General features: G+C 56.7%; 872 protein-coding genes, 9 tRNA genes, 1 other RNA gene, 5 pseudogenes and 4 riboswitches (1 of these 891 cut by a window edge). Of the genes and pseudogenes, 507 read left to right on the top strand and 380 right to left on the bottom strand.

What is annotated here, in order from left to right; translation table 11 throughout:
• The 6 genes from FHW16_RS07390 to trxA form a co-directional block, all read left to right on the top strand.
• A protein-coding gene (locus FHW16_RS07390) for a sensor histidine kinase (protein ID WP_246711631.1) crosses the window boundary here: on the top strand, window positions 1-1,501 show its 3' portion. It extends 1,043 nt beyond the left edge of the window; 1,501 of the gene's 2,544 nt are visible here — the last part of the coding sequence; the start codon falls outside the window, past its left edge; it ends in the stop codon at window positions 1,499-1,501.
• Window positions 1,502-1,508: 7 nt separating this feature from the next.
• A complete protein-coding gene (gene tsaE, locus FHW16_RS07385; protein WP_182548432.1) occupies window positions 1,509-3,020 on the top strand; it encodes a tRNA (adenosine(37)-N6)-threonylcarbamoyltransferase complex ATPase subunit type 1 TsaE in 1,512 nt (503 codons plus the stop codon).
• Window positions 3,021-3,752: a nucleotidyltransferase family protein gene (locus FHW16_RS07380; RefSeq protein ID WP_182548431.1), complete on the top strand. Its 732-nt coding sequence runs from the start codon at window positions 3,021-3,023 to the stop codon at window positions 3,750-3,752.
• Window positions 3,745-6,888 carry a double-strand break repair protein AddB gene (addB, locus tag FHW16_RS07375; RefSeq protein ID WP_182548430.1) on the top strand — a complete coding sequence of 1,048 codons (3,144 nt, stop codon included), beginning with the start codon at window positions 3,745-3,747 and terminating at the stop codon, window positions 6,886-6,888. Before FHW16_RS07380 ends, addB begins: the two co-directional genes overlap by 8 nt.
• Window positions 6,885-10,388 (top strand): double-strand break repair helicase AddA, encoded by a 3,504-nt coding sequence (addA, locus tag FHW16_RS07370; RefSeq protein ID WP_182548429.1) that lies wholly within the window; start codon window positions 6,885-6,887, stop codon window positions 10,386-10,388. The genes addB and addA overlap by 4 nt, the downstream gene beginning before the upstream one ends.
• A 75-nt stretch (window positions 10,389-10,463) precedes the next feature.
• Window positions 10,464-10,787: a thioredoxin gene (gene trxA, locus FHW16_RS07365; protein WP_091879310.1), complete on the top strand. Its 324-nt coding sequence runs from the start codon at window positions 10,464-10,466 to the stop codon at window positions 10,785-10,787.
• 49 nt (window positions 10,788-10,836) lie between these two features.
• On the opposite strand, the gene FHW16_RS07360 is transcribed toward trxA, so the two are convergent.
• The 10 genes from FHW16_RS07360 to FHW16_RS07315 all read right to left on the bottom strand — a co-directional run bounded on the left by FHW16_RS07360 (window position 10,837) and on the right by FHW16_RS07315 (window position 20,196).
• Window positions 10,837-12,165, bottom strand: coding sequence for a Mur ligase family protein (locus tag FHW16_RS07360; protein ID WP_182548968.1), 1,329 nt, complete (start codon window positions 12,163-12,165; stop codon window positions 10,837-10,839).
• A 42-nt stretch (window positions 12,166-12,207) separates the two neighbouring features.
• On the bottom strand, window positions 12,208-13,125 hold the full coding sequence (gene accD / locus FHW16_RS07355; protein WP_182548428.1) for an acetyl-CoA carboxylase, carboxyltransferase subunit beta: 918 nt from the start codon (window positions 13,123-13,125) through the stop codon (window positions 12,208-12,210).
• A gap of 41 nt (window positions 13,126-13,166) precedes the next feature.
• Window positions 13,167-14,006: a tryptophan synthase subunit alpha gene (gene trpA, locus FHW16_RS07350; RefSeq protein ID WP_182548427.1), complete on the bottom strand. Its 840-nt coding sequence runs from the start codon at window positions 14,004-14,006 to the stop codon at window positions 13,167-13,169.
• A 2-nt stretch (window positions 14,007-14,008) separates the two neighbouring features.
• The gene (gene trpB, locus FHW16_RS07345) at window positions 14,009-15,259 is read right to left on the bottom strand and encodes a tryptophan synthase subunit beta (RefSeq protein WP_182548967.1); all 1,251 of its coding nucleotides are present in this window, start codon (window positions 15,257-15,259) and stop codon (window positions 14,009-14,011) included.
• 16 nt (window positions 15,260-15,275) lie between these two features.
• Window positions 15,276-15,935, bottom strand: coding sequence for a phosphoribosylanthranilate isomerase (locus tag FHW16_RS07340; protein ID WP_182548426.1), 660 nt, complete (start codon window positions 15,933-15,935; stop codon window positions 15,276-15,278).
• 204 nt (window positions 15,936-16,139) lie between these two features.
• Complete coding sequence (locus FHW16_RS07335; RefSeq protein WP_182548425.1) at window positions 16,140-16,781, bottom strand: YdcF family protein; 642 nt, start codon at window positions 16,779-16,781, stop codon at window positions 16,140-16,142.
• Window positions 16,781-17,539 carry a M48 family metallopeptidase gene (locus tag FHW16_RS07330; protein WP_182548424.1) on the bottom strand — a complete coding sequence of 253 codons (759 nt, stop codon included), beginning with the start codon at window positions 17,537-17,539 and terminating at the stop codon, window positions 16,781-16,783. The genes FHW16_RS07335 and FHW16_RS07330 overlap by 1 nt, the downstream gene beginning before the upstream one ends.
• Before the next feature lie 127 nt (window positions 17,540-17,666).
• Window positions 17,667-18,122 carry a DUF2852 domain-containing protein gene (locus FHW16_RS07325; RefSeq protein WP_182548423.1) on the bottom strand — a complete coding sequence of 152 codons (456 nt, stop codon included), beginning with the start codon at window positions 18,120-18,122 and terminating at the stop codon, window positions 17,667-17,669.
• A 115-nt stretch (window positions 18,123-18,237) separates the two neighbouring features.
• The gene (locus tag FHW16_RS07320; RefSeq protein ID WP_182548422.1) at window positions 18,238-19,383 is read right to left on the bottom strand and encodes a benzoate/H(+) symporter BenE family transporter; all 1,146 of its coding nucleotides are present in this window, start codon (window positions 19,381-19,383) and stop codon (window positions 18,238-18,240) included.
• A 21-nt stretch (window positions 19,384-19,404) separates the two neighbouring features.
• The gene (locus FHW16_RS07315) at window positions 19,405-20,196 is read right to left on the bottom strand and encodes an alpha/beta hydrolase (RefSeq protein ID WP_182548421.1); all 792 of its coding nucleotides are present in this window, start codon (window positions 20,194-20,196) and stop codon (window positions 19,405-19,407) included.
• A gap of 224 nt (window positions 20,197-20,420) precedes the next feature.
• On the opposite strand from FHW16_RS07315, the gene infC reads away from it, so the two are divergent.
• The 7 genes from infC to pheT all read left to right on the top strand — a co-directional run bounded on the left by infC (window position 20,421) and on the right by pheT (window position 26,558).
• The gene (gene infC, locus FHW16_RS07310; RefSeq protein WP_100000798.1) at window positions 20,421-20,957 is read left to right on the top strand and encodes a translation initiation factor IF-3; all 537 of its coding nucleotides are present in this window, start codon (window positions 20,421-20,423) and stop codon (window positions 20,955-20,957) included.
• Between the two features lie 79 nt (window positions 20,958-21,036).
• Window positions 21,037-21,654, top strand: a complete 618-nt coding sequence (locus tag FHW16_RS07305) for a methyltransferase family protein (protein WP_182548966.1) — start codon at window positions 21,037-21,039, stop codon at window positions 21,652-21,654.
• Between the two features lie 192 nt (window positions 21,655-21,846).
• A complete protein-coding gene (gene rpmI / locus FHW16_RS07300; RefSeq protein ID WP_008127399.1) occupies window positions 21,847-22,047 on the top strand; it encodes a 50S ribosomal protein L35 in 201 nt (66 codons plus the stop codon).
• A gap of 31 nt (window positions 22,048-22,078) precedes the next feature.
• Window positions 22,079-22,480 (top strand): 50S ribosomal protein L20, encoded by a 402-nt coding sequence (gene rplT / locus FHW16_RS07295; RefSeq protein ID WP_091879294.1) that lies wholly within the window; start codon window positions 22,079-22,081, stop codon window positions 22,478-22,480.
• A gap of 152 nt (window positions 22,481-22,632) precedes the next feature.
• Complete coding sequence (pheS, locus tag FHW16_RS07290) at window positions 22,633-23,715, top strand: phenylalanine--tRNA ligase subunit alpha (protein WP_182548420.1); 1,083 nt, start codon at window positions 22,633-22,635, stop codon at window positions 23,713-23,715.
• A complete protein-coding gene (locus FHW16_RS07285; RefSeq protein ID WP_182548419.1) occupies window positions 23,712-24,122 on the top strand; it encodes an ASCH domain-containing protein in 411 nt (136 codons plus the stop codon). The genes pheS and FHW16_RS07285 overlap by 4 nt, the downstream gene beginning before the upstream one ends.
• A 21-nt stretch (window positions 24,123-24,143) precedes the next feature.
• Window positions 24,144-26,558, top strand: coding sequence for a phenylalanine--tRNA ligase subunit beta (pheT, locus tag FHW16_RS07280; protein WP_182548418.1), 2,415 nt, complete (start codon window positions 24,144-24,146; stop codon window positions 26,556-26,558).
• A gap of 225 nt (window positions 26,559-26,783) precedes the next feature.
• Here the strand turns inward: pheT and FHW16_RS07275 are convergent, their stop codons facing one another.
• Both FHW16_RS07275 and FHW16_RS07270 read right to left on the bottom strand, forming a co-directional pair.
• Window positions 26,784-27,596, bottom strand: a complete 813-nt coding sequence (locus tag FHW16_RS07275) for an aspartyl/asparaginyl beta-hydroxylase domain-containing protein (protein WP_182548417.1) — start codon at window positions 27,594-27,596, stop codon at window positions 26,784-26,786.
• Window positions 27,597-27,814: 218 nt separating this feature from the next.
• Complete coding sequence (locus FHW16_RS07270) at window positions 27,815-28,201, bottom strand: hypothetical protein (RefSeq protein WP_182548416.1); 387 nt, start codon at window positions 28,199-28,201, stop codon at window positions 27,815-27,817.
• A 120-nt stretch (window positions 28,202-28,321) separates the two neighbouring features.
• Here FHW16_RS07270 and FHW16_RS07265 point away from each other — a divergent pair, with 120 nt between their 5' ends.
• Window positions 28,322-29,110 carry a helix-turn-helix domain-containing protein gene (locus FHW16_RS07265; RefSeq protein ID WP_210278029.1) on the top strand — a complete coding sequence of 263 codons (789 nt, stop codon included), beginning with the start codon at window positions 28,322-28,324 and terminating at the stop codon, window positions 29,108-29,110.
• Between the two features lie 23 nt (window positions 29,111-29,133).
• Here FHW16_RS07265 and FHW16_RS07260 read toward each other — a convergent pair whose 3' ends face one another.
• Entirely contained in the window at window positions 29,134-30,129 is a 996-nt protein-coding gene (locus FHW16_RS07260) for an aldo/keto reductase (RefSeq protein WP_182548414.1), read from the bottom strand.
• Between the two features lie 99 nt (window positions 30,130-30,228).
• Here FHW16_RS07260 and FHW16_RS07255 point away from each other — a divergent pair, with 99 nt between their 5' ends.
• Together FHW16_RS07255 and FHW16_RS07250 are read left to right on the top strand one after the other, a co-directional pair.
• Window positions 30,229-31,113 carry a LysR family transcriptional regulator gene (locus FHW16_RS07255; protein ID WP_182548413.1) on the top strand — a complete coding sequence of 295 codons (885 nt, stop codon included), beginning with the start codon at window positions 30,229-30,231 and terminating at the stop codon, window positions 31,111-31,113.
• Between the two features lie 67 nt (window positions 31,114-31,180).
• On the top strand, window positions 31,181-32,170 hold the full coding sequence (locus tag FHW16_RS07250; RefSeq protein WP_182548412.1) for a Gfo/Idh/MocA family protein: 990 nt from the start codon (window positions 31,181-31,183) through the stop codon (window positions 32,168-32,170).
• 22 nt (window positions 32,171-32,192) lie between these two features.
• On the opposite strand, the gene FHW16_RS07245 is transcribed toward FHW16_RS07250, so the two are convergent.
• The gene (locus tag FHW16_RS07245) at window positions 32,193-33,356 is read right to left on the bottom strand and encodes a zinc metalloprotease HtpX (RefSeq protein WP_182548411.1); all 1,164 of its coding nucleotides are present in this window, start codon (window positions 33,354-33,356) and stop codon (window positions 32,193-32,195) included.
• A gap of 226 nt (window positions 33,357-33,582) precedes the next feature.
• On the opposite strand from FHW16_RS07245, the gene dnaK reads away from it, so the two are divergent.
• The 9 genes from dnaK to FHW16_RS07200 all read left to right on the top strand — a co-directional run bounded on the left by dnaK (window position 33,583) and on the right by FHW16_RS07200 (window position 43,556).
• Window positions 33,583-35,499 carry a molecular chaperone DnaK gene (gene dnaK / locus FHW16_RS07240; RefSeq protein ID WP_182548410.1) on the top strand — a complete coding sequence of 639 codons (1,917 nt, stop codon included), beginning with the start codon at window positions 33,583-33,585 and terminating at the stop codon, window positions 35,497-35,499.
• 251 nt (window positions 35,500-35,750) lie between these two features.
• Window positions 35,751-36,269, top strand: coding sequence for a hypothetical protein (locus tag FHW16_RS07235; protein WP_182548409.1), 519 nt, complete (start codon window positions 35,751-35,753; stop codon window positions 36,267-36,269).
• Window positions 36,270-37,563: 1,294 nt separating this feature from the next.
• A complete protein-coding gene (gene dnaJ / locus FHW16_RS07230) occupies window positions 37,564-38,694 on the top strand; it encodes a molecular chaperone DnaJ (protein ID WP_091879271.1) in 1,131 nt (376 codons plus the stop codon).
• A gap of 84 nt (window positions 38,695-38,778) precedes the next feature.
• Window positions 38,779-39,372, top strand: a complete 594-nt coding sequence (gene pmtA / locus FHW16_RS07225) for a phospholipid N-methyltransferase PmtA (RefSeq protein ID WP_182548408.1) — start codon at window positions 38,779-38,781, stop codon at window positions 39,370-39,372.
• Between the two features lie 38 nt (window positions 39,373-39,410).
• Window positions 39,411-39,992 (top strand): NADPH-dependent FMN reductase, encoded by a 582-nt coding sequence (locus tag FHW16_RS07220; protein WP_182548407.1) that lies wholly within the window; start codon window positions 39,411-39,413, stop codon window positions 39,990-39,992.
• 96 nt (window positions 39,993-40,088) lie between these two features.
• Window positions 40,089-40,784 (top strand): orotidine-5'-phosphate decarboxylase, encoded by a 696-nt coding sequence (gene pyrF, locus FHW16_RS07215; protein ID WP_182548965.1) that lies wholly within the window; start codon window positions 40,089-40,091, stop codon window positions 40,782-40,784.
• Window positions 40,785-40,839: 55 nt separating this feature from the next.
• Window positions 40,840-41,127 (top strand): DUF1330 domain-containing protein, encoded by a 288-nt coding sequence (locus FHW16_RS07210; protein ID WP_182548406.1) that lies wholly within the window; start codon window positions 40,840-40,842, stop codon window positions 41,125-41,127.
• A gap of 194 nt (window positions 41,128-41,321) precedes the next feature.
• Window positions 41,322-42,599 carry a polyhydroxyalkanoate depolymerase gene (locus FHW16_RS07205; RefSeq protein ID WP_182548405.1) on the top strand — a complete coding sequence of 426 codons (1,278 nt, stop codon included), beginning with the start codon at window positions 41,322-41,324 and terminating at the stop codon, window positions 42,597-42,599.
• Between the two features lie 333 nt (window positions 42,600-42,932).
• Window positions 42,933-43,556: a transglutaminase-like cysteine peptidase gene (locus tag FHW16_RS07200; RefSeq protein WP_182548404.1), complete on the top strand. Its 624-nt coding sequence runs from the start codon at window positions 42,933-42,935 to the stop codon at window positions 43,554-43,556.
• A gap of 253 nt (window positions 43,557-43,809) precedes the next feature.
• Here the strand turns inward: FHW16_RS07200 and FHW16_RS07195 are convergent, their stop codons facing one another.
• From FHW16_RS07195 to FHW16_RS07175, 5 genes are all read right to left on the bottom strand, one after another.
• On the bottom strand, window positions 43,810-45,342 hold the full coding sequence (locus tag FHW16_RS07195) for a YifB family Mg chelatase-like AAA ATPase (RefSeq protein WP_182548403.1): 1,533 nt from the start codon (window positions 45,340-45,342) through the stop codon (window positions 43,810-43,812).
• Between the two features lie 170 nt (window positions 45,343-45,512).
• Window positions 45,513-46,454, bottom strand: coding sequence for a glutathione synthase (gene gshB / locus FHW16_RS07190; RefSeq protein WP_182548402.1), 942 nt, complete (start codon window positions 46,452-46,454; stop codon window positions 45,513-45,515).
• Between the two features lie 153 nt (window positions 46,455-46,607).
• Window positions 46,608-46,925 carry a septal ring lytic transglycosylase RlpA family protein gene (locus tag FHW16_RS07185; RefSeq protein ID WP_175540577.1) on the bottom strand — a complete coding sequence of 106 codons (318 nt, stop codon included), beginning with the start codon at window positions 46,923-46,925 and terminating at the stop codon, window positions 46,608-46,610.
• A gap of 473 nt (window positions 46,926-47,398) precedes the next feature.
• Window positions 47,399-48,589 (bottom strand): mannonate dehydratase, encoded by a 1,191-nt coding sequence (gene uxuA / locus FHW16_RS07180; protein ID WP_182548401.1) that lies wholly within the window; start codon window positions 48,587-48,589, stop codon window positions 47,399-47,401.
• Between the two features lie 34 nt (window positions 48,590-48,623).
• Window positions 48,624-49,400 (bottom strand): GntR family transcriptional regulator, encoded by a 777-nt coding sequence (locus tag FHW16_RS07175; RefSeq protein ID WP_182548400.1) that lies wholly within the window; start codon window positions 49,398-49,400, stop codon window positions 48,624-48,626.
• A gap of 300 nt (window positions 49,401-49,700) precedes the next feature.
• On the opposite strand from FHW16_RS07175, the gene uxaC reads away from it, so the two are divergent.
• The 6 genes from uxaC (at window position 49,701) to FHW16_RS07145 (ending at window position 56,793) form a co-directional block, all read left to right on the top strand.
• On the top strand, window positions 49,701-51,101 hold the full coding sequence (gene uxaC / locus FHW16_RS07170) for a glucuronate isomerase (RefSeq protein ID WP_182548399.1): 1,401 nt from the start codon (window positions 49,701-49,703) through the stop codon (window positions 51,099-51,101).
• 23 nt (window positions 51,102-51,124) lie between these two features.
• On the top strand, window positions 51,125-52,606 hold the full coding sequence (locus FHW16_RS07165) for a mannitol dehydrogenase family protein (protein WP_182548398.1): 1,482 nt from the start codon (window positions 51,125-51,127) through the stop codon (window positions 52,604-52,606).
• Between the two features lie 120 nt (window positions 52,607-52,726).
• Window positions 52,727-53,905: an extracellular solute-binding protein gene (locus FHW16_RS07160; RefSeq protein ID WP_182548964.1), complete on the top strand. Its 1,179-nt coding sequence runs from the start codon at window positions 52,727-52,729 to the stop codon at window positions 53,903-53,905.
• A gap of 61 nt (window positions 53,906-53,966) precedes the next feature.
• A complete protein-coding gene (locus FHW16_RS07155) occupies window positions 53,967-55,034 on the top strand; it encodes an ABC transporter ATP-binding protein (protein WP_182548397.1) in 1,068 nt (355 codons plus the stop codon).
• 8 nt (window positions 55,035-55,042) lie between these two features.
• The gene (locus tag FHW16_RS07150; RefSeq protein ID WP_182548396.1) at window positions 55,043-55,945 is read left to right on the top strand and encodes an ABC transporter permease; all 903 of its coding nucleotides are present in this window, start codon (window positions 55,043-55,045) and stop codon (window positions 55,943-55,945) included.
• Between the two features lie 2 nt (window positions 55,946-55,947).
• Window positions 55,948-56,793, top strand: coding sequence for an ABC transporter permease (locus tag FHW16_RS07145; protein ID WP_182548395.1), 846 nt, complete (start codon window positions 55,948-55,950; stop codon window positions 56,791-56,793).
• A gap of 68 nt (window positions 56,794-56,861) precedes the next feature.
• On the opposite strand, the gene FHW16_RS07140 is transcribed toward FHW16_RS07145, so the two are convergent.
• Together FHW16_RS07140 and FHW16_RS07135 are read right to left on the bottom strand one after the other, a co-directional pair.
• The gene (locus FHW16_RS07140; RefSeq protein ID WP_182548394.1) at window positions 56,862-58,388 is read right to left on the bottom strand and encodes a UxaA family hydrolase; all 1,527 of its coding nucleotides are present in this window, start codon (window positions 58,386-58,388) and stop codon (window positions 56,862-56,864) included.
• A gap of 82 nt (window positions 58,389-58,470) precedes the next feature.
• Window positions 58,471-58,650 carry a hypothetical protein gene (locus FHW16_RS07135; protein WP_182548393.1) on the bottom strand — a complete coding sequence of 60 codons (180 nt, stop codon included), beginning with the start codon at window positions 58,648-58,650 and terminating at the stop codon, window positions 58,471-58,473.
• Between FHW16_RS07135 and FHW16_RS29065 the strand changes: the two genes are divergently transcribed.
• A complete protein-coding gene (locus tag FHW16_RS29065) occupies window positions 58,649-58,783 on the top strand; it encodes a hypothetical protein (protein WP_281410092.1) in 135 nt (44 codons plus the stop codon). The two genes, FHW16_RS07135 and FHW16_RS29065, sit on opposite strands and share 2 nt — an antisense overlap.
• Before the next feature lie 6 nt (window positions 58,784-58,789).
• Here the strand turns inward: FHW16_RS29065 and FHW16_RS07130 are convergent.
• The 7 genes from FHW16_RS07130 to mepA form a co-directional block, all read right to left on the bottom strand.
• A tRNA-Leu gene (locus tag FHW16_RS07130) sits at window positions 58,790-58,874 on the bottom strand.
• 193 nt (window positions 58,875-59,067) lie between these two features.
• Window positions 59,068-59,688, bottom strand: a complete 621-nt coding sequence (locus tag FHW16_RS07125) for a 2,3-bisphosphoglycerate-dependent phosphoglycerate mutase (protein WP_182548392.1) — start codon at window positions 59,686-59,688, stop codon at window positions 59,068-59,070.
• A gap of 40 nt (window positions 59,689-59,728) precedes the next feature.
• Window positions 59,729-60,553, bottom strand: coding sequence for a 4-hydroxy-tetrahydrodipicolinate reductase (gene dapB / locus FHW16_RS07120; protein ID WP_246711630.1), 825 nt, complete (start codon window positions 60,551-60,553; stop codon window positions 59,729-59,731).
• Entirely contained in the window at window positions 60,550-62,382 is a 1,833-nt protein-coding gene (locus FHW16_RS07115; protein ID WP_182548391.1) for an ABC transporter ATP-binding protein, read from the bottom strand. Before FHW16_RS07115 ends, dapB begins: the two co-directional genes overlap by 4 nt.
• A 164-nt stretch (window positions 62,383-62,546) precedes the next feature.
• Window positions 62,547-63,575: a glucokinase gene (locus FHW16_RS07110; protein WP_182548390.1), complete on the bottom strand. Its 1,029-nt coding sequence runs from the start codon at window positions 63,573-63,575 to the stop codon at window positions 62,547-62,549.
• A gap of 44 nt (window positions 63,576-63,619) precedes the next feature.
• Window positions 63,620-64,012, bottom strand: a complete 393-nt coding sequence (locus tag FHW16_RS07105; protein ID WP_182548389.1) for a methylglyoxal synthase — start codon at window positions 64,010-64,012, stop codon at window positions 63,620-63,622.
• Window positions 64,013-64,161: 149 nt separating this feature from the next.
• Window positions 64,162-65,157 (bottom strand): penicillin-insensitive murein endopeptidase, encoded by a 996-nt coding sequence (mepA, locus tag FHW16_RS07100; protein WP_182548388.1) that lies wholly within the window; start codon window positions 65,155-65,157, stop codon window positions 64,162-64,164.
• 139 nt (window positions 65,158-65,296) lie between these two features.
• On the opposite strand from mepA, the gene FHW16_RS07095 reads away from it, so the two are divergent.
• On the top strand, window positions 65,297-66,337 hold the full coding sequence (locus FHW16_RS07095; RefSeq protein ID WP_182548387.1) for a zinc-dependent alcohol dehydrogenase family protein: 1,041 nt from the start codon (window positions 65,297-65,299) through the stop codon (window positions 66,335-66,337).
• 12 nt (window positions 66,338-66,349) lie between these two features.
• Here FHW16_RS07095 and FHW16_RS07090 read toward each other — a convergent pair whose 3' ends face one another.
• Genes FHW16_RS07090 through FHW16_RS07080 form a run of 3 tightly spaced genes read right to left on the bottom strand, consistent with a single transcriptional unit; the run spans window position 66,350 to window position 69,089 of the window.
• The gene (locus FHW16_RS07090; RefSeq protein ID WP_182548962.1) at window positions 66,350-67,219 is read right to left on the bottom strand and encodes an SDR family oxidoreductase; all 870 of its coding nucleotides are present in this window, start codon (window positions 67,217-67,219) and stop codon (window positions 66,350-66,352) included.
• Window positions 67,219-68,397 carry a tRNA epoxyqueuosine(34) reductase QueG gene (gene queG, locus FHW16_RS07085; protein WP_182548386.1) on the bottom strand — a complete coding sequence of 393 codons (1,179 nt, stop codon included), beginning with the start codon at window positions 68,395-68,397 and terminating at the stop codon, window positions 67,219-67,221. Before queG ends, FHW16_RS07090 begins: the two co-directional genes overlap by 1 nt.
• Window positions 68,397-69,089 carry a glutathione S-transferase family protein gene (locus FHW16_RS07080; RefSeq protein WP_112523090.1) on the bottom strand — a complete coding sequence of 231 codons (693 nt, stop codon included), beginning with the start codon at window positions 69,087-69,089 and terminating at the stop codon, window positions 68,397-68,399. Before FHW16_RS07080 ends, queG begins: the two co-directional genes overlap by 1 nt.
• Before the next feature lie 161 nt (window positions 69,090-69,250).
• Here FHW16_RS07080 and FHW16_RS07075 point away from each other — a divergent pair, with 161 nt between their 5' ends.
• Window positions 69,251-70,057: an undecaprenyl-diphosphate phosphatase gene (locus FHW16_RS07075; protein ID WP_182548385.1), complete on the top strand. Its 807-nt coding sequence runs from the start codon at window positions 69,251-69,253 to the stop codon at window positions 70,055-70,057.
• 57 nt (window positions 70,058-70,114) lie between these two features.
• Here FHW16_RS07075 and FHW16_RS07070 read toward each other — a convergent pair whose 3' ends face one another.
• The 4 genes from FHW16_RS07070 to FHW16_RS07055 all read right to left on the bottom strand — a co-directional run bounded on the left by FHW16_RS07070 (window position 70,115) and on the right by FHW16_RS07055 (window position 74,667).
• A complete protein-coding gene (locus FHW16_RS07070) occupies window positions 70,115-71,083 on the bottom strand; it encodes a complex I NDUFA9 subunit family protein (RefSeq protein WP_182548384.1) in 969 nt (322 codons plus the stop codon).
• Window positions 71,084-71,206: 123 nt separating this feature from the next.
• Entirely contained in the window at window positions 71,207-72,475 is a 1,269-nt protein-coding gene (locus FHW16_RS07065) for a D-tagatose-bisphosphate aldolase, class II, non-catalytic subunit (protein ID WP_182548383.1), read from the bottom strand.
• A 2-nt stretch (window positions 72,476-72,477) separates the two neighbouring features.
• Entirely contained in the window at window positions 72,478-73,449 is a 972-nt protein-coding gene (locus FHW16_RS07060; RefSeq protein WP_182548382.1) for a tagatose kinase, read from the bottom strand.
• Window positions 73,450-73,590: 141 nt separating this feature from the next.
• Window positions 73,591-74,667 carry a LacI family DNA-binding transcriptional regulator gene (locus tag FHW16_RS07055; protein ID WP_348643859.1) on the bottom strand — a complete coding sequence of 359 codons (1,077 nt, stop codon included), beginning with the start codon at window positions 74,665-74,667 and terminating at the stop codon, window positions 73,591-73,593.
• A 426-nt stretch (window positions 74,668-75,093) separates the two neighbouring features.
• Between FHW16_RS07055 and FHW16_RS07050 the strand changes: the two genes are divergently transcribed.
• The 3 genes from FHW16_RS07050 (at window position 75,094) to FHW16_RS07040 (ending at window position 78,118) form a co-directional block, all read left to right on the top strand.
• Window positions 75,094-76,377 carry an ABC transporter substrate-binding protein gene (locus FHW16_RS07050; protein ID WP_246711687.1) on the top strand — a complete coding sequence of 428 codons (1,284 nt, stop codon included), beginning with the start codon at window positions 75,094-75,096 and terminating at the stop codon, window positions 76,375-76,377.
• Window positions 76,378-76,450: 73 nt separating this feature from the next.
• Entirely contained in the window at window positions 76,451-77,449 is a 999-nt protein-coding gene (locus FHW16_RS07045) for a zinc-dependent alcohol dehydrogenase family protein (protein WP_182548380.1), read from the top strand.
• 84 nt (window positions 77,450-77,533) lie between these two features.
• Window positions 77,534-78,118: a hypothetical protein gene (locus tag FHW16_RS07040; protein ID WP_182548379.1), complete on the top strand. Its 585-nt coding sequence runs from the start codon at window positions 77,534-77,536 to the stop codon at window positions 78,116-78,118.
• A 75-nt stretch (window positions 78,119-78,193) separates the two neighbouring features.
• Here FHW16_RS07040 and rpsA read toward each other — a convergent pair whose 3' ends face one another.
• From rpsA to aroA, 4 genes are all read right to left on the bottom strand, one after another.
• Entirely contained in the window at window positions 78,194-79,894 is a 1,701-nt protein-coding gene (gene rpsA, locus FHW16_RS07035; RefSeq protein ID WP_091879198.1) for a 30S ribosomal protein S1, read from the bottom strand.
• Between the two features lie 126 nt (window positions 79,895-80,020).
• Window positions 80,021-80,668: a (d)CMP kinase gene (gene cmk, locus FHW16_RS07030; RefSeq protein WP_348643869.1), complete on the bottom strand. Its 648-nt coding sequence runs from the start codon at window positions 80,666-80,668 to the stop codon at window positions 80,021-80,023.
• 394 nt (window positions 80,669-81,062) lie between these two features.
• On the bottom strand, window positions 81,063-81,416 hold the full coding sequence (locus tag FHW16_RS07025; RefSeq protein WP_182548378.1) for a hypothetical protein: 354 nt from the start codon (window positions 81,414-81,416) through the stop codon (window positions 81,063-81,065).
• 7 nt (window positions 81,417-81,423) lie between these two features.
• Window positions 81,424-82,779 carry a 3-phosphoshikimate 1-carboxyvinyltransferase gene (gene aroA, locus FHW16_RS07020; protein ID WP_182548377.1) on the bottom strand — a complete coding sequence of 452 codons (1,356 nt, stop codon included), beginning with the start codon at window positions 82,777-82,779 and terminating at the stop codon, window positions 81,424-81,426.
• A 252-nt stretch (window positions 82,780-83,031) separates the two neighbouring features.
• On the opposite strand from aroA, the gene FHW16_RS07015 reads away from it, so the two are divergent.
• Together FHW16_RS07015 and FHW16_RS07010 are read left to right on the top strand one after the other, a co-directional pair.
• Window positions 83,032-83,421 (top strand): TIGR02300 family protein, encoded by a 390-nt coding sequence (locus tag FHW16_RS07015; protein WP_182548376.1) that lies wholly within the window; start codon window positions 83,032-83,034, stop codon window positions 83,419-83,421.
• 164 nt (window positions 83,422-83,585) lie between these two features.
• Window positions 83,586-83,661: transfer RNA gene (locus FHW16_RS07010), tRNA-Ala, on the top strand.
• A 70-nt stretch (window positions 83,662-83,731) separates the two neighbouring features.
• Here FHW16_RS07010 and FHW16_RS07005 read toward each other — a convergent pair.
• Complete coding sequence (locus FHW16_RS07005) at window positions 83,732-84,103, bottom strand: hypothetical protein (protein ID WP_182548375.1); 372 nt, start codon at window positions 84,101-84,103, stop codon at window positions 83,732-83,734.
• 218 nt (window positions 84,104-84,321) lie between these two features.
• On the opposite strand from FHW16_RS07005, the gene FHW16_RS07000 reads away from it, so the two are divergent.
• Entirely contained in the window at window positions 84,322-85,275 is a 954-nt protein-coding gene (locus tag FHW16_RS07000; RefSeq protein ID WP_182548374.1) for a DMT family transporter, read from the top strand.
• A 56-nt stretch (window positions 85,276-85,331) separates the two neighbouring features.
• Here FHW16_RS07000 and FHW16_RS06995 read toward each other — a convergent pair whose 3' ends face one another.
• The 8 genes from FHW16_RS06995 to FHW16_RS29260 all read right to left on the bottom strand — a co-directional run bounded on the left by FHW16_RS06995 (window position 85,332) and on the right by FHW16_RS29260 (window position 93,957).
• Window positions 85,332-85,526, bottom strand: a complete 195-nt coding sequence (locus FHW16_RS06995; RefSeq protein WP_182548373.1) for a glutathione S-transferase — start codon at window positions 85,524-85,526, stop codon at window positions 85,332-85,334.
• A gap of 12 nt (window positions 85,527-85,538) precedes the next feature.
• Window positions 85,539-86,000, bottom strand: coding sequence for an OsmC family protein (locus FHW16_RS06990; RefSeq protein WP_182548372.1), 462 nt, complete (start codon window positions 85,998-86,000; stop codon window positions 85,539-85,541).
• An 87-nt stretch (window positions 86,001-86,087) separates the two neighbouring features.
• Complete coding sequence (locus FHW16_RS06985; RefSeq protein WP_182548371.1) at window positions 86,088-86,774, bottom strand: response regulator; 687 nt, start codon at window positions 86,772-86,774, stop codon at window positions 86,088-86,090.
• On the bottom strand, window positions 86,771-89,467 hold the full coding sequence (locus tag FHW16_RS06980) for a sensor histidine kinase (RefSeq protein ID WP_182548370.1): 2,697 nt from the start codon (window positions 89,465-89,467) through the stop codon (window positions 86,771-86,773). Before FHW16_RS06980 ends, FHW16_RS06985 begins: the two co-directional genes overlap by 4 nt.
• A 12-nt stretch (window positions 89,468-89,479) precedes the next feature.
• A complete protein-coding gene (gene kdpC / locus FHW16_RS06975) occupies window positions 89,480-90,049 on the bottom strand; it encodes a potassium-transporting ATPase subunit KdpC (RefSeq protein WP_182548369.1) in 570 nt (189 codons plus the stop codon).
• Between the two features lie 17 nt (window positions 90,050-90,066).
• Window positions 90,067-92,115, bottom strand: coding sequence for a potassium-transporting ATPase subunit KdpB (gene kdpB, locus FHW16_RS06970; protein WP_182548368.1), 2,049 nt, complete (start codon window positions 92,113-92,115; stop codon window positions 90,067-90,069).
• Window positions 92,116-92,127: 12 nt separating this feature from the next.
• Window positions 92,128-93,837: a potassium-transporting ATPase subunit KdpA gene (gene kdpA, locus FHW16_RS06965; protein WP_182548367.1), complete on the bottom strand. Its 1,710-nt coding sequence runs from the start codon at window positions 93,835-93,837 to the stop codon at window positions 92,128-92,130.
• A gap of 33 nt (window positions 93,838-93,870) precedes the next feature.
• Entirely contained in the window at window positions 93,871-93,957 is an 87-nt protein-coding gene (locus FHW16_RS29260; RefSeq protein WP_182548959.1) for a potassium-transporting ATPase subunit F, read from the bottom strand.
• Window positions 93,958-94,326: 369 nt separating this feature from the next.
• On the opposite strand from FHW16_RS29260, the gene FHW16_RS06955 reads away from it, so the two are divergent.
• Window positions 94,327-94,620: a Dabb family protein gene (locus FHW16_RS06955; protein ID WP_182548366.1), complete on the top strand. Its 294-nt coding sequence runs from the start codon at window positions 94,327-94,329 to the stop codon at window positions 94,618-94,620.
• On the opposite strand, the gene cueR is transcribed toward FHW16_RS06955, so the two are convergent.
• Entirely contained in the window at window positions 94,617-95,012 is a 396-nt protein-coding gene (gene cueR, locus FHW16_RS06950) for a Cu(I)-responsive transcriptional regulator (RefSeq protein ID WP_182548365.1), read from the bottom strand. The two genes, FHW16_RS06955 and cueR, sit on opposite strands and share 4 nt — an antisense overlap.
• A 7-nt stretch (window positions 95,013-95,019) precedes the next feature.
• Window positions 95,020-97,524 (bottom strand): heavy metal translocating P-type ATPase, encoded by a 2,505-nt coding sequence (locus FHW16_RS06945; protein ID WP_182548364.1) that lies wholly within the window; start codon window positions 97,522-97,524, stop codon window positions 95,020-95,022.
• A 215-nt stretch (window positions 97,525-97,739) separates the two neighbouring features.
• On the opposite strand from FHW16_RS06945, the gene hisC reads away from it, so the two are divergent.
• Window positions 97,740-98,810, top strand: a complete 1,071-nt coding sequence (gene hisC / locus FHW16_RS06940; protein ID WP_182548958.1) for a histidinol-phosphate transaminase — start codon at window positions 97,740-97,742, stop codon at window positions 98,808-98,810.
• Window positions 98,811-98,861: 51 nt separating this feature from the next.
• On the opposite strand, the gene FHW16_RS06935 is transcribed toward hisC, so the two are convergent.
• Both FHW16_RS06935 and FHW16_RS06930 read right to left on the bottom strand, forming a co-directional pair.
• On the bottom strand, window positions 98,862-99,770 hold the full coding sequence (locus FHW16_RS06935; RefSeq protein WP_182548363.1) for a methylated-DNA--[protein]-cysteine S-methyltransferase: 909 nt from the start codon (window positions 99,768-99,770) through the stop codon (window positions 98,862-98,864).
• A gap of 144 nt (window positions 99,771-99,914) precedes the next feature.
• Entirely contained in the window at window positions 99,915-100,409 is a 495-nt protein-coding gene (locus tag FHW16_RS06930; RefSeq protein ID WP_182548362.1) for a DUF2244 domain-containing protein, read from the bottom strand.
• 34 nt (window positions 100,410-100,443) lie between these two features.
• Between FHW16_RS06930 and nth the strand changes: the two genes are divergently transcribed.
• Window positions 100,444-101,211: an endonuclease III gene (nth, locus tag FHW16_RS06925; RefSeq protein ID WP_246711629.1), complete on the top strand. Its 768-nt coding sequence runs from the start codon at window positions 100,444-100,446 to the stop codon at window positions 101,209-101,211.
• Here nth and FHW16_RS06920 read toward each other — a convergent pair.
• Window positions 101,208-101,924: a sulfate transporter family protein gene (locus FHW16_RS06920; protein WP_182548957.1), complete on the bottom strand. Its 717-nt coding sequence runs from the start codon at window positions 101,922-101,924 to the stop codon at window positions 101,208-101,210. The genes nth and FHW16_RS06920 overlap by 4 nt on opposite strands.
• Window positions 101,925-102,090: 166 nt before the next feature.
• Between FHW16_RS06920 and FHW16_RS06915 the strand changes: the two genes are divergently transcribed.
• The gene (locus FHW16_RS06915; RefSeq protein WP_182548360.1) at window positions 102,091-103,083 is read left to right on the top strand and encodes an adenosine kinase; all 993 of its coding nucleotides are present in this window, start codon (window positions 102,091-102,093) and stop codon (window positions 103,081-103,083) included.
• Here the strand turns inward: FHW16_RS06915 and FHW16_RS06910 are convergent.
• From FHW16_RS06910 to hrcA, 3 genes are all read right to left on the bottom strand, one after another.
• Window positions 103,075-103,728, bottom strand: a complete 654-nt coding sequence (locus FHW16_RS06910; RefSeq protein WP_182548359.1) for a trimeric intracellular cation channel family protein — start codon at window positions 103,726-103,728, stop codon at window positions 103,075-103,077. The two genes, FHW16_RS06915 and FHW16_RS06910, sit on opposite strands and share 9 nt — an antisense overlap.
• A 107-nt stretch (window positions 103,729-103,835) precedes the next feature.
• Window positions 103,836-104,549: a nucleotide exchange factor GrpE gene (grpE, locus tag FHW16_RS06905; protein WP_182548358.1), complete on the bottom strand. Its 714-nt coding sequence runs from the start codon at window positions 104,547-104,549 to the stop codon at window positions 103,836-103,838.
• A 127-nt stretch (window positions 104,550-104,676) separates the two neighbouring features.
• Complete coding sequence (hrcA, locus tag FHW16_RS06900) at window positions 104,677-105,747, bottom strand: heat-inducible transcriptional repressor HrcA (protein WP_182548357.1); 1,071 nt, start codon at window positions 105,745-105,747, stop codon at window positions 104,677-104,679.
• Window positions 105,748-105,883: 136 nt separating this feature from the next.
• Here hrcA and rph point away from each other — a divergent pair, with 136 nt between their 5' ends.
• From rph to FHW16_RS06830, 14 genes are all read left to right on the top strand, one after another.
• Window positions 105,884-106,600, top strand: coding sequence for a ribonuclease PH (gene rph / locus FHW16_RS06895; RefSeq protein WP_091879166.1), 717 nt, complete (start codon window positions 105,884-105,886; stop codon window positions 106,598-106,600).
• A 12-nt stretch (window positions 106,601-106,612) separates the two neighbouring features.
• On the top strand, window positions 106,613-107,020 hold the full coding sequence (locus FHW16_RS06890; RefSeq protein WP_182548356.1) for a VOC family protein: 408 nt from the start codon (window positions 106,613-106,615) through the stop codon (window positions 107,018-107,020).
• Window positions 107,017-107,661 (top strand): RdgB/HAM1 family non-canonical purine NTP pyrophosphatase, encoded by a 645-nt coding sequence (gene rdgB, locus FHW16_RS06885; RefSeq protein ID WP_182548355.1) that lies wholly within the window; start codon window positions 107,017-107,019, stop codon window positions 107,659-107,661. Before FHW16_RS06890 ends, rdgB begins: the two co-directional genes overlap by 4 nt.
• A complete protein-coding gene (gene hemW, locus FHW16_RS06880) occupies window positions 107,661-108,833 on the top strand; it encodes a radical SAM family heme chaperone HemW (RefSeq protein WP_182548354.1) in 1,173 nt (390 codons plus the stop codon). Before rdgB ends, hemW begins: the two co-directional genes overlap by 1 nt.
• A gap of 9 nt (window positions 108,834-108,842) precedes the next feature.
• Window positions 108,843-109,742: a 16S rRNA (cytidine(1402)-2'-O)-methyltransferase gene (gene rsmI / locus FHW16_RS06875; protein WP_182548353.1), complete on the top strand. Its 900-nt coding sequence runs from the start codon at window positions 108,843-108,845 to the stop codon at window positions 109,740-109,742.
• A complete protein-coding gene (locus FHW16_RS06870; RefSeq protein ID WP_182548352.1) occupies window positions 109,739-110,104 on the top strand; it encodes a YraN family protein in 366 nt (121 codons plus the stop codon). Before rsmI ends, FHW16_RS06870 begins: the two co-directional genes overlap by 4 nt.
• A gap of 42 nt (window positions 110,105-110,146) precedes the next feature.
• Window positions 110,147-110,848 carry a methyltransferase family protein gene (locus FHW16_RS06865; RefSeq protein WP_182548351.1) on the top strand — a complete coding sequence of 234 codons (702 nt, stop codon included), beginning with the start codon at window positions 110,147-110,149 and terminating at the stop codon, window positions 110,846-110,848.
• A 263-nt stretch (window positions 110,849-111,111) separates the two neighbouring features.
• Window positions 111,112-112,599 carry a siroheme synthase CysG gene (cysG, locus tag FHW16_RS06860; RefSeq protein WP_432652013.1) on the top strand — a complete coding sequence of 496 codons (1,488 nt, stop codon included), beginning with the start codon at window positions 111,112-111,114 and terminating at the stop codon, window positions 112,597-112,599.
• Between the two features lie 18 nt (window positions 112,600-112,617).
• Window positions 112,618-112,932, top strand: a complete 315-nt coding sequence (locus FHW16_RS06855; protein WP_182548349.1) for a DUF2849 domain-containing protein — start codon at window positions 112,618-112,620, stop codon at window positions 112,930-112,932.
• A gap of 23 nt (window positions 112,933-112,955) precedes the next feature.
• On the top strand, window positions 112,956-114,626 hold the full coding sequence (locus FHW16_RS06850; RefSeq protein WP_182548348.1) for a nitrite/sulfite reductase: 1,671 nt from the start codon (window positions 112,956-112,958) through the stop codon (window positions 114,624-114,626).
• Window positions 114,616-115,371, top strand: a complete 756-nt coding sequence (locus FHW16_RS06845) for a phosphoadenylyl-sulfate reductase (RefSeq protein WP_182548347.1) — start codon at window positions 114,616-114,618, stop codon at window positions 115,369-115,371. The genes FHW16_RS06850 and FHW16_RS06845 overlap by 11 nt, the downstream gene beginning before the upstream one ends.
• A gap of 5 nt (window positions 115,372-115,376) precedes the next feature.
• Window positions 115,377-115,907 (top strand): DUF934 domain-containing protein, encoded by a 531-nt coding sequence (locus tag FHW16_RS06840; protein ID WP_182548956.1) that lies wholly within the window; start codon window positions 115,377-115,379, stop codon window positions 115,905-115,907.
• A 40-nt stretch (window positions 115,908-115,947) separates the two neighbouring features.
• Entirely contained in the window at window positions 115,948-116,973 is a 1,026-nt protein-coding gene (locus FHW16_RS06835; protein ID WP_182548346.1) for an NAD(P)/FAD-dependent oxidoreductase, read from the top strand.
• 8 nt (window positions 116,974-116,981) lie between these two features.
• Window positions 116,982-117,329 (top strand): 2Fe-2S iron-sulfur cluster-binding protein, encoded by a 348-nt coding sequence (locus FHW16_RS06830; protein WP_182548345.1) that lies wholly within the window; start codon window positions 116,982-116,984, stop codon window positions 117,327-117,329.
• 4 nt (window positions 117,330-117,333) lie between these two features.
• Here the strand turns inward: FHW16_RS06830 and FHW16_RS06825 are convergent, their stop codons facing one another.
• The gene (locus tag FHW16_RS06825; protein ID WP_246711628.1) at window positions 117,334-117,864 is read right to left on the bottom strand and encodes a L,D-transpeptidase; all 531 of its coding nucleotides are present in this window, start codon (window positions 117,862-117,864) and stop codon (window positions 117,334-117,336) included.
• A gap of 234 nt (window positions 117,865-118,098) precedes the next feature.
• Window positions 118,099-119,036 (bottom strand): annotated as a pseudogene (locus FHW16_RS06820) (nucleoside hydrolase).
• Window positions 119,037-119,148: 112 nt separating this feature from the next.
• Here FHW16_RS06820 and FHW16_RS06815 point away from each other — a divergent pair.
• Together FHW16_RS06815 and FHW16_RS06810 are read left to right on the top strand one after the other, a co-directional pair.
• Window positions 119,149-119,571, top strand: coding sequence for an Hsp20 family protein (locus tag FHW16_RS06815; protein ID WP_182548343.1), 423 nt, complete (start codon window positions 119,149-119,151; stop codon window positions 119,569-119,571).
• Between the two features lie 143 nt (window positions 119,572-119,714).
• Window positions 119,715-119,984, top strand: a complete 270-nt coding sequence (locus FHW16_RS06810) for a DUF1150 family protein (RefSeq protein WP_182548342.1) — start codon at window positions 119,715-119,717, stop codon at window positions 119,982-119,984.
• Between the two features lie 240 nt (window positions 119,985-120,224).
• Here the strand turns inward: FHW16_RS06810 and pncB are convergent, their stop codons facing one another.
• Window positions 120,225-121,532 (bottom strand): nicotinate phosphoribosyltransferase, encoded by a 1,308-nt coding sequence (gene pncB, locus FHW16_RS06805; protein WP_182548341.1) that lies wholly within the window; start codon window positions 121,530-121,532, stop codon window positions 120,225-120,227.
• 278 nt (window positions 121,533-121,810) lie between these two features.
• Between pncB and FHW16_RS06800 the strand changes: the two genes are divergently transcribed.
• Together FHW16_RS06800 and FHW16_RS06795 are read left to right on the top strand one after the other, a co-directional pair.
• Window positions 121,811-122,983, top strand: coding sequence for an efflux RND transporter periplasmic adaptor subunit (locus FHW16_RS06800; protein WP_182548340.1), 1,173 nt, complete (start codon window positions 121,811-121,813; stop codon window positions 122,981-122,983).
• Window positions 122,984-122,991: 8 nt separating this feature from the next.
• Window positions 122,992-126,123, top strand: coding sequence for an efflux RND transporter permease subunit (locus FHW16_RS06795; RefSeq protein WP_182548339.1), 3,132 nt, complete (start codon window positions 122,992-122,994; stop codon window positions 126,121-126,123).
• Window positions 126,124-126,186: 63 nt separating this feature from the next.
• Here FHW16_RS06795 and FHW16_RS06790 read toward each other — a convergent pair whose 3' ends face one another.
• The 8 genes from FHW16_RS06790 to FHW16_RS06755 all read right to left on the bottom strand — a co-directional run bounded on the left by FHW16_RS06790 (window position 126,187) and on the right by FHW16_RS06755 (window position 134,801).
• The gene (locus FHW16_RS06790; protein WP_182548338.1) at window positions 126,187-127,173 is read right to left on the bottom strand and encodes an ABC transporter substrate-binding protein; all 987 of its coding nucleotides are present in this window, start codon (window positions 127,171-127,173) and stop codon (window positions 126,187-126,189) included.
• A 41-nt stretch (window positions 127,174-127,214) separates the two neighbouring features.
• Entirely contained in the window at window positions 127,215-128,321 is a 1,107-nt protein-coding gene (locus tag FHW16_RS06785) for an ABC transporter permease (protein WP_182548337.1), read from the bottom strand.
• Complete coding sequence (locus FHW16_RS06780) at window positions 128,318-129,193, bottom strand: ABC transporter permease (RefSeq protein WP_182548336.1); 876 nt, start codon at window positions 129,191-129,193, stop codon at window positions 128,318-128,320. Before FHW16_RS06780 ends, FHW16_RS06785 begins: the two co-directional genes overlap by 4 nt.
• A complete protein-coding gene (locus FHW16_RS06775; RefSeq protein ID WP_182548335.1) occupies window positions 129,190-129,645 on the bottom strand; it encodes a GNAT family N-acetyltransferase in 456 nt (151 codons plus the stop codon). Before FHW16_RS06775 ends, FHW16_RS06780 begins: the two co-directional genes overlap by 4 nt.
• 213 nt (window positions 129,646-129,858) lie before the next feature.
• Window positions 129,859-130,656, bottom strand: coding sequence for an ABC transporter ATP-binding protein (locus tag FHW16_RS06770; protein WP_432652012.1), 798 nt, complete (start codon window positions 130,654-130,656; stop codon window positions 129,859-129,861).
• Window positions 130,657-130,691: 35 nt separating this feature from the next.
• Window positions 130,692-132,146 carry a dihydropyrimidinase gene (hydA, locus tag FHW16_RS06765; RefSeq protein WP_182548333.1) on the bottom strand — a complete coding sequence of 485 codons (1,455 nt, stop codon included), beginning with the start codon at window positions 132,144-132,146 and terminating at the stop codon, window positions 130,692-130,694.
• Window positions 132,147-132,209: 63 nt separating this feature from the next.
• The gene (locus FHW16_RS06760) at window positions 132,210-133,457 is read right to left on the bottom strand and encodes a Zn-dependent hydrolase (RefSeq protein ID WP_182548332.1); all 1,248 of its coding nucleotides are present in this window, start codon (window positions 133,455-133,457) and stop codon (window positions 132,210-132,212) included.
• Between the two features lie 12 nt (window positions 133,458-133,469).
• A complete protein-coding gene (locus tag FHW16_RS06755; protein ID WP_182548331.1) occupies window positions 133,470-134,801 on the bottom strand; it encodes an aspartate aminotransferase family protein in 1,332 nt (443 codons plus the stop codon).
• A 198-nt stretch (window positions 134,802-134,999) separates the two neighbouring features.
• Here FHW16_RS06755 and rutR point away from each other — a divergent pair, with 198 nt between their 5' ends.
• On the top strand, window positions 135,000-135,653 hold the full coding sequence (gene rutR, locus FHW16_RS06750; RefSeq protein ID WP_182548330.1) for an HTH-type transcriptional regulator RutR: 654 nt from the start codon (window positions 135,000-135,002) through the stop codon (window positions 135,651-135,653).
• A 166-nt stretch (window positions 135,654-135,819) separates the two neighbouring features.
• Window positions 135,820-136,557, top strand: a complete 738-nt coding sequence (locus FHW16_RS06745; RefSeq protein WP_182548329.1) for an acetoacetate decarboxylase — start codon at window positions 135,820-135,822, stop codon at window positions 136,555-136,557.
• Window positions 136,558-136,765: 208 nt separating this feature from the next.
• On the opposite strand, the gene preA is transcribed toward FHW16_RS06745, so the two are convergent.
• The 4 genes from preA to FHW16_RS06725 form a co-directional block, all read right to left on the bottom strand.
• On the bottom strand, window positions 136,766-138,076 hold the full coding sequence (gene preA / locus FHW16_RS06740; RefSeq protein ID WP_182548328.1) for an NAD-dependent dihydropyrimidine dehydrogenase subunit PreA: 1,311 nt from the start codon (window positions 138,074-138,076) through the stop codon (window positions 136,766-136,768).
• A gap of 11 nt (window positions 138,077-138,087) precedes the next feature.
• Window positions 138,088-139,545 carry an NAD(P)-dependent oxidoreductase gene (locus FHW16_RS06735; RefSeq protein WP_182548327.1) on the bottom strand — a complete coding sequence of 486 codons (1,458 nt, stop codon included), beginning with the start codon at window positions 139,543-139,545 and terminating at the stop codon, window positions 138,088-138,090.
• A 210-nt stretch (window positions 139,546-139,755) separates the two neighbouring features.
• Window positions 139,756-141,369, bottom strand: coding sequence for a GMC family oxidoreductase (locus FHW16_RS06730; protein ID WP_182548326.1), 1,614 nt, complete (start codon window positions 141,367-141,369; stop codon window positions 139,756-139,758).
• 113 nt (window positions 141,370-141,482) lie between these two features.
• Window positions 141,483-141,926, bottom strand: coding sequence for a CoxG family protein (locus tag FHW16_RS06725; RefSeq protein ID WP_182548325.1), 444 nt, complete (start codon window positions 141,924-141,926; stop codon window positions 141,483-141,485).
• Window positions 141,927-142,179: 253 nt separating this feature from the next.
• On the opposite strand from FHW16_RS06725, the gene FHW16_RS06720 reads away from it, so the two are divergent.
• From FHW16_RS06720 to FHW16_RS06695, 6 genes are all read left to right on the top strand, one after another.
• Window positions 142,180-142,446 (top strand): hypothetical protein, encoded by a 267-nt coding sequence (locus tag FHW16_RS06720; protein ID WP_182548324.1) that lies wholly within the window; start codon window positions 142,180-142,182, stop codon window positions 142,444-142,446.
• 550 nt (window positions 142,447-142,996) lie between these two features.
• Complete coding sequence (pgi, locus tag FHW16_RS06715) at window positions 142,997-144,625, top strand: glucose-6-phosphate isomerase (RefSeq protein ID WP_432652011.1); 1,629 nt, start codon at window positions 142,997-142,999, stop codon at window positions 144,623-144,625.
• Between the two features lie 78 nt (window positions 144,626-144,703).
• The gene (locus FHW16_RS06710) at window positions 144,704-145,762 is read left to right on the top strand and encodes a succinylglutamate desuccinylase/aspartoacylase domain-containing protein (RefSeq protein WP_182548322.1); all 1,059 of its coding nucleotides are present in this window, start codon (window positions 144,704-144,706) and stop codon (window positions 145,760-145,762) included.
• Window positions 145,762-146,502, top strand: coding sequence for an HAD family hydrolase (locus FHW16_RS06705; protein WP_182548321.1), 741 nt, complete (start codon window positions 145,762-145,764; stop codon window positions 146,500-146,502). The genes FHW16_RS06710 and FHW16_RS06705 overlap by 1 nt, the downstream gene beginning before the upstream one ends.
• Before the next feature lie 294 nt (window positions 146,503-146,796).
• On the top strand, window positions 146,797-147,174 hold the full coding sequence (locus FHW16_RS06700; RefSeq protein WP_182548320.1) for a glyoxalase superfamily protein: 378 nt from the start codon (window positions 146,797-146,799) through the stop codon (window positions 147,172-147,174).
• Window positions 147,175-147,294: 120 nt separating this feature from the next.
• On the top strand, window positions 147,295-147,930 hold the full coding sequence (locus FHW16_RS06695; RefSeq protein WP_182548319.1) for a LysE family translocator: 636 nt from the start codon (window positions 147,295-147,297) through the stop codon (window positions 147,928-147,930).
• Window positions 147,931-147,969: 39 nt separating this feature from the next.
• Here the strand turns inward: FHW16_RS06695 and FHW16_RS06690 are convergent, their stop codons facing one another.
• The gene (locus tag FHW16_RS06690) at window positions 147,970-149,886 is read right to left on the bottom strand and encodes a long-chain-fatty-acid--CoA ligase (protein WP_182548955.1); all 1,917 of its coding nucleotides are present in this window, start codon (window positions 149,884-149,886) and stop codon (window positions 147,970-147,972) included.
• 967 nt (window positions 149,887-150,853) lie between these two features.
• Between FHW16_RS06690 and FHW16_RS06685 the strand changes: the two genes are divergently transcribed.
• The gene (locus FHW16_RS06685; RefSeq protein ID WP_182548318.1) at window positions 150,854-152,485 is read left to right on the top strand and encodes a Na+/H+ antiporter; all 1,632 of its coding nucleotides are present in this window, start codon (window positions 150,854-150,856) and stop codon (window positions 152,483-152,485) included.
• 19 nt (window positions 152,486-152,504) lie between these two features.
• Here FHW16_RS06685 and ilvD (FHW16_RS06680) read toward each other — a convergent pair whose 3' ends face one another.
• Complete coding sequence (gene ilvD / locus FHW16_RS06680; RefSeq protein WP_182548317.1) at window positions 152,505-154,358, bottom strand: dihydroxy-acid dehydratase; 1,854 nt, start codon at window positions 154,356-154,358, stop codon at window positions 152,505-152,507.
• 173 nt (window positions 154,359-154,531) lie between these two features.
• On the bottom strand, window positions 154,532-154,768 hold the full coding sequence (locus tag FHW16_RS06675) for an Lrp/AsnC ligand binding domain-containing protein (protein ID WP_182548316.1): 237 nt from the start codon (window positions 154,766-154,768) through the stop codon (window positions 154,532-154,534).
• A 104-nt stretch (window positions 154,769-154,872) separates the two neighbouring features.
• Window positions 154,873-154,959: riboswitch (glycine riboswitch) on the top strand.
• 216 nt (window positions 154,960-155,175) lie between these two features.
• Between FHW16_RS06675 and FHW16_RS06670 the strand changes: the two genes are divergently transcribed.
• The 3 genes from FHW16_RS06670 (at window position 155,176) to FHW16_RS06660 (ending at window position 163,283) form a co-directional block, all read left to right on the top strand.
• Entirely contained in the window at window positions 155,176-156,450 is a 1,275-nt protein-coding gene (locus FHW16_RS06670) for a D-amino acid dehydrogenase (RefSeq protein ID WP_182548315.1), read from the top strand.
• Window positions 156,451-156,756: 306 nt separating this feature from the next.
• Window positions 156,757-158,685, top strand: coding sequence for an autotransporter assembly complex protein TamA (locus tag FHW16_RS06665; protein WP_182548314.1), 1,929 nt, complete (start codon window positions 156,757-156,759; stop codon window positions 158,683-158,685).
• A complete protein-coding gene (locus FHW16_RS06660) occupies window positions 158,682-163,283 on the top strand; it encodes a translocation/assembly module TamB domain-containing protein (RefSeq protein WP_182548313.1) in 4,602 nt (1,533 codons plus the stop codon). Before FHW16_RS06665 ends, FHW16_RS06660 begins: the two co-directional genes overlap by 4 nt.
• Window positions 163,284-163,448: 165 nt before the next feature.
• On the opposite strand, the gene FHW16_RS06655 is transcribed toward FHW16_RS06660, so the two are convergent.
• The 10 genes from FHW16_RS06655 to denD all read right to left on the bottom strand — a co-directional run bounded on the left by FHW16_RS06655 (window position 163,449) and on the right by denD (window position 174,953).
• Entirely contained in the window at window positions 163,449-164,786 is a 1,338-nt protein-coding gene (locus tag FHW16_RS06655) for an MFS transporter (protein ID WP_182548312.1), read from the bottom strand.
• Between the two features lie 301 nt (window positions 164,787-165,087).
• Entirely contained in the window at window positions 165,088-165,927 is an 840-nt protein-coding gene (locus tag FHW16_RS06650) for a fumarylacetoacetate hydrolase family protein (RefSeq protein WP_182548311.1), read from the bottom strand.
• Between the two features lie 27 nt (window positions 165,928-165,954).
• Window positions 165,955-166,707: an SDR family NAD(P)-dependent oxidoreductase gene (locus FHW16_RS06645; RefSeq protein WP_182548310.1), complete on the bottom strand. Its 753-nt coding sequence runs from the start codon at window positions 166,705-166,707 to the stop codon at window positions 165,955-165,957.
• A gap of 24 nt (window positions 166,708-166,731) precedes the next feature.
• Complete coding sequence (locus FHW16_RS06640) at window positions 166,732-168,534, bottom strand: IlvD/Edd family dehydratase (protein ID WP_182548309.1); 1,803 nt, start codon at window positions 168,532-168,534, stop codon at window positions 166,732-166,734.
• Between the two features lie 34 nt (window positions 168,535-168,568).
• Entirely contained in the window at window positions 168,569-169,468 is a 900-nt protein-coding gene (locus tag FHW16_RS06635) for a carbohydrate ABC transporter permease (protein ID WP_182548308.1), read from the bottom strand.
• 14 nt (window positions 169,469-169,482) lie between these two features.
• Window positions 169,483-170,412 (bottom strand): carbohydrate ABC transporter permease, encoded by a 930-nt coding sequence (locus FHW16_RS06630; protein ID WP_182548307.1) that lies wholly within the window; start codon window positions 170,410-170,412, stop codon window positions 169,483-169,485.
• Between the two features lie 231 nt (window positions 170,413-170,643).
• Window positions 170,644-171,957 carry an ABC transporter substrate-binding protein gene (locus tag FHW16_RS06625; RefSeq protein WP_182548306.1) on the bottom strand — a complete coding sequence of 438 codons (1,314 nt, stop codon included), beginning with the start codon at window positions 171,955-171,957 and terminating at the stop codon, window positions 170,644-170,646.
• 116 nt (window positions 171,958-172,073) lie between these two features.
• Window positions 172,074-173,138, bottom strand: a complete 1,065-nt coding sequence (locus tag FHW16_RS06620; RefSeq protein WP_182548305.1) for an ABC transporter ATP-binding protein — start codon at window positions 173,136-173,138, stop codon at window positions 172,074-172,076.
• Between the two features lie 58 nt (window positions 173,139-173,196).
• Complete coding sequence (locus FHW16_RS06615; RefSeq protein ID WP_182548304.1) at window positions 173,197-173,973, bottom strand: SDR family oxidoreductase; 777 nt, start codon at window positions 173,971-173,973, stop codon at window positions 173,197-173,199.
• Window positions 173,970-174,953 (bottom strand): D-erythronate dehydrogenase, encoded by a 984-nt coding sequence (gene denD / locus FHW16_RS06610; RefSeq protein ID WP_182548303.1) that lies wholly within the window; start codon window positions 174,951-174,953, stop codon window positions 173,970-173,972. Before denD ends, FHW16_RS06615 begins: the two co-directional genes overlap by 4 nt.
• A 319-nt stretch (window positions 174,954-175,272) precedes the next feature.
• Between denD and FHW16_RS06605 the strand changes: the two genes are divergently transcribed.
• The gene (locus FHW16_RS06605; RefSeq protein WP_182548302.1) at window positions 175,273-176,298 is read left to right on the top strand and encodes a LacI family DNA-binding transcriptional regulator; all 1,026 of its coding nucleotides are present in this window, start codon (window positions 175,273-175,275) and stop codon (window positions 176,296-176,298) included.
• The gene (otnC, locus tag FHW16_RS06600) at window positions 176,295-176,936 is read left to right on the top strand and encodes a 3-oxo-tetronate 4-phosphate decarboxylase (protein ID WP_182548301.1); all 642 of its coding nucleotides are present in this window, start codon (window positions 176,295-176,297) and stop codon (window positions 176,934-176,936) included. Before FHW16_RS06605 ends, otnC begins: the two co-directional genes overlap by 4 nt.
• On the opposite strand, the gene FHW16_RS06595 is transcribed toward otnC, so the two are convergent.
• Both FHW16_RS06595 and FHW16_RS06590 read right to left on the bottom strand, forming a co-directional pair.
• Window positions 176,923-177,813 carry a DMT family transporter gene (locus tag FHW16_RS06595; RefSeq protein WP_182548300.1) on the bottom strand — a complete coding sequence of 297 codons (891 nt, stop codon included), beginning with the start codon at window positions 177,811-177,813 and terminating at the stop codon, window positions 176,923-176,925. The genes otnC and FHW16_RS06595 overlap by 14 nt on opposite strands.
• 86 nt (window positions 177,814-177,899) lie before the next feature.
• The gene (locus FHW16_RS06590) at window positions 177,900-178,712 is read right to left on the bottom strand and encodes an AraC family transcriptional regulator (RefSeq protein WP_182548299.1); all 813 of its coding nucleotides are present in this window, start codon (window positions 178,710-178,712) and stop codon (window positions 177,900-177,902) included.
• Window positions 178,713-178,899: 187 nt separating this feature from the next.
• Between FHW16_RS06590 and FHW16_RS06585 the strand changes: the two genes are divergently transcribed.
• On the top strand, window positions 178,900-179,973 hold the full coding sequence (locus tag FHW16_RS06585) for an FAD-dependent oxidoreductase (protein ID WP_182548298.1): 1,074 nt from the start codon (window positions 178,900-178,902) through the stop codon (window positions 179,971-179,973).
• A gap of 62 nt (window positions 179,974-180,035) precedes the next feature.
• On the opposite strand, the gene FHW16_RS06580 is transcribed toward FHW16_RS06585, so the two are convergent.
• On the bottom strand, window positions 180,036-180,530 hold the full coding sequence (locus FHW16_RS06580; RefSeq protein ID WP_182548297.1) for a DUF523 domain-containing protein: 495 nt from the start codon (window positions 180,528-180,530) through the stop codon (window positions 180,036-180,038).
• Window positions 180,531-180,616: 86 nt separating this feature from the next.
• Complete coding sequence (locus tag FHW16_RS06575; RefSeq protein ID WP_182548296.1) at window positions 180,617-181,354, bottom strand: SDR family oxidoreductase; 738 nt, start codon at window positions 181,352-181,354, stop codon at window positions 180,617-180,619.
• Between the two features lie 109 nt (window positions 181,355-181,463).
• Between FHW16_RS06575 and FHW16_RS06570 the strand changes: the two genes are divergently transcribed.
• Entirely contained in the window at window positions 181,464-182,387 is a 924-nt protein-coding gene (locus FHW16_RS06570) for a LysR family transcriptional regulator (RefSeq protein WP_182548295.1), read from the top strand.
• On the opposite strand, the gene FHW16_RS06565 is transcribed toward FHW16_RS06570, so the two are convergent.
• Entirely contained in the window at window positions 182,371-182,718 is a 348-nt protein-coding gene (locus tag FHW16_RS06565) for a GNAT family N-acetyltransferase (RefSeq protein ID WP_182548954.1), read from the bottom strand. The two genes, FHW16_RS06570 and FHW16_RS06565, sit on opposite strands and share 17 nt — an antisense overlap.
• A gap of 246 nt (window positions 182,719-182,964) precedes the next feature.
• Here FHW16_RS06565 and FHW16_RS06560 point away from each other — a divergent pair, with 246 nt between their 5' ends.
• Entirely contained in the window at window positions 182,965-183,480 is a 516-nt protein-coding gene (locus FHW16_RS06560; protein ID WP_182548294.1) for a DUF992 domain-containing protein, read from the top strand.
• Between the two features lie 47 nt (window positions 183,481-183,527).
• Here FHW16_RS06560 and FHW16_RS06555 read toward each other — a convergent pair whose 3' ends face one another.
• The gene (locus tag FHW16_RS06555) at window positions 183,528-183,941 is read right to left on the bottom strand and encodes a DoxX family protein (RefSeq protein ID WP_432651995.1); all 414 of its coding nucleotides are present in this window, start codon (window positions 183,939-183,941) and stop codon (window positions 183,528-183,530) included.
• A 220-nt stretch (window positions 183,942-184,161) separates the two neighbouring features.
• On the opposite strand from FHW16_RS06555, the gene FHW16_RS06550 reads away from it, so the two are divergent.
• The 8 genes from FHW16_RS06550 to FHW16_RS06515 all read left to right on the top strand — a co-directional run bounded on the left by FHW16_RS06550 (window position 184,162) and on the right by FHW16_RS06515 (window position 192,726).
• The gene (locus FHW16_RS06550; protein WP_182548952.1) at window positions 184,162-184,926 is read left to right on the top strand and encodes a DeoR/GlpR family DNA-binding transcription regulator; all 765 of its coding nucleotides are present in this window, start codon (window positions 184,162-184,164) and stop codon (window positions 184,924-184,926) included.
• A gap of 128 nt (window positions 184,927-185,054) precedes the next feature.
• On the top strand, window positions 185,055-186,584 hold the full coding sequence (glpD, locus tag FHW16_RS06545) for a glycerol-3-phosphate dehydrogenase (protein WP_182548293.1): 1,530 nt from the start codon (window positions 185,055-185,057) through the stop codon (window positions 186,582-186,584).
• An 87-nt stretch (window positions 186,585-186,671) separates the two neighbouring features.
• Window positions 186,672-187,754, top strand: a complete 1,083-nt coding sequence (locus FHW16_RS06540) for an ABC transporter ATP-binding protein (protein WP_182548292.1) — start codon at window positions 186,672-186,674, stop codon at window positions 187,752-187,754.
• 9 nt (window positions 187,755-187,763) lie between these two features.
• The gene (locus tag FHW16_RS06535) at window positions 187,764-188,831 is read left to right on the top strand and encodes an ABC transporter ATP-binding protein (protein ID WP_182548291.1); all 1,068 of its coding nucleotides are present in this window, start codon (window positions 187,764-187,766) and stop codon (window positions 188,829-188,831) included.
• Window positions 188,832-188,834: 3 nt separating this feature from the next.
• Window positions 188,835-189,701, top strand: coding sequence for a carbohydrate ABC transporter permease (locus FHW16_RS06530; protein WP_182548290.1), 867 nt, complete (start codon window positions 188,835-188,837; stop codon window positions 189,699-189,701).
• A gap of 88 nt (window positions 189,702-189,789) precedes the next feature.
• Entirely contained in the window at window positions 189,790-190,608 is an 819-nt protein-coding gene (locus FHW16_RS06525) for a carbohydrate ABC transporter permease (protein WP_182548951.1), read from the top strand.
• Window positions 190,608-190,889 carry a DUF2160 domain-containing protein gene (locus FHW16_RS06520; protein ID WP_182548289.1) on the top strand — a complete coding sequence of 94 codons (282 nt, stop codon included), beginning with the start codon at window positions 190,608-190,610 and terminating at the stop codon, window positions 190,887-190,889. The genes FHW16_RS06525 and FHW16_RS06520 overlap by 1 nt, the downstream gene beginning before the upstream one ends.
• A 112-nt stretch (window positions 190,890-191,001) precedes the next feature.
• Window positions 191,002-192,726, top strand: a complete 1,725-nt coding sequence (locus tag FHW16_RS06515) for an ABC transporter substrate-binding protein (protein ID WP_182548288.1) — start codon at window positions 191,002-191,004, stop codon at window positions 192,724-192,726.
• Window positions 192,727-192,824: 98 nt separating this feature from the next.
• Here FHW16_RS06515 and FHW16_RS06510 read toward each other — a convergent pair whose 3' ends face one another.
• Window positions 192,825-193,442: a glutathione S-transferase family protein gene (locus FHW16_RS06510; RefSeq protein WP_182548287.1), complete on the bottom strand. Its 618-nt coding sequence runs from the start codon at window positions 193,440-193,442 to the stop codon at window positions 192,825-192,827.
• Between the two features lie 67 nt (window positions 193,443-193,509).
• On the bottom strand, window positions 193,510-194,673 hold the full coding sequence (locus FHW16_RS06505) for a dihydrodipicolinate synthase family protein (protein WP_182548286.1): 1,164 nt from the start codon (window positions 194,671-194,673) through the stop codon (window positions 193,510-193,512).
• A gap of 266 nt (window positions 194,674-194,939) precedes the next feature.
• On the opposite strand from FHW16_RS06505, the gene FHW16_RS06500 reads away from it, so the two are divergent.
• The 12 genes from FHW16_RS06500 to FHW16_RS06445 all read left to right on the top strand — a co-directional run bounded on the left by FHW16_RS06500 (window position 194,940) and on the right by FHW16_RS06445 (window position 209,399).
• On the top strand, window positions 194,940-195,983 hold the full coding sequence (locus FHW16_RS06500; RefSeq protein WP_182548285.1) for a substrate-binding domain-containing protein: 1,044 nt from the start codon (window positions 194,940-194,942) through the stop codon (window positions 195,981-195,983).
• A complete protein-coding gene (locus FHW16_RS06495; protein ID WP_182548284.1) occupies window positions 195,980-196,981 on the top strand; it encodes a Gfo/Idh/MocA family protein in 1,002 nt (333 codons plus the stop codon). The genes FHW16_RS06500 and FHW16_RS06495 overlap by 4 nt, the downstream gene beginning before the upstream one ends.
• 18 nt (window positions 196,982-196,999) lie before the next feature.
• Complete coding sequence (locus FHW16_RS06490; RefSeq protein WP_182548283.1) at window positions 197,000-198,601, top strand: acyl CoA:acetate/3-ketoacid CoA transferase; 1,602 nt, start codon at window positions 197,000-197,002, stop codon at window positions 198,599-198,601.
• On the top strand, window positions 198,594-199,373 hold the full coding sequence (locus FHW16_RS06485; protein ID WP_182548282.1) for an enoyl-CoA hydratase/isomerase family protein: 780 nt from the start codon (window positions 198,594-198,596) through the stop codon (window positions 199,371-199,373). Before FHW16_RS06490 ends, FHW16_RS06485 begins: the two co-directional genes overlap by 8 nt.
• Window positions 199,373-200,881: an aldehyde dehydrogenase family protein gene (locus FHW16_RS06480; protein WP_182548281.1), complete on the top strand. Its 1,509-nt coding sequence runs from the start codon at window positions 199,373-199,375 to the stop codon at window positions 200,879-200,881. Before FHW16_RS06485 ends, FHW16_RS06480 begins: the two co-directional genes overlap by 1 nt.
• Window positions 200,882-200,988: 107 nt before the next feature.
• On the top strand, window positions 200,989-202,236 hold the full coding sequence (locus FHW16_RS06475) for an ABC transporter substrate-binding protein (RefSeq protein ID WP_182548280.1): 1,248 nt from the start codon (window positions 200,989-200,991) through the stop codon (window positions 202,234-202,236).
• Window positions 202,237-202,334: 98 nt separating this feature from the next.
• Entirely contained in the window at window positions 202,335-203,213 is an 879-nt protein-coding gene (locus tag FHW16_RS06470; RefSeq protein ID WP_182548279.1) for a carbohydrate ABC transporter permease, read from the top strand.
• On the top strand, window positions 203,210-204,091 hold the full coding sequence (locus FHW16_RS06465) for a carbohydrate ABC transporter permease (RefSeq protein WP_182548278.1): 882 nt from the start codon (window positions 203,210-203,212) through the stop codon (window positions 204,089-204,091). The genes FHW16_RS06470 and FHW16_RS06465 overlap by 4 nt, the downstream gene beginning before the upstream one ends.
• Before the next feature lie 4 nt (window positions 204,092-204,095).
• The gene (locus tag FHW16_RS06460; protein WP_182548277.1) at window positions 204,096-205,214 is read left to right on the top strand and encodes an ABC transporter ATP-binding protein; all 1,119 of its coding nucleotides are present in this window, start codon (window positions 204,096-204,098) and stop codon (window positions 205,212-205,214) included.
• A gap of 14 nt (window positions 205,215-205,228) precedes the next feature.
• On the top strand, window positions 205,229-206,752 hold the full coding sequence (locus FHW16_RS06455) for a GMC oxidoreductase (protein ID WP_182548276.1): 1,524 nt from the start codon (window positions 205,229-205,231) through the stop codon (window positions 206,750-206,752).
• Entirely contained in the window at window positions 206,752-207,528 is a 777-nt protein-coding gene (locus tag FHW16_RS06450; RefSeq protein ID WP_182548275.1) for a 3-ketoacyl-ACP reductase, read from the top strand. The genes FHW16_RS06455 and FHW16_RS06450 overlap by 1 nt, the downstream gene beginning before the upstream one ends.
• A 191-nt stretch (window positions 207,529-207,719) precedes the next feature.
• Window positions 207,720-209,399, top strand: coding sequence for a GMC family oxidoreductase (locus FHW16_RS06445; RefSeq protein ID WP_182548274.1), 1,680 nt, complete (start codon window positions 207,720-207,722; stop codon window positions 209,397-209,399).
• A 54-nt stretch (window positions 209,400-209,453) separates the two neighbouring features.
• Here FHW16_RS06445 and FHW16_RS06440 read toward each other — a convergent pair whose 3' ends face one another.
• Window positions 209,454-209,711, bottom strand: coding sequence for a DUF982 domain-containing protein (locus FHW16_RS06440; protein WP_182548273.1), 258 nt, complete (start codon window positions 209,709-209,711; stop codon window positions 209,454-209,456).
• Window positions 209,712-209,876: 165 nt separating this feature from the next.
• Window positions 209,877-210,785 (bottom strand): LysR substrate-binding domain-containing protein, encoded by a 909-nt coding sequence (locus FHW16_RS06435; RefSeq protein ID WP_182548272.1) that lies wholly within the window; start codon window positions 210,783-210,785, stop codon window positions 209,877-209,879.
• Window positions 210,786-210,915: 130 nt separating this feature from the next.
• Between FHW16_RS06435 and argH the strand changes: the two genes are divergently transcribed.
• The 5 genes from argH to FHW16_RS06410 all read left to right on the top strand — a co-directional run bounded on the left by argH (window position 210,916) and on the right by FHW16_RS06410 (window position 215,464).
• The gene (gene argH, locus FHW16_RS06430) at window positions 210,916-212,355 is read left to right on the top strand and encodes an argininosuccinate lyase (RefSeq protein WP_182548950.1); all 1,440 of its coding nucleotides are present in this window, start codon (window positions 210,916-210,918) and stop codon (window positions 212,353-212,355) included.
• A gap of 5 nt (window positions 212,356-212,360) precedes the next feature.
• Entirely contained in the window at window positions 212,361-213,260 is a 900-nt protein-coding gene (locus FHW16_RS06425; protein WP_182548271.1) for an amino acid ABC transporter permease, read from the top strand.
• 2 nt (window positions 213,261-213,262) lie between these two features.
• Window positions 213,263-214,027, top strand: a complete 765-nt coding sequence (locus tag FHW16_RS06420; RefSeq protein ID WP_182548270.1) for an amino acid ABC transporter ATP-binding protein — start codon at window positions 213,263-213,265, stop codon at window positions 214,025-214,027.
• Between the two features lie 48 nt (window positions 214,028-214,075).
• Window positions 214,076-214,906 (top strand): ABC transporter substrate-binding protein, encoded by an 831-nt coding sequence (locus FHW16_RS06415; protein WP_182548269.1) that lies wholly within the window; start codon window positions 214,076-214,078, stop codon window positions 214,904-214,906.
• A gap of 75 nt (window positions 214,907-214,981) precedes the next feature.
• Window positions 214,982-215,464: a GNAT family N-acetyltransferase gene (locus FHW16_RS06410; protein ID WP_348643858.1), complete on the top strand. Its 483-nt coding sequence runs from the start codon at window positions 214,982-214,984 to the stop codon at window positions 215,462-215,464.
• A 7-nt stretch (window positions 215,465-215,471) separates the two neighbouring features.
• On the opposite strand, the gene FHW16_RS06405 is transcribed toward FHW16_RS06410, so the two are convergent.
• On the bottom strand, window positions 215,472-216,701 hold the full coding sequence (locus FHW16_RS06405) for a multidrug efflux MFS transporter (protein ID WP_246711681.1): 1,230 nt from the start codon (window positions 216,699-216,701) through the stop codon (window positions 215,472-215,474).
• A gap of 307 nt (window positions 216,702-217,008) precedes the next feature.
• Between FHW16_RS06405 and FHW16_RS06400 the strand changes: the two genes are divergently transcribed.
• On the top strand, window positions 217,009-217,437 hold the full coding sequence (locus tag FHW16_RS06400) for a DUF4864 domain-containing protein (protein ID WP_432651994.1): 429 nt from the start codon (window positions 217,009-217,011) through the stop codon (window positions 217,435-217,437).
• 12 nt (window positions 217,438-217,449) lie between these two features.
• Here FHW16_RS06400 and FHW16_RS06395 read toward each other — a convergent pair whose 3' ends face one another.
• The 5 genes from FHW16_RS06395 to FHW16_RS06375 form a co-directional block, all read right to left on the bottom strand.
• Window positions 217,450-217,857, bottom strand: a complete 408-nt coding sequence (locus FHW16_RS06395) for an AprI/Inh family metalloprotease inhibitor (protein ID WP_182548267.1) — start codon at window positions 217,855-217,857, stop codon at window positions 217,450-217,452.
• A 103-nt stretch (window positions 217,858-217,960) separates the two neighbouring features.
• Window positions 217,961-218,635, bottom strand: a complete 675-nt coding sequence (locus FHW16_RS06390) for a lysoplasmalogenase (protein ID WP_182548266.1) — start codon at window positions 218,633-218,635, stop codon at window positions 217,961-217,963.
• Between the two features lie 21 nt (window positions 218,636-218,656).
• Window positions 218,657-219,589, bottom strand: coding sequence for a sterol desaturase family protein (locus FHW16_RS06385; RefSeq protein WP_182548265.1), 933 nt, complete (start codon window positions 219,587-219,589; stop codon window positions 218,657-218,659).
• Window positions 219,567-220,022 carry a hypothetical protein gene (locus FHW16_RS06380; protein WP_182548264.1) on the bottom strand — a complete coding sequence of 152 codons (456 nt, stop codon included), beginning with the start codon at window positions 220,020-220,022 and terminating at the stop codon, window positions 219,567-219,569. The genes FHW16_RS06385 and FHW16_RS06380 overlap by 23 nt, the downstream gene beginning before the upstream one ends.
• Window positions 220,023-220,146: 124 nt before the next feature.
• Window positions 220,147-220,926: an SDR family NAD(P)-dependent oxidoreductase gene (locus FHW16_RS06375; protein ID WP_182548263.1), complete on the bottom strand. Its 780-nt coding sequence runs from the start codon at window positions 220,924-220,926 to the stop codon at window positions 220,147-220,149.
• On the opposite strand from FHW16_RS06375, the gene FHW16_RS06370 reads away from it, so the two are divergent.
• Window positions 220,925-221,101, top strand: a complete 177-nt coding sequence (locus FHW16_RS06370; protein WP_182548262.1) for a hypothetical protein — start codon at window positions 220,925-220,927, stop codon at window positions 221,099-221,101. The two genes, FHW16_RS06375 and FHW16_RS06370, sit on opposite strands and share 2 nt — an antisense overlap.
• Before the next feature lie 11 nt (window positions 221,102-221,112).
• On the top strand, window positions 221,113-221,994 hold the full coding sequence (locus tag FHW16_RS06365) for a sulfotransferase family protein (protein ID WP_348643857.1): 882 nt from the start codon (window positions 221,113-221,115) through the stop codon (window positions 221,992-221,994).
• 168 nt (window positions 221,995-222,162) lie between these two features.
• On the opposite strand, the gene FHW16_RS06360 is transcribed toward FHW16_RS06365, so the two are convergent.
• Entirely contained in the window at window positions 222,163-222,630 is a 468-nt protein-coding gene (locus FHW16_RS06360) for a MarR family winged helix-turn-helix transcriptional regulator (protein ID WP_182548260.1), read from the bottom strand.
• Window positions 222,631-222,945: 315 nt separating this feature from the next.
• Entirely contained in the window at window positions 222,946-223,842 is an 897-nt protein-coding gene (locus tag FHW16_RS06355) for a hypothetical protein (RefSeq protein WP_182548259.1), read from the bottom strand.
• 205 nt (window positions 223,843-224,047) lie between these two features.
• Between FHW16_RS06355 and FHW16_RS06350 the strand changes: the two genes are divergently transcribed.
• Complete coding sequence (locus tag FHW16_RS06350) at window positions 224,048-224,407, top strand: bleomycin resistance protein (RefSeq protein WP_182548258.1); 360 nt, start codon at window positions 224,048-224,050, stop codon at window positions 224,405-224,407.
• Window positions 224,408-224,511: 104 nt separating this feature from the next.
• On the opposite strand, the gene FHW16_RS06345 is transcribed toward FHW16_RS06350, so the two are convergent.
• Both FHW16_RS06345 and FHW16_RS06340 read right to left on the bottom strand, forming a co-directional pair.
• The gene (locus FHW16_RS06345) at window positions 224,512-225,687 is read right to left on the bottom strand and encodes a MalY/PatB family protein (RefSeq protein ID WP_182548257.1); all 1,176 of its coding nucleotides are present in this window, start codon (window positions 225,685-225,687) and stop codon (window positions 224,512-224,514) included.
• A gap of 239 nt (window positions 225,688-225,926) precedes the next feature.
• Window positions 225,927-226,370 (bottom strand): MarR family winged helix-turn-helix transcriptional regulator, encoded by a 444-nt coding sequence (locus tag FHW16_RS06340; RefSeq protein ID WP_182548256.1) that lies wholly within the window; start codon window positions 226,368-226,370, stop codon window positions 225,927-225,929.
• A 151-nt stretch (window positions 226,371-226,521) separates the two neighbouring features.
• On the opposite strand from FHW16_RS06340, the gene FHW16_RS06335 reads away from it, so the two are divergent.
• On the top strand, window positions 226,522-227,280 hold the full coding sequence (locus tag FHW16_RS06335; RefSeq protein ID WP_182548255.1) for an alpha/beta hydrolase: 759 nt from the start codon (window positions 226,522-226,524) through the stop codon (window positions 227,278-227,280).
• Between the two features lie 155 nt (window positions 227,281-227,435).
• Here the strand turns inward: FHW16_RS06335 and FHW16_RS06330 are convergent.
• Window positions 227,436-227,526 (bottom strand) — tRNA-Ser (locus FHW16_RS06330).
• 372 nt (window positions 227,527-227,898) lie between these two features.
• On the opposite strand from FHW16_RS06330, the gene FHW16_RS06325 reads away from it, so the two are divergent.
• From FHW16_RS06325 to FHW16_RS06315, 3 genes are all read left to right on the top strand, one after another.
• Complete coding sequence (locus FHW16_RS06325) at window positions 227,899-228,222, top strand: hypothetical protein (RefSeq protein WP_182548254.1); 324 nt, start codon at window positions 227,899-227,901, stop codon at window positions 228,220-228,222.
• 281 nt (window positions 228,223-228,503) lie between these two features.
• A complete protein-coding gene (locus tag FHW16_RS06320; protein WP_182548253.1) occupies window positions 228,504-229,502 on the top strand; it encodes a BMP family lipoprotein in 999 nt (332 codons plus the stop codon).
• 134 nt (window positions 229,503-229,636) lie between these two features.
• Window positions 229,637-230,272 (top strand): LysE family translocator, encoded by a 636-nt coding sequence (locus FHW16_RS06315; protein WP_182548252.1) that lies wholly within the window; start codon window positions 229,637-229,639, stop codon window positions 230,270-230,272.
• On the opposite strand, the gene FHW16_RS06310 is transcribed toward FHW16_RS06315, so the two are convergent.
• From FHW16_RS06310 to FHW16_RS06300, 3 genes are read right to left on the bottom strand one after another with little or no spacing between them, the layout of a single operon-like run.
• The gene (locus FHW16_RS06310) at window positions 230,273-230,728 is read right to left on the bottom strand and encodes a GNAT family N-acetyltransferase (RefSeq protein WP_182548251.1); all 456 of its coding nucleotides are present in this window, start codon (window positions 230,726-230,728) and stop codon (window positions 230,273-230,275) included.
• Between the two features lie 4 nt (window positions 230,729-230,732).
• Complete coding sequence (locus tag FHW16_RS06305; protein ID WP_182548250.1) at window positions 230,733-230,942, bottom strand: SlyX family protein; 210 nt, start codon at window positions 230,940-230,942, stop codon at window positions 230,733-230,735.
• Window positions 230,943-230,953: 11 nt separating this feature from the next.
• A complete protein-coding gene (locus FHW16_RS06300; RefSeq protein ID WP_182548947.1) occupies window positions 230,954-232,126 on the bottom strand; it encodes an iron-containing alcohol dehydrogenase in 1,173 nt (390 codons plus the stop codon).
• A gap of 211 nt (window positions 232,127-232,337) precedes the next feature.
• Between FHW16_RS06300 and FHW16_RS06295 the strand changes: the two genes are divergently transcribed.
• Genes FHW16_RS06295 through deoA form a run of 7 tightly spaced genes read left to right on the top strand, consistent with a single transcriptional unit; the run spans window position 232,338 to window position 239,064 of the window.
• Window positions 232,338-233,870, top strand: coding sequence for an ABC transporter ATP-binding protein (locus FHW16_RS06295; RefSeq protein WP_182548249.1), 1,533 nt, complete (start codon window positions 232,338-232,340; stop codon window positions 233,868-233,870).
• The gene (locus FHW16_RS06290; RefSeq protein ID WP_182548248.1) at window positions 233,867-234,421 is read left to right on the top strand and encodes a cysteine hydrolase family protein; all 555 of its coding nucleotides are present in this window, start codon (window positions 233,867-233,869) and stop codon (window positions 234,419-234,421) included. The genes FHW16_RS06295 and FHW16_RS06290 overlap by 4 nt, the downstream gene beginning before the upstream one ends.
• On the top strand, window positions 234,418-235,563 hold the full coding sequence (locus FHW16_RS06285; protein WP_182548247.1) for an ABC transporter permease: 1,146 nt from the start codon (window positions 234,418-234,420) through the stop codon (window positions 235,561-235,563). Before FHW16_RS06290 ends, FHW16_RS06285 begins: the two co-directional genes overlap by 4 nt.
• Window positions 235,563-236,534: an ABC transporter permease gene (locus FHW16_RS06280; protein ID WP_182548246.1), complete on the top strand. Its 972-nt coding sequence runs from the start codon at window positions 235,563-235,565 to the stop codon at window positions 236,532-236,534. The genes FHW16_RS06285 and FHW16_RS06280 overlap by 1 nt, the downstream gene beginning before the upstream one ends.
• A gap of 5 nt (window positions 236,535-236,539) precedes the next feature.
• The gene (locus tag FHW16_RS06275; protein WP_182548245.1) at window positions 236,540-236,947 is read left to right on the top strand and encodes a cytidine deaminase; all 408 of its coding nucleotides are present in this window, start codon (window positions 236,540-236,542) and stop codon (window positions 236,945-236,947) included.
• Entirely contained in the window at window positions 236,944-237,744 is an 801-nt protein-coding gene (locus tag FHW16_RS06270) for a purine-nucleoside phosphorylase (protein WP_182548244.1), read from the top strand. Before FHW16_RS06275 ends, FHW16_RS06270 begins: the two co-directional genes overlap by 4 nt.
• A 6-nt stretch (window positions 237,745-237,750) precedes the next feature.
• Window positions 237,751-239,064 (top strand): thymidine phosphorylase, encoded by a 1,314-nt coding sequence (deoA, locus tag FHW16_RS06265; protein ID WP_182548946.1) that lies wholly within the window; start codon window positions 237,751-237,753, stop codon window positions 239,062-239,064.
• 297 nt (window positions 239,065-239,361) lie between these two features.
• Here the strand turns inward: deoA and upp are convergent, their stop codons facing one another.
• Window positions 239,362-239,988, bottom strand: a complete 627-nt coding sequence (upp, locus tag FHW16_RS06260; protein WP_182548243.1) for a uracil phosphoribosyltransferase — start codon at window positions 239,986-239,988, stop codon at window positions 239,362-239,364.
• Between the two features lie 30 nt (window positions 239,989-240,018).
• Window positions 240,019-241,038 (bottom strand): adenosine deaminase, encoded by a 1,020-nt coding sequence (locus FHW16_RS06255; protein ID WP_182548242.1) that lies wholly within the window; start codon window positions 241,036-241,038, stop codon window positions 240,019-240,021.
• Window positions 241,039-241,154: 116 nt separating this feature from the next.
• Between FHW16_RS06255 and ubiE the strand changes: the two genes are divergently transcribed.
• From ubiE to FHW16_RS06235, 4 genes are all read left to right on the top strand, one after another.
• Window positions 241,155-241,931, top strand: coding sequence for a bifunctional demethylmenaquinone methyltransferase/2-methoxy-6-polyprenyl-1,4-benzoquinol methylase UbiE (gene ubiE, locus FHW16_RS06250; RefSeq protein ID WP_182548241.1), 777 nt, complete (start codon window positions 241,155-241,157; stop codon window positions 241,929-241,931).
• An 8-nt stretch (window positions 241,932-241,939) separates the two neighbouring features.
• Window positions 241,940-243,517: a 2-polyprenylphenol 6-hydroxylase gene (gene ubiB, locus FHW16_RS06245; protein ID WP_182548240.1), complete on the top strand. Its 1,578-nt coding sequence runs from the start codon at window positions 241,940-241,942 to the stop codon at window positions 243,515-243,517.
• 68 nt (window positions 243,518-243,585) lie between these two features.
• Window positions 243,586-244,980, top strand: a complete 1,395-nt coding sequence (gene coaBC / locus FHW16_RS06240) for a bifunctional phosphopantothenoylcysteine decarboxylase/phosphopantothenate--cysteine ligase CoaBC (RefSeq protein ID WP_246711626.1) — start codon at window positions 243,586-243,588, stop codon at window positions 244,978-244,980.
• A gap of 132 nt (window positions 244,981-245,112) precedes the next feature.
• On the top strand, window positions 245,113-245,646 hold the full coding sequence (locus FHW16_RS06235) for a GNAT family N-acetyltransferase (protein WP_182548239.1): 534 nt from the start codon (window positions 245,113-245,115) through the stop codon (window positions 245,644-245,646).
• Between the two features lie 66 nt (window positions 245,647-245,712).
• Here the strand turns inward: FHW16_RS06235 and FHW16_RS06230 are convergent, their stop codons facing one another.
• From FHW16_RS06230 to FHW16_RS06210, 5 genes are all read right to left on the bottom strand, one after another.
• A complete protein-coding gene (locus tag FHW16_RS06230) occupies window positions 245,713-246,078 on the bottom strand; it encodes a VOC family protein (RefSeq protein ID WP_182548238.1) in 366 nt (121 codons plus the stop codon).
• Window positions 246,079-246,130: 52 nt separating this feature from the next.
• Window positions 246,131-246,676, bottom strand: a complete 546-nt coding sequence (locus FHW16_RS06225; protein WP_182548237.1) for an SRPBCC family protein — start codon at window positions 246,674-246,676, stop codon at window positions 246,131-246,133.
• A 4-nt stretch (window positions 246,677-246,680) separates the two neighbouring features.
• Window positions 246,681-247,079: an ArsR/SmtB family transcription factor gene (locus FHW16_RS06220; protein ID WP_182548236.1), complete on the bottom strand. Its 399-nt coding sequence runs from the start codon at window positions 247,077-247,079 to the stop codon at window positions 246,681-246,683.
• 145 nt (window positions 247,080-247,224) lie between these two features.
• On the bottom strand, window positions 247,225-248,814 hold the full coding sequence (locus FHW16_RS06215; protein ID WP_182548235.1) for a peptide chain release factor 3: 1,590 nt from the start codon (window positions 248,812-248,814) through the stop codon (window positions 247,225-247,227).
• An 88-nt stretch (window positions 248,815-248,902) separates the two neighbouring features.
• Window positions 248,903-249,712 carry a class II glutamine amidotransferase gene (locus tag FHW16_RS06210; protein WP_182548234.1) on the bottom strand — a complete coding sequence of 270 codons (810 nt, stop codon included), beginning with the start codon at window positions 249,710-249,712 and terminating at the stop codon, window positions 248,903-248,905.
• A gap of 163 nt (window positions 249,713-249,875) precedes the next feature.
• Here FHW16_RS06210 and dut point away from each other — a divergent pair, with 163 nt between their 5' ends.
• The 9 genes from dut (at window position 249,876) to FHW16_RS06165 (ending at window position 255,908) form a co-directional block, all read left to right on the top strand.
• Window positions 249,876-250,361 carry a dUTP diphosphatase gene (gene dut, locus FHW16_RS06205; RefSeq protein ID WP_182548233.1) on the top strand — a complete coding sequence of 162 codons (486 nt, stop codon included), beginning with the start codon at window positions 249,876-249,878 and terminating at the stop codon, window positions 250,359-250,361.
• Window positions 250,362-250,376: 15 nt separating this feature from the next.
• Window positions 250,377-251,195: an isocitrate lyase/PEP mutase family protein gene (locus FHW16_RS06200; RefSeq protein ID WP_182548232.1), complete on the top strand. Its 819-nt coding sequence runs from the start codon at window positions 250,377-250,379 to the stop codon at window positions 251,193-251,195.
• Between the two features lie 2 nt (window positions 251,196-251,197).
• The gene (locus FHW16_RS06195; protein ID WP_182548231.1) at window positions 251,198-251,854 is read left to right on the top strand and encodes an HAD family hydrolase; all 657 of its coding nucleotides are present in this window, start codon (window positions 251,198-251,200) and stop codon (window positions 251,852-251,854) included.
• Window positions 251,854-252,858 carry a proline racemase family protein gene (locus FHW16_RS06190; protein ID WP_182548230.1) on the top strand — a complete coding sequence of 335 codons (1,005 nt, stop codon included), beginning with the start codon at window positions 251,854-251,856 and terminating at the stop codon, window positions 252,856-252,858. The genes FHW16_RS06195 and FHW16_RS06190 overlap by 1 nt, the downstream gene beginning before the upstream one ends.
• Before the next feature lie 60 nt (window positions 252,859-252,918).
• Window positions 252,919-253,266 (top strand): cell envelope integrity protein TolA, encoded by a 348-nt coding sequence (locus tag FHW16_RS06185; RefSeq protein ID WP_210278024.1) that lies wholly within the window; start codon window positions 252,919-252,921, stop codon window positions 253,264-253,266.
• A 91-nt stretch (window positions 253,267-253,357) separates the two neighbouring features.
• Window positions 253,358-253,978, top strand: coding sequence for a LysE family translocator (locus FHW16_RS06180; protein WP_182548228.1), 621 nt, complete (start codon window positions 253,358-253,360; stop codon window positions 253,976-253,978).
• 137 nt (window positions 253,979-254,115) lie between these two features.
• Complete coding sequence (gene cysK / locus FHW16_RS06175; protein WP_182548227.1) at window positions 254,116-255,090, top strand: cysteine synthase A; 975 nt, start codon at window positions 254,116-254,118, stop codon at window positions 255,088-255,090.
• A 153-nt stretch (window positions 255,091-255,243) separates the two neighbouring features.
• Window positions 255,244-255,564, top strand: a complete 321-nt coding sequence (locus FHW16_RS06170; RefSeq protein WP_182548226.1) for an NIPSNAP family protein — start codon at window positions 255,244-255,246, stop codon at window positions 255,562-255,564.
• Window positions 255,561-255,908, top strand: coding sequence for an antibiotic biosynthesis monooxygenase family protein (locus FHW16_RS06165; RefSeq protein WP_182548225.1), 348 nt, complete (start codon window positions 255,561-255,563; stop codon window positions 255,906-255,908). Before FHW16_RS06170 ends, FHW16_RS06165 begins: the two co-directional genes overlap by 4 nt.
• On the opposite strand, the gene FHW16_RS29060 is transcribed toward FHW16_RS06165, so the two are convergent.
• Both FHW16_RS29060 and mbfA read right to left on the bottom strand, forming a co-directional pair.
• A complete protein-coding gene (locus FHW16_RS29060; RefSeq protein WP_281410090.1) occupies window positions 255,899-256,033 on the bottom strand; it encodes a hypothetical protein in 135 nt (44 codons plus the stop codon). The genes FHW16_RS06165 and FHW16_RS29060 overlap by 10 nt on opposite strands.
• Before the next feature lie 248 nt (window positions 256,034-256,281).
• The gene (gene mbfA, locus FHW16_RS06160) at window positions 256,282-257,265 is read right to left on the bottom strand and encodes an iron exporter MbfA (protein ID WP_182548224.1); all 984 of its coding nucleotides are present in this window, start codon (window positions 257,263-257,265) and stop codon (window positions 256,282-256,284) included.
• A gap of 151 nt (window positions 257,266-257,416) precedes the next feature.
• On the opposite strand from mbfA, the gene FHW16_RS06155 reads away from it, so the two are divergent.
• The gene (locus tag FHW16_RS06155) at window positions 257,417-258,403 is read left to right on the top strand and encodes a threonine ammonia-lyase (protein WP_182548223.1); all 987 of its coding nucleotides are present in this window, start codon (window positions 257,417-257,419) and stop codon (window positions 258,401-258,403) included.
• A 302-nt stretch (window positions 258,404-258,705) separates the two neighbouring features.
• On the top strand, window positions 258,706-260,697 hold the full coding sequence (locus tag FHW16_RS06150) for a PhoX family protein (protein WP_182548222.1): 1,992 nt from the start codon (window positions 258,706-258,708) through the stop codon (window positions 260,695-260,697).
• A gap of 53 nt (window positions 260,698-260,750) precedes the next feature.
• On the opposite strand, the gene FHW16_RS06145 is transcribed toward FHW16_RS06150, so the two are convergent.
• On the bottom strand, window positions 260,751-261,524 hold the full coding sequence (locus FHW16_RS06145; protein ID WP_182548221.1) for a helix-turn-helix domain-containing protein: 774 nt from the start codon (window positions 261,522-261,524) through the stop codon (window positions 260,751-260,753).
• Window positions 261,525-261,640: 116 nt separating this feature from the next.
• Between FHW16_RS06145 and FHW16_RS06140 the strand changes: the two genes are divergently transcribed.
• The 3 genes from FHW16_RS06140 to FHW16_RS06130 all read left to right on the top strand — a co-directional run bounded on the left by FHW16_RS06140 (window position 261,641) and on the right by FHW16_RS06130 (window position 265,223).
• Window positions 261,641-262,519 carry an ATP/GTP-binding protein gene (locus FHW16_RS06140; protein WP_182548220.1) on the top strand — a complete coding sequence of 293 codons (879 nt, stop codon included), beginning with the start codon at window positions 261,641-261,643 and terminating at the stop codon, window positions 262,517-262,519.
• 124 nt (window positions 262,520-262,643) lie between these two features.
• Window positions 262,644-264,005 carry a cytochrome ubiquinol oxidase subunit I gene (locus FHW16_RS06135; protein WP_182548219.1) on the top strand — a complete coding sequence of 454 codons (1,362 nt, stop codon included), beginning with the start codon at window positions 262,644-262,646 and terminating at the stop codon, window positions 264,003-264,005.
• 213 nt (window positions 264,006-264,218) lie between these two features.
• The gene (locus FHW16_RS06130; RefSeq protein ID WP_182548944.1) at window positions 264,219-265,223 is read left to right on the top strand and encodes a cytochrome d ubiquinol oxidase subunit II; all 1,005 of its coding nucleotides are present in this window, start codon (window positions 264,219-264,221) and stop codon (window positions 265,221-265,223) included.
• Here FHW16_RS06130 and FHW16_RS06125 read toward each other — a convergent pair.
• Window positions 265,214-266,980 (bottom strand): phospholipase D-like domain-containing protein, encoded by a 1,767-nt coding sequence (locus FHW16_RS06125; protein ID WP_210278023.1) that lies wholly within the window; start codon window positions 266,978-266,980, stop codon window positions 265,214-265,216. The genes FHW16_RS06130 and FHW16_RS06125 overlap by 10 nt on opposite strands.
• Before the next feature lie 123 nt (window positions 266,981-267,103).
• Here FHW16_RS06125 and lepA point away from each other — a divergent pair, with 123 nt between their 5' ends.
• The gene (gene lepA / locus FHW16_RS06120; RefSeq protein WP_182548217.1) at window positions 267,104-268,912 is read left to right on the top strand and encodes a translation elongation factor 4; all 1,809 of its coding nucleotides are present in this window, start codon (window positions 267,104-267,106) and stop codon (window positions 268,910-268,912) included.
• 114 nt (window positions 268,913-269,026) lie between these two features.
• Window positions 269,027-269,233, top strand: a complete 207-nt coding sequence (locus FHW16_RS06115) for a hypothetical protein (RefSeq protein ID WP_182548216.1) — start codon at window positions 269,027-269,029, stop codon at window positions 269,231-269,233.
• A 9-nt stretch (window positions 269,234-269,242) separates the two neighbouring features.
• Here FHW16_RS06115 and FHW16_RS06110 read toward each other — a convergent pair whose 3' ends face one another.
• Complete coding sequence (locus FHW16_RS06110) at window positions 269,243-269,638, bottom strand: DUF1801 domain-containing protein (protein WP_182548215.1); 396 nt, start codon at window positions 269,636-269,638, stop codon at window positions 269,243-269,245.
• A 115-nt stretch (window positions 269,639-269,753) separates the two neighbouring features.
• On the opposite strand from FHW16_RS06110, the gene FHW16_RS06105 reads away from it, so the two are divergent.
• Complete coding sequence (locus tag FHW16_RS06105) at window positions 269,754-269,918, top strand: hypothetical protein (protein ID WP_210278022.1); 165 nt, start codon at window positions 269,754-269,756, stop codon at window positions 269,916-269,918.
• Between the two features lie 121 nt (window positions 269,919-270,039).
• Here the strand turns inward: FHW16_RS06105 and FHW16_RS06100 are convergent, their stop codons facing one another.
• Window positions 270,040-270,372 carry a helix-turn-helix domain-containing protein gene (locus tag FHW16_RS06100; RefSeq protein WP_182548214.1) on the bottom strand — a complete coding sequence of 111 codons (333 nt, stop codon included), beginning with the start codon at window positions 270,370-270,372 and terminating at the stop codon, window positions 270,040-270,042.
• A 79-nt stretch (window positions 270,373-270,451) separates the two neighbouring features.
• Between FHW16_RS06100 and FHW16_RS06095 the strand changes: the two genes are divergently transcribed.
• The 11 genes from FHW16_RS06095 to FHW16_RS06045 all read left to right on the top strand — a co-directional run bounded on the left by FHW16_RS06095 (window position 270,452) and on the right by FHW16_RS06045 (window position 281,265).
• Window positions 270,452-270,727, top strand: coding sequence for a hypothetical protein (locus FHW16_RS06095; RefSeq protein ID WP_182548213.1), 276 nt, complete (start codon window positions 270,452-270,454; stop codon window positions 270,725-270,727).
• A 233-nt stretch (window positions 270,728-270,960) separates the two neighbouring features.
• The gene (locus tag FHW16_RS06090) at window positions 270,961-271,305 is read left to right on the top strand and encodes a SelT/SelW/SelH family protein (RefSeq protein WP_182548212.1); all 345 of its coding nucleotides are present in this window, start codon (window positions 270,961-270,963) and stop codon (window positions 271,303-271,305) included.
• Window positions 271,302-272,258, top strand: coding sequence for a sugar-binding transcriptional regulator (locus tag FHW16_RS06085; RefSeq protein WP_182548211.1), 957 nt, complete (start codon window positions 271,302-271,304; stop codon window positions 272,256-272,258). Before FHW16_RS06090 ends, FHW16_RS06085 begins: the two co-directional genes overlap by 4 nt.
• Before the next feature lie 134 nt (window positions 272,259-272,392).
• Window positions 272,393-273,703, top strand: a complete 1,311-nt coding sequence (locus tag FHW16_RS06080) for an ABC transporter substrate-binding protein (protein ID WP_182548210.1) — start codon at window positions 272,393-272,395, stop codon at window positions 273,701-273,703.
• A 109-nt stretch (window positions 273,704-273,812) separates the two neighbouring features.
• Window positions 273,813-274,685, top strand: coding sequence for a carbohydrate ABC transporter permease (locus FHW16_RS06075; RefSeq protein ID WP_182548209.1), 873 nt, complete (start codon window positions 273,813-273,815; stop codon window positions 274,683-274,685).
• Window positions 274,686-274,689: 4 nt separating this feature from the next.
• Window positions 274,690-275,520 carry a carbohydrate ABC transporter permease gene (locus FHW16_RS06070; protein ID WP_182548208.1) on the top strand — a complete coding sequence of 277 codons (831 nt, stop codon included), beginning with the start codon at window positions 274,690-274,692 and terminating at the stop codon, window positions 275,518-275,520.
• A 42-nt stretch (window positions 275,521-275,562) separates the two neighbouring features.
• A complete protein-coding gene (locus tag FHW16_RS06065; protein ID WP_182548207.1) occupies window positions 275,563-276,561 on the top strand; it encodes an ABC transporter ATP-binding protein in 999 nt (332 codons plus the stop codon).
• A 1-nt stretch (window position 276,562) separates the two neighbouring features.
• The gene (locus FHW16_RS06060) at window positions 276,563-277,339 is read left to right on the top strand and encodes an L-iditol 2-dehydrogenase (protein ID WP_182548206.1); all 777 of its coding nucleotides are present in this window, start codon (window positions 276,563-276,565) and stop codon (window positions 277,337-277,339) included.
• Window positions 277,340-277,415: 76 nt separating this feature from the next.
• On the top strand, window positions 277,416-278,894 hold the full coding sequence (locus FHW16_RS06055; protein WP_182548205.1) for a mannitol dehydrogenase family protein: 1,479 nt from the start codon (window positions 277,416-277,418) through the stop codon (window positions 278,892-278,894).
• Between the two features lie 66 nt (window positions 278,895-278,960).
• Entirely contained in the window at window positions 278,961-279,647 is a 687-nt protein-coding gene (locus tag FHW16_RS06050; RefSeq protein WP_182548204.1) for an HAD family hydrolase, read from the top strand.
• A 34-nt stretch (window positions 279,648-279,681) separates the two neighbouring features.
• A complete protein-coding gene (locus FHW16_RS06045; RefSeq protein ID WP_182548203.1) occupies window positions 279,682-281,265 on the top strand; it encodes an FGGY-family carbohydrate kinase in 1,584 nt (527 codons plus the stop codon).
• Window positions 281,266-281,322: 57 nt separating this feature from the next.
• Here the strand turns inward: FHW16_RS06045 and polA are convergent, their stop codons facing one another.
• Window positions 281,323-284,253, bottom strand: coding sequence for a DNA polymerase I (gene polA / locus FHW16_RS06040; protein WP_182548202.1), 2,931 nt, complete (start codon window positions 284,251-284,253; stop codon window positions 281,323-281,325).
• 470 nt (window positions 284,254-284,723) lie between these two features.
• Here polA and FHW16_RS06035 point away from each other — a divergent pair, with 470 nt between their 5' ends.
• Window positions 284,724-286,115 carry a M20/M25/M40 family metallo-hydrolase gene (locus FHW16_RS06035; protein ID WP_210278021.1) on the top strand — a complete coding sequence of 464 codons (1,392 nt, stop codon included), beginning with the start codon at window positions 284,724-284,726 and terminating at the stop codon, window positions 286,113-286,115.
• Window positions 286,116-286,137: 22 nt separating this feature from the next.
• Window positions 286,138-286,755 carry a ribonuclease D gene (locus tag FHW16_RS06030; RefSeq protein ID WP_182548201.1) on the top strand — a complete coding sequence of 206 codons (618 nt, stop codon included), beginning with the start codon at window positions 286,138-286,140 and terminating at the stop codon, window positions 286,753-286,755.
• Between the two features lie 9 nt (window positions 286,756-286,764).
• On the opposite strand, the gene FHW16_RS06025 is transcribed toward FHW16_RS06030, so the two are convergent.
• From FHW16_RS06025 to FHW16_RS06010, 4 genes are all read right to left on the bottom strand, one after another.
• Window positions 286,765-287,892: an acyltransferase family protein gene (locus FHW16_RS06025; protein WP_182548200.1), complete on the bottom strand. Its 1,128-nt coding sequence runs from the start codon at window positions 287,890-287,892 to the stop codon at window positions 286,765-286,767.
• 366 nt (window positions 287,893-288,258) lie between these two features.
• Window positions 288,259-288,459 (bottom strand): hypothetical protein, encoded by a 201-nt coding sequence (locus FHW16_RS06020; RefSeq protein ID WP_210278020.1) that lies wholly within the window; start codon window positions 288,457-288,459, stop codon window positions 288,259-288,261.
• A gap of 95 nt (window positions 288,460-288,554) precedes the next feature.
• Entirely contained in the window at window positions 288,555-289,652 is a 1,098-nt protein-coding gene (locus FHW16_RS06015; protein ID WP_182548198.1) for an OmpA family protein, read from the bottom strand.
• Window positions 289,653-289,963: 311 nt separating this feature from the next.
• Window positions 289,964-290,152: a hypothetical protein gene (locus FHW16_RS06010; RefSeq protein WP_182548197.1), complete on the bottom strand. Its 189-nt coding sequence runs from the start codon at window positions 290,150-290,152 to the stop codon at window positions 289,964-289,966.
• 211 nt (window positions 290,153-290,363) lie between these two features.
• Between FHW16_RS06010 and FHW16_RS06005 the strand changes: the two genes are divergently transcribed.
• The 5 genes from FHW16_RS06005 (at window position 290,364) to FHW16_RS05985 (ending at window position 295,861) form a co-directional block, all read left to right on the top strand.
• A complete protein-coding gene (locus FHW16_RS06005; protein ID WP_182548196.1) occupies window positions 290,364-292,556 on the top strand; it encodes a transglycosylase domain-containing protein in 2,193 nt (730 codons plus the stop codon).
• A 283-nt stretch (window positions 292,557-292,839) separates the two neighbouring features.
• A complete protein-coding gene (locus FHW16_RS06000; protein WP_182548195.1) occupies window positions 292,840-293,685 on the top strand; it encodes a transporter substrate-binding domain-containing protein in 846 nt (281 codons plus the stop codon).
• 63 nt (window positions 293,686-293,748) lie between these two features.
• Window positions 293,749-294,411 (top strand): amino acid ABC transporter permease, encoded by a 663-nt coding sequence (locus tag FHW16_RS05995; protein WP_182548194.1) that lies wholly within the window; start codon window positions 293,749-293,751, stop codon window positions 294,409-294,411.
• A 4-nt stretch (window positions 294,412-294,415) separates the two neighbouring features.
• On the top strand, window positions 294,416-295,078 hold the full coding sequence (locus FHW16_RS05990; protein WP_182548193.1) for an amino acid ABC transporter permease: 663 nt from the start codon (window positions 294,416-294,418) through the stop codon (window positions 295,076-295,078).
• A gap of 12 nt (window positions 295,079-295,090) precedes the next feature.
• Entirely contained in the window at window positions 295,091-295,861 is a 771-nt protein-coding gene (locus FHW16_RS05985) for an amino acid ABC transporter ATP-binding protein (protein ID WP_182548192.1), read from the top strand.
• A 10-nt stretch (window positions 295,862-295,871) separates the two neighbouring features.
• Here the strand turns inward: FHW16_RS05985 and glpK are convergent, their stop codons facing one another.
• The gene (glpK, locus tag FHW16_RS05980; protein ID WP_182548191.1) at window positions 295,872-297,362 is read right to left on the bottom strand and encodes a glycerol kinase GlpK; all 1,491 of its coding nucleotides are present in this window, start codon (window positions 297,360-297,362) and stop codon (window positions 295,872-295,874) included.
• A 173-nt stretch (window positions 297,363-297,535) separates the two neighbouring features.
• Here glpK and FHW16_RS05975 point away from each other — a divergent pair, with 173 nt between their 5' ends.
• The gene (locus FHW16_RS05975) at window positions 297,536-298,285 is read left to right on the top strand and encodes an SDR family NAD(P)-dependent oxidoreductase (protein WP_182548190.1); all 750 of its coding nucleotides are present in this window, start codon (window positions 297,536-297,538) and stop codon (window positions 298,283-298,285) included.
• Window positions 298,286-298,480: 195 nt separating this feature from the next.
• On the opposite strand, the gene xylA is transcribed toward FHW16_RS05975, so the two are convergent.
• From xylA to FHW16_RS05960, 3 genes are read right to left on the bottom strand one after another with little or no spacing between them, the layout of a single operon-like run.
• Window positions 298,481-299,791, bottom strand: coding sequence for a xylose isomerase (gene xylA, locus FHW16_RS05970; RefSeq protein ID WP_182548189.1), 1,311 nt, complete (start codon window positions 299,789-299,791; stop codon window positions 298,481-298,483).
• Window positions 299,788-301,242, bottom strand: coding sequence for a xylulokinase (xylB, locus tag FHW16_RS05965; protein WP_182548188.1), 1,455 nt, complete (start codon window positions 301,240-301,242; stop codon window positions 299,788-299,790). The genes xylA and xylB overlap by 4 nt, the downstream gene beginning before the upstream one ends.
• 24 nt (window positions 301,243-301,266) lie before the next feature.
• The gene (locus tag FHW16_RS05960; RefSeq protein ID WP_182548187.1) at window positions 301,267-302,511 is read right to left on the bottom strand and encodes an ROK family transcriptional regulator; all 1,245 of its coding nucleotides are present in this window, start codon (window positions 302,509-302,511) and stop codon (window positions 301,267-301,269) included.
• Window positions 302,512-302,725: 214 nt separating this feature from the next.
• On the opposite strand from FHW16_RS05960, the gene xylF reads away from it, so the two are divergent.
• From xylF to FHW16_RS05935, 5 genes are all read left to right on the top strand, one after another.
• A complete protein-coding gene (xylF, locus tag FHW16_RS05955) occupies window positions 302,726-303,766 on the top strand; it encodes a D-xylose ABC transporter substrate-binding protein (RefSeq protein ID WP_182548186.1) in 1,041 nt (346 codons plus the stop codon).
• 86 nt (window positions 303,767-303,852) lie between these two features.
• Window positions 303,853-305,160 carry a sugar ABC transporter permease gene (locus tag FHW16_RS05950; protein WP_182548185.1) on the top strand — a complete coding sequence of 436 codons (1,308 nt, stop codon included), beginning with the start codon at window positions 303,853-303,855 and terminating at the stop codon, window positions 305,158-305,160.
• A gap of 13 nt (window positions 305,161-305,173) precedes the next feature.
• Window positions 305,174-305,953: an ATP-binding cassette domain-containing protein gene (locus FHW16_RS05945; RefSeq protein ID WP_182548184.1), complete on the top strand. Its 780-nt coding sequence runs from the start codon at window positions 305,174-305,176 to the stop codon at window positions 305,951-305,953.
• 137 nt (window positions 305,954-306,090) lie between these two features.
• Window positions 306,091-306,339, top strand: a complete 249-nt coding sequence (locus FHW16_RS05940) for a FitA-like ribbon-helix-helix domain-containing protein (RefSeq protein WP_182548183.1) — start codon at window positions 306,091-306,093, stop codon at window positions 306,337-306,339.
• Window positions 306,336-306,752, top strand: coding sequence for a type II toxin-antitoxin system VapC family toxin (locus FHW16_RS05935; RefSeq protein WP_182548182.1), 417 nt, complete (start codon window positions 306,336-306,338; stop codon window positions 306,750-306,752). The genes FHW16_RS05940 and FHW16_RS05935 overlap by 4 nt, the downstream gene beginning before the upstream one ends.
• Window positions 306,753-306,817: 65 nt before the next feature.
• Here the strand turns inward: FHW16_RS05935 and FHW16_RS05930 are convergent, their stop codons facing one another.
• The 15 genes from FHW16_RS05930 to sppA all read right to left on the bottom strand — a co-directional run bounded on the left by FHW16_RS05930 (window position 306,818) and on the right by sppA (window position 323,491).
• Window positions 306,818-307,396, bottom strand: a complete 579-nt coding sequence (locus FHW16_RS05930; RefSeq protein WP_182548181.1) for a NifU family protein — start codon at window positions 307,394-307,396, stop codon at window positions 306,818-306,820.
• A gap of 100 nt (window positions 307,397-307,496) precedes the next feature.
• Window positions 307,497-307,985 carry a universal stress protein gene (locus tag FHW16_RS05925; RefSeq protein WP_091878892.1) on the bottom strand — a complete coding sequence of 163 codons (489 nt, stop codon included), beginning with the start codon at window positions 307,983-307,985 and terminating at the stop codon, window positions 307,497-307,499.
• 27 nt (window positions 307,986-308,012) lie between these two features.
• Window positions 308,013-309,092, bottom strand: coding sequence for a tryptophan--tRNA ligase (gene trpS, locus FHW16_RS05920; RefSeq protein ID WP_182548180.1), 1,080 nt, complete (start codon window positions 309,090-309,092; stop codon window positions 308,013-308,015).
• 109 nt (window positions 309,093-309,201) lie between these two features.
• Window positions 309,202-309,588: a VOC family protein gene (locus FHW16_RS05915; protein ID WP_182548179.1), complete on the bottom strand. Its 387-nt coding sequence runs from the start codon at window positions 309,586-309,588 to the stop codon at window positions 309,202-309,204.
• Entirely contained in the window at window positions 309,585-311,183 is a 1,599-nt protein-coding gene (murJ, locus tag FHW16_RS05910; RefSeq protein WP_182548178.1) for a murein biosynthesis integral membrane protein MurJ, read from the bottom strand. Before murJ ends, FHW16_RS05915 begins: the two co-directional genes overlap by 4 nt.
• Window positions 311,184-311,220: 37 nt before the next feature.
• Window positions 311,221-314,031, bottom strand: coding sequence for a [protein-PII] uridylyltransferase (locus FHW16_RS05905; RefSeq protein ID WP_182548177.1), 2,811 nt, complete (start codon window positions 314,029-314,031; stop codon window positions 311,221-311,223).
• Between the two features lie 275 nt (window positions 314,032-314,306).
• Entirely contained in the window at window positions 314,307-317,027 is a 2,721-nt protein-coding gene (gene mutS / locus FHW16_RS05900; RefSeq protein ID WP_182548942.1) for a DNA mismatch repair protein MutS, read from the bottom strand.
• Window positions 317,028-317,174: 147 nt separating this feature from the next.
• On the bottom strand, window positions 317,175-318,014 hold the full coding sequence (locus FHW16_RS05895) for a GNAT family N-acetyltransferase (protein WP_182548176.1): 840 nt from the start codon (window positions 318,012-318,014) through the stop codon (window positions 317,175-317,177).
• 157 nt (window positions 318,015-318,171) lie between these two features.
• Window positions 318,172-318,675, bottom strand: a complete 504-nt coding sequence (gene lspA, locus FHW16_RS05890; RefSeq protein WP_182548175.1) for a signal peptidase II — start codon at window positions 318,673-318,675, stop codon at window positions 318,172-318,174.
• Window positions 318,676-318,680: 5 nt separating this feature from the next.
• Window positions 318,681-319,559: a TrmH family RNA methyltransferase gene (locus tag FHW16_RS05885; RefSeq protein ID WP_182548174.1), complete on the bottom strand. Its 879-nt coding sequence runs from the start codon at window positions 319,557-319,559 to the stop codon at window positions 318,681-318,683.
• Entirely contained in the window at window positions 319,556-320,662 is a 1,107-nt protein-coding gene (locus FHW16_RS05880) for a class I SAM-dependent methyltransferase (protein ID WP_182548173.1), read from the bottom strand. The genes FHW16_RS05885 and FHW16_RS05880 overlap by 4 nt, the downstream gene beginning before the upstream one ends.
• 83 nt (window positions 320,663-320,745) lie before the next feature.
• Complete coding sequence (locus tag FHW16_RS05875) at window positions 320,746-321,720, bottom strand: ornithine cyclodeaminase family protein (RefSeq protein WP_182548172.1); 975 nt, start codon at window positions 321,718-321,720, stop codon at window positions 320,746-320,748.
• Window positions 321,721-321,744: 24 nt separating this feature from the next.
• Window positions 321,745-322,077, bottom strand: a complete 333-nt coding sequence (locus FHW16_RS05870; RefSeq protein ID WP_182548171.1) for a LapA family protein — start codon at window positions 322,075-322,077, stop codon at window positions 321,745-321,747.
• A gap of 69 nt (window positions 322,078-322,146) precedes the next feature.
• The gene (locus tag FHW16_RS05865) at window positions 322,147-322,428 is read right to left on the bottom strand and encodes an integration host factor subunit beta (RefSeq protein WP_091878879.1); all 282 of its coding nucleotides are present in this window, start codon (window positions 322,426-322,428) and stop codon (window positions 322,147-322,149) included.
• Between the two features lie 76 nt (window positions 322,429-322,504).
• Window positions 322,505-323,491 carry a signal peptide peptidase SppA gene (gene sppA, locus FHW16_RS05860; RefSeq protein ID WP_182548170.1) on the bottom strand — a complete coding sequence of 329 codons (987 nt, stop codon included), beginning with the start codon at window positions 323,489-323,491 and terminating at the stop codon, window positions 322,505-322,507.
• A 261-nt stretch (window positions 323,492-323,752) separates the two neighbouring features.
• On the opposite strand from sppA, the gene lptC reads away from it, so the two are divergent.
• From lptC to ptsN, 6 genes and pseudogenes are all read left to right on the top strand, one after another.
• A complete protein-coding gene (gene lptC, locus FHW16_RS05855) occupies window positions 323,753-324,490 on the top strand; it encodes an LPS export ABC transporter periplasmic protein LptC (protein ID WP_182548169.1) in 738 nt (245 codons plus the stop codon).
• 44 nt (window positions 324,491-324,534) lie between these two features.
• A complete protein-coding gene (locus FHW16_RS05850) occupies window positions 324,535-325,170 on the top strand; it encodes an LptA/OstA family protein (RefSeq protein WP_182548168.1) in 636 nt (211 codons plus the stop codon).
• Between the two features lie 109 nt (window positions 325,171-325,279).
• Window positions 325,280-326,008: pseudogene (gene lptB / locus FHW16_RS05845) on the top strand (LPS export ABC transporter ATP-binding protein); the annotation flags it as partial.
• A gap of 167 nt (window positions 326,009-326,175) precedes the next feature.
• Window positions 326,176-327,840 carry an RNA polymerase factor sigma-54 gene (gene rpoN / locus FHW16_RS05840; protein WP_182548166.1) on the top strand — a complete coding sequence of 555 codons (1,665 nt, stop codon included), beginning with the start codon at window positions 326,176-326,178 and terminating at the stop codon, window positions 327,838-327,840.
• 206 nt (window positions 327,841-328,046) lie between these two features.
• Window positions 328,047-328,640 carry a ribosome hibernation-promoting factor, HPF/YfiA family gene (gene hpf / locus FHW16_RS05835; RefSeq protein WP_091878871.1) on the top strand — a complete coding sequence of 198 codons (594 nt, stop codon included), beginning with the start codon at window positions 328,047-328,049 and terminating at the stop codon, window positions 328,638-328,640.
• 63 nt (window positions 328,641-328,703) lie between these two features.
• The gene (ptsN, locus tag FHW16_RS05830) at window positions 328,704-329,168 is read left to right on the top strand and encodes a PTS IIA-like nitrogen regulatory protein PtsN (RefSeq protein WP_091878869.1); all 465 of its coding nucleotides are present in this window, start codon (window positions 328,704-328,706) and stop codon (window positions 329,166-329,168) included.
• A 265-nt stretch (window positions 329,169-329,433) separates the two neighbouring features.
• Here the strand turns inward: ptsN and FHW16_RS05825 are convergent, their stop codons facing one another.
• The gene (locus tag FHW16_RS05825; protein ID WP_182548165.1) at window positions 329,434-330,330 is read right to left on the bottom strand and encodes a DMT family transporter; all 897 of its coding nucleotides are present in this window, start codon (window positions 330,328-330,330) and stop codon (window positions 329,434-329,436) included.
• A 101-nt stretch (window positions 330,331-330,431) separates the two neighbouring features.
• Between FHW16_RS05825 and FHW16_RS05820 the strand changes: the two genes are divergently transcribed.
• Window positions 330,432-331,289 carry a LysR substrate-binding domain-containing protein gene (locus FHW16_RS05820; protein WP_182548164.1) on the top strand — a complete coding sequence of 286 codons (858 nt, stop codon included), beginning with the start codon at window positions 330,432-330,434 and terminating at the stop codon, window positions 331,287-331,289.
• Window positions 331,290-331,306: 17 nt separating this feature from the next.
• On the opposite strand, the gene FHW16_RS05815 is transcribed toward FHW16_RS05820, so the two are convergent.
• Entirely contained in the window at window positions 331,307-331,690 is a 384-nt protein-coding gene (locus FHW16_RS05815; RefSeq protein ID WP_182548163.1) for a cupin domain-containing protein, read from the bottom strand.
• Window positions 331,691-331,773: 83 nt separating this feature from the next.
• A complete protein-coding gene (locus tag FHW16_RS05810) occupies window positions 331,774-332,208 on the bottom strand; it encodes a Fur family transcriptional regulator (protein WP_182548162.1) in 435 nt (144 codons plus the stop codon).
• Between the two features lie 235 nt (window positions 332,209-332,443).
• Here FHW16_RS05810 and FHW16_RS05805 point away from each other — a divergent pair, with 235 nt between their 5' ends.
• Genes FHW16_RS05805 through FHW16_RS05790 form a run of 4 tightly spaced genes read left to right on the top strand, consistent with a single transcriptional unit; the run spans window position 332,444 to window position 335,935 of the window.
• Window positions 332,444-333,337, top strand: coding sequence for a metal ABC transporter substrate-binding protein (locus FHW16_RS05805; protein ID WP_182548161.1), 894 nt, complete (start codon window positions 332,444-332,446; stop codon window positions 333,335-333,337).
• Window positions 333,334-334,230: a manganese/iron ABC transporter ATP-binding protein gene (locus tag FHW16_RS05800; RefSeq protein WP_432651993.1), complete on the top strand. Its 897-nt coding sequence runs from the start codon at window positions 333,334-333,336 to the stop codon at window positions 334,228-334,230. The genes FHW16_RS05805 and FHW16_RS05800 overlap by 4 nt, the downstream gene beginning before the upstream one ends.
• A complete protein-coding gene (locus tag FHW16_RS05795) occupies window positions 334,227-335,087 on the top strand; it encodes a metal ABC transporter permease (RefSeq protein WP_281410089.1) in 861 nt (286 codons plus the stop codon). Before FHW16_RS05800 ends, FHW16_RS05795 begins: the two co-directional genes overlap by 4 nt.
• Entirely contained in the window at window positions 335,084-335,935 is an 852-nt protein-coding gene (locus tag FHW16_RS05790; RefSeq protein WP_182548160.1) for a metal ABC transporter permease, read from the top strand. The genes FHW16_RS05795 and FHW16_RS05790 overlap by 4 nt, the downstream gene beginning before the upstream one ends.
• Before the next feature lie 36 nt (window positions 335,936-335,971).
• Here FHW16_RS05790 and FHW16_RS05785 read toward each other — a convergent pair whose 3' ends face one another.
• From FHW16_RS05785 to FHW16_RS05740, 10 genes are all read right to left on the bottom strand, one after another.
• Window positions 335,972-344,575 carry a GH36-type glycosyl hydrolase domain-containing protein gene (locus FHW16_RS05785; RefSeq protein WP_182548159.1) on the bottom strand — a complete coding sequence of 2,868 codons (8,604 nt, stop codon included), beginning with the start codon at window positions 344,573-344,575 and terminating at the stop codon, window positions 335,972-335,974.
• Between the two features lie 348 nt (window positions 344,576-344,923).
• Window positions 344,924-345,961, bottom strand: coding sequence for a sulfate/molybdate ABC transporter ATP-binding protein (locus FHW16_RS05780; protein ID WP_182548158.1), 1,038 nt, complete (start codon window positions 345,959-345,961; stop codon window positions 344,924-344,926).
• An 11-nt stretch (window positions 345,962-345,972) separates the two neighbouring features.
• Complete coding sequence (gene cysW, locus FHW16_RS05775) at window positions 345,973-346,863, bottom strand: sulfate ABC transporter permease subunit CysW (RefSeq protein ID WP_182548157.1); 891 nt, start codon at window positions 346,861-346,863, stop codon at window positions 345,973-345,975.
• Entirely contained in the window at window positions 346,847-347,704 is an 858-nt protein-coding gene (gene cysT, locus FHW16_RS05770) for a sulfate ABC transporter permease subunit CysT (RefSeq protein ID WP_182548156.1), read from the bottom strand. The genes cysW and cysT overlap by 17 nt, the downstream gene beginning before the upstream one ends.
• A 4-nt stretch (window positions 347,705-347,708) precedes the next feature.
• The gene (locus tag FHW16_RS05765; RefSeq protein WP_182548155.1) at window positions 347,709-348,740 is read right to left on the bottom strand and encodes a sulfate ABC transporter substrate-binding protein; all 1,032 of its coding nucleotides are present in this window, start codon (window positions 348,738-348,740) and stop codon (window positions 347,709-347,711) included.
• A 330-nt stretch (window positions 348,741-349,070) separates the two neighbouring features.
• The gene (locus FHW16_RS05760) at window positions 349,071-349,247 is read right to left on the bottom strand and encodes a hypothetical protein (RefSeq protein ID WP_182548154.1); all 177 of its coding nucleotides are present in this window, start codon (window positions 349,245-349,247) and stop codon (window positions 349,071-349,073) included.
• A 17-nt stretch (window positions 349,248-349,264) separates the two neighbouring features.
• Window positions 349,265-349,771, bottom strand: a complete 507-nt coding sequence (locus FHW16_RS05755; RefSeq protein WP_182548153.1) for a hypothetical protein — start codon at window positions 349,769-349,771, stop codon at window positions 349,265-349,267.
• On the bottom strand, window positions 349,752-349,934 hold the full coding sequence (locus FHW16_RS05750; protein ID WP_182548152.1) for a hypothetical protein: 183 nt from the start codon (window positions 349,932-349,934) through the stop codon (window positions 349,752-349,754). The genes FHW16_RS05755 and FHW16_RS05750 overlap by 20 nt, the downstream gene beginning before the upstream one ends.
• Before the next feature lie 263 nt (window positions 349,935-350,197).
• Window positions 350,198-350,899 (bottom strand): GntR family transcriptional regulator, encoded by a 702-nt coding sequence (locus tag FHW16_RS05745; RefSeq protein WP_348643856.1) that lies wholly within the window; start codon window positions 350,897-350,899, stop codon window positions 350,198-350,200.
• On the bottom strand, window positions 350,896-352,278 hold the full coding sequence (locus tag FHW16_RS05740; RefSeq protein WP_182548151.1) for a formimidoylglutamate deiminase: 1,383 nt from the start codon (window positions 352,276-352,278) through the stop codon (window positions 350,896-350,898). The genes FHW16_RS05745 and FHW16_RS05740 overlap by 4 nt, the downstream gene beginning before the upstream one ends.
• 85 nt (window positions 352,279-352,363) lie before the next feature.
• Between FHW16_RS05740 and hutI the strand changes: the two genes are divergently transcribed.
• The 9 genes from hutI to FHW16_RS05695 all read left to right on the top strand — a co-directional run bounded on the left by hutI (window position 352,364) and on the right by FHW16_RS05695 (window position 361,218).
• Window positions 352,364-353,557, top strand: a complete 1,194-nt coding sequence (gene hutI, locus FHW16_RS05735; protein ID WP_246711625.1) for an imidazolonepropionase — start codon at window positions 352,364-352,366, stop codon at window positions 353,555-353,557.
• Window positions 353,558-353,559: 2 nt separating this feature from the next.
• Window positions 353,560-355,101: a histidine ammonia-lyase gene (hutH, locus tag FHW16_RS05730; protein WP_182548149.1), complete on the top strand. Its 1,542-nt coding sequence runs from the start codon at window positions 353,560-353,562 to the stop codon at window positions 355,099-355,101.
• Window positions 355,098-355,898 carry an N-formylglutamate deformylase gene (hutG, locus tag FHW16_RS05725; protein ID WP_182548148.1) on the top strand — a complete coding sequence of 267 codons (801 nt, stop codon included), beginning with the start codon at window positions 355,098-355,100 and terminating at the stop codon, window positions 355,896-355,898. The genes hutH and hutG overlap by 4 nt, the downstream gene beginning before the upstream one ends.
• Window positions 355,899-355,900: 2 nt before the next feature.
• Window positions 355,901-357,571, top strand: a complete 1,671-nt coding sequence (gene hutU / locus FHW16_RS05720) for a urocanate hydratase (RefSeq protein WP_182548147.1) — start codon at window positions 355,901-355,903, stop codon at window positions 357,569-357,571.
• Entirely contained in the window at window positions 357,571-358,122 is a 552-nt protein-coding gene (locus FHW16_RS05715; protein WP_182548146.1) for a HutD/Ves family protein, read from the top strand. The genes hutU and FHW16_RS05715 overlap by 1 nt, the downstream gene beginning before the upstream one ends.
• An 86-nt stretch (window positions 358,123-358,208) precedes the next feature.
• Entirely contained in the window at window positions 358,209-358,592 is a 384-nt protein-coding gene (locus FHW16_RS05710; RefSeq protein ID WP_182548145.1) for a hypothetical protein, read from the top strand.
• 115 nt (window positions 358,593-358,707) lie between these two features.
• Window positions 358,708-360,072 carry a PepSY-associated TM helix domain-containing protein gene (locus tag FHW16_RS05705; protein WP_182548144.1) on the top strand — a complete coding sequence of 455 codons (1,365 nt, stop codon included), beginning with the start codon at window positions 358,708-358,710 and terminating at the stop codon, window positions 360,070-360,072.
• Window positions 360,073-360,094: 22 nt separating this feature from the next.
• Window positions 360,095-360,628, top strand: a complete 534-nt coding sequence (locus tag FHW16_RS05700; RefSeq protein ID WP_182548143.1) for a copper chaperone PCu(A)C — start codon at window positions 360,095-360,097, stop codon at window positions 360,626-360,628.
• Window positions 360,628-361,218, top strand: a complete 591-nt coding sequence (locus FHW16_RS05695; RefSeq protein ID WP_182548938.1) for an SCO family protein — start codon at window positions 360,628-360,630, stop codon at window positions 361,216-361,218. The genes FHW16_RS05700 and FHW16_RS05695 overlap by 1 nt, the downstream gene beginning before the upstream one ends.
• 36 nt (window positions 361,219-361,254) lie before the next feature.
• Here the strand turns inward: FHW16_RS05695 and FHW16_RS05690 are convergent, their stop codons facing one another.
• Window positions 361,255-362,136 (bottom strand): sigma-70 family RNA polymerase sigma factor, encoded by an 882-nt coding sequence (locus tag FHW16_RS05690; RefSeq protein WP_182548142.1) that lies wholly within the window; start codon window positions 362,134-362,136, stop codon window positions 361,255-361,257.
• 143 nt (window positions 362,137-362,279) lie between these two features.
• Here FHW16_RS05690 and FHW16_RS05685 point away from each other — a divergent pair, with 143 nt between their 5' ends.
• Both FHW16_RS05685 and FHW16_RS05680 read left to right on the top strand, forming a co-directional pair.
• Window positions 362,280-362,738: a carboxymuconolactone decarboxylase family protein gene (locus FHW16_RS05685; RefSeq protein WP_182548141.1), complete on the top strand. Its 459-nt coding sequence runs from the start codon at window positions 362,280-362,282 to the stop codon at window positions 362,736-362,738.
• A 134-nt stretch (window positions 362,739-362,872) separates the two neighbouring features.
• Entirely contained in the window at window positions 362,873-364,093 is a 1,221-nt protein-coding gene (locus FHW16_RS05680) for an Mrp/NBP35 family ATP-binding protein (protein WP_182548140.1), read from the top strand.
• 71 nt (window positions 364,094-364,164) lie between these two features.
• Here the strand turns inward: FHW16_RS05680 and FHW16_RS05675 are convergent, their stop codons facing one another.
• Window positions 364,165-365,793 (bottom strand): alpha-D-glucose phosphate-specific phosphoglucomutase, encoded by a 1,629-nt coding sequence (locus FHW16_RS05675; RefSeq protein WP_182548139.1) that lies wholly within the window; start codon window positions 365,791-365,793, stop codon window positions 364,165-364,167.
• 167 nt (window positions 365,794-365,960) lie between these two features.
• On the opposite strand from FHW16_RS05675, the gene FHW16_RS05670 reads away from it, so the two are divergent.
• Both FHW16_RS05670 and FHW16_RS05665 read left to right on the top strand, forming a co-directional pair.
• Complete coding sequence (locus FHW16_RS05670) at window positions 365,961-366,215, top strand: type II toxin-antitoxin system Phd/YefM family antitoxin (protein ID WP_182548138.1); 255 nt, start codon at window positions 365,961-365,963, stop codon at window positions 366,213-366,215.
• Complete coding sequence (locus tag FHW16_RS05665; protein WP_182548137.1) at window positions 366,215-366,628, top strand: type II toxin-antitoxin system VapC family toxin; 414 nt, start codon at window positions 366,215-366,217, stop codon at window positions 366,626-366,628. The genes FHW16_RS05670 and FHW16_RS05665 overlap by 1 nt, the downstream gene beginning before the upstream one ends.
• A gap of 49 nt (window positions 366,629-366,677) precedes the next feature.
• Here FHW16_RS05665 and FHW16_RS05660 read toward each other — a convergent pair whose 3' ends face one another.
• Window positions 366,678-367,295, bottom strand: coding sequence for a L,D-transpeptidase (locus FHW16_RS05660; RefSeq protein WP_182548136.1), 618 nt, complete (start codon window positions 367,293-367,295; stop codon window positions 366,678-366,680).
• Between the two features lie 179 nt (window positions 367,296-367,474).
• On the opposite strand from FHW16_RS05660, the gene FHW16_RS05655 reads away from it, so the two are divergent.
• Complete coding sequence (locus tag FHW16_RS05655; protein ID WP_182548135.1) at window positions 367,475-367,969, top strand: MmcB family DNA repair protein; 495 nt, start codon at window positions 367,475-367,477, stop codon at window positions 367,967-367,969.
• Between the two features lies 1 nt (window position 367,970).
• Here the strand turns inward: FHW16_RS05655 and FHW16_RS05650 are convergent, their stop codons facing one another.
• The 3 genes from FHW16_RS05650 to hrpB all read right to left on the bottom strand — a co-directional run bounded on the left by FHW16_RS05650 (window position 367,971) and on the right by hrpB (window position 372,499).
• Window positions 367,971-368,534 carry an ActR/PrrA/RegA family redox response regulator transcription factor gene (locus tag FHW16_RS05650; RefSeq protein WP_182548134.1) on the bottom strand — a complete coding sequence of 188 codons (564 nt, stop codon included), beginning with the start codon at window positions 368,532-368,534 and terminating at the stop codon, window positions 367,971-367,973.
• Between the two features lie 68 nt (window positions 368,535-368,602).
• Entirely contained in the window at window positions 368,603-369,907 is a 1,305-nt protein-coding gene (locus FHW16_RS05645; RefSeq protein ID WP_182548133.1) for an ActS/PrrB/RegB family redox-sensitive histidine kinase, read from the bottom strand.
• 144 nt (window positions 369,908-370,051) lie between these two features.
• Window positions 370,052-372,499, bottom strand: coding sequence for an ATP-dependent helicase HrpB (gene hrpB, locus FHW16_RS05640; protein WP_182548132.1), 2,448 nt, complete (start codon window positions 372,497-372,499; stop codon window positions 370,052-370,054).
• A gap of 320 nt (window positions 372,500-372,819) precedes the next feature.
• Here hrpB and FHW16_RS28730 point away from each other — a divergent pair, with 320 nt between their 5' ends.
• The 8 genes from FHW16_RS28730 (at window position 372,820) to fghA (ending at window position 381,374) form a co-directional block, all read left to right on the top strand.
• On the top strand, window positions 372,820-374,886 hold the full coding sequence (locus FHW16_RS28730) for a S10 family serine carboxypeptidase-like protein (RefSeq protein ID WP_210278018.1): 2,067 nt from the start codon (window positions 372,820-372,822) through the stop codon (window positions 374,884-374,886).
• Window positions 374,887-374,897: 11 nt separating this feature from the next.
• A complete protein-coding gene (locus FHW16_RS05630; protein ID WP_182548131.1) occupies window positions 374,898-375,308 on the top strand; it encodes a hypothetical protein in 411 nt (136 codons plus the stop codon).
• 124 nt (window positions 375,309-375,432) lie between these two features.
• Window positions 375,433-377,613, top strand: coding sequence for a S10 family serine carboxypeptidase-like protein (locus tag FHW16_RS05625; protein ID WP_182548130.1), 2,181 nt, complete (start codon window positions 375,433-375,435; stop codon window positions 377,611-377,613).
• 44 nt (window positions 377,614-377,657) lie between these two features.
• Window positions 377,658-378,101, top strand: a complete 444-nt coding sequence (locus FHW16_RS05620) for a hypothetical protein (RefSeq protein ID WP_182548129.1) — start codon at window positions 377,658-377,660, stop codon at window positions 378,099-378,101.
• A gap of 150 nt (window positions 378,102-378,251) precedes the next feature.
• Window positions 378,252-379,364 (top strand): S-(hydroxymethyl)glutathione dehydrogenase/class III alcohol dehydrogenase, encoded by a 1,113-nt coding sequence (locus FHW16_RS05615; RefSeq protein ID WP_182548128.1) that lies wholly within the window; start codon window positions 378,252-378,254, stop codon window positions 379,362-379,364.
• Window positions 379,364-379,840: a GNAT family N-acetyltransferase gene (locus FHW16_RS05610; RefSeq protein ID WP_182548127.1), complete on the top strand. Its 477-nt coding sequence runs from the start codon at window positions 379,364-379,366 to the stop codon at window positions 379,838-379,840. Before FHW16_RS05615 ends, FHW16_RS05610 begins: the two co-directional genes overlap by 1 nt.
• Window positions 379,841-380,497, top strand: coding sequence for a DUF1345 domain-containing protein (locus tag FHW16_RS05605; protein ID WP_182548126.1), 657 nt, complete (start codon window positions 379,841-379,843; stop codon window positions 380,495-380,497). It abuts the gene before it with no gap.
• A gap of 28 nt (window positions 380,498-380,525) precedes the next feature.
• The gene (gene fghA / locus FHW16_RS05600; RefSeq protein WP_182548125.1) at window positions 380,526-381,374 is read left to right on the top strand and encodes an S-formylglutathione hydrolase; all 849 of its coding nucleotides are present in this window, start codon (window positions 380,526-380,528) and stop codon (window positions 381,372-381,374) included.
• Here the strand turns inward: fghA and FHW16_RS05595 are convergent.
• From FHW16_RS05595 to FHW16_RS05585, 3 genes are all read right to left on the bottom strand, one after another.
• Window positions 381,369-382,130: an RES family NAD+ phosphorylase gene (locus FHW16_RS05595; protein WP_182548124.1), complete on the bottom strand. Its 762-nt coding sequence runs from the start codon at window positions 382,128-382,130 to the stop codon at window positions 381,369-381,371. The genes fghA and FHW16_RS05595 overlap by 6 nt on opposite strands.
• Window positions 382,090-382,473, bottom strand: a complete 384-nt coding sequence (locus tag FHW16_RS05590) for an MbcA/ParS/Xre antitoxin family protein (protein WP_182548123.1) — start codon at window positions 382,471-382,473, stop codon at window positions 382,090-382,092. Before FHW16_RS05590 ends, FHW16_RS05595 begins: the two co-directional genes overlap by 41 nt.
• 105 nt (window positions 382,474-382,578) lie before the next feature.
• Window positions 382,579-383,958 carry a cytochrome P450 gene (locus FHW16_RS05585; protein WP_182548122.1) on the bottom strand — a complete coding sequence of 460 codons (1,380 nt, stop codon included), beginning with the start codon at window positions 383,956-383,958 and terminating at the stop codon, window positions 382,579-382,581.
• A gap of 193 nt (window positions 383,959-384,151) precedes the next feature.
• On the opposite strand from FHW16_RS05585, the gene gyrB reads away from it, so the two are divergent.
• Entirely contained in the window at window positions 384,152-386,593 is a 2,442-nt protein-coding gene (gene gyrB / locus FHW16_RS05580; RefSeq protein WP_182548121.1) for a DNA topoisomerase (ATP-hydrolyzing) subunit B, read from the top strand.
• Between the two features lie 35 nt (window positions 386,594-386,628).
• Here gyrB and FHW16_RS05575 read toward each other — a convergent pair whose 3' ends face one another.
• Window positions 386,629-386,982 (bottom strand): transcriptional regulator, encoded by a 354-nt coding sequence (locus FHW16_RS05575; protein ID WP_348643855.1) that lies wholly within the window; start codon window positions 386,980-386,982, stop codon window positions 386,629-386,631.
• Window positions 386,983-386,990: 8 nt separating this feature from the next.
• Window positions 386,991-387,287: a toxin-antitoxin system TumE family protein gene (locus FHW16_RS05570; protein ID WP_182548119.1), complete on the bottom strand. Its 297-nt coding sequence runs from the start codon at window positions 387,285-387,287 to the stop codon at window positions 386,991-386,993.
• A gap of 281 nt (window positions 387,288-387,568) precedes the next feature.
• On the opposite strand from FHW16_RS05570, the gene FHW16_RS05565 reads away from it, so the two are divergent.
• The 11 genes from FHW16_RS05565 (at window position 387,569) to thiD (ending at window position 398,526) form a co-directional block, all read left to right on the top strand.
• A complete protein-coding gene (locus tag FHW16_RS05565; RefSeq protein WP_182548118.1) occupies window positions 387,569-388,624 on the top strand; it encodes a dipeptidase in 1,056 nt (351 codons plus the stop codon).
• A 27-nt stretch (window positions 388,625-388,651) separates the two neighbouring features.
• Entirely contained in the window at window positions 388,652-390,262 is a 1,611-nt protein-coding gene (locus tag FHW16_RS05560; protein ID WP_432651992.1) for an ABC transporter substrate-binding protein, read from the top strand.
• A gap of 27 nt (window positions 390,263-390,289) precedes the next feature.
• The gene (locus tag FHW16_RS05555; RefSeq protein ID WP_182548117.1) at window positions 390,290-391,357 is read left to right on the top strand and encodes an ABC transporter permease; all 1,068 of its coding nucleotides are present in this window, start codon (window positions 390,290-390,292) and stop codon (window positions 391,355-391,357) included.
• Window positions 391,354-392,289, top strand: a complete 936-nt coding sequence (nikC, locus tag FHW16_RS05550; protein ID WP_182548116.1) for a nickel transporter permease — start codon at window positions 391,354-391,356, stop codon at window positions 392,287-392,289. The genes FHW16_RS05555 and nikC overlap by 4 nt, the downstream gene beginning before the upstream one ends.
• The gene (locus tag FHW16_RS05545) at window positions 392,286-393,119 is read left to right on the top strand and encodes an ABC transporter ATP-binding protein (protein ID WP_182548115.1); all 834 of its coding nucleotides are present in this window, start codon (window positions 392,286-392,288) and stop codon (window positions 393,117-393,119) included. The genes nikC and FHW16_RS05545 overlap by 4 nt, the downstream gene beginning before the upstream one ends.
• Window positions 393,116-393,889, top strand: coding sequence for an ABC transporter ATP-binding protein (locus FHW16_RS05540; protein WP_182548114.1), 774 nt, complete (start codon window positions 393,116-393,118; stop codon window positions 393,887-393,889). Before FHW16_RS05545 ends, FHW16_RS05540 begins: the two co-directional genes overlap by 4 nt.
• A 125-nt stretch (window positions 393,890-394,014) precedes the next feature.
• On the top strand, window positions 394,015-395,028 hold the full coding sequence (locus FHW16_RS05535; RefSeq protein WP_182548113.1) for a Tad domain-containing protein: 1,014 nt from the start codon (window positions 394,015-394,017) through the stop codon (window positions 395,026-395,028).
• 55 nt (window positions 395,029-395,083) lie between these two features.
• A riboswitch (TPP riboswitch) is annotated at window positions 395,084-395,186 on the top strand.
• A 118-nt stretch (window positions 395,187-395,304) separates the two neighbouring features.
• A complete protein-coding gene (locus FHW16_RS05530) occupies window positions 395,305-396,048 on the top strand; it encodes an ABC transporter permease (protein WP_182548112.1) in 744 nt (247 codons plus the stop codon).
• Window positions 396,049-396,086: 38 nt separating this feature from the next.
• On the top strand, window positions 396,087-397,040 hold the full coding sequence (locus FHW16_RS05525) for an ABC transporter substrate-binding protein (RefSeq protein ID WP_182548111.1): 954 nt from the start codon (window positions 396,087-396,089) through the stop codon (window positions 397,038-397,040).
• Window positions 397,041-397,066: 26 nt separating this feature from the next.
• Window positions 397,067-397,729 carry a thiamine phosphate synthase gene (gene thiE, locus FHW16_RS05520; protein WP_182548110.1) on the top strand — a complete coding sequence of 221 codons (663 nt, stop codon included), beginning with the start codon at window positions 397,067-397,069 and terminating at the stop codon, window positions 397,727-397,729.
• Window positions 397,726-398,526: a bifunctional hydroxymethylpyrimidine kinase/phosphomethylpyrimidine kinase gene (gene thiD, locus FHW16_RS05515; protein ID WP_182548109.1), complete on the top strand. Its 801-nt coding sequence runs from the start codon at window positions 397,726-397,728 to the stop codon at window positions 398,524-398,526. Before thiE ends, thiD begins: the two co-directional genes overlap by 4 nt.
• On the opposite strand, the gene FHW16_RS05510 is transcribed toward thiD, so the two are convergent.
• Window positions 398,468-401,308: a DUF2339 domain-containing protein gene (locus FHW16_RS05510; RefSeq protein ID WP_182548108.1), complete on the bottom strand. Its 2,841-nt coding sequence runs from the start codon at window positions 401,306-401,308 to the stop codon at window positions 398,468-398,470. The two genes, thiD and FHW16_RS05510, sit on opposite strands and share 59 nt — an antisense overlap.
• Window positions 401,309-401,381: 73 nt before the next feature.
• Entirely contained in the window at window positions 401,382-402,194 is an 813-nt protein-coding gene (locus FHW16_RS05505; RefSeq protein WP_182548107.1) for a lytic transglycosylase domain-containing protein, read from the bottom strand.
• Between the two features lie 246 nt (window positions 402,195-402,440).
• Here FHW16_RS05505 and FHW16_RS05500 point away from each other — a divergent pair, with 246 nt between their 5' ends.
• The 9 genes from FHW16_RS05500 (at window position 402,441) to FHW16_RS05460 (ending at window position 410,190) form a co-directional block, all read left to right on the top strand.
• A complete protein-coding gene (locus tag FHW16_RS05500) occupies window positions 402,441-403,190 on the top strand; it encodes a FadR/GntR family transcriptional regulator (RefSeq protein WP_182548106.1) in 750 nt (249 codons plus the stop codon).
• 23 nt (window positions 403,191-403,213) lie between these two features.
• Window positions 403,214-404,188 carry a sialic acid TRAP transporter substrate-binding protein SiaP gene (locus FHW16_RS05495; protein ID WP_182548105.1) on the top strand — a complete coding sequence of 325 codons (975 nt, stop codon included), beginning with the start codon at window positions 403,214-403,216 and terminating at the stop codon, window positions 404,186-404,188.
• A gap of 69 nt (window positions 404,189-404,257) precedes the next feature.
• A complete protein-coding gene (locus FHW16_RS05490) occupies window positions 404,258-404,830 on the top strand; it encodes a TRAP transporter small permease (protein ID WP_182548104.1) in 573 nt (190 codons plus the stop codon).
• Window positions 404,831-404,833: 3 nt separating this feature from the next.
• Complete coding sequence (locus FHW16_RS05485) at window positions 404,834-406,240, top strand: TRAP transporter large permease (protein WP_182548103.1); 1,407 nt, start codon at window positions 404,834-404,836, stop codon at window positions 406,238-406,240.
• Complete coding sequence (locus FHW16_RS05480; RefSeq protein WP_182548102.1) at window positions 406,237-407,277, top strand: L-idonate 5-dehydrogenase; 1,041 nt, start codon at window positions 406,237-406,239, stop codon at window positions 407,275-407,277. Before FHW16_RS05485 ends, FHW16_RS05480 begins: the two co-directional genes overlap by 4 nt.
• A gap of 176 nt (window positions 407,278-407,453) precedes the next feature.
• Complete coding sequence (locus tag FHW16_RS05475) at window positions 407,454-408,296, top strand: D-alanyl-D-alanine carboxypeptidase family protein (RefSeq protein WP_432652010.1); 843 nt, start codon at window positions 407,454-407,456, stop codon at window positions 408,294-408,296.
• A 142-nt stretch (window positions 408,297-408,438) separates the two neighbouring features.
• Complete coding sequence (locus tag FHW16_RS05470; RefSeq protein WP_182548100.1) at window positions 408,439-409,023, top strand: hypothetical protein; 585 nt, start codon at window positions 408,439-408,441, stop codon at window positions 409,021-409,023.
• Window positions 409,023-409,610, top strand: a complete 588-nt coding sequence (locus FHW16_RS05465; RefSeq protein WP_182548099.1) for a hypothetical protein — start codon at window positions 409,023-409,025, stop codon at window positions 409,608-409,610. The genes FHW16_RS05470 and FHW16_RS05465 overlap by 1 nt, the downstream gene beginning before the upstream one ends.
• Window positions 409,611-409,614: 4 nt before the next feature.
• Window positions 409,615-410,190: a hypothetical protein gene (locus tag FHW16_RS05460; RefSeq protein ID WP_182548098.1), complete on the top strand. Its 576-nt coding sequence runs from the start codon at window positions 409,615-409,617 to the stop codon at window positions 410,188-410,190.
• Window positions 410,191-410,393: 203 nt separating this feature from the next.
• Here FHW16_RS05460 and FHW16_RS05455 read toward each other — a convergent pair whose 3' ends face one another.
• Both FHW16_RS05455 and FHW16_RS05450 read right to left on the bottom strand, forming a co-directional pair.
• Entirely contained in the window at window positions 410,394-411,698 is a 1,305-nt protein-coding gene (locus FHW16_RS05455; RefSeq protein WP_182548097.1) for a hypothetical protein, read from the bottom strand.
• Between the two features lie 167 nt (window positions 411,699-411,865).
• Window positions 411,866-413,050 carry an MFS transporter gene (locus tag FHW16_RS05450; protein WP_182548096.1) on the bottom strand — a complete coding sequence of 395 codons (1,185 nt, stop codon included), beginning with the start codon at window positions 413,048-413,050 and terminating at the stop codon, window positions 411,866-411,868.
• A gap of 220 nt (window positions 413,051-413,270) precedes the next feature.
• Between FHW16_RS05450 and FHW16_RS05445 the strand changes: the two genes are divergently transcribed.
• Together FHW16_RS05445 and FHW16_RS05440 are read left to right on the top strand one after the other, a co-directional pair.
• Window positions 413,271-413,906: a glutathione S-transferase gene (locus tag FHW16_RS05445; RefSeq protein ID WP_182548095.1), complete on the top strand. Its 636-nt coding sequence runs from the start codon at window positions 413,271-413,273 to the stop codon at window positions 413,904-413,906.
• Between the two features lie 10 nt (window positions 413,907-413,916).
• Window positions 413,917-414,291 (top strand): VOC family protein, encoded by a 375-nt coding sequence (locus FHW16_RS05440; RefSeq protein ID WP_246711624.1) that lies wholly within the window; start codon window positions 413,917-413,919, stop codon window positions 414,289-414,291.
• A gap of 3 nt (window positions 414,292-414,294) precedes the next feature.
• On the opposite strand, the gene FHW16_RS05435 is transcribed toward FHW16_RS05440, so the two are convergent.
• The 3 genes from FHW16_RS05435 to FHW16_RS05425 are packed head-to-tail and all read right to left on the bottom strand — an operon-like array spanning window position 414,295 to window position 416,129.
• A complete protein-coding gene (locus tag FHW16_RS05435) occupies window positions 414,295-414,828 on the bottom strand; it encodes an AAA family ATPase (protein WP_182548093.1) in 534 nt (177 codons plus the stop codon).
• Window positions 414,829-414,830: 2 nt separating this feature from the next.
• Window positions 414,831-415,709 (bottom strand): DMT family transporter, encoded by an 879-nt coding sequence (locus tag FHW16_RS05430; protein WP_182548092.1) that lies wholly within the window; start codon window positions 415,707-415,709, stop codon window positions 414,831-414,833.
• A gap of 6 nt (window positions 415,710-415,715) precedes the next feature.
• The gene (locus FHW16_RS05425; RefSeq protein ID WP_182548091.1) at window positions 415,716-416,129 is read right to left on the bottom strand and encodes a VOC family protein; all 414 of its coding nucleotides are present in this window, start codon (window positions 416,127-416,129) and stop codon (window positions 415,716-415,718) included.
• Between the two features lie 217 nt (window positions 416,130-416,346).
• Here FHW16_RS05425 and FHW16_RS05420 point away from each other — a divergent pair, with 217 nt between their 5' ends.
• On the top strand, window positions 416,347-416,508 hold the full coding sequence (locus tag FHW16_RS05420) for a Thivi_2564 family membrane protein (RefSeq protein WP_182548090.1): 162 nt from the start codon (window positions 416,347-416,349) through the stop codon (window positions 416,506-416,508).
• Window positions 416,509-416,543: 35 nt separating this feature from the next.
• Here FHW16_RS05420 and FHW16_RS05415 read toward each other — a convergent pair whose 3' ends face one another.
• The 4 genes from FHW16_RS05415 to FHW16_RS05400 form a co-directional block, all read right to left on the bottom strand.
• On the bottom strand, window positions 416,544-417,431 hold the full coding sequence (locus tag FHW16_RS05415; RefSeq protein ID WP_182548089.1) for a LysR substrate-binding domain-containing protein: 888 nt from the start codon (window positions 417,429-417,431) through the stop codon (window positions 416,544-416,546).
• 369 nt (window positions 417,432-417,800) lie between these two features.
• Window positions 417,801-417,989: a hypothetical protein gene (locus FHW16_RS05410; protein WP_091878761.1), complete on the bottom strand. Its 189-nt coding sequence runs from the start codon at window positions 417,987-417,989 to the stop codon at window positions 417,801-417,803.
• 94 nt (window positions 417,990-418,083) lie between these two features.
• Entirely contained in the window at window positions 418,084-418,500 is a 417-nt protein-coding gene (locus FHW16_RS05405) for a (R)-mandelonitrile lyase (RefSeq protein WP_182548088.1), read from the bottom strand.
• A complete protein-coding gene (locus FHW16_RS05400; protein ID WP_182548087.1) occupies window positions 418,491-418,871 on the bottom strand; it encodes an ArsR/SmtB family transcription factor in 381 nt (126 codons plus the stop codon). The genes FHW16_RS05405 and FHW16_RS05400 overlap by 10 nt, the downstream gene beginning before the upstream one ends.
• Window positions 418,872-418,993: 122 nt before the next feature.
• On the opposite strand from FHW16_RS05400, the gene FHW16_RS05395 reads away from it, so the two are divergent.
• The gene (locus FHW16_RS05395; RefSeq protein WP_182548086.1) at window positions 418,994-420,169 is read left to right on the top strand and encodes an MFS transporter; all 1,176 of its coding nucleotides are present in this window, start codon (window positions 418,994-418,996) and stop codon (window positions 420,167-420,169) included.
• Between the two features lie 54 nt (window positions 420,170-420,223).
• Here the strand turns inward: FHW16_RS05395 and FHW16_RS05390 are convergent, their stop codons facing one another.
• On the bottom strand, window positions 420,224-420,682 hold the full coding sequence (locus tag FHW16_RS05390; protein WP_182548085.1) for a YidB family protein: 459 nt from the start codon (window positions 420,680-420,682) through the stop codon (window positions 420,224-420,226).
• 163 nt (window positions 420,683-420,845) lie between these two features.
• On the opposite strand from FHW16_RS05390, the gene FHW16_RS05385 reads away from it, so the two are divergent.
• Both FHW16_RS05385 and FHW16_RS05380 read left to right on the top strand, forming a co-directional pair.
• Window positions 420,846-421,103, top strand: coding sequence for a GlsB/YeaQ/YmgE family stress response membrane protein (locus FHW16_RS05385; RefSeq protein ID WP_182548084.1), 258 nt, complete (start codon window positions 420,846-420,848; stop codon window positions 421,101-421,103).
• A gap of 319 nt (window positions 421,104-421,422) precedes the next feature.
• Complete coding sequence (locus tag FHW16_RS05380) at window positions 421,423-421,887, top strand: VOC family protein (protein ID WP_182548083.1); 465 nt, start codon at window positions 421,423-421,425, stop codon at window positions 421,885-421,887.
• 58 nt (window positions 421,888-421,945) lie between these two features.
• On the opposite strand, the gene FHW16_RS05375 is transcribed toward FHW16_RS05380, so the two are convergent.
• The 4 genes from FHW16_RS05375 to FHW16_RS05360 form a co-directional block, all read right to left on the bottom strand.
• Entirely contained in the window at window positions 421,946-422,950 is a 1,005-nt protein-coding gene (locus FHW16_RS05375; RefSeq protein WP_182548082.1) for a DUF930 domain-containing protein, read from the bottom strand.
• A gap of 83 nt (window positions 422,951-423,033) precedes the next feature.
• A complete protein-coding gene (locus tag FHW16_RS05370) occupies window positions 423,034-423,534 on the bottom strand; it encodes an ankyrin repeat domain-containing protein (RefSeq protein ID WP_348643853.1) in 501 nt (166 codons plus the stop codon).
• A 177-nt stretch (window positions 423,535-423,711) separates the two neighbouring features.
• The gene (locus FHW16_RS05365; RefSeq protein WP_182548080.1) at window positions 423,712-424,626 is read right to left on the bottom strand and encodes a hypothetical protein; all 915 of its coding nucleotides are present in this window, start codon (window positions 424,624-424,626) and stop codon (window positions 423,712-423,714) included.
• Between the two features lie 230 nt (window positions 424,627-424,856).
• The gene (locus FHW16_RS05360; protein ID WP_182548079.1) at window positions 424,857-425,882 is read right to left on the bottom strand and encodes a fatty acid desaturase; all 1,026 of its coding nucleotides are present in this window, start codon (window positions 425,880-425,882) and stop codon (window positions 424,857-424,859) included.
• Between FHW16_RS05360 and FHW16_RS05355 the strand changes: the two genes are divergently transcribed.
• Window positions 425,828-426,307, top strand: coding sequence for a hypothetical protein (locus tag FHW16_RS05355; protein WP_182548994.1), 480 nt, complete (start codon window positions 425,828-425,830; stop codon window positions 426,305-426,307). The genes FHW16_RS05360 and FHW16_RS05355 overlap by 55 nt on opposite strands.
• A gap of 552 nt (window positions 426,308-426,859) precedes the next feature.
• Here the strand turns inward: FHW16_RS05355 and FHW16_RS05350 are convergent.
• Window positions 426,860-427,315, bottom strand: coding sequence for a GNAT family N-acetyltransferase (locus FHW16_RS05350; protein WP_182548078.1), 456 nt, complete (start codon window positions 427,313-427,315; stop codon window positions 426,860-426,862).
• Window positions 427,316-427,860: 545 nt separating this feature from the next.
• Here FHW16_RS05350 and FHW16_RS05345 point away from each other — a divergent pair.
• A complete protein-coding gene (locus FHW16_RS05345) occupies window positions 427,861-428,079 on the top strand; it encodes a hypothetical protein (RefSeq protein WP_182548077.1) in 219 nt (72 codons plus the stop codon).
• A gap of 628 nt (window positions 428,080-428,707) precedes the next feature.
• Here the strand turns inward: FHW16_RS05345 and FHW16_RS05340 are convergent.
• Window positions 428,708-429,286 (bottom strand): TetR/AcrR family transcriptional regulator, encoded by a 579-nt coding sequence (locus tag FHW16_RS05340; protein WP_182548076.1) that lies wholly within the window; start codon window positions 429,284-429,286, stop codon window positions 428,708-428,710.
• A gap of 139 nt (window positions 429,287-429,425) precedes the next feature.
• Here FHW16_RS05340 and FHW16_RS05335 point away from each other — a divergent pair, with 139 nt between their 5' ends.
• Window positions 429,426-429,983 carry a DUF308 domain-containing protein gene (locus FHW16_RS05335; RefSeq protein ID WP_182548075.1) on the top strand — a complete coding sequence of 186 codons (558 nt, stop codon included), beginning with the start codon at window positions 429,426-429,428 and terminating at the stop codon, window positions 429,981-429,983.
• Between the two features lie 13 nt (window positions 429,984-429,996).
• Here FHW16_RS05335 and FHW16_RS05330 read toward each other — a convergent pair whose 3' ends face one another.
• The 3 genes from FHW16_RS05330 to FHW16_RS05320 all read right to left on the bottom strand — a co-directional run bounded on the left by FHW16_RS05330 (window position 429,997) and on the right by FHW16_RS05320 (window position 431,933).
• Complete coding sequence (locus FHW16_RS05330) at window positions 429,997-430,650, bottom strand: glutathione S-transferase family protein (protein WP_182548074.1); 654 nt, start codon at window positions 430,648-430,650, stop codon at window positions 429,997-429,999.
• A 117-nt stretch (window positions 430,651-430,767) separates the two neighbouring features.
• Window positions 430,768-431,517, bottom strand: coding sequence for a type I methionyl aminopeptidase (gene map / locus FHW16_RS05325; RefSeq protein WP_182548073.1), 750 nt, complete (start codon window positions 431,515-431,517; stop codon window positions 430,768-430,770).
• 339 nt (window positions 431,518-431,856) lie between these two features.
• Window positions 431,857-431,933, bottom strand: a tRNA-Arg gene (locus FHW16_RS05320).
• Between the two features lie 392 nt (window positions 431,934-432,325).
• Between FHW16_RS05320 and FHW16_RS05315 the strand changes: the two genes are divergently transcribed.
• The 17 genes from FHW16_RS05315 (at window position 432,326) to FHW16_RS05235 (ending at window position 448,924) form a co-directional block, all read left to right on the top strand.
• Window positions 432,326-432,565: a DUF768 domain-containing protein gene (locus FHW16_RS05315; RefSeq protein ID WP_182548072.1), complete on the top strand. Its 240-nt coding sequence runs from the start codon at window positions 432,326-432,328 to the stop codon at window positions 432,563-432,565.
• 377 nt (window positions 432,566-432,942) lie between these two features.
• A complete protein-coding gene (locus FHW16_RS05310; protein ID WP_182548071.1) occupies window positions 432,943-433,833 on the top strand; it encodes a LysR family transcriptional regulator in 891 nt (296 codons plus the stop codon).
• Window positions 433,834-433,943: 110 nt separating this feature from the next.
• A complete protein-coding gene (locus tag FHW16_RS05305) occupies window positions 433,944-434,747 on the top strand; it encodes a carbon-nitrogen hydrolase family protein (RefSeq protein WP_348643852.1) in 804 nt (267 codons plus the stop codon).
• Window positions 434,748-434,757: 10 nt separating this feature from the next.
• Window positions 434,758-435,429 (top strand): RraA family protein, encoded by a 672-nt coding sequence (locus FHW16_RS05300; protein ID WP_182548069.1) that lies wholly within the window; start codon window positions 434,758-434,760, stop codon window positions 435,427-435,429.
• A gap of 35 nt (window positions 435,430-435,464) precedes the next feature.
• Entirely contained in the window at window positions 435,465-436,505 is a 1,041-nt protein-coding gene (locus tag FHW16_RS05295; RefSeq protein WP_182548068.1) for an ABC transporter substrate-binding protein, read from the top strand.
• A gap of 32 nt (window positions 436,506-436,537) precedes the next feature.
• Window positions 436,538-437,653 (top strand): ABC transporter ATP-binding protein, encoded by a 1,116-nt coding sequence (locus tag FHW16_RS05290; protein ID WP_182548067.1) that lies wholly within the window; start codon window positions 436,538-436,540, stop codon window positions 437,651-437,653.
• Entirely contained in the window at window positions 437,650-438,534 is an 885-nt protein-coding gene (locus tag FHW16_RS05285; protein ID WP_182548066.1) for an ABC transporter permease, read from the top strand. Before FHW16_RS05290 ends, FHW16_RS05285 begins: the two co-directional genes overlap by 4 nt.
• 5 nt (window positions 438,535-438,539) lie before the next feature.
• Complete coding sequence (locus tag FHW16_RS05280) at window positions 438,540-439,334, top strand: ABC transporter permease (protein WP_182548065.1); 795 nt, start codon at window positions 438,540-438,542, stop codon at window positions 439,332-439,334.
• A gap of 427 nt (window positions 439,335-439,761) precedes the next feature.
• Window positions 439,762-440,451, top strand: coding sequence for a virB8 family protein (locus FHW16_RS05275; protein WP_182548064.1), 690 nt, complete (start codon window positions 439,762-439,764; stop codon window positions 440,449-440,451).
• A complete protein-coding gene (gene virB9 / locus FHW16_RS05270; RefSeq protein WP_182548063.1) occupies window positions 440,448-441,272 on the top strand; it encodes a P-type conjugative transfer protein VirB9 in 825 nt (274 codons plus the stop codon). The genes FHW16_RS05275 and virB9 overlap by 4 nt, the downstream gene beginning before the upstream one ends.
• A gap of 4 nt (window positions 441,273-441,276) precedes the next feature.
• Entirely contained in the window at window positions 441,277-442,581 is a 1,305-nt protein-coding gene (gene virB10, locus FHW16_RS05265) for a type IV secretion system protein VirB10 (RefSeq protein ID WP_182548062.1), read from the top strand.
• A 51-nt stretch (window positions 442,582-442,632) separates the two neighbouring features.
• A complete protein-coding gene (virB11, locus tag FHW16_RS05260; protein WP_182548061.1) occupies window positions 442,633-443,736 on the top strand; it encodes a P-type DNA transfer ATPase VirB11 in 1,104 nt (367 codons plus the stop codon).
• Complete coding sequence (locus FHW16_RS05255) at window positions 443,733-444,488, top strand: lytic transglycosylase domain-containing protein (protein ID WP_182548060.1); 756 nt, start codon at window positions 443,733-443,735, stop codon at window positions 444,486-444,488. The genes virB11 and FHW16_RS05255 overlap by 4 nt, the downstream gene beginning before the upstream one ends.
• A gap of 59 nt (window positions 444,489-444,547) precedes the next feature.
• Complete coding sequence (locus FHW16_RS05250; protein ID WP_182548936.1) at window positions 444,548-444,838, top strand: TrbC/VirB2 family protein; 291 nt, start codon at window positions 444,548-444,550, stop codon at window positions 444,836-444,838.
• 1 nt (window position 444,839) lies between these two features.
• Window positions 444,840-445,142, top strand: coding sequence for a type IV secretion system protein VirB3 (locus FHW16_RS05245; RefSeq protein WP_182548059.1), 303 nt, complete (start codon window positions 444,840-444,842; stop codon window positions 445,140-445,142).
• The gene (locus FHW16_RS05240; RefSeq protein ID WP_182548058.1) at window positions 445,139-447,559 is read left to right on the top strand and encodes a VirB4 family type IV secretion system protein; all 2,421 of its coding nucleotides are present in this window, start codon (window positions 445,139-445,141) and stop codon (window positions 447,557-447,559) included. Before FHW16_RS05245 ends, FHW16_RS05240 begins: the two co-directional genes overlap by 4 nt.
• Window positions 447,560-447,877: 318 nt before the next feature.
• Window positions 447,878-448,924: a type IV secretion system protein gene (locus tag FHW16_RS05235; protein ID WP_182548057.1), complete on the top strand. Its 1,047-nt coding sequence runs from the start codon at window positions 447,878-447,880 to the stop codon at window positions 448,922-448,924.
• A 124-nt stretch (window positions 448,925-449,048) separates the two neighbouring features.
• On the opposite strand, the gene FHW16_RS05230 is transcribed toward FHW16_RS05235, so the two are convergent.
• From FHW16_RS05230 to hglS, 5 genes are all read right to left on the bottom strand, one after another.
• On the bottom strand, window positions 449,049-449,228 hold the full coding sequence (locus tag FHW16_RS05230; RefSeq protein ID WP_182548056.1) for a hypothetical protein: 180 nt from the start codon (window positions 449,226-449,228) through the stop codon (window positions 449,049-449,051).
• Window positions 449,229-449,269: 41 nt separating this feature from the next.
• Complete coding sequence (locus FHW16_RS05225) at window positions 449,270-449,563, bottom strand: hypothetical protein (RefSeq protein ID WP_182548055.1); 294 nt, start codon at window positions 449,561-449,563, stop codon at window positions 449,270-449,272.
• A 254-nt stretch (window positions 449,564-449,817) separates the two neighbouring features.
• Window positions 449,818-452,205, bottom strand: a complete 2,388-nt coding sequence (locus tag FHW16_RS05220; protein ID WP_182548054.1) for a bifunctional diguanylate cyclase/phosphodiesterase — start codon at window positions 452,203-452,205, stop codon at window positions 449,818-449,820.
• A gap of 301 nt (window positions 452,206-452,506) precedes the next feature.
• Window positions 452,507-454,018 carry an L-piperidine-6-carboxylate dehydrogenase gene (gene amaB / locus FHW16_RS05215; RefSeq protein WP_182548053.1) on the bottom strand — a complete coding sequence of 504 codons (1,512 nt, stop codon included), beginning with the start codon at window positions 454,016-454,018 and terminating at the stop codon, window positions 452,507-452,509.
• A gap of 88 nt (window positions 454,019-454,106) precedes the next feature.
• Window positions 454,107-455,510, bottom strand: a complete 1,404-nt coding sequence (gene hglS / locus FHW16_RS05210; RefSeq protein ID WP_182548935.1) for a 2-oxoadipate dioxygenase/decarboxylase HglS — start codon at window positions 455,508-455,510, stop codon at window positions 454,107-454,109.
• A 124-nt stretch (window positions 455,511-455,634) separates the two neighbouring features.
• On the opposite strand from hglS, the gene FHW16_RS05205 reads away from it, so the two are divergent.
• The 3 genes from FHW16_RS05205 to FHW16_RS05195 all read left to right on the top strand — a co-directional run bounded on the left by FHW16_RS05205 (window position 455,635) and on the right by FHW16_RS05195 (window position 458,890).
• Entirely contained in the window at window positions 455,635-456,543 is a 909-nt protein-coding gene (locus FHW16_RS05205; protein WP_182548052.1) for a LysR family transcriptional regulator, read from the top strand.
• Window positions 456,544-456,675: 132 nt separating this feature from the next.
• Window positions 456,676-457,959 carry an NAD(P)/FAD-dependent oxidoreductase gene (locus FHW16_RS05200; protein ID WP_182548051.1) on the top strand — a complete coding sequence of 428 codons (1,284 nt, stop codon included), beginning with the start codon at window positions 456,676-456,678 and terminating at the stop codon, window positions 457,957-457,959.
• A gap of 85 nt (window positions 457,960-458,044) precedes the next feature.
• Window positions 458,045-458,890 carry an endonuclease/exonuclease/phosphatase family protein gene (locus tag FHW16_RS05195; RefSeq protein ID WP_182548050.1) on the top strand — a complete coding sequence of 282 codons (846 nt, stop codon included), beginning with the start codon at window positions 458,045-458,047 and terminating at the stop codon, window positions 458,888-458,890.
• On the opposite strand, the gene FHW16_RS05190 is transcribed toward FHW16_RS05195, so the two are convergent.
• Complete coding sequence (locus FHW16_RS05190; protein ID WP_182548049.1) at window positions 458,862-460,322, bottom strand: phospholipase D-like domain-containing protein; 1,461 nt, start codon at window positions 460,320-460,322, stop codon at window positions 458,862-458,864. The genes FHW16_RS05195 and FHW16_RS05190 overlap by 29 nt on opposite strands.
• 14 nt (window positions 460,323-460,336) lie before the next feature.
• Window positions 460,337-461,794, bottom strand: coding sequence for a sensor histidine kinase (locus FHW16_RS05185; RefSeq protein ID WP_246711671.1), 1,458 nt, complete (start codon window positions 461,792-461,794; stop codon window positions 460,337-460,339).
• A 284-nt stretch (window positions 461,795-462,078) separates the two neighbouring features.
• On the opposite strand from FHW16_RS05185, the gene rpmH reads away from it, so the two are divergent.
• The 4 genes from rpmH (at window position 462,079) to yihA (ending at window position 465,309) form a co-directional block, all read left to right on the top strand.
• The gene (rpmH, locus tag FHW16_RS05180; RefSeq protein WP_040853797.1) at window positions 462,079-462,213 is read left to right on the top strand and encodes a 50S ribosomal protein L34; all 135 of its coding nucleotides are present in this window, start codon (window positions 462,079-462,081) and stop codon (window positions 462,211-462,213) included.
• 48 nt (window positions 462,214-462,261) lie between these two features.
• The gene (gene rnpA, locus FHW16_RS05175; protein WP_182548047.1) at window positions 462,262-462,645 is read left to right on the top strand and encodes a ribonuclease P protein component; all 384 of its coding nucleotides are present in this window, start codon (window positions 462,262-462,264) and stop codon (window positions 462,643-462,645) included.
• Window positions 462,645-464,486: a membrane protein insertase YidC gene (yidC, locus tag FHW16_RS05170; protein WP_182548046.1), complete on the top strand. Its 1,842-nt coding sequence runs from the start codon at window positions 462,645-462,647 to the stop codon at window positions 464,484-464,486. Before rnpA ends, yidC begins: the two co-directional genes overlap by 1 nt.
• Window positions 464,487-464,685: 199 nt before the next feature.
• A complete protein-coding gene (yihA, locus tag FHW16_RS05165) occupies window positions 464,686-465,309 on the top strand; it encodes a ribosome biogenesis GTP-binding protein YihA/YsxC (protein ID WP_210278066.1) in 624 nt (207 codons plus the stop codon).
• Between the two features lie 56 nt (window positions 465,310-465,365).
• Here the strand turns inward: yihA and FHW16_RS05160 are convergent, their stop codons facing one another.
• Window positions 465,366-466,085 carry an anti-sigma factor gene (locus FHW16_RS05160; protein ID WP_182548044.1) on the bottom strand — a complete coding sequence of 240 codons (720 nt, stop codon included), beginning with the start codon at window positions 466,083-466,085 and terminating at the stop codon, window positions 465,366-465,368.
• A complete protein-coding gene (locus tag FHW16_RS05155) occupies window positions 466,082-466,621 on the bottom strand; it encodes a sigma-70 family RNA polymerase sigma factor (RefSeq protein ID WP_182548043.1) in 540 nt (179 codons plus the stop codon). Before FHW16_RS05155 ends, FHW16_RS05160 begins: the two co-directional genes overlap by 4 nt.
• A 169-nt stretch (window positions 466,622-466,790) precedes the next feature.
• On the opposite strand from FHW16_RS05155, the gene argB reads away from it, so the two are divergent.
• Window positions 466,791-467,684 carry an acetylglutamate kinase gene (gene argB, locus FHW16_RS05150; protein WP_182548042.1) on the top strand — a complete coding sequence of 298 codons (894 nt, stop codon included), beginning with the start codon at window positions 466,791-466,793 and terminating at the stop codon, window positions 467,682-467,684.
• Here argB and FHW16_RS05145 read toward each other — a convergent pair whose 3' ends face one another.
• Window positions 467,685-468,167 (bottom strand): Lrp/AsnC ligand binding domain-containing protein, encoded by a 483-nt coding sequence (locus tag FHW16_RS05145; protein ID WP_182548041.1) that lies wholly within the window; start codon window positions 468,165-468,167, stop codon window positions 467,685-467,687. It lies immediately after the preceding gene.
• A 122-nt stretch (window positions 468,168-468,289) separates the two neighbouring features.
• On the opposite strand from FHW16_RS05145, the gene phhA reads away from it, so the two are divergent.
• Complete coding sequence (gene phhA / locus FHW16_RS05140; protein ID WP_182548040.1) at window positions 468,290-469,123, top strand: phenylalanine 4-monooxygenase; 834 nt, start codon at window positions 468,290-468,292, stop codon at window positions 469,121-469,123.
• Here phhA and FHW16_RS05135 read toward each other — a convergent pair.
• The gene (locus FHW16_RS05135) at window positions 469,120-469,797 is read right to left on the bottom strand and encodes a GGDEF domain-containing protein (protein WP_210278016.1); all 678 of its coding nucleotides are present in this window, start codon (window positions 469,795-469,797) and stop codon (window positions 469,120-469,122) included. The genes phhA and FHW16_RS05135 overlap by 4 nt on opposite strands.
• Before the next feature lie 242 nt (window positions 469,798-470,039).
• Here FHW16_RS05135 and FHW16_RS05130 point away from each other — a divergent pair, with 242 nt between their 5' ends.
• Window positions 470,040-470,765: a pyrimidine 5'-nucleotidase gene (locus FHW16_RS05130; RefSeq protein WP_182548038.1), complete on the top strand. Its 726-nt coding sequence runs from the start codon at window positions 470,040-470,042 to the stop codon at window positions 470,763-470,765.
• A complete protein-coding gene (locus FHW16_RS05125) occupies window positions 470,762-471,634 on the top strand; it encodes a DUF817 domain-containing protein (protein ID WP_182548037.1) in 873 nt (290 codons plus the stop codon). The genes FHW16_RS05130 and FHW16_RS05125 overlap by 4 nt, the downstream gene beginning before the upstream one ends.
• Here the strand turns inward: FHW16_RS05125 and FHW16_RS05120 are convergent.
• On the bottom strand, window positions 471,619-472,461 hold the full coding sequence (locus FHW16_RS05120; RefSeq protein WP_182548036.1) for an LOG family protein: 843 nt from the start codon (window positions 472,459-472,461) through the stop codon (window positions 471,619-471,621). The genes FHW16_RS05125 and FHW16_RS05120 overlap by 16 nt on opposite strands.
• A gap of 154 nt (window positions 472,462-472,615) precedes the next feature.
• Here FHW16_RS05120 and dapD point away from each other — a divergent pair, with 154 nt between their 5' ends.
• Window positions 472,616-473,470: a 2,3,4,5-tetrahydropyridine-2,6-dicarboxylate N-succinyltransferase gene (dapD, locus tag FHW16_RS05115; RefSeq protein ID WP_182548035.1), complete on the top strand. Its 855-nt coding sequence runs from the start codon at window positions 472,616-472,618 to the stop codon at window positions 473,468-473,470.
• Window positions 473,471-473,554: 84 nt separating this feature from the next.
• Window positions 473,555-474,850: an MFS transporter gene (locus FHW16_RS05110; protein WP_182548034.1), complete on the top strand. Its 1,296-nt coding sequence runs from the start codon at window positions 473,555-473,557 to the stop codon at window positions 474,848-474,850.
• 5 nt (window positions 474,851-474,855) lie between these two features.
• On the opposite strand, the gene FHW16_RS05105 is transcribed toward FHW16_RS05110, so the two are convergent.
• The gene (locus FHW16_RS05105; protein ID WP_182548033.1) at window positions 474,856-475,884 is read right to left on the bottom strand and encodes a 2-dehydropantoate 2-reductase; all 1,029 of its coding nucleotides are present in this window, start codon (window positions 475,882-475,884) and stop codon (window positions 474,856-474,858) included.
• 102 nt (window positions 475,885-475,986) lie between these two features.
• Between FHW16_RS05105 and dapE the strand changes: the two genes are divergently transcribed.
• Together dapE and FHW16_RS05095 are read left to right on the top strand one after the other, a co-directional pair.
• A complete protein-coding gene (gene dapE / locus FHW16_RS05100; protein WP_182548032.1) occupies window positions 475,987-477,174 on the top strand; it encodes a succinyl-diaminopimelate desuccinylase in 1,188 nt (395 codons plus the stop codon).
• Window positions 477,175-477,179: 5 nt separating this feature from the next.
• The gene (locus tag FHW16_RS05095; protein ID WP_182548031.1) at window positions 477,180-477,791 is read left to right on the top strand and encodes a hypothetical protein; all 612 of its coding nucleotides are present in this window, start codon (window positions 477,180-477,182) and stop codon (window positions 477,789-477,791) included.
• On the opposite strand, the gene truA is transcribed toward FHW16_RS05095, so the two are convergent.
• Genes truA through def form a run of 4 tightly spaced genes read right to left on the bottom strand, consistent with a single transcriptional unit; the run spans window position 477,743 to window position 480,491 of the window.
• Window positions 477,743-478,528: a tRNA pseudouridine(38-40) synthase TruA gene (gene truA / locus FHW16_RS05090; RefSeq protein WP_182548030.1), complete on the bottom strand. Its 786-nt coding sequence runs from the start codon at window positions 478,526-478,528 to the stop codon at window positions 477,743-477,745. The genes FHW16_RS05095 and truA overlap by 49 nt on opposite strands.
• Complete coding sequence (locus FHW16_RS05085; RefSeq protein ID WP_182548029.1) at window positions 478,528-479,025, bottom strand: GNAT family N-acetyltransferase; 498 nt, start codon at window positions 479,023-479,025, stop codon at window positions 478,528-478,530. The genes truA and FHW16_RS05085 overlap by 1 nt, the downstream gene beginning before the upstream one ends.
• On the bottom strand, window positions 479,022-479,951 hold the full coding sequence (gene fmt / locus FHW16_RS05080; protein WP_182548934.1) for a methionyl-tRNA formyltransferase: 930 nt from the start codon (window positions 479,949-479,951) through the stop codon (window positions 479,022-479,024). The genes FHW16_RS05085 and fmt overlap by 4 nt, the downstream gene beginning before the upstream one ends.
• A gap of 9 nt (window positions 479,952-479,960) precedes the next feature.
• Entirely contained in the window at window positions 479,961-480,491 is a 531-nt protein-coding gene (gene def, locus FHW16_RS05075; protein ID WP_182548028.1) for a peptide deformylase, read from the bottom strand.
• 114 nt (window positions 480,492-480,605) lie between these two features.
• Here def and FHW16_RS05070 point away from each other — a divergent pair, with 114 nt between their 5' ends.
• Window positions 480,606-481,841 (top strand): DNA recombination protein RmuC, encoded by a 1,236-nt coding sequence (locus FHW16_RS05070; RefSeq protein WP_182548027.1) that lies wholly within the window; start codon window positions 480,606-480,608, stop codon window positions 481,839-481,841.
• Between the two features lie 5 nt (window positions 481,842-481,846).
• On the opposite strand, the gene FHW16_RS05065 is transcribed toward FHW16_RS05070, so the two are convergent.
• Window positions 481,847-482,806 (bottom strand): cation diffusion facilitator family transporter, encoded by a 960-nt coding sequence (locus tag FHW16_RS05065; RefSeq protein ID WP_182548026.1) that lies wholly within the window; start codon window positions 482,804-482,806, stop codon window positions 481,847-481,849.
• 144 nt (window positions 482,807-482,950) lie between these two features.
• On the opposite strand from FHW16_RS05065, the gene FHW16_RS05060 reads away from it, so the two are divergent.
• The 18 genes from FHW16_RS05060 (at window position 482,951) to FHW16_RS04975 (ending at window position 504,042) form a co-directional block, all read left to right on the top strand.
• On the top strand, window positions 482,951-484,966 hold the full coding sequence (locus FHW16_RS05060; RefSeq protein WP_182548025.1) for a hydantoinase/oxoprolinase N-terminal domain-containing protein: 2,016 nt from the start codon (window positions 482,951-482,953) through the stop codon (window positions 484,964-484,966).
• A 107-nt stretch (window positions 484,967-485,073) separates the two neighbouring features.
• Entirely contained in the window at window positions 485,074-487,254 is a 2,181-nt protein-coding gene (locus FHW16_RS05055) for a malate synthase G (RefSeq protein ID WP_182548024.1), read from the top strand.
• A gap of 7 nt (window positions 487,255-487,261) precedes the next feature.
• Entirely contained in the window at window positions 487,262-487,777 is a 516-nt protein-coding gene (locus tag FHW16_RS05050) for a DUF3859 domain-containing protein (RefSeq protein WP_182548023.1), read from the top strand.
• A gap of 244 nt (window positions 487,778-488,021) precedes the next feature.
• Entirely contained in the window at window positions 488,022-490,064 is a 2,043-nt protein-coding gene (locus tag FHW16_RS05045) for a GAF domain-containing protein (RefSeq protein ID WP_182548022.1), read from the top strand.
• 149 nt (window positions 490,065-490,213) lie between these two features.
• Complete coding sequence (gene tsaB, locus FHW16_RS05040) at window positions 490,214-490,903, top strand: tRNA (adenosine(37)-N6)-threonylcarbamoyltransferase complex dimerization subunit type 1 TsaB (RefSeq protein WP_182548021.1); 690 nt, start codon at window positions 490,214-490,216, stop codon at window positions 490,901-490,903.
• Window positions 490,900-491,403: a ribosomal protein S18-alanine N-acetyltransferase gene (rimI, locus tag FHW16_RS05035; RefSeq protein ID WP_182548020.1), complete on the top strand. Its 504-nt coding sequence runs from the start codon at window positions 490,900-490,902 to the stop codon at window positions 491,401-491,403. The genes tsaB and rimI overlap by 4 nt, the downstream gene beginning before the upstream one ends.
• Window position 491,404: 1 nt before the next feature.
• Window positions 491,405-492,274: a lysophospholipid acyltransferase family protein gene (locus FHW16_RS05030; RefSeq protein ID WP_182548019.1), complete on the top strand. Its 870-nt coding sequence runs from the start codon at window positions 491,405-491,407 to the stop codon at window positions 492,272-492,274.
• Between the two features lie 9 nt (window positions 492,275-492,283).
• Window positions 492,284-493,711, top strand: a complete 1,428-nt coding sequence (miaB, locus tag FHW16_RS05025) for a tRNA (N6-isopentenyl adenosine(37)-C2)-methylthiotransferase MiaB (protein WP_182548018.1) — start codon at window positions 492,284-492,286, stop codon at window positions 493,709-493,711.
• 31 nt (window positions 493,712-493,742) lie between these two features.
• Window positions 493,743-494,762, top strand: a complete 1,020-nt coding sequence (locus FHW16_RS05020) for a PhoH family protein (protein WP_246711623.1) — start codon at window positions 493,743-493,745, stop codon at window positions 494,760-494,762.
• A gap of 125 nt (window positions 494,763-494,887) precedes the next feature.
• A complete protein-coding gene (gene ybeY / locus FHW16_RS05015) occupies window positions 494,888-495,421 on the top strand; it encodes an rRNA maturation RNase YbeY (RefSeq protein ID WP_432651991.1) in 534 nt (177 codons plus the stop codon).
• Between the two features lie 5 nt (window positions 495,422-495,426).
• The gene (locus FHW16_RS05010; protein ID WP_182548017.1) at window positions 495,427-496,515 is read left to right on the top strand and encodes a hemolysin family protein; all 1,089 of its coding nucleotides are present in this window, start codon (window positions 495,427-495,429) and stop codon (window positions 496,513-496,515) included.
• Window positions 496,516-496,572: 57 nt separating this feature from the next.
• Entirely contained in the window at window positions 496,573-498,162 is a 1,590-nt protein-coding gene (lnt, locus tag FHW16_RS05005) for an apolipoprotein N-acyltransferase (protein ID WP_182548016.1), read from the top strand.
• Window positions 498,163-498,262: 100 nt separating this feature from the next.
• Window positions 498,263-498,682 carry a helix-turn-helix domain-containing protein gene (locus tag FHW16_RS05000; protein WP_182548015.1) on the top strand — a complete coding sequence of 140 codons (420 nt, stop codon included), beginning with the start codon at window positions 498,263-498,265 and terminating at the stop codon, window positions 498,680-498,682.
• A 164-nt stretch (window positions 498,683-498,846) separates the two neighbouring features.
• Window positions 498,847-500,112 (top strand): methionine adenosyltransferase, encoded by a 1,266-nt coding sequence (gene metK / locus FHW16_RS04995; protein WP_182548014.1) that lies wholly within the window; start codon window positions 498,847-498,849, stop codon window positions 500,110-500,112.
• A gap of 22 nt (window positions 500,113-500,134) precedes the next feature.
• Window positions 500,135-500,845: a tRNA (guanine(46)-N(7))-methyltransferase TrmB gene (trmB, locus tag FHW16_RS04990; RefSeq protein ID WP_182548013.1), complete on the top strand. Its 711-nt coding sequence runs from the start codon at window positions 500,135-500,137 to the stop codon at window positions 500,843-500,845.
• A gap of 235 nt (window positions 500,846-501,080) precedes the next feature.
• Window positions 501,081-502,031 carry a Bug family tripartite tricarboxylate transporter substrate binding protein gene (locus FHW16_RS04985; RefSeq protein ID WP_182548012.1) on the top strand — a complete coding sequence of 317 codons (951 nt, stop codon included), beginning with the start codon at window positions 501,081-501,083 and terminating at the stop codon, window positions 502,029-502,031.
• On the top strand, window positions 502,028-502,510 hold the full coding sequence (locus tag FHW16_RS04980) for a tripartite tricarboxylate transporter TctB family protein (RefSeq protein WP_182548011.1): 483 nt from the start codon (window positions 502,028-502,030) through the stop codon (window positions 502,508-502,510). Before FHW16_RS04985 ends, FHW16_RS04980 begins: the two co-directional genes overlap by 4 nt.
• A 14-nt stretch (window positions 502,511-502,524) precedes the next feature.
• Entirely contained in the window at window positions 502,525-504,042 is a 1,518-nt protein-coding gene (locus tag FHW16_RS04975) for a tripartite tricarboxylate transporter permease (protein ID WP_182548010.1), read from the top strand.
• Window positions 504,043-504,126: 84 nt separating this feature from the next.
• Here FHW16_RS04975 and FHW16_RS04970 read toward each other — a convergent pair whose 3' ends face one another.
• Window positions 504,127-504,291 (bottom strand): hypothetical protein, encoded by a 165-nt coding sequence (locus FHW16_RS04970; RefSeq protein WP_182548009.1) that lies wholly within the window; start codon window positions 504,289-504,291, stop codon window positions 504,127-504,129.
• 412 nt (window positions 504,292-504,703) lie between these two features.
• Between FHW16_RS04970 and rimP the strand changes: the two genes are divergently transcribed.
• The 7 genes and pseudogenes from rimP (at window position 504,704) to truB (ending at window position 512,028) form a co-directional block, all read left to right on the top strand.
• Window positions 504,704-505,375: a ribosome maturation factor RimP gene (gene rimP / locus FHW16_RS04965; RefSeq protein ID WP_182548008.1), complete on the top strand. Its 672-nt coding sequence runs from the start codon at window positions 504,704-504,706 to the stop codon at window positions 505,373-505,375.
• A 62-nt stretch (window positions 505,376-505,437) separates the two neighbouring features.
• Window positions 505,438-507,039 carry a transcription termination factor NusA gene (nusA, locus tag FHW16_RS04960; RefSeq protein ID WP_182548007.1) on the top strand — a complete coding sequence of 534 codons (1,602 nt, stop codon included), beginning with the start codon at window positions 505,438-505,440 and terminating at the stop codon, window positions 507,037-507,039.
• A 30-nt stretch (window positions 507,040-507,069) separates the two neighbouring features.
• Complete coding sequence (locus FHW16_RS04955) at window positions 507,070-507,711, top strand: RNA-binding protein (RefSeq protein ID WP_182548006.1); 642 nt, start codon at window positions 507,070-507,072, stop codon at window positions 507,709-507,711.
• A pseudogene (locus FHW16_RS29255) lies at window positions 507,708-508,428 on the top strand (translation initiation factor IF-2 associated domain-containing protein); the annotation flags it as partial. The gene FHW16_RS04955 and the pseudogene FHW16_RS29255, both read left to right, overlap by 4 nt.
• A gap of 80 nt (window positions 508,429-508,508) precedes the next feature.
• A pseudogene (infB, locus tag FHW16_RS04950) lies at window positions 508,509-510,491 on the top strand (translation initiation factor IF-2); the annotation flags it as partial.
• 91 nt (window positions 510,492-510,582) lie between these two features.
• The gene (gene rbfA / locus FHW16_RS04945; RefSeq protein ID WP_182548004.1) at window positions 510,583-511,053 is read left to right on the top strand and encodes a 30S ribosome-binding factor RbfA; all 471 of its coding nucleotides are present in this window, start codon (window positions 510,583-510,585) and stop codon (window positions 511,051-511,053) included.
• Window positions 511,054-512,028, top strand: coding sequence for a tRNA pseudouridine(55) synthase TruB (gene truB, locus FHW16_RS04940; RefSeq protein WP_182548003.1), 975 nt, complete (start codon window positions 511,054-511,056; stop codon window positions 512,026-512,028).
• Between the two features lie 221 nt (window positions 512,029-512,249).
• Here the strand turns inward: truB and FHW16_RS04935 are convergent, their stop codons facing one another.
• Both FHW16_RS04935 and FHW16_RS04930 read right to left on the bottom strand, forming a co-directional pair.
• On the bottom strand, window positions 512,250-512,597 hold the full coding sequence (locus FHW16_RS04935) for a gamma-glutamylcyclotransferase family protein (protein WP_182548002.1): 348 nt from the start codon (window positions 512,595-512,597) through the stop codon (window positions 512,250-512,252).
• A gap of 42 nt (window positions 512,598-512,639) precedes the next feature.
• The gene (locus FHW16_RS04930; RefSeq protein WP_182548001.1) at window positions 512,640-513,407 is read right to left on the bottom strand and encodes a class I SAM-dependent methyltransferase; all 768 of its coding nucleotides are present in this window, start codon (window positions 513,405-513,407) and stop codon (window positions 512,640-512,642) included.
• Between the two features lie 199 nt (window positions 513,408-513,606).
• Between FHW16_RS04930 and rpsO the strand changes: the two are divergent.
• The 3 genes and pseudogenes from rpsO to FHW16_RS04915 all read left to right on the top strand — a co-directional run bounded on the left by rpsO (window position 513,607) and on the right by FHW16_RS04915 (window position 517,496).
• Window positions 513,607-513,980, top strand: a pseudogene (gene rpsO / locus FHW16_RS04925) (30S ribosomal protein S15).
• 219 nt (window positions 513,981-514,199) lie between these two features.
• Window positions 514,200-516,344 carry a polyribonucleotide nucleotidyltransferase gene (pnp, locus tag FHW16_RS04920; protein WP_182547999.1) on the top strand — a complete coding sequence of 715 codons (2,145 nt, stop codon included), beginning with the start codon at window positions 514,200-514,202 and terminating at the stop codon, window positions 516,342-516,344.
• Window positions 516,345-516,476: 132 nt separating this feature from the next.
• Window positions 516,477-517,496 (top strand): class I SAM-dependent methyltransferase, encoded by a 1,020-nt coding sequence (locus tag FHW16_RS04915; protein WP_182547998.1) that lies wholly within the window; start codon window positions 516,477-516,479, stop codon window positions 517,494-517,496.
• Between the two features lie 110 nt (window positions 517,497-517,606).
• Here FHW16_RS04915 and fabI read toward each other — a convergent pair whose 3' ends face one another.
• The 3 genes from fabI to fabA are packed head-to-tail and all read right to left on the bottom strand — an operon-like array spanning window position 517,607 to window position 520,211.
• On the bottom strand, window positions 517,607-518,422 hold the full coding sequence (fabI, locus tag FHW16_RS04910; protein WP_182547997.1) for an enoyl-ACP reductase FabI: 816 nt from the start codon (window positions 518,420-518,422) through the stop codon (window positions 517,607-517,609).
• A gap of 11 nt (window positions 518,423-518,433) precedes the next feature.
• Entirely contained in the window at window positions 518,434-519,663 is a 1,230-nt protein-coding gene (gene fabB / locus FHW16_RS04905) for a beta-ketoacyl-ACP synthase I (RefSeq protein ID WP_182547996.1), read from the bottom strand.
• Window positions 519,664-519,695: 32 nt separating this feature from the next.
• Entirely contained in the window at window positions 519,696-520,211 is a 516-nt protein-coding gene (gene fabA, locus FHW16_RS04900; RefSeq protein ID WP_091878644.1) for a 3-hydroxyacyl-[acyl-carrier-protein] dehydratase FabA, read from the bottom strand.
• Window positions 520,212-520,434: 223 nt separating this feature from the next.
• Here fabA and irrA point away from each other — a divergent pair, with 223 nt between their 5' ends.
• A complete protein-coding gene (gene irrA, locus FHW16_RS04895) occupies window positions 520,435-520,866 on the top strand; it encodes an iron response transcriptional regulator IrrA (RefSeq protein WP_182547995.1) in 432 nt (143 codons plus the stop codon).
• A gap of 83 nt (window positions 520,867-520,949) precedes the next feature.
• On the opposite strand, the gene FHW16_RS04890 is transcribed toward irrA, so the two are convergent.
• Entirely contained in the window at window positions 520,950-521,414 is a 465-nt protein-coding gene (locus tag FHW16_RS04890) for an SH3 domain-containing protein (RefSeq protein ID WP_182548931.1), read from the bottom strand.
• Window positions 521,415-521,692: 278 nt separating this feature from the next.
• Between FHW16_RS04890 and FHW16_RS04885 the strand changes: the two genes are divergently transcribed.
• The gene (locus FHW16_RS04885) at window positions 521,693-522,694 is read left to right on the top strand and encodes an NAD(P)-dependent oxidoreductase (protein ID WP_182548930.1); all 1,002 of its coding nucleotides are present in this window, start codon (window positions 521,693-521,695) and stop codon (window positions 522,692-522,694) included.
• A gap of 171 nt (window positions 522,695-522,865) precedes the next feature.
• Here FHW16_RS04885 and FHW16_RS04880 read toward each other — a convergent pair whose 3' ends face one another.
• The 18 genes from FHW16_RS04880 to FHW16_RS04795 form a co-directional block, all read right to left on the bottom strand.
• Window positions 522,866-523,279: an aconitase X swivel domain-containing protein gene (locus FHW16_RS04880; RefSeq protein ID WP_182547994.1), complete on the bottom strand. Its 414-nt coding sequence runs from the start codon at window positions 523,277-523,279 to the stop codon at window positions 522,866-522,868.
• A complete protein-coding gene (locus FHW16_RS04875; RefSeq protein WP_182547993.1) occupies window positions 523,276-524,532 on the bottom strand; it encodes an aconitase X in 1,257 nt (418 codons plus the stop codon). Before FHW16_RS04875 ends, FHW16_RS04880 begins: the two co-directional genes overlap by 4 nt.
• Window positions 524,522-525,016, bottom strand: coding sequence for a GNAT family N-acetyltransferase (locus FHW16_RS04870; RefSeq protein WP_348643849.1), 495 nt, complete (start codon window positions 525,014-525,016; stop codon window positions 524,522-524,524). The genes FHW16_RS04875 and FHW16_RS04870 overlap by 11 nt, the downstream gene beginning before the upstream one ends.
• Window positions 525,013-525,795 (bottom strand): molybdopterin-synthase adenylyltransferase MoeB, encoded by a 783-nt coding sequence (locus FHW16_RS04865; protein WP_182547992.1) that lies wholly within the window; start codon window positions 525,793-525,795, stop codon window positions 525,013-525,015. The genes FHW16_RS04870 and FHW16_RS04865 overlap by 4 nt, the downstream gene beginning before the upstream one ends.
• Before the next feature lie 49 nt (window positions 525,796-525,844).
• Window positions 525,845-526,159: a quaternary ammonium compound efflux SMR transporter SugE gene (gene sugE, locus FHW16_RS04860; protein WP_105736796.1), complete on the bottom strand. Its 315-nt coding sequence runs from the start codon at window positions 526,157-526,159 to the stop codon at window positions 525,845-525,847.
• A gap of 181 nt (window positions 526,160-526,340) precedes the next feature.
• Window positions 526,341-526,637: a DUF6958 family protein gene (locus tag FHW16_RS04855; protein WP_182547991.1), complete on the bottom strand. Its 297-nt coding sequence runs from the start codon at window positions 526,635-526,637 to the stop codon at window positions 526,341-526,343.
• A gap of 148 nt (window positions 526,638-526,785) precedes the next feature.
• Window positions 526,786-528,447, bottom strand: a complete 1,662-nt coding sequence (locus FHW16_RS04850; RefSeq protein ID WP_182548928.1) for an L-lactate permease — start codon at window positions 528,445-528,447, stop codon at window positions 526,786-526,788.
• 193 nt (window positions 528,448-528,640) lie between these two features.
• On the bottom strand, window positions 528,641-529,345 hold the full coding sequence (locus tag FHW16_RS04845; protein ID WP_182547990.1) for a glutathione S-transferase N-terminal domain-containing protein: 705 nt from the start codon (window positions 529,343-529,345) through the stop codon (window positions 528,641-528,643).
• A 138-nt stretch (window positions 529,346-529,483) separates the two neighbouring features.
• Window positions 529,484-530,647, bottom strand: coding sequence for a DNA replication/repair protein RecF (gene recF / locus FHW16_RS04840; RefSeq protein ID WP_182547989.1), 1,164 nt, complete (start codon window positions 530,645-530,647; stop codon window positions 529,484-529,486).
• 20 nt (window positions 530,648-530,667) lie between these two features.
• Window positions 530,668-531,786, bottom strand: a complete 1,119-nt coding sequence (gene dnaN / locus FHW16_RS04835) for a DNA polymerase III subunit beta (protein ID WP_182547988.1) — start codon at window positions 531,784-531,786, stop codon at window positions 530,668-530,670.
• A 186-nt stretch (window positions 531,787-531,972) separates the two neighbouring features.
• Entirely contained in the window at window positions 531,973-533,451 is a 1,479-nt protein-coding gene (gene dnaA / locus FHW16_RS04830; protein ID WP_432652009.1) for a chromosomal replication initiator protein DnaA, read from the bottom strand.
• Window positions 533,452-534,388: 937 nt separating this feature from the next.
• On the bottom strand, window positions 534,389-534,655 hold the full coding sequence (gene rpsT, locus FHW16_RS04825) for a 30S ribosomal protein S20 (protein WP_182547987.1): 267 nt from the start codon (window positions 534,653-534,655) through the stop codon (window positions 534,389-534,391).
• 156 nt (window positions 534,656-534,811) lie between these two features.
• On the bottom strand, window positions 534,812-535,585 hold the full coding sequence (locus FHW16_RS04820; protein ID WP_182547986.1) for an enoyl-CoA hydratase: 774 nt from the start codon (window positions 535,583-535,585) through the stop codon (window positions 534,812-534,814).
• Between the two features lie 13 nt (window positions 535,586-535,598).
• On the bottom strand, window positions 535,599-536,492 hold the full coding sequence (gene mutM / locus FHW16_RS04815) for a bifunctional DNA-formamidopyrimidine glycosylase/DNA-(apurinic or apyrimidinic site) lyase (RefSeq protein WP_182547985.1): 894 nt from the start codon (window positions 536,490-536,492) through the stop codon (window positions 535,599-535,601).
• Window positions 536,485-537,720 carry a phosphopentomutase gene (locus FHW16_RS04810; RefSeq protein ID WP_182547984.1) on the bottom strand — a complete coding sequence of 412 codons (1,236 nt, stop codon included), beginning with the start codon at window positions 537,718-537,720 and terminating at the stop codon, window positions 536,485-536,487. The genes mutM and FHW16_RS04810 overlap by 8 nt, the downstream gene beginning before the upstream one ends.
• 110 nt (window positions 537,721-537,830) lie before the next feature.
• Window positions 537,831-538,358 carry a TadE/TadG family type IV pilus assembly protein gene (locus FHW16_RS04805; protein ID WP_182547983.1) on the bottom strand — a complete coding sequence of 176 codons (528 nt, stop codon included), beginning with the start codon at window positions 538,356-538,358 and terminating at the stop codon, window positions 537,831-537,833.
• 140 nt (window positions 538,359-538,498) lie between these two features.
• Window positions 538,499-539,095 carry a TadE/TadG family type IV pilus assembly protein gene (locus FHW16_RS04800; protein WP_182547982.1) on the bottom strand — a complete coding sequence of 199 codons (597 nt, stop codon included), beginning with the start codon at window positions 539,093-539,095 and terminating at the stop codon, window positions 538,499-538,501.
• A gap of 138 nt (window positions 539,096-539,233) precedes the next feature.
• The gene (locus FHW16_RS04795; protein ID WP_182547981.1) at window positions 539,234-539,674 is read right to left on the bottom strand and encodes a pilus assembly protein N-terminal domain-containing protein; all 441 of its coding nucleotides are present in this window, start codon (window positions 539,672-539,674) and stop codon (window positions 539,234-539,236) included.
• Window positions 539,675-539,952: 278 nt separating this feature from the next.
• On the opposite strand from FHW16_RS04795, the gene FHW16_RS04790 reads away from it, so the two are divergent.
• From FHW16_RS04790 to FHW16_RS04750, 9 genes are all read left to right on the top strand, one after another.
• Complete coding sequence (locus FHW16_RS04790) at window positions 539,953-540,159, top strand: Flp family type IVb pilin (RefSeq protein WP_182547980.1); 207 nt, start codon at window positions 539,953-539,955, stop codon at window positions 540,157-540,159.
• Window positions 540,160-540,208: 49 nt separating this feature from the next.
• Window positions 540,209-540,733 (top strand): A24 family peptidase, encoded by a 525-nt coding sequence (locus FHW16_RS04785; protein WP_182547979.1) that lies wholly within the window; start codon window positions 540,209-540,211, stop codon window positions 540,731-540,733.
• Between the two features lie 185 nt (window positions 540,734-540,918).
• Window positions 540,919-541,722, top strand: coding sequence for a Flp pilus assembly protein CpaB (cpaB, locus tag FHW16_RS04780; RefSeq protein ID WP_182547978.1), 804 nt, complete (start codon window positions 540,919-540,921; stop codon window positions 541,720-541,722).
• Between the two features lies 1 nt (window position 541,723).
• Window positions 541,724-543,316 carry a type II and III secretion system protein family protein gene (locus tag FHW16_RS04775; protein WP_182547977.1) on the top strand — a complete coding sequence of 531 codons (1,593 nt, stop codon included), beginning with the start codon at window positions 541,724-541,726 and terminating at the stop codon, window positions 543,314-543,316.
• Window positions 543,317-543,330: 14 nt separating this feature from the next.
• Complete coding sequence (locus tag FHW16_RS04770; protein WP_182547976.1) at window positions 543,331-544,008, top strand: CpaD family pilus assembly protein; 678 nt, start codon at window positions 543,331-543,333, stop codon at window positions 544,006-544,008.
• A 37-nt stretch (window positions 544,009-544,045) separates the two neighbouring features.
• A complete protein-coding gene (locus tag FHW16_RS04765) occupies window positions 544,046-545,329 on the top strand; it encodes an AAA family ATPase (protein WP_182547975.1) in 1,284 nt (427 codons plus the stop codon).
• 19 nt (window positions 545,330-545,348) lie between these two features.
• Window positions 545,349-546,824 carry a CpaF family protein gene (locus FHW16_RS04760; protein WP_182547974.1) on the top strand — a complete coding sequence of 492 codons (1,476 nt, stop codon included), beginning with the start codon at window positions 545,349-545,351 and terminating at the stop codon, window positions 546,822-546,824.
• Window positions 546,825-546,851: 27 nt separating this feature from the next.
• Window positions 546,852-547,865 (top strand): type II secretion system F family protein, encoded by a 1,014-nt coding sequence (locus FHW16_RS04755; RefSeq protein ID WP_182547973.1) that lies wholly within the window; start codon window positions 546,852-546,854, stop codon window positions 547,863-547,865.
• A 12-nt stretch (window positions 547,866-547,877) separates the two neighbouring features.
• Window positions 547,878-548,903, top strand: a complete 1,026-nt coding sequence (locus FHW16_RS04750) for a type II secretion system F family protein (RefSeq protein ID WP_182547972.1) — start codon at window positions 547,878-547,880, stop codon at window positions 548,901-548,903.
• A 62-nt stretch (window positions 548,904-548,965) separates the two neighbouring features.
• On the opposite strand, the gene FHW16_RS04745 is transcribed toward FHW16_RS04750, so the two are convergent.
• Complete coding sequence (locus FHW16_RS04745; RefSeq protein ID WP_182547971.1) at window positions 548,966-549,793, bottom strand: tetratricopeptide repeat protein; 828 nt, start codon at window positions 549,791-549,793, stop codon at window positions 548,966-548,968.
• 147 nt (window positions 549,794-549,940) lie between these two features.
• On the opposite strand from FHW16_RS04745, the gene FHW16_RS04740 reads away from it, so the two are divergent.
• Complete coding sequence (locus FHW16_RS04740; RefSeq protein ID WP_182547970.1) at window positions 549,941-551,314, top strand: leucyl aminopeptidase family protein; 1,374 nt, start codon at window positions 549,941-549,943, stop codon at window positions 551,312-551,314.
• Between the two features lie 15 nt (window positions 551,315-551,329).
• Here FHW16_RS04740 and FHW16_RS04735 read toward each other — a convergent pair whose 3' ends face one another.
• Window positions 551,330-551,974, bottom strand: coding sequence for a chloramphenicol phosphotransferase CPT family protein (locus FHW16_RS04735; RefSeq protein WP_432652008.1), 645 nt, complete (start codon window positions 551,972-551,974; stop codon window positions 551,330-551,332).
• A 109-nt stretch (window positions 551,975-552,083) separates the two neighbouring features.
• Here FHW16_RS04735 and FHW16_RS04730 point away from each other — a divergent pair, with 109 nt between their 5' ends.
• Window positions 552,084-552,434: a MarR family transcriptional regulator gene (locus FHW16_RS04730; RefSeq protein ID WP_182547968.1), complete on the top strand. Its 351-nt coding sequence runs from the start codon at window positions 552,084-552,086 to the stop codon at window positions 552,432-552,434.
• Window positions 552,422-553,288 carry an NlpC/P60 family protein gene (locus FHW16_RS04725; protein WP_182548926.1) on the top strand — a complete coding sequence of 289 codons (867 nt, stop codon included), beginning with the start codon at window positions 552,422-552,424 and terminating at the stop codon, window positions 553,286-553,288. Before FHW16_RS04730 ends, FHW16_RS04725 begins: the two co-directional genes overlap by 13 nt.
• 59 nt (window positions 553,289-553,347) lie before the next feature.
• Here the strand turns inward: FHW16_RS04725 and FHW16_RS04720 are convergent, their stop codons facing one another.
• From FHW16_RS04720 to FHW16_RS04685, 8 genes are all read right to left on the bottom strand, one after another.
• Window positions 553,348-553,839 (bottom strand): 6,7-dimethyl-8-ribityllumazine synthase, encoded by a 492-nt coding sequence (locus tag FHW16_RS04720; RefSeq protein WP_182547967.1) that lies wholly within the window; start codon window positions 553,837-553,839, stop codon window positions 553,348-553,350.
• Window positions 553,840-553,920: 81 nt separating this feature from the next.
• A riboswitch (FMN riboswitch) is annotated at window positions 553,921-554,082 on the bottom strand.
• 49 nt (window positions 554,083-554,131) lie between these two features.
• Window positions 554,132-555,088, bottom strand: coding sequence for a 2-hydroxyacid dehydrogenase (locus FHW16_RS04715; protein ID WP_182547966.1), 957 nt, complete (start codon window positions 555,086-555,088; stop codon window positions 554,132-554,134).
• On the bottom strand, window positions 555,085-556,716 hold the full coding sequence (locus FHW16_RS04710; protein WP_182547965.1) for an ABC transporter ATP-binding protein: 1,632 nt from the start codon (window positions 556,714-556,716) through the stop codon (window positions 555,085-555,087). The genes FHW16_RS04715 and FHW16_RS04710 overlap by 4 nt, the downstream gene beginning before the upstream one ends.
• Window positions 556,713-557,858: an ABC transporter permease gene (locus FHW16_RS04705; protein ID WP_182547964.1), complete on the bottom strand. Its 1,146-nt coding sequence runs from the start codon at window positions 557,856-557,858 to the stop codon at window positions 556,713-556,715. The genes FHW16_RS04710 and FHW16_RS04705 overlap by 4 nt, the downstream gene beginning before the upstream one ends.
• A complete protein-coding gene (locus FHW16_RS04700) occupies window positions 557,858-558,961 on the bottom strand; it encodes a microcin C ABC transporter permease YejB (RefSeq protein ID WP_182547963.1) in 1,104 nt (367 codons plus the stop codon). The genes FHW16_RS04705 and FHW16_RS04700 overlap by 1 nt, the downstream gene beginning before the upstream one ends.
• Window positions 558,962-558,988: 27 nt before the next feature.
• A complete protein-coding gene (locus FHW16_RS04695) occupies window positions 558,989-560,866 on the bottom strand; it encodes an extracellular solute-binding protein (protein WP_432651990.1) in 1,878 nt (625 codons plus the stop codon).
• Window positions 560,863-562,749, bottom strand: a complete 1,887-nt coding sequence (locus FHW16_RS04690) for an extracellular solute-binding protein (RefSeq protein WP_182547962.1) — start codon at window positions 562,747-562,749, stop codon at window positions 560,863-560,865. Before FHW16_RS04690 ends, FHW16_RS04695 begins: the two co-directional genes overlap by 4 nt.
• A 146-nt stretch (window positions 562,750-562,895) precedes the next feature.
• Complete coding sequence (locus tag FHW16_RS04685; RefSeq protein WP_182547961.1) at window positions 562,896-563,546, bottom strand: c-type cytochrome; 651 nt, start codon at window positions 563,544-563,546, stop codon at window positions 562,896-562,898.
• 165 nt (window positions 563,547-563,711) lie between these two features.
• Here FHW16_RS04685 and FHW16_RS04680 point away from each other — a divergent pair, with 165 nt between their 5' ends.
• Both FHW16_RS04680 and FHW16_RS04675 read left to right on the top strand, forming a co-directional pair.
• The gene (locus FHW16_RS04680) at window positions 563,712-564,464 is read left to right on the top strand and encodes a 3-deoxy-manno-octulosonate cytidylyltransferase (RefSeq protein WP_182548924.1); all 753 of its coding nucleotides are present in this window, start codon (window positions 563,712-563,714) and stop codon (window positions 564,462-564,464) included.
• A gap of 2 nt (window positions 564,465-564,466) precedes the next feature.
• On the top strand, window positions 564,467-565,330 hold the full coding sequence (locus FHW16_RS04675; protein WP_432651989.1) for a prephenate dehydratase: 864 nt from the start codon (window positions 564,467-564,469) through the stop codon (window positions 565,328-565,330).
• A gap of 2 nt (window positions 565,331-565,332) precedes the next feature.
• Here the strand turns inward: FHW16_RS04675 and nudC are convergent, their stop codons facing one another.
• Complete coding sequence (gene nudC / locus FHW16_RS04670; protein WP_182547959.1) at window positions 565,333-566,277, bottom strand: NAD(+) diphosphatase; 945 nt, start codon at window positions 566,275-566,277, stop codon at window positions 565,333-565,335.
• A gap of 52 nt (window positions 566,278-566,329) precedes the next feature.
• Entirely contained in the window at window positions 566,330-566,734 is a 405-nt protein-coding gene (locus FHW16_RS04665) for an HIT domain-containing protein (protein WP_182548923.1), read from the bottom strand.
• Window positions 566,735-566,803: 69 nt separating this feature from the next.
• Between FHW16_RS04665 and ffs the strand changes: the two genes are divergently transcribed.
• From ffs to FHW16_RS04640, 5 genes are all read left to right on the top strand, one after another.
• Window positions 566,804-566,900, top strand: an RNA gene (gene ffs, locus FHW16_RS04660) — signal recognition particle sRNA small type.
• 71 nt (window positions 566,901-566,971) lie between these two features.
• Window positions 566,972-568,834, top strand: coding sequence for a DNA polymerase III subunit gamma/tau (locus tag FHW16_RS04655; protein WP_182548922.1), 1,863 nt, complete (start codon window positions 566,972-566,974; stop codon window positions 568,832-568,834).
• Window positions 568,835-568,852: 18 nt separating this feature from the next.
• Complete coding sequence (locus FHW16_RS04650; protein ID WP_182547958.1) at window positions 568,853-569,176, top strand: YbaB/EbfC family nucleoid-associated protein; 324 nt, start codon at window positions 568,853-568,855, stop codon at window positions 569,174-569,176.
• Between the two features lie 440 nt (window positions 569,177-569,616).
• Window positions 569,617-570,222: a recombination mediator RecR gene (gene recR, locus FHW16_RS04645; RefSeq protein ID WP_182547957.1), complete on the top strand. Its 606-nt coding sequence runs from the start codon at window positions 569,617-569,619 to the stop codon at window positions 570,220-570,222.
• A 26-nt stretch (window positions 570,223-570,248) separates the two neighbouring features.
• Window positions 570,249-571,484, top strand: a complete 1,236-nt coding sequence (locus FHW16_RS04640; protein ID WP_182548921.1) for a lytic murein transglycosylase — start codon at window positions 570,249-570,251, stop codon at window positions 571,482-571,484.
• On the opposite strand, the gene FHW16_RS04635 is transcribed toward FHW16_RS04640, so the two are convergent.
• On the bottom strand, window positions 571,468-572,379 hold the full coding sequence (locus FHW16_RS04635) for a LysR family transcriptional regulator (RefSeq protein WP_182547956.1): 912 nt from the start codon (window positions 572,377-572,379) through the stop codon (window positions 571,468-571,470). The genes FHW16_RS04640 and FHW16_RS04635 overlap by 17 nt on opposite strands.
• 126 nt (window positions 572,380-572,505) lie before the next feature.
• Here FHW16_RS04635 and ilvD (FHW16_RS04630) point away from each other — a divergent pair, with 126 nt between their 5' ends.
• The 5 genes from ilvD (FHW16_RS04630) to FHW16_RS04610 all read left to right on the top strand — a co-directional run bounded on the left by ilvD (FHW16_RS04630) (window position 572,506) and on the right by FHW16_RS04610 (window position 578,372).
• Complete coding sequence (gene ilvD / locus FHW16_RS04630; protein ID WP_182547955.1) at window positions 572,506-574,179, top strand: dihydroxy-acid dehydratase; 1,674 nt, start codon at window positions 572,506-572,508, stop codon at window positions 574,177-574,179.
• A gap of 117 nt (window positions 574,180-574,296) precedes the next feature.
• Window positions 574,297-575,295: a glutathione S-transferase family protein gene (locus FHW16_RS04625; RefSeq protein ID WP_182547954.1), complete on the top strand. Its 999-nt coding sequence runs from the start codon at window positions 574,297-574,299 to the stop codon at window positions 575,293-575,295.
• A gap of 229 nt (window positions 575,296-575,524) precedes the next feature.
• Window positions 575,525-576,076, top strand: coding sequence for a MaoC family dehydratase (locus tag FHW16_RS04620; protein WP_182547953.1), 552 nt, complete (start codon window positions 575,525-575,527; stop codon window positions 576,074-576,076).
• Entirely contained in the window at window positions 576,076-577,239 is a 1,164-nt protein-coding gene (locus FHW16_RS04615; protein WP_182547952.1) for a CaiB/BaiF CoA transferase family protein, read from the top strand. The genes FHW16_RS04620 and FHW16_RS04615 overlap by 1 nt, the downstream gene beginning before the upstream one ends.
• 20 nt (window positions 577,240-577,259) lie before the next feature.
• Window positions 577,260-578,372 (top strand): extracellular solute-binding protein, encoded by a 1,113-nt coding sequence (locus FHW16_RS04610; RefSeq protein WP_182548920.1) that lies wholly within the window; start codon window positions 577,260-577,262, stop codon window positions 578,370-578,372.
• Between the two features lie 13 nt (window positions 578,373-578,385).
• Here FHW16_RS04610 and FHW16_RS04605 read toward each other — a convergent pair whose 3' ends face one another.
• The 3 genes from FHW16_RS04605 to FHW16_RS04595 form a co-directional block, all read right to left on the bottom strand.
• Window positions 578,386-578,571, bottom strand: coding sequence for a hypothetical protein (locus FHW16_RS04605; RefSeq protein ID WP_182547951.1), 186 nt, complete (start codon window positions 578,569-578,571; stop codon window positions 578,386-578,388).
• 95 nt (window positions 578,572-578,666) lie between these two features.
• Complete coding sequence (locus FHW16_RS04600; protein ID WP_182547950.1) at window positions 578,667-578,933, bottom strand: hypothetical protein; 267 nt, start codon at window positions 578,931-578,933, stop codon at window positions 578,667-578,669.
• A gap of 212 nt (window positions 578,934-579,145) precedes the next feature.
• Entirely contained in the window at window positions 579,146-580,072 is a 927-nt protein-coding gene (locus FHW16_RS04595; RefSeq protein WP_182547949.1) for a transglutaminase-like domain-containing protein, read from the bottom strand.
• A gap of 301 nt (window positions 580,073-580,373) precedes the next feature.
• On the opposite strand from FHW16_RS04595, the gene FHW16_RS04590 reads away from it, so the two are divergent.
• Entirely contained in the window at window positions 580,374-580,556 is a 183-nt protein-coding gene (locus FHW16_RS04590; RefSeq protein ID WP_182547948.1) for a hypothetical protein, read from the top strand.
• A gap of 21 nt (window positions 580,557-580,577) precedes the next feature.
• Here FHW16_RS04590 and FHW16_RS04585 read toward each other — a convergent pair whose 3' ends face one another.
• Window positions 580,578-580,727, bottom strand: coding sequence for a hypothetical protein (locus FHW16_RS04585; RefSeq protein WP_182547947.1), 150 nt, complete (start codon window positions 580,725-580,727; stop codon window positions 580,578-580,580).
• A gap of 260 nt (window positions 580,728-580,987) precedes the next feature.
• Here FHW16_RS04585 and FHW16_RS04580 point away from each other — a divergent pair, with 260 nt between their 5' ends.
• Window positions 580,988-581,974 (top strand): aldo/keto reductase, encoded by a 987-nt coding sequence (locus FHW16_RS04580; protein ID WP_182547946.1) that lies wholly within the window; start codon window positions 580,988-580,990, stop codon window positions 581,972-581,974.
• Window positions 581,975-581,998: 24 nt separating this feature from the next.
• Here FHW16_RS04580 and FHW16_RS04575 read toward each other — a convergent pair whose 3' ends face one another.
• Genes FHW16_RS04575 through FHW16_RS04565 form a run of 3 tightly spaced genes read right to left on the bottom strand, consistent with a single transcriptional unit; the run spans window position 581,999 to window position 589,568 of the window.
• Window positions 581,999-585,112, bottom strand: coding sequence for an efflux RND transporter permease subunit (locus FHW16_RS04575; protein WP_182547945.1), 3,114 nt, complete (start codon window positions 585,110-585,112; stop codon window positions 581,999-582,001).
• On the bottom strand, window positions 585,109-588,219 hold the full coding sequence (locus FHW16_RS04570) for an efflux RND transporter permease subunit (protein ID WP_182547944.1): 3,111 nt from the start codon (window positions 588,217-588,219) through the stop codon (window positions 585,109-585,111). The genes FHW16_RS04575 and FHW16_RS04570 overlap by 4 nt, the downstream gene beginning before the upstream one ends.
• The gene (locus FHW16_RS04565; RefSeq protein WP_182547943.1) at window positions 588,216-589,568 is read right to left on the bottom strand and encodes an efflux RND transporter periplasmic adaptor subunit; all 1,353 of its coding nucleotides are present in this window, start codon (window positions 589,566-589,568) and stop codon (window positions 588,216-588,218) included. Before FHW16_RS04565 ends, FHW16_RS04570 begins: the two co-directional genes overlap by 4 nt.
• Window positions 589,569-589,755: 187 nt before the next feature.
• Here FHW16_RS04565 and FHW16_RS04560 point away from each other — a divergent pair, with 187 nt between their 5' ends.
• Complete coding sequence (locus FHW16_RS04560; RefSeq protein WP_182547942.1) at window positions 589,756-590,763, top strand: AI-2E family transporter; 1,008 nt, start codon at window positions 589,756-589,758, stop codon at window positions 590,761-590,763.
• Here FHW16_RS04560 and FHW16_RS04555 read toward each other — a convergent pair.
• Complete coding sequence (locus tag FHW16_RS04555; protein ID WP_182547941.1) at window positions 590,760-591,296, bottom strand: MarR family winged helix-turn-helix transcriptional regulator; 537 nt, start codon at window positions 591,294-591,296, stop codon at window positions 590,760-590,762. The genes FHW16_RS04560 and FHW16_RS04555 overlap by 4 nt on opposite strands.
• Before the next feature lie 118 nt (window positions 591,297-591,414).
• Here FHW16_RS04555 and FHW16_RS04550 point away from each other — a divergent pair, with 118 nt between their 5' ends.
• The 3 genes from FHW16_RS04550 (at window position 591,415) to FHW16_RS04540 (ending at window position 594,948) form a co-directional block, all read left to right on the top strand.
• Entirely contained in the window at window positions 591,415-592,953 is a 1,539-nt protein-coding gene (locus tag FHW16_RS04550) for an MDR family MFS transporter (protein WP_182547940.1), read from the top strand.
• A gap of 172 nt (window positions 592,954-593,125) precedes the next feature.
• Window positions 593,126-593,950, top strand: coding sequence for a DUF2189 domain-containing protein (locus FHW16_RS04545; RefSeq protein ID WP_182547939.1), 825 nt, complete (start codon window positions 593,126-593,128; stop codon window positions 593,948-593,950).
• Between the two features lie 149 nt (window positions 593,951-594,099).
• Window positions 594,100-594,948, top strand: coding sequence for an alpha/beta fold hydrolase (locus FHW16_RS04540; RefSeq protein ID WP_182547938.1), 849 nt, complete (start codon window positions 594,100-594,102; stop codon window positions 594,946-594,948).
• Window positions 594,949-595,017: 69 nt separating this feature from the next.
• Here FHW16_RS04540 and FHW16_RS04535 read toward each other — a convergent pair whose 3' ends face one another.
• Window positions 595,018-596,250: an NADH:flavin oxidoreductase/NADH oxidase family protein gene (locus FHW16_RS04535; protein ID WP_182547937.1), complete on the bottom strand. Its 1,233-nt coding sequence runs from the start codon at window positions 596,248-596,250 to the stop codon at window positions 595,018-595,020.
• 80 nt (window positions 596,251-596,330) lie between these two features.
• Here FHW16_RS04535 and FHW16_RS04530 point away from each other — a divergent pair, with 80 nt between their 5' ends.
• On the top strand, window positions 596,331-596,741 hold the full coding sequence (locus tag FHW16_RS04530; protein WP_182547936.1) for a MerR family transcriptional regulator: 411 nt from the start codon (window positions 596,331-596,333) through the stop codon (window positions 596,739-596,741).
• A gap of 274 nt (window positions 596,742-597,015) precedes the next feature.
• Here FHW16_RS04530 and FHW16_RS04525 read toward each other — a convergent pair whose 3' ends face one another.
• Window positions 597,016-597,231, bottom strand: a complete 216-nt coding sequence (locus FHW16_RS04525) for a helix-turn-helix domain-containing protein (protein ID WP_182547935.1) — start codon at window positions 597,229-597,231, stop codon at window positions 597,016-597,018.
• Between the two features lie 134 nt (window positions 597,232-597,365).
• Between FHW16_RS04525 and FHW16_RS04520 the strand changes: the two genes are divergently transcribed.
• Window positions 597,366-597,677: a hypothetical protein gene (locus FHW16_RS04520; protein WP_182547934.1), complete on the top strand. Its 312-nt coding sequence runs from the start codon at window positions 597,366-597,368 to the stop codon at window positions 597,675-597,677.
• A gap of 132 nt (window positions 597,678-597,809) precedes the next feature.
• Here the strand turns inward: FHW16_RS04520 and tmpB are convergent, their stop codons facing one another.
• The gene (tmpB, locus tag FHW16_RS04515; protein ID WP_182547933.1) at window positions 597,810-598,403 is read right to left on the bottom strand and encodes a (R)-1-hydroxy-2-trimethylaminoethylphosphonate oxygenase; all 594 of its coding nucleotides are present in this window, start codon (window positions 598,401-598,403) and stop codon (window positions 597,810-597,812) included.
• Entirely contained in the window at window positions 598,403-599,554 is a 1,152-nt protein-coding gene (gene tmpA / locus FHW16_RS04510; protein WP_182547932.1) for a 2-trimethylaminoethylphosphonate dioxygenase, read from the bottom strand. Before tmpA ends, tmpB begins: the two co-directional genes overlap by 1 nt.
• Before the next feature lie 399 nt (window positions 599,555-599,953).
• Between tmpA and FHW16_RS04505 the strand changes: the two genes are divergently transcribed.
• The 3 genes from FHW16_RS04505 to FHW16_RS04495 all read left to right on the top strand — a co-directional run bounded on the left by FHW16_RS04505 (window position 599,954) and on the right by FHW16_RS04495 (window position 602,449).
• The gene (locus FHW16_RS04505; RefSeq protein ID WP_182547931.1) at window positions 599,954-600,826 is read left to right on the top strand and encodes a LysR family transcriptional regulator; all 873 of its coding nucleotides are present in this window, start codon (window positions 599,954-599,956) and stop codon (window positions 600,824-600,826) included.
• Between the two features lie 224 nt (window positions 600,827-601,050).
• Window positions 601,051-601,239: a hypothetical protein gene (locus FHW16_RS04500; RefSeq protein ID WP_182547930.1), complete on the top strand. Its 189-nt coding sequence runs from the start codon at window positions 601,051-601,053 to the stop codon at window positions 601,237-601,239.
• A gap of 454 nt (window positions 601,240-601,693) precedes the next feature.
• On the top strand, window positions 601,694-602,449 hold the full coding sequence (locus FHW16_RS04495; RefSeq protein ID WP_182547929.1) for an SDR family oxidoreductase: 756 nt from the start codon (window positions 601,694-601,696) through the stop codon (window positions 602,447-602,449).
• Window positions 602,450-602,523: 74 nt separating this feature from the next.
• Here FHW16_RS04495 and FHW16_RS04490 read toward each other — a convergent pair whose 3' ends face one another.
• Window positions 602,524-603,429: a LysR family transcriptional regulator gene (locus FHW16_RS04490; RefSeq protein ID WP_182547928.1), complete on the bottom strand. Its 906-nt coding sequence runs from the start codon at window positions 603,427-603,429 to the stop codon at window positions 602,524-602,526.
• 115 nt (window positions 603,430-603,544) lie between these two features.
• On the opposite strand from FHW16_RS04490, the gene FHW16_RS04485 reads away from it, so the two are divergent.
• Entirely contained in the window at window positions 603,545-604,546 is a 1,002-nt protein-coding gene (locus FHW16_RS04485; RefSeq protein WP_182547927.1) for an aldo/keto reductase, read from the top strand.
• A gap of 54 nt (window positions 604,547-604,600) precedes the next feature.
• Here the strand turns inward: FHW16_RS04485 and FHW16_RS04480 are convergent, their stop codons facing one another.
• Both FHW16_RS04480 and FHW16_RS04475 read right to left on the bottom strand, forming a co-directional pair.
• On the bottom strand, window positions 604,601-606,388 hold the full coding sequence (locus tag FHW16_RS04480) for a M23 family metallopeptidase (RefSeq protein ID WP_182547926.1): 1,788 nt from the start codon (window positions 606,386-606,388) through the stop codon (window positions 604,601-604,603).
• Window positions 606,389-606,624: 236 nt separating this feature from the next.
• Complete coding sequence (locus tag FHW16_RS04475) at window positions 606,625-606,951, bottom strand: hypothetical protein (protein ID WP_182547925.1); 327 nt, start codon at window positions 606,949-606,951, stop codon at window positions 606,625-606,627.
• Between the two features lie 479 nt (window positions 606,952-607,430).
• Between FHW16_RS04475 and FHW16_RS04470 the strand changes: the two genes are divergently transcribed.
• Together FHW16_RS04470 and FHW16_RS04465 are read left to right on the top strand one after the other, a co-directional pair.
• Window positions 607,431-609,284 (top strand): AAA family ATPase, encoded by a 1,854-nt coding sequence (locus FHW16_RS04470; protein ID WP_182547924.1) that lies wholly within the window; start codon window positions 607,431-607,433, stop codon window positions 609,282-609,284.
• A 23-nt stretch (window positions 609,285-609,307) separates the two neighbouring features.
• On the top strand, window positions 609,308-610,348 hold the full coding sequence (locus FHW16_RS04465) for a hypothetical protein (RefSeq protein ID WP_182547923.1): 1,041 nt from the start codon (window positions 609,308-609,310) through the stop codon (window positions 610,346-610,348).
• 122 nt (window positions 610,349-610,470) lie between these two features.
• Here FHW16_RS04465 and FHW16_RS04460 read toward each other — a convergent pair.
• Together FHW16_RS04460 and FHW16_RS04455 are read right to left on the bottom strand one after the other, a co-directional pair.
• Window positions 610,471-610,546 (bottom strand) — tRNA-Thr (locus tag FHW16_RS04460).
• Between the two features lie 358 nt (window positions 610,547-610,904).
• Window positions 610,905-611,495 carry a helix-turn-helix domain-containing protein gene (locus FHW16_RS04455; RefSeq protein WP_246711621.1) on the bottom strand — a complete coding sequence of 197 codons (591 nt, stop codon included), beginning with the start codon at window positions 611,493-611,495 and terminating at the stop codon, window positions 610,905-610,907.
• 17 nt (window positions 611,496-611,512) lie between these two features.
• Here FHW16_RS04455 and FHW16_RS04450 point away from each other — a divergent pair, with 17 nt between their 5' ends.
• On the top strand, window positions 611,513-612,022 hold the full coding sequence (locus FHW16_RS04450) for a GNAT family N-acetyltransferase (RefSeq protein WP_348643847.1): 510 nt from the start codon (window positions 611,513-611,515) through the stop codon (window positions 612,020-612,022).
• Here FHW16_RS04450 and FHW16_RS04445 read toward each other — a convergent pair.
• On the bottom strand, window positions 612,019-612,981 hold the full coding sequence (locus FHW16_RS04445) for an NAD(P)H-dependent flavin oxidoreductase (RefSeq protein WP_182547921.1): 963 nt from the start codon (window positions 612,979-612,981) through the stop codon (window positions 612,019-612,021). The genes FHW16_RS04450 and FHW16_RS04445 overlap by 4 nt on opposite strands.
• 144 nt (window positions 612,982-613,125) lie before the next feature.
• Window positions 613,126-614,466 (bottom strand): PLP-dependent aminotransferase family protein, encoded by a 1,341-nt coding sequence (locus FHW16_RS04440; RefSeq protein ID WP_182547920.1) that lies wholly within the window; start codon window positions 614,464-614,466, stop codon window positions 613,126-613,128.
• A gap of 104 nt (window positions 614,467-614,570) precedes the next feature.
• Here FHW16_RS04440 and FHW16_RS04435 point away from each other — a divergent pair, with 104 nt between their 5' ends.
• The 7 genes from FHW16_RS04435 (at window position 614,571) to FHW16_RS04405 (ending at window position 621,201) form a co-directional block, all read left to right on the top strand.
• The gene (locus tag FHW16_RS04435; protein ID WP_182547919.1) at window positions 614,571-615,566 is read left to right on the top strand and encodes a nitrate ABC transporter substrate-binding protein; all 996 of its coding nucleotides are present in this window, start codon (window positions 614,571-614,573) and stop codon (window positions 615,564-615,566) included.
• Window positions 615,563-616,363, top strand: coding sequence for a deaminated glutathione amidase (locus FHW16_RS04430; RefSeq protein ID WP_182547918.1), 801 nt, complete (start codon window positions 615,563-615,565; stop codon window positions 616,361-616,363). The genes FHW16_RS04435 and FHW16_RS04430 overlap by 4 nt, the downstream gene beginning before the upstream one ends.
• Before the next feature lie 40 nt (window positions 616,364-616,403).
• A complete protein-coding gene (locus FHW16_RS04425; protein ID WP_182547917.1) occupies window positions 616,404-617,300 on the top strand; it encodes an ABC transporter substrate-binding protein in 897 nt (298 codons plus the stop codon).
• A complete protein-coding gene (locus tag FHW16_RS04420) occupies window positions 617,297-618,268 on the top strand; it encodes an amino acid ABC transporter permease (RefSeq protein WP_182547916.1) in 972 nt (323 codons plus the stop codon). The genes FHW16_RS04425 and FHW16_RS04420 overlap by 4 nt, the downstream gene beginning before the upstream one ends.
• Before the next feature lie 14 nt (window positions 618,269-618,282).
• Window positions 618,283-619,062: an amino acid ABC transporter ATP-binding protein gene (locus tag FHW16_RS04415; protein ID WP_182548918.1), complete on the top strand. Its 780-nt coding sequence runs from the start codon at window positions 618,283-618,285 to the stop codon at window positions 619,060-619,062.
• 174 nt (window positions 619,063-619,236) lie between these two features.
• On the top strand, window positions 619,237-620,283 hold the full coding sequence (locus tag FHW16_RS04410) for a hypothetical protein (RefSeq protein WP_182547915.1): 1,047 nt from the start codon (window positions 619,237-619,239) through the stop codon (window positions 620,281-620,283).
• Between the two features lie 6 nt (window positions 620,284-620,289).
• Window positions 620,290-621,201 carry a methyltransferase domain-containing protein gene (locus tag FHW16_RS04405; protein ID WP_182547914.1) on the top strand — a complete coding sequence of 304 codons (912 nt, stop codon included), beginning with the start codon at window positions 620,290-620,292 and terminating at the stop codon, window positions 621,199-621,201.
• Here FHW16_RS04405 and FHW16_RS04400 read toward each other — a convergent pair whose 3' ends face one another.
• The 3 genes from FHW16_RS04400 to FHW16_RS04390 form a co-directional block, all read right to left on the bottom strand.
• Complete coding sequence (locus FHW16_RS04400) at window positions 621,202-622,005, bottom strand: TIGR02186 family protein (RefSeq protein WP_182547913.1); 804 nt, start codon at window positions 622,003-622,005, stop codon at window positions 621,202-621,204.
• Entirely contained in the window at window positions 622,002-622,955 is a 954-nt protein-coding gene (locus FHW16_RS04395; RefSeq protein WP_182547912.1) for a sulfite exporter TauE/SafE family protein, read from the bottom strand. The genes FHW16_RS04400 and FHW16_RS04395 overlap by 4 nt, the downstream gene beginning before the upstream one ends.
• Window positions 622,956-623,146: 191 nt before the next feature.
• Entirely contained in the window at window positions 623,147-626,608 is a 3,462-nt protein-coding gene (locus tag FHW16_RS04390; protein WP_182547911.1) for a peptidoglycan-binding protein, read from the bottom strand.
• Between the two features lie 780 nt (window positions 626,609-627,388).
• On the opposite strand from FHW16_RS04390, the gene FHW16_RS04385 reads away from it, so the two are divergent.
• The 6 genes from FHW16_RS04385 to FHW16_RS04360 all read left to right on the top strand — a co-directional run bounded on the left by FHW16_RS04385 (window position 627,389) and on the right by FHW16_RS04360 (window position 635,584).
• Entirely contained in the window at window positions 627,389-629,182 is a 1,794-nt protein-coding gene (locus tag FHW16_RS04385) for an acyl-CoA dehydrogenase C-terminal domain-containing protein (protein ID WP_182547910.1), read from the top strand.
• Between the two features lie 62 nt (window positions 629,183-629,244).
• Complete coding sequence (locus FHW16_RS04380; RefSeq protein ID WP_182547909.1) at window positions 629,245-630,417, top strand: acyl-CoA dehydrogenase family protein; 1,173 nt, start codon at window positions 629,245-629,247, stop codon at window positions 630,415-630,417.
• Between the two features lie 26 nt (window positions 630,418-630,443).
• Window positions 630,444-631,652 (top strand): acetyl-CoA C-acetyltransferase, encoded by a 1,209-nt coding sequence (locus tag FHW16_RS04375; protein WP_182547908.1) that lies wholly within the window; start codon window positions 630,444-630,446, stop codon window positions 631,650-631,652.
• A gap of 13 nt (window positions 631,653-631,665) precedes the next feature.
• A complete protein-coding gene (locus FHW16_RS04370; RefSeq protein ID WP_182547907.1) occupies window positions 631,666-633,888 on the top strand; it encodes an FAD-dependent oxidoreductase in 2,223 nt (740 codons plus the stop codon).
• A 149-nt stretch (window positions 633,889-634,037) separates the two neighbouring features.
• Window positions 634,038-634,682, top strand: coding sequence for a S24 family peptidase (locus tag FHW16_RS04365; protein ID WP_182547906.1), 645 nt, complete (start codon window positions 634,038-634,040; stop codon window positions 634,680-634,682).
• A gap of 17 nt (window positions 634,683-634,699) precedes the next feature.
• A complete protein-coding gene (locus FHW16_RS04360; RefSeq protein ID WP_182547905.1) occupies window positions 634,700-635,584 on the top strand; it encodes a thermonuclease family protein in 885 nt (294 codons plus the stop codon).
• Between the two features lie 11 nt (window positions 635,585-635,595).
• Here FHW16_RS04360 and FHW16_RS04355 read toward each other — a convergent pair whose 3' ends face one another.
• The 3 genes from FHW16_RS04355 to FHW16_RS04345 form a co-directional block, all read right to left on the bottom strand.
• Window positions 635,596-635,979, bottom strand: coding sequence for a VOC family protein (locus tag FHW16_RS04355; RefSeq protein ID WP_182547904.1), 384 nt, complete (start codon window positions 635,977-635,979; stop codon window positions 635,596-635,598).
• Window positions 635,980-636,016: 37 nt separating this feature from the next.
• Window positions 636,017-637,675 (bottom strand): lysine--tRNA ligase, encoded by a 1,659-nt coding sequence (locus FHW16_RS04350; protein WP_182547903.1) that lies wholly within the window; start codon window positions 637,673-637,675, stop codon window positions 636,017-636,019.
• 107 nt (window positions 637,676-637,782) lie between these two features.
• Complete coding sequence (locus tag FHW16_RS04345) at window positions 637,783-638,622, bottom strand: transporter substrate-binding domain-containing protein (protein WP_182547902.1); 840 nt, start codon at window positions 638,620-638,622, stop codon at window positions 637,783-637,785.
• Window positions 638,623-638,938: 316 nt separating this feature from the next.
• On the opposite strand from FHW16_RS04345, the gene FHW16_RS04340 reads away from it, so the two are divergent.
• Complete coding sequence (locus tag FHW16_RS04340; RefSeq protein ID WP_182547901.1) at window positions 638,939-640,783, top strand: glycosyltransferase family 2 protein; 1,845 nt, start codon at window positions 638,939-638,941, stop codon at window positions 640,781-640,783.
• On the opposite strand, the gene ppk2 is transcribed toward FHW16_RS04340, so the two are convergent.
• Window positions 640,752-641,594, bottom strand: a complete 843-nt coding sequence (ppk2, locus tag FHW16_RS04335) for a polyphosphate kinase 2 (protein ID WP_432652007.1) — start codon at window positions 641,592-641,594, stop codon at window positions 640,752-640,754. The two genes, FHW16_RS04340 and ppk2, sit on opposite strands and share 32 nt — an antisense overlap.
• A gap of 162 nt (window positions 641,595-641,756) precedes the next feature.
• Here ppk2 and phoR point away from each other — a divergent pair, with 162 nt between their 5' ends.
• The gene (gene phoR, locus FHW16_RS04330; RefSeq protein ID WP_182547899.1) at window positions 641,757-643,034 is read left to right on the top strand and encodes a phosphate regulon sensor histidine kinase PhoR; all 1,278 of its coding nucleotides are present in this window, start codon (window positions 641,757-641,759) and stop codon (window positions 643,032-643,034) included.
• Between the two features lie 52 nt (window positions 643,035-643,086).
• Here the strand turns inward: phoR and FHW16_RS04325 are convergent, their stop codons facing one another.
• Complete coding sequence (locus FHW16_RS04325) at window positions 643,087-643,614, bottom strand: GcrA family cell cycle regulator (RefSeq protein WP_182547898.1); 528 nt, start codon at window positions 643,612-643,614, stop codon at window positions 643,087-643,089.
• 484 nt (window positions 643,615-644,098) lie between these two features.
• On the opposite strand from FHW16_RS04325, the gene FHW16_RS04320 reads away from it, so the two are divergent.
• The 4 genes from FHW16_RS04320 to FHW16_RS04305 are packed head-to-tail and all read left to right on the top strand — an operon-like array spanning window position 644,099 to window position 647,492.
• The gene (locus FHW16_RS04320; protein ID WP_182547897.1) at window positions 644,099-645,304 is read left to right on the top strand and encodes an aspartate aminotransferase family protein; all 1,206 of its coding nucleotides are present in this window, start codon (window positions 644,099-644,101) and stop codon (window positions 645,302-645,304) included.
• A gap of 9 nt (window positions 645,305-645,313) precedes the next feature.
• Window positions 645,314-646,252: an ornithine carbamoyltransferase gene (gene argF / locus FHW16_RS04315; RefSeq protein ID WP_182547896.1), complete on the top strand. Its 939-nt coding sequence runs from the start codon at window positions 645,314-645,316 to the stop codon at window positions 646,250-646,252.
• A 1-nt stretch (window position 646,253) separates the two neighbouring features.
• A complete protein-coding gene (locus FHW16_RS04310) occupies window positions 646,254-647,255 on the top strand; it encodes an Hsp33 family molecular chaperone (protein WP_182548917.1) in 1,002 nt (333 codons plus the stop codon).
• Window positions 647,256-647,279: 24 nt separating this feature from the next.
• The gene (locus FHW16_RS04305; protein WP_182547895.1) at window positions 647,280-647,492 is read left to right on the top strand and encodes an alkylphosphonate utilization protein; all 213 of its coding nucleotides are present in this window, start codon (window positions 647,280-647,282) and stop codon (window positions 647,490-647,492) included.
• Window positions 647,493-647,534: 42 nt separating this feature from the next.
• On the opposite strand, the gene FHW16_RS04300 is transcribed toward FHW16_RS04305, so the two are convergent.
• The 3 genes from FHW16_RS04300 to FHW16_RS04290 all read right to left on the bottom strand — a co-directional run bounded on the left by FHW16_RS04300 (window position 647,535) and on the right by FHW16_RS04290 (window position 649,671).
• Entirely contained in the window at window positions 647,535-647,843 is a 309-nt protein-coding gene (locus FHW16_RS04300) for a hypothetical protein (RefSeq protein WP_182547894.1), read from the bottom strand.
• A 78-nt stretch (window positions 647,844-647,921) separates the two neighbouring features.
• Window positions 647,922-648,314 carry a Co2+/Mg2+ efflux protein ApaG gene (apaG, locus tag FHW16_RS04295; protein WP_182547893.1) on the bottom strand — a complete coding sequence of 131 codons (393 nt, stop codon included), beginning with the start codon at window positions 648,312-648,314 and terminating at the stop codon, window positions 647,922-647,924.
• A 169-nt stretch (window positions 648,315-648,483) separates the two neighbouring features.
• Window positions 648,484-649,671: an O-succinylhomoserine sulfhydrylase gene (locus tag FHW16_RS04290; protein WP_182547892.1), complete on the bottom strand. Its 1,188-nt coding sequence runs from the start codon at window positions 649,669-649,671 to the stop codon at window positions 648,484-648,486.
• 62 nt (window positions 649,672-649,733) lie between these two features.
• A riboswitch (SAM riboswitch) is annotated at window positions 649,734-649,813 on the bottom strand.
• Window positions 649,814-649,896: 83 nt separating this feature from the next.
• Between FHW16_RS04290 and FHW16_RS04285 the strand changes: the two genes are divergently transcribed.
• From FHW16_RS04285 to FHW16_RS04270, 4 genes are all read left to right on the top strand, one after another.
• A complete protein-coding gene (locus FHW16_RS04285) occupies window positions 649,897-650,991 on the top strand; it encodes a 2'-deoxycytidine 5'-triphosphate deaminase (RefSeq protein WP_182547891.1) in 1,095 nt (364 codons plus the stop codon).
• A gap of 81 nt (window positions 650,992-651,072) precedes the next feature.
• On the top strand, window positions 651,073-651,384 hold the full coding sequence (locus tag FHW16_RS04280) for a hypothetical protein (protein ID WP_182547890.1): 312 nt from the start codon (window positions 651,073-651,075) through the stop codon (window positions 651,382-651,384).
• Between the two features lie 93 nt (window positions 651,385-651,477).
• A tRNA-Gly gene (locus FHW16_RS04275) sits at window positions 651,478-651,551 on the top strand.
• A gap of 218 nt (window positions 651,552-651,769) precedes the next feature.
• Window positions 651,770-652,198, top strand: coding sequence for a GFA family protein (locus tag FHW16_RS04270; RefSeq protein ID WP_182547889.1), 429 nt, complete (start codon window positions 651,770-651,772; stop codon window positions 652,196-652,198).
• Here FHW16_RS04270 and FHW16_RS04265 read toward each other — a convergent pair.
• The 4 genes from FHW16_RS04265 to FHW16_RS04250 all read right to left on the bottom strand — a co-directional run bounded on the left by FHW16_RS04265 (window position 652,163) and on the right by FHW16_RS04250 (window position 654,297).
• Window positions 652,163-652,678: an AAA family ATPase gene (locus FHW16_RS04265; RefSeq protein ID WP_182547888.1), complete on the bottom strand. Its 516-nt coding sequence runs from the start codon at window positions 652,676-652,678 to the stop codon at window positions 652,163-652,165. The two genes, FHW16_RS04270 and FHW16_RS04265, sit on opposite strands and share 36 nt — an antisense overlap.
• 253 nt (window positions 652,679-652,931) lie before the next feature.
• Window positions 652,932-653,237, bottom strand: a complete 306-nt coding sequence (locus FHW16_RS04260) for a hypothetical protein (protein ID WP_182547887.1) — start codon at window positions 653,235-653,237, stop codon at window positions 652,932-652,934.
• Between the two features lie 395 nt (window positions 653,238-653,632).
• Window positions 653,633-654,007 carry a VOC family protein gene (locus tag FHW16_RS04255; RefSeq protein ID WP_182547886.1) on the bottom strand — a complete coding sequence of 125 codons (375 nt, stop codon included), beginning with the start codon at window positions 654,005-654,007 and terminating at the stop codon, window positions 653,633-653,635.
• A gap of 74 nt (window positions 654,008-654,081) precedes the next feature.
• Complete coding sequence (locus FHW16_RS04250; protein WP_182547885.1) at window positions 654,082-654,297, bottom strand: DUF4287 domain-containing protein; 216 nt, start codon at window positions 654,295-654,297, stop codon at window positions 654,082-654,084.
• Between the two features lie 471 nt (window positions 654,298-654,768).
• Here FHW16_RS04250 and FHW16_RS04245 point away from each other — a divergent pair, with 471 nt between their 5' ends.
• The 5 genes from FHW16_RS04245 (at window position 654,769) to FHW16_RS04225 (ending at window position 660,630) form a co-directional block, all read left to right on the top strand.
• Complete coding sequence (locus tag FHW16_RS04245) at window positions 654,769-657,159, top strand: hypothetical protein (protein WP_182547884.1); 2,391 nt, start codon at window positions 654,769-654,771, stop codon at window positions 657,157-657,159.
• Between the two features lie 228 nt (window positions 657,160-657,387).
• Window positions 657,388-657,861, top strand: coding sequence for a VOC family protein (locus FHW16_RS04240; RefSeq protein WP_182548916.1), 474 nt, complete (start codon window positions 657,388-657,390; stop codon window positions 657,859-657,861).
• A 477-nt stretch (window positions 657,862-658,338) separates the two neighbouring features.
• Window positions 658,339-658,605, top strand: a complete 267-nt coding sequence (locus tag FHW16_RS04235) for a DUF6460 domain-containing protein (protein ID WP_182547883.1) — start codon at window positions 658,339-658,341, stop codon at window positions 658,603-658,605.
• Between the two features lie 76 nt (window positions 658,606-658,681).
• Window positions 658,682-659,179, top strand: a complete 498-nt coding sequence (locus tag FHW16_RS04230; protein ID WP_182547882.1) for a CAP domain-containing protein — start codon at window positions 658,682-658,684, stop codon at window positions 659,177-659,179.
• 101 nt (window positions 659,180-659,280) lie between these two features.
• On the top strand, window positions 659,281-660,630 hold the full coding sequence (locus tag FHW16_RS04225; RefSeq protein WP_432652006.1) for an MATE family efflux transporter: 1,350 nt from the start codon (window positions 659,281-659,283) through the stop codon (window positions 660,628-660,630).
• On the opposite strand, the gene FHW16_RS04220 is transcribed toward FHW16_RS04225, so the two are convergent.
• From FHW16_RS04220 to FHW16_RS04210, 3 genes are all read right to left on the bottom strand, one after another.
• Window positions 660,627-661,703, bottom strand: coding sequence for a D-alanine--D-alanine ligase family protein (locus FHW16_RS04220; RefSeq protein WP_182547880.1), 1,077 nt, complete (start codon window positions 661,701-661,703; stop codon window positions 660,627-660,629). The genes FHW16_RS04225 and FHW16_RS04220 overlap by 4 nt on opposite strands.
• A gap of 76 nt (window positions 661,704-661,779) precedes the next feature.
• On the bottom strand, window positions 661,780-662,877 hold the full coding sequence (locus FHW16_RS04215; RefSeq protein ID WP_182547879.1) for a quinone-dependent dihydroorotate dehydrogenase: 1,098 nt from the start codon (window positions 662,875-662,877) through the stop codon (window positions 661,780-661,782).
• Complete coding sequence (locus tag FHW16_RS04210) at window positions 662,874-663,221, bottom strand: DUF952 domain-containing protein (protein WP_182547878.1); 348 nt, start codon at window positions 663,219-663,221, stop codon at window positions 662,874-662,876. Before FHW16_RS04210 ends, FHW16_RS04215 begins: the two co-directional genes overlap by 4 nt.
• A gap of 132 nt (window positions 663,222-663,353) precedes the next feature.
• Between FHW16_RS04210 and FHW16_RS04205 the strand changes: the two genes are divergently transcribed.
• Together FHW16_RS04205 and FHW16_RS04200 are read left to right on the top strand one after the other, a co-directional pair.
• Window positions 663,354-663,797: a hypothetical protein gene (locus FHW16_RS04205; protein WP_182547877.1), complete on the top strand. Its 444-nt coding sequence runs from the start codon at window positions 663,354-663,356 to the stop codon at window positions 663,795-663,797.
• A gap of 141 nt (window positions 663,798-663,938) precedes the next feature.
• Window positions 663,939-664,382 carry a VOC family protein gene (locus FHW16_RS04200; RefSeq protein WP_182547876.1) on the top strand — a complete coding sequence of 148 codons (444 nt, stop codon included), beginning with the start codon at window positions 663,939-663,941 and terminating at the stop codon, window positions 664,380-664,382.
• Window positions 664,383-664,426: 44 nt separating this feature from the next.
• Here FHW16_RS04200 and pip read toward each other — a convergent pair whose 3' ends face one another.
• On the bottom strand, window positions 664,427-665,377 hold the full coding sequence (gene pip, locus FHW16_RS04195; protein WP_182547875.1) for a prolyl aminopeptidase: 951 nt from the start codon (window positions 665,375-665,377) through the stop codon (window positions 664,427-664,429).
• Between the two features lie 230 nt (window positions 665,378-665,607).
• Here pip and FHW16_RS04190 point away from each other — a divergent pair, with 230 nt between their 5' ends.
• On the top strand, window positions 665,608-666,276 hold the full coding sequence (locus FHW16_RS04190) for a response regulator (RefSeq protein WP_182547874.1): 669 nt from the start codon (window positions 665,608-665,610) through the stop codon (window positions 666,274-666,276).
• A 12-nt stretch (window positions 666,277-666,288) separates the two neighbouring features.
• Here the strand turns inward: FHW16_RS04190 and FHW16_RS04185 are convergent, their stop codons facing one another.
• A complete protein-coding gene (locus tag FHW16_RS04185; RefSeq protein WP_182547873.1) occupies window positions 666,289-669,759 on the bottom strand; it encodes a PAS domain-containing hybrid sensor histidine kinase/response regulator in 3,471 nt (1,156 codons plus the stop codon).
• Between the two features lie 224 nt (window positions 669,760-669,983).
• Here FHW16_RS04185 and mscL point away from each other — a divergent pair, with 224 nt between their 5' ends.
• The 3 genes from mscL to FHW16_RS04170 all read left to right on the top strand — a co-directional run bounded on the left by mscL (window position 669,984) and on the right by FHW16_RS04170 (window position 672,831).
• Window positions 669,984-670,391 carry a large conductance mechanosensitive channel protein MscL gene (gene mscL, locus FHW16_RS04180; protein ID WP_182547872.1) on the top strand — a complete coding sequence of 136 codons (408 nt, stop codon included), beginning with the start codon at window positions 669,984-669,986 and terminating at the stop codon, window positions 670,389-670,391.
• 224 nt (window positions 670,392-670,615) lie between these two features.
• Entirely contained in the window at window positions 670,616-671,782 is a 1,167-nt protein-coding gene (locus FHW16_RS04175; RefSeq protein ID WP_182547871.1) for a pyridoxal phosphate-dependent aminotransferase, read from the top strand.
• A complete protein-coding gene (locus tag FHW16_RS04170; protein ID WP_182547870.1) occupies window positions 671,779-672,831 on the top strand; it encodes an AbrB family transcriptional regulator in 1,053 nt (350 codons plus the stop codon). The genes FHW16_RS04175 and FHW16_RS04170 overlap by 4 nt, the downstream gene beginning before the upstream one ends.
• A gap of 54 nt (window positions 672,832-672,885) precedes the next feature.
• On the opposite strand, the gene hemA is transcribed toward FHW16_RS04170, so the two are convergent.
• Window positions 672,886-674,163, bottom strand: coding sequence for a 5-aminolevulinate synthase (hemA, locus tag FHW16_RS04165; protein ID WP_182547869.1), 1,278 nt, complete (start codon window positions 674,161-674,163; stop codon window positions 672,886-672,888).
• A gap of 313 nt (window positions 674,164-674,476) precedes the next feature.
• Here hemA and galE point away from each other — a divergent pair, with 313 nt between their 5' ends.
• Window positions 674,477-675,469, top strand: coding sequence for a UDP-glucose 4-epimerase GalE (galE, locus tag FHW16_RS04160; RefSeq protein WP_182547868.1), 993 nt, complete (start codon window positions 674,477-674,479; stop codon window positions 675,467-675,469).
• Between the two features lies 1 nt (window position 675,470).
• On the opposite strand, the gene FHW16_RS04155 is transcribed toward galE, so the two are convergent.
• The gene (locus FHW16_RS04155; protein ID WP_246711666.1) at window positions 675,471-675,887 is read right to left on the bottom strand and encodes an MgtC/SapB family protein; all 417 of its coding nucleotides are present in this window, start codon (window positions 675,885-675,887) and stop codon (window positions 675,471-675,473) included.
• A 521-nt stretch (window positions 675,888-676,408) separates the two neighbouring features.
• The gene (locus FHW16_RS04150) at window positions 676,409-677,026 is read right to left on the bottom strand and encodes an FMN-dependent NADH-azoreductase (protein ID WP_182547866.1); all 618 of its coding nucleotides are present in this window, start codon (window positions 677,024-677,026) and stop codon (window positions 676,409-676,411) included.
• A 114-nt stretch (window positions 677,027-677,140) separates the two neighbouring features.
• On the opposite strand from FHW16_RS04150, the gene FHW16_RS04145 reads away from it, so the two are divergent.
• A complete protein-coding gene (locus FHW16_RS04145; RefSeq protein WP_182547865.1) occupies window positions 677,141-678,046 on the top strand; it encodes a LysR family transcriptional regulator in 906 nt (301 codons plus the stop codon).
• A gap of 21 nt (window positions 678,047-678,067) precedes the next feature.
• Here the strand turns inward: FHW16_RS04145 and FHW16_RS04140 are convergent, their stop codons facing one another.
• The gene (locus FHW16_RS04140) at window positions 678,068-678,424 is read right to left on the bottom strand and encodes a DUF4260 domain-containing protein (RefSeq protein ID WP_246711619.1); all 357 of its coding nucleotides are present in this window, start codon (window positions 678,422-678,424) and stop codon (window positions 678,068-678,070) included.
• Between the two features lie 229 nt (window positions 678,425-678,653).
• On the opposite strand from FHW16_RS04140, the gene FHW16_RS04135 reads away from it, so the two are divergent.
• Window positions 678,654-679,355, top strand: a complete 702-nt coding sequence (locus FHW16_RS04135; protein ID WP_182547863.1) for a polysaccharide deacetylase family protein — start codon at window positions 678,654-678,656, stop codon at window positions 679,353-679,355.
• A gap of 5 nt (window positions 679,356-679,360) precedes the next feature.
• Complete coding sequence (locus FHW16_RS04130; protein ID WP_348643844.1) at window positions 679,361-680,356, top strand: glycosyltransferase; 996 nt, start codon at window positions 679,361-679,363, stop codon at window positions 680,354-680,356.
• 85 nt (window positions 680,357-680,441) lie between these two features.
• On the opposite strand, the gene FHW16_RS04125 is transcribed toward FHW16_RS04130, so the two are convergent.
• A tRNA-Thr gene (locus FHW16_RS04125) sits at window positions 680,442-680,516 on the bottom strand.
• A gap of 164 nt (window positions 680,517-680,680) precedes the next feature.
• Here FHW16_RS04125 and FHW16_RS28795 point away from each other — a divergent pair.
• The 9 genes from FHW16_RS28795 to yacG all read left to right on the top strand — a co-directional run bounded on the left by FHW16_RS28795 (window position 680,681) and on the right by yacG (window position 686,400).
• Window positions 680,681-680,878, top strand: a complete 198-nt coding sequence (locus tag FHW16_RS28795; RefSeq protein WP_246711665.1) for a hypothetical protein — start codon at window positions 680,681-680,683, stop codon at window positions 680,876-680,878.
• A 117-nt stretch (window positions 680,879-680,995) separates the two neighbouring features.
• Window positions 680,996-682,285, top strand: coding sequence for a UDP-N-acetylglucosamine 1-carboxyvinyltransferase (gene murA / locus FHW16_RS04120; RefSeq protein ID WP_182547862.1), 1,290 nt, complete (start codon window positions 680,996-680,998; stop codon window positions 682,283-682,285).
• Window positions 682,286-682,421: 136 nt separating this feature from the next.
• Complete coding sequence (locus tag FHW16_RS04115) at window positions 682,422-682,859, top strand: DUF2948 family protein (RefSeq protein WP_182547861.1); 438 nt, start codon at window positions 682,422-682,424, stop codon at window positions 682,857-682,859.
• A gap of 21 nt (window positions 682,860-682,880) precedes the next feature.
• Window positions 682,881-684,173 (top strand): histidinol dehydrogenase, encoded by a 1,293-nt coding sequence (gene hisD, locus FHW16_RS04110; RefSeq protein WP_182547860.1) that lies wholly within the window; start codon window positions 682,881-682,883, stop codon window positions 684,171-684,173.
• Window positions 684,174-684,180: 7 nt separating this feature from the next.
• Window positions 684,181-684,666 carry a UPF0262 family protein gene (locus tag FHW16_RS04105; protein WP_182547859.1) on the top strand — a complete coding sequence of 162 codons (486 nt, stop codon included), beginning with the start codon at window positions 684,181-684,183 and terminating at the stop codon, window positions 684,664-684,666.
• A gap of 62 nt (window positions 684,667-684,728) precedes the next feature.
• Window positions 684,729-685,142, top strand: coding sequence for a low molecular weight phosphatase family protein (locus FHW16_RS04100; protein WP_246711664.1), 414 nt, complete (start codon window positions 684,729-684,731; stop codon window positions 685,140-685,142).
• Between the two features lie 137 nt (window positions 685,143-685,279).
• Entirely contained in the window at window positions 685,280-685,498 is a 219-nt protein-coding gene (infA, locus tag FHW16_RS04095; RefSeq protein ID WP_008122731.1) for a translation initiation factor IF-1, read from the top strand.
• A gap of 57 nt (window positions 685,499-685,555) precedes the next feature.
• Window positions 685,556-686,182 carry a Maf-like protein gene (locus FHW16_RS04090; protein ID WP_182547857.1) on the top strand — a complete coding sequence of 209 codons (627 nt, stop codon included), beginning with the start codon at window positions 685,556-685,558 and terminating at the stop codon, window positions 686,180-686,182.
• An 11-nt stretch (window positions 686,183-686,193) separates the two neighbouring features.
• The gene (gene yacG / locus FHW16_RS04085) at window positions 686,194-686,400 is read left to right on the top strand and encodes a DNA gyrase inhibitor YacG (RefSeq protein WP_432651988.1); all 207 of its coding nucleotides are present in this window, start codon (window positions 686,194-686,196) and stop codon (window positions 686,398-686,400) included.
• Between the two features lie 17 nt (window positions 686,401-686,417).
• Here yacG and FHW16_RS04080 read toward each other — a convergent pair whose 3' ends face one another.
• A complete protein-coding gene (locus FHW16_RS04080; protein ID WP_182547856.1) occupies window positions 686,418-687,503 on the bottom strand; it encodes a Gfo/Idh/MocA family protein in 1,086 nt (361 codons plus the stop codon).
• 192 nt (window positions 687,504-687,695) lie between these two features.
• Here FHW16_RS04080 and FHW16_RS04075 point away from each other — a divergent pair.
• Window positions 687,696-687,771: transfer RNA gene (locus FHW16_RS04075), tRNA-Phe, on the top strand.
• Between the two features lie 173 nt (window positions 687,772-687,944).
• Window positions 687,945-688,790 (top strand): MipA/OmpV family protein, encoded by an 846-nt coding sequence (locus tag FHW16_RS04070; protein ID WP_246711617.1) that lies wholly within the window; start codon window positions 687,945-687,947, stop codon window positions 688,788-688,790.
• Window positions 688,791-688,847: 57 nt separating this feature from the next.
• On the opposite strand, the gene FHW16_RS04065 is transcribed toward FHW16_RS04070, so the two are convergent.
• Complete coding sequence (locus FHW16_RS04065) at window positions 688,848-688,991, bottom strand: DUF1127 domain-containing protein (protein ID WP_182547855.1); 144 nt, start codon at window positions 688,989-688,991, stop codon at window positions 688,848-688,850.
• Between the two features lie 166 nt (window positions 688,992-689,157).
• On the opposite strand from FHW16_RS04065, the gene FHW16_RS04060 reads away from it, so the two are divergent.
• The 6 genes from FHW16_RS04060 (at window position 689,158) to FHW16_RS04035 (ending at window position 695,051) form a co-directional block, all read left to right on the top strand.
• A complete protein-coding gene (locus FHW16_RS04060) occupies window positions 689,158-690,483 on the top strand; it encodes an amidase (protein ID WP_182547854.1) in 1,326 nt (441 codons plus the stop codon).
• A 117-nt stretch (window positions 690,484-690,600) separates the two neighbouring features.
• A complete protein-coding gene (locus FHW16_RS04055) occupies window positions 690,601-690,927 on the top strand; it encodes a Dabb family protein (RefSeq protein WP_210278009.1) in 327 nt (108 codons plus the stop codon).
• A complete protein-coding gene (locus FHW16_RS04050; RefSeq protein WP_432652005.1) occupies window positions 690,920-692,188 on the top strand; it encodes a glycerate kinase type-2 family protein in 1,269 nt (422 codons plus the stop codon). Before FHW16_RS04055 ends, FHW16_RS04050 begins: the two co-directional genes overlap by 8 nt.
• 789 nt (window positions 692,189-692,977) lie before the next feature.
• Window positions 692,978-693,370: a hypothetical protein gene (locus FHW16_RS04045; protein WP_182547852.1), complete on the top strand. Its 393-nt coding sequence runs from the start codon at window positions 692,978-692,980 to the stop codon at window positions 693,368-693,370.
• 337 nt (window positions 693,371-693,707) lie between these two features.
• The gene (locus tag FHW16_RS04040) at window positions 693,708-693,917 is read left to right on the top strand and encodes a hypothetical protein (RefSeq protein ID WP_182547851.1); all 210 of its coding nucleotides are present in this window, start codon (window positions 693,708-693,710) and stop codon (window positions 693,915-693,917) included.
• A 114-nt stretch (window positions 693,918-694,031) separates the two neighbouring features.
• A complete protein-coding gene (locus tag FHW16_RS04035) occupies window positions 694,032-695,051 on the top strand; it encodes an LLM class flavin-dependent oxidoreductase (RefSeq protein ID WP_182547850.1) in 1,020 nt (339 codons plus the stop codon).
• A 71-nt stretch (window positions 695,052-695,122) separates the two neighbouring features.
• On the opposite strand, the gene ureG is transcribed toward FHW16_RS04035, so the two are convergent.
• From ureG to ureC, 4 genes are read right to left on the bottom strand one after another with little or no spacing between them, the layout of a single operon-like run.
• A complete protein-coding gene (ureG, locus tag FHW16_RS04030; protein ID WP_182547849.1) occupies window positions 695,123-695,740 on the bottom strand; it encodes an urease accessory protein UreG in 618 nt (205 codons plus the stop codon).
• On the bottom strand, window positions 695,737-696,468 hold the full coding sequence (locus FHW16_RS04025) for an urease accessory protein UreF (protein WP_182548911.1): 732 nt from the start codon (window positions 696,466-696,468) through the stop codon (window positions 695,737-695,739). The genes ureG and FHW16_RS04025 overlap by 4 nt, the downstream gene beginning before the upstream one ends.
• On the bottom strand, window positions 696,398-696,907 hold the full coding sequence (locus FHW16_RS04020) for an urease accessory protein UreE (RefSeq protein ID WP_182547848.1): 510 nt from the start codon (window positions 696,905-696,907) through the stop codon (window positions 696,398-696,400). Before FHW16_RS04020 ends, FHW16_RS04025 begins: the two co-directional genes overlap by 71 nt.
• 12 nt (window positions 696,908-696,919) lie before the next feature.
• Window positions 696,920-698,632: an urease subunit alpha gene (gene ureC, locus FHW16_RS04015; RefSeq protein ID WP_182547847.1), complete on the bottom strand. Its 1,713-nt coding sequence runs from the start codon at window positions 698,630-698,632 to the stop codon at window positions 696,920-696,922.
• A 187-nt stretch (window positions 698,633-698,819) separates the two neighbouring features.
• On the opposite strand from ureC, the gene FHW16_RS04010 reads away from it, so the two are divergent.
• A complete protein-coding gene (locus FHW16_RS04010) occupies window positions 698,820-699,203 on the top strand; it encodes a hypothetical protein (RefSeq protein WP_182547846.1) in 384 nt (127 codons plus the stop codon).
• A gap of 104 nt (window positions 699,204-699,307) precedes the next feature.
• On the opposite strand, the gene FHW16_RS04005 is transcribed toward FHW16_RS04010, so the two are convergent.
• The 6 genes from FHW16_RS04005 to FHW16_RS03980 all read right to left on the bottom strand — a co-directional run bounded on the left by FHW16_RS04005 (window position 699,308) and on the right by FHW16_RS03980 (window position 704,033).
• A complete protein-coding gene (locus FHW16_RS04005; RefSeq protein ID WP_182547845.1) occupies window positions 699,308-699,613 on the bottom strand; it encodes an urease subunit beta in 306 nt (101 codons plus the stop codon).
• Between the two features lie 8 nt (window positions 699,614-699,621).
• On the bottom strand, window positions 699,622-699,924 hold the full coding sequence (locus FHW16_RS04000) for an urease subunit gamma (RefSeq protein ID WP_182547844.1): 303 nt from the start codon (window positions 699,922-699,924) through the stop codon (window positions 699,622-699,624).
• A gap of 77 nt (window positions 699,925-700,001) precedes the next feature.
• Window positions 700,002-700,838, bottom strand: a complete 837-nt coding sequence (locus FHW16_RS03995; protein WP_246711616.1) for an urease accessory protein UreD — start codon at window positions 700,836-700,838, stop codon at window positions 700,002-700,004.
• A gap of 34 nt (window positions 700,839-700,872) precedes the next feature.
• On the bottom strand, window positions 700,873-701,688 hold the full coding sequence (gene proC, locus FHW16_RS03990) for a pyrroline-5-carboxylate reductase (RefSeq protein ID WP_182547843.1): 816 nt from the start codon (window positions 701,686-701,688) through the stop codon (window positions 700,873-700,875).
• A gap of 73 nt (window positions 701,689-701,761) precedes the next feature.
• On the bottom strand, window positions 701,762-703,069 hold the full coding sequence (locus FHW16_RS03985; protein ID WP_182547842.1) for an O-antigen ligase family protein: 1,308 nt from the start codon (window positions 703,067-703,069) through the stop codon (window positions 701,762-701,764).
• Window positions 703,038-704,033, bottom strand: coding sequence for a glycosyltransferase family 2 protein (locus tag FHW16_RS03980; RefSeq protein ID WP_182547841.1), 996 nt, complete (start codon window positions 704,031-704,033; stop codon window positions 703,038-703,040). The genes FHW16_RS03985 and FHW16_RS03980 overlap by 32 nt, the downstream gene beginning before the upstream one ends.
• Window positions 704,034-704,152: 119 nt before the next feature.
• Here FHW16_RS03980 and FHW16_RS03975 point away from each other — a divergent pair, with 119 nt between their 5' ends.
• Genes FHW16_RS03975 through FHW16_RS03965 form a run of 3 tightly spaced genes read left to right on the top strand, consistent with a single transcriptional unit; the run spans window position 704,153 to window position 706,973 of the window.
• Window positions 704,153-705,337 carry a glycosyltransferase gene (locus FHW16_RS03975; protein WP_182547840.1) on the top strand — a complete coding sequence of 395 codons (1,185 nt, stop codon included), beginning with the start codon at window positions 704,153-704,155 and terminating at the stop codon, window positions 705,335-705,337.
• Window positions 705,334-706,113, top strand: coding sequence for a WecB/TagA/CpsF family glycosyltransferase (locus FHW16_RS03970; RefSeq protein WP_182547839.1), 780 nt, complete (start codon window positions 705,334-705,336; stop codon window positions 706,111-706,113). The genes FHW16_RS03975 and FHW16_RS03970 overlap by 4 nt, the downstream gene beginning before the upstream one ends.
• A complete protein-coding gene (locus FHW16_RS03965; RefSeq protein ID WP_182547838.1) occupies window positions 706,110-706,973 on the top strand; it encodes a DUF6492 family protein in 864 nt (287 codons plus the stop codon). The genes FHW16_RS03970 and FHW16_RS03965 overlap by 4 nt, the downstream gene beginning before the upstream one ends.
• Before the next feature lies 1 nt (window position 706,974).
• On the opposite strand, the gene FHW16_RS03960 is transcribed toward FHW16_RS03965, so the two are convergent.
• Window positions 706,975-708,228 carry a lipopolysaccharide biosynthesis protein gene (locus FHW16_RS03960; protein WP_182547837.1) on the bottom strand — a complete coding sequence of 418 codons (1,254 nt, stop codon included), beginning with the start codon at window positions 708,226-708,228 and terminating at the stop codon, window positions 706,975-706,977.
• A 240-nt stretch (window positions 708,229-708,468) separates the two neighbouring features.
• Between FHW16_RS03960 and FHW16_RS03955 the strand changes: the two genes are divergently transcribed.
• Window positions 708,469-710,652 carry a GumC family protein gene (locus FHW16_RS03955; protein WP_182547836.1) on the top strand — a complete coding sequence of 728 codons (2,184 nt, stop codon included), beginning with the start codon at window positions 708,469-708,471 and terminating at the stop codon, window positions 710,650-710,652.
• Window positions 710,653-710,661: 9 nt separating this feature from the next.
• On the opposite strand, the gene FHW16_RS03950 is transcribed toward FHW16_RS03955, so the two are convergent.
• Window positions 710,662-711,915, bottom strand: a complete 1,254-nt coding sequence (locus FHW16_RS03950; RefSeq protein WP_182547835.1) for a sarcosine oxidase subunit beta family protein — start codon at window positions 711,913-711,915, stop codon at window positions 710,662-710,664.
• A 211-nt stretch (window positions 711,916-712,126) separates the two neighbouring features.
• On the opposite strand from FHW16_RS03950, the gene folD reads away from it, so the two are divergent.
• A complete protein-coding gene (folD, locus tag FHW16_RS03945) occupies window positions 712,127-713,026 on the top strand; it encodes a bifunctional methylenetetrahydrofolate dehydrogenase/methenyltetrahydrofolate cyclohydrolase FolD (RefSeq protein ID WP_182547834.1) in 900 nt (299 codons plus the stop codon).
• A gap of 75 nt (window positions 713,027-713,101) precedes the next feature.
• Window positions 713,102-714,064: a GlxA family transcriptional regulator gene (locus tag FHW16_RS03940; protein WP_182547833.1), complete on the top strand. Its 963-nt coding sequence runs from the start codon at window positions 713,102-713,104 to the stop codon at window positions 714,062-714,064.
• On the opposite strand, the gene edd is transcribed toward FHW16_RS03940, so the two are convergent.
• The 3 genes from edd to zwf are packed head-to-tail and all read right to left on the bottom strand — an operon-like array spanning window position 714,065 to window position 718,064.
• Window positions 714,065-715,882 carry a phosphogluconate dehydratase gene (gene edd, locus FHW16_RS03935; RefSeq protein ID WP_182547832.1) on the bottom strand — a complete coding sequence of 606 codons (1,818 nt, stop codon included), beginning with the start codon at window positions 715,880-715,882 and terminating at the stop codon, window positions 714,065-714,067.
• A gap of 11 nt (window positions 715,883-715,893) precedes the next feature.
• A complete protein-coding gene (pgl, locus tag FHW16_RS03930) occupies window positions 715,894-716,592 on the bottom strand; it encodes a 6-phosphogluconolactonase (RefSeq protein WP_182547831.1) in 699 nt (232 codons plus the stop codon).
• A gap of 2 nt (window positions 716,593-716,594) precedes the next feature.
• Window positions 716,595-718,064, bottom strand: a complete 1,470-nt coding sequence (zwf, locus tag FHW16_RS03925) for a glucose-6-phosphate dehydrogenase (protein ID WP_182547830.1) — start codon at window positions 718,062-718,064, stop codon at window positions 716,595-716,597.
• Window positions 718,065-718,222: 158 nt separating this feature from the next.
• Here zwf and FHW16_RS03920 point away from each other — a divergent pair, with 158 nt between their 5' ends.
• From FHW16_RS03920 to FHW16_RS03910, 3 genes are all read left to right on the top strand, one after another.
• Window positions 718,223-719,698 (top strand): aldehyde dehydrogenase family protein, encoded by a 1,476-nt coding sequence (locus FHW16_RS03920; protein WP_182547829.1) that lies wholly within the window; start codon window positions 718,223-718,225, stop codon window positions 719,696-719,698.
• A gap of 53 nt (window positions 719,699-719,751) precedes the next feature.
• Complete coding sequence (locus tag FHW16_RS03915; RefSeq protein ID WP_182547828.1) at window positions 719,752-720,501, top strand: SDR family oxidoreductase; 750 nt, start codon at window positions 719,752-719,754, stop codon at window positions 720,499-720,501.
• A 202-nt stretch (window positions 720,502-720,703) separates the two neighbouring features.
• Complete coding sequence (locus tag FHW16_RS03910; protein WP_182547827.1) at window positions 720,704-721,549, top strand: oxidoreductase; 846 nt, start codon at window positions 720,704-720,706, stop codon at window positions 721,547-721,549.
• 50 nt (window positions 721,550-721,599) lie between these two features.
• On the opposite strand, the gene FHW16_RS03905 is transcribed toward FHW16_RS03910, so the two are convergent.
• Complete coding sequence (locus tag FHW16_RS03905) at window positions 721,600-723,204, bottom strand: inorganic phosphate transporter (RefSeq protein WP_182547826.1); 1,605 nt, start codon at window positions 723,202-723,204, stop codon at window positions 721,600-721,602.
• A 129-nt stretch (window positions 723,205-723,333) separates the two neighbouring features.
• On the opposite strand from FHW16_RS03905, the gene FHW16_RS03900 reads away from it, so the two are divergent.
• Together FHW16_RS03900 and FHW16_RS03895 are read left to right on the top strand one after the other, a co-directional pair.
• Entirely contained in the window at window positions 723,334-724,458 is a 1,125-nt protein-coding gene (locus FHW16_RS03900; protein ID WP_182547825.1) for a beta-ketoacyl-ACP synthase III, read from the top strand.
• Window position 724,459: 1 nt separating this feature from the next.
• Window positions 724,460-725,212 carry a YiiX/YebB-like N1pC/P60 family cysteine hydrolase gene (locus FHW16_RS03895; RefSeq protein WP_182547824.1) on the top strand — a complete coding sequence of 251 codons (753 nt, stop codon included), beginning with the start codon at window positions 724,460-724,462 and terminating at the stop codon, window positions 725,210-725,212.
• A 13-nt stretch (window positions 725,213-725,225) separates the two neighbouring features.
• Here the strand turns inward: FHW16_RS03895 and FHW16_RS03890 are convergent, their stop codons facing one another.
• The gene (locus FHW16_RS03890; protein WP_182547823.1) at window positions 725,226-725,813 is read right to left on the bottom strand and encodes a TetR/AcrR family transcriptional regulator; all 588 of its coding nucleotides are present in this window, start codon (window positions 725,811-725,813) and stop codon (window positions 725,226-725,228) included.
• A gap of 91 nt (window positions 725,814-725,904) precedes the next feature.
• Here FHW16_RS03890 and FHW16_RS03885 point away from each other — a divergent pair, with 91 nt between their 5' ends.
• Window positions 725,905-726,696: a crotonase/enoyl-CoA hydratase family protein gene (locus FHW16_RS03885; RefSeq protein WP_182547822.1), complete on the top strand. Its 792-nt coding sequence runs from the start codon at window positions 725,905-725,907 to the stop codon at window positions 726,694-726,696.
• Between the two features lies 1 nt (window position 726,697).
• On the opposite strand, the gene FHW16_RS03880 is transcribed toward FHW16_RS03885, so the two are convergent.
• From FHW16_RS03880 to aceA, 4 genes are all read right to left on the bottom strand, one after another.
• On the bottom strand, window positions 726,698-727,984 hold the full coding sequence (locus FHW16_RS03880) for an NAD(P)/FAD-dependent oxidoreductase (protein ID WP_182547821.1): 1,287 nt from the start codon (window positions 727,982-727,984) through the stop codon (window positions 726,698-726,700).
• A gap of 176 nt (window positions 727,985-728,160) precedes the next feature.
• Window positions 728,161-729,597 carry a glutamine synthetase family protein gene (locus FHW16_RS03875; protein ID WP_182547820.1) on the bottom strand — a complete coding sequence of 479 codons (1,437 nt, stop codon included), beginning with the start codon at window positions 729,595-729,597 and terminating at the stop codon, window positions 728,161-728,163.
• Window positions 729,598-729,782: 185 nt separating this feature from the next.
• Window positions 729,783-730,016 (bottom strand): SMc00767 family acetate metabolism repressor, encoded by a 234-nt coding sequence (locus FHW16_RS03870; RefSeq protein ID WP_027230260.1) that lies wholly within the window; start codon window positions 730,014-730,016, stop codon window positions 729,783-729,785.
• Window positions 730,017-730,144: 128 nt separating this feature from the next.
• Window positions 730,145-731,434 carry an isocitrate lyase gene (gene aceA, locus FHW16_RS03865; RefSeq protein WP_182547819.1) on the bottom strand — a complete coding sequence of 430 codons (1,290 nt, stop codon included), beginning with the start codon at window positions 731,432-731,434 and terminating at the stop codon, window positions 730,145-730,147.
• A 250-nt stretch (window positions 731,435-731,684) separates the two neighbouring features.
• On the opposite strand from aceA, the gene FHW16_RS03860 reads away from it, so the two are divergent.
• From FHW16_RS03860 to FHW16_RS03835, 6 genes are all read left to right on the top strand, one after another.
• The gene (locus tag FHW16_RS03860) at window positions 731,685-733,106 is read left to right on the top strand and encodes a helix-turn-helix domain-containing protein (protein WP_182547818.1); all 1,422 of its coding nucleotides are present in this window, start codon (window positions 731,685-731,687) and stop codon (window positions 733,104-733,106) included.
• A 97-nt stretch (window positions 733,107-733,203) separates the two neighbouring features.
• Complete coding sequence (locus FHW16_RS03855) at window positions 733,204-734,151, top strand: DMT family transporter (protein ID WP_182547817.1); 948 nt, start codon at window positions 733,204-733,206, stop codon at window positions 734,149-734,151.
• Between the two features lie 169 nt (window positions 734,152-734,320).
• On the top strand, window positions 734,321-735,412 hold the full coding sequence (locus FHW16_RS03850) for a polyamine ABC transporter substrate-binding protein (RefSeq protein WP_182547816.1): 1,092 nt from the start codon (window positions 734,321-734,323) through the stop codon (window positions 735,410-735,412).
• A gap of 89 nt (window positions 735,413-735,501) precedes the next feature.
• Entirely contained in the window at window positions 735,502-736,647 is a 1,146-nt protein-coding gene (locus tag FHW16_RS03845) for an ABC transporter ATP-binding protein (RefSeq protein WP_182547815.1), read from the top strand.
• Between the two features lie 14 nt (window positions 736,648-736,661).
• On the top strand, window positions 736,662-737,573 hold the full coding sequence (locus tag FHW16_RS03840; protein ID WP_182547814.1) for an ABC transporter permease subunit: 912 nt from the start codon (window positions 736,662-736,664) through the stop codon (window positions 737,571-737,573).
• Between the two features lies 1 nt (window position 737,574).
• On the top strand, window positions 737,575-738,393 hold the full coding sequence (locus FHW16_RS03835) for an ABC transporter permease (protein ID WP_182547813.1): 819 nt from the start codon (window positions 737,575-737,577) through the stop codon (window positions 738,391-738,393).
• Between the two features lie 19 nt (window positions 738,394-738,412).
• On the opposite strand, the gene FHW16_RS03830 is transcribed toward FHW16_RS03835, so the two are convergent.
• The 3 genes from FHW16_RS03830 to FHW16_RS03820 all read right to left on the bottom strand — a co-directional run bounded on the left by FHW16_RS03830 (window position 738,413) and on the right by FHW16_RS03820 (window position 744,547).
• The gene (locus FHW16_RS03830) at window positions 738,413-740,356 is read right to left on the bottom strand and encodes an AsmA family protein (protein ID WP_182547812.1); all 1,944 of its coding nucleotides are present in this window, start codon (window positions 740,354-740,356) and stop codon (window positions 738,413-738,415) included.
• 272 nt (window positions 740,357-740,628) lie between these two features.
• Window positions 740,629-741,192 (bottom strand): NAD(P)H-dependent oxidoreductase, encoded by a 564-nt coding sequence (locus FHW16_RS03825; RefSeq protein ID WP_210278008.1) that lies wholly within the window; start codon window positions 741,190-741,192, stop codon window positions 740,629-740,631.
• A gap of 91 nt (window positions 741,193-741,283) precedes the next feature.
• Window positions 741,284-744,547 carry a PAS domain S-box protein gene (locus FHW16_RS03820; RefSeq protein WP_432651987.1) on the bottom strand — a complete coding sequence of 1,088 codons (3,264 nt, stop codon included), beginning with the start codon at window positions 744,545-744,547 and terminating at the stop codon, window positions 741,284-741,286.
• Between the two features lie 253 nt (window positions 744,548-744,800).
• Here FHW16_RS03820 and FHW16_RS03815 point away from each other — a divergent pair, with 253 nt between their 5' ends.
• From FHW16_RS03815 to FHW16_RS03795, 5 genes are all read left to right on the top strand, one after another.
• Window positions 744,801-745,256: a phasin gene (locus FHW16_RS03815; protein WP_182547811.1), complete on the top strand. Its 456-nt coding sequence runs from the start codon at window positions 744,801-744,803 to the stop codon at window positions 745,254-745,256.
• Window positions 745,257-745,478: 222 nt separating this feature from the next.
• A tRNA-His gene (locus FHW16_RS03810) sits at window positions 745,479-745,555 on the top strand.
• Between the two features lie 206 nt (window positions 745,556-745,761).
• The gene (locus FHW16_RS03805; protein ID WP_182547810.1) at window positions 745,762-746,439 is read left to right on the top strand and encodes a response regulator transcription factor; all 678 of its coding nucleotides are present in this window, start codon (window positions 745,762-745,764) and stop codon (window positions 746,437-746,439) included.
• On the top strand, window positions 746,429-747,814 hold the full coding sequence (locus tag FHW16_RS03800; protein ID WP_182547809.1) for a sensor histidine kinase: 1,386 nt from the start codon (window positions 746,429-746,431) through the stop codon (window positions 747,812-747,814). Before FHW16_RS03805 ends, FHW16_RS03800 begins: the two co-directional genes overlap by 11 nt.
• Window positions 747,814-748,914 (top strand): ABC transporter substrate-binding protein, encoded by a 1,101-nt coding sequence (locus FHW16_RS03795; protein WP_182547808.1) that lies wholly within the window; start codon window positions 747,814-747,816, stop codon window positions 748,912-748,914. The genes FHW16_RS03800 and FHW16_RS03795 overlap by 1 nt, the downstream gene beginning before the upstream one ends.
• Before the next feature lies 1 nt (window position 748,915).
• Here the strand turns inward: FHW16_RS03795 and xseA are convergent, their stop codons facing one another.
• Window positions 748,916-750,499 (bottom strand): exodeoxyribonuclease VII large subunit, encoded by a 1,584-nt coding sequence (gene xseA / locus FHW16_RS03790; RefSeq protein WP_182547807.1) that lies wholly within the window; start codon window positions 750,497-750,499, stop codon window positions 748,916-748,918.
• An 83-nt stretch (window positions 750,500-750,582) separates the two neighbouring features.
• On the opposite strand from xseA, the gene FHW16_RS03785 reads away from it, so the two are divergent.
• A complete protein-coding gene (locus FHW16_RS03785; RefSeq protein ID WP_182547806.1) occupies window positions 750,583-751,152 on the top strand; it encodes a DUF2585 domain-containing protein in 570 nt (189 codons plus the stop codon).
• Between the two features lie 12 nt (window positions 751,153-751,164).
• Here the strand turns inward: FHW16_RS03785 and FHW16_RS03780 are convergent, their stop codons facing one another.
• Window positions 751,165-752,121 carry a LysR substrate-binding domain-containing protein gene (locus tag FHW16_RS03780; protein WP_182547805.1) on the bottom strand — a complete coding sequence of 319 codons (957 nt, stop codon included), beginning with the start codon at window positions 752,119-752,121 and terminating at the stop codon, window positions 751,165-751,167.
• Between the two features lie 207 nt (window positions 752,122-752,328).
• Here FHW16_RS03780 and FHW16_RS03775 point away from each other — a divergent pair, with 207 nt between their 5' ends.
• The gene (locus FHW16_RS03775) at window positions 752,329-752,616 is read left to right on the top strand and encodes a DUF1127 domain-containing protein (RefSeq protein ID WP_091883454.1); all 288 of its coding nucleotides are present in this window, start codon (window positions 752,329-752,331) and stop codon (window positions 752,614-752,616) included.
• A gap of 109 nt (window positions 752,617-752,725) precedes the next feature.
• On the opposite strand, the gene FHW16_RS03770 is transcribed toward FHW16_RS03775, so the two are convergent.
• The 6 genes from FHW16_RS03770 to FHW16_RS03745 form a co-directional block, all read right to left on the bottom strand.
• Window positions 752,726-753,703: a DUF937 domain-containing protein gene (locus tag FHW16_RS03770; protein ID WP_182547804.1), complete on the bottom strand. Its 978-nt coding sequence runs from the start codon at window positions 753,701-753,703 to the stop codon at window positions 752,726-752,728.
• Between the two features lie 190 nt (window positions 753,704-753,893).
• Window positions 753,894-754,832, bottom strand: a complete 939-nt coding sequence (locus FHW16_RS03765) for a phosphoribosylaminoimidazolesuccinocarboxamide synthase (RefSeq protein ID WP_182547803.1) — start codon at window positions 754,830-754,832, stop codon at window positions 753,894-753,896.
• A 75-nt stretch (window positions 754,833-754,907) separates the two neighbouring features.
• A complete protein-coding gene (locus tag FHW16_RS03760) occupies window positions 754,908-755,651 on the bottom strand; it encodes an SDR family oxidoreductase (RefSeq protein ID WP_182547802.1) in 744 nt (247 codons plus the stop codon).
• Between the two features lie 24 nt (window positions 755,652-755,675).
• On the bottom strand, window positions 755,676-757,049 hold the full coding sequence (locus FHW16_RS03755) for a glutamate--cysteine ligase (protein WP_182547801.1): 1,374 nt from the start codon (window positions 757,047-757,049) through the stop codon (window positions 755,676-755,678).
• Between the two features lie 107 nt (window positions 757,050-757,156).
• A complete protein-coding gene (locus tag FHW16_RS03750; RefSeq protein ID WP_348643843.1) occupies window positions 757,157-757,891 on the bottom strand; it encodes a 16S rRNA (uracil(1498)-N(3))-methyltransferase in 735 nt (244 codons plus the stop codon).
• Window positions 757,892-757,937: 46 nt separating this feature from the next.
• Window positions 757,938-758,375 (bottom strand): Lrp/AsnC family transcriptional regulator, encoded by a 438-nt coding sequence (locus FHW16_RS03745; protein WP_182548907.1) that lies wholly within the window; start codon window positions 758,373-758,375, stop codon window positions 757,938-757,940.
• Window positions 758,376-758,509: 134 nt separating this feature from the next.
• On the opposite strand from FHW16_RS03745, the gene FHW16_RS03740 reads away from it, so the two are divergent.
• A complete protein-coding gene (locus tag FHW16_RS03740) occupies window positions 758,510-759,409 on the top strand; it encodes a DMT family transporter (protein WP_182547799.1) in 900 nt (299 codons plus the stop codon).
• A gap of 80 nt (window positions 759,410-759,489) precedes the next feature.
• Window positions 759,490-760,017 (top strand): GNAT family N-acetyltransferase, encoded by a 528-nt coding sequence (locus FHW16_RS03735; protein WP_182547798.1) that lies wholly within the window; start codon window positions 759,490-759,492, stop codon window positions 760,015-760,017.
• A gap of 15 nt (window positions 760,018-760,032) precedes the next feature.
• Here the strand turns inward: FHW16_RS03735 and FHW16_RS03730 are convergent, their stop codons facing one another.
• Window positions 760,033-760,644 (bottom strand): hypothetical protein, encoded by a 612-nt coding sequence (locus FHW16_RS03730; protein WP_182547797.1) that lies wholly within the window; start codon window positions 760,642-760,644, stop codon window positions 760,033-760,035.
• Between the two features lie 72 nt (window positions 760,645-760,716).
• Here FHW16_RS03730 and FHW16_RS03725 point away from each other — a divergent pair, with 72 nt between their 5' ends.
• Window positions 760,717-761,415, top strand: a complete 699-nt coding sequence (locus FHW16_RS03725) for a type 1 glutamine amidotransferase (protein ID WP_182547796.1) — start codon at window positions 760,717-760,719, stop codon at window positions 761,413-761,415.
• Window positions 761,416-761,623: 208 nt separating this feature from the next.
• Window positions 761,624-761,764: a hypothetical protein gene (locus FHW16_RS03720; protein ID WP_165401767.1), complete on the top strand. Its 141-nt coding sequence runs from the start codon at window positions 761,624-761,626 to the stop codon at window positions 761,762-761,764.
• Window positions 761,765-761,772: 8 nt separating this feature from the next.
• Here the strand turns inward: FHW16_RS03720 and FHW16_RS03715 are convergent, their stop codons facing one another.
• Entirely contained in the window at window positions 761,773-762,510 is a 738-nt protein-coding gene (locus tag FHW16_RS03715; protein ID WP_182547795.1) for a metallophosphoesterase family protein, read from the bottom strand.
• Entirely contained in the window at window positions 762,507-763,289 is a 783-nt protein-coding gene (locus tag FHW16_RS03710) for an FCD domain-containing protein (protein ID WP_182547794.1), read from the bottom strand. Before FHW16_RS03710 ends, FHW16_RS03715 begins: the two co-directional genes overlap by 4 nt.
• Window positions 763,290-763,478: 189 nt before the next feature.
• Here FHW16_RS03710 and FHW16_RS03705 point away from each other — a divergent pair, with 189 nt between their 5' ends.
• On the top strand, window positions 763,479-764,786 hold the full coding sequence (locus tag FHW16_RS03705; protein ID WP_246711615.1) for a DUF3422 family protein: 1,308 nt from the start codon (window positions 763,479-763,481) through the stop codon (window positions 764,784-764,786).
• On the opposite strand, the gene FHW16_RS03700 is transcribed toward FHW16_RS03705, so the two are convergent.
• Window positions 764,787-765,686 (bottom strand): LysR family transcriptional regulator, encoded by a 900-nt coding sequence (locus tag FHW16_RS03700; RefSeq protein ID WP_182547793.1) that lies wholly within the window; start codon window positions 765,684-765,686, stop codon window positions 764,787-764,789.
• Between the two features lie 32 nt (window positions 765,687-765,718).
• On the bottom strand, window positions 765,719-766,918 hold the full coding sequence (gene tet / locus FHW16_RS03695; RefSeq protein WP_182547792.1) for a Tet(A)/Tet(B)/Tet(C) family tetracycline efflux MFS transporter: 1,200 nt from the start codon (window positions 766,916-766,918) through the stop codon (window positions 765,719-765,721).
• A 68-nt stretch (window positions 766,919-766,986) separates the two neighbouring features.
• Between tet and FHW16_RS03690 the strand changes: the two genes are divergently transcribed.
• From FHW16_RS03690 to glcF, 5 genes are all read left to right on the top strand, one after another.
• The gene (locus tag FHW16_RS03690) at window positions 766,987-767,637 is read left to right on the top strand and encodes a TetR/AcrR family transcriptional regulator C-terminal domain-containing protein (RefSeq protein WP_182547791.1); all 651 of its coding nucleotides are present in this window, start codon (window positions 766,987-766,989) and stop codon (window positions 767,635-767,637) included.
• A gap of 127 nt (window positions 767,638-767,764) precedes the next feature.
• On the top strand, window positions 767,765-769,261 hold the full coding sequence (locus tag FHW16_RS03685) for an FAD-linked oxidase C-terminal domain-containing protein (RefSeq protein WP_182547790.1): 1,497 nt from the start codon (window positions 767,765-767,767) through the stop codon (window positions 769,259-769,261).
• 3 nt (window positions 769,262-769,264) lie between these two features.
• The gene (locus tag FHW16_RS03680) at window positions 769,265-769,834 is read left to right on the top strand and encodes an ASCH domain-containing protein (RefSeq protein ID WP_182547789.1); all 570 of its coding nucleotides are present in this window, start codon (window positions 769,265-769,267) and stop codon (window positions 769,832-769,834) included.
• Window position 769,835: 1 nt separating this feature from the next.
• Entirely contained in the window at window positions 769,836-771,047 is a 1,212-nt protein-coding gene (locus FHW16_RS03675) for an FAD-binding protein (protein WP_182547788.1), read from the top strand.
• Between the two features lies 1 nt (window position 771,048).
• A complete protein-coding gene (gene glcF / locus FHW16_RS03670; RefSeq protein ID WP_182547787.1) occupies window positions 771,049-772,374 on the top strand; it encodes a glycolate oxidase subunit GlcF in 1,326 nt (441 codons plus the stop codon).
• An 82-nt stretch (window positions 772,375-772,456) separates the two neighbouring features.
• Here the strand turns inward: glcF and FHW16_RS03665 are convergent, their stop codons facing one another.
• The gene (locus tag FHW16_RS03665; protein ID WP_182547786.1) at window positions 772,457-773,251 is read right to left on the bottom strand and encodes a L,D-transpeptidase; all 795 of its coding nucleotides are present in this window, start codon (window positions 773,249-773,251) and stop codon (window positions 772,457-772,459) included.
• A 195-nt stretch (window positions 773,252-773,446) separates the two neighbouring features.
• Between FHW16_RS03665 and FHW16_RS03660 the strand changes: the two genes are divergently transcribed.
• The 6 genes from FHW16_RS03660 (at window position 773,447) to msrA (ending at window position 778,901) form a co-directional block, all read left to right on the top strand.
• Window positions 773,447-774,094: a DNA-3-methyladenine glycosylase I gene (locus FHW16_RS03660; protein ID WP_182547785.1), complete on the top strand. Its 648-nt coding sequence runs from the start codon at window positions 773,447-773,449 to the stop codon at window positions 774,092-774,094.
• A 143-nt stretch (window positions 774,095-774,237) separates the two neighbouring features.
• Window positions 774,238-775,752: a histidine--tRNA ligase gene (hisS, locus tag FHW16_RS03655; RefSeq protein ID WP_182547784.1), complete on the top strand. Its 1,515-nt coding sequence runs from the start codon at window positions 774,238-774,240 to the stop codon at window positions 775,750-775,752.
• A 6-nt stretch (window positions 775,753-775,758) separates the two neighbouring features.
• Window positions 775,759-776,889: an ATP phosphoribosyltransferase regulatory subunit gene (locus tag FHW16_RS03650; RefSeq protein ID WP_182547783.1), complete on the top strand. Its 1,131-nt coding sequence runs from the start codon at window positions 775,759-775,761 to the stop codon at window positions 776,887-776,889.
• Entirely contained in the window at window positions 776,886-777,584 is a 699-nt protein-coding gene (gene hisG / locus FHW16_RS03645; protein WP_182547782.1) for an ATP phosphoribosyltransferase, read from the top strand. Before FHW16_RS03650 ends, hisG begins: the two co-directional genes overlap by 4 nt.
• Before the next feature lie 113 nt (window positions 777,585-777,697).
• Window positions 777,698-778,192, top strand: a complete 495-nt coding sequence (gene msrB / locus FHW16_RS03640) for a peptide-methionine (R)-S-oxide reductase MsrB (RefSeq protein ID WP_182547781.1) — start codon at window positions 777,698-777,700, stop codon at window positions 778,190-778,192.
• Between the two features lie 22 nt (window positions 778,193-778,214).
• A complete protein-coding gene (msrA, locus tag FHW16_RS03635; protein WP_182547780.1) occupies window positions 778,215-778,901 on the top strand; it encodes a peptide-methionine (S)-S-oxide reductase MsrA in 687 nt (228 codons plus the stop codon).
• Between the two features lie 65 nt (window positions 778,902-778,966).
• Here the strand turns inward: msrA and FHW16_RS03630 are convergent, their stop codons facing one another.
• Together FHW16_RS03630 and fumC are read right to left on the bottom strand one after the other, a co-directional pair.
• Window positions 778,967-779,374, bottom strand: coding sequence for a DoxX family protein (locus FHW16_RS03630; RefSeq protein ID WP_182547779.1), 408 nt, complete (start codon window positions 779,372-779,374; stop codon window positions 778,967-778,969).
• A 105-nt stretch (window positions 779,375-779,479) separates the two neighbouring features.
• The gene (fumC, locus tag FHW16_RS03625) at window positions 779,480-780,871 is read right to left on the bottom strand and encodes a class II fumarate hydratase (RefSeq protein WP_182547778.1); all 1,392 of its coding nucleotides are present in this window, start codon (window positions 780,869-780,871) and stop codon (window positions 779,480-779,482) included.
• A gap of 296 nt (window positions 780,872-781,167) precedes the next feature.
• On the opposite strand from fumC, the gene FHW16_RS03620 reads away from it, so the two are divergent.
• Window positions 781,168-781,575: an SRPBCC family protein gene (locus tag FHW16_RS03620; protein ID WP_182547777.1), complete on the top strand. Its 408-nt coding sequence runs from the start codon at window positions 781,168-781,170 to the stop codon at window positions 781,573-781,575.
• Between the two features lie 6 nt (window positions 781,576-781,581).
• Complete coding sequence (locus tag FHW16_RS03615; RefSeq protein WP_182547776.1) at window positions 781,582-781,935, top strand: VOC family protein; 354 nt, start codon at window positions 781,582-781,584, stop codon at window positions 781,933-781,935.
• A 12-nt stretch (window positions 781,936-781,947) separates the two neighbouring features.
• Here the strand turns inward: FHW16_RS03615 and FHW16_RS03610 are convergent, their stop codons facing one another.
• Both FHW16_RS03610 and FHW16_RS03605 read right to left on the bottom strand, forming a co-directional pair.
• Window positions 781,948-782,628, bottom strand: a complete 681-nt coding sequence (locus FHW16_RS03610; protein ID WP_182547775.1) for a glutathione S-transferase family protein — start codon at window positions 782,626-782,628, stop codon at window positions 781,948-781,950.
• Between the two features lie 71 nt (window positions 782,629-782,699).
• Window positions 782,700-783,260 carry an NADPH-dependent FMN reductase gene (locus FHW16_RS03605; RefSeq protein ID WP_182547774.1) on the bottom strand — a complete coding sequence of 187 codons (561 nt, stop codon included), beginning with the start codon at window positions 783,258-783,260 and terminating at the stop codon, window positions 782,700-782,702.
• A gap of 91 nt (window positions 783,261-783,351) precedes the next feature.
• Here FHW16_RS03605 and FHW16_RS03600 point away from each other — a divergent pair, with 91 nt between their 5' ends.
• Complete coding sequence (locus FHW16_RS03600) at window positions 783,352-783,759, top strand: winged helix-turn-helix transcriptional regulator (protein WP_182547773.1); 408 nt, start codon at window positions 783,352-783,354, stop codon at window positions 783,757-783,759.
• Window positions 783,760-783,879: 120 nt separating this feature from the next.
• On the opposite strand, the gene groL is transcribed toward FHW16_RS03600, so the two are convergent.
• From groL to FHW16_RS03585, 3 genes are all read right to left on the bottom strand, one after another.
• Window positions 783,880-785,526: a chaperonin GroEL gene (gene groL, locus FHW16_RS03595; protein WP_182547772.1), complete on the bottom strand. Its 1,647-nt coding sequence runs from the start codon at window positions 785,524-785,526 to the stop codon at window positions 783,880-783,882.
• Window positions 785,527-785,591: 65 nt separating this feature from the next.
• A complete protein-coding gene (gene groES / locus FHW16_RS03590) occupies window positions 785,592-785,888 on the bottom strand; it encodes a co-chaperone GroES (protein ID WP_182547771.1) in 297 nt (98 codons plus the stop codon).
• 240 nt (window positions 785,889-786,128) lie between these two features.
• On the bottom strand, window positions 786,129-786,503 hold the full coding sequence (locus tag FHW16_RS03585) for a winged helix-turn-helix transcriptional regulator (protein WP_182547770.1): 375 nt from the start codon (window positions 786,501-786,503) through the stop codon (window positions 786,129-786,131).
• 100 nt (window positions 786,504-786,603) lie between these two features.
• Between FHW16_RS03585 and FHW16_RS03580 the strand changes: the two genes are divergently transcribed.
• Window positions 786,604-787,617, top strand: a complete 1,014-nt coding sequence (locus FHW16_RS03580; protein ID WP_182547769.1) for a zinc-binding alcohol dehydrogenase family protein — start codon at window positions 786,604-786,606, stop codon at window positions 787,615-787,617.
• A gap of 43 nt (window positions 787,618-787,660) precedes the next feature.
• On the opposite strand, the gene FHW16_RS03575 is transcribed toward FHW16_RS03580, so the two are convergent.
• The 4 genes from FHW16_RS03575 to FHW16_RS03560 all read right to left on the bottom strand — a co-directional run bounded on the left by FHW16_RS03575 (window position 787,661) and on the right by FHW16_RS03560 (window position 791,138).
• On the bottom strand, window positions 787,661-788,905 hold the full coding sequence (locus tag FHW16_RS03575; protein ID WP_182547768.1) for an MFS transporter: 1,245 nt from the start codon (window positions 788,903-788,905) through the stop codon (window positions 787,661-787,663).
• Between the two features lie 95 nt (window positions 788,906-789,000).
• Window positions 789,001-789,291 carry an ArsR/SmtB family transcription factor gene (locus tag FHW16_RS03570; RefSeq protein WP_432651986.1) on the bottom strand — a complete coding sequence of 97 codons (291 nt, stop codon included), beginning with the start codon at window positions 789,289-789,291 and terminating at the stop codon, window positions 789,001-789,003.
• An 11-nt stretch (window positions 789,292-789,302) separates the two neighbouring features.
• A complete protein-coding gene (locus FHW16_RS03565) occupies window positions 789,303-790,310 on the bottom strand; it encodes a cation diffusion facilitator family transporter (RefSeq protein WP_182547766.1) in 1,008 nt (335 codons plus the stop codon).
• Between the two features lie 123 nt (window positions 790,311-790,433).
• A complete protein-coding gene (locus FHW16_RS03560) occupies window positions 790,434-791,138 on the bottom strand; it encodes a glutathione S-transferase family protein (protein WP_182547765.1) in 705 nt (234 codons plus the stop codon).
• Between the two features lie 135 nt (window positions 791,139-791,273).
• On the opposite strand from FHW16_RS03560, the gene FHW16_RS03555 reads away from it, so the two are divergent.
• From FHW16_RS03555 to FHW16_RS03525, 7 genes are all read left to right on the top strand, one after another.
• Complete coding sequence (locus FHW16_RS03555; protein WP_182547764.1) at window positions 791,274-791,609, top strand: winged helix-turn-helix transcriptional regulator; 336 nt, start codon at window positions 791,274-791,276, stop codon at window positions 791,607-791,609.
• Window positions 791,610-791,741: 132 nt separating this feature from the next.
• A complete protein-coding gene (locus FHW16_RS03550; RefSeq protein ID WP_182548905.1) occupies window positions 791,742-792,590 on the top strand; it encodes a TIGR01459 family HAD-type hydrolase in 849 nt (282 codons plus the stop codon).
• A gap of 8 nt (window positions 792,591-792,598) precedes the next feature.
• A complete protein-coding gene (locus tag FHW16_RS03545; protein ID WP_182547763.1) occupies window positions 792,599-793,579 on the top strand; it encodes a bifunctional riboflavin kinase/FAD synthetase in 981 nt (326 codons plus the stop codon).
• A 104-nt stretch (window positions 793,580-793,683) separates the two neighbouring features.
• Entirely contained in the window at window positions 793,684-794,532 is an 849-nt protein-coding gene (locus tag FHW16_RS03540; protein ID WP_182547762.1) for a MipA/OmpV family protein, read from the top strand.
• 282 nt (window positions 794,533-794,814) lie between these two features.
• On the top strand, window positions 794,815-797,733 hold the full coding sequence (ileS, locus tag FHW16_RS03535; protein ID WP_182547761.1) for an isoleucine--tRNA ligase: 2,919 nt from the start codon (window positions 794,815-794,817) through the stop codon (window positions 797,731-797,733).
• 190 nt (window positions 797,734-797,923) lie between these two features.
• Window positions 797,924-798,595, top strand: a complete 672-nt coding sequence (locus tag FHW16_RS03530) for a hypothetical protein (protein WP_182547760.1) — start codon at window positions 797,924-797,926, stop codon at window positions 798,593-798,595.
• Between the two features lie 152 nt (window positions 798,596-798,747).
• Window positions 798,748-799,734 carry an Lnb N-terminal periplasmic domain-containing protein gene (locus tag FHW16_RS03525; RefSeq protein WP_182547759.1) on the top strand — a complete coding sequence of 329 codons (987 nt, stop codon included), beginning with the start codon at window positions 798,748-798,750 and terminating at the stop codon, window positions 799,732-799,734.
• A gap of 12 nt (window positions 799,735-799,746) precedes the next feature.
• On the opposite strand, the gene FHW16_RS03520 is transcribed toward FHW16_RS03525, so the two are convergent.
• Window positions 799,747-800,178: a nucleoside deaminase gene (locus FHW16_RS03520; RefSeq protein WP_182547758.1), complete on the bottom strand. Its 432-nt coding sequence runs from the start codon at window positions 800,176-800,178 to the stop codon at window positions 799,747-799,749.
• Between the two features lie 108 nt (window positions 800,179-800,286).
• On the opposite strand from FHW16_RS03520, the gene FHW16_RS03515 reads away from it, so the two are divergent.
• Genes FHW16_RS03515 through FHW16_RS03495 form a run of 5 tightly spaced genes read left to right on the top strand, consistent with a single transcriptional unit; the run spans window position 800,287 to window position 806,484 of the window.
• Entirely contained in the window at window positions 800,287-802,143 is a 1,857-nt protein-coding gene (locus tag FHW16_RS03515; RefSeq protein ID WP_182547757.1) for a pseudouridine synthase, read from the top strand.
• An 11-nt stretch (window positions 802,144-802,154) separates the two neighbouring features.
• The gene (gene rsmD, locus FHW16_RS03510) at window positions 802,155-802,712 is read left to right on the top strand and encodes a 16S rRNA (guanine(966)-N(2))-methyltransferase RsmD (protein ID WP_182547756.1); all 558 of its coding nucleotides are present in this window, start codon (window positions 802,155-802,157) and stop codon (window positions 802,710-802,712) included.
• Window positions 802,713-802,769: 57 nt separating this feature from the next.
• Window positions 802,770-804,236: a M16 family metallopeptidase gene (locus tag FHW16_RS03505; RefSeq protein WP_182547755.1), complete on the top strand. Its 1,467-nt coding sequence runs from the start codon at window positions 802,770-802,772 to the stop codon at window positions 804,234-804,236.
• Window positions 804,233-805,552: a M16 family metallopeptidase gene (locus FHW16_RS03500; RefSeq protein WP_182547754.1), complete on the top strand. Its 1,320-nt coding sequence runs from the start codon at window positions 804,233-804,235 to the stop codon at window positions 805,550-805,552. The genes FHW16_RS03505 and FHW16_RS03500 overlap by 4 nt, the downstream gene beginning before the upstream one ends.
• Before the next feature lie 29 nt (window positions 805,553-805,581).
• Complete coding sequence (locus FHW16_RS03495; protein ID WP_182547753.1) at window positions 805,582-806,484, top strand: patatin-like phospholipase family protein; 903 nt, start codon at window positions 805,582-805,584, stop codon at window positions 806,482-806,484.
• Between the two features lie 92 nt (window positions 806,485-806,576).
• Here FHW16_RS03495 and FHW16_RS03490 read toward each other — a convergent pair whose 3' ends face one another.
• Window positions 806,577-806,750, bottom strand: a complete 174-nt coding sequence (locus tag FHW16_RS03490; protein ID WP_182547752.1) for a hypothetical protein — start codon at window positions 806,748-806,750, stop codon at window positions 806,577-806,579.
• A gap of 112 nt (window positions 806,751-806,862) precedes the next feature.
• On the bottom strand, window positions 806,863-808,683 hold the full coding sequence (locus tag FHW16_RS03485) for a monovalent cation:proton antiporter-2 (CPA2) family protein (RefSeq protein ID WP_182547751.1): 1,821 nt from the start codon (window positions 808,681-808,683) through the stop codon (window positions 806,863-806,865).
• Between the two features lie 143 nt (window positions 808,684-808,826).
• On the opposite strand from FHW16_RS03485, the gene FHW16_RS03480 reads away from it, so the two are divergent.
• From FHW16_RS03480 to lpxK, 6 genes are read left to right on the top strand one after another with little or no spacing between them, the layout of a single operon-like run.
• On the top strand, window positions 808,827-810,170 hold the full coding sequence (locus FHW16_RS03480; RefSeq protein ID WP_182548904.1) for a TldD/PmbA family protein: 1,344 nt from the start codon (window positions 808,827-808,829) through the stop codon (window positions 810,168-810,170).
• Window positions 810,157-810,966 carry a 3'(2'),5'-bisphosphate nucleotidase CysQ gene (locus FHW16_RS03475; protein ID WP_182547750.1) on the top strand — a complete coding sequence of 270 codons (810 nt, stop codon included), beginning with the start codon at window positions 810,157-810,159 and terminating at the stop codon, window positions 810,964-810,966. The genes FHW16_RS03480 and FHW16_RS03475 overlap by 14 nt, the downstream gene beginning before the upstream one ends.
• Window positions 810,967-811,012: 46 nt before the next feature.
• Entirely contained in the window at window positions 811,013-811,261 is a 249-nt protein-coding gene (locus tag FHW16_RS03470) for a DUF4170 domain-containing protein (protein WP_182547749.1), read from the top strand.
• A 32-nt stretch (window positions 811,262-811,293) separates the two neighbouring features.
• Window positions 811,294-812,067 carry a lysophospholipid acyltransferase family protein gene (locus FHW16_RS03465; protein ID WP_182547748.1) on the top strand — a complete coding sequence of 258 codons (774 nt, stop codon included), beginning with the start codon at window positions 811,294-811,296 and terminating at the stop codon, window positions 812,065-812,067.
• Window positions 812,064-813,386, top strand: a complete 1,323-nt coding sequence (gene waaA, locus FHW16_RS03460) for a lipid IV(A) 3-deoxy-D-manno-octulosonic acid transferase (RefSeq protein WP_182547747.1) — start codon at window positions 812,064-812,066, stop codon at window positions 813,384-813,386. The genes FHW16_RS03465 and waaA overlap by 4 nt, the downstream gene beginning before the upstream one ends.
• Entirely contained in the window at window positions 813,383-814,414 is a 1,032-nt protein-coding gene (lpxK, locus tag FHW16_RS03455) for a tetraacyldisaccharide 4'-kinase (RefSeq protein ID WP_182547746.1), read from the top strand. Before waaA ends, lpxK begins: the two co-directional genes overlap by 4 nt.
• Here the strand turns inward: lpxK and FHW16_RS03450 are convergent.
• From FHW16_RS03450 to mutL, 3 genes are all read right to left on the bottom strand, one after another.
• Window positions 814,409-814,864 carry a hypothetical protein gene (locus FHW16_RS03450; RefSeq protein WP_182547745.1) on the bottom strand — a complete coding sequence of 152 codons (456 nt, stop codon included), beginning with the start codon at window positions 814,862-814,864 and terminating at the stop codon, window positions 814,409-814,411. The genes lpxK and FHW16_RS03450 overlap by 6 nt on opposite strands.
• A 3-nt stretch (window positions 814,865-814,867) precedes the next feature.
• On the bottom strand, window positions 814,868-815,104 hold the full coding sequence (locus FHW16_RS03445; RefSeq protein WP_182547744.1) for a DUF2093 domain-containing protein: 237 nt from the start codon (window positions 815,102-815,104) through the stop codon (window positions 814,868-814,870).
• A gap of 66 nt (window positions 815,105-815,170) precedes the next feature.
• Entirely contained in the window at window positions 815,171-817,030 is a 1,860-nt protein-coding gene (gene mutL, locus FHW16_RS03440) for a DNA mismatch repair endonuclease MutL (RefSeq protein ID WP_182547743.1), read from the bottom strand.
• Window positions 817,031-817,170: 140 nt separating this feature from the next.
• Between mutL and FHW16_RS03435 the strand changes: the two genes are divergently transcribed.
• Complete coding sequence (locus tag FHW16_RS03435) at window positions 817,171-818,361, top strand: acyl-CoA dehydrogenase (protein ID WP_182547742.1); 1,191 nt, start codon at window positions 817,171-817,173, stop codon at window positions 818,359-818,361.
• 2 nt (window positions 818,362-818,363) lie between these two features.
• Window positions 818,364-819,215 carry an MBL fold metallo-hydrolase gene (locus tag FHW16_RS03430; protein WP_182547741.1) on the top strand — a complete coding sequence of 284 codons (852 nt, stop codon included), beginning with the start codon at window positions 818,364-818,366 and terminating at the stop codon, window positions 819,213-819,215.
• A 3-nt stretch (window positions 819,216-819,218) separates the two neighbouring features.
• Here the strand turns inward: FHW16_RS03430 and FHW16_RS03425 are convergent, their stop codons facing one another.
• Window positions 819,219-820,505 (bottom strand): aminotransferase class I/II-fold pyridoxal phosphate-dependent enzyme, encoded by a 1,287-nt coding sequence (locus FHW16_RS03425; protein ID WP_182547740.1) that lies wholly within the window; start codon window positions 820,503-820,505, stop codon window positions 819,219-819,221.
• A gap of 79 nt (window positions 820,506-820,584) precedes the next feature.
• Window positions 820,585-820,923, bottom strand: a complete 339-nt coding sequence (locus FHW16_RS03420) for a TIGR01244 family sulfur transferase (RefSeq protein WP_182547739.1) — start codon at window positions 820,921-820,923, stop codon at window positions 820,585-820,587.
• A gap of 315 nt (window positions 820,924-821,238) precedes the next feature.
• On the opposite strand from FHW16_RS03420, the gene urtA reads away from it, so the two are divergent.
• The 12 genes from urtA (at window position 821,239) to FHW16_RS03360 (ending at window position 836,103) form a co-directional block, all read left to right on the top strand.
• The gene (gene urtA, locus FHW16_RS03415) at window positions 821,239-822,537 is read left to right on the top strand and encodes an urea ABC transporter substrate-binding protein (RefSeq protein WP_182547738.1); all 1,299 of its coding nucleotides are present in this window, start codon (window positions 821,239-821,241) and stop codon (window positions 822,535-822,537) included.
• Between the two features lie 111 nt (window positions 822,538-822,648).
• Entirely contained in the window at window positions 822,649-824,271 is a 1,623-nt protein-coding gene (gene urtB, locus FHW16_RS03410; RefSeq protein WP_182547737.1) for an urea ABC transporter permease subunit UrtB, read from the top strand.
• The gene (urtC, locus tag FHW16_RS03405; protein WP_182547736.1) at window positions 824,268-825,455 is read left to right on the top strand and encodes an urea ABC transporter permease subunit UrtC; all 1,188 of its coding nucleotides are present in this window, start codon (window positions 824,268-824,270) and stop codon (window positions 825,453-825,455) included. Before urtB ends, urtC begins: the two co-directional genes overlap by 4 nt.
• A 5-nt stretch (window positions 825,456-825,460) precedes the next feature.
• The gene (gene urtD / locus FHW16_RS03400) at window positions 825,461-826,207 is read left to right on the top strand and encodes an urea ABC transporter ATP-binding protein UrtD (protein WP_182547735.1); all 747 of its coding nucleotides are present in this window, start codon (window positions 825,461-825,463) and stop codon (window positions 826,205-826,207) included.
• Between the two features lie 207 nt (window positions 826,208-826,414).
• Complete coding sequence (gene urtE / locus FHW16_RS03395; RefSeq protein ID WP_182547734.1) at window positions 826,415-827,110, top strand: urea ABC transporter ATP-binding subunit UrtE; 696 nt, start codon at window positions 826,415-826,417, stop codon at window positions 827,108-827,110.
• Between the two features lie 65 nt (window positions 827,111-827,175).
• A complete protein-coding gene (locus tag FHW16_RS03390) occupies window positions 827,176-828,072 on the top strand; it encodes a LysR family transcriptional regulator (RefSeq protein ID WP_182547733.1) in 897 nt (298 codons plus the stop codon).
• 101 nt (window positions 828,073-828,173) lie between these two features.
• Window positions 828,174-828,647, top strand: a complete 474-nt coding sequence (locus tag FHW16_RS03385) for a formate dehydrogenase subunit gamma (protein ID WP_182547732.1) — start codon at window positions 828,174-828,176, stop codon at window positions 828,645-828,647.
• Entirely contained in the window at window positions 828,644-830,200 is a 1,557-nt protein-coding gene (locus tag FHW16_RS03380; protein ID WP_182547731.1) for a formate dehydrogenase beta subunit, read from the top strand. Before FHW16_RS03385 ends, FHW16_RS03380 begins: the two co-directional genes overlap by 4 nt.
• Before the next feature lie 9 nt (window positions 830,201-830,209).
• On the top strand, window positions 830,210-833,095 hold the full coding sequence (gene fdhF / locus FHW16_RS03375; protein ID WP_182547730.1) for a formate dehydrogenase subunit alpha: 2,886 nt from the start codon (window positions 830,210-830,212) through the stop codon (window positions 833,093-833,095).
• Window positions 833,096-833,097: 2 nt separating this feature from the next.
• Complete coding sequence (gene fdhD / locus FHW16_RS03370; protein WP_182547729.1) at window positions 833,098-834,033, top strand: formate dehydrogenase accessory sulfurtransferase FdhD; 936 nt, start codon at window positions 833,098-833,100, stop codon at window positions 834,031-834,033.
• A complete protein-coding gene (locus FHW16_RS03365) occupies window positions 834,026-834,271 on the top strand; it encodes a formate dehydrogenase subunit delta (RefSeq protein ID WP_182547728.1) in 246 nt (81 codons plus the stop codon). The genes fdhD and FHW16_RS03365 overlap by 8 nt, the downstream gene beginning before the upstream one ends.
• A gap of 176 nt (window positions 834,272-834,447) precedes the next feature.
• Entirely contained in the window at window positions 834,448-836,103 is a 1,656-nt protein-coding gene (locus FHW16_RS03360) for an OFA family MFS transporter (protein ID WP_182547727.1), read from the top strand.
• A gap of 54 nt (window positions 836,104-836,157) precedes the next feature.
• On the opposite strand, the gene FHW16_RS03355 is transcribed toward FHW16_RS03360, so the two are convergent.
• A complete protein-coding gene (locus tag FHW16_RS03355) occupies window positions 836,158-836,349 on the bottom strand; it encodes a hypothetical protein (protein ID WP_182548993.1) in 192 nt (63 codons plus the stop codon).
• 108 nt (window positions 836,350-836,457) lie between these two features.
• Between FHW16_RS03355 and FHW16_RS03350 the strand changes: the two genes are divergently transcribed.
• From FHW16_RS03350 to pbpC, 3 genes are all read left to right on the top strand, one after another.
• On the top strand, window positions 836,458-837,357 hold the full coding sequence (locus tag FHW16_RS03350) for a LysR substrate-binding domain-containing protein (RefSeq protein WP_348643842.1): 900 nt from the start codon (window positions 836,458-836,460) through the stop codon (window positions 837,355-837,357).
• A 77-nt stretch (window positions 837,358-837,434) separates the two neighbouring features.
• Complete coding sequence (locus FHW16_RS03345; protein ID WP_182548902.1) at window positions 837,435-842,882, top strand: alpha-2-macroglobulin family protein; 5,448 nt, start codon at window positions 837,435-837,437, stop codon at window positions 842,880-842,882.
• A 30-nt stretch (window positions 842,883-842,912) separates the two neighbouring features.
• Window positions 842,913-844,997, top strand: coding sequence for a penicillin-binding protein 1C (gene pbpC, locus FHW16_RS03340; RefSeq protein WP_182547726.1), 2,085 nt, complete (start codon window positions 842,913-842,915; stop codon window positions 844,995-844,997).
• 50 nt (window positions 844,998-845,047) lie between these two features.
• Here pbpC and FHW16_RS03335 read toward each other — a convergent pair whose 3' ends face one another.
• The 7 genes from FHW16_RS03335 to FHW16_RS03305 form a co-directional block, all read right to left on the bottom strand.
• Window positions 845,048-845,374 (bottom strand): RcnB family protein, encoded by a 327-nt coding sequence (locus tag FHW16_RS03335; protein WP_182547725.1) that lies wholly within the window; start codon window positions 845,372-845,374, stop codon window positions 845,048-845,050.
• A gap of 199 nt (window positions 845,375-845,573) precedes the next feature.
• Window positions 845,574-846,830 (bottom strand): D-amino acid dehydrogenase, encoded by a 1,257-nt coding sequence (locus tag FHW16_RS03330; RefSeq protein WP_182547724.1) that lies wholly within the window; start codon window positions 846,828-846,830, stop codon window positions 845,574-845,576.
• Between the two features lie 393 nt (window positions 846,831-847,223).
• Window positions 847,224-847,433: a cold-shock protein gene (locus FHW16_RS03325; protein WP_182547723.1), complete on the bottom strand. Its 210-nt coding sequence runs from the start codon at window positions 847,431-847,433 to the stop codon at window positions 847,224-847,226.
• A gap of 358 nt (window positions 847,434-847,791) precedes the next feature.
• Complete coding sequence (locus FHW16_RS03320) at window positions 847,792-848,064, bottom strand: hypothetical protein (RefSeq protein WP_182547722.1); 273 nt, start codon at window positions 848,062-848,064, stop codon at window positions 847,792-847,794.
• Between the two features lie 51 nt (window positions 848,065-848,115).
• Window positions 848,116-848,313 (bottom strand): hypothetical protein, encoded by a 198-nt coding sequence (locus FHW16_RS03315; protein ID WP_112530306.1) that lies wholly within the window; start codon window positions 848,311-848,313, stop codon window positions 848,116-848,118.
• Between the two features lie 269 nt (window positions 848,314-848,582).
• Window positions 848,583-848,723, bottom strand: coding sequence for a hypothetical protein (locus FHW16_RS03310; RefSeq protein WP_182547721.1), 141 nt, complete (start codon window positions 848,721-848,723; stop codon window positions 848,583-848,585).
• Between the two features lie 46 nt (window positions 848,724-848,769).
• Window positions 848,770-849,036 carry a hypothetical protein gene (locus FHW16_RS03305; protein WP_182547720.1) on the bottom strand — a complete coding sequence of 89 codons (267 nt, stop codon included), beginning with the start codon at window positions 849,034-849,036 and terminating at the stop codon, window positions 848,770-848,772.
• 347 nt (window positions 849,037-849,383) lie between these two features.
• On the opposite strand from FHW16_RS03305, the gene FHW16_RS03300 reads away from it, so the two are divergent.
• Window positions 849,384-849,572 carry a hypothetical protein gene (locus FHW16_RS03300; protein WP_182547719.1) on the top strand — a complete coding sequence of 63 codons (189 nt, stop codon included), beginning with the start codon at window positions 849,384-849,386 and terminating at the stop codon, window positions 849,570-849,572.
• A 47-nt stretch (window positions 849,573-849,619) separates the two neighbouring features.
• On the opposite strand, the gene FHW16_RS03295 is transcribed toward FHW16_RS03300, so the two are convergent.
• Entirely contained in the window at window positions 849,620-850,549 is a 930-nt protein-coding gene (locus FHW16_RS03295) for a LysR family transcriptional regulator (RefSeq protein WP_182547718.1), read from the bottom strand.
• 118 nt (window positions 850,550-850,667) lie between these two features.
• On the opposite strand from FHW16_RS03295, the gene FHW16_RS03290 reads away from it, so the two are divergent.
• A complete protein-coding gene (locus FHW16_RS03290) occupies window positions 850,668-851,267 on the top strand; it encodes an NAD(P)-binding domain-containing protein (RefSeq protein WP_182547717.1) in 600 nt (199 codons plus the stop codon).
• Between the two features lie 41 nt (window positions 851,268-851,308).
• Here FHW16_RS03290 and FHW16_RS03285 read toward each other — a convergent pair whose 3' ends face one another.
• A complete protein-coding gene (locus FHW16_RS03285; protein WP_182547716.1) occupies window positions 851,309-852,040 on the bottom strand; it encodes a class I SAM-dependent methyltransferase in 732 nt (243 codons plus the stop codon).
• 244 nt (window positions 852,041-852,284) lie between these two features.
• Between FHW16_RS03285 and FHW16_RS03280 the strand changes: the two genes are divergently transcribed.
• Both FHW16_RS03280 and FHW16_RS03275 read left to right on the top strand, forming a co-directional pair.
• Window positions 852,285-853,751 carry a Ppx/GppA phosphatase family protein gene (locus tag FHW16_RS03280; RefSeq protein WP_182547715.1) on the top strand — a complete coding sequence of 489 codons (1,467 nt, stop codon included), beginning with the start codon at window positions 852,285-852,287 and terminating at the stop codon, window positions 853,749-853,751.
• 20 nt (window positions 853,752-853,771) lie between these two features.
• A complete protein-coding gene (locus FHW16_RS03275) occupies window positions 853,772-854,479 on the top strand; it encodes an RlmE family RNA methyltransferase (protein ID WP_182547714.1) in 708 nt (235 codons plus the stop codon).
• 16 nt (window positions 854,480-854,495) lie between these two features.
• Here the strand turns inward: FHW16_RS03275 and FHW16_RS03270 are convergent, their stop codons facing one another.
• Window positions 854,496-855,896 carry an MFS transporter gene (locus FHW16_RS03270; protein ID WP_182547713.1) on the bottom strand — a complete coding sequence of 467 codons (1,401 nt, stop codon included), beginning with the start codon at window positions 855,894-855,896 and terminating at the stop codon, window positions 854,496-854,498.
• A gap of 247 nt (window positions 855,897-856,143) precedes the next feature.
• On the opposite strand from FHW16_RS03270, the gene FHW16_RS03265 reads away from it, so the two are divergent.
• Window positions 856,144-857,127 carry an MBL fold metallo-hydrolase gene (locus FHW16_RS03265; RefSeq protein WP_182547712.1) on the top strand — a complete coding sequence of 328 codons (984 nt, stop codon included), beginning with the start codon at window positions 856,144-856,146 and terminating at the stop codon, window positions 857,125-857,127.
• On the opposite strand, the gene FHW16_RS03260 is transcribed toward FHW16_RS03265, so the two are convergent.
• The gene (locus tag FHW16_RS03260; protein WP_182547711.1) at window positions 857,112-858,479 is read right to left on the bottom strand and encodes a chloride channel protein; all 1,368 of its coding nucleotides are present in this window, start codon (window positions 858,477-858,479) and stop codon (window positions 857,112-857,114) included. The genes FHW16_RS03265 and FHW16_RS03260 overlap by 16 nt on opposite strands.
• 132 nt (window positions 858,480-858,611) lie before the next feature.
• Between FHW16_RS03260 and FHW16_RS03255 the strand changes: the two genes are divergently transcribed.
• The 3 genes from FHW16_RS03255 to FHW16_RS03245 all read left to right on the top strand — a co-directional run bounded on the left by FHW16_RS03255 (window position 858,612) and on the right by FHW16_RS03245 (window position 861,274).
• Window positions 858,612-859,031, top strand: a complete 420-nt coding sequence (locus FHW16_RS03255) for a lysozyme inhibitor LprI family protein (protein WP_182547710.1) — start codon at window positions 858,612-858,614, stop codon at window positions 859,029-859,031.
• Window positions 859,032-859,206: 175 nt separating this feature from the next.
• Window positions 859,207-860,712, top strand: coding sequence for an IMP dehydrogenase (gene guaB / locus FHW16_RS03250; protein WP_182547709.1), 1,506 nt, complete (start codon window positions 859,207-859,209; stop codon window positions 860,710-860,712).
• Window positions 860,713-860,728: 16 nt separating this feature from the next.
• A complete protein-coding gene (locus FHW16_RS03245; RefSeq protein WP_182547708.1) occupies window positions 860,729-861,274 on the top strand; it encodes a DinB family protein in 546 nt (181 codons plus the stop codon).
• 86 nt (window positions 861,275-861,360) lie between these two features.
• Here the strand turns inward: FHW16_RS03245 and FHW16_RS03240 are convergent, their stop codons facing one another.
• Complete coding sequence (locus tag FHW16_RS03240; protein ID WP_182547707.1) at window positions 861,361-862,419, bottom strand: SDR family oxidoreductase; 1,059 nt, start codon at window positions 862,417-862,419, stop codon at window positions 861,361-861,363.
• A 123-nt stretch (window positions 862,420-862,542) separates the two neighbouring features.
• On the opposite strand from FHW16_RS03240, the gene FHW16_RS03235 reads away from it, so the two are divergent.
• Window positions 862,543-863,424 (top strand): LysR family transcriptional regulator, encoded by an 882-nt coding sequence (locus tag FHW16_RS03235; protein WP_210278006.1) that lies wholly within the window; start codon window positions 862,543-862,545, stop codon window positions 863,422-863,424.
• A 55-nt stretch (window positions 863,425-863,479) separates the two neighbouring features.
• Window positions 863,480-863,905 (top strand): MAPEG family protein, encoded by a 426-nt coding sequence (locus FHW16_RS03230; protein ID WP_182547705.1) that lies wholly within the window; start codon window positions 863,480-863,482, stop codon window positions 863,903-863,905.
• A gap of 183 nt (window positions 863,906-864,088) precedes the next feature.
• Here the strand turns inward: FHW16_RS03230 and FHW16_RS03225 are convergent, their stop codons facing one another.
• Complete coding sequence (locus FHW16_RS03225) at window positions 864,089-865,018, bottom strand: hydrogen peroxide-inducible genes activator (protein ID WP_182547704.1); 930 nt, start codon at window positions 865,016-865,018, stop codon at window positions 864,089-864,091.
• Window positions 865,019-865,164: 146 nt separating this feature from the next.
• Here FHW16_RS03225 and katA point away from each other — a divergent pair, with 146 nt between their 5' ends.
• From katA to guaA, 5 genes are all read left to right on the top strand, one after another.
• Entirely contained in the window at window positions 865,165-866,661 is a 1,497-nt protein-coding gene (gene katA, locus FHW16_RS03220) for a catalase KatA (protein ID WP_182547703.1), read from the top strand.
• Between the two features lie 115 nt (window positions 866,662-866,776).
• Window positions 866,777-868,066, top strand: a complete 1,290-nt coding sequence (locus tag FHW16_RS03215; protein WP_182547702.1) for an RsmB/NOP family class I SAM-dependent RNA methyltransferase — start codon at window positions 866,777-866,779, stop codon at window positions 868,064-868,066.
• 44 nt (window positions 868,067-868,110) lie between these two features.
• Window positions 868,111-868,569 carry a TspO/MBR family protein gene (locus FHW16_RS03210; protein ID WP_182547701.1) on the top strand — a complete coding sequence of 153 codons (459 nt, stop codon included), beginning with the start codon at window positions 868,111-868,113 and terminating at the stop codon, window positions 868,567-868,569.
• Between the two features lies 1 nt (window position 868,570).
• On the top strand, window positions 868,571-869,227 hold the full coding sequence (locus tag FHW16_RS03205; protein WP_182547700.1) for a 5'-methylthioadenosine/S-adenosylhomocysteine nucleosidase: 657 nt from the start codon (window positions 868,571-868,573) through the stop codon (window positions 869,225-869,227).
• A gap of 279 nt (window positions 869,228-869,506) precedes the next feature.
• Window positions 869,507-871,069, top strand: coding sequence for a glutamine-hydrolyzing GMP synthase (gene guaA / locus FHW16_RS03200; protein WP_182547699.1), 1,563 nt, complete (start codon window positions 869,507-869,509; stop codon window positions 871,067-871,069).
• A 20-nt stretch (window positions 871,070-871,089) separates the two neighbouring features.
• Here the strand turns inward: guaA and FHW16_RS03195 are convergent, their stop codons facing one another.
• A complete protein-coding gene (locus FHW16_RS03195; protein WP_182548901.1) occupies window positions 871,090-872,058 on the bottom strand; it encodes a cupin domain-containing protein in 969 nt (322 codons plus the stop codon).
• 124 nt (window positions 872,059-872,182) lie between these two features.
• Between FHW16_RS03195 and FHW16_RS03190 the strand changes: the two genes are divergently transcribed.
• The gene (locus FHW16_RS03190; RefSeq protein WP_182547698.1) at window positions 872,183-873,076 is read left to right on the top strand and encodes an SDR family oxidoreductase; all 894 of its coding nucleotides are present in this window, start codon (window positions 872,183-872,185) and stop codon (window positions 873,074-873,076) included.
• Window positions 873,077-873,142: 66 nt separating this feature from the next.
• Here FHW16_RS03190 and FHW16_RS03185 read toward each other — a convergent pair whose 3' ends face one another.
• Window positions 873,143-873,556, bottom strand: a complete 414-nt coding sequence (locus tag FHW16_RS03185) for a VOC family protein (RefSeq protein WP_182547697.1) — start codon at window positions 873,554-873,556, stop codon at window positions 873,143-873,145.
• 89 nt (window positions 873,557-873,645) lie between these two features.
• Between FHW16_RS03185 and FHW16_RS03180 the strand changes: the two genes are divergently transcribed.
• Window positions 873,646-874,143, top strand: a complete 498-nt coding sequence (locus FHW16_RS03180; protein ID WP_246711614.1) for a MarR family winged helix-turn-helix transcriptional regulator — start codon at window positions 873,646-873,648, stop codon at window positions 874,141-874,143.
• 17 nt (window positions 874,144-874,160) lie between these two features.
• Here the strand turns inward: FHW16_RS03180 and FHW16_RS03175 are convergent, their stop codons facing one another.
• Window positions 874,161-874,772: an NAD(P)H-dependent oxidoreductase gene (locus FHW16_RS03175; RefSeq protein WP_182547696.1), complete on the bottom strand. Its 612-nt coding sequence runs from the start codon at window positions 874,770-874,772 to the stop codon at window positions 874,161-874,163.
• Window positions 874,773-874,864: 92 nt separating this feature from the next.
• Between FHW16_RS03175 and FHW16_RS03170 the strand changes: the two genes are divergently transcribed.
• Together FHW16_RS03170 and FHW16_RS03165 are read left to right on the top strand one after the other, a co-directional pair.
• Window positions 874,865-875,482, top strand: coding sequence for a TetR/AcrR family transcriptional regulator (locus FHW16_RS03170; RefSeq protein ID WP_182547695.1), 618 nt, complete (start codon window positions 874,865-874,867; stop codon window positions 875,480-875,482).
• 80 nt (window positions 875,483-875,562) lie between these two features.
• On the top strand, window positions 875,563-876,153 hold the full coding sequence (locus FHW16_RS03165) for a 2'-5' RNA ligase family protein (protein WP_182547694.1): 591 nt from the start codon (window positions 875,563-875,565) through the stop codon (window positions 876,151-876,153).
• Between the two features lie 6 nt (window positions 876,154-876,159).
• Here the strand turns inward: FHW16_RS03165 and FHW16_RS03160 are convergent, their stop codons facing one another.
• Window positions 876,160-877,152, bottom strand: coding sequence for a PLP-dependent cysteine synthase family protein (locus FHW16_RS03160; protein WP_246711613.1), 993 nt, complete (start codon window positions 877,150-877,152; stop codon window positions 876,160-876,162).
• 31 nt (window positions 877,153-877,183) lie between these two features.
• Between FHW16_RS03160 and FHW16_RS03155 the strand changes: the two genes are divergently transcribed.
• The 4 genes from FHW16_RS03155 (at window position 877,184) to sbmA (ending at window position 881,191) form a co-directional block, all read left to right on the top strand.
• The gene (locus FHW16_RS03155; RefSeq protein ID WP_182547693.1) at window positions 877,184-877,651 is read left to right on the top strand and encodes a MarR family winged helix-turn-helix transcriptional regulator; all 468 of its coding nucleotides are present in this window, start codon (window positions 877,184-877,186) and stop codon (window positions 877,649-877,651) included.
• 328 nt (window positions 877,652-877,979) lie between these two features.
• A complete protein-coding gene (locus tag FHW16_RS03150) occupies window positions 877,980-878,570 on the top strand; it encodes a class I SAM-dependent methyltransferase (protein ID WP_182547692.1) in 591 nt (196 codons plus the stop codon).
• Window positions 878,571-878,681: 111 nt separating this feature from the next.
• Window positions 878,682-879,833, top strand: a complete 1,152-nt coding sequence (locus tag FHW16_RS03145) for a YbfB/YjiJ family MFS transporter (RefSeq protein ID WP_182547691.1) — start codon at window positions 878,682-878,684, stop codon at window positions 879,831-879,833.
• A gap of 107 nt (window positions 879,834-879,940) precedes the next feature.
• Entirely contained in the window at window positions 879,941-881,191 is a 1,251-nt protein-coding gene (gene sbmA / locus FHW16_RS03140; protein ID WP_182547690.1) for a peptide antibiotic transporter SbmA, read from the top strand.
• Window positions 881,192-881,211: 20 nt separating this feature from the next.
• Here the strand turns inward: sbmA and FHW16_RS03135 are convergent, their stop codons facing one another.
• Window positions 881,212-882,252: a polysaccharide deacetylase family protein gene (locus tag FHW16_RS03135; RefSeq protein WP_246711612.1), complete on the bottom strand. Its 1,041-nt coding sequence runs from the start codon at window positions 882,250-882,252 to the stop codon at window positions 881,212-881,214.
• 147 nt (window positions 882,253-882,399) lie between these two features.
• Here FHW16_RS03135 and FHW16_RS03130 point away from each other — a divergent pair, with 147 nt between their 5' ends.
• The 9 genes from FHW16_RS03130 to FHW16_RS03090 all read left to right on the top strand — a co-directional run bounded on the left by FHW16_RS03130 (window position 882,400) and on the right by FHW16_RS03090 (window position 890,020).
• The gene (locus tag FHW16_RS03130; RefSeq protein ID WP_182547689.1) at window positions 882,400-882,981 is read left to right on the top strand and encodes an NnrU family protein; all 582 of its coding nucleotides are present in this window, start codon (window positions 882,400-882,402) and stop codon (window positions 882,979-882,981) included.
• A 155-nt stretch (window positions 882,982-883,136) separates the two neighbouring features.
• Window positions 883,137-883,817 (top strand): tetratricopeptide repeat protein, encoded by a 681-nt coding sequence (locus tag FHW16_RS03125; protein ID WP_182547688.1) that lies wholly within the window; start codon window positions 883,137-883,139, stop codon window positions 883,815-883,817.
• A gap of 17 nt (window positions 883,818-883,834) precedes the next feature.
• Window positions 883,835-885,307 (top strand): ribosome biogenesis GTPase Der, encoded by a 1,473-nt coding sequence (gene der, locus FHW16_RS03120; RefSeq protein ID WP_182547687.1) that lies wholly within the window; start codon window positions 883,835-883,837, stop codon window positions 885,305-885,307.
• A gap of 336 nt (window positions 885,308-885,643) precedes the next feature.
• A complete protein-coding gene (locus FHW16_RS03115; RefSeq protein WP_182548898.1) occupies window positions 885,644-886,702 on the top strand; it encodes a cell wall hydrolase in 1,059 nt (352 codons plus the stop codon).
• Window positions 886,703-887,310: 608 nt separating this feature from the next.
• A complete protein-coding gene (locus FHW16_RS03110; RefSeq protein WP_246711611.1) occupies window positions 887,311-887,721 on the top strand; it encodes an AtpZ/AtpI family protein in 411 nt (136 codons plus the stop codon).
• A gap of 35 nt (window positions 887,722-887,756) precedes the next feature.
• Window positions 887,757-888,509 (top strand): F0F1 ATP synthase subunit A, encoded by a 753-nt coding sequence (locus tag FHW16_RS03105; protein ID WP_182547685.1) that lies wholly within the window; start codon window positions 887,757-887,759, stop codon window positions 888,507-888,509.
• A gap of 72 nt (window positions 888,510-888,581) precedes the next feature.
• Window positions 888,582-888,809: a F0F1 ATP synthase subunit C gene (locus tag FHW16_RS03100; protein ID WP_008125314.1), complete on the top strand. Its 228-nt coding sequence runs from the start codon at window positions 888,582-888,584 to the stop codon at window positions 888,807-888,809.
• A gap of 93 nt (window positions 888,810-888,902) precedes the next feature.
• The gene (locus FHW16_RS03095; RefSeq protein WP_182547684.1) at window positions 888,903-889,529 is read left to right on the top strand and encodes a F0F1 ATP synthase subunit B; all 627 of its coding nucleotides are present in this window, start codon (window positions 888,903-888,905) and stop codon (window positions 889,527-889,529) included.
• Between the two features lie 11 nt (window positions 889,530-889,540).
• Window positions 889,541-890,020: a F0F1 ATP synthase subunit B gene (locus FHW16_RS03090; protein ID WP_182547683.1), complete on the top strand. Its 480-nt coding sequence runs from the start codon at window positions 889,541-889,543 to the stop codon at window positions 890,018-890,020.
• A gap of 344 nt (window positions 890,021-890,364) precedes the next feature.
• Here FHW16_RS03090 and FHW16_RS03085 read toward each other — a convergent pair whose 3' ends face one another.
• Window positions 890,365-891,024 carry a ribonuclease HII gene (locus FHW16_RS03085; protein ID WP_182547682.1) on the bottom strand — a complete coding sequence of 220 codons (660 nt, stop codon included), beginning with the start codon at window positions 891,022-891,024 and terminating at the stop codon, window positions 890,365-890,367.
• A 137-nt stretch (window positions 891,025-891,161) separates the two neighbouring features.
• A complete protein-coding gene (locus FHW16_RS03080) occupies window positions 891,162-892,313 on the bottom strand; it encodes a PA0069 family radical SAM protein (RefSeq protein WP_182547681.1) in 1,152 nt (383 codons plus the stop codon).
• Window positions 892,314-892,462: 149 nt separating this feature from the next.
• Here FHW16_RS03080 and FHW16_RS03075 point away from each other — a divergent pair, with 149 nt between their 5' ends.
• The gene (locus tag FHW16_RS03075) at window positions 892,463-892,969 is read left to right on the top strand and encodes a glycosyltransferase (protein WP_182547680.1); all 507 of its coding nucleotides are present in this window, start codon (window positions 892,463-892,465) and stop codon (window positions 892,967-892,969) included.
• Window positions 892,970-892,971: 2 nt separating this feature from the next.
• On the opposite strand, the gene moaB is transcribed toward FHW16_RS03075, so the two are convergent.
• The 7 genes from moaB to FHW16_RS03040 all read right to left on the bottom strand — a co-directional run bounded on the left by moaB (window position 892,972) and on the right by FHW16_RS03040 (window position 897,248).
• Window positions 892,972-893,514, bottom strand: coding sequence for a molybdenum cofactor biosynthesis protein B (gene moaB, locus FHW16_RS03070; protein ID WP_182547679.1), 543 nt, complete (start codon window positions 893,512-893,514; stop codon window positions 892,972-892,974).
• A 2-nt stretch (window positions 893,515-893,516) separates the two neighbouring features.
• Entirely contained in the window at window positions 893,517-894,401 is an 885-nt protein-coding gene (locus FHW16_RS03065; protein WP_182548897.1) for a 4-(cytidine 5'-diphospho)-2-C-methyl-D-erythritol kinase, read from the bottom strand.
• A gap of 4 nt (window positions 894,402-894,405) precedes the next feature.
• Window positions 894,406-894,591: a hypothetical protein gene (locus FHW16_RS03060; RefSeq protein WP_182547678.1), complete on the bottom strand. Its 186-nt coding sequence runs from the start codon at window positions 894,589-894,591 to the stop codon at window positions 894,406-894,408.
• 86 nt (window positions 894,592-894,677) lie between these two features.
• Window positions 894,678-895,535 carry a S49 family peptidase gene (locus tag FHW16_RS03055; protein ID WP_182547677.1) on the bottom strand — a complete coding sequence of 286 codons (858 nt, stop codon included), beginning with the start codon at window positions 895,533-895,535 and terminating at the stop codon, window positions 894,678-894,680.
• Window positions 895,536-895,626: 91 nt separating this feature from the next.
• Window positions 895,627-896,400 carry a methyltransferase gene (locus FHW16_RS03050; RefSeq protein ID WP_182547676.1) on the bottom strand — a complete coding sequence of 258 codons (774 nt, stop codon included), beginning with the start codon at window positions 896,398-896,400 and terminating at the stop codon, window positions 895,627-895,629.
• Window positions 896,401-896,403: 3 nt separating this feature from the next.
• Window positions 896,404-896,625, bottom strand: a complete 222-nt coding sequence (locus FHW16_RS03045) for a DUF2007 domain-containing protein (RefSeq protein WP_182547675.1) — start codon at window positions 896,623-896,625, stop codon at window positions 896,404-896,406.
• A 47-nt stretch (window positions 896,626-896,672) separates the two neighbouring features.
• Window positions 896,673-897,248, bottom strand: coding sequence for a chorismate mutase (locus tag FHW16_RS03040; RefSeq protein WP_182547674.1), 576 nt, complete (start codon window positions 897,246-897,248; stop codon window positions 896,673-896,675).
• Between the two features lie 201 nt (window positions 897,249-897,449).
• Here FHW16_RS03040 and FHW16_RS03035 point away from each other — a divergent pair, with 201 nt between their 5' ends.
• The 4 genes from FHW16_RS03035 (at window position 897,450) to glyS (ending at window position 903,924) form a co-directional block, all read left to right on the top strand.
• Window positions 897,450-898,466 carry a polyprenyl synthetase family protein gene (locus FHW16_RS03035; RefSeq protein ID WP_182547673.1) on the top strand — a complete coding sequence of 339 codons (1,017 nt, stop codon included), beginning with the start codon at window positions 897,450-897,452 and terminating at the stop codon, window positions 898,464-898,466.
• Between the two features lie 230 nt (window positions 898,467-898,696).
• The gene (locus FHW16_RS03030) at window positions 898,697-900,517 is read left to right on the top strand and encodes a tetratricopeptide repeat protein (protein WP_182547672.1); all 1,821 of its coding nucleotides are present in this window, start codon (window positions 898,697-898,699) and stop codon (window positions 900,515-900,517) included.
• 177 nt (window positions 900,518-900,694) lie between these two features.
• Window positions 900,695-901,630, top strand: coding sequence for a glycine--tRNA ligase subunit alpha (locus tag FHW16_RS03025; protein ID WP_182548896.1), 936 nt, complete (start codon window positions 900,695-900,697; stop codon window positions 901,628-901,630).
• Window positions 901,630-903,924, top strand: a complete 2,295-nt coding sequence (gene glyS, locus FHW16_RS03020; protein ID WP_182547671.1) for a glycine--tRNA ligase subunit beta — start codon at window positions 901,630-901,632, stop codon at window positions 903,922-903,924. Before FHW16_RS03025 ends, glyS begins: the two co-directional genes overlap by 1 nt.
• 58 nt (window positions 903,925-903,982) lie before the next feature.
• Here glyS and FHW16_RS03015 read toward each other — a convergent pair whose 3' ends face one another.
• Entirely contained in the window at window positions 903,983-904,408 is a 426-nt protein-coding gene (locus tag FHW16_RS03015; RefSeq protein WP_182547670.1) for a hypothetical protein, read from the bottom strand.
• A gap of 167 nt (window positions 904,409-904,575) precedes the next feature.
• Between FHW16_RS03015 and FHW16_RS03010 the strand changes: the two genes are divergently transcribed.
• Window positions 904,576-905,568, top strand: coding sequence for an L-threonylcarbamoyladenylate synthase (locus FHW16_RS03010; protein WP_182547669.1), 993 nt, complete (start codon window positions 904,576-904,578; stop codon window positions 905,566-905,568).
• 5 nt (window positions 905,569-905,573) lie between these two features.
• Window positions 905,574-906,980, top strand: coding sequence for an FAD-binding oxidoreductase (locus FHW16_RS03005; RefSeq protein WP_182548895.1), 1,407 nt, complete (start codon window positions 905,574-905,576; stop codon window positions 906,978-906,980).
• A gap of 10 nt (window positions 906,981-906,990) precedes the next feature.
• Here FHW16_RS03005 and FHW16_RS03000 read toward each other — a convergent pair whose 3' ends face one another.
• Window positions 906,991-908,019, bottom strand: a complete 1,029-nt coding sequence (locus FHW16_RS03000; protein ID WP_182547668.1) for a MerR family transcriptional regulator — start codon at window positions 908,017-908,019, stop codon at window positions 906,991-906,993.
• 328 nt (window positions 908,020-908,347) lie between these two features.
• On the opposite strand from FHW16_RS03000, the gene FHW16_RS02995 reads away from it, so the two are divergent.
• Window positions 908,348-908,920 carry a DUF6101 family protein gene (locus FHW16_RS02995; protein WP_182547667.1) on the top strand — a complete coding sequence of 191 codons (573 nt, stop codon included), beginning with the start codon at window positions 908,348-908,350 and terminating at the stop codon, window positions 908,918-908,920.
• A 91-nt stretch (window positions 908,921-909,011) separates the two neighbouring features.
• The gene (locus FHW16_RS02990) at window positions 909,012-910,304 is read left to right on the top strand and encodes an aminotransferase class V-fold PLP-dependent enzyme (protein ID WP_182547666.1); all 1,293 of its coding nucleotides are present in this window, start codon (window positions 909,012-909,014) and stop codon (window positions 910,302-910,304) included.
• On the opposite strand, the gene ubiA is transcribed toward FHW16_RS02990, so the two are convergent.
• Window positions 910,301-911,311, bottom strand: coding sequence for a 4-hydroxybenzoate octaprenyltransferase (gene ubiA / locus FHW16_RS02985; protein ID WP_182547665.1), 1,011 nt, complete (start codon window positions 911,309-911,311; stop codon window positions 910,301-910,303). The two genes, FHW16_RS02990 and ubiA, sit on opposite strands and share 4 nt — an antisense overlap.
• Window positions 911,312-911,468: 157 nt before the next feature.
• On the opposite strand from ubiA, the gene purD reads away from it, so the two are divergent.
• Window positions 911,469-912,752, top strand: coding sequence for a phosphoribosylamine--glycine ligase (gene purD / locus FHW16_RS02980; protein WP_182547664.1), 1,284 nt, complete (start codon window positions 911,469-911,471; stop codon window positions 912,750-912,752).
• Window positions 912,753-912,842: the final 90 nt, after the last annotated feature.

Here is a 912,842-nt window from a genome sequence, read left to right as displayed (position 1 = left end):
ATTCAAACGCACGGTTCTCAATCATTCGGATACGCTGGATCAGCTTAATTCAGCCGTTGCAATGTTTGATGCGAACAGGAAACTGCAATTCTTCAATCAGGCATTTGCCAAGCTGTGGGGACTGGAAACCTCTCTGCTTGAGAGCCGGCCCGACAATGCCATGCTGCTTGACCGGTTCCGCAGTGATGGCACGCTGCCGGAACAGCCGGATTGGCGCCGATGGAAAGAATCCATGCTGTCAGCCTATCATTCGGTCGAATCACAGGAGCATCTGTGGCACCTGACCGACGGTCGCACCTTGCGCGTCATCGTCAATCCGCAGCCAAAGGGCGGGGTAACCTGGGTTTTCGAGAATCTGACGGAAAAGCTTCAGCTGGAAAGCCGATACAATACGCTGATCAAGGTACAGGGACAAACACTGGATCATTTGGCCGAAGGTGTGGCGGTGTTCGGTTCTGACGGCAAGATCCGTCTGTCCAATCCGGCGTTTGCCTCGCTCTGGTCACTGAAAAACGAAGAGATTGCCGAAGGCATGCATATTTCGGCGATCCGCCGGCTGTGCGAGCCGGTTTCAAATGCGACGCAATGGGAGAGTTTCGTCACAACCGTCACGGGCTTTGATGACAAACGGGAATCCCTGCAGGGCCATATCGAGCTGACAACGGGCAAGATCCTTTATTTTGCTTCCGCGCCGCTTCCGAGCGGCCAGACCATGCTGACCTTCGTCGACGTGACGGATTCCGTGCGGGTTGAACGGGCGCTAAAGGAAAAGAACGAGGCGCTGGAGCGGACGGACGAACTGAAGAACGATTTTGTCCAGCACGTTTCCTATGAGTTGCGCTCACCGCTCACCAATATCATGGGCTTTACCGAACTCTTGCAGACACCGTTGACTGGCCCGCTCAATGAGCGTCAGCGCGACTATCTCGATCATATCGGTACATCTTCTTCGGTCCTGCTGACCATTGTAAACGATATTCTTGACCTCGCTACGGTTGATGCCGGGATCATGGAACTTGATATCAGCGACGTTTCCGTCGCCGATGCGGTCGCAACAGCATCGGAAAAGGTCGCTGAGCGATTGAAGGAGCACAATATCCTGCTCGACACCCATATTGCGTCCGGCGCCGGTTCTTTCCGTGCGGATGCCAGTCGCGTCAAGCAGGTTCTTTCCAATCTTCTGAGCAATGCCGCAAATTATGCGCCGGAAGGCAGCACGATTACGATGACTTGCCGGCGGGAACTGGGCGAAATGGTTTTCAGCGTTCAGGACAATGGTCCAGGTATGCCTGACTATGTACTCGACAGTATTTTCAAGCGGTTCCAGCCCTATCCGAATGGTGGCCGCAAACGTGGCGCCGGTCTTGGCCTTTCCATCGTCAAGGGCTTTGTGGAGTTGCATGGCGGCAAGGTCGATATCAGCAGTGCCGCTGGCAGGGGTACGCTCGTGACCTGCCGGTTCCCGCTGGAGGCGCGCACCTTCAGCATCGCTGCTGAATAAGGCGCCCATGACGTCTTTGACAATCCAGCTTGCAACGGCAGAAGATACGGAACGGCTTGGTCAGGATATTGGACTGGCGCTGGTGAAGGGTGATCTTGTCACGTTATCCGGCGATCTGGGTGCGGGGAAATCGACCCTCGCCCGCGGAATGATCCGAACCATTGCCAATGACAGTGCCTACGAGGTTCCAAGCCCCACCTTCACGATTGTTCAGTCCTATTCTGAATTGCGCCTGCCGATCAGTCACGTTGATTTGTACCGGCTTTCGTCGGGCGAAGAGGTTGATGAACTTGGGCTTGACGAAGCGCTCGAAGACGGCGCCGTGCTGGTAGAATGGCCAGAACGGGCGAACGGCGCCCTGGGCGAACCAACCATTCATATTGTCCTGTTCAACGATGGAGATGGCCGGAAAGTCGAGATAGAAGGTGAAAGCGCTGCTCTTGCGCGGGTCCAACGCTCCCTGGCCATACGGACATTTCTCGGACGGGCTGGCTATGCTACAGCAGACCGTCGGTATCTGCTTGGCGATGCGTCCGCGCGCGGCTACGAGACGATTGATACCGGTTGTGTACGTCCGCTGATCCTCATGAACTCCCCCTATAATCCTGGTGGTCCCATCCTTCGGGATGGCAAGACCTATATGCAGATCGCGCATCTTTCCCAGTCCGTCACGGCCTTTGTTGCCGTCAATCAACTCCTGCGGTCCAACGGATTCTATGTGCCGCAGATCATGTCCGATGACCTCGACAATGGCTTCCTGCTTCTGGAGAATCTCGGCAACGAAGGCATCCTCGACACGGACGGAGCACCCATTGTCGAACGATACGAGGCGTCCGTACGGCTGCTTGCAAGGATGCATGAACGGTCGTGGGCGAGAGACATTGAAATCGCCAAAAATCACACGCATCATCTGCATGACTTTGATCGTGACGCTCTGATGATTGAAGTCGAGCTTCTGTCGGACTGGTATGTTCCGCGCATGTCCGGCAAGCCGTTGGCCGCTCAGCAGAAAGCTGAATATGTCGACGCTTGGGATGTTGTATTTAGTCAGCTAAAGAAATCCGAAAAGAGTCTCGTCCAACGGGATTTTCACTCGCCCAACATACTATGGCGGGGTGAGGCAACGGGTATTGATCGCATCGGACTGATTGATTTTCAGGATGCGATGATTGGTCCATCTGCCTATGACGTCGCGTCTCTGGTGCTTGATGCGCGCGTGACCATCGAACCATCTCTTCAGAAGCAGCTGCTTCAGGCGTATATCGATGAACGTCGGTCTCGTGACAAATCCTTCAATGAAATAGCCTTTTTGGAAGCGTTCGCGATTATGGCCGCACAACGCAATGCCAAGATTCTCGGAATTTTCGTGCGGCTGGATGAGCGGGACGGCAAGCCTTATTATCTCCAACATCTTCCGCGTATCCAGAGCTATCTTGCCGGTGTTCTCGATCATCCATCACTGGCACCCGTGCGTGAATGGTGCGAGAAGATGGGTATCCTTTCGTTGGAGTTGCAGTGAATGACGATACCCGATACAGCAATGCTTCTGGCTGCGGGCCTCGGCAAACGTATGCGCCCCATTACCGATACAATACCGAAGCCATTGGTAAAGGTAGCCGGCAAATCATTGATCGATTGGGCATTTGATGCGCTCGATGCGGCGGGCGTTGAGCGGGTAGTGGTCAATGTCCATTATCTGGCGGACCAGATGGATTCGCATCTTGGGTTGCGGCAAACGCCTGCAATCACTGTGTCAGATGAGCGCGCTGAACTGCTCGATTCTGCTGGCGGCATTATTAAAGCTCTGCCGCTGATTGGCAAAGATGCCTTCTACATTCTCAACGCCGATACGTTCTGGATCGACGGACCTCGTCCCAACCTTGTCCGCCTCGCTGAAGCATGGGATGCTTCGAAGATGGATATTCTTCTGATGGTCGCGCGAATGGATCAGGCAACCGGCTATGAAGGGTGCGGTGATTTCACCGTGGCCGGCGATGGAAGGCTTCAGCGCTTCGGCGAGGGTGATGCATCACCCTACATCTACGCAGGCGCGGCGATCGTCCATCCGCAACTCTTTGAGGGAAAACCGGTGGTGCGTGCCTCACTCAATCGCTATTTTGATGAAGCCATCAGTGCCGGGCGTCTCTACGGGATGCCCATGCAGGGGCATTGGCTGACCGTCGGAACACCTGAGGCAATCGGAGAGGCGGAAGCCGCGATTGCGCGTCTCGGGCAGGAGACCCATGGTTGACCGCCACAGCCCCCGCATTTTTTCGATTGCTCCCGGAGAACCGTTTCTTCCCGCTCTGGTTGATGCAATCCTTTCCGGCAACCTAATTCCGGGTTTCCCCGTTAACCCCGCCGATCCCTTGGCCCTGGCGCGAGCCACCATCTACGTACCAACCCGCCGCGCAGCCCGTACGCTGCGATCCTTGCTTGTTGAAAAAAGCCCGGTGAAATCCGCCATCCTGCCCGCCATCCGTCCGCTCGGCGACGTGGATGAGGATGCCGCGATGTTTGACATGGGGTCAGATGCTTTTTTCGATCTGCTGCCTCCGGTCGGCTCCATGGAGCGGCTTTTGCTGCTTGCACGACTCGTGCGCCCATGGCGCGAGCGCCTGCCCGATCACGTCCGGGCCCTGTTCGGCAATGAGGATATTGCCATACCCGCCACCACTGCAGACGCGCTCTGGCTGGCGCGTGATCTTGCCGGGCTTATGGATCAGGTGGAGACGGAGGCGAGCGGCTGGAGCACGCTGTCGAATATCGTTTCGGAGGAACTGCCTGAATGGTGGCAGGTCACTCTAGACTTTTTGAACATCGTCACCAGTCTCTGGCCGGACATTCTCAACGACCGCCACCGGTCCAATCCTGCAGCCCATCGCAATCATCTCATCGAGCTGGAAGCAGAACGACTTCTGCGCAATCCTCCCGATGGACCGGTTATTGCGGCTGGTTCCACCGGCTCGATCCCCGCGACCGCACATCTTCTGGCGGCAATTGCCGCTTTGCCGCAGGGCGCCGTGGTGCTGCCCGGGCTTGACCGCGACATGGATGAACCAAGCTGGCAGGTGCTTGCCAGCACGCAGGACAATCCCTCCATATTCGGGCATCCGCAATTCGGCCTGAGGAAGCTTCTGGGCGAGCTCGGTGTCCTGCGTCAGGACGTGATCCGCCTTGGTACGGTCACACCGCAGAAGCGGGCGCGTGAACACTTGCTGGCGGAAGCCATGCGTCCTGCCGAGACAAGCGAAGCTTGGAGCACGATTGATCGGGAAAGCAGCCAGTTTTCTGCTGCTGTTGTACCGGTCGCCCTGATCGAGGCGGCCAATGAACGCGAGGAGGCGCTTGCCGTCGCAATCGCCTTGCGTGATGCCATTGAGGCGCCAGGAAAGACCGCAGCGCTCATTACAGCCGATCGCGACCTTGCCCGGCGTGTGGCCAGTGAACTCGCGCGTTTCAATATCGCTGCTGATGATTCCGGTGGCCACGCCTTGCGCGAGACGCAGCCGGCAACGCTGTTGCGCCTCACCCTGGAAACGGTCTTCAATCCCGGTGACCCGGTGGTATTGTTGGCTTTGCTCAAGCATCCCCTGACCCGGCTTGGCATGGACCGCAATGCCGTCCGGCAGGCAGCCGAAACAATTGAACTGATTGCGCTGCGCGGCGGCACGGGACGCGCGACTCTGACTGGACTGGCGGAATTCTTTGAACGGCGCCTTGCCGAAGGCACCACATCCCCGTTTGAGCCCGCTTGGCTGCGCCAGATTTCCGTACAGCGGATTGAAGCCGCCCGGATTGTCTGTGCAGCCCTCGGACAGTGCATGAATGAACTTAGCGCCTTCACAGGGGCCAATGAACCGGTGGAGATATCGGATATCGTCCGGGCAACCATTGCCAGCCTCGAAAATCTCGTTCGCGATGACAGAGGCGACATATCAGGGCTTTACACCGGGGCTGCGGGTGAACAATTCGCTGCTTTTCTCCGCAACCTGGTGTCCGCCGATTCCGGCCTCGACTTCATGCCCGTTGAGTGGCCAGCGATGATCGAAGCCCTCATGGCAGGTGAAGTGGTGAAACCCAAGGCTGGAGCCCATCCGCGCCTGTTCATCTGGGGTGCGCTGGAAGCACGCTTGCAGACCGTCGATACCGTCATCATCGGGGGTCTCAATGAGGGTTCCTGGCCGGGCAAGACCCGCAACGATCCTTTCATGTCGCGGCCGATGAAAGCCGTCATCAATCTGGAGCCCCCGGAACGGCGCACCGGCCTTGCCGCGCATGATTTCCAGATGGCACTCGGCATGGAACGGGTCATTCTCAGCCGGGCGCAGCGGTCGGCCAATGCGCCGACGGTCGCATCTCGCTGGTTGCAGCGGCTGGAAACAGTGCTCGGCAAGAGAGCCAGCGACGAATTGCGTGCGCGCGGCGCGCAGTATCTGCATTGGGCCCGGGAAATTGACGACGCTCCTGATGAGGATTTTGTCAAGCGGCCAGAGCCAAAACCGCCGCTTACAGCGCGGCCAAGACATTTTTCCGTGACAGAAATCGAAACCCTGCGGCGCGATCCCTATGCGATCTTCGCCCGGCGTATTCTGCGCCTGCGTCCCATCGAGCCACTGATCCGCGATCCTGATGCAGCGGAACGCGGCTCGCTCTTTCACAATATTCTGGCGCATTTCACCGAACAGGCTATCGATCCGGTCCATACTGATGCCGCTATACGTCTCTCAGAGATTGGTCGGCGCTATTTCGATGATATTGCCTTGCCTGAAGAAATCGATGCGGTGTGGTGGCCGCGATTTTTGAGCCTTGTGCCTGAGTTTCTGCAATGGGAGCGCGAACGCGCCCCGCTGCTTGCCGAACGTCATCCCGAAATTGCCTCGAAGAAAATCCCTGTCGAAGCAACGGGTGTCACGCTTTCCGGCCGCGCCGATCGTGTTGATCTGATGCGGGATGGAACTGTGGAAATCATCGACTACAAGACCGGCTCCACACCCTCGCGCAAACAAGCCCATGTGCTGCTCTCGCCGCAGCTGGCGCTGGAGGCGGCACTTCTTGCGCGCGGAGCCTTTCACGAAGTCGGCAAGCGTCAGGCCTCAGACTTGCTTTATGTTCGCTTGCGGCCGAACGGCAGGGTCGAGCCGGAGTCGATCCTGAAAGCCGGCTCCGCCGCCAATAAGAGCGAAAAGACCGCGCCCGAGCTGGGCGAGCTTTCATGGCTGCGGTTGAATGAGTTGCTTGTCGCCTATCATGATCCGCAAAAAGGCTATCTGTCCCGTGCACTGCCATTCAAGGAAAGCGATCTGACCGGGGATTATGATCATCTCGCACGCGTACTGGAATGGTCGGCGGGCGGCGCGGACGATGGCGGGGAGGGCGGCGAGTGAAAAAAAACCCCAATATTCCCAAGGAAACCATTATCGATCAGAATCGTGCTGCCAATCCGGCTGACTCTGTCTGGGTTTCTGCCAATGCGGGTTCGGGCAAGACACACGTTCTGACTGAGCGTGTCATCCGCCTTCTGCTCGACGGTACCGATCCGTCAAAAATATTGTGCCTGACCTATACCAAGGCAGCCGCCGCAGTCATGCAGAACCGTGTCTTTGCCCGACTCTCCGATTGGGCGACCATGGACGAAGAGGCCCTCGCGCAAACGATCGAGAAAATCGATGGCAAGCGTCCCGGACCCGCGCGACTGGCTCAGGCGCGCCGCCTGTTTGCCCGGGCGCTGGAAACACCGGGTGGTTTGAAAATCCAGACGATTCACGCCTTTTGCGAGGCGATTCTGCATCAGTTTCCGCTGGAAGCGAACATTGCCGGTCATTTCGAACTGATGGATGACATGATGCAGGTGGCGTTGGTGGGTGAGGCGCGCCGCCAATTGCTGCAAACGGCGCGGCTTGACGGAAACATCGATCTTGCTGCCGCTTTCAACGACGTTCTGGAAGTGGCCGGCGAATTCGGGTTACAGGAACTTCTTGATGAAGCCGTCAACAAGCGCCATGATCTGACCCAGTTCATTCGGGAAGTGGGTCATGACGCGCTGCGGCGTCCCCTGTTCTTTACCCAGTTTGGTTTTACCGGCGAGGAGACGGAAGACGACATTCTTTCCGCGCTCTGGCCGGTGCCCGAGTTTCCGCAAGGCGTGCTTGAGAATATCATGGCGGTGCCAAAAGGGGCCTCGCGTGCCCAGGAGTTTGCTCTCCTGCTGCGTTTCGCCAAGGTCAGTAGCGAGATTGATCAGCGCGAAGAGGTATTGCGGGCGGCTTTCCTGAAAGCGACAGGTGACCCCAAGAGCGGCAGCTACGTCGCCTCGAAAAGCGTTACCGACCGCATTCCCGATTTCATCGAACGCTATGACCGTGCAGCAGACCGGATTTTCAAAGGTCTGGACCGCCTCAAACAGCTTCGGCAAATCCGACTCACCCTGTCGGCGCTGGTGCTGATCGATGATCTGATCGGGCGCTACCAGCAGATGAAGAAGGCGCGCGGCCTTCTCGATTTTGATGATCTGATTGTGCGTACGGTGACACTGCTGGCACGGCAGGATGCCGGGCCATGGGTGCAATACAAACTCGACAAGGGCATCGATCACATCCTGGTAGACGAGGCGCAAGATACAAGCCCCAACCAGTGGCGGGTCATCCGCTTGCTCAGCGAAGAGTTTTTTTCCGGCAGCACAGCCCGCAATGTCAGGCGTACGCTGTTTGCCGTGGGCGACGAAAAGCAGTCTATCTATTCCTTTCAGGGTGCCATCCCGGAAGATTTCGCCCGCCATGGCAAGACAACCAAGAAAAAAGCGGAAAATGCTGAACTGAGCTTCTCCAGGGTCAATCTGAATTTCTCTTTCCGTTCCGTGCCCGATGTGCTGTCCGCTGTGGACGCGGTGTTCAAGCGGCCTGAAGCCAATCGCGGCTTCGGTGCCGATCATGGCGCGACTGCCCACACCGCGATCCGGTCCGTTGACGCGGGCGAAGTGCAGATCTGGGATATGCTCACGCCCGAAACCACGGAACAGGAGGAAGACTGGCGAACCCCGGTGGACAGTCTTCCCGCCCCGCCCGTTCGCCTTGCGGAGCAAATCGCCAAGACAATTGATCTCTGGCTGAAAAACGGCGAAGTCATCGAAGGCAAGAATCGGCGCCTGCAGGCACGCGACATCATGGTTCTGGTGCGAAAGCGCGACCAGTTCATGCCTGCACTGTCGCGCGAATTGAAGAAGCGTCATGTGCCGGTGGCTGGTGCCGACCGGCTGAAACTGACAGACCATATCGCCGTCAAGGATTTGATGGCGCTTGGCCGTTTCATGCTGCTGTCGTCCGATGACCTGTCACTGGCCGCACTTCTCAAAAGCCCGATCTTCAAATGGGATGATGACCAGCTCTTCGATCTGGCGCATGGACGCGCAGAGAATGAAACCCTGCATCAGCGTCTGACAGTCCGGGCGAAGAGCGATCCGGCGCTGGCAGCCGTTGCCAAGCGTTTGCAGGAGTGGCGCAACCGTGCGGATACAGTGCCCGTGTTCGAATTCTACGCTGACATTCTTGGCAATGGCGGCGCCCGGCGAGATCTTCTCGCACGACTCGGTCACGAGGCGGGTGATGTCATCGACGAATTCCAGAATTACGCCATCGCCACGGAGAAAACCGGCCTTCCCGGACTGCAGGCATTTCTGGAAACGCTGGATGCAGCCACGCCCGAGATCAAGCGTGAGCTTGATCAGAGCCGAGACGAGGTGCGGATCATGACCGTTCACGCGGCCAAGGGCCTTGAAGCTGCGGTGGTATTTCTGGTTGATTCCGGCAGTTCTGCCTCATCTGGGGGGCGAACGCCCAACCTGCTGTCATTTCCGATGAAGGAAGAAGAGGGATGGCAGGGCAAGGGGTTCCTCTTCGTGCCGTCCAAAGCCTACGCGACGGCCTTTACAGGGGCTATTGTCGAAAATCTGAAAATACGATCAGAAGAGGAATATCGCCGTCTTCTCTACGTCGGGATGACCCGCGCCGAAGATCGCCTGATCGTTTGCGGTTATCGCGGCACCAGACAGTCTCCCGACACTTGGCACGGTCTTGTGGACGCAGCACTGGCGGAGACGAGCGAACCGTTCGATCATCCGGTGGAGGGCGTCGTTGCAAAACGTTACCGCGAGACTGCGCCGACAAGCGGTCCGGTGGAGGAGCCGGAATTGTTGCCAGCGGCATCGGTGCTGCCCTTTCCTGTCCGGTATCGCGAGCCCATGGCAAGGGAAGCAGGGCTGCCGCGCCCGTTGGCGCCTTCCGGTGTGTCCCTTCTGATCGAGCCGGAAGAAGAAGAGCCTCTTGTCAGCGGTTCGCCGGTCCTCGGTGCAGATGGTCGCGATCCTTCCTTTGCAATCCAGCGCGGCACAGTCATTCATGCGCTGTTACAGACTCTGCCCAATCTGCCTGCCGATCAACGCATGGTTGCCGCCGGACGTTATCTTTCCCGCGCCGCATTTGATTGGAAGCTGGAAGAGATGGAAAACGCCCTGCAATCGGTATTCGGCGTCATAGGCGATCCGCGTTTCGCGCCGGTCTTCGCGCCCGGTTCACTGGCGGAAATCGCTGTCATGGGAACATTGCATCTGCGGGGTAAGGACCATGCGGTGTCCGGTATCATCGATCGGCTCGCGGTAAGTGACGACAGTGTGCTGATTGTCGATTATAAGACCAATCGCCCGGCTCCGCGTATCCTAGCGGAAGTGCCGGATGCCTACGTGGCGCAGCTGGCGCTCTACCGGCAGTTGCTGGAGCCGCTTTATCCCGGAAAAAGCGTGAAAGCCGCCCTCTTGTTCACCGAAGGCCCCCATCTCATCGATATTCCGGTGAATGAGATGCAGGGCGCCCTTGCCCGTCTCACCGCATCGTGAGATGACCGAGCTTGACGCGGGTGGGTAGACTCACCACATGATGGGCAACATTCAATAACCGATAAGGAAAAGCCGATGGCTACCGTCAAGATTGACACCAGCAATTTCCAGTCCGATGTGCTTCAGGCCGGTCAGCCTGTTGTTGTCGATTTCTGGGCCGAGTGGTGCGGCCCATGCAAGATGATTGCACCAGCTCTCGAAGAGATAGCTTCCGAGATGGAAGGCAAAGTTACGATTGCCAAGGTCAATATCGACGAGAATCCGGAACTTGCAGCTCAGTTCGGCGTGCGTTCCATTCCAACACTTCTGATGTTCAAGGACGGCGAACTGGCTGCTAATCTGGTTGGCGCTGCTCCCAAGAGCAAGCTCAGCGACTGGATCCGCAATTCGGCCGCTTGAGCGGAGAAAAGCCCTTCCCCTATCGAGCCCGGCCATCGCGCCGGGCTTTTTATTGCGGCGGGGTTCCGTTGTCGGCGAGCACGTCGCCAGCGAGATAGAGTGATCCGCCGATAAGGATGCGGGGCGCAGCCTCCGATTTGTCCCAGCTGTCCCGTAATATCTTCAACGCGTTCTCGACCGAATGCACCGGCTCGGCGGAAAGACCTGCATCAGCCGCGGCTAGTGCGAGCTGCTCGTGGGGAATGCCGGAATCGCTGGATCGGATCGGCACCGTATAAACATGGCGGGCCATGCCTGTGAAAGCAGCGAAATAGCCAACAGGGTCTTTGGTGTTGATCATCCCGGTGATCAGAAACAGCGGGCGCGGGCTGCGATCCTCCAGCGAGGCGATCGCCTCGGCAATCACCATGCCCGCACCGGGGTTATGACCGCCATCAATCCAAATCTCCGAACCGGGTACAGCCACCTCAACCAGCTTGCCTTTGACGAGGCGCTGCATGCGTGCTGGCCATTCGACCGTCGTCATGGCCGTTTCGATGGCGTAATCCGGCAGGGTAAAGCCCGCGGTCTTCACCGCCTGAATAGCAGCTGCCGCGTTGGAGAGCTGATGGCGACCGAGGAGGCCCGGCAATGGAAGATCGAGCAGCCCGGTATTGTCCTGGTAAATCATCCGGCCACGCTCTTCGAAAGCGAGAAAATCTTGACCATAAACGGCAAAGGGGCAATCCCGGCGCTCGGCTGTTTCAATCAGCACGATACGCGCCGCTTCCTCTTCCTGTGCACCGATGACAACCGGGCATCCCGGCTTGATGATCCCGGCTTTCTCCGCTGCAATCAGTTCAACCCGGTCGCCAAGATAAGGCTGGTGATCCAGTGAGATCGGCATGATGACACTGACGGCAGGCTCAGGAATAACGTTCGTCGCGTCGAAACGGCCACCAAGCCCGACCTCGAGGATCACGGCATCGGCCGGATGTTCGGAAAACAACACGAATGTGACGGCGGTCAGGATCTCGAAGACCGTGATGGCCTGACCGGCGTTGGCTTCCTCGACGCGGCTCAGCGCATCGGCAAAGACATCGTCATCGACCAGCTTGCCGCCACCCGGTGCCCCAAGTCTGTAGCGTTCGTGCCAGCGAACGAGATGGGGTGACGTGTGGACGTGAACCGTATAACCGGCAGCTTCCAGAAGCGCCCGTGAGAAGGCGACGCACGATCCCTTGCCGTTGGTGCCCGCCACATGGATGACGGGAGGCATTTTCAGATGCGGATTGCCCAGTGTATCAAGAAGACGCGTGACACGCCCCAGCGACAGGTCAAAACCCTTTGGATGAAGCCCGAGCAATCGCTCGATAATCGCCTCAGCCTTCGATGACACAGACAAAGCCAAGGGCAAAAGCCTCCAGAACCATCAATTGAATCAAGCTTCGGCTTCAATCGTTGCCGGTACCGCTGCTCCATTCGGCTTGGCAACAGGAACCTCGGTTGCTTTCTCGCCCATCAGCATTTTCAGAAGACGTGCAATAGTGGCTTTGAGTTCAGTGCGCGGCACAACCATATCGACCATGCCGTGGGCCTTCAGATATTCCGCGGTCTGGAAGCCTTCCGGCAGCTTTTCACGAATGGTCTGCTCGATGACGCGTTGTCCGGCAAAACCGATGAGCGCGCCCGGCTCGGCAATATGGATGTCGCCCAGCATGGCGTAGGACGCGGTGACGCCACCCGTGGTCGGATTTGTGAGGACCACAATATAGGGCAGGCCCGCTTCCTTCAGCATTTCTACCGCAACGGTGGTGCGCGGCAGCTGCATCAGCGAAAGAATGCCTTCCTGCATGCGGGCGCCACCTGAGGCTGCGAACAGAACCAGCGGCCGCTTCTGGGCAATTGCTGTCTCAAAAGCCTTTATGATGGCTTCGCCCGCGGCCATGCCCAGAGATCCGCCGATAAAGCTGAAATCCTGAACCGTTGCAACGATCGGCAAGCCTTCAATGGTTCCCAGCGCATTGATGATCGTGTCTTCGACGCCAGACTTGGCGCGATGTTCCTTGAGGCGGTCGATATAGCGCTTCTCATCGCGGAATTTGAGCGGATCGGTCGCCACTTTCGGCTGTTCAAGCAACTCGTAGGCGCCGTCATCGAAAAAGTAGCGCAGCCGGTCCTTGGCGCGAATACGCATATGGTGGCCGGACGACGGCACAACCCATTGGTTCTTTTCCAGATCCGTATGGAAGACCATTTCGCCCGAAATTGGATCCTTGATCCAGAGGTTTTCGGGCATTTCACGGCGACCAAGCATCGAATTGATCTTCGGCCGGACGTAATTTGTGATCCAGTTCATGATCGGTCCTGTTCTTTCGTCGGTATTGTGATTTAGGGCTTCTATTCCGCCGCTGCAAGGCGCACGGCGCGCACGCCGGTGGAAAGTCCTTGCACCATTGTGGCGACGGCTTCTGCAGGATCAGCCACAAGCGAGCCATCCGGACGGATTGTATTGGCGACCGCATTGACGATTGCCGTGCCGACGACCACCCCGTCGGCATGCATGCCGATGACCTTGGCCTGCTCGGCGGTCTTGACGCCGAAACCGACGACCACAGGCAGATCGGTGTGTTCCTTGATGCGCTTGACGGCCTCACCAACCTTGCTTGTATCCGGTAGGGCCGAACCGGTGATACCGTTCATCGAGACGTAGTAAACGAAACCGGAGGTGTTCTGCAGCACTTTTGGCAGGCGCTTTGCATCCGTTGTCGGCGTTGCCAGACGAATGAAATTGATTCCGGCTTTGATGGCGGGAATGCAGAGTTCCACGTCCATTTCAGGCGGCAGGTCGACGATGATCAGACCATCAATGCCCGAGGCAACGGCGTCCTTCAGGAAGCGGTCGACACCGTAGATATAAATTGGATTGTAGTAACCCATCAGAACGATGGGCGTCGTGTTGTCGCTCTCGCGGAAGCTGGCGGCGAGCGCCAGCGTCTTTGTCAGCGACATGCCTTTTTTAAGTGCCCGCAGGCCTGCAGCCTGAATCGCCGGACCATCGGCCATCGGATCGGAAAAGGGAACACCGAGCTCGATGATGTCAGAACCGGAACCAGGCAGGGCCTTCATGATCTTCAGCGAGGTTTCATAATCCGGATCGCCGCCCATGAAATAAGTCACGAGTGCCGGACGTCCCTCGGCTTTCAGCGCAGCAAATTTTCTGTCGATACGGGTAGCCATGCTTAAATCTCCATACCCAATAGTTTGCCAACCGTATGCACATCCTTGTCGCCCCGACCTGACAGGTTGACGATCATGATCTTGTCCTGCGCCATAGTGGGCGCAATTTTCACCGCCTGGGCAATGGCATGGGCGGATTCAAGCGCGGGAATGATGCCTTCAACGCGTGTCGTCAGCTGGAATGCATTCAGAGCCTCGTCGTCGAGGATCGGCACATAGGAAACCCGGCCAGTATCGCGCAGCCATGAATGTTCCGGGCCGACACCGGGATAATCGAGACCGGCGGAAACCGAATGGCCATCGAGAATCTGGCCATCCTTGTTCTGCAGCAGATAGGTGCGGTTGCCATGCAGCACGCCTGGGCTGCCGGCACTCATCGAGGCGCAATGTTCTTCACCATCAAGCCCACGGCCGCCGGCTTCAACGCCGATGATCTCGACACTCTTGTCGTCAAGGAATGCATGGAACAGTCCAATGGCGTTAGAACCGCCACCCACAGCAGCAATGATCGTATCGGGGAGGCGGCCCTCCCGCTCGAGAATCTGTTCGCGGGCCTCTTCGCCGATCACCGACTGGAAGTCGCGCACCAGTTCCGGATAGGGATGCGGACCTGCGGCTGTGCCGATAAGGTAATAGGTGTCATCGACATTTGAGACCCAGTCGCGCAGCGCCTCGTTCATCGCGTCCTTCAATGTACCGTGACCGGAGGCGACCGGCTTGACTTCGGCTCCCAGCAATTTCATGCGGAAAACATTGGGTGCCTGCCGCTCGACATCCGTAGCGCCCATATAGACGACACAGGGAAGGCCGAACCGGGCCGAGACCGTCGCCGACGCAACGCCGTGCTGACCAGCGCCGGTTTCCGCAATGATACGGGTCTTGCCCATGCGTCTTGCAAGCAGGATCTGGCCAAGGCAATTGTTGATCTTGTGGCTGCCGGTATGATTGAGGTCTTCGCGTTTGAAATAAATCTTCGCGCCGCCGTCGAGACCCTTGTCTTTCGCCAGCTGGCGGACGTGCTTGGTCAGGCCTTCGGCATAGTAGAGCTTTGAAGGCCGGCCGGCGTAGTTGGTAGACAATTCACGCAGTTCGGCTTTGAAGGCCGGATCATTCTTGGCGTCATCATAGGCCTGCTGCAGTTCAAGAATCAGCGGCATCAGGGTTTCGGCAACGAAACGTCCACCGAAAATACCGAACATGCCCTCTTCATCGGGACCTGTCTTGAATGAATTGGGTTCAACCGCCTTGTCCACCGTTCGCTCCGTTTGTTCAGGCCGCATCAGCGCTTTTGGCAGCGCGCACAACCCGGAAAAATTCTCTGATCAGGCTAACATCTTTTACGCCAGGCGCGGACTCGACACCGGACGAAATATCAATGCCGCGCGCATTCGTCGCTTTCAGCGCCTCGGCAATATTGCCGACGTTGAGGCCTCCGGAAAGCATGTAATCAATGGAGGCGTCAAGACCGCTGAGGATCGTCCAGTCAAAAGCGATACCATTTCCGCCGGGAAGATCTGATCCCTTGGGTGGTTTGGCATCGAAGAGAAACTGGTCAGCAATGCCGATATAGGCGGCAATCGCGTCAAGATCGCGGCGTTCCCGCACCGAAAGCGCCTTCAAGACAGGCAAACCATAACGCTGCTTGATGCCCGCAACCCTTTCAGGGCTTTCATCGCCGTGCAATTGCAGCATGTCGGGCTGCATTGCCGCTACAATCGCGTCCAATGCCGCATCATCCGCATTGACGGTCACCGCAACTGCCTTGGCACGGCCTTTGGCGGCCTGACGCAACCGGCCTGCCATTGCCGGATCGATATTGCGCGGGCTTTTGGGGAAAAAGATAAAACCGATATGCGACGCATCTTCGTCCAGCGCTGCCGCAACGGCCTCGTCGGTCTTCAATCCGCATATTTTGACATCAAGGTTCATAATCGGTGCCAGTGCCACGAAAACGCGCGGGAGTCGAGTATTTTGCGTGGTTCGACAAGCTCACCATGAGGGAGAACGGTGTTTGGGACAATTATTACAAACGCCAAAACTCTTGGGCTCGTGCAATCAACCCAATTCCCTCATGGTGAGCTTGTCGAACCACGCATAGATGTTCTGCAGAATTTACAACAGATGTCAGTGGTTTTACAGGTGGTGATGATAACCTGCTTGTACGAGAAACTGGTAGGCATCGTGCACGGAAACCGGAATATCCTGCACAATCTGGAAACCTTGTGCCGGATAGTCGATCATCCGCTTGATGTCGCCGACCATCTCATGGATCAGTTTGTCGAGTGGATAGGTCGTGAGCGGTTGATCCTCAAAGCCGTGCAATGGTGCCGTCACCAAGGCATTTACGTCAGGCCACTGTGCTCGCACCGTCGCAAATGCCCGGCGCTGTGTCTGCGGTTTGGTGACAATGATGATGTGCTTGATGGCTTCCCCCGCCATTGCCCGTGCAAACCGGATATTTTCGCCAATATTGGTCGCGTTTGGCTCAATCAGAATCGCATCGGCAGCAACGCCGGCACCTTTGGCGTGCGCGGCAAAGGCTTCCGCCTCCGTGGTGTCATAGAGATGATTGGTCCAGTTGCCTGCCTTCCCCGTGAACAGGATTTTTGGCGCCAGCCCCTGATCAAACAATTTGGCACAGCGATCCGCCACGCGCAGATCGTAGCTGCCGAGGCCGATAATCAGATCGGCCGGGCTCAAGGGATCATAGACCAGATGAAAATCCCACAGGACACGGGCCGCCGCTTCTATGGCAGGCGCGACAGATTCGGCCATCAGCTGAAATCGATTGCTTGCAAGGCACTGCCGTTGCGTTTCAGCCAGGCCCTGCATCGCTCCGTATCCGGACAAAGCTCGCCGCAGAGCTTCCAGAATTTCGGCCCGTGATTCATCTCTTTCAAATGCGCCACTTCATGGGCCACGAGATAATCGATGATCGGTGGCGGTGCCATCATGATGCGCCAGGAAAAGGCAAGCGTTCCGTCCGATGTGCAGGAGCCCCAGCGGCTCTTCGTATCCTTCAGGCGAATGATCTTCGCCCGCCGCCCAACCGTCGCGGTGTGCCGTGCCACAAGCATGTCCAGATCGTGCCGTGCTTCCCGTTTGAGGAAATCACCAACCCGCCGGGCAAGATGCGGGCGGTCGCCATAGACGATGAGTCTCGGACCTTCCGCACCATTTTCCTGGCGCACGGTCCCGCGCTTGCCCGGTTCGTGCACGATGAGGTGAGGGAGACCGCGTATTGGAATCTTGATACCGGGCCGCACTTTCGGCTGATCCGGCATTTTGGCAATGCGCGTTTCGATCCAGCCCTCATGACGCGCCAGAAATTTTTCGACCTCACGCGTCGGCATCCCCGGCGGCACGGTAATCCGCAATCCCTTGCCACCCGCATCGATGCGCAGGGTGAGACGCGTCGCACGGGGATTTTCCATCACGCGCAAGGGCAGAACGCGGCCCGCAACCTCGTAGCTCCGCTCGACTTTCAGCGTCGCGGATTTTTTCGGCGGGCTCCGGAACAGGGACAGGATCATGGACAGGACTTTAATTGATTCGGGTAAAAGCCGTGAGTTAAAACAGAGACGGCGCCGGAAAGCTCCGGCGCCGTATCGATGGGATGGCAACGGTCAGGACTGGAGGGAACTGACCGCAAGAATGCCGTTACTCTTCTTCAGTGTCGGTGGTGCCCGGAACGGATTTACGCGTTGCCGGCTTTTTCGACGTAGCGTTGCGTTCCGCCATGAAGCGGTCAAACTCTTCACGGTCCTTGGCGCGGCGCAGTTCGCTTGCGTAGTCTTCAAATTCAGCGCGCATCTCTTCGAGCTTGCGGCGCTCTTCATTGAGACGCTCGAGTTCTTTTTCGCGCCATTCATCAAAGGCAACATTGCCCGTGCCGAATGAGCCACGTCCAAATGACTGAGTCTTGCCACGGCGGAATACACCGCAGAAGCCATCGGTAGCGCGGTTCACGTCGCGCTTGAAACCATCCAGCCGGTCACCCCAGAGGATGTAGGCAAGCATGGCGAAACCAAGCGGCCAGAACAGCATGAAACCAATAACCATCAGCGCGATGGTTGCAGGGGTCCAGCCTGGCCGGATCAAAGCAGCAGTGTTCATAAAAGCCCTTCCTTCTCACGAAAGCCCGACCCTGATTGGCCGATTAGTTACGACATGGGAGACGGATTATGGCTTTTCAAGAAATCGGAAGATTGAATGCGATAAGAGATTGAAATCAGATGTGTTTCTTTGCGTGATCAAAAGCCACAACAAGCAGGCCGGCAACCAGCGCCCAGAAGGCGGCACCTATTCCGCCAATCGAAATACCCGACGCGGTGACAGCAAACGTCACCACTGCGGCGAGCCGTTCGGTCTCATTTTTGAGCGCGATCGTCAGTGCATTGGCAAAGGCGCCGATCAGGGCAAGGCCCGCGACAAGGGCAATCAAAGGCGCCGGCAGGACTGCAAAGAGCGCCACCAGCGAGGCTCCGAAGATGGCCAGTATCAGATAGGAAAGCGCATAGAACGGACCGGTCAGCCAGCGCTTTGCCGGGTCCGGATGGGCATCGGGCCCAGTACAGATTGCCGCCGAAATGGCGGCCATGTTGCTCGTATGCGCGCCGAACGGCGACGTCAGCAGTGAGAGCAATCCGGTAACCAGGAGTGCTGCCGATGCGGGCGGCTCATAACCCGCGGCGCGGAGAACTGCGAAGCCGGGCAAATTCTGCGACGCCATGGTTACGAGATAAAGGGGCAGGGCAATACCGATGACCGCGCGTGTGTCGAAGACCGGCATGATGAGGGTGAGCGTTGAGAGACCGATATCGGGCACACTGGCGGCGCGGCCGCTGGCGAAAGCAAAGACAATTCCGCCAAAGAGGACTGCCAGCACAGCCATTGCTGGATTGAACAGACGGATCACGAAGAAAAGCAGCACCAGCGGCAAGACGAAGAGCGGATCGACGGGGATGGTGCGGGCCGCACCGATAAGGAAGGCGAAGAGGACGCCTGCAAGCATGCCGGATGCAATCGACGCCGGGATTTTGGAAACCAGACCGGAGATCGGCTTGATCAGTCCTGTCAGGATGATGGCGATGGCCGTGACGATGAAAGCACCGACGCCCTGCTGCATGGTAAAGCCGGTACTTGCTCCAATCAGTGCCAGTCCCGGTGTCGACCATGCGGTGATAATCGGCATCCTGTAGCGCCAGCTGAGGAAACCCGTTGCGATGAACATGGAGAGACAAAGCGCCGTGACCCAGCTCGCCGTCTCAGCTTGCGTCGCACCAAGGGCTTGTGCTGCCGCAATGATGAGGGCGAGCGTGCCGCCAAATCCAACGATGGCGGCAACGACAGCAGAAGCAATCACGGAGGAGCGCATGATGAAACCTGTTGGAAAGATTTACAGAATGGACGTGCGGAGTTCGGCGTGTTCGACCATGGAAGCCACGGTGCGGGTGAGAAGCTCAAGATCCTGCGGACGTGACAGACGATGATCGCCATCACGCACCAGCGTAATGGTCACATCGTCAACCGGCAAGTGATCGACCAGCCGCATTGCATGGGTGTAAGGAACATCCTTGTCTTCCATACCTTGCAGAATATGGACGGGACAATCGGTCTGGATGACTCCTTTGAGCACCTGATTGTCCCTGCCGTCGTCCAGCAGGGCTTTGGTATAGATGTACGGTTCCGGCGAATATTCAGATGGCTCTTCCATATAGCCGCGCTGGGTGAGCTGGAGGCGCTGTTCCGGCGTCAACTGCGGTTCTACCAGTTCGGATGTGAAGTCCGGTGCCGGGGCGATCAGGACCAGTCCGGCTATACGGTCACGCTCACCGGCTTTCTGCAGCTCCTCGATCATGCGCAATGCGATCCATCCGCCCATGGACGAACCGACGAGGATCTGCGGGCCAGATGAAAACGCTCTGAACACCGCAAGACTCTGTTCGAGCCAGCGCGAGATCGTGCCATCCCGAAATTCCCCGCCCGACTCGCCATGGGCGGAGTAATCATGGCGCAGGAATGCGTGGCCACGGGCTTCGGCCCATTGATCAAGCCATTCTGCCTTGCTGCCGAGCATATCCGAGCGGTACCCGCCCAGCCAGACGATGCCCGGCTGGCGGCCCTCAAGATGGCGCAGCGCGATCTCGATTTCGTTGACGGTGAGGAATTGCGGCGGGCGAGCCGTCATGGGCAGTCTCCTAGCTGTGTGCACGCCTTTTGCCACGCAAAGTGTAATCAATAAAGCCATTCAACTGTGGTGCGGATTGTATAGAATGCAAATAAACCTATCTTTGCAGCGGGTGATTTATCCATGAAAAGATGTTATTGAGCGAAGCCCCGCAGACAAAGCATTGCAGGCGAGGCCTGACGGTGCTATTTGCGGGACCGAAATAATTCAAGGAGACTACTGCCATTCGCCGACCCTTTAGAGCACAGGTGGTCCAGAAAGATGGACCGCGTTCAAACCGTGATATCCGGGTACCCCAGGTACAGCTCATTGATGCCGAAGGTGAAAACCACGGTATCGTCACCATTCAAGCCGCACTGGCCATGGCCGATGAGGCTGGACTCGATCTCGTTGAGATCGTGCCCAATGCCGAGCCGCCGGTGTGCAAGATCGTTGACCTTGGGAAACTGAAGTACCAGGGACAGAAGAAGGCTGCCGAGGCGCGCAAGAAGCAGAAGACGGTCGAGATCAAAGAAATCAAAATGCGGCCGAACATCGACACACATGACTATGATGTGAAGATGAAGGCGATCAAGCGCTTCTTCGACGAAGGTGACAAGGTCAAGGTAACGCTGCGTTTTCGCGGCCGTGAAATGGCCCACCAGGAACTCGGCATGCGATTGCTCGACCGGGTTAAAGAAGACACAGTCGAGATTTCCAAAGTTGAGGCTGAGCCAAGACTTGAAGGCCGCCAGATGATGATGGTTCTGGCGCCCCGCTAAAACTGAACAGTATTTGAGACAATAGGCCGCCTTCGGGCGGCTTTTGTCTTGATCGAACCGGACTGACGAAGCCATGGCGCTGAATTCCGCAAAAGACATGACCCGATTCCAGCATCGGCGTCGCATTGCCCTGGCAGTGATCATTCTTCTGATTCTCGGTGCCTTGCTGACGGTCCGTTCTGCCTGGTCGAATGATTGGGCGCATGAATATATCGAGGATTTTGGCATCGGCGTGATCGTTCTGGCGATTCTCGGCCGCATGTGGTGCACGCTCTATATTGGCGGGCGCAAGAGTTCGGAGATTGTCCGGCTCGGACCCTATTCCATGAGCCGCAACCCGCTTTACGTCTTCAGCACCCTGGGCGCTTTTGGCATCGGCATGATGACCGGCAGTCTGACCGTTGCCTTCGCGCTGGCGGTGCTTTGCTATATCGCGTTCTATTTCGTTATTGTTGCCGAAGAAGGTTATCTCGAGACCAACTTTGGTGAAACCTACCTTGCCTACAAGCGCGACGTGCCGCGTTTCTTCCCGAAACTGAGGCTGTACCGGGAAGCGGAGGTTCTCAGCGTCAAGTCGTCCATGCTCTACAAGACCTTGGCCGATGGGCTCGTGTTTTTTGTTTCCTACCCGTTGCTCGAATTCGTGGAATATCTGCAATCGGCCAACATTCTGCCCGTTCTGTTTCGTTTTTACTGATTTTTTCAGATACAGGCAGCGATTCAACAGTTGCGCTTTTTCCGGCTTCTCGGTATAAGGCCGCGTTCAAACCGCCCGGCAGGGCATGCCGTGGCGGTTTTGCATGCTTTCAGACTTTGGTCGGTCTGAAGTGAAATCAGAAGGGTCCGACTCCACTGGAGTGACAGGAACCCTAGAAATAGGAGTAGCAAAATGCCCAAAATGAAGACCAAATCGGCCGCCAAGAAACGGTTCAAAATCACCGGAACTGGCAAGATTAAAGCCGCCGCCGCTGGCAAGCGCCATGGCATGATCAAACGTTCGAACAAATTCATTCGTGACGCACGTGGCACAATGGTTCTCGCCGATGCCGATGCGAAAATCGTGAAGAAGTTCTTGCCCAACGGCCTTTAAGCCGACAGCGACGTTTTAAGGAGATCATATCATGGCACGTGTAAAACGGGGCGTTACGTCCCACGCCAAGCATAAAAAAGTTCTGAAGCAGGCTGAGGGTTTCCGCGGCCGCCGCAAGAATACCATCAAGACCGCAAAGGCTGCTGTCGATCGTTCGAAGCAGTACGCTTACCGCGACCGCAAGAACAAGAAGCGTACGTTCCGCGCGCTCTGGACACAGCGTATCAACGCTGCCGTTCGCGAACATGGCCTGACATACAGCCGTTTCATCGACGGTCTGAGCAAGTCCGGTATCGAGGTTGACCGCAAGGTTCTGTCGGATCTCGCGATCCACGAACCAGCAGCGTTCGGCGCACTCGTGGCTTCCGCCAAGAAGGCACTCGAATATCTGAAGAACACCACACCGAATGCTTTTGAAGGCGCTGTTCACTAAGTCAGCCGCCGTTCCCAAAGCATATTCGGAAATAAGACTTGGGAAACCCGCGCTGGCTCGGCTGGCGCGGGTTTTTCAATTTTCTACATGGGTTCAATTTTCTGCATTGAAACGATCACATAGTCGCTCAAGACGCGAAACAGGTGAGAAGCATGGACGATCTGGTACAGTTGGAAAGCGTATTGATTGCGCAGATTGAGGCAGCGGATGACGAAGCGGCCATCGAGGCCGTCCGTGTTGCCGCGCTTGGCAAGAAGGGTTCGATTTCGGAAAAACTGAAATCGCTGGGCTCCATGTCGCCAGAAGAACGGCAGACGCAGGGCCCCGCCATCAATGGTTTGAAGAACCGTGTCACGGATGCTCTTACCAGCCGCAAGAGCACGTTGAAGGACGCAGCGATCACCGAGCGCCTTGAGAAAGAAAAGCTCGATGTCACCCTGCCGGTGCGCACGGCGCCCACAGAACGCGGCCGCATTCATCCGATCAGTCAGGTGGTGGATGAAATCACGGCCATCTTCGCCGATATGGGTTTTTCAATCGCTGAAGGCCCCGACGTCGAGACTGACTACTACAATTTCACGGCGTTGAATTTTCCCGAAGGCCACCCGGCGCGGGAGATGCACGACACGTTTTTCTTCAACCCGGATGAGAATGGCGAGCGCAAACTTCTGCGCACCCATACCAGTCCGGTGCAGATCCGCACCATGGAAAAGCAGAAGCCGCCGATTCGTATTGTCATTCCGGGCAAGACGTATCGCATGGATTCCGATGCGACCCACTCACCGATGTTCCATCAGGTGGAAGGGCTCGTCATCGACAAGACTGCGAATGTCGCCAACATGAAGTGGGTTCTGGAAGAATTCTGCAAGGCCTTCTTCGAGGTGCCATCCCTGCAGATGCGTTTTCGTCCGTCCTTCTTCCCGTTCACCGAACCTTCCCTGGAAGTCGATATCCAATGCGACCGTTCCGGAAACGAGGTCAAGTTCGGCCAAGGTACGGACTGGATGGAAATCCTCGGCTGCGGCATGGTTCATCCGAATGTTCTGCGGCACGGCGGGCTTGATCCGGATGAGTATCAGGGCTTTGCCTGGGGCATGGGCATTGATCGCATCGCCATGCTCAAATATGGCATGCCGGATCTGCGCGACTTCTTCGATGCCGACGTGCGCTGGCTGCAGCATTACGGCTTCCGACCGCTCGACATGCCAACCCTGTTTGGCGGCCTGACCGCATGACCGGGATTCCCGAACAGTACCGGGCTGCCGAAACCTTTGCGTTCGGCGATTCACCCGAACTTGCGGATGAATTGCTGGCGCTGGTGCTCTCCGGCAAGAAGACCGCGACCTGTTGTTCGGTGCGTGATTATGACGAGAATGTCGAAGGAAAACCCAGAGTCGGCCGACGCGATGTGGTGCTGGACGGAGCAGGAAACCCGGCAGCAATCATCGAAACGGTGGAGATCACCTATCGCCGGTTTGAGGACGTCGATGAGGCTTTCGCCCGTGACGAGGGTGAAGGCTCCGCGACGCTGGCCGAGTGGCGCAGCGATCACGAGAGCTATTTTCGTCGCAACGGCGGCTTTTCGCCTGACATGGAACTTTTATGTGAGCGGTTTCGCCTTGTCGAAATCCTCAAACGCTGAAATCGAGAAACGGGTGAAATCATGAAATTCACACTCTCCTGGCTGAAAGATCATCTCGAGACCGAAGCATCGCTCGGCGAGATCGTCGATACATTGACCATGATCGGTCTTGAAGTGGAATCGTTGGATGACAAGGCGGCACTGAAGCCTTTTGTCATCGCCAAAGTGCTGACCGCTTCACGGCATCCGGATGCGGACAAGTTGCAGGTGCTCACCGTTGATACGGGCGACGGCAAGCCGTTGCAGGTCGTCTGCGGCGCCCCCAATGCTCGCGCGGGCCTGATCGGCGCATTCGCTGCACCGGGCGCCTACGTTCCCGGGATCGACATCACCCTTTCGGTTGGCAAGATTCGCGGTGTCGAGAGCCATGGCATGATGTGCTCCGAACGCGAATTGCAGATGTCGGACGAGCACAACGGCATTATCGATCTGCCTGCCGATGCGCCTGTTGGCTCCAGTTTCGCCGCTTATGCTGGACTTGATGATCCGGTCATCGAAATCAACCTGACGCCAAACCGGCCCGATTGCACAAGCATTTACGGTATTGCCCGTGATCTGGCTGCGGCAGGCATCGGCACGCTTAAAAGCGGTGCAGTCGAACCTGTGAAAGGCGCCGGTAGCCCCTCCGTCATTGTATCGCTCGATTTCGGCGATCGCGCTCCGATGTGCGAAGGCTTCGCCTTGCGGACCGTGAAGGGCGTGAAAAATGGCGCAAGCCCGAAATGGCTGCAGCAGCGCCTGATCGCCATCGGCCTGCGCCCGATCAATGCCCTGGTGGATATCACCAACTACATGACATTCGATCGTGGGCGTCCGCTGCATGTGTTCGACGCCGACAAGGTCAAGGGCAATCTCACCGTGCGCTGGGCGCGGGAGGGGGAAACGATCCTCGGTCTCAACGGCAAGGAATATACGCTGAACCCCGATATCGGTGTTATTGCCGATGCGGAAGGCGTTGAGTCGCTTGCTGGCGTTCTCGGCGGCGAACACTCCGGCTGTGACGAAAACACCACCAATGTCGTGGTTGAATCGGCGCTTTGGGATGCGATGAACATTGCCCGCACCGGCCGCAATCTCGGTGTTATCACCGATGCGCGTTACCGGTTCGAGCGCGGCGTCGATCCGGAATTCATGGTGCCGGGCCTTGAGCTCGCAACTCATATGATCCTTGATCTGTGTGGCGGTACGCCCTCAGAAGCTCAGGTCGTCGGCTACAAGGGTTACACGCCGAAGTCGGTGAAATTCCCGGCGGCGGAAGTCAAGCGTCTCACCGGTATCGAAGTGCCTGTACAGACAAGCCTCGATATTCTCAGCCGACTCGGTTTCCAGCCGCAAGGTACAGGCGAGGTGGTGGATGTTCTGGTTCCCTCCTGGCGCCCGGATGTTGATGGCAAGGCCGATCTGGTGGAAGAAGTCATGCGTATTCATGGCGTAAACCGCATTGATCCGCAGCCGCTGCAAAGCCATACGGTCGTCAATGGCAAGATTCTGACCACCCTGCAGATCCGCACCCGCAATGCCAAGCGTGCGCTTGCTTCACGCGGCATGATGGAAGCGGTCACATGGTCGTTCATATCAGAGGAACAGGCCAAGCTGTTCGGTGGCGGGCAGCCTTCGTTGAAGCTCGCCAATCCGATTGCCGCTGATATGTCGGATATGCGTCCGTCGCTGTTGCCAAGCCTCTTGGCTGCAGCTCAGCGCAATGCTGATCGCGGGTTCAATGATCTTGCCCTGTTCGAAGTCTCGGGCACCTACGAGGGTAATACACCGGAAACCCAGCGGCGGGTCGCGGCAGGCATACGTCGCGGCACGGCCAAGCTGGATGGTTCCGGCCGTCACTGGGCTGGAAACGCGACGGTGGTTGGCGTGTTCGACGCCAAGGCGGATGCCCTTGCGGTTCTTGAAGCCTGTGGTGCGCCGGTCGACAAGCTGCAGATCGAAAGCGGCGGACCAGCCTGGTATCATCCCGGCCGTTCCGGGACGATCAAGCTTGGACCAAAGGTCATCCTGGGCACATTCGGTGAATTCCATCCGAAGACGCTGGAAGCACTTGATGTGTCGGGCGCGCTCTGCGGATTCGAAATCTACATCGACGCGATCCCTGAGCCGAAGCAGAAGGCAACGCGTACCAAGCCGCCGTTGAGCCTGTCGGATTTCCAGACGGTCCGCCGCGATTTTGCATTCGTTGTCGACAAGTCGGTGGATGCGGCTTCGATCGTTCGCGCGGCTCTCGCCGGCGACAAGAAGCTGATCACCGGCGTGCAGGTGTTCGACCTGTTCGAGGGCGCGTCATTGGGTGCGGACAAGAAATCTGTCGCCATTGAAGTTGCGATCCAGCCGCAGGAGCGCACACTCAATGATGAGGATCTCGATGCGCTGACCAAGCGGATTGTCGAAAGCGTTGGCAAACAGACTGGCGCCGTGCTGCGCGGTTAAGACCAAAGGTTGCGGAGTCATGGTGCGTGGTTCGACAGGCTCACCATGAGGGAATTGGATTGGTTGCAGGGAGCCGTCCCCTGCAACGCCGACGATTGGCTTGCAATCCTCACTCTCCCTCATGGTGAGCTTGTCGAACCACGCACTGTGGTTTTGCCGTCGAGAATCCAGATACAAAAAAGGGGCGCTTCAAGCGCCCCTTTTCATTTGGTCTGAAACCGGAATCTATTTCTGGATGACTTTCCAGTTCTTGTAGAAGATCGAGTTGCTGCCCTTAAGGATCAGTCCCATGAACGAGACGATGGCAGCATAGAGGCCGGGCAGGTACGATGGGCGCAGAATGTCGACAAACAGGCAGTAGCGCGTCTGGTCGGTCTGGTTGACCGACTGGTGCATCAGCGTGTCATCGAAGATGAACAGCTTGTCGTCCTTCCAGTAGCTCGTCGTGTCACCGCACCAGATATAGGCGGTGCGATCATTCATATCGTTGATGTTGTAAAGCACGCGGATGGTGGCGCGGATCGGGCCAAAATGCTTCGACGTCGAGTTTTTCTTGTTGAACACCGACACGCCGATCGTCTTCACGAAATTATACTTCTCGTAGAAGGACGGCACGCTGACGAAGCTCGGCTGGTCTTTTCCGTACCATTTGAAGAAGAACATGCTGCGCGCCTGCTGTTCAGCGCGGGATTGCAATTTGCCGACAAGGTTTTCCTTTTGCGTGGCTGTGATCAGCCGCTGTACCTCCGCCTGATAGTCGGCCGGCAGGTCTTCCAGCTTGTAGACGCCCTTGTTGATATAGGGCAACGACAAGACATCGAGTACGATGTTCAACGGCGACAGGATCCAGGTGAACAGGCCGTTGCCCATGAAGTACTGCTCGACCATCTGCAGATCGATATTCTTGTTGCGCGACAGATCGTATATTCCGCAGATCAGGTAGAAGATCACCAGATAGGGGACGAAATAGGCGAGAATCGCCAACAGAACCAATCCGATAGCCCAGCGTCTGATCGACTTTTTTGTTGCTTTTTCCATTGTATTCCAGCTTCAGAAGGCCTGACCATCGATGAGCGAACAGGGTGGTTTGGCGTGTTAGAACAAATAAATTGCATGCACATTGCACAGCCGCTGCAGGGTTTTCTGATCCCCGCAGCGGCGTGAAATAGGCCTTACACCGTATCGTCTGTCAAGCTGGCATCATCCATGGCGGATTTATAATGTGAATTCTGTTGTCAACAAATGACAGTCGAGGCCTAGGAAGCCAGTGTTTTCAGTCCTTGCCATTCGACAAGGGCGAAACAGGCAACCACCGCCGTCACGACAAGGGTGACGGCAATGCCGATGGCCGTAAAGGCGGAGGGCATCATCATGAGAATTGCCGGAACACCGATGACCCAGAGCAGGTCGGCGATGAAGACAAAGCCGACGAGCGCGCGCGAATGCGCCTTCCAGCGGGCAATCAGGCCGACGTCGATGGCAAAGAGCACAAGCGCGATACCAATGGCTGCTAACAGCCAGACTGGCGCCCCCGGTATCAGATAAAGTGCAGAAAGTTCGGCAAAGAGCGCTAGTCCTAGCCCGGTGATCCCGGTCAATACTGCGTTGATCATCAGTCCATCAGTCAGTTTGATTTTGGTCATTTCATTCTCCTTTTTGCGTCTATGGCCGAAGAATGCAAGCATGAGGTAATCAAAACAATTACCTCAGAAGTAATGGGTGTGCTACAGCGTCTAAGGCTACTTTGTAACCGAAAGGAAGCGATGATGGAGTTTGGCGATCAACTCAAACAGTGGCGTTCACACCGGCGTCTCAGCCAGATGGATCTGGCACTGGAAGCAGGTATTTCATCCCGTCACCTGTCCTTTCTGGAAACCGGACGGGCAGGGCCATCGGAAGGCATGATCATCCGCATCTGTCAGGCCCTGGAATTGCCGTTCAGGATTCAGAACGAATTGTTTGGCGCCGCCGGTTTCGCGCCGCGTTACCTCTCGGCGGAGCGTGAAGGCCTTACCGGGTTGCCACCACTGATTCGCGATACCCTGTACATGATATTGGAACGGCATGCGCCATGGCCTGCGGTGGCCTTCAATGCCGATCACGATATTCTCGTCGCAAATGCCGGTTTTGTTGGTCTGGCGGATGCGCTGGGTATTACCATTACGCCGGGCGTGAACATTCTCGCGCTGGTGCTTGAGCCGGGGCCAGTACGCCGGTCCATTGCCAATTGGCCGGATGTGGCGCTGCTGTTTCTGAAGCGTGCCCGCAACGAAGCGCGATTGTATGGTCCGAAAAGCCAGCTGGCCAAGCGTATTGCGCGTTACGAAAACGATGCGGAGATTTCCGCCCTGCTTCGCAATGACGAAGGCGACCGTAACCCGCCGCCGATTATCACGGTAAAGCTGCATATCGGTGATGCCATGACCAACTGGATCACCACGGCGACAGCCTTTGGCACGGCGCAGGAGGTTTTGACGGAGGGGATTTTTATCGAGCAATATTTCCCGGCGGATGACGCGACGCGGGCCATTGCTGACAGTGCAGGGCGCTGATTGTTCAGCGCCCCTCTGACGGATCAGCCGTTCACAAGTGCAAGGGCTGCATCCGTATAGCGGTTGCCTGCAACCCGTGTTGGTGAAAGCGCCTCGCCGATCTTTTTCAGATCCGCTGGGGAGAGCAAGACATCGGCCGCCGCCGCATTCTCTTCCAGATGCCTGATCTTGCGGGCACCGGGAATCGGTACGATGAAATCACCCTGATGCAGGACCCAGGCGAGCGCCAGCTGTGCCGCTGTAATGCCCTTGTCCTCGGCCAGACCCTTCAACGTGGTAATCAGGGCCGCATTGGCGTCCATGTTGTCAGCCTGGAATCTTGGCAGCGTCTTGCGCCAGTCATCAGCACCCAGTTCATCCGGTTTGCTGATCGTACCGGTCAGGAGACCACGGCCAAGCGGGCTGTAAGGCACGAAGCCGATGCCAAGCTCGCGGCATACGGCGAAAACCTCCTCCTCCGGCTCGCGGCTCCACAGCGAGTACTCACTCTGAACAGCGGCAATCGGATGCACCTTGTGAGCGCGACGGATCGTGGCGGCGCTGGCTTCGGACAGTCCGAGCGCCTTCACCTTGCCCTGTTGGACCAGTTCGGCCATGGCCCCAACCGTGTCTTCAATCGGCACATTCGGATCAACCCGGTGCTGATAGAAGAGATCGATCTGTTCGATGCCAAGCCGTCCAAGCGACGCTTCTGCAACGGCCTTCAGGTGTTCGGGATGGCTGTTGACACCAACCATGCGCGACGGACCTACCCCCTCATCGGAAATCTTGAAGCCGAATTTCGTGGCGATCACTACCTTGTCGCGGCGATCCTTCAGGGCCTTGCCAACAAGAATTTCATTGTCGAAGGGACCATAGACTTCTGCTGTGTCGAAAAAGGTGACGCCAATGTCCACCGCGCGATGCAGGGTGCGGATCGCATCCGCCTCATCCTGTCCGCCGTAGGCAAAGGTCATGCCCATGCAACCGAGGCCAACGGCTGACACACTGAGTTCCGTTCCAAGTTTGCGCTTTTTCATTACCAATCTCCTTTTTGATGGGATGGAGTGAATTTAGAGTGTGGATCAGTGTTCGATAATTCCCATATTCTTTCACAGCTTGTTCTATATAATAGATCAATGGACCGATCTTATCTCTCCCAACTCGCCGTCTTCGCCAGCGTTGCAGCCTGCGGCGGTTTTCGTGGCGCGGCCAAGCAGCTTGGCATTGCGCCATCGGCGGTCAGCCATGCCATTTCGTCACTGGAGCAGAGTCTTGGTGTTCGTCTTCTCGCGAGGACAACGCGCAGTGTCACGGTGACGGAGGAAGGCGCATTACTACTGAAACGGCTCCGGCCGGCACTGGCGGAAATAGACCTTGCGCTGGATGCGGCCAAGGAAGCGAACAACCGTGTTGCCGGCACTTTACGGCTGAGCGTTCCACCCTTTGCGGCGCACTGGCTATTGGCGCCACGGATCGCCGCATTCGCGGCAGCCTATCCCGGGGTGGCGCTTGAGCTGCGCGTGGAGGAACCATTCAACGATATCGTTGCGGCAGGCGTTGATGCGGGCATGCGGCTCGGCGAAAGTCTGGAGCCGGATATGATCGCCGTGCGCATGAGCCATCCGATCAAGGCCAGCATCGTCGCAGCACCAGATTATTTCAGAAAGCACCCGGTACCGCAGCATCCGCATGAGCTTGCCAACCATCTGTGTATCCGACGCCGGTTTGCCAGCGGTCAGATCTATCGCTGGGAGTTTGAGAAAGACGGCGAAGAGATTGTCATGGGGATGAACGGGCCGCTTATTCTTGGCGACGACCGGCTGGTCATTCAGGCAGCTCTGGATGGTGCCGGCGTGGCCTTTCTACTGGAATGTATGGCACCGGAGGCTATTACCGATGGCCGTTTGCTCCGTGTCCTGGAGGATTGGTGCGCGCCATTTCCAGGTGTTTATCTCTACTATCCGAGCCGCCGGCAGATGCGGCCGGCCTTGCGCGCATTCATCGATTTTTTCAAAGTCTGAGCTTGGCGCTTCTTTCCATTCCGTCTCGGCTTGTTTAGGTTGCACGCGACAAAGAGGAGAAGGCATCATGTTCCGTTGGGGTATTCTGTCGACAGCGAAAATCGGGGTTACGGCGGTTATCCCCGCCATATGCGATGCGGAGAATTCCGTGCTGTCGGGTATCGCCAGCCGTGATCTCCTGAAGGCGCGAGCGGTGGCTGAGCGATTCGGCGCACCGCATGCTTTCGGCACCTATGAAGCCATGCTGGCATCCGGGGATATTGATGGCGTCTACATCCCGCTTCCCACCTCGCAGCATGTGGAGTGGTCGGTCAGGGCAGCCGAGGCAGGCAAGCATGTGCTATGCGAAAAGCCGATCTCATTGCATGCCGGCGACATAGCCGCCCTGCAGCGTGCCCGCGATACCCACGGCGTTCTCATCGCCGAGGCATTCATGGTGACCTATCATCCGCAATGGCTGAAAGTGCGCGATCTGATCGCCGAAGGTGCCATTGGCCGCCTGCGTCAGGTTCAGGGAGCTTTCACCTATTTCAACAAGGATGCGGGCAATATGCGCAACCAGCTGTCGCTTGGCGGCGGCGCACTGCCCGATATTGGCGTCTATCCAACGGTTGTCACCCGTTTCGTCACGGGCAAGGAACCTGTCAGGGTTTCGGCCAATGTCGAGCGCGATGCGGATTTCGGCACCGACTGCTACGCCAGCGTGCGCGCCGATTTCAATGGTTTCGAACTTTCCTTCTACGTGGCAACCCAGCTCGCCGCGCGTCAGTTGATGGTTTTCCACGGTGACGAAGGTTTTATCGAGGTGCATGGGCCTTTCAACACCGGCAAGTATGATCACGCACGCATTACCCTGCACAACCAGACCCACACCGGTGCCACCGAATGGAGCTTTGGCGACGTGAACCATTATCGCTTGCAGATCGAAGCCTTTGCCCGTGCGGCGAAAGGCGAAGATGCGGCTGTGTTCTCGCTGGAAAGCTCAGTTCTCAATCAGAAGCTGATTGATGCGATCTACCGCGCTGGTGAAACCGGCAATTGGGAAGCGGTCGCCTAGGTCGTACACTCATAAATCTGGTTCACCAGTAGACGCCACCGCGCGCCACATGGACGCGCGGGTCAGAATCCGGAGTATTGAGACTTCTCGGGCAGGCTTCGCATTCGGCTGCCGGACCTGATACCACCGGCTTGCCGGACTGGGTGTTCAGGAGCGACAGGATTTCCAGATTGCTGGAATTCCAGCGGCCGTGCTGACGGCTGGTAATCTGCGGCACCGGCGAGGGGCGGGTACGGATACGGTCCTGCGGTTTAACCATAAGCGTCGCGAGAATATCATCCGGCAGCGCTTCGCCGCGCGCAACCACGCCGGAGGCATCCTTCAGCGCCTTTAACCGTGCCACACGGATATCCGTCAGCGGGTGCGTGCGCAGGATGGACGGGTCGGGAATGCGACCGCCCGGCAGGATAAGATTTTCCCAAAGCTTGCCTTGGGCTTTTTCCAGTTTCACCAGTGCTTGCGCCAGCCCGTCCGGGTCCCCTGTGAGCAGTGCCGCGCCAAGATCGGCATCAAATTCGCGGGTACGCGACAGGGCCATTTGCAGAAGGCCGCCGACCGTCGGGGCGACGAGCAGAATAAGGACGCCGAGCCACGGGATCTGTGCATGTCCACCGCTCGCCAGAAAGGTAATATTGAAAAGCAGGGAGACGATGCCGATTGTCGACATCAGCGAGGTAAAGCGCGATACGGTATCGGCGAGCGCCATGACCTTCAGGTCTTCATTGCGGATATGGCTGATTTCATGAGCCAGTACACCAGTGAGTTCTCGGGCCGTCAGCACCCGAATCAGCTGGTCCGTGACAGCGACCACGGAATCATCTTTCCTGCCGACTGCAAAGGCATTCATCATCCGCGATGGAATGACATGAAGGGCCGGGACACGCTGCAGGCCGGCGCGGCGTGACAGTTCCTCCACAATGGCAAGGCCTTGCGGAAACTCGGCACGTGTTACGGCCCTTGCTTTATACATTTTCAGCACCATCTGAGGACTAATGCGCCGTATCGCGACAAGGCTTATTGCGCCGAAGACAAAGGCGTAGATAATGCCGACGGGTCCCGCCAGCGTGAAAGCGCAGACGACGAGCAATGCCAGGCTTCCGGCGAGAAGCAGCCATGTGTGCAGCTTGTTGATCAGCTGGCTGCGCCGGTGCTCAGGAAGGTTGAAGTGAAGGGTACTATCGGTCATAGGCGATATATGGCGGTAAAAAGCCGCTTTGCCGAGTCTTTTAAGGCGATTAGGCGTGCAAATGCCGCAGCTTCTGACTTGCATGGTAATTTCAGCCTTCTTATATAGCCCACAACACGCAAGTTCGGCTCGCTGTGGTCGTCTTGTATTGTTTAACCCCCCTAGGGGCTGCTGAATGGAATGCTCGGCAGAGGTCCCGGCAGCCTGCTGAATGGAGAGAAGTGTAATGGCTAAAGTTATCGGTATCGACTTGGGTACGACCAATTCCTGCGTCTCCGTCATGGACGGAAAGAACGCGAAGGTCATCGAAAATGCAGAAGGTGCGCGCACGACACCTTCGATCATTGCTTTTACGGATAGCGATGAGCGCCTTGCTGGCCAGCCGGCCAAGCGTCAGGCTGTCACCAATCCGGAAGGAACTGTCTTTGCGGTCAAGCGTCTGATCGGCCGCCGCTTCGACGACCCGACCGTCGCAAAGGACAAGAAGCTTGTTCCTTACGACATCGTCAAAGGTGACAATGGCGATGCTTGGGTAGAAGTTCACAAGCAGAAATATTCGCCTTCGCAAATTTCGGCGATGATTCTGCAGAAGATGAAGGAAACGGCTGAAGCCTATCTGGGCGAAAAGGTAGAGAAGGCTGTTATCACCGTTCCTGCTTACTTCAACGATGCCCAGCGTCAGGCCACCAAGGATGCCGGCAAGATTGCTGGCCTTGAAGTCCTGCGCATCATCAACGAGCCAACTGCTGCTGCCTTGGCCTATGGCCTCGACAAGAAGGAAGGCAAGACCATTGCCGTCTACGATCTTGGCGGCGGCACATTCGACGTCTCGGTTCTGGAAATCGGTGATGGCGTTTTCGAAGTGAAGTCGACCAATGGCGATACGTTCCTTGGCGGTGAAGACTTCGATATGCGTCTGGTCGAGTATTTTGCAGCCGAGTTCAAGAAAGAACAGGGCATCGACCTGAAGAACGACAAGCTTGCCCTGCAGCGCCTCAAGGAAGCTGCTGAGAAGGCCAAGATCGAGCTTTCGTCAGCCCAGCAGACAGAAATCAACCTGCCATTCATCACCGCTGATGCTTCCGGTCCAAAACACCTGACCATGAAACTATCCCGCGCCAAGTTTGAAAGCCTGGTCGATGATCTGGTGCAGCGCACTGTCGAGCCCTGCAAGGCAGCGCTCAAGGATGCGGGCCTCAAGGCTGGTGAAATCGATGAAGTGGTTCTCGTCGGCGGCATGACCCGTATGCCGAAGATCCAGGAAGTCGTGAAGGCCTTCTTTGGCAAGGAACCCCACAAGGGCGTGAATCCTGATGAAGTCGTCGCCATGGGCGCAGCCATTCAGGCCGGTGTTCTGCAGGGTGACGTCAAGGATGTTCTGCTGCTCGACGTTACGCCGTTGTCCCTCGGCATCGAAACGCTTGGTGGCGTATTCACACGTTTGATCGACCGCAACACGACGATCCCGACGAAAAAGTCGCAGACGTTCTCCACAGCCGATGACAACCAGTCTGCTGTGACGATCCGCGTCTTCCAGGGCGAGCGCGAAATGGCTGCCGACAACAAGGCACTCGGCCAGTTCGATCTCGTGGGCATTCCGCCCGCACCGCGCGGTGTTCCGCAGATCGAAGTCGGTTTCGACATCGATGCGAATGGTATCGTGAATGTCTCGGCCAAGGACAAGGGTACGGGCAAGGAACACCAGATCCGTATCCAGGCATCTGGCGGTCTTTCCGACGCTGACATCGAAAAGATGGTCAAGGATGCCGAAGCCAATGCCGAGGTAGACAAGAAGCGTCGCGATGCTGTCGAGTCCAAGAACCAGGCCGAAGCCCTGATCCACTCGACTGAAAAGTCGCTGAAGGATTATGGCGATAAGGTTTCGGCTGAAGACAAACAGGCAATTGAAACGGCTTTGGCTGAATTGAAGACTGCGACCGAAGGCGACGACGCCGAAGCCATCAAGGCGAAGACACAGACGCTTGCGGAAGTTTCGATGAAGCTTGGTCAGGCCATGTATGAAGCTGCACAGGCTGCCGAAGGCGAAGGTGAAAAGACCGAAGCCGCGGCCAAGGAGCATGATGATGTTGTTGATGCTGATTTCGAAGAAATCGACGAAAACGGCAAGAAGAAATCTGCATAATCTGCGGCGTATAAAGTGATGAAAAGCCCGGCCCTGTGCCGGGCTTTTTGTTTGTACGTTTGATGCAAAGACATTTCGTAAAGCAAAATCGCATATCGGGCTTTCGTCTAATTGACGTTGATCGGCTGTGAACATAAGAAGAACATATAATCGAAGAAAGCGTGTTTCAAACCTTATTGCCATCGCGCGTCTCCGTTTGGCACAGAAGGGGCAGTAGGCAGTTTTATCTATATTTTTCAAAGGATTGCGTGATGAGTATTGATATCAACGTATATGCGAACGAAATTTCCGATGATCTGATTCCAACCATCTTGGCGGAACTGAACAAGTTTGAGATGGTCTGTGAACTTCATCCGGAATTCTCATTCGCCACGCATGGAGGCTTTTTGCCGATCCGGTTCCGGATAACCAGCAACACATTCGAAAGTCTCGCAAACAAGGATCTTGTCAGCGGTTTTGAACTTCATGTTTATGACAATGATTGGGATATCGATGACTGTTATAGCGACGAAGACCGGGAGAAATTGCAGGCGTATCGCAAGGTGGTCAATTTCAATTTCACGGGTGCGTCTGACAGTTTTGAACTTCGCTTTGCGAGTTTAATGAGCGCGATCATTGCCAATTTGACCCATGGGGCCATTACGGATGAGGAGTGTAATGTTCTGTATGACGGCGCAGTCATTATGGAAACTGCACGAAACTTGGTTGTAGATGATAGCGATCTTACAGAAGGAGAACTTGAATACCACGAGTTCGAGGGATGGCATTAGTCGTTGCGATCCACACGACGTCTCACGGCGAACCAGTCGAAGCGCGCATTCGATAATGTAGACGTTTGGATGAGATTTCATTCCCTGGGCTACCGGACGGGATATCTGCGAGAACATTGTGCATGGTTCAACAAGCTCACCATGAGGGAGAGCGGAGCTGCAATGCCAATCGGAAATTCGGAGCTGGCCAACCTCGCAGAACTTGGTTCCCTGTGATCCTCACTCGCCTTCATGGGCGAGTTGCAGAGGCAATGTGCATGGTTTGCCCTTCGGCAAGCTCAGGAAGCTCATCATGAGGGCGAGTGAGGATCACAGGGAGTTATATTCTGCAACGCTTACGGCTGGCCAGCTCTGCAACGCTGATGATTATTTGCAGCTCACCTATCCCCCTCATGATGAGCTTCCTGAGCCTGCCGAAGGGCAAACCACGCATGATCTGCCTGCGGTCTCTCCGCTCACGCACATAGTCCCCACTCTCCGTCATCCTCGGGCTTGGCCCGAGGACCACACCGGCGAGAACGCGCACTCGATCTCGTTGTGTTCATGGATACGTTTCCTCCGTTTTGCCACGGGTCCACGGGTCATCCTCGGGTTAAACCCGAGGACTGAGGATGACGGAGAGAGAAGCGCCAAGCCCGTTTGGCAAGCTTGGCTGATGATCATTCGCCAATCCCGTTCCTCTAAGAAAAATCACGCCAACTTATCCAACACTTTCCATCTTCGCTTATTCTCATCGTGTCCTTTCCGGCGGGAATGCTTCCGGAAACTTTCGAAAGTCGGGAAAGGATCGGCGCTTCGGCCTCGCGGGAAGAACCTGTGAGACTGGGGAGGTTTCGCTGAAGCTGTTCTATTCATTCGGCCCAGCAGCCGGATGACAAGGCAGAACAGGCGGAAACGCAAATCGCCGGGGCGGGTGGTCCTTGGATCGCAAACATCGCATACCAGAATACCCAAGACCCGCGTTCCAAGGACCGCCCGTCATTCTCTTCTTTCAATGGCCAGACGCAAAAGCGGGCGTGGCAACGGGGACGCCGTTTTGAAAAATGTGTGATCAGCCAGGGAAAGGCAGCTTGGCATTATAATCTCAGAAAGTGACAGATGGGGCCAATCTGCATTTCACACGTGTATAAAACCGTGGAAGGATTGCCACACAAACGCAATAATGCGCAAATATGCGCCACTTGGAACGAATCAATCCAAGTAGGCTATGGCATTCGGGGCGTTGAACACCTAAATACCGGTCTAAAACAAGCTTCTGCGTGAGGCTCTCTGATTTCATGGAACGAGTGTTTGGATGAAGGCTGACTATTACGAAACCCTCGGCGTAGCGAGAGGCGCTGATGAGAAAGAGCTGAAAAGCGCTTTCCGTAAACTGGCAATGCAATATCACCCCGACAAGAATCCGGGCGATGAGAAAGCCGAGCACAAATTCAAGGAAATCGGCGAGGCCTATGAAACGCTGAAAGATCCCAACAAGCGCGCGGCCTATGACCGGTTCGGTCACGCGGCGTTTGAAAATGGTGGCATGGGCGGTGGAGGCGGCGGCTTTGGCGGTGCCGGTGGTTTTGCCGATATTTTCGAGGACATTTTTGGCGAGATGATGGGTGGCGGCCGCCAGCGCCGCTCCGGCGGCCGTGAGCGTGGTGCCGACCTTCGTTACAACATGGAAATCACGCTGGAAGAGGCCTATGCGGGTAAGACGGCGCAGATTCGCGTGCCGACATCCATTACCTGCGATGAATGTTCCGGCAGTGGCGCCAAGCCTGGCACATCGCCCGTTACCTGCAATACCTGCGGCGGTTCCGGCCGTGTCCGGGCGGCGCAAGGGTTTTTCTCCATTGAGCGTACCTGCCCGACCTGCCACGGCCGCGGCCAGACCATCAAGGATCCCTGCACGAAATGCTCCGGACAGGGCCGAATCACCGAGGAACGTTCGCTCTCGGTCAATATTCCAGCAGGTATCGAGGACGGCACGCGGATCCGTTTGACCGGCGAAGGTGAAGCGGGTGTTCGTGGAGGCCCTTCAGGTGATCTCTATATTTTCCTGTCGCTGAAGCCGCATGAATTCTTCCAGCGCGACGGATCTGATCTTTACTGCAAAGTCCCCATTTCCATGACCACTGCTGCGCTGGGCGGCCAGTTTGAAGTGGCAACACTTGATGGCACGCAGACACGGGTCAAAATCCCGGAGGGCACCCAGAACGCCAAGCAATTCCGCCTCAAGGGCAAGGGTATGCCGGTTTTGCGCCAGCCGGCCATGGGCGATCTTTACATCCAGATAGCGATCGAAACGCCGCAGAACCTCAACAAGCGCCAGCGCGAATTGCTGGAAGAGTTCGAGCGTGTGTCGTCGCAGGACAACAGCCCGCAATCATCAGGCTTTTTTGCCCGTATGAAGGAATTCTTCGAAGGACTGAGCGAGTAAATTTGTTACGGAATTAAGACAACTGGCCTTGCTTCCGCCACGAGTTGCGTCGTAAATTTGTCTACTTGCGACGGGAGGATGGGAATGACACGACCACTGGGAAAAAAACTCGCTGAGAAATTCGGCGAGGAAATCCGCTTCTTCAAAGGCTGGATGCACGGGCCGAAGGCGGTGGGGTCGATTCTCCCGACCAGTTCCATCACGGCGCGCCGCATGGCCAGCGTGGTCAACCCGCATTCCGGCCTGCCTGTTCTGGAGCTTGGACCTGGCACAGGTGTCATCACGCGAGCTATTCTCAATCGCGGCGTTGAACCTGAAAATCTCTGCTGTGTTGAGTATTCTGCGGATTTTGCCGCGCATTTGCGGGAAGATTTCCCTGGGGTGAATATCATCGAGGGCGATGCATTCAACCTCGACAAGACGCTTGGCGCTCACAAGGACCAGATGTTTGATTCGGTCGTTTCTGCGGTTCCATTGCTGAATTTTCCCGTCGGCGACCGGGTGAAGATCATCGAAGACCTGTTGCGACGGGTGCCGCATGGCCGCCCGATCGTCCAGATCACCTATGGTCCGATGTCCCCGGTTCCCGCCGGTCGCGGCAATTACAAGATCGAACATCTCGATTTCATCATCCGCAATGTCCCGCCCGCCCGGCTCTGGATCTATCGTCGCGCCTGATCGCCAGAACGTTTCGTTTGACCCATGAAAGGGTGCATATGCAGCCGAAGATTCTCGTTTTCGCAGGTTCGAATCGTACCGGCGCATTCAGCGGGCAGGTTGCCGATGTCGCCACCAGGGCGTTGGCGACACTTGGCGCTGATGTTACACGCATAGCCCTGATCGATTATCCGCTTCCCATCATGGACCAAGATCTGGAGGCGGAAAAAGGCATACCTGATAACGCGATGAAGCTCGGCCGGCTGTTTGCTGCCCATGATGGTATTCTGATCGCGTCTCCCGAATATAATTCATCGATCCCGCCGCTTCTGAAGAATACCATCGATTGGGTAAGCCGCATTTCGAAGGATGGAGAGAAACCTCTCAAACCCTATGCTGGCAAGATCGTTGCGCTGTGTTCATCGTCGGATGGCAATTTTGCCGGCATTCGCGGTCTCTATCACCTGCGTTCCGTCCTGATGAATGTGGGAACGCAGATCATCAGTGAACAATGCTCCGTGGCCCATGCCCATGAGGCTTTTGCCGAAGACGGCTCATTTCACGACGCACGGACCACCAGAGCCATGGAACGCGTCTGCCAATCGTTGATCGATCATGCGAGACTGGCAAAATCGCGTTGACAGGCGTTTTTGCCCGCCCTTTTGCCGTTCTGACCTTTCCTATCGGGCGCTGATATGCCATGGGATGGCGATCAACAGAAAAGGTGGTTTGTCATGATGGAAGCGGCTTTGCGCGATCGCCTCATCGTAGGCCTTGATGTGCCTGACCTGAAGGCGGCGGGAAATATCGTCAGCACGCTGGGCGATACGGTATCCTTCTACAAAATCGGTTATCAGCTGGCCTTTGCCGGCGGCCTTGGATTTGCGACGGAGCTTGTCCAGTCGGGCAAAAAAGTATTCCTGGACATGAAGCTCCTCGATATCGACAATACGGTCGCCAAGGGCGTCGAGAATATCGTCAAGATGGGAGTTTCCATGCTGACGCTGCATGCCTATCCCAAGGCGATGAAAGCGGCGGTGGAAGCGGCGCGCGGTTCGGACCTGTGCCTGCTCGGCGTGACAGTTCTCACTTCCATGGACCAGCAGGACATGATTGATGCCGGTTACGAGCATGATCCGCACACATTGGTGCTGATCCGTGCCGAACAGGCGCTGCATGCGGGAATGGGCGGAATCGTCTGTTCGGCGGCCGAAGCCTCCGCTGTGCGCAAGATCGTCGGGCCGGATCTTGCCATCGTCACCCCCGGTATCCGGCCAACGGGTGCCGACATCGGTGATCAGAAGCGCGTCATGACACCGTCCGATGCCCTGCATGCCGGAGCAAGTCACCTTGTTGTGGCCCGCCCCATCGTTGCCGCGGCCGATCCTAAGGCTGCAGCCGAAGCGATCCTTGCCGAAATGGCGGGCGTCTGATCAAATTCGCCAACATTCCGGTGAATCGCCGGACAGTTCAGGTTTTGGAGGACCTATGCCCAAGGGATATTGGATAGCGCACATCGATGTAGAGGATGCGGAAGGATACAAGGGCTACGTATCAACCGCAAAACCGGCGTTCGAACGGTTCGGCGCAATTTTTCTGGCGCGTGGCGGGCCGTTTCATGAATTGGAAGGGAAGGCGCGCGGCCGCAATGTCGTGATCGAGTTCCCCTCGGTGCAGCATGCGCTCGACTGTTACAATTCGCCGGAATATCAGGCGGCCAAAGCCATCCGCAGGCAATATGCTGAAGGCGAAATGCTCATCGTCGAGGGCGCCTGACCCTTCATCTGTGCAGTGCGCAATTTATGTTGCACCTGCACGGGAAATTGTGAACATTTTTCTTTTCGCTAATCCCTTTGTTGCATTGCAATATCGATCAAAGCGGATAGGGTTATTCTCCCATCAAGAACATTTTCATCTTTGATGATCATGTTTGTGAGATCGCCGTTGTGTTGATATGATCGGACAGTGGAATGTTTTACCAGCTTTATGAACTCAATCATGCCGCCCTGCAGCCGTACCGGGCGCTGGCCGACGCGACCAAGCTGTTCTACGACAACCCGCTCAATCCCCTCTCGCAGACGGTTATCGGTCGCTCCATTACCGCTGGCTGTGAACTGTTCGAGCGTACAACCCGTGCCTACGGCAAGCCCGTCTTCAATCTCCCGACAACGGTCGTGGATGGTGAAGAAGTGGAAATTCGTGAAAAGACCGTCTGGTCGAAACCATTCTGCAACGTCATCCACTTCAAGCGCGCCCTGCCATCAAAACGTGCTGCGGATCCGAAAATTCTCGTTGTCGCGCCCATGTCTGGCCACTACGCCACATTGTTGCGGGGCACCGTCGAAGCCTTGTTGCCCCATGCGGAAGTTTATATCACGGACTGGGTTGACGCACGCACCGTGCCGCTGACTGCGGGCCGTTTCGATCTGGATGACTACATCGATTATGTCATCCAAATGTTCCATGCGCTGGGGGAAGACACCCATGTGGTCGCTGTTTGCCAGCCATCCGTTCCGGTTCTGGCTGCCGTCGCCATCATGGAAGCCAATGGCGACCGGTTTGCACCATCCACTATGACGCTGATGGGTGGACCCATCGATACGCGCAAAAACCCAACCGCAGTCAATATCCTGGCCGAGGAAAAGGGTATCAACTGGTTCCGCGACAATGTCATCATGTCGGTGCCATGGCCGCATGCGGGTTTCATGCGCGACGTCTATCCCGGTTTCCTGCAGCTTTCCGGTTTCATGAGCATGAACCTTGACCGCCATATCACGGCGCACAAGGAGTTTTTCATGCACCTCGTCAAGGAAGACGGCGATTCCGCCGACAAGCACCGCGAATTCTACGATGAGTATCTGGCTGTGATGGATCTGACTGCGGAGTTCTACCTGCAGACGGTCGATACAGTTTTCGTTCGCCAGTCGTTGCCCAAGGGCGAGATGACCCATCGCGGCAAGCTGGTCGATCCGTCTTCAATCCGCACTGTCGCCCTGCTGACGGTCGAGGGCGAGAACGATGACATTTCTGGTGTTGGCCAGACCAAGGCTGCCCAAACGCTGTGTGTGAACATCCCTGACGCCATGCGTATGCACCACTTGCAGGCCAAGGTGGGTCACTACGGCGTGTTCAATGGATCGCGATTCCGTGCTGAAATTGCACCACGTATTGTCCAATTCGTTAACGATCACGCTCAGGCCAATCGCAAGAGCAACGTCACTCCGATCGGTAAACGCGCGCGCGGCTGAACGTACTTTCTGAATATAAAACGGTATTGCCGGAAGACTGCTTCTTCCGGCAATCGCTTTTGTGCATGCATCTGTTTTCCTGTAAAGCTTAATGAATTCAATGCGTTGCTGTGACGTTGATGAATGTCCCGGGGGCAACCTGTAGTGGCTGCATCGCGCATGGGTTGCGACCGCTCGCGATGTACAACTTTCAAATTTTCGTCAAAATCTAGGAAGTTCAAATTTTAACCATATATTAACAATGGCGGGATCGTGGCGCCATTGTGATTGACTCATATCCCCTCCCGACATTAACGTTTTGTTAACGAAGGCTGGTTGGGTTCGGAGTAAAGCATGTTCGGAGCGGTAAAGATTTTAAAGTCGATGGGGTTCGCGGCAGTGCTTTTCGCTGGCGCACTTGTCGCAAATTCCGCCTCCGCAGCCGAAGCTTTCATGCAGACCGGCGGTCTGACATCCCAGCCTATCGGTCATTACGAGTTCTGCAAGCGTCTGCCGGACGAATGCTCGGTCCGCAGCCGCAACGTTGCTCCCGCCAAGATGACGCGCGATTTCTGGGAACTGATCGTTAATGTGAACAGCCGCGTCAACCAGACAGTCAAGCCATTGACGGATATGGAGATTTACGGCGTTGAAGAATATTGGGGCTACCCGGACAAGGTCGGCAACGTTGGCGATTGCGAAGACTATGTGTTGGAAAAGCGCCGTGAACTGATGCAGGCGGGTATTTCGCCAGCCGATCTGCTGATAACCGTCGTGCGTAAACCCGATGGCGAAGGCCACGCTGTACTGACCGTTCGTACAGACACGGGTGATTTCGTCCTCGACAACCTTGCGGACGGCGTCAAGAACTGGTCGGAAACCGAATACACGTATCTCAAGCGCCAGGCCACGAACAATACCGGCCGCTGGGTCAGCATTGAGGCACCAAGCAATATTCTGGTCGGTTCAGTCCGCTAACACGGGGCAGGATCCGTTAATCCAGCTTGGAAATCTGCAGGCTCCAGTGGGTTGGTGCGCGGTTCGTCCTTCGACAGATTCAGGAGCTCACCGTAATCCCGTGGTTCGACAAGCTCACCATGAGGGAGATCGTGGATGCAATGCCAATCGCAAATATTGCAGAATATGGCTCCCTGCAAGCCTCATTCTCCCTCATGGTCAGCTTGTCGAACCACGCACCATAGGGATGCAATTGCAATCAGTTGGGCTTTGTTCAGGCCGCCTGATTGGCCGTATCCTGTGCCATTCTGTATGAAATGGCTTCTGCCACGTGAATGCGCCCGACCGCCTCAATCCCTTCAAGATCAGCCAATGTTCGCGCGACCTTGAGAACCCGGTGATAACCACGCGCCGAAAAACGCATCTGCTCAGCGGCCTGCCGCAACAGCAACAAGGCTGTGTTGTCTGATCGGGCTACGTCTTCGATCAGCGCCACCGGACAATGGGCATTCATTGTCACCGCTGGAAATCCCAGTACTTCATAGCGTTGTTTCTGGATATCTCTGGCCCTGGCGACGCGGGCGGCAACGCATGCGCTGCTCTCCGATCGCGGACGATGGATGAGGTCTGCAGCACTGACGGCAGGAACATCAATACGAAGATCGATACGGTCGAGCAATGGTCCGGAAACGCGGGCCTGATAGTCCTGCTGGCAGCGCGGTCCTCTGGCACAGCGATGCCCCGGTTCACCAGCCATGCCACAGCGGCAGGGGTTCATGGCGGCCACGAGTTGGATTTGTGCGGGATAGGAAATACGGTGATTGGCGCGCGCAATCATGCATTCCCCGGTTTCAAGCGGCTGCCGAAGGGAGTCGAGTACCTGCGGTGTGAATTCGGGGAACTCATCGAGAAAGAGGACACCCCGGTGCGCAAGGGAAACCTCGCCGGGCCGGGCACGTATACCACCTCCGACCATAGCCGCCATGGATGCTGAATGATGCGGCGCGCGAAAGGGACGGCGGTCCGTCAGTTTCCCGCCGAGCAATTCGCCGGCGACCGAGGCAATCATGGAAACGTCCAGCAGTTCGCGGGGAAGGAGGGGCGGCAGAATGGAGGGAAGCCGCTGGGCGAGCATGGACTTGCCCGATCCCGGCGGACCCACCATGAGCAGATTGTGACCACCTGCGGCGGCAACCTCGAGCGCACGCCGGGCGCTCTCCTGCCCCCTGATATCAGCCAGATCGGGCAAATCCGTTGCATTGGCCTGCAGGGAGGGCTCGGGGCGCGACAGCACCTGATGGCCGCGAAAATGATTGGCAAGGCTGATGAGACTGCGCGGCGCCAGAATATCGATCTCTTCACCTGCCCAGGCCGCTTCGGGTCCGCAGGGTGCTGGGCAAATCAAACCGCGATCCTGCCGGTTGGCGGAAATTGCTGCAGGAAGAACCCCTGCCACATGGGTAATGGTGCCGTCGAGCGACAGTTCTCCAAGCACGACATAGGATTGCAGGGCATCGGCCGGTATGGCGCCGAGTCCCGCCATCAGGCCGACGGCGATCGGCAGATCATAATGACTGCCCTCTTTGGGAAGGTCTGCCGGTGCCAGGTTGATTGTCACCTTCTTCGGCGGCAGGGATAGACCGGACGCATGCAGCGCCGCCTGCACGCGCTCACGGCTTTCGGCCACTGCCTTATCGGGCAGACCGACAATATGGATGCCCATTTTGCCGGGGGAGATCATCACCTGCACATCGACAGGCTGGGCTTCAATGCCTTGAAATGCGACGGTACGCACACGGGTGACCATCAATTGTTCCTTGAAAATATCGCGTCAAAAAATGAATAGTGCCAATGACGGCACCTCATCACAATTTGCGTGACATGACAAGAACGTTAGGAGAACGTTGCGGTGGGGCCGATGATCGCCCTGCGCGCCTTTGTTCGATATTATTGAAGCATGGAACGGGAGCGGTGCCGTTAGCGCCGCTTGGCCTCTACGGCATCCCAGAAGAGCGCAGCGATATCGGCGCCGCCAAAGCGTTTCACTTCCCGCACACCCGTCGGCGAGGTCACGTTGATTTCCGTCATGTAGTCGCCGATCACATCAATGCCGACAAGGATGAAACCGCGTTCACGCAGGGAGGGGCCGATTCGTGCGCAAATCTCGCGTTCGCGTTTCGTCAGTTCGGTCTTCTCGGCGCGACCGCCCACATGCATGTTGGAGCGTGCATCGCTTTCCGAGGGTACGCGATTAATCGCGCCAACGGGCTCTCCATCGATCAGGATGATGCGCTTGTCGCCGGCCCGCACATCCTTGAGGTAGCGCTGGGCAATGATCGGCTCGCGGAACATCTGGCCAAACATCTCCAGCAGCGATGTCAAATTGCGGTCGCGATCAGCGAGATGGAACACGCCTGCACCGCCATTGCCATAGAGCGGCTTGAGGATGATATCGCCGAACTCCTTGCGGAATGCCATGATCTCCTGCGGATCCTTGGTGATCAGCGTATCCGGCATGAGATCGGGGAATTCGGTGACAAAGATTTTTTCCGGGCTGTTGCGCACCCAGGCCGGATCGTTGACGACGAGCGTTTTTGGATGAATACGCTCAAGCAGATGCGTCGTCGTGATATAGTTCATGTCAAACGGCGGATCCTGCCTGAGCAGCACCACATCCATCTCCGAGAGGTCGCGTGAAACCTGCTCACCCAGCGTGAAGTGGTCACCCTCGATATCGCGAACCTTCAGCTCCTCGACCCGCGCGCGAACTACGCCGTCGCGCATGCTGAGGCGATCCGGTGTATAATGATAAAGTGCGTGGCCGCGGGCTTGCGCCTCAAGGCACAGGGCAAAGCTGGTATCGCCTGCGATGCGGATCGAATTGATATGGTCCATCTGGACCGCGACTTTCAATGCCATGGAACGTCCCCCGATAGGATTAGGAGTGTTGACATGGCGATGTCACGTTCAACGGTCAAGGTCAATCCTGCAGCACGATCAAGATATTGTGGAGGGCAACATATCGTGGAGAGGTTGTATCCCGGCCTTTCGGCAGGGATACAGGAATTTGTATCAGAGCTTGGCCATGCAGATATTGGTATGACCGGCACCGACAAAACCCAGACGGTTTGCAGCGCCTTTGGAAAGATCGATCACACGGCCCTTGATGAATGGGCCACGATCGTTGATGCGCACGACGATCGACTTGCCATTGCGCTGGTTGGTGACCTTCACCTTGGAGCCGAAAGGCAGAGTGCGGTGAGCGGCGGTAAGGGCGGATGGGTTCATGCGTTCGCCAGAGGCTGTCTTGGAATGAAGGGCGTACCAGGAGGCGCCCCCGCAGGCGGAACCGGCATTTGCCGAAACGATACCAAACATCAAGAGAAGCATGGTTGCAGTAAGTACCTTACGGATACTTGCAATGGAGACCATATTGAAATTCGCACTTTAAAACGGCCCGCGGCAGGAATAGCCAGACTGAAGACGCACGCATAAAAATGATCCTGGGCAAGTAGATCATCACGTGAGTGAGTGAGCCCTTCTATTTTGGGTAAATGTGGCCTCGAGGTGGCTCGAAAGGGAAATATCGTTGAGCAAATCCTGAAAGATGAGCCAAGTCATTCAAAAAATTTGTCTTATTATGACTCAAAACGTGATCGAAGATGCTTTCATGATTGGAACTATTGCGGCCGTTCCCTGTGAAATATGGCGGTAATGTGATGAATACTGAACGAAAACCTAAACGAAGACTCTGAAATCAAGCTTTTGAGGGCAGAAGAGTTAACGAGAATTAAGAACTGGAAACGAAAAAAGCCCCGACACGTGAGTGTCTGGGGCTCTTTGAATCCAGCAGTCGGTGAGGGTCAGAGCGACGGATCGGCGTCCAGAGCATGAATGATACCGCGCAATTCTGCCAGACCACGCAGGCGGCCGATAGCGGGATAGCCCGGCGTGACCTCCTTGTTCAGGTCATCCAGCATGCGGTGACCGTGATCGGAGCGGAAGATGATGCTGTCGGATTTGTCGCGCTTGCGATCTTCAGCGATCAATTCCTTCAGCACGGCGACCATATTCACGTCGCCCTCCAGATGCGCTGCCTCATGGAAGCTGCGGCCATCGCCTTCCCGTGTCGTTGCGCGCAAATGCGAGAAGTGGATGCGCGAGGCGAAGCGGCGGGCGATTTCAGGCAGATCATTATCGGCGCGAACGCCGAGGCTTCCCGTGCAGAAGCACATGCCGTTGGCCGCCGATGGAACCGCGTCGAACAGCGCGGCATAATCGGCTTCCGTCGAGGCGATGCGTGGCAGGCCGAAAAGCGGACGGGGCGGATCATCCGGGTGGAGCGTCAGCTTGACGCCGAGATCATCGGCAACCGGTGTCACGGCTTCGAGAAATTCGATCAGGTGCTGACGCAGTTTGTTGGCATCAATGCCTGAATAGGCTTCCAGCTTGTCGCGGAAGGCGGGAATGGTCAACGGTTCGGTGGTTGAGCCGGGCAGCGCGCTGGCAATATTGCGCGTAAGATCGGCGATTTCCTGCCCGCTCATCTCGGCATAGAGCCCGGCGGCGATATCGCGATCCACCTGCGAATAAGCGGCTTCCGCATTCGTGCGCTGCAGGATGTGCAGGTCGAAAACGGCGAATGTGTTGTGGTCAAAGCGCATCGCGGTCGAGCCGGTCGGCGTGACATAATCAAGGTCGGTACGGCACCAGTCGACAACAGGCATGAAATTGTAGCAGATGACACGGATATCATTGGCAGCCAGTGCCTCCATGCTGGCGATCCAGGCAGCAATTTCATGCTTCGCTGCACCGCCAAGGCGTTTGACAGCATCGGGAATCGGAACGCTCTCGACCACCGACCAGGTCAGCGGGATGCGCCCTGCGGGAGTTGTCTCGATGAGCGACTTGCGTTCATGCACTTCTTTTTCGGTCCAGGCTCGGCCGATCGGTACTTCGTGCAGCGCCGATACGATATCGGTTGCTCCGGCCTGGCGCACATTGTCCAGCGTTACACCGGCTTTTGGCCCAAACCATCTCCATGCCTGACGCATTCAGTCCTCCGTCATTGTCTTGTAATCGCCGGGCTCAGACGAATGAGCCCGGGTGGCTTTTTCTCAGTTCATCAATATCGGGAATGACGGCATTCAAATGCTGCTTCATCGCCGCGCAGGCGGCCGGTACGTCATGATTTTCGATGGCGTTGCGGATAATCTTGTGTTCGGTAAGCACGTGCTCCATGCGGCCGAGAGCCGGCAATGTCATGCGGCGCGCCCGGTCGATCTGCACTTTCACCGGTTTCAGATAATGCCAGATGCCGGGATGGCCGGAAATGCCGGCAATCGCCTCGTGAAAGGCTTCATCGGCTTCGTGGAATGCACTCATGTTCTGACGGTCGGCAAAGAACTGCTGGCGGGCGAGAATTTCGTCCAGCCATTCTACGTCCTTGTCGGTGGCAATGGCTGCTGCGCGTTCTACAGTCGCGCCCTCCAGCGCCTGACGGATCACAACAGCCTCCGGGATCAGCGCAACCGGGATGCGGGCAACAAAGGTGCCTGACTGCGGAAAGACATCGACCAGCCCGTCCTCCACCAACCGAATCAGCGCCTCGCGCACGGGCGTACGGCTGACGCCGAAACGCTCCGTGAGAACTTTTTCGTTGAGGGCGGTTCCGGGCGTCATCTGCATGGAGACGATGGACGCATGCAGCTCGCGGTAAATTGCCGTTGCCGTAGTCATGCGCCCGGCAGGGGCGCCACGTGCGCCGGATTTGGCGAAACGTGCCGCATTGTCGCGTGCGGAAGTGGCGGGTTCAGCCAGCGTTGCCACGGCCAAACTCTTTTCTCCCTGGTTCTGTGCTGCCATTCCAGCGCTCCATTTGCTGCATCACGGATGAATCTGCCCTCATGAATGGTAGAATTCCGCGCGAAATCATAGTGCCAAAGCCGTGAAGGAAACAATTTCAGGGCACGTTGATCCAGTTGACATACTAATATATTATTATTTACTCTTCGCCAAGATCGCAAAAGCCGAATGTTCACAAGGCAGACAGAGAAGCATGGGCGACACGAAAAGCACCCCCCGGGACGGTTAATTTCAGGGCTCAGTGCCGATACAACCGTATGATGTAAGCGCCAATGCCGAAAATGACAGCAAGGACCGACAATGCCTCTCCATCCAGATCGACTTTTCCCCATCGAGGCAGATGCCCGTTCCATTGCAAGGCGCCTTTTCGCCGATGTCGAACATCTGCCTATCATTTCGCCGCACGGCCATACGGATCCGCTCTGGTACGCCCATGATGAGGCTTTTCCCGATCCGGCCAGCCTGTTTGTAAAGCCTGATCATTATATTTTCCGCATGCTGTATTCTCAAGGCGTCAAGCTTGAGGATCTGGGTGTGCCACGTCGCGATGGCGAACCGGTTGAAGCCGACGGGCGCAAGATCTGGGCCCTCTTTGCCAAGCATTGGTATCTGTTTCGCGGCACGCCCTCGCGCCTTTGGTTCGAGCATGCCATGGAAGCGGTTTTCGACATCACCGAGCGGTTGAGCGAGGGCAATGCGGATCAGTTGTATGATCGCATTGCCGACAAGCTCGGCGATCCGGCGATGCGCCCTCGCGCGCTCTACAAGCAGTTTGGTATCGAGGTGATCTCGACGACCGATGCGGCGACGGATGATCTCGCGGCGCATGATATCATCCTGAAGTCGGGTTGGCAGGGCCGCGTGGTTCCCGCTTACCGGCCCGATGCCGTGATTGATGCATCCCGTCCGGATTTTCGCGCCAATGTGGAAAAGCTCATTGGCCTTGCCGGGACATCGCTCACCTATAAGGGCTATCTCGAGGCGCATCGCAACCGGCGAGCCTACTTCAAGGCGCGCGGCGCCACCTCAACCGATCACGGCCATCCCAGCGCGCGTACGGCCAATCTCTCCGTCACCGATGCCGCCGCTTTGTTTGAGCGGGTTTTGCGTCCCGACGTATCCGATGGGGATGCCGATCTTTTTCGTGCCCAGATGCTGACCGAGATGGCGCGGATGAGCATTGATGACGGGCTGGTCATGCAGCTCCATCCGGGTTCTTTCCGCAATCACAATTCGAGAGTCTTCGCCGGCTTCGGCCCTGATAAGGGGGCGGATATTCCGCGCTCCACCGGCTATGTCGAAGAGCTTAAGCCGTTGCTCGATGCTTTCGGCAACAATCCGCAACTGACGCTCATCCTCTTCACGCTGGATGAAACCAGCTATAGCCGCGAGCTGGCACCGCTTGCCGGGCACTATCCTGCCCTGCGGCTTGGTCCGGCATGGTGGTTTTATGACAGTCCGGAAGGCATGCGCCGTTTTCGCGAACTGACGACCGAGACGGCCGGTTTCTACAACACCGTCGGTTTCAACGACGACACACGGGCCTATCTTTCCATTCCAGCCCGTCATGACATGGCCCGCCGGGTGGATTGCGCTTATCTCGCCCGGCTGGTCGCCGATCATCGGCTGGACGAGGATGAGGCGCACGAGATTGCCCATGACCTGAGCTACCGGCTGGCCAAACAAGCCTACCGTCTTTGAAACAGAACAGGCGAGATTGCCCGATGGCTCAAACTGACCAGACATATCTTTCCTCAGCAGCCCTGCCGCAACTCGCAGACGGTGTTGCAACGCCGGACTACGACCGCAGCGAGGTCAAGACCGGCATTGTTCATCTTGGCATCGGCGCGTTTCACCGCGCCCATCAGGCTGTCTATACGGACAGCGTGCTTGCGTCAGGGGATACCAGATGGGGCATTCTGGGAGCATCACTGCGCAGTGCCGATACACGCGATGCACTGAAACCCCAGGATGGGCTCTATACAGTGGCTGTCCGGGATGGAGGCGGCAGCAGCTACCGCGTTATCGGTAGCATCGGGAATGTGCTGGTCGCGCCGGAAAATCCGCAGGTCCTGCTGGCGGCCATGAGCGATCCGGCAGTGAAGATCGTCTCGCTGACGATCACGGAAAAGGGTTATTGTTATTCGCCTGCCTCCGCATCGCTGGACGAGAATCATCCCGATATCGTGCACGATCTTGCCAATCCGGCGATGCCGCGCTCAGCAATTGGCTTCATCGTCGAGGCATTGGCCCGGCGGCGCGCCGATGACACCGAGCCCTTCACGCTTCTGTCCTGTGACAACCTTCCGGCCAATGGACAGACCCTGAAGCGGGTCGTTACACGCTTTGCCGAACTGCGCAATGCGGAACTGGGTGCATTCATCCGGGATGCCGTGGCCTTTCCTTCGACGATGGTGGACCGGATCGTGCCTGCAACGACCGATGCGGACCGCGACGCTGTCACTCGGGATACCGGGCTTGCCGACCGCTGGCCGATCATGACGGAACCGTTCAGCCAATGGGTGGTGGAAGACCATTTTCCATCGGGCCGGCCGGCCTGGGAAAAGGTCGGTGTCACCTTTGTTGCGGATGTCGACGCGTTTGAGCTGATGAAGCTGCGCCTGCTCAATGGCAGCCATTCAACACTGGCCTATCTCGGTTATCTTGCCGGACATGAAACCGTATCCGACGCCATGGCTGGAGAGGGCTTTGCCGCGCTGATTGAACGGATGATGGATGAAGAAATCACTCCGACCCTGCCGGTGCTCCCAGGCTTCGACCTCGGCGCTTACAAGGAAGAGCTGCGGGAGCGGTTCCGTAATCCGGCGTTGCGGCACAGGACATGGCAGATCGCCATGGACGGTTCGCAAAAGCTGCCGCAGCGCCTGCTCAATACCATTCGTGTGCGGCTGGAGAAGAACGCGCCCTTCGACCGTCTGGCCTTGGGTGTCGCCGGCTGGATGCGCTACGCCACCGGGACGGATGAACGCGGCAATCCAATCGATGTCCACGACCCGCTGACCGATGAGTTCAAAGCCCGCACCGCTGGCAAGACGTCGGCACCGGCTCTTTTGGAAGCCTATCTCGAAATGGGCCAGATTTTTGGCAGTGATCTGCCGAAAAGCCCAGAGTTTCGCGAAATTGTCGGCAAGGCTTTGGCAAAATTGATTGAACAGGGTGCGGCCCGGACAGTGGCCGGGCTTTGACAAGGGGCGAAAGCGCTTGCTATCTGAAACTGATAGATTAATATATTAAGCTATCAAAAATGAGTGGCTGGAGGATGGCCACCGATCGCTAAACCGGGAACAATTGGGAGGAAGACAATGATCCGCATCACGCGTAGGCAAGCCATTGGTGGTTTGGCCGCTCTGGCAACACTGCCGGCGACACGTCTCTTTGCGCAGGGGAAACTGGCATTGCCGACATCTCCGGTTGCGCTCAATATTGCCGATGTCGCGGGTAATCTGGCCCTGACGCAGAAGGCCATTGAGAACTATGCCGCTGCCAAGCCTAACCTCGTTTCCAAGATCACCTTTACCAAGGCTCCGGCCCCCGAGCTTCCGGGAAAGCTGAAGGCGCAGCAGGCGGCCAACCGGCTTGATATTGATCTGGTTCTGACCGGTACCGATGCCCTGTCCGCTGGTCTGGATCAGGGTCTGTGGGTCAAGCTGCTCCCGGATCATTCTGCTTCCCTGCCGGATCTGAAGGCGATCTATCAGGAACCGGCACACCGCATGCTGGCGCTGGGCAAGGATCACGGTGTCGTCGTGACCTATTATCCCTCCGGTCCGCTGCTTGAATATATGCCGGAGCGGGTCAAGAAGGTTCCGACAACGGCCGAAGAGCTTTTGGCCTGGGCCAAGGAAAATCCGAACAAGTTCCTCTATGCCCGCCCGGCCAACTCTGGCCCGGGACGAACCTTCCTGATGGGGCTGCCTTACCTGCTCGGTGACAGCGATCCGCATGATCCGGTCAAGGGCTGGGACAAGACCTGGGCCTATCTGAAGGAACTGCACAAATATATCGAGTATTACCCGACCGGCACCGGCGCGCTGATGAAGGAACTCGGCGAAGGCACGCGCGACATGACAGTCTCCACCACCGGCTGGGACATCAATCCGCGTGTGCTCGGCGTCGTGCCGAAGGAAGCGGCCGTTGCGCCACTGAAGGGGTTCCATTGGGTCGCCGATGCGCACTACATGTGCGTGCCGAAGGGCATTTCCGATGAAAAGCTCGCCGTGCTGCTCGATCTCATGAGCTTCCTGCTTACTCCGGAACAGCAGGCCTATACTTACGATCAGGGCTATTTCTACCCCGGTCCGGCAGTCAAGGACGTGCCGCTTTCCATGGCACCGAAGGAAAGCCAGGATGCTTTGGCCGAATTCGGCCGCAAGGAATATGCCGACTGGATTGCCAACAACCCGATCGAGGTTCCACTCGATCCCTCCGCCATGGTTGTCGCGTTCCGCCGCTGGGACGAAGAAGTCGCCGGCAAGAAGCCCTGATTCATAAATACAATAGCGCCGTTCGGGGAAGCCCGGACGGTGCGCAATTATGAGGTATCCGATGCTGCTGGCGTCATCGCCATTCCAGGAAATTCGTCTTGACCGCATGAGCCGTGCCTTTGGTTCGCATAATGCGCTCAAGGACGTCTCGCTTTCCATCCGCAAGGGCGAGTTCATCGCTTTGCTGGGGCCATCCGGTTGCGGTAAATCCACCGCACTCAATTGTATTGCCGGTTTGCTTGCCACAACGGGCGGCGGTATTTTCATCGATGACAAGCGTATCGATACGCTGAAACCCGAAGATCGCGGTTTTGGCATGGTGTTCCAGAATTATGCCCTGTTTCCGCATATGACCGTGCGCCAGAACATCGGTTTCGGCCTGAAGATGCGCAGTGTCGCCAAAGCCGAAATCGACAAGCGCGTCGAGGAAGCCCTTAATCTGGTGCGTCTTCAGGGGCAGGGACATAAATTGCCGGGCCAGCTTTCAGGCGGCCAGCAGCAGCGCGTGGCGATTGCCCGCGCCATTGTCATCGAGCCGCCGCTGGTGTTGATGGATGAACCCCTGTCCAATCTGGATGCCAAACTGCGACTGGAGATGCGTGCCGAGATCCGCCGCATCCATAACCAGCTCGGCGCAACCACAATCTACGTCACCCACGATCAGGATGAGGCCCTGTCGCTGGCCGACCGTATCGTTGTCTTGCGCGATGGCGAGATCCGGCAGGTCGGTGTGCCGAGTGATCTCTATGAGCGGCCGGACCATCTCGATGTTGCGGAGTTCATGGGATATCGCAACCGTCTTACCGGAAAGGTTGTATCTGTCGACGGAGCGCGCGTCAGCGTTTCCGTTGGCAAGGCGACATTGAGTGGCACTGCCCGCGACAGTCTGAAAGTCGGCGATGCCGCCGTTGTTGCTGCCCGTGCCGATGATGTGGAGGCGGGCCAACACTCGGAACATACAGTGGAAGCCGTGGTCGAGACCATTGAATATCGCGGCCGCGAATTCGTCGGCACTGCCCGCACCGTCGAAGGGTTGGAACTGGTGTTCCATGCACCGCAGACGGCAGCGCTCGGCAGTTCCATCTGGCTCGCAATCGATCCGGCGCGCGCGCTGGTCTTCGGGGCGTGAGGACTGCCATGGCCGTCTCCTCTCCTCCCGTCTATAACAGGTTGTCCCTGCGCCAGCGCCTCGCCTTGCGGGGCATTGACGGCGTGACGATCCTTGTTCTTCCGGCTGTGCTGTTCCTGCTGGCGGTGTTTGTCTATCCCTTCATTTATGGGCTGGTTCTGTCCTTCACGCCCAAGGAAGGTGGGATGTTTGCCAACTATCAGAAATTCTTCTCCGATCCCTTCCTCTACGATACCATCCTGACCACGCTCTGGCTTGCAGTTCCCGTGACAGTGATCAGTATCGCCCTGGCGCTGCCCATCGCCTTCCGGGTGCGCCTGATGACCCGCCAGCGGCTGCTGACGACCATTCTGGTTCTGCCCGTGACGCTCGGCACTGTGCTCGTTGCCGAAGGGCTTTTGAATTATCTCGGGCCGCAAGGCTGGTTCAGCCGTACCCTGATGCTGCTCGGGATGATCGACCGGCCATTGAAGCTTACCAACAACTACTGGGGTGTCTTTTCCTCGCTGATCATCACCGGTTTCCCCTTCACGTTCCTTCTGACACTTTCCTATGTCACCGGCATTGATCCGGCGCTGGAACAGGCGGCCGCGACGCACGGCGCAAAGAGCTGGCAGCGCTTCCGTTTTGTCCTTCTGCCGCTGCTGATACCGGGGTTGGCTATCGCCTTCTGCCTGTCCTTCGTGCAGGCTTTTGCCGTGTTCCCTTCAGCGGTCCTGCTGGGTGCTCCGGCGGGTCCGACGCGGGTCATCTCCATCGCAGCCTATCAGGCCGCCTTCGAGCAGTATGATTATTCCATGGCATCGGCCATCGCCATGATCATGGCAACCGTACAGCTCACTATCGTCGTGGCGATCCTTGCCATTCGTAATCTCTTCTATCGCGGCTCGACCGCCGGCGGAAAGGGCTGACCATGATCCGCGATACAACCATTGGCGCAAAGCTCTGGATCACCGCTGTCTGGGTGATCGTGGCTTTCTTTATCATCAACCTGCTGGCGATGATCGCAACCGTGGTCATCTCCTCCTTCGGAACCCGCTGGCTCGGCACGTGGCTACCTGCGGGCTGGACGACGAAATGGTATTTTACCGCCTGGGCGGAATTCCAGCTCAGTGACGTCCTGATCGTCACGTTCCAGATCGTGTTCACGGTGGTTGCCTTGTCAGGCCTGCTGGGTGTTACGGCCGCCTATGCCCTGGCACGGCGCGAATTTCCCGGCAAGAAGCTCATCATGCTGCTGTTCCTGCTGCCCCTGCTGGTGCCGCCGATTACCTTCGGTATCCCGCTGGCGACGGTTCTCTATCAGGCAGGGGTCGGCGGTACGTTCTGGGGCGTGGTTCTGGCCAATCTCGTGCCGACGGTTCCCTTCGTCATTCTCGTGATGATTCCGTTCATTGAGCAGATCGATCCCAAGGTGGAGGCCGCCGCACGCGTCTTCGGTGCAGGTACGTTCCGTCTGTTCCTGCACGTGCTCATGCCGATGCTGCTGCCTGGTATTCTCGCCGCACTGCTGCTCGTTCTCGTGCGCACCGTGGCGATGTTCGAGCTGACCTTCCTCACGGCCGGCCCGACAAGCCAGACGCTGGTCGTCGCGCTGTACTATTCCGTTTTTGCGTCAGGCGTGCGTGCCGTGCAGTCCATCGATGCCATGGCCGTGGTTTACATGGTGACGACGCTGGTCTGGCTGCTGATCGCACTGCGCTTCGTTAATCCAACGCAGATCGTCGCCCGGGCCAAGCAGCAGCAATCCGCTGCCTGATCTTTTAGCCCTGCATATGAAAACGGGAGCCAATGGCTCCCGCTTTTTTGCCGGTATGAACGCTTGAACTACATCGTCGCGCCGATCTGCCAGGGCACGAATTCCGCATCGCCGTAGCCGAGCAATTCGGACTTGCTGCGTTCACCCGAAGCCACCCGCAGAACCTGCTCGAAGATTTCACGGCCCTTGTCTTCGATCGACACGCCGTCGAGCACGTCGCCGCAGTTGATATCCATGTCCTCGATCATTTGGGTGTACATGGGGGTGTTGGTGGCGAGCTTGATCGATGGCGTCGGCTTGCAGCCATAGGCTGAACCTCGACCGGTGGTGAAGCAAAGGATATTGGCGCCGCCAGCCACCTGTCCCGTGGCTGAGACGGGATCGTAGCCGGGCGTGTCCATGAACACGAGCCCATGGGCCGTCACCGGCTCCGCATAGCCATAGACCGCTTCCAGCGGCGTGGTACCTGACTTGGCCACTGCGCCGAGCGATTTCTCCAGAATGGTGGTCAATCCGCCTGCCTTGTTGCCGGGAGAGGGATTGTTGTTCATCTCCATCTTGTTGCGGGCGGTGTAATCCTCCCACCAGGCAATGATGGATTGCAGCCGTGTCACCGCTTCCGGATTGGAGGCGCGTTCGATCAGCAGGTGTTCGGCTCCGTAAATCTCCGGCGTTTCGGAAAGGATGGCCGTGCCGCCTTGCTTGACGAGAAGGTCGACCGCCGCACCCAGAGCCGGATTGGCTGTGATGCCAGAATATCCGTCGGATCCGCCGCACTGCAGCGCCAGCATCAATTCCGATGCGGGAATGGTCTCGCGCTTCACATTGGCCGCTGTCGGCAGCATGTCGCGCACGGCGGCAATGCCGGCTTCCATGGTCTTGCGCGTGCCGCCCACTTCCTGAATGGTCAGGCTGCGGAATGTATCGCTTTCAACGAGATTATAGGCTTCCTTCCAGCGGCCGATCTGGAACCCTTCACAGCCAAGGCCGACCATCAGTACGGCGGCAATGTTCGGATTGGTGGCATAGCCCCACTGGGTACGTTTGAGCACCTCATACCCTTCACCCTTGACGTCGAGCGCGCAGCCGCCGCCATGTACCAGCGGAATGATGCCGTCGATCATCGGATAGTCGTCAAGCAGTCCCGAGCGTTGCACTGCTTCGGCAATGAAGCGGGCGACCGAGGCCGAACAGTTGACCGAGGTCAGAACCCCGATGTAGTTGCGTGTCCCTGCGCGTCCATTGGCCCGGCGAAATCCCTGGAAGGTGGCCTGCTGCTCGATCGGAAGGATGCCGTTGGAATGGGTTTCGTGACGGCTATCCGGCTGGCGGACAAAGCTGCTGAAATCGAGATTGTGTTCATGCACCCATTCGCCCGGTGCGATGGACTTCGACGCCGAACCGATGATCTGGCCGAATTTGCGCACGGGTTCCCCCAGCGCAATAGGCTTTGATGCGAGTTTGTGGCCGCGGGGCACACGGTCTTTGACGGTCACATCCTCCACATGCTGGCCAGCCTGAAAGGCATCCACCGCCACGATCACATTATCGGTGGAATGCAGCCGCAGATGGCGTGGGGAAATGAGCGTGTCCATGAAAGTCTCCTGGGTAGACTAATATATTAATTCGCCAGACAAAAGGTTGCAATGTGTCAAGGTGACCATAAAGGCTTGATTATCAGAAACCGACGCCACCAACCCCGGTGAGATTGCGCAGATAGAGTGCAAGCGCGATCAGGGCGACAGTCACGCCTATGCCGGTCCAGTCGATCTGCTTCGCGCGAACACTGTTTATGATGCTGTAGATCAGAAACAGGACAAGAACGAGCAGTGCAAGAATAATGATGACCCGGATCATGCGCCGATACTCCACTGAAACCTTTGGGGCCAGTGTACCGCATGTCGGCGAACTTGCGAAAACAGATTTGGAAGCGGGTGCACGCACACCGGCGGACGGCACAATGGCCGTGCCGGAAAATACGGGTCTTTAAAGGGAATGGTGCCCAGAAGAGGACTCGAACCTCCACGCCTTGCGGCACACGGACCTGAACCGTGCGCGTCTACCAATTCCGCCATCTGGGCAGCGGGGTCTCATGTAAGGGGCGGGCGGAACTCTGTCAATCCATTTGTCGGGTATTTATCGACCTAATATCATTCCTTTGCCTCTGTTCCGCTAAAGACAAGCAAACAACGCCAAAAAGACCAGTGCAAACAACAAACCCGCACCGGAGGCCTGGCACGGGTTCGTTCGAATCATATTGAAATTTCAGCGGTATCAGGCGGCCAGAACTTCCTTGGACGCAACTGTCGAATCGGCATTCAGCCTGTAGATGACCGGAACGCCTGTTGCCAGTTCCTGTGCGATGATCTCTTCACTGGTCAGTCCTTCCAGTGCCATGATGAGGGCACGCAGAGAATTGCCGTGGGCCGCCACCAGAACCGTCTCGCCGCGCAGCACATGCGGCTGCACGTCGTGCAGGTAGTAAGGCCAGACACGGGCACCGGTGTCGCGCAGGCTCTCGCCGCCGGGCGGCGGGACATCATAGGAGCGGCGCCAGATATGCACCTGATCCTCACCCCATTTGGCGCGGGCATCATCCTTGTTGAGGCCCGAGAGATCGCCATAGTCGCGTTCATTCAAAGCTTGGTCGCGGATCGTCTGCAGCGCCGGCTGGCCGACTTCATCGAGAATGTGCTGCAAGGTCACCTGGGCACGCGACAGCACCGATGTGTAGGCGATGTCGAAATGCAGGCCCTTGGCCTTGAGCCGCTGGCCCGCTGCCTTGGCTTCGCTGTGGCCAAGCTCGGTCAGGCCCGGATCGCGCCAGCCGGTAAAGAGATTCTTCAAATTCCATTCGCTCTGGCCATGACGGACAAGGACGAGGGTTCCGGACATTGCAATACTCCTGTTGGACGGGGAAACCGGTTCGGGTAAATCAGGTGTTGAGGCCAAGTACGTCGAGCATCGAATAGAGGCCAGGCTTGCGGCCTTTGCCCCAAAGCGCTGCCTTGACCGCGCCTCGGGCAAAAATCGTGCGGTCTTCGGCATGGTGGGAAAGGGTGATGCGCTCGCCCGGTCCTGCCAAAATGACCGAATGGTCCCCGACGACGGAACCGCCGCGCAGGGATGCAAAGCCAATGGTGCCGTTCTCGCGCGGGCCCGTATGCCCGTCGCGTACCCGCACGCTGTGATCGGCCAGCGAAATGTTGCGCCCTGCGACCGCTGCCTCGCCCAGCAGCAATGCCGTGCCTGAAGGCGCATCGACCTTGTGCTTGTGATGCATTTCGAGAATCTCGATATCGAAATCGTCTGCACCCAGGGCCTTGGCAGCCTGTTTTACCAGTACGCCGAGAAGATTGACGCCGAGGCTCATATTGCCCGACTTGACGATTGCCGCGTGCCGCGCCGCAGCGCGTATTTTGGCATCATCCTCAGGGGAACAGCCCGTTGTTCCGATGACGTGGACAATACGCGCCTGCGCTGCAAGTTCCGCAAACGCGACAGTCGCGGCCGGAGCGGTAAAATCAAGCACACCTTCAACGCCGACGAACACCGAAAGGGCGTCGTCAGTGACAGGAATGCCGAGATGGCCGACACCGGCGATTTCACCTGCATCCTGGCCGATATGCGGTGAACCCGGGCGTTCGATGGCACCGGCCAGGACAGCGCCGTCAATTGCCTGGATCGCACGGATCAATGTCTGGCCCATACGGCCACCGGCACCGACCACGGCAAGCTTCATTGCGGATGTATCGGTCATTCGGCCGTTCCTGTTACTGGCGTGGGCTGCTCTTGGCTGTCATCGATGATGGGCGACTCTTCCTTGCCCTGCAACTGATAGAAGCGCGCATAGATGCCGTTGGGCACGTCGAGCAGGGTTTCGTGCACGCCTTCCTCGACCACGCGTCCGGCTTCCATCACGACGATGTGGTCGGCATTGACGATGGTCGAGAGACGATGCGCGATGACGATGGTCGTGCGTCCCTGCATCACATGTTCCAGTGCCTGCTGGACGCGTTTCTCCGATTCATTGTCGAGGGCTGAGGTGGCCTCGTCGAGCAGGAGAATGGCGGCGTTGCGGACGATGGCGCGGGCAATGGACAGACGCTGGCGCTGGCCGCCGGAGAGCGTAACGCCATTCTCGCCGACCTCGGTGCCGTAACTCTGGGGTTGCTGGCGGATGAACTCATCGGCATTGGCAAGCTTTGCGGCCTCGATCACCTCTTCATCGGTGGCATCAGGACGGCCATAGCGGATATTGTCGGCGATGGTGCCTTCGAACAGATAGGGCTGCTGAGAGACATAGGCGATTGACTGGCGCAGGGACTTCTTGCTGACATAGGCGATATCCTGCCCGTCGATGAGAATGCGCCCGCTGTCGATGTCATAGAAACGCTGGACAAGGCCGATCAGTGTTGATTTGCCCGCACCGGATGCGCCTATGATCGCCGTGGTCTTGCCGGCTTCAGCCTTGAAGCTGATGCCGTGCAGCACAGGTATTTCATTGCCATAGCTGAAGCGTACGTTGTCGAACTGTACTTCGCCGGTTGGCACTGTAATCGGCACCGCCCCGATGCTGTCGGCCTGACGGGGCTCAATGTCGAGTATTTCGAAGAACATGCGCGCATTGACCAGTGACCGCTCCAGCCCCACCTGAACCCGTGCCAGACGGCGGACGGGATCATAGGCCAGCAAGACGGCGGTCATGAAGCCGAACATGGCGCCGGGTGGCTCCATATTGTTGACCGCGCGGTAGCCCGTGTAGATAATCATTGATCCGATGGCGATACCGGCAATCAGTTCCGTAATCGGGGTGGTCCGTTCCGAAACCCGTGCGATCTTGTTGGCACGCTCCTCGGCACGCCTGATCAACTGGCTGATCTTGTTGCGCAACTGGTCTTCCATCGTGAATGCCTTGACGATGGCAATACCCTGTGTTGCCTCTTGCATGGCGCCGAGAAGGTGCGAGTTTACCTGGACGGATTCGCGGTGGATACTGCGCAGGCGCTTGGCCAGATAGCGCACCGTCAGGATGACGGGCGGTCCGATCAGCAGGGCAAAAAGCGACAGGAGCGGATCAAGAATGACCATCGTACTCACCAGCGCAACGAGTGTCGGAATATCCTTGCCGATCGTTGTCACGGTGATGTCCATGAGTTCGCGCACACCCGCAACGTTCTGGTTGATCCGCGCGGCAAGCTGGGCAGAGCGCGTATCATGATAGAAATCGAGGCCGAGCTTCATCAGGTGATCGAAGATCCGGTGCTGATAACGTGCAATGATGTTGTTGCCGATCTTCGCCATGACAACGGATTGGGTATAGGTGGCAACGCCGCGAATGACGAAGGCGAAGAGAATGCCAACGCTGATCGGGATAATCAGTTCTTCGCGTCTCTCATAATAGATCTTGTTGATCACGTCCTTGAAGATATAGGCCACGAATGCCGTTGTGCACGCGACGCCCAGCATCGCCACAATCGCGATGGCATAGGATGATCTGTGATCTCGAAGGTTCTCATTCAAAACGCGTCCGATGACGCGGCGCGCTTCGTTCGGATCGATTTTCTTCTTCTTGGTCTGATCATTCATGACGGACGGCAACTCGTTCGTATCAAGCTTTCAGGCAACGGTTTTGAGTGATCGCGCCTTCTTCAAGCTGACCCTATAACCTTATTGCTCTGCCTTGCCTATCGGTTTTGGCCATCGTTATGAACGGACATGGCAGGTGTTGCGCTTGCGTCCCCACGAAAACCCTAATCCTTGCGCCAGCGGCGGCCTTCAGTCGCCACACCAAACCGGGAGGGCGTGCGCGAGAATGCCGACAGCCCGCTGAGGGCCGCAAGCGGGTGCGTGATGATGTAGACGGGCGTCTCGCTCAGGATTTCGCGGTGCGGCGCCTTGTCCTCGAAGGCCTCGCGGAAAGCCGGGTCCTTGAGCGGTGCAACGATCTTTTGCACGATGCCGCCAGCGAGATAGACACCGCCGCGTGCCATGAATGTCAGTGCGAAATCGCCGGCAAGTCGACCGAGATAGGTGACGAACAGCGACAGGGTTTCCTTCGCTTCGGCAGATTCGCCGGACAGGCCTGCTGCGGTGATATCTGCAGGAGTCTGCAATTTGGCTTCCGTGCCGGCAACTTTGCAGATGGCGCGGTAGATGTTCTGCAAACCGCGGCCGCACAAAAGCTGCTCGCCGGAAATGCGCCCCTCGATATGTTCGATATGCGGGAAAAGCTCGAGATCGCGCGCCGTGCGCGGGCCCATGTCGACGTGGCCGCCTTCGCCGGGAACGGGGACCCAGCTGTTGCGCGAGCGAACCATGCCGGCAACGCCGAGGCCGGTGCCGGGTCCGAGAACCGCACGGCTGCCGTGGGGATCGCCATCACCGCCACCCAGCTTTTCCAGATGCTTCGGTTCAAGCGAGACCACGGCAAGCGCCTGTGCTTCGAAATCATTGAGAACGGTAATGTCGGAAAGACCGAGCGTTTCCATCATCTGGCGCGGCTTGACGACCCAGGCACAATTGGTGAGGTCGATCTCGTCGCCTTCCACCGGTCCGGCGATCGCCAGGACAGCCGAGCGCGGCTGGATGGATGTGTGGTCGAGGATGCCTGTCTGGATGGCCTCGTCGATGGTCTCGAAATCCGCAGTCTGGATGATGGGGAACTCTTTCGGTTCTGCATAGGCATCGACTAGAATGGCAAAGCGCGCATTGGTGCCACCGATATCTCCAACCAGGATCGGAAATTTCATGATGCAATCGGTGTCTGCTGAAGTAACCATAAATTCCGTCCCCAATCTCAATCGTGCTGCGTCATGCTTAACCGTCAATCGGCGCGCAGCAAACCCTTCTTTTGCACAAGAACCTCGGCTGTAGCCCGGTTCAAGGCCATAGGAATGTCGTAGACAATGCCAAGCCGCATCAGTGCCTTCACGTCCACATCGTGCGGCATAGGCGACAGCGGATCGACAAAGAAAATCAGCCCGTCAATCAGGCCTTCGGCGATCAGCGCTCCGATCTGCTGGTCGCCGCCCAGCGGACCGCTCTTGACCCGCGTGATCTGCAGCGACGGGCACGCGCCCTGAATCAGACCGCCGGTCGTCCCCGTAGCCACGATGGAACAGGATGCGAGCAAAGCCTCGTAGGCGCGCGCGAAAGCCACCATGTCATCCTTTTTCTGGTCATGGGCGATCAGCGCGAGGCGGAAAGGCTGTTTCATGGAAGGGCTGCTCTGGATCTTGGCCTTAAATCGATTGAAACCCTATACTCAATTCATGCCCGCCTGAAAAGACCGAAGGCAAAAAAGACCTGAACCGGTGCCGCCTTGCCACTTTTCGGGCGAAGGCGGCGCGTTCTCTGGATACCGGGTCAGTTTGCCTTCGCCCGCTGCTTCGGAAGGGGTATCGCCACCGGCTCATCAGGCAGGTCACTGACTGATGCACCGTTTGCGTCCAGACCATAGGTGACCTGATCGATTGATTGCGGCCCCGGCGCATCCAGGATTTGCGCGCAGGCCTTTGGCAGGTCTGACAGCATCGTGATCCTGGGCTTAACAGGCTTGGTCGGCTCGGGCGCTTTCCGCCATGGTTCATCGGTGAACCACCAGGCCAGTGACTTGTCGCAACCGTCAGATGTGCCGATTGGCTCCTGCGGTTTGCAGTTGGGCGAGCCCGGCTGGCACTTGATACGGACATGGAAGTGATAGAAATGTCCCCAATAGGGGCGGATTTTTGCCATCCAGCTGCGATCACCCTGCACCGTCTCGCAGAGCTTTTTCTTGATGCCCGGATGAACAAAGATGCGCTCAACTTCGGGATAGCCCGCTGCCCGTTTCAAAAGCGCCGCATGAGCGGGCGTCCATTTGTTCGGGTCGACATACAGCGTGTCACCCTTGAGCATGGATTTGGCTTCAACCTTTTCGCGCTGGTCGGTGTTGAAACGGGCTTTCGGCATGGGTGTGAGCCAGATGTCGGCATCGAGACCGACCTGATGCGAGGCGTGACCCGTCAGCATCGGACCGCCGCGCGGCTGCGAGATATCCCCGACAAGCAGTCCCGGCCATCCGTCCTTGGCTGAGGCATCGCGTGACAGCCGCTCCAGCAGGGCAATCATGCGCGGGTGACCCCAATTGCGGTTGCGCGACAGACGCATGACCTGCCAGGTCGGACCATCAACGGGCAGAGCGACGCCACCGGCAAGACAGCCCTTGGCGTAGAAGCCCGCCGATTGCGGAACGCCAAGCGACGGCAGTCTGGCCGCGCCGAACAATTGTTTGGCTGGTCCGTCTTCTGCAAAAACATTTGCCACTCCGGAAAATGACAGGAGCGCCGCAAGCGCAAGCCGCATCAGGCTTCTTGATTTCATGACCGCTGTCCACCAAACGAGAGGCAATTCCTGCAAATTGCTTCAGGAATCCGGGCTTTATGATGGCCAGATTCGCGCGAAAGTCGCAATATGCTGCCGAGGCACCCGCCTTTCCCTGATTCGAATGAAAGCGTTTATCATGAAAGCAGTCGTCTTCGAGCAATTCGGCCAAGCACCGTCCATTCAGACGGTCGCCGATCCGGCACCGGCGCTGGCGGGTGTGGTCATCAAGGTCGAAGCGACGGGCCTGTGCCGCAGTGATTGGCATGGCTGGATGGGGCATGACCCTGATATTCAGCTACCGCATGTGCCCGGTCACGAGCTTGCGGGAACCATTCAGGCCATCGGCAGGCACGTGACCCAATGGAAGATCGGTGACCGGGTCACCGTGCCGTTTGTCGGCGGGTGCGGGCATTGTTTCGAGTGCAATTCCGGCAACCATCAGGTCTGCGAACATCAGTTCCAGCCGGGATTTACCGCATGGGGTTCCTTTGCCGAATATGTCGCCGTGGATTTCGCCGATACCAATCTGGTCGGTTTGCCCGATACGCTGGATTTCGCCACGGCAGCAAGTCTCGGTTGCCGGTTTGTTACATCATTTCGGGCGGTGGTGGATCAGGCCAGGGTGAAACCCGGCGAATGGGTGGCTGTACACGGTTGCGGCGGTGTCGGTCTGTCCGCGATCATGATTGCGACGGCCATGGGTGCCAATGTCATTGCGATCGATCTCACCGAGGAAAAGCTCGCCTTTGCGCGCGCGCTCGGTGCCGTTGCGACCGTGAATGGTTCCGGCCAGAAGGATATCGTCGGCGCCGTAAAGGAACTCACCAAGGGTGGAGCCCATGTGTCGATCGATGCGCTGGGCCATCCGTCGACCTGCTTCAATTCAATCGCCAATCTGCGTCGCCGCGGCCGTCACGTGCAGGTGGGCCTGATGCTGGGCGAGCACGCCAGGGCGCCAATACCAATGGACAAGGTTATCGCCTATGAACTGGAAATCCTTGGCAGCCACGGCATGCAGGCTTTTCGCTACAAGGCTTTGATGGACATGCTGGCGAACGGCAGGCTTGCGCCGCAAAAGCTCATCGGAAAGCACCTCGCTCTCAATGAAGCGCCCGCAGCACTCATGGCCATGGACCGGTTCGAGGGAACCGGCATCAGTGTGGTAACGCAATTCTAGAAAGACTTTTGACTAGCGCCAACTTCCGTCGCGCCACATCGTTGAAAAAGCTGTTCCATAATCAGGATAGCGGAAGGCAAAGCCAAGCTTCTTGAGACGTGCGTTGGAGACACGCTTGTTCTCGCCATAGAACGAGCGCGCCATCGGTGTAAGCTCGGCGGTCTCGAAATGCGATTCCGCGGGCGGCTCGATGCCCATCAACTCTGCCGCATAGGCAACCACATCCTGCGGTGGTGCCGGTTCGTCATCGGTCACGTTGAACACACCGGCCTCATTGCGTTCTGCCAGGAAACGCAGGGCCCCGGCGATATCATCCACATGAATACGGTTGAACACCTGCCCTGCCTTGTTGAGCCGCCGCGCGGTACCATTGGCAAGGTTGACGAATGCATTGCGGCCCGGCCCGTAAATACCGCCGAGCCGTAGAACCGCCAGCGGCACCCGGTGCTCATCAGCAAGTTTCTGCCAATCCTGCTCCGCATCGACCCTTTCGACGGAGCGGGCCGAAACCGGATGGCAGGGCGTGGTTTCATCGACCCAGGCGCCGCCGTAGTCACCATAAACGCCGACCGTGGAAAGATAGCCGATCCATTTGAGTTTCGGCATGCCGGAGCGGATCGTATCACCGAACTGCGCATAGACGGGATCGCCGGTCTGGCCCGGTGAAGTGGAAATGACAATATGAGTCACGTCTTCCAGTGCGCTGACGATTTCCTGCGAGGCATGGGTGCCCTGAAACAGGAACGGGGTAATGCCATCCTGTTTGAGCGCCGCAAGCTTGTCGCTGTCGCGCGTGGTTCCGCCGATGAAATCCGTGGTGTCAGCCATGATCCGGGCAAAAGCGCGGGCTGAATAACCGGCCCCGAAGAGAAAAATCCGCATCATTGTTTCTTTCCTGCATTGCGCCATTCAGTCAGTACACTGGCATCACTTTCCTGCGCAGCATAGCGTATTTGCAGAGTAGCAAAATGCTCCGTATCGACAAGCTCTCCAAGCGCCCAGATGGCGGCGCCGCGCACGACGGGTGCCGGATCGTCGAGATGTCCTTCGATCAATGCAACCAGATTGGCTTGTCCCGAGTTGCCGCAGGCGATCAGCACATTGCGCATGAAGCGATCTCGCCCGATACGTTTGATCGGTGAGCCGGAGAAGAGGGCGCGAAAGCCGGGGTCGTCAAGCGTCAGAAATGTTGCAAGGTCGGGTGCCTTCAGATCGTCCCGTGCCTGCAGCTTTGCTTCCCGCGCTGTCTCGGCGAATTTGTTCCAAGGGCAGATCGCAAGGCAATCGTCGCAGCCGTAGATGCGGTTGCCCATGGCCTTGCGGAATTCGAACGCAATCGGTTCTTTGTGCTCGATGGTCAGGTACGAGATGCAACGCCGTGCGTCCAGTTGATAGGGTGCCGGAAAGGCATTGGTCGGACAGATATCCAGACAGGCCTGGCAGGACCCGCAATGATCGACATCCCGCCCATCCGCTTCGAGTTCTGCTGTGGTGAAGATCGTGCCCAGAAACAGCCAGGAACCATGGCTGCGGCTGACAAGATTGGTGTGTTTGCCCTGCCAGCCAAGCCCGGCTGCCTCGGCGAGCGGCTTTTCCATCACGGGTGCCGTGTCAACGAAGACCTTGACGCTCTCCCCCGCCATTCGGGAGGTGAGACGGCTGGCGACACCCTTCAGCTTGCCCTTGATGATGTCGTGATAATCGCGGTTCTGCGCATAGACAGAGATGGCCGCCTTGTCCTTCCGGGACAGGATGGCCAGAGGATTGCTGTCTGGTCCGTAGTTCATGGCAAGGACGATGATGGAACGGACGTCGGGCCATAATGTTTCGGGATTAGCGCGCCGCTCCGCCGTTTCCTCCATCCACGCCATGCTGGCGTGGCGGCCTTTCTCCAGATACTGGCGCAAGCGCTCTTCTGCAAGCGGAATGGCATCCGGCCGCGTGATGGCGACAAGATCAAAGCCCGCTGCGCGGGCCTCTTCAAGTATGAATTCCTTCAGCCGATGGGACGGCGCTTTTGGCCCTGGACGAGTCGCGGCTTTCGAATCCGCGGGCAGCATCAGAAGTCCAGATCGCCGTAATGGGATGATGGCGGCAGGCCGCGTACGCGGTCCGAGAGCAGCGGCCGGAAAGACGGGCGCGATTTCATCCGGGTGTACCAGTCCCGTGCGGCCTTGTATTCCGCCCACTTTATCTCACCGAGATAATCAAGGATGGAAATCGAGGCAGCCGCAGCCATATCGGCATAGCTTGGTGTTGGGCCAGCCAGCCAGTTGCGGGTAGCGGTGAGCCAGTCGATATATTTCATGTGCTGGGTAATGTTTGCTCGGGCTGCACGGATAGCGGTGGAATCCGGTGCGCCGCCGCCCTGTTCGGCGGTCATGTGCAGTTTGAAAATGCGCTCGCGCGCCATATGCCGCGTCACTTCATTTTCAAACTTGATCAGGAACCAGTCGACCAGACGGCGCACTTCGGCGCGGTTAAGCGAATCCTCCGGAAACAGGCGGCGGCTGCGCTTCAAAGCGCCGCGAGTCTCGTCGATATATTCGGATATCACCGTGGCACCGGCAACGGGAACATCCCCTTCCGCCAGAAGAACGGGCAGCGTGCCAGCCGGGTTGAGCGCCAGAAACTCCTTGCGCCTCGACCAGCTGTTTTCCTCGATCAGCTCAACTTCAATATCGTATTCGTTGAGGATAAGCCGGGCATAGCGCGAACCGGTGGACATCGGATGATGAAAAAGCGTCAACATGGCAGGTGTTTCATAAATCTTTCGAACTGGCATTTTATCAGGGGGCAGCGTATTGCTCGGCTGCCTTGAGTCTATGCCAAACCTATAGGCGTAACCGCGGCGTGAGACAAGCAAACAGCGCGTGATCATCCGGACCGGGATCACCATGGAAAGTTATAATCATGGAATCACAGACAATTGTCGAAGCCCTTTTTCTCGGATTGCTGGAAGGGTTAACAGAGTTTATACCGGTCTCCTCCACGGGCCATTTGCTGCTCGCCGGTCATTTCCTCGGCTTTGAATCCAACGGCAAGACATTCGAGGTTCTGATCCAGCTCGGCGCTATCCTCGCCATCTTGACCGTGTATTTCGGCCGCCTTCTGAAAATTGCCCGGGATTTGCCCAGTGATGCGCGCACGCGGCGTTTTGTTGTGGGCGTGCTGGTCGCATTTCTTCCCGCCGTCGTCATTGGTATCTTTGCCCACGGCTTCATCAAGACCGTGCTGTTTGAATCACCCATGCTGATCTGCGTCATGCTGATCATCGGCGGTATCATCCTGCTCTGGGTCGACCGGCTCGACCTGAAGCCGCGTTATACCAATGTGATGGATTTTCCGCTGTCGCTGTGCCTGAAGATCGGTTTTATCCAGTGCCTCGCCATGATCCCGGGAACATCCCGTTCCGGCTCGACCATCGTCGGCGCGCTTCTGCTCGGCACGGACAAGCGCTCCGCCGCTGAATTCTCGTTCTTTCTGGCCATGCCGACCATGGCGGGAGCCTTCGCCTATGATCTCTTCAAGAACCGCGATGTTCTGACCTTCAACGATGCATCCCTGATCGCAATTGGCTTTGTTGCGGCCTTTATCTCAGGTGTGTTTGTCGTGCGCTATCTTCTGGACTACGTCTCGCGCCACGGGTTTGCTTTGTTTGCCTACTGGCGGGTGATTGTCGGCACAATCGGCCTCATTGCCCTCATCCTGGCGAAGTAGGACAAAAAATACCCCGGCCTTGACCGGGGTTTCCTTTTTGAGCCAGTACTGCCGAAATCAGGCGGGTTTCTGGCTCGAATACTGTCCCTGCACACGGAAGCGCCAGAGATAGGAGGGCAGGATCGTCTCGATCGTTTGCGGCTGAATGCCCAGGCCTTCCAATGTGCGATGTTCTTTCTTTGCCGCTTCGGACACTACCGAGTCCTTCTGTAAAAGGATCACCTGATCCTTTGTCAGAAGCGGCTTTGGCAGAAGGCCAAGAATGGAGCCCTGAAGTTTGGCAACCCACCACGGAATGGAGATCAGCAGGCGTTTGCGCCCGATGACACGCAGGGTTTCCTGCATGCACTGGCGGAACGTCAATACTTCTGCACCACCCAGTTCATAAACCTCGCCGGATTTCAGCGAGCCGTCGACCGAGCGGGCAAAAACCTCTGCCAGGTCGCCGACGTAAACAGGCTGGAACCGGGTCTTGCCGCCGCCGATCAGCGGCAGGAAGGGCGAGATGCGCGCCATGCCGGCAAATCGGTTGAAGAAATCGTCTTCAGGTCCGAATACGACGGACGGGCGGATGATCACCGTATCAGGCAGTGTCTCGTGTACGGCTGCTTCAGCCCGGCCTTTGGTGCTGGCATACAGCGAAGCAGAATGGGCGTCGGCACCGAGTGCGGACATGTGCGTCAGCGGAACACCGGCAGCGCGGGCGGCTTCTGCTACGGCGCGGGAGCCGAACTCATGCACTGTGCTGAAGCGCTGGGCGCCGCTTTCATAGGCAATGCCGACGAGATTGATGACGTGGTCCGAACCCGCAACAGCCCGGTCGATTGACCAGCGGTAGCGCAGATTGGCCTGAACCGCCTGAATCTGGCCTACGCCGCCCAAAGGCTGCAAATGAAAGGCAAGATCGGGCCGGCGGACGGCAACGCGAACGCGGTAACCGCGTTTGGTCAGGGCCCGCACAACGTGACGACCGACAAAACCCGAGCCTCCGAAAATCGTGACAAGTTTTGGCTTCGTGATTGTCATCAGGCACTCCTATGGAAATCGTCCTATATTCCCTTGCTGTTTAAAGCCTTTTGCTGCGAAGGCAAAGAGTTGATCGACAGCAGGTCTCGCGGCGCGTTGCCGCGCTTCACCGGGGGATGGCGATCACCAGCCGCATGCAGCAGCATAATCCGCAAGCACGCGATCGATAGCGGCGATCAGGATAGCCTCCGGATTGCTCCGGTCCGCCGGACGAACAGGAAGACCAGGCAGGAACTGCCGCAGCAGGGTTTCCGGGATGTCGCGGCCGTTGAGCGCGGTCATCAGAGTATTGACCGCAGCAACGGCCTCAGGTTCGGTCCAGTAGTAGCGGATGCGGTCGCTGTAGCTGTAATGACGCTGAACATGGAGGGTGTCATCTGCTCCATGATAGTGTGATGCCCAATGCCCCGGCTTTTCCAGCATGAGACGCTCCAAGGCGTGGGCGAGCGAGCGTTCACCATAAGTCTCGTCCAGTTCCGACGCGATCAGGTCGAGGCCGTAAAGAGCTTCGCGCAACGCAAAGGTCAGGCCGGGTCCGACTTTGAGGATCGGGAATCCGTCGCGCACAAGTGCGGAAAGCGATTCGACGGTCTGGTAGTCGGTGGAATGGGCTTCGAATACGAATTGCGGCTCGCTATCGAGCAGTTTTGTCAGGGCGACTGCCTGCTCAGGCCTGTACTCGACAACATTTTCGTTGCCGAACTCGACGCCGGGCTGGACGACAATTCCAATGACACGGTCAAAGGCATCCTGAAGCCCTTCGCTGGCAAACCGTGCCCGGTGCACCGCAATCGTGTGCCGTGCCGCATCGGGACCGGTTGGCGTAACCTCGGTGAGTTCATGATCGGCGCCGCCGGGAACAGGCACTTCCGTACCGATGATATAGTTCGGCAGGGCAAAACCGCTTGCCTTCGCGGCCCGCTCGGCTGCCTTGGCGAGCAGTGCGGCGCGCTTGGCTGTTACGTCATCATCAAGGGCAGGCGGTTCGCCGGCGCAGCCCATGCTGGCATCCAGATGAATCTTGGTGAAACCGGCCTGGATATAATCGATGACCATGGCTTCCGCTTTGGCCATGGCCTCTTCGGCGGGCAGCTGGCGCCATGGATTGGGACCAAGATGATCTCCGCCGAAAATCAACCTGTCACGGTCAAAGTCTTCTTCCCGGGCAATCGCTTCGACAAAGACGACAAAATCGACCGGCGTCATGCCCGTGTAGCCGCCGTATTGATTGACCTGATTGCATGTCGCCTCGATGAGCACGATCTGCCCATGCAGCTTGCCGCGCCGCAACGCTGCCCTGATCACAAGCGGATGGGCAGAACATACCGACGTAACGCCGGCATTCTCGCTACGCCGGTGCGCGCTGGCCAATTGGGAGAGGGATTTGAACATGCTTATTTCCTTGGTGTCGCGGCAATGAACTGGTCGAGCTCCCGAAAGGTTGAGGTGCCTTCCATGGGGCCGCGATAAGTAACATTGCGGGCGCCGGCGGCATTGGCATAGTCGAGTGCTTGTTCCGCTGAATGGCCAAGACGGCGGCAGGTAAGATATGTGGCGCCAAAGCAGTCGCCCGCGCCGGTCGGATCGACTTCATCGACAATGAACGCCGGGCGACTGATGCTGCCCGTCTTTGTAACGAGCGCGGAGCCCTTCTGGCCCCGTTTCATCACGATTTCAGATATGCCGGAAGCCAGGAGCTTTCCGATCGCTTCACTTTCCGAGGATGCGGGGCAGGCAACAAAGAGTTCATCGCCCGATGGCAGGAGCAGGTCTGTTGCTTTGAGAAGAGTCGCGAATTGGCGTCCTGTCTCTTCACCGGCGGCCAGTTCCTTGCGCATATTGGGGTCGACAGAGAGCGTGCCGCCACGCTTCTTGATGTCCTGCAAAGCGAAATTGATTATGGGCCATACGGCGGGAATTGACAGTGCAGAACCCATCACATGCAGATGGCCGGCGCGCGTGATCAGAGACTTGGCTGCATCCGTCAGTTTGATTTCGCCAGCGGCGCTGCGGGCGATATTGTAGACAAAATCCCGCGTGCCATCGTTCGCATAGCGCACGAAGGCACTCCCCGTCGGAAAATCGGGGCTGACGGCAATCGCCGATACATCCGCACCGTCATCGCGCAGGCGTTCGACATTCAGGCGTCCAAAATCATCATTGCCAACAGCGGCAATGATACCGGCCTGTGCACCGAGTTTGGCCACCTGATCGATAAAGATAGCCGGCGCACCACTGGGAAAAGGCCCGATCAACGGCTGCGCATCGAGAAAACCCTTGCCGATCGTGGTTGCCATGATCTCGACGAGGATCTCGCCAACGGTGATGGTCGGGCCGAGGTTTTCGGGGGCCAGAGAAGAGGTCATGTCGATATCTGCCTGTTGTCTCGCGCTTGAAACGTCAATACGCTCGGCACAAACTGATAAGCTCTATTATTTCCGTGTCAACAAATAAATCTTTACGCGCGACAAGTTTTGACTGAGTGGTTGTATCGGCTAACCCGAGGGTCAGGCGGACATGCGCAGCATGATTTCTGCATTCAGTAAGATTCGCTCATTGGCGGGCAGCTCGAATTTTGAATCCTGGTGTTCACCGAGCTTGTGAAACAACAGGGCAGCGGCGAGCCTGCCGATTTCATTGTAGTTCTGGGCGACGGTCGTCAGGGGCGGACACATATAGCGTGAGAGGGGTTGGTCGTCATGGCCGGCGACACGCAAAGCGCAATCATCACCGCGCCCGACTTTCACGCCGAGCTGAAAGGCCGCGGCGATCACGCCGAATGCCACACGGTCGTTGGCGCAAAGCACTGTTTTGGTTGGAAAGCCGCCATTGCGCAGAATCTGGATCGTTGCGTCGAAAGCGGATTTCTCAAAATCCCAGTCGGCGGCCTGCTCCACTTCGATGATCCGCGGTTCGAGGCTGAGGCTCTCCATCGCCTCGCTATAGGCTTCACGCCGTTCAAACGCATTGCTGTTGACAGGCGGCATACCGAAATAGCAGGGCGCATCGCCGGAGCGTGTGAGGTAATCGACAATGAGCTGGAAGCTTTGCCGATTATTGGTCCCGACAAAGGGCGAGACCGTATCCAACGGAGAGTCCACATAGATCATCGGGATCGACTCGCCGAGCTTCAACAGCTTTTCCTGATGCGACTGCACGCCAAGCGGTGCGATGATCGAGCCGGCAACATTCATCGACTTGAATGTTTCGATTGCGCGTTCTTCGAGCTCCGGTTTGCCGTCGGAACTGAGAACAAAGGCGAGATAACCCGCCTGTTCGGCAATGCCCTCGATACGGCGGGTGAGGGCTGTGTAGAACGGATCCGTCGAATTCGGGATGATGATCCCGAGGATATTGGTGCGGCGGCGATTGAGATTGACCGCGAAAATATTGGGGCGGAAGCCGGATTGCTTGACGGCGGCCTCGATGATCTCACGGGTCTTCTTGCGTACGGAATTGGGGTCGTTGAAGTATTTCGATACGGTTGGCCGTGACAGTCCCACGAACGCGGAAAAGTCTTCCATTGTTCTGATTGTCTTTTTCACCGCGTATATTCCTTTCACGATCGTTCCGTCTCTTCGCATAACGTCGTCGTGCCCTTGAAGAAATTGTCGCAGGACAATTCACAGCCATTGCTACTTGATACTTGGGCTATCGTCACCCATGATTGATTCACGACAGCGCGGTCAACCAAAATTTACAGTTCTCTCGCATGCGTTAAAATCCGGATTAATCCGCAGCAATTCTTCGTTTCTGTTCGCTTCTGAATGATTTTCAACGAATGAAACAAGATCCTGTTCCTTCCTATGTCACATTTGCGGGCCCGTAACCATGATACCAATTGTTGGCTTGTTGCCACATTTCTTAAACCTTAACGTGGGTTTCGTATGCAGGAATTTTTATTTTTATCTGTTGATTAATTTAAGTTTACGTGCGTAAATTTTAGTGTTGACCTTGGAGGAGGAAAAGAAATGAGCGTTACCTTGAGAAGGGCAACGCATCTGTTGCTCATGACCGCCGCTATCGGCGTTTTTGCCAGCACTGCGTCTGCGGAAGAATTAACCATCGCGACCGTCAACAATGCCGATATGATCGTGATGCAGAAACTGTCGCCTGAATGGGAGAAGGCGACGGGCAACAAACTCAATTGGGTGGTTCTGGAAGAAAACGTGCTGCGTCAGCGCGTTACAACCGACATCGCTACAAAGAGCGGTCAGTTCGATATCCTGACCATTGGCGGATATGAGGAGCCGATCTGGGGCAAGTCGGGATGGCTGGCTTCGGTGGATGATCTCGGCGACGATTATGACTATGCCGATCTGCTCGACCCGATCAAGAAGGGCCTGACCGTGGATGGCAAGCTCTATGCGGTTCCGTTCTACACGGAGAGTTCCTTCACGCTCTATCGCAAGGATCTTTTCGATGCGGCCGGCCTGACCATGCCCGACCAGCCCACCTATGACCAGATCAAGGAATTTGCCGCCAAACTGACGGACAAGTCGAAAGAACAGTATGGCATCTGCCTGCGCGGCAAGGCCGGGTGGGGTGAGAACATGGCGTTCCTGGGAACCATGATCAACACCTATGGCGGACGCTGGTTCGACATGGACTGGAAGCCGCAGATCAATTCGGCGCCGTGGAAGCAGGCGGTGACAACCTATGTCGATCTGATGAAGAATTATGGGCCGCCCGGCGCGACCTCCAATGGCTTCAATGAAAATCAGGCGCTTTTCGCAACCGGTCACTGTGCCATGTGGATCGACGCTACATCTGCGGCCGGTCGTGTTTTCGATCCCAAGCAGAGCAAGGTCGCGGATAAGGTGGCATTTACACGTGCACCGGTTCAGGTGACTCCCAATGGTGCCGGCTGGTCATGGGCCTGGACTCTCGCCATTCCCGCCACGTCCAAGAAAGTGGACGCGGCCAAATCCTTTGTGAAATGGGCGACGTCAAAGGAGTATGTCAAACGGGTAGCCGCCAGCGAAGGCTGGGTTGCGGTGCCGCCGGGAACGCGCAAGTCTACCTATGACAACCCGGAATACCAGAAAGCTGCGCCGTTCGCCGCAACTGTTCTGAAATCCATCATGGCCGCCGACCCGACAAAGCCTACGAAGGATCCCGTGCCCTATACCGGGGTGCAGTTCGTCGCCATTCCCGAGTTCCAGGCTTTCGGCACAACGATCGGCCAGCTCATATCATCGGCGCTTGCGGGAACGCAAACTGTGGATCAGGCGCTGGACTCCGGTCAGCGGCAGGTTGAGCAAATTATGACCCGCGCCGGCTATATCAAGTAGTCCGGTAATCGTGGTTCGCACGGCCGACGTGCGAACCACCCCCTTTAAACGCCGCGCACAGGATGGGCTTACGATGAAAGCCATTCATTTCACTGGGTTGGGCATTGCCGGTTTGGCCGATCTCAAGGAACCGGAACTTGCGCCGGGACATGCGCTGGTACGGGTCATGGCATCTGGTCTTTGCCATACGGATATCGACGTTCTCCATGGACGATACGGCAACAGTGCTTTTCCGCTGGTGCCGGGACATGAATATGCGGGCATCGTCGAAGCGGTTGCCGAAGATGTTACGAACTGGCGACCCGGCGACCGTGTTGCCGTCGACCCCAATATTCCTTGCGGCAAATGCCGTTCCTGTCGCAAAGGTCTCACCAATCTCTGCGAGACCCTGGAAGCCTATGGCGTGTCACGCAACGGCGGGTTTGCACAATACAGTGCGGTAAAGGTCGACCATCTGCATACTATTGGCCAACTGCCTTTCCACGTCGCTGCGCTGGCTGAACCGTTGGCTTGTGTGCTGAATGGGCTTGGTAATGTCCATGCCACCCACGCTGAGAACGCCCTTGTGTTCGGTGCCGGACCAATCGGGTTGCTCATGGCTTTGTCGCTCAAGGCGCAGGGTGTTGATGATGTCAGTGTCGCAGATATAAACGAAAGCCGGTTGAGCTTCGCGCAATCGCTTGGGTTGAAACCCGTCAGATCGGGTTCGGTCGCTCTGGAAAACCAGAAAAAGGCATTTGATTTCGTTGCCGATGCAACGGGTATTGCGCGAGTCGTAGAAGAGATGATCGCTTACACGGCCGATGGTGGCACCGCGCTGGTCTTCGGGGTCAGCGCACCGGATGCACGCATCCAAATCGCACCATTCGAGATTTTCCGCCGCCAGATCAGTCTTGTCGGTTCCCATTCGCTCAACCGCAATATTCCCGATGCGCTAGCCATACTCCACAATGATAATGGAATGATGGCGAAGCTCATATCCCACCGCCTGCCGCTTGATGAGATACTCCCCTATTTCTCGAAAGGTGCAGCAACACCGCAAACGATGAAAGTACAGTTCTCGACCAAATGATTCACGACGAGATTTGCATCGGGATAAGACTTGGGTAGCATAAACTCTCGATCAGCATGAATCGGTACGAGAGGAGAGTGTGCAATGGAAGGTGTTCCAAGCCCGGAGGTCTTTACTCATGTACGCGTCATCATCGGCATCATTCTCGGCCTCAGTATTTCACGGTTGTTGACAGGCCTTGCCCGCATTATTCAACATCCGTTGCGCAAGAACATCTATCCGGTTCATCTAGGCTGGGTATTTTTCACGTTTCTGACAGTCGTCCACTTCTGGTGGTTTGAATTTTATCTGCACCAGACACTGGTGTGGAAATTCGAGGCGTATCTCTTCGTTATTTTCTACGCCAGCCTGCACTTCCTCGCCTGTGGCCTGCTGTTTCCGGACAGCATGGAGGGGTATTCGGGCTACGAGAACTATTTCATGTCACGCCGCGCTTGGTTCTTTGGCATTCTCATGGCGATATTCGTCGTCGATTTTGCCGACACAGCAATGAAAGGCCGGGAGCATTTTCACTCGCTCGGGCCGGAATATCCCTTCCGCAATCTGTTCCTGATCGTGGTCTGCGGTGCTGCGATCTATCTGCGCGAACAGAAAACGCAGCTGGTGCTGCTCGGCCTCGCGCTCATCTGCCAGATTGTCTTCATCCTGATCCAGTTCGATACGATCTGAGCGTCATTCAAAGAAGAACCCGCCGGTCGTGAGACCGGCGGGTTCTTTGTTTCAATCTGAAACGTCAGAAAAAGCTTAGTTCTTTTCCTGCTTCTTCAGTGCGGCACCGAGGATGTCGCCCAGCGAAGCGCCCGAGTCGGACGAACCGTACTGTGCAACGGCTTCCTTCTCTTCAGCGATTTCCAGCGCCTTGATGGAGACCTGCAGCTTGCGGGTCTTCTTGTCGAAGGCGATGACGCGAGCGTCAACCTTCTGGCCAACCGTGAAGCGCTCCGGACGCTGTTCGTCGCGATCGCGGGAAAGATCCGCACGACGGATGAACGAGTCGAGATCGTGGTCAACCAGACGAACTTCGAGGCCGCCATCGGTGATGCCGGTAACTTCAACGGTTACGACGGCGTTCTTGCGCAGTTCACCTGAGGTTGCTGCTTCACCGACCTTGTCGCCTGTGAGCTGCTTGATGCCGAGCGAGATGCGTTCCTTCTCGACGTCAACATCGAGAACCTGCGCCTTGACGACGTCACCCTTGTTGTACTCTTCGATGACCTGTTCGCCTGGACGGTTCCAGTCGAGGTCGGAGAGGTGAACCATGCCGTCCACATCGCCGTCGAGGCCAATGAACAGGCCGAATTCGGTCTTGTTCTTGACTTCGCCTTCGACGATCGTGCCGACAGGGAACTTGTCTGCGAAGGTCGTCCATGGGTTGTCGAGGGTCTGCTTGAGGCCGAGAGAGATGCGGCGCTTGACCGGATCCACTTCGAGAACAACGACTTCGACTTCCTGAGTGGTCGAGAGCAGCTTGCCCGGATGCACGTTCTTCTTTGTCCAGGACATTTCTGAAACGTGGATAAGGCCCTCGATGCCTGGCTCGATTTCGACGAATGCACCATAGTCGGTGATGTTCGTAACTGTACCGGTGATCTTTTTGCCGATCGGGTACTTCGCACCGATACCATCCCAAGGATCGCTTTCGAGCTGCTTCATGCCGAGCGAAATACGATGTGTTTCCTGGTTGATACGGATGATCTGAACCTTGACCGTCTGGCCGATGTTCAGGATCTCCGACGGATGATTGACGCGGCGCCATGCCATGTCAGTCACGTGCAGCAGACCATCGATGCCGCCGAGATCAACGAACGCACCGTAGTCGGTGATGTTCTTGACAACGCCTTCAACGACCTGACCTTCTTCAAGGTTCTGGACGATTTCAGAGCGCTGTTCAGCACGGCTCTCTTCAAGAACGGTACGACGCGAAACAACGATGTTGCCGCGACGCTTGTCCATCTTGAGGATTTCGAAGGGCTGCGGGTTGTGCATCAGCGGAGTAACGTCGCGGATCGGACGGATGTCGACCTGCGAGCGTGGCAGGAAGGCTACGGCGCCGTCGAGATCGACGGTGAAACCACCCTTGACCTGATTGAAGATAACACCATCGACGCGTTCGCCGCGGTTGAATTTCTCTTCAAGACGGACCCAGCTCTCTTCGCGGCGTGCTTTTTCACGCGACAGAACAGCTTCGCCGAGGGCGTTTTCGATACGCTCGACGTAAACTTCAACGATATCGCCTGGCTTCAGTGAGCCGTCCTTGGCTTTCGCGCCGAATTCCTTGAGCGGTACGCGGCCTTCAACCTTGAGGCCGGCGTCAATGATCGCCATGTCTTTTTCGATGGCGACGATACGGCCCTTGACGACATAACCTTCAGCAAGGTCATTGGTGGCAAAGGACTCGGCGAGAAGAGCTTCGAAATCTTCGCGCGTTGGATTGGCTTGAGACATAAATACTCCTGATATGTCCGGACATAGTCATCGGACACAGCACCGGTGGTTCGTGTTACGGTTCATCTGCGTGCCAACCCGCCCTATGAGGGCAATCCGGTGCGTGGATTGGCTGCAGATGCTAGTTTAATGCGTGCTTCCCACCAAAGCCTGATCAATCAGCTTTTTGGCAGCAAGAAACGCGGTCTCTATATCCATTTCCGTCGTATCTAGCAAGTGTGCGTCGGCAGCGGGCTTGAGCGGCGAGTCCGTGCGGCCCATATCGCGCGCATCACGGCGGGTGAGATCAGCCAGAATCTCCTCATACTGGACACTGCCGTCCGTTGATTTGATTTCTTCAAAACGGCGCTTTGCCCGCGCTTCCGGAGAGGCCGTGATATAAAGCTTCACCGGCGCGTCGGGGCAGACCACCGTGCCGATATCGCGTCCGTCGAGCACGGTACCGGGCGAGCGCTGGGCAAAAGCCTGCTGTGACGCAACGAGGGCGCGCCTGACAGCCGGCATGACCGCCACCTTGGATGCTGCCTCACCCACCTCGTGGGTCGACAGCGCTGTCCGGTCGAGTTTGGAAAGATCAATGCTGCGCGCAGCCTTCTCCGCCAGAAATTCGTCATCAAGCGCCATGTTCTCGTCAAGCAGTGCCTTGGCAACGGCACGATAAGTCAGCCCCGTATCGAGATGATGATAGCCGTAATAATCGGCGATCCGCCGCGCCAGCGTGCCCTTGCCTGAAGCGGCAGGTCCGTCGATGGCAATGGTGAAACGGGACGGCACATCGATATCGTCCTTGTCGTCGCGGTCAAACAACCAGTTGCCGAGAGCAAACAGCAAATAGGCCGCTGCGAGTACCAGGGTAATCAACGGAGTGATGCCGATGGTCACGAAAGCAAAGCCGCCCAGCGTCGTTGCCAGCGCGGTAAGCCAGTCCGGCAGATAGGCGGACATGTTCTGCAGCAGTGCATCGATGGCGAATATCAGTCCGAACTGGAAAACGAACAGCCAGAACAGGAGGGCGAACAGTCCGAAGCGGACCTTCAGCACAAACCGTTCAATGGCATAGGAAACGCTGACAATAACCAGAGACGTCAGAATAAAATACATCAGACACCCCCTGTCCGCGGCACGGCCGTTTTCAGTACACTCTGCAAATGAACAGCAGGTTCGATCATCACGCTCTGTTTCTTGCCTTTGCGCCCATGAGGAAGCCTATACCATAACCGACAATTGAACCGAATGCGGGCGGCAGAAGCAAAAACTGATAGGGCATCCAGTCACTTGCTCCTGTCGTTTCGATCCCGGAAATGCCTGACCGGGAACGGTCGGAGACATTCCACGCATAGAGGAAGATCAACAGCAAAGGAAGAACGACCCGCATGATCGTGCTCAAAATGCCGGGCCATGGGCGCAGTGATCCACTGGAAACTGTTCCTCCATAGGCACTTCGTCCCGCCCAGACGATGAACGGTATGCTCGACATCAGATAAAGGAAATAAACCGTCAAGGCGGAAAAAAGCGCGTTCATACGTGTATCAGGTTGGCGTTTCCTGCTCTGAAATCTCGGCACCCATGCCGGTCATCATCCCCATGAACTCCGGAAAGCTTGTGGCAATCATGGTCGAATCATCGACGGTCACGGGTTTTTCCGCGACAAGGCCCATAACGAGGAAACTCATGGCAATGCGATGGTCGAGATGAGTCTCGACCATTCCGCCGCCAAGGCCCGTGCCATCCGGACGGCCGCGAACACTCAGGGTTTCGAGGCCTTCAGTGCAATCGACGCCATTGGCCTTGAGGCCGTTGGCGACGGCCGACAAGCGGTCCGATTCCTTGACCCGCAATTCCTCGATCCCATTCATGACCGTTTCACCGGTGGCGAATGATGCCGCCACGGCGAGCACAGGATATTCATCGATCATCGATGGCGCACGGTGGGCAGGGACGCTGACCCCTTTGAGTTCGGAAGCACGGACCCTGAGGTCGGCGACATCCTCGCCGCCCGCAAGGCGGGCATTGAGGATTTCAATGCTGGCGCCCATCTCCTGCAAGGTCAGGATGAGCCCGGTGCGGGTCGGGTTCATCAGCACATTTCGAATGGTTATATCCGAACCGGGGACGAGCAAGGCCGCGACCAGCGGAAACGCTGTCGATGACGGGTCGCCGGGCACATCGATGATCTGGCCGATCAGCTTGCCCTGGCCCTCGATGCGGATGTGGCGGACATTGTCCTTGTCGGTTTCCACAGAAAGATTGGCGCCGAAACCCTGTAGCATCTTTTCCGTGTGGTCGCGCGTCATGACCGGTTCGATGACCGTTGTTATGCCAGGTGCATTCAGGCCTGCCAGCAGCACAGCGGATTTGACCTGCGCCGAAGCCATGGGAACCCGGTAGGTGATGGGCGCGGCAACTTTGGGCCCACGCAGGGTCAGTGGCATGCGATCGCCGTCCGATGCGGTCACCTGAACGCCCATTTCGCGCAAGGGATTGAGCACGCGGCCCATCGGCCGCTTCGACAGCGACGCATCACCAATGAATGTGGTTTCCATGGCATAGGTGCCGACAAGACCCATGGTGAGGCGTGCGCCCGTTCCGGCATTGCCGAAATCAAGTGGCGCTTCCGGTTGCAGAAGGCAGCCATTGCCGGTGCCGTGGATGATCCAGACATCGCCTTCCTTGGCGATCTTCGCCCCCATTGCGCGCATGGCACGGCCGGTGTTGATCACATCCTCGCCCTCCAGCAGTCCGGTGATGCGGGTTTCGCCCGAGGCGAGGCCGCCAAACATGAAGGACCGGTGCGATATCGATTTATCACCCGGAATCCGGATATCACCGCTAAGGGCATTGGAGCGGCGGGCGGTGGCGGGCTTGGGCAGTGCAGAATGGGACATGGGTAAGGTCGATCGCTGGGAAAGTTGGTGTTTCAGGTCGAGCCAATAGGCGCTGGCGTTCCTAACACAGCTTGCCGGTTCGGTCATCTCGCAAATGCATAGTTTGACTGAACAGCAATCTCTCGTCGTTTTGGCTTTGACAAATGCGCTGAATTGCGTTTATGGGACCAGAAATCCATTTGATGAGCGCTGGCATAAACGGTTGGACGATGGCATACCGAATGCAGGCGCAGCCAGAAGACGAGGCATAACGTGGTAAATCCAAAACTTGGTACCAAGCGAGTTGACCCTGAAACAGGTCAGAAATTCTACGATCTGAACCGCAATCCGATTGTCTCCCCTTATACGGGTAAGAGCTATCCGCTGAGCTATTTTGATTCGACCGTTCCTTCCGCTCGCGAAGAAGAGGAAGAAGTCGAGACGGAAGAAGTCGACGTTGCGCTGGAGAAGCCGGTATTCGTCTCGCTTGAAGAAGCTGATGGCGACACCGATGCCGATGTGCCGGATCTGGGCGATGATGTCGATGTTGAAGTCGACGATGCCGATGATGACGATACGTTCCTTGCTGAAGACGAGGAAGACGAAGATGATGACGTTACCGATATCCTCGGCGGCGGCATTGGCGAAGACGACGAAAATTGATTTTTATCAAGGTCTTTCGCTCTTCCGAAAAATAACGGAAATATCCGGCGAATAGACCTTGATCTTCTCTGCGGCGGGCGATATGTACCCGCCTCGGAACGGTTCCCGACCGTTCGACTGTCCAGCCGGATTTATCCGGCTTAGCCGAAACCGGCTAATGGAATGGGGCCATAGCTCAGCTGGGAGAGCGCTTGCATGGCATGCAAGAGGTCAGCGGTTCGATCCCGCTTGGCTCCACCAAATCCTCTGGAATATTCGGTTTCCCGTAAACGAACCTGGTGCATCACGCGCATGGCCGGCATTTTGCGAATCATGCCTCGGTGGAAAAAACCACTGCGGTGAACAGAAGGACGCCGGCAAGCACGATAAACGAGCCGATGCCGACCAGTGGTTCCATATTCGTATTGCCCAGAGACAGAAAATAAAGCGCTGGAATCATGATGACAACGCCAGCCGTAAAGACAGCGAACTGGATCATCGGCAGTCTTCCCCGGGCCCTTACCGGATTGAGCGCGTAATAAATGCCGAATATGGCGCTGCTGACCCATCCAAGCAGGTTGAGATGCGCGTGTGCCGGGAAAGCCGCATGGTTTCCCGATATGCCCATTTGAAGCCCCAAGATGATGCCGACAAGAAAAAAGACAGTCGCGGTCTTGAAGAATAGCTGCGAAACGCGTGGCATGTGCATATTCTTTCTGTGAGCCGATATATCAGGCTCGCGGATTTATATTCCCAAATCCGGGGTTATTCCAGTCAGGTCCTGTCAAGGCAAAATGCGACGGGAATGCCATGGTGCCGAACTTTTTTGCTGCCATGTGTCGCGATTGCCGTTTTCGACTGGATTAGCCGGGCAAAATCAATCTAAGCAGTATGAAAAAGACCACTATCGAGGAAACTGCTATGTCCGCCCGACCGGTTGCCCTTTCCGCAACGCCCGAATCATCTCTGGCGCGCACAGGCGTGCTCCTGATGCTGCTCGGCATGCTGATGTTCGCCCTGAACGACGTGATGGGCAAATGGCTGGTTTCGACCTATTCCGTCGGGCAGGTGGTGTTTGTCCGCAGTATCGCCGCATTGATTGTTCTGGCGCCGTTTCTCTGGTTTTCGGGGCCGAAAAAAGTCATGCAGGTCGACCGGCCCTTCATGCAATTGGCCCGCGTTGCCGCTTCGACCGCCGAGATTTTCGCCTTCTATTTCGCCGTGGTCTATTTACCGCTTGCCGATGTGATGACCTATTGGCTGGCCGCTCCGATCTATGTTGCCGCGATTTCGCCACTTGTCCTGAAGGAACCGGTTGGCTGGCGGCGCTGGAGTGCCATCATTGTCGGTTTCATTGGTGTTGTCATCGCGTTGGAGCCGTCTTCACAGGCCCTCACCCCGCAAGCGATCATTTCGATTCTGGGCAGTATGACCTTTGCGCTGATGTTGCTTCTGGGCCGTTCCCTGCGCGGGACTCCCGATACGACGCTGGTGTTCTGGCAGATTGTCGGCGCCGGGCTTGCAGGTGCCGGATCGCTCTATTTTGACTGGAAGCCGGTCAGCCCGCGTGATCTGGTCCTCCTGGGCGTGCTCGGTGTTGTCGCCATGCTTGCGCATATGCTGGTCAACCGCGCGCTCAAGATGGCCGATGCTGCAACCGTCGCGCCGTTGCAGTATACGCTTTTGTTCTGGGCCATCGTCTTCGGCTGGCTGGTGTTCGGCGACGTGCCGCGCCTCCCCATGCTTATCGGTTCAGGGTTTATCGTAGCCTCCGGCCTGTTTATCTTCTTCCGGGAGCAGCAGTTGAAGCGTCAGGGCCGGATAAAGGAAGAGCCGGTAGAGGCAATTGTCACCGGCTCCGGTGATCCGGTCTGAGGAATATCTCTTCTCGCTGCACCGAACCAGCCGAACCATGGGCGGACTCTGTGAAGTCAGATACTTTCGTGCCTTTGATGAGCCAATGCCTCTTCGAAATGATTGACCGCCTTTTCGAATTTGTCGCGACAGCCCGGATTGCAGAAACCCACCACGGCACCTTTGTACAGTGTGAGACTGTCGTCCTTGATAGGATCACCCGACCAAGGACACGTTGCATTGACCGCATCGCTGATTTTCAGTTCAGACATCACGTTCCCTTCCTAGGTCAAATCGACGCTGATATCGGTTCGTACGGAATTGGCGATAAAACATTGCTCGTGCGCTTCATGATGCAGGTGCTCTTCCGTGGCACGATCCGGTGCGGTGCCAGCATAGCGTACCCGCGGTTTCAGGACGACCTTGCTGACAAAGAGCTTGCCGCTGTCATTCTTGCCGAGTTCGCCGCTTGCCGCATCGCGATATTCATCAACCACGAATCCGGTCTTGGCCGCGCCTGACAGGAAGAACAGCATGTGGCAGCTGGAAAGAGAGGCGACAAAGGCCTCCTCGGGATCAACGTTCTCAGCAGCCGAATAGGGCAGGCGGACAATATGCGGGGAAGATGAGGCGGGCACTTGCGCTCCGCCATCGAACTGCCAGACGTGAGCCCGGCTATATTTGTTGTCTGTAAAAACGGCATCGGTAGCACGGTTCCATAAAACCGTTGCGCTGAATGAGGTCATTGGGCGTTTCCCGAATCTGTTGGTGGATTGACTGGAGCTTGTCAAAGTTGCGGCAATTGTCGATAACAAGTTCAGGTGCCGCACCACCTACTCGGCGATGAATCTGTAACCGACGCCGGGCTCGGTGCGGATAAAGTACGGGTGGTTCGGATCGTCTTCGATCTTGGCCCGTAACTGGCCGATGAAGACCCGGAGATAGTGCAGGTCTTCCACATGGGCCGCACCCCACACGGATGCCAGAAGCTGGCGATGTGTCATCACGAGGCCGGGGTGCAGAACGAGATGCACCAACAGCTGGTACTCCTTGCGTGTCAGATGGACTTCCGCATCCTTGAGCATAACCACCCGCTTGACCATATCGACCACAAGCCCGTTGCTTTCAAAGCGGGAGGGAACGCTGGTACCGGCCACCTTCTGGCGAAGGGCTGTTCTTACCCGCGCCAGCAATTCGCCGATACCGAACGGCTTTTCGACATAGTCATTGGCACCAAGGTCAAGCGCGGCGATTTTTTCCACTTCGCGGTCACGCGCCGAAAGGACAATGATAGGCACCTCGGAAAAGGCCCTGACGGTCTTGATGACGTCCTTGCCATCCTTGTCAGGGAGGCCGAGGTCAAGAATAACAAGGTCCGGAGCGCTGGTTGCAATCATCCGCTCCGCCTCTGCGCCGGTGGCGGCGGAGATGACATCGTATCCTGATGCGGTCAGCGCCGGATGCAGGAACCGCTGGATTTGCGGTTCGTCATCGACAACAAGAATACGGTTCTCGTTCATGCCGCAGTGCCCCCATTTCCGGCGGCATCAAAAATAGGAAGCCGGATAATAAATCGCGTTCCACGCTTGCGGATAGCCGGACTCTCTGCCTTGATGGTGCCGCCCATAGCTTCGACGAAGCCGCGGCAGATCGACAAGCCCAGCCCCGTGCCGGCTGCTCTCCCGTCACCTTTGACGCGCCGGTAAAATTTCTCGAAAATGCGATCGATGTCCTTTGCCGGAATACCTTTGCCCTGATCGGTGACGCTGATAACGACATCCGCTGCATCCTGCTTGGCATAGACCGCAATCGAACCATCACCGCCGTATTTGGCGGCGTTATCCAGGAGGTTGAACAGTACCTGTCCCAGCAAGGCGGAATCCCCGCTCACTGTCGGAAGGTCAGGCGCGATGCTGATCTCGATAGCAACACCGGGTTTGAGCCTCTTCATACGCTCCACCGATGAAACGATGACGTCCGTAGCATCGACGGGGCTGTTCTTCACCTTGAGTGTGCCCGCCTCGATCCGCGTCATATCGAAAAGGTTTGAGACAAAGCGCGTTAGCCGCCCGGATTCTTCCTCTATGGAGAGCAAAAGGTCGTCGCGGCTCTCGGGTTTGATCCGGCCGCCAAGCTCGCGCAGCGTGGTGACGGCACCTGTTATCGAGGCCAGCGGCGTCTTCAGATCGTGCGAAAGGGAGGAGAACAGGGCCGCATGGAGTTTTTCACTTTCCTGCAGCGCCGCGGTCTTGGCATTTTCCCGGACGAGCTGGGCGCGATCAATGGCTATTGCGGTCTGATCAAGGATCGCAGTCAGCATGCGGTCCTCGCTTTCGCTCAGCGAACTGGAATGGTTGGCGAGCGAGAACCCCAGCACACCGGCGACGCCATGCGATGTTTGGATCGGCAGAAATTGCCAGCTGATCTGCGGGAGGGTGCCCGTATCATGTCCAGACCGTTCATTCTTCTCGAATGCCCAGCGTACGGCTGTCATGTCCGTATTGTCCAGAGTCATATCAGGTGGCCAGGCAGCCTGCAGGGACAGATCGCCTTCATCTGGCAGAAGAATAACGACACCGGTGCCGAGCGTTGAGTGCAGATGCACGGCGGCGGCAACGACCACATCGTCGAGCCGTGCGGTGCCCGAAAGCTTGCGGGAGAACTCGTAGAGCGCCTGTGTATTCTTCGCCTGGTTGCGTGAGCGGGCCACCTGATCACGCAAACGTCCGGCGAGGTCCCCGATCATCAGTGCTACCGCGAGGAAGATGATCAGCGAAAACAGCTGATGCGGCTTGGCTATGCTCAGATTGTGGATCGGCTCGATAAAGAAATAGTTGTAGAGGACGAACGACAGTCCAGCCGCGATGATGGCGGCAAATCGCCCGCTCGACATGGCCGACAGGATGACGGCGACGAGGTAGAGCATGGAAAGATTTTGCGGGTGGACAATTTCACTCGCGCCAAGCCCCAGGAAAGTGGTTGCTGCCGTTGCCAGAACGGGAATGGCGATGGATGTTGCGAGGTCGCGCGTCGAACGCTTTTGCGGCGCGGGCGGAATATAGGGTTTGTCCTGCTCGTCCCCGGTGACGATATGCACGCCCACGTCGGTGAAGCGCTTCATGATCTCGTCGGGAAGCGAGCGGCGGAAGGGGTTGGCGAACCGCTTGCCCTTGGGGCGGCCCAAAACGATCTGCGTAACGTTTTCACGCCGCGCGATACGGAATATTTCGTCGACGAAATCCCGTGCAATCACCCGGCGCGTTTCCGCACCCAGTCTTTCCGCCAGATCAAGAAGCTCATCGAGACGCTGGTTTGCAGCGATATCCAGGCCGGCATCGCTGGTCTTGGTCAGTGAAACCACCAGCCAGCGGGCGTTGAGGCCCGAGGCGAGCCGGCTTGCGGTGCGCACAACCTTCTCGGAGAGGCTGTCAGGTCCGACACAGACCAGCAGCCGTTCGCCGGTGGCCCAAGGTCCTTCAATGGCGTTCTGCCGCAACAGGTCGATCATCTGATCATCGACACGATCAGCGGTCCGGCGCAACGCCAGTTCGCGCAAGGCGGTCAGGTTGGCGGGCTTGAAGAAACCCTCGGCCGCACGCTCGGCATTTCCGGGCAGGTAGACCTTGCCTTCCTTCAGGCGGGCAATCAGTTCCGCCGGGGGCAGGTCCACGAGCAGCACCTCGTCGGCGCGCTTCAACACCACGTCCGGCACCGTTTCGCGCACAGTGACGCCGGTGATTTTCGTTACCAGATCGGACAGGCTTTCCAGATGCTGGACATTCATCGCAGTCCAGACGTCGATCCCCTGCCAGATCAGTTCCTCGATATCCTGATGACGTTTCGGATGGCGGCTTCCCGGGGCGTTGGTATGGGCGAGCTCATCAAGCACCAGCACTTTCGGCTTGCGGGCGAGTGCTGCATCCAGATCAAATTCTTCCAGCGAGCGGTCGCGGTAGCCAATCTGCTTGCGCGGCAGCACCTCCAGCCCGTCAAGAAGCTCGGCGGTTTCGGCGCGGCCATGGGTTTCGGCAAGGCCGATGACGACATCGACGCCGTCCTCCTTCAGGCGCCGTGCCCGCAGAAGCATGGCATAGGTCTTGCCTACGCCGGGAGCAGCCCCCAGAAAAACCGTCAGCTTGCCGCGCGATTCACGCGTGGCAAGCTCAAGCAGTTTGTCAGGATCGGGTCGTGTGTGTTGACCGTAGTCGGCCATATACGCCTCAGGTTATTTTTTCAGGTCGTCGAGCGCCATGTTGAGCGCCAGAACGTTTACCCCAGCCTCACCGAAAATGCCAAGGACAGGATGCCGCGTGTTCGCAGTTACCAGTGCAGAAATTGCGTCGGCTGGCAAGGCGCGGGCCTTGGCAACGCGGTCAATCTGCAATTTGGCATAGTCAGGCGAAATATCAGGATCAAGTCCCGAGGCGGAGGTTGTTACCGCATCGGCAGGCACCGGACCGGCAGCACCGCCAGCCTTCAGGGCATCGACGGATGCCTTGACCCGGTCAACCAGAACCTGGGATGTCGGGCCGAGGTTCGAACCGCTTGACGATCCGGCATTATAGGCATCGGGACTGGTGGCCGACGGACGCGGCCAGAAGTAGATGTCCTTGGTGAAGTTCTGGCCGATGAGCGAAGAGCCAACGACCACATCACCGCGTTTGACCTGACTGGAATTGGCCTGCGCTGCGAACAGCGTCTGGCCAAGACCCGTGATGGCGAGTGGATAGAGCAGCCCTGTCACGACGGTCAGGATGAGCGTGAGCACGATGGCTGGGCGAATTTGAGCAAACATTTGATTTCCTTTAAGCTCTAAACGAGGTGCAAGGCGGCGACGATAAGGTCGATAGCCTTGATGCCGATGAAAGGCACAGCAAGACCACCAAGTCCGTAGACCAGAAGATTCCGCCGCAGGAGCGCCGAGGCGCCGACAGGCCGGTAGGGAACACCCTTGAGAGCCAGCGGAATGAGCGCAATGATGATCAAGGCGTTGAAGATGACCGCCGACAGGATGGCTGACTGCGGTGAGTGCAGACCCATGATGTTCAGCGCAGTCAGTTGCGGATAAGTTGCAACGAACAATGCCGGGATTATCGCGAAGTATTTGGCCACGTCATTGGCAATGGAGAACGTTGTCAGCGAACCGCGGGTCATCAGGATCTGCTTGCCGATTTCAACAATCTCGATGAGCTTGGTCGGACTGGAGTCGAGGTCCACCATATTGCCTGCTTCACGCGCCGCCTGGGTGCCGGACTGCATGGCCACGCCAACGTCAGCCTGGGCCAGAGCCGGGGCATCATTCGTGCCGTCACCGCACATCGCAATCAGACGTCCGCCTTCCTGCTCCTTGCGGATATAGGCGAGCTTTTGTTCCGGCGTGGCCTCTGCCATGAAATCATCGACACCAGCTTCCGAGGCGATGGCTGCAGCGGTTACCGGGTTGTCACCGGTTACCATCACGGTCTTGATGCCCATGGCACGCAATGCAGCAAAACGTTCCTTGATGTCGGGCTTGACCACGTCCTTGAGGTGAATCACACCCAGCAGGCGACCGTTTTCAGCCACACCGAGAGGCGTGCCGCCGGTACGGGCGATGGAATCCACGGCCTTCTGGAAACTCTGCGGTGCTGTTTCCTTGGAAAGGCCGGCAAACTTCAGGATCGCATCCACGGCACCCTTGCGGATCTGCCGCGAACCGATATCAACGCCGGAGATACGCGTTTGGGCGGCAAAGGGAATGAAGCTTGCTTCCTTGCCTTTGAGTACGTTGTCGGACAGGCCGTAGTCCGCCTGAGCCAGAGCAACGATGGACCGGCCTTCAGCGGTTTCGTCGGAAAGCGACGCCTGAAGCGCTGCATTGGCTAGTTCATCTTCCGCAATGCCGTCGACAGGGATAAATTCGGTCGCCATACGGTTACCAAAGGTAATCGTGCCTGTCTTGTCGAGAAGCAGCGTATCCACGTCACCGGCAGCCTCGACCGCGCGGCCCGAAGTGGCAATCACGTTGAAACGGATCAGGCGATCCATGCCGGCGATACCGATAGCGGAGAGAAGTCCGCCAATGGTCGTCGGGATCAGGGTAACGAGCAAGGCCGCCAGTACGGTCACGGTCATGATCGTGCCGGAGTAGGCGGCAAGACCCGACAGCGTGACCACCGCAATCAGAAAGACCAGCGTCAGACCCGAAAGCAGGATCGACAGGGCAATCTCGTTCGGCGTCTTCTGGCGCTCGGCGCCTTCGATCAGTGCAATCATGCGGTCGACGAAGGTTTCACCCGGTTTTGTGGTGATGCGTATCTTCAGCCAGTCGGACAGCAACTGGGTGCCGCCTGTGACAGCAGAGCGGTCGCCACCGGATTCGCGGATGACGGGTGCGGATTCGCCGGTGATGGCACTTTCATTGACCGAAGCGACACCCTCGATGATTTCACCGTCGCCGGGGATGAGATCGCCCGCCTCGACAAGAATGATATCGCCAAGCTTGAGGCTTGTTGCCGGGATTGCCTCGTAGTCCGTGCCATTGGCGGCTTTGAGGCGTTTGGCAACAAGATCGGACTTCGTCCGCTTGAGACTGTCGGCCTGCGCCTTGCCGCGGCCCTCGGCAATGGCTTCCGAGAATGTTGCGAAGATGACCGTGAACCAGAGCCAGGCGGCGATCTGACCGGAGAACAGCGGCGTGCCGCTGCCCGACAGAAGATCCCGCACCCACAGGAGGGTAACCACTGCGGCTACAACCTCGGTCACGAAGATAACGGGGTTGCGCACCAGCTGACGCGGATCGAGTTTGAAGATGGATCCCTTCAGCGCCTGGGCAAGGATGGCGCCATCGAACAGGGAGATGGATTTTGCCTTAGAAGACATTTTTGTGATTCCTTAGAACGTCTGACCGGCAAGCATCAGGAAATGCTCGACGATCGGACCGAGAGCGAGCGCAGGGAAATACTGCAGGCCGCCAAGGATGATGATGATACCGACGAGAAGGCCGACAAAGAGTGGCGTATCGGTCGGGAACGTACCGGAAGAGGCCGGAACCTTCTGCTTGGCCACCAGCGAACCGGCAATTGCCAGCACAGGCACGATGTAGGCGAAGCGGCCGAGCAGCATGGCAATGCCGAGTGTCGTATTGTACCACGGCGAATTGGCGGTCAGGCCGGCAAAGGCAGAGCCATTGTTACCCGCGGCGGACGAGTAGGCATAGAGGATTTCCGAAAGGCCGTGCGGGCCTTTGTTCAAAAGTCCTGCAAGACCGACCGGCAGGATCGCTGCAAGAGCCGAGAAGCCGAGAATGGCCAGTGGCAGGACCAGGACGGCCAGCATGGCATACTTCATTTCGCGCGATTCAATCTTCTTGCCGAGAAGTTCCGGTGTACGGCCAACCATCAGGCCGGCAACGAAGACCGCAAGAATGGCGAACACAACCATGCCATAGAGACCCGAACCCACGCCGCCCGGCAAGACTTCACCAAGCTGGATGAGGAACATCGGGACAAGACCGCCGAGAGGAGTCAGCGAGGCATGCATCGTATTGACGCCGCCGTTGGAAAGACCCGTGGTAACGGCTGTATAAAGTGCACTGCCTGACTGACCGAACCGAATTTCCTTACCTTCCATGTTGCCCTGGATCGGATCAATACCAAGATGGGTGAGGATAGGGTTGCCGCTGGTTTCGGCCCAGTAGACCGCACCGATGCCGATGATCAGCAGGATGCCCATGGCGGAAAGCAGTGCCCAGCCCTGACGGCGGTTGCCTGTCATCTGGCCGAATGTATAGACCATGGCCGACGAGACAACGAGCATGGCAAAGACGCCGAGATAGTTGGAAAACGCATTCGGATTTTCAAAAGGGTGCGCGGCATTGACGTTGAAGAAACCGCCGCCATTGGTACCGAGCTGCTTGATGGCTTCCTGGCTGGCAACCGGGCCGGTCGAGATGACCTGTTTCACGCCTTCCAGTGTTGTTGCTGTAACGGAAGCGTCGAGCGTCTGCGGCATGCCCATCGCGACAAACACAAGGGCTACGATCACGGCGAGCGGCAGAAGGACGTAGAGTGTTGCTCTCGTCATATCGACCCAGAAATTGCCCAGTGTCGTCATATGCGAACGCACAAATGCACGTGACAGCGCCACGGCAATGGCGATACCGGTCGCACCTGAAAGGAAATTGTGCACGGTCAGTCCAGCCATCTGGCTGAAATGGCTCATTGTGGTTTCGCCGCCATAGGACTGCCAGTTCGTGTTTGTGACGAAGCTGACGGCCGTGTTGAACGCGAGATCGGGGGCGACCGCCGGGAAACCTTGCGGATTGAGCGGCAATACGGCCTGGAATCTCAGGACCGCGTAAAGCGAAACAAATCCGGCAACGCTGAAAAGCAGCACGCCGAACGTATAGCCGAGCCAGTTCTGTTCGCGTTTTTCGTCAATGCCTGCGGCCTTGTAAAAGGCCCATTCAACAGGCCTGAAAACAGGTGAAAGAAAGGTTCTTTCGCCTGCGAAAACACGGTTCATATAGAGTCCGAGTGGCTTGACCGCCAGAAGAACGGCGAGAAGCGTCAGGCTGATCTGCAGCCATCCGACGAGTGTCATGGATATTCTCCGAAATAGGAATAGAAACGCGTCTTAGAAGCGTTCGGGCGCGACAAGTGTCACGACCAGATAGACGCAAAGGCCAAAAGCGACGCCAAGGCCAAGAACGAGCTCAAACACGGTTCAGTGCCTGCGCGTACAGGCCCAGAAGCAGCAGGATACCGCTTCCAAGCGCAATAAAGATGAAGTCCAGCATGAAAATGCTCCACATGGTTTTTCGTGGAGCGAAAATGCGCTTTTCCGGGTCAAGGGTCGATTGCGAAGGCAGGGGAGTCGCGTAAGGAAAGTATAAGGATTTGCCCTGATTTCGTCAGGATCGCTTTCGATCTGCCGGTTTTCCGGCCATTCTGTACATTTCGCCGACAGGATTGAGCCCAAAACGCGTGCGCAGAAGCGGCTTGGCCTGCCAGACTGCGACAGCGCATCTATTGACGCCAAGGGCCGGTGCATTAAAAGTCCGCACCAGTTCGATCAAGCAGGAACAAGACCGTGATCCGCCATATAGTATTCTTCAGTGCCCGCAATCCGGATGATGTCGACACGATTCATACCCGTCTCAAGCGGCTTGGAGAAATTCCGCATTCCCTCGTCTTTGAGGTCATGAAGAACACCAAGACGGATCCGATTTCAGGCGAGATCGATATCGTCGTCTATGGCGAGTTCGAGAGCGCCGAAGCGTTGGCCGCCTACAAGGCCCACCCGACGTATAGCGAAACCACGGCGGTGGTTCGCCCCTTGCGCGAATTGCGTATCTCGGCTGACGTGGTCTCCACTCTACCTTAAGCGTCAGCCGTGCCTGAAATACTCTCGAGAATCGGGCAGTCCGGCCGCTGATCGCCATGGCAATGAGCGACCAGATGCTGCAATGTATGCTGCAGTTCACGCAGTTCAGTGATTTTGCGGTCGATTTCCTTCAGCTTCGCCTTGGCGATGCTTTTGACATCGGAGCTCGCCCGCTCCTTGTCTTCGTAGAGTGCCAGAAGCTGGCGGCATTCCTCTACGGAAAACCCAAGCCCGCGCGAACGTTGCAGGAAGCGCAGTTTGTGGACATCCGACATCGAATAGTCCCGATAGCCATTGTCGGACCGGTCGGGCTTCAACAGCCCGATATCCTCGTAGTAGCGAATGGTCTTGGGCGGTAAGCCCGATTTTTCCGATGCATGGCCGATATTCATGGGAACCTCACAGTTTCAGCGTCCGCAGCCGCAACGCATTGGCAATGACCGATACCGAAGAAAGACTCATAGCCGCTGCTGCCAGCATGGGCGAAAGCATTGCCCCGAAGATGGGGTAGAGAACGCCGGCCGCCACCGGAACGCCGAGCACATTATAGACAAAGGCGAAGAACAGGTTCTGCTTGATATTGCGGATGGTTGCGTCAGCCAGATGGCGGGCCCGGACAATGCCGTTGAGATCACCCTTTACCAGGGTAATGCCCGCACTTTCCATCGCGACGTCAGCACCTGTGCCCATGGCAATGCCGACATCGGCCGCGGCAAGTGCAGGCGCATCGTTTACGCCGTCACCGGCCATGGCGATCTTTGCGCCCTTCGCCCGGAGTTCATCAACCAACAGTTTTTTGCCTTCAGGCAGCATGTCGGCGCGAACCTCATCGATGCCGAGCCGGGCGGCGACCGCCTGTGCCGTGATCCGGTTGTCGCCCGTTGCCATGATGATCTTGAGACCAGCTTTGTGCAGCAAGCGGATCGCCTCCGCTGTTGTAGCCTTGATCGGGTCGGCCACGGCAATGATGCCGGCAGCCTTGCCGTCAACCGCAATAAACAGGACGCTTTTGCCTCCGGTCCGCAATGCGTCGGCTTTCGTACTTAGTGAGGAGATATCAGCACCGACATCTTGCATCATCGCCTTGTTGCCGAGGGCAACGGACTGCTGATCCACGGTGCCGGTAACACCCTTGCCGGTCACAGCCTCGAACGTCTCCGCCTTGAGCAAGGTGAGATTGCGCGTCTTCGCGCCGTCGACGATGGCTTCGGCAAGCGGATGTTCGGAACCTTTCTCGAGTGTGGCCGCCAGAACGAGCAATTGTTCTTCGGTAAGCGTACCGCCTGTGATGATATCGGTGAGTTTGGGCTTGCCTTCAGTGAGGGTTCCCGTTTTATCCACGATCAGAGTATCGACGCCAGCAAAACGCTCCAGCGCTTCTGCATCCTTGATCAGGACACCGGCTTGCGCGCCGCGTCCGGTAGCGGTCATGATCGACATGGGCGTTGCGAGGCCAAGCGCGCAGGGGCAGGCGATAATCAGCACCGAGACGGCGGCGACAAGGCCATAGATCATGCCGGGTTCCGGGCCGAACCATGCCCAGGCGATAAAGGAAATGATAGCGACGAAAACCACCGCCGGCACGAAATAGCTGGCGACACGATCCGCCAGACCCTGAATGGGCGCGCGCGAGCGCTGGGCGGTCGCAACCATGCCGACGATCTGCGACAGGACCGTATCCGCCCCCACCTTTTCCGCTTTGATCAGAAGGGTGCCGTTGCGGTTCAGTGTGCCGCTGGTTACTGGATCGTTCTCAGTCTTTTCGACAGGAAGCGGCTCGCCCGTCAGCATGGATTCGTCGATCGACGAGCGGCCTTCCAGCACGATGCCATCCACCGGTACGCTTTCGCCCGGACGAACGCGCAATTTGTCACCGGCAACAACGTCATCCAGCGCGACATCGCTTTCACTGCCATCGGCAGCCACGCGTCGTGCGGTTTTGGGTGCAAGGTTAAGCAATGCTCGAATGGCCGAACCAGTACGCTCGCGTGCTTTCAGCTCCAGAATTTGACCAAGGAAGACCAGGGTCACGATAACGGCCGCTGCCTCGAAATAGACAGGCACGCTGCCGCCGTGCATGCGGAAGGCGTGCGGGAAAATATCGGGAACGAGTGTCGCCACGACGCTGAAAGCATAGGCCGCACCGACACCTATGGCGATGAGTGTCCACATATTCGGGCTGCGGTTGACGAAAGACGACCAGGCCCGCTCGAAGAACGGTATGGCCGCCCAGAGAACAACGGGGGTTGCCAGGGCAAATTCCAGCCACATGGCGCGGGTTTCCCCGATCCATTCGCGGAAAGGCAGGCCAAGCATCGGGCCCATGGTAATGAAGAGCAGAGGTATGGAACAAAGCGCGCTGATCCAGAAACGGCGGGTAAAATCCACAAGTTCGGGATTTGGACCCTCGTCGCCGGTGGGAATGCCCATGGGTTCGAGTGCCATGCCGCAGAGCGGGCAGGAACCCGGGCCGTCTTTGATGATTTCCGGATGCATCGGACAGGTATATTGCGTCCCCGCCGGCATTGGCTTTGGCGCCGGTCTGTCGCCAAGGTAGTCTTGCGGAGCCTTTTCGAATTTCGTCATGCAGCTTGCGGAGCAGAAATAATACTTCTCATTGTCGTGCCGCAGGAAATACTTTGCCGTTGCCCGGTCCACCTCCATACCGCAGACCGGGTCAACCGCCGTCAGATGGGATTCGGGGTTTGCTACGAATTTCTTGTGGCAGCCCGCCGAGCAGAAGTGAAACACCCGGCTGGCATGTTCCGCCGTTGGCTTGCCGGCTGTCGGATCAACCAGCATGCCGCATACGGGATCGCGCACAACCTCCGCGTCGGCCTTGTCCGTGCTGCAGCAACTGTGGCCATGGGCAGCGTGATCGTGGTCGTGATGGTCATGTTTCATGATGGAACTTTCGACGTGTACGGGAAGATAGTGATGCAAAGGTAATTCTTCCAGTAACTGGAAGGTCAAGGCCTCTTCGAAAGTTTCTTCAGCACAGCAGAATGGCCGGCGAATTTCGATTGTTGCAAGGGCCTGTTTTTGCAATGGTGTCAGAATCGACGCGCGCTGATTGCGTGAATCGCGATTACCCAGCCAACGCAAGAGTGGACATTTTGATGAGCCGTTTCTGGAGTTCTCTCGTGCACACGCTGACTCCGTATGTCGCGGGAGAGCAACCGGCACTGCGCGATCTGGTCAAGTTGAACACCAACGAAAACCCATATGGCCCTTCTCCCCGTGCCTTGGCGGCCATAGCCGCCGAGACGACGGAGGTGCTGCGGTTATATCCTGATCCGGCAGTGCGTAGTTTGAGAGAGGCAATCGCCAAAAGCCATGGTCTTGATGCCAACAACGTCTTTGTGGGCAATGGCTCGGATGAGGTTCTGGCACATGTGTTTCAGGCATTGCTGAAACACGATAAGCCTTTGCTCTTTCCTGACATCACCTACAGTTTCTTCCCCACGTTTTGCCGCCTGTACGGAATCGACTTCCGTGAGATCCCACTCGATGATGTCATGGCTATTCGTATTTCCGACTATCGGCAGGAGTGCGGTGCAATCATCCTGCCCAACCCGAATGCGCCCACTGGCACAGCCTTACCCCTGTCGGAAATCGAGAAGCTGATCGCCGATCACCCGGATCAAGTCGTAGTCATTGATGAAGCCTATGTTGATTTTGGCGCGCAGAGCGCCATTCCTCTGGTTGCACACTATCCCAATCTGCTGGTGACCCAGACTTTTTCGAAATCGCGCGGCCTTGCGGGTCTTCGCGTTGGCTTCGCTGTCGGACAACCCCAGCTCATTGAAGCTCTGAACCGTGTGAAGGATAGTTTTAACTCCTACCCACTGGATCGCCTCGCGATTGCTGGTGCAGTTGCCGCTTGGGAAGATAAGGAGTGGTTTGAGGACAAACGCGACCGGGTCATTGCCACAAGGGAAAGGCTGTCCTTGGCACTGCGCGACCTACAATTTCAGGTCGTTCCGTCATCGGCCAATTTTCTGTTTGCACGCCATGCCACACTAGTTGGCGCGGAGATCGCTGGTGAGCTGAGAAGCAGGGCTATATTGATACGGCATTTTCCGAAACCGCGAATACACGATTATCTTCGCATCAGCATCGGTACGGACGAAGAGTGTGAGAAACTTCTGTCCGGCTTGGCCGACGTGATCACATCGTTGAAAAGATAAAAGCCTGGCATTTCTGCCGGGCTGCGTGGGTGTTTCGGGAGGAGGCGGCTACTAGCCGGAACGCGCCAGATCGAGCGCTTCGCTACCATCTCCCATCTGTCCGGCTTCCCAGCCCAGAATGGCACGTTTGCGCGTCAGACCCCAGTGATAACCGGTGAGGGCGCCGGATTTACCAAGCGCACGATGGCACGGAACCACGAAGGAGATCGGGTTGGCACCGACGGCCGCACCGACGGCGCGTGACGCCTTGGGGGAACCTATTTCCTGTGCGATGTCGGAGTAGGCGCACGCCTTGCCCATGGGAACCTTAAGCAGGGCTTCCCACACACGCAGCTGGAAATCCGTGCCGATCATGACAACTTTCAGCGGTCGGTCGGAACGCCATTCAGCCGGGTTGAACACCCGTGCCGCATAGGGCGAGGTCGCATTCAGGTCCTCGACATAGGTGGCATTCGGCCAGCGTGAGGTCATGTCTCCGAGTGCTTCCCGTTCATTGCCCGCATCGGCAAAGGCGAGTCCCGCCAGTCCGCGATCCGTCACCATCACCAGAGCCCGTCCGAAGGGCGAGATGTGGAAACCATAGCGGATGACCAGACCTGCGCCGCGGGTCTTGTAGTCGCCGGGTGACATGCCCTCATGGGTGACGAAAAGATCATGCAGGCGGCTTGGCCCGGACAGGCCGGTTTCAAGGGCCGTTTCCAGCAGCGGCATACCATCATCGAGCAGGCGGCGGGCGTGATCGATGGTCACGGCCTGCAGAAAGCCTTTGGGTGACAGGCCGGCCCAGCGGGTAAAAAGCTTCTGCAGCGCTGTCGGCGAAAGCCCTGCTTCCTTCGCCAGTGTTTCAAGCGAAGGCTGGTCGCGATAATCCTCGCTGATTCGCTCGATGATATGACTGACGACAGCGTAGTCATTGCCCGTAGGCGTGATATCGTTCTGAAGTATGGCATGCGGTTTCATGGTCGTTACCTCATCCAGGCATGATCCGGGTGCGTTGCGTCGCAAAGGCAGATCAGGCTTTCAATTCATGTTGAGTGCCATATGACCATGCAGGGGCCTGATCTGCCACCCGATTCTTGCACGCAATGAAGACTGTTGGGAAAACTACCGGCCCTTGGCAGTCGCCAGCGCCCGGGTGAATGCCGATGCGAAACTCTCGCGGTCATCGGGATTGAGAAATGCGCCGATGGTTACCGCTTTGCCCTGTCCTTCGACGCGCATGGAGGTAATGCCGATTTCCTCATGCCGCGCGACATTGAACCGGGTCCAGAACGGGTTGAACTCATGCAGCTTTGTCCGCCCTGAAGGTGCCACCTGTTTGATGTGCAGCGCGATCCTTGAAACACTCACCTCTTCATGCGCCTTGGCAGCCGTATAGTTCATCCGGAAGGCAAGATAGACCAGGAAGACGTCAAGGCCAAAGAAGCCGAACACCGGCCAGGCTCCAAGCGAAAGGAAGAAAAGCCCCGTCAGAAAACTGCATCCGCCAATGGCGGCCATGACAATGACAAAGCCTTTTCGCCCAAGCGAACGGTGCGGCACAAGAAGGGCGCGGAAAATTTCCTCTTCGTTGCCCAAGGGAGCGTCAATTGGGTTCATTGTTTGGCTCATGGCGCTTGAGTATAGAAGGGTCATGGAAAATCCCAAGAGCAAAGTTGATCAGATTGACGTGAGCGCCATTGCTGAAAAACCGACAAGGAAGCCACGTCTTGTCACCGGTACGCGCTATACCGCCGATGAAATCCATGAGATTTTTCGCCGGTTCTCGATCCAGCGCCCGGAACCCAAGGGCGAGCTTGAGCACGTCAATGCTTTTACCCTTTTGGTTGCGGTTGCGCTTTCCGCCCAGGCGACGGATGTCGGCGTCAACAAGGCCACCCGTGCCCTGTTCAAGGTGGCCGATACACCTGAGAAGATGCGCGATCTCGGCGTGGAAAAAGTCGGAGAATATATTCGCACCATAGGCCTCTGGCGCAACAAGGCGAAGAACGTCATTGCGCTTTCAGAAGTGTTGATCCGGGATTATGGCAGTGAAGTGCCTGCTGATCGCGACGAACTGGTCAAGCTTCCCGGTGTTGGCCGCAAGACGGCCAATGTGGTTCTCAGCATGGCTTTCGGACAAGCGACAATGGCTGTCGACACGCACATATTCCGCATCGGCAACCGGCTGGGCCTCGCGCCGGGCAAGACGCCGGATCAGGTTGAAGCCAAACTCATGAAGGTCATTCCGGCAGAATATCTCTATCACGCCCATCATTGGCTGATTCTGCACGGCCGCTATGTCTGCAAGGCCCGTAAGCCCGAATGCACAGCCTGCGTTATTGCCGATATCTGCAAGGCAGCAGAAAAGACATCAGAAATACCGGCGCCGCTGGTGTCGCTGCCTCCACAGGTATTTTAACGCAGGGCCGCAGGCGGTTCCGATTGCGCAACGGCTTTGTGCAGATGCACCATCATGGCGGCGGCAAACAGCGGTGTCAAAAGGTTGAGGATCGGGATGGCCATGAAGGTCGCAATCACGAGACCAGCTAGAAACACCGTGGTCGAATGTTTGGACCGCAGCGCCTTGGCTTCCATCTCCGGACGAAATCGCATGGCGGCAAACTCGAAGAATTCCCGGCCAAGCAGGTAACCGTTCACCACAAAGAACGCGATGATGTTGACACCGGGAATCAGCAGCATCAGCAATGCGATGATATTGCCGAGGATGACGACGCCGAGGAATTTCAGCGAAAGCACGAAGGAGCGCAGGACCGGCAGCGGACGGCCCCTCGGATCGAGCGGGTAATCCGACTTTTCCACAACTTCAGCCACATCATCAAGAAACAGCCCGGCCACGATAGCGGAAACCGGGGCAATCAGCAGCGCCAGCCCCAGTGCAAGCGCGATACTGGCGAAAATCCCGGCGAAAAAGCCAAGCCAGCCGGCCCAGGATGGCAGATCCGGCACCCATTGATCGAAAAAGGGCAGCGCCAATAATTCAAACAGTTCCCGCATGCCAAACCACGCGCCGATCAGCAGCAGGATGGTCATACCGAGCGATTTCCACAGAACGGACCGGAATTCAGGCCGGAACAGGTGGCTGGCGGCGGCGCGGGCGCTGTCAAAGATCATGGTGCCATTCTTTCCTGTCTGTTGGTCTGGAACTGCGGACATAGGAAACCTGCCCGGCAGAGACAAGGCATTCAGACGCATTGGGGGTAGTCAAGGCGCTTCGTTCCGGCTAGGACTTTCCAGACCAGAGGCCAAGAACAGCAATTGAATCAATCCTGGAGTTTTCATGTCGAGTTATGACGTGCTTTGCATCGGCAATGCCATTGTCGATATCATTGCCCGCACGGATGATGATTTTATCGTCAAGAACGGTATCATCAAAAATGCGATGAATCTGATCGATGCCGAGCGTGCGGAATTTCTGTATGAGCGCATGGGTCCCGCCATCGAAGCCTCCGGCGGAAGTGCCGGCAATACGGCGGCAGGTGTTGCCAGCCTTGGCGGCCGCGCTGCCTATTTCGGCAAGGTTGCCGATGATCCGCTCGGCCACATCTTTACCCATGATATCCGCGCGCAGGGTGTTGCTTTCGATACACGCGTGCTGAAAGCGCCGCCACCCACGGCGCGCTCCATGATTTTTGTCACGCCCGATGGTGAGCGCTCCATGAACACCTATCTCGGTGCCTGCGTCGAACTTGGACCGGAAGACGTGGAAAGCTCAAAAGTATCGGAAGCCAAGGTTACCTATTTCGAAGGCTATCTCTGGGATCCGCCCCGTGCCAAGGAAGCCATCCGCCTGTCGGCAAAGATCGCTCATGAGCACAAGCGCGAAGTGTCGATGACCTTGTCGGACCCCTTCTGCGTGGATCGTTATCGTGAAGAATTTCTCGATCTGATGCGCTCCGGTACCGTGGATATCGTTTTCGCCAACGAAGCCGAGCTTAAGTCGCTGTACCAGACCGACGATTTCGAAAAAGGCATCGATGCCATCCGCAAGGATTGTAAGCTCGCCGCTATTACCCGTTCTGAAAAGGGTTCGGTTGTTGTCTCTAAAGACGAAACCGTTGCCGTCGCGGCAATTGAAATCGCCGAACTGGTGGATACGACAGGCGCAGGCGATCTTTATGCGTCAGGCTTTCTGTTCGGCTACACCAATGGCCGGTCGTTGACCGATTGCGCGCGATTGGGGTCGTTGACCGCCGGTCTCGTCATTCAGCAGATCGGTCCTCGCCCTGCACAAAATCTGAAAGTCGCAGCCCAGCGGGCCGGACTACTCTGACCGGACAATGCCGTCACGCTTGAGTTCTTCAGGCGTGCGGCCCGCCTTGTGGTAATTGGGCAGGGTCCAGCCAAAATAAAGCGCCCCGCCCCGAACCGCAAAGGCGGTCAGCGCGGCGAGCAATGCGGAAATTTCCGGCCCTGCCGAAAGCTCCAACAGAAGCGTGTAGGCCGCTGAGCCGGCCAGCGCCGCGGTGACATAGATTTCACGCCGCATCAGTACAGATGGCTCTCCCGAAACGATATCACGCAGCACACCGCCGAACGTAGCCGTCAAAATGCCCGTCACAACGGCAATTGTCGGGTCAAAGCCGAGTGCCAGCGCTTTGGCCGCTCCCATGACACTAAAAGCTGAAAGTCCCAGCGCATCGAGCCACAACAAAAGCCGGTAGCGTGATTCCAGCAGATTGGCGGAGAAGTAGACAATGACTGCCGCCGCGGCACAGACAAGGATATAGCCGGGGTCTCTGACCCAAAAGACGGGAACGCCGAGAATAAGGTCACGCAAGGTGCCGCCACCGATACCGGTTACCGAAGCCAGGAACACGAAAGCGATGATATCAAGCTGGCGGCGCGAGGCGGCGAGACCGCCTGTCGCGGCAAAGACAAAAACGCCCGCATAATTGAATATCTGGATCATGGTCATTGGCTGTTCCCCCGAGCGTCAATTGCAATAGAGCACGATCAGGGCGAATGAAAAAGGCCACATCCCGTTGCCGGAATGTGGCCCTTGTTTTTGTGTTGTTGATGAGATCAGGCGTCTTTTTCCGCCTGCGGGTTGATCGGGCCCGGCTCTGCCTGACCTTCGCCTGCTGCCTGCTTCGGTCCACCCTTGGAGACGCCAACGAGAGCCGGACGCAGCATGCGGTCCCCGATGACGAAACCGGCCTGTGCAACCTGCAGCACCGTATTGTGCGGAACATCAGAATTGGGGATTTCATACATGGCCTGATGGAAATTCGGGTCGAATCGCTGGCCTTGTGGCTCGATCTTCTTGACGCCATGCCGTTCCAGCGCAGACATCATCGACCGTTCGGTCATTTCCACGCCTTCGGCCAGTGCTTTGAACCCGGCATCGCCATTGGCCAGTGCATCGGCAGGAATGGCTTCGAGCGCACGCTTCAGATTGTCGGAAACCGAGAGCATGTCGCGGGCGAAATTGGCAACCGAATAGGCGCGCGCATCGTGAACATCGCGGGCGGTGCGCTTGCGCAGGTTTTCCATATCGGCGGCGAGACGCAGCAACTGATCGCGCAGATCACCATTTTCCGCGCGCAATGCATCAAGTTCGGCGCTGCTGGCAGCTTCCGCCTGCTCGTCTTCTTCCTGCGCCATGGCATATTCTTCCGCCTTGCGCGATTTCAGAAAATCATCGGCGGCACGCTTCAGCGCATCACGGTCGCGCGGATTCTTCAGATCGCGCTGATCGAGATCGGGTGCGTCATGATGTTTCTTTTCTTCAGTCATCTATCCTGTCCGTTCATAAATCGAATGTGCGCTGGATATCGAGGTTTAGACCATGAAAATCAAGTGCAAATGCCTGCGGCACAGGAAGTTCACACTTCGCAATGCTGCAGGTTCCGGATCCTTTGCCCTAGCGCAACAGTCTTGAGACCAGTTGTGCCGTGTAATCCACCATTGGGACGATGCGCGCGTAATTCAGCCGGGTTGGGCCGATAACGCCGAGGGCACCAATGACCCGTTGTTCCGAGTCGCGGTAAGGCGCAATCACCAGAGACGAGCCCGAAAGCGAGAACAGCTTGTTTTCCGAACCGATGAAAATGCGCACCCCTGATCCGGCCTCCGCTAGATCAAGCAGCTGAATCGTGCCCTCCTTGGTTTCGAGGTCATCAAACAAGTGGCGCAGGCGGTCGAGATCCGCTTCTGCATTGATGGAATCAAGCAGGTTGCCGCGTCCGCGCACGATGAGCCGGGGAGGCTGTCCGCCACCCGCACCGCCCCAGACCGCCAATCCCTCTTCGACAAGATGTTGCGACAGGGCATCGAGTGCCTGCTGGGTTTCATCCTTCAGCCGGGCAATCTCGGCACGCGCTTCGGTGATTGTGCGGCCCTGAATGTGCGCATTGAGAAAATTCGATGCTTCGATGAGCTGCGACGGCGTAACGCCCGGTGGCAGGTCGATGACCCGGTTTTCGATGTCGCCGCTTTGGGTGACCAGAACTGCCAGCGCCTTTGTTGGCTCCAGACGGACGAACTCGATGTGTTTGAGGGCGCCTTCCGCTTTTGTCGCCAGCACCAGTCCGGCGCCACGCGACATGCCTGACAGTATCTGGCTGGCCTGCGTAAGGACATTCTCCGTCGACTGGGCGTCACCTCCGGCGCGCACCTGTGCCTCGATGGAATTGCGCTCGTCCGAGGAGAGATCGCCCACTTCCATGAAAGCATCGACAAAAAACCGCAGACCCAGTTGGGTCGGCAGCCGGCCCGCCGAGATATGTGGCGCGTAGACAAGGCCGAGATGCTCAAGATCGCTCATGACATTGCGGATTGTCGCAGGTGACAAGGTCACAGGCAGAATCCGCGAAAGGTTGCGCGATCCCACCGGCTCGCCGTCACCGAGATAGCTCTCCACGATACGCCTGAAAATATCCCGTGACCGCTGGTCCAACGATTGCAATGGTTCGGGGGCAACTGCCTTGTTCATTGTGTCTGACGCCCTTGTTCTTCACGGAGGAATATAGGCATTGTTGGCTCAATCATCAAAGCTTTTGCTTCATGGTTCCATTTAAGCGTCTGTTGCTCTAAAAGGCCGGACAATCATATTTTCGAGAGGTCATTCCATGCGTCCTTCCAAGCGAGCCCCAGATGAAATGCGCGCCATTTCCTTCGAGCGCGGCGTTTCCAAACATGCTGAAGGCTCATGCCTGGTCAAGTTTGGCGATACGCACGTTCTGTGCACCGCCAGCCTTGAGGAAAAAGTTCCGGGCTGGATGCGCAACACCGGCAAAGGCTGGGTGACAGCGGAATACGGCATGCTGCCACGTTCGACCGGTGATCGCATGCGCCGCGAAGCTTCATCGGGCAAGCAGGGCGGCCGTACCCTGGAAATCCAGCGGCTCATTGCGCGTTCGTTGCGGGCGGTCGTGGATCTGCAGGCACTGGGTGAAGTACAGATCACCGTGGATTGCGATGTCATTCAGGCGGATGGCGGTACACGCACTGCAGCCATCACCGGCGGCTGGGTTGCCCTGCATGAATGCCTGCGTTGGATGGAAACGCGCCAGATGCTCAAGGTCGAGAAGGTGCTGAAAGATCATGTGGCCGCCATTTCCTGCGGCATATCCAACGGCACGCCAGTGATCGATCTGGATTACGCCGAGGATTCCACGGCACAAACCGATGCCAATTTCGTCATGACCGGCAAGGGTGGTATCGTGGAAGTGCAGGGAACGGCGGAAGGTGAACCCTTCTCACAGGAAGAACTGCTGGCGTTGATGGATCTTGCCCGCAACGGCATCACCCGGCTGGTCTCCCTGCAGAAAATGGCGGTCGCGTAAGCGGAAAATACCATGCAGCCATCGGGTATTCTGGAAACAGCACTGTATGTGACCGATGTCGACGTGGCTGCACGGTTCTATGCCGATATACTCGGATTGGATGTTATCCTCCGGGCGGGCAATGAATCAGTATTTTTTCGCTGTGGCGCCGGCGTCCTGATCCTGTTCGATGCGGAAAAGCTGCAGGAAAGGTCAAAAGGCGGACTTCCCATTCCGGCTCATGGTGCAAAGGGGCAGGGCCATGTCTGCTTCCGCGCAACGCGGGATGAAATTTCCGGCTGGAAGTCCCATCTTCAAGCCAATGGTGTTGCCATCGAAAGTGAATTTGATTGGCCGAACGGCGCCCGCTCCCTGTATTTCCGCGATCCGTCCGGAAACTCGATTGAATTTGCCGAACCGGCTTTATGGAACCTGAAATGAGAACACTCGAAAAAGGCAAGCTGCTCGTTGCCAGTCACAACAAGGGCAAGATACAGGAAATGATCGATCTGCTCGGACCCTTCGGTTTCGAAGTGGTGTCAGCCGGTGAACTCGGTCTGCCGGAGCCGGATGAAACCGGAACCACCTTCGAAGAGAACGCCTATATCAAGGCTTTCGCGGCGGCCAAGGCGACCGGTCTCGTCGCGCTATCAGACGATTCCGGCCTCTGTGTCGATGCTCTGGACGGCGACCCCGGCGTTTACACGGCCAACTGGGCCGAACTGCCGGATGGCAAGCGGGATTTCGCTCACGGAATGCAGAAGGTTGAAACCGCCCTGCAGGAAAAGGGTGTGACCGACGCCAAGGATCGTGGCGGGCGCTTCGTTTCGGTGATCTGCCTCGCTTGGCCCGATGGTGAAGCCAACTATTATCGCGGCGAAGTGGAAGGCGAGATTGTCTGGCCGCCACGCGGCACTGCCGGTTTTGGCTTCGACCCGGTTTTCAAGCCGCAGGGCTATGATGCGACGTTCGGAGAAATGACTGCCGAACAAAAGCATGGCTGGAAGCCTGGCGAAGCCGACGCACTGTCGCATCGTGCCCGTGCTTTCCAGCATTTTGCCCGCGATTGTCTGGGCGCCTGATGACCCATCCGAGGCGGGGCCAGGAAGGAGAAGGGGGCTTTGGCGTTTATGTCCACTGGCCCTTCTGCATGGCCAAGTGCCCCTATTGTGATTTCAATTCGCATGTCCGTCACCAGCCGGTGGACCAAATGCGGTTCACGGCAGCCTTTGCCCGCGAAATGGCAACCATGCGCGAACGTACCGGGCCGCGCACGATTTCCAGTATTTTCCTTGGCGGCGGCACACCGTCCCTGATGGAGCCGGAAACCGTCGGGTCGGTGCTCAATGAGATCGCCAGGAACTGGACAGTGCCTGACAATATCGAGATCACGCTGGAAGCCAATCCAACCAGTGTTGAAGCCAACCGCTTTCGCGGGTACCGTGCTGCGGGCGTCAATCGTGTTTCGCTCGGCGTACAGGCGTTGAATGACGCTGATCTGCGTCGACTCGGACGCATGCACAATGTCGAGGAAGCTTTGGTGGCAATCGGGCTGGCGCGCGATATTTTTCCACGCCTGTCCTTTGATCTGATCTATGCCCGGCCGGATCAAACCATCGAGGCATGGCGCGACGAACTGAACCGCGCGATTTCCTACGCTGCCGATCATCTGTCGCTCTATCAATTGACGATTGAGGAAGGCACGCCCTTCTACCAGTTGTGGAAGGCCGGCAAACTTGTCACGCCCGACGGCGATCACGCGGCCGCGCTCTATGCGGAAACGCAGGAAGTCACGGCCCAGCGTGGCCTGCCTGCCTACGAGATTTCCAATCACGCGGCCCCCGGCGCAGAGTCCCAGCACAATCTCGTCTATTGGCGATATGGCGAATATGTCGGCGTTGGCCCTGGCGCACACGGCCGCTTTATCGAGAACGGCAAGCGCGCCGTGACGATCACCGAACGTCACCCGGAAACCTGGGTTGCCAAGGTTGAGGCTGATGGCCATGGCGTTGTCGAAGAAGAGCTGCTGACTGGCGAGCAGGAAGGCGATGAATTCCTGCTCATGGGCCTGCGGCTTGTCGAGGGTATCGATCTTGCCCGTTATGAGCGGTTGACCGGCCACAGCGTCAAGGAGAAGCGCGTAATTTCCTTGGCCGAACAGGGTCTGATCGAATATATCGGCAACAGCCGCATCCGCACGACGCCCGAAGGTGCGATCGTTCTGAATGCGGTCATTGCCGATCTGGCAGCGTGAGGGTGCAGCGTGTCTGACGGGGAAGCCAGGGAACGGGACTATCAGATCGGCAATACGGCGTTTCGTGCCCGGCCGCTTGAGCCCGCGTTGTATATCGTCGCCACGCCCATCGGTAATCTCGGCGATATGACGCTGCGCGGCATAGAAACCCTTGCAGCGGCGGATGTGATCGCCTGCGAGGATACCCGCGTCAGCCGTGTTCTTCTGGACAGATACGGGATTACCCGCCGTCCCTATGCCTATCATGAACACAATGCCGGGGAAGTCGGGCCCAAACTGATCGAAGCCTTGCTCGCAGGGAAAAGCGTAGCGCTGGTATCAGATGCTGGGACGCCGCTGGTCTCCGATCCGGGTGGGCGTCTTGTGCCGGAAGCCAAGGCAGCCGGCATCCGCGTGGTGCCGATTCCCGGTGCATCCTCGGTTCTCGCCGCGTTGACGGCCTCGGGCCTGTTCACCGACAGTTTTTACTTTGCCGGATTTCTGTCGTCGAAACAGGGGCAACGCCGATCCAAACTTGAATCGCTGAAAACGCTGGATGCCGCGCTGGTGTTCTTTGAATCGCCCAATCGCGCTGCTGCGACATTGGCGGATATGGTCGCGGTCTTCGGTCCGAAACGGCAGGCATCGCTGTGCCGCGAACTGACCAAAACCTATGAGACCATCGTTACCCTGCCACTGGCAGAACTTGCAGCGGAATTTGATGGCGAGGACCGTATCCGCGGCGAGGTCGTGCTTGTTGTCGGGCCGCCCCAGGGCGATCAGAACATTGCCCGTACGGACGATGATATTGATGCGCTGTTGCGCGCGCTTGCTCTCGAAATGTCACCGGCCAAAGCAGCAGGTGAAGCGGCACGCATGACGGGACGCCCCAAAGGCGAGCTCTATCAGCGACTGCTCGCAATGAAATGACAGGTCGGGGCAAGAGGCACACGGCCTACAGGCGCGGCCACTCGGCCGAGTATTTCGCTGCTCTTGCCCTGATGCTGAAAGGCTTCCGTATTGTAGAGCGGCGCTACCGCACCAGACTTGGCGAGATCGACCTTATTGCCCGGCGCGGCGACCTTGTTCTCATCGTCGAAGTGAAAGCACGCCGGACGATCGAGCAGGCAATGGATGCGATAACCGGGACAACCGCGAGGCGGATTGAATCGGCTGCAGACCTTTGGCTTGCCCGTCAACCCGACTACGCCAAATTGTCGCTGCGCTTTGATATGGTGGCTGTCCTGCCATGGCGCTGGCCGGTGCATGTTCCTGCGGTTTTTTTAACTTAAAGACAGCCCGCTTTTGGATTAGCCTGCCGCACGAAAGGAGGAATGACTGTGCCAACACATCTTTCACCGGACGAACTGCGAAGGAAGGTATGGCAGGGCCAGTTAAAGGGCATCGTTGGTCTTTGGCTGCTGCTTATGCTGCCCGCATGGTCACTGTCTTTCTGGCAAGGCTGGCTCTTCTGGCTGGTCTTCAGCGTCAGCACGGGTTTCATCTCTTTTTACTTTCTCAAACATGATCCGGCGCTGATCGAGACACGATTGAAAGCGGGACCGACGGCCGAGCGCGAGCCAAGCCAGAAACGGATCCAGACCGCCGCCAGCGTGGCTGCCTGTGCCATGGTCGTTGTGCCCGGCATTGAACGCCACTTGACCGGCCTGCCTTTGCCGTTCTCGGTGGTCGTGCTTGGAAATATCGCTTTTCTCATCGGCATCTGGATTGTCTTCCTTGCCTTTCGCGAAAACACCCATGCTTCAAGCATTATCGAAGTCAAATCCGGGCAGAATGTCATCGCGACCGGTCCCTATGGCATCGTTCGGCATCCCATGTATTCCGGCTGTGTTCTGGCTTTCATCGCCTCGTTCTTGGCGCTTGGATCGGTTTGGTCCCTTCCCTTTGCTGTCGCGCTCAGTTTGGTGATCGTTGTCCGTCTGCTCGACGAGGAAAAATATCTCAAGGCGAATTTGCCGGGTTACACCGCCTATTGCCGGCAGGTGCGTTGCCGCCTCATTCCGTCAGTATGGTGAAGGTCATTTGCAGGGCAAAAAGAAAAAGGCTTGCATTTCTGTGTTAACACGATAGAAGTAGTCGTGTATCGGATCGGTCGCACTTGAACCGATGCCGTTAGTTGCCGCATGTTCCGCTTTGCCAGTTTGGGCTAAGGCTGGGCATGTGTTTTCTCGTGCGGTGTAGAAAGAGAATCCGCTTGTTCCGGGATTTTCAGAAATTCCATGCTCTGCCGTTCGATTTGGCGCACTTCTGTTCCTTATAAAGATCTGTCCAATCAACGATAATCCCAGTATTCACCGGGATTGTCTTGCTTATGTCCACTCATGCCAACCAGCTTTCTGTCTTTCCTGCCTTCTTCCGCGTGCGGAATGAAGTGGTTGTGGTTGTTGGGCATGGCGAGGAGGCGCTGAACAAGGCGCGGCTTCTGGCGCAAACGAATGCGAAAATCCGCGTTGTTGCTGCTGAGCCGGAACACGAGCTCGCCAAGTTCATCCGTGCTGGCCGTCATGAGCTTGTTGCGGAAAACTTTTCTCCTGAACACCTCTCCGGTGCAAAACTGGTTTTCGTCGCCACGGGCGACGAAGTGCAGGACGGCGCCATTGCCGCCGAGGCGCGCCGTCAGCGCGTCCCGGTCAATGTGGTTGACCGTCCGGAACTCTGCGATTTCTTTACACCCGCCATTGTCAACCGTGCGCCGATAGCCATTGCCATTGGTTCGGAAGGCACAGGCCCTGTCATGACGCAACTTATCCGCGCTCGCATCGATGCGGCGTTCTCGCCGCGTCTGGGCGATCTTGCTCGTCTGGCCAACGCCTACCGCCCCGCTGTTGAAAAACTGGTGAAGAAGGGCCTGTCGCGCCGTGTCTTCTGGCGTTCGTTCTTCTCCGGTGATGTGGCCGGCAAGGTTTATAACAATGATCTCGACGGAGCCCGTCAGGCTGCCGGATTGCTTCTCGACAATCAGGACGAGCCGAAGGGGTATGTCTGGTTGGTGGGCGCTGGCCCTGGTGCCGAGGATCTGCTCACTCTGCGCGCGCATCGCGTGCTGATGGAAGCTGATGTCATCGTCTACGATGCGCTGGTGCCGGAAGCCGTGGTATCCATGGGGCGCCGCGATGCGGCCCGGCTTTCCGTCGGCAAACGCAAAGGTTGCCATTCCAAGAGCCAGGGCGAAATCAACGAGCTTCTCGTCTCGCTCGGTCGCGAAGGCAAACGTGTCGTGCGCCTTAAATCAGGTGATCCGCTGGTCTATGGCCGTGCGGGTGAAGAAATGGCCGCGCTGCGTTCCGCCGGTATTCCTTTCGAGATTGTTCCCGGCATCACTTCGGCCTTTGCCGCCGCTGCCGATATGCAATTGCCTCTGACCCTGCGTGGTGTCGCATCCTCCCTTGTGTTCACCACGGGTCATGACATGGCAGGCGAAGTGCTGCCCGATTGGGCTCGCCTCGCCATTTCGGGGGCGACAATCGCGGTGTATATGGGCCGCAGCGTCGCCGCCTCCGTTGCCGAACGCCTGATGACCGCCGGTCTGCACGCTGATACCGGTGTGGCCGTTATCGAAAATGCCGGCCGTGCAGACAGGCGCATGTTCCATGGCACATTGCAGGATTTGCCCGCACTGGAACAGCGCCTCGACCTTGATGGCCCCGTCATGGTGGTTATTGGCGATGCCGTTGCTGGTGCTGCAATCGACAAGGCGGAACCGCTGGCTGCCCGCCTGCCAACCCATTCTGTGGCCGAACGCCACCTCCAGACCAATGCCGCTTGACCGCGAAGGATGATGATCATGAGTGTTAAAGTTCTCACCGCAAACCGTCTGACCGATGGTGAAGCCGTATGGCTTGGAGCCAATGGCGATTGGCTCGATCATATCGATGGTGCCCTCGTGGCGCGCCATGCGGAAGCCGCGGCTGCGCTTGAAGAGGCAGGCAAGGCGGCAATCAGGTCCAACCTCGTCATCGACGTCAACGTCATCGATGTGGAAGAACGTGGTGAGCACCTTTATCCGGTCCGGTTGCGCGAGCGCATCCGCCAGCTCGGCCCTACTGTCCGTCTTGATCTTGGCAAGCAGGCTGAAAAGCCCGCTGCGAACGCCGCTTAACTGATAATCGAAGGCCCTGCAGAATGTATCGTTACGATGAGTTTGATCACGCGTTTGTTTCAGCCCGCGTTGAGCAGTTCAAGGATCAGGTCGAGCGCCGGCTTGCTGGTGAACTGACCGAGGAACAGTTCCGCCCGCTGCGGCTGATGAATGGCGTCTATCTGCAGCTGCATGCCTACATGCTGCGTGTCGCCATCCCCTATGGCACATTGTCAGCGCGCCAGATGCGCAAGCTTGCCCACATTGCCCGCACCTATGACCGCGGTTATGGCCACTTCACCACCCGCCAGAACCTGCAGTATAATTGGCCTGCGCTCAAAGACATGCCGAAGGTGCTCGATGAACTTGCCGAAGTCGAGATGCACGCCCTGCAGACATCGGGCAACTGCATCCGCAACGTCACCGCCGATCATTTCGCCGGTGCTGCCGCCGATGAGATTGCCGATCCGCGACCCTATGCGGAAATTCTGCGCCAGTGGTCGTCGATGCATCCGGAATTCTCCTATCTGCCGCGCAAGTTCAAGATCGCCGTCACCGGCGCCGAGCGCGACCGTGCGGCTATTCAGGTGCACGATATCGGCCTGCATCTGAAAAAGAACGAAGCAGGCGAGATTGGTTTTGCTGTCTATGTCGGTGGCGGACAGGGCCGCACGCCTATGGTTGCCAAGAAGATTCGCGACTTCCTGCCTGTTGAGGATTTGCTGACCTACACGACCGCGATCATGCGCGTGTACAATCTGAACGGCCGCCGTGACAACAAGTACAAGGCACGCATCAAAATCCTCGTGCATGAAACCGGCACGGAAGAATTGACCCGTCAGGTGGAAATCGAATGGCTGGCGCTGAAAAACAGTGATCTGAAGCTGCCGCAGACCGATGTTGACGCTATCGACAGTTATTTCCGTCCACCGCACCTGCCGCAGCGGCCGGAAGGCTGGTCGGCACTCGCCAGCGCCCGCAAGGCTGACCATGCCTTTGCTGCCTGGGTCGACCAGAATGTAACGCCGCACAAGAATCCGGATTACGGTGTCGTCACCATTTCCCTGAAGCCGATTGGCGGCATTCCGGGCGATGCAACCGATGCCCAGATGGATCTGGTTGCCGATATTGCCGAACAGTTCTCCCAGGACGAAATCCGGGTCAGCCATGAGCAAAACCTCATTCTGCCGCATGTGGCGATTGCCGATCTGCGTATCGTGTACGACCTGCTTTTGACCGATGGTCTGGCCACGGCCAATGCTGGGCTGATCACGGATATTATTTCCTGCCCCGGTCTCGACTATTGTGCGCTGGCGACTGCCCGCTCCATTCCTGTTGCCCAACGCATATCGGAGCGTTTCGCCGATCCGGCACGTCAGGCTGACATCGGCGAGCTCAAGCTGAAAATTTCAGGCTGCATCAATGCCTGCGGACATCACCATGTCGGTCATATCGGCATTCTCGGTGTCGAGAAGAAGGGCGAGGAACTCTATCAGATTTCTCTCGGCGGGTCCGGTGACGAGATCTGCACCATCGGTGACATCACCGGGCGCGGCTTCTCTTCCGAAGAAATCGTCGATGCGATCGAAACCATCGTCGACCGCTATCTCGAAGTGCGGACGGACAAGGAAGAGACCTTCCTTGCTGCCTATCGGCGACTGGGCGCGGCTCCCTTCAAGGACGCGCTTTATAGCGAGGCTGCAAATGCTGCATGAAGCCAACGAGATCACCGTAGCGGATGAAGCGCGTGCGCTTGAAGCCCGCTACGGCAATCTCGAACCCTCCGCCATCATAGAGCTTGCCATTGATCATCTCTTCAACGAGGAGATCGCGGTGGTGTCCTCTTTCGGTGCGGAATCGTCGGTGCTTCTGCACCTGATTGCACAGGTGGATCGCGCCTTACCGGTGCTCTTTCTCGAGACCGGCAAGCATTTTCCGGCAACGCTACGTTATCGTGACCAGCTCGTGCATGATCTCGGCTTGACCGATGTGCAGGATATTCATCCTCTGAAGCAAAGCCTGAAGGACGAAGATCCTTTCGGGGCGCTCTCCATGACCAACAAGGATCGCTGCTGCTACATCCGCAAGGTCGAGCCGATGGCGCGCGCCGTCGCGCCCTATCGCGCCTGGATGACGGGCCGCAAGCAGTTTCAGGCTTCAACACGCACGGCGCTGCCGGTGTTCGAAGCTGTCAGTGCGCGCGTGCGCATCAATCCGCTGGCGCGCTGGACCTCGGCAGACCTGAAAGCCTACATGGCCACCAATCAGTTGCCGCCGCATCCGCTCATTGCCGAAGGTTACCGGTCAATCGGCTGTATGCCGTGTACATCGCCGGTCAAGGACGGCGAGGATGACCGTGCCGGCCGTTGGGCGGGGAGTGATAAAACCGAATGCGGTATCCACCTGACTGGCCTGACCGACCAATTGAGCAATATTTCCCTGACGGATTCGAATCTATGACCGACATTTCTGAAAAGCCCGAGAGCCAGCTATGGGCCCGCGAGGGGTTCCGCGAAGATCCCTACATCACCGCTGAAACGCTTGAGGAAGCGGGTGATGCCCCGGCGGTCATCCTGCCGCTGGCTGTCTGGCTTGGGTTGGATGAAACGGTCCGCAATGCGACCAACCGGCGTATCGGCGTCTCCGTTGCGCCCGGTGAGAGCATTGATCCGCTTCTGCCATTGCTTGGTTCCATACCGGTGATTGCGTTGCAGTTTCCGGCTTTCAACGACGGGCGTTCCTATTCAAAGGCCGAAGTGCTGAAAGACCGCCATCAGTTTCAGGGCGAGTTGCGAGCCGTCGGTGACGTACTGATCGACCAGGTCGCCTATATGCTGCGCACCGGCTTTGACACGCTGAAAGTTACCCACGCAGTCACGCTGACGCGCCTTGCCGACCATAATCTGCATGACACGCCGGTCTATTATCAGCCGGGCCGCGGTTCACACACCAAAGCGGGTAACTATAGCTGGCGCCGCGTGCCTGATACCCAATAATTCAAACACGCTCAACGCCGTTTCTGGAAAGTGGTTTTGCATGTCCGATATCATTGAAACAGATGTAGTCATCGTCGGCGCCGGCCCGGTTGGCCTCTTTGCCGTATTCGAGCTCGGGCTGCTTGATCTGCGCGCCCACGTCATTGATATTCTGGACCGGCCTGGCGGCCAATGCGCCGAGCTTTATCCGGAAAAACCGATCTACGATATTCCTGGCCTTCCCGAAGTTACCGGGCAGGACCTGACCACAAACCTGCTCAAGCAGATCGCACCGTTCGAACCACAGTTCCACTTCTCCACCATGGTTACGGCGCTGGAGCGTTTGGAAGACGGGCGTTTCCGGGTGGAAACCGATGCGGATGAAACGTTCATCACCAAGGTGATTGTGATTGCCGCCGGCGGCGGTTCTTTCCAGCCCAAGCGCCCGCCCGTGCCGGAAATTGAACTCTATGAAGGTACGAGCGTTCATTATGCAGTGCGCAAGATCGAGGCTTTCCGCGGCCACGACGTGGTTATCGTCGGCGGTGGTGATTCTGCACTGGACTGGACCCTCAACCTCGAGCCGGTCGCCAAATCAGTGACACTCGTGCATCGCCGCCCGGAGTTCCGCGCTGCGCCGGACAGCGTCAACAAGATGTGGGCACTGGAAAAAGAAGGCCGGGTCACATTCCGTATGGGCCAACTCGGCGGTCTTGAAGGCACCGACGGCCAGTTGACCAAGGTTATTCTCAAAGGTGCCGAAGGCGAGGAAGTTCTGGAAGCCGGGCGTCTTCTGCCGTTCTTTGGTCTGACGATGAAACTCGGTCCGATTGCCAATTGGGGTCTCAATCTCGACCAGAACCTGATTGCCGTGGATACGGAGAAATTCGAGACCTCGGAACCCGGCATTTTCGCCATCGGCGATATCAACACCTATCCGGGCAAGTTGAAGCTGATCCTGTCGGGCTTCCATGAAGCGGCGCTGATGTCCCAGGCCGCCAAGCGCATTGTCGCGCCGGGTGAGCGGATCATCTTCCAGTACACGACTTCCTCTACCTCCCTGCAGAAGAAACTGAAGGCGGCATAGGACGGCCAATGAACGCTGACTCCCTCCATATCCACGTCACTGATCAGCATGGCAACCGCCATACGCTGGAGGCGCTGGAGGGATTCCGTGTGATGGAGGTGATCCGCGACTGGGGTCTTGATATCAAGGCAGAGTGCGGCGGTGCCTGCGCCTGCGGTACATGCCATGTCTATGTGAACGAAGACTGGTCACAGAAGCTCTACGATCCGCAGGACGAGGAAATCGATCAGCTGGATGTGACATTTCATGTCGAGGACAATTCGCGCCTGTCCTGCCAGTTGATCATGACCGAGGCGTTGAATGGCCTTGAAGTCACGCTGGCGCCTGATACCCAGAAAGACAGCGTCGCGGCTTAAGAACTCAGAGAACGATCACCGGGGTTCCCAAGGGAACGCGCTCGTACAAATCCATGACATGTTCGTTGATCATACGGATACAGCCATTGGAAACGGCCTTGCCGATTGACCAGGGCTCCGTAGTGCCATGGATGCGGTAGTAGGTGTCACGCCCGTTGCGATAGAGATAGAGCGCACGAGCCCCCAGCGGATTGCTCCCGCCGCCCGCAACTCCATCCGCATAGCGCGCATATTTTTCCGGCTGCCGTTTGATCATGTTGTCGGTAGGCTGCCAGCGCGGCCATTTGGCCTTCCTGCCGACTTCCGCGGTTCCGGAAAAGGCCCGGCCTGCCCGTCCAACGCCAATGCCATACCGTATCGCCGAATACTCATCGTCGATCAGATAAAGAAAGCGGTTGCGTGGATCGATCACAACTGTCCCGATTTCTTCATAGGTCGGGTAGTCGACGATCTGAGGCCTATATTCGGGGTTAAGAACGAAAGACGGCTTTGGCGGTTTTGCCAAGGCGGCCTGCGGCGCTGCAATGGTCGCCATACATCCATAGAAGAACGTTCGCCGTGTCAGCATATCGGTCCCGTACGATTACGCCCATCCATTCCGGGCTTTCTGTCATGGATTATACGCCTCAATTGCTGACTGAAGGTTTACGAGGACTCACCTTTTCGTGATGAAACAAGGAGATAGGTCCGGCAACAGGGCTGCCGGACTCCGTGATCTGGTGCAACGAGTTTAATCTCATGCGGCCAACCCAATGTCAGAATCGGATCACTAGGGAAGGCGCGCGACGCGTTCAATCAAAAGGTCAAAGAAGCCCTCATCGTTCACGTCTCTGATATAGAAGGCGTTCTTTGGCCGATCTGTCACGCCCCACCAGTCCACCACGGTCATGCCGAGCGTGAGGTCCGAAACCGTATCGACGGTCACGTTGCAATGTCTTCCCTTGTAAAGGTCTGGTTGCAGGAGATAGGCAATCACGTTCGGATCATGCAGGGGCCCGCCGTCGCTGCCGTATTTTTCTTCATCGAACCGTTCAAAGAAATCGAGCAGTTCAGCCGACGCGACACCCGATTTCGTACCCATGGCGCGGAATCGCTCGACACGCCTGGTGCTCGTCAATGCCTTGTGCGTGACATCCAGTGGCAGCATGACCACAGGCACGCCCGAGGCAAGCACGATCTGCGCCGCCTGCGGGTCGACATAAATGTTGAATTCTGCGGTTGGCGTTACATTGCCGCCTTCGAAAAAGCCGCCGCCCATCAGCACGATCTCGCGAATGCGCGACGCAATCTGCGGCGCACGGATCAGCGCCTGCGCAATATTGGTGAGAGGGCCGAGCGGACACAGGGTGACGCTGCCGCTTTCTTCGGCCAGCAAGGTTTCTATGATGAAATCGACTGCGTGCTGTTTCTGCAGGGGCATGGTCGGTTCGGGAGGTCGGGGCCATCGAGGCCGGTCTTGCCATGCACGTACTCGGCTGTGACCAGCGCGCGCATCAAGGGGCGGTCAGCTCCGGCAAAAACTTTTACATCAGGCCGTCCCGCCAGTTCGCAGATCTTCCGGGCATTGGTTTCGGTCAATTGCAGCGGCACGTTCCCGGCTACCGCAGTGATTCCGAGAACATCCAGTTCGGGGCTTGCGAGCGCCAGTAGGATTGCCAGCGCATCGTCCTGGCCTGGATCTGTGTCAATTATGATTTTCCGCGTCATCTCTTGCTTTCATTCTCTTGAAGTCTGCGTTCGGATCGACCATATCAAAGGACAGAAGGGAAATGCCATCTCCGGGTTTCTCTTTTAGGTCGCTTTTCTGAGGACTGCACAGATGACACGAATGACACCGTTTTCAAGCCCTTTGCTGCTTGGTTTCGACACGATGGAAAAGACGCTGGAACGCATCGCCAAATCCGGCGACGGCTATCCGCCTTACAATATCGAACGTATCCATGGCGCCAATGGCCGGGAACAGCTTCGTATCACCCTCGCAGTCGCTGGTTTTTCCAATGACGATCTCGAAGTGACCACGGAAGACAATCAGTTGGTCATTCGTGGCAGACAGGCTGATGAAAGCGAACGGGAATATTTGCATCGTGGCATCGCAGCGCGCCAGTTTCAGCGCATCTTCGTTCTTGCGGATGGAATGCGCGTCGGCGCCGCCACTTTGAAGAATGGGCTTCTGTCGATCGATCTCGACCGTCCGGAACCCGAACGTTTGGTCAAACGCATTAATATTGCCGTTCAGGACTAGCGCATAACCCCCAAAAATCATCTTCGATTTTTGGAAAGGATTACGCGCCACTAAAGGGCTACTGCGTCCTTTATGCGTCCAAGGGGACGCATGGCGCAGTAGTAGCTCTAACGGGACAGGGCCTTTGGAAGGACTGTCCGAATATGGAGGCTGACATGCAAAACACTGTTTCGAAGAATTTCCTGAGTGAACTGGAATTTTCGCGTCTTGGCGCCGGACAGGTAGCCTACATGCGCAAGGTGAAGACCGACGATCTCGCCACCAGTTTCCCAGCTTTGCCGCCGATGACACCGGGCGTCGAACTCTGGGCGCTCTTTGCGGCCAACGGCGATCCGATCGTGCTTTCCGATGAGCGCGATAGTATTCTTGTCGGCGCACAGGAGCACGAGCTGCAGACAGTCATGTTGCAGTAAAATCCGATTATAAATTAGTTTCGTAAACCCCGTCGGCTTGCTGGCGGGGTTTTTGTTTGCGTTGATGCGCTGCATGATTGGCGCGTGGTTCGGCAAGCTCGCCATGAGGGAGAGTGAGGACTGCGGGAAGCCAAATTCTGCAAGTTTACTGTAAACTGCGCGATTGGCTTTGCAGCCCACCCATCTCCCTCATGGTGAGCTCGTCGAACCACGCGCAATAGCAATGTGATCTCTTTCGACTTAGACTTTAACAGGCTGCTCTATCCGGTCCTGTGCTCCAAATAACTCGAGATATCGCTTGATCACCGCCTTGTCGCCGGTCGCCTTTTTCGGATTGTCCGACAGTTTGACCGCCGGTCGACCGTTGGCTTCGCTGACCTTGCAGACCAATGAGATTGCATTGAGCTGATCATTGAAACGAGGCGCACAATCCTCGAAATCATTGGTCAGGTTGGTTCCCCAACCAAAACTCATGCGCACCTTACCCTTGAAGTGATGGTAGGTTTCCTCGATGGTCTCCACATCAAGGCCATCGGAAAATACCAGAAGTTTGCTGCGCGGGTCCTTGCCCTTGGAGCGCCACCAGGCGAGGATTTTTTCGCCGCCTTCGATGGGAGGAGCGCTGTCCGGACGAAAACCGGTCCAGTCGGAAACCCAATCCGGCGCATCCCGCAGGAAGGCCGCCGTTCCGAATGCATCCGGCAGGACGATCAACAGGTTACCGCCATAATACCGGTTCCAATCCTGGAGCACCTTGTATGGTGATTTCAGCAACTCCTCGTCCGTACGGCTTAGTGCTGCCAAAACCATTGGCAACTCATGCGCATTGGTGCCGAGCGCTTCCAGATCATTGTCCATGGCGAGCAGTACGTTGCTGGTGCCCGTAAATGCCTCACCGATGCCTTCCTTCAGGGCCTCGACGCACCAGCGCTGCCACAGGAATGAATGGCGTCGGCGCGTGCCGAAATCGGAAATGCGGATATCGGGCAGGGAACGCAGGCGCTCAACCTTGGTCCACATCTTGGCCTTGGCACGGGCGTAGAGCACGTCGAGTTCGAAGCGGCCCATCTTCTTCATTGCAGCACGCGAGCGCAATTCATTGATGATGGTGAGTGCCGGGATTTCCCACATGGTTGTGTACATCCAAGGTCCATGGAAATTCAGCTCATACTGACCGTCGCGCTTGGTCAGCTCATATTCCGGCAGCTGGAAATTGGTCAGCCATTCAAGGAAGTCCGGTTCGAAAATCTGCTTCTTGCCGTAGAATGTGTTACCGCCGAGCCAGATCATTTCCTTTTTGGAGAAACGGATCGTCCGCGCATGGTCCAGTTGTTCGCGCAGTTCACCTTCGTCGATCTCTTCTCCCAGCCGGACACGTGTGGTCCGGTTGATCAGGGTGAAGGTCGCATCGACTTTCGGATAGATTCCCCAGATCATTTGCAGCATCAGCAATTTGTAGAAGTCCGTGTCGAGCAGGCTGCGGACAATGGGATCGAGTTTCCATGTGTGGTTGAACACACGCCGTGCAATGTCGGTCTTGGTCGCCATTGAATGCTCTCCTTCCGGAATTTCCGCCCGCCATGTTGCACGGCAGAAACCGGCCATCAAGCAGAACCGGCCATATCCGGCTAAATTCCGCAATCAACCGGAAGTGATGACTTGTATTAAATCTTTGTAACCTCACAGTTTTGTCATTAACGGCGACATCAAAGCGCTTTATTCTTGCGTCTAAACAACCCGAGCGCCGGGATGCGCATTGGGATATAATCAGAAATACGGTGGTGCTGGCTCTGCCTATGGCGGAACCGGCCTTTTTGGAGTGGTGCATGAAAGTCTGGAAACAGCTCGTACTGGTTGTTGTGATCCTTGCCATTGCTGGCGCTGGATGGCTGTACTTTTTCCCAGGCTCGACCAACCTCCTGAAAAAGGCCGGTCTCGACACATCTCCGACCGCCGCAACCGACCCTGCCGCGGCAACCGGTCAGCGTCGTGGCAATGCCCAGCCTACACCGATCGTCGTTGTGCGTGCGGCCGAGCAAGCTAAAATCAATGACAAGTTTTCCGCCATCGGCACTGGCAAGGCAAAAAGCTCGGTTTCCGTCACGCCTTTTGCCGCTGGCCGGATGAACGAGATTCTCGTCACCTCGGGTACAAAGGTCGAAGCTGGCGATGTGATCGCCCGACTGGATGCAGAGGCCGAAACCATCGCCGCCGACAAGGCGCGCACTATGCTGAAAGACGCACAGAGCAAGCTGAAGCGTGCCGAAAACTTGAGCAACACCAACACAGTATCAGCAGTGCAGGTGTCTGATGCGGGACTGGCTGTCGATAATGCCGGTCTTGATGTGCGTGAAGCGGAGCTGGCGCTGGACCGCCGTGCCATCAAGGCACCCATCGGTGGCATTGTCGGTATTCTGCCTGTCAGTGCCGGTAATTACATTACCACGACCACCCAGATCGCCACCATTGCCGACCGTACGGATGTACTGGTGGATTTCTGGATACCGGAACGCTTTGCCCCGTCCGTCAAAGTTGGCGCCGCTGTCACCGCTACGTCAGTTGCCCGCCCGGGTGAGACGTTCAAGGGAGCCATCAGTTCCATCGACAACCGCGTTGACCCGAGCAGCCGCACCCTGCAGGTACAGGCCAAGATCACCAATCCGAACGATGCCCTGCGTGAAGGCATGGCCTTTCAGGTCACCATGGGTTTTGCCGGCGAGACATATCCGACGGTCGACCCGCTCGCTATCCAATGGGGTACCGACGGCGCCTATGTCTGGAAGATCACTGACAACAAGGCGCAGCGCATTCCCGTGCGCATCATGCAGCGCAATACAGCCTATGTTCTGGTCAATGCCGAGATCCAGCCGGGTGACCTTATCGTTGCCGAAGGCGTACAGGCCGTTCGTCAGGGCGGCACCGTCCAGATCAAGGGCCAGCCTGCCAGCCAGACTGATTCCGGTACGAAGCCGTTGGCTTCTGTCGGCGAACAGGGCTGAGGTGCGGCGTGAGCAATTCACAGTCTGACTCCAATTTCACCGCCCTTTTCATTCGCCGTCCGGTTCTGGCACTGGTTCTTAATGCGCTGATCGTCGTGGCCGGCCTTGCCGCCTTCTATGGTGTCGATGTGCGTGAACTGCCTGATGTTGACCGGCCAGTGGTGACAGTCACAACGACATTTGAGGCCGCGGCAGCCGAGACGGTCGACCGCGAGCTGACCGCCGCCATTGAAGGTGCTGTTTCCCGCGTATCGGGCGTCAAATCCATTTCCTCCAGTTCGTCCTTCGGCACCAGCCGTGTCACGGTTGAATTCAACGACGGCGTTGATCTGAATGTCGCTGCCGCCGATATGCGTGATGCCATCAGCCGCATCACCAACACCCTGCCGGAGCAGGCCGACCCGCCGCAGATCGTCAAAGCAGACGCCAATGCGGATGCGGTGATGCGTCTTGCCGTGACGTCAGACACCATGGCGGTCGAGGACATGACCGTACTGGTCGAGGACCAGATCGAGGATGTGCTTGCGTCTGTTCCTGGCGTGGCCGACGTGCAGGTCAACGGCAATCGCAGCAAGATTTTCCGCATCGACATCGATCAGGGCAAGCTCGCAAGCCTTGGGCTGACCGTCGCCAATGTCCGCACCGCGCTCGACACCATGGCGTTCGATACGCCGGCCGGCCAGATCAACAGCAATGCCCAGAGCATTGTGGTGCGCGCTACGGCGCCGATCGTCACGCCCGAGGACTTCGAGAACATCATCATCAGCGGCCGCACCAAGATTCGCGATATCGCGACGGTAACGCTCGGCCCGGATATCGGCACATCGACGCTGCGGGCGAACGGCAAGACTGGTATTGGTCTTGGTATCATCCGTCAGGCACAGTCCAATACGCTCGACATTTCCAAGGGCATCCGCGAAGCTGTGGCCCAGTTGCAGAAGACCCTGCCGCAAGGTGTAGATATTCGTGTGACCAGTGATGATGCCGATTTCATCAACGGTGCCGTGCACGAGGTTGAGATCGCGCTCGGCGCTTCCGTTTTCATCATCATCCTGATCATTTACCTGTTCCTCTGGGATATCCGCGCCACGCTGATCCCTGCAGTTACCATGCCGGTGGCACTGATCGGCACCATTTCGGCGGTCTATCTCGCCGGATTTTCGATCAACATCCTGACTTTGCTGGCATTGGTGCTGGCGACCGGTCTCGTGGTGGACGACGCCATCGTGGTGCTTGAAAATATTGTCCGGCGGCGCAATCAGGGCATGGGCCCGCGTGCGGCGGCTGTGCTGGGCACGCAGGAAGTGTTCTTTGCGGTTATCGCAACGACGGTGACGCTTGCCGCCGTTTTCGTGCCGCTCTCGTTCCTGCCGGGACAGACCGGCGGGCTTTTTCGTGAGTTCGGTTTCGTACTGGCAATCTGCGTTCTGCTCTCGGCTGTTGTTGCACTCACGCTTTGCCCGATGCTGGCATCTCGATTGCTTTCGGCAAGTGAAGCCAAGCACGAAGACATCAACCATTCGCCGGGTCTGATCAGGCGCGTGGGTGGCTGGTTCCTCGAAGCCTACCGCCGCATGCTGCACGGATGTCTGGCAGCGCCATGGCTTGTGGTTCTGGCGTCGCTGCTGTTTGCCGGTGCGGCATTCGGTGCTTTTTCGCTGCTCAAGCAGGAACTGACGCCGGCAGAAGACCGCGCTTCTGCCTTCCTGCGTATTACGGCGCCGCAGGGTGTCAGTCTGGAATATCTGAACGACCAGATGCGCCAGATCGAAACGTTGATCCAGCCGATGCGTGATTCCGGTGAAATTCAGAACACGTTCTCCATCGCCGGACAGAATGGCAATACCAATCGCGGTTTCATGGTACTTAGCCTTGCCACATGGAAGGAACGTCACCGGACCCAGCAGGAAATCCTCGCCGACGTGTCCAAGCGCGTGCGCAACATTCCTGGTATTCAGGTCTTCGCTGCCCAGCCCAACTCGCTCGGCATTCGCGGCGCCGGCAACGGCCTGCAGTTCGCTATCGTCGGTACGAGCTATGCGGAACTTGGAACGACCGCCGCCAAGATCGTATCTGCTCTCGAAAAGGACAAGCGATTTGACCGGCCCCGCCTGACCAATGAACCGACGCAGCCGCAGCTCTCCGTTTCCATCGATCGCGAACGGGCATCCGACCTCGGCATCGACATCACCGGTCTCGCCGAGGCTCTGCAATCAGTATTGGATGGCTACAAGATCGGTTCGGTCTATATCGAGGATCGCAGTTTCGATGTGAAGCTCGTCTCGACAACCAATCCGATCAATGATCCGACGGATCTCGAGAACGTCTTCATGCGCACCAGTGACGGGCGCTTCGTGCCGATGTCGACCATTGCCAAGCTGACGGAAGTTGCCGTGCCGCCCGCATTGACTCGCGAACAGCAGATGCGGTCCGTCGCCATCACGGCGGCCCTCAGTCCAGACTTTGCACTGGGTGACGCCTACAAGGTGGCTCAGGAAGTGGCGGCACCATTGCTTCCTCCGGGTTATCGTCTCATTCCGCTGGCCGAGGCCGCAACCCTTGGCGAGAATTCAGCCAGTATGTTCGTCACCTTCGGTTTTGCCATCCTGATCATTCTGCTCGTACTGGCGGCGCAGTTCGAAAGTTTTATCAGCGCTGTTATCGTCATGGCGACGGTTCCGCTTGGTTTGGCTTGCGCGGTCTTTGCGATGGTGCTCACCGGTACGAGCATGAACGTCTACAGCCAGATCGGGCTGGTCCTGCTTGTCGGCATCATGGCCAAGAACGGTATTCTGATCGTTGAATTCGCCAATCATCTGCGCGATCAGGGTCGCAGTGTACGGCAGGCTATCGAAGAGGCTTCCAACATCCGTCTTCGCCCTGTCGTCATGACCATGCTCTGCGCCATTCTTGGCGGTGTGCCGCTGGTTCTTGCCAGCGGCGCCGGCGCTGAGGCCCGTATTGCCCTTGGCTGGGTCATCGTCGGTGGTCTCGGACTTGCCACGGCCTCGACGCTGTTCCTGACGCCGGTTGCCTATCTGCTGCTCGCCGGTTTCTCCAAGCCGAAGGCGGAAGAAGAAGCGCGCCTGGAACGGGAGTTGCTGGAAGTGGTGTCCCAGCCGCCCTTGCCGGCGGAATAAAACAACGCTGAACAAACAAAAGGCGGGGATTGCTCCCCGCCTTTTTCATTCGAGTCCGCATTGCTATTTCGCGGCGTCCGTTACCTTTGTTGTCCACGCGCCTTCCGGCTTCTTGGTGATGACAGGATCGGAACCGCCACCCAGCAGCGTCTCGACCGTACGTTCGGCCGCAGCCACGTCGAGAACGCCGGTTGAGCCCTCCGTCAGCTTGTTGATTTCAGCCACCATGCGCTTCTGGTGTTTTTCGGTCTGCGCGCCGCTGGCGTCGTTCTCAAGCACGATGTTGGCCGCTTCATCCGGATGCTGGCGGGCATAATCCCAGCCCTTCATCGACGCCTTGACGAAACGGGCAAGCTTTTCCACCATCTTTGGATCATCGAGGCTCTTCTGCAGCACGTAGAGACCATCTTCCAGCGTGGCGACCTTCTCGTCTTCGTACTTGAACGTGACAAGCTGGTCGGCCGGAATGCCCGCATCGATCACCTGCCAATATTCATTGTAGGTCATGGTGGAGATGCAGTCCGCCTGCTTCTGGATCAGCGGATCGACATTGAAACCTTGCTTCAGGACCGTCACACCATTCGGGCCACCATCGGTCTTGAGGCCGAGGTGGTTCATCCACGACAGGAACGGATATTCGTTGCCGCCGAACCAGACGCCGAGGGTCTTGCCCTTGAAATCCTCCGGCTTGGTGATGCCGGTCTCCTTGCGGCAGGTCAGCATCATGCCGGAGCGCTTGAACGGCTGGGCGATGTTGACGAGCGGCAGGCCCTTTTCGCGCGTGGCCAGCGCCGACGGCATCCAGTCGACCACCACATCGGCACCGCCACCGGCGATCACCTGCGGCGGCGCAACGTCAGGTCCGCCCGGCTTGATCTCCACATCAAGGTCGGCTTCCTTGTAGAAGCCCTTGTCCTTGGCCACGTAATAGCCCGCAAACTGGCCCTGCGTGACCCATTTGAGCTGCAGGGTCAGCTTGTCAGCAGCCAGCGCAGAGCCCGCCGTCAGCGTCATCGCCAGACCCATCGTCAATGCGATCGTTTTCTTCATGTTTCAGTTCTCCTCTGTTTTTGTTTTTAAGGTCTGCTTTTTCATGTTCTGTAGGAAGGGTGCCAGAATGTAACCGCCCGCTCGATAAGGGTAATAAGCCCGTAAGACAGGGAGCCCGCAAGCGCCGCGACGAAAATTTCCGCCCACACCATGTCGACGTTCATCCGGCCTACCTCCGCAGAGATTCGGAAGCCCATGCCGACAATAGGTGAGCCGAAGAATTCGGCGACGATGGCGCCGATCAGGGCCAGTGTCGAATTGATCTTCAGAGCATTGAAAATAAACGGCATGGCGGCGGGCAGGCGCAGCTTCAGCAACGTCTGGCCATAGCTTGAACCATAGGTTTGCATCAGGTCGCGTTCCATCGCACCGGACGCGGCAAGACCTGCCACGGTGTTCACGAGCATGGGGAAGAACGTCATGATCACGACTACGGCCGCCTTCGATTCCCAGTAGGAGCCGAACCACATGACCATGATTGGTGCGATGCCGACAACGGGAAGGGCGGCTACAAGATTGCCGATGGGCAGTAATCCCCTGCGCAGGAAAGGCACCCTGTCGACGATGATGGCGGCAAGAAAACCCGAGCCGCAACCGATGGCATAACCGGCGATGGCGGCTTTCAGATAGGTCTGCTGAAAGTCCACCCAGAGCGTTGGCACGGAATTGGCAATCCGGCCGGCGATCATCGACGGCGGCGGCAGCAGAATGCTGGGCACGCCGAAACCCCGGACGAGAATCTCCCAGAGGATCAGCAGCCAGGCACCAAAAAGAACCGGCAGGGCGAAATTCACCAGCCGCTGGGCCTGCGCCGATGCCAATTTCAGCCCGGCCAGATTCTGCACGCTGAACCACGCCAGCAGCCAGGATGAGGCGACCATACACCAGTAGCCGATGTCAGGTCTGGCCGTCAGCATCGAGCCAAGCAGATCAATCAGGCAAAATGCCACCACATGCACGAGGATGAGAACAACAATCAGCGATGGTATCGAGACACTTGTAAACAGCGCGACGGCAGCGGCAACAAACAGGATGACCGGGGTTGAATAGGCAAGCGTCGCCTGCACATCACCGCCTGAGGAGATCAGCAAGCCGGGAACGGCAAGCAGGAAGGCTGCAATGGCCAATGGTGAACGGGAGATGGTCATGGCCTCACTCCCATGCGCCGGTTGACGAGCGTGGCCACCAGCCCGATCAGGCTGACAAGAATGGCGGCCATCAACGCCGCTGCAATCAATGCAGCCCAGATCTGCACCGTCTGGCCATAATAGGAACCCGCCAGCAGCCGTGCGCCGATACCCGCCACGGCACCGGTCGGCAGTTCACCGACGATGGCACCGACCAGACTGATGGCCACGGCAATCTTCATCGAGGTAAAGAGATACGGCATGGATGCCGGCCAGCGCAGCTTCCAGAAGACCTGCGATTTGGAGGCATTATAGGTACGCATCAGGTCGAGATGCATGATCTCCGGCGAGCGCAGGCCTTTGACCATGCCCACCGCGACAGGAAAGAACGAGAGGTAGGTGGAAATCATCGCCTTCGGCAAAAGCCCGGTAATGTTCACCGCGTTGAGAACCACAATAATCATTGGCGCAATGGCAAGGATTGGCACGGTCTGGGACGTGATGATCCACGGCATCAGGCTTTTGTCTAGGGTGCGCGAATGGACAATGGCAATCGCAAGCAGGATGCCGAGCAACGTACCAAGACCGAAACCCAACAGGGTCGAGGACAGGGTTACGCCGGCATGATAGACGAGGCTGCGCTTCGATGTCGGACTGATGTCGAATACCGTCTTGCGGATTTCCTCGGCCACCTGATGCGGTGCGGGCAGGACCGGACGCTCCTGCGCCATCGTGTTCACGATCAGCTGGCCGGTCGAGATCGTCGTGTTGGCGCGGGCTGCCTGATCGCGCTCGAAGGGCGCATTGAGAACAACAGCAAACACGTACCAAAGCGCGAGAATGGCCAAGAGGACCGCCCCGACGGGAATAACGCTGTTGCGAATGAAATTCATGAATGCATTCCCGCTTCAGGCTGCCATCGGTAAAGAATATCCGGCAAACGCTCCTCATTGTCGCCATTGGTACGGTGCATCTCGTGGAAACCTTCGCGCAAATAAAAGGCTTGAGCCCCGGTGTTGGCCACAAAAGTCCAAAGCTCTATCGGTCCGGTGGCATGTTGCTTGGCATGATCCAGTAACGCCTTCCCAATGCCCTTTCCGCGCTGGTCCTGACGCACGTATAGCGCATTGACCATATTGTCCGGTGCAAGCGCCACCATACCGGCAATTGTATCCTCGACATCGGCAACAAACACTTCGTATTTGCTGAAAACCGTGTCGCTGTAATAGTCGGTGACCTCGTCTGCCGGATGGACACGGGGCATCCATTCAGTCGCGTCGATCCAGGTATTCACGATTGCTGCACAGTCGGACATGTCACGCAATCTGGCGGGTCGGATCGTCATCGTTTACCTCGCCACAGGTTCTGCGATGCCAGAGATAAATATCGGTCAGTTCCTTGCATAACGAGAGTGCGTGGTTCGACAAGCTCACCATGAGGGAGTTGGATTGATTGCGGAAAATGCGCGTTCATGACTTGGGCGACTGTTAGGCAGCCACCAAAAGTCCTCATGGTGAGCTTGTCGAACCACGCACTCTGGTAATGCCAGTGAGAAATATCATTCTCCATCATAGGAATGGCCATGGCGCAGGCCCTCGCGCACGCGGTGTGCGATTTCGAGAAACTCCGGTGTTTCGCGAATATCAAGCGTGCGTTCGGCACCGAGATTGCAATCGATGATTTCGTGGATGCGGCCCGGACGCGGGCTCATCACCACAATCTTCGTCGAGAGAAACACCGCTTCCGGAATGGAGTGGGTAACGAAGATGACAGTCTTTTGTGTCTTGGCCCACAGTTTCAGCAATTGCTCGTTGAGATGATCACGGACGATCTCATCCAGAGCGCCGAACGGTTCGTCCATCAGCAGCATCTCAGGATCGAAGGACAACGCCCGCGCGATGGAGGCGCGCTGCTGCATGCCGCCCGACAGTTGCCACGGAAATTTCTTTTCGAAGCCCGAAAGGTTGACCAGTTCCAGGTTCTTGGTAATGCGGCTTGCCCGTTCGGCTTTCGGCATGCCCATCACTTCCAGCGGCAGGGAAATATTGCCGCCGATGGTGCGCCAAGGATAAAGCGCCGCGGCTTGGAAGACATAACCATAGGCTCGTTTCTGCCGGGCTTCGGACGGTGTCAGGCCATTGACGGAAATAGTTCCTGATGTCGGCTGCTCCAGATCGGCAATCACACGCAAGAGTGTGGTCTTGCCGCAACCGGATGGGCCGATGAAGGAAACGAACTCGCCGCTATTGACCGCAAGATTGATGTTCGACAGGGCATTGACCGGACCATCATTGGTCTGGAAGACCAGAGACAGGTCCTTGACGTCGATGACATTTGTTGGCGTCGCGTTTGGCATTGACTGGGCCTTGGGTCTAAGCGCGACGACTGTCATCAGACACCCGCCGGTATGTTTTTCGGATCGCGCTCCACCTTACGCGGTGCCGTGAGTTCCTTCCACGTGGAAAGTGCGCGATTGGCCGGGGCATTGGCTTCCCGTTCGACAAAGCGGCCGCTGCCGGTCGGTGCCAATACCTCGCCGTCCTTGAAGGCGATCTGACCACGTGACAGGGTGATACGGGGCAGGCCCGTAACTTCGATGCCTTCAAACACGTTGTAGTCGATGGCGGATTTCTGCGTCTTGGCGGAAATGGTCTTCGTAGCCTCCGGGTCCCAGATGACGATATCCGCATCGGAGCCCTGCAGGATTGCGCCCTTGCGCGGATAAATATTGAGGATGCGGGCGATATTGGTGGAGGTCACGGCGACAAATTCATTGGGTGTCAGCCGTCCCGTACGAACCCCCTTGGTCCAGAGAACCGGCATGCGATCTTCAAGGCCGCCCGTGCCATTGGGAATTTTGGTGAAATCGCCGACACCGAAGCGCTTCTGCTCAGTGGTAAAGGCGCAGTGGTCTGTCGCCACCACCTGCAGGCTTCCGGAGGCAAGGCCCGCCCACAGGCCGTCCTGATGGCTCTTGTCGCGGAAGGGCGGTGACATTACGCGGCGGGCGGCATAGTCCCAATCCTTGTTCTTGTACTCGCCCTCATCAAGCGTCAGATGCTGCACCAGCGGTTCGCCGTAGACGCGCATACCCTTCTGGCGGGCGCGGCGGATGGCTTCATGTGCCTGTTCGCAAGAGACGTGTACGATGTAGAGCGGCACACCGGCCTGATCGGCGATCATGATGGCGCGGTTGGCAGCTTCCCCTTCCAGTTCCGGGGGACGGGAATAACCATGCGCTTCCGGTCCGTTATTACCTTCCGCCAGGAGTTTCTGCTGAAGGTGGGCAACCACGTCGCCGTTTTCCGCATGGACCAGCGGCATGGCGCCGATCTCGGCGCATCGCATGAACGAGGCGAACATCTCGTCATCGTCCACCATCAGCGCGCCCTTATAGGCCATGAAGTGCTTGAACGTGTTGATGCCACGCGCGACCACTTCAGGCATTTCATCAAAAATCTGCTTGTTCCAGCCTGTGATGGCCATGTGGAACGAATAGTCCGTGCGTGCCTTGCCCGCCTTCTGGAACCAGTCCTGCAGGGCTGCCAGCAGGCCATCGGAGCCGGGCAGGACGAAATCGACAACCATGGTTGTGCCGCCAGCCAATGCGGCAGCTGTCCCGGTGTCGAAATCATCGGACGAGTGCGTGCCCATGAAAGGCATTTCGAGATGTGTGTGCGGATCAATGCCGCCCGGCATCAGATAGCAGCCCGTCGCATCGATAATTTCATCGCCGGAAAGATCAGTGCCGATCTGGGCGATGATGCCGCCCTCGATCAGCACATCCGCCTTGTAGGTGCGGTCGGCGGCAATAATGGTCCCGCCTTTGATCGCTTTCGTAGCCATGTGTCCGTTCCCCTTTTTGGTCTTTTGCCGAACATGCTGCTCTGTATGGAAATGATTATCCCGTCAGGTCTGGATTTCAGCGGTCTCCAGAACAGCATGCAGAAGAACGTCCGCACCAGCGGCCGCCCATTCCTTGGAAATGTCTTCGTCTTCGTTGTGGCTGAGCCCATCCACGCAGGGGCACATGACCATGGCGGTGGGCGCAACCCGGTTGACCCAGCAGGCATCGTGTCCGGCACCGGAAATGATGTTCCGATGGCTGTAGCCCAGCCGCTCGGCTGCGTTGCGCACGGCGGTCACGCAGCCAGCGTCGAAGGTCACCGGATCGAAATGCCCCGCTTCCTCGATCTCAATTCCCAGTCCAAGCTCCTTGGCGATGAGCGGGGCCTTTTCCTCAAGCTCGTCCTTCATTGCATTCAACGTATCGAGATTGGGTGAACGGAAATCGACGGTGAAAACCACCTTGCCCGGAATGACATTGCGCGAGTTCGGATAGACATCGCAGTGGCCGATGGCGCCGACCGCGCTTGGCTGATGGGCCATGGCGATGGAGTGTACGAGTTCGGTGATGCGGGCCATGCCAAGCCCGGCATTCCGGCGCATGGGCATCGGTGTCGAGCCCGTATGGCTGTCCTTGCCGGTCAGCGTGACCTGCAGCCACCACAGGCCCTGCCCGTGGGTAACAACGCCGATATCCTTGCCTTCGATTTCGAGGATCGGACCCTGCTCGATATGCAGTTCGAACAGGGCGTGCATCTTGCGCGTACCAACCTCTTCATCGCCTTTCCAGCCGATGCGCTCCAGCTCGTCGCCGAAGGTCTTGCCCTTGGCGTCTTCACGCCCATAGGCCCAGTCCTGAGTGTGGATTCCGGCAAACACACCCGATGCCAGCATGGCGGGGGCAAAGCGCGTGCCTTCCTCATTGGTCCAGTTGACTACGACAATCGGATGCTTCGTCTTGATATTGAGGTCGTTGAGCGTACGGATGAGCTCCAGGCCGCCGAGCACGCCGAGCACGCCGTCATATTTGCCGCCGGTCGGTTGGGTATCGAGATGGCTGCCGACATAAACCGGCAGCGCATCCGGGTCCGTGCCTTCGCGGCGGAAGAACATGTTGCCCATGGTATCAACGCCCATGGTCAGCCCCGCCTTCTCGCACCAGCTCTGGAAAAGACGCCGTCCTTCTGCGTCTTCATCGGTCAGGGTCTGGCGGTTGTTGCCGCCGCGCAGGCCCGGACCGATCTTTGCCATATCCATGAGGCTGTCCCAGAGACGGTCGCCGTTGATCCTGAGATTTCCAGTGAGCGCCATGTGACGTAATCCTTATGCGAGATTCTTGAGCACGTCGGCCAGTGTATCGAACAGATGTTCGATCTGGCCCTTGGTGATGATCAGGGGTGGCGACAACGCAATGATATCGCCGGTGGTGCGGATAAGGACGCCCTTTTCATAGGCATCAAGGAACGCCTGGAAGGCGCGTTTGGTCGGCGCGCCTGGTATGGGTTCCAGCTCGATGGCACCGATGAGGCCGAGGTTGCGGATGTCGATGACATGCGGCAGGCCCTTCAGGGCATGCAATGCATCGGCCCAGTAATCGGAGAGTTCCGCCGCGCGGGTAAGCAGGCCTTCGTCCTCATAGGTATCGAGCGTTGCCAGCGCCGCGGCGCAGGCAATAGGATGGCCCGAATAAGTGTAGCCATGAAAGAGCTCGATTGTATTTTCCGGACCGTTCATGAAGGCTTCGTAGATTTGCTTGGTTGCAAACACCGCGCCCATCGGGATCACACCGCTTGTGATGCCTTTGGCCGTGGTGATGAGATCGGGAACCACACCGAAATAGTCGACGGCAAAGGGTGTGCCGAGACGCCCGAAACCGGTGATGACTTCATCGAAGATCAGCAGGATGTCGTTCTTGGTGCAGATTTCGCGCAGCCGCTTCAGATAGCCTTTCGGCGGAATAAGGACTCCGGTTGATCCGGCAACGGGCTCGACGATGACAGCGGCAATGTTTGAGGCATCGTGCAGCGCGATAACCTTTTCCAGATCATCGGCAAATTCAGCACCATATTCCGGCTCGCCCCGGGTAAAGGCATTGCGCGCCGGATCATGTGTATGGCGGATGTGATCGACACCGCCCAGCGCGTTACCGAAAGCCTTGCGGTTGCCGGAAATACCGCCGACGGAAATGCCGCCGAAACCGACGCCATGATAGCCGCGTTCGCGGCCGATCAGCTTGGTCTTGGTGCCATTGCCCTTGGCGCGATGATAGGCGAGGGCGATCTTGAGTGCTGTATCCACCGATTCCGAACCGGAATTGGTGAAGAAAACATGGTCGATAGGGGAGGGCAGCATGGCCACGAGCCGTGCCGCCAGTTCGAAGACTTTGGGGTGGCCCATCTGGAAGGCGGGCGCGTAATCGAGTTCGGCAACCTGTTTCTGTACGGCTTCGACAATTTTCGGGCGCGAGTGGCCCGCATTGCAGCACCAGAGGCCAGCGGTTCCGTCCAGGATTTCGCGGCCGTCGGCGGAATTGAAGTGCATGTCCTTGGCGCTGACCAGAAGACGGGGATTTTGCTTGAACTGCCGGTTTGCCGAAAAAGGCATCCAGAACGCTTCGAGATTATTGGTCCCCAATCCCAATGCCGATTTCGACATGTGATGTACGCCTCCTGTTTGCGGACATTGCCGCTTGTTTTGTGTTCCCGAATGATTGAACCTGTGGTGCAATCAAAAACTTGACTAGTTGGTCAAAATGCAGGCTAGAAGAGCATAGGAAGCCGGTCAAGCGCTTTATGGGGAATAGGGGCGGTTCCGGGATGCGACGAAACGTTGCGTGACAAAGGGATGAATGGCATGGCGAGGGCAACAAAGAAGAAGACGAGTGAAACGCCTGAGAAGACAACGCGGATTCAGGAAATCAACCGGCGTCTCATTCTCGATGCCGCGCTCGATGTTTTCTCCACCTATGGTTTTCGTGGCACAACCATCGACCAGATCGCCGACAAGGCGGGCATGTCCAAGCCGAACCTGCTCTACTATTTTCCGCGCAAGCAGAATATCTATGTGACACTGCTGGAGGAGACATTGGAGGAGTGGCTGGCGCCGCTCGCCGAGATCGATCCCGAAGGCGATCCGATCGAGCAGCTGCGCAAATACATTACCCTGAAAATCCGCATGTCGGAGAGCCATCCAGAGGCCTCACGTCTGTTTGCAAACGAGGTTCTGCACGGCGCCCCTGCCATCAGCGAGTTCCTGAGCAAACATCTGAAACCGCTGGTGGATGACAAGGCGGCAGTCATCCGCCGCTGGGTGGGCGAGGGCAAGCTTGCGCCGGTCGATCCCTATCATTTGATTTTCATGATCTGGGCGACCACGCAGCACTATGCGGATTTCGATGTGCAGGTTCGCGCGATCATGGGCAATCAGGTTGGCCGCCCAGGTTTTCGCGAGCAGACAGCGCAGGCGGTGCTGAGTATTATTCTCAATGGCATCCGCCCGCGCGGGTGAGAAAGTTGGTATTTTTGCACGCACGGTGCTGATGCAAAACATCACCTCACGTGAAATTGACAGACAGGGATTGTGCGTTGCACTATTGTCCCGCTGCGCTGCAATATTGGTTGCAGTGTCTGAGTGAAGTACAGCTCAGTTCCCCCTGACATCCGGAGATAATCCCGTGAAAATATCCGATGTTCGTTCCGCCTATGCCATGCCGCTCGCCAGCCCGTCCTATCCGCCAGGCCCCTACCGTTTCATCAACCGCGAATTTATCGTCATCACCTATCGCACTGATCCGGAAGCGCTGCGGGCGGTGGTGCCCGAGCCGCTGGAGATCATCGAGCCTGTCGTCAAGTTCGAGTTCATCCGCATGCCTGACTCCACGGGCTTTGGCGACTACACGGAATCCGGTCAGGTCATCCCTGTCCGCTTCAATGGCAAGGACGGCGTCTACGTCCATTCCATGTATCTCGACGACGATGCACCGATTGCCGGCGGGCGCGAGATCTGGGGTTTTCCCAAGAAACTCGCCCGGCCAAAAATCACCCATGAGGGTGAAACCATTCTTGGAACATTGCATTACGGCAGTGTGCTCTGCGCCACCGGCACAATGGGTTACAAGCACAAGCCGGCCGATCATGCCGCCGTTCTGAAATCGATGCTGCTGCCGAATTATCTCATCAAGATCATTCCGCATGTGGACGGCACGGCGCGTATCTGCGAACTGGTCGAATATCACCTGCAGGACATCGATTTGAAGGGCGCCTGGACCGCGCCTGCTGCTTTGGAATTGCATGCCCATGTGATGGCCAATGTTGCTGGTCTGCCGGTGCTGGAGGTTTTGTCAGGCACGCACTTCATTGCCGATCTGACGCTTGGACTTGGGGAAGTGGTTCACGATTACATGAAGGGATAATGGTCCGTTGCAGGATTATTGTGCGTGGTTCGACAAGCTCACCATGAGGGAGAACGAGGATTGCAGGGCGTGAGGTTCTGCGATGCGGATCATTAGGTTTGCAGCCCACCCGTCTCCCTCATGGTGAGCTTGTCGAACCACGCACAATGCCCATGCAGCAATCTCCTACGTGCAAAGAAAAACCCGCCTCGAAGGGCGGGTTTGAATGTTACTCGGCGGCCACCTTGGCCATCGGATTGTTCGGGTGGGTTGTCCAGTTGGCATAATCCGGCTTGATCGGCATCTTGGTGCGCGGGTCAACGCCTGAGGTCATCGGGACCATCGTGATGCAATTGTCGACGGGGCAGACGTTGACGCAGAGATTGCAGCCCACGCATTCCTCGTCGATCACCTCGAAATGTCTAGCGCCATCGACCATTGCCGTGATGGCCTGATGCGACGTGTCCTCGCAGGCGATGTAGCAGCGGCCGCATTTGATGCAGAGGTCCTGATCGATCTGCGCCTTGGTGATGTAGTTGAGATTGAGATATTGCCAGTCGGAGACATTCGGCACGGCCATGCCGCGGAAGTCTTCGATGGAGCTGAACCCGCGTGAGTCCATCCAGTCGGAGAGACCGTCAATCATCTCCTGCACGACCTTGAAGCCATAGGTCATGGCCGCGGTGCAAACCTGCACGTTGCCGCAACCAAGGGCGATGAACTCCGCCGCATCGCGCCATGTGGTGATGCCGCCAATGCCTGATATCGGCAGGCCATGAGTCTCGGGGTCGCGGGCGATTTCCGCCACCATATTCAGTGCGATTGGTTTGACAGCCGGGCCGCAATAGCCGCCATGCGAACCACGCCCGTCTATCGAGGGATTGGGCGCAAAGGTGTCGAGATCGACCGAGACGATGGAGTTGATTGTGTTGATCAGCGACACGGCATCGGTGCCACCGGATTTCGCCGCACGGGCAGGCTTGCGCACATCCGTGATATTCGGTGTCAGCTTGGTGATGACGGGCATGCGTGTGTACTGCTTGCACCAGCGCACCACCATCTCGATATATTCCGGCACCTGGCCGACGGCAGCGCCCATGCCACGCTCGGACATGCCATGCGGACAGCCGAAATTAAGCTCGATTCCGTCAGAGCCCGTCGCTTCCACCAGCGGAAGAATGGCTTTCCAGGCTTCCTCCTCGCAAGGCACCATGATCGAGGCGATCAGTGCCCGGTCTGGCCACTTCTTCTTTACCTCGGTCATTTCGCGCAGGTTCACTTCCAGCGGCCGGTCGGTGATGAGTTCGATATTGTTCAGGCCGAGCAGGCGCCGGTCGGGGCCATGGATCGCACCGTAGCGCGGACCATTGACGTTGACGACAGGGGGGCCTTGCTCACCCAACGTCTTCCAGACCACGCCGCCCCAGCCCGCCTTGAAGGCGCGCTCCACATTGTAAGCTTTGTCGGTCGGCGGTGCGGAGGCCAGCCAGAAGGGGTTGGGGGACTTGATGCCGAGGAAATTCGATGAAAGATCAGCCATGTCGATATCCTTCAGCCAGCTATGTGGCTTGAACGGGTGGGGTGCTGCGCCGTTGCTGAGGCGTTATCCGGCTTGTCGGCCATCACGGCCTCAACGAAGCCGCTGACCTTCTCCGGTTGCTGCGTCAGGGTATGATGAATCGATTCAGCGGCAAGCTTGCCATCCTGAACCGCTGCCACAGTCAGGTCCTGGCCGCCGGCAATGCAATCGCCGCCAGCCCATATGCCGGGGATCGAGGTGCGACGGCTATCATCAACACTGATGCGTCCTTTCGACAGCGCAAGTCCGGTTCCGGCAAGAATGCTCTCGGCCGGTGTCTGGCCAATCGCCTTGAAGATCTGGTCACTGGCGAGGGTAATGCTCTCGCCCGTTGGCGCCAGCCGGCCATCCACCATGGCGGTATAATCCAGCGTGATGCCGCAGACTTCGCCGGATGCGTTGCGGGTAAGGCCGCGCGGCTGCAACCAGTGGCGGATGATCACCCCGGTTTTCAGCGCCAGTTCCTGTTCATAGGGACTGGCATTCATGCTTTCCGGACCGCGCCGATAGGCAATGATGACGTTTTCGGCACCAAGCAGCTTGGTCTGGACAGCCACGTCAATGGCGGTCATGCCGCCGCCGATGACAACGACATCGCGCCCGACAGCGATTTGTGACAGGTCCTCGCTCTGGCGCAGAACCGAGATGTAATCGACGGCGTCGAGGCAACCGGCGGCATCTTCGCCTTCAAGGCCAAGTTCGTTCACCCCTGGCAGACCCATGCCGAGGAACACCGCGTCAAAACCGGCTTTCAGTGCGTCGATGCTGATGTCCCGGCCGAGCGCCTTGTCGTTCTCGATGGTGATGCCGCCGATCTCCAGAATGAAATCGAGTTCCTTCTGGGCGAAGTTGTCGACGCTCTTATAGGCGGCAATGCCATATTCATTGAGGCCGCCGGCTTTTGGCCTCGCCTCGAAAATCGTCACGCTGTGACCGTATTTGGCAAGGCGATGAGCCGCCGACAATCCGGCAGGGCCGGCACCAACCACAGCAATGCTCTTGCCCGTGGGCTCAGCGCGCTTAAACGGATGCTGACCCTTTTCCATCAGATGGTCGGTGGCATAGCGCTGCAGAAGACCGATCTTCACCGGCTTGCCTTCAGCGGTTTCACGTACGCAGGCCTGCTCGCACAGCGTTTCCGTCGGGCAGACGCGGGCGCACATGCCGCCGAGAATGTTCTCCGCCAGAATGGTCTTGGCGGAGCCAGTGGGATTATCCGCTGCGATCTGGCGGATGAACAGGGGAATGTCGATGCCGGTCGGGCAGGCATTCATGCACGGGGCATCGTAGCAGAAATAACAGCGGTCGGATTCGACAAAGGCTTCATGCCGTGTCAATGCCGGATGCAGATCGGAAAAAACATCGATGTAGACTTCGGACTCAAGCCGTCCGGTCCTCACATCACGGATTCCAGAATCAATCGATCCCATGAAATCGCCTCTCCATTTCTGAAACTGCAACGTCCCGTTCCCTTTGGAAGCGTCGCAATTTGGTGGTGGGCCGGTTTGTCCGGCGCCTGTTGATGGAAAGAATGCCAGATTTTTACAAAAGGTCAAATTTTTTATCAAACGGTCAAGAAAATGCGATGCGGAGTGGCGGGCACTCGTGACAAGGCAGCTTGGGCGTAACAAACGTGGGGGTTAACCTATATCTTCCAGAACAAGACTTGCGCCCTTTGCACCCACCATCATCGCGGCAGCGTTGGTATTGCCCGATATGATGTTGGGGAAGATCGAGCAGTCGATGACGCGCAAGCCCTCGACACCATGAACCCGCAGGCGGGGGTTGACGACCGCCTTGGCTGGATCCGGTCCCATGCGACAGGTGGAAACCGGGTGGTAGACCGTACCGCTGCGCTTGCGAAAATCATCAATCAAAGCATCATCGCTGCTGCAATCAGGACCAGGCAACAGTTCCTCGACAATTAGTTTTGACAGGGTGGGCGTATCGGCGATTTTTCGCAGGAATTTGACCGCGTCGAGCATTTCCGCAACGTCATGCTCGGTGGAATACGCATTGGGAACGATCATGGGCGCGTCAAGCGGATTGCCGGAGCGGATATGGATCGAACCGACGCTGGTCGGGCGGCAATTGGACAGGCCGATGGAAAAGCCCGGCCAGGGATCGGGAGTGAGGATCGGCCGCTCACCTGTCTTGGGTCGCACTGTTGAAAAGGCCTGGAAATAGAGCTGCATGTTCGGCCGCGGCCGCGACGGATCGGTGCGGAAGAAACCGCCGCCTTGATTCATGCTGATCGACAAGGGCCCCGTCCGCAGCAGCAGATACTCGATGCCAACGCGCAGTTTCCCCCACCATGGACGCAGCACCTGATTGAGCGAGGCGACACTGGCCTTGTAGGTGTAATTGATACCGAGATGGTCCTGCAGGTTCTCGCCCACCTGCGCATTGTTGTGAACGATGGGTATGCCGAGTTCCTGCAAACGTGCTGCATCGCCAATACCGGACAGTTCAAGCAGTTGCGGCGAGTTGACCGAACCGCCGCACAGGATCACTTCGCGTCCCGCCTTGACCGTTTCGGCCCGGCCGTTGCGGATGAACGTGACACCACTGGCACGGTTGCCGTCAAAGGTAACACGCTCGACCATTGCGCCGGTCAGAACAGTCACATTGGCGCGCTTCATAGCGGGGCGCAGGAAAGCGCGCGCAGCGGACATGCGCCGCCCTCCTTTGGTGGTAAGCTGAAAGGGACCTGCTCCTTCCTGTGTTTCGCCGTTGAAATCAGGGTTATAGGGCAGCCCGGCTTCCTGTGCCGCCTTCAGGATCTGGTTCGCCAGCGGATGAAACAGATGCGAGCAGTCGGAGACATGGAGCGGACCGCCGCGACCAAGGCTTTTAACCGGTCCGTCATGGTCTTCCAGTTCCCGAAATATTGGCAGCACGTCATCATGGCCCCAGCCGGGATTGCCGCGGTCACGCCATTCGTCGAAATCTTCCCTGGCACCGCGCACGTAGACCATGGCATTGATCGAGCTTGATCCGCCCAATACCCTGCCGCGGGGCCAGTAATCGGCATTGCCGCCGAGGCCGGGGTCGGGTTCTGCGCGGTACATCCAGTTGACGGATTTGTCATAGAAGGTCTTGCCGTAGCCAAGGGGCATCTGTACGAAAAACCGCCGGTCCGAACCGCCGGCTTCAAGCACGAGCACCGAATGCCGCCCGCTGGCAGACAGCCGTTCGGCCACAACAGATCCGGCAGACCCTGATCCAACGATGATAAAGTCAAATGTGCGCATGAAGTCCTGGCCCGTTCATTGGGGGCAGGATATCCGGGTTGACCGCCTCAGACCCAAACGTCATTCCGCCATGGCTTATGGAAAATGCGACAGACCTGTCGAATTGTCGGTCTCTAGGCCGCAGCGGCGGCCTGGCCGAGGTTTTCGAAAAAGCGGTTTGCGAGCTTCTTTGCCCAAGATGATACCAACCAGCCGCCAAGCTGCGCGATCTTGCCGCCGACATCGGCATTGATCACATAGGCGAGCACGGTCTCGTTGCCATCCTCGATCAGGGTGACATCGCAGCCGCCTTTGGCAAAACCTGCAATGCCACCCTTTCCCTCGCCTGATATCGTGTAGGACAGCGGGGGATTAAGATTGCTTAACGTCACTTTACCGCTGAAGCGCGCCTTGACCGGACCGAGTTTGATAGCGACCGTTGCCTCGAGTTCCGTATCCGAAATCCAGTCGAGATTTTCACAGCCCGGAATGCAGGCTTTAAGAATATCCGGATCGTTCAACACTTTCCACACTGCGTCGCGTGATGCAGAAATACGTTCTTCGCCGGTCATATCCATGTTTCATGCCTTCTCTTGAGCAGGGAGGCTAAGTTGGGTGGCCCGACCTGTCCATAATTTATAAAAGATCGTTATTTGTACCAATCCATTAAATCCTGTCACAAAACATCATGATACTGGCGAGGAAGACTCTAGACCGAACAAGAACGGTGTAATAACAGGATTAAGACTTTGTGATTCCGCAGGGATGACGGGCACAAAGCACTGACCAAGTATTCCTCTACATCACTCATCTCATCAAGGGAGACTGCACATGAAATTGAAAATGGTCGCCGGCATCTCGTTGCTGGCCGTTGCGCTCGTTGGTTGCTCGAAAGCCCCTACCTGCACCCAGGAAGAGCTGACCAAAAAGGCCGGTGAAATCACCACCGCTGTTCAGCAGGTCGTTACCAAGGATCCGTCCAAGGCACAGGAAATTGTTACCAAGATGCAGGAACTGGCCACCAAATATCAGGGCCAGACCGATCTGAAAGACGCCTGCAAGGCGTATGATGAAGTTCTCGCAGCCATCAAAAGCTGATGGAGTTTTGCGCCGCAGTTCCGCCCGGATTTGCGGCGCAGACTGACCTGATGTTAAATCGGAAGAGATTCTGCTTTAGGTCGTACACTCATAAATCTGGTTGAAATGGTATGAGGCCATTTGTTCGGATACGAGGAGCAAAGACGAGGGAAATGTGGTTCATTTTTGAGGCTTTGCGACGACGGAGCCGGGCAAATGGACCATATCCTGCGGACGCCGAAACGGCTGCAAGCTGCAGTGTCGAACCGCTCGGCCGGGGGAAAGGCCCCGCCCTTCGCGCTTCTCAGAGCATGGTCCCGAAAAATTGTTCGACTTTTCGGACAAGACCATGCTCCAAATATCGATCTGCGTATGTATCTTTCGGCCCGGCCAGAGGCCGGACCGGACCATGCGCGGCATCTTCTTGCCGTTTCAGGCGCCATTTTGACAAGATTTAAGAGTGTACGACCTAAATCGATTGAAACAAAATGATTCCGGTGGCAGGTTTCTGCCTGTCAGGATCAAGGTGCGACTTCAGGAGAGAGATATGGCGACGGTGAAAGCGAACGACCTGCGTGGTTCCGTTCAGGCATTGAAAGCACACTTCAAAAGCGGCGCACCGAAAAACATGCGCGCGACCTTTGCAGAAGATCCGAAACGCTTCTCACGCTATTCCCTCAGTCTTGATGATCTTCTCCTCGACTGGTCGAAATGCCTCGTCAATGATGAGACGCTTGCCCTTCTTGCCGATCTGGCAAAGGTTGCCCATGTCGAAGCCCGGCGGGACGCCATGTTCGCCGGCGAGCCGATCAACAATACCGAAGGCCGGGCCGTTCTCCATACGGCGCTGCGCAACCGCTCCAACAAGCCGATCAAAGTCGATGGTGTGGACGTCATGCCCGGCATCAACGATGTCCTGAAACGCATGGGTGCCTATGCGGACGGACTGCGCTCGGGAACAATCAAGGGCTCGAAAAACAAGCCGATTACCGACGTGGTCAATATCGGCATCGGCGGTTCCGATCTTGGACCGGCCATGGCAACCCTCGCGCTGTCGCCCTACCATGACGGGCCGAAGACCCACTTCGTGTCCAATGTCGACGGGGCGCACATCGCCGATACGCTGAAAGACCTCAATCCGGCGACAACGCTGATCATTGTCGCCTCCAAGACCTTCACCACCATCGAAACCATGACCAACGCCCGTGCGGCGCGTAAATGGATTGCCGATGCGCTGGGTGAAAAGGCTGTCGGCCAGCACTTTGCTGCGGTTTCCACGGCGCTCGACAAAGTTGATGCGTTCGGCATTCCGGAAGACCGCATCTTCGGCTTCTGGGATTGGGTCGGTGGCCGCTATTCCATCTGGTCCGCGATCGGCCTGCCCTTGATGATTGCAATCGGACCTGAAAACTTTGGCCGTTTCCTCGATGGCGCCCATGCGATGGACGAACATTTCCGCAAGGCTGCGTTGTCCAAGAACCTGCCAATGATGCTTGGTCTGGTCGGGTACTGGCATCGGGCCATTTCAGGTTACACCAGCCGTGCGGTCATTCCATACGATCAGCGTCTGTCGCGTCTCCCGGCCTATCTGCAGCAGCTCGACATGGAATCAAACGGCAAGGGTGTTACCGTCGATGGTAAGCCGGTTTCCGGTCCCACCGGCCCGGTGGTATGGGGCGAACCCGGCACCAATGGTCAGCACGCATTCTTCCAGCTCCTGCATCAGGGAACGGACACGATCCCGCTTGAATTCATCGTCGCGGCAAAAGGCCACGAGCCGCATCTCGACAACCAGCATGAGATGCTGCTCGCCAATTGTCTGGCCCAGTCCGAGGCTCTGATGAAGGGCCGCACATTGGATGAGGCCAAAGCGCAGCTTGCTGCAAAGAATTTGCCGAAATCCGAAGTCAACCGCATTGCGCCGCACCGCGTTTTCACGGGCAACCGGCCGTCGATCACTATCGTTTATGACAAGCTGGATCCCTATGCTTTGGGTCGTCTGATCGCTCTCTACGAGCATCGCGTTTTTGTCGAAGCCCAGCTCTTCGGCATCAATGCCTTCGACCAGTGGGGTGTCGAACTTGGCAAGGAATTGGCGACGGAGCTTCTGCCGATTGTTTCCGGCGAGGTAAAGCCCAAGGACAAGGACGCATCCACGCAAGGCCTTGTCGCGCACTTGCTCAAGCGCCGCGGCAAATAGGCTATAATGGCTAAATAACCAACAGAATGGGTTTCCGGCCTTTGCTCAAGGGCCGGAACTGAAGCATTGGGAGCATTGATGAAAACCGAAACGATCCAGCTGGCCGGTGACGTGCCGGGCAACCATATCGAACTGCGCGTGCTGCGTTTTGCAGGCAAGGATGAAAAGGCTGTTACCGCCTATCTGCAATCCTCGCTTCATGGCTCAGAATTGCCCGGGCAGGCGGCTCTGCACTTCCTCATTCCCATGCTGGAGAAAGCGGAAAGGGAAGGTCGGATTGCCGGTGATATAACCGTGGTTCCCCAAGCCAACCCGATTGGCTCTGCACAATGGTTCTCGCACCAGCATCTCGGCCGGTTTGAATTCTTCTCCAACGTCAACTTCAATCGCTCGTTTCCGTTGCTTGATACATTCGATACGTCGGGGCTGGTTTCGCTTGATGGTCCGAAGCCTCTGGCTGAACGGTTGAAGGCCCAGTTGCTGCGCCTCGCTCTGCCGCATGAAATCGTGCTCGACCTGCATTGCGATGACGAGAGTGAAAACTACCTCTACATCCATCAGGCGTTTCTGCCTGAGATGTACGATCTCGCTTCGTCTCTGGGGTCAACGGCCATCCTGTCCTGGAACAGCACTGCCGATGCGGCTTTCGAGGAAGCCTGTGCTCATCCCGTGCTGCAATTGCCTGATAGCAAGCGGGATGTGAAACGGCGGGCCGTGACGACAGTCGAGTTTCGCGGACTGAGTGACGTTGATGTCGCGACAGGCAAGGCGGACGCGGAAGGACTGTACCGGTTCCTCGTCCATCGTGGCGTCGTCATCGACGCAGCCGTCAAGCTAACCGTGGATTTCAAGGGGCCGGTTACGCCTCTCGAGAATGTGGAAATGGTTCGTGCGCCGCAGGGCGGGATGGTTCTGTTTCATGTGAACATTGGTGACGAGGTTGAGGCGGGTGCAAAGCTTGTGACTGTCGTCACCATTCCCGGCGATCCTTCCGGCGACGTCACGCTGACTGCTCCACAGGCAGGTCGTATCCTTACCCGCCGCAGTCATCGCTACACGCGCCGGGGCGATGACCTTCTCAAGCTTCTGGGTTCCAAGCGCTCCGAACAGGCGCGGCCGGGCTCGCTGGAGGCCTGATGGCCCGCGCCCACCCCTCGGAAATCCGTGCCATCCTGTTTGACAAGGATGGCACGCTCGTCGATTTCAACCGGACCTGGTTCGGCATCACCATGGAACTGGCGCACAAGGCTGCCGATGGTGATGCAGCGCGTGCGCGTGCGCTCGTGGAAGCAGGCGGCTACGACTGGGAAATGGAACGGTTTCGTGGCGGCTCGGTCGTCGCGGCTGGAACGATCAACGATATTGTCGATCTCTGGCATCCGGAACTGACACTCGAAGAAAAGCGCGAACGCATCCGGGCTTATGACGAATATGCGGTGCGAGAAGGATCGCGCCGGGCCGTCGGCATAGATGGATTGCGCGAGACGCTGGAGCGGCTGGCCGCGCAAGGCTTTATCCTCGGCATCGCCACGAATGATTCCGAGGCCGGCGCGCGGGCGACCGCCGAAGCGTTGGGTCTGACCGCGTTGTTTTCGGTCATCATCGGCTATGATTCCGTTGCCCGGGCGAAACCGCACGCTGACCAGCTGGAATTGTTTGCGGCAAAGACAGGCATTCCGGCAAGTGCCGTCGCCATGGTCGGCGACAACGGCCATGATCTTGAAATGGCCCATGCGGCCGGCGCGGGATTGGCTGTCGGTGTTCTCTCCGGCAACAGCACGCTGGATGATCTGGCGTCGCTCAGTGATGCCATTCTGGGATCGATTGCCGATCTGCCTGATTTTCTGGCGGGCCGGGTTAAACTCTCGCAGGATTGATCGGTTGCAGAGCCATTGTGCGTGGTTCGACAAGCTCACCATGAGGGAGAGAGGTGCTGCAAGGCCAATCGCAGTCATTGCAGAACTTGACTTCCTGCAATCTCCATCTCCCTCATGATGAGCTTGTAGAACCACGCACTACCGATTTGCGGTGAAATCATATTGAGGAGAGCAGCGAGGCGCTGTATAGAAACCCCGTGGGCACCGTCTCATGATCTGATTGACGAAAGCAGCGGCTTTATCCCGGCACCGTCCGGAAAAGCCAGCAGGCCTTTCAAACCATAGGGTTATGACATGAACGACACTCCCGCCAGTTCCATCCATTTCGGACGTATTGCAGCCATGCTGCCGGTTGCGGATATGCAGCGCGCCCATGATTTCTACACGGGTGTCCTCGGCTTTTCCAAAACCTTCCAGAATGGTGATCCCGTTGGATTCATGATTCTGAAACGCGATAATGCCGAGCTGCACCTGACTTTGCAGAAAGACCACAAGGCCGCGCTTTTCAATGTCGTTCACATGATGGTCGACAATGTCGATGCACTGCATTCGATCTGTCAGGCGCAGGCCCTGCGCATCATCAAGGGTTTGAAGGACAAGGACTATGGCCTCAGGGCTTTTGTCTTCGAGGATTTCGACGGCAACCGCATTGATGTCGGTCAGCCGCTTTAATCTCAAAGTGCCCTGTCCTTCCCCTGAAGGACAGGGATACCCGCCTGCTTGACCGACTGCGCGCCGCAGGTAATGTCAGCTTCAGGGATATCCGCGTTCTGGCGCGAAGAGGAGATGATCATGACCGCAACAACACTTTTGGCCTTTGCTCTCGTTGCCTTCATTGGCATAGCCACGCCGGGGCCGACGGTTCTTCTGGCCTTGACCAACGGCTCGCGGTTCGGTGTGCGCCGCGCTCTGGCCGGCATGGCGGGTGCGGTCATTTCCGATTTCGTGCTGATCGGTGCCGTTGCCTTGGGGCTTGGTGCCTTGCTTGCCGCATCCGAATTCTGGTTTTCGGTGGTCAAGTGGCTCGGCGCGGGTTATCTCGCTTTTCTCGGTATAATGCTGTTGCGTTCCAAGGGAACACTCGATTTATCGCTGCGTACCGATGCCCACGAGACATCGGCAACGAGCCGCTCTATTTTCCTCAAGAGCTTTCTCGTCGCTGTTACTAATCCCAAGGGTTATCTGTTCTTCTCGGCTTTCCTGCCGCAATTCATTGCGCCCGATATGCCGCAGGTTCCGCAATACGCAGTCCTTGCCGTGATTTTCGCCACACTCGATTTTGCGATCATGTTCGGTTATGCGCTGCTTGGCGCGCAGGCGGTGCACGTCCTGAAAAAATCGGGAGCGCTTTGGCTGGATCGTCTTTGCGGCGGAGCGTTGCTGGCGCTTGCTGGCTCACTCGCCTTTTATAGGCGTGCAAACGCCTGAAAAGAAGAAAGCCGCACGGGGCGGCTTTCTATTGGTTGATCAGCCGCGCAACTCGCGCCGCAGGATCTTGCCGACATTGCTTTTCGGCAGCTCGTCGCGGAACTCGACGGTGCGGGGGCGTTTGTAATTGGTCAGCCGCTCGGCACAGAATGCCTTAACGGCTTCTTCCGTAAGCAAAGGGTCCTTGCGGACGATGAAGAGCTTGACCACTTCGCCGGAATGTTCGTTCGGAACGCCGATTGCCGCTGCCTCACGCACGCCGGGATGTTCCATTGCCACTTCTTCGATCTCGTTCGGATAGACGTTGAAGCCGGAGACAAGGATCATGTCCTTCTTGCGGTCGACGATCTTGGTGTAGCCACGTTCGTCCATATAGCCCATGTCGCCGGAACGGAAGAAGCCATCCGACGTCATGACCTTGGCTGTCTCATCCGGGCGGTTCCAGTAACCGGCCATCACCTGCGGGCCGCGGATGCAGATTTCACCGACTTCCATCAGCGGAAGTTCCTTGCCATCATCATCGCGGATGGAAAAGTCTGTCGACGGCAGCGGCGTGCCGATCGTACCGGAAAACTCCGTGGCATCGAGCCGGTTGGCCGATGCAACAGGCGATGTCTCGGAGAGGCCGAAACCTTCTGTGATCAGGCCGCCCGTTACATCGAACCAGCGATCTGCAACCGGTCTTTGCACGGCCATGCCACCACCCAGCGAGAGGATCAGATTTCTGAAGTCGAGCTTGCGGAAATCCTCATTGTTGAGAAGCCCGTTAAAGAGCGTGTTGAGGCCCGGGAAGACGTGGATAGGTACTTTTTGCAATTCCTTCACGAAGGCAGGAATGTCGCGCGGATTGGGGATCAGTACGTTGTTGCCGCCCAGCTCCATGCTGATCATCGCGTTCACGGTAAGACCGAAAATATGATAGAGCGGCAGCGCGCAGATGAATGTCAGATTGTCTGGACGACCCTTCTTGCGGAAGCCGACCTCGACCCAGAGGCGCATCTGCGTGACATTGGCCACGATATTGCTGTGAGTCAGAATCGCGCCCTTGGAAACGCCTGTTGTGCCGCCCGTGTATTGCAGGAAGGCGACATCATCACGCTTGACCTCAACTGGCTTCAGCGTGAGTGCCGCCCCTTGAGAAAGGGCGGTCTTGAAGGGCGTATGACCGGGCAGGGACCAAGCTGGTACCATTTTCTTCACACGGCGCACGACCAGATTGACGATATGGCCCTTGAGACCCAACATGTCGCCCATGGTCGCAACGACCACATGCTTGATCGGCGTGGCCGTCAGCACTTTTTGCAGTGTCGTGGCAAAGTTTTCCAGAATAATGATGGCCTTGGCACCGCTATCCTTCAGCTGGTGCTCAAGTTCGCGCGGTGTGTAGAGCGGGTTGATGTTGACGACAGTCAAACCCGCACGCAGGATTGCGGCGATAGCCACAGGGTACTGCAAAATGTTTGGCATCATCACTGCAACGCGGTCACCCTTAACCAGTCCGCGTGACTGCAGCCATGCCCCGAGATCCCGTGAATGGCGATCCATTTCTGCGTAGGTCATCGCTTTACCCATGCAGGTGAAGGATGGCCGGTTGGCATACTTCTTGTACGCGGCAGCAAAAAGTTCGTTGATGTTCTCGTGAGGCAACGGGCCAATCTCGGCAGGGACACCTTCCGGATAGGATTTCACCCACAATTTTGCTTCGGGCATCTTTGCCAGTGATACGGCTTTTGCAGGTTCTGTCCTGGCGGCTGGCGCAGCAGCTTTTGTCTTGGCTGCCGGTTTAACCGGTGCCGCCGTTTTCGCTTTTGCCGCTGGTTCTGGTATTTCGCTGGTCACAGATGCAGCGGCCTTCTTGGCGCCAACCGGCTTGGCCGTTTTTGGCGCTGCAGATGCGGCCGTTTTTGGCGCTGCGGCAGGCTTGGCCGGTGCAGCTTTTACCGTTGGCTTCGGCATTTCGCTGACAACGGGTGCATCAACTTTCTTTACAGCAACAGGCCTGCCCGCTTTAGGCGCAGATGCCTTCTTTACTGCAGCAGGTTTGGCAGGCGCCGCTTTCGGGATTGGCTTTGCGGCTGCTTTTGTTTCGGTTTTGGGAGCAGCTGCCGGTTTGGCTGGTGCTTTTACCGCTGCCTTTGGCGTCGTTGCTGTTTTGGCCTTGGCAGCAGTTTTTGGCGCGGGCTTGGCGACTGACCTCGGCGCTTCGCCGACGATAAGCGCATCAGCCTTTTTTGTTGCTGCAGGTTTGGATGCCTTGGGAGCAGGCGTCTTTTTCACGGTCGCTGGCTTGACGGGAGCCGCCTTCGCATCAGGTTTGGCCTTGCGTGCAGGCTTTGGTGTTTCACCTGTAATGGCTGCAGCCGCTTTTACTGCCGCTGGCTTGGCTGTTTTGGGTGGAGCTGCCTTGGCGATGGTTGCTGGCTTGGCGGCTGCTTTTACCCGAGCCTTGGCTGCGACCGGAGCCGTATTTGGCTTGGCAGCAGAACTGGCCTCTGTCTTGACGGCAGGTTTCGCAGCTTTGACCTCACCGGCTGGTTTGTTCGCGGCGGCTTTTGCAGTCGTGGCGGCGGGTTTCGCCGTTTTGGCTGGCGCGGCGCTGGTGCTGGCACGCTTGGCTGTCACGGATGTTTTTACCGGTGTTGTCTCTTTAGCCACATTAACCTCCCCTGATGGTTTCAGTGTAGTCTGGATCTCGGTCCTCCAACCTTAAACCCATGCTACTCAACAATTCTATCTATGGCGATAGGCGGTGCGCATGCAAGTCTTACATTGACGTAAACGTAAAATTGATTTCGGGTGAATTATCACTCCCCGTAGTGAATTCACTCTATAGGCATGATGTGGGCGCAAAGTTGCCAAGGTTCGCCTCGACAAAGCACCGGCTTTTCCTTCATTCTTTCCAGACAATCAAAATGGATTCGCCGTGGAAACAATCACCATCATTCTGCTGATGCTTCTGGCCGTTGTGGTCAGCGACTCCATCGTGCGCGTGCTGCCTTTGGCCGTACCGCTGCCTCTGGTGCAGATCGGTCTTGGCGCGGCGATTGCCTCGGTCACCACCATTCGCGTGCAGCTTGATCCTGATATTTTCTTCCTGCTGTTTCTGCCGCCACTGCTCTTTCTCGATGGCTGGCGGATTCCCAAGGAGGGTCTCTTTCGCGACAAGGGCATCATTCTGGAAATGGCGCTGGGCCTTGTCATCTTCACGGTGATTGGTGTCGGCTTTTTTGTGCACTGGATGATCCCGTCCGTGCCGTTGCCCGTAGCCTTCGCATTGGCTGCGATTGTCTCGCCGACCGATCCGATTGCCGTTTCGGCCATTGCGGCACGCGTGCCTATTCCATCCCGCATGATGCATATTCTCGAAGGGGAATCCCTGCTGAATGACGCATCGGGCCTTGTCTGCATGCGCTTTGCGGTGGCTGCGATGCTGACCGGCAGCTTCTCGATCACCGAGGCATTTTTCACCTTTCTGTGGCTCGCCTTCGCCGGCATCGCCATCGGCATTGGCGTGACTATTGGTGTCACGCGCGGCAAGGCATTCCTCGCCCGCAAGCTTGGTGAGGAAAGCGGGTCGCAAATCCTTATCAGCCTGCTCATCCCCTTCGGCGCCTATCTTTTGGCGGAACATGTCCATGCCTCCGGTATCCTTGCGGCGGTAGCGGCCGGTATCACCATGAGTTATGCCGAGAACGCCACCCAGTCCATGGCGCTCACCCGTGTGCGGCGTACGGCCGTCTGGGACACGGCACAGTTTGCTGCCAATGGTGCAATCTTCGTATTGCTCGGCGAGCAGCTGCCGGGTATTTTCTCCGGTGCGGTCAAGAACGTGCAGCACGGCGAGAGCAGCCCCTGGTGGCTATTGGTCTACGTCGTGGTGATCTATGCCGCTCTGGCCGCGTTGCGTTTTCTCTGGGTCTGGGTGTCATGGCGCGTGACGATGGCTCAACGCAGGAGACAGGGCGAGACCGTCGTCAAGCCAAGCTGGCAATTGGTTGCTGCCATGTCGTTTGCCGGTGTTCGTGGTGCCATCACCCTTGCGGGTATCCTGACTCTCCCCTTGTTCCTTTATGACGGCTCGTTGTTCCCAGCCCGTGATCTCGTCATTTTCCTCGCGACTGGCGTCATCATCCTGTCGCTGGTTATGGCCAGCATAAGCCTGCCGCGTCTGTTGCGAAACATTGATCTGCCGATCGAAGACTCAAACCAGCGCGAGGAGGACTATGCCCGTATTGCTGCGGCAGAAGCTGCGATTATGGCAATCGAGCGTGCTCAGCACAGCCTGGCATCGGGCCGGGCCGATGCCGATATGTATACGGATGTCGCCAACCACATCATGGAGCTTTACCGCAAGCGTATTGACGGGCGTATGCAGCTTGGCGAAGAGCGCGAAGAGGTTGCGCGCGGCGAAGAGATTGAAAAACTGTTGCGCGTTACCGCGCTCAGGGCGGAACGGCAGGAGATTCACCGCCTTGTAAGGGCACGGCGGCTGGAGAGCACGATTGCCACGAAAATGGTGCGGGATATCGACCTACTGGAAGCCCGCTTCCAGTAGGTGTTATTTCAAGCCGTCGTTAGTTCCAGTCGTCAGGAATCTGACGCACGGCACCCCTGGCGGCACTGGTTGCCATGGCGCCATAAGCGCGCAGAGCCGTGGTGATTTTGCGCTTGCGCTTTTCTTCCGGTTTCCAGGCTGCGGTGCCCTTGGCTTCCATCCGTGCCCGGCGTTCGGCTAGGACAGCATCGTCAACGGCCAGATGAATCCCGCGATTTGGAATGTCGATATCGATAATATCACCATCCTCAACCAGACCGATGAGGCCGCCTTCCGCGGCCTCCGGTGAAACGTGGCCGATGGAAAGACCGGATGAACCGCCAGAGAAGCGACCATCGGTGATGAGCGCGCAGGCTTTGCCAAGACCCTTCGACTTGAGATAGCTGGTCGGATAGAGCATTTCCTGCATCCCCGGTCCGCCGCGCGGTCCCTCGTAGCGGATCAGCACGATGTCGCCTGGCTTGATGCCGCCATTCAAGATGCCGAGAACTGCCGTGTCCTGGCTCTCGAAGATGCGGGCAGGGCCGGAGAATTTCAGGATTGAATCGTCGACACCCGCCGTTTTGACGATGCATCCATCTTCCGCCAGATTTCCGTAAAGAACAGCGAGACCGCCATCCTTGGAATAGGCATGTTCGAGATTGCGGATGACGCCCTTTTCGCGGTCGAGATCGACATCGGCAAAACGACGTTCCTGACTGAACGCAACCTGGGTCGGGACGCCACCTGGGGCTGCCTTGAAGAAATCATGCACGGACTGGTTCTTGCTGCGCACAACATCCCAACGGTCGAGCGCCGCACCAAGATTGGCCGCGTGTACCGAATAGACGGATGTATCGAGCAGTCCGGCGCGGTCGAGTTCGCCAAGGATGCCCATGACGCCGCCCGCATGGTGCACGTCTTCCATATGTACATTGGCGACAGCGGGCGCCACCTTGCAAAGGACGGGAACACGGCGGGACAGGCGATCAATGTCGCTCATGGTGAAATCAACTTCGCCCTCATGGGCGGCGGCCAGCAAATGCAGAACCGTGTTGGTTGAGCCGCCCATGGCGATATCGAGCGTCATGGCATTTTCGAACGCCGCGAAAGAGGCAATCGAACGTGGCAGCGCGGTCTCGTCGTCCTGCTCGTAGTAGCGGCGGGCGAGATCGACCACGAGATGGCCGGCCTCGACGAACAGGCGGCGGCGGTCCGCATGGGTGGCCAGCGTGGAGCCATTGCCCGGCAGTGACAAGCCGAGCGCTTCGGTAAGGCAGTTCATCGAATTGGCAGTGAACATACCGGAGCATGAGCCGCAGGTCGGGCAGGCGGAACGCTCGATCGCCTTCACTTCCTCATCGGAAATACGGTCATCGGCGGCAGCAACCATGGCGTCGACCAGATCGAGCTTCTTTTCCTTGTCTTCCCAGACAACCTTGCCGGCTTCCATCGGTCCACCCGAAACAAAGACAACCGGAATATTGAGGCGCAATGCAGCCATGAGCATGCCGGGAGTGATCTTGTCGCAATTGGAAATGCAGACCATGGCATCGGCGCAGTGGGCGTTGACCATGTATTCGACACTGTCGGCGATGATTTCGCGTGAAGGCAGCGAATACAGCATGCCGTCATGGCCCATGGCGATGCCGTCATCGACGGCAATGGTGTTGAATTCCTTGGCGACGCCGCCGGCGCTTTCGATTTCACGCGCTACGAGCTGGCCGAGGTCCTTCAGGTGCACGTGGCCGGGCACGAACTGGGTGAACGAGTTGACCACTGCAATAATCGGCTTGCCGAAATCCTCATCTTTCATGCCGGTCGCGCGCCAGAGCCCGCGGGCTCCTGCCATGTTGCGGCCATGTGTGGTTGTGCGTGAACGATAAGGAGGCATTGTCGAAAATCCTGCTGGTAACGGGCGAGGGAGCTCTCTTACAGAAAAAGTGCTTCCATGGCAAAAGATTGGAATTTTGTTGCCTAAAGCGGGCGTGTTTTATTGCATTGATTACATAATGCAGATGCCGCACGCGTGAAACGAGACGTAATGTCTCGCCCCGTTAGGCCGCCTCAGAATGCGGTGAAAGTCAGCGTCGTCAGGGAGCGGGCAATTCCGGCAATATCGAGCACATTGATGTTGATGAACTTGCCGATATCCTGATCTTCGGGAATGTAGATCTTAGCCAGAAGGTCAAACTCGCCACTGGTCGAATAGAGCTCGGACACAATTTCGCGCTCGAACAGGGTTTTTGCAACTTCGTACGTCTTACCCGGTGCGCATTGCAGTTGCAGAAAGACAGGCTTCATGAATTCCTCCGGAAGGTTACGCCATTTTCATCCAGCATAATTGCTGCGGCGCTTCTTAGCCAGTTGTTCTCTCCTCGCAACTGCGATATATGTCGCGCGTTCGCACAGACTATCTGGGAGAGACCGGTAAAACCGGCGCCGATGGAGCAACCGCCCCGGAAACTCTCAGGCAAAAGGACCAGAATAGTCTAGAACATCTGGAGAGAGGCATGGTCCGCAAGGGGTATGCCCACCGAAGGAGAAAGCCCTGCCCGGTCGCATGATCGGAAAACGGTGCCGACGACACGGGTGACAAACACCCGGCGGGCGCTCAAAGGGCCAAGCTCTCAGGTTCCGTGACAGATGGGGTTTCGTGCCGTTGTGAACGGCGAAACTGAAACCATGTGTTGCTTGAGGACTGTTATACCATGACCCACATCGCCATTATCGGCGCCGGTATCACCGGCGTAACGACCGCCTATGCGCTTGCCCGTCAGGGCTATTCCGTCACCGTGTTCGACCGCAACCGCTATGCGGCAATGGAAACATCCTTCGCCAATGGCGGTCAGCTCTCAGCATCCAATGCGGAAGTGTGGAACAGCTGGTCGACTGTGCTCAAGGGCATGAAGTGGATGCTGCGCAAGGATGCACCGCTGCTGATGAACCCGAAGCCTTCCTGGCATAAATACTCCTGGATGGCGGAATTCGTGATGAACATCCCGCATTATGAAGAAAACACTATTGCCACGACGAAGCTCGCCATTGAAGCGCGCAAGCGCATGTTCGAAATCGCTGCGGATGAGAAGATCGATTTCGATCTGGAGAAACGCGGCATCCTGCACATTTACCGTTCGAAATACGGCTACGACCATGCCGCCAAGGTCAACAGGCTTCTGGAAGCTGGTGGTCTTGATCGTCGTGCTGTCACCAATGAAGAAATCCGCAGTATTGAGCCCGCCCTGAACGGCTCGTTCTATGGCGGCTTCTTCACCCCGTCCGATTCAACAGGCGATATCCACAAGTTCACACGCGGCCTTGCAGCCGCATCCGTCCGTCATGGCGTGCGCTTTGTTGGTGATGCCGACGTAACGGCGCTGAAGCATGGCACTGACGGCGTTGTGGTCGAATGGAGCGCAGCATCGGTTGCCAATGCGCCAACCGAGACCGAACGTTTTGATGCCATTGTCATCTGCGCTGGTATTGCCAGCCGCAAATTTGCCGCCCAGTTGGGTGACCGCGTCAACATCTATCCGGTGAAGGGCTATTCGATCACGGTCAATCTGGACGATGCCGAGAGCCAGTCATCGGCCCCTTGGGTCAGTCTGCTCGACGATGATGCGAAGATCGTCACCAGCCGTCTCGGTGCTGGCCGCCTGCGCGTGGCCGGCACCGCCGAATACAATGGTGAGAACCGTGACATCCGCCATGACCGCGTCAAGCCGCTGGTTGACTGGAGCCGTGATCTCTTTCCGGGCATGGACACATCCAATGTCGTGCCATGGGCAGGCCTGCGTCCGATGATGCCGAACATGCTGCCGCGCGTTGGTGCGGGCAAGCGTCCGGGCGTGTTCTACAATACCGGTCATGGCCATCTCGGCTGGACGCTGTCGGCAGCCACAGCAGAAATCGTCACCGGCCACATCAGTGCGGCCATACCTGTCGATACGAAGTCGCAGGCCGGCTGGCTCGCCGCCGCGGAATAAATGGCTCAAGAGCGCCTGTCGGTTCAGGCGCTCTTGTCGTGTTGGGGTGGCGTCGGGCAAACTATTGCATCCGCCACATAAAAAGTGATTGCAGCTGTGGGCGTGATTGTATCGCGGTTTTGTGGCCATATGGCCACTAACACTGGGTTGCAGCACCATTCCGGTGCCATTGCGGGTTGGCCAGCTTTTACCGGCATGTTATCGTTTTCTTAAGCTCGAAGGGCGAATTTTATCAATTGTAGGCGGCGTGCACGCGTTCCCTGCAGTGTATGTTTGTGTTCTGATGTGTAGGGAATTTGCTGGTTGATGGACTTCAAGCGCCCACAGGCCAGTTGTTTCGGTGCCGCATTGCTGGCCCTTACGGCTTTTGTCTCGCCTGCTCAGGCCTTTGATCTTTTCGGCGTTCATCTCTGGGGCGCCAAGAAGGAAGACGATGCCGATTCGGTTATCGCTGATCCGCAGAAATACACAGTCGAAACCGCGGCTTCCACGAGTGACGAGACAACGAAACTTGTTGAAGGTGCCTCAAGCCTTTTTGCCGACAAGGAAAAACCTGCCTCCGGTGCGGCGGGTCTGCTTGCCAAGGCGCGCGGTGATTATCGCCGCATTCTCGGTGCGCTTTACGCCGATGGCCGTTATGGCGGCACCATCAGCATTCAGGTCGATGGCAAGGAGGCGAGTGACATCCCGCCCGATGCCGTTCTTTCGGAGCCGGCGAAAGTCGTTATTTCAGTCGAACCCGGATCCCAGTTCCTGTTCGCGACTGCGCGCGTCAAGAACATGGCGCCGCCGACAGTGGATCCGAAGGACTTTGTCGAAAGCCCCGAGAAGGAAGGTTACGTCGCCGGCGAGATCGCCCGGTCTACGACCATTGTCAAAGCCGAGCGGCTCGTGGTTGACGCTTGGCGTCAGCAGGGGCACCCGAAGGCGAAGATTCTCAGCCGGGAGGTCATCGCCGATCATGAGAACAATCGGGTCGATGCGACCATCGATGTCGATCCCGGCGGGCGGGCGGGGTTTGGTCCGGTACAGGTCAAAGGCACCGAACGTATGGACCCCGAGTTCGTCGCCTTCATCACCGGTCTGCAACCGGGCCAGGAATATGATCCTGATGAAATCGAACGCGCCAAGAAACGCCTGTCCCGCCTCGAAGTCTTCCGTTCGGCGCGGATTGAGGAAGGCGATGCCATCGGCAGCGACGGCTTGTTACCCATCACCGTGGCTGTACAAGAGCAGAAACTGCGCCGCTTCGGTGCGGGCGGCAGTTATTCGACACTGGACGGTCTTGGGCTAGAGACATACTGGCTGCATCGCAATCTGTTTGGCCGGGCGGAGCGCTTGCGCATTGATGCCAAGATTGGCGGCATTGGCGACCAGTCCTATGATCCTTCGGAATACAGCTATCTCCTAGGCGCCAGTTTCACCAAGCCCGGTGTCTATACACCAGACACGGACTTCATCGCGTCACTGATTGGCGAGCGCAAGGTTCTCGACGCCTATACGCAGACCTCCATCACCGCAAATGCCGGGTTCACCCAGATTTTCTCCGATGAATTGTCTGGCAAGATCACCGCCAATGTTGCCAAATCGCAATTCGAGGACGACTTCTTCGGTACCCGGGATTTCCTGACTGTCGGATTGATTGGCGGTCTCACCTACGACAGCCGCAACAGCAAGGTTGATCCGGCGCGTGGTTTTTATCTGGAAGGTCTTCTGTCTCCCTTCTACGAGGTCGAGTATGGTAACTTCGCCACCAAGTTCACGGCAGAAGGCCGTACCTATTTCGGCTTTGGTACGGATGACCGGTTCGTGCTGGCCAGCCGCCTGAAACTGGGCAGCATCGTGGGCGCGGAGATTGCCGAATTGCCCTCGGACGAGCTTTTCTTTGCCGGTGGCGGCGGTTCGGTGCGGGGGTACGCTTATCGCAACATCGGTGTGAACGTTGAACGCAACGGCGATCATTATGTCATCGGCGGACGGTCGCTTGTCGAAGGATCGGTTGAGGCCCGCGCCAGGATAACGAATACAATCGGTGCTGTCGCCTTCGTGGACGCCGGTTATGTGGGCGAAGAATCTTTCCCTGACTTTGCCGAGCAACTGCGCGTCGGCGTCGGTGCTGGTATTCGCTATAATACGGGCTTGGGCCCGATCCGCTTCGATGTGGCCATGCCACTCGACCGGCGGGAAAATGACCCCAGTATTGCTTTCTACGTTGGTATAGGACAGGCGTTTTGACCCGGATACTCGCAGTCATATTCCTTCTGCTTTTTGCAGCACCGGCTTTGGCGCAAGATAGCGCCGAAGCGGAGAAATCTTATTTCCTCAGCTTTGTCGAAGAGCAGCTGTCGACCCCCAACCGGCAGATAGCGATTTCCGACATTCAGGGTGTGCTTTCCTCGGAAGCTAATATTGGCTCGATCACTATTGCCGATCGTGAAGGCATCTGGTTGCGCATCACCAACGCCAAGATTGTCTGGAGTCGTCTGGCGTTGTTGCGTGGTCGTCTCGATATCAACAGTCTCGGCGCGGAGCGCATCGATATTATCCGCAAACCGCTGCCGGACGAGAGCCTGCCTTCACCTGAAGCGAAGGGGTTCAGCCTGCCGGAACTGCCGCTGGCAGTTATCCTCCAGGATTTGCAGGTCGGCCGGATTGCTTTTGGCGACAATGTTTTCGGGCTCAAGTCGGAAATTTCTCTCGCCGGTAATATCACCCTTGATAGCGGATCACTGGATTCGAACCTCAAGGTGCAACGTCTCGATGGACCGGGCGGTGATTTCGCTATCAAGGCTGCCTATGCCAATGCAAGCCAGAAGCTTGATCTCGATCTGTCGCTGAATGAACCGCAGAACGGAATTGCCGCCAATCTTCTCAACATCGAGGGCCGCCCGCCCGTGGCGCTGTCCCTGAAGGGTTCCGGTCCGTTGAGCGATATCGCTCTGCAACTGACACTGGACGCGGCAGGCAAGCGTGTACTGACGGGCGATACACAGATCAACCGGCAGGGTGAAGGACTTGGTTTCAAAACCACCCTTGATGGTCAGATCGCCATGCTGGTTCCACCGCTCTTCCGCGACTTTTTCGGCAATGATACGGCTCTGGTGGTCAATGGCGTGGTTCGCGATGCGGGTGGCGTCTCGCTTGACCGCTTTAACATCAAGAGTGCCGCCCTGTCGGTGGATGCGACAGGCGATACCACCAATGACGGATTTCTCCGTCGTCTGAAAGTAGATGCTTCCATTGCCGATCCCACCGGCAAGAAAGTCATCCTGCCAGTTGCAGGCGGCCAAACGACTGTCGACAAGGCGGTGCTGGCGGTTTCCTTTGGCACAAGCGCCAACAATGGCTGGTCGAGCACAATCGATGTGACCAATCTCACCACCAGCAGTTTTGCATCCAAGTCGGTCAATCTTGTTGCCAAAGGCTTGGCGGAAAACCTCGACAATCCAGCGGCCCGTTCGCTTACCTATGATGTAACCGGTGATGTATCGGGGATCACGGCAAAGCGTGCCGATATCGCCAAGGCACTGGGCGAGTTGATACAGCTGAAGATCAATGGGGATTGGAAGGCTGGAACGCCGGTCAATCTCAAACAGGCACTTGTTGCTGCCAATGGATTCAGCACATCGCTCGCTGGTACCATCGACAAGTTTATTTACAACGGCGACATATTGGTCAAGGCATCAAGCATTTCCCCGTTTTCAGAACTTGCCGGACGCGATCTTGCCGGTTCGCTCGATCTGAAAGCAAATGGCGCTGTCGAAGCGCTGACAGGTGGTTTCGATCTGATGCTGGATGGGCACGCGACCGGCATGAAGCTCGGTATCGATTCAGCCGATCGTGTGCTCGAGGGTGAAACCCGCATTACGGGTGGTCTTGCCCGTGGCGAGGCCGGCCTCAGTGCAAAAAACTTCCGCGTCGAAAATCCGCAGACCTTGGTCACCGCCAATGGCACCTTTGCGACGGGCACCGCCAATTTTGATTTCGGTCTCGACCTTACCGATCTGGCGCTCCTGTCGGAGAAGGCAAATGGTGGGCTCAAGGTCAAAGGTAGCGCGCGGGGCAGTGACAATATCATCGCCCTTGCTTTCAATGCGGGCGTACCGGACGGCGAGCTCTCCGGCCGTAAGCTCACGGAAGGCGCATTCTCGTTCAACGGGTTGCTGCTCAAGGGCGCGCTCGATGGCAAGGTATCGGGTCTGGCTTTCCTTGATGGCGTTCGGGCGGACCTTGCGACAGAATTTGCGCTTCACAAGGATGAAAAACGCCTGAGCAATGTGCAGTTCATCGCCGGTGGAACACGCCTGCGCGGTGACGTGACCCAAGACAAGAAGGGCCTTCTTCAGGGTAACCTGACCCTTGCTTCCAGTGACGTGTCGACGGCCGCAGCGCTGTTCCTCGTCGAAGCGACAGGCAAGGCTAATGCTGCCATTACGCTTGCCCATGATGACGAGAAACAGAATATTGACGTCAAGGGCGACATCGACGGGCTGAAGGCCAGTAATGTTGTTGTTGGCAAGGCAGCGATTGCGCTGGCGGCGCAGGATATTTTCAAGGTTCCTTCCGCCAACGGGACGGTGACGGCCACGACGGTATCGGCCGGAGGCGTCGATATTTCCACCTTGGACGCTCAGGCGACTCAGGAAGGCAAGACCACCGATTTCAAGCTGAACGCGGAACTGAAAAATGGTGCGAAAACGTCGGTTGGCGGGTCGCTTGAACCGACGGACAAAGGCTTTCTCCTGTCGCTGGCCAATGCAGACCTGACCCGTGGTGCGCTTGCTGCCCGGCTGGTCCAACCAGCTGCGATCAATGTCGCGGGCAGCAACGTTTCCTTCGGTGATATTATTCTCGATATCGGCAAGGGCAAAGTGACCGTGCGCGGTGATGTGGCCGAAACGCTTGATCTTGCGGTTGCGATCGACAAGCTGCCGCTCGACATCGCCAATACGGTCAAACCGGATCTGGGCTTGGGCGGCGAAATCAACGGCACGGCGAAGATCGGCGGCACGCGCAACAAACCCGATGTGAACTTTAACATGCAGGCTCGCGCCATCACGGCGGCGATGCTGAAGAAGGCCGGGCTTGATGGCCTCAATCTGGATGCTAAGGGAACATCGACCACCGACCAGCTCAATGTCGATGCACGCCTGACCGGCGCTAACGGGCTCGATGCGTCTGCCAAAGGGGCGGTTCCTTTGACACAGGGGCAGCTTGCCATTGACCTCACGCTCGGCAACCTGCCGCTTCGCGCATTGAACGGCGTGGTCAAGGACCAGAATCTGGCTGGTAATGTTACCGGCAGCGGGCGTGTAACCGGGACTTTGCAAAAGCCCAATGCGGAATTTGACCTCAAGGGTTCCGGCTTGTCCGCCAAGCCTTTGCAGGAGGCTGGCCTTGCACCGTTGCAACTTGCCGCAGCGGGACATTTTGCTAACGATACCTTGACCCTGTCTTCAGCCAAAGCGGACGGCCCGCAAGGTTTCACCGTTTCCGCAAGCGGCAATGTACCGGTGTCCGGGTCGGGGCTTGGTATCAACGTAACTGGCAATATTCCTCTGTCACTTGCCAATCGTTTTCTTGCCGATCGCGGTACGCAGGCAAAGGGTAATATTGACGTGACGGCTTCCGTTTCGGGGAGCTTCCAGCAGCCGCTCATTCGTGGCATGTTTTCGGCCAATGGCGCTGAGGTGGTCGATCCCGAAACCAACCTGCGTCTGCAGCGCATTACCCTGCTTGGCAGTATGGAGGGGCAGACCGTCACCATTCGCACGCTTAGTGCAGGGCTATCCACCGGAGGCACCGTCAGCGCTACTGGTACGATCTCCACTGATGCTGCGGCTAACTTCCCGGCTAATATTCAGATCAAGCTCGACAAGGCGCGTTATGCCGATGGCAATATGGTTGTTGCCACGCTGACAGGTGCCCTCGGCATCAATGGTCCGTTGACGCGTGATCCGTTGATCGCCGGCAATATCAATATCGATCGCGCGGAGATCAGTGTTCCCGAAAGCTTTGGCGGTTCGTCGGCTGTCATCGACGTCAAACATAAAAAGACACCCAAGGCTGTCGCACAGACGCTCAAGCGAGCAAAGGCTGATCAACCGGTCGTTGCAACACCAACGGCGCGGCCAAGCGTTGTGCGGCTTGACATCAATGTCACGGCACCGAACAGGATTTTTGTACGCGGCCGTGGTCTGGATACGGAAATTGGCGGCTCGGTGCGTCTTACCGGTCCTGCCACGAATATCCAGCCGGTCGGTGCGTTTGATCTGATACGCGGTCGCCTCGAAATACTGGGGCAGCGGATTACTTTTACCGAGGGGCAGGTGACTCTCGTCGGCGATCTCGATCCCGAACTGAATTTTGTCGCCAGCACGACGAACAGCGACACCACGGTCAATGTAGCGGTCAAGGGCCGCGTTTCCGATCTCAACATCACTTTCTCGTCGCAGCCGGAACTGCCGCAGGACGAGGTGTTGGCACGTCTGATCTTCAACCGTTCCATCAGCGAGTTGTCGCCATTGCAGATCGCGCGTCTTGCTGCCGCCGCAGCGGAGCTGGCTGGCGGGTCGAATTCATCGTTGCTCGACAGTCTGCGCAAAGGGACGGGGCTCGATGATCTTGATGTGACTACCGACAGCGAAGGCAATGCGGGGGTTCGTGCCGGTCGCTACATTCGCGACAATGTCTATCTCGGCGTGGAGGCCGGTGCCGCTGGCAAGACCAAGGGCACAATCAACCTTGATGTGACGCCGCAGCTCAAGGCCAAGGGCTCCGTGGGCAGCGACGGTGACTCGGGAGCCGGTTTGTTCTTCGAGAAGGATTATTGATAGGCGGTTGCACGTCTACAATAGTCGATATGCAGATAATCTTATAAAGCACCTCACTCTCTGTCATTTTCGGGGCAAGCCCGAGGGTGACGGAGAAAGGTGCGGTATGGTTGAATGGAGGAGGCTCAGCGAAGCTGCAGAGCCTCCTCCATTCAATCCCTCAAATCACTTCCGGGGCGGGAGCACTGGCAGGGGCTCTGCACGGCCTACCACAAAGGCATAGGTGAATGCGCCAACAAGTGCCATGCACGCTGCCATGGCGAACGAAGGTGTATAGTTGCCCTTGAAGTGATCCAGCAGTGCGCCGAACAGGAACGGGCTGATGATACCGGCAATGTTCGATGCAAAATTCTGGATACCGCCGATAGAAGCCACATGATGCGAGCTTGGTGCAACGTCGGCGGGCAATGACCAGATGGCAGTCGCCGCAACCGCAAGACTGCTGTAGGAAATCGCCAGAAAGATCAGCGCCATATAGAGCGACGAGACCAGCGCCGCCGGAAGAATGGCCGCGCCGCCGAACAGGCCGCCAACCATGACGATCTTTCGCACCGTCGTCACATCCGCGCCGCCGCGAATGGCGCGGTCGGCCCAAGCTCCGGCACCCCATGCTGCAATGACGGCGGTCAGACCCGGGATCATGCCGAATGTGCCGAGTTCGGCAAGGTTCAGGCCGCGGGCATTCTTCAGATAATCCGGAAACCAGGTGAGGAAGAAGTAGATGACGAAGTTCAGGCAGAAGAAGCCGATCATCATGCCCCAGATGGTGCGGTAACGGAAAAGATCACGCCAGCGGATTTTGACCGCATCGGCATTGTCGGTCTCGTCGGTACGCCCGCCATTGTCGGTGATGTACTGGCGCTCGAGATCGTTTGCGCCAGTGTGCTCGGCCGGATCACGGTACATTCTGTACCAGAAGAACGCCCAGACAAGGCCGAGTGCGCCAAGGATTGCAAAGGAATAATGCCATGTGGTCAGAGCGATGATGCCGGTAACGATCGGCAGGGCCAGGACGGTTCCGACGCGTGAACCGGAATCGATCACCGCGGTGGCAAATGCGCGCTCGCTTTTCGGGAACCAGCGCGAGGCGGCTTTGGTGGCGCTCGGATAGGCCGGCGCTTCACCGGCACCCAGCGCAAAACGCACGCCGAAGAACCCCCAAAAACTGGTGGCAAGCGGTGTGAGTGCCGTGAAGATCGACCACCAGACGGCGGCAATGGTGAAGGAACGGCGCGAGCCGACCTTGTCGGTGAACCAGCCGGCAATCAGCATCATGCCATCATAGGCCCAGAAGAAGGCGCCGAAGATCAGGCCTTTTTCCGCATTGGTCAGCTGCAGGTTCAGTTCGGCATCGATATAGGGCAGCGCCACGCTCATATTGGCGCGGTCGAGATAATTCATGGTTATACCGAGAAAGCACATCGCCAGAATGACGTAGCGGACCTTGCTGGCCCCGGCCGGAGCTTTCTGGGGCGGGTGGGCAGCTTTGGTTGCTGAGGACATTGTTTGAAACTCCCTTTGCTGCTTTGGTTCGCGGCACCATAAGATATTTGCAGCGGTCTGTCCTATTGGCCAAATCCGCCGTGCACCGGCAAGTAGTAATTGCAAGACCATTGTGCGTGGTTCGACAAGCTCACCATGAGGGAGAGCGGCGCTGTAAAGCCAACCGGAAATGTTGCAGAGTATAGCTTCCCTGCAATCCTCCCTCTTCCTCACGGTGAGCTTGTCGAACCACGCACAATGGTCTTGCAGGCGCTTTCAACACGAAGAGTGCCCCATGTGAAATAGGGCACCTCCAACAGATTTACCCCTGCACAACGTCCTGACGTTGCTCGCCGAGCCCCTCGATGCCGAGTGTCATCACATCCCCGGCTTTCAGGAATATATTTGGCTTCTGGCCAAGGCCGACACCGGGCGGTGTGCCGGTGGAAATGATGTCACCCGGATGCAGGCTCATGAACTGCGACAGATATGAGACCAGATATTTGACGCCGTAGACCATCGTTTCGGTGGAACCGTTCTGGTAGCGGTGGCCATTGACCTCAAGCCACATTTTCAGCTTCTGCGGATCGGCGATCTCATCCTTGGTCACCAGCCACGGACCGGTCGGGCCAAACGTGTCGCTGCTCTTGCCCTTAGTCCACTGCCCCTGCCGCTCGGCTTGAAAAGCGCGTTCCGACACGTCATTGATCAGGCAATAACCGGCAACGTGATCAAGTGCTTCGTCCTCGCTGACATATTTGGCGTGCTTGCCGATAACCACACCCAGTTCAACTTCCCAGTCGGTCTTGAGCGAGGTGCGCGGAATTTCCACATTGTCGTTGGGGCCAACAATTGCCGAGGTTGCCTTCATGAAAATGATCGGCTCCGGCGGCACAGTCGCACCGGTTTCCGCCGCATGGTCGGAATAATTGAGACCGATACAGATGAACTTGCCTGTTCCCGCGACGCAAGCGCCGTAACGGTCCACAGTGACTTCCGGCAGTGTCGCCGGATCAATGGCAGCGAGCTTCTTCAATCCTGCCGGCGAAATCGCCTCACCGGCGATATCCTTGACGTGAGCAGAGAGATCGCGAACCTTGCCATCCTTGTCGACAAGGCCCGGCTTTTCCTGACCGGCAGGACCGTAACGCACGAGTTTCATGGGGTAACCTTTCTGATTGGGAGGTGGTCAATAGGTGGCGCGGCCACCGGAAATGTCGAAAACGGCGCCTGTTGTGAATGAACATTCCTCGCTGGCAATCCAGCTGATCAGAGATGCCAGTTCATCGACAGTACCAAAGCGCTGCATGGGTATTTTCGACAGCATATAGTCGATAAATTCGGGTTTGAGCTGCTGAAGGATCGGTGTATCGACCGTGGCCGGAGTAATCGCATTGACGGTGATCCCGTCATGCACCAGTTCCTTGCCCAGCGATTTCGTCAGTCCGATCACCGCCGCCTTCGATGCGCTGTAGGCCGAGGCATTCGGATTGCCCTCTTTGCCGGCGATGGAGGCGACATTGACGATGCGGCCATAGCCGTTCTTCTGCATGAACGGCACAACGAAACGGTTGCAATAGAACAGGCCGTTGACGTTGATGTCGAACACCCGCTTCCACTGATCGATCGGATAATCGGCCACCTTGGCGTTCGGACCGGTAATCCCGGCCGAGCAGATCAGAATATCGATTTTGCCGGAACTGGCCGCCGTATCCCGCGCTGCCTTTTCCACCTGCGCCGGATCGGAAACATCGAGCGCCAGTCCGTGCGTGTCATTGCCGAGCTTGCTTCTCGCCTCTTCGATCCGTGCCGCATCGACGTCCCACAGGCTGACCGTGCCGCCTTCCGACACGATCCGCTCTGCAGTCCTGTAACCTATGCCGGATGCGCCACCTGTAATAACCGCGTGCCGTCCTTCATAGCGTCTGATGGTGTTCGCCATGGTTCCTCCCGAGCGTATTCGGTTCTAGTGGTTGTCGCGGGGCAATCCCTTGGTCTGAGCGATGCGCTGGTACTTGACCGCCGGCTTCAGCACCATGCCCTGCGCCAGCTGGTCGACCATGCCACGCTGTATTTCCTGCCATGGCGTCTGGCTGGCCGGATATTTGTAGCCGCCTGCCGCCAGCAGGTCTTCGCGGCGCTTCTGCAGTTCCTCGTCATCGATGAGGATATTGGCCGTGCCCTTGTTGAGATCGATACGCAGATGATCACCGGAGCGCACCAGCGCCAGACCGCCATTGACCGCGGCTTCAGGCGAGGCATTGAGGATCGAGGGTGAGCCCGATGTGCCAGACTGGCGGCCATCGCCAAGACAAGGCAGTGCGTGGATGCCCTGCTTCAGCAAATAGCCCGGAGGTTGCATGTTCACGACTTCCGCCGCACCGGGGTAACCGATCGGGCCAGTACCGCGCATGATCAGGATGCTGTTGGCATCAAGGCCGAGCGCCGGATCGTCGATGCGTGCATGGTAATCCTCCGGTCCCTCGAACACTTCAGCAATGCCTTCGAATGCTTCCGGATCATTCGGGTCCGACAGATAGCGGTTACGGAACTCTTCGGAAATCACGCTTGTTTTCATGATGGCGCTGTCGAAAAGATTACCCCGGAGATTGATGAACCCGGCTTTCTTCTTCAGCGGGGTGTCATAGGGGCGGATGACATCGGTGTTGAGGTTTTCAACGTTCTCGCAATTGACGCCGATGCTCTTCCCGTTGACCGTGAGCGCTGCCGGATGCGGCAGTCGTTTGGCTTTCAGAAGTTCAGCCACAACAGCAGGTACGCCGCCCGCGCGATGATAGTCCTCGCCGAGATATTCACCCGCAGGCTGCAGATTGACAAGCAAAGGGACGTCATGGCCGATAGCCTGCCAGTCATCATTGTCGAGCGCGATGTCGAGATGGCGGGCAATCGCGTTCAGGTGGATTGGCGCATTGGTCGAGCCGCCGATGGCCGAGTTGATGACGATGGCATTCTCGAAGGCTTCGCGCGTCATGATATCGGAGGGTTTCAGGTCCTCGCGCACCATCTCTACAATGCGCTTGCCGGTATCATAGGAGATCTGCCCGCGTTCACGGTAAGGCGCGGGGATGGCTGCGCCGCCCGGCAGTTCCATGCCAAGAGCTTCCGCCAGCGAGTTCATCGTCGTAGCCGTACCCATGGTGTTGCAATAGCCGACCGAAGGTGCCGATGAGGCAACGATATCCATAAACTCGTCATAGTTGATCTCGCCCGAGGTCAGCTTTTCGCGCGACTTCCACACGATGGTACCGGAACCGGTGCGCTCGCCGCGATGCCAGCCGTTCAGCATCGGTCCGACAGACAGTGCGATAGCGGGAATATTGACGGTCGCTGCGCCCATCAGCATCGCCGGTGTGGTCTTGTCGCAGCCGATGGTCAGCACCACACCGTCGAGCGGATAGCCGAACAGAACTTCAACCAGACCGAGATAGGCAAGGTTACGGTCAAGTGCCGCACCGGGGCGCTTGCCGGTTTCCTGGATCGGGTGCACCGGAAACTCGAACGGAATACCGCCGGCTGCGATGATACCGTCGCGGACGCGTTTCGCCAATTCGATGTGGTGGCGGTTGCAGGGGGAAAGGTCCGAACCAGTCTGGGCGATGCCGATGATCGGCTTGCCAGACTGCAATTCCTCGCGGGTCAGGCCGTAATTGAGATAGCGCTCGAGATAAAGCGCTGTCATCCCCGGATTGTCAGGATTGTCGAACCATTCCTGTGAGCGAAGCTTCTTCGGGGTCTTGTGGGTCGTCATGAAAATAAACTCCTGAGTGGGGCTCTCCCCCAAGCTACTCTTTGACCGCTCCGGTCATCGAGGATACGTAATAATCGACAAAGAATGAGTAGAGGATCACGACAGGCAGCGAGCCAAACAAGGCTCCGGCCATCAGCGATCCCCACTCGAAAACGTCTCCTCGCACCAGCTCCGTCAGGACACCGACCGGGACAGTCTTGTTCTCCGAGGACTGGATGAAGGTCAGCGCATAGATGAACTCATTCCACGACAAAGTGAAGGCAAAAATACCCGCAGAGATCAGCCCCGGCACTGCCAGCGGCAATATGACCCTGATGAGGATTTGCCAGCGGGAGGCGCCGTCCACCAGTGCACTTTCTTCCAGTTCGAACGGGATCGAACGGAAGTAACCCATGAGCAGCCACGTGCAGAACGGAATGAGGAAAGTCGGGTAGGTGAAGATCAGTGCGAGTTTGCTGTCATAGATGCCGAACTTGAAGACGATGACTGCCAGCGGAATGAACAGGATGGAGGGCGGCACGAGGTAGGCGAGGAAGATCAGAAGTCCGACAGACCGCGAACCCTTGAAGCGGATGCGTTCAATGGCGTAGGCGGCAAAGACCGAGGCCGCGAGGGACAACACCGTTGCGCAGACCGATACAACCAGCGTGTTCCACAACCAGCCGGGATAGGAGGTCTCGAACAGCAGATATTTGATATGGTCCAGTGTCGGGCCCACCACCCAGAATGGGCTGTAATTGTTATAGTCCGTCAGCTGCGAGTTCGGTTTGACCGCCGTGATCGCCATCCAGTAGAACGGGAACAGCAAGACAATGATGAAGACGGCCAGCGGCAGGTAGAGCACGACGATGCGCCGCGGTAGCCGGTTGAGATAGCTCATACCCTGTGCGTCGTCGGTAAGTGTGGCGGTGTTGGTCTGTTCGGAAATGCTCATGGTCGTTCTCTCCCTCAATCCTGTCCGCCCTGTTGCCATTTCCGGCGCTGAAGACCGAAAAATGAGAACAGGATGGAGGCAAGAAGGAACGGGATCATGGCGACAGCAATCGCTGCCCCTTCGCCGAGTTGTCCGCCGGGAATACCCCGCTGGAATGAAAGCGTTGCCATCAGGTGGGTCGCATTAACAGGTCCACCCTTGGTCAGCACGTAGATCAGCTGGAAATCGGTGAATGTGAAAAGCACTGAGAAAGTCATCACCACGGCGATAATGGGGGTGAGCATCGGCAGGGTGATGAAGCGGAAGCGCTGCCATCCGGTTGCACCATCCAGCGAGGCTGCTTCGTGCAGCGATTGCGGAATGGTCTGCAGGCCAGCAAGCAGCGAGATCGCCACAAAGGGGATACCGCGCCAGACATTGGCGGCGATCACCGAAAAGCGTGCATTGTTGGGGTCGCCAAGGAAATTGATGGGTGTGTCGATGATGCCGAGCTTGATCAGCGACCAGGACAGAATGGAAAACTGCGCATCGTAAATCCACCAGAAGGCCAGCGCCGACAGCACGGTCGGGACAACCCAAGGCAGGAGGATGATGGCGCGGAAGAAAGATTTGAACGGCAGGTTTTCATTGAGGATCAGTGCGAGCCAAAGGCCGAGACCAAATTTCAGAACCGAGGCAATGAAGGTGTAAAGCACCGTGTTGTACACCGTCATCCAGAACACGGAATCGTTGGCAAGCGCTATGTAATTGTCGAGACCGATGAAGATGCCGTCACGGCCGATCTTGGCATCGGTGAACCCGAGCCAGACACCAAGGCCCAGCGGGTAGGTCAGAAAGCACAACAGAAAGACCGCAGCCGGCAGCAGAAACATGAAACCCAGAAACGTATTGTTCCGGGTCAGCGCGCCGAGGGCTGAAGGTGGTTTGGTTGTTATTGCTGTCATTGGGAATACCCCCCTCTGCCCTGTCGGGCATCTCCCCTACAAGGGGGGAGATCAGCCTTCATGACTGCCTTCGCACAATTTGCAATGTTGAAAATAGCGCGAAATCTCTGATGCCGATGTGATCTCCCCCCTTGTGGGGGAGATGTCCGACAGGACAGAGGGGGGTGAAGAGTGTCTCCACCTTCACGCCATCCCATGTTCAAACTGCTTCCCATCCTGCCGGTCTCCGCTCTAGACGTTGTAGTAACGGTTGGCGCGTTTCTCGGCCTGGGCGATAGCGTCTTCCGGCGTCATCTGTCCCGTCACGGCGGTGGCGTACATGTCCACCAGCACATAGTCGGCCATCACACCAGCCGATGCGGTTCCAAGCGGTCCGGCATAGCCGTTCGGCCGCAGGCTTCCCGAGGCTTTGGCATAGGCCTCATGGATGGGATTGGATTTCCATACGGGATTGGCTGCGTATTCCTTCAGAGGCTGGCAGCAATAGGCACTGGCGCCTTCGATCCAAGCGTTCATGTTGTCTGCCTGATACATGAACTGCAGATAGGCCTTGGCTGCTTCCGGGAATTTCGTGTGCTTGAAAATCGACAGGGTCGATGCCTGATGCAGTTCAACGGATTGACCGATGGGCCCGATAGGCAGGTTGACCGAGCGCATATCTTCGGCGATCGCTGCCATTGATGCGTCCTTCTTGGCGGCGTAATAAACCGACACACCATTGGCGGTCAGCGAGACCTGGCCGGCGAGGAATGCGCGGTTGTTGTTGACGTCCTGCCAGCTTTCGGTGCCGGGGATGAAGGTCTTGTAGAGTTCCTGCGCATACTTCACCGAAGCGAGCGTTTCGGGGCTGTTGATGACGACCTTGCCGCTCTCGTCGACCATCTTGCCGCCATGGCTCCAGAGCAGCCAATGGGCATAATTGTTGCCGTCACCCACGGCCTTGCCGTGTGGAAAACCAGCCGGTGTGCCCTTGGCGTGCAATGCTTTGCACAGTTCCAGAAAGCCCGCGGTATCCTTTGGGAATTCCTGGAAGCCAGCCGCTTTCATGTGGCTGTCGCGATAGACAATAGCATTGCCGATGGCGCAGAGCGGCAGTGCGATGAACTTGCCGTCACGCTTGGCATAACCTTCAAGACCGGGATACCAGCCGCCATGGGCACCGCCAAGATAGGTGCCGAGCTCGGTCACGTCGAGAAGCTTGTCCGGATATTGCTGGGGATCATCGAACCAGCTCATGACCATATCCGGTCCCGAGCCGACATTGGCGGCAACCGCGGCCTTCGGGCGTACGTCCTCCCAGCTTTCCTTGTCGATGCGCACTTCAACGCCGGTGGCGTCGGTGAATTTCTTGGTGTTGGCAAGCCACGCCGCTTCTTCCGCAGGCACGAATGGCACCCAGCGCAACAGGCGCAGCTTTGCACCAGCCTCTGGTTTGTACGTTGGTGCGGCCTGGGCAAAGGCAGGGGTAAGGCCGAACCGGTTCAATCCAGCTGCGGCCACGAGCCCGGCAGAAGCGCCGAGAAGATGTCGTCTGTTGATGGTCATGAATGCTCCTCCTTGGGGTTTCGCATGTCCGGAACGTCTCCCGCTTCCGGCTCATGCTTTCGGGGGCTTTCTATCAGGCACATGTTCCCCGACTGGCAGGTGCCGTTTGGTCATACCTAGACGAGCCGCTTGCCGCTCTCCGCGTCAAAGAGATACGTCGCTTCGGCGTGTATCGACAGGCCGACAGTTTCGCCCGGACGGGCATTGATGCGCTGGTGGAACACACCTGTTATATCGTCACCGCCAATACGCATGATCATCTGCGTTTCCGATCCGGTGGGCTCGATCACCACGACGCTGGCCGGAATGCCGCCATCGGCAATCGTCATGTGCTCCGGCCGCAGGCCATAGATCAGCGCGCGGCCCCTAGCGCTTTCCGGGGCTTTTGCCACCGGCAGCACAACACCCTTTTCAGTTACGAATTTGAGTGCATCGTTTGGATCAAGTCTGCCCTTGAGCATGTTCATGGCGGGCGAGCCGATAAAGCTGGCCACGAACAGGTTGGCGGGTTGATCATAAAGTTCGAGCGGCGCCCCGATCTGTTCGACGATGCCGTCATGCATGACGACGATCTTGTCGGCCATGGTCATGGCTTCGATCTGGTCGTGCGTCACGTAGACGGTGGTCGTTTTCAACCGCTGGTGCAGTTCCTTGATTTCCGCCCGCATGGCCACGCGCAATTTTGCGTCGAGATTGGAAAGTGGTTCATCAAACAGGAACACCTGTGGATCGCGAACAATGGCACGACCCATCGCAACGCGCTGACGCTGGCCTCCAGACAATTGCCGGGGGAAACGGTCAAGCAGATGCGTAAGGCCAAGAATTTCTGCTGCGGGTTTTACCCGCTTGTCGATCTCGGCTCGGGATGCGCCTTTCAGTGTCAGGGAAAATGCCATGTTGTCGGCAACAGTCATGTGCGGATAGAGCGCATAATTCTGGAACACCATGGCGATGTCGCGCTCTTTTGGAGCGAGACCATTGACCACCTGTCCTCCGATGCGGATTTCTCCGGCAGAGATATTCTCAAGTCCGGCCAGCATGCGCAGCAGCGTAGACTTTCCGCAGCCCGATGGGCCAACCAGAATGACGAACTCGCCATCGGCGATCTCGATATCAACCCCCTTGATAACCGGATGCGTCCCGAATGATTTTCTTACGTTGGCGAATTCGACTGATGCCATGCCTGTTCCTCCCGAATTATGTCAAACGGTGCTTCTCCCAAAACACCGTGCGAAAATACTATCCCCGCCCGACCAATGGCATTTTCGTTGCCATGACCGTCAGCGACAGCACATTGGCCTCCAGCGGCAGACCGGCCATATAGACAACGGCATCGCCGATATAGTGTGCCGGTATCGTCGGCTCGCTCGCGGTTTCACCATTGGCCTGCAGCACACCGCCTGCCATCTTTGATGTCATCTCCGTGGTGGCGTTGCCGATATCAATCTGGCCGCAGGCAATATCGAAAGGCCGCCCGTCCAGTGCAGTCGACTTGGTCAAACCTGTGATGGCATGCTTCGTTGCCGTATAAGGTGCTGAATTCGGACGCGGCGTAGTCGCGGAAATCGAGCCATTGTTGATGATACGGCCGCCGCGCGGCGTCTGCGCTTTCATCAGCTTCAGCGCCTGCTGCGTGCAGAGAAATGCGCCCGTCAGGTTGGCGCCGAGAATGGCGTTCCATTGTTCGAACGTCACCTCTTCCATGGCGACATTGGGCACATTGATACCCGCATTGTTGATCAGCAGATCCAGCCGCCCATACTGTGCCTTGATACCTTCAAAGAGTGCTGCAACGGATCTGGGGTCGCTGACATCGGCTGCAATGGATGTGACGGTTCCCTTGGTTTCGGCAGTCAGAGTTTTCGCTGCTTCGTCAAGCACATCCTTGCGCCGCCCGGTGATGACAACGGACCAGCCGACACCAAGCAACGCCGTGGAAATCGCCTTGCCGACGCCCGTGCCGCCGCCGGTCACCAGTGCAATCTTGCCTTTGCCCGAATCCTGATAATTGGTCATAGTTTTCCGCCCAGTTCGTCTTCGATATGCGCCTTGATGATGTCGTCAAAAACGGTCTCCGCCTTGAATCCGAGCGAGGCCGCCCGCCGCGTGTCAAAATCCGTCGCCCAACCCGCAACGATTTTCTGGATGGTCGGATCGGGCTCACGCCGGATCAGCTTGACTGCCTTGTCACCGGCAACACGTTTCAGAGCGGCAATTTCTTCGCCAACGAGGGCTGAAAGGCCTGGCATCGACAGGTTGCGGCGGGGCCCGACCTTTTCCAGATCCAGCGTTGCCGCATGCACGAAGAAACCCACTGCCGAGCGCGGGCTGGCGAACCAATGCCGCACATTCTCGTCCACCGGCAGGATGGCTTCCTGTCCCACCAGGGGCTCACGCAGGATATTGGAGAAGAAACCCGACGCAGCCTTGTTCGGTTTGCCGGGTCGAATGCAGATGGTTGGCAAACGAATGCCGATTCCGTCGAAAAAACCGCGTCGGCTATAGTCGGACAGAAGCAGTTCGGAGATTGCTTTCTGTGTGCCATAGCTGGTGAGCGGCGTGGTGAAGAACTCATCGCCGATCTTGTCGGGAAAAGGCGTGCCGAAGACGGCAATCGACGAGGCAAAAACCACGCGTGGACGGTAAGGCGACTTTGCGCTCTCCAGACGGATGGCTTCAAACAGGAACCGCGTCCCGTCGAGATTGACCTTGTAACCTTTTTCGAAATCCGCTTCGGCTTCACCCGAGACAATGGCTGCGAGATGGAAGATCAGGTCCGGGCGGCTGGCAATCAGTTTTTCCGCCATGCCGGGATCGGAAAGGTCGGCCGCTTTGGAGGTTGAAACACGCGCCAGCGCCGCCGGTGCTGCTGGTTCAATCACGTCGACGAGCGTCAGCTTGTCAATATTGCCACCAAGAATGCCGTCCTGCGCAGCGATCCTGTCCAGCAATTTCCGGCCCACCATTCCGGCTGCGCCAATGACCAGTACATGCATATGCAATCAACCTCTTTTGTCATGCGGGCAATACGCCCGTTTTTCATTCAAACGACGTGCGCGGCGGCGAGGGGAAAGATGTGAGGTTCACGGTGATACAGTGCAGAAAAGGCCATGCTTAAACCCGTCGAGCCGAGGCCGATCACTGCAATACCTGCCTTTGAACTCAAGAACCGATCCTCCCAGAACGTCTCATTCTGCCGGCCCTTGGCGGGCCTTATGACAGCGCTAACACAAAGTTATGCACACTCACTAGCATTCATCAAGTGATTTATGGTAGCGCTATCATTATTCTGCTCAATCCCATCGGGATCATGCTATGCCACGCAAACGCAACGCACATCGAAACGCCGATACGCCAACACTGGCCGACGTGGCGCGTCTCGCTGGTGTGAGCGATATCACCGCTTCGCGGGTTGTCCGGAGCAAGGGGCCGATTGCCGATGCGACGCGTGCCAGGGTTCTGGCTGCCATCGCCGAGCTTGGCTATATTCCCAATCGAGCGGCTGGAAGTCTTGCCTCGTCAGGCTCCACGCTGATGAGCGTTCTGCTGCCTTCACTGTCGAACATCGTCTTTCCCGATGTATTGCGTGGGATTCACACCGCTCTGACCGAGACGGCATTTCAGCCTGTTATCGGGGTCACGGATTATGACCCTTTGATCGAAGAACGTATTCTCCTGTCCTTTCTGGCATGGCAACCTGCGGCGGTGATTCTGGCGGGATTGCACCATACCCCTACTGCCCGGCGTCATCTGGAGCATGGGCGCTTTCGCGTTGCAGAACTCATGGATATCGATGGAGATCCTGTCGACATCGCTGTGGGCATGTCGCACTGGCAGGCCGGATACGATACTGGCAGACATCTGGTGCAGCGCGGTTACCGCCGTTTCGGCTATGCCGGCCACAGCATTGCCAGCGATGACCGCGCGCGCGCCCGTTATGATGGCCTGCGCGCAGCGCTGAAGGAGGCCGGTCTGCTATTGATCGCCGAAGAGCGTGTGCAGGGGCCAAGCTCGACCATAGCCGGCCGCCATCTGCTTGAGGCGATCCTCCGGAAGGCACCCGGTCTCGATGTCGTCGTGTTTCCCAATGATGACATGGCAATGGGCGGTATCTTCCATTGCATACATGCAGGTATCACACCGAAGGAACAACTGGGCATTTTCGGTTTCAACGGCCTTGATATCGGTCAGGCCATGCCGCTGCCCCTGTCGACGATTCTTTCCAAACGTTTTCTGATCGGTAAGACTGCCGCTGAAAAACTTCTGGAAAGCCGGGAACGTCCAGCTGAAAAGACCATCATCAATACCGGCTATGACATCATAGTAGGAGCAACAGCATGACCACGATCCTGTCCGAGCAGACCAAATTGCGTGACGAGATCGTTTCTGTCGGTGCCTCCTTGTTCAATCGCGGCCTTACGTTTGGATCAACCGGCAATATCAGCGCCCGGCTTTCAAACGGCGAGCTGTTGATGACGCCGACAAATGTGTCACTGGGAACGCTTGATCCGGGGCGGCTCTCCCGTTTCACGGCGGAAGGTGTTCACGTGGATGGTGATAAACCGACAAAGGAAGCCTTTCTGCACCGTTGCATGTATTGCGAGCAGGCGCAGGCCAATGCTGTGGTGCACCTCCATTCGACCCATTCCGTCGCGGTGAGCATCCTTGCGGATGTTAATCCGCAGGACGTATTGCCGCCGCTGACCGCCTATTACGTTATGCGCGTCGGTGCTTTACCTCTCGTTCCCTATTATCCGCCTGGTGACGAGGCCCTGGCGCTTGCTGTCAGCGAGAAAGCCAGGACGCATCATGCCGTGCTCCTTGCCAATCATGGGCCCGTGGTGGCGGGCAAAACATTGCACGAAGCGCAGTATGCGGTCGAAGAGCTGGAAGAGACGGCCAAGCTCTTTCTGCTGCTGCATGGTCGTACGATACGGCCGCTCACAGCGGAGCAGGCTGCCGCGCTCAAAAGGATTTGATCGGTTTCAAGGATTGCAATCCGAGGCCGCCAACGGCCAGAATCACGCAGGCTATGCCTATGATCTGGTTCTGGTTGACGGATTCTTTGAGAAAGATAACGGCGAATACCACGGCAGAGACTGGCGCCATGGCGGTAAAGAGCGAGGCTTCGGCACCGCTGACCCGTGCGGAACCGGCATACCAGAGCAGAAAGCCGCCAACCGTGGGAACAATCGCGTAATAGATCACTGCCCAGAACGAGCCAATGGTCATGCCGCCGGTCCATGGCATTTCGACGAGTGCCGGTATGAAGGAGACCGCCAGTCCAAGACCTGTCATCAGGGTTGACAGTGCAAGTGGTGGAATAGGTGTTTTGAGCCTCTTGTTGAGCAGGATGAACAGACCTTCACAGGCAACGGCCGCAAAGATCAGGGCATTTCCTGTCAAGGAATGCGTACCGGTTTCTCCCGGCCGGAACGCGATAGCGATGACGCCGGATGTAGCCAGTACAATGGCGACAAGGGTGAAGCGATGTGGCCGTTCACCCAGAAGGAGAATCGCAATGGCGGCCGATACGACGGGCAGGGTCCCGATAATGACACCGGCATCCGTTGCCGATGTCAGTTTCAGCCCGGATATAAGAAGCGTGGTGTAGCCAACACTGCCCGCGCCGGCCTGCAACACAAGAAGCATCCATGCGGACCGGTCAAGCTTCGGCCATTTGGTTCGCGTCAGCCGCATGAGCACCAGAAATATCGGGAAGGCGACAGCAAAACGCAGGGCAGTTGCGGTAAAGGGCGGCAAACCCGCCGCGATGATCTTGCTGGCAATCACGGTACTCCCGACAAGCACCATGGCAAGCGCGAGAAAACCATAACCTTGAATCTGTTTTGACATGCGCAATCCTTTCATCCCGGGAAGGCGCACAACATCCGATCACGCGGGCGCCGTCTTGAACAAAATTGCAGGATGCGAAGAGGCGTTCAGTTCACAACACCGGCGTAGGCGCCGGGCGATATCCCATATTTGCGCACGAAGGTTCGCGTCATGTGGCTCTGGTCGGCAAAACCGCTGGCGGCGGCAGCCTCGGCAAGGGGCAATCCCGATGCAATCATGCGGCGGGCGAGATCAATCCGTCGTTGTACCAGATAGGCATGCGGCGTCATGCCTGTGGCGCGGCTGAAGGCACGCACAACCTGAAAGCGGCTTAAACCGCTCTCTCTTGCCAAATCGTCCAACGTCACGGCATGCGCTGGCTGGTCGTCGATCAGATCGCGGGCACGGCGAATGGCTCGCGGTATTGCCGGAAAAGGGAGTGAACTGCCCGGTTCGCCAAATACGCCAGCCAATACTGTCAACAGCAGTTCTTCTCCACGGAGATCAGATGCGATGCCATTTTCGCGGGTCATTGCAGTGAAAAGCCGATCAAACTGATAGGCCAGCCGTGCATCGCGAATCACCGGTTGCGGAAATTCATCTGGTGTTTCACCGCTGTCCCGCAGGTCCGTAGTCATCGCGCCAACAACGATCGGATCGAAATAAAGCATTCTCCACGAGCGTTCAGCTCCACCGATCGGCGCGCCGTCGTGGACTTCACCGGGGCTGACGGTGATGACGTCGCCGGAGCCAGCCTCCACCATTCCCCGTCCGCTGAGGGATTTTTGCGCGCCCTGATCGATGACGCCAATGCCGTATTGTGTGTGGGTGTGCCGTGGAAAGCTGTGTTTTGTTTTTGCTTCGACGGCTTCGACGCCTGCAACGCCACACCGGAACATCATGAATTGGCGGTTTTCCATCGCGGTATATCTACCATCGGATTTGCTTGGTCACAAACGGAGATGATCGGCGATAGCCAAACGAAGCGCATTGGATTTGGTTGGGTACTCTAGCAAAACCATCTTTGCGATGGAAATCGTCCGGAAATGGTGGTGTCATCGGGTACGACTGAGACAGATTCTTGACCTCATTGAAAGAAGTAAGCCCGTGGTGAAGCAGAAGAGTGTGATTGTGGTCGGCGCTGGAATTATTGGCGCATCCGTTGCCTGGCATCTGGCAAGGCAAGGCGCCGCCGTAACGGTTGTTGCTGAAAAAAACGATGGGGTCGCGACGCCTGCTTCCTTTGCCTGGATCAATGCCAGCTGGGGTAATCCGGAATTCTATTTCCGCTTCCGCCGCTACGCCATGGAGGGTTGGAAGCGTCTGGCAAATGAGCTGCCGGGTATTGGCGTCAACTGGTGCGGCAGCATTGGCTGGGATCTGTCAGAGAGTGAGTTCGATGCCTATGCCACGCAATACGGAGGCTGGGGCTACGGTATCAGGCGTATCAAGCGGGATGAGATTGAGTTGCGGGAACCCCACCTTGCCCATTACCCTGAATTTGCCCTGCATGTGGCGGAAGAAGGGGTGGTGGAACCTGTTGCGGCTGCCCAACGGATGCTGGCGGGCGCCCAGTGGCGCGGCGCGCGATTGCTGTACGGGGCGACGGCCTCGATGCTTCTTCAGGAAGGTGGCCGCGTAACCGGTGTAGCCACGACGTTTGGCACATTCAAGGCCGATCACGTGGTGCTCGCGGCGGGAGCCGGGGCGGTCGCTCTGGCCGAAACGGCCGGTGTAAAGCTCTCCATCGAAACGCCGCCCGGGCTGATTGTTCATTCAAAACCCACTGAAAAGCGGCTGAATGGCCTCGTTCTCGCATCTGAGCTGCATATGCGCCAGACCGCAGAAGGTCGGATCATCGCCGGTGCCGACTTTGGCGGAAGTGATCCCGGCGCTAATCAACAGGCGGTGGCGGACACGCTCTTTGCCAAGCTGAAGACGACGTTGAAAGACGTGGACGATCTGGCTCTCGATTTTTTCACGGTTGGCTACCGGCCAACACCCAAAGATGGATTTCCAATCATTGGCAAAGCTGAAAACCATGAGGGCCTTTCCATCGCGGTCATGCACTCCGGTGTGACGCTTGCCCCTGCCGTTGGCCTGCTCCTGTCGAAGGAAATCCTGTCAGACAGGCCCGAGGAAAAGCTTGCGCCGTTCCGGCTTTCCCGGTTTGGCGGGTGAACGGGAAGAATTTCGGGGAAAGCTGATCGCGCGATATGGCGTACGCAACTTTGCAAGACTGCTCAGGACGCCTGCACCATCCGCCGTTCCAGCGCGTCGATCTCGCTATCAGAAAACACCTCGATATTGTGTGCCCGCAGGAGAGCGGCGGTCACGCCCGTTCCCGGATGTTTCTTGCCGGTAAAACTGCCGTCATAGATGAAGCCGCTGCCGCAGGAAGGACTTCCGTCGATGAGCAGGGCGAAACGGCAGCCGTGGGCTCTGGCCAGTGCAAGCGCGTTCTCTGCTCCAGCAAGGAAAAGATCCGTCACATCACTGCCATTGATGTCGATGACACGGGCCGTTCCGGACAAAACGCTCTCTCCGGCTTTTCCTTCACCAATCTCTGAGGGCGGACGCGGAATACTGAAGCCTGCCGATACTTCCGGACATGTCGCGACAACGCGACCTTCGGCTTGCCATTGCGCCAGCAGCGGATGTGCAAGGGTTTTGGCGGAACCGTTGTAGCGCACGGGTCGGCCAAGCAGACAGGCACTGACAAGGATTTTGGCTGTCATTGCCGCACCTTTCCTCGAAAAGAAACCATGAGCGCCGTTGATACGCCAGCCTCATTTGAGCGGCAAGCCCGGCAGTGTGGCAGGGCTCAATGCATGATCATCCCGCCATCCACCGCATATTGGCTGCCGGTTACGAAGGACGCATCGTCGGACAGCAGGAACAGTCCGACTGCCGCCGCCTCTTCGGGCGTGCCGATGCGCGCCAATGGCAGCTGGCCGACGATCGCAGCTTCGAACTGTCTGCGGATATCCTCGGCCAGAAAATTGCGCAGATTGGTCTCGATGGGGCCGGGAACCAGCACATTGACGCGGATCTGCCGCTCTCCCAACGCCGCCGCCCACGAGCGCGCCAGCGAGAGCATGGCACCCTTGGTGGCAGAGTAGACGCTGGCGAAAGCCAGCCGTTCATAGGCGGCGGTTGAACCTGTCAGCAGCACCGAAGCACCGGGATTGAGGTGGCTGGACAAGGCCGCCATCTGCAGGATCGGGCCACGCACATTGGCATTCATCATGCGGTCAAAGAAGCTGGCATCCATCTCGTCGATTGTGCCGATAGCCGCATAACCAGCGTTGAGCCAAATTCCGTCGAGTTTGCCCGCCTGCGCAACCTTTTCTGCGAGTTCCTTGGCCGTGGCGGGATCGCCCGCATCGTTGCGAAAAACCAGAGATACCGGTAAAGCCTGACGCGTCTCATCGAGATGCTGCTGGCTGAAACCAGTAATGATCACCTCGCCGCCTTCTGCCGCGATACGCTTTGCACCAGCCAGCCCGATACCGCTGGTGCCACCGGTGATCAGAATGCGTTTTCCTGTAAATCGGCCCATGCTCTGCCCTTCCATGCTCTGCACAAATCATCAGATTGTACATTTGCACTTCGCAATGATGGGTAGAATGCTTTAGTATCTGCAGAGCTTATTTAGGGAATTGGGTATAATGCGCGGAAGTGAGCATGCTGAATTGCGCGCCTTCGCGGCGATTGTCGAGCACGGCAGCTTCGCACGTGCCGCCGCGCATCTCGGCGTTTCTGCATCAGCTCTCAGCCAGACGATCCGGAACATGGAGGAGCGTCTGGGTATCCGTCTGTTGCATCGGACGACACGCAGCGTTCGACCAAGCGAGGCAGGTGAAAAGTTCTTGACCCGCCTGCTGCCCGCATTGACGGCGCTCGACGTGGCTGTTGCGGAACTAGTCGCGGCCAGGGATGTGCCGTCAGGGACTTTGCGGATCAATTCCCTGCGGCTGGCAGCCATCCATTATCTTGGGCCACTCATCGGGCCATTCCTTGCCGCATACCCCGATATTACCATGGACATCGTTGTCGATGAGCGGCTGGTCGATATCGTGGCGGAGGGTTTTGATGCGGGCGTCCGCCTTGGCGAAAAACTGGAGATGGACATGGTCGCGGTCAAGCTTAGCGGTGATCTCGAGATGATGGTCGTTGCAACGCCAGATTATCTCCAGCGGTTCGGTACCCCTTTGACTCCACGCGATCTTCTGCAGCACCGCTGCCTCAACTATCGCTGGCCAACCGATGGCAGTCTGTATCGCTGGGAGTTCGAGCGGGACGGCGGGCAACTGCAGATCGCCGTTAATGGCCCGCTTATGGTGAATGAGCCGGGCATGATGCCCCGTATTGTCGCCGACGGTGCAGGCATCGCCTATCTCTTTGCCCATGATATCAAGGACATGGTTGCCAGCGGTCAACTGGTCCAGCTGTTACCGGAGTGGACACCAACCTTTCCCGGATTTTATCTCTATTATCCAAGCCGCCGGCAGATGGCGCCAGCATTGCGGGCATTTCTGGATTTCATTGCTGCAAATGGCTCTATGGCCCGACCTGTCACATCTGCAGTTTGATGAGTCCGGCGCCTGTGGGCTCGAAGCCGCAGGCTCGATAGAACCCGGTCAGGCTAGGTTCGAAATCGACATGGAGCCAGTGGGCGCCGCGATCACGCGCAAGATCTGCCGCTTCCTTGACCAATTGTGTGGCAATGCCTCGCCTGCGGAATTTGGGATGAACGCTGGTATCCAGCAGGAACGCGTGTATGCCTCCATCCCAGGCCACGTTGACAAAGCCGATCAGTCTTTGGCCGTCATAGGCACCCGCATGCGCCAGGCTGCGCGCCAGAATGCCCGAGAAATCCTTACAGACGAAATCATCCCATGCCCATTCCCATAGGGCGTTCATCTCATCATTCGATGGGAAGGGATCGATGCGGAATGTAACACTCAAGTTCAGATCCTTCCGATGGATCAGGCAACCTCGCAGGCAATAGGGAATATTTCAAGATCAGCGTCCTTGCCGGACACGAGGCGTCTATCAATCACCTGATACCATCTTCGTTTTCCGGAACCAATACAGCCTGCACACGTTTGTCTGCAGGCTTCGACGGCAATTTTGAAGAGCCGGGCCGCAATGAAACAAGGATACATTATGAAAAAACTGATCTTGATGGCTGCTGCCGTTTCTATGGCTTTTGGTGCAACTGCAATTGCCGCGCCTCCTCATCACAAGACCAAACAGCAGGCCCATGCCGCGACCGGCCCCAAGACGCGTCTCGGGACTCTGTCATGCGCGGTTGATGGCGGCGTTGGAATGCTCATTGGCTCAAGCAAGGCCGTCCAGTGCAAGTTCATGCGCACCAACGGATCTGTTGAAAAATATGCCGGACGGATAGGCAAGCTGGGTATTGATATCGGCATTACCAAAAAATCCTACCTGCAGTGGATTGTTTATACAGCTGCCGGGAACAGGACGGGCGACGGTGCGCTTGCAGGCAGTTATGCCGGTGTAACGGCCGGTGCTTCAGTCGGTATTGGCCTTGGTGCCAATGCCCTTATTGGCGGAACATCGAAGAATTTCGGCCTGCAGCCCTTCAGCGCCGAAGCGACGCAGGGCCTCAATGTGGCTGCCGGTGCTACACAGCTGACGCTGCGTGCCGCCCGCTAAATAATTTGTATCCAGCCGCCGGTTTCCGGCGGCTGGATACTTGCTGTCTATCGGATAAACGGGATCAGTGCGCGAACACGCGGGTCGCGCAGATAAAGCCCGCCCCAGATGAGCAATCCGAGATAAACACCGAACAGAAGATGGCTGAAAACTGGGCTGCCGATGCGCAAATGTGTGGCAACCGCGCCGCCAAGATAACCCGTGAGCAGAATAGCGCCGAGGATCGACGTCTGCGGGATAACATACAGCACGGTGCAGATCAGCAGCAGCACGCCCAGGCCGCGCGCCATACCCAGTGTGGCGGGATAGCCCAATTCGGCAAGTGATTGGGTTACCACGTCCAGTGGTACCAGCTTGATGCCGAAGTCAAAAATCAGAAACAGCACAACAAGGCCGCTAAAAACACGCCCTGTCCAGAGTGCCTTGTTTGAGATTGTTGTCATCTGCCCGGTCATTGCCATTATCATATCCTCCGAAGACTCCGCACCCTTTGTGCCCGAAGATTGTCCCTAGGACGATTGGAAAATCAGAATGCCGACAGCGGGCATGGAATATTTTTGGGAGCCTCGTCTCGCGCGCACAAGGTCATTAAATAAGCCAGCTTCGTTTTTTCCCTGATTGACATAATCCCATTTTCGTTTTCGTATAGCCCGCAGAAAAACGAAAATGAAAGTCAGTCTCATGTTCCTGCCGCCCAGACACGCCGAAATTCTGGAAATGGCCAAGGAGCACGGTCGCGTTCTCGTGGATGATCTGGCCATACATTTCAACGTCACGCCGCAGACCATACGCAAGGATCTGAATGATCTGTGCGACCAGAGGCTGTTGAGCCGTATCCATGGCGGCGCATTGTTTCCTTCTGGCATCCAGAATCTGGAATATGAAGCGCGCCGCCTGATTGCTGCGAATGAAAAGGAAGCCATCGGCCGCGCCGCCGCCGCGCTTATCCCTGATAATGCCTCGCTTTTCGTCAATATCGGCACAACAACGGAGGCTGTCGGACATGCCTTGCTGGATCGCAAGGGATTGATGGTTATTACAAATAACATCAATGTTGCCAATAGGTTGCGCATCTATCCCGATATCGAGGTGGTTATTGCAGGCGGTGTGGTGCGTGGCTCCGATGGCGGTATTGTCGGCGAAGCGGCGGTCGATTTCATTCGGCAATTCAAGGTGGATTTTGCTGTCATAGGCACGTCGGCTATCGATCATGACGGTGCTTTGCTCGACTTCGATTTCCGCGAGGTAAAAGTGGCGCAGGCCATCATGGCCAATGCCCGCCATGTAATCCTGGTTTCCGACTCCACCAAATTCGAACGGACTGCGCCGGTGCGTATCGGTCACCTGTCACAGGTTAACACCTTCATTACCGATCGATGCGAAAGCGAAGCCATCCGCGCTATTTGTGCGGAAGCCGATGTCAGGCTCATCGAAACCTCGGTCTGATCCCCCTCTTGTGTCATACGATGATGCGCGTTATAGTTCCTTTTAGTTTCGTATTGCTTTCGTAATTGATCCATATATCTTTCGCAAATGCGAAGGAATGGTGCGTTGCGAAATGGGGAGCATGGGCATTGGCAGCGGACAAGATCTACGACGTCTTCGTGATCGGCGGCGGCATCAATGGATGCGGCATCGCACGGGATGCGGTTGGCCGCGGCTATTCTGTATTTCTCGCTGAAATGAACGATCTTGCCAGCGGCACATCGTCCGGTTCCACCAAGCTGATTCATGGCGGTCTGCGCTATCTCGAATATTATGAGTTCCGGCTGGTGCGTGAATCGCTGATGGAGCGCGAAGTGCTTTGGGCTGCGGCTCCGCATATCATCTGGCCGATGCGTTTTGTCCTGCCGCACCACGCGGGGCTTCGGCCGGCCTGGCTGCTCCGCCTTGGTCTGTTCCTTTACGATCACATCGGCGGCCGCAAGAAGTTGCCAGCGACCCGCACGCTCGACATGACGCGTGATCCGGCTGCCAAGCCGTTGAAGTCGCTCTATACAAAAGCCTTTGAATATTCTGATTGCTGGGTCAACGATGCGCGTTTCGTGGCATTGAATGCCCGCGATGCAGCTGATCGCGGTGCCGTCATTCGCACGCGTTCGAAAGTGACAAGCGCGCACCGTGATGTGGATGGCTGGACGCTCACTGTTCAGGACATGATGACAGGCGCGGTCGAAGAGGTGCGTGCACGTCTCGTGGTCAATGCAGCGGGGCCTTGGGTCGACGAAGTTTTGACCGGGGTTGTCGGTGTCAATGACGCCCACAATGTGCGCCTTGTTCAGGGCAGCCACATCGTTGTCCGGAAAAAGTTCGATGATCCGCGTGCCTATTTCTTCCAGAATACCGATGGTCGTATCATTTTCGCCATTCCATACGAGCAGGATTTCACGCTGATCGGCACGACCGATCAGGATTATCACGGCAATCCGGCCGAGGTGAAAATCACCGACGCCGAAATCGATTATCTCTGTGCTGCCGCCAGCGAATATTTCGTCGAACCCGTGAAGCGTGAGGATGTCGTCTGGACCTATTCCGGCGTTCGCCCGCTTTACGATGACGGCGCATCGAAGGCGCAGGAAGCCACGCGCGACTACGTCTTGAAGACCGATGCGCCGAATGGTCAGGCACCGCTCCTCAATATTTTTGGCGGCAAGATCACGACATATCGCCGTCTGTCCGAGCACATGCTGGAGAAGATCGAGGAGCAGCTGGGCAAGAAGGGCAAACCCTGGACCGCCACAGGCACACTGCCGGGCGGTGATTTTGCGGCAACGGCTTTCGATGCTGAATTGCAGAAGCTGAAGACGGATTATCCGTTCCTGGATGCGCGCCATGCCCATAGGCTTTTCCGGCTTTATGGCACCAGGACGCGCATTCTTCTGGGTAAAGCCACCTCATTGGCCGATCTAGGGCAGCATTTCGGCTCGGACCTTTACGAGGCCGAAGTCCGCTACCAGATCGAGAACGAATGGGCGGTCAGTGCACAGGACGTGCTGTGGCGCCGGACGAAAAAAGGATTGCATCTTTCTACCGATGAAGCAGCTGCACTTGACCGTTTCATGGACGGTGCAGTTGACCGGCGGCGGAAGGTAGCGGCTGAATAGACATTGTACCGCTGAGGCGGTGTGATGTCGTGATTGGGAAGGGCGGGACAAAGAGGCTGGAGGCCTGCTGTCCCAGGGAGGATTGAGATGCTGGAACTGCGGAATGTGTCCAAGGTGGTGGGTGGCAAGACCCATCTCGACAATATTTCGCTTGAGCTTCAACACGCTACGCTGAATGTCCTGTTGGGGCCGACACTATCAGGCAAGACCAGTCTGATGCGTATAATGGCGGGTCTCGATGTGCCGACGTCCGGCTCCATTTGGTTTGATGGCAAGAATGTCACTGGCGTTCCGGTGCAGAAGCGCTCTGTCGCCATGGTCTACCAGCAGTTCATCAACTACCCCGCTTTTACCGTCTATGAGAACATTGCCTCGCCGATGCGTGTGGCAGGCGCTGACAAGGCAACCATTGACCGGGAAGTGCGCAAGGCGGCTGAACTTCTCAAGCTGACACCCTATCTTGATCGTACGCCGCTCAGTCTTTCCGGCGGCCAGCAGCAGCGCACGGCACTGGCCCGTGCCATCGTCAAGAATGCAAAACTGGTGCTGCTTGACGAGCCGCTCGCCAATCTCGACTACAAGCTGCGCGAAGAATTGCGGCAGGAGCTACCGAAGATTTTCGCTGAAGCCGGGACGATCTTTGTCTACGCAACGACAGAGCCGCACGAGGCGCTTCTTCTCGGCGGGAACACCGCGACACTTTCGGAAGGCCGTATTACCCAGTTCGGCCCGACGATTGATGTTTTCCGCAAGCCTGATGATTTGATCACCGCCCAAACCTTCGCTGATCCGCCGCTTAACACGATTGCTCTCGCCAAGATCGGCAAGGCATTCCAGCTGGAAGGCGGGGTGGCCATGCCGGTACCGTCCAATCTCGGCGATATCACTGACGGCACCTATACCGTCGGTTTCCAGCCGCATCACGTTGGAACGAGCCGCCGCAATGCCGATGAAATCGCGCTTCGCGCCATCGTCACCGCGACTGAAATCACCGGTTCCGAGAGCTTTGTGCATTTGTCATTCGCGGATGCGCGCTGGACGATGCTGACTCACGGCATTCATATCTACACACCCGATGAAGTCATCGACATCTTCATTGATCCGCACAACCTGATGATCTTCGATGCGAACGGGAACTCCGTTACCCGCCGCCAGAAGCTTGCGGCATAGGGGAAAATCATGGCGCGCATTGATCTCAACCACATCCGCCACGCCTACGGTCCCAATCCGAAGTCGGATAAGGATTATGCCCTGCGGGAAGTGCATCATTCCTGGGAGGATGGTGGTGCTTACGCGCTGCTCGGTCCGTCCGGTTGCGGCAAGACCACATTGCTCAATATCATTTCCGGTCTGATTCATCCGTCGCATGGACAATTGCTGTTCAACGGGCAGGATGTCACCAATCTGTCGACGCAGGAGCGCAACATCGCCCAGGTGTTCCAGTTCCCCGTGATCTACGACACCATGACGGTTTATGACAATCTGGCCTTCCCACTGCGCAATCGCGGCGTGCCGGAAGCAGAAATCGACCGCAAGGTGCGCGAGACGCTTGATATGATCGATCTCGCAAGCTGGACCAACAAGAAGGCGCGTGGTCTGACCGCCGATCAGAAACAGAAGATCTCGCTCGGCCGCGGACTTGTCCGTTCTGACGTGAACGCCATCCTGTTTGACGAGCCGCTGACGGTTATCGATCCGCATATGAAATGGGTACTACGCTCGCAGTTGAAGCAGCTGCATCAGCGGTTCGGCTATACGATGGTTTACGTTACCCATGACCAGACGGAAGCACTCACCTTCGCCCAGAAAGTCGTCGTCATGTATGACGGCGAGATCGTTCAGATCGGCACACCCGAAGAGCTGTTCGAACGGCCAAAACATACATTCGTTGGCTATTTCATCGGTTCGCCCGGCATGAATGTCATGCCTGTTCAGCTGGCAGGGGATACCGCGCAGGTGGGCAGCCACACAATCAACCTGCCGGCTCCGGCAACGCCAGCCGGTGCCAAGAAACTCGAACTCGGCATTCGCCCGGAATATGTCCGGCTTGGCCGCCAAGGCATGCCGGTGACGATCGCCAAGGTCGAGGATATTGGCCGTCACAAGATCGTGCGCACCAAGCTGGAAAATCAGGACATCGCGGTCATCGTTGCCGAGGGCGAGGATATTCCTGCCGAGCCGCACATTGCCTTTGATCCGAAGGGCATCAACATCTACGCCGATTCCTGGCGCGTCGGGGGGAACTGAGCCATGGAAAAGACGTGGAACAACAAAGCCTGGTTCATGGTGCTGCCAGTGCTTCTGCTGGTGGCCTTCTCCGCAGTCATCCCGCTGATGACCGTGGTCAACTATTCGGTGCAGGACACATTCGGCAACAACCAGTTCTTCTGGGCCGGTACGGAATGGTTCACGGAAATCCTGCAGTCAGAACGCTTCCATTCCGCACTGATCCGCAATCTGATCTTCTCGTTCATCATTCTGGCGATCGAAATACCGCTCGGCATCATCATCGCGCTCAACATGCCGCGCAAGGGTCTGGGCGTTCCGGTCTGTCTTGTCCTGATGGCACTGCCGCTGCTCATTCCGTGGAACGTGGTGGGGACCATCTGGCAGGTGTTCGGCCGCGTCGATATCGGCCTTCTCGGTCACACGCTTGAAAGCCTCGGCATCAACTACAACTACGTGCAGAACCCGCTGCATGCTTGGTTCACGGTCATCCTCATGGACGTCTGGCACTGGACGAGCCTTGTCGTTCTGTTGTGCTACGCCGGTCTCGTGTCCATACCAGATGCCTTCTATCAGGCCGCCAAGATCGATGGTGCGTCACGCTGGGCCGTGTTCCGCTACATTCAACTGCCGAAGATGAACCGCGTTCTTCTGATTGCCGTGCTCCTGCGCTTCATGGACTCGTTCATGATCTACACGGAACCATTCGTGGTAACCGGCGGCGGCCCCGGCAATTCGACCACGTTCCTGTCCATCGATCTCGTTAAGATCGCCATTGGCCAGTTCGACCTCGGACCGGCCGCGGCCATGTCCATCGTCTACTTCCTGATCATCCTTCTTCTGTCATGGGTCTTCTATACGGTCATGACCAACTATGATGCGGAGCGCTGAGATGACCGCTGACAATACGACGCTCACGCGCACTACAACTGCTGGCAATCCTGAGCAGGCGAAGATCGACAAGGCATTGGCGCGGCGTATGCGCAAGCGCGGTGATGAATCGAAGTTCTGGTGGCTGGTGCCAACGCTCTACATCATCTTTCTGCTGCTGCCGATCTATTGGCTGGTCAATATGAGCTTCAAGACCAATCAGGAAATTCTCAACAGCTTTACCCTGTGGCCGCAGAATCCTACCCTCAACAACTATGCCATCATCTTCACGGATCCGGCATGGTATAACGGATATATCAATTCCATCATCTATGTCGTCATGAACATGGTGATCTCCGTGACGGTGGCGCTGCCCGCGGCCTATGCGTTCTCGCGCTACCGCTTTCTTGGTGACAAGCACCTGTTCTTCTGGCTGCTAACCAACCGCATGGCACCGCCAGCGGTGTTTGCGCTGCCGTTCTTCCAGCTCTATTCCGCCTTCGGATTGATCGATACGCACATCGCCGTGGCGCTGGCCCATTGCCTCTTCAACGTACCGCTCGCCGTGTGGATTCTCGAAGGCTTCATGTCGGGCGTGCCGAAAGAGATCGACGAAACAGCCTATATCGATGGCTATTCCTTCCCGCGCTTCTTCGTGAAGATCTTCATCCCGATGATCGCCAGCGGTATCGGTGTGGCAGCGTTCTTCTGCTTCATGTTCTCGTGGGTGGAATTGCTGATTGCCCGCACACTGACGACAACCGATGCCAAGCCGATCGCGGCGACGATGACCCGTACGGTTTCGGCATCGGGCATGGATTGGGGCCTGCTGGCGGCAGCCGGTGTGCTGACGCTGATCCCCGGCGCCATCGTCATCTATTTCGTGCGCAATTACATCGCCAAGGGCTTCGCCCTGGGGAGGGTATGATGAACTTCTCATGGATGGCATGGACGTTGCCGACAGCACTGTTCTTCCTGACAATTCTGGCGCTGCTGATCGGCATGGCCGTGTGGGAATACGTCTCCCCCGGCGGCAATCCGCGGGTCGGCATTTTGCGCTTTGAAACCACGCGCGGTGACCGGTTGTTCGTGTCGCTGCTTGGCAGCGCATTCATTCATCTTGCCTGGCTGGGGCTCGCTGGTCCCAACCTCTGGTGGGCTTTGGCTCTCTCCGTGGTTTACGCCGTTGGCGTGTTCCGCTTCGTTTAGGAAATGATATGGCGCCGGAATCGAAGGATTATTCCGGACAAAACGCCATGTTGAAACAGGGCAGCCGGTATCGTCCGGTTGTTCAGGCAATCGCAACTCTGGGAGGACTTCAATGCGAACGCGAATACTAACGACAACAACAGCACTGGCGCTGTTGCTCGGCGCAGGCTCCGCCTATGCCGGGATCGACGACGCCAAGAAATTCCTCGACAAGGAAATCGGCGATGTTTCCACGCTTGACCGTGCTGGTCAGGAAAAGGAAATGCAATGGTTCATCGATGCGGCGAAGCCTTTCGCCGGCATGGAGATCAAGGTTGTTTCGGAATCGCTGACCACGCACAGCTACGAATCGCAGGTGCTTGCGCCAGCATTCACCGCCATCACCGGCATCAAGGTCACCCATGACGTGATCCAGGAAGGTGACGTCGTCGAAAAAATCCAGACGCAGATGCAGACCGGCCAGAACCTTTATGACGGCTGGGTCAACGACAGCGATCTCATCGGCACGCACTGGCGCTACCAGCAGGTGCGCAATCTGACCGACTGGATGGCAGGCGAAGGCAAGGATGTGACCAATCCCGGTCTCGACCTTGATGACTTCATCGGCACCAAGTTCACGACAGCGCCGGACAAGAAGCTCTATCAGCTTCCTGACCAGCAGTTCGCCAACCTCTACTGGTTCCGCTACGACTGGTTCAACGACGAGAAGAACAAAGCTGACTTCAAGGCGAAGTATGGCTACGAGCTCGGCGTTCCAGTTAACTGGTCGGCCTACGAAGATATTGCTGAATTCTTCACTGGCCGCGATGTCGGCGGCAAGAAGGTCTACGGCCATATGGACTATGGCAAGAAAGATCCGTCGCTCGGCTGGCGCTTCACCGATGCCTGGCTCTCCATGGCCGGCAATGGTGACAAGGGCCTGCCGAACGGTCTGCCTGTCGACGAATGGGGCATCAAGGTCAACGAGAAGTCACAGCCGGTCGGTTCCTGCGTCGCACGCGGTGGTGATACAAACGGCCCGGCTGCTGTCTATTCGATCCAGAAGTACCTCGACTGGTTGAAGGCTTACGCACCGCCGGAAGCCCAGGGCATGACCTTCTCCGAATCCGGTCCAGTACCGGCACAGGGCAATGTCGCGCAGCAGATCTTCTGGTACACCGCCTTCACCGCCGACATGGTCAAGCCGGGCCTTCCCGTCATGAACGAAGATGGCACGCCGAAATGGCGCATGGCACCTTCGCCGCATGGCGTTTACTGGAAAGATGGCATGAAGCTTGGCTACCAGGATGTGGGTTCCTGGACGCTGATGAAGTCGACACCGACCGACCGTGCCAAGGCAGCTTGGCTTTATGCACAGTTCGTCACTTCGAAGACCGTTGACGTGAAGAAGAGCCAGCTTGGCCTGACCTTCATCCGTGAATCGACCATCCAGGACAAGAGCTTCACCAAGCGTGCACCGCAGCTCGGTGGTCTGATCGAGTTCTACCGCTCGCCGGCTCGCGTCCAGTGGTCGCCAACCGGTACCAACGTTCCTGATTATCCGAAGCTGGCACAGCTTTGGTGGCAGGCTGTTGGCGATGCTTCCTCCGGTGCGAAGACCGCACAGGCAGCCATGGACTCTCTCTGCGCCGAGCAGGAAAAGGTCATGGGTCGCATCGAGAAGTCTGGCGTACAGGGCGATATCGGTCCGAAACTGGCCGAAGAGCATGATCTGGCCTACTGGAATGCTGATGCCGTCAAGAACGGTCATCTGGCACCTCAGCTGAAGATCGATCAGGAAAAAGAAAAGCCCCAGACCATCAACTATGATGAGCTGGTCAAGAGCTGGAGCAAGTAAGCTCCGACGCGTCAATGAAAAGGGCGGTGTGCACACACCGCCCTTTTTTTCTTTTCTGCATCATTCCCGTCGCTGGATAACGCCCGCTGAAAGCTTGGTTAGTCGTGCGTTTCACCCGAGAAAGCAGTGGCCTGCATCGACGGACGCTGGCAATATTGCGCGTACCAGGCGGCAAGCCGTGGGCGTCCCTCGGCGAACGGATAAATGTTGCGAAATTCGATCCAGTTGAGCGTTGTCGCCAGAGCGATCTCACCAATCAGCGGTAAACCTTCAAGCGCGGCTTCCTTCTCGGCGAAATCACAGGCGGCGATTATCTTCTGCAACTGTGCGTCGCGCATGATAGCCCAGCGCACCGGTTCCGGCCTCCGCTCGGTTTCCCACCGCACAACGATACCGGAATCGGAAATACCCTGCGCCGCCGTCTGCAGGCGCAGTGTTTCCCAGCGTGCTTTGCCGGTTGCCGGTATGAGCATGCCTCCACCGGGAAGGGTGCTGAGATAGTCAGCGATGACAACAGAATCAAAAAGCGCAAGACCGTCGCCGTCAATCAGAACCGGAACCTTTCCCAGCGGGTTGAGCGCATAGACGTCTTCATTGCGCCGGGTCGGACTTGTTTCGTGGTGGATGACCTCAACCCTGTCGGCAAGACCGATTTCATGGATCGCGACCAGTATCTTGCGGGCATAGGGCGAGTGCGTCTGGTAAAGTAGCTTCATGGGTGTTTCCTGATTACGCGAGTCGGCACAGACAATCACCCGGCAAGGCCCGCGGATCAAGGGACCACTATAAGCCGTACACCTGAAGCAGGCTCTTCATGCGGCTTGTGGCAAGTTCTGGCTTGTCCAGAACATTGGCTTGATCGGCCAACCGGAAAATATCGGCATAATGAACGATACCACGCGCCGACTGCATGCCCGCAGGCATGGTGAAATGGCTTTGGTGACCATTGAGCCAGGCAAGAAAGACCACACCGGCCTTGTAATACTGCGTCGGTGCTTCGAAGATTTTGCGTGACAGCGGTACGGTGGGTTCAATCACATCGCGGAAGGCCTGCGTTTCGCCATCTGCCAGCAGCGCGAGCGCCTTCGACGCCTGCGGCGCGACCGCATCGAAAATGCCGAGCAAGGCATGGCTGTACCTTTCGCCGTCACCTTCGATCAGCTCGGCATAATTGAAATCATCGCCGGTGAAACATAAAATTTCTTCCGGCAGCCGCTTGCGCAGGGCAATCTCCTTGGAGTTGTCGAGCAGCGAAATCTTGATGCCCTCGACCTTGTCCCTGTTGTCATTGATAATGGCCAGTACGGTTTCCAGCGCCTGCTCAAAGACATGCGAGCCCCAGTAACCAGCAAGCTGCGGATCGAACATATCGCCGAGCCAGTGCAGGACAACCTTGTTCTGTGTCTGGCGCAGGATCTCGCCATACGCGGTCCGGTAGTCATCGGGCGATTTTGCTATTTTGGCCAGCGCCCTGCTGGCCATCATGACAGCCCGGCCGCCTTCCGCCTCGACAAAACCGATCTGTGTTTCATAGGCGGAGATTACATCCTGAAGAGTCTGAGTATTTTCCGGCGCCAGCTGGTCGGTCCCCGCACCGCAGGCGAGGTCGGCTCCCGGCACACTGCGCGCTTCGTTGAGCGAACGACGGATCAGTTCCTGTGCGCCGGTCCAGTCAAGTCCCATGCCGCGCTGCGCCGTGTCCATGGCCTCGGCAATTTTGAAACCGTGGGCCCACAGATGATGACGGAATGCCATTGTGGCATCCCAGTCGATGACAGGTGCACCCCAGGGAGAGCTGTCCTTGCGCGGGTCGGACACAACGTGAGCTGCGGCATAAGCGATACGATTGAAGGATGGCGGTGAGGTCGGCCGCGGTGTCGGTTCGCCCGAAAGGCGATAGGCAGAGAGTGTGCCATCTGCAGCGGGCAGGTCCAAAACTAGGCTCATCATATCGCTCCCGGTCATAACACGCGTTTTGTAATTTGGAACGTTCCAAAAAACAAGAGGAAAAATAACGAGCAAGAAATGGCTCGCTGTGTGCCGTATACAATCCAAGAGATGTCTTGAAAGCACAGTTATACGGCATTATTTGGTTGAAATAGCACCTTATTCTGCCTATCGGATCAATGCTGCTTCTAAAATAAGTCCCGTTTTCCACTTGACATATTTGGAACGTTCCAATTATATCTGCCTCCTGACTGTGGAGGAAGACCGTGAGCCGAAGCCGGACAACCGTTGTGGATATTGCGCATGCTGCTGGCGTGTCGAAATCCACCGTGTCGCTGGTTTTGCAGGGCAGCCCACTCGTCAATGAAAAGACCCGCGAAAAGGTCAACAGCGTCATCGCGGATCTCGGCTATATCTACAATCGGGGTGCAGCCAACCTGCGGCAGGCGCGGTCGAAAATCGTCGGCATCGTGGTCAATGATCTCACCAATAGTTTCTTCGCTGAGCTTGCTGTCGGCATGGACATGGTAGTCCAGTCGGCAGGTTACGTGCAGTTCCTCGCCCATAGCGGCGAGAGTGTCGACCGCCAGCGCGAAGTCATTGCATCCATGCGCGAGAACGGCATTGCCGGACTGATCCTGTCACCAGCACGCGGCACGGAGGCGGCTGACCTCAAGCCATTGATCGACAGCGGTATCCCTGTCGTGGTCGTGGTACGCAATCTGCCCGGCGCAAAGGTCTCCACCCTGCTTTCCGATAATTATACCGGCGCGAAGGCTGCTGTGCGCCATCTGGTTTCTCTTGGGCACAGGCGCATCGGGTTCATGGGCGGCTTTATCGATACGGCGGTCTTTGCCGAGCGGCTTCGCGGTTATCGTGATGCCTTGCAGGAAGCAGGCATTGCCGCCGATGACGCGCTGATTATTCATTCCGCTCCATCCCGTGCGGGCGGCGTCGCCGCCGTCGAGCGCATGATGTTGCATCCGGATCGGGCGACGGCGGCCCTGTGCCTTAATGATGCGGTGGCCTTCGGTGTCTGTGATGGTTTGCGCTCCGTCGGCATCGATCCCGGCAAGGGGTTTGGTGTGATCGGCTTTGATGATGTGATCGAGGCAAAGACCGCTGTGCCCGCTCTCACAACCGTTTCGGTCGACCCGCAAGGGATGGGCCAGCGTGCAGCCCAGCTTCTGCTCAAGCAGATCAATGCCGGCGGCAACGAGCAGGAGTCGCTGGTGACATCCGTACGCCTTGTGGTGCGGCAGAGTTGCGGTGCGCCGGTCAGGAACAATTATCTGGAGGAAATGGCATGACGCGTTGGGGATTGATCGGAGCGAGCACGATTGCGCATGAATGGGTGATCGACGCGATACGCGCCGAAGGCGGCGAGATCGTTTCCGTCATGAGCACCAGTGCCGAGCGTGGCCAGAAATATGCTGCCGATCATGGCATTGCCAAATCCGTCACCTCGGTCGATGCGCTGGTGCATGATCAGGATGTGGATGCGGTTTATATTTCGACGACCAATGAACTGCACAAAGATCAGGTGCTCGCCGCAGCGGCTGCCAGAAAACATGTCCTGTGTGAAAAACCGCTGGCCATGAGTCTGGCGGATGCGAAGGCCATGGTCGAAGCCTGTCACGCGGCCGGTGTGGTGCTCGGCACCAACCATCATCTGCGCAATGCCGCGAGCCATACAGCCATGCGCGATGCCATTGCCGCAGGCAAGATTGGCAAACCGCTCGCGGCCCGGGTCTTTCATGCGGTTTATCTTCCGCCGCACCTGCAGGGCTGGCGGCTCGACAAGCCGGAAGCCGGTGGCGGGGTTATTCTGGATATCACCGTGCATGACACAGATACCCTGCGTTATGTACTGGGCGACGATCCCGTCGAAGCGGTTGCCGCCAGTCAGATTGGCGGCCTTGGCAAGGTAGGCCTTGCGGATGGCGTCATGGGCGTGCTGCGATTCAAATCGGGCCTCATTGCACAGTTTCATGATGGTTTCACCACCAAATACGCCGAAACAGGTTTCGAGATACACGGATCCGAAGGCTCGCTCGTCGGCCGCAATGTCATGACGCAGCGGCCGATCGGCACCGTCACCCTGCGCAATGCCGAAGGCGAAACCGAGCTGAAGCTTGATCACAAGAACCTTTATGAAACCGGCATTGCCAAATTCCACGCTGCGATTCTTGGCAAGGGACAGCCGCCGGCAACCGGCGAAGATGGCGTCTGGTCGCTCGCTGCCGGTCTCGCGGTTACGGAAGCTGCCAAAACAGGCAACGTTCAGAAAATCAATCCAGGTCTTTGAAGAGAACGACACGCAAGCATGAGCAAGCACATTACCCCCGAAGAGGCGGCAAACCTTATCCCCGACGCAGCGATTGTTTCGGTCTCGTCGTCGAGCGGTCTTGGCTGTCCTGATCTGATGCTGAAAGCCATTGGCGCGCGCTTCGATGCCACGGGCCATCCGCGCGATCTGACCACGCTGCATCCTATTGCGGCCGGGGACATGAGTGGCATCAAGGGTATCGATCACATCGCCAAGAAGGGCTTGTTGAAACGCATTCTTGGCGGTTCCTATCCCTCCGGGCCATCGACTGCAGAGCCACCCTTGATCTGGCAGATGATCGGCAACGACGAAGTGGCGGCTTACAACATCCCCTCCGGAATCCTGTTTGACATGCACCGCGAGGCGGCAGCCAAGCGGCCGGGCGTTGTGACCAAAGTCGGACTTGATACGTTCGTTGATCCCGATCGTCAGGGCTGCGCCATGAATGCTTCGGCTGCCAGGGAGCCGGTGGTTCGCAAGATCGAGTTCGAGGGGGAAGAATGGCTGTTCTTCAAACCCGTTATCCCGCAGGTCGCCATCATCCGCGCCACCACGGCCGATGAGCGTGGCAACCTCACCTATGAGCACGAAGGCGCCACTCTCGGCGGTTTCGATCAGGCTCTGGCCGCGCGCAACAATGGCGGCATCGTCATTGCGCAGGTCAAGCGCATCACTAAGAGTGGTTCGCTCAAGCCGCATGATGTGCGCGTTCCTGGTATTCTCGTTGATTACGTCGTTGTTGATCCAGACCAGAAACAGACAACTCAGACCGTGTATGACCCGGCCATCTCAGGTGAAATCTTCCATCCGCTCGACGATTTCGCCTTGCCGGATTTCAACATCCAGAAGGTTATTGCCCGCCGTGTCGCGACGGAGCTTGAGTCAGGCAGCGCCGTCAACCTCGGTTTTGGCATCTCCGCCAATGTACCGCGCATTCTGCTCGAAGAGGGGCTGCACGGCGCCGTGACATGGGTGATCGAGCAAGGGCCGGTCGGCGGCATTCCGCTTCTCGATTTTGCTTTTGGCTGTGCCTCGAATGCCGAAGCTTTTGTGCCGTCACCGCACCAGTTCACCTATTTTCAGGGTGCCGGATTTGATGCCTCGCTCCTGTCGTTCCTCGAGATCGACAAATCAGGTTCGGTCAATGTGTCCAAACTCGGCTTCCGCCCGCACGTGACAGCGGGTGCCGGCGGTTTTGTCGACATCACGGCGCGCGCCCGCAAGATCGTCTTCTCCGGCATGTTCAATGCCGGTGCCAAGGTGCATGTCGCTGGCGGAAAGCTTGTCATCGAGAAGGAAGGCAAGCTGAAGAAGCTCGTCAATGAAGTCGAGCACGTCACCTTCTCCGGCCGCCGTGCCGTCGCGCAAGGACAGGACATCACCTATGTCACTGAGCGCTGCGTCATGGTTCTGCGCCCGGAAGGCGTCGTGCTCACTGAGATTGCGCCGGGTGTCGATCTGCAGACGCATATTCTTGATCAGTCGGAATTTCCGCTGGTTGTCGCCCGCGATCTGAAGCTGATGGCGGCGGAACTGTTCGCTGAGGGGCCGTTTGGTCTGAAGCTGCCGCAAAAGCCGGAAAGGACGCTCCATGGCTGATTCCCGCATTGATGTGAGTTTTGCCGGACCCGTCGCCACGATCACTGTGTCACGCCCGGAAAAACTCAACGCATTTGATATCGGCATGCTGAAGGAACTTTCAGCCGCCTGTGATGAGCTTGAGGCCAATTCCGATATTCGGGTGGCTATTCTGACTGGCGCCGGCAAGGCCTTCTCGGCGGGCGGCGATATCAAAGCCTGGGCGGCCATGACACCGAACGAATTCGGCCACGCCTGGGTCCGTTTCGGGCATCGTGTGTTCGAACGCTTGGCAACCCTGCGTGTACCATTGATTGCTGCTCTTAATGGTCATGCGCTGGGCGGCGGGCTTGAACTTGCCGCCGCTGCCGATATTCGTATTGCCGAGACGCATATCCGCATCGGCCTGCCGGAAACGGGTCTTGGCATGGTGCCGGGCTGGTCCGGCACGCAGCGTCTGGTTCGACGGTTCGGTGCGCAGGTTGTGCGGCGCATGGCGCTGGGCGGCGAGATTTTCAGCGCAACCGAAGCTGCTTCTCTGGGGATCATTGATCACGTGGTGGAGACTGGCGCCGCCGTAACCGCCGCACAGGCCTATGCCGAGCGGATCGCCAAGCGCGGACCGGCGGCAGTGGAAGTGGCCAAACTGATGATTGCGTCGGCAAACGGCGAAGACAATGGCACGGCGGTCGAAGCACTCGGCTCGATCCTCGTCGCAAAAACAGCGGACCTGAAAGAAGGTGTTTCGGCCTTTGCCGAAAAGCGTGAGCCCGTGTTCAAGGGAGAATGGTAATGACGGTACTGATGCGGCCGCAGGCGCTCGACAATTTCAAGGTCCGCGAATTTCAGATGCTGATCAACGGCAAATGGACCGACGGCGCAGAAGGCGGCGTGATCGAGCGTAAGAGCCCCGGACACGGCGTGGTGGTCTCGCGCTATCAGGCGGGAACGAAGGCCGATGCGGAACGCGCTATCCGTGCTGCCCGCAACGCTTTCGACAATGGTCCATGGTCACGCATGACGGGTGCCGATCGGTCGAATATTCTCTTGAAGGCGGCTGATCTGATCGCCGCTCGTTCCGAGGAACTCGCTTATCTTGATTGCATTGAATCCGGCAAACCAATTTCGCAGGCCAAGGGTGAGTTGGGCGGAGCGGTTGATATCTGGCGTTATGCCGCCGCGCTAGGCCGCGATCTGCATGGCGAAAGCTATAACACGCTGGGCGACGGTACGCTGGGTGTGGTTCTGCGCGAGGCGATCGGTGTCATATCCATCATCACGCCTTGGAACTTCCCGTTTCTTATCGTTAGCCAGAAACTGCCTTTTGCCCTGGCCGCAGGTTGCACGGCCGTTGTGAAGCCCTCCGAATTGACATCAGGGTCCACGCTTGTTCTCGGTGAAATCCTGATGGAAGCCGGTGTTCCCGCCGGTGTCGTCAATATCCTTGCCGGAACAGGCGCAGAAGTTGGCGCGCCGATGACCACGCATCCGGACGTTGATATGGTCTCATTCACGGGATCGACCCTCGTCGGCAAACTGACGATGGCCAATGCCGCCCAGACTTTGAAAAAGGTCTCGCTGGAGCTTGGCGGCAAGAACCCGCAGATTGTTTTCCCCGACGCGAATCTGGATGATTTCATCGATGCTGCGGTTTTCGGTGCCTATTTCAATGCGGGTGAATGCTGCAATGCCGGTTCGCGCCTGATTGTTCACCGCGATATTGCCGATGAAGTCACGCAGCGTGTCGCGGCGCTTTCGGCCAAGGTCAAGGTTGGTGATCCGCTCGATCCGCAAACCAAGGTCGGCGCGATCATCACCCCGGAACATCTGGCCAAGATCGACACCTATGTGCGCAATGCCACATCTGCTGGCGCTGCCATTTCCCACGGCGGTACGCCGCTGGATCTGGGGCTCGGACAGTATATGAGCCCGACCATTCTTTCGGCGGTGCAGCCGGATATGGCTGTCGCACGCGAAGAAGTCTTTGGCCCCGTGCTTTCTGTGTTAACGTTCGAGACCATGGAAGACGCCATACAGATCGCCAATTCCATCGATTATGGCCTTTCCGCGGGTGTTTGGAGCCGCGATTTCGATACGTGCCTGACCATAGGCCGCCGGGTCCGTGCCGGGACCATCTGGATGAACACGTTCATGGATGGCGCGTCCGAACTGCCTTTCGGTGGTTATCGCCAGTCCGGATTGGGTCGCGAGCTGGGGCGGCATGCGGTCGAGGACTATACCGAGACCAAGACCCTGAACATGCATATGGGGCCAAGAGCATTACTTTGGGCGTCGAATTAAATCGATTGTATTCGCCGTTCGGCTTATTGTATGAATGCATCAGGCTGAGGAATACGTGCAGTCTAGGGTAGTGGGAATTTTATCTTTTTTTCCTTGGGAGGAATGAAATGAACAAGCTGATGAATACAGTTGCCGCGGCAGCCATGCTGCTCGGTACGGCCACGATGGCCCGCGCTGCCGAAAACGTCGAAGTCCTGCATTGGTGGACATCCGGCGGTGAGGCAACAGCACTGGAAGTCCTGAAGAAGGATCTTGAAACGAAGGGCATCACGTGGTCCGACATGCCCGTTGCAGGCGGTGGTGGTACTGAAGCTATGACTGTGCTGCGCGCCCGTGTAACCGGCGGCAACCCTCCAACAGCCGTACAGGCTTTGGGCTTTGACATCACCGACTGGGCCAAACAGGGCGTTCTCGCCAACCTCGATGACGTTGCATCGAAGGAAAAGTGGGCCGACGTCATTCCTGGCGCACTGCAGAACTTCTCCAAATATGACGGTCACTGGATTGCTGCACCGGTAAACGTTCACTCCACCAACTGGATGTGGATCAACAAGGCCGCTCTCGACAAGGCTGGCGGCAAGGAACCAAAGAACTGGGACGAGCTGATTGCTCTTCTCGATAACTTCAAGAAGCAGGGCATCACGCCTATCGCCCACGGTGGTCAGCCATGGCAGGACGCAACGATTTTCGATGCGGTTGTCCTGTCGCTCGGCAATGACTTCTACAAGTCAGCTTTCATCGATCTCGATCCCAAGGCTTTGGGCGGCGAGAAGATGAAGGAAGCTTTTGATCGTATGACCAAGCTGCGCTCCTATGTGGATGACAATTTCTCCGGTCGCGACTGGAACCTTGCGTCCACCATGGTTATCGAAGGCAAGGCTGGCGTACAGTTCATGGGTGACTGGGCCAAGGGCGAATTTGTGAAGGCCAAGAAGGAGCCAGGCAAGGATTTCGTTTGCATGCGCTTCCCGGGCACACAGGGTTCCGTCACGTTCAACTCTGACCAATTCTTGTTCTTCAAGAAGAGTGAAGTTGAGCACAAGTCCCAGCTCGTCATGGCATCGGCCATTGAAAGCCCGACCTTCCAGTCAGCCTTCAATGTTGTGAAGGGTTCAGCTCCGGCTCGCACCGATGTCTCCGACGCAGCCTTCGATGCGTGCGGCAAGAAAGCTATCGCTGATCTTGCTGAAGCCAATAAGGCAGGCACGCTCTATGGCTCCATGGCTCATGGTTACGCCGTTCCCGCATCCATCAAGAACGCGATCTATGACGTGGTTACCCGTGAGTTCAACGGCGAGTTGACATCCGATGCGGCTGTCAAGGAACTTGTTTCCGCGGTTGATGCAGCCAAATAAGTGCACTCATTCTGTCCGGGGCAATACAGGCCCCGGACAGGTTTCCCGTGAATGTCCACGGCAATGACAAGAAATTAATAAGTTGAAGGGGTGAGGCTATGGATACCCGCAGCCGCATACAGGACTTGATACCCAAGCTGGTGTTGGGACCGAGCTTTCTGATCGTCCTGATCTTCGTTTACGGCTTTATCATTTATACGGGCATCCTGTCGTTCACCGACAGCAAGATGCTGCCGTCTTTTGGTTTTGTCGGACTGGAGAATTACCGTAAATTGTGGGCCCTCCCGCATTGGTGGCGAGCCATTTCCAATCTCGGTATTTTTGCCTCGCTCTATATCATTATCTGCACGGTCATCGGGCTTGGCCTTGCCATTCTGCTGGATCAGAAGATCCGCATCGAAGGCTTTCTGCGCCCGATCTATCTCTATCCCATGGCGCTGTCCTTCATCGTCACCGGCGTTGCGTGGAAGTGGTTTCTCGATCCCGGTATCGGCCTTGAAAACACCATGCACCAGTGGGGCTGGACCAGCTTCGCCTTCAACTGGATCAAGGATTCCAAGATGGCGATCTATACGGTGGTGATTGCCGCCGTGTGGCAGTCCTCCGGCTTCGTCATGGCCATGTTCCTTGCCGGTTTGCGCGGCGTCGACAATGAAATCATCAAGGCGGCGCAGATCGATGGTGCATCGACGACCATGATTTACCGCCGTATCATCATCCCGCTGATGCGCCCGGTCTTTCTGTCCGCTTTCGTCGTGCTGGCTCACCTTGCCATCAAGGCCTATGACCTTGTCATTGCGCTCACCGGCGGCGGACCCGGACAGGCAACCGAACTGCCTGCGACATTCATGTATTCCTACACGTTTACGCGCAATTCCATGGGCATCGGTGCTTCTTCGGCGATCATCATGCTGATCACGATTTTCGCAATCATCATTCCCTATCTCTATTCCGAAATTAGGGGAGGCAACAAATGAGCGCCCAGAGCCCCGACAACGCCATTTCCAGCGGCAAGCTAACCCGCGTCCTGATCTACATCGCGCTGCTGGTATTTGCCTTCTATTACCTGTTGCCGCTCTACGTCATGGTGGTGAATTCACTGAAAACTCTTGACGAAATCCGTCAGGGCGGCATGCTCTCGCCGCCGCATGAATGGACGATCGAGCCGTGGCTGGCAGCCTGGTCCACAGCCCAGATCGGTGTGCAGCCAACGGGTCTGAAGCCTTACTTCATCAACTCGATCATCATGGTTATTCCGGCTGTTGCCATTTCAACCGTGATGGGCGCGTTGAACGGCTATGTCCTGACCAAATGGAAGTTTCGTGGATCGAACGTCATGTTCGGCATGCTGCTGCTCGGCTGTTTCATTCCGTTCCAGATCGTCCTCATACCCATGGCGCGTGTTCTTGGAATGCTCGGCATGGCCGGAACAATCCAGGGCCTGGTGTTTGTTCATGTGATCTATGGCCTCGGTTTTACCACGCTGTATTTCCGCAACTACTACGAGGCGTTCCCGACTGAACTCGTCCGCGCCGCGCAGATCGATGGCGCGAGCTTCTTTCAGATTTTCTGGCGCATCCTGCTGCCGTCGTCGGGGCCGATCATCGTCGTGTCTGTCATCTGGCAGTTCACCAATATCTGGAACGACTTCCTTTTTGGCGCCTCGTTCTCGGGTTTCAGCAGCACACCGATGACCGTCGCGCTCAACAACCTCGTCAATTCGTCGACAGGCGTGAAGGAATACAACGTGCATTTCGCTGGCGCGATCCTCGCCGCACTGCCAACTCTTATCGTCTACATCGTTTCCGGGCGCTATTTCGTCCGTGGACTTATGTCCGGCGCCGTGAAGGGATAATCAAATGTCATTTCTCCAGATCAAAAACCTGCACAAGTCATACGGCAATGTCCCGATTTTGAAGGATATCAATATCGAGATCGACGAAGGCGGTTTCCTCGTCCTCGTCGGGCCTTCCGGTTGCGGCAAGTCCACCTTGCTCAATACCATTGCCGGACTAGAACCGATCAGCTCCGGTGATATCTCCATCAAGGGCAAATCGATCAACGGATTGCATCCGTCCAAGCGCGATATAGCCATGGTTTTCCAGTCCTATGCGCTTTATCCGAACATGACCGTCGGCGGAAATATCGCCTTTGGCATGGAAATTCGCGGTGTACCGAAAGAGGAGCGTGAGAAGGCCATCAAGCAGGTCGCCGACATGCTGCAGATCGGTCATCTGCTCGACCGCAAGCCGAGCCAGCTTTCGGGCGGTCAGCGCCAGCGCGTTGCCATGGGCCGTGCGCTCGTCCGCAACCCGCAGGTGTTCCTGTTCGATGAGCCGTTGTCCAATCTGGACGCCAAGCTGCGTGTCGACATGCGCACCGAAATCAAGCGCCTGCATCAGCGGATGAAGACAACGATTGTCTATGTGACCCACGATCAGATCGAGGCGATGACACTGGCAACCAAGATCGCTGTGCTCAAGGATGGTATCCTGCAGCAGTTCGGCACCCCCGCCGACATCTATAACAATCCGACCAATCTCTTTGTTGCCGACTTCATGGGTTCGCCCGCCATGAACCTGCTCAAGGCCAAGATAGAAGGTGGTGCATCGGACCTCTCCGTCGTACTCGACCGGCCGGATTCTTCGCCACTGCGGTTGCCGCTCAAGAAGAGCAACAGTTCGTTGGTCAGCCATTCCGGTAAAGATGTGATTTTCGGCATCCGCCCGGAGGCGCTGACCGATCCGGATGGCGCGGACCGCAACGCTACATCGCTGGTGGAAGGCGAGTGTCTGATCGACGTGGTCGAGCCGGCCGGTTCCGATACTTTTGCGGTGACCAAGCTTGGCAGCAAGGAAGTGGTCGCTCGCTTGCGTGCCGACGCCCATATCCTGCCCGGACAAAAAACGCAGCTGTCGTTCAATCTCGACAAGGCCGTGTTCTTTGATCCGACATCGCAGCTGCGTATCGGCGCATGAACGAATAATTTGCCATGAACGCCGCATCGCAACAGGGCCGGTCTCCCGATATTGTCATCATCGGTTCGGGGATTGGCGGGGCAACCATTGCCGCCGGTCTAGCCGGATCAGGGGCTGAAATCCTCATCCTTGAGGCAGGTGACCACCTGCCTGACCGGCTCGAAAACCGCGATCCGCGTGCCATTTTCCAGAAGGGCTTTTTCCGCCCCAAGGAGAACTGGTATGATGCGGAAGGCAAAGCGTTCAATCCCGGCAATTATTACAATGTTGGCGGCAATTCGAAATTCTATGGGGCGGTGCTGACGCGCTATCGCGCCGAGGATTTTGCCGAAATGCAGCATCTGGAAGGTGTCTCGCCTGCATGGCCTTTTGCCTATGAGGAAATCGAGCCCTGGTATGGCAAGGCTGAAGTGCTCTATCAGGTGCGCGGCATAGCCGGCGAAGACCCGACCGAACCGCAGCATTCAACACCCTATGGCTTTCCGCCTGTGCCAGACGAGGAGCCGATGGGTATCCTGCGCCGCCGCTTGCAGGTGGCCGGCGTGCATCCATTCTCGCTGCCGATTGGCGTCGATATCGACACATGGATGTCCCATGGCAAGACGCCTTGGGATGCGCACCCCAACAGTTTCAACGGCAAGATGGATGCGGAAACCACCGCTCTTTCCGCAGCATTGAAGCACAGCAATGTCCGCCTGCAGATCAATTCGCGCGTCACACGGCTGGAGACGGCAGCAGATGGAAAATCGATTGCCGCCGTGCATTATGTCAAAGACGGAACGGCTTCAGTCGTCAGGCCAGGGCTGGTGGTCCTGTCGGCTGGTGCTGTGCAATCCGCCGTGCTTCTGCTGCGCTCCGCCAACAGTAACAACCCTGCTGGCATTGCCAATCGCTCAGATCAGGTTGGCCGCAATTTCATGAACCACAATCTGTCGGCTGTAATCGGATTCGATCCGCGCTTCAAAAATGATTCTGTCTATCAGAAGACGTTCGGCTTCAATGATTACTACCTGTCAGACGGACAGGGCGGAGCGCCGCTTGGCAATGTGCAATTGCTCGGGCGGATCAGTGGGCCGGTGCTGAAATCCGACCTCAAGCTCGTACCCGAATGGATTCTTGACCGGTTCTGCAATCACACAGTGGATTTTCTCGCCATGAGCGAGGATGTGCCAAAACCGGAAAGCCGTGTTCGTATTGATGGCGACAGGATCATTCTGGAATGGGTGCGCAGCAACTGGCCAGCGCACCAGAAACTGGTTGCCCGGATCAAGTCGGTCTTGCGGGCCGCGGGGTTCCCCATCGTTCTGTCCAAAGCCTTTGACCGCAAGACACCATCGCATCAATGCGGCACAGTGCGGATGGGCACGGACCCCGCACAGGCTCCTCTTGATACCTACTGCCGCGCCTTTGACCACCCGAACCTGTTCGTTGTCGATGCGGCATTCCTGCCCACATCCGCCGCTGTCAATCCGGCATTGACCATCGCCGCACAGGCTCTGCGTGTCGCCGATCACATCATTGCCAAGGACCTGGCGTGATGACGGCCCGAGCGAAACCTGTCGCTGTCATCACGGGCGCACGGCGCGGCATCGGTCTGGGTATTGCCAAGGCGCTCGCAGCCAAGGGCTTTGACCTTGCCATCACTGACCTCGTGCGTGATGAAGCTGCAGAAACTGCTGTTGCAGTGCTGGAAGCACTCGGTTCAAAGGTTCACTTCATCGAAGCGGATCTGGCTGATCTTTCCAGCCACGCGCAAACCGTCAGCGCCGTCATATCGGCATTTGGCCGGATTGACTGTATGGTCAACAATGCAGGTATCGGCTCGAAAGTGCGCGGCGATTTCCTCGATCTTGATCCGGTAAACTACGATGCGATTTTCGCCATCAATGTGCGCGGCACTGTGTTTTTCACGCAAGCTATTCTGCGGGCCATGCTCGGTCAGACAGCCAATGTCTCGCCGCGGGTCATCATCAACATCACCTCGGTTTCCGCTGAAATGACCTCGCCGGAGCGACTTGACTACTGCATGACCAAGGCGGCGCTGGCATCGTTCACGCAAGGGTTGGCGGTGCGGCTTGCAGACGAAGGTATCAGCGTTTTCGACGTGCGCCCCGGCATCATCCGCTCCGACATGACGGCTGTCGCCGCAGCCAAGTACGACAAACGCATTGCCGAGGGGCTTGTGCCGATGCGGCGCTGGGGCGAGCCTGATGATCTTGGCCGTATCGTTGCGGCGCTTGCCAGCGGCGACTTCAATTTTGCCACCGGCTCAATCATCAACGCGGATGGCGCCCTTTCCATCAATCGACTTTAGCGGGTTTGCAGAACATGAATTACACCCCCCTCTGTCCTGTCGGACATCTCCCCCGCAAGGGGGGAGATCAGCCTTCATTACGATTTCGACTGGTTCTGGGACATCGAAAAATAGGCAAAAATGCCGATGACAATGTGATCTCCCCCCTTGTGGTGGAGATGCCCGACAGGGCAGAGGGGGGTGTCTGAGTTATGCAAAGTCTTTCCGGGAAATCACCTCCCTACGACTATATCATCACCGGTGCCGGTCCTGCGGGGTGCGTGCTTGCCAATCGTCTCAGCGAGGACCCTGAAGTAAAGGTCCTGCTGCTTGAGGCTGGTGGCGGCGACTGGAATCCGCTGTTCCATATGCCGGCCGGTTTTGCCAAGATGACCAAGGGCGTCGCCAGCTGGGGTTGGTCGACTGTCCCGCAGAAGCACATGAAAAACCGCGTGCTGCGCTATACGCAAGCCAAGGTCATCGGTGGCGGCTCCAGCATCAACGCGCAGCTTTACACGCGCGGCAATGCAACCGACTACGATCTGTGGGCATCGGACGACGGTTGTGCCGGTTGGAGCTATCGCGATGTACTGCCTTACTTCAAACGCGCTGAAGATAATCAGCGTTTTGCCGATGATTATCACTCCTATGGTGGTCCGCTCGGCGTTTCCATGCCTGTTGCGACACTACCGATCTGCGACGCCTATATCCGTGCCGGTCAGGAACTCGGCATTCCGTACAACCATGATTTCAATGGCAAGCAGCAGGCTGGCGTCGGGTTCTACCAATTGACCCAGCGTGATCGCCGCCGGTCGTCGGCGTCGATGGCCTATCTCGCTCCGATCAGGAGCCGCAAGAACCTGACCGTCCGCATGGGTGCGCAGGTCACGAAAATTGTAGTTGAGAACAGTCGCGCCGTCGGTGTCGAAATCGCGAAGGGGAATACCCGCGAAATTATCCGGGCCGAGCGGGAAGTACTTGTCAGTTCTGGTGCAATCGGTTCACCGAAACTGCTGCTGCAATCGGGCATCGGCGCCGCAGAACATCTGCGAAAAGTTGGCGTGCCGGTCGTGCATAATCTGCCCGGCGTTGGAGAAAACCTGCAGGATCATCTGGATCTGTTCGTGATTTCCGAGTGCACCGGCGATCACACCTATGATGGAGTGGCGAAACTGCACCGTACAGTCTGGGCCGGGTTGCAATATGTTTTGTTCCGGTCCGGTCCTGTTGCATCCAGTCTGTTTGAAACTGGCGGCTTCTGGTATGCTGATCCTGACGCCCGTTCGCCGGATATTCAGTTTCATCTCGGGCTGGGGTCCGGTATCGAGGCGGGTGTCGAGCGGCTCAAAAATGCAGGTGTCACCCTGAATTCCGCCTATCTGCATCCACGATCACGCGGCACAGTGCGTCTGCAGTCGTCTGATCCGCTGGCTGCGCCGTTGATCGATCCCAATTACTGGAGCGACCCGCATGATCGCAAGATGTCGATCGAAGGGTTGAAACTTGCCCGTGAGATCATGAGTCAGGCGGCATTGAAGCCCTTTGTGATGGCGGAACGGCTGCCGGGGCCAAAATACAATTCGGACGAGGAGTTGTTCGATTATGGTTGCGCCAACGCCAAGACCGATCACCATCCGGTTGGCACCTGCAAGATGGGAACAGACCCGATGGCCGTTGTCGATCTGGATTTGAAAGTGCACGGGCTGGATGGTCTTCGTGTCTGCGACAGTTCGGTCATGCCGCGTGTTCCCTCCTGCAATACCAATGCACCGACAATCATGATGGGGGAAAAAGGAGCGGATATCATCCGTAAACTCGCACCGCTGCCGCCTACGGTCTTCAGCTACGAGATGAATCAAAAACGCCCGCGAGCGCGGGCGGATATTCGCTGATATCAGAGAAAGAGCGGCGCGAGATCAGAGTGGTCTCAACGCCGCTCGATATGATTACTGATGCAGTCTTGTGTCGAGAAAGACACCTGCATCGCGCGCAGCGCTGATAAAGGCATGGCGCGCCTTGTGCGCAGATTTCCATCCGTCGAGAGCATCAAGGCAGGCCTGCAAGGCCCGGCGGTAGTTTGGTCCGGTTTTCGATGGCCAATAGTTTTGCAGGCATTCGATTGCTTCCCAGACGCTGGATATGGCTCTTTGGCCCGCAGCTCCCAGCTTGACCATAACCGGGATGGGAAACCGCTTGTCGTGCATCACTTCCTCCGTGAGTATTTGATGAACTGAACACGCCGTTTGGCATTGCCAGTATAACCCCTCAAATGAGTCAGTGATGAGTCTGGTTCCATGACAATTTCAATAAATTTTTTTGAACGCGAGAGCCCCCGTAAACACGGGTTGTTGATCAGTAGTTGGATGTAATCAGCGCATGTCCGCCGACATAGATCTGACTTCTTTCAGCAGCCAGTCAAGAAATATGCGCATGGCAGGGCGCTGCGGACGATCTTGCGGGCAAGTCAGCCAATAGGCGTGGCGGCTGACGAAGCCAAAGCCGTGCGGATTGACCAGCTTGCCGCTGGCAAGCTCATCAGCGATCAAACCGCGGGGCACCAGTGCGAGCCCTTGTCCGGCAATTGCCGCGCGGATAACAAGCGCATAGAAGCCGAAATGCGTGATGCGGTCCGGGGCGAAATCCATGATGCGCTGTGCTTCGGCAAATTCTTCCCAGCGTAATGGCGTGTGCTTGTGATCGAGCAATGGAAACTTGCCGATATCATCCGGTTTATTGATGCCGCCAAGCCGGGCAACGAAGTGCGGGGCGCCGACAAGCGCAACCTCGCGGCCGAAGAGATAGTGGTTGTCCTGTTCAGGCCAATCCCCTTCGCCAAACCGAAACGCCGCATCCGCCTGATTGATCAGGTCATTATTGGCAAAGGTCGACAGTTCAACATCGATATCCGGATGGGCGTCGGCGAAGCTGGCAAAGCGCGGAATCAGCCAGCGGTCGCCCATGATGGGTAAAATGTGCAGCTTGATGGCATTGGGTGATGACCCCAATGCAGCGACGCGCAAGGCCGCATTCTCCATGGCACCCAGCGCGATGCGGGCTTCAACCACATAAATCCTGCCGGCTTCCGTGGCGGAGAGCCCGTAGGGAGTGCGGATGAAAAGTGGCACACCAGCCAAGGCTTCCAATGCCAGCAATTGCTTGCTCACGGCACTCTGCGTCATGTTCAGTGCCTTGGCGCACGCCGTCGTGCTGCCATGTTCAGCAATTGCCGCAATGACCTGCAATCCACGTGTGGACGGGTATATTCGACCGGATACCATCGCCTTCGCCTTATCGCATCTTACAACAGAGGGTATTCCATTTTGGAATGGATATGCGAATTCATTTCGTTTGTCGTCCCCAAAACACAACCATAAGCTTCGGATAATAAGAAAAAGGGGAATGAACGACATGACCGAGCAGTCCGTCCGTCTATGGGGGGCTCGTTTCAGGACGAGTCCATCACCAGAGCTGACAGCGCTTTCCCGTTCGGAAAGCAGCTATTTCCGTCTCGTTCCGTATGATCTGACGTCTTCGATATCCCATGCACGGGAACTGGTACGCGCCGGGATTTTGACGCAAGCAGAAGCGGAAACGGTTTTCGCGGCTATCAAGCAGATTGCCGCCGATTACAAAGCAGGCAGTATAGAGCCTTCGCCTGCCGATGAGGACATCCATACATTTCTGGAACGTATCCTTGGCGAGCGTGTCGGCGGACTGGGCGGCAAGCTGCGGGCAGGCCGCTCACGCAATGATCAGGCCGCCAATGATCTGAAGCTGTACCTGCGTGATGTGGCACGCGGCCTTGGAACGGATATTCTCCTCTTGCAGCAGGCGCTGGTCGGGCAGGCTGAAGCGCATGTGGCGACACTGACATCCGGCTTCACCCATTTGCAACCGGCTCAGCCCATCAGTTTTGCGCATCAGCTTCTCGCCCACGCGCAGACATTTGCGCGTGATCTCGACCGATTGCGGGATTGGGACAGGCGTGCGGCACGTTCGCCGCTCGGTGCCGCCGCCATGGCGGGTTCAAGCATTGCCGTGCAGCCGGAGCTGTCGGCGCGCGAACTCGGCTATGATGCGCCGTGCGAAAACTCCATCGATGCGGTGGGCAGCCGTGATCACGTGGCGGAGTTCCTTTTTGTGACAGCGATGTTCGGCGTGCATATGTCGCGCCTTGCCGAGGAGTTGTTCCTGTGGTCATCGCGACAGTTTCGCTGGATCGAGATGGACGATGGTTATGCCACGGGGTCCTCGATCATGCCGCAGAAGAAGAATTGCGATATTGCCGAATTGACGCGCGGCCGCGCTTCCCGGCTGATCGGCAGCCTGACAACCATGCTCATCGCGCTGAAAGGGCTGCCTTTCGCCTATAACCGTGACCTTGCCGAGGATAAGCATGCCGCCTTCGACACGATCGATGCCTTGACGCTGGTTGTGCCTGCCATGGCTGGTCTGATCAGGACCATGCGTGTCAACGTCGATATCATGCGCAAGCAGTCGGTCGATGGCTTTACGCTGGCGACGGAGGTCGCCGACTGGTTGGCAAAAACAGGTGTTCCCTTCTCCGAGGCGCATGAAATCACCGGTGCGCTGGTGCGTTACTGTGAGGACAGGAACATTGGCCTTGAAGACTTGAGCGATGACGACCTTGCTTCCGTAGATGCGCGGTTGCTGCCCACGATCAAGGCCAGTCTGACTCCGCAGGCTGCTGTCGATGCGCGCAGGGGGTATGGTGGCACAGCGCCTGACCGCGTCAACGAACAGATCACGCAGCTCAAGGCTGTTTTGGAATCGCAGGCGAAATGGCTATCCTTGTACACCAGCCCCACAACGGCACTGGAGAGGTGAGCACCATGACCAACATCGATAGCGCCGTTACCATCCCGCCCGCCAAATATTCTATTGCGCACCTGAAGCATCAGCCCCGGCGCCATTATGGTCGTTGGCTTGCAGCCGCGCTGATCATTCTGGCGCTGGCCCTGATCGTCAAAGCTTTTGCGCAGGGGCAGATTGCCTGGCCGGTCGTCGCTCAGTTCTTTACTGCGCCGGCGATCCTTGCGGGTCTGTGGAACACCATTCTGATGACCATCTGCGCCATGGCTCTTGGCCTTGTGCTCGGCGTCATCTTCGCCATCATGATCATGTCCCCCAATCCGGTACTGAAATATGTGGCCGTGTTTTACATCTGGTTTTTTCGCGGCACGCCGCTGCTGTTGCAATTGCTGCTCTGGTTCAATCTTGCCCTGATCTTTCCCACACTCGGTATTCCAGGCTTGTTCGAAATGCGCACTGTTGACTTCATGACACCGTTCATGGCGACACTGCTGGGCCTTGGCATCAATCAGGGTGCCTATACCGCTGAAGTGGTTCGTGGTGGCATCCTTTCGGTCGACAACGGCCAGATTGAAGCGGCAAAGGTTATCGGCATGACACGGCTCACAATGTTGCGCCGTATCATCCTGCCGCAAGCCATGCGCGTCATCATCCCGCCGGTTGGCAACGAAGTCATCAGCATGGTCAAGCTGACCTCGGTTGCCAGCGTCATCCAGTATGCCGAAATCATCCGCAACGCGCAGACTGTCTACTATGCCAACAACCGGGTGATGGAACTGCTCATCGTCTCGGCCATCTGGTATCTCGCCGTTGTGACCGTTCTGTCCATTGGTCAGCACCTGCTCGAAAAGCATTATTCGAAGAGTCAGGGCCGGCGAACCGGTAAGCGCACAGCGCCCGCCGCAGCGGAAGGAGCATGAGCATGTCAGCCATGGTCGTAGCGGTAGACGTCAACAAATACTTCGGACCGTTCCAGGCGTTGCAGAACGTATCACTCGAAATCAATCACGGTGAAGTTCTTTGTATTATCGGGCCGTCCGGCTCAGGGAAGAGCACGCTCCTGCGTTGTGTCAACCAGCTTGAACGTATCGACTCCGGTGCTATCTGGATCGATGACGAACTCGTCGGTTTCCGCCAGGACGGCAACAAGCTCTATGAGCTCACCGATGCGGAGATTTCGCGGCAGCGCCTGGCAAGCGGCATGGTGTTCCAGAAATTCAACCTCTTCGCCCATATGACGGTGTTGGAAAACATCATCGAAGGGCCGGTTATTGTCCAGAAACGCGCAAAGAGCAGCGTCATCCCGGAAGCGATGGCGTTGCTCGAGCGGGTTGGCCTTGCCGACAAGAAGGATGCCTATCCAAGCGAACTTTCGGGGGGGCAGCAGCAACGCATTGCCATTGCCCGGGCACTTGCCATGAAACCCAAACTGATGCTGTTCGACGAGCCCACGTCGGCGCTCGATCCGGAACTGGTCAGCGAAGTACTGAATGTCATGCGCGACCTTGCCACCAGCGGCATGACCATGATCGTGGTCACGCACGAGCTCGGTTTCGCCCGGGAGGTGGCACACCGTGTCGTGTTCATGGATCGCGGCAAGATCGTCGAGACCGGAACACCGCATGACATCCTCACCAGTCCGAAAGAAAAGCGTACGCAAGACTTCATTGCTGCCGTCTTGTCCTGAACCCTTAAAATCAACAGGCCGGGAAAACCGGTCAGAGAGGAACCAAAAATGAAAAATATCACCCGGCTTGCCATTTTCGGCGGCGCACTGGTTTTCAGCTTTTCCGCCATTGCGCAGGAACTTCCGGCCCGCATCAAGGATGCCGGTAAACTTGTTATCGCAACCATGCCGAACTATCCGCCCATCACCTATAAGGACCCTGCCACGAACGAATTGCAGGGTTTTGATATCGAGCTTGGCGAAGCTATCGGCAAGGAACTTGGTCTGAAAGTCGAGTGGCAGGAAATCGCTTTTGCCCAGATGCTGCCGTCCCTGCAAACAGGCCGCGTCGATCTGGCAATGGCGGGTATGAGCGACAAGAAGGCCCGTCAGGAGACGGCGGACTTTGTTGATTATATGAAGTCGGGCGCGCAGTTCTACACGTCCAAGGCTCTGGCAGGCGAAATCAAGTCAGTGGACGACCTTTGCGGCAAGTCGGTGGGAGCCAGTCGTTCGACAGACTGGCCCGCCCAGATCACGGCCTGGAGTGAAGAAAACTGCGTTGCAAAGGGTAAGCCTGCGATCACAGTCATGGGAACGGAAGGGTCTGCCGACGCGCGCACGCAGATCAAGAGCGGGCGCCTGCAGGCCGCCGCGCAAGGCAATGAAACGCTTCCCTATAACCAGAAGCTGGAACCTGACACTTACGTTACCCTCGGCGACGCTTTCAGCCAGTCCCTGGGCGGTATTCCGGTCTTGAAAAGCGAAACGCAATTGCGCGATGCCGTCAAAGTCGCGCTTGAAAAACTGCAGGCCAATGGTACCTATGATGCACTTTTGGAAAAATATGGTCTGAAGGCCAACAAGCTGGCGCCTGTGACGATCAATGCGGGCGAGTAAAGCGTAAGGCTGACATAACGAATGAAGGCGGTTCTGGTGTTCCAGGGCCGTCTTTGTATGAAAAGGAATGCAGGATTGATCAAAGTCAGTTTGTCCAATCCGTCGGATCATCTGCAGCTTGCAGCTCTGTTCGAGGAGATGCAGGCGCATTACGGCGCGCCTTGTCCGCCACGCGAAGAAATATTGCGTGGATTGCGCGACATGCCGGATGGCACGGAGATTCTTGTTGCCGGTACCGACGAGATCATGGGTTTTGCAGCATTCTCGTCCGTCTATCCCGGCCCGTCATTGCAGTCTGGCCTATTTCTGAAGGAACTCTTCGTTTCCAAGAAATATCGCAGCAGCGGCGCAGGGACATATCTGATTCAGGCTCTGGCGCGACTGGCGCTGGAACGTGGTTACAAGCGTGTTGACTGGACTGCCGACCGCAACAACCCGCAACTGCTTGCCTACTACAATGGCTTCGGCGCGACGCCCAAACCTGAAAAGCTGTTTTATCGGCTGGATGGCGATGCCTTGGCTGCCACCGCTGATGGTGACGGCAGGGAAAAAGCCTGAGCCCTGCTCACTGATTTTTCGGACGCACCAGCCAGGTGTAGGCGGCGCCAAATGCCATCAGCACACAGGTTGCCAGAAACACGGCGCGCATGCCGAAATGCCCGCCGATGAATCCGCCCGCCAGCGGGCCGACCACCTGGCCCGCATATTGCGAAGAGGTGGCATAGCCGAGAATACCACCGGCCACGCGATCAGGTACATTGTGCCGGATCACGCTGGTGATGCAGGGCAAAAGCCCGCCAAGCGCCAGCCCCATCAGGAAACGCAGTACGATCAGCTGCCAGCCCTCCGTGACAAAAGCCTGAGGTATCAACAGAAGAGCCGATACTGCCAGAGCCGCAATGATCACATTCCAATGACCGATGCGGTCGGCCAGCTTGCCCAGCCGCGACGCGGACAGAATGCTGCCGAGTGCTGCCGCCGACATGACGACTCCGGAGACAATCGTCACCTTGCTGGCGTCACTGACAAGCTGCGCCACATAGACGGTGATAATAGGTTCGATCGACATATTGGCCAGCATCAGCAGCAGGCCCGTGGCCAGCATGGCGATGATGGGGCGCTTGTCGGGAATTGCCGACCAGCCACCCTCGATCTTGGTGCCTTTGATCTTTGGCGGCCGGCGTTCTTCCTTGATGAAAAGACTTGTCGCGATGAACGTGAGGAAAATCACGCCTCCCGCCAGCCAGAATGTCTGGCGAATACCGATCAGGGGCGGCAATCCGCCACCAATCAGCGGGCCAACAAGATTGCCTGCCATAATACCTGATGACAATGTGCCGAGTGCCCAGCCTGTGCGCGCTTTTGGTGTCTGGGTCGCGACCAGCACGGTGGAGCCGGATGCATAGCCGCCGAGCAGTCCAGCGACGAGACGCAAGGCAACAAGTTGCCATACATCCGTCGCCATGCCGATCAATGACATAGCCACAGCCATACCAAGACTGGCGCGAATGAGCATCAGCTTGCGGCCATAGAGATCGGCAAGGCGGCCCCAAAGCGGTGCCACCAGTGCGGCGGTGAAAAAGGTCGCGCCATAGGCAACGCCTGACCACTGTACGATTGCTGCGTGTTCTTTCACGCCCAGTTGTTCGACATAAAGTGGCAGAAAAGGCAGAAGCAGCGTCATGGCTACGATCGTTGTGAACGATCCGATGAGGCACACGACAAGATTCTGGCGCCAATAACGTGATTCAATCTCGGGCCCGGCAGCCATGACCGGTGAGGGCGCGTCGGGCATAGTTGTGCTGCCCGTACCATCGTGTTGATCAGTTGTATTCATGGGAATATATTTTCGCGGCAGGGAAGCTGCCGTGCCTCTCACTCTTTCGAGCACCGAACTGGATCTCACTGTTTCACCAGACCCGGCCAATAGCAATCACTCAACCGGTTTGAAGTGGCAACAAGTCGCAATCCGCGGGAGTTCAACGAAGTGATCCATGACAACAATCCTATCGTATCTAACGACGGTAAAACCGGACAATAGACTCTGCCTGCAGGAGGTCTATCCTGACGGTCGGTTGTCCCAGCAGATGCAAGGAGACGGCATGATGAAAGCATTTCCAACGGGTGTGATTTTCAGTCTGTTCCTGTTGATGGTCGTACCGGGCGCCGGAATGGCCGATGAGCCGCTCGATACGGGGCAGTCGATCATCAAGCAGCAGATTGCTGCGTTTCTGAGCGACGATGCAGCGGCGGCCTATTCTTTCGCCTCTCCGGCAATCCAGGGCAAGTTCGTTAATCAGGATGTGTTTTTCGACATGGTCAAGCGCGCTTATCAGCCCGTCTACCGGCCGGGCAATTTCGCCTTCGGCCGCAGCAAGGTATCGGATGGCGAGATCATGCAGGAAGTGGTGATCCGGGGTCCTGACGGCAAGGACTGGACGGCCCTGTATCAATTGACGAAACAGCCCGACGGCAGCTGGAAGATCAATGCAGTCCGGATGATGCAGGCAGCACCGGGTCCTGAAATCTGAACGGTTGGCAGATCATTCGCCAGCAAGTTGTTCAATGGTGAATATGCCGTTGGTCTGCGGTTCGGCAACGTAGTTATCATCCGGTGTTTCAAAGGTGATGCGTGTTTTGCGTGTCGCATCAACAAGCTCGATAGTCCAGTTTTCCTTCAGGCGCCAGGCAGTAATATCTCCCATGACAGGAAAAGCCTTGACACAAGCGGGATCTATATCGAGCTGCGACCCGCCAATCGTTTCTTCCCGTTTCAATATTACCTTGCAGAGCTTGTCGCCAGCCTCGTCGCGGATCTGCCACGGGCCAAAAAAGCTCTCGAGCAGATCGGGATCGACGGAATCCATGTCCATCGGTTTCAGATCATCAGCCAGGGCAACCGTTACCGGCAGGATGGCCATAAGAAAGAGAGAGGCAACCGTGTTTCGCATGGTGATCTGACCTGTCACAGCTTGCAGTAGGACGGGGAATCTACCCGCAATTCCTCCCCCGGCAAACGGCTAATGCACGATCAGTCGAAATGGTCGCGGCTCGCTATTCCGTTCGGGCTACAGACCGGGCAATAAACCATTGTGCTGCATAGTAGGTTGTAAGTACCCAGAGTGGTCCAAGCGGGATGGCGAAACGAAATTTCCCGTAAGCCAGTAACGTATCGCTGGCGAGGAACAGAATGCCGCCGATTGCTGCCAGTCTGGCAGGGCCGGTTGCGAGCTGCTGTGCCCGGCTTATGGCCTGCGCTCCCATCAAGGCCAGAACGGCGGCATAGACCGTCACGGGAATCCTGAGTTCGGGTGGCAGGCTCGACCACAATCCCCAGACAATGCCAAGGGCCAACACGGCGCAAGCCACGAAGGTCACGGGCACCGCAACGATGCGCACATTGCTGGTAAGTGCGATGAGATAAGCGCAGTGAGTGATCAGAAAACAGATTAGCCCCGCGACGAACAGATCCTGCGGTACCATCAGGAAAATATCGCCGAACAGGGAAAAGACGAGGCCAGCGGCAATCGCCCATTGATAGCGCTTTGAAATGGGATTGGCTGTTTGTACGGCCATTAACAGGAGAAGTGCCGTCGCCAGCGGTTTGCTGATGTAGTGCATCCAGCGCCAGTCAGCACCCGACAGGGCACTGACGATCGCTGCAACCGCTGCGATGAGAAAAACGGCACGGAGCGTGGGCGAGACGTTTGGTCCAGCTCTGGTTGTCATGCAGTTCCGTTTCCTCTCTGTTCAAATTCCGGGAAGACCGGCCTTTCCCGCTTCGTCAGGGTTAAGCCTGACATAATCAGCCTTCAGATCCGCCGAGGTTTTCCGGCTGCCGTCATGACTCCAGCCCGGTGGTGCCACCAGATAAAGCAGCCGCTGCCGCAACGTCAGATTGGGCGCAAATGCATCCCTGAGCATGCTGATCCATTCGTGGAATGCCACGCGCAGCGGATTGAACGTGCCTATGTTCTTGACGATGCCGTAGCGCGGCATGTCCGCATCGAGCTCTTCGACGAATGTTCCGAACATGCGGTCCCAGATAATCAACGTTCCGGCATAATTCGCGTCGAGGTAACGCGGATTGGTCGCGTGGTGAACCCGGTGGTGCGACGGCGTGTTGAAGATGAATTCGAACGGCCGCCACATCTTGCCGATCGCTTCCGTGTGGATCCAGAACTGGTAGACAAGGTTGAAGCCGTAGACGAAGGCGATGACCGCCGGATGAAATCCCAGCAACACCATCGGCACCTGCAGCACGAACATACCGGTGATCTGCCCGGTCCATGATTGGCGCAGGGCCGTTGACAGATTGTAGTGCTGGCTGGAGTGGTGGTTGACGTGCTCGGCCCAGACCCAGCGCACGCGATGGGCGATGCGATGATAGCAATAGTAGCGTAAGTCATCGAAAATGAAGGCGATGATGAACACCCACCAGTGCAGCCCAAGATCAAAGAAGCGGAACTGCCAGACCCACATCAGGGCGGTGATCGACACAAAACCCAGAAGCAAACCGGCCGCGACGTTGCCCGTGCCCATCAGAAGGCTGGTGAGAGTGTCTCGGGTCTCGAAGTCGCCCTTGCGTTGCCAGTAACGGATCGCCACGAGTTCGATCAGGATGGCGATGATGTAGAACGGCACTGCCAGTTTCGTGACGTCAAAGAACATGGGTTCGTTCATTGCTGTTCTCTCCTGCAGCAACCGGGGCAGACGCGAGCCAGTCCAGTACTGTTATCCTGTCTGTTTCGTTGGCAAAGGAAAAGGCCGGGTGTGGCCATGTGATGTCATGCAATCGCAACATCAGATCTGCCGGCCCGGTTGCCATTGCCGACAGGATATCATGTTGTGACAGATGCCGTGTCAGGAACTTGCTGCCCACGCCGTGAACGACGCCAGTGCGGTTGTCAGGGAGTGGAAAGAATGCGGTGCGCCGGTCCAGCGTATAAACAATCGGGCCGATCCGGGTTTCCGGGTAATCCTGCAGGAAGAGCAATGTGGTCTGTGTATCGTCGTTGAGCAGGGGACGTTTGCTGCCGCCGGCCAGATGCACGGCGAAAACACCAACGGAAATACCGACAACGATCATGCCGATCAGTGCTGGCAAACCAAGCAATACGCACCTCCCCCGGCACCCCTGACCCGTGCGGCTTGTCAGCCGAATCGATCGCTTCTGCAGTTCTCCCGGCCGCAGCTTTTCACAGAGCGGAGTAATTCTCAATCCGGCAGTCCGGGCCTGCCTACGGCATGAGCTGGCCGCCATTCACCTCAATGGTTTGTCCGATCAGATAACCGGAGAGGGCGGCTGACGCCAGAAAGAGGTACGTACCGACGCAATCTTCCGCGGTGCCGAGCCTCCCCTGAGGAACAGTTGCCAGCATGGCATCAAGTTGGGCCTGCGTCGAATATCGTTCATGGAATGGCGTGGCGATCACCCCCGGTGCAACTGCGTTGACACGGATGCCGAAAGGGATCAGCTCCTTTGCCATGCCCCTTGTCACATTGGAGACAAAAGCCTTCGAGGAACCATAGAGCCCCGCCCCGTTGCCGGCGCCGTTACGCGCAGCAATCGATGTGGTGTTGATGATGAAACCACCGCGCACTTTCAGGTGGGGAATGGCTGCCGTTGAGGCGGACAGCACCGAACGCGCATTGAGGTCCATCACGGCGTCATAATGATGATCGGTCATTTCCTGATAGGAAACACGGGCAACCATGCCGCCGGCATTGTTGATGAGCCCATCCAGTCGGCCGAACGCCGCAGCGGTCTCCTCCACCACGCGTGCCATCTCCCCGGAGTGCGATGCGTCCCCCTTCACCAGTTCGACCTTGCCGCCCGCCTTGCGGATCTCTTTGGCCAACTGTTCTGCCGCATCCACGCTGGAGTTGTAATGAAGGCCAACGGCAGCACCCTGTGAGGCAAAAGCCCGGGCAAGTGCTGCGCCGATGCCGGTTGATGCGCCGGTGATCAGTACGGCTTTCCCGGCGATATCGGAAATTGTAACGGATGGGGTGGACATGGGTTTCTCCCTGGTGGCGAAATATCAAATACGTGAAGATATCGGGATATCGCCGATGGACCTGAGCGGCGGCGTGAATGGAGGTGCACGAGATGAGCCTATATTGCGCGCGCCGGTTCTTCCATACGCGAGCGATCAAAAATCCGTTGGCATGACCGGTTTTCTCTGGGTGTAATTTTCTCAAAGATGCAACACGAGCAGAATTCTGTATTTTCTACTTTGCTCGACGTAAACTGTCTTGACAATAAAGAGCAAAGGAAAAGAATATATTTCCATGTAGGGGTGAGGAAGTGGGGTCGCATGGGAGACGATTCGAAATTTAGTCCAATTATAGTCTGTGGGTGTAAGAGAAGCGGTACGACTGCGCTCGTTCGAATACTCAACGAAAATGGAATCACTATTTCAAACGAGTGGGCTTTATTTGCATGGAGTGCTTGGAAGAACGAATATTCACTGTCTGATTGGCTTCATGATAAGCACATGCAAGTTGAAGCCAACGAGTGGCTCCAGCACTGGAATCACAGAATGAACCTGAAAGGCAATGAAGCCGAGCGGGGTTTTCCAGCTGCGCTCCATTCCATTTATGGCAGCAAGCCGCGCTGGAGATGGGGCGATAAATGGTCGGATTACGTGTTCCATGTAAAGGAAATCAAAGAGCATTTTCCCAATGCCAAAATCATTTACATCTATCGGGACGGACGTGACGTTGTAGCGAGCATGCTGCGCAAGGGGATGGCGGACGATCTGAACCATGGCTTCGAGCAATGGGTCAATGCCATAGAGGCGTGGAAATCCTGGGAGACAGAGGTTGATCATCTCGCTATCAAGCAGGAAGATCTGTTGCAATATCCTGCCGAGGTTTCTGCTTACATCGCCCACTATTGCGGGATTCGCCTGACGGGCACCGATCATGCCCGCCACGTGTTGCTCGGGTCGGATGATGTGTCGAAGCATGATTACGTATCTGAAAATCGATTTGCGCATACCCGTTCATACGGCGCGCTTTTTTCTGACGACGATGTTCCCACCCATGCAAGAAGCCTGCTGACCTCTCTCGGCTATGCCTGATTGCGGAGCGCAATCCCGCACGCGATAAAATTCGTCCGATGATGACTGTTGGTCGAATCCCTATATTGTTTTTTGCGAGCAACGAAAGCCGGCAATCTGAAAGGTTTGTCCTCTCTGCCATCGTGCAGAGCCAGCTCTGATCGCGGATTAGCTGGAGTGACCGCGCGTTCAGAGTTCTCCCTTGCTCGCCTTGACAAGATTGTCCCTCAGCCTTGCGATCGCCTTTTGCAGAATAGGAAACTCCTCGGGTGTGAGGCCTGAAGCCTTGACCGTGATCTCGCCGAAGCCAAAGCCTTTCTCACGCAGGCTGCGTCCGGCATCCGTCAGGGAAATGCGCACATTGCGTTCATCTTCACTGTCTCTTGTCCGTGTGAGATATCCCATGGCCTCAAGCCGTTTCAGCATGGGAGTCATGGTACTCGATTCTAGAAACAGCTTTTCGCTGAGCCCTTTGACGGTTTGCTGGTCCTCTTCCCACAAGCTGATGATTGTTATGTATTGCGGGTACGTAAGACCGAGCGCATCAAGGACAGGCTTGTAGACCCGGGAATAGGCAAGGTTGGCGGAATAAATTGAAAAGCACATAAAGTCCGCCAGTTTTGCCGTCTTGCTGCGCACGGGGGTCTTTTCAGTCATCGGTATCTCCGGGAATAAAAATTATGATGCGAATAATTATCATCGTGTATAAGGCAGCCGAAGCATCAGCACAATTATTATAGTATTGATTGTTGCAATAATTAAATGAAGGCGCGTTTGTACTTTGGGAGAGATATTCGGTGGGGAGCTCGTCAGTAGCGGCAGCCGGGCCGGAGCTGACAAAGGCATTGGAGTATAACAGGGGGAGGTGACTCTCTGCTGTTCATCAGCCCACCATCATGTTCGATGGGTGGGCACCGGCATTCAATGCGCTCGCCTCTGGTTGGTGTCAGTGAGGTTTGACAAAGTGGATTGCTACCATAAATCAATCTTCAGCTCGATCCGAAACTTGCTGTCGTCCTGAAATGCAGCGGGTTTCAATGGGAAACTTAGTTTTGGAGGCGCCGCTGGTTTGGTATCAGGGAGCCATGAAGCCGTGATCTTGACACGCTTGGAGGCCTGATATCCGATGTCCAGTTGGCGGGTCGTCTCATCGCCACTCCGCTTCCAATTACCCGTTGCCGAGAATTTATCCTTGGCCGCGGATATTTTTAATGCGTGGCTCGTAGCATGGAACTTGTTGTCAAAAGCCGAACTTGCCGTCGCCGTCACGATACCTTGGGTAGTGGTGACATCCAACGTGCTGCTGCTGGGTTTAAAGTTCTTATCGAGCACCAAACTCCCGTTGGCTGTTATGGCTGGGTCTGCAAGGCTCGCTTTGAAGTCGAAAATGATGTTCTTTTTTGAAAGATCGGCATAAACACCAACGCTCGGATTAGTGTCGTTCGTCTTAAAACCGATGGCGGATTTGCTTTTTGCATCCAATATTATCGGATTGTCCGAATTGGGCATATATTTTCCCAGCAGGTTTTGCTGGGGCAAGGTTGGTGCCATAGGCTTGCCTGAGGGATCAAAGACTCCCATTGCCGTGCAACACCGCCCTCCGATTCGACAGTTAACCGCGAAGAGCAGGCATCCGTCACGGGTAATCCCTGCAATACTATAGTGCTGTGTATTCTTGAGGCTGTATTTCCCGCAGCACGAGAGGGAGTCGTCGATGACCGCATCCAGCGAGCGACCGTTGAAAACGACGCCTAATGGCTGCCCACCCTCAAAAAGCGGTGCACTTGAAAGTGGTATGGGATGGAAATCATCGTCATCAGCTCTTGTTGATTTGGGGCCCAGGGGCTGAGTGCGTGGTGCTAATCCCATGTCTTACCTGCCAATTACGAGTCGTTTGATGGACGGCGAAATTCTGCATGGTGAGTACCAGCAGCAAATGAAGTCTCATCACGAGTTTACAATGATGGTGTGGTATTTCAATGCATCAATGGTGGCCGAAGTCTGCTTTTACCGCCAATGAATATTCATCGGCCAGTGCTTTTATTGGTTGGTGCCAACAAAACCCGAGGATGCAATGGTCAACAGTGCGACACCGAATTTGCCATCAAGCGATTTTGAAAAGACGGCGCGATTTTATGCGGATCTGGGCTTTTCAGAAGATTATCGCGGTGACGACTGGATGATTTTGGAGCGCGACGGAGTTGTGCTGGAATTCTTCAGCTACCCGGGTGTTGACCCCCTGAGCAGCAGCTTCAGTTGCTGCCTTCGGCTCGATGATGTTGACGGCTTCTATGGCGTTTGCAAAGCGGCTGGTATCCCTGAAGCTGTGATGGGACAGCCCCGCCTGCATCCGCTCGAGAACGAGGATTGGGGTCGAATGGGGGCACTGATCGATCCGGATGGAACATTGCTTCGGCTGATAGGAAACCAGTAGTCGGCATGCCAATGTGTCACTGGCCGGAAATATGGTCTGCTTCGCTAAACTGATCGAGTGGTGCGATATTCAGGCTAACATGTGTTCGGCCGATGGGCCTGATATTAGCCCCGACTGCGGACCGCCGAAATTATTCGCTCCAGAATTTCAGTCAGGATTGGTTCCGACGTTGCAAAGTTGATGCGCACGAAGCCTTCAGCCTTTGAATCGAACCATTCACCTGGCATTGCCGCGACCTTACCTTCACGCAGCAAAAATTGGCTGGCTGGTTCCTTCAAGTCGAGGGCCGTCAGATCGAGCCAGGCCAAGTAGGTACCTTGTGGCTGGAAAACACCGAGATCAGGCAGGTGCATACGAACGTGCTCGATAAGCTGGCCGCGCCGCGCCGCTAACATCGCCAATGCAGCTTTTGCCCAATCTGCACCTTGCGTCCATGCGGCAATGGTTGCGTCAAGGCCAAAGGTATTGGGCTGGCCCATCAGCCTGCGCGGCATCTTTGCGTGACAGCGTGCTGCCAGTCGCGTGTCGCCGAAACACATCACGCCACAGTAAAGTCCCGGTAGATTAAAGCCTTTGGAGGCGGAATTGAGCGTGATCGTGCGCGCAGCGATCTCGGGCCCCAGCGCGGCGAGCGGTGTGTGACGGTCCGGTGCATAGACAAGATCGGAATGGATCTCGTCACAGATGACCAACAAGTCATGGCGGATGGCAATCTCAGCGATTGCCTGCAGTTCGCTGCGGTCAAAAACACGGCCGGTCGGATTTTGGGGATTGCACAGGAGGAGCACTTTTGCTCCCTTGCCGGATATCTTGCGCAGATGCTCGAAGTCGATCTCGTACCGGTCGCCGCCGCGGATCATCGGGTTCTTGATGAAATGGCGGCCAGCTGCCTTCATGACGTCATAGAAGGGCGGGTAACAGGGTGTCTGAACGATAATGCCATCGCCAGGCTCCGTGAACGCTAAAAGTGCTGTCAGGATAGCCTGATCAATGGCAGAGATGAACTGAATGGCCTCAGGGGCAGGTTGCCAGCCATAGAGTTGCTTCATGCGTGTTGCAAATGTGTGTGACAAAAGCTCATCTGGTTTGCCGCCCCCGCGCTCGGGGTATCCATAGTCCTGTTCGAGCGCAATACGGTTGATGATTGCTTGTATCGGTTCGGCCACACGATAGTCCATCTCAGCAATCCAGGCTGGCAGGACGTCATCGCTGTAGTGGCTCCATTTTGCGTTTCGCCGCTGACGCAACTCTTGCTCGGGAATGACAAGTCTACTGTTCAAGGGATGCTCCATGGGATGAAGGCCGGATAGAAACCACTCGCACGCCTTTTGCTGTTGTCACAAGCCATCCGGCAATAAATTTTCATATTGGAGCAGCAGGGAGAGTTCGCGGAATTCTTGGTGCCGATCAAACCGTCTCAGCGGCATTTTGAAAGGAAAAAATACCCGGCCCGGGACGATGCCTCCTTAACGGTGATTGCCGCCTCTTATAGTCGCGGGCGCGCGAAGGGATGGTCCAGTTAAACCGTAGCTTTGGTCATTCCGTCGCGGAGCAGCTGGACCTTGTGGTTGAGGTCGATCATCTCCGGTACGGTGAAGCCCGAGCGGCGCAGCAGCGTTTCTGTGAGACATCCTGTCTTGGCATGAAGTTCGGCACCTTTTGGACTCAGATGCACCTCGACGAGGCGCTCATCGGTAACACTGCGCCGGCGCACCAGAAAGCCCGCGCTTTCCAGCCGCTTGACGGCAGGGGTAATGGTGCTCGGCTCCAGAGCCAGCCTGTCGCCAATGACGGTAATGGTCAGGCCGTCCTGTTCCCAAAGGGCGCTCAAGACGAGATACTGCGTATAGGTAACACCCAGTTCATCCAGCATCGGCTTATAGACACGGTGAATGGCAATCGACGCTGAATAGATTGAAAAACACAGTTGGCTGTCGAGCGGCAGGGTGGGGGCATCGGTCATTGTGGTCTCCTTGATTGATAGTGTTTATAACCTTTATCACAAATAATGATATCGCGATAAAGAAATCGCTTTACAAGGTTTATAACGTCGTTTATGAAGTCTTTATCGCAATAAAGATTATCGCGAACAAAACAACGAAGGAGATACGCATATGAGCAAGATCCTGACCGCAGCCGCCACCCTCGCCATGGCTGCTACCGCTGTAAGTCCCGTCCATGCTGCATCGGCTGATGCCAAGAACATCGTCCTCGTCCACGGCGGCTTTGTCGATGGTTCGGGCTGGCAGGGTGTCTACAACATCTTGAAAAAGGATGGTTACACCGTCAGCATTGTGCAGAACCCGACCACCTCGCTGGCCGATGATGTGGCCGTTACCAAGCGGATCATCGCGCAGCAGGACGGTCCGGTCATCCTGGTTGGTCATTCCTATGGCGGCGTTGTCGTCAGCGAAGCCGGCACGGACGAGAAGGTGAAGGCCGTCGTTTATATCGCAGCCTTTGCCCCTGACAAAGGCGAGTCCGTATCGTCATTGATCGCCAATCCGCCCGCAGGCGCACCGGTACCGCCGATCCTGCCGCCGGTTGATGGCTACCTCTTCCTTGACAGGGCCAAGTTTGCCGCTTCCTTCGCCGCCGACGTTGATGCAGGAACGGCAGCGTTCATGGCGGACTCGCAGGTTCCCTGGGGTGTCGAAGCGCTGGCAGGTGCTGTCACCGAACCCGCCTGGAAGAGCAAGCCGAGCTTCTATATGGTTGCCACGGACGACCACATGATCCCGCCGCCCGCCCAGCGCATGATGGCCAAGCGCGCCAAATCCACCGTTGTGGAAACGGCCGGCAGCCACGCCGTCTATGTTTCCAAGCCGCAAGCCGTTGCCGCCCTCATCGAGCAGGCAGCATCCGCCAAGTAAACACACGCTTTCACCTGATACCGGGGCGTTTCAAACGCTCCGGTATCAGTTTGCGGGAGTGCCATGTGGATGATGGCGGCCGTTAACGCACAGGCAAACAGTGTTTGCCATATTCACGGAGCCTTGCATAATTCTAATGGGAAATTTGGTGTGACTGGCGGAGAGAGCGGGATTCGAACCCGCGTTACGCTTTTGACGTAAACACACTTTCCAGGCGTGCGCCTTCAACCACTCGGCCACCTCTCCGCAGATCGTCCGGCATGGGGCCGGTCGGGTTGGTCATTCTCAGCCGGAAAACCCGGCTCAGGAGCACCGTCAACCATCGGTCACTCTGTCTTTGGAATTCGCGCGAGTCACTTGAAGATGGTTAGCCAACAACGACCCCGTGCGGCGCGCACTATAGTCAGAACAGGCTCTTGTTCAACACCTATTTCAACATAATTGTGCTTTGATGCAATTTCATGCATTTGCCCCTGAAATTGCTGGGAATTTTCAGTGAAATTTCATAGTCCGGCATCAAAATACAGACAAATCCGCATTCAACCGGACAGTGTTCCGCGCTAGAATGTGATTTTTGCGTTGCCGGAGCAGCGCGGAATGATGACTTTGGAGAGTGATGTGATCCGACCCGTTTTGAGGCTTCTCGCCTATATTGCCCTTGCTATGGCAATTATCGCCGCTGTTCTTGATGCGGCCCGATCAGTGGGAGCGTCGCATTTGGTCACCACGTCCCTGCAGGAGAGCTGGCAATCCTTGTCCGCGTCCTCGCTCAGCCTTGTCGAGGCCTACTTCAAGGCTCATTTTTATCCTGTCCTATGGGACCCCATGATGCTTTGGGTGCTTGAAGCACCCACTTTCGTTATTTTCGCCATTCTGGCCTTCCTGTTGTACGCACTGGGATACCGGCGCGAGAGTCGGGTAGGGCGGTTCGCGGCCCGTTGAGATTTGCCGGTCACAGGTGCACATGACGGGGAATCCCGAAGGATATCACGGTCTGCGCGATACGGGTTTCCCCTGCTCCGTTCCACAGGCAAAATTCTTCTAAAGCACTGTTTGAATTGAGCTATTCCGCAATATTTGACCGGGAGGCAAAATTCCGCGTGAATTTTGCCCGGAGCCGTGCAAGATTGTTCCCGGGGCGGCCGTGACGGGATGGGCCGCAACGAATTCCGGAACCAGCAGAATGCTGGTCCTGCTAACAAAATCCAGAGGGTTGGTATCAAATGAAGCGTATTGTTCTTGGTCTGCTGGCTGCTACAGCCATGTCCGTTTCGGCCTATGCTGCGGACAACAAACCTGCCTTGATCTTTGATCTTGGCGGTAAATTCGACAAATCCTTTAATGAGGCGGCATTCAACGGCGCGGAAAAATACACCAAGGAAACCGGTGTGAAGTTTCGCGAGTTCGAAATCCAGAATGAAGCCCAGCGCGAACAGGCCCTGCGCAAGTTCGCTTCCGATGGCAACTCGCCGATCGTGATTGCCGGCTTCTCGGCCGCTGCAGCCATTGAAAAAGTATCGACGGAATTTCCGGATACGAAGTTCGTTATCATTGACGCCGTTGTAGACAAGCCAAATGTACGGTCCGTTGTTTTCAACGACAATGAAGGCTCCTATCTCGTTGGCGTCATTGCTGCCAAATCATCGAAGACAGGCACTGTGAGTTTCGTTGGCGGGATGGATGTTCCTTTGATCCGTAATTTTGCCTGTGGCTATGTCGGCGGTGTCAAGGCAACCAATCCGGATGCCAAGGTTATCCAGAACATGACCGGTGACACCCCTGCCGCCTGGAATGATCCTGCGAAGGGTGGCGAGATTGCCAAGTCGCAGATGGATCAGGGCTCGGATGTGATCTTCGCGGCAGCCGGCGGCACCGGTATTGGTGTATTGCAGGCTGCAGCCGATGCAAACAAACTCAGCATTGGTGTTGACTCCAACCAGAACGGCCTGCATCCGGGCAAGGTGCTGACCTCCATGATGAAACGTGTGGACGTTGCCACTTACAATGCTTTCAAGGACGGTGCGGACGGCAAGTTCACCGCTGGTATGAATGTTCTCGGCGTCAAGGAAGGCGGCGTCGATTATGCCGCCGACGAGAACAACGCCAAATTGCTGACCGACGATGTCAAAAAGGCAGTGGAAGCCGCAAAAGCTGACATTATCTCCGGCAAGGTCAAGGTTCACAATTACAACACGGACAATGCCTGCCCCTACAAGGGTTGATTTTCGTTGATCCAACGAGCCGCCGGTTACAAGCCGGCGGCTTCGTTTTTGAGCCGTCGCGGCTGTTTGTTTTATCCGGAAAACATGAGAATATGCCGCTCCGCGTCACAGGCTCACGCGGTGGAGAGCATCCCATGTCTGCAATCGCCGTTTTCTTCAGTATTCTTGGAGTTCTCCTGCTGGGAGCCATGAGCCCCGGCCCGAGCTTCGTTCTGGTTTCCCGTATCGCCATCACTGCGCCGCGGTTGCACGGTGTAGCGGCCGCGTTGGGTATGGGCATAGGCGGTACGATCTTTTGCTGCCTCGCGGTTCTGGGGCTGACTGCCCTTTTGATGCAGGTCGAATGGCTCTACCTGATCTTGAAGGTGGCTGGCGGCGCCTATCTCGTTTATGTTGCCATCCGCATCTGGAACAGCGCATCCGAGCCGTTGGTTCTGCAGGGAACTGGCGGGCATATGTCGCTGGCCCGCTCGTTTTCCTTTGCGCTGATCACCCAGCTGAGCAACCCCAAGACCGCGATTGTCTATGCCAGCCTCTTCGCCGCGCTCCTGCCAGCCAATCCGCCACTCTGGTTGTTGCTTGCACTGCCGCCTATGGTCTTCATCATTGAAGCGGGCTGGTACACGTTTGTCGCAACCATGTTCTCAACGGCCCGTGCCCGCGCAACCTATGCCGGTTTCAAGGCATGGATCGATCGGGGTGCCGGGGCGGTTATGGGCGCGTTGGGCGTAAAGCTGATCTTGGAAGCGTTCAAGACGCACAGGATCTGATCAAAGGCTGCGGTTGAGAATAGTCATCCCAGCGTTCTCACCGGACAGTTCTTCGCGATCCTGCCAGCCTACAGCGTGGTAGTAGTCCGGCTTGTCCGTGTAGAGATAAAGCTCTGGATGGCCTAGCTCGCGGGCGGCATTTTCCGCTGCCGAAATCAGCTGCTTGCCAATGCCTTTGCTACGGAAAGGCGGGGCGACATACAAACTGGCGAGCCAGGGTACCAGATGGGTATGGCTCTCAAGATCATTGTCGATCAACAGCACAAGGCCTGACGGAATACCGGCATGCAGGGCAACGAACGCTTTTTGCCTGCTGTCCGGTTCGAGGAACGCCATGAAGGCGTCCACGGTCTCCTGCATTGTCCGCCCGGCTTGCTGTCCCCATTCGTGAAAATTCCAGCGGGCACAGACCGGGACCAGTTCAGGACGATTTTCCAGAGGTTCGACAGTAATCATCAGCCTACCAGTGTGGTGGTTTGGTCACCGGAATGTCCGGGGTGGTTTGTTCTTCCAGGACAAGAAAGCGGTCGGTCAATGCATCCAGCTTGCGGCGCATACCCTCGATCACCTTCCATTGCTCTGCGATTTGAGAGGACAGCTCCTCTATGGTCTTTTCCTGCTCCGTCACAAGAATTTCCAGCTTGGTGACGCGATCCATATCAGCGCTCATTTTCGTCTCCGTTACCAGGCCATTCCGTAGATCGCCAAGGCATCGGCCTCAGTCACCTCACGTGGATTGTTGACCAGAAGCCGCCCCTGCTTCATGGCATCGGTTGCCATCATGGCCAGGTCACTCTCGCCAATGCCGACATCCCGCAATCGCGTCTGTAGCCCTAGTTGTGCCGAGAGGCCAGCCAAGCGATCGATAAAGCTATTGCAGATCAGTTGCGTTCCCCCCGTTACATCCATATCGGCAAAGGTGTGTGCAGCCAATGTCGCGTATAAAGCTGCCGCGCCGTTTGCGGAATCAGCGGCGTTGTAGCGGAGCACATGGGGCAAAACCAAGGCATTGGACAGACCGTGGGGTATGTGGAACGTACCACCTATGGGATAGGCGAGGGCATGTACGGCCGCGACGGGGGAGTTGGCAAAGGCTTGTCCGGCCAGCATTGAGCCGAGCAGCATCGCTGAACGCGCTGCCTTGTCGTGGCCATTGAAAACCGCAGTCTCGATGTTCGAGCCAAGTAGACGCAGTGCCTCCACGGCAAGCGCCCTGGAGAGGGGATTATTGTTGGGGTTCTTCGACGCATAGGCCTCGATGGCATGCACCATCGCATCGATGCCGGTTGCGGCCGTTACGTGCGGCGGAAGCCCCAGAGTGAGGTCCGGATCAAGCAGCGCCACGTCGGGCAGGATCAGCGGGGAAGAAACACCGCGTTTTTCATGCCCCCCGACTGTAATGATGGAGACCGGCGTCACCTCGGAACCGGTTCCCGCAGTGGTCGGGATCAGTGTCAGTTTCAGGCGCGGCCCTTTTGCGTTTCCCACCCCCCAGGCTTCGTCGAGATTTTCGTTCGAGCCCGCGAGCAATGCAACAAGCTTGGCCACGTCAAGCGACGAACCGCCGCCAAATCCAAGGACATGGTTCACATCGTTCTCCCGCGCCATTTCAACAGCGCTTAACAATGTCCTCAGCGATGGATCTGCTTCCACTTCACCGAACACGGTTATGTCCGCCCCGGCGGCCTGCAGGCTGGCTATGGCAGGTTGCGCCAGTCCAAGAGCGAGAATGGTGGCATCGGTAACGATAAGCAGGCGGTCCTTGGGTTGTATGCGCAGGTGGGAGGCAACGTCAGCACTGGCGCCCGCAGCAAAAACGATGCGTGGCGTGGTGTGAAAGGCAAAGGAAGTGATCTCGCTGGTCATCCCGGAAGATTGCCAGAGCACATGCGGGTTTGTCGAGAGCAGCAATTGTCTGGCAAACGTGCAATTCTTGACTAAAAAGTAAAAAAATCCGGTGATAGAGCGCTGGAGATCCTCACAGAACCGGTTCCATTTGATTTTTCTTTGCTCTAGGGTCAAAAGTTCGGAACAACAAAAAAGCTGATCAACAGCGGATGGGGACATGGCAGAACCGGCGATTGAACTTGTGGGAATTGATAAGCGTTTTGGTGTCGTTCATGCCAATCGCGATATTCATCTGCGCGTTGAAAAAGGTACCATTCACGGCATTATCGGCGAGAATGGTGCCGGTAAATCGACGCTCATGTCGATCCTCTACGGCTTCTATCAGGCCGATAATGGCGAAATCCGTATCAACGCCGCACCGGTCAGGATCAGCGATCCCAATGCTGCCATCGCGCTCGGCATCGGCATGGTGCATCAGCACTTCATGCTGGTCGAAAATTTCACCGTGCTTGAAAATGTCATGCTCGGCGTCGAGGGCGCACCGCTCCTGAAGCGCGGCATTGCCAAGGCTCGCGCCGAACTGAAACGGCTGGAACAGGAATACCAGTTGGATGTGGATCCGGATGCGCTGATTGAAGAACTGCCGGTTGGTTTGCAGCAGCGTGTTGAAATCCTCAAGGCCCTGTATCGCGGTGCGGAAATCCTCGTGCTCGATGAGCCCACCGGTGTATTGACACCGGCCGAAGCCGATCATCTCTTCCGGATTCTGGAGCAGTTGAAGGCACAGGGCAAAACCATTGTCCTCATTACGCATAAACTGCGCGAGATCATGGCGGTGACGGACAATGTTTCGGTCATGCGCCAGGGCTCTGTCGTGGCGACGCGCAAGACGGCGGAGACAACGGTTGAGGAACTGGCCGAGCTGATGGTTGGACGCAGGGTTCTCCTGCGTGTGCAGAAAGGCGAGGCCAAGCCGGGTGAAATCAAGCTGTCGGTGGAAAATCTTACCGTGCGCGACAGCCGTGGTGTGGTCATGGTCGACAATGCATCGTTCACCGTTCGCGCTGGTGAGATCGTCGGTATCGCTGGGGTGGCCGGCAACGGCCAGTCGCAGCTTATCGAGACGGTCGCAGGCATTCGCACGGCGGTGTCAGGCCGGGTACTTCTGGATGGTCAGGTCATCGATATAACAGGCGCGGCTGACCCGGGCGAACTGCGGGATCGCGGCCTCGCCCATGTGCCTGAGGATCGGCATCATATGGGACTGGTTCTGGCCTTCGAGGAATACGAGAATTCGATCCTCGGCTATCATGACGATCCGCTTTATCTGAACGGGCCGTTCCTCGATATTGAGGCCATCAAGGCTGATGCCCGCAAGAAAATCGAGAAATACGATATCCGTCCCAGTGATCCACGGCTGAAGACAGCGAATTTTTCCGGCGGCAATCAGCAGAAGATTGTTCTGGCGCGGGAGATCGAGCGTGATCCGGGCGTGCTGATCATCGGCCAGCCGACGCGCGGTGTCGACGTGGGTGCTATTGAGTTTATTCACAAGCGGATCATCGAAATGCGTGATGCGGGCAAGGCGGTCCTTCTCGTTTCGGTTGAGCTGGATGAAATCCGCTCCTTGTCTGACCGCATTCTGGTGATGTTCGCCGGCCGCATCGTTGGCGAGCGCGATTCCGATGCCAGCGAGGGTGAACTGGGTCTCCTGATGGCCGGCGTGGAACAGCTGGAGGCTGCCGAATGACTGCTACCCAGGCACTTCTTGTTATCGATGTGCAGAATGCCATTGATGACGCCAAATGGGGCCGCCGCGGTCAGCCGGATGCGGAGCAGCATATTGCCCGCCTGCTCGGCGCCTGGCGCGAGCGTCGCCTGCCTGTCATCCACATCAAACATGATTCCACCGATCCGGAATCGCCCTATCGCCCGGGCACGCCCGGCAATGACTTCAAACCCGAAGTAGCTCCGCAGGTCGGAGAGCCGGTTGTCGACAAGCGTACCAATAATGCTTTCATCGGCACGGATCTCATGGATGTGCTGGACGAGCTGCAGGTGCACAGTCTTGTTGTCACGGGCGTTCTCCTTGAAAACTCCGTGGACGCCACCGTTCGCATGGCGGCCAATCTCGGATTTGAAGTCATTGTCCCCGAAGATGCCGTGGCCAGTATCGACCGCAGGGATCACCGCGGCAAGAGCTGGGCTGCCGAAGATGTTCACGCCCTGACTCTTTCCGTTCTTGATGGCGAATATGCCAAAATCTCCACTTCTGATGCCATCATTGAGGCCCTGCCATGAGCCAGCCTTTTGCCAAACTGCCTGCCTGGGCTGATTACGGCCTGTTGCCGCTGATCAATCTGATTGTTGCATTTTTCGTTGCAGGTCTCGTTGTTCTTCTGGTCGGTGAAAGCCCGATCGATGCCGCCGTGCTGATGGTCAAGGGTGCTTTTGGCTCCGGCGACGGCGTTGGCTATACGCTTTACTATGCCACCAACTTCATTTTTACCGGTCTTTGCGTTGCCGTGGCCTTCCATTGCGGTTTGTTCAACATTGGCGGTGAGGGGCAAGCCTATATTGGCGGCCTGGGTGTCGCGGTGGTTGGCCTTGGCTTGGGCAACGTTCTGCCCTGGTGGATAACATTCCCGCTGGCCATTATAGCATCGGGTCTGGTTGGTGCACTCTGGGCCCTCATTCCGGCATGGTTGCAAGCCAAGCGCGGCTCGCATGTGGTCATCACCACGATCATGTTCAATTTCATTGCCGCCAGCATCATGGTTTACCTGCTGGTGGGCTATCTCAAGGCATCCGGGACACAGGCGCCCGAAACCCGTGTCTTCGGCGATGGCGGGCAATTGCCGGGTCTCGGCTGGCTGCTTGGCCTGATAGGGCTGAACATGCGCTCTGCCCCGCTCAACATCAGTTTCCTGTTGGCGCTTGTCGCGGCTTTCCTCGTGTGGGTGCTCATCTGGCGCACCAAGCTTGGTTATGAAATCCGCACCATGGGATACAGCCCCAAGGCAGCGCGTTATGCCGGGATCAGCGAGGTCAGGATTATCGTCATCACCATGATGATTTCAGGTGCGCTGGCGGGCATGATGGCGCTCAATCCGATCATGGGTGCGCAGCACCGTGTGCAGCTTGATTTCGTTGCCGGTGCAGGGTTTGTCGGTATCGCGGTGGCGCTGATGGGGCGCTCGCATCCGGCTGGCATTGTTCTCGCGGCGATCCTTTTCGGCATGCTCTATCAGGGCGGCGCTGAAATCGCTTTCGATATGCCTAATATTTCCCGCGACATGATTGTCATCATTCAGGGATTGGTGATTCTTTTCGCCGGGGCTTTGGAGCATATGTTCCGCCCAACCCTGTTGCGTATTTTGCAGCGCGTGGCCCGGGTGAAGAGCCAGCCCACGCCGGCCGTCGCTGCCGAGGGAGGTCAATAATGGATACCTTCACAGTCGTCCTGCAGGTTCTGGATTCCACGATCCGCCTTTCCGTACCGCTGCTGCTGGCGTGCCTTGCCGGCCTCTATTCCGAGCGTGCCGGTATTTTCGATATCGGTCTGGAAGGCAAGATGCTGGCAGGAGCCTTTGCGGCGGGCGCTGCGGCGACCTATTCGGGCTCGGCCTACGTCGGGCTGCTGGCTGCTGTTCTGATTTCCATTGCACTTGGATTGGTGCATGGTTTTGCCTCGATAACCCATCGCGGCAACCAGATCGTTTCCGGCGTTGCCATCAACTTCATTGCCGCCGGGACAACGGTTATTCTTGGTCAGGCATGGTTTCAGCAGGGCGGACGCACACCATCGCTTCCCAATGCTGCAAGGTTCAACCCGATTGACCTGCCCGGTGTGGAAACCTTGAGCGGAATCCCTGTGATCGGCGCGATTTATTCCGAACTGATTTCGGGCCATTCCGTCCTGGTGTATCTCGCCTTCCTGCTGGTGCCATTCACATGGTGGGTTCTTTACCGCACGCGCTTTGGCCTTCGCCTGCGCGCGGTCGGTGAAAATCCCGCGGCTGTCGATACGGCCGGCATTTCCGTGCCGTGGCTGCGTTACCGGGCCGTTATCTGCTGCGGACTGCTTTGCGGTGTCGCCGGTGCCTATCTGGCGACCGCGCAAGGGGCGGGTTTCGTCAAGGATATGACGGCAGGCAAAGGCTATATCGCTCTGGCTGCGCTGATCTTCGCCAAATGGCGGCCGGTCCACGCCATGTTTGCCTGCCTGCTTTTCGGCTTTCTCGACGCCATTGCGATCCGTATGCAGGGGCACCCCCTTCCACTCATCGGCGAGGTTCCCGTACAGTTGATGCAAGCCTTGCCCTATATTCTCACCATTGTGTTGCTCGCCGGTTTTATCGGCAAGGCAATACCGCCAAAAGCGGGTGGTGTGGCCTATGTGAAAGAGCGATAGAAAGAATGAGCAAGGATTTATTCGACGCGGCCTTCGCGGCCATGCAGAAAGCCCACGCGCCCTATTCGCGGTTCCCGGTTGGTGCAGCGGTGCGCACCAGCGACGGCCGTGTCTATTCCGGCTGCAATATCGAAGTCATTTCCTATCCGGAAGGATGGTGCGCCGAAACGACCACCCTGTCGCATTTCGTAATGGGCGGCGGCGGTACAATCACGGACATTGTGGTGGTTGCAGAAAAGAAGGCGAAGTGCACACCGTGCGGTGGCTGCCGGCAGCGTCTGGCGGAATTCGCCGGTCCCGATACGCGCCTGCACCTGTGTGACAATGACGGTATTGTCGAAACGCTGACCATGCGGGACATCTTCCCCTACGGTTTCGAGGCGGAAGTTCTCGGCAAGGGGAATCCCGCATGATTGCGCCTGCAACCGGAGCTCTTATTCACAAGCTCCAGGGACTTGCCCCGCGTGTCGCGCTGGTGCTCGGATCGGGACTTGGCTCACTCATTGATGCCGTGGACGACGCCATCCATATTCCCTATGCCGATCTGCCGGGGTTTCCCCATAGCGGTGTTTCGGGCCATGCCGGGAAGGTTGTTGCAGGCTATCTCTCGGGCAAGCCGGTGCTAATGCTTGCTGGCCGCGCGCATTACTACGAAAAGGGCGATGCTGCGGTCATGCGCCCTGTCATGGCTGCTCTGGCTGATCTTGGGATTGAAACAGTGATCCTGACCAATGCGGCAGGCTCCGTGCGTCATGATCTCGCGCCGGGCAGTGTCATGCTGATCGATGATCATATCAATTATTCCGGGCTTAACCCTTTGATCGGCGAGGCTTCGGATCAGCGCTTTGTCGGCATGACGGCCGCCTACGACAAGAAGCTCAAGGATGCCTTCGTGATAGCCGCCGCCGAGGTGGGCGAAAAGCTGCCGCTGGGTGTCTATATGTGGTTTTCCGGCCCTTCCTTCGAAACACCGGCAGAAATCCGTATGGCGCGCACGCTTGGTGCCGATGCGGTCGGAATGTCGACCGTGCCCGAAGTCATTCTGGCGCGCTTCTTCGGTCTGCGCGTTGCCGCCTGTTCGGTCATTACCAATTATGGGGCTGGCATGACAGGAGCGGAGCTCTCGCACGAGGAAACCAAGGATGTTGCGCCGAAGGGCGGTGCACGCCTGCAGAAAATCATCCGGGCGCTGGTTCGGGAGATCGGCTAAATCATGTTGCTTCCTCAGGAAATTATTCGCCGCAAACGCGACGGTCACGTACTTGATGCTGCGGATATCACCGCTTTCGTCAATGCCATGAGCTCGGGTGCCATCACGGAAGGGCAGGTTGCCGCCTTCGCCATGGCGGTGTTCTTCAATGGCATGAAGCGCGATGAAGCTGTCGCCTTGACGCTGGCCATGCGCGATTCCGGCGACATTCTCGATTGGTCGGATTTGCCGGGCCCAGCTGTCGACAAGCATTCGACCGGCGGTGTGGGCGACAATGTTTCATTGATGCTGGCGCCTATTGCGGCCGCCTGCGGAGCCTATGTGCCGATGATTTCAGGACGCGGGCTTGGCCATACCGGCGGTACGCTCGACAAGATGGATTCGATCCCCGGCTATCGTAGCCAGCCGGACAATGCGCTGTTCCGCAAGGTCGTGCATGAGGTTGGCTGCGCGATCATCGGTCAGACTGCCAATCTCGCACCGGCTGACAAGCGCTTCTATTCGATCCGCGATGTCACGGCGACCGTGGAATCCATCCCGCTGATCACCGCTTCGATCCTGTCGAAAAAGCTGTCTGCAGGACTCAATGCGCTGGTGCTTGATGTGAAATCCGGCAATGGCGCATTCATGGCGCGCAGCCGTGATGCTGTGGCACTGGCTGAAAGCATTGTCGCCGTTGCGAGCGGTGCGGGGCTGACCACCACAGCCCTGTTGACCGATATGAACGAACCGCTGGCGCTTTGCGCAGGCAATGCCGTGGAAGTGCAGAATGCCGTGGATTTCCTGACCGGCGACCTCAGGGATTCCCGTCTTGAAACGGTGACGTTGGCTCTGGTCGCAGAAATGCTGGTTTCGGCGAAACTTGCCGCCAATCCGAAATCCGCCATGGACATGGCGAAAGAAGCGCTGAATTCGGGCAGAGCCGCTGATGTTTTTGGCCATATGGTTACAGCACTCGGAGGCCCCGTGGATTTCGTTTCGCGTGCCCGTCATTATCTACCGATCGCCCCAGTGACACTGGAAGTGAAAGCACCGCAGGCAGGATATGTTGCCTCAGTAGAAACTCGCGCCATTGGCGTTGCTGTTGTTGCGCTGGGCGGAGGGCGTATTCGACCGCAGGATCCGATTGACCATGCGGTGGGTATCACAGCCCTGCAGCCTGTTGGTGCGAAAATGGAGGCGGGCGATGCCATCGCTCTTGTCCATGCCCGCGATGAAAGCGCGGCGCAAACAGCCGCCCGCGCCATCCTTGGCGCCTATGGTTTTTCTGATCGCAAGCCAAGGACGATCAATCCGGTTCTGCGGCGGATTGGAGCCTGAGACAAAGTGGTACCAATCTCTCCGTCATCCTCGGGCTTGACCCGAGGATCCAAGGCGGAGAAGCGTTATCGTCTCAACTTGCTCGAGGCATTCCAGATAACTCAGTTCTCAATAACGATGAGTTTGTACACCCACTCCCGTTGAATAAACGAATAAGCACGTACTCTGTTGCTGTAGGTCCTCGGGTCAAGCCCGAGGATGACGGAGAGGGAGGTGCGTTATGCTATGGCGAAGACAGCGCGGTGAGTGAGCTTGTCGAACCAAGCACAATAGTCGTGCAGTTCTTGAGCTTCTACCCTACTTCGTCCCGTACATGCGGTCGCCAGCGTCGCCAAGACCCGGCATGATATAACCCTTTTCATTCAGGTGGCTGTCGATGGCCGCGGTGAAAACCGCCACATCAGGATGAGCTTTGGTGAAGCGCTCGATGCCCTCAGGCGCTGCAAGCAGGCAGAGGAAGCGGATATTGGTTGCGCCGCGATCCTTCAGCTTCTGGATTGCCGCAATGGCCGAATTGGCGGTTGCCAGCATCGGGTCAACGACGATGATCAACCGGTTGACGATATCTTCCGGAGCCTTGAAGTAATATTCGACCGGCTGCAGCGTGTCGTGATCGCGGTACAGGCCGATATGAGCCACGCGCGCGGCGGGCACCAGATCAAGCATGCCTTCCAGCAGGCCATTGCCTGCGCGCAGGATGGAGGCGAACACCAGCTTCTTGCCTTCCAGCACCGGTGCATCCATCTCCATCATCGGAGTCTGGATCTTGATGGTGGTCAGTTCGAGATCGCGCGTCACCTCGTAGCAGAGCAGCAGCGAGATTTCCTTGAGCAGCCGCCGGAAGCCCGCCGTGGACGTGTCCTTGTCGCGCATGATGGTAAGCTTGTGCTGGACAAGCGGGTGGGAAACGATCGTAACGCCCATGGGAAACTCCTACTCAAATTTTCCCCGACCTTAGCTGCTCGTAACCGATCCCGCAAAGTCCGCATCCCCGGCACGCACAGTTTTGTCGGCGTTAAGACGCTGAATCAGGCTGTTTCGTGTGGTTTCATCCACATAGGCCGCTTTCAGCGCTGTTCGTGTGATCTCCGTCAGCATGGCATCATCACAACCGAAGAACTCGGCGGCGAGATCATATTCCCGGGTGAGGTCCGTGTGGAAATAGGGCGGGTCATCGGAATTCAAAGTTACCGGCACACCTGCCTTGGCCAGCGCGGGGAAAGGATGGGACGCAAAATCGGCGTAAACCTGCAGCGAAATGTTTGAGCCGGGGCAGCATTCCAGAAGGATCTGTTCATCCGCCAGCCGCCGCACCAGATCCGGATTCTCGATGGCGCGCACGCCATGGCCAATGCGCGACGGCTTGATCGCATCAAGCGCATTGGCAACGCTTTCCCATCCGGAAAGCTCGCCCGCATGCACGGTGATGCCCAGCCCGGCGTCGCGCGCGACATCAAAGGCACGGGCGAAGTCTCTGGGGTGATGCATGCGTTCATCCCCGGCCATGCCGAATCCGGTCACCAGCGGATGCGGATTTTCGGCGATGTATTTCGCTGCTTCCATCACGGCATCAGGGCCCTTATGGCGCAGCCCCGTGGCGATCATGCGTGATTCGATGCCGGTTGCGGCTTTGGCGCGCCGCATGCCTTCCGCCAGCCCTTCGATATAGGCGCGGGGCGAAAGGCCGGCGCTGATCGCATGGTCCGTGGAGATGAACACTTCCGAATAGATCGCATCCTGTTTGCTGAGCGACAACAGGTAATCCTCGGTGAGATCCGCATAATCCTCCTCCGTGCGAAACAGCGCTGAAGCCTGATCATAGGCGCGCAGGAAGGAGGTGAAATCGTGCCAGACGAATTTGCCGCCGACGATAAAGGCTGAAACGTCAGCGCCATATTTGGTGGCTTTTCGCTCAACCAGAGCCGGAGAGGCTGCGCCTTCGACGTGGCAATGCAGTTCGGCCTTCAACACCATGGGCGGTCTCCATTCGACAAAATGTGCAGCGCGTCGCTTCATCGCGCAACAGACAATAGCCTTCTGCGTTTCAATCTTCTATGCTCCGCCCGCAAAAGAGATCAGCAGGTAGCACAATGAGCCAGCAACGCACCGGTGCCCATGGCGGCATGGAAACATCCTTCGGTTTTCAGGATGTCGGCGACGGAGAAAAGCAGACGCGCGTCAACGACGTGTTTCATCGCGTCGCCAAACGCTACGACGTGATGAATGATCTGATGTCCGGCGGGCTGCACCGCGTCTGGAAAGATTCAATGATCGCCTGGCTTGCGCCTTCCAAGACATCAAACTGGAAGACACTCGATGTCGCCGGTGGCACGGGTGATATCGCGTTCCGCATTGTCGAGGCTTCGAATCGCAATGCCCATGCAACCGTGCTCGACATCAACGGCTCCATGCTGGGCGTCGGCCGTGACCGTGCGGAGAAGAAAGGCCTCGCTGACAATACCGAATTTGTCGAAGCCAATGCGGAGGAACTGCCATTCGAAGATGCCAGCTTCGATGCCTATACGATCGCCTTCGGTATCCGCAATGTGCCGCATATCGACCGTGCGCTATCGGAAGCTTACCGTGTGCTGAAGCCGGGCGGCCGCTTCCTCTGCCTTGAATTTTCCGAAGTGGAACTGCCGGTTCTCGACAAGATTTACGACGCCTGGTCGTTCAACGCGATTCCGAAAATCGGCAAGGCTGTGACCGGTGATGCGGATTCCTATCAGTATCTGGTTGAATCCATCCGCAAATTTCCCCGGCAGGCGGATTTCGCCGAGATGATCCGCACGGCAGGTTTCGAGCGTGTGAGCTGGCGCAATTTTACCGGCGGTATCGCTGCCCTGCATTCCGGCTGGAAATTGTGACGTTCTGAATGAGTAAGCTTGCAGCAACATTTCGCCTGATCCGGGCTGGATGGATCATGACGCGTGAAGGCGTTATCTCCGCTTTGCCTGCCGAAGGGCTGAGTGGTCTCCCGGCGTTCGGTCATCGCGTGGCAGGGCTTCTCGCGCGCCGGCGTGCCCGCACGGCCCGCCGTTCCGAGCGCATGTCACGCGCCATCAACAAGCTGGGGCCTTCCTACGTCAAGCTCGGCCAGTTTCTGGCAACGCGGCCGGATGTGGTCGGTACCGAGGTGGCTGACGATCTGGCGCTTCTGCAGGACCAACTCGATTTCTTTCCGATGGAAGCGTCGGTGAAGGCCATTGAAGGGTCGCTCGGCCGTACGGTCGGCGATCTCTATGTAAGTCTTGGTGAACCAATTGCTGCTGCGTCGATCGCACAGGTCCATCCCGCCTATATCAGGACGGACGGGGAAGACCGCAAGGTTGCCGTCAAGGTTGTGCGGCCGGGCGTACGCCAGCGCTTCAACAACGATCTGGAAAGCTTTTTCATGGTGGCGCAATGGCAGGAGCGCTACGTGCCTGCCACACGCCGCCTGCGCCCGATCGAAGTGACGCGCACACTTGCGCAGACAACGCGTATCGAGATGGATCTGCGGCTGGAAGCGGCGGCACTTTCTGAGATTGGCGAGAACACCAAGGACGATCCGGGTTTCCGCGTGCCGACCGTCGACTGGGAGCGCACCGGCCGCGATGTTCTGACACTGGAGTGGATTGACGGCATCAAGATGTCGGATATCGATGGTCTGCGCGCTGCCGGGCATAATCTCGTCGGTCTCGCCGAAACGCTGATCCAGTCTTTCCTACGCCACACGCTGCGCGACGGGTTTTTTCATGCGGATATGCATCCCGGAAATATGTTTGTCGACGACCGCGGACACATCGTTGCCGTGGATTTCGGCATCACCGGACGGCTCGGCAAAAAGGAGCGGCGGTTTCTTGCCGAAATCCTCTACGGCTTTATCACGCGTGACTATGTCCGCGTCGCTGAAGTGCACTTCGAGGCCGGTTATGTGCCGCATCACCATGATGTGGCGAGCTTTGCCCAGGCTATCCGTGCCATTGGCGAGCCTATTCACGGCCAGCCGGCCGAAACCATTTCAATGGCCAAGCTGTTGACCCTGCTGTTCGAGGTTACCGAGCTTTTCGACATGGAAACGCGCCCGGAACTCGTCATGCTGCAAAAGACCATGGTGGTGGTTGAGGGCGTCTCGCGCTCGCTCGATCCGCATTTCAACATGTGGAAAGCGTCCGAACCTGTTGTGGGCGACTGGATTCGCCGCAATCTCGGTCCGCAGGGAATCCTTGCCGATGCGCGCGAGGGCGTGGGAGCTATGCTGCATCTTGCCCGCCAGGCGCCCGAGCTGGTGGCGCGGGCTGACCGTTTGTTCAAAGAAATGGATCGCATGGCGGAGCAGGGCTTCCGCTTCGATGACGAGACGGCAAAAGCCATTGGCAAGGCGGAGGCGCGGCATACCCGCTCCGGCCGCGTTGCGCTCTGGGTGATTGCAATTTGCCTCATCATCATCACTTATGCGCTTCTATTCTGAGCTTATTTGCTCTAATGTGATTGCAATGATTGCATTTTGTGCAGTCTTTGCCTTGGGAGTGCAATCATATGGCGAGTATTACCATCCGTAATCTCGATGATGCGACAAAGGAAAAACTGCGGTTGCGTGCCGCCGCCCACGGCCGTTCGATGGAAGAGGAGGTACGCCTCCTTCTTGCGTCACTGGATTCGCATGCCAGCCCTTCCATCACCCAAGTCTCGGCGCTCTTGTCGAAACTGCCTACCGGATCGCTCGCTGGGCGGCATATCCTTCTCATTATCGGTGGCGGCATTGCCGCCTATAAATGTCTCGATCTCATTCGCCGCCTGCGTGAGCGTGGCGCGCATGTGCGTCCGGTTCTGACCAAGGCAGCGGAAGAATTTGTGACGCCGCTATCCGTGGGTGCACTGGCCGCAGACAAGGTGTTCACAGAGCTGTTCTCCCGTGAGGACGAGCACGATGTCGGGCATATTCGCCTGTCGCGCGAAGCTGATCTCATTGTTGTTGCCCCGGCAACGGCGGATTTCATGGCAAAAATGGCGGGCGGTTTGGCCAATGATCTGGCCTCGGCGGTGCTGATGGCGACAGACAAGCCGGTCCTGATCGCCCCCGCCATGAATCCGAAAATGTGGAATCATCCCGCAACCAAGCGCAACCGGGTCACCCTTGCCAATGATGGCATCTGGTTTGTCGGTCCGAACAGCGGCGAGATGGCCGAGAGCGGCGAAAATGGTGCAGGACGTATGGCTGAACCGCTGGAGATTGTCACGGCGATTGAAAAGCTGCTGGACACAAAGCCAAAACCGCTCTTCGGAAAGACCATTGTCATGACGTCAGGTCCGACGCATGAGCCCATCGATCCCGTGCGCTATATCGCCAACCGCTCCTCGGGTAAGCAAGGGCACGCCATCGCAGCAGCTTTGGCGCGATTGGGCGCAACGGTGCATCTGGTATCCGGCCCTGTTACCATTGCTGATCCCGAGGGCGTGTCTGTTGTTCATGTGGAATCCGCACGCGAAATGCGCGATGCTGTGGAGCAATTCCTGCCAGCCGATGCTGCTGTCATGGTTGCGGCCGTCGCTGACTGGCGCACCGCAAACGAAGCGGGCGAGAAGATCAAGAAGCAGCCGGGCGAGGTTGTTCCGGTCCTGCAGATGATTGAAAACCCCGATATTCTCGCCGGGGTCGGACATAATAAAAAGCGACCACGCCTCGTCGTCGGGTTTGCCGCGGAAACCCAGGATCTGCTCGCCAATGCGCGAAAGAAGCTGGACAGGAAGGGGGCAGACTGGATCGTTGCCAATGATGTCAGTCACTCCAGCGGCGTCATGGGCGGCGACCGCAATGCCGTGCGCATTGTGACACGTTCAGGCGTCGAGGAATGGCCCGACATGAGCAAGGAAGATGTCGCGGAACGACTGGCGGCCAAAATTGCCGCAGCATTGCAAACGATAGAGGTGTGATGTTTGAGAATGAACGCCATGTCGACGGGAAGCCGATCAAAGTGCGTAAGTTTATACTTACTTAATGAGGCATTTGACACGATAAATAATAATCGCCAAGAAAGTCACATCATTGTCGAAGACGGATTTTCCATGAACTCCACCACGCCTATTGTTGAAACCGAACGCCTCGTTCTGCGCGCGCACAGACTGGAGGATTTTGAAGCACTGCACACCGTGTGGACACATCCGACTGTCTATGAATTCATTTCGGGCAAGCCTTCGACCCGCGAGGCTTCCTGGGGTCGCCTGCTCAAATATGCTGGTCTTTGGGCGTTGAACGGCTACGGATTCTGGGCAGTAGAGGACAAGGCCACGGGTCAGTACGTCGGCGATCTCGGATTTGCGAACTTCCTGCGCGATATCGAACCACCCTTCGGCGATACTCCTGAAATGGGCTGGGTTCTGGCACCGGAAATCCATGGCAAGGGTTATGCCAGCGAGGCACTGGCTGCGGCCGCGGCGTGGGGCGATGGTTTCTTCAAACAGCATCGGGCGCTGTGTATCATCTCGCCCGAGAATATCGCTTCCGTCCGGGTGGCCGAAAAGACAGGGTTCGCCCGGATTGGCGAGGTTGAATACACGGGTGAAAAGGTTTTGCTGCTTGAGCGCAAGTTCAGGCGCTGACCAGGCAAAGGTGGAAGGCTGCTTGTATATGCACGGCCTTCCACAGTGCATATAGTAAGTTGTTACTTACCATCCGTCGCCCTTCTGCGATACGTGATGGATGATCTGACAGGGGCTGGTGATCCAGAAATCCTGATGACCCTCGGGCAGTTTCTCTATTTCATCGCAACGCACAATGCCCGCACCTGTTAAGTGAGATGCTGCCAGGGAAACATCATCCGCCGCGATCTCCAGCCACAGTTCGGCTTGGCTCATACCGGGAACTTTGTCGATCCAGAGCTGGTTCGAGCCAAAGTAAAAACCGACATGCGGAAGATGATTTTCCAGTGGCTTCAAGCCAATCACATCGCGATAGAATGCAACAGTTGCTTCATACTGATGCGGTGGGACTTTCATGGCAATGTTGTGATTGCCTTCATAATGCGGTTTCATGCATGTCGTCCTTCGGTAAATAGGGTGCGTCAACGCTGACACACCCGAATTGTCACGCTGGCAGCACCTTGTCGTATTCTGCCTCGAGCTGTTCCAGTTTTGACCAGAAATCGGCGGTTTCAGCCCCGTTCAACACATTGATCAGGACACTCAGATGCGTGTGCCAGCCGCTGGCGACGCTGACCATCGCGCCGTGGTCGGCAAGGCGGCTGTGGGTGAGTATCAACAGGGTATCGTCGCCCGCCGCCTGCAGTTCGAAGCTGACTTCCGACGGTTCGCCATTGCCTTCCTCCCAGGTGAAGGACAAGTAGGTCGGCGGTTCACACCGGATGATCCGTCCCGGATTCTGGTGGCCTTCATACTTTTTGTACTTCTCCGGGGTTGCGGCAGTGGACAGTTCGGAATGACGGAACGTCAGCTCGACGGGCCCGCCTGCATGGTCGGCCATCGGCCCTTTCGCCAGCCATTTGCCGCGTTTCTCCGAATTGGTGAGGTATTCCCATACGCGCTCCACCGGTCCGGGAAGCCGCCGCTCGATGCGGACAGTGCGTTGGGCTGTTGCAATGCCAAGTTGATCATTTCCCTGATACAGGCTCATTGTTCTACTCCTTGCTGTCCATTTTTGTTTTGGGGTCCTTGCGGTCCCCGTGTCTGGCTTTTTCGGCAAGCGCACGATCCTCCGCACGCAGGATATTTTCCAGATCGTCGAGCCGTTCTTCCCAGAACTGCTCGTAATAGCGCAGCCATTCCTGTGCCTCGGCCAGTCGTGCTGCCTGCAGGGCGCATATGTGGGTCCGGCCCTGCACGTGTCGCCGGACCAGCCCGGCAGCCTCAAGCACCTTGATGTGCTTGGATGCACCTGCAAGCGACATGTTGAACGGCGTTGCCAGCTCGCTGACGGTACGTTCGCTTGTAGACAGCCGGTGCAACATCGCTCTCCGCGTCGGGTCGGAAAGTGCGTGAAAAACGGCGTCGAGGGTTTGTGTGATATATTCAACCATAAGGTTTAATATAGTCGCATATTTTTAATTGTCAACCATTTGGTTGAGTAAATTCGCTTGACCGGCATTGAAGGGCTATACCGCCTCCGCGCAATCTAAATGCGAGGAAGCGGCATGGCGGCTATTCGATCGGGAAATATTGAACTCAGGCGGCTTTTTCGCGGACCTGATAGTCCTTGATGGCAGCGAAACGGATATCCTTCCAGCGCTCTGCCTCATAGGAGAGCGAGAAAGAATTCTGCGCCAGAAACACCGGATCATTGTCGAGATCGTGGGCAATATCGGCCCGGTGCGCATTGATGAAGCGCTGCAATTCCAGCGGGTCCCCGGCGGATATCCAGCGCGCAACGGTAAAGCGCGCCGGTTCGAAGCCCACCGGCAGCGTGTATTCCACTTTCAGACGCTCGGTAAGAACGTCGATCTGCAGTGCGCCGACCACGCCGACGATCGCCGGCGAACCGTCATCGGGCAGGAAGAGCTGGACAACGCCTTCTTCCGCCATCTGCTGCAGGGCCTCGCGCAGTTTCTTCGCCTTCATCGCATCGTCAAGCCGGACGCGGCGCAGAATCTCAGGGGCAAAGTTCGGCACACCGCGGAACAGGATGTCTTCCCCTTCGGTCAGCGTATCGCCGATGCGCAGCGTGCCATGGTTGGGAATGCCCACCACGTCACCCGCCCAGGCTTCGTCAGCGATCTGACGGCTGCGAGCGAAGAAGAATTGCGGTGCCGACAGGCTCATGGCCTTGCCGGTGCGCACCAGCTTGGCTTTCATGCCGCGTGAGAGCTTGCCGGAGCAGACACGCAGGAAGGCAATGCGGTCGCGGTGGTTCGGGTCCATATTGGCCTGAATCTTGAAAACGAATCCGGTCATCTTGTCTTCGGTCGCTTCCACGCGGCGTGTATCGGCATCCTGTGCGCGCGGGCTTGGCCCGAAATCGCAGAAGGCCTCGATCAGGTCACGCACACCGTAATTGCGCAAGGCGGAGCCGAAATAAACCGGCGTCATATGTCCTTCGCGGAACGATTGCAGATCGAAAGGATTGCAGGCATCCCGCGCCAAAGTCACCTCTTCGATCCAGGCTTGACGCTCGTTCTCGGGAAGCAAGCCGGAAGCGCCGGATGCTTCCGGGCCATTGACCGGTGTCGGCTTTTCTTCTTCATCGCGGCGCCGGACAGTGTTGTCCTGCAGATTATAGGTGCCGGCAAAGCTTTTGCCGCGGCCGATCGGCCACGTGATGGGGGCAGTATCGAGTGCCAGTTTCTGTTCAATCTCATCGAGGATTTCGTAGGGGTCGCGGCTTTCCCGATCCATCTTGTTGACGAACGTGACGATCGGAATATCGCGCATCCGGCAGACTTCGAAGAGCTTCAGTGTCCGCGCTTCGATACCCTTGGCGGCATCGATGACCATGACGGCGCTGTCGACGGCGGTGAGCGTACGATAGGTATCATCGGCAAAGTCTTCGTGGCCCGGCGTATCCAGAAGATTGAAGATGCAATCCTTGTATTCGAAGGTCATCACCGAGGTGACGACGGAAATGCCGCGATCCCGTTCGATGTTCATCCAGTCGGAGCGGGTCTGGATACGGTCCTTCTTGGCCTTGACCTCACCGGCGAGCTGGATCGCTCCGCCGAAGAGCAGGAGCTTTTCGGTCAGCGTGGTTTTACCGGCGTCCGGGTGCGCAATGATCGCAAAGGTACGGCGTTTCGAAACGGGATGATCGGCAGAAGACATGAAGAAGCTCAAACATTCAATAATCGTAGGGTTGCACGCCTTCTATCAGCCGAAGCCCCTGCCGTCGACTATCAATTCGAAACGGGTATTACGCGCTTTCCAGCACCGGCCCCGATGTCTCCTGCGCCATGAACGGCTCGATGGCGATGCGCTTGCTGTTCTTGACCGTCACGAAGCTGTTCGGCGGGACAGGCATCCAGTTTTCCGCTTCGCCATCCAGTGGTTCGGAAACCACGCAAAGGCCGGAACTGGGGGAAAGCGTGGCAGTATAGAGCGATGGTGCGAAGCGGTCAGTCGCGTAGCGCACTGCATAAAGCTGGATGCCGTCAGAGAAGGCTGCTGTCAGGCGGATGAAGGCCGGTACACCGGCGCGTTCCGCCTCCGCAGTGATCACGTTGACCGTCTCGACCAGAGATTGAGCCGGGTCCCGGTCGAGGCCATACTGCAGCATCAGCAGGAAAATCAGCTCCGAATCTGTTGACCCCAGCTTCTGCACATAAAGTTCGTCGTCGAGCTTGGCTTCCAGCCCGCGCCGCAGCCGGTCGAAATGGCCGATCTGCCCGTTGTGCATGAAACTCCATTTGCCTGACACGAACGGATGGCAATTGGTGCGGCTGGTCGCGCCGCCGGTGGAGGCACGCACATGGGCGAGAAACAGATGCGATCGGATTTGTCGGGACAGGCTTTTCAGGTTCTGATCCGACCAAGCGGGCAGAATATCGCGGTAGAGGCCAGGTTCCGGACGCTCGCCGTACCAGGCGACGCCAAATCCGTCGCCATTGGTGCGGGTCTTGGCCTCATGGGCGTCGTGGCTCTGGGCGATCAGGGAATGGCATGGAGAGGCGATGACGTCTTCGAGATAAAGCTGAGGTCCGAGATAGGCTGCCCAACGACACATGATTCACCCGATTCACTCTTGGTCTGGCTGACAATAGCGCGTCATGCGGCACTTGGGAATCGTCAGACACAAGGCGCAGCTAGAAAGAGATTGTGTGTAAAGAATGATCCGGACAAATCTTGTGAGTTGACCAAACCGGCGGACTGGTGAAAAAGGTGATCTCATGTCTCAATCATCCGATTCCGCACGTCACGTGCATCCCGCTCTCGGTCTTGTCCGGTTGCCGCATGGGCAGGACCTTGATTTGCCCGCCTATGAAACCGCCGGTTCGGCCGGAATGGATCTCCGTGCAGCCGTGCCGGAAGACCGTCCGCTGCTGCTTTTACCCGGCCGCCGGGCTCTGGTTCCCACCGGCCTGATCTTCGAAATCCCGCAAGGGTATGAAGCGCAGGTCAGACCCCGTTCGGGTCTCGCACTCAAGAGCGGAATTACCTGTCTCAACACGCCAGGGACCATTGATTCCGACTACCGGGGTGAGGTAAAAGTAATCCTGATCAATCTTGGAGATGACGACTTCTACGTCGAGCGTGGCATGCGTATTGCGCAGGTCGTGTTGGCGCCGGTCGTCCAGCTCGAGGTTGAGGAACGGCAGCATGCCAGCGAAACGGCACGCGGTGCCGGAGGGTTCGGGTCAACGGGCACGTCGTAATCGCAGGAGGATAATATGGATAAGGGCAAGGTTTTCCGTCAGCTGCATCAGGGGCCGGAAATTTTGCTGATGCCCAATCCATGGGATCCCGGTACGACCAAGTTTCTCGCCTCGCTCGGTTTCAAGGCCATGGCCACCAGCAGTGCCGGATTTGCCTTTTCCCGTGCACTGCCCGATGGCGGCGTCACCTTTGATGTGATGATGCAGCATTGCCGTGACCTCGTCGGGGCAACGGACCTGCCCATCTCGGGCGATCTGGAAAAGGGCAAGGGCGACAGTGCCGACAGCGCTGGCGAGACGATCTTCGCTGCCGAGGCCGCCGGTCTTGCCGGTTGCTCCATCGAGGATTTTTCCGGCGATCCGGACAAGCCCATCTATGATTTCGCCCACGCGGTAGAGCGCGTTGCTGCCGCTGCGGAAGCTGCGCGTGCGCTGAAAAACGATTTTGTGTTCACGGCGCGGGCCGAAAATTTCCTGCATGGCCGTGCCGATCTCGATGATACGATCAAGCGGCTGCAGGCCTTTGAAAAGGCGGGCGCTGACGTATTGTTTGCCCCCGGTATTTCGGATCTGGAAAGCATTCGCACCATCTGCGCCTCCGTGTCGAAGCCGGTCAGTGTTTTGGCCCCGGCGTCATTGAGTGTCAGCGAACTCAAATCGATCGGCGTAAGCCGTGTTTCGCTCGGGCCGCGTCTGACGACCGCTGCCTTCAGCGCGATACGCGATGCAGCCCGTGAAGTGCTCGATAAGGGCACGTTCGAATTCTCAAAAACAGGCGTGACATTCGGAGAGCTGCAGAAGCTCTATGCGCAGGACGCAGACAAGGAATCTTGATAATGACACGCCTCGATCTGGTGATTTTCGACTGTGACGGTGTCCTGGTCGATACCGAAACCCTTGCCAATCAGCACCTGATCAAGATGCTCAATGCATCGGGGTATCCCATCACCTTCGATGAGGCGCGCAAGAACCTCTGCGGCATGCCGATGCGTGCGGTGAAAGAGAAGGTCGAGGCTGAAGGGTATTCACTGGGCGAAGATTTCGTCGAGCGCTGGTATCAGGCTATCCCGATCATTTTCGAGAATGGTGTTGAAGCCATCCCGCATATCGAGGACGTCATTGGAGCGGTGAAGCAAGCACAGCTTTCATACTGTGTGGCGTCCTCGGCCAATGTGGAAAAGATGCATCTGACGCTGGGGAAAACCGGGCTGATCGGCCATTTCAAGGATGTGCTCTACAGTGCGTCCATGGTGGCGCGCGGCAAACCTTTCCCTGATCTCTTCCTGCATGCGGCCAAAGAGATGGGGTTCGAACCATCACGTTCCGTGGTGATTGAGGACAGCGTGGCGGGAACCACAGCGGGAACAGCGGCGGGTATGCGTGTGTTTTCCTATTGCGGCGACGAGCACGCCGATCATGAAGGTCTGGTGGCGGCAGGCGGCATTCTCTTTGATGATATGCGCAAGCTGCCCGCGCTTATGGGCATCGTCTGATGGCGTCGCCACTCACGGTTATCGATATGCACACGGGCGGCGAGCCCCTGCGCATTATCACCGGCGGTTATCCCGTGTTGCCGAAAGGCACGATCCTTGAAAAGCGCGCTTATGTCAGGGACCACCTCGACCACTTGCGCAAAATCCTGATGTTCGAGCCCCGCGGCCACTTTGATATGTATGGCGCACTGCTGGTTCAGCCGAATTTGCCCGGCGCCGATCTTGCCGTGCTGTTCATGCACAATGAGGGCTATTCGACCATGTGCGGCCACGCCATTATCGCGCTTGGCCGCTATGCCATCGATTATGGGCTTGTGCAGAAGGTCGAGCCGGTCACGACAGTTCATATTGAATGCCCGTGCGGCATGGTGGTCGCCTCGGTCGAAGTGAAAGACGGCAAATCCGCCAGCGTAACCTTCGAAAGCGTCCCGGCCTTCCTGTTTGTCAAGGACCGGACCATTGATCTGCCGCCCTATGGTGAAGTGACATTCGATGTGGCCTATGGCGGCGCCTATTATGCACTCGCCCATTGCAGCCAATTCGGTCTGGAGTTCGGCCGTGACTCTGCACGCAAATTCATCGAAGCGGCAACACTGCTCACCGCAGCGGTGAAAGAAGCCGTGCCGCTGGACCATCCGGATCACAAGGATCTCGCCTTCCTTTACGGCTCTATTCTCACGGATGGCCTCGACAGCTGGTCGGAAGCCCCGACAAAAAATGTCTGCATTTTCGCCGATGCGCAGCTCGACCGCTCGCCGACCGGTTCGGGCGTGACCGCGCGGCTTGCGGCCATGCATGCCAAGGGGCAGATCCATGAGACCGAGGCTCGGATTTTCGAAAGCATTGTCAGCTCGCGCTTTGCCGGGGCTGTCGCTTCGGTAACCAGGGTAGCAGCCTTTGATGCCATCACGGCTCGCGTTTCCGGTCATGCCTATTACAGCGGCAAGGCGGAGTTCATCATCGAGGAAGATGATCCGCTGGGACAGGGGTTTCTGGTTCTCTAGGGAGAGGGGAGGTTGACCATGCTGGGACGGACTACGGGTGCCCTGTGCTTTTCGCTTTTGATGGCAGCCGCGCCGGTTCATGCGGAGGATAACGAGTCCGCCAATCGAAGTCTTGCGGCGATTGCTGAAAAAATCAAATTTAACATTCAGACCTGCTGGAACAGGCCCGATACCGGCAAGGATAACGTGTCGACCGTCACGGTGAGGTTCACGCTGGACAAGGATGGTACGATTATTGGCGCGCCCGAAATCGTCAACCCGTCAAAGAGCAAGAATTTTGAGCTGATAGCCAACAGCGCCATTCGCGCAGTTACCCGATGCGCCCCTTACAGCGTTGTTGCGGAAAACCCTGCTCTCTATGATGATTTGAAAGAGATCATTCTAAACTTCTCGAGTCCCGAAAATTGACCCGTTCTTGGCCCGCGTGCGTGTCGGCGTGACTTGTGTGTGTCAAAATTTGGAGTATTCTCCCGGCGCAGTTCCCAGATAGAGATCGATCATGACATTTGCCGGTTTTGTTGCCTATTCAGGCGCCCTTGCCATCGCTGCCGCCATTCCGGGCCCCGGCATCACCGCCCTCATCGCACGTGCCCTTGGGTCCGGGTTTCGGTCAGCCGTATTTATGGCGCTTGGCCTCGTCATCGGCGATTTGTCCTATCTCACCGCCGTGGTGCTCGGCCTTGCCATGGTCGCGCAGACATTCGGCACGATATTCCTTCTGATCAAATGGGCGGGCGTCGCTTATCTCGCCTATCTCGCCTGGAGTTTCTGGAACTCCGGCATCACAGCTGAAAAGATCGAAGCACGGAGCGGTGGTGGTGGCGCTTTCGCCGGTGTGCTTTCTGGACTGGCAGTGACCCTTGGCAATCCGAAGACCATGATTTTCTACATCGCGCTGACCCCGACGCTGATCGATCTGCACGCGATCACACTTGCTGACTATGGTGTGCTGGCAGTTGTAACGGTGCTGACTTTGCTTGTCGTGCTGATCCCCTATCTGGCGCTTGCGTCCAAGGCGCGCTGGTTCCTGCAATCTCCCAAGGCACTGAAAAGGTTGAACCGTACAGCGGCCGCATTCATGGCCGGTGCTGCCTTGGCCATCGCAGGCCGTACCTCCTGATCATAGAATTTTATTCTACAGACATATGGATATTAGCATAGTCTTCCCAAGAATGTGCCAATTGCGCATATGCTCGACTATGAATTTTCAAGCCTGCGCCATAAGATGTTTGTCACACCAATTGAGGGAGCACTTCCATGAGCACGAGTGATGCGCGCAAACCCGGCCGCGGCCGTATCTACAATTCCATTGTCGATACAATCGGCGACACCCCTATTGTCCGCCTTGATAAGCTGGCAAAGGACCAGGGTGTAGGCGCCAATCTTCTGGCCAAGCTCGAATTCTTCAACCCGATTGCCAGCGTGAAGGATCGTATCGGCGTTGCGCTGATCGAAGCTCTCGAAGCGCAGGGCAAGGCCACCCCCGGCAAGACGACACTGGTCGAACCGACTTCAGGCAATACCGGCATCGCGCTCGCCTTTGCTGCCGCGTCCAAGGGTTATCGCCTCATCCTGACCATGCCGGAAACCATGTCGGTCGAGCGTCGCAAGATGCTGAAACTGCTCGGTGCCGAACTGGTCCTGACCGAAGGCGCCAAGGGCATGAAGGGCGCGATTGCCAAGGCCAATGAACTGGTGGAAACCACGCCGGATGCTGTCATTCCGGGCCAGTTCGATAATCCGGCCAATCCCGAGATTCACCGCAAGACCACTGCCGAGGAAATCTGGAACGATACGGACGGCAAGGTCGATATCTTTGTGTCGGGCATCGGGACGGGCGGCACCATTACCGGCGTTGGTCAGGTGCTGAAGCAGCGCAAGCCTGAGGTGAGGATTGTTGCGGTCGAGCCGAAGGATTCGCCTGTGCTATCAGGTGGCAATCCCGGTCCGCACAAGATTCAGGGCATCGGCGCCGGTTTTGCGCCGCAGGTGCTCGACACCCATATCTATGACGAGGTTATTCAGGTCTCCAATGAGGATGCGTTCGCCAATGCCCGTCTGGTAGCCAAACTTGAAGGTGTGCCGGTCGGCATTTCCTCCGGCGCTGCGCTGACGGCAGCCATAGAACTGGGCAAGCGTCCCGAGAACAAGGGCAAGAATATCGTTGTGATCATTCCGTCCTTTGCCGAACGCTACCTGTCCACTGCACTGTTTGACGGCCTCGACGCCTGATCAAACCGAGAATGTTCCAAAATCAGCCCCGCCTCGCATCAAATGCCCGGTGGGGCTGATTGTTTTCAAGCCGCGATACTTCGACCGAGATCGAAGCATCAGAGCATCCGGGAGCTCTAAAAACAGGCCAATCCATACGAAGGAGCGGCCATTATGAGCATCACATGTATTATCAAATATGAAATCGATCCGTATCAGAAGGATGCGTTCGAGGACTATGCGCGTAACTGGAACGAGGCAATCCCGCGCTGTGGCGCCGACCTGATCGGCTACTACGCGCCGCATGAAGGTTCCGCCACGCTTGCTTACGGTATTTACAATATTGAGGATCTGGCGGCCTATGAGGTCTATCGCGCACGGCTGACGGCCGATCCGCTTGGCCGGGCCAATTATGAATTTTCAAGAGAGAGAAAATTCATCCGCCGCGAGGATCGTACGTTCCTGCGCCGTGTGAATGGAGGGCCGATCAAATGATTGCGGTGATTTTCGAAGTCGAGCCGAATGAGGGCTTTGATCACGAATATTTCGAGCGGGCTGCCAATCTGCGCCCGCTGCTGGAAAAAATGGACGGGTTCATTTCCGTCGAACGGTTTCGCAGCCTTGCCAACGAGAACCGCTATCTTTCCCTGTCGTTTTGGCGCGACGAAGCCTCAGTTGCGGCTTGGCGCCAGACCGAGGAACATCGCGCTGCCCAAAGTGCTGGTCGCACCGAAGTCTTTGCCGATTACCGGCTGCGGATTGCGGCTGTTGTACGTGACTATGGCTTGCGAGCCCGTGATGAGGCTCCGTTTGATGCGCGCGTTTACCATCATGCTTGACCAGGGTTGCGCTGGGCGCAGGCAGGACCGGGGCCGCGCATGTAATGGCGCTCCGGACGGTAGGTCGGTGCAATGAATTCACGGACGACGCGAAGCGTATCGCGCAGTTGAACGAACATGGTCATATCTTCATTTCCTGAATCTCGATCGTCCGAAAAATCGGTTGGCGATCATTTAGCTAAAATTTAACCTATAAATATGAACGCTTGCTGAATGCGGATGGTTAAGGCCGGATAAATTCATGGAAAATTAGCTTTAACACCTGAGGCAGGGCATAATTTCCCGGTTGAAAAGATAGAAATAAACCCGGTGTTAACCACCGGGTTTCGTCACTTTTGATTCGTTTGTAAGACAAGTTTACATATGCGGGCTGTCACGCATTGCCGATGAGAATGCCTGTTGCCAGCACGAGGCTGCCACCCAGCACGACCTGTATCGCCGCGCGGAAGAAGGGTGTTTCCATGTATTTGTGCTGGATATACGCAATCGCCCAGAGCTCGACGAAAACCACCATCGCAGCGACGGTTGTGGCCGTCCAGAAATCCGGGATGAGGTAGGGCAGGGCATGGCCCAGTCCGCCGATGGCCGTCATGAGGCCATTGGCAAGGCCGCGCTTCAACGGCGCTCCGCGCCCGGAGAGTTTTCCGTCATCATGGGCAGCTTCGGTGAAACCCATCGAGATGCCGGCGCCGAGCGAGGCGGAGAGGCCGACAAGAAATGTCTGCCATGTGTCCTGCGTCGCAAAAGCGGCGGCGAAAATGGGAGCGAGCGTCGAGACCGAGCCATCCATGAGCCCGGCCAGACCCGGCTGGATATAGGTCAGCAGGAACTGCCGGCGCTCCGTCATTTTTTCGTCTTGCTGGACCGCATCCGGGGTGTGCTGCTCGCCGAGCCGGTGCGCCAGTGATTCATGGGTTTTCTCGGCGATGGCGAGATCCCCCAGCAGTTTGCGTGTCGAGGCGTCGCTGACGAGCTTCATCGCTTCCGTATAGAAACGATAGGCCTGCTCCTCCATTTTTTCCGCCATCTCGCGCACCTTGTCTATGCCGAGCGGGCGCACCAGCCAATCCGGCTTGCGTTCGAGATAGCCGCGCACATGCTCGCGCCGGATCAGCGGAATCCGATCGCCGAAACGTTCCCGGTGCAGATCGATCAGCACTTGCCGGTGGTGGTTTTCCTCTTCCGCCATGTCCTCGAACACCTTGGCACTTTGCGGGAAGTCGTCACGAAGCCCGTCCGCATAGGCAAGATAGATCCGCGCATCGTCTTCTTCCGATGAAATCGCGAGCGCCAGAATTTGCTGTTCCGACAATGTATTGAGGTCGTGGCGGCGTGGACCGAAGAAACGGCTGAGCATGATACTGTCCTAATTTAGAATAATTCTAAACTATAGAAATGCGGACGTCTTTTCAAGGGGTGCGTGGGACAATGATGACAATGATTTGGGTGCTGTGCTCCCTGTACGGTGCTATGAATGGCAAAACCTGCACGCACGCGTACCCGAGGACATGATGACCCCTTTCGCCATTGCCAATATCGACATTGTGGATGCCGCCAGCCGCCTCAAGGGCCAGCTCGTGCCGACCCGGCTTATCGAATCGGAAGCGCTCAACGCCAGGTATGGTGCGCGTCTGCTGTTCAAGCCGGAATGCCTGCAGCGGACGGGTTCATTCAAATTCCGCGGTGCCTATAACCGCATCAGCCAGATGACGGCGGACGAGCGTAAACGCGGTATCATCGCCTTCTCCTCCGGCAACCATGCGCAGGGTGTGGCAAGTTCCGCCCAGCTCTTCGGCATCAAGGCGGTCATCATCATGCCATCAGATGCGCCGCAATTGAAAATTGCCAACACCAAATCCTATGGTGCCGAGGTGGTGCTCTATGATCGTTACAGGGAGAGCCGTGAGGAGATTGCGGCCGAATATATCAACGAGCGCCGCATGATTCTGGTGCCGCCCTATGATGATCCGGCCATCATGGCCGGGCAGGGCACCATCGGGCTTGAACTGATGGATGAGGCCGAAGAACGCGGCATCGTGTTCGACGACGTTTTTGTGCCAAGCGGCGGGGGTGGGCTGATCAGCGGTATCTCCGTTGCCATCAAGGCCCGTTCGCCGCAAACCCGCATCTGGGGTGTCGAGCCCGATCATTTTGATGATCTGCGCCGGTCGCTGATTGCCGGAAAGCAGGTTGCCAATGAACCGGGCCACCGCTCGATCTGCGATGCTATTCTCACCCAGCAGCCGGGCGATCTGACCTTCCCGATCAACCGGCAAAATCTGGCGGGTGGAATTGCAGTTTCCGATCATGCCGTTGCCGCTGCCATGCGCGACGCTGCAACCTATCTCAAGGTGGTTGTCGAGCCCGGTGGCTGCGTCGGGCTTGCCGGTGCGGCAGCCCGTGCAGATGACCTCAAAGGCAAGACGGTCGCCGTGGTCCTGTCCGGCGGCAATGTCGATCTGGATATCTATGGCGGGCTGATCGGATCAGCATGACTATCGTGCGTGGTTCGTGGTTCGACAAGCTTACCATGAGGGAGAGTGAGGGACTCAGGGAGCCAGGTTCTGTAAGATTGCTTGTACTGCAATGTTTCCGATTGGCTTTGCAGCACCACTCTCCCTCATGGTGAGCTTGTCGAACCACGAACCACACACGATGGTACTGCCCCGATCTCTTAAACCTTTGTCTCATCGCGACAGATAAGCGTCCTCGTGTCATCAAATTGTAACGCTGACCTTCTAGCGGTCGGGAACGGTTCGAAGCCGCTCCCCCAGCCAGATAGCCAGAGGTCAGCATCATGAACGAACTTGCTCCCCAGCAGCCATTCCGCACCAGTCAGCTTGAAGAGAATGATGGTCCGGGCCACAATCTCTCCGACAATGCCACCATGGGCGAGATCATCGCCGCGCGTTTTTCGCGCCGTGGCTTTCTGAAAGGTTCGCTTGCCGTTTCCGCCATTGCTGCCACTGTTAGCCCGATGGCGCTGATGCTGGCCGATGATGCCCGCGCCGCCGATACCAAGTCTGCCTTCTCCTTCGAGGAAGTGGAAGCCGGCATTGACGAAAAGCACCACGTTGCCGCCGGCTACGATGCCGATGTGCTTTTGCGCTGGGGCGATGCCCTGTTCCCGGATTCGCCCGCTTTTGATCCGAAGAACCAGACACCGGAATCCCAGGCCCGGCAGTTCGGTTACAACAATGACTATGTCGGCTATATCCCGATCGACGGCTCGTCCGAACATGGTCTGCTGGTGGTCAACCATGAATACACCAACGAGCATCTCATGTTCCCCGGCATCGTCAAGGTGGTCGACGGCAAGATCAGCGTTTCGCCCGCCGATAAGCAGCGCGTTGACATCGAAATGGCTGCCCATGGCGGCACTGTTGTCGAGATCCGGAAGACCGAGGGCAAGTGGCAGGTCGTCAGGGACGGCAAACTTAACCGCCGCATCACCGCCAATACCGAGATGCAGCTCTCAGGACCTGTTGCCGGACACGACCGCGTCAAGACCAATGCCGATGCATCTGGCAGGAAGGTTTTCGGCACGATCAACAACTGTTCGGGTGGCGTTACGCCATGGGGTACATACGTTTCCGGCGAAGAGAACGTCCACGGCTATTTCCTTGGAAAACTGCCTGAAGACAGCAAGGAAGCCGCCAATTACAAGCGCATGGGCATTCCGGAAGGCGTCTACGACTGGGGCAAGTTCCATGACCGGTTCGACCTGTCCAAGGAACCCAACGAGGCCAATCGTTTCGGCTGGGTGGTGGAAATCGACGTGAACGATCCGAATTCCATTCCGAAGAAACGTACCGCGCTCGGTCGCTTCAAGCATGAGGGCGCCGATTCCATCGTTGCCAAGGATGGCCGCGTTGTTTTCTATCTCGGTGATGATGAACGCTTCGACTATGTCTACAAATTCGTCACTGCAGGCAAATTCAATCCGGATAATCGTGCCGCCAATCTCGATCTGCTGGACGAGGGGACGCTGTATGTCGCCAAGTTCGACGTGGATGGCTCACTCAACTGGCTGCCGATCGTCTTTGGACAGGGCCCTTTGACCGAGGCCAACGGCTTCCATTCCCAGGCGGATGTTCTCATCGAAACCCGCCGCGCCGGTGATCTGCTGGGCGCAACCAAGATGGACCGCCCGGAAGATATCGGCCCGAACGGCGTCAATGGCAAAGTCTATGTCATGCTGACGAACAACACCAAGCGCAAGGATGATCAGGTCGACGCCGTCAATCCGCGCGCCAAGAACGCCTTTGGTCACATCGTCGAAATCACCGAAGAAGACGGCAATTTCGCTGCAACCAAGGGCAAGTGGGAAATCCTTCTGAAATGCGGTGATCCCACGGTGGCCGATGTCGGCGCTTCGTTCTCGACGGAGACGACAAAGAATGGCTGGTTCGGCATGCCCGACAATTGTGCGGTCGATGCCGCCGGACGCCTCTGGGTTGCCACCGACGGCAATTCGCCGAAGGAAACCGGCCGTACCGATGGCATCTGGGCCATCGATACGGAAGGCGGCGCACGTGCCACGTCGAAACTGTTCTTTCGCGTGCCGGTTGGTGCCGAAATGTGCGGCCCGCTTGTCCTGCCTGATATGCAGTCCATGATGGTTGCCGTCCAGCACCCTGGGGATGGCGGCGAAGACTGGAAGCCATTCGGGCGTCCATCCTACTACGAGGATCTGTCCACCCGCTGGCCCGATTTCAAGGATGATATGCCGGTGCGCCCTGCTGTCGTTGCAATCACCAAAAAGGGTGGCGGCAAGATCGCGGTCTGATCGGAACTCCCGGCCCCGAGTGTCAAATCTGAGGCCGGATTCTGTCTATTTGCTCAATCAGCTGTGACCAGTTTCCGTGACGTCCGTTCGCGCGGATGCGGGTCTACATGCATCATTTCGCCAAAGGGCGAACCGCCAAAACCCCACGCCCATTTGTAGCCCACAAGGTCTTCTTCCGGCGTGGTCTGCTGATCATAGTGGGAAAGCAGCTTTGCCCGCTCGGCCAGTTCTTCCGCTTCCTGCCGCAAGAGATCCGCAGTTTGCCGCCGCATGGGACGGGAGAAACTCAGGAAATGACCATCATCGCCACGATGCGCGATGCACCAGCTGATAAAATTGCGGTTCATCGTGATGAATGTCGCATGCAGCGGCCCGTCAAAATCCCATTGCACCGGCTGCTCCACCAGCAGACGGAAATGGAGGCCGCGGCCGATCTGCAAAAGGCCGAGTTTTTCCAGATCACGCAGGTAGAGAAACATGCTGGCTTCGCTCAGCCGATGAATGCGCATGATGCTTTCCGGTGTAAACTTCTCCAGAATAAGAATGAAAACAAAGAATAGGGACTGGTTCTGCGCCAGTCGCCGCTGCACATCCAGCGTCACCTTGCTGCCCTGATCCGGCGCGCGGTTCATCGAGCCGATCAGGTGCTCGATCTCGATCCCCGCCGCGTCGCAGATTTCAATGAGCCGGCCAAGCTTGCAATCCTTCTCCTGAAAGATCCGTTTGATGGTTGGTTCCGACAGGTTCATCCGCCGGGCCAGATCGCCATAGGTGATGTTCTTGGCTTTCAGGCCACGTTTCAACGCGTCGAAAAGCATCTTGTTCATCAGAACTAATCCTCGAAGCGATCAAAAAGTATCGTTTATCGATACTAGATTGAATGCCACTTTCCCATAAAGTGCAATAATCTAATCCTTCTCCTGACGAAGCAAGGAGAATTATCATGCACAAATCCTATGGGATCATTTCGGTATTCGCGGTTGTCGCGAGCCTTTTTCCTGGACCAGCCCATGCCGGGCCTGCCCGTGAGGTGTGGAAAGTATCCGGTTTCAAGACACCGGAATCCGCACTTTACGACAAGGCGCACCAGCGGCTAATTGTCAGCAACATCAACGGAGCACCGGATGCGGTGGATGGAAACGGTTTTCTGTCACTTGTCTCTCTGGATGGCCAGATCATCCAGATGGATTGGGCAAGTGGTTTTGATGCGCCGAAGGGAATGGCGATCGTCGGCAACAAGCTCTTTATATCTGACATTACCAAATTGCGAGTTGTCGATCTCGATACCGGCAAGATCATTGAAACGTTGGCAGCCGAGAAGGCTGTGTTTCTCAACGACGTGACAGCCTCTGCCAATGGCGATGTCTTTGTCACGGATATGCTGGCCGACCGCATTTATCGCTATTCCGGCGGCAAGATCGATCTGTGGCTGGAAAGCGCTGGTCTCGGAGCGCCCAACGGCATCATTGCCGATGGCAACCGGCTTATTGTCGGCTCCTGGGGCAAGGGGGTGCATCCTGATTTCACCACTGACAAGCCGGGTGGCCTGCTTGAGGTCGACATGGCGACCAAGGCCGTGACACCATTTCCCCAGGCAACTGCTTTTGCCAATGTGGACGGGATTGTCGTACTCGCGCGCAGCATCTATCTCAGCGATCCCCTGAAAGGCGCGCTCTATCGCGTAGTCGCCGGTCAAGCGCCGCAACTTGTTGCCCAGTTCAAGCCGGGTGATGTGGATATCGGTTCCGATGACGAAACCCTTTATGTGCCGATGATGAATGAGGGGGAACTGTTTGCGCTGAAGATCAACGCGCTCAACTAGCCCATCTCTGAATATTGCTAGAGTCAATGGCCGCGACGTCGCGGCCATTGTAGCACGCGACAGCATGTCTACTTCTCATCTGGCGTCTTCCGGTGACATATGTCCGCAGCGAAAGGACGCCGTCATGGATCCGTTTATTCTGTCGAGAATACAATTCGCTGCGAATATCTCGTTCCATATCCTGTTCCCGACGATCACCATCGCGCTCGGCTGGGTCCTGTTGTACTTCAAGCTGCGCTATCGCAGGTCCAGCGATGAGAGCTGGATGAAGGCCTACCATTTCTGGGTCAAGATTTTCGCCCTGTCCTTCGCCTTTGGCGTGGTGTCGGGCGTAACCATGAGCTTCCAGTTCGGTACCAACTGGCCGGGCTACATGGGAACGGTGGGCAATATTGCCGGGCCGTTGCTGGCTTATGAAATTCTCACCGCGTTCTTTCTGGAAGCGGCCTTCCTCGGCATCATGCTGTTCGGGTTCCGGCGCGTGTCCAACCGCGTTCACACGCTGGCAACCCTTCTTGTTGCCTTCGGCACGACGGTGTCGGCATTCTGGATCATCGCGCTGAATTCCTGGATGCAGACACCGGATGGTTTCGAAATGCGCGGCGGCAAGGCCTTTGCCACTGACTGGGTCGCCATCATCTTCAACCCATCCATGCCGTACCGTCTTGTGCATATGCTGCTCGCGTCGGGGCTTACCGTATCTTTTCTCATATCAGGCATATCAGCTCTGCGCTGGCTGCTCGGCGACTGCACGGATGCCATGTGGAAAACGCTGCGTACAGGGGTCTATCTCGCAGCGGTGCTTATCCCGGTGCAGATCGCGGCTGGCGACCAGCATGGGCTGAATACGCTTGCGCATCAGCCGCAGAAGATCGCTGCCATGGAAGCCAATTGGGAAACCCGCTCTAATGTGCCGTTGGTGCTGTTTGCCTTGCCTGACGAGACCAAAAAGCAAAACCGTTATGAGATTGCCGTGCCTGATGGTGCCAGCCTGATCCTGCGGCACAGTGCTTATGGAATTGTGCCGGGCCTTGATCAGTTCGAGGGCAATCACCCGCCGGTTCTACCGCTGTTTTTCGGTTTCAGGATCATGGTTGGCACGGGCATCCTGATGCTCTTGGTGTCATGGACAGCGGCGTGGGTGCTGTGGCGGTGTGGAACGATCACCCGGCCACTCGCGATGCTGATGGTGCCGATGGCGCTGTCCGGCTGGGTGGCAACGCTCGCCGGCTGGTACACGACGGAAATCGGCCGCCAGCCCTGGCTCGTCAGCGGCGTGCTCAAGACCACCGACGCGCTCGGCCCCGCGCCTGCCGCAGTGGTTGCTTCTTCGCTCGCCGCTTACCTCATTGTCTATGCGGTGCTCCTGCTCGCCTTTATCGGCGTCATTGTCCGTCTCGCGGTCAAGGCCGCGCGGGAGGGCGACAGGCAGCCGGAACCGGGTGTCGAGGACCAGCCTTTGGGCCAGCCGGTGCGGGGGATGTGATGATGCACTGTTCTGCTCGTCACCCCCCTCTGTCCTGTCGGACATCTCCCCCACAGGGGGGGAGATCACATCGACATCAACATTTTTGCCCTTATTGCAATGTCTCAGAATCAATCAAAATCGTCATGAAGGCTGATCTCCCCCCTTGGGGGGGAGATGCCCGACAGGGCAGAGGGGGGTGTTCTGAAGCCAAAATCAGACATCGCATCGCCCATGACCTTTGACCCCGCCATCCTTCTTCCCCTCATTTTTGCCGGGCTGATGGGCTTCGCCGTTCTTGTCTATGTCATCCTCGACGGGTTTGATCTTGGCGTCGGCATCCTCTTCACCGCGGCCACTGACGAGGAACGCGACACGATGGTTGCGGCCATTGGCCCGTTCTGGGATGCCAATGAGACCTGGCTGGTCCTCGCCATCGGCCTGCTGCTGGTGGCCTTTCCCGCCGCGCATGGCATCGTGCTGTCGGCACTCTATATCCCCGTTGTTGTCATGCTGATCAGCCTGATCCTGCGCGGTGTTGCCTTCGATTTTCGCGCCAAGGTTGACCTGCATCTGAAGCCGCGCTGGAATTTTGCCTTCTCCATCGGCTCGATCACTGCTTCCATGGCGCAGGGTTACATGCTCGGCGTCTATGTACTGGGGCTCGACCAATCATGGACCGGCATTTTGTTCGGACTGCTGGTCGGCCTATGCCTTACGGCCTCTTACGCGGCCATCGGCGCCGCGTGGGTCATCCACAAGACCGAGGGTGAATTGCAGCACAAGGCTGTCCTTTTGATGCGCCGTTCGCTGGTTTTCGTCGCCCTCGGCATGGTGGCAATCTCGCTGGCGACCCCCATGGCCAGTCCGCGTATTTTTGCAAAATGGTTTTCGCTGCCGGAGATGGTTCTGCTCGCGCCCCTGCCGCTGGTCACGGTGGCGCTGTTCGCGGCACTCTGGTCCGTGCTTGGCCGAATGCCCGCGGTGGGTGACAGGCATTCCGCTTTGCCGTTTGTGATGATGGCAGGTATTTTCACCCTCGGCTTTGCCGGGCTCGCCTATTCCTTCTATCCCTATGTGGTGCCTGAGCGGCTGACGATTTTCGCGGCGGCCAGCGCGCCGGAAAGTCTTGGCATCATCCTTGTCGGCGTCATCGTCGTGCTGCCCGTTATCATCGGTTATTCCATCTTTGCCTACCGGGTCTTTGGCGGCAAGGCCCGCGAATTGCGCTACGACTGACGCGAAAAAGTCAGCCGGTCGCGCTCGCGCTGGCTTCCCGCCACGTAGAACTTGTCGAACCACGCGGTGCTTTCGCCTGAAATCGCCTTGGGCTTTTTCAGCGTGATCTTTTTCGGTTGCGTGGCGATTTCCACCTGCATGCGGTTGCGGAAGTTCAGATGATCGAACATGCGCAGCGCCTCAATGGCAAAGGCCGTCGCCACCCGCTGGTCCTCGATGATGACGAGATGGTCGCCATTGCCCGTCTCGCCCGAAGGCGAGAAATTGCTCGACCCGGTGAACACCTTGGCCGTCGGCTTGTCGAAATCCACCACGGCAAACTTGTGGTGGATGTTGATGCCGCTGCCGCCGGACCATTCGCTCTTGAACGGCTCCGGTGCATTCTTGGCCAGATAGGCGAAATCAACGAGGCCGTTCTCGCCGCTCGGCTTCTGGATTTCCATCCCGCTCTTCTTGTCCACGACGCCATAGCTGAACAGCGGCTTCTTGATCAGCCGGTCCAGCGCCTCGCGAACCGGGCCGGATTTGGTCTGGTTCATGAAGGCGAAGGAATAGAACACCGAGGATGCCGCCTGATCGATGGCGCCGCCCACCGGCTGCAGCGACAGATCCGATGTCTTGTGCGGCGAGAAACAGACATGCACCGCCGGGCGGCCTTCGCGTTTCACCGAATGCCAGACTTTCGAGAACGGGTCCTTGTGGAAATTGGCCATGTCGGTGAAGGCCAGCGTAAACATCTGCTCGAACAACGCGGAAACGGCCTCATCATCGAAGATGAACAGGTTATTGGCCTGAATGTAGAACCCGCGGAACGAAAAATTCATCGATCCGCCCAGTACCCGCACCGGCATGCCGTTGCGCTTGGCGATCAGCACCTTGTTGTGCTGCAGCCCGCGAAAATGCCCGCGCCTGACGTGATCCGCCCCGGCGCTGGCAACGAGCCGCGCCGCCGCCTGTGTTTCCGCGCTATCCGGCGCGCCATGGCCGCTTTTCATCGCACCGGTCTTCTTGTCTGCCACACCGGAATCATCAACGATCACCCGCAGGCGGCTGCCGAGCTTTTCCAACTGCGCCAGAAAATCCGGCTCGTTCAGGTCATAGGCCAGCGCATCCACTTCGATGGTGGGATCCTTCACCGCCCAGTCGAGGAAACCGAACAACAGCCGGTGCGCTTCGAAGCCCAGCCAATCGTAAATACCTGTTTTGGCGATCTCGGCTTTCTTGGCTGCGAAGGCGAGGCCATCGTCCGCATTGCCGGGGATGATGTCATTGGTCAGGTGCAGCCGCTTCTTCTTGTCCTCGAAGGACTGTGACGAAGCAAAGTTGCGGGTAAAACCGATATCGAGAAAGCCGTCATGGGTGACCGCGTCGTAGCGGATCGGCAGTTCGATCATGGTGCCGCGCACCAGCTTGCCGTCCTGCGGCATATGCATCTTGGTGACGCGGTAGGTGTAGATACCGTCCTGCGGCTCATAGGGAAAATGCACCCAGCGGAACATCTGCAGCGGCGCTTCCGTGGTGGGGAACTTGCCGCCGCCGGTCACTGCCTTTTTGGCGGGCTCGCCATAGTCAAAGGCGATGCGGTTGCGCAGATTGAGGAATTTCGTGCCCTTCGGCTCCTTGTACTCCACCGCGAAACCGACAAAATCGTCCTCCGGCGCATCCACATCGAAGCCCAGCAGGCACATATATTCGCCCCGCCAGAGTTTCACGCGGAAGCCGTCCGTCTCTTTGAAATTGAAGAATTCGTCCATCATCACATCCCCCGTGCGTGGCGCAGGGGTAAAATATAGCACAGACGATGCAATCTTGTGACGGTCCGCGCCCCGGGTTTGCATTTCCCGCTTTGCGTTTTGCCTGTTCACTGCTAAATCGCGCGCATGAGCACTCCACTTGACCACATCCGTAATTTTTCCATCGTCGCCCATATCGACCATGGCAAATCCACCCTTGCCGACCGCCTGATCCAGCAGACAGGCGGGCTTGAGCTGCGCGACATGAAGGAGCAGGTCCTCGACTCGATGGATATCGAGCGCGAGCGCGGCATCACCATCAAGGCACAGACCGTCCGGCTGAAGTACAAGGCGAACAATGGCGAGGATTATATCCTCAACCTGATCGACACGCCCGGCCACGTCGACTTTGCCTATGAAGTGTCGCGGTCCCTTTCCGCATGCGAAGGCTCGCTGCTTGTCGTCGATGCCTCGCAGGGCGTCGAGGCGCAGACCCTCGCCAATGTCTATCAGGCCATCGACAACAACCACGATATCGTCGTGGTGCTGAATAAGGTCGATCTGCCTGCCGCCGAACCCGAGCGCATCCGCGAACAGGTCGAGGAAGTCATCGGGATCGATGCCAGTCAGGCCGTGCTGATTTCCGCCAAGACGGGTCTTGGCATTCCTGACGTTCTAGAAGCAATCGTCAACCAGCTGCCACCGCCACGCGAAGGCGACCGTACCAAGCCGCTGAAGGCGATGCTGGTCGACAGCTGGTACGACAGCTATCTCGGCGTTATCGTTCTTGTGCGCATCATCGATGGCGTTCTGAAGAAGGGCCAGACCATCCGCATGATGGGCACCGGCGCCAAATATCCGGTCGAGCGCACCGGCGTCTTTACGCCGAAGATGCTGGCCGTGGATGAACTTGGACCGGGCGAATTCGGCTTTATCACCGCTTCGATCAAGGAAGTCGCCGACACGCGCGTCGGCGATACCATCACCGAGGACAAGCGCCCGACAGATTCCATCCTGCCCGGTTTCAAGCCGGCGCAGCCCGTGGTTTTCTGCGGTCTCTTCCCGGTCGATGCGGCTGACTTCGAGGATTTGCGCGCCGCCATGGGTCGCCTGCGTCTCAACGATGCCTCGTTCTCCTTCGAAATGGAAAGCTCCGCTGCGCTGGGCTTCGGTTTCCGCTGCGGCTTCCTCGGGCTGCTGCATCTCGAAATCATTCAGGAGCGGCTGGAGCGCGAGTTCAACCTTGACCTCATCGCCACGGCCCCGAGTGTGGTCTACAAGCTCAACATGACCGACGGCACGCAGAGGGAGTTGCACAATCCCGCTGACATGCCCGAGGTGATGAAGATCGCCACCATCGAGGAGCCATGGATCCGTGCGACGATCCTCACCCCCGATGATTATCTCGGCTCCATCCTGAAGCTGTGTCAGGACCGCCGCGGCATCCAGATCGACCTCAACTATGTGGGTAAGCGTGCCATGGTCACCTATGACCTGCCGCTCAACGAAGTCGTGTTCGATTTCTACGACCGGTTGAAATCGATCAGCCAGGGCTATGCCTCCTTCGACTATCACCTCTCGGATTACCGCGAGGGCAATCTGGTCAAGATGTCAGTGCTGGTGAACGGCGAGCCTGTTGATGCGCTGTCGATGATGGTGCACCGCGCCGCCGCCGAAAAGCGTGGCCGCGACCTCTGCGAAAAGCTGAAGGACCTCATCCCCAAGCACATGTTCAAGATCCCGATCCAGGCAGCCATCGGCGGCACGGTGATCGCGCGCGAAACCATCTCGGCCCTGCGCAAGGACGTGACGGCGAAGTGCTATGGCGGTGACGTCTCGCGCAAGCGCAAGCTTCTGGAAAAGCAGAAGGAAGGCAAGAAGCGCATGCGGCAATTCGGCAAGGTCGAAATTCCGCAGGAAGCGTTTATTCAGGCCCTGAAGATGAGCGATAATTAAAAACAATTCCAGAAAAAGTGGATACCGGTTTTTCGTCCGGAATTGCGATGAGGAAATGCCTTGGTGACAGCGTGTTTTTCGCGTCTGATGGTTTGGAACCGGGAGGATAGAGGCGTGCCGCTGTCCCTTCATCTTTCGCGCGGTTTTATCCGCGCCACAGGTTTTGCGCTGGCCTGCGGTTTTATCCTGTCGGCTGCCGCCTGCACCACCGCACGGCCTCCTGCTCCCTCCGCATCTGTCCTGCAGGAGGAAAAGCCGGAACCGCTGCCGCCGGGGATCAAGCCGCTGACGGTGGAACAGGCCGAACAGGTGGGGGAATGATCGCCTGATTTATCGTCGTCGCTGGGTGTTCAGCGCGATGGCGGCTTGAATGAGTGCCTTGAAGGCGTCCTCGTTGATGACGTCGCCCTCGTGCAGATCAATGGCACGCCGCGTATTGCCCTCGAGGCTCGAATTGAAAAGCTGCGCTGGGTCGGCGAGCGCCGCGCCTTTGGCAAAGGTCAGCTTCACTGCGCTCTTGTAGGTCTCGCCGGTGCAGATGATGCCCGCATGCTCCCAGACGGGAACTCCGCGACATTTCACGTCTTCCACCACCTCAGGGTCGGCCTGCCTGATGAGCGCGCGCACATGCGCCAGCGTCTTGCCGCGCCAGTCGCCCAGCTCTTCGATCCGCGCATCGATGAGCGCGGACGGGTTTTCAGCCCTGGTGTTTGCACTCTCATTCATCGCTTCGCGTTTCCCTTTTATGTCGACATACCACCCATGCAGATATTGCACTGCACAATCCCAGCGTGTGGATTTATCCTTGATGCAACAATACATCGACACAGGTTACACACCAATGAGCTTCATTTTCGATTTCACCACGCGCGGACGCCGCCGCAAGGATCAGGATTTCCGCAATGCCATGGCCCTTCTGAATGCCATGAGCCCCTCGGATCGTGCCGATATCGGCATCAAGCAGGCGGACTTCACCCGCATCGCCCGGGAAATGACCCGCCGCTGATTTTGCTTTGGGGCAGGGTTGTGTTTTCCGCTCCTCAAAATTGCACAACCATAGTGCGTGGTTCTACGAGCTTGTCAAACCACGCACAGTGCCTGTGCAATCGACCTCCGGCTCAGCCGGATCAATCTACACCCATATGGCGCTTGCTCGCCAACGCTTCGACCATGATCGTTACAGTCTCCAGGTCATCGGGCGAAAGCACGCCGATGGCGGCGCGAATACGCTGCTGCGCAATCGGCTCGGGGTCGGTGTCTTCTCCGAACGACAGCAATCTGTCCGGAGTTGTATGCAGCACTTTGGCAATACGCACGACGGTCGCCAGATCAGGTTCACGCCTGCCGGTGACGTAATTGCTATACCGTTTCTCGCTTAGGCCAGCGCGGCGCGCTACATCCGCCTGATGAATACCAAGCTCTGTGGTTCGGAGGCGCAGATTTGATGCAAATGATTCCATGAGAACAATTTGTTCTGGCAAAAACCACAGGTCGATCTACAATATGACGATTTAATTTCGTCAATTTGTGGATAATACTATGTGGCTGACCAATTGTTTTGAATGGTTCATTTTTATCATCGGCTCGTCTCCCATCTGGGGCACCCTGCTTTTCCATGAATGGGAAGCGTCGATAAAACCGTGGCTGGTGCCGAAAGATAAGATTATGGAAATGACGGACATGCTGCTTGCAAAACATGGTGCGCGCGCTGGCTATCGCGCCCTGATCGAGGAAGAACATGCGTGGCGGTGCGGTGATATGGTGCAGCAGGGCATCTGGCGACGCGTTTACCGGGAGCTGCAGAGGCGGGGATGAATATTCACCCCCCTCTGGGCTGTCGCCCATCTCCCCCACAAGGGGGGAGATCAGCCTACATTACCGTCCTTGCGAAATCTGAAACAGTTCCTGTTGTGCGAAGGCGTTCATGTCAATGTGATCTCCCCCCTTGTGGGGGAGATGCCCGACAGGGCAGAGGGGGGTGAGAACATCCAATAGCATCCACAACACAGCAGCTTACATCCCCAAGCGGAAATGCTAAGAAGCTGGACATGACAACCAAACCGCGCATCACCATCCTTTATTGCACCCAATGCAGCTGGCTCCTCCGTTCCGCATGGATGGCGCAGGAACTGCTGTCCACCTTTGGCGCCGATCTGGGCGAGGTGGCCCTGATCCCCGGCACCGGCGGTGTGTTCGAGATACGCGTGGAGGGCGACCTGGTCTGGGAGCGCAAGCGCGACGGCGGTTTTCCCGAGGCCAAAGTGCTCAAGCAGAAGGTGCGTGATATCGTCTGGCCCGAGCGCGATCTCGGCCATTCCGACGGGCACAAGACCACCGGGGTCCCCGCCAGCAACGAGCGGAGCGAGGCGCTTAAGGGCGGGGCAGAGAGTTGAGTAAGCCCGAGGTTACGACATCACGACTGGACGACGCGGCGCGGGCTGGCTGGCTCTATTATGTGGCTGGCAACACGCAGGACGAGATTGCGGCCAAGCTTGGCATTTCGCGCCAGTCGGCGCAACGCATGGTGTCGCTGGCCGTGTCTGAAGGGCTGGTCAAGGTGCGGCTCGATCATCCCATTGCCCACTGCCTCGACCTCGCCGCGCAGATGAAAAAGCGCTTTGACCTCAAGATGGTGGAAGTGGTGCCGACCGATCCGGGCTCAACGTCGACAACGCTTGGTGTGGCTGACGCGGCGGCTGACGAAATGACCCGCTGGTTGAAATCCGAGACGCCGATCATTCTGGGCATCGGTACCGGCCGTACGCTGAAGGCGGCGATCGAGCTGCTGTCACCGATCGAATGTCCGCAGCATAAGGTCGTATCGCTCACCGGCAATATTTCGCCCGACGGCTCGGCAGCGTTCTACAACGTCATTTTCAACATTGCCGACAAAATCAAGGCGCGTTCCTTCCCGATGCCGCTGCCTGTAATTGCCTCCTCGCCGGAGGAGCGCGAGCTTCTGCACGCGCAGGCGATGATCCGCCCGGTGCTGGAATTGTCGGCGCAGGCCAATGTTGCCTTTCTCGGGATCGGCGACCTCGAGGATGATGCGCCGCTCTTCGTCGACGGCTTCATTTCGCGCGCTGAATTGCTGGCTTTGCGGCGCGCCGGAGCAGTGTGCGAAATCGTCGGGCGGGCGTTCGACCGCAACGGCGTGCCGATCGAGGGTCTCACGAATGACCGTGTTGCCAGTGCGCACATCCCTTCGCGCGAGACGGCAACGGTGATTGCCATTGCCAAGGGCCCCAAGAAACTGCCCGGTATAGTTGCCGCGATAAAAGGCAACCTGATCAATGGCTTGATCACAGACGAACGGACCGCGGAAGCCCTGCTCCGCACCGTCTGATTTCCCTCATTTTTCCCGATGCGAAGGCGCGATGCTGCAATGCAGCATCGATTGCCTCTTGACTTGTTTCGCGATTGTGTGAGTATTTGCCCATAAGACAAGCAATTGCTCATAACATTCACGGGAGGAATGAAATGTTAACAAGAACGCTTCTGCTCGGCGCTGCGTCAGTTTTGGCCATGGCGAGTTTCGCCAATGCCGAAACACTGACAATTGCCACGGTCAACAATGGCGACATGGTTCGCATGCAGAAATTGACCGACGACTTCACCAAGAAAAATCCTGACATCAAGCTGGAATGGGTAACGCTCGAAGAAAACGTGCTGCGCCAGCGTGTCACCACGGATATTGCCACCAAGGGCGGCCAGTACGACATCATGACCATCGGCACCTATGAAGTGCCGATCTGGGCCAAGCAGGGCTGGCTGTTGCCGCTCGACGGCCTCGCCAAGGATTATGACAAGGACGATCTCCTGCCGGCCATCCGCGATGCGGTTTCGGTCGACGGCAAGCTCTATGCTTCGCCCTTCTACGGCGAAAGCGCCATGGTCATGTATCGCAAGGATCTGGCTGAGAAGGCCGGTGTGACCATTCCGGAAAAGCCGACCTGGGACCAGATCGCCGAAGCGGCGAAGAAGATGACCGACAAGTCCACCGAGACCTATGGCATCTGCCTGCGCGGCAAGGCCGGCTGGGGTGAGAACATGGCGCTCCTGACCGCAACCGCGAATTCGTTTGGCGCGCGCTGGTTCGATGAAAAGTGGCATCCGCAGTTCGACCAGCCGGAATGGAAGCATGCGCTGAAGTTCTATGTCGACCTGATGAAGGAAGCCGGACCTCCCGGAGCATCCTCCAACGGCTTCAATGAAAACCTTGCGCTGTTCCAGACCGGCAAGTGCGGCATCTGGATCGATGCGACGGTGGCTGCGTCCTTCGTGACCAACCCGAAGGAATCCAAAGTTGCCGACAAGGTGGGCTATGCGCTCTTCCCGACGGGCGGCGTTGAAAACCACGGCAACTGGCTGTGGGCCTGGAACCTCGGTGTTCCTGCTGGCACCAAGAAGGCGGAAGCCGCGCAGAAGTTCGTCTCCTGGGCGACCGACAAGGCCTATACGGAACTTGTTGCAGCCAAGGAAGGCTGGGCGAACGTTCCTCCGGGCACGCGCTCCTCGCTCTATGCCAATCCGGAATATCAGAAGGCCGCGCCTTTCGCCAAGATCACGCTCGATGCCATGACTGCTGCGAACACCAGCAAGCCGACCATCAAGCCGGTGCCCTATACGGGCGGCCAGTTTGTGGCCATCCCTGAATTCCAGGGTCTCGGCACCGCCGTGGGCCAGCAGTTCTCCGCTGCCCTTGCCGGTTCCATGACCGTAGATCAGGCCTTGCAGGGTGCTCAGGCTCTCACAACACGTGAGATGACAAAGGGCGGCTATATCAAGTAGAATCCTCCTGGCTCCGGGCGGCTCCTGACGCGAATGTCAGGTGCCGCCCGGGCCTCCTTAAGGTTTTTTGGATTCCCGGTTTTCATAAACACTGTATCGGAACCCGACCATGGCTACGCTTCAGACACGTGCAACTGCCCGTATCATGATGTCGCCCGCCGTCATCCTGCTTTTTCTCTGGATGATCGTGCCGCTTGTCATGACGCTTTATTTCTCGTTCCTGCGTTACAATCTGTTGATGCCGGGAACCGAGGAATATATCGGCTTTCTCAACTATCAGTACTTTCTGACGGACCCGGCGTTCTTTACCGCGCTCGCCAATACGCTTATTCTGGTGGGCGGTACGCTGCTCATCACGGTCATTGGCGGTATTCTTCTGGCACTGGTGCTGGATCAGCCCTTCTTTGGACAGGGCATCGTCCGGCTGCTGGTCATCGCGCCGTTCTTCGTCATGCCGACGGTTTCGGCGCTGGTGTGGAAGAACATGCTGATGCATCCGGTCAACGGCCTCTTCGCCTGGATTGCCCGTTCCTTCGGGCTCCAGCCGATCGACTGGTTCGCACAGGTGCCGCTGTTCTCGATCATTCTCATTGTTGCCTGGCAATGGCTGCCTTTCGCCACGCTCATCCTGCTCACTGCCCTGCAGTCGCTGGATGGCGAGCAGAAGGAAGCGGCGGAGATGGACGGCGCCGGGGCAATCTCGCGTTTCATCTATCTCGTGCTGCCGCACTTGTCCCGGGCGATCACGGTTGTCATTCTGATCCAGACGATCTTCCTGCTCAGCGTCTTTGCCGAAATTCTGGTGACGACCAATGGCGGGCCGGGCATCCAGACGACCAACATCACTTATCTCATCTACATGCAGGCATTGCTGCAGTTCGATGTGGGGGGCGCTTCCGCTGGCGGTATCGTTGCGGTAGTCCTCGCCAACATCGTCGCCTTCTTCCTCATTCGCCTCATCGGCAAGAACCTGGAGAGGTAGGATCATGGCCCGCTCAACCACGACGCGAAGCAAAATCATCTTCACGGTCATCGGCTGGACCATCGGCTTCCTGATCTTCTTTCCGATCCTCTGGACGTTCCTCACCAGCTTCAAGTCCGAGGGAACGGCGATCGCAACACCGCCGCAGTTCCTGTTCTTCGACTGGACGCTTGAAAACTACCACGAGGTGCAGAGCCGTTCCGACTACTTCAAGCATTTCACCAATTCCGTGGTGATTTCGGTCGGGTCGACGCTGATCGGACTGGCACTCGCCATTCCGGCTGCCTGGGCCATGGCCTTCTCGCCGACCAAGCGCACCAAGGACATTCTGATGTGGATGCTCTCCACCAAGATGATGCCTGCGGTCGGTGTGCTGGTGCCGCTTTATCTGATCTTCCGCGACTGGGGATTGCTCGATACGCGTCTCGGCCTCGTTGCTGTCCTCACCATGATCAATCTGCCGATCATCGTCTGGATGCTCTACACCTACTTCAAGGAAATTCCAGGCGAGATTCTGGAAGCTGCACGCATGGACGGCGCATCCCTGATGAAGGAGATCGTCTACGTGCTGACGCCCATGGCGGTCCCCGGCATCGCCTCGACCATGCTGCTCAACATCATTCTGGCGTGGAACGAAGCATTCTGGACACTGAACCTGACCGCCGCCAATGCAGCGCCGCTCACTGCCTTTATCGCATCCTACTCAAGTCCCGAGGGCTTGTTCTGGGCCAAACTGTCAGCCGCATCCACCATGGCGATTGCCCCCATCCTGATCATGGGCTGGTTCTCGCAAAAGCAGCTGGTGCGCGGTTTGACCTTCGGCGCAGTGAAATAGGTTTCAGCCTTTGGCGCAGCCAAAAGAGATGGGAAAAATATTATGGGAAGCATTACACTCGAAAAAGTATCCAAGTCATTTGGAACCACCTCGGTCATTCCTGAAATCGATCTTGAGATTCACGATGGTGAGTTTGTCGTGTTCGTCGGGCCGTCCGGCTGCGGCAAGTCCACGCTTCTGCGTATGATCGCAGGTCTCGAGGACCTGAGCGGCGGCCGCATCATCATCGACGGCAAGGACATGTCCAGCGAGGCTCCGGCCAAGCGCGGACTGTCCATGGTCTTCCAATCCTATGCGCTTTATCCGCACATGACTGTTTACGGCAACATTGCCTTCCCTCTTAAAATGGATGGTCAGGAAAAGTCCGTCATCGACAAGAAGGTGAAGGATGCTGCGCATATCCTGAACCTCACCAACTATCTCGAACGCCGTCCGGGTCAGTTGTCCGGCGGTCAGCGCCAGCGCGTTGCCATCGGCCGGGCGATTGTGCGTCAGCCGAAGGCATTCCTCTTCGACGAGCCGCTGTCCAACCTGGATGCGGCGCTGCGCGGCAACATGCGTCTGGAGATCAGCGATCTGCACCATCAGTTGAAGACAACCATGATCTACGTCACCCACGATCAGGTGGAGGCCATGACCATGGCCGACAAGATCGTGGTGCTGAATGCCGGGCGCATCGAACAGGTGGGTTCGCCGATGGAACTCTATCGCAACCCGAAGAACGTTTTTGTTGCCGGGTTCATCGGCTCGCCGCGCATGAACCTCATTGAAGGTGCGGAAGCCGCCAAGCACAAAGTCACGACGCTCGGCGTTCGCCCTGAGCACATCCGCATTTCGACGACGGACGGCGAATGGAAGGGCAAAGTCGGTGTGACCGAGCATCTCGGTTCCGATACCTTCATCCATACCCAGATCGATGGTATCGGCCAGGTGACCGTGCGTACCGACGGTGATTTTGACACTAGACATGGCCAGCCGATTTTCCTCACGCCGGACCCGGCACGGCTTCATCGATTTGGCGCGGACGGACAGGTGATTTGAAATGAGCAGACTAGCAGGCAAGACGGCGTTCATCACGGGATCGGCGCGCGGCATCGGCCGCGCCTTCGCGGAAGCCTATCTCAAGGAAGGCGCTGCCCACGTGGTGATTGCCGATATCGATCTGGCCCGGGCGCAGGAAACCGCGTCGGAACTGGGTGAAGGCGCCTATGCGGTTCGGCTCGATGTGACGGATCAGACGTCCATCGATGCAGCCGTCAAGGAAACCGTCGACAAATTCGGCGGGATCGACATCCTCGTCAATAACGCGGCCCTGTTCGATATGTCGCCTACCGTCGAGATCACCCGCGCCAGCTATGACAAGCTTTTTGCCGTAAACTTCTCCGGTACACTGTTTACGCTTCAGGCCGTGGCCAAGGCGATGATTGCACGCGGCAAGGGCGGCAAGATCATCAATATGGCGAGCCAGGCCGGACGCCGGGGTGAAGCGCTGGTTGCCATCTATTGTGCAACGAAGGCGGCCGTCATCAGCCTGACCCAGTCCACCGGGCAGGATCTGATCAAACACAAGATCAATGTGAATGCGATTGCCCCCGGCGTTGTCGATGGCGAGCACTGGTCTGGGGTCGATGCACTCTTTGCCAAGTACGAAAACCGGCCGCTCGGCGAGAAGAAGCGTCTGGTCGGCGAGGCGGTTCCCTATGGCCGCATGGGCACGGCAGAAGACCTGACCGGCATGGCGGTTTTCCTTGCCAGCAGTGACAGCGATTACGTGGTTGCACAGACATACAATGTCGACGGCGGCAACTGGATGAACTGAGCGAGCGCTCGGCTGTTTCTGTGCCCTTGGATCGGGGCACAGGCGCGACTTCATTTGAAAAGAGGGGTTAGGCCCGATGACTGTTAAACTCTCCAAAAGCGCTTTGCAGCAGCTTCCCGCCAATGTCGCCGTGCCGGGCTACGATCAGTCCGGCCTGAAGGCCGGTATCATCCATTTCGGCATCGGCAATTTCCATCGCGCCCATCAGGCCGTCTATCTCGATGATCTGTTCAACGCGGGCAGCGATCACGAATGGGCTATCGTCGGTGCCGGCGTTCTGGCTTCAGACGAGACCATGCGTCAGAAACTGAAGGAGCAGGACTGGCTGACCACGGTTGTCGAGCAGGATAGCGGCCATCGCACCGCGCGAATCACCGCTTCCATGATCGATTATCTGAAACCGGGTGAAACCGAAAACACGATTACCCGTTTGGCCGATCCCGAAATCCGTATCGTGTCACTCACTATCACTGAAGGTGGCTATTTCATTGATCCGGCTTCCGGTGTGTTCAACCCGCGGCATCCGGCGATTGTTGCCGATGCAGCCAATATTGGCGATCCCAAGACGGTGTTCGGTCTCATTCTGGCCGGGCTGATCCGCCGCCGCAGCGAAGGAACCGCGCCCTATACGGTGATGTCCTGTGACAACATCCCGGGCAATGGTCATGTCACCAGCGACGCCATCAGCGGCCTCGCGGCGCTTGTCGATGCGGATCTGGCCAGGTGGGTGAAGGACAATGTTGCCTTCCCCAACAGCATGGTCGACCGTATCACGCCGGCAACTTCCGACCGGGAACGCGGAATGCTCGCGAGCGATTTCGGTGTCGAGGACAATTGGCCGGTTTTCTGCGAGCCCTTCAAGCAGTGGGTGCTCGAAGATCACTTTCCGACGGGCCGCCCAGCACTGGAAAAGGTCGGGGTGACCTTTGTTCAGGATGTTGCTCCCTATGAGCTGATGAAAATCCGCATTCTCAATGGTGGTCACGCAACGATCGCCTATCCGGCAGCGCTGATGGACATTCACTTCGTGCATGAGGCCATGGAAGAGCCGCTGATCCGTGGATTTCTTGGCAAGCTCGAACGGGAAGAGATCATTCCGGTCCTCCCGCCCGTACCCGGTGTCACCTTTGAGGAATATTACGATCTGATCGACCGGCGTTTCTCCAATCCGAAGATCGGCGATACGATCCAGCGCCTGTGTCAGGACGGTTCCAACCGTCAGCCGAAATTCATCCTGCCGACCACGGCGGACCGGCTGAAGGCTGGCCAGAGCATAACGGGTCTGTCGCTGGTTTCGGCGCTTTGGTGCCGGTTCTGCGAGGGAGCGACCGATAGTGGTAAGCCGACGAACTATCTGGATGCCAATGCTGAACGGCTGAAGGTTGAGGCGGTAAAGGCCAAAAGCGATCCGAAGGCATTTCTGGCAATGAGCGATATTTTCGGTGATGTCGGAACGTCGCCCGTCTTCGAGGAATCGTTCTCCCGGATTTTGAAAACCCTTTGGGACAAGGGCACGCGCGAGACATTGAAACTTTATCTCGCAGACAAGCTGTAGGGTGCGAGCCATGTTCATTTTGTATTTGCAGCATAAGTACCCGTCAGTCGTGACTGGTCAAACGCAATGACAGCTCCCGCGCTCGTTATCTTCGATTGTGATGGTGTTCTCGTGGACAGCGAGCCGATCTCCATTGCCGTCCTTCTCGATATGATCGCCAAGAGCGGTACAACGTTGTCCGAGGATGAAGCATACGAGATGTTTCTCGGGCGCAGCATGGCGACGATCAGCAAGATTCTGCACGATGATTATGGCTTTGCCGCCAGTGATGCGGATCTGGAAGACATGCGCGCCAATCTTTATGCACGCTTTCGCACAGATCTGAAGCCGATCCCGGGCATAGCCGAAACGTTGAGCCATCTTGATCTGCCACGCTGTGTTGCCTCATCAAGCCAGCCCGACCGGATTCGCCTCTCGCTCAAACTGACCGGACTTCTCGATCTGCTGGAGCCCAATATTTTCAGCGCGACGATGGTCAAGCACGGCAAGCCGGCGCCTGACTTGTTCCTGCATGCGGCCAAGTCGATGAATACCAATCCTGCGGATTGCGTGGTGATCGAAGACAGCCCCGCAGGCATTGAGGCGGCCAAACGTGCTGGCATGCGGGTCTTCGCTTTCACCGGCGGAACCCATGCGCGTGGCGGCCGTTTGGAAGCTGCGCTTGCGTCTCTCGGGCCAGACCTTATATTCGGCGACATGCTGGAATTGCCAGGTCTGTTGTCATCGCTGCAGGCCCGAACAGACGTTCATTAGAGCGTTCCGGTTCACGACAAGCCGGAAGGTTCGAATGCCAGATTTCGTATGTGCTGTGGATGTGGGAACGGGAAGCGCCCGCGCGGGCATTCTTGACACCAAAGGCAATCTGCTAGGCCGGGTCGAACATCCCATCCTGATGAACCGTCCGCTGCCTGATCACGCCGAACATGATTCGGAAGATATCTGGAAATCTGTCTGTATTGCGGTTCAAGGGGCAATCGCGGCCTCAAAAGTTGCTCCGGCCGATATTGTTGGCATCAGTTTCGACGCGACCTGCTCGCTGGTCGTGCGCGACAAGGACGGTAAGCCCCTGACTGTCTCGACCGGTGGAGATAACCGCTGGGACACGATCGTCTGGCTGGACCATCGTGCTCTGGATGAGTCGGATGAATGCACGGCAACTGGCCACGACGTTCTCAAATATCTCGGCGGCGTCATGTCGCCGGAAATGCAGACACCCAAACTGATGTGGCTCAAGCGGCACCTGCCCAATTCCTGGGACAAGGCCGGATACTTTTTTGATCTTGCCGATTTTCTCAGCTGGAAGGCATCGGGTTCCCTGGCGCGGTCGCAATGCACAATCACCTGCAAATGGACGTATCTGGCGCATGAAGAACCGGGCTGGCAGAGTGATTATCTCAAAGAGGTTGGCATTGCTGACATGGTGGAACGTGGGCACCTGCCGGAGCGGGCCAGCCCCGTGGGTACCGATGTCGGTACACTGACGCCGGAGGCTGCGAAGGCGCTCGGGCTCACCACCCGTTGCCATGTGGGTGCGGGGCTGATCGATGCCTATGCCGGGGCGCTCGGCGTCCTCGGTGGTTTTGCCGGTGATCTCTCGGAAATAGACCGGCATCTGGCTTTGATCGCCGGAACCTCCAGTTGCCTGATGGCACTGTCGCAGGAGCCGATCTCGTTCAACGGCGTTTGGGGCCCCTATTATGGCGCGGCGCTGCCGGATTGCTGGTTGAGCGAAGGCGGGCAATCGGTTTCAGGTGCGCTTCTTGATCACATCATTCGCTGGCACGGTGCCGCTGGCGAGCCGAATGCCGCCCTGCACCAGAAGATCACTGATCGCGTCATGGAACTGCGGGAAAAGGAAGGGCTCGATCTCGCGGGTAGGATGCATATCCTGCCCGATTTTCATGGCAACCGGTCCCCCCTGGCTGATCCGCATGCGGTGGGTGTCATCAGCGGCCTTACATTGGATGCATCGTTTGACAGTCTGTGTCGGCTTTACTGGCGCACCTCGGTCGGTATTGCTTTGGGCGTGCGGCATGTTCTCGATGCGCTGAACGAGCGTGGTTATGCCATCGACACCATGCATGTCACGGGCGGCCACACCAAGAATCCCTTGCTCATGGAGCTCTATGCCGACGCGACTGGGTGCACGGTCATCACATCCGCCGCCGAAGATGCCGTACTTCTCGGCACGGCGATGGTTGCGGCAACGGCAGCCGGACTTTATCCGAATTTGCCCGCCGCCTGTATTGCGATGAAACAAGGTGGGCACCCGCGCCAGCCCGAGCCAAAGGCGCGCAAGCGTTTTGACCGGGATTACCGCATTTTCCTCGAAATGCATGCCCAGCGCAAAGTGCTGGACGCGATGCAATAAGCGCTTGGAACGAATGCTGCCCTTATCTCTCCCTATGCGGGGGAGAACAGTAATCCGCTAGTGCGCCTCATCCCAATTGTTTGCTGCGCGAGCATCAACCTGGAGTGGCACTGACAGGGAAATCGCCGGCATGGCGGCATTTTCCATAATGTCACGAATGATAGGAATGGTCGCTTCGACTTCCGCTTCGGCGGTCTCGAAAATCAGCTCGTCGTGCACCTGCAACAGCATGCGCGCAGAAAGCTTTGCGTCACTCAGCGCCGGTTCTATCCGCACCATGGCACGGCGGATGATGTCGGCGGCCGAACCCTGAATCGGGGCATTGATGGATGCGCGTTCATTGAAAGCGCGCACCTGCGGATTGGACGAACGGATTTCCGGATAATGCGCCCGGCGTCCGAAGATCGTCTCGACATAGCCGTTCTGCCGGGCAAAGGCCTTGGTCGCCTCCATGTAGTCCTTGATGCCGGGGAAGCGCTCGAAATAGGTGCGGATATACTGGCCGGCCTCTTCGCGCGGAATGGACAGCTGGTTGGCAAGGCCAAAGGCCGAAATGCCGTAGATGATGCCGAAGTTGATCGCCTTGGCGCGGCGGCGCACTTCCGAGGGCATGTCCTTGACCGGAACACCGAACATTTCCGATGCGGTCATCGCATGAATGTCGATGCCATCGGCAAAGGCCTGTGTGAGCTGGGGAATCTCGGCGACATGCGCAAGGACCCGCAATTCAATCTGGCTGTAGTCGGCCGAAATCAGCTTATTGCCCGGATCGGCGATAAAAGCCGTGCGTATCTTGCGGCCCTCGCTGGTGCGAACAGGAATGTTCTGCAGGTTCGGTTCCGACGAGGAAAGCCGCCCCGTGGAGGTCGCGGCCATGGCATAGGACGTGTGCACCCGCTTGGTATCCGGGTGGATATAGCCGGGCAGGGCATCAGTATAGGTGGATTTGAGCTTGGTCAGCTGGCGCCAGTCGACGATCTTGCGCGGCAGTTCATGTCCTTCTGCCGCAAGGTCTTCCAGCACCTGTGCCGATGTGGACCATTGTCCTGTCTTGGTCTTCGAGCCGCCGGGAAGGCTCATCTTGCCGAACAGGATATCGCCAAGCTGTTTGGGCGAGCCGATATTGAGCTTTTCTCCGGCAAGCTGGTAAATCTCGTGCTCGATCGCGCCAGCTGCCTGAGCCAGATCGCCGGAGAGGCGTGACAGAATCTGCCGGTCGACGGAAATGCCGCGTTCTTCCATTCGTGCCAGTACGGCAACGAGTGGCCGCTCCAGCCGTTCATAGACCGAGACAAGCCCATCTTCAACCAGGCGCGGTTTGAGCAGGCGCCAAAGGCGCAGTGTCACATCGGCATCTTCGGCGGCGTAGGACGTTGCACGGTCAATATCGACCATATCAAATGTAATGGATGACTTACCGCTACCCGCTACATCCTTGTAGGCAATCGGCGTGTGGCCCAGCCAGCGCTCGGACAGGGCATCCATCCCATGGGTGCCTTCGCCTGCATCAAGCACATAGGAGATCAGCATCGTATCATCGAACGGATGCGGATCGATGCCATAGCGGTGCATCACCAGCCAGTCATACTTCATATTGTGTGCGATTTTGAGCACCGACCGGTCCTCAAGCAGCGGCTTCAATGCCCGTAAGGCGTCGTCGAGCGGAATCTGACCTTCGACGGTACCGCCACCGAGGAGGTCACCCGTTCCGGACTTGTGATTGAGCGGGATATAGCAGGCGTGTCCCGGCCGGATGGCGAGGGAGAAGCCCACCAGCTCGGTCTGCATCGGATCAAGTGATGTCGTCTCCGTATCGAATGCAACCAGTCCGGCTTCGGTCGCCTCATTGATCCAGACCTGCAGCGTGGCGAGATCGCGGATGCAGGTATAGGCTGCCGTGTCGATCTTCGAAGCCAGAGCCTCGTCGGTGCGCGCCTTTACCAGATCGGCGGGCAGCATTGCGCCGGTATCGGATTTGTCCTGTGGTTTCTCGGTGGCGGCAGCGGGAGCAGTTCCGTCAGGGATCTCGACATCGGGACCGTGCGCCTCGGCAACGGTATCCACCGATACCTGCAATGGCTCGATGGCTGCGGCGTCGATGCCCGTCGCTTCGGCCGCACGCCGGGTGAGCGAGGTGAATTCCATTGCCTTGAGGAACGCGACCAGTTTCGGCCCGTTCTGTGGTTCAAGGCCGAACTCTTCAAGGCCCACATCAATGGGCGTATCAGTCTTCAGGGTGACGAGCTGGCGCGAAATACGAGCCTGTTCGGCAAATTCGATAATGTTTTCACGCCGCTTCTGCTGTTTGATTTCGCCGGCGCGGGACAGCAGCGTATCGAGGTCGCCGAACTCTTCCAGAAGCTGTGCGGCCGTCTTTGGTCCGATACCGGGAATGCCGGGGACATTGTCGGTGGAATCGCCTGTCAAAGCCTGCAGGTCGATCATCTTTTCCGGCGGCACGCCCCACTTCTCGATGACGTCAGGGATGCCGATCTGCTTGTCCTTCATACTGTCATACATCGACACCAGAGGGGTCACGAGCTGCATCAGATCCTTGTCGGAAGAGATGATGGTGACTTCGGCGCCGACGGCTTCCGCCATTCGCGCATAGGTGGCGATCAGGTCATCCGCCTCGTAGCCTTCCTTTTCGATGCAGGGAAGGTTGAAGGCCTTGGTCGCCTGGCGGATCAGTCCGAACTGCGGAATGAGGTCCTCCGGCGGCGCCGAGCGGTTTGCCTTGTATTCCGGATAGATTTCCTTACGGAACGTGTTTGAAGAATAATCGAAGATGACAGCGAAATGCGTGGGCGTCACCCGCACTGATGTATCTCTGGCCTCCCGCAGCAGCTTCCACAGCATGTTGCAGAAACCCGACACTGCGCCCACCGGCAGACCATCCGATTTGCGGGTAAGGGGCGGCAATGCATGATAGGCCCGGAAGATATAACCAGAACCGTCGACGAGGAAGAGATGATCACCTTTTTTCATGGTGCCTACGATTAAATGATCATCTGGAAAAAGGAAATGATCTGTCTTTCCCATGCACCGAAAGATCGTGGGATAGCGGGTCTCTCCTGACACAATTTGCTGATCCAGATTATCCGCGCTTTTGCCGATAGGGGCGGGGTGGTGAACATATCACTCTCTGATCACGCGTTTGTTACAAAGATGTAATGTTCCGTGCCCTTGAATTGCCATGGTTTGAGACCCAAATCCAACTTGTCGACATTAGATCGATGTCCGGGATTTAAGGCTCGTCCCCCGCCTTCCCCGGACTTGCGGTAACCTCATCCCCCCTCTCCGGGTTGCCGCATCTGAGTGTAGTGATCTGGTCGCCTGTGGTCCCCCCGCCACGGCGGCCATTTCTTTTTCGGGTCACTTTTTTCTGCCGATGTTCGGAAAATGGGCTAAGAAGAATTCCCTTCACGAATCCCGGTCCAACAAATTCAGGAATTACCATGTCAGTGCTTGAACCTGTCTTGAACGCCCTTGATACAAATCTCGATAAAAGCCTCGAGCGGCTGTTCGAACTGTTGAAGATCAAGTCCATTTCGACCGATCCCGCATTCAAGGCAGAATGCCGCAAGGCTGCCGAATGGCTGGTTGCCGATCTGAAGACCATCGGCTTCGAAGCCAGTGTGCGTGACACGCCGGGTCATCCTATGGTGGTGGCCCACCATGAGGGGCCCAGCGCCGACGCACCGCATGTTCTTTTCTATGGCCATTATGACGTGCAGCCGGTTGATCCGCTTGAGCTCTGGGAGAATGATCCGTTTGCCCCTGCAATCAAGGATGTTGGTAACGGCCGCAAGATCCTGACAGGCCGCGGCACCGCTGATGACAAAGGTCAGCTGATGACTTTTGTCGAAGCCTGCCGGGCTTACAAGGAAGTGCATGGCAAGTTGCCTGTCAAAGTCTCCATTTTGTTTGAAGGAGAAGAAGAGTCCGGTTCGCCGTCACTGAAGCCTTTCCTGAATGCGCACAGGGACGAACTCAAGGCTGATTTCGCCCTCGTTTGCGATACGGGCATGTGGGACAGGGAAACTCCTGCTATCGCCGTTGGTCTGCGTGGACTGGTCGGCGAGGAAATTGTCGTCAAGGCCGCTGATCGTGATCTGCACTCCGGCGCCTTTGGCGGTGCCGCTGCAAACCCGATCCATATCCTCGCGAAAATTCTCGCAGACCTGCATGATGAAACGGGCGCAGTTACAATACCCGGCTTCTATGATGGCGTTGAGGAAACCCCGACGCAAATTCTGCAGACCTGGAACGGTCTCGGCGGTACGCCGGAAAATTTCCTTGGACCCATTGGTCTTTCCATTCCATCCGGCGAGAAGGGCCGTTCGATCCTGGAATTGGTCTGGGCGCGTCCGACTGCCGAGATCAATGGCGTGATTGGCGGCTATACCGGACAGGGTTTCAAGACCGTCATCGCCGCTCAGGCGTCCGCCAAAATATCCTTCCGCCTCGTCCATAAACAAAACCCTGCAAAAATCCGCGAAGCCTTCCGCGCCTTCGTCAGGGAACGCATTCCCGCTGACTGCTCGGTGGAATTCCATGAACATGGCGGATCGCCGGCGATCCAGCTTTCTTATGACTCCCCGCTTTTGGCCAAGGCCAAGACTGCATTGAGTGACGAATGGCCCAAGCCGGCCGTGCTGATTGCCATGGGCGGGTCAATTCCGATTGTCGGCGATTTCCAGAATATGCTGGGTATGGAATCACTTCTCGTCGGCTTCGGCCTTGAGGACGACCGTATCCATTCCCCCAATGAAAAATATGAGCTGAACTCCTTCCACAAGGGGCAGCGGTCCTGGGCACGCATCCTTGATGTGCTGGCCAGGTCATAACTGATAGAACCGGAGAGATTTGATGACCATCCGCTTTCACCGCAATGATCTGCCCGACCTTGCAAACTATCAGGTCAATGCCGTTGCCATCGATACGGAGACGCTGGGGCTGAATCCCCATCGGGACCGGCTGTGTGTCGTGCAGATTTCACCCGGTGAGGGCTCGGCTGACGTCATCCAGATCGACAAGGGGCAGACATCTGCCCCCAATCTGGTGAAACTTCTTGGGGACGACGCCATCACCAAGATTTTCCATTTCGGCCGATTTGATCTTGCCGTCCTCTATCACGCATTCGGTGTGATGCCGAAGCCGGTCTTCTGCACCAAGATTGCCTCGCGTTTGACCCGAACCTATACGGATCGGCATGGGCTGAAAGAGATTTGCAGTGAGTTGCTCGATATTAATTTGTCGAAGCAGCAGCAGTCATCGGACTGGGCGGCGCCGGAGCTCTCGCATGCTCAACTGGAATATGCAGCATCGGACGTTCTTTATCTGCACCGTCTGAGTGCTATTCTAATCGAGCGCTTGAAGCGTGATGGCCGTGCCGAAGAAGCGGCTGCCTGCTTCCAATTCCTGCCGACCCGTTCCAAACTAGATCTGATGGGCTGGGACGAGCAGGATATTTTCGCCCACAGCTAGAGCCTTTTCCTATTCTGCGGAAGCGAGCGCGCCCTTGCCACGCGGTGTGGGCGCGCGATCTATATGGGCCCATTGCGGCCGCTCGAACAGGAATCGGCCATAACCGGTCCATTGGACCAATCCGTAAAGAATCACCGGTCCCAGCACGCCACAGATGACAGTGAGAAGCGAGATCGTACCGACATCCGTAACGATGCCCGAGCGAAGCAGAACGGTTCTCGCCACGGCCATGGGCAGGAAGAAAGCCAGATAGACAACAATGGAATGGGCGCCGAGCCAGCGGAGCGCCGGGACAAACCATTGGGCAGCCGGCATAGTGCCCAAACGCGCGAGCAGTGCTGAGACGGAAACAATGGCCAGAGCCCCGGCAAAGCCGGCAAGAAGTGATACAATCGGTACGTTGCTCCAGCCGCCAAGACCGCCTGATGTGTGGGCCTCTTCGGGTATCCAGCCAGCAAACGGTTGTGATGCGGGATGAAATACCAGCCAGCCATTGACGAGTGCCCACACGGCCAGGACGAGAAGTGCTGTAAGGGGCCGTTGTCTCAGCCAATGCGCCAGATTGAAAATTACCGGTGCAAAGGCATATCCGGCAAAGAAGAAGACATAGCGGCTGCAGAATTCGTCAAGCACCAGCCAGCCCGTGTGGATCGGGAATGTTTCCAGGGCAGCGGCAATAAGCAGAACGATCCAGACATTGATGGATTTAACGAGCCGCGTGACGACAAAAAATATCGGCAGAAGATAGATGAACCACAGGGTTCCAAATGGCTGGACGAGTGCGAGAAGATAGGCACTCACGGCACCGCCGAGGCCGCTTTCGGCAACAATGCCAGGTGCCTTGAACAGGAACTGGATCGTCAGCCAAAGCAGGTAGAAATAGGCGAAATGGATGATCTTGCGATCGGCGTAGCGTTGCCATGAGCGGTCGATCACCAGACCGAGGAAAAGTCCTGAAATCAGGAAGAAGTCCGGCATGCGAAAGGGCTGGGCGAAGGACACGACCGGGTGCATCCAGCCACGCGTTCCCGCCTCGTTTTCGACGCCGAGCACCGAGTGCATCATGACAACAAAGATAATGCAGATACCTTTGGCGATATCGACCCAATCGACACGCATTTTCTCGCCAGTGCTCATCGTTATTTCGATCCCCCGCGTTTTATTCTCTTTGATACGCGATATTTCAAAACGGGAAGTAAAATTCAGGTGATGGTCACGAAAAACAGGGCGCGGGCTGTTGGTTCGGATCGGTAATAATCTTGGGAATACTACGTGGTGTAACCCGGATACAAAAATGCCGGGCAAGAGCCCGGCGAATTGTGAACGCAAATGCGTCCAGAGGGGAACACGCAACGAGCGAAAAAATGGGAGGAGAACCGCTCGTTACGCAACACTAAAATATAACTGCTGTGTTCAATTTTCAAGGGCGCAAGAATAATAATCTTTTCGCGCGCCAAGAATTGACAGAAAGCGACAATCTGCGGATTCCAAAGAAACGCGATTTCAGTTGGCGGCAGTGCCTGCGGGTGCCGGGACGGTAGTTGGATCCTGCTCATCCTTGCAGGTACCGTGACCACGCAACTGGCAGCCGCCCAAACGGTACTGCGCTTCGGATTCCGGCGATGGGTTCAGCCGCGCAATGGCGCCGCCGCCGCAGCCATTCAAGATCATCAACGCACAGGCAAGAACCAGAAATCGCATCATTCACTCCACTATTGATGATCGAAGCCTAGCCGCCCGCCGCAGATTTCTCAACAGTGCGCCGCGTGCTTATGCCTGCAGCGCACTTGGTAACGACATTAATTCAGCTTGACGAGCACGACCCGGCGGTTTTTGGCGCGGCCTTCTTCATTGTCGTTGCTGGCAACAGGTGCCATCATTCCAGCACCCGCAGTCGTGAGGCGGTCCGCTTTGATCTTGTAGGCTGAGACAAGCTCTTTCTTGACCGCAGCTGCGCGCTTGCCGGACAGATCGACATTATAGGCAAATTTACCCTGGTTGTCCGTGTGGCCAACAATGATCACAGACAATTCGGGATCGGATTGAAGGAGGTTGGCAATCTCTTTCAGCGTCGGCGCCGATTCTGCCTTCAGATCTGTCTTGTCCGTGTCAAAGTAGACACCATAGAGCGCAATACTTCCCTGCGAGCCAAGCGAACTGGCCATTTCCTTGGCGCCGACGACAACCATCTTCTTGTCGCGCGATTTGGGCTCAAGCACATGAACCAGAGCGATGGTGCGTCCGTTGAACGCTTTGCAATAGTCATCATTGAGCAGCGTGTAAGTTTGCACTGTGATATAGGTATCGCCGCCTGCTCCCGGAAGCTTTGCCGTAAAGAACCGTTGGTCCCTGATATGGGATGACAATGCGCAGGCTCCATTGGAGAACGCAGCATCCTTGATGTCACCCTCATGAAAAAAATGCATCATCAGGCTCATGTTGCCACCGCCACCGCTGCTGGAACGGGTGGCGTCGCCGCCGCATTCTTCCGCCTTGCACTTGAACAGAACTTCGCCCTTGGCTGCGGCAACCTCATCTTCATAGTTGCGCAGCACTTCAAGCGGAGAACGCTCGGCCGGAATGACATAAGTGATGCGCGTCAGTGCACCCTCGACGTCGAGCTTTTTCTCCGGAGTAAAGACAATATTGTTGTTGACGTCCCGCGCATCGGTATTTTCGCTCGCCTTGAGCGGCGCGAGCGGTATGGAGAAATCCGTATAGGAGAATTTCTCGTAACTGACGATAAAAGAGCCGTCATAGCGTTTGATCTGCGCATTGTCGCTTGATCCAGCAAGATCGCTTGTCGGCGTCGTGGCATCTGCCTTTGCCCAGTTGACCGTGCCGCATAGAAGGCTCAACGCAAAAACCAAAGTGAAACTGCTTCTGGATAATGTCATCGTATATCTCCCCGCTTTGAAAAAGCGCGCTTCATCAGATTTGTTTCGCACTGTTTGCTTTTTTATCGTATAAAACGCAATAATTAAATTTGAAATTTTCAACTGGTAAGCCGAAAGAAGCAATCAAAGCATTGATTCGCCATCCTGTCGATTTCAACGATGTGGGCCGAGAGGGGCCGAGAGGCGGGTAACTGGCCCAGGAAAGCGACAGCGGCAGATATCGGCTATTGTTTTCGGTTGATATCGGACGTCATAAAATCAAACGCCGCCAGCAAGGCGGCGTTTTTCTCCTGAAACAGGATGCCGCAGTCTCAAGCCATCTTGGAATAGTAGATGCCGAAGTTCAGAGCGAGCAACGCGACAAGCGTGACGGCAAACCCGCCAATAAACATCAGAAGCCTTTTGCCGCCGGTTTTCTCGCGATTCTTCTTGGAGAAGCTTATTGCGATAGCAGCTCCGATAGAGATGCCAACAATAGCTGGCAGGGACATCATGTTCATAGATCTACCTCTCTTCAATACTTACCGGGTGGGAATAGCGGTCACTCCTGGTCTTAACAACCCTAGGTGGAATTGATTCACTGATATTGCTGTATCTTTCAGGCTCTCTTCGTCTCTGCGCGAAATTTAACCGCACCTTAAATCGCCGCATTTACCCTGCAACGGGTCGCGAGGGTTTTGCGGCACCGGTTTGGGGCGGGTATTTCAGTCAATGGCATCACGTGACAAGGGCAGGCAGCGCATCGAGCCGGGGTTCAGTTCGAACCGCCGTTCCGATGATGACGACATGCGTGCGGACCCGGAGGACAGACCCGTGCGCAGCCAGAAACGCAAGCCATCCTCCCGCAGATCGACGAAGTCGAAGCGCAGCCGCTCTAGACGCGGACAGCGGGCCGGCTTCTTTGGCCTGTTACGCCGCTTGGTCTACTGGTCCTTTGTTTTGTGCATCTGGAGCGGTATCGCGGTAGCGGGAACAGTCATCTATTTTGCCGCGAAAATGCCCCAGACGACCACCTGGTCAATTCCTGATCGTCCACCGAACGTGAAAATCGTTTCGGTTGAAGGCGACCTGATTGCCAATCGCGGTGCCACGGGGGGGGAGGCGATCGGATTGCACCAGATGTCGCCCTATCTGCCACAGGCGGTCGTCGCTATCGAAGACCGCCGCTTCTATTCACACTTCGGTGTCGATCCGATCGGCTTTGCCCGCGCCATGGCGACGAACGTCATCTCCGGACGGCTGGTTCAGGGTGGCTCGACCATCACACAGCAGCTCGCAAAGAACCTGTTTCTGACGCCGGACCGCACTCTCGAACGCAAGGTGCAGGAAGTGCTGCTCGCCCTGTGGCTCGAGCACAAATATTCAAAAGACCAGATTCTGGAGATGTACCTGAACCGGGTTTATCTCGGCTCCGGTTCCTATGGTGTTGCCGCGGCCTCCCGGCGCTATTTCAACAAATCCGCGCACGATGTTTCCCTGCCGGAAGCAGCTGTCATCGCCGGGCTTCTGAAGGCGCCATCGCGCCTGTCGCCGGCCCGTGATCCGAAAGCTGCGGCTGAGCGCTCGCAACTGGTGCTCGCTGCGATGCGCGATCAGGGCATGATTGGCGACAAGGAACTGAGTTTTGCCATGAAGCAGCCCGCGACACGAGCCGCTGCATACTGGAGCGGCTCGGAACATTATGTCGCTGACCGGGTGATGGAAGAGTTGCCTGACCTCATCGGTGATGTGCGTTCCGATGTCATCATCGACACAACAGTCGATCTTGGTCTGCAAAAGCTGGGTGAGGCATCGATCCGGGACCTAATCCAGAAAAACGGCGAAAAACTGAACGTGTCCCAGGGCGCACTCGTTTCCGTCGATGGCACAGGCGCCGTGCGGGCACTGGTGGGCGGTTACGACTATGCCAACAGCCAGTTCGACCGGGCAAGCGAGGCCAAGCGTCAACCCGGCTCCACGTTCAAGCCCTTTGTCTATCTCTCGGCACTGGAGCAGGGGCGCACGCCCGAATCCGTGCGCGTTGACGCACCGATCCGTATCGGCAACTGGACACCCGGCAATTACAACGGCAAGTATTTTGGCAAAGTCACTTTGGCGGAAGCCCTGGCGCGCTCGCTGAATTCCGTTTCGGCTCAGCTGGTCATGGAGGTAGGCCCGAGCACGGTTGTCGACACCGCGCACCGCCTCGGCATCGTCTCCAGTCTCAATGCCAATGCGTCTCTCGCGCTGGGAACGTCCGAAGTGACCTTGCTGGAGCTCACCGATTCCTTCGTGCCCTTTGCCAATGGCGGCTACAAGGCGCCGGTTCATATCATCCGCCGTATCACCACCCATGAGGGCAAGGTGCTTTACGAATACAAGAATCCCAAGCAGGATCAGGTGATCAGCGAGCGCAATGTTGGCATGATGAATGCGATGCTGCGCCAGACGGTCGAAAGCGGGACGGCGACCAAGGCAAAGTTCGGCTGGCCGGCTGCAGGCAAGACGGGCACCAGCCAGAATTTCCGCGATGCCTGGTTCATCGGCTATACCTCGAACCTGACGACCGGTGTGTGGTTCGGCAATGATGACGGGAAACCAACCAAGAAGGTCACCGGCGGCGGACTGCCTGCGCTGGCCTGGAAGGAATTCATGGTCGCCGCGCACAAGGGTGTGCCGGTTGCCGAACTGCCTGGTCATTACCAGATGAACGAGACCGTAATTGACGGGAATGATGCATTGCCCGATTCCGTTCCCGCCGCAGAGGGTGTTCCATCGGCGCAGCTCAATCCGGGAGGGCCTGTGCCGCCGGTCGGGCTCGAGGACCAGACGGGTTCAACCCACCCGACACCGCCCGCCAGTGTCGGCGGCAACGGCCAGAAGGCGCGCAAGACGACCCTGTTTGATTTGATCATGGGAAACTGACGGCAGGTTGGTTTCGACGTCCCGCTGTCAATCAGGCAGCTTGAGCTTTCATGGGCGGCAGGGAGCCGCCGACCGCAAAACCATCACGATCAAGAACTGAGTATGTCGATCAGCGCCCCGTGGCGCCGTTCATGGGCGCACGCGCGGTCGCATTCGCCGCAATTCAAATGGCGCTTGACAAGTCGGAGAGCTTGTTATCCTATCTCAAAATCCATTATTAAATACTGTATTCTATAATAATGGATCAAAACATAATATTCGCTCGACGAATAGGGGAACTAAAATGTCCAGACGATTTTACGTGACGGTCGCTGTGGCCGTGCTTTTCGCACAGCTGTCGGGCCCGGTGCTCGCGCAGGAAAACAAGAGCAAGCTCGACGAAGTATTGGCCCGTGGCCATTTGGTGCTCGGTACGGGCAGCACCAACGCGCCTTGGCATTTCAAGGGTGCTGACGACACGTTGCAGGGCTTCGATATTGATATGGGCCGTATCATCGCAAAGGCGCTGTTCAACGATCCCAGCAAGGTGGAGTTCGTCAACCAGTCTTCCGATGCCCGGATTCCGAACATTACCACCAACAAGGTTGATATCACTTGCCAGTTCATGACCGTAACAGGAGAAAGAGCGCAGCAGATCGCTTTCACCATTCCCTATTACAGGGAGGGCGTCGGCCTCATGCTGAAGGCAGACAGCAAATATGCCGATTATGCTGCCCTCAAGGCCTCAGGGTCTTCGGTGACGATCTCGGTGCTGCAGAATGTCTACGCCGAATCCATGGTGCACGCAGCCCTTCCGGACGCCAAAGTCGATCAGTATGACTCTGTCGATCTGATCTATCAGGCGCTTGAATCCGGCCGTGCTGATGCGGTCGCTACGGATCAGTCGTCGCTGGCCTGGTACATGACCCAGAACCAGGGCCGGTACAAGGATGCGGGTTATGGCTGGAACCCGCAAACTTATGCCTGCGGCGTGAAGCGCGGCGATCAGGATTGGCTGAATTTCGTCAACACGTCGCTGCATGAAGCCATGACAGGCGTCGAGTTCGATACTTATGCGAAATCGTTCAAGACCTGGTTCGGCAAGGACCTGACGCCTCCCCAGATCGGCTTTCCCGTCGAATACAAGTGATCGCTCCTGCGGCTCCGGAACTGTCCGGGGCCGTTTCTCCCGATTTTCGATGGCAGGCATCCCATGGGTTATACGCTGAATTTTGCTGCCGTCTGGCGCAGCTTCGATGATTTGCTGCTGGGGCTGGGGCTCAGTCTTGCCCTTGCGTTTGGTGCTATTCTCATCGGTGCGGTCATTGGGCTGTGTACGGCTTTTGGCCTGACATCCAAGAACGGATTTATAAAGCGGCCGGCCGGAATTTATGTCTCCATCATCCGCAATACGCCGATCCTCGTGCTCGTGCTGTTCACCTATTTCGCGCTTCCGCAATGGGGTTTCCGTCTCGGCAAGATCGAAAGCTTTGTCTTCACGCTGGCGGTCTATTCGGGTGCTTATCTCGCTGAGGTGTTTCGCGCTGGCCTGTTGTCGATCCCTCCTGGGTTGCGTGAGGCCGGTCTCGCCATCGGGCTGACGGAAATGCAGATACGCACGTCGATCATAGCACCGCTGATGTTTCGCAATATCCTGCCGTCCCTGAGCAGCACGATCATCTCGCTGTTCAAGGACACCTCGCTTGCGGCGGCAATTGCCGTTCCGGAGCTGACATTTGAAACCCGCAAGATCAATGTCGAGACCTTCCGGGTTATCGAGACGTGGATGGTCGCCAGCTGCCTCTATGTCTTTACCTGTTCGATCCTCGCCGCGCTGATGCGCACCCTGGAACGCCATCTGGCTTTGTCGAGGTGATGTGATGGATATTTCGCATTTTCTTGATGTCCTCTGGCTTGCACGCTCGCCCATTCTCAAAGGGGTCGGCGTTACGCTTTCCATTTCGCTTCTGGCGATCTGTTGCGGCACGCTGCTTGGTGTCATTGTTGGTCTGGCCTTGACCTATGCCAAGGCACCGTTGCGCTGGATCGTGCGCGGCTACACGGATTTCATCCGGGGAACGCCGGTGCTCGTGCTGGTTCTGGCAAGTTATTACGTGCTGGGAACCATAGGTCTCGACCTCGGGCCGTTCCAGGCCGGTATTCTAGCACTCGCCGTTTTCTGTAGTTCTCATGTGGGTGAAATTGTTCGGGGCGCCCTGCAATCCATACCAAAAGGGCAAACGGAAGCGGCCAAGGCCATCGGCCTGACATTTCCCCAGACCTTCGCCTATGTGCTCGGGCCGCAGGCGCTGCGACAGGTATTGCCCGCCTGGGTCAACACAGCAGCTGAAATGGTCAAGGCCTCGACGCTGCTGTCGATTATCGGCGTCGCGGAACTCTTGCTCCGTACACAGGAACTGATTTCCAGAAGCTTCATGAGTCTCGAATTCTATTTTTTCGCGGGCTTTCTCTATTTCACCATCAACTATGCCATCGAGCGTTTCGGCCGCTATGTCGAACGCAAGATCGCTGTTCCGTCCTAAGGGGATTCCGGGATGCCAAACAATCTTCTCGAAATCCGGGACCTGCATAAGAGTTACGGCGACGTCGAGGTCCTGAAAGGCGTCGACTGCACCATGCAGCAGGGGGATGTGGTCAGTATCATCGGGTCAAGCGGATCCGGCAAGACCACGATGCTGCGCTGTATCAATATGCTGGAGGAGTTTCAAAGCGGTTCGATCAGTATTGACGGGGAAGAAATCGGTTATGAGATGGCTGGCACACAGCGCCGCCGCAAAAAGGAGAAAGAGATTGCCCGCCAGCGTGCACTGACAGGCATGGCCTTCCAGCAGTTCAATCTCTTCCCGCATATGAGCGCTGTCCGCAATGTCATGCTTGGCCTGATCAAGGTCAAGAAGCTGGATAAGGACGAGGCGCGCGCCGTTTCGGAGAAATGGCTGGATCGCGTCGGGCTGCTTGCCCGTGCCGATCATTTTCCGGGGCAATTGTCCGGCGGCCAGCAGCAACGTGTCGCTATCGCCCGGGCCATTGCCATGAATCCCCGGCTGATGCTCTTTGATGAAGTCACATCGGCACTTGATCCTGAGCTGGTGAACGAGGTGCTGCAGGTGATCAAGACCCTCGCGCAGGACGGCATGAGCATGCTGCTTGTCACCCATGAGATGCGGTTCGCCTACGAAGTGTCGAATCGGGTGATCTTCATGAATCAGGGTCTCATCGGCGAGGAGGGCAATCCACGCGATATGTTCCACAAACCCAAGAGCGAGCGCCTGGCCGAATTTCTGAAGACATCCAGCTTCGCCTGAGCATCGTTGCCTAATTCGTCAATGTCCGTTTTACCGCGACCTTCCAGCCGGCAATCTTGGCCTTGCGGGTCTTCTCGTCCATGACAGGCGTAAAGCGCATGTCGCGTTCCCACGTTTTCGAGAACTCGCGGCGGTTCGGCCAGATTCCGGCCTTCGATCCCGCAAGCCATGCAGCACCAAGTGCGGTGGTTTCGAGAATTGTCGGGCGGTCGACCGGAGCATCGAGGATGTCGGCGAGGCGCTGCATCGTCCAATCCGAGGCCACCATGCCTCCATCGACACGCAGCACGGTTTTCGTGTCTGACGATTTCCAGTCCTTGCGCATGGCATCAAGCAGGTCGCGTGTCTGATAGGCGACCGATTCCAGTGCGGCACGGGCAAATTCGGCCGGGCCGGAATTGCGGGTGAGGCCATAGATGGCGCCGCGTGCCTCCGCATCCCAATGCGGGGCACCGAGGCCGACGAAAGCCGGCACCAGATAGACATTCTGGCTTGGATCCGCCTGATCGGCGAGCTTGCCCGTTTCGGGTGCCGAACCAATAATCTTCAATCCGTCGCGCAGCCACTGCACCGCGGCACCGGCAATGAAGATCGAGCCTTCCAGCGCATAGGTCGTCTTGCCGTTCAAACGGTAGGCAATGGTTGTCAGCAGGCGGTTCTTTGAGAGAACCATGTCGCTGCCGGTGTTAAGAAGCGCAAAGCAGCCGGTACCATAGGTGGATTTGAACATGCCCGGCTCGAAGCAGGCCTGCCCGATGGTCGCCGCATGCTGGTCGCCCGCAACGCCGAGGATGGGAATGTTGGCGCCGAGCAACTCCGCTTCGGCAGAACCGTAATTGGCGGCGCAATCCTTGACGTCAGGCAGCATGGCACGCGGAACGCGCAGGATTTCCAGAAGTTCATCATCCCATTCATTCGTGGCAATGTTGAACAACAGCGTGCGCGAGGCATTCGTGGCATCGGTCGCATGCACCTTGCCGCCGGTAAGGCGCCAGATCAGGAAGCAGTCGACAGTTCCGAACAGCAGTTCGCCATTGGCTGCCCGCTTGCGCGCGCCGGGCACCTTGTCGAGAATCCATGCAAGCTTGGTGCCGGAAAAGTAGGGATCAAGCAACAGGCCGGTCTTTTTGGTGAATTTCTTTTCCAGTCCCTGCTTTTTCAGCTTCTGGCAGAGAGGGGCGGTACGACGGTCCTGCCATACAATGGCATTGTGTATGGGCTTGCCGGTGGCCTTGTCCCAGACAATGACCGTTTCCCGCTGATTGGTAATGCCGATGGCAGCGACATCACCCGCCTGAATCTTGGCATTCTCGATTGCCACCTGACAGGTGCTGAGGACGGATTGCCAGATTTCTTCCGGATCGTGCTCCACCCAGCCGGATTGAGGGTAGATCTGGGTGAATTCCTGCTGGCTTTTTCCGACCACCTTGCGGTTCTTGTCAAAGATGATGGCGCGGCTCGATGTGGTGCCCTGATCGATCGCGAGGATGTATCCGTTCATGCTTTCTCCCCAAATTTCGGTCACGATATTTGCTTCGCTCTGGTGGATCAACCGGGCCAGCTGAATATCCGCGCATTTCACAGAACTGCGCCGGTGCGCACGCCGAAATGAAGGCGGAACCAGTTCCCTTTGATTGCCGCTTGCTCTATGGCTGATGCAAACGGAGAATTCCCATGAGTAGCGATGAAGCACGCAAAGTCCTTGTTCTGACTGGCGCAAGCCGCGGTATCGGCCATGCGACGGTCAAACGGTTTTCCCGCGCCGGCTGGCGCGTCATCACCTGTTCGAGGCAGGATTTTTCCGACGACTGCCCGTGGCCGGCTGGCCCTGATGATCACATCAAGGTTGATCTTGCCGATCAGGCAGACGTTGATCATGCAGTATCGGAAATCCGTCAACGGTTGGAAGTTGAAGGCGGCAAGCTGCACGCACTCATCAACAATGCCGGTATTTCACCAAAGAACACCGGCGGAGACCGGCTCGATTCGATCGAAACACCCATGCACACATGGGCCACGGTGTTTCAGGTGAATTTCTTCGCGCCGATCATGCTGGCCCGTGGCCTGTTCAATGAACTGGCTGCCGGGAAAGGTTCGATCGTCAACGTGACGTCCATCGCCGGAAGCCGCGTACATCCTTTCGCCGGGACGGCCTATGCAACCTCAAAAGCTGCGTTGGCATCCCTGACCCGCGAAATGGCCTCGGATTTCGGTCCGCATGGTATCCGCGTCAATGCAATTGCACCGGGCGAGATCGATACGGCAATCCTTTCGCCGGGCACAGACAAGTTGGTGGAGCACCTGCCGCTGCGCCGTCTCGGCAAAACCGCCGAGGTTGCCGAGACGATCTATTTCCTGTGTTCCGAGGCATCATCCTATGTGACCGGCTCGGAAATTCACATCAATGGTGGCCAGCACGTCTGAGTCTTGAAGGAGGGGGAGGCTCTCACCCCCCTCTGCCCTGTTGGGCATCTCCCCCACAAGGGGAGATCACATTGACATCGATACTTTCAGTTATATTGCAACGTCTCAGAACTGTTTAAAATCGTAGTGAGGGCTGATCTCCCCCTTTGTGGGGGAGATGTCCGACAGGACAGAGGGGGCGAAATGCTCACTTCGTCAAACGTAGCGGTTGACCACATTCTCCAGATATTCCTGACGACCGGAGCGCGGCTGCGGCTGGATCTTTTTGTCCTCCACATGCTTGGCAATGTCTTCGAGTGACAGTTTACCCGACAGCATGGCCTGTGCGTCAGACTTGGACCAACCCGCATAGCGCTCTTCGACAAAGCCGGTGAGGGCCTTGTCCTCGATCATTTTGGCCGCTGCCTTGAGGCCGCGCGCGCAGGTATCCATGCCGCCGATATGGGCGATCAGCAGATCCTGCGGGTCAAGGGACTGGCGGCGCAGTTTCGAGTCGAAGTTGGTGCCGCCCGTGGTGAAGCCGCCGGCTTTCAGGATTTCATAATAGGCAAGCGCCACCTCGGGTACATTGTTGGGGAACTGATCCGTATCCCAGCCGGACTGGTAATCATTGCGGTTCATATCGATTGAACCGAAAATGCCAAGTGCAGCGGCGGTCGCCAGCTCATGTTCGAAAGAATGACCGGCAAGAATGGCGTGGCCCTGTTCGAGATTGACCTTCACCTCATTCTCAAGGCCAAAGCGCTTGAGGAAGCCATAGACCGTCGCCGCATCGTAGTCGTATTGATGCTTTGTCGGTTCCTGCGGCTTCGGCTCGATGAGGATCGCACCCTTGAAGCCGATCTTGTGCTTGTAGTCGACGACGAGGCTGAGGAAACGGCCCATCTGGTCGAGTTCACGCTTCATGTCGGTGTTCAGCAGGGTCTCGTAGCCTTCGCGGCCGCCCCAGAGTACATAGTTTTCGCCCTTGAGTTTCTGCGTTACGTCGATGCAGGTTTTGACCGTCGCTGCCGCATAGGCAAAAACATCGGGGTCGGGATTGGTGGCCGCGCCGGACATGTAACGCCGATTGGAGAAAAGATTGGCGGTGCCCCAGAGCAGCTTTGTCCCGGTCTTTTCCATCTTGCCCGAGAAATAGTCAGCAATCTCGTAGAGGCGCTTGTTGCTTTCGGCCAGAGTCTCGCCTTCCGGACGGACGTCCGCGTCGTGGAAGCAGAAATAGGGTGCGCCCAGCAGCGAGAACATTTCGAAAGCCACATCGGCCTTCAGTTTTGCCCCTTCCATCGTATCATTGAACCAGGGGCGCTCGAATGTCTGGCCGCCAAAGGGATCACCGCCCGGCCAGGTGAAGGAATGCCAGTAGGCGACGGCAAAGCGCAGGTGATCTTCCATACGCTTGCCATTGATCAGCTCTTCGGGATTGTAAAAACGATAGGCAAGCGGATTGGTGCTGTCCGGCCCCTCATACTTGACTGGTTTGATATCACCAAAAAATCCGCTGCTCATGATTGAACTCCCTTTAATGCTGGATAGAGGTTGTGGTACCGCCGGTAGGCGGCGTCGAAATCTTCAGTGAGAGACTTGTCAGGCTCAATGGTTTTTTCCGTTGCCGGTTGCGCACAGATAGCGCGGGGATCAGCCTTTTCTGCCGCGATCAGGCCGAGCCTTGCGGCACCGAACGCTGCGCCGAAATCTCCGTCAGCGGGAACATCGACGGGAATGTCGAGAGCTGTGGCAATGGCTTTCAGCCAGTACATGGAACGGGAACCGCCCCCAACAGCCGTCACACGGTCAAGCTTCGTGCCTGCACTGGCGAGCGCATGCAGGCAATCGCGGAAGGCAAAGGCGACGCCCTCAAGGACTGCCTGTGTCAGGCTTGCCCTGTCGCTGGAATGCTCCAGCCCCTGGAACGAGCCGCGGATGGCGGAATCGTTGAGCGGGGTGCGTTCACCCGAAAGATAGGGCAGGAAGGTAACACCGGAAGGCGCCCGCAATGTATCACCCAGCTCATCGGTCAATTCAGCTGGCTTGCGCGCGGTGATCCCTGCATACCAGTTGAGCGCATCGGTGGCGGAGAGGATCACACCCATCTGGTGCCATGTACCCGGAAGAGCGTGGCAGAAGGTGTGAACCGCGCTTGCCGGGTTCGGCAGATAGGCATTGTTGGCGGCGAAAAGCACCCCTGATGTGCCGAGTGAAACAAAGGCATGGCCTTCCGCCACGATGCCCATGCCGCAGGCAGACGCAGCATTGTCACCGGCGCCACCGGCAACGACAACCTGGTTGCGCATGCCCCAGCGCGCAGCCAGATCGGCCTTCAGCGTGCCTGAGACATCAGTGCCTTCGACGAGGGAGGGCATGTAGCTTCTATCCAGTCCCGATGCGCTGAGCAGGTCGTCCGACCATGTGCGTGTGCCGACATCAAGCCACGATGTGCCTGCTGCATCGGACATTTCGGAGACGTGTTCGCCCGTCAGCCATAGCCGCAAATAGTCCTTCGGCAGCAGTACCCGACGCAGCTTGGCGAAAATCTCCGGCTCGTTGTTCCTGACCCAGACCACTTTCGGCGCGGTAAATCCGGGAAAGACAATATTGCCGCTCAGCGCACGGAAGATCGGATTGCCGTCGAGTTCGGCAGCTTCCGCATGACTGCGCGTGTCATTCCACAGCATGCAGGGCCGGAGCACCTTGTCGTTGCCGTCAAGGAGTGTTGCACCGTGCATCTGGCCGGAAAGGCCTATGCCCTTGACTGCCGCGAGTTGCTTCGGATGGCTGGCCTTCAGCGCTGAAATTGCATCGTCGGTCGCGCGTATCCAGTGTGCGGGGTCCTGTTCCGACCAGCCGGAATGCGGCCGCGAGACATCCAGCGTTCCTGTGCCGGAGCCAATGACGGATTGATTATCGTCAATCAACAGCGCTTTCACGCCGGATGTGCCTAAATCGAGACCGAGATACATGGGAAATCCTTCTGAAATACGAAACTAGATCACGCGCCGGAACGGCGTTTCACGCAGATCGCCTGGAGCGAAAAGCTGGGTGTCGAGGTGCAGCAATGACGTCATCATGCAGCCCTGCAGGATGAGCGGATGCTCATCGGGGTAACAGCGGATCGTCAGATCGGGCTTGCCGCCCCAGCCGGTTGTACCGGACACGATTTCCCTGATATCCGCTTCGATGAGGTCAAAAACACCGGCACCGGGTCCGACAAGCGCTATGGGAATGGGATCAATCAGCGAAAAGAGACTGCGTAGCCCCGAACCGATGGCCTGCCCAGCCTTGCGGAACGCCTCCCGCTCCACTCCTTCCCCGGCGCGGGCACGATCCGCAACGTTGTTGAAGGTCATCGCATCCACATCCTGCGCGGGTTGAGATTTTTCATCCAGCCCTGCCGTCTTGCGCAGAATCGCGTAGTCACTGGCATAGGCCTCGATGCAGCCATGCCGCCCACACCGACACAGAGCGCCATTGGGTGCATGCAGCATATGGCCGAATTCGGCACCGGAGGACTGCACTCCCAGAAACGGCTTGCCCTTGAGATAAAGGCCCATTCCGATACCATGCGATAGCAGGATGGCGGCAAAATCTTCGGCGTAATGTTCCGGATCGGTCCAGCGAAGCGCCTCCGCGATCATGCTGCAATCATTGGCAACCGCAACACTGACGCCATATCGCGCGGAGAGGATTTCGCCGAACGCCACATTGATATCGGGCGTGATCGGTGACCAGAGCATGGTCGCGCTGGCAGCATCGGTAACACCCTGAACGCCCATCGAAATATGCATCAGCTTGCCTGCATTGGCTGGCATCGTGGCGAGCAGAGTGTCAAGCATTTCACCGATCGAGCGCAAAAGATCATCGGTTGTCGCATCCAGCGTGGGAATGCGCCGGATTTCTTCGGCAATCACCTGTCCTTTGTAATCAAACAGCACCGTGTGTGCGAGATTGAGCGCCAGTTCGACCGTGGCAATCGTTGCGATTTCCGGATTGAGCGTCAGCGCCACCTGCGGACGGCCACGGCGATTGGCCGTGACGTCACCATCACGGCTTTCGTTGATGATGCCTTCGGCAATCAGTGCCGTTGTGATGGCTGAAACCGTCGATGCACTCAGGCCGGTTTGTGCCACGATATCGGTGCGTGACAGGAGATCATGGCCACGCAGAGCAGCCAGCACAAGCCTGCGATTCTGGCGTCGGACATCGTCCGGCCGAGCTATCTCATCTATCAACAAACGATCTCCTCCCGAAATCTTTTTTTGATGCGATGCAAAAATATTGTTGCAATGCAATAACTTAGCAGATCAGATTCTATGTTGACATGGAAATCAAATTAAGTCACTATTTTTTTCGAGCCTCGAAATAAAGAGGTTTGGATGGTTGGCCGGAGGTGAAAGGCCAGGCATCCGAAGGGATTAACGTGCCATGTGCACTGGGAGGATTATCATGAAAAAATACGCAACCGCTTTGGCGGGCGTTGTTCTTGCTGTCTCTTTGACCGGCCCCGCGCTGGCAAAGGACAAGATCATTGGCGTGTCCTGGTCCAACTTTCAGGAAGAGCGCTGGAAGACGGATGAAGCAGCCATCAAGAAGGCACTGGAAGCCAACGGCGACAAGTATATTTCCGCCGATGCGCAGTCTTCCGCTTCCAAGCAGCTGACCGATGTTGAAAGCCTGATCGCCCAGGGTGCCAATGCGCTGATCATTCTCGCGCAGGATTCCAGCGCCATCGGCCCGGCTGTCGAAAAGGCTGTGGCTGAGGGCATTCCGGTCGTCGGTTATGACCGCCTGATCGAAAACAAGGATGCGTTCTACATCACCTTCGACAACAAGGAAGTCGGCCGCATGCAGGCACGTGGCGTTCTGGCTGTGAAGCCGGAAGGCAATTATGCCTTCATCAAAGGCAGCTCGGCTGACCCGAATGCCGATTTCCTCTTCTCCGGAGCGCAGGAAGTTCTGAAAGATGCGATCGCTTCCGGCAAGATCAAGAATGTCGGTGAGGCCTATACGGACGGCTGGCTGCCAGCCAATGCCCAGAAGAACATGGAACAGTTCCTGACCAAGAACGACAACAAGATCGACGCTGTCGTTGCCGCCAATGACGGTACTGCCGGTGGTGCGATTGCCGCCCTGCAGGCGCAGGGTCTTGCCGGTACGGTTCCTGTCTCCGGTCAGGACGCCGATTTCGCCGCCTTGAACCGCATTGCGCTTGGAACCCAGACCGTATCGATCTGGAAAGACTCGCGTGAATTGGGCAAGGAAGCCGCAGGCATTGCTGCTGCGCTGGCCGATGGCAAGAAAATGACTGAAATCCCGAATGTCCAGAAATTTGCTGGCGGCGCGAACAAGGTTGAGGTCAATGCCGTGTTCCTCACGCCTGTTCCGATTACCAAGGACAACCTCAACGTCATCATCGATGCGGGTTGGGTGAAGAAGGATGTTGTTTGCCAGGGCGTCAAGGCCGGTTCGGTCGCGGCCTGCAAGTAAGCCTGAGATAATCTGTTAGAGTTGAGCGCCGCTGGTCCACTGGACCGGCGGCGTTTTAAAAAGAACCTGAAACTGGGGAGAATAAAATGAGTGATCCGGCAGTCAGTATTGACCGGGCCCGTGCCTCCGAACTGGGCTTTGTTGCCCGATTTTTCAAGGCCACCGAGCTTGATACCCGCCTTCTTGGCATGGTCGGTGCACTGGTTATCATCTGGGTTGCATTCCAGATTTTCTCCGGCGGCCAGTTCCTCACACCACGCAATCTGTGGAATCTCTCGGTGCAGACATCGTCCATTGCCGTTATGGCGACAGGCATGGTGCTGATCATCGTCACCCGCAACATCGATCTTTCGGTTGGCTCCATCCTCGGCTTTGTCGGCATGGTCATGGGTGTGCTGCAGGCGGAAATTCTGCCGCAGCTCATCGGTTTTGAGCATCCTGCAACCTGGATCGTAGCGCTCGTCGCCGGTATCATCGTCGGTGCTGTCATCGGTGGCTTTCAAGGATTTGTCATCGCCTTTCTCGGCGTTCCCGCGTTTATTGTTACCCTTGGCGGCCTTCTCGTCTGGCGCGGTGCTGCATGGCTGGTCACATCGGGCCGCACGGTTGCGCCGATGGACTCGACCTTCCGCCTCATGGGTGGCGGCCCCGAAGGGTCGATCGGTGCCACATGGAGCTGGGTTGTCGGCGTCATCGCCTGCATTGCCATCATCATCATGGTGGTCAACAGCCGCCGTCAGCGTAAGCGGTTCAACTTCCCGCGCCGTCCGGTTTGGGCGGAAGTGTTCATGGCTGCCATCAGTTGCGGTCTCGTGCTGGGCGCCGTGGCGCTGGCCGACGCCTACTACTGGCCCATCGGCATCGTGCGCAAATATGCGGAGACCAACAACATTGCCATTCCCGATGGAGGTCTGTTCATCTCCTATGGCATCGCCATTCCGGTTCTGATCGCTGTTGCCACCGGTATCATCATGACATTCGTAACCACGCGTACCCGCTTTGGCCGCTATGTCTTCGCCATGGGGGGCAATCCAGAAGCTGCCGATCTTGCAGGCATCAACACGCGCTGGGTCACCATGAAGATTTTCATCATCATGGGTATTCTTTGCGCCATTGCCGGTGCGATTTCGACAGCGCGCCTCAATTCCGCAACCAATGCGCAGGGCACGCTCGACGAGCTTCTCACCATCGCCGCTGCTGTTATTGGCGGAACATCGCTCGCCGGTGGCGTCGGTACCATTGCCGGAGCAATGATCGGCGCACTGCTCATGCAGTCGTTAAGTTCGGGCATGGTGCTGCTTGGCCTCGATACGCCACTGCAAAACATCGTTGTCGGTATTGTGCTCGTGATCGCTGTCTGGCTCGACACGGTCTATCGCCGCCGCACGGCTTGAGGGAGGAAAGATTATGACCAATACACAGACACCTCTCATCGACATGGACAATATCTCGATTGCGTTCGGTGGTATCCGCGCGGTTGATGGTGCCTCCGTCAATCTCTACCCCGGCGAAGTCGTGGCCCTGCTCGGCCACAACGGGGCAGGGAAATCGACGCTGATCAAAATCCTGTCTGGCGCTTACAAGCGGGATAGCGGCACGATCAAGGTCAATGGCGAGGAAGCTTCGATCAGCAACCCGCGCGATGCCAAGGGTTACGGCATTGAGACGATCTACCAGACGCTGGCTCTGGCCGATAATGTCGACACGGCCGCCAATCTCTATCTCGGCCGCGAACTGATGACACCCTGGGGTACGCTTGATGACGTGGCCATGGAGCACAGCGCGCGCGAAGTGATGGGTCGTCTCAACCCGCGTTTCCAGCGTTTCAAGGACCCCGTGAAGGCTCTGTCAGGCGGACAGCGTCAGTCCGTGGCGATTGCCCGGGCGATCCTGTTCAATGCGCGCATCCTGATCATGGACGAACCAACAGCCGCACTCGGGCCACAGGAAACCGCGCAGGTAGGCGAACTGATCAAGCAGCTGAAGAGCGAAGGCATCGGCATATTCCTGATCAGCCATGACATCCACGATGTGTTTCATCTGGCGGACAGGGTAGCCGTCATGAAGAACGGTCAGGTGGTCGGCACCGCCAAGGTGGGCGATGTTACCGAGGATGAAGTGCTTGGCATGATCATCCTCGGCAAATGCCCGCCCGGCGCAATCCCCGGACCGGGTGCTGCGAACTGACGTTCAACAGATAAGAGCTTTCGAAACAGCCCCGCAATGCGGGGCTGCGTGTTTTCAGAAGGTCAACGAAAATTTATCATCATTGAATGTAATGCAATCATTGATTAATATGCAATCACTGATGAATGGAGATGTTGATGGCCAGCATGATGATCCGAAATCTGGACGAACAACTGAAAACACGGCTGCGGGTTCAGGCCGCGCAGCATGGCAAATCCATGGAAGACGAGGCACGCGATATCTTGCGGGCGGCGCTCTCAAAAGAATCCGCTGCACCCGCCAATCTTGCCGATGCAATTCACAGCCGCTTCAAACCGTTGGGTGGTGTTGACTTGCCCATGGCGCCGCGGGAAGCGGCCCGCAACCCCATTGATTTCAGCGAATGATTGTCCTCGATACAAACGTTATTTCAGAAATGATGAAGCTTGAACCTGATGTGCGGGTAGCGCAGTGGCTCGCAGAACAACCTGCGGTCTCATTGTTCACGACCACAATCACACAGGCGGAAATTTTGTATGGCCTGTCGCTGCTTTCGGAAGGAAAACGCAAATCTGCTTTGGCAGATATGGCCAGACTTATGTTCAGTGACGATTTCGCCGATCGCATTCTGTCCTTCGATGGTTCAGCTGCAGCAGCCTATCCGGATATCTTTTCAGAACGACGCCGGGCGGGAAAATCGATCAGCCAGTTCGATGCGCAGATTGCGGCCATCGTGCAATCCAGAGGCGCGAAGCTGGCGACGAGGAATGTGAAGGATTTTGCCGATTGCGGACTGGCGATTGTCAATCCCTGGCAGTGAAAGCCGCTGAGACAACAAAAAGGCCGCATCAAGCGGCCTTTCCTGTAGCAATTTCTGAAAGCGGTTTAGATCGCTTCAACCTGCTGAACTTCCGGCACGAAATGCTTCAAGAGGTTCTGGATACCGTGCTTCAACGTTGCGGTCGAAGACGGGCAGCCGGAGCAGGCACCCTTCATGTGCAGGTAAACAGTGCCGTTCTCAAAGCCGCGGAAGGTGATATCGCCGCCGTCCTGCGCAACGGCAGGGCGCACACGAGTCTCCAGCAGTTCCTTGATCGTGTCGACGATTTCGGTGTCTGCGGTGTCGAAAAACTCGCCATCGCCTTCCAGCTGGGCTGTTGCCGCAATTGATGTCGCGCTGGCCATGACAGGTGCGCCGGACATGAAGTGCTCCATGATCGCGCCGAGAATGGCTGGCTTCAGATGCTGCCATTCCGGACCTTCAGCCTTGGTAACGGTCACGAAATCGTAACCGAAGAACACGCCGGTCACACCGGGAACGGCAAAAATCTTGGCCGCAAGCAACGATGCTTCCGAAGCCGTCGCCGCATCGCGGAAATCAGCGGTGCCTTCCTCAAGCACAACCTTGCCGGGCAGGAATTTCAAGGTCGCCGGGTTGGGCGTTGCTTCGGTCTGAATGAACATGGCGGATCTCGCGTGTTTCTAGTTTAGAACTGTTCAAAGGCATATAGGCCTTTCGGCCATTCTCTTCAAGGCAAGATTGTATCACGGTTTCAAGGTGCAATCACGTAATTGCGTCAATGTCCTCGTTGGAAAGATTGTAGGGCACAACGGTGACCGGAATGGAAAAGGACTCGCGCCCGGCCAGCGCCTGAACCAGCGGTCCGGGTCCATCTTTGCCGGAACCGGCGGCCAGAACCAGAATGGCAATGTCCTGATCTTCCTCGATGAGCTTCTGGATCTGTTCGGATGTAATGCCTTCCCGCACCACAAGCTCAGATTCGATATTGATGGTTTCCCGCACTGAGGCCGCAAACTTGTTCAATGTTGAATGGGCCCGTTCTTCGGCTTCTGCCCGCATGATCTGCTCGACGCCCAGAAACTGCTGGAAATCGGCGGAGTCGATGACAAAAAGCAGGACCAGCACACCATTCGTGGTCTTGGCACGGCGCGAGGCATAGGCAACCGCCCGCTCGCACTCCGGTGTTTCGTCGATAACCGCCAGAAACTTTCGGCGGTGGCCAGCTTCGCGGCTGAGACGTCTTGATACCATCTGTTCAACTTGTCCTGGCTGTTGATCCTAGTCCTGCAAAAAACCGACAATATCACGCACGTTGCGCATCGTCTTCTCCGCCAGCACACTTGCCCGCTCGCCGCCATTTTTCAGGACAGAATCGATATAGGTCGTATCGGCCGAAAGGCGGCGCATCTGGCTGGCAATCGGCGCAAGCTTCGCCACGGCAAGGTCGGCGAGTGCCGGCTTGAATACGGAGAACTGCTGGCCGCCGAAATCCCGGATGACGCCCTCTTTGTCTGTATCGGTCAGGGCAGCATAGATGCCGACGAGATTGTCGGCTTCCGGCCGTTCCTTCAGACCTTCGATATCCGATGGCAAAGGCTCGGAATCCGTCTTTGCCTTGCGGATCTTCTTCGAAATCGTGTCCTCGTCGTCGGTCAGATTGATGCGCGACAGATCAGACGGATCGGATTTCGACATCTTCTTCGTGCCGTCGCGCAGGCTCATCACGCGTGCAGCGGGACCGCCGATAACAGGTTCGGTCAACGGGAAGAAGCTCTGGATCGTTTCGTCGCCGGACTGCGTCTCGACACCGAGGCCGAGTTCGGCAATGCGATCAGAAAAGTCCGTGTTGAACTTCTGGGCGATGTCGCGCGTCAATTCCAGATGCTGCTTCTGGTCCTCACCGACCGGCACATGGGTTGCGCGATAGACAAGGATATCGGCGGCCATCAGGTTGGGGTAGGCGAAGAGGCCGACCGAGGCGTTCTCGCGGTCCTTGCCTGCCTTGTCCTTGAACTGGGTCATGCGGTTCAGCCAGCCCATGCGCGCGATGCAATTGAATACCCAGGCAAGCTCGGCATGCTGGCGCACGCGGCTCTGGTTGAAGACAATATGCTTTTCGGCGTCGATGCCGGCCGCAAGGAACGCAGCAGTCACTTCACGTGTGTTGCGCTGCAGCTCGGCGGGACCACCCCAGACGGAAACAGCCTGCGTGATGGCATGCTGGTCAACCACGCAGTAAATGCAGTTGTTGTTTTCCTGCAAGGCAACCCAACGCCGCACTGCTCCCAGATAATTACCGAGATGCAGATTACCGGTCGGCTGGACACCGGAAAAGACGAGCGGCTCAAACGTGCTCATGGACAGTCCTTGATCATTCGGGGATCGGGTCGTTCGGACCCGATGGCAATGGAGAGGAGGTTTTGGCAGAGCAGGGCGCTCTATTCAAGTCTTATCGGGGCCGCACAGGCTATTTGAGCTGCAGAAGATCCCATGTGTTGCCGTAAAGGTCTTCAAACACCGCGACGCTGCCATAGGCTTCATGGCGCGGTTCTTCGAGAAAATGCACGCCGCTTTTCACCATCACTGCGTGATCCCCGGCGAAATCGTCGGTATGGAGAAACAAGGCAACCCGCCCGCCGGTCTGATTGCCGATGCTGGCCATTTGCACATCATCGTCAGCCTGCGCGAGCAGGATTTTTGCTCCATCCTTTTCAGGCGCGACAACAACCCAGCGCTTCGTTGGCGACAGGGCGGTATTGCTCACCAGCGAAAAACCGAGCACCCCCGTGTACCACGCAATAGCTTCGTCATAATCGCGGACGACCAGGGTGACCATGCCGATGTGCCGGCTCATGCTGCAGGATCCTCCGGCGGCGCGGCGGGTGTTTTGGAGCCACGTTTCACATTGCGGCGGATCATGCCGAAGCTCGCCCCGCCGGTGGCAAAGGCCAGCAGGAAATAGACAACCATCGACAGGAGGATCAAGCCAAAGACGACAGGCGCCTGCACATGCACAGGCGTATGGGAGGCGAGATAGGGCGCCGCCCATTGGATTGCGTAGTACAGGACAAGAGCCATCGCTGCCGCGGAAAAGATCAGGCGTGGAATGCGTGTGAGCAGCGGAATATCCCGCCCCCAATGCCCCCGCCACACCAGTGTGACGAAGAGGAGAATGGCATTGACCCACCCGGCCGTCACTTCGGCCGTGGCAATACCGGTTTCCGCCATCAGCGGAAACAGGGTCAGCGCCATGCTGACATTGATGACCACGGAAACCGCCGCAAAGATCATGGGTGTTCTGGTGTCTTCGCGGGCAAAGAAACCGGGAATGAAAGCCTTGATCAGCACGAAGGCGGGTAGGCCAAGGCCGTAGACTGCAAGAATGTTGGACACGCGCCGCGTCGATTCGACGGTGAATTCGCCGCGCTCCAGCAGGAGGCGGATGATCGGCTCGGACATGACGAGCAGCGCCGCCGCCGCCGGCAGCGTCAGAAACAGAATGAACTCAACCGAACGGTTCTGCAGGCTGCCCGCTTCCTTGAGATTGCCGGAGCGCAGAGCCCGCGCGAGCTCAGGCAGCAGCACGGTTGCAACGGCAATGCCCACCACGCCGAGTGGGAGTTGGTAGACCCGGTCCGCATTGGCGAGCGAGGTCACGGCGCCTTCGCGGCCAGAGGCAATGTTGGTGTTCACAAGAAGATTGATCTGGGTGATGCCGCCTGTGATGGCGGCGGGCAGGGCGAGCACGAGCAGGCGCCGTACGTTTGGCGTGAAATGCGGCAGCCGGAAGCCGATGGAAATGCCTGCATTGCGCACGGCAAACCAGACGATGGCCAATTGCACCAATCCGGCCGCCATGACGCCCCAGGAGAGGCCATAGCCGATCGTGATGCCGTCATGACCTTTGTACCAGGCATAGGCGAGCACGCCGATCAGGATAACGTTGAGAAAAACCGGAGCGACGGCAGCGGCAAAATAGCGATGCAATGAATTCAGCATCCCGCTCATCATGGCCGCCAGCGACATGCAGGCGAGGTAGGGAAACATGATGATCGCCATCGATACCGTATTGCCGAACTTAACCGGGTCGTCGAGAAAGCCCGGCGCGATTACCGTGCGCACGATCAGCGGCATCGACAGTTCCATCAGGATGGTCAGTGCCATCAAGACAGTGAAGAGAACGCCAAATACTTCCTCGGAAAAGCGCTTTGCGCCCTCCATGCCGTTCGCCTCGATCTCCTTGGCGAACAGCGGAACGAAGGCTGCGTTGAATGCACCTTCGGCAAACAGCCGGCGAAACGTGTTGGGAAAACGGAAAGCGGCATTGAACGCGTCGGCCACCGGACCTGTGCCGAGAGCTGCCGCCATCAGCATTTCGCGGGTCAGCCCGAAAACACGGCTCATCAGGGTGCCGGAGGCGACCGTCGCGAATTTTTTGACCAGACTCATATCTGTTCCAGATTCCGAATAAACATGGGTGCTGAACCTATTCTGCCGACAAAAGGAAATTTTGCCGCTGTGGCTGTGCCGTGGTGATGTCGCCTTCGCCGAACAAGGTGAGCATTTTCTTGCGGATACGTGTTTGCCGGGCGGAATTGGTGATCTGATGGCCGACGAGATCGGTGACATAGAACACGTCGATGACCTTTTCACCGAACGTCGTCACATGCGCCGAGGCAATGTCGAGTGACAGATCGGAAATGACGCCTGTTATCTCCGAGAGCAGGCCTGGACGGTCCAGCCCCTCAACCTCGATGACGGTGAACTTGTTTGACAGCGTGTTGTTGATTTCGACGCGTGGCGTAATGCGGAACGCCTTGACCGCGCGTTTTGGCTTGGTGCGCGATGCCAGCATTTCGGGCAGATAGGATTTGCCGGAAAGTACGTCTTCGATCAGGCGGCCAACCCGCATGGCGCGGCGGCGCTCGTCATCATCGGTCGGGAATTCGCGGCTGATCAGGATCGTATCCAGCGCCCGGCCGTCACTGGTGGTGAAAATCTGCGCATCGACAATATTGGCGCCTGCGGCAGCACAGGCTCCGGCGATGATCGACAGAAGGCGTGGATGATCGGGCGAAAGTACCGTAATTTCGGTGACGCCTTCGAAATCATGCGTTTTGACCATAGTCGCCAGTGTCTTTTCCGAACTGTCGGATTCGCGCACGAAATTGGCGTGACGAATCTGGTCATCCAGACTGACTGTCAGGAGATAGTTCTGGTAGTGCAGGGCAAGATAGGACTGGCGCTCGACCTGCGGCCAGGATGACAGGGCATGCTCAAGCTGCGCCCGGGCGTGGTCGGTGCGTTCCTTGCGCGACACTTCCGAGAAGCCGCCAGTCAGCATCAGCTCTGTTTCGTAGAACAGAGTGCGCAATAGCTGGCCCTTCCAACCGTTCCATACACCCGGACCCACCGCCTTGATATCGCAGACAGTGAGAATCAGGAGCAGTTTCATCCGGTCGAGTGTCTGGACGATTTCGGCAAAATCTTCGATGGTCTTGCGGTCATTGAGATCGCGGGATTGTGCCACCATGCTCATGGTCAGATGCTGTTCAACCAGCCACGATACGGTTTCCGTATCGGACTTGGAGAGGCCCAGACGCGGGCAGACGCGCTTGGCAATGCGGGCGCCGGCAAGGGAATGATCCTCCGGGCGGCCCTTTGCGATGTCATGCAGCAAAAGGGCGACGTAGAGGAGTTTCCGGTCCTTTTTCAGGGCAGGCATGATCTGGTTGGCCAAAGGGTGCTCATTGCTGAGGTCGCCGTGATCAATCTCCGACAACACGGCAATGCAACGCAGCAGATGCTCGTCGACCGTATAGTGATGATACATGTTGAACTGCATCATTGCGACGACCTTGCCAAAATCCGGGATAAACTTGCCGAGCACACCGGATTCATTCATGCGCCGCAGGATGAGTTCGGGATTGCGCTCGGAGGTCAGGATTTCAAGGAACAGGCTGTTGGCTTCAGGGTTCTCGCGAAGTTCCGCCTTGATCAGCGACAGGGAACGGGTGACCAGTTGCATCGCGTCGGGATGAAGCTCAAGGCCGTGCACATCCGCCAGATGAAACAGACGAATGAGATTGACGGGGTCCTTATGGAAAACCCCTTCATTGGCGATCGTAATGCGATGGTTGTCGACGACAAAATCCGATGTACCCGGCAACTTGCGCTTGCGCCGTGAGAACGTAAGGAAAATCCGGTTGAATCCGGGAACGTGCTTTGCCTGTTCTTCTTCCAGCGCCGCACAGATGATGCGGGTGAGATCGCCCACTTCTTTTGCCACGAGGAAGTAGTGCTTCATGAAGCGTTCAACATCACGCTGGCCGGGATGGGCCGTATAGCCGAGCCGCTGCGCAATTTCGCTCTGGATGTCAAAGGACAGCCGCTCTTCCGCCTTGCCCGTATAGAAGTGCATATGGCAGCGCACGGCCCATAAAAGGTCTTCGGCCTTGCGGAAAATATTGTGCTCAGCGCGGGATAACACGCCAAGCTTGACCAGTTCGTCGCTGGTTTTGACGTGGTAATAATATTTGGCGATCCAGAACAGCGTGTGCAGATCGCGCTGGCCGCCTTTGCCTTCCTTGACGTTTGGCTCCACCAGATAGCGCGTCGCGCCCGCCTTGCGGTGCCGTTCGTTACGCTCAGTCAGCTTGGCTTCAATGAAGGCCGGTCCTGTTCCCTTGACGACTTCCGTTTCGAAGCGGCGCACCAGCGTGGTGAAGAGCTCGTCATTACCGCAGACATAGCGCGCTTCGAGAATGCTGGTACGGATCGTCATGTCGGCGAGCGACTGGCGAATGGATTCGTCGAGATTGCGCGTGGCGTGGCCGACCTTCAGGCCCATGTCCCACAGCATGTAAAGGATGTACTCGACCACCTGTTCGCCCCACGGCGTCTGCTTGTAGGGCAGGAGGAACAGGAGATCGATGTCGGAACCCGGTGCCAGGCCGCCGCGTCCGTACCCGCCGACGGCGACCACGGTCATGCGCTCTGCCGAGGACGGATTGACCGAGTGGTAGATGTGGGTGATGGCAAAGTCGTAAAGCGCGGAGATGATCTGGTCCATGAGATAGGACAGGCGCACGGAGCAGCGTGTGCCGCGTCCGTCTTTCTTCAACATCTCCTCGGCGGTCTTGCGACCCGAACCAAGTGTCTCTTTCAAGAGCTGCAGCACGTCATTGCGATTGACGGAAGCGGCGCCTTGTTTCTTTGCCGCCTTGACCAGATCTTCAAATTGATTGTGAAGTTTGGTCGGACTGACGATCTGTTCCAGTTTCAGGTCTGCGCTCATGAACACGACTTTATGAATGATGGCCGCACGCTATAGCGTGTATTTGCTATAAACGAAATGCTTACCTTTGAAGACACTGTGTCCGCTAGTGGTCCGATTCTGACATTTGCAACCCATTGATACAGGCCATCCAGGCAAATGTCAGAATCAAAGGACCACTAGCAAGTAGATGGTCCTAGTGGAACTTTGAATTTGACATTCGCCTGTCTCGCGTGATGTCAAATGGGTGCGAATGTCAAATTCGTTCCACTAGGGACAGATGTGCCCCTAAGTCTTCACGATGTCGGGTTTGTGGCAAGGCCTTTCAACCGGTAGAGCGCGTCAAGCGCCTCGCGGGGCGTCATTTCATCGGGATTGACCGTTGAAAGGGCCGCCAGCAATGCGCTGTCCTTGCCTTTCGCGGGCGTTTTCACCTCGCGCTTCACCTCGACGGAGAAAAGCGGCAGGTCATCGATCAGCTTGTCCGCCTTCCCCGAGGTTTCTCCGGCTTCCAGTTGATGCAGAACGTCACGGGCGCGATTGACCACGGCTTCCGGCAATCCGGCGAGCCGCGCGACCTGCACCCCATAGGAGCGGTCGGCCGCGCCCTTTGCCACTTCATGCAGGAACACGACGTCGCCGTCCCATTCCTTCACCCGCATGGTAACATTGCTCAGGCGCGTCAGCTTTTCCGACAACGAGGTCATTTCGTGGAAGTGTGTGGCAAAAATCGCCCGGCACTGGTTCTTCTCATGCAGATATTCCACCGCCGCCCAGGCAATCGACAGGCCGTCGAATGTCGCAGTACCACGGCCGATCTCGTCGAGAATAACCAGCGAATGATCGGTGGCCTGATTGAGGATGGCGGCGGTTTCGACCATCTCCACCATGAACGTGGAACGCCCGCGCGCCAGGTCATCCGATGCGCCGACACGTGAAAACAACCGGTCGACAATACCGATATGGGCTGAACCGGCGGGTACAAAAGATCCCATCTGCGCTAAAATGGCGATCAGTGCATTTTGGCGGAGGAATGTCGATTTACCACCCATGTTCGGTCCGGTCAGAAGCCAGATAGCACCCTTGGCCGTTCCTTCCGGCGACAGATTGCAGTCATTGGCCACGAATGGATTGGCAGCCTGACGGCGCAGGGACTGTTCCACAACTGGATGGCGCCCGGCAACGATCTCGAAGGCGAGACTGTCATCGACCAGCGGACGGCAATATCCCTGTTCTTCGGCAAGTGCGGCGAGGGCCGCCGACACGTCGAGTGTTGCCAGAGCCGCTGCGCCAGCGCGGATTGTATCGGCATTGGCAACGGTTTCCGCCACCAGTGTCTCAAAAATGCCAAGCTCTATGGCAAGCGCCCGTTCGGCGGCATTGGCGATCTTGGTTTCAAGCTCGGCAAGTTCTGTCGTGGTAAACCGCATGGCATTGGCGATGGTTTGCCGGTGGATGAATTTGCCTTTGGCTTCATCCGTATCGGTCATCACAGAAGCGTTGTTCGCGGTCACTTCGATGAAATAACCCAGCACATTATTGTGCTTGATCTTGAGCGAACGAATGCCGGTCAGGTTCATGTAATCGGCCTGGAGGCCAGCGATGATGCGGCGGGAATGATCGCGCAAGGCGCGCATTTCATCGAGTTCAGCATGGTAGCCGGGTCTGACAAAACCGCCATCGCGCTTGAGCAAAGGCAGCTCATCGTCAAGCGCCCGGTCAAGATGGGCGGCATAATCGTTGGGCAGGCCAGCGAGACAATCGCGGACAGCGCAAAGCTCGGCAGGCAGGATCTCTTTGCCCAGGAAGCCAGCGATTTGTGCCGCAGCCTCAAGACCGCGCGCCAGTGCGCCGAGATCGCGCGGACCGCCGCGCCCGACTGCGAGTCGTGACAGTGCCCGGGGCATGTCCGGTACGCCTTTCAATGCCTCTCGCGTCAGATCGGCAAGCGACTGCCCCGCAAGAAAGCAGGATACGGAATCGAGCCGCTCGGCAATGGCTACGGGATTTGTCAGCGGCGAGGTCAGCCGCTCGGCTAGCAGTCGCGCACCGCCGCCGGTGACCGTCCGGTCGATGGATTTGAGCAGGCTCCCGTCGCGATTGCCCGACAAGGTGCGCAGCATCTCCAGATTGGCGCGGGTGGCTGGGTCAATGAAAAGCGTGGAGCCTTCCGATTCCCGCTCGGGCCGCATCAGTGGCGGACGTTCGGAAATCTGGGTCTTTTCCACATAGGCGATGGCACCTGATATGGCTGACAGTTCAGCCCGTGAAAACTGACCGAAGCCGTCGAGTGTGGCTACATCAAAATAGCGCTGTATGCGGTTCTCCGCGGTGGCGCTGTCGAAAAGGCTTGGCGGCTGCGGGCTGACCGAGCGCCCGATAATATCAAATGTCGGGCGCAATTCCGGATCGTGAAAAACCGGATCAGCGACAATTAGCTCGCGTGGGTCAACATGCAGAATATCGGCGAGCAGCCGTGACGGGTCCGTTTCGCTGACCCGGAAAGTACCGGTGGAAATATCGATCCAGGCAAGGGCAAACTGGCCCTGTGCCGCGCCTTTGACCCGTCCCAGCGTCATGAGGTAGTTGGCTTCGGACGGATCGAGTAGCTTTTCCTCGGTGAGCGTTCCAGGAGTGACCAGCCGCACGACATCGCGCTTCACCACGGATTTCGAGCCGCGCTTGCGGGCTTCGGCCGGATCTTCCACCTGCTCGCACACGGCAACGCGAAAGCCGCGCATGATGAGCTTCTGCAGATAATCGTCCGCCGCATGCACTGGCACGCCGCACATGGGAATATCGTCGCCCAGATGCTTGCCGCGCTTCGTCAGCGTAATTCCGAGTGCACGCGACGCCGCCACCGCATCATCGAAAAAAAGTTCGTAGAAATCGCCCATCCGGTAAAAGAGCAAGCTGTCCGGATTGGTCGCCTTTATCTCGATATACTGCTCCATCATCGGCGTTGGTCGCGCCGAATTGTCAGGCTCAAAGGATGGTGTTTCCGCTGTGAATGGCATGTCGGCCAAGACGTTCTCCTGATTTTGACCGATTCCGATCAGGAGACCAATCTAAGCGCTATCGAAAACTTTACACACCGTGCGGCAACATCACAGGTGGTTTTCTCCACAGATGATGTTGTCCGAACGTGCGCGGAGGGTCGAATTTCAGTCGAAACGCTTCGCGTTCGAGATGTAGTGGCTGACGTAACGGCTCGAAATACGGCTGACCGGCAAAATGATCAGTACATCGGTCGTGCCAAAATCATTGTCCACTACTGCGCCGTCGCCAATCATGGCACCGAGGCGCAAGTAGCCCTTGATCAAAGGCGGCATGGCGAACAGGGCGACCTTTGGATTGACCGCTTCACTGGGAACCAGATCCATCGGCTGATACAGCGATGGCAAGGCTTTGACATCCCAGTCCGGTGTCGCACGGCAATTGTGATGCAGGAACGATAACGGCAGGGCGTGCGCCGCCGGTACGGTTCCCTGGAATGATGCACAGCCGAACATCACGTCAATGGAATGGTAGCGGCAATAGCTCCAGATACCCTGCCAGAGCAGTTCAACTGTACGTTTCGAGCGGTATTCGGGCAGAACGCAGGAGCGGCCCAGTTCGAGAAAGTGCATCTGCGGCCGGGCAGCCACCAGATTGTCGATGGTATACTCGCTAGCCGAGTAAAAGCCGCCGGTCTTGCGGGCAACTTCCGATCGCATCAGGCGATATGTACCAACAATCTGCTTGTGCTTTGGCCCGATAATCGAGGTGTCATAAACAAGAAGGTGGTCGCATACGGGATCGAAACGGTCCGCGTCTCGTTGCTCCAAGGAGGCCGAGCCTTTGGCGCCCAGCTCATCGAAAAATACCTTGAAACGCAGCTGCTGGGCAGAGACGATTTCGGCCTCGGTCTGCGCAAGACAAACCTCCATCGTCCCAATGCGTCCAAGCACCGCGACAAGGTGTGGCGCCGTAAACGGCGAGGGTGTTGAATCAACCTGCGACATCGTGTGCTGATCTTTAAAGATAGACGCAGGTTCAAGCAAGGCGAAGCTCATAACGATTCGCTCTCATCATGGTTGATCGGCAATCACTAGATGCTTGAATACAACAATTGGATGACGGACACATGACGTGCAGAACGCTGCAAATACTGGTTTTGGATCAGTTTCCCCCCGTCTGACCCTTCGGTGTCTTGCGATCGCGCAGCCAAACAAAAATTTCTTCGATGATGACAAGCGCTGCACCGACGGAAATATAGGCATCGGCCAGATTGAAGACGGCAAACGACCAGGATGGCAGATGGAAAAGAATATAATCAACGACATAACCCAGCAGACTGCGGTCAATAAGATTGCCTATGGCCCCGCCGATGATCAACGCAAAGCCGATACGCGAGAGCCAGCGCGCGGTCACCGTACTCCACCAGAGATAGCTGACAAAGGCGATGACGACGACGGTCAGGCCAATCAGAGCAAGATCATGCAAGCCGCTGAGCATTGAAAAAGCGATGCCATTATTGTGAACGCGAAAAAGCGCCAGAAACGGCAGCACGTCGATCTGCTGCTGATAGTCCATACCCGTCTCAACGAGATATTTGATGATCTGGTCACTGGCGACCGCAAAAACGACGATCGTGAGAAGGCCGAAGAAAGATTTGCTCTTCATGGCTGCTATTTGTCCTGTTTGCCGCCGTCGAGCGTCAACGCCTCACGGCGGATCTCGAACAGCATGACGCCGGTGGCAATGGCAAGGTTCAGCGAATCCGCCCGGCCTTCCTGCGGAATGCGGGCAAGCTTGTCGCAGGTGGATGCCAGTGTATCGGGCAGGCCCTGTTGTTCATTGCCCATCAGCAGAATGACCGGTTTGCCCTTGTAGGGAATCGTCCGGTAATCAACAGCGCCCTTCAGATGGGTGCCGACGATGATGCCTGGAAAACCTTTTCGCCAGGAGAGGAAATCCGCTTCGGTGGTGCGTATCAACGGCACGGCAAAGACGGAACCCATGGTGGCGCGCACGGTTTCGAGCGAAAAAGGATCCGTCGTATCGCCGATCAGGATGATACCCTTGGCGCCTGCCGCATCGGCGGTCCGGATGATCGTGCCGAGATTGCCCGGATCGCGCACCCGGTCGAGCGCCACATAAACCTCGTTGCCGTGTGGATGGACGGCCGAAAGCGGCTGCAGTTTCTGCTCGAAAACGCCGACGACCATTTGCGGATTGTCACGCCGGGTGATCGCGGAAATCACTTTCTCGTTGACCTCAAGCACATCGCCGCCCTTGGCAATGGTACGTGCAGCAACTTGCTCGACAAGGGAATTTCCCTTGCCTGCCTTGGAGTAGACAAGCGTCTTGATGACCCAGCCGAGATCAAGCGCATCGATAACGAGTTTCAGCCCCTCGGCAAGGAATACACCCTGCTGGTCCCTGAATTTCTTTAGCGCCAGGGATCGCAGATCCTTGACGATCGGATTGGTCAGGCTGGTGACTTCCTTGACCTTGCCGGGGCGCGCGATGGAGCTGCCGTGCTGGCGGTCGTCATGTCTGGTCATTTGGCACCCCAGCGGCTGAATAGGGAAGTGGAAAGGGCGCGGCCCGAGGAACGTTCGCGCAGGATCAGCTCGCCTGATTGCACCTCACCGCCCAGACCGGTAAAGGCATCACGCATCAGTTCATGGATGGCAAAGAACGACGCACGGATGGAATAGGCGGTCAGCACAACACCGAGCGGGTTGGGCGTGAGGATCGACCGGCAGAGATCGACCATGTCAGGCAGATTGTCGAACAGCTGCCATACCTCGCCGTTGGGACCGCGGCCATAGGCGGGCGGATCAAGCAGGATGATGTCATAGCCGCTGCCGCGCCGCTCTTCGCGGGCGACGAATTTCATTGCATCCTCGCAAATCCAGCGGACGGGTTTGCCGGAAAGTCCGGCCATTTCCTGGTTTTCACGTGCCCAGACAATTGCCTTCTTGGACGCGTCGACATGGGTCACCTCAGCGCCCGCACGGGCGGCAACAAGGGACGCCACGCCGGTATAGCCGAACAGGTTGAGCACTTTCACCGGGCGTTTCGCATTGCGAATGAGCGTATCCATGTGTGACCAGTGTGTTCCCTGTTCAGGAAACACACCAACGTGCCGGAAGGACGTAAAGCGGCCGAAGAAAGGAATGCCGTCATAGGCCATCGGCCATGTCTCGCCGAGCGGCACTTGAGGAAAATGCCAGCGTCCGACGCCTTCTTCATCCGTATTGCCGGTAAAGATTGCGTCCGCCTTGTCCCATTCCGCCTTGTTCCAGGCGGGAAGCCAGATCGCCTGTCCTTCCGGGCGAATAATCCGGTAGGGGCCATATTGTTCAAGTTTCAGGCCATTGCCGCTGTCGAGGAGGGCATAATCGTCAGATGGACGTGTCTCGAGGATCAGACCGGTCTTTTCCGTGGGGCGGGCGCCGCTCCTGCGGGTCAGAACACGTTTGGGTACGGGCTCGGAACGTGGTGGCGCTTTCACGCGGCTATCATTGTCCGGGGCCTGCGCAGGCTTGGCAAATTGCGGACGCGGCTTGGTGGCCGCCTGCCGGTACGGCGCAGCATTCGGTGCTGTCCCTTTCGGGCCAGCGCCTTTGGCCTTTCTTGTTTTTCCGCCAGACGATTTCAAACCGTTATGCCCTCATATTCCCTTGGCCATCGTTCAATGGTGGTTTCCTATGCCAAGACGAGGAAAGGCGAAAGCAAAAACACTCAATTTGCGGCCGCAATTGCCTTTTCATAGACCAGAATGCCGCCGGCCAGGTCTTCCAGGGCGGCGCCAACTGACTTGAACAGGGTGATCTCATCGGGCGACTGACGGCCTTTGACCTTGTCGCGGGTGAGATCGAATAGGTCACCCACCACATGACTGTCCGTGATTACGCCCGCCTTGATAGGCTGGACAATGTCTCCGCCTTCCTTCAGCGCACCGTCTCTGGTGTCGACAAATACCCGTGCACGTGTGACGCATTCGTCGTCGCTTTCCCGCATCGTGGGGGTGAATGCACCGATCAGATCGACATGGGCGCCTTTTTTCAGATGCTTGCCGAGAATAAGCGGTTCGGTCGACAGTGTTCCGGCAGCGATAATATCGGCTTCGGCTATCGCCGCATCCTTATCGGTCACCGCCTTGGCATTGAAACCGTCGGCAACAAGCTCTGCCGCCACTTTCCGTGCATTGTCTATATTACGGTTCCAGATGGAAATCTCACGAATCGGCCTGACCGAGCTGTGCGCACGAGCGAGAAAGCCCGAGAGCGCCCCTGCGCCAAGAATAACCAGTTTGGATGCATCTTCGCGGGCCAGATACCGGGCGGCAAGCGCGGACGCGCCTGCGGTACGCCACGTGGTCAGCCGCTGCCCATCGATCAGCGCCTTGGGTTCCCCGGTCTTGCCATCGAGAAGCAGATAAACGCCCATAACAGCCGGTTTGCCGATGGCACCGTTATCAGGTGATACGGTGACGATCTTGACGCCCATATAACCCTTTGATGAGTCACCGAGCGCATCGAAATCCGACCAGGCAGGCATCAGCAGAAGTGTGGATGCAGCGCCATCGGGACGATCGACCGTGTGATGATGGCGCACGGGTTGTATAACGCCCTGGCGGAACGCCGTTTCTATGGCGTTGATCATGTCCGGCCAGTTCAACAGCCCGTCGACCTCAGCCGGAGAGACCAGTTTCATTGTAAATCCTTGAAAATATGCCGTTTAATGCAGCGAAGGCAAATTGGGTGTCGACGGGGTGGCTGCGGATGACTTCCGGGCTTCGATGCGGAGAAGCTCCGCTTCCTGTTTACGCTGGCGGGACAGCTTGCGATGCTTGCCCTGGTTGAACCAGGTAGCGAAACTGCCGAGGATCAGCCCAATGATAAGTGCAATAAACAGCCAGACGAAGAGGGGAGCCGCGTAGGAAAGACCGGGATTGCCGGGATTAAATGGATCAATCGTGAAGGTTACCAGCCCGCGATTGGCCACTGACAACGCAATCAGAATAACGGCAAGCGGCACAAGAATGAGGACAACAACAACGCGATTGACCATATCTCTCTCCAGTGTGACGGCACTTCACGAATAATCAGGCGAGGCAGCCGCCCCGGCGTATGACTGCGCTCAGTCGGCGTTCAGCCTGTCGCGCAATTCCTTGCCGGTCTTGAAAAATGGTACCCATTTTTCTTCAACCTCGACGCTGTCGCCGGTACGGGGATTGCGTCCGCTCCGGGCTGGGCGATTTTTCACCGAGAATGCACCGAAGCCACGAAGCTCGACCCGGTTTCCTTCCGCCAGAGCATCGGTGATCTCATCAAATATGGCGCCGACGATATTTTCGACATCACGTTGAAACAGGTGCGGATTGCGGTTGGCAATGATCTGGACGAGCTCTGATTTGATCACGGCATAATCCCTTCTGGTTCAAGTTCATCTGACACGGCCGTTATGACTATGTCACTGATCCTGTAAGCTTAAATATCTATTGCGCCCCTACAGGCTTGCCGTCAACGTGCCAAACAGAAACGAGCCCGTCAAGGAAGATACGATCACCCGTTAAATCCCGGAGCAAGCCAGCGCTTTCCTGCGGGATGCCGAGATATTCTGCCAGCATTTTCAGTGCTGATTGCGAGAGAAGCGAGCCAAAAGGCGTTTTTTGTGCAGGTTTCCATTCAATTACAGGCAATTTCTCGTCGACACCCTTGGTTTTCAACCATGCGATGGACTTATCTTCTCCGCCAAGTTCATCGATGAGCTTGTTGGCGAGAGCCTGTCTGCCGGTGAAAACCGATCCGTCAGCCAGTGCAAGTGTCTGTTCGCGGGTGAAATTGCGCCGTTCCTGAACAAGGGCGACGAACCATTCATAGGAATCCATGATCATGCGGTGGATCATCGCCTTGGCTTCGTCGCTGGCAGGGTTGAAGAAATTTGGTTCAGCCTTGAGTGGGCTGGATTTGATCGTCTCCACCTTGACGCCGATTTTTGTCAGCAGTTCAGAAATGTCGGGATACTGGAAAAGCACGCCGATGGATCCGACGATGGAGGACTGGCGTGCGACAATATGATCCGAGCCGCTGGCAATCATGTAGCCTGCCGACGCGGCAAGGGTTCCAACCTGTGCAACGACGGGCTTTTTCGCCGCAATCTTACGGACTGCTTCGTAGATGGCCTCACCACCTGCCGTCGTTCCGCCGGGCGAATCGACGGAAAGAATGACACCTTTCACCGCTGCAGAATCGGCCGCATCGGTAAGGCGTTTTATGAGTTCATCATTCTCATAGATCGTCCCTTCAATGCGGATCTTGGCGATATGCGCAGTGGTTTTGCCGGAGAGGCGGTCGGAACCTGCGAGAAAACCGTAAAGCCCGATCAACGCGATCGCTACAACCAGCAGGGCAAGGACACGCCAGAATGTCAGCTTGCGCCGCAGCCGTCGCCTGTCGATAATTGCGTCAGCGGTGTTTGCCATCGTCTTGTCCGTTTCCTGTCCAATTGAATGCAAGCATTCTTCTGCGGCAACATTCTGAGGATGTCCAGAGCCATGAGTCTAGTGTACTGAACGATATGGGCAATTCGCGCCGCACCTTGTATATGGACACATGACGGCATACTTGTTCGATTAGATGCAACTTGCGCTATAGGCTCTGGTTCATTTCATCGAAAAATAACCATATTGGCGTTGAACTAACAGAACACCAATAGATCGCAAATCGGTAGCATAGCCAAACATATGTCCATTGAACTTAAACATACGCATCCCAACGGTGATGCAACAGCTGCTGCTGGACAGCATGCGGAAGTTGCACGGCAATTTGCTGGCACCGAAAAGGAATCGCACGTTTTTCGCGCAGCGGAGCGTCACTCCCGGCGTGTGCGGTTCCTTAAGTTTGCGTTGCCGACGATCGCCTTGGCTGGTGCTGCGGTATTTTCCTGGTTCACTTTTTTCTCCGCGAACAACATTCCGAGCAATATTTCACTGGATAGCGCAGGCATTCAGGATGGCAAGCTTGTCATGACCAATCCGAAGCTGGACGGCTTCACCAAGGACAAGCTTCCGTACAAGATGAGCGCGGAACGTGCATTGCAGGATGTAGGCAACAGCTCGCTGATCACCCTCGAAAATATCAGCGCGGAAATTCCTGTTGGTTCGGAGCTGCGGGCACAGGTAAATGCCAAGGGTGGTCTTTATGATAATGCCAACCGCCAATTGAAGCTCGATAACGATATAACGCTGACAACCTCGGACGGTATGAAAGCACAGTTGAAATCTGCCGATATCAATATACAAGAAAACTCAATGTCGACCGATCAGCCTGTCAAGATCGAGAATAGCAGCGCCAGTATCGTCGCTGACAGCATGAAAATTACCCAGAGTGGCAAAGTAATGGTCTTTGAAAAGGGTGTCAGGCTTGTCATTCAGCCCGCAAAGCTGCAAGAAGGTCGCAAGGAAGCCAAATCACAGCAGTGATTGCTGGCCTCATGGGGATATCCCGGATTTAGGAGATTGAGACAATGTCGCGCGGGACAAGACTGATCAGCATATCGACTGTTGCATTGGGTATTTTGGCAACCTCCATGATTGGTCCTGTCGCAGCACAGGACGCAGGCAAGGCCGGTGCTCTGAACAATGGCATGAAACTTTCGAGTGATCAGCCCATTCAGATCGATTCCGACCGCCTCGACGTTCACAATGATGTGGGAACAGCAACTTTTACGGGCAACGTTACGGTGACGCAGGGCACGACGCTGATGAAGGCGGGCTCTATGATCGTTTATTACGTCAAGAAGCCGGAAAAGACCGAAGCGGAAAAAGCCGCTGACAAGGCTGCCCCCAAAACAGAAGCCAAGGCCGCCGGGCCGGCGGGTGCAGGCGCCCAGGACATTGACCACATCGAGGTCAATGACAAAGTTTATGTGAAGTCAGAGGATCAGGTTGCCACGGGTGACCATGGTACGTTCGACATGAAGACCCAGATTCTGGTCCTGACAGGCAGCAAGGTTGTCCTGTCTCAAGGCGAGAGTGTCGGCGTTGGCTGCAAGCTGACCGTTCAGATGAAGAGTGGTCAGGCTCAGCTTGAGAGTTGCAAGAACGGTCAGACCGGACGTGTCTCTATCGTTGTCGCACCGAAAAGCGCTCCGAAAAACTAGACCGGCGGTATAAGTGTCCCTTTTTTCCCGTCGATCCACCAAGACTCCAACATTACCAGATGCTCGCATTTCCCAAGAAATGCGAGCCGCTGATCCATCCGCTACGGACCGGATGAAGGGCACGCTTGTCGCGCGCGGCATCACCAAGAGCTATAATGGCCGTCAGGTGGTCAATGGCGTTTCCTTCGGTGTGCGAGCCGGTGAAGCTGTAGGTATTCTCGGTCCAAACGGCGCCGGCAAGACCACGTGTTTCTATATGGTCACCGGCTTGGTTCCGGTCGACAAAGGCAATATCGAAATTGACGGTTTCGACGTCACGACGATGCCAATGTATCGCCGTTCACGTCTTGGCATCGGTTATCTGCCGCAGGAGGCTTCTATTTTCCGGGGACTGTCCGTGGAAAATAACATCAAGGCGGTGCTTGAGGTCGTCGAGAAGGACCGCAGTGCGCGGGCCCAGGAACTCGATTCCCTTTTGGAAGAGTTCCATATCGCCCATCTGCGCAAGGCCCCGGCGCTTTCGCTTTCCGGCGGTGAGCGCCGTCGTCTCGAAATCGCACGTGCCTTGGCTTCGCGGCCCAATTTCATGCTGCTCGACGAGCCGTTTGCCGGTGTTGACCCGATCGCCGTGGCCGATATCCAGCAACTCGTACGTCATTTGACCAGCCGCGGCATTGGCGTTCTCATCACCGACCATAATGTGCGCGAGACTTTGAAGCTTATCGACCGTGCCTACATCATTCACGCAGGTCAGGTCCTCACCCACGGCCGACCGGATGAAATTATTGCTAATCCGGACGTTCGGCGTCTTTACCTCGGCGATCAGTTCAAGCTCTGATTTTATGAATTTCTGGCGGGTTCTCGCCAGAAATTGCTCCACGGGCTGCGAAACGAGACGAATTTTCCTGAATAGAGTCGTTTTTTGCTTTGTTGGAATTGACAAGCAAGGATTGGGCCATTTCTGTACGTAGAAAAGAATTTCGTACAGGAGTACCCGCGTTCACCATGGCTCTGTCGCCAAAACTTGATCTGAGGCAAACACAGTCGCTGGTGATGACGCCACTGCTTATGCAGTCGATTCGGCTGTTGCAGCTGACCTATGCCGAGCTTGAGCAGTTTATCGAACAGGAGATTGAAAAGAATCCCCTGCTCGAACGCGATGAAACGGCCTACGACCATTCTTCCTTTGAAAGCAGGGACGTATCCGATGATCGCGGGCCGGGAGACGCGGGCGATTATGCTCGCAGCATGAGCAGCGGCGACACGGGTGAAGGCCGTGATGGCGGAGACATGGGTGAACAGAGCGAACATTGGCTCGTCAGCGGCGAGTCGACCAGTTCCGGCTCCATGTCCGATACATTCGACAGTTCATTGGAGAATATTTTCCCTGACGATCCTGGAACCCATGATTTCATTGCCGGCGATCTCGCATCACAATGGAAGTCGTCTTCTGGCGATGGATATGTATCGACCGGCGGCGAGGGGTTTAACCTTGAACAGGTTACCGCAGCACCGCTGACATTGCGCGACCACGTGGGTGAACAGATTATCTTTGCCTTCGAAGATGCTGTGGACCGGCTGATTGCGGCGGAAATCGCGGATCACCTTGATGAAATGGGTTATCTGCGTATTGATATCGATGAAATTGCCGAGCGATTGGGTGTTGAAGCAGCCCATATCGACAAGTTGATAACGGTCCTGCAGACGTTTGAGCCAGCTGGCCTGTTTGCCCGGGATCTGGCGGAATGTCTGGCAATCCAGCTGCGTGCAAAAAACCGGCTCGATCCCGCGATGACGATGCTTTTGCAGAATCTGGAACTCCTGGCGAAACGTGATTTTCAGAGCCTGAGAAAATTATGCCGGGTGACTGATACGGACCTTCTCGACATGTTGCAGGAGATACGTCTTCTGGATCCAAAACCGGGAACTGCGTTCTCCTCGGGCGTGGCCGACAGTATCATCCCGGATGTACAGGTCGGTATGGCGCCGGATGGAACGTGGAATATTGAACTCAACCCAGAAGCGTTGCCGCGTGTTCTCGTCAACAATACCTATTATGCGACGATTGCGAAGGTGACGGCGTCTCCCGGCGAGAAGGGTTTTCTCAGCGAATGTCTGCAAAATGCCAACTGGCTGACGCGAAGCCTGGATCAGCGCGCACAGACAATTTTGAAGGTCGCGAAAGAAATTGTCCGCCAGCAATCGGAGTTTCTGCAATTTGGCGTCGCACATTTGAAGCCGCTCAACTTGCGAAATGTGGCCGACGCGATCGGCATGCATGAGTCGACAGTCAGCCGCGTGACAGCCAATAAATATATGTTGACGAAGCGCGGTGTTTTCGAGCTGCGGTACTTTTTCAATGCGGGGATATCCGCCACCGAGGGTGGTGAACAGCATTCCTCACAGTCCGTGCGGCATCAGATCAAGCTGCTCATCGACAATGAAAAGCCGGAAGATATTCTCTCCGACGATACAATCGTGGATCTTTTGAAGGGCCAGGGCGTTGATATTGCACGGCGTACTGTTGCGAAATACCGGGAGGTGATGAATATCGCTTCCTCAGTCCAAAGGCGGCGCGAGAAAAAAGCACAGGCTTCTGTGCGCAAGGGTGACGGAAACTCTGGATTCATCCGGCACACAGGTGTAGAATCGCGGCGAGTGGGTAAATGAACCGGACCATAGAAGTTCGGTCAAGGGAGAGTGAAGCGCCGGTAATTTGCATCGATTGAAGCGAAAGCGCGCCTTTGGAGATGAAGAATCAGAAAGTGAAATGTGATGGATCACTCGCATGGAATGTGCGGGATGTCTTTGCTCGTCTGACAACAACAGTGTAGATTGGCTCGGGCAATGAAAAGTCACAACGAAGGTGAGGTATCATGAGTCTGCGTGTATCTGGGAAACATATGGACATTGGTGACGCTTTCCGCATTCGCATCGACGAACGGATCGGCGAGATGGTGACCAAGTATTTCGATGGCGGATATACAGGCCACGTCACAGTGGAGAAACAGGGGTCGCGTTTCATCGCGGACTGCCTGATCCGTCTCGATACCGGCACGGTGTTGCAGGCAGCAGGCGAGGCACAAGATCCTCAGCTTGCTTTCGATGCAGCCGGAGAACGCGTGGACAAGCGCCTTCGCCGTTACAAGCGACGGTTGAAATCGCATCAGGCCCCCGGCTCGAACGGTGTTTTCGACGATATTTCCTACCGGGTCGTTGCCCCCGTACCGGATGAAGATGAGGATATTCCGGAAGATTACGCGCCGACAATTGTGGCTGAGACATCGATGGCGCTCAGAAGCATGAGTGTCGCGTCCGCTGTGGTCGAGCTTGATCTGAAAGATAGTCCAGTGGTTGTCTTCCGCAACTCTGGAAGTACGCAGGTTAATATCGTATACCGCCGCGCTGACGGCAACATCGGCTGGATCGATCCATCGGCCGTGGCCGGTCAGAACGGCGCCGGCTCCTAGGCGAAATTTGAACTACCGTCCGCGCCCAAGAAAGCGCGGGCGGTAACAGGAAGGAAGAGAATAATGGATCTGGGTGACCTCATTCAGCCCGACGCTGTCCTGCCCGCATTGAAAGTCAATTCCAAAAAACAGCTTTTGCAGATCATGTCGGAGAAGGCGGCCGCCTTGACCGGTTTGACGGAGCGGGAAGTGTTTGACACTGTCCTGCAGCGCGAACGGCTGGGCTCGACCGGTGTTGGCAATGGCATTGCCATTCCACATGGCAAGATCAACAGCGTCAAGCGGATTACTGGGGTCTTCGCACAGCTCGAAACACCCGTCGATTTCGAAGCGCTGGATGACCAGCCGGTCGATATTGTTTTCCTTCTGCTCGCGCCTGAGAATGCTGGCGCGGATCATCTGAAGGCTCTGTCACGCATTGCGCGCATGCTGCGCGATCCCGAACGGATTGCCAAATTGCGCACGGCCCATGATGCGAGCCTTATCTACGAATTGCTGACGGCGCAGCCTGCATCCAACGCCGCCTGATTCTTTGAGAGTTTAATAAAGGCCGCCTGTGGGCGGCTTTTTTTGTTGAAAGGGGATGAGCACTAAGACATGTTTTGCACTACTCTCGTACGTGGTTCGACAAGCTCACCATGAGGGAGATTGATACTGCAAGGCTAATCGGAGGTATTGCAGAGGCTGTTCACCTGCATTGCAGTACTTTGCTCCCTGCAATCCTCACTCTCCCTCATGGTGAGCCTGTCGAACCACGCGCCAAGAAGATGCAGCATTGACGGACACACCCGCTTCAAACTGCCGAAGTCCGCCGCCACGGAAACTGCCATCCGAGCCGGACGCCCAGCGTGCCACAGGCGATCAGCAGCATTCCGGCGGCCTGCGCCATTCCCAGGGGATGGCTATAAATTGCCCAATCCACAATGATGGCGACGATCGGATAGATGAAGGTCAACACGCCGATAACTGGTGTCGACAGGCGTGGATAGGCCGAATAGATCAGGATATAGGCAATGCCCGTGTGAAGAATGCCGATACTTGCCAGCCATCCCCAGGACGCCAGCGGTACGTGTCCTGTCAAATTGGCGAAAGGGGCGAGCATGACAATACCGATAACAGTTTGGCAGAGTACGGTGATCTCCGGCCGTTGCTCGCCGAGGCCCTTGGCAAGAATCGTCGCCGCTGCATAAAGCATGGCGGCGCCAAGCGACATGATGATGCCGAGAATCCACACGGTGTTGACCGGGGCGGCTGCCCCGACCATGCCGCTTGCCAGGACAACACCGAGAAATGCGCCTGACATCCAGATGATCTGATCGAAGGTGATGCGTTCCTTGAGCAGGGTTGCGCCAATCAGGACAACGAAGAAGGGCTGGATGTGATAGATGATGGTGGTCGTGGCGATGGATGTCATGCGGAAGCCGGCAAAGAATGCTACCCAGCTCAACACCATGCAGATACCACCAAGAGCTGCCCGTGCCAGTCGCGGCCAGGAGAGCGTCTGGTCCGGAAGATAACCGCGCAGAAAACACCAGGCACTGAGAAAGATAGCGCCGAAAACGCAGCGCCAGAAAACGATCGTTATGGGATCAAGCCGTGTTTCTGTTGCAAAAGCACCGACAGTACCAATAATGACCATGGCGATGGCCAGCCGCGCTGCCGGTAAACGATCGGAAATTGGTTCAGTCATAAGGAGCAATCCTGTGTAGAAGGACACCCAGTTAGCGCCAACGATTGCCACCAAACAAACGAATAGATTTGGAATAAACTATTCGCTATGTTGATAGCACCATGGCCGCACCCCTTGACCTCGATCTCTTGCGAACCTTTGTGATTGTCGTTGAAACCGGTAGTCTGTCGGCTGCTGCCCCGCGTGTCGGCCGCAGCCAGTCTGCTGTCAGCATGCAGATGCAGCGGCTGGAGCAGGCGGTGGGCAAACAGCTACTGATTCGCAATCCCCGTTCGGTCGAGCCGAACCTGGCTGGTGAGAGTTTTCTCAACTATGCGCGGCGGTTGCTACGACTGTCCGACGAGGCTTGGGCCAATGTCACCCGTCCTGAGGAAACCGGCAGCGTGCGGCTCGGGGTTCCCGACGACTATGCCGCGTTCCTCCTGCCCCCCGTTTTGTCACGGTTTGCTGCGGAGCATCCCCTGGTCACTGTCGAGCTGGTTTGCGAGCAATCCACATCGCTGGTGAAGGCGATTGACGAAGATCGCGTCAATCTGGCGATTCTCACCCGTGGGGCTACCCAGCCATTGGAGGTGATACGCCGCGAACGTTTGATCTGGGTGGCATCACCAACTCATGTTGCCTGGGAAAATGATCCGCTCCCCATTGCCCTGTTTGAGCCCGGCTGCGCCGCGCGCATGAATGTGCTGGATGCGCTGGGGGATGCGGACCGCAGCTATCGCTGCACCTATTCCAGTGCCAGCCTGCTCGGATTGATTGCCGTTGTGCAGGCTGGACTGGCAGTTGCCGCGCTCGCCGCCTGCAGCGTGCCGTCGACGCTGCGCGTTATCGGCGAGAATGAAGGTCTGCCGCCGCTGCATGACCTCGAAATCGGCATTATGCGCAGCCCGGTGTCATCGAGCCCGGCCATTGACCGGCTGGATGATTTTCTGCGCCGCGAATTGGCACAGATAAACTGAACTGGGGCGCGTGCTGCTCAGATCCAGACATCGTTCTGGGCGGTGCGCTCCCCGCCTTCATTGCCGGTGTTCATCACGCCGCGCGGCTCGATCAGCATCAGCCTGACCTCCTTTTCGGCATAGGGTTTGTGTTCGACCCCTTTGGGGACAACGTACATTTCGCCCGATTTGATCGTCACGGATCCATCGCGAAAATCAATGCGCAGCTCACCGTCCAGAACAATGAAAGCCTCATCAGTTTCCGGATGATCGTGCCAGATGAAATCACCCTCGATGCGGACGATCTTGAATTGGTAATCATTCAGTTCGGCAACGACTTTGGGTGACCACTGTTCTGAAAACAGCGTGTACTTTTCGGAAAAATTGATGGCCTTGTAAGATTTTGGCTGGATTGTTTGCATGCATAACTCCCTCGGGCAAATGCCGGCGCAAGTTATGCTTCCCGCGAAAGCAAACGTCTTGGACGTTTGTGCGAAGACGTCAACTATTCCGACGGCTTGGACTTTCGTCCGTAGAGCTCCAACCGATGATGAATGATGTCATAGCCGAGCGCGCGGGCAATTTCTTCCTGCAGCTTTTCGATCTTATCCGACTGGAACTCGATCACATCGCCGGTATCGACGTCGATCAGATGGTCGTGATGCTCGCCATGAGCCTGTTCAAAGCGCGATGGGCCCCCGTTGAAGGCGTGGCGATGAATAGCCCCCATTTCCTCCAGTAGGTTCATGGTCCGATATACGGTCGAAAGCGAAATGCTGTCGTCGATCTCGATGGCACGATGGAAAATCTTCATCGCGTCCGGATGGTCTTCCGTGGAGGTCAGAATATCGAGAATGATTCGGCGGGGACGGGTGATCCGAACGCCTGCCTTGCGCAGTTCTTTCTCGTAATCCGGCTTCTGATTGATAGCGTGTTTCATGAGCTTGATTATGCGCCAGAACGCGTTCAGTTGCAAAGATTCTCAACTGGCCGTGACAAATACGGCAACTGATACACAGAATTTCAACGTCAGACTCTCCCCGCAACGTCGCAAACGGCATCGAATTTCTTTTTGCAAATCATTTGCATTTGCATTGACGAACGAAGACTCGAACGTTATGGAGTAACAGTGGCGGCGGAAAATCGCGCCATTTCTGGAGTTTGCTGGAGGCGATATGAGATTATCTCGACTGTTGATTGCTGTTTTTACTCTTTTGACGATCCTTGGCCCGGCATCCGCTGCCGACGGCAAGAAGTTCAAGGTGGTCACCACCTTTACGATCATCGCCGATATGGCCCGCAATGTTGCGGGTGATGCCGCGAATGTGGATTCGATTACCAAACCCAATGCGGAAATTCATGACTATCAGCCGACACCCGGCGATATCCTGAAGGCACAAGATGCCAATCTCGTTCTGTGGAATGGTCTCGGTCTTGAGCGCTGGTTCGAAAAATTCTTCGGCAATGTAAAGGATGTCCCGAGCGTCGTTGTCAGCGAGGGTGTAGAGCCAATGGGCATTTCGGAAGGCCCCTATGAAGGCAAGCCAAATCCACATGCCTGGATGTCACCCAATGCCGCGCTGATCTATGTGGAAAATATCCGTAAGGCACTCGGCAAGTATGACCCGGCGAACGCCGCCGTCTATGACCGCAATGCGGCGGCCTATTCGGAAAAGATCCGGGCGACCGTTGCGCCGATCCGCGAAAGTCTGGCCGCTGTTCCTGTCGAGCGCCGCTGGCTTGTGACCAGTGAAGGCGCTTTCAGCTACCTCGCGCGCGATTTCGACATGAAAGAACTCTATCTCTGGCCAATCAATGCCGACCAGCAGGGCACGCCCCAGCAGGTTCGCAAGGTAATCGACAAGGTTCGGGCTGAAAAAATTCCCGTAGTTTTCAGCGAAAGCACGATCTCCGCTTCACCCGCCAAGCAGGTCGCTCGTGAGACAGGCGCGAAATATGGCGGCGTTCTCTATGTCGATTCGCTCAGCGATCCTGATGGTCCGGTACCGACTTATCTCGACCTCTTGCGTGTCACGGCACAAACCGTAGCCAAAGGTTTCACCCAGTGAGCGTGTCTTCCCAAACGCTCGCCGGTCCCTCCGCTGCAAAGCGGGGGGCTGGTCTTTCCGTGCATGATGTCACCGTGACCTACCGCAATGGTCACACGGCACTGCGCAATGCGAGTTTTGACATCCCGCGCGGATCGATTACCGCGCTTGTCGGCGTCAACGGTAGTGGCAAGTCCACCCTGTTCAAAGCCATCATGGGCTTTGTGCCCCTCGCCAAAGGATCGGTCTCGATCCTGGGTGAACAGGCGGGACGGGCGCTCAAGCGCAATGTGGTGGCCTATGTGCCGCAAAGCGAGGATGTCGACTGGAATTTCCCCGTTCTGGTCGAAGACGTCGTGATGATGGGACGATACGGCCATATGAATTTTCTGCGCATCCCGAAAAAGCGCGACCAGCATATGGTGACGGCCGCGCTGGAACGGGTCGGCATGACGGATTTTCGCAAGCGCCAGATCGGCGAGCTCTCGGGCGGGCAGAAGAAGCGTGTCTTCCTTGCCCGCGCGCTGGCGCAGGAAGGCGATATCATTCTTCTGGATGAACCTTTTACCGGGGTCGACGTGCGGACAGAAGAGGCCATCATAGGCCTTTTGCGATCCCTGCGCGATGACGGCAAGGTCATGCTGGTTTCCACGCATAATCTCGGCAGCGTGCCCGAATTCTGTGACCGGGCTGTGCTGGTAAACCGCACTGTTCTCGCATCCGGCCCGACCGAAAAGGTGTTCACACAGGCCAATCTGGAAATGACTTTCGGTGGCGTGCTGCGGCACTTCATTCTTGGCGGCGTTGATCTGCATGCCGATGCGGACCCGCGCAGCGTCACGGTGCTGAGCGATGATGAACGTCCCTTCGTGATCTACGGCGAACCCACAGGGAAAGGTAAGCCGCAATCATGATGCAGACCCTTCTCGAACCCTTTTCCTACAATTACATGGTCAATGCCATGTGGGTCAGCGCGCTGGTTGGCGGTGTCTGCGCCTTCCTTTCCGCTTATCTTATGCTGAAGGGCTGGTCGCTGATCGGCGATGCGCTCTCCCATTCCATCGTGCCCGGTGTCGCCGGCGCCTACATGCTGGGCCTGCCGTTTTCCATTGGTGCGTTCTTTTCCGGCGGTCTTGCCGCAGTCACCATGCTGTTTCTCAATCAGCGGACGAAGCTGAAAGAAGATGCCATCATCGGTCTTATCTTTACGTCGTTCTTCGGGCTTGGCCTGTTCATGATGTCGCTGTCCCCTGCCTCGGTGAACATCCAGACCATTGTGCTCGGCAATATTCTGGCGATCACCCCAGAAGATACGCTGCAACTGGTCATCATTTGCGGAGTGTCGCTGGCTGTCCTCCTCGTCAAATGGAAGGATCTCATGGTTACGTTCTTCGACGAGAATCACGCGCGTTCCATCGGGCTCAATCCTCCACTCCTCAAGATACTGTTCTTTACCCTGCTCAGTGCGTCGACGGTGGCAGCCATGCAGACGGTGGGTGCGTTTCTGGTTGTGGCTATGGTTGTTACACCGGGGGCAACCGCCTATCTCTTGCATGACCGTTTCCCGCGCCTGATCCAGACGAGTGTACTGATTGGCGCTTTGACCAGTTTTGTCGGTGCCTATTTCAGCTATTTCCTCGATGGCGCGACCGGCGGCATAATCGTTGTGCTGCAGACACTTGTTTTTCTCACCGCCTTTGTTTTCGCACCCAAGCATGGAACGCTTGCCGCGCGCCGACGTGCCAAACTGGCATTGGAGGAGGGGGCATGAACGACGTGATTCAGCTTTTGTTGCAACCCTTCGGCTTTGGCTTCATGCAGCAGGCGTTTGTCATCACGCTGCTGGTTGCAATCCCCATGGGCCTGCTCTCCCCCTTTCTCGTCCTGAAAGGCTGGTCGCTGATGGGGGATGCGATTTCACATGCGGTGCTGCCGGGTGTGGTGCTCGCCTATATCGCGGGTATTCCTCTGGCAATCGGGGCTTTTGCAGCGGGCATGATCTGCGCACTCGCCACCGGTTTCCTCAAGCAAAACAGCCGGGTGAAAGAAGACACTGTCATGGGCGTGGTGTTCTCGGGCATGTTCGGCCTTGGCATCGTGCTCTATACAAAAATCCAGTCTGACGTGCATCTCGACCACATCCTGTTCGGCGACATGCTCGGCGTGGCGTGGCGCGATATTGCGGAAACTGGCGTAATTGCAGCCGTGACCATGCTGGCGCTTGGTATCTGGCGGCGTGATTTGCTCCTGCATGCCTTTGACCCGCAACACGCGCAGGCGATCGGTCTGCCGGTGAAATTCCTGCATTACGGACTGCTCTGTATCCTGTCGCTGACAATTGTCGGCGCTCTCAAGGTCGTTGGAATTATTCTTGCCGTCGCCATGCTGATTGCGCCGGGGTCCATTGCTTTCCTCTTGACCAAACGGTTCGAGCGCATGCTGTTCGTATCGGCGCTTGTTGCCGTTTCAACCTCATTGGCCGGTATCTATCTAAGTTTCTTCCTCGATAGCGCCCCGGCACCAACCATCGTGCTCTTGCTGACGGCAAGCTTCATTCTTGCCTTTGTCTTGTCGAGAAAAGGAACCGCCGCCAGCGCGGAAGCACAGGCGGCGGATTAAAATGGTTTACTCAGTCAGCGGCAAGCTCGCCGCGGACTATTTTCCTGGCACGACTTCCACAAGCACCTTGTGTTCACCTGATGCTTCAAGCGGAATGCCAGCATCGGCCTTGGCGAGTTTCTTGCCATCGACAGTGATCTTTCTACCGCCCTTGCCTGCCGGCTTGACCTCAACCGTGTAGCGCGCCTTGTCGTTGCGCAGCACGAAGCTGAAGCCATCGGTCCATGCCGTCGGCAGGGCAGGGTCGACAAACAGCCTGTCATTCTGACGGCTGATGCCGAGAATACCTTCCGTTGCCACCCGGTAGAGCCAGCCGGCGGAACCCGTATACCAGGTCCAGCCGCCGCGTCCGCGCATCGGATCAACCGAATAAACGTCAGCAGCGACGACATAGGGCTCGACCCGGTATGACTCGGCCTTGTCAGCATCCAGCGAATGGTTCACCGGATTGAGCTTGCTGAACCAGCGATAGGCCTCATCGGCATTTCCAAGCTTGGCCATGGCCAAGACAGCCCAGGTTGCGGCATGGGTATACTGACCGCCATTCTCGCGCACACCCGGCGGATAGCCCTTGATGTAACCCGGCTCATGTCGCGTTTTGTTGAACGGCGGCGTGAACAGTTTGATGATATCAACCTCGTCATCGACCAGATGCGTCGCAACAGATTGCATGGCCTGTTTGGCGCGGTCAGGATCACCATAGCCGGAGAGAACGCTCCAGGACTGGGCGATGGAGTCGATCCTGCACTCGTCACTGGTCTTGGAACCCAGTGGCGAGCCGTCGTCGAAATAGCCGCGGCGATACCATTCGCCGTCCCAGCCATCTTTTTCCAGAGCGGCTTTGAGGCTCTCGATATGCGCTTCCCACCGCTTGATGCGGTCGGCATCCTTGCGCTGGCGGGCAATCGGCAGGATATCGCGCAGGGTGCTGATCAGGAACCAGCCCAGCCAGATGCTCTCGCCCTTGCCCTCTTCGCCGACCCGGTTCATGCCGTCGTTCCAGTCGCCGGTGAGCATGAGTGGCAGGCCGTGTGCGCCGGTGCGGGCGATCGCCAGATCGAGCGCGCGGGCCGCGTGCTCATAAACGGTGACTTTCTCTGTCGTTATTGCCGGCTGATAGAAAGCATCATGTTCGCCGGTTTCGAGAGCCTTGCCCTCGATGAAAGCGATCTGTTCATCCAGAATGCTCATATCACCTGTTACCGAGGTGTAGTGGGCAATGGCATAACCGAGCCACACCACGTCATCGGAAATCATTGTTCGCACACCGGCACCCGATGTTGGCAACCACCAGTGTTGAACATCACCTTCCTTGAACTGCCGGGCGGCGACATTCAGGATCTGATGGCGGGCCAGAGATGGGTCGAGCACCAGCATCGACAGCGTATCCTGCAACTGGTCGCGGAACCCGAAGGCACCACTGGCCTGATAGAAAGCTGTTCGTGCCCAGATACGGCAGGCAAGGCTCTGATAGGGCAGCCAGCGGTTGACCATCACGTCGAACGCATCGTCGGGTGTATCCACCTGCAGACCATCGAGGAACTCGGTCCAGATTGCCTTGGAAGCCGCCAGCGTCTTTTCAAACGGACGCTTGAGCTGTTCTGCGAGAACACGGCGTGCTTCATCGGAACCGGCAGTGTCACCGATGTAGAACAGGATTTCTTTGGTTTCACCCGCAGCGATTTCCACGTCGACCGCAAGTGCTGCACACGTATCACCGCCCGCTTCAACCACGTTGGACAAGGTTTTCGCCCGCAATACCGCTGCTGGCTGGTCCACCGAGCCCAGCGGGCCGAAAAACTCGGACCGTTCCGATGTCACGGATTGCGGCTTCACGTTTGAAGCGAAGAATGCCACGTGGTCCTTCCGGTCGGTGCCGTAGGGATTGCGGGCAAACAGCGCGCCGCTGTCCGCATCGTGCGACGGAACGATGAACGGAGCCGTTTTGGCGCGCGAAGTGCCGAGCATCCATTCGACAAAACCATAAACACGCAACTGCTTGGCTGTCCCGCCGTGATTGGTGATCTTGAGGCTGGACACCCGCACCGGCATTTCCGCGTCGATGGTATGGGTCAGCTCAAGGCCGACATTGCCGTGGCGCGACAGGAATGTCGAATAGCCTTGCCCATGGCGCGTCTCGTACTGAACCGAGGGATCACGCAGCACTGAAGCAGTTGGCGAGAACGCAGTACCCTTGTCCAGATCTACGACGTAGAGCGCCTCACCGGACCGGTTGATCACAGGGTCGTTCGACCACTGGGTAAGCTGATAGTCGCGACTGTTGCTCGACCAGGTAAAGCCTGCGCCCTCTGCCGACACATGGAAACCGAAGCCCGCATTGGAGATCACATTGATCCATGGTTGCGGCGTGGTTGTGCGATCTGCAAGCCGGACGACATATTCGCCGGTCTTCATGTCAAAACCGCCAAAGCCGTTCCAGAAGGCAAGATCGCCGCCCTCTGTTTTCTGACGGCGCTTGCTCACCAGCTGTGTCGGAGCGGGCGCAATACTGCGCAGCTCGTCAAGACCGGTATCGCCTGTGGCAAGAGCCTTGCCGGATGTCGCGGTGACAACCGGCTGCAGGTCAGCGGCCAGTTCCTCCATACGCTTCAGCTGTTCGACCAGCGTGCCGTTCTGCGCGTGCATGACGATACGGGCAGAGGCAAGCAGGGTATTATAGCTCGCGTCACTCATCTGATCCTTGCGCACGGTGAAGATATGGACACGTGGACCGTACTGTCCACCGCGATTGCGGCTGTTCTCGCAGATCGCTTCAAGCCCGCGCTGGAAGTCCTGGGCATAGGAGAAGGAGCGCTCATTGATGACAACGACGTCAACCACAAGCCCCTTCGCCCGCCAATATTCCTGTGCCTTCAAGACATTCTTCAGTGTTTCCATGTCGGCTTCGTCATCGATGCGCAGGGCAAGGATGGGGAAGTCACCGGATATGGACATCGGCCACAGATCGGATTGGCTGCCAAGTCCGGATGCGATGCTTTCGGAGGGCATGCGCAGGGCTTTGTCCGTATAGATCAGGCTGGTTGCCACACGCTGGAAATCAGCGGCCTCATCCGGATTGATCTCGATGTGGTGCAGCCGCACCTGCGAGCTTGTCCAGGACAGTGAGAATTCGCGGGCAAAGCAGTCCGGATGCCGGAAGCGGGAAACAACCTCTTCCAGTTCGTGCCGGTCAGGACCAACCAAGGTCCAATAAACCAGTGTGACCCGCTTGTGCGCGGGAACACGAACGCGGCAACGCAGTGACGCGATGGGATCGAGGACAAATCCCTGGCTGCCGTTGAGGGTTACACCTTCATCGAAGGCAGCGGGATTGCGCAGGTTGCGACCGCGGCCGATGAAGGCCCGCCGGTCGGTTTCTGCCTGGATTTCCCGCATGGCACCCGATCCGTCGGTGACAACGTGTGCCACATGAATATCCGGCTCGTTGCTGGCGCGTTTGCGCCGCGTAGCGTAGATCGTGTCGCCGCGCGGATCGATTTCGGTTTCCACGAACATCTTGGCAAAGGCCGGATGTGCCGTATCCGTATCGTCTGCTGTCAGAACCAGTTCGGCATAGGACGTCACTTCAATGATCCGGTCTTTTGTTCCGGTATTGGTGATGATGATACGGCGGCCTTCGCCATCGGAATCCGATGCGACGATGGTTTCCACCGTGGACTGGATCGTGCCGTTTTCCTTGACGAACTCTGCTTTGTAATCGGCGAAGATGGTGGTGCTCTTCTCACCTGCCGCCCGCACGGGATCGCCGGTTGCCGACCACCATTCGCCACTGTCGAGATCGCGCAGGAACAGGAATGTTCCGTAGCCGCTTTCAAGCGGATCGGGCTGGAAGCGGGTGATCGCAAGGCCATTCCAGCGGCTGTAACCGCCGCCATTGGCGGTGACCATGACCGAGTAGTGACCGTTCGACATGATCTGCGTGGCGCGTGGAGCGGCAAGCGGGTTCTTGATAAAACGGATGGATGCCGTTTCTTCGCCGCTTTCCACGGCCTTGCGCATGGGGTTGTCGGCCTTGGCCTGCAGAACCGGTATTTCGCGCGGTGCCTTTTCCTGCAAAAGCAGTTCGGCGGCCTCGATGACGGGGTCGGAATGGAAGCGGTCGCGCATGCGGCCTTCAAACACCACATTGTTGACGGCGACGATGGACATGCCGTGATGGTGCGCCATGTAGTTGCGCACGATCGCATATTCTTCATCCTCGCGAACACGGGAACGGGTGAAGTCGACGGCGTCATAGAAGCCGTACTGACCAAGCGCACCCATTTCGCGCAGGCGTTTCAGATTGACCACGGCTTCCGCCGGACGATACTGGCTGGCCATGATGCTGGCATAGGGTGCCACAACGTAGTTCTTGGACAGACCGCGCTTCAGTCCCAGTGTTGGAACACCGAAGTTGGTGTACTGGTAGTTCATTTCCGGATCGCGCGCATTGTAGGCGGCTTCGGAAATGCCCCATGGCAGGCCTTTTGACTCGCCATATTCAATCTGGCGTTGGACGATCAGTTTGTTGGTTTGATCGAGCATGGAGCCCAATGGCTCGATCATGACCAGAGGCGGCATCAGATATTCGAACATGGAGCCTGACCAGGAGATCAGCGCACCGCGCCAGCCAACCGGGACCAGAAGACGGCCAAGACGGAACCAGTGATCAACCGGAATATCGCCCTTGGCAATGGCAAAGAGGCTGGCGAGACGTGCTTCCGAAGCCAGAAGATCGTAGCAGCTTGCATCGAGTTCGTTGGTATCGACGCGGAAACCGATGGACAGGAGGCGCCGCTCCTTGCGTTCAAGGAAGGTGAAGTCAGTGTCGAAGGCCAGTTGCCGGGCCCGGGTTGCCAGCGAAACCAGCCGCTCGCGCAGACTGTCCGTTCCCGCATGGGTGCCGATCGCATCATCCGTATGCGCCTGGCAGGTCTTGACGAGAATGAGCGCCCATTCATTGGCGGTAGTGCTGAGCGCACTTTCAAGCTCACCGTGCAACTCTTCCGTCAGGCGCTGAATGTCACCGGCAAAGAGCGAAAGATTGATGGTTCGCAGGGATGCCGTTTCCGGCTCTTCCTTGATGGTGGTGATGGCACGGCGGAAATTGGCCACCCGCTCGTCAAGACGGCGGCGCAACGGCCGCAGGACGCGGCGTTCGTCTGGAATGTCGTTGATCGCCTCTTCCAGAATATCGCTGACGTCGAGGATGCCATCCAGATCGCTTTGCAGATAGACGGACGGTGCCTCCGCCCATTTCTCCAGTGCGGAAGACAGTGCTACCAGATGGCCGGCAAGATTGCCGCTGTCCACTGATGAGACGTAAAGCGGCAGGAGAGGGCGCAAGGTGGTTGTTTCGTACCAGTTGTAGAGGTGGCCGCGGTATTTCTCCATCTTTTCCAGTGTGGAGAGTGTGTCATCGATGCGTGTCAGCGTCTCGTTGAAGCCGATCCAGCCAAAGTCCCGGGCGGCCACGGTCGACAACAGATACATACCGATATTGGTCGGTGATGTACGGGTTGCGATGACGGGATGCGGGTCCTCCTGGAAATTGTCCGGAGGAATGAAGTTCTGTTCCTTGGTAACGAACGTATCGTAGTAGTGCCAGGTGCGGCGGGCAAACCGGCGCAGCTCGCTCTTGTCCGAAGAACGGACATTGAGATCATCCAGCGGCTTGGCCGACCGGCTGACCAGCCAGGCAATGACCGGCGAGAAGAACCAGATCAGCGCGAAGGGGACGGCGAGAAACCATGCCCGGCTCTGCGTGGCGAGCGGCAGGGCGATTGCAATGGCCGCGACGATGATCGCGGGCCACATCAGGCGTGCGTAGTACTGCAGCGTGTCCGGTGCGCTGGCCTTTGCCTGGGCCGCAGCACGCCATTCGAGCAGGTTCTTGCGCGATATGAAGACGCGGTAGAGTGTACGGACAATGGCATCAGCCATCAGGCAAGCCATGTTGGCAATGAACGTGATGCGGAGGGCAATATCGGCGGCACCGGAGAAAATATCGGTGAGGATCGCCTGGAAATGCCCTTTCAGCGACAGGTTCATATTTGTCGGTACAAGGTTGGTGAACAGGATCATCGTCGGAACGATGAACATGCTGAAAATCATGAAGAACTGCCACAGCGCTGCAACACCAGGTGGGAGCAGTGTCCATCCGGCAATCGAGGCGATGATCCAGAAGATCGGCGTCAGCGAGCGGCGCAGGTTGTCGGTCATTTTCCAGCGCGTAACCGCAGTCACGCCCGGTCGAGTGCTGAACAGATAGGGCAGAAGCTGCCAGTCACCACGCGTCCAGCGATGGTGACGCGAAATGTCGACATTGTAGCCTGTCGGATAGTCTTCGACGACCTCGACGTCGCTGACCAGTGCCGCACGGGCATAGCCGCCTTCGAGAAGGTCATGGCTGAGAACGGTGTTCTCGTCGATCTTGCCGTCGAGGGCCAATTCGAAGAAGTCTACATCGTAGAGGCCCTTGCCGGTGAAGGTCCCTTCACCCAGCACATCCTGATAAACGTCCGACACCGCAAAGACATAGGGATCTATGCCGCGGTTGACCGAGAAGACACGCTGCAGGAATGAGGCGTCATCACCTGTTGTGAGCGACGGCGTGACGCGTGGCTGCAGGATGGCGTAGCCACTGGTCACTCGGCCCGACTTTTCCTTGTAGATAGGCCGATTGAGCGGATGGCTCAGCTTGCCCGCAAGACGATTGACGGAATCCGGGGTCAGGCGGGTGTCCGAGTCGAGCGTCATCACGAACTTGATGTCACCGGGCACTTCCTCATTGCTGGGGAAATAGGTCGTGTCCTTGTCGCCGCGCAACAGCATATTGAGTTCATGCAGCTTGCCGCGTTTGCGCTCCCAGCCCATCCAGCGGCCTTCCTGTGCGTTGTACAGGCGCTTGCGGTGCAGGAGGAAGAAACGCGGGTTGCCACCTTGAGTATAGTGCTGATTGAGTGCGGTTACTTTTTCGCGGGCATAGTCGAGAATATCAAGATCGTTCTCGGTCTGCTCCACCTTGCTGTCTGCCCAGTCGGTGAGCAGCGCGAAATAGATTTCGCCGCGCGGATTGGTCAGATAATGCACTTCAAGATTGCGGATATGCTCGTCGACGGAATCCCGCGAGGTGATCAGCGTCGGTACCGCGACAAGGGTTTTTGCCTCCGGGGGCAGGCCATTCTTGTATTCAAAGCCGATCAAACGTGTGGGCGGCATGAACATGGGAATGATCCAGTTGACGAAACCATTGGCGGTTTCCATCGTCGGGAAAACAGCCAGGACCGTCAGCAGGAGAACCGTATCGCTCGGCAGGCCGTAACGCCGCAGCCAGTAGTGGATCAGGAACAGAATGCCGATCGAGATGACCGAGGCAGGGACCCAAAGACCGGCAAGGCCCAGCATCTTGTAGAACCGTACCCAGCGTTGCAGTACGGTGGGTGTGGAACCGCATGTCTCTTCCAGTTCCGTGCGTCCGTCGCCGGCGAGATAGTAGCCGACGTCACGTTTGCGCTGCACGGTGACGCTCTTCTCGTCGCCCGTGGTTTCAGCACTGTGATGTGCAAGATCAAGCGCGGCCTGCGTAATGTCCTGCTCGCTCTTGCCTGAGCGGCGGGCGATCTTTTCAATCGCCACGCGATAGGCATTGCGGGAATGGAAATCGAGGGCGTCGAAGTTCGAATGCTCACGCAGAACCGCGTCGACACCGCTGACTGTCTCGAACCAGGTGATCCAGTCGACGTCATCAATGGCTTTCAGGCTGCGAATGAGGTTACCCATGGTAACGCCGCCGGTGGACTGGCGCGTATGTTCCTGAATAATGGCATCTTCGGCATCGCTGCCGTTCTTTTCCAGCTCTTCTTCAAGCCAGGCAACGGCTGCACCGGAATGCATGGCGCCGCCACGCAGGCGATAGAGCAGATGGGTGGCAAAGGTGCTGTCGCGGGCGGCGGTGGTGTACTGCGCCAAAAGCTGCGGCAGGGTATCCTTGTCCGCATTGAGCGTGATTTCGTCGGCAACGCTGTTGGCGTAGGCGCGCATGCGCCGGGCGCGCTCGACTCGCAAAGACAAACGGCGCGCATTTTCGATAAGGATGAAACGCACGGCGGAGGGAAGGGCCCAGAGTTCGCCGATGTGCAAGGGCGAAACAGTCTGGAATCCTTCGACCATCGCCGTCAGGCTGCTGAGTGAGAACTGGCTGTCCGTATGCGCCGCATAGAGCCACGCCAACGCCATGACACGCGGGATCTCTGGCTTGCTCGTCAGGGGCGGCAACTGGCGGAAGAACTTCTTCGGAAGATCGCGCTCGACCTGCTGGATGTTCTGATCAACAAGATAATAATTGTCGAGAAGCCATTGGGCCGCCGGAGTAATCGTTTCACCCTTGCGTGCAGCCGCGTCAGAGGAACGATAGGAATGGAGGATCAGCCGGGCATTTTCGATCGTACGCTGCTCAAACACCATGGGTTCGTAGTCGGGCAGGCGGATATCTTCACCGCGCGCAACACGTGCGCCCAGATCGCGCAGGTCATCGATGGATTTATAGTGTGCTCTGATTGGATTGGGTTGGACCGAAAAAATCTGACCAACGGCATTCTTCTGTGGTGTGAAAGATTTAAAAAAAGACAGTAGGGCCATTTGCCTTCGTTTCGGTTGTGAAGAAAAAATCTTCAGGGCTGCAACACAGACGATAATAACGGGTCGATTGACCCATGGAGGAGTCACGATCTAATCGGGTCGGATCAACTAAGCTACCATCACTTTCATCCTTGCCGATCAGTTTTGATGAAAATGAGTCAAATTTCCATCTGTTTATCTTAGGCAATTCGTAGTGGGCTGCACAGGGGGCACTGCGCGCAAACCTGATAATCGATGTTCTTTAAGGGTGGTATGCTTTGTGAACACACTGTTTATGGGAGGTAAGCAGACGGCGTGCAAAAGCCGGAGTTGATGAAACTCCGGCTTTGATTGGCAGTCCTCGAAAGCTCAAGCCTTGGGAAAAACACGCCAATGCTTGGGGCGAAAGGCAATGCGGCTCTTTTCCTTGGCGGGATGATCAGCTGGAATTTCGATCTCAACGCGTTCAGCCGCACCGCCGATTTCAAGTTCCACGCGTCTTGTCGCACCCACGCGGCGGCTCGCAATAACGGTTCCGGCGATGCAGCCGCCGCAGCCATCGACCAGTTCGACATCATGCGGACGGAAATAAAAGGCTGCCTCTCCATCGGGTGCGTCGCTCTTCAGACCCAATGCGCGGTCTGCAAGCCATACCTCGCCATTGTCGATGCGCACGGCTAGTGAACTTGATTCGCCGATGAAACCATAGACGAAGGGAGAGTTTGGCGTGTCATAGACCTGATCAGGTGTTCCGATCTGCTCGATCTTGCCCTGACTCATCACCACAACACGGTCCGCGAGTTCCAGCGCTTCGTCCTGGTCGTGAGTCACGAAAACTGTTGTGTGCATCGTCTTGTCGTGGATTTCACGCAGCCACCGGCGTAGCTCCTTGCGCACTTTCGCATCCAGTGCACCGAACGGTTCGTCGAGAAGCAGAACTCGCGGCTCGATCGCCATGGCGCGAGCGAGGGCTACACGCTGGCGCTGACCGCCGGAAAGCTGGGCCGGATAGCGCTTTTCGAGACCCCCGAGCTGCACGAAATCGAGCAGTTCGGACGAGCGGCGGCGGATTTCCTCATTGCTTGGACGGCTTGCGGAGGGGCGAACCTTCAGTCCGAACCCGACATTGTCGATGACGGTCATATGCCGGAACAGTGCATAATGCTGGAACACGAAGCCGACATTACGCTCCTGCACGGATTTCAGCGATGCGTCCTCGTCGCCGAAAAACACCTTTCCCTCTGTCGGGGTTTCCAGGCCGGCAATCAGGCGCAGAAGCGTCGTCTTGCCTGATCCGGAAGGCCCGAGCAATGCAATCAGTTCACCCGAATTGATATCGAGCGACACGTCGTGCAACGCCGGGAAGCGATCAAATTCCTTGCGTACACCACTTACGCGAACGTCCATCTGTATTCCTCTCAGTGTCCGCCATTGGCAGCCAGCTCCGCACCGTATCTCAACTCCAGCAGGGTCTTGAGAACGAGCGTCACCAGCGCCAGCAGCGCCAGAAGCGAAGCCACTGCAAAAGCAGCGACAGAATTGAATTCGTTATAGAGAATTTCCACCTGCAACGGCATCGTGTTGGTCAGGCCCCTGATATGGCCTGAAACGACGGATACCGCGCCAAACTCTCCCATGGCCCGGGCGTTGCACAAAAGCACGCCGTAGAGCAAGCCCCATTTGATGTTGGGAAGGGTGACATGCCAGAACGTCTGCCAGCCGTTCGCCCCGAGGGAAAGTGCGGCCTCTTCGTCGGTCGTACCCTGTTCCTGCATCAGCGGGATGAGCTCACGCGCAACGAAGGGGAACGTCACGAACACTGTTGCCAAAACGATACCCGGGACGGCAAACAGGATCTCGATCCCCTGCGATTTGAGCCAAGGACCGAGCGCACTGTGCGTGCTGAACAGCAGCACGTAGACGAGACCCGATATCACGGGTGAAACTGAGAAAGGCAGGTCGATCAAGGTTGTCAGGAATGCCTTGCCCTTGAACTCGAACTTGGCGATGGTCCAGGCGGCAACCACGCCGAAAACGAGATTGAGCGGAACGGCTATGGCCGCGACCAGGAGTGTCAGACGTATGGCGGCGAGAGCATCATGATCGGCAAAGACTGCAAGGTAAGCGGCCGGGCCCTTGCGGAATGCTTCAAAGAAAACCGAGATCAAAGGCAGGAGCAGGAACAGACCGAGAAAGGCCAGTGCCACGCCAATGAGGACGAAACGCGCCGTACGGCTCTCAGTGGTCGCCGGATGCCAGGATTTGGAGGCCGGTTCGGGAGATTGCGGCAGCTCATGTCGCATAGCCATACCTCCTGCGGCTCCAGGCCTGAATGAGATTGATGACAAAGAGCATCGTGAAGGAAATGATGAGCATGATAGCGGCAATCGCCGTTGCACCCGTATAGTCGAATTCTTCCAGCCGGATGACGATCAGGAGTGGGGCAATTTCCGAGATATAAGGAAGGTTGCCGGCAATGAAGATCACCGAACCATATTCGCCGACGGCGCGGGCGAAGGCGAGGGCAAACCCGGTCAGGATTGCCGGGGTCAGACCCGGCAGCAGCACCCGTGTGATGGTCTGGAAGCGCGTTGCCCCGAGTGTGGCCGCTGCTTCCTCAACTTCCTTGCGGATTTCTTCCATGACCGGCTGCACTGTGCGCACCACAAAAGGCAAACCGATAAAGATCAGGGCGATGGTAATACCAACAGGCGTGAAGGCAACCTTGATACCCAGCGGATCAAGCCAACGGCCGATCCAGCCGTTTTTCGAATAGAGGGCCGTCAGAGCAATACCGGCAACCGCGGTGGGCAGGGCGAATGGCAAATCGACAATCGCATCGATGATCCGGCGGCCAGGAAAGCGGTAACGCACCAGCACCCAGGCAACGATCACACCGAACACGACGTTAATGAGCGCGGCCACCAACGACGTGCCGAAGCTGATTTTCAAGGCATTCAGCGTTCGAGGGTCTGTTGCGACGTGCCACATGCCGCCCCAGCCGAGCGATGCAGAACGCCAGACCAGACCGGCCAGCGGAATAAGGACGATGAGGGTCAGATAGGCAAGAGTGAAGCCGAGCGTCATTCCGAACCCTGGAATGACACTCGGCCTCTTAAACCGCCAACCTGCTGTGAGGTTGGAAATCATGCTGTTACTTTTTCGGCTTGTAAATCTGGTCAAACGTTCCGCCATCTCCGAAGTGATAGGGCTGTGCCTTTGCCCATCCGCCGAAGATTGGATCATCGATCGTCACCAGTTTCAACTCCGGCAATTTTTTCAGGAGATCAGCTGGCACCAGTTTCGGGTCAGACGGACGATAGAAATGCTTCGCTGCGATGGTCTGGCCTTCTGCTGAGTAAAGATACTGGAGATAGGCTTCGGCCACCTTGCGTGTGCCCTTGGCGTCAACATTGCCGTCGACCACCGCAACCGGCGGTTCCGCCAGGATGGATTGCGGCGGGACAATGATATCGAATTTGTCGGCACCGAATTCATCCGAAGCGAGGTATGCTTCGTTTTCCCATGCGAGCAGTACGTCGCCCAGTTCCCGCTGGGCAAAGGTGGTGGTCGATCCGCGTGCACCGGAATCCAGTACCGGAACGTGTTGGAAAAGGTTGCTGATATAGTCTTTGATCTTGGCTTCATCGCCGCCGTACTGGCCGTAAGCCCAAGCCCAGGCAGCAAGATAGTTCCAGCGGGCGCCGCCGGATGTCTTTGGGTTTGGCGTGATGACTTCAACGCCGTCCTTTACCAGATCACCCCAATCCTTGATGCCCTTCGGATTGCCCTTGCGCACGAGGAAGACAATGGTTGACGTGTAGGGAGCCGAATTATGTGGATATTTGGTGCGCCAGTCCGGATTGATCTTTTTCGTTGCCTTGACGATGGCGGAGATATCGCTCTCCAGCGCCAGCGTCACCACGTCGGCATCAAGACCGTCGATGACGGAGCGAGCCTGCGCGCCGGAACCGCCATGAGAGGTTTGGATAGTCAGGGTTTCGCCTGTATCGGCTTTCCACTTCGCAGCGAAAGCCGCGTTATAGTCCTTGTAGAGTTCGCGTGTCGGGTCGTACGACACGTTCAGAAGCGTCGTATCCGCTTGGGCGGCAGACAGCGATTGAAAGGAAACGGTTGCGGCGAATAATGCCGCCGCCAGCGATAAGGTTATACGGGAATGTTTCATGCCTGCCTCCGTGTAGTGTGACCTGAAGCGTAGCAGAGCGGCCCGCACAGCGGGCGTTGGAAAGAATTCCTTTTATATCGATAAATTAGAAAATTCTACCTGAATAGCATAGTCTACAGAAACGGTAGTCTATTCCGGGCTGGGCCGGGATTTTGTCAGCGACAGGATTCTTCTCCGGTACCGTAGGTCAGGGCCCGTTTGACGGATGAATGGCAATCTGTGCCCCCCGGGGCGCGTGAGTCGTGCATGAAATAATATTTCGCGCACAGGTTGTGGCTCTAACGCGAAAAAATGGTACCGGCGCGGGGGCCGGTACCGGGCTGGAGGCCCTTATTTGCGGATCAGCAGATCGACCGGTGTGATCTCTGCGACCTCGGTGTAGTTGCTGGCCGCCACCTTGGATTCAATGGAGGCCCGCACCGTGAGTGGCGTGACAAAAATCGCCAGTGTCAGCGCTGCAGTGGCGGCTATCGAGAGGCGTCGTTCCATGCGTGAGTTGATGATCATTGGTTTTCCCCTTGGTCTCAATGGTACTTCGCCCGCAACGGGCGGGAAATGATGTCGTCAATTGCAAATTTCGGGATCGGCAAAAGCACTTGATCTAGTTCCGCCAGCGTTTCGGCAAAACCGATCGCGGCGTTCTCCACTTCCTCCTGGCGGGAGGGGCATGCCATGGCATTGAGGCAGGTTCGTGCCGCGAGCATGTCGCAATTTTGAAGTCCTGCAATCAGGCCGAGGGTCAGGCACTCTTCCTTGCACACATGGTGTGAGCCGAAGGGAAACGTCTTCAGCGGACACAGCGCGCAATGGCGCAGGGTGCGAATGAAGAATGAGAGTTCTGACAGGGCGCGATTTCCTTCGCGGGTGCCGAGAATTTCGCTATACAGACCAAAAGCCATTTCCCAAGCTATCACCGAGCCGGTTTCAAAACCGGCAGTCCATCGCCGATAGCCTTCCAGAACGAGCTTTTCTGGAGCGCGGTCGAAATAGCAGCCCATGCCGTGCCCGGCTTCAGATGCGCGTGGATACATGCCCACTCCCATCCTGCTCATTGTTGCGGATCAGGGCAAGAATTCCGTTGCGGTAGGTGCGAGCAACAGGTTGCATCAGCCGGTTCAGGCCGGGTGCGGGACGTGCAAACTGCGAATGCAGCATGGAAACCACGCGCAGGCGTGGCAGAAAAAGACCTATCATAGGGTCCTCCAATCGAACGGGTTCAAGGCCCAGACATCAAAGGTATGCACTCTTGTGCTTCTGCATAAAGCCAATGACTTATTTCAAAGTCAAATGATAATTTTCGAAAAGCATGAAAAATATCAATAGGTTAGAATAGTTCTAGGAAATTATGAGTATTTTAGTAGACAATTGTTCTGGCAAGTTGACAAATCATCGCACCCCGCCGGTTTCGGCGCAGATGGGTGAACGAAACACGCTGGCAAGAAATCTGGAGATTCGGCCTAAAGCTGCGTGACCATGCGATGTGAAGCGGGGTGGATCATCCGCACGAATGTGATCGGCTTCTGCGGCACGAAAGTGACACGTTCGACAATGAACACCGCATCCCTTTCCGCCACGCCGAGAATATCAGCCTCTTCCATATCGGCGGTGCCGGCGTGAAAGACGATCTCGGCCTGCGAAAACGGTGAATGCGTCACCAGCCACTCATTCGGACTGATGGTTTCGAATGTTTCGCCGCGAATGGAAGGCACCGCATCGAGATTGACCCAGCGATCCTCGTATTGATACGGCCTGCCATCGGAAAGATGCAGGCAGCGGACGTGCAGCATGTCCTTGGCTTTGGCAAGGCCCATCCGCTGGGCAATGGCCGGAGACGCTTTCTCCACCTGATTGGAGAGCAATTTGAACTGGTAAGTGCCGCCCTTTGTCTCAATCTCCTGCCGGACGATGGGAATAACGAAGCGCGCCTCCCGCATGGGGTGCAGGGCAACCCGTGTTCCAGCTTTACGCTTGCGCACGAGAACGCCGCCACGTGCCAGTTCCTGCAAGGCGCGGTTGACCGTTGCGCGCGCGCAGCCGAATTCAACGGACAGGACTTCCTCCCCAGGAATCAGTGCGCCGGGTGCCCAGACCCGCTCGGCGATGCGTCGGGCCATCTCGGCCTTGATAGCATGGAAGGATTTTCGCGCTCTTGCCGTCACACCCGCTCCAGAACCGACGCAAGCCGCGTCTTGTAGGTTGAAAAGATTTTCTCGCGCGTGTGGTGACGTCCATCGTGCACCACATGGCGGCCTGCCGACCAGACATCGGTCACCGCATGCCTGTCGCCTGCGAAAATCCAACCGTCGAGCAGCCGGTCGCCGTCAAGCCCCAGGATTGCCGGGTCATTGGCATTGAGTGCAACCATGTCGGCCCATTTCCCGACGGCTAGGCTGCCGCCGTTGCGTCCCAACGCCTGCACCCCGCCCGCCAGTGCGGTGTCGTAGAGCGTGCGGCCGTTGGACTTGCCTTCAACGCAAAGCGTAACCCGGGAAACATCCCGCAGACGCTGGCTATATTCAAGCTGACGCAACTCTTCCGATGGTGAAATGCGGATGTTGGAATCTGATCCCGTACCGAACCGCCCGCCGGCACCCAGATAGCGCACGCCATCAAAAATGCCGTCACCAAGGCTGGCTTCGGTCAGCGGGCAGAGGCCGACGACCGCACCGCTGGCGGCGACACGCAAGGTTTCTTCCGGTGTCATATGCGTCGAATGGATGAGACACCAGCGGTCATTGACGGGCAGATGATCCAGCAGCCAGCTCATGGAGCGCTGACCATAAGCGGCCTGAACCTCTTCGAGCTCCGGCAATTGTTCGGCAATGTGGATATGAAAGGGCATAGCGGCAAACCGCCGCTCAAGCTCAAGCAGATCGCGTTCACCAACGGCACGGATCGAGTGCGGTGCGACGCCAAAACCCGCATCCGGCCCCGTTTGCCGCGCCGCCTTTTCCGCTGCGAGTGCCAGTTTGGAAAAACGCTCGACATCATTGCCGAAACGCAATTGTCCGCCCGCCAGCGCGCGCCCATCGACACCGCCCTGCGCATAGGCCACCGGCAGCAGTGTCAGGCCGATGCCCGTGGCACTGGCGGCAGCGGCGATACGCTCCGACAATTCGCCGAGGCTGGCATAGGGCGTCCCGCCCGGCTGGTGGTGGACATAATGAAACTCAGCAACGCTGGAATAGCCCGATTCCAGCATTTCAACGAAAGCAAACGCGGCAATGGCTTCGATGTCATCAGGATCAAGAATGTCGAGAAACCGGTACATGATTTCGCGCCACGTCCAGAAGCTGTCGCGCCCCGCCGGGCTGCGCGCTTCGGAAAGGCCCGCCATGGCCCGCTGGAACGTGTGGCTGTGCAGATTGGCCTGTGCCGGAAGGAGAATGGCGGCGCGGTGGCTGTTGTCAGAAGCAGTACTGTTTGCTTTCACGGAAACGATCTGACCGGTCGGGTCGATCTGGACGAGAACGTCGCGTTCCCAGCCCCTTTCCGTGAGGGCAGTGCTTGCAAAAACAGATTTTTTGGCCTCGCTCATTTCTTCTCTCATCCCCGGATTGACATAATATGTATATACATAATAACGTCATGAGCAAGAGCGAATGGGGATGGTATCGGGGCCTATGAGGAAAATTCTGTCCGGACTGAGGATTGCAACGCTGGAGGATACCGGTGCGCCCTATGGCCTGATCGATGCTGGTGCTATCGGTCTCGAGGGCGATCATATTTCCTGGGTCGGGACGACTGTTCCGGATGACTGGAAAGGTGTCGAAGCACAGGATTTCGGCGGTCGGCTGGCGACACCTGCACTGATCGATTGCCACACCCATCTGGTTTTCGGCGGCAACCGCGCGCGTGAGTTTGAAATGCGCCTTGAAGGCGCCAGCTATGAGGAAATCGCCCGGGCTGGCGGCGGCATTGTTTCTTCGGTGAAATCAACCAACGGTCTGTCGGAAGATGAACTGGTCGCGCAAAGCCTGCCGCGTCTCGATACATTGCTGGCCGAAGGCATTTCCACCGTTGAAATCAAATCCGGCTATGGCCTCAACATCGAGACTGAACTGAAAATGCTGCGTGTCGCGCGCCGGCTTGGCACGCTGCGTCCTGTCCGTATTCGCACCAGCTATCTGGCCGCCCATGCGGTACCACCGGAATATCGCGGCCGTGCCGATGACTATATTGCAGAGGTCGTGCTGCCCGGTCTTGAGGCTGCCCATGCGGAAGGTCTGGTTGATGCGGTGGACGGCTTTTGCGAGGGCATCGCCTTCTCGCCAGCCCAGATCGCGCGCGTGTTCGATAAGGCCAAGGCACTCGGCATCCCGGTCAAGCTGCATGCGGAACAGCTCTCGAATCTGGGCGGCGCCAAGCTCGCCGCTTCCTATGGCGCGCTGTCTGCCGATCACCTTGAATATCTCGACGAAGATGGTGCCAATGCCATGGCCGCCGCAGGTACGGTTGCGGTGCTTTTACCCGGTGCCTTCTATGCGCTGCGGGAAGAGCAGGCGCCGCCGGTTAAGGCCTTGCGCGCAGCTGGCGCCCGCATCGCCATTGCCACGGACTGCAATCCGGGAACATCGCCGCTGACATCGCTGCTTCTAACCATGAATATGGCCTGCACCCTGTTCCGCCTGACCGCCGAAGAAGCTCTGGCGGGCGCAACCCGCGAGGCGGCGCATGCGCTTGGGTTGCAGAACGATATTGGTACCATTGCGGCAGGTAAGTGTGCCGAAATTGCCATCTGGAACGCCGCCCAGCCTGCAGAGCTCTGCTACCGCATCGGCTTCAATCCCCTCCACCAGCTCATCTTGAAGGCTTGACCATGACTGTCGTCCTCCACCCCGGTTCCGTTCCTCTGGCCGAACTGGAAAAAATCTATTGGCAGGGCAGGCCTGTCAGGCTTGATGCCTCGTTCCACAAGGGGATTGCAGCGGCTGCTGCGCGCATCGCCGAAATCGCTGCAGGCAATGCGCCGGTCTATGGCATCAATACCGGCTTTGGCAAACTCGCCTCGATCCGCATTGATGCTGCTGACGTGGGAACGCTCCAGCGCAATCTGATCCTGTCCCATTGCTGCGGTGTCGGCAATGCGCTGCCGGAGAACATTGTCCGCCTGATCATGGCCCTGAAGCTGATTTCGCTCGGCCGCGGCGCTTCGGGCGTGCGCCCTGAACTGATCAGCCTTATCGAAGCCATGCTGGCCAAAGGCGTCATCCCCGTTATTCCCGAAAAAGGCTCCGTTGGCGCTTCGGGTGATCTGGCGCCGTTGGCGCATATGGCGGCGGCGATGATCGGCGAGGGCGATGTGGTGTTCGGTGGCACGCAGATGCCAGCCGGAGAGGGGCTTGCCAAGGCAGGCCTGAAGCCGGTGGTGCTTGCCGCCAAGGAGGGGCTCGCGCTCATCAACGGCACGCAGGTTTCAACGGCGCTGGCATTGGCTGGCCTGTTCCGCGCGCATCGCTCGGCGCAGTCGGCGCTGATCACAGGCGCGTTGTCCACGGATGCGGCAATGGGTTCATCCGCGCCGTTTCATCCTGACATTCACACGCTGCGTGGTCATCGCGGCCAGATCGATACGGGCGCCGCGCTTCGCCGCTTGCTTGACAACTCGCCGATCCGCGAAAGCCATATAGAGGGCGACGAACGCGTTCAGGACCCCTACTGCATCCGCTGTCAGCCGCAGGTCGATGGTGCCTGTCTCGATTTGTTGCGCATGGCAGCCCGTACGCTGGAAATCGAAGCCAACGCTGTTACCGACAATCCGCTGGTTCTCAGCGATGGATCCGTGGTTTCCGGCGGCAATTTCCATGCCGAGCCCGTTGCGTTCGCCGCTGACCAGATCGCCCTTGCGATCTGCGAAATCGGCTCAATCGCCCAGCGCCGCATTGCACTTCTGGTTGATCCCGCATTGAGCTACGGCTTGCCCGCCTTCCTGGCTCGCAAGCCTGGCCTGAATTCCGGCCTGATGATTGCCGAAGTCACGTCGGCGGCGCTGATGTCGGAAAACAAGCAGATGTCGCATCCGGCCTCCGTTGATTCCACGCCCACATCGGCCAATCAGGAAGATCACGTTTCCATGGCCTGCCATGGTGCGCGCCGTCTGTTGCAGATGACAGACAATCTGTTCTCCATCATCGGCATCGAGGCGTTGACCGCCGCACAAGGCATCGACCTGCGCAGTCCGTTGCAGACGAGTCCGGAACTTTCCCGTGCCCATGCCGCGATCCGTTCCGTCGTACCGACATTGGACGAAGACCGTTACATGGCGCCTGACCTGAAAGCCGTATCCGATCTGGTCGGCTCCGGCGCCCTCAATGCTGCCATTTCCCCCGACATCCTGCCAGCACTGGATACCGCCCCATGAGTGTTGTTGACGTCAAACAGGGTTCATCCCCGGTGATACTTGGCCTTCCGCACACGGGCACCGAGGTTCCCGCCGATATATGGGATCGGCTCAACGAAAACGGCCAGTTGCTGGCTGATACGGACTGGCACATCCACACGCTCTATGACGGGCTTTTGCCGGAAGCGACGACGGTCCGCGCCACCTTCCATCGCTATGTCATCGATGCCAACCGCGATCCGGAAGGTATCAGCCTCTATCCCGGGCAGAACACCACAGGCCTCATTCCGGAAACGGATTTTGACGGCAGGGCAATCTGGCGTAACGGCGAAAAACCTGCAGCTGCAGACACGCAAAAGCGGCTCGAGCAGTTTCACAAGCCCTATCACGCTGCCTTGGCGGCGGAGATCAAGCGCGTGCAGGACATTCACGGCCTCGCCATTCTCTATGATTGCCACTCTATCCGCTCGCATATCCCGTTTCTGTTTCAGGGCAAGTTGCCGGATTTCAACATCGGTACCAATCAGGGCACAAGCTGTGCGCCCGAAGTTGCTGCAGCCACCGGCCGCTTTGCCTTTGCCGCACCGGGCTATGACGGCGTGATGAACGGCCGCTTCAAGGGCGGCTGGACCACGCGTCACTATGGCCGACCGCAACTGGGTATCCATGCGATCCAGATGGAGCTGGCGCAGTCCACCCATTTGCAGAGCGAAGCGCCGCCCTTTGCCTATGACGAGACGAAGGCCGAGCGCCTGCGCAAGCATCTTAAAGACATTCTCGAAAATCTCGAACAAACCGCCTTCAAGCTGGGGAGCTAATAATGAACAATCCACGCCATAACATTCGCGAAATCCGCAGCCCCCGCGGCACGGAGTTGAACACCAAGTCCTGGATGACCGAAGCGCCCCTGCGCATGCTGATGAACAACCTTGATCCGGATGTGGCCGAAAACCCCAATGAGCTGGTGGTCTATGGCGGCATCGGCCGCGCCACGCGCACATGGGACGACTTCGACAAGATCGTGGCAACCCTGAAGACCTTGAACGAGGACGAGACCCTGCTGGTGCAGTCCGGCAAGCCCGTCGGTGTGTTCCGCACCCATGCCGATGCACCGCGTGTGCTGATCGCCAATTCGAACCTCGTTCCTCATTGGGCCACATGGGACCATTTTAACGAACTGGATAAGAAGGGTCTGGCCATGTACGGCCAGATGACCGCCGGTTCGTGGATCTATATCGGCACGCAGGGCATTGTTCAGGGTACCTACGAGACGTTTGTCGAGGCTGGCCGTCAGCATTATGGCGGCAATCTCAAAGGCAAGTGGATTCTCACCGGCGGTCTTGGCGGCATGGGCGGTGCACAGCCGCTGGCAGCGGTCATGGCCGGGGCCTGCTGCCTTGCCATCGAGTGCAATCCGGACTCGATCGATTTCCGCCTGCGCACCCGCTATGTCGATGCCAAGGCCGAAACGCTCGATGAAGCCCTTGCAATGATTGACCGCTGGACCAAGGCTGGCGAAGCCAAGTCCGTTGGCCTGCTCGGCAATGCGGCTGAAATCCTGCCCGAAATGGTCCGGCGCGGTATTCGTCCTGACATCGTCACCGACCAGACCTCGGCGCATGATCCGATCAACGGCTATCTGCCCAAGGGCTGGACCATGGCCGAATGGAAAGCCAAGCGGGAAAGCGACCCCAAGGCGGTCGAGAAAGCCGCTCGCGCATCAATGCGCGAGCATGTGGAAGCGATGATCGCCTTCTGGGAAGCCGGTATTCCGACGCTCGACTATGGCAACAATATCCGTCAGGTCGCCAAGGATGAGGGGCTCGAGAACGCCTTTGCCTTTCCTGGCTTCGTGCCTGCCTATATCCGTCCGCTGTTCTGCCGCGGCATTGGCCCGTTCCGCTGGGCTGCGCTGTCAGGCGATCCTGAAGACATCTACAAGACCGATGCCAAGGTGAAGGAACTCACCCCGGGCAACACGCACCTGCACAACTGGCTCGACATGGCGCGCGATCGTATCGCATTCCAGGGTCTGCCTGCGCGCATCTGCTGGGTCGGTCTGGGTGATCGGCATCGCCTTGGCCTTGCCTTCAACGAAATGGTGCGCACGGGTGAACTCAAAGCACCTGTGGTCATCGGCCGCGATCATCTGGATTCCGGTTCCGTCGCATCGCCGAACCGCGAAACTGAATCCATGAAAGATGGTTCGGATGCGGTTTCCGACTGGCCGCTGCTCAATGCCCTGCTCAACACAGCCTCGGGCGCCACATGGGTCTCGCTGCATCATGGCGGCGGTGTCGGCATGGGCTTCTCGCAGCATGCGGGCATGGTGATCTGTGCCGACGGCACCGACGATGCCAAGCGCCGTATCGAACGGGTTCTGTGGAACGATCCGGCCACCGGCGTCATGCGCCATGCGGATGCGGGTTACGAGATCGCCATCGATTGCGCCAAGGAGAAGGGCCTCAACCTGCCGGGCATTCTCGGCTGATGCGCATTCTGCGTTCCGCCGAACACCGGCAGATGCCTTGGAAAAACGGCAAGGGTGTTACGACAGAGATTGCCGTTTTTCCCGAAGGTGCGTCCGTCGATGGCTTCGACTGGCGCATCAGCATGGCGAAGGTTCCGGAATCCGGCCCGTTCTCGGCTTTTCCGGACATCGACCGGGTGCTGGCTGTTCTGGAAGGTGAGATGGTGCTGAGCGTGGATGGTCAGCCGCGTGAAATGCTCACGTCGTCGTCGCCTGCGATTGCCTTTCCCGGCGATGCCCCCACAAGCGCGGTGGTGCTGCACGAAGTCACCGACCTCAATGTCATGATCCGCCGTGGAAAATTTACGGCGCGGGTCCGCAGGCTGGTTGAGACATCAATCAAGGGGGATGCTGCGCAAACATTCGTGGTCCTGCGCAGTGATGCGAAACTCATATCAGGCGAAATACTCGGTTTGGATGATATATTGCATCTTACCCGCGCTGAGACAGCGACGTTCAAAGACGCGCCTGTGAATGCTTGGCTGATAGAGATCAATCATCTGCCTGCGTAGGCTTCCCTGTTTTTGTCGCTTTGCCGCATAGATTTTGCGCGCAAGCTGCGTTATCTGGTTAGCCGGAACCGCAAAACGGGGATGTGATGCGCAAATACGGATACGATTGGCAAATGGCGGTGCGCATGTTGTGCGCGCTGGCGCTTGTCTTCGTCGCCTTTGCCCATCAGCCTGTCATCGCGGCATCCAGCGATCAGGTTGATCTTGCCGCTTATACGCTGCCTGATGGTACTGTTCCTGTGCTTTGCCTTCCCGGCAGTGGTGGCCAGGAACCGCACAAAAGCGCTTGGCACGGCACGGGCTGCGAGGCCTGCCGTATTTCCGCATCTTTCATTCTTCCCGTGCCGCCCCATACCGGCGGTCAAAGGGTTGAACCTACGACATCGCTTGCCATCAAGCGCGAAGCCGTTCTGATTGCCCGCAGCCTCTATCCTCCGGCAGCACCGCCACAGGCTCCCCCTCTCGTCTGACACGAAACCTTTCGAACGCTGGTCCGCCATCGGTCGGGAAGGTTGCGCCATTTTCTGGTGCACCCATTGGTCTTCGCAGGCCAATCATTATCGCTGTCAGACGATTGGAACACGCATGAGCGTCTCAAGCATGGCTTCAGAGAAGCCAAAGGACATCAGTCAATCTCTCTACCGCGCCATCTGGCGCTGGCATTTTTTCGCTGGCCTTCTGGTCATACCCTTTATGCTCAATCTCGCCATCACCGGCGGGCTCTATCTCTTCAAGGATGAAATCGACAATACGGTCTTTGCCTACCGCAATGTCGTCACGCCGCACAACGAAGTGTTGCCCCCGTCGCTGTTGATCAAGAATGCCGAGGCCGCAGTGCCCGGTTCCACGATCCTGCGTTATCGCGATCCATCGACGCCGACCCAGTCTGCCCGGGTTATCCTCGGTACGGATGCCGGCAAGGTTCTCGTCTTCGTTGATCCCTATACCGGCTCTGTGCTGGGCAAGGTAGGCGAGAAGCAGGAATTCAACTGGGTTGTGCGCAAGATCCATAGCCTTGCCTATTTCGATCTGGCGCTTGACCGGGTTGTCGAGGCCGTTGGCGGTCTTGCATTGATTCTTGTCGTAACGGGTTTCTATCTGTGGTGGCCGCGCAAGCAGAGGGGCGGTGTCATCACGGTTCGCGGCACACCCGACAAGCGCGTCTTCTGGCGTGACCTGCATGCCGTCACCGGTGCTGGTGCCGGGGCGTTGATCTTCTTCCTCGCTATCACGGGCATGCCCTGGTCTGCCTATTGGGGCGACAAGCTCAACGCCACTCTTGCGGACAAGGGGCTCGGATATCCTTCACAGCTCTGGAACGAAGTTCCGATGTCAAAAATCCCGACAAAGGATGTACTGACGGAGGCGGGCTGGACCGTCGAGAATGCCCCGGTCCCGACCTCGACAGCCGATGGGGTCGTGAAGAGTGTCGGCCTTGATCAAATCGTGACGTCAGCCAGGGCTTCCGGCATCACGCCGGGCTTTGAGGTGTCGTTGCCATCCGATCCGGAAGGTGTTTATACGGCTGCGATTTTCCCGGATGATATAGCCAGGCAGCGGACGATCCATTTCGATCAGTACACGGGTAAGTCGCTGGTCGATCTGAAATTTGCCGACTACGGCGCCGGTGCCAAGGCGATTGAGTTCGGTATCGGTGTTCACATGGGGCAGTATTGGGGCCTTCTGAACCAGATCGTCATGCTTGTTACCTGCTTTGCCATCATCCTTGCAGCGGTTTCCGCCGTGGTTATGTGGTGGAAGCGTCGTCCATCAGGGCGTCTCGGCGTGCCGCCCATGCCGTCGCAAAAAGGCGTCTTTGCTGCATTGACTCTTGTCATCCTCGGCTTCGGCGTACTCTTCCCGCTGACAGGTTTTGCCATTCTCGCCATGCTGGTTCTCGATCAGTTGATCCAGCGTATTCCTTCCCCGCTCAAACGCGTATTCTCATAAACAACGGAACTGGAGAACGTCCATGAAATCCCACCTCACATTTGCTGCCCTGTTGCTGGCAACAACCCTCGCCGTGCCTGCATTGGCACACGATCATTCGGCCATGGCCAAGGATGGTGCTGCCAAAATGCAAAAGCACGAAGCCACGGATGCGGTCAAAGTCGGTAATCTGGTATTCGCAGGCGCTTTCACCCGTGCAACATTGCCGGGTGCCAAGGTTGGCGGTGGTTATATCTCGATCACCAACGAAGCCAAGGAGGCTGACCGCCTGCTTGGCGGCTCAAGCCCGGTTGCCGCACGTGTCGAAGTCCATGAAATGAAAATGGATGGCGAGGTGATGAAGATGCGCAAGTTCGCAGGTGGCGTTGAAATTCCTGCTGGTGGAACCGTAGAGCTTGAGCCGGGCGGCATGCACCTTATGCTGCTGGAGATCAAGCAGCCTTTGAAGCAGGGTGAAGACGTTCCGGTTACCCTCGAATTTGAGAAGGCCGGCAAGGTTGAGCTCAAACTGCACGTGGAAGCTGCTGGGGCTACCTCTATGGAGCATGGCCAGTGATGAACGTTCGCCGGGTTCGCATTGCACTGTGGTCGGTCATTGCTCTTCTGATGATCTTCCTGGCCTTCACCTATTACAGCGCCCGGAAGGGCAATGAGATCGCGCCGGTCTCGCTGGGTGCGCCGTTCCAGTTGATCGATCAGAATGGAGCGCCGATTACCGAGGCGGCGTTCCAGGGCCATCCGACGGCGCTGTTCTTCGGCTTCACCCACTGTCCTGAAGTTTGCCCGACGACACTGTTTGAAATGGCGGGATGGCTCAAGGCGCTGGGTGACGAAGGCAAAGATCTGCGCGTCTTCTTTATCTCGGTGGATCCTGAACGGGATACGCCCGAGGTGATGAAGGGTTATACCGCCGCGTTCACCGACCGGATTACCGGTATTACCGGCGATCCCAAGGAAGTCGAAAAGCTCATCAAGAGCTGGAAGATTTATGCCCGCAAGGTGCCGACGGAAAATGGCGACTATACGATGGACCATACAGCATCGGTGATGCTGCTTGACCGGGATGCCCGTCTGAAAAGCACGATCGACTACAAGGAAACCACCGAAACGGCGCTGAAGAAGCTGCGACTCCTGATCGGCTCCTGAGCCATATAGCAAGCAGAATGAGACCGGGTTCCGGTCTCATTCCTTTCTGCCGGATTCCTTCCTGAGTACCACCAGATCAAGCGCGTTGAGGCGGGACGATTCGGCAACCGCTTCAATGGCAGTGATCCTGTCCCCTGCAAACGTCAGGTTCAGGACAACATGCAACTTGCCTTGAACCTTGACCACGAGACCAAGCACGCCGTCGACAAGCGCCGGCACTGCACCCTGTGCGCGTCCTTTGAACGTATTGGCCACGGCTTCCGCACCACGAATTTCCGCCATTGCTCCCAATTGCACCGCTGCCTTGTCCGCACGGAACACTACATCCGGATCGAGCACTGCCAGAAGCGCATTGAAATCACCGCCTCGGGAGGCCGCCAGAAAAGCATTCACGATCTCGCGCTGATGGGCAAGGCTGCGGGCCGGAATGGTATCCGTTCCCTGCACCCGGCGACGTGCCCGGCTGGCCAGCTGTCTTGCCGCTTCCGGCGTGCGATCGACAATCAGCGCAATCTCGTCAAACGATATGGCGAACATGTCATGCAGTACGAAAGCCAGCCGCTCCGCCGGGGCCAGCCGTTCAAGCACCACCAGCAGAGCCGCCCCCACCGAATCCGCCATTACAATGTCATGTTCGGGATCGCCGCCTGCCACCGGCTCCGGGGTTTGCGGAGTCAGTTGGTCCTCGCGCCGTGATTTGCGCGAGCGCAGCATGTCAAGGCATACGCGTGAAATGACAGTTGTCAGCCAGCCGCCCAAGTTGCCGACGTCGTCCGTGTTCGCCCGGTTGAGTCGCAGCCATACTTCCTGCACGGCGTCATCGGCCTCGGTCATCGAGCCGAGCATGCGGTAGGCTACCCGCCGCAGATGGGTGCGATTGGCCTCGAATTGTTCGGTCAGAAATTTTTTCTCGTTCATCCGTCACGTTTCCTCGCCTTGTTCCGTCAAAGCAATGACGAACGAAATCCGGCCGATGTGACAAGAAATCGGGCCCGGGAAATCGTCAAGAGCAAAAGCCCGGATATCTGGTTTCGGGCGTTAGGCAAACGAGAGGAAAAACGATGCAAGCACGTATGAGCAACCCGGCAATGATCAACCCCGAAGCAATGAAAGCCCTGCAGGCACTGGCTGCGTCCACAGGCGACAGTGAGTTTCCGAAAGGCTTGCTTGAACTCGTGCATCTGCGCGCCAGCCAGATCAATGGCTGCAGTGTCTGCGTCGACATGCACCCGCGCCTTGCCCGCAAGGCTGGTGAAACCGATGAACGGCTCTTCGCCGTCTCCGTGTGGCGTGATACGCCTTACTTCTCCGAAGCGGAGCGCGCCGCTCTGGCATTGACGGAAGCGGTTACCCGTGTTGCCGATCGGGCGGATCCGGTGCCGGACAATGTCTGGAACGAAGCCACCAGACATTTCGATGAAAAGCAGCTCGGTAATCTGGTGCTGGCCATCGCCAACGTCAATGTCTGGAACCGCCTCAACATCGCCACCCGGCAGGTGCCGGGCGTGTGGAAAGTCTGATCTGTTCCCACAGACTGCCCTGCAAACCGCCTCATTCACAGGGGCGGTTTGCAGCGGAAGTTACGCTTTGCCCATTGGCGTTCTTGTTCAACTGCACTATGTGAAGCAGCAGGGAATAAAAGGAATAGTATGCAATGGCAGGCGTGACCAAGGAACAGGTTCTCGATCAGCTGAAGACAGTGACCGGGCCTGATTTCAACAGCAATATTGTCGACCTGGGACTCGTCTCGGATATTTTCATTGCCGACAACAAGGTGTTCTTCTCCATTACCGTCCCGGCTGCGCGGGCGCAGGAACTCGATCCGCTACGCGCCGCTGCCGAACGTGTTGTCAAGAATATATCAGGTGTTGCCGGTGCCATCGTCGCGCTGACCGCCGAGAAAAAAGGCGGCCCTACCAGCGACGACGCGGTGCCGCGTCCGGCCCCGACTGCCCCAGTGCGTCCAACCCAGCGTCCCGCACCTGCCGGTGCAGTACCGCCGCCGCGCGTTGCCGCCCAGCCTGCTGCGCCGCACCAGCACGGTCATGCCGCTGCGCCAGTCAAATCCGGTGTTCCCGGCGTTGGTGCGATTATTGCAGTTGCTTCGGGCAAGGGCGGCGTTGGCAAATCGACGACAGCAGTCAATCTGGCGCTCGGGCTGCAGGCCAATGGCCACCGTGTCGGTATTCTTGATGCGGATATTTATGGCCCGTCCATGCCGCGTCTGCTGCACCTTTCCGGAAGACCGGAAGTCGTGTCGGGGCGCGTGCTCAAACCTATGGAAGGCTATGGCCTGAAAGTCATGTCGATCGGTTTTCTGGTCGATGAAGAAACGCCGATGATCTGGCGCGGCCCGATGGTCATGTCCGCCTTGACGCAGATGCTGCGCGAAGTGCAGTGGGGCGATCTGGATGTGCTCGTGGTCGACATGCCGCCCGGCACCGGCGATGCGCAGCTGACCATGGCGCAGCAGGTTCCGCTTGCCGGTGCAGTCATCGTATCGACACCGCAGGATCTGGCGCTGATTGATGCACGCAAGGGTCTCAACATGTTCAAGAAGGTTGATGTGCCGCTGCTCGGCATTGTCGAGAACATGAGCTATTTCATCGCTCCCGATACCGGCAATCGCTATGATATTTTCGGCCATGGCGGCGCGCGCAATGAAGCCGAGCGGCTTGGCGTTCCTTTCCTCGGCGAAGTGCCGCTGGTGATGGAAATCCGTGAAATGTCCGATGCCGGAACGCCTGTCGTCATCAGCAATCCCGATGGTCCGCAGGCAAAAGTCTATCGCGAGATTGCAGCCAAGGTCTGGGACCAGCTGCAGGCGGCGAAGGTCAATCCCGGTCGAACAGCCCCGGCCATCGTTTTCGAGTAGCGGGCCACTTCCCGTATTGGAACAAAAAAGCCCGCCTTCTGGCGGGCTTTCTGATTCAAGAAAAGCGCTTCTTATGTAATCACGCTTGGTTTGTCGCGGCCTGTGCGTGTCTTGATTTCAGTCAGGTCGTCGGCGGCGCGGATGAGATCGGCGAGCGCGCTTTGCGTTTCAAGATTGTGACGCCTCGGATCGGCCTCATAGCGTTCGATGTAAAGCCGCAATGTTGCGCCCGACGTGCCCGTCCCGGAGAGGCGCAGGACAATGCGCGATCCGCCCTCGAACAGGATCCGGATGCCCTGATGCTCGCTCACTGATTTGTCGATGGGATCATGGTAGGCAAAATCATCGGCCTTGGTGATTGTCAGGCCCTGCACGGTCTTGCCCGCAAGCGTTGGCAGTTTGGCGCGCAGATCGTTAACGAGGCCGTTGGCTGCCGCTGAATCGACTTCCTCGTAATCATGACGGGTATAGTAGTTGCGCCCGTAGGTGGCCCAATGTTCCCGCGAGATTTGCTGCACGCTCTCCTTGCGAACGGCGAGGATGTTGAGCCAGAGCAGAACGGCCCAGAGACCATCCTTTTCGCGGACATGGTTGGAACCCGTGCCGGAGCTTTCCTCGCCGCAGATCGTTGCCATATCGGCATCGAGCAGGTTACCGAAAAACTTCCAGCCCGTCGGCGTCTCGTACATACCAATTTTTGCCTTTTCGGCCACGCGGTCCGCGGCGCCGCTGGTGGGCATGGAACGGGCAATGCCCTTCAGGCCGGCCTTGTAGCCCGGTGCAAGATGCGCGTTGGCAGCGAGCATCGCCAGCGAGTCGGACGGGGTGACGTACATGCCCTTGCCGATGATCAGGTTACGGTCGCCATCGCCATCGGACGCCGCGCCGAAATCCGGACCATCCGGTGACATCAGCAGGTCATAGAGATCCTTTGCATAGACGAGATTGGGATCCGGGTGATGTCCGCCGAAATCCTCCAGCGGTACGAAATTCACGCAAGTTCCATCCGGCGCTCCGAGGCGGTGTTCGAGAATCTCCTTGCCATAGGGACCGGTTACGGCATGCATGGAATCGAACCGCAATGTGAAGCCGGACTTGATCAATGCGCGGATTGCATCAAAGTCGAACAGCGTTTCCATCAGTTCGGCATAGTCGGACACGGAATCAATGATCTCCACGTCAACACCGGCGAGCTGCTGTTTGCCAACCGTGTCGATGTCGATATCCGCAGTATCCGCAATCAGATAGCGGTCGATGACCTTGGAGCGGGCGAAGACAGCTTCGGTGATTTTTTCCGGAGCAGGGCCGCCATTGCCGATGTTGTATTTGATGCCAAAATCTTCCTTTGGACCACCCGGATTGTGGCTGGCGGAAAGGATGAAGCCGCCATACGCCTTGTATTTGCGGATGACATTGGAAACGGCAGGTGTCGACAGGATGCCGCCCTGACCGACGAGGATACGGCCAAATCCGTTCGCAACGGCCATTCTTATCGCAATCTGGACAACATCGCGATTGTAGTAGCGGCCATCGCCGCCGATCACGAGTGTTTTGCCCTTGTATCCGTCGAGTGAATCGAACACCGATTGAATGAAGTTCTCGACATAGTTCGGCTGCTGGAATTCGGGGACCTTCTTGCGTAGCCCTGAGGTGCCCGGTTTCTGGTCATCGAATGGCGTGGTGGCAATCGTTTTGAACATGTGGACCTTCCAGTTTATGCGCGTCGACAGCAATCTATGAGCCCCTTGTCGATCAGGTCAACAAGGCAAAAATCAGTTCGGCAAATAAATCAGATCGAGGCAACCAGCCGTTGTTTGCCTGTATATTCCATTTGTAGTAACATAACTACAATTTAAAAGGGTATGTCATGGGCATCACAACCGTTTCGAGCAGAGAATTCAATCAGCACGCCAGCGACGTTAAAAAAGCGGCGAACAATGGTCCTGTGTTTATCACAGACCGAGGCAGGCCCGCGCATGTTTTGCTGAGCATCGAAGAGTACCTGAAACTGACAGGGGGGCAGGAGAGCCTGGCCGATGTCCTGGCGCAGCAGCCATCATCCGACTTTGATTTCAAAATACCCCGTTTGAATGTCCGGTTCCGTCCTGGCGATCTTTCCTGATGTTTGTTCTCGATACCAATTTCATTTCGGAAATGCGACGACCGGATAAAGCGGACTCGAAAGTATTGGCATGGGCATCAACCATACCGTTCTCCCATTTTTTCATCTCCGCAATTACGATCTTGGAAATTGAGCAGGGTCTCCTGCTTGTGGAGCGAAGGGATGCACAACAAGCTGCGGTACTGCGTCTTTGGCGCGACAATTGGATTTTGCCGCGATTTGAGGGGAGAGTTCTGGCAATTGATACGGCTGTCGCGCAACGTTGCGCGCATCTGCATGTTCCAGATCCTCATTCAGAGCGCGATGCGCTTATCGCTGCGACGGCCCTGGTCCACGGTATGACTGTGGTGACGCGAAACATTGCGGATTTTGCATCGACAGGTGCTCGGGTGGTCAATCCCTGGATGACGTAAAAAGGCCGCCTCCGAGGCAGCCTTTTCAACCAATTCAAAAGTCAGCAAATTACAGGACGACCACTTTCGCACCCACTTCGGCACGGTTGTAGAGGTCGATGATATCCTGGTTCATCAGGCGGATACAGCCCGAAGACATGGCTTTGCCGATGGACCACCATTCTGGGGTGCCATGCAGGCGGTAGCCCGTATCGCCGCCCTTGTTGAAAAGATAAAGCGCACGTGCACCAAGGGGGTTTTGCAGGCCCGGATCCATGCCGTCGCGGAATTCAGCCAATTCCGGCTTGCGCTTGATCATTTCCTTCGGTGGTGTCCAGGTTGGCCATTCGCGCTTCAGGGCAATGCGTGCCGAGCCTGACCATTCAAAACCCTGCTTGCCGACGCCGATGCCGTAGCGCATGGCGCGACCGTCACCCAGGACGAGATAAAGGAATTTTGCACCCGTATCGACGACAATCGTCCCCGGTGCTTCACCGCCATCATAGCGCACTTCCTGACGCAGGAACTGCGGAGGAATTTTGGCGCGCGGAATGGCTGGAAGCACATAACCGGCGTCAGTTACGGAAGAATAGGAGGCAGTGGAATAGTTGAAGCCGATCGTGGAACAGCCGGTCAGAGCAGTTGCACCCATCAGTCCAACTGCAAGGACGATAGTCTTGAGTTGCATAGTCACCCCATCAAGTATTGGCCGAATCTAAGGCGATTCAGTTGTCTTCCCTCATTATCGCCATTATTGTTAATGCTTGATTAACCGTAAAGCGTAGTTTTCCGTTAACCACGTTTTCTTCAACCAACTGGTGCATTTTTGCCGTATGCGGTTGCAGAGATTTGAATGATACTTGCGCCATGCCCCTTGTGATTCCCGGTCAGACCAGTCCGCTTGTCGACGGACGCCAGTCGGAAAATGCCATGCTTGTCCGCCGCGGCGTGCAACGGCTGTTTCTGGAGCTTGGTTTGGCCGTGGTGCCGGAATTGCCCTTGGCTTCCGGCCGGCGGGCCGATCTTGTGGCTCTGTCGCGCACCGGGGAAATCTGGATTGTCGAGATCAAATCGTCGATTGAGGACTGGAAGGTGGACAAGAAATGGCCGGAGTACCGGGCCCATTGCGACCGGCTGTTCTTTGCCACCCATCCGAGCGTTCCGGCAGACATTTTCCCGCTGGATTGCGGCTTCATCCTGTCGGATGGTTATGGTGCCGAGATCCTGCGGGATGCACCCGAACACCGGCTATCCGGTGCGACCCGCAAGGCGATGACCCTGCGTTTCGCCAGAACAAGTGCGGCCCGCATGACGCTTGCGGAGCTTTCCGGAATCCATTTGCCCGAAACGGATATTGAATAATTCAGCGTGGGGCGCGCTTGGCAAGAATGCGTTGCAGGGTACGCCGGTGCATGTTGAGGCGGCGGGCTGTTTCGGAAACATTGCGGTCACACATTTCATAGACACGCTGGATATGTTCCCAGCGAACGCGATCCGCAGACATGGGGTTTTCGGGTGGTGCAACCTTCGCGCCAGACCGGCGGGTGAGCGCCGCGAATACCTCATCGGCATCAGCGGGCTTTGACAGGTAGTCGATGGCACCCAGTTTCACGGCGTTGACTGCGGTTGCAATATTGCCGTAGCCGGTCAGAACGATAGCACGGGTATCTTCACGGCGAGCGCGGATCGCTTCGATGATATCAAGGCCGTTGCCATCAGCGAGGCGCATATCGACAACCGCATAGGCTGGTGCGTGGGTTTTGACGCTTGCAAGTCCTGCCTCGACCGATTCTGCGATCGCTACCGTAAAGCCACGGGATTCCATGGCGCGCGCCAGGCGCTGCAAAAAGGGCTTGTCGTCGTCGACCAGCAACAGTGTCCGATCGCCGCCTATGGCCGCAATATCGTCCTGATCCGTGTGTTCCATCAGGGTTTCCTGCTCATTTCCTACAAATATACTCCGTTAATGGTTCGCAATGAACAAAAAGTCAAAGGTTATCCGTTTTGTTCATCAAGTTGATTGCGCGGCCACGTCACGACAACTTCTGCCCCTTGCCCCGGATCATTGCGATTGCGGAAGGTAATGGCTGCGCCGGAGCGTTCCAGTAATGTCTTGGCAATGAAGAGACCGAGACCTAGGCCGCCCCCATGCTCGTTGATCTCGCGATCACGACCGGTGGTGTAGGGCTCCCCGATTCGGTCCAGGATATCAGCCGGGAAACCTTTTCCGTCATCGGCGACAACGATCTGTACCGTCTTGTCAGTCCAGCCCCAGCTGACCTGAATGGTCTCGCGGGCAAAATCCACCGCGTTCTCGACCAGATTGCCGAGGCCATAGATGATTCCCGGATTGCGGCGGATGACTGGCTCATTGCCTTCACCGCGCAGTTTCGTTACCTCGATACCGATGCCGAAGTTACGGTTGGGCTCGATAACTTCCTCGATCAGCGAGGAAATCTTCAGCCGGGACATATGCTCTTCGCTCTCCGAGGAAAGGCTGGTCAACCGCTTGAGGATTTCCCGGCAGCGATCAGTTTGTGAGCGCAGGAGTTCAACATCCTCAGCAAAGCGGTCGTCCTGTGCCAATGCCCGCTGCATTTCCTTGGCAACGAGCGCAATGGTAGCAAGCGGCGTGCCGAGTTCGTGCGCAGCTGCAGCGGCAAGGCCGTCAAGGGCCGAAAGGTGCTGTTCCCGCTGCAGGATCAGCTCCGTTGCCGTGAGTGCGTCGGCCAGGAGCCGGGCCTCTTCGGCAACACGGTAGGCATAGACCGCGGTGAAGACCAGCGCCGAGACAACGGAACACCACACGCCTGCAACCAGCACAAATGGCAATTGCAATGTCTGGTCCGGGTACCAGGGCAGGGGCAGATGGAAATAGGCAAGCGCCGTCGCGCAGACCGTCACGAGAACACCGAGCGTCACGGTTGAGGAGGCGGGCAGCGACGTTGCAGAGATGATGACCGGGACGATCATCAGCACGGCAAAGGGATTCTGCAAGCCGCCGGTCATATAGAGCAGGCCTGCCACCTGCAGGATATCGAAGGCAAGAACGGTGATGGCCGCCCGCGGTTCGAGGCGATGATTGATTGGATAGCGGAACGACAGAAGCAGGTTCAGCCAGGCCGAGCAGGCGATCAGCGCAAAGCAGATGCTGACTGGAAAGGGAAATTTCAGGTAGAGCGCGACGAAAAGGACGGCGATGCTCTGACCCGCGACGGCCAGCCAGCGCAGGCGGATCAGCGTTGTCAGCCGCAATCGCCGCGACAGGTATGAGGAGCGTATGCCGAATTCTTGAACCATGGGCGAGCTTTAGAACAAACCCGATGCAAAGGGAATTCTCCATTTGCTGAGAGTGATACTCAGGTTCTTTGATAGTTAAGCGGCTGTGCACTATTGATCGAAGGGCGAACCACGCACCATGCGCATGTAGTCCAAACAAGTCTCTCACGTGCCGCGTGGCTTGGCCCTGCTGGTGGGTAGTGCCGTTGCGGGGTCTTCCGGCCAGACATGTCTGGGATAGCGCCCGCGCATGTCGCTGCGCACGTCAGCCCATGAGCCCTTCCAAAAACCGGGGAGGTCGCGGGTGATCTGGATCGGCCGGTGCGCCGGGGAGAGAAGTTCCAGCAGCAGCGGAATTGTACCGTCAGCAATGGCTGGATGAACCCCAAGCCCGAACAGTTCCTGTACACGGACCGCGAGAACCGGATCTTCGGCATCGTAGCGGATGGGAATGTTCGAGCCCGTCGGCACTTCGAAATGCGTCGGCGCAAGTGCATCGACCTTGCGTTGCAGGTCATAAGGCACCAGTGAGCGCAGCCCCTCGCTCAGCACATGTGCCGGAATCTGGTTGAGATTGGCCGTGCCGGGCAGGAACGGCAGCAGCCAGTCATCCAGCGTGGCAATCAGGTCCGCATCAGCCATGGATGGCCATGGAGCGCCAAGGCCCTTGTGCAGCCATGCGAGACGGCGGCGCAGGATTGTCGCTTCCTTCGACCATGGCAGGATATCAAGACCATGGCTGCGCACAGCGTCGACAACACCCTGATTGGCCTGTTCGCCGCTCGGGGCTGGCAGGGTTTTTTCCGACAGGGCGATGGCCCCGATCCGGGTGGCATCACGCGCCTGCAGGGCATTGCGGTTCGGGTCGTAGGTGACCTGCCGGCCGCTGATGATACGATCACTCAGCGCTTCGCGGATATCGGCCTCGGAGAGTTCCGCAGCCGCCAGTATCCGAGCTTTGCCGGCACGGCCTGCCAGATCTGCAACGACCAGCCATTGCGCGCGTGCCAGCGATGTGGCCGCATCGACCTCGCCGCCTCGGCCGTTGGCCAGCGTGAACTGACCATTGCCGCGCGCTTTGGCGATCCGATCAGGATAGGCATCGATCAGCAAACGGCCGACGCTGCCCGGTTCTGTACCTTGCATGACATCACGTCCGGCCAGTCGCTTCGCCAGCCCGCGCGCCCGCGCTGCGCGATCGCCGCGTTCACGCTGAAAACGGCTAAGCCGCACGTCAAGGTCAATATCATTGCCGCCCAACCCGCGCTCGGTCAGGAGCACGGCGAGTTCCGCTGCGCGCTGTGCCTGACCGCGTTCACGCGCGGTCAACACCATATGTGCAAGCCGCGCCGGCAGGGCGAGGGCGCGCATGGCATGGCCCATCGCAGTGATGCGATCGCCGTCCAGTGCGCCGAGGTTTTCCAGCAAGGCTTTGGCTTCCTTGATGGCCGGGGCGGGCGGGGCATCGAGAAACGCCAGACTGCGCGGATCGGCAACGCCCCACGCGGCACAATCCAGCACAAGTCCGGTCAAATCAGCTTCGAGAATTTCCGGCGGGGCAAAAGCTTCCAGCGCGGCCGTCTGTTCCGCGCGCCACAGGCGCAAGGCAATGCCGGGCTCCGTGCGTCCGGCACGGCCCGCGCGCTGATCCACCGCCGCCCGTGCCGCCCGCACGGTCTCCAGCCGGGTCAGGCCTGTTGCCGGTTCGAATTTCGGCAGTCGTGCCAGACCGCTATCAATGACAACGCGCACGCCATCGATGGTGATGGACGTCTCGGCGATGGATGTTGCCAGCACCACCTTGCGCTTGCCCTGCGGCGCTGGCTTGATCGCGGCATCCTGATCGCGGTCCTCCAGCGCACCGTATAGCGGCACGATCATCGTATCGGCGCTCAAACGTCCTTCGAGCGATGCGGCGGTGCGCTCGATTTCGCGTTGCCCGGGAAGGAACGCCAGAATGCTGCCCGTCTCGGTTGCCAGCGTGTCGCGGATTGCCCGCGCCATGGCATCCTCGATCCTCTCCTCCGTTTTTCGCTCGCGATACCGTGTCTCGATGGAAAAGGATCGGCCCTTGCTTTCCAGCACCGGCGCGTCACCGAGAAGGTTTGCAACGCGGGCGCCATCAAGCGTCGCCGACATCACGAGGAGTTTCAGGTCCGGCCGCAGCGCCGCCTGTACATCCAGTGCCAGTGCCAGACCGAAATCCGCATCCAGACTGCGCTCGTGGAATTCGTCGAACAGCACGGCCGCAATGTCCTTGAGATCGGGATCGTCGAGGATCATACGGGCAAACACGCCTTCGGTCACAACGAGAATGCGCGTTCTGGCCGAAACCTTGTTTTCCAGCCGCATGCGATAGCCGACGGAGGCGCCCACCTCTTCGCCCAGCAGGCTGGCCATGCGGCTTGCCGCGGCGCGCGCGGCGAGGCGGCGCGGTTCCAGAAGGACGATGGTTCTGTCCTCCCGCCATGGCGCATTGAGCAGATGCAGCGGAATGAGCGTCGTCTTGCCTGCACCGGGCGGCGCAACGACAACCGCCGCAATGCCGCCCGCCAGCGCTTCATCCAGCGCGGGAAAAATCTCGGTCACGGGCAGGATAGGCAAGTCAGTCACAGGCAAAATCCAGCGGTAAAATCTTCGACCGTTTTGACAAGGTTTGCCGCGGGAAGTCCATAACTTTCTGTCAGCGAGGATATGGATGCAGCTTGTTACAATCCACGCGCGATATGTCCGGTTTTGGACCGGCGATATGAGGAAGGGTGGAACTCTATTCGAAGTTTAACCTCATGATATTGCGCCAGTAATTCTCATGCCCGTACATATCAGCACTGATTTTCCAGTTGTTTAGACTTTGGCTTAATTGACGCATGCTCACCCAATTTGAGACGTTGGCTTTTTAAATAAGAAATTTCAAAACTCGGGAATTTTACCAAATGAAATTACGAATTCTCCTTCTATCGATTCTGGCCTTTTTGGCCGCCTGTAACAACAACGCGGAAAACCCCGTCTCCGAAAGCACGTTTGTGCCTGAAGCGGCGCCCGTTGCTGTTGTAGCAGAGCCGATAAAACCGTCGATCACTTCGGATGAAGCCGAAGCCGTTGCCGCCGCACCTCGGGAGAAGGTCGTCAACGACACTGCATCAGCCATGCACCATACCATGGCGATCAACGACAAGCCCACTATAGCAGAGCCAACGAAACCGCCGCTTACTCCGGATGAAGTGGAAGCTGCCGCCTACGCCGCCGTCGCACCGCAGGACACGGTGGTCAAGGAAACCACCTATTATGACACGACGATCAATGGCAGCGTCACCTTGGCGGATGTCAACGAGACGGCGTCCGCCATGCGCCACATCATGACGATCAACGGCAAGCCCACGCGTTTCACCGCCCGTGCCGGACACCTCGTGGCCTACGGGTCTGCAGCGGGACAAGACCCCGCTGGAAAATCGCCCGAGGCGGCGATATTCTACACCGCCTATACGCGCGATGACCTGCCCCGGGAGAAGCGGCCGGTGACCTTCTTCTGGAATGGGGGCCCGGGTTCGGCGTCGATCTGGCTGCATATGGGCTCCTGGGGTCCCAAGCGTCTGAAATCGGATGCGCCAAATATTCCGGCAAGTGCTTATACAAAGCAGCCTGAGAGCTTTCCATTCATCGACAATGAAATCACCCTGCTGGAACAGTCCGATCTGGTTTTTGTCGACCCGCCCGGCACTGGCCATTCCACAGCCGTATTTCCGCATACCAACCGGGATTTCTGGGGCACCGACATCGATGCAAAAGTGGTGGCGGATTTTATCACCCGCTACAACAATATGAACAACCGACAGAGCTCACCCAAATATCTCTATGGCGAATCCTATGGTGGCATTCGTACACCGATTGTTGCCAATTTGCTCGAAGCCGCCGGCACCAGCCGGTTTGACGCGGACCCCTCGGGTAAGCCGCCGGTCGTCCTGTCAGGTTACATCCTCAATTCACCGCTCGTGGATTACACCTCGGCGTGTGATCAGCATGACTCAATGGTATCCTGCGCGGGCTTTGTCCCGTCCTATGTCATGGCAGCGGATTACTTCAAGAAGTCCACGCGAACAAAGGAATCGCAGGCGGATTTCCTTCAGGCCATGAAGCAATATACGAAGGACGTTTATACCCCGATTTACAACAAGTACGTCATAAATTCAAAGCTGACGTCCAACGGGGAAAAATTTGTTGAAACAAAAGAGGGGATCGATTTCCTTGCAAGTCTGGCTGAAAAAACTGGCTTGGATTCTAAGACATGGGCGTCCAACAACCTGAATGTCGAGCCTTCCGTTTTCAGGAAAAACTTGATTCCGGGATTTAATCTTGGCCGCTTTGACGCGCGTATGAAGGTGCCGGGTCTTAGCGAGGAAGAATTAGAATTGGCCGATAAACAGTGGGAGGACTCTCGAGACAAATATGGATCTGAGAGCGTCGAATTTAAGCGCGCTCAAAAATTTTATTGGGATGGGGTGCAATACTACGAAGCTGACGACTATATCGAAGTGGCATTCCTTAATCAATTCAAAACCTATCTGCCGGATTTCGTCAATTATCACGCCGCTTCCGATTACGAGCTGTCGGGTGATCAGGCGAACAAGAATTGGGTCTGGAAGCGCGCCGGCCAGAACTCAAATAATCCGGTCAGCATACCCGATATCCAGAGCGCTCTGATCTATGATCCTGCGTTGAAACTGCTCATCCTGCATGGTTACGAGGATATTGCCACCCCGGGCCATCAGACCGAACTGGATTTGGCCGGAGCTGGCCTCAGCGAGCGCATCCCGGTCAAATGGTTCGAGGGCGGACACATGATCTACAACACCGAAGTGTCGCGCCCATTGCTGAAAAAGACACTGGATCAGTATTATCTGGGCGCACCCTACGATCAGCAAGCCGCCTTGGTTGCACAAGCAGCGCAACAATCGAAAACCATATCGGCATCACAACTCATGTCAGCCGCCGCCGCAAATTAGGAGCACAGCATATGAAACACTCTCGTCCATTGCGGATTGCTATTCTTGCTTCTGTCAGCATTTTCACCGGTATTGTCCGCGCCATGGCCAATGACGATATCGGACATCCGCCGCCAGATCCCGCTGGCACGGTATACCCTGAAATGACGCCGGAATTCGTGCAGCAGAAGGTCGACGAGCAGATACGGGCGCAATTCGAACAGGCTGCCGGGCCCTCCGCTTATGTACTGTCTGCCGAACAGGCAAAAACAGCTGGCTGGGGTGTTATCGCCGATCACTTCCCCGAGATAGACCGGGACCGGGACGGCTACGTCTCTCTATCCGACATCGTGCGGTTCCTCGCGGCCCGCACGCCGCAAAACCTGATGAAAGCGGCGCAACAGCGGCAAAGTCAAAAAAGCGGTGTTGAGATCATAGAGTAAAGCTGGCCATAGGGTTCGCTCCTTGAAGAGGGGCAGCATTCAATGGGTGCCATTTTAGTCATCCGTGGCTCGATTTTTTCAAATCAATTTTTTACGCAAGAATTTTTATGGGGAATTTTATGAAATGAAATTACGAATTCTCTCCCTGTCACTCCTAGCCTTTCTGGCTGCCTGCAATGACAAGTCTGAAAGTCCTGTCTCCGACAGCACCTTTGCTCGCGATCCGTCGACTACCGTTGAGCCCACATCCCACCAAGTTACATCCCATGCCGATATGACACCTGAGAAAAATTTGGCAGAGAATAAAATTGCCTATGATTTCTCTGTCGAGGACGCGCTTGAGCCTGCTAAAGTGGATGAGATGCCATCTATCAGGCTGCGTCAAGCGGCGGCGGCTGCAATAGTTGAGCCCGAATCCAATCCTGTACCGCCAGTTGTTTCCTATGGTGATATCGCGCCGGGGAAACATCCGGTCGAGGACAAGATCGTCTATGATTTCACTGGCAATGGCGCGCTTGAGCTTGCCAAAGTGGATGAGACACCGTCCGTTAGACTGCATCAGATGGTAATCAATGGCCAGACGGTCAATTTCACCGCCAGTGCTGGCCATCTCATTGCCAAAGCGCCGACGGGAAGACATGATCCGGATCAGGCGGCGATTTTCTACATGGCCTACACGCGCGATGACCTGCCGCATGAAAACCGCCCTGTGACCTTCTTCTGGAATGGTGGTCCGGGTTCGTCCTCGTTCTTCCTGCACATGGGTTCCTGGGCACCGCAGCGTCTGAAAGTGGGGCTGCCCGTCATTTCCGAAGAAGCAAAAAAAGAAAAACCCAAAACCTTCCCGTTGGTCGACGATGCGGAAACCCTGCTCGACCAATCGGATCTCGTTTTTGTCGATCCCGTTGGAACCGGATTTTCAGAGGCCATCGAACCCCATAAGAATATAGAGTTCTGGGGCATGGATGCCGACGGGCAAGTCCTGCGCGACTTCATCACGCGGTACATCAACAAAAACAACCGCCAGAATTCGCCGAAATATCTCTATGGCGAATCCTATGGTGGCATTCGCACACCCATCGTGGCGAACCTGCTGGTGCAAGCGGGAACTGCCAATTACCAGCCCGATCCTTCGGGAAAGAAACCGGTGGTTTTGTCAGGCGTTATTTTGAACTCCCCCATCCTCGACTACGAGACCAATGGGACTGTGCAGTCTGGGAACAAAACGGCATCATGGGCGGGATTTCTCCCAACCCTTGCCATGATAGCCGATTATTACAAAAAGGGCACGATGCGGGGAAAGGCCACCGTGCCTGAGTATCTGGATATTCTGCGAAAGTTCATTAAGGACAAATACAATCCGGCTCGGGAAAATTCGGCCGTATGGCATTCGCCCGAATTTCTAGCCGCAAAGAATTTCCCCTTTATTATTGAACAATACTTTTCGAATTTGAAAACTGAGATCTCAAACTGGAATCGGACGAGCAAGGATAAATCTATTCAAGCTAAAGCGGCATTCGGTAAGAAACTTGCTGGAGATCTAGAGAAAAAACTCAATGAATGGAGATTGGGAAGACCAGAGGATTATGGGTCTTTTCAATCAAAATTTAATAAAGACCCTGTTACTGCTGACGTGGGCAAGATTCAAGATTATTTCAATAAAACAGCAACGGCATCTTTCGGAAAACGCTTTGGCGCTACCATCTTATCAGACACCGCTGCGTTCTTTTCAGACATGACCGCTATAACGGGGCTCGCCATAGATTGGTTTCAGGAATTTGAGCTTACTGCATGGAATTTCGAGAAGCTTATCATGCCGGATTCCACCCTCAATTCTTACGACGCGCGCATCAACATACCCAAAAAGGACGGCAAAGACGTCTATGACCTGACTTTTTACGAAGACGATGCCTTCAAAGTGGGAATCGAAATGATCCTGCGGGCTACATTCGACTATCACAGCAAGTCGGATTACAAGGTCAGCAATATGGATTTGATACCCGACAAATGGAATTTCCAGCGCGACGCCGCCAAGCCGTATTCCAGAAGCAGTCTTCCCGATCTGGCGGAAATACTGAACTACGATCCGTCCATTAAAATGCTTGTTCTGCATGGTTATTACGATCGCATAACGCCATTTCACCAGTCGGAAATCGACCTCTTCAACGTCGGACTTGCGGATCGCATATTGGTCAAGTCCTTCGAAGGTGGTCACATGACTTATGAATCGGAAGAGGCGCGTGTCCCGTTGAAGCAGGAACTCGACAAGTTCTACGGAACGCCGTCGGTTCTGTCCCTGCAGTAAGCCATGTTTTGTATTAACCATTAGTTTGCCGATTGAGAAAACCAATGAAAAACAATTATTTATTTATTTTCGGCTTGATTGCTATCGGCCTGACCGGGGCTGCGCCAGCGCAGGCTGGTAGCTATAGACTTTCTGTTCCCGTTGACGCACCGGCCAAGCAAATGATCCTGAAAGTCGACGACAAGCCGGGTTCTCCAGCGGCAGGTGCGCCCCTAAAGCTCGATGCCAAAATCGTGCAGGATGCGGTCAATCAACAGCTGAAAAACCATTTTGACCGGGCGGCCAGCCCATCCGGCCAACTGACCGCCAATGCAGCCAAGGCTGCGGGTTGGGGTTTCATATCAGATCATTTTCAGGAGATCGACAGAGACAACAAGGGCTATGTCAGCTATGCCGATGTCTCAGCCTTTATGAAAGCGCGCTCGCCCCTGAAAGTCCCTGCATCAATGGCGAAGCCTGGCGACAAGGCGGTCCAGATCATCGAATGAGACTGCTCGCCTGAAAGCGGCCCCCACAACAACTCTGATCGGCGACGCGAAATGTCGCCGATTTGATTGACGATCCCCGGTGTGATCCTGATAGTGCACAACTGCAAATCAGTAGATCGCATGTTGAAAGACGCATCAGGGAGAGTTTGAATGAAATCGCGCGCCGCCGTTGCCTGGGAAGCCAAGAAGCCACTGACCATCGAAACCATCGAGATCGGTGGACCGAAGCCGGGCGAGGTTCTGGTGGAAGTCATGGCCACCGGCGTGTGCCATACGGATGCTTACACGCTCTCCGGACTGGATTCCGAGGGCAAATTTCCGGCCATTCTCGGCCATGAGGGTGCAGGGATCGTGCGCGAAATCGGCGCTGGTGTGACCTCGCTGCGGGTTGGTGATCATGTCATTCCGCTCTACACGCCGGAATGCCGCCAGTGCAAAACCTGCCTGTCGCAGCGCTCGAACCTGTGCACCTCGATCCGCTCAACCCAAGGGCAGGGCGTCATGCCCGACGGCACCAGCCGCTTCTCCTGCGATGGCGGAGAGGTGTTTCATTACATGGGCTGCTCGACCTTCTCCAATTTCACCATTCTGCCTGAGATTGCCCTCGCCAAGGTGCGTGAAGACGCGCCCTTCGACAAGATTTGCTACATCGGCTGCGGCGTAACGACGGGCATCGGCGCTGTGATCTATACGGGCAAGGTCTGGCCCGGCGCCAATGTGGTGGTCTTCGGTCTCGGCGGCATCGGCCTCAATGTCATCCAGGGCGCCCGCATGGTCGGCGCCGACAAGATCATCGGCGTCGATCTCAATCCGGCCAAGGTCGAGATGGCGAAGAAATTCGGCATGACCCATTTCGTAAACCCCAATGAAGTCGGTAATGACAAGGTTGTACAGGCCATTCAGGACCTGACCGATGGCGGCGCGGATTTCTCCTTCGATGCGACGGGTAATACGAATGTGATGCGGCAGGCGCTGGAATGCTGCCATCGCGGCTGGGGCACCAGCATCGTCATCGGTGTTGCGGAAGCCGGCAAAGAGATTTCGACCCGACCGTTCCAGCTCGTCACCGGTCGCAACTGGCGCGGTACGGCCTTTGGCGGCGCGCGCGGGCGTACGGATGTGCCGAAAATCGTTGACTGGTACATGGAAGGCAAGATCGAGATCGACTCGCTCATCACCCACACCATGCCGCTTGACGAGATCAACACTGCTTTCGATCTGATGCATGAGGGCAAATCGATCCGCTCGGTTGTGGTCTTCTGATGGACGTCAGCCACTACACGGTGGATGTGCGCGGGATGGATGAGTTCAGCCCGCGCGATCTCTACGCCATGCTGCGTATGCGGGTCGATGTGTTCGTCGTCGAACAGAAATGTCCCTATCCGGAACTGGATGGCAAAGACATTGACGCGTTGCATCTTCGGCTGCTGATCGGCGAGGAACTGATTGCGAGTGCGCGCCTGCGCCAGCCGCACGGCGCTGCTGATACAGCTGCGCGTATCGGCAGGGTTGTCGTCTCGCCTGCGCATCGCGGCAAGCGGCTCGGCGAGAAACTGATGGCAGAGGCCATTGCCGAGTGTGAGCGGCGCTTTCCGGATCGCCCTATTGCTCTGTCGGCGCAAAGCCATTTGCAGCGATTCTACGAATCCTTTGGCTTTCTGCCGGTTTCGGGGGAATATCTCGAGGATGATATTCCTCATGTCGACATGCAGCGGCCGGTAGCCGCCGGAGCACGATAAATGATGATATTGCGCCGGCACAATCCGTTCTACGCCGCGGCGGTTGTCGGCCTCGCAGCTCTGGCGCTCGCCCTTCTGGTTTACCCGGGCCTTGCCTATGTCATTGCCGCCAATGTGTTTTTTGTGGTCTATCTCATCCTGACGGCATTCAAGATCCATCGGCTCACCGCCAGTTTTCTCAGGCAGAACGCGGCGCGCTCGGACGAGCCCGTCTGGATCATTTTCGCGGTGACATTTGGCGCCGTCATCGTCGCGGTCGGCTCGCTTTTCGTGCTCATCAACAGCGAAAAGAATCCGCACATTCTTGATCTTTCCCTTGCGCTCGCGGCCGTGCCGCTTGGCTGGGCGACCATTCATGCCATGACCACCATTCACTATGCGCATCTCTACTGGCAACCGGACGAAACGGCTGAAGGCACGAAGGACAAGCCGCGCAAGCACGTCGGCGGCCTGGATTTTCCGGGGGGGAAGGAACCGGGAGGTATCGAGTTCCTCTATTTCTCTTTTGTCATCGGCATGACGGCCCAAACCTCGGATACCGCCGTGACCAGCACGGAAATGCGCAAGGTCAATCTGCTGCACGCCATTGTTTCGTTCTTCTTCAACACTGTCCTCGTCGCGGCAGCGGTGAACGTTGCCGTCTCGCTCGGCCAATAATCAGCTCATAAAAACCACGGGAATTGTCATGGAAACGCTATCGATCGCCAAAAGTTTCGACGGTACGCAAGGGGTCTATCGCCATCGCAGCGATGCTTGCCAATGCGATATGACCTTCGCGGTATTTCTGCCGCCGCAGGCAAAGGACGGTGCGGTGCCCGTGCTGTGGTATCTCTCGGGTCTCACCTGCACCCATCAGAATGTCATGGACAAGGGCGAATACCGCCGTGCTGCCGTCGAGCACGGCATTGCCATTATCTGCCCGGATACCAGCCCGCGCGGCCAGCACGTACCCAATGAGCGCGACAACTGGCAGTTTGGCCATGGCGCAGGTTTTTATCTTGATGCGACGCAGGAGCCCTACGCCGCCAACTACCGCATGGCGAGTTACATTATGGATGAGTTGCCGGCGCTGGTTGCGGCCAATTTCCCCGTTGATATGCAGCGGCAGAGCATAACCGGCCACTCCATGGGTGGTCACGGCGCCATTACGCTGGCGCTGAAGAATCCGGGTCATTTCCGCTCTGTCTCGGCCTTTGCGCCGATCACCCGGCCGGGCGTTGCAGGCTGGTCACGTCCGGCGTTTGAAAAGTATCTTGGTCCTGATCATGCTGCCTGGCGCGCCTATGACAGTGTGCTGTTGATGGAGGATGGCTACCGTCTCCCTGAACTGCTGGTCGATCAGGGCAAGGCTGACGGTTTTCTCGATGATGGCCTGCGGCCCTGGCTGCTGGAAGACGCCTGCAGGCGGGCACGTATCCCGCTGACGCTCAACATGCGCGATGGCTACGACCATTCCTATTTCTTCATTTCCACCTTCATGGCCGACCACATCGCCTGGCATGCTGCCCGGCTTGGTTCGGCCGCTTCCTCATAGGCGAAGTGTCCTTGCCATGCGTGGGTCGTTGGCAAAGATGGCGCGGCTGAAACCCAGCCGGATATTCGGCTGGTCGCAGATGGCTTTGACGCCATAATCGGAAAAGACCAGCCGCCAGGTGGTCGTATGCGTCGGACGAGGCATGGCGAACGCGCCGCACGAGAGGAGCGCAAGATTGGCGCCCCCCGCGGGATCACGCACCGATTGGTAACGGATGATTTCAATGCCCGCCTGATGCGCGGCGTCGGCAAGCGCAAGACAGGCCGTATAGTCGCTCAGATGCGTCCAATGCTCCGCATGTTGGACAAAGGGCGCTGCGGTCAGATCTATACCATGCTTGCTGGCGTAGCGGGCCTCAAATGCGGTGAATTCCAAAGCGTTGCGCGGCCATGGCGTACCGGGGCTCTCACTGAAGAACAGGAGCCGGTAGAATGCTGTCTCGGCCACGGCAGTTTCAACCACTTCGCTGGCATAGAACACGCCGGGAGAATAGCCTTCGCGCCGGAAACGCGAATTGCCGGGATAGCGGCCGTAACGGAACGGCGTTGCCAGGAGATAATCGAGGTGGGCACATTCCGGCGGCAAAGGCGGCTTGGTGGCCTCGATCTCGTCTTCAAGCAAAGCCTGCTCGTCAAGCGTGTCGACAAGTTTCATGGTGGAAACGCGGTGTTGCGCCTCGACGAGACGCCAGCAGGCGCCGTGTCTGTCACGCGCTTCAGATCGGAGCGCGTCGGGCGTCCAGATAGGCGAGGACATGGGCGAGACCGTCAATGGTTTTGATGCGGTTGAGTGGCTTGCCGCCCAGCATGCTGTTGTCAGTGCGGATCCACTGCCGGGCGACGCTATCGTCACCGCCGACAATGGCGTCCAGCGAGCGGTAGAGCCGGATGAAAAGGAGCGCCAGTTCGTAACTCTTGCCGGCGAGCGGGGTGCCATCCTCGCTACGCTTCAGCCGGGATATACTGGGCTCCGACAATCCAACCACGGTCGACAGTTCCTTGGCGGTCAGCCCGAGCAATTCGGCTGATCGCAGCAAGGCCTTGGAGACAACCGCAGTCTTGCTGGAACGTTCCGGTGTGCGTTGGGTGAGTGCCGACATGATTCTACCTTTCATCTGAAAGGAATATAACGTTAATTTCATATGAAATCAATTGCCAGACTTATAGTTTATCTGGATTGCATGATCCCGCAAATTGCTCGATCGTTACTGTCGCGCTAAAACCGTCATGGGCAGGCCGCCATCAGGTTGTGTCGTCAGCTTTTGGACCGGCCAAGGCTTTGCTGTACCCGCGGTATCGAAACGATACCTGTGGAGCAGTGTTGCCAGCGCGATAATGGCTTCCTGCAGGGCAAAACTGGCACCGATACAAACACGCGGTCCGGCTCCGAATGGCAGATATTGGAAGCGGTCGATCTTGTCGCGGTTCTCGGGGTGGAAGCGCGACGGCACGAATGCCTCTGGATTGTCCCAGTAAAGGCGATGGCGGTGTATCGTCCATGGCATGACCAGAATGGCAGAACCTTTGGGAATATGCAGGTCCTTGTACCGGTCGTCTTCCACGGGTTCTCGATTGATCGAGGGTGCTGGTGGATAGAGCCGCATGGCTTCCTCAAAGGCGGCGCGCGTAAACGGCAGTGCATTCAGCCATTCGTGCGGGGCTGGTAGCGGGTCCTGCTGCATGAAGGCATCGATTTCCTGTTCGATCAGATCGCGCTCCCACGGCGCCTGTGCCAGCAGGTAGAGCGTCCAACCCAAGGCGCGTGCTGTGGTCTCATGGCCGGCGCCGATAAAAGTAATGATATTGTCTTCGATCTCGGCGCGTGACAGGCCGTCGGGCCCTTCCGCGCGCAGCAGCAGAGTCAGGAAATCGTTTGGAACCGTGTCGCCATCCCGGTCCATGCGCGCCTTGCGCAGGATGATCGTTTCCGCAACGATCTTGCGGAAGAAGGCAAGCGCCCTCCGGCCGCGGATCTGTGTGAAGCGCGGCAGCCAGCTCGGCGCGCCGAGCAGGTCCAGCGGATCGACGCGCCCCATCGTCTCGAACAAGCGGTCAACCTCACGGGCGAACTGGTCCGGTTCGCCAGCAATCTCGCCTGAGAACAATGTTTCCGCCAGAATATCATAGGTCAGCATGGTCATGTCGCGGGAAACATCGACGGTTCCGGTAATGCTTTCATAACGCTCGGCAAAGGCTTCCGTCGTTCGCTTCATGGCTTCGGCAAAGCCATTGATGTGGCGCGGGGTAAAGACCGGTGCCATGGCCTTGCGCGAGCGTTTCCATGTGTCGCCCTCAGCCGTCAGCAATCCGTCGCGCAGAATTGGCCGCAGGATGCGCTGGCGTACCGCCGCCATCTTGTAGTTCTTGGCATTGTCGACGAGGATGTGGCGGATCAGGCCGGGATCATTGGCGATGATCGTATGCTGGAAGGCCCAGTCGATCGAAACCCATGGATCGTTGTAGGACGGCTCGCCCCACAATTCGAGCGGATTGCGGTAAATGGTGCGTATCAGCTCGATCGTGCCGACCGGACCCGTACGTGGTACGGGTGCAGGGGGAGTGAATGCGGTTCTGACAGTGTCCATTTGGCAGCCTCCAGAGCCACGATGTGGGGATAATAATTCCCGATGTCCACTAATTTAGCCATGATCCGTGGATAGCCTATAGGCTACGAATTGGAAAAAAGTACATTAACCACTATATCTAGGTCTGTAACCGGGCATGATTCGCCCGGATCCTTCACGCCAGTTCACGGCGCCAAGAAAAGATTGAATTTATATGAGTGATACACCTGAGATGACGACCGGAACCTCGCCGGAATATGGTGCAGATTCTATCAAGGTTCTCAAGGGGTTGGATGCTGTCCGCAAACGCCCGGGTATGTATATTGGTGATACGGACGATGGCTCCGGTTTGCACCACATGGTTTACGAGGTCGTGGATAACGCCATTGACGAGGCGTTAGCCGGTCATGCGACCCGCGTCACCGTGACGCTCAATCCTGACGGTTCCTGCACCGTCACCGATAATGGACGTGGGATTCCCACAGATATGCACGAGGAAGGCGTCTCTGCCGCCGAGGTCATCATGACCCAGCTGCATGCGGGCGGTAAGTTCGATCAGAACTCCTACAAGGTATCAGGTGGTCTGCATGGCGTGGGCGTTTCCGTGGTCAACGCTCTGTCGGTCTGGTTGCGGCTGAAGGTTCGTCGCCAGGGCAAGATTCACGAGATGAGCTTTACCCATGGCGTTGCCGATGCCCCGCTGAAGGTGGTCGGCGACTCGAATGGTGAGACGGGCACGGAAGTATCCTTCCTGCCGTCGACTGACACGTTCACGATGGTGGAATTTGACTTCAAAACGCTTGAGCACCGTCTCCGCGAGCTCGCGTTCCTGAATTCAGGCGTCCGCATTCTTCTGGCGGATCGCCGACATGCCGATCCGGTCGATCTCGAGCTGTTTTACGAGGGCGGGCTCACCGCTTACGTCAAATATCTTGATCGCACCAAAAAGGAACTGGTCAACGAACCGATCTATATTCGCGGTGAACGAGATGACACCACGGTGGAAGTTGCCATGTGGTGGAACGATAGCTATCACGAGAATGTTCTGTGCTTTACAAACAACATTCCGCAGCGCGATGGCGGTACCCATCTTGCCGGTTTCCGTGGCGCGCTGACGCGCCAGATGACCGGTTATGCCGAGAACACCGGGCAGGCCAAAAAGGCAAAGGTAACACTGACCGGTGATGATTGCCGTGAAGGTCTCACCGCTGTGCTTTCCGTGAAGGTTCCGGACCCGAAATTCTCATCGCAGACCAAGGACAAGCTTGTTTCGTCGGAAGTGCGCGCAGTAGTCGAAAGCCTTGTCAACGAGGCACTGTCGAGCTGGCTTGAAGAACACCCTGCCGAGGGCAAGGTACTGGTGGAGAAGGTCATTCAGGCCGCATCCGCACGCGAAGCTGCCCGCAAGGCGCGTGACATTACCCGCAAGAACTCACTGAGCATCAGCTCATTGCCGGGCAAGCTGGCCGATTGTCAGGAAAAAGATCCGGCCAAGTCGGAAATCTTCATCGTCGAGGGTGACAGCGCCGGCGGTTCAGCCAAGGGCGGGCGCTCGCGCCAGAATCAGGCCATCCTGCCGCTCCGTGGTAAAATCCTCAATGTTGAGCGCGTCAAGCTCGACCGCATGCTGTCTTCCGACCAGATTGGCACGCTGATTCTGGCGCTTGGCACCAGCATCGGCAAGGACGAGTTCAACCCGGACAAGCTGCGTTATCACAAGATCATCATCATGACCGACGCTGACGTCGATGGTGCCCATATTCGTACGCTGCTGCTGACATTCTTCTTCCGCCAGATGCCGGAACTGATTGAGCGCGGCCATATCTATATTGCCCAGCCGCCACTCTATAAGGTCTCGCGCGGCAAGTCCTCGCAATACATCAAGAACGAATCGGCCTTCGAGGAATTCCTGATTGATTCCGGCCTCGAAGAAGCCTCGCTCGAACTTGGCACTGGCGAAGTGCGTGCGGGTGCCGATTTGCGCGCCGTCATCAATGACGCGCTGGCTGTCCGCCACCTGTTGACGGGTCTCAACACACGTTATGACCGTGCGGTGGTGGAGCAGGCAACGATTGCCGGCGCGCTTAATCCGGAAGCCATTTCCGATACGCCGCGTGCGCAGGCACTGGTGACGGAAGTTGCTGCCCGCCTTGATCTGATCGCGGAAGAAACTGAAAAGGGCTGGACCGGCCGTCTGGCAACGCCGGACGACGGTGTGGATGGCTACGTGCTTGAACGTTCGCTGCGCGGCGTCAAGGAAACTGTCACGCTTGACATGGCGCTGATCGGTTCTGCCGATGCGCGTCAGCTCGACCGTTACTCCACCCGCCTCAACGAAATTTACGCCAAGCCGCCTGTCTTGCGCCGCAAGGAAAAAACCGAGCCGGTCGCCGGCCCGATCTCGCTGCTTGAGGCTGTGTTCGCCACGGGCCGCAAAGGCCTGTCGCTGCAGCGCTATAAGGGTCTGGGCGAAATGAATGCGGACCAGCTCTGGGAAACAACGCTCGATCCGAATGCGCGTTCACTGTTGCAGGTCAAAGTCAATGACGCGACCGATGCCGACAGCCTGTTCTCAAGGCTGATGGGCGATGATGTCGAGCCGCGCCGTGAATTCATTCAGGACAATGCGCTGAGCGTAGCAAACCTGGACGTTTGATATCGGATATCATAGTCCCGCTGCGGGCATTGCCGTCAGGCAACTGCCCGCAGGTCAAAATCAGCGTGTATGACGTCGAATGGAACGCAAACTTTTGCATCCTTGGTACGTTCGACAAGACCCCAATTGGTCAGGGCTGTTACATCGTCGTGAACCCGTTTGACGTCACGCCCGAGCGAGCGAGCGAGGCCGCGAATACTGGACGGGCCTATTTTCTGCAAATGCTCGATCAGTTCCCAACGTTTAGGCGTGATGATTGAAAACAATTGTGCTGGGGAACTGAATGTGAAGGTCGCTATTGGGTCACTGCTGCCTTTGTTCCAGGCATTCACGAATCCCTTGGCAGCATCACTTATGACAGCGCTCGTATCACTGCGTATTTGGATCACGGCCCTTCTCATTTTGATATTCTCCTGTCAATTTCCGAACAAAAATCGCTGATCAACATGTCTACGGAAATGAAACGATATGGGCGTTCCCGCCCATCAAGATGGCAATGATCCCCTTTTCCTCTTTCATTGTCATATCCAACAATCCGTTCGCCATGCCGACCCCAGAAAAGCCTGTATTTGTAAGGATGCGAGCTTCCTTTGACGGGTGTCGGAACCATCCAGATTGACATCTCCATGATGGAGCTGTCAGGAAAGATGGCCTTGTGTCGGTAGATAAGTTTAGCCTTGACGTTGTCAATCATGTCAACGCATTTCCTTGTTGTCAATTATGCCAACGCTCTGTTGATCCTTCTCCTTTCATGGGTAGCAGGTTTGGGAATCCGCAACCACGAGCCACGGGTTGCAATCGGGAGGAACGGATGCTCACGCACAAATGGGGCAGCTGTTATACTTTTGTACAAATCCTATCTTGCCTGTTCGTCTGTGACATGATCTTTTGTCAAACCAGGGCGTAAATGCCGGGAATTGATGAAACGATTTCCCGAAACATTTGCCTTATCGAACAACCTGATCGGGAATTGAAATGCAGTCTGTCTTTGATGGTCACAACGATGTGCTTTACCGGTTGTGGAAACATTCAAAAGACGGCGCCGATCCGGTTCGCGAATTCATTGATGGCACAACATCCGGACATATCGACAAGGGCCGCGCGCTCAAGGGCGGGTTGATTGGCGGGCTTTGCGCCATCTACGTTCCGTCAGGCGATCTCGCCTTCAAGGCGCCCGACGCAAAGGGCCATTATTTTACCCCTCTGGCCGCACCGCTGGAGCGAACGCCATCTCTCGACATCTCGCTTGAAATGGCTTCGATCGCCCTGCGTCTCGAACAGGCAGGCGGCTGGAAGCTGTGTCGTTCCACTGCCGACATCGAGGAGGCGATGGACAAGGACCTTTTTGCGGCAGTTCTGCACATCGAGGGCTGTGAAGGGATTGGTGCTGATCTCTCCGCGCTGGATGTATTCTATGCAGCCGGACTGCGTTCACTTGGACCTGTCTGGAGCCGCAATAATGTTTTCGGTCATGGTGTTCCTTTTGCATATCCCCTGGATCCGGATACCGGCCCGGGATTGACAGCGGCCGGTGAGGATCTGGTGAGGGCATGCAATCGCTTGGGTATTCTTGTGGATCTCGCGCACATCACTGAAAAGGGATTTTGGGATGTTGCCCGTATCAGTGATCAACCGCTGGTCGCCAGCCATTCCAATGTTCATGCGCTCACGCCGGTCGCCCGCAATCTGACGGACAAGCAGTTCGATGCCATTCGCGAAAGTAAGGGTCTGGTCGGTCTGAACTATGCCGTGGCGATGCTGCGTCCCGACGCGCGGGAAAATGCCGATACGCCACTTAGCGATATGGTCCGGCACATCGACTATATGGTCAATCGCATGGGTATTGATTGCGTGGCACTTGGCTCAGATTTCGATGGTGCTAAAATCCCCAGTGAAATTACCGACGCGGCAGGCAGCCAGGCACTTGTCGTTGCTCTGCGCGAGGCGGGATACTCGGAGGAGGATCTTGCCAAGATTTGTCGCGGAAACTGGATGCGTGTCCTGCGGTCGGCTTGGCATGAAACAAATTGAAACAATAGAAAAAACAGGGGTACCACAATGTTGATCAATCAGATAAACGCCAAATTCCGGCTGCTTGTCGGAAGTGCTGCGCTCTCGGCGCTCGTGATTTCGGGGGCGCCGGCATGGGCGGCGACACCGGCGGATACGCTGGTAGAAGCGTGGGCGATTGATGATGTCATTACGCTTGATCCGGGCGAGGCCTTCGAGCTCACCATGGGTGAAATCAACGGCAATACCTATGACAAGCTGGTTCGCCTTGATATTAATGATCCCTCGAAAATCACGGCTGACATTGCGCAGAGCTGGACGGTTTCGGATGATGGCCTGACCTATACGTTCAAGCTGAAGCCGGACCTAAAGTTCGCCTCGGGCAATCCGCTGACAGCGGAAGATGTTGCCTATTCCTTCGAGCGCGCCATCAAGATCGACAAGAGCCCGGCCTTCATCCTCACCCAGTTCGGCCTGAAGCCGGACAATGTCACCGAAAAGGCCAAGGCGACAGCACCCGATACCTTTGTCTTTACCGTCGACCAGCCCTATGCGCCGAGCTTCGTGCTCAACTGCCTGACGGCAACCGTTGCCTCCGTCGTCGACAAGAAGCTCGTCTCCCAGCACGTGGTCGACAATGATTACGGCAATGCCTGGATGAAGACCAATTATGCGGGTTCGGGTCCGATGAAGATCCGCGACTGGCGCGCCAACGAGATCCTCGTCCTTGAGCGCAACGACAATTACTACGGCACCAAGTCGATCCTCAACCGTGTCATCTACCGGCATGTGAAGGAAAGCGCGACGCAGCGCCTGCTGCTGGAAAAGGGTGATATCGATGTTGCCCGCAATCTGGAGCCGAACGATCTGGAACAGGTGGCCAAGAACAGCGACATCAAGACCACAAGTGCGCCGAAGGGCACGATCTACTATTTCAGTCTCAATCAGAAGAACCCGAACCTGGCCAAGCCGGAGGTGCGCGAGGCGCTGAAATATCTGGTTGATTACGATGCGATCGGCGAGAAGCTGATCAAGGGCATCGGCGAGATCCATCAGACGTTCCTGCCGAAGGGCATTCTGGGCGAGCTGGACGAAAAGCCCTATTCCCTCAATGTGGAGAAAGCCAAGGAGCTTCTGGCCAAGGCGGGTCTGAAGGACGGTTTCTCGGTGACGATGGACGTGCGCAACAACCAGCCGGTGACGGGTATTGCTGAAGCCGTGCAGCAGACCTTTGCACAAGGCGGCGTCAAGCTGGAGATCATCCCCGGTGATGGCAAGCAGACGCTGACGAAGTACAGGGCCCGCACACATGACATCTATATCGGTCAGTGGGGCGTTGATTACTGGGATCCGAACTCCAATGCGGAGACCTTTACCAGCAATCCTGACAATGCCGATACGGGCACCAACAAGACGCTTGCATGGCGCAATGCCTGGGATGTGCCTGACCTGACCAAGGAAACCAAGTCGGCCCTGCTCGAGCGCGATACAGCCAAGCGTGCGCAGATCTACCAGGACCTGCAGAAGAAGGTTCTCGAGACCAGCCCGTTCGTCATGCTGTTCCAGCAGACAGAAGTTGCCGGTTACCGCTCGACTCTCAAGGGCCTCAAGCTCGGACCATCCTTCGATACCAACTACGTTTTCAACGTATCGAAATAATCAGGGCGAACGCCCAAGGCTGAAACGATGACAACGACTGAAACACAACTGGAGGCCAGACGCTCGGGCGCCTGGGCCTCCAGCCTTGCTCTTGCGATTGGACGCTTTGTCCTGATCGGTGCAATCACCTTCCTTGGCCTTCTTGCTGTCACCTTCTTCATCGGCCGGGTTATCCCCATCGATCCGGCGCTGGCGATTGTCGGTGACCGTGCTCCGGCCCATGTGGTCGAACGCATCCGGGAGGAATACGGCCTGAATCTGCCGCTCTATGAGCAGTTCTACCTCTACGTGAAAGGCGCTTTGCAGGGTAATTTTGGCAATTCCGTTCTGACGTCCAATCCTGTCATGACGGACATCCGGCGGGTGTTCCCTGCCACCATGGAGCTTGCAACCTTCGGCACCGTCATAGGCGCACTTTTCGGTGTGCCGCTCGGTGTGCTTGCCGCTGTCAAACGGGGCAGCTTCATTGATCAGATCGTGCGGATCGTTGGGCTGGTCGGTTATTCCGTGCCGATCTTCTGGCTCGGGCTGCTGGCGCTTCTTGTCTTCTATGCAAAGCTTGGCTGGACATCAGGCCCCGGCCGCATCGACGTGATCTATGAGTATACATTCACGCCCATCACCGGCTTCTATCTTCTCGATGCGGTGTTGCAGGGCAATTGGGAAGCCTTCTGGAACATCTTCTCCTTCATTATTCTGCCGGCATCGTTGCTTGGCTATTTCTCGCTGGCCTATATCAGCCGAATGACCCGCAGTTTCATGCTCAATGAACTGGAGCAGGAATATATCGTCGCTGCCCGGGCAAAAGGGCTTTCCGAGACCCGTATCATCTGGGCCCATGCCCTGCGCAACGCGGCAGTGCCGTTGGTGACGGTCATCGCTCTGTCCTATGCCGGATTGCTGGAGGGATCGGTTCTGACCGAAACGGTCTTTGCCTGGCCCGGTCTTGGCATGTACATCACCAATTCCCTGCAAAATGCCGACATGAACGCGGTTCTTGGTGGAACCATCATCATCGGTTCTGTCTTTGTTGCAATCAATCTTCTGTCCGATGTTCTCTATCGGGCGCTTGACCCACGGACGCGCGCACGATGAGCCAGACAATCAAAACCCCGCCGCCATCGATATCCCGACGCGAATGGCTGATGAGTGATCGGCCGCAATCACGGCTGCAGGCAAGGCTTGGCCGTGCCTATCTCGTGTGGGGCCGATTTGCCAGCAACAGGCTGGCGCTTGCCGGTCTTGGCATCATTGTCGTCCTGCTGCTGGTTGCTGCTCTTGCAAATGTTCTTGCGCCCCATTCGCCTGTCATCGGCGATTTGCGCAATGCCCGGTTGCTGCCACCAAGCGGCGACTATTGGCTTGGCACCGACGATCAGGGCCGGGATATTCTTTCGAGGCTGATCTACGGTTCGCGCCTGACGCTCTATGTCGTCATTCTTGTTGCCATCATTGCCGCGCCAATCGGGCTTCTGGTTGGAACCATCGCCGGCTATGCAGGTGGCTGGGTCGATTCCATCCTGATGCGTATAACCGATATTTTCCTGGCCTTTCCGAAGCTCATTCTGGCGCTCGCTTTCGTTGCGGCTCTTGGACCCGGTATCGAAAACGCCGTCATTGCCATCGCCATTACCTCTTGGCCGCCCTATGCGCGTATAGCGCGAGCAGAGACCTTGACGGTGCGCAATTCCGATTACATCGCCGCAGTGCGATTGATGGGTGCTTCGCCGGTTCGCATTGTCCTGCGCCACATCATGCCGCTCTGTCTGTCCTCGCTCATTGTCCGTGTCACACTGGATATGGCTGGCATCATCCTTACCGCCGCGGGTCTCGGCTTTCTCGGTCTGGGTGCCCAGCCGCCATTACCGGAATGGGGCGCGATGATTGCTTCCGGCCGCCGTTTCATCATGGATCAATGGTGGGTTGCGGCAGCGCCTGGTTTTGCAATCCTGATCGTCAGTCTTGGCTTCAACCTGCTGGGTGATGGCCTGCGTGATGCACTTGATCCACGAGGCAACAACCAATGAGCACCCTGCTGACTGTCAAGGACCTGCGGGTCCAGTTTCCGACCCGTACCGGGGTGGTCGATGCTGTTCGCGGTGTGTCTTTTACGCTCGGTCGCGAACGTCTTGGTATCGTGGGTGAATCCGGTTCGGGCAAATCCCAGACGGGCCGTGCCATCATGGGCCTGACGCCACCCCACGCTAAAATCACGGCGGAGACGCTGAATTTCGATGGGATCGATCTGCTGAAAGTCTCAGCCGCCGAACGGCGTTCGTTGCGCGGTAACCGTATCGCCATGATCCTGCAAGACCCTAAATATTCACTCAATCCGGTCATGAGCATCGGACGGCAGATCGTTGAAACCCTGCGTACCCACGAAAGGGTCAGCAGATCGGAAGCCCGCAAACGTGCACTCGACATGCTTGCGGCTGTGCAGATCCGCGATCCCGAGCGTGTCTATGATCTGCATCCGCACGAGGTATCGGGAGGCATGGGACAGCGTGCCATGATAGCCATGATGCTGATCACCGGCCCCGAACTGCTGATCGCCGATGAGCCGACTTCAGCCCTCGATGTGACCGTTCAGCTTGATGTGCTCGCCATTCTCGACAATCTGGTGCGCGATCGCGGCATGGGATTGATCTTCATCTCCCACGATTTACGGCTGGTCTCGTCGTTTTGTGACCGGGTCATCGTCATGTATGCGGGGCATATTGTCGAGGAGATCGCTGCCAGGGATCTGCACAACGCCAAACATTCCTACACGCAAGGGCTTTTGAACTGCATGCCCAAAATCGGCGCCGATACCCACCCGCTTCCCATTCTTGATCGCAAGCCGGAGTGGGCCGCATGACGATATCTCTTTCCAAAGCTCTTGTTATCGACAAACTCGAGGTCGTATTCGATCGCTTCCGCGCGTTGCGGGGGGTCAGCCTTGATGTGATGCCGGGTGAATCCTTCGGGCTGGTCGGCGAATCCGGTTCTGGAAAGTCAACGTTGCTGCGCGCCGTTGCGGGGCTTGCACCAACGACCGGGGGTTCCATTACGGTCAACGGCAAACTGCTCGGCAAGAGCCGCACCAAGGCATTTTATCGTGAAGTGCAGATGGTATTTCAGGATCCCTATGGTTCGCTGCACCCGCGGCAGACAGTCGACCGGCTTTTGCTTGAACCTCTGGCCGTTCACGGGTTTACCGATATCGAAAAGCGAATCTTGCGGGCGCTGGATGAAGTGGGACTTGGGGCCAGCTTCCGCTTCCGCTACTCGCATCAGCTGTCCGGAGGACAGCGCCAGCGCGTGGCCATCGCACGGGCGTTGATTCTTGAACCGTCGATTCTGCTGCTGGATGAGCCGACTTCGGCGCTTGACGCATCGGTACAGGCGGAAGTGCTGAATCTGCTGGAACAGATACGCCGTGACCGTAAGCTGACATTCCTCATGGTCAGCCACGATCTCGCGGTTGTGACTCATATGTGCGACCGGCTGATGGTGATGCAGAACGGCGCGGAAGTGGAGCGTCTGTCGGCTGCGGACCTTGCTGCCCGCAAAGTCACGCAGGCCTATACGCGCAACCTCTTGGTGGCGAGTGATGGCTTTGTGCGGCCGGATATCCCCGCCGTATAAGCGGTTGTTTCAGGGGATTTTTACCATGATGCAAGGCTTATCGCAGATCGTGACAATCTGAATGATTTTCGTAAAGCAGCATTTACGCCATTTCGTTCATGGTCCGCTCAACACCGGAGCGGGCTATGAAAAAAATCAAGAAATTCCTGAAAGATAAAAGCGGCGCCACTGCAATTACATTTGGTCTGTTGCTGGTGCCGCTATTGGGCGCAACCAGCCTTGCCATTAGCTACAACAATGCAAGCAATCAGCGTTCGGATTTACAGAATGCAGCGGATGCCGCAGTGTTGTGGGGAGCATCGACCTATAAGGGAAACAATCTGGACGATGTGAAGGTTCGCATTCAAAAAAGCCTCCACGCAAACATTCCTGACTTCGACAGCAGTAGCGTCACGTATAATGTGACGGTCACCGAGGACGTTCCTGCGCGGATCAAGCTTGCAGTCGCGAGACCGCTCCGAACGGCATTCATGCAAGTTCTGAACCAAAGCTCGACGACCATTTCGGCCACTTCAACAGCATCAGGAGCGCTGACGCCGGAAGAAGCCTCAATTCAGGTCACGAATGTAAAAGGAACGTATTACAAGAAAATATCCATCATTGTTGTCGCGGCGGACGGTAAACAGCAAGAGATGGGTTCTGTTGAGTACACGTACGTCAACGGTGTGGGAACAGCCAATCCAAAAATAGGATCGGCACCCATGACCTTTAAGCTGGGAACGTACAACTCGTTTTACTTTACCATGATCGTCAAGAAGGACGGCTGCCCGATTGGAACTGCACCCAAATATATTCTGTTTAAGGGGGATATTTGTAGTGCAACCAATGATCCCAGCGCTCAATTGACGCCGATGCCGGATAACCTGACATTCAACCAAGAAAAAGCTTTCAAGGCCAGTGCCAAAGCCTTTCTCGTTCGAAGCGATAGGGCAAACGACGCATGGCGATTTGTGGCGGATGGTGGCCAATCGACAAAAGAGGAAGAGAAGGCTCCAATTCTTATGAATGATTTGATGAACTGCAAGGGGCTCACGCAAAAGCACGGGTGGGAAGATGGCGGCGGCGGTACACCGGACTTTGAATACACGCTGAAGACCGGATGCACATATGACTATTCAAAGGTTCGCCTTACTCAGTAATTTACACCTGCAAAGGCGGCGCGATTGACTTTGTTCTTGCGCCGCTCCATCATGACTTTATTCCGAGGGGGGCACTGTACAGTGCTGAGATAGCGTCGAGCTGGACCCTTGAACCTGATCCGGGTTATGCCGGCGTAGGAACGGGAATTGAGCATTCTTCACGCACTCTGCCTTGTCTTCGCACATATCCGGATCTCCACACGTTTGATGGAGTCCCGCAGATGCCTTTTCCCCTGATACAGCAATCATCGCGTTTGTGACGGTGTGACCACCGCCATGGGCATACTTGTCCGCATTACAGGCGCTTTGCTGGCCGTGCTTCTGTGCTGGCAGCTGGCTGTCTGGGCGCTGCATCCGCCGCGCTTCATCCTGCCGGGTCCCGGGTCTGTCATTGCCACCCTGATTGAGCAGCGCAATTACCTCCTGAGCAACGCCACCATCACCGTGCTGGAAATTCTGCTCGGGATGTTCTTCGGTATCATCGCAGGAATTCTGATCGCACTGCTCGTTGCCGGTTTGCCCGGCTTCGGCCAGCTTATCTGGCCACTGCTGCTTGTCCTGCAGGCACTGCCGGTTTTCGCCATCGCGCCTCTTCTGGTTCTCTGGTTCGGCTTCGGCCTCGCCTCGAAGGTGGTCATGGCCAGCCTGGTTATTTTCTTTCCGGTGGCCTCGTCCTTTGCCGATGCCCTCCGCCGGACCAGTCAGGATTTACTGGATGCCGCTGCACTGACGCAGGCAACGCCGCTGGCGACGCTGTTCTTCATACGTGTTCCCAGCGCTTTGCCGGGCCTTGGTTCGGGCTTGCGTGTTGCGGCCGTCTTTGCACCCATTGGTGCCGTAATCGGCGAATGGGTCGGTGCTTCTCGGGGGCTCGGCTTTGTCATGCTGCAGGCCAATGCCCGCATGCAGACCGACACGCTGTTTGCCGCTCTCATCATCCTCGCTGTTCTGACCATCGTTCTTCGTTTTCTCGTCGATGCCTTTGCTGCACGTCTCACCCCTTGGGCGCGGGCGTCATGATTAAAGGCTGTTCCCGTTTCATTCACAAAGGAATCCCCATGTTTCGCCGCCGTGCGTTCTCCCTTGCTCTCATCGTGTTAACCGCTTTGTCTCTCCTCGCGTCACCCGCAATGGCGGCGGACAAGCTGTCTGTCCTTCTGGAATGGTTCGTCAATCCAGACCATGCGCCGCTGGTCGTTGCCCGCGAGAAGGGTTTCTTCACGGAGGTAGGGCTTGATGTGGATCTGATCCCCCCGGCCGATCCAGCCGCGCCGCCGCGCCTTGTTGCGGCTAAGCAGGCTGATATCGCCATCGGCTATCAGCCCAATCTCTATCTCAGTCATGATGAAGGTTTGCCGCTGGTGCGCTTCGGTACATTGGTGGAGACGCCGCTCAACACGGTGACGGTACTGGCTGACGGTCCCATCAAGAGCCTGAAGGATTTGAAAGGCAAAAAGGTTGGGTTTTCCGTGGCCGGTTTTGAGGACGCCATGCTCGGCGCAATGCTGAAAGCGGAGGGCCTCAAGGCAGACGATGTTGAGTTGATCAATATCAATTTTGCGCTGTCATCATCGCTCATATCAGGACAGGTGGATGCCACGGTGGGCGGTTACCGCAACTTCGAGCTGACGCAGATGGCACAGGAGGGTCAGAAGGGAACAGCCTTCTTTCCCGAGGAGCACGGTGTCCCGGTTTATGACGAGCTGATTTTCCTGACGCACCCCGACCTGGCAAAAGACGACCGTCTGAAACGTTTCATCGGAGCCGTCGAAAAGGGCGCGATCTATCTGACCAATCATCCCGATGAATCTTGGGCACTCTTCATCAAGGCCTATCCTGATCTCGACAATGCGCTGAACCGGCAGGCTTGGACCGATACATTGCCCAGGTTCGCCAAACGTCCTGCCGCCCTTGACCGCAGCCGTTACGAGCGGCTCGGCGTGTTCATGCACGATGCAGGGCTGATCAAATCCGTACCCAAGGTCGATGACCTTGCTGTTGAACTGCGTTGAAACAATTTTCCGAAGAAAGAACAATCATGCCAAAAGTAGATTTCCGGTTGAATGCCATTGTTGACGTCGATGCGATTGGCGGTGACAGGGATCTGGGACAACTGGCGTTGCAGGCTGCACGCGGCGGGGCAACGATCATCCAGTATCGCGATAAGAACTCGCCGACGCGGACAATGGTGGAGCGTGCCCGCGCAATTCATGCCGCGTTGAAGGGCACGGGCATACCCTTGCTTGTGAACGATCGTATTGATGTCGCTTTGGTGGCGGGCGTTGAAGGCGTGCATGTCGGGCGCGAGGACATGCTGGTCAGCGACGCACGAAAGCTGCTCGGGCCGGATGCGATTATCGGCCTCACAGTGAAGAACGAAGCCGATGCGCGGGCGGCGATTGCGTCAGACGTCGACTATGCTTGCGTGGGTGGGTTGTTTGAAACGCCTGCCAAACACAATCCGGACGGACCGATTGGCTTTGACGGCTTTGCCCGACTGGCGGCAATCATCCGCGCGACAAAGCCGGAGTTGCCCGTGGGCGCGATTGCCGGCATCGATCTCGGCAGGGTGGCTCCGGCCATTGGGGCGGGTGCAGACGGGGTTGCAGTAATTTCGGCAATCTTTCGTCAGGATGATCCGCGTGCCGCCGCCCAGATTCTGCGGGACGCCGTCGATGAGGCATTGAGGGCAACGGCATGACGGCCATTGCTCTGACCATTGCCGGTTCGGACAGCGGCGGCGGAGCCGGTATCCAGGCCGATCTCAAGACGTTTTCGGCGCTGGGTGTCTATGGAACCAGCGTATTGACGGCGATCACTGCGCAGAACACACGGGGCGTTACGGCCATTGAGAATCTGAGCCCAGGCATCATTCGCGCGCAAATTGATGCTGTTCTATCGGATATCGCCGTTGGAGCGATCAAGATCGGTATGGTCTCGACGGTGGAAACCATCGGCACGATCGCCGGGGCCTTGCATCACTGGCAACGGAAGGTGGTGCTTGATCCGGTTATGGTGGCAACATCCGGCGATCCCCTGTTGCAACCTGAAGCCATAGAGGCGCTTCGCACGCAGCTCTTGCCATTGGCACTCGTGCTCACGCCAAACCTGCCGGAAGCGGCTCTTCTGACCGGCACGCCTGTGGCCGAAACCGAGGCGGAAATGGCGCGGCAGGCCGAGCTCTTGCTGAAGCTTGGGCCAGCCGCCGTGCTGATCAAGGGCGGCCATGGCAATACAAGCCTCAGTACGGACCTTTTATTCGATGGCGCGTCTGTCACGCCTTTCGAAGGGCCTCGCCTGTCAACGACTCATGATCATGGCACAGGTTGCACGTTGGCGGCGGCTATCGCCAGCGGGCTGGCGAAAGGTTGTGATCTTCTAACGGCAATCGGTGCGGCGAAAGAGTATCTGACGGCAGCCATGGCCGCCGCCGATACGCTTAAAGTGGGTCAGGGACGCGGTCCGGTTCACCATTTTCATCACTGGTGGGCGGCGTAGCTGCCGCCCCCGCATTGAGGATGCGCTGGTAGAACAGCCCAACACCTACCAGCGACAGGCCGAGTCCAATAAAGGAGAGTGCCCGCAAGATGCCTTCGAGGTTGGACATATCGAGCAGAAACACCTTGGCGATAACCAGGAACACGATGGGAGCCGAAATCACGCGCAGCAAACGGTTCTGACGCCAAGCGCCAAGACCGAAGAGACCAAGGCCGAACAGCAGCCAGACGGCTGAGTAAGTGAACATTTCCATCGAGTCGACACCAAGCCACAGATCAATGTCGCTGCCCCAGAAGAAGACGCGGATGGTGAGGGTTACCCATGTGAACAACATGAGACCGGACAGGATCGCCAATGCCATGGCGTAATGCCGCGGGCGGTTGGCCTGTGCCATGACCAACGGCAGACCAAACAGTTTTATCTGCGGTTCGCCAAAGGCATTGAGCGCCACGAGTGCAGCCAGCAGGCCTGGTAGAAGATACCCCATGAACAGGCTGTTGAAGATCAGTCCATCGCCAACGGAACCGTCGAACAGCGGATTGAGGAAAATAAAATGCTGGGTCACAGCAACCAGAATGCCGACATAGCCCACAAGGAGCGCAGCAGTGCGGTAGAGCCAGTCTTGACCGCCTTTGCTCAACATCATCAGTGACAATGATCCGCCGAGCGCGATGAGCGTGTAGAGCGATTGCTCGCTCAATGTTATATCGCCGCCGCTGTCGAGCGTTCCGCCGTTCATCCAGTGGCGAACGAGTATGTTGACGAGGACAAAGCCTGCCAGGACGGCAAGGGCCTGAACAAGCCGGTAGGCAGTGTCCTTGATCTCTTTGGCCAGCACAATCTGTGCAACAATCATGGCCACGAAGAAGCCGCCGTAATTGAGCAGAAGCTGATTGAAGAGTGGTGTGGTCGAGAGCCGGTCGCTACCGACGATCGTTGGGTCGAAGAGAATGTGTCCAAGGATAATCACGGCAAAAACCGCTGGCGCAAAACGCAGCACCGGTGCAATGCGAGTCCGTGTGGCAACGGCATAGATGAAGGCAAGAACACAGGCGGCCAGAACGCGCGATTGCGGTTCGAACACTGTGAAAAGAGCAAGAACGGCAAAACCGATAGATGCTGCGTCGAACAACCAGGCAGGCGAAATTGGCTTCGCATTATCCTTCCACAGACGCGTCAACCATGTCGCGCTGCCAAAACCGATAATTGCAAGTCCTACGCTGAGTATCTCTTCGGTTGAGGCCAGAGTGTTGCCGAAGATATAAATCATCATCGTAATCATCACGAAGGGAACAGCGGTTCCCAACGCCGCGTAGGCGATGCCGCGGACGATATCAGGCAGCCGCGCAAGTATGGTTGCCGCGATGACGCTGATGACCGTGAATGCAAGTGCAACAAGAATGGCGAAGCCGCGGTATTTTGCCGGATCGTAGAGCGGCAATCCTGAGCTGTCGAAGCCACTCTCCAGCAGTTGATGCATGTCCACGAGGGTGAGCGGCACGAGCGAGATGAGCGCTGCCGGAACAAGGAAAGGCAGGGCGCGGCGTATGAATAGTGGCGCCAGCGTCGACACGGCAATGACGATTGCTGCCAGAACCAGGAACCGGAAGGAAGCAAGTCCAAAGAGATCGTGCGAGACATAGCCAAGACCGAGGAAAACTGCGCCTACCGCCCCCGCAATGGTGATCGGATCATAAGACGGTTCTTCGGTCCGGTCGAACAACGTGTAGTTGCCCGGCTTCAGATGGCTAAGGACGGATAGAGCCAACAGGCTGACCGTCAAAAGGCCAAGCGCACCGCCATTCGGCATGGGGTCAAACCCGGTATATGCACTTCCCCAAAGTGCAGCGAGAACAATCGCCCCGGCACCGATGAGCGGCCAGTTTTTTGCACGCGACAGGATCACGGCAACCAGAGTGACAATGGATAGGTATGTCATGAAACTGTAGGGGGCAGGTGCCTGCGAGTTCACCAGCGCCGGCGTCAGGTAGGAGCCGATAAGACCCAAGCCGGCGATCCACGGACCATGTTTGATCGCAAGGGCGAGTGTAGCAAGGCCCACTGCACCCAGCGCCACGAAAGCGGTCGGGCTGCCGATGAAACCATAGATTCCATGGGCGGCATAGACGACGGCAAACAGTGCTGCCGATCCGGCGGCGGTCAGAACGCCGGGAATATAATCAGGACCCGTGACGGATAGGCCGAGCGGCTTTTCCTTGCGGCGCAGATATTCACCCGCACCCAGCAGCAACAAGCCAAAAACGGCGCCGAGACAAAGCCGGATACCGGGGCCGAGAAGTTCGTTCTCGATGGAGTACTGGACGACGAAGATACCACCAAGGAACAGCGCCACGCCGCCAATCCACACGGGCCAGTTGCGGCCAAGCGACCGCTCGAAATCGCCATAGGACTTCTTTGGCCGGGCTGCCGGTACGGACGGGGTGGGGGTTGCGCGGACAGTCACAGGCGTCGCCGAGGGCTTGCCTGACATGATTTCCGCGACCTTTTTCGGGTCCAGTCGCGCAGAGGCGGCCATGGCCGGTATCGGCGTTCCCACAGGCTCGGCCGGGGGGATTTCGCGCGCCGAGGTCGCGGTTAATGGTTCGTCTGCCCGGAATCGCCGAATCGGTTTCTCGTTCTCTCTAGCAACAGGCGCCAGTTGGGTTTTTTCCTCAACTTGACGTTGCAACTGCTCCACCTGCTTGCGCAGCGCGGTGATTTGCTGTCGTGCAGTCACGGCTAAAACAAGCGCGACGATCGAAATGATAATGGAAAAAACCATTTGTATGCTCCAGATTGAGCACACAACGCCATGAATCGGCTCATTATTCAACTAGTGCGTTTAAAGTTGGAGTTTATAGCCCGTAGGGGCGATCTGCCGGAATAGCAATGAAGCCGGGACGCACCGGAGACGGGTCTGGCAGATAAGCCACCGTCTGCATTGTAGCAGCCGACTGACTTATCGCGGGCACCGGTGCCATAGGCAGTGAAGCAATCTGTGTGGACTGGACAGGCGTGCTGCCGCCCTTCAGGCCGGTTTCATCCAGCATGCCTTTGCGTTTGGCTTGGTAGTAATAGCCGCTGGCATAGAGGCGAACAGCCCGGTCAAAATTCTGGTCAGCAACCTTGTAAGCACCGGCCAGATACTTCACCCCATATTTGAGGTTGGTTTCCGCATCGAGCAGATCCTTTGGCGTACCGCTGTGACCCATGGCACGGGCAGTGGATGGCAGAATTTGCATCAACCCCCAATACTTGCCGTTGCGTGCTTCCGGACGGCCCCGGCTTTCCCGGTGGACCACGCGGCGCACCAGCGCTTCAGGCACCGCGTAGGCGGCGGAGTATTGCGAAATCAGATTGTCGACCCGTGGGCCGTAGGTCTCTGTCTTTGCGGGGCCGGCAGTTTTGGGTGTCTCGGTTGAAACGACCTGTGCCGTGGCACTGGTGGTCGCAAGGGCCGCTGGGTTGGCGGCGGGACCGGCATAAGCCATCTGCACTGGTGCAGCGGTTACAGTTCCGATTGATGCGGTAGTGCGGGATGCAGCAGCAGGGGCAGGGATCGACGCTGTGTTGGCCGGCAATTTCGTGTTGGCCGTGGTGCAGGCCGCCAAGGTCAATACCAGACCGAGACAGGCGAGCGGGCGCAGCAATCGAATGTCAGAAACCATTGTCCACCAGTTTTAAGTGACCGTTTACGGCCTGTTAATTTCCTCTCTTAACCTGTTCGCGGGCATTGGCAGCAATCACTTTGCGCAACAATCTGTAACAAACGGCCTTTCCACAGGGTTTCAGTGGCATTTCCATGGCAAAAATGCGCCGTTGACTCCCTCATATATATCAATGTATCAGTTGAATATTGGTAAGGCCAATTTACCAGTCGTGCGTGTTCGGGGTGATCACGCGGAGGGGTATTCATGTTTGCAGCCATCCAGCCACGCCGGCTCTACCGGCAGGTCGCCGACCAGATACGCGCGCTCATTGAAAAGGGTGAGTTTGCGGTAGGAGACCGATTGCCCGGAGAACGCGAGCTGGCGGAACAGCTGGAAGTTTCCCGGCCAACTGTGCGTGAAGCTCTGATTGCGCTTGAAGTGGAAGGATTCGTCAACATTCGCATGGGGTCGGGCATCTATGTCATCCAGCAGCGTCCCCGCCGCATTTCGTACCATCCGGAAGATCTGGAGGGACCTTTCGAGCTCCTGCGTGCCCGTTCCCTGATTGAATGCGCCATCGCCGAAGAGGCAGCGAAAGTGGCGACATCAGCTCATATAGCAGCACTGGACGATGTTCTGACCAAAATGGCCAGCACGTTTCACAGCCCGCAGACATCGATCGGCTACGACCGGGACTTTCATACAACGGTGGCTGGAATTATCGAAAATTCCGCGCTGAACCGTTTCGTCGGCGAACTCTTCGACCAGCGGATGACACCGTATTTTGAAAAGCTCGCGAGCTATTTCGAGGGCCCGGCATCCTGGCGGCAGGCGTTCGCTGAGCACCGCGCCATTCGCGACGCCATCGCTGCGGGCGATCCGGCAGCGGCAAGGGCTGCCATGCAATTTCATCTGCAGCAATCGCAGGCAAGATTTTCCGAAAGTTTTGGCGAGGAGCCGGACGCGGAGAGGGGGCAACCCGAGGGGAGCCGCAAGAGAAGCAACAAGATCTGATTTCAATCTGGGAGGAGAAAGACATGAAGATCAAATTGACTGCCATTCTGGGCGCCGTGGCGGCGCTTGCATTATCTGCCGCAACGGCGCAGGCGCAAACGGTGCTCAAATGGGCGCATGTTTACGAGACATCCGAACCGTTTCACACCCAGTCCGTCTGGGCGGCCGAGGAAATCAACAAGCGCACCAACGGGCGCTACAAGATCGACGTTTTCCCCGCTTCGCAGCTGGGAAAAGAAGCGGATATCAATCAGGGCCTGAAGCTCGGAACGGTTGACATCATCATTTCGGGGTCGAGCTTTGCGGCACGTGATTTCAAGCCTATCGGGGTTACCTATTTCCCCTATATTTTCCGCAACCCCGAACATCTCATCGCGTATACGAAGAGCGATATCTTCAAGCGTTTGGCCAAAGGATATGAGGACAAAACCGGCAACCACATCGCTGCCGTCAGCTATTATGGCACCCGCCACACCACATCGAACAAGCCGATTGCCAAATGCTCCGATATGCAGGGGTTGAAAATCCGCGTGCCCGATGTGCCTGCCTATCTCGCGATGCCGCGTGCCTGCGGCGCCAACACCACGCCGATCGCTTTTGCCGAAGTCTATCTCGCCTTGCAGAACGGTACTGTCGAGGCACAGGAAAATCCGCTGACCACAATTGAAGCGAAGAAGTTCTTCGAAGTGCAGAAGAACATCGTACTGACAGGCCACATTGTCGATCATCTCAATACGGTGGTGTCCAAGACCCGTTGGGCAAGTCTCTCCGACGAAGACAAGAAAATCTTCGGCGATGTGATGCAGGAGGCGGCGGAGAAAACCACGAAGATCATCGAAGACAAGGAAAAGCAGCTTGTCGCCAGCTTCAAGGAGCGTGGTTTGAACGTTACTGAAATCGACAAGGCCGATTTCGAGAAGAACGTGATGGAAAAGGTGAAGTTCGAAGACTTCGGTTACGAAAAGTCCGATTGGGAAGCCATTCGCGCCATCAAGTAACGCCCGGCGATGGCCGGACGGCAATGCCTCCGGCCATTTCTCCCCACGGTTTTCGAACGGAGAGATTGCATGACAAAGGAAATTCATACCCAGACGAGCGCCGAGGAACTGGCGCACTCGTTTGAAGATGCCGCGCCGGTTGCCAATCTGTCTGACTACGCGGTGGAGGACTGGCTGACGCTGGTCGTCTTCTGGTTGATGACAGGTTGCGTTTTCCTGCAATTCTTCACGCGTTACGTTCTCAACAACAGCTACGCCTGGACGGAAGAGATCGCGATCAATTGCCTGATCGGGGTGGTGTTCCTTGGCTCCGTCATGTGTGTGCGGGTCTCGCGGCACATTCAGGTGGATGTGCTCTATCACTATATCCCGGCGGGTCTTGCCCGTGCACTAGCAATCTTTGTTGACCTGGTTCGCATGGGCTTCTTTGTCTACGCCTGCTGGCTGATGTGGCGCTATGTCGAAATTGTTGCTGATGAGCAGATGGTCACCGTCGATCTGCCGCGCAACATCGTTTTCTATTCTGTTCTGGTCGCATTCATCCTGATGCTCTTTCGCTCCATTCAGGTTTTCATCAGCAATTTGCGCCGTGGCTATTCCGTTCTGGAACGGCCGGAGGAATTTCAGAAGGTAGAGGATTAATCCATGCTGCTTCTTGTTGGATCGTTTCTTGTTCTCATGATCGTCGGCGTGCCCGTCGCCATCTCCATGGCCGTGGCTTCAGTGCTCTACCTTGTCCTTTATGGCGTGGCCCCTGACATTATCGTGGCGCAGCGCATGATTGCCGGCGTCGAGAGCTTCCCCCTTCTCGCCGTTCCCTTCTTTATTCTCGCCGGCAATCTGATGAATTCCGCCGGTGTCACCGGCCGCATCTACGCCTTTGCTGTTGCTCTCGTCGGCTGGATGAAGGGCGGTCTCGCACAGGTCAATATTATCGGTTCCGTTGTGTTCTCCGGCATGTCCGGCACAGCGCTTGCCGATGCCGCCGGTATCGGCACCATCGAAATCAAGGCGATGAAAGACCATGGCTATCCCATTGAGGCGGCCGTTGGCGTTACCGCCGCTTCGGCAACGCTTGGCCCGATCTTCCCGCCATCACTGCCTTTTGTCATCTACGGGATGATGGCCAACGTCTCCATCGGTGCCTTGTTCATGGCGGGCATCATGCCCGGCGTGGTCATGACCGTCCTGATGATGCTGACGGTTGCAATCTTCGCCTACATCTACAAATGGGGTTCGGACGCCCCCTTCGAGATGAAGCAATTGCTTGAGGCGGGGCTGGAAATCCTCATCGTCTTTGCCGTTCCGGTTATCATCTATCTCGCAACGCTGCTGGGCTTCTCGGTCAATGCCTCGGTGGGTATCGCTCTGGTCATCCTGCTGGCGGTCGATTGGTATTTCGATTTTTCCGCCGTTATGGCTTTGATGACACCGGTTATTCTCATTGGCGGCATGACAATGGGGTGGTTCACGCCCACGGAAGCAGCGGTTGCCGCCGTGCTCTGGTCATTGTTTCTTGGCCTTGTGCGCTATCGTACCATGACCTTGGCAAGCCTTGCCAAGGCCAGTTTCGATACAATCGAAACAACGGCGTCGGTGCTGTTCATCGTGACGGCCGCTTCGGTTTTTGCGTGGCTGCTTACTGTCAGCCAGGCGGCGCAGTTGCTGTCTGCCGCAATCCTGTCGATCACTGACAATAAATGGGTATTCCTGATCCTCGTCAATGTGTTGATGCTGTTTGTCGGCTGTTTCCTCGACACGATCGCTGCCATCACTATTCTGGTGCCGATCCTTCTGCCGCTCGTCCTCAAATTTGACATCGATCCGGTGCATTTCGGGTTGATCATGACGCTTAATCTGATGATAGGGCTGCTGCATCCGCCACTTGGAATGGTGCTGTTCGTGCTCTCGCGCGTTGCCAAGCTCTCGGTTGAACGCACCACTATGGCGATCCTGCCATGGCTCGTGCCGCTTTTCATCGCGCTTATTGCCATTACCTTCATACCGGCGATCACCCTGTGGCTGCCGACACAACTGGGACTGATTAAATGAACACAATAGCTGCCACCCTTTTCGGACCTGAAGATTTGCGTGTCGTGGAAGGGACGCTCTCCGCGTTGAAACCGAACATGGTGCGTATCCGCTTTGGTGCAGGCGGCATCTGCGGTTCGGATATGCACTATTTCCGCCATGCAAGGACCGGCGATTTTGTGGTGACATCGCCGCTCATCCTTGGTCATGAAGTGGCGGGGGAAGTCGCTCAGATCGGGCCGGAGGTTACAGGGCTTGCCGTTGGTGATCGTGTCGCGGTCAATCCTTCACGCTGGTGCGGAACCTGTGCCTATTGCCACGAGGGTCGTGCCAATCTCTGCGAGAATATCTACTTCATGGGTTCCGCTTCAAAGACGCCCCACATGCAGGGCGGCTTCGCCAGTTACTTCGATGCAACCCCTGCCCAATGTGTAAAAGTGCCCGCCGATTTTCCATTTCAGGCAGCGGCACTGGCCGAGCCTCTCGCGGTATGCCTGCATGCGGTGCGGCGCGCCGGTCATGTCAAAGGGCACTCGGCCATTATATTCGGTTCGGGCCCCATCGGGCTTTTGACTCTGCTGGCGCTGAAACATGCCGGGGCGGAATCGGTGGCGATGGTTGATCTTGCCGCAGCGCCGCTCAAATTTGCACTGGAACTTGGTGCTGACCAGGTGTTCGACCTTTCGGAAGACGAAGAAAAACTGGCCAAGCATGCCGTCGCGACGCCGTTTGACATCGGTTTTGAAATTTCCGGTACGGCCGCAGGGCTCGCCTCCGCCATACGCACTGTACGGCGCGGCGGCACGATCGTTCAGGTGGGCAATCTGCCGGGAGGTGCAATCCCTGTCCCTGCAAATGCTGTCATGGCCAAGGAGCTGGACCTGAAAGGTACATTCCGTTTCGGTGAAGAATTCTACGAAGCGGTGGAGTTGATCGTCTCGGGTGAAGTTGACGTCTTGCGGCTTGTGACCGGCGAATACCCTTTGAGCGCTGCTCCCGAAGCATTCTCCGTGGCCCTCGACCGGTCCCGCAGCGTCAAGGTCGTCCTGACAGCATGAAAGCCGTCGATAGCCCTGTGGGAAATCGCCGCTTGGTCTCACGCGGGAAATCCGCTAACAGGATGGCGGTGCAGCGGATTATTAACGATACTGCGCTAGAAACCGCCTATTGAGACTCTTGGAAGTAAGACCACCGGAAAATGAACGTGCCGCGAGTTTTTTATCCCCTGTCATTGATGTCGAAATGCGTGGCATTGTTTGTTCTGGTCGTTGGCATGGCCAGTGGTTGTACCACCACCTCGGCATTACAGCCCGTGGCAGCGACAGCCCCGGCCGTGGTCACCGAAAAATCCGCTTCGATCGTCGTTGATAGTAGCACCGGTGCGGTACTCTATCAGGCCAGCGCTGACCTGCCGCGAATACCCGCGTCACTCACAAAGATGATGACGCTGTATCTCACCTTCGAGGCGCTGGATTCCGGACGCCTGACCAAGACGACTATAATCCCGGTTTCTGCCCACGCCGCATCTCAGGCACCCAGCAAGCTTGGTTTCAGGCCGGGGCAGTCAATCGATGTCGACACGGCAATCAAGGCGATCGTGATCAAATCAGCCAATGACGTTGCCGTCGCTCTTGCCGAAGCGCTTGGCGGCTCCGAGCCGCAGTTCGCTGCGATGATGACAGCCAAGGCTCGCCAGCTTGGCATGAAAGGCACCACCTTCAACAATGCGTCAGGCCTGCCCGATCCCATGCAGATCACTACGGCCCGCGACATGGCTCTCCTCGGCATGGCACTTCGCAAACATTTCCCGCAGCAATACTATTATTTCGCTTTGCACGACTTCACGTTCAACGGCAAACTTGTTCAGGGCCACAATCGCGTGCTGGCACAGCTCAACGGGGCCGATGGCATCAAGACAGGTTATGTCCGGGCCTCCGGTTTCAATATTGTCACCTCAGTCTATGACAATGGCCGCCAGCTTGTGGCTGTAGTGATGGGTGGCAACACGGCAAAGGCGCGTGACCAGCAGGTTGTTGATCTTGTTCATAGCTACCTGCCGATGGCTGCTTCACGCTAGAGCAACTTCTGTCAAAGTGGAGCTGTTCTGCCGGCTTTTGCCCAAGGACTTGCCATGCGGCGCGCTTACGTTGCATGGTTTGCCAGAAAGCGACTCAGAGTTTAGCGCGATTGTATTGCGTTAAGGGGAGAATGATCGCCCGATGTGGTCCCACGTGCGCAATCTTAGCAGCAAGGCGCTTGCCTGGATAACAGCCGGTATCGGTACATTCGCCGCGCTCGTCGTTGCCGTTGCGCTTGGAGTTTCGGAGGCGCGATCACCAAATGAGATTCCGATAATAAAAGCTGGGCAGTCGCTCGATGCAGGCAGGTGGCAGGTCAAACCGCTGAAAGCCTGGGTAACTGATCAGAAGATCTACGGTCTGACGCCAAAGGAGGATCAGAAGGCTCTGATCCTTGAGGTGGAACTGATGAATCGCACGGCCCAGTCGGACAGGGCCTATTACAGCACATTTCATCTGCCACCAACGCTGGAGGCGGCGGCAGAAAAGCCGATGATCTATCTTGCCCGGGATGAAGCACTGATGCCATCCCTCCAGCCCGGATTACAGGAAAAAGTGGCCTATGTCTGGCTAATGCCCGCGAGCGCGGTCCCCAAAGACAATATAGATTTCAGTATTGAAGCCGAAACGTTCAAACCGCGCGATAATTTGTATGGCATGCCGGGCTGGTTCAATAAATACAACGCAGCCACGGTCAGCTTGGTTCTTGCAGGAGGAGAGGGCTGATGCGCCACCTCCTCAATATTCTTGCGGTCTGTCTTGCCGTCGTCCTGCTTTATGCCATGCAGCAGACCAAGCCGCATTATATGGACTTGACCGGCCCTATCCCGTCCTATGGCAAGATGCACGACAAGATTCATGCCCGCCAGTTTGATGTAACGGTCAATCAGGTGGAGTTTGCCCGCGAGCTGACATATACCCGATATGGGAAAAGTACGGCCTTAACGACGTCAGGACTCTGGGTTATCGTGACAACGGAACTGGCGGCGACAAATGCTTCAACTGTGGTTATTTCAGCAACCTGGCTGGGCGCCACAGGTTTGCGTTACGAAAAATCGGATCGGGTTGGCACGCTGAGCAGCCAAATGCCTCCAATACTTGATCCTGGCATGCCCAAGAAAGCGCGTTTTGTCTTCGAGATCCTGCCGGATCAGGTGAACGGGGCCACATTCGTGCTCTCCAGTCAGATGGCGCCACGGCTTGATTCCGAGGCACGTATCGCAATTGACGATTTCAGAAAATTCAATGACGGCCAGCCGCTCATAGTCGACAGATATGATCTTTCAAAACCCGTGCTTGTTTCAGGGAATTGATATCGTGACCCTCGTGCATGAAGACACGCCAAACCCTTCCGAGCGCCGCTGGCGACGGCGCAGCCTGTGGGCGTTATTGTTGCTTGTCCCTCTTACTCTGTTCGTCATATCGTACGATGATCTCAAGGAAATGGGAAAAAGTGATGACTTTCTGCCGATTGACGTCTCCGCTGGTCAGAGCGCCCGCTATGGCGGCAGTGACTGGCAGTTTGTCGGGCTGCGGACCGTTACCGAAGGGATAAAATCCAAAACGCCGCCGGCAAACGCAGTGCCGGTTGTCGCGCGTTTCATTGTCGAGATCGGCGAGCCGGATCTGAGAAATCTCTGGGTAATGTGCTCGATCAAGCTTGTTGATGCATCCGGGCGTTCATGGTCGCCAACCTCGGTGCCCGGCTTGCCGCGCCCGGCCGATGGTATAGAGACATGCATCTCCACTATCTTTGCCGAGGTCGGCAAAGGTACGCGGCGGGTGGTTGAGGAAACATATCTTGTTCCTGCGAATATAGTCGGGGAGCTCAGGCCGACAATCGGAATGCGGGGTGAGCGTCCCTATTACCTGCGCTTTGCCCGCCCGGAATAAAAGGCGGGGCTGTTGACCTGACCATCATGATTCTGATTGCACTCCTATTGTGCGTGGTTCGACAAGCTCACCATGAGGGAGAGTGGTACTGCAAAGCTAACCGGAAATATTGCGGTATGAGCAATCTTGCAGAATGGAACTCCCTGCAATCCCTACTCCCCCTCATGGTGAGCTTGTCGAACCACGCACAATCGTTATGCAGATCAACCGTTCGCTACGGGTTCCAAACCTTCTGGTGTTTGCAGCGCCACCTTTCTTGTCATTGAAAATGCTGTTTCAAGCACCGCTGCCAAAAAACATATCCGCAGCGGCTCGACCAGAATCCCGGTCGAGGAGTCCTGCAAGGGGCTGCCAAACAGGAAGCTGACACCATCAGATAGTGTCTGCCAGACATCCAGCGGATGCGGACCTATCAACCAGGCGGTGCCCAGCCACAACCACGCGGCTGCCCATTCGATAAAACGATAGCCGAGGATCAGTGTGATGATCAAAAGCAATCCCGAATTGAGGGTCAGCTTGACGCTATTGGCGATCGGCAGGTAACGCGAGCGATAGCCACCGATGAAATGTTCGATGAAGTCGCGAAGGAATTTCGGGATGGTTTTATAACGCTCGCCGAAGCGTTCGACGCGATGATGGACTCGCAGCAGTTCCTTTTCGTCACGCACATCATAACCATAGACAAGTGCCACCATGACCAGCCAGATGACCGGCAGCAATGCATGGAAAAACAACACTGTTGCAGTCGTGCTGAACGCTTGCGGAGCCTGCTCGACCGGTATCGGGGCAGCGGCATAGGCTGACGAAACCGGTTCGGACAGGCTGGCAACCAGTGACTTGATGTAAGTCCAGAGAGTGCCTTCGCTCAGCGCCCTCATCCAGCTGTCTTTCCAGCGGCTGATAATATACAGGCCGATAAAGACCCAGTTCGTTTCGCACACAACCATAACGATCTGCCAGACAGATCGTCCGGTTTTCTCTTTCATGGTCTTCGCACATTTCCGCACGATCCACGAGATGGCGACAGACAGAAGCAGCCATTTGGAATCCAGTACGTCGAGTACATTGCCACCGCTTTCTCCGAAGGGCATCTGTGCCAATGCAGCGCGTGAATATTGCCGTACCGTATCACCCAGAAATCCCCATGCCGCATAATAGGCAAAGAACGGAATGAGCGCGACGGAAACCATGGCAGCCAGACTTGAAAGGCCTTGGTGCGTGTCGTCTTTTTCGTCTCCTGTCTGGCTTTTCCCTTGAGCCGCGTTCAGAGCCGGAAGGCCGGGCCGCACAATCTGGATCATGGAGACTGTGGTCACCAGTTGCGCCAGAGCCACCAGCGTGAGGACTGCTAGCCCCGCGTAGTGGTTTGCGTAGGCAGCGTCGACTGCAAGTTGCATGAGTATCTTTGATGCAAAAACGCCGAGCAGCAGAACGGCAAAAAGCTGCGGCCAGAATCTCAACCACAGCCGGAATGTCAGCTTTATAGGCAAGACGACTTCGGCCAGCATGACAAATCCCTCGCGAATCTCATGCCGACCATACCAAAATTGCCAGTCCTGTCACCCTTTGGGTCGACAGGCGCTATAATCAGAATGTCCGCCATTCAATGGGAACAACAAAAAACTGCGCCGGAAATCCGGCGCAGTCGTCGTGGTTGCAATTACGGAGGACTTGCTTAGCAGGTAGCCAGAGCTGCCGCACCAGCGCGCCGGTCAAGCGCCTGGCTCCAGAGGGTCAGACCCAAAGCGCCGACCACCAGAATGGCACCAACCCAAGGTGTTGCACCGAGACCAAGCGGTGAAGCCACGATGATACCGCCAAGGAAGGCTCCGCCGGCAATGCCGAGGTTGAAGGCGGCTATGTTGAGGGCCGAGGCCACATCAACAGTTTCCGGCGTATGGATCTTGGCAAGCTGCACCACGTAAAGTTGCAGACCTGGAACATTGGAGAAGGACAATGCACCGAGTACAGCAAGCGTGACCAATGACCAGACCGGCGAAACAGCCGTGAAGGTGAAGACAGCAAGCACAAGAGCCTGCAGGGCAAACATCACGACCAGCGCACCAACCGGGTTGCCGTCGGCAAGGCGACCGCCAACCATGTTACCCACGGCAATCGACAGGCCGTAAAGTACGAGGATGAGGCTGACTGTTGAGCCGGCATAGCCTGTGATTTCCTGCAGCACCGGTGCAAGGAAGGTAAACATCACGAATGTACCGCCATAGCCAAGGGCTGTCATGGCAAAGGCAAGCAGCAGGCGGCCGCTGCCGAGAACACGAACCTGATCGATCAGACGGGCGGGCGCAGCCTTGGCTATCTTCGGAGGCAGAAGCACGGCAATGGCGATCAGTGCAATCACACCAAGGGCGGAAACGGCCCAGAATGTTGCGCGCCAGCCGAGTTGTTGACCAATAAAGGTTCCAAGCGGAACGCCGGTAACGATAGCAACGGTCAGGCCCAGGAACATCATGGCAATAGCCGACGCGCGCTTGTTGGGAGCAACGAGATCAGCTGCAATGGTGGCGCCGACCGAGAAGAACACGCCGTGGGCAAAGGCGCTCAGGACGCGGGCGACGAGCAGCAGTTCATACGTTGGCGAGAGAGCCGCAGCTGTATTGCCAATGATGAAAAGAGCCATCAAACCGAGCAGAAGAGGCTTGCGTTCAATTTTGCCGGTGAGGGCAGTCAGAACGGGTGCGCCGAAGGTAACGCCGAGCGCGTAAACGCTGACGATGAGACCGGCAAGCGGTAATGTGATGCCGAGATCACCGGCAACGGTGGGGAGGAGGCCAACGATCACGAATTCTGTCGTGCCGATGGCATAGGCGCTGATTGTCAACGCCAGTAGTGCGAGAGGCATTGTCTTATCCTTTGAATGGCGGTCAGATTTCGGTCCGGCCCGTGAATGGAATGACGACGGATAGAGATCCGGTTGCACTGAATATGGTTGAAGTGCATTCCATTGATAATCGCATGATATTGCGTGATGCTCGTGAATTGAATTCATAAACAGAACAATTGACGGTCAAGACTTGTTATATCGGGCGGTTTCATGAAAACTCGCACCAATCGAGGCTGCCATGACGCATGATCTGCCAATTCTTTACTCCTTTCGCCGCTGTCCCTATGCCATGCGGGCGAGGCTGGCTGTTCATGCCTCGCGCCAAAGTTGTGAGCTGCGGGAAATTGTGCTGAGGGACAAGGCGCCCGATTTTCTCAGCGTCTCGCCCTCCGGAACAGTGCCTATGCTGCTGTTGCCTGACGGCACCGTCATCGATGAAAGCCTCGACATTATGCGCTGGGTGCTGAGGCAGCATGATCCGGAACATTGGCTCAGTGTTGATGATGGCGGGTGGATCGCGCGCAATGATGGACCGTTCAAGCGCAGCCTTGACCGCTACAAATATCCGGCCCGCTTCGAAAAAGTTGATCCGCTCGCCGAACGGGGAAAGGCCTTGACGATACTGGATGACTACGAAGAACGGCTTGCCTGGTCCCGTTATCTCTTTGGCTCATCACCATCTCTCGCCGACATGGCAATTTTGCCATTCGTCAGGCAGTTCGCCAGTGTGGATGGTGATTGGTGGGGGGCAATTGCCCGGCCGGGCGTAAAACGCTGGCTGGGGGAGTTCGTGTCCTCCGGCCGGTTTGAGGCAGTCATGCTCAAATATCCTAAATGGCAGGCGGGCGACGCCCCCACTCTATTTGGTCAGTAAATGTCGGTTCTTGCTTTCTGAGAAACTTTTCCGCCGGGATGGTGCCGCGAAGGTAGCGGAATTCTACAGGCATGCCTTTGGCGCGACACTGGTCCATATGGTTCCTGTTGATGAGAAGGGCCGGACAATGCATATCCATCTGCATATCAATGGCAGTTCGATCATGCTCAGCGACCCGTACCCGGAATATGGGCAGCCGCTGCAAAACCCCCAGGGCTATTCCTTGCAATTGGTTGTCGATGACATCGATACCCGGTGGAAAAGGGCATTGGATGCCGGTGCAGAGGTGGTAATGCCCGTTGAGCTCATGTTCTGGGGTGACCGCCCCGGCCAGCTGCGCGATCCCTTCGGTGTCATCTGGGCCATGAACGCACCAGCGACCTGAAAATTACCACGCGGCGGGGTGCGGGCCGGCCAAAATCCGGTCCACCACTTCGGTGACGGCCATGGCAGATGTATCGATCCACAGACCGATGCGCGGTGTCTCGCGCTCGAGGGCATCCGCCAATATGACGGGTGGAAAACTTTCGCTGTAACCGGTCTTGCTGCGGGCTTCATCACGCTGGGCCAGAATGTCTGGCCGGGGATTGAGCACCACAATTCGAGGTGAAAAGGGCGCGAGACGATTTGCAACATCCTGCAAGGCATGCCCAATCAGGATGTCCTGATAAACCACGGAAAAACCTGCCTCAACGTAGTGCCGCGCGGCATCACAGGCGAGTGCCTGCCGCAGATCGAGCTGCGTAATCGCATCGGCTGAAAGCTCAGGGCCCATCACTGCCGCGCCATTGACGATCATGCGCCGAAAGATATCACCGCGCAGATGCACGGATTTTGGCAAGCGCTCGGCGAGTGCCTGCGCCACAGTCGATTTGCCTGCGGCCATTGCTCCAGTGACGATGTAGAGATGCGGTTTGGTCATGATTATTCCATTGCAGATGCTTTTGCCGTGTTCCGGTTCTTCAGATTCAGAAGATTGCCTGAAAGGATGAGCACCGCGCCAAGTGCCGTATAAATGTCGAGACGTTCAGCATAGATCAGCCAACCCAGAACGGCGGTCAATGGAACCCGCAGAAAGTCCATCGGGATCACCACGGTCGCATCCGCATAGAGCAGGGCTTTCGCCATGCAGAAATGTGAAAACGTGCCGGTGAAGGCAATAATAATCACCCATGGCCAGACATGCAATGTCGGCCATTGCCAGACGTGCAACGCCGGTAGCAGACCGATGCCGGACTGAATAACCAGCATCCAGAAAATGATCTTCACCACGCTTTCCGTGCGCGTCAGCGATTTGACCATGGTAAAGGAAATGCCGAAGGTGAAAGCTGCACCGAGCACGATCAGCTGGCCTATTTCGACTGTGCCGATCCCCGGGCGTACGATGATGATCACACCAATAATGCCGAGCAGGATTGTCAGCGTCCGCAGGAGGTTCATTCGTTCGCCGAGGAACGCGACCGCCATGACCGCCGTCCATGCCGGTGTGGTGAACTCGATGGCGATCACCTGCGCCAGCGGGATCATCGATAACGCCTGCAACCAGGCAAATTGACCGGCATAGTGGGCTGCGTTACGCCCGAGATGTTCCCAGATCCGGCCTGTCTTCATCGCGCGCAGCCCGCCGGAGGAGCGGATCAGAGGATAAAGCATGGCCAGCCCGATGAGTGAACGCATCTCCATGATCTGGAAGACGTTCAGCTCTTTCGAGGCTTCCCGGCCGGAAATCGCCATCAGCAGGATAGCGGTCAGCGATCCGGTCATCCAGAACGCAGCCCTCAGATTGGACGGCTTGAATTCCATGATAGGTTATTTGGCGTAGACGCTGGCGAAATCGGCAAAGCCTTTGACTTCGATGGGATTGCCCGAGGGATCGCGGAAGAACATGGTCCATTGTTCGCCGGGTTCCCCCTTGAACCGCACGACTGGCGGCATGACAAAGTCAACCTTCGCCCCTTTCAACCGTTCAGAAAGGGTGTTCCAGTCTTCGAGAGGCAGGATCACGCCAAGGTGTGGCATGGGCACCATATGGTCGCCAACCTTGCCGGTGTTGGTTGTTTCGAACGGTTTGCCGAGATGCAGCGAAATCTGATGGCCGAAAAAATCGAAGTCGACCCAACTGTCCGTGCTTCGTCCTTCTTCGCATCCCAGAATGCCGCCGTAAAAGCCGCGTGCCGTGTCGAGATCATTGACGTGATAGGCAAGATGGAACAGCGAACGCATGGGAGAATCCTGAAGAGCGGGGATGATGGCGAAGCTATCAGCAACTTTACAGGCAATGCAATGAATGGTTGTGCGAAATTGCGCGAAACATTGTCCTGAAGTGTGCTCGGCCACCGATTGCGACATGGGCTAATCACCTGCTTTCACGGAACAAAATAGCCAGCAAAGAGTTTTGAAACGCTACGATTGTTCAGGTCCAGAAAACAGGAAGTTTGCGATGTCCATACTTATCAGTCTTTTGATCACCGTTCTGGTGATTTTTCTTGTGCTCTATCTCGTCCAGATGTTGCCGCTTGATGGCCGCGCAAAACAGATCGTTCAGGTGATCGTTGTGGTGATCGGAATTATCTCGCTGCTGCGTTATCTCGCAGTTTTCTAGAAAGTTTCATGGCGGGGCTTTCGGCCCCGCCATTTTCATGTCTTCACTTCGCCGATGTGGCCGAGCATCCAGTCGCGGAATGCGCGGATTTTAGGAACATTCCGCCGCGCCTCCGGATAAACCAGCCAATAGGCATGCTTGCTTGTTCCGACAACGTTGAATGGTTGGATAAGCTGTCCTTGTTGCAGTTCAGACTGAAAGAAGACTGGCGTCAAGATGCCGACACCCTGTCCGGCCAGAACTGCCCGACCTTCCAGATGCTGATCGCCGAGCCGTGTGCGCAAGTCACCGCGCAGTGCCGGCTTGTCAATGCCGACGAGATTGAACCAGATATTCCACCAGGGGTCACCGGGATCCAGTATCGGCAATTTGAGAATGTCCTCCGGCGTCTTCACACCGCCTATGGACGCGGCCAGCGTTGGTGACAGCATCGGCGTAAAATCCGCCTGGAAAAGCTTGTGGCAGACCAGACCCGGCCATTTCACCTGTCCGCTGCGAATCCCCACATCCGCTTCCTGGCGTGAAAAATCCACCATATCACGGGTGGATTTCAGCCGTACGGCAAGCGAAGGGTGCTCCATGTGAAATGAACCCAGGCGCGGAACCAGCCATGTGGCGGCAAAAGTCGGGATCGTCGTGATGGTCAGAATACCTTCCGTACTCTCGCGCATGGTGGCGAAGGCAGCCCGCAGGATCTCGAACGCATCGGTCATCGAGGGAGCCAGGCGTGCTCCTATTTCCGTCAGCGCGACCTGACGTGGAAGCCGTAGGAACAGGGCGGCGCCCACACGCTCCTCCAGAAGCTTGATCTGGTAACTCACGGCTGCCTGAGTCATGCCGAGTTCTTCTGCCGCCTTGGTGAAATTGCCATGGCGGGCGGCAGCTTCAAAAACACGGATGGCGGCGAGGGGAGGAAGATTCATAGAAATGATCCATAAGGTGGCCTTATGAAAGATACTCGCCGTTTTGTTGGAAAACAAGCGGGAACAGGCGCATTGAATGCTCACCCAAGACGCTAACGTCGCGTACGAACCGGAGTTGAGGTCATGAACCCCTCGCCATCACAGTGCACACGAATAGAAAATACCGGCTCCCGGTGGAGCTGGCTTGTAAACATCGGACGGTCGCTAATGCGGCCTAGCGTACCGACCTTGATAAATACCGGAGATTACTCCGAACACATGCTGCGCGATATTGGCATGATGGACGGTCGTCCGATCCGTGGTGAAGCCTCAGCAGCCGTTGACGACCTGCAAAAGGAAATTCTGCGGAGGTCCGTCTAAGAATACCGGTCAGGAATCGAAATCCACTTCCAACTGCTTCTCGAGGGCCACGAGGTCCTCGGGAAGAGGCATGCCCATGGCTTTCAGTTCATTGAGATGTTCGCGCAAGGACTCGTGAATTTCATGGGCATCTGCCGGCCGTTGCACCATCTCTTCAAGCAAGAGCGCGATCTGTGCCTTGATGTCTTCGAACGCCATGGTTTTTCCCTTCGGCTCATCTGCAATGCCGGGTTGTTACGCCTGCATCCATGCTAGCAGATCAGTCTGCAACCGCATACCGTTTCAATGATGTTCATGATTTTTCGGCTCGTTCGGCACCTGAGTATTGCGCATCTGAAACCTTTTCCATCCAGTCGGCAGCACTGCCGTCCGCCGCTTCCTGCATGGCAATATGCGACATGGAATTTTCAGGGCCAGCACCATGCCAATGCTTTTCGCCCGGTGGAATCCAGACCACGTCTCCGGTTCTGATTTCGCGGATCTGTTCGCCCCAAACCTGTGCCAGTCCGGAGCCGGATACCACATAGAGCGTCTGACCAAGCGGATGCGTGTGCCAGGCAGTGCGAGCGCCCGGTTCGAAGTGCACCACGACCGAAATCAATCGTGCCGGAGCGGGCGCCTGAATGATCGGGTCCTGCCATACCGTGCCGGTGAACCATTCTTCCGGTGCGCGGCGCGTTGGTACGGAGCCGCAAGCCTTTATGTCCATTCGGTTTCTCCCGGGGCTTCGGCCGCATCGGCCATAATCGGATTTTCCGGCAAACGAACAGTACCTGCCGAGATAATGATGGAAGCGAGGAAGCCCGGAAACCGGGTCTCAAGATCGATACGGCGCAGCGTCAACAATCGTTTGGTTCCGTCGGGCCGTACATTGATTACTCCAGCCTCGCGCAGCTTGGCCACATGATAGCTCAGTGCTGTCTTCGAACCAAGTTGAAGAAACTCACCGCACGTCATGGCGCGTTCACCGTTGCGCGCGAGAATGGCAATGATGCTCAGACGTGTCTCGTCGCCAAGCGCTGTCAGGACGGCTGGAAGCGAGATCTCCTCGGCATCCGGATGAAACAGGGGATGGGTCATGCCCTCCTACGTAGCAATTACGCAGGAAAAATTCAATGTTCAATAATCGTTGAACTTTGTGCTTGACTTCACATCACGGTGAGTTCAATAGTTCAAGGATCATTGAACAAAGGACCGCTCCCATGGACATTCGCCTTGTAGGTTTGGCGTTGGGTACATTCGCCATTGGTATTGAAGGCTTTGTTGTCGCCAGCCTTCTGCCTGAGATCGCCGGGGACACCGGCGTCACGTTGGTGCAGGCTGGCTATCTCGTGGTCATGTTCGCCCTTGCCTATGCGCTGGGTGCTCCGGTTCTGGCTGCCATCACCGGCTCGGCTGACCGGCGTGTCATCCTTGCAGGCAGCGCCACGACATTCGTCATTGGTGCCATTCTGGCTGCACTCGCCCCATCCTATGCGTTTCTGACGGCCGCCCGTCTGATCATCGGCATGTCGGCCGGTCTTTACGCGGCCACCGCCCAGGCAACTGCCGTCGCCATTTCCGAATCGCATCACCGCGCCCGTGCTATTTCAGTCATTGTTGGCGGCACGACGCTGGCCGTAGCCTTCGGCGCGCCGCTCGGTGCGCTGATTGCTTCCTTTGCCGGATGGCGCGGCACCTATGTCTTCGTCGCATTGATCGGTGCAGCTGCGACGACTTTCGTCTGGTTCCTGCTGCCGCGCGGACTGCGTGCTGACCGGTTGACTTTGAAACAGCGGCTCGGCGTGATACGGCATCCCGGTCTCTTTCCGGCGCTCGTCACCATGCTGCTCTATATGGCGGGCGGATTCATCGTCTTTACCTATATCGCCGCCATTGCCGTGCAGGGTACAGGTCTTTCCCGCGAAATGGTGCCTCTTGTTCTGTTGGCTTTCGGTCTGGGCGCTGCCCTGGGCAATTTCATCGGTGGGCAGTTGTCCGATCGTTTTGGTCCGACCCGTACAGTGATTGCTGCCTCGTTTCTCAATGCGGGGTCGCTCATGGCAATCAGCTGGATCATGCAATGGCCCGACGAAATAGCCGGTCCTGCGCTTATTGCAATCATGGTTTTCTGGGGCGTGTCTGCCTGGGTGTTCCCGCCGGCACAGGCGAGCCGGGTCTTGGCTATTGCACCGGAAAGTGCGCCGCTCGCCCTGTCGCTCAATGGTTCGGCGCTTTACCTCGGGATAGCATCGGGGTCTCTGTTCGGCGGATTGATCATCGCCAATCTCGGCCTTGAATATCTCGGCTGGATCGGTGGCGCATTCCCGCTGCTGGGGCTTGTCGTGATGCGTCTTGCCAGCGTCAACGCCAACCGGCGCGAGCTTTCCGTCGCCTGAAAAGCAATAAAATCCGCTGGCCGAAACGCTTAGCTTCGGCCAGCGGGATAGTCTTCAGGATGAGGATTTCAAAAGTGAAGCGATCTGCTGGGTGCTGGGAACCTGGCCATTAGGCGTCAGTTTGTCCACGACGCCGGGCAGAACCTTTGACAGTTGCGCCAGCAATTCATCTTCGCTCATCCCGGTTTGCTGGGCGATCTCGCTGATGGCTTTCTTGCCAAGAGCCACACCGAGCTCATTGGGTGCGATGGCCTTGTTTTCACCGGGTTTGACCCATGAATCCGCTGCCTCGCCATGCCCGGCATTGGTCAGGCTCTCCAGCAGTCCACCAAGACCGCCAAGAAGGCCGCCGCCGGCAGCATTGCCGTTGTCGGCTGTCTGGGGATTTGCGGGAGCCGGAGCTGGCTCACTTGAGCCGCCACTGAACATTTTCCCAACAAGAAGTGCCCCAAGTGCAATCAAAAGCGGTTTTGAAATGCTGCCGCCTGGTACCGCATTATCGAAAATTCCCATCTCGATCTCCTTCAATGTTGCTCGGGTTCAGCTCAAATTCTGTATTTCTTCCCCCTGAACGCAGTTTATTCATTCAGGCAGAAAGCACAACATAGCTTGATTTTATTCAATCTATGCGAAAACATGACGAGATTATGCCAATGGATAGGGAAGGAATGCTTGCATGTCTGTTATCAGTTGGATTGTACTCGGACTTGTTGCTGGATTTATTGGTAGCAAGATCGTCAACAAGAGCGGTCAGGGTTTTATCCTTGATATCGTTCTGGGCATTGTCGGCGCTGTCGCCGGTGGCGTTATTTTCAGCTTTTTCGGTGCTACCGGCATCACCGGTTTCAATATTTATAGCCTGATCGTGGCCGTCATCGGTTCCGTCGTTGTGCTCTGGCTCTATCACGCAATTACCGGAAACAGGGCGGCTTAGGCATGCCTGTTTCGGCATGTTGGTTAAAATAGCGCGGCATGTGTGCCGCGCTATGTATCTATCCGACATCCAACTCGATACGCGCGCTCACTTGGCACCATGGTGCAGGAAACCCGTAGTATCCGTTCGACAATCCGCGATGCCTGTGAAACGCAAATCAGCTCTCACGCAAGAGCGAAATGTGCACTGCATGCGATCGTTCAGCGGCTTTTATCCTGTGAGGGCAAGCGAGTAACCTGATGTGGCATCGGGGCTCTTTCCTATTTGCACCCGTCTCTTGAGCCTCTGTTTTCATAGCAACCTGCAAAGGACCAGTCCCATGACAAACAAGCAGAAAATCAGAACCTTTCTGTGGTTCGATACACAGGCGGAGGAGGCTGCCAACTTCTACGTGTCGGTGTTCAAGGATTCGAAGATCGTCGACATTTTGCGCCCTTCCAAAGATGCGCCGGCCCTGACCGTCGCTTATCAGTTGGCCGGTCAGGAGTTTGTCGCGCTGAATGGCGGGCCGCAATTTAAATTCACGGAAGCCATTTCCCTCACCATCGATTGCTCGTCGCAGGAAGAGGTCGATTATTTCTGGACGAAGCTGTCCGAAGGCGGTCAGGAAAGCCGGTGCGGCTGGCTCAAGGATAAGTATGGACTTTCCTGGCAGGTGGTGCCCTCGCGCATGCTCGAACTGTTACAGGACAAGGACCCGGGAAGAGCAAAGCGCGCTATGAATGCGATGATGCAGATGGGAAAAATTGACATCGCCACCGCTGAAAAGGCTGCCGCCGGTTAATCCATGATGAATGGTTCAGGAAGATCGGCTTGCAGCAAGCGGAGGACCAAAAGTATGACTAACGCCTGTTGTCCAGCTTGCGTGCCTGCCATTCACTCAGTGGAACGAGGCCGCCAATCTTGAAGGTGAATGACACCACGCGACTTATCCCGGCATCGACCGAGCATTTGTAATCGATATTGTACCAGTTTGCTCCAAGGCGGAACGCAGCGCCAGCGCCACTGAACGAGGTTCTTGAAATGATCCCTCCAGAGGAGCCGTTTGGAAGGAGCGCATCCCTGGATGCGGTACTTGGGTTTGAACCAAGCTGCGCCAGTGCCTCCGATGTGCAAAGGCTTGCAAGGCGATCTTCTGGCGACAGCTTCGCAACGATCTGTGCTGTCCTTGGATCAAGCATCGAGTTTGGCATGAATTTTTGGCTGAGATCAGCGAAAGGATCTGAGCTCTTCATCGCTTTGGATCCATTTGGTTTGGATGCCAGATCCGTTTTCTTCGGCTGAGGTTGAGCCTTTTGTTGGGGAACCGGAGTGTTCTTGGGAGACGTGGTGGGCGCAGGGGATTGTTGTGCTGCCTGTCCCGCAGTTTCACTCGGTGTTGGCGCAGATTGCAGTTCCGCCGTGTCGGGCAGCGCCGGCTTGGCTTCGATAGGCGCAGCGCCCGCGGCGGCGTCTGTCTTTCCTTGTTCGGTCTCTGACTCCTGAGGCGTCGACGCTTTATCTTGCGTCTCGCCGTCACCGGAAGGAGGTTTCTTTTCCTCAGTCGATTCTTTTTCTGATCTGGGCAGAAGTTTCAGAATATTTTGCGAAGAGGACGCCGCCGCCGCTGGTGCCGGAGCCGGCTGCGGTTTGGGTGGCTCTTCTTTCTTCTCAGGCTCGGGCTTTGGTTCCGGTTCGGGCGTTGGTGGCGGAACAACCTCGACCTTGACGCTTTCCGTCTCCGGTGGCGTGGTTTTCCATTCCGGTAGCTGAAGCAACAGCAATGCGGCGACCAAAAGATGCAGGGCCAGGGACGTCAGAACGCCCCCTCCGAGTTCGGCCCGCAGTTTTTTGGCAAATTGCAGCATTGCTTAAACGATAATCGTGCGCATGCCCGAAACCTAGGAGCTCGTCATGCCTGCAACAAGGGGAAAGTGGCGACTGTTCGGCCCTATTTCAGAAGTTTGGCAATGGCTGGCTTATCCGCCGCCAATTCCAATGCTGTCTTGCCGCTTGCCGTCTTGGCCTTTTTATCAGCGCCGTGCTTGAGAAGGCTCTGAATAATGGCGGGATCATCGCTGTAACTTGTCGCCATGTGCAATGGAGTCATCTTGTCATAGTCACCGACAATATTGACATCGGCACCTTTGGAAACCAAAAGATCAATTACACTGGCCGGGCCGTAATAGGCAGCCGTATGTAACGGCGCCCAGCCTTCCCCGGACTTCAGGTTTACGTCAGCGCCACAGGCGAGCATCTTGGCCACCAGATCGGCTTTCCTGTCCCGGATAGCGAGACCGAAATGCGTATCGCCGCCCATATCCCGTCCGTTCGGGTCAAGCTTCTTACATTGCGCGGACGTTGCAGCCGCACTGGCGCTTGTTGCCAGAACCGGACTGGCTGTTGTGCATACCAATCCAAACAGGACTACACTTGAAATCAATCTCGACACGCTGTCGTCCTCACCATTTTGATTAAGTTTGCCATCCGTCATCCCGACCGGATCGCTGCCAGCCTTCTACAGGGCTTCACCTTCGCTAATCAAGGGAAGGCGGGATCATTTGGCAGCGATGAGGCAATGAAAAATCCCGCAGCGGCGCTGCGGGATCTATCTTATTGCAGGAAGTGCTTAACGGTTGCGGCGGATACCGGCGGCACCACCGATTGCTGCGGCGATAGCGCCAATCAGCATGGCGATAAAGGCGGCAAAACTGCCGCTTGCAGCCACGGTTGCAGTCTTGTCCGCCGCCTGCTTGGCCTGAACCTTCAGTTCTTCAATCTTGGCATTCGCCCTGGCCTTCACGTCGTCAATCTTGGCGACGGCCGCGTCATAACGCTTGTTGGCTTCCTCAGGCGAAACGCCGAGCTGTGCCGCAATGATGCCAGTGACACGCTGTTTGGTTTCCTGCGTTGTCTCTTCACCGAGCGCATGGCTCGTCAACGCCGAAACAATCTCCTTGCGTGCCTGTTCCGGTGTCAAGGATGTTGTGCCCGAAGGATCGCGGTTGAGAACCCCGTCAACGAGGCGGTCCACCTCGGCACCGGCCTGTTCCTTGGTGATGCCACTAGCCTGTGCGGCTTGCGGGATCATGTCCTTGGCCGTTGAAGCCGCACCGGATACGGCTTGGCCCGCTGTCGAACCAACGGAAGAAGCAACACTGCCGAGGACGCCGAAAGCGCCGCCTACGGCTGTGCCGAGCAGATAAAGACCGACCACGAGACCTGCAGCCCATACAACCAAACCGTGCAGGACACCGCTCCAGCGTGCGTATTGGCCCGAAAAATAGGCGGCGACATAACCGCCGATTGCCAAGGCAACGACCATTACCACGGCACTCCAGATGCCACCGCCAATACCAAGACCTTGCGCTGAGGCACCATCACCTGTCGCACTGACCGTGCTCAGACCAATGCCAAGTCCGAGGGCCGCAAAAAGGACCTGCACCGCTATGGCAAGAAGTGTGCCGCCAAAAATACCGCCCCAAGCCAGGCGCTGCCCGTCCGCTGCGATTGTATCCACTGTGCCCCGTTCATACGAAACCATGGTACGTCTCCAATCATTTTGTTCTTCGGATAAAATTCCCGCAGGGCGCTGTTGCCCGGCGAGATCAGGGCAAAAACACGTCTGAACAAAGTTGGTTCCGCCGCACCGGCCGGATATATTTTACCGGAGGAAGGGAACAATAATACTGATTGAACGTACGCCTGCGCTAAACGCGCAGGCCGGGGAAAAGTGCAGGGGTAATATTTATTCCGGAAAAAGATCTGGTTTTGCTATGCCAGCGACCGCGCCTCACGGAAAGAAATCAACCGGCGCCGGCCTTCGTCCCATAGAACCAGTTTCACACAGCGCAGGCTTTGCAGGATGGTAATTCGTCCGACATTGCTGAGTTCCGGATAATCCCGCAGGACTTCCGGCAACCGATAGTAGGGCACCCGACTGGAAAGATGATGGACATGGTGGATGCCGATGTTTCCTGTCAGCCAGCGCAGAACCAGCGGCAGGTCGTAATGTGACGAACCATGCAGTGCGGCTTCCTGAAACTTCCATTCAGTGCCCTGGGACCAATGTGTCTCTTCGAACTGATGCTGTACATAAAACAGCCAGATACCTGCAGCGCCTGCCAGAACAACGATGGGCAGATGCACCATCAGAAACGGAATGACGCCAACAAACCAGATGAGGATGGCGGCCAGAAGGGCAATCGCAAAATTGGTAGCCATAGTTGAAACCCAGGGCTGGGCCCCGGAGCGCATCATGCCGAACGGCAGGCGCTGTTTGAAAATGAAAAGCCACGCAGGTCCCACCCCGAACATGATCGCCGGATGCCGGTACAATCGATAACCGAGGCGGCCCCAGCGTGACAGGGCGCGATATTCGGTAACGGTCAGGGTAGTGATGTCACCAACGCCGCGTTCATCAAGATTTCCCGCCGAAGCGTGGTGCAGGGCATGGGCCCGGCGCCAATAATCATAGGGCGTCAAGGTCAGAACGCCGATCACCCGGCCGGTCCAATCATCGGAATGTCTATGGGCAAAAAACGAGCCGTGTCCACAATCGTGCTGGATCATGAACAGGCGCAGCAGGAAACCTGCAGCCGGTATGATCAACAGCAATCCCCACCAGAAGCCGTAATGCACGGCAGCCCAGGACAAAGCCCACAATATTGCGAAGGGAATGACCGTAACGGCCAGTTCAAACGCACTGCGACCGCGATGCGGTTTGCGATAATTCAAAAGGATTTTTGGCCAAGCGCGTTCGCTGGAACCAGTGTCAGAATTCAAGGTGGAGTTTTTCATCGGCTATTATAGGCCTGCACCACGAATGGGCACAAGGGACGGCACCGTTCTTTTGTCATACGAAAGTGATTTATGTGCGCCTTTGCAGCAGGCGTGGCGCAACAGGTGGCATTTTTGTCAGCTTTGCCGGTGACAACAACGGTAAAATATCACACATCACCGATCTGCCGAGTGAAATGTTGAGGTTAAGCTTACAACTTCTCTTTGTTAGAAGAACTGTAGCAATCTCTATTTGTATTTTCACGGTAAATTGGGCAGCGCGCCGGATCAACGATGTGACGTGTGATATCGCAGTGATTGCCGGGATGCCCGTTCAAATCCGATGGCTGCTGTGTCGGTTCAGCCCATGGCAGCACCGTCAGGTCATGCGTCAGTCGGTCAAGGGACAGGGAAATCGCGCGTGGCCTGCCGCTCTTCAGCGCTGATGAAGGCGCATCCAGACTATTTCTTCTTATGAAGTTTCTTCTGATTGATCTTTTCAATCTCGGCATCGTCTAGGTCTCTGAAGGGACCTATGAGTTGGGATTCAGCGCCTTCGTACTCGATTGCTACGTAGAATAAGCCGAGATTCGCAGTCACATGAATGATCGGTTTCCCAGTCTTTTTCTTTGCCATTGGATGAACCTCTCACGATTGCCGCGCGGAATAAACAGTTTCGTGGCTAACAAATCAAGTAGTAAATCGTTCCCTTGTTTATGAGAACTCCCGAGCGTTGTGTTGATTTCATTGATGTGTGTGGCGAGAAATATCATTTAACCGTCAGGTTGCTTGGAACGGGGCGTTCTTTCATCGTGGATGAGTTGGCGTGCGCAACGCGAGATTGCGCAGGGCGCCTTGATGGTGTTCGCTTCCCGTGGATGAAAGGTGAGCCCGATTGCGGCTGCCGAGGAGATGGAATGAGCTTCACTGCTTCCCGCCCTGGAAAGCTATCCACCAATTCCAGCTCAGGACGGCGACTGCTTGTGGAGCCCATCGTCTCAGGACACGAGTTGTTTCGTCATGAAAACGCGTCTCAACCCTTTCTCCTCCCGGCGATCTGTCTCGCAATAGCCGAGGCTGCTGTAAAGCTTGATGTTTTCGGTCATCAGTTCGTTGGTATATAGCCTGATGCGGGAGTAGCCCATGTTTCGAGCTGCACCCTCGGCAAAGTTGAGCAGCAATCGACCAAATCCGCGTCCTTGAGCTTTAGGGGCAACTGCAACATTGTCCAACAGCAGATAGTCAGCTTCCGGGATGAGGACAATAATTCCGAAAATTTCCCCGAATTCATCGACAACGTGAACGTATTGATCGGATATAAGTGCAGAGTAATCATCCAACATTGGGCCAGGTTTGCATCCGATCCGCGCGATGTAATGGATGTATGCTGCATCTACAATAGCTTTCACTGCCGTTAGATCTGCAGGACAAGCTTTGCGAATATCCACACTCATTTCGTAATCGAGTGTCCTATTGCGGCACCAATGGCCGTGCCGAAGGCAATCCCAACGGCTATGTTGCCGAACACAATTTCACCCATCGCCGCACCGATCCCAATTCCTATCGCCATTCCTGCAGCCATATCGGAAGCCTTTCGGTTAATTCCTCAAAGTTAAATCAACCCAAGGATGATGTCGATGCGTTGGACCAGAGGTTCGTCTTAGCTGGCAATGGCCAACCCGATCGTCATTACGCCCATAACGAATACGGCTTTGCTCGCCACGTGGCAGGAGCACCGCGATCATTATATTGGTGTGAAGGCGGGGCTTTTTCGCGGTGCGGGAATAGCAAATGTGAAGTTCGCGTGGTCAAAGATGGATAGGGATAGCAATCTTCTCCCGACGACCATCCGCTGTTATCGTTCCAGACCCTGTTGACACCCCATGGCATAGAGATTTGCGGCAATGCCTGGCCGAGCGTTGCGAGCTTCTGCCAAATTTTATCGGAACAATTCGGCACCTGGTTTCTTAAGTATAGGTGTTCAAGCAGGAGATAGACAATGACAACCCGTGTCGAGAAAATCGGTGAAGTGAAAAATCTCGTGGCTGACCAGATCTCTGCGATCCTTGAAGCTGCATATCCCAGTGACGTGTCTGATTTAACAGCACTGGATGGTCACAATGACAAAATAGCTGATTTGGTGACGTTGTATCGTGCGATGGAGATCGCTGAAACGTCGAACAGACAGAGTGTTTTCAATCTCGGCAACATCGTGTGAATAATCAATTGCCCCTGAGTTTACACCTTAGGGGACCGACGCTTTATTGGGCGATAGTTGATCGCTTGATGTTCAGACGCTGAGATCCATGGAAGCCCGTATTCCTTGTCGGTGGAAGCTTGGGCACCGCAGAGACTACATCGACGTAGCCGGTAAGGTGTAAAGCTACCGTCTATGACCGCCGCGAGGGCTTCCCTTGCCAGATGTATTGCTATTCGCCTTGCCAGTTTGTTTGGTGCCCTTGTGGGGCCCGCCAAAACTAAACCCGAACCGCGCTGCGTCAGCTGTGCCGATAGTCGGCAGACTTGTCAGGGCAACGGTTATCAATGTGACAATGAGCATTCTCATCATTTTCGGTGCAATCCAACAGGCGGAAGATTCTAATGAATCCAGAATTGGTAGTACTGCCTATCGGTCAAATTGGTTTTAAAAATGGCCTTAAAGTCGTTCTGGCCGTGTAACCTTGGGGACAGAATACTCATTTCTCTCTTTTGGTAGACCGCGCATTTTCGAGTTCCACCAGCTTGTTCGCCCTTATAGCGATCATGGAGAAATGGAGTTTGGATATCCCATGTCGATGCTGGCCTGGGCTCTATGCGTTCCGCACCATTCTGCCGCTCTCCCCAGACTACTTTGTCAGCTTGGCAACCTGTGTGGTGATGATCGCAATGAACAATCCGGGGTCACCGAAAGCTCTCGCGGAGAGCATGGCCCCGTGAACGGATGCCATCAGCATTTGGGCTTCCTCTTCGGGACGCCTGTTCAACCGGAACAAGTCCTGTTCCGCTCCGGCGCTCAGCACCGAAGTAAGCCATGCTGCGAGCGTTTGGAAATGGGCGCGGACGCGTGACGCGACCTCTTCGGGCAGCATCTGCATCTCGCCAGCCAGCATTGCACAGACGCAAAAGGGCTGCGAGGCATCGCGAATGCATGTATCCCAATAGTTCAGGTAGAACTGCAATTGTTCGGCGGGGCTTGCGACCAGTTCCCGGAGGGAATTCAGTCCCGTTTCGGCCTGCTGCCTGTAACGGTCCACCAGCGCCGCGACCAGTTCGGCCTTCGTTGGAAAGTGATGATGGATACTCGCCTTCCGGATGCCGATCGCAGCCGAGATATCCGCATAGCTGAACCCGTTATAGCCTCCCGCGACGATGAGAGATTGCGCGATGTCGAGTATCTTTTCTGAAGTCGAAGGTATTGATTTCATACAGTCGCCTACCTTTTGGTAGGCTGAATGTCAAGGTTACGCATCACTCCCGCTTTTCACAATGAGGTGTTCGAATACCAGGTTGACTTGATGTCATAACCTTCCTACTGATAGGTAGATAGCAACAAGGAATCTGCCAATGCAAAGTCAATCTTCTATCCAGTCCAGCTGGCTGCGAACCTATTATTTCACACGCGCCATCTTCTCAGTCGCATGGGTTGCCGCCGCCATTCTCTTCAGCGCGCAAGCCAATTTCACCGTGCTTCTGCTCGTTATCTATCCGGCATGGGATGCCCTCGCCAATCTGGTTGATGCCCGCGTCAATGGCGGTTTGAAAGCCAACCCGTCCCAGGCATTGAATGTCGCGGTCAGCACGATAACGACGCTTGCCGTCGTCGCAGCGGTCGGCAACAGCATGCATGCCGTTTTGGCCGTTTTCGGCGTTTGGGCGATTTTTTCAGGTCTGCTGCAGCTGAACACGGGAATAAAGCGCTGGCGTTCCTATGGCGCGCAATGGCCGATGATCCTGAGTGGCGGGCAATCCGCCCTCGCCGGCGGCTTCATGATCAGCCAATCCATCGGCAGTGCTGCCCCGACCATACTGGACATTGCTCCCTATGCGGCGTTCGGTGCGTTCTACTTCCTGCTTTCGGCAATCTGGCTTGTCGTCACGGCTTATCGCAAAGCAGTTGCGTAGGCGCTGTCGCTCCCTAATGGCGATCCGATACGGCGGCAAACACCGCCAGTTGGGCGGCGAAAGCGCGCTTGTAGGCGGGCCGCGCTTCGCCGCGCGCGACATAGGCGGCAAGGTTGGGATATTCGTCCAATATCCCCGATGCCCTCAGCCTGAGCAGCACGTGCACCATCATGAGGTCCCCGGCGCTGAACGCGCCGTCGAGCCATTCTGTCCCGCCAAGCCGGGTGGAAAGTTCGCCCAGCCGGTCCCGAATGCGATCATCAACGAGCGGCATGCGCTCTGCGCTCCAGCTTTTGTTCCCTTCCGCAAACATGGCGACCTGACGCTCATAGATCGGCATTTCCATGGTGCCAACTGCGGCAAACATCCATGTGATCGCGCGTGCCCGGGCATTGGCATCGTGGGGAAGCAGGCCAGCATGGTGCTCGGCGATATGGAACACGATTGCCCCGGACTCGAACAAGGCAAGATCGCCTTCCTCATAGGTCGGAATCTGCCCGAATGGATGCAACGCCAGATGCGCGGGTTCCTTCATCGCCTTGAACGAAACAAGCCGGATATCATAAGGCTGACCAACTTCCTCGATCGCCCAGCGTACGCGCATATCCCGTGCCAGACCTTGGCCCTTATCGGGGGAGCGTTCAAAGACTGTAATGGTAATCGTCATCGCTGTTCTCCATGGCTCATCTGTTTTGAAGACGATTGGTTGAACGGGAATCCGACATTCCGTGCTTGAGATAGTTTTTGCAGCAGTTCAAAGGACATGCTCCTGCTGCTGTTAAGCTCATCCAGGTAAAGTGACCACGAGCGGCCCGTGGCGGGTAGCCACGACGGTGTGTTCATACTGCACCGTTGGCGCGCTTGGTTCGGAGAACAATGTCCAGGAATCATCGCCGTCCCTGGCCAGATCCGCTCCCATAGAAAGGAAAGGTTCGATGGTAAACACCAGCCCCTCATTCATGATTCTTTGTTCTGAGCTGTCAGGCCATGTGGCGATCTCTTCAGGTTCTTCATGCAAGGTATGTCCTACCCCGTGACTGCACAGATTCCTGACGAGTGTGTAGCGATTTTTACGCGCAAAGTCCCCCACTGCCTGTCCAACGGCCGCGAGTGGCTTGCCCGCTCCGACTTGTCTAATTCCGGTCCACATAGCCCGTCTTCCGTCACGGCAAAGCCGATCGATTGTACGCGATATCGGCGGCACGGCGAAAGATGCTCCAGTATCGGCGAAAATACCGGCCTTCTCGGCAGAGACATCAATATTGACGAGATCACCTGCAACAACTTGACGATCGCCAGGAATGCCATGAGCAATTTCTTCATTCACGCTGATGCATGTTGCGCCGGGAAAGCCATAACACATTTCTGGGCCCGACCGGGCCCCTGCTTGCTCAAGAAGCTTGCGGCCGATCATGTCGAGCTCAGCCGTTGTTATTCCCGGCTCGAGCGCCTTAGCCATAGCTTCAAGCGTGTTGGCGACAATCCGCCCAATTTCCTGCAGCCGCATCAATTCGTCTTCGTTGGAAATTGTCATTTTATCGATCTCTGTGCTTTGCTGAATGGCTTGTCAGGATAAGACATACGCGGACGATTGCAATTGTCGCGTTCACGACGTCACACCGTCCACCTAAAGGTGTTCGCTGTGCATCTTCCTATTCCAGGGCAACAAGTCGCCGATATGATTGATGGGATAATCAGCAATACGGCTGATGACATCCTGATTGGGTTCCAGAGACGATAGCAACCTTTGGCCAGAACAAATCATGAAATGCTGTACGGAATCGGAGTGCATGTTTCCGGGCATGTTCATGTTTAAATTTTCAACGCGCCTGAACGTTGACGAGGGGAAATAACATAACTTTTAAACTGTTGATGGCGCACCCGACAGGATTCGAACCTGTGACCTCTGCCTTCGGAGGGCAGCGCTCTATCCAGCTGAGCTACGGGTGCATGGGGCTGCGATAGCTCGCATGCGCGAAGCGGTTCTAACCGATGCGGCCTTTGGCTTCAATGGCGAATTTTGCACCCGGCTGAAAGAAATGTTTGCGCCGGCTTCGCGCCGCGTATCCGGGGCCTCTTCATTTCATAGATGACCCGGCCTGACCTCGTTCACGACAAGCGTGAAAGCGTACATTCATTTGTAACGGATTCCTCAACGAAGAAATCAAGAAAGGTCCGGATTTTCGGTACGACATGCTGGCGGGAGGAGCCTTCTCGCGATGAGGCTGGAATCCTCCAGATTGTCACTGCCACGAACGATAAAGTCGAATCCCTCTCTGACAATATCGAATTTGCAGGTATAGAAAGGGACGAGAACCGCGTTCAATCGGAGAGAATATCTCATGAATACACTCGGACCAGCATTGGCGTTCGCAAAGACTTGGGTTGCACAGAACGTCCGTCCTTACGCGCTTGATAATGTGGAAGAGAAAGGGGAGGAGCTTGCGAGCGCGTTTCTTGCTGATGCAAAGGCAGCGGGCTTCGACGAAGCAGAAATCAAGGAGGCGATTGACGATGACATTGCCGATTACATGATAGAGGCCCTTTATAAGGTTCGCGATCCGGAAGCGGGCCGTTCGTAGCGACCATTCCAAGTGGGTGCTGTGCATCATCCAAGGGACAACATATGCCGAGAACGACGCGACATCAGATCCGCACTGCGGGAGCGCAACCTCGGAGCATTGAACTATTTCAAACCAGTCCTGATGTTTCCACCGGCGTGGTGACAGTTTGAACTGAACGGCAAATGAATGACCGGTGATTCAGGGCATCCCCAGAGGAGGGACGGTGTCGGTTTCTCCAGAGCCATCATTTTCGCGGGCATCTGCTGGCGTTTCTTTGGTGCTTTAAACCAATCGCTTCCCTTTATCGGCCGGGATCTCGTTTGCCAATGTTGAGCATTATGCATTGGCATCGATATTATTTTGCAGGAAGATGGCTCCAAAAAAAGGGGCATCACATGAACCTGCGTTTTGTAGAAACTTTTCTTTGGATTGTTCGCCTGGGCAGTTTTAGTGCCGCAGCAGAAAAACTGAACACAACTCAAGCCTCGATTTCCAACCGTATCGCGACCTTGGAACGTGAACTTGGCGTACAGTTGTTCGATCGCGATATGCGCACGGTCAAATTAACGCCCGTTGGACAGCAGGCTGTCTCGAAAGCAGAAGACATCGTCAAAGCTGTCAGCGAGTTTCGCGAAGCAATTGCCGATCCCACAAGCCTCAAAGGTTCGGTCAGCATAGGCACGATTGATTCTATCGTACATTCGTTTCTGCCGCGTCTTGTTGAACGAGTGCAGGAGCGGTATCCGGGAATCGCGATTGACCTGAATGTTGATACAAGTCTCAATATGGCGCGGGAAATCATCGAGCGGAAAATTGATCTGGCTATGATCATGGGACCGGCACTCGATCATGGTTTGGTGAATATAGATCTCGGAACCTATCGTTGTGTATGGGTAGCAAGTCCGAAATACGGATTGGCGGGAAAACCACTGACACTTGCGGATATTGCAAGCTATCCCCTGTTGGCCTTTTCCAAAGGCAGCGTTCCACATCACGGTTTGCTGCAGCAGTTTCGCGAAGCAGGGCTTGAGCCACCCACGATTTCCAACTCGAACTCGCTGGCTACCATCATGCGCCTTGCCAAAGATGGTCTCGGAATCGCACCTTTGCCCCGGGTCATTCTCGGAGAATATGTCGATACCGGTGCATTGGAGATTCTTGACGTTACGCCTGTGTTCCACCCGCTTACGTTTCATGCCGTTTACGCGGATCATCCGGACAGCTTGCTTCCGTCGATCATCGCCCAGATGGCAGCTGAAGTATCGCTTTGCATGGCGGACGCCTGAGATCCAAGTCTGGCCTATAAGAAAATTCTATAGGACTGCTCAAGTATTTCGAGTTTGTCTGAAGCTAATATTTTCCGCACGATCCATCCATCGAAAATGGAGGAATGAGCGTGAAAGTAAGTCTGATCCAAATGAACTCACAGGATAGCAAGGCTGCCAATCTTGAAACAGCGGCGCGGCTGATCAACGAAGCCGTCGAAAACGAGTCACCTGATCTCGTTGTGCTGCCCGAATATTATGCATTTCTTGGCGAAGGGCGGGAGAATATTTACGCCAATGGCGAGACATTCCCGGATGGCGATGGCTATCGCTTGATGGCGGGTCTCGCCGCACAGCACAAGGTCACCATTCACGCTGGCAGCGTCGTCGAACAGGACGGCAACAAGTATTACAACACCACTATTGTCTTCGGTCCGGACGGCAAGGAACTTGCAAAGTATCGCAAGATCCATCTGTTCGACGTGGATACGCCCGGCGGCATGGTCTACCGCGAGTCTGATACGATCAGCCGTGGTGAGGAGATTGTGACATATCAGGTAGGCAATACCAAAGTCGGTTGTGCCATCTGCTACGACGTCCGCTTCCCTGAACTGTTCCGCAAGCTGCGCGATGAAGGTGCCGAAGTCATTGTCCTCCCGGCCGCTTTTACACTCATGACCGGCAAGGATCATTGGGAGGTGCTCGCCCGTGCCCGCGCGATTGAAACGCAGACCTACTTCCTTGCCGTTGGCCAGACGCTTTCGAATTCCGAGGGACGCAAATGGTGCTGGGGTCATTCGATGGTCATCGATCCGTGGGGGCATATTGTAGCGCAGTGCTCCGATGGTGTCGGTACCACCAGCTCCAAGCTCGACCTGAGCTACGTCGCCAAAGTGCGCGGTGATGTTCCTGTCGCCAGCCATCACGTTATTTGAGAGGCAGGTCATGTTTGAAGTCAATGAAATGCCACACCAGATCGATGCGGATCTGATCAAACTGATGGAGCGGGTCGAGACGGCGACGATCGGTCATTTTCTGCATTCGGGTTTTATCGACCGGGAAATCCGCGCTGTCCTGCCGGAAAAGCGCGTAGCGGGGACCGCCGTTACGGTTCGTCTTCCCCACGCGGACTCAACGATTCTGCATTACCTGACCAAGCTGGTGCGTCCGGGTGATTTCGTCGCTATCGAGCGCTGTGGTGACGATCGCCATGCCTGTTGGGGTGGTGTCGTTACCCACGCCATGAAACTGGCGGGTATTGTCGGCGCGGTGATTGATGGACCTGCGACGGATTTCTCTGAAATCCGCAAGGTTGAAATGCCGATGTGGTGCCGCGGACCGTCACCGATAACGACAAAAATTTTGGGTTTGGAGGGCGCGATTAACGTCCCGGTCACAGTCGGCGGTCAGGTTATCAGGCCAGGTGATGCAATCATTGCCGATGAGAGCGGTGTCGTTGTGTTGTCACCTTCTCAGGCGCAGGCGGCGACTGAAAAAGCACTCGGCATGCAGGAAAACGAAATCGTGTTGCTCGAGCGCCTGCGCAACGGTGAATTTCTTCCCGACATTTCGGGAGCAACGAAAATCGTGGAGGGTCAAAAGCGGCAGGTCGCTTGATCGATAACAATCAACTCAAAAAAACAGGGAACGAGATGATGTTTGTAAAACTTTCAATGGCTGTTTCAGTGCTGACTATCGCCGCATTGTCCAGTGCCTCTGCGGAGACAGTGACACTGACGGCCTATAGCGGGATATTTCAGGACCACTATACCAAGGCCGTTGTTGAGCCATTTATGAAAAAATACCCGGATATTACCGTACAGTTTTACGGCATGCCTAATTCGGCTCAGATGCTTGGCACATTGCGCGCGCAAAAGAGCAGTCCGCAAATTGATGTGGCCATTCTTGATGTAAGCGTGGCCAAGGCTGGAGCGGACGAGGGCATTTTTGACAAGATCGATGAGAGCGTCTCGTCAAACGTCAAGGATCTTTACCCCAATGCACGTGCGGAGGGTGTTGCCGGGGTTGGCGTTACCTTCGACAATCTGGTTCTGATCTACAACACAGATCAGGTCAAACAGGTGCCAAAGTCCTGGAACGTGCTTTGGGACAAGCAGTATGAAGGCAAGCTGATCATCCCCTCGGTCCCGGATATTCAGGGCACGACGTTTACCATCATTTCGAACAAACTCGCTGGTGGCACTGATTACAAGACTGATCTTGCGGCGGGCATCGCCAAAATCGGTGAGCTTGCTCCCGGCGTACAGACCTGGGAACCCAAGCCGGATGTCTATGCGCCTATTGCCAATGGACAAGCAGCCTTGGGCATCGGCTGGAATGCCCGCGCGCAGATCTACGCACAGACGTCTGGCGGGAAGCTGGGCGTCGCATTGCCCGAGGAGGGTAGCGGATTTCAAATCAACACAATCAATCTCGTGAAAAATGCTCCGGCTGGTGACGCGGCGAAAAAATTTATTGATTACGCGCTCAGCCCTGAGGCCCAGGCAGCGTTTACCAGCGAAATGTTTTATGCGCCGACAAACTCAAAGACAGTTGTTGCCAAGGAGGCAATCGAGCGCACAGCAGCAGGCGATATGGATAAGATGATCGATATCGATTGGCTGGCCGTGGCAAAAATCCGGGATAACATCACCGAGCAATGGCGCCGCCGCATCATTCCGCTCAGCCGCTAAGCCCTGTCAGCAGAGAAAATTTGGAGGCTAGAATGATGCATCAAACCATCAAAGGCAGCGGCGTTGAAACGGTCAAAGACCCTTATCTTTGTCTCGAAGGCGTCAACAAGAAGTACGGTCTGATTGAAGTCATTTCCAATCTGAACCTCGAGGTCCGGAAGGGTGAGCTCATTGCGTTGCTCGGACCTTCCGGCTGTGGCAAGACGACGACACTGCGCATGATCGCTGGCCTTATCTCTCCCACAGCCGGCAAGATTGCGGTTGGCGGTCGCGACGTAACCCATATCGCCCCGCATGGCCGCGATATGGGTCTGGTCTTTCAAAGTTATGCGCTTTTCCCGCATATGACTGTGGCCAGGAACGTGGCCTTCGGGTTGGAAATGCGTGGTCTGTCGCGTGCAGAGATTGGTGTGAAAGTCACCAAGGCACTCGGTATGGTTCAGCTCGAACATCTTGCCGGACGCAAACCGCGGGAACTTTCGGGTGGACAGCAGCAGCGCGTTGCATTGGCTCGCGCACTCGTCATCGAACCCTCGATACTGCTGCTTGATGAACCGCTTTCGAACCTCGATGCGAAACTGCGCGACGAGATGCGGACGCAAATCCGGGATATTCAGCAGCAGCTCGGCATCACCACCGTCTTCGTGACCCATGATCAGGTAGAAGCCTTGAGCATGTGTGATCGTATTGTGGTCATGAAGGGCGGGCTTATCGAGCAGGTCGGAACGCCCCATGAAATTTATGAACATCCCGCCACACCATTTGTGGCTTCCTTTGTCGGCCGGACAAATCGCATCAAGGGCATCAGAAACGCGGATGGCGGCATACGCATTGGATCATCGACTATCCGGTCCGCTGTTTCCGCGGAGCAAGGTGACGTAATGGTGATGGTGCGTCCGCACCGCGTTCAGATCGATTGGGATCTGACACGGGCAGAACGGCAGGACGAAACAGCAAACCGTATCGCTGCATCACTGTCGCGGATCACGTTCGTCGGTGACGTCATTCAGTATCATTTTGATGTCGATGGTTCGGAGTTCATTGTCGAGGAATCGACGATGAAGTCTCAGGCAGATCACCACCCTGGTAAACAGGCCATGCTGTCCTGGTCTGTCGAGGACACGTTTGTCTTCGGAGCAAACCAATGACGGCAGCAACGTTCGATCTGCCTGTCAGGGGACAGAAACCATCCAGCACAGCCAGCATCGCTGTGGTCTTGCTATTGCCGATTGCATTGGTGAACGCCATCGGTTTCATTCTCCCCGTTCTCAATCTGGCAAGAATGTCTTTCAACGAATCCTTGCCCGGAGGGGGCATTGCCGAAACATTTACAGCTGCCAACTGGACGGGATTGCTTCAGGACGGGTTCTATCTGGAGCTGATCGTGAATTCAGTTGCGGTCAGTCTGGGGATCACGCTTGCAACGCTTATTGCCAGCTACCCGATAGCGCTTTATCTCCACCGTGCTTCCGGGGTATGGCGGACATTCTTGACCGTCCTTGTCATATCGCCTCTTCTGACCTCCGCCGTGGTGCGGACCTACGGCTGGATTGCGCTTCTGGCGGATCAAGGTCCTGTTGCCAACGTCAGCGCGGCCATGGGATTTCGGCCGCCGCGGATGATGTTCAATACAACAGGCGTTGTTATCGGCCTTACCGAGATTCTCATGCCCTATATGATCCTGTCGCTCATGGCGGGGTTTGGCCGTCTGGACCCGAAAGTCGAGGAGGCAGCCCGAACATTGGGCGCAACGCCATTCAGAACCTTTTGGCGCGTTATCCTGCCCCTGACGCTCCCCGGCATCGCTCTTGGTTGCCTTCTTTGCTTTGTCCTCGCCATTTCGTCTTTCATTACACCAAAGCTCATGGGTGGCGGGCGGGTGTTCCTGCTGGCAACGGAGATTTACGATCAGGCAATCGTAACGTTGAACTGGCCATTGGCCGCGACGCTCTCGATGCTTGTGCTCATCATTTTTGGAGCAGCCTTGGCCGTTTATTCGCGCGTGCTGCGCATGATTGATCAAGGATAATGGCAATGGAAAACAACCCGACCTCCTGGTTCATGCGCGTGACCGTGAGCCTTTTGTTTCTCTTTCTTCTGGCGCCGGTGCTGCTTGTATTTCCGGTTTCCTTCAGCGGCGATCAGGTGCTCGCCTTTCCGCCGAGTTCCTGGTCGTTGCGCTGGTATGAGGCTCTGCTCGGAAACAGCGTGATGATGTCGGCGTTCCTGACCAGTCTCGGTCTTGCGGCCGTCGTCACGGCCCTGTCGCTGATCATCGCGATACCTGCGTCCTATGCGATTGTTCGGTTGAAGGTCACGGGATCGGAATTCCTGTTCAACCTGTTCACCGCGCCCCTGCTGTTGCCGACGATCGTTCTCGGGCTGGCCATTCTTATCATTTTTGCATCGATGGGATTCCTGGCAACATTCACCGGGCTTGTCATCGGGCATCTGGTGATCACACTCCCGTATGCATTGCGGGTGTTGTCGGTATCGCTCGGCAATCTCAATCTTGCCTGCGAAGAGGCGGCTTCATCCCTTGGCGCCAAACCTTTGGCTGTTTTCAGGAAGGTGACGCTGCCGATGATGGCGCCAGGTATAGTTGCCGCCACGGCACTCTGTTTCCTCGTTTCGTTTGATGAAGTGGTCATCACCTTGTTCCTGACAGGTCCAAGAATGACGACACTGCCGGTGGAATTATTCCACCACGTCGAGAGCCAGGCAGATCCGCTGGTTGCAAGCGTTTCAGTTCTCTTGATCCTGATGACGCTTGCCGTAGTCCTGATTGTGGACCGGACAATGGGATTGACGAAAGCTTTCGTAAAATAGGTGGAGGATTTGTTCGAATCCACAAACGTTTCAACTTGCGTAGCGTTTTGCCGCAATAGCGAAATTTGCCAAATGCCAAGACGTGATGGATGTGAAAAACATATCAGCGATTGCGATTGCCATGAGCAGAACTTGTTGTCTGAGATTCGCATCTCTTATCGTTTGCGTATTTTACAACGAGCGTTGCCGCCACCCATATTCATGTCGAGCCAAGTATCATAGACCAAAGTCGAATTGTGTTCCGTGTTCGCATGATATTTACAACTTGAATGGCTTTCCGGGCGTTGCAAGATCACAGTAAGGCGCACGGCTATATTAAAATTTTCATTTTAGAATTTTCAGTTTTACCGATTTTAAGGCTTCAGTAGCGGTAATGAGTGCGTCAGAATCCCATGAAAACATAACCGCGGTGAAATTGGTGCCCGGGATGGACCGGCGATATTTCAGCGAAGCGGTTCGTTGGGAAAACGACGTCATCCATATCATGAAACGGTCACGGCTAATTGCTTGGCTGGTAGCGGCGATCAGCTTTGGATTGGCCTGCCTCGCATTGACCTGTCTTGCCGTACTTTTACCCCTCAAGAGTTTTGAGCCCTATGTCATCGAAGTCGACAAGACAACCGGATTTATGGAGATAAAACAACCGCTTGCCGATGGTAATCTGACGCAGAGCGAAGCCATCGCAAGAATGTACGTTGTCCGGTACCTGAAGGCGCGCGAAACCTATGATCCGGCAACGGTAAAGGATAATTTTGATCTCGCCCAGCTTTTGTCTACGCGAGATGCATCCCGTGATCTTTTCGCCCTTTACAGTCCATCCAATGCAGGCAATCCGGTCACGCGCTTTGGCCGTGAAACTCGGATTGAACTGAAGATTAAATCCATACAATTTCCCAACAATCTCACAGCTGTTGTCCGGTTTTCCACGCAACGCACCGGTCGTGACTCCGGTGCGGAGGAACATTGGGTTTCGCTGCTTCATTTCCATTATTCCAAAGCATCGATGCCGAACGAGTGGCGCTTCGACAATCCTCTTGGTTTTCAGGTCGTGGATTATCGCCGCGACCAGGAAAGCGTGTCCGAGCAATCCATGCCCAACGACCGTTATCAGCCATGAGAACACCAGCTCACACCCGCCCGATATTGCCGGTTGGCGCTGTCTTAACACTGGCGGTGATGATCAGCGGAGCGCATGCCGAGCTCGCGCCGCGCCGCGGTGCGGCCGATGCCCGTGTCAGGACCGTAATCTATAGCCCCAACAATGTTGTTGCCGTCGACGCGACCTACGGCGTTTCGACAATGATCGTTTTAGGCGATGCGGAAAAAATCGAAACGGTTGCCGTTGGAGACAGTGTTTCCTGGAAAATCGAGCCTAACAAGAAGGGCAATATTATCTTCCTTAAACCGGTGGAGCAGAAAGCGGCGACGAATATGAACATAGTCAGCGACAAGCATGTTTATACATTCGTCCTGCGTGCACACCCGGATTCACAGTCTGACCAGACCTACATGGTCAAATTCAGATATCCCGACGTGGAGGCAGACGCGAGGCTGCTTGCACAAGCTCAACAATTGGTATCGGAGCCGAACCACACGAACTTTCGACGCCAGGACGCGAATGCGGACTATCACTTTCGCGGCGACCGGGAGCTCAAGCCGGTTGAAGCATTTGATGACGGCATCAAGACATGGTTCCGGTTTCAAGGGGATGTGCCTGCGGTCTTTATTGTTGAAGAAGGCAAACGGGAAATTCTTGCCAATTACCGGCGTGAAGGAGACTACATCATCGTCGACAAGATCGCGCGGCAGTGGATGCTGCGGCATGGCGATTCTGCGACCTGTCTGTTCAATCTGAACAGGAAAACAGCACCATTGGCCGTTGCTGCCATGCCACCTGTCATCGTCGATAGCCCGCTCTCTAAGAGAAGGCGAAGATAAGACAATGCCCAATCTCGAATATCACCGCGGTCTGGACAGCGAGGAACAGACAGACTCGCGCCTCCTAGAACCGAAACGCAAGTTGGGAGCTGGTGTCGTTGGCCTGTTGTTTGCGGCAAGTGCAATCGGGCTTTTGGCTTTGCCACTGTTGAAGCGCTCCCCATCGTCGCAGAGCGAGCAGAGCGTTTCTGATGATGCTTTCGTACCGGTACATTCCAACCAGCTTAATCTCACACCGCCGCCTGAAAGGCTGGAAGCTCCACTCCTGTTACAGGCTGGGTCGCCTGTTGTTGAGGTAACGGCGAGCAACAATAATGAAGAATCGGAAAGCAGGAGGCGACGCGCAGAGGAAGACGCGCGTCGCCGCATGGATGCGGAGGAGGCGGCCAACGACGCGAGGCAACAGGACCGATACCGTTCTCCGATGATTGTTTCGGAGTTGGCAGCCTCGACAGAGTCTGATCACAGTGAGAAGGGGGTGGATGAGAAACCAAAGAGCCCGGACACGTTCCAAGCCACCAATCCGAATGACCAGTTTCTTGCCGCCCTTTCAGGACGATCAGTCGAAACAGCGAAGGCCGAAAAGAATATGCGCATTGATGCGCTCGTCCCGCAAGGAACTATCTTACGGGGTGTCCTCGAAACGGCGGTCCAAACCGACCTGCCGGGCATGGTACGAGCCATAACCACGGACGAAGTCTGGTCGTTTGATGGAAGGCGTATTCTTGTTCCGTCGGGCACGCGGCTGATCGGAGAGTACAATGCAGGTCTGGCACAGGGACAGACACGGGCATTTATTGTCTGGACACGGCTGTTGCGCTCTGACGGCGTGTCCATCAGTCTCGGTTCCATCGGAACGGATGAGCTTGGTCGTTCCGGTATGAACGGGAATGTAAACACGCATGCCTTTGAACGGTATGGTTCCGCGATCTTGCTCAGTGCGATTTCCGCCGGCGGCCAGATCTTGGCTGCGGCAGATACATCGCCCAACCTCAACGCAGGACCGGTCACGACCACGTATGTTGACCCCAAGACAAATGAAGTCCGCTCCGTAACGACGCGCCCCAATGTCGATTTGAGCGCGAATTTGGCGGCAAAGGGAGCGGCAGTCGCGACGCAGACCTTCGCGCAAGTCGCGGGAGAAGCCTTGAAAGGGTCACTCAACATTGCCCCAACAATTACGATAAATCAGGGGACTCCCATCGCGATATTTGTCCGTCGCGATCTCGATTTCTCCGATCTCTATCCGGATCCGGTACGTGAAAAACTGCGTGAGTTGAAGCGGGGGCGTACCGGCTATGGTCAGTAGACGCCTGTACGCTCTCAACATCTGGATGCTCATTTTGAGTGAGGCTTTTTGATGGGCATGCTCTGGCGCAACAATGAGCTGATCTCCCTGGCTTTTGCACCACTGCAATTTCTGCTGGAAGCACCGGATGTCGTCGAGATTTGCATCAATGAACCACATAAGGTTTTCGTTGAATACAGTTCAGGTGCGACGCACGCAGGTATGGTTCCACTCACTCTTCCCGAACTAACCCGCGAGCGCATCTGTTTCATGGCTGAACGGGTTGCGGCCGACGGCCACCAGTTTGTCAATGAAGAAGAGCCGCTGCTTTCCGCATCTTTGCCGGACGGTTCGCGTGTTCAGGTGATATTACCACCGGCTGCACCCGGCGGAGGCACCATCGCTATCCGGCGAAAGGTGGTTCGGGATCTGTCGCTTTCCGATTATGTCCATGCGGGCTCGCTCCTTTCTGTACGACTAACGGGTGGTGCCGATGGTCTGACCGACGAAGAACGGTCTCTGTGCAATCATCTCGATTCAGGCGATATTGCCGAATTCCTCCATTCCGCTCTCCGTCTTCGCATCTCCATGATTATCTCAGGTGGGACGGGAACCGGGAAGACGACGTTTCTCAACGCCTTGATGCGGGAAATACCCAGACATGAGCGAGTGATCACCATTGAGGATACACCCGAACTCTTGCCGCCGCACAGCAATCACGTCCGGCTGATTGCCTCGCGTGGCAATCAGAACATTGCGCAGGTGGACATGAGGCGTCTGGTGGAAGCGTCGCTGCGGTTGCGCCCCGACCGGCTGCTCCTCGGTGAAGTGCGCGGCGGTGAAGCGCTTGATTTCCTGCAGGCGATCAACACGGGCCACCCCGGTTCACTGTCCACCGTTCATGCAAATTCGCCCCGCTCGGCCTATGAACGCCTGGCAATGCTGGTGATGCAGACCAGTTCGGGTGGGGGTGGTGGCCTTTCCAAGACAGAAATTATCGATCATCTGCACGCCACGCTGCCGATTGTTGTTCAACTAGGCCGCAAAGAGGGACGGCCTGGCGCCGTGTCCGAGATTTTTTATGCGCCCTATGTTCGACAAGCTGTGCGGCCGTCTGTTGTCAATGAGGGTATGTTCCGGAGCGCCTTGAGCCATCGCTCGCGGGGGGCGCAATGAAGAGCATAACAAAGGATTCCAGCAGTCTTATCGATGGCAAGGTACGGTGTCTTCCCCGTACAGGTCTCGTACTCGCGCAGATGGCGATCTGTCTGTGCTTCCTGCCGGCCCTGTCCGATGCTGCGTGCGCCATTGAGGCCGATAATGCGAGTCTGCCTCCGGTTAAGGTCATCGCAGTTGATGGGAGAACAGCAACGGCGCAGCCGGTGCAATCGGCGGTGGGCACGGGCGCCTGTCAATTCGAGCACACGCCTTCGATCGAAGATGGTGAGGCCATTGTCCAGCGCATCGCCCAAGCGGAACACGCCGACGCGGCATTGGTAGCCGCAGTAGCGCGACAGGAAAGTGGTTTTCGTATGGATAGTGTCTCCAGTGCCGGTGCCATCGGTCTGATGCAACTGATGCCTGCGACAGCGCGACGTTTTGCAGTCGATATCTGTGACCCGGAAGACAATGTTCGTGGAGGTGTGCGTTATCTGAAATTCCTGGAAAAGAAATATGCCAATCCGCTCTATGTCCTTGCCGCTTATAATGCCGGTGAGGCTGCTGTGGAGCAAAATGGCGGCATCCCATTATATCCCGAGACGGTCCGTTACATCTCGGCAGTTCTCTCGGATCTCTATGATTGGCGGCCGCTTACTGATCGCAAAAGACAGGTCAAAACAGCCCATCAAACCAAGGAATCGCCCGCCGCACCCGATGCAGGAAGCAAAGGCGCCTGGACGCAAGGATTTGTTCTTCACGTGGAGTAATCAAAGTGTGCTTTCATTCATTCATTTTCAAAATAGCCCTTTTGCCAACGTCTCTTCGAATTGCCTTTACCCGAGGAGTGGTTGCCTTGATTGCACTGTCTATCCCCATGGACTGTGCCCTTGCCCAGACGGGGTTGCAACCGGTTCAGTCTGTTCTGCAGACGCTCATCAGTATTCTCACGGGGCCGATTGCCTCGATGATCGCCATATTGGCGGTGATCAGTTGCGGGTTCCTCGCCTGGACCGGGCGCTTCACGTGGGGCATCGCGGGATCGGTCATCATGGGAATCGTTCTGGTGTTTGGTTCGACGCAGATCGTGGCTTTCTTTCAGAGCGCGTTGGGGCACTGAGATGATTCCCGATGATGCGCCAGATCTCGTACCGCTGGTCAAGGCTTTAACCCGTGCTCCCACGTTGTTTGGAGTTCCGTACATGTTTGCAATGTTCAATATCGTGGTAACGGCCTGTATATTTCTGGCAACCAAGAACTTGTTCACGTTGTTGCTCGTCCTGCCAATCCATAGCCTGGGCTATTTTTTGACCCTGCTGGATGATCAGATATTCACCATCATGCGGGTGAAGATGTCCAAAGCGCCTCCCCAATCCAAAGCCATCTGGGGCATCAGAAGCTACGCCGCGGGTGAAAATTCATGACCAGCCGTCCCGTACGCCGGGATATGCGATTTGGTTCGTCAGTCAAACGAGAGCGCTCCGTTGCTGCACATATCCCCTACACGCGGCATGTGGATGACACTGTTTTGCGGACCCGGGATGGTTATCTGCTGAGTGTTTTGAAACTCGATGGCTTTTGTTTTGAAACCGCGGATATGGTGCAGTTGAACGGAAAACTGGAGGCGCGCAATACCCTACTCCGATCACTCGGCAGCAGCCGATATGCGGTATACGGCCATATGATACGCCGCCGCATTCAGCCGGGTCTTGACGGGGTATTTGATAACGCCTTTGCCGACGAATTGAACCGGCGATACATGGCGCAACTCGAGCAGCAGCACATGTTCGTCAACGACATGTATGTCACCATCGTCCGTCGCCCCTTGCGCGGTCAAGTTGGTATTATCGACAAGGTGACAAGGCGTATTTTCGCCGATGCGTCCAACGACGGGGGAGCATCTGGCGAGGCACAGGATCTGCGCGAATTGCATGATGCTGTTCTCAACATTCGGGATGTCTTGCATGACTATGGCGCGCGGCTCCTTGGTATCCGCGAACCCGAGCCCGGTGCTTATTTTTCGGAACCGCTGGAGTTCCTCGTCCAGATCGTCAATGGGCTGGAACCGATCAAGATGCGTTTGCCGCGCATGCCGCTTGATGGCGCATTGGCAATGAAACGACTGCATTTCGGCCGCAACGCCGTAGAGTTTGTCGGATCCACGCCGCCGGATAACAGCCGTTTGGGAGCCATGCTTTCCATTCGCGAATACCCACCCTATACGGGACCTTTGCTGCTTGACGGACTGTTGAAAGTTCCTCACGAGTTTATTGTCAGTCAAAGCTTCGCTATCGTCGACAAGCCTGTGGTCCAGGCGCAAATAGAGCGCGTATCCCGGCAGATCGCGATGGCCGACGAAGCCGGCTCAGTCGTTGGCAGTCAACTCAACAGCGCCCGCGATGAATTGCTGGGCTCACGTTCAATCTATGGCAACCATCATTTATCCATCATGTGCCTCGGTGATGACAAGGCGGAACTTGATCGCAGTATTCGTGCGGTCGGCGCCACCTTGACGGATCAGGCTATTATCTGGCTGCGCGAGGATCTCAATTGCGAGCCGGCATTCTGGGCTCAACTACCCGGGAATTTTTCTTATATCGCCCGCTCGGCAATGATCTCGTCAAAGAATTTCTCCGGGTTCCTGTCATTGCATAATTTCCCAAGCGGCAAATCTGGAGGCAATCATTGGGGCAGTGCCATTTCATTGCTGGAGACAACGAGCCAGACCGCATATTTTTTCAACTTCCACGTGCGAGATCTTGGAAACTTCACCATGATCGGCCCATCCGGTTCAGGCAAGACCGTGGCTCTTTCGTTCCTGATGGCGCAGTCTCAGCGCATCAGGCCCAAGCCGCGTTGCGTTTTCTTCGACAAGGATCGTGGCGCAGAAATCTTTATCCGGGCTCTCGGCGGCAATTACGAAATCCTCGAACCCGGCGAACCATCCGGCTTCAACCCGCTCTGTTTGCCCGACACCGGGCCCAATCGTGAATTCCTGTTTCAGCTGTTTTCCCTCATGGTACGGCGGTCCGATGGAGCACGGCTGGCAGCAGAGGAGGAAAATGTCCTCCGTTCAGCCATCGCGCAGATCTTTGCCTCAAGTCCTGATGTGCGCTCATTAAGTGTGTTCGGTTCACTGTTGCGGGGGCGCATGCGCGCGGGTGGTGATGATCTCCTGGCGCGTTTCGACAAATGGCTGCGTCCGGATCAGCTTGGCTGGTTGTTCAATAACCCGACGGATCGCTTCACATGGTCTGATGTTGCCGGGTTTGACACGACTAAGATCCTCGATGATCCGCTCATCCGCAGTGCAGCGCTCATGTATATTTTCCACCGGTTGGACGAGTTACTTGATGGCAACCCGTTGCTGATTTTTCTGGATGAGGGCTGGCGGCTTCTCGATGACGATATTTTTGCAGCCTTCATCAAGGACAAGATGAAGACGATTCGCAAGTTCAACGGTGTTGTGGGGTTTGGCACCCAGAGTGCGTCGGATATTGCGACATCTGCACTTGCTAATACACTGATGGAGCAAAGTGCGACCCACATATTTTTCCCCAATCCGCGGGCTGATCAGCAAAGTCACGCGACGGGGTTTGGCCTTTCTGCACGTGAAATCCAGTGGATACGGACGGCTGACGCGTCCAGCAGATCGTTCCTCATCAAGCATGGTCAGGAATCGGTTATCGCGCGTTTGCGCCTGAGCGATATGGACGATCCTATCAAGGTTCTATCCGCTCGTGCCGACACGATCGAGGAATTGACAGCCTTGCGCCGCCGTCTGGGTGATGATCCACAGAACTGGCTGCCTGCCTTTTGCCACCCCGGAGACAGAATATGAAGTTTCGCACCATCTGCCTATTGCTCTGTACCATGATGATTGCGACAGCCTGCGGAAGCGATCAGAGGCTGAAACACCCTTGCTCCCCGGGCTTGTTCTCGTTTGCCTCTGCAACACTTGATTGCGGGCCGCTCAGGCCGGTGAATGAAGCGCTGGTTGCCTTGTTTGAATTCGGAACATGAAACCATGGCCTTGATGGAAGCGCCCAATTACATCGCTCTCATGTCGGACAATATCGACCGTCTCGGCAAGAGCTTTACGGCGTCCACCTATGGCGCCTTTGCCGGTCAGCTTACGCCTTTCCTGTCCGGATTGCTGGTGCTCTATCTGGTTTTCTGGGGTTTCCGCTTTTGGCAAGGCAGGGGAGAAAGCAGTGTCGTTGACATCGCATTTCGCTTCTTGCGGATTGCCATTATCTTTTCAATTGCCACAGGGTGGGGACCAATCCAAACGTTGGCGTACGGTGTCATCTCGGGGATTCCTATGGCCATCTCTTCCGTCATGATGAACAACATCGTAAACACGGGACGTGGCTCGATGTCACAAATGACGGTTGAGCGGGATCTCTATGACTTCTACCAAATCGCCCTGTTGGCCTCGACGCGGATTTCCAGTCCTTTCCCAGATAAGGCTGCGCCAGATCCGGTGCTAAAACAGGCGGCAGTCAATACCAATCCCCCGTCCAAATCCGCAGTGGGCAACAAGGGAATGCCGGACGATGTGTTGCTGTCTTCTTTGCATTCCGGCATTGTTTGGATCGCCGCTGCCTTGTTCGTCGCATACGCGATTTTTCTGATGTTGTTTTCAAAGCTGGCCCTATGGATCGTATTGGCTTTGGCCCCCGGTTTCATCGTGACACTTCTGTTTCGAGGCGCGTCACGGTTCTTCTCCGGCTGGTTGACTGTCGCCATACAGACCATGCTTGTGCCGATTTTCTTCTACGCGTTTTTGAGTTTTTTCATGATCATCATCAAAGATGTCGTGATCACATTGAAAATATCCACGGATCACGGCGCGGTCCCAACCATCAGGGAAATTGCGCCTTTTGTTTTGGTCTGCTTTGCGGGGCTATTCCTTCTCGCCCAGATCGTTCCGTTGAGCGCGCGCATTGCCGGAGGTGCACAGAAATGGGTTGGCGATGCGCTGCAAGGCGGTGTTGAGAGGGCGTTGCCCACGTCTTTCGCCAATGGCAAAAGTGATGGTGGAACGGCTAACGGCAAAACGACGCGATTGAACATGGTCCCATCGGGAATGCAGGCCCCGCCCCAAGGCAGCCAGTCATCCATGTCCGAAATGAACGACACGTTGATAAGGGATATTCAGGATCGAAATCTTGCCATAAATCGGCAGAGCGGCAACCGGTAGTCTTCTTCCCTACCTGATATGAAAAGCGCGCCAATTCATGGCATCGAAACAAAAAATGATGCCGATCAACGGCGTCCGCCGACCAGCATCATTTTACAACATGGTTCAGATTTAGGCCCTGCTATTACATCTTCTTTGCATGATGACGATGATGCTTTGCATGGTGGCGATGATGCTTCATGTGATGCTTAACGTGATGATGCCTGGGCGCTGCCGATGCGGTCGTGCTGCTGGCAGCAAGAACCGGTGCGGAGAATGCAAGAGCAATTGCAAGGCCAAGTGCTGTATAGAGTGACTTTTTCATGGTGTCGTTTCCTCTCAGATGGGGCGTTTGTGATACAACTGTCAATTATTGACTGGTTGCACACCGAGCAGTTTCAATGCCTTTGCAAAGGTCCTGATACCTTGCGCCTGCTTGTCGCTGGCACAAAATCGGATCGCTTTTTTCTGCAGTGATTTCGCCTTGGCTGCCCGGGGAACCTCGGCGTGCTCGATGATTGCTTGGTGAACTTGTGTCTGGAATTTCGCGCAAAGTTCTTTGCGCGAAGGTGGCCGTTCTTCAGCCGATACGCCGTACGCGCCGGAAGACAATATTGCTCCGGCTAGGAGTATTGTTTGCAAGTTTGAAATATTTATCACGGCCGCCTGCAAGAAAAGAAATGTATTCCGAATCGATATGAGAATACAAAATTATTTTACTTGCTCTTTATCTGGTGGCTTTGTTTCGGCAGTATTTCTGAGATGTGACGTTTTGTTTCTATAGTGTTTCTAAAATGGGGCAATGGCATCTAAGTATATGAATACGCTCTATAAATGAATGTTTCATTCGCGCAAAGGCTCTCTGTGGCCAAGCAAAAAAGCGGCTCCCTGCAAGGAGCCGCTTGAACAAACATTTATAGTGCAATGAGTTTCTTGGCGGTGGACGGGGCGTCGTCACTGATAAGGTGACGGAAGCTCTCCATGGGACTTGGCATGCCGAGATAAAAACCTTGTCCGGCACTGCATGATTCCCCCATGAGGAATTCCAGCTCATCCGGAGTTTCAATGCCTTCGGCAAGAACGGGCATGCCGAGACCTCGGCCAAGGCCCAATACAGCCTTAACGATGGCAGCGGCCTGCTCGTTCTTGTCTACGGATTTGATGAAGGAGCGATCAATCTTGATCATATCGAACGGGAAGGCGCGGACATTCGACAGTGACGAGTAGCCCGTACCGAAATCATCCATCGCAATGCGCACGCCTAATGCCTTTAGCTGTCGAAGGGTGGTGAGAGCGCGGTTCGTATCCTTGATCAGGGCAGTCTCTGTTATCTCGAGTTCGAGCCGGTGCGCCGGTAAACCAGTATGAAGCAAGGCACTGTGCACGCGTTGCGGGAAATCGTGGCTATAGAGTTGCACCGCGGACACGTTGACCGCAATGGACAGGGGTTTCTCCCAGCTGGCAGCCTCCCGGCACGCTTCGCGCAGAGCCCATTCGCCGAGTTGCAAAATCACGCCACTCTCTTCTGCGATAGGGATGAAAACCGTTGGCGAGATCTCGCCCAGGCGTGGATTGTGCCAGCGCATAAGGGCTTCGAAACCGGTAACGGCACCCGTATCCATTCGCATTTGCGGCTGATAGACGAGCCTCAGCTCATTGCGCGGCAAGGCATTGCGCAAGTCATGTTCGATCATACGGCGTTCTCTTGCCTCCGCGCCCATCTTGGCTTCAAAGAAGCGATAGGTGTTCCGGCCTTCTGCCTTCGCCTGATACAGGGCGGTGTCAGCCTGATTGAGCAATGTCTCGCGATCACCGGCGTCCACCGGAAAGATGGCGATCCCGATGCTTGTGGAAATCAGGAAGCCGATGGGGGAGTTCAGGTTCTCGGACTGGAGTGCTTCCAGAATTTTGTCGGCGAGGCGGCTCGCGGCGGTCGGTGTGACAAGGCCCGGCACGATGATGGCAAACTCGTCACCGCCAAGGCGCGCCAGCGTCTCATCTTTGCCAAGAAGCTTGGTGATGGCGCTCGAAACCCGCTGCAGGATATCGTCACCGGCGGCGTGTCCGAACAAGTCGTTCACTTCCTTGAACCGGTCGAGATCAAGACAGAACAACGCGAGATAAGCCTCGTCATCGCCAGTGGCGGTGGCGATAAGCTGATCAAGCCGGGCATTGAAATTGCGGCGGTTGGGCAACCCGGTTAACGCGTCATGATGGGCCAGATAATTGATGTGGGCTTCGGCTTCCTTGCGTGAGCGCAGATCGCGGACTGCAACAGCTCTGTGCCATTTGCCGTTAAAATCGATAGTATGGGCTATCAGTTCGACCGGAATGGGATCACCGTTTTCTCCGGTAAGGGTTGTTTCCACCAACTCGTTCTGGTCGCTCAGCAGCTTTGCGCGCAGTCTGGCGTCAGGCAGGAAGGCAGCGATGGAGCCGCCTGTGAGCTTTGAATTGTCCATGTTCGCCAGAGTGCAGAAACTTTCATTGGCTGTCACAATCGTCTCGCCGTCGCAGATGACCAATCCTTCGACTGCTGCATTGACGAGTTTGTGCATGCGCTGCAATTCAAGCCTGTACCGCCGGTTGCGTACGTCGATGGTCAGCGCGATTGAGCTGGCAACAAGGATAAGTGTGCTCACCAATGCCACCGTTACAGCCACGAAATTGGCGGGAATGGCGTTATCGGAAATGAGGATCGAAGAATCCGGCGTGATGGATACAGCGCTCATTGCAATGAAATGATGACCGCAGATTGCCAGGGTCAGCAGGCCGGCAGCTGCGTGACGGGTTTTGTCTTCAGCTGGCGAGAGCGCAAGGCGGAGAGCAAATGCGCCAAGAATCACACCAACACCTATGGCAACAGCTACGAACGTCGGATCCCAGGTGATCCTGCCTTCCACTTCAAAGGCAAGCATGCCGGTAAAATGCATGGCGGCTATGCCCACACCCATGATGGCTCCGCCTGCAAGGTCGGCATTTTGCCACTTGGCTGTAATGGCAGTGTATGCACCAAGACCGGTTACGGCGATTGCGATGAGCAGCGACAGAATGGTTTGCAGCCCATTATAGCCGTTGGGCAACCCCGGTGAAAACGCCATCATGGCGATGAAATGCGTGGCCCAGATACCGAATCCGCATGAGGCCGCCGAAACACACAGCCAGATTGTCTGGTGTGGCGAGTGTCGCGCATGTCGAAGAAGATCAACGGCAGTCAGGCAAGAAAAGATACAGATGGCTGCCGCAAGAAAAACGAGCCTGACATCATGCTCATTGACGATACAATTGTACACTGTCAGCATATTTCTGCTCCCCGTCTTGCATTATTTTCTTCGATAACTTTGTCGGTTGTTGTCTTAAGCCGGACTTAAGAGGATATTTATTTGCAGTTTTAAGCAGTGTTGGAAGCGTAAGGATGAGAATGCAGTAAACAAAGATAAAACAACTCACAGAAGGATTTATGCAAACTGGAGTGACCGGGTTTTGTTAAAGTATAAAATTTTAATCATGTACATATCGCCCATCGGATGCTGGGCATGGCGACCAGGCAAATAAAAAACCCCGGTCTGGGAAGACCGGGGCTGTGGTTGAGGCATTCAGGCGTCAATCAATATCGAAGGATACACCCTGCGCCAAAGGCAGGGCCTTGGAATAATTGACCGTATTCGTAGCGCGGCGCATGTAGGCCTTCCAGGCATCCGAACCGGATTCACGGCCGCCGCCCGTTTCCTTTTCACCGCCGAAAGCACCGCCGATTTCAGCACCTGAGGTACCGATATTGACATTGGCAATGCCGCAGTCCGATCCATCCGCGCTGAGGAAGCGTTCCGCTTCCTGCAGGTCCAGTGTGAAGATGGAAGAAGACAGGCCGGCACCGACCGCGTTGTGATCGGCAATTGCCTTGTCGAAATCACTGTACTTCATCACGTAGAGGATTGGCGCAAAGGTCTCTTCCGTCACCGGGCCAGCCTGCTTCGGCATCTCGATGAGGGCAGGGCGAACGTAATAGGCGTTCGGATGTGATGTATCGACCCGGGCGCCACCGGTTACCTTGCCGCCATGGGCAACGGCTTCTCCAACGGATTTCTGCATGTTGTCGAAGGCCGCCTTGTCGATCAACGGGCCGACGAGAGCTGATGTGTCGATTGGGCTGCCGACGGAAACGCTCTCATAGGCTTTCTTCAGGCGCGGGACGAGCGTGTCATAGACGCTTTCGTGCACGAAGAGGCGGCGCAGGGTGGTGCAGCGCTGACCCGCCGTTCCCATGGCACCGAAGGCGATGGCGCGCAGCGCCATGTCGAGATCGGCGGACGGGCAGACGATGCCGGCATTGTTGCCGCCAAGCTCGAGGATCGAGCGGGCGAAACGTTTGGCCAGCCGAGGGCCGACTTCTCGGCCCATACGGGTTGAACCGGTTGCCGACACAAGTGCAACCTTCGGATGATCGACCAGAGCTTCGCCGATTGTCCGGTCGCCCATCAATGTCCTGGTCAGACCAGCCGGCACGTCACCAAAGCGTGCAACTGCGCGGTCAAAGATGGCCTGGCAGGCGAGCGCGGTGAGGGGTGTCTTCTCCGATGGCTTCCAGACAACAGCATTGCCGCAGACGAGGGCAAGAGCTGTATTCCATGACCAGACAGCAACCGGGAAGTTGAAGGCGGAGATAACGCCGACGACGCCGAGCGGATGCCAGGTTTCCATCATGCGATGTCCGGGGCGTTCCGTCGCAATGGTCAGGCCGTAAAGCTGGCGGGAGAGGCCGACCGCGAAATCGCAGATGTCGATCATTTCCTGCACTTCGCCGAGACCTTCCGAAGGTATCTTTCCGGCCTCAATCGAGACGAGACGACCGAGTTCAGCCTTCAGCGCGCGCAGTTCTTCGCCAAAGAGGCGAACGAGTTCGCCACGCTTCGGTGCCGGAACAAGGCGCCATTCGCGGAACGCAGCATCGGCCTGTTCAATAGCCTTGGCTGTGTCAGCAGCCGAATGAATGGCGATATCGGCGATCTTTTCGCCGGTGACCGGGCTGTAGGAAGCCATTGTTCCGGCGGTATAAGCGGCTTCTGCCACGCCAAGCTTTCCGAGCAGCGTTTTTACGTCTTGAGCAATCGTCATTTTGCCTTCCCTTTACATATCTTTTGTCTGACCGTGCGGTGAGCGCCGGACTTTTGCCGGAGAGGCCGCAATAAGGTCAAATGAGTGTTCAACTTGCAAGTGCTGCGGGGCGCAGTATTTGCAGGCATTGTTGGATGGAGGCCTTTTCGAGCCCGGCATAATGGGCAAACTCGTCGAGGACCGAAGTGCCGAGATCATTCTCGAACTCGCGCTGGCTGGGACTGGCGACAAACTTCTGGCTGGCCTCATCACCAAGGTTGGACTGGAAAATGCCCGCAGCGCTGACTGGAAGAAAATCCTCGTAGACGATAGGGTCGAACCGCACGGCACCAAGGGCGATCAACGCTTCGATATCCGATGCCTCGCGCGTGGTCATGCGGCCTGCAAAACTTTCAACGACCGAATAGCGGAAATAGCCGAGATTTTCACGGCGAATATCCGCCCAGCTGTCCGGAAACGCCTTGAACGTCTCCGTCAAGGCAGTGATATAGGTCTGTGCGTTGGACCCATCCGCTGCCGGACGGATGATCTTGCGCGTGTCGCTCAGCAACCGGTCATAGAGAGCCCGGCCTTTTGGTGTCAGGGCAATGCCGCGTTGTTCGATTTCGCCGAAGCGTGCGGTGTGCGATCCGGTCTCCCAAGTGCCATCAGGATTTTGGAAAGATACATTCTCTTCCAGCGCCTTGAAGGATGTCTGGCGCAGAAGGATGGGGCAGGCACGCGTCGGCGGGCCTTCGATGACGGCTTTCGGCGAGATACCCTGTTCGGGCATCAGGTCCTGCACCGCATCAATATCAAGGGTGCGTGGTGTAAGGTGGTTGATGTGCGGACCCTTGAAGGAAACGACATCGGCAATGAGCCGGTGGGCATCATGCAAGCGTTGATAAAGTGCACTGCTGACGCTCGCCTGGTGGTGCCAGCGAAATGTCTCGAGAATCTCCTGAACGAAGGTTTCCGCATCGCCGGAATCAAGGCCGCCCTGCGCTTCAGCCTTTTCAACAAGCGCAATGGCCCTGTCGGTGAAAATCTGGCGGGCGGCAAGAACGGTGCGTGCCTTTTTGCGCAATCCTGCGTCGCCGATCAGGTTGAGGCGCAGCAGCGATGTGAACACACGAAAAGGGTTGATCTTCAGTGCTTCGTCATCGACCGGACGGAAAGCCGTGGAATGAACGGGAACGCCCGCTTCACTCAAATCGTAATAGCCGACGGGATACATGCCCATAACAGCGAAAACGCGGCGCAGCATGGAGAGTTCTTCCGGGGTGCCGACGCGGATTGCGCCGTGGCGTTCTTCCGATATCCGGTCGAGCGTATCGGTTTCCTGCAACTGATCTTTCAGTTCCGGGGACGTTGCCAGTGTCTTGCCGTTCACCTCGGCAACCAGAGACATGAGTGTGCCGTAGGCGGGAACCTCTGTCCGGTACATGGATGACATGGAGGTCGAAAAGGACGCCCTGATCACGTCGGATGACGTAAATGTGCCTGATTTCATCATGTTCAATTCCGCTTTGTTGCTGCAACAGCATAAACTATCGCTGTCATGCTCAAACTGGATTATAGAGTGGTGATATCGTCAAAGATTGCGATGATTCTAACTAGGTTGATGCGAGACAAGAATGAAGTTGAGCCGCCGTCTGATTCCGGACATCGATATTCTGCAAACCTTCGAGTGCGCGGCCCGCCATGGCAGCTTCACGCAGGCGGCAAAGGAGCTGAACCTGACGCAGAGTGCTGTCAGCCGTCAGATGAGTGAGCTTGAAAGCCAGATCGGTGTCCTGCTTTTCGAGCGGGTCAGGCAGAGGGTGGTTCTATCCGATGCCGGGCAGAAGTTTTTGCCTGAAGTGCGACGGTTGCTGGGGCTCACAGAAGAAACCATGCTGCGGGCGATGGCCGCATCGCAGTCGGCATCATCTCTAAGCATAGCGACCCTGCCCACCTTTGGCAGTCGGTGGCTGATGCCCCGTTTGCCGGACTTTCTGAAACGCTATCCGGATATGGCCCTGAGCGTCGCGTCGCGTTCGCAGCCGTTCGATTTCGAAGAAGAGCCCTTTGATCTTGCAATCCACTATGGTCAGCCTGTGTGGGCCCATGCCACATGCACATATCTCTGCAGTGAAATGATTGTTCCCGTCGGTAGCCCGGAACTGCTGTCAGCCAATCCTGTTGCGACACCGGCGGAGCTTGCGAATTCAGCACCTCTCCTGCATCTTTCGACGCGGCCAAAAGCCTGGGCTGACTGGTTTGAATCTGTTCAGGCAGAGGTGGTCAGTCCCTACAAAGGGCATCGTTTTGAACACTTTTCCATGGTGATCGAAGCTGCGCTTGCCGGGCTCGGTTTTGCCCTGGTGCCGCGTTACCTCATCGAGCATGAACTGGCGTCAGGTCGTCTGCGGGTTTTGTTCGACCAGCCGCTGACGACAGAGAACAGCTACTACCTTGTTGTTCCGGACCACAAGAAAGAGAATCTTATGGCTCAGAGCTTTTTTGCTTGGATCGCCGATCAGGTCAGCGGACGGCAGTCGTAAGGTCATTCGCTCGGCGCATCACCTGTTCAACGAATTTCACTTTCGTTGCCGGAAACGCGGCTTATAAGCAGAATGGACGATGAGTCTGTGCAAGATTGCCGGCGGATGCCGGACCGACCTAACGGTGACCCCATGCTGAATGATGAACGCTCCCACGGACTCTGGGAAAAGACGGCGCCGCCGGCACCTGCAACGCGAAAGCTGGATGGCAATATTTCCGTTGATGTCGCCGTGATCGGCGCCGGCTTTACCGGACTTTCCGCGGCTCTGCACCTGGCCGAAACGGGTACAAGCGTTGCCGTTCTTGATGCCGTTGAAATCGGCTATGGCGGATCGGGCCGCAATGTTGGCCTGGTGAATGCGGGCATGTGGGTAATGCCCAATGACCTGCCGCAGGTTCTGGGGCAGGTGCATGGCGAACGTTTGCTGGAATTGCTCGGCAACGCACCCCAATCTGTGTTCAATCTTGTCGACAAGCACAAGATCGCCTGCGAACTTGAACGCAAAGGCACCTTGCACTGCGCCGTCGGCAAGAGCGGCATAGAGCAATTGAAGCAGCGGACGGAGCAGTGGCTGGCCCGTGGTGCATCCGTCCGTTTACTGAGTGCCGAGGAAACCGCTGAGAAGGTCGGTTCGACCGTCTATGCCGGGGCGTTGCTCGATAATCGGGCTGGCACGATTCAGCCACTGGCCTATGTGCGTGGGCTTGCAACCGCCGCCATCGCTGCTGGCGTTGCCGTCTACACGGGAACCCCCGTCACATCCACGACCCGTTCCGGTGATCGCTGGATCGTTAACACCCCGGCTGGGACTGTTTCGGCCGAATGGGTTGTCGTGGCGACAAACGCCTATACGACCTCGCCCTGGCCGGAGTTGAGAGCCGAACTCCTGCATCTGCCCTATTTCAATTTTGCCACGCCGCCGCTGCCGGAAGAGGTGCGCAATACTGTTCTGCCGGAGCGTCAGGGTGGCTGGGATACCAAGGAGATATTGAGCTCCTTCCGGATGGATCAGCGCGGCCGCCTTGTGTTTGGCAGTGTCGGTGCGCTGCGCGGCACAGGGATGGCTGTGCACAAAGCTTGGGCTGCCCGGTCGATCCGCAAACTTTTCCCGCAGATCAAAGATATTACCTTCGAAGCGGGCTGGTACGGCCAGATCGGCATGACCAATGACAATCTGCCCCGCTTCCACACGCTTGCGCCGAAGATCATCAGTTTCAGCGGCTATAATGGTCGTGGCATTGCACCCGGCACAGTATTTGGCCGGGTATTGGCTGAACACATCGTTGGCAAGGTATCCGACGCGGATCTGCCGTTGCCCGTGACAAAGCCCAAGGAAGAAGGTTTGCGGACGTTGCGCGAAGGATATTACGAGGTCGGTGCACAGCTGGCGCATTTCGTCGGGAACAGAGTTTAAGGTCATTCACCCAATCTGACGACTTCATTTGCTTGCCATTCGGGCGAACCCGACATATCTCTTATGGATGGACAGCAAGAAGCCAATGCGGCACACAAGACCAAGTGTCTCAGCCAGCATCCTCGCGGCGGTCAAGAACCGCAACAACCGCCCGACAGGCGTGACCAGGGTCGTGCGGAACGATACCGTCATTGCGTCCTACAATGTCCATAAATGCGTCGGCATCGACAAGAAGTTCGATCCGGACCGCATTGCGCATGTCATAGGCGAGCTTGGGGCGGATGTTGTGGCTGTTCAGGAAGCGGACAAGAGGTTCGGCGAACGGTCTGGTCTTCTCGATCTTGCCCGGCTGGAACGTGAAAACAATCTCGTTCCGGTGCGTGTGGCTTCGCTCTATCCCAAGGGACACGGCTGGCATGGGAACCTGCTGCTCTTCCGTGAAGGGGTTGTGCGGCGGGTACAGCAATTGAAGCTTCCGGGGCTGGAACCCCGCGGTGCTCTTGTGGTTGACCTTGATCTCGAAGCTGGCCCATTGCGTATTATCGCAGCGCATCTTGGCCTGCTGCGGCATTCCCGCATGCAGCAATCGGAGGCGATCCTCAACGCCGTTCATGCGGACCCGTCACGCCCGACACTTCTGCTCGGCGATCTGAATGAATGGCGCGTCGGCAAGGGTTCTTCGTTGCATTTCTTGCACCCAATCTTTGATCCGATGAAAAATGCGGTGCCGAGTTTCCCTTCACGCTTTCCGGTTTTGGCACTGGATCGGGTGCTCGGCCACCCGCACAGTCTGGTCACCGGCATCGAGGTTCATGACACGCCGCTTGCCCGTGTCGCCTCTGATCACCTGCCGATCAAAGCCTATGTCGATCTGAAAGGTGCTCTGGCGGAGACCGGTGAGCTCAGAGATAGGGCGAGCCTAGCCAGATAATCCGGTCGAGCAACCGCACCCAGAATGAACGGGCGCGCAGGCTCTGAAGCATCACCGGTTTTGCCGACTCAATAGCAGCATTAACGAGTGCTTCCACTTTTGCAGCAAACTCTGCATTCATGATTTCAAGGTCGACCTCGAAATTGAGGCGCAAGGACCGGGGGTCTAGGTTTGATGAGCCCACATAGGCCCATTGTCCGTCAACTGCCAGTAGCTTGGAGTGGTTGAAATTGCCGCTCGCACGCCAGATGCGGCAGTGACTCTTCAAAATCTGATCGAACTGCGCAGTCATGGCGCGGTCGACGAGTTTCAGATTGTTGAGCGAGGGAACAACGATATCGACCTCGACGCCGCGCCGTGCAGCTGTCACCAATGCGCTGATCAATTCGCGGTCCGGCAGGAAATAAGGGGACATGATGCGGATATGGCTTTGTGCCACGGAGAACGCCCCCATCAACATGCGGTGATTGGCTTCCACGCTTCTGTCGGGTCCGGATGGTACTGCTCTGATGAAAACCGGGTCGCCTGCGTTGGTGGCCGGCGAGGCAATCAGCCACGGTTCACCCGCCAACTGTTCACCTGTTGTGAAGCGCCAATCTTCCGATGCGATGTGAAACAGATCGGTGACAATGGGACCGGTCAGACTGAAATGCGTATCGCGCGCATTGTCTTCCCCAACGATTTCGGCGGAAAAGCCGGCGCGAATGTTCATGCCGCCGGTAAACGCCGTGGTGCCGTCAACGATCAGTATCTTGCGGTGGGTCCTGAGGTTCGCGTAGGGCAAGCGCAAACCCATGATAATATTGCCATTAAACACATCGGTGCGCACGCCGCCTTTTTTCAGATAACCGACAATGCTCGGTATCGAATAACGCGCGCCGACCGCATCGATGAGTACCCGGACTTCAACACCGCGTTTGACGGCGGCAATCAGCGCATCGGCTAGCCGCAAGCCGATCTTGTCCCGGTCAAAAATATAGGTTTCCACCAGAATGCTGCGCTTGGCATTGCCGATGTGTTGCAGCATCGCGCAGTATGCGTCATCACCGCTTTGGAGCATGGTAATGTTGTTGCCGGTGGTCAGGCGGCACCGGCTTACGCGATCTCCCAGCGTTTTCATCGCGGCAAACCGCTTCTCGAAATGGTCAAGCACATTTTTCTCGTTCGCGTCGAAACGCATGAGATGATCCTGGCCGATTTCGTGCAGGAAAGCCCGTTGTGATGTGATGGAGGAGCGCCTGATCCGGTTGATACCCGCGACCGCATAGATAACCGCGCCGATAACAGGCGAGAGGATGATGACGCCGACCCATCCAATGGCCGCGCGCACCTCTTCCTTCGTCATGGTCGCATGGACCGCGGCGGGAACGCCAAGGACGATAGAAAGAACAAAGAGGATTTGGGGCCAATAGGCAGGAAGATAATCACTCATTTGTGAGTGTCATATCACGATATTGAATCCCGGCGCGAGCGCCATTCCGCCAGAGAGACCGGTTGATCCGGAATACGGATTTCAAAACTCGTTCCCGCTCCCTCGCCGCTCCGCAGTTCGATAGTGCCGCTATGCGCGCGGACCAGCTCGTGAACAATGGCAAGACCAAGACCCGTGCCGCCTGAACGGGCGGAGCCCTTGAACGCCGTGAACAGGTTTTCGCGCGCCTTGGGAGGCAAGCCGGGTCCGGTGTCCTCTATGCCGATAATCGAGATGGTTCCGATCTGGCCCGCGGTAATCGTCAGCCGCTTGATGATTGAGGACTCAGTGCGCGTATCGCCACTCATAGCCTGAACAGAATTACGGCATAGATTGGAAATCACCCGGAAAAACTGATCCGGGTCAACGTCGATCTCAAAACTTTCCGGTACCAGATTCTTGAATTCGATTCCCGATTTTACGTCGAGATTGAGCATCTCCTCGACGTCGGCAACGACAGTATGCAGTTTGACACGCCGCCGCTGGGGAGGGGGTTCCTGCGTCCCGCCATAGGCAAGTACGGTCTGCGAATAATTGATGGCGCGATCAATTGTGCGCACGAGCTTCGGCACCATCCTCTGGATGGCAGGATCGCTGGCATTGGCAAGGTGATCGGACATGAGCTGGGCAGACGCAAGAATGTTGCGCATGTCGTGGTTGATCTTCGAAACCGCCAGGCCAAGATCAGCAAGATGTTTCTGCTCGGACAATGTGCGTTGCAGTCGCTGCTGCATGTCGGCAAGCTCCCGTTGAGCAATGCCAAGTTCATCGTCACGATTCTCTGGCTGGATGACGCGTGTAGGGTCATCCGGTTGCTGGGCAAAGGCCAGCATGTTTGCGCTCATGCGCTGTATCGGCCTGATGAGCAGGTGGCTGATGGCGAGAAATACGAGGCCAGCGGTAATGACTGAAATGAACATCGAAATCAGCGTCAGGTTGCGAGCATAACGCAACATCGCATTGCGCAAGGGCGCGTCGGATGTGATGAGCTCGATGACTTTTCCTGTATCGCCGATAGGGCCGTAGACGCGGATAATGCGCTTGCCACCGTTGAAAATAGTGTCGAATGCGTCGCGGATCGTGGTCAACGGGTCAGTGACCGTCATGTCGATATGGCGGTCGACCTTGGACGGCATGTCAGCGACGGCCAACAGGCGCGATGCACCCATTTCACGCAGGGCAATTGCCTTCGTACCCGTCGCAAGCAGTACGTCATTCTGTACGCTCTGCGGAATATCTTTGCCATCGCTTGCAGCCAGCACCACACTTGCCGCCGCAACGGTATTGAGGCGATCCGATAGCCAGCGCATGCGCATGTCAGCCATCGTTGGCACAAAAATCATGACTTCGGCCAGAAGGCCAAACAGTATGGTAAGTCGCAACAGCTTGCCCGAAAGGCGCTTGAGGATCGGCAAGCTTCGGCCTGCCTGCATCCGCGTGCCCGCCGGTTTCTGTTCCTGTTGCGTTAGCGCCATATTTGCTCCATCAACGCCCGATGTAGGTCAAACGTTGCGCGGGCACAATAAATCACTTCCTGATTTTTGCCTATTTTTGAATCGTTCGGCATCAATTGACTTATTACCATCATGCCTCTATAAGCCGCGCACGTCCGGGTTGACCGCCCCGGCGGCGTATTTTTATGCGCCAATGGCGGTCCTGATATGCTCCTGTTAAAGAACAGACCACAAGAAGGGCCGCACACCGCGGTATTAAACAAATGAAGCGTACTTATCAGCCATCCAAACTTGTCCGCGCACGTCGTCACGGGTTTCGCGCCCGTATGGCTACTGCAGGCGGCCGCAAGGTTATCGCAGCACGTCGTGCTCGCGGTCGCAAGCGGTTGTCGGCATAAGGCATTCCGCGCAGGTTTGCGCGGTTGGCCGAAGTTGGCATTACAGGAATGAATGATCAAAAACCACTCCGCCTTCGCAAGAGAGCGGAGTTTTTGGCTGTTCGGGCCGGAGAAAAACGCCGTGGCGGTTTCTTTCTGCTCGAGGTCAAGGAACGTGAAGACCGGAAAGGTCCGCCGCGTGTTGGTTTTACAGTCACAAAAAAGAACGGAAATGCCGTTATCCGCAATCGCATCAAGCGTCGGCTGAAAGAGGCTGTACGCGTCAATGTTGCAGGTGACATGGCCGCCGGAACCGACTATGTGATCGTTGCTCGCCGCGACGCGCTTGATGCGCCGTTTGCGGACTTATCCCGGGAACTCTCGAAACGGGTTTCCAAAAAATACCAAACCGGCGTTTCCCCAAGACATGACCGGCCCAACAGGACCCGATAATGGAAACCAATCGTAATTTCTTTATCACCATTGCTTTGTCCGTCGTTATTCTCGGACTTTGGCAGGTGTTCTATATGGGCCCCAAGATCGAGGCCGAGCGCCAGCAGGCTCAAGTTGAAGCCACTCGTCAGGCTGCCCAGAACAAGACGGCAGCACAGAGCGCAACAACTGCTGGTGCGCCTGCAAATAATTTGCCGGCATCGACGGCTGCAGCGCCCGGTTCAAACATTCCCGGTCAGACGCCAGATGCTACCCAAGCCGGTAACCTGACCCGCGCGACCGTTCTTGCGCAGACATCGCGTGTTCAGATCGATACGCCAAGCCTCAGCGGTTCCATCAGCCTGACAGGCGCACGTCTGGATGATCTGCAGCTCAAGCAGTATCATGAGACCGTAGACAACAATTCTCCGACCATTCAGCTTCTGAGCCCTTCGGAGATGGCAGACGGTCAGTTCGTCGAGATCGGATTTACCGGTAACGAGACCTCGGGCGCGGTCCCGGGCCCGACGACCGTCTGGACTGTGGACGGCAACAACAAGCTTAGTCCATCCACCCCGGTTACCCTTAGCTTTACCAATGAAAAGGGCCTGACCTTCAAGCGCACGTTCAGTGTTGATGACGATTACATGTTCACCGTCAAGGACGCTGTGACGAATGGCACTTCGGCACCGGTTTCATTGGCATCCTATGGTCGCGTCACGCGCTTCTACAAGCCTCTGCATGCCAGCACATATGTATTGCATGAAGGCCCAATCGGTGTGATCGCCGGAAAGCTGGTCGAATATAAATTTGCGGCGATCGAGAAGGAAAAAGAGGTCTCCCCGGACAAAACGGATACTGGCGGCTGGATCGGAATCACCGACAAATATTGGGCTGCTGCTCTCGTTCCGGCGCAGACAAAGCCTTTCAAGGCCCGCATGTCTTATTTCGACAACGGCCGTCCGCAGTATCAGAGCGACTATCTGTCCGATCCGACGACAATTGAACCCGGCCAATCCACCACGATCGAAAACCTCGTGTTCGCGGGTGCCAAGGAAGTTGGCAAGATCAATGGCTATATGAACAACCTGCATATTCCATTGTTCAAGAATCTGATCGACTGGGGCTGGTTCTACTTCATCACCGAGCCGATGTTCTACCTCATCGACTGGTTGTATAAGGCTATCGGTAACTTCGGCGTAGCTATCCTCGTTGTGACGGTTCTGCTCAAGGCCCTGTTCTTCCCGCTTGCCAACAAGTCCTATGCTTCGATGGCGCGCATGAAGATGGTTCAGCCGAAAATGGCTGAAATCCGTGAAAAATATGCGGAAGACAAGGTCAAGCAGCAGCAGGCGATGATGGAGCTCTACAAAACCGAGAAGATCAACCCGATCGCCGGTTGCTGGCCGATCGTGATCCAGATTCCGGTCTTCTTCGCGCTCTACAAGGTGCTGTACGTCACCATCGAAATGCGCCATGCGCCGTTCTTCGGCTGGATTCAGGATTTGGCCGCGCCGGATCCAACATCGGTGTTCAACCTGTTCGGCCTTATTCCGTGGACTGTTCCAGCATTCCTGATGATCGGCGTCTGGCCATTGATCATGGGCGTGACGATGTTCCTGCAGATGCGCATGAACCCGACACCTCCCGATCCAACACAGGCAATGATCTTCAATTGGATGCCGCTGATCTTCACGTTCATGCTGTCCAGTTTCCCGGCAGGTCTCGTCATCTACTGGGCTTGGAACAACTTCCTGTCGATCACCCAGCAGGGTATCATCATGAAGCGGCAGGGTGCGAAGATCGAACTGTGGGACAATCTCGCAGGTCTCTTCAAGAAGAAACCGAAGCCCGCCGAATAGGCGGGTTACACCGGAGTTTCAGAAGCCCCCGCTCATACCGGGGGCTTTTCATTTGCCGCCGAACGGTGGGGCTCGGTTGACAAGGCGGCGATAACATTGAATGCAGGGGCAGGTCGCATATAACTGCCCAGTTTAACGGACGGAAAAGAACGTGAGTGAAACCAACGACAATACGAACAGGCTGATCGAGAAGGGCCGGATGCTCTTTGCGCAAGGCTGGGTGTTCATTCGCGGCGTTCCGTCCATGAAGTTCCTGCCTCCGGAAGGTCCGATCGAAATTGCTTTCGCCGGCCGCTCCAATGTTGGCAAATCATCGCTGATCAATGCGATCATTGGTCAGAAAGGTCTGGCGCGGACCTCAAACACGCCTGGCCGTACCCAGGAACTCAACTATTTCGTGCCGGATGGCCATTCCGGTGAGAATGGCGACCTCCCGCCGCTCGCTGTGGTTGATATGCCCGGCTATGGTTTTGCCGAAGCGCCGAAGGAACAGGTGGATGCCTGGACACGACTTGTCTTTGATTACCTCCGTGGCCGTACCACGCTGAAGCGCGTCTACTTGCTCATCGATGCCCGTCATGGGGTGAAGAAGAACGATGCTGAAGTACTTGACCTTCTGGACCGTGCCGCGGTGTCGTACCAGATCGTTTTGACCAAGATCGACAAGATCAAGCCCGCGGGCGTGCCGCGCCTGATGGAAGAAACGGCACAGGCTATTAAAAAGCGCGCTGCCGCCTATCCGACTATTCTTGCCACGTCGTCGGAAAAAGGTGCGGGACTGGATGAGCTGCGCGCTGCAATAGCTCTTCTTCTCGAAGAATAGTATTTGATCGAGTCAACTTGTAGTCGTCTCGAATGGCTGCGGCCGCTTTATTGATTTCAGATACTGCTGACAGAACCCGCTGCCACGACGGCACCGGTGGGAGTGCCGCTCGGAGAACCGCCGACAGGTTCAACGGAAATAGCCAGCGTCGTCCCGTCGCGCAGCTTGGCTGCGATCGAAGTTGGTACATTGAACTCGGTACCCTTGGGCGACGCGAGCACACCAAGCGAGACCGGCGCGTCTTTCCCTGCGATCAGCCAAAGTTCCAGCGACTTGTCCCGAGGTATATCTCCGGAAACGAGCGTTATTCTCAGCTTCCTCGACTTGTCGTCAAAGATTGCGACACTCCGCAGAGGACCACTGTCACTCGACATGGAGGCGATCAGTTGGGTCGGCGCCGGTCCGGTCTGACGGTGTACGAACTCTCGGGCAAAGTTGAATACAACCAGGGCAAGCGCCGCAACGGCTACCGTTCGCCAGAAGGCCAGACTGTTCCAGAATGAAGCGCCTGCGGCCACGCGGCCGGAATCGATACCGAACAGCCGCTGGTCGATCTGGCCCTTGAGGTAGCTCGGGGCCGTCGTTGACTGGAACTGCTCATTGAGTGGATCGAAGTGGAGCTGCCAATTGGCAACAAGACGGGCAAATGCCGGGTCGTTTTCGATGCGGCGGGCAGCGTCGCGCCGCTCCTGCTCCGGAAGCACGCCCAGCACATACTCGGCGGCGACGAAATCGTCGCCTTCCGGCATTGTGTCATCGGCAGGGATCGTGCTCATCGTTCCAGACATTCCTTCAGTTTCATCAGGCTGCGGCGCAGCCATGTTCGCATTGTATTGAGCGGCACGCGGTGGCGTATCGCCAGAAGCTCGTAACTCTCGCCGTTCAGATATGCGCCCCGTACGGCCGACGCCCGATCAGATTCCAGCTGATCGAGACATTCATTGATGCGCTTTGTTTCGCCTGACGCAATTGCAGATTGCTCGGGATCAGGCGAGTGTTCAGCAATACCAACGGCTTTTTCCAGTTCGGCCGTGGCTGGTTTACGCGCACGCAGCACGTCGATCGAGTGATTGCGCGCAATAGCTACCAGCCATGAGATGGGGCTGGTGTCCGTGACCGCAAAGCGATCGGCCTTGTTCCAGATCTTGACGTAGATATCCTGTAATGCGTCCTCTGCTTCCGAGCGATTGCCCAAGATACGCAGGCATACACCGAATAGTTTCGCGCTCGTTGAGTTGTAGAGCACATCGAACGCCGCGCGGTCGCGCAAAGCGACCCGGGAAATCAGTTCTGATATGCCCTCGGGTGTCATACGACTGGCGTTTCCAACTCTTTGATTACCTAAGTTAAATCTGCCGATGGGTTGTCCTGTCAATGGGCCGCATGCAAAAACGTTCCCGCCCACCCTAAATCATGTTTGCCCGTGGCCGTCTTTAGGGGTATGAGACCCCGTCCTTTCCAAGCTGGAGCTTGCTTCCCACATGTCAGAGACTGAACACACCGCAGAAATTCAGGCAAGCCTACTATCCGCCGCTCTTCCATATATGCAGCGATATGAAAACAAGACCGTTGTCGTGAAATATGGCGGTCATGCCATGGGTGACGCGGCGCTTGGCAAGGCCTTTGCCCGTGATATCGCCCTTCTGAAGCAATCCGGCATAAATCCGATCGTCGTGCACGGTGGCGGCCCGCAGATTGCATCGATGTTGGCGCGCATGGGCATCGAATCGAAGTTCGAGGGCGGTCTGCGCGTCACCGATGAAAAGACGCTCGAGATTGTCGAGATGGTTCTGGCGGGTTCGATCAACAAGGAAATCGTTGCGCTGATCAACGCCGAGGGCGAATGGGCCATCGGACTGTGCGGCAAGGATGGCAATATGGTCTTCGCCGAAAAGGCCAAGAAGACGATTATCGATCCTGACTCCAATATCGAGAAGATTGTCGATCTTGGCTTTGTTGGCGAGCCGGTCGAAGTGGATCGCACATTGCTGGATCTGCTTGCCCGTTCGGAGATGATCCCGGTCATCGCTCCGGTTGCGCCGGGTCGCGATGGCCATACCTACAACATCAACGCCGATACCTTTGCAGGTGCCATTGCCGGTGCGCTGGCTGCATCACGCCTCTTGTTCCTGACTGACGTCCCTGGCGTGCTCGACAAGGACAAGAAACTCATCAAGGAATTGTCGGTCGGTCAGGCGCGTGCGCTGATCAAGGACGGTACGATCTCCGGTGGTATGATCCCCAAGGTCGAAACCTGCATCGATGCGATCAACCGCGGCGTGGAAGGCGTGGTCATTCTCAACGGCAAGACTCCGCATTCGGTTCTGCTCGAACTCTTCACCGAGCGCGGCGCCGGAACACTGATCGTTCCCTGATCACCGCTTCAGATGGTCGAGCGGGATCTTGCCCGGCCCTTTTATATTCTGCAGAACGAGCTGGGTGTGCACGTCGCGCACACCTTTCAGGCGCATCAGCCGATGCATGACGAAGTCATTGAGGTCATCGACCGTCGGCACCATCACGTGAAGAAGAAAGTCGTGCTCGCCGGTCATTGTCCAGCAGGACGATACCTCGTCCATCCGCTGTATCTCCGTGATGAAGCGTTCGGGCGAGTCGTCGCTGTGGGATGTAAGCCGCACCTGGATGAAGACCTCCACCATGAGCCCGATGGATCGGCGGTCGATCACGGCAGCAAAGCCTTTGACGACCCCGGTTTCCTGCAAGGCGTCGAAACGCCTGCCACAAGGTGTGGCTGAAAGCCCGATGCTCTGGGCCAGATCGGTGATCGGTACCCGGCCATTGTCGCGCAGGACCTGCAGCATCTTGATTTCAAATTCGTCGAAACGGGGGGATGGCACTCGTTTTCCTCCAGATCATTACATTTTTCACTCAGAAGGATGCTTCATTGAGACAATAAGGTCAAATTCCCTCGCTTTCTCGACATATCCTGCCTTTCACAATGGGAATCGAGGAGGAATTTATGACTATCAGTGTTGAGGCCTATGCCCGCGAATGTGCAGCTCAAGGGCTGCGCGGCGACTATCATGCCTGCCAATCCGATTTTACTGTGGAGCAGCAATACGACTATTCGGCCGAAGATCAGGAGGTGTGGCGTACCCTTTGCGACCGGCAGACAAAACTGACGTCGCGGCTTGCCCATCACAGTTATCTCGATGGCGTCGACGCGCTGGGCCTTCTTGATCGTATCCCGGACTTTCATGAAGTGAGCGAAAGATTGCGCAAGCTGACGGGCTGGGAGATCGTCGCAGTTCCGGGCCTCATTCCAAATGAACCATTCTTCGATCATCTGGCCAATCGCCGTTTCCCCGTTACCAACTGGCTGCGGAGCAAGAAGGAGCTGGATTACATCGTCGAGCCAGACATGTTCCATGATTTCTTCGGCCATGTCCCGATCCTCAGCCAGCCGATCTTCGCGGATTTCATGCAGCTTTACGGCGAGAAAGGTGGAGCCGCTGTTCGCATCGGCGGCGAACAGATGGTGGCACGACTTTATTGGTACACTGCCGAATTCGGCCTGATGCAGGAGGAGGGGACTGAGCTGAAAGCGTTTGGCGCGGGCCTGATGTCGTCATTCAGCGAACTGCAGTATTCCGTCGAAAGCCCTGACGCTCATCACGTGCCCTTCAATCTGGAAACAGTCATGCGGACCGGCTACGAGATCGACAAGTTCCAACGCGCCTATTTCGTTCTCCCAAGCTTTGCCGCGCTGCGTGATGCCTTCGAAAAAGCTGACATGGCCACTCTAGTTGCCCGATGGAAAGACAGCACTCCGCTGGACCCGTCAGAGATCTAAGCTGCCGTCTTCATCGCCGGTTTGATGATGACGCAGTTGCGGCCATTGCGTTTGGCCTCGTAGAGCCTGCGATCGGCGGTCTGGAAATGATCGGCGATCGCTCCTCCCGATACATCGATGACACCGCCGATGCTAACGCTGAGCGGCACTCTTTCGTTTTCGGGTGTCCTGAAATCGATCAGTGTCACGTCTTTTCGAACGATTTCGGCTATTGCCCGGACTTCATCCTCGTGTTCGCTGGCCAAAAAGACTGCGAACTCCTCGCCGCCAATGCGGCCTATGGAGTCCTGTTCACCGATACTTCGCGAAATGCAGTGCGCAATGGCAGTCAGCGCGCCGTCACCATTGTAGTGGCCGTGCTGATCGTTGATTTTCTTGAAATGATCGGCATCGATGATGAGTAGCGAGCCCGAGGACTGTCTGCGGACCCGGTCCACATGAGTAAAGAATGCCTCGCGATTGAGGAGGCCCGTCATGCTGTCGCGCGATGCTTTCTCCAGCAGTTTGGCGTTGGTTTCTTCGAGCTGCTGCATGACCTGCCCCAACTGGATGAGGGTTACGCGCAATCGTTCGGATTGCCGGAACACCATCAACGAGATCGGCGGTGTGATCGTCAGCGGGCAAATCGTGGCGATCACAAATCCCATTTTATTGTGCATGTCGAAAGCACTCATGATGCTCCCGGTAATCAGCAAAGAACAGGCAATCGAAATAATTGTGACCAACGCACACTTGTAGAGAATTCTGAACATGTCGCCCCTGACGCTGCTATCCCTGTACTATGCTGAATTCATGAAGCTGCTGTTAGCGGAAAATTTAAAAACGGTCGTAGTTCAGACTTTTTTCGTCTATTGAGTTGATGTGAAAAGCAGAATGACTGCGGTCTGTTCGACGATTCTTGAAACGCGAGTTGTGTATGACGAAACATCCCGATCCCGTGAACTTTGCCCATGTAACGGACTGGATCTTTGATCTGGACAACACGCTTTATCCGCATCATTCCAATCTGTTCTCGCAGATCGATGTCAAGATGACCGGCTATGTTGCCAACCTTCTGCAACTGTCCCATACCGATGCGCGCCAGATCCAGAAGCAGTTCTACAAGGACTACGGGACGACACTGAAAGGCCTGATGGATCGCTACGATATCGATCCGGATGATTTTTTGCAGAAGGTCCACGATATCGATTATTCGTGGCTCGTTCCCGATCCGGCCCTTGCCATGGCGATCAAGCATCTGCCCGGGCGCAAGTTCATTTTCACCAATGGTGATCGCGGCCATGCGGAACGGGCGGCACGGCAACTCGGTATTCTTGATCAGTTTGACGACATTTTTGATATTGTCGCCGCTGAACTCATGCCCAAACCGGCGCGTCAGGCCTATGACCGCTTTCTGGACCTGCATGAAATTGATGCCAAGAGCAGCGCCATGTTTGAAGATCTGGCCCGCAATCTTGTAGAGCCGAAGGCGTTGGGCATGAAAACCGTATTGATCGTTCCGCACAATTTCGAGCCGACATTCTCGGAGATTTGGGAACGTGATCCTGACTACACCGATCACGTGGATTACGTCACGGATGATCTGGCATCGTTCCTGAATGCGATCCAGCCGGGCCGGGTAGGCGCGGGTATGCCTGCTTGAAGCGATTTACATCGGTTGAAGCAATTATCGATGCTGCGGCGCACCGCGTTCTGGCCCGGCTTCCACGGTCGGGTATCTGCGGCGGGCTTGTCGAGTTTCTGGTGTTCGGTGTCAAGCAGGCCTGGGCGTGCCTCTTCGGCGGCGCGCTCCTCGCAATCATCATGCTTACGCGTTTTTACTGGCCTGAAAGCAGTTTGATCACCCGCTATGACTTTCTGTTCCTTTCGGCTCTCGCCATCCAGTTTGGCATGCTGGTGTTCAAACTGGAAACGTGGGGCGAGGCTAAGGTCATTTTGATATTCCATATCGTCGGTACGATTATGGAAGTCTACAAAACGCACGCGGGTTCGTGGATATATCCCGAGCCCAATTTTTTTCGCATTGGCGGCGTCCCACTGTTCTCAGGTTTCATGTATGCTGCGGTCGGATCCTATATGGCCCGTATCAACCGCATCTTCGACATCCGGCTTGAACGCTATCCTTCATTTGCGCTGACGCTCGTGCTCGCGGTCGCCATTTATGCAAACTTTTTCACACATCATTTCCTGCCGGATATAAGAATCGCGCTCTTTGCCGCAACCGTGGTGCTGTTCTGGCGCACGACCATGTATTATCGCGTTTTCCGGTTTCGCCACCGAATGCCACTGCTCGTGGCATTCCTGCTGGTCGCCTTGTTCATCTGGGCCGCTGAAAACATTGGCACGTGGTCGAGAGCGTGGATTTACCCCTCGCAGGCAGACGGCTGGGCGTTGGTTTCCTTTGCCAAATTCGGCTCCTGGTATCTGCTGATGATCATCTCCGTTGTTCTTGTGACGTGGATTCATCCTCCCCGCAGCCTTGACGCCGCGGAAGATCAAGGCAGTTCGTAGAACGTCTTGATTACGCCCCAAGCTTCTTCGGCATCATCGACAAAGGTGATCAATTCTCTGTCCGAGGGCGAAATGACACCCTGCTCGGCCAGAAACTCGAAGTTGATCGCCTTTTCCCAGAACGACCTGCCAAACAGGAGAACGGGAATCCGCTCCATGCGGCCTGTCTGAATGAGGGTCAGCGTTTCAAAGGTTTCGTCCATCGTACCGAAGCCACCCGGGAAAATCGCAAGGGCTTTTGCACGCATCAGGAAGTGCATTTTCCGGATGGCGAAATAGTGGAAGTTGAAGCAGAGCTCGGGCGTCACATATTCATTAGGCGCCTGCTCATGCGGCAGCACGATGTTGAGTCCGATGGTTGGGGCGCCGACGTCGGCTGCACCGCGATTGCCCGCCTCCATCACGCCGGGGCCACCACCGGTAACAACGACGAACTCGCGATTGTACGTGGTCGAGGAATAGGTCGAGCACAGCTGGGCAAACTTGCGTGCCTCCGCGTAATAGCGGGAATTGGCTTCCAGATTCTTCTTCTGTACTTCATTTTTCGCCGCCCAGGCTTCACCACCCGGCTCGGGAATACGGGCGCCGCCGAAAAGTACGACTGTCGAACGGATACCCCGTTCCGTCAGAGCCATTTCCGGCTTCAGCAATTCAAGCTGGAGCCGCACGGCGCGCAGATCGCGGCGGGTCATGAACTCAGAGTCGGCAAATGCAAGACGATAGGTGTCAGATTGAGTTTGCGGGGTCTCGGGAGCGGTCTCTACCCGCCGTACGGCTTCGGTGGAGTGGGAAAATGGCGTCCAGCCGTTTTTTTCATCGGTATTCAACTGTTATTCTCCTTCTGCGGACGCAAGTGACGCTTACAGACATTAAATCCTACTCGTCGTCCAACATTGTGACGCTGCGATTGACCCTCTCACAGACTTATCATACTAGGCCTTACATCAGCCTTAACCGCCCGTGCAATGGAGTGATCTGAAAATGTCCAAGCCCGACCTGGCCAGTCTTGAAAAGACCATCGACAAGGCCTTCGATGACCGCGATGCCGTGAACACTGAAACGCGCGGCGAAGTACGCGATGCCGTCGAAACATCCCTGCTGCTGCTCGATAGTGGCGAAGCCCGCGTTGCCGAAAGGCAGTCGGACGGCACCTGGACGGTCAATCAATGGCTCAAAAAGGCTGTGCTTCTTTCCTTCCGTCTCAATCATATGGGTATCGTCGAGGGTGGACCAGGCGGCGCGCCGTGGTGGGACAAGGTGCCGTCCAAGTTTGAAGGCTGGGGCGCGACCGAATTCAGCAAGGCCGGCTTTCGCACTGTGCCAAACGCAATTGTTCGTCGCTCGGCCTATATCGCTCCCGGCGCCATCCTGATGCCTTCCTTCGTCAATCTCGGCGCCTATGTGGGTGAGGGCACGATGGTCGATACCTGGGCAACCGTTGGTTCCTGCGCACAGATCGGCAAACATGTGCATCTCTCCGGCGGCGTCGGTATTGGCGGCGTTCTGGAGCCAATGCAGGCAGGCCCGACGATCATCGAAGACAATTGCTTCATCGGTGCCCGTTCGGAAGTCGTTGAGGGCTGCATCGTGCGTGAAGGTGCGGTTCTCGGTATGGGTGTGTTCATCGGCAAGTCGACAAAGATCGTTGATCGCGCCACCGGCGAGATTTTCTACGGTGAAGTACCGCCCTATTCGGTCGTGGTCGCGGGCACCTTGCCGGGCAAGCCTTTCCCGAACAATGAGCCAGGTCCGAGCCTCTATTGCGCCGTAATCGTCAAGCGCGTTGACGAGAAGACACGCTCGAAGACATCGATCAATGAATTGCTGCGTGACTGATTAGACGATTTATATCTGGACAGACGGAGATTCCCGACAGAAGCTGGTACCCAAGCCGATTCCCGTTTCAGCTGAGGTACCAGTATGACTGTACAGGCTTCCGTCTCCGCCCGTGAGTTTGACGCCAAACGACGCCATGCCATTGCAGCCGCGACGGTTGGCAACGGCCTCGAATGGTTTGATTTTACAGTCTACGGCTTCTTCACGCCGATCATCGCACGGTTGTTCTTTCCGGCAATCGATGATCTGACCTCGATCCTGCTCACAGTCGGCACCTATGGTGTCGGCTTTTTCATGCGCCCGGTCGGCGCCGTTGTTCTGGGCGTCTACGCCGACAAGAAGGGCCGCAAGGCAGCCTTGACGCTTACAATCCTGATGATGGCGTTTGGTACGGCGCTTCTCGGCTTCGCCCCGACATATGCCCAAGCCGGAATTATCGGGCCGCTCGTCATTGTTCTCGCGCGGCTCATTCAAGGCTTTTCCGCCGGTGGAGAGATCGGCGGCGCTACGGCCTTCCTCATCGAGTATGCACCGCCGGAGAAGCGCGGTTTCTATGCCAGCTGGCAACAGACAAGTCAGGCGCTGGCCGTAGTTCTCGGTGGTATCTGCGGCACTATTGTCACTCACGTGCTTGATCCGGCAGCCATTGACAGTTGGGGCTGGCGTGTTCCTTTCCTGTTGGGCCTGTTGATCGGACCGGTCGGATTCTACATTCGCGCCCGTGTCGACGAGACGCCGGTATTCACCGACAGCCACACCCAGAAGAGCGAGTCGCCGCTGCGCGATGCCCTGCGGGACCATCCGCGTGGCATCGCATCGGGCTTTGGCGTGACCATTCTGTGGACTGTCTGCACCTATGTGCTGCTGTTCTACATGACCACTTATGCGGTCAAGCAACTCAACATTCCGCTGGCCGATGCTTTCGTTGCAACGACTGTCGGCGGGCTGGTGTTGATGCTGGGTTGTCCGATTGCCGGAGCCCTATCGGACCGGGTGGGGCGCAAGCGGCTGTTGCTGGCTGCCGCCATTGCCATTGGCGTTCTGATCTATCCGCTGTTTGTCTGGGTCAACGCCTCGCCAAACCTGATGACCCTCGCCATTGTCCAAGCGATTCTCGGGCTTCTGCTGGCGGCGTTCACCGGCCCGGCGCCGGCGCTGCTCGCGGAGCAGTTTCCTGCCGGGTTGCGCTCCACCGGGCTTTCCCTGGCCTACAACTTTGCCGTGACCATTTTCGGTGGTTTCGCGGCGGTCATTGTGACGCTTCTCATTGAGGCAACCGGAACCAAGCTGGCCCCGAGTTTCTACGTGATGGCAGCTGCGCTGGTAAGCGCATTGACGCTTTTGACGATGAAGGACAAGACCGGCAAGCCGATTGACTGAGCTGCTTACGCAACGGCTTTCTGTCTGATCTCCGCCACGGCATGGCAACGGATGGGTTGACCCTCTGCCTGTTTGACGCAAGCGATGACCTTTTGCGCCAGCGGCGTGGGGACATTCTTTTTCCGAGCCATTTGCACGATGACGCCCTGCAGGTAATCGATTTCAGTTGTCCGGCCGCGGGAGAAATCCTCCCACATGGACGAGCGGGCACGGGGATCGATTGCCAGCATCTTGCGTGCGATGCGGCGAAAGAGAAAGTTCGGCAGGCGCAAAATCCAGGGTAGTATAGCCGGGGATACGCCCTGCACGGGCGCAGCGATAATACGGTTCGCTTTCATGACTTTCAGCCCTTCACCCATCTGATCGGCAAGCAGCAGACGCCATTCGCGATCCGCAAGTTGTGTGGCAAGCGGCAGATTCGACAGCGCATTGAGGGCGTTGTTGAGGTTCATCATCAATTTGCCCCAGAGAATGCCCTGCATGTTGTCGTGGGCACTGACCGGAAGGTCCGGGGTCGAGAGAGCCTCAGCGAGGCCTTCAACCTTGTTCTCGATAAGTATGGTGCCCTGGGTCGTGCGGCGTACGGTCAGCGGCAATTGCCCGCTTTGCGATTGAACGACGTTGAATGGCACCATGCCCGCAATCACGATCATGGTTTGCGGCAGATTCTCACGCAAGATCCGCGCATTGCCGACGCCGTTCTGCAGGCTGACGACAATGCTGTCAGCAGGAGCGTGGCTGGCGATCAGCCTGGCCATCTCTTCCGTGGCGCCGCTCTTGACGGCGACAAGAATGATACGGGCGTCGTCAAAAGCAACTGCCGGATCGGCTGTCACTGAAAGCTGATCCGGTGGAATGAACTGCTCCGTCCCATCAAGGTTGATGACTTTCAGCCCTGCCTTGCTGACTTCCTCCTCTACGCGAGGACGCGCCAGAAAGGTTACGGCTCTTTTCGCAGCGGCGAGTTGACCACCCACATAGCAGCCAATGGAACCGGCACCTGCGACAACAATACGACGGTTGTTTTCAATCATCGGCCAGCCCCTGGTTTGACGTAAACGTAACCCATTAAAACAGATGCACGCATTGCGATCCAGTACGTGACAGGATGGTGGTTTTGGATTATCGCTTTGCACATGACATCCTCGACAGATCCCGTAAAAAACCTCGCCCAACTCATCGCCTGTCCGTCTGTTACACCAGCGGAAGGCGGCGCGCTGACCACACTCGAAGCGATGCTTGCACCGCTGGGTTTCACCGTTGAGCGCCCTGTCTTCAGCGAAAACGGGACGCCGGATGTTGAAAACCTCTATGCCAGACGGTCGGGCAATGGCCCGCATCTGATGTTTGCCGGTCATACGGACGTTGTCCCTGTGGGCGATGAGGCCGCGTGGAGCTACCCGCCATTTTCGGCTGCAATACACAACGGCGAGATGTACGGCCGTGGTGCCGTGGACATGAAGGGCGGTATTGCCTGCTTTGCCGCCGCCGTTGCCCGTCATATTGCGAAGAACGGAGCAGTGAAGGGTTCGGTCTCGTTTCTGATCACCGGGGATGAAGAGGGTCCATCCATTAACGGTACCGGCAAACTGCTGGAATGGGCCAAGGCAAAAGGTGAGAGCTGGGACGCTGCCATCGTTGGCGAGCCAACCAATCCTGACAAGCTGGGCGACATGATCAAGATCGGCCGGCGCGGTTCGCTCTCCGGCACAGTCACGGTTCACGGTGTTCAGGGGCATGCGGCCTATCCGCATCTGGCGGAAAATCCGGTTCGCGGTCTGGTCACTCTGGTTGACAGTCTGCTTTATCCGGCATTCGACAAGGGTACGAAGAATTTTCAGGCGACGAATCTTGAAGTTACAACGATAGATGTCGGGAATCCCGCGGTGAATGTCATTCCGGCCAAAGCGACGGCAACGTTCAACATCCGTTTCAACGATACGTGGACCGACGAGACGTTGATGGCAGAAATTCACAATCGTCTCGACAAGGCATCCGGACGCCGTAAACTCAGGCCGGGCCGGAAGACACCGGTCAATTACGAACTGGTCTGGCGTGATCGGCCAAGTCATGTGTTTCTTACCCATGATGAAAAGCTGATTGGCACGCTGACAGCTTCGGTCGAGGCGGTGACAGGTAAGCGTCCGCAGCTTTCCACGTCAGGTGGCACATCCGATGCCCGCTATATCAAGGATTATTGTCCGGTGGTTGAATTTGGTCTTGTGGGGCAGACTATGCATATGGTGGACGAGCGTGTGGCGGTTGCAGACCTCGAAACGCTGACACAAATCTATGAGCGGTTCATTGCCGACTTTTTTGCCTGAGTGCCATGCTGAGTTTTGAAGATATCCAGCGCTATTTCTGGGGTTCGTGGCGGATGATGAACGGTCATGCCGACGGCCTGGATTTCTTCGATCTTTCGGAAGATGGTTTCTGGCAATCATTCCACGCCATCACCGTTTCGCTGCCCCCGCTCATTCTTGGCTGGATCGTTTTCGCCAATGATATGGTTGCATTTCAGCCGGAGGTAGGTACCCGGCTTTCCGTGATCGGCCGTGTCGCCTTTGTTGACCTTGCGTCGTGGGTCTTACCGTTGGTTGTGTTGCTTCTCCTGACGGCACGCATTGGCCTTGGCAACCGTTTCGGTGTTTATGTGATCACCAGCAACTGGGGGTCGGCAGTAACGTCGTGGTTGGCTGCACCTGCCACGGTGATACGTGTTCTCTTGCCCGGTTCAACGACATTGGCGACTATCTTCGGCCTTGCGTTGTATATGTTCGTTCTTGTCCTGACGTACCGGCTGACCTATGTCGCCTTGAAGAAATCCCATGCCTATACGGCGGCTTTCTTTGCCATCCTCGTCATCGGCTCGATATTCCTTATGATCGGCCTTCAGGAAATGCTGGGGATTTCCCTGCCGGAACCGGTCACAATCGGATAGTCGACACCAACGAGATAGAGCCCATACGGTGGCGCAACAGGGCCGCACGCTTTGCGGTCGCGGGCGGCGAGAGCGTCGGTGACATCATCAGGTGTCCAGCGGCCACAACCCACTTCGTTCAGGGTTCCCGCAAATGACCTGATCTGGTTGTGTAGGAACGAACGCGCCGATGCCCTGATTTCAATGATTTCCCCATTGCGTATGACACTGAGGTGATCGAGTGTTTTAATCGGGCTTTTTGCCTGACACTGGGTGGCGCGAAAGGTTGTGAAATCATGAGTTCCAACCAGTCGTTGTGCCGCTTCGTGCATCGCGTCTGCATCCAGCGGCTTCTTGACCCACCATGCCCGAAATGCTTCCAGCGGTGCTGGTGGCCGGCGATTGATGATGCGGTAAAGGTAATGCCTGCCTGTCGCGGAAAAACGTGCATCAAAATGTTCGCTGACCCGCTCGACATTGATGATGCCGACGGTTTCTCCGGCCACCACCAGGTGGGCGTTGAGCGCCTCGCGCACCTTGGCGCTGCTCCAGTCCTTTGTCAGATCCACATGGGCAATCTGCGCTATTGCATGTACACCGGAATCGGTGCGGCCCGCCGCGCCGAGGGAGATCGTCTCGCCGCAAAACCTGAAGATGGCCTGCTCGATGGCAGCCTGAACCGTGTGGCCATTTTCCTGCCGCTGCCAGCCCGCATAGGGCGTGCCATCATATTCGATGGTGAGCTTGTAGCGCGGCATCAAAGTCCCTCGAACGCTTTGGCATAGACCAGCGTTCCCGACAGCGGCGCATGACCAAACGTCTGTGCCTGGAGATATTCGCCCTGATACTGGCTGGCAAAGCCGGATGCCCGTGCAGTCGTGTAGCCGAAGCGGCCATAATAGCCGGGATCGCCAAGAACGACGGACAGGGTCTCGCCGAGGAGCACCAACTGTTCGTGGGCCGCGTTGATCAGCGCAGATCCAATGCCTTTGCCGTGATGGTTCGAAGCCACGCTGAGAGGCGCCAGTGCAACCGCATCAAAGCTGTTTTCGCCCTCAACACGCAGCCTTGAAAACAGGATATGGCCTACAAGAATGCCGTCCAAGCTCGCGACCAGTTCGAGAACAATATCGCCGTTGTTGCTGAGCTGCTGCACCAACCTTGCTTCGTCCGGTCCCTCAAAAGCGTCTTCAACGACACCGGTGATCAATGAACGGTCTTCGGGTTGTGCGGGACGAATGGAGATGCTGCTCATGGCAGCTTCGCCCCTTGCGCAATTTTTGCGCCGCGCTGGAATTCCTGTCCATCCATGGCCTTGCCGCCAGCCCGCTGCAGCGAGCGCAGCCGTACCGCACCTTCTCCGCAGGCGACGCGCAAATCTTCGTCCAGCACTGTGCCAGGCACACCAGCACCGGTTGCAAGCAGCGAGCGCAACAACTTGACGCGTTCGAGACCGTCACCGATCTCCATCTCGCACCAAGCACCCGGAAAGGGCGCCAGACCGCGAATGCGGTTATGGATATCGATCGCCGGCAGGGTCCAGTCGATCCGGGTCTCCACCTTTGTGATCTTTGATGCGTAGGTGACACCGTCTTCCGATTGCGGTGTGAGGGTAAGACTGTCACGTTCCAGTGCAGCCACGGCGCGCACCATCAGGTCGGCACCGATCATGCTTAGCTGGTCATGCAGTTCGCCGGCTGTTGTGTCAGGCGTGATCTTGACCTTTTCGGCCATGGCAACGGGGCCGGTATCCAGCCCTTCATCCATTTTCATGATCATCATGCCGGTTTCGGTATCGCCTGCCATGATGGCCCGCTGGATGGGGGCAGCGCCACGCCAGCGCGGCAAAAGCGAGGCATGGCCATTGTAACAACCAAGGCGTGTGCCTTCCAGAATGGCAGTCGGCAATATCAGGCCATAGGCAACCACAATGGCAATGTCCGCATTGAGATCGCGAAAGGCCTGCTGTTCCTCAGGACTCCGAAGGCTTTTGGGCGTGCGGACTTCGATACCGAATTCCTCGGCGTTGCGGTGAACGGGCGAGGGGGTCAGTTCCAGCCCGCGCCGGCCCGCCGGGCGTGGCGGTTGGCTATAGACAGCGACAATCTCGTGGCCTTGACCAATAAGCGCGTTGAGAACCGGAACGGAAAACTCTGGTGTTCCCATGAAAACGATACGCAGGCTCATGGCTTACACCGCCAGCCGGCTCGGAGCGCGATCCTTGGCGAGCTTCTTGAACTTCTTGACCACCATTTCACGCTTGAGCCGGGAAATATAGTCAATGAAAAGCACGCCATTGAGATGGTCGATTTCGTGCTGAAGGCAGGTTGCCAGCAAGCCATCAGCCTCGATTTCGTGCCTCTTGCCGTCGATGTCGAAATAGGAAACCCGCACTTTTGCCGGACGCTCGACTTCTGCATAATAATCCGGAATGGACAGACAGCCCTCTTCATAGACATTGCGTTCGGCGCTGGAAGACAAGATCTCCGGATTGATGAAAACCTGCGGTGCCTTTGGTTCGTCTTCCTTGGCAAGGTCAATCACCAGCATGCGCAGCGGCTCAGCCACCTGGATCGCGGCCAAACCGATGCCCGGCGCGTCATACATGGTTTCGAGCATATCCTTGGAGAATTTGCGCAAATCGGCGTCAAAGCGCTCCACGGGTTTGGAAACCTGGCGCAGCAGCGGATCGGGAAGAATGACAAGCGGTTTGATAGACATGTGCATCACCTAATATCTCGGCTTTCAACCGTCAATCCCGACACAAATGGCATTTGTGAAAATGTTCTTGTTTTGATCTCACATTTGCCATTCGAATCGGTTAGTCTGCTCCTCATGGAAACGTCACATTCGCTCGATCAGCCGCTGTTTCAGCTTGGCGCCAGTACTGTTTCTGTAGGCACCGCCCTGCTGGCTGCGGCCGTGATCGTTGCTGTTGCCATCGTTCTTTGCGGAATCGCGCTCTGGCGATCGGGGCGAGCGCGATTGATTGCGGAATTCCAGGCGGAAGATCGTGCACGCGATGCGGAAATGCGGATGGCTGAAATCTTGAAGAGCCAGTCGGAGATGCAGGGCCGCATGCAGACCATGGCCGAACTTTTCGGTTCACGCCAGGCGGAGCTGAACCAGTCGATCCGCGAGCGCCTTGATGGAATGACCAGCCGCATCGGTCAGACCATGACGGAACAGACGCAGTCGACCCATGAAAATCTTGCCAAGTTGCAGGAACGGTTGGCGGTCATCGATACGGCACAGAACAATATCCAGTCGCTGGCCGGACAAGTCGTCCAGTTGCAGGCTATTCTCGCCAACAAACAGACCCGCGGTGCCTTTGGTCAGGCTCGCATGGAAACCATCATCGCCGATGGACTACCACAGGGAGCCTATGAGTTTCAGGCCACGCTTTCCAATGGAAACCGGCCGGACTGTATGGTCCGCATGCCGAATGGCGCGCCCAATCTGGTTATCGATGCCAAGTTTCCGCTGGAAGCGTGGAATGCCATCCGCGAGTCCGAGACCCCGGATGCCAAGAAGCTGGCGCTTGCCCAGTTCCGCAGGGATATCGAAATCCATATTCGTGACGTGGCGGAAAAATATCTGATCAACGGCGAAACGCAGGATACGGCGTTTCTTTTCGTGCCGTCAGAATCCATCTTTGCCGAGATTCATGAGAACTTCGAAGGTATTGTGCAGAAGGCGCATCGTTCGCGCATCGTGATCGTATCACCGTCGCTTTTGATGCTGTCCATTCAGGTCATTCAAGCGGTACTGAAGGATGTGCGCATGCGTGAGCAGGCGCATCTCATCCAGGGCGAGGTTATCCGGCTGATGGAAGATGTCGGGCGTCTGGACGATCGGGTCAGGCGGTTGCAGACCCATTTCGGTCAGGCAAGCAAGGATATTGACGATATTCTGGTCTCATCCAGCAAGGTGACAAAGCGTGGTCAGAAGATCGAGGCGCTTGAATTCGTCGATCCCGCTGCGGGCGAACCCGCGAAGGGACCGGACACCAGCCGGTCCGCAGCATCGACAACGGGCCAGTTGCGTCTGCGCGTGGTGGATGAAGACTAGTTGCTCTAGCCTTCAACGATTTTTTGCCGCCGCGTCTTCCAGGTACTTGCAGTCTGGGGTTTGACAAATACGGATACAATATCCGGGTTGGCCTGACGTATTGCCGTTTCGATGCGCTCAACACAGGCTTCGATCTCGGGCGCAGTGGTATGGTCCTCGAATTCGATGCTGAGCCCGGCGACGATTTGCTTTGGCCCCATATGAACGGTCAGCACACCATTTGCCTGCTGGATCGCCGGGTCCTTGCCTGCGATATCAAGAATCTGCTGTTCTGCTTCGGGTAGCGCCGACTCGCCAATCAACAGGCCCTTGCTTTCCCTCGCGAGGAAAATCGCGGTAGCACCGAGAATGATGGCAATGCCAATGGATGCCACCCCGTCGAGTTCGGGCATGTCAAACAACTGCGCTGCTGAAATACCGGCAAAAGCCACGATGAGCCCGAGCAGGGCAGCGGTGTCTTCAAAGAGGACAGTAAAGACACTCGGATCCTTACTCTGCTTGACCGCTTCAAGATAACCGAGTTTGCCTTTCATGGTGCGAAACTCTTTTAGGGCCACCGTCCATGAGATGCCCTCAAAAAGCAGCGCAAAGCCGAGAACGACGTAATTGACAATGGGATTGGCAACGGGTTCCGGCTCAAGAATATGAATAAGGCCCTCATAGAACGAGACGCCGGCACCCACGGCAAAGACCAGCAGCGCAACAATGAAACTCCAGAAGTAAAGCTCGCGTCCATGGCCAAGCGGGTGTGATTTGTCGGCCGGTTTTGCTGCGCGCCGCAGCCCGTAGAGAAGCAGGCCACCATTCCCCGTATCCACCAGCGAATGCACGCCTTCTGAAAGCATGGCGGAACTGCCCGTGAAGAAGGCGGCAATGAATTTTGTCGCTGCGATCAGAAGATTGCCGAGGATGGCGGCATAGATAACCTTCTTCGATCCCGCGTGACTGCCAGATTGTGATGCCATCGAAGCCCCCTTTGCCCTCGGCACAACGTAGCAGGATTTGAATGGTTCCGGCACTGTTGTACCGATGCGGCGGCAAATGGTCGGAATGGCGCTAGTCGTTCGTGTCATCATAGGATAACCCTGCCAGAAAAGACGCAGGGCATCATGGCTGATTCACAGGTAGAGAACGCGATTTTTCTCGGTATTGATACGGGTGGGACCTACACGGACGCAGTTCTCTGGTCTGAGGCGCGCGGCGTTATCGCCAAGGCAAAAGCCCTGACCACGCGCCATGATCTGAGTGTAGGCATCTCCGGCGCTGTCGAGCGTATCGTTGCAGAGGCTTCCGTTGACCCCGGCCATATCCGTCTGGTTTCCATGTCGACGACCCTTGCCACCAATGCGCTTGTCGAGGGACAGGGCGGGCGGATCGCCCTTGTCATGGTCGGATTCTCGCAAGCAGATCTGGAGAAGGCAGACCTTGGCATCGCATTGGGCTCCGATCCGGTAGTGTTCCTGCCGGGCGGGCATGACGTCTATGGCCGTCCGCAACCCTTCGATACCTCCGCGCTTCAGGATGCACTGCCACGCTTGAAGGACGAGGTGACCGGCTTTGCTGTTTGCGCCTATTTCGCCGTGCGCAATCCGGAACATGAGATTGCCGTTCGCGATCTCGTACGCAGCACAACTGGCCTGCCGGTCACATGCAGTCACGAGCTCTCGGCCAAGCTGAACGGCCCGCGGCGCGCGCTCACCACAGTTCTCAATGCGCGGCTCATCGCCATGATTGACCGTCTCGTGGCCGCAACGGAGGGTTTTCTCGATCGGCGCGGTATCCATGCTCCGTTGATGGTGGTGCGTGGTGACGGAGCACTGGTATCGGCGGCCTTCGCGCGGCACCGTCCAATTGAAACGATCCTGTCGGGACCTGCCGCTAGCCTTGTGGGTGCCCGTCACATGACGGGCCTCGACAATGCGATTGTGTCCGATATCGGCGGGACAACCACGGATGTTGCGGTTCTCGACAACGGCCGTCCCCGGCTGGACCCGAACGGCGCTACTGTTGGCGGTTTCCGCACCATGGTCGAGGCTGTGGCGATGCGCACCTTCGGGCTGGGCGGGGATTCCGAAGTCTCACTTGACGACAATGCGATGGCGCCGCGCATCAAGCTCGGACCAAGACGGCTGGTGCCGCTGTCGCTGCTTGCAGCCAACCATGGTGCCATTGTCATCGACCATCTGGTACGGCAGGTGAAGACCGCCAATCCCGGGCGTCTGGACGGCCGTTTCGCGCTGCTGACAGGCGTTCCCGAGCAAATGGCCTCTGGATTGAGCAAGGGTGAAGCCGAGCTTTATGTACGCATCACGCGTGAACCGCAGCCGCTTGACCGGCTTCTGAGTTCCGTTTCGCAGACAGCAACGATCAACCGATTGGTCGCGCGCGGCCTCGTCCATCTCTCGGGGTTTACGCCGTCCGATGCCTGTCATGTTCTCAATTTGCAGAACAACTGGAACGGTGAGGCTGCACGCCACGGCGCTATTCTCTATGCCCGCCGCAAGGACGGCGCCGGCCGTCCCCTGTGCGATACGCCGGAAGAAATTTCGCGCCGCACCTATGACGCACTCATTCGCCGTTCGTCGGAAGTTGTGCTGGAGACCGTCTTTGCCGAGGATGGACTCGAGGGTCCGGAGGTGGTCGCAAATCCACTGATCCAGCGTGCTCTCTCCAAACAGGGCGGTATTGCTGGCATCAAACTTGACATTGACCGGCCGCTGATCGGTCTGGGTGCCTCTGCCCCTGTTTACTATCCCGCAGTCGGTACCATGCTGGGCACCCGCAGCATCGTTCCCGTGGATACTGATGTTGCCAATGCGCTCGGTGCCGTTGTCGGTCAGGTGCGCGTATCGGTCGAAGCTCACATCAGTCAGCCGGCCGAAGGAATTTTCCGTGTGGCATCAGGCGAGGTGATGAAGGATTTCCAGGAGGAAGATCTTGCGGTCGCCTTTGCCGAGGAAACGCTGCAACGACAGGTCCGCAGTCTCGCGCTGGAAGCTGGCACTGACGAAGCGCAGGTCACGATCGCCCGGGATGTCAGCGTTGCAACAGTTGAAGATCAGCGGAAATTCATAGAAGCGGTGTTGATCGCAACTGCAACAGGCAGGCCCCGTATCGCACACTGAGCGATTGTTTCCATTCTGGCATAAATCATGTTTATTTTGGATGAATTGACGGAGAATGCTTTGATGTGTTCAAGGGTACGGTAATGGAAAATCTGAAGGAGTATAGTATGAGCGAGCGTATAGAGATCAACGGTCTGAAGGTGGCAAAAGAGCTCTACGACTTCGTGGCAAACGAAGCGGTCACCGGAACCTTGATCAATACCGATGCCTTTTTCCAAGGTCTGGCAGCAATCGTTGATGATCTGTCGCCCAAGAACCGGGCCCTACTCGCCAAGCGTGACGCGTTTCAGGAAAAGCTCGATGCCTTTTATCGCGAGAAGCGGAATACCGGATATACGCAGGAGCAATACGAATCCTTTCTTCGAGAGATAGGTTATCTGATCCCGGAAGGCGGAACATTTTCTGTCTCGACCAACAATGTCGACCCGGAAATCGCGGTGACAGCCGGACCACAGCTGGTTGTGCCTGTGATGAACGCCCGTTATGCGCTGAATGCTGCCAATGCGCGTTGGGGTTCGCTCTATGATGCGCTCTACGGCACGGATGCAATTCCTGAAACTGACGGTGCGGAGAAGGGCAAGGCGTTCAATCCGGTGCGTGGCGGCAAAGTCATCGCCTGGGCCAAGGCATTCCTCGACGATAGCGCGCCGCTGAATGGCGAAAGCTGGGCTGATGTTACGGGCCTTTTCGTGGATCACGGTACATTGGTTCTGAAAGTTGCCAATGGCGCGTCATTGTCGCTGAAGGATCAGGCGCAGTTCGCCGGCTATAAAGGCGATGCTGCCAAGCCGTCCTCCGTTCTGCTGGTCAAGAACGGCATGCATGTGGAGATCGTCATGAACGTCGATCATCCCACTGGGAAGACCGACCCGGCCAATATTGCAGATATGGTGCTGGAATCGGCACTGACAACGATTCAGGACTGCGAAGATTCGGTTGCGGCTGTCGATGCGGAAGACAAGGTTGTTGTCTATCGCAACTGGCTCGGTCTGATGAACGGCGATCTGCAGGACACGTTTGAAAAGAGCGGTAAATCAGTCACCCGCAAGCTGAATCCTGACCGCGAATATACGGGACCGGACGGTAAGCCGCTGACCTTGCCGGGCCGTTCGCTCATGCTGGTGCGCAATGTCGGTCATCTCATGACCAATCCGGCCATCCTCGATAAGGACGGCAATGAGGTGCCGGAAGGCATCATGGATGCGGCAATCACCGGCCTGATCGCCCTGCACGATGTTGGTCCCAAGGGTCGCCGCATGAATTCGCGCGCCGGTTCCATGTATGTAGTGAAGCCGAAAATGCATGGTCCCGAGGAAGTGGCCTTTGCATCGGAACTGTTCGAACGTGTCGAAGCCCTGCTCGGCATGCAGCCCAACACGATGAAGATGGGGATCATGGACGAGGAGCGCCGCACGACGGTCAATCTGAAGGAAGCGATCCGTGCCGCAAAAGAACGGGTCGTTTTCATCAATACCGGCTTCCTCGACCGCACCGGCGATGAGATCCACACATCAATGGAGGCGGGTCCGATGATCCGCAAGGGTGACATGAAGCAGGCATCCTGGATCGGTGCCTATGAAAACTGGAATGTCGATGTCGGACTTGAATGCGGCCTGTCCGGTCATGCCCAGATCGGCAAAGGCATGTGGGCAATGCCGGATTTGATGGCGGCCATGCTTGAACAGAAGATCGCCCATCCGAAGGCCGGTGCCAACACCGCATGGGTGCCGTCGCCGACGGCCGCGACGCTGCACGCCACCCACTATCACAAGGTCAATGTGGCAGAGGTCCAGGCAAAGCTGAAATCGCGCGGCCGCGCCAAGCTTAGCGATATCCTGTCAGTGCCGGTCGCCTCGCGGCCCAATTGGACACCAGAAGACATCCAGCGCGAGCTTGATAACAATGCCCAGGGTATTCTTGGGTATGTCGTGCGTTGGGTGGATCAGGGTGTAGGCTGTTCCAAGGTGCCGGACATTAATAATGTCGGCCTGATGGAAGATCGCGCCACCTTGCGTATTTCTGCCCAGCACATCGCCAACTGGCTGCATCATGGCGCTGCCAGCAAGGCCCAGGTACTGGAAACGCTGAAGCGTATGGCTGGCGTCGTTGACAAGCAGAATGAAGGCGATCCGCATTACCATCCAATGGCCCCTGACTTCGATGGATCGGTGGCGTTTCAGGCGGCTTGCGATCTGGTGTTCGAGGGGCGGACGCAGCCAAACGGCTATACAGAGCCGGTCCTGCATCGCCGCAGGCTGGAACTGAAAGCCAAGTACGCGGCTGCATAGCAGTCAAATGCGTCCCCCTTGCCTCCTGGCCCTGTTGCTCCCGGCATTGCTGGCCGGGGCGGGGTCAGCAAGGGCGCAAGCTGCCGAACCTGCCGTTGAAATCCTCAACTGGGGTCTGACACGGGCCAAGGACGTTGGCACGGAAACGGCACCGGATACACCGACAGGTTATAACCGTCTCGTTGATGGTCCGGTAGACGTTATCAGGGCCGAGAAAATTACCGCCTGTCTCGGAACCAGTTTCGGGGTGATGTACGCCGCTTTCAACATTCCCGATTTCCAGATACTGCCCATCATGGTCGTCGTCCAGCATCCGGCAATTTACACGCCCGATGGCCGCACGATGAAGCGCAGCAGCTGGCCCGACGGGGCAATCCATCAGCAGCGCTATGCGGGCTGGATGTTTGAGAAGAGCTATGAACTGGTCTCGGGTGTCTGGACGTTTTCACTGCAGGATACACACGGGCGCGAATTTGCCACCAAAAGTTTCGACGTAATCGCCGGAAGCTGCCCAGTATCCTGATACACATCGATGCCATTTCGAGGATATCTGGATTTGGCTAACTTGAAGGGATACCCCTTGTCCCTGACTGTATCCGGCGGAAGAAAGTCTTTGTCTAGGTAGGGGGAGGGCTTTTCATTTGCCTGCGACCACGGGGATAACGGGTATTTGCAAATAGCAATTGTCACGGGGCAAAATTAGGCTATTTGATAACCACGATTAGTTCCTGTGTTTCTCACACAAAATTTGGCGATTGGGTTTATCCATGAGCGATTTGCCCCATTCAGTTCTTCAGGACGCCCATAGACTGGCTGCTCTTGAGGAATATGAAATTCTTGATACGCCACCAGAGCCGGCATTTGATAATATTGTCTCCCTTGCCAAACAGATCTGCGAGACGCCGGTTGCCTTGATCAGTCTGGTCACGGGTGACAGGCAATGGTTCAAGGCCCGTACCGGTTTTGAACCCTGTGAGACACCGCTGGAGCAATCGGTGTGTGCCCATGCTTTGCCGGCAGGCTCCGTACTCATCATTCCTGATCTAACGCTCGACGAGCGAACCAGGCAAAATACGCTGGTGACCGGCGAACCTTTTATCCGGTTTTATGCAGGGGCGGTCCTCAATACGCCCAGCGGCGAGGCCATTGGCACGCTCTGTGTGATTGACAATATACCGCGTCCCGGCGGATTGAGCGACGCACAGATCGAAGCTCTGCAGGATCTTGCCGAACAGGTCGTCACCATTCTCGAATTGCGCCGGGTCATCGAGGACCGCAACGATCTGGTGATCCAACAACGCCGTACGGTGCGCTCCAGCCTCAGACGGGCATTGTCCAGCGAGGCGGCGCGCAACAAGCAGTATCGGGTCGATAGCTGGCTCGGGTCTGCTCAACAGGCGGGCGGTATCGGGGCGTTCGAGCTTAATGTCAAAACCAATATTGCCCGGGTTACACCCGAAATGTGCCGACTATACGGGCTGCCGGAGAGCGAGCAATATCCTGCTCCGACATTTGAGGCACTGACCTATGAGGAAGACAGGCATCTTGTTTCCGATCAGTCATCGCGTGGTGATGGAAACATCATTCTGGATATCGAATACCGGATCAGGCGGGTCGATGACGGGTCTTTGCGTTGGCTGAGCCGGCGCGGAGAGGTTGCCAATGACGACGCTGGTCAACCGGCGTTGTTCCGTGGCACCGTCCAGGACGTAACCAAGCGTAAGCAGGCGGAAATCCGGCAAGCCGCCCTTCTTGAACTGGGAGATAGTATTCGCGATGCCCGGACAACGGCCGAGGCAGCGGAAATTGCCTCAAGGGTTCTGGGTGAAAATCTGCATGCAGGCCGTGTCGGGTTCGCGATCATCGATCTTACGGCGGATATCTTCAATGTCGAAAACGACTGGACAGGGCCCGGCTTGAAATCCATGGCTGGTCGCCACTCGCTGGCCAATTTCAAAGCCACGATCAAGAACGCGCAGATCGGTATACCAATCGCCGTCTCCGACATATCCAGTACGGATTGGCTGGCCCTCGATTATGACGCTTATGCCGGACTTCAGACCCGTTCTTTCATCAAGGTTCCGTTGATGCATGGCGGCGAACTGGTTGGCCTGATGTTTGCACACGACGAAAATCCGCGGGATTGGGCAACGGATGAAATTCAGTTCGTTGTCAGTATTGCCGACCGGACCTATGCCGCCATCGCCAAACTGCAGGCCGAACATGAGCAGGGTATCCTCAATCAGGAACTGAGCCATCGCCTGAAAAACACGCTTACCATGGTGCAGGCAATCGCGTCCCAAACGCTGCGCGATGCACCACAGGATGCCGTCGAGGCGTTTAAACAGCGCATCATGGCGTTGAGTTCTGCCCACAATGTCTTACTGCATCAGAATTGGTCGGCGGCCCGCATCCGATCTGTCTTGGAAAGTGTTTTGGGATTGCATGGCGAAGCATCGCAGTTCAGCCTGCGCGGTCCGAATCTCAATCTCGGTCCCAAGGCTGTGTTGTCTCTATCATTGTTGTTGCACGAACTTGCTACAAATGCCCTGAAGTATGGGTCCCTGTCCAATATGCATGGCAAAGTGGACATCAGTTGGGAAATCCAGCGGGCTCAGTCACAGATGGAATTTATCCTGACATGGCGCGAGAGCGGGGGCCCCGCAGTAATTGCTCCGGAAAAGAAAGGGTTTGGCTCGCGTCTCATCCGCTTTGGCCTGTCCGGAACCGGTGACGCCAATATCGAATACGAGAAGGAAGGACTTGTTGCGCGGTTCAAGGCGCCGTTGGCGTTGATTATGGATAATTGATTGTAGCGCAACGCGATGAGTTTGCGATCCCGTAGACCGGAGAGAACTCGAGCAGGGACATCCGGTAAATACGATACCACGCACCGGAATCTGCATACAAAGCCTATCGCTACTTGTTTGCTGGCTGATTCTTGTTTACGCGATTGACCATGAAACTGCTTGCGCTTGATACGGCCTCCACACTTTGCTCTGTTGCTGTTCTCGATGTCGAAACCGGGACTATTCTCGCCGCAACAAGTGAGGACATCGGCAAGGGCCATGCCGAGCGTTTGATGGCGTTCATTGAACAGACGTTGGACGAGGCAGGGGTATCGATCAGCGCAATTGGCAAGATAGCCGTCAGTGTTGGCCCCGGATCATTCACGGGAGTGCGGGTCGGTGTGTCCACGGCGCGCGGATTCGGGCTCGCGCTGAAATGTCCAGTTGTCGGCATCAGCACGCTTGAGGCACTGGCTTTTAACGCCGGGCAGACATTCGCTGGCCGCTCGGTTCTCTCCATCATCGATGCTCGTCGGGACGAGATCTATGCGCAATTCTTCGCACCGGACGGTTCGTCCGACTCGGTGCCTGGTGTAACAACGTTGGCTGATATATTCGCCGCATTATCCGGTCGCCAGAACGATGTGGTATTGTCCGGTTCGGGTGCGGCGCTTGTCAATGCCGGCCGTGAGCAGAAACTGGATGTGGCCGTCACAACGTCGACAGGAACAATCGAAGCCTTCGCCCATCTCGGAGCACGGCGCCAATTCGATGGCGAAGCGCCCAAGCCGCTCTATCTGCGCGGGCTCGACGTCAAGCCGCAGCAGGGATTCGTGCTGAAAAGGAAGATCGCTGAATGATGGGCTTTCCCTTGGGCAATCTGCGAAGCCGTCCTTTCGTCATCGAGCCGTTGGCGCGCACCGATTCGGCACATTTGGCAAAGCTGCACCGGCTGACTTTCAGCCAGCCATGGAGCGACGAGGAATTCCATGCTCTGATGGTTGAGGCGAATGTCTTCGGTTTCATTGCCCGTGAAGAAGGCAACCTTTCTGCACCCCCGGGTGGTTTCGTGCTGGCGCGACTTGTGCTTGACGAAGCCGAAATTCTGACCGTCGCCGTTGCACCGGCATCGCAGCGCCGCGGTATCGGCCACGCGCTGATGGATGCGACCCTGCGCCATTTGCATAATGCGCGGGCCGATATGCTGTTTCTGGAAGTGGACGAAGTCAATTTACCGGCGCTTGCGCTCTACCGTCGTCTTGGATTCAAGCAGGTGGGGAAACGTCCGGGCTACTACGAAACTGCGGACGGACGCTCCGCGGCTTTGACCATGCGCCGCGATCTGAAGCAGGCGCGCTGACATGATGTCCTGGGTCCGTTTTGTATTTGCCTCTACAATTTTTGCGCTTGTCACGCTTTTTGCCTTGCCACTGCAATATTTGTTTGTGAAGGCGGGGTGGAACTTGCAGACGAAATTCCCGCTGCGATTCCATCGGATAGCTGCAAAGTTGCTCGGATTACGCATTCACATGCACGGCGATATGGCGACGGAACGTCCGCTGCTGCTTGCTGCCAATCACGCATCGTGGTCCGATATTGTTGTCTTGGGTTCCCTGAAGGAGATATCCTTCATCGCCAAGGCGGAGGTCGCGGACTGGCCGCTTTTTGGCATGTTCGCCAAATTGCAGCGTTCGGTCTTTGTCGAACGGGAAAAACGCGGCAAGACGCATGATCAGGCGAGCGAGATTGCAACGCGTCTGGCGGCCGGTGATGTGATGGTGCTGTTTGCCGAAGGTACGACCTCCGATGGCAATCGCGTCTTGCCTTTCAAGACGTCACTTTTTGGTGCTGCACAGGTGGCAATTCGCGAAACCAGCGTGGAAACAGTTACCGTGCAACCTGTCGCCATTGCCTATACGCGGGTTCACGGCGTGCCAATGGGGCGGTTCCATCGCCCGCTCATTTCCTGGCCGGGCGATGTGCCATTGGGGCCAAGCCTCATCGGGCTTCTGAAAGATGGTGCAATTGATGTCGACGTGTGGTTCGGCGAACCGATGACCATCGACAGCAAGACAAACCGCAAGACGTTGGCGCGTTTGATGGAGGAGCGCGTCAGGGCAATGATGTTGTCGTCACTCCTTGGGCGTGATCTTGTCACGCCAGCGGGCGAAAGCCAGGAGTCAGTCATTCCTGTCGACTCTGCTATTCTCAAAGACGCCAAAAAGCTTTAGAAGCCTCGCATGGACGATATCAGCATCACGCATAAGCCGGACGAAGCATCCGGAACCGCATCGCTTGCCAACACGCGCAAGGTCTATGTGAAGACCTATGGCTGCCAGATGAATGTGTATGACAGCCAGCGCATGACCGATAGCCTGGCTGCCGAAGGTTATAGTCCCACGGATACGGCAGAAGACGCCGATCTGGTGCTGATCAATACCTGCCATATTCGCGAAAAAGCGTCGGAGAAGCTCTATTCGGCGCTTGGCCGTCTGCGCAAGATGAAGGATGCCCGCGCCAAAGAAGGCCGCGAGCTGACAGTCGGCGTTGCCGGTTGTGTGGCGCAGGCGGAAGGGGACGAGATCACCCGCCGTGCACCGGTGGTGGATCTGGTGGTTGGACCTCAAACTTATCATCGTCTGCCGCAGGCGCTTGCCCGTGTGCGTCAGGGTGAACGGGTCGTCGAGACGGAATATGCGATTGAAGACAAGTTTGAGCATCTGCCCGCCCCGCGCAAGGAACAGACCAGAAGCCGTGGCGTTACCGCTTTTTTGACCGTTCAGGAGGGTTGCGACAAGTTCTGCACATTCTGTGTGGTGCCCTACACCCGCGGTTCGGAAGTCTCGCGACCGGTAGCACAGATTCTGAAGGAAGCTGAAAAGTTGGCCGATGCAGGTGTGCGTGAACTGACTTTGCTGGGCCAGAACGTCAACGCGTGGCATGGCCAAGGCGCGGATGGACGGGAGTGGGGATTGGGCGAACTGCTTTACCGGTTGGCCGATATTCCCGGCATTGCACGCCTGCGCTACGTGACCAGCCATCCGCGCGACATGGACGACACGCTGATCCATGCCCATCGTGACCTGCCCATGTTGATGCCCTATCTGCATCTCCCGGTTCAGGCTGGGTCGGATCGCATCCTCAAGGCGATGAACCGGAAGCATACGGCTGCGGATTACGTGCGCCTGATCGACAGGATTCGCGAAGCGCGTTCGGATATCGCACTTTCCGGCGATTTCATCGTCGGGTTTCCTGGTGAAACGGACGAGGATTTCGAGGCAACCCTGCAGATCGTGCGTGATGTCACCTATGCGGCCGCCTATTCCTTCAAATATTCACCGCGTCCGGGCACACCGGGTGCCGATATGGACGATCATGTTCCCGAAGCGGTGAAGGACGAAAGATTGCAGCGCCTGCAGGCCCTGCTGTCCGAACAACAATATGCATTCCAGCGCAGCCTGATCGGCAAGACCATGGATGTGCTGATCGAAAAGGCGGGGCGGGAGCCCGGACAGATGGTTGGACGATCTCCCTGGTTACAACCTGTAATTATCGATGTACATGGCGGCGAAATCGGCGACATAATCAACGTACGAATCATCAGCACGGGAACCAACAGTCTGGTTGGGGTTCGCGAGATGGAAACTACAAGCGACGGGACTATATAAGGACTGAACACCTTTTGGTAAGGAGAGCCGATTGACCGCCACCGAAAAGCTGAAACCCGCTCCGTCCGGAGCCTCGGATCTGGCGCATATCGTACTGACATTTGACAATAACCGGCTGGCAAGCGCCCTGTTCGGCCAGTTCGATGAGAACCTTGCCCGCATTGAGCAAAAGTTGGGTGTCGATGTCCGTTCCAAGGGAAATCAGCTCGCTATTCGTGGTGAGCCGGGCGCGACGGAGCAGGCCCGTAGGGCGCTCGACCAACTCTACGAACAGCTACAGAAAGGCCATGACATCTCGGCTTCCGATGTGGATGGGGCCTTGCGCATGGCTATTGCCGCTGACGATCAATTGACGCTTCCCACCATGGAAAACAAGAGCAAGATGGCTGCAGCCCAGATATCGACGCGCAAGAAGACGATTTTTGCCCGGACACCGACGCAGGACGCATATATGCGGGCGCTCGACCGCTCCGAGATGGTTTTTGGCGTCGGGCCCGCCGGTACAGGCAAGACCTATCTGGCCGTTGCTCATGCTGCCATGCTTTTGGAGCGTGGTCTGGTGGACCGGATTATTCTCTCACGGCCGGCTGTGGAGGCCGGTGAACGCCTGGGTTTCCTGCCCGGCGACATGAAGGAAAAAGTCGATCCCTATCTGCGGCCGCTATATGACGCGCTGTACGACATGATGCCCGCTGACAAGGTGGAGCGGGCAATCGCTGCCGGCGTCATCGAAATTGCGCCGCTGGCGTTCATGCGCGGACGCACGCTGGCGCACTCTGCCATCATCCTCGATGAGGCACAGAATACGACAGCCATGCAGATGAAAATGTTCCTGACGCGCCTTGGTGAAAACGGACGCATGATTATAACGGGTGATCCCAGTCAGGTTGATCTTCCGCCCGGCCAGAAATCAGGTCTGGTCGAGGCACTCAGAATTCTCGACGGCGTAAGCGGTATAGTCACAGTCCGCTTCTCGGACGTGGACGTTGTCCGCCATCCGCTCGTCGCTGCTATCGTCCGTGCTTACGACAAGGAAGGCGCCAAGCCCTGAGATATCTTCGAACACTTCGTCCCGTTGTCCACCTGTTGCGATTTTCTGTGCTTCCGGTGCTCATAGACTTCAATGTCCATGAGCGCTCCGGTTCTCGAAAACACCCAGCTGACTCGACGGGCTGAGTGCTCGAAACATATCTAACACTTGATGGTACAATTTTGATCGATATCGATATTCTCGTTGAAACGGACGATTGGGCTGATGAAGCCAGTTTGCAGGTGCTTGCCAAAAAGGCAATTGCTGCCGCATGGCAGGTGTTGGATGGTGGCCAGCAGCCAGAGAGTGAACTTAGCCTCGTTTTCACCGATGATGCGGCGATCAAAGAGCTGAACAATGACTGGCGCGACAAGGACAAGCCGACCAATGTCCTGTCATTTCCTGCCTTCCCGATCAAGCCGGGCCAGAAGCCGGGGCCAATGCTTGGCGATATCGTCATTGCGCGGGAGACAGTCGAGCGTGAAGCCGTCGAAGAGCAGAAGCTCTTTGACCATCATTTGACGCACCTGATTGTGCACGGGTTCCTGCATCTGCTTGGCTACGATCATATTGTTGAGAGCGAAGCGGAAGAGATGGAAGATCTGGAGCGTAAAATTCTCGCGCATCTTGCCATTCCCGACCCATATGCGCTATCGGTCACTGACGATCAATCCGATTGAGGACCATGTCTGACACGTCGCACCAGAACGATCCTGCCGCGCCCGCCAAGGGCATAACCGGGCAGGAGAGTGACGCCGAGGGGCAAAGTAGCACCAGAGCGCCCGCAACCGAAAAGCGCTCGCTTCTCACCGCAATCTTTCCATTTCTGCGCGCTCGCCCCGGCACATCCTTGCGAGAGGATATTGATGCGGCGCTTGCAGGTACGGACAACGGCGACACGGCTTTCTCGCCGGAAGAACGCGCCATGCTGCACAATATTCTGCGGCTGCGCGAGCTGCGTGTGGAAGATGTCATGATTCCGCGCGCCGATATCGAGGCCGTGGATATCACGACAACTCTGGGCGATCTGCTCGAGGTCTTCGAGAAATCCGGCCATTCGCGCATGCCCGTCTTTGCCGAAACGCTGGACGATCCGCGCGGCATGGTGCACATCCGCGATGTGGTCAATCACATCACCAAGATTTCCAGGGTGAAGACCCAGCGCCGGACCTCCGCCAAAGCGCCCAAAGGCCCCGTTGCGGCCAAGTTTGATCTTGGTAATGTCGAGCTGACCAAGACGATCGCAGAACTCAGCCTGATGCGCCCGATTCTGTTCGTGCCACCATCCATGCTGGCCAACGACCTGATGGGCCGCATGCAGGCACAGCGCATTCAAATCGCGCTGGTTATCGACGAATATGGCGGCACCGATGGATTGGTGTCGCTGGAAGATATTGTCGAAATGGTCGTCGGTAACATCGAAGACGAGCATGACGACGATGAAGTGATGATCATGGAAGAGCCGGAAGGTATCTTCATCGCCGATGCGCGTGCTGATCTTGAAGAGGTTGCCGGAAAGATTGGCTCCGGCTTCATTGTTGGCGAACACGGCGAGGATGTGGATACGGTCGGTGGCCTGATCTTCTCGATCCTTGGCCGCATTCCTGTGCGTGGCGAAATGGTGCAGGCCGTTCCGGGTTATGAATTCCACGTGCTGGAAGCGGACCCACGCCGTATTCGCAAGGTTCGCATTGTGCCCCTGCGCCATGCCGAACGCCGTTCGCGCGCCCCGCGACAGGGTGCGGCGGACGAACCTGCCGAAATGGACGAATGATTGGCGCAAGTCTCACCGGCTAAGACTGAAGAAAAATCAGAAAGGGTGGGGCATGGCATGATCCAGCGTCTGGCCGGAAAAATCATCCTGCTGTGGGGGTGGAAGCGCGTTGCGCTGGCCTTCCTCATGGGGGCGTTGGCGAGTTTTGCGCTTCCTCCCTATGATTTTTTCGCCGTTTGCTTCATTTCCTTTCCTGTTCTCGTCTGGCTGATAGACGGCGCCGTTGACAATGCGGGTGCAGGGCCCATTCGCAGGTTGCTGCCTGCCGCCATGATCGGCTGGTGGTTCGGCTTCGGTTACTTTGTCTTTGGACTCTGGTGGATCGGCAATGCTTTGCTCGTCGACGCCGCGCATTTTGCATGGGCCATTCCCTTGGCCATTCTTGGATTGCCGGCTGTTCTTGCTTTTTTTTATGCCTTTGCCGCGGCTTTGGCCCGGCTGTTCTGGAGCGAGGGGCTCGGGCGCATTCTCTCGCTGGCATTTGCCTTCGGCGTTGCAGAATGGCTGCGTTCTTTTGTGCTGACCGGTTTTCCATGGAATGCCATCGGCTATGCGGCAATGCCGGTTCCGGTTCTCATGCAGTCGTCGGTCATTGTCGGGTTGCTGGCAATGAATGCCCTTGCCGTTCTGGTGTTTTCTGTCCCCGCCTTGCTTGCAAGCCGCCGGGATATCAAGACAGGCGTGGTCTTGGCACTGATCCTGATTTGCGCCCATGTAGGCTACGGATTTTACAGGCTAAAAATGGCCACTTTGGTGGCAAAGGGCCCGATTGTGCGAATAGTCCAGCCGTCAATTGCGCAGGATCTCAAATTTGATGCCGGCGCCCGTCGCGATATTTTCGATAAATATCTCGCAATGAGTGACCAGGCACCAAAGGCAGGAGCCGCCAAACCCGGCGTGATCGTCTGGCCGGAAACAGCTGTCCCGTACATTCTGACCAAGACGCCCGACGCGTTGCAGGCCATTGCCGACACACTTGAAGAAGGCCAGGTATTGCTCGCCGGTGCCATTCGGATGGAAGAGCCGGGAGGTAGTCAGCAGCCACTTTATTACAACACGATATACACCATCAACGATGCGGGCGAGATTGTCGGTGCGGCGGACAAGGTACATCTCGTTCCTTTCGGAGAATATCTGCCCCTCGAAGGAATTCTGCGTAATCTTGGTCTGAGCGAGGTTGTGGAAATGCCGGGCGGATTTACCGCCGGTGCATCCCGGCAGTCGCTCCAGGTGAATGACAGTTTCGTTGCGTTGCCATTGATATGTTACGAGGCGATCTTCCCCGCTGAACTCGGTTATCAGGGAGCTCCCGCCGACGCTATTATCAACGTGACCAATGATGCCTGGTATGGGGATACACCTGGCCCCTACCAGCATTTCCGTCAGGCGCAATTACGCGCCGTCGAGCAGGGCCTGCCTCTCGTACGTGCAGCCAATAATGGACTGTCAGCGGTTGTGGATCCTTATGGTCGAATCATCGACGCCCTTGCGCTGGATGCCGTTGGCGTCGTAGATGCAGCGTTGCCGGGTAAGGTTCAGCTACCATTAAGTGAAGCCTTACGCAGGTTGCAATTTCTGATTGTACTCTGCGCGATTTTTGCTGCCGTACTTGCGTATTTTTACCGCGACAGAAGGCGTCTTGGTTGACTTTTATGCCTTTGCCCTGTCGAATACCGTTATATTTGGTCTGTTGATACATTGATGATAAAATTAGTTTTCAGCCCCATTTCATACGAATGAGATTTTCATGCCCGATAATAAAAAGCGACCGAACCCAGTTGACGTCCATGTGGGGGCACGCATTCGCTTGCGCCGCAACATGGTTGGTCTGAGCCAGGAAAAACTTGGCGACAGCCTGGGTATTACATTTCAGCAAATTCAGAAGTACGAGAAGGGCGTCAACCGGGTCGGTGCGAGTCGTCTGCAAGCGATCGGTAACGTTCTCAATGTGCCCGTCACATTTTTCTTTGACGATATGCCCGATCAGCCGGAAAAACAGCCGGGGTTCGAAGAAGAGAGTGACAACACCTATGTGGTTGGCTTCCTCAATAGCTCCGAGGGTATCCAGCTGGCTCGTGCTTTTGCAAAGATTGGCGATCCAAAAATCCGACGCAAGATTCTCGATCTTGTCCGGACTTTGAGTCATGAGGAAGATTCAGAACGATAGGCTGTCCGCAAGCCGGCCATTCTTAGCGAATTGTAGTAAAAAATTCTTCCAATGCCGTTTGTTTGAAAACGAAAGCAATTGACTGAATCCTCTGAGCTTGGCAAACACTACGCATGCTCGTTCCCTGCGGATCGAGTGCACGTTTGTTTCAAGAGGGGTTCCCCGTGACACGCAGTTCCTACCTTTTTACCAGTGAGTCCGTATCGGAAGGTCATCCAGACAAGGTTTGTGATCGTATTTCCGATGAAATCGTCGATATGATCTATAGGGAAGCGAAGAAGACGGGTGTTGATCCGTGGACTGTGCGTATCGCTTGCGAAACCTTGGCAACGACCAATCGTGTCGTTATCGCCGGTGAGGTACGTGTTCCGGACACGCTTCTCAAAAAGGACAAGAACGGCGCTGTTGTTCATGATGCCAAGGGTCATCCGGTCATCAATCCCTCCCGTTTCCGCGCGGCAGCACGGCGTGCGATCCGTGATATCGGCTACGAGCAGGAAGGCTTCAGCTGGAAAACCGCAAAGATTGATGTGCTGTTGCATCCGCAATCGGCTGACATTGCGCAGGGCGTCGATAATGCCTCCGATCGTCAGGGCGAAGAAGGTGCTGGTGATCAGGGTATCATGTTCGGCTATGCATGCCGCGAAACCCCTGATCTGATGCCGGCTCCGATCTATTATTCCCACAAAATTCTCGAGCTGCTTGCTGCTGCCCGTCACAAGGGCGAAGGTGATGCCGGACGGCTTGGCCCTGATGCCAAGAGCCAGGTGACCGTTCGTTATGTTGACGGCGTTGCCGCCGAAGCGACGCAGATCGTTCTTTCAACTCAGCATCTTGATGCGAGCTGGGATTCCAAGAAGGTTCGCCAGGTGGTTGAGCCCTACATCCGCGAAGCGCTGGGCGATCTCAAGATTGCTGACACCTGCGTCTGGTACATCAATCCAACCGGCAAGTTCGTCATCGGCGGGCCGGATGGTGATGCAGGACTGACAGGCCGCAAGATCATCGTTGACACATACGGCGGTGCTGCGCCCCATGGCGGCGGAGCATTCTCCGGCAAGGATACAACGAAGGTTGACCGGTCTGCGGCCTATGCTGCCCGCTATCTTGCGAAGAACGTTGTGGCTGCAGGGTTTGCTGATCGCTGCACCATCCAGCTGTCCTATGCCATTGGTGTTGCCCAGCCCCTGTCGGTGTACGTTGACCTGCACGGCACCGGCAAGGTGGATGAGGATGCGATCGAAGGCGCTTTGCGCAAGGTCATGGACCTTTCGCCAACGGGCATTCGCAAGCATCTTGATCTCAACAAGCCGATCTATGCCAAGACATCCGCCTATGGCCATTTCGGCCGCAAGCCGGGTCGTGATGGTTCTTTCTCCTGGGAGAAGACCGATTTGGCCAAGCAACTGAAGAGCGTACTGGCAGCGTAAGCCGCCAGTACGATTGATTGTGATGATGACAGAGACAGAAGAGCCAAGGCGCGAGCGTTCGACGGAAGCCTTTTTTGGCCGACGCAATGGCAAAACGCTGAGGCCGTTGCAGCGGTCCATTCGTGATGAACTGCTGCCGCTGCTCAAGCTGGACCTGTCGCAAGCTGCCCCCAATGACCTGCGCGGTCTTTTCACTGCGCAGGTCGACAAGGTCCGGCTGGAGATCGGGTTCGGCGGCGGCGAACATTTGCTACATGAAGCCGCCCGGTTTCCCACCTCCGGGTTCATCGGCGTTGAGCCCTTCGTCAATAGCATGGCAAAGCTTGTTGTTGATTTGCACGACAATCCTTTGCAGAACATCCGTCTCTATGACGATGATGCCACGCAGGTTCTTGACTGGTTGCCGGAAGCTTCGCTTGACGGCATAGATCTGTTTTATCCGGATCCCTGGCCGAAGAAAAAGCACTGGAAGCGGCGTTTTGTCAGCCAGAAGAATCTTGACCGTTTTGCCCGGGTATTGAAACCAGGCAGTCCGTTCCGCTTCGCGTCCGATATTGATACGTACGTTAACTGGGCGTTGCAGCATTGCCGTGAGCACGGCGATTTCGAATGGCAGGCCGAAACTTCGGCCGATTGGCATACGCCTTATGAAGCTTGGCCCAGCACACGCTATGAGCAGAAGGCGCATCGTGAAGGCCGTATCGGTGCCTATCTGACCTTTTTACGCCGCTAATCGCTCTGTCCGGGCAATATTGGCCCGTCTCTCAACTCCGATGACAGCTTCCAGACAGTTTTCTCATGTCAATCTGACGATGAGGAGACCGCTGGGAGGCTGTCCTATAGTTGTATTGTTGCATTGAATTCGACGTTTGTCGTCAATGCGTGGCTTTGACTGTCGCCAACTCCCGGCTTCTTCAAAGGTCCAGGAAAAACAGACGGCTGAATGCTGTCACGGGAGGATTTCTACAATGCGTAAAATGTTGCTTACTTTCGTCGCTGCCGGCGCAATGATTGTGTCAGGTTCGGCTTTCGCTGCAGATTACAAGATCATGGCTCCTGCGGCCCCTGGCGGCGGCTGGGATCAGACGGCTCGTACGATTCAGACCGTGTTGCAAGATGAAAAAATCTCGGGGAACGTTCAGGTCGTTAATGTCCCAGGAGCTGGTGGCACCATTGGTCTGGCCCAGTTTGCCAATTCCGCGAAGGGTGATCCGGCGCAATTGATCGTCGGCGGTTACGTGATGGTTGGTGCTATTTTGACGAACGCGTCACCGGTCGACCTGTCACAGGTCACCCCGATTGCACGCCTGACGGGTGAGTTCGAAGCATTGGTCGTTCCGGCCGCATCCCCGATCAAGACCATCGCGGATCTTGTTGAGAAGCTCAAGGCTGATCCGGGTTCGGTTTCCTGGGGTGGTGGTTCGGCCGGTGGCACGGATCACATTACGGCTGGTCTGATCGCCAAGGCAGCAGGCGTTGATCCGACCAAGGTCAATTACATCGCTTTCTCCGGTGGCGGTGAGGCGTTGGCTGCCATTCTCGGCAATCAGGTAACGGTCGGTATTTCCGGTTACGGTGAGTTTGAATCGCAGATCAAGGCGGGTACATTGCGGATCATCGGCATTTCCAGCGATGTAAAGGTTGCAGGTATTGACGCGCCGACGTTCAAGGAAGGTGGCGTCGATGTGGCTATCCAGAACTGGCGTATGGTGGCCGCTGCCCCTGGAATTTCCAAGGAGCAGGAAGCAGCCATCGGTGCGGATGTAGAAAAGATGGTAAAGTCGAAGACATGGCAGGATCAGCTGGCTTCCAAGGGCTGGGCGGATACCTACCTTGCGGGTGACGCGTTCAAGGCGCAGCTGGCGAAGGACACCGACGCAACGTCCGCAATCCTGAAAGATATCGGCCTTGTAAAATGACAGACAGGTCAAACACTCCCGAAGCGCGCCGCCCAGATCGGGCGGCGCTGGTCATTGCAGTCGTTCTTGCCATCATAGCGGCTGTCATTGTTTACAGCACGGCGACCGCCCACGGCGGAAGCACGACACGCATTGGCCCCGGCGCATTTCCTTATGCCATATCGGCCTGCCTGTTTGCGTTGGCCATCTGGACCGGTTTCGAAGCTTGGCGCGGGGATTTCCCCGAACGCGAAGAGCAGGAGTTTGGACCGGTTTTCTGGATTGTCAGCGGGCTTGCTGCACAGATGCTGCTCCTGAACACGGTCGGCTTTTCGATTGCAACGGGTATTCTGTTTGCAGCGACGGCCCGCGGGTTCGGCAAGGGGCCGCTCTGGATGACCGTTCCTATCGGCATCGTCCTGTCCTTTGTGGTTTGGGTCATTTTTGCCAAGGGGCTGCAATTGTCGCTTCCGGCCGGGCCGCTTGAGCACCTCATTTAAAAGGCATCACAGCCATGGATACATTTTCACTCCTAGCCCACGGTTTCCTAGTCGCATTGGAGCCGATGAATCTGTTTTATGCACTGGTTGGTGTGACATTGGGCACAGCCGTTGGCGTCTTGCCCGGTATCGGACCAGCGCTGACAGTCGCGCTGCTTCTGCCCGTTACCTACAAACTCGATCCGGCCGGTTCGCTTATCATGTTTGCCGGTATCTACTACGGAGGCATGTATGGCGGATCAACCACGTCCATTCTTCTGAACACGCCGGGGGAAAGCGCCTCCATTGTTACAGCGCTGGAAGGTAACAAGATGGCGCGTGCCGGACGCGGCGGGCCGGCGCTGGCAACGGCTGCTATCGGTTCGTTCGTTGCCGGTCTCATAGCAACGCTGGGCCTTGCGCTGATCGCTCCGACAATCGTCAAATTTGCGCTGTCTTTTGGACCGGCGGAATATTTCGCGCTGATGATCCTTGCCTTCATGACCGTATCGGCGGCGTTCGGCGATTCAACATTGCGCGGGCTGACGGCACTGTTTCTCGGTCTCGCGCTTGGCCTGATCGGTATCGATCTGCAGACCGGGCAGGCGCGGCTGGCATTCGGTATTCCGGATCTGCTCGACGGTGTGGAGGTAACGACGCTTGCGGTTGCACTTTTCGCGATCGGAGAAACCTTGAGCGTGGCCGCTGCGCGCGGTGGCGGCGATGAAAAGATCGAACCGGTCAAGGGTTCGGTCTGGATGAACAAAGAAGATTGGTCCCGCTCCTGGAAGCCATGGCTGCGCGGCACGCTCATCGGCTTCCCGATCGGGGCGATGCCTGCGGGTGGCGCAGAGATCGGTACGTTCCTCTCCTATTCGGTGGAAAAGCAGTTGGCGAAAAAGCCGGAGGAATTCGGCCACGGCGCCATTGAAGGCGTGGCTGGTCCGGAGGCTGCCAATAACGCGTCGGCCGCCGGAACGCTGGTTCCCTTGCTGACGCTTGGTCTGCCGACGACGGCTACGGCCGCCATTATGCTGGCTGGTTTTCAGCAGTTTGGTTTGCAGCCTGGACCCTTGCTGTTTGCGACCAACCCGCAAATTGTCTGGGGATTGATTGCCAGCCTTCTGGTAGCCAATTTCATGCTGCTGGTGCTTAACCTGCCGCTGATCGGCCTCTGGGTGCGGTTGCTGTCCATCCCGAGGCATTGGCTCTATGCGGGTATTCTGGTGTTCGCAACACTTGGCACAATCGGCGCCAATCCCTCGACATTCGAGCTGGGCATGCTGCTGGTGTTCGGTATCCTGGGATATATTCTGCGGCGCTTCGGTTATCCGATTGCACCTGTTGTCGTGGGCCTGATCCTTGGACCGATGGCGGAGCAGCAGTTGCGCCGTGCACTCGCGATCAGTCAGGGCGACGTTACCGTTCTGGTGGGGTCGCCCATCGCGATCATTCTGCTTGTCTTGGCTGTCTGCGCTGTAGTTGTACCATTGATCTTGCGGGCACGGGGCAAAGGCAAGGTGCTGTCGCAACTCGCCGCAAACGAAGACTGATCATTAATCAGCCTGTTCCACCGGAAAAATTACTCTGACGCATGATCCCGTCCGAAAAGTCATGCAACTTTTCGGGATCATGGGTTAGTTCCGGTGGATAGCGCTGAACTGAACAGGGTCAATGCCAAGATTGCGCAGATCTGAAGCAATCGGCTGGTGACCGATACGTGTTGCGGATGCAACAGCGACGGCACTGCCGAATACGTTGAGAAAGCGGCTGATCTTGTAAGGCATATGTCTCTTGGTCATGGCTCATTCCTTTCGCAGTTATATTGCGATGCAGCATAGATAAGTGAATTGACCTTGGACGGTTAGGCCCTCACGCGCAGGGCAGCCATGCGAAAATGCATTGCGATGGCCTGAATTCTGCATTTTCAGCCCATATAAAAGCCTGAATCCACCGCTGGCCGCAAATTTCGGCTGCCTTGGGTCTTGCGGGTCGATCTGCATGATTTGTGGGAAGCGCCGTGGTTTGACGCAGCTTTAACTGATATAGAAACGGACGAACTTGTGACTCGTATGCAGAAATTCGTCACGGCGCTTGAAACTGCCCCGTCATTTCGATATATAGAAGTCATATTCTTGGTCGATAGAACAGGGGTGGGTCCACACAGGTCCCGCTCTTTTTTGTTTCTTGGGGCCGAAACAGGGAAAATTCTGCGTGACAGACGGCACCAAAACAGAACACGAAGCGGTTGAAACAACCGTGCACGAAGAGCGTATTATAACCGAGACGGGTATCGATGCCCGTGTTGCCGGTATTATTGAGCCGGTTCTCGAATCCATTGGTTTTCGCCTCGTGCGTGTTCGGCTCTCCGGCTTGAACGGCCTCACTTTGCAGATCATGACCGAGCGCTTCGATGGCACGATGACCGTTGAGGATTGCGAACTGGTTAGCCGCACCATGTCGCCGGTGCTGGATGTGGAAGATCCCATCGACCGTCATTATCATCTGGAAGTGTCATCGCCCGGCATTGACCGTCCGTTGGTGCGCAAATCGGATTTCACCACGTGGTCCGGTCATGTCGTCAAGGTTGACACCTCAGCAGTATTGAGCGGACGCAAGAAATTCCGCGGCCGCATTGCAGCCGTTACGGAGGATGCTGTCACGATAGAGAGTGATCAGGCGAGTTATGGTGACGAGCCGGTGATCGAAGTGCCATTCGAATTGATCTCGGATGCACGGCTCATTTTGACAGATGATCTTATTCGCGATGCTTTGCGCCGCGACAAGGATTTGCGCGAAGGCCGGATTCCGGAGGAGGGCGCTGCGTCCTCTGACGAGGCAGACCAGACGGAATCCGCCGAGCAGGAACAGACAAAACAGGATTGATCTTCATACGCCCGCGGGAGAAGCGGTGCGATGAACCCCAAGGGGAACTCAAGGAGAAAGACATGGCAGTCAGTGCAAACAGGCTAGAACTTCTGCAGATCGCCGATGCGGTGGCCCGCGAGAAGTCGATTGACCGCGAGATCGTTATTGCGGCAATGGCCGATGCCATCCAGAAAGCCGCGCGTTCGCGTTACGGTCAGGAGACCAATATCCGCGCCGATATCAACGCCAAAACAGGCGAGATCAAGCTGCAGCGCCTGCTGGAAGTTGTCGATAATGTCGAAGATCCGGTCACGCAGATCAGCATGGACGCTGCACGCGATCGTAATCCTGATGCGCAGCCGGGCGATTTTCTCGCCGACCAGCTGCCGCCAATGGATTTCGGCCGCATCGCTGCGCAGTCCGCCAAGCAGGTTATTGTGCAGAAAGTGCGTGAAGCCGAGCGTGACCGCCAGTATGACGAATACAAGGATCGTGTCGGCGAAATCATCAACGGCAGCGTCAAGCGCGTTGAATACGGCAATGTGATTGTCGACCTCGGCCGTGGTGAAGCGATTGTCCGCCGCGACGAACTGATCCCCCGCGAGACATTCCGTTACGGTGACCGTGTCCGTGCTTATGTTTATGACGTGCGCCGCGAACAGCGCGGCCCGCAGATTTTCCTGAGCCGTACGCATCCGCAGTTCATGGCAAAGCTTTTCACCATGGAAGTGCCTGAAATCTATGACGGCATCATCGAAATCAAGTCGGTTGCCCGTGATCCGGGTTCCCGCGCCAAGATTGCGGTGATTTCGCGTGATTCGTCGATCGATCCCGTCGGCGCCTGCGTTGGTATGCGCGGTTCGCGCGTTCAGGCTGTCGTCGGCGAGTTGCAGGGCGAAAAGATTGACATCATTCCGTGGTCGCCGGAGCCAGCTTCCTTCATCGTCAATGCGTTGCAGCCGGCGGAAGTTTCCAAGGTTGTGCTTGATGAAGATGCCGAACGTATTGAAGTTGTGGTCCCGGATGACCAACTATCCCTAGCGATCGGTCGTCGTGGTCAGAATGTACGCCTCGCATCGCAGCTAACCGGCTGGGACATTGACATTCTCACTGAACAGGAAGAATCCGAACGCCGCCAGAAGGAATTCGTCGAGCGCTCGAACCTGTTCATGGAAGCACTTGATGTTGACGAGATGGTCGGTCAGGTTCTTGCGTCGGAAGGTTTTGCCAGCGTCGAGGAAATCGCCTATGTGGATGGCGATGAAATTTCCTCCATCGATGGTTTCGACGAGGAAACTGCAAGTGAAATTCAGCAGCGCGCTCAGGAATATCTCGGACGTATTGAAGCGGAACGGGATGCGCGCCGCAAGGAACTTGGTGTTGAGGACGACCTGCGCGACCTGCCTGGCATGACAAATGCCATTCTGGTCGCGGTCGGTGAAGATGGCGTTAAGTCCGTCGAAGACTTCGCCGGGTATGCGGTGGATGAATTGACCGGCTGGCGTGAACGCAAGGATGGTGAGACAATCAACCATGCGGGCATTCTCTCGGCTTTCGAAGTCAGCCGTACCGAAGCGGAGCAGATGGTTCTGACTGCACGCCTCAAGGTTGGCTGGATCACCGAAGACGATCTGGTTGCTGTAGAAACTGACGAAGTGCCGGACGAAGAGGTCGCTGGCTGATAGCGAGAGACCTTGTACGTGGAACCGGAAATGAATGACAGGACATGCATTGTCACGCGCGAAGGCGGTTCTGTCGATGACATGATCCGGTTCGTTGCAAGCCCCGATGGAACGGTTGTCGCTGATTTGAAGCGCAATCTTCCTGGCAGGGGGTGTTGGGTGAAGGCCCAGCGGCGTTATATTGATGAAGCGGTCAAGCGAAAGCTCTTCCCGCGTGCGTTGAAAACCAATGTGACTGTCCCGGATGATTTCGGGTTGGTTGTAGATCAGATGCTGGTAAAATTCGCGCTTGGCAGTTTTGGGTTGGCGCGCAAGGCCGGTGTTGTGGTAACAGGGGCCGCAAAAGTGGACTCAGCGATCCGCAACGGCACCGCAGCGTTGGTTCTTCATGCCCGTGAAGCAGCGGAAGATGGTGTCCGCAAGCTTGATCAGGCCCGCCGTTCGGTCGTTTATGCCGGCGGACCCGAAATTCCCGCCCTTTCATTGTTTGAAAGCGATGAAATGGATTTGGCATTAGGCGGGGTAAATGTGATACATGCTGCCGTACTCAAGGGGAAGGCAGCTGCCGGGTTCGTTAATCGAGCTTGGCTGCTACAGCATTTTCGCGATGGCCTCACGGATCTGGCCGACGCTAAAGCGGCATCTGCCGCGAAGGAAACGGAAACGGAATGAGCGATACAAAATCGACAGACGACAAGACGCTTGGCGTCAATAAAAAGACCCTGACCTTGAAGCGGCCTGGCGTTGAACAGAGTACAGTGCGTCAGAATTTCAGTCATGGCCGCACGAAGTCTGTTGTCGTTGAAACAAAGAAGCGCAAGTTTAGCCTTCCGGATCAGAAGCCGGAGGTAACGCCTCCTGCTGCTCCGGTGCAGGCGCCAGCGTCTGCGGCCCCAGCACCTGCTCCTTCGGCACCGGTTGCGCGGCCAACAGCGGCTCCCCAGCCAGCACCTGCGCCGGTGCAGACGACCGCGCCAAGCACGCCAGCGCCAGCGCCGCGTCCGGCTGCTCCTGCGCCAAGTGCACCGGCGCCGTCTGCTTCCGCAAGTGCGCGTCCCGCTGCCCCCGCTCAGTCGCAGCGTCCGGCACAGCAGCCTTACCGTTCCGCAAGCCCCCGCCCGAATGATCGTTCAGGCATGGTGCTGAACACACTGTCGACCGCTGAACTTGAGGCTCGCCGCAAGGCACTTGAAGGTTCAAAGGTTCGTGATGCAGAGGACCGTGCCCGTGCAGCAGTAGAAGCTGCACGCCGTGCGGAGGAAGACGCTCTGCGCGCGAAGGAGCGAGAAGAATCTGCTCGCCGTCAGTCAGAGGAAGAGGAGCGCCTGCGTAAGGAAGCTGAAGCCAAGCATCGCTCGGAAGAGGAAGCTCGCAAGCGCCAGCCTGAAACAGCAGCCAAGGCTACCGAAGAAGCTTCTGCGCCGAAGGGTGCCGTGCGTAAAGTTGCCGCCGAGGAAGAAGAAGAACGTCGCGCCAGCCCTGCCGGTGCCCGTCGTGGCAACAGCAGTGCTGCGCCGGCCAAGCCGGAAGTGCGCACACCCAAGGTTGTCAAGGGTGAAGATGAGCGCCGTCGTGGTAAGCTGACTCTGGGCTCCGCGTTGAATGACGAAGGCCGCAGCCGTTCACTTTCCGCCATGCGCCGCCGTCAGGAGAAATTCAAGCGCGGCATGCAGCAGGAAACACGTGAGAAAATCGCGCGTGAAGTCATTCTGCCTGAGACCATCACAATTCAGGAGCTCGCCCAACGTATGGCTGAGCGTTCGGTCGATGTCATCAAGTACTTGATGAAGGAAGGCCAGATGATGAAGGCTGGCGATCTGATCGATGCTGATATGGCTCAGCTGATCGCTGAGGAATTCGGCCACACGGTTCGCCGTGTCGCAGAATCCGACGTTGAAGAAGGTATCTTCAACGTACAGGACGACCAGACTTCGTTCGTGTCGCGGCCGCCAGTCGTTACAATCATGGGTCACGTCGATCATGGCAAGACCTCGTTGCTTGATGCCATCCGCAAGGCCAATGTGGTTTCTGGTGAAGCAGGTGGTATCACCCAGCACATCGGCGCCTATCAGGTCGAGCAGAACGGTCACAAGATCACATTCATCGACACACCAGGTCACGCTGCCTTTACGGCGATGCGTGCCCGCGGTGCACAGGCAACGGATATCGCTATCCTTGTCGTTGCTGCCGATGACAGCGTGATGCCGCAGACGATTGAATCGATCAACCATGCCAAGGCAGCGGGTGTTCCGATCATCGTGGCGATCAACAAGATCGACAAGCCATCTGCCGATCCGCAGAAGGTTCGCAACGGTCTGTTGCAGCATGAAGTCTTTGTTGAAACAATGGGCGGTGAAACACTGGACGTTGAAGTTTCGGCCAAGACCGGTCTTGGTCTCGATAAACTGCTTGAAGCCATCCTGCTTCAGGCTGAAGTTCTTGACCTCAAGGCTGATCCTACACGTACAGCTGAAGGCGTCGTCATCGAAGCCAAGCTTGATCGCGGACGCGGCTCGGTTGCAACCGTACTGGTTCAGAAGGGTACACTGCGCCCTGGTGACATTATTGTTGCCGGTAGCGAATGGGGCCGTGTTCGTGCACTCGTCAATGATCGCGGTGAAAACCTGAAGGACGCTGGTCCGGCTATGCCGGTTGAGGTTCTCGGTCTTGGTGGGCCGCCACAGGCGGGTGATCGCTTTGCCGTCGTGGAAAACGAAGCCAAGGCCCGGGAGATTTCCGAGTACCGTACGCGTCTTGCCCGTGAAAAGGTTGTGGCACGTCAGGCAGGATCGCGTGGCTCGCTCGAGCAGATGATGAGCCAGTTGCAGGTAACTGGTCTGAAGGAATTCCCGCTGCTCATCAAGGGTGACGTGCAGGGTTCCATCGAAGCCATTGCCGGTGCACTGGACAAGCTCGGAACTGATGAAGTTCGGGCACGCATCATCCATTCGGGTGCCGGTGGTATCACCGAGAGCGATATCGCTCTTGCTGAAGCGTCCAATGCAGCGATCATCGGCTTTAATGTTCGTGCCAACAAGCAGGCACGTGATCTGGCCGAGCGTGAAGGCATAGAGATCCGCTACTACAACATCATCTACGATCTGGTTGATGACGTGAAGGCAGCAATGTCCGGTCTTCTGTCGCCGGAACGCCGCGAAACCTTCCTCGGCAATGCGGAGATCCTCGAGGTCTTCAATATTACCAAGGTCGGCAAGGTTGCGGGTTGCCGCGTTACGGAAGGCAAGGTCGAACGTGGTGCAGGCGTGCGCCTTATCCGCGACAACGTTGTCATTCACGAAGGCAAGCTCAAGACGCTCAAGCGCTTCAAGGACGAAGTCTCCGAAGTGCCTGCGGGTCAGGAATGCGGTATGGCGTTCGAGAACTACGACGATATTCGCGCAGGCGATACGATCGAAGCGTTCCGCGTAGAACACATTACCCGCACGCTTTGATGCCAAGCCCCAAGGGCAGCGTTTAAATCATCGACAACAGGATCGCCGGAACAAAAACCGGCGATCTCCTGTATTTTGGGATACGATTGATATGTCTCGTTTACCGACTTCCGGACCTTCACAACGCCAGTTGCGCGTCAGTGAGCAAGTGCGCCACGCGGTTTCTCAAGTGCTTCAGCGCGGTGATGTCCGTGATGAAACGCTGGAAAATGCCGTTGTCGCCATTTCCGAAGTGCGCATGTCCAACGATTTGAAGATTGCGACCTGTTTTGTCTCGCCTATTGGCGCAAAGGACAGTGATGCCGTGATTGCGGCCTTGAACAAGAATGCGAAATTTATTCGCGGCAGAGCAGGCGTTTACCTCAAGCAAATGAAGTATATGCCGGAATTCCGCTTCCGCATCGATACAAGCTTTGACAACTACGCCAAGATCGACGCGCTGCTGCGCAAGCCGGAAGTAACCCGCGATCTCAACGATCATGATGACCACGATGATGATGACGGCGATATCGATCCCAATCCGGGTGACGTGCCGGGTCACGGCCCTGACGGAAACAATTGAATGTCGAGACAGCGCAAGAAAAAGGGCCGGCCCGTATCCGGCTGGCTGATCTTTGACAAACCCAAGGGCATGGGTTCGACCGAGGCCGTTTCTAAGATCAAGTGGCTGTTCAAGGCCGAGAAAGCCGGACATGCGGGTACGCTTGATCCGCTCGCATCCGGCATGCTGCCTATTGCGCTGGGCGAGGCGACAAAGACCGTTCCCTATGTAATGGACGGCACCAAGATTTATCGTTTCACCGTCACTTGGGGTGCTGAACGCACAACGGACGATATGGAAGGTGATATTACGGTTACCGCGGATCAACGCCCGGATGAGGCCGCAATCACCGCGGTTCTGCCCAAATATACCGGCGTAATTCAGCAGATTCCGCCAAAATTCTCTGCCATCAAGATTGCAGGCGAGCGCGCCTATGATCTGGCCCGTGGTGGCGAAGAGGTGGAAATACCCTCGCGTGAAGTAGAAATCGATCGGCTCGAACTGATCGAACGACCGGATGCCTCAACGGCGATTTTTGAAGTCGAATGCGGCAAGGGCACTTATGTCCGCTCGCTTGCGCGGGATATGGGGCGTGATCTCGGCTGTTACGGTCATATTTCCGATTTGCGCCGCATTGAAGTTGCGCCCTTCGATGAACAGGATTTTGTCACGCTGGAAGAGCTGGAAGCCGCGCATCCACCGGTTCCCGCCGAGGCCGAGGAAGGCTCTGACAATTCCTATGAGAGCATCAACGCGCGCTTCTCGGTGATGGATGCATTTCTGATTGATACCGTTGCTGCTCTGGAAAGCCTTCCGCAGGTGCCCTTGTCCGACGATCAGGCGCACCGCATCCGTATGGGCAATCCGGTGATTCTGCGTGGCCGCGATGCGCCCGTGGAAGCCGACGAAGCCTGTGTGACGAGCAAGGGCAAGCTTCTCGCGATTGGTTTCATCGAACAGGGCCAGTTCAAGCCGAAGCGCGTCTTTACGGCTTAGGTTTCAGAAGCTCAGTTTGTATCCTCTGTGTGGGTGTGGGTGTGGTTCGTGGTCGTGGTTCGACAAGCTCACCGTGAGGGAGATAGCAGCTACAAGGCCAACCGGAACATTGCAGTCTGAACATCCTCGCAGAGTATAGGCTCCCTGCAATCCTCACTCTCCCTCATGGTGAGGTTGTCGAACCACGTATATTGGTTATACAACTTACAAGCCTATAAATCTCAGGCCTTCACATAAACCCAAGCGTTGATTCCGGACGTCAACCGCACTTCGATCCGCTTGTAATCAGACACTTCATAGGCGTCGGCTGCGGCGAGTTCCTTTGCTGTAATCTCAAACACGGTTCCGTCCACTTCATCCGACTGATTGTCACTCGGCATGACGATGGGATGAAAATTGCTGCCGCTGGCGCGAATGACATCGGGATCGGTGATCTCGATCATCGATTTCTTGAAGCCAGGCATTGCATCCGGCGAACCATTCAGACGGCGACCGAAGGAAGACAACTGGACGCCCTCCTGCTGCAAGGTTCCGTAGGAAAAAAGATGGATGTCAGGTGTGTCATTCATAGCGCGCCAAACTCCTCTATCGCCTATTCTTATTGGCGAATATCAATCCTTGACGCAACTGTAAGCCGCGGTGTCGTAGGGCAGGGTCACTTCCGTTTTGCCGTTCAGGGATGGTTCGTGCGCAATAAGGCTGCGAACTTCAGCGGCAACCTGCTCCTGTTTTTCTGGCGGCAGCGCTGCGATGAAGCTGGTGGAAAGCACGCGATTGACGATGACGTCCTCGGGAGCGCCGATATGGCTGTTGGAAAAGTGGTGTTCCCTCAGTACGCTGAAGCCATTGAACGGAAAAGGCTTTTTCCATTCGCCCGTATAGTGGCGCGGCGTGTCACCTTCGTAGGGTGCAAAGATGTCAGCCAGCTTCGCGACCCACGGAATACGTTCGTCACGCGTATTCCACACCAGTCCAAGGCTGCCGCCCGGTTTGAGTACCCTGTGAATTTCCGTCAACGCGGCTGCCGTAGCAAACCAGTGAAACGCCTGGGCGCAGACAACTGCATCCACCGATGCATCTGCAAGCGGAATTGATTCTGCAGTGCCTGCCTTGGCCGTAATCTCAGGATATCTCTCGGAGAGTTTCTGGAGCATTTCGGCGACGGGCTCAATGGCAATAACTGCTGCCCCGGTCGTCATAAGCCGAAGCGTGAACTTGCCGGTTCCAGCCCCGAGATCCACGACAGTCTTGCCGGGTTCGAGATCCAGTTCATCGCGCAGCCACGCGTCGAGTGCGGGCGGATAGTCTGGGCGGCCGCGTACATAGCTGTCAGCCTTTGCAGCAAAACCCACGGCGGCGGCCTGATGAATGGTACTCATGATTTTACTCCAGATGAAAGGCGGGCAAGCCAATATGGAAAGGCGGCTTGGCAAAATCGAGGCAGGCATGGACGCCGTGTTCGTGCCGGAATTGAGTTCTATCTTAGGATGGCAAAATTGATATGACCGTTTTGCCTCGATTCGATAGCTGAAAAGCACCCGAATCATTTGCGGCTGGTAATTTGTCACATTTTCGACTATACGGCCCGCAGCGATAGGCTTTGCCTCCGCTTTAACTGGCCCCCGCTGGACGACATCCCGGCCGTGGGCATCCCGTTTTCCCTTCAAAAGAAAGGATATACGATGTCGATTACCGCTGAACGTAAGCAGGCACTGATCTCTGAATATGGTACAAAGGCAGGCGACACCGGTTCTCCGGAAGTCCAGGTTGCTGTCCTGACAGAGCGCATTGTTAACCTGACCGAACATTTCAAGGACCACAAGAAGGATAACCATTCCCGCCGTGGTCTGCTCAAGCTCGTCTCGACGCGCCGCAGCCTTCTTGATTATCTCAAGAAGATTGATCAGGGCCGTTATCAGACGCTGATCGAAAAGCTCGGCCTGCGCCGTTAATAACGGATTAAACCGGCGGTTGCGTTTGTTCGCTCCGCCGGTTTCGTTCATCCCTGACAAGGCGTGAACACTACTCATGAGACACGTCATGGGGCAGGATTGCTGGCAACTCGGAGAGACGAGTTGCAAATTGTCTTGCCCGTGATTGGTCTAAACGAAACGGAAGAAGGATGCTGCTATCCAAAGGGATGCGCGTTTTTCTCCACTCAAGGACAAAATATGTTTAATCAACACAAAGTTGAAATCGAATGGGGCGGTCGTCCGCTCATTCTGGAAACGGGCAAGATTGCCCGCCAGGCTGATGGCGCAGTTCTTGCCACATACGGTGAGACCGTGGTTCTTGCCACTGTTGTTTCCGCCAAGGCACCGAAGGCTGGTCAGGACTTTTTCCCGCTGACCGTCAACTACCAGGAAAAGACTTACGCAGCCGGCAAGATTCCCGGTGGTTACTTCAAGCGTGAAGGCCGTCCAAGCGAAAACGAAACACTGGTTTCGCGCCTGATCGATCGCCCGATCCGCCCGCTTTTTGCTGACGGCTACAAGAACGACACACAGGTTGTTCTGACCGTTATCCAGCACGACCTCGAAAACAATCCTGACATCGTTTCGCTGATCGGCGCTTCGGCTGCCCTGACGCTATCAGGCGTTCCTTTCATGGGCCCGATCGGTGGTGCACGCGTTGGCTATATCAACGGTGAGTATCGTCTGAACCCGACTGTTGATGAAATGCCGGAATCAAGCCTCGATCTGGTTGTCGCCGGTACAGGCGAAGCCGTTCTGATGGTTGAATCGGAAGCGAAGGAATTGGCTGAAGACGTCATGCTCGGCGCCGTAATGTTCGGTCACAAGAGCTTTCAGCCGGTTATCGATGCGATCATCAAGCTTGCTGAAGTCGCTGCCAAAGAGCCGCGCGATTTCCAGGCTGACGACCTTTCCGCTGCTGAAACAGCGGTTCTCAAGGTTGCTGAAGCCGATCTTCGTGACGCTTACAAGATCACTGACAAGCAGGACCGCTACAACGCGGTTGACGCTGCCAAGGCCAAGGTAAAGGCGCATTTCTTCCCGGAAGGCGTTGAAGAGCCAGAATTCTCGGCAGAAGAAATCGCAACTGTGTTCAAGTCGGTTCAGGCGAAGATCGTTCGCTGGAACATTCTCGACACCGGCAGCCGTATTGACGGCCGTGATCTCTCGACCGTTCGTCCGATCGTATCGGAAGTCGGCCTTCTGCCACGCACCCATGGTTCGGCTCTGTTCACCCGCGGTGAAACACAGGCGATCGTTGTTGCAACGCTCGGCACCGGCGAAGACGAACAGTATGTCGACTCGCTGACCGGCATGTACAAAGAAACCTTCCTGCTTCACTACAACTTTCCGCCCTATTCGGTTGGTGAAACAGGTCGCATGGGTTCGCCCGGCCGTCGTGAAATCGGCCATGGCAAGCTCGCCTGGCGCGCTATCCACCCGGTTCTGCCTGCCAAGGAACAGTTCCCCTACACGCTGCGCACGGTTTCGGAAATCACCGAATCCAACGGTTCGTCCTCGATGGCGACTGTTTGCGGCACATCGCTTGCCCTGATGGATGCTGGTGTTCCACTGCTCCGTCCGGTTGCCGGTATCGCCATGGGCCTGATCCTTGAAGGCGAGAAGTTCGCTGTTCTGTCCGACATTCTCGGCGACGAAGATCATCTCGGCGACATGGATTTCAAGGTTGCCGGTACTGAAAGCGGTATCACCGCTCTCCAGATGGACATCAAGATCGACGGTATAACCGAAGAGATCATGAAGGTTGCTCTGGGTCAGGCCAAGGACGGCCGTCTGCACATCCTGACGGAAATGGCAAAAGCCATCACCGAAGGCCGTTCGGAATTGGGCGAATTTGCTCCGCGCATCGAAGTCATGAACATTCCAACCGACAAGATCCGTGACGTTATCGGTTCTGGCGGCAAGGTGATTCGTGAAATCGTCGAAAAGACCGGCGCGAAGATCAACATTGAAGATGATGGCACGGTCAAGATCGCGTCCTCCTCTGCCAAGGAAATCGAAGCAGCCCGCAAGTGGATTCACTCGATCGTTGCTGAGCCTGAAGTTGGCGAAATCTACGAAGGCACAGTCGTCAAGACCGCAGACTTCGGCGCATTCGTCAATTTCTTCGGCCCGCGCGATGGTCTGGTTCATATTTCCCAGCTCGCTTCCGAGCGCGTTGCCAAGACCTCCGATGTGGTCAAGGAAGGCCAGAAGGTCTGGGTCAAGCTCATGGGCTTTGACGAACGCGGCAAGGTTCGCCTGTCGATGAAGGTGGTCGATCAGGAAACCGGCAAGGAAATCGTTCAGGAAAAGAAGCAGGCTGAAGAAGACGCTGAATAAGCCTCTTGCTTTGACTTGATAAAAGCGCGCCCCAGTGGCGCGCTTTTTTCTTGGCGGAGTTCGATTTGCATGGAAAATTCCATCCAAACCAATTCCGCTCTAGATAGACATATTGATGGATGGATAATCACCATGGCCAACGGCGCGCTCAAGACGCTTTTTCTGCCCTTTGAAGACGAGATATTGCCGGTTCCAGGCGCAGGCCGTACATGGCTTTTTCTCGGTGCCGAGGTGGAGCGCGATATCGATCCTGCCTGGAAAGATGTCCTCACCGCCCTTCAACCATTCAGGCCGGATTATCTGTCCTTGCAAAAGGCGGGCTTCCAGGCGGTTTCCCGTCTTGAGGGCAGCGAACGGTTCAACGGTGCCTTGATTCTTCTTGGCAAGCATCGTGGGCGCAATGAAGCATGGCTGGCACAGGCTTTGCGCCATGTTGAAGCCGGTGGCCAGATCGTAGTGGGCGGCGATAAGAAACTTGGCATCGACAGTTTCCGTAAAACCGTCGAAAAATTTGCGCCCGTTACCGACCGTCTGTCCAAGAACCATGCTGTGGCATTCTGGTTCACCCGCCCTCAGGTTATAGACGATGCACAGGTGCAGGCGCTTGTTGCCGAACCGACGGTGGTGGAGGAGCGTTTCACCACTGCTCCAGGCATGTTCTCCCATACGGCCATAGACAAGGGTTCGGCGCTGCTCGTGAAGCATTTTACCGGGCGTATCAGCGGCCACGTGGCTGATTTCGGTGCCGGTTGGGGCTACCTTGCCAGCGAAGTCCTGAAGCACCCCGAGAAGCTGAAATCACTGGCGCTCTATGAAGCGGATTTTGAAGCCGTCGAAGCGGCCCGGCTGAATCTCACCGGAACGACCGAATTGCCATTGTCGTTCCACTGGCATGACGTGAACGGCGAAGCCATCACCGAGATTTACGATACCATCGTTATGAACCCGCCATTCCATGCAGGGCGTAGTGCTGACCCGACCATGGGGCAGGGATTTATCGCTACTGCTGCCAAGCGCCTGAAGCCGGGTGGCAAGCTGTTGCTGGTCGCCAACCGCCAGATGCCCTATGAAGCGGCCCTGAAGTCACTCTTCCGCTCTGTCCTGCCCATTGAGGACGTCGCCGGCTATAAGATCATCGAAGCGAAGAAATAGTCAGTTCGCTTCGCTTTTCCATCGGGGGCACTCGGCCTGCGCCCTTCAACAAAAATCCCGCAAAACCAAGCTTGGCTTCGCGGGACTGCTGTCAATTCCGGCAGGAGGGATTATTCCTTGCCGTCGTCGGATTTCTTCAGTTCTTCCAGCGTTGGCATCGAGACGATGTTGTAGCCGGAATCCACATAGTGGATTTCGCCCGTCACACCACTTGCAAGATCCGACAGGAGATAGAGCGCCGAGCGGCCCACATCTTCGATATCAACGGTGCGGCGCAGAGGTGCATTGCGCTTCTGGTAGGAGAACATGGCGCGTGCATCGCCGATGCCTGCTCCAGCTAATGTGCGGACCGGACCAGCGGAGATCGCGTTGACACGGATGCTTTCCGGACCGTAATCGGCTGCCAGATAGCGTACCATCGCTTCCAGAGCAGCCTTTGCCACACCCATGACGTTGTAGTTCGGCATCACTCGGGTGGAACCGCCATAAGTCAGCGTCAGGATGGAGCCGCCGTTCTTCATCAGCTTTGACGCGCGCTGCGCCACTTCGGTGAAGGAATAGGCCGAGATCACCATGGTGCGGCTGAAGTTGTCACGGGTGGTCACATCGGCATAGCGGCCCTTGAGCTGTGATTTGTCGGAAAAGCCGATGGCATGAACGACGAAATCAATTGTGCCCCATTCCTTTTCCAGTGTCTCGAACACGGCGTCGACCGTTGAAATGTCCTCAACATCGCAGGGAAGCAGCAGCTTTGAGCCCAGTTGTTCAGCCAGCGGCGCAACGCGCTTGCCGAATGCGTCACCCTGATAGGTAAACGCGAGTTCGGCACCGTTATCGGCCAGCTCCTTGGCAATTCCCCAGGCAATGGAATGGCTGTTCGCGACCCCCATAATGAGACCGCGTTTGCCTTTCATCAGTTCACCCATATTCTTCCCTCTCAACCCTGGAAACGCTGGAACACCAGCGTTGCATTGGTGCCACCAAATCCGAAGGAGTTGGTCAGCACCGTATCCAGTTTGGCATTGTCGATCCGCTTGCGCACAATAGGCATGTCCTCGAATGCCGGATCGAGTTCTTCGATATTGGCGCTTTCGGCGATGAAATTGTGGTTCATCATCAAAAGCGAGTAGATTGATTCGTGAACACCGGTCGCACCCTGCGAGTGTCCGGTCAGTGATTTTGTTGCCGAAATTGGCGGGCAACCGGCTTCCGCCGTGCCGAACACTTCGCGAATGGCTTCGATCTCCTTGAGATCACCAACAGGCGTCGATGTGGCGTGCGGGTTGATATAATCCACCTTGCCCTTCACGTTTTCGATTGCCATCCGCATGCAGCGCGCCGCACCTTCACCGCTCGGTGCAACCATGTCTGCACCATCCGATGTCACGCCATAGCCGACGATTTCGCCATAAATCTTGGCGCCGCGTGCCTTGGCATGCTCCAGTTCTTCCAGAACGAGCACACCGGCGCCACCGGAGATGACGAAACCATCGCGATTCTTGTCATAGGCCCGCGAGGCAATCGAAGGCCGGTCGTTGAACTTTGATGACATGGCGCCCATGCCGTCGAAGAGGACGGAAAGGGTCCAATCGAGATCCTCGCAGCCACCGGCAAACATCATGTCCTGTTTGCCGTACTGGATCATCTCGAAGGCGTTGCCGACACAGTGATTGGATGTCGCACACGCTGATGAAATGGAATAGTTGACGCCCTTGATCTTGAACCATGTGGCAAGCGTTGCCGAAGCGGTCGAAGACATCGCTTTCGGCACGGCAAATGGGCCGACCTTCTTGGACGATCCCGATTCGCGGGTTTTGTCCGCCGCCTCAACGATGGTGCGCGTGGATGAACCGCCGGAACCCATGATGATGCCGGTGCGTTCGTTGGAGATCTGGCTCTCGTCGAGACCTGCATCGGCAATGGCCTGATCCATGGCCACATGATTCCATGCTGTTCCGCCACCGTGGAACCGCATTGCGCGCCGGTCGACCAGTGTTGCCGGATCAAGCGTGGGAGCGCCGTGCACCTGACTGCGGAAACCATATTTCGCATAGTCTTCGGCGAAGACGATGCCCGATTTCGCTGCACGCAGGGATTCCAGCACCTCCTGCACGTTATTTCCGATAGAGGACACGATACCCATGCCCGTCACAACCACTCGCCGCATTGCGATCTCCTTGAAGGTATTGCGTTGCCCTATCAGGCAGCGCTTTCCTTGAACAGGCCAACCCGCAGGTCAGTTGCCTTATAGATAGTTTCGCCATCGGCTTTTAACCAGCCGTCCGCAATGCCTAGCACCAGACGTCCACGCATGACACGCTTGAAGTCGATACCATATTCAACAAGTTTGGTCTTTGGCGTGACCATTCCGGTAAATTTCACTTCGCCGGTCGACAAAGCACGGCCTTTTCCGGGTTCACCAAGCCAGCCCAGATAGAAGCCGGTCATTTGCCACATGGCGTCAAGGCCCAAGCAGCCCGGCATGACAGGATCGCCGATAAAATGGCAGGGAAAGAACCAGAGGTCCGGTTTGATGTCGAATTCGGCCCGAATATAGCCTTTGCCGTTTTCGCCGCCGGTCTCGGAAATCTCGGTGATGCGGTCGAACATCAGCATGGGGGGCGCTGGCAACTGGGCATTGCCCTGACCGAACATCTCTCCGCGGGCGCAAGCAAGGAGCTCTTCATACCCGTAGCTTGATTTCTGTTCTGGCATTCTGTCTCCCATCAATTGCTTCAATGCTGGCGCTTTTGCGCGGGCGGACCCTATCACAGAGTGTTTCTTGCTGAAAACGGTCTGTTGGCTTATCCCTAACGGAATGGCTGAATTGCGGCCTATTGATCGATTTCGCAAGACGGCATATATCAATGATGTAACACGATAGACAACAGTCTATGGTGAGACTTTTGATATCATTTAACGGAGTGGCAGACGGGCCATGCATATTTCTTATGAGATTGATGCCGACGTACCCTTGCAAGAGCGCCTGCGCTTTGCGGGTTTGCGTCCTACCCGTCAGCGTATTGCGCTTGCAAGCCTGATCTTTTCCAAGGGTGATCGTCACCTTTCGGCGGAAGAGCTGCACGAAGAGGCACTGGGTGCCAACGTGCCCGTTTCGCTGGCAACGGTCTACAACACCCTGCACCAGTTCACTCAGGCAGGGATGTTGCGTATCCTGGCCGTTGAAGGTGCGAAAACCTATTTCGACACCAATGTTTCCGACCATCATCACTTTTTCGTCGAAGGCGAAAACGAAGTGATCGACATTCCGGATGGTTCTGCCATGGTTGGCAGTCTTCCTCCAGTGCCCGAAGGGATGGAAATCGTCAACGTGGACATCATCATCCGCCTGCGCAAAAAGCGTGGCTGATTGCATCGTAACCTTTGCCCGTCACGGATAGCGAATCGTGCAAATGTAATCGGGCTTGTGTCGGCTGACGCGGGCTCTACAGATTAATCGAACTTTTCACCCGGATAAGCACCCCAGATATCGGATTGGCGCATCCAACCGCTGGCCCCGCTGAAAACCAGCCGGCACCAGTCACCATTGCACATCTTGAGAGTTGCCAGAACGCCGGGTTGCACCTGCGCCACGACATTCGCCTTGTCATCGGCGCTGCGGTAGACATTCAGCATGACATTGTCCTTGTCGCGCTGCCACGGGGCAGTCATCGCCGTGCGTTTGCCTGACAACAATGACTGATAGACCCAGCCTTCCGTTCCCTCGGAATCGCGAATGCGCCGCCAGTTGTCATATTCCTGCACGATCTCGACCGGCAAGCCGGATTTGAGAAACAGCCATGTCACAGCGTAATCGCGCCCAGGCCCGACGCGCAAATTGACGCGGCCAGGCTTCAGGCTGACAAACCGCGGTAAGGGCAGCCCGCTTGGACCGACCTGCTGGGCCGCGTAAACCATTGCCGAACCGGAAAACGCGGCGGGAGCGGCCACCAGAAAAGCTGATGCAATACCGGTGGTCAGTACGAAAGAACGAATGAATGAGATGCCCAACAAAACCAGTCCTTCATCATTCCCTGCTCTTTTCCAGCGATTATGCGGTTGAACGAGGAACGATCCCTATTTTTCTTTGTCTTTGATGCGCCGCCTTGATAGACAAGTATCGGAGCTCAAGAGCAATTGCAGTTTGCAATGACTTGGTTAAAGAGGTCTCAATACCATCGGAAAAAGGGAGGGGAATATTGGTTAGCAAGAAGCCTCTGGTCGTCATTACCCGAAAACTGCCCGATTCCGTTGAGACGCGCATGCGTGAACTCTTCGAAGCGCGGCTGAATGTCGATGACCGGCGGTTGTCAAAGGCGGAACTGATCGAAGCCGTCCAGCAAGCCACTGTTCTCGTACCGACCGTTACAGACCGTATAGATGAAGAGATCATCAATGCGGCTGGTCCCAATCTGAAGCTCATCGCCAATTTCGGCAATGGCGTCGATAATATCGATGTTCCTGCTGCCGCCAAACGCGGCATCACTGTCACCAACACCCCCAATGTCCTGAGCGAAGACACGGCCGATATGACCATGGCTCTGATGCTGGCTGTGCCGCGCCGGCTGGTAGAGGGTGCTTCCATTCTTCTCGACGATGGTAAATGGGAGGGCTGGGGGCCGACATGGATGCTTGGTCGGCGAATCTGGGGCAAACGTCTCGGTATTGTCGGCATGGGCCGCATCGGTACTGCCGTTGCCCGCCGCGCCAAGGCATTTGGCCTCTCGATCCATTATCACAACCGCAAGCCGGTCAGCCCAAAGACCGAAGCGGAACTGGAAGCAACCTATTGGGATAGTCTCGATCAGATGCTGGCCCGCATGGACATCATCTCGGTCAACTGCCCTTCCACGCCAGCTACATTCCATCTGCTATCGGCTCGCCGGCTGGCACTGATGCAGCCGACCGCCTTTATCGTCAACACGGCTCGCGGTCAGATCATCGACGAACAGGCACTTATTGCCCAGCTGGAAACCGGAAAACTGTCCGGTGCGGCACTCGACGTTTTTGAACACGAGCCCGCTGTGAACTCCAAGCTGCGCAAACTTGCCAAGGCGGGTAAGGTCGTCATTCTTCCGCATATGGGGTCTGCGACCCTGGAGGGCCGTATCGACATGGGCGAGAAGGTGATCATCAACATCCGCACATTTATTGATGGACACCGCCCTCCGGACCGGGTGCTACCCAACAGGGTTTAGAGCCTGCAATGGCATTGTACGCGGTTCTTGGTTCGACAAGCTCACCATGAGGGAGAGTGAGGATTGCAGGGGGCCATATTCTGAAATTTTTCAGATTGCCTTTGCAGCTCACCCATCTCCCTCATGGTGAGCTTGTCGAACCGCGCACGATGCCAATGCAAACGACACGGCTTATTGAACGTTGACGATCCCGGCACCATCAATTGCAAGCTTGTGATTGCTCAGATTGGCAAACGCCTGCCGATCAAGCCTCAGCGCCATGGGCGTCTCATGGCCCATTTCCTGCGCCACGATCAACCCGAGCAGAAGAATGGCGTCAGGTTCATGCAGGATGATTGCTGCGGGTGCGAGGCCGGCATAGACCAGCTCTAGAAGCACGGCCGCGGCCGATGATGAACCGATGGTTCCCGGCAGACACAGAACTTTTCCAGTAACGGCGATGCCATGCTGCGGATGGCGCACATCGGCAATCAGTCCGGTTTTGGGATTAACACCGCCCCAGAAGCTGATGGGTGCCGTCAGGACCAGAGCCTCGGCATCGGCGGGTTGCCCGTGAACGAGAATCTCTGTTTGCAGTTGGGTCATGCGGCCGCTCCAAAGACGGGACGTCCGGCAACCGCACTTTCCACGCATTCGGCCATCGAGCCATAAATCACGCCGTAGCCCGTATTACCGGGCGCATAATGGGCGAACTTGCCGGAATTGGTCATGAGCACGGCGTTGTCGATCTCGGGCAGGATGGGCGTGACGACGACGCAGGTATCGACAACAACAATGACACCACTCTTTTCCAGTGTACGGCGCTGGCCGCTACTTTCGAGCGTGGCCAAGGCGTGACGGCCGGTGCAGGCATAGAGCGGTACAGTCAGAGGGCGTCCGGCGATCAGGGCTTCCAGCCTATCAAACTCGGCATTGGAAAGATGCGGACTGCCAATGGCCACAGCGTGAATGGATGCCGCATCTGCCGCCGTCGACAGTCTGTGGCGCGAGTCCCTGATCATGTCGCTTGTGACTTTGATCGTGGTCTCCGGTGCCTGGTGGTGTAGTGCCGTTGCAAGGTCGAGCGCTTCCGGTGTCACACCCGCCACATGGAACAGCCCGACTGAACCGGCGGATGCCGAAGCGGCGCCAAATGCCTTCAGCCCATCGTCTCCGGGGTGGTGATGGATACCTGTGACGACGCCGACGGAGTCCCCGACTTCGCGACCGAATAGGCTGCCGAGAATAGGCCAGGCGACCTCGGAAGCCAGAAACCCGGCATCAAGGTCTGAAACGTCAAATACGATCGTGGCGCGACGATTTTCCGGACGATGAAATCCATAATATGGGGCGTAACCTGCAATGGCGCAGGCAATATCGAGAAAGTCGCCATAACGGTTGGTGCGCGCGCCAAGAACTGAATTGCAGAAGACAACCGCATTCGATTCGCCCCAGGCAACATCACTGCCGAGGGCGGGGCGATGACCTGCCTGATAGGGTGCGCAGGTCCAGGTCGGCTCGCAGCCAAGCGTCCGATAGGCATCCATCATCCGTCGCGCCATTCCGCGTTCACGCGGCTCCAATCGATTTCTCGAGCAGCCAGTCAAGTCAAGCGAACCGACATTGAGGGTGGCTCGCACCGCAACTTTCGCTCCGCCTTCCACGAGTTTCTCGGCAAACAGTGTGCCGGAATCACCGTGATAAAGGGCACCGTCTATATGGGCGGAAGCGATGGGGATGAGCGAGGGCGCGCCCATTAACCGGGCCGTTGCAGCAACAATACGGATAGCCATCGCAGCACCGGCGCCGCGCGAGCCATTGACGATCGCCTGTTGCTCCGCGGTGAGCTCAAGCACCATGGCCCAGATCCTTGCGCATGGTAATGGAGGTTATCCGGTCGAACCCGGGATGCGATGTTTCGGCGGTTTTGCGGAAACCCAGCCGCTCAAACGTCTGATGATTGTCTTTGAGTTCGATACGGGTCTGCAATTCGATGACGGGCTTTCCAACGCTACGCGCAATGGCTTCCGCGCGGGCCAGCAGCGCACGGCCGATGCCGCGTCCTTGATAATCCCGAGCAATAGCAAATTTGCCGAGATAGAAGTGATCGCCGCGATCGGCGAGAAACAGGCAGCCAACGACTGCAGTATCGATGAACGCGACAACCGCAGTCTCGGTTTCAGCCTTTTGACGAAGTGTCCGGATAGTCATCTCAACCGCCGAAGAGGGGGGATCAATCAGCGGGTTCATATAAGCAAACGTGTTCGTGATGAGGGTCAGCAACGCCTCCCAGCGATCAAAGTCGCTATCCAGCGTTGTGATATGAACATTGGATGGAGTCACGCCGTGGCTCCGGCGACACTTGCCTTGTACTTGATGGTCTCGAAGCGCGAGCTTAATGCATCGTAGAGCAACAGCCTGCCAATCAACGGTTCACCAATGCCGATAATGAGTTTGATCACCTCGGTCGCCTGCAAGCTCCCTATGACACCCGGCAGCACGCCAAGAACGCCGGCTTCCGCGCAGGTTGGAACCAGACCCGGTGGTGGCGCGGAAGGGAAGAGATCGCGATACGAAGGGTTCTGCTCACCCTTGGCATTCTGCTCATAGGGTTTGAGCGTCGTTAAAGAACCGTCGAAGCGGCCAAGCGCCGCCGAAACCAGTGGGCGTTTTCCCGCCGCGCAGGCATCTGCGAGCAAATAGCGTGTGTCGAAATTGTCCGAGCCGTCGACGATGATGTGATAATGGCCGATCAGGTCGGCGACGTTGTCGGGTGCGATGCGCATTTCATGTGCCTCGACCGTAACATGCGGGTTAATCGCTGCGATAGCACGGGCGGCACTTTCAACCTTGGGCGCGCCCACAAGGTCCGTATCGTGGATGATCTGCCGTTGCAGGTTGGAAAGCGAAACCCTGTCATCATCGACAATGCCAAGTGTGCCAACGCCCGCAGCAGCCAGATATTGCAGCACCGGCGCTCCAAGTCCACCGGCGCCCACCACAAGCACACGCGCGCGCTTGAGCTTTTGCTGACCAGGTCCGCCAATCTCCGCAAGGATGATGTGGCGGGCATAGCGCTCGAGTTCGGCAGAAGTGAAGGCTGGTTTTTCAGGCTTGGTCATACCAATACATTAGAACAAGATCGAACCGGAATGCAGCATCCGATTTGTCTCAGGCAAGAAATTTCAGCCCGGCAATGCCGGATACGATCAGTCCAATACAGACAAGGCGGATGACGGTTGCCGGCTCACCGAAAAGATACATGCCAAGCAAGGCGGTGCCGACGGTCCCGATACCGGTCCAGACCGCATAGGCACTGCCCACGGGCAGTTCACGCAGGGCAAGACCCAGCACGAGAACGCTGATCACCATGCTCGCACCGGTCAGTACCGAAGGTGTCAGGCGAGTAAAACCATCAGTGTATTTGAGCCCGATAGCCCAGCCGATTTCAAAGAGTCCTGCGACGACGAGATAAATCCAGGCCATGACGACCATCCTTTTTCTTATGCGGGCCGTCCCGGCTGTATTCAGACGCGGTGTCTTCAACCCGCGTGGAGGTCGTCCTCCAGTGCTCTATCTAGGCCGCCACAATTGCGCGGGCAAGTGTGGAAAGGCTGAGTAATTTTGGTGTTTAACATCAAGGAGAATGAAAGGAGATCGCCATTGTTTACGCCTTGTATAGCCGTATGGGACTGGTCTTTTCCCGCTTCACCACACCTTTCGCTTCCAGATCAAGCTGAACAGCCTTGGCCCACCATCCGGCTTTGGCACCACCGGGAAAAACCTCCTGTGACAACACATCAGTCAGACATTCGCGGATTTCCGCCACTGTCAGCCCCGGTGCCGCTACCGGCAGGACTTTCATATAGGCGTCCTTCATCGCGTTATATTTGACCTGATCAAGACGTGTGCTGTTACCCGGATGATTGACGTTCTCGACTTTGACTTTAGATGATTGTGCCATGTCATTTCCTCCTTCTGGCAGTCGTTCATAGTGGGGTGTTGCGATAAAGACGTACGGGCGCGCGCAAAGCCGACAGGTAATGTGAAATAATTCATGGCAAATCGCGGCCGGAAGACCGCGATGTGGTTTTGCAGAACGCTCATAAAACTCAAGGCGGGGTGACGATCATCCAGGTGAAGACGTAAGCCTGCAGCATCACTAGAACGCCAACGAGGCAGGCAAGCACGATTGAGTGCTTGAAGACAAAACGCAGGATCGTGCCTTCATGCCCGTACCAGTTGGTCGCTGTCGAGGCGACGACGATGGATTGGGCGTCGATCATTTTGCCCATGACGCCGCCGGATGAGTTCGCCGCCCCCATCAGAATCGGCGAGAGGCCAAGCTGTTCCGAGGTAATTTTCTGCAGATTGCCGAAAAGAACGTTGGAGGCCGTGTCCGAACCGGTCAGTGCCACACCGAGCCAGCCGAGCAGCGTGCCGAAGAACGGGTAGAGCACCCCGGTTGCCGCGAAGGCCAGGCCGAGCGTGGCGTCAATGCCGGAAAGCCGGGTCAGGGTACCGATGGCCAGCATGGCAGAAATGGTAATGAGGGAATAGGAGCAGAGCTTGAGGGTTCGGCCATAGACCCTGAGCATCTCAAGTGGCTTGTACCCCATTACCAGACCCGAAATAACCGCCGCGATCAGCATGCCCGAGCCTGTATAGGACAGCCAGGTGAATGCGAACACTGCCTTCTCAGGTGTGGGCTGCGCCGCAATGGGCGCGACTTTCATGATCAGATTGTTCAGACCGGGAACACTGTAGCTCAGTGTAGCCCAGGGATTTACGGCATTCTTGAACCAGTCCGTGCCCCAGAGGAGAAGCACGGCGCAGACGATGATCCACGGTGTCATGGAGGCCCAGACCTCCGCCCGGGTCGGGGTGGTTTTCGTGGTCTTTACCGGCGGCACCTGCGATGCGGAATCATCGCGGGTTCGCAGGGCTGGCGATGTCCAAATGACCTTTGGCTGCCAGATGCGCAAGAAACCGATCAGGCAGGCCATGGAGATCAGCGATGCGCCGATATCAACGATCCATGGGTTGATGAAGTTGGAAATGAGGTATTGCGGCACGGCGAAGGACACGCCCGTGACCAGAATGGCCGGCCAGACTTCCTTCATGCCCCTGTATCCTGCAAAAGCCCAGACGACCCAAAATGGTATGATGAGCGAGAAGATCGGCAACTGCCGTCCGACCATCGCGCCGAGCAGGAATGGATCAATGCCGGTGACGCTCGAAAGCCCGGCGATCGGCGTTCCCAGCGCTCCATAGGCGACAGGCGCCGTGTTGGCGATCAGGGAAAGGCCGGAAGCTGCCAAAGGCGAAAAGCCAAGTCCGATCAGGATTGCTGCCGTTACCGCCACTGGGGTTCCGAAGCCAGAGGCCCCTTCAAAGAACGCTCCGAAGGAAAAGGCGATAAGCAGGATTTGCAGCCGCCGGTCACGCGTGACGCCGCCAATCGTGTTCTGCAGCGTCTCGAACACGCCTTTCTCCACCGTCAAGCGATAGAGAAAGATAACGTTGAGGACGATCCAGCCAATCGGGAAGAAGCCCGTGATCACGCCGAGCAGCGACGCTCGGATCGACATGTCCGCAGGCATGGTGAAAATGAAGATCGCGACGAGATTGGCGGCAACAAGCGCGATGATAGCGGCGATGTGCACCTTGACCTTGTTGGATGCGATCATTGCCAACAGAATGACAACGGGTATGGCCGCTGCCAGCGTTGAAAGAACCGAATTGCCGAACGGATTGTAGACCTGATTCCACATCATGAATGCCCCCCATCATGAAGCACCGCAACGATCCGAATACCTCGAACAATCGTTCGGTACTCTAATATATGTGTCAGATTGATCTATTTGTTACGGCGTTCTCGGCAGAATGCAACCGGAGCAATGGCAAACGCCGCCAAAACGGCGGCGTTCACGGGTTTTTCAACAGGCAATGCAGAAAAAGAAGTGTTTACGGGCGCTTGGGTATATCAAGACCGCGCTGCACGGCCGGGCGTGCAAGACCCCGTTCCAGCCATGCCGGTACGTTCTTCAGGCTGGCATAATCCACCAGTTCACCCGCTCCGTAGAAGCCGACCAGATTGCGTACCCAACCCAGCGTTGCGATATCAGCGATGGTGTATTCATCGCCCATGATCCATTGGCGGTCTTCAAGCTGTGTTTCCAGTACGCCGAGCAAGCGCTTTGACTCGTTCACGTAGCGTTCAAGCGGACGCTTGTCCTCGTACTCGCGGCCGGCAAACTTATGGAAAAAGCCGACCTGACCGAACATCGGGCCGATCGCGGCCATCTGGAAGAATACCCACTGAATAGTCTGGTAGCGCAGTGCCGGATCTGCGGGCAGGAACTTGCCGGTCTTTTCGGCGAGATACAGCAGAATGGCGCCCGATTCGAACAACGGCAGGGGCTTGCCGCCGGGACCATCGGGATCGATGATCGCGGGAATCTTGCCATTCGGATTCAGCGACAGGAATTCCGGTGTCCAGCTTTCGTTCTTGCCGATATCAACCAGATGCGTTTCGTAGGGCAGTCCCAATTCTTCCAACATGATGGAAACCTTGACGCCGTTTGGCGTAGGCAGAGAATAGAGTTGCAGGTGGTCAGGGTGCTGTGCCGGCCAGCGTTTAGTGATGGGGAAGGTGGAAAGATCAGGCATAAGGATTCCTTTATTGGATCAAGGCTCCGCGCAATGATAGCCGGGGCCGTAGAGGCCTTGTTTCATGGGGTTATCGCAGAAAGAATTCGATTCTTTGACATGCTAACACGCTCACAGACGGACTTTCTATTGCCCGTTCTATCCTGAGTGCACTTCTCCGTGAGACACTTCAAAAAACTGCGCGCGGCCGCTGAGGCTGGAAAACAGCGAACGGTCTGTGCCGGTCATGAAGGCCTGTCCGCCAAGATCTTCGATGATATCAAAAAGCGCGGCGCGGCGGCCCTCGTCGAGATGGGCGGCAATCTCGTCCAGCAGCAATATGGGCGCCATCCCGGCGAGTTCACCGGTGAGACGCGCATGGGACAGGATAAGGCCGATCAGCAAGGCTTTTTGCTCGCCGGTAGAACACAATGCCGCTGGCATAGCCTTGGGCCGGTGGCGTACCAGTAAATCGGAGCGGTGCGGACCATCCAATGTTCGCCCCGCAGCGCGGTCGCGATTGCGCCCGTCATGCAGTGCCCGGCGAAAGGTTTCTTCCACATCCGTTGCCGATTCGATGCCGACGCGTGCTTCGAGTTCACCGTCGAGAATGCAGTCGGCTTTGGGAAAGGGGCTGTCATCCGGCAGCCGCTCGATCATGCCATTGATCAGGCGCATCAGTTCGGCGCGCGCGGCGGCAATTGCGATACCAAGTTCCGCCATAGGCGTTTCAATGGCATCAAGCCAGGCGCTGTTGCTGCGTTCTTCCGTCAACAACCGGTTGCGGCTGCGCATAGCCTTCTCGTAATCCAGGACCCGGCGGCCATGGGCCGGATCAATGGCAAGCACCATGCGATCGAGAAAGCGGCGCCTATCCCCGGCCGGGCCGGTAAAGAGGCCGTCCATGGAGGGAACCAGCCACAGAATCCGTGAATATTCCAGGAGATCGTCGGCGCTTGATGCGGTCACACCATTGATACGCACGCGCCGCGCCGTGTCGCCTGGCGCATTTCCGGCGAGTCCGGTGCCGACGTCAACGGAGCCTTCTTCGGTCTCGATGGCCGCGTGGATGGCAAAACCATCAGGCGCTTCATTGCGGGTAACGTCCGTATAGGTGGCGCGGCGCAAACCACGGCCAGGAGAAAGAAACGAGACCGCCTCAAGCAGGTTGGTCTTGCCGGACCCGTTCTCACCGGTCAGCACCACATGCGACGGACCGAGCCGCAGCGACAGGTTTTCGTAATTGCGGAAATGCGCAAGCTTCAACCTGCTGATCGAAACACGGGCCGGTTTGCCCGCGTCCGTTCTGGGATTATCGGTCACAGCGGGATTGTCCGTTTGCGTCAAACCCGCATCGGCATGAGCACGTAGAGTGCATTCGCGTCGCCCGTATCACGCACCAGTGTCGGCGAACCCGCATCGGCCAGCATGAAGATTGCTTCTGAACCGGAAAGCTGGGCCGTTATATCGAGCAGATATTTGGCATTGAAGCCAATCTCGATCGGATCGGAGTCATAGTCCGCGGCAAGTTCATCCGTGGCGCTGCCCGAATCCGGATTGTTCACCGTCAGCGTCAGCTGGCCATCGGCAATCGTCAATTTGACGGCGCGGCCGCGCTCGCTCGAAATTGTCGAGACGCGATCGACGGCAGAAGCAAAGCTCTGGCGGTCGATGGTCAGTTTCTTGTCGTTGCCTGATGGAATCACTCGCTGATAATCCGGGAAGGTGCCGTCAATCAGCTTGGACGTGAGAACCACAGAGCCGATAGTGAACCGGATTTTGGTGTCCGATAGCTCAATCGTAACGGCCACATCGGGATCATCGACAAGCTTCTGCAACTCGGCGACGGTCTTGCGCGGAATAATGACACCAGGCATACCTTCGGCACCCGAAGGCGCTTCCAGTTCCGCACGTGCCAGACGATGTCCGTCCGTAGCCACCGCGCGCAGCTTTAGCGAACCCTCGCTCTCGATGGCATGAAAATAAATGCCGTTGAGGTAGTAGCGGGTTTCCTCGGTGGAAATGGCGAACTGGGTCCGCTCAATGAGGCTCTTCAGCGCCGTGGATGTGATGCGGAATGTGTGCGTGAACGAACCTGCAGTCAGTTCCGGGAAATCTGATTGCGGCAGGCACTGCAGGCGGAAATTCGATCGGCCGGACGTGACGGTCATGGAGTTGCCGTCGGCATTGGTTGCCAGCATCACTTCCGCGCCATCAGGCAGCTTGCGCACAATATCGTAAAGCAGATGCGCTGGCACCGTCGTCGCACCTGATTGTTCGATCTGAGCCGCCGTGGCTTCGGTTACTTCGAGATCAAGATCTGTGGCTTTGAGGGCAAGGCTTGCACCTTCGGCATGCAGGAGAACGTTCGAAAGGATCGGAATGGTGTTTCGCCGTTCCACCACACGATGGACGTGGTTGAGCGACTTCAGAAGATTGGAACGTTCAAGAGTTACACGCATGATAAACCGGTCTCACTGTCTTTATCGACCCAAAGCCAACAGGGGCTTGCGGCGCTTTTTCTGGCGAGAGGGCAAAGTTCCCCCAAGGTCTAGCAAATTGGCAGAAAGTCATCCTAAAAAGCAAGCCTGCGGCTGGCATCAAAGTACCATACCACAGGCTTTCTGTTGATAAGTGACGAACCGGCCTTATTGAGCCTGATCGTTGATCAGACGCTTCAGAAGCTCAATTTCCTGTGACAGTTTCTGGTCCTTGCCTGCGACGTCCTCGATCTTGCGCACCGCATGCAGAACCGTGGTGTGATCGCGGCCGCCAAAGCGCCGGCCAATTTCCGGCAGGGAGCGGGGTGTCAGCATCTTGGCAAGATACATGGCGATCTGACGCGGCTTCACGATAGTGCGTGTGCGACGGTTGGACAGAAGATCCTGCTTGGACACGTTGTAATGCCGCGCAACAATGCGCTGGATTTCTTCAATGCGGATGCGCTTGGCTTCGCCGCCGCGCATGAGATGGCTGAGCAGCTCATCAACGCGGTCCACGGACAGATTCGGTTCGAATGTCTGGCGGAACAGAAGCTGGTTGAAAGCGCCTTCAAGCTCGCGGCCGCTTCCGGTGACGGACTGGGCCACATGATCGAGAATCTCAGGCGAGATATCCAGCGACTGGTCTTCATGCTGTGCAGAAACCAGGCGGCGCTTGAGAATCTCCAGACGCATCACATAATCAGGTGCAATCATTTCAAGCGCAACACCGCCTTGAAGGCGCGAACGCACCCGCGCATCAAGTGATTCCAGTTCTGAAGGCGGACGGTCGGCGGCCACAACAACCTGCTTGGCGCTGTCCAGCAAAGTGTTGATCAGATGGCAGAATTCGTGCTGGATCGACTTGCCCTGCAGGAACTGCATGTCGTCGATGATCAGAAGATCGATATCGCGCAGCTGTTCCTTGAACGAGAGTGCGTTGTTGTCGCGAATGGCTGTTGCAAAGCGCCACATGAAATATTCAGCGGTCAGATAAACCACCCGGGCCCGCTCCGAGCGCTTCAGGGCGTCGGCGGCGATTGCCTGCAGAAGGTGTGTTTTGCCAAGCCCCACGGAGGCATGGATGAACAGCGGGTTGAAACGGACGGCGCTGGCGCCAGCATCGGCGATGGTGCGTGCAGCGGCCAGGGCAACGCGGTTTGGCGTGCCATCGACAAATGTCTCGAATGTATAGCGCGGGTCCAGCGGCGAACCGAATACCGAGTTCTGTCCTGGACGGTCTGTTGCACGGTCAGCGAAATGCGCCGGTGCCTTCTTGTCCTGAGACGTGTTGCCAACGGGAAAAACCGGCTTGTCCCGGGCAATAGCCCGTGGATCGGCGCGCAATGCGGGCTCAGCTTCCAGCGAAGGGCGGCAGGCACGGCTGGCGCTGCGGAAAACGATCTCCACCTTCAGAATCTGCTCGTCTTCTTCACGCCACAGCGCGTTGATCATTTCGGAATAGTGGTTGTTGATCCAGGAGCGGAGAAATGCAGTCGGCACGGACAGGCGAACAATACTCTTGGATGTTTCATCCAGCTTCAGGCGACCAAACCAGCTTGAGTATACTTCATTTCCAAGCTTGGCCTTGAGTTTGGTCTTGACCCTCTCGAAAATCATTTCGCCCTGGCTGCTGGCCGATACCATACTTTTCCCTTCATCCATATGGAGCGGGACCATGGCTGCATTCGTGCCGTTTTCCATTATTCCGCTGGTCATTGTCATCGCCTCATCCTGATATTTATCTGTTCGGGCTTTAGATTGCCCGTGTTGTCATGTGGACCGGTCTGAAGCCGGTCTGCAGTTTTAAAAGCCGATCACCCCGATGATCAGCGTCCAATCTTCTGGTGCTATTTATTGGATAAGGTCAGGGACGCGGAATACAGGTCTGAACAATCTCGCAGTGAAATTCTTAAAACCGTCACGTCCATATCCCTTTCAACTTTGGCGCAAAAAGACTCACGCCCGGCTGATGCCAGCGCCGCCAACTTGCTTCTTTTCTGAAACGATCCAAGTTCGTACAACCTGGATACTCGACAAAAACTTACCCGTTACGCAAACAAAAAATCTGCGTCCGAACCCACTAATTTTATAAGCCTGTTAAATGGGTTTTTGCCCACCCCTTCGATGTCTGGACCTTACAAAAACCTTTGCGGGGAGGGCAAGGGCAGGCAGGACGCTTTTTTAGTGAATTAAAGGTTAACGCTTTTACGTTTTTTTTAACTACCTCCGGTTGGACCCGGAAAAAGCCTTCGGATTCAAAGCCTTTTTTGGAATGCCGATTTTGTTGCAGTGCGGAGTCGCGCGATCAAAAAAAAATATTAAATTATCGCTTGACAGAGGCTGGGGTGGCAGATTCTTCCGGCTGGGGTTGGGGCGCAATGACTACCTTCCGTAAGTAATTGATATTAAACGAGAAATGATGGTTGTCGCTTTTTGTATGAAACTATTTGTGACCGGCATATGTCAGGGTTTTGATATGCCACAATCTTTTTCACCGGAAACGAATTTATGCTCAAAAAAATGGCAAATAAAAAACCCGGCTAAAGACCAGCCGGGTTTAAAATAGACTATTCTTGCAGAATTAAGCAGTCATGCCCTTGAGACGCTGCGCAAGACGGGAAACCTTCCGGGAAGCCGTATTCTTGTGCAGAACGCCCTTTGTCGCAGCGCGCATCATTTCTGGTTCTACAGCCTTGAAGGCTACAGACGCGGCTGCCTGATCACCGCTTGTCACCGCATCTTCGAACTTGCGAAGGAAAGTGCGCACGCGTGAACGGCGGGATTTGTTTACTTCGGTGCGGGCTTCGATCTTACGCGCCGCTTTCTTGGCCGAAGGAGTGTTGGCCATGATGCCTCTCTTTTCTGTCAGCTACTCGGCAGCTTCAAAGCGGCCGTCACAAAATAATAGGGTGGCCGAGGGGCCACCAAACGTTGTCGGGCTTATAGATGACGTTTCCCGCTGCGTCAACTTGGAATCGTCGCCTCGCCGGTGGATATTTCAGGTTCAACGATTCTTGAAATGGGGCGTGCGTTTTTCGGCAAAGGCAGCCATTCCCTCTTTTTGATCTTCAAGAGCAAACATCGAGTGAAAGACACGCCGTTCGAACCTTAGCCCCTCGGACAAGGTGGTTTCATAGGCCCGATTGATCGTTTCCTTCGTCATCATGACCACAGGAAGGGAGAAGGAAGCAATTTTTTTGGCGGCCTTCAAGGCTTCTTCAATGAGTTCGCCAGCCGGCACAACACGTGCCACCAGGCCGCTGCGTTCGGCTTCGACTGCATCCATCATGCGTCCGGTCAGACACAGGTCCATAGCCTTCGACTTGCCAACAAAGCGCGTCAGTCGCTGTGATCCACCCATGCCAGGCATGACGCCCAGGGTAATCTCGGGCTGGCCAAATTTGGCGGTATCCGCCGCAATGATGAAATCGCACATCATGGCGAGTTCACAGCCGCCACCCAGCGCGTAACCGGCCACAGCGGCAATCAGCGGCTTGCGCAAGCGCGTGACCCGCTCCCACTCGCTGAAATAATCGCTGAGATAGGCATCGGCAAATTCCAGCGTCTGCATTTCCTTGATGTCGGCACCGGCGGCAAAGGCCTTTTCAGACCCGGTGATGACGACAGCACCAATCCGGTTGTCCTTTTCGAAGTCTTCAAGCGCAGCGCTAAGCTCGGCAAGCAGGGCGGAGTTCAGCGCATTAAGCGCCTGCGGGCGGTTGAGCTGGATAAACCCAACCTTTTCGCGTGTCTCTACAATGATGTTTTCGTAGGCCATCCGGATGCTCCTCCTAATGCTGGCAGATCGGGCAGAAAAATGTCGATCGCCCGCTTTGGACGATACGCGCTATCGTGCCATCACAGGCGGGACGCGGGCAAGGCTCACCTTCGCGGTCGTAGACAGAAAATGAATGCTGGAAATAGCCAAGCTCTCCATCAGCCTGCCGATAGTCTTTCAGGCTGGAGCCGCCGGCTGCGATCGCATCTGATATGACCGAACGAACGGACGTGGCAAGCCGATCCGCCATAAGGGTTGGACCACCACTTTCTCCAGCAATGGTTCCCGCCACCCGCAGAGGCGACAGTTCGGCACGCCATAGCGCTTCGCAGACATAGATATTGCCCAGGCCTGCAATCAACTTCTGGTCGAGCAAGGCCGCCTTCAACGGGGCATTCTTGTTCTCGAACAGCTTGGCCAGCAATGCCCCATCCAACCGGTTGCCTGTCGGCTCGATACCGAGATCCTGAATCAGCTTGTGTGTATTGAGCATCCCCGGTTCGGCAAACAGCATGAACCCGAAACGGCGCGGATCATTATAGATGATGCGGCTTTTGATCCGGTCCTTTGATTCCACATGGATTACCACATGATCATGAGTCGTGTTTCTTGACCGCTCGTGGTGGAACACACCCGGTGCTGTCTGCTCCGCATCCTGTTCGATGCGATAGGATCCTGACATGCCGAGATGACTGATCAGTCCCAAACCGTCATCAAGATGCACGATGAGATACTTTGCCCGGCGCTCCAGCGAGTTGATGATGCGTCCGGTCAGTCGTTCAGCAAACCGGTCCGGAAAGGGGAAACGCAAATCTGGTCTGCGTTGCTCGACATGTGCAATGGTTGCGCCCTCCATAAAGGGTTGCAGCCCGCGCCGCACGGTTTCAACTTCAGGAAGTTCAGGCATGGGATGCGGTGCCTCTCAGAAAGCTTTTCCCGTGCGGCCCTGATGCAATGCCAAGATGCGCAGCAATGGTCTCGCCAATATCGGCAAAGGTCGGGCGGATACCGAGGGACCCGTGCGGAAGATCTGGCCCGAAACAGAGAACTGGAACACGTTCGCGCGTGTGGTCTGTCCCCCTGAAGGTCGGGTCGCAGCCATGATCGGCAGTCAGTATGAGGAGGTCACCGGTACGCAGCTTTGCCAAGGCCTCAGGCAGGCGGCGATCGAAGGCTTCGAGAGCGGCGGCGTAGCCAGGTACGTCACGGCGGTGTCCGAACAGCATGTCGAAATCGACAAAGTTGGTAAATACCAGATCGCCGTCCTGTGCGTCATCCATCGCAATCAGGGTCTCTTCGAAGAGCGCCATATTGCCATTGGCCTTGCGCACCTGGGATATGCCCTTGTGTGCATAAATGTCCGCGATCTTGCCGATGGCAATGACTTTGTGGCCCGCGTCGGTAAGCCTGTCGAGCAAAGTGAGCTCCGGTGGCGGTACGGAATAGTCGCGGCGGTTACCGGTGCGCTCGAAATTGTCCTTGCTCTCACCCACAAATGGCCGTGCGATCACGCGGCCAATGTTCAGTGGATCGACCAGCTCGCGAACGATCTCGCAAAGCTTATAGAGGCGGTCGAGGCCGAAGTGCTGTTCGTGCGCGGCGATCTGGATCACCGAATCCGTTGATGTATAGAAAATCGGCTTGCCGCTGCTGATGTGTTCTTCTCCGCACTCCTCGATAATCTCGGTTCCGGAAGCATGTTTGTTGCCCAGAATACCCGGCAGACTGGCAAGACGCATGGCCTCGGCGACCAGCGTATCGGGAAAGGTCGGGATGGTTTGCGGGAAGTAACCCCAGTTGAAGTGGACAGGAACACCGGCGATCTCCCAATGTCCTGATGGTGTATCCTTACCGTTGGAAACTTCTTCCGCTGCTCCCCACAATCCGACAGGGTCGGTTACGTCAGCGGGAATCTCAAGATCAGACGCAAGATTGGCCGCGTGAAAAAGGCCCAGCGTAGCCATCTGGGGCAGGGCGAGGGGGCCGGACCGCAAACCGTCCTTGTCTCCACGGCCGTCTGCACATGCTTCCACAATATGCCCCAGCGTCGTGGAGCCGGTGTCGCCGAAAGCTGCTGCATCGGGCGCGCCGCCTATGCCAAAAGAATCGAGCACAAAAAGAAAAGCGCGAGACATGCCTTACTCCATCAGAACCAGCACCCACAGATAGGTGAAACTGAAGCCGATGACAAACATCATGTGCTCAGGTCAATTGAACGGCGCGTTTTAAGGCCGACTTTTGCGTATCAGCAATTGGTGCAAACGACTCCTTTGCCCTGACGCGCCTGGCCATGGAGCATCTTGGACATGGCGATCCCTGTGCCACTGGTACCTAACGAGGTGGTGACGGGATCCTTCATTGTCCAGGCAATGAGCGGAATATAGGAGATGCTCATTTCAACACGGACAAACGTTGAATCCGGAATCTGCAGATTGGGGTCAATGCCAATTGCACTATTACTTGTATAGGGCGTTGAAATGGTCTGACCTTGTTTGCGCAGGGACCATCCAACAGTAGCTTTGCCATCCTTATCGACATTGATGGATGTCACCGTAATTTTGGGCAGGTCGCGTTGATACGGCAAGAGGACCGAGGTCGCAATTTCCATGATATCGGCAACCTTCTCTTTTGCGATGGATTGCTGCTGCGTGACCAAATCCCCGACCATTGTGCCCGCGCGAGCAAGTTTTTTATTGACGTCAAAACCGTTAGTCACTTCAACGATACCAAGAAAAAGCAGGAGCATTACCGGTGCGATCAATGCGAATTCCAATGCCGCCACCCCACGTCGATCTCTTAGGAAAGACGCCAGGGAAGCCTTCGACATGCTTGCGATTGTGAGCAGTTTTAGACACGGCTGCATGGCTTGGACTTTCGCTGAAGACAAGAAACGTTTGGAAGATCGGGCGTCAATCACAGATAAGGCTCATTTTGCCAGGTCGTAGTGGAGAAAAGCAGGGTCTTGCCTTGTCCTTTTGTGCTCTCAATGCGTGCCTTCATCACATCTGTAAGGATGGGCCATCGATAAAAGGCCCGCAACTGATTGATGGTGCCTGCCCCGCCGGGAGAATTCTTGAATCCGGTCGTATCGACATCCCGGTCGGACGTGAGGGGAATAGTCGTTGGGACGGCTTTGAACGTCGGGTATGTCTGTAAATCAACGACGAGATCCGGGCAGCTTGCCTCCGCCATGAACAATTGATCGCAAACGAGCGTTTTTAACTTGCTGCCACTTACATCGCCGGGTTTCAGCTGGCCGGTTCGCAGCTGGCGTGAAATGTCGTCAACAGCGTTGGACATCACCTGCTCTGCCGTGAAGCTCAGGCTGACCTCGATCACACCAAAGATGAGGAGAAAGAAGGGGAGAGCGATCAGCGCAAACTCAATCGCGACTGTACCGCGATTACTTTTACGGAACCGCGACAATATCGTGGGCTTGCGGACAGCGCGTGCCGGCCTCGAAAGACCGGAATCTTCATGCGCTTCAACTCTAACAGCTCCCCGCGGCATGGATTGTCCTTCTCCGTATCTCTGCAACGGACAAAGCTCTATCAGCCAGATGTTAGAATCTCGTTTGAAGGCAGATGCAAATTGTGATGAGCTAATTCACACTTTCTCAACTTTGACGCGAGTTCATGCCTAAGAATATCAGTTGCCGCCAATTTCCGTATCGGATTTCGTCTCGGCGGCGGTCTTCTGTGATGTCTCGCAGAAGGGAGAGCAGGAAAGAGTTTGGACAGCGGCGCGGCGGTAAACCCGCACGGTGTTCGAAACGCTACGGCTGACAAGAACCTGGTCATCGACAATGGCGCCGCCATCGGCATCCATGATGACGATATTGGTCATCCCGAAACCCTTGCCGGTCAGCACCACTGTTCTTGAATCCTTCACGACAGCATCTGCTATCTCGGGGTCACCGACCACCACGGTATCGGCCGGCCGGGCCAGCTTCAGTACGGTTGCCTGATTCATGACGACATGTATGCCGGTGTCAGCGCCGGCCAGCGTTACGCCGGACAGTGCGATCATGGCCGCCAGCATGCTGATTACTCCGCGCTGACGGATACGCCGGTCATTATGTCGAACCATGGGAATGCCCTTCGAAAAATCGTTGAAGGAACCATGCCTGTGATTGGTGAAAGAAGGCTTAAATCAGTGCACCAGTCATTAAGTATAATTTTGAGTGTCGGCCCTATTCGTCGCCGCACCACAAGATCGGGCACGAAAAGGGGCAATTTTAGACCACAACTTCATCTTTTCGTAACGGTCTTTTTTAAGATGAAAGCAATCCGTCATGGATAATCTCCAAGCATGCCACGTTGCAAAGATGGCCATAATGAATGGCAATAGAAATGCGGGGGATCACAATGCTCAGTCCAAAACATCTCGCAGAGTCAGGTGATAATGCTTTCACTGGCTTTCCGCGGAACAAGTCCGGAGCAACAGCCATCGAGTATGCTCTGATTGCGGCCATCATCTCTATTGGGATCGTGGCTGGTGCTGGGACACTCGGAACCGCCCTGAATGCCACCTATGAGGGTGTTTCGACCAGAGTTTCGGACGCTACCAAATGATCTTCAAGCGTGGAAATGGCTTTGATGCCAGTCTTGGAGTAATGACGCGATGATCGAAGCGGCAATATTGATCGTGTTTCCCTTTGCGATGGCTTTTGCTGGCGTATCCGACCTCTTGTCGATGACGATCCAAAATCGCGTCTCGATCATACTGCTCCTGTCTTTTGCTATGCTGGCCCCTTTGACGGGAATGCCGTGGGATATTTATGGCCTGCATTTTGCGGCGGGTGCCGCCGTTCTTGCCGTCACATTCCTGCTGTTTGCAACTGGAACAATGGGCGGCGGGGATGCAAAACTCATGACTGCAACTGCAGTCTGGATAGGCTGGAACATGGAACTGGCAGGCTATCTGCTCATTCTGTCGCTGCTTGGTGGTGCTTTAACCCTGGCGATCCTCAGATATCGGAGCTCGCACGTGGCAATCGTCTACGCCGGACGGTTTGAGTTCATGCATCGATTGGCACAAAAGAACGAAGGTGTGCCCTATGGGGTCGCTCTCGGAGCCGCAGGCTTTCTGGTGTTTCCATCGTCGCCCATGTGCATGTGGGTCGTGGGCAGACTGGCTCACGTTTAACAGTTTGCAGTTATCTCTTTGTTGTTTCGTAGCTGAAACGGCAGCCCTCCAATGAAGACGGCACAAACAACTACATAGTGACTGTCGTTTTTTGTCTTTTTAAGTAAAGTGTTAACCATAATTACACGATTGCCAAGTCAAGGTGCAACCCTGGGTAATTAGACAAAAGTCTATTGGGGTCATCGATGCAAAAGGCACGCGTTGTTATTCTCATCGTGGCGATAACGGCTGCCGGTACGGCTGGCTACATCGCAACGACCATGAAGCCTGATGCACCGGTCGTTGAAGCCGTCGCCCCCCCGCCCCCGCAGATTGAACTCCAGGACGTACTGGTTGCCACCGACGGTCTTGGTGTTGGTGCTGAAATGCAAAACCAGATGCGCTGGCAGCCCTGGCCCGTGTCGGCACTGGCCGATGGTTACATCAAACGGTCAGAACGACCACAGGCCGAGGAGGAACTGCGCGGATCCACTGTCCGGCTGCAGATATTCCCGGGAGAACCGATCCGCGAAGCAAAGCTGATTGGCAAAGGTCAGAGTTTTATGTCGGCGCAACTACCGGCCGGAATGCGGGCGGTGGCGACGCAGATCGCGGCTGATACCTCTGCTGGCGGCTTCATCCTGCCTAATGATTATGTTGACGTCATCATGATCCGCCAGGTGGACGGCGAGCAAAAGCAATTTGCCACGGAAACCATCCTGAGCAATGTCCGCGTTCTCGCCATCGATCAAACGATTCAGGAGGACGAGACCGGCCAGAAAAACAAACTGGGCTCGACCGCGACCCTCGAACTGACCCCGCAACAGGCAGAAATATTGGCGGTAGCGCAGCAAATGGCGAGCCGCATGACGCTGGTGCTGAGATCCCTGCAGGACGCACAGGAGCCAACAGGCCCGGGCGCCGAATATCTCGTCAACTCACCGGGCCGGGCCGGGAATGTGAAACTCATCAAATCCGGAACAGTCACTGAAATATTGGGGCGCAAATAAAATGGGGATCGGATCAATCGTCACGGCGGGCAAATCTGACAATCGCCTTTCCCGATATTGGAGGGCCGGTCTCATCGCAGCCGGCTGTAGCGTTGCCCTTCTGCCAATCCAGACAGCGGCCGTTGCAGAAAGCAATGTTGTCAAACTGAATCAAGGCCAAGGCGCCTCGAAGACAATCAACCTTTCGCTCAACAAATCACTTGTTGTCGATCTTCCAGCTGATGCTTATGACATTCTTGTCGCTAATCCATCCGTAGCAGACGCCGTGACGCGCACAGCCCGCCGCATCTATCTCTTTGGAAAGCAGGTCGGTCAGACAAATATTTTCGTTTTCGGTCCAAATGGCGAGCAGCTCGCAAGCTTTGATCTGGTGATCGAACGGGATGTTGCCGGTCTCGAAGGCAGCCTCAAAAAATACATTCCGGATTCGGATATCAAGGTTGAGCTGCTTAACGACAACGTCATTTTGACGGGAACAGTGCAGACCCCCCTGGACGCCAAGCGGGCCACTGATCTTGCGACGCTGCTGGTGACGGGCGGTGAAGCGACAACAGGACAGTATTCGCAGAATGCCGTGAGCAGCGGCAAGGGTACCAGCGTCGTTATCGGTGACTCGGAAGAACAACGCCAGAAGAGCAAGATCGTCAATCTCATTCAGATTGCCGGTGAAGATCAGGTAACACTGAAAGTTACCGTGGCGGAAGTCAGCCGCACAGTCATGAAGCAATTGGGCGTCAATCTTATCGGTTCCACTAAGTCTGATGGTATCTTGTTCAGTTCCGAGAATATCGCTTCACTTGTCGGTAAATCGTTGAGTACGTCAGGCGCTTCCATCCCGTTGTCGATCGGCAGCGCAACAATCGACTCCTACATCAACGCAATGGAAGCGGCTGGTGTGATGAAAACCTTGGCCGAGCCGTCACTCACGGCGATTTCAGGCGAACAGGCAACGTTCAAGGTTGGCGGCGAGTATAATTTGATTACCGGCCAAACGGTCTCGGAAAACTCAAAAACTGGTGTCGAGCGATCAAGTTATGACATATCGAAAGTGGAATATGGCATTGGCCTGGAATTCGTTCCGATTGTGCTTTCCCCGGGCCGAATAAGCCTGAAGGTTCGGACATCGGTTTCTGAACCCACGATGGAAGGATCTATCAGTCTCAGTGCGGGTTCCGACGGGCTTAGTGGCCGGAGCACTGCGCCGTCAACCAATCTGATTTCCTTGCGCAAGCGTTTGGCTGACACCACTGTTGAATTGCCCTCGGGCGGCTCGATGATGATTGCAGGGCTGATGCGGGATGAAAACCGCGCTGCTATCTCGGGGTTGCCGGGGATGTCGAAAATCCCGATCCTGGGAACGCTGTTCCGCAGCCGTGAGTTCGTGCGAAACGAAAGCGAGCTCGTCATCATCATTACCCCGTATTTGGTGCGCCCGGTCGCTCGCACTGCGCTGGCCCGTCCCGACGACAACCTCAATCCCGCAGATGATGCTTCGGGAATGTTTCTCGGCAAAGTCAATCGCGTCTATGGCACCAAAGCTGCCGCCGCACCGACCGGACGCTATGAAGGCGTTGTTGGATACATCTACAAATGAGCAAGGACGCGTCCATGTCAGATAATAAATCCATACGCATGAAGCCGGTGCTTGCTCTTCTTGCGATCGCTCTTCTTGCGGGTTGTGCCGATCGCAATGGATCCGTGGGTAGCATTCCCGATGATTATCGGACCAATCATCCCATCGTCATCTCCGAAAAGGAGCAGGTCGCGGATATTCCGGTTGGCCATGCGGACAACAGATTGTCGATTACACAGCGCAGCATCGTTCAGAATGTGCTTGCCAATTATCACGCCAATGGGTCTGGCGTCATTCATATCCTGCTGCCATCGGGAACCCCCAACGAACGTGCAGCAACCAGACTGCGCGATGATATTGTCGCTACTCTGCGAAAGAGCGGTGTAAAGCCGTTCAATATATCCAGCGAACGCTATCAGGCTGATCCTGATGAATCAGCGCCCATTCGCCTGTCATACTCTGCCATGACCGCATCGACGGGACCCTGTGGCAAGTGGCCCAAAGATATTCTGGATACGGCAGATAACAAGCACTACGCCAATTTCGGCTGTGCCAGCCAGAACAATCTGGCGGCCCAGATCGCCAACCCTGCTGATTTGCTTGGACCAAGAGCGATGACTTCAATTGATGCGGAACGCCGCGGATTCGTCATCGATGAATATAGGAAAGCTCCTGCGCCGACCCCTGTGCAGACACAGGACGTGAACTACTAGAGATCCATACCCTTTCTTCGAAAAGCGGAATGCTAAGATGAGCCAGTTGGCCTTTGAAACAGAGAATCAGTTCGAAGATGGCGGCGAACGTCCTGCCGGGACGAGGCTTCACGCTTATCGGCCTATTCCCCGCATATCGATCCAGGCATTTTGCGAAACGGATGCCATTGCAAAGCAAATATCGCGGGCAAGCGAAGATCGCCGCATGGCGAAAACCCACGCCCAACTGCACATGGGTGGTGTAGACAGCGCCGTCGAACTCTTCCAGACGATGCCGACACCCAATCTCATTCTGCTGGAATCATCGGCTGCGCCACGTGATATGCTGGAACGGCTGACAGCGCTTTCGGAAGTGTGCGACCCAAGCACCAAGGTTGTCATCATCGGTCACTACAACGATGTCTGGCTTTACCGCGAACTTTTGCGCAACGGCATTTCTGAATACATGGTCGCACCGATCGATCTGGCCGACATCGTTGGCGTGATCGGCGGCCTCTTTGTCGATCCCGATGCCAAGCCACTGGGAAACTCCATTGCATTCATTGGTGCCAAAGGGGGCGTAGGCGCTTCAACCCTGGCGCATAATATAGCTTGGTCAATCTCGTCTCTTTTCAAAAATGAAGTCGTCATAGCAGACATGGATCTGCCCTATGGCACCGCCAATATCAACTTCGATCAGGATCCGCCTCAGGGCATTGCCGAGGCAGTCTTCTCACCCGAACGCATTGATGATGTTTACCTCGACCGGCTCCTCGCCCAATGTGCGGAAAATCTGTCACTGCTGGCGGCACCATCGACGCTCGATCGTGTGTTCGATTTTCGCGAGGATTCTTTCGCCCATCTGATCGATGTTGCGCAGCGCTCCGTTCCACATGTGGTTCTGGATATTCCGCACACCTGGAATGGCTGGACCCGGACAACGCTGGCGCGGGCAGATGAAATCGTCATTGTTGCTTCGCCCGAGCTCGCAAATCTGCGCAACACCAAAAATCTGCTCGATACCTTGAAACAGTTGCGGCCCAATGACGGGCCGCCACGGCTCATTCTCAATCAGGTGGGAATTCCCAAGCGGCCGGAGATTGCGCCAGCAGATTTCTGCAGTCCGCTGGGTATTGCGCCGCTCGGCGTGATCCCGTTCGAACCGGCGCTGTTTGGAAACGCAGCCAATAATGGACGAATGCTGGCTGAGACGGATTCTGCCAATGCGATTGTCCAGAACATCAATGAGATTGCCCATATCCTGACGGGTCGGCTCGAACTGAAGGCCAAGAAGAAGCCGGGGCTCTCTTCAGTCTTGTCCAAGCTGACGCGCAAGAAATGACATTGAAGGAATAAAGTCTATGTTCGGCAAACGCGGAAATACGGGAGAAACCCGCCCGGTTCAGGAGTTTCGGGCGATTGCGCTTGAGACAGCGTTGCCAATGCACACAGCACTTGGCGCTGAACCTATGCGATTCCCGCGCGACGTCGCTGAAGTGAAGCGTTCGGCAGTTGTTGAGCAGCCGCCTAAACCGGTCGCGCCGCCGCGCGAAAAGACCGAAAGTTATTACGACACCAAATCCCAGGTCTTTACGGCACTGATCGATACAATCGACCTTTCCCAACTTTCAAGACTTGATCCGGACGTTGCGCGTGAGGAAATCCGCGATATCGTCAACGACATCATCGCGATCAAGAATTTTGCCATGTCGATTGCCGAGCAGGAAGAGCTGCTTGATGATATTTGCAACGACGTTCTCGGCTACGGTCCGCTGGAACCTTTGCTGGCGCGCGACGACATCGCCGATATCATGGTCAATGGTGCACGCAAGACCTACATCGAAGTCTTGGGCAAGGTTCAGGAATCAGGGGTACGGTTCCGCGACAATCAGCAACTCTTGAACATCTGCCAGCGTATTGTCAGCCAGGTCGGTCGCCGTGTTGATGAATCCAGCCCCATATGTGATGCCCGACTTCCCGATGGCTCGCGCGTCAATGTCATTGCCCCGCCGCTTGCGCTCGATGGACCTGTTCTCACCATCCGGAAATTCAAAAAAGATAAACTGACGCTTGATCAACTTGTCCGGCTTGGCGCCATTTCCCCTGCCGGTGCCGAATTATTGCAGATCATCGGGCGTGTTCGTTGCAATATCGTCATTTCCGGCGGCACGGGTTCAGGGAAGACGACGCTTCTGAACTGCCTGACGAACTATATCGACAGGGATGAACGCATTATTACCTGCGAGGATTCCGCCGAACTTCAATTGCAGCAGCCGCACGTCGTGCGCCTTGAGACCCGCCCGGCGAATCTGGAAGGCGAGGGCGAGATTACCATGCGTGATCTAGTCAAGAACTGCCTGCGTATGCGCCCCGAACGCATTATTGTTGGCGAAGTACGCGGACCGGAAGTTTTCGATCTCCTGTCGGCCATGAATACCGGCCATGACGGGTCCATGGGCACCATCCACGCCAACAGTCCGCGCGAATGCCTCAATCGCATGGAGTCGATGATTGCCATGGGTGGTTTTACACTGCCGCAGAGGGCCGTACGCGAGATTATTGTCGGCTCTGTCGATATCATCATCCAGGCAGCCCGTCTGCGCGACGGCTCGCGCCGGATCACGCATATAACTGAGGTCGTTGGCATGGAAGGCGATGTGATCATCACCCAGGATATCATGCTCTACGATATCGACGGTGAAGACGCCAACGGACGCCTCATCGGGAAGCATGTCTCCACTGGTCTGAGCCGCCCGAAATTCTGGGATCGCGCCCGTTACTACAATGAGGAGCAGCGGCTGGCCCAAGCCATCGATGCGATGGAAATACAGTCATGAGAGGGTTAGCCCGACTGGAGTACGTCAATGTTCGGGCTTGATCTCGATCAACTGGTTTTTGTGGTGCTGGCAACAGTGGCGGTAACAGCTCTTGTCTACTTCTTTGTATTCGACCATATCGAACTGCAGAAAAAGACTGATGACCGGTTGAACTCAGTCAAGATGGCGGCAACTGATGGTTTAAGTAAATCCACAGCGCGGGACAAGCAGGCCGAGGCCGTGAAGCGCCGAAAATCCGTGCAGGACACGTTGAACGATATCGATCAGCGGCAAAAGCTGCGCGACAAGAATATCAAATCTCCGCCACTGAAGATGTTGCTGCAGCAGGCGGGCATGAAGGTCACGGTCCGGCGCTTCTATATCTATTCCGGCATTGCAGGTCTTATTCTGGTGCTTCTTCGGGTGTTTTTCGGTGCACCTCTTTATCTTGCACCTGGTTTCTTCCTGATTGGTGCCTTGGGTTTGCCAAGGGCATTTGTCTATTTCAGGCGTCGCCGCCGCGTTGCGGCGTTCTTGCATGAATTTCCAAATTCCATTGATGTCATCGTGCGCGCTATACGATCCGGCTTGCCGCTCAATGATGGAATTCGACTGATCGCGCAGGAAGCGCGCGAGCCGGTCCGCACGGAATTTCGCAGGATTGTCGATATGCAACAGGTTGGCGTGAGTATTCCGGATGCCGCAATGCGCATGTCGGAATTCATGCCCTGTCCGGAGGCCAGTTTCTTTGGCATCGTCATCCAGATTCAATCCCAGGCGGGCGGAAATCTGTCCGAAGCGCTCGGCAATTTGTCAAGAGTGCTGCGCGACCGGAAAAAGATGAAGGCAAAGGTGCAGGCTCTCTCGATGGAAGCCAAGGCTTCTGCCTATATTCTTGGAGCCTTGCCGTTTGTCGTCGCAACGCTCGTTTACCTGACAAGTCCGAATTACATCATGGTTTTGTTCACAACCGAGACGGGCAAACTTATCATGATGTGCGCGGCGGTCTGGATGTCTATCGGCATTCTTGTGATGCGCAAAATGATCAACTTCAAGTTTTAGACGGAGCGCGCGGTGTTTTCTTCTCTTCTCAAAGCCGTGCACGACGATCCGGACACCGTCCGCGCTGTCCTCGTTGCGATTTCGGCATTTGCAACCGTCGTGACGATTTTCTTGCCAAAGCTTCGCACCTCGGTGCTAAAAACGCGGATGAAATCGGTGGCTCTGGAGCGTGACCAGCTCCGCGCAAAGGATCGTACGCGTCTTGCGGCTGAAAGCATCAGTCGTCACAAGGCTGCCGCGCAGGGTAGTCTGCGCATGACACAAAGACAGGGCGTCCGGCAATTCGTCGAGAAGTTGGACCTGCAACGGGCACTTGCCGATGAAAAGACGTTGGCTTCGCTGCGCACTGCGGGATTTCGCGGGCAGAACGCACTGAATTTGTTCCTGGCGGCCCGTTTTGGTCTGCCATTCCTGACGCTGATTTTGACCGCTTTCTGGATATTCGGCTTGGATGGACTCTCGCAGCAATCGACAATGATACGGGTACTTGTCTGTCTCATCGGGGGCTATGTCGGTTTTTATGCGCCTAATCTTTACGTCAGCAATGCAGGCAGCAAGCGCAAGCATTCCATCCAGATGGCGTGGCCGGATTCACTTGATCTCATGCTGATCTGCGTCGAATCAGGCATGTCGATCGAAGCTGCCTTCAAGAAGGTTTCCGAGGAGATCGGCGTCCAGTCAACGGCGCTGGCCGAAGAGTTTGTCCTGACGAATGCAGAACTCTCTTTCCTGCCGGAGCGCCGTCAGGCCTATGAGAATCTTGCCACGCGCACGGGGCTGGAGTCAGTCAAGGCAGTCGTACAGGCTTTGACCCAGTCTGAACGCTACGGGACGTCTATTGGTGGTGCGCTCCGAACTTTGTCCGACGAGAGCCGTGAAGCCCGCATGAACGCTGCCGAGAAGAAAGCCGCAGCACTGCCGCCCAAACTGACTGTGCCGATGATTCTCTTTCTCCTGCCCGTGCTGTTCGCGGTTATCCTCGGGCCGGCTGTTATTCAGGTTTCGGCGCAAGGTGGCGTGTTCGGGGCCATAAAATAAGCAAAATGCAAAGCAGTCCGGTAAGCGGCATCGGATAGGGTGGCTTTCGGGCCTTTGGATGCTCAGCTGTTGGGCTTCTTCTTGTCCTTCAGCATATTCCAGGAGTTCTGCTGGGCGAGCATCGAGCGCAGATATTTGACGTTTGTTTCTGCCTGTTGTGGGGAGAGTTCCTGTTTGGCGATGGATTCAGCTTCGGCAAACCGTCCCTGCAGCCCGACAACAAGGGCCAGATTCTGCCGGACGCGGCTATCGGCACCCTGAGCGCTAACTGCTTTGCGCATATATGTTTCTGCTGTGTTCAACTCGCCCGAGAGCACATAGGACATGCCGAGATTGGAGAGAAGCGAAGCCTCGTTCGGGTGGAGATCCATCGCCTGTTTGTAGATATCGCGGGCTTCGCCGGTTTTGCCCAACTGATCAAGGATAGCGCCCTCGGCGGAAAGGAGTTTCCAGTCTGGGTATTCCGGTGTCTGGGCCCTGCGGATCGCATCGAGTGCGGCCTCAAATTCGCCGCTGCTCGCCAATGCCTTGCCATATGCAGCCAGAACATCCCGGTCTTTCGGATAGGCGATGGCAAGACTGCGCATGACAGCAAGCGCCTGATCGTTTCGGCCCGTCATGCGCAAGACCGCAGCAAAGTTCATTGCCGTAGTCCTGTCTTTTGGATTGTTCTGATACCGTGCGCCCAGGCTGGTCGATGCCTGCGCAAGCTGTTGCGCATTCATCTGATCGAAATTACCCGTTGGCGCCGCAGCAGCCGAAACGGGAGAAATCGACCCGGTGGTTGTTTTGTCAGTTGTGGCGCATCCGGAAATGCCGAGGGCAAAGGCGACAATGGCGGCGGAAAAAATCAGCTGGCGATTGCGTTGAATAATGCCTGCGCTTGTCATAATTTGCCCCGTCAGATCCCACCGCACGTTCATTGGTGCGTTAACCAATCCCATGTGAAAGAAATATTCTGTTAACCCTAACGGACCGTTAATAGCGCCATGTTTGCGGGCGTAAACGCAGAAAATTGATCCCAGGAGTAAACAATAATGTCTGCCGAAATCACCAAACAGAAATCATCGGCCAGCAGGCCGGTCTGGTTTGTCCGCAAGGGCGGGTTGGAAAGCCTCGGGCTCGATGCGGCGACGCTGGCTTGGGCGCATGCGAACGGCTTTGAAGGTCAGGCTGGCCGGCTGCTGGTTGTCCCCGGTGAAAAGGGCGAAATCGCCGGAGCATTGTTTGGTATCGGCAAGGATGACAACCGCTTGATTGCAGGCAAGCTGGCGCAATCCCTGCCGAAAGGGGCATGGCATCTGGCAGGCCCTGTCGCGGAACCTGATCTGACGGCCCTGAGCTTCCTGCTCGGTGGTTACAGGTTTACCCGCTATGTGAAGAAGGATGACATGGAAATCTCGTTGGCGCTGCCGGAAGGTGCGGACAAGGCCGACGTCAAACGGCAGACAAGGGCGGTCACGCTGGCGCGTGACCTCATCAATACTCCCACCAATGATATGGGTCCCGAGGCATTGGAAGCGGCCGTGCGCAAGCTGGGCGAAGAACACAAGGCATCCGTCGATGTAATCAAGGGTGATGCCCTGCTCAAAAAGAACTTTCCGATGATCCACGCGGTTGGCCGTGCCGGAAGCGAGGAGCCGAGGCTGATCGATCTGGTATGGGGGAAGAAGGATGCGCCCAAGGTAACATTGGTCGGCAAGGGTGTGTGCTTTGACACCGGTGGTCTCGATATCAAGCCCGCGAGCAGCATGCTTCTGATGAAGAAGGATATGGGCGGCGCAGCAAACGTACTGGCGCTTGCCAGTATTATCATGGATGCAAAACTACCTGTCCGTCTGCGTGTTCTCATTCCGGCGGTGGAGAACTCCATCTCTGCCAACGCATTCCGTCCGAGCGATATTTTGACAAGCCGCAAGGGGATCACCGTAGAAATTGGCAATACCGATGCGGAGGGCCGTCTTGTCCTCGCCGATGCGCTCGCACTGGCTGACGAGGAAGAGCCTGAAATCCTGATAGATATGGCGACGCTGACGGGCGCAGCGCGTGTTGCTCTCGGTCCGGATGTGCCGCCCTTCTATACGACGGATGAGACCTTCGCATCGGATGTTGCCAAGGCATCGGAGGCAGTGGCTGATCCGGTCTGGCGCATGCCTTTGTGGCAACCCTACGAGGCGAAACTTTCGTCCCGTGTCGCAGACATCAACAATGTGACAACAGATGGCTTCGCCGGTTCCGTGACAGCAGCACTGTTTCTGAAACGCTTTGTCGAGAAAACCAAAATCTGGGGCCATTTTGACATTTACGGCTGGAATCCGGTGGAGAAACCGCATTCTCCTGTTGGTGGCGAAGCGCAGGCGATAAGGGCGCTCTACCATCTGTTGAGGGGCCGTTTCCCGGCTGTGAAATAGCAGACGGTTGCATAGTCAGTGTCCGGCAGCCAGTTCTTCGAAGGCTGTCGGATGTACCGGTGCTTGTTGAAGCCGTAGAGCGATTGCGGTCACGCAGTCCTCAGTGCTTTTGTCCGATGTGTCGACTTCCAGATCATACAGACCGGGATGATGAACGGCCTCTTGCCATCGGAGTACGGCCGGCGGGATCGGAGCGCTGGCCGTTGCTGTCTCATAATGGCCTTCCCGGCCTGACTGCCCCGCGTTGCGCCGTTGCATGATTACCTTGATGGAACAGCGGACACCGACAAACAGTACCGGCAGGCCGTTGAGGCGCCGGGCGCAATCGGTCAGGATATCAAGCGGTTTTGTGTAACTGTCGTGGTGGCCAATATCGGTGACGACACTCAGTCCGAGGCGGCTGTGCGCGGCTATGGACTCGTAGAGCGCCGCATAGAACAGGGGAATGAGCGGCTCGAGATCCGGCCTTTCTCCGCCTGGCCGCAGACCGATACCCGGTTGATAACGCGGCGGCGTAATGTGGCGGACATAGGCATCGACGCCCAAATTTATCCAGGGCCCTTCAAAAGTTTCCTGAATGACCTGCGCGATGCTGGATTTTCCTGAGCGGGGCGCACCGTTCAGAATGATAATCTGTCCGTGTTTCATCGAAGGCCTCACATTGTACCGCAACCCTTTTAACCTCAGATGCCGAACAAAATGAATAGCTTGCGCTTCCCCTGGCGAGGAATAAAATGATACGGAACCGAAATGATCTCGGAAGCCGCCTATGCAGATTGAACTCAAGCCGTTTCAGGCGCTGACCTTGTGGAAGGAAATTGCCATCTCCGAAGTGCGGGATGATGCGCATGACCTGACCATGCGGCAATTGGCGGTGCTGCTGACGGTTTATCTGGAACCGCCGCCGCATACGATCCGTGGTATGGCTGCAAAGCTCAAGGTCACCAAACCTGCGATCACCCGTGCGCTTGACACAATGGGCGGCTATGGATTGGTGGACCGGCACCGCGACGAAAAAGACAAGCGCAATGTTCTTGTCAAGAGAACGGTAAAAGGTGCGCTTTATGTTGAAAAGCTCGGCGATCTTGTTATCGCCAAGGCAAGAGGATTACCCCTGTGACATTGGATAAACGGTTGAATGCGTTTCGTCCCGATCTGGCGGATGAAAGCCTGCGCGGACAGGTGGAAGCGGATCGCTTTGTCGAAGGCAAGCCTATGCGTATTTCCGACCCGGTGGTCGACGTGCGCGGTACAGCACGCGGCGATGCCGGCGTGACCACGCAATTTCTGTTTGGCGATGATGTCCTGGTGTTCGAGGACAGCAATGGCTGGTGCTGGGTCCAGAATGAACGGGATGGCTACGTTGGCTATGTCGTCGATACCGCACTGGACAAGCGTTACGACGACCCGACCCATATTGTCATCGCGCCGCGCACGTTTGTCTATCCGGGTTCTGATCTGAAGTTCCCGCCGACGAATGCATTGTCCATGGGATCTCTCGTCACGATTAAAGGTGGAGAGGAGCGTCGTGGTACGCTCTACGGTATTCTTCCGAGCGGGGAAGCGATCGTTGCCAAGCACCTCGTCCCCATCGACGAAGTCACTGATGATCATGTTGCTGTTGCCGAGACCATGATGCATACCCCTTATCTCTGGGGCGGCGTTTCCGGATTCGGAATAGACTGTTCCGGGCTCGTACAGTTGTCGCTGCTGATGACCGGGCAGTCCGTGCTGCGCGACTCCGACATGCAGGCAGACTCAATCGGCGATGTTGTCGAGCCGGATGAACACTACAAGAACCTGAAGCGCGGCGATTTTGTTTTCTGGAAGGGGCATGCCGCAATGATGGCCAGCCACTCCATGCTGCTTCATGCAAGCGGACACACGATGAGCGTGACGCTTGAGCCCCTGCACGATGCCATCGAGCGCATTGCCTATCTCTATGGCAAACCGACGGTAATACGGCGACTTTAGTCAAACAGCCCCTCTGTTCGATGGGCAGAGGGGCTGTCATTTTGTCTGCTTATCTAACCTCAAGCCGCCGACAGTTCGGACACGTGCTGGAATGTACGGATGATCTGCAGACAGGCGCGGGCAGCCTCCTGCCCCTTGATCAGGAAGTGCCTGGTAAAGAAGTCGATGTGCTGGGCGGTTTCCTGGAAATGGTGCGGCGTCAGCACAACCGACAACATGGGAATACCCGTCTCCATCTGCGCGGTTAAAAGCGCATTCACCACCGTTCCGGCGACGAAATCATGCCGGTAAATCCCCCCATCAACGACGAGACCCGTTGCGACAATGGCATCGTAATACCCGGTTTCGGCAAGCTTCTTGGCAAGCAGAGGGATGTCGAATGATCCCGGTACATCATAGACGTCAAACCGTCCGGCGGTGACACCCTGACTTTTCAGTTCGGCTTCAAAGCCAATACGGGCTTGATCGACGATTTCAGAATGCCATCGCGCCTGAATGTAGGCGATGCGTGGCGCGAAATGCGGGGTATTGTTATTCTGGAACTGATCCATGTCGGTCTCCTCAAGAGTTGACGTGAATCAGGGCACAACCAAAAACGGTCTGGGATTGCCGGGAAGGCAACCCTTGCTTTCAGTTGTTCTCTTTCATCCGGACTATACCGTCGGCTTCGGAATTGCACCGAAATCTGCTGACCTTTCCGGAAACCGGAAAGCGCTCGCGGGCTCGCACCTGACATCTTTCGACACCCAGTGATTACCGCCGGTGGGGAATTGCGCCCCGCCCTGAGAACACTTGCAAGGAGCAACCTATCCGAAGGCTGCCGGACGTCAAAGCCAAATTTTTCTAATACTGGGCTTCCCTGTCGACAATATTTTTCAACGGCTCGCCGCGTTCATAGGATTCGATCTGGGCGATGATCTCAGGAACGAGTGCCGAAGGGCTGGAGCTTGCCGCCGCATGCGGGGTTATAATCACCTGTGGGTGTGTCCAGAGGGCGCTGTCCTTCGGCAAAGGTTCCTTGTTGAATACGTCAAGGGTGACAGCCGACAGCATGCCGCGCTCCAGTGCGGCCAGAATGTCAGCTTCGTTCTGGAGACCACCCCGTCCGGCATTGATCAGTACGGGGGCGCCCAGGGGACCATCGGTTTTCATCTGTGCAAAAAGATTCATCGACAGGATGCCCCTGGTGTCGGGTGTCAGGGGCAACAGTGAAACGACAATATCCGCATCTTTCAGAAAGTCTCTCAGACCATCGTTACCAGAATGACTGATCACGCCTTCGACTGTCTGGGGGCGGCGGCTCCAGCCGCTGACCTTGAAACCCAGGTTGCGCAGTTTCAGGGCGGCATCGCGGCCAAGCACGCCCATGCCGAGAATGCCGACATTGACTTCATGGGCTGCCGGTTGACGCCGGTCCTCATGCCAGACCTTACCGGCCTGCTGCTGCCGGTAACGCAGTCCGAGGCGATGGTGATCCAGCACCTGCCAGACAACATATTCGGTCATGCGCATGGTCAGGTCAGGCGATACAATACGAACGATGGGCACGTCTGGAATCTTGTCGTCATGGAACACGTGATCCACACCTGCGCCCAGTGAGAAAATGACTTTCAGGTTGGGCAGGTCGGCGAGTGATCCGGGGCGCTGTTTCCACACCAGTGCATAGCGAACCTTTTCCTTGTCCGTATCTGTATTCAGGACAAGTTTGCGCTGAGGGGCGTTCTTGGCAAACTCCGACAACCAGACCTCGGGGTCCCACCCGGTTACAGCCAGAAAAATCGTGTCGCTTGTCCCGGTCATTCGCTTACTGCTCCCTGTTCGGCCGTTTCTATCCTGAAGGCTGCCGCCATCAGTGCTTTTGTATAGTCGCTCTTCGGATTGGCGAAGATTTCCTCCGACGGACCGTATTCAACCGCTTTGCCATTGCGCATGACAAGCACGTCATTGGCCAGCGCTTTAACCACTTTGAGATCGTGACTAATGAAAAGATAGGCCAGATTGTGCTTTTGCTGCAATCCGCGCAAGAGGTCGACCACCTGTGCCTGTACGCTCATATCGAGGGCCGAGGTCGGCTCGTCGAGCATGACGAAGCGCGGATTGAGCACCATGGCGCGGGCAATGGCAATGCGCTGGCGCTGGCCGCCGGAAAACTCGTGCGGATAGCGGAAGCGATTCTCCGGATCGAGATTGACCTCTTTCAGAGCCGCAACAACACGTGCGTCCCGCTCATCTGCCGACAGTTTCGGTTCGTGCACGGCAAGCCCTTCAGCCACGATGTCGGCAATTGACATCCGGGGCGACAGCGAGCCGAACGGGTCCTGAAACACAATCTGCAATTCACGCCGCAAGGGGCGCATCTGCTTGAAGGAAAACTGGTTGATGTCCTTTTCGCCAAAGCGGATGACACCTTGTGAAGAAATCATGCGCGAGAGCGCTAGCCCCAGCGTGGTCTTGCCCGAACCGGACTCGCCAACGACACCGAGTGTCTGTCCGGCACGAATGGTAACATCGATACCATCAACGGCCTTCACATGATCGACGGTCCGCCGCAGGAAACCCTGTTTGATCGGGAACCAGACCTTGACCTGTTCACCCCGCATAACGGGCGCGGCGGAAAGGTCGGCAGAGGGCGGATTGCCCTTTGGTTCGGCGGCAAGCAGATGACGCGTGTATTCGTGCTGCGGATTGTCGAAAATTTCCCTGGTGGGGCCGGTCTCGACAATTTTTCCCTTTGTCATGACGCAGACGCGATCGGCTATCTTGCGGACAATGCCGAGGTCATGCGTGATGAACAGCATGGACATGCCCTGTGCCTTCTTGAGATCGGCAAGCAATTGCAGGATCTGTGCCTGCACGGTTACATCAAGTGCGGTGGTGGGCTCATCGGCTATCAACAGCTTGGGCTTGTTGGCAAGCGCCATGGCAATCATCACACGCTGACGCTGGCCGCCAGAAAGCTGGTGAGGATAGGCGTCGAGCCGTTTTTCCGGTTCGCGGATACCTACCTCGTGCAGAAGCGCGAGCGTCCTTTGCTTTGCGGCTTTGTCGGCCATGCCCTGGTGCAGCTTCAACACTTCGACAATCTGCTTTTCGATCGTATGAAGTGGATTAAGCGAGGTCATCGGCTCCTGGAAGATCATGGTGATGTCGTTGCCGCGGACACGGCGCAGATCATTCTCATCACTGTCCAGAAGGTCTTGCCCGTTAAACAGGATCTGCCCCGAGGGATGCGACGCCGGCGGATAGGGCAGAAGTTTCAGGATCGATAGAGCCGAGACTGATTTGCCGGAGCCGGATTCGCCAACAAGCGCAACAGTCTCACCCTGAGCAATATCGAACGAAATATGATCGACAGCAAGCGACTGGCGGCCGTTCTGGGTGAAGGCAACCGAAAGGTCGCGAACGGAAAGAAGAGGGGACGCACTCATTTAAAAGCCTTGCGCGGATCGAATGCATCACGGGTCGCTTCGCCGACAAAGATCAGCAGTGACAGCATCAGGGAGATGACGACGAACCCGGTCAGGCCCAGCCATGGTGCCTGCAGGTTGTTCTTGCCCTGTGCCAGAAGTTCGCCAAGCGATGCCGAGCCCGGAGGCAGGCCGAAGCCGAGGAAGTCGAGTGATGTGAGGGTCGTGATCGATCCGTTGAGAATGAAGGGCAGGAAAGTCAGTGTCGTCACCATGGCGTTGGGCAGGAGGTGCCGGAACATGATGGTGCGGTCACGTACGCCAAGCGCCCGCGCGGCATTCACATATTCGAAATTGCGGGCGCGCAGAAACTCAGCACGGACAATGCCGACAAAATGCACCCACGAGAACAGCAGCATGATACCAAGCAGAATCCAGAAGCCCGGCGGCAGGATCGATGCCATGATCAGCAGGAGATACAGGGTTGGTACCGAGGACCAGATTTCGATGAAGCGCTGGGCCAGCAGGTCGAGCCAGCCGCCGAAGTAGCCCTGCAAGGCGCCAGCCGTTACGCCGATGACAGCGGATGCAGCCGTCAGGATCAGCCCGAACAGCACGGAAATGCGGAAACCATAGAGCGCGCGGGCAAACACATCGCGTGCCTGATCGTCGGTGCCCAGAATATTCATATTGCCGAATGTGCAATTGCCATCATTCACGCCCTGCGGATAACGGGCGCAGCGCTCCTCCGGCGTATAGAGCCAGAAGGGTTTGGATGGAGCCGTATCAGGCAGTTCATTGTTGACAGTGCGGTAGGAATAGCGGATCGGCGGCCAGATCGCCCAGCCGTTGGCATTGATCTCATCCTGAATGACCGGATCGCGATAATCCGTCACCGCATAGAAGCCGTTGAACTTCTCTTCGGGATAATCGACAAGCACCGGAAAGAGGATTTCACCTTTGTATGAAACAAGGATCGGCTTGTCATTGGCAATGAATTCGCCGAACAGCGAAGCAATGAACAGGAACAGGAAAATCCACAAGGCCCACCAGCCGCGGCGGTTGGCCTTGAAGTTCTGCCAACGCCGGGCATTGAGCGGCGAGAGGCGAGGGCGGCGAACGGCAGCAGGTGCGGCTTGGGTGCCGATGCTTGAATCACTCATCAGACGTCCCTCCGCTCGAAGTCGATACGCGGATCAATCCATGTGTAGAGCAGATCGGAGAGGAGACTGATCACCACACCGACGAGGGCGAAAATATAAACTGTGGCAATCACCACCGGGTAGTCGCGGTTGATGATTGATTCATAGCCGAGCAATCCGAGCCCATCGAGTGAGAAAATAGCCTCGATCAGCAACTGCCCCGTGAAGAAGATGGAGATAAAGGCGCTAGGAAATCCAGCAATGACGATCAGCATTGCGTTGCGGAACACGTGTCCATAGAGAATCTTGCGTTCGGTCAATCCTTTGGCTCGCGCCGTGGTGACATACTGCTTGCGGATTTCGTCTAGGAACGAATTCTTGGTCAGGAGTGTCGTCGTGGCGAAGGCAGACAGCAGCATGGCGGTCAATGGCAGGGCAATATGCCAGGCATAGTCGACAATCTTGCCGAAGAAGGAGAGGTCGGCGAAATTGTTTGAAGTCAAACCGCGCAGCGGGAACCAGTCAAAAAACGAACCGCCGGCAAAAAACACAATCAGCATGATACCGAAGAGAAAACCCGGTATCGCATAGCCGACAACCACGACGGCACTGGTCCAGACGTCGAAGGCGGAACCATCCTTGATAGCTTTTCGAATGCCGAGCGGTATGGAAATCGCATAGGATATCAATGTCATCCAAAGCCCCAGCGATATGGAGACAGGCAGTTTTTCCTTGATGAGCTGCACGACGCTGATATCGCGGAAATAGCTGTTGCCGAAATCGAAGCGCAGATAATTCCATACCAGAATACGGAAACGTTCCAGCGGCGGTTTATCGAGCCCAAACTGCTTTTCGAGGCTGGCAATAAAGGCTGGATCCAATCCTTGAGCGCCACGGTATTTCGAATTGGCAGTGCCGGTACCAAGGGATTCGTTGCTTTGTCCGAAATCAGCGCCACCGCCACCGATTCGGTCGAGCGCGTTTCCGCCCTGTCCGGTGAGTTGGCCGATAATACGCTGGACGGGGCCACCGGGGACGAACTGTACAATCACGAAGCAGACAAGCAGCACCCCGAACAGGGTCGGTATCATCAGGAGCAAACGCCGTAGAATATAGGCTCCCATTAAGACGGTGCTCCGGGGGATATTATTTTAAATCTTGCCAATTGCCTTTGCCTTTGCTTCGTCAAGCCACCACAGCGTTTCAACCGGAAAGCCATAATCGGGCTTCGGTTCCTTGAAACCGAACATATCCCAATAGGCGATCAGGTGATTCGCACTGTACCAATTTGGAATCCAGTCACGCCTTATACGCAAGAGCCGATCCAGAACACGCATAATCGTGACCAGTTCTGCGCGCGTTGTGGCTTCACTGACCTTCTGAATCAACGCATCCACGGTAGTATCGGCTATACCGGCGAAGTTGCGAGAACCGGGTACATTGGCTGACTTGGAGCCGAACAGTGTTTCCAAACCCTCTTGCGTTGATGTCGGGCTAAGTGAGAGGGCGAACCCCGTCATGTCGAAATCAAAGTCCTGCAGACGGATCTGATATTGCGCCGGATCGACCAGCCGTAGCGTTGCGTTGATGCCGATGGCATTGAGATTGTTGATGAAAGGCGTCGAGGAGCGTGTGAAGACTTCCGCTTGTATCAACAGCTCAAGATTGAATGTCTGGCCACTGGTATCAGTGAACTTGCCGTTCGTCCGCGTATACCCGGCGGCAGTAATAAGTTCGATGGCGCGGCGCAGATTGTTCCTGTCACGCCCGGACCCGTCCGATACGGGCTGCATGACCGCATCACCGAAAATCTCCGGCGGCAGCTTTTCGCGGAGCGGCTCCATGATGGCGAGTTCTTCTGCTGAGGGTTTGCCTTCGGCACGAAAATCCGACTTCTCAAACAGGGATTGCGAGCGTTCATAGACATCATAGAAGAGGTTTTTCTTCGTCCATTCAAAGTCGAAGCATAAAGCAATGGCTTCCCGAACACGCGGATCACGAAATTGGTTTCGGCGTTGGTTCAATGCCCAGCCTTGCATTGTGGGGCGCTTTTCGCTGGGAAACTCGCGTTTCATGACGCGTTTCTGTTGAATGGCAGGAAAATTGTACTCCGTCGCCCATGTCTTGGCCGTCGACTCGGAGCGCCAGTAAATATCGCCTTTCTTGAAGGCTTCAAAATCCGGTTGCCGGTCGCGAAAGAATTCGATGCGGATGCGGTCAAAATGGTTGGAGCCGCGCTGTACAGGCAGATCCTTTGCCCAGTAGTCAGCAACGCGTTCAAACTCAATGGTCTGTCCCACACGAACGATACCAACACGGTAGGCGCCTGATCCAAGAGGAGCTTCCAATGTCGATGCATCAAAGTCTCGGGTGGCATACCAGGACTTTGAAAGGATCGGAATCGCCGGTGTGATGTCGAGAATGGCCCGGTCCGAGTGCTTGCCGGAAAAAGTGAGACGCAGTGTGTGATCGTCTTCAGCAACAATCTCCTGCAATTCCGTTAGGATCAACGACAGATCGGGATGTCCCTTGGCCTTTAGTGTTTGGTAGCTGAAAACAGCATCATGGGCTGTTAACGGTGAACCATCGTGGAAACGCGCTTCCGGCCGGAGCCTGAAAGTGAAGGAGCGTTTGTCTTCAGATACGGTAACGCTTTCAGCGACAAGACCATAGATCGAGTCGGGCTCGTCCAGCGCCGATGTCATCAATGAATCAAAACACAGTTCCATACGCGGCGGTGCATCACCGCGCGAACTGAAACCGTTCAATGTGTTGAAGGTTTGGGTTGACTGGTTGAAATACCATGTGGGCGGCGAAAAGCAGAATGTGCCACCCTTCGGCGCATCAGGGTTTGCGTATTCGAAATGTGTAAAGTCTTCGGCGTATTTGAGCTCTCCGAAAGCGGAAAGGCCATGCAGCGGCGCACCCGTTTTCACATCCGCCAGTGCCAGACGCGGCGCTAAGGCTGCAAGTGCCGCCCCGCCTGAATATTTCAGCAGATCGCGGCGACTGAGACTCCCCCCCATCATTGGGCCCGAGCTTTCAAAGCTTGCTCTTTGGCGGTGTCTATCCACCATGAAAGTGGGTCGACACCAGCATAATCCGGTTGCTTGTCAGGCATGCCGAACTTATTCCAGTAAGCAATCTTAATCCTGTCATCATACCATTGTGGAACAACGTAGTAATTCCACAGGAGGACCCTGTCGAGCGCATGGGTTGCCGCCACAAGTTCGTCGCGATCCCTAGCAAAGATCACCCTATCGATCAGCTTGTCGATGGCCGGATTTTTGATGCCCATATAGTTGCGTCCGCCAGGCGTATCAGCGGTGCTGGACCCCCAGAAATCGCGTTGCTCGTTGCCTGGTGACAACGTTTGCCCGATCCCGGCAATCGCCATCACATCATAATCATAATCGTTGACCCTGGCCGCATATTGGGCAGCATCGACGGCACGTATTTGCGCATCTATGCCAAGTTTGCGAAGATTTGTCATGAAGGGGCCGATCGTGCGTTCATCGCCTGGATCGTCTGCCAGAAATTCAATAGTCAAAGGTTGGCCAGTCGTTGTATTGACGAGCTTGCCATTTTTTTGATCATAACCCGCGTCTCGTAAAAGCGAGACGGCCTTGCGCAAATTATCCCGTTGTGCCTGCGGCGTATCAGAAACCGGGTTTTTGAATTCCTGATTGAAAACACCTTCCGGTACTTCACCTTTAACCGCTTGAAGAATCTCGAGCTCTTTACCTGTTGGAAGGCCACTTGACGCGAGTTCCGTGCCCGAAAAGTAGCTGTCTATTCGCTTGTATTGACCGAAAAATACATTCTTGCTCATGGACTCAAAGTCGAAGGCCAAATTCAACGCCTCTCGCACCTTGATATCCTTAAACTTGTCGCGCCGCGTGTTCAGAAGAAATCCTTGCATACGGCCGGATGACCGCTGTGGATAGACTGCCTTGATAACATCGCCTCTGGTGAAGGCCGGGAAGTCGTAGTTGCGCATCCAGCGGCCAATACTGGGCTCCCCGCGGTAATCTTGGAAACCGCCCTTCTTGAAAGCTTCCCATATGGCGTTTGCATCCCGGAAATATTCGTAACGGATACTCCCAAAATTGTTGCGACCAACGTTGGAGGGGAGATCTTTACCCCAATAATCGGAGACCCGGCTCCACACTATGGTCTTGCCGAAATCAACGCTCTCGATCTTGTAGGCAGCGGATCCCAGAGGGATTTCTGTCGAGGGTTTTGTGATATCGCGTTTCTTGCCAGATTGATCAGTGCCCTCCCACCAGTGTTTTGGCAGTATGGGAAATTCACCGACAATACCTGGCAGTTCGCGATTCCCGCCACTCGCAAACGTGAAAGTAACCTCGCGGTCCCCGGTTTTCTCAGCCTTTGTCACATCATGATAGTATTTGTTGTAAATCGGGCTTTGCGCTTTCAGGATGTCGAACGACCAGATGACGTCGTCGACCGTAATCGGTTGTCCATCATGCCATTTTGCAGCTGGATTGAGACGAAACTTTACCCAGGAAAAATCATCGGGGTAAGCAATAGCTTCGGCGAGAAGGCCGTAATTGGTTGCAGGCTCATCAATTGCACGGCTCAGAAGCGTATCGTAGAGGTACCCACCCAAGATTGTGCCGCCGGGTAGTCCTGCGGCGGATGTTCCCTGAACAACAAACGGATTAAGGCTGTCAAATGAACCCTGGGCAATTTGATTCAGAGTTCCACCCTTGGGTGCATCGGGGTTCACAAAATCAAAATGTTTGAAGTCCGGCTCGTATTTCGGTGTGCCCAGAGCGCTGACTGCGTGGCGCCATTCGGGCTCCGCTGCCTTCGCATTCAAGGGAGGGAAAGCTCCTGCCAGACTGGCGAGAAGGGCGAGGCTGGCGACGAGCGGACGGAAGTGCAAATCAGATCTCCACAATTTCTCTTTTGGGTCAGTCTAAGAGAAAATGCGGCAGAGAACAGGCCTTCGGCAAAAAAACACGCAGTCTTGATGCAGATATAAAAAAGCCGGGCATTGAGCCCGGCTTTTTCCTGAAACTAATGTGCGATTTACTTCGCCGGTGCAGGCGCGGCACCTTCGGCAGGCTTGGCATCAGCCGGTTTGGCCGGGTCAGCTGGTTTGTCGCCACCCGCCGGCGCTGCATCGGCAGCTGGAAGCGGCTTTGGACTGTCAGAAAGCGTGCGCAGGTAAGCGATCAGGTCAGCGCGCTCATTGTCCTTCTTGTCACCGGCAAAGCCCATGGCCGTGCCCTTGATGTAGGCCTTTGGCGAGGTCAGGAAGTGATTGAGATGGTCAAATGTCCAGAGCTCCTTGCCGCCTTTGGAGAAATCCTTGATGGCGCCTGAGTAGCTGAAGCCCTCATGCGTCGCCATTGGGCGATCAACGATGTCCCAGAGGTTCGGGCCGACCTTGTTCGCTCCACCCTTCTCACCGGTATGGCAAGCCTGGCAGCGCTTGAAAACGGCTTCGCCGCGGGTTGCATCGGCAGATGCAAGCAGTGTTGCGATCGGTACCGCAGCCGCCGCTGCAGGCGCGCCGGCTTCACCTTCACCGCCGGCTTCAGCAGCCTGGATGATAAAACCGGGTTTCTCGGGCGCATGTGAGTCAAATACGAAGTCCGAAAGGATGCCCGCTGTCATGACAACGAAAACTGTTGCCAGGAACGCCATGGCATATTTGTTGAATGCGCTCGAATCCATTGTCGATCATTGCTCCTCTTGCGGAGGTTCTCATTATCTGGTCAATGCAGACCGCTGCATTACTTGACGAGAGTCCCCTCGTGATCGCGCGGAAACTAGGTCTTTTGCTCAAGACTTGCAACACATATAAGGGCTGTTCTGCCTGAGACTTTTTGACACCGTAGGCTGTTTGTGACGATGAAAACACTGACCTTGATTCCTGCCCGTATGGCCTCCACGCGCCTTCCCGGGAAGCCGCTTGCGGATATTGCTGGCAAGCCGATGATTGTTCATGTCGCCGAACGGGCACTGGCCGCAGGGCTTGGCCGCGCGGTGGTTGCCACTGATAGTGCTGAGGTAAAGGCCGCCGTGGAAGCGCATGGACTTGAAGCTGTGATGACGCGCAGCGACCATGAATCAGGTTCTGACCGTATTTACGAAGCTTTGCTGGCGCTGGACCCGAAAGGCACGATCGATGCGATCGTCAATGTCCAGGGGGACTTGCCGACCATTGACCCGGAATTGGTGAGGCGCGCGCTTCTGCCGCTGCAGCAGGGTCCTGCCGATATCGCCACGCTGTGTGTCGAGATCACCCGAGAAGACGAAAAGACCAACCCCAATGTGGTGAAGATCATTGGGTCGACCATTGGTGCCGGGAAAATGCGTGCACTCTATTTTACGCGTGCGACCGCTCCCTACGGTAATGGCCCGCTCTATCATCACATTGGTCTTTATGCCTATCGCCGTGCTGCACTGGAGCGATTCGTCGGCTTGGGGCCGTCGCCGCTGGAACAGCGCGAAAAACTGGAACAGTTGCGCGCGCTGGAGGCCGGCATGCGTATCGATGTTGAGATTGTGGATTCGGTGCCTCTCGGTGTGGACACCCCGGAAGATCTCGAACGGGCACGTGACATTCTTACTGCTATGAAGGGCAATTGATTATGGCCAAGACCAACCGCATCTCCTTTCAGGGAGAACCTGGCGCCAATTCCGACACGGCATGCCGGAACATGTTTCCGCACATGGAGCCGCTGCCTTGCCCGACCTTTGAAGATGCGTTCAATGCGGTCGAAAGCGGTGCTGCCGATCTTGCCATGATCCCCATCGAGAACACGATTGCCGGACGTGTGGCTGACATCCACCATCTGCTGCCGGAATCGCGACTGCATATTGTCGGTGAATACTTTCTGCCGATCCATTTCCAACTGATGGTCCTGCCAGGCACCAAGCGCAGTGAGATCACTACGGTTCACAGCCATATTCATGCGCTGGGGCAATGCCGTAAATATATCCGAAAGAACGGCTGGAAGCCTGTTATTGCCGGGGATACCGCTGGCGCAGCACGCCTTGTGTCTGAAGTGAAGGACAAGACGATGGCGGCGCTTTCGCCGCGTCTGGCCTCCAGTCTCTATGGACTTGATATTCTGGAAGAGGATGTTGAGGACACGGAGAACAATGTCACACGCTTCGTCGTCCTGACAAAGACGAAAAAATGGGCACCGCGCAAATCCGACGAACTCATGATGACGACGTTTGTCTTTCGGGTGCGCAACGTTCCGGCTGCGCTTTATAAGGCGATGGGTGGCTTTGCCACCAATAGCGTCAACATGACCAAGCTGGAAAGTTATCAGATCGACGGCAAGTTCACCGCGACGCAGTTCTATGCGGACATTGAAGGTCACCCGGACGACAAGAACGTGGCGCATGCACTCGAGGAACTGGAATTCTTCTCCAAGGAAGTGCGAATTCTCGGTGTTTATCCGGCGGATACCACGTTCCGAAGTAGCCAGGGCGAGGAAGAGTAGGCCTAAGCCCCGCTCTCAACCCAACTGCGAATCAGGTGAGCGGCGATGGCTCCCGGCGGCGGGGTCATCAACCCCTCCGGATGGGTGCGGTCGAGCATCAAGGCGACTTCATCACGCGTGAACCAGCGGCCGGCTTCCAGTTCCGCCTCATCAAGCGTGTAATCGTCGCACAATGCTTCCGCATGACAGCCGATCATCAGTGAATAGGGAAAAGGCCAGGGTTGCGATGCGTGATAGACGACCCGGCCGATGGGCAGGTTGGTTTCTTCCAGCGTCTCGCGCCGCACGGCATTCTCGATTGTTTCTCCCGGTTCAATAAAGCCGGCGAGGCAGGAATACATGCCCGGGCCGAAATGGGCGCCCCGTGCCAACAGGCACTTGTCGCCGCGCACCACCATCATGATGGCGACAGGATCTGTGCGCGGGAAATGCTGGGCGTCACAATTCGGGCACGTGCGCCGGTATCCCCCATCGCGCATGACAGTTTCGGTGCCGCAGCGCCCGCAAAAACGGTGGTTTTCATGCCACGTCAGCAGGGAAACAGCTTGCGCCATGGCACCCAGCTGATCTTCGGGGATCAGCCCCTGCGTATAAACCGGGCGATATTCTATGGCCTTGATTGTTTCCGGAAGCGCTGCCAGATCGGTATCGCTGAATGTCGCCAGAACGGGTGTCTCGTCCTGCATGCCGAGATAAATCGTCCTGTTCGGATTCGGTAAAAAAGCGGCGGCATCCTCAATGCTGAAAAGAGCATTACCGATGTCATCACCTTGCGCCACCAACACGTGGCCCTGCGTGATAAGCAGCATGCGGGTGTTTGCATCTGCAAGTGCAACGGTCACCACATCATCGCTGCGCTTCTCTGCGTGACGGTTGATTCTGTTGCCGGCAAAGCCGACGAAGTGGCTCGCTTCCGCTTCCGGAACATCATAAAGGCGAAATGACATGGATGGAGCTCCAGAAGGCTGGTCCGGAAAGGGACTCACACGGTGTTGAGGATTAGATAGCCTTCAGAATGGCGTTCGCAAAGTCCCTTGCGTCTTTTTCGCCATAGGGCTCGCGGATGCCATGTCCCCAGACCGGGCCGGGCCAAGCCGGGTCACCGGTGTTGCGGGCGATCACATGCAGGTGCAACTGCCGGACGATATTGCCCAGAGCACCGGTATTGATCTTTTCGCAATTGGCGACAGCCTTGAGCGCCTGTGCGGCAATGCCGGACTCGAAGACAAGCATTGTCTGGTCGAGGGGGGTAAGGTCGTGAATCTCGCTGACATCAGCCCGTTGCGGTACCAGAATGAGCCAAGGCCAACGCCGGTCGTTCATCAGGCGCAGATCGCAAAGGCCCAGCCTTGCAATGGGAATTGTATCAGCTGCAAGTTTGCTATCGAGTATGAACGTCATGATTTGCAACAAATAGCAGTTTTTTTCTTGGCCCGCTTGCTTTTTGCGCAAAGATTGCCGATATGAGCCTCGGGAGGTTGGTGGTGGACGAGCCACTCGCCAACCGGGTCAGGTCCGGAAGGAAGCAGCCCCAACGAGCCAGGCACGGGTCGCCGTGCCAGCCTCCCACCTTTATCCTCTTCAAAGCCGTTATCCGGCATTGACGCTGCGGTGTGCAGCGGTACAAACTTGTCCAGTGCAATGAAGAGCAATGCAGGAGCGGAATCAACCGGGATGGACACCAAAACGGCAGACAGCGCCTATCGTGTGCTCGCCCGCAAATATCGCCCGCAGAATTTCGATGATCTCATCGGTCAGGAGCCGATGGTTCGGACGCTGACCAATGCGTTCGAGACTGGCCGGATCGCACAGGCATGGATGCTGACCGGTGTGCGCGGCGTCGGCAAGACCACCACTGCCCGCATTCTGGCCCGCGCACTCAATTATAAAACAGCTGAAATCGACAAGCCGACAATCGACCTCTCTGTTCCGGGTGAACATTGTCAGGCGATTATGGAGGGGCGCCACGTCGATGTGATCGAGATGGACGCTGCCTCGCATACGGGTATCGATGATATCCGTGAAATCATCGAGCAGGTTCGCTATCGTCCGGTTTCCGCCCGTTATAAAGTCTATATCATCGATGAAGTGCACATGCTGTCCAATCAGGCCTTCAACGGCCTGTTGAAAACGCTGGAAGAGCCGCCGCCCCACGTCAAGTTCATCTTCGCCACCACGGAAATCCGTAAAGTTCCGATAACGGTTCTTTCGCGTTGCCAGCGTTTTGACCTGCGCCGCATCGATGCGAACATGCTGACGGCATTGCTGAAGAAGATTGCAGATAAGGAGGGCATCACGGTTGATGCGGCATCCCTGGCGATGATTGCCCGTGCTGGCGAAGGCTCAGCACGCGATTCCCTGTCGATCTTCGATCAAGCGATTGCCCACGGTGCCGGCAATGTTGATGCCGAGACAGTACGTTCCATGTTGGGGCTGGCGGATCGCGCCCGGATCATTGATCTTTTCGAGATGCTGATGCGCGGTGATGTGGCTTCCGCCCTGCGCGAGTTTCGCGCCCAGTATGATGTCGGCGCGGACCCCAGTGTGGTTCTTTCTGATCTTGCCGACTTCAACCATCTGGTGACGCGCATTCGCTTCACTCCCGATGTGGCTGACGACATTTCCCTGTCCGAGGACGAGCGCATCCGGGGCAAGGATTATGCAGAAAAGCTTTCTATCCGGGTGCTCTCCCGGACATGGCAGATGCTGCTGAAAGGCATTGCCGAAGTGGATGTATCCAACCGACCGGTACAAGCCGCGGAAATGCTGTTGATCCGGCTGGCGCATGCTGCTGATTTGCCGACGCTGGATGAAGCCCTGAAATCGCTGGAAAATGGTGCGTCTTCAGCAGCACAATCGCCGCGAAGCGACGGCCCGCGTCCCGGCAACGGTGGCGGGCAGGCTATGAGCCGTGCGGCTCCGGCGGATGCGGTTGCACCTGCACGCAGTTCCGTAACTTCAGGCGGCGGCGCCACTATGCGGTTGGTCGAGCAATCGGAGCAACCCGCACCCGTAGTGCCGGTCCAGCCGGTTGTCGAGGAGCAGACGCCGTCCGTCCCGGTCACCAGTATCGCTGATATCGTGGCGCTGGCCGACAGGCAGCGCAATATGCAGTTCAAGATACTGGTCAAGAACTGTGTGAGGCTCGTCAGCATCAAGCCGGGACGGCTGGAGATCAACCTTACGGATGACGCGCCAAAGACCCTCTTGACCGATCTGTCGCAAAAACTTTCCGAATGGACCGGTATGCGCTGGATGGTATCTCTGTCGCGGGAGCAGGGCGGTCAGACCATCAATGAAACCGAAACGGCCCGGCGAGATTCCATGCTCAGCGATGCGCGGGCTGATCCGGATGTGGCGGCGATTTTATCGCGATTCCCCGGTGCGAAAATTATCAATGTACGGATTGCAACGCCCGCTGGGCAGGCAAATGACGATCCGGATGCAATGGACGGTATTGGATCCGGCGACGATACGCTGGCCCCCGTCGAAGAAGACGATTGACCAAAAGGAGTTTTTCCCATGCGTGACATTATGGGCATGATGAAGCAGGCCAAGGAAATGCAGGGCAAGATGGCGGCCATGCAGGAAGAAATCGCGGCTTTGGAAGCCGAAGGCCATGCCGGTGGCGGTCTCGTCACAGTGAAATTGTCCGGCAAAGGTGCGCTGACCTCGCTCAAGATTGATCCATCCCTGTTCAAGGAAGATGATGTCGAAATTCTTGAAGACCTGATCATTGCCGCCCACAATGAGGCGAAAGGCAAAGTCGAGGCGATCATGGCGGAAAAGACTCAGGCACTGACAGCGGGTTTGCCGATCCCTCCGGGCTTCAAACTGCCTTTTTGAGAATGGGCGTACAACTGCAAGCTTCTTGGAAAAGACGCAAGCGTGGTTTATATTGTCCTTGGAGTGGGCGGCGAGCTTCGCTCGCCACCCTTCCTCATTTGTGAAAATCGACCCGGACGGTCCATAACCAGCTCGTCCGGGTCTTCTTCATTATGAGGGTGATGCTAAACGGAAAGATCCGCATAGAGTCACCTCCAAGTTCAAAGGCAAGGCTGATGCCGCAGTCGGGTAGCCCATTCTCCCGATGCACCGGCTGGGACGATGCCGCTGCTTCGCATTTGAACTGTTGCGCTGTTAGGCGCTTGGGGGTGATGATTGCTTCGTTTGCCGTTGGCAACAACGAATGCAGGGTTGTAAAATATCGCCCTCTTTTCCGCGTGAGTTGAATTCCGGGTGCGTCTCTGATTCCCTATGGGCGAAATTTGCTTTAAACCGGCGATATGTCGAAACGAATCGCTGGCCCTGAAATTGAACGCCTGATCCAGCTCTTGGCCAAAGTGCCGGGGCTTGGGCCGCGTTCTGCCCGCCGTGCTGCGCTGCATCTTATCAAGAAGAAGGAAGCGCTGCTGATCCCGCTCGGTTCTGCCATGCAGGACGCTGCGGAGAAGGTGCGAATCTGCTCCACATGCGGCAATGTCGATACATCCGACCCTTGTATGATCTGTACTGATCCGCGCCGCGAACGCGCTACACTGATTGTGGTCGAAGATGTTTCCGATCTTTGGGCGCTGGAACGGGCCGGTTCAATGAATGTCCGTTATCACGTGCTCGGCGGCCGGCTGTCGCCGCTGGATGGCGTCGGCCCTGATGATCTCAACATCGTGAGCCTCGTGAGCCGTGTGGCGGAAGGTGAAATCAAGGAGGTTATCCTCGCCGTTAATGCGACGGTCGAAGGGCAGACGACGGCGCATTACATCACCGACCAGCTTGTTGATTTTGATGTGCGTATCACGCGGCTGGCACACGGCGTTCCCGTTGGTGGTGAGCTTGATTATCTGGATGAGGGTACGCTGACAGCAGCGCTGCGTGCGCGGACGTCCATATAGGGAGAAGACCTTTGATCAAACGTCCGATGAGATTTGCCCTGGGGGCGTTGATCGCAACACTTCTCTACGCAAGCACCGGATTGGCCGCTTCAAAATCTGAAGTTGACGCACAGTTCCGGGCGTGGCTCGCTAGCGATCTTTGGCCTGAAGCCAAATCCCAAGGCATTTCTAAAGCAGTTTTCGATCAGGCCTTTTCCGGCGTCACGCTGAATTTCGATCTGCCCGATCTGGTCATGCCCGGCGAAAAGCCCCAGACGCCCAAGGAACAGCGGCAATCGGAGTTCGGTTCGCCCGGCAAATATTTCAACGACAAGACGGTCAATGCGGTGACATCAGGCGGTGCGGCCCGCGCCGGGCAATACGCCAAAATTCTGAAAGCTGTTGAAAGCAAATATGGCGTTCCGGGGCCGATCGTTCTCGCCATCTGGGGCCGTGAAAGTGGCTATGGCAGTGTCAAGATTCCCAACAACGCCTTTGCTGTCCTTGGCACGAAAGCCTTCATGGCAACGCGTAAGGATATGTTCCGCAAGGAATTGGTTGCGGCACTCCAGATCGTGGAGAAAGGTTATATTGGCGTTGGAAGCATGAAAAGCTCGTGGGCAGGGGCGCTGGGCCAGCCACAATTCATGCCGACCTCCTACTTGGAACACGCTGTGGACTTCGACGGTGATGGCAAACGGGATATCTGGAATTCCGTTCCCGATACCCTTGGTTCCATCGGTCACTATCTTGCACAGTATGGATGGCAGCGCGGCCGCGATTGGGGCTACGAGGTCAATGTCCCGCAGGCTGTCAGTTGTTCACTCGAAGGTCCTGATCAGGGCAAGCCTTTTGCAGCGTGGGCCAAGCTTGGTATTGCCCGCGTCAATGGCAAGCCGTTTCCGGCCAGCGAAACCAGTCGCGAAGGCTTCCTGCTGATGCCAGCCGGGCGGCATGGTCCGGCTTTTGTCGTCACCAGGAATTTCTACGTGATCAAAGAATATAATATGAGCGATCTCTATGCGCTTTTCGTCGGACATGTCGGTGACCGCATTGCCAATGGCGCAAGAGGTTTTTCGGTTGGTTGGGGTGACGTCGGCGGGCTGTATCGTTCCGATATTGCCGGATTGCAGAAAGCGCTGGAGAAAAAGGGCTATGATGCCGGTGGGGCTGACGGCTTTCCTGGGTTCAAGACACGGCGCTCCATTGGTGATTGGCAAACGAAGCAGGGCCTGCCTGCCACGTGTTTCCCTGATAAGGATCTCGTCAAGGCGATCCGTTGAACGTCGAAGCGATATCAATGAGATGTCTGAGTGTTGGCGATGGGTCGTCACGGCGCCAGACCAGTCCAGTCTCGATTCGTGGCGGTTTGCCTGACAACTTCAGATAACGAACACCGGTACGGCCGAGATTCTGTAATGATTGCGGCACCAGTGCCATGCCCATTCCTGCAGAGACCAGACTGATGATTGTCTGCATCTGGATGGCTTCCTGCAGAATGAACGGAACCGCGCCATTGGCGACGTAGTAGCCGGTGATCAGATCGTGAAAGGCAGGAGCGCTGCGCCGGGGAAAGATAATCAGGGGCTCCAACAGGACATCGTGGATGTCGAGTGCTCCGCCGGAGAGATCAAATCTTCCAGACATTATCCATTCGTCAGGTACTGCAGCAACTAGTTCTTCTTCAAGCAAGGACACATAGGCAAGAGATGTGTGAAGGCTCGCCTGTGATGGCGGGATTATCAAGCCGGCATGGATGTCTCCGCCCAAAAGAGCTTCGATCTGCAAGTCACTCGTTGCCTCCTGCAACGCAATCTGCACATCAGGATGATCTGTCTTGTAACGGCCGAGCAGGGTCGGCAGCAGACTGTAGTCGGCTGTGCTGACAAAAGCGAGCTTCAAGGAGCCCATGGTTCCCTGTGACAGTTGCCGGGCAATGCCGGGAAGGGCCGCTGCCCCCTCCAGAAGTGCACGCACATGATCCAGCCATTGCGTACCTGCTGGGGTCAGTTGAACACTGCGCTTGGTGCGTGTGAACAGTTCCACGCCGATTTCTTCTTCAAGCGCCAAAATGGTCTGGCTGAGCGGCGGCTGTGTCATGTTGAGCCGCGCGGCCGCCCGTCCGAAATGCAGTTCCTCGGCAACAGTGATAAAGTAGCGGAGCTGACGCAGATCCATACTCTGTTTGTAATATGAAAAACAACCTAATCAAGCGTGAATTATATATTTCACACTTGTTTGGAAACGCTCTAAACAAAGAGACGATCCGGTCTTCGAACCAAAATGTCCTTGGGAGGAATAGTCATGCCAGCTAATGAACGCTCGAAACACATCACGCAGGGCGTAGCGCGCTCACCCAACCGGGCCATGTATTATGCACTGGGCTATGAGAAGGCGGATTTTGACAAGCCGATGATCGGCATTGCCAACGGCCATTCCACCATCACGCCTTGCAATGCAGGTTTGCAGCCTTTGGCCGACGCGGCAGTGGCCGCCGTCAAGGCAGCGGGCGGCAATCCGCAGATCTTCGGCACGCCGACCATTTCTGACGGAATGGCGATGGGCACGGAAGGCATGAAATACTCGTTGATCTCGCGCGAGGTGATCGCCGATTGCATCGAGACGTGTGTCAACGGTCAGTGGATGGATGGTGTTCTGGTGCTTGGCGGCTGCGACAAGAACATGCCGGGTGGTATGATGGCCATTGCCCGGACCAATGTTCCCGCAATCTACGTCTATGGCGGTACGATCAAGCCGGGCAAATGGAAGGGCAAAGACCTGTCCATTGTTTCTTCCTTCGAAGCAGTAGGCTCCTTCATGGCCGGAAAGATGTCTCAGGAGGATTTTGAAGGCATCGAACGGCATGCCTGTCCGTCCACCGGTTCCTGCGGCGGCATGTACACCGCCAATACGATGAGCTCTTCGTTCGAGGCATTGGGCATGTCGCTCATGTCCTCATCGACCATGGCCAATCCGGATACCGAAAAGGTGGATAGTACAGCTGAATCCGCGCGCGTTCTCGTTGAGGCTGTGCGCCGGGGGATTCGTCCGCGTGATATCATCACCCGCAATTCAATCGAGAATGCCGTATCGCTGATCATGGCTACAGGCGGTTCGACCAATGGAGTGCTGCATTTCCTGGCTATTGCCCATGCGGCGGAAGTCGAATGGACGCTGGATGATTTCGAGCGCGTGCGCCGCAAGGTTCCGGTCATCTGCAATCTTCGGCCCTCCGGTCAATATATGGCGGTGGATTTGCATCAGGTTGGCGGCATCCCGCAGGTTCTGAAAATCTTGCTGAATGCCGGGTTGCTGCATGGCGATTGCCTGACAATCACCGGGCGCACCATTGCCGAGGAACTGGCCCATGTTCCCGACGCACCGCCAGTTGATCAGAACATCATCAGGCCGATCGACAAGGCCCTCTATAAGGAAGGGCATCTCGCCATCCTCAAAGGTAATCTGGCAACGGGCGGGGCTGTCGCTAAGATCACAGGACTGAAAAACCCTGTAATTCAGGGCCCCGCGCGGGTATTTGATGATGAACAGTCTGCGATGGATGCCATCCTCTCCGACAAGATCAGGCCGGGCGATGTGCTGGTGCTGCGCTATCTCGGACCCAAAGGTGGACCCGGCATGCCCGAAATGCTTGCCCCGACATCGGCAATCATCGGACGCGGCCTTGGTGAAAGCGTTGGCTTCATCACCGATGGCCGATTCTCTGGTGGTACCTGGGGCATGGTGGTCGGCCACGTCACTCCGGAAGCTTTCGAGGGGGGCACGATTGCTCTTGTCAGGGAAGGCGACACGATTACCATCGATGCGCACAAGCAGTTGTTGCAGCTCGAAGTCAGCGATGCCGAACTCGAAGAGCGACGGAAGGCGTGGCAACAGCCTGCCCCGCGCTATACGCGCGGTGTGCTGGCCAAGTTTGCCAAGCTGGCCAAATCCGCCAGTGAAGGCGCCGTGACCGATTAGGGGCCTGCCTACGCCATTGTCGCGGAGGCAAAAACAGTCTGTCAAAGCATGGGTGGTATGAATGCCACCCATGAAATGCGATCCTGACGCACAATTGAACAGTCAGGAAATGAGCACATGCCAGCCTTGGTGAACGGACAATGGATCAAGGGCGACGTTGCCGCCAGTGAAATGAAAGACGGAGCCTTCCATCGCGAGCCGACCCGGTTTCGCAACTGGATTACACCGGATGGAGTTCTCGACAAGGAAGGCACCCCCACATTCAAGGCAGAGGCAGGTCGTTATCAGCTCTTTGTCTCATATCTTTGCCCCTGGGCCTCACGCACGCTGATCTTTCGTCATCTCAAGGGGCTGGAAAACGTGATCAGTGTGGCTGTGGCCGAGCCAGCCTTGGGCGAAAACGGCTGGACCTTCACCAACCTTGTCGATGCAGGACCAAAGGCGCCCCCCATTCATTATCTGCACCAGCTCTATACTGCGAGCCTGCCCACCTATACGGGCAAGGTGTCCGTTCCGGTGTTGTGGGATTGCCGGGAAGGACAGATCGTCAACAATGAGTCTGCCGACATCATCCGTATCCTGAATTCCGCTTTCGATGGGCTGACCGGTGATCGCAGAGATTTTTATCCCGAGAGCCTGCAACCTGAAATTGAGCGGTGGAACGCGCTCATCTACGACAACATCAACAATGGTGTCTATCGCGCCGGTTTTGCGAAATCGCAGGCGAGTTATGATGAAGCGGTGCAGAATGTCTTCGCAGCGCTTGACCGTGTTGAGGCGCATCTGTCCGATCATCGCTATCTGGCAGGACACTATATAACCGAAGCGGACTGGCGTCTGTTCGTTACTCTGGTACGGTTCGATGCGGCTTATAACGGTGTTTTCAAATGCAACATCCGGCGGCTTGAGGACTATCACAATCTCTCCAACTATCTGCGCGAACTCTATCAGTACGAGAACGTGCGCGAGACCGTGAAAATCGATCATATCAAAGCTGGATATTACTCCATAGCTTCGGTCAATCCGACGGGCATCGTACCGGCTGGCCCATTGCTTGATTTCGACCGGCCGCATGACCGGGAGCATCTGACGACCAAGGGTGTCGTCATGCGTTAGCCCTCCGCATTACAGATTTCTGAACAAAAGAGCCCGATGGCCAGATTGAAATGTCTGGTCATCGGGCTTTTTGCAGTTGCAGCGTATTTTCCCGCGTTTTATGACTTGTCAGGAATACCCATATGTGAAAATAATATTTACAAAAGAAGATTGAGGAGGATTATCTAATGGGACTTCAGTCCTTTCCTGAGAGCCAAAAGCCAGTTGAATGCACCTTTCAGGTGCTGACATGACGGACTTCGCGCCGACCGTGGGTGTGTCATCGACCCACCCGAAAAATATGCCTGCCGACCACGCGGCACTGCCGGTATGGAATGCGGAAAACTGGTTCTATGAGGATTGGCCGGCCGGACAGAAAATCCGCTCGCTGCGACGGACGATATCCGAAAGTGACAGTCACCTTTTCAACACGCTTGTCACTGACATCCATCCCTACGTGCAGGATCAGATGTTCGCTGAGAGCGAAGGCATTTTCGGCAAGAGGCTGGTCGCCGGAGCGTTCGTTTTTTCTGCGGGACTTGGCCTTGTCGCGACCAACTGCGTCAACGCCTTTTCCTATGGTTATGACAAGCTGCGGTTCATCAAGCCGGTTTTCCTGAACGATACGATTTACACGATCCGTACCAATCTTGATAAACGCCCGCGCTACAAAGAACTGGGGTTGATCCGCGCGAGCTACGAGGTGTTCAAGAATGAGGGCGAGCTCGTTCTCTACTGCGAACATCTGCAGACGGTTAAATATCAGAACCCCGCCGACTTTATTGGAAAGACCGAGAAATAATGACTACGGATAATACTGATCTGCCGCTGGACGGCTTGCTCGTCGTTGATATGAGCCAGTTCCTGTCCGGCCCCTATGCGTCGCTGCGCCTGATGGACCTTGGTGCGCGGGTCATCAAAATCGAGCGTCCCGATGGCGGTGATCTTTCCCGGCGGCTTTATCTGAGCGATACGGAAATCGGTGGCGATTCTACTATTTTTCACGCGATTAACCGTGCCAAGGAAAGTTTGGCGATTGACCTGAAAAATGAGAGCGATCTCGCTTCCCTGCGGACGCTTCTCGGCAAGGCGGATGTCCTGATTCAGAATTTTCGTCCTGGTGTCATCAAGCGTTTGGGCCTCGACTACGAAGCGGTCAGGGCCATCAATCCACATCTTGTCTATGCCAGCATCAGCGGCTACGGCGAGGAAGGCCCGTGGGTAGGACGCCCCGGTCAGGATCTGTTGGCGCAATCGCGCTCGGGTCTGATGTGGCTGAACGGTGATGAAAGTCAGGGCCCGGTGCCATTCGGGCTTGCCGTTGCCGACATGCTGGCGGGTGCTGCCACGGTTCAAGGAGTTCTGGCCGCACTGGTAAGGCGCGGGATCAGCGGAACCGGCAGCCATATCGAAACAAGCTTGCTGGAGTCGCTCATTGATTTCCAGTTTGAAGTCCTGACCACCCATTTGAATGATGGCCGCCGTCTGCCGAAACGATCTGATTTCCGCAGCGCCCATGCTTATCTCTCGGCACCCTATGGTGTTTATCCAACCAAGGACAATTATCTGGCTCTTGCCATGACACCGTTGCCAAAACTCGCAGATCTTCTCGAACTTGATGAACTGGCACCCTATCGCGATGTACCGGCCAGCTGGTTTACCGCCCGGGATGAAATCAAACGGATCATCGCCGGTAAACTGGCCACTCAGGAGACGGACCACTGGCTTTCGATCCTTGAGCCAGCCGATATCTGGTGTGCCAAGGTACTGAACTGGGAAGAGCTGATGGCAAGCGAGGGCTTCAAGGTTCTTGACATGCTGCAGACGGTGAAGCGGGCGGACAACGTTTCGATTCTCACGACGCGCTCACCCATTCGGGTGAACGGCAAACGGGCAAAATCAGACAGGGCTGCGCCGCGCATCGGTGAGCATAGTGAAGCGATCCGCAAGGAGTTCGGCCTGTGAGTAAAATTACATTGAAGGGGATGACGTGGAGCCATCCGCGTGGCTTTGACCCTATGGTTGCCTGTTCCAAACTTTGGCTTGAGAAGACCGGAATTGCCATTGAATGGGACAAGCGCTCCCTTCAGGATTTCGAATCCTTTCCCGTAGAGGAACTCGCCCGGGCATATGATCTGATCGTTATTGATCACCCGCATGTCGGACAGATTACGGCAGAGAATTGCCTCGCTCCGCTGGATGTTGTGGGCCGGGAGGTGGAACGCCATGCGCTGCTTAAGGGCAGCGTCGGGCAATCTTACCCAAGTTACCATTGGCAAGATCATCAATGGGCCTTTCCGATTGATACGGCAACACAGGTCTGTGCCTGGCGTCCCGATCTTTTGGAGCGGCCATCCGGCACGTGGGCCGAAATGCTTGAACTTGCCCGTGAGGGGCGGATACTGCTTCCACTCCGGCCGCCCCATTCACTTATGACTTTTTATACTTTGAGCGGAAACTTGGGCGCGCCCTGTGCAACGGGGGCAGGTGGTCTGATCGATCGGGAACATGGTATTCAGGTTCTGGAAATGATGCGCGAAATCAGTGCGCTCGTTGATCCGGCATGTTTCGAGATGGATCCGATTGCCGTACTCGAACGAATGGCTGAGACCGGATCAAAGATTGCGCTAGCACCTCTGATCTACGGCTACGTCAACTATGCTATCCCAAAGTTTCGGCCGCATCTTGTTGCCTTTGCCGATATTCCCGTCGCTGGTGACAAGGGGCCTGTTGGCTCTGCACTTGGTGGAACAGGTATCGCTGTCTCCGCGTTTTCCGAGCACCGGCAAGAGGCCGTCAACTTCGCTTACTGGATTGCCAGCGGCGAGGTGCAGCGTGGTCTTTATGCGGAGGCGGGTGGTCAACCGGGCCATGCAGATGCGTGGGAAGATCACGCAGTCAACGCGGCCACCTCCAATTTCTATCTGGCAACGCGCAAGACACTTGAGGCTGCTTGGGTGCGCCCACGCCACAACGGCTATATGGCGTTTCAGCAATCGGCATCGGATCGCATCAATCAAGGTTTACAAAGAGGTCAGAACCCCGGAAGCATTGTGGACGACATAAATGTTCAGTTTCGGAGCAGCTTCAAAGACTAACCGGACTCGGCGCTTAACCGTTCCCACCGCGCATTTGCCCGGCACGGCCATAGGCTTCCGGGCAAATCCCGATGCCACGCTGGCATTCTATGGGGTTTGTTGCCGTGATCTCGGTTTTGCGCGGTGTCCATGACGCGTAGGAGCCGCAGGCGGCCAATGCAAGGCTGCTTAACAGTGTCGCGACGGTAATAAACTTCATTCTCTGACCCCCGACGTGAGCGATGTATCCGAAGCTCATGTGCCGGAAATACCCATAAAAGTCAAAGTTGAATGGCGATCAACACTGTACAGAATTCACGCATATCGTTTCTCTGGCTCGGCATCCGTTCCAGTGACAGCCGGATGTGAATTGATCGCTGTTATGACTGCCAGAGCCGCAAGTGAATTCACGCTGCGATTGCCGCGATTGAAAGCCGTCATCACAGTTTCGGCGATAATCTGAGCTTCTTCGTTCGTGCCGGACTGCATGAGAAGAGTTGCCGCCGCTTTGTCATAAGCTGCCTGCATCAAGTCCCAATCATCCTGTGAGTAGGCCGGTTCTGGAGGATTTGCGAAAGGCATGGAAGTCTTCCTTCCCTGAATCAAATGAAAATCCCGCGACGCACAAAGGCTAGCTCTGCAAATGTGGCATGGCAATCCGAAACGATTTCTTGCGGCAGCGGAAGAGCTTACCGCAGTGCAAACGAACGCGCGACACATCAGAATATGGCAATGACGAGCGAGGATTATGAGCCGGCTTCACCTTTTTTGTAGGGCGATGATCCGCAGCCGCGCTATAGGGTGTTCTCTGCGTCGGTTCTTGCTTGGATATGCCGGGACAAGCGAGACCATCGTTGGCTGAACCAGGGCGTGACCAGGGAAATCTTTTCAAAGCGCTGGCTGGAGAAAGAAGGGTCGGTTTCCTCGAACGTCCAGACTTTGAAGTTTGTCAATTCATGTGGTCCGAATGTGTAAATGAGCGGAATATCAGCGGCATCGCGTCCACGAGCAACAACAATACGTCCGATGCGCCTCTGGTTATGACGGGCATCGAATGTGTGCCACCGGCCGCCGAGATACACCTCGAACCATGCGTTGAAATCCATCGGCGCAGGATCGGCAGGGACGCCGATATCGCCCATATATCCGTTCACATAGCGCGCCGGAATGTTCATGCAGCGGCAGAAGGCAACGGCCAGATGCGCGAAGTCACGGCATACACCAACCCGCTCCTCATGTGCCTGCGCGGCGGTCCGCGTGGCCCGGGCAAAGCCATAGCTGAACGTCAATCGCTGGTTGACGTAATCACAGATCGCCTGAACACGGGTCCAGCCCGGCTTGACGTGGCCGAAAAGGCTCCATGCCAGATTGCTGAGCTCATCGGTTTCGCAGTAACGGCTCGCCGACAGAAATGCCAGACACTCGGTCGGTAGCTTGTCGACAGTCAATTCCTGCACACTTTCGTCAATGGGATCGGGCAGACCATCATCCTCGACCACGGCGTCGTATTTCAAGGAGAGATTGCCTGTCGGTGCCAGGAGGCGCAGGCAGCTGTTGCCGAAAAGATCCTGGAAACTCTCAAGCTTTACAGAGGGCGCTGCCGTTGGGCCACGCTCGCAAACAATGTCGGAAAGCCGTCCTGCCTCCAGATTGAGATAGGTCGTCATCGGGGTTGGCTGGTTGCACTTGATAGCAATTTCATATCCGACACGGATCAACATGACACATCCTTTTGGGGTTTTGGAAAGAACGCGACAACGGCACTTGGGTTCCTGCTGCATCCAATAAAATTGTCGATAAATGCACGCGGGCTTGCTGAAACCTGTTTTACACAGGCTCTTCAGGCTTTGTTGACCATAAGCTCGTAAAATTTGAAACGAACGTATCCTCGGCCCGTTGTACCCCAGGCAAAAACATTGCCGGGAATGTGACAGGCAAGTGTGAGTGAATGTGTTTTCGAGGTGTTTGGCACGCCTCGGCAGATGAATACCGATCTTGCTCCAGAAATGGATGGGAAGGGTCATGGCTGTAAAACATGGAATACCGCGTCAACCGGTTGCCACGGTCATACGCACACAGATGGTCAGGCAGGATTTTCGCAACGCGGTTCAATCTTCCGGGCTCTCTCAGGCTGAGAAGGAACTGCCAACGCAGTTTGCCGATCTGCTCAAGCGCCTTGAGAAGGCGGAGAAACGCAGACAATAGCGCTCATGGGGGATTGACGGGTTAGTTTCTATCGGTGTCCTGCATAACCTTGCCCTGAGAGGCGAGATGCGCGTAACGGCCATACTTCGCCGTGTAGTTGACAAAGCTGCCGAAGGATAAGGCAAATGCCACAAAAATAAAAAAGACGATGCCAAGACGTTGTGCAAGCATGACGGATACCTTCTGTGTAACTCATGCGAAGCTATGCGTTCCAACCTGAATGCCTGCAGAACCGGTCGTTCATTCAGCGTTTCAATTTATTAAAATTCTATAAATTCTCTGGCGGGGTCCGGCCCGAAGCTCCTTCACATGATCGCTGATGGCAGCGACGTCCGAGTGTTGATCTCTGTCACAAGGGCGCATAGAGGAGTTGCGAATATCCGATTCCACTATGCGTGCCAGTTTGGCCGCCGCGACAGGGAAAGTTCAGTATGAAAACCAGGATTTTGGGACGCACGGGCTACGAGATTTCGGAGATAGGCTTCGGTGCATGGCAGATCGGGGGCTCTTGGGGTGATGTTTCGGAAGCTGATGGCAAGAAGGCGCTGAATGCCGCGCTCGATGCGGGTGTTACCTTCGTCGATACCGCCGACGTCTATGGCGACGGTCGCTCGGAACGCATTATTGCCGATGTGTTGAAAAGCCGTGGCGGCACGCGCCCGACGGTGGCGACCAAGGCTGGCCGTCGGCTGAATCCGCATGTTTCTGAAGGCTACAATGCCGGGAATCTCGAAGCGTTTGTGGATCGCAGTTTGAAAAATCTGGAAGTGGACACGCTCGATCTGGTCCAGCTCCATTGCCCGCCGACAGAAGTCTATTACCGTCCGGATGTGTTCGAGGCGCTTGATGGGCTGAAAATCAAGGGCAAGATTCGTCATTATGGCGTCTCGGTCGAGAAGGTCGAGGAAGCTTTGAAGGCAATCGAATATCCCGGCGTCGCAACGGTGCAGATCATCTACAATATCTTCCGCCAGCGTCCGCATGACCTCTTCCTGCAGGAAGCGGCCAAGAAGAATGTCGGTGTCATCGTCCGCGTTCCGCTGGCATCGGGTCTGCTGACAGGCAAGCTCAGCGCTCAGACGGTTTTCGCCAAGGAGGATCATCGCAACTTCAATCGGAACGGCGAAGCCTTCGATGTCGGCGAAACCTTTGCCGGTGTGCCGTTCGAGGCGGCACTGGCGGCCGTAGAGGAATTGAAGCCACTGGTGCCGCAGAATGGTTCCATGGTGCAGTTCGCTCTGCGCTGGATTCTGGAGCAGAAGGCGGTCTCGGTGGTTATTCCCGGTGCCCGCAATGAAGCTCAGGCGCATATCAATGCGGGTGCCGGTGATATTGCGGCATTGTCGGCAGCGACACTGGCAAAGATTGCCGAGCTTTATGAACGGTCGATCAAGCCGCACGTGCACCAGAAGTGGTGACATCACTGGTTTGAACGAACCAGTTCAGACAGCACCCGCCGGGTCGAATGGCACGGTGGGTGCCGGTTTTTTGACCGACCAGCGCTGGTGCAGCCGCGCCAGCATCAGATAGATGACGGGGGTCGTGTACAGGGTCAGCACCTGTGACACGATCAGTCCACCGACAATGGTGATGCCGAGAGGCCGCCGCAATTCGGCCCCCGGTCCGGTCGCAATGATCAGGGGGATGGCTCCCATGATGGCGGCAAGCGTTGTCATCAGGATGGGCCGGAAACGCTTGAGGCAGGCCTGATAAATAGCATCTTCCGGTGAAAGACCGAATGTCCGTTCGCCCTGCAACGCGAAATCCACCATCATGATGCCGTTCTTCTTCACGATACCGATGAGAAGAATAATGCCGATAAAGGCGATCAGCGACAGCTCGGTACCTGTTACCACCAGAGCAAGCAGGGCACCAAGCCCGGCTGAAGGCAAAGTGGATATGATGGTCAGCGGATGGGCAAGGCTCTCATAGAGAATGCCCAGCACGATATAGACGGTCAGTAATGCGGCAAGGATGAGCAGCGGTTGGCTGCCGGTGGATTGCGTCAGCGATGCGGCGTCCCCCGCGAACTCCGCGTGCAGCGCATCGGGAAGGTGCATGCCCAGAACGGCGTTCTGTATCGCATTGTTCGCATCTTCCAGTGATGTCCCCAATGCCAGATTATAGGAAATGGTAACGGACGGAAACTGACCCTGATGGTTGACGACAAGCGGGGCCAGCGTGCGTTCGATCTTGGCGACACTGCTGAGCGGTACCTGCATGCCGTCTGTGCCGGTCACATGCAGATTGGCGATCTGCTCGGGGTCCAAAGCGTAGCCGGAGTTTGCTTCAATCACCACCCTGTATTGATTGCGTGCCGAATAGATGGTCGAGACCTGCCGCTGCGAAAAGGCATTGTTGAGAGCGCTGTCGATATCGCCGATGGCGACCCCCATGCGCGCCGCAGCAACCCGGTCTATCGTTACATTGGCCTGCAAACCGTTGGGCTGGCGGTCCGTCGCCACATCGGTCAGTCCCGGTTCCTGTTTCAGGCGGTCAAGCACCCTCGGCGCCCATGTAACGAGTTCGTTGTAATCGGCGTCCCACAGGGTGAATTGGTACTGCGACTGCGTTGACCGCCCGCCCGCGCGTATGTCACCGGGCGAAAAGAGGAATGTCGAGAGACCGGCAACCGAGGCGAGCGATTTGCGCATGCGGTCGATGACGACGGCCGTCGGATCGCGTTCCTTCTCCGGTTTCAGTGAAATCAGCAATTGTCCCCGGTTGACGCCGGAAGAAAAACCGCCACCGCCCACGGAGGAGCCGACGCCAGAAACAGCCGGATCCTGACCGGCTATCGCTGCGGCCTGACGCTGCAATTCAACCATGGCCGGATAGGAGATATCGGTGGATGCCTGCGTCCCGCCCATGATGAAACCGGTGTCATCCTGTGGAAAGAATCCTTTCGGAACTTTCACATAGAGAAAGGCGGTAACGGCCACACACGCGAAAATGACGAGGACTGCCAGAACCCGGTGATACAAAACGCTTTTCAACGTCTGGCCGTAGAAGCCGATAACAGCATCGAGTGTTCCTTCGACGAAACGGCCGAAAACGCCCGGACGTGCGTTGGCATCATGAGCCTTGAGCCTGTGGCCGCAGATCATGGGCGTGACAGTCAGCGATACCACGGTTGATACGGCAATTGTGAATGCGAGGGTGAGCGAGAAAGTCTGAAAGAAGCGTCCGACAATTCCGCCCATGAAGAAGAGAGGAATAAACGCGGCGAGCAATGACAGGCTGATGGAAACGACGGTGAAGCCGATCTGCCGCGCACCTTCAAGTGCCGCCCGCATCGGCTTCATGCCTTCTTCGAGATTGGCATAGATATTCTCGATCATGACGATGGCGTCATCGACGACGAATCCGACCGATACCGCCAGCGCCATCAGCGACAGATTATCAATGGAAAGGCCCCAGGCCCACATGGCGGCAAATGTGCCAGCCAGTGAAAGAGGCACAGTCACACCGGCTGCAATGGTGGGAGTGGCGCGTCGCAGGAAAACCATGACCACGGCCATCACGAGGCAGATGGTCGCCAGAAGTGTCCACTGCATATCATTCACGCTGGCATGGATGGTCGTGGTTCGGTCAGACAGAACAGCTACGTCGATGCCCGGGGGGATCAGGCGTTTCAGATCAGGCAGCAACGTTTTCACCGCATCAACGGTGGCGATAACATTGGCATTGGCCTGTTTCGTGATGTTGAGAAGAACCGAGGGCTTGCCATTGTACCAGGCATCGGAGCGGCTGTTGCGTACGCCCTGCTCGACCGTTGCGATATCCGACAGGCGTACTGCTGTTCCATTACCGCTGCGGATAATGATCCGGCCGTAATCCTCCGGCGTTTTCAATTGCGCATTGGTACCGATGGAGTAGGCAAAATCACTGCCGTCGATCGACCCGACCGGTTCAGCTACATTGGCGTTGGTGATGGCAGTGCGGACCGTGTCAAGCGACATGCCCATGGCCGCCAGGCGGTCCGGATTGAAGCGGACGCGGATGGCCGGTTGATCCGCTCCGCTGGCCGTCACTTCGCCAACACCTTCGACCTGGGAAATACGTTGGACGATGACCGTGTCAGCCGCATCATAAATGGCACTTGCCGATACGGTATCCGATGTCAGAGCCAGAATAAGCACGGGCGCTGCAGCTGGATTGACCTTGCGGAAACTGGGCAGAGAGGGAAGGTCGGAAGGCAAATCGGTCGCGGCGGCATTGAGGGCGGCCTGCACGTCCTGTGCCGCGCCGTCGACGTCGCGGGACAGATCGAACTGGACCGTGATGTTGGTGGAACCAAGCGAACTGACGGAGGTGAGTTCCGTGACACCCGCTATGGAGCCGAGGCGCCGCTCCAGCGGTGCAGCAACGCTGGCGGCCATGGTGGCTGGATCGGCACCGGGGCGGCTGGCGGAAACGCGGATCGTCGGCAAGTCAACGGAAGGCAAACTCGCGACCGGCAGAAAGCCATAGGCCACAATGCCAAGGATCAGCAGACCCAGCGCCAGAAGCGTGGTGCCGACAGGTCTGCGGATGAATGGCCCGGAAAAGTTCATACGCTGCCATCCGCTTCAGGGGCAGGCGTGCCGGTTGGCCGGCCGACGACACGGCTGCGCAGGCGTTCGAAACCGAGATAGATGACCGGTGTTGTATAGAGCGTCAGAAGTTGGCTGAGTACGAGACCGCCAATAATGCTGATGCCAAGCGGAATGCGCAGTTCAGAGCCGGTTCCCTGGGCGAGTGCCAGTGGCAACGCGCCGAAAAGCGCAGCGAGGGTCGTCATCATGATCGGGCGGAAACGCAGGATCGATGCTTTGACAATGGCCTCTCGCGGGTCGAGCCCTTCCGTCCGTTCCGCTTCGAGTGCAAAGTCAATCATCATGATCGCGTTCTTTTTCACAATGCCCATCAGGAGGACGATACCGATGAGCGCGATGATCGAAAGGTCCTGGCCGAAGAGCATCAGGGCGACCAGTGCACCGACACCGGCCGAAGGCAATGTGGAGAGAATGGTGATGGGGTGGATGGCGCTCTCGTAAAGCACACCCAGCACGATGTAGATCGTGACGATTGCTGCGAGAATGAGCCATGGTTCACCCGCCAGCGAACTTGCAAATTCCGCTGCATCGCCTGAATATTGCCCGCGGATGGTCTCGGGCATGGCTATCGCCTTTTCAGCCGATTTGATCGCTGCGACCGCGTGGCTCAACGACGAGCCCGGCGCGAGATCGAAACTTACCGTCACGGCGGGAAACTGCTCATCGTGGCCGATGACGAGGGGCGCAGTCGTGAATGAGGCCGTAGCGAAGGCACTCAGCTGCACCTGTGCTCCGCCGGTGCCGCTGACATAGAGTTTGTCGAGGGATTTCGGATCGGCCTGATACTGCGGCGAGGCTTCAAGGATGATGCGATATTGGTTTGCCTGTCCGTAAATCGTGCCAATCTGGCGCTGCCCGAAGGCATCGTTGAGTGTATCGCTGACTGCCTGCATCGAGACACCGAGTCTGGACGCAGTTTCCCGGTCGACATTGACGAAGATCCGGCCGCCACCCATTTCGATTTCCGAAGCCACATTGATCAAAGCCGGGTCGCGTTGCAGTTCTTTGGCAAGCCGCTGCGACCAATCGATCACTGTCGCCGTATCGGTGCCCGTCAGCGTGTACTGGTACGGCGCGCGGCTGGAGCGCGTGCTGATCCGGATATCCTGCACGCTCTGGAACGTGACTTGCACGCCGGGAATGCCAGTGGTTTCGGTTCGCAGGCGGTCAATGATCTGTGCCGCTGAATCCGATCTCTGGTCCTGTGGTTTCAATACAAGGCTAAGCGTGCCGGTGTTGGGAGTAAGATTGGTTGTACTGGTTCCGACAACCGAGACAACGCCTGCCACATCTGGATCGTGTTGCAGCCTGTCCGTCACGATCGCCTGGGTTCGTTTGATTGCCTCGAAAGAGGTCGTCGGTTCGGTTTCAATGATTGCTGTTATCAGTCCGGTGTCCTGCGAGGGCAAGAAGCCCTTGGGAATAATGACATATAGCGCAACTGTTGCTGCGAGTGTGATGGCCGTCAGCAGCAGCATGAGTTTGCTGCGGTCGAGTGCCCAAAGAAGGCTGCGGCGGTATCCCGCGATAACCTTGTCCATCCATTGGTCGATACCATGCAGCACACCACGGCGCTCGCCTTCTGCCTTGCCGCGCAGTATCCGTGCGCACATCATGGGGGTGAGTGTGAGCGAGACGATGGCGGACACGACAACGGCAATAGTCAGTGTCAGGGCGAACTCGCGGAACATGCGCCCGACAATGCCTGTCATGAAGAGGAGGGGGATAAACACGGCAATCAGCGAGACGGTCAGCGATATAATGGTGAAGCCGATTTCGCCGGCGCCTTTGAGCGCTGCTTCGAGCGGTCCTTCGCCGTCTTCGATATGGCGGACGATATTTTCGATCATCACAATGGCATCGTCGACGACAAAGCCGGTGCCGATGGTCAGTGCCATCAAAGAAAGATTGTCGAGACTGAAACCGGCAAACCACATCACGCCGAAGGTCGCGACAAGCGACAGGGGCAGCGCAACACCGGCGATAATGGTGGCGCGAACGGTTCTCAGGAAGATGAAGACGACAAGAATGACCAGCGCAATACTGATCGCCAGAGTCAGTTGCACATCATGGATGGATGCGCGGATCGTGTTGGTCCGGTCATTCACCACATCCAGCGTCACGCCCGCGGGCAGGGCCTGCTTGAGGCGGGGTAACTGCTGCAGCACGCGGCTCACCGTGTCGATGACGTTGGCGCCGGGCTGGCGCATCACATCGATCACCACGGCTGGTTCGCCTTGATACCAGGCACCGACGCGGGAATTCTCCAGTCCTTCGACAACCGTCGCCACATCCTTGAGCAGGACAGGGGAGCCGTTCTTGTAAGCAACGATGATGGAATTATAGGTCTGCGGATCAACGATCTGATCGTTGGCTGAAATTGTGTAGGACTGGTGGGTGCCGTCGAGTGCACCTTTTGCGCCCGCAACACTGGCATTGGTGATCGCAGTCCTGATGTCTTCAAGTGCTATGCCATAGGATGCCAGACGCGGCAGGTCTGCTTGGATGCGCACAGCCGGGCGCACGCCACCTTGAATATTCACGTTGCCGACGCCGGTCACCTCACTCAGGCGCTGTGCCATCATGGTATCGGCGAAATCACTGAGGTTACGGATGGAATAGCTTTTGGAGCGCAGGGCAAGCGTGATGATCGGTGTATCGGCAGGATTCACTTTTGCATAGGTAGGCGGGTAAGGCAGGGTTTTCGGCAGCAGAGAACCGGCTGCGTTGATCGCGGCCTGCACATCTTGCGCAGCGCCGTCAATATCGCGATCAAGGTCGAACTGGAGCGTTACCTGACTGATGCCGAATGCACTCGATGACACCATGGAGGACAACGAGGGTATCTGCCCCAATTGGCGCTCCAGCGGGGCGGTGACGAGGGACGCCATCGTATCCGGATTGGCGCCCGGCAGCTGCGTCGTCACCTGAATCGTCGGGAAATCCACCTGCGGCAATGGCGCGACCGGCAATGCGAGATAGCCGAGAATGCCGCCGAGCAGCACGGCAATGCCCAGAAGCGAGGTTGCTATGGGCCTGTGGATGAAAGGTGTCGAAACACTCATTTCGCAGTCCCGTTTTCGGTCTCTCCGCCGTTGGTGCCACCGCTTTGCTGGTTACGCCGCTTGTGCTGCCGCTCGCCGCCTTTTCCAGTGCCATCCGGCTTTTTGTCATCGGCTGTGGGTGTCGTATCGGACGCAGGTGCCGCCCCCTGATCCGCGCTACCAGTGACCTGAACCTTGGCACCGTCCTGCAGACGGGCAAATCCTGTTGTAATGATCCGATCTCCCGCTGCAACGCCGTTGGTGATGACCGCCTGTACATCGTCCTGTTGTCCGACGGTCACCGGATGCATGGCGACGGTATCATCCGGCTGAAGCAGGTAGACAAAAGTTCCTGTCGGGCCACGCTGCACGGATGCGGTGGGTACGACAATCGCGCCGGTCAAAGTCTGTACGAGCAGGCGGGCATTGACGAAAGCACCCGGCCAGAGGACGAGTTTGTCATTGGGAAAGTTCGCCTTGAGCTTGACCGTGCCTGTCGTCGGATCAACCTGATTATCGATGACGGCAAGTGTACCGCTGTCGATAATGGTTTTTCCATCGCCCGACAGTGCCTGCACGCTCAGCGCGTTGGCGGCGCTTGCCACATTGATCTTTGCCAGCTGTTGCTGAGGGATCGAAAACTGCACAGAAATCGGCTTGATCTGCGAAAGCGTGACGATACCCGTCGTGTCGGATGTGCTGACGATATTGCCGACATCGACATTGCGGATACCGGTCCGCCCGTCGATCGGGGCACGGATGATGGTGTAGTCAAACGTTGCCTGTGCACTTTCAATGGCGGCTTCATCGGATTTGAGCTGTGCTTCGTACTGCGCCACCAGCGCGCGTTGGGTATCTGCCTGCTGTTGTGTGCCTGCATTCGTCTGGGCAAGGCGGATGTAGCGTTCGAGATCCAGCTTGGTATTGGCCAGCAGCGCTTCGTCCTGTGCTTTCTTGGCTATGGCCTGATCAAGTTGTGCGCGATAGATGGCGTCATCGATACGGGCAAGCACGTCGCCCGCCTTCACATCCTGCCCTTCCTGAAATTCAATGGCAGCAAGCTTGCCGCTGACCTGCGAGCGCACCACGACAGAGTTCAGCGGCCGGACAGATCCGACGCCGTCGATATAAACAGGAACATCAGCAGATTTAGCCTCTGCAACCAGAACGGGTGTCGGGCCAAGGCTCTGGCCGCCGCCGCGCCTCCCGCCGCCACGGCGTCCGCTTTCCCGTTGACCATCGGCCGGCGCGGCAGCATTTTGTGTTGCAGCGCCCCGGGTGCTCCACCAGCGGTCGCGTGTCACATATGCGCCGGCGCCGAGTGCAGCAATGACCAGGATCACTACCAGGACACGCGATTTCGATACCATTCATTCACCTGTTCTTGCCATCCCTCGAAAGGGTCTAAGAGAAACAGGACATTAGCGGGTATTGGGGCCGCTTGGAAATTACCGGCACCATTAAATTTTGTCCATACTCAAGCGGCTTTTGCTTGCGCCCGGGAGGCTTTCAAGGCTAGGAACAATTTGAAACAGATAGCCCTTCTCAAGGTGCCACTTGCTGACTGCCACAAGGCTCTATGTCGCGTCTTTTGTATTGACGCTTATCGCTCTCATTGCCGTCCTGCAGCTTGGACTGCTTTCGGCCCTTTTGTCGGGACTTCTCGTCTATAATCTGGTCCATCTCGCGGCTCCTGTGCTGGGTAAGCTGGGCGTTTCCAATAGCTTGACGAAGACATTGGCTCTGGCTCTGCTGGCGGCGATTTTCATCCTTTTGATTGTCGCGGCGGTGATGAGCGGTCTCGGGCAATTGACCAATGGCTCCGAAGGTGTTGTCTCGCTTTTCAAGAAGATGGCAGAAATCATCGACACGGCGCAGGTTCATGTGCCGGACTGGGCGAAGGATTATTTTCCATCCAACCTTGATGAGCTGGAATCCATCGCCGCCAAATGGCTGCGTGAGCATGCCGGTCAACTACAGCTCGTTGGCCGCGATTTTGGCGTGCTGATTGTCCGCATCATTGTTGGCATGGTGATTGGCGGCTTGATCGCGCTGAGCTCCGTCAATTCCTCGCGCCAGCCGGGCCCTCTGGCGGTGGCACTTGTTGACCGGGTGAGCCTGCTTAGCGGCGCATTCCGCAATATCGTCTTTTCACAGATCCGCATTTCTGCACTGAACACGTTCCTGACGGCGATTTACCTCGTCGTCATCCTGCCGATTCTCGGCGTGCATCTGCCTCTCGTGAAGACCATGATCGTCGTCACTTTTGTCGCCGGTCTTTTGCCTGTTATCGGCAACCTGATTTCCAACACGATCATCGTCGTTGTCGGGCTCAGTGTGTCATTCATGGCGGCGATTGGCTCGCTTGCCTTCCTGATTGTTATTCACAAGCTCGAATACTTCATGAATGCACGCATCATCGGCGCCCGGATCAAGTCCCGTTCCTGGGAATTGCTGCTGGCGATGGTTGTGATGGAGGCGTGGTTTGGCGTGGCGGGTCTCATTGCCGCGCCAATTTATTACGCCTATCTGAAAGATGAGCTCACGCTGCGCAAACTTATCTAGTCTGTCCGTTCCATTGGGTCCGTCACATTGCGTGCGAAAAGCTGTTCGAAGCCGTCAACATATTTTTCAAAGAGCTGAGAGAAGATTTCAATTTCCTCGGGTGACCAGTCTGCAACCACACTTTCGACAATAGACTGTTTCTGTGCGTGAAGTTCGGCGACCAGGCGTTGTCCGAGCGCTGTCATGACCACGACGATCCGTCGTGCGTCGGTCTGGGATGCCTTCCGGCGCAGCACGTTCTTGGTGACCATCTCGGCCACGATGCGGCTGGCGCGCGAGGGGTCGATCCGCAGGGTTTCAGCAATGACGCCGACCGTGACTTCGCCGGTGAGTTCGCCGCGCCTGACTGCGTCGAGAACGTCGAGGTGGGTCAGTTCGAGGCCGGGCGCGACGTTCTGAATAGCAAGGCGGCCAATCACCCGCCTGCCTGTCATCAGCCGCATACGGGTCATCACCCGGCCGATACGCAGGAGATCGTCGTCCGTCCTGGTTTCCGGGGTTTCAATTTTTTGTGTCGCCGTAGTTTCTGTCATGATTCGAGCATAACAGATGCCTATCGGCTTTAAAATATGCAAAAGGCATTAAAGTGCGATTGACATATGTATGCTAATAGCACATAAAGCGCATTATTCAAACCGGATACAAAATTCCATGGATATGACGAACACGTTCGAACCGCTTGTTGCGGACCCGCGCCGGCGGATGATGCTTTTCTATTTCCTCATGGCTACCATGTTCATGGCCGTCCTTGACAACCAGATCGTGTCGACAGCGCTTCCCACCATCGTCGGTGAGTTCGGCCAGCTTGAGCGCTTCGCCTGGATAGGCTCCGCCTATCTGCTCGCTGTCAGTGCGGTCATGCCTGTTTACGGCAAGCTGGGTGACCTCTTCGGGCGCAAATATGTGATGATCGTCGCGATATCCATCTTCACCCTTGGTTCCGCGGTCTGTGGCCTCGCTATTTCCATGAACACGCTTATTGCAGCGCGCGTCCTTCAGGGGTTGGGCGGCGGCGGCGTAATGGTCTCGATCTTTTCCGTTACGGCCGATCTGTTCGAACCGCGCGAGCGCGCCCGCTACCAGAGCTATATCAGCCTTGTTTTCATGGCCTCCGGTGCCATCGGGCCGGTGCTCGGCGGCACGATGAGTGATCTGTTCGGCTGGCGGTCGATCTTTCTTATCAATCTGCCGATCGGCCTTGCAGTTATCGCCGGACTTGCCTTCATGCTTCCCTACCGCAAACCGGCGCGCAAGCCGAAGATTGATTATGCCGGTGCCGTTCTGCTCGCCCTGACCACGACCAGCCTCGTTCTGGCGGCTGATGGCGCGCAACTGTTCGGCTCGCTGCTGGCACCACAAACCGTTTCGATTTTCGTATTCGGTGTCCTGTGTGCGACGACATGGGTCTTCATCGAGCGCCGTGCGCCCGAACCGATCGTTCCGCTGTCCCTGTTCCGGAATTCGACTTTCACCCTGTTCCTGATCATTTCAATCGCCAGCGGTTCGATCGCCATCGGCATGGTCAATTATTTTGCCTTCTTCCTGCAGACTACAACAGGCCTTTCGCCGTCACTCGCGGGCCTGCTGTTCATTCTGCTGACAGGCGGTATTGTCGGCGGTTCGCTGCTGACCGGCCGTATCATTTCAATCACCGGCCGCTACAAATATCTGTCGGTGGCCAGTCTTACGCTCAGTGCCATTGCCTTTGGCCTGCTCACCCAAGTGCATGCGGGAACCCCGGTCGCAGTCATTGGCCTCCTCATGCTCATGCATGGTCTCGGCATCGGCGTGGGTCAGCAGCTTCCAATCATAGGAGTGCAGAATGCGGCGGGCAGCCGTGATGTCGGCGCCGCGACCGGGTCCGTGTCACTGGCCCGCATGGCAGGAGCCTCGATTGCGATGTCGGCCTATGGTGCGATCATCGCGGCCAACATGCCGCGTGATGCCGGAGCCATTCCCGGCGTGAGCAATATCGCTGAACTGACGCCCAAGATGATGGCGGCGCTTCCCGAGGAAACGCGCCAGATCCTTGCTGAAAGTTATGCCGCGGCATTTACGCCGCTGTTCCTGACGGCCGCCTGTATCGCCCTGTTCGGGTTGTTGATGGCGATGCTCCTCAAGCCGGTGCAGTTGCCTGGAGCCGGTGCGGCCAAGAATGCGGACGCCGCTGTCGCCGAGGCTGCCGAATAGATAGTGTCCGCCAACTGTTCAACTTCCCGTCAGATGCCCGTCGGCCGCTGGTATTCTGCGGCCGATGGGCGTATCCTTTTTCCCACGTGCAAGTATCGGTCCCAAGGGCTCATCTTCACAATGCGCCATTACAAGGCCGTTACACCCTCGAACCAGATTGGGAGAAATGGTTATGGCGCAGTTTCATGTCATTGCAGGTGCAACAGATAATCCCGTTATTCCACAGGTGCGCCGCATCGGCGTATCGGATCTGTTCGAGGCTTTGCGGGAGGGCTTTGAAGACTTCTGGGCAAAACCGTCCCATTACGTTTTTCTCTGCCTGATCTATCCCGTCGCCGGACTGGTGCTGATGCGCTGGACTTCCGGCTCCAACGCCTTGGCACTACTCTATCCCCTGATGTCCGGCTTTGCCCTGATCGGGCCCTTTGCGGCGATCGGGCTCTACGAGATCAGTCGACGGCGCGAACTCAATCTCGACACGTCATGGCGGCATGCCTTCGATGTCAGGAAATCACCGGCTATTCCGTCCATTCTGGCAGTAGGTGCGTTGCTTTTCGTGCTTTTCGTCGCCTGGCTACTGACAGCACAACGGCTTTATGAAGGGCTGTTCGGTCCTGATGCGCCTGTTTCCATTGCCACTTTCCTGCAGCAGGTCTTCAATACGGCCGAAGGCTGGCGGCTCATTCTCGTTGGGAATGCGGTCGGCTTCGTCTTTGCAGTTGCCGTCCTTTGCATGACGGTGATCGCGTTCCCGCTGATGCTCGACCGGGACGTCGGTGCTGCCGTTGCCATTTACACCTCCATCAAGGCCGTTGCGGCCAATCCGGTTACCATGGCGCTGTGGGGCCTGATGGTTGCCGTGCTGCTTCTGGTCGGCTTCGTCACCATCTTTGCCGGACTGGCCGTGATCATTCCGGTGCTTGGCCATGCCACGTGGCACCTCTACCGCAAGCTCGTGGTCCCCGAAGGCGTTCGCACGGCGAGGGCGGCCCGCTAAAACATCTCTCTCGTGTGGAAAAGTGCGGCGCTTAAGCGCCGCACTTTTTGTTTGTCGAGCAGACTGAAGCACCGATCCCATTGCGGCCTTGGCTGAAAAGTGCTGATCTTTCTACCCGCAGGTGCGCTGCTTTGTCATGGAGAGCAATCATGAACTTGAAGACGTTTCTTCTGTCACTGGGACTTCTCTTAGCTGCCGGTGCGGCTGCCGCGCCCGCCGCCGAGCGCTGGGAGCAATTACCGGATCCCGCGCCCATGCCGGTTGCCATCAAGACCGGCACCGCCCCGGTCAACGGTATCCAGATGTATTATGCGGTCTATGGATCCGGCTCGCCTGTGCTGCTCATCCACGGCGGGCTTGGCTACAGCGATGTCTGGGGTAGTCAGGTGGCCGATCTGGCCAAGGACCATATGGTCATCGTTGCCGACAGTCGCGGCCATGGACGTTCCACCCGCAATGCCGATCCTTTCAGCTATGACCTGATGTCGTCGGACTATCTTGCCCTGCTCGATTATCTGAAAGTGGACAAGACGGCGCTGGTCGGCTGGAGCGATGGCGGTATCATCGGCATCGACATCGCCATGCACCACCCGGAGCGCCTGACCAAGGTTTTTGCGCAGGCCGCCAACACCAAAGTGGACGGGGTCAAGCCGGACGTGCTGCAGAACAAGACCTTTGCCGGGTACATCGACAAGGCGGGTGAAGTGTACAGGAAGATCTCACCGACGCCGACCGAGTACGATGCCTTTGTCGAGCAGATCAGCAACATGTGGGCCAGCCAGCCGAACTGGACTGACGATGACCTGAAAAAGATCAAGACGCCCATTGCCGTCGTTCTGGGTGATCATGACGAAGCGGTCAGCCGCGAGCATACGGATTACATGGCCAAGACCATTCCCGGTGCCAAGCTGGTAATACTGGACAATGCCAGCCACTTCGCCATGCTGCAGGACCCTGCAGGTTACAATAAAGCGGTGCGCGATTTTATCGATAAGTAGGGGTGATACGGGTGAATTCGCGTCGGGCTTTGGTTTCTGACGCGAATGCTGCAAGTGCGTGAATGTTTCTTATGACGCTGAAGATGTCATCCAGCGACGGTATTTCCTGACAAGGCGTGCCGTCTTGAACTGCGAAATCAACAGCGCCTTGACAGGCGACACTTTGGGAACTGGCGCCCGATCCATGCTTAACCGCGCTAGCTGATACTTTACCACCGCCATGCTGGCGAGTGAGGCAAGAACCTTGTTTTTCCAGTGGATTGGCGGCAGTTCAGGACGCGGGTCAGTTCCTTGCTGCCAGATCACGGGCAGATCGGGGCGAATTGCCAGCGCCGTGCCGATACCGGCCATTGCCACGCCGCTGTCCAGCACCGTTTGCACAATCTCCATCCGGCGGATACCGCCAGTGACCATAACAGGCATTCTGGCAATGGCGGCGATATCCTTGGCGAATTCAAGGAAATACGCCTCGCGGTTCAATGTACGGCCGTCACGGGCGCTGCCCTGCATGGCAGGCGCTTCATAACTGCCGCCCGAGAGCTCGACGAGATCGACATTCTCGTCATTGAGCATTTCGACGACACGTTTTGCATCGTCAGCATCAAATCCTCCGCGCTGAAAGTCAGCCGAATTCAATTTGACGGCCACCGAAAAATCTGGCGATACAACAGCACGCACCTCCCTGACAGTTTCGAGCAACAGTCGGGCCCGGTTCTCGAGCGAACCGCCCCATATGTCATCCCGGCGATTGGTCCGGGGCGACAGGAACTGGCTGATCAGGTAGCCGTGCGCCGCATGAATCTGGACACCGGCAAATCCCGCCGTTTCGGCAATCTTGGCGGCGTTGGCGAAGCGCAGGATGATTGCATGGATGTCGTGTTCCGTCATGGCTTTAGGCACAGGGAACAGTTTCGAATGCTTTCCCAAGTCGAGTGCCACAACTGAAGGTGCCAGCGTTTCCTGCCCCATGCCTTTCATCATCTGGCGGCCGGGATGATTGAGCTGGACCCACATCTGTGCGCCCTTGGCCTGACCAGTCCGCGCCCATGTGCGAAAGGCCGCAAGGTTGCTCTCATCTTCCAGCACGACCCCGCCGGGACCGGTCATGGCGCGGCGGTCAATCATGACGTTGCCCGTCAGGATCAATCCGGCGCCACCATCGGCCCAGGCCTTGTAGAGTTTCAAGAGAGCTGGGGAGGGCGCGTGTGCCGCATCCGCCATGTTTTCCTCCATTGCGGCCTTGGCAATGCGATTTGGAATGATGCTCCCATTGGGGAGGGTAAGGGATTCGAATGGAGACATTTTTCAATACCAGTAAGTTGACGTTGGCATGGGTCTAACGTTAAAGTGAACTTTAGGGTCAAGCGGAAAATAGATGCATCATGAAAATAGGCGAACTTGCCCAGCAGACGGGGTTGGCACCGTCAAAGATTCGGTTCTACGAAGCGGAAGGCCTGATCGGCACGGTTGATCGCAGCCTTGGCGGTTACCGGCAATATCCGGCGCGCACGAAGAAAGTGCTGGAGCTGATCATGCTTGCCCAGCAGGCCGGGTTTTCTCTCGCCGAAATTCGCAAACTGGTTTCGCAGCAGGGCAAGGGTCCCGTGGGTCACGACGTGATGCTGGCGGGCTTGCGGAAGAAGCTTGCCGAGGTCGAGGTGCTGCAGAAGAAACTTGCCGAAACGCGCGCCAGTCTAAGATTGGTCATCGAGCGGATCGAGAACACGCCTCCGGGCGGTGATTGCTTTGAATGCACAGACGGCGTTTTGGAAGATCTTCGCGGCAAGCTGTGACGGGATGAGATATCTGACATCGAAATCTTGTAGGCGGCGTAGCAATCGCGCGTGGTTCGCCCTTCGACATCCTCAGGAAGCTCACCATGAGGGAGGGGGTTGGTTGCAGGGAGCTACACTTTCCAATAATGAGCTTCCTAAACCTGTCGAAGACAATGTTGATCGCCAAAGTTGCAGAACCTAGCTCCCTGCAATCCTCACTCTCCCTCATGGTGAGCTTGTCGAACCACGCACAATCGAAATGCCAATCATTCAAGATTCGCTGCAATTCATATCAACTATTGCTCGGCATCAAAAGTATGTGAGGCAGGACTCCAAGTGCTTTCGCCAAACGGTCAATCACTAGGACGGTCGGATTTCTTACGCCGCGCTCGACGCCACTGATGTAGGTTCGGTGCAATTCCGTCTCAAAGGCAAGCTTTTCCTGGGACAAGCCGCGCTCTTCCCGAATTCTTCTCACATTTCTGCCAACGACATGCCTTGAGTCCATAGAGGGCATGTGGCCAGTGATGTAGTTTTTAAGTCTACACACTATGAGTAACAACAGGCAGAAAACGCTAGCTACATGCGGTCACTATGTGTATACTATAAGTCACAATTCACGCCGAGCTTTTTGGTAACGCCATGGAGTCTTATAATTTCTGGCAGGATTTTTTCGATACATACCAGTCGTTGTCGGACTGGCTTAAAATTCTATGGCTGATCATTCCGCCTGCCTTCGTGCTGGGGCTGGTGGCGCTGACACTGCGCTTCCGCATCGAGCGCAGGCAGGCGGCAAGGGGCGCCGAGGGCGAGCTGGTCTATTCCATCCACCGCGATACTGATAACCGGGTTCACATTGTCAGCCACACGCCCCTGGTCGAGCAGGGCGCACCGTTGCTCCTGCTCGATCCGGCCGGTGTCAGCGAACCGGGACGTGACCTGATCCGCAAATAAGGTGTGGATCACTTCGATGTGTTTTTTTGTTGCTTCGCCCTGTGTGGTCACAGGACATTCAATGCTCAACGATACGGGACAAGCTTTGAGTTCGACCCGTATCTTTGAAGCCGGAAATATTTGGCTCCCCGATCAATGATGATACAGATGGGCGTTGACGATGCGTTGTACCATCGGAGCGAAATGCGAGAAGCCTGGTGTGACCATGTCGGCAATTTTGCCGGCATCATCGAGATGGCGGACCCGTACGATTTCCTTGATATTCGGATTCTTCTCAAACTCCGTGATTTCAGCGCCGTTCATCGGCCCGCCCTGTAGTTTGAGCGAATGAATGGACGCTGTCGAAAGCTGCCCGAAATAGTCGGGGTCGGTCGCGCAGATGTACCGCTTGGCAGCAACATGGTAGCGCACACAATCGATCACAAGGCTTGGAAAGAAGCGCTCAAGTACCTGAGCGCCCGCCTCTTCGTGATGCTTGTCATGCACGTCGTCCATGGAGAACGTACCGAACTCGCTGGTAAAATGACCGATATCATGCAGCAGGGCTGCGACGATGATGATCTCTGGTTCCCCCTGTTGTTCGGCCATGTAAGCACCTTGCAGCATATGTTCGGCCATGGTGACGGGTTCGCCAAGATATTCCTCGCCGCCGCGGCGTTCAAAGATATCGCCAAGAAAGTCGACGATCGTCTCGGGTGAAAGCTTTTCAGGATCTGGCTTTGTCATTATGCAGCCTTTCGGTCTTGCAATTCAATGGCGCTGAGCGTCGAAAGCAGGCCGTCCTTGTCGGCGTAACAGCCTTGAAGCCAGCGGGACCCGGCACCCGAATAGCCTTTGCGGGCATGCAGAACACGCGTGTTGTCGACAATGAAGGATTCGCCCGGAGCAAGCTTGAACGTTACTTCCATCGATGTGTCGTCGATGATTTCGCCCAGCCTGCGATATGCGGCATAATAATCTGCCATATCCTCATAGGGAACGTCGGTGATTGCGGCCGTTGAGCGGTTGTTGAAACGGATGCCGACCAGTTCACCATCGGGAGCAAGCTCGATCATTGGCCGGCGTGAGCGCAGGCAGACACCCGCACTGCCGGAATATTCAAAGTTCGCGCAATAACGCGTCAGCAACTCAAAGCCTCTCGGATTTTCCTCACGCAGCCGTTCTGCCGCACGGAAACCGTCAACAACCATGTTCTCGCCGCCTTGAGCGGAATTCTCGAGGCAGTAAAGGATCTGAAGTGTCGGAACCGGATCGCGATACGGGTTGTCTGTATGAGCCTGCAGGCCAAGGCCGGTATAAGCGAGGTTCGACGGGTTCACTTCGGTGCGAACCTCGAAATGTTTGCCGTAATTGGTCTCGCGGATATAGCCGAAGAGTTCCGCGACCTTGAACAAAGCGCCGCTTTCAACCGGGCCTCCTGTGAGCTTGCCAAAGCCATAACGGCGCACACCATAAAGCCAGTCGCGCAGGGCCTCCTGGCTGCGGCTGACTGCGCCAAAATCCCCGATTGGAATGCTCGCGTTCAGTCCGGCATCCCAGGTTTTGATATCAGGTGCTGTCCAACCGGAAGCCTTGCTTTGATTGCCGTCATAGCCATGGCCAGCCAGCCAGTTCGGATCATAGATAATGGTACGATTCTCTGGCTGGAATGTCAGATGCAGCATACCGGCTTCAAATTCTGCCGCAGAAATGCGTGTGTCGACCGGTATATCGCCGAGAGTGATCAGCCGCTGGCTATTACCCGGGGCGCGGGTTGTTTCATCCCACGCATTGTCCCGCAACCACACAGCGTGAAACCTCTGCTTCGTGCCATTCGGCAATGCGATTGCAATAGCGTGTCCTTCGTCAATAATCTGTATTTCGGTTTTCGCTGGCATGTCCTGCTCCTGAGTATCTGGTGGCATCAAATGGGTTAGGGTAGACATCGGGAACCGGCGTGCAGATCCCAAGTTTGGCTTCGCTCTCCGTCTTACGGCGGTGTCTGTTCTGTTGCGGTCGCGCAAGAAAACCTGAATGCACAGTTGTGGCAGGGTCGTCCGCAATCAGAATTGGACCGCCGACCCTTGTCAAAAACATTAAACAAATGGCGGTCATGCAATTCGTCGTCATCAGCGAAGAGTGCGCTGGTCGGTATCGTTCCGCCGTCATCCAAGAAATCAGTTTCAACGTTCTTTGGCATCTCCGGCTCCCGCGGTAACTGACGATGCTCGACATTTCGCATGCAATCCGGCATAAGCACAAACAATGAATATTGAGAGGATGGCATCAAATCCATTATGGCTGAGCACCATCAAACCCTACCACCGCTGGAGTGGATCCGGGTCTTCGAGGCAGCAGGTCGGCTTGGAAGCTTTACGGCAGCAGCGAACGAGCTTGGTCTCACACAGGCGGCAGTCAGCCAGCGCATCAAGAACCTTGAACTGCAACTGGGGGCACAGCTGTTCAACCGGCAAGCGCGCGGCGTGATCCTGTCCATCCAAGGGGAATCATGGCTGCCGCATGTCCAGACTGCACTCAACCACCTCCTGCACAGCACGGCCAATCTGTTTGAATTGCCCCGCCGCAAGGTTACGATTGCAGCATCATCGTCGGTGATCGAACTCTGGATCGTACCGCGGCTTCTCCGTATCGCCCAACAGTTGCCCCACGTTCAGTTGTCATTCGAGACGATCCAGCACCTCCCCGATTATGAACGTTCGGAAGCTGACTTTGAAATCCGTTTCGGTGAAGGCAACTGGTCGGGCCGGGATGCCGAACGGCTCTATGCCGAAGAGCTTGCGCCTGTTGCCTCGTCCGTTTTGGTGAATGCGGCGTCAGGAAATTGGGAGACACTCCCGCGGATTGCCACATCCGGTCCGCGTGACGGATGGCGAGACTGGTCGCTCGCGACAGGCGGTACAATACAGTCTGCTCCAACGTTGCGCTTCGACACGTTCGTGCAGGCTCTGAGAGCGGCCGAGGCCGGGGCTGGAGTTCTGCTCGCATCACTGCCGCTTTGCAAACGCTCTATTCAGGCAGGAAGTCTTGTTTGTCTCGCCGACCGTGCTCTGCGCATGGAGGCGGGCTACTGGGTCACCTGGCCGCGCAACCGTCCGACGTTTGCTGAACGAGGCGTCTTGATCGGTATCCTGCAATCGCCGATAGAATGACCTTGAAACCACTGCCTCTCCATTCCCGCTCCCTTATTTCCACCTTTGCAGTCCAACCCTCTCCCTCATGGTGAGCTTGTCGAACCGCGCACGATCGAAATGCCACTCATTCAAAGATCCATTGCAATCCAAATTAGATATTGGCCGACATTAGACGTACGTGAGGTGGCTGCACGCGTGTTATGATGCTTCCATTGTCCCGCCTGAGAAGGTATGAGCCGCGTATGTCCAGCCAAATGTCATCACTCGAAAACGCCGCAAAATATCTCTCGCCCGAAGACAAGGCGCAGTTCCTCAAAATCAAGCGTGAGATGGAAAAAGCCGGCGCTTCAAAGAAGAGCATCGAAGAGCGTTTGAACGCCTTCATCTGGGAGATCATTGAGTCCGATGATGAAGAGGAAGAGGACGAATAAACGCCTCTTCGCTTCGACGTTTCCGGCCGTCTCCACCCGAATACCATAGCTCATGTGGCGGCCATAGCCCAGGCTTGACAATGACGGTGTGCCGCGCTAGTTCGCAAAACACAGTTGCTCATGGAGCTCTGTCGTAGGCGTTACCGTCATCCAACGCGTCCTTTGTCGAGAGGATCCCAGCAGGGAGTTCTCGATGCAAGAGGCGTTTATGGTATGACATTGTTTTTCCCATTTCCCATCGCTCGCCGTTTGACGGCCCCACCAGTGTTCCCGGCAACGGGCATGCTGCCGGCAAAATCCGTCTGGTCTGAACTGCGGGGTTGGCAGTTGGTCGGAAAACCATTTCTCCCATCGGCGTTCTCAACGGCCGTGGATATCGACAACCCGCGAAAGAGGCGGGGATGCAGTCGTACCATCCGCTCATGGCCAGATTGAAACCAAGGAGCAACACATTATGCAAATGACCGGCAACACCATCCTCATCACCGGCGGCACAAGCGGTATCGGGCGTGCACTCGCTGAAGCTTTCCACGACCGAGGTAATCGCGTCATCATCACGGGGCGGCGCGTGTCCCTGCTTGACGAGATTACAGCGGGCCGGCCCGGTCTGGCGGGAATGCCGCTTGACCTCGATAATCCGCACTCTTTGACCCATCTGGTCAGCGACGTTCGCGCACGCTTTCCCGAGCTCAATGTCCTCTTCGCCAATGCTGGCATCTCGCGGCCGGAGGATATGACAGCGGAGGGCTGGGACGTTTCCAGTGCTCAGTCGATCGTGGAAACCAACATTATGGGCGTGCTGCGTGTGACAGCGGCGTTCCTGCCTTTGCTTAAAAACCAGCCGGGCGCGACAATCATGGCAACGAGTTCGAACCTCGCGTTCATTCCCCGCGCTGACTTTCCGACCTACTGTGCCACCAAAGCCTTCCTGCACTCGTGGCTGCAGTCGCTGCGTCACCAGCTCCGCGCCATTCCGGTTGCTGTGCTTGAGCTCGCTCCCCCTTATGTGCAGACGGAACTGACGGGCGACCGGCAGGTATCTGATCCGCGTGCCATGCCGGTCGCGGCCTATGTGGCGGAGGTTCTGCAATTGCTGGAGGCGGAAAACCATCCCGGAGGGGAAGTCCTGGTCGAGCGCGACCGTGCCCGGCGCTGGGCAGAGCGGGACGGTCGTTACGACGAGATTTTTGCTGCCATGAACCCCTCCTGATAACAAATCCATCATCACGGTCTCCTGTCGGAGGCCGTGAATTGCATCTCAAACTGAATCAGCAGATGCCGGGCCTAGCTTCGCTGGCCCGCGCCTGATTTGATGAAGTCGACAAAGGCGCGCAGCGGAGCGGGCATGTGGTTGCGGCTTTGATAATAGAGGAAGGGGCCGGAGAAACTCTGCCACCATTCGGGCAGGACGGGGCGAAAAGCACCACTTTCGAGACCATCTTTCAGGAATTCCTCGAACGTACAGACAATACCCAGACCAGCCAGCGCTGCGCCGAGCTCCAGCTCCAGCGTGGAGGCGATCAGTGGTCCCGTTGGATTGACCTTCACCAGTTCACCATCCCGCTCGAATTCCCAGGATGCAACGGTGCCGCTGGCAAAGCGGTGGCGTATGCAGGCATGTTGCAGCAAGTCCTTGGGGTGTTGTGGTTCGCCATGTTTTTCCAGATAGGACGGGGAGGCAACACAAACGAAACGCTGGACGCGCGGACCGATGGGCACCGCAATCATGTCAAGCTCGATGCTTTCGTCATAGCGGATACCCGCATCGAAACCGGCTGCGAGCACATCGATGAACGTGTCGTTGGCGGTCACTTCAAGCATGATGCCCGGATGCGCCGCAAGGAACAGATTGACAATCGGCGGCAGAACCTTGTGCGCCACAATGGTAGGAACATTCAGCTTCAGCGTTCCCGTTGGGCTGTTGCGAAAACTGTTCAGCGCATCAAGTGCCCCGGTAATTTCTCCAAGCGCGGGCGTGAGCCGCTCGAGCAGACGTATCCCAGCCTCCGTCGGCGTCACACTGCGGGTGGTGCGGTTGAGCAGGCGAACGCCGACGCGCTCCTCGAGGCGCCGTATGGCATCGCTGAGCGACGAGGCGGATACGGCGCGCAATTTGGCGGCCCCGCGAAAACTCCGGGCACTGGCCACGGCGACAAGTGCATCGAGGTCGCTGAGATTGGGTTCGTTCATTGTTCGATTTCCCGTACAAGCCGTGCGCAATAGAATGGATTATCGCACAAAGCTCGCCAGTTTATAAAGAGCCAACCTGCCGCACGCAACGCGGCAGTCAAAGGAGTTCGACAAGATGCAAATTCGTCCACTTGGTACAACCGGTCCACACGTTTCGGCTTTGGGTCTGGGTTGCATGGGCATGTCCGGCATGTACGGCCCAGCCGACCGCGCCGAGAGCATGGCGACCATTCACGCGGCGCTTGAGGCAGGCATAAACCTCATCGATACCGGCGATTTCTACGGCATGGGCCACAATGAGCTGCTGATCAGCGAAGCGCTCAAGGGCACAAAGCGGGATCAGGCCATCCTCAGTGTCAAGTTTGGTGCGCAGCGCGATCCTGCCGCCGGGTGGATCGGTTTTGATGGAAGACCGGCTGCGGTAAAGACCTCTCTCGCCTATTCACTGCAAAGGCTGGGGGTTGACTATATCGACATCTATCGTCCGGCACGTCTTGATCCGGATGTGCCGATTGAGGAGACGATCGGCGCCATCGCCGATATGGTGAAGGCCGGGTTTGTCAGGCATATCGGCCTGTCGGAAGTGGGGTCTGAAACCATCCGGCGCGCCGCAGCCGTACACCCGATTGCCGATCTGCAGATCGAATACTCGCTGATCTCCCGCAGCATCGAGGATCGTATTCTGGCGACCCGCCGTGAACTGGGCATTGGCATCACCGCCTATGGCGTCCTGTCACGCGGTCTGATCAGCGGTCATTGGCAGAAGGATGCGGCGGGTCCTGCGGATTTCCGTGCCCATAGCCCGCGCTTTCAGGGGGAGAACATCGACAAGAACCTGCGTCTGGTCGAGGCCCTGCAAAAGATTGCCGAAGCCAAGGGCGTTACCGTGGCGCAGATCGCCATTGCCTGGGTTGCCGCACAGGGCGATGACATCGTTCCTGTTGTCGGCGCCCGTCGTCGCGACCGCTTGGCTGAAGCTCTGGGTGCGCTTGAGGTAACCTTGTCGAAGGATGATCTCGCCCGTATCGAGCACGCCGTGCCGAAAGGGGCCGCAGCCGGAGAGCGCTATGCTGCCGCGCAGATGGCGCATCTTGATAGTGAAGTGGGCGGCCACTGAACACCAACCCAAGCAGAACTGACCGGTACTTGCCGGTCAGTTCGACCAGAAAAGCTAATGGATCGCGGTGTGCACCTGGCCATCGTCTCGCGGCGCAAATGCGGTGGCGATGCGTGCTCCGATATAGTTCTCGATATTTTCAACGTGGCTGATCTGCTTGCGGAAATCACTCAGCCTCGTGCCTTCCAGATCGGTCCCGGCGGGCAGTGGCGTGGCCGTCGGATCGTAGTATTTATCGCCGATGCGCAACTCGTAGTAGAGATGTGGCCCGGTGGAGAGGCCGGTGGAGCCGATATAGGCGATAACCTGCCCCTGGCTGACGCGCTGGCCCACCTTAAGCGATGGCGGGGTTCTCGAAATATGCGAATAGGTGGTGAAAAACCCGCCATCATGCTTGATGCGGACATATTTGCCGTAGCCGGATTCCGATGAGATCAGAACCACTTCGCCATCGCCCGCCGCAAGAATGGGCGAGCCGAACGGCGCGGCGTAGTCCACGCCATTGTGATGCTTGCGCACTTTCAAAATCGGGTGCGTGCGCCAGGCAAAGCCATCGCCAAGCCGCCCGTTGGGAACCGGATTCTTCATCAGCGTCTTGGAAGCCGACTGGCCATCCTCGTCAAAAAACTCCGCCTTGTTACCCGGCGCTGCACGATAGTGATAAAACCGCTTCGTCTTGTCCTTCATGTTGAAGGTGACGGCCACAGGCTCGGAGTCGCCTTTTTCGTTGGTACGGAACACAAGCTCGACCGACTGGTCCAGCAGCGCGGCGTCCGTCAGCTTGATGCCGTTTTCCTTGGCAAGCCCGAGAATTTGTCCCGCCATGTGCGCGGGAACATTCAGCTTTTCCAGCTGCTGCATCGCCGCCGGAAATTCCTTTTCGGCAGCTAGCGCCCGGTCATCTGTCGATGTGTCGGGGCTGACCGTATCGGCGGTGGCCATATGGGCATCGTGCGCAAGCCGCTCGAACTGCCGCGGGTTGCTGACCTGTTGCAGGATGCCGCCATCGTCGCGCGCCAGATCCGATGGCGGGCTGTCATGCCGGAAAAGCCGCGCCATCAGCAATCGTTCGGGCACATCCTTGCGCGGCGCCTTTTCCAGCAGCAGTTCGATCCGCTCGGGCGATTGCCTGTTGTCGGCCGTCAGCGCCGTTTGCAGCGCCGTCCGGTCGTCACTGCTCATGTTGGCTGCGGCGAGCAGACTGCCGATATCACCATCCTGTGCGGGCAGGGCCACCACCTGTTCGACGGCCGGTGCCGGCTGAACCTTGGCTGTGCTGACATTGACGGGCGTTCCGCGCACCAGAATGCGCTCCTCGCCGAGGCTGGCCAGTGCGACCGGCATTGCCGTGGTTTTCGGTTTTGCCGGTTTCTCCGTCAATATGGACTGGAACGGGTCGGTGCTGAGAGGCGGAAATCTCTGGGCGAACGCGGCGGCATGGCCCGCGCTGACCCGTGCCTGCGCTTCCTTGTTCGCGCCGATCTTCACCTGATGATAGGCAAACTTTTCCGTCGAACCATCCGCCTGACTTTCCAGCACTTTGGCCACCGGCACCGCCTGCGCGAGAACGGGCGGTGGCAGGCGGTCGCCCTTTGCTGCCGCTTGCGGCAGTATCCGAGGCGGCGCGGCTGCGGCGGCGAGCGCCACGGGCGGGCGTTTGTCCATGACGGTCAGGATACCGGCGAACATAGCGGCGGACGCAATCGCTGCCAGCAGGATTGCAACCATAAAGCGTGCATGGGTGAACAGCGAAAAGCGGACGATGCGCGAGATCTGGCGGATGGCACCAAATTTCCCGTCGATTGCAGGTTCAGATATCTGTTCTGCGCTTGATCGCTGCATCAGGTCCCGTGGGCCAGTTTTCGTTCGCGAGCAGTTATTCCATAACATGGCAATATCGAGGCAAGGCGGACTTTTATCCCCAACAAACCAGCCTGTGTCTGTTCAATACAGGCATGCGGGAACAAATCGCTGGAAATGGTGTTACCCGGCTACGGACAATATGTTCCGCCAACGGCCATGCGGGTGGTCTCCCACATGGGTCTGGCAGTGCCGATTTTACACGCTCTGACAGTCTCTCAAGCGGGTGGCGCAAGGCGGTTTGGTTCTTGCGATGCAAGTTCGCTGCTGGCAGGCGGATCAAGCAGGAGCAGGGCCGGGTTGCCGTCCGTAACGGGGATGTGGCTGACGACATGCAGCTGATTTCTTATGTCCCGATGGATCGAATAAATCAGCTCGCCCTTCGGGCTTTGGTCCATCTGTTTGGCTGCGATCCTGAAGCGCATCGTGAGCGCCACGAGACCAAGCAGAAAACCGGGCGGGATCAGCAGCCACACGGCCTTGATCCAGTCCGGCGAGGATTGGAACGTATCGAGCAGGTCTGACCAGAAATTGTAATCGTTCATGTGCACTCCCTTTTCACGCGAGGAAAGTGGCCACCCGAGGTTTATCCTCTGGTGACCGGGGAGTTCATAAGTCGCCCACGGACGACCGCCACGGCCTTTAAGCCGAAGCTCTGGACATACGCCGAGGCCTCCCCGGCCATAGGGCTGAGGAGGTGCCTTTGCGGTCGACACCGACCGCCGTGAGAGAGGTTATGAAGCCCCAAGACCAATCCATTTCGACCGGTCTCACCGGGAATCATAGTGGGAAATGGGAGGAGGTGAAAGGGGTGGGGAGGAAATGAGAGTGGTGGGTTGGATGGAGATGTTCTCCACGAAGTTCGGTAAGCACACCAGCGCCAACTTTAGGGCATTTATGGCAATCTTGGATGCCTATTCAATGTCGAAATATTTTAGATAAAAGTTTCACCGCATTTCAATGTTTATGGGAAAATTGTATGAATGCTGCGAGGTTACCGCCGCAGTAAACTGGAGTGTTACGTATGCTTAAATATTGGTCGATTGGTGGATTCAAATCATTTAAAAATGAAACTTCCATGAAGTTATCACCAATTACAGTATTCGCTGGTTCGAACAGCAGTGGGAAAAGTACGGTAATTCAATCCATTCTTATGTTGAAGCAAACAGTGCAATATGGCTCATCTTCCCGTTCATTAGCATTAAACGGCCCATTAGTACGTCTCGGAACGTTTGATGATGTGATCCATTACAGCGCGGATCCTCGGGCGATTAATATCGAGTTAGATTATGAGGCTGATGCGCTAGATGGCACCTTTGCGACTGATAGGCCAGAATGGGCTGCGCATCGGCACTGGTCTTTTACAAGAGGAAAAATTGAAAATGTCGTTGGCAAGTTTCGATGGGAGCCACGAATTCAAACTACAGGAAATTTGATAGAAAAATCCGATCAATTGCAATCGACTGTTGCTGCAGCAAAGTTTCTTGTTCGACGATCACCAACGAAGGAGAATGAGGCTTCTATAGACTACTATATCGCGTATTCGCCAAGTTCTTTTGATACCTATTGGGATGGTGAAGAAACACAAATCCGCTGGGCTGAAGTGGAAATGGATGCTCTTTCTGAAGCAGATTTACTCAAAGACAAACCCGACGGCCAAATTACGCATTTGGCTCTGAAATATTTCTTACCAGATATGATCAGAGTAAATTTTAACAAAGGAAAAAAGAGGGCCTTCGAGATGATGGAAGCGCTCTTTGGAGGAAGCTTTACATTACTATCCAGCGTCAATTTAGAGGGGAAATTCTTGCCGGTTTCTATAAGTCATCTGATAAACGGATGGCTTACGAAAGCTGGAAAGTCGTTAATTCCAATTGAAGGAGAGACTGTTTCTGCCGAAACGATAAGGGATGCGATTAATGCGTCGTGGCGAAGATTGGGTGTCGGTATTAATGGTATTCGTGAGACACCGGAGGGCTTTGATCAATTAAAAATAGAAGTAGAACGTGAGCTGTTATTGCACTTTTCTTTTGAAGGTACAGATCACGACTATGTTTATCTGCAGACTATCGATGACGGCGTGGATATGTTGATGGCGTTTCTTAGGCATGGTGTCCAATATCTTGGGCCGCTGCGGAACGAACCTAAACCAGTTTACCCTTTAGAGGCATTAGAAAATACAGCTATTGTGGGTTATCGCGGCGAACATACGGCAGCTGTTTTGTTTTTAAACTCCGAAAAGAAAATCCAGTATCTATCACCGGCTGACCTTCAATCCGGGGGAAGTGTCAGAAATCTAAAGTATTCTTCTCTTCGAAATGCTGTGAGTGAATGGCTCGAGTATTTGGGCGTCGCTACTGGTGTAGCGGCAACTGAAAAGGGTGTATTTGGCAATCAACTACAAGTCACTACGGAGGGGCTCACGAAAAAGCACGATCTAACCAACGTCGGGGTCGGTGTCAGTCAAGTCTTACCTATTGTGGTATCTTGTCTCTTGGCCAAGAAAGGCTCGCTTATGCTGTTTGAACAACCCGAGCTCCATCTCCATCCGCGAGTTCAAGCTAGGTTGGCGGACTTTTTCTACGCGGTAGGAGTATCCGGAAAACAGTGCATTCTTGAAACTCATAGCGAATACATGATTGATCGATTTAGATTACGGATTGCTGAGGAGGAGGAAAACGTTCTTCAAAATATGCTCAAAATTTACTTCACTGAGCGTCATGAAGGAGAGACGAGCTGTCGTGAAGTAAAAATCTCCAAATATGGTGCAGTGATCGATTGGCCAAAGGACTTTTTTGAGCAGAGCCAAATTGAAACACGAAAGATTATCGAAGCAGCCTCAAAAAAACGTATAAACGAAAAGAAAATCGACCGATGATACCTGTTTTGATGGACACTGGCATGTTCGCGGTTCCTCCCTATGCCTCAAATGAGGAATCTGTTCACGAGATCATTCTGAGAGTTCTCCATTGGAGCAGCATGGCTGATGGCGGCGCGCCAGTGAGTTTGTTTAGAATCTCTAATTTGGACGAAGTTTTATCAGACAGCCAATGTTGGCCGATCGAGCCTGATCTGCAGGCGCTATTTGAATTATATAATCTATCGCACGTGTTTGCAGTCCATGACATTGTACGATCCTACACAAGCCTCTTTGCTCGCTTGGAGTTGTGGGGCGACCAGCATCCTGAGGTAGTGGAATGTAATGCCATAGAGCTGCAACCAGATATTCTCGCGCAGCAACAACAACATCCCGCAATAATAAATCACAGCAAGATGGTTTATATGAATCAAGCGTTTTACGAATCGCGGAATGCTGACAAGGCTGCGTTTGTAGCGTCAGCATTGCCGCACATGGGACCATTGTCGACGGTGCTTAATGGGGAAATTATCGAAATTGAAGGGCGAAACTCTGATGATATTGAATTGCCCTTTTCTCTCTCTCAGAACGTTCGCCTTCTCGATAGAATAGATGATATCGAAACCTTCGTCCCTGCTGAAATACACTGGGATGCAGCGGAAAAAAATGAAGATTTGTTCGTCGCGATTTCGTTTGGCTGCTTGACACTTTCAAAAGCTAATGGGCAACCAATCAGCCTAAGCGATGTTCCGCGTTTCTCAATTGGCTCCAACTTTTATTCTTCGCTTCAAAACATTCAGGCTGGGCCAGGTCAACCTCGCGCCCATCTTCTTCTTGAATGCTGTTGTAGAATAGTCTTGGGAATACCCAAAAACGAGATAAAGGCGATGGGCAAACCTGCGCAAACAGTCAGAGTAAAAGACCAAGCTACAGCATGGCGAACTCATGTCACAAAAAAACATGAAGGATCGCGGCTTATGTTGTGGCAATCAAAAGGAATTTTTGAATTTGCGAATGTGGGGGTGAAACTTGAAGAGCATATAGAAAGTGGAAACTCTCAAGGATGTTACAGTCACTATTGGTAGTTAAGATCATCAATTATTGAACGTATGCTGATCAAACAACGGGAGAATTTCGGTATGGAGGCATGTTGCTCGGATCGGCATTTGTGAAATGCCTCTGACTGAAGAGTGCCTTTGAAAATGAATGGTGCCGCTTCCCGGAATCGAACCGAGGACCCCATCATTACGAATGATGTGCTCTACCAACTGAGCTAAAGCGGCAGGGAAGGGACTTCCCGATCCCCGAACCGGCCATCGAAATGTGCCGAAGGGATGACGCGCCTGATAGCGTTATTGCATCAGGATTGCAAGCCTCGTGATACCAGCTTTTGCCGCTAGCCGCCAAAATCCCTCTGCTTCCTCCCGCTTGAGACAGCGGGCCCGGATGTTGGGAAATGGTGGTTGGCATTGGCTTGGTTCGTGGTTCGACAAGCTCACCATGAGGGAGAGAGGTGGGCTGCAACGCTAGCGGGAGATCGCGTAATATCTCCAAGCTTGCAGGATATAGCTCCCTGCAATCCTCGCTCTCCCTCATGGTGAGCTTGTCGAACCACGCACCGTGCCGATGCAAATGATCACGTCAGCTTTGGCGCAGCACGATCACCGCATAGCGGCAGGGCTCATCCGTCTCATTGGCAAACACGCAGTCGTGCGGTGCGCCGAGTTCAAGGCAATCGCCGGTTTCGAGCCGATGAAACGTTTCATCTTCGGTAAAACTAAGCACGCCGCTCAAAATCCAGATCAATTGCCGCTGGAAGGCATAGGCGGAGGCGGGGAGCGCCACGCGCGCCTTCGCCGGCAGGTCGACATGTACCACATCCATGGGCAGGTCGGAGGCGGGGGAGACATGGCGGCGGATATAGCCGGTCTCGGGGTCGGTCCATAGCGGCTGGTCGCCGTGGCGCAGCAATCGGCCTTCCTGCATTTCCGCACGCGCCATCAGCGTCGACATGCTGAGGCCGAAGGCGCCGGAGAATCGCGCCATCAGCATGGCCGTCGGGCTGCTCTGGCCGCGCTCCACCTTGTTGATCATGGCGCGCGAGACGCCGGATTTTTCCGCCAGCTCCGTCAGCGACCAGCCGCGCGCCTCCCGCTCGATCCGGATGCGGGCGCCGATTTTCGCGTCGACATCGTCTATTTTATGAGACATAGTGAAACTATAGTAGACCATGAAAAAGGATGCAAGTTGTGATCGTGCGTGCGGCCGTTGAGGCGGATCTTCCTGTTATTCTCGAAATTTATAACGACGCGGTGCTGAACACCACGGCGATCTGGAACGAAACGCAGGTCGATCTTTCGAACCGCACGGCGTGGTTCAATGAGCGGCAGTCAAGGGGATTTCCCGTGCTGGTCAGCGTCGATGATGCCGGGCACGTCACCGGCTATGCCTCGTTCGGCGACTGGCGCGCCTTTGACGGGTATCGCCACACGGTCGAGCATTCCGTCTATGTGCATAAGGCAGCGCGCGGCGGCGGGATCGGCAAGGCCCTGATGCTCGCGCTGATCGACAGGGCGCGGGAGGCGGGCAAGCACGTTATGGTTGCCGGTATCGAGTCCGGCAACGCAGCGTCGATCCGCCTGCACGAAAAGCTGGGTTTCCGGACGGTTGGCCATTTGCCTGAAGTGGGAACCAAATTCGGCAAATGGCTTGACCTGACATTCATGCAGATCGTTCTGGATGAGAAGGAAAGGCTCTAAGCGGCGCAGATTTTGGCCTTGGCTTCGCGGTATTCGCGTTCCAGCCGGTCGATATAGTCGCCGGCGCCGGTCACTTCCTTGATCGCGCCGATGCCCTGGCCGCAACCCCAGATATCTTTCCAGGCCTTGGCGCCGGTGGTTGCCGCTTCGAAATCCATCTTGGACGGGTCCGCTTCCGGCAGGTGGTCGGCATCCATCCCCGAATTGATGATGGATGGCTTGAGATAATTGCCGTGAATGCCGGTGAAATAGTTGGAATAGACGATGTCTGACGAAGCGGAATCAACGATCATCTGCTTGTAGGCGTCGACGGCGCGCGCTTCCTTCGTGGCGATGAAGGGCGAGCCGATATAGGCAAGATCGGCGCCCATGGCCTGCGCCGCCAGAACCGCCTTGCCCGTGGCAATGGCGCCGGAGAGCAGCAGAGGGCCGTCAAACCATTCGCGGATTTCCTGAATGAGCGCGAAGGGCGAGAGGGGACCGGCATGGCCGCCGGCACCGGCGGCAACAGCGATCAGGCCGTCCGCGCCCTTGCGGATGGCCGAGTTGGCGTGGCGGTTGTTGATGATGTCATGCAGCACGACACCGCCATAGGAGTGGATCGCGGCATTGACTTCAGGCACGGCGCCGAGGGAGGAAATGACGATCGGAACCTTGTATTTCACGCACATGGAAAGGTCGTGCTCAAGCCGCTTGTTCGAACGGTGCACGATCTGGTTGACGGCAAACGGTGCGGCCGGACGGTCCGGGTTCTTGGCGTCATGATCGCGCAGGCCCTCGGTGATTTCGGCCAGCCATTCGTCAAGCTGGGCCTCGGGGCGGGCATTCAGGGCGGGGAAGGAGCCGACAATACCGGCCTTGCATTGCGCCAGCACGAGGGCCGGATGCGAAATGATGAACAGCGGCGCACCGACAACGGGAATGCGCAGCTTCTTCGTCAGGATTTCGGGCAATGCCATGTTTTTCCTCCCATGGAACAAATTTTGACGTTTCCGTAAACGTAACTCTTTTTAGCAGACCGCGTGCCGTGATCAAGCGAAAGGTTGGCGCGGTTGCCTGCGCGCGATCAAAGGCATGTGAGCAAGCGCAGGGTTCGCCGGAAATCAGTAAAGATGATCCGGGTGCCTGACGGCAAGGGCTATCGCATCGGCGACCTCGTCTTCCCTGTCCCGCAGGACACTGGTCGCAACGCGGATGTAGCTGATCGGCCGAACAGAACATTTTTTACCCGCAAGCACGGCAATGCCGCGCGCTGCGAGTGTTACCAAGGCAAACTGTTCGGACTCCACCGGGATCCACAGGCAGAGACCTTCGCCGCCCGAAAGGTGAACGCCGCGCTCACCGAGAGCCCGCATCAGCCCGTCGCGCCTTTGCCTGTAGATATCACGTGCGCGTTTCATGCTTGTTTGGGTCGCCGCGTCATTGAGGAGGAAAGCCACGGCGGATTGCAGCACCCGGCTGGTCCAGCCTGCACTGAAACTGCGGTAGGACTGGATCTGCTCGACGATGCGTGTCGAACTGGAAAGCACCGCCAGTCGCAGGTCCGGCCCAAGGGATTTGGAATAGGAAACAATGTGGATGACACGGTCGGGAAACCGGTCTCCCAGACTGATCGGAGGCAGCGAGGAGATGTCTCCCACCCCATCATCTTCGATGATAAGGGCATCGCTGTTGCCGAGAATTTCCGCCAATTCCGCCAGCCGGGCTGCACTCACCCCCCGTCCGGTCACCGCGTGGGTGCGCGGCTGGAAAAGGAAGGCGGCTGGTTTGCGTTGCATCGCGTCGGCGAGTGAATCCGGCAGCGGTCCGTTTTCATCGCACTCGACCGGCAGGATATGGGCGCCGAGGTCTTCCAGAATGTCGAGAAGCCGCATCGCGGTGGGATCTTCAATGGCCACAAACGATCCGGGCATAACCAGTGCATGCAAAAGTGCGTAGACGGCGTTGTAGCCGCCATTGGTGGCAAGGAATGCCTCCGGTTTGTAAGGCCAATGCGGTTTTACCGCTGCTTCCAGCTCCGACAGGATGGGAATGCGCCGGTAACTGTTGAGTGTTTCCGCCGAGGCTCCGTGTGCCAGGGCATTGGCCAGCGGCGGCAGGAGGTTGATATCCGGAACTGCCATGGAAAGATCCAGCACGTCCTCGCCGTAATCGCCGGAACTCGCCAGCCGCAGGGGTTTCGGCGCAATACGGTCACCACTCACCCATGTGCCGTTGCGCCCGCGGCCGGTGATGATCTTCTGCCGCCGCAGCTCGCTCCATGCTTCCGAAACGGTCGCCGGGCTGATGCCGAGCGCATAGGCGAGATCACGGATGGCGGGCAGTTTGGTGCCGACGGGAATGGCTCCGGCGCGGATCAGCGCACTGGTCTCGATAGCAATGCCGCGCATCGTCCGGTCACTCAGCTTTTCTGCAAACCACTGAACTGAGGCCAATTCGCTCATATCTGTCCCTCTTTTAAATGTTCAGTAACGTAATAGTATTTGATCAGTCAATAATGAACATTTAGCTTCCCTCATGAAAACCGAAATGGCAATGAGGAAATGTCTTGCGTATTACTGTTCGATTGGCTGTTCGCGATTGGGATTATTATACGCCGCTGGCGTTGGGTGACGTCACGTCGGACAGGCTGGATGTCAAAGTCGATCGCGTCGGCACGCTGATCGGCAATGTTGCGGCCGATCCGCATCACGATGCGGCCGAAATGTCCTTCAGCCGTTATGCTTCGGCGCGGGCCAGCGGCGAAACCGATGTCATCGGTGTTCCCAATTTCGTCATGCGCGGCTTTCGCCATCGCTGCATCATCACGGCAAAGAACAGCCCGGTTACCCGGCTGGAACATCTGGCGGGCAAAAAGATCGGTGTTACCGGCTGGCGCGATTCCGGCAATACGTGGACCCGTGCTGCGCTTTCCCATGCGGGCGTCGGTATCGAGGACGCGTTCTGGTTTGCCGGCCGCCTGACGGAAGCCCACCCGATTACCGACAGGCTCGATGGCTTTGGCCGCCCCGGCCGCATCGAAGCGGTACCGGGCGAGCGCCCGATGATGCAATTGCTGGAGACCGGCGAGCTTGACGCCGTGTTCACGCCATTCATGCCGGAAGGCTTTTTTGGCCCTGACTCGAGGTTCCGTCATGTGCTGACGGATTTCCGGGCGGAGGAACTCGCCTATTTCCATGAGGTTGGCTACGTCCCCGGCATGCATCTTCTGGGTTTAAAGGCATCGTTCGTTGCCGAGCATCCCTGGCTGCCGGAAGAGCTCAGCAATCTGCTGGATGAATCCCAGCGCGTCTGGCTGGAGAAGCGGCGCAAATATGCCGACACCACACCCTGGATCATCGATGAGCTCGGTCACGTCGCGCGGGACTTGCCCGCTCATTGGAACAACAGCGGTTTTGCCATCAATGAACCGATGATCGCGGATTTTGCCGAACAACTGCACCTGCAAGGACTGACCCCGATGCTTCTGTCGCCTGCCGACCTTTTCCCGCACCACAATGATCAGACTTCCACCCCAACCAGCCGCACGGGAGTTCCGGCATGAGAGTCGCGCTGGGTCAATTTGCCGTCAGCAAGGTCTGGCAGGAGAATGCCGATATCTGCACGAAGCTGACGCGTGATGCGCATGCGGGTGGTGCGGATCTCCTGGTTCTGCCGGAGGGTATCCTTGCCCGCGACATCACTGATCCGGATATCGTGTTGAAAACAGCGCAGCCATTGGACGGTCCTTTCATGGAGCAACTGTTGGCCGAAAGCCGCAACAGCGACATGACAGTGATGATGTGCGTGCACGTTCCGACCGGCGGTCAGCGCGTTTTCAACAATCTGGTGACCATCCGCGGCGGCGTGATTGTCGCACAATATCTGAAGCTTCATCTTTATGACGCTTTTGCCGCCAAGGAATCCACCAATGTGCAGCCGGGCGATGAAATTCCCGGCCTCATCGAAATCGCAGGACTCAAGCTTGGCCTCATGACCTGTTACGATTTGCGCTTTCCGGAACTGGCGCGCCGCCACGCGGTGGATGGTGCAGACGTGCTCATTCTGCCGGCTGCATGGGTCAAGGGCCCCGGCAAAGAGGCGCATTGGGAGGTGTTGGTGACGGCACGGGCGCTGGAAAACACCTGCTACATCGTTGCCGTGGGCGAGTGCGGCGAGCGTTACATCGGCGCCAGCATGGTGGTGGACCCTCTTGGCGTGGCCGTTGTGCGGGCGGGAGAAGGCCCTGCGCTGATCTTCGCCGACATAGACCCGAAGCGTATCAGTCATGCCCGCGCTGTCCTGCCTGTTCTGGCCAACCGCCGCTTTGCCCGGCCTGAACTGGCGGATACATCAGCCTGAACACAACACGTTTCAAGAGATAATAAAAAAGGGGAATATAATGAAACTCAAACATCTGACTTTTACCGCTCTGTTTGCAGCAACGCTGATTGCTACGCCTGCGATGGCCGAGGAGGTGGTTATCGCCAAGCAAACGGTCAACGAGGCCCTGCGGGCCAAGCTGCCCGAGGACATCCGCAAGGCGGGAAGCATCACCTCTGTCAATAATGGCTCCTTTCCACCTTATGAGATCGTCACCGGCAATACGGAGATGCAGGGCGCTAGCGCCGATCTGACCAAGGCTGTCGGCGAGTTGTGGGGGATTGAGATCAAGCACGCGACAGTCAGCGGCCTTCCGGCGCTCTTGAGCGGCATCAATTCCGGCCGCTATCAGTTCGCGATGGGTCCTGTTGGCGATTATCCCTCCCGTCAGGGTGCGAACGACTTTGTCGACTATGTGCAGGAGTTCGTGGTGTTCGCCGTGCAGAAAGGCAATCCTAAGGGCATTACCTCGCTCGACAACACCTGTGGCAGCCGCATCGCCGTCATGGCTGGTGGCTCCGCCGAAAAGGTGATCAAGGAACAGGCGGAAAAATGCACGAAGGATGGTAAAGCAGCCATCGAGGTCCAGTCCTTCACCGATCAGCCCACCTCGATTCTGGCTGTTCGCTCAAAACGGTCCGACGCGTTCTTCTCCTCGCAGGCACCGCTGATCTATTTCGTTGAGCAAGCCAATGGTCAGCTTGAATTGACGGGCACCGGTCTGAAGAACGGTTTTGACGATATCTTTCAAGGCGCCGTGGTTGCCAAGGGCTCACCGCTTGGTGCGGTTCTGCTGGAGAGCATCAAGACTCTCATGGACAATGGCACCTATGCGGCCATTCTGAAAAAGTGGGGCCTTGAGAAGAACATGTTGAAGGAGCCCGGGATCAATCTCGCGGGTAAAGCTGCAAAATGACCCAGAACATGCAAGCATTGGCATCGCCCAAGGGCGATGCAGAGGCTGCGCTTCGCGATGTGGCGAATGCGCACAAGCCCTTTCGAACAGATCGCTGGCTCTTGTGGGGCATCACGCTTCTCATTGCGGCGAACTTCCTCTGGATCGTCGCCAACAACGAAAATTTTGGCTGGCCGATCGTGTTTCAATGGTTCACCGAAGCCACCGTTTTGCGGGGGCTCTATGTCACGCTTGGCCTGACTGTTGTCGCCATGGCCATCGGCGTGATCATCGGACTTGTTCTTGCCATTGCCCGTATGTCGAACGACCGGCTCGCCAGCTCGCTTGCCGGTCTTTACATCTGGTTTTTCCGCGGTACGCCGCTGCTGGTCCAGCTGATTTTCTGGTACAATCTTTCGACGTTGTTTCCGGAAATTTCCATTGCTATTCCCTTCGGCCCGACGCTGGCCAGCTGGAACACCAATGACCTGATCACGCCGATGACGGCTGCCATTGCCGGCCTTGCGCTCAACGAAGCGGCCTATATGGCTGAAATTATTCGCGGCGGTCTTCTGTCCGTCGACAAGGGCCAGATCGAAACGACGGAAGCTTTCGGCATGACACGCACCCGCGCCTTGCGGCGTATCGTCATTCCTCAGGCCATGCGTTCAATCGTGCCGCCGACGGGCAATCAGTTGATCAGCATGATCAAGGCGACGTCGCTTGTCAGCGTCATTGCCATGGCCGATCTGCTCTATTCGGTGCAAGCTGTCTACAACAGGACCTTCGAGGTCATCCCGATGCTGATGGTGGCCGTCATCTGGTATCTGTTCATCACGTCCATCCTCAACGTCGGACAGGGCTTCATCGAGCGCTATTACGGCCGTGGTGAACGCGGCTCGTCAACGCCCAGAAAGCAGGACAAGGTTGTTGCTGCTGCGAACACGGTAACGGCAGTTCCAGCCATGGCTCAGGAGGTGAGTAAATGACTGCTCAATTCTCGATGAACGGCACCGAACCGGGTGAAGCACTGGTGCGTGCCCGAAATGTTCATAAGTCTTTCGGCGAGGTGGAGGTGTTGAAGGGTATCGATCTCGACGTTGCGCCGGGTGAAGTCGTGGTCGTTCTTGGTCCTTCCGGTTCGGGGAAATCCACCTTCCTGCGCTGCATCAACCACCTGGAAGCGATCGACCGCGGTTCGATTGTCGTTGCCGGGGAACAGATTGGTTATTCCTTGCGCAATGGCAGGCTAAACAAACTCCCGGCGAGGGCTATCGCAGTGCAGCGGCGGCAGATTGGCATGGTATTCCAGCAGTTCAATCTCTATCCGCACATGACCGCCCTGCAGAACATCATCGAGGCGCCGATCGGCGTACACAAGCAAAGCCGCCGGGAAGCCACCGAACTCGGGATGGAACTGCTTGCTCGTGTCGGGCTTACGCACAAGGCCGACGCCTATCCCCGGCAATTGTCCGGCGGGCAGCAGCAACGGGTTGCCATTGCACGGGCACTTGCAATCCGGCCCAAGCTGATGCTGTTCGACGAACCGACTTCGGCGCTTGATCCGGAACTGGTTGGCGAGGTGCTGGCAACCATGCGCGACCTGGCGGATCAGGGGCTCACCATGATTGTCGTCACGCATGAGATTGGTTTTGCACGGGAAGCTGCTGACCGGGTGATTTTCATGGATGATGGCTACATCGTCGAACAGGGTAAACCCGAAGACGTTCTCGGCAATCCGCAACATCCACGCACCAGGGCATTTCTCAGCCGTTTCATCTGAATTTTGATCTCCCGGTCGCCCGCTCTCGTGGGATGCCGGGGGTTATTCGCTTTGTACAGAGCATCACTTCGGACGAAAACCGCCATCATTGCGCCGCGGTAGTCTTGAATAAGCAGTCAAATCGTCTATGCCTACCCGAGTCATACGAGCTGCTTTGAAGGGGAAATCGTCCAGTTGGAAGCGATTGAACAAGCCATCCGGAATGCTTTCGCCAAAGCGGATGTGAGCAATCCTGCCGTTCGTCAGAAAATTTACGAATCAGCATGGACCGCCCATGAGCGCTCCCTGACCGCCAATGGTGCGCTGGATGAAAGCGAGCGCGAGGAGCGTCGCGAGCGCTTGAAAGCGGCAATCACCCGCATCGAGGGCGAAGCGCGCAATCCTTCGCATATCGCGCCAGAACCCGTTGCAGAGCGGCGCGAACCATCCATTTCGGTCGAGCCTGCACAGCGGCGGCAGCCGCCGGCTGGCCGCGTTGAGCCGTCGCTTGACCCTTCTCTTGATTCCGATCTTGGAGCAACAGACAACAGGCGCGCCGACAATTACCGTCCCGCCTACAACCAGCCCCGTGAGAAAAAGACACGCGAACGCCAGAAGGCACGCGGCCTCACCAAATTCATTATCATCTTTGTCGTTCTGTTGGTTGCGATCGGCGTGCTATGGCTGGTTGCATCGGGTTTGATCAACTCAAAGCCATCCGGCAGCACACCGCCTGCATCGAGCAGCGGCCCGGCGGCGGGCAGTCATGAGCCGATGAAGGAAGGGCAGCTTTCTGCCGACGGCAGCTGGATATCGATTTTTGACCCGTCCGATATGACCCGCGTTTCGATGGCGGGCCGGGCAACCGCGAGCGTCGCCGGAGACAATGTGCAGAAGTTCGTACGGATCAAGTCTCCCGGCGAGAACGACGATGTCACCTTCCAGGTGGGGCAGGGCGTTCTCCAGCAACTGGCAGGCAAGCATGCGATCTTTGATATTATTGCCAAGGCCGAGGACGGTTCCTCCACGCAAATGGCTGTAAGTTGCGATTTTGGCACACTCGGCGATTGCGGACGCAAGCGTTACGATGTCACTGATGCGAGCAATGAATATCTGTTCGAGTTGCAGTTTCCGGAAGGCAAAAAGCCCGCCGCAGGCGGTTTCATCAAGATCAACTCGGATATTGCCCGCACGGGCAAATCGATTGACATCTTTTCCATCCGCGTTCTGGTCGCGAACTGAACCAGTATGGCACGGGCGTTCCTGTCCTCCGGTGATCTGATCGCGGACCGCCGCGCTTCCTATGCGGACATGCTTTTCGAGTCCGGTGACCATGTGGCCGCCGCCGACCTGATGCGGCAGGCCCTGGAAATCGTTCCGGAATGGACCGCCGGTCTGTTTCGTCTGGGCGAGATGGAGGATGCGGCCGGGGACGAGGATGCAGCGGCGGAAACGTGGCGCCGCCTTCTGGAACTGGATCCCGACGATCGCTTTGGCGCAACGCTCAAACTGGCGGCCTCCGGTTATGCCTTGGTGCCGGATAATCCGCCGGCGGCCTATGTCGAGACCCTGTTTGACGCCTATGCGCCGACTTTTGAGACGGCCCTTCTGGAAAAGCTGCATTATCGTGTGCCAGAACTGCTGGCTAACGCCATCAAGGCTGCAGCGCCGGGAAGACGTTACCATTCCATGCTGGATGTTGGCTGCGGTACCGGACTGATGGGGGATTATTTCCGGACGGGTGTGGACCACATGGCGGGCATGGACCTTTCCGAGGCCATGTTGCAGAAGGCCGAGGAAAAGCACGTTTATGACCGCCTCTTCAAGGGCGATATCAACGAACTCGATTATCCTGCTGGATCTGCCGATCTCATCATTGCCGCGGATGTCTTTGTCTATGTTGGCGATCTCGACAAAGCGGTTAGTCGTCTTGTCGCGGCCCTGAGCAACGATGGGCTGTTCGCCTTCTCGGTCGAAACCCATGCCGAGGAAGGAGAGCTCATCCTGCAGCCCTCGCTGCGCTATACCCATTCGGAAGATTATGTACGAAGACTGTTGGCCGACCATGGCCTGGTTCCGTCGACAATTGACCGCGAGGCGATCCGCTTTGATCGGGGAGAGCCCTTGCAGGGACTGATTGTCGTCTCCAAGCGGGCCTGATCAGTCTTTCCTGAACATCAGACGGCCCATCCAGCCGGTAAAGACGGCCAGAAACACCGCAAACAGGCCGTAGAGCAAGCTGTTCTCATGGGCGGCCTTGTAGATACGATACTCCAGACCCGCTTTCACGATATTCAGGCTTGTCGAGCTTTCGCGCAGGAATTCGCCGTTGCGGAACAGAAAGGCGCGGGCCACGTGTTTGCCGACCGGCACATTGGCTGGCAGGGACAATGTTGCGCGGAAGAGGGTAGATGACAGGAATTGCACGTCACCAGGACGCTGGCTGTACAGGTTCTGCTTGAGCTTCAGTCGCGGCAGCTCCTTGGTGAATTCCCGCAGCGACGCACTGGAATCGAAGCCGTCAGGCATGGGCTCGTAAAAGATATTGTTCACGCCGAGCGCCAGTTGGGCAAATGTCTTGGGGACGGCAATGTCCTGAAGATTGCGTGTCGAGGCCAGTGAATAGGAAGCCGGAATATGCTGAAATGTCACTGACTCCGCGTTGACCCAGACGCCAAAAAACCGGTCCTTGCGGCGCACGACAAAATTACGCTCCGGTCCCTGCAGGATAACGACGATATCGTAACGGCCCTGTCGTTGAATCAGAGGATCGGCATTGTCGAGTGCACCGAACACGGTCAGGTCGGTGCCGCGAAACCCTGAAGTAATCGCGATGGTATCGGTCGACAGCCCGATTTCAACCGTCTCCTTGTTGCCGGGAATCTGCTGCGCCACAGCATTTAGAGGGCTGACCAACACGGAGATAATGACAAGCAGGAACAGAAGAGCCGTCAGGGGTTTCATGATGCCCCCGGTGTCACGAGTGCTATGGCGATCGAATAAAGATCGTCAGGTGTCACAAAAAGTTCGATGGCAAGACGCAGGCCTACAGCGAGAACTAGCGTGGCGAGCAGCGCGCGCAATTGTTCGCCGCGCAGCTTCTGGCCAATACGCGTGCCGTACTGCGCACCGATGACACCGCCACTCATCAACAGGAAGGCCAGCACGATGTCGACCGACTGGTTGGTCGTTGCCTGCATGACGGTGGTGAAAGCGGTCACGAAAACGATCTGATAGAGCGACGTGCCGATAACCACGTTGGTCGGCACTTTAAGAAGGTAGATCATGGCCGGTACCATGATGAAGCCGCCGCCAACACCCATGATAGAGGAGAGAAAGCCGATGGCGGCGCCCAGCGCCAGGATCGGGATAATGCTCACATAAATTTTCGAGGCGCGAAACCGCATCTTGAAGGGCAGGCGGTGCACCCAATTGTGTTGTCCAGGTTTCTTGAGTGTGGAAAGCTGGCCTGCTTTTGTCCTCCGCATGGACCGGATGCTTTCAAGCAGCATCAGGCCGCCGATGGTGCTCAGGAAGATAACATAAAGCAGCGATACAATGAGATCGAGCTGTCCGAGTTCGCGCAAAAGCACGAAGACGTAGATACCGACAGCTGCGCCGACAATACCGCCGATGACAAGCAATGTCCCGAGCTTCACGTCGAGCGAGCCGCGTTTGAAGTGCGTCAGAGCGCCGGTGAACGATGATGCGATAACCTGGTTTGCACCGGTGGCAACAGCAACAGCCGGGGGAATATTGTAGAAGATCAGCAATGGCGTGATGAGAAATCCGCCACCGACGCCGAACATGCCCGACAAGAATCCAACCGCTGCCCCCATGCCGAATAGCACGAAGATATTGACCGAAATCTCGGCTATTGGCAGGTAGATACCCAATTCAGACCCCGAACCCATCACGGCGTTGTGGCGATTGTTCGCACACCATGATGACAGAAATTCTTTAATGCATTCTGCGCACAGACTGTCACAGGATGCTTTAAAGTTTCTTGCCCTCAGCCGCGCGTCAAGTCAAACAATGACTGCTGAGAGGTCAACGTGTTACCCCAAACACGAAACCATTTGTCGCAACAGCCGTCCCTGTCGATTTAGGTATTCTTTTCGAGCAGGCGTTTGACCAGATCCTTGTCGATATTGCCCGTTGGCTTCAATCCGTTGCTCTTCTGGAAAGCCATGATGGCGTCGCGGGTTTTCGCACCCATCCTGCCGTCCGAACCGCCCGCATCATAGCCGTTCTTATTGAGGATCAGCTGGATATTGCGGATTGCCTTTCCCATGTCGACCGAACCTGTCGTGGTCGGACTCTCGCGCCATTCGTCCGGTGTGCTCAGCGCGTTGGTTTCCGGATTCATCACCTTCGGCTTCCAGAGTTCGGTGGCTTCGCGGGCCCGTGTCAGCTGATCCGGCGTCATGACCTTGGCCACGTCATCGCGCTTTTGGCCCGCATCCTTGTCGCCGGCATTGGCAGCCAGCGCAAACCACTTGTAGCTTTCTTCAAGGTTCTGCGGAACACCCATGCCCTTGGCGGATAAAATGGCCAGATTGAACTGGCTGTCCTTGACACCGAGCTCGGCGGCTTTCGTAAACCACATGGCGGCGGATTCATTGTCCGGTGCACCGTTCGCGCCGGCCGCAAACAGCACGGCAAGATTGTGCATTGCGCTGGCATTGCCCTGTTCGGCAGCCAGTTGATAATAGGTTTTCGCTTTGGCAAGGTCGCGGGGAACGCCAAGGCCCTTCTCAGAAAAATTGCCCAGACGGTATTGTGCGGGCGCAAAGCCTTTGTCGGCGGCAAGAGTGTACCATCCGGCTGCTTTGGCATAATCGCTCTGGACACCGCGCCCATCCATATAGCGATCCCCGATTTCAAACAGGGCTTTGGGGTTGCCTTCGGCTGCCGCTTCGCGTAGCGGTTCGGGCCCAGCTTCGACAGGGATGGCTGGGATCGGTGTTACAGTCGTATCGACCTTTGCTGAAGCTGGCACATCTGTTGCCGGTGTATCGGTGGACTGTGCGGCAATGAGACTGCTGACAGTCTCCTGTGTCGGGGCTGGTGCAGCGGCCTGATCGTCTGACTGTGTGTTTTCCACCGAAGTCTGTGGCGCGGCAGCGGGTGGGGTTGCATCGCGTGGTACTGGAGCAACTGGCGCGGCAATTTGCGCCTTTTGCTCGACCGGAGGCACCACTGGTGCTGCCATTGAGCTTGTCTCGCTGGTAACAGCAGCAGGGCCGCTGAAGAATGCATTCTTCAGTTGAAGACCGGCGATCGCAATCATGATGGCGCCGATAGCGAGGAGAATGGGTTTACGCTGGCGTGCAAGAAGGCTGCCCTTCTTGCCTTCCGCTGCATCCCTGCTCCGACTGGAGCCGCGCGTCTGGTTTTCGACCTCGGCGGCGGCGGCCTGAGCTGCCCGGCGTGCTGCGGCTATGAAATCGGCTTTGCCAACGCCGGTATCGCCTGCAATGTTCATCTCGCGGCGTTCATCACGGACGCGCTTGAGTATGGAGTTCAGATCGGGCATGCCGGAGCCAGGTTCGAGCGGCCGGTTCAGAAGCTCGGAATCAAGGCTGGCCCTGTCATCGTCCTTTTCGTCCGTATCGATGGTCTCGATGGTTGGTTCCCGATGCGCCTGTTCCTGCTTGCTGCGGGATTTCACGCTGCGGGTGAGGCTGCCAAGCAAGGATTTGCGCGCCGGAGCAGCTTGGTCCATCGCGCCGGCATCATCTCCGGCCAATGTCATTTGCGTCGAAACATCATCAAGCTTGGAAAAGACGGGTGTTTCAAACACCGCCTCCGCTGCACTATATGGCGCTTCATAGGCATCGACCGTTGCCATGGCCTTCGAGGTTGCCGGGACACGCGTTCCATGAGCCGTGCCACCTTCCAGAGAACCCAGACGATCAACAATCTTCAGTAGAGTATCGTGAATGGCTTCGAAGGTCTTGGAGTTGCGGTCTTCCGACTTGCGGGCGAGGCTTTCCAGTATCTTCAGGTCGTCTGCGAGTTCACGTGCGATGGCGCCATCATGGGCGTTGCCGAAATTGGCTGAATTGCGGATGGCCTCCGATGCGGCCTGACGTGCGGCTTCCACGACAAAGTCGCGATTCATGGCAATCGATTCTTCGATTGCGTCGAGGCGCGGCGGAATAGCGGCGAATTCCGCATAGCGATCGTTGGAATGCGAGAGATGTTCGGCGAGACCGGCGATCTGCAGTTCGAGACTGCGAATGGCATCGTTCGAGCCATCTGCCTGCGGGACATTCTGGGCGATATAGCGGGCCATATCGTCAAAGCGGGCTTCAAGATTGTCTGTCAGCCGGATATCGCTGTGCTCGGCCATCATGTGATGGTCATCGAGTCGCCTGGTCAACTCCTCAAAACGTTGATCAATCTGATCCATGAATGCAGGAGCGGCAGCAGGCGCCTGCGGTGGTGTCGTTTCCAACCGGTGGATAATGTGCAGGACCCGGTCTTCAAGATCACGGAAATCAGAAATGCTGATGGATGCCGGTGTGTTTTCGAGATGACGGGTAACGGCCGACAGCTGTTCCGACAGCGCATCGAGATTGACCGCTGGTGCTGCGCGGATTGCCGCCAGATGGTCAACCCGTTCGGCCAGTTCGCCCATGCGCTGAAGGATCGTGTCAGAGGTGCGGTCATAGGCAACTGCCTCGACCTTGCTGCTCAATGTTGCGATACGTGCTTCAAGGCGCTCAAAGGCATCGGTATCGACATGATTCGTCTGGACAGGGCGGGCCGTTGCAACGATGGCGCGGCTGATTTCATCCAGCCGTTCGTCCATCTGACGCATGAAGTCACCGTTAACGCCCGATATACTACCCGTGCGAGACATCTGTTCCACAGCGCTTGCCAGTGTCTTGAGCTTGTCTTCAACCTTCTTCAGCGGAATGGATTGCGGCAGGACGTCCACGGCTTGGCGGATCTGGTCGAGTCGGCCTCCCAGAGGATGATCCTGGCGGAATGCGTCGAAACGCTCGTCCATCGCATCCCAGCGGTGGTTAAGGCTCTTCACCGATTCCTCGCGGGCAAGTGTCGTAACAGTGCGCTTCAACTCATCAAGATCACCGCGCAACATCGACAGATGGCCATTGTCCGCGCGACCGGACGTGTTGTCCAGATTGCGGCTTGCGGTCGACTGATGCAGGCGCTGCAAGGTTTCCGTATGCGGTTCGGCATGGGGGCGTACCGGTGCACGCGCGTCGTCGCGCATTTCTTCGCGCAACTGCTTGATGCGGGCTGCGATAGCAGAAAGGTCGTGCTTGCCGTTTTGTGGTTTGCTGGCAAAGGCTGGCAGATCGTCGGATGGTCTTGACCTTGAAACAGGTGTGCCACCGGCGCGCGAGGCGAGGGCGGCGAAACGATCGGCAATGTCACTCTGACCGTCATTGTCGGGATAGTCCGGCTCCATGGTCTCGCGCAGCTGGGTTTCCAGGGCCTCGAGCGTGCGGTTGATACTGTCCAGCGATGTGGTGTCGCGACGTGAGCGGTTCACATTGACCTGTTCAAGTAGTGACCTTTGGTTCGTCATGGACGCCTGCTTTGCCGTGTTTACGCCAGTAATCTGGCGGGTTAATTCTGTCCCACGGAGCAGGGCCGGAAGTGGTGGTGATGTTCACCTGCCACTCTGGCTTCATCTTGTCTCGGTCTTCCGAAGGTCAAAGATGCGTTCTGCACATTGCTATCCGGAAAGCCGGGACTGTCTGCCCGTGCGGTCCGACAAGCCGTGAAAAACAAATCACTCATAGACACGGTTCACCGACACCGTGACATTGGCGAAACGTGGTAAACAAGTGGTTAAGGGATGGGCTGCAAACGTTAAAAATGTGATAGTTTGTATTCGCGGTCCGCACCTTGGATAGTGCTTCGTAGTCAACTCTGCTCTGTTTGTCGCAAAGGCCGTATACGTATAGATGCCGTGGAGAAGAAGACGTGGATTGCAATCGCATTGTACGTGGTTCAACAAGCTCACCATGAGGGAGATGGGTGGGCTGCATGCTAATCGTCAGCGGAGCAGTTTAAATAATCTTGCAAAGCCTGACTCCCTGCAATCCTCACTCTCCCTCATGGTGAGCTTGTCGAACCACGCACAATGCGGCTGCAGTTTGCAGCCCTTTAACCACATCTGTAGGCATAAGAGCTGACGTTCTCATTGAATGAAACGCCCAATTCGGGAAGATTGATCCACAGGAGCAAAAGTTCACAAAATTTTGACGTTTACGGAAACGTCAAAATTTGCTAGAGAGATGAAAAATCCGACGGCACCGAAGTCTCCGGGCCGTTTTGCTCGTTTATGTTTTGGAGGAAACTGATGCCGAGTTATCGCGCGCCCGTTGAAGACACGCTTTTCATTCTCAATGATGTCCTGGGCTACGAACGCTACAACAATCTGCCAGGTTTCGCCGATGCATCGCCGGATATTGTCGAAGCGATCCTGAGCGAAGGCGCCAAGCTGGCCGAAAACACATTGTTTCCGATCAATCAGTCCGGTGATCATGAAGGTTGTGTGCGTCATGCGGACGGCACCGTCACAACACCGAAAGGGTTCAAGGCTGCCTTTGACCAGTACCGCGAAGGCGGTTGGATGAGCCTGTCCATACCTGCGGAATTCGGCGGTCAGGGTTTGCCCTACGCGTTGCATGTGGCTGTTGGTGAATACATGTCATCAGCCAATATGGCGCTGGTTATGTATCCAGGCCTGACGCAGGGCGCGATTGCTGCAATTCTGACCCATGGTACCGATGACCAGAAGCAGACCTATCTGCCGAAGATGGTCGATGGCACGTGGACCGGTACCATGAACCTCACCGAGCCGCATTGCGGCACGGATCTGGGCCTGCTGCGCACCAAGGCTGTGCCTAATGCCGATGGCTCCTACAAGATTTCCGGCCAGAAGATTTTCATCTCAGCCGGTGAGCACGACATGTCCGAAAACATCATCCATCTGGTACTTGCCCGTATCGAGGGTGCACCGGAAGGCGTGAAAGGTATTTCCCTGTTCATCGTGCCGAAGTTCAATCTTGACGACAGCGGCAATGCCGGTACCCGCAATGGCGTGTCCTGTGGCTCGATCGAAGAGAAGATGGGTATCCACGCCAACTCGACCTGCGTGATGAACTATGACGAAGCCACGGGCTATCTGATCGGCGGCGAGAACAAGGGGCTGCGCGCCATGTTCACGATGATGAACGAGGCCCGTCTTGGCGTTGCGCTGCAGGGTCTGTCCATCGGTGAAATCGCCTACCAGAATGCTGTGGAATATGCACGCGAGCGCATTCAGGGCCGTTCCTTGACCGGTCCGAAGGCATCGGACAAGAAAGCTGATCCGATCATCGTCCATCCGGATATTCGCCGCATTCTGATGACGATCAAGTCATTCAACGAGGCGGGCCGTGCTTTCATTCTGTGGTCCGCGCTCAAGTCCGATGTCGCGCATCGCTCCGACGACGAGGGTGACAAGCAGATTGCCGATGACATTCTCGGTCTGATGACCCCCATTCTCAAGGGTGTCCTGACGGACAAGGGTTTTGAGCATGCTGTCATGGCCCAGCAGGTCTATGGCGGTCATGGCTACATCGAAGAGCACGGCATGAGCCAGTATGTGCGCGATGCGCGCATTGCCATGATCTATGAAGGTGCCAATGGCGTTCAGGCGCTCGACCTCGTGGGCCGCAAGCTTGGTGCCAATGGCGGCCGCGCTGTTATGGCCTTCTTCAAGGAAGTCGGTGATTTTTGCGAGGAGAACCGCGGTGACGAGAAGCTTGCCTTCTTCACCAAGCATCTGAAGAAAGGTCTCAATGATCTGCAGGCCGCTTCCATGTGGCTGATGCAGAACGGCATGGCGAATCCGGATAATGCCGGTGCGGCTTCGACCGATTATATGCATCTCTTCGGTCTGGTTTCTCTCGGCTATATGTGGGCGCAGATTGCCAAGGCATCCCATGCGAAACTGGCAGAGGGCGCAGGGAAGAAGGATTTTTACGAGACGAAGCTTGTCACGGGCAAATTCTTCATGGAGCGGGTCATGCCTGAAACATCGGCCCATCTTGCCCGCATCCAGACCGGCGCGGACACAATGATGACGCTGGCTGCAGAAGCATTCTGATCAAACGAAACGGGGCGGAGGCCCTAGTTTGTGACGAAGGGTGATTTCTAGGGAGGTTAGAGATGTCTATTCGGCCGGAAGATGTGTTGGGCGTTCCAAAACCTGACTGGAAAACCGACGATGTAGTGATGCTGCAGGACATGACTTCGAAATTTCTCGAAGCCGAAGTCCTGCCTCACTACGACCGTTTTGAAAAACAGGAAATCTTTGACCGTTCCGTTTGGGAGCTTGCAGGGCAGAACGGCTTGCTGTGCGCTTCCATGCCGGAAGAATATGGCGGCTCGGGCGGGACTTATGCCCATGAAAGCGCCATTCTGGAAGCAATCAGCCACGTCGGCGTCGATGGCTTCGGTATAGCCCTGCACAATTCAATCGTTGCTCCCTATATTCTTCACTATGGTTCGGAAGAACAGAAGAAGAAGTGGCTGCCGAAGATGGCGACCGGCGAATTGATCGGCGCCATTGCCATGACGGAGCCGGGTGCTGGTTCTGACCTTCAGGGCGTGAAGACGAGCGCCAAGAAGGACGGCAATCAATACGTCATCAATGGCTCGAAGACCTTCATCACCAATGGCCAGTTGGCCAATCTGGTTGTCGTTGTGACGAAAACCGATCCAGCACAGGGTGCCAAGGGCACATCGCTGATCGTTATCGAGACGGACGGGCAGGAAGGTTTCGAGCGCGGCCGCAACCTCGACAAGGTCGGACTGAAATCAAACGACACGTCGGAATTGTTCTTCAACAATGTCCGCGTGCCGACCGCAAACCTGCTCGGAACCGAGGAAGGGCAGGGCTTTGTCCAGTTGATGCAGCAATTGCCGCAGGAACGTCTTCAGATCGGTGGCACGGCAATTGCCATGGCTGAACGCGCCATTGCGATCACCTCGGAATATGTCAAGGAACGCAAGGCCTTCGGCAAGGCGATCATCGACTTCCAGAACACCCAGTTTAAACTGGCCGAGATGAAGACGGAGGCCACGATAGGCCGCGTCTTTTACAATCATTGCGTGGAACGCCATCTCAGTGGTGGGCTCGATCCTGTCACCGCATCCATGGCGAAATACTGGCTGAGTGACCTGCAGAACAAGATCGTTGACGAATGCCTGCAGCTGCATGGCGGCTATGGTTATATGAACGAATATCCGATCGCACGTATGTTCCGAGATGCCCGCGTCCAGCGGATTTATGGCGGAACCAATGAAATCATGAAGCTTTTGATCGCCCGCAGCCTCTGAGCTGCGGTTCGAAAAGGGAGAATGAAATGGCCGAAGCATATATTTATGACCACGTCCGCACGCCGCGCGGCAAGGGCAAAAAGGATGGCAGCCTGCATGAAGTGCCCGCCGTCCGTCTTGGCGCCAAGGTGCTGGAAGCGCTGCGCGACCGCAATGGTCTCGATACGGGACTGGTTGACGACATCATTTATGGCTGCGTTGATCCCGTCGGTGAAGCCGGTGCCGTGATCCCGCGTTCCTCGGCCTTTGAAGCTGGCTATGACTTCAAGGCGCCGGGCATGCAGATTTCGCGCTTCTGTGCCTCTGGCCTCGACGCGGTAAATTTTGCTGCTGCCAAGATCGTGCAGGGTGCCGATGACATCGTCATCGCAGGCGGAGTGGAATCCATGTCGCGCGTCGGCATGGGCATGTCCGGTGGTGCCTGGTACATGGACCCGTCGGTGGGTCTGCCTGGCTATTTCATGCCACAGGGCGTGTCTGCTGACCTGATCGCCACGAAATACGGTTTTACCCGCGACGATGTCGATGCCTATGCCGTTGAAAGTCAGAAGCGCGCTGGGGAAGCCTGGAAGAAGGGCTACTTCAAGAATTCCGTTCTCAGCATCAAGGATCAGAACGGCCTGACCATCCTTGACCATGATGAACACATGCGCCCGACAACGGATATGCAGGCGCTCGCATCGCTCAATCCATCCTTCGTGATGCCGGGCGAAATGGGCGGCTTCAATGCCGTTGGCATTCAGGCGCATCCGGAAGTTGAAACCATCAATCACGTTCACCACGCTGGTAATTCATCCGGCATTGTTGACGGTGCCGCCGGTGTCCTGCTCGGCTCGAAAAGTGCCGGCAAGGCGCTTAGCGCCAAGCCGCGCGCCCGCATCCGCGCCTTTGCCAATATCGGTTCCGATCCGGCATTGATGCTGACAGGCCCGGTTGATGTCACGGAAAAGCTGCTCAAGCGCGCCAAGATGAAGATTGCAGATATCGACCTGTTCGAATTGAATGAAGCCTTTGCCGCTGTTGTGCTGCGCTACATGCAGGCCTTCAATATTCCGCGGGACAAGATCAACGTGAACGGCGGCGCGATTGCCATGGGCCATCCGCTCGGTGCAACCGGTGCGATGATCCTTGGTACGGTTCTTGACGAACTGGAACGCCGTGATCTGAACGTGGCGCTGGTAACACTGTGCATTGGTGCCGGCATGGGTACCGCAACGATTATCGAACGCGTCTGAGGGAGAGCAGAAGATGAGCTATACAAACTTCAAATTCGACGTCGACGCGGACGGCATTGCGCTCGTAACCTGGGACATGCCCGACAAGTCGATGAATGTCTTCACCGAAGAGGTGATGAAGGAACTCGACGCCATCGTCGACCGCGTTGCCAAGGATGAAGCCATCAAGGGCGCTGTTATCACGTCAGGCAAGGATACGTTCTCAGGCGGTGCCGATCTGACCATGCTCAAGCGCATGTTCCAGCTGTTCCAGGACGAAAAAGCCAAAGACCCCAAGAAGGCGGTCGAACTTCTGTTCGAGAACACCGGCAAGATGGGCGGCCTGTTCCGCAAACTCGAAACATCGGGCAAGCCTTGGGTTTCGGCGATCAATGGTACCTGCATGGGCGGTGCATTCGAAATGTCGCTGGCCTGTCATGGCCGCGTTGTCTCCGATGATCCGTCGGTGAAAATGGCACTGCCCGAGGTCAAGGTCGGTATTTTCCCGGGCGCCGGCGGTACGCAGCGCGTTCCGCGCCTCACCAATCAGCAGGACGCCCTGCAGATGATGACGACAGGCTCCAGCCTGACCGCTGCGCGTGCCAAGGCCATGGGTCTTGTGCATGAAATCGCTCCGGCAAAGAAGCTCGTCGAAACTGCCAAGAAAATGATCAAGGCAGGCTTGAAACCAGTTCAGCCATGGGATGAAAAGGGCTTCAAGCTTCCCGGTGGCGCAATCTATTCAGCAGCGGGTGCCAATCTGTGGCCAGCTGCTACGGCCATTTTGCGCCGTGAAACCTACGGCAATTATCCGGGCGCTGCAGCCATTCTGAAGTCTGTCTATGAAGGCCTTCTTGTGCCCTTCGATACGGGGCTGAAGATCGAGCAGCGCTACTTCACCAATATTCTGCAGAGCACGGAAGCGGGCATGATGATCCGCTCGCTGTTCGTTTCCTTGCAGGAATTGAACAAGGGTGCGCGCCGTCCTGCCGACGTCAAGCCGACCAAGTTCAAGAAGGTCGGTGTTATCGGGGCCGGTTTCATGGGTGCAGGCATCGCTTATGTCACCGCCAAGGCGGGTATTTCTGTTGTTCTGATCGACCAGACCCAGGAAGCTGCCGACAAGGGCAAGGCTCATACGGCAGACCTGATCACCAAGGACATTCAGAAGGGCAAGGCGACGGCAGATGACAAGGAAAAGCTCCTTGGTCTGATCACCGCTACAACACAATATGCCGAACTTGATGGCGCCGACCTCGTTATCGAAGCCGTGTTTGAGGACCGCGAGGTCAAGCGCAAAGCGACGGAACAGGCGGAAGCCGTCCTGAAGCCTGCGGCTGTATTTGCGTCCAATACCTCGACGTTGCCGATTACGGGTCTTGCCAAGGTTTCGGTACGTCCGAAGAACTTCATCGGCATCCACTTCTTCTCGCCCGTCGACAAGATGCTGCTGGTTGAGGTTATCCTCGGCAAGAAGACTTCGGAAAAGGCACTGGCCGTCGCGCTGGATTACGTGCGGGCGATCAAGAAGACACCGATTGTCGTCAACGACACGCGCGGCTTCTATGTCAATCGTTGCGTCCTGCGTTACATGTCCGAAGCCTACAACATGCTCGTGGAAGGCGTTCCGCCGGCAATGATCGAGAATGTTGCACGCATGGCAGGCATGCCGGTCGGACCTCTCGCGCTCAATGACGAGACGGCCATCGATCTGTCGCAGAAAATCCTCAAGGCAACGCTTGCCGATCTCGGACCGAAGGCCGTCGATCCGCGGCATGTGGAACTGGTCAACACGCTTGTTGACAAGTATGACCGCCGTGGCCGCAAGAACGGCAAGGGCTTCTACGACTATCCGGCCAAGCCGGCCAAGAAGCATCTGTGGCCGGAGTTGAAGACGTTGTATCCACAGCAGGACGCCGACAAGATCGATGTGGAAGTACTGAAGCAGCGCTTCCTGTTCACCATCGCGCTGGAAGCGGCCCGGGTCATGGAAGAGGGAATTGTCACCGATCCACGCGAAGCGGATGTCGGCTCGATTCTGGCTTTCGGCTTTGCGCCTTATACGGGCGGAACGTTGTCCTATATCGATGGTATCGGCGCGGCGAAGTTCGTGGAAATCGCAAAGGGCCTGCAGCGCAAATATGGTGCTCAGTTCAAGGCGCCAAAGCTGCTTGTCGACATGGCCGAGAAGGGCGACACGTTCTATGAACGGTTCAATCCCTATCCGGTTGAAGCGAAGAAGAAAAAGGCTGCTTGATGAAAACATGAGGGGATCACTCGCTGATCCCCTCATTGCTGTTCGGGTGCGGCGATATAAGAAAGTTTTCCGCGTTTTATCTCGACTTTTCCCCAATTCCCTCCTAAAACTTTAGTGAAGGTATTTTTTCCTTTATCTGGAAGAGTCCGATGTTTTCACATGACCGTATCTGGGCGGCCATCGATGCGCTGGCCGAACGTCATTCACTTTCCGTTTCGGGATTGGCGAAGCGCGCCGGGCTTGATCCCACCACGTTCAACAAATCCAAGCGCTATGCCGTCGACGGCCGTGCCCGTTGGCCCTCGACGGAGTCGCTGGCCAAAATCATGGAAGCCACGGGTGCCTCCCTGGATGAGTTCATGACACTGGTCGTCGGTGGCAAGGGCATAAAGGCCGGCATGAGTGCAATGCGCTCTGTGCCGCTGCTGGGTTTTGCCCAAGCGGGTGCCGGTGGCTTCTTTGACGACGGTGGTTTTCCTGTCGGCCAAGGCTGGGATGTGGTTGAGTTTCCGATCGGCTCCGGAGACGCAGTTTATGCGCTTGAAGTTTCCGGCGAGTCCATGCTGCCGCTCTATCGTGATGGCGATACAATCATTGTTGCCCCGGGTGCTCCTGTGCGCCGCGGCGACCGCGTTGTGGTCCGCACGAAAGAGGGAGAGGTCATGGCGAAGATTCTTGCACGCCAGACCCCGCGCACCATTGAACTGCAATCTATGAATCCGGAGCATGCCAACCGGACATTTGATGCCGTTCATATCGACTGGATCGCCCGAATCCTGTGGGCCAGCCAATAACAGGGAGTCTTCCTCCTATGCGTCGGATACCGCTTTACGTTCTGACCATTCTGGTCGGGCTCGTTTTGGCCTATGTCTTTATCTCCCCGTTTTATAACGGTTTGCCGTCGGCGGGTGTAAGTGGGCAGGACGTGACGATTGTCCCGGAGAACTTTGAAGTACCCGACGACATGGACGGAAACTCGTCCGATACACCTTCGCCCCAGCAAGAAACGGCGCCTCCCGGGGCGCAAACAACACCTGCCGCCCGTCAGGTCGATCCGGATGGGTTTTCGTTTGCAGGCAAGGAGAATGCCCCCCTGCAGCGCATCGAGCCACGCCAGCCTCTGGGCGAGATAGGGCATGCGTCGCCCCCTCCGCCCCCGCCTCCTCCAGTACCCGTCGACACGACGGCAAGGCCCAAATTGCTTTATCGGCCGGTGGCAACGGCTGCCGGGACTGTCGAGGCTTCGGGATATAAGATCGCCGTCGAGGGTATTGATGTCGTGCCGCCTGAAGAAACCTGCGCTGTTGATGGCGGTTCTTCATGGCCCTGCGGCATGGCTGCACGCACTGCCTTTCGCAATTGGCTGCGTTCACGAGCCATAGAATGCAATGTGCCCGATCAGCCTCCGGAAGCGCTTCTTGCCACACAGTGCAAACTTGGCACGATGGATCTGGCGACGTGGCTTGTAGACAATGGTTGGGCACGGACTGCCGATGGTACGCCCATGGCTGAGAATATGAAAAAGGCTGCAGAAGCAAAGCGTGGCATTTTTGGCAGCCCACCGCCAACGCTGCCTGCTATCGGAGATTTACCGCCGCTTGAGCCTTCCGGCGATACGCCGTTGCCATCCCCGGAGCCGCAGCCGGCACCGCCTGCAGCCGTTCCTGATGCGCCGTTCCCAGCAGCACCGCAGTAGAGCGTTTCTGCTTAACGTTCGTGGCAGACAGCCTCGATATTGTGGCCGTCGAGATCGTGCACGAAGGCCCCGTAATAATCCGGATGATAGTGCGCGCGCAATCCGGGCTGACCATTGTCTCTCCCGCCGCCTTCAAGGGCTGCCTTGTGGAACGCGTCAACCAGCGCACGATCGCTGACGCGGAACGCAACGTGCAACGGAGGATTGTTCGGGTTACCGCTGGCGATCCAGAAATCGGGTTTGCCGCCTTCGCCGAAGCCAGCAACGTCAGCGCTCCCGGTGACAGACGCCGGGAATTCGACAATCAGTTCATAGCCAATGGCGGCAAGAGCTTTCTGATAGAATTTCTTACTCTCTTCGAAATTGCTGACATTCACCCCTGTGTGGTCAATCATCTGTTCCTCCCGCGGTTTTGCTCCGGATATGGAAGAACTATGCCAGTTGACCCGTCAACGCCTTTTTGATGAGCGCGCGGGTTTCGTTGATGCCGTAAAGCGCAACGAAGGAGCCAAAGCGCGGCCCGCGTTCCTGCCCGATGAGGACTTCATAAAGCATCTGGAAGAAGGAGACCGATACGCCGGGGCCACCCTCCGGGCTCTTCTTTGTATGGTCCTGATAGCGCTCGATACCCCGGGCGACGTCCAGCATGGCGTTCTGGATGGTATTACCATCAGCATCCGCAGGCAAAGCGGCAAGCTGCGCGTCAATCGCTTTCAGTGCCGCAAGCTCGACCTCGTCAGCAGGGCGGAACTTTTTGGTCGGCTTGACGAAATCGTTGAAGTAGCGGATCGCGTAAGTGACAAGCTCATTCAGCTTCGGATTGTTCTCCTGCGTCACGCCGGGCGCGTAACGGGAGATGAATCCCCACAAAACGTCGGCATTTTCCGCATTCGAAGCGCTGACAAGATTGAGCAGCATGGCAAAGGGCACCGGCATATCGAGTACAGGCGGATTGCCGTAATGCTGATGCCAGACCGGATTGCCGAGACGCTCCTTCCATTCCTGCCGCTGGTAGGCGGACAAGAATGTGAAATACTCGTCCACGGCCTTCGGGATCACATCGAAATAGAGCTTCTTCGCCGTCTTCGGCTTCTGGAACATGTACAATGCCAGACTCTCGGTCGGCGCATAGGTCAACCAATCGTCGATGGTCAGACCGTTGCCCTTCGACTTGGAAATCTTCTGACCCTTGTCATCGAGGAAGAGCTCGTAGTTGAAACCTTCCGGTGCACGGCCACCAATGGCGCGGCAGATCTTTGATGACAAGGTAACGGAGTCGATCAGGTCCTTGCCAGCCATTTCATAGTCAACGCCAAGCGCGGTCCAGCGCATAGCCCAGTCGGCCTTCCACTGACACTTGACCTTGCCACCAGTGACTTCGGTTTCTACATGCTCGCCGGTATCGGGATCTTCGTAGGTGATGGTGCCCTTCTGCACATTGCGGGCGATCATCGGTACCTGCAGGACAACCCCGGTTGTCGGGCTGATGGGGAGAAACGGCGAGTAGGTCGCCCGGCGTTCTTCGCCGAGTGTGGGCAGAATGATGTTCATGACATCATCATAGGCTGCCAGCATCTTGAGCAATGTCTCATCGAACCGGCCCGAAGCGTAATAGTCCGTCGCGGAGGCAAATTCGTAATCGAAGCCGAAGCGGTCCAGAAACGCCCGCAACCGTGCGTTGTTGGCCGCGCCGAACGATGGATACTCATTGGAGAACGGGTCGGGAATGCGGCTGAGCGGCTTGCCAAGATGTGATGCCATCATCTCCCGGTTCGGCACATTTTCCGGAACCTTGCGCAATCCGTCCATGTCGTCCGAGAAACAAAGAATCTTGGTCTGAATGCTATCCTTCGTCAGGACGCGAAAAGCATGGCGGACCATCGACGTTCGTGCAACTTCGCCAAACGTGCCGATATGCGGCAGACCAGACGGCCCGTAACCGGTTTCAAACAGGATCGTGTCGGGATATCCGGACTTTTCGTAGCGTTTGATGATCTTCTGCGCCTCTTCGAAGGGCCATGCTTTGGCCTCGGCTGCCGCCACGATAAGCTCGGGGGTCAGTTCGATTTGGGTGTTTGGGCGCGAAGTCATTCTTGGTTTCCTGTTTTCCTGCCATGTGGTGAAGCGCGCGGACACTATGGCGGCAGCTCCGCCGCGTCAATTGCCACGGCGTCACACAAGGCTTTTGCTGTGCAGTTTCAATAAAAATCGACGGGGAAGTACCGTAGATAGAGTTCGGAGGTCGTGCCTTTTTCCTCCATGGATTTCAATGCAAAATTGAAGGCATCGACGAGATCGGTATTCTTCGTGGTCGTGGCAATCATCATACCGTCGCCCAGAAACTGCGGCGCAATATAAGGTCCACCGGAAAATGTGCAGCAATTTTGCGCTTCCGGACTGCCAATCCAGAACGACAGGTCGGAGCCGTCGCCGAACACCGCATCGATCTTCTTGTCCCGTAAATCCTTCAGCATCAACTCGCGTGTGGGGTAGCCGACCCATCTGTCTTTCGGAAAGTAATCGGCGAAAATCGCCTGGTGCACGGACCCGGCCAAAACGCCAACCACTTTCTTGTCGAGCTTATCCGCCAGAGGCTCCTCGAGTGTCGTTTCTTTTAAAGTGACGAACCGGGCAGGCAGCCGCATATAGGGTGCAGTGAACGCAAACTTTTCGCGCAGTTCGGTGGTGGGCTTCAATCCCGCGATAATGGCTTCGGCTTCGCCATTTTCCACGGTCTGCTGGAGCTCGTTCCACGGCCGTGCTTCGATCTGGCAAATCGCGGTTACATTCAGTTCGTTGCAGATGGCCCGCACAAGATCAATGTTGAAACCGGAAATCCGTCCGCTTGCGTCAATGAAGTTGAACGGAGGGTAGTCCACCGTGGTTACAAACCGGATGCGCTCGACCGTAGAGAGGTTCGGCTTGGCAACATGCTCCCGTCCATCCCAATAATGCGGAAAATCCGATGCTGCGCCGACTTGAGACAGTCCTGCCATAAGGAAACTTGCGGTGTAAAAAGCGATTGTCCGGAAATGCATTCGATCTCAGAAGCCCGTGTGATTTGCCTGAAGATTAGCATGGCTGGTTCTGACATGACAGGTTCGATGGTCGTCGTCCACCTCCCCACGGAGTGGCAGGCTGGATCAGGGGTCGCTCTTCGACTTATGAAGAATTGCTACGGGTACAAATGGGATTAAGAATAATATTCGTTCCTTACAACACTATAAATTGTTCGACATTTCATTTTCAATTTTGAATTGTGAGTTGATTCCATGATTTTGACGCATCCTCTGCTGAAAGAATCTACTTCAGACATTCACAACACGCAAATATTAGACTCCAAGTAGAGGGAAGATGCTTCATCGTGACCTCGAAGTGCTTTTGGCGGCGCGCCTCCATCGTGCTGGATTGGCGAAAATCCTGATAGTGAGCGCTTTCGCGGATTCAATCATCAACAGGACGTCTTTCATTGACGAACTCTATGCCAACGCGTGTGGTGAAGATGCGCTGATAGGACAGTGCATTGCCGATGTTGCCGGCGTGACTTTTGAACATGCACCGCGGACCACAGGCATTTTTCTGCGATCAGGTTCTGATGTCGCCGTTCTTCCGCACGCACGCATCGCGACGACACTCAACCGTGACAACAATGCGCTGATTTATATCGCGCCGACGATCGGCGATATTGCCGATATTAGACGCGGTCTACCAAGCAGTAAAAACCTGGTAATCCGCTTGAGAGTGACCACGCCTCCGGGTGTGCGTGATCTTCTCAGGGCAGGGCACCAGAAACTGCTCGCTGATAAAGCGGCAAGAATGATTGAAGACGCCCATCACGAATACTCTGCGAAAACTGTCCTGACCGGTCAGCAAGGCGTCCTGATCGGCGTATTGGCAACCTGTTTTTTGTTGGGCGCTTTTGAGAGGCAGCACGTGAGCTGGAATGGGTTGCACATCTTTCTCTCCCTGTTCTTTCTTGCCTGTGTTGTGCTGCGATTGGTGGCTTGTAAAAATTTGAGCGGCGATGATCCGCCGCCTTTGCTGGAAATAAGCCCAGCAGAGCTTCCAACTTACACGGTGATGATTGCGTTGTATCAGGAAGCGGACATTGTTCCGCAACTCGTCAAAGCCATGTCGGCATTGAATTGGCCACGGTCAAAGCTTCAGGTCCTCTTCCTCTGTGAAGGAGATGACGAGGCGACACTGAATGCCCTGAAACGCCTGGACCTGCCTCCATCATTCGACATTGTTCCAATATCGGAATGTGCCCCGCGAACGAAGCCAAAAGCACTCAATTATGGACTTTTATTGTCAAAAGGGGCCTTTGTCGTTGTTTACGATGCCGAGGATCGTCCTCATCCTGACCAGTTGCTTGAAGCCTTTCAAAGCTTTCAATCAGCCGATGAAAAGCTTGGATGCCTCCAGGCTCCGCTGAAGATTGCCAATGCCCATGAAAGTCTGGTCGCTCGCATGTTCGCCTTTGAATATGCGGCCCACTTCCAGAGTTTTCTGCCCTGGCTTGCACATCGCGGGTTCGTATTGCCGCTTGGCGGCAGTTCCAATCACTTTCGCTACGATTGCCTGACTGCCCTCGGAGGCTGGGACCCGCACAACGTTACGGAAGACGCGGAGCTCGGAACCCGTTTGGCCCGTCTAGGGTATCGGACGGGTATGATCACACGGCCGACCATCGAAGACGCGCCAACTGAAGTCGACGTGTGGTACCGTCAGCGAACGCGTTGGTTCAAAGGCTGGATACAGACGTGGCTGGTGCAGATGCGACAGCCGGTAACTCTTCTCAGGCAGCTGGGTCTCCTGCGTTTCCTTGTCTACCATCTTCTGGCGGTAGGAATGATTGTTTCTTCGCTGCTTTATCCCTTCACGCTGCTTTTTATCCTCTCTTCCGCCTTCTGTTGGCTTTCTGGAAATGGAGTCGTTGTTGTGCGCCGGGATATCCTTCTTCTCGATCTTATCAATATCGTGATGGGGTATCTGTCATTCCACAGGCTGGGGCTGCGCGCCATGGCGGGCACGACGATGCCCGGCAGGATCTTGCCTTGGATACCGCTCTATTGGCTGCTCATGTCCCTGGCGGCATGGCGCGCCTTGCGGCAGCTCAACAGGCTGCCTTTTCTATGGGAGAAAACACCCCATCGGCCATCCCGGTCTATTCAAGAAAACCCGGGCCAGAACCGATGATCAGGGCATCCTCATTGCCGATCACTTCGATGTCGCGATCCTTGTAGGGCAAGCTCAACAAAACCCGACGAATAACGGCTATCCGTGCGCGGCGTTTGTCATTGGAACGGACCACGGTCCATGGCGCATGGGCCGTATGGGTTCGGGCCATCATCTCATCCCGTGCCTTGGTGTAACCATCCCATTTTTCCGCGCCGGCAATGTCCATCGGTGAGAATTTCCAGTTTTTCAACGGGCTGTGGCGCCGATCATGGAAGCGCTTCAACTGCATGATCTGGCCGATGTTGAGCCAGAATTTGAAGAAGAAAATGCCATCGGCGACGATCATCCGCTCGAAGCCCGGTGTTTCCTCCAGAAAGGACTCATGCTGCTCCGGTGTGCAGAAACCCATGACAGGTTCGACACCGCCGCGATTGTACCAGGAGCGGTCAAATGTGACGAATTCGCCCTTTGTCGGAAAATGCGAGACATAGCGCTGGTAATACCATTGCCCGCTTTCCGTTTCACTGGGTTTGGGCAGGGCAACGTTGCGTGCATTACGTGGGTTCATGTACTGGCGTAATGTGAAGATGGTACCGCCCTTGCCGGCGGCATCGCGACCCTCGAAAACAGACACGACACGGCCGCCTGTTTCCTGGAGCCAGCTCTGCATTTTGACCAGTTCAATCTGCAACTGTTCAAGGGTCTTCGCGTATTCGTCCTTGTCCATTTTCTCGGTATAGGGAAAATCACCCGATGCAAGGGCACCGTCGTCAATCCAGTCCGGCAATTTGGGGTCATCAATATTGAAGCTGCGCTTCTTGCCATCAATCTTGAGTTTAAGCGTTGTCTTACCAACCTGCGGCTGGTCGGATTTCTTTTTCGAATTCTTGGCCAATACAGCCTCCCTCAATTGACATGAAGCCATGTTATTGGGACAGCGTTGTGGCGTCCAGTGTCGATGACAAGCATGGCAGGGCAGGGAGTTGAACGCATGAGCATATTGGGTTCGGGTCAGGAGGGTCGCAGTTTGCGGCAGAGAGCGCTCCAGCGGATCATCCGGGCGCGCTACGTTCTGGGCGCCGCGGCCTTTCTCACTGCGCTTGTGCTTAATTCCGGCGCTTCCTGGTGGCTGAGTTTTGTTATTCTGATGCTTCTTCTGCTGGGCGTTGTCGCACTGTCCGCGAGTATTCCGCGCATGGACGATGGCAACGCTGTTCAGCCAATAAGCGATCCGGCGATCTTTCGCTTGTCCGGTCAGCAGCTCGCAGCGCAATTGCCTGATCCGCTGATTATCTTCGATCACGAAGGCACAATTCTTTATGTGAATCCGGCTGCCAACGCCGCGTTCGGTCCATTGGCGCGTGGGGGGACATTGCTCCTGCATTTTCGTGCACCGGAGATGCAGACCTTGGTTCAGTCCGTCATGGCAGATGCGCAGGCCGGGTCGATCGACTATTCCGAGCGTGTTCCGGTTGAACGCTGGTATCGCGCCACAGTCTTGCGCCTTGATCAAGGCGGCCCCGACCGGCAGTACCTGTTGTCGTTCCGCGATCTGACAGAAGCCCATCGGCTCGAACGGATGCGGTCGGATTTCATTGCCAATGCCAGCCACGAACTGCGTACACCGCTGGCCTCACTCAGCGGCTTCATTGAAACGCTGCGCGGTCCTGCACGCAACGACGCCGTCGCGCGCGACAATTTCCTTGAGATTATGCACAAACAGGCTGAACGCATGGCACGGCTGATTGACGATCTGCTGTCTCTGTCACGCATCGAGATGAAAGCACACATCGTCGTCAAGGATCAGGTAGACCTGACAACAGTTCTCAATCACGTGGTGGATTCGCTCCGCCCGCTTGCTGCTGATCTGGACATAGAGATTGAACGGAACATCGATCCCGGTCCGGTCATGGTTCTCGGTGACCGGGATGAACTGACACAGGTCTTTCAGAACTTGCTGGAAAACGCATGTAAATACGGCCAGTCAGGCAAGAAGGTCATTGTGGAACTCAAGAACAATGGCGAGGGCATCAAGGCCACTGTTCAGGATTTTGGTCCTGGCATACCCGAAGAACACATACCGCGACTGACCGAGCGATTTTACCGCGTTAACATCGAGACAAGCCGCGCCCAGAAGGGCACGGGTCTTGGTCTCGCAATCGTCAAGCACATTCTGACGCGCCACCGTGCACGCCTCGTGGTCCGCTCGCGCGTCGGGGAAGGATCATCCTTCACGGTTGCCTTCGGCTCGCAGAAGACCCGAATATGAGGCCAAACAAAAAAGGCGCCTGAGGGCGCCTTTTTCCAAAAGTGTATTCTAGTTACCGAACGCGTCGGCGATCGGAGGCTGGCTGATAGGCCAGCCGGGAATGATACGTGCAATAGGGACCGCCTTCGCCGACATCATTTCCACAGAAGTGGAAATCAGGCTGCAACGGGTCACCCATGGGCCACTTGCAGGTACGCTCGCTGAGCTGCACCAGTTCAAGCCGGCGTGAAATCGGCACAACGACATCGGTGGAAGGCTTCATGACCGTCTGTGTCACGGCATCAGCAAAATATTCCTGCTGCAATGCGGTTGCACCGACACTCTTTGTCACCACCCGGCTTGTCATCTGCACGGAGGTTGCCACGCCGCTACGATGTCCGCTCGAAGCGGTTGTATTGACTTTCTTGCTGCGCGTCTGGGTCGAGGTTGTCTTACCACGACCTGACAATTTCAGGCGGTGCACCTTCCCGATGACCGCATTGCGGCTGACGCCACCCAGCTGTGCTGCGATCTGGCTTGCGCTCAGGCCTTCGGCCCAAAGCTTTTTCAGCTGTTCTACGCGCTCATCTGTCCAGTTCATGTTCCTTGGCTCCGTATTGTGCGGACTCTAGGCTGAATCCTTCCCTCACATCTGGATTGCTCCAGATCGCAGATACTATATCTATCCAGGTGACGAGGTCCGCCGCACGAAATCTAGCTATTCCGTTTCTCAAGCTACAATATGCGATGACTCTGTGACAAGAGTCGGGCGTGGGATGCAGCTATGCTTTTTTGGGTTTTCCCCAACTTGCGCGTGGAAACGGGACATAAATGACATTTCTTGGAGGTCATGTCGCTTTTTGTATGACGGTACGGCTATAGTTCTGAAAAACTTGAGGAAAGACCGCTTGGTTCAAAGGGTAATATCTCGGTCTGTTTTTGAAGTGTTCATTTGACAATTGCAATTCGAATGATGATATTACCAGTGTCAGGCCGCCCTTGTGGGCGGCTTTTTGATTTCATCGCTGCCGGTTTCTTCTTAGCAAACAGCAGATTAAAACAGGGTATTGGAGGCCCGAAACGACATGACGGACGCAAACGCGCAACCGCTATACGACACTTTTGCTCGTGCGGATCTGCGCTTTGAGCGAGGAGAGGGCGTGTGGCTGGTAACCGAGAGTGGTGAACGCTATCTCGACTTCGCTGCCGGCATTGCCGTCAATTCGCTGGGCTACTCGCATCCGCATCTCGTCGAGACCCTGAAGGCCCAGGCCGACAAGCTTTGGCACCTGTCCAATATTTATGAAATTCCAGGGCAGAAACGCCTTGGCCAGCGTCTTGTCGACAATACCTTTGCCGACAAGGTCTTCTTCACCAATTCCGGTGCGGAGGCGCTGGAATGTGCGATCAAGACCGCCCGCCGCTATCACTATGTGAATGGCCAGCCGGAACGGTTCCATATCATTACGTTTGAAGGTGCCTTCCATGGCCGGACGCTGGCAACAATCGCTGCCGGTGGTCAGGAGAAATACCTCGAAGGTTTCGGACCAAAAGTGTCTGGTTTTGATCAGGTGCCCTTTGGTGATGAAAAAGCGTTGAAGGCCGCCATCGGCCCACAGACTGCTGCCATCCTGATCGAACCAATTCAGGGTGAGGGCGGCGTACGGCCGGTAGAGGATGAAGATCTGCGCCGTCTGCGCAAGATTTGCGACGAGAACGGTCTGCTGCTGATCCTCGACGAGGTTCAGTCGGGCGTTGGACGCACGGGCAAGTTTTTTGCGTATGAATGGTCAGGGATCACGCCTGATATCATGGCAGTTGCCAAGGGTATTGGCGGCGGCTTCCCGCTGGGCGCTTGCCTGGCAACAGCCGAAGCAGCCAAAGGCATGACGGCAGGCGTGCATGGCACAACCTATGGCGGCAATCCGCTCGCCATGGCTGTGGGCAATGCGGTGCTGGACATTATCCTTGCCGATGGCTTCTTCGAACACGTTCAGCAGATTGCACTGTTCATGAAGCAGGGCCTTGCGTCGATCTCCGACCGCTATCCCGAAGTGATTGCGGAGGTGCGCGGCCGTGGCCTGTTGATAGGTATCAAGAGTGTCGTTCCTAACACAGCACTTGTACAGGCGATGCGCGACGAGCATCTGTTGACCGTGGGTGCGGGCGATAATGTCGTGCGGTTGCTTCCGCCTCTGGTCGTGACGGAAGAAGAAGCGCGCGAGGCTCTTTCGAAAATTGAAGCGGCAGCCGAACGTCTTTCGGTCACAGCCCGGCAGAAGAGCGCGTAAGGAACTGTCATGACAATCAAGCAGGACCTCCGTCACTTCACGGATATTTCGGCGCTTTCTTCTAATGTATTGCGGTCAATTCTCGACGATGCGCGCGCCCGCAAGAACCGCCTCAAGGCAGGCAATATCGAAAAGCCTTTCGCCGGCAAGGTGCTTGCGATGATTTTCGACAAGCCCTCGACGCGTACCCGCGTTTCCTTCGATGTCGGCATGCGCCAGCTCGGTGGCGAAACCATCATGCTTACGGGTTCCGAAATGCAGCTTGGCCGCAGCGAGACCATTGCTGACACGGCGAAGGTGCTCTCGCGTTATGTCGATATCATCATGATGCGCACGACCACCCACGACCGGCTGATCGAAATGGCTGAGAACGCCACCGTACCTGTCATTAATGCGCTGACCGATGACACGCATCCGTGCCAGATCATGGCCGATATCATGACCTTCGAAGAACATCGTGGTCCGGTCAAGGGCAAAACATTTGCGTGGACTGGCGATGGCAACAACGTTCTGCATTCGCTTGTGGAGGCGGCTGCACGCTTTGATTTTAATCTCAATATTGCCACACCTGACGGTAGTGAGCCCGAGAGCAAATATCTTGCTTGGGCCAGGAACGCCGGTGGCAATGTCAAGCTGACATCCGACCCGATTGCGGCAGTTGAAGGCGTCGATTGTATCGTCACCGATACGTGGGTTTCGATGGGACAGGAGGGCCGCGCGCGCGGTCACAATGTATTCATGCCCTATCAGGTCAATGATGCCCTGATAAAGCACGCGCATCCGGATGCGTTGTTCATGCACTGCCTTCCGGCTCATCGCGGTGAAGAAGTAACGGATTCAGTTATTGACGGACCGCATTCAGTAGTCTTCGATGAAGCCGAAAACCGGTTGCATGCACAAAAAGCTATTCTAGCCTGGTGTCTCGAAGGAGGTCGCCCGAGTGTCTGATATGCCTGATATTACCAAGCGCTCCGACGAATATGTCTTCGCCGGGGATGATGCCGTTGTCCCGTTCCAGGTCGAGACGCTTGCTGCTCGCGGTCGCGCCGTGCAGTTGGGTGCAACGCTCGATGATATTCTCAGCCGACATGACTATCCAGAACCCGTCGCGAAGCTTTTGGCAGAAGCGATTGTCCTGACTGTTCTTTTGGGGACGTCATTGAAATTCGATGGCAAGTTCATTTTCCAATCACAGTCCGACGGGCCGGTCGATATGCTTGTCGTCGACTTCCGTACCCCGAACTCCGTGCGGGCCTATGCCCGCTATGACGAGGATCGTCTGGCGGAGGCGATTGCTGAAAACCAGCTCTCGCCGGAACAGCTGATGGGCACTGGAACGCTGGCGTTGACCGTCGATCAGGGAGAATATACGCAGCGTTATCAGGGTATCGTAGCGCTTGATGGCTCCAATCTGGAGGAAATTGCCAAGACCTATTTTCGGCAGTCAGAACAGATACCGACGGATCTGCGCCTTTCGGTAGCAAAGCTCATTGAACGTGGCGAAGACGGCAAACCCGTCGAGCAATGGCGCGCCGGTGGTTTGATCGTGCAGTTCCTTCCGGAATCCGAATTGCGTATCCGTCAGCGTGACCTGCCGGCCGGGGATGCTCCGGATGCCGATGAGGATGAAGACGACATTGAAGAGGATGATGACTGGGCTGAAGTAAAGGCTCTGGTTGCCACCATTGAAAGTTCGGAACTGACTGATCCGCAAGTAGGAGCCGAGAGACTGCTTTATCGTCTGTTTCATGAACGGGGCGTGCGCGTGTTTGACGCTGTCCCGGTCAATGACGACTGCTCTTGCTCACGGGACAAGATTGCGGGTGTGCTTTCAGGGTTTACCGCCGAAGAGATCACCGACAGCATTGAAGATGGCAAGATCAGTGTGACGTGCGAATTCTGCTCGACTCATTACGAGTTTGATCCCGCGGAATTCCTGCCAAAAAACTGATGACTCCTCACAAGGATTGCCCTTATGGAAGTGCGTGACAGCAACGGAAATGAACTTCAGGATGGCGATTCAGTCACTTTGATCAAGGATCTCAAGGTCAAGGGAACATCCGAAACCATCAAGCGCGGCACACTGGTCAGGAACATTCGTCTCAATGGCCGCGAGGGTGAAGTCGAGTGCAACACCAAGCAGGTCAAGGGCCTGGTGCTGCGAACTGAGTTCGTCAAGAAGGCCTGATCAACTGGCGATGTCTCTGAAATCACCCCGTGCCGGCAGGTTCTATTGCAGCATACCGTTGGCCATCCGCCAGGAAACGAGTGCCTCGTGGGCAATCGTAACGGCGATCAGCAGCACGAGAAACGCACTGATGATCAGCCATAGCGGCCATGGTTTTGCCGACCGTTTGGCAAATAGCCCGACAACGAGACCGGGGACAAGCGCGAGCGCCAGCAATTCCGGTATACCCGCCTTTCCTGCCTGGATGCTTGGCAGAACATAGCCCATAAAAAGTGCGCCAACACCGATGGCAAAAGTGACGACAGAACAGGCGAGCGCCTTCACATAAGGTATTTCAGTTTGGCTGGTCATCAGGTGGTGTACTCATGCATGTGATCAAAGTGACGCTTGAAACGCTGCGCGGTGCAAAATGAGACCGTTCGGTCGCGCTTAATTCAATGTCCGCAATTGGTCTGGCAAATCAAGCGAAAAAGCGGGGATTTCAATATCGAACAATTTTCCGGCCTCGGTTTCCATGGAGTAACGCCCGACCATGACACCGGATGTGGTTGTCAAAGGGCAACCCGACGAATATTGGAATGAGTCTCCCGGGTTAAGCACCGGTTGCTCGCCAATCACGCCCGGTCCGCGGATTTCCTCGATCTGGCCGTTGCCGTCAGTAATCTTCCAGTAGCGTGCACGGAGCTGAACGGTCCCGTCGGATTCATTGGCAATCGTAATCCGGTATCCCCAGACATATCGATTCTCATCCGGGTTGGACTGCTCCTCCAGATAGAATGGTTCTACAACAACTTCAATGTTACGGGTAACAGCGCGATACATGATAAACCTTGTTTCATCGCTGATATTGCGGGTCAGAGCCGTCGCGTCAACCGCCGCAATACATAAAGTTGGTTAAATTTAATGTGAATATTCAATATTGTTGCAAAATTTATACTTAAATATACCAAAACCGCACTGAAATTGGTTTCAGTGCGGCATCGGTAATGCCCTACTTGGCTGCCTTGAGGGCAGCGTCAAAATCCTCGATCAGATCATCGGCATCTTCAAGGCCGACGGACAGGCGCAACAGCCCATCCGAAATGCCCAGTTCCGCGCGCGCTTCATCTGTAAGGTTTTTATGGGTGGTTGTCGCCGGATGAGTGATCAGACTCTTCGAATCCCCGAGATTGTTGGAAATCCGCACCACTTCCAGGCTATTTTCAAAATCAAAGGCCGCTTTCTTGCCGCCCTTCAGTTCGAACGCAACGAGAGTTGAGCCGCCCGTCATCTGCTTGGCAATGATATCAGCCTGCGGATGATCGGCGCGTCCTGGGTATATTACTTTTGAAATTGCCGGATGATCGGCGAGGAAATCGGCAATCTTTGCCGCACTTTCTGTCTGCTGGCGCACGCGCACGGGCAAGGTTTCTAGCCCCTTCAACATGATCCAGGAATTGAATGGGCTGAGGCCCGGACCGGTATGACGGAAATATTCATGCAGGTTCTCATCGATCCACTTCTTGTCGGAAAGGATAACGCCGCCTAGGCACCGCCCCTGACCTTCAATGTGCTTGGTTGCCGAGTAAACGACAATATGGGCGCCGAGTTCGAGTGGCTTCTGAAACAGAGGCGTCGCAAACACATTGTCAACGATCAGCTTGGCGCCGACCGAGTTGGCAATCTTTGCCACCGCAGCAATATCAACGATCTCAAGCGTCGGATTGGTTGGGCTCTCGAGAAAGAGTGCCTTGGTGTTGGGACGGATGGCCTTTTCCCAGTTCTCGGCTTTCGAACCATCGATCAGGGTAAAATCAACACCATATTTCGGCAGGAGGGTCTCGATAATATAACGGCACGAGCCGAACAGCGCTTTGGCGGCCAGGACGTGGTCTCCGGCCTTGACCTGACACAGGATGGAAGCGGCAACGGCAGCCATGCCCGAAGCGGTTGCGCGCGCATCTTCCGCGCCCTCAAGGGCACACATGCGCTTTTCGAACATATCCGTGGTCGGGTTGGCGTAGCGCGAATAGATAAAGCCGGGCTCTTCGCCCTTGAAGCGGGATTCAGCAGCTTCGGCCGTGTCGTAGACAAAGCCTTGGGTGAGGAACAGGGCTTCCGATGTTTCACCGAATCCGGAGCGCAAGGTTCCGGCATGAACGAGTTGTGTCGCAGGGCGCAGCTTACGGGTTGTGGTCATCGTCTTCTCAATCTGCCAGAATCTGGCCAATAAAAAACCGGCCTTGCGGGAATCGCAAAAAGGCCGGACGAGACCGGGCCTCTTTTAGCAAATTATTTAACGTGGCTGCAAGCCGGCCGGCCAAATCACCACGGGATAAAAGTGCTTTAATCCTCTTGGCGGCTTGCGTCAATCGGGTGAGGCGCTAAAGCTTTTGTGAAATTGTGTGAGGTTTCGGCGGTCGACATGAGTATACGTGAAGCGGGCATTCTGGCGGATAGTGGCATCAGGGCATTGTATCAGGCCGGTGCACTGAAGACAGAGCGGGATTTTGATGCCGATCAGATTCAGCCGGCGAGTCTGGATTTGCGGCTTGGTGCAAAAGCCTATCGTGTGCGCGCAAGTTTTATGCCGGGACCCGGCACTCCCGTCATTCACAAACTGGAGAAGCTCAAGCTGCACGAGATCGACCTCAGTCAGGGTGCCGTTCTGGAAACCGGCTGTGTCTATATCGTTCCTCTGCTTGAGAGCCTCGCCTTGCCATCAGGCGTTTCGGCATCGGCCAACCCCAAGAGCTCCACAGGCCGTCTTGATATTTTCACCCGCGTTATTGTGGATGGCGCACAGGAATTCGACAAAGTTCCGGCAGGGTATACCGGGCCGCTTTATCTCGAAGTGAGCCCGCGCACCTTCCCGATTGTTGCGCGCGCCGGATCGCGGCTTTCACAGATACGCTTCCGCACCGGACGGGCACAACTCAATGAGACTGAACTGACCGCATTGCATGGAAGCGATACGCTCGTGGCATCGGATACGCCGAACATTTCGGGCGGCGGTATCGCGTTGTCCATTGACCTTACGGGCGACAAGAATGGTCTGGTCGGCTATCGCGGCAAACATCACACCGGCGTTGTGGACGTGGACAAACGGGGTGCCCATGATCTCTTCGATTTCTGGGAGCCAATCCATGATCGTGGCGCCCGTGAGCTGGTGCTTGATCCGGACGAATTCTACATTCTCGTTTCCCGCGAGGCCGTACATGTTCCTCCGCTTTATGCAGCTGAGATGACGCCGTTTGATCCGCTGGTGGGTGAGTTTCGTGTTCACTACGCCGGGTTCTTCGATCCGGGTTTTGGCCATACCGCAGCGGGTGGCACCGGCAGCCGTGCCGTGCTTGAAGTGCGCAGCCATGAGGTCCCATTTATTCTGGAGCACGGCCAGATCGTGGGCCGTCTGATCTATGAACATATGCTGGAGCGGCCCAGTGCCCTTTACGGCACGGATCTTGGCTCGAACTATCAGGCGCAGGGCCTGAAGCTTTCCAAACATTTTCGATCATAAACGACCACTGGTTGACAAAACCGTCATTCGGCAGAGGTTGAGCGGCACCACGAATTTTTCCATTGGATTTGGACATTCGCAATGCCTCAGGAATCCCGGCCCAAACGGCGCATCGTTGTCATCGTCCTGACGATCGTCACCATCATTGCCCTGCTGCCGCTGTTTTCAGTGCTGGCGACTTACGCCATCGCCACACCGCTCGGATGCGCGGTGGATGAAGGCAGCGTCCATCCGTGTCTTGTGGGTGGCATCGACATTGGGGATATGCTCTACACGATGGGCGTTCTGGGGTGGCTGATGATACCGGCCGCGCCTGTTCTGTTGATAGCAGTGTTGGGTTGGGTCGGGCTTGGCATTGCTGCTGTTGCCGGGCGGATGCGCCGGAGCCGCTGATATACAGACAGTTTCCGGCGTGATCAGCGAAACTGGTTGACTATCGGTTCAGTCTGCTTTTGATTTTGGTTGTCCGGCACGCCTCTTGGATAGGCGGGTGTAGTTCAATGGTAGAACGGCAGCTTCCCAAGCTGCATACGAGGGTTCGATTCCCTTCACCCGCTCCAGAAGCCTTTTCAACCCCGACCTGTTCATGATCGATGCAGAATGTCATGAATTGCTGCGCGGTTGACAGCTTCCGTGCACTGTATCATTTTTGGCGTTGCGCATACTGATCCTTGACAGGGTCACGTCCCAAGCGCTGCCAGTCCGTGACAACGGTCAAAACTGCGCCTCACCCCAACATTCCAAAAGTTGTTTCACCGAGAAAGATGGAGGATTTTCCATGTCCGATGCCCAATGCGTATGCGGTTCACTGAGGCTTAAGATGCGAGAGCCAGCAAAATTGGTTGCCGCGTGTCATTGTCTAGCCTGCCAGCGGCGAACTGGTACTTCATTCAGCGTCAACGCGTTCTATGCAACTGATGCCGTCGAAGTTTTCGGAGCCGCAAGGGAGTACATTCGCGTTGCCGACAGTGGCCGCAATGTACGCATGTATTTTTGCCCGGCCTGTGGTTCGACACTCTATTGGAAGCCCGATGCTGCACCCGCAATAATTGGCGTAGGCGTTGGTGCATTGGCCGATCCAAACTTCCCGGCGCCAACCCTGTCAATATTCGAGCGCTCTAAACATCATTGGGTAAATCTTGCGGAGGTTGAACGCTTCCAGGCGAGCCATTCAACGGTCAGCGCGGCGTTTACTGAGTTGAATTAGCAGACCGGCAATGGCGTCTTCCAAACCCGTAATGGAAGTATCAACGGTGATTGTTCCTGCATCCCACTTTTCATAAGGTCGATCGACGACCTGTTTCCAGGTAGGTAGTACCAAGCCGGCAATATCTGAAACCCGAGTTTCGACGCGGCGTCTGTGCTCGGCCATGTCCGAACATATGACCTCAATCGCGTGAAAAGGGACGTTGGTGCGTGCTGCCACATCTCGCCAGGCTTGACGGGTGAGCTCCATGCCGTTGACGTAGTCGGCAACGACGGTCGCTCCTGTCCGCAGGTTTTCCTCTGCAACAGCGTATCCAACGATGTAGGCCGTTGGGTTGTCATCGTCCTTCATAACGTCGGCTGAAATGAGAGCCTGTGCGATCGTGTCAGCGCGCAAAAACATCCCATTCAAGCGTCGAGCAAGTTCACGCGCGATAGTGGATTTTCCGGTTCCCGGCAGCCCACTCATGATGATCAGCATATGCAACCTCGTTTAGAATGCGGTGAATACCGTTTGCAAAACCGTTCTTAGCTGCACGCTGCTTAGCTGATTTGCCGTCCAATTATGCCAATAGAACTCAATCTCGGCGGTTCGTTTTACGCGCGGTCAGGAGTTGAGTTGGCCTTCCACATATTCAGCCGATAAGCATCGACAGGGGCAGGTGTTGCATCGCCGTCGGCGTCATTCCCTGCTACATGTTCATGCGTATGTGCGTTTGCAGCGCTTTGGTGATCTAAAGCTGGTCGTTGTAGGGTTCTTTCGATTCCCCAACCAGTTTTGCAAGTTCCGAGAAAGACCAGGGCGTTTCGGCGCCTGTATCATTGGCAATTTGCAGAACTCTGATTGGAAAACACACGGCATCCCGATTGGACGGAGACATGTTTTCTGTGAACCTGTTGTCGCTTCGGGCGGTTGCTTCTGCCTTGTCGAACGCAACATCCAGTTCTTCTTGAGAGATGATACCTTTAGAGACCAGCAGACGGTTGATCGATGCAATGGCTAAACAAAGCCCTTCAATTTGCAGATTTGCTGCGTGCATGATGTTTCTCCCTTCGGTTCGAATATTCCCCATCTCATCAACGCGTGAATGACTGGAATGATCCCGGGCCAAGGATAATAGCATGAACAAGTTCAATCACGCGCGCGCACAGAATACTGCGCTCTAATGCTGCGCAAAAGTCGCGGGCAGAATTTGGTGACGACGAATGCATGTTTTTCAGTTCTCGCCTCATGGCACGTCGCGTGCCCCTGTCATCTATTTTTCTTGCAAGTTAAACTTGACCAAAGTCCGACAGGTGGCGCTTAAGGCCTATCTGAAATGCAACGACGGTGACGCCGACTACCCGGTTCCTGCAAAGTAGGATTGGTTACGCATAATGCCCCTTTTCTTTGGGATGATGGGACGCTGACCTGCGGGTGGCGCCGGCGAAAAGGTCAGGCACCAGGTTCGTGACAAACCACTTCGATGTTGTGCCCGTCCGGATCAATGACGAAAGCTGCATAGTAGTTCGCGTGGTAGCGCGGACGCAGACCAGGCGCACCATTGTCTTTACCACCCGCCTCCAGGGCCGCGTGATAGAATGCTTCGACTTGCTGGCGATTCTCAGCTGTGAACGCCAAGTGAAGATGTGCCGGCCTCTCCTCGGTTTGATACAGGCACAAGGAAGCTTTACCCTTTGGGCTAAGCTCGACACCATATGTCGGCAAGCCCTCAGCGACAACAGCTACGCCAAGTGGTTCCAGTGCCTTGAGATAGAACGCTTTGCTCGCCGCATAGTCGACGACCCCGAATTTGACATGATCAAACATGAATTTTCCTGAAGTGCGTGAGCCTGCGCGAGGCCCGGCGTTTGCAATCCCGAAAGCCCCAAGGGATGGTGAAATCAGCTTTCATTCCGGGCTCGAAAATAAGCGACCAAAGCGTTGGCGTGTCCATGACCCATATTGTGTTGTGTTTTAAGGAAGGCAACCATCTCCATATGTTTCTGGTCTTTTAAACTGCCCAAAGTAGCCAGCCAATAATCAATGGGTTTGGCATATTTTTTCTCGATGGATGGAAAGTACGAAGCAGGGCCTTTCACAGTTTCGTCTGTAGACATCCGATGCTCTCCCTAACTATCTGCAATGAGTTAATCGTAGGACGAACTGAGTAATCAAGTTCCTACAAGCCCCCAATCTTTTTTGCATTATCTTTTCCGTATGGTCCAAGCCTCGTTTTTGATCGTCGTGCGGGAGTTTCGAGTTTCGAAACTCCCGAACCCTGACGACGTTAGGAGGGACATTGACGCGCGGAGCACGGCGAAGGGCCATCGATATCCTTTGGTACTGATCTCGCGATAACAAAGGAAGTCCAAGGTAAGAAGCCTAGAGTCAATGTTGAGAAGACGCGTAGGTGTAAATATACTTAATTGTTATTCTCACATTGGATATGATGCGGGAATATTACTGCTGTCGGCAATGCTGAGTTATACAGATTGGGACAATCTCAGAACTGACCTTATCTAGCCAACCGCCTATCACTGATTGGAGTGATTGCTGATGTTGGTGAGCAAATTGTTTGGAGATCTTCCATGAGAATGTTCTTTTGGCTCAATCTGCTCTTTCTGGTTCCAGCTTCGGCATTTGCGCAATCCAGGCCTGATATGGGGCCTTCAACATCGACGATAGGAAACGCGCCTATTGCTGGCAATACAACCGAAGTTTTGCCTTCGGACAGTGGAAAACCGCTTCCCGCTGCTGTTGGCACGACGGATACCCCATCCAATGATGCCATCTACTACATCGCCCCGGGTACCGGAGCTGTCGCCTTGACGGTAAACAGCAAGCTCAGTCAGATCATCAATGCTGCCGATTTTGGTCTGGTGAGTGACAATTGCGCGACAGATGCCACAGGCCCGCTGAGAGCAGCGATTGCTGCAGCCGCTGGGAAAAAACTGGTAATTCCGGCGGGAACTTTCTGCCTCAATACTGCAAGCAGTACCTTGCAGATTACCAGTCCAATAGAGATTGAAGGTCAGGGGACGGCGGGCACTCTGATCAAATGGAATGCACCTTTTGGTACAAACTATGCGCCGACCATCGACGTTCTGGCCGATAATGTCACTGTTCATGATTTGGCTTTTGACGGCAATTCCGTAAACGATAACTATCTTGATTCCGTGTATTACGGTGGTGTTGTGACTTCGCCGATGACGCCGTGGGGCGAGGTGGCTTTCGTAATCGAAGGCAACAATTTTACGGGTTATAATCTGAAAGTCAGGCGAGCCTTCAACAATTGTATTGGCATCGGCAAGATAACTGCGGATGGCAAAAAACCAATTTTTGGAAGCCCGCGCAACGTTAACCTGAACAATATCTACACAGAATATTGCGGCAATGGAATTGCAGCAGCGAACCAGCCTATTCCGGGCCACAATGGTTTTGGAGTAGACAATGGGTCAGGTTCATACGTCAACATCAGCAATGTGATTGACAGGCAGTCCTTTGCCAATTTTGGCAATGATCTCAATGCGGGCGCAGGTGTTAACTGGACCAATGCCTGGGGTTATTTTGCCCGTCGCGATCCTGCTCACACGGCTGCAGTGCCCGCAAGCGGTTTCGGTTTTTACAACGGATCGGCCGGAGGCATGTTTAACAATATCAATATCATTTCACCGGACACATTTGGTGTTTTGGCAGGTGCCTCCGCGTCGCAGACATCATGGAACAACATAACTGTCCGTGGGGCAGGTCGTCAGTGTCTCATCATTGGTGCAACATCATCCAACTGGAACAATGTCGAATGTGAGTCCCCTTCAAAGGCTCTAGCGGGTGGCTATGCGGCGGTAAGAATCCGTAATGATGAGGTCACGTGCGATGAGCATCGGCGAAATTGCCAACCGTTGCCAATCTCCAATCTGCGGATGAACAATTTGGTGATTGAGGGGGCAACCAACACACGAGCGCAGCAGAATGCCCCACCGACATGGTCGTATGCCATTGAAACTACGGGTGGACCCCACAACGTCACCGGCATTATTAATATGAACAAGGCATCAGGAGAAAAAGGGCCCACGGCTTTCAACATTGATCCTGCGGTGACTGGATTGCAGATCAATCACAAGGAAGCATTAACGCATTCGTTCGGCGATCCGATGATAGATTCCCTCTCGCCCTATAGCTTCGCCTTTGGCGGCCTGACGAATGTGAAATCCACAGGACAAAATGCGAGCTGGCAATCTGCTGGCTTTGGTGACGTTGCCAACAATGGCAGCCTTTTTGTTTCCGATACCGCCATACCTGCGAAACGTCTCGCCTTTGGCTGGGATCCTGTGAACAACATAAGCGTAGTACAGTCCATCCAGGCTCATGTTGCCCCGCAGCCGCTTGCGCTCAATCCATCGGGAGGTAACGTTTATCTGGGCCAACAGACCCTTACGCCCGCATCTGTTGCAGGATTTCCCTACATGGGATCAATTGCCGGAAAGCCCACAGGAACTCCTCCCGCGATTTCCGGAATGGCTCCCTTCACGTTTGACGCAACGAACAGGAATTTGAATATCTACAGTGGTGATTGGCTGAGAATTCCGACTGTTGCCGCGTCGGCAGCTGATATGTGGGAAGGAACGGCAAACCGGCTTGTGCAGCCACCTTCTGTAAATGCCGCAGATGCTCCGGTCACCCTGAACGATGACCTACACGTTGTCCTAAATTTCTCGACGGGCAAGAACTATTCGCTGCATCTGACTCTCCCGGTAACGAATCTGGATAATCCGCTGAATGTCGTGCCCGGGCGCACGGGATTCATTCGTATTTCGCAGGATGCAACCGGTGGCAGGAGCGTGGCTTTTGGCAATGCGTTCAAGTTTCCGGGGGGAATACCTTGTGTTGTTGCTTCAGCTCCCAATGCGATTTCGTACATCCGCTGGTCGGCATTCAGCTCAACTGAATTGAGTACTGCATGCGATCTGGATGTTCGGTAATTCGATCAGGTTGGTCTGTTGCGAGAGCATGGATCTATTAATGGGGTTACGTCCGCTTTTGACCAAAACGTGCAGCAACGCTAAGATAAGTTGGTTGCCTATGGCAACGGCCAGGGCGAAACGGTCCCTGCTGGGAGAGAGCAATGCGCTTGGCTACCGACCTCGAAAGATAGAGGATGACGATAGAAAACTGGAACTGACTTCAAAAGGGAGGGACGAGAAATGGCAATTGCCAAGAACACAATCTGCCTGTGGTACGACAAGGACGCCGAGACTGCGGCCCGTTTCTACGCTGAGACTTTTCCTAACAGCTCGGTGAGTGCGGTGCATCGCGCTCCCAGCGACTACCCGTCTGGCAAGACAGGCGACGTTCTGACGGTCGAATTCACAGTTGCCGGAATCCCCTGTCTCGGCCTCAATGGCGGACCTGTGTTCAAGCACAACGAAGCCTTCTCGTTCCAGATCGCCACTGACGATCAGGAAGAGACCGATCGCTACTGGGACGCCATCGTCGGTAATGGCGGTCAGGAAAGTGCGTGCGGTTGGTGTAAGGACAAATGGGGTGTGTCCTGGCAAATCACACCGCGCGTGCTGACCGAGGCGATGGCTGCCGGCGGCGATGAGGCAAAACGCGCGTTTGATGCGATGATGGATATGAAGAAAATCGACGTCGCCGCGATCAAGGCCGCTCGGCGCGGCTGACATCACCGTATCGACCCGGCAAGGATTTGCAGATTTGCGGCTAAGCTTTAATTTGTCAGGAACAGACAGACACCTAGCAATGCGGTAGTTGCCAGAAAGATGTAGATCAGGTCACTCGCGGTCAAAGCCATTTGCGTTTCCCCGGAAGGTGTAATCCGGCCCGCCAGATACTCAATACGAAGGCAGGCCGGACTGTTTCGCTGACCTTCTCAGCTCAGCGCTAACAGGCTGCCATCTCACAGTAAACAAGAGCTTAATCATAAAACCGGTCGATGAATGGCAGAATGTTCTGCGTGTGCAACCGCACTTTTGCAATGAAGTGACGGGTGACCCGATCGCGTGTTTCTTGAAATGACGTTCTCTGAATCTCACGCTCTACTGTCATCGAACGGGGGCACTCTCAAGGCTTGAACCAGATCGCTAATCGCCATATGTCAAGGGAACACGGCAATTGCCGCCATTACTATCGGAGTATCGATGTCAGATAATATGAACCGTTTTCTGGGAGACACGCCGGCTCGCGTTTTGCTCAAGCTCATTCTGATTTCGCTTTTTGTTGGCGTGGTCATGAGTGCATTCAACTGGTCGCCTCTCGATATTTTGTACGGCTTCGAGAATTTTGCCCGTCGTATCTGGAATCTCGGTTTTGGCGCCATTGAACGTTTTGCCGATTACTTCCTGCTTGGTGCCATCGTGGTTGTCCCCTGCTTCATCATTTTGCGGCTGCTCAGCTATCGGCGCTAGGCGCAAAAACACCTCGTTGGCCTGAATGAGCCACAATTGCTGCGTATCGGCAGTGCGTCTCATTCAGGAATTGCCTATGTCCGATCATAAATTTCTTTTGTCACGCCGCAGCTTTCTTGGTTTTGCCACTGCCTCGGCGCTGGTGCCGCTGGCAGCCTGCCAGACGGTGACACGCACACCCGGAAAAAGTGCCGGTGTGTCGGCCTCAGCCACATCGATTGTGCAGAATATACGATCTTCCAACGGATTGGCTGGTTTGACAGCCGACTCTGTTCTGGAAAGCGCTGCGTTGCAGCAGGCGGGCTATATGGCCAGTGCCGGCCGGATGTCACACACAACCGGTTGGGGCCGGGATTTTGCCACCCGTGTCAGAAACAACGAGATCCACGGGATAGCCGCAGAGAACATCGCTGTGGGGCGCATGGAACTGGACAAGCTCTTTGCCATGTGGATGGCGTCGCCGCCGCATCGCCGCAACATGCTTGATCAGAAATTCACCCGGTATGGACTTGCCTACTCAGAAGCTGCCAGTGGCAGCAGCCAACGGTATTGGGCGCTTGTCCTTGCCAGTTGATCTTTCGGCCGAAACTGGCCGATAGTTCTGGAAAAGCGCCGCGCACAATGGCATAGGATATCGACAGCCCCTCTGGCGTCTTTCCCGGTGTCCTTATGTCGATGCAAGTGTCCAATCCTGACGGATCCAAGATCGTTCGCCCGTTCGAGGTGACCAACCGGTTGATGCTGGCGATTACGATTCCGGTGATGCTGGCGTCGCTCACGACACCCTTGCTTGGCCTTGTTGATACAGCTGTCATTGGCCAGCTCGGTGATCCGCATCTGTTGGGCGGGCTGGCAATCGGGGCTCTGGTCTTTGATTTTCTGTTCTCCACCATGAACTTCCTGCGGGCAGGAACAACCGGATTGGTGGCGCAGGCCATGGGACGCCATGACAATGTCGAGCAGCAGGCCGTGTTCTGGCGGGCAATCGGCATTGCGGTGCTTGTTGGCTTTGTTTTTATTGCAGCAACACCGCTGGTTCTGACCGCAACGGTCCGTTTCATGAATCCGGATCAGGCGGTCGCCGATGCAATGTCAACCTATGTGTCGATCCGGCTTTTTTCTTCTCCGATGGCGCTGGGAAATTTTGTTGTTCTTGGCCTGCTGCTCGGGCAGGGGAAAGCCATGCAGGGGCTTTATCTGCAGTTTCTGCTGAACGGCGTCAATGTGGTCATGACCTACTGGCTGGGGCTGGTTCTTGGCTGGGGCGTTGCGGGCATTGCCTGGGGAACGGTCCTTGGCGAAAGCGTTGCACTCCTTGTCGGCTTGGGCATGGTCTACTGGCAGTTTCGAGCGGTGCCTAATCCTTCACGTGCGCGCATTCTTGATATGCATGCCATCCGCCGGATGTTCGCGGTCAATCGCGATATCATGCTACGCTCGTTTTTCCTGCTGATCGCCTATGCCTATTTCACCCGTGCCGGAACCGAAGCAGGTGCTGTGACATTGGCGACGAATGCCGTGCTGATGAATTTTCTGCTGATTTCGGGCTACCTCATCGACGGTGTAACCACCGCTGCCGAACAGATTTCCGGCCGTGCCGTGGGTGCGCATTATCGCCCGGCTTTCGATCGCGGTATCAAGCTTTCATTCCTGTGGGGTTTGGTCCTGGCCTCGCTGATGGCACTTTTCTTTCTCGCCTACGGCAATGCCATCGTGGCCATACTCATCAAATCTGCGGATGTGCAGGCGATGGCAGCACTCTATATGCCATGGGCAGCGCTCGCGCCCGTCACTGGCCTGCTGGCGTTTCACATGGACGGTGTGTTTATCGGTGCCACCTGGTCGCGCGACATGCGAAACATGATGATCTTGTCGCTGCTCGGCTATTTCGCTGCTTATTTCATACTGCCGCAATTCATGGGCAATCACGGGCTTTGGCTTGCGCTCCATCTTTTCCTTGGGCTGCGCGGCTTGTCGCTTCTCGCAATCCTGCCGCGGCGGGCGCGACTGCAGTTCGCCAACTAGATCGACTGGCGTTCGGCGCGATGCAGGGCGTGCTGGATGAGCCTGTCGACCAGTTCAGGATAGGGGATGCCGCTGGCTCCGAGCGTTTTCGGGTACATGCTGATATTGGTGAAGCCTGGTATGGTGTTGACCTCGTTCACAACCGCACTCATGTCGGGCCGTAGAAAGAAGTCGACCCGTGCCATACCCTCACAGCCCAAGGCACGAAATGCCCGGCCTGCCATCTCCTGCAACTGCTCTTTGACGGGTGCCGGAAGGTTGGCTGGAATGGACAATGCCGCACCATCGGCGTCGATATATTTGGCTTCATACGTATAAAAACCATGACTGGCCGCCGGAGCGATTTCACCAGGGACTGAAACGGTCAGAGAACCGTCACTGTGTTCGAGCACGCCGAATTCGATCTCGCGGGCCTGCACAAACTCCTCGACGATGACCTTGCGGTCATGCTTGAACGCCTCCTTGATGGCGGCATCGAAGGTTTCAGCGGTGTCGGCCTTGCCTACACCGACGGACGAGCCCTGCCGGGCAGGTTTGACAAAGACCGGCGTGCCAAGATTGCTGACAATATCGTTGAATCTGGCTGTCTCTCCAAACTGGATCGTCACGCCGCGTGCGACCGAGAGGCCCGCTTCTTTGAGCAGGCGCTTGGCAATATCTTTGTCCATTGCGGTCGCGGAACCGAGGACACCACAGCCGACATAGGCCACATCAGCAACTTCGGCCAATCCTTGCACAGAACCGTCTTCACCATAAAGTCCGTGCAGCACAGGAAAGACAACATCGACCCGTGGTAATTCATATGGAGCGCCGCTCGCCGGAATAACGAGAAGTCGGCCTTTTCCACCGGGCAACAGACTGATTTCGGGACCGGTGGCCGGAACGGCCTTTGGCAGTCCGCCAACTTCGAGTTCAACCAGCAGCCATTGTCCCGTGCGGGTGATGGCAATAGGAACCACGTCGTACTTTGACGTATCGATTGCCGCGACAACATTGCTGGCGGAAAGCAGGGAGACTTCGTGCTCCGCCGAGCGACCGCCGAATAGAACTGCAACCCGTCTTTTGCTTGTCATGAATCTGCATCCGCTCCATGGGAATTTACTGCCGTTCCTATGGATTGCGGAACAGTGGCGAAATTACGCTCGGCGATCAGGCGGGAAGATCTTTTGCCGCCCACGCCGCAACGTCGCGATCGCGCAATTCGGCAATGTTGTCAACGCCATCGCGCTTCAGCAGGGCGGACATGTCCTTGACGATCTCGGCTGCGAGCCCGGGGCCGCGATAGATCATGCTCGTGTAAAGCTGGACTAGATCAGCACCTGCGCGAATCTTTGCAATCGCCGTCTTGGCGCTGTCGATACCGCCGACACCGACAATCGGGAAGGTAGGTCCAACACGCTGACGAATCTTGGCGAGCACAATCGTAGAGCGGTTGAAGAGCGGCACGCCGGAAAGACCACCGGTTTCAGCGGTATGCTTCGGGCTGCGCAGGCCAGTGCGGGAAAGAGTGGTGTTGGAGATAATCAGCCCGTCGAGCGGATGCAGTGCGATTTCCGCAGCAATATCATCGAGGCTGGCCTCCGGCAGATCAGGGGCGATCTTCAGAAAGACTGCGCGGCGGGCACCCGACTGCGCGGCGGCTTCATCCCGTGCTTCCAGTACCTTGCTGAGCAACTCCTTCAGGCTGTCGCGGGCCTGTAGATCACGCAGTCCCGGCGTATTGGGTGAGGAGATATTGACCGTGAAATAACCCGCGAGCGCATTGAATTTTCGGATGCCGGCGACATAGTCCGCCACGCGATCGGCTGAATCCTTGTTGGCGCCGATATTGACCCCGACAATCCCCGGACGGTTCTTGCGCGCGGAAAGCCGCTGGAATGCCGCTTGATGGCCTTCATTGTTGAAGCCGAGGCGGTTGATCACGGCATTGTCTTCCACAAGGCGAAAAATGCGTGGCTTCGGATTGCCTGATTGAGCGAGCGGCGTCAGTGTTCCAATTTCGGCAAAACCGAAACCAAGCTTCAACAGTGCATCCGGCACTTCGGCATTCTTGTCATAGCCTGCTGCCATGCCGAGAGGATTGGGGAACTTCAGTCCGGCAACAGTTACCTGCAGACTAGGGTCATGCTGTGGCGCGCATCCCGGAACGAGGCCGGTCTTCAATGCCTTGATCGACATGCCGTGAGCGTCTTCCGGATCGAAGGAAAACAGAACTTTACGGCCCAGCGATTGGAACAGTCCGCTCATACGCCCATCTCCGGAAACTGGTGTTTGCCTTCGCCGTCGAGTGGCAGTGGTTTGACCCACAGAACGGCATTCATTGGCAGAGTTGCGTAAAGATGCGGGAAGAGATCGCCGCCCCGGGAAACTTCATATTTCAATGCTGCGCCAAGACGGCCGGCTTCGACCGCGACCAGCAGCAGATCTTCCTGTCCGGTAAAATGCCTGGCTGCCGTCTCTACTGCCTGTGCCGCGGTGGAGAAATGAATGTAGCCGTCGGCATGGTCAATCGGCGCGCCGTCAAACACACCGGCAGCTTCTGCTGCCTGCCAAAGGGTCCGTGGGGTAATCTTGTAGATCAATTCGCTCATGAGGTTTTACTAAACACAAAACCGCAATGCGCAAAGCGTAGACTGGCGTCGGTAACAGAAATCTCGACGCGTATTCCTATTTTCGGCGTATTATCGCAGCAAGATCGATATTCTGTATTTCGGAGGTCAGTCATGTCACGTACACGCACGCTTCTTTCCACTGTCATAGCTGTTCCGTTTCTGGCGATCGCAACCTTCAATGGTGCTTTCGCCGAGGAGACGACAAGCTACTCGCTGGAAAAAACCGAAAGCGGCTATGTCAGGATGAACAACAAGACCGGCGAGATGTCGATCTGCCAGGAAAAGTCCGGCCAGTTGATCTGCAAACTGGCGGCGGAAGAGCGCAAGGCCTACGAAGAGGATATGGCCGATCTGAAAACACGTGTTGCCAAACTTGAAGACACGGTGGCCAGTATGGGAAAAATTCCCCCTGTCGTTCGTGACGCGCTTCCCTCCGATGAGGAATTCGAAAAAGGCTTGAGCTACATGGAGAAATTCATGCGTCGTTTCATGGGCATTGCCAAGGAATTCGAGAACGACGACAAGGCTTCGAAGGCGGACCCACAGAAGACCTGAATGCGAAAATCCTGACGCGCTTTCCCGAAATTGTTTTCCACGGAAAATAGCAAATCGCCGCCTCATAAATCATTTTGTTCTTGATTTGTTCCGATATTTATACGACCTTAGTCGTTCGCTAATGGACGCTGGAGGGACAGGATGAACGAGGGGACAAGATTGATCGGTGAAATTTCCATCCGGCTTTTTGTGCGCCACGGCGACCAGCAAATGGCCATGGATTTTTATGAGAATGTATTTGGTGCGCGGGTTGTTGGACGCCCGTATCTGCACAATGGTGAGTTGATTGCTGCTGAAATGCGGATGGGTGCTTCGGTGATAATGATTGTCGGGGCAAACCCAAAACGCGATGCAGATGCATCATTGGGCGGGCCGCGTTCGGTACACGCTATAGGTGCGACGCCTGTCATGCTGGATATCCATGTTGACGATGTCGATCGCGTGATGCACCACGCCACATCGGAAGGCGGCCACGTGCGTAATGCTGTTGAGGAATTGGACAATGGGGATCGCGTTGGCGTGCTGACTGATCCCTTTGGCCACTTGTGGGTCGTGAAATCACGGCGCAAGCATTTGGCTGCGTAAAACCGCAACCGGCCGCCAGAGCAGCCGGTTGCCGGTGTTGAATATCAAGCTGCGAATTTTTTGGTTGCTGCAATCAACTCGTGAACGATACCCGGTTCGGTGACCGAGTGTCCGGCATCTTCCACAATCCGCAAATCGGCTTCCGGCCAGACTTTCTTCAAATGCCAGGCATTCAGGAGCGGCGTGCACATGTCATAACGACCGTGCACCAGAACGCCTGGAATCTCGCGGATCAGATGGGCGTTGCGCAGGAGATGGTCATCCGTTTCAAAGAAGCCTTTGTTCTGGAAATAGTGGCACTCGATGCGGGCAAATGCGATGGCGAAATGATCACCGGCAAAAGCCTCTTCGCGCGCGGGATCTGGTAACAGGGAAAGCGCGGAGCCTTCCCAGCGTGCCCATAGTTTGGCCGCCGCTAGACGCACTGCCGGGTCCTCGTCGGTTAGGCGCTTGTAGTAGGCAGCAATCATGTCACCGCGTTCGGCCTCCGGAATATGTTCCTGATAGGCTTCAAAGCGGTCCGGGTAGATGATGCTGGCGCCGTTCGAATAGAACCACTCGATCTCAAAACGACGGATCATGAAGATGCCGCGCAGGATCAGTTCGCTCACATGAGCCGGATGCGTCTGGGCATAGGCAAGTGCCAGTGTCGAACCCCACGAGCCGCCGAAAACCTGCCATTTATCAATGCCGAAATGATCACGTATACGCTCCATATCCGCCACGAGATCCCATGTCGTATTCTCGCGAAGTTCAGCATAAGGTGTTGATTTTCCACAGCCGCGCTGATCAAAAAGAATGATGCGATAAAGCTCGGGGTCGTGCAGGCGGCGCATGGTGGGGTTAATCCCGCCGCCAGGGCCGCCATGGATCATGATGACCGGTTTACCGTTCGGATTACCGCATTCTTCCACATGAATACTGTGCAGATCAGACACAGCAAGCATCTGCTCGGAATAGGGCTGAGTCTCGGGGTAAAGAGTATTGGTTATCATGTATCTTTCTTTCGAAGATTATACTGAATGAGTGTATGATTGCGCGAGATTAAGGTTTTGCCAAGTCAATTCATGTGTTTAGCAGACATCAACGAACAATCTGCGTCCATCTTGAACTTTTGTGCGCATCAGATTTATCTTGATATATCAGGGAAATGCGCTTTAGTCGAAAGCATTAAAACCAATAAATTATTATCGCCGTTATTTTTAGAAATAAGGACTTTTCAACAATGAGATTTAAGTTTGTCATCGTGGACGATCATCCGCTTTTCCGTGGCGCACTGAAGGCCGCACTTGTCATGCAGGCAAGGGATGCGGACATTATTGAGGTAGGCGATCTTGAGAGCGCCAAGAAACTTGTCCTTGATGAATTTGATATCGATCTGGTCCTCCTGGATCTGGCATTGGGGGGTGTCAGTGGCATGACTGGCCTGATTACGTTGCGTGCTCTTTGCCCGACAATCCCCATTGCAATCGTCTCGGCAACCGACGACACGATCACCATGCGTACGGCCTTGGCCCTTGGGGCATCGGGCTTCATTTCCAAATCATCGACGCCGGACAAAATCGGTTTGGCTGTCAGCAAGATACTCGATGGCGAGATATGGTCACCGCCGATGAGCAGCAGCATTGCTCTGGATGCAGAATTGCTTGAGTTGACCGCCCGCTTGCGCCGGCTTACGCCGCAGCAGGGGCGGGTGCTTGGCATGATGGCGAGCGGCATGCTGAACAAACAGATTGCCCATGAGTTGAACGTATCAGAGGCAACCATCAAGGCGCATGTGTCGGCGGTTCTGTATAAACTTGGTGTTGAAAGCCGAACACAGGCGGTTATTCGTTTTTCACGTTTCAGGACCGAGGCGGCGATTTTGAAAGCCGAGCCTGCTGAACTGCACTAGGCGAGTAGCGCCTCACCGGCGCTCATTGCTTTCTCCTGCCTGAGAATGCGAAAGAACCGCCCTTAGAATGGCGGGCCTGACAGGCTTGTTGATGACTGAAACGTCGTCGGCCGCAGCTCGATTGCGCAACTGACTGGATCGCTCCGCTGTGACGAGTGCCGCTCTGATACTGCAATCGTAGTGGTCACGCACGTAAGCAATGAGATCCAGGCCGGTTTCATCGCCGAGATTATAATCGGCAAGGATGAGATCCGGCGGCTCCGTGCGGTTTTGACAAAGGCGCCTGAGGGCTTTGCCCTGGCTCAGGGCATCCACCGTGCAACCCCAGCTTTGCAATAGCTCCTTCATAGCGGAAAGCGAACGCTTGTCGTCATCAATACAAAGGACCGACAGACCGTCCGCTACGCTGGAATCGCCGATCGAAGGTACCCCATTGACATGCGTCAATGTTGGTAATTGCGATACGGGCATCCGGACAGAGAAAACGGAGCCCTTCCCAACGTTTGAAGTGACTCCGATTTGCATGCCCAGAGTTTTGGCTATGCGCTCGACGATCGACAGACCGAGTCCAAGGCCGTCTGATTCATTCATGCCCTCGGAGAGCCGCGAGAATTCCCGAAAGACAACGTTCAGCTCCGATTGGGGAATACCGATGCCCGTATCGAGAATTTGAACCTCAAGCATGTTACCTTGATGACGTACTCCCACCAGTATCTTGCCTGATCTGCAATACTTGACTGCGTTCGAAACCAGGTTCTGGAGCAGCCGGCGCAGAAGATTGCGATCTGTCTCTACGACAACCGAACTGTCGACGAGTTTGAGTTCGAGTCCCTTTTCCAGGGAAGCCGGCAAAAAGTCCCGAACAACCTGTTGTAATACGGTGTTGAGGGAAAAAGTGGATATGACCGGCTGCAGTGCGCCGGCATCCAGTCGTGAAATATCGAGCAATGCGTTGAAGATTGACTCCACCGCTTCCAAGGATGAATCGAGGCTCACTGCCAGTTCTTTCTGATGCGTTTCACTGAGGTGTCCGCTAAGTGCGGACGAATACAGACGGGCAGCGTTGAGCGGCTGCAGAATGTCATGCCCCGCATCGGTCAGAAAACGCGTCTTGCTGATATTGGCATCTTCGGCTCGGCGCTGTGCTTTTGCCAGCTCCTGATTTGCAAGAGTTAGCTCTGCGGTACGCTCGCGTACACGCGTATCGAGATACTCATTGGTTTGCCGCAGCATCCGGTCTGTTTCGACGGCCTTCGTGATATCCGTAAAGGTTGTTACCCGTCCACCATCCGGCATGGTGTTGGAAAGGACGTCGATGATCTGCCCTGTATCCCGAAACCGGACACGCCAATGCGCCGCTAACGGATCAAACTCCGGATGACAGTCCTTGTCTTCCAGCTGCACCAGATCGCCTCGGTCAGTGAGAAAGGATGCAATATGGCGAAGCGAGACCCCCATGCGTTGAAGATTTTCAGGAAGATCAAGCATGAACGGGAATTGCCGGTTCCAGCATGTGAGCCGCGCGTGCTCGTCGAAGACGCCGATACCCTGATCCATCTGATCGAGTGCCGTTTGCAACAGATAGCGATTTTGCACCAAAGCACCCGTGGCATGATCCAGCAATATCTGTGCCCGTTTCTGGGCTATTCCGGTTGGTCCCAGTGCGAGCGAAAGAATGAGCCGGGCGGAAGGCGATCCAACAATCCCGGAAAGAAGCTGCTCGCAAAAATGAACCGTTTTGAAATCGGCAGGATCATCCCTGTCCAGTTCAACACCCTCACGCTCGCAGAAAGTACGAAACGCGAGCTCTGCCCGCTCAGCTCCTATGTATCGGGAAATTGCCTCCTTAAGTTGACGGATGGTGATCTTCGGCCGCAAGTTCCGAATTGAAACGGTTGCGGCAGGTTTGTGGCTGATGAAGACATTCGCCTGAATGCGTTCCAGCGGACGTGCGCTCTTCGATAATGAACCAACAATGAAGAAGGCCAGATTGGCGATCAGGCTCCACAACAACCCGTTGACGAAGGAGCTGGATTGCAAATTCCAAAGATGGTGCGGGCGCAAGCCGCCGACACCGAAAGGTCCATTGGCGATAAGAGAGGACGATTGATCGAGCCATGTTGGCAAAACCATCGTGTAAAGCCATACGGTGATACCCGCGGTCATACCCCATAACGCACCGCGCCCTGTTGCTTGCCGCCAGACAAAGCCGCCAAGAAATGGCGGAAGCATTTGCATCATGCTCACCGCCGAAATGAGGGACAGTTCGGAAAAGTCCACGTGCTCCATGATTGTGAATTGATAGACATAGGCAGCGAGCAAGATCACCAGGATGGAATAACGACGTACTTTTGAAATTGTTCTCGTGAAATCCTGGGCGGCCGCTCGCCTTGGCCATTTGAGTACCACCGGCATAACCAGGTCGTTGGAGATCATGATTGAGAGGACGATTGCCGGCAGGACGAGCATGGTGGATGCGGCTGATAAGCCGCCTGCAAATGCGACGGCACTGAGCCAATCGTGATCCATCAACAGTGGCAGCGAGAGAAAATAAAAATCGGGATAGGCCGTCGATGGCAGGACCTGCAATCCAATTGCCGTGACGGGTAAAACAAACACACCGGCGATAAACAGACATGCTGGCACCAGCCACCGTGCGGTGCGCAATTCCCGTTCGCTCCTGTTCTCCACGACTGTCAGATAAAAATGGCTGGGCAGCAATACTGTTGTCGACGCGCCGATCAAAATGAGAGCGATCATATTCTCAAGCGAGATTCGCCCTTGCGGCCAAGGTATGGCGATTTGGCTTATGTGTTCGACCGGCTCCGTAAAGAACAAGGTTATCGCAGTCATGCCGACGATCACGAAGACGATGATTTTGAACACCGAATCGTTGGCGGACACGCGGACAAGCCCTTCATCATGATCCGTCGTATGGACTGATTTCTCGCTATTGCGGACTGTGAACAGGCCGATTACGCACAGGAGACACCACAAGAGCCAGTGCGAACCGTGGTGCTCACCCTGACCATGGGATGCGAATGTATTTCTGAATACGTCGAACAGATAATGGATGGCTGTGATCTGCAGGGCCAGATAAGGAACCAGCCCAACCGTGGCGATCAGGGTCACGAGCGCAGTAACAGAGAAGCTTTTGCCGTATCGGGCGCCAATGAGGTCGGCGATGGAGGTGATGCCCTCTGATTTCGCCAGACGGACAATTTTGCGCAGAAACGGAAAGCCCAGCGTAAATGCCAGCGCGATCCCGATGAACAATCCGATGAATTCGAATCCGTTATCGGCAGCATAGCCAAGCGCTCCATAAAACAGCCAGCTGCTGCCCCCGGACGCCAGACTCAAAGCATAGATATACGGCCGGTCCGGACCGTTTTCAGTGCGAGCGCGCCGGTCAACCGTCTTGATCAGGATGTATTGTGCCAGGAGATATAAAAGTGCGACGAGCGCGCCAGTCCAGCCCACCATGGGCTCCAACCTTCCGTTAATGACGGCAAATGCCTTGATGAAAATTGATCAGTTTAAAACGAAAACACGGGGAAATTCCGCGGTATTGAATGCATATCTGCTTAGAAATCAAAACTTTATGTTAATAATTTAGGAACATCTGTTACTGTCAATCTGTGTTGCATATTGCATCACTGGGGACTGACAGCTTCCAATTAACACGGAATACTGGAGAGTGGTATATCATGCTAAAGGAATTCAAAGAATTCGCCTTGAAGGGAAACATGGTCGATCTCGCCATTGGTGTGATCATCGGCGGTGCTTTTGGCAAACTGGTTGATTCGATTGTGAATGACATCTTGATGCCCATCATTGGACTTCTGACCGGTGGCGTCGACTTTTCCAACATGTATATCCAATTGGCGGGTGCGCCCGCTGCAACATTGGCCGCCGCACGTGCTGCCGGTGCCACGCTCGCCTACGGTAACTTCATCACCCTGGTGATCAACTTCCTGATTATTGCCTGGGTCCTCTTCATGGTGGTAAAGGCCATGAACACGCTCAAGAGGAAGGAGCCTGTTGCTCCTCCACCCGCGCCAGCCAAGGAAGAAGTTCTGTTGACAGAAATTCGCGACCTGCTGGCCAAGCGCTAAGACATTTCGCACGCGTTTCGAAGCCCCGGCCCCGTGCCGGGGTTTTGCTTTGCATTTGTCAGTAAGACGTCAGCAGACTATCAGCGACGGTGATGGGAACATCACAAATATCCACGTGATTATTGCGCTTCATTGCGGTACGTCAGCCTTGCGGTCTCCAGAAATTCCCTCCGGCAGAACGGCTCTTTACGAACAAAACATGCTCTAGGCATTGGAGAAATCACATGGGTATGACCGAACACTTGCGCCACGAAGCCGCTGTCGCTCCGGAAAGCGGCATTGTTGCAGTGATGAACCATGGCAGGCGGCAGGAGGGTGTCATTCCTCTTTGGGCGGGTGAGGGCGATCTGCCCACGCCGGATTTCATCCGGGATGCTGCAAGCGCAGGCCTGGCCAACGGCGAGACCTTCTACACCTGGCAGGCGGGTATCCCCGAATTGCGGCAGGCTCTCGCAGATTATCACAAGCGCCATTTCAACGTCGATCTGCCGGTGAGCCATTTTTACGTCACCGGCTCCGGAATGCAGTCGATCCAGTTGGCAATTCAGGCTACCGCGGGGGCGGGAGACGAAGTTATCTATCTCTCGCCTGCCTGGCCGAATTTTGCTGCAGCCGCCGGTATCGCCGGCGCGAGACCCGTTCCCGTCGTCCAGGATTTCACCGGAAACGGCTGGACGCTTGATCCCCAGAAAATCCGCGACGCGATCACGCCGAAAACAAAGGCCCTCTTCATCAATTCTCCATCCAATCCGTCAGGCTGGACGGCCGATCTGGAAACATTGAAAGAGATATTGCAGATTGCGCGTCAGCACGGTCTCTGGATTGTTGCCGACGAGATCTACACCCATTTCTACTATGGTGCGCTGCGGTCTCCGTCGTTCTTCGATATCATGGACGCGGACGACCGGATTATTTTCGTCAACAGTTTTTCCAAGAACTGGGCAATGACCGGCTGGCGGGTAGGGTGGATGACAGTGCATCCGTCCCTCGGAAAAACCGTCGAGAATCTGATTCAATATTCAACATCGGGCGTTGCGCAATTCATGCAGCGTGGTGCCGTTGCCGCACTCGACCAGGGTGATGCATTCATCAGGATGCAGGTTGACCGGGCTCACAAGGCTCGTGACATCCTCTGCGCCAAACTGGCAGCGACAGGCAGGGTGCGTCTGTCACCCCCCGCGGGCGCTTTCTATCTGCTGTTCGGTATTGAGGGCGTTACGGATTCATACCGGGCAGCCTTTGATATTGTCGACGAAGCAAAGGTTGGTCTTGCGCCCGGCACAGCTTTTGGGGATGGTGGTGAAGCCTTCCTTCGACTGTGTTTTGCTCGGCGAATCGATCAGGTCGAGGAGGCTGCCGATCGCCTCGCAGACTGGATCAGGAAACGTTGAACCGCATACATCTGAATAATACCCAGGCCACCATTCTTTCCCTTCTGATTGCTTCGGCTGGTGCTTTCAGCGCCGGTTTTGTCGGCTTGCCCATCCCGTTTCTCCTTGGATCAACGCTTGCGGTCACCGCTGCCTCGCTTTCGGGGATTCGTATTCATCTGCCAGACTGGCTGCGTGTGTTCGTGTTCTTCATGCTGGGTATACAAGCTGGTTCTGGTGTCTCCTCCGACACGATCAATCAGATGGTGTTGTGGCCGGTGAGCTTTCTCATGCTGTTTGTCGCACTGGTTGCTGTGACGGGGTTGACCTATCTCATGCTGCGCAAAGGGTTCGGCTGGGATGGACCGACGGCTCTGTTCTCATCGCTTCCGGGAGCTCTCTCTTTTGTCCTGGTTGCGGCCATGGGGACGCAGGCCAACATGGTTAAGATCACCGTTGTTCAGTGTATTCGCCTTTTGTTGCTTATCGGCTTTCTGGCGCCCCTGCTCGCAATCATCGCCAGGAACGCTCCACACGTGGTCGTGGAGCTGAACTACAATTGGACAGTCCAGGAGGCTCTCGTCCTGTTTGTCTGCGGCCTTGGCGGTGCGCTCCTCGGCCATTTCACCCGTGTTCCCGGCGGTATGATGCTTGGTGCCTTGCTGGCGAGTGCCTTGCTGCATGGGGCATCTCTGGTAACGGCCGTTGTGCCACGCTCCATTGCCGATATCGGGTTGATTATTCTGGGTGTTTTGATTGGCTCGCGAGTCGGAGCGGAGCATCGTACGCAACTCGTACGGTATCTTCCTGCCGCGCTGAGTGCCTTTGTTATCGGCACCGTTGCATCATTTCTTGCCGCTTTTGCGGTCTGGTATATTCTTGATATTCATCCGGCGCAGATCGCCCTTGCTTTTGCCCCCGGTGCACTGGAGGCCCTCACTGTCATTGCCTTTTCACTCGGTGTTGACCCGTCTTACGTGGCGTCCCATCACGTGGCGCGGTTTTTGATGATCGCACTTGCTGTGCCGTTTCTGGCGCGCTGGCTCAGCGGCACCAGCACAAACAAATAAGCCCGCTATCTCAGCGAGATGACGGGCTTGTTACAATTTGGAAAAACGGTGTTTTCAGCCACCAGCCTTCGAAACGGCCAGAGTGACCACACGTTCATCCGTTTCTGCCGATGGGGTGCTGTCCTTGGCAAACGGAATGCCAAGAGCAGTCCAGACCTCAACCAAAGCATCCTTCAACTCAAGCACCAGTTCATCGGAATGAAATGGTGTTGGAGTGATGCGCAAGCGCTCGGTTCCGCGCGGAACTGTCGGGTAGTTGATCGGCTGGATGTAGATGCCATGCACGTCGAGTAACCGGTCGCTTGCCATCTTGCACAACTCCGGGTCGCCGACATGGATCGGGACAATGTGAGTCTGCGATTGCATGACGGGCAGATTTGCTGAGGCCAAGATATCTTTGGTAAGCTGTGACTGACGCTGATGCAGCCTGCGCTCTTCCTGAGACACCTTCAAATGCCGGATGGATTGCGTTGCCGCCGCAGCAATCGCCGGAGGAAGCGCGGTGGTGAAAATGAAGCCTGGCGCATAGGAGCGAACAGCATCGATCACTGTTTTGGGGCCGGTTATATAACCGCCGAGGGTGCCGAATGCCTTGGCTAACGTCCCTTCGATAATATCGATACGATCTGAAAGGCCTTCCTGATCGGTGATGCCGCCACCACGATTGCCGTACATGCCAACCGCATGAACCTCGTCAATATAGGTCATGGCATTGTATTTTTCAGCAAGGTCGGCAATCGTCGCGATCGGAGCGATGTCGCCATCCATCGAATAGACCGACTCGAACACGATCAGCTTGGCGCGTTCCTTGCCTGCTGCCTTCAGGAGGTCTTCAAGATGGGCCACGTCATTGTGGCGGAAAATCTTCTTCTCTGCACCGGAGCGGCGGACGCCTTCGATCATCGAGGCATGGTTCAACTCGTCAGAAAGGATAAGGCAATTGGGCAGGAGTCGGGCAATGGTCGAGATCGACGCCTCATTGGACACAAAACCGGATGTAAACACCAGGCCAGCTTCCTTATTGTGGAGATCGGCGAGCTCGTTCTCCAGCTCTACAAGTGGATGATTATTGCCGGAGATATTCCGGGTACCACCGGCACCTGAGCCCATGCGGCTCGAAGCATCATGCATGGCAGCAATCACCGCCGGATGCTGACCCATGCCGAGATAATCATTTGAACACCAGACGGTGATTTCGCGTGTGGCATCTGCCGTACGCCAAAGCGCACGCGGAAATCTTCCCACGATCCGTTCCAGATTAGCAAAGACCCGATAGCGCTTTTCAGCGTGCAACTGGTCGATCGCGTCTTCGAAAAACCGACGATAGTCCATGAACTGCTCCTGTATCATGGACTTACTACCGTTTTTGCAGCCTAAAATCCATGACATGAAGGTGGGCAATTTGCCACGCTTGGACAAAAAAGACGGCGTGCCGAGGTGATCAATTGCACCTGCAGGCTCAAATAGTCACAAAATTGCAGGCGAGTGATGCCCTCTCGGGGAAAATGTTGAGCCACCGTATCCGCGCTGCATAAAGTGCTTGGCCTGAAGAATTTTTATATTGTCGCTTCAAAGCTTTGCACTCCTGCTGAAATACGGCAAGATACCCATGGTAGAACTGCGTTCATGCTTCAGGGGTTAGCAAATGACAGTACTCGTGACCGGCGGTGCCGGATATATTGGCAGCCATATGGTCTGGGAGTTGTTGGACTCGGGGGAGTCCGTTGTTGTTATCGATCGGCTATCCACTGGATTTGAGTGGGCAATCGCGCCTGAGGCCAAATTTATAGTTGGCGATATTGCCGATCAGCACCTCGTCCGTGAAACCATTGAACGCAATTATGTGGATGCGGTCATTCATTTTGCCGGGTCGGTTGTCGTGCCGGATTCGGTTCGCGATCCGCTCACCTACTACGAAAACAACACCTCCAAATCGCGTTCGCTTATCGAAGCGGTTGTTAAATCCGACGTGCGGAATTTCATTTTTTCATCGACGGCTGCTGTCTATGGTGATGGCGGTATGGAACCTGTTACCGAGGACACGGCACTTCAGCCGCAATCGCCCTATGGAGTTTCCAAGCTTATGACGGAATGGATGCTGCGTGACACAGCTGCAGCCCATGATTTTCGATACACGGCGCTTCGTTATTTCAACGTTGCGGGAGCTGACACCAAGGGTCGGTCCGGGCAGTCGACACGCGGTGCGACTCACTTGATCAAGGTTGCCTGTGAAACGGCGTTGGGCAAACGGCCTCATATGGAAATTTACGGTCATGACTTCCCCACGCCGGATGGCACATGCGTGCGGGATTATATCCACGTGAGTGACCTTGTTGCTGCGCATCGCCTGGCGCTGGACCGGCTGCGGACCGGTGCTAGCAGTCTCACTGCCAATTGCGGTTATGGCCGGGGATATTCCGTGCGCGAAGTGATTGAAAGCGTTGAACGTGTGCACGGCGCGCCCATTGATGCCCGCCTTACGGACCGGCGCCCGGGCGATGCGGCCTCCATTGTTGCCGACAGCGCGCGAGCGAGAAAGGATCTGGGTTGGGAGCCCCGTCTCGATAACCTTGATACGATTGTGGAATCGGCGCTGGCTTGGGAAAAAGCTTTGGGAAGCCGCAATACGGGACGTTGAGTTATTTTTCCTTGGTTTCCTTCTTGAGCGGTAACATCAGGCGCAGCGTCAGGAACGTGAAGAGTGAAATGATGAAAGCCACATCATAGCTCTCAAGGCCGACCGCGACGCCGATTGCCCCCGTGGCCCAGATACTGGCTGCCGTTGCTGTCCCGCGCACCGAATCCTTCATTTGAAGAATCGCGCCGCCGCCAATGAATCCGACACCGGTGATCAGGCCTTCGATGATCTTCGCCATGGCTTCAGGATGACCGCTCATGGCACTTTCAGCACCTTGAATAAAACCGCAGGTGGCTAGTGCGACGAGCGGAAAAGTCCGTATGCCTGCACTTCGTTCCTCGATTTCGCGTTCCCATCCGATCGGGAAAGCCAGCACATAGGCAATCGAGAGAGCTATGAGGTGAGGAACTATGGGCATGGAATTAAGATACTGAAATGTTTCGTACAAAATAGGCTCCATCGGTCGGAGAAAGACATTCCTGCACAACGCTGGCCGGGGCTGACAGTTCCCGGCAAGGTCATGATTTCTGCTTTCCCAATCGGCATGCGGCGCAGAGACACATTGTCTTAAGAGACTGGAGTCTAGAAAAGGGGAACCTTCTTCGCTGGGAAGGTGTTTAAAGACCACGAAGCAGAGTTGGAGTAATGCGATGGACGGCACCGACCGGACCAACGAAAAACAGTTATCAAGAATCTTGCGACGACAGATCTCGCAGTCATCCTACAGGACGGCAATACGGGCTGCCGGTATCTACAAGGTGGAAGATACTGTGCCAGAGAGCCTGCTTGATCAGCTCCGCCGCCTTGACGAAGCCGAACACAAGCACTCAAAGTAATCTCAAGACCCTGGGTCAAACTGCGGCTTGGTTCTGATTGGATCCGCGAACTGCAGTCTGATGGAGGTGAGGCAAAGCCCGCCTCCATGTTCAAAAAACCGTTTTAGGCAGCAAGTGCCAGATGGCTGGTCTGTTCCTGTGCCGTTGCAATTGCCTTAGCTTCCGCTTCCGGACCCATGCCCACGCCTTCGATGCGGACAACCTCAACATCAGTCATCCCCAGGAACCCAAGCACCGACTTGAGATACGGGATCGCATGGTCGAGTGCAGATGCCGGACCTGCGGAATAAACACCGCCGGAAGCGAGAACCAGATAAACTTTCTTGCCCGTTACCAGACCTTTGGGACCCTCTTCGCCGTAGCTGAATGTCTTGCCTGCGCGGGCGATGTGATCGATCCATGATTTCAGCGTCGAAGAGATGCTGAAATTGATAAAAGCCGTCGAAATCACAATGCTGTCTGCTGCGAAGAGTTCATCTACAGCCCGATCTGAAACGGTGACGGCCTGCTGCTGTTTTGCGGTGCGGGCTTCCTCGGGGGTATAAATTCCGGCAGTGTATTCTGCATCGATGTGCGGAAGCGGCTGGGTGGCAAGATCACGCGTAACGATCTGGCTGCCAGGATTGGCTCGCTGCAACTTGCGTGCAAATTCTGTGGCAACTGCGGTTGAATGCGATGCTGCGCCGCGAGGGCTTGATGTAACCAGAAGAATGGATGACATGGTTTTGGTACCTTCTGAAAGGAAAACTGATTTGATGACCACTATCTGGCCCTCGACATCCATTTAGAAAACTGGGAAAATATCTATCAAACTCATCTATAAAGTAGATAGATCATGCAACCCAACCCGACACTCGATCAACTCCAGGTCTTTCTCGCCGTCGCTGATATGGGCAGCTTTTCTGCCGCAGCCCGGCATTTGAACCGGTCACAGTCAGTTATCAGTTATACGATTGCCAATCTGGAAGCCCAGCTGGAGCTGCAGCTCTTCTCGCGTGCGGGCACGCGTGAGCCCCGCTTGACTGAAGCAGGCGTGGCCATGCTGGAAGATGCCCGGCGCATGGCATCTGCCCTGCAAGGTTTGCGGGCCCGGGCGGAAGGCCTGAAGGCCGGTCTGGAAGCGGAGATCGCAATCGTCGTTGACGTGTCGGTACCGTCCCCCGTTCTTATCAATGTGCTTAAAGCATTTCAGGAGCAGTTTCCGACCGTAAGCTTGCGTCTGCATGTGGGGGCGCTGGGCATGGTATGGGATCTCGTTATGAAGAAACAGGCGGATATCGGCATCGGCGGTCCGCCGCTTCAGCCCAGCGATGACCTTGTGACGATTCGGGTGGGTCAAATGACAATGACTCCCGCAGCTGCGCCGGATCATCCCTTGGCACGGTACAAAGGGCCTGTGCCACTGTCATTCATCAGGGATCATGTTCAACTTGTCGTAACTGATCTCTCCGAACAGACCAAAGGCAGGAATTTTGGTGTTTTTGCCTACAGGACGTGGCGCCTGACCGATGTGGGCATGAAGCACGAGTTGATGGTGGCGGGGTTGGGGTGGGGCGGCCTGCCCAAATGGATGATACATGATGATGTCGCCAAAGGCCGATTGGTCGTGCTCGATCTTGAACCCTATCCCGAAAGCCATTACTCGCTCTTCGCCCTTCACATGGCGGATAGTCCGCTTGGGCCCGCAGCCAAGTGGTGGATCGAGCGTTTCAAGCAGGAAATGGAGACGTGCAATTACTGACGCAGGAAATAGCAGCCTGAATCATGCATTTTTTCCGATACGGCCCAGATGCGTATCCTGAAATGCGCTGAAGAACTTGAGGCCATAGCCAAGAGCGCGGTCGATGGCGATATGGAAAATCCAAATCAGTCCAATCGACACGGTCAGTTTCGAGCCTGACCACCAACCCGCCGCCCAAATCATGAGCGGCAAGACATAGAGGTGGGCTGCATTGTAGCAGATTGCACCAATCTTCGGCCCTTTCAGGTAAGCAAGCATCGAGATATCGGGCACGAAAAACAGCACAACAAAGAGCCACCAGCTCGAGCCAAACAAAGAGTAACCCCCAATGGCGAGCGTAGCCACCATTGCTCCTTCGACGCGCAGCAGAATGCTCATGGTGGCTCCCTTGCAAACCATCAATTTATATCCCGAATTCCGGTCGCGGCAACCCAGCCGTCATGTTCGGCATATAAGCGGTTGTAGAGAATCAAATTAATTCCGCAATGGGATGATCGTTGCGCTGAAAAAGGCACAATTATTATGTCCTATATGCGGAAAGAAGACCTGTTATATCAGGTGTTTCAGCGGTTCCGAAGTGTCCTGTTTTCATTTGAGCTGACGTAAAATGCCGATACCCATATTGATGTATCATCAGATCGATAAGCCTGCAGGGCGGGGCAGCCCGTTTCGCTATCTGACTGTGGACCCGGTCAATTTTCATCGCCAGATGAATTGGCTCAAGCGTATGGGCTATATGGGATTGTCGATACGCGACCTGCAGCCTTATCTGAAGGGCGAAAAGATCGGTAAGGTCTTCGGCATTACCTTCGATGATGGTTTCCGCAACGTCCATGTCCACGCACTGCCGGTCCTTGACGAACTGGGTTTCACCGCAACGAATTATTTTGTCAGCAGGCAGATTGGTGGTTTCAATGAATGGGATGCGGTTGTCGGTGTTCCCCATTCTCCCTGCATGTCCAAGGCCGAAATGCTGGAATGGGCTGCTTTGGGCCATGAGGTCGGAGCTCACACTCTCGATCATGTCCATCTGACGGAAATTGGCATTGATGAAGCCCGGCGGCAGATCACCGACGTGCGTCACGAGCTCGAGGATATGCTTGGCAGCACAGTGGATGCCTTCTGCTATCCCTATGGGAATTTCTCCGGAGATATCAGGCAGCTGGTTGAAAGTGCTGGCTATACAACCGCGACCACCACGCAGCGTGGCCGCGCGACATCCCATTCCGACATGTTGCTTCTACCGCGCAAGATTGTTCGCCGGACTGACGGCTGGCTGAATGTCCTGCGTAAATCCGTGACCGGTTGACAACGATGATGCCGGTGTCGGGAAGGACAGCGCAGAAGCGCAGGATCTGCGTAGGTACGATCACGCGCAATCGGCCCTTGATGTTGCAGAACCTTTTCAAATCCTATGCGCATATGCGCGTACCAGAAGGGACACGTGTCCGTTTCTTGGTGGTCGAGAACAATGAACAGGCCACCCTGCAAGGCGTTGTCGACACATTCCGCACGCATGTGCCGTTTTGTCCTGTCCAGTATGAAGTGGAGCCTCGCTTCGGCATCGCTTTCGCCCGTAATCGCGTTCTTGAATATGCAATCGATGCGGGTGATGATTTCCTCGCATTTGCAGATGACGATGAGTGTGTGGACGCGGACTGGCTTGTTCAACTTCTCGCTGAACGCGATGCGTTTGATCTCGATATTGTCGGATCACCGGTCCGGCTGGCACCAGCAGCGCCGGAAACGACCCTGTGGCAGAAAATGATCTGGTCAGGCATGAATCTGGCCAACAAAAAGAGCGAAGCCAAATATCTGAGCAAGCGCAGCAGCGGACAGGCGCATCGCATCAGGATTGCAACCGGAAGCTGGATGGGCAATCTCGCGTTCTTTCGCCGAACCGGAGTGCGATTTGACAATGGTCTGGCACTTGCTGGTGGCGAAGACTGGCGGCTTTGGGCAGATGCCAGCAGGCTCGGCGCCAAAACGGGCTGGACGCCGACGGCAATCGCCTACGAAACGGTTCCACAGGACCGGCTGACATTCGCTTATCAGTATCGGCGCAGCCGCGACATCAGCGTGATCGAGATGCGCGCCAAGTTGAAGAGCCGGCGAATCATAACCCTTGTCCGTTTGCCAGGCTCTCTCATCGGCAGAATGTTGTCCGTTTGTCTTTATCTGATGGCTGTGCCGTTCACCCGGGGACGGACGCTGGTTAAGGCCGCATCGCGTCTCGGCAGCATCGTCGGCCTCCTGCGGGCCTGTCTGGGCAGGGAATCGGCGCACTACAACCGCATTGACGGTGCATGACGTTTTGTGTGCCGTTCAGCCGACTTTACAAAATATTCTGGGGATAACGTCCGCAGAAAGAATGATCATCTGATCATCCGGAAACTGGTGCTGCGAGAGAGGATTGAACTCTCGACCTCTCCATTACCAATGGAGTGCTCTACCACTGAGCTACCGCAGCTGATTTGCGAACGCGGCGGACTTCTGCCATATCATTGCTCAAATCGCAAGCAAGCAATCGTAATCTCTTGGGCAAATTATCAGTATTCGCCAAAAGCCTTGCATTCCCGTGGATAAAAACCACGTTAGAAGGCCCGGACTTTGCTGGATTTTGAAAGAAAACATATGACGCCGCCGTCTTCGAAAAACCCGAATCCTGAGCAAACAAGTCGTGAGAAGCGGCGTTCAGAACAATTGCGGGCGAATCTGGCGCGGCGGAAACAGCAAATACGTTCCCGGCGCTCCGGGGCTGCAGACGAACGCGACGAGGGGATTACTGCTGCAGAAAATACATCCTCCGATACCCCGTCTTCGGAATCTTGACCGGTCGTACTGCGATCGAAGCATTTCTTGAACCATTCTCTGCAATGGTTTAGATCAACCGGCTCTGCAAAGGGTCTCAACGACAGGACGGGTATATCCCCGCGAAAGTGACACATTATGGATCGTATCAAGATTGTTGGCGGTAATAAGCTGAATGGCATCATTCCGATTTCCGGTGCCAAGAACGCGGCCTTGCCCTTGATGATCGCGTCCCTTCTCACGGATGATACGCTGACGCTCGAAAATGTGCCGCATCTGGCCGACGTCGAACAGTTGATCCGCATTCTCGGCAATCATGGTGTTGACTATTCCGTCAATGGTCGCCGCGAACGGCAGGATGGCGCATATTCCCGCACGATCCATTTCACTGCCCGCAACATTGTTGACACAACGGCGCCCTACGAGCTCGTCTCCAAGATGCGCGCAAGTTTCTGGGTCATCGGACCACTTCTGGCGCGCATGGGTGTCGCAACCGTATCGCTTCCAGGTGGCTGTGCCATCGGTACACGTCCTGTAGATCTGTTCATTGACGGTCTTCGTGCGCTGGGCGCCGAGATTGAGATCGAGAACGGCTACGTCAAGGCCAGCGCCAAGGGCGGCCTTGTCGGGGCACGCTTCACTTTCCCGAAAATATCGGTCGGTGCCACCCACGTGCTCATGATGGCAGCAACCCTTGCAAAGGGCGAAACCGTCATTGAGAACGCTGCCCAGGAGCCTGAAGTCGTCAACCTCGCCGATTGCCTGAATGCGATGGGTGCCCGCGTCAGCGGTGCAGGTACATCGACCATCACTATTGAAGGTGTGACAAGCCTGTCCGGCGCGCGCGTTCGGGTTATTCCTGATCGCATCGAGACCGGCACCTATGCTATGGCCGTTGCCATGACCGGCGGCGATGTGATCCTTGAGGGTGCTGACGCCAGCCTTCTCAGCGCTGCGTTGACCACACTCGGACAGGCAGGTGCAGAAATCTCCGAAACCAATTCTGGTTTGCGCGTTGTTCGCAACGGTCACGGCATCATGCCCGTTGATGTTACCACTCAGCCATTTCCGGGTTTCCCGACCGATCTGCAGGCGCAGTTCATGGGCTTGATGACCATGGCTAAAGGGACATCGAACATCACCGAAACCATCTTCGAGAACCGCTTCATGCACGTGCAGGAACTGGCTCGTCTCGGGGCCAAAATTTCGCTTTCGGGCCAAACAGCGAAGATCGAAGGTGTAGATCGGTTGAAGGGCGCTCCCGTTATGGCAACGGATCTTCGTGCATCGGTTTCGCTGGTTATTGCCGGTCTGGCCGCTGAAGGCGAAACCACCGTCAATCGTGTGTATCACCTCGACCGCGGGTTTGAACGTCTGGAAGAAAAACTGTCCCGTTGCGGCGCTGTCGTCGAACGCATCAGCGACTGATTTCGCGACTGTTTTCCCTGCGGGTGCACTTTATCCCAAGAGTAGAATTCCATTTGCCTGCACTTTCCTCTAACAGGAAAGGGAGCGTGGCGCGTCTTGCGCGCCATGATCCTGAAAAGTCATGCAAAGGGTAGACATGGACACTCTCAAACTCATCGCGCTTGATGAGGAAGATCTGCAAATCCTTTCTGCGCATCTGCAGGATTCAGTGCTGAAAATAGGCGATATCGATTATCTGCCTGCGGAACAGCGTCTCGTGCTGGCTGTCAACCGGTTCGTCTGGGAATTGGCGGCAGATGGCAAGCGTCACCGCAGCTTTGAACGCCGTCGCACGGCGCTGCATTTTGCGCGGGTGAAAAGTCTGAAAGCAACCGGCGTCGATCGCCGCTACAAGGACGATGTGCTTTCGCTTCTGGCGATCCGGTTCACCGTTGAAGATGCGCCTTCAGGTGCAATAGAACTGATATTCGCTGCCAACAAGGCCCTGCGGTTCGAAGTAGAAGCCATCGAAGCACAGTTGACCGATCTTGGACCTGTCTGGGAAACCGGGTTCAAGCCTGAGCATGATGCCTGACAGGCTAGAGGAGTAGGTATATTGGCGTTGGTGTTGAGGCAGTCCGCCCCTGATTTTGAGTCCCGGTTTTCCGCGTTCCTTCTGACGAAACGCGAGATATCGGAGGATGTCGATCGCGTCGTTGCCGATATTATTCATCGGGTCCGGACCGAGGGCGATGCCGCACTTATTGAGTACTCGCAGCGTTTTGACCGCATTGACCTTGTTCAACACGGTATTGCCATTACCTCAGCCGAAATTGATGCCGCTATGGCGGCTGCGCCGGCCGAAACGGTGGAAGCACTCAAGTTCGCGCGCAATCGTATTCACTCCCACCACCAACGGCAGATGCCGCAGGACGACCGCTACACCGATGCGCTGGGTGTGGAACTTGGCTCGCGCTGGACCGCGGTGGAATCAGTCGGGCTCTATGTGCCCGGCGGCACTGCCAGCTATCCAAGCTCTGTCCTGATGAATGCCGTTCCCGCACAGGTCGCCGGTGTCGAACGCATCGTCATGGTGGTGCCATCTCCGGATGGGAAGCTCAATCCGCTGGTGCTCGTGGCAGCGCGCCTTGCCGGCGTTTCGGAGATTTATCGCGTGGGCGGTGCCCAGGCGATCGCCGCATTAGCCTACGGTACGGAAACAATAGCGCCTGTGGCCAAGATTGTTGGTCCGGGGAACGCCTATGTCGCCGCTGCCAAGCGCCGCGTCTTCGGTCAGGTGGGTATCGACATGATCGCAGGCCCGTCGGAAGTACTGATTCTGGCCGATGGTGAAAACAATCCGGATTGGATTGCTGCCGATCTTCTGGCGCAGGCAGAACATGACAGCGCATCGCAATCCATATTGATCACCGACGACGAAGCCTTCGGAGATGCGGTCATCGCTGCCGTGGACCGTCAGCTGACAAGGCTGCCGCGCACGGAAACGGCAAGCGCCAGCTGGCGCGATTATGGCGCGGTGATTCTGGTGCAGGATCTGGAGTCTGCGCTGCCGCTCGTCAATCGCATCGCTCCCGAGCATCTGGAAATTGCGACCGATGATCCGGAGATCCTGCTTGCCGGTGTCCGCAATGCCGGTGCCATATTCCTCGGCCGGTACACGCCTGAAGTGATTGGCGATTATGTCGGCGGCTCCAACCATGTCCTGCCGACGGCGCGGTCTGCACGGTTCTCATCCGGGCTTTCCGTGCTTGACTATGTCAAGCGAACGTCCATCCTGAAACTGGGTGTGGAACAGTTGCGCGCTCTGGGACCGGCGGCGATAGAACTCGCGCGTGCCGAAGGTCTCGATGCGCATGGCAATTCCGTCGCAATCCGGTTGAACCTATAGGACGATAATGACAGCAACGGGCAATACCGATGCGCGGTTGATCGATGTGGAGCTGGACGAGACCATCGGCCGCTCCACGCCCGATGTCGAGCACGAGCGCGCCGTTGCCATCTTTGATCTTATCGAGGAGAACTGCTTCCGCCCCGTCAATGACGAGGGGACAGGTCCCTATCGTCTGAAACTGTCGCTGATCGAGTCGCGTCTCGTCTTTGCCATTTCGCGGGAAGCCGGTGGTGATGTCGTGACCCATATCCTGTCGCTGACACCCTTGCGCAAGGTTGTGAAGGATTACTTCATGATCTGTGAGAGCTATTACGAAGCCATCCGGTCATCCAGCCCAAGCAAGATCGAAGCAATCGATATGGGGAGGAGGGGGCTGCACAATGAAGGGTCGCAAGCACTGATGGATCGCCTGAATGGCAAGATCGATGTGGATTTCGATACGGCCCGGCGCCTCTTTACGCTTGTATGTGTGCTGCATTGGCGGGGGTGACCGGTCCAGTGGGCGTCGAACCGGAAAAGCTCCCGGACGAGCAGGAACCCGCCAAACCGAGCATGCCGGGCGCTGTGCTCTTTATTTGCGGCATGAATTCGATCCGCTCGCCCATTGCCGAAACGCTGGCCCGCAGCCTCTTGCCGCCGCGAGTTTACGTTGCCTCGGCTGGTGTGGAAAAGGGCGAGCCGGATCCCTTTGTGGATGCTGTGCTGGAGGAACTGGGTTTGAAGCGTATTTCCACCCATCCGCGTACATTCGAAGAATTGGAAGATGATTATTTCGATCTGATCATCACCTTGTCGCCCAAGGCCCACCATATGGCACTGGAATTGACCCGTACAACGTCCGTCCAGGTGGAATATTGGCCGACGCCGGATCCGACACTGGTTCGTGGTCGTCGTGACCAGATCATGGAAGCTTATCGCGACGTGCGGGATAACCTCAAACATCACATACAAGAGCGTTTCGGCTAGGCAATTTGAGCCTTTGTCAGGCCGTACACAATTGCATTGAACTCCCTTGTTCACAAATGGCGCGCAATACTATAGGTTCCGCGCAAAATTGCGGTCGAGTGTGACCGCAAATTCCTTTTTTGGAGATAGAACTACGCATGGCGAAAGAAGAAGTACTAGAGTTTCCTGGTCTCGTGACGGAGCTGTTGCCCAACGCGATGTTCCGGGTGAAGCTCGAAAACGATCATGAAATCATTGCCCACACGGCTGGCCGCATGCGCAAGAACCGTATCCGCGTTCTGGCGGGTGACAAGGTTCTTGTTGAGATGACTCCATACGATCTGACCAAGGGTCGCATTACCTACCGCTTCAAATAAGTCCTCCCGGCCTCGGCCGGATTTGTCCGCAGAACATGAATTTCCAGGAATGCGTTTATGAGCGATCAACACAAACTGGTTCTGGCATCCGGCTCGCCGCGCCGTCTGGCGCTTCTGGGCCAGATCGGCTTGGAGCCCGATCGCCTGTTGCCTGCCGACGTGGATGAAACACCACTGCGCGCCGAACACCCGCGTTCGCTCGCACGGCGTCTGTCGCGCCTCAAGGCTGAAAAAGTGGCGGGTGAGTTGAAGGGCGATGCGGAGCTCGGCAAGTCCTACATCATAGCGGCCGATACTGTTGTCGCAGTTGGCAGGCGCATCCTGCCGAAAGCCGAAATTCTTGATGATGCAACCAGTTGCCTACGGCTTTTGTCGGGGCGTTCGCACCGCGTCTATACCGGCCTTTGCCTCGTCACGCCGAAGGGCAAGATCCGCCAGGATTTGATCGAGACCCGCGTGCGCTTCAAACGACTTTCACGCGAAGAGCTGGAGAGTTATCTTGCATCGGGTGAATGGCGCGGAAAAGCCGGTGGTTACGCCATTCAGGGGCTTGCTGGTGGTTTTGTAGTCAAGCTCGTCGGATCGTACAGCAATGTGGTTGGCCTGCCCCTGTACGAAACCGCCAGTCTCCTGCATGGCGAGGGTTACCCCGTCTATGCCAATTGGCAATCATCGGCGCATTAGGTTCTGGACTGATGGACGAAAACAAAAGCGCGGCAAAAGTAACGCCATTGCGGCCGACACGGCCTTGCCCGGAATGCAAGAAGCCTTCGCAGCGGGAACATTATCCATTTTGTTCGAGCCGTTGCCGTAATGTTGATCTCAATCGCTGGTTGACCGGTGCCTACGTTCTTCCGGCTGTGGAAAGTGCTGACGACAGCGAAGACGACCTGGAAAGCTGACTTAGCCGACATTTGCCCTACAGCTTGATCACGCGTGTAGTAGCGGGTTGGGCAAGCACGATGTTGATCGCGCGCAATACACTGATACTGTCGCTCAGGGGCATAGTGGCCGAGGTTTTTTCACCTTTGCGTATGGCATCCATCACGGCGATCGCTTCGAATTGCAGGCCGTTGCCTTCAAACGGATAATCTTCGATCCTCCGCCCCGGAATCGGCAAGCGATCGAGTAAACTACCGAACAGGCCTCCCGGCCTTTTCAATGGGCCAAATGGGCTCGCAACGGCGAATGGCCGGTACAGGGTCAGCCGCTGGGCTTTCAGGAACGGTGCGTCGAGCCGCAGCGTGCCTTGCGTTCCTTCAATCACAAAGTGATTCGCGCCATCCCGGTCAAAACCGCATGAAAGAACAGCTTCGGCCTCATCATAATGCAGCGTCATCTCCGAACTCATGTCGACGCCGCTCGGTGCCGCGTACCACAGACCGGATACTTTTTGCGGCTGACCGAGAAAATACATGGCCAGTGATACACAATAAACGCCGAGATCAAGCGTCGCGCCACCCCCGAGAGATCGTTTGAAGAGCCGGCTTTCTGCGTCGTAGTCATGCGCATAGGCAAGGTCCGCTGTGATTCTGCGAATTTTGCCGATTTCACCCGCATCGATCTTGGTTTTGGCCGCTATCACAGCTGGCAGGAACCGGGTCCAGAGTGCCTCCATTGCAAAGACTTTGATTCGCGCGGCTTCGCGCTCAATAACCGAGGCTTCCGTATGGGACGGGGCAATGGGCTTTTCAGTCAGGATGGCCTTGCCGGATCGGACAGCCTTCAGTGCCTGCGCCAGATGGGCTGAGTTGGGCGTTGCGATATAGACGGCATCAATGGCCGGATCCGACAGAAAGGAATCAAGGTCGGCATAGGCCCGGCTGCTGCCGAATGCGTCGCGGAATTGTTCGGCATTGGCAAGCGAGCGCGAATAATTGGCAGCAAGGGCTGCATTCGGCACACGAGCCAAATCGGCGGCAAATCGCTGGGCAATTTCACCACTGCCGATGATTCCCCAGCCAAAAACACTGCTCTTGGCAGCCTTCTCCCCCGTTTCATCCATGCAACGCGAATCCTGTCTCTTGATGTCTTAAACAAACGCACCAATGCATGCCCTTTGCAAGAGGCAGAAAAACGGCAAAAAATTCGTGAGTTGATGCTGGACAGTGGGATTTTTAGTGTTATAACCCACCCGCTTCTGACGGAAAGCCAACGCTGTCAGAAAGGCTTGCCGGATAACGGAAACGCCTGAAGTGCCCAGATAGCTCAGTTGGTAGAGCAGCGGATTGAAAATCCGCGTGTCCGTGGTTCGAATCCGCGTCTGGGCACCACTTCTTGTTTCTCCATGTATTTCCCTTCTGCTTTCCGCTAGCCAGAAAGCCAGCGATGTGTATGTTTCGCAGGTGCAATTTTCTGATCACATCAGCACTAAATTTTGCCGTGGAAATGAATTATTGTTGGTGTTGCAGTCCGGGATGGTTGCGAATCGGGGTAACCGCGTAAAATGGCGTATCAGAGTAAAAAGCGATTTGCGGTGATGCTGGTATGCGCTGGCTATTTTGGCGTGTGCTCAGGCAGCGCCTTTGCGGCCGATGCAGACGCTATCGCCTCAGATGGCAAACCGGTCAATCCCGCACGCTGGATTGTAACGGTCGGTGCCAGCGTCGAATATGGCAGCAAGTTTGAAGGTGCCCGTTCCAACGGTTTCGGTTTCATGCCGTCCTTTGATATTCGCCGTGGCGACGAGCCCGAGGACATGAGCGCACCCGATGACAATATCGATTATACGCTTGTGACGCTGGGTGGGCTGGAGCTTGGTCCCGTTGTCGGTTTCCGGTCTGGCCGGGATCATTCCGATGATAGGGCCTTTGTCGGTCTTCGCCATATCTCCTGGACCGTCGACGGCGGCATGTTTGCACAGTATTGGCCGATCCAGGATCGCCTGAGGGTGCGTGCCGAGGTGAGACAGGCCTTCAACAATTCCGGCGGTCTGGTCGCCGATCTGTCTGCCGACGTATTTCAGCGGTACGACAAATTTCTGTTTTCGGTTGGTCCGCGGCTGTCCATCGCCGACAGCACCTATATGCGCAACGCTTTCGGTGTGACCGAAGACGAGGCCCGCAATAACCATAGGGTCGAGCCTTACACGCCGGGTGGCGGTATCAAGTCGTACGGAATTGTCGCGGCCACGACCTATACATTTTCGGATGCATGGAGTGTTCAGGTCTTTGGCCGGTATGACCGGTTGGCCGGTGATGCGGCCGAAAGCCCGATTGTGCCGAGGCTTGGATCCAAAGATCAATCGGCAGTCGGCATCACCTGGAATTATTCATTTGGCGTCGGGCATTGAAGCAGGCCGCTATCGGCCTGCCCGTCAATCTGACATTCAGAACGTCGAAATTGGGACTTAGCTGCAGGCCTGCCAGGCCACCCGGCGGATGTCGGAGCGTGCAATGCCGAGATCAGCCAGGTTGCGATCGGTGCACAGTCTCAGTTCATGCAGATTTTGACGGTACTGGCGCCATTTTTGGATACGATTGCGAAGGTTCATTTTGGTATTCCCCTTATTTATGATGACCCTCCCGATGAAATAGTGCGGTGAGTTTGCCTTCATGAAAATTGCTAATGTTGCATGGCAGCAATGAGTATGTTGCATGGCAACATAATTCTCCTTCCGGAGCCGCGCTTTTGATTTTTCGGCGCGCGGCGCTATAGAAATGCAATTCATACGTTTTGAGGAGATACCGTTGTCCCGGTCAACAGGATCCGCGCGTGACAAATTGGAGCAAAGCCTTGCAGCCATTGCGGCGCGGGATGGGCCCGTGTTCGTCAAACTCTATGCCGATACCGCATGCAAGGAGGCTGATGCCTCAGACCAGCGCGCACAGGATGGCAATTTGCTGGGACCGCTGGATGGCAAGATCGTTTCTATCAAGGATCTGTTTGATGTGACTGGAGAGCCAACGCTCGCCGGGTCAGTAGTGCGTAGCAGCGCACCGGCGGCGGTCAAGGATGCGGTCATTGTCGAACGTCTGCGCAATGCCGGTGCCGTTGTCATTGGCAAGACCCTCATGACCGAATTTGCTTTTACGGCCGTAGGGCTCAATCCGCATTATTCAATTGCCGGTAATGCCGTCGATCCCGGCCGTGTCGCGGGTGGTTCTTCGACCGGCGCCGGTGTTTCCGTGGCGGACGGCACGAGCGAAATTTCGATCGGTTCGGACACGGGCGGCTCCATCCGCATACCGGCCGCGCTCAATGGCGTTGTCGGCTTTAAACCGACGGCAAAAAGAGTGCCCTTGCAGGGCGCGTTTCCGCTGTCGCCAAGCCTTGATTCCATTGGTCCCCTGGCCCGCTCGGTTGCCGATTGTGCGATTGCCGACGCCGTCATGGCGGGTGAGAGAATGGCGTTCGCGGAGCCCGTTTCCCTGACTGGCATCCGTATTGCCATGCCGCGAGGCAGTGTTCTCGATGCAATGGAACCCGCCATTGCCGCTGCCTTTGAAACAAGCCTGAGGCTTTGTGAAAAGGCCGGTGCCGTTCTGGTCGACTTTATGCTGGATGACCTGATCCATGAAATGGCAGAGGCGACATCCATTGGATCGATCGCGGGGATAGAGGGCAGCCGTGTTCATGCGGGCTGGCTCAATGACACAGGACTGGATGTCGATCCACGGGTGCAAAGGCCCCTGCTGCGCCGTCTGGGGGTCTCCGAAGCTGCATACATTGATCTGATACAACAGCGGCAGGCGCTGGTGCACAAAATGGATCAGCGCATGACGGCCTTTGACCTTCTTGCATTGCCAACGTCGCCCATCACAGCCCCGCCCATTGCCTCCGTTGTCAACGATGATGAGTTCTACAAGCGGACGGAAGGGCTGCTGCTGCGCAATCCGCAGATAGCCAATCAGTTCGATCTGACCGCGATCAGTCTCCCCATGCCTGATCTGGCGTTGCCGGGTGGTCTCATGTTGTTTGCCCGGCATGGAGCGGATCGGCAGCTTCTGTCGATGACGCTTTCTGTTGAGCGATTGCTGACCTAGGATATTTCGGGAGAAGCAGAATTAACGCTCGCAATTTCCGGTAATCTCGTCAGGATGCGCTGCGACCGATCCAATCTTGGCCAACTCTTTCCCGAAGTGATTGAGCCTGTACAAACAATGAAAGCCGCCTCCGTGATACGCCATTGTGTTTTCATTCGTTTTCGCGACGACATCGCCGCTGCTGCCCGTCAGGAAATATATAAGGATCTTGAAGTGTTGTGCGGGAAACTGCCCGGTGTTCTGTCTTTTCACGCGCGTAAAAATGTGAGTCCGGAAGTGGGAATGGACAAGGGTTATTCGGAGGGGTTCATCATCGATTTCGCCGATGCCGGTGCCCGGGATACCTATCTTGATGATACGCAGCACAGAACTATCGGCGGACGTATCGTTGCCGCTGCCGTGGCGGGTGTTGAGGGTGTTTTTGTTTTTGATCTGGATATGTGACGTAATGCAGGACAAGGAATTTTTCGTAAAACTCTTTCAGGCCGCTGTTGAAGCTGCCGATCCCGAACGCACAATCGCCGCCCATCTCCCGGAAAAACCCAGGGGCCGCACCATTGTGATTGGCGCAGGCAAAGGGTCTGCGCAAATGGCAAGCGCCTTTGAAAAGGCCTGGGATGGCCCGCTGGAAGGAGTTGTCGTCACCCGCTATGGTTTTGGGGCGCCATGCGAGCGGATCGAGATTATCGAAGCGTCGCACCCTGTGCCGGACGCGGCTGGCTTGATTGCCTCCAAACGCCTGCTTGAGACGGTCTCGGGTCTGACTGAAGACGATCTGGTGGTTGCACTGATTTCCGGCGGTGGCTCGGCCCTTTTGCCGTCACCACCTGACGGCATGACGCTGGAAGACGAGATCGCCGTCAACAAGGCGCTGCTTGCCTCGGGAGCACCAATTTCGGCGATGAATGCGGTTCGCAAACACCTCTCGACCATCAAGGGTGGAAGACTTGCCGCGGCGGCTCATCCTGCGCGGGTGTTTTCACTGATCGTCTCCGACATACCTGGCGACAATCCTGCTTTCGTCGCGTCCGGTCCGACGGTCGCCGACGAAACAACCCGTGAGGACGCCTTGCGGATCGTGGAACGCTATAATCTCGATCTGCCGGCTGCCGCTTTGAAGCATCTGCAATCAACTGCTGCCGATGCTCCAAAGCCATCGGATACGAAATTCGCAACCCATGAGCACCGGGTCATCGCCTCGGCTGCTGTTTCCCTGGAGGCGTCGGCCAAGGCCGCGCGCGCGCTTGGCATTGAAGCCGTCGTGCTTTCCGATGCGATCGAAGGCGAGGCGCGCGAAGTGGCGCACGTGCATTCGGCCTTGGCCAAGCAGGTTCTGAACAAGAACCAGCCTTTCACCAAGCCGGTCGTCATCCTTTCAGGCGGCGAGACAACGGTGACCGTCCGTGGAAAAGGTAGGGGCGGGCGAAACAGCGAGTTCCTGCTCTCATTGGCTATCGATATTGACGGATATGACGGTCTCAGTGCCTTTGCCGCCGATACCGACGGTATTGATGGCTCGGAGGACAATGCCGGTGCGTTTGCCGACGGCAGCACCATAGCGCGATTGCTGGAAAAGGGGCTTGACGCATCGGCCTATCTCAATGGCAACGATGCCTGGTCAGCGTTCAACACCATCGATGACCTCTATGTGCCCGGACCAACCGGAACCAATGTCAATGATCTCAGGGCGATCCTTGTCCGTTAGAGAGCCTTGTTTGGTTTTCAAGGGCGGGGCGCGTGCTTTATTTGACGCGTAATCGCCACGATTGGGTGGTCAACCGCATGCGATTGTCTTAAGTGTCGCTTGGGCGGCTCTCATATGAAAACGAAGGAACGTCGAATGCGCATTGCATTACCCTTGGCTGTGTTATCCCTTCTGGCTCTTGCGGCCTGCAACACGAGTACGAGCACAAGCACGAGCAAAAACAGCAGTCCAAAATCGGAAGCTGGCGCCCTGTCGCCGGCGAAAGACACGCATTTTGTTCCACCACCCAAATCTTTGACACAGAAGGCTGTTCCGTCAAAGATTCCGGAAACACCGGGTGCTCAAAACACAGTCCAGTAAACAATATAACCGGGATCGGGCTCCCAAGCCTGATCGTTATTAGAACACCGTTCCAATGCAAATGATGCTTGGAGCGGTGTGTTTGTTTGGAGTCGCAGCTTAATTCGTGGTCTGGGAGGGCCTGAAACAACAAAACCCACCGCGGGAGGAGGTGCGGTGGGTTTCGTTGGTTATGGAAGGCCTTCTGGGAGGAGAAGAGGCCAACCGTTTCGACAGTGCCGGGAGGAGGTGACGCTGTCGAAAATTCCTGATCTAAGAATAACTCCATTGGCCTGATTTAATATAGATAATATTGCATAGCAGCATTGCGTCTGGTGCAATGCAGCATAAGAGCGTTCAATTAATCAATCCCCTATCACGACCTCTTGAGAATGCTGAGGGAACTTCTTGGTGGCCCGAGTCGTTAACGAGATGTGAAGAGGCCGTTCATTGAGCTATCGCGCCTCTACAATCGAGGCCAAAGAGATGCGTAAATTATCTACGTCAGTCCTTATTATGGCAGTTGTAATATCGGCGTTGTCCGTCCAACCAGCTGGAGCCTTCAGCATGAAGGGGCAGACGGCAGTTGCTTCAGAGAACAGCGAGATCAACAACAGGAAGTTTGAGCGGGCAGCCTTGCTGGAGGCCAAAGCCTATATTTGCGGAACAGACAGCGAGGCAAGTCTGGAGGCCATGAAGGCCGGCATGGCTGAAACAGGTTTACCCGAAGATATAGCCGTCGAAGTGGTTTCGGATCTTGCGTCTGGCCTGATTGATAAGGCTGTGAAATCGGGATCGAAAGAAATCTGCGGAAAACCGCGCGTTCAGATTTCCAGATTGTGACCAGTAATTTGAGTATCAAATAAAATAAGTGAATGCATTCATGATGTTGCGTAGGCATCGATATAATTTTAAGTAAATTTGAATCAAGATAAGAAACTAACATCAGAAGTTGTGATTGCTTCGGGGCTTTCCAAAGGTTCTATTTTACTACTAATGTCAGATGGAAACTTTCATCATAATCTGCAAGAACAATTAACTACTGGGAAAAATATCCATTTAATGCACGGCAGAATTTGTTGATCTTGCCGTCTGCAGCGTGGATTTTTATCTGTAATAGTGTGAATGTTTCAAAGAAAAAGACAAATACTATCGCGGTTCGTGGGATCTGGAGAGAAGCATGAATAAAAGAGTTCAAACGCTGAAAGTACTGAAAACAGAACTCTCGAAGTTATGCGCTGTTGCCGATAGTGAAGGCTTTGAAATGATTGCGTATTTCATTGAAACTGCTATTCGCGAGTCCGATGAACAATTGTCCCAGGAAACACGAGCTCTTGTCGGCATGGAGTTACGCGCTGAAGGTGCAGGTTTACGCGTCCTGAAGAACTGATTTTTTGTTGCGGGGACAGATCAATTTCTTCCATTGAACAGAGCTTCAAATTTTGTGAATCATGAATCGACGATCGCGCATTGTGTGCGCTGATTGCTCGCCTATATGAAGTCAATGACCCCGCTCTCAGTCCTCGACCTTTCACCGGTTCCCGTTGGCAGCACGCCAGGGCAATCCCTTCGCAATTCACTGGATTTGGCACAGCATGCCGAACGCCTTGGCTACAACCGGTTGTGGCTCGCCGAGCATCACAATATGCGCGGTATTGCCAGTGCCGCGACAGCCGTTGTCATCGCGCATGTGGCCGCCGGCACGTCGACCATTCGCCTGGGTGCTGGCGGCATCATGTTGCCCAATCATGCGCCCTTGATGGTCGCAGAAGCATTCGGCACCCTGGCTGCACTGCATCCAGGCCGCATTGATCTGGGCGTCGGTCGCGCGCCGGGCACAGACCAGATCACCGCCCATGCCTTGCGCCGCAATCTTGAGCAGGACATCAATGGTTTCCCGCAGGATGTCGTTGAACTCCTGAGCTATTTCCGGGAACCGGAGCCAGGCCAGAAAGTTCAGGCCGTGCCCGGAGCCGGTCTGGACGTCCCGGTCTGGATCCTCGGTTCTAGCTTGTTCGGTGCACAGCTCGCAGCAGCGCTTGGGCTGCCATACGCCTTCGCCTCGCATTTTGCTCCGGCCGAAATGGAACGGGCGGTCGAGATCTATCGCGCGCGTTTCGAACCGTCCGAGCATCTTGCAAAACCCTATGTGATGTTGGGACTGAACGTCTTTGCAGCGGAGACGGATGACGAAGCGCATTTGCTGAAAAGCTCGCAGCAGCAGGCATTTGTCAACCTGCGGACTGGCCATCCTGGGCCGCTTCCCGCGCCGGTGGAGGGTTATGAGGAGACGCTCGATCTCCACGCGCGGGCGATTTTGCGTCAGTCGCTGTCCTGCACGGTTGCCGGTTCACCTTCCACCGTCAAGGCTGGTGTCGAAGAGTTCATCCAGCGCACAGGCGCCGATGAAATCATGGCGACAGGCCACATATTCGATCATAAGGCGCGGATTCGCTCCTACGAAATTCTCGCCGAGGTCACGATTGCAGGCCGGGAAACCGAGCCTGTGAGGGCTAATGGCTAGTGGTGCAATTCTGACATTTGCAGCTCTTTAAGATCCGGGCCATTCGGGCAAATGTCAGAATCAAAATTCCGCTAGGACCTGAGACCACCTGTGGTCTCGATGAACGCGAGCACCTCGTCAAGCCCGTTTCGCCGTAGCATATCGGTGAAAACATAGGGCTTTGCGCCGCGCTGCACCTTTGTGTCGGCTTCCATGACATCGAGATCGGCACCCACATAGGGAGCCAGATCCTTTTTGTTGATGATCAGAAGGTCAGAGCGGGTAATGCCGGGCCCACCCTTGCGTGGTATCTTCTCACCCTGGCAGACCGAGATCACATAGATGGTCAGGTCTGCGAGATCAGGTGAGAACGTTGCTGCCAGATTGTCGCCGCCGGATTCGATGAAAACAACGTCAAGGTCCGGGTGGCGCTTGTTCATCTCGGCAATGGCCTGAAGGTTGATCGTGGCATCCTCGCGAATGGCCGTATGCGGACAGCCGCCGGTCTCCACACCCATGATCCGGTCTTCGGGCAGCGCCTGCAAACGGTTGAGGATCAAGGCGTCTTCCTTGGTATAGATGTCGTTGGTCACGACGGCGACCGAGTACCGGTCCCGCATCGCCTTGCACAGCATTTCGGTGACAGTCGTCTTGCCGGAACCGACAGGCCCGCCAATCCCGACGCGGAGTGGTCCATTTTGCGAGATCATGACCGGAAAATCCTTGAATATTGAGTTTCATGTTGCATGGCCATGATATCGGACAGGATCGCCGTCGACCCGAGATCATCAAGGCATGATGCCGCCGCCCGTTGCGCAACCGTAAGAATTGGCTGTTCCATCGCCGCCATCAGCGCAACTCCGTGGGTTTGACCAAGTGGGACAAGCCGAACCGCACCCTGAATGAGGTTGGAGAGAACCGCATGCAGAAATGCGGCCAGCCCCGCTTCCAGGGCAATACCATTGCGGGCGGAGATCATTGCAACCGCAACGGGGTAGGGTACCTCGCTGACAGGCTCGGGGCTTATCACATCCCAAGGCCCGATGGCCTGCAGAAAAGCTGTGCCTTGCAGCATGGTTTCCATGTGACGTTCCTTCGATCCGGCCATGGCTTCACCAAGGGCTGCAATATACTGACAAGTGTTGCCTTCCGTCGCGTCTTGCCAGCTTGCTGCAAACAATACCGCATCATTCCAGATCGACCCCCGGTGCAGAAGGTCGGTCAGCCATGCATGCAGCGTGTCCTTGTTGTGGATCAAGCCACCGTGGACCGCATGTTCAATGCCATGGCTGTAGGAAAAAGCGCCGACGGGAAATGCCGGAGAGAGCCACGTCATAAGGCGCACAAGCGCGGTGTTTGACCTGAAATCAGTCATGGGAGTGATGGTGATGCCCGTGACTGTGATCATGGTGTTCATGTTCATGGCCATGGTGATCATGGTCATGACCACTGTGATAGGCTCCCCGCATTGGATGGAACGGAGCGACGATCTCGGTAACCGTGGCCCCCAAACCTTCCAGCATGGCCTTGATCACATGGTCGCGCAGAATAACGATGCGCTTTTCTTCCAGTTGCGCTGGCAAATGGCGATTGCCCAAATGCCATGCCAGTTCGGACAGATGCTGCCGGTCGCGCGGCGTCACTTCATAGAGGACTTCCTCGGCGGCGATAACCTCCGCCATCCGCCCGTCTTCAAGGATAAGAACATCGCCGTGGGTGAAGGCGATGGGATCGGGCAGATCGATCAGGATTTGCTCGCCCTTTTGCAAGGTCAGGACCTTGCGGCGCAGATGCCTCTCGTCATGCGCCAGTACGATATGATCAAAAGGCGTGCCGTTATAGTTACCGGCATGCGCATGGCCTGTGACGCGTTTCATGGTTCATTCTCCTCAGAACAGGAAGTAGCGCTGCGCCATGGGCAGCACCGTCGCCGGTTCGCATGTCAGAAGTTCGCCATCAGCGCGCACTTCGTAGGTTTCAGGATCAACTTCCACATGCGGCGTGGCGTCGTTGTGGATCATCGATGCTTTCGAAATACCGCCGCGGGTGTTCTCGACGCCGATCAATTGCTTGTCCGTCCCGAGAGACTGGCGAAGACCTGCCTCAATCGATGCCTTGCTGACAAAGACAACGGAGGAATTGCTGACATTTTTGCCGAATGTGCCGAACATGGGGCGGTAGTGCACGGGCTGCGGTGTCGGAATGGATGCATTGGGATCGCCCATCGGCGCAGCGGCAATCGAACCGCCCAGCAGGACCATGTCGGGTTTCACACCGAAGAAGGCTGGGTTCCACAGCACGAGATCCGCGCGTTTGCCCACTTCAATCGAACCGATATGTTTTGATACGCCCTGCGCAATCGCCGGATTAATCGTATATTTGGCAATATAACGTTTCACGCGGAAATTATCGTTGTCGCCGGTTTCCTGCGGCAGGCTGCCGCGTTGGCGTTTCATTTTATCGGCTGTCTGCCATGTCCGAATCAAAACTTCGCCGACGCGGCCCATCGCCTGGCTGTCCGACGAGATGATCGAAAAGGCGCCGATATCGTGCAGGATATCTTCTGCCGCAATCGTTTCCTTGCGGATGCGGCTTTCGGCGAACGCAACGTCTTCAGGAATAGATGATGACAGATGATGGCAGACCATCAGCATGTCGAGATGCTCGGCAATAGTGTTCTTGGTGTAAGGTCGCGTCGGGTTTGTCGAGGACGGAATCACATTCGGCAGACCGCAGATCTTGATAATATCCGGGGCGTGACCACCGCCCGCACCCTCCGTATGAAAGGCATGAATTGTGCGCCCCTTGAAGGCTGCAACCGTGTCTTCGACAAACCCGCTCTCGTTGAGCGTATCCGTATGGATCATCACCTGCACGTCGAACTGATCGGCAACGGTGAGGCAATTGTCGATGGCCGCCGGAGTGGTGCCCCAATCCTCGTGCAGTTTCAGCGAGCATGCGCCGCCAAGGATCATCTCCTCCAACGCTTTTGGCCGTGAGGTATTGCCCTTGCCGGATAGACCGAGGTTCATGGGAATGGAATCAAAGGCCTGGATCATTCGGGCCAGATGCCATGGGCCTGGCGTGCAAGTCGTTGCTAGTGTGCCGTGTGCGGGACCCGTACCACCACCGAACATGGTGGTGACACCGGACATCAGCGCCTCATCGATCTGTTGCGGGCAGATGAAGTGGATATGCGCATCCATGCCGCCGGCTGTGAGAATCTTGCCCTCGCTGGCGATGATTTCCGTGCCCGGACCAATGATGATGGTGACGCCCGGCTGCGTGTCGGGATTACCCGCTTTGCCAATCGCAGCAATCAGACCATCCTTAAGCCCGACATCCGCTTTGTAGATACCCGTATGATCAACGATCAGGGCGTTGGTGATGACCGTGTCGACAGCCCCATCAGCACGGGCAACCTGACTCTGACCCATGCCGTCGCGTATGACCTTGCCGCCGCCGAACTTCACCTCTTCACCATAGATGGTGAAATCCTTTTCCACCTCAATAAACAGTTCTGTATCGGCGAGCCGCACCTTGTCACCGGTCGTGGGGCCAAACATGCGGGCATAGGCCGAACGGGAGATTTTAGCGGGCATGATGGTTCCCTCTTGAATGATCTGTCTTGCGTGGGACAAGCGCCGGAACGGGCAGCGGCGTCCACATTTTTGCCATCATATCGCCCCGGAATGACCCGATAATCGACCGCTTGAGATCGAATTCGGCATGTGAACTGCGCCAGTCGTCAAAAGATGATCGTTCGCCAATCATTCGAAAGGAAAAACGATGCGAAAAATGATGATCCTGGCCATGTGTGCTGCTTTCCCGCTCGCCACGTCTGCCGCTTATGCGCAGACCGCCGCGCCAGCCACGCCAAGTGCCCAGAAGCCAGCCGGTAAGGGCGAAACGCCCGCCCAGTCCAATTCGGTGCCAATCACGACAATCAATATTGTTGACATCAACGAACTGCCGGAGGGAACGAAAACCCAGGTCAATGACGCTGTGGCCAAGCGCTCCGACAAGGATATGCAACAGTTGCGCACCTCGATCGACGCTTCGCCGCAAGTCTCGGCTGCGTTGAAGGAAAAAGGCCTGACGTCCGCCGCCGTGGTGGTCGCGAGCCTCGATTCCAAGGGCCTGTTGACCCTCGTCACCAAGAAGCCAAGCTGATCTTGCGATAGAAGACGTTCTCGTCAATCCAGCTTTAAACCAGCGGGAACGACCGGAATTTTGCCGGTCGTCGACGTCGTTGGAATTCAGGGAAGGCCGGTTGGTCAAAGCTTTCCCATAATCTTCTGCTGAAATCCATAGACGATCCTGTTCCCGCCCAGTGGCACGAGCGTTACGTCGCGCTCCTGGCCTGGCTCGAATCGCACGGCAGTGCCGGCGGCGATATCAAGCCGCATGCCGCGTGCCTGAGCCCGATCGAATATCAGCGCGTTGTTGGTTTCAAAAAAATGGTAATGCGAACCTACCTGCACGGGGCGATCGCCGGTGTTCGCCACCTTCAGCGTAACAGTGGCAGCGCCCGCGTTCAGTTCGATCTCGCCCGTGGAAGGGATGATTTCACCCGGGATCATGTCATCTCCTAACGGATTGGTTCGTGAACGGTAACGAGTTTAGTCCCATCGGGGAAAGTTGCTTCCACCTGAATGTCGTGGATCATCTCGGGAATGCCTTCCATCACCTGATCGCGCGTGATCACGTGTGCTCCAGCTTCCATGAGCTCGGCGACCGCACGGCCATCGCGCGCGCCTTCCACGACAAAATCTGTAATGAGAGCAATGGCTTCCGGGTGGTTTAGCTTGATGCCGCGTTCGAGGCGACGACGGGCGACCATTGCCGCCATGGAGATCAGCAGCTTGTCTTTTTCACGGAGTGTCAGATTCATTTTGTCCTCTTGGCCATCCCATGTTTGTCCTGTGTACCCGGATCTTTCCTCGTTCACCCAGATTATGAATGTACGACCTAGATTGACCAGACTTTAGGCACGCCTGCCTTTTGATTCAGCAGTTCGATCAGCGGTATCAGCCGTTTCCGCAAGGAATAGGCATCTTCATCCACCAGCCTCGCAAGAAGCTTGCCAGACCAGAAGGAAGCCCCGCCTTTTTCGCCAATTATTTTTCGAGCCCGCTCCAGATACCGTTCCGCATCATGGTCGAGCAGAAGAATGGTCGCCATTGTCCGCATTCCGCCAAGAAGGGCCGGACGGGCGAGCATGACTGCCGTCTCAGGACCAATCGTAAAATCTTCGGCGTGAACAAGCTTGTCTTGGCGGTAAATCCGCCAGCGGTCGCGGAAAGTGCAGTTCTGTACGTCCTCGCCCATGGCCTTGCGCCCAAACACCACCGGCTCGACAATCAGCGCGCGGCTTGTTGCGCCGAGATGCGCAGTCAATGTTCGTTTCAGTGCCGATCGTTCGAACAGGATTGTTTCCTGCGGCAGCCAGGCGAGACTGGCATTCTCGCCGACCGAGAGCGTGGTTTCAACCTGAGCGACGGAACTGGAGGCTTTGTAGATGCGCTCGCAGGCCTGCGTTGCGATCTGCGTATGGCAATCATCGCCTGCGTCGAACTGCCAGCGCATTTCATCGCCACCCGTCAGGCCGCCTGATGTATTGATGATCACTGCTTCCAGCGAGGCATTGTCTGTAACAGGGAGACGAATTTTCGCGCAGCCTTCCTGATAGAGTGTCGCGATACGCGTGCGTCCCTTGACGGCTTTCACCGTCAGCCGGGCATGCCCATAGGCACGCTGTGGCTTGGTTGCGGGTGTCAGATCAAGGGTTGGCCGTACATTCATCATCGCAGGCTAGCGCAGCCCGTCGAGGGACGAAAGCTCAAACTTTTCCTAGCTCGATAGCGCGCTGGTGCGCCGCACGCACGGCTTCGGTCAGAAGGTTTTTCAACCTGTTATCACCCATAAGCACTTTCAATGCCGCAGCTGTGGTGCCGTTGGGACTTGTCACCTGCTCGCGCAGGGTCGTCGGTGTGTCGGTGCTGGCGGCAGCCAAAGCACCGGCGCCATAGACTGTTTGCATGGCCAGAAGGCCTGCAATGTCTCGCGTCAAACCAGCGGCGACCCCGGCCTCGGTCAGACCTTCGATAAAATGGAACACGTAGGCGGGCCCAGAACCCGAAACAGCGGTCACTGCGTCGATCAGGCTTTCATCATCAACCGACGCAACCGCACCGCTGGTTTTCAGGAGTGCATCGACAAATGCGGCGTCACTGTCACTGACATTCGGGTTGCGGAAAGTCACAATCATACCCTTGCCAATCGCGGCTGGCGTATTGGGGATGGTCCGGATGATCGCGGTCTCGGCTCCCAGATGGTTCTCGAAGAAATTCACAGTTATCCCTGCAGCAACGCTAACAAATGTCGCGTGCTCGGCGAAGCGCTTGTAGGCAGGCAGGACGTCGCCCATCACCTGCGGCTTGACCGCAACAAGGATCACGCGCGGTTGAAGATGAGCGGCGAGCGCTGCTGCATCGGCAACAACATTGACCCCGAGCGTCGCCGCGCGTTCACGCAGCGCATCGGTCGGTTCAACAACATGGACCTGTTCCGGCCTCAATATACCGGCATCGAGCCAGCCCTTGAGCATGGCGAAACCCATATTGCCGCAACCAACCAGAACCACGCTGTCAACCATTCTTCTTCTCCCAAATCATGTGGGCGCACTTTGATCCGGTCCGCTGGGCCGGGTCAACCGGATAGGTGAGAATTTAGGTACGGCTCGGGAGGGGAACGCGTGCTGTCATACGCAAGCCGAACGTGGCCATGACGACCAGAAGCCATACGGGATCGACCCGGCGGAAAAAGAAGCTTTCGAGGAATGCATTCATGAGCGAGAATGTCAGTACCATTACAAGGAAATCGGACAGATAGATATTCTCGCGCTTTTTCAGACAGCGCGCGTAATCGATGAGCGGCAATACCACCAGAACCATAATGCCGCAGATCATGGCCGGAAATCCCATACCGACGGCGATATCCAGATAGCCATTGTGTGCATGAACGATGCCACGCACATCCCAATCGAGATAATAGCTGGGGTTTTCCGCTTCCCGTACGACTGGCGCTTCCCAGAAACTTTCGAAGCCGTATCCGCGCCAGGGGGTCGCTGAAAGTTTTTCCAGCGCAAATGTCCAGATGGAAGTCCGTCCGGTGAATGTTGGATCTGTTCCGACGTCCACGAGGAGATTGTGGCTGGCAGGAATGAACAGACTGCCTATCGTAAACACAAAGAAGAAGATGAGGGCCGCTGCGATAATGAGCGATGTCAGGGTGCGAAGACCAAACATGCCGGGAAACATTACAAGCAACATCACGAGGGGCACCAGTGCCGTGGTTGTCTTGGAACCCGTATGCGCAACAAACCAGAGCGCGAGAATGAGGATGATAGAACCCATCACCCTCCAACCCCGGCGGATCAGATAAATGCTACCGAAGGAAAAGGCAGCCATGACGGGGCCTGCAATGTTCTTGTGCGCGTAGATGCCCCGCCAGAGACCGGCATGCTCGGACTCGATCTCGCTGGCGGTATGCTTTGCAAGATCGGGCACGACGGCAAGGCCGATATAGGAGAGAATGAGGACCGCAAGAGCAGCAATGACAAAGGCGAGGGAGAAGCCGTCAGCATCACGCGGCACTGCCAGAACGGCCAGAACGCAGATGATGCCAATAAGCGTGAAAACAACGGCTCTCTGTGCCGATGAAGGATCAATTGCGATGAATGTCGACAGGATGAGAAAGCCAAACATGACAACCCACATCGGACTGATCAGCGCCAGCAATGTGCGTGGTTCTGCAAGTGCAAGCATCGCAAGGATGGAGACGGCGCCCAGAGCGCCAAAACCCAGCTGATTGACGATATCGCCGCCGCCATCGGCACCGGCGGCGCTTACGGCCTGAAAGGGCCGGAACGATACCAGCAGGCAACACAGGATAAGGGCCGCAACCAGACTGGCGACGAGGCGGACAGGCAGGCCCCTTGCCACGTCAGTTCTTTTCAGGTTGCCGATACTGCTCATTGGAATATCCAAATTCCGCGAGAACGCGGCCAAGGCCAACATAGACCTGATAGAGACCGATGGACAGCGAGCCCGTCTGGATCATTTTGACTACGGCCCGGAACGGTGACAAGGCGAGCAGACCAACACTTTTTAGCACTGTCTTCAATCCGCCCAGCGGCTCATGCGCCCGCTTGCGTTTTTCGATCAGGGTCGAAAGCACTCCGTTGCGCAATGCCCGGGCCCTGATCCAGTCCGCCTCTACACGCCGTGCCGGAATGGTTTCGAAAACCCGTGCCTCGGCGCACCAGGCGACGGTAAAACCCTTGACGACACTCCTGCTGATAAAATCTGAATCGCCGCCGCCCATGAAATTGAAGGCAAGATCCAGAAACGGAAACGGCATTGTTTCCAGCACCCTGCGGCCGATAAGCAGATTACCCGAGGAGTAAAGCATCGGGACGCGGCCTGTTGCCGAATAATGCGGACTGAACACCGGATGTTTGGCCCAGACCGCATGTTCGTGCTTGGCGAATACCGGAATCTGTGGTCCGCCGACGAGATCGACACCAAGCGTTTCCTGTGTCTGCAGCAGGTTTTCCAGCCAGTCCGGGTCGGCTATTTCATCATCATCAACGACAAGCAGTGACGTGAAATGCGCGAAGGTTTTGAGCGCGGTCAGCCACCCGGCATTGTAGGCATTACAGTTGCCGCGATCATGGGCGATGACGACAAGCCCTTTGTACTCGCCCTTTTCGAACAACGGCCCGGCAGCCCTCGCGCCTTCTTGCGCCTCGGCCTCGTTTTCCATGACGATAATTGCGAAATGACGTTTCGTGTTCTGCTGGTTCAGGGAATGCAGCGTCTTCAACAAATGCTCGGGGCGTTTGAATGTTGGTAGCGTGATGACAACGTCAATTGTCTCAGGTGCGAGGTGCGGCGATCGGGCAAAAACCGAAATATTGTCTGGAAGGTCCGGTGCCATTAATCGATCTGTGTCCGCCGCGTGATGTAATCAATCTATACGTACCATTTGTTCAAGATTTCATTACATTGTTCATAGAATTCCACTAGTGGGAAACCAGACTTCAGCCAAGGCCGTTCATGCACCTCCTATTTGTAACATCGCTGGTTCCCGACGGAAAACCAACTACAGGTTACGAGATTGCCAATGCGGCAATTATCGATGGATTGGTGCGTGCCGGTATCCATGTGACGGTTTTGGGTTTCATCTGGCCAGGCAGTTCGCCTTCTGACCCCGACAATACGATCGTTCTCGGCGAGGTCGATGTGCGAAACGACACGGCGAGTCTGCCGCAGAAGCTGCGATGGCTTGGCAAGGCCCTTGTATCCGGGCTTACAGTCTCCTCCGTCAAGCTGCGGGTCATTTCAAGCGACCGGTTGCGCACCGCCATAGGTTCGGCGGGCAATTTCGATGCCTACGTGCTGAATGGTGTGACGCTGGCCGGTGCATTTGAGGACTGTTTTTCTGACAAGCCGCAAATCTTCGTAGCCCATAATGTCGAGCATCATTCGGCTTGGGAAAATGCGCAGGCCGCCACGAACATCGTACAGAAATTCCTGTTCAGGCGCGAGTCGAGGTTGCTCGCCGGATTGGAGGGACGCTTGTGCCGCCGGGCCTCCTTTGTATTCACGCTGGCCGAGCAGGACATCAAGGCACTGGGTCTCGCGGAAAGCGGGCGCGCGGCAGAGCTTCCTCTGGTCACTGGCGCCGATACCGCAAAAATGGCTGACCGCAGGTTAGAGCATGATCTCGGATTGATCGGCACATGGACGTGGCAATCCAACCGTATTGGACTTGAATGGTTCTTGCGCGAGGTTGCGCCGCATCTCGACAAGGGCATCGGGATTACGGTCGCGGGCAGCATACCTGCGGATTTGAAAACCGCCTGGCCAAAAGTCAATTTTGCCGGGCGGGTGCCGGATGCAGTCGAATTCGTCAGATCCTGCGCCGTAATTCCGCTGATAAGCCGCGCCGGAACCGGCGTTCAGCTCAAGACCATCGAGACATTCGAAATGGGGTTGCCAAGCGTTGCGACATCCCTGTCCGTCAGGGGAATAGCCAACATCCCGGAAAATTGTACGGTGGCAGATGACCCGCAAGCCTTTGCCAGGGCAATTGGCATTATGGTGACCCGAGTCCGGTCCGGCGAAGACCTGACCTGTTCGGGTGACGTCTTCCGTGCTGCACAGTTGACCCGGTTCGACTCGCAGCTTCGTCTTGGTCTTGATGAACTTGGTCAAGTCTTGGGAAGAGTTGGTCCATGAGGATGGTTCTTGCCTCGACAGACGATCCGGCTCCGCAACACATCATCCTTGGGGTGCCGGTGTTGGCACTGCCTTGGGATGAGGCGATTGAACATCTGCATGGGCTGATCGACAAGCAAAGCTTCACACTGATCACTTGGTTGAATGCGCACAATTCCAATCTGGCTCGGGAGAACGCCCGTTTTCGTCAGGCTCTCGATCAGTTTCTGGTTCTGCCTGATGGTATCGGAGTGGATATTGCCGCGCGACTGCTCCACGGCGAACCATTTCCTGATAACCTCAATGGCACGGATTTCACACCCGCATTGCTACGGGGACACACCAACCCCTTGCGGATCGGCCTTTTGGGCGCCCGCCGCAGTGTGGTCGAAAAGGCGGCGGAAAACCTCAAGCGAAACGCACCGCAGCACGAATACCGCGTGATAAGCGATGGCTTCTTCAACGTTTCCGATGAGCCGCGTATTCTGCAGAGCCTTGCAGAGTATCACCCCCATATCCTGCTGGTTGCCATGGGTGTGCCGCGTCAGGAACTCTTCATGCATGAAAAATTGACCGCGCAGCATTGTGTATTGGCATTCGGTGTCGGTGCGCTCTTTGATTTTCGTGCAGGTGCGGTGCTGCGTGCTCCGATCTGGATGCAAAAATCACGTCTGGAGTGGCTTTACCGGTTTTCGCAGGAGCCAACGCGGCTCTGGCGCCGGTATGTCCTCGGTAATCCGCTTTTCTTGCTCAGGGTGCTTCGTGAGCTTGTCATGGGTGAAAAGGCCGGGCAATGAAGACCGCAATCGTCACCGCAAGCTATGCGCCGGATTTTGAACGCTGCAAATTGCTTTGCGAGACGATTGACCGGTTTGTCACAGGCTATACACGCCATTACATTCTGGTCGAACATCGCGATGTCCCGTTGTTTCGCCAGCTCGAAGGCCCGCGCCGCATTGTTGTTGATGAGAATGATTTGCTGCCGGCCTGGATCAAGCCGTTTCCGGATCCGCTCAGCTTCGGCCGCAGGCGTATCTGGCTTTCACCCCGAACAATGCCGTTGCGCGGCTGGCATGTTCAACAGTTCCGCCGCATTGCCATTGCGGCCCATGCCGATGACGATGCTTTTTTCTATGTCGATTCCGACGTGGTCTTTCTGCGTCCGTTTGACTGCGGCTCAAACTGGCACGGCGATATCTTGCGGCTCTTTCGTCGCGACGGCGACCTGCTGCGTCCGGCTGCAGGCGATCAGCGCATATGGTCGGAGGAGGCCGGCCGGTTGCTTGGTATCGAACCGGTAAGCCCCGCCGGTCACGATTATATCGGCACCTTGATCGCCTGGCGTCGCGACGCGCTGCTTTCCATGTGCAGTCATATCGAGAAGCTATCCGGCAGGCACTGGATCGCTGCGATTGGCCGTCAACGCCGTTTTTCCGAGTGCATGATTTATGGGCGCTATGCTGATGAAGTGCTTATGACGAGTGGCCACTACCATGACAATGCCGAGTTCTGCCGGGTTTTCTGGGTTGCCCCGGCGCCAACGGAGGAAGAGTTTCTTGCCTTTGTCGAAGCCATGACGTCCGAGCAGGTTGCCATAGGCATGCAGTCCTTCATCGGGTTTGATACCGCCCGCCTTCGCAAATTGGTCAACACTTGAATCAAACGCGTCGGGCAGGCTGCTTGACGGCGCGATATGTCAGCCAGGTGGACAGCAGGTAAATCGCAGCGAACATGGCATTGAGCCATATCAGCCAGTCCTTCACCTCGGTGAATGTGACGAGCAGCCATGAGAGCAAAGCTGCTTTGGCAAGTGCGAGCAGGCTCAGATTGAAGGCACGAAGGCCGGATTGTCCGCGCGCATAAAGCAATTCCGCCTGATACTCGATCAGATTGCGCAGCCCGGGAACAAGGACAACCAGCGGCAGAAGAGCTACGACCGAGGCAACATTTGACCCCAGTGCACGCGGAAAAACATACAGGAATATCGCGAGCGCAATCAAGCCGCATGTCGAAACGGCGAAAACGCCGGCTTCGAGCCCGCCGCGAATTTTCAGTGACTTCAACATATCAGGCGAGCGCATCAGCTTCTGTACCAGCATCATGTTGAACGAGCGGACGGGGAGTGCTGTTAAATCCACAAGCCGCATGATTATGGCGTAAACACCTGCTGTCTGTGGTCCGCCTACGGCGAGCACCAGAAGTTTGTCGAGTTCCATCTGGATATAGAACAGGATTTCCGCTCCAGCCACGGCAAAGGAATCCGCAAGACGCCTGTAATAAAGTTGCGGGATAAGCCGCAACTTCACGCGCGGATAGAAGAACAGGATGGCGATGACGAGCGCTGTTCCATTGGCTCCCGCATACCACCAGCTCCAGGCGGCAAGTGTGGTCACGCTGGAAAAGGCAAAAAGAACCGCAGCGATTGCGCGCAGCGCCGTGCCAATGATGACAAGCAATGCAGCGCGGCCAAAGCGATTGAGGCCATTGTTGACGACCACAACCACTTCGAGGGATCGCCACAGCAAAGCCTCGGCAGCAACGATGACAGCAAAAATGCCAAGCGCCAGATCCGCGCCGAAAAACACCAGATGCGTGAGGAATGCCGCCAGCGCAAAGATGGGCAGGGAGATGACCACTGCTGCCAGATAGCCTCCGGTATAAGCTCCGAGCAGTTGCGGTTTGACCGTGGAGATGCGGTAAAGCGGGGATACAAATCCGAACGAAACCAGCCGTGACAGGACAACGCCCGTGGCCGAAGCCGTAGCGAAGAGGCCGAATTCGGCAATCGACAATGTATTGGCAAGCGCGACAAAATAGGCAAGGGAAATGACCAGCCGCCCCGCTGATCCGCTGATCACAGAGAAATAATTGCGAATAAGCCCCGCATTGGCCTTTACGTGACGCGCAATCAAATCTTTTCCCTTGGGCACCAATTGTCCCGTGTAATTCTGCGTCGTTCTATACTAAAAAGCCTTAATGGCTCGTGTTCCTTGAGCAATGCCAGAATATCAGGGAAATTGCATAAACGATCGCCCTTGTGTTGCACCGATGATTAACGATTTATTTTCCATAGAACTTTAGGTTGGGTTAACCGTGGGCCGTTCGCTCAGGGTTGAATTGTATTGAACGGTCGTTTTGGAGTGCGGATAAACATGGGTGATTGGGACAACGAGACACGAAAGCGGCCTCGGCGCTCGCTTCTCTCGTTCGCCAGCCAACCGCAACCGGTGGGCAACCCATCCGCACAAGCCGAATTCACGGAACCGCAGCAAGCGCCGCATCGCGTCGAGGATCTGGAACATTATCAGCGCATGCGCGCCTTGCGGCTGGCGGCAAGCAGTGAAATTACACCTTCATCCGTGATCGAGCCTGACAACAATTTGACGGCGGAAGAAGCCGAACAGGACGCCGTTGATCGTATGCGAGCTGACATGGCTGCCATAAAGGCGGAACTCAACCGGCGCATGGATGACAATCCGCCGATCGTGCCTGCTCTGTCCCCGGCACCTGAGGAAACACCTGTCGTGCGCGATGAGACGCCAAGGGAGCCTGCGCCTGCGGTCGTTTCCGTTTCGAAACCTGTTCATCGCGTCGAGAACGACAACGACGAATGGAAGCCGCTGGTTGATCCGCGTATTGTCCTGAATCGCATTGCCAATTCCAAAAAACTGATCATTGCGACCACGCTCATCGGTGCCTTGCTGGGTGCCGGCTACGCCATGACGGTGCCAAAACTCTACTCTTCCAATGTCGAGCTGCTGGTTGACCCGCGTGACCTCAAGCTGACGGACAAGGAGATAGCTCCCGGTCAACTGCCCGTTGATGCATCGCTCGCCATCGCCGAGAGCCAATTGCGGGTTATCCAGTCGAGCAGTGTGCTTTCAAAGGTGATTGATCGTGCGGGATTGGCCAAAGATCCCGAGTTCAACGGTGACCTCAAGGACAAGGGCCTGCTTGCCGCTATACGCGAGCTTTTTTCGACCGACAGCACGCCTGACGCAACTGCGCGCGAAACCTTGCTCCTGCGCAATCTGTATGAGCATTTGGACGTCGAGCGCAGTTCGAAGAACTTTATTTTCAACATCACCGTTAAATCGCGCGATCCGGAAAAATCCGCATTCATTGCCAACACGATATCCGACGTCTTCCGGGAAGAGCAGGGCAATATCCAGTCTGACTCGGCCAAACAGGCAACGGATTCGCTGACAGGCCGGCTGAATGATATGCGCATCGGTGTTGAAACGGCTGAAAACGCTGTGCAGAAATACAAGGCGGAAAACGATCTTGTCGATGTGCAGGGACGTCTGATCAGTGATGACGAGGTCTCGAGAACCAGCGATGAACTGACGGCAGCGCGCAATCAGACAATAAAACTGAATGCACAGGCGGCGTCTATCCGCAGCACATCGGTGGAAGGGGTTCTCGGGAACAATACGCTGCCGGAGGAATTCCGTTCGGGAGTTATCGTTGCGCTTCGTTCGCAATATGGTGCGCTCAAGCAGCAGGCCGACGGTCTGGCGACCAAGCTTGGACCGCGCCATCCGCAGTTGATTCAGGCGCAATCGCAGGTCGATGGTATCCGCAAGGAAATCCGCAACGAACTCGATCGTATTGCGTCTTCGGTGCAGGTCGAGCTCAAACGTTCCGTGCAACAGGAGCAGGATCTTGCGAGCCGGCTGGCGCAGCTGAAATCCCGCATGGCCGGCACCAATGAAGACATGATCAAACTGCGCGAACTCGAGCGGGAAGTGACCGCCAAGCGCGCTGTCTACGAAGCCTTCCTGCTGCGCGCAAAGGAAACCGGCGAACTCGAGGGGATCAACAGCACCAACATCCGGGTTATTTCACCGGCACGGCCAGCCCTCGAATCCACCGGCGGTTCGCGCAAAATCATCGTCATTGGCGGCATTCTGGCCGGGTTGCTGGCTGGATTGGGTGTAGCAATGTTGCGTGGGATGCTCGACAGTTTCCGTGGCAAAGGCAGGTTGCCGACGCCCCGCAATGATGGCGATGGGCCTTTCGATCCCGATTCACCTTCAGGACAAAGACGGTCGTCATATCCAGAAGACAAGAAGCAGGAACCGGCGCCGGAGTCACGCTTGGGCGCTGCGATCAAGCAAGCGCAGACCCGCGGCGCTGCGACGGATTTCGATGAACCGCTGGCTGAAGATGAAACAACGTCCGTTGATGATCAGACGGCCGTTGCACAGCTTCTGTATGAGTATGCTGATCTCCAGTTCGCCAGGCGTCAGCACGATAATTCGAATATTGAAGACATTCTCGCAGATATCGCCGAGATTCGCGATGTTCTGCGCCAGCGTGCTGGTCGAGAATAGAGCGGAAGCTCAGTGCAGACGGGGCGTTGGTCCCATACCTTTGTCATCAATGACATAGCCACGATAGAACCGGTCGAGTGTAAAGGGAGCCGAGAGGGGATGAGGCTCGTCCTTTGCGATGGTCCAGGCAAAGCATTTGCCCGAGATCGGCGTTGCCTTGAAGCCGCCGTAACACCAGCCGGTGTTCAGATACATGCCCGGCAACGGCCCGGTGGTGATGATGGGCGAACCATCCATGGACATGTCCATGATCCCGCCCCAGGAGCGCAGCAGCTTGACGCGTGCAAGTGCCGGCATGAGGGCGACGAACTCGCTCATCACATCTTCGACCACAGGCAGGTTGCCGCGCTGCGCATAGGAATTGTAGCCGTCGATATCGCCGCCGAAAACAAGACCTCCCTTGTCTGACTGGCTGAAATAGAGGTGGCCGCCGCCGAAGGTTGCGACTGTATCGACAACAGGCTTGAGCGCTTCCGAAACGAAAGCCTGCAGGACATGGGATTCAAGCGGCAGCCGGTCAACGCCTGCCCGGCGCATAAGTTCGCTGGTATGTCCGGCCACGGCGCAGGCGGTTTTTTTGGCGTTGATCGGGCCGCGGGTCGTCATGACGCCCGTAACCTTGTCGCCGTCCTTGATGAAGCCCGTGACTTCGCAATTCTCGATGACGTCGACGCCGAGCTGGTCAGCCGCACGCGCATAGGCCCACACTACGGCATCATGGCGCGCCGTACCGGCGCTGCGCTGCATCAGGCCGCCAATAATCGGAAACCGCGCGGATGCGCTGGTGTCGAGACCGGGTATGAGTTTTTCCAGCTGTTTGGGATTCATCAGTTCGCAATCGATGCCGTTAAGCCGCATCTGGTTGCCGCGCCTGACATAGACATCAAGCTGCGGGAGGTTGTGCGCAAGATTGACCACGCCACGCTGTGAGAACATCACATTGTAGTTCAGGTCGTGCGACATGGTCTCCCAGAGCTTCATGGATGCTTCATAGAAGTGCTGGTTTTCTGTCAGGAGATAGTTGGACCGCACGGCCGTCGTGTTACGGCCGATATTGCCGGAACCGAGCCAGCCCTTTTCGACCACGGCTATATTGCGGATACCATGTTCCTTGGCAAGGTAATAGGCGGTCGCCAGCCCATGTCCACCACCAATGATTACCACGTCATAGGCCGGCTTCGGGTCCGGTTTGCGCCACGCAGGCTTCCAGTCCTTATTGCCGTTGAGGGCGTTCTTGAGAAGGGAGAAAGCGGAATAGTGCATTGACGAATCCAGTTTGCAGGCGGAACAATGTGATCATGCGTGGTTTTGGCGCATTCGCAAGCCCCAGAACGATACTTGGGTCACATCATCGCATTGCCCTTATCGGCCGCTTTCGTTATTGCGTCAGTGAACGCCGTTCTGGCGGTATTGTATTGCCTTAGAATCCTCAGAATGACGTCCATTCCCGAAGCGAGATGCCCAGGAGCAGCACATGGCAGTGACGATTGATGGCAAGCAGATTGCCGAAGACGTGGTTTCAAAGGTCAAGGCGTCCGCCGCCGAGTTGATTGAGGCCACTGGCGTCACTCCGGGTATTGCGGTGGTAATTGTCGGTGAAGATCCGGCCAGCCAGGTCTATGTCGCCTCGAAAGGACGCAAGGCGAAGGAGTGCGGGTTCCATTCCGTGCAGCACACCTTGCCCGAACAGACGAGCGAAGACGAGTTGGTTAAGCTGGTGGAAACACTGAATGCCGATCCAGCCATTCACGGCATTCTCGTGCAGCTGCCTTTGCCCAAGCACATCGATTCAGGCCGCATCATCCAGACCATTTCGCCCGACAAAGATGTGGATGGTTTCCACTTCATCAATGTAGGTAAGCTGGGCACAGGTGAACTAGAGACTGCATTCGTTCCCTGTACGCCTGAGGGCTCGATGCTGCTGATCGATCGTATCCTTGGCCGCGATCTCTCCGGCCTCAATGCCGTGGTTGTCGGCCGTTCCAATATTGTCGGTAAGCCGATGTTCAATCTGCTGCTGGCGCACAACGCCACGGTCACGATTGCCCATAGCAAAACGAAGGATCTTCCAGGTCTGTGCCGCAATGCCGATATTCTGGTGGCCGCCGTTGGCCGTCCGCAAATGATCAAGGCGGATTGGGTCAAGCCTGGCGCAACCGTCATCGATGTCGGTATCAATCGCATTCCGGCCCCAGAACGTGGTGAAGGCAAGACGCGTCTTGTGGGTGATGTCGACTTTGCCGATGTGGCTGGTGTTGCCGGTGCGCTGACCCCGGTTCCGGGTGGTGTCGGGCCAATGACGATTGCAATGCTGATGGCCAATACGCTGGTTGCAGCCCACCGCAGTGCCGGAAAAACACCACCTCGCTTCTAGGGTATTTTCCGGTCAATATGGCCGACGAATACTCTCATCCATTGGTTTACAACCGGATTGTCGTTAGAACAGCATATGCCCGAAGCCCTTAAGGTCAGTAGAACCTTCGCTTTTCTGCTTGTCGACAAATTCCCGATGTTCAGCCTTGCCGCTGCCATCGATACGATGCGCACGGCCAATCGGATGGCCGAAGAGCCGTTCTATGCGTGGACCACCGTGTCTGCCACGGGTGAGGCGGTGACTGCCTCGAATGGTTTGCAGATCAATGTTCAGTATTCGCTGGCAGAACTCCCTGCTGCCGATATTTTCTTCATCTGCGCCGGGTTGACCACGGCGTTTGAGGACAAGCCCAAAGTTATTGCAGCGTTGCGCAATCTCGGACGGCGCGGCGCTGCGCTTGGCGGTCTTAACATCGGCAGTTACATCCTCGCTGAAGCAGGCCAGCTCGAGGGGCATCGCTGCACGATCCATTGGGAAAATCGTGCAGGCTTTCAGGAGCGGTTTCCGCAAATTGACTGCACCGGCAATGTTTTCGAGATTGACCGCAAGCGTTACACTTGTGCAGGTGGAACCACATCGATCGATCTGATGCTGGAGATCATCCGGCAGGATTTTGATCCGGGCCTTGCCAATGAAGTTGCCAACCAGTTCCACCACGAGCGCATTCGCTCGCAGACGGATCGCCAGCGCATCGGGCCCGAACGGGACCTGACGGGGAAATCGGAAAAACTGCGCAAGATCGTCGAGCTCATGGCTGACAATCTCGAGCAGCCGAAATCAGCGGTGCGGCTGGCCAAGGCAGTTGGCCTTTCCGTCCGGCAGGTGGAGCGGTTGTTTCTGCGCCATCTCAATATGACACCGGGCCGCTATTACATGAGTCTGCGGCTGGAACGGGCGCGGGAGTTGCTGCGGCAAACCCATTCGCCCATCCTCGATGTGGCACTGGCAACGGGCTTCACATCCCATTCCTATTTTGCCCAGAGCTACCGGGCACAGTTCGGGCGCTCACCGTCCGATGAGCGCCGCACCACTTATTGATCAGCTGAAAACCGAAGCGCCTTCATCGGCGCGCCCGACAACGTTGCGGAACGCGGCGAACAGCTCGCGACCCATGCCGTAGCTGTTATGGCTGAGGTCCACAATGGGATCAGGACGCGCCGCGAGAACTTCAGGGTCTTCCAGCACATCGAGCGTACCGATTTCCGCATCGAGCCGGATAATATCGCCATCGCGGATCTTGGCGATAATGCCGCCGCTCAACGCTTCCGGGGTCACGTGGATTGCCGCGGGCACTTTGCCCGAAGCGCCGGACATACGGCCGTCCGTCACCAGTGCAACCATATGGCCGCGATCCTGCAGCACACCGAGTGGTGGTGTCAGCTTGTGCAGTTCCGGCATGCCATTGGCCTTTGGGCCCTGGAAGCGGACGACAGCCACGAAATCGCGATCAAGTTTTCCGGCCTTGAATGCGTCCTGCAGGGCTGCCTGGCTGTCAAACACAATGGCAGGCGCCTCGATAATGCGTCGCTCCGGCTTCACAGCCGATGTCTTGATCACGGCGGTTCCAAGGTTGCCCTTCAGCATCTTCAGGCCACCAGTTGCCTGGAACGGCTCCTTGACCGTGGAAAGAACTTTCTTGTCGGCACTTTCCACCGGAATAGGATCGCGCTGTACGGTGCCGTTTTCACCGAGCTTGACCTCGATCGTATAGGCACGCAGGCCTTCGCCCCAGACAGTTTTCACATCCTCGTGCAGCATGCCTGCATCCAGCAGCTCGCGGATGATGTAGCCCATGCCGCCCGCTGCATGGAAGTGGTTCACATCGGCAAGGCCGTTCGGATAGACGCGGGCCAGCAGCGGCACCACGTCGGAAAGGTCCGAAATATCCTGCCATGTCAGCTTGATACCCGCAGCAGCAGCCATGGCGACAAGGTGCATGGTATGGTTGGTCGAACCACCCGTCGCGTGCAATCCGATAACGCCGTTGACGATTGTCTTTTCGTCGATCATCTCACCGACCGGCGTATATTCATTGCCGAGCGCGGTGATGGCAAGGGCGCGTTTCGCGGCTTCGCGTGTCAGCGCGTCACGCAAAGGCGTGCCCGGATTGATGAAGGACGAGCCCGGCGTATGCAGCCCCATGATTTCCATGAGCATCTGGTTTGAATTGGCCGTGCCGTAGAACGTGCAGGTTCCCGGACCGTGGTAGGACTTGGATTCTGACTCCAGCAATTTGTCGCGGCCAACCTTGCCTTCCGCGTAGAGCTGGCGCGTTTTCGCCTTCTCGTCATTGGGAAGACCCGTGGTCATTGGTCCGGCAGGGATGAAAACGGCGGGCAGATGTCCGAATGTCAGAGCGCCAATGACAAGCCCCGGCACGATCTTGTCGCAGACGCCGAGATAGATCGCTGCATCAAACATGTCGTGCGACAGGCCAACGGCCGTCGCCATGGCGATGACGTCGCGGGAGAACAGCGACAGATCCATGCCCGGCTGTCCCTGGGTCACACCATCGCACATGGCTGGCACGCCGCCAGCAACCTGCGCCACGCCACCCGCTTCATGTATGGCCGCCTTGATCAACTGAGGATAGGTTTCGAATGGCTGATGTGCTGACAGCATATCATTGTACGAGGTGATAATGCCGATATTGGCCAGCACATCACCGGCCAGTGCAGCCTTGTCAGATGGCCCGCAGGCAGCAAATCCGTGGGCGAGATTGGCACAGGCGAGAGCCGAGCGTTTGGGCTTGTGGGAGGCAGCCTCACGCAAGCGGTCGAGATAGACATCGCGGGTCGGGATCGACCTCTCACGAATGCGGTTGGTAATGCTTTTGACCCTTTGCAGGACGGTCATTGGTTTTCTCCTTATGGAGCCCAGAAAATCTCAAGATTGATAGGCGTATGGCGCAGGACGGCACGAATGGGCATGTCGGCGATTGCCCCGTTACCAAGCGCCTTATCCAGAACAGCTTTTTTGCCGTCGCCTTCGATGTGCAGAACAACGAAGCGGGAATGGACGATAACCGGCAACGTGAGTGTCAGGCGCGGCTCGCCCGCACCTTCCGCCTGCATCGGCAGTACAAGTGCCGACTGCTCCGTTGAAATAGCATCGGCCAGACGGTCGCCGCCCGGAAAGAACGACGCCGTATGACCGTCGCCGCCCATGCCGAGGATGGTCACATCGAATGGCTGGCCCAAGGCTGCAATGGCTGTTGTCGCCAATTGGACAGCCTCTACCGTGTTCGCAGAAGCATGATAAAGGCCGACGAAATTGGCTTTCGCTGCAGCATTCTGCAGGAGCAGCTCCGTCACCAGCTTCTGGTTGGAGCGATCATTGGATGGCGGCACAAAACGCTCATCCACCAGCGTGACAGTGATCCTGTTCCAGGGCAGCTCCTTGACAGACAAAGCTTTGAAGAAACGTGCAGGAGTTGTGCCGCCCGATACGGCCAGAACTGCCTTGCCGCGCGTGTCGCACGCGGCTTGCAGATGGGCTGCGACACTCGTTGCCAATGCTTCAGCAAGGGCGTTTCCGTCGGCAAAACTGTTCAATGTCTGCTGCATGATCATGTCTCGTGCCAGGTCCGTCCGTCGCGTTCAATCAAGGCAATGGCGGCGGATGGCCCCCATGTTCCAGCGGTATAACCCGCCGCTGACTGGTCGTTGTCGGTCCAGGCTTTCAGGATCGGATCGATCCAGCGCCATGCAGCCACAACTTCGTCACGACGCATGAACAGTGTCTGGTTGCCGCGCACCACATCCATCAACAGCCGTTCATAGGCATCGGGACTGCGCACCTGGAATGATTCCGCAAAACTCATGTCGAGCGGAACGTGGCGCAGACGCATGCCGCCCGGACCCGGATCCTTGATCATCATCCACTGCTTCACGCCTTCGTCAGGCTGCAACCGGATGACCAGCTGATTGGCAACCACACGGCCCGCACTTTCGCCAAAGATCGAGTGCGGAATAGGCTTGAACGAAACGACGATTTCGGACGCGCGTGTCGCCAGACGTTTGCCTGTGCGCAGATAGAACGGCACGCCGGCCCAGCGCCAATTGGCGATTTCAGCCTTGATGGCAACAAAGGTTTCCGTGTTGCTCGCTGAACCGAGTTCTTCCTGATAGCCCTTGACCGGACCACCGGCGGAAGCACCGGCGCGATACTGGCCGCGGACTGTCAACTCTTCTGCATTCTTGGCATCGATACGGGCGAGCGAGCGCAGGACTTTCAGCTTCTCGTCGCGCACCGCATCGGCATCCATGGATGCGGGCGGCTCCATCGCTACAAGGCAGAGTAGCTGCAGCATATGGTTCTGCACCATGTCGCGTAGCGCACCTGCCGTGTCATAGTAACCCGCGCGACCTTCAAGGCCCACGGCTTCAGCGACGGTGATCTGCACGTGGTCAATATGCGCCGAGTTCCACAGGGGCTCGTAAAGCGCATTGGCAAAACGCAGAGCCATCAAATTCTGCACAGTCTCCTTGCCGAGATAGTGATCGATACGGAAAATCTGCTGTTCGTCGAAAACGCTGCCGATTGTATCATTGAGCGCAATGGCGGACTGAAGGTCGCGGCCAATCGGCTTTTCGACAATGATACGGGTCTGGTCGGTGATGAGTTCATACTTCTTCAAGCGGCTGGCGATATCGCCGAAAAGGCTCGGGCTGACCGCGAGGTAAAATGCCCTGATCTTCTTGTTCGCATCGCCGATAGCAGTCTTGAGATCGTCCCAGCCATTGTCGGATGTCGCATCAACGGCGATATAGGAGAGCCGCTGCAGGAATTGCTCGACCTGCTTCTTGTCGATCTCTTCCGGTTTGACGTGTTCCTTGATCGCAGCTTCCGCAAATTTGCGGTAGTCGGCATCCGACATGGCGGAACGCGATGCTCCGATGATGCGGGTGGGTTCCGACAGTTGCCCGTCCCGCTGGCGTTGATAGAGTGCGGGGATCAGTTTGCGCTCGGCAAGATCGCCGCTGCCACCAAATACGATACAGTCAAAAGGTTCGACCGGAATAATCTGACTTGTCATGAGAATGAGTCTCGCTATGCCAAAATGATGCGTTCGCTGATGCAGGCCTGTATAATCTAATCGATTTAAAAAGGCCAGTCCCGATCCGGCTTCTGCGTCAAAATGCATTCCCAAGACGGCTCAATTCCAATACCATTGCTGCAAAGCAGGAAGCCGTCATGGATCAGAATCTCTCCAGAATTGTCGCACAGGATAAGAATTTCCTGAATATCATTAACGGTCGGCGTGTCGCCGCACTCTCTCAGGAAACGATCACTGTTTTGTGTCCGTCCGACGGTTTGCCTTTTGCAACCATCCCGGCAGGCACTGCCGAGGATGTGGACAGCGCCGTGCGTGCGGCGCGGGACGCTTTCGAACACGGTCCATGGAGCAGGATGCCAGCCTTCGAGCGCGGACGACTGCTGACACGGCTTGGCCAGCTCGTCGAAGAGCATGGTGACGAACTCGCGGCCCTTGAATCACGCGATACCGGAAAACCCGTGCGTCAGGGCAAGGCGGATGTCGTGGCAACCGCGCGTTATTATGAATTCTACGGCGGTGCCGCCGACAAGATCCATGGTGACACAATCCCGTTTCTCGACGGGTTCACGGCGCTGACGCTGCGCGAGCCGCACGGTGTGGTTGCCGGGATCATTCCGTGGAACTACCCGATGCAGATCATGGCGCGTGTGGTCGGTGCCGCGCTGGCGATGGGCAACACGCTTGTGATCAAACCGGCAGAAGATGCCTCCCTGTCCGCCATCCGGATCGGTGAACTGGCCATCGAAGCGGGTTTCCCTGATGGCGTTCTCAACGTCATTACCGGCTATGGCCGCGAGGCAGGCGCGGCATTGTCATCCCATCCGGGAATCAACTACGTCACCTTCACCGGCTCGCCGGTCACCGGGACCGCGATCCAGCAGGCCGCGGCCACGAATAATCGCGGTGTCACCATGGAACTGGGCGGCAAGTCCCCCCAGATTGTCTTCGCCGACGCAGATGTGGAAAAGGCCCTGCCGGTTCTGGTCAATGCCATCATCCAGAACGGTGGTCAGACCTGTTCGGCCGGTAGCCGCATCCTGATCGAGCGCCCGATCTATAATGACGTCGCCGCAGCGCTGGGCGAGCGGTTCAGCAAGCTCATCGCCGCGCCGCACGATATGGACCTTGACCTCGGCCCGATGGTGAACCCCGCACAGAAGCGCAAGGTTGAGAACTTCATCACGTCGGCTGCTGAGTCCGGCATTGAGGTTGTTGCCCGTGGCTCTATTCACGTCGATGCACCGGTGGACGGCTATTATGTCGCGCCGGTGCTTTTCGGCGCCGTCGATCCCGCTTCGGTTCTGGCGCAGGAAGAAGTGTTTGGCCCGGTGCTGTCGCTCTTTGCATTTGACGACGAGGCGGATGCCATCAAGCTGGCCAACGGTACGGAGTACGGTCTCGTTGCGGGTATCTGGACGCGGGACGGCGCGCGCCAGCATCGTGTCGCCAAGAAGGTTCGGGCCGGGCAGGTTTTTGTCAACGCCTATGGCGCCGGCGGAGGCGTCGAACTGCCATTTGGCGGTTTCAAGAAATCCGGCCATGGACGGGAAAAGGGTTTTGAAGCGCTGTTCGACATGTCCGCAACCAAAACGGTCGTATTCCGCCACGACTGACTGGCCCAATTCGCAGAACAATCAATCCAAGATCATAAGCATGAGGAAATGATATGACCCGTTTGGCAGGCAAGACAGCGATCATCACCGGCGCAGCAGCCGGTTTCGGCGAGGGGATGGTGAAGCGCTTTGCCGAAGAGGGTGCCAATGTCGTTGTCGCCGACCTGAACCACAAGGGAGCCGAAGCGGTCGCAGATGCCGTCGGCAAAAATGCTATCGCTGTTCAGGCCGACGTGTCGCGCAAGGAAGATGTCGACGCCATGGTCGCCGCGGCCATGGATGCATTCGGCCGCGTCGACATCATGATCAACAATGCCGGTTTCACACATCGCAACGGCTCGATGCTGGAGGTGGATGAAAGTACGTTCGACCTGATCTCGGCTGTGAACATGAAGGCGATCTATTACGCAACACTTGCCGTGGTGCCAATCATGGAAATGCAGGGCGGAGGCTCCATCATCACCACGGCTTCGACGGCTGGCTTGCGCCCGCGTCCGGGCCTGACATGGTACAACGCGTCCAAGGGCTGGGCGATCGCCGCGACCAAATCCATGGCGGTTGAACTCGCACCGAAGAATATCCGGGTCAATTGCCTGTGCCCTGTCGCGGGAGATACCGCGATGCTCAGCCTGTTCATGGGTGAGGACACACCGGAAAAGCGCGCGCAGTTCAAGGCTTCAATCCCGCTTGGCCGTTTTTCAACGCCGCTGGATATCGCCAATGCAGCACTCTGGCTTGCTTCAAGCGAAGCGGAATTCATCACCGGCGTGGCGCTGGAAGTGGATGGTGGGCGCTGCATTTAGGAGTGTGGCAACTGCTTGTCGAACCACGAACCGCGTACAATGCAATTGCAAGGCAAACGGCACTTGCCGTTGAATCACACGATTTTGTCTTGAATGACGTCCACATTGGCCTACATCCAAAGCGTCGTCCAATTTTTCAATGGTTGTTTCTGGTTGATCGAGCACCGGTCAACGGGGCAACGCATCTTTCAAGGACATTCTCATGACATCGAAACCTGTCTGGTTCATCACTGGCTGTTCAACCGGTTTTGGCCGCGAGCTTGCGCGCCATACGCTTGAACTGGGTTATCCCACTGTTATCACTGCGCGTAACACCGCGCAGATTGAAGATCTGGCAAAGGGCAATGAGGACAAGGCTCTTGTGCTCAAGCTTGATGTGACCAAAGCCGAGGATATCGCGGCTGCCGTCAAGGCCGCGGAGGCCCGCTTTGGCCGCATCGATGTGCTCGTCAACAATGCCGGTATCGGCTATTTCGGCTCGCTCGAGGAGAGCGACATTGATGAAGTTCGGCAAATGTTCGAGATCAACGTTTGGGGCCTCGTCAACATGACCCGCGCTGTCCTGCCCGTCATGCGCAAGCAGCGGTCAGGCACTGTCGTCAACATTTCGTCCATTGGTGGTCTGGTCGCCAATCCCGCCGTGAGCTTTTACAACGCCACCAAGTTCAGCGTTGAAGCCTTTTCGGAATCCCTGTCGAAGGAAGCTGCACATCTCGGCATCAAGGTTCTGATCGTTGAGCCAAGTGGCTTCCGAACGGATTGGGCCGGACGTTCGGCCAACGAAGCGCCCAAGACCATTGCAGACTATCGCGAGACATCCGATCAGCGGGCCCAGCAGATCAGAACATCCAGTGGCAATCAGCCCGGCGATCCGGTGCGGGCAGTCAAGGCAATCGTGCAGGCGGTCGAGGCAGAGAAGCCACCGTTGCGGCTGTTGCTCGGTAAAGCCGCGCTTGCCGGTGCGCGCAACAAGATTACCGAACTGCAGCGGGACTTTGATGCCTGGGCTGAGGTCAGCGAAGGCGCCGATGCACCGAAAGCGTCTTAATCAAACAGAAAATGGCCGGCATTACCGGCCATTTTTACAACGTGCCGCCGCTAGATCAGGTGGCGCAGGATCACGAACAGGGTGAAGGACAGGGCAATCGACACCGGCAGTGTCAACACCCAGGCCATCAGCAGGTTGCGCACTGTCGACATCTGCAGCCCTGACCCGTTAGCGACCATCGACCCTGCCACACCCGACGACAGGATATGGGTTGTGCTGACAGGCAGGCCCAGCGTGTCCGCGGTGAAGATTGTCCCCATAGCGACCAATTCGGCAGAGGCGCCTTGTCCGTAGGTGAGGTGGGTCTTGCCGATCTTTTCACCAACAGTCACGACAATACGGCGCCAGCCCACCATCGTACCCAGACCAAGTGCCAGCGCCACGGCAACCTTCACCCAGGTCGGGATGAACTTCGTCGCGTTGTCGATAGCCTGATGGTAGGTCTTGATGGTGGCAAGATCAGCAGGCTGCATCGGCAGCAATTTGGCCTTGTCGATCAGCTTCAGCGCTTCACCGGTCAGATACATGTTGTTGCGGGTGTTGCTGACCATGCCGACGGGAACTGTCGATGCGGAACCATAGGGTGACACGCTGGCATTGGTCTGGTCGATGAACTGACGCAATGCAACGGTGGTTTCATCACTCCATGTCTTGCTGCGCACGGCATTGCTGACCACCGCATTGGCGTCGGTAACAGTGATGCCGGGCTTTTCATAGGAGCGCAGCGTGGTTGCAGCTGCGGTCGCGGCAGATTTATAGGCTTCGAGATAATTGATATCAGGGGTGCGGTTGAGCGCGAACGATGTTGGCACAACGCCGATCAGGATCAGCATGATCAACCCCATGCCCTTCTGCCCGTCATTGGAGCCATGGGCAAAACTGACGCCGGTGCAGGTGAAAATGAGCAGGCAGCGAATCCAGAGAGGTGGAGGTGTCTGGCCTTTCGGCGCTTCGTAGAGGGCTTTGTTCCTGATCAGAAGCTTCATTGCGATAAGCAGCAGCGCAGCCATACCGAAGCCGACGAGCGGCGAAATCAGCAGGGACATGCCAACTTCTGTTGCCTTGGACCAGTCAACGCCGCTGGTGGCAGTGCCGGTCGGTGCGAGAAACTGGTTGGCAAGACCGACGCCGATAATCGAACCGATCAGCGTATGCGAGCTGGACGCAGGCAGGCCGAGATACCACGTGCCGAGGTTCCACAGGATGGCGGCCGTCAACAGCGAAAACACCATGGCAAGACCGGCGCTGGAGCCGACCTGCATGATCAGTTCCACCGGCAAAAGCGAGATGATACCGAAGGCGACGGCACCGCTGGCAGTCATAACTCCGAGGAAATTGAAAATACCCGACCATATGACGGCGATCTCGGCGGGCAGCGAGTTGGTATAGATCACCGTTGCAACGGCATTGGCCGTATCGTGAAAACCATTGACGAATTCAAAACCCAGCGCGGTGACAAGCGCAAGGCCGAGCAGTATCCACGGTACTGCAACCGAACTGGTCAAATCCTGGGTAAGCGAGTATCCGACATAAAAAAGGCCGGCGATCAGGATGGCGACGACAGCATAATTCGGCCAATTGCCTAAATTGCTTGGCTTGTCGAGCGGGTGTTCGTCTTTCAACAATCGTGCATCAGTCGCATTGCTTATCGTCATCAGAAAATCCCCGGTATTTATTTCAAACACTGGGGAAAACTAAGACTGACGCATGAACCCTTGATGACAACTTGCGCGAGGACGTCTGAGCGTCTAACGCTTGAGATAGATAAAAACTATGGAAACGCCATGCACAAGGTCGTCATAAGCGGTACCGGTGTCTTCACGCCGGAACTCTCCATCAGCAATGCCGAGCTCGTTGAAGCATTCAATCGCTATGCTACGCAGCAGAATGAAATCCATGCCGACGAGATTGCAGCGGGTACGCGCGCGCAGCTGACCATGTCCGCTGAAGATTTCATTTTTCGGGCATCGGGGATTGAGCAGCGCTATGTCCTCAACAAATCAGGTATTCTTGATCCGGAAATCATGCATCCCATCCTGCCGGAGCGCAGCGACGATGAGTTGTCCGTTATGGCCGAAATGGCTGTAAAGGCTGCCACCGAAGCTCTGGCGAAGGCCGGACGCACCGCAGCCGAAGTGGATGCCGTGATCTGCGCTGCCTCCAATCATGAGCGCGCTTATCCCGCCATCGCCATTGAGGTACAGGAAGCGCTGGGAATTCAGGGTTTCGGTTTCGACATGAATGTAGCCTGTTCGTCGGCGACATTCGGCATACAGGCGGCAGCCGATATGATCCGCTCGGGGTCAGCCCGCGCCATCCTGATGGTCAACCCGGAGATTTGCTCCGCCCATCTCGAGTGGCGCGACCGCGACTGTCATTTCATTTTCGGTGATGTCTGCACGGCGGTGCTTCTGGAACGCGACGACCTTGCAACGGCGCCAGACCGGTTCGAGATTGTCTCGACCCGCTGCCTGACCCAGTTTTCCAACAATATCCGCAACAATAACGGCTTTCTGCGCCGTACCCGCGAGGGTCATATGACCGATCGCCGCGACATGTTGTTCCGTCAGGAAGGAAGGAAGGTCTTCAAGCAGGTCGTGCCGATTGTTTCCGATCTGATCCTGACGCACCTTGCCGACGAAAATATCGCACCGGCGCACGTTGCGAGGCTGTGGCTGCATCAGGCCAACAAGGGCATGAATGATCTGATCGGATCGAAGGTGCTTGGCCGCGAACCCGAAGCCGGTGAACAGCCGAACATCCTGCAGGACTATGCCAATACGTCGTCCGCAGGCTCAATCATTGCCTTCTCCCAATACTCCGATGACCTTGCACCGGGCAGCCTCGGCGTTATCTGCTCTTTTGGGGCAGGATATTCGGTGGGTAGTGTGATCGTGAGGAAGATCTAACTTGGCCTCATCGACACCTCTTGTGGAGTTGTCGCGACCTGATCCCGCGACTTTTGAGTCAGGTGATCTTGTCTGGCCAAAGAAGCCGGGCGTTATCGTTCCCTATTCCGTATCCTACGCCCCTCACATGAAACAGGTTCCTACCGACTTTTATGATGAGAAAAAATTTGAGGCTGAGAAGAACGCATATTTAAAACGTGTGGCAAAATTCGATCCGGATTTCACCGCAGCGGAAGAAGATCACTTAAATCGGCTGGATTTTGAAGAGTTTGCCAAGGAATTTCACGGGTCTCAAAGTCTTGATACGGAATCGTTGGGGACGGAATCAATCGTCTACGTCGGTCATGTGGCTATCATTGAGATTGAGGCCGGCCAGCCGTTTGTGATCGAGGCGATCTCGGGTCAAGGCGTGATCAGGCACGCATACGAAGACTGGCTTGCTTTGCGTCCCGGCGAAGAAGTATGGCATGGCCGCGTTCATGACTTGTCGAACGAACAGCGCTCAGAAATCCCAGCTGAAGCAAGAAAGTATCTTGGCCGTCCCTACGAATTCTTCAATCTCGATTTGAATGACGATTCCGGATTCTATTGCTCGAAGCTGGTTTGGCTATCGATTTTTCGCAGCCTGCATTTTGCGATAGATGGCAATCCGGACAGCAAACGGTTCATCTGGTTTTCCCCCAAGCAACTAATGAATGCCAGCAGAGTGCAGGTTCTCTATAGTCCGGGAAACTATTTGAATCATCGAATCTGATTGAAGGTCATTCTCAACCGACATTCCTGATTTCAGACGCGCGAACAAGTGTTGCTGCCGCTTTGCCTGCGGCCTCGATGTAACTCGCATCGCGGTGGACGAGCATGACGGAGAAGGCGCCGTCCATCAGGAGCACGACCTGCCGGGCGAGGAGTAGCGGTTCCACTAAACCGGTGGTTGCCAGAATATCGGCCAGCCATGTCTCAAATTTCTTCTTGTGTGCGGAACCGATCTTGATGGCCGGATGGCCGGGCATGTTGGCCAGTTCGGCAGCCGTCCGCAGGAAACCGCAGCCCTTCCATTTTTTGTGCCGCGCAGCTTTGGCCAAATGGGTGAAGATCGCTTCGACCCTGTCTGCAACAGTCCCGCCTTCATCGTTGAACCACTTGGCAAAGAGCGCAAGATTGGGCTGGTCGCGCGACTGGAGATACGCGGCGATCAGATCGTCCTTGCTCGTGAAATGATAGTACAGTGTCCGTTTTGTCAGCCCAGCGGCCCCGGCAACAGCATCCACGCTGACGGCTCGAATGCCTTCCGCATAAAACAAACAGTTGGCAGCATCAAGAATACGGTTACGGGTCGGGTCTGAGGTCCTTGGCATAGCAAAAAAGTATACTAAGCAGTGAGTATACACAATGGATATCAGACAGTAGACCTTCAGCCTTGATCCCCTGGTATGAAAGGCAAAGCTGATGGCCGATCCCGTGATTTTTGAAGTAAAAGGCAACATTGCGTTTCTGACCCTCAATCGGCCGGAAAAGCTCAATGCCTTGAATTATGCGACCAATGATCTGCTGCTCGCACTTCTCGATCGCATCGAAGCCGATGCCGGTGTCCGTGCCATCATTCTGACAGGCGCCGGTGACCGCGCGTTTTCAGCCGGCGGAGACATTCATGAGTTCTCGCGAAACATAGGTGAAGGTGTCGATATCGCGGTCAAGGAGTTTGTGCGCAGGGGACAGGCGATGACCGCGCGCATGGAAGCATTCCGAAAGCCGATCATCGCTGCCGTGAATGGTATTGCCTTTGGTGGCGGTTGCGAAATCACCGAGGCGGTACATCTGGCCGTCGCAAGCGAACGGGCCATCTTTGCCAAACCGGAGATCAATATCGGCATTCCGCCGACCTTTGGGGGTACCCAACGCCTGCCGCGCCTTGCCGGCCGCAAGCGCGCGCTCGAACTGCTACTGACTGGTGATACGTTTTCAGCGGCCAGAGCTCTGGAACTCGGGCTCGTCAACAGGGTGGTTCCTCATGATGAGCTGATCCCGGCAGCGCTTGATCTTGCCAATCGCATTCTTCGCCATTCCCCGGTGGCGGCTGCGGGTATCATTACCGCTGTTACGCGCGGTTTGAACATGACAATCGGCGAGGGGCTGCAGATGGAAAGCGAGCAGTTCGCCCGTGTCGCCCCCTCTTATGATACGCGGGAGGGTCTGAACGCGTGGATCGAGCGGCGCACGCCAATTTATAGAGGCAACTAGTCTATATCCGGTCCATCAGGGCATACCAGCTGAGTGCCAGAAACAGCAGCGGTGCGCGCAATGTACGCCCGCCGGGGAAGGCTGGTATCTTCAGGTCCTCCAGCAGTCTCAGGCGATCACGATTGCCCGCGACGGTTTCGGCATAGAGCTTGCCGACATAATTCGACAACATCACCCCATGACCGGAATAACCGCCTGCTGAAATGACATTGGGCATCACCTCGCGCACGAAAGGCTGCCGTGGCAGGGTGATTCCGACGGAGCCGCCCCAGGCCTGCGTGATTTCCACGTCGGCAAGTGCCGGATAAATCTCGGCGATCTGCCGGCGAATATGCGTGCTGATATCGAGTGGATTGTCTGCCGTATAGGCTTCCCGTCCGCCGAACAGCAGCCGCCCATCCTTCGAGCGGCGGAAATAGCGCACGACAAAGCGGGAATCATCAACACTCTCGCCACCCGGCAAGACAGGGCTGTTATCGCCGAGCGGAACCGTAGCGCCGATAAAGGAGCGGATCGGCATGACGTGCGAAGCGCTGACCGGTTCAAGGTTGCCGCCATAGGCGTTGACGGCAATCAGGCATTTGGCGGCACTCACATTGCCTTTGGCCGTTGCCACGGTAATCCGGCCATTGTCGGAGGTGATGTCCGTAACTTTGGTGTTTTCGTAAAGATGCGCTCCGGCCTCTGCCGCGGCCCGTGCGGTCCCGACGACGAGCTTCATCGGCTGGATATGACCGGTGCCCGCATCGTAAACGCCGCCGAGATAGCGCGTGGAGCCAAGACGTTTCGCCGTCTCCGCAGCATCCATGTAGTGAATGTGCGGATAGCCGAAACGGTTTGCCATCAGCTCCGCATGGGACTGGTAATCCTTGAGGTAACGCTTCTTGTGCACAACGGACATTTGTCCCGGCACAAATTCGATGTCGATCTTGTGTGTGTCGGCAAACTGCAGAAGGTGTGCTTTCGCTTCTTCGGCAAGGTCGAACAGCGCCTTGGCGCGGGTGAAGCCGTACTGTCCTTCCAGTTCCTCCGCCCAGGCGCGTTGCCCCGTGCCAAGCTGACCACCATTGCGGCCCGAGGCGCCGTCGCCAAACCGACAGGCTTCCAGCAAGACAACGTCGACGCCTGCAGAAGCGAGGTGAACAGCCGCAGAAAGTCCGGTAAAACCGCCGCCAACGATGACAACGTCAGCGGTGCGCGAACCGTCCAATGCCGGATATTCAGCGCGGTCGGCAATGGTTGATTCATACCAGGAGATGCCGGGGGAAATGGGGGATTGGTAGGGCATTTTATGAAGCAATCTTGTTTGCTGGTTTGCTGCACGACTGTTGTGCATGGTTCGACAAGCTCACCATGAGGGAAAGGTATTGGCTGCAATACCCATTCTGCAGTCCTCGATCTTCCTCATGGTGAGCTTGTCGAACCACGCACAGAGTTCTTGCAACCAAAGCAACCTCACTCAAATCAGACGTTCAACAGCAGATATTCACGCTCCCAAGGGCTGATGACCTCCATGAAAGTCTCGAATTCCGCACGCTTGATGGCCGCGTAGGTAATGGCAAAGGACTGTCCCAACATGGCCGTCAGGTCCTTGTCCTGTTCGAACAATATGGTCGCCTCGATCAGTCCGCGCGGCAGTTCGATCAGATTGTCATTGACTGTGGTTGAGGCTGGAGCATCCGGCTCGATCCTGTTGTTCATACCGAGCAGGCCGCAGGCGAGTGAGGCTGCCAGAGCAAGATAGGGATTGGCGTCCGATGATGGAATCCGGTTTTCGACGCGCCGGGCAGCGGGGTCCGAACGCGGGACGCGGAAGGCCGTCGTGCGGTTGTCGTAACCCCATTTGACATTGACCGGTGCAGAAGCGGCGGGTGTCAGTCTCCGGTAGGAGTTCACATAAGGTGCGAACATCACAAGCGAAGCCGGAACATGCTTCTGCATGCCGCCGATGAAATGCCGGAATGCTTCACTTTCCGTACCATCGGGATTGGAAAACACGTTGCGACCGGTTTTCTTGTCGATGATGGACTGGTGAATATGCATGGCCGATCCGGGCTGGCCCTGAATAGGCTTGGCCATGAACGTGGCATACATGTCGTGTTTCAGCGCCGCTTCGCGGATGGTGCGCTTGAAGAGGAAAACCTGGTCAGCAAGCTCGACGGGATCGCCATGGCGCAGGTTGATTTCCAGCTGTGCCGCACCTTCTTCGTGGATCAGCGTGTCGATCTCCAGACCCTGTCCCTCGGAGAAATGATAGATATCGTCGATCAGTTCGTCGAATTCGTTGACACCGGCGATGGAATAACCCTGGCCGCCGCCGATGGCGCGACCGGACCGGCCGACGGGTGGGGTCAGCGGATAGTCAGGATCCGGGTTCTTCTTGACGAGATAGAATTCGATTTCGGGAGCCACAACGGGCCTCAGGCCCTTCTTGCTGTAGGCGGCGACAACGCGTTTCAACACGTTGCGCGGCGTAAACTCCACGGCTGCGCCGTCCTTGTTGACGAGGTCGCAAATGACCTGCGCGGTCGGATCGCTCTCCCAAGGTACGACGGAGAGGGTCGAAAGATCGGGCATCAGCTTCAGATCGCCATCGTCTTCCGGGTAGGAAAAGCCATGACCATCCTCCGGATAATCACCAGATATGGTTGCCATGAACACGGCGGATGGCAGCGCCAAAGATGTGTTGGAGGTGAATTTTTTCGACGGCATCATCTTGCCGCGGGCAACACCGGCCTGATCAGGGGTGATGCATTCGATGTCTTCGATATCCCGCCAGGCCAGCCATTCAGAAGCTTCACGCCAGTTTTTTACGCCCCGCGTGGCTTTGACATAGGCAGGCGTACGCCGCCGCGTTGAAGTAGTCCGTGCGGGTTTCTTCTCAGGGGTTTCGGAAGGCATCAATCACCAGAATTTATTGCGGTTTGAGGATGATAGATCAAAACCGATCACTATGGGAAGGCTGGCGCACGAAAATTGTAGTGGTGTTTTTCGCCCTCAAAAACCAGAACCGCCCGCAATTGCTTGCGGACGGTTCGGCGCGCCGTGCTGGTTCCAGACCGAAACCAGAGAAGGCCACGGTGAGCTTATTGTCGGGTTACAACAACCGGTATCAGAAGATCACCCCAGTTGCCGTCGCCGCCATGGTGACGGGCGGAGCGTACGAGCTCCACGGACACGCCGGCATCCACTGCCTTCATGACGGATTGGTTGAGGCGATGCAGATCATTCGCGACCATGCGAATGACAGCCTGCTGGTCTGCATTCATGGCCGATGATTGCTCCTCGGCCCGTTCCTTCACGCGTGTCTGCGGTGCCATGATGATGCTCCTTGTTTCTGGCGTTGCAGTGGGCAGTCATTGTGACTGCCCGGGAACAATCGGGATGATTGTTCCCTGTGGACCGGCGGCATGTAAGGGCCTCGCCGACGGTCCGGATTGATTGCCTGTTATTCGGCTGCCGGACGGAACTGCGCCGTCTCGGTCGATTCTTTCATGGCCGTCGTCGAAGACTGCCCGCCTGTGATAGCTAGCGAGACCGCATCGAAATAACCTGTACCAACTTCGCGCTGGTGCTTCGTGGCGGTGTAGCCGTTTACCTCGGCTGCGAATTCCGCTTCCTGCAGCTCTGAATAGGCGGACATCTGACGCTCCTTGTACCCACGAGCCAGCTCGAACATGCCGAAGTTGAGCTGATGGAAGCCAGCCAGCGTGATGAACTGGAATTTGTAGCCCATCGCGCCCAGCTCGCGCTGGAACTTGGCAATCGTCGCTTCGTCCAGATGCTTCTTCCAGTTGAACGAGGGCGAGCAATTGTAAGCGAGCAGCTTGTTGGGATGCTCCTTGCGCACACCTTCGGCAAAACGCTTGGCCTGTTCGAGATCAGGCTTCGACGTCTCGCACCAGATCAGGTCCGCATGCGGTGCATAGGCAATTGCCCGGGCGATGCAGGAGTCGAGACCGTTCTTGACCTGATAGAAGCCTTCGGTGGTCCGCCCGGCATCATAGTCAACGAAGGGGCGATCGCGCTCGTCAATATCGGAGGTCAGAAGCTTTGCCGCTTCTGCATCCGTGCGAGCAATAACCAGCGTCGGCGTTCCCATCACGTCGGCAGCAAGCCGCGCGGCGTTCAGGTTGCGGATGTGGGCAGCGGTCGGGATCAGAACCTTGCCGCCGAGATGGCCGCACTTCTTTTCCGATGCCAGCTGATCTTCATAATGCACGCCTGCGGCGCCTGCCTCGATGAAAGCCTTCATGATCTCGAAAGCATTGAGCGGGCCGCCAAAACCGGCTTCCGCATCGGCGACGATCGGTGCGAACCATGTATCAACCGACAGGCCCTTGCCTTCCGCTGTCTCGATCTGGTCAGCACGCTGCAGGGTCTTGTTTATGCGCTTTGCAAGTTCCGGAGCAGCATTTGCAGGATACAGTGACTGGTCTGGATACATGGAGGAAGCGGTATTCGCATCAGCTGCAACCTGCCAACCGGAGAGATAAATCGCCTTGAGGCCCGCACGCACCATCTGCATCGCCTGATTACCCGAGAGCGCGCCAAGAGCATTGACGAAACCTTCTTCGTGGATGATCTGCCAGAGGCGGTTGGCTCCATTTTCTGCAAGAGTATATTTGATCTGAACCGAACCGCGCAGTCTTTTGACATCGTCAGGCGTATAGGGACGTTCAATACCATCGAAACGGCCTCCCGGGGCATTTGGTACAAGATTGTAAAAATCGGTCATTGTTTTTCTCCAAGCTCTGTTGAGGCGATCGCAGACAAGTCAATTGGGAGTTTCGATGGCTGCGTTCATGTGACTGAATTTACATTGCGGCGCAGTAATTCCAATAAATATCGCTATAAATGGCGGATTTATCGAGTTAGCATGTCTCGGCTTTGACAAATGTGATTTGTAAATTTGTAAATTTTGTAATAATGGTCGGTGGTCTAAAGTTATGTAAATTTTGTCAATATTGCTGACATAAGGGATGAAAATGGCCGAGGGCAAGATATTCGCCGGTCCACGCATCAGGCGCATTCGCAATGAGCAGGGGCTGACGCAAACGGCCATGGCCGAAGCGCTGGGTATTTCACCCTCCTATCTCAATCTGATCGAGCGCAATCAGCGACCGCTGACGGTCCAGCTGCTGTTGAAGCTCTCATCGACCTACAAGATCGAACTTGATACGCTGCAGGTCGAAACGGGCTCATCGATGGCAGCGTTGAAGGAAGTGTTTTCCGATCCTCTGCTCAATGGCGAATTGCCCGGTGATCAGGAGTTGATCGAGATCGGTGATGCCGCGCCCAATGCGGCAGCGGGGATCGTCAAGCTGTACCGCGCCTACCGGGAATCGCTGGAACGCCTGTCCGATCTCTCCGGGATGCTGGCAAAGGAAGGGCACGTGCCGTCACTGTCAGCCACGCGGTTACCGCTCAGCGAGGTCCGTGAAGTCCTCGAGCGCAAGCCCAACCATTTCGGCCGGATCGAAGGGGAGGTTGATAGCTTCATTCACCTGATCAAGCCGGGCGATGATTTGCAAGGAGCTTTGAAAGCCTGGTTGAAGAGCGAGCATGGAATCACGGTGCGCGTCCTGCCCGTTGCCACCATGCCCAATTGGCGGCGGCGCTACGACCGGCATTCACAGCGCCTGTTTATTTCGGAACGCCTGTCGCCATTCGATCAGTTGCGTGAACTGGCCATCGAGGCTGTTCTGATCCGCATGCAGGTGGTGATCGCCGCAGAAATTCAGGAATTGAAACTGTCCTCCGATGAGGCGCGCCGCATTGCCCGGTTCGAACTCGCTCGCTATGCAGCACAAGCCCTGATGATGCCGTATCAGGCGTTTCAGACCGCCGCGCTGCGTGCCCGCTATGATGTTGATGTTCTGCGTTCGCGCTTCAACGTATCCTTTGAGCAGGCGGCGAACCGGCTGACAACTCTGCAAAGGCAGGGTGCAGCAGGAATTCCGTTTTTCATGTTGGAAGTGGACCATGCCGGCAATCGGTTCCGCCGGGCCGGGGCACAGGGTTATCCGCAGTCACGCTTTGGCGGTGAGTGTCCAAAGCTGGCGGTGCACGCGGCCTTCGCCCAGCCGGGGCAGATTCTGGTCGAGGCTATTGAGATGCCTAGCGGAGCTGAATTCATGACCATTGCCCGTACGCTTGAGGGACCGCAGGGCGGTTTCAATGAACGGCCCCGGCGCACGGCGATTCTCCTCGGCTGTGATATCGGCTTTGCCGATGAAACGGTTTACGGCGCTGCCTTGGGCGGCAAGAATATCGGCGCAACGCCGGTCGGTCCGGCTTGCCGTCTCTGCGAGCGCTCCGCCTGCCTTTCGCGGGCCGAACCGCCGGTTACCCGCCCGCTGGGGCTTGATGAGATGGTGACCGGCCTGAGCGCCTTCGACTTCCAGTAATACCACTGGATTTACAAACAAAAACGATGCAGAAAAACGACAATATCCAGTCGTTTCCCAAGCTCACAACAGATTCGAAATTTGGCATTGTATTGTCATGAGTGTTTCGTCGATCCCTTTGCCGCCTGTCGCCGCGCCCGATCCTGCCAAAAGCGCATCGGATACGGTGGTCGGCTGCCTGCTGGTTGCGGGCTCGGCAATCGCATGGAGCACGGGCGGCGCCCTGACGCGCTTTCTTGACGCCACGGATAACTGGACTGTCGTATTCTGGCGGTCTGTATTTGCCGCGCTTTTCCTTCTGTGTTTCATGCTTGTCCGCGATGGTCCGCATGGCACGTTACGGCTGTTCCGGAACATGGGTCTGGCCGGGATGGGCGTCGGTATCTGTTTTGCCATTGCCTCGTCCTGTTTCATTGTTGCATTGTCCTATACGACTGTTGCCAATGTCCTGCTGCTTCAGGCGGCGGTGCCCCTGCTGGCAGCCCTGATTTCATGGGTGCTCTTTCGCGAAAGGGTGAGCCTCGCCACATGGGGCGCAATTGCCGTTGTCATCGCAGGCGTTGCCATCATGGTTTCCGATTCGCTTGATGGCGCAGTCTCTCCCATTGGCGATCTTCTCGCACTGCTGATTGCCGTATCGTTCGCGTCCGCGACGGTCATTACGCGGCGCAAGGCGCATTTACGCATGACGCCTGCGGTTTTTCTCGGTACCGTCATGGCTGCCGTTGCGGCATCCATGATGGCGGGTTCGTTCTCGGCAAGTCCGGGCGATTTTGGCTTCCTCCTCGCACTCGGCGCCGTCAATCTCGGCCTTGGCCTGGCGCTTTTTGTCAGTGGAGCCCGTCTTATTCCCTCGGCTCTGGCCGCGCTTATCGGCACGCTCGAGCCGGTGCTTGGACCAGTATGGGTCTGGCTTTTCCACAATGAGGTGCCAGCCGAACGGACCGTTTTCGGTGGCGGCATCATCCTCTGCGCCTTGCTTTTCCATCTTGGCTGGGAATACCGGCGTCAGCGCACGGCGATGGTTCGAAAGCAGCCCGCCTGACACCCCGTGCGCCAAAATGCTGCATTCAAAATTTCGTTCATCTGCAACTTTCGTCAAAGGAGTTGCTGGAAGCCAGTTGACGAAGTGATCGCAATCTAAAAAGGTAGGGGAAACTTGGGAACCCCTGGCACGGCTGAAAGATCAGGTGTCAGCAGCATGGAGGCATTTTATGGGTATCAAATCCATCCTTTTAACGGCCACTTTCGCCCTTGGGCTTGCCACGGCAGCTGGCGCGCAGGAACGCGTCGTCAATGTCTACAACTGGTCTGATTATATTGATGACAGCATTCTGGCCGATTTCACCAAGGAAACCGGCATCAAGGTCGTCTATGATACCTTCGACTCCAACGAAATCCTCGAAACCAAATTGCTGGCCGGTGGCACGGGCTACGATGTTGTCGTGCCGACGGCATCCTTCCTGCAACGCCAGATCGCGGCCGGTGTGTTCCAGAAACTCGACAAGTCAAAGCTGCCGAACCTGAAGAACATGTGGGATGTGATCAACGAACGTATCGAGAAATACGATCCAGGCAACCAATATGCCGTCGACTATATGTGGGGCACCACGGGCCTTGGCTACAATGTCGACAAGATGAAGGAAATTCTCGGGTCCGACGAGCGTCCGAACTGGGATATCCTCTTCAAGCCTGAAATGGCAGCCAAATTCAAGGATTGCGGCATTCATGTTCTTGATTCCGCTTCGGACGTCCTGCCGTCCACGCTGGCCTATCTCGGCCTTGATCCGGACAGCAAGAACCCCGATGATCTTGCCAAGGGTGCCGACCTTTTGACGGCCGTTCGCCCCTCCATCCGCAAGTTTCATTCATCTGAATACATCAATGCACTGGCTGCGGGTGATATCTGCCTCGCACTCGGCTATTCCGGTGATATCCTGCAGGCCAAGGATCGTGCAGAAAAAGCCAATGCCGGTGTAAAGGTGGACTATGCCATTCCTTCCCAGGGTGCGCAGATGTGGTTTGATGTGATGGCTATTCCCGCCGATGCGCCGCACGTAGCGGAAGCCCACGAATTCATCAACTACATCATGCGTCCGGAAGTGGCAGCCAAGGCATCGAATTTCGTTTCCTATGCCAATGGCAACAAGGCCTCTCAGGAGTTCATTGATAAGTCCATTCTGGAAAACCCGGCGGTTTACCCGGATGAAGCCACGCTGAAGAAGCTCTTCACCGTGACGCCTTACGATACAAAAACGCAGCGAACGGTAACGCGGCTCTGGACCAAAGTAGTAACCGGCCAGTAAAAATCGAGAAAACCCCGGCAGAAAATGCCGGGGTTTTTAACGTCAAGACCAAAGAAAATATAAAAGCACTGAAAACACCGGGGCAAATCATGAAATCACTGGGAAGCTTTCGCCGCAAATTCGCACCTTGGAACGATCCTGAAGCGAAACCCTATATTTCCTTTGAGAATGTGACCAAGAAGTTCGGTGACTTTACCGCTGTCGATGATTTGTCCCTGACGATCTATAATCGTGAGTTCTTCGCTCTGCTCGGCGCTTCCGGTTGCGGCAAGTCCACCCTCCTGCGCATGCTGGCGGGGTTTGAGGAGCCAACAGCTGGTCGAATTCTGCTCGATGGCCAGGACCTCCGCGGCATTCCGCCCTACAAGCGTCCCGTCAATATGATGTTCCAGTCCTATGCGCTGTTTCCGCATATGACGGTGGAGGGTAACATCGCCTTCGGTCTCAAGCAGGATGGCATGCCAGCAAATGAGATCGCAGCGCGTGTTGCCGAGATGCTCAAACTGGTCAAGCTCGAGCAATTCGCCAAACGCAAGCCGCATCAGCTCTCCGGCGGTCAGCGTCAGCGTGTGGCGCTTGCCCGCTGCGTCGCCAAGCGGCCCAAGGTGCTGCTTCTGGATGAGCCTTTGGGTGCGCTGGACAAGAAGCTGCGCGAAGAGACGCAGTTCGAGCTGATGGACCTGCAGATGAAACTAGGCCTGACGTTCGTGGTCGTGACCCATGATCAGGAAGAGGCCATGACGATGGCGGACCGCATCGCCGTCATGGACAAGGGCAAGGTCAAGCAGGTGGCAACGCCGGCGGAAGTTTACGAAGCACCGAACTCAAAATTTGTTGCTGATTTCATTGGCAATGTGAACATGTTCGAGGGCACCGTCTCGACCGTCGTTCCTGGCAAGGTCGATATTGATATCCCTGCTGATAAGATCACCATCCGCACGGATGCAACCCGTGAATGCTCGTCTGGCCAGACTGTCGGCTTTGCCATCCGGCCGGAGAAAATCCGCCTCAGCCGCAAGGAACCGGCAAACACCTCAGTCAATGCTGCACGCGGCGAACTCTATGATATCGCTTATTTCGGTGACATGACCGTTTTCCACGTCCGCCTTGAAAGCGGTCGGATCATCAAGGCAGCCAGCCTGAATGCAGTGCGCACAGTCGAAGATCCGCTGGGTTATGACGATATGGTCTGGGTCAATTTCGATACCGATGCCGGTATCCTGTTGACCGCATAGGGGAGGGCGATGTCATGCAAAAACTGATCGCATCTGTCGTCAGCAGGCTGGTTATCAGTGTCCCTTATCTATGGATGGTGATCTTCTTCCTCATCCCGTTCATTATTGTCTTCAAGATTTCGCTCTCGCAAGTAACGATGGCAATCCCGCCCTATACGCCGACAATTGACGTCGCGGCGGGTTGGCAGGCGATGGTCAACAGCATTTCCCAATTCTCCTGGGACAATTACGCCTTCCTTGCCAGCGACCCGCTTTATTATAAAGCCTATTTGTCTAGCGTGGTGATTGCTGGAATCTCAACATTCCTGACGCTGCTTGTCGGTTATCCCATTGCCTATGGCATGGCCCGGGCCCCGGCGACTGTCCGGTCAACCCTGTTGATGCTGGTGATCCTGCCGTTCTGGACGAGTTTCCTTATCCGCGTTTATGCATGGATCGGTATTCTGAAGCCGGAAGGCCTGCTCAATCAGTTTCTGATTTGGGCCAATGTCATCGATACGCCGCTGAATATTCTGAACACAAATACCGCTGTGCTGATCGGCATTGTTTATTCCTATCTGCCGTTTCTGGTTCTGCCGATCTACTCGACGCTGGAAAAGATGGATTATTCGCTGGTCGAGGCCGCCGAGGATCTCGGCTGCCCGCCCATCACCGCGTTCTGGAAGATTACCTTCCCGCTCTCAATGCCCGGTGTCGTTGCCGGGTGTTTTCTCGTTTTCATCCCTGCCGTCGGCGAGTTCGTTATCCCCGATCTGCTCGGTGGTTCCGAAACGCTGATGATCGGCAAAACGCTGTGGAACGAGTTCTCCGCCAATCGTGACTGGCCGCTGTCTTCAGCCGTGGCCGTGGTTCTGCTGGCGCTGCTCGTTGTACCGATCGTGCTGTTCCAGCGCGCGGAAGCCAAAGCCCAGGAAAGTGAGAAGTGACATGAACACGACCTGGTCCCGCTTTAATATCGTCTCACTGGTCATCGGTTTTGCGTTCCTCTATCTGCCGATCGTCCTTCTGGTTGTGTTCTCGTTCAACGAGTCGCGTCTGGTCACTGTCTGGGCCGGATTCTCGACCAAATGGTACGTGTCCCTGTTCAACAACAAGAGCTTTATCGACGCGGCATGGGTGACGATCCGTGTCGGACTGATCTCAGCAACCTGCGCAACGATTCTGGGAACGCTTGGCGCCTTGGCGCTCACACGCTACACGCGCTTTCGTGGCCGGATGCTGTTTTCGGCGATGATCTACGCGCCCCTGGTCATGCCCGAAGTGATCACAGGCCTGTCGCTGCTTCTGTTGTTTGTGGCCATCGGCTTTGACCGGGGTATCTGGACGGTCACGCTGGCCCATATCACATTCACGATGTGTTTCGTGGCAGTCGTGGTTCAGTCCCGTCTGGTAACCTTCGACCGTTCGCTTGAAGAAGCCGCCATGGATCTTGGCGCAACCCCCGTCACGACCTTCTTCAAGGTCACTCTGCCGGTTATCCTGCCAGCCGTTGTATCCGGATGGATGCTGGCCTTCACGCTGTCGCTCGATGATCTGGTGATTTCAAGCTTCACATCCGGGCCGGGAGCAACCACTCTTCCGATGCGCATTTACTCCCAGGTTCGTCTCGGGGTGACGCCGGAGATCAATGCCGCCTGTACTATTCTCATTGCCATTGTTGCGGTGGGTGTGGTGATCGCGTCGATTGCCAACAAGCGCCGCGAGGTCCAGAAGGCACGTGACGAGCAGGCAGCGGCCCGTCATTGAATGTCTCAGCGGGATAGTCTCAATTCGCCGGCGCGATGATCGGTGAAATGAAGGGATTGTCCCATGAGCCGCCGATAAAGAAGCGGGTGTGATTGAATGTCTGCACGGGCTTCTGGTCCGCTGCTGCAGGCTGCTGTGCCGTATCTGCTGGAGCTTGTGCCGCTACCGCCGGAGCAGCGGTTGCTGCAGGTGCGGGCGCTGGCGCGGCGACGGGCACTGCATAATCGCCCGTCAGGGCCAGACTTTTGCCGATAAGCGTGACGATGCCGGCAAAATTGAGAACGCCGGATTTCATCTGAATTTGCGCTGTATCGAGCGCTGCTACGCCATCCATGATATTGGCCTTGATCTCCATCCGGTCAAAAGCCAGCCATGCATCGGTCTTTTCGTTCAGGCTGAAAAAGCGGTCCGTTTTGGCCTTGTTGAGCAGATTGTTGAAATCAAGGCTTTTGATCTGTCCGGTCCCGAAGCGCATGCTCAGGGTTCCCTTGGCATTTTCCATGGCCGAGGACCACCGGGTGATCGGGCCTTTGAGCACCACGGAGATTGTGCCTTTGCCAAGCTCGAAACGGCTGCCCAGCCCCAGCAATGGCGCGATTGATGCACTGTTCACGTCAGTCCCGTTGAGCCGCAGCTCGCCTGTGGCACCGCTGTCACCTTCTTCCGCAAGTTGAAAGCTTGCAGCGACCGAACCGTTGAATGCGGATGCTTCGCCAATATCGAAAATGGCCCGGCCGTTACGAACCTGTGCGGTTGCTGCAACGTTCGTCAGGTTGATTGAGCCCGCCGTTGCCTTCTGGGTCGAGACACGCAGATCCACATTGGCCTGCTTGAGGAAACGGGTGTCTATGACCGCGTTCGCATTCGTTGAACCATCCGGGAGCGGCATAAAACCTGACAGGACCGATCGGAGATCGAGTGTCTCGAATGCAAGCGTCCCTGTGATGCTCGGCGTCCCATCGTCATTCAGGACGATCTCGATGCCACCCTTGGCTGGATTGTCGTTGAGCGTTGCGGTCAATCCATCCATTTTCATCCGGTTGGCGGAGCCGGAAACCGTCGCATCAAGGGCGAAGCTGCCGATGGGCGCGCCAGGGATGGAGGGTGTTTTCGACCATTCGAGGGTACGGCGCAAGGAAGGCGAGGTGAGTGACAGCGTGCCCTGGAAAAACTGGTTTTTGGAAATATTGGCCGAACCGTTGAAGGCGAGCGTCAGAGGAGTCGATGTAAGGTTCACCTGAAGCGGGCTGGTGCCGCCTGCCAGAAGCAGCAGAGCCTTGCTGGCCGAACTATCGATTTCAGTTTCTTCGCCATGCCAGATGGCATTGCCGCGAAAACTTGCCACACCTGATGTCTGTGGCCATTCGAAGACGCCAGTGATGCTTGAAATCTGTTCTTCCGCGCCATTCAGCGGTCGCTTGAACGTCACCACTGCATCTTCAAGCCGAATGCGGCCGAACGGCTGCGATGAAACGTTGCTCATATCGGGCTTTGCCGGATTGGCCTCGATCGCCAGGCGGGCTTCGCGCATGACATCGCCGATGCGGCCATCTGTTTTGGCGAGGGACTCGCCGATCTGCGAAAGGCTTTTGATCGGCTCGTCGATGACAAAACGTGGACGGATAAGCTTGGTTTCAGTGAATTCGGCACGACCCATGAAGGCTGAGATGAGCGACAGATCGACTTCGATACGCTCGGCTTTCATGAAGGGTGTGCCTTCGCTCTGCCACGGGTTTCGTATGGTGACATCACCAAGCGAGGCGGAAAAGACTGGAAAAAACGATATTTGCGGCGTCTGACGCGATTCTACACTGTAGCCTGTCCAACTGCTGAGTTCCTGGATAAGCCGTGCGCGGATGACATCTGTGCTGACAAGATAGGGTACGGCGGCGAGGAGGCCCGCGGCAACGAGAGCCAATAGAATGATCGTCGCGAGAATGTTCCTCGGCCTGTACCAGGACATGAATATTTCCGATGTCTTCTATTCTTCCGGGTGCACGCCGGAAGGTTTTTACGCTTCACCATTTACGGTTTAGCGATGATGCGTTGCAATTCAAGACCTAGTGGTCCGATTCTGACATTTGCAACCCCGGGTGACATCAAATGGGGAGGCGAATGTCAAATTCGTGCCACTGGCCGCGCTTTACTGCCAATTTGTTGCAGAGCATCTGCCATCGCATTGAGGACTGAATGAGGCAACCGGCGATTGCCTCAGACTTTACCCACGAACCGGTTCTAGGCGTAAGCGGCAACATTCTTCGGATGGCTGATCGGCATGCCAGACAGCCATGACACATAGGCGGCACCGGCACGACGAAGCGTATCATCATCCGCTTTCATCGTCTCGTAAACCACAAAGGGTTCGGAGAGGGGAAGACCGCAGCGGTTGGCCATGGAACGCAATGGATTCAGCAACGCACTCACAGGCATGAGATTGATACCCTGCGGCGTGTAGGCTGCCGGCGTATTGCCGGCCGTTGTTGCAATGCCGAGGGGCGTGCCTTCGAGTAGGCGGCCCTCTTTCTCGTAATTGACGTAGTACATGCGCGTCAGAACCGCATTCTGCCACGCCTGCAGAATTGGTGGTGCCGCGTACCACTGGATGGGAAACTGATAGATAATGCGATCCGCCGCGAGCAGACGCTCGACTTCCGCGCCGATATCGATCTTGCCGTCGGGATAGGCAGCCTGCACGTCGAATATATCCGTGCCGGGTTGCTGCTTTGCAGCGTCTGCAAGGGCCCGGTTGGCGCGTGACTGGCTGAAGTCAGGATGGAATATGAGGATCAGTGTTTTCATGATTGGCTTTCTCCTTTACCCGGGAGAATGCCAATCCGGTTCAAATCATTCCAACAGATGATTTGTATATCGGATTATTCGTCTGGTCGATTTAATCCGCCAGAACCCGTGTCGACGGGAAACTAATTTCCACCATGGTTCCGCGCCCCGGTGTTGAATCGATGGAGAAGCTTGCCCGGTTCGCCTCTGCCATGGCTTTGGTCAGGGGCAGGCCCAAACCGGTGCCATCCGTGCGCGCATGCTTTGGGGTGGTGATCTGTTTGTAGGGGCGCAATGCCTGTTCGACCTCCTGCCGCGTCATGCCGATGCCCGTGTCACGCACGCGCAAAAGTACATCGCCGCTCGGCTCATAACTGGTCGAAATGATCACCTGTCCGCCCGGGCCGGTAAAGCGGATGGCATTGGACAGAAGGTTGAGCGCAATCTGGGTTACCGAGCGCTGGTCGGCGACAATATCAGGCAGGCGCGACGTAAGGCTGGAACGGATGATCACCCGTTCGCGATTGGCTTGTGGCTGCATGATTGCCACGGCTTCGGTGAGCGCTTCGTTCAGCGATACGGCCTGGAAATCGAACTCGACGGCACCCGCCTCGATCTTGGAGATATCGAGAAGATCATTGACCAGTGACAGCACGTGATTGCCGGATCGGCTGATATCATTGAGATAGTCGCGATACCGTTCACTGCCGATAGGCCCAAACTTCTCGTCCGCCATGAGTTCGGAAAAGCCGATAATCGCGTTGAGCGGCGTGCGGATCTCGTGACTGATCCGGGCGAGGAATTCACTCTTCTGGCTGGAAGTCCGTTCTGCCTCCCGTTTCGCGCTGAGCAGCTCTTCCTCGGCCTGTTTCCAATGCGTGATGTCACGCAGCACGACGCAAAAGCCTTTTGATGCGTCAAGCTTGCCAATGGTCATGAACAGCGGGATGAACCGTCCCTTGCTCTCGCGGCCAATGACCTCGCGGCCATCATTGAGAACACTGGCAACGCCATTGTCGGAAAGGCTGCTGACGTAATCCATGGCCGTGCGCTGGCTCTCGATGGCGAAAAGCAGCGAAAAGGCCTTGCCTTCCACCTCTTCCGGCTCATAGCCGAAGAGGGCCGCGGCAGAATGATTGACGGAGCGGATTGCACCGGCCGAATCCAACAGAACCACCCCGTCCGTCGCGGTGTCCAGAATGGCATTAAGCTCATCGATACGCGTTTGCAGGAGCAGACGCTCGCTGTCGTCGAACCGCTGTTCCGGCGATGGCGCAACCGGTGCCTCTGTTTGTGCTTCCGGCGAAAGGGCCAGCAGCAATGCGCGTTCGCCATCTTCGTCCCAGCGCACAGCCTGAAGGTGCGCCTGCACACGTTTGGTCGTGCCGTTGCTCAGACGCAGGTTCATGCCTTCCGCATCCTCGTCGTCGCTCTGTTCCGGGTTCTCGGCGAAAAGGGCATTCAGCCCGCCGGCGGCATTGATGGTCTCATGCGATTCATAAAGCGTGGCGTCGAGGAGTGCCTTGTTGGCGTAGAGAAGAATGCCATGACGATGGATCAAAACGGGTAATGGCAGTGCAGCCAGAATGGCTGTATCCACACCCTGCCGGGCCTTTGTCCGGATATTTTCGGCAAAGTCCTTTTCCGGCGCCGCCTCGGGCGTGGGTGCCTTCGCATCTATATCTGCTGATGCATCGAAACCCGGGCCGACCACTTCCGCATCGGGAACCAGCGCCAGAACGGGATCAGATGGTGTCGGATCTGTTGCCTCTAGTCCTGATACCGCTTCGACATCCGCAGCGGCAACCGCAGGCACATTGTCCGTTTCTTTTGGATTGTCAGCCAGAACTTCGCGGCGGAGGCGTTCTGCAATTTCCCTGAAAGCATTGCGTTCGGCATCGTTCAGGCGGCCATCGTCGCGGGGAAGGCGATTGGTCTTCAAAGGGATGACATTGCCTTCGTTCGGTTCGGGCTTGGCTTCCTCGCGGGGAGCTTCGACCTGAGCCTCGGGCGTGATGGCAATGGCAGGTTTTTCGCCGTTGAACACGTCGGCAGACGCCGCTGGTTCGGGAGCCAGCGCCTTGCCGATGGCTTCCGGGTCTGTTGTAACGTCACCCATCCGGGCAACACCAAAACCGCGAAAGCCCATGAAAACACGCTCGCGTGAATAAATCGGCAGGGCCGCGAGTTCGATGGGAACACGCAGATCGGTTCCTTCGATGGGCCAGAGAACGCTCCTGCCCGACCATGTGTCCCGCCGCTCCAGCAGATCAGCTATCTCGCCGCTGCTGTCCAGCCCGTAGACCTTGGCAACGTCGCGGAAGGATTTCCCGATAACGGAGGCTGAATTGGGCCCCACGGCGCGTACAAGCTCGGGCGATACTTCGTTGAATCTGGCATCCGCATCTACTTTCCAGACAAAGCGGGCGGGATTGTCAGAGGGCTTGTACAGAAAAGCGCCGCCTTCGGGTGGCGTATTCAGCAGCTCTTGCTCGGCTGGCTCTGCAACCGCATCTGAAACAGCTTCCTCGATTGGCTCAACGGCAGCCGTGCTGCGCGGTGGCTCTGCGGTCTCAGCAACGCTTTCCCCGGCATCCCGTCCAGCCCTGAGCTGTGATGGTTCAGCGGGCGGCTCTGGCTGTTTGTCTTCAATCGCTACCGGTTGCACTGCAACCTTATTGACGTCTTCAATGGCGAACAGCAGGTGCAGGGCAGGACTGTCGGTCAGCCGGGCAATGCCGGTCGGCACAAAACCGCCCGATGTCTGAACCGGTCGCTTGACAAGCCGGTTGCGTTCCAGACGGACTTCACGCACCAGATCGCCCAGAATCTTATCGCTGAACCCGATGGCACGGAACTGATCCGACGCGGCCAATACCTTCCCGCTGGCATCAATCATTGCCGCATGGGTTGTACTGTCGCCAAAACCCTTGATGGCGAGCGTTGCGATTTCCGCTTCCGATGTTATCCGCGATGTATTGGCGATGGAGAGGAGGATGGCTGGTTCGCCACGCGGCAGTGTCAGATCGCTGGCCTGAAACGTCAGGATACGGCTGGCCAGTCCGAATGCCACACGCAGTGAAACCGTGCGGCCATGGCCGATGGCCGGGAAGCCGTCAAGTGCCATGAGTTGTCGCCGCGCCTGAACATTGAGTACTGAGCCCGCATCCAGAATGTCATCGATCGTCGAATAGCCCAAAGCGGATGCGCCCTGACCATTGGCCCATATGACACTGTCCAGATCCGGCGAAATAACCACAAGCGCATCGCCGTTGGCAAAATGCTCGCGAATCTCATCCAGAACGGCAATATCGATGAATGGGTAGGTTCCAGACGTCATCGGTTGACCGGTGTACTCCACAATAAACATCCGCATGATCGCGGACTGTCTTAATACTCTGTTAATAAAGCTACGGCGGTCAATGGTCCACTCACACTCATCTAACTCACACGTCTTTCTCTTGGTTTAGTTAACTTGGACGCTATCCCACAAAAATATTTCGATGGAAAATCAGACTCTTGATTGTGCGCTGCAAAAGAAATGTTGCAATGCACAATAAATGGAGGTATATACACTCCATGAATTCACAAGCAGTCGCGGAGACGGCTGCAACCGGAAGGAACATATTATGAGCAAGACAACCAAACAGACTGCTGATGCGTTCTCGATTCCTGCATTTGATGCAACCGCTGTAACCGATCAGGTTCGCGAATTCACCGAGAAGGGCGTTGCCCAGTCCAAGGAAGCTTATGCCAAGATCAAGGATCAGGCTGAAGCTGCACAGAAGACACTCGAAACCACTTTTGAAACTGCACAGTCCAACACTGCTGCTCTTTCGCTCAAGGCTCTGGCTGCGCTGCGCGCCAACACCGAAGCCAGCTTCGCTCATATCGAAGCTCTGATCGGCGTTAAGTCTTTTGGCGAAGTTATCGAACTGCAGAGCGCCTTCGTTCGCAAGCAGGCCGAAGCTCTGACCGGTCAGGCCAAGGAATTCCAGACAGTTGCAACAAAGGCTGTTGAAGAAATCTCCGCTCCGGTCAAGTCGGCTGTTGAGAAGGCAATCAAGGACGTCAAGGTCGCCTAATTCTGGGACTTTGATAAAAAATACTCCGGCGGCACTCCTCCTCCCAGCTGCCGGACAAGCAAGACCCGATAGTTCCTCCCGTATGGGTCTTGCATTAATGGAAAAGGCCGGATCCTCCCCCGGCCTTTTCTTTTTTGTTGGTTTTTGCCTTTCTGTTGCATCGGGTGCTTGCCAAAAGCGTCAATCTTACGTATGTGACCCCTGTCGAAAAGAAGACGGTGCGCGGTCGTAGCTCAGTTGGTTAGAGCGCAGGATTGTGGCTCCTGAGGTCGGTGGTTCGAATCCACCCGTCCGTACCACTTCTTCCAAAACCCCAAATAATTCAAAGCCGAATGGAATCAGCCGCGACAGCGGTCCGGTTGCTTTTGTGCACTGCGGTTGATGCCGCGAACCGGCAGCAGCGTCTGTTCTAAAGCCGACCCAGCCGCCCGGTGCATTAAATGCCCGCATGGCAAAAGCTTTCATCTTCAATTGATCCCGCCCTGCGTTCATGCCAATGAAAACCATGCGCATATTACTGGTTGAGGATACGCATGATGTGGGGGAGGCTATCGCCAAACGTTTTGAGGCGATCGGCCATGCTGTGGATTGGGAAACCAATGGCCGTGATGCCGCCGAGATCATCGATTTCACCGAATACGCGCTGATCATTCTTGATGTCATGCTGCCGGGAATGGATGGTTTCGAGATTCTCAAACGCCTGCGCAAATCCGGTAACAGCGTTCCCGTCCTCGTACTTACGGCCCGCTCCGAGATTGAAGATCGCGTTGGCGCGCTTGATCTTGGTGCGGATGATTACCTCGTCAAACCTTTCGATTTTCGTGAGCTTGAGGCGCGTGCCCGCGTGCTGATCCGGCGCCGCACGGGCGGCGAGGCGACCAATCTGATAAAATGCGGTGACATTGCCATCGATCGCGGTGCGCGGTCTGTCCATGTGGGCAAGCGGGAAGTCCAGTTGAAACGCCGCGAACTGACATTGCTTGAGGTCATGGCGGCCCGACCGGGGCGTGTCTTCAGCAAGGATGAATTGCTCGACCAGATTTTCGGCTTTGATGAGGCTGCCAATGCCAATGCAATCGAGCTTTATGTCGGCCGCTTGCGCAAGAAACTGGAAGGCGCGCAGGCGCGTATCGTGACAGTACGCGGACTCGGGTATCAACTGGTGGCCGGCGATGCACCATGAACCGTCACTCTTTGCGCGGCTGGCCCGGCGCATTTCACTGGTTCTGGGTATTGGCGCTGCCCTTCTTGTCAGCGCAGCCTGGTATTACGCGGAAACGGCTGCCGATAAGGCCTACGACCGGCTTCTGGTCGGCGCTGCGCTGCAAATGGCCGAAAGCCTCTCCGTTGAAAATGGCGCTCTCAGCGCCCGGTTACCCACGTCGGCGTTTGAACTGCTCGGGCTGGCAGAGCGGGACCGGATTTTCTATCGTGTTATCGACACCAATGGCAAAACCGTGACTGGGTATGACGATTTGCAAAGTCCGGTCTCACCGGACGGCGCGCGCGATGGCCTCAGCATCAGCGAGGGCACCTATAAGGGCGAGGCGGTGCGCATTGTGCGTGCCACGCGAGTGCTGGCGGACCCGTCCGTTACGGGGCATGCCTATGTCATCGTGGCTCAAACCAATGAGGCGCGATCCGCCCTGACACGTGAGCTGACGTTGCGCGCGACCATTCTGGTCCTGATCATGAGCCTTCTGGCATTTGTCGGTGCAATGCTGGCCATTCGCTATGCGCTCCAGCCTGTCGAGCGTCTGGGCGCTGCCGTACGCCGCCGCGACCCGCATGATCTGACACCTGTCTCGGTCGATGTTCCGCGCGAGCTAGATCCATTTGTAAGTTCCATCAATCATTTCATGGGCCGCCTGAATGAGCGAGTCGATCTGCTGCAGCGGTTCATCGCCGATGCTGCCCACCAGATCAGGACACCGCTGACTGCCCTGTCTGCACAGATCGATCTTCTGGGCCATGACAAACTGGACAAGGCCGGGCGCCAGCATTTTGAACGTGTGCAACAGCGCACGGGTGAACTGGCGCGGCTGACCAACCAGCTACTCAGCCACGCCATGGTCATTCATCGGGCCGACTCGATCCAGCTGGAGCCGATCAGTCTCGTGGATGTGGCCCGCCGCGCCTATCGCGCTGCTATACCGATTACCGTTGATCCCGATATTGTCATCTCGTTCGAGGCACCCGATGACCGCCCCTTTGTGCTGGGCGATGCGGTCAGTCTGCGCGAAGCGATCGTGAACGTCATCGACAATGCCCTGCGGCACGGCACGGATCAGCGCCTGGAGGTGCGGGTGCGGTCCGATGCCATCGATGCCTATGTGGAAGTCGAAGACGACGGGCCCGGCATCCCGCCGGAAGGCTGGGAGAAAGCCACCCAGCGCTTCGCCACGTCAAAATCTCACGAGGGGAGTTCCGGCCTCGGCTTCGCCATCGCGCAGGAAGTGGTCAATGCTCACGGCGGGACGCTTGGCTTCAAGGCGCGTGACGAGAAAAGCTTCACGGTTGTTCTGACATTGCCATTGTATAAGGGATCAGCAACGTGATGAAACGTTTCACCGCTATTCTGGCTGCCTTGCTCTTGGCTCTGACCTGCCCTGCGTTGGCTGCTGAGGACAATCGAACCCAGTTTCCGGCCCCGCAGACTGAGACCGGCAAGTTGACGATCTATTCGACCACGGATCTGGCTGCCATGAAGCCGCTGATCGAGGATTTCCAAAGTTCATCGCCAGGCATATCCATCGATTATATCGAGTATCTGACCAATGAACTGCACGCATTGGCAAGTGAAGCCTGCCGCAAGGATCAGCCTCTCGGTGATCTTCTGTTGTCGTCATCGGTCGATCAGCTGCTGAAACTGGCCAATGATGGTTGTGCGGCTTCCCATACATCGCCGGAGACGGCGCGGGTGGCCGATTGGGCCAACTGGCGCGATGAAGTTTTTGGCTTCACCTATGAACCGGCTGTGTTCGTCTACAACACCCGCAAGGTGCCGCCCGCCGAAGTCCCCCGGACCCATGTCGAACTGGCGGATCTGTTGCGCGAACGTCTGGACTATTATCGGGGCCGTGTCGGCACCTATGATATCCGTTTGTCCGGCATCGGCTATCTGCTCGCGTTCTATGATGCACGTCAGACAAACACCGTCTTTGGCCGCCTGCTGGAAAGCATGGCGCGGGCTTCTGCGGTCGCCCGATGCTGCACGGGCGAAATCCTTGAAGAAGTGGCAAGCGGCCGCCTCTATATCGGCTACAATATGCTGGGTTCCTACGCCTACGATGCGGCGCGCAGGCATCCCGACCTCAGGGTCGTGGTGCCGCGAGATTACACGCTGGTACTCAGTCGGGGTGCCCTGATTCCGGAATCGGCCAAGCGCGGTGATCTGGGCGGGCAATTCCTCGATTATCTCCTGTCGGAGCGTGGCCAATCCATCGCAAGAAACAATGCGTTCTACTTTTCCGAAACAGGTGGCTTGCCGCCGGATGTGGATGGTCCGCAAAACCTGAAGGAATCGGGTATTGCACAGCCCATCCGTATTGGACCAGCGCTCCTTGCCGTGCAGGACTGGGCGCAAAGGCAGCGCTTCATCGAGGACTGGTCGCGATCATTGATCGAGCTCAACAGCCCGGAATGGACCCGCGAATAGGTTAAAAGAGTGAGCCCTGATCCGTGCCAGGCACAGCAGGCTTTTTCGCCGGAGCGTGACGTTCGGGCTTGGGCCGGGCCGGAATGCCGTCGCCTTCTCCAGCCACGGCCTGAACCTCGCCATCCTGAAAGCGCAAGGTGAGATGATCGCCGCTGCCGACCGCCGCAGCGCGCTTCACCGGTGTCCCCGACGTATCAAGCACAATGGCAAAACCGCGTTCGAGTACACTTTCATGCGAGAGTGTTTTCATAAGCCGCTCGAGTTCGCCGCCACGCCGTCTGGCCCGGTCAAGCCTGATGTCTATGGCCTGATCCTGCCGCCGTTCAAGCTGGGTGAGTGATTGACGGCCACGCACGGCAAGCCGGGCAATCGGTTCGGGCGACAGGCGCTGCGTATGGCGGGCAAAGACCGCGCGCCGATCGCGCAGGAAAACGGCAAGGCTGCGCGGCAAACGATCACCGAAAACAGTCACTTCCCGCTGTTTTTCCCGGAACCGCTGCTGCAGTACGCGCGGCGACAATTGCCGGGCGCGGCCGTCGAAATGAGCGCGCTTTTTCTGGGTATTCGCCTGCAGGGCTCGGCCAAGCCGGGCCGCTGTCTCGTCAAAATGCCGACGGGGCAAGGCAAGCAGTTGATCGGCCGAGGGCAGGGCGCGTGCCAGCGCCCGTTGCGCCTGACGGCGATTGTCAAGGTAACGCGACATGCCTGCCGCCAGCCGTGCACCATAGGTCGCCACATTGGCCTGCAGGTCGGCCCGCACAGGAACGGCCATCTCAGCTGCACCGGTCGGCGTTGGGGCACGCACGTCGGCTGCAAGATCAATCAGGGTCCAGTCGGTTTCGTGGCCCACGGCCGAGATAACGGGAATACCGGAAGCTGCGACGGCGCGCACGACGATTTCATCGTTGAAACCCCAGAGATCTTCCAGGCTGCCGCCCCCGCGCGCAACAATGAGAACATCCGGTCGCGGCAAGGCGCCACCGGGTTGCAGCGCGTTGAAGCCGTTGACGGCCGCCGCCACTTCGACGCCTGAGGTTTCGCCCTGCACGCGCACCGGCCAGACCAGTACGTGCAGCGGAAAACGGTCCGTAATGCGGTGAATGATATCGCGGATAACGGCGCCGGTCGGTGATGTGACCACACCGATGACACGCGGCATGAATGGCAGCAATTGCTTGGCAGCCGGGTCAAAGAGACCCTCGGCGCCGAGCTTGCGCTTGCGTTCCTCCAGAAGCGCCATCAATGCGCCGGCGCCAGCCGGTTCCATCTGTTCGATGACGATCTGGTATTTCGAGGAACCGGGATAGGTGGTCAGCTTGCCGGTAGCGATGACCTCCATACCCTCTTCAGGCTGGAATTTCAGGCGGCTCATGCTGCCGCGCCAGACGACGGCCTCGATACGGGCCTTGTCGTCCTTCAGGGAAAAATAGGCATGGCCGGAGGAATGCGGCCCGCGATACCCGGAAATCTCGCCGCGCACGCGCACATGACCAAATGTATCCTCAACAGTGCGCTTTAGCGCTCCCGAGATTTCGGATACGGAATATTCAGCGACGTTGGACGTCGATTCGGACTTTTCGGTCATTGCCTATTCCTAACGGGGTGATGAATGGCGTCAAGTCTTGGAGTTCTATGTTACAGGGCCAGGGATAAAAAAGGGGAATGCCTATGACCGGACGTCTCAGTCTGCGCCACTATCTCATGATCGGCGCTGCGATGATCGCGCTTGCTGCCATCGTCCTGTTGTTGATGGGGCGCAATCCCATGTGCACGTGCGGCACGGTCAAGCTCTGGGTGGGTGAAGTCAATTCATCGGACAATTCCCAGCACATTTCTGACTGGTACTCCCTGTCGCATATCATCCACGGATTTCTGTTCTACGGCATTCTTTGGCTCGTAGCCCGCAGCAAACCTGTGGGGTTCCGGTTGCTTCTCGCTATTCTGGTGGAGGCCGCGTGGGAGATTTTCGAGAACACCGATATGGTCATCAACCGTTACCGCGAGGCGACCATTGCGCTTGGATATACCGGCGACAGCGTACTGAATTCGGTATGCGATATCCTCTTCATGGTGATTGGCTTTTTCTTTGCATCGCGTGCGCCGCTCTGGCTGACGATTATCATCGCTATCTTTTTTGAACTGCTGGCGGGATATGTCATTCGCGACAATCTCACCCTCAATATCGTGATGCTGGTCTATCCCTTGGATGCCATCAAAGTGTGGCAGGGCGGGCTGTAGGCAGCCTCTCCGCTACCAGCCGGGTACCAGCTCCGTCGAGCGCACCTGCCGCAGGCGCTGGTTGACAAGATTGGGCACAGCCGTCGGAGCCATGCTGACCGGGGTTGGCATGGACAGGTTGTCGAGGCTTTCGACAATATGCTGTGCCAAGGCATCCACAATGGCCGAAGGCTTGGTGTGTCCACGCATGATGCCGATGCCGAACTCAGGCAGGCGGCCGAAGCCGTCGGCTTCCGTCAGAACCCGCATTCCCGGACGCAGGGCGCATTCCGGCAGGATCGACACCGCAAGGCCCGCCAGCACGGCTGCGGCGAGAACCGTTGCCGACCAGCTGGTGAACAGGATGCGGTAATCGTGATGCATGGTGTCGAGCACATCGATCGCCGCGGCACGCCAGATGCACGTGGGGCGGCCAACGGCGAGTGGCAGTACTTTTTCCTCATGTACGGTGTGATGTGCGGACGTTACCCAGAGCAACTGCTCGCTTCGCACCACTTCCGACCGGCGCATATCATCGCATTGGGTGACCAGTGCGAGATCAAGCTGTCCCTTGCGGATCATCTCGTCGAGATTGACCGTGGGCTCGCACACCACCGAAAGCTCGACGCGGGGGTTGGACCGCGAGAAGCGTGCCATGATTTCGGGCAGGAAACGGTCGGCATAGTCATCGGGGGTGCCGATGCGGATATGGCCCTGCAGTTGCGTATCATCAAAAGCCGCGATGGTTTCGCCGTTGAGTTGCAACATCCGCCGCGCATAGGCCAGCAAACGTTCCCCATCTTCAGTCAATTTGTTGGTGCGGCCGTCCCGTTCGAACAGAGCCTTTGAAACCCGCTCTTCCAGCCGGCGCATCTGCATGGAGACGGCTGACTGTGTCTTGTTGACCGCATCGGCCGCTCTGGTGAAGCTACCGCTGTCGGCAATGGCGATAAATGTCTGCAACTGGTCAAGATCAAGTGGCGCACTCATGGCTTTGCTCCCAAGACGGTTCGATCCATCATTATTATTGAACGTTTACATGAAAAACATTCGTTTGAATAATCAATTTTTGTGGATCATTCTACAGTTGTTCAGGAAACGCCGGTATTGAAACGATGCTAGGCGTGATGCGTAGAAAATAGTTTCTGCGCGATTCAACCCTTCTTGATCAGCGCCATTCAAAAAAGGAGTAGGGCGATGACGACGACAACGAGAACGACCGAAGTAAATGGATTTGTACCCGCGATCACTTTCGCGCTGGTTCAGGCCGCTGGCTTTGTCACCCGAATGATCGTCGCCCGCCGCAATCGCAAAACGATTTTGAGCCTCGGGGAGTGGAACGATCAAATGCTGCATGACATTGGTGTCACGCGCGGTGATCTGCATTCGGCCCTTGGCACGTCGCTGCTTGAAGATCCGAGTGAAAGACTGGGCGCATTGGCCGATGTCAGGGCCCGTGTACGCGCAGCACGCTCGATCAGCTAAGCATCGATTGACTGGTTAGCAGGCGTCCCATTCACACCGGAATCCCCTCCCGGTGCCCCGCCTGCCCACTGCCCGGCCTTTTGGCCGGGCTTTTTCTTTGTGGAGACAACTATTTGTTGCGATCCATCCCGCGCAGATACTGGTCAAAAATGGATTCCACGCCTTTTTGATACTGTTCGCTCGTCTTCCGGCCCGTTTCGAACATCTGACCGAAGATATCCTTGTACGGATTATCGGGCGATGTCGGAGGGGCGGCCGACGCATCCGGCTGTTTTGGCTCAGGCTGTGGTGTCGATTGCTGCCGTGCACCGCCACCCAGCATTTCCTCAAAAATCTTGCCAAATGGGTTGTCGCCAAACGGGTTCTGCGCTTGCGCATTTCCCTGGGGTTGTTGACTCCGTGGTGTGGCACCGGGGAAGCCGCCGCGTGTCATTTGTTCCAAAATCTGGCCGAGCGGATTGTTGCCCCACGGATTGGCCTGACCCTGCGGTTGTTGCGGAGCAGCGGCACCGCCGCCACCAAGCATGCTTTCCAGAATTTGTCCCCACGGATTGACAGCGCCGGGCTGGTTCGGGGCAGTCTGGCCGCCTATCCCGCCGCCTTGACGCATCATCTGTTCGATGAGATCGCCAATGACATTGCCGCCGCCGAGGCCTGCGGCCGCAAACTGGCCCGTTGACTGCTTGTACAGGCCGCCCATCGTCATGGATGCAAGCACCGGCAGCATCTGCTGCAAGGTGCTGACAGCAATACCGGTCATCCGGGCGGCGTGATCGGCGACCGCCCGCGACAAATCCTTGGAACCGAAAAGATTGTTCAAAATCGCGTTGCCATCAGCTATGCCTGCCGGATTGAAAGCTGCCTGCGGATTATCAAAATAATTGACGTGTTGGCCGGACGAAAGTGCCTGGATGAACGCGCCGACGCCCATGGGATCGGCCGTATTACGCTGCAAGCCTTGCGAAAAGGCAGGCATGAGTGCCTCGATAGCCGCGATTGTCTGTTGTTGCGAGAGCTGAAACTGGCGTGACAATGCCTCCACAGCCTGCCCACCCTGTCCCTTCAGGAACATGTCTACGAGATTCATGGCGCCGATCCTCCTTCGGGCTGATGCACCAGGGAAGAGTAGCCCCGCTGATAATCAAAGTTCAATCTTTTTATCGGGTTAGAGCGCGGGAGGCAGTTCGCTGCATCTGGTTGGTGAGCTTGTCGAACCACGCACTCAGGATTTGCAGTCAGATCAACATTCTACATAGGGCCAATCAGCCAGCTGAACCTTAAAAATATTGCGCCAGATTCTTCCGAATCCGCTCCAGCGGATCGATCGAGGGATCGCCGGGTGTGAACGTTTCACCGGTGATCGTCTCATAGGCCTGGATGTAGACCTTGGTCGTGGCGTCGATCATATCCTGTGGAATTTCGGGGATATCGTCCTTGTAGGGGTCGCAGCGCTCGACCACCCAGGTGCGGATGAAATCCTTGTCGAAACTGACCGGACGCTTGCCCGGTGCATAGCTGTCGGCAAACCAGTAGCGGCTGGAATCCGATGTATGGATTTCATCGGCCAGCACGATGTTGCCATCCACATCCGTACCGAACTCGTACTTCGTATCGGCAAGGATAAGGCCGCGGCTTGCGGCAATTTCCTGTCCACGTGCGAACAGCTTGAACGCATAGGCAGAAACCGTGTCCCACTGTTCCTGCGTGAGCAGCTTCTGGTCCAGTATTTCCTCAGCGGTCAGTGGCTCGTCATGGCCGCCGTCGAAAGCTTTCGATGTCGGCGTGATGATCGGCGCAGGCAGCTTTTCATTGTCCTGAAGACCATCGGGGAAGGTGGTGCCATACATCTCGCGCTTGCCCGCCTTGTAAAGCGTCAGGATCGATGTGCCGGTGGTCCCGGCGAGATAACCGCGAACGATGATCTCCACCGGCAGAATATCAAGCCGGCGGGCAACCACGACGTTCGGGTCGGGATAATCAAGGACGTGGTTCGGACAGATATCCTTGGTCTGTTCGAACTGGTAGCGCGCGGTTTGAGTCAGCACTTCACCCTTCAGCGGAATGCAGGCGAGAATCCGGTCAAACGCACTGATGCGGTCCGTAGCGATGATGATGCGCCGTCCATCCGGCAGATCATAATTCTCCCGCACCTTGCCACGGTAATAGTTCGGCAGTTCGGGAATGAAAGCATCGGTAAGCGCTTTGTGTGTAGGCATGGTTTGAAGAATCCGCGTCAGACAATCTGACTTTCGCATAACACATAAGTCGGGGAACGGGAGTCAAATTCTGAGTTAACGCCCACCCGTGACATCCAGGAGCGCGCCGGTCACATAGGACGCGGCATCGCTGAGCAGCCAGACGATGGATTCACCAACTTCTTCAGCCGTACCCGGTCGTCCAAGCGGTGCCGTCACGCCGAGGCGCTGGGCGCGGTCCGGCTGGCCGCCGCTGGCGTGAATATCGGTTTCTATCAAACCGGGCCGAATGGCGTTGACGCGAATGCCTTCCGGGCCGACTTCCTTGGAAAGGCCGATAGTAAGCGTATCCATTGCGCCTTTTGATCCGGCATAGTCGACATATTCCGACGGCCCGCCGAGGCGTGCAGCGGCAGATGAAAGGATGACGATCGATCCTCCCTTGCCGCCGCGTGAATGCGCCATTCGCCTGATACCCTCGCGTGCACAGATATAGGCACCGAGAATATTCACATCGAACATACGCTGCAGGCGGGCGGTGTCGATATCCATCAGCTTCGATGCGGGCGCTACAATACCGGCATTGACGACAAGACCGTCCAGCGGACCGAGTTCCTCGGTCTGCCTGAACATGGCGATGACGTCGGCCTCCCTGGCCACGTCGCCCTGTATGGCTTTTGCCTTGCCGCCCGCCGCGATGACTGCCGCGACCACGTCGTCCGCTGCTGTCCTGTTGCTCACATAATTGACGCCGACGGACCATCCTTTTTGACCGGCAAGAATGGCTGCGGCACGACCGATGCCACGGCTTGCACCTGTTATCAGGATGGTCTTGGTCATCGCAATGTCTCCCCATGGACAGGACTAGTAGGCGTACTCCAGAAACGCAGGTTCAACCGAGCCGCCCCAGACGGTGTTGTACTGGCTGAGCATCTGCTCCGCCGACGTCGTGCCCCGCGCGACGACTTCTTCGAGCGACGCGAGATAATGGGTCTCGTCAAAGCCTTCGCTGTTGAGCAAGGCGCGATTCTTGAGGCCGAGGCGCGAAATTGCCAGCACATCGCGCGAAATGTCGTGCACCGAGCGGTTGCGCAACATGGCGCGCAGGCCCTTTGCCGGCACCTCGTCGCGCAGCGCCTGTACTTCCGGGTAGGTCCAATCACGGGTCAGCGCCTCGGCGGCATCCAACGCTTCGGCATCGTAGAGAATGCCGACCCAGAATGCCGGCAGTGCGCAGATACGCCGCCATGGGCCGCCATCGGCGCCACGCATTTCTAGGAAGCGCTTCAAGCGCACTTCCGGGAACAGCGTGGAAAGGTGGTTTGTCCAGTCGCCCATGTTGGGCGTGCCATCCGGAATCGAATCTTTCAGCGCGCCGTTCATGAACTGGCGGAAGGTAACATGGGTGCAGTCATGGTAACGACCATGGCGCAGGACAAAATACATCGGCACGTCGAGCGCCCATTCAACATAATCGGCAAAACCGAAATTCTCGTTGAAGATGAACGGCAGCACACCGGAGCGGTTGTTGTCCGTGTCCCGCCAGATCTCGGAGCGCCAGGACAGCAGGCCGTTTGGCTTACGCTCTGTGAAGGGAGACATGGCGAACAGGGCCGTGGCGATGGATTGCAGCTTTACGGAAACCTGCATCTTGCGGCGCATGTCGGTTTCCGATGCAAAGTCGAGATTCACCTGGATGGTACAGGTGCGGTACATCATGTTCAGCCCGTCCTTGCCGACCTTCGGCATATAATTGGACATGATGTTGTAGCGGGATTTCGGCATGCGCGGCGTTTCGGCCAGGGACCATTTCGGGCTGCCGCCAAGGCCAAGGAAGCGGATACCGAGTGGCTCGGCTATCTCGCGCACCTGCGCCAGATGCGCATTGGTTTCGCGGCAGGTCTGGTGAATGGTGGAGAGCGGAGCGCCGGACAGTTCGAACTGGCCGCCTGGTTCAAGCGAGATCGCGCCCTGGCCGGTCGGTTCGACGAGGCCGATGATATTTCCTTCATCGACGATGGGTTCCCAGCCAAGCTTTGACTGCATGCCTTCGAGAATGGCCCGGATGCCGCGCGGACCGTCATAGGGAACCGGACTGTTGTCTTCGGTATAGAACGGGAATTTTTCGTGCTCTGTGCCGATGCGCCATGCGGATTGCGGCTTGGAGCCCTGAGCAAGATAGGTCGCCAGTTCTTCCGTGCCGGAAAGGGGCGTCTCGTCTGTTGTATCGCGCGCCATGGATGGTGCTTCCCCACTAGAATTTTCGAACTTGAGGCGTGATTGGCTGTTTTCGGAAACGAGCGCAAGCAAATTTCGCTGATGCTCTCATCAAGAGAATTTGTATCTCACCAATCACCGATCGTCGCCTGAATAAGAGCGAGTGCGGCAACGGCGGCAGTATCGGCGCGCAGGATGCGTTGACCCAGCGGAATGGCGGTTACGAAAGGCAGTTTGCGCAAGGTCTCGCGCTCCGCATCCGAGAAACCACCCTCCGGCCCGATCAGGACGCCGAGCGGCCCACGCGGCAGGCTTTGTAGCAGTGGTAGGGGGTTATGGGTATCATGACCTTCGTCGCAGAAGATCAGGCGCCGGTCCGGATTCCAGCCATCCAGCAGCTTGTCGAGTTTGACGGGCTCGCGCGTTTCGGGAATTGCCAGCACGCCGCATTGTTCCGCCGCTTCGATTGCGTTGGCCTCGATCCGGTCTATGCCGATTCGGGTCACCTGCGTGTGCTGGGTGATCACCGGTTGCAAAACGCCGGCACCCATTTCAACAGCTTTTTGCACGAGATAGTCGAGCCGTCCCTGTTTGAGCGGAGCAAAGCAATAGAGTAGGTCGGGTGATTCCGGCTGTTCTCGTGTCAGTTCAAGCGGTTCAAGGGCCAGCTTTTTCTTGCTTTCAAAGCGAAGAGTCGCGCGCCATTCGCCGTCCCGGCCATTGAAAACGAGGATTTCACCGCCGTCTTTCATCCGCAGCACATTGGCAAGATAATTGACGGCTTCAGCCGGAGCATCCGTCCGCCTGCCAGCCGCCAGATCCCCGGTGATATAAAGCCGTTGCATTTTGTAATTTGCGCGCATGAAAGATGGATGCCAGAGAGAGGACCGGATGGTCAAGCAGGGCCTGTCAGCCGAGTGGCGGCAGGCGCCGTTTCACCGGTGATGTCTTGACGATAGACGTGTTGGTTTCAGCCTTTTCCGCCAGCCGGTCGAGCAGCGTATCCAACTGTTCCATGGTGCGGAAATGGATCTTGCCGATAAAACAGTCGTCGCCGGTCACCTTGTCGCATTCGGTGATTTCAGGCGTCTCCTGTATCAGCCGCTCGACAATGTGCAGCATACCAGGCAGGGGCCTGACCCGAACGATGGCTGTCAGATTATAGCCGAGTGCCGACGGGTCGATATCGACGGTGAACGAGCGGATGACTTTCTTTTCTTCGAGCCGCCGCAGCCGCTCGGAAACGCTGGGGGATGAGAGTCCGACCTTCTGGCTCAATTCCTTCAGCGAGATTCGCGCGTCTTCGATAAGAATGCCGAGAATCGTCTTGTCCATTTCGTCGAGCATGTTCACCTCGTAAGGCATATCGATGATACTGCCTGCATTAAACAGGTCAATCAAACCTTACGCCTTTTTCCATATATATCAAATTGCCGTTACTCCGAATAGTCTTGCGGCACGATACAACAGGGCAGGGCATAATGGATCGCGATAGTGTAAGAGGCAGCGTGGAAATGACCGCTGCGATGATGATTTCAGGCACGATCGGCTGGTTTGTGCTCATGTCGGGCCAGCCGGTCCTGTCGGTTGTGTTCTGGCGCTGTGCCTTCGGTGCACTGACCTTGCTTGGGATCTGCGCCGCACTCGGCCTGCTGCGTCCGAACGTTATTTCTTTGAAGCTGTTCGGCCTTGCCGTTCTTGGCGGCGTTGCCATTGTCTTCAACTGGGTCCTGCTTTTTGCCGCCTATTCCCGTGCTTCCATTGCCATTGCGACCACGGTCTACAATGTGCAGCCGTTTATGCTCGTGGCGTTGGGCGCCCTGATCTTCAAGGAGAAGCTGACATTCGCAAAGCTGTTCTGGTTGGCTGTTGCATTTGCCGGGATGCTGCTGATCGTTCAGGCCAAACCGGGTGGCGGTTATACGGGTACGAATTACATGGCCGGTATTGGTCTGTCGCTTGGGGCAGCCTTTCTTTATGCGATTGCATCCATCGTGGCGAAGCGGCTGAAGGGCACACCGCCGCATCTGATTGCACTGATACAGGTTTGCGTGGGTATCGTGCTGATGGCGCCGCTGGCCGATTTCAGTGTCATGCCCAATGGCGTTGGACAGTGGACCAGTATCGTGACGATCGGCATCATTCATACGGGACTGATGTATATTCTGCTCTATAGCGCCATTCAGAAGTTGCCGACCCATCTCACGGGATCGCTGTCTTTCATCTATCCGATAGCCGCCATTCTGGTTGATTATTTCGCCTTCGGGCATCAGTTGCAACCGATTCAGTTTCTGGGCTCAGCCGCCATTCTCATCGCTGCTGCGGGCACAAGTCTTGGATGGAAACTGGGCAGATCGGTGCCGGAAAGCGTCAAGGCATAAAGCCGGAACTTGCAAGTTTTTGCTTTGTTCTATAGTTGTTAAAAGAACATATGATCTTTTGATGCAGACAGAGCATAACCATGGAAATGCGCCCCCTTACACGCGATCAGATCGAGCAGATCTGGACCATTGATCGTAGCGAAATCATCGAGAACATCTATACGCTCAGAGATGGAGAACTGGTTCTCCATCCCGAGTTTTGTGACGCACAGGGGTGGGAAGAGGGCGAGGCGGACAAATATACGCCTTTGCTCCAACAAAGCTTCGATCGCGGCGGCAAGTTTTTTGGTGCCTTTGATGGCGAAAAACTTGCTGGTGCTGGGATTGTCGACAGTATTTGGCGCGGCCCCGCGCATAATCTGCTGCAACTGAGTTTTCTCCACGTCAGCCATGGCTATCGGGGCCAGCGTCTGGGCGTAAAGTTGTTCGAGCGTTCCAAGGAAGCTGCGAAGGCGCTCGGCGCAAAGGGCTTGTATGTCTCTGCCACGCCTTCAGAGCATACAGTGAATTTCTATCGGTATCTTGGTTGTGTGGTGATGGCCACTCCCGATCCGGAGCTGTTTGCCATGGAGCCGGAGGATATTCATATGGAATGCATTTTCAATTGATATAACGCATAAATTCTAAATAACCGGAATGATGGGTTTGTATCCTGCCAGCAATGCCCGGACTGTAGAAGGCGGCGTCAGAAGCATGACATCCCGCGCGGGCGGCGCGCAGGCCGTATAGCCATCCCACGACCAGAGATAGCTCCGTCCGTTGCGAACGAGATAGGCGTCATCACCTGAGGTAATCATGCTCCCATCCGGCAGGTCCCCGATAGGTGACGGGAGCGGGTGACGTTTCTTGCCGCCCTTTGCGTCGAGGCGTTCCGCGTGCAGTACACGATCCATTTCCGGCGCCGATTGTCTGGCTACACCATTGCCGTCTGCCCACGCCGCCTGAAAAGCCTTTGCCCGTTCTCTCTGGCAATAGAAGCAGGGCCGATGCCCCGCGCTCAGTGCCGTCGCTTCATCGGAGAAGAACAACTCGGTCCAACTTTGCCGGGCCATCACATCACGCCTGACATTTCTGAACTTGCAGACGCAGATGATCCACGCTCTGGTCGTCCAGCGCCGTTTGAACAAGGTCCGCGTTAAGGGATCGTGGATAATGCCGCGATTGCCCATGAAGGTTCCTCGCTGGGGAACGGCGACAATCTCGCCGAAGGGTGTGACACGATTTTGCAGGGGCATTTGGTGGCTTCCGGCTGTCATGGGTCCATGCTATCGCAAGATGAGCGTCAACGCGATCATCGGGCAGGCAGAATGCGGGTTCTCGTCGTACAGAATTATCAGAATACCGGACTGGGGTTGGTTGGCCAGGCCTTGGCGGAAGCCGGCGCGCAAATTGATCTTGTGCAGGCTCATGTTGGCGAACCACTGCCTGCCGATGACGCCGGTTACGACGCGCTGATATCGCTTGGCGGCGATCAGAACGCTCTTGCCGACGAGCAGTTTCCCTATCTTCCCTTACTGGCACGCCTGATCCGGCGTTTTGGCGATGCTGACAAAGCCGTGCTCGGTATCTGTCTTGGCAGCCAGCTCGTTGCCCGGGGGTATGGCGCTGAAAATATTCTGGATCGTCCGCAGGAGTTCGGCTGGCATGTCATCTCGGTGACAGCCGAAGCAGCGGCGGACCCCGTCCTGTCGTCCGTTCCGCAAAATTTTCCGATTTTCCACTGGCACAGGGATACATTTTCCCTGCCGGAAGGCGCCGTTCACCTCGCCTCGAGCGCGATGACACGCAATCAGGCATTCCGCATCGGACGCGCGGTTTACGGCATCCAGTTCCACTTCGAGGCAGACACCGCACTGGTAGAGGAATGGCGGCATGTTTTCGAAGACGAGATCAGGCGGGACAATCCTGACTGGCTTGCGAACTATCCGGCACGGGTCGCGGAAAGTGCTGTCGCCGCCGATGCAGCAGGTATCGCTTTGGCGCGTGCGTGGGTGGCGCTGATCTAGCTCAGTTTGAGCGAATTGTTGTGTCCGCCGGTGTGCTTGGCCGATTCCGTTGCAACTCTGCAACAGGCAAAATTTGAATCAAATTGACCTGTCTGTATTCATGTGGAGCGTGGCTTTGATTCACTTGCTGGAAAGGATTGTGAGCTGTAGTTGCCGGGCCGGTTAGCTGGCATGAAGCCAGGCCGAAGAGACTGATGGAAACGCCCGAATGACTATGAAGAGTGCCGCCCTTTTGACCGCCATGATGCTTGCATCTATCCTTTTCATGGGCGCCGAACTGGTATCCGTTGATGCCGGTGGCCGTACTGTATCGAGCGATGGCTACGGGATCAGCTCCGCCTCGCGTTAATACTTCGTCTAGGCAACCGCTTCCAGAAAAGACTTGCCTTCAGCGTCGATCATAATGGCGCTGAGGCGGCCGCTGGCATAGGCGCCGGTATCAAGATTGACCCGGTTTTGCCGCACTTCCACATCGCTGGCCGGCGTATGGCCGTGCACGATGACCTTGGCATGCAGACGCGGGTCATCCAGGAACTCCCAGCGAATCCAAATAAGATCTTCAGGATTTTGTCGGTCGAGATCAACACCGGGCCTGATGCCCGCGTGACAGAAGAAAAAATCACCCATCACGGTTGAACGGCGCAATCCGCGCAGAAAATCCACATGCGCGGAGGGGATCGCGCGCAGCAGGGCGGAACGTCCGGCAGCCGCCGACCCGGCGTCGTCGAAATCGATGGTCACGCCATAGGAGCGCGCGGTCTGTTTGCCGCCGTGGCGTGCAAAAATTCCGTGTGTGTCGCCTTTGTCGAGATAGTCCAGGAACCCGACATCGTGATTGCCCGCCAGCGTCAGCATTCGGTGCGTCTTCTTCTGGGCATTGATCAGATAATCGAGAACGCCTTTCGAATCAGGCCCGCGATCCACATAGTCGCCGAGGTGCACGACCGCCCAGTCGAAAGGTGGCGATTTCTCGTTCTCGACCAGAATACGCCGGTGCATTTCCTGCAGGAGATCAAGACGGCCATGCACGTCGCCTATGGCATAGACGCGCATTCTATCGGGGCCGCGGGCATGCTTGAAGTCGACGGTTTTCATGGACGGTCTAGCTCTCTTTGGCTGCGACGCATGCGCGACGTCGCCTGCCAGGCACTGCTGCGTTCCGCCTCCTTTTGCGCCTCTTCGATGAAGTCGATATGTCGGCGAACGGCGGCCCGCGCCGCATCCGGGTTCGCGTCCATGATGGCATCGGCGATGGCCTTGTGCTGTTGCAGCAGTTTTTCCCGTGCACCGGGAAAGCCGTAGATCACGGTGCGATTGTAGAACACATCGTCAGCCAGAAGCCGGTAGCAGGATCGCAGCGTGTGCAGCAGAATGATGTTGTGTGCGCATTCACCGATAGTGCTGTGCAGCTCGACATCGAGGTCAGCTTCCTTTTTGAAATCGTCCGTTTCATAGGCCAGTTGCATGGCTTCGACGATCCGGGAGAGCAACAGCCGGTCGTCTTCGGTGGCCCGGCGGGCCGCGTATTCCGCCGCAATGCTTTCGATTTCCCGGCGGTATTCAAGGTAATCGGCGGCGGCCTTTTTGTGGCTGGAGATGAGGTCCATCACCGGTTTGGAAAAGACTTCGCCGATGACATCGGCAACGAAGGTTCCCCCACCATGGCGGGCAACGAGCAGTCCCTTGGCTTCCAGTGTCTTCAAGGCGATGCGCAGGACCGGGCGCGAGACATCGAACTGAACCGCAAGCTCCCGCTCACCGGGCAGGCGGTCACCCACGCGCAGGACGCCTTCAAGGATCAGTGTTTCCATCTGGCTGACGATATCATCCGCCGTGCGCGGGGACTGGATGCGGGCAAAGATCGGGCTGCTCATGATGAAAATCGTCCGCAAGAGTGATCTGTAGTCCAACGTACCGGCAAATCATGAAACTGGTCAATTCTTTGATCCACTTCGACTCCGGCCGGTAAGCGTCGCATAGCCGCAGTCTTCCGGCGTAAAGGAGCATTGAAAGGACAGGCCGTTACGTTCACCATCTTGTGAACAGTCTACCAAGGGGCCGACATGAAGGGGAAGAGACTGAAAACCGCAGCAGCATTTTCGAATGCTGCGTCGAGTCCGGGTGTGATGGGCTTTCCCGGACACATGGAACGCTCGGTGGCATTGGGCGAAGTCCACGCGCGTCCCTATCCGCTCGTGGATACGCCGCGTCTCCTTATCCAGCTCGCTTTCATGACCGAAGGCGGCTCCACGGTTGATCATGCTGTTCTGGCCGAACTCAGCCGCAGCATCGGCATAACACCGCCTGCGCGCGACGCCCGCCACCACATCATGCCATGGGGCAATGGCACGCTGCGCTGGGAGCGCCATACGGAGTTTTCGACCTATCTGTGGGAAGGTCCGGTGCCGCGGGCAGGGCAGACCGCCCAGCATCCATTCGGGGAAGGGTTCAACCCACCCGGCACGGTCATCGATGGCGTGCGGCTGGAGATTATCCGCAAGGACGCCAGCGCTGCGACACTGATTGAGGAGTTCGATCCGACAAGTCTCTGCTACAGCGATATCGAGAATGGGCTTGCCTCGATTGTCACGGACTTCCGGCAGGACGGCGATGGAATGACGCGCATTCTCATCCTCGACAATGGTCTGTCACCGGCCCGTGCCGGTGCTTTGTCGCAGCGTGTCATCGAAATCGAAACTTATCGCACATTGGCGATGCTCGGACTGCCGCTTGCCCATTCGCTGTCGCCGCGTATCCGCCGGATCGAAGATCGCCTGGCAGGCCTGACGACAGAAATGCGCGCGTCGGACGCCGACAACCATAAACTGCTGGACGAACTCACGTCGCTCGCAGCCGAACTGGAAGCCGACGCCGCTTCAAGTCTTTACCGGTTTGGTGCAAGCCGCGCCTATAACGGCATTGTGCTGGAACGGCTGGCGGCGCTGCATGAAGAGCCGGTGACGGGATACGAGACGTGGGCTGCATTCATCCAGCGCCGCATGGCCCCGGCCATGCGCACCTGCCATTCGGTCAGTGAGCGGCAGGAAAATCTCTCGGAAAAACTCTCGCGCGCGGCAACCCTGCTGCGCACGTCGGTCGATGTGGAACTGGAACGCCAGAACCGCGATCTCCTGAGCTCGATGAACCGGCGAGCGCAGTTGCAGCTGCGCCTGCAGCGCACCGTAGAAGGCTTATCGGTCGCTGCGATCTCGTACTATGTCGTGGGTCTGTTCTACTATCTTGCCAAGGGTGCCGAAGCCTACATGCCGGAGCTGCATTCGTCGGTTGTTACCGCTGCTTTCGTCCCCATAGCGATACTGGCCATGTGGTTTCTGGTGAAATCGATCCGCAAATCGCACAAGGACGAATGATCAGACCCGATCCCACGGTGCCATGGGACCGTAAAGCGCCGCAAGATAATCGATGAACACCCGTACCTTTGCTGGCAGAAACTGCCGGGAAGGGTATATCGCGTATATCGCGATATTATCCGACGCAGCGTAATCCTCGAGAACGCGTACGAGATGGCCTGTGGCAAGCTCAGGGCCGATATCCCACGTGGAACGCAGCGCTATCCCAAGACCGCCGAGCACTGCCGCCCGCACAACCTCACTTGAATTGGTCAGAATCGGTCCGGTGGGGCGCAGGCTGACTGCGCCGTCCGGTCCGTTCAGCCGCCACGGATCGCCATTGTGCGCGGCAAGGCAGATATGGCCGTCGAGATCGGCAATGGCGCGCGGGGTTCCATGTTCGGTGATATAGCGCGGCGAAGCGACAAGAAACCGCTGTACCGGTGCGAGTTTACGTGCCACCAGACTGGAGTCCGACAATTCGGCAATGCGAATGGCAAGGTCATAGCCTTCACCGACGATGTCGACGAATTCATCGGTCAGGACCAGGTTTATTGAAAGGTCCGGGTTTGCCCGCATGAAAGGCTCAAGATGCGGAGCAATATGCATCCGCCCGAAGGTGGTGGGCGCCGAAACCTTCAGCAGGCCCTGCGCCTGTTCCGAGCGGCGCGATACAAACGCATCCGCCTCTTCGACACCGGAAAGAATCGCCAGCACCCGTTCATAATAGCCCTGACCGGTTTCCGTCAGGGCAATTTGCCGGGTGGTGCGCTGTAAGAGGCGTGTGCCCAGCCGCTCTTCAAGCCGCCGCAGCCGCTTGGAAATGACGGCCGGCGACACGCCGAGTTCGCGTCCGGCCGCCGACATGCTTCCGGACGAAACAACCCGTGCAAAGATTTCCATATCATTCAGATGATCCATCGGCGCACTCTTTCCGCCGGATGAAGATAAGGTCAAGCCCCTGAAGGATCGGTTGCCCTTTGACAGGCGAAGATCCGCAGTACCGGAATACAGAGAATGTAGAGGGCTGCGCCGGAAATCCAGACAAAGCCGATCCAGTCGGTCCGGGTGGCGGCATAGATGGCCGTGAATGCGACAGGCCCGACGATGCCGGTCAGGCTTGTGGCACTGGCGAGGATACCCTGAATTTCGCCGATTCTGGTTTCAGCCACCTGCCGGGTGATGATCGACTGGAGGGCAGGCGCAGCAATGCCGCCCATGGAAAGAAAGAGCAGGATCGGCAGAACCATCCAGCTTTGGCTGGCAAAGGCCATCAGCAAATAACCGATGCCGTCCAGACTCATTCCGAGGACCAACGTGCGTTTTTCGCCAAGCTTTTCCGTGACCGGGCCCGTAAGCAGTCCCTGCACCAGTGCGTGGCACAGGCCAAATGCCGCGAGTGAAATCCCCACGGTCGATACGCTCCAGAGAAAGCGGTCCTGTGTATAGAGTATCCACAGGGCTGCGGGGACCTGTCCAACGAGCTGTATCAGGGTGAACACGACAATGAGCGGTGTAAGGTCTCTGATGCCGGTCACCCACCTGAAGCCACCAACGGGATTAAAGCTCTGCAGTGAAAGCGGCGTTTTCACGTCTCTGCTGGTTTCGGGAAGGAAGAAGAACGCAAGCAGGAAGTTGACGCCGTTGAGCGCCATGGCGAGCAGAAACGGCGTATGAATACCGAAATTCCCCGCGATACCCCCAAGCAGCGGCCCCGCGATGAAGCCGAGGCCGAAACAGGCGCCAATCATGCCAAAGCGCTTTGCCCGATCATTTTCCGGGGTGATATCCGCGATCGCCGCGCTCGCTACGGACATGGTTGCGCCGGTGATCCCTGAAACGATGCGGCCGATATACAGAAGGGGCAGTACCAACGCTGACGCCATGACCAGATAATCCAGCGTTGCCCCGGCGAGGGAAACAAGGATCACCGGTCGCCGGCCGAAACGGTCGCTCAGCGCACCCAGCAGCGGGGCGCAAAGAAACTGCATCAGCGCATAAAGCGCGAGGAGAACGCCGTAATGCATGGCGACATCATGCGAATGTGTCAGCGTCGTCAGCAGTTCCGGCAGGACAGGCATGATAATTCCGACACCGATGGCATCGAGTGTAACAGTTGCCAGAATGATGGTCAGAGACTTGTTGAAAGGCACGGAAAACTCTTATTTATCATTGATAAGTTTATGGACATATATTCTTTATCGATGATAAATTGTCAAGCATGGCAAAACGAAGCGACATAAAACTGCAGCGTGAGACGGTTATCCGGGCGGCTCTGGACCTCCTCGATGAAACCGGCGTTGACGGCCTGACCACAAGACGTATCGCGACGGCTCTGGGTGTTCAGCAGCCGGCATTGTACTGGCACTTCAAGGACAAGGCTGCCTTGCTGGATGCTCTGGCCGAGGCAATGCTGGTTGAAAATCACACGCGCTCGTTGCCTGTATCAGGTGAAGACTGGCGCCATTTTTTGATCGAAAATGCACGCAGTTTCCGGAGAGCACTGCTTGCCTATCGCGATGGGGCCAGAGTTCATGCGGGATCGCGGCCCAGCCCGGCGCTGTATCCGGCGGCTGAGGCACAAGTCCAGTTCATGGTTGCCGCTGGCTTTGACCTTGTGTCTGCAGCGCATATTCTTCAGGTGATAGGGCATTACGTCGTGGGTTCCGTTCTCGAGCAACAAGCATCCCTGGCGGAGAACAGTCAAACAGCAGCGGCACGTGACATTCACGCTGAGGCGGATATCGCTACGCAATTCCCGATGCTGGCCCAGGTCTTCGCCAGGTTTGAAAACGTGCCTGCCGACGATGGTTTTGAATTTGGCCTTTTGGCCCTTGTGTCGGGGTTTGACACACTGCGTTCCCGGGATTGAAACGCGTCACTTTGGCAGCGCGCTGCCCATGACGCATGATGATCAACAGTTTAGACTGTTTACAAACTGGAATAGTGACTGGTAAACATAATTTACCAGTTTATGGAATTTGCTGGAGGGAGGTTTCATGTCCGGATTGGTGATGCCGAAAGCCGACGCAGCGACCATGTCGCGCCGGACAGAGATCGTTGCCGCCCTGCAGGCCATTGTCCCGGGTGAAGGGGTCGTTGACATTACCAACGAAATGCGTGCCTTTGAATCCGATGCGCTGACTGCGTACCACCAGCTTCCGCTCGTTGTCGTGCTACCGCAGACCGTGCGGCAGGTCTCGCAAATCCTGAAATATTGCCACGACAACAATGTGAAGGTGGTACCGCGCGGGTCGGGGACCTCGCTGTCCGGCGGCGCTTTGCCTCTGGAAGACGCGGTCCTCCTCGTCATGTCCCGTTTTAATCGTATCCTCGAAATCGACTATCCGAACCGTGTGGCTGTCGTGCAGCCGGGTGTGACCAATCTCGGTATCACCAAGGCAGTGGAGCATGAAGGCTTTTACTATGCGCCGGACCCGTCGTCGCAGATTGCCTGTTCGATCGGCGGGAATGTCGCGGAAAACTCCGGCGGCGTGCATTGCCTGAAATACGGGCTCACGGCCAACAATGTCCTCGGGCTGGAAATGGTACTCATCAGCGGTGAGGTCGTGCGGCTTGGCGGCAAGCATCTGGATTCGGAAGGCTATGATCTGCTCGGCCTGATGACCGGTTCGGAGGGGCTGCTGGGCGTGGTGACGGAAGTGACGGTCCGCATTCTGCAGAAGCCTGCCACGGCCCGCGCGCTGATGGTCGGCTTTCCCACGAGTGAGACCGCCGGGCAATGCGTTGCCGATATTATCGCCGCCGGCATCATCCCCGGCGGCATGGAGATGATGGATCGCCCGGCGATCCATGCCGCTGAAGATTTCGTCCATGCGGGCTATCCACTCGACGTCGAAGCGCTGCTGATTATCGAACTCGACGGCCCGGCAGTGGAGGTCAACCACCTGATCGACATGGTCGAGAAGATCGCCGGAAAGAATGGCGCTTCCTCCTGCGTCATATCGCAGAGCGAAGAGGAGAGGATGACGTTCTGGGCAGGGCGCAAGGCGGCATTTCCCGCCGTCGGGCGCATTTCTCCCGATTACCTCTGCATGGACGGCACAATCCCGCGCAAGGAACTGCCGCAGGTCCTGGCGGGCATGCGGGCGCTTTCGGAAAAATACGGGCTGCGCGTTGCCAATGTCTTTCATGCGGGTGATGGCAACCTTCACCCACTCATCCTTTATGATGCCAATATCCCCGATCAACTGCGCAAGGCGGAAGATTTTGGCGCCGATATCCTGCGGCTGTGCGTCAAGGTGGGGGGTGTCCTCACCGGCGAGCATGGCGTGGGTGTCGAGAAACGCGATCTCATGCCTGAGATGTTCAACGAGATTGATCTCAACCAGCAGATTCGCGTGAAATGCGCCTTTGATGACAAGCATCTGCTCAACCCTGGAAAAGTCTTTCCGCAACTGCATCGCTGCGCCGAGCTGGGGCGCATGCATGTGCACCGCGGCCAGGTGCCGTTTCCCGATATTCCGAGATTCTGACCGATGCTGTTCAAGGCACATACACTTGACGCCATTGCGCGCGGGGATGTCGATCTGGCGTTCCGGCGTTGGACCCGGCCAACCGTCAAGACAGGCTCGCGCCTGCGTACAAAAATCGGTTCTCTTCTGATAGGCGAAGTGACTCTGATCGAGCCGGAAAAATGTACGGCCGAAGAGGCAAGGCGTGCGGGATTTGAGGATGTTGCTGCGTTGGAACGCGATCTGGGCAAGGGCGATGGATCGCTCTATCGCATTGTTATCGCAGGAGTAGAAGCAGACGAGAGAACGTCGCTGCGGGACGAGATGCTGTCTCAAACAGTTATCGCAGGACTGGCGGACCAGCTTGGACGTTGGGACAAGGCGGCCGGGCATGCGGGCTACCACAGGAAAATACTCCAGTTGATTGCTGATCATCCGGGAATGGCGGCGGCCGATCTGGCTGCGCAGCTCGACGTTGAAAAACTCAAATTCAAGCGTGACGTGCGCAAACTCAAGGAGGTCGGCTTGACCATCAGTCTCGACATTGGCTACCGGCTTTCGCCGCGTGGCCGGAGCTTTCTGGATGGACGATGACATGACCGTATTCACACCATCCACCGAAGCCGAGATTGTCGAGGCCGTACAATGGGCATTGTCCGAAAGCGCGCCTGTAGAGGTCTGCGGCCATGGGTCCAAACGTGGTCTCGGCCGTCCCCTGCAGACCGAGCATACAATCGCGTTGTCAAACTATTCCGGCGTCACATTGTATGAACCTGATGAACTGGTGCTGAGCGCCAGGGCGGGAACACCCATTGCTGAACTGGAAGCCCTTCTTGCGTCCAAGGGGCAGGCGTTTCAGTTCGAGCCCATGGATTACGGACCGTTGCTGGGACAGGCGGCGGGACAGGGCAGCCTTGGCGGTGTGCTTGCCACCAATCTCTGTGGTCCGCGCCGGTTGAAGGCGGGATCCGCCCGCGATCATGTGCTGGGCGTGCGGGTGGTGTCGGGGCGCGGTGAGCTGTTCAAATCAGGCGGCCGGGTGGTGAAGAACGTGACCGGCTACGATCTTTCCAAGGGCATGGCCAATTCCTGGGGTACCCTTGGCATCGCCACGGAAATCACCTTCAAGGTTCTGCCCGCGCCGGAAACGGAAACGACGCTTGTCGTTCGCGGCCTGATGGATGATGAAGCTGCGCGTGCGATGGCAATCGCCATGGGTTCGAGCGGTGAGGTGGCATCAGCGGCACATCTGCCGGTAAATATTTGCGGACGGCTTGTTGATGGTGTCCTGAAAGGCGAGGCTTCGACAATATTGCGACTGGAGGGCTTTGCGCCTTCCGTTGTCGACCGGGTGATCATGCTGCGGGGGCTGCTGTCCTCGGCGGGCGCTATCGAGGAAATTTCGGGGGATATATCACGCAAACTCTGGCAGGAAGTGCGTGATGTCATCCCGTTTGCCGACGGAACCGAGCGGCCGGTCTGGCGCGTGTCCATGGCACCGATGGAAGCTTACAAGCTGGTGGCATCCATGCGCATGGGTGCTGCAGTCGATGCTTATTATGACTGCCAGGGCGGGCTTGTCTGGATGCGGCTTGAGAGTGAGCCAGAAGCCGAAGCGGTACGGGTATTGATCCGCAAATATGGTGGCGGCCACGCCACATTGGTGCGCGCGCCCGTCGCTGTTCGCGCGGCCATTCCCGTCTTCGAACCGCAACCTGCCGCGCTGGCGGCTCTGTCAAAGCGACTGAAACAGCAATTTGACCCGGATGGAATCCTTAATCCCGGACGCATGGTTGCAGGAGTGTAGTATGCAGACCAATTTCACCCCGCAACAATTGCTTGACCCCGGAGTTGCCGAGTCCGAAAAGATTCTGCGCAAATGCGTCCATTGCGGCTTCTGCACCGCGACGTGTCCGACCTATGTCACGCTGGGCAATGAGCTCGACAGTCCGCGCGGGCGCATCTATCTCATCAAGGATATGCTGGAAAATGGCCGCCCTGCCGATGAGCAGATCGTCAAACATGTCGACCGCTGTCTGTCCTGCCTCGCCTGCATGACAACCTGCCCGTCGGGCGTGAATTATATGCATCTGGTCGATCATGCCCGGGCCCACATCGAAAAAACCTACAAACGCCCGGTGATGAACCGTTTCATCCGGGCGTTGCTGGCTTTTGTCCTGCCCTACCCATCACGTTTCCGGCTGTCATTGACGGCGGCGAAATTCGGCCGCCCCTTCGCGCCGCTGTTCCGCGCCATTCCGGTGCTAAAACCTGTCGCTGCCATGCTCGATCTTGCGCCGAAATCCGTTCCGGCAAAATCACGCTTTGCGGCGCCTGGCCTGCATAAACCTGTGATGGAAAGGAAGGGGCGGGTCGCGATATTGACCGGTTGCGCCCAGCCGGTGCTGAAACCCGCTATCAATGAAGCGACGATCCGTCTTCTGACCCGCTTCGGCATCGAGGTCGTCGTGCCGAAGGGCGAGGGCTGCTGCGGCTCGCTCGTTCATCATATGGGGCGCGACGAAGCCGCGCTGGACGATGCCCGCCGCAATGTCGATGTCTGGACGCGTGAATTGAACAATGGCGGGCTCGACGCCATCATCGTGACAGCTTCCGGCTGTGGCACAACGATCAAGGATTATGGCTATATGCTGCGGCTTGATCCGGACTACCGTGACAAGGCCGCCGTTATCTCAGGTCTTGCAAGGGATATCACTGAATATCTGACCACCCTCGATCTGCCTGCGCCGCAACGTCAGACGGACATGGTCGTTGCCTATCACTCGGCCTGTTCGATGCAGCATGGCCAGAAATTGACGCGGCAACCGAAGGATTTGCTGAAGGCGGCTGGCTTTACCGTCCGGGAGCCAGCGGAGGGGCATCTTTGCTGCGGGTCCGCCGGAACCTACAACATCATGCAGGCGGAGATTGCCCGCACGCTGCGTGACCGCAAGGTGAAAAATATCGAGGCAACAGGAGCCAGTATCGTCGCCACCGGCAATATCGGCTGCATCACTCAGATTGCCGGTGCTGCGAAACTGCCCATTGTTCATACGGTGGAGCTGCTGGATTGGGTGTATGGCGGGCCGCGGCCCGAAGGCGTGCCCGCGCCTGTGTTGCACGCTGCCGAATAGACAAAAGAAGGGCGGTGGTTCCATCGGAGCCACCGCCCAGTTTCGGCACCGCCCCCGGTGCCGTCCCCACTACCTGTTTGCGCTACATCACGACGACCTTTGTGCCGACATTGACGCGTTCGTAGAGATCCGTGACATCCTCATTGCGCATGCGGATACATCCGCTGGATACGGCCTGTCCGATGGTCCAGGGCGCATTGGTGCCGTGAATGCGGTACAGCGTATCGCCGAGATAAAGTGCGCGTGCGCCGAGCGGGTTGGCCGGGCCGCCTTCCATATGAGCTGGAAGAATACGGCCCTTGTCTTTTTCACGCTCGATCATCGATACAGGCGGGCGCCAGTCCGGCCATTCCGCCTTGCGCGTGATGTTGTTGGTGCCGTTCCAGCCAAACCCCTCCTTGCCGACGCCAACGCCGTAGCGGCGCGCCTGACCATCCGCTTCGACGAGAAAGAGGAAGCGCTGGGACGTATCGATAACAATGGTGCCTGGAGCTTGTGGTCCGTCATAGGCAACGGTTTGCGGCAGGAACTTCGGGTCCATGCTGCGTTTCTTGGGTTGGGCTTCCGTCGCGGGTTCTGCCGGACGGCGGAATGAAACCTCGCGCACTGCGGGATTGGCTACCTCATCGGTCCGGGCAGGGCGTCGTGCCTCGCGGCGGTTGACAATAGTTCCGCGCGCCGGTGGTTCGCTCAACACGACCCGGTCACGCATATTGGCGGATGTTCCGACAGGACGCTGGCGCAGCTGCATCACCCACGGCGCGGAAAGATCCGGGCTCATGACCACCGGTGGCCGCGTGGCGTAACGCTCACTGGCATTTGCTTGGAATGTCACCACGCTCAGGCAGGAGGTCAAAAGCAGCAATGCGGTCTTCATCGGGCAATTCTCTTGGCAATCAACACTCCTGACAGGATTTGTCAGGTTTCGGATTGAGTTTGCCTGCGTCCCGGTAGAAAAAAGTGAATGAGGATCAATAAAAAGCGATTCTTTCCGGAAACTATTTGTTGTGGTTACCGGATGGTTTCAGCCACTGGTTAACGCCAGGTGAAGATGTTCCGAAAGGGCAGGCAGATGACAGACGAAGCGCCGGTAAAAACGGGATTGATGACAGGCGAAGATGGTGAAACCAGATGTTCCTGGCCCGGCGCTCTGCCTGAATATATCCATTACCACGATCATGAGTGGGGACGGCCCGTAACGGACAACTACCGCCTTTTCGAAAAGATCTGCCTGGAGGGTTTCCAATCCGGCCTGTCATGGCTGACCATCCTGCGCAAGCGCGAGAATTTTCGAGAGGCCTTCGATGGTTTCGACTTCGAGCGTATCGCCCGCTACGGCGAGAAGGATATCGAACGGCTCCTGGCCAATGCCGGGATTATCCGCCATCGCGGCAAGATAACGTCAACCATCAACAATGCCAGACGTGTTATTGAGCTTCTCGAAGAGAAAGGCTCGCTTGGCGCTTACTTCTGGAGCTTTGAGCCGCCTGTTGAGGAGCGTCCCAGACTTGTCGACTATGGCACGCTGATGGCCAATCCCACGACACCGGCATCGGTACGACTTTCCAAGGATCTGAAGAAGCGCGGATTCAGCTTTGTCGGACCCACCACCATGTATGCGCATATGCAAGCCATGGGGCTGGTGAACGATCATGTGGAAGGTTGCAAGTGCCGGGCGGAGATCGAAAAAATCCGCACGAAATTCAAACGGCCTGTCTGATCCTCCGGCAATATGTTGAAAACGGCCTGCGGACTTGCTTTGCTGCGGCAATTGCGAGCCGGTAATTCCTTGCCCTCAATGCCTTGATCGGCTAGAGCAACTTCCAATTCAAAGTTGATACTTCAAGGCATCGGATCAAAATCATGACAACGAAGGCAGACAGGTTGAAGGCGCGGCTGCCGCGCGGTTTTGTGGACCGGATTCCGGATGATCTGCGTGCTGCCGAAAAGATGATGGCCGATATCCGCAAGGTCTATGACCTCTATGGGTTCGAGCCTGTCGAAACGCCGCTGATCGAATATACCGACGCACTCGGCAAGTTCCTGCCGGATCAGGACCGTCCGAACGAGGGTGTGTTTTCCTTTCAGGACGATGACGAGCAGTGGCTGTCGCTTCGCTACGACCTGACAGCGCCTTTGGCGCGTTTTGTGGCCGAAAACTTTGAGAGCCTGCCAAAACCCTATCGCAGCTACCGCGCGGGCTGGGTATTCCGCAACGAGAAGCCGGGCCCCGGTCGCTTCCGCCAGTTCATGCAGTTCGATGCCGATACGGTCGGCGCGCCTTCCGTTTCGGCGGATGCGGAAATGTGCATGATGATGGCCGATGTGATGGAAGCTGTCGGCATCAAGCGCGGCGACTACGTTATCCGCGTCAACAACCGCAAGGTGCTGGACGGTGTGCTTGAATCCATCGGCCTCGGCGGTGATGACAAGATGGGCCAGCGTCTGGTCGTTCTGCGCGCCATCGACAAGCTCGACAAGTTCGGCGTCGACGGCGTGCGCCTGCTGCTCGGCAAGGGCCGTCTCGATGAAAGCGGCGACTTCACCAAAGGCGCGGGTCTCGACGAAACAGCCATCTCCAAGGTACTGGCCTTTACATCAGCTGGCGGCGCCAATGGCAGCGAGACCATTGCCAATCTGGAAGCCGTTGTGGCCGGAAATGACAAGGGCGTTGAAGGCGTTGCCGAACTGGCCACGATCGAAGCCCTGTCGTCTGCCGCCGGTTATGGCGCGCGCGTCCGTATTGACCCGTCCGTGGTGCGCGGCCTTGAATATTACACCGGCCCTGTTTTTGAAGCCGAGTTGACATTCGACGTTACCAACGAGAAGGGCGAAAAGGTCGTTTTCGGTTCCGTTGGCGGCGGCGGGCGTTATGACGGTCTGGTGTCGCGCTTCCGCGGCGAACCCACCCCCGCAACGGGCTTTTCCATCGGCGTATCACGCCTGATGACGGCGCTGAAGAACCTCGGCAAGCTGGACACTTCGGATAATGTCGGGCCTGTTGTCGTGCTGGTCATGGACCGGGATACGGCAAGCCTCGGCCGTTACCAGAAGATGGTTTCGGACCTGCGGCAGGCGGGCATTCGTGCTGAAATGTATCTGGGTGGGTCCGGCATGAAGCCGCAGATGAAATATGCCGATCGGCGCGGCGCGCCCTGCGTGATCATTCAGGGCTCGCAGGAGCGCGACAATGGCGAAGTGCAGATCAAGGATCTGATCGAAGGGGCGCGTCTTTCATCCGAGATCGAAGACAATACCGTATGGCGTGAAGGCCGTCAGGCACAGATTACCGCCAAGGAAACTGATCTCGTATCGGAAGTACGCAAGATTCTCGAAGCCCAGGCTGAGGATCGCGCCAATGCCTTGAAGGCTGGCTGATCCGATATGACCGGTTCCCGTGCTCCTGCCTTTGCCAGTGACCTTGCCGCGCTGATTTCCGCGCGGGATGCGGAGCTCGTGGATATTCCGGTCATTCAACCAGCCGACCAGTTTCTGGATATGGCGGGCGAGGATTTGCGCCGCCGCATTTTCCTCACGGAGAACGAGAACGGCCAGAGCCTGTGCCTGCGCCCGGAATTCACTATTCCGGTCTGCCGAAACCATATCGAGCTCAATGCCGCCACGCCCAAGCGTTATGCCTATCTGGGCGAAGTCTTCCGCCAGCGGCGTGAGGGCGGCAATGAATTCTTTCAGGCCGGAATAGAAGATCTGGGCGATGCCAACCGCGCCCGCGCCGATGCCCGTTCGCTGGCGGATGCCATTGCCTCGATCCGACTGGTCGCGCCGAAAGCCGAACTTGAAACACTGCTCGGCGATCAGGCGATTTTTGAAGCTGTTCTGGCGGCGCTGGGTCTGCCGCGCGGCTGGCAGAAAAAGCTGGCGCGCGCCTTTGGCAATCCGGGGCAACTGAAAAGCCTGCTTGCCGATCTTTCGTCCAGTCAGAAGAACGGTTTTCTGCCCGACCGCCTCACTGCGCTGGTAGCGGACAGTGATGAGGCCGGATTGGCCGCCGCGCTGGAAGAGGACATGCAGGTGGCGGGTTTGTCACCCGGTGCCGGGCGCAGTCCGCATGAGATCGCGCGCCGCCTGATCGAAAAGGCCAATCTGGCATCGGTCAAGCTACCGGCGCAGGCTTTCGCTGCACTTGAGACATTCCTTGCGATCCGGGTGCCGTTGCAGACGGCTTCGACGCACCTGCGCAATTTCTCGCGGGCCAATGAATTTGATCTCGGTCCGGCACTCGATCAGTTCGAGGCTCGTGTTGTCGCCGTGCGCGAAGCGGGGATCGAGCAGGAAAACATTGTCTACGATGCGGCCTTTGGCCGTCCGCTCGATTATTACACCGGTCTTGTCTATGAAACCCGTGCGCTCGCCAATCCCGATCTCGGCGCCATTGTCGGCGGCGGGCGTTATGACCGGCTGCTGACCATGCTTGGCGCGGTCGATTCCATTCCTGGCGTCGGTTTTTCGATCTGGCTGGACCGGCTGGAGAAAATTGCCGGAGATGCGCGATGACCATTACCCTTGCGCTTCCCTCCAAAGGCCGCCTCAAGGAACAGGCACTTGAAGTGCTTGAAAAGGCCGGACTGAAGGTCATCCTGCCCAAGGATCAGCGCAATTACCGTGCGCAGGTCGAGGGTGACAGCAAGATCGATATCCTGTTCCTGTCGGCCTCCGAGATTGCCCGCGAGCTTGGCTATGGCAGTGTTGATCTTGGTGTGACGGGTGAAGACTTGATCCGCGAAACCCTGTCGGCGGCTGATGAGCGTGTGCAGATCGAAGCGCGGCTTGGTTTTGGCCATGCGGATGTGGTCGTCGCAGTGCCTGAGGTCTGGTACGACGTGTCGACCATGGCGGACCTTGATGACGTGGCTGCCGAGTATCGCCAGCGTCATGGCAGGCGTTTGCGGATCGCCACCAAATACTGGCGTCTGACCCAGCAGTTTTTCTCGCAGATGCACGGCATTCAGGTTTATCGCATTGTCGAAAGCCTTGGCGCCACCGAGGGCGCTCCGGCATCAGGATCCGCCGATATCATCGTCGATATCACCTCGACCGGTTCCACCCTGCAGGCCAATCATTTGAAGGTACTGGAAGACGGCATCATCCTCAAATCCGAGGCATGTCTGGTTTCTTCACGCCGCAGCGCCGATCCCGCAGGGGTTGCGGCCCTTGCGCAACGTATACAGGCGGCAATGGCTCACGGATAGAGCATCAACTATCCGTGATATCGGGCAGGATTTGTAACTTTTATTCCTTCCCATACGTATTCCCTTGCAGATGACTGGTATGTTTCGGTCATCCTGTTCAGGGAGACTATGTCATGATGACACGCCGATCACTTTTTGGCGGAGCTGTTCTGGGACTTGGAGCGCTGATTGCAGCGCGCTTTTCCACGCAACCCAAAGCCTATGCTGCAGGTACGTTTGAAGTCGAGCATACGGACGCCGAATGGAAGAAGCTGCTCACCTCAGACCAATATGATGTCCTGCGCCACGAAGGCACAGAACGTCCGTTCACCAGCCCGCTCAACCACGAAAAGCGCAAGGGAACGTTTGCCTGTGCCGGCTGTGACCTGCCGCTTTTCGACTCCGATACCAAATTTGACAGTGGCACGGGCTGGCCCAGTTTTTGGGCACCGATCAAGGGCGCTGTGACGGAAGTGTCGGATAGTTCCTTCGGCATGACCCGGACCGCCGTCAGTTGCCATCGCTGTGGAGGCCACCTCGGTCACGTCTTCGATGACGGCCCGAAGCCGACGGGCCTTCGCTACTGCATGAACGGCATTGCCATGACCTTCAAACCAGCCGCTGCCTGATGATAGTGAAAGGATTATCATTATGAAACTGCGTCAAATTCTGCTCGCTTCATGCCTGTTCCTGACACCGGCTGCTGCCTTTGCCGAAAGCATCACCATGGTTCCGCCCGCTAGCATGGACCAAACGGCGAGCGCCAGGACGGAAACCATCGTGCTCGCCGGCGGGTGCTTCTGGGGCGTGCAGGGTGTCTACCAGCACCTGAAGGGTGTCACCAATGCCGTATCGGGCTATTCCGGCGGCAAGAAAGAAACCGCGAGCTATGAGATTGTCAGTTCCGGCAATACCGGCCACGCGGAATCCGTCGAAGTGACCTTCGATCCCAAGGTGGTCAGCCTCGGCAAAATTTTGCAGGTCTATTTCTCGGTGGTGCATAATCCCACAGAATTGAACCGGCAGGGCCCGGATTCCGGAACGCAATATCGCTCGGCGATTTTCACCACGAATGAGGATCAGGCCAGGATTGCCAACGCCTATATTGCACAACTCGACAAGGCGAAGACCTATTCGAAGCCGATCGTCACCAAGGTTTCGACGCTGGATAAATTCTACCCTGCCGAGGGTTATCATCAGGACTATGCCACGCTGCATCCCTCGCAGCCCTATATCGCCTATTATGATTTGCCGAAGATCGAGGGTCTCAGCAAGTTCTTCCCGCAGGACTACCGGGATAAGCCCGTTCTGGTGAGTGAAGCCAAGGCTTCAAACTGACCGAGAGATTATGAAAATAAAAAAGGCCGCTGTGAGCGGCCTTTTTTCTGAAACCTGGATCAATTTTAGCGAAGCTTGGCATCAACCGAAAGCGAACCCGCACCATACTGGGCCAGAACGAAGAAACCGCCGGCAATAGCCAGGTTCTTGAAAAACTGTGTTCCTTCGAAAGGTGCCCAGTGACCAACATAGGCGGCTCCGAGCGTGAAGAGGCCTAGAAGAATGGCTGCGTAGCGTGTCTTGAAGCCAAAGAGAACGGCAAGGCCGCCCACAAGTTCAACGAGACCGACGATAACAGCTGTTACAGTTGGCAGCGGCAGGCTCTTGGCTGCGAAATATTCAGCCGTACCTGCAAGGTTGGTCAGCTTGCCATATCCCGCCGGGATGAACAGAAGGGTCAGCAGAATGCGGCTGATCAGCGTGACGATGGCATTGCTGGACGTGGTTGAGGTGGCAAGTGCGTTGTCTGACATGGTCGTTCTCCGGAGTTTGTCGTGACAATCGATAACTAAAATCGATTGTCAAACAAAGCCACTATTTTCTCGACACATTGTTCACAATGAAATGATTTTCTCTTCTCATTCCGGTGCAATCATGCGTTCGGGGCGAACGAGGCGGTCATAATCCTCGGCAGACACGTGCCCGCTGGCCAAGGCTTCTTCGCGCAAGGTCGTGCCATTCTTGTGGGCGGTCTTGGCAATTTTAGCCGCATTGTCGTAGCCGATGGCGGGCGCAAGGGCCGTCACCAGCATCAGTGAACGCTCGAGCAGATCCTTGATGCGCACTTCGTCCGCTTCGATACCTTCGACGCAATTGTCGGCAAAGGACACCATCGAGTCTGCAAGCAGCCGGATCGACTGCAAGACGTTGAGGGCGATGACCGGCTTGAACACGTTGAGTTCGAAATGGCCCTGGCTGGCCGCGACCGTGACTGTCGTCTGGTTGCCGAACACCTGTGCTGCAACCATCGTCAGTGCTTCCGCCTGAGTTGGATTGACCTTGCCCGGCATGATCGACGAGCCCGGCTCATTTTCCGGCAGCTTCAGCTCGCCAAGACCCGAACGGGGCCCTGAACCGAGGAAGCGGATGTCATTGCCGATCTTGAAGAGGTCCGTGGCAAGGGCGTTCAGGCTGCCATGGAAGTTGGCAAGCGCGCCGTGGCTGGCAAGCGCTTCGAACTTGTTCGGTGCCGTCTTGAAGCTGAGACCGGTAATATCCGACACGGCTTCCGCAAAGCCGGTATCGAACCCAACGGGTGCATTCAGACCGGTGCCGACGGCGGTGCCGCCCTGCGCCAGCAGGAACACGTCGGCAAGGCTCTGTTCGATGCGCTTGCGGGCATATTCCAGTGCGGCGCGATAGCCGGAGAATTCCTGACCGAGCGTGACCGGCGTTGCGTCCTGCGTGTGCGTGCGGCCGATCTTGATGATGTCGGCAAATGCCTTTTCCTTCTTCGCCAAAGCCGCGGTCAGATGGTCAAGGGCAGGGTAGAGCCGCTTTGTTGCCTCAACGGCGGCCGCGATATGGATGGCGGTCGGGAACGTATCGTTCGATGACTGGCTCATATTGACGTGATCGTTCGGATGAACCGGCTTTTTCGAACCCTTTTCACCGCCGAGCATTTCGATGGCGCGGTTGGAGATCACTTCATTGGCATTCATGTTTGACTGGGTGCCGGAACCGGTCTGCCAGACAACAAGCGGAAAATGATCGTCCAGCTTGCCTTCAATGACTTCTTCCGCTGCGACGGTAATGGCGCGGCCAGTCACTTCGTCGAGCTTGCCGAGTGCCATGTTGGTTTCGGCGGCGGCGCGCTTGACGATGCCAAGGGCACGGACGAGCGGGATCGGCATTCTTTCGCCACCGATCTTGAAATTGTGCAGCGAGCGCTCGGTTTGCGCGCCCCAGTATTTGTCCGCGGCGACTTCGATGGGACCAAAAGTATCTGTCTCGGTGCGGGTATTGCTCATCGTGCTTTCTATCCTGTTGGAAGTTGCCGGAAGAACTACTGCTAACCTCCGTGCGAGGCAAGGTTTGAGAAGAGAATGTTGCTCTGGAAATCGCCCGACAATGGGATAAAATCGATTATACAGCGTTTGGTGCAAACGAAAATTTCCGCAGGGTTCCCTATGCTTTCACCCAAAGAGACACGCGTTCCTGCCAATTGTTCTGGCCAGTATCGTGAGTCGTTGCCGCTGGTTGTGTGGATACTCTATGGTCGCTTGCAGGATAAAACGTAAACAGGCTGATATCGGGAGGGCAGGCCATGGCAACGCGCAACGCACGAACATTGCAGGTGTCCATCGAACGCGATTGGCAGGCGGTCTATGACTTCGCTTCCAATCCGGAAAATGTACCCAAATGGGCGTCGGGGCTTGCATCCGGCCTGCAAAAACTTGGCGAGGAGTGGCTCGCCGACGGGCCAACAGGAAAACTGCGCATCCGCTTCGCCCCTTTGAATGATTATGGCGTTCTTGATCATTGGGTTGTGACGGAAACAGGCGATGAGGTTTATGCGCCCATGCGGGTAATACCGAACAATGATGGTTGTGAAGTCAGTTTCACGCTGTTCCGCATGCCCGATATGAACGACGGCAAGTTTGCTGAAGATGCGGCGTGGGTTTTACGGGATTTGACAGCCTTGAAGGCTGTTTTAGAAACACAGGATACGTAAGGACAAATGATGGCCCAGGGCAGGGACAAGCGGATTGATTATATCGAGTTCAACGTCAGCGATATCGCTCGCATGCGCGCGTTCTATGGCGACGCTTTTGGCTGGTCCTTCAAGGACTATGGGCCTGATTATTGCGAATTTTCCGACGGCAATCTCACCGGCGGTTTTGCGGCGGGCGGCGAAGTAAAAGCCGGTGGTCCACTGATCATTCTCTTTGCTGATGATCTCGTCGATACACAGAAGCGCATTGAGACAGCCGGCGGGAAAATCGTAAATCCCATTTTTGATTTCCCGGGCGGCCGTCGTTTTCATTTCACCGATCCGGATGGTTACGAACTTGCAGTCTGGTCAGACAAATAAGCTCTGGTGGTCTCAGGCGGCGAGTTTCAGCATGTGCGCGTCGTATCGCTCCATGAACTGGCGCAGCAGTTGCGGATATTCCGGGGTGACAGCTGCCTTGACGCTAGGACGATCCGATAGAGCCTGACGCCATGCGCGGACCTTCGGATAATCGGCAAACACGCCATGCTCCGAAAGTTTATCAAATGTATCGAAGTAGCGGAACACCGGCGCGAACACCGCGTCGACAAGGCTGAACTGGGCTCCGGAAAAGAATGGGCCGTTGCCGAGAACATCTTCGATGCGGCCGAACTTGCCTTTGAGTACAGTGAGCTTCTCGTCAAACAGGTCGGCGTCCTTGGTGGTTTCGAGCGACCAGATATCTGAAAGGATAGTCGAACCATATTCCATCCAGCCGCGATGGCGGGCCCGGTCGAGGGCATTGTCCGGATGCAGACGCGGTTCACCTTCGGTCTCTTCGATATATTCGGCAATGACCGAGCTTTCGAACAATATAGCTTCGGTGCCGTCGTCCTCTTCCACTTTCAGAAGCGGGACCTTGCCGAGCGGCGAAATCTTCAGGAACCATTCAGGCTTGGCATTAAGATCGATATAGACCTTCTCGAACGCAACGCCTTTTTCCGCGAGCGCAATCGCCGCACGCTGCACGTAGGGGCAAAGGAGATGGCTGATAAGGGTAAGCTTCCCGGTCATGTTGGTTCTCCCGAATCAATGTGTCTGGACAGGCAAAAAGGGGCGGCCGACGAACGGCCACCCCTCAAGATTTATGCGGAACGGGCTGCCTTTAGCGCCTTGCCCCACCAGACAAGCTGATCCAGCTGGTTGGTGGCTGCTTCGTTCAGATGGCCATAGTCGCTGAGCTTCTTTTCGCCTTTGACCACAGTCAGATATTCCGGGAACGAGATATGAATGCCTGTCTTGACCGACGCGGCGCTCATCTCGACGAAAATCACGCGGAGATGTTCGATGGCACGCGCACCGCCGACGCCGCCGTAACCGACGAAACCAACCGGCTTGTGGATGAAATCACCAAGATCGATGGCATTTTTTACAACGGCCGTCGGGCCATGGTTGTACTCGGCGACGGTGAAGACATAGGCGTCGAATTCGCGCAGCTTCTTCTTCCAGCGCTCGGCAGTCTCCGACTGCTCCGTCGTGGCGCGCTCTTCACCAAAAAACGCCATCGGATAATCGATGAGATCAAGGATTTCGACCTCCACATCGTCGCGTTGACCAGCTACTTCGGCGATCCATTTCGCCGGGAACTCGGCAAAACGACCAATGCGCGTGCTGCCAACAATGATGCCGATTTTCAGTTTCGTCATATTCAGAATTCCTCAGGTTTTTGCTATGGTAACTATTGGTTACTGGCGCTATATAAGTGACTGTTGAAAATACCCGCAAGGAGGCACTTTTTTGAAACCGAAGCACTTTCAAGTAACCTCTGCCTGCACGGCGGTGAATCACATTCTGGCCCGTGTCGGGGACAAATGGACCGTACTGGTTATCAACTATCTGGGTAATGGTTCAATGCGCTTTAACGAGCTGAAGCGAACCATCAACGGGATTTCGCAGAAGATGCTTACCAGCACCCTGCGCGGTCTTGAGCGTGACGGTTTCGTCACCCGGACAGTTTATCCGACCATTCCGCCGCGTGTCGACTACGAGTTGACCGATTTGGGCCGAGAACTGCTGGTTCCGGTTCGCGGGCTTGCCGATTTTGCCATTCAGAATGAACATCGTATCGCCAATGCCCGGGCCCGGTTCGACAGTGCCGCCGGCGTCGCTGAGATCGTCACAACTTTCGCGCACGCGGCTGAATAGCAGGCGGAACGCTTTATCCGGACGGCGTACAGACCCTGTAGTAAGTAATCGGTTGCCAAACGGGCAACAAAAAAGGCGGGCCAAAGCCCGCCTTTTCCGTATGTGATTGGTTTGGACTGATTAGAAGTCCATACCGCCCATACCGCCCATTCCGCCGCCTGGCATCTGGGGAGCCGCACCGTTGTCCTTCTTCGGAGCTTCGGTGATCATGGCTTCGGTGGTGACGAGAAGGCCGGCAACCGATGCAGCATCCTGCAGGGCTGTACGAACAACCTTGACCGGATCGACAATGCCGAGAGCAATCAGATCGCCATATTCGCCATTGGCTGCATTGTAGCCGTAGGTATCCTTCTTGTTCTCAAGGATCTTGCCAACAACGATGGAAGCTTCATCACCTGCGTTTGTTGCGATCTGGCGAGCCGGAGCCTGCAGAGCACGACGAACGATATTGATGCCTGCGTCCTGGTCAGCGTTCGCACCCTTGAGGGTAAGGCCAGCCGAAGCACGCAGAAGAGCAACACCACCGCCAGGAACGATACCTTCTTCAACAGCAGCACGAGTTGCGTTGAGAGCGTCGTCGACGCGGTCCTTCTTTTCCTTCACTTCAACTTCCGTTGCACCGCCAACGCGGATAACGGCAACACCGCCAGCGAGCTTGGCAAGACGTTCCTGCAGCTTCTCACGGTCGTAGTCGGAAGTGGTTTCTTCGATCTGCTGCTTGATCTGGCCGACGCGGGCGTTGATTTCGCCCTTCTTGCCATGACCGTCAACGATCGTGGTGTTTTCCTTGGTGATCGACACCTTCTTGGCGCGGCCGAGCATGTCCAGCGTAACGCTTTCGAGCTTGATGCCGAGATCTTCGGAAATTACCTGACCACCGGTGAGGATCGCGATGTCTTCCAGCATTGCCTTGCGGCGATCGCCGAAGCCAGGAGCCTTGACAGCAGCAATCTTCAGGCCGCCACGCAGCTTGTTGACGACGAGCGTAGCAAGAGCTTCGCCTTCGACGTCTTCAGAGATGATGACGAGTGGCTTGGAGGTCTGAACGACAGCTTCGAGAACCGGCAGAAGAGCCTGGAGGTTCGAGAGCTTCTTCTCGTGGAGAAGGATGTAGGCGTCTTCGAGGTCAGCAACCATCTTTTCAGGGTTGGTGACGAAGTATGGGCTGAGGTAGCCGCGGTCGAACTGCATGCCTTCGACAACTTCGAGCTCGGTGTCAGCGGTCTTGGCTTCTTCAACGGTGATAACACCCTCGTTGCCGACCTTCTGCATTGCCTTGGCAATCATTTCACCAATTTCAGTTTCGCCATTGGCAGAGATCGTGCCAACCTGCGCAACTTCTTCGGAAGTCTTGATCTTCTTGGCGCTCTTGCCGAGCTGCTTGACGACTTCTGCAACAGCAAGATCGATGCCGCGCTTCAGGTCCATCGGGTTCATGCCGGCAGCAACAGCCTTGCCGCCTTCCTGAACGATAGCCTGGGCCAGAACAGTAGCGGTCGTGGTACCGTCGCCGGCAATGTCGTTCGTCTTCGAAGCGACTTCACGAACCATCTGTGCGCCCATGTTTTCGAACTTGTCTTCAAGTTCGATTTCCTTGGCAACAGTTACGCCGTCCTTGGTGATGCGCGGAGCGCCGAAGGACTTGTCGATAACAACGTTGCGGCCTTTCGGGCCGAGCGTTACCTTGACAGCGTCAGCAAGGATATTGACACCGCGCAGCATGCGCTCACGCGCGTCGCGGCCGAATTTTACTTCTTTGGCAGCCATTTTATCTCTCCTGGGATTGAACCCGGTTTGATCGAAATTTGTTGATTAAGGGAAAAACCGGCTGATTAGCCGAGGATGCCCAGAATGTCGGACTCTTTCATGATCAGCAGGTCTTCGCCGCCGATCTTGACTTCCGTGCCGGACCACTTGCCGAACAGGATATGATCGCCTGCCTTGACATCGAGTGGGACGAGCTTGCCGGCTTCGTCACGAGCGCCAGTACCTACGGAGACGATTTCGCCTTCCTGTGGCTTTTCCTTGGCAGTATCCGGAATGATGATGCCGCCTGCAGTCTTTGCTTCCGATTCGATGCGACGTACAACGACGCGATCGTGAAGCGGGCGGAACTTGGTCTTGGCCATGGTTAGAACCCTTGATGTTGGTGTCAAAACGGTGAAGCAAACGAGTGAACGTCCGCGTTATTAGCACTCACCAGTGATGAGTGCTAACTGGGCTCGGAGATAGTAGGAGGCTGTGGAAGAGTCAAGGGAGAGGTCTGTCAAATTTTTTGGAAAAATGACGAAAAACCCAGTACGCTCGGCCATTAGACCGGTGAGAAATTGATTCCATAAAATTGTGAACCAATAATGACGCGTCTGCGATTATGCTGCCTGACGCCCCGCCGTTTCGGCCTTTGCACCTTCAGAACGCAGGTGTGTGTCACCCCAGGCTTTCAGGGCAGAGATGATCGGCTCGAGGCTGCGGCCGTGTTCCGTCAGTGAATACTCTACCTTGGGTGGCACCTGCGCATAGACCTTGCGCGTGATGAAACCATCGGCTTCGAGCTCGCGCAACTGATTGGTCAGCATGCGCTGGGTAACGCTGTTGAGGTGACGCCGGATTTCATTGAAACGCAACGTGCCGGACATCAGGTGGAAAAGGATCATACCCTTCCATTTGCCGCCGATCAGATTCAGTGTTCCCTCCACGGGGCAACCCGGCGCACAATCGAAATTCGTATGGCGTACACGCGGCATCACGGTATCCTTTATGACACTATATGCAATTTATGTGCATTCTTGCAGTCTTTGAACATAGCGCGCATTTGAGCAACGTCAACTTATCTGGAGAACGCCTATGCGTGCCGTTGCCTACTATGAACCGCAGCCAATCACTGCAGAAACATCACTTGTCGATATCGACCTGCCCAAGCCCGAGGCAAAGGGGCGGGATCTTCTGGTCGAAGTGAAAGCCATATCGGTCAACCCCGTCGATACGAAAATCCGTGCAGGTGTGAAACCTGAAGCAGGCCAGCCCAAGGTACTCGGTTGGGATGCCGCTGGTGTTGTCATGGCTGCGGGGCCGGATGTCCGCAACTTCAAAGTGGGGGATGAAGTATTCTATGCCGGCGCTGTCGATCGGTCCGGCACGAATGCCGAGTTCCATCTGATTGACGAACGTATCGTCGGAAAGAAGCCGAAATCCCTCGATTTCAGCGCTGCGGCCGCCTTGCCGCTGACGTCGATCACCGCATGGGAAATGCTGTTTCACCGGCTCGATATCGGTACTCCGGTTCCGGGCGCAACCAATGCCATTCTGATTATCGGCGGCGCTGGCGGCGTTGGTTCGATTGCGGTTCAGCTTGCACGGAAACTGACCAACCTGACGGTGATCGCCACAGCCTCGCGCCCGGAAACCCGCAAATGGGTTGAAGAACTGGGTGCACACCATGTCATCGATCATTCGCAGCCGCTTGCGGCGCAGGTGGAAGCACTCGGTATCGGTGCGCCCGCCTTCGTGTTTTCAACGACGAATTCGGACACGCATCGCACGGAGATTGCTGCATTGATTGCGCCGCAGGGCCGGTTCGGTCTGATTGACGACCCCGCAACCTACGACATCATGCCCTTCAAATGGAAAAGCATTTCCATCCACTGGGAAGTGATGTTCACCCGTTCGCGCTATGATACTGTTGATGTTGAGGAGCAGACCAAGCTGCTCAACAAGGTGTCGGAACTGGTGGATGCCGGGACGCTGCGTACGACACTCGCCGATGATCTCGGCACGATCTCCGCGGCCAATCTGAAGAAAGCCCATGCGCTTATCGAAAGCGGACGCGCCCGCGGCAAGGTTGTTCTTTCGGGCTTTTAAAACAGCGGGGCGGGAAGGCATCCGTGCTTTGCCCGCCGACGCTTTAGCGCGAGAAACGCAGCCATCCGATGACGGCCACTGCGAGATAGATACCACCGCAGATGAGAAGCAGGTCACTCGGACTGACACTACGGCTCATCATCGGTGCAACGAGCATGCCGAAAAGCATGCCGGCATGGGTGGTCACGATATAGGTGCGCGTTGCCGGTGCGATGTCGGCTGCCGGCAGCAGGGTCTGGCGCAACGTGGCAAAGGCAACATCTTTGAAGGGTCCTCCAAACCCTGACAACCCTGAAGCGAGAACAAAGGCGCCGAGTTGCCAGTGAGGACGCATGGGCACAAGGACAGCCAGGGCCATCAACAGGATGCCTGTTCCTGTTGCACATACGCCAAGCAGGATCATCCGTGCGGGATGCTCAGGCATGGGGCGATTGCCGACAATCAGGTTGGCGATCAGGTTGCTTACACCGAATGCCGCAATCACCAGACCGTAGAGTCCGAACCCGGTGGTCAGCGATGCATCGAACTGACTGGAAATGATCAGGGGAACGGCAAGAAAGAACGCCACGTACCAGGCGCCGCCAATGAATGCATTGCTGTCGAGCAGGAAACCCAGCAATGGCTGTGTGTGCATGGTGCGATAACCGTGCAACAGGCTGGCAAAGGGGTGTTTGGGTTGCTGGGCCGCCGATGACCTGGCTGGTGTCGATGACGGCGGCAGTCCCATGATCGCTGCAGCTGAAAGCAGAAAACTCAAAGCATTGGCAGTGAAGAAGTGAATAGGCGCGATGATCGCACCTGCCAGCGCGATCAGACCAGGGCCAAGCAGCCGGGCCAGCCGGTTCGTCGCATCGAGCAGCGCATTGGTGCCCGCCAGCAAACCCGGTTCGTTAACGACAAGCTGCGGTAGAATTGTCTGCAGTGCAGGCAGGAAAAAGGCCTCGCCAGCAGCTAGAACCGCAACTGCAAGCGCCAGAACCCAGGCATCGGGCTGTCTCTCGATCATCCAGACGAGGACCACGAGTACAAGGACGGCGCAGCGGCACAAGTCCGCAACGATCATCGTGCGGCGCCGGTCCCAGCCATCCGACATGGCGCCGCCAAAAAACAGCACAGCAAGGATGATCGCCGATTTGATCGCAGCAATGTAGCCGGCAGCCGGGCCAAAAATATCGACGGCGATCCAGCTCAGCGCCACCGTGTAGAGCTGATCGCCGATGGCGGAGAGGGCAAGACCCGACCAGAGCAAACCAATCGAGCGTCGGCGGAGCAGTGTGATGAATTGCATTGAGTGAAACGTGCTTGTGGAGGAACAATACCGCGAGGTTAATGCAAAACCTTCCCGCTGAATATGACGACCCTGACAGTTTGCGTCAGGAGGCTTCAGTTTTCCTCGTTCACATGATGGGCCATATCCGCAAGCATACCGCTGACGTGCCTGTCGGAAAGCTCGTAGAAGATTTGCTTGGCAAGCCGGTTGCCCCGTACAAGGCGGGCGCCACGCAGCAATCGCAGATGGTGACTGACAAGCGATTGCGACAGTTGAAGGCTCTCGGCGATATCGCCGACGGATCGGGGCGCTTCCAGACAAAAGAACAGGATGCGCAGACGGGTCGGATCGCCGAGCAGCCTGAACGTTTCAGCCAGCGTAGCGGTGTCGGAGTCGGACGGCATGGCCGGGCGCATCAGTGTTTGTGCCCCGTATGGTTGTGGTCGTGGTCCGCATGCCCCTCTGCTTCGTCGTGATCGCTATGCCCGTGGTCCGCATGGCCATGGGTATTGTCTCCCATGGCACACTCATCGCCAGGCATATCCGGCCAGTCGATGGCGATGGTCGCGTGCTGGATATCAAAGTGCTTGGCCAGTTCCGCCTCGACGGCTTTCACAAGCCGTCGAGCATCGGTATCGGCGTCGGGCTGGACATGCAGTGTAGCGAGCGCCTTGCCTGACGTGATCAGCCAGACATGCACATGCCGCACGGCCGCCAGTCCCTGAACCGCTCCCATCAGGTAGGTCTGGATTTCTTCCGGCTTGGCGTTATCAGGTGCGCCTTCCAGCAGAATATGCAGCGAGTTGCGCAACAGGGCCCAGGCACTGCGCAGGATGAGGATCGAAACGACAATGGACAAGATTGGATCGATCGGCGTCCAGCCGGTGAAATAGATGATGATTGCTGCGCTGATGGCACCAACCGAGCCCAGCAGATCACCCATGACATGCAAGACGGCGCCCTTGATGTTCACGTGTTCCTTGTCGCCGCGCGTCAGGATCCAGAACACCAGCATATTGATGAGCAGACCGACAATAGCGACAACAAACATCGGGCCAGCGAGAACTTCGCCCGGGGTGCGGAAACGGTCGATAGCCTCTATGGCGATCCAGACAACGATGGCAAAGAGCGCAATCGCGTTAACCAGTCCGGCGATCACTTCAAAGCGCAGATAGCCGTAGGTGCGGCTTTGGTCTGCCGCGCGCTGGCCGAAGCGAAATGCTGCATAGGACAAGGCGAGAGCGCCTGCATCGGTCAGCATATGTCCCGCATCGGCGATGAGCGCCAGGGAGCCAGACATCAGGCCGCCGATGACCTCGACGACCATATACGTGAAGGTGATGAGAAAGGCGATCAGCACCTTGCGCTGATTGTCCGTGGTTATCTTGGGTGCGTGGTCATGACCCTCATGCGACTGTGACATGGTTTCGGCTCATCCTGTTGATAAATACAAACATATAAATACATATTCATATGTTTTATGTCAATCGGGAGAAGTCGTCCAATCCACCGGCTGTTCGCCGGTGGATTGCTGTTGCAGATAATGTCAGGCCGCGAGCCGTTGTCCGACCTCGTCCAGTGTCACATGGCCAAGGAACATGCCGCTCGTCGCTGCGTCGCTTCCGTCTTCAATGGCATGGGCGAAGATGACGCCTTTGTCGGCTTCGAGCTTCTGCAGATAGTTGTGGAGACCGGGATATTCGCTTTTGAGATCGAAGAGACCGAGATCCTCGCCCCAGCGGGCAATGCCGATCATATAGGCGTCGGCAATGGTCCTGTGGTCACCAACCAGCCAATCCCGTCCCTGCAAATGTGATTGCAGATAAGCATAGCCTGAGGCGGCTTTTTCCCTCGCCAGATCACGCAGCATTTGTATGGCCGGATCGCCCTCTTTCAGCTTGTAGGCGGTCCATGCCGGTGCGAAGGCCGAGTGAAAACTGGTGTGCAGATAGGCCAACATCTGGTTGAGCCTGTCGTGATTCTCGGTCCCTTGAGCGAAACCCAGTTTCCTCTCAAGGTCCCGGCCGGCAATGTTCTGGAGAATGGCAAAGCTTTCGCTCAGGCTCTTGCCGTTTTCCAGAAGCATCGTCGGCGTTTGGTGCATGCTGTTCACGCGACCATAAATATCGCTTTTTGATTTGGCCAGCATGTCGATACGGGCAAGGCGATAGGGTTGGCCCAGCCATTCCAGCGCAACGATTGACCCGAAGGAGCAGCCGTGCGGCACGCCATAAAACAATACAGGTTCCATTTTCATTTCCTTATTTTTTTGAATGTCTAACCGCGGTGAAATGGAAGATGGCAATATCGGTTACTATTGTAAAGAAGGCACAAAAATGTAATGCTGGTACAAATTTTATACCAAGTTTCAACAAGGATGGGTGCCATGAAAGATCTGGTTTCCGAATGCCCGGTGGAAAATGCAATGCTGGTGCTGGGAGGCCGCTGGCGCATCCTGCTCGTCTATTATCTGCTGGAGGGAACGAAGCGCTTCAGCGACCTGCGCAGGGATATGCCAAAGATTTCGCAGCGTATGCTCACGCTTGATCTGCGGGCTCTGGAAGAGGCGGGTTACATTACCCGCAAGGTTTTCCCGCAGGTTCCGGTGCGGGTCGAGTACAGCCTGACGGAGGAAGGGCAGCGTCTCAAGACGTTGGTCGATGTGCTGGGCGAATGCGGAGACCGCCTGGCAAGCCGAGGTTACGTCAAAGCCGCAGCGTGATTGTTGGGAGTGTGTGGTCACCAATGAGCCGAACGGTAGGAAACCGAAATCATTGGTGACACGATTGCCGCTATCGGCTAAGCGATGCCATCTTATACGCTCCGGCAATCTGAAAGGATCGGCATGACCGACATGGTACATTTGCAGCGTCTCGATGCGCTCAAGGACCGTTATGATGTTCTTCTGTGCGACGTCTGGGGTGTTCTGCACAATGGGATTGATTCTTTCGCCGCCGCATCGGCTGCGCTTCAACGCGCACGTGAATCGGGCCAGACAGTCATTCTGATCACCAATGCGCCGCGGCCCTTCGCAGGCGTCGCCCAGCAGATCAAGATGCTTGGTGTACCGGACACTGCCTATGATCGTATCGTCACATCGGGCGATGTCACGCGCGAACTCATCCGCAATGCGCCGCGCCGTGTGTTCCATCTCGGTCCGGAGCGCGATGAGACGCTTTATGAAGGGCTTGATATCGAGCTCACCGAAGAGCGTGAAGCGGATGTGGTGGTCTGCACCGGCTTCTTCGACGATGATTCCGAAGGTCCCGAAGACTATGCGGATATGCTGACGCGCTTTCGCTCGCGCAATCTGCCCTTCATCTGCGCCAACCCCGATATCGTCGTCGAGCGCGGTGACCGGCTGATCTGGTGTGCGGGAGCTTTGGCGCGCGATTACGGCCAGCTTGGCGGGCGTACGCTGATTGCGGGCAAGCCACATCGCCCCATCTATGAAGCGGCAATCGCCGCTGCCGAAGCAGTGCGCGGTAAGCCGGTTGATCTGTCGCGTGTTCTGGCCATCGGTGACGGCATGCTGACGGACGTGAAGGGCGCTGATCTCTTCGGCGTAGATGTGCTGTATATTTCCGGCGGCATACATGCTGGCGATTATGTGATGGGCGGCATATTTGATCTGCAAAAGCTGCTCGCCTTTCTCAAAAAGCATGGCAGCAATCCCGTTGCCACCATGCCGGCTCTCGCCTGAGGTAAATCATGCCGATTTTACGCCTGAAGGATCCCTCTCATCTGCCTTTGCATCTGAAGGGCGCGGTGGTGGCGATCGGTAATTTTGACGGCGTGCATCGTGGCCATCAGGCCGTATTGGGCCGTGCACTTGATGCAGCCCGCGCAGCCGGAAAGCCTTCATTGGTGTTGACGTTCGAGCCACATCCGCGCAGCGTCTTTGTGCCGGATCAGCCCGTTGACCGTTTGACGCCCGCTGCCGAAAAAGCCTCCATACTCGAAGCACTCGGCTTTGATGCGGTGGTTGAGTGCCATTTCACCAGAGATTTCTCGCAGCTCACAGCCGATGTGTTTGTGGACGAGATTCTCGTTGCCGGTCTTGGAGCGAGCCGCATTGTTGCGGGGTTCGACTTCCACTTCGGCAAGGGGCGGCAGGGCGGCCCGGCCTTTCTCATGGATGCCGGTGAAAAGCGCGGCTTTCAGGTAACGCTGGTCGATGCGTTTCGCGACGAGGGTGGTCAGGCCATTTCGTCCAGCCGCATCCGCGAATTGCTGGGGCAGGGTGAAATCGTCGAAGCGGCCGGATTGCTGGGGTATCGCCACAGGGTCCAGGCTGAGGTGATCCACGGGAAACAGCTGGGCAGGACAATCGGGTTCCCCACCGCCAACATGGTGGTGCCTCCCGAGACGCATTTGAAGGAAGGCATTTATGCGGTGCGCTTCCGCCGTGCTGACGGGACGCTTTACGATGGCGTGGCCAGCTTTGGCCGCCGACCAACAGTCGATACGGACGGCGCGCCGCTGCTTGAGACTTATGTCTTCGATTTCACCGGTAATCTTTACGATGAAATCTGCGCGGTCTCGTTCTTTGCCTATCTGCGCGGCGAAGAAAAGTTCGACGGCCTTGAGCCGATGATGCAGCAGATCAGGCGCGACGAGGAAGAAGCGCGCGCGCTCTTGCAGGGGGTGAAACCGTTATCTCATCTGGATGACACGATTAATTTTCGATGAAACGGTAAATTGTTTACCATAAGAATAAATCCAATTTTATCTATCCTTCGGTAGCGTCATTTTCAAATCTGCCGCCCTCCCAGGCGAAATTTTGGAGTGATTTCATGCATATTCGTCTCGTCGCTGCTCTTTCGGGCGCCCTTGTTCTTGCCGCGGCCGCCCCGGGCTCAGCCGATGAATATTATTCGGACGGCCAGCAGAACCAGACCGCTGCAGCCCCGCGCCAACATTGGTGGTCAGGCGACTGGTATCTGACACTCGGTGCAAAGGGCTTCATCGCCCCGCGCTATGAAGGCGCGAAAGACTATCTTCTGCGCGCCGCACCGGTTATCTCCCTCGGCCGCGCAGGGCCTGCCGCCCGTTTCAGTTCATTGAACGACAACGCATCGATTGGGCTTATCGATACGGGTGTGTTCCGCACCGGTATTACAGGCAAGCTGATCACCGGCCGTGACAGTGGCGATGCCCATCTCAAGGGCGTACATGATGTCGACTGGGGTGTTGAGCTGGGTGGCTTTGCCGAATTCTACCCGACAGACAATATTCGCGGCCGCGTCGAGGTGCGCCGGGGTATCGGTTCCCATGACGGTGTTGTCGCTGACTTTGCTGTCGATGCTTTCAAGGATTTGACGCCGACGGTCCGCGTTTCAGCCGGCCCGCGTGCCACGGTCGCATCAGCTGACTACTTCAGACAATATTACGGAGTGAATCCGACGGAAGCAGCTGCGTCCGGCCTGTCGACCTACAAGCCCAGCGGCGGCGGCTTGAAATCACTTGGTGTCGGCGGCCAGATCACGTGGAAAGCCACTGAAAAGATCGAAACCAGTGCCTACGCGGAATACAGCCGCTTGATGGGACCTGCATCCGATTCCAGCATCGTCAAGGAACGCGGATCGGCCAATCAGGCAACCTTCGGCCTTCAGGCGACATACCGCTTCGATTTCGCGCTTTGATCCTTATATCGGGCTGATGCGAAGTTTATTGCGTCAGCCCCTTTATTCTGGAAGCAGTGATTGCTAAAAGCGCGCTCATGAAAACTGTTTCCTGGACGTTTGCGCGCTCCATATCACTTCAGACTCCACGAATTACTGGCCCGGCCTTCCGGTTTGCCTGAAGCTTAGGCTTGCGGGTGCGGAAGGTCCGGGGTTTCAGGATGCGCCAGTGCGCTCTTTTTTGATTTTCGTCACATCCTTGCCTGCTGCGATCACGCGCGGGCCTGTTCACAAGCTGGAAAAATGACCGACACCGCCAAGCCAATCGACTATTCGAAAACACTTTATCTGCCGCAGACCGATTTTCCGATGCGGGCGGGCCTGCCCGCCAAGGAACCAGAATTCGTCAAGCGTTGGCAGGAGATGGACCTCTACAGGAAGCTGCGGGAGGATGGTAAGGACCGTCCGCTTTATGTCCTGCATGATGGCCCTCCCTATGCCAATGGCAACATCCATATCGGCCATGCGCTGAACAAGATCCTCAAGGATGTCATCACCCGCTCGTTCCAGATGCGCGGCTTCAACTCCAATTATGTCCCCGGCTGGGATTGCCACGGTCTGCCGATCGAGTGGAAGATCGAGGAACAGTATCGCGCCAAGGGCAAGGACAAGGACGAGGTGCCGATCAACGAATTCCGCAAGGAATGCCGTGAGTTCGCCACCAACTGGATCAAGATCCAGTCTGCCGAGTTCAAGCGTCTCGGCATCGAGGGCGATTTCGACAATCCCTATACGACGATGGCTTTCCATGCGGAGAGCCGTATCGCCGGGGAATTGCTGAAATTTGCCATGTCGGGCCAGCTGTATCGCGGCTCAAAGCCGGTGATGTGGTCGGTCGTCGAGCGCACGGCACTGGCGGAGGCCGAGGTCGAGTATCAGGATTACGAGAGTGATACGATCTGGGTAAAATTTCCTGTCGTTTCTGGTGCCGAAGATCTCCAGTTAGCCCATGTGGTTATCTGGACGACGACGCCTTGGACAATCCCAGGCAATCGCGCCGTCAGCTATTCACCGCGTATTGCCTATGGACTCTACGAGGTCGAAACCGCCGGGAATGATTTTGGACCGCGCCCAGGCGAAAAGCTGATCTTTGCTGATGCACTTGCTGAGGAATCGGCAACGAAAGCCAAGCTGACGTTCAAGCAGATCAGGACTGTTTCGGCTGACGAATTTGCCGCGATGACCCTGGCGCACCCCTTCAAGGATTTTGGTGGCGGTTACCAGTTCACGGTTCCGATGGTTGCCGGTGATCATGTCACCGACGATGCCGGTACCGGTTTCGTGCACACGGCTCCCGGCCATGGCCGCGAGGACTTTGATGCATGGACTGACGCCGCCCGCGAACTGGAAGCACGGGGAATTTCCGCTGCAATTCCGTTCACGGTGGACGATGCCGGGTTTTATACCAAGGACGCTCCGGGTTTTGGTCCGGACCGCGAAGGCGGAGCCGCGCGCGTTATCGATGACAATGGCAAAAAAGGTGATGCCAACAAGGCCGTCATCGATGAGCTCATCGCGCGCAACGCGCTGTTTGCCCGCGGCCGGTTGAAGCATAGTTATCCGCATTCATGGCGTTCGAAAAAACCGGTCATTTTCCGCAACACGCCGCAATGGTTTGTCTACATGGACAAGGACCTCGGCGATCAGACCACTTTGCGGTCGCGCGCCCTTGCCGCGATTGACGAGACGCGTTTTGTACCCGCCGGTGGCCAGAACCGTCTGCGCGCCATGATCGAGGACCGTCCGGATTGGGTCCTGTCGCGCCAGCGTGCCTGGGGCGTGCCGATTTGTGTGTTTGCCGATGAAAACGGCAATGTCCTCAAGGACGACGCGGTCAATGCCCGCATTCTCGAAGCGTTTGAACTGGAAGGTGCCGATGCCTGGTTTGCGGAAGGCGCACGCGAACGGTTCCTCGGCGAGAAGGCGAATGAACCCTGGGTGCAGGTTCGCGACATTCTCGATGTCTGGTTTGACTCCGGCTCGACCCACGTTTTCACGCTTGAAGATCGCCCTGATCTGAAATGGCCTGCCGACGTCTATCTTGAAGGTTCCGACCAGCATCGCGGCTGGTTCCACTCGTCGCTGCTGGAAAGCTGCGGTACCCGCGGCCGTGCGCCTTACAATACCCTCGTCACCCATGGTTTCACCATGGATGAGGAAGGGCGCAAAATGTCGAAGTCACTCGGCAATACGGTGACGCCGCAGGATGTGATCAAGGATTCCGGCGCGGATATCCTGCGTCTGTGGGTCATGACCACGGATTATTGGGAAGACCAGCGTCTCGGCAAGAATATCATCCAGACGAATATCGATTCCTACCGCAAGCTGCGCAATACCATCCGCTGGATGCTTGGCACCCTGGCTCACGATGCCGGAGAAGACATTGCCTATGCGGATATGCCGGAACTTGAAAAGCTGATGCTGCATCGTCTCACCGAGCTGGATGAGCTGGTTCGTTCAAGCTATGATGCCTTCGAGTTCAAGCGCATCACACGGTCCCTGATCGATTTCATGAACGTCGAATTGTCAGCGTTCTACTTCGATATCCGCAAGGATGCGCTGTATTGCGATGCGCCTTCAAGCATCAAGCGCCGTGCTTCTCTGCAGGTCGTTCGTCACCTGTTCGACCGTCTCGTGACGTGGCTTGCGCCCATGCTGCCATTCACAACGGAAGAGGCCTGGCTCGATCAGTACCCGTCGGCGGTATCGGTGCACCTCGAACAGTTCCGCGAAACGCCTGCCGAGTGGAAGAATGAGGCCTTGGCCGAGAAGTGGCGCAAGGTGCGCGATGTCCGCCGGGCCGTCACCGGCGCACTGGAACTGGAGCGCGCAGACAAGCGCATCGGTTCATCGCTTGAGGCTGCACCGGTGGTTTTTGTCACCGATCCGGAATTGCTGACAGCCGTTTCTGATCTCGACATGGCCGAAATCTGCATCACCAGTGCCATCACGATCAAAAGTGAGGCAGCTCCTGCCGGTGCATTCGTTGCGGACGATGTGAAAGGTGTGGCGGTCATTCCCGAGCGTGCATCAGGCACGAAATGTGCCCGTTCATGGCGTTATACACATGATGTTGGCTCCGATCCGGCCTATCCGGATGTGTCGGCTCGTGATGCGGCAGCGCTGCACGAACTCGCAAAGCTCGGCAAACTTGCCATCTAGGCGTATAAATGCGGATCATTCTCCGGCTGATCCGCATTTTGCTTAACAAAAGCTTGCATCGGCTTGCTTATTGGGACGGGCCTCATGTAAAAGGCTTGCCATTGAGTTGCCTGATTTAACAGGCAGGGCATGATCAAGCATATTGAATCGGCAGAGTCGGCAATACGAGCTTGGGGTGAAAGTGGCGAGTATGAATTTGAACGGACGTATTACAGTTCTTGGGGCAATGCTTGCGTCGCTGACGCTGGCCGGATGCATGTCGTCACCAACCTATGGAACGAGCAAGACGGCTGGCAGCCAGTTGCTGGACGACGTTTCCAGTATCGGCTCGTTCGGACCCAAGAAAAAAGATCCGATTTCTTATAATCCGCGCCCGGATCTCGTTCGCCCTGTCGCTGGCAAGCCGGGCCAATTGCCCGCACCACAGGAAAATGCTCTGGCAAGCAATAGTGCGAGCTGGCCGGAATCGCCTGAGCAACGCCGCAAGCGTTTGCGTGACGAGGCAACTGCCAATCAGAACAATCCGAACTATGTGCCCCAGATCGAAAACGATGTGCCCGCCGCCAAGTCTGTGGATACCGGCGAACATGGATTCTATAACGACCGGAACCCGCCCCCCAAAGGTGTGAGCTCGGCGAACAATCAGTCTGCTGAATTCCGTGCACGTCGGCTTGCTTCCACTGCGGGCTCGCCAAAGACACGGCGCTACCTGAGCGAACCACCGCTGGAATATCGTGCACCTGCAGCAACCGCCGCTGCAGATGAACTTGGCGAAGATGAAGCCAAGAAGGAACGTGAACGCAAGGCCGCTGCCCGTAAGGATAAAGGCTTCAGCTTCAAGAACCTTATTCCCTGGAATTGACCCGATAAGGTCGGATCTCAAATATTTTTCGAAATACGTGAAAGGCTCCTTGAAGGAGCCTTTCTTTTTTGGGACGCTGTAAAGCGCCTTGCCTTTGCCTTGACGCACCGGGAATATACGCGTCGTATCTTGTCAGCTGAGGATCATCGATCTTGCGTCTTTTACGTATTCCCGGATTGATTGTTCTGGTTCTCCTGACAGGCTTTGCCTTTCTGTGGGGCGGTCTCGCCCTCCGGTATCAGTTGCCGTTCAGCCTTCCGGCGATTGTCGGATCGGTGATTGTCTGGACCGTCATAGGTCTGGTGACGCTTTGGCTCGAGGTGACGGGACGCGTGCGCCGAGCATTGATCGTGCTGGTTCCGGTTGTAGTTGCGCTGTTGTTCTGGTGGAACACAATCACGCCGTCGCTGAACCGCATCTGGGCCGACGATGTGGCCCAGACCGTCACCGGCACCCTGAGCGGCAATCATGTGACCCTTGCCAATATACGCAACTTTGAATGGCGCAGCCCGACTGACTACACGCCGCGCTGGGAGGTGCGATCCTATGATCTCGAAAATCTGGATTCGGTGGATGTGTTTTTGTCCTACTGGTCGAGCCCTGCCATTGCCCATACTCTGGTGAGTTTTGGTTTTTCCGACGGCAACCACGTCGTCTTTTCGGCCGAAATCCGCAAGGAACGCCACGAACAGTTTTCGGAAATTGGCGGCTTCTTCAAGGAATTCGAATTGGCCATGATCGCGGCCGACGAGCGCGACATTATCCGGCTGCGCACCAATATCCGCAAGGAAGATGTCTATCGCTACAGGATCAACCTGACGCCTGAGATGCGGCAGGCGCTGTTTCTGTCTTATCTCGATACAGGGAACCGGTTGTCCAGGGAAGCACAGTTCTACAATACGGTGACCGCCAATTGCACAACGGTCATTTTCGATATGATCAGGGCGATTACGCCGGATCTGCCGGTTGATTACCGAATTATTCTCTCCGGGTATTTGCCCGGGTATCTGTATGACCTTGGCGCCATAGACCGAAGCAAGCCGCTTGGTGAGGTGATTCAGGCGGCATCCATCAATCAGCGGGCAATGGACGCCGACATGGCGGATGATTTCTCCGCCAGAATAAGAACGGATAACTAAAACCGGACTGTTTTAGATTCGCCGGGCGCGGAAAAATTCTTTGAGAATGACCTCGGCCTCCTGTTCGCGGAAGCCGGAATAGACCTCTGGCGTATGGTGGCAGGTGGGCTGTGCAAAAAACCGGGCACCATTTTCGACGCCGCCACCCTTGATATCCTGTGCGCCGTAATAAAGGCGCCGGATTCGGGCGAAGGAAATGGCTGCAGCGCACATCGTACAGGGTTCCAGCGTCACATAGAGATCGCAACCGGTCAGACGTTCGTCATCAAGCGACGCGCATCCCGCCCGGATGACCAGAATCTCCGCATGCGCCGTAGGATCATTGAGTTCGCGTGTACGGTTTCCGGCCTGGGCAAGCACCTTGCCATCCCTGACCAGAACAGCGCCGACAGGCACTTCACCGCGTTTTGCGGCGGCTCTCGCCTCGGCCAGTGCAAGTTCCATTGGTCCTGTGCTATCAGTTTTTTGGTTCACGCCGTGCTCATCGTCCAGAATTTACTCGCAAGCTGCCGTCATAGCTGGTAGTTAGCCCCGCTGAAAGGCAAACATTCCATGACCAGTTCAAATGATGACGGAAAGGGCGGTAAACGTCCCTTTGAAAAGCGCAGCTTCGACAAGAAGGGCGCCGACGGCGGACGTGGTGGCCGTCCGGCTCCGCGTAAACATGATGATGGGGCGCGGGATCCCGCGACGCGCGGTCCGCGCAAATCATCACACGAAGAAGCGCCAGTTGACGATAGCGAACGTATCGCCAAACGTCTTGCCCGTGCAGGTATAGCCTCGCGCCGTGAAGCCGAAACGATGATTGCCGCGGGCCGTATTTCGGTCAATGGCAAGGTTCTTGCCAGCCCGGCCATCAACGTGAAGCGTGAAGATCGTATCGAAGTCGACGGCAAGCCATTGCCGCAGACAGAACGCACGCGCCTGTGGCTTTATCACAAGCCGGCTGGTCTTGTGACGACAAACCGCGATCCGGAAGGGCGTCAGACGGTTTTTGAATCGCTGCCCAAGGATATGCCGCGCGTTCTGTCCGTCGGCCGGCTCGACATCAACACGGAAGGCTTGTTGCTGCTGACCAATGATGGCGGCCTGTCACGTGCGCTTGAACTCCCGTCTACCGGCTGGCTGCGCCGTTATCGCGTGCGTGCCCATGGCAGCGTCACTCAGGAAAAGCTTGATACGTTGAAGGACGGCATAGCGGTTGAAGGCGTATTCTATGGCGCAATCGAAGCGACGCTTGAACGCGAGCAAGGCTCCAACGTCTGGATCATGATGGGTCTGCGCGAAGGCAAGAACCGTGAAGTCAAGAATGTACTTGGCGCTCTTGGTCTGTCTGTCAATCGCCTGATCCGTATTTCCTATGGCCCGTTCCAGCTTGGCGATCTGCCTGAGGGTTCGGTGCGCGAAATGAACGGCCGTACCCTGCGCGATCAGCTTGGCGAGCGCTTGATTGAAGAATCCGGTGCTGATTTCGATGCGCCGATCATCAATGTCTTTTCCAACGATGCCGTGAAAGGCGAAGCAGTACAGCAGCCAGCGGCTGATCGCCCGGCACGCCGTTCCTCGGAATGGATATCGAGTGCGCCCGTGGCCAAAAGCCGTGGCCCGCGCAAATCCAAGGACGAAAAGCGCGAAGAAGGCCTGTCACGGTTGACGACGGATCGCAGCGAACGGCCCGGAATATCCCGTGATGCGCGTGGCGGTCGTGACGAACGTCCGGCGCGTGCGCCGCGTGCGGATGATCGCAAACCACGCGATGCCGCAGGCCCCAAGGGTGCTCGTGGTGCAAAGCCCGAGGAGGCACTACCTCCGCGTGCCCGCTCGGCCAATGTGTGGATGGCGCCCGGTGCGCGTCCGGTCGGCAAGCCGAAGGCCAAAACCGGAGAACCGCGCGGCGAGCGCAGGCATTCTGATGCTCCCCGCACCGAGCGGCCGCGCCGTTTTGAAGAAGGTTCTTCGCGTCCTGCGGGTGACCGGCCCCAGCGTGAGCGTCCAGCCGGCGCCTATGCTGGCGGTGATAAGCCGCGCAGCTATTCCCCGCGTCCGCCCCGCAGCGATGATGACCGTGCCGAACGGCCGAAACGTTCCTTCGGATCGGATCGTCCGGAAGGTTCACGCGATGGACCGCGCCCACCCCGTCCACCACGGGTTGGCAAGCGCGAGCGTGCCGAATTGAAGGAACGGGAGGCCAGTGGCGGTGCTGCGGCAGAACGTCCAAATCGCTCTGAGCGCCCTTACGGCACCAGTGGCCGCCCAACCCGTCAGGATGGGCGTTCCGGTGATCGGCCCTATGGCGGTCCCAAGGGTGCCGCACCTCGCGGCGCTCCTTCCAGCGGGCCGAAAGGTCCGCGTGGTGGCGGTTCCGGTGGTGTCGGCGCAGGCCGTCCGCCACGCAAGCCCAAGCCATAGGCGTGGACTTGATGCGGATTGTCGGCGGTAAATTTCGCGGGCGGGCATTGGCAACGCCTAATACCAATGCCATCCGGCCGACCACGGACCGGACGCGGGAAAGCCTGTTCAACATTCTGGTGCACAATTATCCGGAAAAATTTGAAGCGACCCGCGTGCTGGATCTTTTCGCTGGAACGGGCGCGCTTGGGTTAGAAGCCATGTCCCGGGGCGCGCGCTACGGCGTGTTCATTGAGGAGTCGACGGAAGGGCGCGGCCTGATCCGCACCAATGTCGAAAGCTTTGGTTTGCTTGGCAACACCAAAATTTTCCGCCGCGATGCGGCTAAACTTGGTGATGCCGGAACAATAGAGCCCTTCGACCTCGTGTTTGCCGATCCGCCCTACGGCAAGGGCCTTGGCGAATTCGCCTTCAAATCCGCTCTGGAGGGCGGCTGGCTCAATCCCGACACACTTCTCGTGCTTGAAGAAGAGGCTGAGGCCGTGATCAATCTGGATTCGCGATTCTCGGTGGTGGAAGAACGTCACTACGGCGGAACGATCATACGATTTGTCACGTTGAGCGGCTAAATCACACGACCGGATCAGAATCGTTCCGGTATTGAACAGAATTGCGAAGGAAGATTGATGTCGCAAATATTGAGCCGTACCGTTGCGGCATTCATTCTGGCCGGGACCCTATCAACTGCCGGTTTCATCCTTCCCGCAAATGCCCAGACGATGGCGCAACTGACCGCCGAGGTCCAGAAAGCTGACAGCGCCGGTGTAACATCGTTCCATCTGCAAAATGGTCTCGAAGTGGTGGTGATTCCTGATCATCGCGCACCGGTTGTCACCCATATGCTGTGGTATCATGTGGGATCGGCCGACGAGGACCCGGGCAAGTCAGGTATCGCACATTTCTTCGAACATCTGATGTTCAAGGCGACCAAGACCTATCCGGCCGGTGAATTCTCCCGCAAGGTTGCCGAGATCGGCGGCCAGGAGAATGCCTTCACCTCCTATGATTACACGGCTTTCTTCCAGCAGGTTTCGCCGCAGGCGCTTGAAATGGTCATGACCTATGAAGCGGACCGCATGGAAAATCTCATTCTCAATGAGGATGTTGTGAAGACGGAGCGCGATGTCGTTCTGGAGGAACGGCGTTCGCGCACCGATACGAACCCGGCGGCATTGCTGTCTGAAGAAGTCAATGCAACGCTCTACCAGAACCATCCCTATCGTTTTCCGGTGATCGGCTGGCTGCACGAGATGGAGCAGCTCAATCTCAAGGATGCGCTGGCATTCTATGAAAAATTCTACACACCGAATAATGCGACGCTTGTCGTCTCCGGCGATGTCGACGCGGACACGGTAAAAGCGCTGGCCGAAAAAACCTATGGCAAGGTACCCCGCCGTTCTGAACCCGGCAAACGCGAAAGGCCGCAGGAACCGGAACAGAACACCAAGCGCACGGTGTCGCTGGCGGATGCGCGCGTATCGCAGCCAAGTTTCCAGAAAATATGGCTGGTGCCTTCCTACAACAATGCAAAGCCAGGTGAGGCCGAGGCACTTGATCTTCTAAGCGAAATTCTTGGGGGCTCCACGCGCAGCCGCGTCTATCAGGCTCTGGTGGTGAAGGACGGGCTGGCGGCGAGCGCCGGTGTCTACTATCAGGGTGGTGCGCTGGATGATGGTACATTCTCCGTCTATGGCGCGCCGCGCGGTTCGGCCTCGCTGCAGCAGGTTGAAGACGGTGTCGACGCCCAAGTCGCGCGGATCATCAAGGATGGCGTCACTGCGGATGAATTGGAAAAAGCCCGCAACCGCTTTCTGAAGAGCGTCATTTTTGCCCGTGACAGCCAGGCCGGAATGGCTCGCATTTATGGCTCGACCCTGTCGACCGGCCAGACAATCAAGGATGTTCAGGAATGGCCTGATCGGATCCAGGCTGTAAAGGTTCAGGATATTCAGGATGTAGCCAAGCGCTATCTCGTTGATGCACATTCCGTCACTAGTTATCTGATGCCGGAGGATGGCAAACCGGACGAGAAGATACCATCGACCGGAGAGGCCGCACCTGTTGAGCCGCAAACTGAGGGAGTCATCCAATGACCAGAGTGTTGACACCCGTTTTCAGCAGAATTGCTGCTGCATTTCTGTTGGTTATCCTTGCTGCAGCGCCTGTTTATGCTGTGGAAATCAAGGAAGTGGTTTCCCCCAAAGGTATTCGCGCCTGGCTGGTGCAGGATGATTTTGTGCCACTGATCGCTCTGCGGTTCTCCTTCGAAGGCGGCTCGGCCCAGGACCCCAAAGGCAAGGAAGGGCTTGCCAATCTGATGACCGGGCTCTTTGACGAGGGCGCTGGTGATCTTGATTCAGACGCGTTTCAGGAAAAACTCGATGATGCTGGCGCTGAAATGGGTTTCACCGCTGACGATGACCGTATTTCTGGCGCCATGCGCATGTTGGCCGACAGGCGTGATGAAGCTGTCGATCTTCTTGCTCTTGCCGTCAACAAGCCACGTTTCGACCAGGCGCCAATCGATCGGATCCGCCAGCAGATCATTGCGAACATCAAGGCTTCGGAGCGCGATCCGAACACCATTGCCGGGCGTAAATTTGCCGAGGCGCTCTACGGCGACCATCCGTATGGCCGCCAGTCGCAGGGCACCGAAACCAGCCTGACATCTGTCACCCGCGACGATCTCGCGGGATATCACAAACGTGTATTCGCGCGGGACAAGCTGATCGTTGGTGTGGTTGGCTCGATCAGCCCGGAACAGTTGGCGCCTTTGCTCGACAAGGTCTTTGGCGATCTGCCCGAAAAAGCCCAGCTTGAGCCCGTTAAGGACGCCAATCTTGCGCTTGGCAAGACCACCCGCGTCGATTACCCGCTGCCGCAGACATCCATCTCCATGGTCTATCCCGGGGTACGGCGTCAGGATGCCGATTTCTTCCCGGCCTTCATCATGAACCACATTCTGGGTGGCGGAAGCTTCTCCTCGCGTATCTATACCGAGGTTCGCGAAAAGCGCGGTCTTGCCTATTCCGCCGGTTCGGCTCTCGTCAGCCGGGATCATATGGCGGCCCTGACAATTTCCACCGCGACACGTTCCGACCGGGCCGGGGAAACCCTGCAGATTCTCAAGGACGAGGTTGCCCGCATGGCCCAGGATGGGCCGACGGAGAATGAGCTGTCCGAGGCCAAGAAATATCTTGTCGGCTCCTATGCGATCAACAATCTCGATTCGTCATCGGCAGTGGCGAGCACACTCATCGGCCTTCAGGATGAACATCTCGGCCGGGATTATATCGACAAGCGGGCTGACCTGATCAATGCCGTGACCCTTGATCAGGTTAAGGCTGCGGCAAAGAAACTGCTGGAAACCGAACCCGCCATTCTGATCGTTGGTCCGCCCCAGTCCTGATGTACGGACCCGAGTGACAAGGATATCCCATGAGCGCGCGTGATCTCGAAAGTGTAACCGGTTCTGCCGGAACAGGTCTCGTCAGCAGTTCGCCAAGCTTTGCCATTGCCTTCGGTGGTGGCGGCGCGAGGGGATTGGCACATATCAATGTGATCGAAGCACTGGATGAGCTGGGTATTCGACCCGCGGCGATTTCCGGCTCGTCCATTGGTGCGATCATGGGGGCGGGGATGGCTGCCGGTATGGCCGGCCGGGATATCCGTGAATATGCGATTGCAACCCTGTCTCGCCGAGCCGAGATCGCTGCGCGCCTCTGGCGCCTGCGCCCGGCGACATTCGGCGAAATGTTCGGCGGTGGTATCCGTTTCAGCCAGTTCAATATCGAGAAAATCCTCAAGACCTTTCTGCCGGAGCAGATACCCGAGACTTTCGAGGAACTGTCCATTCCGCTCAGCGTCACCGCAACGGACTTTTACGGGCAGCGGGAAATCCCCATCGACGAAGGTGACCTTTTAAACGCCATTGCGGCTTCTGCGGCCATACCGGCCCTGTTTCGGCCGGTGCGCCGCGATGACCGTGTGCTGATCGACGGTGGAATCTACAATCCTGTGCCGTTCGATCATCTCAAGGACAAAGCCAAATTTGTCATCGGCATCGATGTGGTCGGTGGGCCGGAAGGCGATGGCCGCAAGTTCCCGTCCTCGATTGACGCCATGTTCGGCGCAAGCCAGCTGATGATGCAATCCATTATCGCCACGCGGCTGCGGACTGATCCGCCTGCAATCTTCCTGCGGCCCAGCGTCGCCCGGTTTGGTGTTCTCGACTTTCTCAGGGTCGAGCAGGTCCTGCAAGAGTCGATCGGCATCAAGGAGGAGCTGAAGCGGGCGGTCGACGCCGCCATTACCTATACGGAACACACCGAGCAGGAATAAGCTCCGAGTTCCGGCGTCTCTCTTCCTAATTGCCGCCTGATATGCCCCAGCTTTCAAGCGAAGCCGCCTTGAATCAGGAATCGGCTCTCAACTCATGAAAGCAACGACAATATTTTGAGGCCGACAAGGTACCAGAAACCCATTCCGAATGCCGCCATGCCATACCACAGGAACGCCATGGCCAGGCGATCAAACGTCCGTCCCTGAAACCCGCAGTCTATTACGGATTCCGGTTCATGCCTTGATGCGACTGCGAGTGTCATCATGATAAATGAGCCTAATTGAATTAGCTTTCGCAGCTTCTATCAGGAATGCTCCTGCAGCAGAATCCGTAGTCCTACCGATCCGGGTTTTGCCGTCCCGTATGCGGAAACTGGCCTACTCCGCCGGTTCGGGGTCCGGAAGCATCTCTTCCGTATCGATGCGCTTGGATTCCCGCGTGGGCTTGATCAGCGGTTCCGGTGTTACCGGGCGCGTCAGAAGCAGATCATTGCCTGCCATCAAGCCTTCCGCCGCCTGAATATGCAACCGGTCTTCATCGCGATTGCGGATGTCTTCCATGATCTCATAGGCAACATCTTCGCTGGTACCGAGTTCTTCCAGCGTGCGGCGACCGAAGAGCAGGCCGGATTCGAACGTCTCGCGCAATTCATATTGCACGCCGCGCGCCCGCAACTTCAGCGTGTGACCGCGATCATAGGAACGGACGAACAGTTTGATGTCAGGGTATTCCGACTGAATCAGTTCAACGATCCGATCGGTGGTTTCTTTCTTGTGGGTGCAGATGGCGACAATCTTTGCCTGGCGGATACCGGCTGCCTCCAGCACTTCCTTGCGCGTGCCATCACCGAAATAAATCCGGAAGCCGAATTTCGAGGCGGCACGGATACGGTCGGCCGAAGCGTCGATCAGTGTAACGCTGGTACCGCCAGCCAGAAGGATTTGCGCGGCTATCTGGCCGTAGCGGGAAAAGCCGATCATCAACACATCGGCACCTGCGGCACCGTCGAAATCCTCGTCGATCTGTTCTTCGGCATTCGGGTCGACAAGAAAGCGGTTGCCGAGAGCAACAGACAGCGGCATCACGGCCATGGACAGCGTGATGACGGCAATCATCTCGGACGCCGTGGATGTGCTCAACAGTCCGGCAGCGGCTGCGGTGGTGAACAGGACGAAGCCGAACTCACCGCCCTGCGGCAGGAAGAAGGCGATGCGGATTGCATCGTTGTGGTTGCAGCGGAAAAGCCGCGCGAGGATGTAGACGACCAGAGCCTTTACGGCCATGAACACGGGAACCGCGAGAAGAATCATCTCCCAGTCCGCGAGGATGACCTTGAGGTCGATCGACAGGCCGACTGCCATGAAGAACAGGCCGAGGAATATGCCGCGGAACGGTTCGATATCCGCTTCCAGTTCGTGACGGTAGGACGATTCGGCCAGCAACACACCGGCAATGAATGCGCCCATCGCCATGGAAAGCCCGGCAAACTGCATCAGCAACGCGGCACCCAGCACCACGAACAATGCAGCGGCGATCATCACTTCGCGTGCTCCGGTGTTGGCGATGAAACGGAACAGCGGGTTAAGGAGGTAGCGGCCGACGGCAACAATGGCGCCGATACAGATGATGGCGATCAGGAATTTGCCAAGCGGATCAGCTTCATGCTGGGCGGAGCCCGGCGCAAGCACCGGAATCATCGCAAGCAGGGGAACGATCGCCAGATCCTGAAACAGCAAAATAGCGAAGGACGTCTGTCCGTGCGGCATATTGGTCTCGCCGCGCTCTTCCAGGATCTGCATGGCGAATGCCGTAGACGACAGGGCGAGACCAAACCCGATCACCAGTGCCGCCTGCCAGCTCATGAGATGGAAGGCGAGGATGAGCCCGGTCAACACAGCGCCCGACACGATGACCTGCGCGGCGCCGAGGCCGAAAATGGCATGGCGCATGTTCCAGAGGCGCGTTGGTTTCAATTCCAGACCGATTACAAACAGCAGGAAAACCACGCCCAGTTCGGAAAAATGCAGAACCTGTTCGCCGTCGGTGATGAGATTGGCCAGCGGCCCGATGAGCAGGCCAGCGGCCAGATATCCAAGCACCGTGCCAAGGCCCAGCCGTTTGAACAACGGAGCGGCAATAATCGCGCCAGCCAGGAGCGCCAGTGCCTGAAAGTAGAGATTGCCGCTTTGTGAAAGCATGAGCCTGACCCAGTCTGTTGCGAATGTTACTCGTGTTTGCCTTGATAGACCCCAATTTGCACCATATAGGAGGCAGTGCATCATCTGATCATTGGTCAGATATGTCCTTGCATCCTATCATGCAATCAACTCTAGGGATGAATATGATCGAGCCGGCCAATTCCCGCGAATTCGTTGACAATGCTGCTGCGCTTGTCGAAGCCGCACGCCGAGCCGGAGCGGACGCCGCAGATGCGGTTGTCGTACGTTCGCGGTCCACGGGTGTCAGCGTCAGGCTTGGCAAGGTCGAGGCGACCGAATCTTCGGAAAGTGACGATTTCTCCCTGCGCGTCTTTGTTGGCAGGAAAGTGGCAAGCATATCGGCAACCGCTGGTTCAGACCCGAAAATTCTCGCTGAACGTGCTGTGGCCATGGCCAGGGTTTCGCCTGATGATGCCTTTGAAGGTCTTGCTGATTCGGCCAATCTGGTGCGCGATATCCGCGACCTCGATCTCTTTGACCCCACTGTCGTCGACGCTGCGCGGCTGACGCAGGATGCTCTGATAGCCGAAGAGGCTGCCCTTGCGGTCGAAGGCGTTACCAATTCCGGAGGTGCATCGGCTTCCGCAGGACTTGGCGGCATGGTTCTCGTGACATCGGGCGGTTTCGTCGGCCATTACATGGGGTCGCGGTTTTCCCGTTCGGTCAGTGCGATTGCCGGTTCGGGCACGGGCATGGAACGCGACTACGATTTTTCCTCGCGCCAGCATTTTGAGGCGCTTGAGAACCCTGCGGCCATCGGCCGTTCTGCCGCCGCACGCGCGGTCAAACGCCTTGGCGCGCGACAGGCCAAGACAGGCGTCGTCAACGTGGTCTACGATCCCCGCGTGGCGCGCGGGATTGCCTCGCATCTGTCGAGTGCCATCAATGGCGCTTCTGTTGCACGCAAGACGAGTTTCCTCAGAGACCGCATGGGGCAGAAGATTCTCGCTGACAGCATCAATGTGACGGATGACCCGTTGCGCATCCGTGGATCGTCTTCCCGTCCGTTCGACGGCGAGGGGATCGAGGGGCAGGCGCTGACGATGGTCGAGAATGGTGTTTTGAAACACTGGTTCCTTTCGACATCCACCGGGAAGGAATTGGGGCTGAGTACCAATGGCCGTGGTGTTCGTTCGGGCTCGACCGTGGTTCCTTCATCCTCCAATTTTGCCATTGAACCCGGTGACGAGACACCGGAAGCGTTGATCCGATCGGTGGGAACGGGCTTCTATGTCACGGAGCTTTTCGGCCAGGGCGTCGATATGATCACGGGACAGTACAGCCGTGGCGCATCCGGCTACTGGATCGAAAATGGAGAACTTGCCTACCCGGTCAGTGAAGTTACGATTGCCTCCAATCTGAAAGACATGTTCCTCAACGTGGTGGCCGCGAATGATATTGATCGTAACTTTGGCGTTGCCAGTCCGACACTCGTAATCGAAGGCATGACTCTTGCCGGCAAATGAACAAAACCGTGATGACCTTGCCCTGATCAGGGAAGCAGCCGAAGGGGCCGGGCGCATTGCCCTGTCCTACTTCCGCCAGGATCCGCAGGTCTGGATGAAAACAGGCAATTCACCGGTGAGCGAGGCCGATCTTGCGGCGGACAAATATCTGAAGGATATGCTTTTGACTGCCCGGCCGGATTATGGCTGGATTTCTGAGGAAACCCTTGATGATCGTGCGGCTACGCCGCGCCGGCGTTTTTTCGTTGTCGATCCGATTGATGGTACCCGTGCTTTCATTGAAGGTTCCGACGTCTGGTGCGTCAGCGTTGCGGTTATCGAGGATGGTCGCCCGGTGGCTGGCGTGCTGGAATGCCCGGCGCGCAGCCAGACGATCACAGCATTGCCGGGGCAGGGCGCTGAGCAGAATGGCACAGCCATCCACGTCAGCACCAGCGGTGTTCCGTTCAAGGTGGCGGGGCCGGGACCTTTCCTCAAGAAGCTGCCTGAGCATTTCCAGCAATCAATGGTTGCAGCGCCCTATATTGCCTCGCTCGCCTATCGCATTGCCATGGTGGCCCGCGGTGATATTGCCGGGACCTTCGTGCGGCCAAGCTCGCATGACTGGGATCTGGCGGCAGCGGACCTGATCCTGGCGGAGGCCGGCGGCTATGTCCTGACTGCCGATGGCAAGCCGCTCACCTATGGCCTGCGCAACAATGAAACAGGCGATTATCGCCACGGGGCGCTGGTTGCAGCTAGCGGTTTGCTCATGGACAACATGTTGGACGTTGTCGCTGAAACCGCCTTCGGCTAAACAGACTAAAATTCTAATGATTGATAACTTGAACGGATGGGCGACCATGAGCGAAAATACAGCAGAACAGAAGCAGCTGCTTCACCTGGTTTTTGGCGGCGAACTGAAGAAGCTCGGCGGCGTTGAATTCCGCGATCTCGAGAAGCTGGATATTGTCGGCATTTATCCGAACTTCGAAACCGCACAGCGCGCCTGGAAATCCAAGGCGCAGCAGACGGTCGACAATGCGCATATGCGTTATTTCATCGTCCACATGCACAAGCTGCTCGATCCCGATACAGGCAAGGCAAGCTGACCGGCGTCCTCCGGTCACGCATTGACAGCGGCATGATTGACAACAGCACAGCTACCGCCAAGGTGCCCCGCAAGAAGAACGGGGCGCTGAAACGGTTTTGGCGTTCCATACGCGGACCTCTGGCGAAATCGCGCTTTGTGCGTTCGGCTATTGTCTGGCTGATCACGCAGTTTTTCCGGCTGGTCAATGCCACCAACCCGCGCCTGCCCGGCTCGTCCGACCTGGACGACATGAAACGCGGCGGTGAGCCCTTTATCGCCGTTGCCTGGCACGGCCAGCATCTCATGGCGCCATTTCTGATGCCGCGTGGTGTGCGTTTCGTCGCCATGTTCTCCAAGAGCAAGGATGCTGAGCTGAACGCCCGCGTGGCTGAACGGTTCGGCGTCGAGATCATTCGTGGCTCGGGCGGCAGAGAGCCAACAAAAAGTATTGAAAAAGGTGGCGTCAGGGCTTTGCTTGCCCTGAAAAAGGCACTGAAGGATGGTAAAACTGCGGCGATGATTGCTGATATTCCCCATGGAACGCCCCGGGACTCCGGTCAGGGTGTCATCCTTCTCGCCAAACTGTCCGGCCGCCCGATTATTCCAATCTGCTACATGACTTCACGCAGGAAAATTCTGGAGAAGAGCTGGGATAAGACAACCATTCCCTTGCCATTCGGTAAGTCAGGGTTGATTGTCGGCGATCCAATCTTTGTCCCCGAGGATGCCGATGATGCAATGCTTGAATCCAAGCGTGTCGAGTTGACCGCGAGCCTGAACACCAATACGGCGCGGGTGCAGGCGCTTGTGGATGGTCAGGCGTGAGCGAGCGTTGGGCACGCTTCGTCCTGAGCACCTACCGCTGGGTGGGTGCCATGGCGTTTCCGGCGGTTGGAGCCTATGTCGCCTTCCGCGCCAGCAAGGGCAAGGAAGAGCGCGGCCGGCAGGGCGAGCGCTATGGCATTGCCAGCGTTGCACGGCCGCAAGGACCGCTGGTATGGGTTCACGCGGCAAGCGTGGGTGAAACATCCGCAGTGACACCTCTCGTCGAAACCATTGTTGAAATGGGCATCAACGTTGTTCTGACGACAGGCACGGTGACGTCGGCAAAGATGGTGCAGGAACGACTGGGCGACCGCGTCATTCATCAGTATGTGCCGCTTGACCTCAAACCGGCCGTTGACCGTTTCCTCAGCCATTGGCAACCTGATCTCGCTGTCATCTGCGAGTCCGAGATTTGGCCCATGACCATTCTTGAACTTGGCTTGCGGCGTGTGCCGCAGGTTCTCGTCAATGGCCGCCTCTCCGACAAATCCTTTGCCTCGTGGCAGAAAAGATCGTCTGTCGCCGAGGCCCTGTTCGAGAACCTCGCCCATGTGGTCGCCCAGTCCGATGTTGACGGCGAGCGGTTCCGCGCCCTTGGCGCCCGCCCGGTGACGGTATCAGGCAATCTGAAGGTGGATACGGCAATCCCGCCCGTCGTTCCATCCGAACTGGAGGCACTGCAAAGGCAGATCGGGGGTCGCAAGACATGGGTGGCCGTTTCCACCCATCAGGGTGAGGAAGATGTCGTCGCCCAGGTGCATCACATGTTGAAGGTCAGGCATCGTGATCTTCTGACGATCGTCGTGCCGCGCCACCCGGATCGTGCACCTGCAATTGCCGAGGAAATCGAGAAGCTGGGCATGAAGGTGGCTTTGCGCAGCCGTCGTGATGTCATCACGCCCGACACCGACATCTATCTTGGCGATACGATCGGTGAGATGGGCCTCTATCTGCGATTGACGGAAATTGCCTTTGTCGGCCGTTCGTTGCTGGCGCAGGGTGGCCAGAACCCGCTGGAACCGGCCATGCTGAAAACAGCAATCCTGTCAGGGCGCAATGTGCAGAACTTCCGCGACTCTTACCAGCGTCTGATCAAGAATGGTGCCGCCAAGCTCATTCGTGACAAGGATATGCTGGCGGGTGCAGTCAATTATCTCTTCAACAATCCGGCCGATCGTCAGATAATGATCGAAGCCGGGACCAAGACTGTCGAAGACATGCGCGGTTCACTGGATCGCACCATGACCGCTCTTGAACCGTTCATTCAGCCCCTTGTGCTGAAAGCACGGCTCAGCGCTCGCGAAGGTGGCTGGAAATGACCAGCGAAGCGCCTCCATTCTGGTGGGAAAAGCCGGATTGGCGCGCGCGGGCCCTTAGCCCTCTGTCAAAAATCTACGGCATGGTGGCCGGTCGGCGTATCCGCCGTGCTGTGCCGCCTTCTGTGCCGGTGCCGGTGCTCTGTATCGGAAATTTCACCGTAGGCGGCGCAGGCAAAACGCCGACGTCCATTGCCTTTGCACAAGCCGCCATCGCTGCCGGTCTTAAACCCGGCATTGTCTCGCGCGGCTATGGAGGCGCGTTCTCGGGTTTGCACCGGGTCGATCCGGATCATGACAGCGCCCGGCACGTCGGTGACGAACCGATGCTGCTCGCCCGGCATGCACCAGTGGTTGTTTGCGCTGACCGTTTTGCCGGTGCCAAGGCACTTCAGGAGGCGGGCTGTGATTTCATAATCATGGATGACGGATTTCAAAGTGCCCGGCTGCATTTCGACTACGCACTCATGGTTGTCGATGCCGGTCGCGGCATCGGCAATGGCCACGTGATACCGGGTGGCCCGCTCCGTGCACCGCTGACGGATCAGCTGGTGCGCACCGATGCGCTGCTCAAGATCGGCTCGGCCAGCGGCGCCGATCAAGTTGTGAGAAGCGCCGCGCGCGCCGCCAAACCTATCTATGAAGCTATGCTTCAGCCCAAGGCAGCACTTTCTGTTACGGGCAAACCATTATTTGCTTTCGCCGGTATCGGCGATCCCGCGAAATTCTTCCGGACACTGGAAGAGGCGGGTGGGAACGTTGTCCGGACAAGGTCTTTTCCGGACCATCATCCCTACACGGATGAGGAGATTGCCGATCTGGTCAAGAGTGCCGATGCGGAAGGGTTAACATTGATCACGACGACAAAGGATCATGTTCGCCTGCTCGATGGCAGCGAAACCGCCAGAGAATTCGCGGCGAGAACACAGGTTCTGGATGTGGAACTGGTGTTTGCCCATTCGCAAACGGCAACCCGTATCATCAGTGAAACCCGGGAACGCGCGCGCTTGCGCCTTATTCGCCTGTTATAGGCCATTACGGAAGTTGCGCAGGCGCGGCGGCGCCTCGCGCATCGGAATATCCATGTTGTTGCCGGTCGTCTGGCTGTACTGCCTGTCATTTGAAAAGAGGATTCGCCCCGGAGTACCGATTTGCACAGACAACGCCACCTTTGGTGCTGATTTCGCTGCCGGGATTTCGATTTCGTAGGCGATCGGAAAGTAGCCACTCCGGCCAAGCGTAAAGCTTGTTTCACCTATCACTGGCATGGGCTTGGAATTGCCGTTGGTTGCGTCATAGGCAGTGATGTAGACAACCAGACTTGGCGTCAGCTGCGCAAAGGACGAGCCGCGCAGATAGCCTTTGATTGTTTTGGTCGGTCCGCTATAGGCCGGTTGGTGTTTGGCACCAATCGACGTGCAGCCGCTGGTCAAAAGAGCAGCGGCGGTAAGAGCAAAAAGTGCGGATCGGCGATTGAACATTGATCAGGCTTTGCTGCGTTGCCTCAGCGACGGATTCATTTCCAGCTCGCGTTCAAGGGAAATGGTTGCATCGGCATAGGCTTCCTGCCGGGCAACATTCCAGTACTTCAGCTCGTCCAATGGAATCTTTTCCGACGTTATCGCGCAAAGGACATAAGACCCCGGCGACAGGACCTGAAAGTCACCATCGAGGTAGCGTATCTTGGCTTCGCGCGAGCCGGGGCCTTCAAACCTGTTCATTATCCGGTGTTTTCCAGTTCGTGTCTTCAACGCATTTAGGCGGCAGATGCCATGCGGGTCAAGATGTCACCGCCTGCCGAACAGCCTTTCGATATCCGTAAGCTTGAGTTCGATATAGGTCGGACGGCCGTGATTGCAGGTCCCCGAACCCGGCGTGTCTTCCATCTGGCGCAAAAGCGCGTTCATTTCATCCGGCTTCAGCCGCCGGCCCGAACGCACCGATCCATGACAAGCCATGGTGGCGGCAACATGGTCGAGAATGGCTTTCAGCCCATCGGATGTATCGTGTTCCGCAATCTCATCGGCAAGGTCGCGAATGAGTTGCTGTACGTCGATCTCACCCAGCATGGACGGCGTTTCCCGCACGGCAACAGCACCGGGACCGAAAGCTTCCACGCCAAGGCCGAAGCGCGACAGGGTTTCCGCATGGGATACAAGCCGCTCCACATCCTCCTCAGGCAGATCGACAATTTCGGGGATGAGCAGCATCTGCGCGGGCAGGGGTCTGGAGTGCAGGGCTGTTTTCAATGCCTCATAGACAAGCCGCTCATGCGCCGCGTGTTGGTCGACGATAATGAGGCTGTCTTCGGTCTGCGAGACAATATAGTTCGCGTGTATCTGCGCGCGTGCAGCACCAAGCGGCGAAGCCAGCAGCGCTTGCGGCACCTCTGCGGTGCTTGCCCGCGTATCGGTGGCCAGCACGTCTGCTTCAGCCAGAAAGCTGCGTGCAGGCTCCGAGAAGCCATTGCCCGCATAGGATGGCGCCGGATCCGCAGTGAAAGGACGAAAGGCTGACTGTTGGCTTGTATAGTTTTGGTTGACTGACGGTGAACCCTGCCAATGCTGTGCCTGTGGCGTCGGCCTTAATGGCTCAGCGCCGCCCATCCGGAAGGATTGCAGCATGGCTTCCGCCCCGCTGGTGGCAGCGCGAATGCCTGACTGGCCGAGCGCCTGGCGGATTGCACCGACGATGAGCCCGCGCACAAGACCCGGATCGCGGAAGCGAACATCCGCCTTGGCCGGATGCACATTGACATCGACCAATGCCGGATCGAGGTTGAGAAACAGCACCACAACTGGATGCCGATCCCGCGAGATCACATCCGCATAGGCACCACGGATGGCACCCCATATCTGCTTGTCACGCACTGGTCGTCCATTGACATAGGCAAACTGGTGCAGGCTGTTGGCGCGGTTGAAAGCGGGTATTCCGGCAAATCCGGTCAGGCGCACCCCGTCGCGCTCCGCGTCGATGGCAATGGCGTTCTCCGGGAATTCCTTGCCCAGAACCTGCGAAATCCGCTCCAGCATGCCAGCAGAGCCAATGCCGGTTGCGGCAAGCTCCAGCGGCGTCCTGTCACTGCCCGCCAGGGAAAAGCGTATATGCGGAAAGGCAATGGCAACCCGTTTGACGATGTCGCTGATAGCCGAGGCTTCCGCCCGGTCCGTCTTCATGAACTTCAGACGCGCGGGCGTGGCAAAGAACAAATCGCGCACTTCGGCGATCGTGCCGCCATTCATCGCCGTTGGACGTGGGCCGTCCATACGGCCGCCATGCACGCTGATCTCAAAACCGGAATCGGCCTGCACCGTGCGTGATTTGAGTGAGAGCCGGGATATCGAGCCGATGGACGGCAGGGCCTCGCCGCGAAAACCCAGTGCCCGGATGTCATGCACGTCATTCGTCAGTTTTGATGTGCAATGGCGCGAAATCGCCAGCGTCAGTTCATCCGACGGAATGCCCGAGCCGTTATCGGTAATGCGGATGAGGTTCTTGCCGCCGCCTGCCGTCACCACTTCGATACGGGTGGCACCGGCATCGATTGCATTTTCGACAAGCTCCTTCACCACGCTTGCGGGGCGCTCGATGACTTCACCCGCGGCGATCTGGTTAATGATGGTTTCGGTAAGCTGTTTGATGGCCATGCCATACATATAGGGGATTCGCCCGGCGACGGAAATTGTTCGCTGCCAAAGCGCACCGGAATATATTTTAAGCCGAAACTATCTGGTCATCGACGCGATTTTGATGCTAGGTCTTTTCAACGCATTATGGAGGAAATTACATGGCCCATTCCAAAGCTTCCTTTGTCTGGACGGATCCGTTTCTGCTGGAAGATCAACTGACCGAAGACGAACGGATGATCCGGGACAGTGCGCGCGCCTTCGCGCAGGGCGAGTTGGCGCCGCGTATCGAGGAAGCCTATCTCGAAGAAAAGACCGATCCGGCGCTTTTCCGCATGATGGGTGAGGCGGGGCTTCTTGGTGTTACGCTTCCGGAAGAGTATGGCACGGCCGGCGCATCCTATGTTGCTTATGGTCTGGTCGCACGCGAAGTCGAGCGCGTTGACAGTGGTTATCGCTCGATGATGAGCGTGCAGTCCTCGCTGGTCATGTATCCCATCTATGCTTATGGCTCGGAAGAACAGCGGAAGAAATATCTGCCGAAGCTGGCTTCAGGCGAGTGGATCGGCTGCTTTGGCCTGACTGAACCCGATGCCGGTTCCGATCCGGCCGGTATGAAAACCCGCGCCGAGAAGGTTGCCGATGGCTACCGGATTTCCGGTGCGAAAATGTGGATTTCCAATTCCCCCATCGCCGATGTCTTCGTCATCTGGGCCAAGTCCGATGCGCATGACGGCCAGATTCGCGGCTTCGTGCTCGAGAAGGGCATGAAGGGGCTTTCCGCTCCGAAGATCGGCGGCAAGCTTTCGCTCCGTGCTTCGATCACAGGCGAAGTGGTGATGGACGGCGTTGTCGTCGGCGAAGAACACCTTCTCCCCAATGTTTCTGGCCTCAAGGGTCCATTCGGCTGTCTCAACCGTGCCCGTTACGGCATTTCATGGGGTGTGATGGGAGCAGCCGAAGATTGCTGGCAGCGCACAGTGCAATATGGTCTCGACCGCAAGCAGTTCGGCAAGCCGCTGGCTGCAACACAGCTGTTCCAGAAGAAATTCGCCGACATGCAGACGGAAATAACGCTGGGCCTGCAGGCAAGCCTGCGGGTTGGCCGTCTCATGGACGAGGATCGCATGGCGCCTGAGATGATCAGTCTGGTCAAGCGCAACAATTGCGGCAAGGCTTTGGATATCGCGCGTGTTGCCCGTGACATGCACGGCGGCAACGGCATCCAGATCGGCTATCACGTGATGCGTCATTCGCAAAACCTTGAGACGGTCAACACCTACGAAGGCACGCACGATGTGCATGCCCTCATTCTTGGACGCGCCCAGACCGGCATTCAGGCTTTCTTCTAGGAATGGCCGACAGGCTCGTCCTGCTTGGAACCAAGGGCGGCCCGGCAATCCGTCCGGGCGGCCCGTCACCTACGTCTTCGCTGCTGGACATTGCAGGACGGCGGGTCGTCATCGACTGCGGTCTCGGCGTCACCCGGGCGCTCGTCAATGCGGATATGTCACTCAAGGATCTGGATATGATCCTGATCACGCATCTGCATTCCGATCATGTGCTGGAATTCGGACCGCTGCTGCATACGGCATGGACGTCCGGGCTGGCACGCAAGATCACGGTCTACGGCCCGGCTGGAATTGAAGAATACTGGTCAGGTTTCCTGCAATCCATGCGCTACGATATCGATCTGCGCATCGATGACGAAGGGCGCCCTGATCTGCGCGATCTTGTCGACCTGAAGGTCTATGCCGATGGTTTGGTCCATCAGGATGGCAATCTGACTATCACCGCTTTGCGCGTCGATCATCCGCCGGTTGTCGATTGCTTTGCGTTCAAGATAGAAGCGGCAGGCAAATCCATCGTCTTTTCGGCGGACACCACATATTTCCCGCCGCTGGCCGATTTTGCTCGGGGTAGCGATATCCTCGTTCATGAGGCGATGCTGCCCGAAGGCGTCGACCGTCTGGTTGTCCGCACGGGCAATGGCGCGCGCCTCAAGGAACATCTCCTTGCCAGTCATACGCTGGTTGAAGATGCAGCCCGAATTGCAACTTCGGCTGAAGTGAAGCATCTCGTGCTGCACCACCTCATTCCCGCTGACGATCCGCAATTCGGCGAAGCCGACTGGATCAAAGCTCTGGATGGCAAGTGGGACGGCCGATTGAGCATCGGTCGCGATGGTCTGGTCATCCCGCTTTAGACATCAGCCATTACGGGTCGAGTGCAGTTTTTCCAGCGCGGCCAGCAGAATGCACAGCGCGATACCCTGCGAGGCCAATTCCACTTCCTGCAGGGAAGGGAATGTCGGTGCCAGCCGTAATGTGCGGTCGTGCGGGTCTTTGCCGTAGGGTGACGTCGATCCGGCCGGGGTCAAGGTGACACCTGCCTGTTTGGCCAGTTCGACCACATGCTTGGCCGTGCCTTCCATCGCATCGACGCAGATGAAATAGCCGCCCTGCGGCTTCGACCATTCGGCGACACCCGTACCAGTGAGGCGCTTTTCCAACGCATTGCTGACCGTGTCGAATTTCGGCGCAATCAGGGTGCGGTGCGCCGCCATGTGCCTGCGTATGCCGTCCTCATTCTTGAGGAATCGTACGTGGCGCAGTTGATTCAGCTTATCAGGTCCGATTGTCCGCTTGCTGGCGCTGGCAAGATACCAGCGTACATTGGCAGGCGACGAGGCGAAGAATGCGAGGCCGGCACCCGCCAGCGTCACCTTGGACGTGGAGGCGAAGACAAATGCCCGGTCAGGATTTCCAGCCTTCTCGCACAGATCAAGAATATCGGGAATCTGGTGCTCGGTCTCCGTGAGGTGATGCACCGCATAGGCATTGTCCCAGAACAGGCGGAAATCCGGAGCGCCGGTCTTCATCGCCGCGAGCCGTTCGATCACCGCATCAGAATAGGTTTCCCCGGAAGGGTTGGAATATTTCGGCACGCACCACATGCCCTTGACGCTCGGATCGGCGGCAAGTTCCTCGACCATGTCCATATCAGGCCCATCGCCCTTGAGCGGAACCGGCAGCATGCGGATGCCATATTCCTCAAGAATGGAGAAATGCCGGTCATAGCCGGGCACCGGGCAGATGAAAGCCGGCGCTTCCGTCTTCTGCCAGGGTTCCGCACCGCCGGGAACACCCTTGACCCAGGCCCAGAGCAGGCAGTCATGCATCAGCGCCAGACTGGAATTGTCGCCGACAACGATCCGCTCCGGCGAGGTACCAAGCGTCGATGCGAACAGAGTGCGCACTTCGGCCAATCCCTGCAGATTGCCGTAGTTGCGTGCATCTTCGCCCGCTTCGCTGAAGTGATCGCCATTGCCGGGCAGGGTCAGCATGCCGTTGGCAAGCGCCAGTTGCTCGGGGCTTGGTTTGCCGCGGGTCATGTCGATCTTCAGTCCACGGGCGCGGAAGGCCTCATATTCGTTCAAAGTCTTCTGGCGCAAGGCGGCGAAATCGTCACTGTTCAGATCGGCAATACGGCTCATGGGAACGTCAGCTCTGTTGTCTCTGGCTTGGGAAGGTTGTTGAGGTATACGGCAGGACGGCTGCAGCCGTCCCTTCGGGTCAGCCTTTTTGTTGCTGAACGATACCGTAAATATTGGTCGAGCGGGCACCGGAGCGGCAATAGGCAAGCACTGGGCCTTCCGCTTCTTCAAGCGCTGCCGCCATCGCATCCACGTCGTTCTGGGTCAACTGGCCGGAAACAACCGGAACGTAGTAAATCGGGATGCCTGCTTTTTCGGCAACCTTGGCGATATCGGCAAATTCCGGTTGATCCGGCGATTCACCATCGGGACGGTTGCAGATCAGGGTCTGGTAACCTGCGGCAGCAATATCGCGTACATCATCGGGTGAAATCTGCCCGGTCACGGCAAAGCCTTCGTCAATCTGACGGATATCCATTTTCTTTCCTTGAGAATGTGATTGGTGGCAGCAGCATACATCAAACGAAGACCAATGCCAGATCAAAGCCGTTTGATCGATGACGCAAATTGCAGTATGCGCACAATAAATAGGCATATGCGACCAATTGATGAGAGTATAGGCATTTGACTGGCGCGCAAGGCAGCAGCAGCTTCATCCATGCATAGCGCAAACGTTATAATCGCCGGCCAGATACTAAGATTTCACAATTGTATCGTGCTGCGCGCCGATTGGCACGGTCGTTGCTTTGTATTCCCTCGGTACAAACAAAACCATAAAGAGGGGTTTACCTGAATGTTCAGTCTAACAGCCAGATTTATTGGAACCTTGGCCGCCGCCGCCGTGGGAGCGACGCTGGCCCTGTCGCCCGCAAAAGCCGCGGAGGATACGATCAAGGTCGGTATTCTGCATTCGCTGTCCGGTACGATGGCGATTTCCGAAACCACGCTCAAGGACACGATGCTCTTCCTGATTGATGAGCAGAACAAGAAGGGCGGCGTTCTCGGCAAGAAGCTTGAAGCCGTTGTTGTCGATCCGGCGTCGGATTGGCCGCTCTTTGCGGAAAAAGCCCGTCAGTTGATCGAGCAGGACAAGGTTGCTGCGGTTTTTGGCTGCTGGACATCGTCCTCGCGCAAATCCGTACTTCCGGTCTTCGAAGAACTGAATTCCCTGCTGTTCTATCCGGTTCAGTATGAAGGTGAGGAAAGCTCGCGTAACGTTTTCTATACAGGTGCTGCGCCGAACCAGCAGGCCATTCCCGCTGTTGATTATCTCGCCAGCCAGGAAGGCGTGCAGCGCTGGGTTCTCGCCGGTACGGATTATGTCTATCCGCAGACCACCAACAAGATCCTGAAGGCCTATCTCAACGCCAAAGGCGTGAAGGATGAGGACATCATGATCAACTACACACCGTTTGGTCATTCGGATTGGCAGACGATCGTTTCCGACATCAAGAAATTTGGTTCCGCTGGCAAAAAGACAGCCGTTGTCTCCACCATCAATGGTGATGCCAATGTGCCGTTCTACAAGGAACTCGCCAACCAGGGTATCAAGGCCGAAGACATTCCGGTTGTCGCCTTCTCGGTGGGTGAGGAAGAACTGGCCGGTCTCGATACCAAGCCGCTGGTTGGCCATCTCGCCGCGTGGAACTATTTCGAATCAGTCGATTCCGATGCCAATGCCGAATTCATCAAGAAATGGCATGCCTACATCAAGAACGACAAGCGCGTGACCAATGACCCGATGGAAGCGACGTTCATCGGTTTCAACATGTGGGTAAAGGCTGTTGAAGCCGCCGGTACCACCAAGTCCGATGCCGTCATCGACTCGATTGTCGGCGTTTCCGTGCCGAACCTCTCCGGTGGTTCGGCAACGATGATGCCAAACCATCACATCACCAAACCGGTCCTCATCGGTGAAGTGCAGGATGATGGCCAGTTCGACATCGTCTACAGGACGCCTGGCCTCGTGGTCGGTGATGAGTGGTCGGATTATCTGCCGGGCTCCAAGGATCTGATCTCCGATTGGCGCAAGCCGATGTCGTGCGGCAACTTCAATGTTGTCTCCGGCAAATGCGGTGGCGTGACCAACTAGGCATGGACCTTCGGCTTCGGGTCGGGGGCGACAAATCCGAAGCCAACTCCACCCCCGCACGTATTGCGGGGGTGGAGCGCCCCGAAAGAACTTCAAATGCAGGATTGTTGAATGTCATTGAGCCGCTTCCTGACCATCATCGCGATGCTGGGCCTTTGCCTGCTCCCTGCTGCCGCAGGTGCACAAGCCGTGGATGACGCCAAACTCAAGCCGCTGGTGGAAGCGCTGGCTGGAGACAATTTTGACGACACGAGCAAGGCGGTTTCCGAGCTTGCCAAAAGCGGCGCACCGCGCGCGGCCGTCATTCTCAATGCATTGAGTGCAGGCGACCTCTATGTTTCGAAGACGGATAAATCAGTCTTTCTTGGCGTGCGAGATGGCTCGGACTATGCGGCGACTGATCCTCTGAGCGGGGCAAAATTGGCTCCGGTCCCGCGCAGTGCGGCCGAAAAGATCAAGGTCAACAACCGGCTGCGCCGGGATATTGCTGCTGCCATCGGTGGTCTGACATTGATGAGCACCGATGCAACGGAGCGGCGTTCCGCTGCCGAGGCAATCCTGAAGAACCGCGATCCCGAATCCATCCCGTTGCTGGACCAGGCCATATCGGCCGAGAAGGATGCAGGGATCAAGATGTTGATGCAGCGGGCCAAAGCTGCTGCTGTTCTCAACTCCAGCGCGGCAGACGATGTGAAGATCGCCGCCATTGCTGAAATCAAGTCCGGCAATGGGCGCGAAGCACTCGGTCTGCTGACGCCGCTTGCCGGAATTCAGGGACCCGTCGGTGAAGCCGCCGGTGCAGCGATATCCAGCATCAATTCTGAACTCGAAATCTGGAACGGCATCCAGAATATCGTTTATGGCCTGTCGCTTGGCTCGGTCCTGCTGCTGGCGGCCATCGGTCTTGCGATCACGTTCGGAGTCATGGGTGTGATCAACATGGCCCACGGCGAAATGGTGATGATCGGCGCCTACACAACCTTCGTGGTGCAGCAGATTGTTCATGCATCCATGCCAGCGCTTTCCGAATATTCACTTTTGATTGCCCTGCCTGTGGCCTTTCTCGTCTCGGGCGGGATCGGTGTTGTCATTGAACGCGGAATCATCCGCTTCCTCTATGGCAGGCCACTGGAAACTCTGCTTGCCACATGGGGCATTTCGCTGGTGCTGCAGCAGGCAACGCGCTCGTGGTTCGGCGCCTCGAACGTTCAGGTGAGCAGCCCCTCGTGGATGTCCGGTTCCTTTGATGTCGGCATGCTGACGCTGACGTGGTCACGCCTCTGGATCATCGTCTTCGCTTTGTCGGTCTTTGCCGTGCTGCAGCTGGTGCTGAAGAAAACCATGCTCGGCCTGCGCATGCGGGCCGTCACGCAAAACCGGCGGATGGCATCGTCCATGGGTATCCGCACGCCATGGGTCGATGCGCTCACCTTTGGCCTTGGTTCCGGTATTGCCGGCATTGCCGGTGTCGCGCTCAGCCAGATCGACAATGTAAGCCCCAATTTGGGCCAGGGCTATATCATCGACAGTTTCATGGTTGTGGTCTTCGGCGGTGTCGGCAATCTCTGGGGAACACTGGTCGGTGCCATGTCCCTCGGCATCGCTAACAAGTTTCTCGAGCCCTTTGCCGGTGCTGTTCTGGGCAAAATTCTCGTTCTGGTCCTCATCATCCTGTTCATTCAGAAGCGTCCGCGCGGTCTCTTCGCACTCAAGGGAAGGGCCATCGAGGCATGATCACCCAATGGTTTTTTAAGCATGGCGACCGGCGTGGCGTGATTGTCATCGCCTTCCTGGTGGGGATTGCCTGTCTTGTGCCTCTCCTCAATCTGCTGGTGCCTGATACATCGCCCCTGCATGTGCCCACCTATCTGGTTTCGCTGCTTGGCAAATATCTGACCTATGCGCTGCTCGCTGTGGCGCTTGATCTGGTCTGGGGTTTTTGCGGTATTCTCTCACTCGGTCATGGTGCCTTCTTTGCACTCGGCGGCTATGCCATGGGCATGTATCTGATGCGTCAGATCGGTCCCCGTGGTGTCTATGCCGATCCGGTCCTGCCCGATTTCATGGTGTTCCTGAACTGGAAGGAATTGCCCTGGTTCTGGTACGGCTTTGACAATTTCTGGTTTGCCGCCCTGATGGTCGTCTTGGTTCCCGGCGTGCTGGCCTTCGGTTTTGGCTGGCTGGCATTCCGCTCGCGTGTCACCGGTGTCTATCTCTCCATCATCACACAGGCCCTGACCTATGCGCTTTTGCTTGCATTCTTCCGCAACGACATGGGCTTTGGCGGCAACAATGGCCTCACGGATTTCAAGGATATTCTTGGCTTCAACATTCAGGCCGGAACGACCCGCTCAGCACTCTTCGCGGCAACGGCACTGTTTCTGGCGCTGGCCGTATTCGTTTCAGGTTTCATCATCCGCTCGAAGCTCGGCAAGGTACTGGTCGGGGTGCGTGACGCGGAAAGCCGCATGCGCTTCCTTGGCTATCGCGTCGACCGGTACAAACTGTTCGTCTGGACGCTCTCTGCCATGATGGCGGGGATTGCCGGGGCGCTTTATGTGCCGCAGGTCGGCATTATCAATCCGTCCGAGTTTGAACCTGCGAACTCCATTGAAGCGGTCATCTGGGTGGCCGTTGGCGGGCGCGGCACGATTATCGGTCCCATCATCGGGGCCGTGCTGGTCAATTTTGGCAAAACCTACTTCACCACCGCTTTTCCTGAGGCTTGGCTGTTCGCCCTCGGCGCGCTGTTCATTCTCGTCACGCTGTTCCTGCCGAAGGGCATTCTGGGACTTTACGGCGCATGGAAAGCCCGAAGAGCCGCCGATGCGGCACAAAAAGACGACGAAGTGCTGCCGCCGGTCGTGAAGCAAAGCGGCAAGCGCGTACCAGCACCCGAACCTCAGGCCGCGGAGTAACCCTAATGAAGGCCAAGGACACATTGCTTTACCTCGACGGCGTTTCGGTTTCCTTTGACGGGTTCCGCGCCATCAACAATCTTTCTCTCGTGCTGCAGTCGGGTGAAATGCGCGCCATTATCGGTCCCAATGGGGCCGGCAAGACGACCATGATGGATATTATCACCGGCAAGACCAAGCCGGATACGGGCGATGTCTATTTCAACGGCACGGTCGACCTGACCGGGCATGATGAAGCTGAAATTGCCATGCTCGGCATTGGCCGCAAGTTCCAGAAACCGACAGTCTTCGAAAGTCACACTGTGGAGGACAATCTGGTTCTGGCGCTGTCCGGGTCACGCTCGGCCTTTTCTGCGCTGTTTCATCGCCAGAGCAGGGACGAGGCGGACCGAATTCTTGAAATTCTCTACACGATACGGCTATTCGAAAAACGTCACTGGCTGGCTGCCAATCTCTCCCATGGCCAGAAACAGTGGCTGGAAATCGGCATGCTGCTCGCGCAGGATCCAAAACTGCTGCTGGTGGATGAGCCTGTTGCCGGGATGACTGATGCGGAAACGGCGGAAACAGCAAAGCTTCTGCGCGACATCGCCCGTACCCGCTCGGTAATCGTTGTGGAGCACGACATGCATTTCGTGCGCGAGCTCGATGTGAAGGTCACCTGCCTGCACGAGGGATCGGTGCTGGCCGAAGGTTCGCTTGATCACGTCAGCAATGACCAGCGCGTCATCGAGGTCTACCTCGGGCGATGAGACAGCGCGTGGTTCACCCTTCGGCAAGCTTGGGAAGCCCACCATCTAATCCGCGGTTCGACAAGCTCACCATGAGGGAAAGTGAGGACGTCAGGGAGTCAAATTCTGAACGGCTGATGATTGGTTTGCAGCCACCCATCTCCCTCATGGTGAGCTTGTCGAACCACGAACCACTGTTGCGATACATCAATGTGAAGGAACCCTCTGATGCTCACGGTTGAAAATGCTTCTCTTCATTATGGTGCGGCACAGGCTTTGCGCGGCATATCACTTGAAGTGAAACCGAAATCCATCACCTGTGTGCTTGGCCGCAACGGTGTTGGCAAGACGAGCATGCTCCGCGCGATCGTCGGTCAACACCCGCTGTCATCGGGTACAATCAGCTTCGATGGTTCGCCGCTTGGCAAGAAGCCTCCCTATGACCGGGCCCGTGCCGGTATTGCGTTCGTGCCACAGGGTCGCGAGATCTTTCCGCTGCTCACCGTGCGTGAGAATCTGGCGACGGGCTTCGCTGCAGCCAAGCGCGGCAACCGCAACGTGCCTCCGGAAGTTTTCGAGCTCTTCCCGGTGCTCAAGACCATGCTGGGCCGCCGAGGCGGGGATCTGTCCGGCGGTCAGCAGCAACAGCTCGCCATCGGCCGCGCGCTGGTCACGCGGCCGAGGTTGCTTGTTCTGGATGAACCGACGGAGGGCATCCAGCCGTCGATCATCAAGGATATTGGCCGAGCCATCCGGTTTCTGCGCGATCAGACAGGCCTGGCTATCCTTCTCGTCGAACAATATCTCGATTTCTGCCGTGAACTGGCAGACCACGTCTACATCATGGATCGCGGCGAGATCGTTCATTCGGGTGATGCGGCAAGCCTCGACAGACCGGAGGTTCGTAAGTTCCTGACTGTTTGAATTTGTCTCCGCTCTTGCTGTCGGCGGGTAATCATCGATAGAGTCCTCTCGGAGGACGGATTTCGATGATCGACAAGCTGGAATTTTTTATCGCTCTGGCGCGCAACCAGCATTTTGGCCGCGCAGCCGAGGAGTGCGGCGTTACGCAGCCCACCCTGTCGGCAGCCATCCGCCAGCTTGAGGATACACTGGGTGTTGTGCTGGTTCAGCGCGCCTCGCGTTACAAGGGGTTGACGCCGGAAGGCCAGCGGGTGCTCGAATGGGCGCGCCGGATTGTCGGCGACACACGGACGATGCGTGAGGAAATCCGCGCCGCGCGCTATGGTTTGTCCGGGCATGTGAAAATAGCGGCGATTCCAACGGCGCTGGCCATGGTTTCGCGCCTGACAACGCCGTTCCGTGAAAAACACCCTGACGTGACTTTTTCGGTGACCTCCCGCACATCACTGGAGGTGCTGACATTGCTCAGCAATTTCGAGATTGATGCGGGAATCAGCTATCTCGACAATGAGCCGCTCGGGCGTGTTACCTCGGTACCGCTCTATTCGGAACGCTACCAATTGATCACATCGACCGGCAGCACCTATTCCGATCGCGAATTTGTGACCTGGGCCGAGGTGGGCCAATTGCCGTTGTGCCTGCTCACCATGGACATGCAGAACCGCCGTATCATCAATAAACATCTGCAAGAGGCGGGGGTCGATGTGAACCCGACGCTTGAATCCAACTCGATGATTGTGCTGTTTTCACACATCCGCACCGGTAAATGGGCAAGTATCATGCCGCTCAACCTGGCAGAAACATTGGGTTTTTCTGAACCGATCCGTGCTATTCCGATCGTTGAACCGGATGCACGCCATCTTGTCGGGCTGGTCGCAGCAGATCGCGAGCCGCATACGCCCCTGGTTTCAGCCTTGCTGCATGAAGCCCGCGCGTTGGCGATAAATCTCAAAATGCTTTAATAGAAATCTTCTATCGAGTAACGAGACTGGTATATTGATTAATCACCGCGCTTTTGATCTGTTCTAAGTTACGAGGGGAAATTAGGGAGGGCGTTGCAGCAATGCAAAGCGCAAGTACCGATATCGCAACAAGAGCGATAGGCATTATCAATCAATTAAAGGACGAAGAAGGTCCGCTTCTTCCGATCCTGCACGATTTGCAGGGCGAGTTCGGTTATGTGCCGCAGGAGGCTCTGCCGTTGATCGCCCAAGCGCTCAATATTTCCCGCGCTGAAGTGCATGGCGTTGTCACATTTTATCATGATTACCGTGATCATCCCGCTGGCCGGCATGTGCTAAAGCTTTGCCGGGCTGAAGCCTGTCAGTCGATGGGTGGCGATGCCATGGCGCAGAAAGCCCGGGAATTGCTCGGCATTGATTGGCACGGCACGACCTCAGACGGCGCCGTCACTCTTGAACCCGTTTATTGCCTCGGCCTTTGCGCCTGTGCGCCCGCCGCCATGCTCGATGGTGAAGTGATTGGCCGCCTCGATGCTGAGAAGCTTGAAGAAATTGCCACCGAGGTGCGGCTATGACCATTACATTCTTCGTGCCTCGCGATTCCGGTTCGCTTGCCCTCGGTGCCGAAAAGGTTGCCAGGAAGCTGCAGGACGAAATCGTTGCCCGCAATCTCGATGCGCGCATCGTGCGCAACGGTTCGCGCGGCATGTATTGGCTCGAACCGATGGTTGAGGTGGAAACACCCTCTGGCCGCGTTGCCTATGGTCCGGTCAAACCATCCGACATTGCGTCCTTGCTCGATACCGGCATGCTCGAGGGCGGTACTCATCCGCTTAGCCTAGGGCTGACCGACCAGCTGCCGTTTTTGGCAAAGCAGACGCGTCTGACCTTTGCCCGTTGCGGCATCACTGACCCTGTTTCATTGGATGACTACCGGGCGCATGATGGCCTGAAGGGGCTGGAAAAGGCACTTGCTCTCACACCCCTCGAGATCGTCACGCAGGTGACAGAGTCCGGTCTGCGCGGACGCGGCGGCGCGGGTTTCCCGACCGGCATCAAATGGAAGACCGTTCTCGATACGGCTGGCGAGCGCAAATACATCGTTTGCAATGCCGATGAAGGTGATAGCGGTACATTCGCTGATCGCATGATCATGGAAGGCGATCCCTTTGTTCTGATCGAGGGCATGACCATTGCCGGTATCGCGGTCGGTGCTACGAAGGGCTACATCTATACCCGCTCCGAGTATCCGCATGCGATTGCCGTGATGAATGAGGCTTTGGCCGTTGCCCGCAAGGCAGGCGTTCTTGGCACTTCGGTGCTGGGCTCTGTCCATGCTTTTGATATTGAGGTGCGTGTTGGTGCAGGCGCCTATGTCTGCGGTGAGGAAACGGCGCTGCTGGAGAGCCTTGAAGGCCGCCGTGGCATCGTTCGCGCCAAGCCGCCATTGCCTGCCCATAAGGGTCTGTTCGGTAAGCCCACCGTTATCAACAACGTGATATCACTGAGTTCGGTGCCGGTCATTCTCGACAAAGGCCCTGCATTCTACAAGAATTTCGGCATGGGCCGTTCGCGCGGCACCATTCCGCTGCAAATCGCGGGCAATGTTCGGTATGGCGGGCTTTTCGAAACCGCTTTCGGCCTGACGCTGGGTGAAATCGTCGATGATATCGGCGGTGGTACGGCGACTGGGCGTCCAGTCAAAGCTGTGCAGATTGGTGGTCCGCTCGGTGCCTACTTCCCGCGGGAACTCTTTGATACCCCATTCGACTACGAAGCCTTTGCCGCCAGGGACGGGCTGATCGGCCATGCCGGGCTCGTAGTCTTCGATGACAGTGTTGATATGTTGAAACAAGCACGTTTCGCCATGGAATTCTGCGCTGTCGAATCCTGCGGCAAGTGTACGCCTTGCCGCATAGGCTCGACACGCGGTGTCGAGGTCGTCGACCGGCTCGCTGCCAATATCGAACCGGAAAAGCAGATCAAGGTCCTCACCGACCTGTGCAATACCATGAAGTTCGGCTCGCTCTGCGCGCTGGGTGGTTTTACGCCCTATCCCGTCATGAGCGCACTCACGCATTTTCCTGAAGATTTTCGCCCTGCGCCCGTCGCAGAAGCTGCGGAATAGGAGCTTAGTATGTCCCTCATTCATGAAATCGATTTCGGTACTCCCGCTTCCAAATCTGAAAAGATGATCTCGCTGACCATTGATGGCAACGAAGTCACCGTTCCCGAGGGTACTTCCCTTATGCGCGCGGCGATGGAAGCCGGTATCCAGGTGCCCAAGCTCTGTGCGACCGATATGGTTGATGCGTTCGGTTCCTGCCGTCTCTGCCTGATCGAGATTGAGGGCCGCAATGGCACACCCGCATCCTGCACCACGCCGGCGATGCAAGGGCTCGTTGTTCATACCCAGACACAGCGCCTGAAGGACATCCGCAAGGGCGTGATGGAGCTCTATATCTCCGACCATCCACTGGATTGCCTGACCTGCGCCGCCAATGGCGACTGCGAGCTGCAGGATATGGCGGGTGCCGTCGGCCTGCGCGATGTGCGCTACGGCTATGAGGGTGACAATCACGTTTTCGCCAAATCCAAGAATGACAATGTTGCCAATGATCGCTGGATGCCGAAGGACGAATCCAATCCTTATTTCACCTACGATCCGGCAAAATGCATCGTCTGCTCGCGTTGCGTGCGGGCCTGCGAAGAAGTGCAGGGTACCTTTGCGCTGACCATTGAAGGCCGGGGGTTCTCCAGCCGCGTTTCGCCCGGGATGCACGAGCATTTCATCGACAGCGAGTGTGTTTCCTGCGGCGCCTGCGTTCAGGCCTGCCCGACCGCGACTTTGACGGAAAAGTCGGTTATCCAGATCGGCCAGCCGGAGCATTCGAAAGTAACTACCTGCGCCTATTGCGGCGTCGGCTGCTCGTTCAAGGCGGAGATGCGCGGCGAAGAACTGGTGCGTATGGTTCCCTACAAGGACGGTAAGGCCAACCGTGGTCACTCCTGCGTCAAGGGCCGGTTTGCCTACGGTTATTCGACCCACAAGGATCGTATTCTTAACCCGATGATCCGCGAAAAGGTTTCCGATCCATGGCGCGAAGTGACATGGGAAGAGGCTTACAAGCACGTCGCCAGTGAGTTCCGCCGTATCCAGTATCAGTATGGCCGCAATTCCATCGGCGGCATCACGTCCTCCCGCTGCACCAATGAAGAAACCTACCTGGTGCAGAAGCTGGTCCGTGCCGGCTTTGGCAACAACAATGTCGATACCTGTGCCCGCGTCTGCCATTCACCGACCGGTTATGGCCTGAACAAGACGTTCGGCACTTCGGCAGGCACACAGGATTTCGACAGCGTCGAGCACACGGATGTTGTCATCGTCATTGGTGCCAACCCCACCGACGGCCATCCGGTCTTTGCCTCGCGTCTTAAGAAGCGTCTGCGTCAAGGTGCGAAGCTCATCGTTATTGATCCGCGCCGTATCGATCTCGTGCGCTCACCTCACATAAAAGCAGCCCATCATCTGCCGTTGCGTCCCGGCACCAACGTCGCCGTTGTCACGTCGCTGTCGCACGTCATTGTCACGGAAGGCCTGTTCAACGAGAAATTCATTCGCGAACGGTGCGACTGGGACGAATTCCAGGATTGGGCGGCTTTCGTTTCAATGCCCGAACATAGCCCCGAAGCCATCGAACAGTTGACCGGTGTGCCGCCGCAGGCGCTGCGTGAAGCGGCGCGGCTGTTCGCAACCGGTGGCAATGGCGCCATCTATTATGGTCTCGGCGTTACCGAACACAGCCAGGGCTCGACAACGGTCATGGCCATTGCCAACCTTGCCATGGCCACCGGCAACATCGGCCGCAAGGGCGTTGGCGTAAACCCGCTGCGCGGCCAGAACAATGTGCAGGGCTCCTGCGATATGGGCTCGTTCCCGCATGAATTGCCGGGTTACCGCCATGTCTCCGATGACACCACCCGCGATATTTTTGACAAGCTCTGGGGCGTAAAGCTGCAGAACGAACCGGGTTTGCGTATCCCCAATATGCTGGATGCCGCCGTTGATGGCACGTTCAAGGGCATTTACATTCAGGGCGAAGACATTCTCCAGTCCGATCCCGATACCAAGCACGTGGCTGCCGGTCTTGCCGCCATGGAATGCGTTGTCGTTCAGGATCTCTTCCTCAACGAAACCGCCAATTATGCGCATGTGTTCCTGCCGGGTTCGACATTCCTTGAAAAGGACGGCACGTTCACCAATGCTGAGCGCCGCATCAACCGTGTGCGCAAGGTCATGAGCCCGCTGAACGGTTATGCAGACTGGGAAGTCACGCAAACGCTCGCCCAGGCCATGGGCCTCAACTGGAACTATACGCATCCGTCGCAGATCATGGACGAAGTTGCTCTGACCACGCCAAGCTTTGCCGGTGTTTCCTACGATCTTCTGGAAAAGGAAGGTTCGGTTCAGTGGCCGTGCAATGAGAAGGCGCCTCTCGGCACCCCGATCATGCATATCGACAGCTTTGCGCGCGGCAAGGGCAAATTCGTCCGCACGGAATATGTTGCAACAGACGAGCGCACTGGACCACGTTTCCCGCTTCTTCTGACAACGGGCCGCATCCTGTCGCAGTACAATGTCGGTGCGCAGACACGCCGTACGGACAATGTCATGTGGCATGAAGAAGATCGGCTGGAAATTCATGCGCACGACGCCGAACTGCGCGGTATCCGTGATGGCGATTGGGTGAAGATATCAAGCCGTTCCGGTGAAACCACCTTGCGTGCGTTGATCACCGATCGCGTTTCGCCGGGCGTGGTCTATACAACGTTCCACCATCCGACGACGCAGGCCAACGTCATCACCACGGACTTTACCGACTGGGCGACCAATTGCCCTGAATACAAGGTCACGGCGGTACAGGTCGGTGCGTCCAACGGTCCGAGTGATTGGCAGATCGAGTATGATGAGCAGGCCCGCAAGAGCCGGCGCATTGTCCAGACACTTGATGCGGCGGAATAGGCATGGCCGAGCGCTCGACCGGGCTGCAAGTCCCGCGCATAACGCGTCGCCGCAAAGGCGAGGCTTATGTCTATGCGACTGACAGCCGGATGGTGCCTGAGGAAACACCTGTTGCGTTCAGCTACAATGGCACCACGCATGCGGTGATGATGGCAAGTCCGGCCGACATGGAGGATTTCGCCGTCGGGTTCAGTCTGTCGGAAGGCATCATTTCCGGGCTCGCTGAAATCAGCGAAATCGCCATCGAAGATCATGGCGAGGGCATTGATATACAGTTGCTGCTGGCTGATGAAGCCGGCCAGGAACTAACAGACCGCCGCCGCCGCATGGCTGGACCGGTCGGTTGCGGGCTGTGCGGCATCGAGTCCATCGAGCAGGCGCTGAAGCCCGTGGCTTCGGTTGATGATGTGCAGCTGCATCTGACACCTGACGATCTGGCACAGGCCGTGCGCCTCCTGTCGCCGTTGCAACCGCTCCACAATGAGACGGGTGCTGTCCACGCGGCCGGATTCTTTGTTCCAGGTAAAGGTATCGTCGCTGCGCGTGAAGATGTCGGCCGCCATAACGCACTCGACAAACTTGCCGGTGCACTCTGCCGTTCGAGGGTGAGCGGGACGGCTGGTGCAGTCGTCATCACCAGCCGGGTCTCCATCGAAATGGTGCAGAAGGCGGCGATCATCGGTGCATCTGTGCTGATTGCTGTATCGGCGCCTACGGCACTGGCTGTACGTACTGCGCAGGCGGCAGGTATGACGCTCGTTGCACTGGTGCGCGGCGATGAATTTGACGTCTTCACCCGCCATGAGCGCATTCCGGTTGCTGCCGCCGAAGCGGGGATAAAGACCGATGAACCGGCTCCAGCCGGAAAATTCAATCTGGATCCGGCTTCACCCACCCTTGTTCAAAGTCCAAACGTTCGATTGGTGCAATATGGATAAAAATCATAAGACGACGGGTGACAAGCTCGTCTACATGGCCAACCAGATCGCCACCTTTTTCCATACACAGCCAAAATCAGAGGCCGTGGAGGGCGTTTCAAACCACATTAACCTCTTTTGGGAATCGCGCATGCGCGCCCAACTTTTCGACATTCTGGAAAAGGAGGACAATGGTCTTGATCCACTTGTGATCGAGGCTGCACCTCACATCCGCAAGCCGGGACCTGTCCCGGCTTGATTTTTTCGCTCCTGTCTTTCTCAAGGCCTATCATGCAAGGCCGATGACCCTGTGTTTTTCCGTTTCGGGGAGCGGGCGGAAAAGCATCAACAACAAGAACACGATCCAGAAAATACATCCAGATTGAAATACCAAAGCTTAAATTAGCGCCATTGGGGCTTGGAGGAGAAATTCAAATGTCAGCGACAGACAGAGCAGAGTCGGGGGCCTACGGGAACCCGGGCATACTTGATCGTGAGCGTATCGTCGCCAAAGCGGGTTTTAACCGTTGGCTGGTCCCACCCGCAGCGCTTGCCATCCATCTCTGTATCGGTATGGCCTATGGTTTTAGCGTTTTCTGGTTGCCGCTGTCACGCGCCATTGGCGTCGAACAGTCGGTCGCTTGCACTGATCTTGGCCTTCTGACCGCACTTTTCACGACGACCTGTGACTGGCGCGTCAGCGATCTTGGTTGGATCTATACCCTGTTTTTTGTGCTTCTTGGCTGTTCTGCGGCCATTTGGGGTGGCTGGCTTGAACGCGCAGGTCCGCGCAAGGCGGGTGTTGTTTCCGCCGTCTGCTGGTGTGGCGGCATGGTACTGGCCGCCATCGGCGTCATGACCCATCAGCTCTGGTTGATGTGGGTCGGTGCCGGTGTGATTGGTGGTATCGGCCTCGGACTTGGCTATATCTCTCCCGTTTCCACGCTGATCAAATGGTTTCCGGACCGTCGCGGTATGGCAACCGGTATGGCCATTATGGGTTTTGGCGGCGGTGCCATGATTGGCGCGCCGCTGGCCAACCTTCTGATGAATCATTTCAAATCACCTGACTCGGTCGGCGTCTGGCAGACTTTTCTCGTCATGGCCGCGGGTTACTTCGTTTTCATGATTTGCGGCGCCTTCGGCTACCGCATTCCACCTGCAGGCTGGCGGCCGGAAGGCTGGACACCACCAACGGCTGCAAAAGCCATGATCACAACGCGGCACGTGCATCTGCGCGATGCCCACAAGACCAAACAGTTCTGGCTCATCTGGGCGGTGCTTTGCCTCAATGTCTCGGCTGGTATCGGTGTGATCGGCATGGCCTCGCCAATGTTGCAGGAAATCTTCGCCGGCAAACTCATAGGCCTGCCTGACGTCAGCTTCACCCAGCTGGACGCTGGTCAGAAAACAGCCATCGCGTCCATTGCTGCGGGCTTTGCCGGTCTGATTTCGCTCTTCAACATCGGCGGGCGGTTCTTCTGGGCGTCGCTCTCGGATCGGATAGGCCGCAAAGCCACGTATTTTACCTTCTTTGCCCTCGGCATCGTACTTTACGCCCTTGCGCCGACCGCCGCTCACATGGGCAGTCAGGCTCTGTTCGTTGCGATCTTTTGCGTGATCCTGTCCATGTATGGCGGCGGTTTTGCCACCGTCCCCGCCTATCTTGCCGATATTTTCGGAACGCAGTTCGTTGGTGCAATCCATGGCCGGCTGCTGACGGCATGGGCAACGGCGGGCATCGTCGGGCCGGTCGTGGTCAACTATATCCGCGAATTCCAGATCAACGCGGGTGTGCCGCGCGATCAGGTCTATGACCGCACCATGTACATCCTTGCAGGCATGCTGGCGCTTGGCTTCATCGCCAACTTCTTCGTCCGGCCGCTCGCGTCGAAATGGTTTATGTCCGATGCGGAGGTCGCAGCCCTTCAGGCCAAGACCAAGACGGCGGAATCTGGTGCCACCGGTTCCTTTGGCATTGGCCATGGTGGACTGGATGCCAAGGCGGCTCTCGCCTGGGCTGCGGTGGGTATCCCTATCCTCTGGGGTGTCTGGGTGACGCTGCAGCAGGCGGTTGTGTTGTTCCGATAGACAGTTTCAATAGTTAAGACAGGCCCTTCCGGGGCCTGTTTCTTTTCATGCTTGTCAGCAGCTGCGAAGGCTGTGCGGGTCAAAGGGCAGGTCTGCCAGCTCATCCAGACACATGACTTGCAGCGCCGGGTGCAAGAGCGGGTCCCGACGCCAGTGGTCAATAGCATCATTGTTGACAAGGCTGCTGTCATCGCTGGTCGAGGTGAGAGTCTCTGCAAACCACTTTGTTAGCCAGAAAATCTTCATCACATGCCTCCTATGAAATGAGGAATGTGCTATTTTGTTCTTGTTTTATCGCGTCGGCAATCAAGAATGGCGATATCTTGATGTAGAAAAACTTGATGAAGAATTTCAATGATGAAAAATTTGAACAGGGTTCACATCAATGGATTGCGCACCGTCGAGGCCATCGGTCGATTGGGTTCATTGCCAAAGGCTGCGTCCGAACTCGGCGTTTCGGTTAGTGCGGTCAGCCAGCAATTGATCCGGACGGAAGCGCAGATCGGCCACGCAGTGTTCGACAGGACACGGGCAGGGCTCATTCCCACGGTTTTTGGCAAGGCATTCATCGCTCGGCTTGAGGAAGGTTTTCAGCATCTGTCGAGAGCTGTCGCCATGGCCGATGGAGTGGAACAGACTTTGCTTCTCTCCGTCGCACCGACTTTTGCGTCAAAATGGCTGGTGCCGCGCCTGGGACGGTTGCGGGGTGCTCACCCAGATATGAAGATTCGGATTGATCCCTCTCCGGGCGTGCTCGATCTGAAGAGCTCCGATATCGATCTGGCAATCCGGCTTGGTAATGGGGATTGGCGGGACGGTACGCCCGAATGCCTGTTGCCCCAAAAGATGTTTCCGGTCTGCACGCGTGCCTTTGCCGAGCGGCTGACCGGGCCAGCTGATATTTTCAGCCAGCCGATCATTTGTTATGAAAATCCCATGTTCAGCTGGGATGAATGGCAGGCGGCGGCAGGTCTCGATGGTCCCTTGTCTTTCGATGGACCAACTTTCTCCGATCCATGGCTTGCAGTTGAAGCGACGATCAGCGGTCAAGGCATCATGCTGGCCTGGGAGCTATTCGTGGAGGATGCGCTGGCGGATGGCCGGTTGGTTGCACCATTTCCCCTGCGCGTACCGTCAGATATCGCTTATTGGCTGGTTTCTCCAAAAAACCGCAAGCCAACACCGCAGATGCTGCATTTTCAGCAATGGATACGCGCGGAAATCGCGGAAGACACGCGCGCGCCCACCGCATGATCTGTTGACAAGTTATACTGAAGTTTGAAGAGTGCGGCTCACCACCATACGGGTTGCGTTGGGAGGACTTCATGTCTATGCGCGCGGTTATCGGCTTTTCAGCTTTTCTTCTTTCGGCCTTGATTTCAGGGGTGCCTGCCGGTGCTGCCGAATCGACTCGCGACATCGTCACGACCAAAGATGGCGACTATTTCGGTTTTGATCTGCGCACAGAGCAGGACGTGACCCTTGACCAGTGCGAGGCGGTCTGTCTGGCCGAGACTACCTGCAAGGCCTTCACCTATAATCCCAAGGTGAAATGGTGCTTCATGAAATCCGATTTCAACGAACTGCATAGTTTCCCCGGCGCGATCGCAGGCAAGGTGGTCGAGACAGCGAGCGAGCCGGATATCGGCGCACCATCAAAGCTGGCGTTCCTTTCTGATCAACTCGTGCAGGATGCACGGCAGGTCAAGGCACGCCTTGCCTTGACGGATGAACAGAAGGGGCAGGGAGCGGCCAGTCTGCAGCAAGCCGCGCGCGCTCAATTGGCCGCCGGTAACATTGAAAATGCGCTCAATGCCTTCAAGGGTGCGCTCGCAGTTTCGCCTGAGGACGCGGAGTTGTGGATCGAGACTGCCCGTGCTGCCAATCGCGCCGACAAAAACACCTATGTTGCCGGACAGGCCGCGCTTGCAGCTTATAATGGTTATCTCCTGACACGCACCATGCAAAGCCGCGCCGATGCTTTGGCTGTTCTGGCGACGTCGCTGCAAAATGCGCAGAATTATCGCGCTGCGCTGAATGCCTACAAGGCCAGCCTCGAACTGGTCGATGCGAAAACCGTGAAGGCTGCCTATCTCGATCTCAAAGCCCGTCAGGGCTTCCGGATTGTCAATCATACGATCGATGCCGACAGCGCAACGCCGCGCGCCTGCGTCCAGTTTTCCGACCCTCTGGTCAAGGTTGGTACGGATTACGCGCCCTTCGTCATGCTGGATGGGGCTGCCCCCAAGGCAGTTGAGGCTAAAGGCAGTGAGATTTGCGTGGAAGGCCTGACACACGGCCAGCGCTACAAACTGTCATTGCGTGCGGGTCTACCATCCTCGGTCGGCGAAGCGCTGGAAGGTCAGGTGGATCTCGACCTCTATGTCAAGGATCGGTCGGCGACAGTGCGCTTTACCGGCGACAGTTTCGTGCTGCCCAGCACCGCACGTCGCGGCATTCCTATCGTCTCTGTCAACACCACCAGCGCCAATCTCAAGCTTTACCGCATTGGCGACCGCGGCATTGCCTCGTTGCTCACCAGCTCGCAGTTCCTGACCCAGATCGACGGCTATAACGCCCAGAAACTGCAGGATGAATCGGGTGAACTGGTCTGGCAGGGAGCGATCGACATCCAGTCCGATCTCAACAAGGACGTTGTCACCAGTTTCCCGGTGGATGAAGCCCTGCCGCAGCGCAACCCGGGCGTCTATGTTCTGACGGCCGTTTCTCCCGATGCACGCAGCAACGAGTGGGATTCCCAGGCAACCCAATGGTTCGTCGTCTCGGATATCGGTCTGTCGACCTATACCGGTACGGATGGGCTCAATGTTTTTGCACGATCCCTTGCCAGCGCCCAGCCGCTGATCGGTGTGGAATTGCAGCTTCTGGCCAAGAACAATGAAATTCTTGGTACAGCCATAACCGATACGGATGGCCGCGCGACATTCACCGCAGGGCTGCTGCGTGGCACGGCTGCCATGACGCCAGCTGTTATCACCGCCAAGAATGGCGATGCGGACTATGTATTCCTCGATATGACCCGCGCCGGTTTTGATCTCTCGGATCGCGGCGTAACTGGCCGGGAAGCTCCGGGCGCAATCGATGTCCTCCCATGGACCGAACGCGGCATCTACCGCGCAGGCGAAACCGTGCATGCATCAGCTCTTGCCCGCGACATTGGTGCCAATGCCATCGAAAATCTGCCCCTGACGTTCGTTTTCAGGCGTCCGGATGGCGTTGAAGATCGCCGCATGGTCAGTGACGGTACGGCCCTTGGCGGTCACACTCTGGATCTGGTGCTGCAGGCGAACGCCATGCGCGGCACCTGGAACATGCAGATCTACACGGACCCAAAGGCCGCGCCCATCGCCGAGAAATCCTTCATGGTCGAAGACTTCGTCCCTGATCGGATCGAATTCGACATGACCAGTGAAGCCAAGGCGATCACCGTGGGGGCGGCAACTCCGGTTACGGTCGATGGCCGCTTCCTTTACGGAGCACCCGCAGCAGGTCTTGGCCTCGAAGGTGAAGTCAGCCTCAAACCCACCCATGAAGATGCCAACTTCAAGGGTTACCGTTTCGGCCTTGCCGATGAGCAAGCCAATGAGGACACCCGTATTCCGCTGGAAGATCTGCAGGCGCTCGATGAAAACGGCAAGACGACGTTCGATGTGACGCTGAATGAAGTCCCGTCGACGACCCAGTTGCTGAACGCCAACATCGTCGTGCGGATGCAAGAAGCCGGTGGGCGGGCCATTGAACGCAATTTGACTTTGCCGGTGAAGTCGCAGGGTGCGAAGATTGGCATCAAGCCCGAGTTCGACGGCGATCTGGCGGAGAATTCCGTTGGAAAATTCCATGTGATCGGTGTCGACAACAATGGTCAGAAGCAGGCCATGAGCGGCTTGAGCTGGAAGCTTGTTGGCGTCGAGCGCAATTACCAATGGTACCGTGACGGCAGCTCGTGGAAGTATGAGCCCATTGTTTCAACCAAGCTGATTGCCAATGGCACTGTGGATGCGACTGCCGATGGCGCGGAGATTTCCGTTCCTGTCACTTGGGGCCGTTTCCGGCTGGAGGTTGAGACGGCGGATGTGGATGGCCCGACGTCCAGCGTCGAATTTGATGCCGGGTATTATGTTGCCGCCACCTCGACCGAAACGCCAGATGGGCTCGAGATCGCACTCGACAAGGAGAACTATGCGCCTGGTGACACGGCCAAACTGAAAGTATCACCGCGCTTTGCCGGTGAACTTCTGGTGACGGTGGGAGCCGAAAGTCTGCTGACAACGAAGCATGCAAGCATTCCTGCAGAAGGCGGAGAGGTGGAGATTCCTGTCACGGCCGATTGGGGCGCGGGTGCCTATGTGACCGCCACGCTGTTCCGTCCGGGCAATGCGCAGGACAGCCATATGCCGATGCGCGCCATCGGTGTGAAGTGGCTGGGCGTCAATCCCGGTGACCGCAATCTTGCGGTAAAGCTTGATACACCCGAGAAGACATTGCCGCGTCAGCCGCTGAATATTCCTGTCCAGGTGACCGGTGCGGGCATCGGTGATACGGCATATGTCACGGTTGCGGCCGTTGATGTGGGTATCCTCAATCTCACCCGTTACGAGGCGCCCAATCCCGACGGCTGGTATTTTGGCCAGCGCCAACTCGGTCTGGAAATCCGCGATCTTTATGGTCGCCTCATTGATGGTTCGCAGGGTGCCGCAGGTCGTCTGCGCACGGGCGGCGATGGTGCCCAGATGCCCTTACAGGGTAGCCCGCCCACTGAAAAACTGGTCGCTTTCTTCTCTGGTCCGGTAAAACTTGACGCCGAGGGCAAGGCCAACGTGAGCTTTGACATCCCGCAATTCAACGGGACAGCGCGCGTCATGGCCGTTGCCTGGTCCAAGGCCGGTGTCGGCCATGCCAGCAAGGACATAATCATCCGCGATCCAGTCGTGGTGACGGCAAGTCTGCCGAAATTCCTGGCGCCGGGAGATAAGACCGCCCTGCGGCTTGACATTGCCAATACGGATGCGCCGGCAGGCGATTACCAGTTGCAGGTGACGAGCAATCAGGCGGTCAGCGTCGATCAGCAGTCGGCTGTCCAGACCGTCAAGTTGACGGCAGGCGGCAAGTTCGATCTGACATTGCCGCTCAATGGTCATCAGCCTGGCGATGGCGTGGTTTCGGTCAAACTGTCCAATGCAGCGGGCGTTTCGCTGGAGCAGTCCCTGAACATTCCGGTGCGCCCGGCATCGCTGCCGATTACCATGCGCAATCCCATCAAGATCGCACCGAACAGCACGTTGAAAATCGACCGCGAATTGCTGGCGAGTAGCCTTCTGCAGGGTGCATCGGTCAGCCTCAATGTTTCGCGGTCGTCGGCCTTCGATATACCGGCGCTGCTGATGACGCTCGACCGTTACCCCTATGGCTGTGCCGAGCAGACCACCAGCCGCGCTTTGCCGTTGCTATATCTCAGTGAGATGGCCAAGCAATCCGGTCTTGCCGACGATGGTGATGTGCAGAAACGGGTGCAGGAGGCGATATTCCGCGTCCTGTCCTATCAGTCTTCATCGGGTAGTTTCGGCCTGTGGGGTCCGGGTTCGGGTGATCTATGGCTTGATGCCTATGTCACGGACTTCCTGACCCGTGCACGCGAGCAGAAATATGACGTGCCGGAAAAGGCGCTCGTACAGGCCTTGGAGAACCTGCAGAATTCGCTGAGCTACGACGTGAATGTAAAGGATCAGGGCAATGAGATTGCCTATGCGCTTTACGTGCTCGCCCGCAACCGCAAGGCGGCTGTCAGTGATCTGCGCTACTATGCCGACACGAAGCTCTCGGAATTCCCGACACCATTGTCGCGCGCCCATCTGGCGGCAGCTCTGGCGCTCTACGGGGATGCACAGCGTTCGCAAAGTGTCTTCACGAATGCCCTGCAAATGTCGACCAAGGCCACCAATGTCAGCCTCGTGCGCTCCGATTACGGTTCTTCGCTGCGTGACGATGCTGCGGTGCTGGCTCTTGCAGCGGAAAGCCGTCCGGTTCCCGCGATCATTCCACAACTGTCGCAGATTGTTGCCAAGGAGTGGGAGCGCAAGACCTATACGAGCACGCAGGAACAGACATGGATGCTGCTTGCCGCACGCGCGATTCAGGGCGGCGACAACGATCTGAAGCTCGCTATCAACGGCGTGGCGCATACGGGTGGCTATGCCGCGCGGATGACTGGCGATGAGCTGATCGCCCAGCCCGTCAGCATCACCAATGCATCGAGCGAAGCGGTTTCGGCCGTGGTGACAACCGTTGCCGCTCCGGCCCAGCCTCTGCCCGCAGGTGGCGATGGTTTCAATATCCAGCGTACCTACTACACACTGGATGGGTCGGAAGCCAATGTCAGCGAAGCCAAGCAGAACGAGCGCTATGTCGTTGTCCTCAAAGTTACCGAGAACAACAACTGGCCATCGCGGGTACTGATCACCGATCTCTTGCCTGCCGGTTTCGAGATCGATAATCCCGGCCTCGTCAACAGTGCGCAGCTGTCGAATTTCGACTGGATCGGCGAAGTGGAAGCCGCTCATACGGAATTTCGCAGTGACCGTTTCGTTGCCGCGTTTGATCGCAACACTGGCGACAACAGGGAAATCACCCTGGCCTATGTGGTGCGGGCGGTGACACCGGGAACCTACGATCATCCAGCAGCCAGCGTCGAGGATATGTATCGTCCGCAATTCTCCGCACGCACGGCAACGGGCCGGATGGAGGTCGTGACTGCACAGTAAACAGGCCTTGGCTCAAGGTTGGTTGATCCCATGATCACGTGGCGCACATTTTGTATCGGCATATCCGCCAATCTGGTGGTGGCGACGGCGCTGGCCTTCGGCCTCGACCTGGCTGACAGAAAGTTTCCGCCCCCCTTGGAAAAGGCACGGGAAGTCTCGCCTGAGGTCGTTGATGCCAGCGGCCAGCTGCTTCGCGCCTTTGCCACTTCGGAAGGGCGCTGGCGTTTGCAGACCACAGCGGCTGATGTCGATCCGCAATTTGTCCGCATGCTGGTGGCCTATGAGGATCAGCGTTTCTGGCAGCATCGCGGCGTTGACCCGCAAGCCTTGGCACGGGCAGCACTCCAACTGGTCAGCAATGGCCGCATTGTTTCCGGTGGTTCGACCCTGTCGATGCAGCTGGCGCGATTGATCGAACCGCGGGAAGGGCGTTCGCTCAGTGCGAAATTCGCCCAGTTGGTGCGCGCCCTGCAGATCGAGCGGCGGCTGACCAAGGCGCAAATTCTCGATCTCTATCTCACGCACGCGCCCTATGGCGGCAACCTTGAAGGTATCCGCGCTGCAAGTCTCGCCTATTTCGGCAAGGAGCCGCGCCGCCTGACGGTGGCGGAATCCGCCTTGCTCGTCGCGCTGCCGCAACTGCCGGAAAAGCGCCGGCCCGACCGTAATCTGGCCGCTGCCGAAACCGCGCGAGAGCGGGTGCTTGATCGAATGGCCGTTGCCAAAGTCGTGGGCGAGGGGGAAGCCGAACGGGCTGGGTTGATCCCGGTTCCCGCCCGCCGCCTGCAGCTTCCGGCCTATGCGGCGCATCTGGCGGAAGCCGCCTTGCGCAAGGAACCGCAGGTCAACCGGCACCAGACAACGTTGCGCCGCCCGATCCAGCAGGGTCTAGAGGCAGTTGCCAAGTCGGCGGCGGGCAAACTCGGACCCAAAGTATCCATTGCCATGGTCATGGCTGATGCGCGGACCGGAGAAATCGTTGGTGAAGTGGGCTCTGCCGATTATTTCGATGCCAGCCGCTCCGGCTGGATCGACATGACGAGGGTGATGCGTTCGCCCGGATCAACTTTGAAGCCGTTCATCTACGGTCTGGCCTTCGAGGACGGGCTTGTCTCGCAGGAGACAATCATTGAGGACCGTCCTGCCGACTTCTTCGGGTATCGTCCGCGCAATTTCGATATGAGCTATCAGGGCGATGTCAGCATAAGGCAGGCGCTGCAACTGTCGCTGAACGTACCTGCCGTCCGCCTGCTTGATGCGGTTGGCCCGACGCGGTTGATGGTCCGGTTCCGCAGGGCAGAGGTGAGGCCTGTGCTTCCAGCCAATGAAGCGCCGGGGCTCGCCATCGGTCTTGGCGGTGTTGGCATTACGTTGAAAGATCTGGTGCAGCTCTATGCGGCTCTGGCCAATCGCGGCAGGCCGGTGCTGCTGGGGGATGGTATTCAGGGTAAACCACAACCTATCGAAGCGGAACCATTGCTCGAGCCGGTGGCCGCGTGGCACGTCGCTGATATCCTGTCCGGTGTCATGCCGCCGCTCGGTGCCGCACAACGCGGCATCGCCTACAAGACGGGCACCAGCTACGGTTATCGTGATGCATGGTCCGTAGGTTTCGACGGCAGCTACGTGCTGGGTGTCTGGGTTGGTCGCCCGGATAACGGCGCTGTGCCTGGCATAACGGGTTTTGGCACAGCGGCGCCGATCCTGTTCGAGGGGTTCGTCAAGTCAGGTGTCCCCGTTACGCCGCTGCCGAGAGCGCCGGGCGGAGCCGTGCGCATCGCGCAGGCGCAATTGCCGATCAGCCAGCGCCGGTTCACCCGGACATCAAACGGGCTTCTGGCCTCAACGACACGTGAACCAGCACCGCAGATCATCTATCCGCCAGAGGGTGCGCGTGTTGAACTTGGTGCGAAAGCAGGTGGTGCTCTCTCGCCTCTGGCGCTGAAACTGCAGGGAGGCCGTGCGCCCTTTCGCTGGCTGGCCAATGGTAAGCCATTGCCGGAAACATCGCGCCGCCGCGACAATCAGTGGGTGCCGGATGGTGGTGGCTATTCGACGCTGACCGTTATCGATTCAGCAGGACGTGCCGCAAGCGTCCGGGTCTTCGTGGATTAACAACAGAAACGACACCCGGAGGTGCCGCTTCTGCTGCGATTGACGGTCGTTTACCGGCCTTGAATCAACGATGCGATGATGCCCGACGCGATGCTGACCATGACATAGTCATTGTTGACCCGAACCCAATGATAGCCGCGTGGCGGTGTCTTCAGGTGATAGCGATGATAGTCGCGCACCACATTGCGGCGGTAATTGCTGGGCAGCTTGTTGCCACGCACCCAACGGGTTTTCTTCACGACGGTGCGTTCGTTGACGATCCGCTTCTTGACCATCCGGTCCTGCTGCTGGTGACCATAGCCGTTTTGCTGCTGGGCAAAGGCTGCAGGTGTTGCGATCAGGGAAATGGCAAGGGCTGCCAAGGCGATCTTTTTCATGTTGTTTCCTCGTTCATTGCAGGGGTTTTAATGAAACACCATGCTGTTTTACGAGGGGCGACATGAATGAAAACTGAACACTAACCTAAACAATTTGTAATGTTTTAAATGGGTTAGCGCTATCACGGATCTGCCGTAGATTTTGCCTTCTGCCCCAAGCGCAAGAGTTGCAGGCAGAAGGCAGATCGTTGCCGGTCTCTTACGCGTAACGGCTGATGCCGAGTTCCGATGCGTCAACATCGGGCGTTTTCCCGGAAATGATGTCGGCCAGCACTCGGCCGGAACCGCAGGACATGGTCCAGCCGAGCGTGCCGTGACCGGTGTTGAGATAAAGGTTCTGGTATTTGGTGCCGCCGCCAATAATGGGCGGACCGTCCGGTGTCATCGGCCGTAGGCCGGACCAGAAGGTTGCCTTCGACAGGTCACCGCCGCCGGGGAAGAGATCGCCGACAGAATGCTGCAATGTGGCTTTGCGGGCATCGCGCAAGGTCAGGTCATAGCCGGAGATTTCAGCGGTGCCGCCCACACGGATGCGGTCGCCAAGCCGTGTGATCGCAACCTTGTAGGTCTCATCCATAACGGTGGATTCCGGCGCGCATTGTGCATCGGCGATGGGCACGGTAATGGAATAGCCCTTGATGGGGTAAACCGGCACTGGCACGCCGATATGGCGCAAGAGAAACGGCGAGTAACTGCCAAATGCGACCACATAGGCATCCGCCGTCAACTCTTCGGTCTCTGTAGATACGCTCGCAATGCGGTTGCTGCTGGTGTTGATCGAGGTGATCGTAGTGTTGAAGCGGAACGTCACGCCCTTTTCTGCCGCAAGGGCCGCCAGTTTCTCCGTGAATATCTTGCAATCGCCGGTTTCATCTCCGGGAAGACGCAGACCGCCGACAAATTTCTCACGTACATTGGCGAGCGCCGGTTCGGCGGCGATGCAGCCCGCAGGATCGAGAAGCTCATAGGGCACGCCGAATTGCTTCAACACCTCGATATCGCCCGCGGTGCCGTCATACTGGCTTTGCTTGCGGAAGAGCTGCAACGTGCCCTGACTGCGTTCATCATAGGCGATTCCGGTCTCGGCCCGCAAATCACGGAGCGAGTCACGGCTGTATTCAGCGATGGGGACCATGCGGATCTTGTTGCGGGCATAGCGTGCCGATGTACAATTGCGCAGCATACGCATCAACCAAAGAGCCATATAGGGATCGAACTTCGGCCGCACGACGAGCGGCCCGAAATGCATCAGCATCCATTTGATGGCTTTGACGGGAACCCCAGGACCTGCCCATGGCGATGAATAGCCGGGCGAGATTTCACCGGCATTGGCAAAGCTTGTCTCCAGAGCCGGGCCAGGTTGCCGGTCGACAACCACCACCTCGTGACCAGCCTGGGCCAGATACCAGGCTGACGTGACGCCAACGACGCCACTTCCAAGGACGAGAACTTTCATGGCCGCAAGGCTCCTTCAAACAATACGAGATAGGCCAGCTGGATTCCCAATACTGGCGCAAGAGTGACTCGCACTGTGGGATGCCACAAAAATTCTTTCCAGAGGTTTCTTGGAGAATGCGCTGAAATGTCTTGGAAGAATGCATGATTGCCAAATCTTGGAGATTGGCAGCGGTGGCTTTTGGTTGCGGCGTGGCAGGCAAATAGCGAGCGCTCTGCAACTGCCTTGCATCTCTGGTTCGGTCACGTCCGGAGAGAAAGCGAAAGTTCGTGCAGATGGGTGATCGAAGTTGTCGAAAGGCAAAATAAAAGGCCGGGAAAACCCGACCTTCTCAAATTCATCTCTGCAGTCAGTGCCAGTACATCCGTGGTCAAAGACGCGAAGACGAATTATTTAGCCAGCCTGAAGCTGGTCAGCAGTCATCTTGCCGGACTTGTTGTCACGGACCAACTCGAAGTTGATCTTCTGACCGTCATTGAGGCTGCGCATACCAGCGCGCTCAACTGCGGAGATGTGAACGAACACATCTGCCGAACCATCGTCTGGCTGAATGAAGCCGAAGCCTTTTGTGGAGTTAAACCACTTTACTGTTCCAGTGCTCATAATGAACCCTTTCAAGGAATATGTTTTGGTCACCTACCGGGCGACGCCCGATAGTTTTAGCTCGATTTTTGAAGAAGGATCGTTGAGAGCGCTATGGCGCAATAAAACTAAAAACAAACTACCAAATACCGATGGGCTATACATAGGGCCTGAAGGTCATCCCGTCAATGCTGCGCTCGAAAAAATAATTTAATTATAAAAACTTAGCATGATTCAACTGCTATATTTGGCGTTTTCATCGAGCAATATTTAAGGGATGCCGGGGACCATGCATCATGCGCAAGTGTTCCTCAGTTCCAATAAATTGAACCGCCCGCAGCTGGCGGGCTGCGTTAAGGCAGGTATGGATAACTGTAAGCTATTTACCCTTGGTTGCGAGCGTCACCTTTGCCTTCGCTTTGGTTTTCGCAGGCTTCTTGGCCGGTTTCAACGCGCTTTCCGCCTCTTCTTCCGCTTCCTTGGCCAGACGCAGGGCCTTCAGGCGGGCGGTCTTGTTTTCCCACTTCGCGGTCTCATCATTGATGATGGCGGAAGCGGCAGCGGTTGTGGCCAGGCTTTTCTGTTCCGAAGGACTGAGAACCCGCTTCGGGCGGACACCAACTTCAGGCATTTGTTTTGGACTGTGTTTCATCGTGTCTCGCATTTTTTGAGCCACAATCATCGCACGCGGCGCTCCACAAGTCTATCGTGCATTCCGATTCTGTCCGGGTGTCCAGCCCCGTGCGAAGCCATAGGACATGGCCAGGGAGGCGTATTCGATTTCCCGCAAGAGGAACTCACGTTCGGCGAGAAGTGCTGCAATTGTCGCCCGTGTGTCGCCCTGATGATAAGCCAATGCTTCGTCGATTTCGTCTTCTGGTTGTTTCAATATCGCGTTCATCGGAATCTCCTTCTGAACCAAGAGTGCCATAAGCCGAGCCGCTTGAAAAGGAATTTGTTCCTGTTTTGTTCTAATTTTGCACTTGACGGTTGTTTGGGGTTGGTGCTGGCAAAGCTTGGATAAGCTAGGGCACGTGGTCTCGCTTCGTTGTGTTGATAATGGTTGAAGCCAATCATGACGGAGGAACGTCATATCCAAAAAGCAGTGCGGCGTGATCTCGAGGATCACGCCGCACCTGAACATTCGAATGCTGGGGTACGGACATGCCCTTAGGTTTTGGGTTTGCCCTTGCCGATCACTTCTGTCTGTTTGCCAATGGAACTTGCAAACGGAACAGCGGCTTTTACCTCAACCTTGTCCTTCTTGGGTTTGCGCACTTCGCGGTTGCTGCGCTGTTGACCTTTAGCCATGGTGGTTCTCCTTGAGGTTTTGGTGGGGAATCGGGGCGAAAGAGGATTATTCTGGCCGGGACTGATCCTCGAGAAGCGCGGCTTCCAGATCAAAGTGATCGATCGGAAAAACCTGCCGGGTGCTGAACTTTGATGACCGGGCCGGAACATGGATGAACGTGGCTACACGGCGGTAGGCGGCCCGGGACAGCCCGTCGATCAGTTCTTCATCCTGATCCACATCGTAGTCACCGGCGGGCAATGTCTTGTCCACACCTTTCAACGCGAATGGTGCGTTGAAATGGACGATGGAATGTGTCGTACGCGTGAACATGCCAACCCTCCTTTGGAAGTGGCAAGCAGCGGAAGCTGGCCTGCTGTGTTCTCATCCCGGCGGATGCCGGAGATCAGTCGTCGTGCAACGTTGAAAAACCCGTCGCCACTTTGGAATGAGATTGGCGGGTCGAGAACCTCTGACGCCGCGAAGAGCCAAATCTGAAACGAGGATATCCAAAAGGCGATGGCAAAACAATCGCCATGATTTGCGGTTTAATTGCGGCTCTCTATCTACCGCAGCGGAACAGTGATAGTGTCGTCCCACTTGCCAAAATGCTGCACTTCCTTCCGCTGGGCCATCGGTCCGCTGCGGCCCTATGGCATTTCCGTTGGAGGAGAAAAATCATGATGATGCAACGAGCTTTGAGCTTCCTGAAAGGGATGAAGATGCCGGTTACCCAAGCACCGGTTGCCAGTGCAAAACCGGCCAAACCCATCCCTTTGGTCAAGAACAAGATGCGGCGGGACGTTCCTGATAGCGACGGCAAAATCCGGCGCCAGAAACACATGGTCGAGAGCAACCGCCTGATCTGAAGACAGGAGTGGCGCTGCCGCCTGATGGCGCCGTTCTCCAGATCGCATTATCCCAAGACACCCGCAAAACTTTTCGTCAGCCGCCCTTGCCGGAATGCTTCGGCGATAAAATCAACGAATACCCGCGTTTTTGCTGGCAGCAATCGGCGGCTGGCATAATAGATCGACACGGCTCCGGCATCGGCATACCAGTCTGGCAAAAGGCGAATGAGTTTGCCGCTTTCCAAAAGGGGCAGGGCAACGGGTGCCGAAAGAATGCTAACGCCCAGACCGAGCAAAGCCGCCTGAAGCATGGCCGCCGGATCGTTGACGACAATCCTTTCTCTGATATGCGCCGGCATTTCCACTCCGGCACTGTTGAGCATCATGCGCACGGGGATGCGTCCGGTGCGCTGCTGGCGCAGGACAATGCCGTCCATAGTGGCAAGCCCTGCCGGATCTGCCGGAAATGCGCGTCCCTGCATATAGACAGGAGAGGCAACGGCAACGAGATGAAGGGTTGCAAGCGAGCGCGACACCACTCCGGGCAGGAGCTCGAAACCGCCGCCGATGGCCGCGTCGAAACCTTCCGCAATCAGGTCAACCTGCCGGTTTTCAAAGTGCCATTCCGGCCGGATCAACGGAAAACGTTCAAGGAAATCTGGAAGCAGCGGCATGACAAATCCAATGCCGAGCGTCGGGCTCATGCTGACCTTGAGCACCCCGGCCGGCTCGTCGCGATGGGCTGCAACGTTAGCAATCGCCGCCTGCAGATCATCGAGATTTGTGCGGATCGCCTGAAGGAAACGCTCGCCTTCCTCCGTCAGCGTCAGATTACGTGTGCTGCGATGAAACAGCCGCACGCCAAGATTGCGTTCGAGTATGGCCACATTCCGGCTGACCGCCGCGGGTGTCAGCATCAGGCGCCGTGCCGCTGCGGAAAAGCCGCCGGTTTCCGCGCTGCGTACAAACGACTCCAGATTGGTCAAGGTTTCCATATCCATACCTTCAACTGATACTTGAAAATATTTAAAGTCATTACCCGCTTATCGTCAATGAATGGATGGCCCATTTTCAGATCATGCAATTCCATGCATTCACAAAAGGAATAAGATCATGAGCATTGGTATTATCGGATCTGGACTGATCGGCTCGGCTTTTGCACGAGCACTGGCCCGCAAGGGGGTTGAAGCAACCATTTCCAACAGTCGCGGGCCAGATTCGTTGAAGGAATTGGTGGCTGAGCTTGGACCATCCATCAAGGCGGGCACAGTGCAACAGGCCGCGAATGCGGATATTGTTTTGATAGCCGTCAACTGGACGAAACTGCCGCAGGCACTGGCCGGTCTGCCCACCTGGAACGGCCGCATCGTGATTGACGCCAACAACGCAATCGAGGCTCCGGAATTCAAGCCTTTCGATCTCAAGGGACGTTTGTCGGGCGAAGTTGTCGGGGATCTTGTACCCGGTGCAAAACTTGTGAAAGCGCTCAATCATTTGCCGGCGGCTTTGCTTGCCGGTGATCCGGAGGCGGAAGGGGGCCATCGTGTCCTGTTCTATTCGGGCGATGACGCGGATGCCAAGGTAAAAGTCGGTGCCCTGTTTGAAAAACTTGGCTTCTTCGCCCTTGATCTTGGCAATCTGGCGGCCGGTCAGAAGATGGCGGGTTTCCCCGGCGGTCCGCTCGTTATTCACAATTTTGTCAAGTTCGGTTGATCGCAGCGAAAAGGCCTGTCTCATGGACAGGCCTTTGGAAACTATGCGGCCAACGGACGGGCTTTGAACCAGAGGAACAGCGGAATACGTGACCATTGCTGTAAAGTTGTCTGTAGTTCCGCATCCGGCTGGGGCTCAAGCAATGAGGTGATGGCAAGTCCGGCGGCTTCCAGCGCAGCCATATAATCCTGCAGCGGTTGTGACCACCCGGCAAAATCCATCTTCAGGCCATCGCGTTCCTCGCTGCCTTCGAAGCGTTCGCGGCCGTAATACGTGCCTGAGACGACAAACGGTGCGTCAGGGGTATCGTCTGTGAAGCTGCCGCGATCCCGGAATGGATGAACCAGTGAGACCAGCAAGGTACCGCCAGGGCGCATGACCCTCCGCATTTCCCTGACGCTTCGGGGAACGTCTTCGACGTCCATCAACACATTGTAGGCAACGACCAGATCGAATGTACCGTCCTCGAAACTCAGCGATGTGGCATCCGAAACGGCATATTCGTCGGCCGAGTCCGCTTGTCTGGCCGCTTCCACCATTTCAGCAACGGTGTCGGTTGCGGTGACGTAATATCCAAGCGTCTTGAGATCGCGTGAAACACGGCCTTCACCGCAGCCGACATCGAGAGCTTTGCCTGTTCCTTTGCCGATAAACGCGACGAGCGAATTCCGGTAGGACCAATAGGCGTCATGTTGCGGCGAACGCGCCCAGGCAATCCATTGCCTGGCAACGCGGGCCCAGTGTTCGCGGTCTGGGGGACTATCATTTTGCATGGGGACAAGCCTCTATCGGGGACAGGGCGGTCATCCATAATCTGCCGCTTTTCCGATGTCCAGTTTTGACCGGGCACCATCATCGAAATCTGAAAAACGGCGTTGCCAACACCTTGTCGTGGCCGCCTAATTTCCTTCAGGCACTTTTATATTCGGCAAATGATGTTACATTGTCCCCAACGTTAATGAACAAGCGCCTTGCCTGCGTCCTCCAGAGGTTCGCGCGGCGCCGAAGGATAAGATTTTGAAAGACCCCGAATCGGACGCCCGCAAAGCGTCGAATGAAGGGGCGTCTGGCGGTCATCCGGTGTCAAATAGCACCGCAGGTCCCGCCAAGAACGGACCCGGGCCACATGCGGATTCTGCGCGTCAATCGCAGGAGAGCCAGCCTGATTCCCAAGAAGGACGCTTCGACAAGAACCCCAAGAAACGCGCGCGCCGCCGTCGGCGTGGCAAGTCGAAACACGGCGCTGTTTCGACTGCGAACACCGTTGTCACCACGACGCCTGCTGATCCAGCGGCAGAAGCCGGCACGCCTGCATTAGCCAAGACAGGCAAGAAACGCCGCCCGAACCGCCACAGGCGCCGGGGCCGTTCCGGCGCAAAGCAGCAGGAAGCCATTGTCGCCGCGACCGTGGAACAGAGCGGCCCGATAAAATCTCCGGAGCCTGCCGATACCGCGCGGCGTGAGCCGAAATATGCGGGGGCTCCGCTCTATGCTGCCTTGGATCTCGGCACAAACAACTGCCGTCTCCTTGTCGCAACACCCACGCGGCCGGGTCAATTCCGCGTCATTGATGCGTTTTCGCGTATTGTTCGTCTCGGCGAGGGACTTGGCGCAACCGGGCGCCTGAGCCCGAATGCCATGAGCCGCGCGATCGAAGCGTTGAAGATTTGCCGCGACAAGCTGGAAAATCACGATGTGCGACGGGCCCGGCTCATTGCGACCGAGGCCTGCCGTCAGGCGGAAAACGGCGCGGAGTTTCTCGATCAGGTCAAACACGAGACCGGCCTTGATCTGGAAATCATCAACCGTCAGACAGAAGCGCGCCTCGCCGTTTCCGGCTGCGGCACGCTGGTCGAGCGGGAAACCGATGCGGTTGTCCTGTTCGATATTGGCGGCGGTTCCTCCGAGATTGCCTTGATTGACGTATCGGAGCGCCGCTCGCCGCGTCTGGCCGAGCATATCATCGCATGGACGTCGCTGCCTGTCGGTGTTGTTACGCTGGCCGAACGTTTTGGCGGCCGTGATGTGACGACCGACAATTTTGCCGTCATGGTCAATCATGTGGCGGAACTCCTCAATGATTTCTCCGAACGGCATAAGCTCGGTGATCTCGTCAACAGCCAGAATTTTCACCTGCTCGGTACCTCTGGTACAGTAACGACGCTTGCTGGCATCCATCTTGGTCTGGACCGCTATGACCGGCGCCGCATCGATGGTATCTGGATGCAGAATGATGACGTGACCGAGATGACGAGCAAGCTCCTGTCGTGGAGTTTTGACGAGCGGGTTGCCAATCCCTGCATCGGTGCAGACCGGGCTGATCTTGTTCTCGCGGGCTGCGCCATTCTGGATGCAATCCGCAATGTCTGGCCCAGCCAGAAACTGCGTGTGGCCGATCGCGGTCTGCGTGAAGGTATTTTGACTGAACTCATGTCGCGCGATGGCGCGTGGCGCAATCGGTGGTTTCGCGCCAATGTCGCGTAAAAGAGGGGCGTAAATTCCCAATGGCTAAGACAACAACGGGCGGGCGCGGTGGCACAGGTACGCGCGGCCTTCATACCAAAATCAAGAAGAAGGCCGGCACGATCAAGGAATCATCGCGCCGCTGGCTGGAACGTCATATCAACGATCCCTATGTGCAGCGGTCGAAGGCCGACGGCTATCGTTCCCGCGCGGCCTACAAACTGATCGAAATCGATGACCGTTACAAGATCCTGAAAAAGGGTCAGCGCATCATCGATCTGGGTGCCGCTCCCGGTGGCTGGAGCCAGATTGCAGCCGGGATTGTTGGCTCTCCCGAGGATGCGCCGACGGTTGTCGGTATCGATTATCTCCACATCCCCCCCTTGCCCGGCGTGACGCTGCTCGAAATGGATTTCCTCGACGATGCGGCGCCCGACAAATTGATCGAAGCACTGGGCGGGCAGCCGGATATCGTATTGTCGGATATGGCAGCTCCAACCACAGGCCACCGCCGCACTGACCACATCCGTACAACGCATCTGTGCGAAGTGGCGGCTGATTTCGCCGTTTCCGTGTTGCGTCCGGGTGGTCACTTCCTGACCAAGACCTTTCAGGGCGGCACGGAAAATGAAGTGCTGACATTGCTCAAGCAGCATTTCAAATCCGTGCACCACGTCAAGCCACCGGCATCGCGTGCCGAGTCTGTGGAACTCTATCTGCTTGCCCGTGATTTCAAGGGCAGGTCGTAGAGCATCGGGCGGTAATCTATTCCGCAGGGGCGGGTTTTGCACTCGGGTAGTGACCGGATACTTCGGCCCCTGCATCAGGCTTCAGGCCGACGAATGAGAAGAACGCCAGCGACGATATAGCGGCAACCATGAAGAATGCCGTCTGGAAATCCGAGAGCTGCAATGGCCCACCATGCATGCTGGTGGACACTTCCAGAATGCCGCCTGCCACCGCAACGCCGAGTGCAATCGATATCTGCTGGGCGACCGAGGCGATGGGGGTGGCGAGGCTGGTCTGCTCATTCGGCACTTCCGCATAGCCAAGTGCATTGGTGCCGGTGAAGAACAGCGAGCGGAAGAAACCCGCAACAAGCAGCAGGCCAAGAATGAGAGCGGTCGGTGTTTCCGGCGTGAAGAAACCATTCATGGCAATAAAGGTTGCAGCAACCAGTGACCCATACATCAGTGCATTGCGAAAACCCGTCTTGCGGAAGAACCATTTGGTCACGAATTTCATGCCTATCGCACCTGCCGCCGATATGAAGGTCATGAGGCCGGATTGGAACGGCGTCATGCCGAAGCCGATCTGAAACATCAGCGGCAGTAGGAAAGGCGTTGCGCCGACGCCGATCCGGAACAGGCTGCCCCCGACAATCGAAGCACGGAAAACCTGATTCTTGAAAAGGTCGAGCGCAAGCAGTGGTTCCGGCGTGCGTTTGGCATGGATAAGATAAAGTGCCGTCGAGACGATGCCGACGCCGAGCGTCGAGAACCCAACCCATGAGGGCAGGGCCGGCAGGCTGACAACGGAGAGCCCGAACACAACACCTGATGCAGCAATGCCGCTGAGGAAAAAGCCGGCCACGTCGAGTTTACGCTGGATCAGGGTTTCCACGTCAGGCAGATAGCGCGTGGCAAACCAGATGCCGGCAATACCGATGGGAACGTTGATCAGGAAAATCCAGTGCCAGGTGAAATAGGTGGTGAGAAATCCGCCGATGGGTGGTCCAACCAGCGGACCGACCAATGCCGGTACGGTCAGCCAGGCCATGGCGCCGACGAGTTCACTGCGCGGTGTGGAGCGGACCAGAACAAGTCTTCCGACAGGTGTCATCATGGCGCCGCCAATGCCCTGCATGAAGCGTGACACGACGAATGCCAGCAGTGAGTTGGATGCTGCACAGGCAATCGAACCAAGTACGAATACGATGATGGCCGCGCGAAACACATTCTTGGCGCCAAAACGATCGGCCATCCAGCCGCTGACAGGGATGAACACGGCCAGCGAGACGAGATAGGCCGTCAGTGCAAGTTTGAGCGCAATGGGGCTTGTACCGATATCCGCGGCAATGGCGGGCAGGGACGTGGATATGACGGTCGAGTCCATCTGTTCCATGAACAGGGCGACAGCGAGCACGAGCGGAACAATGCGATTCACAATGAATTCCAGTTCTCAACAAAGAGCTTCGTCAGCAATCGGGGTCCGTCGCGGGACTCACACTCAAAAATAACCCTTGCTGGCGCTGCGATAGCACCAGTGTGACGGGTGCTCAAGCACCGATCAATCAGATGTGATCCAGCGCCATGAGATTTTCCGCTATGCAAAACGGAGCAGTTCGGCAGCCCCGCGTTGCGCGAGCCAAATCTCAACCGCAGACCCAAGACTGCCCGAAGGAGATGATGTCATGACCTCATACGAGATTTCCCGCCGCGATTTGTTTCTGGCGTCAAGTGCCATAGCCGGCGGCCTTGCCATGTCGCAGGTCATATCCGAACCTGCCTCCGCTGCCGTTCCGCTTTCAAACGTCAAGTCGCCGGGCTTCAAGCGCTTCAAACTGGGTGAATTTGAAATCACCACACTCCTCGATGGTCTGCGTGTCTCCGATGGGCCATTCCCGACGTTTGGTGCTGATCAGTCCCAGGAGAAAGTGGGCGAACTGATGCGTGCCAACTTTCTGCCCGAAACAACACTCGTCAATGGTTTTGCGCCGGTGCTGATCAATACCGGTGCTGAACTGATCCTGTTCGACACGGGTTTTGGTGTCGCAGGGCGCGACAACGGCTTCGGCCAGCTGGAAGCCAATCTGAAAGCGGCAGGTTACACGCCCGATCAGGTGAGTGTTGTTGTCACCACACATATGCACGGTGACCATATCGGTGGTCTGATGAACGGCGACACGCCAGGTTTCGCCAATGCGCGCTATATCGCCGGGCAAATCGAATATGATTTCTGGACCGATCCGGCGCGGGCGGGTACGCCTGCTGAAGCGGGTGCCAAGGGCGTTGCAGCCAAGGTAAAACCGCTAGCGGAAAAGACCACCTTCATCAAGGCTGGGGATGCCATTGTATCCGGTATCACCAGTGAGGCAGCCTACGGCCACACGCCCGGCCATATGATTTTCCATGTGGAATCCGCTGGCAAGCGCGTGGTGCTGACCGCCGATACCGCCAATCATTACGTCGCATCCCTGCAGCATCCCGAATGGGAGGTGGCTTTTGACACGGACCGGGCCAAAGGCATCGAGACGCGCAAGCGGGTACTCGATATGATCGCCACCGACCGGGTGCCATTTATCGGCTACCACATGCCGTTCCCATCAGCTGGTTATCTCGAGCGGCTTGGAAGCGGCTATCGCTTCGTGCCGGTTACCTATCAGTTCGACGTCTGATTCTGTTCCGGCGTTGCTGATGCGGCTTCGGCGCGCTTGCGCCGGATCGCATCGGCAATGAACACCCGAGAAAGTGCATGATAGAGCGGTTCATGCGAAATGATGCGTGCCGTTCCGTAACCGAGCATGGATGTGCACATCAGGGCAATGACGCTGTCATGACTTCCGGTCATTTCCAGAATGATGACGAAAGCCGTCATCGGCGCTTGCACCACACCGGCGAAGTAGCCAGCCATGCCGAGCACAGCCGCGAGGCCGATATTGCTGCCGGTCAGCAAACCGACTGTGCTGCCGAAACTCGCGCCGACGGACAGCGAGGGCGCAAAAATACCGCCGGGAATGCCGGAGACCATGGAAAGAAAGCTGGCGAGCAACTTCTCCAGAAAGAAGTACCAGGGCAGGGCATGACCTTCCACAGCGCCGCGTGCCTGCTCATAACCCGTGCCGAAGGTTGTACCACCTGAGGCAACACCGATCAGCGCCACGGCAAAACCGCACACCGCAGCTAGCAGCAAGCTACGGCGAAATGGATCGGGGGCTGTCCAGCGCTTGATCCTGCGCAATGCCTTGATGGCACCGGCACTGAAAAAGGCACCGAACGCGCCGCCGCCAATGCCGCACAGAATAACCAGCAGCCAGTCGGAAAAGCCCGTGGCTGCTGCCGCCGATGCGCCGAAATACGTGTAATTGCCGACAAGCCCGATTGCCGCGAGGCCGGAGAGGATCACGGCGGTAAGAACAAGGCCGTTGGTACGTGCTTCGTAAGAGCGGCCCATTTCTTCGATGGCAAAGACAATGCCGGCAAGCGGTGTATTGAACGCTGCGGCAATACCAGCGGCAGAACCTGCAAGAATAAGCCCGCGCGCCTGCGCCATGCCGCCCCAGCGCGCCACCTGCAGCATCAACGATGCACCGACCTGAACGGTTGGGCCCTCGCGGCCAATGGAGGCCCCTGAAAACAACCCTACAATGGTCAGGAGGATTTTGCCAAAAACCATACGCAGGGAAAGCAGCCTGACACGATCCTCGTGATCGTTGAGATGACGGGCCGCGATGGCTTGCGGAATGCCGCTTCCTTGCGCATTGGGGAAGAAGCTGAAGGCCATATAGGCACAGAAGACAAAGCCCAGGGGGGTAATGATCAACGGCAGGAGTGTGGTCCAGTCGCTTGTTCCGATAATGCCATGAAACGATTCCTGGGCAACATCAGCCAGCTTGGCGAAGAGGACACTGACGACACCGATGGCGAGTGCACCTGCCCAGAAAACAAGGCGCGGCCGCCAGACACGGGTATTTCCCCACATGGCGCGCGACCGGCGCAGGAAGGAAACTTTTCTATAAATCGGACGCATGGCAATTCCTGTTATCGGCAACGGATTGATCACTCATGCTGCCAATATGCGGGAAAAAGACGAAGCAGTCCCTGTAATTCGCCCTTTTCTTGCCAAGATGCACAGGGCATTTTGCCACCCAAGGAGGACGTCATGAAACGATTCTTTGTTCTGCTTTGTGTCTCGATATCCCTCGGAGGCATGTCATCTGCAATTGCAGCCTCATCGGAAGAAAAGGTCGATCCGATCGACAAGGCCGCAACGGAATGTCTGAACAGCCCGACAGGACAGACGACCTCGGGAATGGTTGATTGCTCGCACAAGGCTTTCCTTGCCTATGACAAGCAGTTGAACGATGTCTACAAGAAGGTGCTGGCATCGGTAGATCCGGAATCCGCCAAGCAGATCCGCGATGCCCAGCGCAAATGGGTGGCGTGGCGCGAGGCCCAGATCAAGGCGGACAACGGCCCATGGCGCGCCGACCGGGGCACGATTGCCAGCATGGATATAGAGGCGCTGAACGTTGACGCGGTGCGCGCTCGCATCAAGGAACTTCAATATTATGCGCCGTGAAGGTGGTTTCTACCACTGATAGCGTGCAGATCACGCAGGACTGATTGCGGATAAATACGTTTGCACCTTTCCAAACCGACATATCCATGTTACCAGCCCGTGCCAATTCACCTGAACATTACTGACTCGGCGCACCGCCATCGTGGTGCGCTTGTCGCTTTTTAAGGAATTGGTTATGGCAAAAATTGTTGAATCTGCGACAGGCGCACTGGCACTGACATTTGATGATGTCCTGCTTCAGCCGGGTCATTCCGAGGTTATGCCCGGCCAGACTGACATTCGCACCCGTATCGCCCCTGATATCGAATTGAACCTGCCACTGCTTTCGGCAGCCATGGACACGGTTACCGAGTCGCGCCTCGCCATTGCCATGGCACAGGCCGGTGGCATGGGCGTTATCCATCGCAATCTCTCACCGGAATTGCAGGCTGAAGAGGTTCGTCAGGTCAAGAAGTTCGAATCCGGGATGGTCGTCAATCCGGTGACCATCGGCCCGGACGCAACCCTTGCCGACGCACAGGCGCTGATGCGGGCCCATGGTATCTCGGGTATCCCGGTCGTGGAAAATGGCGGGGAAGGCAGTCGCAAGCCCGGCCGTCTCGTCGGTATCCTGACCAACCGCGATGTGCGTTTTGCTTCCGATCCGTCCCAGAAGATTTACGAGCTGATGACGCGTGAAAACCTCATCACCGTACGGGAAAACAACGTTCAGCACGAGGAAGCCAAACGTCTTCTGCATCAGCACCGCATCGAAAAGCTGCTGGTTGTCGACGGCAAGGGCCATTGCGTCGGCCTGATCACCGTCAAGGATATGGAAAAGTCGCAGCTTAATCCCAATGCCGCCAAGGATGCGCAGGGCCGCCTTCGCGTCGCCGCCGCGTCCAGCGTTGGTGAAGATGGTTTCGAACGTGCTGAACGGCTTATCGCTGCCGGGGTTGACGTGCTCGTCATCGACACGGCCCACGGCCATTCACAGCGTGTTCTGGATGCGGTTACCCGCGCCAAGAAGATGTCCAATGCCGTTCGCATCATTGCCGGTAACGTCGCGACCGCTGCCGGTACGCAGGCGCTGATCGATGCTGGTGCCGACGCGGTCAAGGTCGGTATCGGACCAGGCTCCATCTGCACCACCCGCATTGTTGCCGGTGTTGGCGTCCCGCAGCTTTCCGCTGTCATGTCAGCGGTTGAAGCCGCCCATAAGTCGGGCGTTCCTGTCATCGCTGATGGCGGCATCAAGTATTCCGGCGATTTCGCCAAGGCGCTCGCTGCTGGTGCCTCGGCTGCCATGGCCGGTTCGGCATTGGCCGGAACTGAAGAAAGCCCCGGCGAAGTCTATCTCTATCAGGGCCGTTCATTCAAAGCCTATCGTGGCATGGGCTCGGTCGGTGCCATGGCCCGTGGTTCGGCGGACCGCTACTTCCAGGCGGAAGTGCGCGACGAGCTCAAGCTTGTACCGGAAGGAATTGAAGGTCAGGTCGCCTACAAGGGGCCCGTATCCGGCGTGCTTCACCAGCTTGCTGGTGGCCTGCGCGCATCGATGGGTTATGTCGGTGCCAAGAACCTTGAAGAGTTCCGAGAAAAGGCAACGTTCGTTCGCATCACCAATGCGGGTCTACGCGAAAGCCACACCCACGATGTGACAATCACCCGTGAGAGCCCGAACTATCCGGGCGGCAACTGATCGGAGCGCGGAGGTCATGTCTGAAAACGCCCTCCGCGACCATTTCTCGGCCATGGCGCGCAACAGCGCCTGGTCGAACCACCGCTTGCTAAGTGCCTGCGCCAAACTGACCGATGCGGAATTTGCGCAGAAGCGCACGAGTTTCTTCCCATCGATCCAGATGACGCTGAACCACAACCTTATCGCCGATCATGTCTATCTGGCTGATATGACGGGCGTTGGCCGCAAGAACATCAGCCTTGTTGGCGATGTTCCTTATCCAAAACTGCCAGATCTCAAAAAGGCTCAGGAAGCATTTGATGCGGATCTGATCGCCTATTGCGACAAACTGACTGCCGCAGATATGAATCGCATCGTTCCGATCGAATGGCATGATGATACCGTTTCGCAGGAGCCGCTGCACCTCGTGCTGTCTCATCTTTTCGTGCATCAGATTCATCATCGCGGGCAGGCGCATGCGATGCTGGCGGGAACAAACGTGCCCCCGCCGCAGCTTGACGAGTTTTTCCTGAACTACGATATCCCGCGTCGCAAGGGCGAGCCTTTTACCGCTCGAGAGTAAAGCGCTGCCTCTCCGTCATCCTCGGTCAAGCCTCAAGGGGACGGAGAGATGAGAACCGGGATCGCGGAAAAACGGGAGTTCAACGCTCACGGAATAATTTTTCTCGTCCGCAAGTCCCGGAAAACGTCCAGAAACATCTCTTCCGTATCGATATGTTCATGGAAACCGGCGCGACGCAATTTGCTGCCATCCGCGAAGAAATCGTAATTCCAACCGAACACCGCATCGCCGAAACCCCATGAGGAAACATCCTTGTACGGGACATCGGCAAGACCATGCTCCTTGACCATCCTGTTCCAGAGCGGCTCCTTGTCGGCCATCACAACATTCAGCGACATGGGCAGGGGCGGGGCGACATCCAGATCAAAAAACTTTGCGATTTTCGGCCACATCTCGCTCCAGCGGAAGAGATCGCCATTGTTGATGTTGTAGGCCTGATTTCCGCTGGCCGGGTTTGTGGCGATGAACACCGTCGCCCGGGCAAGAAGACCGGCGTCGGTCATTTCAAGCAGGCTGTCATAGGCACCGGGCTTTCCGGGAAAGCGCAGGGGAATGCCAAGCTCCTTTGACATCGAGGCATAGACGGCGATTACTGAAGCAAGGTTCATCGGATTGCCCAGCGCGTATCCCACTACCACAGATGGCCGCAGCGCGGACCAGGTCCAGCTTTTCCCTTTTTGCAAGGCTTCGAGGAATTCCTGCTGGTCGATATTGAATTCCGGTGGCATGTGATTGGCATCACTCTCGCGAGCCGGTGTCTTGAACGGGCCGAGATGTGCGCCGTAAACCTTGTATCCCTGCATCAGACTGATGTGTTGGAGTTGGGATGCGATGGGTTCAATGGCATTCACCACGTTCACCAGCATGGCAAGGTTGGGCGGCACCAGTTCCGCCCACGTCGGGCGGTCCTGATAGGCGGCATAAAAGATATGGGTCACGTCAGTGAGATGTGCGAGCTTTGCCTTGGCATCGGTGCCATCGAGCAGATCAACGGCGATATGGCTGACCCTGCCATCCGTATGGCCGCCGCGCCTGGACAGGCCAACAATCTGCCAGTCACCCAATTCCTTGAGATGGGCGATCAGATTGCCCCCGATGATGCCATTGGCACCCACAATCACGGCCTTCTTTACATTCTGCGTCATTTCAACAGCTCCATTTCGGTGGTGCTGGGATTATCATTCATTCTCGTTTATTTGCGTAGGCGAGTAAAATTGATATCATTCATAAGAAAATATTTGAGGTGATGTGTGGATCGTTTTGCTGCCATGAAAACGTTCGTGAGGGTTGCGGAGCTTGGATCGCTGTCGGCTGCGGCACGGGAGCTTGGTCTCACGCAACCGGCTGTCAGCCAGCAGATGGCAGCGCTGGAGCGTCATCTGAACATGCGGCTTCTGCATCGCTCGACACGGCAGCTGGCCTTGACCGAAAGCGGTGAGGCCTATTATCAGCGGGCGCGGAATATCCTGCAATCCGTCGATGAAGCGGAAGAGGAAGTGGCTGGCCTTGCCGCGTCGGTTCAGGGGCATCTTCGCGTGCATGCGCCAGTCGGATTCGGCCAGATGCATCTGGCACCGATTCTGATCGATTTTCAGCGGCAGCATCCCGATTTGACCATCGAGCTCATCCTCGATGACCGGTTTGCCGATCTGGTGGCCGAGGGTGTGGATGTCGCCGTCCGTTTTGGTGCATTGGCCTCTTCGGGGCTGGTGGCAAGGAAACTGGCCACGTTCGAGCGAATTCTTGTAGCCTCGCCTGATTACATCACGTGCCATGGAAGTCCTTTGTTGCCGGTGGAGCTGTCGGGGCATCGGCATGTCAGGTTCGTCTGGTCGCCGCAGAGCGAGGCGGTGCCGCTGATTGGTCCAGACGGTCCGATTGTGGTACCGGTCAAATCAAGTTTTCTCGCCAACAACGCATTTGTGCTCAATCAGGCATTGCGCGCGGGATTGGGGATCGGCGGGGCGCAGGTGCCGCTGGTTCAGCCGTTTCTCGATGATGGTACGTTGGTTCGCGTCTTGCCCGCCTATCGCTATGCGCCTATGGACATGCATGCGGTCTATGCGTCGGCAAAGTTTCTGCCACGCAAGGTGAGGGCATTTGTCGATCACCTCGCCGCCAGATTGCCTGAAATTCCCGGTTTGAATTAACAACTTGCGGAAAAAATGAACGTAGACGTAAGATGCGCCAACGATGGAGGAAACCATGTCGCAGACCGCAATTTTCTGGCCGATGATCGCACTGACCGCGTTGATCTACATTGTCTACGGTCTGGTATTTCTTCGCCGGATGGAAGCGGTCAAGAGTGGCCAGGCGTCGGCCCGCGATTTCAAACTACCGCTGAAGGAGCCGGAAGCCAGCGTCACCGTGATCCGTAATCTGATCAATCTTTACGAGCTGCCTGTGTTGTTCTACGCCGTCTGCATTTCGCTCTGCGTGGTCAACGGGGTTTCGTTTCTTGCTGTGGTTGTTGCCTGGCTGTTCGTGGCGACGCGTGTTGCCCACACATTCGTGCATGTGACCTCAAACAGCCTGAGATTGCGTCAGCCGATTTTCACGATCGGATATCTCTTGAATGGTATCTTGTGGGTGATCCTCGCCCTGCATCTGGCGATACCTGCAACGGCTTAGGGCGAATGATCAGATTGCGTATTACAATCCTCACTCTCCCTCGCGGTAAGCTTGTCGAACCACGCACTATGGTTGTGTCAACGGTTTGGACACTCGCAAGATGCATAAGCACTGTACGTGGTTCGACAAGCTCACCATGAGGGACGTCGGCGGTTGCAGAAAAAGTTCAAGAACACCCTTGCGCTAAGCTGCCAATCCCTCCAGCTCATCTGCTGAAATCAATAAGCCTTTTCCGCACTCGACAATCGTTGCCGCCAAGGCCTCAAAATCATCGCGCCGTTCGCTTTGCCTGCGCCAGATAAGGCCAATCTCCCGTGAAGGTTCGGGATCGGCAAAGGCGATGATGCGCACATTGTTGCGGCTCGCTTCCGTGCGCACGGCAATTTCCGGGATGAGCGTCAGGCCCATGCCATGGCTGACCATCTGCAGCAGTGTTGCCATGCTGGTGGCGCCATAATTGACCAGCTGCCGCTGCTTGACGCTGGTACATACGGCCAGGGCCTGATCGCGCAGGCAGTGGCCTTCCTCAAGCAGCAACAGTCGCTCCAGCGCCACGTTCTCCTGCGTCATCGGCGAGGTGAGAATGTCGATATCATTGCTTGATGTCGCAATCAGAAAACGATCGCGGAAAAGCGGTTTGGCGACAATGCCGTCGCTATCGATCGGCAGCGCGGCGACCAGTGCGTCGAGATCGCCGACGCGCAGGTCCTCGACCAGTTTCGAGGTCACCGCTTCGCGCAACTCTATGGTCAGTTCGGGGTAGGCTTCCCGTAATTCTGGAATAAGAATCGGTAGCAGGTAGGGTGCAATGGTCGGGATGATCCCCAACCGCAGGCGACCCTGCAAAATGCCCCGCCGTTGCGACGCCAGTTCTTCCAGCGATCGTATGCCGTTGAGAATGCCACGCACCCTTGGCAACAGCCGCTTGCCCATGTCGGTCAGAACCACCGTGCGGCGGGTGCGCTCGAAAAGGGTTGTCCCGAGCCGTTGCTCCATTTCTGCAATCTGGGCTGAAAGCGCCGGTTGGGAAATCCGTGCGAGTTCGGCCGCTTTGCGAAAATGCAAGGTGGTGGCGAGGATATCGAAATAGCGCATCTGGCGAACTGAAAACATGATAACCAAATCCTATCAATAATAATTCTAAATTCAATTGGAAACTATGATTGGAATAGTTCTATGGTAGTTGCGAGATCGCGGCGAGCCTTCGTGCCGTGCGATTCTGAAATAGTGTCAGAACACGAAATTCAAGGGAGAAGCCAATGGCTGACCGTCCGACGTTGACAACTACCGCCGGTGCACCGGTATCAGACAATCAGAATTCGAGGACTGCCGGTGAGCGTGGGCCCGTTCTGCTGGACGATTATCAGCTGCTTGAAAAGCTTGCCCACCAGAACCGCGAACGTATCCCTGAACGTGTTGTTCACGCCAAGGGTTGGGGTGCGTTCGGCACGCTGAAGATCACAGGCGATATCTCCCGCTACACCAAGGCCAAGGCCTTGCAGCCAGGCACAGAGACACCGCTGCTGCTGCGTTTCTCTACCGTTGCCGGTGAACTCGGCGCTGCCGATGCCGAGCGTGACGTACGTGGTTTCGCTCTCAAGTTCTACACGAGTGAAGGCAACTGGGATCTGGTTGGCAACAACACGCCGGTTTTCTTCGTCCGTGATCCCCTGAAATTCCCTGATTTCATCCACACGCAGAAGCGCCATCCGCGCACCAATATGCGTTCCGCCACGGCTATGTGGGACTTCTGGTCCCTGTCGCCGGAGAGCCTGCATCAGGTCACCATCCTGATGTCGGATCGTGGTCTGCCTGTAGCCCCGATGTATATGAACGGCTATGGTTCGCACACGTATTCCTTCTGGAACGACAATGGCGAACGTTTCTGGGTCAAGTTCCATTTCAAGACCCAGCAGGGCCACAAGCATTACACCAATGCGGAAGCTGAAACCCTTATCGGCAAGTCGCGTGAAACCTATCAGGAAGAGCTGTTTGGCGGCATTGAACGCGGCGAATTCCCGAAATGGACCGTTCAGGTTCAGATCATGAGCGAAAGCGACGCGGAAAAGACCTCCTACAATCCGTTTGACCTGACCAAAGTCTGGCCGCACGGTGAATTTCCGCCGATTGAAATCGGTGTCATGGAACTCAACCGCAATGCCGACAACTATTTCGCCGAAATCGAGCAGGCTGCCTTCTCGCCTTCGAATGTTGTTCCTGGCATTGGCCACTCGCCAGACAAGATGCTGCAGGCGCGCGTGTTCTCCTATGCGGATGCGCATCGCTATCGCCTCGGCACCCACTACGAAGCGTTGCCCGTCAACCAGCCGAAGTGCCCGGTCCATCACTACCACAAGGATGGCCAGATGAACTTCGTTGGCCAGAAGACCGGCAATGTTGATGCCTATTACGAGCCCAACAGCTTCTCTGGTGCGGTCGAGCAGCCTTCGGCAAAAGAACCGCCACTGGCAATCTCCGGCAGTGCGGATCGCTACAACCATCGCATTGGCAATGATGATTATGGTCAGGTGACGGCACTGTTCAACCTGTTCGATGCTGGCCAGCGCTCGCGTCTGTTCTCCAACATCGCTGCAGCGATGGGCGGCGTTCCAGGCTATATCCTTGAGCGTCAGCTTGCACACTTCAAACTGGTTCATCCGGAATATGAAGCTGGTGTACGCGCAGCCTTGAAGGAAGCGCATGGCTATGAAGCCAACGCGATTTCCAACGAAGAGAAGCAGACTGCAGCCGAGTAATCGCGACTGAATGTATTTTTGTTGAGTAAAGTGAAAGCCGGAGCATCACGCTCCGGCTTTCTTTTATCGGCTTTGCCATGTATGCGAAGCCGGTAGACAAAAAGAAGGAATTCCCATGCGACTTGGCGGACGCCTGCAGGCGGCAATCGAAGTACTGGACGATATTGAGACCCGCAAACGCCCGGCTTCCGATGCGCTCAAGGATTGGGGACTATCACACCGCTTTGCCGGTGCGGGCGACCGCGCGGTTATCGGCAATATCGTCTACGACGCCTTGCGCCGGAAACTGTCGCTTGGTTGGCGCATGGACAGCGATGCGGCCCGCCATATTGCCTTTGGCGTGCTCCTTTCCGATGCCGAACTGGTCATCGATGAAATCAATGCAGCGGTTGAAGGCGACAAATTTGCGCCCGAACCGCTTGAAGTCGAGCGGATGGGTGTCTGGTTGGAGCGTGATCTTGCCGCAGCCCCGGATCATGTGCGTGCCGATGTGCCGGAATGGTGTGTTCGGCATTTCGCAGCGATTTTTGGCGACGCATGGGTGAGTGAAGCCGCTGCCCTGAGCGATCGCCCGCCGGTTGATCTCCGCGTCAATACGCTGAAGGCCGATCGCGAAAAAGTGCTCAAGGAACTCGTACGGGCCGGAGCCAACGCAGCGCCGCTGCTTGAAACGGCTGTTCGCGTACCGCCGTTGCGCGCCATGGGCCGTCATCCGAATGTGCAGGCGGAACCTGCATTCCAGCGCGGTCTCTTCGAAGTGCAGGACCTCGGATCGCAGATTGCGGCAAAGCTCAGCAATGCCAAGCCGGGCGAACAGGTGCTCGATTATTGCGCCGGTGCCGGCGGCAAAACGCTCGCCCTTGCAGCTCAGATGGGTAACAAGGGCCAGATTCACGCCTATGACGCAGAACGCGCCCGTCTTGCACCTATCTTTGACCGATTGAAGCGGGCTGGGGTGCGCAATGCTCAAGCTCATGCCAATGTCAGCGAGCTTGCGCCACTTGAGGGTCAGATGGATCTTGTACTGGTCGATGCTCCCTGCACGGGTTCAGGCACATGGCGGCGCAGGCCGGACGCGAAATGGCGTCTCAGTGAGCAGCAGCTGGAACGGCGTGAACTGGAACAGCGCGAGGTGCTCAATGCGGCAAAGGCCTACGTGAAGCCGGGCGGGCGGATAGTCTATATCACCTGCTCGTTGTTTGCTCCGGAAAACGGACAGCAGGTGGCCTCTTTTCTCGAAAACAACTCGGGTTATGCGACTGTTGACGTGGCGCCTCTCTGGCATGAAGCTGTTGCTGCAGACGAAAATCTGAAGCCGCTATTCAAGGACGGGAACACCATCCTGTCACCGTTATCCACGTCGACAGATGGCTTCTTCATTTCTGTTCTCAGACGCGAGAAATAACGGTACAACCATCCGCGGCATTGTCGGCAGGAAAGGTTCTACCTATGTCCCGGTCTGTAGGATTTCTGTTGTTTCTCGTGTTAACAATCGGTGGCGGGCTCGCCATCGGCTATATAACGCTGCCGGGCGAGTGGTATGCAGGTCTTGTCAAACCCTCCTTCAATCCGCCGAACTGGATCTTTGCGCCGGTCTGGACAGTCCTTTACATTATCATTGCCATCGCCGGATGGCGCGTGTGGGATCTGGAAATGATATCCGCTCAGCGGTTCTGGTGGGCTCAACTTGCCCTGAATTTCCTGTGGTCTCCGACCTTTTTCGGATTCCAGCAGATGGGAGCGGCCTTGCTGGTGATCGCGCTTCTGCTGGTCTCGATCATCGCCTTCATCCGGGTGACATGGGAGCCCGATAGAGCGTCGGCAGTCATGTTTATTCCCTATCTCGCCTGGGTGGCGTTCGCCACACTGCTCAATGCGTCGCTTTACCTGCTCAATCCGGTAGCCTGATATGAGTTTACCCTATCAACTGGCCGGTATTGGCGGCAAGCAGGTGCTGTTCGTCATGGCCGTGGATGCGGAATATGGTCCGCATCTGCAACGACTGTTCCGGCCGTTGATGACCGGCGTCGGTCCGGTGGAAGCGGCCGTCAGTCTCGCGGCCAATCTCGCGGCGCTGGAACAGAATGGTATTGTGCCGGACCTCGTTGTATCGCTCGGATCTGCCGGATCACGCACGCTGGAGCAGACTGAAGTCTATCAGGCTACGAGTGTTTCTTATCGCGACATGGATGCCTCGCCGCTGGGCTTCACCAAGGGGGCAACGCCATTTCTTGATCTGGCTGTGACCGTACCTTTGCCTCTGCGGATTCCGGGCGTGAAGGAAGCGTCACTTTCGACTGGTGCGAACATCGTCTCGGGCAGTGCTTATGACCAGATTGATGCCGAGATGGTGGAGATGGAAACCTTTGCCGTCCTGCGCGCCTGCCAGCGTTTCGGTCTGCCACTGATCGGACTGCGCGGCATTTCCGATGGCGCTGCAGAATTGCGCCATGTCGGTGACTGGACCGAGTATCTGCACGTGATCGATGAAAAGCTGGCGCAGGCCGTGGAGGCAATGGGCGAGGCGCTGGAGACTGGCAAGATAGTACTTAGACCGGCTGAATAGATTCGCATGGATTCTGTGCGCGGTTCGACAAGCTCACCATGAGGGAGAGTGAGGATTGCAGGGAGCCATATTCTGCTAGATTGCCCACACCGCAATGTTCCCGGTTAACGTGCAAGCAGCACTCTCCCTCATGGTGAGCTTGTCGAACCACGCACAATACCCAAGCAATCCATTCCACAGCCACTCCATTTTGCCCAAATTGTGAACAAATCAAATCGGCATCCGCGTGTGGTGGAGTGACCCATTGCATCGACTCAGCAATTGCTTTAAACGCCCGCCATGAACACACCCACTCATCCCGATACAGTCCTCATCGTCGATTTCGGCAGCCAGGTAACGCAGCTGATTGCACGTCGCGTGCGTGAAGCTGGCGCCTATTCCGAGATTGTTCCTTTCCAATCCGCTGACGAAGCATTCCGCCGCATCAACCCGAAGGCGGTCATTCTTTCCGGCAGCCCGCATTCCACCGTTGATATCGGTAGTCCGCGCGCGCCGCAGTCCGTGTTTGAATCGGGTATCCCGGTTCTCGGGATCTGTTATGGCGAGCAGACCATGTGCGCCCAGCTCGGCGGCAAGGTCGAGAGTGGTCATCACCGCGAGTTTGGCCGGGCCTTCCTCGACATTCAGGAAGAATGCGCCCTGTTTGATGGGATCTGGGCCAAGGGGACGCGGCATCAGGTCTGGATGAGCCATGGTGACCGGGTGGTGTCCATCCCTGATGGATTCAAGGTTGTCGGTACATCGACCGGTGCGCCTTTCGCCGCCATCGCCAATGAAGCCAAGAAATTCTATGCCGTGCAGTTCCATCCGGAAGTCGTGCACACGCCCGATGGTGCCAAGCTTCTGCAGAATTTCGTACATCGCATTGCCGGGATCAAGGGTGACTGGACCATGTCTGCCTATCGTGAGCAGGCAGTCGCTGCGATCCGCAAGCAGGTTGGCGACAAGAAGGTCATTTGCGCGCTCTCTGGCGGTGTTGATTCCTCCGTTGCTGCCTTGCTCATCCACGAAGCGGTCGGCGAGCAGCTCACATGCATCCTCGTCGACCATGGTTTGATGCGCAAGAACGAGGCTGCCGATGTGGTTGCCATGTTCCGCGAACATTACAACCTGCCGCTTATCCTCGTGAATGCGCAGGACCGTTTCATCGGTGCGCTCGAAGGTGAATCCGATCCGGAAAAGAAGCGCAAGACCATTGGCCGCCTGTTCATCGAAGTTTTCGAAGAAGAAGCCAAAAAGCTTGGTGGTGCGGATTTCCTCGCGCAGGGAACGCTCTATCCCGACGTGATCGAAAGTGTTTCCTTCACCGGCGGCCCTTCGGTGACGATCAAGTCACACCATAATGTCGGCGGCCTTCCCGAGCGTATGAACATGCAATTGGTCGAGCCGTTGCGCGAACTCTTCAAGGATGAAGTGCGCGTACTTGGCAAGGAACTTGGATTGCCCGATTCCTTCATTGGCCGCCATCCGTTCCCCGGTCCGGGCCTTGCCATCCGCTGTCCGGGTGGCATCACCCGCGAAAAGCTGGAAATCCTGCGCGAGGCCGATGCTGTCTATCTCGATGAAATCCGCAAGGCGGGTCTCTACGATGTGATCTGGCAGGCCTTCGCCGTGCTTCTGCCGGTGCAGACAGTCGGCGTGATGGGCGACGGCCGGACCTACGAGTTCGTCTGCGCTCTGCGTGCAGTGACGTCAGTCGACGGCATGACGGCAGACTTCTATCACTACGACATGAGCTTCCTTGGCCAGGCGGCGACGCGTATCATCAATGAGGTCAAGGGCATCAACCGCGTCGTTTATGACGTCACGTCGAAGCCGCCCGGCACCATCGAGTGGGAATGACCGCGAATACCGCGACCCAATCAGGCGACGGCGGGTTCTGTCAGGGGTAATTTCAGTTCCCTGTCTGGTGTAGGCAATGGATGCCTGCCTCGGCCATATTGCCGAGGCGAACAGCCCATGACGCGCTTGAAAGCCGTGCTGAAGGCGCTTTCGGATTCATATCCAAGCGAGAGCGCAATGACAGAGACGGGATCGCCGGAATTCTCCAGCCTGTCGGCAGCCAGCACCATACGCCAGCGTGTCAGGTATTCCATCGGCGACTTCCCGACGGTTTCCTTGAACTTCAAGGCAAAGCTGGATCGCGACATGCCGGCCTGTTCCCCCAGAGTCTGCAAGGTCCAGTGATGCGCGGGATTCTCGTGCATGGCGCTGATGGCTGCCCCCATCTGCTTGTCTGCCAGAGCAAAGAGCCAGCCGACACCACCATTCATGCCTTCTGCCAGATGCAGTCGTAGAGCCTGAATCAATATCATGTGGGCGAGATGCTGTATGATGAGAAATCCGCCCGGCTGTCGTTCGCGCATCTCCTGCATCATCCGTTCGACCGGCCAGCGCAGTGCGGCCAGATCCGACTCCTTGCGGATATGCACGATGGGCGGAAGTGTCCGCAACAGAATGCCGGCGTGATTGCTCGCCAGGGCAAAACGGCAACTGACGATAAAACATCCTCCACCGTCGTTGTACCGGGCAATGCCGCCATTGCGTGCTGATGCAAAGACCGTACTGGCATCGACAGATGGCAGCGTCATATCGCTTGCAAGGCGGAAAGGCCGCCCCCGTGGCAACAGGAAACAGTCTCCCGCATCGAGACGCACTGCATCGGGAACGCCGTCCACGGACAGCCAGCACTGGCCGGAGACCACGGCCCCGCATTTAATGCTCTCCTGTTGGTCGGGAAACTGGATCGACCATTCTCCACCGGCATCAAAGCCAGCCGACATATAGTTGCGTGGTTTCAGCAGCGAAAGCACATCTGAGAGCGGATCTATGGATTTTCCCGGACGATTACAAAGATAGTACGGACTTTAAAGCATAGATCGTATTTTCTCAACCGCCTATCCTCGTCTCCATGACCTGTCGCTACAGGGCTGAAATCAGGGCAAGGAGAATTGAATGCGTATCTTCGTCACCGGTGCTACCGGTTTTGTCGGTTCTGCCGTTGTGCAGGAGCTTCTCGATGCCGGCCATCAGGTGCTCGGTCTTGCGCGCACCGATGCAGGGGCCGCGTCGCTTGTGTCTGTTGGTGCCGAGGCGCATCGGGGCGATCTCGATGATCTGCAAAGCCTGCATGATGGTGCCGCCGCTGCAGACGGCGTGATCCACACGGCCTTCAATCACGATTTTTCGAAATTCGCACAAAACTGCGAGATGGATCGGCGCGTCATCGAGGCTCTCGGCAGCGTTCTCGAAGGTTCCGATCGACCATTGCTGGTCACCACGGGGATGGCTCTTCTGGCGCCGGGCCGCATGGCGACCGAGGAGGACATGCCGGTTCCCGCTTCGGCCGCCTATCCTCGTGTTTCCGAAGCAACAGCCGCCGCACTGACGACACAGGGAGTGCGCGCGTCGGTCGTGCGGCTTCCGCCATCAGTCCATGGCCGCGGCGATCACGGGTTCGTTCCGCACCTCATCAATCTTGCGCGCGAGACGGGCTTGTCGGCCTATGTGGGTGAGGGGCTCAATCATTGGCCGGCAGTGCACCGGCGGGACGCAGCCGTTGTTTTTCGGCTTGCAATTGAGCGTGCCGCTGCCGGTGAGCGGTACCATGCGGTTGCCGAGGAAGGCGTGGTGTTCAAGGAGATTGCGACCGTCATTGGCCGCCACCTCAACATACCGGTTATCGCCAAGTCCCCGGAGGAAGCGGCGGCGCATTTTGGCTGGTTTGCAGGCTTCGCTGCAATGAATGCTGCGGCTTCAAGCGCGCAAACCCGGACGTTGCTGGGGTGGCAGCCAAAGCACCCGGGGCTGATCGCTGATCTCGATCAGGAAGACTATTTCAAAGCCTGAAGGAATTCTCCCATCGAAAGGGCGCCCGGAGAGATCCAAGCGCCCTTTCCATTGGTATACTGGTCTTCAGGCTGGAGGAGCAAAACCGGTGGGATCCATCCACACGATTTCCCAGACATTGCCATCGGGATCTTCGACACTGCGGCTGACCATGAAGCCATGATCCTGTGCCGGATTGGGATCGGCGCGACCACCGGCCGCAGTCGTCTTTGCCAGCGTTGCATCCACTGCATCGCGGTTGTCGACGGTAAGTGCTATCAAGGCCTGGCTTTCACGCCGGGCATCTCCAATCGGGCGCTGCGTGAACTGGCCATAACGATCATGCGTCAGCAACATCACGCCAATCGCCTCTGAAAGCATTACCGATTTGGATTGCTCGTCGGAAAACTGCGGGTTCACCTCGCCACCCAGCGCGACATAAAATGCAGTCGCTGCAGCCAGATCACGCACAGGCAGGTTTACAAAAATCATCTTGCTCATCACTTCCTCCTTCTCTGGGGGTGTGGGTTGTGATATTCCCCATGATTAAGTTACTATACAGAATGTATCTTAATGTCAAGATACATTGCATGAAGAGAAATCCGATGGATCGAGCCGATATTGCCGTAGACCAATGGGGAATTGAACGCCCGGACCTGCCTGCTTTGCCGATGGCGGTTTTTGGCCGCCTGTCCGATGCCTCAGAACGCGTGCTGCGCGATCACATGAACCCTCTCTTCGCGCAGGCCGGCTTGCAACCGGGCGAGTTCGATGTGCTTGCAACCCTCAGACGTTCCGGCGAACCGTATATGCTGTCACCGACCAGGCTCTATGAAGCTGCGATGATCTCGTCGGGCGGCATGACCAATCGCCTCGATCGGCTGGAACGCGCCGGTCTGGTCGAGCGGCGCCCGGACCCCAGTGATCGTCGCGGCAAATTGATAGCGCTGACCGATGCCGGCAAGCGCGTGATAGACGAAACGATTGGTCGTCACGTGGCAAATGAGGAACGTTTGCTCTCGGTGCTTACCGAGGACGAGCAGCAAACGCTCAATGCACTGCTGCGGAAACTGATCGCCGCGCTGTAGCTGCCAGCCCTGCAGGTCTAGGCGGCCTCACAGCTTTGCGACGTCTTAAAGAGGTTCCGACCAATGCTTCGGGCGGTATCGAGATGGAGGGCGGGATCCTGTGTTTCCGAGTCAAGCAACAGCTCTGACGTGACGACACGGGCGCCGCAATAGTCGAAGATTCCGTGATCGATCTGTGTCTTCATGGCGCCGAAATAGTCGTGCCGGGTATAGGTTCGCGCGTCGGCCCCACCAACACCGATAAGATGAACCTTGAGGTGTCGGAGTTTCTTTTCCAGACCGCCGTCCAGACTGAAATCGAAAGCCCAGCCATTGGAAAACACGCGATCGATCCATCCCTTGAGCAGACTGGGCATGGACCACCAGTAGACGGGAAAGACCAGCACAAGTGCATCGGCACCGTCGATCCGTGCCTGCTCGGCCGCCACGTCGGCTGGGGGAGACGCTTGCGTCCGGTGGACCGCGAGATCCGCCGCGGAGAACCGGGGGTCGAAACCTTCCGCCGCGAGATCAGCAATTTCATAAGAGTTTCCGGGATCAGTCAGAGACAGGCCTTCTGCAATCCGCGCGGCAATGCCATGCGAGAGGGATGTGGGTTCGGGGTGTGCGACGACGATAAGGGCATGCATGACAAAACTCCTGTCAACGGATTGCGGATGGGTGGTTCATATTATATACTTTTAGTAAGTTACAAAATGTAAGTTACTTTTGGTATATAGTGATGTCAAGCATGGAATCAACGATTGGGAAAACCGGCGCGCAACCGCGCCGGCGTTTGTTGCGGGAGGATCGCCTTCGCCAGCTTCTGGAGGCCGCATGGCGGATCGTGCGGGAAGAGGGAACCGAGGCTTTGACGCTGGGGCGGCTTGCCGAAAAGGCCGGTGTGACGAAACCCGTCGTCTACGATCATTTCGGCACGCGTGCCGGTTTGCTCGCTGCGCTCTACCGGGAGTTCGATGCCCGTCAGACGGCTCTCATGGATGCGGCGTTTGGCGCGAGCAAACCCACGCTGGCGGACAGGGCGGCGGTCATCGCCTCATCCTATGTTGACTGCGTGCTTCGGCAGGGCCGCGAAATACCCGGCGTGATCGCAGCGCTCGCCGGGTCGCCCGAACTTGAAAATATCAAGCGTGAATATAACGGCGTATTCATCGAAAAATGCCGCGCCATGCTGATGCCGTTTGCCGGAACGGGGGCCATTGCCGCGCCTGGCCTTTGGGCCATGCTCGGTGCTGCCGAGGCTCTGTCCTATGCAGCTGCGACAGGTGACATCACCGCAGGACAGGCGGAACGTGAACTCTTCGAGACCATCATTGCCATGGTCGCCCGGAACGGATAACTGCAAAAAACTTGCAACATGTTCACTTTTTGTTCTAGTGTGTCCGATCGGAAATGCCGGTGCATTTCGGGAGGTCAGCCATGCAGGGCGAATTGAATCTTGGAGACAATTGGCAAAACCGGCCCAAACGGCCGGTTTTGCAGGAACGGCTGTTCCTCGGTATCCTTCTCGATTCCGATATGCAGGGCGTTGTCGATGCATGCAGGACGGGCATGATCAACGATCATCGTTTGACGCGAAAGAGCCTTATCGGGTCTTCCCGTTTTCATATTTCGCTGCACCACCTGGGGGATCATAAGCGCCTTCGAAGCTCTGTCCTTTTCGCGGCAAAGCGCGCCGGGACAGCCGTGTCCATCCCTCCGTTTGAAATAACATTCCGTTCAGCCAAGAGTTTTGAAGGTGGTCAGCCGGGCCGGAAGCCACTGGTGCTGATCGGCGAAGGTGAGGGGCTGACCCGGCTCCATACAATTCTCGGCGCTTGCCTGATGCGCAATGGTCTGCCGGGTATACGCGGTACATTCACCCCGCACCTGACGCTTCTCTACAGCTCCAAAACAGTCAGTGAACAGCCCATCGAGCCGATCCGTTTTACAGTGAAGGATTTCGTCTTGATCCACAGCAGGCTCCGGCTCTCCGAATACAGGATCTTGCAACGCTGGACGTTGCATTGAGCCGTTTTATTTCTTGCTCAGATATTTCATGCCCGTATCGCACATGATCGTGACGATGGTGGTGCCGGGTCCCAGTGTGCCTGCCAGTCGCAGCGCGGCAACCACGTTGGCTCCCGTGGATGTTCCGGCAAATAGGCCTTCCTCGCGGGCAAGCCGCATCGCCATGGCACTGGCTTCTTCCGTCGACACGCGTTCTAGGCCATCGGCCATATCGTCCTGCCAGAGCGGAACCACATAACCCGCGCCTATCCCGTCGATTTTATGGGCACCTGTCTTGCCGCCCGACAAAACAGGCGACTCCGCGGGTTCCACGGCAATGACGCGAATCTGATTATTGTATTGCCGCAGGGCTTCACCGGTTCCCCTCAAGGAAGCGGCCGTGCCGACACTTTGCACAAAGCCGTCAATGCGCCCGTTTGTCTGGGCCCATATCTCCCTTGCCATGGCGTGATAGGCGGCCAACTGGTCCCTGTTCTTCATCTGGTCGGTCCAGAAACTGCCCGGGGTATCTTCATTGATGATGCGTGCCGCTTCGATCATGTCGCGCGTCAGTTTCTCGGTCATGCGCCCGCTGTCGCTTGGTATGATCTGCAGTCTGGCACCGAGAATCCTCATGTGCTCCAGCTTTTCCCGCGCAAAGGCATCCGAGGTGACGATCTGCAGCGGATATCCCTTGACCGCGCAGACAAGCGCCAGCGAAACGCCCGTGCTGCCACCCGTATATTCCACAACCGAGCCATCGGCTTTAAGGCGTCCGTCCGCTTCCGCCGCCTCGATCATGGCAAGTGCCATCCGGTCCTTCATGCTGCCGGTCGGGTTTTCGCTTTCAAGTTTCAGCAGAATACGGGAGCCGTTGGCGGGTCGGATGTTCCGCAAGCCCAGCAGGGTGGTGTTGCCTATCGCGTCGAGGATCGTCCGCTGCACCGCACTCATGTCATAATACTCCGCTTCACGCATCATCCCGATTTTGATCGCCGGGCCGCAAAAATCAATTTCCATGTAGATACATGTTATGTATATGCATATATTGATGAGCATGATGAAACAACCGAAAAAAACGTTGCGGACGGACGCCCTTGCGCTGGTTGAGAGCTGTCCGGGCTGGAACAGCCGCCTGACCGCACGCCGTATCACCAGTTTTCTGGACCATGAGATGGCAGGGCTTGGCCTGACATCGGCGCAGGTCGGTCTGATGGCGCAGATTGCTTCCCTTGCTGACGATACGCTGGGCGCGCTGGCGCAGCGCAGCGGGTTGGAGCAATCCACCTTGTCGCGCAATTTGCGCACGCTGGAGCGCTGGCAACTCATTGAAATCACCATGGTGGAAACCGATCTGCGGCGGCGTGCGGTGTGGTTGACAGAGACGGGCGCGCGCCGCCTAGAGGCCGCCATACCCATTTGGCGCGAAGCGCAGGCAAAGCTGGCGCAATTGCTGTCTCCGGATAGTGTTCAGCAACTGGCGCGCCACACAGAAACACTTCGATCGGCCAAAGACTGAGGCTACGCGATGGGGCGGCCCGGTGACGCTGCATCGTTGAACCGTCTTCACCTGCGGAACGCGGTATGGGCTCTCGCTTTAATCTTGTGCAGGAGGCCGTGCAATTGCGTCAGGGGCAGGTTATGGTAAAGTAGACACCGGGTGGTGGCGCCTGTTGCGCTGTAAAATTCGCTCCCACATCTCTTGTGTCATAATTTTCCGCCAATATTCCAAAGTCCTGTTTATGTCATTTGCTGTGGGTATTTTTGTCGCAGATGGCCATCGCAATCTTCCCACAATATTGGCGCGCCATAAGCATATTGCATAAAAATGTTGGAGCATGATCTTTATGACAACGGGTAGCGTATGGACTTTCATGCGGGCATTGCTGAGCGATCCGTTTCGCGTCAGCGCGATTGCTCCATCGGGAGCCGCCCTTGCGCGACTGATCACCAGCGAAATCACCTCTGCCTCCGGGCCGGTTCTTGAATTGGGACCCGGCACCGGCGTTTTCACCGATGCGCTGCTTGCCCGTGGTGTTCGTCCCAAGGATCTGACGCTGATTGAATACGGTGCGGAGTTCGCGCGGTTGCTGCAATCGCGTTTTCCCGGCATGCGCATCCTGCAGATGGATGCAGCGCAGCTCGACTTGCATGAGTTTTATGACATTCAGCCTGCCGGTGCCGTTGTCAGTGGTTTGCCGCTTCTCAGCATGACACAGGAGAAGGTGGCTGCGATCCTTGGCGGTGCATTCAGCAATCTGCGTCCTGAAGGGGCTTATTATCAGTTCACCTATGGCTTCCGCTGCCCGATACCGAAGCCCGTGCTCGACCAGTTGGAGCTTGATGCGGTTTGCATCGGGCGGGCTTTCCGCAACCTTCCCCCTGCTGCTGTCTACCGGGTCACCCGGCGCGGTGTTGCCACGCCCGTGACCATCTGAAGCTCCCGGCAATTTTGGTAGGGCATGGGTGCGGTGATCAATCACCAATCATGACAGGTTCATCAATTTTATTGTCTTGTCATGCTGCATTGCAGCGATAATGTCCGCGGCATGACATCATCAGCCAATTCTCCCGTTCGCTTTGCCCTTGGCGGGCTCGTCACCATGGCGGTGGCGATGGGCATAGGGCGGTTTATTTTTACCCCGATTCTGCCTGCGATGATGACAGATCTGGGCCTGACACCGGGTGATGCCGGTATCATCGCATCCGCCAATTATGTCGGGTATCTCATTGGAGCAATCATTGCGGGCTATGGCTGGGCCTCGGGCATAGAGCGCCCTGTGGTGATTGTCTCTCTGGCCGCCAGTGCCGCGCTTTGCCTGGCCATGAGCCTGAGCGACAGCATCCTGGTTTTTTCCATCCTGCGCTTTCTCGCCGGTGTGGCCAGTGCATTCATGCTGGTGCTTGCCGCAACCATCGTCTTCAGCCACCTTGCCGTGGCCAAGCGGCACGATTTGCAGGCCATGCATTTTGGTGGTGTCGGTGCAGGTATTGCGCTCTCCTCCGTGCTGGTCGCGGCGAGTGCAGCCAGCGGTTTTGGTTGGCGGCAGGACTGGATCGGCGCAGCCGTCCTCTCCGTTCTCGGCCTGCTTGCCGTAGTGTGGCTGTTGCGTGAAGGACCGGTGCGTACCGGCGCTGACACTAAGGAACCGCCCGTGCGCTGGACGCCGGATTTCCTGAAGATCAACATTGCCTACGGGGTTTTCGGTTTCGGCTACATCATCACGGCCACGTTCATCATCGCTATTGTCCGCTCAAGCAATGGCGGTGCTTCGATGGAGGCACTGGTCTGGTTTGTCACCGGCGTGGCGGCAGCCTTCTCCGTGTGGCTGTGGGCGCCGCTGCTGCGCCGTGTCGGCCCTTTTGCAGTCGTTGCCCTTGGTATGCTCGTGCAGGCAGCGGGCGTTGCCGCAAGCGTGCTTCTGCCGCCGCCCGTGGGACCGATCCTCGGCGGCATCCTGCTGGGGCTGACCTTCATCGTCATCACCGCATCGGGCTTTCAGGCAGGCCGGGCACTTCTGCCACAATCGCCGCGCCGGGTCATGGCTGTCATGACCGCCGCTTTCGGTATCGGCCAGATCATCGGGCCCCTTGTAGGCGGTTATCTTGCCAATATCACCGGCAACTTTACCGCAGCGACGCTCGCCGCCGCCGCCAGCCTCGTCATTGGCGCAGGTTTCGCGTTTCTTTCCAGACGTTGAATATTACAGCAATTTAATTGCTGCCATACAACCTTTGCCCTATTCGTGGTGATAGGCTCACATCAAATCAACCCCGATTTGTGTGTTTATGCGAGGGTCCAGCTACCGTGTTTGTCTCATTCTTTCCCAAGCCAAAGTTGTTTTTTACATCAGCAGCGCTTTGGGCGCTTTTCGCGGTCTTGTTATGGTACTTTGGCGGACGGGACTTCGGGGGGCATTTCGGGTTACCTCCTGCAGCCCCTGATGCCGCTCCCATCATTGGTATTGCTCTTTTTGCATCCAAGCCATTTCTTTGGTTCTATGTATATTATGCGGTTGTGGTTCTGGCATTTTATGCTTTTTGGACATGGTACAGGCCTCATCCGTGGCAACATTGGTCTGTTCTGGGCTCTGCGGTCATTATTTTTGCTACCTATTTTTCCGTCCAGGTCAGCGTTGCTTTCAACGCGTGGTACGGCCCCTATTACGACCTTATTCAAGCGGCGCTCGCCAAAACTGCGCCTGTGACTGCTCAGCAGCTGTATCTTGGGCTTGTCGATATTTCAGGGATTGCCTTTGTTGCGGTGACAATAGGCGCAGTAAACGCCTTTTTTATAAGCCATTATGTCTTCCGCTGGCGAACTGCAATGAACACATTTTATATGGAACACTGGGAAAAACTGCGGCACATCGAGGGTGCATCCCAGCGTGTTCAGGACGATACGATGCGCTTTTCCACGACTGTCGAAACCCTCGGGGTCAGTCTGGTGCGGTCATTGATGACGTTGATCGCCTTCCTGCCCATTTTGTTTGCCCTCTCCAAAGAAGTCACGGAATTGCCGGTTTTTGGCGAAGTGCCGTACGCCCTTGTCGTTGCGGCGGTGGGTTGGTCAATCTTTGGAACTGTCTTTCTGGCAGTCGCAGGTTATAAATTGCCTGGACTGGAATTCAGAAACCAGCGCGTTGAAGCCGCCTACCGTAAAGAACTGGTTTACGGTGAGGATCATGCGGATCGGGCTCAGCCCGTAACCGTTGCAGAATTGTTTTCCAACGTGAGAAAAAACTACTTCCGTCTGTACTTCCATTATCTCTACTTCAACGTGGCCCGCATTTTCTACCTGCAGGCGGACAACATTGTTTCGACGCTGATTCTCATTCCGTCGATTGCAGCTGGTAAGCTCACCCTCGGATTAATGACTCAGATACAGAACGTTTTTGGACAAGTGAGCGAATCGTTTCAATATCTCGTCAATTCCTGGTCAACGATCGTAACTCTGATTTCGATCTACAAACGTCTGCGGGCCTTTGAAGCCGTGATCTACGACGAGCCGCTGCCGACAATCGATCAGCATTTTCTTGAAACACAGACTGAACATTGATTGGAGGGAGCTGGCGGCGGTCAGATACCGCTGCCCGGGACCTTGCGGCTGACAGCCGGGACGACAGCAACCGGCGCTTCGGCGCCGGTCTGCCTGAGATAATCACTGTATGTCGTGCAGCGCACATCCGGCTTCGTGCATACTTCAGCGGTAAAGCGTTCGAGCGCCCGCCAATAGGCGTCGCCATTCATCAGCGTGAAGTGAATACCGATCTGAAAGGGGATGCGCTCCCCTTTATACTGCCGGTCAAAGGCGCCCTTGAAGGCGTCATAGGCACGGTTTTCAAACTCGTTGAGATGATCCGCCCGCTCGAAGCCGCCGGAATGGCGCACGAACATGTTGTAGTCCATCGCCACAACCGGGCGGTGTTCCGGGCCTTCACTGATGGTCGGTAGGGCGAACTGGTAGAGCCCGCCCGCATGGACGGGCAGGGCCGGACCCTTGGAAACGCTGCTGGCGTCAAAAGCGTAGCCCATATCTTTCAATGCCGAGAGCAGGGCGGGGCTGCTGGAAAGGTAAGGCGCGCGGAAACCGCGCACTTCCTTATCAACGAATGCCTTCCAGCCTTCTGGCTCCGGATCGCTGCCATATTTTGCCCAGGCCGTGCTCAACACTTGCTTGTAGGTGGTAAACTCGCGCTCCCAGTCTGCTTTGGTCCATGTCCGCCCATCGAAGTGGCCGCAGGCGTGGCTTGCTATTTCATTGCCCTCGTTGCGCGCGCGCCAGATATTGTCGAGCCGTTTGGCAATGTCATCCTTTGATGCGGCGTAGCCGATATTGGAGCGGCCGAAGGATTGGCCCGGCGCCTGATAGGCTTTGCGGTCGGCGCGGTCGATCAGAAATACGCAGGAAAGAAAATAGGTGAACTTGGCGTTGGAGCGTTCTGCCAGGGCCCGGCTGCGTTCCCACAGGGCATTGCTGCCTGAGTTGTCGAAGGAGATCAACACATACTGCGGTTTGCCGCCGGTCGTGCCGCGCAGGTCCGTATCATCACGCGCATAAGCGGGCACGCATGCCGAAAGGGCAAGGGACGCAGTCAGGACTCGGGAAATCAGACGCATATGCAGGCACAACACAACCAGTGGGAGAGATAATTCTCGCTACAGGTGAATTGTGGCGATCATCGGACGCGTCGATCCACCGCAAGCGTATGTCTTGGAACTGTTCTAAAGTCGCTATAGGCTGCAATCACATGGGGGAAACCGGTCATGCTGGTGCTGATTCTGGGTATTGTTGTCTTTCTGGGAATTCATTCGGTTCGCATCGTCGCGCCGCGCTGGCGATTGGCCAAAATAGCCAGCTGGGGCGAGGGCAAGTGGAAAGGCTTCTATTCGCTTATTTCCTTTGTCGGCCTGGCGCTGATTATTTGGGGATATGTGCTGGCGCGGCCCTACGCGCTGTTCATCTATGAACCACCAGTCTGGATGAAACATATCACGCTTCTCCTGATGCTGTTTTCGTTCATCTCGCTGATGATCGCCAATTTCAAGCCCGGAAAACTGAAACCTGTCCTCAAGCATCCCATGCTGATTGCTGTGAAAATCTGGGCGCTGGCCCATCTTCTGGCCAATGGGGATCTGGCGTCGCTGATCCTGTTTCTCTCGTTTCTTGCCTGGGCTGTGGTCGACCGCATTGCCATCAAACGGCAGGAGCGGGCCGGCCTTGCGCAAACAGTGATCGTGCCGGGCCCGGTCTCGAATGACATCATGGCCATCGTTGCCGGTGTGGTGCTCTATGTGCTCTTCGTCTGGAAGCTGCACGCCTGGCTGATCGGTGTTTCGCCGATTTAAAGCTGCCGTCAGGGTCTATTTTTAACTTGGCCCTTACATCCCGCAGATTTTCCGACTAAAAGCCCTTTAACTCTGTGCGCGCGGAGCGGTTCTGGCTGCCTCGCGTACTCTATTTCATTTAAGGCACGCCCCTGAAGGGGCACCGATGAGGCACTATGACTGACGACGGCTTTTTTCGTGAGGTAAATGAGGAACTCCGCTCCGACAAGATGCGGGCGTTTTGGAAGCGTTTTGGTGGTCTGCTGATTGGCGCGGCTGTTGCGCTGGTCGTTGGTACAGGCGTCTTTGCCTTCTATGAATACTGGACCGAAAAACAGGCATCAAAATCCGGTGACCAGTTTCTCGCCGCACTCAATCTTGTTCGTGATGGCAAGAATGATGAAGCGCTGAAGACGCTGGATGAGCTGGAAAAGACCGGTTATGGCGCCTATCCAGTGCTGGCCCGCATGCGCGCGGCCGGTGTTCAGGCGCAGAAGGGCGATCCGGCGGCGGCCGTGGCGGCCTTTGACAAGGTCGCTGCCGATGCTTCGGTTCCCCAGTCCATTCGCGATCTGGCAAAGCTGCGCGCAGCCTTGCTGCTTCTCGATACGGGCTCCTATGATGATGTTGCCAGCCGCGTCGAATCCCTTTCATCCGACAGCAACCCCATGCGCCATTCCGCGCGCGAGGCCCTTGGCCTTGCTGCCTGGAAGGCCGATCGTGGCGCTGATGCGGAAAAGCTGTTCAAGCAGATTTCCGATGATCAGGCTGCTCCCGCCAATATTCGCCAGTTTGCCGACACGATGCTCGACATGCTTCGCAGCACTGGCGCAGCACCCGCTGCTGCAGCCGGTTAACACAGGAATTTGAGTCTTTGAGTTTCACCCTTGCCATTATCGGCCGTCCGAATGTCGGTAAGTCCACCCTGTTCAACCGGCTTGTCGGCCGCAAGATCGCGCTGGTGGACGATCTGCCGGGCGTTACGCGCGACCGGCGCGTCCATGCCGCCAAGCTTTATGATCTGAAGTTCGATGTCATCGATACCGCAGGTCTGGAGGAAGTGCCCAGTGATTCGCTGGAAGGCCGCATGCGCGCGCAGACAGAGCTGGCGATTGGCGAGGCCGATCTCATTCTGTTTCTCGTTGATGCAAAGGCCGGTATCACACCGGCCGATGTGACATTCGCCGATCTCGTGCGCCGTTCGGGCAAGCCGGTTATTCTGGTAGCCAACAAGGCCGAGGCACGGGGTGCCGAATCCGGCATGTACGATTCGTATCAGCTGGGTCTTGGCGAACCATGCCCGATCTCCGCCGAACACGGACAGGGTTTCCCTGATCTGCGTGATGTGATCGTCGGCGTGATGGGTGAAGAACGGGTTTTCCCGGATGAGTACGAGACGAACGATCCTCTCAGCGATGCGGTGGCAGTTACCATACCTGCGGTTGCGGGTCCGAAGGAAGATCTGATCGGTGACGATATCGACGATCCGGATGCCGAAGACATTCCGGAATACGATTCCAGCAAGCCATTGCGCATTGCCATTGTCGGGCGCCCGAACGCCGGTAAATCGACATTGGTCAACACGATGCTGGGCGAAGATCGCCTGCTGACAGGACCGGAAGCAGGCATCACGCGCGATTCCATTTCCGTCGATTGGGAGTGGAAGGGCCGTCAGATCAAGCTGTTCGATACAGCTGGGCTGCGCCGTAAATCCCGTGTCCAAGGTAAACTTGAAAAGCTCTCCGTTGGCGATGCGCTGCGTGCCATTCGTTTTGCCGAAGTGGTCATTATCGTGCTTGATGCGACGATCCCCTTCGAAAAGCAGGATTTGCAGATCGCCGATCTGATCGTACGCGAAGGCCGCGCACCGATCATCGCCTTCAACAAGTGGGATCTGGTCGAAAACCGCCAGATGGTTCTGGCTGATCTGCGCGAAAAGACTGAACGGCTACTACCGCAGATTCGCGGTATCCGTGCTGTCCCGATTTCAGGCGAACGCAACGAGGGCATCGACAAACTGATGGCTGCTGTTGCCACGACGGACGAGATATGGAACCGCCGTATCTCCACCGGTCGCCTCAACCGCTGGATGACAGGCGTGACGACCCATCACCCGCCGCCCGCCGTTGCCGGTCGCCGTCTCAAGATCAAGTACATCACGCAGGTGAAGACCCGGCCTCCGGGCTTTGTTATCTCCTGTTCGCGGCCTGAAGCGTTCCCGACATCCTATGTCCGCTATTTGACAAATGGTCTGCGTGAGACATTTGACATGCCGGGAGTTCCACTGCGGGTGGTTCTGCGCACATCGGACAATCCGTTTGCCGGACGCGCAAAAAAGAAGCGCTAAAGGCTTTCTGTAGGATCGGGAGCACGTACTTTCCGTTTACACAACTCCTCTCTCCTTCATCGTCGGGTCAAGACCGAGGATGAAGGAGAGAGGACGCCTTACTGATGCCTCTTCTTCACTTTCTCCCTGGCCTGTTAACTCTCCATCAAGGTTAATGCTTCATTTTTGCAGCCAGTATTGTTCGGTTGTGAATGGGGTATCGGCGTGCGTTTCTTTGAGTTTTTTCGGGCATCGAAGCCTCGGCAAAAGAATCGGACAAACAGGAATTTTATCGGTCCGGTGGTCATCGGCACGGCGATTTACCTGTTCTCGCCGACTGTCATTGCCTATCAGGACATGGCCAGCATGCTGTCCGGCGTTGAATCGGGTAAGGGCCGGTGGAGTGCCTATCTGGAAAACTCACCTGCCGGTTCCATCCAGAAGGCCAATATGAGCTTTGTCGATGACAGAGCCATCACCTCGAGCATTCCGGCCGGCGGTATCGATGTGCCCGGCATTGGTCCGGTCGTCGTTAACGGCACCCAGAAATCTCCCGGTGCAACGCCTGACGAAGACCGCATCAATCGTGCCGAAAAGCAGGGGCGTATCGTCACCATCAGCAAGAAAGCCCCGCCAAAGGCATTCAGCGCCGGTTCGATTCTGCAACGCTCAAGCATGCTGATCCGTCCCACCCATGGCGTTGAAGTCGAAATGGCCTTCGCCAAGCCGAAGATTGCCGGGAAGGAAATCCAGATTGCTCTGGCTTTCCATAACCGTGCTCCGGCCAAGACCGATCCGCAGGTCTCGCCCATGCTGGCAAGCCTGATCACCAGCAATACGCCGGATGTTCTCGCGCTGGGTTATGCGCCGGCCGAACCCGACTATGCCAAAACCTCACCCTTCGATAACATTCTCAACGAACCAAAGCAGCCCGGCCGGTTCATTCCGCAACTGGGCGCGGGCGATCACGCCTGGCTGGCATCACCGCTTCCCCCTGTTGTCTTCACCAAGGAAGAACAGAAATGCCTGGCGACAGGCATTTATTTTGAGGCAAGAAGCGAAAGTCTGAAGGGGCAGGCCGCCGTTGCGCAGGTTATTCTCAACCGTGTGCGCAATCCGGCCTATCCGAAGACCATCTGCGGCGTGGTTTACCAGAACAATGACTGGATCAACCGCTGCCAGTTCTCCTTTGCCTGTGAGGGCCGCAAGCTGGTGGTGACCGAGCCGAAATACTGGAAAATGGCACAGGAAATCGCCATGGCTGTAACGGCCGGGCGTATCTTCCTGCCTGAGGTCGGCTCCGCCACCCATTATCACGCTGTCTATGTCCGGCCAAACTGGGCGCACACCATGAAACGCGTCGACAAGATCGGCCAGCATGTTTTCTACCGCACCTATGGCGGTGGTTGGATTTGATGCCACTTGGAAGCTCAGCAACAGCTCGTCCGGGTTCTTTTCAATATCAGGGTGATGCTAAGTGGTAGTTTCTACACAGATCACCTCCAAGTTTGAGAGCAAGGCCCTTGCCCCTTGCATGATCTGAAAATCAGAATGATTTTCGAAAAGATCACGCAAGCTGTAAGTTTTGCAGCGTCCTTTACGCGCCCATGGCGCGCGGCGCTGCATGTCGGGCGGCCATCGTCCCGATACACCGGCTGGCTCGGTGTTTTCTGCTTCACTCTCAAAACTTCATGTTTATTCACTCAGCATCATTTATTGTTTGGTTCGCTTTCTGCCGCAAGAAACGCAGGGTTGCGTCATGGCCCAATGGACCATCGAAAGCTGTGTTGCGATGGCGCTGGAAAGTGTCTGAACCGTTGTCTCATCCACAGGATTCGCGGGAGATTCTTGCCCTCAGAGGTGAGACATAAAGTCATATTTACCTAAGGTATTGAAATTTCCCGCGAAAATTACCTTTGAGACTCCTGCTTCTGCGCCTTGACTAGCGCGGATCGTAACAATATGTTGCGCGCGACTTCGAAGCGGGGGTGAAGCCCTGCATTCAGCGTGTAAAGGACATGCCATTGGCCACGGGGAACGAACCCGATCAGTCAGGTTCTGTCGGTAATACGCCGGATGCTGGAAAGCCGCTGACTTCAGTCGAACTGGAGAATCGCCGGCGCGATCTTGAGGCAAAGCTTGCTTCAAAAGGTGTCGGCATGAAGACCAGTTCGAAAGACGAGGGGACGGGGACCGCCTCCGGTGTCGCGCAGGCCATGAAATTGTCGAGCGAGTTTATCGCAGGCGTTCTGGTTGGTGCGGGGTTGGGCTGGTTAGCTGACCGATTTTTGGGCACTTCACCCTGGGGGCTGATCATTCTGCTCCTTTTGGGTTTTTGTGCTGGAACGCTGAACATTCTGCGCTCTGCAGGACGTGTGGCGGAGAACCGCGGGTTTGAGCTCGACAAGAGCCAGGACCGTGAGAAACCGGAATAAGCCTGCGGGCATGGAACGATATAGACGAGGTTAGCGTGGCCAACGATCCGATCCATCAATTCCAGATTGCTCGATGGATTCCCATTGATGTCGGTGGAATTGACTTGTCCTTCACCAATTCGTCAGCCTTCATGGTTGCCACGGTTGCTGTCGCATCGGCGTTTCTTTACCTGACTTCCTCCAATCGCGGTCTGATTCCGACACGTCTGCAGTCAGTTTCGGAAATGGCCTATGAATTCGTGGCGTCCACGCTGCGTGATTCGGCCGGTACCGCCGGGATGAAGTTCTTTCCGTTCGTTTTCTCGCTCTTCATGTTCGTGCTTGTGGCCAATATGCTCGGCATGTTCCCTTATTTCTATACGATTACCAGCCAGATCATCGTGACGTTCGCCCTGGCGATCCTCGTTATCGGTACGGTTCTCGTCTATGGTTTCGCCAAGCACGGCTTCAAGTTTCTTGGCGTCTTCGTGCCGTCAGGCGTGCCGGCTCCGCTGCTGCTTCTTGTGGTGCCGATCGAAATCATTTCCTTCCTTTCCCGCCCGATCAGCCTTTCAGTTCGTCTTTTCGCCAACATGCTTGCTGGCCACATCACACTGAAAGTATTTGCGGGTTTCGTGGTGTCGCTGGGCAGTTTGGGTGCGGTCGGTATCGGCGGCGCAATCCTTCCGCTCGCCATGACGGTCGCTCTGACCGGTCTCGAATTTCTGGTGGCTTTCCTGCAGGCCTACGTCTTCACCGTGCTGACATGCATGTACCTGAACGACGCAGTGCATCCTGGCGGTCACTAAGAAAGAATTTCGCCGGCGGGCCTCCGCCAAACGTAATCTACCAATAACCTATTCTATCCAAAGGAGTTTAACATGGATCCCGTAGCAGCAAAGTACATCGGTGCAGGCCTCGCTTGTTTTGGTATGGCCGGAACGGCCCTCGGCCTCGGCAACATTTTCGGTAGCTACCTCTCCGGTGCATTGCGCAATCCATCCGCAGCTGATGGCCAGTTCGGCCGTCTGGTATTCGGCTTCGCCGTTACTGAAGCTCTGGGCATCTTCTCGCTGCTCATCGCTCTTCTGCTTCTGTTCGCTGTTTAATCGGCAGACAGCTCATACTGGCTGCGCTCCGCGCGGCCAGTATAATAATTAAAGTCAGCAGATCGGGAAATGCCCGAACCAAGGGGACAACATATGTTTGTGTCTTCGGCTCAAGCCGCATCCACAACCGCTCAGAACGAGACACCTGCGCATGCCGAAACGGCTGCAACGGGTGCAGCGCCTGATGCTCACGGCACCGCGACCCACTCCGAAACCGGTGTGGCGCATAAAAGTGTTTTCCCGCCCTTTGACTCCAGCCACTTTGCTTCGCAGCTGCTTTGGCTGGCACTGACATTTGCATTTTTCTACCTGTTCCTGTCACGCGTGGTTCTGCCGCGCATCGGCGGCATCATCGAGACGCGCCGCGATCGCATCGCCACGGATCTCGATCAGGCTGCCCGCATGAAGCAGGAATCGGATGAGGCGCTGGCCGCCTATGAGCAGGAACTTGCTGAAGCCAAGCAAAAGGCTGGCAGCATCGCCCAGAAAGCCCGTGACGAATCCAAGGCCAAGGCTGACGCAGAAACTGCGGAAATTTCGGCTGCGCTGGAGAAGAAGCTGGCTGATGCCGAGGCAAGCATTGCGTCCATCAAGGACAAGGCAATGGCTGGTGTCGGCGCTATCGCCGAGGAAACAGCGACTGAAATCGTCAAGAAGATCATTGGTGGAACTGTCGACAAGGCAAGTGTTTCCGCCGCGGTCAAAGCTGTTCGCGGCTAAGGAGAACCATAATGGACGCAACATTTTGGGCCCTGGTTGGTCTGGTCATTTTCCTGGCGCTGATGGTTTATCTGAAGGTTCCCGGGGTTGTCGGCAAGTCGCTTGATGATCGTGCCCTGAAGATCCGCGATGAGTTGGAAGAAGCCCGCCGGCTGCGTGAAGAAGCACAGTCCTTGCTGGCCGAATATCAGCGCAAGCGTAAGGAAGCCGAGAAGGAAGCTGGCGAGATCGTTGCTGCGGCGCAGCGCGAAGCTCATGCCATTGTTGAGGAAACCAAGCAGAAGACCGAGGAATATGTTGCCCGCCGCAACAAGCTTGCCGAGCAGAAGATCGCCCAGGCCGAGACCGAGGCTGTCAACGAAGTCCGCGCTTCCGCTGTCGACATTGCTGTCGCTGCTGCAAGCCGTCTTTTGAAGGACAAGGTAGATGCCAAGACATCGGCTGACCTGTTCAAGTCTTCGCTCACTGAAGTGAAGTCACGCTTGAATTGATCGAAGGCGAATGACGTTTGAGATAGCCGCCGCGAGGCGGCTTTTTCTTTTGAGAATCGTTTCCCTCTCGGCAACCGCCACTTCAAGACGATTGCAAAGCCATCGCGCGTGGTTCGTGGTTCGTCCTTGGACAAGCTCAGGAAGCTCACCATGAGGGAGAGTGAGGATTGCGGGGAGTCAAGTTTTGCACTGTTGACGATTAGCTTGCAGCCCACCCATCTCCCTCATGGTGAGCTTCCTGAGCTTGTCCAAGGACGAACCACGCACAATGGCCCTGCCGTGGCTTAGGAGGGTGATACGCATACTATTTGAGGCATCGCCCGCACAGTTTGTCAGCTTTGCCCCTAAATTTCCCGGTTTTTCAACGGTGCGAAACTGAAGCGATGCAGGCCGACCACGGGCCCGTGGATTTCCATGGCATTGCGATGAAATTCCGTACCGTAGCCCGCATGGGTCTCAAGTCCATAAAGTGGATAGTGACGACCCGCCTGAGCCATCATGCGGTCGCGGCTGACCTTTGCCAGAATAGACGCTGCAGCAATGGAGACGGAGCGCTGATCGCCCTTGATCATGGCCGTGCCGGGGCAGGGAAGACCGCGTGGCACGTCCCGCCCGTCGATAAGCGCATGGGCTGGCAGAATTGATAGACCGCACGTGGCGCGGCGCATGGCCTCCAGTGCGGCTTTGAGAATGTCCGTCGCATCGATCGACGGAGCGGCGACACTTGCAATACCCGATGCAAGCGCCGTCTTCAAAATGATGTCGAAAAGCTCCTCGCGCTTCCTGGCCGTCAGGCGTTTGGAATCATCAAGGCCATCGGGAATCTTCCTGGGGTCCAGAATCACCGCCGCTGCGACAACCGGTCCTGCCAGCGGCCCCCGGCCTGCCTCGTCGATACCGACAACAAAGGGCACGCCGTCGCGCATAAGCCGGCGCTCCGTGGCAAAATCCGGTTTGCCAGGATCGAGAGGAAGAAGCAGAGAATCAGAACGTGATCGAGCCATGTTGCGACGAGACTCGCATTCGTTCTGATTCTCTGCAAGGCCCTGATGCTGATGGGGTAGGGCATCAGGGCTTCCGTCGAGGGGATGGGGGGCGCCCGACGGAGTTTCTCAAACGGGCCAGACACCCGTTGGGATATTTAAAACAGCGACAATTGTTCGCTTCCCGCCGTTGGTACGAACAGGTCCGTGCGCAGACGACGCTTGGCAAGATTGATACCGAGCCGCTTGGCCGCCATTTCAAAACGGCGCCCTATCTGCCAGGCATAGGGACCTTCTCCACGCATGCGTTTTCCCCATTCCGCATCGTAATCCTTGCCGCCGCGCATGGACCGCACGAGGGACAGAACATGGCGGTAACGATCCGGGTAATTGCGCAGGAGCCATTCCTTGAAGATCGGACTGACCTCGAGTGGCAGCCGCAGGAGCACGTAACCTGCTTCCCGGGTGCCCATCGCATAAATGCTGTCGAGAACACGCTCGATCTCGTGATCATTGAGACCCGGAATGATGGGCGCCACCAGGGCTCCCGTCGGAATGCCTGCATCGGAAAGGGCGCGCAGTGCCTGCAACCGCCGCGTCGGTGTCGAGGCCCGCGGTTCCATCGTCCGGGCAAGCTTGCCGTCCAGTGTCGTGACGGAAAGACAGACCTTGGCGAGACCTTTCTCGGCCATACGGGCGAGAATATCGATATCACGCATGACCAGTGCCGACTTGGTGACGATGCCAACCGGGTGCTGATGCTCTTCGAGCACCTGCAGGATGTCGCGCATGATGCGCCATTTCTTCTCGATGGGCTGGTAAGGATCCGTATTGGTGCCGATGGCAATGGTCTTGGCCGTATAGCCCGGCTTGGAGAGTTCACGGTCGAGCATCTTCGCAGCATCGGGTTTGGCGAACAGCTTTGATTCGAAATCAAGACCGGCGGACAGGCCCATATAGCTGTGTGTAGGCCGGGCAAAGCAATAGATGCAGCCGTGTTCGCAGCCGCGATAGGGATTGATCGAGCGGTCGAAGCCAACATCGGGAGAATCGTTGCGGGTGATGATGGTGCGCGGCTTCTCGATCTGCACTTCGGTCTTGAAGGCCGGTAAGTCCTCGATTGTTTCCCAGCCGTCATCAAAAACGTGGCGTGTTTCCGGCTCGAACCGTCCGGATGGATTCATGCCCGCGCCACGTCCACGGCGGCGTTCATGATCGATCCGCAGCCCGGCTTCCTCAACCAGCACATTGGCATGCTGCGCCCGGCCTTGCCCGAAGGCGGCCTTGTCCGCCTGCACCATGATGTTCATTGACATTCTCCTTGAGACCGGAGCGAAACTGAGTCGCTCATCACTGTCGCAACATGAATGTATTCCTAGCAAATTATTAGAACAAAGCAAGAACAATCTGATAAAAAAGTATGATGGAAATTTCAATAATAATACTATAACTGAAATGGATGATTTCTGTCCTGATTGAAACCCGAAATGCCGATGAACCCTTGGCTAGAACGCTCAGCGGACTGGTAGGCGGAGCTGTCGAAGGCGTGTTGAGCGACGTGATCGTGATCGATCAGGGCTCGACGGACCAGACCCACCGGGTGGCTGATGCCGCTGGGTGTATTTTCCTGCAGGATCAGACGTTGATTGATGGGCTGCGCCGCGCGCGCAGTGACTGGATTCTCTTCATCGAGCCGGGCGCACGATTGATCGATGGCTGGATCGACGCGGTTGCCGCCCATGTGGAACGGATACAGGGCCCGGCTTGTTTTACCCGCTCCCATGCGCACCGTCGGCCGTTCTTCGCGCGGGTTTTCTCGCCGGGCAATCCGCTGGCGGACGGGCTGCTGATTTCAAAGCGTCAGGCAATGGCTCTATCGGCTCCGGGCAAGAGCGCGTCGGATCTGGCGCGGGGGCTGGCCATGAAACGCCTGCGTGCGGAAATTATTCCCGGCGCGTTGAAGTAGGTTCAACCCCGTTTCAGATGTTCATCCAGCCGTGGCATGATCTCGACGAAATTGCAGGGCATGTGGCGATAGTCGAGCTGGAACTGGAGAATATTGTCCCAGGCATCCTTGCAGGCGCCGGGTGAACCGGGCAGCACAAAAACAAAGGTCGCGTTGACCACGCCGCCAGTCGCGCGCGACTGGATGGTCGACGTGCCTATTTTGTCATAGGAAATGCGGTGAAACACTTCGGAAAAGCCATCCATGCGCTTTTCGAAGATCGGCTCGAGCGCATCAGGCGTCACGTCCCGGCCGGTAAAGCCTGTACCGCCCGTTGTTATCACCACGTCCACATCAGGGTCGTTTGACCATGCGAGCACCTTGTCGCGTATTTTCTCGCGGTCATCGGTGACGATTGCGCGGTGTGCAAGGCGGTGGCCCGCCGCCGTGATGCGGTCAGCCAGTGTGTTGCCGGATTTGTCGTCTTCCAGCGTACGCGTATCGGAAACGGTCAGCACGGCGATGCCGACGGGAACAAAGGGGCGTGTTTCGTCAATGCGGATCAAGATCAGTTCCCTTCCACGGTGGTGCTGGTGGCGACGACAAACCATGAGGGCTGGCTTTGGCGCAGCCGGGTTGCAGCTGTTTCTGCGGTCTCGTCATCAGGATAGATGGCAAAGCAGGTTCCACCCGATCCGGACATACGCGCCATCAGCGGGTTGGTGTCACGCAAAGCCTGCATGCTGTCGTTGATCGAGGGCGCAAGTGTTTCAGTGGCTGCGAAAAGGTGGTTCTCAGTTTGCCCGAGATAAGTGCAGATGTCGTCAAGGCATGTCAGGGATGGCAAGCGGGGCAGAGGTGGATTGTCGCGACGGGCAAGTACGGAAAACACCTGCGGTGTCGAAACAGTCACTCCGTTGTTGACGAGTACCAGAGGCAGTCGCGGAAATGCAGCAATGCGCTCGATGTCTTCGCCGATCCCGCGCGCGATCAGTGTTTCGCCGTGAAGGCACATGGGGACATCGGCGCCAAGAGGCAGGCCAAGTGCAGCCAGTTTCACCGGACTGACGTCGATACCCCACAGAGCAGTCAGCGCGCGCAGGGCCGCAGCTGCATCGCTGGAGCCGCCGCCGATACCTGATGCGACGGGAAGATGTTTTTCCAGATGAATAGCCACAGGTGTCGCCTGCTCGCCGTATTGCCGGCGGAGCGCATCCCGTGCCCGGACGACAAGATTTGTGTCGTCAACGGGAAGCCCCGTGCCATATGGGCCGGACAGGGTAAAAGAATCCGCTGCCGCTTTTCTCACGCTCAGCCGGTCACCAAACCGGGCGAACACGACGAGACTGTCGAGAAGATGGTAACCATCCTCACGTCTGCCGGTCACGTGCAGCGCAAGATTGATCTTGGCCGGAGCAATCAGGCTGATTGTGTGGTCAGGACTGGCAAGCATCGCATCAGTCTTTGCGCAGGTGATATTCACCGGTCTCGGGATCCTGGACCAATGTTCCCTGCGCGCGATTCTGTGCTTCTTTCTCAGCCTCGCGGACGCGTTGTGACACGCGCTGCGCTTCCTTCTTGAACGAACGATAGCCGTAGTAGGCGGCGGCGCCGACAAGAGCAAAAAAGATCAATTGTGGCATCGTCCGTAATCCTCAACTGCCGATATCATTCCTCATCCGTATCAATAGCACGGAGTTTTGGCCTTGCCAAAAAATCCTGCGCCGATTTACAGACCGAAGCGTGACCAGAGAGCCCGTTCCTCGGCTGCGTCCATCAGACCATTGGCCAAACCACTGCCAAGCCCCGCGATCTGCACGCTGGCGGAAGGTATTCTGCGGCCAAACAGGCCACGCGGCTGCGAGATAAGCTTTAGTTTGGTTTTGGGGCCATATTGCGACTGGAGATAGGACCGCATGTCGCCAAGACCATCCACCAGACCGAGTTCAACACCACGTGTTCCCGTCCAGAACTGGCCGGTGAAAAGATCGGTACTGGCGCTCAGCTTGTCGCCGCGCCGGTCCTTGACCAGATTGATGAACGTATCGTGGATTTCAAGCTGCAACGCTTTCAGATGTTCGATATCGGCCTTGTTTTCCGGTTTGAAAGGGTCAAGCGTTGCCTTGTTTTTGCCTGCCGTATAGACACGCCGTTCCACGCCGATCTTCTTGATCAGTTCCGTAAAACCGAAACTCGCGGAGACAACGCCGATCGAGCCGACAATGGATGATGGATCCGCTATGATTTCGTCGCCCGCAACGGCGATCATGTAACCGCCTGAGGCAGCAACATCCTCGACGAAGACATAGACCTTCTTGTTCTTTTCTGCCGCGAGATCGCGGATGCGCCGGTAAATCAGCCGCGACTGCACGGGAGAACCACCCGGCGAATTCACCGAAATCGCCACCGCAGGTGAATCCTTGTCACCAAAGGCCTTTTCCAGAACCGATGCGGCGGATGCAAGGGAGAGATTCTGCCGGAATTGACCGCCGCCAGACATGATGGCGCCGTGCAGGCGAACCACCGGTATCTCCACAAAGTCAGGGCGCCAGCGGCGCGGCAGCAATTTTCGGATCAATCGGGCCAATGCTTTCTCCTTTTGTGCGTCTGCGCACGGGTTTTGGTCATGCGCATGTAAGCGGTGCACATGAAATCACAATGGTACCAAGAGGAAAATGCTACAAAAGTGATGTCAGACCATTGTTTATGGCCGTTGCACGCTCAGTAAATCCGTTGCCCGTCTCGTGGTGCATGATCAGAGCAGGGGCAAGGGTGAGACCGGCACGGCTGCCGCGAATACCTTTGATAATGATACGGATGGCTGCATCTTGCGGTCGTGGCTGTATGGGCACGATAACGAGTCCGCCAAAGCGTCGCTGCAGGGCGTCGAGCAGTTCTGCGATCGAGGTCGGGCGGGCGATGATTGCGAGGGTGCCGCCGGGCTTGACGATGGCGGCAGCCGTGCGAATCCATTGCTCCATCATGCCATCGGTCATGACATGAGCTTCAGCCTTCACCGGATCAGGTGTTGCGCGGTCCGTTGGCCGGTTGAAGGGCGGGTTCATGATCACGAAGTCAAAGCTGTGGTCAGCGAGACCTGCGGCAACGCGTGCCTTGCCGGTGAGGGTGACGTCCGCCTGCAGAAGTGCGGCCCGTGCTTCAAGTGCCGCATTTTCCGGAAGCGCCAGGGAGCGCCGGGCGAAATCGGCCATGAAATCGGAACGTTCGATCAACACGGCTTTGGCTTTGGTGCAGCGGGAAAGGACTGCGAGGCCGGCAGCACCCGCTCCTGCACCAAGATCGGCGACACGGCCGGAAAAATCATTGGGTACGGTGCTGGCGAGCACCATGGCGTCAACGCCGGAACGGTGTCCCTTCACTGCGGGCTGGAGCAGGTGAAACCTGCCGCGATGGAATGCATCCAGCGTGTGAGGCGTATCAGTCGATGGCATGATTCAGCCGCGCAGCTCGCGCTCGAGGCAGGCGTCTTTCAACAGTTGCCGGGCTCCATCCTCCCGGTCAGCGTCGACCAGGACGCGGCGCGCGATAATACCTACCGAACCCTCAAGAATGCTCATGTTGGAATCGGCAATAAAGTGCCGGATGCCCGCATCCTTCAGCAGTGATTCGACGAAGGAGAGCAGCACCGGATCGTTCGTGCGCATGATTTCAATCATGAAGGTGCCCGTTCGGTTTGAGGTTGCGAGAATTCTTATACAGCCGCTTATGGCTTTTTCACAGCCGTATCGGCAACACAGATGCCAGCGAGTGCCCGGTCGAGTGCAACGGAATGCAACCTGTCGAGTTTTTGCGTGACGACGACGTTGCCCGCGGCCTTTGCCAGACTGGCAGGGCAATCCTTGTTTTCCCGCAGACCGGAAACCACGTCCAGTTCGTGCACAAGCGTTTCGGTGTAGCGGGCAAGAGTCGGACGGATCTCTTTCACCAGATCCGGCCGTATTGTATCCGGAGCGCGCCCGTTGCGATGCCAGTCGGCTAAAAGCGTATACTGGATAAGCTTGTTTGCCTCGATCTGGTTGGCGAAAAAGGTCCGCAGGAGCGCCGGGTCAAGTCTTTGAGCATCGGGCAAGGCCGCTACACCAGAGATCACCTTGGCTTCCTGTTCCTTGTCCTCCACAGGTTTGCCAGTATCCCATTTCGAGAGGGCAACCTTGTCGGCAAATTGCAGCCGTCCGGCAACGGCCTCCGCCAGCCTGTCAAACGAAGGCGTTTGTGCAGAAACGGAATTGCAGGACAGGGCCAGAACAAGAGCCATCAGGCAGCGATGAGTGACTTTCATGAAACGGGTCCTTTCAAAATTGCAGGGGTAACCCCATCTGCATCATGTCGACCGATGGTCAGGAATAACGCTGGTATATAGGGCGGCCCTATCACGAATTTGTAACCCGTGCCATTTTTGCGCGCCAATTCGCCGCTTGCGGGTTATAGGCTGTCAAAATAAGGTGTCGCCGCATTATGCGAGAAGTTTAGGAGTTTCGTTTTGGGCGTTGTTGTCAGTCTGGACGATAAGAAGAACAGCACGGGATCGGTGCAACCGCTGATCGATCTTACCAAGGCCGACATGGCCCGTGTCAATGAATTGATCCTGTCCAAGGCGGGTTCTGATGTCGAGATGATTCCCGAAGTGGCGAACCATCTGATCTCGTCAGGGGGCAAGCGCCTGCGCCCGATGATCACGCTCGCTGCGGCCCGCATGTTCGGCTATGAGGGCGATGGGCACGTGAAGCTCGCCACCAGCGTCGAATTCATGCATACGGCAACGCTGTTGCACGATGATGTCGTTGACGAGAGCGACCTGCGACGCGGCAAGAGTACCGCCCGCATGATCTGGGGTAATCAGGCCAGCGTTCTGGTTGGCGATTTCCTGCTCGGTCAGGCTTTCAAAATGATGGTTGATGTGGGTTCGCTCGAAGCGCTGGATGTGCTGGCAACCTCCGCCTCTGTCATCGCCGAGGGCGAAGTCATGCAGCTTGCGGCGGCAAAGAATCTCGAAACAACGGAAGATGAATATCTGGCAGTGATCAAGGCCAAGACCGCTGCGCTGTTTTCAGCGGCCGCGGAGGTGGGGCCGATCATTGCATCGTCTTCACGCACTGACCGTCAGGCGCTGCGCTCCTATGGTCTCAATCTTGGCCTCGCCTTCCAACTGGTCGATGACGCGCTGGATTATGGCGGCAACGCCAAGGATCTGGGCAAGAATACCGGTGACGATTTCCGCGAAGGCAAGATCACCCTGCCGGTTGTTCTGACCTATCGGCGCGGCACGGCGGAAGAACGCCTGTTCTGGAAACAGGCGCTCGAAAACGGAGCCAATGACGACAAGGCGCTGGAAAAGGCCAAGGGATTGATGACGCGCTATGGCGCGCTCAGCGATACGATCCAGCGCGCCCGGCACTTTGGCGGCATTGCCCGTGATGCGTTGGCCCCGCTTGATCAGTCCCCGCAGAAGGATGCGCTTCTGGAAGTCATCGATTTTTGCATCAGCCGGGTTAATTGATCAATACGAGTGGTCCGATTCTGACATTTGCATCCCGTTGACACAAGCCATTCAGGCAAATGTCAGAATCAAAGGATCACTAGGTGAGATACCACCCGCTTCGCGATGCGGTTGGCTTGTACCTCGAATTCTCTCAATCAAACTTGAGCGAGGACCGTAAAAAGGCCATGCTTTTCTTGAGGATTCGGGTGATCATTTCATAATGACGACAATGAAGAGGGATTTTGCATATGCAGCGCAGTAAATTGCTTGGCTCCGTTATGGGCGCAACACTCGCTGCCTTGTCCATCGGAATCGTTCCCGTGACCGCGGCTACCGGCAAGGACCCGGTGATGGCGACCGGTTCATTGTCCGGTGCTTTCCTCTCTGCCCGCACCGCGGAACGCAGCAATGATTTCGACAGTGCCATTTCTTTTTACCGGCAGGCTCTTGCCTATGACCCCAAGAACCAGGAGTTGCGCCAGAGCCTTCTTCTCGTGCTTTTGACCGATGGTCAGTTCAAGGAAGCCCTGCCGATTGCCGAGGAGCTGAAATCTGTTCCCGAGATCGAGCGTTTCTCACGTCTGGCACTTGGCATCGATGCACTGAACAAGAAGCAGTATCAGAAGGTCGATACCTTGATGATGCTGTCGCTGCAGTCCGATCTCGACAAGATGATCACCGGCCTGATTTCCGCCTGGGCCAAGGCCGGGGCGGGCAAGCCCAACGAAGCGCTTGCCATGATCAGCAAGTTGCAGGGCCCGGACGGTTTCGCTCTGTTCAAGATCTACAATTCTGCGCTGATTGCCGATATGGCCGGGCAGAAGGACAAGGCTGCCGCGTTCTACCAGAGCGCGCTTGAGGATCGCCCCAGTCTGGCCGCTGCACCGGATACCTATGAACGGCTGGTGGAAGCCTATGCCTCGTTCAAGGTGCGCAACGGCGACAAGGCCGGCGCGGAAGGGTTGATCAAGGATGCATCGGAAGTACTGTCCGGCCGTATGGTGCTGGCTGAATTCGGCAAGCAGCTTTCAGCAGCCAAGACGACCAGGCCGCTGGTTCAGACGCCGCAGCAGGGCGCGGCGGAAGTGCTTTATACGTTGGCCACCGCGATCAACCGCAGTGGGGCAGAAGCATTTTCCAAGCTCTATCTACAGATGTCGCTGCCGCTGCGTCCTGAACATGATGCAACACTTTTCCAGATCGGTGATATCAGCGCAAAGCTGGAGCAGCCGGAAAAAGCCGTCGAATACTTCAAGCGCATTCCGTCGGATTCGGCCTATAGCCGCGATGCGGAAATGCAGATCGCCATCAATCTGGCCATTCTGAAGCGCAATGACGAGGCGATCACGCATCTCAACGGCCTTCTGAATGCGGATCCGAAGGATATCCGGACCTATCTTGCCATTGGCAGCATTTATGCGCAGGACAAAAACTATGCCAAGGCCGCCGAAACCTATGACAAGGCGGTTGCGGCCATCGATAACCCCGAACGCAACGACTGGATGATCTTCTACCAACGCGGCATCGCCTATGAGCGGCTGAAGCAGTGGGACAAGGCAGAGCCGAATTTCACCAAGGCGCTTGAACTTTATCCTGATCAGCCGCAGGTGCAGAACTATCTCGGCTATTCGTGGATCGATATGAACGTCAAGCTGGAGCAGGGGCTGGATCTTATCAAGAAGGCAGTCGCCTCCCGTCCGCAGGATGGTTACATCGTCGACTCCCTTGGCTGGGCCTATTACCGCCTGGGCAATTATGCCGATGCGGTCATCCAGCTTGAACAGGCTGTGAAGTTGCGTCCGGAAGATGCGACCATCAATGACCATCTGGGCGATGCTTACTGGCGTGCCGGGCGCAAGCTGGAAGCAACGTTCCAGTGGGCCCATGCGCGCGATTCCAAGCCGGAACCGGAAGATCTGGTCAAGATCGAGGAAAAGCTGAAGAACGGCCTTCCCGATGAAAAGGAACCGGGGGTTGCCAAGAACGGCGGTGAAGCTCCGAAACCGCCAGTCGCCCCCGCGCCGCAACCTGAACCCGCGCCAGCCCCGGCACCTGGCAACAAGGGTTAACCGCTCTTCATTGCAGGAATGCCCGCGCATTCCTGCAATTCATCCCGTTGCGGGTCTGTGAAAGCTGCTGCCGGGACGTCCTTTCTCTTGACCGGCCAGACGGCACGCCTTAGGACGTGCACTCCATTTCCGTTCGTCAAAAAGGCCTGTCCGGTGACCGTCCCATTGCCCGATCATATGCATCCGACCCGTTCGTTCCAGGGTCTCATCCTGACGCTCCATAATTATTGGGCACAGCACGGTTGCGTTATCCTGCAACCCTACGACATGGAAGTCGGGGCGGGTACGTTCCATCCGGCGACGACGCTGCGTTCACTTGGCCCCAAGCCATGGAAGGCTGCCTATGTGCAACCATCACGCCGTCCCAAAGATGGCCGTTACGGCGAGAACCCCAACCGCTTGCAGCATTATTACCAGTATCAGGTAATCATGAAACCATCGCCGGCGAACTTGCAGGAGCTTTATCTCGGCTCGCTCGCGGCGATCGGCCTTGACCCGCTGCTGCACGATGTCCGCTTCGTCGAGGATGATTGGGAAAGCCCGACGCTCGGCGCCTGGGGTCTCGGCTGGGAATGCTGGTGCGACGGCATGGAAGTCTCGCAGTTCACCTATTTCCAGCAGGTCTGCGGCATTGAATGCGCGCCGGTTTCGGGCGAGCTGACCTATGGTCTTGAGCGCCTTGCCATGTATATCCAGGGCGTCGACAGCATCTATGACCTGAATTTCAATGGCCTTGAGGGCGATGAAAAGGTCACCTATGGCGACGTCTTCCTGCAGGCTGAACAGGAATATTCACGGCATAATTTTGAACACGCCAATACCTCGGTCCTGTTGCGGCATTTCGAGGATGCAGAGGCCGAGTGCGCGGCGCTTCTGCGCGCCGGTGCGCCCAAGGACGGCGACAACAGCCCGGTGCACCGTATGGTCCTGCCAGCCTATGACCAGTGCATCAAGGCTTCGCACGCCTTCAACCTGCTCGATGCGCGTGGTGTGATCTCGGTTACCGAGCGGCAAAGCTATATTCTGCGGGTGCGCAATCTTGCCCGCCAGTGCGGTGAGGCTTTCCTTTTGACCGAAGCCGGCGGCGTCAATTTCAAGAGTGAGTCCGTATAATGCCTGATCTTTTGCTCGAACTTCGCTCGGAAGAAATCCCGGCTCGCATGCAGCGCAAGGCTGCGGGCGATCTGAAGAAGCTTGTCACCGATGGCCTCGTCGAGGCTGGCCTGACCTATGAGGCTGCTGGCGACTATTGGACCCCGCGCCGGCTGACACTGGATGTTCGCGGGCTCACCGCGCGCTCGAAAGACGTGCACGAAGACCGCAAGGGCCCAAGTGTGAGCGCGCCGGAAGCAGCTATCGCTGGTTTTCTTCGCTCAGCCGGCCTCACGGACATTTCGCAGGCTCATGTGCATACCGATCCGAAGAAGGGCGATTTCTACGTTGCCCATCTGACGAAGCCGGGCCGGGCGGCTGAAGAAATCATCGCTGAACTCCTGCCGAAGATCATTCGCGAATTCCCATGGCCGAAATCCATGCGCTGGGGTGCCGCGTCCGCAAGGGCTGGAAGCCTGCGCTGGGTGCGTCCGCTCCAGTCGATCGTGTGCACTTTTGGCGGAGAAACCGAAGAGCCGGTTGTCGTCGATTTCGAGGTGAGCGGCGTGCGGTCCGGCAATGTCACCTACGGCCACCGGTTCTTGAGCGATGGCGAGCCGATCACCGTGCGTCGCTACGATGATTATGTTGCCAAGCTGGAGAAGGCAAAAGTCGTTCTTGATGCCGATCGCCGCAAGGAGATCATTCTGTCGGATGCACAGAACATTGCTTTTGCGTCTGGCCTTGAACTGGTTGAGGACGAGGGCCTGCTGGAAGAGGTGTCAGGTCTTGTCGAATGGCCTGTCGTCTTGATGGGTGAGTTCGAAGAAAAATTCCTTGCCATTCCGCCGGAAGTTATTCGCCTGACCATCAAGACCAACCAGAAGTGCTTCGTCACCCGCAAGTCGGGCGAGACAGACAAACTGTCCAACAAGTTCATTCTTGTGTCGAATATCGTGGCCAGCGACGGTGGCAGGGAGATTGCTTATGGCAATGGCAAGGTCGTGCGTGCCCGACTTTCTGATGCGCTGTACTTCTGGACGACAGATCAGCACGATCTGCCGGATATGGAGAAGCTCGCGGCGGCTGCCATCCGTTTTGACCTCGATCTGAGCAAGCCGCTCGACCAGCGCATGGCGCGGCTCGATGCATTCAATGTCACCTTCCATGCCAAGCTCGGCACGCAGGGTGAACGTGTCACCCGGATCAAGGCACTGGCCCGGGAAATCGCTCCGCTTGTAAGGGCTGATCCGGTTCTGGCAGCCCGAGCTGCGGTTCTGGCCAAGGCCGACCTCACGACGGAGATCGTCGGCGAGTTTCCCGAGTTACAGGGCGGCATGGGCCGTAAATATGCGTTGCTGCAGAACGAGCATCCTTCGGTTGCGGCCGCGGTTGAAGAACATTACAAGCCGCAGGGGCCGTCTGATTTCGTGCCCAGCGATCCTGTCTCTGTTGCCGTCGCGCTTGCTGACAAGCTCGATACGCTTGTGGGTTTCTGGGCCATTGATGAAAAGCCGACAGGCTCGAAGGACCCGTATGCGCTGCGCCGTGCTGCCCTTGGTGTCATCCGTTTGCTGCTTTCGAGTGATTGGCAGATAGAACTTCTTCCCGTGTTCCAGTCCGCTTTCGGACAGTTGCGCGAAGAGACAATCGAAAAGCACGTCGAACGCTACGAGGCCCATCAGGCTGCACAGAACTCCGGCGATGTGGATGGTGAGGAAGATGTCACCAATGCCATATCAGGTTTCGAAAAGCGCCTGCGCGGCGAGGTTGCCGAAAGCGCGCAACCGGTTCTGCTTGATCTTCTGGCATTCTTCCATGAACGCCTGAAAGTGCATCTGCGTGATCTCGGCGCGCGCCATGATCTGATTGATGCGGTGCTGACAGACGATGCCGACAACCTGCTTCTGATTGCCCGCCGCGTCGAGGCGCTGGTCGTCTACCTTAATTCGGAAGAGGGCAAAAATCTGCTGGCCGGTACCAAGCGCGCGGCCAACATCCTGAATGCCGAAGAGAAGAAGGGCACCACGGTTTCCGACGCCGTTGACAGCGCTCTGCTCACGCTTGATGCGGAAAAGAAGCTGTTTTCTGCGGTGAACGAGGCCGAGAAAGATGCAGCGCAGGCAATTCAAAAGCAGGATTTTTCCGGCGCGATGATTGCACTGAGTGCCCTGCGCGAGCCGGTCGATGCATTTTTTGAAGATGTGCTGGTGAATGACGAGAATCCCGCCGTTCGGGCCAATCGTCTTGCTTTGCTTGCCCGCATCCGCACGGCTACGAACACCGTCGCAGACTTTTCGAAGATCGCTGGATAATCAACAGACAGGCGCGAAAACATCGCGCCTGTCTGCATTGGCTGAATAGAAGCCAGTCCTATTGCATGCTGGCGCGCAGCGGAGTCGCCTCGACGGCGAGTAGTCCATTCGCTGGGGCTGGCACGGCTGGTTCCGGTGTGGCCGGGATTTGCGCAACTGGCGTCGCACCTGATGCTGGCAAGGTTGCCGCATTGGCGGCCATCAACGAAGCTGGTTTGGGCTCATTGCCCTGAAGGCGGGCCATGTATTGGCGTGAGCGTTCCCGTCGCTCCATATAGGCCTGAAGCTTTGCCGCCTCAGCCGCGCGCTGCTCTATGCAGGGTGTGCAGACTGGATTGCCGTCGGCATCAAAACTGTCATAGCCGACATAGGTTACCGAGTTTGGCCGGGCTGACGGACCTTTGAGCTTGATGGACTCTCCTGCGTGCGCAAGGGCAGGCGCAAAGAGGGCAACAGCAATAATGGCAAGCAGACGGCGGAACATGCGGCTCTATCCTTGTTGACCGCCCAGCTTTATCAGCCAAACCTTGCCAATCTTTACCATCGATGGATTCAATTTTACGCATCACCTCATACGGTGAGTTCATCAGCGCAGACTTGCGGCGAGCCCCACCGATCATATAAGCAGGGCGCACTATCGGAGATGCACCTTTGGCCGAGACAATAGCACCAGATGAACAGGCAATTCTCAAGGCGGCCCAGACGCTGGCTGCGGGCAAGCTCGTCGCTATTCCGACCGAGACCGTTTACGGCCTCGCCGCCGATGCCACGAACGGCGATGCTGTTGCCGGTATTTTTGAGGCGAAGGGCAGGCCACATTTCAATCCACTGATCTGCCACGTCTCGGATATCGCCATGGCGGAACGCTATGCGGTGATCGATCCTCTGTCACGCAAGCTGATGGATGCGTTCTGGCCGGGTCCTTTGACATTGGTCCTGCCGCTGCGGCCCGACACGCATATTCATCCTCTGGTGGCCGCTGGTCTCGATACGGTTGCGCTGCGCATGCCACGCGGTATTGCCGGAAAGATTATTGCTGCCCTCGGTCATCCGCTGGCTGCTCCCAGCGCCAACACATCGGGCAGGATCAGCGGCACCAGCGCGCAGGCGGTCGCCGATGATCTCGGCAGCAAAATAGCACTGATCCTTGATGCCGGTCCTTCCGAGGTCGGGCTGGAGTCGACCATCGTCAAGGTTGATGGTGATGCGGTCCTGCTTTTGCGCCCGGGCGGACTTGCCGCCGAAGATATCGAAGCTCTGATCGGCGGGTCATTGCAACGCATGGACCAGCGCGCCGCTATCGAAGCGCCCGGCATGATGGCCTCGCATTACGCTCCATCAGCCGGTGTGCGTCTGAACGTGCATGAGGTACGCGATGGCGAGGCGCTGCTGGCCTTTGGGCCCGATCGTGCTGCGGATGCCCACAGGGCAAGCGCCCGGCTTAATCTCAGCGAGACCGGCAATCTGCGCGAGGCTGCCACCAATCTTTTCGATTTCATGAAGCGTCTCGACCGCCTTGGCGGTGCCGTGATTGCCGTCGAACCGATCCCCTTCACCGGACTGGGCGAAGCCATCAATGACCGCCTTGTCCGCGCCGCGGCGCCGCGCGTGCCTCCCATAGAAGAGTTGGAACAGATCAAATGACCCTGATGCCAGAGCTTATTGCCCGTTTCACAGCCATCGTCGGCGAGAAGAACGCTTTGCAGGATACACACGACATCGAACCCTATCTCATCGAACCCAGGGAAAAGTTCGGCGGCAAGACGGCGCTGGTCCTGCGGCCGTCCACCGTGGAAGAAGTCTCGGCAATTCTGAAACTGGCCACCGAGACCGCAACAGCTATCGTGCCGCAGGGCGGCAATACCGGACTTGTCGGCGGCCAGATGCCCGATGAGACAGGCCAGCAGGTCATCCTGTCACTGTCGCGTCTGAACAAGATCCGCTCCGTCGAGCCTGCAGGTAATCTCATTATTGTCGAGGCCGGTGTCGTTCTGCAGAAATTGCAGGAAGCGGCTGAGAAGGCTGGCCGTCTGTTTCCGCTTTCGCTGGGGTCGGAAGGCTCCTGCCAGATCGGCGGCAACCTTTCCTCCAATGCGGGCGGCACGGCGGTTCTGGCCTATGGCAACACCCGCGAGCTTTGCCTCGGTGTCGAGGTGGTCCTGCCAACGGGCGAGATTCTCAACGATCTGCGCTACGTCAAGAAGGACAATACCGGCTACGACCTCAAGGACCTGTTCGTTGGCGCGGAAGGCACTCTTGGCGTGATTACCGCAGCGGTGATGAAGCTCTTTCCGCTGCCCAAGGGCAAGGGCGTTGCCTATGCGGGCCTGAACAGTCCTGATGACGCGCTGAAGCTGCTGGCACTGGCGCAGAGCCATGCGGGTGCGGCGCTCACCGGTTTTGAACTGATGCCGCGCATCGGTGTCGAGTTTTCGGTTGCGCATACGGAAGGCGTGCGCGATCCGCTGCAGGGCGTGCACAACTGGTATGTATTGATTGATATCTCGTCGTCGCGCTCCGCCGAAGATGCACGTGCGACCATCGAGGCCATTCTGACGGAAGGATTTGAGGCGGGACTGGTCGAAGATGCCACGATCGCTGACAGCACCGCCCAGGAAAAATCCTTCTGGCATATGCGCGAAGCCATGTCGATGGCGCAGAAACCCGAAGGCGGCTCGATCAAGCACGACATATCCGTGCCCGTGGCGCGCATTCCGGAGTTCATTGCTGAGGCCGATGCTGCTGTGCTTGAGATGATACCCGGGGCACGCATCGTGTCCTTCGGTCACATGGGCGATGGCAACCTGCATTATAACATTACCCAGCCCATCGGTGCCGATAAGGAAGCCTTCCTTGCACGCTGGGGCGAGGTCAATGCCCGTGTGCATGGGATCGTCCGCTCCTATAAAGGTTCGATCTCGGCCGAACACGGTATTGGTCAGCTGAAGCGCAAGGAACTGTCGGAAACCAAATCGCCGGTGGCGCTCGATCTGATGCGTCGCATCAAGACATCATTTGATCCGGCTGGGATCATGAACCCCGGCAAGGTGATCTGATCCGTTTCGCTCAAGCCACCCGAGGGCGCCAAGCAATGACGCCTTCGGTGCGTGCCCGCACCTCGGGCGAGCCCAGGCAACTGGCAACGGCCTCATAGCCTGGCGTACCCGGATAAGGAGCCACCCGTATGGGTGGACTGTGGTTGGCCGGGCAGAAGAGGATCGTCTCGTCCAATGGTACGGCACTCAGGTCCAGAATCGCACTGGACCGTGTCATCAGGAACAGGGAAGGGGAATCCGGCGCACGCCGCCGGAGATAGGCGATCAATGCTTCCTGCGACGCTTGGTCAAGCCCCTGTTCCACCATATCGACAACCAGAATGGCCGATATTGTGGACTCCATCGCGACAAGCAGTGCAATCAGCGCTGGTGAGGCCGTGGCGCCGTCATCAACGAGCCAAGCCAAGGCTTGATCTACCCGAAGCTTGAGAGCTGGGTCCACGTCGATCCGCGATTTCCCGTTGCCGCCGGCCGATCGCTCCAATCCGATATAAGCGGCGTCCGGCAGCGCCGTTGCTATGGCAATTGCCAGTCGTGTTTTGCCACTGCCCAGCGGGCCGATGATGTAATTGAGAGGCCGGATATCGGAAAGCTCGAAGCGTTCACCGCCCCATGGCCACGGAAGATCAAAAGCAATAACCGTTTCGGAAGCAGGTCGCATCAACTGTGCAATCTGTCCGGCAGTCGGTACGTGGCCCGCAGTAAGGTTCGCCCGTATGGCTCGTACCTTGTCAACTGTCCCGGCGAGCTGACGGACCTGACTTTCGAGCATCGCCTGATGGGCGGCCAGCGCCGGTTTAAGCGCCTCCGGATCCCCCTTGAGAACGCGTGTGACCTCTGCAAGGCTCAGACCCAATTGACGTAGAGCAGCGATCTCGGCAGCGCGATCCATCTCGGTTGGCCCGTAAATTCTCCAACCGGCCTGCGTGCGGAGGGGCTGGATCAGGCCGCGTTGTTCATAGAGGCGCAGGGCTTTGGCGGATACGCCGAGCCGTCTCGCCGCCTCGGAAGGGTTCAGGAACTGTGCGGAAGAATTCACGACTCACCTCGTTCGTTGTTGACCGCTCTCCTTATCGAGGTGGCCCCAAGGGCCGGGTCAAGTCCATGCCCCGGTAATTGACCAGTTTAGGGTCGAAGAGGGCGTTCCGTCAGTCTTTTGTTTATCTCTCTTTTTGAAACCTTACCGATGGTCGAATTTCGATAACCATTCCCCGCGATGAGAAATAGTTAACCGCGTTCGTTAAGCGGAAGCGGGGGGATTGGCGCCTATTGTTTCCCCATACGAGACCAGAAAATGGTCCGCTCTACAGGGAAATACAAAAGAGAAGACCGGAAAATCGGCTCTCAGGATCGACAGAAGGCGTCACATGAAAAAAACCGGAGCAAAGCCGGTTTGGGCAGGCCAGGAATTTCGGCTCGACCCATTCCACCTGCCACAGACCGTAACCTACGCCACACGCGATGATCGTGGCGACATCACCTTCTCGCTGCATGAGCGGGGCGCGGTGGTCAAGCGGGTGCTGCCAAACAGCCATCTGCCGGTATCACTCGCTTTGCCAGCCTGCGCTTTCCAGGGGGTTACAGCCCGCGCAACCGAAGATGAGCTCGGTGATATCACCGTGACGCTCGAACTGATGCACAGTGATCCGCATCTTTCGGTGCCATTGCTGGTCGCGCATGATCTCAATGACATTGCTGCGGACTGGCGTGCGTGGTCGGCACTGTTCAAACTGCCAATGATGCTGGTCGAAGCAGATGGCGAAGCCCGGCAGCTTGAACAGAGCATCGGCCCGGTCGCCGTGGGTGAGCCAGTGGAACGTCGCCAGGGCCGCGAACCTAGCCGCCGCCGGCCGCGCTTTCTGGCTCGCCGCAAGATGGGCAATCTCGGATTGCGTCTCGTTGTTGGTGGTGAGGAAATCATCACTTCAGGCAGCCGCTAAACAATCCCCTTGCTTGTGTTTCCTTCATGCAGCTGTGACATTGGAGTCCTAATCAGGAACCAGATGGAACACTGTGTGAAGGATTGATCCGATGCAAGGCATTGAACGCCGTCATTTCTTGATTGGCAGCGCAGCTACCGCGCTTGCTGCAACAGTCGTCAAGACATCAGCCATGGAAACAGCTGTGCTTCCAGTCGCCAACGACACGGCTATTGCCATGGATCAGTCCTATTGGGCCGCTGTTGGGGATCTCTATGATGTCGAGCGTTCCATCGCCAATCTGGAAAATGGCTATTGGGGCATCATGGCGAGACCCGTTCTCCAGGCCTATCTGGAAAATACCCAGCGTGTGAACCGGCAGAATACGGTCTATGCGCGCAATGCTTTTGGCAAAGACGCCGAGGACGTGCGCAATCGGGTTGCCAGTGCCGTTGGTGCGGCGCCGGAGGAGGTCGCCCTGACACGCGGGGCGACGGAAGCGCTGCAGAAACTGATTACGGGGTACAACAAACTGCAGCCGGGTGATGCGGTAATCTATTCCGATCTCGATTACGATTCCATGCAATATGCCATGAACGCGCTGGCAAGCCGCAGGGGTGTTGAGGTCAGGACCTTTGCCATTCCGGAACCAGCCACACGGGAAGCCGTACTTGAGGCCTATCGCGTTGTACTCGAGGCAAATCCAAAGGCAAAGCTTCTGCTTTTGACACATCTGTCGCATCGTACCGGCCTTGTGATGCCCATTCGCGAGATCGCCGACATGGCCCGCGCCCGCGGCGTGGATGTGGTCGTGGATGCGGCGCATTCCTGGGGACAGATGGATTTCAAGGTAGCCGATCTTGGTGCCGATTTCGTCGGTTTCAATCTGCACAAATGGATCGGTGCGCCGATTGGCATGGGCTTTTTCTACATTCGCAAGGAAAGGCTGGCTGATATCGACCGGGATCTGGCCGATGAAGACTGGCCAAAGGACGATATCCGCTCGCGTGTTCACACCGGCACGACCAATTTCGCTGCGACGCTGACAGTGCCTGCAGCACTTGACCTGCACGAGATGATCAGCTCGAAACGCAAACAGGCCCGGTTGACCTATTTGCGCAACTACTGGGTGAAAAAAGCGCGCGCAGTCGAAAGTGTCGAAATCCTCACGCCTGACGACGATACCATGCATGCGGGCATCACGTCGTTCCGCATCAGGGGAAAGACGGGCAAGGATGACAACACAGCCCTGATGATCGCACTACGGGACAAGCATCGCGTGCTCACCGTGCGCCGTGCCGGGATTGCCAAAGGCCAATGCCTGCGGGTTTCACCAGCTCTCTATACGACGGAAGCCGAGCTGGACCGGCTGGTTGAGGGATTGGGTGCGATCAGTTCGACCTAGAAGAACGGCTTGACCACGGTCCATAACGCGCCAAGCACCAGCCCGGCAAAGATGAGCCAGCCAACAACTTTGTTTGAGTGAAACAGGCGCAGGCATTGTGCCGGGTCGTCGATGTCGAGCACCATGATCTGACGGTACATGTGCGCACCAGCTGCCAGAAGACCTGCGACGGCAGGCATGGGCACCTCAGCCATGGCAAACGCCCAGAGGAACAGCACCAGTGCGCCGCCGTAGAGCACCATCAGTGCTTCGCGGGTACGGCTGCCGAATAGCCGTGCGGTCGAACCAACGCCTACAAGAGCATCATCCTCCTTGTCCTGATGCGCGTAGATCGTGTCATAGCCGATCACCCAGAGGATTGAGCCGGCATAAAGCAGCAGGGCGGGAAGAAAGCCCTTCAGCGTTGCTGGTGCACCGAAATGGGCCGACCAGCCCACCAGAGCGCCCCAGGAAAAGGCTAGACCCAGCACCAGCTGCGGCAAGTTTGTGATGCGCTTCATGAATGGATAGATCGCCACGATGACCAGCGAGGCAATGGAAAGGAGAATGGTGAAGACGTTGAACTGGATGACCACCAGCAGCCCCACAAGCGCCTGCAGTGCTATAAAAATTTTCGCCTGTTTGCGGGTCACCTGACCGGAAGGCAGCGGGCGCGACCGGGTGCGCGCCACCTTATTGTCGACGTCCTCGTCAGCCAGATCATTATAGGTGCAGCCTGCGCCGCGCATTGCGATTGCCCCAATGAGGAACAGCACCAGATGATAAGGCGAAGGAATGATCGACCAGACGGAATCGCCGACCTTGGCGCCGGCGCTTGCCGCCAGGGCGACGGACCACCAGCAGGGCCAGAGCAGCAGCCACCAGCCGATGGGACGATCCCAGCGTGCGAGCTGTGCATAGGGCCAAAGCCAAGCCGGAAGTGCACGATAAACCCAATGTCCTGAAGGCGCGTCGAAAACGCGGCCCTGGCCTTCGCTTGACTGTATGATGTCTTTTTCCGATGTCATGGCGTGACCTTGCAGCGAGCGCTTCGCCAGTCAAGCAAATATTGCAGGATGCGTGAGCATACCGCTTTTCCGGGCAAATGTTTGATTGCATGCTTGACCCCTCAGCCTCAAAGCCATACCGACACAGCAACCCCTTCATGCACGGAGCAGAAAAACGATGAACGTCTTGCTTATTGGTTCCGGTGGCCGCGAACACGCTCTCGCCTGGAAGATCGCGGCGTCCCCCGTGCTGACAAAACTCTACTGCGCGCCCGGCAATCCCGGCATAGCGCATGAAGCCGAATGCGTGGCACTTGATCCGGCAGACCACAGCGCAGTTGTCGCATTCTGCAAGGAGAAGGCCATTGATTTCGTCGTAGTCGGCCCGGAAGCACCGCTTGTTGCCGGTATCGCCGATGATCTGCGTGCAGCGGGTATTTCCGTGTTCGGTCCCTCCAAGGCGGCGGCGCAGCTCGAAGGCTCCAAGGGCTTCACCAAGGACCTGTGCGCCCGATTCAATATCCCGACCGGGGCCTATGGCCGCTTTATCGATGCAAAAGCAGCCCGGGCCTATGTGGAAAAGCAGGGCGCGCCCATCGTGGTCAAGGCTGACGGTCTTGCTGCAGGCAAGGGCGTCGTGGTCGCCCTGACTGTTCAGGAAGCGCTCGACGCGGTGGATGCATGCTTTGATGGCGCATTCGGCGGCGCCGGCGCGGAAGTGGTGGTGGAAGAGTTTCTGGATGGCGAAGAAGCCAGTTTCTTCTGTCTCTGTGACGGCAAGACGGCTCTTCCTTTCGGTACGGCGCAGGATCACAAGCGTGTTGGTGACGGTGATACGGGTGCCAATACCGGTGGCATGGGTGCCTATTCGCCAGCACCGGTCATGACGCAGGCGATTATTGACCGCACCATGCGCGAGCTGATCGAGCCGACCATGCGCGGCATGGCGGAAATCGGCGCTCCGTTCAGCGGTGTGCTGTTTGCCGGTCTGATGATTACCAGGGACGGACCAAAGCTGATCGAATACAATACCCGCTTCGGTGACCCGGAAACACAGGTGCTGATGTTGCGGCTGAAAGATGATGTGCTGCTTTTGTTGAAGGCTGCCGCCGACGGCGCACTGGATCAGATGTCCGTGCGCTGGAATGACGATCCGGCACTAACTGTTGTCATGGCGGCGAGGGGTTATCCCGCTTCTCCTGAAAAGGGCAGCATCATCAGGGGTGTCGATACGGCGCAATCGGACAAAGTACAGATTTTCCACGCCGGTACTGCAGAAAAAAATGGCGCGCTTGTCGCCAATGGCGGCCGTGTCCTCAATGTCACAGCAAGCGGCAAAACGGTGCAGGAAGCGCAGGATGCAGCTTACGCAGCGATTACCCGGATCGACTGGCCGGAAGGCTTTTACCGGCGTGATATCGGCTGGCGTGCCATAGCCCGTGAGAAGGGCGAAGCGCAGTAAAAACATTGTTCACGCGGTTTTCAACATTGACATCGGCGGTTCGTAGCGCAATGTCTCTCTCAAATCGGAACGAGCGGTTCGCTGAGCCGA

The sequence above is a fragment of the Phyllobacterium myrsinacearum genome (assembly GCF_014138285.1).
GTDB lineage: Bacteria > Pseudomonadota > Alphaproteobacteria > Rhizobiales > Rhizobiaceae > Phyllobacterium > Phyllobacterium myrsinacearum_A.
The sequence above is the reverse complement of the archived record's forward strand: the minus strand, read 5'-3'. Positions and strand labels throughout refer to the sequence as shown.

What these genes read in the sequence shown, in the direction of transcription:
- FHW16_RS06490 (WP_182548283.1), top strand. Translation starts at nt 197,000, where the DNA reads ATGAGCAAGCACATTACCCCCGAAGAGGCGGCAAACCTTATCCCCGAC.
- FHW16_RS03560 (WP_182547765.1), bottom strand. Translation starts at nt 791,138, where the DNA reads ATGGAACCTGTATTGTTTTATGGCGTGCCGCACGGCTGCTCCTTCGGG.
- FHW16_RS04220 (WP_182547880.1), bottom strand. Translation starts at nt 661,703, where the DNA reads ATGACAAGCAAAAGACGGGTTGCAGTTCTATTCGGCGGTCGCTCGGCG.
- hemA (WP_182547869.1), bottom strand. Translation starts at nt 674,163, where the DNA reads ATGGACTATCGTCGGTTTTTCGAAGACGCGATCGACCAGTTGCACGCT.
- FHW16_RS05695 (WP_182548938.1), top strand. Translation starts at nt 360,628, where the DNA reads ATGAACGTTCGCCGGGTTCGCATTGCACTGTGGTCGGTCATTGCTCTT.
- FHW16_RS05975 (WP_182548190.1), top strand. Translation starts at nt 297,536, where the DNA reads ATGAGTAGCGATGAAGCACGCAAAGTCCTTGTTCTGACTGGCGCAAGC.
- truB (WP_182548003.1), top strand. Translation starts at nt 511,054, where the DNA reads ATGTCGAGACAGCGCAAGAAAAAGGGCCGGCCCGTATCCGGCTGGCTG.
- FHW16_RS06710 (WP_182548322.1), top strand. Translation starts at nt 144,704, where the DNA reads ATGAAAACCGAAACGATCCAGCTGGCCGGTGACGTGCCGGGCAACCAT.
- FHW16_RS07145 (WP_182548395.1), top strand. Translation starts at nt 55,948, where the DNA reads ATGATCCGCGATACAACCATTGGCGCAAAGCTCTGGATCACCGCTGTC.
- rpmI (WP_008127399.1), top strand. Translation starts at nt 21,847, where the DNA reads ATGCCCAAAATGAAGACCAAATCGGCCGCCAAGAAACGGTTCAAAATC.
- FHW16_RS04080 (WP_182547856.1), bottom strand. Translation starts at nt 687,503, where the DNA reads ATGGATGAAACGGGGGAGAAGGCTGCCAAGAGCAGTGTTTTTGGCTGG.
- FHW16_RS06850 (WP_182548348.1), top strand. Translation starts at nt 112,956, where the DNA reads ATGTATCGTTACGATGAGTTTGATCACGCGTTTGTTTCAGCCCGCGTT.
- FHW16_RS04255 (WP_182547886.1), bottom strand. Translation starts at nt 654,007, where the DNA reads ATGTTTGATCATGTCAAATTCGGGGTCGTCGACTATGCGGCGAGCAAA.
- FHW16_RS07135 (WP_182548393.1), bottom strand. Translation starts at nt 58,650, where the DNA reads ATGATCCGGGTCATCATTATTCTTGCACTGCTCGTTCTTGTCCTGTTT.
- dnaK (WP_182548410.1), top strand. Translation starts at nt 33,583, where the DNA reads ATGGCTAAAGTTATCGGTATCGACTTGGGTACGACCAATTCCTGCGTC.
- FHW16_RS06030 (WP_182548201.1), top strand. Translation starts at nt 286,138, where the DNA reads ATGACCATCCGCTTTCACCGCAATGATCTGCCCGACCTTGCAAACTAT.
- FHW16_RS06930 (WP_182548362.1), bottom strand. Translation starts at nt 100,409, where the DNA reads ATGAACCCAATTGACGCTCCCTTGGGCAACGAAGAGGAAATTTTCCGC.
- FHW16_RS06890 (WP_182548356.1), top strand. Translation starts at nt 106,613, where the DNA reads ATGCAGCCATCGGGTATTCTGGAAACAGCACTGTATGTGACCGATGTC.
- FHW16_RS03100 (WP_008125314.1), top strand. Translation starts at nt 888,582, where the DNA reads ATGGATCCCGTAGCAGCAAAGTACATCGGTGCAGGCCTCGCTTGTTTT.
- FHW16_RS03555 (WP_182547764.1), top strand. Translation starts at nt 791,274, where the DNA reads ATGAAAGATCTGGTTTCCGAATGCCCGGTGGAAAATGCAATGCTGGTG.
- argF (WP_182547896.1), top strand. Translation starts at nt 645,314, where the DNA reads ATGACAATCAAGCAGGACCTCCGTCACTTCACGGATATTTCGGCGCTT.
- FHW16_RS07335 (WP_182548425.1), bottom strand. Translation starts at nt 16,781, where the DNA reads ATGGCCGAATCTGTCGCGCCTGCCATAGAAGCGGCGGCCCGTGTCCTG.
- rpsA (WP_091879198.1), bottom strand. Translation starts at nt 79,894, where the DNA reads ATGTCTCAAGCCAATCCAACGCGCGAAGATTTCGAAGCTCTTCTCGCC.
- FHW16_RS06565 (WP_182548954.1), bottom strand. Translation starts at nt 182,718, where the DNA reads ATGAACGCCCTATGGGAATGGGCATGGGATGATTTCGTCTGTAAGGAT.
- FHW16_RS07200 (WP_182548404.1), top strand. Translation starts at nt 42,933, where the DNA reads ATGTTCGGAGCGGTAAAGATTTTAAAGTCGATGGGGTTCGCGGCAGTG.
- FHW16_RS04865 (WP_182547992.1), bottom strand. Translation starts at nt 525,795, where the DNA reads ATGACCAAGCCTGAAAAACCAGCCTTCACTTCTGCCGAACTCGAGCGC.
- argH (WP_182548950.1), top strand. Translation starts at nt 210,916, where the DNA reads ATGACCGAGCAGTCCGTCCGTCTATGGGGGGCTCGTTTCAGGACGAGT.
- FHW16_RS06215 (WP_182548235.1), bottom strand. Translation starts at nt 248,814, where the DNA reads ATGTCTTCTGCCGATCATCCCGTTTCGAAACGCCGTACCTTTGCGATC.
- FHW16_RS06510 (WP_182548287.1), bottom strand. Translation starts at nt 193,442, where the DNA reads ATGAAGCTACTTTACCAGACGCACTCGCCCTATGCCCGCAAGATACTG.
- hutH (WP_182548149.1), top strand. Translation starts at nt 353,560, where the DNA reads ATGACTGTCGTCCTCCACCCCGGTTCCGTTCCTCTGGCCGAACTGGAA.
- rsmD (WP_182547756.1), top strand. Translation starts at nt 802,155, where the DNA reads ATGCGGATTGTCGGCGGTAAATTTCGCGGGCGGGCATTGGCAACGCCT.
- FHW16_RS03170 (WP_182547695.1), top strand. Translation starts at nt 874,865, where the DNA reads ATGTCAAGCATGGAATCAACGATTGGGAAAACCGGCGCGCAACCGCGC.
- FHW16_RS03115 (WP_182548898.1), top strand. Translation starts at nt 885,644, where the DNA reads ATGGCCAGCATGCTGTCCGGCGTTGAATCGGGTAAGGGCCGGTGGAGT.
- FHW16_RS03835 (WP_182547813.1), top strand. Translation starts at nt 737,575, where the DNA reads ATGAACACGACCTGGTCCCGCTTTAATATCGTCTCACTGGTCATCGGT.
- FHW16_RS05160 (WP_182548044.1), bottom strand. Translation starts at nt 466,085, where the DNA reads ATGAGCACGATCCCTGCCGATGACACAATGCCGGAAGGCGACGATTTC.
- FHW16_RS02990 (WP_182547666.1), top strand. Translation starts at nt 909,012, where the DNA reads ATGCAAGGCATTGAACGCCGTCATTTCTTGATTGGCAGCGCAGCTACC.
- hemW (WP_182548354.1), top strand. Translation starts at nt 107,661, where the DNA reads ATGACCCATCCGAGGCGGGGCCAGGAAGGAGAAGGGGGCTTTGGCGTT.
- apaG (WP_182547893.1), bottom strand. Translation starts at nt 648,314, where the DNA reads ATGTATCGCGCTGTTACCCGTAACATTGAAGTTGTTGTAGAACCATTC.
- FHW16_RS05315 (WP_182548072.1), top strand. Translation starts at nt 432,326, where the DNA reads ATGAATACACTCGGACCAGCATTGGCGTTCGCAAAGACTTGGGTTGCA.
- FHW16_RS04285 (WP_182547891.1), top strand. Translation starts at nt 649,897, where the DNA reads ATGAGTATACGTGAAGCGGGCATTCTGGCGGATAGTGGCATCAGGGCA.
- FHW16_RS05690 (WP_182548142.1), bottom strand. Translation starts at nt 362,136, where the DNA reads ATGAACGAGAAAAAATTTCTGACCGAACAATTCGAGGCCAATCGCACC.
- FHW16_RS03575 (WP_182547768.1), bottom strand. Translation starts at nt 788,905, where the DNA reads ATGCAATTCATCACACTGCTCCGCCGACGCTCGATTGGTTTGCTCTGG.
- dnaJ (WP_091879271.1), top strand. Translation starts at nt 37,564, where the DNA reads ATGAAGGCTGACTATTACGAAACCCTCGGCGTAGCGAGAGGCGCTGAT.
- FHW16_RS05350 (WP_182548078.1), bottom strand. Translation starts at nt 427,315, where the DNA reads ATGAGTGTGGATATTCGCAAAGCTTGTCCTGCAGATCTAACGGCAGTG.
- FHW16_RS06555 (WP_432651995.1), bottom strand. Translation starts at nt 183,941, where the DNA reads ATGGCAATGACCGGGCAGATGACAACAATCTCAAACAAGGCACTCTGG.
- hisG (WP_182547782.1), top strand. Translation starts at nt 776,886, where the DNA reads ATGACCATTACCCTTGCGCTTCCCTCCAAAGGCCGCCTCAAGGAACAG.
- FHW16_RS06400 (WP_432651994.1), top strand. Translation starts at nt 217,009, where the DNA reads ATGATGAAAGCATTTCCAACGGGTGTGATTTTCAGTCTGTTCCTGTTG.
- FHW16_RS06005 (WP_182548196.1), top strand. Translation starts at nt 290,364, where the DNA reads ATGGCATCACGTGACAAGGGCAGGCAGCGCATCGAGCCGGGGTTCAGT.
- FHW16_RS06210 (WP_182548234.1), bottom strand. Translation starts at nt 249,712, where the DNA reads ATGTGTCGTTGGGCAGCCTATCTCGGACCTCAGCTTTATCTCGAAGAC.
- FHW16_RS07260 (WP_182548414.1), bottom strand. Translation starts at nt 30,129, where the DNA reads ATGAAAAAGCGCAAACTTGGAACGGAACTCAGTGTGTCAGCCGTTGGC.
- FHW16_RS05030 (WP_182548019.1), top strand. Translation starts at nt 491,405, where the DNA reads ATGATGTCCTGGGTCCGTTTTGTATTTGCCTCTACAATTTTTGCGCTT.
- FHW16_RS03605 (WP_182547774.1), bottom strand. Translation starts at nt 783,260, where the DNA reads ATGACGAAACTGAAAATCGGCATCATTGTTGGCAGCACGCGCATTGGT.
- FHW16_RS29065 (WP_281410092.1), top strand. Translation starts at nt 58,649, where the DNA reads ATGCGCCGATACTCCACTGAAACCTTTGGGGCCAGTGTACCGCATGTC.
- FHW16_RS06060 (WP_182548206.1), top strand. Translation starts at nt 276,563, where the DNA reads ATGAGCAGACTAGCAGGCAAGACGGCGTTCATCACGGGATCGGCGCGC.
- FHW16_RS04650 (WP_182547958.1), top strand. Translation starts at nt 568,853, where the DNA reads ATGCGTGACATTATGGGCATGATGAAGCAGGCCAAGGAAATGCAGGGC.
- FHW16_RS07220 (WP_182548407.1), top strand. Translation starts at nt 39,411, where the DNA reads ATGCAGCCGAAGATTCTCGTTTTCGCAGGTTCGAATCGTACCGGCGCA.
- fdhF (WP_182547730.1), top strand. Translation starts at nt 830,210, where the DNA reads ATGTCCCTCATTCATGAAATCGATTTCGGTACTCCCGCTTCCAAATCT.
- rdgB (WP_182548355.1), top strand. Translation starts at nt 107,017, where the DNA reads ATGAGAACACTCGAAAAAGGCAAGCTGCTCGTTGCCAGTCACAACAAG.
- hpf (WP_091878871.1), top strand. Translation starts at nt 328,047, where the DNA reads ATGAGTCTGCGTGTATCTGGGAAACATATGGACATTGGTGACGCTTTC.
- FHW16_RS04930 (WP_182548001.1), bottom strand. Translation starts at nt 513,407, where the DNA reads ATGAGTACCATTCATCAGGCCGCCGCCGTGGGTTTTGCTGCAAAGGCT.
- FHW16_RS04100 (WP_246711664.1), top strand. Translation starts at nt 684,729, where the DNA reads ATGCCGGGCGCTGTGCTCTTTATTTGCGGCATGAATTCGATCCGCTCG.
- FHW16_RS05135 (WP_210278016.1), bottom strand. Translation starts at nt 469,797, where the DNA reads ATGAGTGCTTTCGACATGCACAATAAAATGGGATTTGTGATCGCCACG.
- FHW16_RS05300 (WP_182548069.1), top strand. Translation starts at nt 434,758, where the DNA reads ATGTTTGAAGTCAATGAAATGCCACACCAGATCGATGCGGATCTGATC.
- FHW16_RS05310 (WP_182548071.1), top strand. Translation starts at nt 432,943, where the DNA reads ATGAACCTGCGTTTTGTAGAAACTTTTCTTTGGATTGTTCGCCTGGGC.
- FHW16_RS06425 (WP_182548271.1), top strand. Translation starts at nt 212,361, where the DNA reads ATGACCAACATCGATAGCGCCGTTACCATCCCGCCCGCCAAATATTCT.
- FHW16_RS06335 (WP_182548255.1), top strand. Translation starts at nt 226,522, where the DNA reads ATGAGCAAGATCCTGACCGCAGCCGCCACCCTCGCCATGGCTGCTACC.
- FHW16_RS07340 (WP_182548426.1), bottom strand. Translation starts at nt 15,935, where the DNA reads ATGAACCTTGATGTCAAAATATGCGGATTGAAGACCGACGAGGCCGTT.
- FHW16_RS05470 (WP_182548100.1), top strand. Translation starts at nt 408,439, where the DNA reads ATGTGGTCCCACGTGCGCAATCTTAGCAGCAAGGCGCTTGCCTGGATA.
- denD (WP_182548303.1), bottom strand. Translation starts at nt 174,953, where the DNA reads ATGCATGTACTGGTCATTGGCGCAGCCGGAATGGTGGGCCGGAAATTG.
- FHW16_RS04880 (WP_182547994.1), bottom strand. Translation starts at nt 523,279, where the DNA reads ATGACCCAACTGCAAACAGAGATTCTCGTTCACGGGCAACCCGCCGAT.
- FHW16_RS07235 (WP_182548409.1), top strand. Translation starts at nt 35,751, where the DNA reads ATGAGTATTGATATCAACGTATATGCGAACGAAATTTCCGATGATCTG.
- FHW16_RS04225 (WP_432652006.1), top strand. Translation starts at nt 659,281, where the DNA reads ATGCAAGTGTCCAATCCTGACGGATCCAAGATCGTTCGCCCGTTCGAG.
- FHW16_RS04465 (WP_182547923.1), top strand. Translation starts at nt 609,308, where the DNA reads ATGTTCGCGGTTCCTCCCTATGCCTCAAATGAGGAATCTGTTCACGAG.
- yihA (WP_210278066.1), top strand. Translation starts at nt 464,686, where the DNA reads ATGCTCTTTGCGCAAGGCTGGGTGTTCATTCGCGGCGTTCCGTCCATG.
- FHW16_RS06775 (WP_182548335.1), bottom strand. Translation starts at nt 129,645, where the DNA reads ATGACGATCCGACCCGCCAGATTGCGTGACATGTCCGACTGTGCAGCA.
- FHW16_RS05715 (WP_182548146.1), top strand. Translation starts at nt 357,571, where the DNA reads ATGCGCATTCTGCGTTCCGCCGAACACCGGCAGATGCCTTGGAAAAAC.
- FHW16_RS04360 (WP_182547905.1), top strand. Translation starts at nt 634,700, where the DNA reads ATGCGTCGGATACCGCTTTACGTTCTGACCATTCTGGTCGGGCTCGTT.
- FHW16_RS07205 (WP_182548405.1), top strand. Translation starts at nt 41,322, where the DNA reads ATGTTTTACCAGCTTTATGAACTCAATCATGCCGCCCTGCAGCCGTAC.
- FHW16_RS06800 (WP_182548340.1), top strand. Translation starts at nt 121,811, where the DNA reads ATGAAAGTCTGGAAACAGCTCGTACTGGTTGTTGTGATCCTTGCCATT.
- FHW16_RS06295 (WP_182548249.1), top strand. Translation starts at nt 232,338, where the DNA reads ATGGCAGAACCGGCGATTGAACTTGTGGGAATTGATAAGCGTTTTGGT.
- FHW16_RS05995 (WP_182548194.1), top strand. Translation starts at nt 293,749, where the DNA reads ATGGGTTATACGCTGAATTTTGCTGCCGTCTGGCGCAGCTTCGATGAT.
- FHW16_RS03435 (WP_182547742.1), top strand. Translation starts at nt 817,171, where the DNA reads ATGGCCCATTCCAAAGCTTCCTTTGTCTGGACGGATCCGTTTCTGCTG.
- murA (WP_182547862.1), top strand. Translation starts at nt 680,996, where the DNA reads ATGGATCGTATCAAGATTGTTGGCGGTAATAAGCTGAATGGCATCATT.
- FHW16_RS03330 (WP_182547724.1), bottom strand. Translation starts at nt 846,830, where the DNA reads ATGAAAGTTCTCGTCCTTGGAAGTGGCGTCGTTGGCGTCACGTCAGCC.
- FHW16_RS06305 (WP_182548250.1), bottom strand. Translation starts at nt 230,942, where the DNA reads ATGAGCGCTGATATGGATCGCGTCACCAAGCTGGAAATTCTTGTGACG.
- FHW16_RS04820 (WP_182547986.1), bottom strand. Translation starts at nt 535,585, where the DNA reads ATGGCCTACGAAAACATCATTGTAGAGACACGCGAAAAGGTTGGGTTT.
- FHW16_RS05475 (WP_432652010.1), top strand. Translation starts at nt 407,454, where the DNA reads ATGTCGAAATGCGTGGCATTGTTTGTTCTGGTCGTTGGCATGGCCAGT.
- FHW16_RS03005 (WP_182548895.1), top strand. Translation starts at nt 905,574, where the DNA reads ATGCCAGAGCTTATTGCCCGTTTCACAGCCATCGTCGGCGAGAAGAAC.
- FHW16_RS03320 (WP_182547722.1), bottom strand. Translation starts at nt 848,064, where the DNA reads ATGAAACACAGTCCAAAACAAATGCCTGAAGTTGGTGTCCGCCCGAAG.
- pncB (WP_182548341.1), bottom strand. Translation starts at nt 121,532, where the DNA reads ATGGCGACCAAGACCGACATTGCACGGCGTGTGTTCAACCACACATGG.
- upp (WP_182548243.1), bottom strand. Translation starts at nt 239,988, where the DNA reads ATGGGCGTTACGATCGTTTCCCACCCGCTTGTCCAGCACAAGCTTACC.
- mutM (WP_182547985.1), bottom strand. Translation starts at nt 536,492, where the DNA reads ATGCCTGAACTTCCTGAAGTTGAAACCGTGCGGCGCGGGCTGCAACCC.
- katA (WP_182547703.1), top strand. Translation starts at nt 865,165, where the DNA reads ATGGCTGACCGTCCGACGTTGACAACTACCGCCGGTGCACCGGTATCA.
- FHW16_RS03295 (WP_182547718.1), bottom strand. Translation starts at nt 850,549, where the DNA reads ATGGAAACCTTGACCAATCTGGAGTCGTTTGTACGCAGCGCGGAAACC.
- FHW16_RS06145 (WP_182548221.1), bottom strand. Translation starts at nt 261,524, where the DNA reads ATGAACAAGATGCTTTTCGACGCGTTGAAACGTGGCCTGAAAGCCAAG.
- FHW16_RS03285 (WP_182547716.1), bottom strand. Translation starts at nt 852,040, where the DNA reads ATGCAAAATGATAGTCCCCCAGACCGCGAACACTGGGCCCGCGTTGCC.
- FHW16_RS04340 (WP_182547901.1), top strand. Translation starts at nt 638,939, where the DNA reads ATGCTTCATCGTGACCTCGAAGTGCTTTTGGCGGCGCGCCTCCATCGT.
- FHW16_RS03830 (WP_182547812.1), bottom strand. Translation starts at nt 740,356, where the DNA reads ATGTCCTGGTACAGGCCGAGGAACATTCTCGCGACGATCATTCTATTG.
- FHW16_RS03065 (WP_182548897.1), bottom strand. Translation starts at nt 894,401, where the DNA reads ATGCTTGCCAGTCCTGACCACACAATCAGCCTGATTGCTCCGGCCAAG.
- FHW16_RS03175 (WP_182547696.1), bottom strand. Translation starts at nt 874,772, where the DNA reads ATGCATGCCCTTATCGTCGTCGCACACCCCGAACCCACATCCCTCTCG.
- FHW16_RS05390 (WP_182548085.1), bottom strand. Translation starts at nt 420,682, where the DNA reads ATGGGAATTTTCGATAATGCGGTACCAGGCGGCAGCATTTCAAAACCG.
- FHW16_RS06655 (WP_182548312.1), bottom strand. Translation starts at nt 164,786, where the DNA reads ATGTCCTCAGCAACCAAAGCTGCCCACCCGCCCCAGAAAGCTCCGGCC.
- FHW16_RS05665 (WP_182548137.1), top strand. Translation starts at nt 366,215, where the DNA reads ATGTTTGTTCTCGATACCAATTTCATTTCGGAAATGCGACGACCGGAT.
- FHW16_RS06785 (WP_182548337.1), bottom strand. Translation starts at nt 128,321, where the DNA reads ATGACCATCTCCCGTTCACCATTGGCCATTGCAGCCTTCCTGCTTGCC.
- purD (WP_182547664.1), top strand. Translation starts at nt 911,469, where the DNA reads ATGAACGTCTTGCTTATTGGTTCCGGTGGCCGCGAACACGCTCTCGCC.
- FHW16_RS05660 (WP_182548136.1), bottom strand. Translation starts at nt 367,295, where the DNA reads ATGCAACTCAAGACTATCGTCCTTGCAGTTGGACTGATGGGTGCAACT.
- hutU (WP_182548147.1), top strand. Translation starts at nt 355,901, where the DNA reads ATGAACAATCCACGCCATAACATTCGCGAAATCCGCAGCCCCCGCGGC.
- FHW16_RS03770 (WP_182547804.1), bottom strand. Translation starts at nt 753,703, where the DNA reads ATGAATCTCGTAGACATGTTCCTGAAGGGACAGGGTGGGCAGGCTGTG.
- accD (WP_182548428.1), bottom strand. Translation starts at nt 13,125, where the DNA reads ATGAACTGGATCACAAATTACGTCCGGCCGAAGATCAATTCGATGCTT.
- FHW16_RS06025 (WP_182548200.1), bottom strand. Translation starts at nt 287,892, where the DNA reads ATGAGCACTGGCGAGAAAATGCGTGTCGATTGGGTCGATATCGCCAAA.
- FHW16_RS04215 (WP_182547879.1), bottom strand. Translation starts at nt 662,877, where the DNA reads ATGAGCGGACTGTTCCAATCGCTGGGCCGTAAAGTTCTGTTTTCCTTC.
- phoR (WP_182547899.1), top strand. Translation starts at nt 641,757, where the DNA reads ATGAGCATATTGGGTTCGGGTCAGGAGGGTCGCAGTTTGCGGCAGAGA.
- aceA (WP_182547819.1), bottom strand. Translation starts at nt 731,434, where the DNA reads ATGACCGATTTTTACAATCTTGTACCAAATGCCCCGGGAGGCCGTTTC.
- FHW16_RS05870 (WP_182548171.1), bottom strand. Translation starts at nt 322,077, where the DNA reads ATGGTCAATCGCGTTGTTGTTGTCCTCATTCTTGTGCCGCTTGCCGTT.
- FHW16_RS03030 (WP_182547672.1), top strand. Translation starts at nt 898,697, where the DNA reads ATGCAGCGCAGTAAATTGCTTGGCTCCGTTATGGGCGCAACACTCGCT.
- FHW16_RS03205 (WP_182547700.1), top strand. Translation starts at nt 868,571, where the DNA reads ATGAGTTTACCCTATCAACTGGCCGGTATTGGCGGCAAGCAGGTGCTG.
- FHW16_RS03300 (WP_182547719.1), top strand. Translation starts at nt 849,384, where the DNA reads ATGATGATGCAACGAGCTTTGAGCTTCCTGAAAGGGATGAAGATGCCG.
- FHW16_RS05700 (WP_182548143.1), top strand. Translation starts at nt 360,095, where the DNA reads ATGAAATCCCACCTCACATTTGCTGCCCTGTTGCTGGCAACAACCCTC.
- FHW16_RS04700 (WP_182547963.1), bottom strand. Translation starts at nt 558,961, where the DNA reads ATGGGAGCCTATATTCTACGGCGTTTGCTCCTGATGATACCGACCCTG.
- FHW16_RS03620 (WP_182547777.1), top strand. Translation starts at nt 781,168, where the DNA reads ATGGCAACGCGCAACGCACGAACATTGCAGGTGTCCATCGAACGCGAT.
- FHW16_RS04915 (WP_182547998.1), top strand. Translation starts at nt 516,477, where the DNA reads ATGGCCAACGGCGCGCTCAAGACGCTTTTTCTGCCCTTTGAAGACGAG.
- xseA (WP_182547807.1), bottom strand. Translation starts at nt 750,499, where the DNA reads ATGACCGAAAAGTCCGAATCGACGTCCAACGTCGCTGAATATTCCGTA.
- FHW16_RS05255 (WP_182548060.1), top strand. Translation starts at nt 443,733, where the DNA reads ATGAAGAGCATAACAAAGGATTCCAGCAGTCTTATCGATGGCAAGGTA.
- FHW16_RS03915 (WP_182547828.1), top strand. Translation starts at nt 719,752, where the DNA reads ATGACCCGTTTGGCAGGCAAGACAGCGATCATCACCGGCGCAGCAGCC.
- coaBC (WP_246711626.1), top strand. Translation starts at nt 243,586, where the DNA reads ATGGCGAGTATTACCATCCGTAATCTCGATGATGCGACAAAGGAAAAA.
- FHW16_RS07080 (WP_112523090.1), bottom strand. Translation starts at nt 69,089, where the DNA reads ATGTTGACGCTTTTTCATCATCCGATGTCCACCGGTTCGCGCTATGCC.
- FHW16_RS05195 (WP_182548050.1), top strand. Translation starts at nt 458,045, where the DNA reads ATGCGGCACACAAGACCAAGTGTCTCAGCCAGCATCCTCGCGGCGGTC.
- FHW16_RS03870 (WP_027230260.1), bottom strand. Translation starts at nt 730,016, where the DNA reads ATGGCACCGCAGACACGCGTGAAGGAACGGGCCGAGGAGCAATCATCG.
- FHW16_RS05610 (WP_182548127.1), top strand. Translation starts at nt 379,364, where the DNA reads ATGGACGTCAGCCACTACACGGTGGATGTGCGCGGGATGGATGAGTTC.
- FHW16_RS03740 (WP_182547799.1), top strand. Translation starts at nt 758,510, where the DNA reads ATGGATCGCGATAGTGTAAGAGGCAGCGTGGAAATGACCGCTGCGATG.
- FHW16_RS03085 (WP_182547682.1), bottom strand. Translation starts at nt 891,024, where the DNA reads ATGGCTCGATCACGTTCTGATTCTCTGCTTCTTCCTCTCGATCCTGGC.
- xylA (WP_182548189.1), bottom strand. Translation starts at nt 299,791, where the DNA reads ATGAGCAGCGGATTTTTTGGTGATATCAAACCAGTCAAGTATGAGGGG.
- FHW16_RS05755 (WP_182548153.1), bottom strand. Translation starts at nt 349,771, where the DNA reads ATGTATCCACGCGCATCTGAAGCCGGGCACGGCATGGGCTGCTATTTC.
- FHW16_RS04270 (WP_182547889.1), top strand. Translation starts at nt 651,770, where the DNA reads ATGTCCGATGCCCAATGCGTATGCGGTTCACTGAGGCTTAAGATGCGA.
- FHW16_RS05615 (WP_182548128.1), top strand. Translation starts at nt 378,252, where the DNA reads ATGAAATCGCGCGCCGCCGTTGCCTGGGAAGCCAAGAAGCCACTGACC.
- FHW16_RS05765 (WP_182548155.1), bottom strand. Translation starts at nt 348,740, where the DNA reads ATGAAACATTCCCGTATAACCTTATCGCTGGCGGCGGCATTATTCGCC.
- FHW16_RS04425 (WP_182547917.1), top strand. Translation starts at nt 616,404, where the DNA reads ATGAAACTCAAACATCTGACTTTTACCGCTCTGTTTGCAGCAACGCTG.
- cpaB (WP_182547978.1), top strand. Translation starts at nt 540,919, where the DNA reads ATGCAAAAGGCACGCGTTGTTATTCTCATCGTGGCGATAACGGCTGCC.
- FHW16_RS03230 (WP_182547705.1), top strand. Translation starts at nt 863,480, where the DNA reads ATGTCGCAGACCGCAATTTTCTGGCCGATGATCGCACTGACCGCGTTG.
- ureC (WP_182547847.1), bottom strand. Translation starts at nt 698,632, where the DNA reads ATGCCCGCTAAAATCTCCCGTTCGGCCTATGCCCGCATGTTTGGCCCC.
- FHW16_RS06790 (WP_182548338.1), bottom strand. Translation starts at nt 127,173, where the DNA reads ATGAAGAAAACGATCGCATTGACGATGGGTCTGGCGATGACGCTGACG.
- FHW16_RS06390 (WP_182548266.1), bottom strand. Translation starts at nt 218,635, where the DNA reads ATGACAACCAGAGCTGGACCAAACGTCTCGCCCACGCTCCGTGCCGTT.
- FHW16_RS04540 (WP_182547938.1), top strand. Translation starts at nt 594,100, where the DNA reads ATGAACTTGAAGACGTTTCTTCTGTCACTGGGACTTCTCTTAGCTGCC.
- FHW16_RS04710 (WP_182547965.1), bottom strand. Translation starts at nt 556,716, where the DNA reads ATGAGTGCGTCCCCTCTTCTTTCCGTTCGCGACCTTTCGGTTGCCTTC.
- folD (WP_182547834.1), top strand. Translation starts at nt 712,127, where the DNA reads ATGGCAGTGACGATTGATGGCAAGCAGATTGCCGAAGACGTGGTTTCA.
- FHW16_RS03215 (WP_182547702.1), top strand. Translation starts at nt 866,777, where the DNA reads ATGCGACTTGGCGGACGCCTGCAGGCGGCAATCGAAGTACTGGACGAT.
- FHW16_RS03765 (WP_182547803.1), bottom strand. Translation starts at nt 754,832, where the DNA reads ATGCCTACACACAAAGCGCTTACCGATGCTTTCATTCCCGAACTGCCG.
- pip (WP_182547875.1), bottom strand. Translation starts at nt 665,377, where the DNA reads ATGATAACCAATACTCTTTACCCCGAGACTCAGCCCTATTCCGAGCAG.
- rpoN (WP_182548166.1), top strand. Translation starts at nt 326,176, where the DNA reads ATGGCTCTGTCGCCAAAACTTGATCTGAGGCAAACACAGTCGCTGGTG.
- FHW16_RS06055 (WP_182548205.1), top strand. Translation starts at nt 277,416, where the DNA reads ATGACTGTTAAACTCTCCAAAAGCGCTTTGCAGCAGCTTCCCGCCAAT.
- yidC (WP_182548046.1), top strand. Translation starts at nt 462,645, where the DNA reads ATGGAAACCAATCGTAATTTCTTTATCACCATTGCTTTGTCCGTCGTT.
- FHW16_RS06650 (WP_182548311.1), bottom strand. Translation starts at nt 165,927, where the DNA reads ATGAAACTCGTGCGTTACGGTCCTGCCGGTCAGGAAAAGCCGGGCCTT.
- rpmH (WP_040853797.1), top strand. Translation starts at nt 462,079, where the DNA reads ATGAAGCGTACTTATCAGCCATCCAAACTTGTCCGCGCACGTCGTCAC.
- msrB (WP_182547781.1), top strand. Translation starts at nt 777,698, where the DNA reads ATGATGACACGCCGATCACTTTTTGGCGGAGCTGTTCTGGGACTTGGA.
- FHW16_RS06450 (WP_182548275.1), top strand. Translation starts at nt 206,752, where the DNA reads ATGACGGCCCGAGCGAAACCTGTCGCTGTCATCACGGGCGCACGGCGC.
- FHW16_RS03185 (WP_182547697.1), bottom strand. Translation starts at nt 873,556, where the DNA reads ATGAGCAAGATGATTTTTGTAAACCTGCCTGTGCGTGATCTGGCTGCA.
- guaB (WP_182547709.1), top strand. Translation starts at nt 859,207, where the DNA reads ATGGCAAAAATTGTTGAATCTGCGACAGGCGCACTGGCACTGACATTT.
- FHW16_RS06315 (WP_182548252.1), top strand. Translation starts at nt 229,637, where the DNA reads ATGTCTGCAATCGCCGTTTTCTTCAGTATTCTTGGAGTTCTCCTGCTG.
- FHW16_RS05200 (WP_182548051.1), top strand. Translation starts at nt 456,676, where the DNA reads ATGCTGAATGATGAACGCTCCCACGGACTCTGGGAAAAGACGGCGCCG.
- FHW16_RS06445 (WP_182548274.1), top strand. Translation starts at nt 207,720, where the DNA reads ATGCAAAGTCTTTCCGGGAAATCACCTCCCTACGACTATATCATCACC.
- dnaA (WP_432652009.1), bottom strand. Translation starts at nt 533,451, where the DNA reads ATGGTATCGGCCAGCAGCCAGGGCGAAATGATTTTCGAGAGGGTCAAG.
- FHW16_RS06275 (WP_182548245.1), top strand. Translation starts at nt 236,540, where the DNA reads ATGAGCAAGGATTTATTCGACGCGGCCTTCGCGGCCATGCAGAAAGCC.
- FHW16_RS05850 (WP_182548168.1), top strand. Translation starts at nt 324,535, where the DNA reads ATGTCGCGCGGGACAAGACTGATCAGCATATCGACTGTTGCATTGGGT.
- FHW16_RS06705 (WP_182548321.1), top strand. Translation starts at nt 145,762, where the DNA reads ATGGCCCGCGCCCACCCCTCGGAAATCCGTGCCATCCTGTTTGACAAG.
- FHW16_RS07075 (WP_182548385.1), top strand. Translation starts at nt 69,251, where the DNA reads ATGGAATCACAGACAATTGTCGAAGCCCTTTTTCTCGGATTGCTGGAA.
- ptsN (WP_091878869.1), top strand. Translation starts at nt 328,704, where the DNA reads ATGGATCTGGGTGACCTCATTCAGCCCGACGCTGTCCTGCCCGCATTG.
- FHW16_RS05655 (WP_182548135.1), top strand. Translation starts at nt 367,475, where the DNA reads ATGCCCCTTGTGATTCCCGGTCAGACCAGTCCGCTTGTCGACGGACGC.
- FHW16_RS06110 (WP_182548215.1), bottom strand. Translation starts at nt 269,638, where the DNA reads ATGAATGAGAGTGCAAACACCAGGGCTGAAAACCCGTCCGCGCTCATC.
- pyrF (WP_182548965.1), top strand. Translation starts at nt 40,089, where the DNA reads ATGGAAGCGGCTTTGCGCGATCGCCTCATCGTAGGCCTTGATGTGCCT.
- FHW16_RS04635 (WP_182547956.1), bottom strand. Translation starts at nt 572,379, where the DNA reads ATGGATCTGCGTCAGCTCCGCTACTTTATCACTGTTGCCGAGGAACTG.
- FHW16_RS05505 (WP_182548107.1), bottom strand. Translation starts at nt 402,194, where the DNA reads ATGGTTTCTGACATTCGATTGCTGCGCCCGCTCGCCTGTCTCGGTCTG.
- FHW16_RS05380 (WP_182548083.1), top strand. Translation starts at nt 421,423, where the DNA reads ATGACAAACAAGCAGAAAATCAGAACCTTTCTGTGGTTCGATACACAG.
- FHW16_RS03795 (WP_182547808.1), top strand. Translation starts at nt 747,814, where the DNA reads ATGAAACGTTTCACCGCTATTCTGGCTGCCTTGCTCTTGGCTCTGACC.
- FHW16_RS03550 (WP_182548905.1), top strand. Translation starts at nt 791,742, where the DNA reads ATGGTACATTTGCAGCGTCTCGATGCGCTCAAGGACCGTTATGATGTT.
- fabI (WP_182547997.1), bottom strand. Translation starts at nt 518,422, where the DNA reads ATGGGTGAACTGATGAAAGGCAAACGCGGTCTCATTATGGGGGTCGCG.
- cueR (WP_182548365.1), bottom strand. Translation starts at nt 95,012, where the DNA reads ATGAATATCGGCCATGCATCGGAAAAATCGGGCTTACCGCCCAAGACC.
- FHW16_RS04795 (WP_182547981.1), bottom strand. Translation starts at nt 539,674, where the DNA reads ATGGTTCGACATAATGACCGGCGTATCCGTCAGCGCGGAGTAATCAGC.
- dut (WP_182548233.1), top strand. Translation starts at nt 249,876, where the DNA reads ATGTCTCAATCATCCGATTCCGCACGTCACGTGCATCCCGCTCTCGGT.
- FHW16_RS03780 (WP_182547805.1), bottom strand. Translation starts at nt 752,121, where the DNA reads ATGAGTGCGCCACTTGATCTTGACCAGTTGCAGACATTTATCGCCATT.
- FHW16_RS03845 (WP_182547815.1), top strand. Translation starts at nt 735,502, where the DNA reads ATGAAATCACTGGGAAGCTTTCGCCGCAAATTCGCACCTTGGAACGAT.
- FHW16_RS04140 (WP_246711619.1), bottom strand. Translation starts at nt 678,424, where the DNA reads ATGAGCATTCTGCTGCGCGTCGAAGGAGCAATGGTGGCTACGCTCGCC.
- FHW16_RS28795 (WP_246711665.1), top strand. Translation starts at nt 680,681, where the DNA reads ATGACGCCGCCGTCTTCGAAAAACCCGAATCCTGAGCAAACAAGTCGT.
- ubiB (WP_182548240.1), top strand. Translation starts at nt 241,940, where the DNA reads ATGAGTAAGCTTGCAGCAACATTTCGCCTGATCCGGGCTGGATGGATC.
- FHW16_RS05585 (WP_182548122.1), bottom strand. Translation starts at nt 383,958, where the DNA reads ATGGACACTGTCAGAACCGCATTCACTCCCCCTGCACCCGTACCACGT.
- FHW16_RS05825 (WP_182548165.1), bottom strand. Translation starts at nt 330,330, where the DNA reads ATGACTGAACCAATTTCCGATCGTTTACCGGCAGCGCGGCTGGCCATC.
- FHW16_RS03755 (WP_182547801.1), bottom strand. Translation starts at nt 757,049, where the DNA reads ATGGCGCGCGATACAACAGACGAGACGCCCCTTTCCGGCACGGAAGAA.
- FHW16_RS06350 (WP_182548258.1), top strand. Translation starts at nt 224,048, where the DNA reads ATGGTCAACAGTGCGACACCGAATTTGCCATCAAGCGATTTTGAAAAG.
- FHW16_RS07195 (WP_182548403.1), bottom strand. Translation starts at nt 45,342, where the DNA reads ATGGTCACCCGTGTGCGTACCGTCGCATTTCAAGGCATTGAAGCCCAG.
- FHW16_RS04150 (WP_182547866.1), bottom strand. Translation starts at nt 677,026, where the DNA reads ATGTCATCCATTCTTCTGGTTACATCAAGCCCTCGCGGCGCAGCATCG.
- FHW16_RS05220 (WP_182548054.1), bottom strand. Translation starts at nt 452,205, where the DNA reads ATGCTGACAGTGTACAATTGTATCGTCAATGAGCATGATGTCAGGCTC.
- fabA (WP_091878644.1), bottom strand. Translation starts at nt 520,211, where the DNA reads ATGCCAGAACAGAAATCAAGCTACGGGTATGAAGAGCTCCTTGCTTGC.
- mbfA (WP_182548224.1), bottom strand. Translation starts at nt 257,265, where the DNA reads ATGCTCAGCCGTTTCTTCGGTCCACGCCGCCACGACCTCAATACATTG.
- kdpA (WP_182548367.1), bottom strand. Translation starts at nt 93,837, where the DNA reads ATGACACTCGTCGGATGGCTGCAGATCAGCCTGACGCTTCTCGCCGTT.
- FHW16_RS06560 (WP_182548294.1), top strand. Translation starts at nt 182,965, where the DNA reads ATGAAAAAACTGATCTTGATGGCTGCTGCCGTTTCTATGGCTTTTGGT.
- pgl (WP_182547831.1), bottom strand. Translation starts at nt 716,592, where the DNA reads ATGCAGCAGACATTGAACAGTTTTGCCGACGGAAACGCCCTTGCTGAA.
- FHW16_RS03095 (WP_182547684.1), top strand. Translation starts at nt 888,903, where the DNA reads ATGTTTGTGTCTTCGGCTCAAGCCGCATCCACAACCGCTCAGAACGAG.
- FHW16_RS05875 (WP_182548172.1), bottom strand. Translation starts at nt 321,720, where the DNA reads ATGAAACTGGTCTCTCCGGCTGAGGTCGACGGGCTGTTGAACTGGCCG.
- FHW16_RS07025 (WP_182548378.1), bottom strand. Translation starts at nt 81,416, where the DNA reads ATGAACGCGCTTTTTTCCGCCTTGACGGTTTATTTCCTTTATCTGATG.
- phhA (WP_182548040.1), top strand. Translation starts at nt 468,290, where the DNA reads ATGACTATCAGTGTTGAGGCCTATGCCCGCGAATGTGCAGCTCAAGGG.
- FHW16_RS05530 (WP_182548112.1), top strand. Translation starts at nt 395,305, where the DNA reads ATGGGCATACTTGTCCGCATTACAGGCGCTTTGCTGGCCGTGCTTCTG.
- queG (WP_182548386.1), bottom strand. Translation starts at nt 68,397, where the DNA reads ATGCTGCCCGCGGATTCGAAAGCCGCGACTCGTCCAGGGCCAAAAGCG.
- FHW16_RS03825 (WP_210278008.1), bottom strand. Translation starts at nt 741,192, where the DNA reads ATGAAAACACTGATCCTCATATTCCATCCTGACTTCAGCCAGTCACGC.
- FHW16_RS05940 (WP_182548183.1), top strand. Translation starts at nt 306,091, where the DNA reads ATGGCCAGCATGATGATCCGAAATCTGGACGAACAACTGAAAACACGG.
- FHW16_RS04325 (WP_182547898.1), bottom strand. Translation starts at nt 643,614, where the DNA reads ATGAACTGGACAGATGAGCGCGTAGAACAGCTGAAAAAGCTTTGGGCC.
- FHW16_RS04265 (WP_182547888.1), bottom strand. Translation starts at nt 652,678, where the DNA reads ATGCTGATCATCATGAGTGGGCTGCCGGGAACCGGAAAATCCACTATC.
- FHW16_RS03380 (WP_182547731.1), top strand. Translation starts at nt 828,644, where the DNA reads ATGACCATTACATTCTTCGTGCCTCGCGATTCCGGTTCGCTTGCCCTC.
- grpE (WP_182548358.1), bottom strand. Translation starts at nt 104,549, where the DNA reads ATGACTGAAGAAAAGAAACATCATGACGCACCCGATCTCGATCAGCGC.
- FHW16_RS07005 (WP_182548375.1), bottom strand. Translation starts at nt 84,103, where the DNA reads ATGCCACGCGTTTCGCAGCTATTCTTCAAGACCGCGACTGTCTTTTTT.
- FHW16_RS04005 (WP_182547845.1), bottom strand. Translation starts at nt 699,613, where the DNA reads ATGATCCCGGGTGAAATCATCCCTTCCACGGGCGAGATCGAACTGAAC.
- pheS (WP_182548420.1), top strand. Translation starts at nt 22,633, where the DNA reads ATGGACGATCTGGTACAGTTGGAAAGCGTATTGATTGCGCAGATTGAG.
- FHW16_RS06495 (WP_182548284.1), top strand. Translation starts at nt 195,980, where the DNA reads ATGACGCGTTGGGGATTGATCGGAGCGAGCACGATTGCGCATGAATGG.
- FHW16_RS03155 (WP_182547693.1), top strand. Translation starts at nt 877,184, where the DNA reads ATGAGCATGATGAAACAACCGAAAAAAACGTTGCGGACGGACGCCCTT.
- FHW16_RS06615 (WP_182548304.1), bottom strand. Translation starts at nt 173,973, where the DNA reads ATGACCAATTATCAGGATTCGGGCAAAGGCAAGATTGCACTGGTGACC.
- FHW16_RS06220 (WP_182548236.1), bottom strand. Translation starts at nt 247,079, where the DNA reads ATGGTTGAATATATCACACAAACCCTCGACGCCGTTTTTCACGCACTT.
- FHW16_RS04260 (WP_182547887.1), bottom strand. Translation starts at nt 653,237, where the DNA reads ATGCACGCAGCAAATCTGCAAATTGAAGGGCTTTGTTTAGCCATTGCA.
- cysK (WP_182548227.1), top strand. Translation starts at nt 254,116, where the DNA reads ATGAGCACGAGTGATGCGCGCAAACCCGGCCGCGGCCGTATCTACAAT.
- FHW16_RS05485 (WP_182548103.1), top strand. Translation starts at nt 404,834, where the DNA reads ATGCTGCTTCTTGTTGGATCGTTTCTTGTTCTCATGATCGTCGGCGTG.
- uxaC (WP_182548399.1), top strand. Translation starts at nt 49,701, where the DNA reads ATGCCTCTCCATCCAGATCGACTTTTCCCCATCGAGGCAGATGCCCGT.
- FHW16_RS06080 (WP_182548210.1), top strand. Translation starts at nt 272,393, where the DNA reads ATGTTAACAAGAACGCTTCTGCTCGGCGCTGCGTCAGTTTTGGCCATG.
- FHW16_RS03090 (WP_182547683.1), top strand. Translation starts at nt 889,541, where the DNA reads ATGGACGCAACATTTTGGGCCCTGGTTGGTCTGGTCATTTTCCTGGCG.
- FHW16_RS04390 (WP_182547911.1), bottom strand. Translation starts at nt 626,608, where the DNA reads ATGACGAACCAAAGGTCACTACTTGAACAGGTCAATGTGAACCGCTCA.
- FHW16_RS04695 (WP_432651990.1), bottom strand. Translation starts at nt 560,866, where the DNA reads ATGATGGGGGGGAGTCTCAGTCGCCGCGATCTGCTGAAATATTCAGGC.
- FHW16_RS04535 (WP_182547937.1), bottom strand. Translation starts at nt 596,250, where the DNA reads ATGTCTCCATTCGAATCCCTTACCCTCCCCAATGGGAGCATCATTCCA.
- rph (WP_091879166.1), top strand. Translation starts at nt 105,884, where the DNA reads ATGCGTCCTTCCAAGCGAGCCCCAGATGAAATGCGCGCCATTTCCTTC.
- FHW16_RS06760 (WP_182548332.1), bottom strand. Translation starts at nt 133,457, where the DNA reads ATGGCGCTCACTGGAAATCTCAGGATCAACGGCGACCGTCTCTGGGAC.
- FHW16_RS06635 (WP_182548308.1), bottom strand. Translation starts at nt 169,468, where the DNA reads ATGAGCATTTCCGAACAGACCAACACCGCCACACTTACCGACGACGCA.
- FHW16_RS04525 (WP_182547935.1), bottom strand. Translation starts at nt 597,231, where the DNA reads ATGGACTCAAGGCATGTCGTTGGCAGAAATGTGAGAAGAATTCGGGAA.
- FHW16_RS05110 (WP_182548034.1), top strand. Translation starts at nt 473,555, where the DNA reads ATGACTGTACAGGCTTCCGTCTCCGCCCGTGAGTTTGACGCCAAACGA.
- FHW16_RS06780 (WP_182548336.1), bottom strand. Translation starts at nt 129,193, where the DNA reads ATGAATTTCATTCGCAACAGCGTTATTCCCGTCGGGGCGGTCCTCTTG.
- hisC (WP_182548958.1), top strand. Translation starts at nt 97,740, where the DNA reads ATGAGCCGTTTCTGGAGTTCTCTCGTGCACACGCTGACTCCGTATGTC.
- FHW16_RS06690 (WP_182548955.1), bottom strand. Translation starts at nt 149,886, where the DNA reads ATGCCGAAGCCAACGGTAAAAGCTGCACCGGCCAAGCCTGCCGCAGCG.
- FHW16_RS05435 (WP_182548093.1), bottom strand. Translation starts at nt 414,828, where the DNA reads ATGACCAAACCGCATCTCTACATCGTCACTGGAGCAATGGCCGCAGGC.
- FHW16_RS06155 (WP_182548223.1), top strand. Translation starts at nt 257,417, where the DNA reads ATGATGACCCCTTTCGCCATTGCCAATATCGACATTGTGGATGCCGCC.
- FHW16_RS04740 (WP_182547970.1), top strand. Translation starts at nt 549,941, where the DNA reads ATGTCTGCCGAAATCACCAAACAGAAATCATCGGCCAGCAGGCCGGTC.
- FHW16_RS06200 (WP_182548232.1), top strand. Translation starts at nt 250,377, where the DNA reads ATGGATAAGGGCAAGGTTTTCCGTCAGCTGCATCAGGGGCCGGAAATT.
- FHW16_RS04850 (WP_182548928.1), bottom strand. Translation starts at nt 528,447, where the DNA reads ATGTGGAATCAGGTCTACAATCCGTTCGGCAATTCGGTTCTTTCAACG.
- FHW16_RS05415 (WP_182548089.1), bottom strand. Translation starts at nt 417,431, where the DNA reads ATGAATCTTCCTCCCCTCGCCGCCATCCGTGTTTTTGAAGCTGCCGCC.
- FHW16_RS03690 (WP_182547791.1), top strand. Translation starts at nt 766,987, where the DNA reads ATGGCAAAACGAAGCGACATAAAACTGCAGCGTGAGACGGTTATCCGG.
- FHW16_RS05340 (WP_182548076.1), bottom strand. Translation starts at nt 429,286, where the DNA reads ATGAAATCAATACCTTCGACTTCAGAAAAGATACTCGACATCGCGCAA.
- FHW16_RS03950 (WP_182547835.1), bottom strand. Translation starts at nt 711,915, where the DNA reads ATGCACTATTCCGCTTTCTCCCTTCTCAAGAACGCCCTCAACGGCAAT.
- glyS (WP_182547671.1), top strand. Translation starts at nt 901,630, where the DNA reads ATGCCTGATCTTTTGCTCGAACTTCGCTCGGAAGAAATCCCGGCTCGC.
- def (WP_182548028.1), bottom strand. Translation starts at nt 480,491, where the DNA reads ATGTCTATCAAACCGCTTGTCATTCTTCCCGATCCGCTGCTGCGCCAG.
- FHW16_RS05085 (WP_182548029.1), bottom strand. Translation starts at nt 479,025, where the DNA reads ATGAGCAGCATCTCCATTCGTCCCGCACAACCCGAAGACCGTTCATTG.
- pbpC (WP_182547726.1), top strand. Translation starts at nt 842,913, where the DNA reads ATGATCACGTGGCGCACATTTTGTATCGGCATATCCGCCAATCTGGTG.
- FHW16_RS03800 (WP_182547809.1), top strand. Translation starts at nt 746,429, where the DNA reads ATGCACCATGAACCGTCACTCTTTGCGCGGCTGGCCCGGCGCATTTCA.
- FHW16_RS03675 (WP_182547788.1), top strand. Translation starts at nt 769,836, where the DNA reads ATGACCGTATTCACACCATCCACCGAAGCCGAGATTGTCGAGGCCGTA.
- FHW16_RS07325 (WP_182548423.1), bottom strand. Translation starts at nt 18,122, where the DNA reads ATGAACACTGCTGCTTTGATCCGGCCAGGCTGGACCCCTGCAACCATC.
- rimI (WP_182548020.1), top strand. Translation starts at nt 490,900, where the DNA reads ATGATGGGCTTTCCCTTGGGCAATCTGCGAAGCCGTCCTTTCGTCATC.
- FHW16_RS06065 (WP_182548207.1), top strand. Translation starts at nt 275,563, where the DNA reads ATGGGAAGCATTACACTCGAAAAAGTATCCAAGTCATTTGGAACCACC.
- FHW16_RS04570 (WP_182547944.1), bottom strand. Translation starts at nt 588,219, where the DNA reads ATGAGTGTTTCGACACCTTTCATCCACAGGCCCATAGCAACCTCGCTT.
- FHW16_RS06360 (WP_182548260.1), bottom strand. Translation starts at nt 222,630, where the DNA reads ATGACTGAAAAGACCCCCGTGCGCAGCAAGACGGCAAAACTGGCGGAC.
- FHW16_RS04380 (WP_182547909.1), top strand. Translation starts at nt 629,245, where the DNA reads ATGTCTATTCGGCCGGAAGATGTGTTGGGCGTTCCAAAACCTGACTGG.
- map (WP_182548073.1), bottom strand. Translation starts at nt 431,517, where the DNA reads ATGACAATTTCCAACGAAGACGAATTGATGCGGCTGCAGGAAATTGGG.
- FHW16_RS06105 (WP_210278022.1), top strand. Translation starts at nt 269,754, where the DNA reads ATGAGCTTCATTTTCGATTTCACCACGCGCGGACGCCGCCGCAAGGAT.
- rbfA (WP_182548004.1), top strand. Translation starts at nt 510,583, where the DNA reads ATGTCTCGTTTACCGACTTCCGGACCTTCACAACGCCAGTTGCGCGTC.
- FHW16_RS05480 (WP_182548102.1), top strand. Translation starts at nt 406,237, where the DNA reads ATGAACACAATAGCTGCCACCCTTTTCGGACCTGAAGATTTGCGTGTC.
- FHW16_RS03235 (WP_210278006.1), top strand. Translation starts at nt 862,543, where the DNA reads ATGAAAACGTTCGTGAGGGTTGCGGAGCTTGGATCGCTGTCGGCTGCG.
- FHW16_RS05565 (WP_182548118.1), top strand. Translation starts at nt 387,569, where the DNA reads ATGCAGTCTGTCTTTGATGGTCACAACGATGTGCTTTACCGGTTGTGG.
- FHW16_RS04105 (WP_182547859.1), top strand. Translation starts at nt 684,181, where the DNA reads ATGACAGCAACGGGCAATACCGATGCGCGGTTGATCGATGTGGAGCTG.
- FHW16_RS04185 (WP_182547873.1), bottom strand. Translation starts at nt 669,759, where the DNA reads ATGGTGGGCTGGACTGGCGCGCTCGTCGCACTTTTATATCTCCTGGCA.
- FHW16_RS03580 (WP_182547769.1), top strand. Translation starts at nt 786,604, where the DNA reads ATGCGTGCCGTTGCCTACTATGAACCGCAGCCAATCACTGCAGAAACA.
- FHW16_RS06075 (WP_182548209.1), top strand. Translation starts at nt 273,813, where the DNA reads ATGGCTACGCTTCAGACACGTGCAACTGCCCGTATCATGATGTCGCCC.
- FHW16_RS06505 (WP_182548286.1), bottom strand. Translation starts at nt 194,673, where the DNA reads ATGAGCCTAGTTTTGGACCTGCCCGCTGCAGATGGCACACTCTCTGCC.
- FHW16_RS05680 (WP_182548140.1), top strand. Translation starts at nt 362,873, where the DNA reads ATGGCAGGCGTGACCAAGGAACAGGTTCTCGATCAGCTGAAGACAGTG.
- FHW16_RS07320 (WP_182548422.1), bottom strand. Translation starts at nt 19,383, where the DNA reads ATGCGCTCCTCCGTGATTGCTTCTGCTGTCGTTGCCGCCATCGTTGGA.
- addB (WP_182548430.1), top strand. Translation starts at nt 3,745, where the DNA reads ATGGTTGACCGCCACAGCCCCCGCATTTTTTCGATTGCTCCCGGAGAA.
- FHW16_RS07110 (WP_182548390.1), bottom strand. Translation starts at nt 63,575, where the DNA reads ATGGTTACTTCAGCAGACACCGATTGCATCATGAAATTTCCGATCCTG.
- FHW16_RS07315 (WP_182548421.1), bottom strand. Translation starts at nt 20,196, where the DNA reads ATGACGGCTCGCCCGCCGCAATTCCTCACCGTCAACGAAATCGAGATC.
- FHW16_RS05625 (WP_182548130.1), top strand. Translation starts at nt 375,433, where the DNA reads ATGAAATTACGAATTCTCTCCCTGTCACTCCTAGCCTTTCTGGCTGCC.
- FHW16_RS07185 (WP_175540577.1), bottom strand. Translation starts at nt 46,925, where the DNA reads ATGCTTCTCTTGATGTTTGGTATCGTTTCGGCAAATGCCGGTTCCGCC.
- FHW16_RS03850 (WP_182547816.1), top strand. Translation starts at nt 734,321, where the DNA reads ATGGGTATCAAATCCATCCTTTTAACGGCCACTTTCGCCCTTGGGCTT.
- FHW16_RS07045 (WP_182548380.1), top strand. Translation starts at nt 76,451, where the DNA reads ATGAAAGCCATTCATTTCACTGGGTTGGGCATTGCCGGTTTGGCCGAT.
- FHW16_RS05285 (WP_182548066.1), top strand. Translation starts at nt 437,650, where the DNA reads ATGACGGCAGCAACGTTCGATCTGCCTGTCAGGGGACAGAAACCATCC.
- FHW16_RS05985 (WP_182548192.1), top strand. Translation starts at nt 295,091, where the DNA reads ATGCCAAACAATCTTCTCGAAATCCGGGACCTGCATAAGAGTTACGGC.
- FHW16_RS03515 (WP_182547757.1), top strand. Translation starts at nt 800,287, where the DNA reads ATGACCAGTTCAAATGATGACGGAAAGGGCGGTAAACGTCCCTTTGAA.
- FHW16_RS05410 (WP_091878761.1), bottom strand. Translation starts at nt 417,989, where the DNA reads ATGGCGTTCGAAGACATCAAGGCACAGATCGCGCTCTTGCTTGAAGAG.
- FHW16_RS06540 (WP_182548292.1), top strand. Translation starts at nt 186,672, where the DNA reads ATGCTGGAACTGCGGAATGTGTCCAAGGTGGTGGGTGGCAAGACCCAT.
- FHW16_RS04505 (WP_182547931.1), top strand. Translation starts at nt 599,954, where the DNA reads ATGGCTGAGCACCATCAAACCCTACCACCGCTGGAGTGGATCCGGGTC.
- yacG (WP_432651988.1), top strand. Translation starts at nt 686,194, where the DNA reads ATGGACGAAAACAAAAGCGCGGCAAAAGTAACGCCATTGCGGCCGACA.
- FHW16_RS07265 (WP_210278029.1), top strand. Translation starts at nt 28,322, where the DNA reads ATGATGGAGTTTGGCGATCAACTCAAACAGTGGCGTTCACACCGGCGT.
- FHW16_RS05560 (WP_432651992.1), top strand. Translation starts at nt 388,652, where the DNA reads ATGTTGATCAATCAGATAAACGCCAAATTCCGGCTGCTTGTCGGAAGT.
- FHW16_RS06255 (WP_182548242.1), bottom strand. Translation starts at nt 241,038, where the DNA reads ATGGTGTTGAAGGCCGAACTGCATTGCCACGTCGAAGGCGCAGCCTCT.
- FHW16_RS03390 (WP_182547733.1), top strand. Translation starts at nt 827,176, where the DNA reads ATGATCGACAAGCTGGAATTTTTTATCGCTCTGGCGCGCAACCAGCAT.
- FHW16_RS06625 (WP_182548306.1), bottom strand. Translation starts at nt 171,957, where the DNA reads ATGACCATCAACAGACGACATCTTCTCGGCGCTTCTGCCGGGCTCGTG.
- FHW16_RS03345 (WP_182548902.1), top strand. Translation starts at nt 837,435, where the DNA reads ATGCGCGCGGTTATCGGCTTTTCAGCTTTTCTTCTTTCGGCCTTGATT.
- FHW16_RS03680 (WP_182547789.1), top strand. Translation starts at nt 769,265, where the DNA reads ATGCTGTTCAAGGCACATACACTTGACGCCATTGCGCGCGGGGATGTC.
- FHW16_RS05710 (WP_182548145.1), top strand. Translation starts at nt 358,209, where the DNA reads ATGCGCAAATACGGATACGATTGGCAAATGGCGGTGCGCATGTTGTGC.
- mutL (WP_182547743.1), bottom strand. Translation starts at nt 817,030, where the DNA reads ATGGCCATCAAACAGCTTACCGAAACCATCATTAACCAGATCGCCGCG.
- FHW16_RS05295 (WP_182548068.1), top strand. Translation starts at nt 435,465, where the DNA reads ATGATGTTTGTAAAACTTTCAATGGCTGTTTCAGTGCTGACTATCGCC.
- FHW16_RS03180 (WP_246711614.1), top strand. Translation starts at nt 873,646, where the DNA reads ATGAAGAGAAATCCGATGGATCGAGCCGATATTGCCGTAGACCAATGG.
- FHW16_RS04970 (WP_182548009.1), bottom strand. Translation starts at nt 504,291, where the DNA reads ATGACCAAGAGACATATGCCTTACAAGATCAGCCGCTTTCTCAACGTA.
- FHW16_RS03505 (WP_182547755.1), top strand. Translation starts at nt 802,770, where the DNA reads ATGTCGCAAATATTGAGCCGTACCGTTGCGGCATTCATTCTGGCCGGG.
- FHW16_RS06525 (WP_182548951.1), top strand. Translation starts at nt 189,790, where the DNA reads ATGCGCAAGCGCGGTGATGAATCGAAGTTCTGGTGGCTGGTGCCAACG.
- FHW16_RS06365 (WP_348643857.1), top strand. Translation starts at nt 221,113, where the DNA reads ATGCAACACGAGCAGAATTCTGTATTTTCTACTTTGCTCGACGTAAAC.
- FHW16_RS05570 (WP_182548119.1), bottom strand. Translation starts at nt 387,287, where the DNA reads ATGATTGACAACGTCAAGGCTAAACTTATCTACCGACACAAGGCCATC.
- FHW16_RS06480 (WP_182548281.1), top strand. Translation starts at nt 199,373, where the DNA reads ATGACGGTACTGATGCGGCCGCAGGCGCTCGACAATTTCAAGGTCCGC.
- pheT (WP_182548418.1), top strand. Translation starts at nt 24,144, where the DNA reads ATGAAATTCACACTCTCCTGGCTGAAAGATCATCTCGAGACCGAAGCA.
- FHW16_RS05065 (WP_182548026.1), bottom strand. Translation starts at nt 482,806, where the DNA reads ATGGCATCACAATCTGGCAGTCACGCGGGATCGAAGAAGGTTATCTAT.
- FHW16_RS04200 (WP_182547876.1), top strand. Translation starts at nt 663,939, where the DNA reads ATGAACGAGGGGACAAGATTGATCGGTGAAATTTCCATCCGGCTTTTT.
- FHW16_RS03355 (WP_182548993.1), bottom strand. Translation starts at nt 836,349, where the DNA reads ATGAAGATTTTCTGGCTAACAAAGTGGTTTGCAGAGACTCTCACCTCG.
- FHW16_RS06845 (WP_182548347.1), top strand. Translation starts at nt 114,616, where the DNA reads ATGCTGCATGAAGCCAACGAGATCACCGTAGCGGATGAAGCGCGTGCG.
- FHW16_RS03430 (WP_182547741.1), top strand. Translation starts at nt 818,364, where the DNA reads ATGGCCGACAGGCTCGTCCTGCTTGGAACCAAGGGCGGCCCGGCAATC.
- FHW16_RS03365 (WP_182547728.1), top strand. Translation starts at nt 834,026, where the DNA reads ATGGATAAAAATCATAAGACGACGGGTGACAAGCTCGTCTACATGGCC.
- FHW16_RS03225 (WP_182547704.1), bottom strand. Translation starts at nt 865,018, where the DNA reads ATGTTTTCAGTTCGCCAGATGCGCTATTTCGATATCCTCGCCACCACC.
- guaA (WP_182547699.1), top strand. Translation starts at nt 869,507, where the DNA reads ATGAACACACCCACTCATCCCGATACAGTCCTCATCGTCGATTTCGGC.
- FHW16_RS06915 (WP_182548360.1), top strand. Translation starts at nt 102,091, where the DNA reads ATGTCGAGTTATGACGTGCTTTGCATCGGCAATGCCATTGTCGATATC.
- urtE (WP_182547734.1), top strand. Translation starts at nt 826,415, where the DNA reads ATGCTCACGGTTGAAAATGCTTCTCTTCATTATGGTGCGGCACAGGCT.
- FHW16_RS04620 (WP_182547953.1), top strand. Translation starts at nt 575,525, where the DNA reads ATGACGGACTTCGCGCCGACCGTGGGTGTGTCATCGACCCACCCGAAA.
- FHW16_RS03705 (WP_246711615.1), top strand. Translation starts at nt 763,479, where the DNA reads ATGAAGGGGAAGAGACTGAAAACCGCAGCAGCATTTTCGAATGCTGCG.
- FHW16_RS05335 (WP_182548075.1), top strand. Translation starts at nt 429,426, where the DNA reads ATGCAAAGTCAATCTTCTATCCAGTCCAGCTGGCTGCGAACCTATTAT.
- FHW16_RS04580 (WP_182547946.1), top strand. Translation starts at nt 580,988, where the DNA reads ATGAAAACCAGGATTTTGGGACGCACGGGCTACGAGATTTCGGAGATA.
- ileS (WP_182547761.1), top strand. Translation starts at nt 794,815, where the DNA reads ATGACCGACACCGCCAAGCCAATCGACTATTCGAAAACACTTTATCTG.
- FHW16_RS06730 (WP_182548326.1), bottom strand. Translation starts at nt 141,369, where the DNA reads ATGCGCACATTTGACTTTATCATCGTTGGATCAGGGTCTGCCGGATCT.
- FHW16_RS04280 (WP_182547890.1), top strand. Translation starts at nt 651,073, where the DNA reads ATGCCTCAGGAATCCCGGCCCAAACGGCGCATCGTTGTCATCGTCCTG.
- FHW16_RS06855 (WP_182548349.1), top strand. Translation starts at nt 112,618, where the DNA reads ATGAGTGTTAAAGTTCTCACCGCAAACCGTCTGACCGATGGTGAAGCC.
- FHW16_RS06180 (WP_182548228.1), top strand. Translation starts at nt 253,358, where the DNA reads ATGACATTTGCCGGTTTTGTTGCCTATTCAGGCGCCCTTGCCATCGCT.
- FHW16_RS05945 (WP_182548184.1), top strand. Translation starts at nt 305,174, where the DNA reads ATGACCAATACACAGACACCTCTCATCGACATGGACAATATCTCGATT.
- FHW16_RS05280 (WP_182548065.1), top strand. Translation starts at nt 438,540, where the DNA reads ATGGAAAACAACCCGACCTCCTGGTTCATGCGCGTGACCGTGAGCCTT.
- FHW16_RS05915 (WP_182548179.1), bottom strand. Translation starts at nt 309,588, where the DNA reads ATGAGCCGGCACATCGGCATGGTCACCCTGGTCGTCCGCGATTATGAC.
- FHW16_RS06420 (WP_182548270.1), top strand. Translation starts at nt 213,263, where the DNA reads ATGTCAGCCATGGTCGTAGCGGTAGACGTCAACAAATACTTCGGACCG.
- FHW16_RS06575 (WP_182548296.1), bottom strand. Translation starts at nt 181,354, where the DNA reads ATGGGCCGATTTACAGGAAAACGCATTCTGATCACCGGTGGCACCAGC.
- sugE (WP_105736796.1), bottom strand. Translation starts at nt 526,159, where the DNA reads ATGGCCTGGATTTATCTCGTCGTCGCAGGACTCTTTGAAATCGGCTGG.
- virB9 (WP_182548063.1), top strand. Translation starts at nt 440,448, where the DNA reads ATGAGAACACCAGCTCACACCCGCCCGATATTGCCGGTTGGCGCTGTC.
- infA (WP_008122731.1), top strand. Translation starts at nt 685,280, where the DNA reads ATGGCGAAAGAAGAAGTACTAGAGTTTCCTGGTCTCGTGACGGAGCTG.
- trpS (WP_182548180.1), bottom strand. Translation starts at nt 309,092, where the DNA reads ATGAGCACGTTTGAGCCGCTCGTCTTTTCCGGTGTCCAGCCGACCGGT.
- FHW16_RS04845 (WP_182547990.1), bottom strand. Translation starts at nt 529,345, where the DNA reads ATGCCTGATCTTTCCACCTTCCCCATCACTAAACGCTGGCCGGCACAG.
- FHW16_RS03970 (WP_182547839.1), top strand. Translation starts at nt 705,334, where the DNA reads ATGAGGATGGTTCTTGCCTCGACAGACGATCCGGCTCCGCAACACATC.
- FHW16_RS05240 (WP_182548058.1), top strand. Translation starts at nt 445,139, where the DNA reads ATGACCAGCCGTCCCGTACGCCGGGATATGCGATTTGGTTCGTCAGTC.
- FHW16_RS28730 (WP_210278018.1), top strand. Translation starts at nt 372,820, where the DNA reads ATGAAATTACGAATTCTCCTTCTATCGATTCTGGCCTTTTTGGCCGCC.
- FHW16_RS05375 (WP_182548082.1), bottom strand. Translation starts at nt 422,950, where the DNA reads ATGCTGCAATTTGCCAAAAAACTGCGGGCCGAACTCGGAGGGGGCGTT.
- FHW16_RS03465 (WP_182547748.1), top strand. Translation starts at nt 811,294, where the DNA reads ATGATTGACAACAGCACAGCTACCGCCAAGGTGCCCCGCAAGAAGAAC.
- hutG (WP_182548148.1), top strand. Translation starts at nt 355,098, where the DNA reads ATGAGTGTTGTTGACGTCAAACAGGGTTCATCCCCGGTGATACTTGGC.
- cysT (WP_182548156.1), bottom strand. Translation starts at nt 347,704, where the DNA reads ATGATTTCCAACCTCACAGCAGGTTGGCGGTTTAAGAGGCCGAGTGTC.
- FHW16_RS03275 (WP_182547714.1), top strand. Translation starts at nt 853,772, where the DNA reads ATGGCTAAGACAACAACGGGCGGGCGCGGTGGCACAGGTACGCGCGGC.
- FHW16_RS04455 (WP_246711621.1), bottom strand. Translation starts at nt 611,495, where the DNA reads ATGGTCTACTATAGTTTCACTATGTCTCATAAAATAGACGATGTCGAC.
- FHW16_RS03325 (WP_182547723.1), bottom strand. Translation starts at nt 847,433, where the DNA reads ATGAGCACTGGAACAGTAAAGTGGTTTAACTCCACAAAAGGCTTCGGC.
- FHW16_RS04025 (WP_182548911.1), bottom strand. Translation starts at nt 696,468, where the DNA reads ATGATCACCATGGCCATGAACATGAACACCATGATCACAGTCACGGGC.
- pnp (WP_182547999.1), top strand. Translation starts at nt 514,200, where the DNA reads ATGTTTAATCAACACAAAGTTGAAATCGAATGGGGCGGTCGTCCGCTC.
- FHW16_RS03650 (WP_182547783.1), top strand. Translation starts at nt 775,759, where the DNA reads ATGACCGGTTCCCGTGCTCCTGCCTTTGCCAGTGACCTTGCCGCGCTG.
- FHW16_RS04355 (WP_182547904.1), bottom strand. Translation starts at nt 635,979, where the DNA reads ATGATTGACCACACAGGGGTGAATGTCAGCAATTTCGAAGAGAGTAAG.
- FHW16_RS03265 (WP_182547712.1), top strand. Translation starts at nt 856,144, where the DNA reads ATGACCTCATACGAGATTTCCCGCCGCGATTTGTTTCTGGCGTCAAGT.
- FHW16_RS05105 (WP_182548033.1), bottom strand. Translation starts at nt 475,884, where the DNA reads ATGATTGAAAACAACCGTCGTATTGTTGTCGCAGGTGCCGGTTCCATT.
- FHW16_RS04010 (WP_182547846.1), top strand. Translation starts at nt 698,820, where the DNA reads ATGCGAAAAATGATGATCCTGGCCATGTGTGCTGCTTTCCCGCTCGCC.
- FHW16_RS03315 (WP_112530306.1), bottom strand. Translation starts at nt 848,313, where the DNA reads ATGAACGCGATATTGAAACAACCAGAAGACGAAATCGACGAAGCATTG.
- FHW16_RS06470 (WP_182548279.1), top strand. Translation starts at nt 202,335, where the DNA reads ATGGATACCCGCAGCCGCATACAGGACTTGATACCCAAGCTGGTGTTG.
- FHW16_RS03015 (WP_182547670.1), bottom strand. Translation starts at nt 904,408, where the DNA reads ATGTTCCGCCGTCTGCTTGCCATTATTGCTGTTGCCCTCTTTGCGCCT.
- FHW16_RS04720 (WP_182547967.1), bottom strand. Translation starts at nt 553,839, where the DNA reads ATGGATCAGTTCCAGAATAACAATACCCCGCATTTCGCGCCACGCATC.
- FHW16_RS04550 (WP_182547940.1), top strand. Translation starts at nt 591,415, where the DNA reads ATGGATATGACGAACACGTTCGAACCGCTTGTTGCGGACCCGCGCCGG.
- FHW16_RS05050 (WP_182548023.1), top strand. Translation starts at nt 487,262, where the DNA reads ATGCGTCCCCCTTGCCTCCTGGCCCTGTTGCTCCCGGCATTGCTGGCC.
- murJ (WP_182548178.1), bottom strand. Translation starts at nt 311,183, where the DNA reads ATGAGTCTGGTCAAAAAATTCGCGACGGTCGCCTCCGGCACCCTGATG.
- FHW16_RS06225 (WP_182548237.1), bottom strand. Translation starts at nt 246,676, where the DNA reads ATGAGCCTGTATCAGGGAAATGATCAACTTGGCATTGCAACAGCCCAA.
- urtC (WP_182547736.1), top strand. Translation starts at nt 824,268, where the DNA reads ATGATCACCCAATGGTTTTTTAAGCATGGCGACCGGCGTGGCGTGATT.
- FHW16_RS06190 (WP_182548230.1), top strand. Translation starts at nt 251,854, where the DNA reads ATGGCGTCGCCACTCACGGTTATCGATATGCACACGGGCGGCGAGCCC.
- ilvD (WP_182547955.1), top strand. Translation starts at nt 572,506, where the DNA reads ATGCCAGCTAATGAACGCTCGAAACACATCACGCAGGGCGTAGCGCGC.
- FHW16_RS06135 (WP_182548219.1), top strand. Translation starts at nt 262,644, where the DNA reads ATGGATCCGTTTATTCTGTCGAGAATACAATTCGCTGCGAATATCTCG.
- FHW16_RS03775 (WP_091883454.1), top strand. Translation starts at nt 752,329, where the DNA reads ATGACGACGACAACGAGAACGACCGAAGTAAATGGATTTGTACCCGCG.
- FHW16_RS06835 (WP_182548346.1), top strand. Translation starts at nt 115,948, where the DNA reads ATGTCCGATATCATTGAAACAGATGTAGTCATCGTCGGCGCCGGCCCG.
- sppA (WP_182548170.1), bottom strand. Translation starts at nt 323,491, where the DNA reads ATGGCAAACACCGCTGACGCAATTATCGACAGGCGACGGCTGCGGCGC.
- FHW16_RS06810 (WP_182548342.1), top strand. Translation starts at nt 119,715, where the DNA reads ATGGAGGCTGACATGCAAAACACTGTTTCGAAGAATTTCCTGAGTGAA.
- glpK (WP_182548191.1), bottom strand. Translation starts at nt 297,362, where the DNA reads ATGAACGGATACATCCTCGCGATCGATCAGGGCACCACATCGAGCCGC.
- zwf (WP_182547830.1), bottom strand. Translation starts at nt 718,064, where the DNA reads ATGACAAGTCAGATTATTCCGGTCGAACCTTTTGACTGTATCGTATTT.
- FHW16_RS03875 (WP_182547820.1), bottom strand. Translation starts at nt 729,597, where the DNA reads ATGCCTTCCGAAACCCCTGAGAAGAAACCCGCACGGACTACTTCAACG.
- FHW16_RS03975 (WP_182547840.1), top strand. Translation starts at nt 704,153, where the DNA reads ATGCACCTCCTATTTGTAACATCGCTGGTTCCCGACGGAAAACCAACT.
- FHW16_RS05290 (WP_182548067.1), top strand. Translation starts at nt 436,538, where the DNA reads ATGATGCATCAAACCATCAAAGGCAGCGGCGTTGAAACGGTCAAAGAC.
- FHW16_RS03910 (WP_182547827.1), top strand. Translation starts at nt 720,704, where the DNA reads ATGACATCGAAACCTGTCTGGTTCATCACTGGCTGTTCAACCGGTTTT.
- FHW16_RS03260 (WP_182547711.1), bottom strand. Translation starts at nt 858,479, where the DNA reads ATGCGTCCGATTTATAGAAAAGTTTCCTTCCTGCGCCGGTCGCGCGCC.
- FHW16_RS07285 (WP_182548419.1), top strand. Translation starts at nt 23,712, where the DNA reads ATGACCGGGATTCCCGAACAGTACCGGGCTGCCGAAACCTTTGCGTTC.
- urtA (WP_182547738.1), top strand. Translation starts at nt 821,239, where the DNA reads ATGTTCAGTCTAACAGCCAGATTTATTGGAACCTTGGCCGCCGCCGCC.
- FHW16_RS04585 (WP_182547947.1), bottom strand. Translation starts at nt 580,727, where the DNA reads ATGCTTGCACAACGTCTTGGCATCGTCTTTTTTATTTTTGTGGCATTT.
- FHW16_RS04705 (WP_182547964.1), bottom strand. Translation starts at nt 557,858, where the DNA reads ATGAGTGATTCAAGCATCGGCACCCAAGCCGCACCTGCTGCCGTTCGC.
- FHW16_RS03900 (WP_182547825.1), top strand. Translation starts at nt 723,334, where the DNA reads ATGCACAAGGTCGTCATAAGCGGTACCGGTGTCTTCACGCCGGAACTC.
- FHW16_RS04480 (WP_182547926.1), bottom strand. Translation starts at nt 606,388, where the DNA reads ATGCAGCGATCAAGCGCAGAACAGATATCTGAACCTGCAATCGACGGG.
- FHW16_RS03890 (WP_182547823.1), bottom strand. Translation starts at nt 725,813, where the DNA reads ATGCCAAGGACCTCAGACCCGACCCGTAACCGTATTCTTGATGCTGCC.
- FHW16_RS06435 (WP_182548272.1), bottom strand. Translation starts at nt 210,785, where the DNA reads ATGGTATCCGGTCGAATATACCCGTCCACACGTGGATTGCAGGTCATT.
- FHW16_RS07115 (WP_182548391.1), bottom strand. Translation starts at nt 62,382, where the DNA reads ATGAATGATCAGACCAAGAAGAAGAAAATCGATCCGAACGAAGCGCGC.
- FHW16_RS04415 (WP_182548918.1), top strand. Translation starts at nt 618,283, where the DNA reads ATGAACGGCACCGAACCGGGTGAAGCACTGGTGCGTGCCCGAAATGTT.
- FHW16_RS05605 (WP_182548126.1), top strand. Translation starts at nt 379,841, where the DNA reads ATGATGATATTGCGCCGGCACAATCCGTTCTACGCCGCGGCGGTTGTC.
- FHW16_RS06770 (WP_432652012.1), bottom strand. Translation starts at nt 130,656, where the DNA reads ATGCCAAACGCGACGCCAACAAATGTCATCGACGTCAAGGACCTGTCT.
- FHW16_RS05230 (WP_182548056.1), bottom strand. Translation starts at nt 449,228, where the DNA reads ATGAAAAAGTCACTCTATACAGCACTTGGCCTTGCAATTGCTCTTGCA.
- FHW16_RS03805 (WP_182547810.1), top strand. Translation starts at nt 745,762, where the DNA reads ATGCGCATATTACTGGTTGAGGATACGCATGATGTGGGGGAGGCTATC.
- FHW16_RS03735 (WP_182547798.1), top strand. Translation starts at nt 759,490, where the DNA reads ATGGAAATGCGCCCCCTTACACGCGATCAGATCGAGCAGATCTGGACC.
- FHW16_RS03060 (WP_182547678.1), bottom strand. Translation starts at nt 894,591, where the DNA reads ATGCCACAATTGATCTTTTTTGCTCTTGTCGGCGCCGCCGCCTACTAC.
- fghA (WP_182548125.1), top strand. Translation starts at nt 380,526, where the DNA reads ATGGAAACGCTATCGATCGCCAAAAGTTTCGACGGTACGCAAGGGGTC.
- FHW16_RS04545 (WP_182547939.1), top strand. Translation starts at nt 593,126, where the DNA reads ATGGCGCAGTTTCATGTCATTGCAGGTGCAACAGATAATCCCGTTATT.
- FHW16_RS06995 (WP_182548373.1), bottom strand. Translation starts at nt 85,526, where the DNA reads ATGTCTGAACTGAAAATCAGCGATGCGGTCAATGCAACGTGTCCTTGG.
- FHW16_RS05595 (WP_182548124.1), bottom strand. Translation starts at nt 382,130, where the DNA reads ATGTCCTCGCCTATCTGGACGCCCGACGCGCTCCGATCTGAAGCGCGT.
- lpxK (WP_182547746.1), top strand. Translation starts at nt 813,383, where the DNA reads ATGACCAGCGAAGCGCCTCCATTCTGGTGGGAAAAGCCGGATTGGCGC.
- FHW16_RS03940 (WP_182547833.1), top strand. Translation starts at nt 713,102, where the DNA reads ATGCCCGAAGCCCTTAAGGTCAGTAGAACCTTCGCTTTTCTGCTTGTC.
- nusA (WP_182548007.1), top strand. Translation starts at nt 505,438, where the DNA reads ATGGCAGTCAGTGCAAACAGGCTAGAACTTCTGCAGATCGCCGATGCG.
- FHW16_RS07070 (WP_182548384.1), bottom strand. Translation starts at nt 71,083, where the DNA reads ATGACAATCACGAAGCCAAAACTTGTCACGATTTTCGGAGGCTCGGGT.
- groES (WP_182547771.1), bottom strand. Translation starts at nt 785,888, where the DNA reads ATGGCCAAGACCAAGTTCCGCCCGCTTCACGATCGCGTCGTTGTACGT.
- hutI (WP_246711625.1), top strand. Translation starts at nt 352,364, where the DNA reads ATGAGGAAAATTCTGTCCGGACTGAGGATTGCAACGCTGGAGGATACC.
- FHW16_RS03025 (WP_182548896.1), top strand. Translation starts at nt 900,695, where the DNA reads ATGCATCCGACCCGTTCGTTCCAGGGTCTCATCCTGACGCTCCATAAT.
- FHW16_RS06290 (WP_182548248.1), top strand. Translation starts at nt 233,867, where the DNA reads ATGACTGCTACCCAGGCACTTCTTGTTATCGATGTGCAGAATGCCATT.
- FHW16_RS06100 (WP_182548214.1), bottom strand. Translation starts at nt 270,372, where the DNA reads ATGGAATCATTTGCATCAAATCTGCGCCTCCGAACCACAGAGCTTGGT.
- FHW16_RS05495 (WP_182548105.1), top strand. Translation starts at nt 403,214, where the DNA reads ATGAAGATCAAATTGACTGCCATTCTGGGCGCCGTGGCGGCGCTTGCA.
- FHW16_RS05360 (WP_182548079.1), bottom strand. Translation starts at nt 425,882, where the DNA reads ATGAAAAACTCCACCTTGAATTCTGACACTGGTTCCAGCGAACGCGCT.
- FHW16_RS04205 (WP_182547877.1), top strand. Translation starts at nt 663,354, where the DNA reads ATGTCACGTACACGCACGCTTCTTTCCACTGTCATAGCTGTTCCGTTT.
- FHW16_RS06090 (WP_182548212.1), top strand. Translation starts at nt 270,961, where the DNA reads ATGACAACCAAACCGCGCATCACCATCCTTTATTGCACCCAATGCAGC.
- glcF (WP_182547787.1), top strand. Translation starts at nt 771,049, where the DNA reads ATGCAGACCAATTTCACCCCGCAACAATTGCTTGACCCCGGAGTTGCC.
- urtD (WP_182547735.1), top strand. Translation starts at nt 825,461, where the DNA reads ATGAAGGCCAAGGACACATTGCTTTACCTCGACGGCGTTTCGGTTTCC.
- xylF (WP_182548186.1), top strand. Translation starts at nt 302,726, where the DNA reads ATGAAAAAATACGCAACCGCTTTGGCGGGCGTTGTTCTTGCTGTCTCT.
- argB (WP_182548042.1), top strand. Translation starts at nt 466,791, where the DNA reads ATGTCAGAGACTGAACACACCGCAGAAATTCAGGCAAGCCTACTATCC.
- FHW16_RS03985 (WP_182547842.1), bottom strand. Translation starts at nt 703,069, where the DNA reads ATGAGCAGTATCGGCAACCTGAAAAGAACTGACGTGGCAAGGGGCCTG.
- FHW16_RS03425 (WP_182547740.1), bottom strand. Translation starts at nt 820,505, where the DNA reads ATGAGCCGTATTGCCGATCTGAACAGTGACGATTTCGCCGCCTTGCGC.
- FHW16_RS06485 (WP_182548282.1), top strand. Translation starts at nt 198,594, where the DNA reads ATGGCTGATTCCCGCATTGATGTGAGTTTTGCCGGACCCGTCGCCACG.
- FHW16_RS04485 (WP_182547927.1), top strand. Translation starts at nt 603,545, where the DNA reads ATGCAAATTCGTCCACTTGGTACAACCGGTCCACACGTTTCGGCTTTG.
- FHW16_RS05060 (WP_182548025.1), top strand. Translation starts at nt 482,951, where the DNA reads ATGGCTGATTCACAGGTAGAGAACGCGATTTTTCTCGGTATTGATACG.
- FHW16_RS03710 (WP_182547794.1), bottom strand. Translation starts at nt 763,289, where the DNA reads ATGAGCAGCCCGATCTTTGCCCGCATCCAGTCCCCGCGCACGGCGGAT.
- FHW16_RS07250 (WP_182548412.1), top strand. Translation starts at nt 31,181, where the DNA reads ATGTTCCGTTGGGGTATTCTGTCGACAGCGAAAATCGGGGTTACGGCG.
- FHW16_RS03145 (WP_182547691.1), top strand. Translation starts at nt 878,682, where the DNA reads ATGACATCATCAGCCAATTCTCCCGTTCGCTTTGCCCTTGGCGGGCTC.
- FHW16_RS04855 (WP_182547991.1), bottom strand. Translation starts at nt 526,637, where the DNA reads ATGGCACAATCATCTAAAGTCAAAGTCGAGAACGTCAATCATCCGGGT.
- FHW16_RS03165 (WP_182547694.1), top strand. Translation starts at nt 875,563, where the DNA reads ATGCAGGGCGAATTGAATCTTGGAGACAATTGGCAAAACCGGCCCAAA.
- FHW16_RS06320 (WP_182548253.1), top strand. Translation starts at nt 228,504, where the DNA reads ATGAAGCGTATTGTTCTTGGTCTGCTGGCTGCTACAGCCATGTCCGTT.
- FHW16_RS03545 (WP_182547763.1), top strand. Translation starts at nt 792,599, where the DNA reads ATGCCGATTTTACGCCTGAAGGATCCCTCTCATCTGCCTTTGCATCTG.
- pmtA (WP_182548408.1), top strand. Translation starts at nt 38,779, where the DNA reads ATGACACGACCACTGGGAAAAAAACTCGCTGAGAAATTCGGCGAGGAA.
- FHW16_RS06185 (WP_210278024.1), top strand. Translation starts at nt 252,919, where the DNA reads ATGGCAGCCGCGCCGGTTCATGCGGAGGATAACGAGTCCGCCAATCGA.
- FHW16_RS06475 (WP_182548280.1), top strand. Translation starts at nt 200,989, where the DNA reads ATGAACAAGCTGATGAATACAGTTGCCGCGGCAGCCATGCTGCTCGGT.
- FHW16_RS04785 (WP_182547979.1), top strand. Translation starts at nt 540,209, where the DNA reads ATGATCGAAGCGGCAATATTGATCGTGTTTCCCTTTGCGATGGCTTTT.
- miaB (WP_182548018.1), top strand. Translation starts at nt 492,284, where the DNA reads ATGGACGATATCAGCATCACGCATAAGCCGGACGAAGCATCCGGAACC.
- FHW16_RS05190 (WP_182548049.1), bottom strand. Translation starts at nt 460,322, where the DNA reads ATGAGTGATTATCTTCCTGCCTATTGGCCCCAAATCCTCTTTGTTCTT.
- edd (WP_182547832.1), bottom strand. Translation starts at nt 715,882, where the DNA reads ATGACCGTCCTGCAAAGGGTCAAAAGCATTACCAACCGCATTCGTGAG.
- FHW16_RS03240 (WP_182547707.1), bottom strand. Translation starts at nt 862,419, where the DNA reads ATGACGCAGAATGTAAAGAAGGCCGTGATTGTGGGTGCCAATGGCATC.
- FHW16_RS06870 (WP_182548352.1), top strand. Translation starts at nt 109,739, where the DNA reads ATGACAGGTCGGGGCAAGAGGCACACGGCCTACAGGCGCGGCCACTCG.
- FHW16_RS03920 (WP_182547829.1), top strand. Translation starts at nt 718,223, where the DNA reads ATGGATCAGAATCTCTCCAGAATTGTCGCACAGGATAAGAATTTCCTG.
- FHW16_RS05545 (WP_182548115.1), top strand. Translation starts at nt 392,286, where the DNA reads ATGAGCACCCTGCTGACTGTCAAGGACCTGCGGGTCCAGTTTCCGACC.
- FHW16_RS06195 (WP_182548231.1), top strand. Translation starts at nt 251,198, where the DNA reads ATGACACGCCTCGATCTGGTGATTTTCGACTGTGACGGTGTCCTGGTC.
- aroA (WP_182548377.1), bottom strand. Translation starts at nt 82,779, where the DNA reads ATGTCCCATTCTGCACTGCCCAAGCCCGCCACCGCCCGCCGCTCCAAT.
- FHW16_RS05535 (WP_182548113.1), top strand. Translation starts at nt 394,015, where the DNA reads ATGAAAAAAATCAAGAAATTCCTGAAAGATAAAAGCGGCGCCACTGCA.
- FHW16_RS03685 (WP_182547790.1), top strand. Translation starts at nt 767,765, where the DNA reads ATGTCCGGATTGGTGATGCCGAAAGCCGACGCAGCGACCATGTCGCGC.
- FHW16_RS03480 (WP_182548904.1), top strand. Translation starts at nt 808,827, where the DNA reads ATGATCGAGCCGGCCAATTCCCGCGAATTCGTTGACAATGCTGCTGCG.
- FHW16_RS06530 (WP_182548290.1), top strand. Translation starts at nt 188,835, where the DNA reads ATGGAAAAGACGTGGAACAACAAAGCCTGGTTCATGGTGCTGCCAGTG.
- FHW16_RS06920 (WP_182548957.1), bottom strand. Translation starts at nt 101,924, where the DNA reads ATGATCTTTGACAGCGCCCGCGCCGCCGCCAGCCACCTGTTCCGGCCT.
- FHW16_RS03840 (WP_182547814.1), top strand. Translation starts at nt 736,662, where the DNA reads ATGCAAAAACTGATCGCATCTGTCGTCAGCAGGCTGGTTATCAGTGTC.
- FHW16_RS05275 (WP_182548064.1), top strand. Translation starts at nt 439,762, where the DNA reads ATGGACCGGCGATATTTCAGCGAAGCGGTTCGTTGGGAAAACGACGTC.
- FHW16_RS04730 (WP_182547968.1), top strand. Translation starts at nt 552,084, where the DNA reads ATGCAGATTGAACTCAAGCCGTTTCAGGCGCTGACCTTGTGGAAGGAA.
- FHW16_RS04210 (WP_182547878.1), bottom strand. Translation starts at nt 663,221, where the DNA reads ATGAGCGAATTGATCTACAAGATTACCCCACGGACCCTTTGGCAGGCA.
- FHW16_RS04365 (WP_182547906.1), top strand. Translation starts at nt 634,038, where the DNA reads ATGTTTTCACATGACCGTATCTGGGCGGCCATCGATGCGCTGGCCGAA.
- FHW16_RS03255 (WP_182547710.1), top strand. Translation starts at nt 858,612, where the DNA reads ATGAAACGATTCTTTGTTCTGCTTTGTGTCTCGATATCCCTCGGAGGC.
- FHW16_RS06550 (WP_182548952.1), top strand. Translation starts at nt 184,162, where the DNA reads ATGTTCCTGCCGCCCAGACACGCCGAAATTCTGGAAATGGCCAAGGAG.
- FHW16_RS06830 (WP_182548345.1), top strand. Translation starts at nt 116,982, where the DNA reads ATGAACGCTGACTCCCTCCATATCCACGTCACTGATCAGCATGGCAAC.
- FHW16_RS06000 (WP_182548195.1), top strand. Translation starts at nt 292,840, where the DNA reads ATGTCCAGACGATTTTACGTGACGGTCGCTGTGGCCGTGCTTTTCGCA.
- FHW16_RS03530 (WP_182547760.1), top strand. Translation starts at nt 797,924, where the DNA reads ATGAATTTGAACGGACGTATTACAGTTCTTGGGGCAATGCTTGCGTCG.
- msrA (WP_182547780.1), top strand. Translation starts at nt 778,215, where the DNA reads ATGAAACTGCGTCAAATTCTGCTCGCTTCATGCCTGTTCCTGACACCG.
- FHW16_RS03570 (WP_432651986.1), bottom strand. Translation starts at nt 789,291, where the DNA reads ATGCCGTCCGACTCCGACACCGCTACGCTGGCTGAAACGTTCAGGCTG.
- FHW16_RS05935 (WP_182548182.1), top strand. Translation starts at nt 306,336, where the DNA reads ATGATTGTCCTCGATACAAACGTTATTTCAGAAATGATGAAGCTTGAA.
- FHW16_RS04595 (WP_182547949.1), bottom strand. Translation starts at nt 580,072, where the DNA reads ATGTTGATCCGTGTCGGATATGAAATTGCTATCAAGTGCAACCAGCCA.
- FHW16_RS05185 (WP_246711671.1), bottom strand. Translation starts at nt 461,794, where the DNA reads ATGCAGGCAGGCCGAAGCTTGCCGATCCTCAAGCGCCTTTCGGGCAAG.
- FHW16_RS05685 (WP_182548141.1), top strand. Translation starts at nt 362,280, where the DNA reads ATGCAAGCACGTATGAGCAACCCGGCAATGATCAACCCCGAAGCAATG.
- FHW16_RS06405 (WP_246711681.1), bottom strand. Translation starts at nt 216,701, where the DNA reads ATGCCCGACGCGCCCTCACCGGTCATGGCTGCCGGGCCCGAGATTGAA.
- FHW16_RS07125 (WP_182548392.1), bottom strand. Translation starts at nt 59,688, where the DNA reads ATGTCCGGAACCCTCGTCCTTGTCCGTCATGGCCAGAGCGAATGGAAT.
- FHW16_RS03040 (WP_182547674.1), bottom strand. Translation starts at nt 897,248, where the DNA reads ATGAAAGTCACTCATCGCTGCCTGATGGCTCTTGTTCTGGCCCTGTCC.
- FHW16_RS05905 (WP_182548177.1), bottom strand. Translation starts at nt 314,031, where the DNA reads ATGAGCGCAGACCTGAAACTGGAACAGATCGTCAGTCCGACCAAACTT.
- FHW16_RS05010 (WP_182548017.1), top strand. Translation starts at nt 495,427, where the DNA reads ATGTCTGACACGTCGCACCAGAACGATCCTGCCGCGCCCGCCAAGGGC.
- FHW16_RS04300 (WP_182547894.1), bottom strand. Translation starts at nt 647,843, where the DNA reads ATGACCAGCCAAACTGAAATACCTTATGTGAAGGCGCTCGCCTGTTCT.
- FHW16_RS05455 (WP_182548097.1), bottom strand. Translation starts at nt 411,698, where the DNA reads ATGCTGGCCGAAGTCGTCTTGCCTATAAAGCTGACATTCCGGCTGTGG.
- urtB (WP_182547737.1), top strand. Translation starts at nt 822,649, where the DNA reads ATGTCATTGAGCCGCTTCCTGACCATCATCGCGATGCTGGGCCTTTGC.
- nth (WP_246711629.1), top strand. Translation starts at nt 100,444, where the DNA reads ATGGAAAATCCCAAGAGCAAAGTTGATCAGATTGACGTGAGCGCCATT.
- FHW16_RS05795 (WP_281410089.1), top strand. Translation starts at nt 334,227, where the DNA reads ATGATGCAGACCCTTCTCGAACCCTTTTCCTACAATTACATGGTCAAT.
- FHW16_RS06270 (WP_182548244.1), top strand. Translation starts at nt 236,944, where the DNA reads ATGATTGCGCCTGCAACCGGAGCTCTTATTCACAAGCTCCAGGGACTT.
- FHW16_RS06375 (WP_182548263.1), bottom strand. Translation starts at nt 220,926, where the DNA reads ATGTCCACCCCATCCGTTACAATTTCCGATATCGCCGGGAAAGCCGTA.
- FHW16_RS04430 (WP_182547918.1), top strand. Translation starts at nt 615,563, where the DNA reads ATGAGAGTCGCGCTGGGTCAATTTGCCGTCAGCAAGGTCTGGCAGGAG.
- FHW16_RS03750 (WP_348643843.1), bottom strand. Translation starts at nt 757,891, where the DNA reads ATGCGCGCAAATTACAAAATGCAACGGCTTTATATCACCGGGGATCTG.
- FHW16_RS05130 (WP_182548038.1), top strand. Translation starts at nt 470,040, where the DNA reads ATGACGAAACATCCCGATCCCGTGAACTTTGCCCATGTAACGGACTGG.
- FHW16_RS06570 (WP_182548295.1), top strand. Translation starts at nt 181,464, where the DNA reads ATGCGCGGAAGTGAGCATGCTGAATTGCGCGCCTTCGCGGCGATTGTC.
- FHW16_RS05405 (WP_182548088.1), bottom strand. Translation starts at nt 418,500, where the DNA reads ATGGACATAAAGGCTTGCGGCTCCGTACCAACGCGCCGCGCACCGGAA.
- kdpC (WP_182548369.1), bottom strand. Translation starts at nt 90,049, where the DNA reads ATGTTTGCTCAAATTCGCCCAGCCATCGTGCTCACGCTCATCCTGACC.
- FHW16_RS05540 (WP_182548114.1), top strand. Translation starts at nt 393,116, where the DNA reads ATGACGATATCTCTTTCCAAAGCTCTTGTTATCGACAAACTCGAGGTC.
- FHW16_RS03980 (WP_182547841.1), bottom strand. Translation starts at nt 704,033, where the DNA reads ATGGCACCGGACCTTCCAGACAATATTTCGGTTTTTGCCCGATCGCCG.
- ubiE (WP_182548241.1), top strand. Translation starts at nt 241,155, where the DNA reads ATGAGCCAGCAACGCACCGGTGCCCATGGCGGCATGGAAACATCCTTC.
- FHW16_RS04175 (WP_182547871.1), top strand. Translation starts at nt 670,616, where the DNA reads ATGGGTATGACCGAACACTTGCGCCACGAAGCCGCTGTCGCTCCGGAA.
- FHW16_RS04065 (WP_182547855.1), bottom strand. Translation starts at nt 688,991, where the DNA reads ATGAACCTTCGCAATCGTATCCAAAAATGGCGCCAGTACCGTCAAAAT.
- FHW16_RS07275 (WP_182548417.1), bottom strand. Translation starts at nt 27,596, where the DNA reads ATGGAAAAAGCAACAAAAAAGTCGATCAGACGCTGGGCTATCGGATTG.
- FHW16_RS06935 (WP_182548363.1), bottom strand. Translation starts at nt 99,770, where the DNA reads ATGAAACCGCATGCCATACTTCAGAACGATATCACGCCTACGGGCAAT.
- otnC (WP_182548301.1), top strand. Translation starts at nt 176,295, where the DNA reads ATGACCACGATCCTGTCCGAGCAGACCAAATTGCGTGACGAGATCGTT.
- FHW16_RS04060 (WP_182547854.1), top strand. Translation starts at nt 689,158, where the DNA reads ATGCAATTCATACGTTTTGAGGAGATACCGTTGTCCCGGTCAACAGGA.
- dapD (WP_182548035.1), top strand. Translation starts at nt 472,616, where the DNA reads ATGTCCAAGCCCGACCTGGCCAGTCTTGAAAAGACCATCGACAAGGCC.
- FHW16_RS04405 (WP_182547914.1), top strand. Translation starts at nt 620,290, where the DNA reads ATGGCACGGGCGTTCCTGTCCTCCGGTGATCTGATCGCGGACCGCCGC.
- FHW16_RS04055 (WP_210278009.1), top strand. Translation starts at nt 690,601, where the DNA reads ATGAAAGCCGCCTCCGTGATACGCCATTGTGTTTTCATTCGTTTTCGC.
- FHW16_RS04715 (WP_182547966.1), bottom strand. Translation starts at nt 555,088, where the DNA reads ATGACCGGGACAAGCGACACGATTTTTCTGGCTGTAACCGGGTGGGAC.
- FHW16_RS07270 (WP_182548416.1), bottom strand. Translation starts at nt 28,201, where the DNA reads ATGACCAAAATCAAACTGACTGATGGACTGATGATCAACGCAGTATTG.
- trxA (WP_091879310.1), top strand. Translation starts at nt 10,464, where the DNA reads ATGGCTACCGTCAAGATTGACACCAGCAATTTCCAGTCCGATGTGCTT.
- FHW16_RS06465 (WP_182548278.1), top strand. Translation starts at nt 203,210, where the DNA reads ATGAGCGCCCAGAGCCCCGACAACGCCATTTCCAGCGGCAAGCTAACC.
- FHW16_RS07105 (WP_182548389.1), bottom strand. Translation starts at nt 64,012, where the DNA reads ATGAAACAGCCTTTCCGCCTCGCGCTGATCGCCCATGACCAGAAAAAG.
- FHW16_RS05430 (WP_182548092.1), bottom strand. Translation starts at nt 415,709, where the DNA reads ATGGAATTCAAGCCGTCCAATCTGAGGGCTGCGTTCTGGATGACCGGA.
- FHW16_RS05815 (WP_182548163.1), bottom strand. Translation starts at nt 331,690, where the DNA reads ATGCAAACAATCCAGCCAAAATCTTACAAGGCCATCAATTTTTCCGAA.
- FHW16_RS04500 (WP_182547930.1), top strand. Translation starts at nt 601,051, where the DNA reads ATGTCCAGCCAAATGTCATCACTCGAAAACGCCGCAAAATATCTCTCG.
- FHW16_RS06340 (WP_182548256.1), bottom strand. Translation starts at nt 226,370, where the DNA reads ATGACCGATGCCCCCACCCTGCCGCTCGACAGCCAACTGTGTTTTTCA.
- FHW16_RS03585 (WP_182547770.1), bottom strand. Translation starts at nt 786,503, where the DNA reads ATGCCGCGTGTACGCCATACGAATTTCGATTGTGCGCCGGGTTGCCCC.
- FHW16_RS07175 (WP_182548400.1), bottom strand. Translation starts at nt 49,400, where the DNA reads ATGGCAGCACAGAACCAGGGAGAAAAGAGTTTGGCCGTGGCAACGCTG.
- FHW16_RS03715 (WP_182547795.1), bottom strand. Translation starts at nt 762,510, where the DNA reads ATGAAAACCGTCGACTTCAAGCATGCCCGCGGCCCCGATAGAATGCGC.
- FHW16_RS05510 (WP_182548108.1), bottom strand. Translation starts at nt 401,308, where the DNA reads ATGGTTTTTTCCATTATCATTTCGATCGTCGCGCTTGTTTTAGCCGTG.
- FHW16_RS06720 (WP_182548324.1), top strand. Translation starts at nt 142,180, where the DNA reads ATGAAATTGAAAATGGTCGCCGGCATCTCGTTGCTGGCCGTTGCGCTC.
- FHW16_RS03725 (WP_182547796.1), top strand. Translation starts at nt 760,717, where the DNA reads ATGCGGGTTCTCGTCGTACAGAATTATCAGAATACCGGACTGGGGTTG.
- FHW16_RS04310 (WP_182548917.1), top strand. Translation starts at nt 646,254, where the DNA reads ATGCCTGATATTACCAAGCGCTCCGACGAATATGTCTTCGCCGGGGAT.
- FHW16_RS03245 (WP_182547708.1), top strand. Translation starts at nt 860,729, where the DNA reads ATGTCTGAAAACGCCCTCCGCGACCATTTCTCGGCCATGGCGCGCAAC.
- FHW16_RS04130 (WP_348643844.1), top strand. Translation starts at nt 679,361, where the DNA reads ATGATGCCGGTGTCGGGAAGGACAGCGCAGAAGCGCAGGATCTGCGTA.
- FHW16_RS03450 (WP_182547745.1), bottom strand. Translation starts at nt 814,864, where the DNA reads ATGTTCAATCGCCGATCCGCACTTTTTGCTCTTACCGCCGCTGCTCTT.
- FHW16_RS04445 (WP_182547921.1), bottom strand. Translation starts at nt 612,981, where the DNA reads ATGGCATTGCCCGAAATCCTGACGAAGAAGCTGCGCATTCCCGTTGTC.
- FHW16_RS03615 (WP_182547776.1), top strand. Translation starts at nt 781,582, where the DNA reads ATGATGGCCCAGGGCAGGGACAAGCGGATTGATTATATCGAGTTCAAC.
- FHW16_RS06070 (WP_182548208.1), top strand. Translation starts at nt 274,690, where the DNA reads ATGGCCCGCTCAACCACGACGCGAAGCAAAATCATCTTCACGGTCATC.
- FHW16_RS05930 (WP_182548181.1), bottom strand. Translation starts at nt 307,396, where the DNA reads ATGTTCATTCAGACCGAAGCAACGCCCAACCCGGCGACCTTGAAATTC.
- FHW16_RS07150 (WP_182548396.1), top strand. Translation starts at nt 55,043, where the DNA reads ATGGCCGTCTCCTCTCCTCCCGTCTATAACAGGTTGTCCCTGCGCCAG.
- FHW16_RS04470 (WP_182547924.1), top strand. Translation starts at nt 607,431, where the DNA reads ATGCTTAAATATTGGTCGATTGGTGGATTCAAATCATTTAAAAATGAA.
- FHW16_RS03820 (WP_432651987.1), bottom strand. Translation starts at nt 744,547, where the DNA reads ATGCGGATGTTTATTGTGGAGTACACCGGTCAACCGATGACGTCTGGA.
- proC (WP_182547843.1), bottom strand. Translation starts at nt 701,688, where the DNA reads ATGGTTGACAGCGTGGTTCTGGTTGGTTGCGGCAATATGGGTTTCGCC.
- FHW16_RS04640 (WP_182548921.1), top strand. Translation starts at nt 570,249, where the DNA reads ATGAGATTTGCCCTGGGGGCGTTGATCGCAACACTTCTCTACGCAAGC.
- FHW16_RS04350 (WP_182547903.1), bottom strand. Translation starts at nt 637,675, where the DNA reads ATGACTTCGCGCCCAAACACCCAAATCGAACTGACCCCCGAGCTTATC.
- FHW16_RS03190 (WP_182547698.1), top strand. Translation starts at nt 872,183, where the DNA reads ATGCGTATCTTCGTCACCGGTGCTACCGGTTTTGTCGGTTCTGCCGTT.
- FHW16_RS05365 (WP_182548080.1), bottom strand. Translation starts at nt 424,626, where the DNA reads ATGGTTTCGTATGAACGGGGCACAGTGGATACAATCGCAGCGGACGGG.
- FHW16_RS07065 (WP_182548383.1), bottom strand. Translation starts at nt 72,475, where the DNA reads ATGTTCAAATCCCTCTCCCAATTGGCCAGCGCGCACCGGCGTAGCGAG.
- amaB (WP_182548053.1), bottom strand. Translation starts at nt 454,018, where the DNA reads ATGACGATTGCTCAAGACGTAAAAACGCTGCTCGGAAAGCTTGGCGTG.
- FHW16_RS03335 (WP_182547725.1), bottom strand. Translation starts at nt 845,374, where the DNA reads ATGAAAAAGATCGCCTTGGCAGCCCTTGCCATTTCCCTGATCGCAACA.
- FHW16_RS03665 (WP_182547786.1), bottom strand. Translation starts at nt 773,251, where the DNA reads ATGAAGACCGCATTGCTGCTTTTGACCTCCTGCCTGAGCGTGGTGACA.
- lepA (WP_182548217.1), top strand. Translation starts at nt 267,104, where the DNA reads ATGAGCACTCCACTTGACCACATCCGTAATTTTTCCATCGTCGCCCAT.
- FHW16_RS06735 (WP_182548327.1), bottom strand. Translation starts at nt 139,545, where the DNA reads ATGGGATCGATTGATTCTGGAATCCGTGATGTGAGGACCGGACGGCTT.
- FHW16_RS04985 (WP_182548012.1), top strand. Translation starts at nt 501,081, where the DNA reads ATGCGTAAAATGTTGCTTACTTTCGTCGCTGCCGGCGCAATGATTGTG.
- FHW16_RS05670 (WP_182548138.1), top strand. Translation starts at nt 365,961, where the DNA reads ATGGGCATCACAACCGTTTCGAGCAGAGAATTCAATCAGCACGCCAGC.
- FHW16_RS06755 (WP_182548331.1), bottom strand. Translation starts at nt 134,801, where the DNA reads ATGTCGAAATCGGCATTGGGATTGGGGACCAATAATCTCGAAGCGTTC.
- FHW16_RS04040 (WP_182547851.1), top strand. Translation starts at nt 693,708, where the DNA reads ATGAATAAAAGAGTTCAAACGCTGAAAGTACTGAAAACAGAACTCTCG.
- FHW16_RS03495 (WP_182547753.1), top strand. Translation starts at nt 805,582, where the DNA reads ATGAGCGCGCGTGATCTCGAAAGTGTAACCGGTTCTGCCGGAACAGGT.
- FHW16_RS05990 (WP_182548193.1), top strand. Translation starts at nt 294,416, where the DNA reads ATGGATATTTCGCATTTTCTTGATGTCCTCTGGCTTGCACGCTCGCCC.
- FHW16_RS04935 (WP_182548002.1), bottom strand. Translation starts at nt 512,597, where the DNA reads ATGAATGACACACCTGACATCCATCTTTTTTCCTACGGAACCTTGCAG.
- FHW16_RS05450 (WP_182548096.1), bottom strand. Translation starts at nt 413,050, where the DNA reads ATGCCTCTCGCACTACTGGCGTTGACAATCAGCGCCTATGCCATCGGC.
- FHW16_RS05525 (WP_182548111.1), top strand. Translation starts at nt 396,087, where the DNA reads ATGTTTCGCCGCCGTGCGTTCTCCCTTGCTCTCATCGTGTTAACCGCT.
- virB11 (WP_182548061.1), top strand. Translation starts at nt 442,633, where the DNA reads ATGGGCATGCTCTGGCGCAACAATGAGCTGATCTCCCTGGCTTTTGCA.
- FHW16_RS03880 (WP_182547821.1), bottom strand. Translation starts at nt 727,984, where the DNA reads ATGCCCTACCAATCCCCCATTTCCCCCGGCATCTCCTGGTATGAATCA.
- FHW16_RS04400 (WP_182547913.1), bottom strand. Translation starts at nt 622,005, where the DNA reads ATGAAACCCCTGACGGCTCTTCTGTTCCTGCTTGTCATTATCTCCGTG.
- FHW16_RS06620 (WP_182548305.1), bottom strand. Translation starts at nt 173,138, where the DNA reads ATGGCATCAGTCGAATTCGCCAACGTAAGAAAATCATTCGGGACGCAT.
- FHW16_RS07040 (WP_182548379.1), top strand. Translation starts at nt 77,534, where the DNA reads ATGGAAGGTGTTCCAAGCCCGGAGGTCTTTACTCATGTACGCGTCATC.
- FHW16_RS04345 (WP_182547902.1), bottom strand. Translation starts at nt 638,622, where the DNA reads ATGCATTTCCGGACAATCGCTTTTTACACCGCAAGTTTCCTTATGGCA.
- ubiA (WP_182547665.1), bottom strand. Translation starts at nt 911,311, where the DNA reads ATGACATCGGAAAAAGACATCATACAGTCAAGCGAAGGCCAGGGCCGC.
- FHW16_RS04135 (WP_182547863.1), top strand. Translation starts at nt 678,654, where the DNA reads ATGCCGATACCCATATTGATGTATCATCAGATCGATAAGCCTGCAGGG.
- FHW16_RS03360 (WP_182547727.1), top strand. Translation starts at nt 834,448, where the DNA reads ATGTCAGCGACAGACAGAGCAGAGTCGGGGGCCTACGGGAACCCGGGC.
- FHW16_RS04090 (WP_182547857.1), top strand. Translation starts at nt 685,556, where the DNA reads ATGAGCGATCAACACAAACTGGTTCTGGCATCCGGCTCGCCGCGCCGT.
- FHW16_RS05420 (WP_182548090.1), top strand. Translation starts at nt 416,347, where the DNA reads ATGTCCATACTTATCAGTCTTTTGATCACCGTTCTGGTGATTTTTCTT.
- FHW16_RS06355 (WP_182548259.1), bottom strand. Translation starts at nt 223,842, where the DNA reads ATGGGATTAGCACCACGCACTCAGCCCCTGGGCCCCAAATCAACAAGA.
- rpsT (WP_182547987.1), bottom strand. Translation starts at nt 534,655, where the DNA reads ATGGCCAACACTCCTTCGGCCAAGAAAGCGGCGCGTAAGATCGAAGCC.
- FHW16_RS03080 (WP_182547681.1), bottom strand. Translation starts at nt 892,313, where the DNA reads ATGAACATCATGGTGCAGGCGGACAAGGCCGCCTTCGGGCAAGGCCGG.
- FHW16_RS07095 (WP_182548387.1), top strand. Translation starts at nt 65,297, where the DNA reads ATGAAAGCAGTCGTCTTCGAGCAATTCGGCCAAGCACCGTCCATTCAG.
- FHW16_RS04745 (WP_182547971.1), bottom strand. Translation starts at nt 549,793, where the DNA reads ATGACAAGCGCAGGCATTATTCAACGCAATCGCCAGCTGATTTTTTCC.
- FHW16_RS05490 (WP_182548104.1), top strand. Translation starts at nt 404,258, where the DNA reads ATGACAAAGGAAATTCATACCCAGACGAGCGCCGAGGAACTGGCGCAC.
- FHW16_RS03385 (WP_182547732.1), top strand. Translation starts at nt 828,174, where the DNA reads ATGCAAAGCGCAAGTACCGATATCGCAACAAGAGCGATAGGCATTATC.
- groL (WP_182547772.1), bottom strand. Translation starts at nt 785,526, where the DNA reads ATGGCTGCCAAAGAAGTAAAATTCGGCCGCGACGCGCGTGAGCGCATG.
- thiE (WP_182548110.1), top strand. Translation starts at nt 397,067, where the DNA reads ATGCCAAAAGTAGATTTCCGGTTGAATGCCATTGTTGACGTCGATGCG.
- FHW16_RS05245 (WP_182548059.1), top strand. Translation starts at nt 444,840, where the DNA reads ATGATTCCCGATGATGCGCCAGATCTCGTACCGCTGGTCAAGGCTTTA.
- FHW16_RS04000 (WP_182547844.1), bottom strand. Translation starts at nt 699,924, where the DNA reads ATGAATCTGACACTCCGTGAAAAAGACAAGCTGCTGATCTCCATGGCG.
- dapE (WP_182548032.1), top strand. Translation starts at nt 475,987, where the DNA reads ATGACATCCTCGACAGATCCCGTAAAAAACCTCGCCCAACTCATCGCC.
- FHW16_RS03350 (WP_348643842.1), top strand. Translation starts at nt 836,458, where the DNA reads ATGATGAAAAATTTGAACAGGGTTCACATCAATGGATTGCGCACCGTC.
- FHW16_RS06605 (WP_182548302.1), top strand. Translation starts at nt 175,273, where the DNA reads ATGCCACGCAAACGCAACGCACATCGAAACGCCGATACGCCAACACTG.
- virB10 (WP_182548062.1), top strand. Translation starts at nt 441,277, where the DNA reads ATGCCCAATCTCGAATATCACCGCGGTCTGGACAGCGAGGAACAGACA.
- FHW16_RS03565 (WP_182547766.1), bottom strand. Translation starts at nt 790,310, where the DNA reads ATGTCACAGTCGCATGAGGGTCATGACCACGCACCCAAGATAACCACG.
- FHW16_RS04230 (WP_182547882.1), top strand. Translation starts at nt 658,682, where the DNA reads ATGTCCGATCATAAATTTCTTTTGTCACGCCGCAGCTTTCTTGGTTTT.
- FHW16_RS04655 (WP_182548922.1), top strand. Translation starts at nt 566,972, where the DNA reads ATGAAGAGCAATGCAGGAGCGGAATCAACCGGGATGGACACCAAAACG.
- FHW16_RS05630 (WP_182548131.1), top strand. Translation starts at nt 374,898, where the DNA reads ATGAAACACTCTCGTCCATTGCGGATTGCTATTCTTGCTTCTGTCAGC.
- FHW16_RS04575 (WP_182547945.1), bottom strand. Translation starts at nt 585,112, where the DNA reads ATGAACTTTTCCGGGCCATTCATCCGCAGACCTGTCGGCACCACGCTT.
- FHW16_RS06590 (WP_182548299.1), bottom strand. Translation starts at nt 178,712, where the DNA reads ATGGAAAACCGCCAATTCATGATGTTCCGGTGTGGCGTTGCAGGCGTC.
- FHW16_RS04565 (WP_182547943.1), bottom strand. Translation starts at nt 589,568, where the DNA reads ATGGTATCGAAATCGCGTGTCCTGGTAGTGATCCTGGTCATTGCTGCA.
- FHW16_RS04370 (WP_182547907.1), top strand. Translation starts at nt 631,666, where the DNA reads ATGAGCTATACAAACTTCAAATTCGACGTCGACGCGGACGGCATTGCG.
- tmpA (WP_182547932.1), bottom strand. Translation starts at nt 599,554, where the DNA reads ATGCCAGCGAAAACCGAAATACAGATTATTGACGAAGGACACGCTATT.
- FHW16_RS04490 (WP_182547928.1), bottom strand. Translation starts at nt 603,429, where the DNA reads ATGAACGAACCCAATCTCAGCGACCTCGATGCACTTGTCGCCGTGGCC.
- FHW16_RS04775 (WP_182547977.1), top strand. Translation starts at nt 541,724, where the DNA reads ATGGGGATCGGATCAATCGTCACGGCGGGCAAATCTGACAATCGCCTT.
- gshB (WP_182548402.1), bottom strand. Translation starts at nt 46,454, where the DNA reads ATGGCATTGAAAGTCGCGGTCCAGATGGACCATATCAATTCGATCCGC.
- FHW16_RS04395 (WP_182547912.1), bottom strand. Translation starts at nt 622,955, where the DNA reads ATGGGTTCGGGGTCTGAATTGGGTATCTACCTGCCAATAGCCGAGATT.
- FHW16_RS06825 (WP_246711628.1), bottom strand. Translation starts at nt 117,864, where the DNA reads ATGGCGACCATTGCAGCGCCGCAGGCCGCCTTGGCAAAACCGCCAAAG.
- FHW16_RS06580 (WP_182548297.1), bottom strand. Translation starts at nt 180,530, where the DNA reads ATGACAGCCAAAATCCTTGTCAGTGCCTGTCTGCTTGGCCGACCCGTG.
- FHW16_RS05385 (WP_182548084.1), top strand. Translation starts at nt 420,846, where the DNA reads ATGTCTGTTATCAGTTGGATTGTACTCGGACTTGTTGCTGGATTTATT.
- FHW16_RS05425 (WP_182548091.1), bottom strand. Translation starts at nt 416,129, where the DNA reads ATGCGTTCGCTGTTCCATCTTGCCTATCACGTCAATGATCTCGACACG.
- FHW16_RS05055 (WP_182548024.1), top strand. Translation starts at nt 485,074, where the DNA reads ATGAGCGAGCGTATAGAGATCAACGGTCTGAAGGTGGCAAAAGAGCTC.
- FHW16_RS04755 (WP_182547973.1), top strand. Translation starts at nt 546,852, where the DNA reads ATGTTCGGGCTTGATCTCGATCAACTGGTTTTTGTGGTGCTGGCAACA.
- FHW16_RS05820 (WP_182548164.1), top strand. Translation starts at nt 330,432, where the DNA reads ATGGCCGCACCCCTTGACCTCGATCTCTTGCGAACCTTTGTGATTGTC.
- FHW16_RS04600 (WP_182547950.1), bottom strand. Translation starts at nt 578,933, where the DNA reads ATGCCTTTCGCAAATCCTCCAGAACCGGCCTACTCACAGGATGATTGG.
- FHW16_RS04115 (WP_182547861.1), top strand. Translation starts at nt 682,422, where the DNA reads ATGGACACTCTCAAACTCATCGCGCTTGATGAGGAAGATCTGCAAATC.
- FHW16_RS03905 (WP_182547826.1), bottom strand. Translation starts at nt 723,204, where the DNA reads ATGACGATAAGCAATGCGACTGATGCACGATTGTTGAAAGACGAACAC.
- FHW16_RS03885 (WP_182547822.1), top strand. Translation starts at nt 725,905, where the DNA reads ATGGCCGATCCCGTGATTTTTGAAGTAAAAGGCAACATTGCGTTTCTG.
- FHW16_RS02995 (WP_182547667.1), top strand. Translation starts at nt 908,348, where the DNA reads ATGAAAAAAACCGGAGCAAAGCCGGTTTGGGCAGGCCAGGAATTTCGG.
- FHW16_RS03720 (WP_165401767.1), top strand. Translation starts at nt 761,624, where the DNA reads ATGACTATGAAGAGTGCCGCCCTTTTGACCGCCATGATGCTTGCATCT.
- FHW16_RS05645 (WP_182548133.1), bottom strand. Translation starts at nt 369,907, where the DNA reads ATGGTTCAAGAATTCGGCATACGCTCCTCATACCTGTCGCGGCGATTG.
- FHW16_RS05790 (WP_182548160.1), top strand. Translation starts at nt 335,084, where the DNA reads ATGAACGACGTGATTCAGCTTTTGTTGCAACCCTTCGGCTTTGGCTTC.
- FHW16_RS06865 (WP_182548351.1), top strand. Translation starts at nt 110,147, where the DNA reads ATGACTGTGCCAACACATCTTTCACCGGACGAACTGCGAAGGAAGGTA.
- mutS (WP_182548942.1), bottom strand. Translation starts at nt 317,027, where the DNA reads ATGCCATTCACAGCGGAAACACCATCCTTTGAGCCTGACAATTCGGCG.
- FHW16_RS05395 (WP_182548086.1), top strand. Translation starts at nt 418,994, where the DNA reads ATGGACATTCGCCTTGTAGGTTTGGCGTTGGGTACATTCGCCATTGGT.
- FHW16_RS04975 (WP_182548010.1), top strand. Translation starts at nt 502,525, where the DNA reads ATGGATACATTTTCACTCCTAGCCCACGGTTTCCTAGTCGCATTGGAG.
- FHW16_RS04070 (WP_246711617.1), top strand. Translation starts at nt 687,945, where the DNA reads ATGGCGTATCAGAGTAAAAAGCGATTTGCGGTGATGCTGGTATGCGCT.
- FHW16_RS06675 (WP_182548316.1), bottom strand. Translation starts at nt 154,768, where the DNA reads ATGAAGCCTGTCTTTCTGCAACTGCAATGCGCACCGGGTAAGACGTAC.
- FHW16_RS04590 (WP_182547948.1), top strand. Translation starts at nt 580,374, where the DNA reads ATGGCTGTAAAACATGGAATACCGCGTCAACCGGTTGCCACGGTCATA.
- FHW16_RS05675 (WP_182548139.1), bottom strand. Translation starts at nt 365,793, where the DNA reads ATGTTCAAAACGATTGCCACCACGCCATTCGATGACCAGAAACCGGGC.
- FHW16_RS06700 (WP_182548320.1), top strand. Translation starts at nt 146,797, where the DNA reads ATGAACGACACTCCCGCCAGTTCCATCCATTTCGGACGTATTGCAGCC.
- FHW16_RS07140 (WP_182548394.1), bottom strand. Translation starts at nt 58,388, where the DNA reads ATGGACACGCTCATTTCCCCACGCCATCTGCGGCTGCATTCCACCGAT.
- FHW16_RS05925 (WP_091878892.1), bottom strand. Translation starts at nt 307,985, where the DNA reads ATGGTATCAAGACGTCTCAGCCGCGAAGCTGGCCACCGCCGAAAGTTT.
- FHW16_RS06460 (WP_182548277.1), top strand. Translation starts at nt 204,096, where the DNA reads ATGTCATTTCTCCAGATCAAAAACCTGCACAAGTCATACGGCAATGTC.
- FHW16_RS06130 (WP_182548944.1), top strand. Translation starts at nt 264,219, where the DNA reads ATGACCTTTGACCCCGCCATCCTTCTTCCCCTCATTTTTGCCGGGCTG.
- FHW16_RS04770 (WP_182547976.1), top strand. Translation starts at nt 543,331, where the DNA reads ATGTCAGATAATAAATCCATACGCATGAAGCCGGTGCTTGCTCTTCTT.
- FHW16_RS06440 (WP_182548273.1), bottom strand. Translation starts at nt 209,711, where the DNA reads ATGCACGACAAGCGGTTTCCCATCCCGGTTATGGTCAAGCTGGGAGCT.
- FHW16_RS03630 (WP_182547779.1), bottom strand. Translation starts at nt 779,374, where the DNA reads ATGTCAGACAACGCACTTGCCACCTCAACCACGTCCAGCAATGCCATC.
- FHW16_RS06310 (WP_182548251.1), bottom strand. Translation starts at nt 230,728, where the DNA reads ATGATTACTGTCGAACCTCTGGAAAATCGTCCTGAACTGGTCCCGGTC.
- FHW16_RS06910 (WP_182548359.1), bottom strand. Translation starts at nt 103,728, where the DNA reads ATGACCATGATCCAGATATTCAATTATGCGGGCGTTTTTGTCTTTGCC.
- FHW16_RS07380 (WP_182548431.1), top strand. Translation starts at nt 3,021, where the DNA reads ATGACGATACCCGATACAGCAATGCTTCTGGCTGCGGGCCTCGGCAAA.
- FHW16_RS05155 (WP_182548043.1), bottom strand. Translation starts at nt 466,621, where the DNA reads ATGACACCCGAGGGCATATCAGAACTGATTTCCCGGGTCGCTTTGCGC.
- FHW16_RS05810 (WP_182548162.1), bottom strand. Translation starts at nt 332,208, where the DNA reads ATGAAACACGCTATCAATCAGAAGCCGGATTACGAGAAAGAACTGCGC.
- fdhD (WP_182547729.1), top strand. Translation starts at nt 833,098, where the DNA reads ATGGCCGAGCGCTCGACCGGGCTGCAAGTCCCGCGCATAACGCGTCGC.
- FHW16_RS05705 (WP_182548144.1), top strand. Translation starts at nt 358,708, where the DNA reads ATGAGCGTCTCAAGCATGGCTTCAGAGAAGCCAAAGGACATCAGTCAA.
- FHW16_RS03520 (WP_182547758.1), bottom strand. Translation starts at nt 800,178, where the DNA reads ATGGAACTTGCACTGGCCGAGGCGAGAGCCGCCGCAAAACGCGGTGAA.
- FHW16_RS04250 (WP_182547885.1), bottom strand. Translation starts at nt 654,297, where the DNA reads ATGTCTACAGACGAAACTGTGAAAGGCCCTGCTTCGTACTTTCCATCC.
- FHW16_RS05780 (WP_182548158.1), bottom strand. Translation starts at nt 345,961, where the DNA reads ATGGACGTTCGCGTAAGTGGTGTACGCAAGGAATTTGATCGCTTCCCG.
- FHW16_RS03965 (WP_182547838.1), top strand. Translation starts at nt 706,110, where the DNA reads ATGAAGACCGCAATCGTCACCGCAAGCTATGCGCCGGATTTTGAACGC.
- FHW16_RS06370 (WP_182548262.1), top strand. Translation starts at nt 220,925, where the DNA reads ATGGGTTTCTCCCTGGTGGCGAAATATCAAATACGTGAAGATATCGGG.
- tsaE (WP_182548432.1), top strand. Translation starts at nt 1,509, where the DNA reads ATGACGTCTTTGACAATCCAGCTTGCAACGGCAGAAGATACGGAACGG.
- hydA (WP_182548333.1), bottom strand. Translation starts at nt 132,146, where the DNA reads ATGGCTACGAAAGCGATCAAAGGCGGGACCATTATTGCCGCCGACCGC.
- FHW16_RS06665 (WP_182548314.1), top strand. Translation starts at nt 156,757, where the DNA reads ATGGACTTCAAGCGCCCACAGGCCAGTTGTTTCGGTGCCGCATTGCTG.
- FHW16_RS03785 (WP_182547806.1), top strand. Translation starts at nt 750,583, where the DNA reads ATGACCGGACGTCTCAGTCTGCGCCACTATCTCATGATCGGCGCTGCG.
- FHW16_RS05620 (WP_182548129.1), top strand. Translation starts at nt 377,658, where the DNA reads ATGAAAAACAATTATTTATTTATTTTCGGCTTGATTGCTATCGGCCTG.
- FHW16_RS04375 (WP_182547908.1), top strand. Translation starts at nt 630,444, where the DNA reads ATGGCCGAAGCATATATTTATGACCACGTCCGCACGCCGCGCGGCAAG.
- FHW16_RS07000 (WP_182548374.1), top strand. Translation starts at nt 84,322, where the DNA reads ATGTCCGCCCGACCGGTTGCCCTTTCCGCAACGCCCGAATCATCTCTG.
- FHW16_RS04440 (WP_182547920.1), bottom strand. Translation starts at nt 614,466, where the DNA reads ATGAGCGAATTGGCCTCAGTTCAGTGGTTTGCAGAAAAGCTGAGTGAC.
- thiD (WP_182548109.1), top strand. Translation starts at nt 397,726, where the DNA reads ATGACGGCCATTGCTCTGACCATTGCCGGTTCGGACAGCGGCGGCGGA.
- nudC (WP_182547959.1), bottom strand. Translation starts at nt 566,277, where the DNA reads ATGTCATTTCGCCTTTATGATGTTCCGGAAGCGGAAGCGAGCCACTTC.
- FHW16_RS03130 (WP_182547689.1), top strand. Translation starts at nt 882,400, where the DNA reads ATGCTGGTGCTGATTCTGGGTATTGTTGTCTTTCTGGGAATTCATTCG.
- FHW16_RS03290 (WP_182547717.1), top strand. Translation starts at nt 850,668, where the DNA reads ATGAGCATTGGTATTATCGGATCTGGACTGATCGGCTCGGCTTTTGCA.
- cysW (WP_182548157.1), bottom strand. Translation starts at nt 346,863, where the DNA reads ATGGCTATGCGACATGAGCTGCCGCAATCTCCCGAACCGGCCTCCAAA.
- FHW16_RS06455 (WP_182548276.1), top strand. Translation starts at nt 205,229, where the DNA reads ATGAACGCCGCATCGCAACAGGGCCGGTCTCCCGATATTGTCATCATC.
- uxuA (WP_182548401.1), bottom strand. Translation starts at nt 48,589, where the DNA reads ATGCGTCAGGCATGGAGATGGTTTGGGCCAAAAGCCGGTGTAACGCTG.
- FHW16_RS03050 (WP_182547676.1), bottom strand. Translation starts at nt 896,400, where the DNA reads ATGCCATCGACTGATACGCCTCACACGCTGGATGCATTCCATCGCGGC.
- dapB (WP_246711630.1), bottom strand. Translation starts at nt 60,553, where the DNA reads ATGACCGATACATCCGCAATGAAGCTTGCCGTGGTCGGTGCCGGTGGC.
- FHW16_RS03420 (WP_182547739.1), bottom strand. Translation starts at nt 820,923, where the DNA reads ATGGATATCCGTCAGATTGACGAAGGCTTTGCCGTGACCGGGCAGATT.
- FHW16_RS03490 (WP_182547752.1), bottom strand. Translation starts at nt 806,750, where the DNA reads ATGATGACACTCGCAGTCGCATCAAGGCATGAACCGGAATCCGTAATA.
- FHW16_RS03540 (WP_182547762.1), top strand. Translation starts at nt 793,684, where the DNA reads ATGCATATTCGTCTCGTCGCTGCTCTTTCGGGCGCCCTTGTTCTTGCC.
- FHW16_RS06980 (WP_182548370.1), bottom strand. Translation starts at nt 89,467, where the DNA reads ATGGCCGACTACGGTCAACACACACGACCCGATCCTGACAAACTGCTT.
- irrA (WP_182547995.1), top strand. Translation starts at nt 520,435, where the DNA reads ATGCATATTTCTTATGAGATTGATGCCGACGTACCCTTGCAAGAGCGC.
- rplT (WP_091879294.1), top strand. Translation starts at nt 22,079, where the DNA reads ATGGCACGTGTAAAACGGGGCGTTACGTCCCACGCCAAGCATAAAAAA.
- FHW16_RS05445 (WP_182548095.1), top strand. Translation starts at nt 413,271, where the DNA reads ATGACGCATGATCTGCCAATTCTTTACTCCTTTCGCCGCTGTCCCTAT.
- FHW16_RS06095 (WP_182548213.1), top strand. Translation starts at nt 270,452, where the DNA reads ATGTGGCTGACCAATTGTTTTGAATGGTTCATTTTTATCATCGGCTCG.
- lspA (WP_182548175.1), bottom strand. Translation starts at nt 318,675, where the DNA reads ATGAAGAGCAAATCTTTCTTCGGCCTTCTCACGATCGTCGTTTTTGCG.
- FHW16_RS03310 (WP_182547721.1), bottom strand. Translation starts at nt 848,723, where the DNA reads ATGGCTAAAGGTCAACAGCGCAGCAACCGCGAAGTGCGCAAACCCAAG.
- tsaB (WP_182548021.1), top strand. Translation starts at nt 490,214, where the DNA reads ATGAAACTGCTTGCGCTTGATACGGCCTCCACACTTTGCTCTGTTGCT.
- trpA (WP_182548427.1), bottom strand. Translation starts at nt 14,006, where the DNA reads ATGGCTACCCGTATCGACAGAAAATTTGCTGCGCTGAAAGCCGAGGGA.
- FHW16_RS04530 (WP_182547936.1), top strand. Translation starts at nt 596,331, where the DNA reads ATGAAAATAGGCGAACTTGCCCAGCAGACGGGGTTGGCACCGTCAAAG.
- FHW16_RS04610 (WP_182548920.1), top strand. Translation starts at nt 577,260, where the DNA reads ATGACGTGGAGCCATCCGCGTGGCTTTGACCCTATGGTTGCCTGTTCC.
- FHW16_RS04235 (WP_182547883.1), top strand. Translation starts at nt 658,339, where the DNA reads ATGTCAGATAATATGAACCGTTTTCTGGGAGACACGCCGGCTCGCGTT.
- fabB (WP_182547996.1), bottom strand. Translation starts at nt 519,663, where the DNA reads ATGCGGCGAGTGGTTGTGACGGGCATGGGTATCGTGTCCTCTATCGGA.
- FHW16_RS04955 (WP_182548006.1), top strand. Translation starts at nt 507,070, where the DNA reads ATGAATGACAGGACATGCATTGTCACGCGCGAAGGCGGTTCTGTCGAT.
- FHW16_RS04020 (WP_182547848.1), bottom strand. Translation starts at nt 696,907, where the DNA reads ATGAAACGCGTCACAGGCCATGCGCATGCCGGTAACTATAACGGCACG.
- tmpB (WP_182547933.1), bottom strand. Translation starts at nt 598,403, where the DNA reads ATGACAAAGCCAGATCCTGAAAAGCTTTCACCCGAGACGATCGTCGAC.
- hglS (WP_182548935.1), bottom strand. Translation starts at nt 455,510, where the DNA reads ATGAAATCAGGCACATTTACGTCATCCGACGTGATCAGGGCGTCCTTT.
- FHW16_RS06015 (WP_182548198.1), bottom strand. Translation starts at nt 289,652, where the DNA reads ATGACATTATCCAGAAGCAGTTTCACTTTGGTTTTTGCGTTGAGCCTT.
- FHW16_RS03305 (WP_182547720.1), bottom strand. Translation starts at nt 849,036, where the DNA reads ATGTTCACGCGTACGACACATTCCATCGTCCATTTCAACGCACCATTC.
- galE (WP_182547868.1), top strand. Translation starts at nt 674,477, where the DNA reads ATGACAGTACTCGTGACCGGCGGTGCCGGATATATTGGCAGCCATATG.
- FHW16_RS06990 (WP_182548372.1), bottom strand. Translation starts at nt 86,000, where the DNA reads ATGACCTCATTCAGCGCAACGGTTTTATGGAACCGTGCTACCGATGCC.
- FHW16_RS06020 (WP_210278020.1), bottom strand. Translation starts at nt 288,459, where the DNA reads ATGATGCGATTTCTGGTTCTTGCCTGTGCGTTGATGATCTTGAATGGC.
- FHW16_RS05555 (WP_182548117.1), top strand. Translation starts at nt 390,290, where the DNA reads ATGACAACGACTGAAACACAACTGGAGGCCAGACGCTCGGGCGCCTGG.
- FHW16_RS07055 (WP_348643859.1), bottom strand. Translation starts at nt 74,667, where the DNA reads ATGCGAAGAGACGGAACGATCGTGAAAGGAATATACGCGGTGAAAAAG.
- FHW16_RS05885 (WP_182548174.1), bottom strand. Translation starts at nt 319,559, where the DNA reads ATGACCAGACATGACGACCGCCAGCACGGCAGCTCCATCGCGCGCCCC.
- FHW16_RS04385 (WP_182547910.1), top strand. Translation starts at nt 627,389, where the DNA reads ATGCCGAGTTATCGCGCGCCCGTTGAAGACACGCTTTTCATTCTCAAT.
- FHW16_RS04810 (WP_182547984.1), bottom strand. Translation starts at nt 537,720, where the DNA reads ATGTCTCGCGCTTTTCTTTTTGTGCTCGATTCTTTTGGCATAGGCGGC.
- FHW16_RS06640 (WP_182548309.1), bottom strand. Translation starts at nt 168,534, where the DNA reads ATGACGACCCACAAGACCCCGAAGAAGCTTCGCTCACAGGAATGGTTC.
- FHW16_RS04675 (WP_432651989.1), top strand. Translation starts at nt 564,467, where the DNA reads ATGGCCAAGACCAACCGCATCTCCTTTCAGGGAGAACCTGGCGCCAAT.
- FHW16_RS29060 (WP_281410090.1), bottom strand. Translation starts at nt 256,033, where the DNA reads ATGACCATGTTCGTTCAACTGCGCGATACGCTTCGCGTCGTCCGTGAA.
- FHW16_RS04475 (WP_182547925.1), bottom strand. Translation starts at nt 606,951, where the DNA reads ATGAACGATTACAATTTCTGGTCAGACCTGCTCGATACGTTCCAATCC.
- FHW16_RS04890 (WP_182548931.1), bottom strand. Translation starts at nt 521,414, where the DNA reads ATGGTTTACGCGGCCCAGCAGGTCGGTCCAAGCGGGCTGCCCTTACCG.
- FHW16_RS04155 (WP_246711666.1), bottom strand. Translation starts at nt 675,887, where the DNA reads ATGCCCATAGTTCCTCACCTCATAGCTCTCTCGATTGCCTATGTGCTG.
- FHW16_RS06235 (WP_182548239.1), top strand. Translation starts at nt 245,113, where the DNA reads ATGAACTCCACCACGCCTATTGTTGAAACCGAACGCCTCGTTCTGCGC.
- FHW16_RS05345 (WP_182548077.1), top strand. Translation starts at nt 427,861, where the DNA reads ATGACAACCCGTGTCGAGAAAATCGGTGAAGTGAAAAATCTCGTGGCT.
- FHW16_RS04625 (WP_182547954.1), top strand. Translation starts at nt 574,297, where the DNA reads ATGCCAGCCTTGGTGAACGGACAATGGATCAAGGGCGACGTTGCCGCC.
- FHW16_RS05330 (WP_182548074.1), bottom strand. Translation starts at nt 430,650, where the DNA reads ATGACGATTACCATTACAGTCTTTGAACGCTCCCCCGATAAGGGCCAA.
- hisS (WP_182547784.1), top strand. Translation starts at nt 774,238, where the DNA reads ATGACAACGAAGGCAGACAGGTTGAAGGCGCGGCTGCCGCGCGGTTTT.
- FHW16_RS03760 (WP_182547802.1), bottom strand. Translation starts at nt 755,651, where the DNA reads ATGACCAAGACCATCCTGATAACAGGTGCAAGCCGTGGCATCGGTCGT.
- FHW16_RS06010 (WP_182548197.1), bottom strand. Translation starts at nt 290,152, where the DNA reads ATGAACATGATGTCCCTGCCAGCTATTGTTGGCATCTCTATCGGAGCT.
- FHW16_RS06165 (WP_182548225.1), top strand. Translation starts at nt 255,561, where the DNA reads ATGATTGCGGTGATTTTCGAAGTCGAGCCGAATGAGGGCTTTGATCAC.
- FHW16_RS06670 (WP_182548315.1), top strand. Translation starts at nt 155,176, where the DNA reads ATGACCCACATCGCCATTATCGGCGCCGGTATCACCGGCGTAACGACC.
- FHW16_RS05760 (WP_182548154.1), bottom strand. Translation starts at nt 349,247, where the DNA reads ATGATCATCAACTCACGCATGGAACGACGCCTCTCGATAGCCGCCACT.
- FHW16_RS06415 (WP_182548269.1), top strand. Translation starts at nt 214,076, where the DNA reads ATGAAAAATATCACCCGGCTTGCCATTTTCGGCGGCGCACTGGTTTTC.
- FHW16_RS06515 (WP_182548288.1), top strand. Translation starts at nt 191,002, where the DNA reads ATGCGAACGCGAATACTAACGACAACAACAGCACTGGCGCTGTTGCTC.
- FHW16_RS03745 (WP_182548907.1), bottom strand. Translation starts at nt 758,375, where the DNA reads ATGCTCGACGAAATGGACAAGACGATTCTCGGCATTCTTATCGAAGAC.
- FHW16_RS04520 (WP_182547934.1), top strand. Translation starts at nt 597,366, where the DNA reads ATGGAGTCTTATAATTTCTGGCAGGATTTTTTCGATACATACCAGTCG.
- FHW16_RS03815 (WP_182547811.1), top strand. Translation starts at nt 744,801, where the DNA reads ATGAGCAAGACAACCAAACAGACTGCTGATGCGTTCTCGATTCCTGCA.
- FHW16_RS04790 (WP_182547980.1), top strand. Translation starts at nt 539,953, where the DNA reads ATGCTCAGTCCAAAACATCTCGCAGAGTCAGGTGATAATGCTTTCACT.
- FHW16_RS05465 (WP_182548099.1), top strand. Translation starts at nt 409,023, where the DNA reads ATGCGCCACCTCCTCAATATTCTTGCGGTCTGTCTTGCCGTCGTCCTG.
- FHW16_RS07155 (WP_182548397.1), top strand. Translation starts at nt 53,967, where the DNA reads ATGCTGCTGGCGTCATCGCCATTCCAGGAAATTCGTCTTGACCGCATG.
- FHW16_RS06125 (WP_210278023.1), bottom strand. Translation starts at nt 266,980, where the DNA reads ATGATGGACGAATTCTTCAATTTCAAAGAGACGGACGGCTTCCGCGTG.
- FHW16_RS03730 (WP_182547797.1), bottom strand. Translation starts at nt 760,644, where the DNA reads ATGCCCCTGCAAAATCGTGTCACACCCTTCGGCGAGATTGTCGCCGTT.
- FHW16_RS04320 (WP_182547897.1), top strand. Translation starts at nt 644,099, where the DNA reads ATGACGGACGCAAACGCGCAACCGCTATACGACACTTTTGCTCGTGCG.
- FHW16_RS03150 (WP_182547692.1), top strand. Translation starts at nt 877,980, where the DNA reads ATGACAACGGGTAGCGTATGGACTTTCATGCGGGCATTGCTGAGCGAT.
- FHW16_RS06520 (WP_182548289.1), top strand. Translation starts at nt 190,608, where the DNA reads ATGAACTTCTCATGGATGGCATGGACGTTGCCGACAGCACTGTTCTTC.
- FHW16_RS06140 (WP_182548220.1), top strand. Translation starts at nt 261,641, where the DNA reads ATGCACAAATCCTATGGGATCATTTCGGTATTCGCGGTTGTCGCGAGC.
- gyrB (WP_182548121.1), top strand. Translation starts at nt 384,152, where the DNA reads ATGAGTGATACACCTGAGATGACGACCGGAACCTCGCCGGAATATGGT.
- FHW16_RS04420 (WP_182547916.1), top strand. Translation starts at nt 617,297, where the DNA reads ATGACCCAGAACATGCAAGCATTGGCATCGCCCAAGGGCGATGCAGAG.
- mscL (WP_182547872.1), top strand. Translation starts at nt 669,984, where the DNA reads ATGCTAAAGGAATTCAAAGAATTCGCCTTGAAGGGAAACATGGTCGAT.
- FHW16_RS05095 (WP_182548031.1), top strand. Translation starts at nt 477,180, where the DNA reads ATGCTGAGTTTTGAAGATATCCAGCGCTATTTCTGGGGTTCGTGGCGG.
- truA (WP_182548030.1), bottom strand. Translation starts at nt 478,528, where the DNA reads ATGCCGCGCTACAAGCTCACCATCGAATATGATGGCACGCCCTATGCG.
- FHW16_RS05895 (WP_182548176.1), bottom strand. Translation starts at nt 318,014, where the DNA reads ATGTCGCAGGTTGATTCAACACCCTCGCCGTTTACGGCGCCACACCTT.
- lptC (WP_182548169.1), top strand. Translation starts at nt 323,753, where the DNA reads ATGTCCATTGAACTTAAACATACGCATCCCAACGGTGATGCAACAGCT.
- FHW16_RS03470 (WP_182547749.1), top strand. Translation starts at nt 811,013, where the DNA reads ATGAGCGAAAATACAGCAGAACAGAAGCAGCTGCTTCACCTGGTTTTT.
- mepA (WP_182548388.1), bottom strand. Translation starts at nt 65,157, where the DNA reads ATGAAATCAAGAAGCCTGATGCGGCTTGCGCTTGCGGCGCTCCTGTCA.
- FHW16_RS06725 (WP_182548325.1), bottom strand. Translation starts at nt 141,926, where the DNA reads ATGGATATGACCGGCGAAGAACGTATTTCTGCATCACGCGACGCAGTG.
- FHW16_RS06230 (WP_182548238.1), bottom strand. Translation starts at nt 246,078, where the DNA reads ATGAAACCGCATTATGAAGGCAATCACAACATTGCCATGAAAGTCCCA.
- FHW16_RS04685 (WP_182547961.1), bottom strand. Translation starts at nt 563,546, where the DNA reads ATGGATTCGAGCGCATTCAACAAATATGCCATGGCGTTCCTGGCAACA.
- FHW16_RS05750 (WP_182548152.1), bottom strand. Translation starts at nt 349,934, where the DNA reads ATGATAGGTCTTTTTCTGCCACGCCTGCGCGTGGTTTCCATGCTGCAT.
- FHW16_RS05070 (WP_182548027.1), top strand. Translation starts at nt 480,606, where the DNA reads ATGGAAACGTCACATTCGCTCGATCAGCCGCTGTTTCAGCTTGGCGCC.
- FHW16_RS04615 (WP_182547952.1), top strand. Translation starts at nt 576,076, where the DNA reads ATGACTACGGATAATACTGATCTGCCGCTGGACGGCTTGCTCGTCGTT.
- ilvD (WP_182548317.1), bottom strand. Translation starts at nt 154,358, where the DNA reads ATGCCTCCTTATCGTTCACGCACAACCACACATGGCCGCAACATGGCA.
- FHW16_RS04980 (WP_182548011.1), top strand. Translation starts at nt 502,028, where the DNA reads ATGACAGACAGGTCAAACACTCCCGAAGCGCGCCGCCCAGATCGGGCG.
- FHW16_RS05805 (WP_182548161.1), top strand. Translation starts at nt 332,444, where the DNA reads ATGAGATTATCTCGACTGTTGATTGCTGTTTTTACTCTTTTGACGATC.
- rnpA (WP_182548047.1), top strand. Translation starts at nt 462,262, where the DNA reads ATGAATGATCAAAAACCACTCCGCCTTCGCAAGAGAGCGGAGTTTTTG.
- FHW16_RS06395 (WP_182548267.1), bottom strand. Translation starts at nt 217,857, where the DNA reads ATGCGAAACACGGTTGCCTCTCTCTTTCTTATGGCCATCCTGCCGGTA.
- FHW16_RS06595 (WP_182548300.1), bottom strand. Translation starts at nt 177,813, where the DNA reads ATGTCAAAACAGATTCAAGGTTATGGTTTTCTCGCGCTTGCCATGGTG.
- FHW16_RS03075 (WP_182547680.1), top strand. Translation starts at nt 892,463, where the DNA reads ATGATTTCTGTCCTGATTGAAACCCGAAATGCCGATGAACCCTTGGCT.
- FHW16_RS03485 (WP_182547751.1), bottom strand. Translation starts at nt 808,683, where the DNA reads ATGCTTTCACAAAGCGGCAATCTCTACTTTCAGGCACTGGCGCTCCTG.
- FHW16_RS04760 (WP_182547974.1), top strand. Translation starts at nt 545,349, where the DNA reads ATGTTCGGCAAACGCGGAAATACGGGAGAAACCCGCCCGGTTCAGGAG.
- FHW16_RS06285 (WP_182548247.1), top strand. Translation starts at nt 234,418, where the DNA reads ATGAGCCAGCCTTTTGCCAAACTGCCTGCCTGGGCTGATTACGGCCTG.
- FHW16_RS07060 (WP_182548382.1), bottom strand. Translation starts at nt 73,449, where the DNA reads ATGACCTCTTCTCTGGCCCCCGAAAACCTCGGCCCGACCATCACCGTT.
- FHW16_RS06150 (WP_182548222.1), top strand. Translation starts at nt 258,706, where the DNA reads ATGAACGAACTTGCTCCCCAGCAGCCATTCCGCACCAGTCAGCTTGAA.
- xylB (WP_182548188.1), bottom strand. Translation starts at nt 301,242, where the DNA reads ATGTATCTCGGTCTCGATTTAGGCACATCCGGCGTGAAAGCGCTGTTG.
- FHW16_RS04290 (WP_182547892.1), bottom strand. Translation starts at nt 649,671, where the DNA reads ATGACCACAACCCGTAAGCTGCGCCCTGCGACACAACTCGTTCATGCC.
- FHW16_RS04190 (WP_182547874.1), top strand. Translation starts at nt 665,608, where the DNA reads ATGAGATTTAAGTTTGTCATCGTGGACGATCATCCGCTTTTCCGTGGC.
- FHW16_RS06035 (WP_210278021.1), top strand. Translation starts at nt 284,724, where the DNA reads ATGTCAGTGCTTGAACCTGTCTTGAACGCCCTTGATACAAATCTCGAT.
- rutR (WP_182548330.1), top strand. Translation starts at nt 135,000, where the DNA reads ATGGCGAGGGCAACAAAGAAGAAGACGAGTGAAACGCCTGAGAAGACA.
- fumC (WP_182547778.1), bottom strand. Translation starts at nt 780,871, where the DNA reads ATGAGCAATACCCGCACCGAGACAGATACTTTTGGTCCCATCGAAGTC.
- FHW16_RS03135 (WP_246711612.1), bottom strand. Translation starts at nt 882,252, where the DNA reads ATGCGTCTGATTTCCCGAGTCCTGACTGCGTCCCTTGCCCTTTCGGCA.
- FHW16_RS06170 (WP_182548226.1), top strand. Translation starts at nt 255,244, where the DNA reads ATGAGCATCACATGTATTATCAAATATGAAATCGATCCGTATCAGAAG.
- FHW16_RS04800 (WP_182547982.1), bottom strand. Translation starts at nt 539,095, where the DNA reads ATGCCGCGGGGAGCTGTTAGAGTTGAAGCGCATGAAGATTCCGGTCTT.
- FHW16_RS04555 (WP_182547941.1), bottom strand. Translation starts at nt 591,296, where the DNA reads ATGACAGAAACTACGGCGACACAAAAAATTGAAACCCCGGAAACCAGG.
- FHW16_RS06385 (WP_182548265.1), bottom strand. Translation starts at nt 219,589, where the DNA reads ATGAACGAACCCATGTTCTTTGACGTCACGAAACTGGCAGTGCCGTTC.
- FHW16_RS03855 (WP_182547817.1), top strand. Translation starts at nt 733,204, where the DNA reads ATGAGTGTTTCGTCGATCCCTTTGCCGCCTGTCGCCGCGCCCGATCCT.
- FHW16_RS05400 (WP_182548087.1), bottom strand. Translation starts at nt 418,871, where the DNA reads ATGACCCATCCCCTGTTTCATCCGGATGCCGAGGAGATCTCGCTTCCA.
- nikC (WP_182548116.1), top strand. Translation starts at nt 391,354, where the DNA reads ATGAGCCAGACAATCAAAACCCCGCCGCCATCGATATCCCGACGCGAA.
- FHW16_RS06645 (WP_182548310.1), bottom strand. Translation starts at nt 166,707, where the DNA reads ATGGCGAACACCATCAGACGCTATGAAGGACGGCACGCGGTTATTACA.
- FHW16_RS03610 (WP_182547775.1), bottom strand. Translation starts at nt 782,628, where the DNA reads ATGACCGGGAAGCTTACCCTTATCAGCCATCTCCTTTGCCCCTACGTG.
- FHW16_RS05500 (WP_182548106.1), top strand. Translation starts at nt 402,441, where the DNA reads ATGTTTGCAGCCATCCAGCCACGCCGGCTCTACCGGCAGGTCGCCGAC.
- FHW16_RS06815 (WP_182548343.1), top strand. Translation starts at nt 119,149, where the DNA reads ATGACACGAATGACACCGTTTTCAAGCCCTTTGCTGCTTGGTTTCGAC.
- FHW16_RS06945 (WP_182548364.1), bottom strand. Translation starts at nt 97,524, where the DNA reads ATGAAACATGACCATCACGACCACGATCACGCTGCCCATGGCCACAGT.
- FHW16_RS03700 (WP_182547793.1), bottom strand. Translation starts at nt 765,686, where the DNA reads ATGGATCATCTGAATGATATGGAAATCTTTGCACGGGTTGTTTCGTCC.
- FHW16_RS07245 (WP_182548411.1), bottom strand. Translation starts at nt 33,356, where the DNA reads ATGACCGATAGTACCCTTCACTTCAACCTTCCTGAGCACCGGCGCAGC.
- FHW16_RS05045 (WP_182548022.1), top strand. Translation starts at nt 488,022, where the DNA reads ATGAGCGATTTGCCCCATTCAGTTCTTCAGGACGCCCATAGACTGGCT.
- FHW16_RS05785 (WP_182548159.1), bottom strand. Translation starts at nt 344,575, where the DNA reads ATGGCCCTACTGTCTTTTTTTAAATCTTTCACACCACAGAAGAATGCC.
- FHW16_RS06695 (WP_182548319.1), top strand. Translation starts at nt 147,295, where the DNA reads ATGACCGCAACAACACTTTTGGCCTTTGCTCTCGTTGCCTTCATTGGC.
- FHW16_RS04765 (WP_182547975.1), top strand. Translation starts at nt 544,046, where the DNA reads ATGAGCCAGTTGGCCTTTGAAACAGAGAATCAGTTCGAAGATGGCGGC.
- FHW16_RS06630 (WP_182548307.1), bottom strand. Translation starts at nt 170,412, where the DNA reads ATGACAGCAATAACAACCAAACCACCTTCAGCCCTCGGCGCGCTGACC.
- FHW16_RS04305 (WP_182547895.1), top strand. Translation starts at nt 647,280, where the DNA reads ATGGAAGTGCGTGACAGCAACGGAAATGAACTTCAGGATGGCGATTCA.
- FHW16_RS05950 (WP_182548185.1), top strand. Translation starts at nt 303,853, where the DNA reads ATGAGTGATCCGGCAGTCAGTATTGACCGGGCCCGTGCCTCCGAACTG.
- dnaN (WP_182547988.1), bottom strand. Translation starts at nt 531,786, where the DNA reads ATGCGTGTAACTCTTGAACGTTCCAATCTTCTGAAGTCGCTCAACCAC.
- hrcA (WP_182548357.1), bottom strand. Translation starts at nt 105,747, where the DNA reads ATGAACAAGGCAGTTGCCCCCGAACCATTGCAATCGTTGGACCAGCGG.
- FHW16_RS07050 (WP_246711687.1), top strand. Translation starts at nt 75,094, where the DNA reads ATGACCGCCGCTATCGGCGTTTTTGCCAGCACTGCGTCTGCGGAAGAA.
- FHW16_RS06045 (WP_182548203.1), top strand. Translation starts at nt 279,682, where the DNA reads ATGCCAGATTTCGTATGTGCTGTGGATGTGGGAACGGGAAGCGCCCGC.
- FHW16_RS03995 (WP_246711616.1), bottom strand. Translation starts at nt 700,838, where the DNA reads ATGATGAATGTACGGCCAACCCTTGATCTGACACCCGCAACCAAGCCA.
- FHW16_RS06535 (WP_182548291.1), top strand. Translation starts at nt 187,764, where the DNA reads ATGGCGCGCATTGATCTCAACCACATCCGCCACGCCTACGGTCCCAAT.
- FHW16_RS06985 (WP_182548371.1), bottom strand. Translation starts at nt 86,774, where the DNA reads ATGAACGAGAACCGTATTCTTGTTGTCGATGACGAACCGCAAATCCAG.
- recR (WP_182547957.1), top strand. Translation starts at nt 569,617, where the DNA reads ATGTCGAAACGAATCGCTGGCCCTGAAATTGAACGCCTGATCCAGCTC.
- FHW16_RS05000 (WP_182548015.1), top strand. Translation starts at nt 498,263, where the DNA reads ATGCCCGATAATAAAAAGCGACCGAACCCAGTTGACGTCCATGTGGGG.
- FHW16_RS04495 (WP_182547929.1), top strand. Translation starts at nt 601,694, where the DNA reads ATGCAAATGACCGGCAACACCATCCTCATCACCGGCGGCACAAGCGGT.
- trmB (WP_182548013.1), top strand. Translation starts at nt 500,135, where the DNA reads ATGATGACAGAGACAGAAGAGCCAAGGCGCGAGCGTTCGACGGAAGCC.
- FHW16_RS04245 (WP_182547884.1), top strand. Translation starts at nt 654,769, where the DNA reads ATGAGAATGTTCTTTTGGCTCAATCTGCTCTTTCTGGTTCCAGCTTCG.
- FHW16_RS03660 (WP_182547785.1), top strand. Translation starts at nt 773,447, where the DNA reads ATGACAGACGAAGCGCCGGTAAAAACGGGATTGATGACAGGCGAAGAT.
- FHW16_RS03045 (WP_182547675.1), bottom strand. Translation starts at nt 896,625, where the DNA reads ATGATTGAAATCATGCGCACGAACGATCCGGTGCTGCTCTCCTTCGTC.
- FHW16_RS03860 (WP_182547818.1), top strand. Translation starts at nt 731,685, where the DNA reads ATGGCCGAGGGCAAGATATTCGCCGGTCCACGCATCAGGCGCATTCGC.
- FHW16_RS04035 (WP_182547850.1), top strand. Translation starts at nt 694,032, where the DNA reads ATGACCCCGCTCTCAGTCCTCGACCTTTCACCGGTTCCCGTTGGCAGC.
- FHW16_RS05740 (WP_182548151.1), bottom strand. Translation starts at nt 352,278, where the DNA reads ATGAGCGAGGCCAAAAAATCTGTTTTTGCAAGCACTGCCCTCACGGAA.
- FHW16_RS03500 (WP_182547754.1), top strand. Translation starts at nt 804,233, where the DNA reads ATGACCAGAGTGTTGACACCCGTTTTCAGCAGAATTGCTGCTGCATTT.
- FHW16_RS07210 (WP_182548406.1), top strand. Translation starts at nt 40,840, where the DNA reads ATGCCCAAGGGATATTGGATAGCGCACATCGATGTAGAGGATGCGGAA.
- polA (WP_182548202.1), bottom strand. Translation starts at nt 284,253, where the DNA reads ATGAAAAAAGGTGATCATCTCTTCCTCGTCGACGGTTCTGGTTATATC.
- FHW16_RS06280 (WP_182548246.1), top strand. Translation starts at nt 235,563, where the DNA reads ATGGATACCTTCACAGTCGTCCTGCAGGTTCTGGATTCCACGATCCGC.
- lnt (WP_182548016.1), top strand. Translation starts at nt 496,573, where the DNA reads ATGATCCAGCGTCTGGCCGGAAAAATCATCCTGCTGTGGGGGTGGAAG.
- kdpB (WP_182548368.1), bottom strand. Translation starts at nt 92,115, where the DNA reads ATGTCTTCTAAGGCAAAATCCATCTCCCTGTTCGATGGCGCCATCCTT.
- FHW16_RS03160 (WP_246711613.1), bottom strand. Translation starts at nt 877,152, where the DNA reads ATGGAAATTGATTTTTGCGGCCCGGCGATCAAAATCGGGATGATGCGT.
- FHW16_RS07090 (WP_182548962.1), bottom strand. Translation starts at nt 67,219, where the DNA reads ATGCGGATTTTTCTCTTCGGGGCCGGTTATTCAGCCCGCGCTTTTGCC.
- FHW16_RS04145 (WP_182547865.1), top strand. Translation starts at nt 677,141, where the DNA reads ATGCAACCCAACCCGACACTCGATCAACTCCAGGTCTTTCTCGCCGTC.
- FHW16_RS05205 (WP_182548052.1), top strand. Translation starts at nt 455,635, where the DNA reads ATGAAGTTGAGCCGCCGTCTGATTCCGGACATCGATATTCTGCAAACC.
- FHW16_RS03445 (WP_182547744.1), bottom strand. Translation starts at nt 815,104, where the DNA reads ATGAACAGGTTTGAAGGCCCCGGCTCGCGCGAAGCCAAGATACGCTAC.
- FHW16_RS05590 (WP_182548123.1), bottom strand. Translation starts at nt 382,473, where the DNA reads ATGTCGGCACTCACCCAACGCACACCGGAACGTTCCAGCAAGACTGCG.
- preA (WP_182548328.1), bottom strand. Translation starts at nt 138,076, where the DNA reads ATGGCTGATCTTTCATCGAATTTCCTCGGCATCAAGTCCCCCAACCCC.
- FHW16_RS04875 (WP_182547993.1), bottom strand. Translation starts at nt 524,532, where the DNA reads ATGGTGCTTGAGCTCACCGCGGAGCAACAGGCGATCGTCAATGGCTCG.
- FHW16_RS06050 (WP_182548204.1), top strand. Translation starts at nt 278,961, where the DNA reads ATGACAGCTCCCGCGCTCGTTATCTTCGATTGTGATGGTGTTCTCGTG.
- FHW16_RS07330 (WP_182548424.1), bottom strand. Translation starts at nt 17,539, where the DNA reads ATGATCCTGTCCCTGTTCCGGAGCCCGCCGAAAAAATCCGCGACGCTG.
- FHW16_RS05650 (WP_182548134.1), bottom strand. Translation starts at nt 368,534, where the DNA reads ATGGAACACACGGATCAGGACGATATTGCGGCCATAGGCGGCGATCGG.
- FHW16_RS07255 (WP_182548413.1), top strand. Translation starts at nt 30,229, where the DNA reads ATGGACCGATCTTATCTCTCCCAACTCGCCGTCTTCGCCAGCGTTGCA.
- FHW16_RS03210 (WP_182547701.1), top strand. Translation starts at nt 868,111, where the DNA reads ATGTCCCGGTCTGTAGGATTTCTGTTGTTTCTCGTGTTAACAATCGGT.
- FHW16_RS03955 (WP_182547836.1), top strand. Translation starts at nt 708,469, where the DNA reads ATGGGTGATTGGGACAACGAGACACGAAAGCGGCCTCGGCGCTCGCTT.
- ureG (WP_182547849.1), bottom strand. Translation starts at nt 695,740, where the DNA reads ATGATCTCGCAAAATGGACCACTCCGCGTCGGGATTGGCGGGCCTGTC.
- FHW16_RS03125 (WP_182547688.1), top strand. Translation starts at nt 883,137, where the DNA reads ATGACTGACGACGGCTTTTTTCGTGAGGTAAATGAGGAACTCCGCTCC.
- FHW16_RS07165 (WP_182548398.1), top strand. Translation starts at nt 51,125, where the DNA reads ATGGCTCAAACTGACCAGACATATCTTTCCTCAGCAGCCCTGCCGCAA.
- FHW16_RS04605 (WP_182547951.1), bottom strand. Translation starts at nt 578,571, where the DNA reads ATGAAGTTTATTACCGTCGCGACACTGTTAAGCAGCCTTGCATTGGCC.